Consider the following 909,146-nt stretch of genomic DNA (forward strand, 5'->3'; position numbering starts at 1 on the left):
CGCGCGGTCCTGGTGTCCAGCGCTCCGGTCGGCTCGTCGGCGAAGATGACGGCGGGGTCGGTGACCAGAGCGCGCGCGATCGCGACCCGCTGCTGCTGGCCGCCGGACAGCTCGGCGGGGCGCCGATGGCTCCGTCCTGCCAAGCCGACCTGCTCCAGGACGGTCGACGCCTGCCCCCGAGCGGGCTTGCGCCCGGCGAGCCGCAGCGGAAGCGTGACGTTCTGACGGACGGTCAGGACGGGGAGCAGGTTGAAGGACTGGAAGATGAAGCCGATGCGGTCGCGCCGCAGCTTCGTCAGCTCGGTCTCGTTCATCTCGCTGAGCTCGTGGTCCTCGAGCAGCACGGAGCCCGACGTCGGCTGGTCGAGACCTGCCGCGCACTGGAGCAGGGTGCTCTTGCCGGATCCTGAGGGCCCCATGATCGCGGTGAAGGTTCCTCGGCCGAACCGGGTCGTCACGCCGTCGAGCGCCACCACCTCGTTGTCGCGCTTGCCGTAGACCTTGCGGACGGCCGTCAGCCGCACCGCGTCGTCGCCTGTGATCTTCAACGTTCATTCCTCGGGGTTGCAGCCCGACCGGTGTCGGACGTTCTCCCTCAACCCTGTCGAGATCCGCACCGCGACACATCGTCGAGCGACACCGTTCCGGGCTGGTGCGTCCGGACCACCGGCCACGCTGCCCTGGTGCAGATGCACTAGAGAGTGCACCTGCTGAGCGAGCGTCCCCTACCCTGGCCGCGTGCTAGCGAGGCCGTGTCGGGACGGAGCGATCGCTGCTGCAGCGTTCGCGACCTGCTTGCTCGGCGGCGCGTTGCAGGTCGACGACACCGTCGCAGCGCCCCCCGCGATGGCGTACGCCGTCGCTGCGATCTCGTCCGCCCTCACCCTCGCGCGACATCGTGCCCCCGTCGCCACCTTGGCGGCCACGACCGTCTGCGGGATGCTCGTCGCGCCCCTGGGCCTGCTCCTGACGCCCCTCACCGTCGCGCCCGCCGTCATCAGTGCCTACTCGCTGGCCGTGCGCGCGGAGCGTCGTTCGGCGATCGCCGTACTGCTCCCCTGTGCGGCGCTGCTGGTCGTCCTCGCGCCGTTCGTCGAGGACGACGTCTCCTGGGAGGACGCGAGCAGGCTGGTGACCGTCGCCGCGGCCCCGCTCGTCGCGGCCGTGCTGGGACGTCTGACCAGGCACCGACGCGCCCACCTCGCGTTCATGGAGGAACGGGCGGTGCGGGCCGAAGAGGCCCAGCACAGCGAGGCGCGCCGCAAGGTTGCCGAGGAGCGGGTGCGCATCGCCCGTGAGCTGCACGACCTGGTGGCCCACCAGATCACTCTGGCGAACGCCCAGGCGAACGTGGCCGCACACCTCATCGACACCCACCCCGCTCAGGCCCGCGCAAGCCTCGACGAGCTGGTGAGGACCACGCGCCAAGCTCTCGACGAGCTGCGGGCCACGGTAGGGCTGCTCCGCCAGCGCGACGATGCGGCCGCTCCGGCCCAGCCCGCACCCGGGCTCGATCGTCTCCCGCAGCTCGTGGAGTCGTTCCGGCGCGCGGGGCTGCGGCTCTCAGTGCGCGAGGACGGCGTGGCCGTTCCACCATCGCCAGCGGTGGATCTCACCGCCTACCGGATCATCCAGGAGGCCCTGACCAACGTGACCAAGCACGCCGCTGCCGGTCGCGCCGACATCCTGCTCACGTGGAGCCGCGAGACGGTGACCATCACCGTCACCAACGACGGCCTCGGGTCCAGCACGCCGCCGGAGCACCCGGCCGGCTACGGTCTGATCGGGATGCGCGAACGCGCATCCGCGGTCGGCGGCCACCTCACCGCCGGCGTACAACCCGACGGAGGGTTCCACGTCGTCGCCCACCTACCCCTCCCCTCTGCGGGAGGCACCCCCGAGGGCCCAGCCGCGAGCGAGGACCGATGACGCAGGACGCACCACACGACGCACGGTCGGCCGGACGCAGTGGCGAGACCCTGCGGGTGGTGCTCGCCGACGACCAGGCGTTGCTCCGCGGGGCCTTCCGGACCCTGCTCGACAGTGCCGACGACATCGTCGTGGTCGGCGAGGCCGGGGATGGCAGGGCAGCGGTGGACCTCACCCGCCGCCTGCACCCGGACGTGGTGGTCATGGACATCCAGATGCCGGACGTGGACGGCCTCACCGCCACCGCGGAGATCTGCGCTGATCCCGATCTTCGTACCAGTCGCGTGCTGATCCTCACCACCTACGAGACCGACGAGTACGTCGCCGCGGCGCTCCGGGCCGGGGCCAGCGGCTTCGTCGGCAAGGGGATCGACGCCAACGGTCTGCTCGACGCGGTGCGAACCATCGCCGACGGGGAGGCCCTCTTGTCGCCGGCCGCGACCCGCTCACTCGTGGCCCGCTTCCTCGCCACGCCGGACAGCGCCGTTTCCCCCAGGGCGACCCTGCTGACCACGCTCACCCCGCGCGAGCGCGAGATGGTCGCGCTCGTCGCGACCGGACTCTCCAACCTGGAGATCGCCGACCGGATGTACCTCAGCCCCTTCACCGTTCGGGCGCACGTGCAGCGCGCCATGACGAAGCTCGAGGCACGTGACCGCGCCCAGCTCGTCGCCATCGCCTACCAGACCGGGCTGGCCCACACCGACCCACCACGCGATGCCGATCGAGGCTGACCCGAACACGGGTTCAGCGCACGCGAAGACGGTCTGCGATCGCGCCGAGGAAGGCAGCGAGCAGGGGGATCCAGACAGGGATCAACATGAAAGCGAACGTGGCTATCAAGGGCATCATTGCGCGCTCACCTCGTCGGGTCGTCAGTCTTGTGCAGCCGCTTCCGCGGCCCTCCGGGCGCGTCCGTGCGCGATCGGCGAGAGCCGATCCGCAGCGCGGAGAACCGATCCCGTGACCCACCCGCAGGCGTCGAGGCCTCGCCGCCCGTGGTGCAGCCACAACAGATCACACTAAACGCGAAGTGGACAATAATCAACGCATCGTCGAGTCAGGGCGCGATGGTCGATCGGGCGGGCGAGCAACGCGCGACTCAGGACGGAAGGCCTCCGGGCGCCCAGGCGCATTCACGGCTCTGCATCCGTGATCGCCTGCTCGGCCCGAGCTCGCTCCCCGAGGCGACCCTCGACCTCGACCGGCACCACGTCGATGCGCTGCTCGGGCGCCACCCGGTCCGGGTCCACATGAGCCTCGGACATAGCTCCGCCAGTGTCGAGATGCAGCGGACATCGAGGAGCTCCGCGGTCGGGATCTGACGAGACAGGCGATGAACCGGGCCCCCTCAAGGTTGAGCGTCTTCAGCGATCCGGGCCGTGCAGCGGCAGACGAACCGGCTCAGGGCTTGGGTCGGAGGCCGTGCATCAGGACGTCCAGCAAACGGTCAGCTCTGGCGCGGTGCTCGGGCAGGGGGGCGACGGTGAAGATGCCGATGAGGCTGGCGGCGATGTCCTCGGCGGTGACGTCGGAGCGAAGCTCACCTGTCGCATGGCCGGCGCCGGCGATGTCGTCGATCGTGGTGATCAGGTCGGTATGGGTCTGGGCATGGGCGATCTCGCCGGCCTCGATCATGGCGAGTAGCGTGCCGAGCATCCCTTCCTTGGTCGCGACCCAGTCGCCGAACAGGTCCATCCAGCGCCGTAGTGCCTCGGCCGGGGGAAGCTCTGCGAGCAGTTGGTGGGCGCCGTCGGTGAGCCGCTCCACCTGATCGCTGTAGACCGCGGCGACCAGGTCCTCGCGGGTAGGGAAGTGCCGGTAGAGGGTGGCGATGCCCACCCCGGCTTCGCGTGCGATCTCTCGCAGCGATGGCTCGGACTCGGCGGACGCGAAGACGCGGGTGGCCGCATCGAGGAGCTGCTTGCGATTGCGGGACGCGTCCGCGCGCGGCGAGTGGCTGTCTGACGTCGTCAAAACGGATCATGCTCCGGTTGTGTTAGGGTGGGTCAAACCGGAGCATAGTCCGTTTCTCCGTTCGAGTCTTCTTCAGGAAGTTGGATGATCATGACCACGTCGATCAGCAGCACCGGCCCCACCAGCAGGGCAGTTCAGTTCGTCGAGTCGTTCGGAGGGCCAGGTGCCCTGGTCCTCCACGACGTGCCCGTCCCGACCGCCGGCCCGGGCCAGGTCCGGGTGCGGGTCACCGCGGCCGGGTTGAACCCGATGGACTGGTTCATGACGTCCGACGCCGACGCTGCCGCGCGCTTCGGGCTGAGCCTGCCGTGCGGGTTCGGCAATGACTACGCCGGCGTCGTGGACGCTGTCGGCGAAGGTGTGACCGAGTTCAGGGTCGGCGACCGGGTGTTCGGGGGTGCGTTCTCGCGCAGTGTGGCCGACCACGTGGTCGTGGACGCACCCGGTCACATTGGCAAGGGTGGCGACGTTCACCGCACGCCGGAGGGCCTCGAGGACCGGGTGGCCGCCGCACTGTCCATCGCAGGGTGTACGGCGGCCGCGGCAGTGGCCGTGGTCGACCCCGGACCGTCGGACACGCTGCTGGTCGGCGGCGCGGGCGGTGGGGTCGGCGTGTTCGCCGTCCAGCTCGCCCGGCTCGCCGGCGCACGAGTCATCGGGACCGGCTCGGCGGCCTCGGCTGACGCCCTGCGGGCACTGGGGGCCGTGCCGGTCACCTACGGCGAGGGCCTCGCCGACCGGGTCCGCGACCTGGCTCCCGACGGCATCACCGCGGCCATGGACCTTCACGGCACGGACACCATCGAGGTGGCCCGCGAGCTAGGGGTACCGGACTCCCGCATGACCACGATCGCCGACGTCGTCGACGGCATCAGGCCGGCGAACGGCGCCAACGCCGAACCCGGCGCCATCGAGGAGATCGCGCGTCTGGTCGCCGAGGGCCGGCTCCGCGTGCCGATCGCGGCGACCTTCCCCGTCGATGAGATCCATGCCGCCGTCGAGCTGCAGGCGGGCCGGCACGTGCACGGCAAGGTCGTCATCGATCTCGCATGAGAGCCAGGAGAAGGGCCGAGTCCGTCCCGGGCGATCGGGACCACATCGATCGCGCCGTCTGGGTGACGGCGTTCACCATCATCGTCGGCGCGATGGCTGTCGTCTTCGACGCCACCATCGTCAGCGTCGCCATCCAGGACCTGACCACTGATCTTCGCGCGTCTCTCAGCACGATCCAGTGGGTGAGCACCGGCTACCTGCTCGCGATGTTCGTCACCATCCCCGTGGCCGGTTGGGCTCAGGCCGTCCTGGGCGGCAGGACCCTGTGGCTGGTGTCGCTGTCGACGTTCCTCCTCGGGTCGATCCTGTGCGCCGTCGCGTGGGACGCCCCCAGCCTGATCGTGTTCCGAGTCATCCAGGGCATCGGCGGCGGCGTCATGCTGCCGCTGATGACCACGCTGATCGTGCAGGCGGCGGGGGGTCGGAACGTCGGTCGGGTGATGGCCGCGATCACGCTGCCGACCACGCTCGGGCCGATCCTGGGGCCGGTGATCGGTGGAGGCATCCTGGCCCTCGCCGACTGGCGCTGGCTCTTCTCCGTCAACGTCCCCTTCTGCCTGATCGGCTTGTGGCTCGCCTGCCGCAACCTGCCCGCCGAGTCGCCCAGCCGCGGCGTACGTCTCGACGCGATCGGCCTCATTCTCGTTTCCCCGGGGATCACCGCACTCATCTACGGCCTGTCCCACGTGCCCGACAGCGGCGGTTTCAGCAGTGCGAGCGTCCTGGTCCCCGTCATCGGCGGCATAGTCCTCCTGCTCGCCTTCATCGTGTGGGCCCGCGCGCGTGGGGCCGATGCGCTCATCGACCTACGGTTGTTGCGCCATCTCCCGCTCGCGTCGGGATCGTTCCTGGGCTTCCTCGCCGGCGCCACGCTCTACGGCGCGATGTTCCTGCTACCGCTCTACTGGCAACAAGTCCGCGGCCAGGACGCACTCGGCGCGGGACTACTGCTCATCCCCCAGGGCGTCGGCACGCTGCTCGCGCGCAACCTCGCGGGCACGTACACCGACAGGTTCGGGCCGCGGTGGGTCGCGCTCGCCGGGTTCCTGGTCGTCACGGTCGCGACCATCCCCTTCGGCTTCGTCACCGGCGACACCAACTACGTCCTCCTCCTCGTCTCACTTCTGGTGCGAGGGTTCGGGATGGGCCTGGCAATCGTTCCACTGCTCGGTGCGTCCTTCATGGGCTTGACCCACGACGAGATCCCCAACGCCAGCATCATCACCAGAGTCGCCCAGCAGCTCGGAGGATCCATAGGAACGGCCCTGATCGCCGTCGTGCTCCAGCACGCTGGTAGCCACGACCCGGGCAGCGCTCACGGCTTCGGAAACGCCTTCTGGTGGGCGATCGCCTTCACCGCCGTGGCCACACCGCTATGCCTGCTACTCCCCGGCCGAGTGATCCCCGCACGGCCCACCCGCAAGCCACGGCGGAGCCCGGCGTCGAGTCGTCACATCCCGGTCACCGGTGCTGCAGAATCCGAGACTTGATCTGCGCGGACGCAACCGACCTCAATCCACGCCAGGCCCGTCGATCGGAAGACGGCCCGGCGGTGCAGGGGGCCTGGTAGCTCCGCTGACGAGTAGTACGGCTGGGATGCGGACATGTAGCTAAGCCCGCGCTCGGAACACGGGACACGTCGCTTGCACCGCATAGACTCGACGACCTCGCACTACGTGCGTCATGCCTCCTGCTCGCCTTCTCACATGTGCCGACCAGGGCGGATAAGCCGAGTTGTCAAACAACACGTAGGAAGATGCAAACTTTCTCTGCATCTCGACAGCCAGTTCACTCCCCTGAGTATGAGCCTCACCAGATCCCTCGCACCCCGCACTGTCGGAGCTTGATGGCCAGGCAGGTGTCCGATCCGGATCCGCCGCCCTGGCGTCTGAGAGACGTGATGGTTTTGCACACGCTGACCGCGCCGCGACGGGTACGCATAACCTGACCCGTCAGGTCGCCGTGCATGACCCGACCGACCGCGGGGCACGCTGGGCTGGCCGACTACTACGCCGCGAAGGGCGAATCACCGGGCCGCTGGTTCGGCGCCGCGCTCGGCGCGCTCGACCTCGAGATCGGCTCGCAGGTCGCCGAGACGCACATGCGAAACCTGCTCGGCGAGGGCCGCCACCCCGACGCAGAGCGGCTGGAGAACGCGGCCCTCGATGAGGGCAAGAGTGTCGAGCAGGCCAACACGGCGTCCCAGTTCGGGCGCTTCGCGCCAACTACCTGGGCAACCAGCCCGAGTTCATCCGGGAGACCGCCAAGCGCTACATCGCCTACAACCTAGGCCACGGTGAGCACTGGAAGACTCCGGTCCCGGCCGAGGAACGCGCCCGAATCCGCACCGAACTGGGCGACGAGCACTTCCTCCGCGAGCACCGCCGCGCCCCCATCGAGGACCGTGAGTGCGGCTCATTCATGGCCAAGACAACCCGCAAGCAGCCCACGGCCGTCGCCGGCTACGACCTCCTTCACCCCGGTGAAGTCCGTCTCCGCCTTGTGGGCACTGGTCGACCGGGGCGTCGCCAACCAGATCCAGAGCGCCCACCACGCGGCCATAGAGGCCACCCTGTCGTAGCTGGAGACAGAGGTCGCGAGCCTGACCGTCGCCGCGGAGCCTCTGGTTCGTTGCGCAGCTCCTGCGACGCTCGCATGCGCCCGGCGGCGCCGGTTAAGGAGTAGCGCGACCTAATTCGGCGACTGGTAGCCGAACTCGCTGCGCACCAGCCCAGAATCATCCGAAGGAAGGTCGCGAAAGCCGTGACGACGACCTTGATCATGTCCAGGAGAGAATCAGAACCACAAGGTTCAGCCAGCCGGACGCCCCGCCCGCGACTGCCGCCGCGACGACGTGCATCGCAATCAGAATGACTCTAGCGACCGCCACCAGAGCGAAGGCGGTCCGCCACCGAGGCCGCTGAGTGCGTATCCGGCGGACCAAGACGTTTGATGGCGCATAGCCCCGGAGGTAGCGGTACATCGCAGCGACGGCGACGATCGCTGGTAACGCGATCAAAAGTCAGCCTGGGTTCCTCCATGTTGGCTGGGCCCTCTCGATACGCCGGACGCTCGGCGAGCGCTCCTGATATCACCCCCTGTGGAGAACATGGCCGACCGGGTCGCCTATGGAGGAGCAATGGCTCGAACGTCTATCGCCACCGGCGTCGCCGATTCCTGGGCAGCGCTCTCGGAACGCGCCGCGCGCAGGGATGAGAGAGCACGCCGACGGTCTGCGCGCTGTGCATCGCTCTTGACGCTGCCGCCGACGGGCAGGTCTGAGGTGACCTTGTAGCGGTCGCGGTATGCCGCGACCGTCGCCACCGCGTCGAGCCAAGCATCGTCGGAGCCAGTGCGGACTGGACGCGGTTCGGGTCGCCGGGCCCAAGGCTCGCGGCCGGCGACCGCATCCTCGGCAAGTGCGCGTGCCCGCGACTCGATCAGTTCCTTCCGTTCGTCGATCGCCTGTCGGTCCTCGGCTGACATCGGGCCGAGCGGTTCTGGGATTAGGCCGGCGATCAGTCGCGGGCGCAGGCGGAAACCGCGCGGCGGTGTCGCGGCGAGCTTCTCGACTCGGTAGCGAAGAACCGCGGCGATGTCGTCCGCGTCATCGAGGCCGTGGCGGTCCACGACTCGCGGCACCAGCGCCTCGAGATCGTGGTGGTACGCCTCAGCGCGGCGGAGCGCTGCCGTGAGTGGGCCGAAGGCTGTCGACTCGACTACCGCGGCGTGCTGATCGGCGGTAAGCCCTGAGCGACTGAGCAGGTCAACGAAGCGGTCGTGCTGCGCCTCGGTCGCGATCGTCTCGAGTTCTGCGGCGAGGCGGTGGATGCCGCCATGGAGCTCGTACTCGGCCTCGATGGTCTGCGTCGCCGATAGGTCGGCGCCGCTGTGCTGGAGGACGCCGCACAGAACGGTCGTCGCTGTCACGTCGTCCGCCTCGGGTGTGGAGTGGCTGTCGTCGGGCTGGTCAAGGGCGACGTACACGATGTTCGAATCCCGGCCGCGGGTCATCGAGACGTAGAGGTTCTCGCGGGTCGTGGAGGCGGTCACGACGACGTGCGCGGTGGCGACGGTGACGCCCTGAGCTCGGTGGGCGGTGACGGCGTAGCCGAGGTCGAGGTGCTCGGCGACGTACTCCGGCGGCAGGACCGTTCGTCGACCGTCGCTGAGGCGTTTGACGACGACAGAGTTGTCCCGCCGGATGTCGGTGATCAGCCAGCGGTCGCCGTTCTTCGCCCACCCGCCTCGGGTTGTCCGGATGGTGCGGTCGTTGTGGCGCGTGATGACGATGTCGCCGACCGAGGCTCGGCAACTGTCGGCCAAGTCAGCCTCGCGGTGATCGACGGCGCCGTCCAGAAGCAGCCGCTCGGCCCGGGCGCGTTCGTTGAGGGCGCGGACGTCGCGAGCCGACTCCGTCACGAGAATGCTGGCGCGCCCAGCGGCACGGTCGGCGCGCCAGGCGACGTACGCAGCGTCGACCATCTCGTCCGTGAGGCCCTCGCGGATCCGCTTGTGACGGGCGTACGTCGAGATGACCTGCACGTCGCCGCGGCTCAGCGCAAGTGAGGCCTCCTTCTCCCACTCGCTGGTGAATCGATGGATCTCCTTCAGTTCCGGCGCGTCCGTCCGCCGGTCGACGAGGAGGGCGAAGGCACCGCCTGCATCCACGGACTGGAGTTGATGGGGATCGCCCACGAGGAGCACCTTGGCGTCCGCGGCGGCCGCTATTCCCGTGAGCCGATTCAGCGTCATCGTGTCGGCGAGCGTCGCCTCGTCGACGATCACCAACTGGCCACGCCGCAGCTCGGTCCGACCGTGGTCGTACTCGTGGAGCCATTTCGACGTGTTCTCACACGCGACGCCGACGTCGTCGGCCAGAGCCTGGGCTGCAGCGGCGGACGGCGCAAGACCGACGACACTCCCCCGCCCGTGCTCCCTGACCCAGGCCGCGCGGAGCGCTCGCATAGTCGTGGTCTTGCCAGCACCAGCAGGTCCCACGAGAAGGTCGACCTGACGCCCTGAGCGACAGACGCTCTCCACCGCCCGCCGCTGCTGAACGGTCAGCGAGACCCTGCCACGGCCACGTGCTCGATCCGTGACCTCGACGGACGCCGTTGGCGCGGTCAGCTTCTCCGCTCGTACCAACAGTCGTGCCTCGGCCTCGAGCACTGCGATCGAGGAGTACTTCTCGCCATGCCGCGGGCGGAACCGGCTCGTGCCGTCCTCGCGCTGGAACCGGACCGGGCTGAGGGCGAGCTCGGGCGGCGTCAGGACCACGGAGCGCGCCTGGGCCGCGTCGACAACGAGGCCGACGACGGCCTCGCGGTCCTCGGTCGTCGCGAACCTCAAATCCATCGTCTGCTTCGCCGCCTCGGCCATCAGGTTCCAGTGCGTCCACACCGCCCGCTTCACCGAGACCGCCGCGACCACTTCGGCACCGATCACGCCGATGACTGCCATCGGCACGTCCCCCGCTGTCAGGAAGTCGCCCCGTTGGCCCGTCACCGACTGCGACCACCCGGTGGGCCCGGTCCCCAACAGTTTGGCGGCTCGTTGCCGCCAACCCGCGGTGAGATCGGCGAGCGACCGGACCTCCTTCGGCGGGCGCGTGGCCAGCGTGGCCTGGGCACGGAGCTCGACAATGGTCCTGGCTGATGGCATTCGTCCGTGCCGTGCGACGTACTCCGCGATGAGCTCATTCTTCCTGAGCTCGATCTCGCGGGTGCGGCTGGAGAACTCGGTGATCAGCTCGTCGGTGACACCGGCGATCTCCCACCGGGGATTCCGGTCGGGTCCGCGTTGCCGCAGCTCCCATTCGATGCCGAGGTCGCGCGACAGCCGGTCGGCAAGGACAGCGTCGTAGTGGGCGGACAGGCCGGTCCGCGAGGCGAAGACCGGGCGTCCGTCGAGACTGCGCCAGCGGCCGTCCATGACGGTGAAGACCTTGTTGGCGATGACGACGTGGGTGTGGAGCTGCGGGTCGCCGGCTCGCGAGTCGAAGTGGTCGTAAGCGACCGCAGCGACGCCTGCCACGTCGACCTGGACAACGGCACCGTCAGCATCCGATATCCCCGCACGGGTCGCGGCAACCTCACGCTCGAAGAGCGCAACGACGTCCGCGATTGCCGCATGATGGGAGGCGACGATCCGTTCCTGGGTGAGGGCGTCGGCGACACCCCAGAGCACGGAGACCGACTTCGGGACGCTGAAGGTCAGGTCGAACCCGGCCACCGCTCGCCGCATCCCGGCCGCGGTCTCCTCTGCCTCGATCCGTGTCGTTTCGGCCGCGCAGTCCTCCTGGGTCGTCCCCGGATCGAGCGCGGCTACCCGTTCCTTGATCCGCTCCGAGAGCCGCTTGTACGACGGATACGCCCGGCCGAGTTGCTCTCCCGTGATGGGGTCTCGGCCCATGCCGACAAGTAGGGCAAGTTGCTCCTCGGTCACCTGCATGCCCGGCCGGAGCTGGCCGGCGCCGAAGACAGCCACGCCAGATCCGAGCCAGCGGCCGGGCGGCGTACCAACCTCGGTGTAGTAGCGGGTCAGCGGCGTCGTCAGGGCACGCGCGCCATCGCCCGCAGCGACGCTGCGCAGCAGGTACTGGTAGCCGCAGCCTGCGGACATCCGGCGCATCGAGACCGTCACGGCCGTTTCCGTCCCACAGCGCTCAGGTGCGCGTCCTTCTCCACAGCGACTGGCGCAGGGGTCGTATTCATTGGGAGCGAACGGTGGCGGTGAACCTAGACTGTTAGGCGTTCCCGGCTCTGGAGGTTCGGTAGTGGCAAGGTCAGCAGTTCAGGTTGAACAGGGCGGTCGGCCAGCTGGCGGTCAGGCGTCGGCCTTCGATGAGGTGACCGTCGCGTTTCCGACCGACGGCCCTGGTCTGAGTCGTTGCGTCCTACTGCCCGACGCCGAAGCGGTACTGGCCGAGCAAGTCGCTAAGGCGTGGGATGAAGGTTGTCGTGCGGCTGAGCAGTACTACAGGCGCAGCGTGGTCGGCGTACCTGGCCTGGCTCCAATTCCGGCACCGATGAACCCCCACCGGGTGACAGCTGAGGACTGACCGCAAAGCGGTCGCCCGTTCGATGAACGTGCGCTCAGGTTCGTGAGGCGATGTAACCGCGCCAGTCGCGTGATGCCAGACGGGCCCACTGCGCGGCGTTGTTGTCACTGATGCCGATGAGCTCACCAAGCACGGGTGCGGGCACGTCGGCGGCCAGCTGGAACATGGCGGCCTTACGGCCCTCGTTGGGCTTCATCCCGATCGCGACGAGCTGTCGGCGGATGTTCTCGGTGGCCAGGTGCCGTCCCGGGTTGCCTCCGGGGAAGAGCCATCCGGTTCCTCTCGATCCGTGAAGGCTGATGCCTCGACGGACGAGCTGCTCGGCGATGAGGGTGTCCAGGGGTGCCGGCATGGGAATCGCGATGCTGCGGAAGGTGACGTGCAACGTGTCATCGATGTGGCTGACCTGGCTGGCCCTCATCGCGACGACTCGCGACAGGGGCTGGGCGAACAGCAACATGAACAGCCCGCCGATGCGGGTGTAGTACTGGATGCTCGCATCGTGCAAGAGCCGCTCGACGATCTCCCACCGATGGTCCTCAGCGACCTTGACCTCGGGCTCAGGTCGCGGGGCCAACGTGGGAATCCGGATGGTGGTGTTGACCCTGCTCTTGCGCAGCCACGCCACGAACCCGTACTCGCCGGTGAGCACTCGCCCGGGCTGGGCGATGTACTCCTCAAGCATCACCTGGGTAGCCGAAGCAGCGTCCACGCCGTGGCCGTCGAAGAAGTCCAACAACTGCCCGGCCACGCGGATCCTGCGCCGGGCAGCGTTGGCGACGGCGCTGGACAGGCGGCCCTCGGCTGCGGCTGTTCGCATGTCGCGCAGCACGTGCCATCGCCCGTAGCGCCGCAACAGATCCCGGTGGTGCTCGGGCACCGTGGCGAGGAACTCCTCGAGCCACGGCCCGATGCGCTCGATGTGGGAGTCGTACGGTTCGAGGACTCCGGTGGTGGCTAGCAGGTTGCGCAGATAGCCGTGCGCCCGGTCCTGCGGCAGCGTCCGGAAGGTGTCGTGGCTGATCGCGACCTCGCCTCGGGCCATCTGGCCGAGCAGGGCAGCACCGATGCCGGGCTTCTTGCGCAGCCACCAGATCGTGGTCTGAGGACGCTCGGAGTCGACCATCATGGTGAACACCGGCTGCAACCGTCGATGAACCTGGTCGGTGGCAGGGTCGGTCAGCAGTGCGCCGAGGCGTTCGCGCAGGAAGCAGCGGGCGCAGCGGTGGCGACCGTAGGGATGTTCTTCGCTCCCGCACTCCTGACACGCGAACGGCGACGCGATCCCGGCACAGCCGGCACACACGATGAGGTGGTCCTCGAGGAACGCCAACGGGCGCCGTCGCCGACAGATCGGACACGACCCGGGGTGGTAGTGCCGCCGTCTTCCGCAGCCCAGACACATCGCACCCTGCGGTACGTCATAGCGCTGCCAGTTCGTCGTCCTGCCACAGATCCAGCAGCCCGGATGCCCCCGCCTACTCACCCGGCCGACTCGCCGGGCTACTCACCGGGTCGGCGGACCTTCGCCCGGATCGGTCGCAGGTTGCCGATCCCGGGGCCGGTCTCGTTGACCGCGGCCGGCGCGTCGACATGCTCGATGCGCATCTCGATCAGGTCGTTGGGCGTGCAGTGCAGGATGTCGCACAACGCCGCGAGGAGATCCATGTTGATCCGCTGCGGGGTCTTGGTCACGACCCGGTGGATCATCTGGCGCGACAGCTCGACGCCGCGCTCATGGAGTGGCTCGAGCAGGTCGCTGGTGGCGAACATGCCCTGCTCGGCCATCAGCTGACGCAAGTTCCAGTGCGCGACCATCCGGTTGCCCATCACATCTCCTCGGGGTGTTCAGCGCTGCGGTAGACCCGCTGAAGTGCGGCCTGCAGGGTCTTGGTCTTGAAGTCGTTCGACACCGACGTGTAGATCGCGGTGGTCGACGCGTAGGAGTGGCCGACCTGCTCGGTCACGAACCGCTCGGGGTAGCCGAACTCGATCAGGTGCGTGACATAGGAGTGCCGCAGACAGTGCAACGTCAGATCAGCCGACAGTCCAGCACCGTGCCGCAGGAAGGCGAATCGGCGGTCCATCGTCTTCGTTGCGACACGCTGGCGGCGCTCGGTCAGCCACAGCTCGCCCCGTCCGCCGGGCGCCAGCAGCGGTCGTGCTTCTTCGACCCACTGCCGCAGGCCGTCGATGACCCAGTCGAACTCCGGCACAGCCAGCACCGTGCGCCGCCGCGGCGCGCTGCCCCTGCTCGACTTGCCGTAGCGCACGTGAAGCGCGCCGTAGGTCCCCCACTGGGGCATCGACGCGTTGGGGCGCAGATCGGCGACGTCGAGGAAGCACAGCTCGCGACGACGCAGCCCGAACGCGTAGGCGGTCTTGATCATTTGTGCGTCCCGCAACGCCGCCAGCGCGCCCTTTCGGCCCGACCTGGCGATCCGATCGACCCGCTCGTCGAGGTAGTCGAACAGCGTCTGGAGCTCGTCGTAGGTGAACGGACGCCGCTCGGGACGGCCCTCGTACTCGACCAGGTGCACGGCGGTGTTGAAGTCGTGGCAGACCTGCGAAGGGATCTCACCGAACCGCGTCTCGCACTGGCTGACCCAGTCGTAGCGGCCATCAAGCAGGTAGTCGCAGAACAACTTCAAGCTCAGATGGTGCCCACGGATCGTGGACGGCGCGAGCCGTCCGTCGCCACTCATCAACGACATCGTGAAGTCCTCGACATCGCCGGCGGTCCACCGCCACGGATGCGAGCCGGCAAACGCCGTGAACCGCCGCACGAGCGCCACCCGTGCAGCCACCGTCGCATCCCCCAACAGCCTTGACTTCTGCTGCCGTGCCCAGCCGTCCACCATCGCGTCAAAGACCGCCTCAGGCTCGTCGAGGTGGACCACACCGGCCGCCAACGACAGCGGAACAGCGCCCGGAACGTCCACCGACACACCTCCAGTCCGTAAACTTAAATGCGACATTGACAACCGGAAGTTACCACGCCGATCCGATGTCGGCCGCCACCAGCGAGAACGCCGCACGCCATCCACAGGCCCCCCAAGAACCCGCCCCTCCGTGCGCGTTGATCCGGTCAACCTGGAGTGGATACGCGGCTCTTCCCCTCGATCTGCACACCGTGTGAGGAGCAGGAAGGGGTCAGGGAGAAGGGCGGAGCGGGTTCGGGAGGGCGATGGCCGGTGAAGGGAAAGGAGTACCTGACGGAGGAGAGCGCGGAAGTGGGCAGGAGAGAAGGGGCAAAGTCGGCGTATCCTGATGAGAGCGTCGCCATCCAGTCCGATCGAGCGCGAGTCCCCTTCGAGTAGAGCCCGTGCCGGACAATGTCCGGCACCGTTCACCTGTGATGACGAGCAACTAGTCGAACACCGTTGTTCGACCGAACCCCTTGGGGATACCAGCTGACCTGCGCGCAAAGGGCAGGCATCCCCTGCCGCAGGCAAGCAGGCATCCACGGAATCGGGAGACCCTGCTGGCGCATCATGGAGGGCATGTCCGATCACCGGAGCGTGGTCTTGGTGACCGAGAGAGCCAACCTGTCACCAAGGCCGCAGCGAAGTACCCAATTGGCCGGGTTGTCCTGCGGTCCCGGTGAATCACCGGAGCCAGGTAGCCCCTGGGGCTCCGGCGGGATGGCTACGCCTGACGGTGCCGCGCGGCCCCCGGCACCATAGGGCTCCCCGGTGCCGCCGCGTCGGCGGCACCGTTCTCTCCACCCAAACTCGCGGGCACAGCCAAGAGCGCAGCGCAAGATGAGAGCCCGAGACCGGTGGTCACTCCCCCACGGTCCGCCTCGAAGCGGACGAGGTCAAGGTCCGCCATGGGTCGGCGACCGAGTTCAACACTCATCGTTCATCCTCGTCACCCTGGCTCGGCGCAAGCGCCTCGAGAATCTCGGCCGTCAGCGGGTTCACCTTCTCGTCGGGCTGGATGTAGTGCTCCTTGGTGATTTTGGACGACGTGTGCCCGAGCATCTCCGCGGCGAGGTCGGGGCCACTCGCACGGTCGAGCACCGTCGCAACGGTGCGGCGGAAGGAGTGGGGAGTCACCCCTTCGATACCCGCCGCATCCATCACTGCTCGGAGCCGACGACGAACGTTGTTGGTCGTCAGCGGGGTGCCGATGCGAGTGAAGAACAGCAGGTGCTCCGGATCCTCGGCCGCGATCTTGACCAGCCGTGCGCGCAGTACCTCGGCGGTGAAGGAGGGAACCGAGACCGTCCTGGTCGACTTCATCGTCTTCGGGTGCTCTTGTCGATGCGTCGGCTTTCCCGAGGGCGACACGATCGTGCCGCAGAGCCGGACGGTGGCCGGCGAGCTCGTGACGTCGACGTCGCACCTCCGGATGGCGAGCACCTCGCCGATCCGGGCAGAGCTGCCGAGCATGACCTCGATGATCTGCTCGAGCTGCCCGTCCGGCGGCGGTCCTGCGAAGCCCGGACCGCGGCGCCAGTCCCGCGTCGCCGCACGGATCTCCTCCACTTGTGTGGCCGAGAGAGCCATGGCCTGCGTCGACGGCTTGTGCATCCTTGTGGTGTCACGCACCGGGTTCTTCACGATGGCGTCGTACCGCACGGCCAAGCCCAGCGCGAGACTCAGCACCGTACGTGCCTGCTTCGCCATGCTGTAGCTGCGTGTGGTCGCCAGCGTCTTGATGAACTGGTCGACCTTGCGCACGGTGATCTCGCGCAGCAGGTAGTGCTCGAAAGCCGGCATCACGAGCTGGCGCATGTTGCGCTCGTACAACGCGCGTGTGCTGGGGGCGAGCTTGTTCGTCAGGTCGAGATCCTCGAGCCAGAGCTCAACGAGCTTGGCGAAGGAGGTGTCTCCGGTGATCTCGCCGGTGGCGACGTGGCTGGGTCGCTGCGCGAGCGACGCCTTCAGGGCGCGGAGCGCGTCCCTGTTCGACGAGCCGGTCGCCGAGACGCGACGAACCTGACCGTCGTCGTCCCGGTAGCGCGTGCGGGCACGAACCCTGCCACCGGGCATCTTGACGTAGGTGACATCACCGAAGGTTCCGATCGGAGTGCGCGGCCTACCCATGTCGGATCACCGCCCGTCGGGAGAGCGACCCGTGACGTCCTCGCGCTGCTGCTGCAGCCACGCGTTGACGTCGGTGACGAAGTAGCGCAGCTGTCGGCCGACATGAACCGCACGTGGGCCTCGGCCGGCCAGCCGCCAGTCGTGCAACGTTCGCGTGGGCACGTTGAGGTACTCGGAGAGTTCCTCGATCGAGATCAGCGGCGCGAGGCCGCTCATGATGGGTGCCGTGCTGTCCATGCCGGTTAGGTGTGCCGACCGGACCGTCCGAGCCGTCCGAGTCCGCGCCAATCTGCGCGACTCCGTACTCGGGTCGGAGATGAGCCCGTTCGGCGGCTTCTGGACAGCGTTTTTGGACCCTAAGTGGACATGTGATCAAGTCCCAAAAACCTTTCAGGCGCGGAACCCGTAGGTTCCGCGCCTGAACTTTGTAGCGGGGGCAGGATTTGAACCTGCGACCTCTGGGTTATGAGCCCAGCGAGCTACCGAGCTGCTCCACCCCGCGTCGGTGAACCCAACGTTAGGGCATGCCCCCAAACCGCACCAAATCGGGGCGATCCGACGATCACGAGGGCGGTGGCCCGAGCCGGGGAACGGGCGCCCGCCACCCCCGCCGTACGGCGATCAGCCGCCACCCGATGGTGACCAGCGCCGCCGGGGCGAGGATCACGCCGTGGGCGACGCCGAGCTCGGCACCGGTCGCGGCGATGGCGGCGCCGGCGAGGGCGGGGATGGCGTACAGCTCGCCGGTGCGGAAGATCACCGGGATCCGGCCGGCGAGCAGGTCGCGGATGATGCCACCGCCTACGCCGGTGACCATGCCGAGGGCGGCGGAGGGGGCGGGGCCGAGCCCGTACTCCTGGGCCTTGAGGGCGCCGGCGACGCAGAACAGGCCGAGGCCGAAGGCGTCGAAGACGTTGATCTCGCGCTCGAGCCGGCCCACGGCGGGGTGCAGCCAGAAGGCGACCAGGCCGGCGACGACGGGCACCAGCAGGTAGCGCCAGTCGGCGACGGCGGGCGGTGGCACCGCTCCGATGACGACATCGCGGATGACACCGCCGCCGAGGCCGGTGGCCATCGCCAGCACCACGACCCCGAGGATGTCGAGCTGGTTGCGCACCGCCACCAGTCCGCCGGAGATGGCGAAGACGAAGATCCCGACGAGGTCGAGCGTCTGCAGCATGCGGCGATGATGCCGCAGCTACTGCTTGTCGCGCTCGTCGGCGAGCTTCAGCGCCTCCTCCACCGCCTTCTGGGCCTTGTCGAGCTCCTGGGCCCAGGTCACGGTGTCGTTCTTCGCCTGGGCCTGCTCCGCGGCCTTGAACGCCGCGTCGGCGTCCCGCAGCGCCGCCGCGATCTGCTCGTTCAGCGTGCCGGTCGGCTCGCCCGGCGTCTCCGGGGTCTCGGGAGTCTCCGGCGTCTCGGGGGTATCCGGGGTCGGCTCCCCTGTGTTGAGGTCGACCCCGAGGGCCGCCGCGAGGGCCAGTGGGAGGTCGCGGTCGATGCCGACCTTGGCGCCGTACTTGACGATCACGTACTGCAGGATCGGGAACGCGGACGTCGCGCTGCGGGCGGCGTACACCGGCTGGATGTAGATCAGGCCGCCGTCGACCGGCAGGGTCAGCAGGTTGCCGAACCGTGGCGGCGTGGCACCGGAGACGCGGTACTGCTGCAGCTTCTGCGAGACGTCGTCGTTGCCCTGCATCTCGTTGGCGACCTGGCCCGGACCGGGCGTGTCCTGGTCGGCCATCTCGAGCAGGCGCAGCCGGCCGAAGTCGTCGGACGTCGCGTCCGAGTTCACCTGCAGGTACGACGCCAGCGTGTTCTGCGCGCCCCACGGCTTGAAGACCGACGTCAGTGACCAGTCGTTGGTGTTGTCGACCCCGGTCGAGAACAGCCGGTACGGCGGCTGGAACACCTCACGCGACGCGTTCGGGTCCTCCGGGACCTCCCACCGCTCGTCGTCGGAGAAGAACACGCCCGCGTCGCTGACGTGGTACTTCGCCAGCTGGTAGCGCTGCACCTTGAACAGGTCCTCGGGATAGCGGATGTGCTCCATCAGCTCGTCGTCGATCGCCGACTTCGGCTCCACCGCACCGGGGAACGCCTTCATCCACGTCTTGAGGATCGGGTCGCTCTCGTCCCACTGGTAGAGGGTGACCGTGCCGTCGTAGGCGTCGACGGTGGCCTTGACCGCCGAGCGCATGTAGTTGATCTCGTCGGTGGGGATCGTCTGCAGTCCGGTGTCCTGCTGCAGCGAGTCGTCGATCATCGCCGCGAAGGACTCACGCTGCGCGTTCGGGTAGCGGTCGGTGGTCGTGTAGCCGTCGAGGATCCACACGATCTTGCCGTCGACCACGGCGGGGTACGGGTCGCCGTCGATGGTCAGCCACGGCGCGACCTTCTCCACCCGCTCGGTGGGCGTCCGGTTGTAGATGACCTTGGAGTTGTCGTTGACCCGGCCCGAGAGCAGGAAGTTCGGCTCGCCGAACTTGATCGCGTACATCAGCTGGTTGAAGGTGCTGCCGACCGGGACACCGCCCTTGCCGTCGTACGTCGTGCGCGTGTCGGCGGCCTCCTCCGGGTCGTTCTCGTCGAGGCCGAGCTCGACGTCGCGGCCGCCCTTGGCCTTGCCGACGACGGAGTACGACGGGCTCTGCTCGCCGAAGTAGACCCGGGTCTCGAACTTCTCGGCGTTGGTGAGGTCCGAGCCTCCGGCATCGCCGTCGCTGCGGATGCCCTCGGCCCAGACCATCCGGCCGTTGGCCTCGTCGTTGACGGCGATCTGGTTGGCGTAGGCGGCGATCAGGCCGTCGCCGTGGGTGTAGACGGTGTGCAGGTTGAGCCAGTTCTGGGACGAGGCCCGGATGCCGCTCTGGTCGAGCTCGCGCACGCCGAGGACGAGCGGCACCTCCTTGCCGTTGAGCTCGTAGCGGTCGACGTCGAGGACGGTCGGCACGGAGTAGTAGCCCTTGCTCCGCTGCCGCTGCTGGAAGGTCTCGCGGACCTGGAGCGGGTCGACGACCGGGGTGGTGGCGAGCTGACCGAGCACCGCGGCGCCGCGCTCGCCGCTGCTGTCGGTGGCGATGCCCTGGTAGTTGGGCACGATGTCGATGTCACTGAGCCCGTAGGCCTCGCGCGTCGCATCGATGTTGGCCTTGATGTAGGAGCTCTCCTTGTCGGCCTCCGACGGCTTGACCTGGAAGTTCTGCACGATGGCGGGCCAGATCATGCCCAGCAGCACGGCCGACAGGGCGAGCAGCGCGAGGCCGACCGACGGCAGCTGCCAGGTCTTGCGCCACACGTTGAGGAAGAACAGCACCGCGCAGATCAGCGCGACGCCGACGAGGATGTTGCGCGCTGGCAGCATCGCGTTCTCTCCGGCGTAGTTCATGCCGGTGAAGAGCCGGTGGTCGTCGGCGACGAGGTCGTAGCGGTCGAGGTAGTAGTCGACCGACTTCATCAGCACGAACGCGCCGAGCAGGACCGAGAGCTGGACCTGGGCGGCCGGCGAGAAGCGGTCGTGGGCGACCTGGAGCCGGATGCCGCCGTACAGGTAGTGCACGATCGCGGTCGCGATCAGCGACACGATGGCGACAGCCATCACGAAGTCGATGACGAAGTTCCACCACGGCAGGTCGAAGACGTAGAAGCCGATGTCCTTCTTGAAGTACGCGTCCTTCGCGCCCCACGGCTCGCTGTTGCGCCACAGCAGGAAGGTGCGCCACTGCCCGATCGCGGAGGTGCCCGCGAAGATGCCGACGACCACGCCGACGCCGGCCAGCAGCCAGCCGCGGATCGGGGTGACGGCGTCGCGGTAGCGGTCGACCCCGTCGGGCCCGGCCATCAAGAACAGCGGTCGGAACCGGAACGCGAGGTACATGTTGAGCGCGACGACGCCGCCCATCACCGCGCCGAAGGCGAGGAACAGCCCGACCCGGGTCCACAGCAACTTGGTGAAGACGCTGCCGAAGCCGACCTCCTTGTACCAGAGCCGGTCGGTGTAGAGGCCCGCGAAGGCGCTGAGCAGGAAGAACCCGACGATGAGCACCACGCCGGTGATCACCAGGGCACGGGTACGACGACCGGTCCGCTCGGGCGCGGGACGCTCCGGCTCCTCGTCGAACAGCTCACTCATCGGTCTCGTCCTCCGCGTCGTCGAGCAGGGTGGCGCGCAGCAGCTCCAGGAGCCCCGGCACCAGGTCGTTGCCGCCCATCACGGCCATGTCCTCGTCCTGGCTGCGCATCCGCAGCGCGCAGTAGCCCGCGCCGTGCCGGGTGACACCGGCGACGATCCGGACCTCCTCGGCGTCGGGGTGCTCGCGCGCGAACTCCGCGGCCGCCGCCGGGTCCTCGGGGACCTGACCGTCCGCTGCCGGCGGGAGCACCAGGCGCTCCACCACGGCCGCGCAGCCGGTGACCACGGCGGGCCACTGGATGCCGGGGAGCACCTCCTCGAGCTGCTGGCCGGCTGGCAGGTCCTCCTGCTCGACGGGGGTCAGCGAGCCCTGCTCGGCCGGGGCGTCGAGGCCGAGCTGGGCGGCGAGAGCGGGCTCCTGGGCCACCAGCTGCGCGGTGTCGACGAGGGCGTAGAGCCGCGCCGGCTGGTCCCAGCCGGCCCGGGCGTGGTGCCCCTCGATCTCGAGCACAGCGGCAGCCAGGGCCGGGTCGACGTCCAGGTCGTAGTCCATGGTCCTTGCTCCGGTCAGTCCGTCAACAGGTCGGCAGGGCGGCGTCGTGGTCGCCGACCCACGTGTCCAGCGCGAGGCGCGCCTCGTGCATCGTGGTCGCCTTCACCAGGCGCAGGTCGGGGTGGAGGCCCTTGACGTCGGCGCAGTTGTCCTTCGGCACGAAGAACAGCTTGGCGCCGGCCGCCTCGGCTCCGGCGATCTTCTGCTCGATGCCGCCGATCGGGCCGACCTTGCCGTCGGGGGCCAGCTCGCCGGTGCCGGCGATGGTCGCGCCACCGGTCATCGACCCCGGCGTGAGCGTGTCGTAGATGGCGAGCGAGAACATCAGTCCCGCGCTCGGGCCGCCGACCTGAGGGTCGACGCGCAGGTTGACGGTGAACGGGAACTCGTAGCCCAGGCCGAGCGAGACGCCGACCCGCGGCTTCCCGTCGATCTCCTCGGGCTTGAGCCGCACGGTCAGCTCGCGCTTGTCGCGCAGGATCCGGAACTCCACCAGCGAGCCGTCGTCGTGCTTGCGCACGGCGGCGACGATCTGGTCGGCGTCGGTGACCGGCTCGCCGTCGACCTCCTTGAAGACGTCGTGGACGAGCAGCTTGTCCTTGGCCGGGCCCTCCTCGTCGACCATCGCGACCTGCACCGCGGTGGGGACCTGGAGGCCGATCTCCTTCATCGCGACGGCCTTCGCGACGTCCTGCGACGTCGTCATCTGGACCGCGCCCTCGGCCTTCTCGTCGGCCTGCGAGGTCTCCGGCGGGTGCACCACGTCGTACGGGAGGATCGCCTTGTCCGGGTCCAGCCAGCGCGACAGCGCCTCACCGAGCGACAGCTTCTGGCCGTACGACGACGCGACCACCGTCGTGAACCGGATCTGGCCCTTGTCGTAGAAGGCCTCGTGACCGTCGACCTGCACGACCTCCGCATCGTCGGCGTCCTTGCCGAGGATGTCGTACGTCGGCCCGGGGCTGTAGGACGCGTACGGCAGCGGCACCACGAGCGCGATGCCGCCCAGGATCAGCACCAACGGGGCCGCGATGCACGCGGCGATCAGGCGCTGGCTCATGGCGCCTACCTTGTCAGACGTGTCCAATCAGGATGCGCGCCGGTCACCCGTGGCGTCGTCCGCCTGGACGTCCGGCTCGGCGGCCGGCTCCTCCACCTCGCCGCCGGCGACCACCGAGGGCCGGGCCTGCGAGGCGCGCAGGGCCACGCCGGTGTGCCGTTCGGGCGCCCGCTCGGGTGCGGCGTACCCGGGTCGCGAGCGCTGCTCGCGGGTCAGCGCCTCGCCGAGGCGCCGGGCCGCGGTCTCGCGGTCGACCTGGCCCCGGCCCTCGCGGCCCCACCATGCGACCCACGCCATCGAGGCGAGGGTGAGCACGGCGGCCGGCAGCAGCCAGAACAGGATCTCCACTCCACGAGGGTAGGTCGACCCGGGTCGGCGTCCGGTCAGGACACGCTACGGACTCCCCACCCACTCGTCGGACCCGTCGGCGAAGCGCTGGTGCTTCCAGATCGGCACCTCGGCCTTGAGCGTGTCGATCAGCGCGCGGCTGGCCTCGAACGACGAGCCGCGGTGCCCGGCCGTGGTGGCGACGACGACGGCGAGGTCTCCGATGTCGAGGTCACCGACCCGGTGCACGGCGGCGAGCGCGGTGATGTCGTGCGCGTCGGCGATCCGGTCGCACACGTCCCGCAGCCGGTCGAGGGCGGAGGGGTGCGCGGAGTACGACAGGCCGGTGACGCCCTGCCCGTGGTCGTGGTCGCGGACCCGTCCGACGAAGAGCACCAGACCACCGGACGCCGCGTCGTCGAGGCTGTCGAGCACGTCGGTCACCGACAGCGGCTGGTCGGAGATGGCGACGAGGCGCACGGCGGGGTTCGGCATGCGGCCCACTCTAGGGGTCCGTTCAGGGCTGTCCCCGACACTCCCGGTTGTGGTTCGGGCGTAGTTTTGACCCATGACCGACAACCCGGGCGACGACCAGCCGAACCCGTTCAAGGGCACGCCGTTCGAGCAGATCTTCGGCGCCCTCGGCGGAGCCTTCCCCGGTGGCCCCGGCGGCGGGATGGCCTTCTTCCAGCAGCTGCAGTCGCTGATGCAGCCGCACGACGGCCCGCTGAACTGGAATGCCGCCAACGACATGGCCCGCAAGGCCGTCGCCCAGGAGCCGGACCCGTCCCCCACCCAGCGCGACCGGGACCGCGTCGCCGACGCCGTCCGGCTCGCCGACCACTGGCTCGACACCGCCACCGGCTTCCCCTCCGGCATCGGTACGACGGCCGCCTGGAGCCGCGCCGAATGGCTGGTCGAGACCCAGCCGGTGTGGCAGGTGCTCGTCGAGCCCGTGGCGGCGCGCTCCGTGACGGGCCTGTCCAGCGGCCTGCCGGAGGAGATGAAGGCCGCGGCCGGTCCGCTGGTCGGCATCATCGGCCAGGCCGTCGGCGGGATGATGGCGATGCAGATCGGGCAGGGCCTCGGCGCCCTGGCCGGTGAGGTGCTCACCGCCTCCGACATCGGGCTCCCCCTCGGCGCCCCCGGCAAGGCGGCGCTGGTGATGACCAACGTCCGCGCCTTCGCCGAGGGCCTCGACGTCACGGAGGACGACGTCGTCCTCTACCTCGCGCTGCGCGAGGCCGCCCACCAGCGGCTGTTCGCCCACGTGCCGTGGCTGCGCGAGCACCTCATCGGCGCGGTGACCGACTACGCCCGCGGCCTGGAGATCAACGCCCAGCAGATCCAGGACCGGGTCCAGGAGCAGCTGCGCGGCATCGACCCGACGAACCTCGAGGCGATGCAGGGCCTGCTCGAGGGCGGCATGTTCGACCCGCCGCAGACCGAGGCGCAGACCGCCGCGCTGTCCCGCCTCGAGATCGCGCTGGCCCTGGTCGAGGGCTGGGTCGACGAGGTGGTCGGCCAGGCCACGGCCGAGCGGATGCCCGCCGCGGCCAAGCTGCGCGAGGCGGTCCGCCGCCGCCGGGCCGCCGGTGGCCCGGCCGAGCAGACCTTCGCCGCGCTCGTCGGTCTCGAGCTGCGCCCGCGCCGGCTGCGCGACGCGTCCACCCTGTGGGGCGGGCTGCGCACCCGCTCGGGCCAGGAGGCCCGCGACGGCGTGTGGATGCACCCCGACCTGCTGCCCACCGCCGCCGACCTCGACGACCCGCTGTCCTTCCGCGACGAGGCCACCCGGCCGGAGGCGCTCAGCGAGGACGAGTTCGACGCCGAGCTGCGCAAGCTGCTCGACGGCCCCGACACGCCCGGCACGCCCGGCACGCCCGACACCCCCGACAGCCCGACCGAGTGACCCTCCACGCGGACGCCTTGGGCGTCCTGACGAGCTGGCGCGCGCCCGACGCCGTCGAAGAGGCCCTCCGCGGGCGGTACGTCGAGCACCTGACCGCGAGGCCCGACGGGATGCGGCGCGCGTCGTACCCCGACCACATCACCGCCGGCACCCTCGTCATCGACGCCACCGGGGAGCGGGTGCTGCTCAACCTGCACCGCAAGGCGGGGCGCTGGTTCCACTTCGGCGGGCACTGCGAGGACGACGACGCCACCCTCGCCGCCGTCGCGCTGCGCGAGGCGCACGAGGAGAGCGGGCTGCGCGAGCTGGCCTTCCACCCGGAGCCGGTCCAGCTCGACCTGCACACCGTGCCCTTCTGCGGCGAGCGCGGCGACGTCAACCACCTCGACGTGCGCTACGTCGCCGCCGCGCCGGTGGACGCGACGGCGGTGGTGAGCGACGAGTCACTCGCCGTGCGCTGGTGGCCCCTCGACGGTCTGCCCGAGCTCGAGCCGGCCATGCACGCCCTCATCGCCCGGGCCCGCGCGATCCTCGTCTGAGGATCAGTCGACGTCCTCGCCCGGCACGACCTGCTCGGACGGCGGCCGGTCGATCCGGGCGGCGTCGGACCAGCCGGCGAGATAGCCCTTCGCCTTCTCGGCCGCCGGGTAGTGCGCGACCCACCCCCAGAACCTCTCGTCGTGGTGCGGCTCGATGAGGTGCGCGAGCTCGTGGACGATCACGTAGTCGATGACCCACTCCGGCATCCGCTGCAGGCGCTCGGAGAGCCGGATGGTGCGGTCCTTGGGCGTGCACGAGCCCCAGCGGGCGCGCTGGTTACCGACCCAGCGGATCGACTCGGGCACGGCGATGCCGCCGAGGTACTCGTCGCTCAGCTCCTGGGCGCGCTGCTTGAGGTCCTCGTCGTCCCAACGCCGCGGCGTGGCGGCGCGCAGCTCCTTGCGCTGCACCCGGGCGACCATCTTCGAGACCCAGGCGCGCTCCTCGGTGCCCGAGAGGTTGTCGGGCATGAGCACCACGATCGTCTCGCCCTCGCGATACGCCGTGACCGTACGGCGGCGGCGCTGCGACCGTCGTACCTCCACGCGCGGGGTGGGCATGACTCGACCCTAGATGATCAGCTCCGAGGGATCGTGCAAGCGAGCGGCGCTCAACGCGTGCGCTGGCAAGGCGCAGGCGCGAAGGCATGCTGGGCGCACGTCGAGCGTCTGCAACGCCGCCAGCGTGCGTGGTGAGCGTCGCGGAGCGTGCGAGCCCTTGGAGCTGATCATCTGGGCCTTGCCCACTCGAGCAAGCGCTGCACGGGCCACGTGTTGACGATCCGGTCCGCGTCGATGCCGGCGGCCTCGGCGCGCTCGCAGCCGAGCAGCGGGTAGTCGAGCTGGCCCGGGGCGTGGGCGTCGCTGTCGATGGAGAACACGCAGCCGATGTCACGGGCCAGCTCCAGCAGCCGGGTCGGCGGGTCGCGGCGCTCCGGGCGGGAGTTGATCTCGACGGCCACGCCCTCCTCGGCGCACGCCTCGAACACCGCGCGGGCGTCGAAGCGCGACTCGGGGCGAGTGCCGCGGCTGCCGGTCACCAGCCGGCCGGTGCAGTGGCCGAGCACGTTGGTGAACGGGTTGCGCACCGCGGCCACCATGCGCCGGGTCAGCGGCTCGGGGTCCATCGCGAGCTTGGAGTGGACGCTGGCGACCCGGACGTCGAGGCGGGCGAGCATCTCTTCACTCTGGTCGAGCGCGCCGTCGTCGAGGATGTCGACCTCGATCCCCTTGAGCAGGCGGAACCCGGCACCGGCGAGGTGCTCGTTGACCGCTTCGACCACGGCCAGCTGCCGGGTCAGCCGCTCCGCCGAGAGCCCGCGGGCCACCTTGAGGCGCGGCGAGTGGTCGGTGAGCACGAGATAGTCGTGGCCCACCTCGATCGCGGTCATCGCCATCTCCTCGATCGGCGAACCGCCGTCGGACCAGTCGGAGTGGGAGTGCAGGTCGCCCCGCAACAACGCCCGCAGGCCGGTCCCGGCGCCCTCGCTGGTCAGCGGGCCGCCGTACTGCTCCTCGACCTCGGCGAGCTTGTCCGGCACGCGGCCGGTCGCCGCCTGGGCGATCACCCGCGCGGTGCTGGCGCCGACGCCGGGCAGGTCGGTGAGCGTCCCCGCCGCCGCCCGGGCGGCGACGTCGTCGGGGTCCAGGGGCAGGATCGCGGCCGCCGCACCGCGGTAGGCCTTGACCTTGTAGCTGTCCGCCCGGCCCCGTTCCAGGAGGAACGCGATCCGGCGCAGCGCCGCCACCGGCGTGCCGTCGTACTCCTGCTCGTTCACGACCTCGTCCGTCCTCGAGAAATGTCTGTCCACAGGCCGTGGATGAGCCTGTGGGGACCATCCTTGCTGGTCACCCCGCGGTACGGCGCCCGCCGGGCCGATCTTGCCAACGGTCCCTCCACAGGCCGATCAGGGTTCTCCCCCGTCCATCCACGGGCCCCGCGCTCCCTCCACAGGTTTCTCCACAGCTCTGTCCACAGGACGCGCGACGCCCGGATTGACCGCGCCCGCCGCGGTGCCTAGGTTCGTCCCCGACGAGGCCCCTCGGGGCCGCAGCACCTCGCTCGCAAGGGGAAGGCAAGCGAGGGGCCGCGGCGCCGGGGGTCTCCTCACGTCGGCCCCCGTCCGGGCTCAGTGCCCGGTGAAGACCGGCGGCCGCTTCTCCTGGGCGGCCCGGATCCCCTCGAGCAGGTCCGCGGTGGCCAGCGTGACCGGCTGGGCCAGGCCCTCCCACTCCAGCGCGGTGTCGATGCTCGCGTGCCCGTGCTGCAGGGCCCGCTTGGTGAGCCGGGTGGCGATCGGTGCCGCTGCCGCGATGTCGGCCGCCGCCCCCAGCACGCCGTCGCGGAACTCCGCCGGCTCCCAGACCCGGGAGACCAGGCCGAGCCCGAGCGCCTCGTCGGCGTCCACGAGCCGACCCGTCAGGAACAGGTCGCGGGCGGCGGCGGAGCCGACCACGTCGGGCAGCAGGTAGGTCCCGGCCATCCCCGGGTGGATCCCCAGCTTCGTGAACGGCACACCCATCCGGGCCCCGCGGGCGGCGTACCGCAGGTCGCAGGCCAGCGCCAGGCAGAGCCCCGCACCGATCGCCGCGCCGTTGATCGCGGCGACCGTCGGCACCTCCAGGCGCCGGATCGAGAGCCAGGCGCGGTAGAACGGCAGCATCCGGGCACGCAGGTCGTCGACGGTCGCGTCCGGCTCGGACGCCAGCCACGACAGGTTGCCGCCGGAGCAGAACCCCTTGCCCTCGCCGGTCACCACGACCACTCGCACGGTGGGGTCGCCGGCCAGGTGGTCGACCGCCCGGACCCAGGACTCGGTCATCTCGTCGCTCATCGCGTTGCGCAGCTCGGGCTGGTCCAGGACCAGCAGTGCGACCCCCTCGGAGGGCCGTTCGAGGCGCAGATGCGTCAGGGACGGCGGCGTGGGCCGGTTCACAGCGGATTCAGACATGCGGGGCACGCTACTGCGACTCCGCGGCGGCGTGCCGTAGGGTCAGAGAGGTCCGGAGTGCTGCTCCGGACCCCGACGGGCTTCCCCCCATGTCCCCGTCGCGACGACCGAACGAGAAAAGATGAGCAAGGAGGCCGTCATGGCGGAGACCTGGAGCGGTGAGTTCTACTGCGTCAAGTGCAAGGAGAAGCGCGAGGCCGAGGGCGAGGTCAAGGTGAACGACAAGGGCACCCGGATGGCCAAGGCCGTCTGCCCCGTCTGCGGCACCAACCTCAACCGCATCCTCGGCAAGGCCTGATCCACAGGCACCCAGCCGACTTTCACGGGCGGCTCCACTGCGGTGGAGCCGCCCGTGGCGTGTTTTGCGGTCGCTCCCCGGCGCCCTGTGGAGGAGCGCCGCGCGGGTCGTTGGGGCGTGCCACGCTGCGGTCATGGCGTCCCGGACCCTCCTGCTGCGCCCCGGTACGCCGGTGCTGACCCGCTCCCCCGGCGTCCTACAGGTCGGCCTCGTGGAGCCCTCGATCCGGCTGCCCGACATCCCCGCCGTCCGAGACCTCCTCGAGGGCCTGGCCCGGCCGGCCGGTCACGCCCCGGCCGACGCCCTGCCGACGGAGGCTGCCACCGCCCTCGCCCGGCTGCTCGACGCCGGTCTCGCCGTACCCGCCGGTGACGTGCCGGCCCACCTGCTGGCCCAGGCCGGGTCCGACGCCGTACGGCGCCCGGCGGCTCGCGCGGCCTCCCCGGTCGCCCTCGACGCGCCGCCCGGCGCCCGCGCCGTCCTCGGCCCCCTGCTGGCCGCCGCCGGCCTCGTCGAGGCCGAGGCGCCGGAGGACGCCACCGTACGGCTCGTGATCGGCGACGGCCCGCTCGCCCGCGAGCGCCTGGACCCGCTGGTGCGCGCCTCGGTCCCCCACCTGCTGGTCGGCGGGGACGCGCGGGGCGTGCGGATCGGGCCGTTCGTCGTCCCCGGCCGCACCGCCTGCCTGCGCTGCGTCGACGCCCACGAGTCGCTCCACGACCAGCGGCTGCCGCTCCTCCTCGCCCAGGCGGCCAGGCACAGCACCCAGCGACCGCCGCCCCGTGATCCCGTCCTCGACCGGCTGGCGCTCGCCTGGGCGGTGCGCGACCTGACCGGCTTCGTGGACGGCGAGGAGCCCAGCACCTGGTCGACGACCGTCGACCTCGGACCGAGCGGCGCGCCGGTCCTCACCCGGTGGGGCCGGCACCCGTGGTGCGGCTGCGCGTGGGACGGCTTCCTCGACCTGCCCTGACGCTCGACGGTCGGTCTACCACCACTCGCTGTCGAGCTTGGCCTCCATCGAGCGCAGGTGGATGCGGGAGCACTCGTCGCAGTAGCGGCGTATCCGGCCGCGCTCGACCGAGGTGGTCCAGGTCAGCGGCGGCTCCTCGCCCTCGACCAGGCGGCCGCAGAAGTCGCAGGTGACGCTCACCCGCCCAGCCTACGCAGAAATGCCGGAAGGGCCGGCCCGACGATCAGTCGGTCCGGCCCTTCCTTCTCACCCGCGATCAGGTGCCCTTCGAGGAGGCCTCGAAGAATTCCGGTCTCGCTGGTCCGCGGTGCGGACTCAGAGTGCGCGAGCGAGGGCGAGACGAGCCTGCTGCGCTGCACGCTCGGCCTTGCGGCTCAAGCGGCGTGCGCGGGCCATCCTGCTGGCCGCGCGCAGCTGCTGCGCCTCTCCCAGGCGCATGGCCATGTGGGCCCGCGCCAGGTCTTCGTTCATGAACTGGGTCATCTCATGCTCCAAGGGTGTGGTGGTACGGAAGGGGATTGCGTGGGTGGACTACGCCGCGGCGTCCTTGCGCGGGCGGCCCCGGGGCCGCTTGCGCGGGATCACCACGCCGGCCAGGAACAGCTCGCCGCCCCAGACGCCCCACGGCTCGCGCCGCTCCAGGGCGCCGGACAGGCACATGCTCTGGACCGGGCAGTCCAGGCACAGCGCCTTCGCGGCCTCGACGTCCGACGGGGACTCTGCGAACCACAGCTCCGCGTCGTTCAGCCGGCACGGCAGCAGCTCGTCCAGCGTCGGCTCGAGAACACTGGTCGTCATCTGCTTTTCACCTCCTCAACTCATGACCTGATCGCGTTGTCATTTCGGGTGGGGATCCGGACTTCGCGTATCTCGGTCTGAGAACTACGAAGGCCGCGGATCCCGGTCTGATTCGGGTTCCGCGGCCTGGAGGCTGCCGAGCTGATTTCGTCTCAGCTCGGTGGGCTCCAGGCGAGGGGACCCGGGACGTAGGCGGCGTTGGCGCCACGGTGGTCCGTGCCGGCGATGCGCTCCCGCTTGACGGCATCGGTGGCCACGACCGCGAACGGCGCGACGGCAAAGAGAGCCGTGGCCGGACGCGCGGCGATGCCCTGGACCTCGAGGGTCGCGAGGGCAGAGGTGGCGCAGCCGAGGGTCGCGGACAGCGTGGGCTGCCAGGCGGACGTCATCACCGGGAAGACCGGGTTCGTCATGTTCTTCATCAGGGCCACCTCCTTCGGTGCGTGTGGGCGCCAGCCTTGTCAGGGCTGTGGTGCGCAGTGGAACTTGCCTGACGACCGTAATGGCCGGTCAACGGGCCGCGCAAATCATTTATCGATGTTTTTTCGAGGTTTTTTCAAACACTGCTCCCGAGGGGTGCTCAGCCCCCGTCGGCGACCAGCGCGAGCACCGCATCGCCGTAGCGCTCGATCTTGCTCGGGCCCACCCCGTTGACCTTCGCCAGCGCGGCCATCGAGGCCGGCTTGTGCTCGGCGATCAGCTCGAGGGTGGCGTCGGTGAACACGACGTACGCGGGCAGCGGCTTGCCGTCCTCGCCGGCCTCCCGCGCGGTCTCCAGGCGCCACGCCTTGAGCCTGTCGAACAGCGCCTCGTCGTAGCGGACCGGGTGGTGCGCGCAGCGCCCGCGCTTCTTCTCCGCCGCCGTGGTCAGCGGCTGGAGGCAGTCGCGGCAGCGGGCGACCTTGGTGCGGCCACGGGACTGCTGCGGCTGCTGGCTCGCCGGCAGCATCGGCACGATGAACCGCGACGGCTGGCGGCGCGGCGCCTGCCCCGGGTTGCGGGCGGCCGCCCACGACACCATCAGGTCGCGGCGGGCGCGGGTCACGCCGACGTAGAGCAGGCGCCGCTCCTCCTCGACCGCGTCGGGGCGCGCGCCGCCCTGCTCGGCGTACACGATCGGCACGGTGCCGTCCTGGACGCCACAGCAGAACACGGCATCCCACTCCAGGCCCTTGGCGGCGTGGAAGGTCGCCAGGGTCACGCCGTCGGCACTCGGCGCGTGCTGCTCGCTCGCGCGCCGGTCGAGCTCCTCGACGAAGGCGGCGATCGACGCCTCGATGCCACGCTCCGTGGCGAACTCCTCGGCCTGGTCGGCCAGCGCCTGGAAGGACTCCCAGCGGTCACGGACCTGGCCGCGCGAGGTCGGCGGCTCGGCCGTCCAGCCCATCGCACCCAGGACGTCCTTGACCACGTCGAGCCACGGGCTGTCGTCGCTCTCGCCCGAGCGAGCGGCTCCCCGCAGCCGGGTCACCGCCTCGAGCACCTCGCGCCGCTCGAAGAACCGCGCCGCGCCGCGCACGATGTAGGGGATCCCGCGGTCGGCCAGCGCGTCCTCGAAGGTCTCGGACTGGGCGTTGATGCGGAACAGGACCGCCATCTCGCCGTACGGCGTCCCGGCGCGCTGCAGCCGCAGGATCCGGTCGGCGACGCTGCGCGCCTCGGCCACCTCGTCGGGCTCCCCCTGGAAGCGCACCGCCGAGCCCGGCTTCTGCTGCGAGCGCAGGTCGACGCCGGCACTGGGCGTGCCCGCGAGCAGGGTGTTGGCGGTCTCGACCACCTGCGGCGTCGAGCGGTAGTTGCGCACCAGCTCGATCGAGGTGGTGCCCGGGTAGCGCTTCGGGAAGTCGCGCAGGTAGTCGGCGTCGGCCCCGGCGAAGCTGTAGATCGTCTGCGCCGGGTCGCCGACCACGCACAGCTCGTCGCGCCCGCCGAGCCACAGGTCGAGCAGCGCCGACTGGAGCGGCGAGACGTCCTGGAACTCGTCGACGACGAACCACTTGTACTGCCGCCGCACCTGCGCCGCGACCCGCTCGTCGGAGGCCAGCACGCCCGCGGTCAGCAGCAGCACGTCCTCCATGTCCATCCGCCCCTGGTCGCGCTTGACCAGCTCGTAGGCGTCGATCACGCGGCCGATCGCCTCGGGCGTCTGGTCGGAGACCGAGCGGCCCTTGGCCGGCGCGATCCGCGGGTAGTCGTCGGCCCCGACGTTGCTGACCTTGGCCCACTCGATCTCGGAGGCGAGGTCGCGCAGCAGGGCCTGCTCGGCCCGCATCCCGAGGTGGCGGCAGGCGGCGGCGAGCATCGGGATCTTCGACTCGGTCAGCGTCGGCAGCTCGGTGCCGTGGACGTGGGGCCAGAAGTAGCGCAGCTGGCGCAGCGCCGCGCTGTGGAAGGTCCGCGCCTGCACGCCCGGCGCCCCCAGCTGTCGCAGCCGCTGGCGCAGCTCACCGGCGGCGCGGGTGGTGAAGGTGACCGCCAGGACCTCCGTCGGCGCGTAGACCCTGGACATCACGCCGTGCGCGATGCGGTGGGTGATCGCCCTCGTCTTGCCCGTCCCGGCACCGGCCAGCACCCGCACCGGCCCCCGCAGCGTCTCCGCGACCTGCCGCTGCTCCGGGTCGAGCGCGGAGAGGAGCCGTTCGATGGACTCGGACATGGGCGGGAGTGCTCCTTCGGGGGCTGCGTCGGGTCGGTTCGTGATGGAGAAACCAACCTAGACGCAGCCCCCGACACGAGCTCACCGGCCGGGGTCGGCCCGGGACGTCCCCGGGTCGGCGCAGCGTCAGCGGCGGACCTTCACCACCCGCGAGGTGGCCGACCGGTCGGCGTACCCGCCCCTGTGGACGGTGACCCGGACCTGGATCCGCTTGCCGCGGTCGGCCTTGCCGAGCCTGTACGCCGCACCGGTGCGGCCCGCGACGACCTTGCCGTTGCGCAGCCAGGTGTAGGTGACCGAGGTGGGCGACGGCGACCAGGTGCCGGAGCTCACGTGCAGCTTCTTGCCCACCTTCGCCTTGCCGGAGACGATCGGCGCCTTGGCGAGGTCGAACGCGTGACCGCTCGTGCCGGCGCCGGTTCCGCCACCGCCGGGACCACCACCGCCGGGACCACCGGCCGGCGGCGCGGACAGCGGTGCGGGCGACCAGTCCGGCTCGGTGCCGCCGGTCGCGATCTTCGCGAGCGTCGTCTCCCCTGAGCATGCGGCGAGTCCCCGGATGACCCACAGGTCGCCGCCCTCGCTGTAGGCGGCGGAGTCGCTGTCGGGCCCGAGGCTCGGGTCCTTGGCAGCGGGCTGTCCGGGGTCCGAGGTGAGGTAGCACTCGGGGTTGGCGGTCGGCGGCGCCGGCGCACCGGTCCGCGGGTCGCCGACCGTCGTCTTCATCGCGAGGCCGCCGGCGCTCCCGAAGATCACCCGCTTGCCGTCACGCGAGACCTCGGCCTCCTGCAGCTCGATGAACTGCCCGAAGATGTCGTTGGAGTAGAACCACACCACCGACTCGTGACCGAGGTCGTCCAGGTGGATGTCGCCCGACCGGTTGAGGGTCAGCCGGCTGTTGGTCACCCACGACGGCTGGCTGCCCCGCACGATGCCGTACTTGTCGGGCCCCACCCACTGGGCGGCATCGGTGACGCCGACCAGGGCCTCGGTCTCGAGGTAGCCGCCGGTGCCGCCGTACCGCTCCAGACGGAGCTGGCTGTAGGTGATCTTCGTGCCGTCGGGCGAGATCTCCGGGTCGTGGATCGGGCTGATCACCACGGTGCCGTAGTCCGGCACGAACAGGTCCTCGGGGTTGATCCGGTTGTGGACCACGCCGTCCTGGCCCATCCGGACGATCTCGTCGCCCTTCATCACCGCGATGACGCCGGCGTCGGACATCGTCGGGTGCTCGTACGGCGAGGCCTCGGTCCCGTCGACGGTCACCGCCCGCTGGCCGGTGCCGTCGGGCCGGCTCAGCCAGACGTTGAAGCCGTGGATGTAGACGATCGAGCCGTCGGCAGCGGTGGCCGCCACCGGGGTGGCGGTCCTGGCCTCGCCGGTGGTGATGGTGGTGTCGGTCGGGCTCGCCGTGGTCGCCGCCAGCGCCGGGTCGGCGGCGGAGAGCAGCGAGGCCGTCGCCAGTGCGCTCACCGAGAGCAAGGCGACGGTACGGGTGCGGGACATCGGTCCTCCTGGAGGTGCGGGGGTCTGGTGTCGCCGACCTTCGCGGGCCGGGTGTCCCGGCAGGCAGAGACAGGAGTCCCGCCTCGGGTCCCGACACCCCGGAACAAGCCCGCCCCCGCCGTGGTTGGGTGGAGGCGAACCACGACCGGAGAGAGAGCGCCCCCGATGACCTTCACGATGTACACGACCCCCTGGTGCGGCTACTGCCACCGCCTCAAGAGCCAGCTGGACCGCGAGGGCATCTCCTACGAGATCGTCGACATCGAGCAGCAGCCGGAGGCCGCCGCGATCGTCGAGTCCGCCAACAACGGCAACCAGACGGTTCCCACGCTCGTCTACACCGACGGCTCCGCGCAGACCAACCCCAGCGTCGCGCAGGTCAAGGCCAAGCTCGAGGCGCTCAGCGCCTGACCGGCGTCACCAGCTGCCGGGCAGCGCCCCGCCGTACCAGTCCTCGACCAGCGAGCGGCTGATCGAGACGCCGCTGCCCGGCAGCACCAGGGTGCCCGCCTCGGTCTGCTGCAGCATCTCGGCGCGGGTGAACCAGCGCGCGTCCTCGACGTCGGCATCCTCGAGCCGGATCTGCTCCGACACGGCCCGGCCGTGGAAGCCCACCATCAGGCTCGACGGCAGCGGCCACGGCTGGTTGCCGAAGTAGCTGACCTCTCCCACCACGACGCCGGTCTCCTCGAGCACCTCGCGGCGTACCGCGTCCTCCAGCGACTCCCCCGGCTCGCAGAACCCGGCCAGGGTCGAGAAGCGTCCCGCGGGCCAGTTGTGGTTGCGCCCGAGCAGGGCGCGCTCGTCGGGCGAGCCCGGCTCGCCGGCCGAGATCAGCATGATCACCGCCGGGTCGGAGCGCGGGAACTGCGGCTTGCCGCAGTCGGCGCACACCAGCTCGTGCCCCGCGGCGCGCGGCAGCAGGCTCCCGCCGCAACGCGGGCAGAACCGGTGCGCCCAGTGCCACTCCGCCAGGCCGACGGCGTGGAACACCAGCGGCGCCTGGCGGACCCGGTCGCCGTCGAGGAACGGCAGCAGTCCGCGCAGCGGCAGCCAGCGCTCCGGCTCGGCCTTCGCCACCTCGCCCGGAACGATCGCCGCCCACCAGGTCACGCCGTCCCGCTCCCCGAGCAGCACACGTACCCCGTCCGGCGCGTCCGCCGTCGACACCCACTCCAGCCCCTCGCGCCCGGGCCTGACCCGGGTCCCGGCGATCACCAGCACCCGACCCGCCGGGTCGGACCAGCGCTCGTCGAGCCACGCGTCGTCCGTGCGGAGCAGGCCAAGTCGGTCGTGCGGATCGGCGGCCAGGGACTCGTGCGGGAACGTCACGGAACGAGCCTAGCCACGGCCCTCGGACCGCTAACCTGAGCCATGGACGCCAGCACCCTCCGAGCCGCGCAGGCACCGCTCAAGGACCGCTACCGCTCCGAGCCGGCCACGGCTCACACGGCCACCGCCGCGGCCGGCGACTACCGCGACCCGGACGTCACCGCCACCGTCGACGGCTTCGCCGGACCGGTCCGAGCCGGGCTGCACCCGGCCACCGGTGGCGACGGCAGCGACGCCTGCTCGGCCGACCTCCTGCTCCAGGCGGTGCTCGCGTGCGCAGGGGTCACCCTGCGCGCCGTCGCCACCGCCATGGACGTCGAGATCCGCTCCGCCCGGCTGCGCGCCGACGGTTGGTGGGACGCCCGCGGCACCCTCGGCATCGACCGCGAGGCACCCGTCGGGATCCAGGACGTCGTGCTCACCCTCGCCGTCGACACCGACGCGGACGACGCCACGCTGGGCCGCCTCGCGACCGCGACCGAGCGCTACTGCGTCGTGGGCCGCAGCCTCGCCCAGCCGCCCGAGATCCGGGTCGTGCGCGCCTGACCCGGTCCTCGCACTCGCTGTCGCCGCCGCGGCCTCATCGCAGGAGGGCCTCCACCTCCTCCCTGCCCGGCAGCTCGTCGTGCACCACGAGCTCACCGGTCCGCACGTAGAAGAAGCCGGCCCGCACCCGCTCCGGCGCGATCCCCTCGAGCTCGGCCCACGCCAGCCGGTAGAGCGCGAGCTGGAGCGGGTCGGCGTCCTGCCGGGTGCCGGTCTTCCAGTCGACCACGAGGAAGGTGCCGTCCGCCTCGGCGTAGACCGCGTCGATCCGTCCCCGTACGACCTGCCGCCTGCCCTCCCCCGCTCCTAAGACCAGCGCGAACGGAGCCTCCACCGCATGCGGCTCGCGGCTGCCGAACGGCCCTTCCTCGAACCGGCCGACGAGATCCTTGAGGTCCGCCTCGTCGTCGATCCCCGCGTCGGCCCGCCCGGCCAGCTCGTCGGGGTCGAACAGCCCCTGCTGCCCGAACCGGGCCTCGACCCACGCGTGGAAGCGGGTGCCGAACCGGGCCGCCGGCGCGGGCGGTCGCGGCATCGGCCGGGCCAGGTCACGGGCGAAGCTCTCCGGGTCGTCGCGCAGCCGGCCGAGCGCGGTGGCCGACAGCGACGAGGGGAGCTCGACGGTGATCCGCGACGACCGGTCGGCCCGGGCCTCCACCAGCAGCCGGTCGATCTCGGCGTCCCAGTCGGCCACCCGGGCCGCGTCGAGGAGGTCGAGGTCGAGGTCCTCGTCCAGCGCCGGGTCCGCGGCGGCGACCCGGGCCGCGGCATCCAGGCGGCGGGCGGTCTCGGCCCCCACACCCTCGACGGGCCAGGGGCGCGACGGGTCGACCGCGTCGAACGGGTTGCTCGCCCCCTTCTCCGGCTTGTCGCGCCACTCGACCGGCTCCCCCCAGCCGTCGCACAGGTCCCGGATCGTGGCCTGGAAGCTCGACGGCCCGTAGGGGTTCTTGCGCGTTCCCCACAGGAACGAGGTCACCCACAGCTGGTGCTCGGGCCGGGTGAAGGCGACGTACCCCAGACGCAGCTCCTCCTCCGCCTCGTGCTCACGGGTCGCGACGCGGTAGGCATCGAGAGCGGCCTTGTCGTGGCCGACGAGCTGCGGAAGGTCGGCGGCATCGCCCCGCAGTGGCGCGGGGAGCACGCTCGGCGACGAGGTCCACAGCGACCGGCCCTGGGTGCTCGGGAAGCGTCCCTCGCCCACGCCGACGCAGAAGACCGTGGCCCACTCGAGGCCCTTCGAGCGGTGCACTGTCAGCAGCTTGACCGAGTCGGCCTCGGACGGCGTGGCGACCTCGAGGCCGTTGCCGGCCTCGTCCTCGGCCGTGAGCCAGGCGATGAGGGCCGGCAGCGTGACGTCGCCGTCGACGGCCTGGAAGTCCGCGACCGCCTTCACGAAGAGATCGAGGTTCTCCCGGCGCGCCGCGGCCGCCCGGCTGACCGACGACGCCAGCTCGACGTCGACGCCGGTCACATCGACGATGCGGCGGACCAGGTCGAGCAACGGCTCGCCGATCGCCGCCCGCAGCTGGCGCAGCTCGTCTCGCACCAGGGCGAAGCGCTCGCGCGCCTCGGGCGAGTACGCCGCATCGCCGGGATCGGCCAGCGCGTCGTCCAGGCACGGGATCTCGGCCGGGTCGATGCCGTCGGCGATGGCGACGAGCTGTTCATGGATGGAGTCCGCCTCCTGCCGCCCACCGCGCCCGACCAGCTCCAGGGCCCGCTGCCCGAGCAGGCGCAGGTCACGCGGGCCGATGGCCCAGCGTGGGCCGGCCAGCAGGCTCAGCAGCGACGCATTGTCGGTGACGTCCTGGACCAGCTTGAGCGTCGCCACCACCGTCGCGATCTCCGGCAGCCGCACCAGGCCGGCGAGTCCGACGATCTCGACCGGTACGTCGGCGCCGGTCAGGGCGTCGAAGACCGCCTCGCCGTGCTGGTTGTCCCGGCTGAGGACCGCGATCCGGCCCCACGGGGTGCCCGCGTCGTGGGTGGCGCGCACCTCCTCCACCAACCAGGCGAGCTCGTCGAGATGGGTCTCGAAGACCCTGACCCGCACCGACCCCGGGGCCGTGGAGCCGTGCTCGAGGGTGGCGACCTTGTCGCCGTACTTGGCCATCAACGGCGCCGCCAGCGTGTTGGCGACGTCGAGGATCCGGGTGTCGGAGCGGCGGTTGACGGTCAGCGGCAGCACCGGGACGGGCCGACCGTCAGCGGAGGGGAAGACCTCGGGGAAGTTCACGATGTTGGACACCGAGGCACCGCGCCAGCCGTAGATGGCCTGGTTGGGGTCGCCGACCGCCATCACGGGGTGGCCCCCGCCGAAGAGGCGGGCGAGCAGGGTCGCCTGCGCGACCGAGGTGTCCTGGTACTCGTCGAGCAGCACCACCTTGAACCGCTGTCGCTCGATCTGCCCGACCTCGGGCTGGTCCTGCGCCAGGACCGCGGCCAGCGCGATCTGGTCGCTGAAGTCCATCAGCCCCAGGTCGGCCTTGAGTCGACGGTACGACGCCACCAGGCCCATCAGCTCGGCCCGCCGGTCGATGACGTCGATCGCCTTCTGCATCTCGCCCAGGTAGGTCTTGCGCCCCTTCCCGTCGCGCTCGGCGACGAGCTCGCGTTCGAAGGAGGCCCGCTCGCCCGCGTCGAAGTCGAGGACGTCCTGCGGTCCGACGAGGTGCTCGCTCATCGCGCCGTCGAGCGCGAGCAGGTTCTGGATCACCGTCGGCGGATGGTCGGAGAGCTTGGCGACGGCGCCGTCGTGGCGGTCCACGGCACGCGCCCCGAGTTGGTAGCGCGCGGCGTCGGTGATGACCCGGGTGTCGGGCTCGTGCCCGATCCGCAGTCCGTGGTCGGTCAGCAGCGCCGCGGCATAGGCGTTGTAGGTCGCGACCGTCGGCTCGAGCACCTCGGCGTCCTCGTCGCCCCCCTCGCGCGAGCGCTGCAGGTCGAGCACCCCGGCCGCGAGGAGCGCGGACCGCACCCGCTGGCGCAGCTCGGCCGCCGCCTTGGTCGTGAAGGTCAGGCCGAGGATCTCCTCGGGCCGGACCTGGCCGGTCACCACCAGGTAGACGACCCGGGCCGCCATCAGGGTGGTCTTGCCGGAGCCGGCGCCGGCGATCACCACGACCGGCGAGAGCGGGGCGGTGATCGCGCGCCACTGCTCGGCGCTGGGCGGGAAGTCCGCCTTCATCACGCGCTGGAGGTCCTCCGGAGTGCGGATCTGCGTGCGCTCGGTCATCGCTCCACCACCGATCCGGGGCTCTTGACGGGGCACAGGGGCAAGAAGCCGCAGTCGCGGCAGTGGTCGCCGGGCACCGCCGGGAAGGTCTCGGTGCGCAGCAGCTGGGCGACGTTCGCGATCCGGGTGCGGAGCGCCTCGCGTTCGGGGCCGTCAGGCGCATGGGCGTCCTGGGCCTGGCGGGTCACCTCGGTCGAGCCGTCCTCGAGGCCGAGCTGGATGAGCTCTGCTCCCCCGCTGGTCAGTCCGGTCAGCTCGTCGTCGGGACGGTCCAGGGCCCCGGCGTCGACGGCGTACTGGTAGAGGGCGAGCTGGACGTGGTCGCGCACCGCCGGCCCGGTGGGCTTGCCACGCCCGGTCTTCAGGTCGACCACGATCACGGCACCGGTGCCGTCGATCTCCACCCGGTCTGCGTAGCCGTGGATGCGAACCGGAGTCCCGTCATCCATGGTCACCACCGTCGCGAAGCGCGCCTCGGTCGCGAGCACGCGGCGGGGGTTCTGCTCGTGCCAGACCAGGAAGCGGGCCAGCGCGTTGCGCACCCGCTTGTGCTCGCGCTCCTTGGACCACGGGGTGCGGAAGTCGAGGCGGTCCCACACCTTGTCGACCTCCGCCATCAGCACGTCGAGGTCACCGGCGATGGTGCCGTCGGCGACCCGTTCGGCAAGGGCGTGGACGAGCTGGCCGAGATTGGCGGACTGGTGGGACCGGGCGACCCCGCCGGCCTCGTTCTCCAGGAACCACCGGGTCGGGCAGGCCGCGATCGACTCCAGGACGCTCGCTGAGATCGGCACGGGCTGGTCGGTGGCCCGGATCGGCTCGGCCGACCGAGAAGCCGCGCGGGTGCCCCACCAGTTGGCCGGATCGGCGGAGGGGACCAGCGCCCGGCGCCCGGACGACTCGCCGGCCAGCCGCGCCAGCCGGCGGGCGGCCGCGGCACGCAGGGGCTCGGGCGCCTCGGGATCGGCCAGGGTGCGACGCAGCTCCGCGACGAGCCCCGGCAGGGACAGTGGCCGGGGCGGCCGACCACTGACGGCCACGATGTGGTCGCGGTCGGGGACCACCTCCTCGAGGAAGCGGGAGGGCTGCTCGCCGTCGTCGTCCGGAGAGGCGACCGCGGTGACGACCAGGCGTTCCCGGGCTCGGGTGCAGGCGACGTAGAACAGCCGGCGCTCCTCGGCCAGCAGCGCGCGTGCCGTCACCTCGGGCAGCAGGACGCCCGGCCCGATCCGGTCGGCGCGCAGGAGGCTGGTGCGCTGCCTCAGGTCCGGCCAGCCGCCGTCCTGGACGTGCGCGACGACGACCAGCCGCCACTCGAGTCCCTTGCTGCGGTGGGCGGTGAGGAGTCGTACGGCGGCGCCCCGGGCCCCCCGGTCGGCGAGGGTGTCGGCGGGGATCTCCTGCTGGACCAGGCCGGCGAGGAAGGAGGCCGCCGCGAGGTGCTCGCGGCGCTCCTCCATCCGGGCGGCGAGGTCGAAGAGCGCGCACACCGAGTCGAGGTCGCGGTGGGCACGCCGCGCGGCGCCGCCACCCGCCTCGACCGCGCGGCGCAGCCGCTGGGGCCAACCGGTGCCGGTCCACAGCGTCCACAGCAGCTCCTCGGCACTCGCGCCGGCAGCAGCCGCCGCCCGTGCGCGCAGGAGGAGCTGGGTGACGACTCGGGCACGCTCGGCCTCGGGCCCCTCGAGCCCGTCGAGCATCGTCGGGTCGACGACAGCGAGTCGCACCAGCTCACGCGAGCTGCGCGGTGTCCCCCCGTCCTCCTGGCACGCGGCCTTCTCGCGGACCCGGAGCTGCCGCGCGAGCCGACGGACGTCGCCGGCGTCGAGCCCGCCGAGCGGGCCGGTGAGCAACGCCTCGGCCCTCCCGGCGTCGACGTAGCCGACGTCGTCGGGATCGTCGTTGTCGAGGTTCACCACCGCGCGCAGGGCGTCGAGCAGGGGCAGTACGGCGGGGTCGCGGGCGAGCGGGATCTCGTCGCTGGCCACCTCGACCGGCACGCCCGCGGCGCCGAGCGCGCGGCGGAGGGGCGCGATGCTGGCGCGGCCGGACCGGACGAGCACCGCCATCTCGTCCCAGCCGACACCGTCCTCGAGATGGGCCCGGCGGAGCAGGTCAGCGAGCCGGTCGGCCTCCGCACGCTCGGTGTCGAAGGTGAACACCTCGACCCGGCCCTCGCCATGGGGACCTGGAACGCACTCGGGTGAGAGGAACGCCGCCCGGGCCGCGTCGGGGATGGCGCCCGGGAGCCCGATCCGGCCGGCGACCCGCTGCGCGGCCAGCTGGATCCGGGGCCCGAACCGACGCGTCGCCCGGAGCGCGACCACGTCGGCCGGGCTGCCGTCGGCCTTCGGGAACTCGGCCGGGAAGTCGAGGATGCCGCGCACCTCGGCGCCGCGGAACGCGTAGATCGACTGGTGCGGATCCCCGACGACCACGAGGTCGCGGCCGTCACCGGCGATCGCGCGCAGGAGCGCGACCTGCCCGGGGTCGGTGTCCTGGTACTCGTCGACGAAGACGTGCCGGAACTGGTCGCGCAGCTCGGTCCGGTTGGCCTCCGCCTCGATGCGCGCGCGCCGGATCAGGTCGGCGTAGTCGGTCGCACCCAACGAGTCGAGGGACGTCAGGTACTGCTCGAGGAACAGGCCTGCCGCCACGAACTCGTCGATCCCCTCCTCCTGGCCGAGGCGGAGCAGGTCGTTGCCGTCGAGGCCCTTCTCGCGGGCCCGGCCGAGCACAGCGTGCACCTCCCGCGCGAAGCCGCGGGTCGCCATCGCCTGCCGGAACCGGTCGGGCCAGCGCACCGACTCGGGGTGGTCGGCAAGGAGCTCGCGCAGGACGACGTCCTGCTCGGGCGCGGAGAGCAGCCGCAACGGCGCCTCGTAGAGGCCGGCGGGCGCGTAGCGCCGGACCAGGGCGTAGGCGAAGGAGTGGAACGTCGAGCTGAGCTGGGTGCCGGTCGTGCGCCCCAGGCGGGCGGTCACGCGGTCGCGCAGCTGGTCGGCCGCCTTGCGGGAGAAGGTCAGCGCGAGGACCTGGTCGGGCCGCGCGCCGCGCCGCTCGATCCGGTCGACGATCGCCTCGACGAGGGTGGTCGTCTTGCCCGTGCCCGGCCCGGCGAGGACGAGCAACGGGCCGCCCGGGTGGTCGACGACCCGCCGCTGGTGCTCGTCGAGCTGCGGCGCCGCCGCGACCGGTGGGGCCGGGGCGAAGCGGTAGCTGGTCGGAGCGGTCGAGGATTCCACGTGCGCCACTCAACCACCCCCGCCCGACACAAAGGCGCCGGGACCGCCGCACCGGGAAAAAGGTGAAGGGCCCTCGTGAGTATGAGTCACAAGGGCCCTTCGGGTGACCGGTACTGGTGACGCTCCCGGTCGACCACCCGGCTGCTGCGATCCCACGAACCTCGTCACCCGGTTCGCGCGGCCGGCGTCCCCGTGAGGGGCCGCCTCGCTCCGACCCGAAGGTCTCGGCCTGGCCGGCTGGATCGTCGCCTTCCGGCTGATCCCGCTCTCCCGGAGGAGTGCGTGGGAGAAGTTCTACGCCCGTCCATCGACGAGCCGCAAGGGGTTTCCGCCAAGTTTTTCGAGGGTTTCTCGTCATCCACCGACGTACGGCGTGTCGTCCACAAGTCGACCCGATCTTGTCCACAGCGCAGCGGCCCGTCGTCCCCAGGTGGCGGGACGTCCTGTGGAGAGCGGAGCGACTGAGTACCCACACTCAGCGCGGATTGAGTGGCTGCCTGCTGCCGAACGAGTACGCGAGATGGCGCAATGGACCCATGCGCTACGCCGATCCGCTCCTGTGCCCCGACTGCCGCACCGCCCTGCCGACCGGGGCTCCCGTGTGCCCGACCTGCTCCCTGCTGGTGCGCCACCCACTGGCCGTCGACCTGTTCGGCACCCTCCAGCGGGCCGACGGGATCCTCGCTCGGCTCCGCACCGCGAGCGACGCCGCGGCACCTGCCGCCCCCGCGCTCACAGCACCGATGCCGGCCGGGCGGGCTCCGTCCACCGGGCTGCCGTCGTACCCGCCGCCGCCGCCGACGACACCGACGACCTCGCCGACCTCGCCGACCTCGCCAGGTCCCGGCGGCGTCTCGTTCGCCTCGGTCCCGAAGATCCTCCTCGGGCTCGGGGCGTTCTGCCTGCTCGTGGCCGCCGTGATCTTCCTGGCGGTGTCCTGGTCGTCGCTCGGTGTCGGCGGCCGCACCGCGGTGCTCGCCGGCCTGACGCTGACGGCCGGCGTCGCCGCCCTGCTGCTGCACCGGATCGGGCTGCGGATCGCCGGGGAGTCGCTGGTCGTGGTGGCCCTCGGGATGCTCGCGCTCGACGTCGTCGGCGCGGGCGCGGCCGACTGGTTCGGCGACCTGGGAGCCGCGACGATCGCGTGCGCCGCGGGGGGCGTGGTCGCACTGGCCGCCGTCCCCCTGGGCCTGGTCCGGGTCGCCGCACAGCCGCGGCTCGTCGCTCCCCAGGTGGTCGCCGGCATCGCCCTCCTCGTCGGGTACGTCGGCGCGGTCGGCGCGACCGACCACTGGCTTCTCGCCGGTCACCTCGTCGTCGCGGTGGGCATCGCCGTGGTCCTGCTGGCCCGCCGGGCCGACGCTCCGGTCCTGCTCTGGAGTGCCGCCGCGGCGACCGGTCTGGGCTGGCTCGGCACGGCCGGGGCCGGGTTCGTCGAGTCGGTGCTCACCCCGGACCTCCACGAGCTGTGGGTCGAGGGCTCCGGCTGGTCGCTGCTGGTCAGCGCCGCCGCCCTGCTCGTCCCGGGCGCCGTCGCCCGCCACCGTGACCTCCTGCTCGCCGGGGCGAGCGGCGCCGCGATGCTCGTCACCGTCGTGCTCACCCTCCCCTGTGTCGACACCGACGCGCGCACGGTCGGCCTCGTCGCCCTCGGTACGACGGCCGCCTGGGTCCTGGCGCTCGGCGTGCTCCCCCGCCCCGCCCGTGTCATCGCCTTCGCGCCGGCGGGGGCCGGGAGCCTGGTGCTCCTCTCGCTGGCGCTCGAGACCACGGGCACCGCACTGGACCGCTGGAGCAACGTCAGCGAGGTGTTCGACCGTCCGTTCGGCGTCCGGCTGACCTCGCCCGAGGCGGCCACCGAGCCGCTGCTGCTGGTGCCCTCGCTGCTCACCGTGCTCGGCTGCGTCGCCCTGGTCGACCGCGGCCGGGCCCGGCGGGCGCTTCCGGCCTGGGGCCGGGTGGCCGGCCTGGTGACCGGCGTCGGCGTCGCCACCACCGTGGCGACATACGACGTCCCGCTGGCCGCCCCGCTCGCGGTCCTGACGATCGTCGCGCTCGGCGCGCTCGGCCTCGCCCTCCTCACGACCGGCGTCGAGGCGACGACGTGGGCGGTGGTCGGCGCGGTCACGGCGGCCGGTGTCGGGATGGGCGCGATGCCGAGCGAGGCGCTGGTCCTCGCGAACCTCGCGCCCCTCGCCGCCGCGCTCGTCGTGCTGGCGGTCCTCGGGCGGCAGCCGGCCACCCGGGTCGTGGCCGGGATCGGTGCCCCGGCGGCGCTGGGCCTGGCGGCGGCCGCCGCGGCGATGGTGGTCGCCGACGACGCCGCGTGGGTGTCGGTGCCCGTGCTCCTCGCGGTCGGCGTGCTCGCGCTGGCTCTGCCGCGCCTCGAGGTCGAGGTCCCCGCGGTCGTGGTGGCGGGCCTCGCGTTCCCGGTGTCGCTCGCGACCGCCGCCGACCCCGGCGGCTACGCGGCTCTGTGGCTGACCGTGGCCGGCTGCCTGTTCGGCGCGACCGCACTGCTGCACGAGACCCGTCGCGCGTGTGCGATCGCCGGCACCGCGCTGCTCCTGCTGGCGAGCTGGGTCCGGCTGGCCGACCTCGACGTGACGGCCCCGGAGCCCTACACCCTGCCGCTCGCCGTCGGCCTGGCCGGCCTGGGCCTGTGGCGGCTGCAGCGCTCGGCCGCGGTCGGCACCCTCGAGGCGCTGCTGCCCGGGTTGCTGCTGGCGACGGTCCCGTCCCTGCTGTGGGTGTTCGGCGACCCGGTGTCGCTGCGGGCGCTGGCGCTCGGTGCCGGCTGCCTGGCGCTGACCATCGCTGGTGCGGCGCTGCGCTGGAGCGCGCCGCTGGTGGTCGGCGCGAGCATCGGTGCCGCGGTGGTGCTGCGCGAGCTGGGGCCCTATGCCGGGGAGTTCCCGAAGTGGGTGTGGATCGGCCTCGCGGGCGCGCTGCTGACGGTCGTCGGCATCACCTGGGAGCGCCGCCTGCTCGACGTACGCCAGGCGGTCGGCCTCCTCGGCCGGCTCCGGTGATGGACGGGGTGGCGGAGCGCTCGTGGCGACCTGCTAGACAAGACGCATGGCTACCACTGCACTCGGGGGAAACCCCGTCAACACCGTCGGCGAGCTGCCCGCCGTCGGCTCCGCCGCCCCGTCGGTCTCCCTGGTCGGCGCGGACTTCGGCTCCGTGACCCTCCCGGAGGGCCAGCGCACGGTCCTCAACATCTTCCCGAGCATCGACACCGGCGTGTGCGCCGCGAGTGTGCGGAAGTTCAACGAGCTCGCTGCGGGCCTCGACAACACCGCCGTCATCAACGTGTCCCAGGACCTGCCGCCCGCGCTCAACCGCTTCTGCGGCGCCGAGGGCATCGAGAACGTCCAGGTCGGCTCCGCCTTCCGGTCCTCCTTCGGCGAGGACTACGGCGTGAAGATGACCGACGGCAAGCTCGAGGGCCTCTTCGCCCGCTCGATCGTCGTCCTCGACGCCGACGGCACCGTGCTCCACTCGCAGCTCGTCCCCGAGATCGCGACCGAGCCCGACTACGACGCCGCCGTCGCGGCGCTCGGCTGATCCACCCCGGCCGGGACTAGTCCCCGGTCGCCGGGTCCCAGAATGCCCGGCGCATGTCGAGGGCGCCGCTGCTGCTGCGCAGCGGCGTTCCCTCGGCGAGGTACAGCTCGCGGGCCCGGTCGTCGTGGCTCGGTGGGAGCGTGCCGTCGGCACGCACGACCCGCCACCACGGCACCGGGCCGCCGTACCTCGCCATGACCGAGCCCACCTGACGCGGGCCTCCTCCGGCGACGGCCGCCACGGCGCCGTACGTCGTCACCCGTCCCGGCGGGACCTGCTCGACCAGGTCGAGCACCCGCTCGACGTACCCCTCGTCCACGGCCCCGATCATGCCCTGCCGCGCGGACGGCCCCCGACGGGCAGAGAGCCCCGTCCGGCCGAACGGGGCTCCCGGTGCTCCCTCGGTGCAGCCCGGGTCGTGGTGCCCGGACGCCCTCCGATTGGTGCGACGCGACTGCGAGGCCGCGTGCCCTGAACAACGACGACACGGCGTCGCGGTCACGCCGACGGCAAACTTTCGCCCTACCCCTTGCGCGCCACCACGATCTTCGTGTGGGCTACGTCACTGCGCCGGATTGTTCAAGGGGGGCCGGTGCAACCCTCGGGCCTCCTTGCGCGCCGTCCGGACGCTCCACCCACCCAGCTCGGAGGCAATCGTGAAGAAACTGGCATCCGGCGTCGTCGCCGGCGCCGCGGTCCTCGCCCTCGGAGGCACCCTCTCCCAACCCGCCCAGGCGATCCCGTCCACCGACGGTCCCTCGCCGCAGGGCAACGCGCACGGCAAGTCGCACGACCGGCCCGGACCGAAGACCAAGGAGCATCGCAAGGATCTGCGCAAGGCGCGGGCGATGCTCGCCAACGGCAGCGCGCAGCTGAAGCAGCAGGCCGGCGGCGGCGCGACCGTCCAGCTGGCCGACGGCGAGTACGTCGAGTTCCCGGTGAACCGGACCGACAAGGTGCTGACCTTCCTCGGCCAGTTCGGCACCGCGAGCTCAGGACGCTACGGCCGCACCCCCGGGCCGCTGCACAACCAGATCCCCGAGCCCGACCGCTCGGTCGACAACTCGACGTACTGGGTGCCGGACTTCGACAAGGCGCACTACGACGACATGTTCATGGGTGACGGCGAGTCGTTCCACGACTACTACCGCCAGCTGTCGGGTGGCCGCTACGACGTCAGCGTCACGACCGAGGACTGGGTGACCGTGCCCGGCAACGCGTCGAGCTACGGCGACAACGCGATCGAGGACAACGGCGGGTCGTGGGCTTTCATCGCCGACACCGCGAACGCCTGGTACGCCGCCCAGGTGGCCGCGGGCAAGACGCCCGCCGAGATCGACGCCTACCTGTCGCAGTTCGACGTGTGGGACCGCTACGACTACGACGGCGACGGCGACTTCAACGAGCCCGACGGCTACCTCGACCACTTCCAGGCGGTGCACGCCGGCGGCGGCGAGGAGGGCGGTGGCGGAGAGGACGCCATCTGGTCGCACCGCTGGTACGCCTACGGCGACCGCTACGGCCAGACCGGGCCGACCGTCGAGGGTGACGGCGGACCGCAGCAGAACCTGTACGGCGGCACCCAGGTCGGACAGTCGAAGTTCTTCATCGGCGACTACACCGTGGAGCCGGAGAACGGCGGCCTGGGCGTGTTCGCCCACGAGTACGGCCACGACCTCGAGCTGCCCGACTACTACGACACCGCGGACGGCGAGAACGGCACGGGCTTCTGGACGCTCATGTCGTCCGGCTCCTGGCTGGGCCACGGCCTCACCGACATCGGCACCACGCCCGGCCTGATGGGCCCCGAGGAGAAGCTCTTCCTCGGCTGGCTCGACTACTCCGAGGTGGGCTCCGGGCAGAGCGGGGCCTACCGGCTCAGCCCGTCGCAGGTGACGGCGGTCGGCCAGGACCAGGCGGTCAAGGTCGACCTCCCGGACAAGACCACCACGACGACGTACACCGCGCCGGCGACCGGGGCGCACGCGTGGTACTCCGGGCGCGGCGACAACCTGGTCAACACGCTGACCCGGTCGGTGCCGGCGGCGTCGCGGGTGACGGTGGGCGCGAAGGTCTGGAACCAGATCGAGACCGACTACGACTACCTGTACGCCGAGTACTCGCTCGACAACGGCGCCACCTGGAAGACGCTCGACGCGATCACCGGGAGCTCCGGGTGGTCCGGCCACAAGTGGGCCTACCGGGCCAGCGGGTCGACCTCGCTGTTCCGGTTCCGCTACGCCACCGACGGCGGGGTCAACGAGGCGGGGGCCTTCCTCGACGACATCACGGTGACCAACGACAAGGCGACCTTCGCCGACGGAGCCGAGAACGGCGACAACGGCTGGACCGTCGACGGGTTCAAGGTGTCGACCGGGACCGAGACCAAGACGACGGGTCGCTACTACCTGCTCGAGAACAGGCAGTACGTCGGCTACGACGCCACCTTGCAGAACGGCCCGTACCAGTTCTCCGAGGGGGTCACGCGGCCCGACTGGGTGGAGCACTTCCCCTACCAGACCGGCATGCTGGTCTGGCTGGTCGACCAGGCCTACGCCGACAACAACACCATCACGCACGAGGGTGAGGGCTACGCGCTGCCGGTCGACGTAAGGCCGGACTCGCTGACCTACCCCGACGGCACCAGCCCGACCAACCGGCGCGAGCCCTTCGACGCCACGTTCGGGCTGCACGCGACCGACCCGGTGTGCCTGCACACGCAGGTGCCGACGAAGACCGGCTTCACCTCCCAGGAGGCGTGCGCGCCGTCGGTCGCGGGGATCCCGACCTTCGACGACACGGACCCGAACCGGTACTGGACGGCCGCCAACCCGTGGAACTCGGTGAAGGTCGCCGGGGCCGGCGTGACCGCGACGGTCACTGCCGAGAACGCCGACCGCTCCATCGACGTCCAGGTCAGCAACCCGTAAGGGCGACCGGACCACCGGGGACAAGGAAGGGCCCCGCGATCCAGCCGGATCGCGGGGCCCTTTCGACTGCTCAGTAGCTGGGCTGGCTCGGGTCGATCTGGTTGACCCAGGCCACGACGCCGCCACCGACGTGGACCGCGTCGTCGTAGCCGGCGCCCTTGACGATCGCCAGGCACTCGGCCGAGCGGACGCCGCTCTTGCAGTGCAGGACGACCTGCTTGCCCGAGTCGACCGGCGGGAGCAGGCCGAGGGCGTTGCCGTTGAGGAACTCGCCCTTGGGGATCAGGACGGCGCCGGGGATGTGGTTGATCTCGGCCTCGGCGGGCTCGCGGACGTCGACGAGGACGAAGTCGCGGCTGCCCTCCTCCTTCTCCTTGATCATCGAGGCGAGCTGGGTCACCGAGATGGTGGCGTCCGCCGCGGCGTCGGCGGCCTCCTCGGAGATCGCGCCGCAGAAGGCGTCGTAGTCGATCAGGCCGGTGACGGTGGGGTTCTCGCCGCACAGCGCGCAGTTGGGGTCCTTGCGGACCTTCAGCTTGCGCCACTCCAGCTCGAGGGCGTCGTAGATGACGAGCTTGCCGATGGCCGGGTCGCCGGCGCCGATCAGCAGCTTGATGGCCTCGTTCACCTGGATCGAGCCGATGCTCGCGCACAGCACGCCCAGCACGCCGCCCTCGGCGCAGGAGGGGACCATGCCCGGCGGCGGCGGCTCCGGGTAGAGGCAGCGGTAGCAGGGGGCGTCGTCGGCCATGGTCGGCGCGAAGACCGACGCCTGGCCGTCGAAGCGGTAGATCGAGCCCCACACGTAGGGGATCCCGAGGAAGTACGCCGCGTCGTTGACCATGTAGCGCGTGGCGAAGTTGTCGGTGCCGTCGACGATCAGGTCGTAGCCCCGGAAGACGTCCATCACGTTGTCGTTGTCGAGGCGCTCCTCGTGGAGGACCACCTCGATCAGCGGGTTGATCTCGTGGATCGACTCCTTGGCGGACAGGCCCTTGGACTTGCCGAGGTCGGACATGCCGTGGATGACCTGGCGCTGCAGGTTGGACTCGTCGACCTCGTCGAACTCGGCGATGCCGAGCGTGCCGACGCCCGCCGCGGCCAGGTAGAGCAGCGCCGGGCTGCCGAGACCGCCTGCGCCGATCACGAGCACCTTGGCGTTCTTGAGGCGCTTCTGACCGTCCATCGCGACGTCGGGGATGATCAGGTGGCGGCTGTAGCGGCGGACCTCGTCGATGGTCAGCTCGGCTGCCGGCTCGACCAGCGCGGGAAAGCTCACGGTGTTGCTCCTCGGGTACTGCTGGATGGAATGGGGGGCCTGGGCGCAACGCTGCGACGGCCCGGGCTGTTCCCTCGATGCGTCCATGGTCCCTGTCGGGTCCAAGGCCCGGGCACCACGTCCCGGCATCCGGACCCCGGCTACCAGCGAGTAGTCTCGTGTCCGTGGTGACCGAGCAGTTCGACCTGGACGAGCCGCGGCCGCGCGGCGTACGACTCCCGCGACGCGAGCGACGCGCTCAGCTGCTGTCCGCTGCCCTCGAGGTCTTCGTGGCCCAGGGCTACCACGCCGCGGCGATGGACGACATCGCCGAGCGGGCCGGGGTGTCCAAGCCGGTGCTCTACCAGCACTTCCCCGGCAAGCTCGAGCTCTACCTCGCGATCCTCGACGCCGCCTGCGACTCGATCATCGCCAACTGCCGCAAGGCGCTCGACTCGACCCACGACAACAAGCAGCGGGTAGCGGCGACCATCGACGCCTTCTACGCGTACGTCGGCCACGACACCGGCGCCTTCCGGCTGGTGTTCGAGTCCGACCTCACCAACGAGCCCGCCGTGCGCGGGCACATCGACCGGGTCACCACCGAGTGCGCCGACCTGATCGCGACGGTCATCGCCGAGGACACGGCTCTGCCGCCCGCGGCCTCCCAGCTGCTCGCCGTCTCCCTCGTGGGAATGGCCCAGGTCAGCGCCCGGTTCTGGCTGACCGAGAACGACGGGGCCATGGCCGGCCTGGGTCGCGACGAGGCGACCGCCCTGGTGGCGGGCCTGGCGTGGCGCGGCATCCGCGGCTACCCGAAGACCGACGAGAGCTGACCGACCGGAGCTGACCGACCAGTCCCTGGCTAGGCTGGCGTCCCCACGAACGAGGAGTGTGACCATGACCGTCGAGGTCAAGATCGGTGTGCAGAACACCGCCCGTGAGCTGGTCATCGAGACCGACGAGTCCAACGAGGCCGTCGCGAAGCTGGTCGCCGACGCCATCGCCGCCGCCGACGGCGTGATCACGCTGACCGACACCAAGGGCAAGGTCACCGTCGTCCCCGCCGCCAAGCTCGCCTACGTCGAGATCGGCCGCAGCACGTCGGGCCAGGTGGGCTTCCGCTCGTAGGTCGGACTGGCGGGTCTCGTGACGGTCGCTGCGCGACCTCCTCGACCTCCGGGGAACTCCGGCGCCCCTCCCGGGCGTTGAACAGGACGACCCCGGGAGGTGAGCGCCGTGCTCCAGTTCCGCTTCGCCGCGCGCAGCGAGACCGGTCGCGTGCGCACCAACAACGAGGATGCCGGCTTCGCCGGTCCCTACCTGCTCTGCGTGGCCGACGGCGTCGGCGGCGCCGAGGCCGGTGAGGTCGCCTCGGCCACGACGTCGTACGTCGTCAGCGCCCGCTCCCTGGCCCATCCCGGCCACGAGCCGGCGCGGCTGCTCGGTGCGGCGACGCGCGAGGCGCACGCCCAGCTCGCGGCGGGCATCGCGGCCGACCCGCGCCGCACCGGCATGGCGACCACGCTGACCGCGCTGCTGACCGACGGCATCCACACGGCGCTGGCCCACGTCGGCGACTCCCGCGCCTACCTGCTGCGCGAGGGCGAGCTGAGCCAGCTCTCCCACGACCAGACCCTGGTGCAGTCGATGGTCGACGACGGACAGCTCACGCCTGCGCAGGCCGCCGTGTCGCCGTACCGCAACGTCGTGCTGCACGCCGTCGACGGCGAGCACATGCCCGATCCGGACCTGCTGCTGCTCGACCTGCGGCCGGGAGACCGGCTGCTGCTGTGCAGCGACGGCCTGACCGACGTCCTGTCCCCCGCCGCCATCGCGCTGGGCCTGGGCCTCGACAGTCGCACGATGGCCGTGGACCGGCTGGTGCTGGCCGCGCTCGACGGCGGCAGCCGCGACAACGTGACGGCGATCGTCGCCGACGTGGTCGACGCGCCCGCGATCGCGGCCAACGGCCAGGTGCTCGGCGCGGCCGTCGACCTCGCCAACGTGGTCGACCCGGCCGCCGTCCGCCCGTTGCGCTCTGCCTGACGTCCGTCACTGGCCCTACACTGGGACCGTGAGCGCGAAGCGGTCCTACGAGTACGCGCGCCTGTGGGTGCCGCTGTACGACGCCGCCGCGCTCGCCGTCCTCCGCCCGGTCTACCTGATCGAGGCCGCCGACGGCTTCGAGGGCATCGCCGCCGAGAAGAACACCACCCTGATGGGCCTGTTCAACGAGCTCGGCCGGGCCGGCTGGCGGATCGACACGACAGCACAGCGGGTGGACCACCCGTCGGCGGAGTTCCAGATGCTGATCGACGCCACCCTCGACGAGGCCGACCACGCGGTCTCCCCCGACGAGGTGGCGCATGCCGTCGGCTCGGGCGGCGACCCGGCGGGTGCGGTCACCGAGTTCGACGTCTACCCGATGCGGCGCCGGCTGGCCTGAGGCCGGGTCAGGCGAACAGGTCGCCGTACTCCTCGACGCGCTGCAGCACCTGCGTCGGCGTGAACTGGTCGAGCCCGAGCGGGTCCTCGGCGCCCTCGGCGACCTCGTCCCAGCCGATCGGGGTGGCCACCTGGGGGCGCGGCGTGCCGCGCAGCGAGTACGGCGCCACGGTGGTCTTGGAGCCGGCGTTCTGGGACCAGTCCAGGAACACCTTCCCGCGCCGGCGCGCCTTGGTCATGGTGGCGGTGACCAGCTCGGGGCGGGCGGCCTGCAGCTCCTCGGCGATCTCCTTGGCCAGCTCGCTGGTCTCGGCCGACGGGAGCGGCTCGGCGAGCGGTGCGTACAGGTGCAGGCCCTTGCTGCCGCTGGTGACCGCGACCGCGTCGAGGTCGCGCTCGGCGAGGGCCTCCTGCACGAGCAGCGCGACCTGGCAGCACTCGTGGAGCCCGGCCGGCTCGCCGGGGTCGAGGTCGATGACGATCCGGTCGGCGCCGACGGGTTCGTCGTCCTCGTCGACGGTCCACTGGTGGACGTGCAGCTCGAGGGCGGCGAGGTTGACCGCCCACACCAGGGTCGGGAGGTCCTCGATGATCGGGAACACGAGCGTGTCGCCGTGTCGGCTGGGGCCGCGGCTGCCCGTGGTCGGCACCTCCGCGGTGCGCACCCAGCTCGGGGTGCCGCGGGGTGCGTTCTTCTCGAAGAAGCTCATGTCGCCGACACCGTGCGGCCACCGGATCCGGGTGACCGGGCGGCCGGCGAGGTGCGGCAGCAGCGCGGGGGCGACCCGCACGTAGTAGTCGAGCACCTCGCCCTTGGTGGTGCCGGTGCTCGGGTAGAGCACCTTCTCCAGGTTGGTGAGCCGCAGGGTGCGGCCCTCGACGTCGACGTGGACCTCGGTCTGGGGATGGTCGGCCTTCTTCGCCATCACAGGTCCTCGGGGGTCAGGTCGGTCCGCACGCCCTGGTACGACGGCTGCCGGAGCCGCTCGTAGCCGAGCCCGTGGGTGTCGACGTCGACGACCACCACCGGGTCCACCCACCAGGTCCCGTCGGCGTCGGCCCGCGGCACCTCGTCGGCGAACGGGCTCGAGGCACGAGCCAGGGGCGCCAGCAGCTCGGCGAGGGCGCGGGACTGCTTCGCGCCGATGCCGCTGCCGACCCGGCCGCGGTAGGCCAGCCCGTCGGCGGTCGGCTCCCCCACCAGGAGCGAGGCCAGCCGGTCGCTCGTGCCGACCTGCGGGCGCCACCCGCCGACCACGAACGAGCCGCGGTGACGGTGCGGGTGCTTCAGCCAGTGGTGGCTGCGCTCGCCGGGTCGGTACGTCGAGTCGCGGCGCTTGCTGACGATGCCCTCGAGCCCCTGGGCGCGGGTCGCCTCGAAGAGCATCGCGCCGTCGTCGTACTCCGCCGGGACCTGCCACCCGGAGCGGCCCAGGTCGAGTTCGGCCAGCCGGCGGCGACGCTCGTGCAGCGGCAGGGCACAGAGGTCCTCGCCGTCGAGGCGGAGCAGGTCGAAGACCATGTAGGTCGCGGTGATCCGGGCAGCGAGGCGGGCCACGGTGGCCACGTTGCGCACGTGCATCCGCTCGGCGAGCACCCGGAAGTCAGGCACGCCACGCTCGTTGAGCGCGATGATCTCGCCGTCGACGACCAGGTCGCGGACGCCGGTGGGCGGGGTCACCAGCTCCGGCCACGCGGGGGTGATCCGGTTGCCGTTGCGACTGGTCAGCGTGACCGCGCCCCCGTCGAGGGACCCGAGCGCGCGCACGCCGTCCCACTTGACCTCGTGGCACCACTCCTCGCCCCGCGGCACGTGGGTGCTCGGGGTGGCGAGCATCGGGCGCAGTTCGGGCACGGGCCCATCCTGTCAGGACCGGATAGTCTCGACCCATGCGTGCGATCTGGAAAGGGGCCGTTTCCTTCGGCCTCGTCAGCGTGCCGGTCAAGCTCTACAGCGCGACCGAGAGCCACGACGTCTCGTTCCGCCAGGTCCACGCCAAGGACGGCGGCCGGATCAAGTACCAGCGGATCTGTGCGATCGACGGCGAGGAGGTGCCGTACTCCGACATCGCGAAGGGGTACGAGACCGAGGACGGCGAGATGGTGATCCTCACCGAGGACGACCTGGCCAACCTGCCGACGACCTCCTCGCGCGAGATCGCGGTCGAGAAGTTCGTGCCGAGCGACCAGATCGACCCGCTGCTGTTCGAGAAGTCCTACTACCTCGAGCCCGAGGGCACCGGCGCCAAGCCGTACGCCCTGCTCCGCCAGGCGCTGCTCGACGCCGACCGGATGGCAGTCGTCACCGTGGCACTGCGCCAACGGGTGACCACGGCGGTGCTGCGGGTGCGTGAGGACGTGATCGTGCTGCAGACCATGATGTGGCCCGACGAGATCCGCAAGCCGGACTTCAGCGTCGAGACCGGCGAGGTCAAGGACGCCGAGGTGAAGATGGCGCACATGCTCGTCGAGACCCTGTCCGGCGACTTCGACCCGGCCGAGTTCGAGGACGACTACGCCGACGCGGTCCAGGCAGTGGTGAAGGCCAAGATCGAGGGCGGCGAGGTGCAGCGCACCGAGACCTCGGCCAAGTCCGGCGGCGAGGTGGTCGACCTGCTCGCCGCGCTGCAGCGCTCGGTCGAGGCGGCCAAGACCTCGCGGGGCGAGGGCGAGGAGAAGCCGGCGGCGAAGAAGACTGCCAAGAAGGCGGCGGCCAAGAAGACTCCCGCGAAGAAGTCCGCTGCCAAGAAGACCGCGTCCAAGAAGACCGCCGCGAAGAAGAAGGCCAGCTGAGCGCTGCGGTCGAGGAGGTCGCGCAGCGACCCCGGTGGTCGAGGAGGTCGCGCAGCGACCCCGGTGGTCGAGGAGGTCGCGCAGCGACCCCGGTGGTCGAGGAGGTCGCGCAGCGACCGTCTCGAGACCCCTGACCGTGCTGCCGGAACTCTGCGCGGGCTTCGGCTCCGTAGCCGGTTTCGTTCCGAATGGGCAGCGACGAGGAAGGCGTCGAGGTGGCTGGGTTCGGCGGTCGGGCTACGGTCCGCATCCCCGGTGGTCGAGGAGGTCGCGCAGCGTCCCCGGTGGTCGAGGAGGTCGCGCAGCGTCCCCGGTGGTCGAGGAGGTCGCGCAGCGACCGTCACGAGACCCCTGACCGTGCTGCCGGAACTGTCCGCGGGCTTCGGCTCCGTAGCCGGTCTCGTTCCGAATGGGCAGCGACGAGGAAGGCGTCGAGGTGGCTGGGCCCGGCGGTCGGGCTACGGTCCGCATCCCCGGGTGGTCGAGGAGGTCGCGCAGCGACCGTCACGAGACCCCTGACCGTGCTGCCGGAACTGTCCGCGGGCTTCGGCACCGTAGCCGGTCTCGTTCCGAAAGGGCAGCGACGAGGAAGGCGTCGAGGTGGCCCGGGTTCGGCGGTCGGGCTGCGGTCCGCGACGCCATTTCGGTTGCAGCTGGAGACGTCGGTTCTCCGCACCCCACGGATCGAGTTTCCCCTGTCCACAGGCGGGTTTCCGACGCGTGATTGTGTCGGAGGTGGGTGGGAGAATCCAGTCATGGATCTCGGAACCCAGCCCCGCACGACAGCAGCCCTGCTGTCCGGGCTGCGCGCCGAGGTCGAAGGACGCCAGGCCTCCCTGGTCCGCGAATGGACCGCGATCGTGGAGTGGGCGAGCGACCACATCGTGACCTCGCCTGAGGGTGCCGCGACGATCACCGAGGGCTACCTCGACACCGGCGTCCCGATCGCCGGGCCCGGTGCCCCGCTGGTGTCGGAGTTCGCGTTGATGGAGCTCGTCGCCGTGCTCGGCCGCCCACCCGATGGCGGGAAGGCGTACGTCGGCCGCGTGATCGAGTGCGCGTGGCGGCTGCCGAACGTGTACGACGCCGTCGCGGCTGGGCGGTTGGCACCGTGGCGGGCCGAGCGGATCGCGGACCTCACCCACGGCTTGTGTGCTGAGGCGGCTGGGTTCGTGGACCGGCAGCTGTTCAACGCCTCCGGGGTCGGCTGGGCGCAACTGGAGAGGCTCGTGGCGGAGGCGGTGCTTCGGCTCGACCCCGAACGTGCCGAGGCCGACCGGAAGGCGGCCGCCGACCATCGGCATTTCGACCTGAGCGAGGTCGACGAGCACGGGCTGGTCCACCTCGACGGGCTGCTGGACGCCGCGGATGGCCACGACCTCGACCAGGCCGTCGCCCGACGAGCCGAGGTCCTCGCCCGGCTCGGTGACGACTCGTCGCTGGACGTGCGCCGTTCCAAGGCTGCCGCGGAGCTCGCCCGCCACGACCTGGCCCTGGACCTGTTGCTCCCGGACGCCGACACCGGCGAGGTCGTCGCGACCGTCCCGGGCCGCAAGGTCGTCCTCAACATCCACCTCACTGACACCACCCTGACCGGGCACAACCCAGTCGGCCGCTGGGACGAAGGCCGCTGCCCCATCACCACCGCCCAGATCCGGGAGTGGCTGCGTGCGCGACACACCACCATCATCGTCCGGCCGGTGATCGACCTGGCCGACCACGTGCCTGTGACGGCGTACGAGATCCCCGACCGCCACAAGACCCGCGTCGCACTGCGGGACCACACCTGCCGGTTCCCCCACTGCACCCGCCCCGCGACCCGGTGCGACCTCGACCACGCCCGCCCCTACGGCCAGGGTGGTCCGACCTGCCCCTGCAACGAAGTCCCGCTGTGCCGTCGCCATCACCGCGCCAAGACCCACTCACTGTGGCGCTACGAGACCCCGATGCCGGCGACCTACCTGTGGACCAGCCCCAACGGGTTCCGGTTCCGCGTCGACCACCGCGGCACCCACCCCCTCCACGACAGCGGCGACACCGGCCCGCCCGACCAGTAGCCACCCCGCCCCGCACCCCGCAGGACCTCACGTCCGCGGGGGCGCAGGCATGTCCCGAGTCAGTCCGTCTCGTCCTCGGCCTTCTTGATCAGGTCCTTCACGACGTCGATCGACCGGATCCGGCCGCTGGTGACCGTGCTCCCCTCGTCGGCGAACAGCGAGGTCGGGATGCCGATCAGCTCGCCGTCCTCGTTGATCGCCATGCCGCCGGAGTTGCCGGGGGCGATCCGGGCGTCCGTGTCGAGCTCGGAGCGCGGCCCGAGGTCGGGATCGTTCAGGACGGTGGAGATGACGCCGGTGGTGACCGTGATCGACTCGCCGTCGCCGGCCACGGCCGGGAAGCCCAGCACGGTGACGCTGTCGCCGGCCCGCAGGTCGTCCGAGCTGCCGATCGGGACGGTCGGGAGGTCGAGGTCGTCCTCGAGCGGCTTGCCGTCCTCGTCGGCGTAGATCTGCACGACGGCGACGTCGAGGTTGCCGTCGGCCTCCACCACGCGCGCCCGGTAGGCGGCCGGGGCGTTGGTGTCGGTCATGCCGTCGGTCAGCGAGATCAGCAGGTAGTCGGGATTGGCGATGAGCACCTCGTCGCCGTACTTCTCCGCGAGGCCGGGTGACTCGGGGGCGGCGACGTGGGCGTTGGTGAGGATCAGGCCGTCGGAGCGGATGATCGAGCCTGAGCCGTGGTAGGTGCCGGTCTTCGACGGGTCGTCGAGCAGGTGGCTCTCGGCGGTGATCTTGACGGTGGCCGCCTTCGCCGCCTCCAGCACGTCCGTGTCGCCGCCGGCACGCTTGACCGGCTCGTCGCGGCCCAGGACGAACGCCAGGCCTACGATCCCGGCGACCAGCAGCAACGCCGCGGCGATGCCGCCGATGATCGCGAGCCGCTTGCCGAGCCGGCGACGGGCGATCCGCCGCTCCTCCTCGGCTGCGGACAGGATGGGCACCAAGGTGAGCTCGGGGCCGGCGACCGGGTGGCCCAGGCGCAGCGCCAGCCGCTCGTCGAAGCGGGTCGTGGTGACCCGGCGACCGTCGTGGAAGGTGCCCTCGTTGGAGAGGTTCGTGTAGGTCCAGCCGCCCGGGACCGGGTCGATCCGGCCGTGCAGGCGCGAGCAGGCCGGGTCGCCGATGACCACGGTGCAGTCGCTGCGCCGCCCGACGGTGATCGGCGTGGGGTGGCGGAAGCGGTGCTCGCGCCCCTCGGCGACGAGCAGCAGGTCCGGGCCCGTGCGTGGCGCGGCGCCGGCACCGGGCGGGCCCGACGGGCGCGGCATGGCGAGGATCTGCGTGGCGTCGTTGCCGGAGATCGCCGCCGGCAGGCCGGGGGCGGCGGCCGGGCGGGCACCGGGGGCGGGGATCGACGGTACGGGCGCACCCGCGAGCGGCGCCCAGGGCGACGGCGTGCCCATCGGCGGCGTGGCCGGGGGCGGCATCGACGGCGGCATCGACGGTGGCGTCGACGGTGGCGTCGAGGGTGGCATCGAGGGGGGCGGTGTCACCGGGAACGGCGGCCGGGTCGCCTCGTCGACGACGTACGACGGCGCGGCGGGCCCGCTGGGCTCATCCGGCGGCGGCGCGGGCGCGACCGGGGTGGCAGCGACGACGTCGTACTCCTCGGCCGGGATGATCGCGAGGGAGGAACCGGGAGCCGGCGGGCCGCAGCGCACGGTGATCCGCCGCTCGACCGGGTAGTCGGTGATCCGCTCGTCGTCGACGTAGGTGCCGAACTGGCTGCCGCTGTCGACGAGCACCCAGCCGTAGTCGGTGGCCTGGAGCTCAGCGTGCTGGCGGGAGACCGAGCCGGCGGTGAGCACGACGTCGGCCTCGATGGCGCGGCCGATCCGGTAGACGGACTTTCCCTCGAGACGCAGGACCCGGCCGTCGACCTCGACGACGAGTGCGGACACGACGCTCACCCCTGCCCGTCGGTTGCCGGCCGGCGTACCTGCACCGTGGCGTTGCGGATCTGGATCCGGGCCCCGGACACCAGCTCGATGGTGCGGTCCGGCTCGAGCAGGAAGTTCTGGCCGCCCGGGTAGGCGACCGGCCAGGAGAAGTCGGAGGCGTTGTGCAGTCCCCAGCGCTCGGGGGCGTCGGGGTGCTGGCGGACCTGGCCGAGCACCTGCGGATGGTCGACGCCGGAGGTCAGGTGGTCCGAGCGCAGCGTGGTCTGCGGCCCCACGGCGACGGTGCGGCGCCCGACGTGGAGCAGGTACGGCGGGCGCACCTGGGTGCCGTCCTGCCAGCAGGTCACGCTGTCCTCGGCGGGGCTCCAGAAGTTGGTCGTGCCGCAGGTCGGGCACGCGAGCATCCCGTCGCGCAGCCGGTCGAGCGCCTTGATCCACTGGCCCTCGGTGACCCGCGCGCCGGGGTTGTCCATGCCGTCGACGAACGCCTGGACGAACAGGTCGCGCAGGAACTGCGGGTAGATGTTCCAGTACTGCTGCACGATCTGGGCCGGCCGGTTCTCGGCGCGGGTGGGGTGCATGCAGAACAGCGGCTCGGTGCCGAAGTGGGTCATCAGCCAGTGGGCGTCACGCATGCCGGCGTCGGTGCGCGCACCCTCGAGCGGGTGGCCGAGGAACAGCGAGTAGAAGAGCAGCACGGCCAGCGAGTGCCGGTCGGTGTCGGTGTTGGGCAGGGTGCGGTACGTCGTGTCGCGGACCACCTCGGGCGCCATGAAGTAAGGCGTCCCGAGCACCCGGCCGGTGCCGTTGTCGATGCCGACGTTGTCGTTGTCGCAGATCAGCACGTCGCCGTTGCCCGGGTCGAAGAAGACGTTGCCGAAGGAGATGTCGCGGTAGCACAGGCCGCGGGCGTGCAGGCGCAGGAAGCTGTAGCTGAGCTGGCGGCACAGCTCGATGATCGAGGCGAAGGAGACGTCGAGCGGCTTGCCGTCGCGGTCGGCGTTGAGGAGCAGGTAGCTGAGCTCGAGGTAGCGGGGGTGGCGCAGGTGCATGACGTAGCCGAAGCTCGGCTCGGTCCCGACCCGCGCCATGCTGAGCGGCCACAGGAACCGCTGGTGGGGCGAGCCGATCTCGACGAGCTGCTGCATCTCGTCGTACTGCTGGGCGGTGGCGCTCTCGGGCTTGTACCACTTCAGCGCCAAGGGCTCGCCGGAGTCGCGGCGCACCTCGAACACGTAGCCCTGGCCGCCCTGGCCGAGCAGTGACGTCACCCGGGCGCGCCCCAACGGCCCGAGGTCGACCTCGACGCCCTCTGCCAGCACCATGGGTGTGACCGACCTCCGTTATCGCGTTCCTGGACCCGTGACAGGCTATAACCTCGACAGAACGGGAACAGTTGAAACCCGACGCCCAGGTGGAAGGAGGCCCTCGATGAGCGATCGGCTCGGCGGTGCCCTGGCGCGCAAGCCCCTGCACTTCATCTTCGTGCTCGACGTGTCGGGCTCGATGCTGCGCGGCGGCCGCATCCAGGCGCTCAACAACGCCATCACCGAGGTCCTGCCGCACCTGAAGGACGAGGCGCGGGCCAACCCGCACGCCGAGATGCTGGTCCGGGTGCTGGCGTTCGCCAACGAGCCGCAGTGGATCATCGAGGAGCCGACCCCGGTCGACCGGATCCACTGGACCCGGCTGGAGGCGGTGCCGCGCGGGTTCACCGAGCTCGGCAGCGCGCTGCAGACCCTGGCCGGCGCACTCGACCACCTCGACGAGTCCAACAGCGCGTTCCCGCCCGCGATCATCCTCGTCTCCGACGGCCGCCCCACGCAGAGCAGCGGTGTCACCTTCGCCGAGGGCCTGCAGGCTCTGCTCAACAACCGCTGGGGCGCCACCGCGGTCCGGCTCGCGCTCGGCGTGGGCCGCGACGCCGACATGCACTCCCTGCGCCGGTTCATCGGCGACGAGGAGGTGCCGCTGCTGCGCGCGGACAACCCGGAGCAGCTCGTCGAGTACATCGTCTGGGCCTCCAAGGCGGCCAGCAAGGTCGCCTCGCGACCGGTCGTCGGTCCGGGATCCGGGGTGACCGCGGCGCCGCCGAGCCCGATCGGCGACCCGATCTGGAGCACCCTGGGATGACCGACCGCCCGGACGCCGATCCGGTGTGGACGACCCTGTCGGGTACGACGATCGGCTCGGTCCACGTCCGTGACGAACTGCCGATCCAGGACGCCGTGCTCACCTGGAGCGACCAGGCGCTGGGGCATGCGGTCATCGCCGTCGCCGACGGCCACGGGCACAAGTACCACTTCCGCAGCGACACCGGCGCGGCGCTGGCGGTGGTCAGCGCGGTCGAGGAGCTGCGCCGGATCCTGCCCGACCTGACCGCGCCCGACGAGACCGCCCGCGACCGGGTGGCGCGGGCCGGGGCGGCGATCGTGGAGACCTGGACCGCGAAGGTCCGCCACCACCTCGAGGCGAACCCCTACTCCCCCGCCGAGGACGAGCTCGGCGCCTCCGCAGACCCGCTGCGTGCCTACGGCTCGACCATCCTCGGCGCGGCCGCGGCCGGGGACGTGATGGTGTTCCTGCAGATCGGCGACGGCGACTCGGTCCTGGTGGCCAGCGACGGCACCGCCTCGCGCCCCCTGCCCGAGGATCCCGACCTCGACGGGCTGCACACCAGCTCGCTGTGCCAGCCGCGCCCGCTCGACGCGCTGCGGGTCGGCGTCGTCGACGCCGCCGCCGACCGCGCGGCGCTGGTCTTCCTGTGCACCGACGGCTTCGGCCGCTCCCGGGTCGACTCCCACGGGTGGTGGCGCCAGACCGGCGAGCAGCTGCTGGAGTTCGCCCGGGCCCGGGGCCTGGGCTGGGTGCGCGAGCAGCTGCCCGAGTGGCTGGCCGAGCCCGCCCTCATCGGGGGCGACGACACCACGATGGCGCTGCTGGTGCGCAACGACGTCGCCGGGATCGACCGGCCCGACCTCGCCGACACCGTGCCGGTGCCCGAGGGCTGAGCACCCCCGTCAGTCGTCGGAGGGCCACCACTTCTCGAGGCCCTCGAGGTCGCCCTCGAAGTTCCGCGCGACGCCGTAGCAGTAGCAGTCGTCGGCGTTCCAGTCCCAGTAGACCGTCGCGGTCTCCCCGGAGCTGTCGAGGTAGGCGTAGTAGCCGCCCTCGGCCTCGCCCTCGCCGAAGCGCCACGTGCCGCCCCCGCCCTGGGTGCCGGCCTCGTCGTACTGCTTCTTGTAGTACTTGCGGTCGGCCTTCATCTCCTTGCGGGTGGAGTAGCGGCCGACGCTGACGATGATCCCGCTGTCGTCGGTCTCGCAGCTGCTCTCCTCGGTCTCGCCGGTGAAGAAGGTGCGCTCGCGGGTGCACTTGGCGGGGTCCATGTTGATCTTGATGAACTCGATCAGCTTGGGGTGGGCCGGCGCGGTCGGCTCGGTGACGCGGGGCGAGGTGCTGGTGAAGCTGGCGACGACCGCGTCGATGGTGGCGGTGCCCTCGCCCTCGAGGAGCGCGGACTGCTTGGCGCCCTTGCTGTCCCAGTAGACGACGGCCGGGTCGGTGGTGCCGCCCCGCTCGGGGTCGTACTCGTAGAGGGCCGTGGCGCCGTTGTCGGCACTCATCGTGCCGGCGCGGTAGTCGAAGCGGGCGGTGCGGGCGGCGGTGAACGCCGCGTCGTCGGCGTAGGTGACCAGGCGCAGGGTGCCGGTGCTGACCGAGCACTGCACGACCTCGGTCTCGCCGGAGCCCGGCTGGTCGGCCTTGCAGTCGGTGGCGCCGGCCGAGATCTTGCTGGCGAGGGTGCCGTAGCGCTCGTCGAGGGCCGCGGGCGTGACGTCGACGTCGGGCTCCTTCGGGCCGCTGGACTCCACCTTCTTCGGATCCGGGTCCTTGCCGCCGCCGGAGAGCGCGACCGCGGCCGCGACCCCGCCGCCGACCACCACGACGCCGGCGACGGCGGCCGCGATCCACACGGCGGCACCGCGCTTCTTCGGCGGCGGGGCGCCGAAGCCGCCGGGAGGGGCGTAGCCGCCCGGACCGGAGGGGTACGCCGCGGGGGCGGCATACGGCGGGGGTGCGGGCGTCGGGCTCACCGTCGGCTGGGGTGCCGACTGGTGGACCGGCGGGGCCGGCGGCCAGGCGGTGGGAGGCGGTGACTGGTACGGCGGCGCGGCGGGCCCGGGGGCGGGCGCCGCGGTCGGCGGCGGCAGCTGGCCGCTCGCGGGCCGGCTGGTGCGGTAGCGGAGCACGACGGCGGCCGGGACGGTGCCGACGGCGTACCCGAGCACGGCGGCGGCCCAGCTCGACGCGGCCTGGTCGTCCCCGCCGCGGTCACGGGCCAGGCGCAGCCCGGCCTCCTCGACGGCGCGGCCCGGGTCGGCGCCGCCGTCGATCATCTCGCGCAGCGGGCTGAGCACCCCGAAGCGCACCGCGTCGACGAGCAGGTTGATGTCACCGGTGGTGGCCTGGTCCTCGGCCAGGACGTCGTCGAGGACGCCGCGGAAGCCGGCGGCGTCGTCGAGGATCGCCGAGCCGTGCTCGGTCACCAGCTCGCGCAGGACGTCGTGGAGCTCCATCCTCAGACCGCCGACCCCAGCTCGGCGGCGATCCCCGCGATGCGGTCGGCGACCTCCGCGGCGGTGCGCGGGCGGACCGCGACGTCGGTGGCGAGGCAGGCCTCGACCAGGTCGCGGGCGGCCGGCGGCAGGTCGGGGGCCAGGCTGGGCTGCGAGGCGAGGATGGAGCGCACCAGCAGCAGCGGCTCGGTGTCGCGGAGCTCGCCGTACACACCGGCTCCGGTGATCGCGAAGTGCACGGTGGCACCCAGCGACCAGATGTCGCTGGCCCGCGAGGCCTGGGCGCCGAGCATGATCGCCGGGTCGGTGAACTCCAGGCCGATCTGTCCGAGTCCCGTCGTCACCATGCCCGGTGACAGCAGCTGGGAGAGCCCGAGGTCGGCGAGGCGGCCGCCGTCCTCGGCGATCAGCACGTTGGCGGGCTTGATGTCGCGGTGCGCGATCCCGCGCTCGTGGAGTGCGTGAGCCGCCCGGGCGGCGTCGCGGACCGCGGCCACCCGCTGGCCGACGCCGATCTCGACCTGGGGCCGTTCGAGGGAGCCGAGTGGCAGGAACTCCATGGCGTAGTAGAAGGCGCCACCCTGCCGGCCCGCGTCGTAGACGGCGACGAGCCGGTCGGAGTCGGCGACACTGAAGTGCTTGAGCTCGCGGGTCGCGCGGCGGAAGGCGTCGTCGGACGTGGGTCCGGCGATCACCTTGACCACCACCTCGCCGGCCGGGATGCCCAGCCGGGCCGGGGCCGTGGCGAGGTAGTTGGTGCCGTAGTTCGACTCGCCCAGCGGGCGCACGAACTCGTAGTCAGCGATTCCCTGCACGCGGATCCTCCAGCGCCTCGTCGTCCAGCCGGGTGCCTCGGCCGGGGTCCAGCATGTCACGCGATCCCGGCTGGCAGCAGCGATTCCCCCGGCGCCGGCGGGGCAACCGGTGTAGCGTTCCGGACGCCGTCAGCGACCCAGGAGGCATCCGTTGATCGACCCCACCGCGGCATCCGTGGTCCCGACCACGGACCCCTCGACCTACCTGCCAGCCCAGCCGATCTCGGGTGACCTGAACGACCAGCTGCTGCAGACCGACTTCTGGACCGACGACATGGTGGCGGCCGCCGGCATCCCGATCGTGGACGTCCCGTTCGTCACGATCGGCGGCGGCATCGGGAGCTTCGTGACCGTCGACTACCTGCGCATCGCGGGCGTGCCGACCTCCCAGATGCGGGTGCTCAGCACCCTCGACTTCCCGTGGCAGACCTACGAGTACCTCACCCGGGTCTCCCAGGTCCCCCGGCCCGAGCGGATCCGCTCCGACTCGGCGTCGCGGCCGGACAACATCTGGGGCTTCCCGTCGTACGGCTTCGCGGAGGGCGTGCGGCACTTCAACCTCAAGGTGCTCTGGCAGCTGTTCAGCGAGCCGATCTTCGAGGACTACTACACCCCCAAGGCCGGCAACGTCTTCCAGCAGCTCGAGCGCGAGGCGAAGCGGATCGCGTACGACGAGATGCTGGTCAAGGGCCTGGTCCGCATCGTCCGGCGGCGCTACGGAGGCGGGTACTTCACGATCCTGACCCCGCCCGAGGGCGCGTCGGCCACCAAGCGGGTCGCCTTCCGCTCGCAGTACGTGCACCTGGCGGTCGGCTACCCAGGACTGAAGTTCCTGCCCGAGCTGCAGCGCTACCGCACCGAGAACAACGACTACCGCCACATCGTCAACGCCTACGAGGCCCACGAGCACGTCTACGAGCGGCTCGTGCAGACGCCGTCCACGGTGCTGGTGCGCGGCGGCGGGATCGTGGCCTCGCGCATCCTGCAGCGGCTGATGGACGACCGCGAGAAGCACGGCGCGCAGACCAGGATCGTGCACCTGTTCCGCACCTACATCCACGGCACCAACGATGGCTACGGCAACGAGGAGGACCAGCGCCCGGGCGGTGGCCGCACCCGGGTGACCATGCGCCGCCGCGGTGGCGACGGGTGGGCCTACCAGGGGTTCAACTACCCGAAGTCGGTGTGGGGCGGCCAGCTCAAGGCGCAGGTGCGCAACCTGGAGGGCGAGCAGCGCGCCGAGCTCTACAAGCGGATGGGCGGCACCAACACGCCCTACCGCAAGAGCTGGCAGCGGCAGATGAAGCAGGGCCGCCGTGAGGGCTGGTACAGCTGCGTGGTCGGCACCGTCGACGAGATGCGGCCCAGCGGCGAGCGGATCCTCAACCAGGTCCGCACCGCCCAGGGCGTCGTACCGGTGGAGGTCGACTTCGTCATCGACTGCACCGGCCTCGAGGCCGACATCGCCGAGCACCGCCTGCTCAAGGACCTGCTCGACCACGGCGGCGCCAGCCGCAATCCGGTCGGCCGGCTCAACGTCGACCGCTCCTTCGAGCTGATCGGCACCCAGTCGGGCGGCGGCGTGATGTACGCGTCGGGCGCGACCACGCTCGGCGGCTACTTCCCCGGCGTCGACACCTTCCTGGGCCTGCAGGTCGCGGCCCAGGAGATCTACGGGGACCTCAACAAGCGCGGCTTCTGCAAGCGGATCGGGCCGGTGCGCTCGACCCTGCAGTGGTGGAAGTGGCTCGCCGGGAGCGCCCCGTGAGCCGGCCCGTCGCGACCCCAGGAGCGTGTGACTGATGCTGCCCACCCTCAACGGCCGGCTCCAGACCCGGATCTTCATGCTCGTCGTCTTCGGCGGGCTGATCACGCTGGTGCTGACACCGATCCTGCCCGGCGACCCGGACTACCGCACGACGTACCTCATCCTCGCGGCCGTGCTGGTGCTCGGCATCGTGTGGGAGCTGATCTACCACGCCATCCAGCAGCTGCGGTGGGAGAAGGACTGGCCCACCATGTTCGGCCTGATCACCGCGCTCAACGAGGGCGCACTGGTGTGGCTGCTGCTCGACCTGGAGCTGGTGCCCGGCATCGACTACCCGTACGACGGGGTGCCGTTCTGGGCGTTCTTCATCGACTTCTCGGTGATCTGGCTGGTGATCTGGGTCTGGACCAACGGCCCGATGCGGGTCCCGTTCATCCGGTGGCGCTTCTTCGGCGGAAGGATCATTTGACGATGACGCACAGCTCGGCAGACGACTGGACCGCGGCGTCGGTGGTCCCCGGGCCCGGCGGCGGCACCCTGGCCCGGTTCGGGCCGGTCGTGCTCCTCGTCGGGTCCGACGACCCGGAGGTCGTGCGGCCCTACCTCGAGCACGCGGAGATGGTGGCCGCCAACGGCGGCCAGGGCCGCCAGCTGATCCGCGGGTTCGCGCTGATGCTGTCCACCTCGGTCGACCAGTCCCCCGGCTTCGCCGCGATCGCACCGCACACCACCGGACTCGCGGTCTTCGTCGACGGCGACGTCGTCGTGAACGTCGACGGCGAGGAGATCAGCGGCGCGCAGTCGCTGGCGTGGGTGGAGCGGCTGATCCCGTGGCCGGTCGAGTCGGTCTCGGCCGTGCTGCCCGGAGCCGCGGCGCCGGCCGCCGGGTCGTCGTACCGGCTCGATGGTGGGGTCGTGCCCGCCGGTGGCTTCCTGGTGCCCACCGTCGGTGGTACGCCGGCCGAGCCGGTCCTGCGCCCGGCGACCCAGGTCCGGGCGCCCGAGCCGGCGCCCGTCGTCCAAGCTCCGCCGGCCGTGGAGCCCGAGCCGCCCGTCATGGCGCCGGTCGCCGGCCGGCCGCTGCCGCCGGCGCAGCCCGACGAGCACGTGAGCTTCCAGTCGGTGCTGATGAGCGAGGTCGACGACGACATCGACGACTTCGAGCCGCTGCCGATCGTCGAGGACGCGGCTCAGGTCCACGACGACCACGCCCATGAGCAGGTGCGCGGCGTCTACTGCAAGAACCAGCACTTCAACGACCCGCGGGTGCTGTTCTGCGGGATCTGCGGGATCAACATGGTCCAGCAGACGCCCGTGCTGGTGAACGGCCCGCGGCCGCCGCTGGGCGTGATCGTGCTCGACGACGGAGCGGTGTTCCAGCTGGACAACCCGTACCTGTTGGGGCGCGACCCCGCACCGGACGAGCGGATCGTCGCCGGCGAGTTCCGGCCGCTGCCGATCATCGACCAGTCCAACCAGGTCTCCCGGGTGCACGCGCGGCTCGAGCTGCGCGGCTGGGACGTCGTCCTGGTCGACAACAACTCGACCAACGGCACCTACGTGCACCTGCCGAAGACCCCTGACTGGGTGCGGATGCCGCCCGGCAGCGAGCAGGTCCTGGTGCAGGGCACCCGGGTCCGGATCGGGCACCGCACCCTGGCGTTCAACACGCACGCGGGCAACGCCACCGGCTGATCGTCAGACCGTCGCCCCCGCGGCGAGCGGCACGGCTGCGAAGTCGACGGGGGCGGCGTCCAGCTCGGCGCGCACTCGCACGGTCGCCGTAGCGGCGTCCAGGGCACCCACCGCGATCGGTACGGCGGCCAGCGGCCCCGCGTCGGCGGCCGGGTCCGCGAACCGCACCCCGCGCGACTCCAGAGCCGCCCGGGCTGCCGCCTGGCGCCGGCCACCGTCGCCGTGCAGAGCGAGCGTGGTGCCGCGGGCGAGCGCGAGCCGGGCGCCGAGGACGATCGCGGCCTCGCCGTTGCTGCCGGTGGCCCAGTCGACGACGACGGGGGCGTCGGGGTCGGGGGTCGTCGTACCGGTGGCGGCGACCACGACCGGTGACTCGTTGGCGGCCACCACTGCGGTGAGTGCGGGGTCGTCGGACCAGACGACCAGGCCCTGCGGGGCGAGGGCGCCGACCAGCTCGACCAGGTCCTGCTCGACATCGGCGCTGGGGTGGGCGATCACCCGGACCGGGACGCCCAGCTCCTCGCCGTGGTGCACCAGTACCTGCTGGCGCTCCATCGCCGCCGCCATCTCGGCGAGGTCGAGCGACAGGCCGCTGCCGACCTCGAGCGGACGACCCTGCGCAGTGAGGTCGGCGAGCACGATCTCGGCCGGCCGGGCGCCGGCGAGCGCGGCCACGGCGAGCTCGACGGGCAGCCGGTTGTCCTGCCCGTGACGGGCCAGGACCAGGATCCGGTCGACGGCCTCCTCGCCGAGCGCGGCCCGCTCGGCCTCGGCGATGTCGCGGGCCACGCGGCGCTGCGGGTAGACGAGGCCCAGCAGCGGACCGGTCATCACGGTCGTGACCAGGGCCATCACCACCATCATGGTGAACAGCTCCTGGCTGAGCAGGCCCTTCTCGAGGCCCACGTTGAGGATGATCAGCTCGGTCAGGCCGCGGGTGTTCATCAGCAGGCCCAGCGAGCTGGCCTGCCAGTGCGGGACGCTCTGGAGCCGCGCGCCGACGTACGCGCCGACGTACTTGCCGATGATGGCCACCGCGAGGATGCCGAGCATCGGGACGATGTGCTCGGCGCCGAGCCCGCGGATGTCGACCTTGAGGCCGGAGAGCAGGAAGAAGACCGGCAGCAGCAGGAGCACGGAGATCTGCTCGAGACGGACCAGGATCTCGTGGCGCAGGGCGGCGGCGTTCTCGTGCGGGATGATCGCGCCGAAGAGGAACGCGCCGAAGATGTAGTGGATGCCGAGCAGGTCGGTGGTGGCCGAGAAGAGCAGCATGCCGACGAGCACCACCGAGAGGATGGTCGGCGTGAGCTCGCCGGCCTTCCGGTACGCCGTGGTCAGCCAGCCCAGCGCCGGGCGGACCACGAACACGGCGAGGGCCACGAACGGCACCGCGAGGTAGATCGCCCAGTGGGGCAGGTGGCTGTGCTCCCCCTCGACGCCCGCGATCGCGAGCACCACGGCCAGCAGGGTCCAGGCGATGATGTCGTCGGTCGCCGCGCAGGCCAGCGCCAGGCCGCCGGTCTCGGTGCGGTGCATCCGCCGGTCGGTGAGGATCCGGGCGAGCACCGGGAACGCGGTGATCGACATCGCCGCACCCATGAACAGCGCGAACGGCCAGAACTCCGCGTCGGCCGGCTTCAGCGCCTCGGTGGCCCCGCTGCTGACGAACAGGTGGGCGAGCCCGATGCCGAGGGCGAAGGGCAGCGCGATCGAGGTGACCGACACGGACACGGCGACCTTCTCGCGGCCCCGGACCAGGGAGAGGTCGAGCTCGAGCCCGACGACGAACATGAACAGCACCAGCCCGACGCGGGCCAGGACGTCGAGGAACCCGCGCTGGTCGACCGGGAACAGGTCCTGGCTGAGCTGCATCCCGAGGAGACTGGGACCCAGCAGGACGCCGGCTCCGATCTCACCCACGACCGGCGGGATGCCGATCCTCGCGACCGCGGCGCCCGCGAGGCGCGCGACGACGATGATCAGCGCGAGAAGGGCCAGAAGGACCGCGAAGTCGAGCACCGTCGCAGCCTATTGCTTCTCACCGGTCCCCCGTGGGGTCTCAGGTGGTCTCCCACCGGAACAGCCGCGCGGCGAGCAGGGTGACCACGACCGCGAACCCGGCGAGGATCCCGAGCGGCGCGAGCGCGGCGGCCGGTCCCTCGCCGCGGACCATGACGTCGAGCATCCCGGAGTTGAAGTGCTTGAGCGGCAGCAGGTCCGAGAGGCGTTGCAGCCAGGTGGGGGCGCCGTCGAGCGGGAAGAACGAGCCGCTGAGGAAGGCCATCGGCAGGACCAGGAAGTTGGCGAGGTTGACCGCGCCCTCGGTGGTCTTGGCGAGCGCACCGGCGAGCAGGCCGATGGCCATGAAGCACAGCGTGCCGACGGCGACCAGCGGGATCGACATCCACCACGACCCGGTGAGGGTCAGCCCGAACGCCGCCGCGCCGAGCCCGAGGAAGATGGCGAGCTGCCCGAAGGCGATCAGCAGCGTCACCGCCACCCGGGCGCCGACGATGGTGCCTGTGCCGACGGGTGCGAGCTGGAGGCGGCGCAGCAGCTTGGACTGCCGCCAGCCCTGGAGCGTCGCCGCGGAGCCGAAGGCCGCGCTCATCGCGACCGCCCAGCCGAGCAGGCCCGGCGTGACGAACTGGATGACCGAGAGCGACTCGTCCTCGACGCGCTCGGCGGTGAAGGAGTACGCCGGCGGCTGGCCGGTCGCGGCGACGTTGGCGCCGTCGACGAACGCACGCAGCGTGCCCTGGGTGATGGCCGCCTTGACCTGGTCGGTCTGCGTGTAGTGGGCGATCAGGTCGTCGCCGCGCTGCTCGATCGCCACGTCGGCGTCGCCCTTGCGGACCTCCTCCAGGGCGGCGTCGAGGTCCTCGGTCCGATCGACCTCGAAGGTCTGGCGGAAGGCGGCGTGCGCGTCGTCGGGCAGGTCGTCGACGAGCGGGACCGCGCCGACCTGGATCAGGTCCACCTTCGACTGGTCCTGGCTGCCGAGCAGGCCACCGAAGAGCACCAGGAACATCAGCGGGAAGATCACCGCGAAGAAGACCGCGGCCTTGTCGCGCAGGAAGCCGCGCAGGATCGCGACGGACAGCGCCCAGAACGGCGACTGCAGCAGCCGGCTCATGCGCGGTACTCCCGTCCGGTCAGGGAGAGGAACACGTCCTCCAGGGTGCCGGTCTGCACGGAGACGCCGTCGAGGTGGTCCCCTGCGGCCAGGGCGCCGATCACGCCGCCCGGGTCCCGGGTCACCAGGACGACGCCGTCGACGTCCTCGCGCGTCTCGGTGACGCCGGGGATCGCCGCGGCCTGCGCGACGCTGAGCGCACCGGGCGCGACCCGGATCCGGGCCGGGGCGTCGAGGCCGCGGACCAGCGCGGCGGGCGTGTCGAACTGCAGGAGCCGGCCGTGGTCCATGACCGCGACCCGGTCGCAGAGCACCTCGGCCTCGTCCATGTAGTGCGTCGTGAGTACGACGGTGCGACCGCTGTCGTTGATCGAGGACAGCAGGTCCCACAGGTTGCGCCGGGCCTGCGGGTCGAGCGCCGCCGTCGGCTCGTCGAGGAAGACCAGCTCCGGGTCGTGCACCAGCGCGCAGGCGATGGACAGCCGCTGGGCCTGGCCGCCGGACAGGTCCTCGACGCGGCTCTCGGCCTTGTCGGTCAGTCCCACCCGCTCGAGCCAGCCGTCGGCGGTGGCGTGCCCGACGCCGTACAGGCTGGCGAAGGTGCGGATCTGCTCGCGGGCCGTGAGCCGCTCGAAGAACGACGAGGCCTGGAGCTGGACGCCGATGCGGGGCTGCAGCCGCGGGTTGCGCGGCCACACGGGCTCGCCGAGCACCTCGATCCCGCCGGCGTCCGGCTGGCGCAGGCCCTCGACCATCTCCAGGAGCGTGGTCTTGCCGGCACCGTTGGGTCCGAGCACCCCGACGAACTCCCCCTCGGCGACATCGAGGCTCACCCCGTCGACGGCGACCAGGTCGCCGTACCGCTTGGTCAGTCCGGTCACGTGGATGGCAGTCATCGCGACCGACCCTAGCCGTTGGTGGTGAACCCTCGTCGAAGCCGAGGGGGCGAGTTCGTCAGGACAGCAGGCCGCGTACCACCCGCAGGCCGACGGAGACCTTCGCGATGTCGGTCGGCTCGTCGGAGCAGACCGCGCTCAGCGCGCCGATCGCCTTGTCGACCACGCCTCCGGCCTCGGCCTCCCAGGTCGCGACGCGCCGGGTAGCGGCCTCGGCGGGGTCGTCGACCGCGTCGAGCTCGCCGGTGGCCTCGAGGACCTGGGCGGTGAGCTGGGCGTGGATCGAGTAGAGGTCGTCGCGCAGCGCGGCGCGGGCCATGGTCTGCCACTGGTCGGCACGCGGCAGGTCGACGATCCGGCGCTGCAGCACGGACAGCCCGAGCCGCTCCCCCAGGGCGAAGTGGACGCGGGCCACCTCGGCCGGGGTGAGGCCGTGGGCGTCGGCAATCTCGACCACGTTGAGCAACGTGTAGGCCACGTCGAACGACGCGACCCGGCTGGCGAGGTCCTCGGGGACGTCGTGGCCGACGAGCAGCTCCCGACGGGCCTCGTACGACGCCAGCTCGGCGCCGGTCAGCAGCTGGGGCAGCTCCAGCATGGTCGCCTGCACCGGCGCCGCGAAGAACTCGACGTTGCCCTGGCTGTCGAGCGGTGGCCGCCGGTTGGTGACCAGCCAGCGCGAGGCCCGCTCGACGAGGGTGCGCATCTCGACCCGCATCCGGGTCTGCACGGTCGCGTCCAGGACGTTGTCGTACTGCTCCAGCTCCCGGCGCAGGGCGAGCGAGCCGAAGATCTCCCGGGCCACGAAATTGGCACGGGTGAGCTCGGCGGGACTGGCGCCGGTCTCGCCGGCCAGCCGCGGCCAGTAGGTCATGCCGGCGCCGTTGACCAGGTCGTTGACGACCTGGGTCACGATGATCTCGCGACGCAGCGGGTGGGCTGCCACCTGCTCGGCGAACCGCTCCTGGACCGGCTTCGGGAAGTAGGCCTGGATGTCGTTGTCGAGGTACGGGTCCTCGGGCAGGTCCGAGGCCAGCAGCTCCTCGGCCAGCACGATCTTGGTGTAGGCCATCAGCACCGCGAGCTCCGGCTGGGTCAGGGTCGCCCCTGCCTCGATCCGGCGGGCGACCTCCCGGCTCGAGGGCAGCGCCTCGAGCTCGCGGTCGAGCAGGCCCTGCGCCTCGAGGTCGCGCATCCACTGCTCGTGGACGTGCAGGAGCGAGACGGCGTTCCTGGCGGCGTTGGCGAGCGCGATGTTCTGGTCGTAGTTGTCGCGCAGCACCAGGTCGGCGACCTCGTCGGTCATCGAGGCCAGCAGCTCGTTGCGCTGCTTGCCGGTCAGGTCGCCGTCGGCGACGATGCGGTCGAGCAGGATCTTGAGATTGACCTCGTGGTCGGAGGTGTCCACGCCGGCGGAGTTGTCGATGAAGTCGGTGTTGATCCGGCCGCCCTCCAGGGCGTACTCGATCCGGCCCTGCTGGGTGAAGCCGAGGTTGCCGCCCTCGCCCACGCAACGGACCCGGAGCTCGCCGCCGTCGACCCGGATCGCGTCGTTGGACTTGTCGCCGGCGTCGGCGTTGATCTCGGTGGCGGCCTTGACGTAGGTGCCGATGCCGCCGTTCCAGAGCAGGTCGACGGGCGCGAGCAGGATCGCCCGCATCAGCTCGGCCGGCGTGAGGTGCGCGATGTCGTCGGCGAGCCCGAGCGCCTCGCGGACCTCGGCGCTGACCGGGATCGACTTCGCGCTGCGCGGGTAGACACCGCCGCCGGCGGAGATCAGGGACCGGTCGTAGTCCTGCCAGCTCGACCGGGGCAGGTCGAAGAGCCGCTGGCGTTCGGCGAAGGACGCAGCGGCGTCCGGGGACGGGTCGAGGAAGATGTCGCGGTGGTCGAACGCGGCCACCAGTCGGATGTGCTCGGAGCACAGCATGCCGTTGCCGAAGACGTCGCCGGACATGTCGCCGATGCCGACGACGGTGATGTCCTCGTTCTGGCAGTCCACGCCCATCTCGCGGAAGTGACGGCGTACGGACACCCACGCGCCCTTGGCGGTGATGCCCATCGCCTTGTGGTCGTAGCCCACCGAGCCACCGCTGGCGAAGGCGTCGCCCAGCCAGAAGTGGTAGTCGGCCGAGACGCCGTTGGCGATGTCGGAGAAGGTGGCGGTGCCCTTGTCGGCGGCGACGACGAGATAGGAGTCGTCGGCGTCGTGGCGTACGACGTCCGGCGGCGGCACGGTCTCGCCCGCGACCAGGTTGTCGGTCACGTCGAGCAGGCCGCGGATGAAGGTCGTGTAGCAGGCCACGCCCTCGGCGAGCCACGCCTCGCGGTCGCTCGGCTGTGTTGGATCCATGGGAGGCAGCTGCTTGGCGTAGAACCCGCCCTTCGCGCCGACCGGCACGATCACGGTGTTCTTGACCATCTGCGCCTTGACCAGGCCGAGGATCTCGGTGCGGAAGTCGTCGCGCCGGTCCGACCAACGCAGGCCGCCGCGCGCGACCGCGCCGAAGCGCAGGTGCACGCCCTCGACCCGCGGGGAGTACACGAAGATCTCGAACCTTGGCCGCGGCTCCGGCAGGTCCGGGATCGCCGAGGGCTCCAGCTTGAGCGAGAGATAGGGCTTGGGCGCGCCGTCGTCGGTCTGGAAGTAGTTGGTGCGCAGGGTGCTACGGATGTGGGTGAGGTAGGAGCGCAGGATCCGGTCGTGGTCGAGGCTGACCACGTCATCGAGCGCGGTCCGCACCTGCTCGACCAGCGCCTCCTCGCGAGCCGCCCGGTCCTGCTCGGCGGCGGGGTCGAAGCGCACCTCGAACAACGCGACCAGCAGCTGGGCCAGGTCGACGTTGTCGACCAGGGCCTGCTCGATCGAGTCGACGGCGAAGGGGCTGTTGCCCTGCTTCATGTACTTCGCGTAGGCGCGCAGCAGCATCGCCTGTCGCCAGGTCAGCTGGGCGCGCAGCACCAGGCGGTTGAAGCCGTCGACCTCGGTGTGGCCGTCCCACATCGCGCGCATCGACGCCGCGAACAGCTCGCGGGCGTGATCGGGCAGCGGCTCGCCGTAGCGCAGGCCGAAGTCGTAGATGTGGGTGACCCGCTCCAGGCCGGTCAGGCCGTAGGGACGCTCGTCGACGACCTCGACGCCCATCGAGGCCAGCATCGGCAGCACCGCGCTCAGCGAGAGCGGCTCACCGACCCGGAACATCTTCAGCCGGGCCTCGCCGTCGGCGGCGTCGACCTCGGCGTACAGCGACTGGTCGCGGCCCTCCTCGCCGCGGATCCCCTCGATCCGGCCCAGGTCGACCGCGGCCGTGCGGGCTGTGAAGTCCTCCTTGTAGGCCTCGGGGAAGGCGTCGAGGTAGCGGCGGCCGAGCAGCGCGCCGACCTCCTCGCCGTACTCCGCGATGACGGCCTGCAGGAAGTCCTCCTGCCACGAGCGGGACGCCTCGATCAGGCGCCGCTCGAGGTCCGCGACGTCGATGTCGTCGGGGATCAGCTCGCCCTTGGGCAGGTGGACGACGAAGTGGACGCGGGCCGTGGTCGACTCGTTGATGCTCACGTTGAACTCGACCGAGTCGGGGCCGATCCGGCCCTTGCCGATCTGCTCGGTGAGGATCTCGACGAAGCGGTGGCGCACGCCGGTGTTGTAGCGGTCGCGCGGCAGGTAGACGAGCACCGAGAGGTAGCGGGCGTAGGTGTCTCGGCGGATGAACAGCCGCACGGCCCGGCGCTCGCGAGCCTGCATGGCGGCCTCGACGATCGGGGCCAGCTCGTCGACCGGCGTGTGGAACAGCTCGTCGCGCGGGTAGGTCTCGAGCGTGTCGAGGAGCGCTGCGCCGTCGTGGCTGCGGGCGTCGTACCCGCTGCGCTCGAGGACCTCGTCGACCTTCTCGCGCAGCAGCGGGATCCGCAGCAGCGACTCGGTGTAGGCGGCGCTGGACAGCAGCCCGAGGAACCGGCGCTCCCCCACGACCTCGCCGTCGGGGCCGAAGGTCTTCACACCGACGTAGTCGAGGTACGCCGGGCGGTGGATCGTGGATCGCGAGTTGGCCTTCGCCAGGACCAGGAGCCGCTTCTCGCGGGCCTTCGCCTTGACCGCGTCGGGCAGCTTGCTGAACGCGATGGAGGTGTCACCCTCCGCGGGGTGCTCGCGCAGGATGCCGAGGCCGCTGCCGGGGACCGGCCGCAGGACATCGTCCTCGGGCCCGCCGTCGACGGACACCCGGTCCAGGACGTACTCGCGGTAGCCGAGGAAGGTGAAGTGCTCGTCGGCGAGCCAGTCGAGCAGCTCCGCGGCCTGCCGGACCTCGTCTGCCGGCAGCGGCGGCGGGTCGGACCTGAGGCCTGCCACGACGTCGGCGACCTGCGCCTGCATGCCCGGCCAGTCCTCGACCGAGGCGAGGACGTCGCCGAGCACGCGGCGGCAGTCGGCCACGACCTGCTCGGGGGTGTCGCCGTCCTCGCCACTGAGGCGGCCGATCTCGATGTGCATCCACGACTCGCGGATCGCGCCGTCGGCGGGCGCGGTCGAGCCTGAGGAGACGGGCTCGGCCGACAGCAGGCGCCCGGCCTCGTCGCGCCGTACGTCGAAGGTCGGGTGGACGACGGTGCGCACGTCGTGGAGGCCGCGGGCCAGCTCCATCGTCAGCGAGTCGACGAGGAACGGCATGTCGTCGACGACGACCTCGACCACGGAGTGGCCGCCGGCCGACCAGCCGTTCTCGGCGACCGTCGGGGTGTACACCCGGACCTTTGCCTGGCCGGGACGGCGCTCGAGGGCGAGGTGGTGGTGGGAGGCGAAGGCGCCGTACAGGTCGAGGTCGCTGCGGGCCGCGAGCTCCTCGGTGGCCACGTGCCGGTAGTAGGCCGGCAGCAGTGCTGGCAGCGCCTCACGGGGCGGCGCCCCTGATCCCTTCGCGGGTCCGGCCGCCGCGGCGGCCTGCTCGAAGATGCGGTCCCGGTCAGCCCCCGGTGCCGAGGGCAGCGTCGTCGTTGACACACCTCGACACTAGGACCTCGTCATGACGCCTCACAACTGACCCATGCGACATGATGTCTCGTATGCGATACAGCCGAGAGCTCGCCTACGACGCCCCGCCGGAGGAGGTGTTCGCGATGCTCGCGGACCCCGCCTTCCGCGAGAAGGTCGGCGCCGCCCAGGACGTCGTCTCCATCGACGTCACCCTCACCCCGGCCGGTGCCGGGTTCACGCTGGTCAGCGACCAGGTGCAGAACACCGCCGGGCTGCCCGCGATCGCCAAGAAGATCGCCGGGGACACCACCCAGGCGGTGGTCAGGGAGTCGTGGAACGACGCCACCTCTGGCACGATCGAGATCACCGCACCCGGCAAGCCCACCAGGGCGACGGGGACGATCCGGCTGTCCGCGGCGGGTGGCGGCACGTCGTACGTCCAGGACCTCGACGTCGTCGTCAAGGTGCCGCTGATCGCCGGGAAGCTGGAGAAGCTGATGGCCGACAACATCGACGCAGGCCTCACCACCGAGCACGCGGTGGGCGTGGCCTGGCTGAAGGGAGAGCGCTGAGATGGCGACCAAGCTGGTGCACGAGATGACGTACGACGCCCCCGCGATCGAGGTCGCGGCCATGCTCTCCGACCCGGTGTTCCGCGAGACCGTGTGCCGCAACCAGCGCGCGACGTCCTACAGCGTCGAGATCGAGGGCAATGTCGACGCGAAGGCCGTGCGGATCGAGATGGAGCAGCCCACCGACAAGGTGCCGTCGTTCGCGAAGAAGTTCATCGGCGAGACCACCACGATCGTGCAGACCGAGACCTGGGCGAGCCCCCTGAAGGCGACCGTCACCGTCGGCATCCCCGGCAAGCCGGGCGAGATCAACGGCACCGCTACGCTCGTCGAGACCGGTGGCGTGACCAAGGAGACCGTCGAGCTCGAGATCAAGGTCAAGATCCCGCTCGTCGCCGGCAAGATCGAGGAGCTGCTGGCCAAGCTCCTCGGCAGCGCGCTGCGTGCCGAGGAGCGCACCGGCAAGGAGTGGCTCGCCGGCTAGCCGTTCTGGTCGTGCTCCTCCGTCGCGCCGAGATCCTCGAGGTCTTCGATGTCCTCGTCGGACTCGGCGCGGCGGCGGACGGCGATCACGATCCCCAGCACCAGAAACGGCCCGAACGCGAGCACGATCGTGGCGATCTGCTCGACGGGGTGCAGGGCACCGAGATGCAGCGGGATCACGGGACCCATGATCCCACTCAGTCCTGCTTGCCCTTCGCCGACCCCTTCGAGGTGGACTTCGTCGTACGCCGCCCGCGCGGGGCGCGCTGCCGGGTCGCCGAGGACAGGTCGATCAGCTCGTCGAGCGCCTCGCGCACGCACGCGCCCAGCACCTCTGCGTCGGGGATCCAGTCGCGGTCGGCGGTGATGCCGTAGTAGACGCCGCCGTCGTACGACGTCACGCCGATCGCCAGGGGGTGCCCGGGCGTCAGCGGCGGGACGGGATAGCTGGCGACCATGCGGGCGCCGGCGGCGTACAGCGGCGCCTGCGGGCCGGGGACGTTGGTGACCGAGAGCTGGTAGCCGCGGCGCAGCTCGACGGAGGCGACCCGGGAGCCGATGGCGTGGAAGGTGGTCGGCGCGAAGCCGGCGATGCCCGCGAGCCGGTTGGCGGCGACACTGCGACCGGTGTCCTTGTGGGCCTGGAACGAGTACGACACCTGGTGCAGGCGGACCACGGGACTGGTCTCGCCGATCGGCAGGTCGACGAAGTGGGCGGCGATCTGGCTGCCGAGCGAGGTCGCCTCGAGCTCCTCGTCGATGACCGAGACCGGGACCACGGCGCGCACCTGGCGCAGCCCGCCCATCGACTCGGAGCGGGTCATCAGCCAGGCGCGGAGGGCACCGGTGACGGTGGCGAGGATGACGTCGTTGACGGTGCCGCCGTGGGCCTCGCGGATGCGGCGGTAGTCGGCCAGGCGGGTCTCGACGGTGACGACGCGACGCTGCTGGGAGAGCGGGCCGTTGATGACGCCGCGGGTCTTGGGACGCCGGCCGGTCGCGGCGGCGAGGAACGAGCGGGCCCGCTCGCTGCGCCGGTCGGCGGTGCGGGCCAGGGCACGGGAGCCGGTGCGGACCGTGTCGAGCAGCTCGCCGGGGTCGGTGAGGTTCTCGCGGACGGCGGTGGCCAGCAGGTTCGCGGGGTTGGGCGAGCGTCGCGGCTGCCAGTCGTCGGGCTCGAGCGCACGCGCCTCGGGCTGCAGGTCGAGCAGCAGCTGGCCGAGGTCGACGGTGTGGACGCCGTCGACCAGCGCCTGGTGGGTCTTCGACAGCAGCGCGACCCGGCCGCCCTCGAGTCCCTCGACGAAGTAGATCTCCCACAGCGGACGGCTGCGGTCGAGCGGACGCGACACGATCCGCGACACCAGCTCGAGGAGCTGGGCGGACGTGCCGGGGCGCGGCAGCGCGGAGCGTCGCACGTGGAAGCCGATGTCGAACTTCTCGTCGTCGACCCACACCGGGTTGGCGAGGTGCCCGGGAACCGCCTGCAGCCGCTGGCGATAGCGCGGCACGAACGCGATCCGGTCGCGGATCAGCCCCACGAGACGGGCGTGGTCGAACGCCTCGGGACCCTCACCGGGATCGAAGATCTCGATGGTCGCGTTGTGCTGCGGGGTCTCGGCCGACTCCTGCTCGAGGAATGTCAGGTCCCGCGGGCGCACCCGATCCACCACGTGGTTCCCCAGCCTCTCTGGTCGGATCCCCGAAGCATCGGCGACCGGCCCCATCCGGTCGCCTTGGGATCACATGAGATTCTGGCAGACAACATCGATCATCCGTGGATTCGTCCGCGGATGTTCTGCGACAGGAGGAACCATGCAGCGGCTGCGCGTCATCGGCGCGGCGCTCGCCGGGATCATGATCCTCGGGACCGCCACCGCGTGCGGCTCCGACGAGAAGGCGGGCACCGACGAGAAGGTCGTGGTCGACATCACGGTCAAGAACGGCGAGATCACGCCGAAGGGCGACCGGGTCAAGGTGGCCGCCGGCCAGCCGGTCGACCTGGTCGTGACGGCCGACACCGCCGGCTCGCTGCACATGCACTCCGACCCCGAGCAGGAGTTCGCCTACGACGTCGGGACCAAGACCTTCCCGATCACGATCGACCGCCCCGGCGTGATCGAGGTGGAGTCGCACGACCCGCCGCAGATCATCGTCCAGCTCGAAGTCCGATGACCCCGCTCTCCGGGACCGTCGAAGCCCACGGCATCGGCGGTCAGGCCGACCTGCCGATCTCGCTCGAGCTGGCCGTGTCCGGCGCGGTCGCCGCGCTGGTCGTGTCCTTCACGGTCCTCGTCGTGGCCTGGCGACGTCCGCGCTACGACGGCGGAGCGCACCCCGGTCGCCCGGCCCCCGCCTGGCTGGACCGGGTCAGCGGCTCGGCCGCCTTCCCCGTCGTGCTCCGCGTGGTCGGCATGCTCGTCGCGCTCTACACCGTGTTCACCGCGGTGCTCGGCCAGAACACCCTGACCAACCCGTTCTTCGGCATCTTCTACGTGTGGTGGTGGGTCGGGCTCGTCTTCGCCTCCGCGCTGTTCGGCCCGGTGTGGCGGGCGATCAGCCCGGTCCGCACCATCAACGCCGGCATCGCCCGACTGGCCGGCAGCGACCCCGACGAGGGCCTGGTCCGCTACCCCGAGCGGCTGGGACTGTGGCCGGCGGCGCTCGGCCTGTTCGCCTTCGTGTGGCTGGAGCTGGCCTCCACCCATCCCACCGAGCTCGGCAGCGTCCGGCTGTGGTGCGCGATCTACGTCGGCGCGATGCTCATCGGCGGTGCCGTGTTCGGCAACCGCTTCTACGAGAACGCCGACCCGTTCGAGGTCTACTCCTCGCTGATCGCGAAGCTCTCGCCGTGGGCGCGGGTCGACGGCCGCCTGGTGCTTCGCAGCCCGCTGGCCAACCTCTCGACCATCCCGCCCACACCGGGCCTGGTCGGTGTGGTCGCCGTACTGTTCGGCAGCACCGCCTTCGACTCCTTCGCGGAGTCGGCCTTCTGGGTCAAGACCTACCAGAACGCCTCGGTCAGCAAGTTCCTGCTCGACAACGTCGCACTGGTCGTCTTCTGCCTCACCGCCGGGCTGCTGTTCAGCATCGGCAGCGCGCTGACACCCTCGCGGGCCGACGTGCCGCGTCGTCAGCTGGCGCGGCACTACGCCCACTCGATCGTCCCGATCGTGCTCGGCTACATCGTCGCGCACTACCTGACCCTGTTCATCGACGTCGGCACCCAGACGCTCGCCCGGGCCAGCGACCCGCTGGGCAAGGGTTGGGACATCCTCGGTACGGCGGCCGTCGAGCCGTCGTACTGGTTCTCCTACCACCCCGAGGTGCTGGCCACGGTCAAGGTGCTGGCCGTCGTGATCGGGCACGTCGTCGCCGCCGTCGCCGCGCACGACCGGGCACTGAGCCTGTTGCCCAAGCGCGACCAGATCACCGGGCAGCTGCCGCTGCTCTTCGTGATGGTCGGGTTCACCGCGGGCGGGCTGTTCCTGCTCTTCAGCTCCTGACGTCGGGCCTGATGCCGACGAGCAGGTGGAACGCCGGCTCGCGGTGCCCGAGCGTGCGGTGCTCGACCTCCAGCCCGGTCGCCTCCAGTGCCTGCACGACCTCGGCCACCGGCCGCACCGTGAACCCGTGGCGGGCGAACGGCTGGCGCGCCATCCACTCCGGCTCGGCGATCCCCACCACCCCGCGTGCTCCCGGCGCGAGCACCCGCGCGGCCTCGCGCAGCGCGACGTCGAGGTCGTCGACGAAGTAGACCGTGTTGGTGGTGATCCAGCCGTCCAACGCGCCGTCCGCGAAGGGCAGCGACGCCATGGTCGCCTCGTGCAGCTCGAGCCGCCCAGCGGCCACCGCCTCGGGATGCGCCTTCCGGGCGCGGGCCAGCATGTCCACCGACGGCTCGACGCCGTGCACCCGGCCGCCGCGGTCGGTCGCTGCCAGCAGCAGGTCGAGCCCGACCCCGCCACCGAAGCCGATGTCGGCCACGGCCTCGGTGCCGCTCAGCCCGAGCGCCTCGACGGCCGCGGCCACCGGCACCGCGTTGCCCTTGTTGAGCATCCGCGCGACCAGGCCGCCGAGCGGGCCGGACGGGCCGCCCAGCTGCCGGCCGAGGACCCGGAACAGGACGTCGGGGACCGGGATGCGCGCCATCGGGCCACTATGCCAGTCGCGCGGGCGGCCCCGCCATGGCGTCGAGCAGCCGCGCGATGCCCCGGGTCAGCGCGCACTCTCCGGACTCGACGAGCAGCCGGCCGGCGACCAGCGCCCGGTCGACGGCGGCCTGGTCGTCGGGCAGGAAGTGCACGTCGAGGTGCGGGCCGAAGCCGGCGAGCATGGTCACCACGTCGGCCTCACGCCAGCCCAGGGTGGGACGCATCCTGTTGACGACGACACGCACCCGCGGGTCGGGGACGTGCTCGTGGAGCTCGGTGAGGGCGCGGGCCAGCCGGGCCAGGCCGACCGGGTCGGCGGAGCCGACGAGGACCACCTCGTCGGCGACCTCGACGGCCTCGCGGGTCAGCCCGTTGCGCTCGGGACGGGCGGTGGGCTCGCCGGCGTCGGGCTCGAGGCTGAAGCCGGTGTCGAGGACGACCTGGCCGTCCTGGCGGGCGCACTCGACGATCGCGGTCAGCGTGCCGGGCCGCAGCTCGGCCCAACGGTCGGGGCGCGGCAGCCCGGTCAGCACCCGCAGGTAGTCGGAGAGCCGGCGCTGCACGGTGACGAAGCGCTCGTCGAGGGTGCCGGCGCCGACCAGGCGCGCAGCCGAGAGGAGCCCGGACACCTCGTCGAGGACGCCCAGATGCTGGGCGACGGCACCGCCGTGGGGGTCGGCATCCACCAGCAGCGTGGTCAGCCCACGGCGGGCGAGCTCGCCGGCCAGACCGCTCGCCAAGGTGGTGCGACCCGGCGCTCCCCCGGCGCCCCACACGGCGAGCACCCGGCCGGCAAGCCCGCCGGAGGGCCGGGACGCGGTGTCGGACGCGGTGTCGGACGCGGTGTCGGGTGCTGTGTCGTACGCCGGCACGGGGTGGGTCGGGTCGGCCGGCAGACCGGCGACCAGACCGGCCAGCTCGCCGACCCGATCGGCGGCCAGCACCGTGACCACGCCGATCCGGGCGGCGCGGGGTCGGGCGAGGTCGAGGTCGGAGGCCACGCCGACCACCCGGACGCCGTGCTGGCGCAGGTCGTCGACCACGCCGTGGTCGAGCCCGGGCAGGTCCGCGGCCACCACCGCGACGTCGGCCTGGCCGGTGCGGGCGGCGGCCATCAGGTCGGGCACGTCGACGCAGCGCTTGAGCAGCACGGTGGCGGGGTGCTCGTTGAGCGTGGTCAGCGCCCGCGACTCCCAGGCGGCGCCCGTCGAGACCAGCAGGACGACGCTCACGCCGGCCATGCGGGCCTCACGAACGCTGCAGGATCCGGATCACCGGGTCCTGCAGGGTGCTGAGGAGCAGCTCGAACTCCGCCGCCCGGTCGTCGTCGACGGCGACCACGAGCTGACGGGCGCCGGTGACGGCGAAGGTGTCGTCGTACGACGGCGCGGCGACGACCGTGACCCCGCTGAGCGCCGGCCCGTCGGCCTTGTCGTCGGCGTCCTTCGCGGCCGTGGGTGCGGCCACCGGGCCGGAGCCGTCGGTGAGCCACACGTCGACCACGGAGCCGGCCGCGACGTCCGGCGGCACGCGGTTGGGGTCGACCTCGAGCGGCACCCGCAGCACGGCCTCCTCGTCGGCCGCACCGACGGCCGAGCGGGCCAGCAGCTCGCCCTCGCCGACCGCGCGGACCAGGACCAGGTCGTCGGGGACCGGCTCGTCGGCCGTGAAGTAGCGCTCCAGCGTCGCGTCGTCGGCGAAGCGCACCCGTTGGACGACGAGGTCGGCGGCGGCGACCGGGGCGCCGGCACCCCGCTCCCCCGACAGCGCCCACACCGTCACGGAGTCGTCGGCTGCCGCCAGGAGCCGCGCTCCGAGGACGACCGAGCCGGTCACGAGCAGCACGCCGAGCCACAGCCGGGGATCACGCCAGGCCGGCCGCGCCACGCGTTGCGCGGCCGGAGGGACAGGCGTGCCCACGGAACTCCCGAGATCCCGAGTCACCCGGTCATCATGCAGGCCGAACCGGCCGGCGTCACCTGGCCGTCCACAGGTACGCCGTGTCCCGGGCTGCGGAGGTCGGGACCGGATGCGACGATGGGGCCATGCCCGACCGTCCCGGCCAGCCCGGCAGCCCGCGCTTCCTGACGCTCGCCGACGTCGCCGAGGTGCTCAACACCTCGAGCGCGCAGGTGTACGCGCTGGTGCGCCGTGGCGAACTGCCCGCGATCAAGATCGGCGGGCGCGGCCAGTGGCGGGTGGAGGCGAGCCGGCTCGAGGACTACATCGCCCAGCAGTACCGCCACACCGAGCAGTACGTCGCCGAGCACCCCTTCGTGGAGTCCGAGGTCGACTGAGCCTCCGCTATCCCACCTCGCCGTCGAGGGTGACCTCGACCTTCTTCTCGTTCGAGCCACGGGTGATGGTGAACTCGATGGTCTGACCGGGCTGGTAGGTCCGGATCGCGACGATCAGCGCGGTGCCGTCGGCGACCCGGCTGCCGTTGACATGGGTGATCACGTCGCCGCGGCGCAGGCCGGCCTTCTCGGCCGGGCTGTCGGCGATGATCTCGTCGAGCTCGGCGCCGTCGCCGGTCGGCGGGCCGCCGGTCTTCACCTTGGCGCCGATCACGGGGTACTGCGCCTTGCCGGTCTTGAGGATCTGGTCGGCCGTGACCCGGACCTGCTCGACGGGGATCGCGAAGCCGACGCCGATGTTGCCGGCCTCGGAGTCGACGGAGCCGCCGCCGGCGGTGGCGATGGCGGAGTTGACGCCGATCACCTCGCCCTTCTGGTTGACCAGCGGGCCGCCGGAGTTGCCCGGGTTGATCGCGGCGTCGGTCTGGATCGCGTCGATCCAGGAGGAGTCCTCGGCGGTGGAGCCGGTGGTGACCGGCCGGTGGAGATAGCTGACGATGCCGGAGGTGACCGTGTCGGGAAGGCTCAGCGGCGAGCCGATCGCCACGACCGGCTCACCGACCTGCAGCTTGGCGGCGAAGCCGAGCTTGGCGGGCGTGAGGTTGTCGTGCTTCTTGACGTACAGCACGGCGAGGTCGTAGATCGGGCTGCGGCCGACCACCTCGGCGTCGTAGCGGTTGCGGTCGTGGTCGACCACGACGATCGGGCCGTTGTCCTTGGCCGCCTCGGCGACGACGTGGTTGTTGGTGACGATGTGGCCGTCGCCGTCCATCACCCAGCCGGAGCCGGTCGCGCCGGCGGCCTCGCCGCCGTACTCGGCGATGATCTGGACGGTGCTGGGGAGCACGGCCTGGGCGACGTCGGCGACCGAGCCGGGCGCGGCCAGCGGCGGGTCCTTCTCGAGGTCGACCCCCGCGAGGCCGTCGCCGGAGAAGCCGGGACCGCTCGGGGAGTCGTCGGAGAGCTTGTCGTAGGCGAGCGCACCGAGCAGGCCCCCGCCGAGGCCGACGACGAGCGCGATCGCGGCCACGACCGGGATCACCCAGCCGGCGACCCTTCCGCCGCTGCGCTCGGCGGTCGGGACGGGCATCCGCACGGTCAGGTCGGGGGCCGGCGGGGGCGGCAGCAGGGAGGGGGCCAGGCCCGGCAGCGGGGTGGTCGGCTCGGGGGCCGCGTCGGGCAGCGGGGCGACGCTGGGCGACGGCGGTGCCCACTGGGCGTGCGTGGGCTCGGGAGCCGGCTCGGCGGCGGGCTCCGGGGTGGTCTCGGACGACGGCACGTCGAGCGGCGCAAGCGGCTCGGTGGGCTCGTGGTCGGGGTCGTGCGCGTCGGTCACGGGACCATCATGTCCGATCGACCCACACCGGGCCGATGCAGGCACATGCAGGGACGCAGACCGGTCAGGGCAGCATCCGGCGCAGCGGCACGGGGACGAACGGACTGCGCACCGGCGTCCGGGCGGTCCCCGTCCCGGACCCGCTCCCGGTCGAGGGGACGGCCGTGTCGATCTGCGTGGCCGGGGGGCGGCGGTCGGCGGGCGGGGTGGACCCGGGTGCGAAGCCCAGCGCCAGCACCCCGAGCATCGCGGCGCCGATGGCGCTGCCGCCGATCATCACCGCGCCCGTCGTACGACGGTGCGGGGCGTGCTGCTCGGCGTCCAGGAGGGCGTCACAGGGCGGCATGCTGAGCAGGGAGCCCTTGAGGTCGGAGGGGGCGCCGCGCTCGGCGCCGCCGCACAGCCCGGCGAGCCGGGTCTTGACCCAGCCCTCCCGCTCCACGAGGTCGCGGCACGCGTGACAGGCGTAGACGTGGGCCCACGCCTCCTCGGTGTCCCGAGCGGAGAGCTGCCCGTCGAGGAGCGCGCTCACCCGGTTGCCGAGGTGGCCGATCACGTCGCGACTCCCCCGCCGACGGCGAGCGGCGCGGGCCCGGCGTACCGGGTCCGGCCGGCCGCGGGGGCACGGTGCGCCAGCGCGGAGCGCAGCAGCGCGCGGCCGCGGTGGATCCGCGAGCGCACGGTGCCGAGCTTGGCACCGAGGATCTCGGCGATCTCCTCGTAGCTGAGCCCCTCGATGTCGCACAGCACGACGGCGGCGCGGAAGTCCGGGGGCAGGGAGGCGAGCGCGGCGGCGACGTCCTCGTCGAAGGTCTGGTCGGCGTACGCCAGGTCCGGGGCCGGCGAGGCGCTCGCGAGCCGGGCCGCGCGCTCGTCCGACAGCGCGTCGAAGCGGATCCGCTGCTTGCGGCGGGCCTGGTCGAGGAACAGGTTGGTGGTGATCCGGTGCAGCCAGCCCTCGAAGGTGCCGGGGGTGTAGGTGTGCAGCGAGCGGAAGACGCGAACGAAGACCTCCTGGGTGAGGTCCTCGGCGTCGTGACGGTTGCCGGTCAGCCGCAGGGCGAGCCGGTAGACACGGTCGGAGTGCTCCTCGACGATCGTCCCCCAGTCCAGGTCGGACTGCCCCTGCCCGGTGGGCTGAGGGTGGGGATCGACGGGCTCCTTCATCGTGGCCTTCTTCCGCTGGATCAGTGCCAACTGCATAGGGGTGGTCTGGCTCCTCTCACCGTAGGGGGCGGAACTGAGCGTTCCCTGTGAACTCCCCGTCATTTGGCCACAACGATCGGCGTCGAGCGGGTGTTCCCGGCGACGGTCCACGGTCCCGGGCCCTCCCCACATTAGGGTGAGCCCGTGGCCCCGACACCGATCAACGCTGCCAGCTGGACCTTCGCCGACGCCTACGTCGGGGAGGACGACGTCCTCACCGCGGCGCGCACGCGTGCCGAGGAGGTCGGAGTGACCCCGATCGGCTCCGGCACCGGCGCGACCCTGCGCTTCCTCGCCGCGGCCCTCGAGGCGCGTGCCGTGGTCGAGATCGGCACCGGCACCGGCGTCTCCGGCGTCTGGCTGCTGCGAGGCATGCGTCCCGACGGCGTGCTCACGACCGTCGATGTCGAGGCCGAGCACCAGCGGCTGGCCAAGGAGTCCTTCAAGGAGGCCGGCGTCGCGCCGCAGCGGGTCCGCACCATCGCCGGCTCCGCGCTCGACGTACTGCCCCGGTTGACCGACGGCCACTACGACATCGTGTTCGCCGACGGCGACAAGCGGGAGTACGGCGCCTACCTGTCCGAGGCGCTGCGCCTGCTCCGCCCCGGCGGCGTGGTCGCGTTCGACAACGCGCTGTGGCACGACCGGGTCGCTGACCCGGCCCAGCGCGACGACGAGACCGTCGCGATCCGCGAGCTCGTGCAGCAGGTCGCCGCGACCGACGGCCTGGTCCCCGCGCTGCTGCCCGTCGGCGACGGGCTGCTGGTCGCCAAGAAGGAGTGGGTCCCCGAGGCGGACTGAGGGTGGTAGGAAGGGGGTGAGCCTCGGCCCCCGAGCCGGCCGGGAGAAACGAGTGCGACATGACCAGCACCGAGACCACCGCGCCCCACCACCTCCTCGAGCAGCTCGAGCCCGTCGTGGCGGCCAACCTCGACCGGCACCTCACGATCGCGCAGGAGTGGCACCCGCACGACTACATCCCGTGGAGCCGCGGTCGTGACTTCGCGATGCTCGGCGGCGAGGACTACTCCCCCGAGCAGTCCGAGCTCTCGGAGGTCGCCAAGGCGGCGATGTTCACCAACCTGCTGACCGAGGACAACCTGCCGTCGTACCACCGCGAGATCGCCACCCGCTTCGGCCGGGACGGCGCCTGGGGCACCTGGGTCGGGCGGTGGACCGCGGAGGAGAACCGGCACGGCATCGCCCTGCGCGACTACCTCGTCGTGACCCGCGGCGTGGACCCGGTCGAGCTCGAGCGGGCGCGGATGGACTACATGACCACCGGCTACGACTCGGGCGACAAGACCGCGCTCGAGGCGGTCGTCTACGTGTCGTTCCAGGAGCTCGCCACCCGGGTCTCGCACCGCAACACGGGCAAGGCGACGGGGGACCCGATCGCGGACGGCCTGCTCGCGCGGATCGCCAAGGACGAGAACCTGCACATGATCTTCTACCGCAACATCGTCGCGGCGGCGCTCGAGATCGCCCCGGACGCGACCATGCGCGCGATCGCCGACGAGGTGATCGGCTTCGAGATGCCCGGCGCGACCATGGCCGGGTTCCGCCGCAGCTCGATGATCATCGCCAAGGCGGGCATCTACGACCTGCGCCTGCACCACGACGAGGTGATCATGCCGGTCCTGCGCCACTGGGACGTCTTCTCCCGCACCGGCCTCGGCCCTGTCGGTGAGCAGGCTCGCGAGGAGCTGGGCGCCTTCCTCGCGGCGCTCGACCAGCAGGCGACCGCCTTCGTCGACCGGCGTGCCGAGCAGCGCGCCCGGCATGCTGCCGGCTCCGGGGAGCCGCAGGTCATCGTGTCCTGAGCGCTCAGGCGCCGATCCCCGCCACCGGGTCGGCCGAGCCGAGCCACGACAGCAGCAGCCGGGAGCCGAAGCCCGAGGGACCGACGGTCCACTCGTGCCACTCCTTCTCCACGTCGCCGACCGAGGCGATGTCGAGGTGCGCCCACGGGACGTCGCCGACGAAGGGCTGGAGGAACAGCGCGGCCGTGATGGCGCCGGGACCGCCGGGGTCGTTGGCGGCGTCGGCGACCTTGGAGGCCAGCTTGTCCTCGTAGCCGCGGTAGAGCGGGAAGCGCCACAGCGGCTCCCCCGCCCGGGCGCCGGCCGTGTCGAGCGCGGCGGCGAGGGCGTCGTCGTTGGCGAACAGGCCACCGACCTGCTGGCCGAGCGCGACCTTGACCGCACCGGTGAGCGTGGCGACGTCGACGACGACGGCGGGATCGAGCTCGGAGACGGCGTACGCGAGGGCGTCCCCGAGGACCAGTCGGCCCTCGGCGTCGGTGTTGCCGACCTCGGTGGTGCGCCCGCCGCGGTGGGTGATCACGTCGCCGGGGCGCAGCGCGCTGCCGGAGATGGCGTTCTCGGCGGCCGCGACGAGGCCGATGACGCGGACCGGGCAGTCGACGTCGGCGAGCGCGGCCATGGTCGCCAGGACCACGGCGCCGCCGGTCATGTCGCGCTTCATCGAGCCCATCGAGGCGGCGGGCTTGATGGACAGGCCGCCGGTGTCGAAGGTGATGCCCTTGCCGACGAGGACGACGACGGGAAGCTTCTTCGCGGCGCGGGCAGAGACACCGGCCGGGGTGTAGTCGAGGCGGATCAGGCGCGGGGGCGTCGCGGAGGCCGCGCCGACGGCGAGGATGCCGCCGAAGCCGTCGCGGGCGAGGTCGTCCTCGTCCCAGATGCGTACGTCGAGCCGGCTCGCCGCGGCGATCTCCTCGGCCTGGGTGGCCAGCCAGGCCGGGTTCTTCAGGTTGGACGGCACGGTCGCCAGCAGCCGGGAGCGCCAGCCGGCGCCACCGAGGGCGACCGCGCGCTCCAGGGCAGAGCGGTCGGTGCCGGCGGCGGACAGCACCACCCGTCGTACGGGGTGGTGCTCGGGGCCGGTCGAGCGCCAGTGGAAGACGAAGGAGCCGAGCATGGTGCCGGCCACGAACGCCTCGAGCGCGATCGGGTCGTCGGGCGAGGTGTCCTCGGCGACGGCCGGGATCGAGGTGACGACGGCGGCGCGATCGCGGGCTGCCTTGGCCATCGCGGCGCCGGCGCGGCGTAGGTCGATCGGGCGCGCGGCACCCACGCCGACGAGGAGGACCGCGCGCAGGGCCGGGTTGGTCGGCGTACCGTCCGGCACGGGCACGACCGCGACCTCGGCACTCGCGCCGGTCAGGCCGTGGACCTCGGCGATGCCGACCAGGTCCAGGCCGAGCTCGTCGGCGAGCTCCGCGGCCCCCGGGCCGAGCAGCAGGCCCCCGTCGTCACCCGGCAACACCGGGAGCGCGACGACGTCGACACCCTTGATGGCGCCGGGGAGCAGCTCGCTCGCAGCGAACTCGGGAGGTGAGACCTGACCCGGCAGGACCGGGCGTGCGTCAGCCGATGACATTCTGGAGCGCGTCGCCGAGCGCGGCAGCCTCCTCGGCGTTGAGCTCGACCACGAGCCGGCCACCACCTTCGAGCGGGACGCGCATCACGATGCCGCGACCCTCCTTGGTGACCTCGAGCGGACCGTCGCCGGTCCGAGGCTTCATCGCCGCCATGCGGCACCCCTCTTCCACTACCTCTGCGAGCCGCCGGAGCCCTGTGCCACCGACTGTGCGCAGGATCATTATTCCCCATGCCCCACCAGCCGCGCAGTCGAGGCACGCGAGTCGTCAGGCGTCAGCGGCCAGCACGGCGTCCACGAAGTCGATGACGCTGTCGCGCTCGTCGCCGTCGAAGCGCGCCATCGCGCGGCCGATCGGGTCCTCGACACGACCGGACGGAAGTGCCACCACCGGCACGCCGTCGGACCCGCTGCGGGTCGACCAGGCGGCACCGGCCACGGACCGGACCAGGACCTCGCCCAGGTAAGCGCCGGCCGCCCAGACGTCGGCCTGGTCGGCCGCCGCGCCGTGCCCGGGGCGGCGCGCCCACTGGTCGAGCGAGGACTCGACCTGGTCGACGCTCTCGGCGGAGAAGTCGAGGATGTCGCTGCCGGCCGGGTGATCGGCGGCCCACTTCTCCGCGACGACGCGGACCAGGGTCGCCGGAGCCGGCGCGCTGTCCGGTACGACGGCCGGACGCTCCCCCTCCATCTCGCGCGCCAGGCGGGTGAGCAGAGCGTCGACCTCGGACATCCGGTAGCCGCGCAGCGCGAGCGAGAAGCGCACTCGGCGCAGGTCGTCGGCCCGGACGGGACGGGCCGCGGGCACGAGCGCGTCGGGCCGGTCGTCGTACGCGGGCGTCATCGGCTCGCCCCGGCCGGAGGCGAGCAGGGCGACGCCGCCCATCGCGAGCACGATGAGGACGGCGAACACCCACATCATCGGGTGGGACATCAGCGCCTCAGCCGTGCTGCTCGCGGGCCGCGACCATCAGCGCCACGGCCTCGTCGACGTCGTCGGTGAGGGTGAGCATGTCGAGGTCGGTCTGCTTGATGCGGGCGTCCTCGAGCATCGAGCCCTGCATCCAGTCCATCAGGCCCTGCCAGTGCTCGACGCCCATCAGGACGATCGGGAACTGGGTGATCTTGAGGGTCTGGGCGAGCGTCATGGCCTCGAACAGCTCGTCGAGGGTGCCGAGTCCGCCGGGGAGCACGACGTAGCCCTGGCTGTACTTCACGAACATCATCTTGCGCACGAAGAAGTAGCGGAAGTTCAGCCCGAACGCGACGTAGTCGTTGAGCTTGGCCTCCCAGGGCAGCTCGATGCCGAGACCGATGCTCTCGCCGCCGGCCTCGGAGGCGCCCTTGTTGGCGGCCTCCATCGCGCCCGGACCACCGCCGGTGATGACCGCGAAACCGGCCTTCGCCAGCGCGCTGCCGACCCGCACCCCGATGTCGTACGCCGGGTGCGTGGCCGGGATCCGGGCCGAGCCGAACACGGAGATCGCCGGACCCACCTCGGCGAGGTCGTTGAAGCCCTCGACGAACTCGGCCTGGATCTTCAGCACCCGCCAGGGGTCGGTGTGCACCCAGTCGGCGTCGCCGGTGCTGTCGAGCAGCCGCTGGTCGGTGGTCGAGCCCTCGGGCCGGCCCGCGCTGGGGCGAGGTCCGGGTCCGCTGCGCCTGGTCATGCCTGCTCCTCCTGGGGCTTGGTGAGCCACTGCCGCAGCTGCTGCTCGCAGCGCACGATCTGGGCAACCTCGACGTGCTCGTCCTGCTTGTGGGCCAGCATCGGGTCGCCAGGGCCGTAGTTGACCGCCGGCACGCCGAGCACGGTGAACCGGGCGACGTCGGTCCAGCCGAACTTCGGGGCGACCTGTCCGCCGACGGCCTCGATGAACGCCTTCGCGGCGGGCCGCTCCAGGCCAGGGAGGGCGCCGGGGGCGGTGTCGGTGAGAGTGATCTCGAAGCCGGCGAAGAAGTCCTCGACGTACGCAAGCGCCTCGGCCTCGGAACGGTCCGGGGCGAAGCGGAAGTTGACCGTCACCACGCACTCGTCGGGGATCACGTTGCCCGCGACGCCCCCGGCGATGCCCACCGCGTTGAGGCCCTCGTGGTACTCCAGCCCGTCGATGACCGGCTTGCGGGCCTCGTAGGCGGTGAGCCGGGTGAGGATCTCGGCCGCGCCGTGGATCGCGTTGACACCGCGCCAGCTGCGTGCGGAGTGCGCGCGCTCGCCGCGGGTGCGGACCTCGACGCGCAACGTGCCCTGGCAGCCGGCCTCGACGCCCGCGTCGGACGGCTCCATGAGGATCGCGAAGTCGGCTTCGAGCAGGTCGGGGTCGGACTCCCCCAGCAGACGCAGCCCGTTGTACACCGACTCGATCTCCTCGGCCTCGTAGAGCACGTAGGTGACGTCGTGGACCGGGTCGGCCACGGTGGCGGCGAGCTTCAGGATGACGGCGTCGCCGCCCTTCATGTCGCAGGTGCCGAGGCCGTGCAGGACGCCCGCCGCCTCGTCGTACCGGCTCGGGAGGTTGTCGTTGACGGGCACCGTGTCGAGGTGCCCGGCGATCACCACGCGGCTGGGACGGCCGAGGTCGGTGCGCGCCACCACGGTGTGGCCGCGGCGGGTCACGGTGAGGTGCGGAAGCGCCCGCAGGGCGGCCTCGACGGCGTCGGCGATGTCCTGCTCGTCGCGGCTGACCGACTCGATGTCGACCAGCTGGCGGGTCAGGGCGACGACATCGGTGGTCAGGTCGAGCTGTCGGGCGGGCACGGGTGACAGTCAACCAGCCCTGGGGTCACGGCTGCTCAGGGACGCACCACGGAGCGCGCCATGCCGCGCGCAGCCGGCAGGACCACCCGGACCGGCGACCCTTTCGCCATCCGCGGCAGCCGGGCCACGGCGACCCCGCGGCGCGAGGCCAACGGACGCTGCACCCGTGCCGACCCGGCCCGAAGTGGCGCCCAGAACTCGCTGACCCGGCGCGAAGTGGCTCCCAGAACTCGCTGACCCGGCGCGAGTGACGCGACTGCCGGTCATTTCGCGCCGGGTCGGCGGGAAACCAGGGACACTTCGAGCCGGGTCGGCGGCTCCGGTGGAGCATTTCGGGCCGGGTCGGCGGTAAACCAGGGACACTTCGCGCCGGGTCGGAGTCAGTCGAGAGCGACCGCGATCGCCGCCTTCTCGCCGTCGCCGACGGCGACCTCGGTGGCGCCGGCGGGCGCCTCCTCGGCCACGGTGTACGACGTCGCGAGGGTCTCCCCGGCGATCAGCGCCTCGTGGGCGCGGGCCGCGGCGAGCACCGGCGCGGGGCCGGAGACCACGAGCTCGATCCGGTCGGTGACCTGGAAGTCGGCGTCGCGACGCGCCTGCTGGACGGCTCGGACGAGGTCGCGGGCCAGGCCCTCCTCGGCGAGCTCGGGGGTGACGACCGTGTCGAGGACGACGAAGCCACCGCCGGGCAGCATGCCGGTGGCCGTGCCCTCGGCGGCGTCGCCCGCGACGGTCTCGAGGGTGTACTCGCCATCGACCAGGGCCAGTCCGCCGGCGACCACGGCGCCGGACGCATCGAGCGACCAGTCGCCGGACTTCGAGCCCTTGATGGCGAGCTGGACGTCCTTGCCGAGGCGCGGGCCGGCCGCGCGGGCGTTGACGCTGAGCTTCTGCTCGACGCCGTAGCCGGCGGCCTCGTCGGAGTCGACCGCGACCAGGCGCACCGACCTCAGGTTCAGCTCGTCGGCGATGATCGCGGTGAACGGCTCCAGCGCGGCGGGGTCGGCCACGACGACGGTCAGGCCGGACAGCGGCAGCCGGTTGCGCAGCTTGGCGGCCTTGCGCAGCGCGGACGCCGTCGAGCAGACCTCGCGGACCTCGTCCATCGCCGCGACGAGGCTGTCGTCGGCCGGCAGGGCCGACACGTCGGGCCAGTCGGTCAGGTGCACCGAGCGGCCTCCGGTCAGGCCGCGCCAGATCTCCTCGGTGGTCAGCGGCAGCAGCGGCGCCACGGCCCGGCAGACCACGTCGAGGACGGCGGCGAGGGTCTCGAACGCCTCTGCCTTGCCCTCCCAGAACCGCTCACGGGAGCGGCGGACGTACCAGTTGGTCAGTACGTCGAGGAACGAGCGGGTGGTCTCGCAGGCGTCGGCGATCGCGTAGTCGTCGAGCTCGACGGTGATCTTCTCGACGAACTGGCGGGTCTTGGCGAGCAGGTAGCGGTCGAGCGGGTCCTCGCTGCCTGTCGAGCCCGTGGCGTCGTACTGCTCCGCGTTGGCGTAGAGCGCGAAGAAGTACCAGGTGTTCCACAGCGGGATCATCACCTGGCGCACGGCGTCACGGATGCCCTGCTCGGTGACGACCAGGTTGCCGCCGCGCAGGATCGGCGAGGCCATCAGGAACCAGCGCATCGCGTCGGCGCCGTCGCGGTCGAAGACCTCGGAGACGTCGGGGTAGTTGCGCAGCGACTTGGACATCTTGTTGCCGTCGGAGCCGAGCACGATCCCGTGGCTGATGCACGACGAGAACGCCGGCTTGTCGAAGAGCGCGGTCGCCAGGATGTGCAACGTGTAGAACCAGCCCCGGGTCTGGCCGATGTACTCGACGATGAAGTCGGCCGGGAAGTGGTTCTCGAACCACTCCTTGTTCTCGAAGGGATAGTGCACCTGCCCGAACGACATCGAGCCCGAGTCGAACCACACGTCGAGCACGTCGGCGACGCGGCGCATCGTCGACCGCCCGGTCGGGTCGTCCGGGTTGGGCCGGGTCAGGTCGTCGATCCACGGCCGGTGCAGGTCGGGCTGGCCCTGCGCGTTGAGCGGGAGGCGCCCGAAGTCGCGCTCGATCTCCTCGAACGAGCCGTAGACGTCGATGCGGGGGTACGCCGGGTCGTCCGACTTCCACACCGGGACGGGCGAGCCCCAGAACCGGTTGCGGGTGATCGACCAGTCGCGGGCGTTGTCGACCCACTTGCCGAACTGGCCGTCCTTGATGTGCTCGGGGACCCAACGGATCTCCTGGTTGAGCTCGGCCATCCGCTTCTTGAACGCGGTGACCTCGACGAACCAGCTGCTCACACCCTTGTAGATCAGGGGCTCGCGGCAGCGCCAGCAGTGCGGGTACGAGTGGTCGTAGGTCTCGCGGCGCAGCAGCACGGTGCCGGGCGTGACCGCGCCGGTGCGCGCCTTGAGGTCGTCGATGATGTGGGGGTTGGCGTCGAAGACCAGCATCCCGGCGTAGTCCGTGACGGGAGCGGTGAACCGGCCGTCCTTGCCGACCGGCATGACCGCCTCGATGCCCTCGCGGTCGGTCACCTCCTTGTCGACCTCACCGAACGCGCCGGCACTGTGGACGAGCCCGGAGCCGTCGGTCGTGGTGACGGCCTCGTCAGCGGCCACGACGCGGAACGCATTCTCGTGACCGGCGAAGTAGGAGAACGGCGGGGCGTAGGTGAGCCCGAGGAGGTCGGCACCGGTGCCACGCCAGGTCACGGTGGGCTCGTCGCCCAGCTCGCGGGCGTACGCCGACAGCCGGGCCTCGGCCAGCACGAACCGCTCGCCGTCGTGCTCGACGACGACGTAGTCGATCTCGGAGCCGACCATCACCGCGAGGTTGCTGGGCAGGGTCCAGGGGGTCGTGGTCCAGATCAGCAGCTTGGCGCCCTGGAAGTCGCCGGGCGTGGTGACCTCGAAGCCGACGGTGACCGCCGGGTCCTGCCGCATCTGGTAGACGTCGTCGTCCATTCGCAGCTCGTGGTTGGACAGTGGGGTCTCGTCGTTCCAGCAGTAGGGCAGCACCCGGAAGCCCTCGTAGACCAGGCCCTTGTCGAACAGGCTCTTGAAGGCCCACAGCACCGACTCCATGAACTCGGGGTTCATGGTCTTGTAGTCGTTGTCGAAGTCGACCCAGCGCGCCTGGCGGGTGACGTAGTCGCGCCACTCGCCGGTGTACTTCAGCACCGACGCGCGGCAGGCGTCGTTGAACTTGTCGATGCCCATCTCGACGATCTCGTCGGTGGTCTTGATGCCGCCCTGGCGCATCGCCTCGAGCTCGGCGGGCAGGCCGTGGGTGTCCCAGCCGAAGCGGCGCTCGACACGCTTGCCGCGCATCGTCTGGTAGCGCGGCACGATGTCCTTGACGTAGCCGGTCAGCAGGTGGCCGTAGTGCGGCAGGCCGTTGGCGAACGGCGGGCCGTCGTAGAAGACGAACTCGTTCTCGCCGTTGGCGCCGGGATCGCGCTGCTCGACGCTCGCGCGGAAGGTGTCGTCCTCGGCCCAGTAGGCGAGCACGCCCTCCTCGATCCGCGGGAAGCGCGGCGAGCTCGGGACGGCACGGTGCTCGGTCGTCGGGCCGGCGGTCGGGTCGGTGGTGACCTTCGGATAGGTCATCGGGCTTCGGTCTCCTGCGTCGTCTGGCTCTTGGTCGAGCACTGTCTGACACGAGGACGACGTCTGCCGCGGTACCACCTCGCTTGCCGCCCGCCGACTGCTCGGGACGACCGCTCGTTCACGGCTGTGACGGGCCTGCCCGCCGGGTTCTACTCACCCCCACCGGCTGGTGCAGGCTTTCTTCCCGGAGCTCGCCGCTGATGACGGCTCGAACGCTGTGCCCCAAGCGTACGGCGACCGGGCGCCGTACGGGAAACCGGATTGCGCCCGGGCCTACGGTGAGTCCATGACCGGCGAGCTGGCGAACCTGCGCGACTACCTGACCCACTACCGCGAGACCCTCGAGCGCAAGTGCGCCGGGCTGACTCCCGAGCAGCTGGCGACCCGCTCGGTCCCGCCGAGCACGATGAGCCTGCTCGGCATGGTCCGTCACCTCGCCCGGGTCGAGCACTTCTGGTTCCAGCGGGCGCTGGTCGAGGTCGAGGGCGAGCGGATGTACGACGACGGGGACGCCGGGTTCGCCGTGGTCGAGCCGACCGAGGCGGCCGTGAGCGAGGCCTGGGCGGCGTGGCGCGAGCAGGTGACGCTCGCCGACGAGTGGCTGGACCGGCTGACCGACGAGGGCCTGGGCCGGGTCGTGACCTTCCGGCAGGGCACCGAGACCTCCAGCATCCGCGACATCCTGCTCCACATGGTCGAGGAGTACGCCCGCCACTGCGGGCACGCCGACCTGCTGCGCGAGTGCATCGACGGCGTCACCGGGGAGTGAGGCCGCGGTGAGCGGCGAGTTGGCGTCGTACCGCCTCCACCTGGCGCGGTACCGCGCCACACTCGAGCGCACCTGCGCCGGGCTGACTCCCGAGCAGCTCGCGACCCGCTCGGTGCCGCCGAGCACGTTGAGCCTGCTCGGACTGGTGCGGCACCTGGCGTACGTCGAGCAGGCCTGGTTCCAGCGCGCCCTGCAGGCCGGCCTCGACGAGCCGCGCCCGTTCACCGACCCCTCGGACCACGACCTCGACTTCAACGGCGCCGTCGGCACCCGGGAGTGCGTCGACGAGGCCTTCGCCGAGTGGCGCCACCAAGTGGTGCGCACCGACGCGTGGCTCGACGCCCAGGACGACGACGTGATGGCGCGCGTCGTGGTCTACAACAGCGACGGCGCGACCACGCCGGTGCGCGACATCCTCGTGCACATGGTGGAGGAGTACGCCCGTCACTGCGGGCACGCCGACCTGCTGCGGGAGTGCCTCGACGGCGTCACCGGCCCGTGAGCGAGGATGGCCGGGTGAGCCATCTCCTCGACGACGCCGTGGCGTCGACGCCGCTCGGCGACGGCGTGCACCGGGTCCACGTCACGGCCGACTGGAACACCGCCAACCAGACACCCAACGGCGGCTACGTGCTGGCACTGCTGCAGCACGCCGTGCTCCAGGAGTCCGCCCACCCGGACGCGCTGAGCATCTCGATCACCTACTTCCGCCCCGCGCTGCCCGGGGAGGCGGACATCCGGGTCCGCGAGGTCCGCAAGGGTCGCCGCGTGTCGACGTACGACGCCGTACTGGTGCAGGGCGACAAGGAGGTCGCGCACGCCGTCGTGAGCACCCACGACTGGGACGCGACCGGCTCGGTCGAGCACACCCCGCACGCCGCGCCCGCCGTACCCCGGCCCGAGGACTGCGCCGACGCCGGCGAGCTGATCCCGGCCGGGATGGTGCCGATCCTCGACCGCTACAGCTACCGCGCCCCGGTCGTCGCCGGCTGGCTGCGCGGCGAGCCGTCCGGTGTCACCGAGTCGCTGTGCTGGATCCGCGCGGTCGACGAGCGGCCGGTCGACGCGCTGCTGGCCGGAGCGATGATCGACGCGTTCCCGCCGGTGACCGCCGAGATCGGGCACCTCGCCTCGGCGACGATCCAGCTGACCGTCCACTACCGCCGCCGCCCCGAGACGGTGTGGGCGCTCGGGCACGTCGTCACCCGCCATGTCATCGCGGGCTACCACGACGAGGACGTCGAGCTGTGGGACGAGCAGGGGCGGTTGATCGCCCAGGGGAGGCAGCTGGCGATCCTGGCGGAGGGCTGAACCTCCGACGGTTCGGCCGGTCGGGCAGTATCCTGTGCCGGTGAGAAGCCCGATGACGCTCCCCCGACTCGCCGTGGCGGTGGCCGGGGCCGGGCTGGCCCTGTGGGCCGGTGCGATCGCGGCTAACCAGGTGCTGTTCCACGGCTTCTCCCCGAACTGCGCCGACGGCCACCCGGAGTACGACGCCACGGTCTGCGGCGTCACCTGGGGCCCGGGGCTCCCCTACGTGGCCGTCGCCCTCCTCGGGCTGGTCGTGCTCGCTGTCACGCTGGCCCCTGGAGTGCTGCCCCGGACGCGGCGCACCGCGTGAGTCGGCAGGTCACTGCTCGGCGACGGTGACCGTCGTACCCCCGTCCAGGGTGGGCGTGCCGAACTCGACGGACCCACCTCGGTCGAGCGAGAACTCGGTACGGGGATCGGTGATGTCGGAGCCGCCGTCCTCGTCCTCGGACGCCATCGGCGCGCTGGTCTCCAGCGCCACCTCGCCGTCGTCGACCTGGACGACGGTGACGACCAGCTCGTCCTCGCCGATCACGTCCACGGTGAAGGTGTCGCCCTCGGCGAGCTCGTGGGTCGCGACGACCGGGTCCGGCTGCTCGCGCGACCACCCGGTCCAGTCCTGGACGGTCACCTCGAGGCGGACGGGATCGTCCTGCCCGCACGCGGCGAGCGAGAGGACGGCGAGGAGTAGGGGCGCGAGCAGGAGGCGGGGTCCGAGAGGCATGTCCGTGGGACGACGCCGGGGCGCCCCCGGTTCCCCACAACGCCTAGAATCTCCTCACGTGACTGCCGCTTGGGGCTTCGGCCTGACGACCTACGCCGCCGACCAGACCGTTCTCGACACCTGGTTCCCCGCCCCCGCGCTGGGCGAGAGGCCCACCGACGCGCAGGCTCCCGCCGAGCTGGTCGCGCTCGAGGGTGCCGACGAGGCGCGCGGTGTCACCCGCAAGGTCAACCTGGTCGAGATCGCCGACCTGGCGGCCGCGCCGGCCGACACCGTCGAGGTGTGGCTGCGCCTGCACCTGCTCTCCCACTGCCTCGTCGAGCCCCACGGCCAGAGCCTCGAGGGCATCTTCGGGCTGCTGACCAATGTCGTGTGGACCTCCGCCGGCCCGTGCGCGGTCGAGGGCTTCGAGCTCACCCGCGCCCGGCTGCAGGCCGCGGGACAGCACGTCACCGTGTACGGCGTCGACAAGTTCCCGCGCCTGGTCGACTACGTCATCCCCGCCGGCGTCCGGATCGCCGACGCCGACCGGGTCCGCCTCGGTGCGCACCTCGCCGCGGGCACGACCGTCATGCACGAGGGCTTCGTGAACTTCAACGCCGGCACGCTCGGCACGTCGATGGTCGAGGGCCGGATCTCGGCAGGCGTCGTCGTGGGCGACGGCTCCGACATCGGCGGCGGCGCCTCGATCATGGGCACGCTGTCGGGCGGCGGCAAGCAGGTCATCTCGGTCGGGCAGCGCTGCCTGCTCGGCGCCAACGCCGGCATCGGCATCTCACTCGGCGACGACTGCGTCGTCGAGGCGGGCTGCTACGTGACGGCCGGCACCAAGGTCACCGTGCTCGAGCCCGGCAGGGACGCCCGCGTCGTGAAGGCCGCCGACCTGTCCGGCGCCAGCAACGTGCTGTTCCGCCGCAACTCGGTCTCGGGCGCCATCGAGGCCGTCCCGTGGCAGGGCGAGGGCATCGCCCTGAACGCCGCGCTGCACGCCAACTGAGCCTGCTGCTCGTCGTACCGCCGCGTCACCACACCCCACGCACACTGGTCCCGTGAAGCGCAGGGCCTGGGGCGTCGTCGTCGCCATCACGGTCCTCGCGACCGCGGTGGCGATCGGCATCGCCGTGCTCCGCGCCACCGACGAGCTGGTCGGCGGCCCGAGCGGTGACTGCACGGTCACCGTCGCCGGCCACACCGTCGACATCAGCGGGGAGCAGGCCGAGAACGCGGCGCTGATCGCCTCGGTCGCCGTCCGCCGTGGACTGCCGGCACGGGCCACCTCGATCGCACTGGCGACGGCCTACCAGGAGTCGAAGCTGCAGAACATCGACTACGGCGACCGGGACTCGCTCGGCCTGTTCCAGCAGCGCCCGTCGCAGGGCTGGGGTACCCGCAAGCAGATCCTCGACCCGGTCTACGCCACCAACGCGTTCTACGACGCGCTGGTGAAGGTCGAGGGCTACCAGACGATGGAGATCACGGTCGCGGCCCAGGAGGTGCAGCGCTCCGCCTTCCCCGACGCGTACGCCGACCACGAGGCCGACGGGCGCGCGCTGGCCTCCGCGCTGTCCGGCCACTCCCCCGCCACCTTCAGCTGCGACCTCGCCGGCGGGGCGCCGACGGCGGACGCCGAGCTGGTCGCGAGCGGCCTGACACCGCGCGCGGAGGCGGTGCGCATGGAGTTGCTCACCCAGTTCGGGCGGCTGCAGCTCGGCGGGTTCGAGCCGGACGGGGTGTCCTCGGGCCACATGGAGGGCTCGGCCCACTACGACGGGCGCGCGGTCGACGTGTTCGTGCGCCCCATCAGCAGGGCGAACAAGGTGAAGGGCTGGGCGATCGCGCACTGGTCGGTCGCCAACGCCGCCCGGCTCCGGATCCGCACGGTGATCTTCGACGACCGCATCTGGACCGCGGGCCGGCAGGGCTGGCGCGACTACGACCCGCCGTCGTCCTCCGGGGACCGGAAGGTGCTCGAGCACCGCGACCACGTGCACATCGACGTGTTCAGGTGACGACCTCCCAGGTCAGTGGCACCACCGGGTCCGGCACGTAGCTGCAGCAGGTGCCGGTCCGCACGGCCCGGCGCAGGTGGCCGCCGAGCTCGGGATGCACCTGCGCGACCCGCGCCAGGGCATAGCGCAGCGACCGGGTGACGCTGGTCCGCGCGCGCTCGGCCGTCGCGCCGGTGACCCGCGCCCGGCCACCGAGCCCGACCGCGCCGGCGAGCTCGGCGAGCAGGTAGTCCCGGTCCCGCTCGGCCAGCTGCCGGCGGGCCTCGTCGTGGTCGCGCGCGGCCTCGGCCAGGTCCTCCTCGACCTCCCCCAGCCGTCGTCGGTACGACGCCCGCGCCTCCTCGTCCAGCACCGGCAGCCCCGGCTCGACCACCCCCGCACCGGCCAGGTCGAGTGCGGGGAACTCCCGGCCGGGGCCGGCCAGCAGGACGGCCAGCAGCCGCACGCCCTTGAGGTCGGGCAGCCAGGCCACGGCGCCGTCGTACCCGAGGCGCCAGCGGTCGCCCTCGCGCACCAGCGAGGCCGTGCGGGGCGGGCGTGCCCCGGCCTCCTCGACCGGGCGGACCGTGGCGCCGAACGCGGCGAAGGCCGACGCCGCCGCGTCCTCCTCGAGGCGGGCCAGGTCGTCGTCCCCACCGGCTCGGTGCGCCCGGGCGAGGAGCAGGCGTGCGCACGCGGCGTCGTAGGGCGCATCGAGGTCCGCCCATGCCGCGACAGCGGTGCGAGCCGGCCCGACCGCGCCGGCGGGGTCGGCGCCGAGGAGGGAGGCCCGAGCCCGAGCCAGGGCGGCCTCGGCCCGCAGCCCGGCACTCGGGTAGCGGGCGACGATCCGCTCCAGCTCGGCAGCGGCGTGCTCGGCGGCAGCGGGATCGGCCGCCGCCACCGCGATCTCGGCCTGCGCGGCGAGCAGCGGCACCAGGCGCAGGTCGCCGAACGGTGGCCGCTCCTTCCACGGGACGTCCATCGGGTGCGCGATCTCGTCGCGGACCATCGCCGCCGCACCGGCGACGTCGCCGCGGGCCAGGCGCAGCAGAGCGAGTCCGGGCTGCGGCGACCAGGCGTGCTCGTGGGCCTCGCGGAAGGCGGCCTCGGCGCCGTCGAGGTCCCCGCGCCGCAGCCGGACGTTGCCGAGCTCGACGAGCGGCCAGCCGTACTCGCGGCGCAGCCACGGGCGCAGCTCCACGCACGCGGCCAGCGCCTCCTCCTCGGCCGCGGCCGCCGGCCCGGAGAGCCGGAGCAGCTCCGCCCGGTGCACCCGGCAGCGGCCGTGGGTGGCGCCGAACGCCGGGCCGTGGCGCCAGCGCTCCATCACGTCGGTCCACTCCCGGGCCCGGTCGTGGCGGCCGAGCCAGAGCGCGGCACAGATCAGCTCGCAGTAGACGTTGCCGGTGGTGAGCGGGTCGAAGGAGCCGGCGGCGAGGTCGACCGCCAGCTCGTCGAGCTGGTCGATCCCCTCCTCGATGTCGCCACGGTGGATCGCGAGCCGGGCCAGCGCGACCCGGCCGAGCCCGCGGGCCGGGTCGACGCCGAACTCCTCCCCCAGGCCGACCGCCTCACGGGCCGGCGCCAGGGCACCGTCCGGGTCGCCGGACAGGAGCCGCTCGTAGGCGCCGATGATCGCCAGCAGTGCGTGCACCGGTCCCGGTCCGGCGTCGCCGAGCAGCCGGCGTACGCGCGCGACCCAGCCTCGCACAGGCGCGAGCAGGCCGGTCTCGCAGAGCAGGTTGAGGGCCACGAGGGCACCGGCCCGGGCGGCGGGGACGGTCTCGCCGGCAGCCAGGTGGTCGTCGTACAGCTGCTCCCAGGCCGCGAGCGCACCCTCGAGGTCGCCCGCGGCGTACCGCTCGAGCGCCTGCCGCTCGAGCTCGTCGGGGGCCATGTCGCATTGTGACACCGGTTGTCACGCCTCAGGGGTGGAACCGCTTCCCGAGGAAGGAACCCGTCATGCACGTGAACACCCGCGACCTGCCGGTCAAGATGAACGCCCTCGGTGCCACCGCCCGCCACCTCGGCGACTTCGGCACCGCCCACGGACCGCTCGCCGCCGAGCACCTCCACCTCGCCGCCGGCGTCGACGTCGCCCCGCTGCTCGCCGGGCTCGACGACGGCCTGTGCTTCGCCGCTCACTGGGGCTACCTGCTGCGAGGTCGCGTCGTCGTGACGTACGGCGACGGCTCGACCGAGACCTGCACCGCCGGCGAGGTCGTGCACTGGCCGGCCGGGCACACGGTCCGGGTCGAGGAGGACGCCGAGCTGGTGATGTTCAGCCCTGCCGCCGAGCACCTCGCGGTGATGAACCACATGCTCGGCGTGCTGGCGACGATCCCGGCCTAGGGCGTCAGGCGGGGGTCAGGCGCGCGGCCGCGGCGGCGATCCGCTCGTCCGTCGCGGTCAGCGCGACCCGGACGTGGTGGGAGCCGGCGGCGCCGTAGAACGCGCCCGGCGCGACCAGGATGCCCTGGGCGGCGAGGTCGGCGACCATCTGCCAGCAGTCGGGGCCGTCGGGGCCCTTCGTGGTCCACAGGTACAGCGACGCCTCGGAGTGGTCGATCGTGTAGCCCGCGGCCTCGAGCGCCGCCCGCAGCGTCGTACGACGGGCGCGGTAGCGCTCGTGCTGCTCCTTGACGTGTGCCTCGTCGCCGAGGACGGCGGCCATGGCGTGCTGCTGCGGCGCGGGCATCATCAGGCCCAGGTTCTTGCGGACGGCCAGCAGCTCGGCGATCACGTCGCGGTCGCCGGCGACGAAGGCGCAGCGATAGCCGGCGAGGTTGGAGCGCTTCGACAGGGAGTGGACCACGAGGATGCCCTCGGCCGATCCGCCCGAGATGTCGGGGTGCAGCACCGAGAGGGCCTCGCCCTCCCAGACGCAGTCGAGGTAGCACTCGTCGGAGACGAGCAGCACCCCGCGCTCGCGGCACCAGTCGACGACCTTCTTGAGGTGCTCCTTCGGGAGCACCCGGCCCGACGGGTTCGAGGGCGAGTTGACCCACAGTAGCTTCGGCGTCTCGGGGCCGAAGGTGGTGAGCGCGTCGGTGGCGAGGGCCTTCGCGCCGACCAGCGCGGCGCCGACCTCGTAGGTCGGGTAGGCCAGCGCCGGGTAGCCGATCAGGTCGCCAGGCCCGAGCCCGAGGTACGTCGGCAGCGAGGCGATGAACTCCTTCGAGCCGATCAGCGGCAGGACCTGGTCGAGGCCCAGCCCGGTGACGCCGTGGGTGCCGGCGAGCCAGTCGACGACCGACCGGCGGACCTCGGGCGTGCCGATGGTGAGGGGGTACCCCGGGGAGTCGGCTGCTTGCGCCAGCGCGGCGCGGGCCACCTCGGGCGTCGGGTCGACCGGCGTACCGATCGACAGGTCGACGATCCCGTCGTCGTGCTCCCGCGCCTGCGCGGCGTACTGGGGCAGCTTGTCCCAGGGGAAGTCGGGCAGCCGGCCCGAGACGGCACCCAGCGTCACCAAGGCGGGCTCAGTGATCCTGGTTCTGCGGCTCGAGCGCGGCGATGAACTCGGCGTCCTTGTCGATCTCACCCATCTTGGCGGCACCGCCGGGCGAGCCGAGGTCGTCGAAGAACTTCACGTTGGCGTCGTAGTAGTCCTTCCACTCCTCCGGGACGTCGTCCTCGTAGAAGATCGCCTCGACCGGGCAGACCGGCTCGCAGGCACCACAGTCGACGCACTCGTCGGGGTGGATGTAGAGCATCCGCTTGCCCTCGTAGATGCAGTCGACGGGACACTCGTCGACGCACGCACGGTCCTTGACGTCGACGCACGGCTGCGAGATGACGTAGGTCATCGATTCCTCCTGAGACCAACGAGCGCGGATGCTCGACACGAAAGTGTTTCGTGTCGAGGCTCAGCCTAGTATCCCCGTCGTGCCCGACGCGTCAGGACCCCAGGAAAATGGACACGAACCGGGCCGGCACCTGCTCGGCCCGCACGTCGTGGGCCAGCGGGTCGTCGTACGACGGCTGCTGCGGGGCGAGACCGGGCCGAGCGGTGGGCCCGCGTTCACCGACGTGCTCGGCACCTGCCTGTCCTGGGCCGACAGCGTGTGCGTCGTCCAGCCGGAGACGGGCGCCGCGGTGACCATCGCGATCGCCGACATCGTGTCCGGCAAGCCGGTACCGCCACGCCCCGCAGCCCGGCTGCGGGTCGGCGTACGCGAGGCCGAGTCGCGCACCGGCGGCCTGTGGACGACCGTCGACCGCGAGCCGCTCGGCGACTGGGAGCTGCGCTCGGACCGCGCACCCGTGGGCCGCCTGCTCAAGCGCGCCAACTCGTGCCTGGCGATCGGCGACCCCGCTCGCCCCGTCCCCGACGCACTGGCCACTGTCGAGGCGTTCTACGCCGACCGGGGCCGCGACCCGCTCGTGCAGGTGGAGGCCGACTCCGCGGTCGAGGATGCGTTGGCGGGTGCGGGCTGGCAGCGGCTGTCCTACGGCGAGTCGGACTTCCTGCTCGCGTCGGTGGCCCGGCTGCGGCGCTCGCTGCCCCGCTCGACGCACGAGGTCGCGCTCTCCGCCGACGGCGTCCGCGCGGTCGGGTCGGTGGACGCGGGCTGCGACCCGGTGGCCGAGGCGCAGGCCGCCGTCGACGGCGACTGGGTCGGCCTGCACGCCGTCACGGTCGACCCGGCCCACCGCCGGCGCGGGCTCGCCACCGCCGTGGTCGGCGAGCTGCTCGGGTGGGCTGCCGAACAGGGCGCGATGACCGCGTGGCTGCACGTCGAGACCGACAACCCCGGCGGACGGGCGTTCTGGGAGGCGCTGGGCTTCACCGTCCACCACACCTGCCGCTACTGGACGCCGCGCACCTCGACCGCCTGGCAGCGTCACTGACGTAGCCTCCCCTCATGGAGGAGAACCCGGCAGCGAAGTCCCGGCACAGCACCAACGGACCGCGCGGGTTCGAGAAGTTCGTCGATGCGATCAACCACCGGATCAGCAGGGCGCCCTTCTTCGGCGTGATCGTCGTGGCGCTCCTGCTGTGGGCGCTCAGCAAGCCCTTCTGGGGCAGCACCACGAAGTGGGAGCTCGGCCTGCACACCGGCTCCTCGATCCTCTCGCTGATGCTCCTGGTGCTCCTCGAGAACGCCGGCCGCCGGGGCGAGGAGGCCTCGCAGGAGAAGCTGAACGTGATCGCCGAGGCCCTCTCGGACCTCATGGTCCACCAGTCCGGTGGCTCCGCGGAGCTGGACGAGTCGGTCCGACGGCTACGCGAGGCCGTGGGCCTGGAGGAGCGTCACTGACCCAGCTCCTCGAGCGCCTCACCGGTCAGCCGGTAGGTCGTCCACTCGTCCATCGGGTGCGCGCCGAGCGACTCGTAGAACTCGATCGACGGGGTGTTCCAGTCCAGCACCGCCCACTCGACGCGGCGGTAGCCGCGCGCGACGGCGACCCGGGCCAGCGCGGTCAGCAGCGCCTTGCCCAGGCCGCTGCCCCGCTGGTCGGGCTGGACGAAGAGGTCCTCGAGGTAGATCCCCGGGGTGCCCGTCCAGGTCGAGTAGGTGCGGAACCACAGGGCCATCCCGACGACTGCGCGAGCCGGAGTGCCGTCCTCGGCCACCAGCACGCTCGCCACCGGGTCGGGCCCGAACAGCCAGCGCCGCAGGTCCTCCTCGGTGGTCTCGACCGCGTCCGGCTCTCGCTCGTACTCGGCGAGCGCACGGATCAGCCGGAGGACGTCCGGGACGTCCTCCGGCGTCGCCGCACGGACCAGCCCGGTCAGGTCGGCTGCGTCAGCCACGCGCGAGGAAGTTGAGCAGGTCGTGGCGGGTGAGCACCCCGACCGGCTTGCCGTCCTCGTGGACCAGCACCGCGTCCGCCGACTCGAGCAGGGGTACGGCGGCCGTCGCGTCCTCGGTGGAGCCGATGGTCGGCAGCGCGGCCGACATGTGCTGCTCGACCGAGTCGGTCAGCTTGGCCTTCCCGGTGAACAGCGCGTCGAGCAGCGCCCGCTCGGAGACCGAGCCGGCGACCTCGGCAGCCACGATCGGCGGCTCGGCGCGTACGACCGGCATCTGCGAGACGCCGTACTCCTGGAGGATCTGGACGGCCTCGGCGATGGTCTCGTTGGGGTGGGTGTGCACGAGGGCCGGCATGCCCTGGGACTTGCCGCGCAGCACCTCGCCGACCGTCTGGGCCGGGCGCGGCTGGCCGGTGCTGAAGCCGTACTGGGCCAGCCAGTCGTCGTTGAACACCTTGCTGAGGTAGCCGCGGCCCGAGTCGGGCAGCAGCACGACGATCACGGCGTCGTTCCTCCCCTTGGCGGCGAGCTCCTGCGCGAGCTGACGCGCGGCGAACGCGGCCATGCCGGACGAGCCGCCGACGAGCATCTGCTCCTCGCGGGCCAGGCGGCGGGTGAAGGCGAACGAGTCGGCGTCGGAGACCTCGATGATCCGGTCGGCCACGTCGCGGTCGTAGGTCTCGGGCCAGAAGTCCTCGCCGACGCCCTCGACGAGGTAGGGGCGGCCGGTGCCGCCGCTGTAGACCGAGCCGGCCGGGTCGGCGCCGACGACCTGGACGTCCCCGTTCTGCTCCTTGAGGTAGCGGCCGATGCCGGAGATGGTGCCGCCGGTGCCGACGCCGGCGACGAAGTGGGTGATCCGCCCCTCGGTCTGGCGCCACACCTCGGGGCCGGTCTCCTCGTAGTGGGAGCGGGGGTTGTGGGGGTTGGAGTACTGGTCGGGCTTCCACGCCCCCGGCTGGCTGGCCAGCCGGTCGGACACGTTGTAGTAGGAGTCGGGGTGCTCGGGCGCGACGGCCGTGGGGCACACGACCACCTCGGCGCCGTACGCCTTGAGGACGTTGCGCTTGTCCTCACTGACCTTGTCGGGGCACACGAAGATGCACTTGTAGCCCTTCTGCTGGGCCACCATCGCCAGGCCGACACCGGTGTTGCCGGACGTCGGCTCGACGATCGTGCCGCCGGGCTGCAGGGCGCCGGATTCCTCGGCGGCCTCGATCATCCGGGTGGCGATGCGGTCTTTCACCGAACCGCCGGGGTTGAGGTACTCCACCTTGGCCAGCACCAACGGTCCGTCGGCGGGCAGGTCGAGGGAACGGTTGAGCCGGACCAGCGGGGTGTTGCCGATCAGCTCCAGCAGGGACTCGACGTACTCCATGCGAACACCGTATCGGTGTCTCCGTAGGGTGGGGGCCGTGAGCAAGGCGTCCGCAGCCCGCAAGCTCGCCGCCGCCGCGCTGTACGGCGGGGGCGGGCTGTCCGCCCTGGGCGCCGGGCTCTACGGCGTGCTGAGCGCCGAGGCCAAGCTGGCGCGCCGGACCATCGGCCCCGCGCGCGACGAGCCGCCGCCGGACGCGACCGGTTGGTACGGCCGCGGCCGCCCCGGACCCGCCATCCGGATCGCCGTGCTCGGCGACTCCAGCGCGGCGGGGTACGGCGTCGAAAGGGTCGAGGACACGCCGGGCGCGCTGATCGGAACTGCCGTGGCCGAGCACGCCGACCGGCGTGTCTACGTGCGCGAGTTCTGCGTGGTCGGCGCCAAGTCCTCCGACCTCGCCGCCCAGGTCGACCGGGCGCTGCCCATCGAGCCCGAGGTCGCGGTCATCCTGATCGGCGGCAACGACGTCACCCACACGGTGCGGCCCTCGCAGTCCGTACGGGCGCTCGCCGACGGCGTACGGCGGCTGATCGGCTCGGGCGCCACCGTGGTCGTCGGCACCTGCCCCGACCTCGGCACCATCCAGCCGATCGCTCCCCCGCTGCGTCAGGTCGCGCGGGCCTGGTCGCGCCGGCTCGCCGCCGCGCAGACCATCGCGGTCGTCGAGGAGGGCGGCCGGACCGTGTCGCTCGGCGACATCCTCGGTCCGGAGTTCGCCGCCGCCCCCGCCCTGCTGTTCGGCCCCGACCAGTTCCACCCCTCCGCCGAGGGCTACCGGGCGCTCGCGGGCGTCCTGGTGCCGTCGGTGCTGGCGGCGCTCGAGCCGGCTCCCGAGGAGCCGGGACTCGAGGCCTTCCGCGGCGAGGGCGTCCTGCCCGTCACCCGCGCCGCGCTCCAGGCGGTCAACGAGCCCGGCACCGAGCTGGGCGGCACCGAGGTCGGCGGCCGCCGGGCCGGCGTACGCGGCCTGTGGGTCGAGCTGCGCCACCGCCGCTCGCGCCGCCACGTGCCCGGTGAGGCGCCCGAGGCGCACGAGAGCGCGCCCGACCCGGCCTGACGCCTCACATCTGTATGACCCGGTTGGGGTGGACGGCTCGGGTGGGTTCGGTTCAACTACCGAATTTGCAGGGCCGGACGCGGTTTCGGAACGAATTCGGTAGTTGAACCGCCCATCCCCGAGCTGCCCTGTGGAGAGGCTGCCCGCTTGTCGGCCGGAGCACAGATGCTGGCTCGATGGAGTTGCACATCGAGCGTCGAGGTGTCGTGGTCCCGGTACCGGTCGATCCGCTGGGGATCGACGGCCCGACACCAGGACGGGCGCGTGGACCGCGCTGGCGTCGTACGCCGGGCGCCGGGCTGTTCGTTCCCTCCGACGTGCCCGCCGACGACGAGTTCCAGCGCATCGTCGAGGCAGTGGCCGGAGCGCCCGAGGGCTCGGGCGCCACTGGATGGGCAGCCCTGCACTGGCAGCGCGCTCGATGGTTCACCGGACGCACCGCTCGCGGCGATCCACTCCCCGTGCCGCTGGCGATCGGCGACACCGTCCACCTTGCTCCTCGTGCCGGAGTCCAGCTCCATCGCGACTGGCTGTTCGACGGCGACATCGTCCACGTCGATGGTCTGCCGATCACGCGCGCCGAGCGATCCATCTGTACGGCGGCCCTCCGCGCGACATCCCTCGAGGACACCCTTCGCATCATCTGCATGGCGATGGCCGACGACCTCGCCAGCCTCTCGGAGATCCGGTCCTACGCGGCCCGCATCAAAGGGCGTCCGCACACCCGTCGTCTCAACGAGGCGATCGACCTGTCCGACGAGAACATCTGGTCTCCCCAGGAGGTCACCCTGCTGACCCGATGGCGGCAGCAACGTCCTGGGCGTTCGCCACGCTGCAACCCACCGATCTTCGACGGCCTCGGCAACCACTTGTTCACGCCCGATCTCCTCGACGCGGAGGCCGGAGTGGTCGGTCAGTACGACGGGGTGATCCACGAGCGCACACAGGTACGACGTCGCGACCTCGACGTCGAGGAACTGTGCCGCGACCTCGGACTCGAAGTGGTGACGATGCTGTCGAGGGACCTGCGCGACCTGCGCTCCTTCGACCGGAGGCTGGCGGCGGCGTACGAACGCGCCGCTCGGCGATGTCGTGAGCACCCGCATCGAGCGTGGACGCTCGACCAGCCCTGGTGGTGGACCGACACCTCGACCGTCGCCGCCCGTCGGGCCCTCGATGACGAGGACCGGAGGATCTGGCTCCGGCGTCAGGTCGCCTGATCCCCGGCGGTCGGGTCGGGTCGGGTCGGTTCAACTACCGAATTTGCTGCGCAGGACGCTCGAACACGACGAATTCGGTAGTTGAACCGAAAAACACGACGGCCCCGGTCCCCACCGAGGTGGAGCCGGGGCCGTCGTACGACGCGGGAGCGCCGGACCGATCAGTCCTGCTGGAGGATCGCGAGGATCCGGAGCAGGTTGGTGTAGATCCAGACCAGGCTGACGAGCAGCCCGAAGGAGGCCCGCCACGACTCGCGCTCCGGGAGACCGTTGCGGATGCCCTGCTCGACGAAGTCGAAGTCGAGGATCAGCATGAACACACCGAGGACCAGGCCGCCGATGGCGAAGACCAGGCCGAGGGTGCCGTTCTCGAAGAGCCCGACACCGCCGCCGAACAGGCCGAGCACGAGCTCCATGAGGCTGAGCGCCACCATGCCGAACATGGCCGCGATCACGAAGGTGCGGAACTTCTGGCCGACCTTGATGTCGAAGAACTTGTACGCCGCGAGCGTGCCACCGAAGGCGGCGAAGGTCCCGATGACGGCCTGGACGACGATGCCGCCCATGCCGGACGAGTCCGCACCGTAGACCGCGTCGTACAGCTTGCTCAGGCCACCGAGGGCGACACCCTCGGCCAGCGCGAACGCCATGACCAGGCCGGGGCTGATCACCCGCTTGAAGGAGTTGACCAGCGAGAGGATGAAGGCCGCGCCGGCGCCGACGATCATGATGCCGGACAGCGTGCCGACCGCGTCGGCGTTGTCGAGGTCGGGCGTGAGGAACCACGTCGCGGCCGCGGCGAGGATCGTGATGCCGAGGGTGATGCCGGTGGACTGGACGACCGAGTCGATGGTCATCCGGCCCTGGCGGGCGGGGGCCTCGGGCGCCGGGTAGCCGGGCTGGGCGTAGCCGCCGTACTGCTGCGGCTCGCCGAAGCCCTGGTAGGCGGCGGCTCCGGAGCGGTTGAACTCCTCCGAGCGCCGGAACACCGGGTTGTTGCTCTGCATGGTCTCCTCCGCAGGCTTGCGAGTCTGCCGGGCGGCCAGGGTGGCTGCCCTCCACCTACATTCTAGGTGTCTCGATGTCGGTGCAACGTACGACAACCGAGGAAGGTTCCCCAACCTGCAGATCAGGTACGACGACGCAGTCGCACCACGGTGTCGCGCACGAGCAGCGGACCGTCGGGGGTCGCCTGCTCCCGCACGGGCGTGTCGGCGACCTCGACCTCCCACACGCTGTCCGGCTGGTCGGCGCCGAGCGCCGCGAGCACCCGGTCCGGCTCGAACATCAGGCCCGGGCCGTGGTCGTGGCGGGCGCCCGTGGTGACGTCGTCGGGGTGGTGGGCGGTCACCAGCAGCCGACCGCCGGGCGCGACCGCCTCGGCGATCCCCCGGTAGATCGTGGCGAAGTCCGGCTGAGGGACGTGCAGGAAGCTGACCGTCACCAGGTCGAACCTGTGGTGGCCCGCGGGCCGCGGGTCGGCGAGCGCGTCGTAGAAGCCGACCTTGGTCCGGTCGCCGACGCCCTCGTCCTCCGCGTGCGCCGCGACCTTGGCCAGCGCGACCTCGGAGACGTCGACGGCGGTCACGTGCCAACCCTGCTTCGCGAGCCACACGGCGTCGCCGCCCTCGCCGCAGGCCACGTCGAGTGCGGTGCCCGGCGTCAGGTCGGCCGTCTGCTCGACCAGCCGCTGGTTGGGCCTCCCGCTCCAGACGCGGTCGGTGCCGCCGTACCTCTCGTCCCAGAAGCCGGCGGTCAGCGCGTCCCGCAGCTCGGCGAGGGTCTGGTCGTGGTGGTGCTCGTGACGGTGCATGCGAACACTGTCCCGCTTCAGGTGGACATGAAGTCAAGCGCTGCTGTGAGCAGCGCCCTGCTGCCGTGGGCGGATCCGCCTTCTCCGGCTGGCGACGGCCGCCGACAGTGGGGGTCATGAGCGACGACAACCGACCTCGCACCTTCGACGACCGAGTACGACGCGAGCTGCTCCAGCAGCGCGTGCTGGTGCTCGACGGTCCCCTCGACGACGACAACGGAGTGCTGCTGGCCAGCCAGCTGGTGGCGCTCGCCGCCGACGACCCCGGCGCCGACATCGCGCTGTGGATCCACTCCCCCGGCGGCTCGGTGCCAGCGATGCTCGCGATCCGCGACGTGATGCGGCTGGTGCCGTGCGACGTCGCGACACTCGCGCTCGGCATCGCGTGCAGCGCCGGGCAGTTCCTGCTCTCCTCGGGCACCCGCGGCAAGCGCCGGGCCCTGCCCCACGCGCGGGTCCTCATGCACCAAGGGTCCGCCGGTATCGGGGGCACCGCGGTCGACATCGAGCTCCAGGCACAGGACCTGCGCCAGACCCGCGACACGGTGCTGGCCCTGATCGCCGAGGACACCGGGCAGCCGCTGGCGCGGGTCTTCGAGGACTCGCTGCACGACCGGTGGTACTCCGCCCAGCAGGCGCTGGACTACGGCTTCGTCGACGAGATCGTGACGTCGTACGACGTCCTGGTGCCGCCCCGGCGTGCGCCCCTGGGTCTGGGGGTTCCCCGGTGAACAGCTACCTCGTGCCCAATGTGATCGCCCAGCACCCGCGCGGCGAGCGGATCATGGACGTCTACTCACACCTGCTGACCGAGCGGGTGGTCTACCTCGGCACTGCGATCGACGCCGGGGTCGCGAACTCACTGGTCGCCCAGCTGCTCCACCTCGAGGCCGACAACCCGGACCGCGACATCCAGCTCTACATCAACTGCGAGGGCGGCGACCCGAGCGCGATGCTGGCCGTGCACGACACCATGCAGTTCATCCGGCCGCAGGTCGCCACCACCTGCATCGGTCAGGCGATCGCGGTCGGCGCGGTGCTGCTGGCATCGGGCGCGGCCGGCAAGCGGTCCGCGCTCCCCCACGCCCGGGTCGTCCTGCACCAGCCGGCCGCCCAGGGCCGCGGCGCCATCCCCGACCTGATCCTGCAGGCCGACGAGGTGGTGCGGGTGCGCGCCGACATCGAGCAGATCCTGTCGCGGCACACCGGCCAGGACACCGCGACGCTGCGCGCCGACACCGACCACGACCGGGTGTTCACGGCGGCCGGTGCGCGGGAGTACGGGCTGATCGACCACCTGATCGAGGAGCGCGGACCCGCGATGATCACCGGGGCGACGGGTCAGGCGGCGAGCGCCAGGGCGTAGGCGCCGCCGACCGCGGCCGGCGCGACGAGCGGCTGCAGGTCGCCGGCGACGGAGGTGGTGAGGTCGAGCAGCGTCGTACCGAGGGCGCCGAGGACGGCGGCGATCATCTCGCTGCTCGGCTCCTTGACGCCGCGCTCGATCTCCGAGAGGTACTGCGGCGAGATGCCGGCCCGGCCCGCGGTCTCGGTCAGCGTCTCGCCGCGCTCGCGGCGCAGGTCGCGCAGCCGTCGTCCCACCAGGTCCCGCCACAGCGGCTCCGCCGCGTTCTGCTCCTCGGCCATGCCTCATCGTAGGTCGGCCGAGCGGCCCGCCCGGGGTGTCCGTGGAGAGTTCTGCTCTGAGCAGAAGGGTGCCCCCGCTGGGACTCGAACCCAGACTGCGCCCCTTTTAAGGGGGCTTCCTCTGCCATTGGGATACGGGGGCGATACCTGCGGGGCGGACCTACAGGTAGGTCTGGCGAGGATAGATCGCGTGCGCACCGGCCACCCGGTCGAGGAACAGGAACCCGTCGGTGTGGTCGATCTCGTGCTGCAGCGCCCGTGCCTCGAACGCATCGGTCGCGAACGACACCGGCTCGCCGCTGCCCGGCAGCAGGCCGCGGACGGTCAGGCGCGAGGCGCGCTTCACGTCGCCGGTGAGGTCGGGGACGCTCATACAGCCCTCGCGGGCCTTCTCGTTGCGACTGGACTCGACGACCTCGGCGTTGCACAGCACGAAGGTGCCGTGTTGCGTGCGGGTCTTGGGGTGCTCGGTGACGTCGACGCAGAACATCCGCACGCCCACGCCGACCTGGTTGGCCGCGAGGCCGACGCAGCCCGGGCTGACCCGCATGGTGGCGACGAGGTCCGCGGCGAGCTGGACGATGTCGGCGGCGGTCGGGTCGACGTCGGCGCCGCGGGCCGAGAGCACCCCCTCCGGAGCGCGTACGACGGCCCGCACCCGGCCCCCGACCCCGAGCTCGGTCTCGGACCAGCCCGCGACCCGCGCGCTGCCGGCGTCGAGGTTCACAGCTCGTCGGCCTCGGCGGGGCGCAGGGTGGCGGTGACGCCGACCCGCTCGGCGCAGGCGCGGATGGCGACCTCGACGGCGGCGACGTCGGCGTCGGCCGGCAGGTCGAGCTCGGCGACGAGCAGGTAGAGGTCGCCGGCGAGGCGGGTGGTGAGGTCGGTGATGTTGCCGCCGGCCGCGGCGACCTCGGCGACGACGGCCGACACGATGCCCGATCGGTCGCCACCGTGGACGGTGAGCACCCACGCGGTGCCACCGGCGGCGGGCATGGGCCGGTCGGTGACGGGACGTACGGCGACGTCGAGGTCGCCGGCAGCGAGCGGGGCGAGGGCCAGTTCGATGGCGGCCGCGTCCGAGCCGCCGCGGCACAGCAGCATCATCGCGAAGTGCCCCCGCAGCAGGGTCATCGTGGAGTCCTCGATGTTGAGCCCGAGCTCTGCGAGGCCGGCCGTCGTGGCAGCGATGATGCCGGGCCGGTCGGGCCCGAGAACGGTGACGGCGTGCAGGTCGGTGCTCACCTGCCCATCATCCCAGCCTGTCGGGCTCCTCCCCGTCGCCGGCCTCCGGATCGGGCACCGGGTGCTCGGCGAGCACGTCGGCCATCCGCGCACGGGCACCCTCGAGCCGGGACGAGACGGCCGCCGCGGCCCAGGTGAGGTCGGCGATCGCCTCGGTCACCTCGTCGCACAGCTCGGTGGCGCGTTCGAGGACCAGGCGCGCCTCGGACCTGATCTCGCTCGCGGTGTGCTCGGCCCGCGTGGTCGCGTCGGCGACGTAGTGCCGGGCGGTCTCCTCGGCCTCGGTCATCGAGGTGCGCAGTGCCTCCGCGCGGATCACGTCGGCGTCGAGCGCGGCCGCCTCCGCGAGGTCGGCGACGAGGGCGTCGACCTTGAGCCGCCGTTCGGCCGCCCACTCGGCGACCTCCACGCGGGTGCGCTCGGCGGCGTCGCGCGCCTCGAGCACGATGGACTCGGCTGCCTGGCTGGCCTCGTCGCGCACCTGGCCGGCCAGCGCGAGGATCGCCTGGGCGTCGCGGTGGGCCTCACGGGTGGCACGCAGGGTCGCGGCGTGCTGGTCGGGCCCGGCCCGCAGCCCGCCCTCGTCTTCGGATCGACTGGACACGTGTCACTAGTGCGCGCACCCGGGCGTTTGATCCACGACGCGGCACAAAACCCTCAGTCCCGCCCCACGTAGCGGAAGCCACCCCAGTAGTACGGGTGCGGGAACCGCCGGGCCACCGCGCGCCGGGCGACGCGCAGCGCGACGGACGGAGCGGTCCCCTGGGCGAGAGCCCGGTAGAAGTGCGTCATCAGCTCCAGGGTCACCTCGTCGTCGACCGCCCACAGCGCCGCGACCACGCCCTTCGCACCCGCCGCGAGGCAGGCCGGCACCAGTCCGACCTCCTCGGCGGTGTAGTCGGGCGAGCGTCCCGAGGAGCACGCGCTCAGCACCACGACCGCTCCCTCGAGCGGGACCGCACCGGCGACGACGTCACGGGCCTGCAGCCAGCCGTCGGCGAGCCGGAGCCCCGACGAGAGCGGGTCGTCGGGGCGGAAGACGCCGTGGCACGCGAAGTGCACGACGTCGGCCGCGGCCGTGCGGTCGGCGAGTGCCTCCTTGGTGGCGCCGGCACCGACCAGGGCGTCGGCGGCCGGGAGTGCGCGCAGGATCATCTCGGCCTCGTCGGCGATCGAGGGCGCGTTCTCGTCGGGTACGGCGACCACGAGCGCCGACAGCGAGGACGCCACGGACGCCGTACCGACGGGCTCGGGCGGGGCGGCCGGCCGCGCCAGGTGCGCGTACCAGGGACCGACCTCGTCGAGCAGCGCGTCGAAGGGGACGGCGTGCAGGTGTCGGTGGCCCACGACGTGGATCCGGTCGTCGAGGTCGTCGAGCAGGTCCACGACCGGAGCGAGGAGCAGGTCGAAGAGGCCGTCGAGTGCGGCCGACGTCGCGAACCCGGTCGGTCCGCGATAGCCCGGTGCCATCAGCGTGCACTCCTGCTGCCATGCGTTGACCAGGCGGCGGGTGCCCTCCGTGGCGCTGGTCAGCACCCGGGCGTCCACGTGCCCGTCCCGCACGACGAACACGACGATGTCGTCGCCCGTGACGTGGAACTCGACGAGCAGGCCGCTCGGCACGTGCGGCAGCACCTCGCCGGCGTGCTCCTCCGGCCGCGGGGGCTCGACGGGGACGAGCGTGTCGGAGAGCACCGCCTCCAGTCGCCGTCGCTGGTGCTCGGCGGCGCCGGGAGCTCCCGCGGCCCCCACCGTACGGCGCCCCGGCAGCGCCACCCTGATCCGCTTGGCGGCGCGCGCCCGGCGCAGCGCCTCGACCCGGCCCGCGTGGTCGCCCTGCTCGAGCAGCAGCAGGATGAGCTCCTCGCCGGCGGCGGTGAGCGACGGACACACCACGCTCCCGCGCTGGCCCAGCCGCTGCTCCCACCCCCGGCCGACGTCCAGCGCGCGGCGCAGCAGCGCGACGGCCTGAGGGACCCGGCCGGTACGGCGCTCGTGGCGGGCCCGGGCGACGAGCACGTCGACCTCCAGCTCGGGGATCCCGACCTGGGCGGCGCGTCGGTCCGCCTCGTCGAGCAGCGCGACGGCGGTGTCCAGGTCGGCTGCGCGGGCCGCGGCGAGGCGGGCCTGCACACCGACGGACGGCGGGGTGTCGGCCTCCTCGGCCGCGAGGACCCGCTCGCAGGCGGCGCGACAGGCGCCGGGGTCGCCGAGGGCCCAGGCCACCTCGGCCCGGAGCAGCCAGGTCCGCAGCCCCATGTGCCTGCTGCCGCACTCGCCGAAGAGCCGCTCGGCGACCTCGAGCTCGGCCGCGGCGGCGCGCCACCTGCCCCACCCGAGCGAGGCCTGGGCGCTCGCGAACGCGGCCCGGGCGGAGTACTCCACCGCACCGATCCGCACGAAGGCCTCCTCGGCCGCGCAGGCCTCGGCGTGCGCCTCGGCGGCGAAGCCGGCGCGCAGCAGGGCTCCGGAGCGGACCAGGGCGTGGAAGGCAACGTGCCACTGGGCCGTGGACCCGTCGGGCACGACGCAGTCGAGCACCTCGAGCGCCCGGGCGACCTGCCCGGTCGCGGAGTACGCCTCCGCGACCCGGATCGCGACGGACGCGGCGCGGTCGTGGTGGCCGGAGGCGGCGTAGGCCCGCCGGGAGCGGTTGAGCTCCAGGAGGGCGTTGTGGGTGAGGCCGGCGTCGAGCGCGGCGAGCCCACGGCGGTGCTGGACGCGCGCGATGCTGTCGGCGTCGGCCAGGGCGGCGAAGAGGTTCTCGGCCGCGTCGTACTGGCGCAGAGCGTCGGCGGACTCGCCGCGCCCGGCCCTCGCGTCGGCGAGCTGGCGCTGGACGAGCGCACCGATGTGGGACACCCGGCTGTCGCGCCGGGTGACCTGGTGGAGCTCGGTCTGCAGCCTCAGCAGGCCGGCCTCGGCCGCGTCGTACTCGCCGACCAGCAGCTGCACCTCGAACCCGCCGGCAGCGGCCCGGGCGGCCTCGACCGGCTCGCCCGCGGCGAGCCAGCTGCGGCGTGCGGCGCGGTAGGCGGTGGCGGCGACGCCGAGCTCCCCGCCGGCGACGGCGAGGTCGCCGCGCAGCTGGTGGAGCGACGCCGTCCGGGCGACGTCACGCTGGCCCTGCAGGCCGGACTCGGCCAGGTCGAGCAGGTCGGTGCAGCGCTGCGCGTCGCGGTGGAGCCAGTGCTGCGCCTCACCCAGGAGGTCGTCGATGTCGCCCCCGGCGCTGGCCGGTAGGCAGTTCCCGAGACTCACGACCCGGCGTCAGGGACGGAGGTCGAGCGTGGCGCGGACCTGGGCGGGTCCCGATGTCAGCCAGAGCTCGTCGACCCCGACGGGCACGCCGCGGGCCTCGAACCGGCCGTCGGGCGTGGACCGGACCGCGCGCCGCAGGTCACCGCGCTCGAGGAACGCGAGGTCGAGACCGCCGCTGCCGGGCGGGAGCATGATCAGCCCCTGCACGTCGACCTCGCCGACGGCCGAGGCCGTGGCGTCCAGCACGAACCTGCCCAGCTCGCAGTCGAAGGCGAGGTGGACGCCGCCGTCGCCGAGGGAGCGCACGCCGACGGCACCGAGCTGGGAGCGGGTGTCGTGGAGCAGCGCGGCCTCGGTCCAGTCCCGGCCGTGCCCGGGCCGGTGCAGCTGGTCGAAGACGGCCCGCAGCCGCGACCCGAGCTCGGGCGGGCGCTGGGCGAGGGGCATCGAGGCCGCCCCGTCGACGAACTCGAGGATCCACTCGACGCTCTCGAGGGTCGAGGGGTCGCCGACGGCGACGTACGACGCGAGCTCCTCGGCCGCGTCGGTGGCGAGCCGGCCGTCGAGCCAGTCGATCAGCTCGGTGAAGGTGGGCCGCGCGGTCATCATGACTCCTCCCCCATGATCACGCGCAGCTTGTCGAGGCACCGGCCGCGCAGGGGGCCGATGCCACCGATCGAGCGGCCGAAGCGCTCGGCGATCTCGGCGTAGCTCGGCGCCTCCGGCTCGAAGTAGAGGGCGAGGAGCAGCTCGCGGCAGGTGCCGCCGAGGGTGGACAGCGCGTCGTGGAGCGCCGTCGTCGTGGCCCAGTCCGCGAACGGGTCGCTCACGTCGTCCGGGGTGACCTCGACCGGCGTCGTACGCCGGCTCAGGTTGCGCGAGCGCCAGGCCTGCCGGCGGGCGACGGTCATCAGCCAGGAGGCGAGCTTCTCGTCGTCGCGGAGCCGGTCGAGGGCATCGATGAGGGCCACGAAGGTGGCCTGGGTGACGTCGGCGGCGTCCTCGGCGCCGAGGCCGTTGCGCAGGGCGACGGTGTAGACCAGTCGCTCGTAGCGGCTGACCAGCTCGTTCCAGGCCTCCGAGTCACGGCGGCGGCAGCGGACGAGAAGGTCGGAGTCGGTGACGACCTCGCTGTGGCGAGGCTGCGTGCTGGCACCACGGCCGGTGGGCCGTAGCTCGGTGGCGCGAGCTGGTTGCTCGCTCAATGACGTCATTTCGGGTCCCCAAGAGAGTTGGTTGGAACGCCCCACACGTTCCGGAATATGGGAGTGCCCACGCTCGTACAACAGCGATCCGCCCGAGAGAGCCGGTCGGACCCACGGCGCTGGTCCTCGGGTCGTCTTGGGACGATAGGTGGCTCCGCGCGGCCTCGACAAGGGGGGCCTAAGTCCCTCCACAACCCGGTCGGATCAGATCGGGTGCCTGCGCGCACCAGTGCTGCGTGACCACATCCCGACCTGCCGGCGACCTCCCGGAGACGGCTCCGGACGCCCGCGTCGACGAGGTCTGGCCGCCCCGTCGGGCCTCGTCACGGACGGGCCCGGGGACGGCGGCGCGGTGCGTGCGACCGGGCGGATCCGGCTCCCACGCCCGCGGTCCTCCCGGCCACGACGCCTTGCCCCGCCCCTCACGCGGGCTTGACCCGAAGACGTTCCGCAAATTGCCAAGATGTGACAACCTCAATGGCAACAGTGAGCCGGCGCCCCGAGAACGCCGGCCACGCCCCTCACAAGGAGAACTCCGAAATGAAGACTCGCAAGATCCTCGCCGCCACCGCCGCCGCCCTCGCCGCGACCCTCGCCGTCTCGCTGGGCGCGCCCGCCTCGAACGGCTCGGTCGTGATGGCGACGCGCCCCGGCGGCTGCTGCTGACGACGAATCAGTAGGTCGTGGCGACGCCGTGCTCGGCGTCCTGGCGAGGACGCCGTGCCCGACTGTCGCGTTCGCGCACACGTAGACCACTGGCACTCGCCGCCGCCTTGAAGGCGCGGTGGGCGCCGGCATCGTCGCCGAGTGCGTCGTAGAGCTCGGCGAGCTCGCACCAGGCCTGGGCGACCCACCTGTCCACCTCGGTCTGGGCGGCGAGCAGGTCGCGAGCCTCGCCACAGACGGTGAGCGCCTCGTCCTCGCGGCCGAGCTCGACGAGCGCCTCCGCGTGGGCCAGGGCGGCCTCGGCGGCACCCAGGGAGACCTGTCCGGGATTGGCCGCGCGGGCGGTGATGGCCACGTCGAGCGCTTTCTCGGGCTGGCCGTCGAGGACCAGCGCGTGGGCCAGCACCACCTCGGCCCACGCGATCTCTGCCATCGATGCGCTGGTGCTGCGCAGCTCCTCGTGGGCCCGCTCGAGCTGGACGAGCGCGCCCGAAGGGTCCGGCACGTCGAGCTCGAGCCGCAACCGGCCGAGCTCGACCCGCAACCGGGCGAGGTTGCGCGTGTCCTGGCCCTCACCCAGCAGCGCGAGCGCGCGGGTCGCGAGGGTGAGGGCGGGCTGGGTCTGACCGCGCTCGGAGTAGGCGATGCTCGCGTTCCAGTACGCGGCGCTGCGCGCGGCGGGCGACGCCATCTCCTCGGCCAGCTCGATCGCCTCGGCGCAGATCCGGGTGGCCCGGTTCAGGTCGCCGCGCCCCATGTAGGACATCGCCACCGTCATGGCGAGCTGCACTGCCTCGTCGGTGCGCTCGAGGCCGCTGGCCACGATGTCGGGCCGGATCCGGTCGCCGACCTCGATGGCCAGCGCCAGGTCACCCGCTTCGCGGTAGCAGCGGCTCAGCGCGATGCCGCACTTGATCGCCTCGATCCCGTCGACATCGGCGAGCAGCGCCTCGTACTCGCGGATCGCGTCGTCGAGCTGACCCATCGCCTCCAGCGAGCGAGCCACGACGAAGCGGCCGCGGGACTTCAGCTCGTCGAGCGAGACCCCCTCGGCGCGGGCGAGCGCAGCGCGGGCCTGGTGCTCGGCGTCGACCGCCTCACCGTTCTCGAGGGCGAGCTCGGCATAGCTCAGGCCGAGCCGGATCTCGTCGACCTCCTCCTCGGAGGCGCCGGCCAGCAGCTCGCCGACCTCCATGCCGAGCCGCTCGCTGACCACGCTCAGCGCGGCGAGGGTCGGGCGGCGGTTGCCGGACTCGATGCGGGACACGTAGCCGACCGAGTAGGCCTCCCCGGCCAGGTCCGCCTGGCTCAGTCCCTGGGCCACCCGGGCTGCGCGCACGCGCGAGCCGAGCACGGCCGGATCGACCGTCCCCAGCATGTGCGCCCAACGCGCGTCGATGTGACTCATCAAGAGGAATCCTAGGCAAACGTTCCTACGACCACTGTCAAACGCCGAGGTCCGTCCGACGTCACGCCGCCGGACGTGACCCGAGGCGACGGGTGTCGGCGAGCACGTCCGACCGGGCCGGCCGGCGGAGGTCGCGCACGGCCCGCGGCGACGTACGACGACGCCCGCGGCGCAGCCCGGCGACCCGTCCACAGCGGCCTCCAGGAGCCCTGAAGGGGGCCTGTCCAGGCGCGGAGAATGCCCCCGAGAGCGAAAGTAAAATTCGAGAATTCACCCGGCTTGTCACCCGAGAACCGGGTGGAAATCGCGCCCGGGAGGCCTTCGCCCGCAGAAAGATCGCATCGGCCCTGGTGCCCATGGTGTTCCTGGTGCAGGTGGGGCACCTGACATCCGAGAACAAGGCGCAACAACGGCGTCAGATCTGATAAGCCGCCGCTCCGGGGCGTCCCGGATCAGGACCGGGCGACCAGCGACCAGGCGATCCCGTCGAGGATGTCGGTCTCGGCGACGACCACGCCGCCGACCGAGAGGCGGGCCAGCACGCGGGCGACGATGAGCGCGCCCGCGTCGATCACGTCGGCACGCCCGGGGTGCATCCAGCCCAGGTCGCGCCGCTCGGCGACGGTCATCGCGAGCAGCCGGTCGACCTGTGCCAGCACGTCGGGGACGGCGAGCACCCGGGCGTGGATCAGGTCGCGGTCGTAGGCGGCGAGGCCCAGCGTGCCGGCTGCGATCGTGGTGTTGGTGCCGGCGACGACGATCACGGTGCGGGCGGCGGCGGGGTCGACCGGGCACACGTCGAGGGCGGCGTCGATGTCGGCGACGACCGCCGCGACCTCCTCGGGCGTGATCGGGTCGTGGCGCACGTGTCGCTCGTGGAGCCGGACCGAGCCGATGTCCATGGAGTGGGCGGCGCTCGGACCGGTTGCCGGGTCGCCGAGGATCAGCTCGGTCGAGCCGCCGCCGATGTCGACGACCAGTGCCGGGCTGCCGACCTCGACCGAGGACGCCGCGAGGCCGCGGACCGCCCCGTCGAAGGCCAGCCGGGCCTCCTCCTCGCCCGAGAGCACCTCGGGGTCGATCCCCAGCCGGGCGTGCACCCCGGCGGTGAACTCGGCGGCGTTCGACGCGTCACGGGTCGCGGAGGTGGCGCAGAACCGGATCCGCCCAGGCGCGACACCGGCCCCACGGATGATCCCGGCGATCTCGTCGATGGCCACCCAGGCCCGCTCCAGCGCCTCCGGCGCGAGCCGGCCGGTCGCATCGACGCCCTGGCCGAGCCTGATCATCCGGCTCTCGCGGCGCACGCCCTCCGGGTCGGCGAGCAGGTCGCCGAGGAGCAGCTTGATGGTGTTGGTGCCGCAGTCGATCGCGGCGACCGGCTCACTCATCCGGGTCGTCGGCTCCCGGGGCCACGCACGGCCCCTTGGCCCACCACTCGCCGAGGATCTCCAGCACCTCGTCGCCGAGCGGGTTGACGCCCGGCCCGGCCGCGAGCGCGTGGCCGGCGAGGACGTGCAGGCACTTGACCCGGTCGGGCATCCCGCCGGCGGAGATGCCCTCGATCTCGGGGACGTCGAAGCCGCCCGCCGTACCGATGGCGGCGCGGTCGGCGAGGTAGGCCTCGTGGGCGGCGCGGTAGGCGGCGGCGAGCTCGGGGTCGGTGCCGAGCCGGTCCTGCATCTCCCGCATCAGGCCGGACGCCTCGAGCGTGCCGATCCTCGAGTTCACCCGCGGGCAGGTGAGGTAGTAGGTCGTGGGGAACGGCGTCCCGTTGGGGAGCCGCGGCTCGGTGGCGACCACGTCGGGGTTGCCGCACGGGCAGCGGTGCCCGATCGCGTGGACGCCGCGCGGGGGCCTCCCGAGCTGGGCCGCGATGACCGCCTCGTCCGCGCTGGTCATGGCGTCGCTCACTGCTCGAGGTCCTCCTTGGGAGCCTTGATCTCGTCCTTCGGGTCACGCACCTTGGTGGGCGGGTTGCCGGCGATCTTCATCGAGTCCCACACGTCGTCGTACCAGACCCTCTTGTCGGGGTCGGCGACCTTGGTCGGGTCACCGAGCGCGGCCGAGGCGTCGAGCGGGTCGCCATTGGCGTCGACCACGACGAACGGGGTCTCGCCCTTGGCGACGTAGCCGAACCGGGCACGCGCCTGCTGGGCGACGTACGCCGGGTCCTCCCAGCGCTTCTTCTCGTCGCGCAGGTCGTCGATCTTCGCCTCGCGCTGGGAGATCTGCGCCTCGAGTGCGTTGATGTTGCCGCGCTGCTGCAGGTAGGCCCGCAGCGAGGACGCGTAGGAGACGGCCAGGACCGCGAGGACCAGGACCAGGATCGCGGCGCGGCTGGTCAGCCGCGCCTTCTGCTGGTGCTCCCTGCGGGCCCGGACCAGGGCCGCCTCGCGCTCGCGGGCGGCCTTCTTGCGCTCAGCCTTGAGCCGCTCGGCGTACCGCGGCCCGGACCGCCCCGAGACGGGGCGGCCGGGCTTGCGGGACGTACGGCGGTCGTCGGCCACGGCGCTCTCCTGGTACTCAGCCCTGGTAGCGCGGGAAGGCCGCGGCGCCGGCGTACCGTGCGGCGTCGCCGAGCTCGTCCTCGATGCGCAGGAGCTGGTTGTACTTCGCGACCCGCTCGGACCGGGCCGGGGCGCCGGTCTTGATCTGGCCACAGTTGGTCGCGACCGCGAGGTCGGCGATCGTGGTGTCCTCGGTCTCACCCGAGCGGTGGCTCATCATGTTGCGGTAGCCGCTGCGGTGGGCCAGCTCGACGGCGTCGAGGGTCTCGGTGAGCGAGCCGATCTGGTTGACCTTGACCAGCATCGCGTTGGCCTGGCCGCCTGCGATGCCGCGCTGCAGGCGCTCGACGTTGGTGACGAAGAGGTCGTCGCCGACCAGCTGGGTCTTGGCGCCGAGCTCGTCGGTGATCGCCTTCCAGCCGTCCCAGTCGTCCTCGTTGAGCGGGTCCTCGATGCTGACGATCGGGTAGTTCGCGACCAGGTCGGCGTAGTAGGCGATCATCTCGGCGGCGGACTTCTTGGCACCCTCGAAGGTGTAGCCACCATCCTCGTAGAACTCGCTCGCCGCGACGTCGAGCGCCAGCACGACGTCCTTGCCGAGCTCGTAGCCGGCCTTGGTGACCGCCTCGGCGATCAGGTCGAGCGCGGCGCGGTTGGACTCGAGGTCGGGCGCGAAGCCGCCCTCGTCGCCGACGCCGGTGGCGAGGCCCTTGTCCTTGAGCACCGACTTGAGCGCGTGATAGACCTCCGCGCCGACGCGCAGCGCCTCGCGGAAGGTGGGCGCGCCGATCGGCGCGATCATGAACTCCTGGATGTCGACGTTGGTGTCCGCGTGGGCACCGCCGTTGAGGATGTTCATCATCGGGACCGGCAGCAGGTGGGCGTTGGGGCCACCGACGTAGCGGTAGAGCGGCAGGTCGGCCGAGTCGGCCGCGGCGCGGGCGACGGCCAGCGAGACGCCGAGGATCGCGTTGGCACCGACCTGGGCCTTGTTGGGGGTGCCGTCGGCCTCGAGCAGGGTCTGGTCGATCAGCCGCTGGTCGGCAGCGTCGAGACCCTCGATGGCCGGGCCCAGCGCCTGGATCACGGCGTCGACGGCCTTCTGGACGCCCTTGCCGACGTAGCGGTCGCCGCCGTCACGCAGCTCGACCGCCTCGAAGGCACCGGTGGACGCGCCGCTGGGCACGGCTGCCCGGGCGAAGGAACCGTCGTCGAGGAGGACCTCGACCTCGACGGTGGGGTTGCCGCGGGAGTCGAGGATCTCGCGGGCTCCGACGGCTTCGATCGCTGCCACGTGTACTGCTCCTGGAGTCGGGGACGGGCTGTCGTCTCAGTCAGCCCACGTCAGCCTAGACCGCGCCGGGTGCGGTTCCCGGCAGCACCCACCGGGCGTGGGACGGCGGGTAGGAGATGCTGTGACCGTGGCCGCACCCGATCACCCCGAGGCGATCCCTCGGACCCGTCGCCGCCCCCACCGCGTGTACGGCGTCGGGCAGGACCCCGAGCCCCGCGACTCCCTGGCCAACGAGCGCACCTTCCTGGCCTGGGTGCGTACGTCGCTGGCGCTCGTGGCGGGGGCGGTCGCCGTCAGCTCACCGGCCCTGGAGTTCTCGCTGACCGCCCGCCTGCTGCTCTCGCTCGGCCTGGTGCTCGTCGCCGGCGTGGCCCTCGGCGTCGGCTGGCACCGCTGGACCCGCACCGAGATCGCGATGCGGACCGGCGGCCCGCCGCCGGGGTTCACCGGCGGCATGGTCGTGCTCGGCGCGGTCGGCCTGCTGATGGCCGGTGCGTTGGCGAGCGCGCTCGTCCATCACTGACCGAACACGGCCCCGAACAGCCGCTCGCAGCGGGCCCGCATGTCGTCGGGCGCCAACCCCGGGTGGTCGCACCACCAGGTCACGAGGGAGCCGAAGACGCTGCTCCACACCGCGGTCATCGCGTCGAGGTCCAGGGCGTCGTCGTCGCCGGACAGCGCGAGCAGCTCGCCGACGCCCTCGCGCGCCAGCTCCTCGATCCGGTGGCGGTAGGCGCCCATCAGCTCGCCGGGCGCGCCGGCCGGCGGCGCAGTCGGGTCGTTGGCGACCCGCCACACCCAGGTGCGGCCGTCGAGGACGCGGAAGACGCCGTCGAGCGTCGCGACGGCGCGGGCCAGGCCGACCAGACCGAGCGCGGCGGACCGCTCGATCTCCGCGATCAGCAGGCCGGAGGCCTCGCCGAGGCAGCGTTCGAAGAGGCCCTCCTTGGAGCCGAAGTAGTTGTAGATCAGCGGCTTGGAGATGCCCGCCACACGCGCGACGTCGGCCATCGAGGTGGCGGCGAACCCGTGCTCGCCGAAGACCCGGCCGGCGACCTCGAGGATCTGCTGCTCGCGGTCGGCGCGGGCGACGCCCTTGGTGCCGCTGCGAGTCATGCGGATCACCCTAGCAATCGAATTGACCTCGTAGTAACTTACCCGAGAGTCAATTCGAAGGAGCCGCCATGCACGACCTGCTCGACCCCATGAAGAACCCGGTCACCTACGCCGTGCCGTTCTTCGTGCTCAGCATCATCGTCGAGCTGGCGGCGCTGAAGTGGCTCGACCACGACGACAACGTCACCGGCTACTCCCTCAAGGACGCCCGCACCTCCATCTCGATGGGGATCGGCTCGATCTTCTTCCTGACCGTGTTCAAGGTCGGCACCTTCGTCGTCTACTCCGCCATCTCGACCCACCTGGCGCCGTTCCACCTGCCCACCGACACCTGGTGGTACTGGGTGCTGCTCATCGTCGGCCTCGACCTCGCCTACTACGGCAACCACCGGTTCGTGCACCGCGTCAACATCGGCTGGGCGGCCCACCAGGCCCATCACTCGAGCGAGTACATGAACTTCGCGACCGCGCTGCGACAGAAGTGGAACCCCTGGTTCGAGTTCTTCTTCTGGCTGCCGCTGCCCTTCCTCGGCTTCGCGCCGTGGACGCTCTACGTCGCCTTCTCGGTCAACCTCGTCTACCAGTTCTTCGTGCACACCGAGACCATCGACCAACTCCCCCGCCCGATCGAGCTGGTCCTCAACACCCCCTCGCACCACCGCGTGCACCACGGCTCCGACCCGGAGTACCTCGACAAGAACTACGCCGGCATCCTGATCGTCTGGGACCGGATGTTCGGCACCTTCCAGCCCGAGCTCCAGCGTCCGACGTACGGGCTGACGAAGCCGGTCGACACCTACGACCTGCTCACGCTCGAGTACGGCGACTACGCGGCCATCGCGCGCAACGTCCGCGCCGCACATGGCTGGCGGGAGCGGCTGGGCTACCTGTTCGGCCCGCCGGGCTGGACGCCCCCGAGCGTTCACCTGGGCGACCCTGTCGGGTCACGAACCCGTCGCCCGGAGGGATGAGGGTCCCGACGAACCCTCGTCAATCTCGGGACCGGACCCGGAAGGCCACTCGACCCCCATGCCACGAAGCACCTCGCCCCGACGACTGCGCCCGCTGTCTGTCGCGCTGCTCGCCGTCGCGCCCCTCGCCGCGACCGCGCTGTCCTGCGTGTCCGGCACCGCGGCGCCGCTGCCGGCGGCCATTGCCAGCACCACCGCCACCACCACGGCCACGGCCACCACCACCGCCCAGACCGGTCCGTGGTTCGAGCGGCTGGCGACGTACCCCGTGTTCCAGAACGTCCCCGCGGGCGTCGACCCGAGCGCGCCGACGGTGGCCGAGATCTCGGCGGTCTCGGCGGACGGCACCACGCTCGCCTACACCGACGCGCTCGGTGGACGGATCGGGTTCCTCGACATCACCGACGCGAAGCACCCCGTCGGCCTCGGCAGCCACGACGTGCGCGGCACCACCGACGACAGCCCGACCTCGGTCTCGATCGTCGGCGAGAACGCACTCGTCGTGGTGGACGAGAGCACCTACCCCGGCCTCGAGGACACCCCGTGGGCGGGCGAGGGGCCGGCACCCGGCGTCCGCGGCGGACGCCTCGACATCGTCGGCCTCGACGCACCGCACGACCTGGTCGCCACCATCGACCTCCTCGGCCAGCCCGACTCGATCGCGATCAGCCCCGACGGCACGTACGCCGCGATCGCCATCGAGAACCAGCGCAACGAGGCGGTCGCCCCCGCCGGCGGCGACGAAGGCGACCTGCCCCAGCCGCCCTCCGGCTTCGTGCAGGTCATCGACCTCACCGACCCCGACCCGGCCCACTGGACAGCCACCCCGGTGACGCTGTCGGAGACCGACCTGGCCGGGCTCGACACCCCGCAGGACGCCGAGCCGGAGTACGTCGACATCAACGCCGACAACGAGCTCGCGCTGACCCTGCAGGAGAACAACGGCGTCGTCGTCATCGACCTCGCCACGGCGAGCGTCGAGCACGTGTGGAGCGCCGGCAAGGCTCAGGTGTCGGGCATCGACACGACCAAGGACGGCATCTTCAACCCGACCGGCAGCATCGACCTGCCCCGTGAGCCCGACTCGATCCAATGGGTCGGCGACGGCCTGGTCGCCACCGCCAACGAGGGCGACTGGAAGGGCGGCACCCGCGGCTGGACCGTCTTCGACGCCGCGGACGGCACCGTGAGATGGGACGCCGGCAACAGCTTCGAGCAGATCGCCACCCGCCACGGCCTGTTCAACAACGACCGCGCCGCCAAGAAGGGCGCCGAGCCCGAGGGCCTCGCGTTCGACGAGATCGGCGGTACGCCGTACGCCTTCGTCGGCTCCGAGCGCAGCAACTTCGTGGCCGTCTACGACATGAGTGACCCGGTCCACCCGTCGTTCGTCCAGGCGCTGCCCACGACCAACGGTCCCGAGGGCCTGCTGCCGATCCCGGGCCGCGACCTGCTCGCGGTCTCCTCCGAGACCGACGATGCGAGCGTCCTGGTGCGCTCCTCGGTCGCGCTGTACGAGCTCGGCACCACGAAGCCGGCCTTCCCGTCGATCGTCTCCGCGGACGAGGAGGGCACCGCGATCGGCTGGGGCGCGCTCGGCGCGCTGAGCCCCGTGCCCGGCGACCCGCAGCGGGTCTGGGCCGCCAGCGACGCGGCGTACAAGACCGGCCGGATCTACTCGGTCGACCTCGGCCGGCACCCAGCCGTGATCGACGACGTGCTCACCGTCACCCAGGACGGCGCCCCGGTCGCGATCGACGTCGAGGGCATCGCAGCCCGCGCCGACGGCGGCTTCTGGCTGGCCGAGGAGGGCGCCACCGGCCCGGCCAACCGGCTGCTGCGCACCGACGCGTCCGGCGCGATCCAGCAGGCGGTCAGCCTGCCGGCCGACGTCGCCGCCGGTCTGGGCAAGTGGGGCCTCGAAGGCGTCACGGTGACCGGCTCGGGCGCGAGCGAGACCGTGTACGTCGCCCTGCAGCGGGCGCTGACCGGAGAGACCGCCCCGCGGATCGGGCGCTACGAGCCGGCCACCGGCCGGTGGACGTGGTTCGGGTACCCGCTCGAGACCACCACCGTCCCCGGCGACTGGGTCGGCCTCTCGGAGATCACCGCCGTCGACGCCGACACCCTGGCGGTCGTCGAGCGCGACAAGCAGAACGGCACCACGGCCGCGATCAAGCGCGTCTACGCCGTCGACCTCCCGGCCACGACCACCGGCGCCGTGACGCCGCTGACCAAGCGCCTGGCCGTCGACCTGCTACCGCGGATGACCGCCCTGGGCGGCTGGACCCAGGAGAAGCTCGAGGGGTTCACCATCACCGCCGGCGGCGAGGCGATCGCCGTCACCGACAACGACGGGCTCAAGGACGCCACCGGCGAGACCCAGCTGTTCCGGCTCGGCGCGGCGTCGGCGTACTTCCCCGTTCCGCCGGCCGGCGGGCCGTCGGCCGCCTGCACCGCCGCCCAGGCCCAGGCCGTCCAGGCGGCGAACGCCGCGACCCAGGCCGCGGCCAAGGTGACGAAGCTGAAGAAGAAGCGGAAGGCGGCCGCCAAGGCCCACCACAAGGCGAAGGTCGCGAAGCTGAAGAAGAGGCTCACGAAGGCGAAGGCGGCCAGCAAGCTGGCGGCGAGCGCCTCGAGCGCGGCCCAGACAGCGGCGGCGAAGGCCTGCTGATCGAACGGTACGCCGGCCCGTCCCGCTCGCGGGGCGGGCCGGTGTGCGTCAGGCCTCGAGCCCGAGCTCGGCCATCCGGGCCATGTGCCGCTCGGTGAGCCGGGTGAACATCCGGCCCATCGCGGCCAGGTCGAGGCCGGGACGGTCGACGCCGCCGGCGAGCAGCGCGGTCAGGGCGTCGCGGTCGGCGGCGACCCGCTGGGCCTGGGTGAGCGCCTCCCCCATCAGCCGGCGCCCCCACAGCGCGAGCCGGCCGCCGAGGCGGGCGTCCTGCGCGATCGCGGAACGCACCCGGTCGACGACGAAGGCCGCGTGGGTGCCCTCCTCCATCGTGGACACGACCAGGTCGCGGGTCTCGGGGTCGAGGTAGGCCGCGATCTCGCGGTAGAAGTCGTTGGCGAGCCCGTCGCCGACGTACGCCTTGACCAGGCCCTCGTACCAGTCGGCCGGCGCGGTGTGCTGGTGGAACGCGTCGAGCGGCTCACGGAACGGGAGCATCGCCTCGAACGGGTCCGCGCCGAGGGCGCGGAGCCGGTCGTGGAGGGCGTGCACCTTGGTCAGCTCACCGCTGGCCATGGTCGCGAGGTCGACCTTGTCGGCCAGGCTGGGCGCCAGCTTGGCGTCCTCGGCGAGGCGCTCGAACGCCGAGATCTCGCCGTACGCGATCGCCGCCAGCAGGTCGACCACGGCCTCGCGGTAGGCCGGGTCGTCGGCGGCGGTGGGAGCGGTCGCGTCGGCGGATTCAGCCATGCGCCGAGCGTACAAGTAGACTCGGGGGTAGCGAGAGCCTGCCCGCACCCTCACCGGAGCGCGCCGGCCCGCCCGGGCACCCGCCCACGTATGTGCGCGGCTGAGTGTGAACAGCCGCATTGATCTGGCGCCATGCCGACCGGCTGACGACACTCACGAAAGCGAACAGAACACTGACTTCCAACGACACCACCGCCGCGCCCACCACCGAGTCCGCGGCGGAGGCTCCGACCTTCCGCGACCTCGGCGTGATGCCGAAGATCTGCGACGCGCTCGAGCGGGCCGGGATCACCCACCCCTTCGCCATCCAGGAGATGACCCTCTCCGTCGCGCTGATGGGCACCGACCTGATCGGCCAGGCGCGCACCGGCACCGGCAAGACCCTCGCCTTCGGCATCCCGGTCATCCAGCGCAGCGTCGCGCCGAGCGACCCCGACTACGCCGAGATCCCGCAGGGCAAGCCGCAGGCCCTGATCGTCGCGCCGACCCGCGAGCTCGCTCTGCAGGTCTCCAGTGACCTCGAGATCGCCAGCCGCGACCGCGGCCTGCGCGTCCTCACCATCTACGGCGGCGTCGGCTACGAGCCGCAGATCGAGGCCCTCGAGAGCGGCGTCGACATCGTCATCGGTACGCCGGGCCGCCTGATCGACCTCGCCAACCGGAGGGTCCTCGACCTCTCCCACGTGCACGCGCTGGTGCTCGACGAGGCCGACGAGATGCTGGACCTGGGCTTCCTGCCCGACGTCGAGAAGCTGCTGCGGATGACGCCGGAGACCCGGCAGACCATGCTGTTCTCGGCGACCATGCCCAGCGCGATCGTCTCCCTGGCCCGCATGCACATGCGGCACCCGATGAACATCCGCGCGGAGTCGTCGTACGAGAACGCGACGGTGCCCGCCACCGCCCAGTTCATCTACCTGGCCCACGACCTCGACAAGCCGGAGATCCTCGGTCGCCTGCTGCAGGCCGAGGACGCCGACAAGATGATCGTGTTCACCCGCACCAAGCGGCAGGCCCAGCGCGTGGCCGACGACCTCGTCGAGCGCGGCTTCAAGGCCAGCCCGCTGCACGGCGACATGGCGCAGGTCGCGCGCGAGAAGGCGCTGACGAGGTTCCGCGAGGACAAGATCAAGGTCCTCGTCGCCACCGACGTCGCGGCCCGCGGCATCGACGTGTCGGGCGTGAGCCACGTGGTCAACTACACCTGCCCCGAGGACGACAAGACCTACGTCCACCGGATCGGCCGCACCGGCCGCGCCGGGGCCTCCGGCATCGCGATCACCCTGGTCGACGCGACCGACGTGCACCGCTGGAAGATGATCAACAAGGCGCTCGACCTGCCCTTCGACGAGCCGCTCGAGACCTACTCCACCTCCGAGCACCTCTTCCACGACCAGGGCATCGCCCCCGGCACCAAGGGCCGGATCGCTCCCCCGGCGCCGCCGGCGCCCAAGGGCGAGCGGTCGGAGCGCTCGGGCGAGCGTTCCGAGCGTCGCTCGAGCGAGCGCAACCGGACCCGCACCCGGACCCGCACCCGCGGCGGCAAGCCGGTCGAGGGCGGCGCCGAGGCGTCGGCCGAGGCCAAGGACGGCGAGGGTACGCCGGCCGAGGGCGGCGAGCGTCCTGCCAACCGCAACCGCCGGCGTCGTCGCCGCAGCGGTGGCGGCAACGGCGCGAGCGCTCCGGCGGAGACGCCGAGCGCCTGACCTGACAGCAAACGGAAGGAGCCCGGACCACTGTGGTCCGGGCTCCTTCTGTGTTCCAGGGCTCACGGTCCCCGAGGGAGGCTCCGGAGCGCCGATCGACTCAGCTGGCGAGCGGCTCGACCCAGACGTTGCCGACGACCACCGGGTGGTCGCTGATGCCGTTGTAGACCTTGGCGTAGTCGCTGAACTTGCTGCCGGTCCAGGTGGCGAGCATCCAGTCCGGGCCGGCCTTCGGGGGCACCGGGCAGGGCTTCTTCTTCGTGCCGCCGAGGGAGACCAGGTCGGTCGCCTTGGCGACGCGCTGGCAGAACTCGACGCGCTCGTTCATGTCGCCCATGACCAGGACGGGCTGGCCCTTGGCGCCGAGGCGCTTGATGAGCTTGATCTCACGCTCGGTCGAGACGTCGCGCTCGTGCTCCAGGCCGCCGGGGGCGTTGTGGATCGCGATGACGTACAGGACGCGCTTGGTGGCGCGGTTCTTGAGCTTGACCCACGGGATGGCGCGCATCTTGCCCATCGACGGGCGGTAGATCTGGCCCTTGTCGAGGGCCTCGAACTCGTCGGTCTTCCAGGCGACCTGGATCGCGCCGCTGAAGTTGTCGAGGGTGCGGCGCGGCCAGAACTTGAAGCGCGAGAGGCGCTTGCGCAGCACCTTCAGCTGGGACTGGTGCACCTCCTGGAAGGCGACCACGTTGCGCTTACGCTGCTGGACCTGGGTGGCGGCGGCGTTCGCGCGGCCCAGGCCGCCGGGGGCCATCGAGGCGGTGAGGATGTTGAAGGTCATCGCGCGGACCTCGAACCCGCCGCCCTTCTGCGACGCGGTGGGAGCCGGAACCGGCTCCACGGCGGCCGCGGTGGCGCTCTGGGTGTGCGCCAGCGTGGCGCCGAGCGCGAGGACCATCAGCGCGGCGACGATCTTGGCAAGGTGCTTTCCGTACGGGGCGAGCATCCGGGCACCCTAGGCAGAAGCCCCCCGAGCAGGGCAAATCGGCTCGGCCGCCGCCGTGGGGCTGGCGGGGCTCCTGGTGCTGCCGGGTCAGGCGGTGACGACGACCGTGGTGCCGACCGGGGCGAAGTCCCACAGCGCGATCGCGTTGGGACGGTCCTGGCGGATGCAGCCGTGCGAGAGCGGGGTGCCGAGCTGGGCCCGGGTCTGCACCGGCTTGCCGTCGTCGACCGGGATCGTGTGGAAGCCGATCGCGGCGCCCTCGTTGCCCTGGGTGAACCGGACGAAGTACTCCATCGTCCCGGAGTCGTCGACGCCGATGGCGTGGCGGCTGCGGGAGTAGACGGCATAGGTGCCGGGATCGAGGTTGTCCTCGACGCTGCCCGAGACACGGTAGGTCCGGGCCACGTCGCCGTCGCTGTCGACCAGCCAGACCCGCTGGCGGCCCTCGCTGAACACGATCCGGCGCCCGCTCCCCGAGCGCGCGGGCAGATCGGTGGAGTCCGAGACCGCCGCGATCCGAGTGCTCGCGTCGGCCAGGTCGCCCGTGAGCGGTGCCTCGAGGGCGGTGCGGTCGTCGGCCTTCGGGGTGTCGGTCGCGGCCTGCTTCGGCGTGGTCGGCGTGGTCGGCGTGGTCGGCGTGGCCGCGGCCGGTGTGGTCGGGGCGTCCTGGCCGGCGGCGGCCGGCTCCTCGGGCTCGCCGGGGAGCAGCCCGAGGCCACCCGCGACCGCGACGGCGGTCACGGTGAGGGCGGCGGCCACGGCGGTGATCCGGCCGTAGCGCGGTCGCGCCGGCGCGGCGCGACGCCGGCCGGCCTGCTGCCGGGCACGGTGTCGCCCCGGGTCACGGCGGGCAGCGTGCTTCGACACCTGGCTCAACGTGCCGATCGGGCGAGCAGGGAGCCCGCCACCTCGCGGTAGGCCTCGGCGCCCTTGCTGGTGCGGCTGGTCGCGAGGATCGAGCGACCCGCGGCCGGCGCCTCGGCGAACTTGATGGTCTTGGGGATCGGCGGCTCGACGACCTCGAGCTCGTAGGTCTCCGAGATCGTGTCGAGCACGGCCCGTGCGTGGTTGGTGCGACCGTCGTACAGCGTCGGCAGGACGCCCCACACGGCGAGGTCGCGGTTGGTGAACCGGCGTACGTCGTGCACGGTGTCGAGCAGCTGGCCGACGCCGCGGTGGGACAGGGTCTCGCACTGCAGCGGGATGAGGACGCCGGTCGCGGCGGTCAGCGCGGCGACGGTCAGCACGCCGAGGGAGGGCGGGCAGTCGAGCAGCACCCAGTCGTAGCTGCGACCGCTGGCCTGGAGGTCCTCCATCACGCCGCGCAGCACGTGCTCGCGGCCGGTGCGGGTGAGCAGGTCGGCCTCGGCGCGGGCCAGCTCGATGGTGGCCGGCAGCAGGTCGACGCCGTCCTCGGTCTCGAGGATCACCTCCTCGACCGCGGTGCCCTTGGTGAGCACGTGGTGCACCGACAGCTCGAGGTCCTCGGGGTCGATGCCCAGCGAGAACGTCAGGCAGGCCTGGGGGTCGAGGTCGACGAGCAGCACGCTCTGCCCGCGCTCGGCGAGGGCCGCTCCGATCGACGCGACGCTGGTCGTCTTCGCGACGCCGCCCTTCTGGTTGGCGACAGCGAGGATCGTGGGAGCCGCCTGCACGCTGTTCATCGGGACCATCATGCCCGATCGGGCCCTAGGGTTGCGGCATGCCCACAGCTCTCGTGACCGGCGCCACCGCCGGCATCGGCCTCGAGTTCGCCCGCCAGCTCGCCGCTCGCGGCGACGACCTGGTCCTGGTGGCCCGCGACGAGGTCCGGCTCGCGTCCGTCGCGGGCGAGCTTCGGTCGTCGTACGGCGTCGGCGTGGAGGTGCTGCCCGCCGACCTCACCTCGCTCGAGGCGCTCGGCCGGGTCGAGGCGCGGCTGGCGGACCGCGGCGAGCCGGTCGACCTGCTGGTCAACAACGCCGGCTTCGGCCTCAAGGAGCGCTTCCTCGACAACCCGGTCGACGTCGAGCAGGCCCAGCAGGACGTGCTGGTGCGCGCGGTACTGCGGCTGACCCATGCGGCGCTCGGGGGCATGGTCGAGCGCGGCCGCGGCGGCGTGATCAACGTGTCGAGCGTCGCCGCCTTCCTCCCCCGCGGCACCTACAGCGCCGCGAAGGCGTGGGTGAACTCGTTCAGTGCGTGGGCACACCAGGAGTACGCCGGACGGGGCGTCACCGTGATGGCGCTGTGCCCCGGCTTCGTGAAGACCGAGTTCCACCAGCGCCTCGGCATCGACCGCGACGCCTCGGCGCCCCGGTTGCTGTGGCTGGAGCCCGACCGCCTGGTCCGCGACGCACTGGCCGACTTCGACCGCGGCCGCGCGATGTCGATCCCGTCGAAGCGCTACAAGGCGATCGTGGCCGGCACCCGCGTGGTCCCGGGCTCGGTCCTGCAGCGGCTGCAGTCGCTCGGCCGGAAGTGACGTTGAGTTGCCCCGTCCTACGGGTTGAGTTGCCACTTTCTCGCCGTTGAGTTGCCGGTCCCTCGGCACTCAATGGCGACAAAGTGGCAACTCAACGGTGAGGATGCGGCAACTCAACCATTCAGCCTTCCCCTGCGATGAACGCGCGGACGGCGTCGGCGACGAGCTGGACGGCGATGGCGGAGAGCAGGAGACCGGCGATACGGGTGACGAGCAGGACCCCGCCGTCGCGGATCAGGCGCAGGATCGGGAGCGAGTAGCGCATCGCGGCCCACAGGGCGACGTGCACGCCGGCCACGCCGAGCGCGACGGAGACGCCGTCGCCCCAGGTGTCGATGTCTTGGACGAAGAGCATCGTGGCGACGATCGCGCCGGGGCCGGCGAGCAGCGGCGTACCGAGCGGGACGAGAGCGATGTTGGCATCGGCGGACGCGGTCAGCTCGTCCTGCTTTCCGGTCAGCAGCTCGAGGGCGACCAGCAGGAGCAGCAGGCCGCCGGCGCACTGCAGCGCGGGCAGCGAGATGTGCAGGTAGTTGAGGATCTGCTGGCCGAACAATGCGAACAGCGTGATCACCAGGAAGGACACCGCGACTGCCTGCCAGGCGGCACGCCGTGCCGTGGCCGGGCTGCGGCCGGCGGTCAGGGACAGGAAGATCGGCACCGTGCCGACCGGGTCCATGATCACGAAGAGGGTCACGAACACCTCGACGAGCAGCACGCCGTCGATCATCGGCGGACCCCGCCCGCGAGTGCGGTGGGCGAGCCGAGCGCGGCGGCCCGCTCGAGGAGCCGGGTCAGCTCGCCCGGCGAGGTGGTCTCGCAGCCGAGCTCGTGGCCGGTCTTGCCCGTGCCGTGGTGGTCGCTGGAGCCGGTGACGAGCAGCCGCAGCCGCGAGGCGATCCCCCGCAGCCGACCGCGTTCGAGCCTGTCGTGGTCGAGGTGGTCGACCTCGATGCCGCCCAGCCCCGCCTCGGCGAGTACGGCGAACGCGGGCTCGTCGAGGACCGACGCGGAGCCACGGCCCCACGGGTGGGCGACCACGCTGACCCCGCGGGCGGCGGTGACCAGCCCGATCATCTCGACGAGGTCGGCGGCGTACCGGTCGACGAAGGCAGGCCCGCCGTCGGAGAGGAAGCGCGCGAACGCCTCGTCGCGGGTCCTCACCGCACCGAGGCGCACCAGCAGGTCGGCGACGTGGGGGCGACCGGTGACCCGGTTGTCGGGGCTCACCTCGGCCAACGCCTCCTCGGTCGCCGGGATGCCGAGCTCGCGCAGCCGGGCGAGCATGGACGGCACCCGCGCCTCACGTCCCTCGACGATCCGGCCCAGCTCGGCCTGGAGGCCGGCGTCCTCGGGGTCGGGTAGGTAGGCCAGCAGGTGCACCGCGGAGCCGCGGAACCGGGTGCTGACCTCGATGCCGCGGACAAGGCCGATCCCGGCCTGCTCCGCCGCGGCGGCCGCCTCGTCCCACCCGGCGGTGGTGTCGTGGTCGGTGAGCGCCACCACCTCGAGCCCGGCGGCCGCGGCCTCGCGCACCAGGTCGGCGGGCGAGGACGTGCCGTCGCTGACACTGGAGTGGGTGTGGAGGTCGATCGTCACCGTACGAGGCTAGTGCTCCGGTCTGATGTGCGTCAGGCGGCCACGCGCTCTCGCACCGCGGCCTCGACCCGCTCGGTGGCGGTCCGCTCCGGCAGGACGAGGGGCGTGCTGGCCTCCCGCGTCTTCGGGGTGACCAGGTAGGCGACCAGCACCGCTGCGCCGATCCGCGGCAGCTCGGCCAGCGAGCGGTAGGTCAGGTGCAGCGTCTCGCAGCGCGGGGAGAACTTGGCCTTGAAGGCGTGCAGCGAGGCGAAGCCGTAGAGCGGCTCGAGCACGCGCGCCGAGCGCTCCAGTACGCGCTGCAGCCAGCCGTCGGGCTCCCCCGTGCTCCGCGCCAGCGGCGCCGCCGACAGGGACACGACGCGGGCACCCTCGGCCCGGAAGGCCAGGCAGGACTCGGCGATCAGGAACTCGATCACCGGGCGGAAGCCGTCGTCCGGGCGGCGCATCAGGTCGAGCGTCCACCCATCGATGTGCCCCTGCCCGGCGTGGACCGGCAGCCACGAGAGGAAGCCGTGCACCCGGTCGTCGGCGTCGAGGGCCAGCGCGACCCTGACCCGGGGGTCCATGGCGTGGTCGACACCGCCGAGGGTGAAGCCGAGCTCCGGAGTGCGCTGGCGCCGCAGCCAGGCGTCGCTGATCTCGCGCACCTGCGCGACGATGCGCGGGTCGGCGTCGGCGAGGACGACCAGCTCGAAGCGGATCCCGTCGCGGGCCGCGCGGTTGCGGGCGGTGCGCACGTCCTGCCACCGCTTGCCGCGGAACTCGAGGTCGGGCAGGTCGAGGAGCGTGTCCTCGCCGATCTGCAGGCTGTGACCCCCGACCGCTCGGGCCACCGGTCCGGTGACCGCGAAGTGACTGGGGACGAGGTGCTCGTCGGCGCAGAAGGCCGCGAACTCACCGGCCGCGCGGGCCCGCCAGTCCGGTGTACCGATCGGGTCGCCGAGGGCCAGCGCGACGCCGAGGTGGCGGCGGTAGGCGAGGTAGCCCTGGCCGCGCGGGTCGTAGAGGTAGCGCACGCCGGGCCAGGTGGTCATCCACGACAGCGTGCCGCCGCCCTCGCGGCGCAGGTGCTCGACGGCCCGGTCGCGGTTGACGACGGGACGGCGCCGCGGGCCGATCACCGAGCCGATCATCAGGCCGGCGGCGACGGCGACCAGGTGGACGACGTCCGCCAGGTGCCCGACCAGGACGAGGGAGACCAGGACGTAGGCCACCAGGCCGGTCCGGGTGACCCGGCGCGCCGCCGTACCGAGGAAGGCGGTCATCACCGCGCCGACCCCGAGCGCGCCGCCCGACGGCCCGACGTCGCGTGCGTGCTGCAGCGAGTCCGGGCCGAGCGCCAGCACGAGCAGGCAGGCCGCCACCACGCTGCCGACCTGGGTCACCAACCAGAGGAGCCCCGTGCGAACCGTCCCGAGCCGCGGCTCGGCGAACCCGACGCACAGCCCGAAGCTGAGCAGCACCGGCAGGTAGCACCAGGGCGCGATCGCCAGCAGCGGGCCGGTGAGCAGCGTCCACCAGTGGCCGGACGCGAGCGCGTCCGGCCCGTAGGCCAGGGCACGGCCCCAGCCGTGGTCGAGGACGTCGCCGGTGACCGCGCCGGTGGCGACGCCGACGATGACGAGGAGCAGGAGACCCGCGACCGTGAACGGCCGGCGGCGTACGGCGGACTCAGTGGCTGGCATGTCGTCCAGCCTGGTCGCGCGGGGCGCCCGCGTCAGTGGCCCACCGTCCCGGATCGGGGGTGGTGCCCGCACCACCTCCGGGGTGGGGGTGGCCTCACAGCTCGGCGAGCACGACCACCCGGTCACCGGGCTCGGCCACCACCGTCTCCCCCTTGGCCAGGTTGACCGCGACGCCGACCCGGGACCCGGGCTCGGCCAGCCGGGCCGAGGAGAACCCGATCGCGGTCTCGCCCCGGCGGGCGGCGGCCGCGACCACGGTCGCCCAGCTCACCTCGCGCCCGGGGGCGACGTACCACTCGGCGGGGCGCAGGTAGATCTCGCTGCCCTCCTCCTCCAACAGGTCGTGGAAGACCGGCTCGATCCGGGCGTCCTCGGACAGCTGGGCCACCATCAGGCTGACGATCTCGCCGCTGACGACGACGTCGTCGATGTCGGCGACCTGGGCGAGCACCCGGTTGCGGTCGTCCATCATCTCGCTGATCACCGGCGTGCTGCTCTCGGAGCGGGCCAGGATGTCGCGCACGTGGAGCAGGGTGATCAGGGTCGTGGCGTCGGCGGCCTCGGCGTCGAGGTCGTCGGAGTAGCACAGCACGATCACCTGGTCGCAACCCGGCGGGACGTGCTCGTCGAGGACCGCACGGCGCGTGGTGCCGGCCTCGACCACGGTGACGGCGAGGTTCGCGGTCGTGGGTACGCCGGGCGCGCCGTGCTCGGTCACGACGGTGAGCGTCGAGCCGGGGGCGGCGTACCGGTCCAGCTCGCGCAGGATGATCGGTGCCCGCTCGTTCCAGCCCAGCACCACGGCGTGGGTGGGGCGGGCCGGCTCGCCGGCATGGTCCGCGAAGGCGTCCTCGGCGACGGCGGCGACCGAGCGGGGCGCGGCGGCGAGGACCGAGTCGTCCTCGGCGATCACGACGAGGGAGCGGTCCCCGACGACGGTGTCCGGGGGCGGGTTGAGCTGGACGCTGCTGCCCTGGGCGACCCCGATGACCGTCAGCTGGTCGTAGTGCAGCTGCGCGTCGGCGTACGTCGCCCCGGCCAGCGGGTGCTCCTCGAGGAAGTAGATCTCGTCGCCCTCGTAGTCGAAGAGCTCGCGGTAGACCGCGGCGGCGCCGGACTGGCGGGAGGTCTGGACGACGAGCTTGGCCACCGTCTCGCGGATGTCGAGCAGCGAGATGCCGCCCGGACGGTCGCGGCCGATCAGCCGCGCGACCTCGAGGTTGGCCGGGTCGCGCAGCTGGGCGACGACCCGCGGTCCCTCGTCGACCGCCAGCAGGGAGCGCAGCGCGAGCAGCGCCTTGATGACGTCGCGGTCGGGCTCCGCGCCGTCGCCGGACAGGACCACGACCGAGCGCGCGGAGGTGGGGCTGAGGATCGCGAGGTCGTCGATGTCGGAGGGCGCGCCGGACCGGCACACCACGCGGGTGCCGCGCAGGTCCGGAACCTTGGCGCGGATCTCCTCCTCCATCTCGACCTTGTCGCGGTCGGCGAGCACCGCCACGACCGGTCGGCGCCGGCTCTCGTTGGCGATGGAGAGCTCGCTGATCACGGTGAAGATCGAGTCCGACCAGCCGAGGATGACCGAGTGGCCGCTCTCCAGTACGACGGACCGGCCGCGGCGCAGCTCGGCGATCCGGGCGTCGATGCCGGCCGCGATCACACCGATCAGGGCGCTGACGATGAACAGGCCGGCCACCGTGAGCACGAGCATCGTGAGGATGAAGCTCCAGCGGGCGCCGGTGTCACCGGCCACGGTGCCGGGGTCGAGCGCGTGCAGCAGCGCCTGGAAGGCCGCCTCCCAGAACCCGAGCTGGTCGCGGCGCATCCCGGACACCACGTCGATGACCGCGAAGACCACCACGAGCAGCACGGTGACGGCGAACAGCCAGGCCACCAGGGCCGGCGTACCTCGGGACATGGTGTTGTCGAACCCGTAGCGCAGCCGGGCCCGCAGGCCCGTGGATGCGGTCCGGGTGCGGACGGGCAGGTCGGATCGCTGTGCGATCGCCTCTGCCGTACGACGCCGCAGCGCCTGCGCGTTCCGCGCCATGCGGGCCTCCTCGTGGTCCGCAGGGGATGCTCCCGCATCCGGGCTCCCGCGCGAGCGGGAATGGCGAAACTCGGGACCGTCACCAGGAGGGTGCGGGCCCTCCGAACGGCAGCGCGACCAGCTGCGGGCCGGTGGCGGAGATGTCGCGCAGGATCCAGTCGTCGCGCAGCAGCAGGATCGCGGAGGCCGGCCGCAGCACCAGCCACAGCCAGCGACCACCGGCCTCGCCCGCGAGCACGGAGCGGTCCCACTCCCCCGGCGAGGTGCTGACCGAGACCGGCCACAGGCCGACGGGGTACTGGTCGACGCGGACCCGGACCGGCGGTGGGCCGTCGCCGACCTCGTGGCCGGGGTCGAGCAGCTCGGCGTCGTCGGGGGTGGTCAGCCCGGCGACCCGGGCGCCGAAGCCGGTGCCGGGCTCCTCGCTGATCACCATCACGTCGACCGGCCCGTCGAGCTGGCTGGTGCCCGCGACGCACGCCATCGTGGCGCGGGTCGCGGCGCCGTCCGAGACGACGGCGGCGAAGTCGCTGACCGACCAGCCGGGGCCGAGCGGCCAGGGCAGGAAGGTCGGGAACGACGGGCCGACCCGTTGGAGGTGGGCGGCGAACTCCTCGTAGGAGGAGGTCGACGGCCGCCAGAGCGGTACGACGAACCCGTGGTCCGGGCACGACCAGCGACCGTCGCCCACCTCGGCCACGGGCGTCGGGCAGCGTGGGCACTCCACGCGCACCCCGTCAGGTCCGCCCACCGGCGGACCGGGCTCATCGGTCGGCATGTTCGACACCGTGCTGCGCGATGCGCCGTTCGTCAAGCACCCGGGTCGACCTGTCCCGAGATCAGCTGTTCCAGCGCTGCAGGACCGGGGTCTCGCGCTCGTGGCCGAGCTCGGAGAGCGTCGCGGTGTCGAGGCGGAACAGGCGCCCGTCGGCGACCGGGAGGCCGAGCCAGCGTGCGGCGAGGGCGCGCAGCACGTGACCGTGGGCGAACACCAGGACCGGGCCGCCGGCGGCCCGGATCCGGGCCACGACACGGTCGCAGCGGACCGCGACGGCGGACGCGGTCTCGCCGCCGGGGCTCGGGTGGGTCCAGATGGTCCAGCCGGGCACCTGCTCGCGGATCTCCGCGGTGGTGCGGCCCTCGTAGTCGCCGTACCCCCACTCGAGGAGGTCCTCGCACACCTCGGCGTCGGGGAACCCGGCCAGCTCCGCCGTACGACGGGCGCGCTGCAACGGACTGGTCAGCACCTCCGCGAAGGTGGTGCCGGCGAGGCGGCCGGCGAGCCCGCGTGCGACCTCCTCGCCCTCGGGGAGCAGCGGCAGGTCGGTGCGGGACGTGTGCCGTCCCGAGACGCTCCACTCGGTCGCCCCGTGCCGGGCCAGGAAGGCGGAATCGGCCATGCCGACATCCTGCCAGTGACCGACCGGCCGGCCACTACGCCGGGCTGTCCTGCCGGATCTCCACGACGTCGCGCGCTGCGAACCACCGGGCGAGAGGCAGCAGCGTCAGCACCAGCACCATCGGTACGACGAACCCGTAGCGCAGCTCGTCCTTCCCGACCACGCCGGTCAGCACCGCGCCGAGCAGCCCGCCGACGTAGTTGAACTGGTTGAACCGGGCGATCACCGCGTCCACCCGCTCGACCGAGCCACCGGCGATCCGGGCCGCCGCGGAGAAGCTCAGCGGAGCCACGACAGAGATGCCGGCGCCGGTGAGTGTGAAGCCGAGGACCGCCACCGGCCAGGTCGGTGCGGCCGTCACCACGACCAGGCCGCCGCAGGCGATCACCGCACCGATGCGGAGGACCGGCGTGACGCCGTACCGCTCCACGATCGAGTCGCCGGCGAGGCGGACCAGCAGGCTGGCGACCAAGTAGGGAAGGGTCGCGAGGGCGACCCAGCGCGACGGGGCGTCGACGACCTCGTCGAGGTAGACCGCGCCCCAGGTCTGGGCCGCGGTGTCGACCATGTAGAAGACGACCATGCCGAGGCCGACCATCAGGATCGGGCGCCACGGGATCGCGAGGTCGACCGCCGGTGCGCTCCCGCCGACCGGGTCGCGGGGCAGGAAGCTCGCGCCGGCGACGACGAGCGGGAGCACGGTGATCAGCGCGGTCCACGGCAGGTCGACGTCGGCCGTGGCGAGCGTGACCGCGGCGCCGAGCAGGCCGCCGAAGGTCCAGGCGCCGTGGAAGCTCGGCAGGATGGTGCGCCCGTAGTGTCGCTCCAGCACGACCGCCTGCATGTTGGTGGTCGCGTCGACCATGCCCAGCCCGACGCCGTAGACCCCCACCCCGAGGAGGTACGCCGGCCACACCGGTGCCGCGAGCATCAGCGCGGCGCCACCGGCGAGGAGCACCAGTCCGGACCGCAGCACCCGGGCGCTCGCGACCCGCACCGACAGCTTCTCCGCGAGCACCGAGCCGGCACCGGCGAGCAGCACGATCGCCAGCAGCACGCCGGAGATCCCGAGCTCGGAGAGGTCCCAGCGGTCCTTGATGTCGGGCAGCCGGGTGGTGAGGCCGATGAAGACGAAGCCCTGGGTGGCGAACCCGGCCGCGATGGCGAGCCGGTAGCGGTGAAGGGTGATCGGCATGCGGGGATCCTGCCACCTCTGCCCCGAGTCGGGTGGGTGAGAGTGACCTCCAGGTCACTCTCACCCACCCGACTCGGTGCGGCTCAGCGCCGGGCGGTCGGCCGGCACACCCGGCACGTCGCCAGGTGCGCATTGTCCTCACCCACCGGGGTGAGGTCGTCGCGGTGCGCGATCAGCGCGCAGTCACGGCGGTGCATGGTGGTGCCGCCGCCGGCGACGACCGGGATGGCGCCGATGTCGTGGCCCTGGTCGTCGGTGCGGGCCGAGGTCGCGGTGACCTCGGCGAGCACGAGCAGGGTGTCGGCGAGGCGCTTGGACGACTCGCGGCCGTCGGCGGCGATCCGCGCCAGCCAGGCCCCGAAGTAGAGGAAGCCGCCGACGAAGGTCAGGCCGAGGCCGAGCATGCCGCCGGAGACGACGTAGGACATCTGGTCCCACTGGTACGGCGTGTTGGCGGCGCCGTACCAGCCCAGGATGATCACCACGATGCCGAGCGGGAGCATGATCGCGCCCGCCCAGAACAGCACGACCTGGAGCAGGGCGTAGTGGTTGTCCTTCAGCGGCGCGATCCCGGAGCGGGTCGACTCCCCTGCACGGGGAAGGCTGCCGGCACGCCCGGAGGGGGTGGCTGCGGTGGTCATGGGCTCAGGCCTTTCGGAGGTCGGGGAGGCCGCTGTCGAGGCCGTGGGGACAGGACGCGCCGATGCCGAGGGCAGCGGCACCGAGTCGCCGGAACCACGAGCCGGCGACCGCCGCGAGGGCGAAGGCGGCGACGAGGAGCATGCCGGGGATCGAGAACAGCTCGGGCAGGCCGGCGCTGGTCGGGGCAGCGTCGACGAGGTCGCCCGTGGGCGCCGCACCCGCGGTGGGCACGGTGCCGACCGGGACCGGGGTCGCGGCCGAGGGTACGCCGACCGAGCCGGCGGCCGGCGCGGGCGCCGGGGCTGCCGCGGCCGGTGGGGCGGCGTCGGCTGCCGCCGGCGGCGCGGCGAAGTCGATCGGCGGCACCGTGTCGACCTCGGCCCTCGCGACGCCGAGGGTGACGACCACCTTGGGCGCCAGGTTGGACAGGCCCGACACCACGCCCTTGAGCGGGCCGGCCTGGGCCGGGATCAGCTCGCCGAGCACGTTGGTCGGCAGCGCCTTGAGCAGCGGCGAGAGCAGCTGGGTGTCGATGGTGATCCGCAGGCCCTGCGACATGCTGGTGCCGGCGTCGCCGTCGACGGTGCGGACCTGCTGCGGGATCTCGATGGTCACGCCGAGCGCCTTGAGCGCGTCGAGCGGCAGCTGGTTGAGACCCGGGATCGGGGTGGTGCCCCCACCACTGGGCACGATCGCGCCGTCGGGGCCGATCCCGAACTCCTGGCCGGCGATCGCCATCTTGCCCCAGATGGCGGTACCGGTCGCGGTGCCGGTGGCGCCGTCGGAGGTGGCCTTCGCGACCGTCTCGACGCCGCCCAGGGTGATCAGGCCGCCGAGCAGCCGGACCTCGCCGAGCGTGGCCCTCGAGACCCCGACCACCTTGCTGTCCTTGGCCTCCATCTTCGAGGTCGACACGTAGCCGTCGACGTCGATGAGCGCGGCGAGCTGGGGCGGCAGCCCTGGCGCCGCCGCCGGCGCGGTCGGGGCGGTCGGGCTGGTCGCCGTGCCGGTCGGAGCCGCCCCCGGGAGGCCACCGAGCCCACCGCCGGTGAGCATCCCGGTGAGACCGGTCAGCAGGTCCATCAGGCCCGACTTCTGCGACGGGTCGGCACTCGCGCCGTCCGGGCCGAGCACGGTGCCGTCCGGCGAGAAGCCGGTCTCCGCGCTCGCCGTACCCTCGCCGGAGGTGGTGGTCATGATCGCGCCGGGGATCGACTCGTCCTTCTGCGTCGGCACGTCGCCGGGGTACTGCGAGTTGACCTGCATCGGGTAGCCGTTCTCGGTGAGCGGCGTCGGCGGCAGCCCCAGCTGCTCGCCGAAGGTCTTCAGGCCCTCGCCCACCGGGTCGCCCGGCCAGAACAGGCTGGCGCGTCCCTTGGACTCACCCGAGTCCGCCTTGACCTTGCTGTAGCCCATGTCGAACTCGACCTGGGCCTGCCCGGCGTCGACGGGGATCGGGATGCTCGGCTCGAACACCTCGACCCGGATCGGTGCCGACCAGGCCGTGGTGGTGTAGCCGCCGTACGACGTCGCGCCGCCGCCGTCGTCGTCGGCGGAGGCCGGCGTCGCAGTGGGACCTGCGGCCAGCAGCGCCAGGCAGCCGACCATCCCTCCCGTGACGGCGACCCGGAGCGTGCTGCGTGTGCTGGTCATGCTGCCCCTCCCAGGATGACGTCGGCCATGGTCTCGAGGATCTCCCCGGGCTCACCGGTGGCCACGATGCGCCCGCCGCTCATCACGGCGGCGTAGTCGGCGACCCGCAGCGCGGTCCGCGCGAATTGCTCGATGCAGAGGATGGACACGCCGGACTCGGCGATCCGGGCGACGGTCTCGTAGAGCTCGTCGACGATCAGCGGCGCCAGTCCCATCGACAGCTCGTCGAGCAGCAGCAGCGCCGGGTCGGAGGCCAGGGCCCGCGACATCGCCAGCATCTGCTGCTCACCGCCGGACATGGTGCCGGCGAGCTGGTGGCGCCGCTCGTGCAGCCGGGGGAAGTACGCGTAGGCGGTGTCGAGGACGGCCGAGGCCGGGACGCCGGCGTACGACATCAGGACCAGGTTCTCCTCGACGGTCAGGTTCGGGAACACCGAGCGACCCTCGGGGATCGTGCACAGCCCGACCCGGGCCAGCGCGTCGGACGCGGCGCCCTGCACGTGGACGCCGGCCAGGTGGATGTCCCCGGACGTCGCCTCCTTCTGACCGCTGATCACCTTCACCAGCGTCGACTTGCCGGCGCCGTTGGGTCCGAGCAGCGCCATCACCGCGCCGCGCGGCACGGACAGGTCGACGCCCCGCAGCACCTCGATCCGGCCGTACGCCGCGTGCAGGTCGATCACGTCGAGGATCGGGACGCTCACGAGGTCACCTCCAGGACCGCGGTGTCGCCGTCGCTCTCCGCGTAGCCGAGGTAGGCCCGCTGGACGTCGGGGTCGGTGCGGATCTCGGCCGGGGCGCCCGAAGCGATGATCTCGCCGAAGTCGAGCACGTGGATGTCGTGGCACACGCTCATCACCAGGTCCATGTCGTGCTCGACCATGAGGATCGAGCAGCCCTCGGCCGCGAGGTCGACGAGGAGCTCGCCGAAGGCGTCGGTCTCGGTCTCGTCGAGGCCCGAGGACGGCTCGTCGAGCAGCAGCAGCTGGGGATCGCTGGCCAGGCAGCGCGCCAGCTCCAGCAGCCGCGCGGTGCCGGTCGGGATCGAGTCGGCCCGCTCGTCGGCATACTCGGTGATGCCGACCCGGTCGAGCAGCATCTCGACGCCGACGGCGCCCCGCCGGCCACCGAACCAGGCCAGCGGCCCGCCGTGGATCTCCTGGGCCACCCGGACGTTGTCACGCACCGACAGCGAGCCGAAGGCCTCGAGCCGCTGGAAGGTGCGGCCCACGCCGTGCCGCGCCCGGCGGTGCACCGGCCAGCCGGTGACGTCCTTGTCGCGGTAGCGGACCCGTCCCTTGGTGGGCCGCTGCAGGCCGGTGATCACGTTGAAGCAGGTGGTCTTGCCCGCACCGTTGGGTCCGATCAGGCCGGTGATCACGCCCCGGTCCGCGGTGAAGGTCGCCCGGTTCACGGCGGTCACGCCCCCGAACCGGACCACGACGTCGTCGACCTCGAGCAGTGCCACGTCAGCCCACCTTCTCCACGTCGACAGCCACGTCGACAGCCATGTCGACCAGCGGTACGTCGACCGCGCCGTCCGTCCCTCCCGGGCTTCCGCCGCGGGGCAGCAGTCCCTGCAACCGGCCCTCCAGCCGACCACCCAGCGCCGGCGCGAGCCGCGCCCGCAGCCAGCGCCCGATCCGGAACAGGTGGTTCGCCAGGCCGTTGGGGTCGCGGCCCAGGAGCACCGCCCCGAACCCGATGACCGCGAACAGCAGGCCGGCCATGCCCGGCGAGGCCGCCTGGAGCTCGGGCAGCAGCATCAGCGCGACCCCGCCCAGCAGTGCCCCGGTGACCGAGGTGGCGCCGAAGACGACGGCGAGCAGGAGCACCAGCAGCGACTGGAAGTAGAGGAAGTCCGCGGCGCCGACCGTGCCGCGCAGGCCGGCGAACAGGCCGCCCGCGAAGCCGGCGATGCCGGCAGACAGGGCGAACAGGCCGACCCGGAACCAGCGCATGTCCAGGCCGAGGGTGCCGCAGGCCGACGGGCTGTCGCGCATCGCGATCAGCAGCCGGCCCAGCGCGCCGCGGCGCAGCACCAGCAGGCCCAGCGCGAGCAGCACGAAGGCGAGCACCATGAACCACACGTACGCCGTGTCCGAGCCGATCCGGAGCCCGAGGATCGAGAGCCGCTCGGCGGCCAGGGTGCCGTTGAACTTGAACGCGAACTCGGCGTTGAAGACCACCTTGTCCATGAGCACCGCGAACGCCATCGTCGACAGCGCGAGGTAGAGGCCGGTCAGCCGCAGCACCGGCAGCGCGACCAGCGCGCCGACGGCGGCCGCGATCAGCGCCGAGAGCAGCAGCCCGAGCAGGTTGGGCTCGTCGAGCTTGGCGTAGGCGAGCGCGCCGACGCCGGCGAAGGTGAACTGGGCGAGGGAGACGTGACCGCCGTACCCGGTCAGCAGGACGAGCGAGAGCATCACCATCGCGTACGTCGCCGCGACCCCGATCAGCAGCACCTGGTTCGGCGCGACGACGTTGACCAACAGCAGGGTCACCAGCAGCAGGCCGGTGCCGGAGCCGATCGAGAGGCGCATCGACGGCACCGCCGCGGTGACGATGCCCTTGACCTGGCCGATCCGCAGCTGGGCCTGGGGCATGAGCACCACGATCGCGAAGAGGAACAGCGCCGGGATGACCGGGCGGAAGGACGCCAGGAACCCGTCGGTCGGCAGGTAGCCGACGGCCCACGACTCGAGGACGCCGAGGATCATGGCGCCGGCGAAGGTCATCGGCAGGCTCTTGAGCCGCCCGAGCATCGCGGCGGCGTACGCGTTGATCACCAGCAAGGTGAGCGCGTAGTAGTCGAGCAGGACGACCGGCGTCAGCAGGATGCCGCCGAGGGCGGCCAGCGAGATCCCGATCGACCACGACAGCGCCGCGACCCGGTCGGGCTTGCCGCCGAACAGCTTGAGCAGCTCGGGGTTGTCGACCGAGGCCCGCATCGCCGTACCGATCCGGGTCCGGCTGAGCAACAGGTAGAGCCCGAACGCGACGGCGACCGCACACACCAGGGTGACCAGCTGGTGGGCGGTGACGAAGGTGTCGCCGAGCTGCCAGCCGGTGCCGGACCAGAACGGCAGCAGCACCCGGGGCTCCGGCGGCCAGATCTGCTGGGCCAGCCCGATCAGGCCGACGAGGAGGCCGACGGTGACGACCAGGGCGACGGAGACCGGCCCCTCCCCCAGCCCGCGGGTGACGAAGCGCTGGATGAACCAGCCGATCGCCGGCGCCACCACGCCGAGCACCAGGATCAGCGAGAGCACGGTCGGCATCCCCTGGCGCTGGGTGAAGTCCCAGAACACGAAGGACAGGAACATGCCGAACGCACCGTGGGCGATGTTGAACACCCGGGTGGTCGTGTAGGTCAGCACCAGGCCGCTGGCCATGATGGCGTACGCCGCGCCCGTGAACAGGCCCAGCAGCGTGAAGGCGAAGAGGGAGCCCACGATCAGCCTCCGATCCCGGAGTCGACGACGGTGCCGCACAGGTAGGTGCCGGACGAGACCTGCGACCACTGGCCGCCGCTGAACTGGATCATCTTCAGGCAGGGCGGGGTTGCCCCGGTCGAGAGGTTCATCGCGGTGTGGGCTCCGTTCCCGGTCCAGGCCGTGGTGGCACGGACGGCGTCGACGAGCGAGGCGCGCGTCAGCTTGCCGCCGAGCGCCGTCGCCTTCTCCACGAACAGCCGGGTCGCCGACCAGGCGAACAGGCCGTAGTAGTTGGGGATCGCGCCGGGCTTCACCTGCTGCAGCCACGAGAGGTACAGCTGGATCTCGGCGTTGGCCTTGTTCTCGAACAGGTCGTTGGGCGAGAACACGTAGGTGCCCTCGGCGACGGCGCCCGCCTGCTGGACGTAGCGCTTGTCGTAGATCGTCGGGTCCTGCAGGTAGAAGTCCGGCTTGAAGCCCTGCTGCTGCATGGCCTGCTGGAGCTTCACGGTGTTCTGGTAGGGCCCGTAGTAGATGACCGCGCGGATTCCCTTGTCCTTCATCTGCTGGACGTACGGCGCGAAGTTGAACTCCGCGACGTCGATGCCCTGCACGTACTTCGCCGACCACCCGGCCGCCTTCTCGTAGCCGGCAGCGAGGCTCTTGGCGTTGACCGGGGCGGCACCGGCGTTGATGTAGAGGAAGGCCGCGTTCTTCACCGCGTCCGGGTACTTCGCGGCCAGCCACTTCGCGGCCGGGTCGGAGATCAGGTTGGTGCGGATCGAGTAGGTGCCGAGGCAGGTCTTGCAGGCCTGTCGCTCCGGGTTGACGATCGTCGAGCGGATGTCGGGGATCCCGCAGGCGTCGGCCGTGGCGGCGCCGCCGGAGTCGAAGGCCGACATGGAGCCGACCGCGGCGAAGGCGTCGCTGCAGGCCTTGACGTAGGCCTGCTGGTCGGCGCCGGCGTCGGCGCGGCTGTCGAGGTTGACCAGCGCGAGCTTGCGCCCGCAGATGTCGTTCTGCGAGTTGAAGTACTCGACGTAGGCCCGCGTCGCTTGCTGTGCCGACTCGAAGATGCCCGGTACCGGTCCGGAGATGTCGGAGACGTTGGCGAGGGTGATGGTGCTGTCGGTGATGCCGGTCTGGTTCTTGAACCCGTCGCACGAGCCCGCCTTCGCCGTGCCGGTCGGCGCGCCCTTGCCCTTCGACTTGCCTCCTCCGTCACCGTCCGCGGCGCCGCCGGTCGCCCCGGCCGCCGGCGCGTCACCGGCGGTACCGGCTGCGGGTGCCTCGCCCGCAGCCGGTACGTCGCCCGCGGCCGGTGCCTCGCCGGCCGGGAGTCCGGTGTCGCCGCCGGTGCTCGTGGTGTCGCCCGCCGTACCGTCCTGGCCACTGGCCCTCGCGACGGTGGCCGGGTCGAGCTGGGACCCGCAGGCCGTCAGGGCCAGCAGCGCGAGCGCGACCGCGGCCGTCCGGCGGACCCGGCTCCGGGTGCCCGTCATCCGCTGATCCCCGAGTTGACGACGTTCCCGCACAGCCAGGTGCCGGGTGACACCTGCTGCCAGCGGCCGCCCTTGTACTGGATGATCTTCTGGCACGGCGGGGTCTCCGCGGTGCCCACCCGCATCGCCGCATGGGCGCCGTTCCCGGTCCAGTCGTTGACCTTGCGGACCGCCGCCACCAGTGACTCGCGGGTCAGCTTGCCGCCGAGCGCGGTCGCCTGCTCGACGAACAGGCGCATGGCCGACCAGGCGAACAGTCCGTAGAAGTTCGGCACCGCGCCGGGCTTCACCTGGTTGAGCCAGGACAGGTACAGCTGGACCTCCGGGTTGGCCTTGTTCTCGAACAGGTCGATGGTGGAGTAGACGAAGGTGCCCTCGGCGAGCGCGCCGGCCTGCTGGACGTAGCGCTGGTCGTAGATCGTCGGATCCTGCATGAACACGTCGGGCTTGAAGCCCTGCTGCTGCATGGCCTGCTGCAGCTTGACGGTGTTCTGGTAGGGCCCGAGATAGACCACCATCTTGATGCCCTTGTCCTTCATCTGCTGGACGTAGGGCGCGAAGTTGAACTCCGCGACGTCGATGCCCTGGAGGTAGTTGACCGACCAGCCCATCTTCCCCCAGGCCGCGGCCTGGCTCTTCGCGTTGCCGACGGCGGCACCGGCGTTGATGTAGAGCATTCCGACGTTCTTGACCGCGTCGGGGTACTGGGCCGCCAGCCACTTCGGGCCGGAGTCGGCGATCAGGTTGGGCCGCACCGAGTAGACGCCGAAGCAGGTCGAGCAGGCCGCCCGCTCGGAGGTCGTCATCGCCGCGCGGATGTCCGGGAGGCCGCAGCCCTGCGCGGTCGAGGCGCCGCCGGAGTCGAAGGCGCCCATCGAGCCGACCGCGGCGAACGCCGAGCTGCACGCCTTGGTGTAGGCCTGCTGGTCGGCGCCGGCGTCGGCACGGCTGTCGAGGTTGGTGATCGCGAGCTTGCGCCCGCAGATCGTGTTCTGCGAGTTGAAGTACTCCACGTAGGCCCGGGCGGCCTGTTGGGAGGCCTCGAAGATGCCCGGGACCGGACCCGAGATGTCGGCGACGTTCGCAAGGGTGATGGTGGTGTCGGTGATCCCGGTCTGGTTCTTGAACCCGTCGCACGAGGCCGCCTTCGCGGTGCCGGTCGGCGAGCCCTTGCCCTTGGACTTGCCGCCGCCCTTCGCGCTCCCCGCGCCGGGGGTGGCTCCGGCGTCACCGCCGGCAGCGGGTGAGCCCGCGGCGGGAGCCGCGGCACCACCGCCGGGGACGTCGCCGCCCGGCGTCGGCGCACCGGCGTCGGAGCCGCCGGCCGGGGCCGCCACGCCGCTCGTCTGGTCGGTGTCACCACCACCGGACTGGCCGTTCACCTTCGCCACGGTCGCGGGGTCCAGCTGCGACCCGCACGCGGACAGGGCGAGGACGACGACGGACACACCGAGAAGACGCCGCACATGCGGGGGTCGAGGCATGACCGACCAACGAGCCTTCTGTGACCCAGGTCACGGCCAAAATGAAACTTGTTACAGTTTCGTCCCGGTCAGGCGCCCGTACGCCGGGGAACCATCGGGCCGCGCGGGCCGTCCGAGGCATCATGAGCACCATGCGACCGCCTTCCGCCGCCGTCACCGCCGCCCTCACCGTGCCGCTGCTGCTGGCGCTGTCCGCCTGCAGCCACGAGTCCGACCGGGCCGCCGACCGGACGACCGCGACGGCGCCGGGCAGCTCCGGCACCGCGACCGGGAGCGCGAGCGCGAGTGCCGCGCCGACGTACCCGACCTTCGCGGCGCAGGACTACTCCTACCACCTCGAGGTGCTCTGCTTCTGCCCGCAGACCGGCACCGTCGAGGTCGTGGTGCACGACGGCGAGGTCGAGCAGGCGACCTCGGTCGACGGACCGCTCGCCGGCTCGCCCGCGCCGGAGTTCGCGCGGCTGACCATCAACGACATCCTCGAGCAGGCCCATGCCCCCGGGATCGCCAAGAAGAAGATCGAGTGGCCCGACGGCCAGGACCACCCGAGCTCGGTCATGATCGACCGGATCGCGCAGGGGGTCGACGACGAGGTGACCTACACGATCAAGGACGTGCAGACCACCGTGGTCCCGCAAGGCTGACCGGCACCCCGGTCAGCGCGGTCAGCGCGGGACGAGGGCCCAGTAGTCGAGGTCGAGCAGCACGCCCGGGGCGTACTTCCCGTCCTCACCACGCAGCGTCATCGACTCGTCACGCCCCTTGGTCGCCACCAGCCGCAGCCGCAGCGCACCCACCCCCGGCGCCGCGGTCTCGGCCTTGTCCAGCACCTCGGACCACGCATAGACCGTGTCGCCCGCGAACGCCGGCGCGGTGTGCGCACCCGCATTGATCGCAGCGACCAGCTGCGCGTTGGCCAGGCCGTTGAAGGACAGCGCCCGGGCCATCGAGATGATGTGGCCGCCGTACACCAGGTTGCGCCCGTCCGGGCGCGCCTCGGTGTTGAAGTGCACCTTCGCGGTGTTCTGCCACAGCCGGGTGGCCTGCTGGTGCTCCGACTCGGTCAGCGTGACACCGTCGACGTGGTCGATCCTCTCCCCCACGACGTAGTCGCCGAAGCGGTGCGGCTCACCGGCCGCGCCGAAGTCGTACTCGGAGAAGTCCAGCCCCTCGGGCACCACCAGGTCCGCGGGCGCCACGACCGACGCGAGCTCGGGTACGACGGCGGTCGGCGCCGGCGCATCGAGGTCCCGCTTGTGGACCATCACCCAGCGCGCCCACTCCAGCACGACCCGCTCACGCTGGTCGACCGCGGTGGAGCGGACGTAGACCACGCCGCTCTTGCCGTTCGAGTTCTGCTTGAGCCCGATCACCTCCGAGGTCGTGCTCAGGGTGTCACCGGGCACGACCGGGCGGTGGAACCGGCACTCGGCGTAGCCCAGGTTCGCGACCGCGTTCAACGACACGTCCGGGACGGTCTTGCCGAACGCGATGTGGAACGCGATCAGCTCCTCGACCGGATGCTGGTCCAGCCCGACCGACGCGGCGAACACCGCCGAGGACGGCACGGCGAACCGGGTCGGGTAGATCGAGCCGTAGACGGCCCGGTCACCCTCGGTGACGGTGCGCGGCGTGGCGTGCCGGATGACCTGCCCGAGCGTGAAGTCCTCGAAGAAGTTGCCCGGGTTCGTCTTGCTCACCGCAGTCGCTCCACTCACTTGAGCTTGTACTCCTTGAGGAGCTGGCGGCCGATGATCATCTTCTGGATGTCGGAGGTGCCCTCGCCGATGAGCATGAACTTGACCTCGCGCATCAGCCGCTCGATCTCGTACTCCTTGGAGTAGCCGTAGCCGCCGTGGATCCGGAAGGAGTCCTCGACGACCTCGTTGGCGTACTCCGAGGCGACCATCTTGGCCATGCCGGCCTCGACGTCCATCCGCTTGCCGGTGTCCTTGAGACGAGCGGCGCGGACCATCATGTTGTGCGCGACCTCGACCTTGGTCGCCATCTCGGCGATCCGGAACAGCACCGCCTGGTGCTCGGCGATGACCTTGCCGAAGGTCTTGCGCTGCTGGGCGTAGGCCACACCGAGCTCGAAGCCGCGCCACGCCAGGCCGCACGCACGGGCGGCGACGTTGACCCGGCCGACCTCGACGCCGTCCATCATCTGGAAGAAGCCCTTGCCCGGCTCGCCGCCGAGGATCTGGTCGGCGGCGATCTGGTGGCCCTCGAGGATGAGCTCGGTCGTCTCGACGCCCTTGTAGCCCATCTTGTCGATCTTGCCGGGCACGGTGACGCCCTGGGCGGTCTCGCCGAACCCGGCCTCCTTCTCGACGAGGAAGGTGGTCATGTTCTTGTAGACACTGTCGGCGCCCTCGTCGGTCTTGACGAGCAGCGCGACCAGCGTGGAGCTGGCGCCGTTGGTCAGCCACATCTTCTGGCCGGTGATGGAGTACGAGCCGTCGGCCTGCTTGGTGGCCTTGGTCGACACGGCCGACACGTCGGAGCCCAGGCCGGGCTCGGACATCGAGAACGCGCCGCGGACCTCGCCGGTCGCCATGCGGGGCAGGTACTTCTGCTTCTGCTCCTCGGTGCCGTGCTGCATGAGCAGGTAGGCCACGATGAAGTGGGTGTTGATGACGCCCGACACGCTCATCCAGCCGCGGGCGATCTCCTCGACCACCAGGGCGTAGGTCAGCAGGGACTCGCCCAGGCCGCCGAACTCCTCAGGGATGGTCAGACCGAAGACGCCCAGCTCCTTGAGACCGTCGACGATCTCCTGCGGGTAGGTGTCGGAGTGCTCGAGCTCCTGGGCGACCGGGATGATCTGCTCGTCCACGAAGACGCGCACGGCCTTCAGGATCTCGGACTGGTCCTCGGTGAGGCCTTCGGTCTGACAAAGCCGGGTCATCGGGTTCCCTTTCGCTGGTGGTGCCGGACCGCACTGTACCGGCGGGTAGGCATCCCCCGACCCTACGAACGGGGGGCGAGACCGGCGACGTGAGACATGTCACCGCAGCGACGGAAACCCGCTCCCCGGCCGGGAACCTAGCCTTGTCGTCATGAGCGAGTACGACGCCCCGGCCACCCAGCCCGACGCCGACCTCACCGCCGCGCTGCGCGAGTTCAGCACCTCCGTCGCGGCCTTCACCGCCGCCGTCGCCGACCTCGACCGGGTGGTCGAGCGGGCCGACGGCCTGCTCACCCGCGCCGACAAGCTCCTCGCGCCGCTCGCGGCCACGCAGCAGGTCGGCGACCAGCTCAAGGTCGCCGGTCAGCTCGCCTCTCAGGTCGCCTCGGCGGCGGTCAAGCGGGGCGTGGCGGCCGCGAAGACGGTGACGGGGCCGTAGGGCGGCCTCACGCCCCACGACCCCGTCGACTGGGATCCCTCCCCCGTTGAGCCCGGCCGGGCCGGCTCAGCCGGTGCGGCTCAGATGGTGCGGCCCACCGCCGCGAAGAACCGGATGAACATCTCGTCGTAGCCGAACTGGTCCGAGCGGACCTGCGCCGCCGAGCCGGCACGCTTCTGCTCCTTGGTCACCCAGACGCGGTTGAAGTCAATGCGCACCGCACGGGTGCCGCCCGAGGTGCTGGCGAGCACGAGCGCCTTCGGCATGCCGTAGTGGCTCCAGGCCGTCTTCCGCTTGGCCCACGACTTGTGCTTCTTCTTGGTGCCGAGCAGCTTGGCGAGCTTGCGGTCGAGGTCGGTGGCCCTGCTGTTGCCGGTGATGATCTGGACCTCGACGCCGCGGGCCCGGGCGTTCACGATCGCGCGGTAGACGCTCTTGCCGCTGAGCCTCTTGGTCGCGAGGTGCAGCGCGGAGCCCGGAGGCGCCTGGTTGATGGCGCTGCGCACCAGGCGCATGGTCGCCTTCTTGTCGTCCTTGTTGGACATCCAGCCCGGCGCGAACGCACCGGCACGCGGCCCGACGTTGCCGAGGTCGACGGTGAGCATCTTGTGGTCCGAGTACAGCTCGGTCGTGGTCAGGTTCGTGACCGGCAGCAGCGGGTCGCCCTGGTAGAGGTACGCGTGGTCGATCACCGCGCCGCTGTCGTGGGTCGCCGGCGCGACGCCGAACAGGTCGAAGGCGTTGACCAGGCCCATCGCCGCGATCTCGTTGCGCGGGTAGGCGGTGCTGCGGAAGTTCACGTTCACGTCTCCGGCCATGAGCACGGGACCGCTGGCCGACAGCGTCTGCGCGAGCGCCGCCATCCGCTGGTACGACGGCAGCGTGATCCCCGGCGTGTACGCCGTCACGGGCGCGAAGTGCACCGCGACGACCGAGACCGTGCGGCCCTCGGCGTTGCGCAGCGTGGCCCAGTTCGCGTAGCGCACGCCCCAGTGGACCTTCTGCTTCTTCGACTTCCCCCACACGTTGCTGATGTTGTAGGTGCCGGCCGCGATCTTGGTCCACCGCGCCGTGTCCCACACGACGGCGGTGGCGCCCGTGTAGGTGCCGGGCGTGCGCTGGATGGCATAGCCCGGAGGAGCCAGCATCGCGTCGGGGCGACTGGAGACCTCGTTGTAGGTGATGAAGTCCGGGAGCTGGGCGAACACCTGGCCGAGGTCCGACGCAGTGCGGTCCAGTGACATGCCGGACTTGATGTTGGCCTGGACCAGGCGCACCCCGCCGGTGCCCGGGTCGGCCTCGGCGGCCGTCTTCTCGAGGCCACCCCTGCCGCCGCCGGTGCCTGCCGCGGCGAGGACGAGGAGGGTCGCGAGGACCGCGAGCGCCGTGACCGTCGCCGGTAGGGCACGAAGCCATCGAAGCGAGCTCAGCGTGCGCATGGGACCTCCCGATTCACGGTGCGAAATGCACCGAGCGAACAATTTCCTCAGGAATCACATCAGTAACAACTTCAACATGGCAATACAGCGCGAATAACTACAATGATGTAATTCGGTTAATTACACCCGTGTAATTCATGCCGGAATACACGGGGGCCCGGAAAAGGAATGCGCGCGAATTCCTGCGGCCCTTCGGCGTGCCGGAGCCCGACCTGAGCGGTCGCGCAGGGCCAGCCGGGTCGGCCAGGATCAGCGCAGGGTCAGGCGCAGGATCAGCGGCGGCGCAGCGCGCCGAGCAGGCCGCGCCTGCCGGTCGCGGGCTCGGGACCCGCGCCGACCCGCAGCTCGCGCACGTCGGCGAGCATCGTCGCGACCAGATCGGTGGCGGCGTCGGCAACCTCGGCATCGGTCACCGTGTCCGGCGTACGACGCGCCGGCAGCTCGGCGGGGATCTCCAACCGGGCGAGGTCCCCCACGACGTCGACGGGGTGCTCGCGCAGGTAGGCCAGTGCGGCGTCGTTGCGGGCGCGGCACTCCTCGATGCGGTCGGGCTGGGGCCAGAACTTCTCCCCCTTGCGCGGGACCAGCCGCTCGTCGGCGAGGAAGGTGCGGATGAACATGCCGCGGTCGCGGGCGGCGCCGAGCGACTTGCGGGCGACCAGGTGCTCGTTGACCCGGCGCAGCACCTCGGCCTCGACCACGCCCATCGACTCGTTGGGGAAGGACTGACTCAGGTCGTAGGCGTCCGCGCTCAGGCCGAGCAGCCCGGCGAAGCGGTGCCAGATCTCCTCGCGCGGGGCGGTCGTGTCGAGCGGCAGGACGTGGATCCGCTCGTGGGGCACGGCCGCGGACCAGCGCTGGAGCACCAGGTGCAGGTCGAGGGTGCGCCAGTTCCACACGTCGCGCGGGTCCTCGGAGACCTCGCGCGAGTAGTCGGCCATCGGCGCGGTGCCGCGGTTCTTCAGGCTCTCCTGCCAGCTCGCCGTGAACAGCCCGAGCAGGTCGCGCGCGGTGATCACGACGTGCACCTCGGCCGGGGCGAGCTGCTCGGCCATCCGCGTCGCCTGCTCGGCACTCGCGGCGGCGAAGAACTCGTGGGTGACCAGCGCGTCGCCGTCGTGGCTCGCGATCTCGGCCCGCAGCCGCTCCCAGGCGGTGCGGTGCTCCTCGGACGCCTTCGGCAGCCGCGGGTCCTCACGGACGATCCGGCTGGTCCACAGGTGGTCGAACCGGCCGAGGCCGGGCAGCAGCACCCCGTCGGCGAGCAGCTGCTCGCGCGAGCCCCAGACGATGGTCTGGAGGTAGGTGGTGGCCGTCTTGGGCAGCCCGATGTGGACGAAGACGCGACGTGCCATGTGAACGGTCCCCGGCCTCAGAGGCTCTTGTCGAACGCCTCGATCGCCTCGGCGATGCGGGCCTCGTCGCGCTGGGCGATCGGGATCAGCAGCTCCTGGACGACGTCGACCAGCTCGGCCATCCGCACGTAGTGCCGCTGCAGCTCGGCGACCTCGGTCTCGAGCGTCTCGATCCGCAGCCGCTGGGCGCGGACGGTGGCGAACAGGTTCCAGCGATTCTGGGTCATCTTCTCTTCTTCACGCATCGACTCTCACCATTCCGCCACGACGACGGCCCGCCCGGCCCGGCCCGGAGCGCCGGGCTCGACGTCCGTGGACAGGACCGAGCCTCCGAACCGCCCGATCGAGGCGAGAACCCCGTCGAGGGAGACAGGATACAAACCCTCCCCCGCCTCACCCTCGCCCGTCGCGAACTCGGTGTGCAGCCGGCCGCCGCCGCGCAGCGCCATCGCCGCGAAGCGCAGCAGGCCCTCCCGGCCGCGTTCGGTGGTCGCGTCCAGCACGTGGCGTGCGAGCATCGCCCGCGGCCCGTCCTCGCGGGCGACCCGCGCACCCTCGCCGAGGACCGAGCGCAGCTGGGTCAGGCTGATCATCCGTACGTCGAGCGAGGCGCCCTCGCGCCCGGCGACCCGGCCGGCCTTGCGCAGCGTCAGCGGCACGTAGTCGTAGGCGGTGGTGCGGAAGCCCGCACGGGCCAGGTGCAGCGCGTCGCTCCCCCGTCCCGCGCCGACGTCGAGGACGTGGGTGCCCTCGGCGGTGTCGGCGGCCAGGCGGAGGGCGAGGTCGGAGGCGGGCGCGTTGACGTCGCCCTTGCGGTGGGCCTGGTTGGTCTGCCAGTCGCGACGGTACGGCGAGAGCCCGCGGAACCAGTTGTCGAGCCGGGTCTTGACCTCGGTGGAGGTCTCGAACTTGAACGCGGGGTCCGGGACCTTCCAGTGCGGCCCGTACATCGCCACGAGGAGCCGCTCGGGCACGGCCGGGGCCGGGAACTCGTGGCCCGCGAGGGTCACCGTCGAGAGCGGGAAGATCCACTCCTCGCGGAACTCCACGCCCACCTCTCCCATCAGGTAGAGCAACCCGTCGCCGGCGAAGAAGCCGCCGAACAGGTCGAGGCCGCGCACCGACCCGTCGCTCTCCTCGACGTCGATGCGGAACGCACCGCCGCTGTAGCGGAAGGTCGCCATGCCGTGCGCGGCCAGTGCGCGCTGGAGCCGGAACGACTCGCGCACCACGTCGACGGGCGAGCTGTGCCGCGAGACGTAGCCGAGGTCGGCGTCGGAGTCGTGACCGAGGAAGTCCTGCTCGCGCACCGCGCCCAGCAGCGTGCCGTACGCCGGGAACGCCGCGATCCCCTCGTCCTCGAGGATCGCGATCACCCGGTGCATCGCCTCGAGGAGCGGCTCGAGCTGGTCGCCGGTGCGCACCGAGAACTCGGGGTGGAAGCGGCCGGACTTGTCGAGCGCGATCGGCAGCCCCGACTTGTTGACGAAGGCGATCCGCTCCTCGGCGGTGCCGAAGGTGGTCTCCTCGTCGTGCACGACCGTGCCGGCCACGTGGTCGCGCACCTGCAGCCGGGTCGGGCCGTCGAGGAAGCGCACCATCCGCTCGGGCCACGCGACCCGCCGCTCGCCGGGCACGCCCGAGGGCGCGTCCTCGGTGTCGCGCACCGACCAGAACGACCAGATCCGGCGCTCGTCGAAGAGCACGTCCAGCGCGCGGTCCTCCTCGACGCCGGCGAGCACCAGGCCCGTGGTGTCGACGGTCGTGACAGCCGGGCCCGTCGGTTCGGTCATGGGGTCACCCTGTCAGAAGAGGTCGCGCAGGCGATCGGGGATCCGGACGTACGGCGGCTTCACCAGCGCGAGGTGCTGCCCCGCGCCCGTGGCCCGCCACAGGTCGCCCTCGTTCTGCACGATCGACTCGAGCCGCTTCGGCCCCGGCCGGAACTTGCCGATCTCGTCGGCGGCCACGGCCTGCTCCACCTGCGCGGCCGCGGTGCGCAGCGCCTCGACGATCTCGTCAGTCGGCCGACTCCAGCTCGACTTCACCGCGCGGCCCTCGTCGACCGCGGCCCGGTGGCGGTGCTCGGCGAGGAGCTCGAGCTGGCCGAGGTCGGCGAACTTGAAGTGGAACATGAACAGCTCCGGGTCCGGCGCGAAGGGGTGCTTGATGCCGTGGGAGGCATGGCCCCAGTCGGCGTCGACCCACTTGAGGGCCGGCTTGCACATCAACGGCGTGAACCGGGCGAACTCGCGCTGGCGCAGCAGCGAGGGCGCGTCGAAGTCGAGGGCCGGCTCGACTCCGATCCGGTGGATCACGTTGTAGCCCAGGACGCCGGCGACGTCGGTCCCCTGCCGGGCGGCGGCGAAGTGGCGCAGCGAGGCGTGCACCGCCGGGTCGGCGACGACGAACTCGTCCGCGTCGGCGAGCAGGACGGCGTCGTAGGCGAAGAGCAGGGACTTCGCCAGGCCGCTCAGGATGCCGATCCGGGACGGCTCGAAGGAGTACTTGTCGAGGTAGGGCAGCCGCAACACCGTGCAGGGCAGGTCGTCGGTCGACCCGTCGGCGCTGTGGTCGTCGATGACGAAGACGTCCTCGGCGCCGAGCTGGCGCCGGTAGTGCTCGACCCAGTGCCGCAGCACCGGTCCGCTGTCGCGGGTCATGGTGATCACCGCGACCCGCGGCAGGCCGTCGCCCGAGGGCCGGTCGGTGGTGGCGGGGCCGGGGCCCGGCGCCGCACCCGTCTCGCGACGTCCGCGCCACTTCATTCCCGCTCCTCCTGCCCGCGTCCGGCGGTGCTCCACTTGGTCAGGGCGACCTGGAGGGCGTCGACGGCCGCGCCGAGCACCTCCTCGGTCGGTACGTCGGCCGGCCGCAGTCCCGGCACGGCGACGGGCCGCAGCTCGTCGAGGTCGCCGACGACGCGGTGCTTCGCCTTGCGCAGTCGGGCGACCTGGTCCTCGCCCCGGGTGCGGGCCCACGGGTCGTCGTACCCGAGTCGCTGACCGCCGCCCTCGCGCAGCGACAGGCCGCGCTTGGCGAGCTGGTGCTTGACCAGCCGGTCGTAGAAGGGCGGCAGGTCGCCGGTCCCGTCGGGGCGGAACCGGCGGTTGAGCTCGAGCAGCAGCAGCGCGCTCGGCAGGTCGATGCTGGGATTGCTGCGCACGTCGAGCGCGATCCCCTGCGGGTCGATGCCGAGGACCTCGGCGAACCGGCGCCACAGCAGGTCGCCGGGGGCGCCCGCCGGCGGCACGGTCACCAGGGTCAGCGCTCCCTTGTCGAGGCCCTTGGCCCATCGGGCGGCGATCGCCGGCACGTCCTGGTGCCGCCAGAACCGGGTCGCGGGACCGGTCAGGTCCTTGCGGGCGCCGAGGGAGGCGACGAAGTCGTCCCATCCCGTGACCCCGCCGTTCTGGACCGACTCCAGCCACATCGCGGGCACGTTGCGGGCCAGGTCGCGACAGGTCACCACCGCTTCGACGCGGCTGTCTGCGAAGGTCCTGCGGATCCGCTGGATCTGCTTCTCGTCACGCGGCGCGAGGTACTCCATCGAGACGACGGCGGTGCCGGGCCAGGCCCGGATCTCCTCGACCAGCTGCTGCCACACGCCGTCGGCGGGCATCGGCGGCTGTCCGGGTCCGCCGTGGGCGATCAGCTCCTTGACCGCCCGGACCTGGCGGCGCCACCGCCGGCCGGGGAACAGCACGCCCCGCTCTGCCAGCTCCGCCTTGTTCTCCCCGAGCACGTTCTGCAGGAAGCTGGTGCCGGACTTCATGGTGCCGACGTGCAGCACCACCCGCTGAGCCATGTACGCCCTCTCGCTCTCTGAGCGGCCGAAGCCCGGGCCACCGCCTCTCGGCAGCGACCCGGGCCCGGGATCCGCTTGGTCAGTTCAGCTCGGCCTCGAGCTCGTGGAACGGGTAGTCCTGCGGGCTGAGGTACTCGGTGCCGGGCTTGACCCGGACGACCGGGTCGGGGTCGGCGGAGTTGACGTAGTTGGCCAGCGACCGGGGCGCGGTGTTGAAGATCATGTCGGCCCAGTCGGAGTACTTCGCCGCCATCGCCGCGTCGTCCCAGAAGATGATGTCGTGCTCGTCGGAGAACCAGCCGAGCTGGGTCCAGTTCTCGCTGCTGGAGAGCACCGCGCTGCCGTTGGGGTTCCCGTCGAGGTTGCCCTGGACCGCGAGACCCTTGAGGTGGACGTAGCGGTCCTTGAACTTGTTGGCCGTCGCGCCGGTGATGTAGACCATCTGCTTCGCCGGGACGGGGGCGAGGATGCTGCGGATCTTGCCCGACATCATCATGAAGACCACGCGGACGTCGCAGCCCTGGAAGTGCAGCTCGCGGACCTTGCGTGCGATCCGGGCACCGCGCTCGTCACCCCATACGGCGTTGGCCACACGGACCTTGGTGCGACCGTTGGCGGTGTTGGCCGCGCCGTTGCACTGGACCTTGTTGAGGACCCGCAGCGGCGGGTCGACCTGGTCACGGTGCGGGGCGAACTGGGTGGTAATGGTCGCACCCGGGATGGTGGTGCTGGGGACGGTGAACTGCAGGGCCGGGAACTTCTTGTCCTTCTTGGCCTGGTTCCACATCGTCATCCAGCCGTCGTAGAGGGCCTGGTTCTCGGTGACGGTGGTCCAGTCGTTGAACTGCTGGACGGCGGCGGCACCGGTGAAGTTGCCCGAGCCCTGCATCACGATCCAGTTGGTGGCACCGGACTTGCTGACCAGCATCATCTTGTTGTGCATCGCGCCGCCCTTGCCGCGGCAGGTGGCCGAGCAGGTGCGGATCCAGCTGCGCAGCTCCTTGGGCCGGTCCGCGTTGCCCTTCTTGAGCGCGCGGGTCAGCACACCGTAGGAGCGGTGCGAGCCCTGCTCCCGGGCGAGGCCGCGGGCCATGATGATCTGCACCGACACGCCCCGATTGTGGGCGGCGATCATCTTGCCGGCGAGCAGCGGCGAGTCGAAGTTCCACGTCATCACGCGGACCGTCTGGCCGGGCTCGACGTTCTTCAGCGTCTTGATGATCTTGCGCTGGATCGCGCCGCGCTTCTTGGCCTTGAACGGGTGGTTGAAGGTGATGCCGGGCGTCACGACGTACGCCGGGTTCGGCTGCTTCTTCGCCTTCTTCGCCACCACCGGGGTGGTCGCCGCGGCCGGAGCGGCGTCGGCCCGGGTCAGGCCGGCTGGGCCGGCGACCAGCAGGCCCATCGTCAGGAAGAGCGCCGCGAGCGCCGCAATTCCCCGGGTCCGTGCTGCCACCGACGAGGTCCCCCACACATTCGACACGTACTGACTCCTACCGTCTTCACCCGAGAATCGACCGGGCTCCGACGCGGCTTCCCCCACAGAAGGCAGGCGAATCTCGACCCTTGACGCGGGCACTATACCCGCCTACAGGGGCTGAAACCCGCGTCCGCGCGGGCAGTCAGTCGACCTTGCCCGCGTCGCCGGTCGCCGTTCCCGAGGCCGGGCCGGAGGGATCGCCGGACGCCGCACCGGTGTCGCGGGGCTTGGCCTTCGCGTCGCCGCTGCACTTCTCCGTCTTGATCCCGCCGAGGGTGAAGTCGGCCCGGACCGGGAGGTGGTCGGAGCCGCCGGCGGGCATCACGACCGAGCTCGTCGCGGTCAGGTCGGGGCCGCCGTAGAGCAGGTAGTCGATCCGGGTGCGGGGGTGACCGGCCGGGTGCGTGGCGCCGCCACCGCTGCCCGCGACGACGAAGCTGTCGCTGAGCCGCGAGCTGAGGATCCGCTCCGGCCCCGAGTTGGGCCAGGTGTTCATGTCGCCGCCGAGGATCTTCGGTCGCGGGTCGGCCGCCAGCATGCTGGAGATCCGGCTCGCCTGCGCTGTGCGGATGCCGGCGGAGGTGTTGTCGAGATGGGTGCTGTAGATGCTGACCTCGACGCCCTCGACGTTGATCACGACGTGCAGCAGGCCGCGCGGCTGCGCCTTGCCGCTGTTGGGGAGCGGGGTGTTCTCCGAGGAGACGATCGGGTACTTCGAGACGACCGCGGTGCCGTAGAGGCCGTCGCCGAAGGTCACGTTGCGGCCGAACGCCGAGCCCCAGCCGCCGAGCCGATCCGCGAACCACCCGGCCTGGTCGACGCTGCCGGTGGAGCGCCGCTTGTAGTCGACCTCCTGCAGCAGGATGACGGTCGCCTTCGACTGCTGCATCACGCCGAGCAGGCGCTCGAGGCTGCCGGCGCGCGCCGACTTGATGTTGTAGGATAGCGCGGTGAACTGGGTGGTGCCGATCTGCGCCTGGCACACGAGCTGCGCGGACTGGCGCTCGGCCTCCATCGCCAGCGGCGGCACCAGCACGCCGCCGGTGTCGGTCGCGGTCGGGGCCGGCGGCAGGTCGGTGGCGACCGCGGCGGACGGAGTGCCGTCCCGGCGCCCCTCGTGGGCGACCGGGGTGTCGGGGGCGTCGGGCGGGAAGATCAGCGAGACGCTCAGGCCGGCGAGCACCACGACGACCGCCACGACCGTGACGACCATGTCGACCGAGGACACGGCAGGGCCCAGCCGCTTGCCCCCGCGGGCACCGCGCGTGCCCTGCTCCTCCTGCTCCGCCACGTCCGGAATCGTAATCGACCACACCTCGCGGCCGGGCTTCTTCGACCACTGGGGCACACTGGACCGCGATGTCCACCCCGTCCCCGGACCAGCGTCCCTGTTGCGTCCCCGCCGGCCCCGCGGCCGCGGTGGACCTGACGCTCGGCTCCCCGGCCCGGGCCGACAGCGGCGTGCGGGGCACCGACCCGACGGCGCTGGCCCCGATCCCCGGCGGGCGGGCGGCCCTGGGCGACCACTTCGGCGACGGCTATGCCGGCGACGGCGAGCGTCCGGTCCACGAGGTCGAGGTGTCGGCCTTCCGGCTCGGCACCACTGCGGTGACCAATGCGGCGTTCGCGGCCTTCGTCGACGCCACCGGGCACCGCACCACCGCCGAGGTCGAGGGCTACTCCGCGGTGTTCCACACCGACGTCGCGGCCACGGTGGCCGACGTGCTCGGCCACTCCCCCACCACGCCGTGGTGGCTCGGGGTGCGCGGCGCCGACTGGCGCCACCCCGAGGGCCCGCGCTCCGACATCTCGGACCGCCCCGACCACCCCGTCGTCCACGTCTCCCACGACGACGCCCTCGCCTTCGCACGCTGGGCCGGGCGCCGGCTGCCGACCGAGGCGGAGTGGGAGTACGCCGCGCGCGGCGGGCTCGAGGGCAAGCGCTACCCGTGGGGCGACGACCTGATGGTCCGCAGCGGCGGCGCGGACGAGTGGCAGGTCAACATCTTCCAGGGCACCTTCCCGACCACCAACACAGCCGAGGACGGCTGGACGACGACCGCCCCGGTGACGGCGTACCGACCCAACGGATACGGCCTGCACCAGATGGTCGGAAACGTCTGGGAGTGGTGCGCGGACTGGTTCGACCCGAAGGCGTACGCCGACCGCGCGCGCCAGGATCCGCGGGGGCCCGCGGATGGTACGGTCCGCGTGATGCGCGGGGGCTCGTTCCTGTGCCACGACTCGTACTGCAACCGCTACCGGGTCGCCGCCCGCTCAGCGGCTCCGCCGGACTCCTCGGCCTCGAACCTCGGCTTCCGCTGTGCGGCGGACGCCGCGACCGACCGCCCCGTCGAGAAGGAGATCCCCGCGTGACTCGCCCCGGCCGCCTCCGCCTGGCCACTGCCGCCGTCCTCAGCGCGAGCGTGCTCGCCGCCTGCTCCGGCGGGGGTGACGACGGCAACGGCGGGGTCGGACCGATCGTGAAGTACGAGCGGCCCGGCGAGCAGGCCTCGGTGGCCGCGCCGACGAAGAAGGACACCGTCCTCGGGCCCGAGGCGACGCCGGCCCCGGTGGCCTCGCCGGAGAAGCCCAACCTGCTGATGATCACCATGGACGACGCGGCGATGAAGGACATGCAGTTCATGCCGCACCTCCAGGAGGTGATCGCGGGCGAGGGCGTGACCATCGACCAGGGCCTGGCACCGACGCCGATCTGCGTGCCGGCCCGGGCCACGCTGCTCACCGGCCAGTACTCCCGCAACCACGGCGCGGTCACGATCAGCGGCGAGGGCGGCGGCTACAAGGCCTTCCACGACGAGGACACGATGCCGGTCAGCCTCCAGAAGGCCGGCTACGACACGATGATGGTCGGCAAGTACCTCAACGGGTACACGAAGGACGAGGTCCACCACCAGCCGCCGGGCTGGACCGTGTGGCGCCCGACGGTCGACTTCGCGACGTACAACTTCGAGCACCCGCAGCTCCTCGTCGACGGCCGGATCAAGGACTACGACACCTACTCGACGACGCTGCTCAGCGACCAGTCGAACCAGCTGATCTCCGACCACTCCGAGGGCGCCGACAAGGACAAGCCCTGGTACATGTGGGTCAACTACGTCGCCCCGCACCACGGCAGCCCCCACGAGAGCGACGACCCGGACGGCATCTCGACGACGGTCCCCGACAAGCGCGACCGCGACACGTTCAAGGACCTCGACCTCGACACCACCCCCGAGATGTTCGAGGCCGACCCGAGCGACAAGGCGCTGATCCGCAACGCGCGGCAGAAGTGGTCGAAGAAGCGCCGGGCCGGGCTGCGCGAGGAGCGCCAGCAGCGGGTCGAGGCGCTCCAGGCCGTGGACCGCGCGATCGCGCGCACCGTCGACACCTTGAAGCAGACCGGGCAGCTCGACAACACCTACGTCGTGGTGACCTCCGACAACGGCTTCTACGTCGGCGAGCACAACCTCAACGGCAAGCTCTGGTACTTCCGCGACGCCATCAACATCCCGATGTTCATCCGCGGCCCGGGCCTGCCGGCCGGCACCTCGACCCAGGCACCGGTCACCAACGCCGACTGGGCGCCGACCTTCGCCGCCCTGGCGGGCACGACGCTGGACCGCGACGCGGACGGGGTCGACGTGATGCCGTGGCTCGACAGCGACGCCACCCGCCGCGTCATCCCGATCTCCGGATGGCCCGTGAAGGGCGGCCTCAAGCCGCTCTACACCGGGGTGATCGTGGGTCCGTGGACCTACGTCCGCGGACGCAAGGGGCGCGGCGAGCTCTACTACACGAAGAACGACCAGTACCAGCTCTACAACCTCTACGGCGACCCCCGCTACAAGGCGGTGCGCAAGCAGCTGCGCGACCTGTGGCAGGAGACGCAGGACTGCGCCGGCGCGACCTGCCCGCGGACGTTCATGAAGTAGCAGCCGCGACCGGTAGCGTTGCGCTTCGTGAGCACCACCCCTACCCGCGTGTTCGCGGCCAGGCTGGTCGGGCTCCCGATCTTCGACCCCCAGGGCGACCAGGTCGGGAAGGTCCGCGACCTGGTCGTGACCCTGCGCACCGAGGGGACCCAGCCGCGCGTGCTCGGGATGGTCGCCGAGGTGTTCGGCCGGCGCCGGATCTTCGTGCCGATGACCCGGGTGACCAACATCGACAGCGGCCACGTCTACACGACCGGCCTGCTCAACATGCGCCGCTTCGAGCAGCGCTCGACCGAGACCCTGGTCATCGGGCAGATGCTCGACCGGACCGTCACCATCAAGGACAGCGGCGTGACCGGCACGGTGTACGACGTCGCGATGGAGCCCGCCCGCACCCGGGACTGGGTGCTGAGCCGCGTCGCCGTGCGCGAGCCGTCGAAGGGCTTCCGGCGCCGCGGGCAGTCCCACGTGGTCGAGTGGCGCGACGTGGTCGGCCTGACCCGCACCGACGACCGGCAGGGCGCGACCCACCTGGTCGCGGCCCTCAACGAGATGCGGCCCGCCGACGCGGCGAGCATCCTGCACGACCTGCCCCCGGAGCGTCGTACGGCGGTCGCGCTGGCGCTCGACGACGAGCGGCTCGCCGACGTCCTCGAGGAGCTGCCCGAGGACGACCAGGTCGAGATCCTCAAGGGCCTCGACTCCGAGCGCGCGGCCGACGTCCTCGAGGAGATGTCGCCGGACGACGCGGCCGACCTGGTGAGCGACCTGCCGCCCGAGACCGCCGAGATCCTGCTCGGGCTGATGGAGCCCGAGGAGGCCGAGGACGTGCGCCGCCTGATGTCGTACGTCGAGAACACCGCCGGCGCGATGATGACCTCCGAGCCGGTCATCCTCGGTCCGGACGCGACCATCGCCGACGCGCTCGCCCACGTCCGCAACCCCGAGCTGACCCCGGCGCTCGCCGCGCTGGTCTACGTGTGCCGCCCGCCACTGGAGACCCCCACCGGCAAGCTGCTCGGCGTCGCCCACATCCAGCGGCTGCTCCGCGAGCCGCCCTCGACCCTGGTCGCCGGCGCCCTCGACGACTCGATGGAGTGGCTGCGGCCCGAGGCGAGCATCGACGAGGTGGCCGCCCACCTGGCGACGTACAACCTGGTCGCGGCGCCCGTCGTCGACGAGGACCGGCGGCTGATCGGCGCGGTCACCGTCGACGACCTGCTCGACCACATGCTGCCCGCCAACTGGCGCGAGCGGGCCCGCGAGCGCGGGAAGGGCGGATCGTGAGCGAGGGACGCCGCGAGCGGCTCGACACGCCGCGCGACGAGCGGCGCCAGCTGGTCCGGCGACCCTCCTACAACGCCGACACGTTCGGCGTCTTCGCCGAGCAGTTCGCCCGGTTCATGGGCACGGCGACCTTCCTGATCTACATGACGCTGTTCGTGGTCAGCTGGATCTGCTGGAACCTGTTCGCACCCAGCGACCTGCGCTTCGACGACTACCCGTTCATCTTCCTGACGCTGATGCTGAGCCTGCAGGCGTCGTACGCAGCGCCGTTGATCCTGCTCGCGCAGAACCGCCAGGAGGCCCGCGACCGGGTGGTCGCCGAGCAGGACCGGCAGGCCGACGCCCGCGCGCACGCCGACATGGAGTTCCTCGCCCGTGAGGTCGCCTCGCTGCGGATGGCGGTCGGCGAGGTCGCCACCCGCGACTTCCTGCGCTCCGAGCTGCGGTCGCTGCTCTCCGACCTGGACGAGCGGGCCGAGGAGCGTGCGCAGTCTCACGAGGACGGCGCCGACGAGGTCGCTGCGCCCCCTCCGTAGACTCAGGGGTTGTGACTACCACGCAGTCCCCGTCCGTCGAGCAGGTCATGACCGCGCTCAGCAAGGTCAACGACCCCGAGATCAAGCGCCCCATCACCGAGCTCGGGATGGTCGAGGGCGTGGACATCGCGGCCGGCGACGGCGGCTCGGTCGTCACCGTCAAGGCGCTGCTGACGGTGGCGGGCTGTCCGCTCAAGGACACCATCACCCGCGACGTGTCGGCCGCCGTGACCGCCCTGCCCGGGGTGACCGGGGTCGAGGTCGAGCTCGGCGTGATGAGCGCCGAGCAGCGCTCGGGCCTGCACGAGACGCTGCGGGGCGGCCAGGCGCAGCGCGAGATCCCGTTCGCGCAGCCCGGTTCGCTGACCAAGGTCTTCGCCATCGCCTCCGGCAAGGGCGGCGTCGGCAAGTCGTCGCTGACCGCGAACCTGGCGATCGCCCTGGCCCAGGCCGGCCGCAAGGTCGGCCTCGTCGACGCCGACATCTACGGCCACTCGATCCCCGCCATGCTCGGTGTCGCCGACGCCCGGCCGACCCAGGTCGACGACCTGATCATGCCGGTCCCGACCCCGTCGGGCGTCTCGGTGATCTCGATCGGCATGCTCAAGCCGCGGCGCGACCAGGTCGTCGCCTGGCGCGGGCCGATGCTCGACCGCGCCCTCGTGCAGATGCTCGCCGACGTCTACTGGGGCGACCTCGACGTCCTCCTCCTCGACCTGCCCCCGGGCACCGGCGACATCGCCATCTCGCTCGGCCAGCACCTGCCCGGCGCCGAGGTGGTCGTCGTGACCACCCCGCAGGAGGCCGCGGCCGAGGTCGCCGAGCGCGCCGGCACGATGGCCTCGATGATGCACCAGCGCGTCGTGGGCGTCGTCGAGAACATGAGCTACCTCCCCTGCCCCCACTGCGCGGACGAGGGCAAGGAGCACCGCCTCGAGATCTTCGGCACCGGCGGCGGCGAGCGGGTGGCGGCGACGCTGTCCGAGCGCTTCGGGTACGACGTGCCGCTGCTCGGCGAGATTCCGCTGGACGTCGCGCTGCGCGAGGGTGGCGACGCCGGCAAGCCGATCGTCGAGTCCGACCCCACCTCGCCCGCCGCTCTCGCGCTCAGCGCGGTGGCCGAGCGACTGGGCGGGCGTGGCCGAGGACTGGCCGGCATGCAGCTGGGACTGACCCCGACCAGTAAGTTCTGACCCGCACGGCTACGACGGAGAAGGGGCGGCTGGCGGGTGTTCGGGATCGGGTTCGGCGAGCTCGTCGTCATCGCGTTCCTCGCCGTGCTCGTGTTCGGCCCCGACAAGCTGCCCGACCTGGCCCGGCAGGCCGGCCGGCTGATGCGGGAGCTGCGCAAGTTCGCCACCAACGCGCGTGACGAGCTGCGCTCCGAGCTCGGCCCGGAGTACGCCGACCTCGAGCTGACCGACCTCGACCCGCGCGCGATCGTCCGCAAGCACATCGCCGAGGCGATGGCCGAGCTCGACGACCTCGAGGACACCATCCGCAGCGCGGGCGAGGACGACTCCCCCGCACCGGTGCGGATGCTGGAGCCGGGCGAGCTGCCGCCGTACGACTTCGAGGCGACGTAGCGAGCGCGAGCGCCGAGCGAGGAGCCAGCCGCGAAGCGGCTCGGCGACCTGAGCCTCAGGGCAGCCGGGTCGTCACGAGCGTGACTGCGCCGCCGCGAGCGCGCTGAACGCGACCAGCACCGTCCGGCGGTCCTCGCCGGTGGCGAGCTCGCAGAAGTCGGCGCCGACCCGGCGCAGCAGGCCGTCGTGGCGCCCGCCGTCGCGCAGGTGGAGCAGGCACGGCTCGCCGGCCTCGGCGATCCGGCGCAGGGCGGAGGCGAGGCCGAGCCGGGTGAGCGGTGACCAGGCGACCTCGGGGACCGACCGCTCCGACGTACCGGCCACGGTCGTCACGGCCCCGAGGGCCACGATCCAGTCGTGGTCGCCGGCCGCGAGGAGGAGCCAGCCGTCGGCGACCCGCTCGAGGGTCCCGGTGAGCGCTCCGACGCCGAGCACGCCCAGCGTCACGGGCTGCGCGACGCTCGCCATCAGCCGGCTCGCGAGGGTGACCTGCTGGTACTCCGCGCGGCTGCGGTCGGCCACCTCGAGGTCGCGCTCGGCCGCGTAGAGGGCGCTGGCCTGGTCCTCGAGGTCGTCGAAGAGCGCGAACAGCTCGTCCTCCCAGCCCATGGGGCCAGCCTCGCACGCTCGTCGTCCACAGGCTCTCCGCTCGCGGTTGACATCGAGGTTGAACGAACACATCCTGAGTCAAACGGAAGCAAACGCAAAGGTTCTCTCGGGATGGATCTCGCCGCTGCCGGCCGGGTACGCGTCCGCGCCACCCTGCTCTGGCTCACCGTCACGGCCGCGCAGGCCGGGCTCGTCGCACTGACGGCGCCCCTGGTCCGCGCGCTGGCCACCGCGCCTGGACCGACCTTCGCCGACGTCCTGGTGCAGGCCTGCGCGGCCGCCGCCCCGGTGGCCGGCCTGCTGCTCTGGCTGGCGACCACCGAGGTGGTCCGCGACGTGCTGCGCGACCGCCTGTCGTCGCGCCGGGCCGTCGGGCCGGTCCGGCTCGCCCTGCTCGCCGCCTGCGGGGCCACCGTCCTCGCGACCACCACCTCACCCGCCCACGCCGGCAGCGACACCCCGGTCGGCACCGGCGCGCCGCTGAGCGCCGAGGCACTCGCCGGCCTGCCGCTCCCCGACCGGCCGGTCGCCCCACGGCAGGGCGCCCTCGCCACCGACGTCGCCACCGTCCGCGCCGGCGACTCGCTGTGGAGGATCGCCGAGCGGAGGCTCGGCCCGGCGGCGTCGCGGGCCGACGTGGCGTCGTACTGGCTGCGGGTCCGCGCGCTCAACACCAACCGGCTCGACCCCGACCCCGACCTCATCCAGCCGGGGCAGATGCTCCGCCTGCCGCGCAACTGACCCGCCCACCCAGGAGGAACCATGTCCGCTGTCCCGCACGAGCTCGTCGGCCTCCGGGTGCCGGTCCCGGTCAGCCCCACCCAGGGCACGCTCGCCCTCGCCCTGCTCCCCCGCCAGTCCCCGCCGCGCGCACCGGCCCGGTCGCGACACCGGCCGCCCGCGCGGCCGGGGGCGGTCGTCGTACCGATCGACCAGCGGCTGCGCCACGCCATCGAGGAGTGGACCCACCGCTTCGTCCAGGCGGCCGTCGAGATCGTCGGCGGTGACCGCCCGGTCTCCCAGCTGGTCCGCTGGACCACGCGCGACGTGTACGCCGACCTGCACCGTCGCGCCCTGCTCGTCGCCCGCGCCGGGGGTCACCAGCCCGGGCTGGCCCGGGTCCAACCGGTCCGGCCGCGGGTGCAGAGCGTGCACGCGTGCTTCATCACCGACGAGGTGGTCGAGTGCGGCGTGCACGTGCGCCACGGCGAGCGCTCGCGGGCCATCGCGGCGCGCTTCGAGAGGTCCGACCAGCGGTGGATCTGCACCGCGCTCGACTTCTCGTGAGAGATCCTCCGGAATGTGACCCCTGTTCAGATGTGATCTGAGTCACTACGTTTCCGCCATGATCCGTACCCTCACGGCCGCCCTGGCCCTCACCGGAGCCGCGCTCGTCGCACCGCTCACCGCATCCCCCGCCCACGCCGACGGCCCGGGGGTCGGCACCCCGACCGTGGTGTCGGTCGGCGACTCCTACATCTCCGGGGAGGCCGGCCGGTGGGCCGGCTCGTCCAACAGCAGCAGTGCCCGGGCCGACGCGCTCGGCCCGAGTGCCTACTACGACAACGCCTCGGGGACCGGCGAGACCATCAACCGCTGCCACCGGTCGAAGAGCGCCGAGGTGCACATCGGCGGCGGGGTCAGGAGCGTCAACCTGGCCTGCTCGGGCGCCAAGACGGCGACGGCGACCGGGGACACGTTCAAGCCTGGCCTCGACTTCTACAGCGGCAGCGAGGGCGTCGGGCAGGCGCGGGCGCTGCAGACCCTGGCGACGACCAGCAACGTGAGGATGGTCGTGGTGTCGATCGGCGGCAACGACTTCAACTTCGCCGGCATCGTGCAGCAGTGCGTCCAGGACTTCCTGCTCTCGCCGTCGTGGTGGAAGGACTACTGCAAGGACGACAGCAGCGTCACCAGCAACTTCACCAGCACCAACATCGCCGCGGTGAGGACCCGCATCGCCGGGGCGCTGACCAACGTCCGCACCGCGATGCGCAACGCCGGGTACGACGACAGCCAGTGGACGATGCTCGTCCAGACCTACCCGTCACCGATCCCGGGCGGTGCGGGTTTCCGCTACAGCCAGAGCGGCTACACCCGGCAGAACACCGGCGGCTGCGGCTTCTGGAACGCCGACGCCGACTGGGCCAACAGCTCGGCGCTGCCGACGATCAACAACACCGTCACCGGCGCGATCACGCAGGCGGGCATCACCAACGCGAAGGTGCTCGACCTGGCCGGCACCTTCAACGGCCGCCGGCTGTGCGAGTCCGGCGTCGGGCTCTACGAGGAGGTCGGCCTGGCGAGCTGGACCAGCGCCGGGGCGGTGGACCGCACGGAGTGGGTGAACCAGATCCGCACGGTCACCACGGCCGGCGACTCGCCGTACTTCATCCAGGAGTCGCTGCACCCGAACTACTGGGGGCAGCTCGCGGTGCGCTCGTGCGTGCGTCAGGCCTACAACTCGGGTACGCCGAGGGGCGGGGCCTGCGTCCGCACCGGCACCGGCCTGCTCAACGGTGAGCCGCGCACGAGCCTGCAGTGAGCTCACGCCAGTTTCACCGGTCGACCGGTGAAACTGGCGGGGGTTGGACGACAAAACTGGCGCTTGGACGAGGATGCTTCCTCGTCCAAGCGCCAGTTTCACCGGTCAGCCGGTGAAACTCCCTGCCAGCATCAGCCGCGCAAGGCCATCCCGGTCGGACCACCGGGCGCGCCGTGGCAGCGCTTGTACTTCTTGCCGGAGCCACAGGGGCACAGCGCGTTGCGGCCGATGTCGCCGAACTCGTCGTCGCCGGCGGACGCGGCGCCGCTGCCGCGGACCTCCTCGTGACCCGTCTCGTCGGGCGCGGAGTAGGTGAGGTTCTGCGGCTGCTTGGGGGCGTCGAGGCCCTTGGCGGTGACCTTGGGCGCGGCGGCCTTCAGCTCGGAGGAGATGGAGGCGAGATCCATCTCGCCGCCGGCCCCGAGGCCGACGCCGACGGGCGGCTCGGCGAACGCGCCCTCGTGCATCGGGCCCGCGTGGGCGGTGCCGTCGGCGTGGTAGTGGATCTCCTCCTCGTCGTCGTCCTCGACCTGGACCTCCAGGTTGAAGAGGAAGCCGACGGTCTCCTCCTTGATGCCGTCCATCATGGCGGCGAACATGTCGAAGCCCTCACGCTGGTACTCGACCAGCGGGTCACGCTGCGAGTAGGCGCGCAGGTAGATGCCCTCGCGCAGGTAGTCCATCTCGTAGAGGTGCTCGCGCCACTTGCGGTCGAGGACGGAGAGCAGCACGCGGCGCTCGAGCTCGCGGGCGACCTCGTCGCCGACCTCCTCCTCACGGCGGTCGTAGGCCGCGTGCGCGTCCTCCTTGAGGGCGTCGATGAGGTGCGACTTCTCGAGCGCGGCCTGGGTGCCGGCCTCCTCGACGAGGTCCTTCCAGGAGATCGAGACCGGCCAGAACTGCTTGAGGTCGGTCCACAGCTGGTCGAGGTCCCACTCCTCGGCGAACTCGTCGAGCGAGCCGTTGACGAAGCCGGTGACGACGTCGTCGATGAAGGTGCGGATCTGCTCCTCGAGGTCGACGCCCTCGAGGACCTCGCGGCGCTCGCCGTAGATGACCTTGCGCTGGCGGTCCATCACGTCGTCGTACTTGAGGACGTTCTTGCGGGACTCGAAGTTCTGCGACTCGACCTGGCCCTGGGCGTTGGCGATCGCGTTGGTGACCCGCTTGTTCTCGATCGGGACGTCGTCGGGGATCTTGAGCAGCAGCAGCACGCGGTCGACCCAGTCGGACTTGAACAGCCGCATCAGCTCGTCCTGCAAGGACAGGTAGAAGCGGCTCTCGCCCGGGTCGCCCTGGCGGCCGGAACGACCGCGGAGCTGGTTGTCGATGCGGCGCGACTCGTGGCGCTCGGTGCCGATGACGTAGAGGCCACCGAGCTCCTTGACCTCGTCGTGCTCGGCCTCGACCTGCTTCTTCATCCGCTCGACCATCGCGGGCCAGGCGGCGTCGTACTCGTCGGCCGTCTCGCCGGTGGGCTCGAGGCCCTGCTTGCGCAGCTCGGCGTCGGCGAGGAACTCGTAGGAGCCGCCGAGCATGATGTCGGTGCCTCGGCCGGCCATGTTGGTGGCGACGGTGACCGCGCCCTTGTGGCCGGCGAGCGCGACGATCTTCGCCTCCTCGGCGTGGACCTTCGCGTTGAGGACGGAGTGGGCGACGCCGCGCTTGGTGAGCGCCTGGTGGAGGTACTCGGACTTCTCGACCGAGACGGTGCCGACCAGGACCGGCTGGCCCTTCTCGTGGCGCTCGACGATGTCGTCGACGACGGCGTCGTACTTGGCCTCCTCGGTGCGGTAGACGAGGTCGGGCTGGTCCTTGCGCAGCAGCGGCTTGTTGGTCGGGATCGGGACCACGCCGAGCTTGTAGATCTTGTCGAACTCGGAGGCCTCGGTGAGCGCCGTACCGGTCATGCCGGAGAGCTTCTCGTAGAGGCGGAAGTAGTTCTGCAGGGTGACGGTGGCGAGGGTCTGGTACTCCTCGCGGACCTTCACGCCCTCCTTGGCCTCGATGGCCTGGTGGAGACCGTCGTTGTAGCGGCGTCCCGCCAGCATGCGGCCGGTGTGCTCGTCGACGATGAGCACCTCGCCCTCCATGACGACGTACTCCTTGTCGTTGCGGAACAGCTCCTTGGCCTTGATGGAGTTGTGCAGGAAGGAGATGAGCGGGGTGTTGGCCGACTCGTAGAGGTTCTCGATGCCGAGGTGGTCCTCGACCTTGGTGATGCCGTCCTCGAGGACCGAGATGGTGCGCTTCTTCTCGTCGACCTCGTAGTCGACGTCCTTGGTGAGCTTCTGCGCGATCTTGGCGAACTCGCCGTACCACTTCACCTCGTCCTGGGTCGGACCGCTGATGATCAGCGGGGTCCGGGCCTCGTCGATGAGGATCGAGTCGACCTCGTCGACGATGGCGAAGTTGTGGCCGCGCTGCACGCACTCCTCGAGCGAGGAGGCCATGTTGTCGCGCAGGTAGTCGAAGCCGAGCTCGTTGTTGGTGCCGTAGGTGATGTCGCAGGCGTAGGCCTTGCGCCGCTCGTCGGGGCGCATGCTCGGCAGGATCACGCCGACGGTCAGGCCGAGGAAGTGGTGGACGCGGCCCATCATCTCGGACTGGAACTTGGCCAGGTAGTCGTTGACCGTGACGACGTGGACGCCCTTGCCCTCGAGCGCGTTGAGGTACGCCGGCAGCGTCGAGACGAGGGTCTTGCCCTCACCGGTCTTCATCTCGGCGATGTTGCCGAGGTGCAGTGCCGCACCGCCCATCACCTGCACGTCGAAGTGACGCTGGCCCAGGACGCGGCGCGCCGCCTCGCGGACCGTGGCGAAGGCCTCCGGCATGATGTCGTCGAGGTCCTCGCCCTCGGAGAGGCGCTTGCGGAACTCGTCGGTCATGCCCCGCAGCTCGTCGTCGGACATCGCCTTGAAGTCGTCCTCGATGGCGTTGACGGCCTTCGAGATGCCCTCGAGCTGGCGGAGGATCTTGCCCTCTCCGATGCGGAGGAGCTTGTCGATGATCACTGGCACGCCGCCACTCTACCCAGCGGTCACCAGCACTCAGAGTTCACGGGCTCGGATGCTGCCGGTCGTAGTCGGCGAAGGCCGCCGCCCGCTCGTTCTCGATCTTGCGACCCAGGCCGTAGGCGGTCCCCCAGAGCAGCGCGAAGATGCCGCCGACCACGAACATGAGCGGCGCGAGGAAGCCCAGCGCGACCGCGCCGACCTGCAGGACGTGCCCGAGGAGGTACGCCGACTCGCGGCGCAGCATCCCGGCGACCAGCACGCACAGGACGGCCAGGCCCAGGCCGAGCGGCAGCGCGACGGCGGGCCGGATGTCGGAGATGCCGATCATCACCGGGGTGGACAGGCCGACCGCGATCGCCTCGAGGGAGAGCACGGCGGCGCACATGCCGCGGCGGGGCGACTTCTCGCGCTCGTCGCTCACTTGCGGCCCCCCAGCAGCACCCGGGCCTCGCCGACGGTGACCACCGAGCCGGTCACCAGCACCGCGCCCGAGCTGAGCGCGTCGGTGCTCTCCGACTCGGCGAGCGCGGCGGCGGCGTCGATCGCGTCACCGAGCAGGGGAACGACGCTCACCCGGTCCTCGCCGAACACCTCCCGCGCGACGACGGCGAGCTGGTCGGCCGGCATCGCCCGCTCGGTGGAGTTCTGGGTGACCACGACCTGCGCGAGGTGCGGCTCGAACGCCGCCAGCAGGCCCTCGGCGTCCTTGTCGGCCATCACGCCGATCACGCCGACGACCGGGTCGAACTGGAAGGAGTCGTCCAGCGCGGCCGCGGCGGCCTCGGCGCCGTGCGGGTTGTGGGCGGCGTCGAGCAGCACCGTGGGGCTGCGCCGCACGACCTCGAGCCGGCCGGGCGAGGTGATCTCGCCGAACGCGCCGCGCACGATGTCGTCGCCGAGCGGCTCACTGTGCCCGTCTCTGGCGCCGACGAACGCCTCGACCGCGGCCAGGGCGGTGGCGGCGTTCTGCGCCTGGTGGGCGCCGTAGAGGGAGAGGAAGACGTCGTCGTAGCGACCCCGCAGGCCCTGGAGGGTGACGACCTGGCCGCCGACGGCGGCGGCACGGGTGACCACGCCGAACTCGAGGCCCTCGCGGGCGACCGTCGCGCCGACCTCGGCCGCGCGCTCGAGCAGCACCGCGGCGACGTCGGCGCTCTGCTGGGCCAGCACCGCGACCGCGCCGGGCTTGATGATCCCGGCCTTCTCACGGGCGATCTCGACGGCGGTGCCGCCGAGGTAGTTGGCGTGGTCGACCGCGATCGGCGTCACCACGGCGACGTCGGCGTCGATCACGTTGGTGGCGTCCCACGAGCCGCCCATCCCGACCTCGACGACCGCCACGTCGACGGGCGCGTCGGCGAAGGCGGCGTACGCCATCCCGACGACGGCCTCGAAGAAGCTGAGCGGGTGTGCCTCGGCGGCGTCGACCAGCGGCATGTAGGGCGCCACGTCGTTGTAGGCGCGGACGAACGCCTCGTCGTCGAGCGGCTCACCGTCGACGCTGATCCGCTCGCTCATCTTCTCGACGTGGGGGCTGGTGAACCGGCCGGTGCGCAGGTCGAGGGCGCGCAGCAGCGCGTCGATCATCCGTGACGTCGACGTCTTGCCGTTGGTGCCGGTGAGGTGGATCGAGCGGTAGGCGTGCTGCGGGTCGCCGAGCAGCTCGGTGAAGGCGCGGATCCGGTCGAGCGAGGGCTCCAGCCGGGTCTCGGGCCACCGGGACAGGAGGGCGTCCTCGGCCTCGTCGAAGGTCTCGGCTGGGCGCGCTACGGGCTCGTTCATGGCGTCGCTGAGTCTAGATGAGTAAGTCCAAGGGCTCGCACGCTGCGCGACGCTCACCACGCACGCTGGCTGCGTTGCAGACGCTCGACGTGCACCCAGCATGCCTTCGCGCCTGCGCCTTGCCAGCGCACGCGTTGAGCGCCGCTCGCTTGCACGATCCCTTGGACTTACTCATCTAGGGTGTACCAGCGAGAGGGAAGGAAAGCGTGGGGCGTCGGGGACTGGCAGCGGCAGTGGTCGCGGCGATGCTGGCGCTGTCGGCGTGCTCGGCCGCCGGCGACTCCCCCGCCGCGAAGCCCACGCCGAGCGAGGCTCCGCTCATCCCCGAGGCGAGCGCGCTGCCGACCGCGCTGCCCAGCGACGTGCTCGCCGGCGAGATGCAGGACCTGGCCAAGCTCGCCGAGCGGCTGGCCCAGCAGCTGCCGGCGCAACGGCGGCCGGCGCCGGTGCGGGTGGCGGGGAGCAGCACGCGCTGGCAGCCGGGGACGGCGTACCGCGGGGTGTTCGCGGATCCCGACATCCTCCGGTACGACGGGCGCTGGTACGCCTACGCCACCAACACCTCCCACCTGCGACTCCCGACGCTCACCTCGCGCGATCTCTCGACGTGGACACCGCTGGCGACGAGCGGCGGCGGCCGGGTCGACCCGATCGAGGTGGCGGGCTGGGTGCGCAGCGGCGACGGCGGTCGCGACCTGTGGGCGCCGGGGGTCGGCAAGGTCGGCAACGGCTGGACGGCCGCGTACGCCGCACCGGCGGGCACCCAGGGCGGCCAGCGGCACAACTGCATCGGCCTGACCCGCGGCCCGTCCCCGGCCGGTCCGTTCCGGCCGGTCGGCGAGCCGATCTGCTACGACGAGGCCCAGCTCGGCGTCATCGACCCCGACGTCTTCGTCGACGAGCACGGCGTGCCGTGGCTGCTGTGGAAGTTCTCCGGTGTTGTGAACCGGCGACCTGCCGGTCTGTTCGTCCGCCGGCTCAACGCCGACGGCACCGGCTTCGCCGACGGCTCGCAGACCCGGGAGCTGCTCACCCTCGACCGGCCGTGGGAGGGGGACACCATCGAGAACCCGAGCATGGTCCAGTTCCGCGGCGTCACCTATCTCTTCTACTCCGGCAACTCGTGGGAGCGGGCCGACTACGCGACCGGGTACGCGATCTGCGCAGGCCCCGAGGGACCGTGCGTGCGCCAGAACCGCGGTGAGCCGCTGATGTCGAGCGCCTCGAGCGGACGGCTCGGTCCGGGCGGCGCGTCGGCGTTCGTGGACCACAAGTCGCTGCGGCTGATCTACCACGCCTGGGACCAGGTCGGCCGGACCCGGCAGCTGCACATCGCCAGCCTGTGGCAGCGCGACGACGGCACGCTCGAGGTCATCGACCCCGGCTGATCCGCCCCACCTGCATCCGCATCCAGCCGGCCACCTGCCACATGGTCGGCTCGGCGGCGTCGAAGACCTCGGCGTGGCGCCAGTAGCCGTGGACCTGGCCCAGGTAGCGGGTACCGACCACCTCGACGCCGGCCTCGGCCAGACGCAGAACGAGGTGCTCGCCCTCGTCGCGCAGCGGGTCGTGCTCGGCCGTGGTGACCAGGGTCGGCGGCAGCGTGCCGAGCGCATCGGAGCGCAGCGGTGCGAGATCGGGGTGCTCGAGGTCGGCCGGAGTGGCGGCGTACTGCTGCCAGTACCAGGCGGCCTCCGCGGGCTCGAAGCCGTCGGCGGCGCTGCGGTAGGAGTCGAAGGACGCCGTCGGGTCGAGGAACGGGTAGACCAGCGCGACGCCGGCGAAGCGACCGGGGTGGCGCAGCGCGGCGACCAGGGCGAGGTTGCCGCCGGCACTGTCACCGTGGGCGAAGGTCGGCAACCCGGCCAGTCCCGGTTGCTCGTCGAGCCAGGCCACGGCCGCGGACAGGTCGTCGGGCGCCGCGGGGAACGGATGCTCCGGTGGTCGCCGGTAGTCGACGCTCAGCACCGCCATCGCGCTGATGTCGGCGAACCGCCGCACCGCCGCGTCGTGCACCTCGACATCGTTGAGCACGAACCCTCCTCCATGCGCGTGGACGACCACGGCGTCGTACCCGTCCGGGAGGTAGAGCCGGGCCGGTACGCCGCCCGCGTCGACGTCGCGCACCTCGGCGACCTCGGGCCCCGACTGACCGGCAGCGGCGGCCCGGGCCCGCTCGCGCTCGGCGGCGATGTCGAAGGCGGGGTCGGTGACGGCGAGCTCGCCGGCGGCGTTGGCGATCGCCGCGCGGGCCTGGGGGTGGAGGGCCATGCCCGCACCCTAGGTCGTGTCTCCCGCGTCAGCGCCGTCGCGAGCGGCGTTTCCGGCCGATCTGGCAAGGCGGCGGAGCGATGGCGTGCCGGATGGCACGTCGAGCGACGCCAACGCAGCCAGATCGAGTCGGAAACGCCGCGTAGCAGGCGCTGACGCGGGAGACACGCCCTAGGGGCACTCAGCCGATGTCGATCCGCACGGTGTCGACCACCGGCTCGTAGCCGAGCGCCTGGTAGAGCGCGTTCGAGGTCGGGTTGGCCTGGTCGGTGAACAGGATGACCCGGTCGCCGCGCTCGCGCAGCAGCCGCGACACCTCGGCCACCGCCGCACCGGCCCAACCGCGGCCGCGCTCCTCCTTCGGCGTGGAGACCGGCCCGATCCGGCTCACGCCGTACGCCGGCGGGTTGGCGCCGATCAGGTGCACCACCCGGCCCTCGGCGTCCTCCCAGAACCACAGCACGTCCTCGGCGAGCTTGCGCTGCACGTCGTCGATGCCGAAGGCCGCGGCCTCGCCGTCGTGCCCGGCCGGGCGACCGGCCTGCTCGTCGGCGTCGGCGAAGAACCGCTGGACCCACGCGAGCGCCAGCTCCGCCTCGTCGGGGCGGACCGGCCGCAGTCGCCCGGGGACCGGGCGCGGGTCGACGAGGGTGCCGAGCTCGAAGAGCCGGTGGTGCAGGCCGTTGGCCACACTCCGCCCGGTCGCGTCCGCGATCGCGGCGGCGAACAGGTCGGCCGCAGGCCGCAGGCCGGTGGCTCCTCCGACGTCCTCCCCGCGCTCGAGCACGGCCGCCGCCAGCGCCGCGACCGCGTCGTCGGGCATCGCGAGCAGGTAGACGGGGTACGGCGCGAACGGCGCCGTCCTCATCGCGATCCCCGTGATGGCGCCGTCCGGGCCGGTCACCACCGCGAACCAGCAGTGGACCAGGCCGCCGCGGCCGGTCTCACGGATCCGCTGGGCGATCGTCGTCACCACGGTGCCGGTCACCGGCTCCTGGGCGAGGTGGTCGCCCGTCCGGGCGAGGAACTCCCCCGCGTCCTCGGTGAACCAGACGTCGTGCTCGATGGGCATGGCCGATCCTCGCGTCCGCGACCGCGTCGGCTCAAGCCCATTTCCGGGAACGTCCCGCGATCGCAGCCCTCAGTCGGCCTGCGCCACCTCGAGTCCGGCCAGTGTCGGCGTCCGGCGCACCGCCTCGAACCCGATCTGACCGGTCGCGGTGAACCTCATCGTGCGCACTCCACCGCGGGCGGCATAGCGGAAGGCGCCCGTGACCGTGATGCCGTCGGGGACGGAGTCGACCGCGACCGTCGGCGTCCCGACGAGCCCCCGCCACCAGCCCGGCGCAGAGGGGTCACCACCGGCGCGAGCCGTCTGCACGAGGTCGAAGAAGGGACACCGGGCGAAGGCCTCGGGGCCGCCGCAGGCGTCCGCACTCGCGGTGAAGTCCGCGGCGAGGGCCTGCCGGGTGGCGTCGGTCGCCACCAGGGGCAGCGACGGCTCGGCCGTGGGAGCACCGGGCAGCACCGCCACGGGCGCGGGCGTGGAGGTGAAGTAGGGGTCGATCCGCTTCTCGGCGCCGTAGACGGCCGGGTAGAGCGGCTGGACGCTCTCCCCGCTGCCGTCGCCGTCCTGCACCCTCGGCCGCCGCTCGAGCACGGTGCCGCCGAGACGGATGTCGGTGTCGACGTTCCGCACGCCCGGCTCGTCCCAGGCGACCGAGCCCACCATCGGGGAGGAGATGCGCCAGTCGTCGCCCACTCTGCCGAGCCGCAGTGGCCAGGTGTGCTCCTCCCCCGCGAGCCGGTAGCGCACCTCCACCTCGACCACGTCGTCGCTCTCCACGGGGTCACCGATGGACACGACGTCGATCCGCTCGTCCGCGGCGGCCAGCAGTCCGGCCGCATCGTCGAGCGCAGCCGTGTCCTCCGCCGTCATCGCCGCCAGGCCGGCGAGCTCGTCCTCGTCGCCCGAGGCGACCAGGTCGACGTAACGCCTCGCTGCGGCGGCCGCGTCGTCGGACGACGAGGCACGCACCCACGCCAAACCGCCGAGCGCAGCGACGACCACCGTCGTCGCGACGGCGACGGCGACGGCGACGGCGACCACTCGGGGACGACGGCTCATCACTCAGCTCTCGAGCCGGGCCAGCTCCTCCTCGACGACCGTCGGGTCGAGCTTGACGAAGACCGGGGTCGGCTTGGCGACGGCGCGGCCGACCTCGACCGGGTGCCTGCCCCAGGAGGGGAAGCCGGCGTAGTCCCCGGTGATGATCGGGTAGCCGCGATCGGGGTCGTCGAGGTCGGTGACCTCCTCGATGGCCGGCATCGGGGCGACCGCGCCCGCACCGCCGAGCGCCCTGTCGACGTCGTTGGCCGAGAACGGCAGGAACGGGCTGAGCACCAGGTTGAGGTCGGCGACGCACTGCGCCATCACGTGCAGGATCGTGGCGAGCCGCTGTTCGTCGTCCTTGATCTTCCACGGCTCGGAGTCGGAGACGTACTTGTTGACCTCGGCCACGGCGCGCATCGCCTCGCCGATCGCCTGCTTCTGCCGGTGCCGGCCGATCAGGTCGCCGACGGTGTCGAAGGACGTCTCGACGGTCGCGAGCACGGCCTCGTCCTCGGCGGACAGGGGGCCGGCGGCAGGGATCTCGCCGAAGTTCTTGGCGATCAGGTTGGCGGTGCGGTTGACCAGGTTGCCCCAGCCGGCGACCAGCTCGTCGTTGGTACGACGCACGAACTCGGCCCACGTGAAGTCCGAGTCCTGGCTCTCCGGGCCGGCGGCGGCGACGAAGTAGCGGAAGGCGTCGGGCTGGTAGCGGGCGAGCAGGTCGCGCACGTAGATGACGACCTTCTTCGAGGAGGAGAACTTCTTGCCCTCCATCGTGAGGAACTCGCTCGAGACGACCTCGGTCGGGAGGTTGAGCTCGCCGTACTGGCGCGGCTTCCCCCCGTGCGCCCCCTTGCCGGCGTACGCGAGCAGCTCGGCCGGCCAGATCTGGGAGTGGAAGGTGATGTTGTCCTTGCCCATGAAGTAGTAGGACAGCGACTCCGGGTCGTTCCACCAGGCGCGCCACGCGTCCGGGTCGCCGCTGCGGCGGGCCCACTCGATCGAGGCCGAGAGGTAGCCGATGACCGCGTCGAACCAGACGTAGAGCTTCTTCGTCGGGTTGTCCTGCCAGCCCTCGAGCGGGATCGCGATGCCCCAGTCGATGTCGCGCGTCATGGCGCGCGGGCGGATCTCCTTGAGGATGTTCTTGGAGAACCGGATGACGTTGGGCCGCCACAGGCCGGTCGCCTCGCGCTCGTCGAGCCAGGCCTGCAGCGCGTCGGCCAGCGCCGGCAGGTCGAGGAAGAAGTGCTGGGTCTCGATGAACTCCGGCGCCTCGCCGTTGATCTTCGAGCGCGGGTCGATGAGGTCGTGCGGGTCGAGCTGGTTGCCGCAGTTGTCGCACTGGTCGCCGCGGGCACCGTCGTACCCGCAGATCGGGCAGGTGCCCTCGATGTAGCGGTCGGGCAGGGTGCGGCCGGTGGAGGGCGAGATGGCGCCGTACGTCGTCTGCTCGACGAAGTAGCCGTTCTCGTAGACCCCCAGGAACATCTCCTGGACCACCGCGTGGTGGTTGCGCGTGGTGGTGCGCGTGTAGAGGTCGTAGCTGATGCCGAGCCCGACCAGGTCCTCGACGATGAGCCGGTGGTTCTTGTCGGCCAGCTCCTGCGGGGTCATCCCGGCCTCGTCGGCGGCGATCAGGATCGGCGTGCCGTGCTCGTCGGAGCCCGAGACCATGAGGACGTCGCTGCCCGCCATCCGCTGGTACCGGCTGAAGACGTCGGACGGTACGCCGAAGCCGGCCACGTGGCCGATGTGGCGGGGGCCGTTCGCGTAGGGCCAGGCGACAGCGGAGAGGACGTGCGTCATGCCCTGAATCCTAGGGTCGTCCGCTCCGGCTGCTGTCAGCGGCGCGACCCAAGCGATCTCGCCGGTGGGTGACGGCGTCGCGAGCGGCGCGAGACGCGGGTGATGGCAAGGCGGCGGAGCGAAGTCGTGCCTGACCGCCCATCGAGCGACGCCAACGCCGCCAGCGCCCGTGTGTCGCGTCGCGCAGCAGCCGGCACCTACCGGCGAGACCGCTTGATCCGTCGGGCGGTCCGCAGCCGGATGTCGGGGAGCGCGGCGTAGAGGTACTGACCCGGGCACTCGGTGTCGTTGGTGTCGCGGTGGCCGTCGATGACGGGCAGCGTGGCGACCGTGCCCTTGGGGTAGAGGTCGCTGCCGTGCGAGAGCACCGGCGTGGTCGCCAGCGGGTCGCGGTGGTACTTCCTCAGCTTCCAGGCGGCGATCTTCGCGACGCCGGCGAGCACCTTAGGCGTGGGCGCGGCCTCCTGGTAGCTGCCGAGCACGGCGATCCCGACCGAGGTGTGGTTGAAGCCGAGGGTGTGGGCGCCGCGGGTGTCGCGGTCGCCGTCGGCGCCGCGGCGGCCGGCCCAGATCCGGCCGAACCGGTCGACGAAGTAGTTGTAGCCCACGTCGGACCAGCCCAGCGTCTTCGTGTGGTAGCGGTAGATCGCGCGCAGGATCCGGGGCACGTCGCGCTTGCGGTAGTCGTTGCCGGTCGCCGTGTGGTGCACGTGGACCTGTTCGACGGTCTTGACCCGCTTCGGCTTGCCGGTGGCCCACCGCTCCTTGGCTCCCCAGGAGCGGCGGCTGCGGATGCGGGGACGCAGCGAGCGGTGCCGCTTGGGGCGCGCGTCGACCGGGTCGTTCGGGTGGTCACCGGGGTCGACCAGGGTGAGCACCGGGCGCTCGACGGCGCCGGTCACCTCGACCTGGACGCCGTCGCTGTCGCCGACCCACAGCGGCTCGGTGCCGGCCGGGGCGGACCGGGCCTCGGTCGTACCGCGGTCGGGGAGGTCGCGCAGCGCGGGCACCCCGCGCCACGGGCTCCACGAGCCGTCGGCCCCACGCACCCGGACCCGGACCTGGCCGGACCCCGCCGCCCACGTGACGCCGAGCAGCGCGAAGCGGTCGGTGCGCTGCTCCGCCGTCCGGAGCACGGCGCCGCGCGCCGCGACCTGCGGGTCCGGGGTGAGCGCGACGTCGAGCGCCCTCCCCACCCCGCCCTCGTCGGGACGCAGCCGCAGCCGGCCGTCGGGGCGCGCCGCGGCCGGGGCCGCGCTCAACCCGACCAGCGGCAGCACCGCGGCCGCGGCCCCGAGCGTGGCGAGGTCGCGGCGGCGCAGGGACGGGTCCGAGAACGTCATGACTCCCGAGCATGCGTCATCGACCCCGGCGCCCGGAAGCGCCGCCGCCGCGTGTCGCCGATCAGGAGAAGTCGAGGTCTCCGGTGCGGGTCCGCTTGAGCTCGTAGAAGTAGGGGAACGACGCGACGGCCACGCAGCCGTCCCACAGCCGCCCGGCGTCGTCGCCGCGCGGGATCCTCGAGAGCACCGGGCCGAAGAAGGCGGCGCCGTCGATGTGGATGGTGGGCGTGCCGACGTCGTCGCCGACCGCGTCCATGCCCTCGTGGTGCGAGGCCGCCACCTTGGCGTCGTACGACGCGTCCGTGGCCGCCTCGACCAGGCCGGCGTCGAGGCCGACCTCGTCGAGCACCTCGGCGATCAGCGCGAGGCCGCCGTCGGGCTGCTCGTGCAGCTTGCGGCCCTCGAGGTGGATCCGCTGCCCGAAGGCGTCGTAGAGAGGACGGAGCACCTTGTCGCCGTACTGCTCCTGGGCGGCGATCAGCACCCGCACCGGCCCCCACGCCGGTGCCAGCATCTCGCGGTAGTCGTCGGGGATGTCCCGGTCCTGGTTGAGGTACGCGAGGCTCATGACGTGCCAGCGGACCTCGATGTCACGGACCTGCTCGACCTCGAGGATCCAGCGCGAGGAGATCCAGGCGAACGGGCACAGCGGGTCGAACCAGAAGTCGGCGACGTGGGGGGTGGAGTTCTGGGCCATGCTTCACCAACCTACGCGCCGCCGCCGGCATTCCCCGGCCGGCACTGGGCTCAGCGCACCTGGACGGTCCCGACCACCTTCGGCGCCGCCGGTACGGCTGCCGAGCCGAGGTAGCGGACCCGCACCTTCTTCGTCCCGCGCGCCATCGGCACCTTGACCTTCACGATGCCGTCGCTCAGCCTGACCTCGCGCTTCCAGGAGCCGATCCGGACCAGCACCTTGCCCGTGACCGGCAGCTTCCCCGCTGCGGTCACGCGCACCCGGACGATCGCGCGCCCGTGCTTCGACTTGGTCTTGAGGATGACATTGGCCGGACTGGTCACGGGCCCGGATGCGGTGAGGGTCTCGACCGCCGGCGCGTACTGCGCCTTGGTGCCGCTCACCTCGACGCTGACGCTCGATCCGACGTCCTCCGCCGCGAGCTGGTACGTCGCCGCGGTGGCGCCGGGGATGGCGACCCCGTTGCGCAGCCACTGGTACGCCGGCGCCGCGTCCGGCTGGTCGTAGGTCCCGGGCGCCGCCGTCAGCACCTGGCCGAGCGCGGGCGTGCCGCTCAGGGTGGCCGGCGCGGTCGCGTGGACGATCCCGGCGAGGACCGGGCCGAGCGTGTAGAAGGGCGAGACGTAGGTCGTGAACCCGTCCGACTTCGCGACCACCCGCATGCTCAGCGTCTTGCCGACCAGGTCGGGGGTCAGCGCGAGGTCGGGCGTGACGATGTCGCCGATCCGCACGCCGTCGGCGAACCAGCGCCAGCGGTTCTCCGCCGGCGTCGGGGACCAGCCGCCGGCGGTCGCGCTCACCGTGGTGTTGACGACGAGCGGGGCGGCCACGACCGGGGTCGCGGTCTGCGTGAAGACGTTCCCGGTCGGCGTCGGCGTGGGGGTCGGCGTCGGGGCGGGCCGGTCGACGAAGTGGATGAACCCGGTCGGCCACCGCCCGCTCGTCCGGGTGATCGAGCGCCAGTGGAAGGTCCCGCCCCACGCGTCCTCGGACACGATGATCTCGTCGGCCGAAACCACACGCTCGACGTACGCGACGTGGCCGGCGGAGCCGGCTCCGTTGGAGTACTTGCCCCACCAGGCGATGGCGCCGACATTGGGCGTCTGGTCGGTGATGGAGGCCATGGACAGTCCCCACTGGCTGGCATTGCCCTCGCCCGTCCAGGGCCGCACGTTCGGCATGCCGGCCTGGATCATCCGGTAGGCGGCGTAGTTCGTGCAGTTGTGGCCGGCGTACATCCGCCAGTACATCGTGCCGTTCGCGGCGCCGTACCCCGAGTCGGAGTAGCCGGCGCGGACGCAGTCGGCGTAACCGCTGCAGAGGTAGGTGGTGCCTGCCGATGGGAGCAGTGGCGGCTGCAGGGGGCCGGACGACGGTCCGGCGAGGACGAGGTACGACGCCAACATCGCGCTGGCGGCAGTGGTGGTCCCCCAGCGCGCGGCCCGGCCTGGTGTGCGCATGCCGAACACCATCGGGCACAACAGCACCAGAACGCAACAAAAACCTCGAAAATCTCTCCATTCACTGGCGTGTCGCGTTGACTTTCCCGAGTTACAGCGTTGTAGTCCGCGCCCCTCACTCCGATTGTCCGACAACTTCACCCGGGTGCAAGGATGGCTGCCATGCCCGGCACCAACCTCACCCGCGACGAGGCGGCTACCCGCGCCGCCCTCGTCGACGTGACGTCCTATGTGATCGACCTCGACCTCTCCGGCGCGACCGAGGAGGGCGTGGAGACCTTCGGGTCGACGACCACGCTGACCTTCACCTGTCGCCAGCCCGGATCGGCCACCTTCGCCGACCTGGTCGACGCGACCATCCACGAGATCACCCTCAACGGCGCACCGCTCGACCCCGCCACGGCGTACGTCGACAGCCGGATCGCGCTGCCCGACCTGCAGGCCGAGAACGTGCTCGTCGTCAAGGCCGACTGCACCTACTCCCACACCGGCGAGGGCCTCCACCACTTCGTGGACCCGGCCGACGGCAGGGTCTACCTCTACTCGCAGTTCGAGGTCCCCGACGCGCGCCGCGTGTACACGACCTTCGAGCAGCCCGACCTCAAGGCACCGTTCACGTTCAACGTGACCGCTCCGGCGCACTGGAAGGTCGTCTCCAACGCCCCGACCCCGGAGCCGACCCCGGTCTCCGACGGTGTCGCGATCTGGCGCTTCCCGGCGACCAAGCCGATGTCGACGTACATCACCGCGATCGTGGCCGGCGACTACTACGAGGTGCAGGACGTCTACGAGGGCGCCCACGGCACCATCCCGCTCGGCCACTACTGCCGCCAGTCGCTCAAGGACTACCTCGAGCGTGACCGCGAGGAGATCGTCACCCTGACCAAGCAGGGCTTCGCGTTCTTCGAGGAGGCCTTCGGCTACCCGTACCCGTTCGGCAAGTACGACCAGCTCTACGTGCCGGAGTACAACATGGGCGCGATGGAGAACGCCGGGTGCGTGACCCTGCGCGACGAGTACCTCCCCCGCTCGCGCCAGCCGCGCTCGTTCTACGAGTTCCGCGCCTCGGTGATCCTGCACGAGATGGCGCACATGTGGTTCGGCGACCTCGTGACCATGAAGTGGTGGGACGACCTGTGGCTCAACGAGTCGTTCGCCGAGTGGGCCTGCTACCACGCCGAGGCCCTCGCGACGTCGTACGACGACGCCTGGACCGGCTTCACCAACGCCCGCAAGCAGACCGGCTACCGCGCCGACTCGCTGCCCTCGACGCACCCGATCGCGGCCGACAACGTCGACCTGCACGCGGTCGAGGTCAACTTCGACATGATCACCTACGCCAAGGGCGCCTCGGTGCTCAAGCAGCTCGTCGCCTGGGTGGGCCTGGACCCCTTCCTGGCCGGTCTCAAGCAGTACTTCCACGACCACGCGTTCGGCAACACGGAGTTCTCCGACCTGCTGACCGCCCTCGAGAAGGCGTCGGGCCGCGAGCTGACCGGCTGGGCCCAGGAGTGGCTGCAGACCGCCGGCACCAACACCCTCTCCCCCGCGTTCGAGCTGGCCGCCGACGGCAGCTACGCCTCGTTCGCGATCAACCAGACCGCGCCGGCCGACCACCCGACGCTGCGCCGGCACCGGGTCGGCATCGGGTTCTACAACTCCTCGCCCGAGGGCCGGCTGGTGCGCACCGACTACGTCGAGGTCGACGTCGACGGCGCCCGCACCGAGCTCGCCGAGCTGGTCGGCAAGGCGCAGCCCGAGCTGCTGCTGCTCAACGACCAGGACCTTGCGTTCGCCAAGATCCGCCTCGACGAGCGCTCGCGGGCCACCGCCATCGCCCGCCTGTCCGACCTCGACGACTCCCTGGCCCGCGCGCTGATCTGGAGCGCCGCCTGGGACATGACCCGCGACGCCGAGCTGTCCGCGACCGACTTCGTCGAGCTCGTCCTCGGCAACATCGGCCAGGAGACCGACGCCTGGGGCGTCAGCCGGATCCCCGTGTACGCCGCCCAGGCGGTCACGCTCTACAGCGACCCGGCTCGTCGTACCGACCTCGCGGCGCGCTGGGAGCAGGGCCTGCGCGGCCTGCTCGCCGCGGCCGAGCCCGGCACCGACCACCAGCTGACCTTCGCGCGCTGCTACGCGGCCGCCGCGGCCAGCGAGGGGGCGGTCGCCGAGGTGGAGGCGATCCTCGACGGCTCGCTCACCTTCGACGGTCTCGCCGTCGACCAGGACCTGCGCTGGGCACTGCTCACCGCGCTGGCCCGGGTCGGCCGCGCCGACGACGCCCGCATCGACGCCGAGCTGGCCGACGACAACACCATCTCCGGCCAGGAGAAGTCCGCCGCCGCGCGCGCCGCGCAGGGCACGGCCGAGGCCAAGGAGCGGGCCTGGACCCAGGCACTGCTCGACCCGTCGGTGCCCAACGAGACCCAGCGCAGCGTGGTCCTCGCGTTCTGGCAGGCCGGCCAGGAGGCCGTGCTCGCGCCGTACGTCGAGCGCTACCTCGCCGAGGTCGCCGGCACCTGGGAGCGGCTCGGCAGCCACAAGGCCTCGGTCGCGCTGGAGCACATCTTCCCGCGCCTGATCGCCACCCCGGCCACGCTCGCCACCGTCGACGCCTGGCTGGCCGCGAACGCCGAGTCGGTCAACCCGGGTGCGATCCGGTACGTCCGCGAGGGTCGAGCCGACGTCGCCCGGGCGATCGCCGCCCAGGCCCGCGACGCCCGAGCCTGACGCCGACCCGGCTCGAACTGGCTCGCAAAACGCGCTGACCCGGCAGAAAGTTCTGCCGGGTCAGCGCAATTCCGGGGCCACTTCGAGCCGGGTCAGTCCTTGGCCAGCTCGCCCAGCAGCTCGATGCCGCGGGTGAGGCCACCGGCGAGGTCGCCGGTCGCGAAGGTCGCGGTCATCGCGGCCACGACCTGCGCCGACTCGTCGTCGGTGAACCGCTCACGGGCGTGACCGCCGGTGACGACCTCGACGACGCGACGGTCGGGGTCGACCATGATCAGGATGCTGCGCGAGGGCAGCACGAGGGTGTTGTGCAGGCTGGTCGCGAAGTCGCGCGGCTCGCCGCTCGCGGCACCGACGAAGACCGAGATCTCCGCACGGCACAGCTGCTCGGCGTTGCGGATCGTGACGTCGAGCGCAGCGCGCTGGGACGCCGTCAGGGCGGTGGTGCTCATGGTCGCGGACTACCAGCTGCCGCCGGCGCCGCCGGCCTTGGAGTCGTCGGAGTCGGGAGCGGCGAGCTCGCCGGCCGCCTTGCGCGGGCCGCCGAGCCACTGGTTCTCGGGCTCCAGGGCGTCGAGGCTGAGGTCCTCGCCGCGGGCCAGGGCCGGGGCGACGAAGAGCAGCGTGATGACGACGAAGACCAGCAGCGGGACACCGCCCAGGTAGAGCCAGGCGTGCAGCACGTCGATGTCGGGCTTGGCCTGCCAGCCGGCCGCCCCGTTGCCGGGACGCGGCTCCGGGGTGTCGGCCGACGCGGAGCCCGCTCCGGCGACGACGAGCAGGGCGCTCACCCCGACGAGGGAGCACACGGCGAGCAGGCGGCGTACGGCAGTGCTGGTCACGAGCCGCATGCTATCGGCTCCCGCTTCCCCGTGCGGTAGTGGTGTCCGCACGGGGGCTCAGGTCGCTTTGGGACACTGGGCGGATGCTCGCCCTCCCCCTGTCCATCGCCGATCCGACCAGCCCCTGCGCCGACGGAGAGACGGTCTGCGACCTGACCTGGGACGTGACCGGGAACCGCCGCCTCGCCGAGTGGTCCGACGTCCTCATCGGCAAGCCGCTCGCGATCATCGGCCTGGTCCTGCTCGGCCTGGTGATCGCCTGGCTCCTGCACCGGGTCGTCGACCGGATCGCGCGGCGCGCCGAGCGCGGTGTGCTCCCGGAGCGGGTCGAGAGCGCCGTGACCGCCCGCCGCAAGCAGCGGGCGGCGACCATGGCCGGCGTCCTGAAGAGCATCATCACGTTCATCGTCGTGGCGATCGTCGGCACGATGGTGCTCAGCGAGGTCGGGGTCGACATCGCGCCGATCATCGCGAGCGCCGGCATCATCGGCATCGCGCTCGGCTTCGGCGCCCAGTCGCTGGTCAAGGACTTCCTGGCCGGCATCTTCATCTTCATCGAGGACCAGTACGGCGTCGGTGACGTCGTCGACGTCGGCGACGCCAACGGCACGGTCGAGGCGGTGACGCTGCGGATGACCCGGTTGCGCGACATCGAGGGCACCGTCTGGTACGTCCCCAACGGCGAGATCCTGCGGGTCGGCAACAAGAGCCAGAACTGGTCGCGCGCGGTCGTCGACGTCCGGGTCGGGTACGACGAGGACCTGGCCCGGGTGCAGCGGATCCTGCGCGAGGTGGCCCACGACCTGTGGGACGACGACGAGTACAGCCACGTCGTGATCGAGGAGCCCGAGGTCACCGGTGTGGAGATGATGGAGCCCGACTCGGTCACGATCCGGGTGATGGTCAAGACCGCGCCGCTCGAGCAGTGGGGAGTGGCGCGGGCGCTGCGCCAGCGGATCAAGGCGCGCTTCGACCACGAGGGCATCAAGGTGCCCTACGCCCAGCAGGTCGTGTGGCACCGCGACGAGCGCGAGGGGGCCGCTGCCCGCGGCACCACGGCCGACGAGGGATGATGGGCGACGTGAGCACGGGCAGCGAGGAGACGAGCTTCTACGACGAGATCGGCGGGTTCGAGACCTTCCGCCGGATCGTCGCGACGTTCTACGAGGGCGTGGCCGCCGACGAGGTGCTGCGCCCGATGTACCCGGAGGCGGACCTCGGGCCCGCCGAGGAGCGCTTCCTGCTCTTCCTCGTGCAGTACTGGGGCGGCCCCACCACCTATTCCGAGAACCGCGGTCACCCGCGGCTGCGGATGCGGCACGCGCCGTTCGCGGTGGACCTCGAGGCGCGGGACCGCTGGCTGGGCCACTTCCGGGCCGGGCTCGACAGCGTGGACCTCACCCCGGAGCAGGACGCGCGGTTCTGGGAGTACGTCACGCATGCGGCGACGTTCATGGTGAACACCCCCGGCTGAGGTTTTTCCGGACCGATGTAACACCGGGCTCGGGTGGCGACATGTTCCCGGTGAGAGCAGTCTCCCCCTCGTCCCCACCAGCAGAGCAGGCCATGACCCCCGAACGCGCCACCGACCGGCTCCGCGTCGACGTACCGACGCTCGAGCCCGACCCGGCGTTCCTGGGCATGCTCGCCCACCTGAGTGCGACGTCGCAGGCGACTGCCCCCCGATCGACTCGGTCGGCCGGATTCCGACTGGTGCTCGCGACCGGCTCCGTTGCCGTCATCGCGGCCGCCACCTGGGCAGCGGGCGTTCCCACCGGCGGAGGGGGCCCACACTCCCCCGCCGACAGCCCGTCCCAGATCGGACCGTCCGGCACACCGAGTCCCGGAGACGTCGGAACCCCACACTCCGACGTAACCACCACGCCCGGCAGCCCCCTGTCCCCGGGGCTGCCGGGCAGCTCTTCCTCGTCCGACCACGCCGTCGACCCTGGCGACGCCGACGAGAACCGGGCCCGCGGCGACCAGTCCGACCACGCGACCGGCCAGGGTCACCTGAAGGACAAGCCCGCCGGCAAGGGCAAGGCCAAGGGCCACGACAAGGACAAGGCCCAGGGCAAGGCCAAGGGCCACGACCGGGCGCCCGGCGAGGGCAGCCAGGGCCGCGACGGCGACCGGCAGGACGACCAGCAGGACGACCAGCAGGACGACCAACAGGGTGACCGGCAGGACGATCAGCAACGACCGACGCACTGACCGCGAGGAAATGTCCCGCTTCAGGCTCGCAAGCGGGACAATGGGACGCGCGGTCCGGGGCAAGGTCCGGACCACGCCAGAACAACAGGGGTGGGGACACGTCCGGTGCGGGCCGACGACGAGCTCGTCACTGCCGCGAAGAGCGGTGACGCCGCAGCGTGGCGCGAGCTCTATCGCGACCACGCCGGTCGGCTGCTGCTCTGGCTCGAGGCCCGCTCCTCGCCCGGCGGCGAGGCACCCGACGACATCGCCGCCGCCACCTGGCTGGTCGCCGCCGAGAAGATCGCCGACTTCCACGGCACCGGGTCCGACTTCGGCGGCTGGCTGTTCGGCATCGCACGCAAGCACAAGGCCAACGCGGGGCGTCGTACGGCGACCCGGGTCAAGGGCTTCGACACCCTGGCCGCGGACGCCGAGCGGACCGTGGCCGGGCCCGAGACCGGCATCCTCGCCGACGAGTGGGTTCGCCAGGCCCTGGCCGCACTGCCGCCCCGCGAGCGTGACGTCATCGCCTGCACCGAGGTGCTCGACCTCGACGTGAGCTCGACCGCCGCGGCGCTCGGCATGACGGCGGTGGCCGTACGGGTCGCCCGGCACCGCGGGCTCAAGCGGCTGCGCACCCATCTCGCCCCGGAGTAGCCCGGCAGAATAGAACGCGTTCTATTCTGGGCGCATGACGCTGCTCGTGTCCGACGACCGCCGGGTCCGCACCCTCACCCTCGACCGCCCCGAGGCGCTCAACGCCTTCAACGAGGAGCTGTACGACGCCACGGCGGAGGCGCTCCTCGCCGCGGCGCAGGACCCCACGGTCGCGGTGGTGATGCTGACCGGGGCCGGGCGCGCGTTCAGCGCCGGGACCGACCTCCTCGAGATGCACCAGCTCGCCACGAACCCCGACTTCCCGCGCGGCAAGCACGGGTTCATCGGCCTGGTCGACGCGCTCGTCGACTTCCCCAAGCCACTCGTGGTCGCGGTCAACGGACTGGGGCTCGGGATCGGCGCGACCATCCTCGGGTTCGCCGACCTCGGCTTCATGTCCGACGATGCCCGGCTCAAGTGCCCGTTCACCTCGCTCGGCGTCGCGCCGGAGGCGGCTTCGTCGTACCTCTTCCCGGCGCTGGTGGGTCGTCAGCACGCCGCGTGGGCGTTGCTGTCCTCGGAGTGGATCAGCGCGGCCGAGGCGCGCGAGATGGGCCTGGTGAAGGAGGTCTGCGCACCCGACGAGCTGATGGCGACCGCGCGCCGGCACGCCGAGGTTCTCGCCGCGAAGCCGATCTCCTCGCTGGTCGCCGTCAAGCGCACCATGACCGAGCCGCACCGCGACGCGATCCGCGCGGCCCGGGACCGTGAGAACGCCGCGTTCGCCGAGCTGATGGGCGGTCCCGCCAACCTCGAGGCGCTGGCCGCCTTCGCCGAGGGGCGGGAGCCGGACTTCACCCGGCTGTCGTGACCATGTCGCCGAGCACGCCGATCATCGCCTCGCGGAAGCCGTCGACCGGGGTCACCGAGCGCTGGGTCTCGGTGTCGAAGAAGACCAGCGCCACCTTCGAGCGCGCGAGCACCGCGCCCTCCCCCGAGCCGCCGGTGCCGTCGGTGATCTCGGACTCGAGCACCATCGACTTGGTGCCGATGTGGGACACGACCGTCCAGCAGTCGTAGGACTGCGGCCGCAGCACGATCGGGGCGACATACTCGACATCGGCCTGCGCGATCACGCTCGCGATCCGCGGGAACTCCTTGAGGCCCTGCCGCAACCGCCCGAGCGAGGCGATCCGGGCCTCCTGGAAGAACTCGAAGTACTTCACGTTGTTGACGTGGCGGTAGATGTCGAGGTCGGAGAAGCGGACCTGGACCGGGTGGTGCGCGGCCCGCTCGCGGGGCACGTCGACCTGCACCGGGCGCGAGCGGGTGTCGCCGAGCTCGGCGTACGGCGCCAGTGCGGCGCGCTCCTGATCGTCGAGGCGCCGCGGCTGACCCGTCGCGAGCACGAACGGCGCCAGGACGGTGCGGGCACGCAGGTAGACGGTGCGGGTGCCGTCGGGCTGCTCCTCGAAGATCTCGTGGTCGAGCGTGAAGCTCGCCGTGCGGATCTCGCTGACCCACGACTCGATCGAGACCGACTGGAACCGGAACCGCAGCGGCGCGCGGAAGGTGACCTCGTGTCGTCGTACGACATAGGCGTCGTTGTGGTGGTGCTCGACGCCCGCGGCCGCCCGGCAGGCGTGCAGCAGCGCGCCGCGCGCCTCTTGGAGGTAGTCGACGTACTTCACGTTGTTGACGTGGTTCAGCTGGTCGATGTCACCCCAGCGCAGGGGGCAGTCGTAGCGGTGCCGCACCCCCGTCATGCTTCCAGACCGCGCCCCCGCGTGGGGCGGGGCTCCGCATGCAGGGACGGGCTTGTGGCGTCCGCCACGACCGGAACAGGTTGCAGTTCCGGGCCACTACGCTGTGCGCGTTCCACCCCTACCTGTACCGAGGAGTCTCCATGCCCGAGGCCGTGATCGTTTCCGCCGCCCGCACCCCGATCGGGCGTGCCAACAAGGGCTCGCTCAAGGACTTCCGCCCCGACGACCTGACCGCGTTCATCGCGCAGGCGGCTCTCGACAAGATCCCCGCGCTCGACCCGAAGGACGTCGACGACTTCTACCTCGGCGTCGGCCTGCCCGGTGGCGAGGCCGGCAACAACATGGCCCGGATCGTCACCACTCTGATGGGCACCGAGATCCCCGGCGCCACGATCACCCGCTACTGCTCCTCGTCGGTGCAGACCTCGCGGATGGCCTTCCACGCGATCAAGGCCGGCGAGGGCGACGTGTTCATCTCCGCCGGTGTCGAGACGGTGTCGCGCTTCCAGTTCGGCACCTCCGACCACATCCCCAACACCAAGAACCCGCTGTTCGCCGACGCGCAGCAGCGCACCGAGAAGTACGCCGAGGGCGGCCACGTCTGGCACGACCCGCGCGAGGACGGCCTGCTGCCCGACATCTACATCGCGATGGGCCAGACCGCCGAGAACGTCGCGAGCATCCGCGGCCTCAAGCGCGAGGACCTCGACCAGTTCGGCGTACGCTCGCAGAACCTCGCCGAGAAGGCGATCGCCGACGGCTTCTGGCAGCGCGAGATCACCCCGGTGACCCTCGCCGACGGCACCGTCGTCAGCACCGACGACGGCCCGCGCGCCGGCGTCACCTACGAGGCGCTCTCGGAGCTGAAGCCGGTCTTCCGCCCCGACGGCGTGGTCACCGCCGGCAACTGCTGCGCGCTCAACGACGGCGCTGCCGCGGTCGTGATCATGTCCGACACCAAGGCCGCCGAGCTGGGCCTGACCCCGCTCGCCCGGATCGTGTCGACCGGCGTCTCCGGCCTGTCCCCCGAGATCATGGGCCTCGGCCCGGTCGAGGCGACCCGCAACGCGCTCAAGCATGCCGGCATGACCATCGACGACATCGACCTCGCCGAGATCAACGAGGCCTTCGCCGCGCAGGTGCTGCCGTCCGCCGAGGACCTGGGCATCCCGATCGAGAAGCTCAACGTCAACGGTGGCGCGATCGCGGTCGGCCACCCGTTCGGCATGACCGGCGCCCGCCTGCAGAACACGCTGATCAACTCGCTGCAGTGGCACGACAAGTCCACCGGCCTGATCACCATGTGCGTCGGTGGCGGCCAGGGCATGGCGATGATCCTGGAGCGCCTCAGCTGATCCGCCGACCCGGGCCGAAGTAGCCCCGGCGACTTCGGGCCGGGTCGGCGGGAATCCAGAGCCACTCCGGGCCGGGTCGGCGTCGGTGGGGAGTCGTAGGGTCCGGTGGCATGAGCATCGACGTACGGCCCGCCACCGTCTTCGAGGACGTGAAGGCGCTGGTCGGGCCGAAGCGGGCGGACGCCAGCGTGTGCTGGTGCCTGAGCTACCGGATCCCATCGACGATCAACAACCCGATGCGCGGGCAGGAGCGCGGCGAGTTCGTCGCCAAGCTGCTCGAGGAGGGACCGCTCGGCGTGCTCGCCTACGACGGCGACACCCCCGTCGGCTGGGCTGCGGTCGCACCCCGCTCGGCCACGACCTTCGCCCGCAACCGCAAGATCCCCCACGTCGACGACCTCCCCGTGTGGTCCGTGTGGTGCAGCCGGGTCCGGCCCGGACACCGGGGCAAGGGCATCTCCCACCACCTCATCGAGGGCGCGGTCGCCTTCGCGCGCGAGCAGGGTGCGCCGGCGATCGAGGCGTACCCGCTCGACAACGGCGGCGCCAAGGTCGACCTGACGATGGCGTACGCCGGGCTGCGGGCCAACTTCGAGGCCGCCGGCTTCCACCACGCCGCCGACACGACCTCGGTGCTCAGCGGACACCCGCGGGTGCTGATGCGCCGGGACTTAGACTGACCCGGTGACTGATGGGACCGCTGCTCGCCTGGCGACCGGCCACGAGCCGCGGTGGCTCGACGAGGACCAGCAGCGGACCTGGCGCTCGTTCCTGCTCGGCACCACCCTGCTCCTGGACCGCCTCGACGAGGACCTGCGCCGCGAGCACGGTCTGTCCGCGGTCGAGTACGAGATCCTGGTCCGCCTCTCCGAGGCCGGCGGCACGCTGCGGATGGCCCAGCTCGCTGCCGCCCTCGCCCACAGCCGCAGCCGGGTGACCCACACGGTCAAGCGGATGGAGACCGCCGGGCTGGTCGTGCGCGAGGAGTCGCCCGAGGACGGCCGCGGTGTCGACTGCCGGTTGACCGACGCCGGGCTCGACGTGCTCCGCACGGCCGCGCCCGACCACGTCGAGACCGTACGCCGCTCGCTGGTCGACCTGGTCGACGCCGACGACCTCCGGGCGCTGGGCCGGGTCATGAACGCCGTGTGCGACCAGCTGATCTGCGCCCACCCGGAGCGCGAGCTCCGGCACTGACCCGACGCCGCCTCACCGCGAGGCCCTCACCACGAGGCGGTCAGTGCGAAGCCCACGAAGGCGGCGCCGAGGCCGCCGAGGAGCGTGACGGCGAGGTTGCCGAGCGCGGCGCCGACCGCGCGGTCCTCAGCCAGGCGCACCGTCTCGAAGGCGAACGTGCTGAACGTCGTGAACGCGCCGCAGAAGCCCGTACCGAGCAGGAGCAGCAGGTCGGCACCGGCCGCGCCGCCGTACAGGCCGCCCAGCAAGAACGAACCCGACAGGTTGATCGTCAGCGTCCCCCACGGTGTGAGCGCGGTGTGCCGCGACTGCACGAGGCGGTCGAGCAGGTACCTCGCCGGAGCCCCGGCCGCGGCGCCCAGCGCTACCAGCAGCCAGGCCGTCACGACCGCACCTCCTCGCCGCCGCTGGAGCGGACCGCCAGCCGCGCGAGCCCCAGCCCGGCGGCCACCGCCACGAGGGCGGCGGCGACGCTGCCGAACAGATAGGCCAGGGCCAGCCCCGGATGCGGATCGGCGCCGGCCAGCAGGTCGCGGACCTGCCCGGAGTAGGTCGAGAACGTGGTGAAACCGCCGAGGATCCCCACCCCCACGAACGGCCGGAGCAGCGGGTGCGCGGCCCGGGTCTCCTGCACCACCACCATCAGCGCGCCCAGCAGCAGGGAGCCGGCGACATTGGTCGCGAAGGTCGCCCACGGGAAGCCGCTCGGACCGGTCGGCCAGGCCAGCTCGAGCCCGTGGCGCGCCGCCGCACCGAGCATGCCGCCCAGCGCGATCACCACCAGGGTCAGGTGGTGGGCGGCGAGCTCGGTGCGCTGTTCGGCTGAGCCGAGGTCGACATCGGGATCGACGGGCTCGGGGTGGTGGTGCGTCATGGGTCGCCTACCTTCGTCGGGCCCGGGCAGGGCACGGTCGCAGAGGTAGGGACTGTCAGCAGCAGGTGCTGCGGTTGTCGGCGAGCCCCATCGCCATCGGGGTCAACCTAGCAGGGGCGACCGGCCGCCGCCCCGCCCGTGGTCACCGGTCGATCAGTCGCGGGTGAGGCGGCGGTGCGTCACACGGTGCGGACGGGCCGCCTCGAGGCCGAGGCGCTCGATCTTGTTCTCCTCGTAGGACGCGAAGTTGCCCTCGAACCAGAACCACTCGCCCTCGTTCTCCTCGGTGCCCTCCCAGGCGAGGATGTGGGTCGCGATCCGGTCGAGGAACCAGCGGTCGTGGGAGGTGACCACGGCGCAGCCGGGGAAGTCGAGCAGCGCATCCTCGAGGGAGGACAGCGTCTCGACGTCGAGGTCGTTGGTCGGCTCGTCGAGGAGCAGCATGTTGCCGCCCTGCTTGAGGGTGAGCGCCAGGTTGAGGCGGTTGCGCTCACCACCGGAGAGCACCCCGGCCTTCTTCTGCTGGTCGGGCCCCTTGAATCCGAACGAGGCGACGTAGGCGCGGCTGTTCATCTCGAAGTTGGCGACCTTGATGAAGTCCAGGCCGTCGGAGACGACCTCCCAGACGTTCTTGTTGGGGTCGATGCCACCGCGGCTCTGGTCGACGTAGGAGATCTTCACGGTCTGACCGACGGTGAGCTTGCCGGAGTCGGGCTCCTCGCCGCCGGTGATCATCCGGAACAGCGTCGTCTTGCCGACGCCGTTGGGGCCGACGACGCCCACGATGCCGGCGCGCGGCAGCGTGAAGGAGATGTCGTTCCACAAGATCCGGTCCTCGAACCCCTTGGTGAGGTGCTCGGCCTCGAGGACGACGTCACCGAGCCGCGGGCCCGGCGGGATGTTGATGTCGGCGGCGTCGATCTTGCGCGCCTTGTCGGCCTCGGCGGCCAGCTCCTCGTAGCGGGCCAGACGCGACTTGGACTTGGTCTGGCGAGCCTTGGCGTTGGAGCGGACCCACTCCAGCTCCTTCTCCAGCATCTTGGCGCGCTTGGCGTCCTTGGCGCCCTCGACCTTGAGCCGCTCCTTCTTGGTCTCGAGGTACGTCGAGTAGTTGCCCTCGTAGCCGTGGATCGAGCCGCGGTCGACCTCGGCGATCCACTGGGCGACGTTGTCGAGGAAGTAGCGGTCGTGGGTCACCGCCAGGACGGCGCCCGGGTAGCTCTTGAGGTGACCCTCGAGCCACTGGACCGACTCGGCGTCGAGGTGGTTGGTGGGCTCGTCGAGGAGCAGCAGGTCGGGCTGCTGGAGGAGCAGCTTGCACAGCGCCACCCGGCGGCGCTCACCACCGGACAGGTTGTCGACCAGCGCGTCGGACGGCGGGCAGCGCAGCGCGTCCATCGCCTGCTCGAGGCGGCTGTCGAGGTCCCACGCGTTCATGTTGTCGAGCTCGGTCTGCAGCTCGCCGGTCTCTGCCATGAGCGCGTCCTGGTCGGCGTCGGGGTCGCCCATCTCCATGTAGGCGTCCTCGAGGCGCTTCATCTTGGCCTTCGTGTCGGCGACCGCCTCCTCGACGTTCTCGAGCACCGTCTTGCCCTCGGTCAGCGGCGGCTCCTGCTGGAGCATGCCGACCGTCGCGTCGGGGTCGCGGACGATGTCGCCGTTGTTGGGGACGTCGAGCCCGGCCATCAGCTTGAGCAGCGAGGACTTGCCCATGCCGTTGGGGCCGACGACGCCGATCTTCGCGCCGTGCAGGAACGACAGCGTGACGTTGTCGAGGACCACCTTGTCGCCGTGGGCCTTGCGAACGTTGCGAAGGGAGAGGACGTATTCAGCCACGCCCCAAATCTACGCAGCGGCGACCTCGCCGTCGCGCTCGGGGTCACTGGCCGAGCCGGGAGCCGCCACCTTGACGAAGCTCGCCGTGCCGCGGGTGAGGTCGTGACCGATGGTGACGGCGTCGATCTCGAGCGCGACGACCTCGATCCCGGCCTTGTTGACGTAGGTCCGGTGGTCGAGCCTGCCGTGCACGACGACGGGGTCGCCCTGGCGCAACGACGGCTCCGCGTTGCTGGCGAGACGGCGCCAGGCGCTGACGCCGTACCACTGGGTCTCGCTGTCGGCCCACGAGCCGGTGGTGCGGTTGAAGTGGCGCGGGGTGCAGCCCAGCCGGAAGTTGAGCACCGGCACGCCGGCGACCTCCCTGAGCATCGGCGTCGTGCCGATCCAGCCCTGCACGGTGACCATGGTCTGGTTCATCGGATCTCCCTTCGTCGGTGCCGGTCGCGGGAGCGGCCGGTCGACGACAGTCCACGCCACGGCCCCGACGATGGTCCCGGGCGCCGGCACGGGCTGTGGACAGGAGATGCGGCGAGGGACGGCTGTGGATGACCGAGGGCCCGGACGGGGGCCGCAGGGACGCCTGTGGTCAGCCGCGGGCGGTCTCCACACCACGTCGGAAGGCGGTGTACGACGCGACCTCGGTGCGCAGCGGCTGCACCACGTCGCTGTCGAGGACCTGGTGCACGACTCCGCGCAGCCGCTCGTCGGCCTGGTCGGCACGCTGCCGGGCGAGGCCGCGCACGAGCATCCGGCCGACGACCGCGAGCACCAGGCCGAGCACCAGCCCGCCGATGCCGAGCACGGCCGGGAGCGGGAGGCCGGCGACCTTCGTGAGGTCGCCGGTCGTGCCCTGGACGGCGGCGACGATCCACCACGCGAAGCCGCCGACGGCGGTGAGGAGCAGCAGCCAGTGGAGCAGGCGGACCAGGCTCACCCAGGCCGGCAGCCTGCCGCCGAGGTCGACGCCCTGCAGGCCCTTCTCGAGCTTGTCGCCGGTGGCGGCCAGCCCGGACCCGATGGCGTCGCGCAGGCGCGGGGCCCAGGCCGGCCCGACGCCCTCGGACGCCTCGTCGGCCAGGGCGCGGACGGTGGTGTCGACCGCCGCCCGGTCCAGCGGCGCGACGGCGGGCTCGCCGCGCGGTACCTCGTCGTCGCCGCGGCCGAGCAGCGCGAGCGGCGGCCAGGTGACCGCGCCCCGCGCCCGCTCCCCCACGGTGCGCTCGATGCCCTCGACGACCGCGGAGACACCGGCGGCGTCGGCGACCCGGTCCTCGACCTCCTCGATCCGCCGGGCGGGAAGCTCCCGGACGGGGGTCGTACCGCCGGCCTGCTCCAGGCGAGCGGCCGCGGCGGCGATGTCGGCCTCGACGCGCAGGGTGGTGCTGCGCTTGTCGTGCACCCGGCGCAGGATCTCGGCGCGGAGCTCGGCCATGCCGATGCCCTCCCGGGCCGAGATCGGCAGCACCTGGACGTTGGGGAGGCCGTCCTCGGCGAGCAGCCGCCGGACGTCGTCGACCATCGCCTGGCGGCGCTCGACCGGCACCGTGTCGATGTGGTTGAGCGCGACCAGCATCACGTCCTGGTGGGTGCTCATCGGCTTGAAGTAGCGGTCGTGGACGGCCGCGTCGGCGTACTTCTGCGGGTCGAGGATCCACACCATCAGGTCGGAGACGGCCACGAGCCGGTCGACCTCGAGGTGGTGGGCGACCTCGGTGGAGTCGTGGTCGGGCAGGTCGAGGAGGACGACGCCGTCGAGCTCGGACTCCGAGGGGGTGTCGAGCATCGAGTCGCGCATCGTCTGGTGACGCGGCGGGATGCCGAGCCAGTCGAGCAGCTCGCCGGCGCCCTGGCTGCCCCACACGACGGCGGTGGCCCACGAGGTCGTGGGACGGCGGATGCCGACCGAGGAGAGCTCGAGCCCGGTCAGCGCGTTGTACGTCGACGACTTGCCCGAGCCGGTGGCGCCGGCGATGGCGACGACCGTGTGGCGGGCCGAGAGGCGCAGTCGGCCGGTGGACTTCTCGACGGCTGCGGCGACGTCGTCGAGCAGCGCGTCGGCCACCCGGCCGCGCGCGGCCTCGACCGCCGCGCCGAGCCCGTCGACGCGCGCCGCGATCGGCGTCCCCCGGGTCGCGAGGTCGCCGGGGATCCCGCCGTCGGTCTCCTCAGTCTGCGGTGCCGTCACAGGTGTCCACCCGTCCCCTTCTTGGCCGCGGCGAACCGCAGGTCGTCGACTCGTCGTGCCGCCTGGCGCAGCTGGTCCGGCGCGTCGGGCTTGAGCTCCCACTGGGCGGCCGGCGCGAGGTAGCGGGCACGCTCGGCGCCCATCAACGTCGTCAGCCGGCGCACCAGCGTGCCGCGGGCCTGGTCGACCACGCGGGCCGCGCCGGACTCGCCGATCGTGCTCTCCAGCAGGGTGCGGCCCAGCCGGACCGACTCGGCTGCGGCGCCGGAGGCGCCGGGGGTGTCGGGTCCGGCGAGGGCCACGACACCGAGGGTGACCGCGAGGCCGCGGGCGCCGAGGGCGAGGAAGCGGGCGCTGTGCCGCGCGTCGCCTGCCTCGTGCTTGACCAGCTCCTGGAGCTCGTCGTGCCAGGCGCGGATCTCCTGCTCGGCCTGCGAGCGCAGCCCGCGTCCGGCCCGGGCGAGGTCGTCGGTCGTCGACTTCAGCAGCGCCTCGCCGTAGGACCGCTCGCGCCAGGCGGCGGCCGCGGTCGCCGCGGCGCGCTCGGCGTGGTCCGCGACGAGCGCCTCGAGGCCCATCTCGATCGCGACGCCCACCCGCTCGGCCTGCTGCGGCTTGCCCTTGATCGCGTTGACCAGGCGCTCGCGCACGAAGCCGACCTTGGCCTCCAGGGTGCGGGTCAGCTCGCCACTGCCGACGAACTCCTGCCAGCGGGCCAGCAGGTCGCCGCGCAGCAGGGTGCCGTCGCCGGCAGCGGACAGGAGCGCGGCCTGGGCGTCGTCGTACACCTGGTCGGCCAGGGTGAGCAGCTCGCCCACCGCGTCGACCTGGAGCGCGACGGCGTCGGCGATCGGGAACGCCTTGCGGGTCACGGTGCGCACCGCGCCGGCGACGGTCTGGTTGACGACGTCGCGCTTGGCGGCGGCGTCGGAGGCGAGCGCGGCGAGCCAGCCGTTGATCTCGGTGCCGTACGACGCCGGCAGCAGCCCCTCCTCGCTCACCTCGCCCTGCGGTACGGCGAACAGCGGGCTGTCCTTGAGACCGCGGGCGGCCATCATCCGGGCGAGGTGGACCGAGACGGTCGCGACGTCGTCGGCCGACGTACGGCTCAGGACGAGCGCCACGGCCGTGTTGCGGTCGACGGCGTTCTTGAGGTGGTCCCACGGGACCTGGTCGGAGTAGCGCGCCGCGGACGTGACGAACAGCCACAGGTCGGCGGCGGCGAGCAGCTGGGAGGACAGCTCACGGTTGCGCTCGTCGACCGAGTCGACGTCGGGGGCGTCGAGGATCGCCAGCCCACGGGGTACGGCGGCGCTGGGGACCAGCTGGATCGCGAACTGGTCGTTGGTCGGCTGGCTCACCCGGGCCAGCTCGGGCAGCAGCCGGTCGGCGCCGAACCAACGGCCGTCCTCGGGGTGGTGGACCAGGACGGGAGAGCGGGTCGTGGGCCGCAGCAGGCCGGGGACGGTGACCCGGCTGCCGACGAGGGTGTTGACCAGCGTGGACTTGCCGGCGCCGGTCGAGCCGCCGACGACGACGAGCAGGGGCGCGTCGATCTCGGTGAGCCGCGGGATGATGTAGTCCTCGAGCTGCTCGATGATGTGCTCGCGGCCCACGCGCAGCGCGCCGACCCCGGGCAGGTCGAGCGGCAGCGGCGCGTTGAGGAGGGATCCGTGCAGCCGGACCACCTCGGTGAGCATCCTGCTCCCGAGGAAGGTCTCGTTGAGATCGGCGCCGAGGGTCATCGCTGGGGTACCACCTGTCCGGGAAATGCGATCCGCGGTCGGGCCGCCTGGATCCGACCGAGGAAGTCCTGTCCGCGCACCTGCCAGTCGGCCGGCGCGGTGCCGCGCAGCAGCCGGTGGTGCAGGAAGCCGAGCTCGATGGCGGCCTGCTGGTAGTCGCGCATCGCCCGCTCGGCGTCGGGCCCGCCGGCCTGGCGGGCGAAGCGGCGGGCCTCGCGGCGGCCCCGCAGGTTCACGACCCAGCCGATGTCGGTGGCGGGCAGCAGCCCGCGCTGGGCGGCGTCGGTGAGCGCGACCCGCAGCAGGTGCGCCTCGGTCTCGCGCGCCCACCAGGCGAGCGCGATCATGCCGATGAACGCGGGCGCCATGATCACGACGTACACGATCGCGAAGCTGCCGAAGCCGAACACCGTGGAGCCGTTCCAGGTCGCGTGGGCGAGGACGGCCAGCAGGTAGCCGCCGATCGGGGCCAGCCAGCGCAGCGCCGGGCGGCGGGTGGAGACGGCCAGGCCGATCCCGACGCCGGTGAACGCGGTGAAGAGCGGGTGCGCGAACGGGCTGAAGATGCAGCGCACCACGAAGGTGCCGGTGATCGCCTCGATGCCGCCGGGCCCCATCCCGTCGGTGCCGTTCCAGGCCGCGGCGAGATAGAGGATGTTCTCGGTGAACGCGAAGCCGACGCCGACCATGCCGGCATAGACGATGCCGTCGAGGATCCCGTCGACCTCCGCGCGGCGCCACCACAGCAGCAGCACCAGGAACAGGCCCTTGCTGGCCTCCTCGATCACCGGCGCGACGAACGCCAGGGAGAGGGTGTCGGTGAAGCCCACCAGCAGGCCGCCGAGGCCCTGGACGACGATCGCGGCCATGGTCGCCACGAAGGCGCCCCACCCGAGGCCGGCGACGAGCAGCGTGCGCGGCTCGGGCTCGTAGCGGTCCAGCCAGAGGTACGCCGCCAGCACCGGCCCGACCGGCAACGCGGCCAGCGCGGTGGCGAGCAGGGTGATGCGCGGGGCGCCGGACAGCGCGAGGATCAGCAGCGTGAGCAGGGCGCCGAGCACCACCGCCACGGTCACGACGACCGTGAAGGCAAGGCTGTTGCGGCGGACTGCGGGCATGGGGGAACCCTATCCGGAGCGGTCCCCGCGCCCCCGATCGCCGGTGAGGTGAGCGAGCGTACATTGAGGGGTGTGAGTGCGGACACCCCCAACGACACCCCCCAGAACGCCCCCAAGACCGAGCAGCACGACCCGGCCGTCCCCGAGGCCTACGCCGCCTTCATGCGGACCGGCTGGGACGAGCGCGAGGACGACGTCACCCGTCACCCGGTCGCCGACCTGGCCGCCGTACGCCGCTCCCGGCTGGCCGAGGCGTTCCCCGGTGAGCGCCTGGTGCTGCCGGGCGGCGGCTACAAGGTGCGCGCCTACGACACCGACTACCGCTTCCGCGCCGACACGGCCCATTCCTACTTCTCGGGCAACCACACCTCCGACGCCGTGCTGGTCGTCGAGCCCGACGGCTCGTCGGTGCTCTACGCGCGGCCGCGCTCGGGGCGCGACAGCGACGAGTTCTTCCGCGACCGGCAGTACGGCGCGCTGTGGGCCGGCAAGCGCCCCTCGGCCGCTGAGCTGGAGGCCGCGCTCGGGCTGACCGTCAAGCACATCGACCAGCTCGAGGCCGACCTGGCACAGGGCACGAAGACCCGCGTGCACCGTGGCGTCTCGGCCGGCGTCGACCGCCTGGTCGCCGGCGACGAGGCCCGCGATGCCGAGCTGGCCCGGGTCGCCTCCGAGATGCGCCTGGTCAAGGACGCCTGGGAGGTCGCCGAGCTGCAGGCCGCGGTCGACGCCACCGCGCTCGGATTCGAGGACTGCGTGCGCGAGTGGGACCGCGTGATCGAGCACGGCGAGCGCTGGCTCGAGGGCACCTTCTTCCGGCGCGCGCGCACCATGGGCAACGACCTCGGCTACGACTCGATCGTCGCCAACGGCTCCCACGCCACGACCCTGCACTGGATCGAGAACTCCGGTGCCGTCGTACCCGGTGAGCTGATCCTGCTCGACATGGGTGTCGAGGGCGCGAACCTCTACACCGCCGACGTCACCCGCACCCTGCCGGTCAGCGGCACCTTCACGCCGCTGCAGCGCGACCTCTACTCGCTGGTGCTGCGCTCGCAGGACGCCGCGCTGGCCGCGCTGCGCCCCGGCGAGCGCTTCCTCGCCGGGCACGACGCCGCCATGGACGTGCTCGCCCACGGGCTCGACGACCTCGGACTGCTTCCCGTGTCGGTCGACGAGGCGCTCTCCCCCGACTCCCGGGTCTACGCCCGCTGGACGCTGCACGGCGTGAGCCACATGCTCGGCATGGACGTCCACGACTGCGGCCAGGCCGCGCCCGAGGCGTACCGCGAGGCGGAGCTGGTGGAGGGCATGGTGCTGACCGTCGAGCCCGGCCTCTACTTCCAGGCCGACGACCTGCTCGTCCCCGAGGAGCTGCGCGGGATCGGCATCCGGATCGAGGACGACGTCGTGGTCACCGCCGACGGCGTCGCGAACCTCTCGTCCGCCCTCCCCCGCACGCCGGACGCCATCGAGGAGTGGATGGGCACCCTGCGCGGGTGATGTGACCCCCGTCACGCTAGGTTGTGCCCCCAGCAGACGCGAACAGGAGAGAGCGATGGCGGACAAGACGATCGTGACAGGGGTGGACGGCAGCGAGACCGCGACGGCGGCGGCCGAGCGGGCGGCCGTGCTCGCCGGTGCCCTGGGCGCGCGGCTGCACGTGGTCTCCGCCTACGGGAAGTTCGAGCAGGAGACCGTGAAGATCGGCAGCGACACGATGTACCTCAGCTCCGAGAAGGATGCCGAGGACGTCGCCGCCAAGATCACCACGACCCTGCGTGCGGCGTACCCGGACGTCCAGATCACGAGCGGCGCCGCGGAGGGCAAGCCCGGTGAGGCGCTGGTCGCGACCGCCGAGGCCCTGGGCGCGGACCTGATCGTGGTCGGCAACAAGCGGGTCCAGGGCATCGCGGGGCGGGTGCTCGGCAGCATCGCGCGCGACGTCGCGGCGCACGCCTCCTGCGACGTGTACGTCGCCCACACGCACCAGAAGTAGTCCGGGACGTCGGCCCGGGGTTGCCTGCGACTTCCGAGTAACCCCGGGGCGGGTCGAGACTGGGACCGTGCCCTCCAAGACCGCCACTGCCTCGTCGTACTCCATCACGATGCGCCTGCACACCACCGTCGACCACGGTGTCGTGGGCGAGGTCGCCACAGCCATCGCCAGCGCGGGCGGGATGGTGACCGCGATCGACGTCGCCGACTCGAGCGCGCACCGCCTCACCGTCGACGTCACCTGCTCGGCCGCCGACGCCGAGCACGCGGCCGAGCTCCAGGCCGCCGTCGCCGCGGTCGAGGGCGTCGAGGTCCACAAGGTCTCGGACCGGACCTTCCTGATCCACCTCGGCGGCAAGATCGAGGTCGCCTCCAAGGTGCCGCTGCGCACCCGCGACGACATGTCACTGGCCTACACCCCCGGCGTGGGCCGGGTGTCGATGGCGATCTACGAGAACCCCGACGACGTACGCCGCCTGACCATCAAGGGCAACGCCGTCGCCGTCGTCACCGACGGCTCGGCGGTGCTCGGCCTCGGCAACATCGGCCCCGGCGCCGCGCTGCCGGTGATGGAGGGCAAGGCCGCGCTGTTCAAGCGCTTCGGCGAGATCGATGCCTGGCCGATCTGCCTCGACACCCAGGACACCGACGAGATCGTGCGCGCGGTCGAGCTGATCGCGCCCGGGTTCGGCGGCATCAACCTCGAGGACATCGCCGCCCCGCGCTGCTTCGAGATCGAGGCCCGGCTGCGCGAGAGCCTCGACATCCCCGTCTTCCACGACGACCAGCACGGCACCGCGATCGTGGTCCTCGCCGCTCTCACCAACGCGCTGCGCGTGGTCAAGAAGGAGATCGGTACGGCGCGCGTCGTCGTCTCCGGCGGCGGCGCGGCCGGCACCGCGATCGTCAAGCTACTGCTCGCCGCCGGCGCGCACGACGTCGTCGTGATCGACCGGCACGGCGCGCTGGTCGAGGGTGACGCCGGGTTGTCCGAGGCGCACCAGGAGCTGGCCGCGCTGACCAACCGGGACCGTCGTACCGGCGGGTTGCAGCAGGTGCTCGAGGGCGCCGACGTGTTCATCGGCGTGAGCGCCCCCGGCATCCTCAAGCCCGAGTGGATCCAGTCCATGGCCGCCGACCCGGTCGTGTTCGCCCTCGCGAACCCCGACCCCGAGGTCGACCCGGCCGCCGCCGCCAGGTTCGCGGCGGTCGTGGCCTCGGGCCGCTCCGACTTCCCCAACCAGATCAACAACGTGCTCGCCTTCCCGGGCGTGTTCCGGGGCCTCCTCGACGCCCGGGCCTCCGAGGTGACCATGGAGATGATGCTGCGGGCCGCGGCGGCCATCGCGCATGTCGTGCGCGACGAGGAGCTGAACGCGTCGTTCATCATGCCGTCGGTGTTCCACCCCGAGGTGCACCACGCGGTGGCGGCGGCGATCGCCGGGCACTGAGCCGGGTCAGCGCACCTGCACGACGGCGGGGCGGTCCACTCCGTGGGCCGGCCCGTCGTCCTTCTCCAGCTCGTCGGCGGTCGAGACGACCAGGCCGCCGAGCAGGAAGCCGATCACGCCGGCGGCGAGGGTGGTGACGTTCATGCGTGGTGCTCCGATCCGTGGGCGTGGTGGTCTGCGTGGTGGTCTGCGTGGCCGTCGGCGCCGTGGGTGCCGTGGGCGCCGTGGTGGAGGGCGTGGCCCTTGCCGCGGTCGATGAGGTAGCGGTTGACCGGGAAGGCGGCCAGGAACGCCGCCGAGAGGGCGATCATCATCCCGAGCCAGAAGACCGGGTCGACCAGACCCGCGTCCATCGCGCCGGGGATCGCGGCCATCACCGCGTTGTCGACGATCTCCATCACGATGATCGAGATCGTGTCGGCGGCCAGGACCAGCTTGAGCGCCTTGCCCAGGCCCATGCCGGCACCGACCAGCGGCAGCGACGAGAGCGCGTAGCCGAACACGAACGCCAGGCCGATCGCCAGCGCCATGGTCTGCAGGTTCGACAGGCCGACCGCCGTGCCGATCATCAGGCCGGCGATCTCCCCGATCGCGCAACCGGTCAGGCAGTGCAGGGTGGCGCTGGCGGCGATGGCGTTGCGGGGGTTCATGGCTGCTCCGTTCCGTGTGACCTCACAAGAGCGAACCTAATACCCCCTAGGGGTATTCCGCAATCGGCATTCCGATCCCGCCCGGTCACAGCGGTACCCTCGTCGCTCTGCCTCCGTAGCTCAGCTGGATAGAGCAAGGGCCTTCTAATTCCTGGGTCGCAGGTTCGAATCCTGCCGGGGGCGCCAGCGAGGAGTCGGGTGGGCGAGGGTGACCGCTGGGTCACTCTCACCCGCCCGACGCCAGGCGAAGTCGAGTATCCTTTCCGCAGCCACTCCTCAGACAAGTAGACAAGGCTGCAGCCCATGCCCGCACAGGTACGACGCGAGCCGCTCGCCGACCAGGCGGCGGAGCTGCTCCTCGCGCGGATCCGCGCGGGCGAGTGGCGGCTCGGGCAGCGGCTGCCCGGGGAGACCACGCTGGCGCCGCAGCTGGGCGTGGGGCGCTCGACGGTGCGGGAGGCGATCCGGCAGCTGGCGGGACGCGGCCTGCTCACCACGCGCCAGGGCGCGGGGGTCTTCCTCACCGCGCTCGACGTGCGCGAGGACTGGGACCTCGTGCTGCGGCGGGCCGACATCGTCACGGTGATCGAGGCGCGCACCGCGATCGAGGCCGAGGCGGCCGCGCTGGCAGCCGAGCGGCGTACGCCGACCGAGCTGCGCGCGATCCGGCGAGCTCTGGCCGACCGGGCCGAGCGCCGTACCGACATCGAGGCCCACGTCGACGCCGACATGGCCTTCCACCGGGCCGTCGTGGTGGCGGCCCACAACCCCGTCCTGGTCGAGCTGTTCGACGGCTTCGTGCCGCGCAGCCGGGCCGCGATGGTCGAGATGCTGCGGCTGCGACCGGGCTTCGACCACGTCACCGACCACGACGCGCACGACCAGCTGTGCCGGGCGATCGCCGAACGCGACGCCGCGTCCGCGGCCCTGCTGAGCCGCACCCACCTCACCTCGCTCAAGGAGAGCCTGACATGAGCAGCACCGTCCTCGACCTCACCGACGTCGTCTTCCGCCGCGGCGGCAGCGAGATCCTGCACGGTGTCGACCTCACCGTCCGCGCGGGCGAGCACTGGGCACTGCTCGGCCCGAACGGCGCGGGGAAGAGCACGCTGCTCGGGTTCTGCAGCGCGCAGGTGCACCCGACGTCCGGGACGGTCGACGTGCTCGGCAAGCGCCTGGGCCGGGTCGAGCTGCAGGAGCTGCGTCGCCACATCGGGCACGTCAACCCGCGCCACCCGCTGCAGACCGCTCTCACCGTGCACCAGGTCGTGCTCACCGGGATCACCGGCACCGTCGAGCTGCCGATGCGCTGGGCGCCGACCGACGAGCAGGCCCGCACTGCCGACGAGCTGATCGCCGAGGTCGGCCTCGCCCACCGCCGCGACGCCCGCTGGCCGCACCTCTCGCAGGGTGAGCGCGGCCGGGCTCTCATCGCCCGAGCGCTCCTCGCGCAGCCGCAGCTCCTGCTGCTCGACGAGCCGACGACCGGCCTCGACGTGGCGGCCCGCGAACAGCTGCTGACGGTCCTCGACCGGCTGGCGCACACCGCGCCGGAGGTGGCCTCGGTGCTGGTCACCCACCACCTCGAGGAGCTGCCGACCACCACGACCCACGCGCTGCTGCTCGCGCACGGCCAGGTCGTCGCGGCCGGCCCGGTCGCCGAGACGGTGACGACCGAGACGATCACCCGCACCTTCGAGCACCCGATCGAGGTCGACCACGACGGCGGCCGCTGGCGTGCCCGGGCCCTGCCGCCGGCCCGCCTGCACAGCGCATAGCGATCGCTGAGCAGCCCACGACCGGGTACCGCCCCGGTCATGAGCTCCGTGATCAACGCCGCAGCCGACCTGGCCGGCCACGCCCTGTCCACCCTCACCCGCGGCGTCGCCGCGCTCCGCCCCCCGCCGGAGAAGCCGCTGCATCCCGAGGGCAAGATGTACGCCGGCCGCCTGGTCCGGGCCGGGTCCGACTCCCCGATCGGCGTGCCGTGGATCGACCAGGCCGGCGAGGACGAGGTGACGGTCCGAGTGTCGCGGGCGGTCGGGCTGCCCGGCCGGGTGCCGGACGTCCAGGGTCTCGCGCTGCGGCTGCGCGAGGGCCCGACCGGGTCCGGCGACCTGCTGCTCGCCAGCACCGGCTGGAACCCGGTGACCCGCCACCTGCTGCTACCGGCATGGAGCGCGCACACGCCGCTCACCTCGCTGCTGCCCTACCGCAGCCCGGCGGGACCGCTGGTGATCGGTGCGCAACCTGTCGACGTCCGCGGCTACCACCTGTCCTGGGCCACCGTCGGCCGGGAGTGGCACCGCTTCGCCGACCTGACCCTGGAGACGGCCCTGCCGCCCGAGGACGAGGTCTCGTTCGACCCGGTGGTCAACCCGCTGCCGGGACTGCAGCAGTACTCGTGGGTGGAGCAGCTGCGCGAGCACTCGTACGCGACCGCCCGGAGACTGCGGCGCGCCTCCCCCGGCTGACCCGGCGCCCGACGTACAAAGGAACCAGCCCCGCGGGAGGTATGAGCCCCGTGGGGCTCGTTCGTCCTTAGCCTCGATCCGCGAACGGCCACCTACTACGCGGCCCCACGGGCACGCCCTGGCGGCGTTGCAGACACTCGACAGTGCAACCAGACTGCCCTCGTGCCTGCGCCTTGCCAGCCCGCACCCGTAGCGCCGCTCGCTACGGCGCCCGTCCACGGATCCAGGCTTACCGGAACGCCGCCTCGCCGGTCAGCGCGCGGCCGATGACGAGCTGGTGGACCTCGCTGGTGCCCTCGTAGGTCAGCACCGACTCGAGGTTGTTGGCATGCCTCATGACCGGGTACTCCAGCGTGATCCCGGCCGCCCCGAGGATCGTGCGACACTCCCGCGCGATCGCGATCGCCTCGCGCACGTTGTTGAGCTTGCCGAGGCTGACCTGCTCGGCCGCCAGGCGCCCGGAGTCCTTGAGCCGGCCCAGGTGCAGCGCCAGCAGCATCCCCTTGCCGAGCTCGAGCGACAGGTCGGCGAGCTTGGCCTGCGTGAGCTGGTACGACGCCAGCGGCTTGTCGAAGATCTCCCGGTCCTTCGCGTACGAGATCGCCGTGTCCAGGCAGTCGCGCGCCGCACCGAGCGCACCGAACACGATCCCGAACCGCGCCTCGTCCAGGCACGACAGCGGGCCGCGCAGGCCGCGCACGTCGGGGAACACCGCCGAGCCGGGCAGCCGGACGTCCTCGAGCACCAGCTCGGAGGTCACCGACGCCCGCAACGACATCTTCTTCTTGATCTCCGGCGCCGAGAAGCCCTCCGTCGACGTCGGTACGACGAACCCGCGGATCCCCTCCTCGGTCTGCGCCCACACCACCGCGACGTCGGCGACCGAGCCGTTGGTGATCCACATCTTGTTGCCGCTCAGCACCCAGCCGTCGCCGTCGCGCACCGCGCGGGTCCGCATCCCCGCCGGGTTGGAGCCGAAGTCGGGCTCGGTCAGCCCGAAGCAGCCGATCGCCTCGCCTCTCGCCATCCGCGGCAGCCAGGTCTCCTTCTGCTCGTCCGATCCCCACTTCCAGATCGCGAACATCGCCAGCGAGCCCTGCACCGAGACCAGCGAGCGCAGGCCGGAGTCGGCCGCCTCGAGCTCGAGGCACGCGAGGCCGTACGCCGTCGCACTGGTCCCCGCGCAGCCGTAGCCCTCGAGGTGCATCCCCAGCACCCCGAGCCCGCCGAGCTCGAGCGCCAGGTCCCGCGCGGGGATGGTGGCCGACTCGTACCAGTCGGCGACGTGGGGGCGCACCTTCGCCTCCACGAACGCGCGCACGGTGGCGCGCATCGCGACCTCCTCCTCGGACAGGAGGGAGTCGATGTCGAACAGCTCGAACGGCGACCGGCTCATCGCGCACCTGCGGCGTACGACGCGACCTCGGCCCGGAGCCGCCCCTTCACGTCGTCGGGGGCGAAGGACGCGTCCACCCCGGCGAGCGCGAGGTCGACCAGGCCGGACTCGTCGAGGCCGAGCAGGTCGGCGGCGATCTCGTACTCGCGGTTGAGGGTGGTGCCGAACATCGGCGGGTCGTCGGAGTTGATCGTCACCACGACACCGGCCTCGACGAACGCCGGCAGCGGGTGCTCGGCGAGCGAGGCGACCGCACGGGTGGCGACATTGGAGGACGGGCAGACCTCGAGCGGGATCCTGTGCTCGGCGAGGTGGGCCAGGAGCGCGGGATCGGCGGCCGCGGAGGTGCCGTGCCCGATCCGCTCGGCGCCGAGGTCGCGCAGCGAGGTCCAGATCGTCTCCGGGCCCGTGGTCTCGCCGGCGTGCGGGACCGAGTGCAGCCCGGCGGCCCGGGCCGCCTCGAAGTGCGGGACGAACCAGTCGCGCGGCACTCCGATCTCGGGCCCGCCGAGCCCGAACGCCACCAGGCCCTCGGGCGCGTGGTCGAGCGCGAAGCCCAGGGTCGCGTCGGCGGCCGGGACCCCCGACTCCCCCGGGACGTCGTAGATCCAGCGCAGCACCAGGCCGAAGTCACGCTCCGCGGCGACCCGCGCGTCCTCGATCGCCTCGGTGTAGGCCTCGATCGGCATCCCGCGGTCGGGGTCATCGGGCAGCACTGAGGTGTACGGCGTGCAGGTGAGCTCGGCGTACCGGACCGACTGCCCCTCGTGGAGCTCGCGGGCGATCTCGTAGGTGAGGTAGCGGACGTCCTCGGGCGTGCGGACCAGGTCGACGACCGCGAGGTAGACCTCGATGAAGTGGGCGAAGTCGCGGAACGCGAAGAAGTCGCGCAGCAGGTCCGGGTCCGAGGGGACCGTGCCCGGATGGCGCGCGGCCAGCTCGGACACGATCCGCGGTGAGGCGGAGCCGACGTGGTGGACGTGGAGCTCGGCCTTGGGCAGGCCCGCGACGAAGTTGCTCAGCACGCGCCGATCCTGCCAGCCGGAACCGCTCCCGGTCACCCGGGTCGGCTCACTCCAGCTCGGAGACCAGGTTGGTGGCGAGCTCCTGCACGGTGCGGCCGTCCTGGAAGACCTTGCCGTCGAGCAGGATCGTCGGCGTACCGGTGACACCGGCCTTGGACGCCTCGGCGGTCGCCTCGTCGACCCAGCTCTTCTTGGAGAGGTTCTCGATGCCGTCGCGGACGTCGCTCTCGGTGGCCCCGGCCTCGACGGCGAGGTTCACCAGGTCGTCGTTGGTCACCGCGCCCGGGTCCTCCTCGGACGGCTGGTTCTCGTAGAGCAGGTCGTGGAACTTCTTCGCGACGTCGGCTCCCGACTTCTCCAGGACCAGCGCGAAGGCGTTGGTCGCGCGGATCGGGTAGTCGCCGAGCCGGCTGAGCAGGTCGAAGGGTCGGTACTCGACGCGCACCTTGCCGTCGGCGGCGAGCCGGGCGAGGTCGTCCCGGGTCGCCTTCTCGAGCTGGCCGCAGAACGGGCACAGGAAGTCCTCGTAGATCACGACGTCGTGCGGCGCGTCCGACGGCCCGATCGCGACGCCGTAGTCGCTCTCGGCACTGACCGCCTGCTCGAGCTTCTTCTGGTCCTTGTCCTGCTGCCACAGGCTGACGGCGATCGCCCCGCCCACGATCAGGATCATCGCCAGCGCGACACCACCGATCGTGAGGATCCGGCGCCGGGCCTCCCTCTTCTTCTGGGCGGCCCGCAGCTCGGCGGCCTTCTGCACGCGCGCACTGGCCTTCGAGTTGGACGACATCAGCTCACAGCTCCTTCGGTGGCCCGCTCCTCGGGCCGGTGGACGAACAACAGGGCGTCGAGGGACAGCCGGGTCCGGCGCAGGGACGCGACGAGCAGGGACGCGGCCAGCAACGCGACGTCGCGCGCGATCTCCCAGGGGTACGCCGACGTCGCACCCGCCTTGGTCCCGCCGCCACCGAAGCAGCCGCAGTCGATCTCGATGCCGCGCGCCCACACCGAGGAGATGCCGACCACGAACGCCACGAACAACAGCGCCGAGATCACCGCGGCGCCCCGCGTGAACACACCGAGCACGAGCGCCAGCCCGACGACCAGCTCGACGGCGGGCAGCGCGATCCCGACCGCCTCGGCGACCGAGGACGGCAGCAGCTGGTAGGCACGCACCGCGTTGATGCTCGCGGTCGGCTCGGTGATCTTCAGCCCACCGGCCACGATCCACACGACGCCGGTCACCAGACGAGCCGCCAGACCCGCCCAGGCCAGCGTCGATCGACCGGTGTCCCTCATGCCGGTGAGGCTAGCCGGGTCCGCTGAGCGGCTCCTGAGAACGCCCCGGGTGCGTTGCCGAGCGCGTAGTGTCCTCCCTCGTGAACGAACGACTCGTGTGGATCGACTGCGAGATGACCGGGCTCGACCTGGGGGCCGACGCCCTCATCGAGGTGGCGGCACTGGTGACGGACTTCGACCTCAACGTCCTCGGCGACGGCGTCGACGTCATCATCAAACCGCCCGCGGAGGCACTCGACCAGATGATCGAGTTCGTCCGGAACATGCACGAGACCTCGGGCCTGCTCGCCGAGCTCGACCGGGGCGTGACGCTGCGGGAGGCCGAGGAGCAGGTGATGACCTACCTGCGCGAGCAGTGCGGCCCCGACAGCCGTCCCCCGCTCGCCGGCAACTCGGTGGCGACCGACCGCGGCTTCGTGGCCCGCGACATGGCCGAGCTCGACGCCTTCCTGCACTACCGGATCGTCGACGTGTCGTCGATCAAGGAGCTCTCGAAGCGCTGGTTCCCCCGCGCGTACTTCAACGCGCCCACCAAGCGCGGCAACCACCGCGCCCTGGCCGACATCCAGGAGAGCATCGAGGAGCTGCGCTACTACCGCGACACGGTCTTCGTTCCCCTGCCCGGCCCCGACTCCGACGCGGCCAAGGACGCGGCCGCACGGCACGGCGGCTCGATCACCGGCCTCGGTGGCCACGTTTCCGGCACCGATTCCTGATTCGGCAGCGCTACCCTCTACACTCGTCCCCGGCTCGCAAGAGTCGATGGTGGGTATAGCTCAGCTGGTAGAGCGCTGCGTTGTGGTCGCAGATGTCGCGGGTTCAAGTCCCGTTACTCACCCCAACGAGGTCGGCCCCGGTTCCGCTGGAACCGGGGCCGGACCGCTTTTCGGCGCACCCACCGTCGGCCCACGGCCATTGTCTGACTAAAGTCAGAGAATGCTCACGGACGTGCTGCGCCGCTTCAACCGGACCTACACCCAACGCATCGGCGTGCTCGACGAGTCCTTCCTCGGCACCGGCCGGCCGCTCGCGGTGTCGCGGCTGCTGTTCGAGGTCGGCCGCTCCCCCGCGGTGAGCGTGCGGGCACTGCGTGACCGGCTCGACCTCGACTCCGGCCACCTGTCGCGGCTGCTGCGCCGCCTCGAGGCCGAGGGCCTGGTCGCGACCGAGCCCGACCCGGGCGACCGCCGCCGCCGGGTCGTGCGCCTCACGCCCGCCGGCGAGGCGGCGTACGACGACCTCGAGCGCCGCTCGGAGGAACGCGCCGCCGGCCTGGTCGCACCGCTGACCCCGCGCCAGCAGGAGCGACTGGCCGAGGCGCTGCGCACCGCCGACCTGCTGGTGCGCGCGGCGACCGTCCGGCTCGACGAGGTGCCGACCGACCACCCGCTGGCCCGGGAGGCGACCCGGCGCTACGTCGCCGAGCTCGACGCACGGTTCCCCGACGGCTTCGACCCGGGCGGGCCGGACGCCCGCGAGCCGGGCGCGACGTACGTCATCGCGACCTCGGACGGCGAGCCGGTCGCGTACGGCGGGATCCGCCCGGTGCTCGACGACGAGACGGCCGAGATCAAGCGGATGTGGGTTCACGCCGACTGGCGCGGGGCCGGGCTGGGCGCGCGGATGCTGCGCCACCTGGAGTCGCTCGCCGCCGCACAGGGCCACCGCCGCGTCGTGCTCGACACGAACGGGACCCTGCGCGAGGCGATCGCGATGTACGAGCGCTCCGGCTACGCGCGGGTGGAGCGCTACAACGACAACCCGTACGCCGAGGCGTTCTTCGCCAAGGCGCTGTAGGCACGGCCTGGGTCAGCCGCCGATCGGAAGCCCGAACCGGCCCTTCTGGAAGTCCTCGTAGGCGGCCATCACCTCGGCCTTGGTGTTCATCACGAACGGACCGGCCCACGCGATCGGCTCGCGGATCGGCTGGCCGCCGACGACGATGACGTCGAGCTTGGGCGAGCGGCTCTCCTGCCGGCCGTCGGCGGTGATCGTGAGGTAGTCGCCGGCGCCGAGGACAGCGGTCTGGCCGGTGTGCACCGGGCTCGGCTCGGTGGCACCGACGGCGCCTGAGCCGTTGAGGACGTAGACCAGCGCGTTGTAGTCGACCTGCCACGGCAGGTCGAGCCGGGCGCCGGGCTCGATGGTGGCGTGCACGAGCGTCATCGGGCTGTACGTCGAGCCCGGGCCGGCGTGTCCGTCCACGTTGCCGGCGATGACCCGGACCAGCGATCCCGCGTCGTCGCTGGCGAGCAGCGCGACCTCGCCGGAGCGGATGTCCTGGTAGCGCGGGTCGTTCATCTTGTCGGTCTTCGGCAGGTTGACCCACAGCTGGATGCCGTGGAACAGGCCGCCGGCCTGGACCAGCCACTCCGGCGGCGTCTCGATGTGCAGCAGCCCGCTGCCGGCGGTCATCCACTGGGTGTCGCCGTTGGTGATGCTGCCGCCACCGCCGTGGCTGTCCTGGTGGTCGAAGACGCCGTCGATGATGTAGGTGACGGTCTCGAAGCCGCGGTGCGGGTGCCAGGGCGTGCCCTTCGGCTCACCCGGCGCGTACTCCACCTCGCCCATCTGGTCCATCATGATGAACGGGTCGAGGTGCTTCATGTCGATACCGGCGAACGCGCGCCGCACCGGGAAGCCCTCCCCCTCGTAGCCCTGCGGAGCGGTGGTCACCTGCCAGACCGGGCGCGGCTGGTCGCCGAGGCCCGGCGTCCTCAGGCGCGGCAGGACAGTCAGGTCGTCGACGGTGATGGCGGGCATCGCATCCACCTCCAGGTGGCTGGTCGGGTTGGTTGCCATGTCAACCATAACGCACCGTGGGGCATTCCCGCACCCCTAGAGTGCGAGCCATGACCAGGGGGAAGTACGACGTCGTCGTCGTGGGCGCCGGCCACAACGGCCTGACCGCGGCGGCCTACCTCGCGCGGGCCGGACTCTCGGTGCTGGTGCTCGAGCGGCTCGCCCACGTGGGCGGTGCAGCGGTCTCCGCGCAGGCGTTCCCCGGCTTCCCGACCCGGCTCTCGCGCTACTCCTACCTGGTCTCGCTGCTGCCCGAGCGAGTGGTGGCTGACCTGGGGCTCGACCTGCGGCTGGTGAGCCGGCCGACGGCGTCCTACTCCCCGACGGTGCGCGAGGGTCGTGCCACCGGGCTGCTCGTCGAGCGGGCCGAGGGCGAGGCCACGCGGGCGTCCTTCCGGGAGCTGACCGGGTCCGACGACGAGTACGCCGCCTGGCGGGCGTTCTACGACGGCGTCTCCGGGCTGGCGCGGGCCGTCGCGCCCACTCTGACCGAGCCGCTCGCGACCGACGCCGCGCTCCGCGCGCAGGTGGACCCGGACATCTGGCGCGACGTCGTCGAGCAGCCGATCGGCGCGGCGATCGGGCGCCGGTTCCGCGACGACCTGGTCCGCGGCGTCGTCGGCACCGATGCACTCATCGGCACCTTCGCCTCGCTGCACGACCGGTCGCTGGTCCAGAACCGGTGCTTCCTCTACCACCTGATCGGCAACGGGACCGGCGAGTGGCGGGTGCCCGTCGGCGGGATGGGCGCGGTCACCGACGCGCTGGCGCGTGCGGCTGCCGACGCCGGGGCCGAGCTGGTCACCGGCGCCGGCGTGAGCGCGATCCGGCCCGGCGACCCGGCCACGGTGACCTGGCACGACGGGGCCCGGGAGCACACGCTGGAGGCCGCGCACGTGCTGGCCAACGTGGCGCCTTGGGTGCTGCGCATCCTGCTCGGCGAGGACGAGGACCCCGCGACCAAGCCGGAGGGCGCCCAGCTCAAGGTCAACCTGCTGCTCTCGCGGCTGCCGCGGCTGCGCTCCGGCATCGACCCCGAGGTCGCCTTCGCCGGCACCCTGCACCTCGCCGAGACCGCCGCCGACCTCGAGGTGGCCTGGGCGGCCGCCCAGCGCGGCGAGCTGCCCGACCCGCTGCCCGGCGAGGTCTACTGCCACTCGCTGACCGACCCGTCGATCCTCGGCGACGTCCCGCCCGGCACCCACACGCTGACCTACTTCGGCCTCCACACGCCCGCCCGGCTGTTCGCCACCGACCCGGACGGGATGCGCGCCGAGGCGCTGCGCCGGGCGATCGCGTCGCTCGACGCCGTGCTCGAGGACCCGATCGACTCCGTCGTGCTGCGTACGCCGGCCGGCGAGCCCTGCATCGAGGCGAAGATCCCGCAGGACATCGAGGCCGACCTCGCCATGCCGGGCGGCCACATCTTCCACGGCGACCTCGAGTGGCCGTGGGCACCCGCCCGGGCCCGGCTCGAGACTCCCGGCGAGCGGTGGGGCGTGCAGACCGGCCACCCCGGCGTGCTCCTGTGCGGGTCGGGCGCCCGCCGCGGCGGGGCGGTGTCCGGCCTGGGCGGCCACAACGCCGCGCACGCGGTTCTCGAGGCCACCGGGCGGCGAGATTGACAGGACCCTGTCAATTGTCCACGATCGGACCATGACCCCGACCGTGACCCTGCGGCGCATCGTCGTCTCCGTGACCAGCATCGAGCGGGCGATCGCCGTCTACGCCGACGCCCTCGGCCTCGAGGTGGCGCGCAGTGCCCCGGGCCTCGCCTGGCTGACGAGCGCCGACGGGGTCGAGCTGATGCTGCACGAACGGCCCGCCACCGCGTCGGACACGGCCGTCGCCGTGGGCTTCGCGACCACGGCCCTGGACGACACCGTCACGCGCTGGGTCGCGGCCGGGGGTGCCGTCGTCGATCCCGCCGCCCCGCAGCCGTGGGGCGAGCGGATGGCCGTGCTCCGCGACGCCGACGGGCACCTGGTGTGCCTGAGCGAGAGCGCATGACCGCCGCGAGGTCGCTGGTCGAGCTGGTCGACGAGGTGTTCCGGCTCGCCGACGCCTTCACGAGGGCGGGCGACCGGATCGTCGCGGAGGACGGCCTGACCGCGTCGCGCTGGCTGACCCTCGGCGCCGTGGCCCACGGCCCCCTCAGCGTCGCGGGCATCGCGCGGCGCCGCGGCATGCGCCGCCAGTCGGCCAACGAGTCGGTCGCCCAGCTCGAGGCCGCCGGCCTGGTCGTCCGCGCCCCCGACCCCACCGACGCCCGGGCGCCGTTGGTCCACCTCACCGACGAGGGACGCCGCGCCCTCGAGCGGATCCGGCCGCGGCGCATCGCCTGGGCCGAGCGCACGTCCGAGGTCGCGACGGCCGACGAGCTCACGGCTGCCGTCGACCTGCTCCGGCGGGTGCGGGAGGTGCTGACGGACGCGGAGAATGCCGGATGAGCCATGCCGATTTCACCCGGGTCGGACTACGCTGGTAATGTTCCATCTCGCGTTCAGACGCAAGGCGCCATTAGCTCAATTGGCAGAGCAGCTGACTCTTAATCAGCGGGTTCGGGGTTCGAGTCCCTGATGGCGTACCGAACAGAAGGGGCCCGGTCGCAAGACCGGGCCCCTTCTGCGTGCCCGTCCCGATCGACCCAGGAGAGCCGTGCGCACCACCTCGCTGCTCGTCGCCGCCCTGCTGGCCCTCGGCGTCCTCGGCTCGGCCCCGACGGCGGCCCGGGCCGACGAGACACCCGCGCCGACCGGCACGTCGCCGGCCGGCGTCCGCACCTTCGAGGTGGTCGCCCACCGGGGCGCGATCGGACGCCTCCGCACCGAGAACGGCCTGCGTGCCCTGCGCCATGCCGCAGCCCTCGGCGCCGACCGGGCCGAGCTCGACGTACGCCCGACGGCGGACGGGCGCCTGGTCGTGATGCACGACGCCCGCCTGGACCGCACGACCGACTGCCGTGGCCGGGTCATCGCCCGGACCCTGGCCCGGATCCAGAGGTCCTGCCGGCTGCGCGACGGCGGCGAGGTCCCCTCACTGGAGTCGTACGCCGCCGAGGCGCGGCGACTCGGGGTCGGGCTGCTCGTCGAGCTCAAGCTGGCGCCCGGCTGGCGCAGGAAGACCTGGCACTACCTGCGCGACACCCTGGCCGACGTCGACGCCCGACTGCTGTCGTTCAGGCCCGCGCTGCTGCACCGCGCCGCGAAGGCGCTGCCCGACGTACCGACGATCTGGATCGCCCACCGCTTCCGGCCGAGCGTCCGCCAGGTCCGCAGGACGGCCGACGGGGTGTCCCTCGACCCGCGGTTCGTGACCCCGCGGCTGGTCCGGCAGATGCGGGCCGCGGGGCTCCATGTCCTCGGGCAGGTGTCGAACCGGCCCACCGACTGGCTGCGCTACGTGCGTGCCGGAGTCGACAGCGGCAGCACCGACCGCACGGCCGGCCTGGTCCGCTGGTGGCACCGGCGCCAGCCCGTCGCGGACTGAGCCTGGCGTCCCTCCCGCACCCGGCCTCACCTACGCTTCCCGGCGTGGAACCGACCCAGCGTGCCCTCCTCCTGCCCGGCGTCGAGCTGATCGAGGAGATCGGTCGCGGCGGCTTCGCCAAGGTGTGGCGGGGGCGGCAGCTCGCGGTCGAGCGCGACGTCGCGGTGAAGATCGACGACCGGGTCCTCGACGACGACGCCAACCGGCGGCGGTTCGTACGCGAGGCCACGGCGGTGAGCCGGATCAGCGGGCACCCGCACGTGGTGTCGCTCATCGACGTCGGCGTGACCCGCGACAACCGGCCGTACCTGGTCATGGAGCTGTGCACGAACGGCAGCCTCGCGACCTACCTCGCCCAGCACGGGCCGATGACGCCCGGCGAGGCGATCGAGGTCGGGCTCGCGGTCACCAGCGCGCTCGCCGCCGCCCACGAGGCCGGGATCCTGCACCGCGACATCAAGCCCGGCAACATCCTGATCGACGCCTGGGGCACGCCCCGGCTCTCCGACTTCGGGCTGGCCGCGCTCCCCCAACCCGGCCAGGACCCGTCGGTGAGCCTCGAGGCGCTCACCCCGGCGTACGCGTCCCCGGAGGCGTTCTCCTTCTCGCCGCCGGCGCCGCAGTCCGACGTGTTCTCCATGGGCGCGACGCTGCATGCCATGATCTGCGGCGCCTCGCCGCGCCGGTCCGTCGACGGCAGCCCGGTCCCGATCGACCAACTGCTCGCGAACCTGCACGCCGAGCTGCCCGACCCGGGTGTGCCGGGCAGCGAGGCGCTGATGCAGGTGATCCGCACCGCGACGGCGTACGACGCCGCGCACCGCTACCCCACGGCCCGCGAGCTCCACGAGGCGCTGCGCGCGATCCGGCCCGGGGGCGCGACCGACAGGGACGGGATCGTGGTGGGCGGACCCGAGGCCGCCTTCACCCAGCTGCGGCCACCGGCTCCCGCCCCCCGTGCGGTCGCTCCCCCGCCGGCCCGGCGCCGGTGGCCGATCTCCCTGGCGGCCGCCGTCGTCGGCCTCGGGCTCGGGGGCCTCGGCGGCTACCTGCTCGCCCCCGACGCCACCGACGCCACCGACGGCACCGACGGCACCGGGCCGGCGGCACGCGGACAGGAGCCGGATGCGGAGGCCGTCGCCGAGGACCCCGGGATCGACCCGCTGACCGACGCCCCGGAGCTCGGCTCCTGCTACAGCGGCGTCCAGCAGATCGGCCAGGCGCTGAGCGCCACCAAGGGCGAGTGCGCCGAGGACAACTGGTTCACCTTCGCGGTCGGGGAGCTCGCCGCGACGACGAACGACGTGACGACCGACGCCGTCGACGCCGACAGCGAGGCCGCGGCCACCTGCACCGCCGACACGCTGCGCGGCTACGACGCCGACACCGGCGGCACCCGCCCGAAGGGCAGCTACGACGTGTTCGTGCTGCCACCGAGCGGCACGGCGTTCCTCCAGGGCCAGCGCTGGTTCGCGTGCCTGGCCCGGCTGACCTCCTGAGCCCGGGCTGACCTCCGGACCGGCGGGTACCTCCAGGCCCGATTCCCAGGAGGTACCCGTGCTCCACGACAGCACCCGGATCGCGTCCGCCCTCACCGAGGCGGCCCGCTCGATCGACAGCCACCGTTCGCTGGACGACACGCTCGACGCCATCGTCCGGGCGGCCCAGCAGACGGTGCCCGGCTTCGAGCACGTCGGCATCTCGATCACGCACGGCGGCGGTCGCATCGAGACCCGGTCGGGGACCGGGCGGCTGGTCTGGGACATCGACGAGCTGCAGTACAAGCTCGGTGAGGGTCCCTGCTACGACGCGATCACGTCGGGCGGGGTCACGACCATGGACGACATCGCGACCGAGCAGCGCTGGCCGCGGTACGTCGAGGAGGCGGCCCGGTTCGGCCTCAGCGCCCAGATGGGCCTCCAGCTCTACAACGACGAGAGCACGCTCGGCGGCCTGAACTTCTACTCGGCGAACCCCGGGATCGACCCGGACGCGATCCAGCTCGCCGAGCTGTTCGCCGCGCATGCCTCGATCGCCCTCGGCCGGGCCCGGCACGAGCACCAGCTCAACGAGTCGGTGACCACGCGGCAGGCGATCGGGACCGCGGTCGGCATCATCATGGAGCGCTACCGCATCCCCGAGGACCGCGCGTTCCAGTTCCTGGTGCGCGCGAGCAGCACCGGCAACGTCAAGCTGCGCGCCATCGCCCAGGAGGTGGTCGACTCGGCGAACCGGGACTTCGCCGTACCGCCGCCGGAGGGCGGGTGAGGATCGCTCAGTCGACCTGGAGCACCTGCTCGGACGGGAACCACTGGGTCTGGACGTGCCCCTCGGCCTCGTAGGTGACGAGCGCCTTGAGCCGCTGGCTGTCCCACTTGAGCACCAGCCCGGGCACGGGTGGACCGTCGACGCTGACCTGGACCTCGACCTGCTCGGACATGCGGGCTCCTGCTGCGCGGAGGGGTCGAGCGACCCCCGGCGCAGCCCGCGTCCTGAGCTGCGGTGTCCACGCTACCGGTAGGCCGGTGGGGGCCGGTTGCCGGACCGCGGTCCGGGTAACGCGGGGCCATGGACACCACGACCGCAACTGCCCACGTCCAGGTCTCCGCGTCGCCCGCCCAGGTCTGGCAGGCGCTCACCGAGCCCGAGCAGATCCGCGCCTACCTCTTCGGCGCCGAGGTCGACACCACCTGGGAGCCCGGCACCCCGATCACCTGGCGGGGCGAGTACGACGGCCGCCCGTTCGAGGACAAGGGCGAGGTGCTGGAGGTCGATGAGGGACGGCGTCTCGTCGTCACCCACTTCAGCCCGCTGACGGGCAAGCCGGACCGTCCCGAGAGCTACCACCACGTCACGTGGACGCTGCGGGACGGCGGCGACCACACCGACGTCACGGTCGAGCAGTCGCTCACCGAGGGCGAGCAGGAGGCACCGTCGCGGGAGAACTGGACCAACGTGCTGCGCCAGCTCAAGGAGCACGTCGAGCGCGGTTGACGGGCCAGACCGCCTTGTAACTAAGTGTTACATCGCCGAATCGGGTACCACAGCTCCGAGGTAGTGGCCAGAGCACCGAGGTAGATGAGCCATCGGCCGGCGCCCTGCACTTCCATGCCGTCTCACCGACTACCACGGTGCTGTGGCCACTACCCGGGCACTGTTGCTGCGGTTTTCGCGACGTAACACTTAGTTACAAGCGACCGCGCCGCCTCACGACGTGTGGTGCACCAGCAGCTCCTCGGCGAGCACCACGCCGGCGGTGTCGAGCGAGGGCGGGTCGAGGACGGTGGCGGTGGGGCCGGCGGTGAGCAGCAGCCGGCCGACCCGGTCCTCGACGGGCGGGAGCAGGTCCAGGTCGACCACGACGTCGCGCTCGTCGTCCTCGACGAAGGTGACCTGCTCGGCGTAGAAGTCCGCCACCCACCGCGACTGCTGGGGCAGCAGCACCCGCACGCGGGTAGTCGCGCGCTGGCGGACCAGGTGGTCGGCGAGGTCGTCGGGTACGGCGAAGGTCCGGTCGAGCAGGTCGACCGAGCGGATGTTGGAAAGCAGGTAGGTGCGGATCCGGCCCTGGTCGTCGACCGGTCCGGCGTCGACCTCCCAACCGCGGCGGGTCTGCACCAGCCGGTAGGGCTCGATCTCGCGCTCGGTGACACCAGGCTCCCAGGCCCGGGAGTAGACGATCCGGACGGCCCGGTGCTCGTCCTGGGCACGGCGGAGTTCGGGCAGCAGGCGGTTCCAGGCGGCGACCCGGGGCACCTCGGCGTCGTCGGGGGCCGCCTCGCCGAACATGGTGCGGGCGAGCACGTCGAGTGCCTCGGCGAGCTCGGCGTTGTCGGGCTCGATGTCGAGCAGCGCCTGGGCGGCGGCGTGGACGCGGCCGAGCTCGCCGGCGTCGACGTACTCGACACCGAGGTCGATCGGGCTCTCGGAGACCAGCCGCACGATGTCGGCGGTCCCGGGGTCCTCGGTGACCCCGTCGGAGCCGAGGAACTCCAGCACCTCGGGCCGTGAGAGCCCCCACACGCCGCCGACGTCGGCGGTGTAGAAGGCCAGCAGGTCCTCGCGGAGCTCGGCCTCGGTGGTGTCGAACTCCTCGGCCAGGTCGGGCAGGGAGAGCCCGTCGGGGTGGGCCGCGAGCCGGGCGAACACCTCGGGCAGCCGGGCGATCCGGACGACGTACTTCGGGACGTTGCTCATGCTCCGGCCTCCTCGCCGCGTGCGGCCGCCAGGAAGGCGACCAGGTCGGCCCGGGCCTGCGCGGGGCCCTCGACCCGCACCCGGTCGTCGAGCTCGACCAGCCGGGCGTGCAGGGCGGCGCGGTGCGTGACCCGGTAGCACAGCAGCACGTCGTCGCCGTCGGTCTCGACCGCGACCGGCTCGCCGAGCCACCGGCGTACGTCGGGCTCGAAGTCGGCCGCGGCACGCAGGGTGACCTCGACGGGCGGGTCGATCTCCCACGACATCGGGTGCAGCGCCACGTGCCGTGTCGGCGGCACGGGCCGCGCGGAGCCGGGGTCCTCGACGTCGACGTCGAGCATCCGCGACACCACGAAGGTCTTCAGCGGAGCCTCGGCGCGCTCGGTGTCCTCGACCCCGCGCAGGTACCACACGCCGTTCTCGGTCCGGACCGACTCGGGATGCACGACGCGCTCGATCCCCTTGTAGCCGAACCGGAGCAGCCTCTGGTCGCGGACGGCGTCGACGACGAGCCGCAGCGAGTCGGGGACGGGGAGCTGGAGCGTGGCGCCGGCGGTCTCCCCCGCGCCGGTCGCGGCCGCCAGACCGAGGCGTTGCACCAGGTCGCCGTCGTCGGCGAGCAGCATCGCCCGGCGCAACGCCGCCTGCTGGCCGAGCGAGAGCCGCACCCGCAGCCGGTTGTCGACCGTGGTCATCCGGTACCAGGCCGGCTGGCCCGGCGGGGCGACGTTCTCGATGCGCCAGCCCTGGTGCTCGAGGTGGCGGATGTCGCGCTTGAGCTGGTCGTGGCCGGGCGTGTCGGGGAAGCCGGCCACCGCGTTGAGCCGCTCGGCGCTCACCCCCTGCTGCGGGTTCGCCTGCAGCATCGCGGCGATCCGCACCAGCCGCTCCATCGGTCCGCGCTGGTCCCGTCCCGGGCCGTTCGCCACCGCTGTCCCCCTGTCCCCTGTCGTGCCCCGTCAGCCGTCGAACGCGCCGTGCCGGCCCGCCCCGCCGGCGAAGCGCGTCGCCCCCGCGAGGGTATCCGCGCTCAGCGAGCGGAGTCCGTGTTTCCACTCCAGCGCCAGCGCGTCGTCGAGGTCCAGGCCATGCTGTCCGTACGACGACAGCCGGTCCTCGCGCAGGCAGGTCTGCGGGAACCCGGCGAGCTGCTCGGCCAGGGTCACGGCCTCGGCCAACGCTGCGCCGGGGGCCGAGACCCGGTTGGCCAGGCCCATCCGCAGCGCCTCCTCGGCGCCGACCTCGCGGCCGGTGAGGATGAGGTCGAGGGCGTGGGAGTGGCCGATCAGGCGTGGCAGCCGGATGGTGCCACCGTCGATGAGCGGCACGCCCCAGCGTCGGCAGAACACGCCGAACGCGGCGGCCGGGTCGACGACCCGCAGGTCGCACCACACCGCGAGCTCGAGGCCGCCGGCGACGGCGTAACCCTCCACGGCGGCGACGACCGGCTTCGACAGCAGCATCCGGGTCGGCCCCATCCCCGCCGGGCCGGCGTCCGCTCCGTCGCCGGGTGCGCCCACGTCGACGCGGCCCTCGGACACCGCCTTGAGGTCGGCCCCGGCGCAGAAGACCCCGCCGGCGCCGTGCAGGACGGCGACCGAGGCGCTGTCGTCGGCGTCGAAGGCCGTGAACGCCTCGGTCAGCAGGCGGGCGTGCTCCGCGTCGACCGCGTTGCGCACCTCGGGACGTGACAGCGTCACGACGGTGACGGGACCGCGCTTCTCCACCTCGACGGACATGCCCCCGAGGTTAGGGGGTTCACGAACCCGCGAGGTCGATGGTCCGCACCAGGTCCTGCGCGATCTGCTGCGGCGTCCACGCGAAGCGCACCCATTTCTCCTGCGAGAACAGCGCGGTCTGGTCGCTCGACCACGGTGACGCCGGGTCCTCGTCCTGGCTGTAGGTGAGGATCGTGCGCGCGTCCACGCTGCCGTCGGCGAGGTAGGACACCGCCTGGATGTGCGAGGAGCCGTAGCTGACCGGCTTGTAGGCGCCGGTGTTGCCCGCGGGGTGCCGCGAGGCCAGGGCGTTGGCGTTGCCGGCGAGGTCGCCGTCACCGCCGCCGAGAGGGTATGCCGGCGCGCCCCGGTCGCCCGCGACCTGCAGCGAGCCCCACGGCGCGTCGAACGGCACCCCGGCCGCCCGCACGGACTCGATGGCCGCCTTCATCGCCTTGACCACCTCGGGCCCGGTCCGCAGGCCGCGCGGCGTGTTGATCGGGTCGGCTGCATTGAACGGCACGGTCCACAGGTTGGCGCCGGTCGGCGCGCGCTCGACGAAGGCCTCGAAGAGGTGGGTGCCGACCGAGTCGACGTCGGAGTGCCCGTCCCAGGCGGCGAGCACGGCGCAGGCCGCGGTCTCGCCGGTCTGCGCGCAGACCTGGTCCAGCCTGCCGTCCTGGCGCATCACCTCGGCGGCCCGGACCCGGTTCTCGTACTCGTGCCCGCGCAGCGACTCCGGCGTCTCCGAGCCGCCGCCCGCCAGCTGGTCGATGACGTACTGCTGCACCATCCGCGTCCGCATGGTCCGCGCGCACCTCTCGCAGCCAATGATGCCGGCGTAGCCCTCGAGGCGGACCTTGTCGTTGGGCGTCCAGTACGAGTCGTTGGCGTTCATCACCCAGTCGCGGCGTACGACGGCCGGCAGGTTGACGGGCCCGAAGATGCCGGGCCGCTGGGCGTCGGAGTCCGTGCCCCACGCGCAGGCACCGTCGGCGAGCAGGCCGTTGAGGCCGGGCAGCCCGGCGACCGACTTGAGCAGCAGGCCGACCGGGGTCAGGCACCGGGTCACCATCGCGTTGCTGACGTTGGGCACCACGCTGTGGTCGGCGTACAGGACCTCGCCGTTGCGGTCGGCCGCGGTCGTGTTGACCCACGGCATGCCGCCGCCGGCATCCTGGCGGCGCAGCAGGTCGCTCGCGCTGGTCGCCTCGCCCATGCCGAGGAAGGTGTCGATGGTGCGCAGGTGCTCGGCGTTGGCGTCGCGGATCGCCCAGAAGCTGAGAGGCGACCAGCCCATGAACTGCGAGGGACTGTCGATGACGTAGCCCTGCGGGGTGCGCCAGAGGTCCTCGCGGACGTTCGTCACGGAGCCGTCGGGCTGCAAGACCTCGACGTCGACCCAGCGTCGCTCGGCCTTGCGGATCAGCCCGTTGGCGCTGAGGTAGAGCGGGCCGGGGCCGAGGGTGAAGTACTCGTAGGGCGTGAAGCGGTAGGCCGTGGACACCGTGTGGCTCCAGGCGACGTCCTTGTTCCAGCCGATGTTGACCACCGGAGAGCCGATCAGCGAGGCGCCGGCGACGTCGTAGACACCCGGGATGGTCAGCTGCTGCTGGGTGAACTTGTAGCGCCCGCCCCACGGGAAGTGCGGGTTGCCGAGCAGCAACCCGCGCCCGGTCGAGCTGGCGTCTCCGCCGATCGCGGTGGCGTTGGAGCCGAACGCGCTGTCCTGGCCCAGGGAGCGCAGCAGTTCCTCGCGCTGGTCGGCGCTGAGCTGCGCGGCGTACGCCGGCACCTCCTCCTTGGTCGTCGGCAGCGGCAGCTTCAGCCCGAGGTCCGGCAGGCCCGGGTCCTGCAGGGTGGGCGGATCGGCCTCGACGATCTCCTTGACGAAGTTGCCCGAGGAGGCGATCAGGTTGGCCATGTAGACGCCGTACCACAGGTCGAGCTCGGTGGCGTCGGGCTTCAGCCAGGTCGCGTCGGCGCAGGCCGGGTCGGTGATCGTGTTGTCGCGCAGCCAGCGGTTGATGCCGGCGGTGTAGCCCTTGACCATCTCGCGCGCCCGGGTGGTGGGGCCGGCGGGCGAGGCGAGCAGGCCCTCGACGACCTTGCGGTTGTGCAGGTCGGTGACGAACGCGTCGACCTGCAGGTTGGAGGCGTCGAGCGAGACCCCGTCGAGGTAGCGGCCGGTCGCGCCGAGGTAGCGCGAGCGCTGACCGCGGGCGGTGAGCACCGTGTCGGCGAGGTTGCAGATCGACGAGCGCGCGGTGGCGTACCCACTTCCGTAGCCCAGCGAGCCCCAGTCGTCCGCGGTGATGTGCGGGATGCCGTGCTCGGTGATCGCGATCGTCGCGTGGTAGGACGGACCGGCGGCCGCCGCGGCGGTCTCGGGCCCCGGCCCCGCGTCGGCGGGACCGGCCGCGGCGAGCGCCGGCAGGACCAGGGCGGCGGCGAGCAGGCTCAGGACACGTGGGGAGCGCACGTCAGGTGCAACGCGTTCCACCTGAGTGAGTTACGTCACAGGGCCGGCGGGAGTTTCACCGGCCGACCGGTGGAACTCCCGCTTGGACGATGAAACTTCCTCGTCCAAGCGCCAGTTTCACCGGCTGACCGGTGAAACTGGCGCGCGCTCACAGGTAGAGGCCGGCCGACTCGTCGCCGAGCCGCTCGGCGGCGACCGCGTGGATGTCACGCTCGCGCATGACGACGTAGACCTCGCCGGAGACCTCGACCTCGGCCTTGTCCTCGGGGTCGTAGAGCACCTTGTCACCGGCGACGACGGCGCGGCAGTGCGGGCCGACCGCGACCACGCGCGACCAGGCCAGGCGCCGGGCGCCCATCGCGGCGGTCGCGGGGATGACGATGCCGCCGGAGGACCGGCGCTCGCCGGCCTCGCTGTCGGCCTCACACAGGATGCGGTCGTGCAGCATCTTGATGGGGGTCTTGTCGGACACGGGAGTGCTCACCTGCAGGGCAGGGTCAGTGGGTGATCTTGCGCAGCACGACGAACAGCGCGATCACGCCGACCACGCCACCGACCGTCTTGAGGATGTTGTCGGTGCGCGGCTCCCCCGTCGCGGTGTCGACGTAGTACGCCTTCACCTGGGCGACCTCGCGGCTCACGATGGTCTTGGGGTGCGAGCGGTACAGCAGCTGGTCGATCGTGCCCGCGAGGCGCTCACGGGTCTCCTCGATCTCGCGCTCGATGTCAGAGGGAGTCTCACTCACCTGGGCAGGCTATCAATGCTGATGGTGCGCGGGTCGAACCCCCATGGGAGTTCCAGCCGGTGGGCGTGCATGAGGGCCTCGTCGGTGAGCACGTCGTACGTCGTCCCGTCGGCCACCACCCGGCCGTCGCTGAGCACCACCGACCGGGGGCAGAGCTCGAGCGCGTAGGGCAGGTCGTGGGTGACCATCAGCAGGGTCACGTCGAGGCTGCGAAGGATGTCGGCCAGCTCGCGGCGCGAGGCGGGGTCGAGGTTCGAGCTCGGCTCGTCGAGCACCAGGATCTCCGGCTCCATGGCCAGCACGGTCGCGACCGCGACCCGGCGCCGCTGGCCGAAGGAGAGGTGATGGGGCGGCCGGTCGGCGAAGTCGGCCATCCCGACCTGCTCGAGCGCGTCCATCACCCGCTTGTCGAGGGCGGCGCCCCTGATGCCGAGGTTGGCCGGCCCGAACGCCACGTCGGCACGAACCGAGCCCATGAACAGCTGGTCGTCGGGGTCCTGGAAGACGACGCCGACCCGGCGCCGGATCTCACCCAGGTTCTTCTTCGTCACCGGCAGCCCGCTGACCGCGACACTGCCCTCACCGTGTCCGGTCTCACCGGACAGGATGCCGTTGAGGTGGAGCACGAGGGTGGTCTTGCCCGCGCCGTTGGGCCCGAGCAGCGCGACCCGCTCGCCCCGATGGACGTGCAGGTCGACCCCGAACAGGGCCTGGTGCCCGTCGGGGTAGGCGAACGCGAGGCGCTGGACGTCGAGGACCGGCGTCATCGCGCGGCCTCCACAGGCCCCGCGGCCTCGGGGAGCCTTCCGTCGTACCCCCGGGACAACATCGCCAGATGCACCCGCTCACCCCTCTCGTACGACCTCACGAACAGCGCGCCGAGCGTACGCGCCAGCGCCGGCCAGTGCCGCGGCGAGCGTGGGTCGACGCCGCGCGAGCGCATCGCGGTGATCATCCGCCCGAGGTCGCCGGTGACGACGTCGAGGTAGCGGATCATGAAGCCCATGATCTGCACGATCAGGTCGGGCATCCGCAGCCGCTGCAGGCCGCGCAGCACGTCCGCCGGCTCGGTCGTGGCGGCCAGGGTGAGCGAGGCCAGCACGCCCAGCGTGCCCTTGACGACCAGGCCCCAGGCCGCCAGCAGGCCCGACTCGGAGAGGGAGACCTCCCACCCCCCGAGGGGTACGCCGACCCGCGGGCCCTCCGCGACGAACGGCATCAGCGCGGCGAAGACCAGGAACGGGACCTCGACCACCATCCGTGGCAGCAGGTAGGTCAGCGGCACCCGGGCCAGCAGCACCACGCCCAGCAGGAGGGCGAGGTAGCCGCCGAAGACCGGGTACCACTCGCGCGGGGTGGCGACGACGGTCAGCACGAACCCGAGCAGGAACAGGATCTTCAGGTGGGCCGGGGCGCGGTGCACCACGGAGTGCCCGTGGAAGTGCAGCCGGTGGCCGTGGCCCGCGCCCATCTCGTCAGGCCTGCTGCTCGGCCGGGGTGCGCCGGCGCAGCGCCCAGAAGAGTCCGCCACCGAGGAGGAGGGTGATGCCCACGCCGGCCACGCCAGCGATGCCGCCGCTGAGGCGCTCGTTCTCGACGCCCTTGGTCCCATAGTCCGCGAAGGGGCTGCCGGTGTCGACGGGCTCCTCCGCGGAGTCGATGAAGCCGGTCTTGCCGGCGACGTACTCGAGCCCGTCGGGGTGGCTGCTGGCGTAGTAGCTGCCGATGCCCGCGACGAGGAGGGCGACGAACAAGCCGATCACGAGGAAGCGGCGGCTGTTCGTGCTGGTCTTCGTGCTGGTCTTCACGCGGCGACCTCCTGGTCGAGCAGCGGACGACGGCCGGCGAGCCCGCGCGCGCCGTGGACGAGGTCGGGACGGGAGGCGACGACGGCACTGACGACCAGCCCGGTGATGAGGGCCTCGCCGACGCCGATCACGGTGTGCCAGCCGATCATCGCCGCGAACACCTTGCCGGCGGCGATGTCGGCGGTGCCGCCGATCGCGAACAGCACGCTGAACACCGTCGCGGCGGCGGGGACCGAGATCAGGGCGCCGAGCCCTGCCGCGACCGGCACCGAGCCGAGCTTGCTCGGCAGCACGGCGAGCGCGAGGCGGAAGACGCCGTACCCGACGAAGACGCCGACCAGGCCCATCAGGGTGATGTTGGTGCCGAGCGCGGTCAATCCGCCGTCGGCCATGAACAGGCCCTGGACGAGCAGGACCACGCTGATGCACAGCGCCCCGGTCCACGGCCCGACCAGGACGGCGGCGAGCGCGCCGCCGAGAAGGTGCCCGCTGGTGCCGGCACCGACCGGGAAGTTGATCATCTGGCCCGCGAACACGAACGCGGCCACGAGACCGGCCATCGGCGCGGTGCGGTCGTCGAGCTCGGCGCGTGCCTTGCGCAGCGCGAGGCCGACACCGGCCGCGGCGACGACGCCGGTCGCGACCGAGGTCGGGGCGTCGAGGAAGCCGTCAGGGACGTGCATGGATGAACCTGCCTCGATCCGGTGTTCGGTCGCCCGGCACCGGGGTAGTTAGATGGTCACGAGCACGACCACCTTATTGCATGGCAGTTGCAACAGCACCTGCCCATCAGGAGAGGAGCCACCCCTTTGAGTGACCAGGCCAGGCTGGCAGCGGGCGACCGCGCACCGGACTTCTCCCTCGCCTCCGACCAGGGTGGCGAGGTCAACCTGTACGAGCTCCTCGAGCAGGGCAGGAAGGTGATCGTCTACTTCTACCCGGCCGCGATGACCCCCGGGTGCACCAAGCAGGCCTGCGACTTCACCGACTCCCTCGACGCCCTCCAGGGTGCCGGCTACACGGTGGTCGGCATCTCGAAGGACACCACCACCAAGCTGGCGAAGTTCCGCGAGCGCGACGGCCTCACCATCACCCTGCTCGCCGACCCCGAGCTGGCGGTGCACCGCGCCTACGGCGCCTATGGCGAGAAGAAGCTCTACGGCAAGCTCGTCGAGGGCGTCATCCGCTCGACCTTCGTCATCGACACCGACGGCACCGTCGAGCTCGCCCAGTACAACGTCAAGGCGACCGGGCACGTGGCCAAGCTGCGCCGCGACCTCGGGCTCCCGGTCCCGCCCGCCTGATCTCCCCGCACCTGCCCGTACCTGAAGGACACCCGATGAAGCTGCACCAGTCCCTCGCCGAGCTCGCCCGCGACCACGGCACCGCGCTGTTCCGCGACGCGACCGCGTTCCGCGGTTCCCTCGACGACTACCTCGACGAGGGCCAGGCGTCCAGCGGCACCATCAACCTGCTCACCGACGCGGTCCGGCTCGGCGCGCTGGACGGCCTGGTCACCATGCTCGAGAGCGGAGCCCGCCCGGGCGACGCCGTCGAGTCCGCCGGTCAGCGCCTGGCCCGCGACCGCGGCAGCGCCGACGTGCGCGGCTGCCAGTGGGCGATCGCGGTCCTCGGCTTCGCGCTGGGCAAGGTGCCCGAGTCGCTGGTGACCGGGCTCGACCCCGAGGCCGGTACGGCGGCCCCGCCGAGCCACGGACCCGGCGGCACCGCGCCCAGCCAGCCGCCGGTCACCTCGCCGGTCCAGCAGCCCTTCGCGGCTCCCGCGCAGCAGCAGCCGATCATGTCGCCGCCGCACCAGCCCGTGCAGCCGTCGTACGGCGCGCCCGGAGCGACCTCCTGGAGCCAGCCGACGCCGCCGAAGAAGTCCGGCACCGGGTTCATCGTCGGCGCGATCGCGGTGGCGCTGGTCGTCGTCGTGGCCGGCATCATCGGCATCATCGCGGTCGCGAACAGCGGGAGCGACAAGAAGGCCGACGACACGAAGAGCAAGTCGACCGAGGCCACCAGCGCCTCCGCGGACCCGACCGACGACACGACCGACGAGCCGAGCGGCAACGTCGCCACCGGCACCGGCTACGAGACCGAGCTGCCCTCCGGCTGGATCGACGGCACCGACGACTTCACGTCGCAGAACCCCGGCCTGAGCACGCTCGACCGGGTGTTCATCTGGGGCTCGACCTTCAACACCGCCCGCGGCAACGTGATCGTGGAGACCCAGTCGTCGTACGGCAGCACCGACCCCTCCGACCTCGCCGACGACTGGAAGACGGCGCTGGTCGCCGACGACGACACCGCCACCACCAACGACATCGACGACACCACCATCGGTGGCGAGACGGCGCTCGGCGTCGACATCAGCCGGACCAACGACAACGGCATCGACGTCTCGCAGCGGTCCTACCTCGTGATCAGCGGCGACACGGCGTACTCCATCACCGTCTCCCTCAAGGACGGCGACGACGACGTGCTCACCAAGTTCGACGACATCCTCAGCGCCTGGACGTGGACGGACTGAGGGCCGGGCTCAGGGTCGGGCTGAGGTGAGCCCGCGGGGTCGGCGGCTGCTCCGCTGCCTGCTGGCCGCGCCGGTGCTCACCCTGCTGTTCGCGGCAGCGCCCGCCCGCGCCGACGCGGACGACGACCCCGCCGCGGAGCAGGCGCTGGCGGAGAGGTTCGCGCCGGTCCTGATGCTGGTGCGCCAGGACCATGCCTGCGGTCCGGGCGAGCCCTACTCCCCCAGCGCCGTCGAGGTGCTCTTCGACAACCCGACGGTCGCGCTGCGCGGGCCGTGGACCTCGCGTGACCTCGTGAAGGTCGGCCCGTCGGCCGAGGACGTGTCGGCCGGGCTGCCGGGCTACGAGCTCGACCTGCCGGGCAACCCGCTGACGCCGGACTGCGACTACGAGCGCTGGGCCGAGCGGCAGTGGCGCGGCACGAAGCCGACCATCTATGCGCACGTCGCGACCCAGAAGGGCATCGGGGACCGGATCGCGCTGCAGTACTTCTTCTTCTACGCGTTCAACGACTACAACAACAAGCACGAGACCGACTGGGAGCGGATCCAGCTCGAGTTCGCGGCGCCTGACGCCGCGTCCGCGCTGGCCGAGGACCTCGACCCCGACCTGGTCGTCTACTCCCAGCACTACGGCTCGGAGAAGGCCCGCTGGGGCGAGGAGAAGCTCGAGGTCGACGACGCGACCCACCCGGTGGTCTACGTCTCGGCCGGCTCGCACGCCAACCAGTTCTCCGCCGGTGTGTTCATGGGCAACACCGCCAACACCGGGTTCGGGTGCGACACCACGGCCGGCGAGCACGACGCCGTACGAGCGGAGGTGCGCTCGATCCCGTCCGACCCGGCACTGGCCCGGTCGGCGTACCCGTGGATCTCCTACGAGGGCCACTACGGCGAGGTCGGGCCGAAGCGGTTCTACGCCGGGCCGACCGGGCCGAACCGCAAGCAGTCCTGGGCGAAGCCGTTCTCGTGGTCGGCCAAGGCGCGCGACTCCTCGATCGAGGTGCCCGGCGGCGGCGCCACCAGCAGTGCGGTCGCCGAGACCTACTGCGACCTGGTCGGCAAGGGCAGCGACCTGTTTCGCGGATACGTCGACGACCCGTGGCGCGGCCTGGTCGTGCTGGTCGCCGCGCTGCTCGCGGTCGGCTGGCTGGTGCGTCGTACGTCGTGGGCGACGACCGCGCTGCCGCTGCGGATCCGCCGCTCGGCCGGGCAGGTGGTCGCCGCGTCGCTCGACGTGCTGCGCGAGCGGCCCGGGCTGTTCGCGCTGGCGATGGCTCCCCCGGCACTGTTCAACGTGCTCGCTGCGGTGCTCCAGGGCGTCACCGTCTCCAGCCCCGTCCCGGGCTGGGTCGGTGCCCTGGCTGTGCTGATCGGCACCGCCTCACTGCCGGTGTCGGCCGGCGCGCTGGCGGCGGTGGTGCAGGTCCTCGACGAGGAGGGCCTCGGGGCGCGGGTGAACCTGCGCGCGGCGTACCGCACCAGTCTGCGGCGGCTCGGCGCAGGCCTGCCCGCGCTGCTGGTGACCGCGCTGCTCGTGGTCGGCCTCACGACCTCGATCGTGCTCGCGCCGCTGGCGCTGGTGGTGCTGACGGCCGGGGTGCTGCTGGTGCCGGTGGTCGTGCTGGAGCGGCGGCGCGGCTTCGCCGGCCTGCCCCGCAGCGTCCGGCTGATCCGGCACTCCTTCGCCACGTTGGTGCCGGTCCTGGCACTCGGCCTGCTGCTGCTCACGACCATCGGCGCGGTGGTCGCGGCGCTGTTGTTCGTGGTGGTCCCGGTGCCGTTCGTCGTGCTCAACACCGTGCCCTCGGTGGTGCTCGGCGTGGTGTGGCCGTTCGTGGCGCTGATGTGCGTCTACGCGTACGCCGCCGCGGTGGCGCGCGCTCAGGACAGCCAGGAACGGGCCGCAGTCACCAGTGCGGCGACGCCGGACTCCAGCGTGGGACCGGCGAGCGGGGCATAGCGCGGCGAGTGGTTCGAGGGCAGGTCAGCGACCAGGTCGCGGATCTGCTCGACGCTCGTCGCGCCCGCGAACAGGGCCGGGTCGGCGCCGCCGAGCAGCCAGTAGGCGCAGGGCGCCCCCGCGGCCTCGGCCAGGATCCCGACGTCCTCGCTGCCGGTGACCGGTCCCGGGTCGACCACGACCCAGCGGGCCGCGGCGCCGAACGCCTCCCGGACCCGCTCGCACGCCGCCTCGTCGTTGACGACGGGCGGGAACGACGTGAGCGCCTCGATCTCGGGCTCCCGGGTCGCCCCTACCGCCACTGCCTCGGCCCGGATCATCCGCTCGATCGTGGCCAGCACCTTCGCGCGCACCCGCTCGTCGGCGGTGCGCACGCTCAGCCCGAGCACCGCGCTGTCGGGGATGACGTTGGGCGCGGACCCCGCGTGGAAGGAGCCGACCGTGACGACCACGGTGTCGGTGGCCGCGACCTCGCGCGAGACCACCGTCTGCAACCGCTGCACGAGCCCGGCCCCCATCACGATCGGATCGATGGTGGCCTCGGGCCGCGAGCCGTGCCCGCCCGAGCCGTACAGGGTGATCCGCAGCGCGTCGGACGCGGCGAACGCCGGGCCGGCGCGTACGCCGAGCACCCCGACCGGGACGGGCGCCACGTGCTGCCCGAGCACCACGTCCGGCGTACCGAACCGCTCGAACAGGCCGTCGTCGACCATCGCCTGCGCCCCGCCCCCACCCTCCTCGTCGGGCTGGAACACCAGGAGCAGCCGGCCCTGCCATCCCTCGTCACCGGCCAGCTCGGCCGCCGCACCCAGCAGGCACGTCGTGTGGATGTCGTGCCCGCAGGCGTGCATCACCGGCACCGTCTCGTCGGCGGCGTTGGTCGCCGTCGCCGTGCTGGCGTAGGCCAGCCCGGTGTCCTCGAGCACCGGCAACGCGTCCATGTCGGCCCGCAGCAGCACCGTGCTCCCCTGGCCCCGCTCGAGCACGCCCACGACGCCGGTGCCGCCGACACCGGCGGTGACGTCGTACCCGAGGGCGCGCAACTGCTCGGCCACGATCCCGGACGTGCGGTGCTCCTGCCGGCCGAGCTCGGGGTGGCGGTGCAGGTCCTCGTAGGTCGCGACGAGGGCGTCGAGGTCAGTCGGCATGTCCGCACCCTAGACTCGTCCCGCTCACGCCGGAGTGGTGGAACTGGCAGACACGCGGCACTTAGGATGCCGTGCCTTCGGGTGTGCGGGTTCGAGTCCCGCCTTCGGCACGAGGCTCGGCCCGCCTCAGCAGGCCGAGCCCACCGATCCGAGGGCGGTTGTGACCGTCGCGTGGGCGGCTGTCCGGCTCTTCTTCAGCTTCGCGACCTTCTTCTTCAACTTGGTCACCTGCGCTGTCCTGCGCGCCTTCCTGGCCTTCTTGAGCTTGGCCTTGGCGCTCTTGAGCCGCTGACTGACGTCGGCGAGGACGGCCTGTGCGGTGCTCAGGGCTTGGGTCGCCGCCGTGCACGCCGCGCTGCCCGGGCCGGCGGTGGGCCCAACGCCACCGCCGCCACCACCCGCCGCGCGCACCGCCGGCGTGCCCACCGTCGTCACGGCCTGGGACACGTCGCCGACGGTCGCCGTGACCCGCACCGTGATCACCGCGTCCTGCTGCGCCGCGGTGAGCAGCAGGCTGGTGGCGGTGGGTCCGCTGGCGCCCGGGATCGGGGACGCGCCCGCGAACCAGGCATAGCTGAGTACGACGTCCGCCGGCGTCCAGGAGCCCGGCGACACGGTCAGGGTCTGCCCGACAGCTGGAGTGCCGCTGATGACCGGCAGGACGGTGTTGGTGACGGTCGGCTCGACCGGCTCCTCGGGTACGGCGAGCGCCGCGCTCCGGGCCTCGCCCGGCTCGAAGCCCTCACGGCTGGCCGTGATCTCGACCCGCAGGGCATGGCCGGCATCTTGGGCGGTGACCCGGTAGGTGGACGCCGTGGCTCCGGAGATCGGGTCGCCGTCGCGCAGCCAGCGGAAGGTCGTGCCGGCGGGTTGCGGGATCCAGTCGCCCGAAGCGGTGAGCACGACACCGGGAACGACCGGGTCGCCCTCCGCCACGTCGGCCGTCACCGACGGGTCGCCCACGGGCACCAGCGCGGGCGCCGGGGGTGGGGCAAGGGTGACGTCGACCGAGGCCGACCGACCGTCGGCGGTGGTGACGGTGAGCAGGGCCGAGGGCTCGATGCCGGCGGCGAAGGCGTGGTCGACGACGCGGCCCGTGGCGGTGGCGCCGTCGGCGAACAACCAGTCGACGCTCAGCTGCTCGTCGCCGCGGCCGTGGGAGCCCGAGGCGTCGAAGCGGTAGCTCCCGCTCGTCGGCCCGGTGAGGGTCGCCGACGCGACCGGAGCGTCCGGCGACGCCTCGACCGACAGCTCGACCTCGACCAGCGTGGGTGCCACCGGCTCGTCCGCGGCGAGGGCAGTCGCGAGCAGGCCGCGCTCGCTCGCCCCCTTCGCCGCCGGGGCCGGGTCCGCGAGCTCGACCTCGACCCGCCACAGTCCGGGCGCCGGGTCCGCCAGCCGGAGCCAGGTGACGCCGTTCTCGTCACCCGAGGTGGTGCCGGGGTCACCCGCGTGGACGACCTGGCCGTCGGGGCCGAGCAGCGAGATCGCGACCGGCGTCACCTCGGCATGGCGGACCCGGGCGACGACACCGTCGGTGAAGGGCGGCACCTCGCTCTGCGCCGGGGTGATCGAGGACGTCTCCATCTCGACCAGCTTGCGGGTCTGACCGGTCATCGCCTGCCGGAACGCATCGCGATACAGCTCCTGACCGAGCGCGTTGGGGTGGAAGGAGTAGGCGACCTTGCCGTACGCGTCGGGCCAGCTCAGCACGTCGTTGATCAGCGGGTTGAAGGCGCTGTCGGGGTTCAGCTCGCCGTCGACGCACAGCTCGTGGCCGGCGAACTCCTCCGCCACGGGCACGTAGATCACCGACCGGTCCGGGTGTCGCGCGCGCACGTTCTCGAGCGCCTCCGCGATCTCCTCGTTGAGCTGGTCCACGAAGCCGTTGAGCAGCACGCCCTCGACCGGGTCGATCACGCTCAGATCGCCGAAGGGCGTCACCTCGCACGCCTTCGACGCGCGGCCCGCTCTCAGCTGCCTGGGATAGTCGGCGACGTAGAGGGTGGCGTTGGGCGCCTCCGCGAGGACCTTCTCGTACGACGCCTCGAGCCTCTTGCGCAACACGTCGGCGTACACGAACAGGGCCGACGCGTCCCGGTCGCGGTCGCCCGTGGCCCGCTTGAGGGCGAGGTAGTAGTCACGGATCGCCATGCCGCACTTGGCCATGCCGATGACGCTCGCCGTCTCGAGCGGGCACTCCGCCAGCACGTCGGCCGCGCTGGTGACCACGTCAAAGCCCTTGTTCAGCTCGACCTCGGTGCGCGCCAGCCACTCCCAGCGCACGCCGGAGTTGCCGTACAGGTCTGCCGCGCACGACTGCAGGGGGTTCAGGCAGGCCTTGATGATGCCGCCGAAGTCGGCGTCGTTGCCTCCCATGGTCATCGTCACCGCGCGGGTGGCCTCGCTGAGGGAGTCGGTCTGCGCAGGCTCGTTCTCGTTGTCGGGGTTCGGCTCCACGAGGTCCTTGGTGACCGCGCCGCTGCAAGCCGCGAACCGCGCCGGCGCCAGCCACGACGAGAGCTCGGGTTCGGCGGACAGCAGCCGGGAGTAGGAGCCACGGCTGGAGCGGTGGCAGGTGTTGCCCGCCTGGTCGCCGGTGACCAGCGCCCAGGCCTTCTCCCAGGTCGCGGGCCCGCCCGTGGAGTCGATGTCGGTGGCCGAGCCCGCACTGAACTCGGGCACGCCCTCGCCCGCACTGAAGGAGTCGCCCAGGGCGACGTACTTCGCGGGCCCGAACACCAGCCGGTGCGTGGCCAGGGTGCCGCCGGCGTAGACCGCGATGACGGTGAAGTAGCCGCCCAGGCCCGGCGTCCCCAACGGATACGACGCCTGCGTGGTCCCGGCGGGCCAGGTCGTCGAGCTGACGCCCGCGGGCAGCACCCGCCAGGATCCGCCGGTGAGCGAGTCGCGGGTGTAGACGCGGTAGCCGGTCACCGTCTTCCCCGGCAGGCTCACCGGGTCCCAGTCGAGCTCGATCCGCTCCTCGGCGCCGTCGTCGACCTTGTCGATGTCGAGGCGGGTGTGCGGCGTCAGGCCGTCGTGGACATGGATCTCGTCATCGATGTTGATCGGGGTGCCAGCGGTCTGAGTCAGCATGCTCTGCGCCGTGTCGAGCTGCATCACCCGCACGACCTTCTCCTTGATCGCCTCGACGTCGCCGATGGGCGCTCCGGCGGGATCGTCGTCGTCGGTGCCGATACCGGGCATGACGATCGTGTCGACCTGGACGGACGCCCCGGGCGGCAGGATCATCGCGGCGTCCTGGGTCTGCTCGTTCGGTCCGTACACGTAGCGGGCCTGGTCGGCCGGGGCGTTCTCGGGTCGCTCTCCGAGGGCGAGTCGCACGTTGTAGAGCGTCGGCCCGACCTCGTCGCAACCGGGGCCGATCGCGGCGCAGGTGCTGTTGGTCAGGGTCGTGGTGACCCGGTACGGCATCCAGCGCTCCACCTCGCCGTCGACCGTGACGCTGAGCGTCAGGGCGGATCCCGCCCACACGTGCAGCGGATGCTCACTGCGGGCGACCAGGGTGAGCGGCGCGTCGAACGGGTCCAGCACCGAGTCGTAGGTCGCCTCGAGGTCGTAGAACCCCTCCTCGTCGCCGCGCACGGTCCAGCTGATCGTCTGGCTGCCGCCGGCCGGAATGGCCGGAACCGTGCGGGTCAGGGTCTGCTGCTGGCCGTCCCAGGTGGTCGCGAGAGCGAGCCCGGACGGGAGGTCGAGGGTCGCCAGGCCGGGACGGAAGGTGGCTCCGCCGGTCCCGAGGTTCTGCACGATCATCGAGACGTCGAAGAACTCCTTGGCCCACGATCCCCGCACCGGGATCACCAGCCACTCGATGATCGGGGCGCCCTCGACGACGGTGATCCGCGGCGTGTACGTCGAGCCGCCCAGCACCAGCGAGCCACCGCCACCGCCGCCACCGCCCGGGCAGCCGCCCGAGCAGCCCAGGTAGTAGCCGCCGCCCTCGACCGCCGTGAGCGTGACCGGCAGGGACTGCGGCTGGTAGGTGCCGGGCTCGTCGGGCTCCTCCACGACGAAGTGGAGCCGGATCTCGGCCTCGAAGATGTGCTGGTTCTCCGCGGCGTCCAGGTCGATGCCGCGGTCCCAGAGCTCGTCGAGGGTCAGCGGGTGGGACTCGAGCACCGCCGAGCCGACGTCCCCGCGGACCAGGGAGACGTCGAGGCTGCCGCCACCGTCGCTCAGCGTCGCCGTGACTGTCGCGGGCAGGTAGCCCGGCGCCCAGACGTCGACGGCCGTCGACCCGTCGGGCAGGCCGTGCAGGGTCATGCCCCCGGAGCCGTCGGTGACGCCGCTGATCCGGGTGCCGTCGGGCATCCGCACCGAGGCCTGGGCCCCCGACAGCAGGGCGTCGCCGTCCCGGATCGTGACCTGGAGTCCCGGCGTGACCGGTGTCTTGCTGACCGTCACCGTCGTGGTGGCGGTGGCGACCTCAGTGCCGGCCGTCACGGTGAGGGTGACCGGGAAGGTGCCCGCGCTCGCGTAGGTGTGCCGTGCGGCGACGCCGCTGCCATGGGCGCCGTCGCCGAAGTCCCACTCGTAGGAGTCGATCAGCGCGGCCGGCCGGGAGGCGCCCGCGTCCAGGGTGACCGGCGTTCCGGCAACCGCGGCGACCGGCTCACCCCCGACCGCCACGAGCGGCTCGGGCAACAGCGAGGTGACCCTCACGATCCGGGTCGTGGTGTTCTCACCATCGCTGACCAGCACCCGGACCGCGAAGGAGCCGACGGTCGCGAAGACGTGGTCGACAGCCTGCACCGGCTCCACGATGCCGCCGGTCAGCGCGCCGCTGCCGTCCCCCGGCTCGACCCGGTAGGTCAACGGGTCGTGCTCCGGGTCGTCGGCTGCGATCTCGATCCGGGCTGCGTACGGCGCCGCCCCGGTCAGTCCGGGCGCAACCGTCACCTCGACGGTCGGGGCGTGGTCGGCCGGCCGGATCGCGGACGTCGGCGGCGCGGTCGCCGTTGCGGAGTCGTAGCCGGCCTTCGACGCGGTGACCCGCAGGCCGATCTCGGCGTCCAGGTCGTCGTCGGTGAGGACGTAGGTCGCGTCGGTGGCGCCGTCGATCGCGCTGCCGTCGCGCAGCCACTGGTAGGCATAGCCCTCGACCGAGACTGGCGCCCAGGTCCCGGGGTCGACGGTCAGGGTCCGCTCCACCCGGGTGCTGCCGAGGATCGTGGGCGCGGTCACATTGGCCAGCGCACCGGGCGTCACGGCGACGGTCTCCTCGGAGGTGGCCCGGGCCGGGTCGTACTGGTCCCGCGACGCGGTCACCTCGACGCTGATCCGGGCGCCGAGGTCCGCAGCGCGCAGCACCCGGGTACGGGCGGTGGCCCCCGGGATCGGGGTGCCGTCACGCAGCCACTGGAAGGCCGGCGTGGTGCCGGTCGGGGTCCAGGTGCCGTCGGTGGCACTCAGCGTCTCGCCGACGCGCGCGGTGCCGGTGACCGTCGGGCGGGTGACATTGGCGACGACATCGTAGGTGACCGGCGCGGTCGCGGCGCTCGCCGACTCCGCGGGCGCATATCCGGCCAGGGTGGCGGTGACCGCCACCGTGATCCGGGCGTTCGCGTCGGCCGGGACCAAGGGGTACGTCGCCGCGGTGGCGCCGGGGATCGGCGCGCCGTCACGGCGCCACTGGTAGGTCGTCGTGACGCCGTCCGGAGCCCAGCCGCCGGCCGTCGCGCTCAGCGTCTCGCCGACCCGCGCGGTGCCGCTGACCTCGGGCACGGCGGTGTTGTCGAGCGCGCCGAGCGCCACCGGAGCCGACTCGACACTGCGCAGCACGGCCGGCTCGTAGGCATCGCTGCTCACGCTGACCTCGACCGCGATCCGGCCGTCGACGTCCACGGGCCCGGGCACGTACGACGTGCCGGTGGCCCCGGCTATCGGCGTCCCGTCACGCAGCCACTGGTAGGCGGTCTCCTCCGGCGTCGGGTCCCAGCCATTGCCGGCGATGGTCAGCCGGACCCCGACCTGCGGGGTGCCTTCGACCGCGGGCGCGGCCACGCTGGTGAACTGTCCGGGCGCGATCGGGCCGACCTCGGCCGTGGTCGCGAAGCCGGGGTCGTAGTCGGCACGGGTGGCGTCGATCCGGACCGAGATCCGGTGCTCGAGGTCGGCCGCCCGGAGCCGGTAGGTCGCCCCGGTCGCGCCGATCGGCTCGCCGTCGCGCAGCCACTGATAGGCCAGGCTGAGGTCGGCGGTGTTCCAGGTGCCGGAGTCGACGCTGAGCTCCTCGCCGACCCGGGTCACGCCGCTGACGGACGGGCTCGTCGTGGCGGCGATCAGGCCGTGGGTCACTCGTGCGCTCTGTGGAGAGGTCGAGCTGGTGGGCGCGTACGCCGTCTTGGTCGCGGTGACCTCGACCGCGACCCGGTGGGTCGCGTCGGCCTCGGTGAGCAGGTACGTCGGTCCGGTCGCGCCGGCGACCGGCTCGCCGTCGCGCAGCCACCGGTACTCCGGCGTGACCTCGGCGGGACGCCAGCTGCCGACGTCCGCGGTCAGGGTCTCGCCGGAGCGCGGGATCCCGGTGACCGTCGCCGGGCTCAGGTTGTCGATGACGCCGAGGGCCACCGGGTCGGTCTCGGCGCTGTCCTGCGAGGTGGTGACGTACGCGTCCTTGGCGACCGTGGTCCGCACCGAGATCCGTGCGCCGAGGTCGGCGGCCGCGAGCGGGTAGCTGGTCCCGGTGACGCCGGTGGGCTGGCCGTCGCGCAGCCAGGTGTAGCTCCGGCTCACCGATCCCGGCTGCCAGGTGTCGCCTGCGACGCTCAGCGTCTCCCCCACCCGGACCGTGCCGCTGATCGCGGGCGGCGTGAGGTGGGTGATGATGCCCTTCTGCACCGGTCCGACCGCCGCCGCCCAGGCCTCGCGCGGGAGGTGGCCGAGCTTGGTCGCGGTGACCCGGACGCTGATCTGGGCGTCGAGGTCGGTGCCGTAGAACCAGGCGTTGTCATTGGTGGGTGTGTACGTCGAGCCGGTCGCCGACGACAGCACGGACCCGTTCCGGTACCACTGGTAGGTGTAGCTCGCGTCCGGGTAGCTCCAGGTGCCGACGTCGACGCTCAGCGGCTCGCCGATCCGCGCGACGCCCTGGATCGTCGGCGGCGTGAGGTTCTCGATCCGGGGCGCGAGGACCGCGTTCGCGGTGCCCGTCTGTCCCAGGGCGAGCACCAGGTCCTCGGCGTCACCGAGAGAGCCGGCGTCGTCGAAGTACTCGGCGGCGTGGGTCTCCTCGAGCCGGTAGCCGACCCGGTACGTGCCGGCGGGCAGCGCGCCGATCCGGAAGGTGCCGTCCGCCGACGTGTACCTGGTGAGCAACGCCTCAGGAGCGCCGGTGTCAGGGTCGACCCGGTAGGCGGTGACACCCACATCCTCGAGTGGCTCGCTCGCGGAGCCGGTCACGACGCCGCTGATCGCCGCGCCGACCGGGAGGCTGGTCTCGATGGTCGTCACCTCACCGAGCCGCAGCACCACGTCACTGGCCCCGGCCAGGTCCGCGCCACCGTGGAAGGCGGCCAGGTGGACGTCGTCGTTCGGGGCGAGCCCGACGCGGTAGGTGCCCTCGGGCTGCCGGCGGAAGCGGTAGCGGCCCTCGAAGTCGGTCGAGCTCCAGGCCACGGAGTTCCACGAGCCGCCGTCGTCGCGGTAGAGGATCGCCGTGGCGCCGCGCAGGGGTGTGCCGTCGGGATCGCGAACGGTCCCGGCGAGGGCGCCGCCGACGACCGCCAGGCTCGCGTCGGCCGTGGCGGTCGCGCCGAGCGTGACGGCGACCGGCGTGGCCTGGTCGTAGCCCTCCGCGTCGTCGTAGTACTCCGGGCTGTGGAAGTCCTCGTTGCTGACGTCGAAGTACAGCAGGTAGTCGGCAGGCGGCAGCTGGTCGATCCGGTACCGCCCGTCCTCGTCGGTCAGCGCCGAGCGGTAGGCGCCGGACGACTGGGCGCTCACCCAGATGCCGGCGAGCGGTCCGCTGTCGTCGGACACGACGCCCGAGATCGCGCCGTACCGCAGCTCGAGCACGGCGTCGACCGTGGTGTCCTGACCCACGACGACGCTCACGTCGTCGTACTGCTCGGTGCCGTGGAGCCCGTCGCTGGGCGCGAACTCGACCCGGTAGGTACCCGAGCCGAGACCACCGACCGCATAGTTGCCGTCCGAGCTCCAGGCGTTGCCCGCCCACGACCAGTCGTCGCCGGTCGTGGCCTGTCGGTAGACGGAGACCGAGACATCGCCGAGCAGGTCGCCGGCCTCGTCCCGGATGGTGCCGGTGACCCGCCCCGCCGTGCTCAGCTCGGCGTCCGCGGTGAACGTCTCGTGCTCGCCGAGCACGATGTCGGTGGCCTCCTCGAGACTGGTCCGGTCGTCGAAGTACTCGTCGACGTGCTGGCCGTCGGTGGCGTGGAAGCGCAACCGGTAGGGCGTGCTGGGGGTGAGGTCGCCGATCGCGTAGTGCCCTTGCGCGTCGGTGTGGGTCCTGTCCCACCAGTACCAGTAGTCGTAGACGGGCTCGTAGCGGTAGACGGTCACGGAGGTGTCGCCGAGCGGCATGCCGCCCTGGGCGGTCACGGTGCCGGTGACCGAGGAGCCCAGCGCGAGCCGGGCGTCGGCGACGACGGTCTCGTCGCCGGCCACCACGACCCCGGTGGCCTGCTCCAGGCTCGGCTGGTCGTCGTAGAACTCGCTGACGTGGACGCCGCTGTGGTCCTCGAACTCGAGTGCGTAGCGGCCAGGGTCGACCGGGATCCGGTACCTGCCGTCGGCCTCGGTCTCCCAGCAGCAGCTCGTCGAGCCCCCGTCGTCGCCCCCGGGGACGCCGGTGTGCAGTTGCACCGAGATGCCCCCCAGCGGCGTGCCGTCCTCGTCGGTGACCTGGCCCGTGATCGAGCCGCGCAGTCCCAGCTCGGCGTCCGCGACGACGCTCGAGCCACCGGCCAGGTGCAGCACCTCGGCCTGCGCGAGGGTGGGCTGGTCGTCGTAGTACTCGCTGGCGTGGATGTCGTCCCACGGCAGGAAGGCGACCCGGTAGTCGCCGTCGGGCAGCCCGCCGACCTCGTAGGAGCCGTTCTCGTCGGTGTAGCCGTAGAACTCCTCCGCCACGACCTCTCCGGAGACCTCGCGGTAGACCTCGACGCTGATATCCGACAACGGCTCCCCGTCGGCGCCGGAGACCTGACCGGAGATCCGGCCACCGCGCGCGAGCGCGGCGCTCGCCGTGAACTGCTGCTCGTCGGCGAGCACGATGTCGGTGGCCTGCTCGACGCTCTGCTCGTCGTCGTAGAACTCGCGCACGTGCGCGCCGTCGTAAGCCGAGAAGCCGACACGATAGGTCGTGCCCGGCGTGAGGCGGCGCAGGGCATAGTGCCCCTCGGCGTCGGTGGAGGTCGAGCGGGTCCAGTCCCAGTAGTCGTAGTCCGCGTCGTACTCGTAGAGCCGCACCTGGATGTCCTCCAGCGGCGCAGCCGTCTCGTCGGTCACGATGCCGGAGATCGAGGCGCCGGGGCTCAGCACCGCGTCGGCGGTCAGCGTCGCGGCATCCGCCACGGTGAGCGGATCGGCCGCCTGCAGGCTCGACCGGTCGTCGTAGTACTCGCTCACGTGATCCCACGCGAAGAAGCCGACGCGGTACTCGCCGTCCGGCAGCGGACCGACCGAGTAGCTGCCGTCCTCCTCGGTGTAGCCGTAGTACTCGTCGTACGCGAGGTCGCCGTCGTTCTCGCGGTAGACCTCGACGTCCGCCTCGGCGAGCGGCTGGCCGTCGGAGCTCGTGAGCGTGCCCGAGATCAGACCGCCCCAGTGCAGGGCGGCGTCGATGCCCGGCACGAGAGCACCCGCCGCGACGAGGAGGTCGTCGGCCTCGCCGACGCGGTCGGCCTGCGGGTGGTAGCTGGTGAGGTAGCGCTGCTGCGGGTCCTCGAAGCCGATCCGGTAGGTCCCGGCCGGCACGGCCAGCTGGTAGCTGCCGTCGCTGCCCGTCAAGGTCGTGACGGAGTCCTCGGTGACCGCGTCCCAGCACCAGTCCCAGTACGGATAGCCGTCGCCGTCGTCGTCGTAGTGGCACCAGGCGATGACCTGGATGCCGGCGAGCGCCCCGCCGGTGTCGGCGTCGGTCACGGTGCCGGAGATCGTGCCCGGGACGTCGGCCGGCGCCGCGGCGGCTGCGGCGGGCGCGCTCAGGGAGGCGCCGAGGCCGAGCGTCAGCAGGAGCGAGCAGACGACCGCCAGGATCCGCCGCGCGGTCGCGGTGCTCATCCTGCCGACCCCTGACCGGAGACCTCGACCCCTGCGCAGCTGCCCTTCTCCCGGTCGCCCATGCCGTCGACCCGCCACTCGCCGTCCTGCTCCACGACTCCGATCACGACCGGGATCACCTCGCGGGGCTCACGCTGCGGATCGGAGGCGGACTTCTGCGACCATCCGGCGATCCAGACGCAGGCGCGGACCAGCGTCACGCCCTTGGCGTTCGGCTTCGCGATGCCGACGACGGTCACGGGAAGCGGTCCCGGGAAGTACCGCCCCCGCTCCCGCCGGGTGTAGAGCGCCATCCGCTCCAGGCCGGCCTCGGTCATCGTCGGTGCGGCGGCCGCGAGGTCGTCCTGATCGGCGTTCACAACCTCCGCGAAGGCCGAGGCCCAGCGCTGTACCGCCTGGGCCTCGGGACGGGCCTGCAAGTCGCTCGGGGCCGGTGACTGGGCCGTCGTGGCGGGCGCATCCGAGGACGAGACAGCTACCGGCGCGTCCGTGGCGGCATCATCCGAGCACGCGGCGAGGCTGCCGACGAGCACCACGGCGAGCAGGGTGCCGCCGCCCATCCGTCGCGACAGATGGGACGAGAAGGACATGCGGCCACCTTGGAGCGAGGGAACCCGGATCGGATCCGGAGTTTAGGGGCAGCCGCGACGGCGGTGGCGGGCTTTGCGCGTTTCTTGACTATCGACGGTTCGTGGTTCAGCTCAGCAGCTGAGCCACCAGCGGCGCGACCTCGCGCAGCGCCCTGCCGCGGTGGGAGATGGCGTCCTTGTCGTCGCGGGACAGCTCGGCGGTGGTCAGGCCGGGGCGCTCGGTGGCGACGAACAGGACGTCGTACCCGAAGCCGCCGCTGCCCCGCACCTCGCGGATCACGCTGCCGTCCATCCGGCCCTCGACGACGAGCTCGCGGCCGTCGGGGTGGACCACGGCGACGGCGCAGGCGAAGTGCGCCGAACGACGCTCGTCCGGCACGTCGGCGAGCTGGGCGAGGAGGAGCTCGTTGTTGCGCTCGTCGCTCTTCGGAGGGCCCGACCAGCGGGCGGAGAGGACGCCGGGCATGCCGTTGAGGGCGTCGACGCAGAGGCCGGAGTCGTCGGCGAGGGTGGGCAGGCCGGTGGCGGCGACGCCGGCGCGGGCCTTGAGCAGCGCGTTGCCCTCGAAGGTCGGCTGGTCCTCGACCGGCTCGTCGAAGGGCGTGACGTCGTCGAGGCCGACGACCTCGACGGTGCTCATGTGCTCGGCGAGGATGCGGCGCATCTCCTCGAGCTTCTTGGCGTTGCGCGAGGCGACGAGCACCTTCACGACGAGAGCGCCTCGCGCTGCATCCGGGTGAGGTCGGCGCAGCCCTTCTCGGCGAGAGCGAGCAGCGCGTCGAGCTCGGCGCGGTCGAAGGCGACGCCCTCAGCGGTGCCCTGGACCTCGACGAACCGGCCGTCACCGGTCATCACGACGTTCATGTCGGTCTCGGCGCGCACGTCCTCGACGTAGGGCAGGTCGAGGCGGGGCACGCCGTCGATGATGCCGACGCTGACGGCGGCCACCGAGCCGGTGAGCGCGGCGGGGACCTTGAGCTTCGCGCAGGCGTCGGCGAGGGCGACGTACGCGCCGGTGATGGCGGCGGTGCGGGTGCCGCCGTCGGCCTGGAGGACGTCGCAGTCGAGCTGGATGGTGTTCTCGCCGAGCGCCTTGTAGTCGATGACCGCACGCAGCGAGCGGCCGATCAGGCGGCTGATCTCGTGGGTGCGGCCACCGATGCGGCCCTTGACCGACTCACGGTCCGAGCGGGTGTTGGTGGAGGCCGGGAGCATGGCGTACTCGGCGGTGACCCAGCCCAGGCCCGAGCCCTTGCGCCAGCGCGGCACGCCCTCGGAGGCGGAGGCCGCGCACAGCACGCGCGTCTTGCCGAACTCGACCAGCACCGAGCCGGCGGGGTGGTCGAGCCAGTTCCGGGTGATCTTGATCTGCCGCAGCTCGTCGTCGGCGCGGCCGTCCTCGCGGGTGGTCATGGGCCCAACCTACCGAGCGGCGGCGAGGGCCCTCCGCACTGCCCAGGGCCCCAGGTCCCGCGCCCGACGGCCGAACCACGGCGCGCCCTCGGTCACCATCCAGGCGACGTCGCGGCGCCAGCTCGGCTCGCAGCCGCCACCCGGCTCGAGGCTCGGCAACGGGAGGTCCAGACCCACGGCGCGCAGCCGCTCGGCCCATGCCCGGGCCAGCGCTCGGTGCCCGAGCTCGGAGGGGTGGAAGCGGTCGATCGACCAGCAGGTCCGGTCGACCACCTCGGGCATCAGCGCGAGGTCGAGCCGCAGGCCGCCGTACGTCGCGTGCAGGTCGTCGTAGACCTCGTTGACGAGGGTGATCCGCTCGGCCATCGGCCGCACGAGCACGCGCGGCAGCCCCAGCAGCGCGGCGTGGTCGTGCCACCGGACGGTCATCAGGGTCGCCCCGCCGTCGACCAGCGCACCGGCGACGTGGCTCAGGTCGGCGTGCAGCCGGTCCGGGTCCCAGCTGGAGCGGAGCGTGTCGTTGACCCCGACGAGCAGCGAGGCCAGGTCGGGCCGGTGCGCCAGCGCCTGGTCGAGCTGCTGCTCCCGGACGACTGCAGCCGTCGCCCCCGAGAGAGCGACGTTGCAGAACGAGACGTCGTACGACGCCTGCAGCGACTCGACCAGGAGCCGGGCCCAGCCCCGCCAGCCGCCGGCCGGGAGCGGATCGCCGAGGCCGACGGTGGTGCTGTCGCCGAGAGCGGCGAAGCGGAGGTATCCGTTGCCCACGGAACACCACCGTGGCGAAGCCCGCTACGCGCAGGCCCCGCCACGGTGTCGTGTCCGCCAACCTTCGATGAAGGGGTGGGGCTACTTGAACTCGATGCGCAGCAGCCGCATGGTGCCGAGGACCAGCGGGACCACGAGCCACAGGAATCCGGCCACGGCGAACTGCGCCCACTCCTCGCCGGAGGGCTGGTAGTCGCCGGTGAACAGGGGGGTCTGCGCGGTGTTGAACTCGATCCAGGGCGCGACCTTCTCGAAGCCCGAGCTGAGCGCGCTCAGGATGCCGGCGGCGATCGGGAGGATCAGGCTGTAGGCGAAGTAGGCGACGATGCCGGCCGGGGTGTTCATCAGCAGCATCGCGATGGCGAAGCCGACGAAGATCCCGATCAGGTTGGCCAGCACGAAGCCGTTGAACAGCAGGTTGCCGTCGACCGACCACTCCGGCGAGCTGCCGGTGAGCGCGCCGATCGCGGTGAACACGACCGCGAGCAGGCCGGCCAGCACCATCACGACCGCGCCGAGGCTGATGCCGGCGAGGAACTTCGCGGCCACGACCCGCGATCGCTTCGGCTCGAGGGTGAAGGTGACCAGGCCGTTGCGCTGGGACTGCTCGCTGGTGACCAGCATGATGATCAGGATCGGCAGGAAGTAGCCGAGCACACCGCCGGCGACCGGCAGCATGTCGCCGAGGTCCTTGGAGTCGTCCGGGGCGACGAGGGTGTAGATCAGCAGCACGACCGAGACCAGGCCGACGATCGAGGTGGCGAACCAGAAGCCAGCACGGGTGTCGATCGCCTTGCGCAGCTCGACGCCGACCAAGCGGCTCAGCGGGGTGCGCGGCGTACCCGAGATGTCCAGGGTGGGGACGGCGGTGGTGCTCATGCGGGGATACCTCCGGGGGTCGGGGCGCCGAAGCCGGGGACGGCCTCTCGGGCGTCGGCCGAGGTCAGCTCGAGGAACAGGTCCTCCAGGCCGGCGCCGCCGGACCGGAGGTCGGTGAGGACGACACCGGCCGACAGGGCGGCGCGACCGACCTGCTCCGGGCTCGCCTGCACCTTGAGGCCGGGGCCGGCGGGCTCGACCGCGTGACCGGCGTGAGTCAGCGCCGCGCCGAGAGCGGCGTTGTCGAGCGAGGTGACCATGGTGACCGGGGTGCCGTTGGCACCGGCCAGCAGCGTCTCGCGGTCACCCTGGGCGACGATCTTGCCGCGGCCGATGAGGATCATCTCGTCGGCGATCTGCTCGACCTCGTGGAGCAGGTGGCTGGACAGCAGCACGGTGCCGCCCCGGTCGGCGTACCCCTTGAGCAGGCCACGCATCCAGCGGATGCCCGCCGGGTCGAGGCCGTTGGCCGGCTCGTCGAGGATGAGCACCGACGGGTCGCCGAGCAGCGCGTGCGCGATGCCGAGGCGCTGCTTCATGCCGAGCGAGTAGTTGCGCAGGCGGCGCCCGGCCTCGTCGTCGTTGAGCCCGACCAGCGCGAGCATCTCGTCGACGCGGGTCTTCGGCAGGCCCATGGTCTGCGCGGCGATCGAGAGGATCTCGCGGCCGGTGCGGCCCACGTGCTGCGCCGACGCGTCGAGCAGGGTGCCGACGTGGCGCCCCGGGTTGGGGATGTCGTGGTAGCGCAGGCCGCCGATGGTGACGGTGCCGTGGGTCGGCAGGGTGAGGCCGACCATGACGCGCATGGTGGTGGTCTTGCCCGCGCCGTTGGGGCCGAGGAAGCCCGTGACGCGACCGGGCTGGCACACGAAGCTGACGTCGTCCACGGCTGTGTACGCGCCGTAGGTCTTGGTGAGTCGATCGACGGTGATCATGGCTCCAGCCTGCCCGAACCGAAGGGCGGCCACATCGAACCCGCGTCGCGAGTCGCCCCGACCAAAGTAGGTGTCGTCCCGGTCCCGGGGCGCTGCACCTACCGGTTCCCGAGGCCCTAGTGGCACGTCCGAGAAGTTCTGAAGCGCTTCGCGCACCCACAGCACCCACCTCGCGGCGTTGCCGACGCTTGCGAGACGACCCGGTATGGCTGCGCGCCGGCGCCTTGCGATGCACGCACCGTGAGCACGCCAACCGTTCCACAACTTCACGGACGCACCACTAGCCTCGGACCGTGGACACGCCGGACGACTACCAGCCGCGCCTGCGCTGGTACAACCAGCTGTGGCGCTACGTCCTGGCCCTCGCGCTCGGACTGCTCGTCTGGGGGCCGGTGATGGACGCCCAGGTCGACGAGAACCCGCTGCTGTTCTGGGCCGATCTCGTCGTCGGCCTGCTGGCCTTCGTGCTCGTCTGGTTCCGCCGGCGCTGGCCGTTCACCATCGCCGTGGTGACCATCCTGATGGCACCGATCAGCTCGCTCTCCGCGGGTCCGGCCGCCCTGGCCACCGTCTCGCTGGCGACCCGGCGGCGCTGGTGGCAGGTGATCACCGTCGGCGCCCTCAACGTGGTGTTCAGCCTCGTCTACTACGCGGTCCAGCCCAGCGAGTCGGTCGACCCGTGGTGGGTCAACCTGTCGGTCACTGTCGCGGTCGTGCTCGCCATCACCGCCTGGGGCATGTACATCGGCTCGCGCCGCGAGCTGATCTGGACCCTGCGGCAGCGCGCCGAGACGGCCGAGGCCGAGCGCGACCTGCGCGCCACGCAGGCACGCTCCACCGAGCGCGCCCGCATCGCCCGCGAGATGCACGACGTGCTCGCCCACCGGATCTCGCAGATCTCCATGCACGCCGGCGCGTTGACCTACCGCGAGGACCTCTCTGCCGACGAGATGCGCAGCAGTGTCGCCGTGATCCAGGCCAAGGCCCACGAGGCGCTCACCGACCTGCGCGAGGTGCTCGGCGTACTGCGAGACGTCGACGGCGCTGCCGCCACCGGTCCGCTCACCGGCCCCCAGCCGACGTACGGCGACCTCGAGGCGCTGGTCGCCGACGCCCGCGACGCCGGCGCCGCGATCGAGTACGACGACGGCCTGGCCGGCGGCGAGCCGCTTCCCGACGCCGTGGGCCGCACGGTCTACCGGATCGTGCAGGAGGGCATCACCAACGCCGGCAAGCACGCCCCCGCGGCCACCCTGCGGATCTCGGTCAGCGGCTCCCCCGCCGACGGCGTCGACGTCGTGCTGCGCAACGCGCTGGGCTTCGGACCGACGCGCACCCCGGGCGCCGGTCTCGGCCTGGTCGGGCTCACCGAGCGGGCCGAGCTGCGCGGCGGGACGCTCACGCACCGCTTCGAGCACGCCCCCGGCGGGACCGGCGCCGAGGTCTTCGTGCTGCACGCATGGCTACCGTGGGCCGCCGAGCCCGGCCAGGGAGAGGACCACCCGTGACCGACCAGATCCGCGTCATCGTCGTCGACGACGACCCGTTGGTGCGCTCCGCGCTGACCCTGATGCTCGGCGGACAGGCCGACATCGCGGTCGTCGGCGAGGCCTCGGACGGCCGCGCCGGCATCGCCCTGGCCCGCGAGCTGGCCCCCGACGTCGTCCTGATGGACATCCGGATGCCCGTCCTCGACGGCCTTGCCGCCACCCGGATCCTGCACTCCGACCCCCGGCCGCCGCGGGTGATCGTGCTGACCACCTTCGACGCCAACGACTACGTCGTGGGCGCCCTCGCCGCCGGCGCCGACGGCTTCCTGCTCAAGGACACCGCTCCGCCCGAGATCGTCGCCGCCCTCCGCAAGGTGGCCGACGGCGACCCGATGCTGTCGCCCTCGGTCACCCGCACCCTCATCGAGCGGGTCCGCACCACGTCCGGCGACAGCCGCGCCGCCGACGCCCAGCGCCGCCTCGACCGGCTGACCGAGCGCGAGCTCGAGGTCGCCGGCGCGGTCGGGCGCGGACTGTCGAACGCCGAGATCGCCCGCGAGCTGCACCTGTCCGTGCCGACGGTGAAGGGGCACGTGTCCAAGCTGTTCGAGAAGCTGGAGACCACGAACCGGGTCCAGATCGCGCTGACGATCAGGGATGCGGGGCACCCGGTGGAGTGAGCTCAGAGCTCGTAGACCGTCCCCTGCACCGCCAGCTCCGTCGGCCCGTCGTACGCCGCCTCCGCCTCGGCCAGCATCGTCGCGGCGTCGTGCCACGGCGGGACGTGGGTGACCACGAGCCGCTTCGCGCCGGCCTTGGCGGCGACCTCGCCGGCCTCGGTCCCGGTGAGGTGGAGGTTGGGCGGGTTGTCGTCGCAGGAGCGGAAGGACGCCTCGCACAGGAACAGGTCCGCGTCGGCGGCGATGTCGCCGAGGGCCGCGGTCGGGCCGGTGTCGCCGCTGTAGGCGAGCACCTTGCCGAAGGCCGAGACCCGCAGGCCGTACGCCGGGACGGGGTGGTCGACCTCGTAGGGCTCGATCAGGAACGGGCCGATCTCGATCGGGTCGGCGTAGACGCGGAAGGAGAACTCCTCGCGCATGCCGGGCTTGCGGGGCAGGTCGTAGGCCTTGGCCAGCCGCTTGGCGGTGCCCTTGGGCCCCCAGACGGGGATCTTCGGCTGGGTGCCGGTGGGGTGGTACTTGCGCAGCACGTAGTAGCTGGTCATGTCGACGCAGTGGTCGGCGTGCAGGTGGCTGATGAACACGGCGTCGACCTGCAGCGGGTCGACGTAGCGCTGCAGCGCGCCGAGCGCGCCGTTGCCCATGTCGAGCACCAGGCTCCAGGTGCGCAGCGAGTCGACGGCCTGGACGAGGTAGCAGCTCGCGGGCGAGTCCGGTCCCGGGTAGGAGCCGGAGCAGCCGACGATCGTCACCTTCACCGTGTTGGGCGCCGGTGGCACCCGCAGCACCGTCGTCGCCGGCGCCACCACCGCTGCGCTCTCCTCGTCACCCATCAACGCACACCCCCTGCGAACTGACCTGCCGCGACGAGCTCGGGTCCGAGGAACCGACGCCCGATCGTCTCGAACTCCGCCGGGGAGCCCGTCGTCGTGAAGGTGTACGACGGGTCGCCGGTCGGCCGCATGAGGCCGGAGTCGGCCAGCATCCGGTAGACGTCCTTGGCGCACTCCTCCGCGCTGCTCACCAGCGTGACGTCGTCGCCCATCACGTAGGAGATGACGCCGGTGAGCAGCGGGTAGTGCGTGCAGCCGAGGATCAGGGTGTCGATGCCGAGCTCGGTGAGCGGGTCGAGGTACTCGTGGGCCACCGCGATGAGCTCGTCGCCGCCGGTCACCCCCGCCTCCACGAAGTCGACGAAGCGCGGGCAGGCGCGCGTGGTGAGGGAGATCTGGGGGGCCGCGGCGAACGCGTCGTCGTAGGCCATCGACTCGGCCGTGGCGCGGGTCGAGATGACGCCGATCCGGCCGTTGCGGGTGGCGGCGACGGCGCGCCGGGCGGCCGGGTAGATCACCTCGACCACGGGGACGTCGTACCGCTCCCGGGCGTCGCGCAGCATCGCGGCCGACGCGGAGTTGCAGGCGATGACGAGAGCCTTGACGCCCTGGTGGACGAGGTGGTCGAGACACTCCAGGGCGTACTCGCGCACCTCGCCGATGGGCTTGGGGCCGTAGGGCTGGCGGGCGGTGTCGCCGACGTAGGTGATCGACTCGTGGGGCAGCTGGTCGATCACCGACCGCGCGACGGTGAGGCCCCCGAAGCCCGAGTCGAAGATCCCGATCGGAGCATCGAGATCCGACCCTCCGCGATGGTTCACCTGCCGCACCCGGTCAGACTACGGCGTCGTGGTGTCCGCAGTCGGCATTCCGGGACCGAGATCACGTCGGTCCCCGGATCCTGACCCGCGCGACGTAAGGTCGGGCAGGTGACTCACCTGCGCCGACCTGCCGCCGTCCTCGCCGCCGCGCTCGCGGCCTCGTTCCTGGCCGCGCCCGGCACCGCCACCGCGGACCGCGGCGAACCGGCCCGCGCGAGCGTCAACGACAAGCACGTGATCGCGATCTCCGTCGACGGCCTCAACCCGCGTGCGCTCAAGCGGCTCGGCCGCGCCGGTACGCCGAACCTGCACCGCCTCATCAAGGACGAGGGTGCCGGCACCGTCAACGCCCGCACCCAGCTCGAGATGACGGTGACCCTGCCCAACCACACCAGCATGGTGACCGGGCGCCGGATCAAGGCGAGCAAGGGTGGGCACGGCGTCACCTGGAACGACGACAAGGTGACCAAGACCGTGCAGCAGGCGGCGGGCCACGACGTCGCCTCGGTGTTCACGCAGGTGCACGAGGGCGGTGGCACGACCGCGGTGTACGCCACGAAGTCGAAGTTCTGGCTGTTCGAGAACTCCTGGCCCAAGGCCGTCGACGACACGTTCATCCGGGTCGAGAAGAACGCCGCCGTCGTCAAGGAGCTGCGCAGCGACCTCGCGTCCGACCCGGCGACGTTCTCCTTCGTCCACCTCGGCCGCCCCGACCAGATCGGGCACCGTGACGGCTGGATGACGCCGACCTACCTGAAGGCGGTCGCCAAGGTCGACAAGCTGGTCGGCACGATCATGGAACAGGTGAGGTCGACGCCGGCGCTGCGCGACAACACCGTCATCGTGCTCACCTCCGACCACGGCGGCATCCCCGGGACCCGGAACCACGGCGTCAAGACCAACCGCGAGGACTACCGGGTGCCGTTCGCGTTCTGGGGCGCCGGCGTGCCGAACACCGACCTCTACGCGCTCAACCCGGGACGCGCGAAGCCCGGCCGGACCCGGCCCGGCTTCGGTGCCTCGCCGCAGCCGATCCGCAACGGCGAGGTCGCCAACGTCAGCCTCGACATCCTCGGCCTCGGCGCGGTGCCGGACAGCCTGTGGGACCGCGACCAGGACCTCACCTGGAAGTGATCAGCGCCGGCGCAGCTCGGCCTTCGTCGGCCACGGGTTGAGCCGGCAGCCGCCGGTGCCCTTCGACTGCTGCATCATCACGGGGGCGAGGGCGCCGGGTCGCGGGCACGACGCGTGGCGGTAGCCGAGCCAGTGGCCGGTCTCGTGGTTGACGACCATGTGCTGGTAGTCGCGCAGCGGCAGGTCCGCCTTCTTCCACGCCGGTGACGCACCGCGCCACCGGTCGAGGTTGATGATCACGTTGCGACCCACGCGGCACGACCACTGGGCGCTGCACGCGCTCGAGAAGCTCGGCACCAGGCGCGCCCGGGACAGCCACAGCGTGAACGCGCCACCGCGCTTCACCTGCTTGAACCGCAGGCCGGGCCGCTTGCCGGACCAGCCGCGCGGGTCGTCGTACGTCTCCTGCGCGAGGACCCGGAACTCCCGTCGGGTCTTGCGACCGATCTCGCCGCGCACCCGCACCGAGTAGCGGATCACTCGCGGCTCGGCCTGCTGCTCGACGCGCACCTGCGGGGCGCCGGCGTCGGCGGAGGCGACGGAGACGACGGGTGCGACCAGCCAGGTGGACAGGGCCAGCAGCAGGCCCAGGAGGATCCTCACGGGGCCATCATGGACCCTAGGCCCAGAGCTGGCCTTCGAGCCGGTCCTCGGCCTCGTCGACGGTGCCCTCGTAGGCGCCGGTGGAGAGGTACTTCCAGCCACCGTCGGCGACCACGAACGCGATGTCGGCGGCCTCGCCTGCCTTGACCGCCTTGGCGGCCTGGCCGAGCGCGGCGTGCAGGATCGCTCCGGTGGAGATGCCGGCGAAGATGCCCTCGAGCTCGAGCAGCTCGCGAACGCGTCGTACGGCGTCGCGCGGGCCGACCGAGAAGCGGCTGTCGATCAGCTCGGCGTCGTAGAGCTCGGGGACGAAGCCCTCGTCGAGGTTGCGCAGGCCGTAGACGAGCTCGCCGTAGCGGGGCTCGGCGGCGACGATCTTCACGTCGGGCTGGGCGCGGCGGAAGAACCGGGAGACGCCCATCAGGGTGCCGGTGGTGCCCAGACCCGCGACGAAGTGGGTGATCGAGGGCAGGTCGGCGAGCAGCTCGGGACCGGTGCCCTCCTCGTGGGCGAGGGCGTTGGCGGCGTTGCCGTACTGGTAGAGCATCACCCAGTCGGGGTGCTCGGCCGCGATCTGCTTGGCGACGCGCACGGCCTCGTTGGAGCCGCCGGCCGCGGGCGAGGAGACGATCTCGGCGCCCCACATCCGCAGCAGCTGGCGCCGCTCCTCGGAGGTGTTCTCCGGCATCACGAACACGCAGCGGTAGCCCTTGAGCTTGGCCGCCATCGCGATCGAGATGCCGGTGTTTCCGGACGTCGGCTCGAGGATCGTGCAACCCGGACGAAGTGTCCCGTCCTTCTCGGCCTCCTCGATCATCTTCAGGGCCGGGCGGTCCTTGATCGAGCCGGTGGGGTTGCGGTCCTCGAGCTTGGCCCAGATCCGCACCTCCGGGCTGTCGGGGGCGCCGGGCGTGTTGAACGGCGCCGACAGTCGCGGCAGCCCCACCAGCGGCGTGTTGCCGACGGAGGTCAGGAGACTGTCGTAGCGCACCATCTGCTCGTGCTCAGCGAGCGCCGCCGGCGACGGCCGGCAGGATGACGACCTGGTCGCCGTCGGAGAGCTCAGCCTCGAGGCTGCCGATGAACCGGACGTCCTCGTCGTTGATGTAGATGTTGACGAACCGGCGCAGCCCAACACCGTCGCCCGAGATCTCGAGGAGTCGCTCCTTGATGCCGGGGTGGTTGGCCTCGAGGGAGTCGATCAGCGCGCTCAGCGTGCCGCCGTCGGCGTTGACCGCCTTCTCGCCACCGGTGTAGGTGCGCAGGATGGTCGGGATCCGGACCTCGATGGCCATGTCAGCTGCTCTCCTCTGCTGCTTCGGTGCTGCTGGCGACCGTGACCTCTTCCTCGGTCACGACGCCGTCGACGATTCTGTAGGACCTGAACTCCACCGGGCCGGGGTTATTCCCGTGCTCGCGCGTGCTGACCAGCACGTAGTGCGCTCCGGGCTCGCTGGCCAGGTTGATGTCGGTCACGCTGGGGTACGCCTCGGTCGCGGAGTGCGAGTGGTAGATCACCACCGGCTCCTCGTCGCGGTCGTCCAGCTCGCGGTAGAGGCGGAGCAGGTCGGTCGAGTCGTACTCGTAGAAGGTCGGGCTGCCCGCCGCGTTCACCATCTCGATCAGCCGCGCCGGCCGGTCGCTCCCGATCGGGCCCGCGACCATCCCGCACGCCTCGACCGGGTGGTCCCGCTTGGCGTGCTCCACGATGGCGTCGTACGTCGCCTGGTCGATCTGCAACACGCGGTCAAGGGTATTGCTTCGTCGGTGCCCACCCGAATCGGGCTCACGCCACGGACTTGGCGCGGATCCGCTCGGCCGTCGGCCAGCGCACGTCGCGCGCCCAACCCAGCTTCTCCAGCACCCAGATGATGCGCGCCGAGGTGTCGAGCTGGAACCTCTTCACGCCGTGGCGGGCCGAGGTCGGGTCGGCGTGGTGGAGGTTGTGCCAGGACTCGCCGCCGGACGGGATGGCGAGCCACCACACGTTGCCGGAGAAGTCGCGGGAGGCGAACGGCCGCTCACCGAGGGTGTGGCAGATCGAGTTGATCGACCACGTGACGTGGTGGATCAGGCCGATGCGCACCACCGTGCCCCAGAAGAAGGCGGTCAGCGCGCCCTGCCACGACCAGGTGAGCAGGGCACCGAGGACCGGCGGGAGCAGGATCGAGGTCAGCACCCACAGCCAGAACAGCCGGGAGATGCGCAGCAGGTCGCGGTCCTTGGCGAGGTCGGGGGCGTACTTGTCGATCGGGGTCTGCTCGGGGTCGAACAGCCAGCCGACATGCGCCCACACGAAGCCCTTGGTGAGACCGCGCAGGCTGTTGCCGTAGCGCCACGGCGAGTGCGGGTCGCCGTCCTTGTCGGAGTACTTGTGGTGCTTGCGGTGGTCGGCGACCCAGCGGATCACGGGCCCCTCGATCGCCATCGAGCCCAGGACCGCGAGCGTGATCTTCACGGCCCGGTTGGGCTTGAACGACTTGTGCGTGAAGAGCCGGTGGTAGCCGACCGTGACGCCGTGCAGGGTCAGGCCGTACATCACGAAGGTGATCACGACGTCGCTCCAGCCGAGCCAACCGCCCCACGCGACGGGGATGGCGGCCAGGAAGGCGACGAACGGGACGGCGATGAACAGCCCGAGCGCGAGCCGTTCCCAGAAGCCCTGGGTGTCGCCACCCATGGTGGCCCTGGGGGTCGGCGGCTGCGGACGCTCGTCGATCGCGGTCACACGACCAGCCTACGTGGGGATCCGGTACCTGCGCTCGGGCCGTCCAGTGCCGCCGTACTGCAGCCGGACCTCGGCGGTGCCGATGTCGACGAAGTGCTCGAGATAGCGCCGCGCGGTCACCCGCGACAGGCCCACCGCGTCCGCGGTCTCCGACGCCGAGATCTCCCCCGCCGCCCGCGCCGCCTCGAGCACGAGGTCGGCGGTCTCGGGGCTCAGTCCCTTCGGCAGTCCCTGCGGTACGACGCCCTGCGGACCCGCCCCGAAGGCCCGGTCGATCGTCGCCTGGTCGACCTCCTCCTCGTGCCCGCCGCCACCGCCGCCCGGCAGGGTGGCCAGCGTGGCCGCGACCCGGCGCAGGCGGTCGGCGAGGTCGTCGTACTCGAAGGGCTTGACGAGGTACTGCATGGCGCCGCCGTGGAGGGCGGCGCGGACGGCGGCGGCGCCGCGTTCGGCGGTGACCATGACGACCGCGACGTCGCGGCCCTGCTCGCGGGACTGGCCGCGCAGCCGCTCGAGCACCTCGAGGCCGGACAGGTCGGGCAGGTGCACGTCGAGGAGCACCAGGTCGGGCTGCAGTGCGGCGGCGAGCTCGAGCGCCTCGCCGCCGGTGCGGGCGGTGCCGACGACCTCGAATCCGTCGGTCTGCTCGACGAACCGGCCGTGGATGCGCGCGACCATGAAGTCGTCGTCGACGACGAGGACCTGCAGCGCCCGGTTCACGGTCGCCCATCCTGACCGATGGCGCCGCCGATGGGGAGCACCACGCGGAACTCGGCGCCGCTGTCGTGCTCGCCGTCCTCCTCGGGATCGGCGTCGTCGACGACGACCTCGCCGCCGCGCTGGGCACAGATCAGCCGGACCAGCGGCAGCCCGATGCCGCGCCCGCCGAGCACCTCCTCCTTGGTGGAGAAGCCGCGCACGAAGATCGCGTCGCGCAGCTCGTCGGGGATGCCGGGGCCGTTGTCGCGGACCCGCACGTGGACCGCGCCGGCCTCGGCGTGCACCCACACCTCGACCAGCGGGTCCGGCCGGCCGGCACACGCGTCGACCGCGTTGTCGACCAGGTTGCCGAGGACCGTGGTCAGGTCGGCACTCTCGTCGGGCGCCAGCGCGGGCAGCCGGGAGCCGGGGTCGAGCTCGAGGGCGACCCCGCGCTCCTCGGCGACCGCGTGCTTGGCGACCACCAGGGCCGCGACCGCGGGATCGGCGAGCCGCTTCGCGACGTGCTCGCCCACCTCGGCGCGGTGCCTGGTGAGGGTGCCGACCAGGGTCGCCACCTCGTCGTACTCCCCCAGCTGGACCAGTCCGGAGATCGTGTGCAGCCGGTTGTCGAACTCGTGGGTCTGCGCCCGCAGGGTGTCGGTGATCGACAGGTTGGAGCTGAGCTGGCTCTGCAGCGACACCAGCTCGGTGCGGTCGCGCAGCGTGGTGACGGTGCCGATGCCGCGCCCCCCGGAGGAGGCGTCGCCGCGGTTGAACACGACCACGCGGGTGCCGACGAGGGCGAGCGCGTCGCGGACCTCTGCTCCCTCGCCGGTCAGCAGGGCGACGACGTGGGGGTCGAGGCCGAGCTCGTCGACGCCGCGCCCGACCGGGTCGGGGCCGGCGTCCAGCCCGAGCGTGGCGCGGGCCGCGTCGTTCATCGCGGTCACCCGGCCGTCGGTGCCGACGCCGACGACGCCTTCGCGGATGGCGTGCAGCAGCGCCTCGCGGTGGTCGGCGAGGTGGGCCAGCTCGGTGGTGCCGAGGCCCCGCGTCGAGCGCCGTACGACGCGCGCGACCAGCCAGGTGCCGACCAGGCCGAGCAGCGCGCCGAGCCCCAGGAACAGGCCCAGCTCGGGGACCGCCTCAGCGAGCTGGTCACCCAGGGAGGGGTACGCCGCCTCCGCCACGATCGCGCCGACCGCGCCGTTGTCGCCGGGCAGATCCGCGATGACGGGTGCGTACGCCGCCACCCGCCGCTCTCCGCCGGCCACGACGTCGACGGTGCCCCCGCGGCCGGCCGCCACGTCGCCGCGCCCCAGGTCGGCCTGCTTCCCGACCCGGCTCGCGTCGGTGGCGGCGAGGACGGTGCCGTCGGGACCGACCACGAGCACGTCGGTCGCACCGGACAGGCGCACCCCGCGCTCGGCGTACGACGTGAGGTCGGCCGTCACCTGCCACAGCTCGGTGCCGCCGCGGACCTCCTCGAGCGCGGTGCGGACGAAGTCCTGCACGGCGACGTACTCCGCCAGCGAGCGCATCTGCGCACCGCGCTCCTCGGCGAAGTCGGCGTTCGACTGGCGGATGCTCAGCACGCCGACGGCCGTGAGCAGCACGACGATCACGAGCAGCTGCAGGAGCAGCACCTTCGCCGCCAGGGTCAGCTCTCCGCGACGCCAGCGCAGCGGGTTCATCGGCGTGACCACAACGACCACAACCTCCTTTGCGTCCGCAAGCGTGACGGCCGCCACAGGCCACGGACATGCTGGCACGGATCGCCCGTGACGGCGGTCACCACCCAACCCGGAGGTACCCCATGCATCGCCCAGGACGTGCGCTCGTCGCGCTCCTCGTCGCGCTGGCGCTCGCGGTCGTCGCGAGCGGGTGCGGCGTCACCCGCGGCTCGGACGACCCGAGCAACCGGCGGCTGCGGATGATGATCCCCAACAGCGTCGGCGGCGGCTACGACCTCACCGGCCGTGCCGCGGCGCGCGCCATGGAGGACAACGATCTCACCGGCCGCTTCGAGATCACCAACGTGCAGGGCGCGAGCGGCACGGTCGCGATGCAGCGCCTGGTCAACGAGAAGGGCGCCGACGACCTCATGATGATCATGGGGCTCGGCGTGGTCGGCGCGGTCTACACCAACAAGTCCAGCGCCACCCCGCTGAAGATGACGCCGATCGCCCGGCTCGTCGAGGAGCAGGAGGGCATCCTGGTGCCCGCCGACTCGCCGTTCAAGACGGTCGACGACCTGGTGGCGGCCTGGAAGAAGGACCCGGGCGGCCTCACCGTCGGCGGCGGCTCCAGCAACGGCGGGCCCGACCACCTGTTCCCGATGCAGCTGGCCGACACGATCGGGGTCGACCCGAAGCAGGTCAACTACATCTCCTACGACGGCGGCGGCCCCCTCACGACCGCGCTCCTGGGCGCCAAGATCGATGTCGGCATGTCCGGCCTCGGCGAGTTCGAGGGCCAGATCAAGGACGGCAAGCTGCGTGTCCTCGCCGTCTCGGGCGCCGAGCGCCTCGACGGCGTCGACGCGCCGACCCTCACCGAGTCGGGCGTCGACCTGGTGTTCACCAACTGGCGCGGGGTGCTCGCTCCGCCCGGGATCTCCGAGGCCCAGCGGGACTACCTCACCGAGCTGTTGACCGAGATGCACGACACGGCCGAGTGGAAGGACGCCCTCGAGGCCAACGGCTGGACCGACAACTTCGCCACCGGCAAGGAGTTCGAGGACTTCCTCGCCGAGCAGGACGACCGCGTCGCCGACACCCTGAAGGAGCTGGGACTCGCATGAGCGCGACCACCAACGAACCCACCCGCCTGGTCGACAAGGCCCAGTACGGCCTGGCCGCCTTCCTCGGCCTCGCCGGGGGCTACGTCCTCCTCGACGCCGCAGGGCTCGAGGACGGCTTCGCCGACCAGCCGGTCCAGCCCTACACGCTGCCGTACGTCGTCGGCGCCGGGCTGGTGATCCTCGGGATCCTGCTCGCCGTCGCCACCGCGCGCGGCGACCGGCCCGAGGCCGAGGAGGGCGAGGACATCGACCTCACCCAGGGCACCGACGTGCGCACGGTGGGGCTGCTGGCCCTCGTGCTCGTGGCCAACATCGCGCTGATCGACGTCCTTGGCTGGGCCATCACCGGCGCGCTGCTGTTCGCCGGCTCCGCCGTCGTCCTCGGCAGCCGCAGCTGGGTGCGCGACCTCGCCGTCGGCGTCGCCCTGTCGGTCGGCAGCTGGTACGGCTTCTACGTCGGCCTCGGGATCCCGATCCCCGCCGGCATCCTGGACGGAGTGCTCTGATGGACCTGCTGCTCGACGGCTTCCAGACCGCCCTCACTCCGGAGAACCTGCTCTTCGCCGCCCTCGGCGTGCTGCTCGGCACCGCCGTCGGCGTGCTGCCCGGCATCGGCCCGGCGATGACCCTGGCCCTGCTGCTGCCGGTGACCTACAGCGTCGGCGCCGACAGCGCGATCATCATGTTCGCAGGCATCTACTACGGCGGCATGTACGGCGGATCGACCACCTCGATCCTGCTCAACACCCCCGGCGAGTCCTCGTCGGTCATCACGGCGATCGAGGGCAACAAGATGGCGAAGGCGGGTCGAGCGGCCCAAGCCCTCGCCACCGCCGCGATCGGCTCGTTCGTGGCCGGCAGCATCGCGACGGTGCTGCTGTGGATCGTGACCCCGCAGGTGGCCGACATCGTCGTCACGCTCGGCTCGCCGTCGTACTTCGCCCTGATGGTGCTGGCCCTCTTCGCCGTCACCGCGGTGCTCGGATCCTCCAAGCTGCGCGGCTTCATCGCGCTCTTCCTCGGCCTGGCGATCGGCCTGGTCGGCACCAGCACCGGCCAGGCACGACTGACCTTCGGCGAGCCGCTGCTGGCCGACGGCATCGACATCGTCGTGGTCGCCGTCGCGCTGTTCGCGATCGGCGAGGCGCTGTGGGTCGCCGCCCACCTGCGCCGCAAGCCGCTGGAGATCATCCCCGTCGGCCAGCCGTGGATGAGCCGGTCCGACTGGGCACGGTCGTGGAAGCCGTGGCTGCGCGGCACCGCCTTCGGCTTCCCGTTCGGCGCGCTTCCGGCCGGTGGCGCCGAGCTGCCGACCTTCCTGTCGTACGCCACCGAGAAGAAGCTGACCAAGCACCCGGAGGAGTTCGGCAAGGGCGCGATCGAGGGCGTCGCCGGCCCGGAGGCCGCCAACAACGCCTCCGCTGCGGGCACCCTGGTCCCGCTGCTCGCGCTCGGCCTGCCGACCACGGCGACCGCCGCGATCATGCTCGTCGCCCTGCAGGGCTACGGGTTCCAGACCGGTCCGACCCTGATGGACGACCACCCCGACCTGGTCTGGGGCCTGCTCGCCAGCCTGTTCGTCGCCAACGCGCTGCTGCTCGTCCTCAACCTGCCGATGGCCCCGCTGTGGGCGCGACTGCTGCGGATCCCCCGGCCCTACCTGTACGCCGGCATCCTCTTCTTCGCCTCGCTCGGCGCCTACAGCGTGAACTTCCAGGCGTTCGACCTGGCGCTGCTGCTGGCGATCGGCGTGCTCGGCTTCTTCATGCGCCGCTTCGGGATCCCGGTGCTGCCGCTGATCATCGGGGTCATCCTCGGCCCCAAGCTCGAGGACCAGCTGACCACCGCGCTGAAGATCTCCCAGGGCGACGTCAGCACCCTGTGGAGCGAACCGGTGGCCGTCGTCGTCTACGTGGTGATGGCCCTGCTGCTCGTCGCCATGACCGTCGCCGGTCTCCGCAAGCCCGCCGACACCACCCACCCGCAGGACGAGAAGGAGCTGGTCGAGCGATGAGCATCGTGGTCGCCTACAGCGCGGACCGGTACGGCGCAGCTGCCCTCGAGCACGCCGCCGACCTCGCCCGCAAGGACCGCACCCGCCTGGTCGTCGTCAACGCGACGCTCGGCAGCAGCCTGGTCGACAACCGCTTCGCGCACGACGCGGACATCGCCGCGCTGCGGGACCGGCTCGTCGCGGACGGTCTCGACGTCGTCGTACGCCACGACGTCGTGGACGACGTCGCCGAGGCGGTCGTCGCCGCGGCCGACGAGGAGCAGGCCACGCTGATCGTGGTCGGCATCCGGCACCGTACGCCGGTCGGGAAGCTGCTGCTCGGCAGCGTGGCGCAGCGGATCATCCTGGAGGCGCACTGTCCGGTGCTGGCGGTGAAGCCGGCGGGCTGACGCCGGTCAGCGCACCGCGGCGACCAGCGTCTCCTGCAGGAAGCCCAGCCACTCGTAGATGTGGTGCGCCTGGGCGCGCGGGTCGTCGTCGGGCAGGTCGTACCAGTAGTCCTCGTCGCCCTCCTCGACCTCGAGGCGGGTGCCGAGGGCGAGGCGCAGGTCGGTGAAGGAGCGCATCCAGACCAGCGCGGTCTCGGGGTCGAGCTCGACGTCGATGGTGAGGTCCTCGCCGGTGGGCTCGGGCGGCAACCCGGCCTCCTCGAGGACGTCGATGACCGACGCCGCGGCGCGGGCCTTGCCGTCGCGCAGCGCGCCCTCGGTGTAGCGGCGGAACTCGCCGGCCGCCTCGTCGTCGCCCTGGTAGGCGTTGGGGAAGAGCCGGCGCAGCACCGGGTCCTCGGGCTCGGTGGTGGGGCCGGAGAAGTCGAGGAGCGCCTCGAGCGGGTCACGCTCGGTGGCGGCGACGGCCGACTCGTTGTGCAGCAGCTCGACCAGCTGGCCGGCCAGGGAGCGCAGCAGGTCGGCCTCGAACACCGAGAAGGTCGCGATGGCGCGCTTGCTCCGGCGGTGCCGGACGAATCCAGAGGTCACGTCAGCTCATTCGGCTTTCGACAGGGTCGCCCACAGGCCGTACTCGTGCATGGCCTGCACGTCGCGCTCCATCTCCTCGCGGGTGCCGCTGCTGACGACGGACCTGCCGTCCTCGTGGACCTCCATCATCAGCTTCTCGGCCTTCTTCTTGCCGTAGCCGAAGTGCTTCTGGAAGACGAAGGTGACGTACGACATCAGGTTCACGGGGTCGTTCCACACCACCGTCACCCAGGGGGTGTCGGCGAGCGTGATCGATTCCGGGGTGAGGTCCTGCTGGACTCCCGGATCGACCTTCTCCGGGCTCGCGGTCGTCACGGCTCCATGGTGTCACAGGGCATCGGCGCTCACGAGCACCACTTGTCGGCCAGAGTCGTGACGACGTTGAAGTTCCGGTTGGTGGCCACCACCTGCAGCGCCTTCTCGCACTTGAACGGGTCCACCGCGCCTGCCTGGTAGCCCGGGCCGAGCAGCAGGTGCACCGCCCGGTGTCGTACGACGGCCGCGTTGACCTCGTCGCTGCGCGCCTCCAGCTCGGCGACCCGGGCAGGGGCGGGCTCGCCCTTGAGCAGGTAGACGTAGTGCCGCTCCACGTCCGGGCGGGACGCCGTCAGCTCCCGCGCATCCGCCGCGACGGCCCTGAGCTCGGCCGGCGTGTAGACGATGGTCGGCACCTCGAACCCGGCCTGCGCCAGGTAGGCCTTCTCCAGCGCGGCCTCCACCTTGGCGCGCGAGCGCAGCGGCGTGGTCAGCCGGACGTTGCCGGTGTTGATGTGGGTCAGCACGTCGGCGCCGCCGGCGGCCTCGGTCGCGGCGACGATGTCGGCCTTGGCGAACTTGCGGTTCGGCCCGAGGTTGATGGCGCGCAGGAAGGCGACGTAGGTCGGCATGCGCTCATTGTGTCGTGCACCACCCTCGCTCGACATGCATAGGTTTCCTATGTATATTCGAACGACGTGAGCACCCCCGACGTCGACGACCTCAGCAGCGACCTCACGGTGTACGCCGCCCGGCTGGTCCGGCTGGTGCGCCGCGAGCACGCTCCGTCGGCCGGCATCCGGGTGCTCTCGATCCTCGACGAGACCGGCCCCCTCGCGATCACCGCACTCGCCCAGATCGACCGCTGCTCGCAGCCGACGATGACCGGCCAGGTCAACCAGCTGGTCGAGGCCGGGTGGTCCACCAAGGAGCCCAACCCCGCCGACGCACGCAGCAGCCTGGTCTACCTCACCGACGCCGGCCGGGCCGAGCTGGCCCGGATCCGGCAGCTCAGCGCCGCGCTCGTGTCCGAGCGCCTCGCCCGTCGTACCGAGCTCTCCACGAACGACCTCGCGACCGCCGTGGCCGTGCTCCAGGCCGTCCTCGAACCCGCACCCCCGACCACTCCGGAAGGAAACTCGTGACCACCGCCCTCCACGCCGAGACCGACACCGGTTCCGGCTCGTTCCTCCACCAGCCGCGCGCAGTGTGGGCCGTCGCCTTCGCCTGCGTCATCGCCTTCATGGGCATCGGCCTGGTCGACCCGATCCTCAAGGAGATCGCGGCCAAGCTCGAGGCGACGCCGAGCCAGGTGTCGCTGCTGTTCACCAGCTACATGGCGGTGATGGGCGTCGCGATGCTGGTCACCGGCGTCGTCTCGACCCGGATCGGCGCCAAGTTGACCCTGCTCACCGGACTGGTCCTGATCATCGTGTTCGCCGGCCTGGCCGGCATGTCCGGCTCGGTCGGCGCCGTGATCGGCTTCCGTGCCGGCTGGGGGCTGGGCAACGCGCTGTTCATCGCGACCGCGCTGTCCACCATCGTCAGTGCGTCCAAGGGCTCGCTGGCCCAGGCGATCATCCTCTTCGAGGCCGCCCTCGGCCTCGGCATCGCGTCGGGCCCGCTCGTCGGCGGACTGCTCGGCGAGCAGTCGTGGCGCGGCCCGTTCTTCGGGGTCTCGGTGCTGATGACGATCGCGCTCGTGGCGACCGCGGTCTTCCTGCCCGCGACCCCGCCGGCCGCCCGTCGTACGACACTCGCGGACCCGTTCAAGGCCCTCGCCTACCCCGCGCTCGCCGTGATGGCCGCGGTCGCGGTCTGCTACAACCTCGGCTTCTTCTCACTGCTCGCCGCCGGCCCGTTCGCGCTGCCCGAGGCCGGGATCATGCAGATCGGCTGGATCTTCTTCGGCTGGGGCGTGCTGCTCGCCGTCGCGTCGGTCGCGCTCGCGCCGTGGGTACAGCGCAAGGTCGGCACGGTGCCCGCGCTGATCGGGGCGCTGACCCTGTTCGCGCTCGACCTGCTGCTGATGGCCGTCGGCGCCTCCACGTCGACCGTCGTGATCGTGGGCATCGTCATCGCCGGCGCCTTCCTCGGCGTCATCAACACCCTGGTCACCGAGGCCGTCATGGGCGCCGCGCCCGTCGAGCGGCCGGTCGCCTCGGCGGCGTACTCCTTCGTCCGCTTCACCGGCGGCGCCGTCGGCCCGTACGTCGCCCTCAAGCTCGCCGAGCACCAGGGTTCGGCCGCGCCGTTCTGGTTCGGCGGGATCGCGGTCGCAGTCGGTGTCGTGGTCCTCGTGGCCGGCGCCCGCACCATCCACACCGCTCTCCACGGCGCCCCCGCCGCCCACTCCCCCGAGGAGGCGGAGGCCGAGGCACTCGGCGACCTCAGCTGACCCGGCCCGAAGTGGCCCGCAGACTCAGCCGACCCGGCAGAAAGTGTCGCTCGTGACCGTCACTTTCTGCCGGGTCGGCGGAGTTTCGGAGCTACTTCGGGCCGGGTCAGCTGAAGATCATGCAGCTGGAGCTCGCGTAGGCGACCAGCTTGCCGCGGCCGTCGTACAGCTTCGCCTCGGCGAGGGCGGTACGGCGGCCGCGCTGCAGCACCGTGCCGACGGCACGCAGCCGGCCGGAGTCGACGGTGACCGGCTTGAGGAACTTCACGGTGAGGTCGAGGGAGGTGTAGGCCTCGCCGACGGCGAGCGTGGAGTGGACCGCGCAGCCGCAGGCGGAGTCGAGCAGGGTGGCGAAGACCCCGCCGTGCACGCTGCCGATCGGGTTGTAGTGGCGCAGCTCGGGGTCGAGCTCGAAGATCGCAGTCCCCCGCTCGGGCACCTCGAAGCCCACGAACCCGAGGGTGTCGGCGATCGGCGCTGCCGGGAGGTGGCCGTCGAGGATGGCGTGCAGTTGCTCGAACCCGTCGAGCGCGCCGGGGTCGATCTGGGTCTGGATCGCGGACTCAGTCATGGCCCCATCAGACCAACCCGAGGCTGAGTCTGTCAATGAGACCTGGGTCGCCTATGCTGGCACGATGGACACCCCGCCGGCGCTGGCCTGGTCGGTCGACAACTGCACGCTCGGCCGGGCGATGGCGATCCTGGGCGAGCGGTGGACGGTGGTCGTGCTGCGCGAGGTCTTCCTCGGGATCCGTCGCTTCGACGACATCCGCCGGCACGCCGGCATCCCTCGCCAGGTGCTGACCGACCGCCTCGCCTCGCTCGTCGAGGAGGGCATCCTGCGCAAGGAGCCCTACCGCGAGGACGGCGCGCGCACCCGCCACGAGTACCGGCTCACCGAGAAGGGCCTCGAGCTCCAGCCGATCCTGCTCGCGATCAGCCACTGGGGCGACCGCCACCTCGCCGACCCCGGCGGCCCACCCACCGTGTTCGTGCACCGCGACTGCGAGCAGCCGGTCCACGTCGAGGTCCGCTGCACCGCGGGCCACACCGTCGAGCCGCGCGGGGTGGCCACGCGGCCCGGTCCGGGGGTGCGACCGTTCGAGGGACCGGGTCAGGCGCGCGAGCGGGCCAGCAGGTAGACGAAGTACGGCGCACCGATCAGCGCCACGACCAGCCCGGCCGGGACCTGCGCCGGCGCGATGACCGTCCGGCCGACGAGGTCGGCCAGCCCGAGCAGCACCGCGCCGACGAGTACGGCGACCGGCACCGAGCGGGCGTGGCGGCCACCGACCAGCGCCCGGGCCAGGTGAGGCGCGACCAGTCCGACGAAGCCGACGACGCCGACCGCGGCCACGCTGGTCGCCGCCAGCAGGGCGGCGGTGACCAGGACGACCAGGCGGACCGTCTCGAGGCGCACCCCGACCAGGCGCGGGGTGTCCTCGTCGAGCGCGAGCAGGTCGAGCTCGCGACGCACCAGCCAGGCCAGCGGCAGGGCGAGGGCGAGCACCACGGCGACGGGCAGGACCTGCTCGAAGGTGCGGCCGTACGTCGTACCCGACATCCAGGTGTAGATCCGCGGCGTGTCCCAGGGGTTCGAGCGCACCAGCAGGAACGTGGTGAGCGCGGCGGCGCCGTACCAGGTACCGATGCCGATGAGCAGCAGCCGGTCGGCGTTGAGGCCGTGGCGCCAGGACAGGCCGTAGACGAGGGCGAAGGAGACCAGGGCGCCCACGACGGCGCCGACCAGGATCGTGCCGTTGCTCGCGGCCTGGGAGACGCCGGCGCCGGTCACCACGACGACGGCGCCGACGCCCGCGCCGCCGGTGATGCCGAGGATCCCCGGCTCGGCGAGCGGGTTGCGACAGGTCGCCTGGACGAGAGCGCCCGAGAGCGCGAGCGCGGCCCCGCCGAGCACGGCCGCAGCGACGCGCGGCGCCCGCTCGTCGAGCGCGAACTGGATCAGTGGCGCCGCCTCACCGTTCAGCCACAGGGAGATGTCGCCGGCCTTGAGCCAGGTGTCGCCGGCGAGCAGCCCGACCAGCGTGATCGCGACCGCGGCGGCGAGTACCACCGCGAGGACGACCGCGAAGCGCAGCCGGGTGCCGACCCGCACCCTCGCGGCGGCCGGCTGCTGGGTCGGGCCGGAGTCACGGCTACGGCGGGCCAGCGCGATCATCACGACCGCGCCGAGGAGGGTGGTGGTGATGCCGGTCGGGATCGAGATCGCCTCGTCCGCGCCGAGGACCGCGCGGATCAGGGCGTCGGCGAGGATGACGACCACCGCGCCGGTCAGGCCGGCGGCGGGGATCAGCACCGCGTGCCGGTTCAGCGCCGGCACGAGGCGACCCGTGAGCCGCACGATCACGGGGGCGAACAGGCCGACGAAGCCGATCGGTCCGGCGAGGGTGACCGACGCCGCCGTCAGCAGTACGGCGAGCACGGTGCCGGCCGCGCGCGTCGAGCGGACAGGTACGCCGAGCACGGCCGCGCTGTCGTCGCCGAGGCCGAGCAGGTCGAGCCGGCGCGCGAGCAGCAGCGCGGCGAGGGTGCACACGACCACGACCGGCGCCGCCTGCTGGAAGGCGCGCATCCCGAGCTGGCTGAGCGAGCCGCTCCCCCAGGCGAACAGGCTGGTGGTCTCCTCGTCGAACAGGATGAGCAGCGTCGAGGTGGCGGCCTGCAGGGCCAGTGCGACGGCGGAGCCGGCGAGCACGAGCCGGGTGGTCGCCGTACCGGCGCCGCCGGCGAGGCCGAGCACCAGGAACGCGGCGAGCGAGCCGCCGGCGAAGGCGGTCAGGCCCGAGGCCCAGATCGGCACGGTGAGCCCGAAGGCGGCGACGACGGTCACCGCGAGGTAGGCACCGCCGGTGACCGCGAGGGTGTCGGGCGAGGCGAGCGCGTTGCGGGCCAGCGACTGGAACAGCGCGCCCGCCACGCCGAGCGCGAAGCCGACCGCGATGCCGGCGGCCAGCCGCGGCATGCGCGAGCCGATCAGGACGTCGCCGGCGTCGGCTCCGGTTCCGGCACCGGACCCGCCGCCGAGCAGCCAGCGGACGAGGTCGCCGGCACCGACGGCGGACGTGCCCTGCGTCAGGTGCCAGGCGGAGACGCCCAGCAGGGTGACGACGAGCAGCAGCAGCGCGCCGGTGGCGCTGGTGACACCGGCCCGCCCGAGGCGTGGCGTAGCCCCTGACGTCCCGGGACGCGCGGTGGTGCGCTGCTGCTGCTCGACGCTCATGGCACTACCCGTCGGCTACTTGGTCAGCAGGTCGACGTACGCGTCGATGACCTGCTCGGCCGTGCGCGGGCCGCCGAAGGTCCACACCCCGGCCGGGAACGCGTGCGCGCGGCCCTCGGCGACGGCGGGGATCTTCTGCCACACGGCGTTCTCGGCGAGCGCGGCGTTGACGTCGCCCTCGGGGTCGACGGTGCCGGTGTAGAAGAAGGTGGCGTCGCCGAGCTCGCTCATGCCCTCGATGTCGGTCTGGCCGAGGCCGTACGCCGGGTCGACCTTGCCGGTCCAGGCGTTCTCCAGGCCCAGCTCCTCGCCGAGCTCACCCATCAGCGAGCCCTGGCCGAACGGGCGGATCGAGACGTTGCCGCCCTGGATCCAGCCGTCGAAGTAGACGAACTTCCCGGCGTCGGTCGCGGCGACCTTCTCCTTGGCCTCGGCCAGGTGGGCGTTGAAGTCGTCGACGACGACCTTGGCCCGCTCCTCGCGGCCGGTCGCCTGGGCGATCAGCTCGAAGGTGTCGATCATGTTGGCGACCGGGTCGGCGGCGTCGGCGCCCTTGGTGGCGAGCACCGGGACGTCGTACTTCGCCAGCTGCTTGAGGATCTCGTCGTCGGGCGTGTAGGCCTCGACGATGACCAGGTCGGGGTTGGTGCCGAACAGCGTCTCGAGGTTCGGCTCGCCGCGGGTACCGACATCGGTCACGCCGTCGGGCAGCTTCTCAGCGGTGTCCCAGGTCGTGTAGCCCTCGGCGTCGGCGACGGCGACCGGCGCGACGCACAGGGAGAGCACGTCCTCGACCTGCTGCCACTCCAGGACGGCGACCCGCTCGGCCGGCTTGTCCAGCTCGACCGTGCGGCCGTAGCTGTCGGTCAGCTTCACCGGACCGGTCGAGGTCGCGGTCTCGTCGGCGGAGCACTCGGCCGAGTCGGCGGCCTTCGGGGCCGGCTTGTCACCGGCGTCGGCGTCGGTCGTGCCGCAGGCGGCCAGCAGCAGGCCGAGCGGCAGCACCGCCATGGGAGCCAGGGCAGCGATCGGTCGGGTCTTCATCGGGTTCCTCACTGGTGGGTGGTCGGACGCGGTGTCAGCGGCGTCGTTGGTGGTGCCTGCCCTGGGCCTCCACCCGCACCGCGCCCGTGTCCGGGTCGACGAAGCAGCGGATGGGCAGTCCGTAGACGGCGGAGAGGTGCTCCCCCGTGAGTACGTCGGCGGGTGTGCCGACCGCGTGGACCGCGCCCTGGTGCAGCAGCACGACCTGGTCGGCCACGGTGGCGGCATGGTTCAGGTCGTGCAGGACGACGCCGAGCGCCGTCCCGTGCCGGTCCGCGAGGTCGCGGACCAGGTCGAGCGTCTCGACCTGGTAGCGCAGGTCGAGGTGGTTGGTGGGCTCGTCGAGCAGGACGACGGCGGTGTCCTGGGCGAGGCAGGTGGCCAGCCAGACCCGCTGGAGCTCGCCGCCGGAGAGCTGGTCGACGGGCCGGTCGGCCATCGCGTCGATGCCGGTGACGGCCATCGCGTGGTCGATCGCGGCCCGGTCGGCATCGGTGACACCGGCGAACCGGCCGCGGTGCGGGTGCCGGCCGAAGGCGACGACGTCGCGGACCTCGAGGCCGGACGGGTGCGGTCGCGACTGGGAGAGCAGCGTGACCCGGCGCGCGAACTCCTTCGCGCTCAGCGGCGCGGTGTCGTCCTCGTCGAGGGTGATCCGGCCCTCGGTCACCGGGTGCAGCCGGGCGAGCGAGCGCAGCACCGTCGACTTGCCGCTGCCGTTGGGCCCGATCAGCGCGGTCACCTCGCCGGGCACGAGGCGCACGGAGACGCCGTGCACCACCGTGCTGCGCTGGTAGCCCAGCACCAGGTCGCGTCCTTCGAGAACTGTCGTCACGAAAGGCAGCCTAGCCTAAGTTAGGCCAGCCTTTCCTATGGGGTGCCTCACGGCGTCAGGACGTCTTGCGCACCGCCCACTCCCGGATCCGGTCGATCCGCTTCTGCAGCTGGTCGGCGTTGGCGACGGCGGCCGCCGGTCCCCCGCACTCCTTGCGCAGCGCGGCGTGGGTGATGCCGTGGGCCTGACCGGTGCGGTGGTTCCAGGAGGCGACGAGCGAGTTGAGCTCGCGGCGCAGCAGGCCGAGGTGCTCGTGGGTGGTGACCTCGGCGAGGGTGTCGGCGGCCCGCTCGTGCTCGGACTGCCCGGCAGCCTCCGGCCGTCGCGTACGACGACGGTCGGCCTGCCGCTGCTGGAGCAGGGCGCTGACCTGGTCGGGCTCGAGCAGGCCGGGGATGCCGAGGAAGTCCATCTCCTCGTCGGACCCGACGTGGACCTCGCCCTCGTGGCCGAACTGTGCGCCGTCGTACAGCGCGTGGTCGAAGCGGGCCTCGGAGCCGAGCGCCTCGAAGGGCCCCAGCTCGAGCTCCTCGGAGGCCGACTCGGAGGCGTTGGCCTGGTTCATCAGGTCTTCCTCGGCGGCGAAGATGTCGCCGTCCTCGCTGACCTTGCGCTTGAGCACGTGGTCGCGCTGCGCCTCCAGCTCTGCCGCGAAGGAGAGCAGGTTGGGCACCGACGGGAGGAAGACCGAGGCGATCTCGCCGCGCTTGCGTGCGCGCACGAAGCGGCCGACGGCCTGGGCGAAGAACAGCGGGGTCGACGTCGTGGTCGCCCACACGCCGACCGCCAGCCGCGGGACGTCGACGCCCTCGGAGACCATCCGGACCGCGACCATCCAGCGCGAGTCGCTCTCGGAGAACGCCGAGATCTTCTTGGATGACGCCTTCTCGTCGGAGAGCACGACGGTCACCGACTCGCCGCTGATCTGCTTGAGCAGCTTGGCGTAGGCCCGGGCACTGTCCTGGTCGGACGCGATCACCAGGCCGCCGGCGTCGGGGACGTGGCGGCGCACCTCCGAGAGGCGCTTGTCGGCCGCCTCGAGCACCGACGGCATCCAGGAGCCGTTGGGGTCGAGCGCGGTGCGCAGCGCCTGGGAGGTCATGTCCTTGGTGAGCGGCTCCCCCAGGGACGCGGCGACCTCGTCGCCGGCCCGGGTGCGCCAGCTCATCTGGCCGGAGTAGGCCAGGAACAGCACGGGCCGCACGACGTGGTCGGCGAGCGCCTCGGAGTAGCCGTAGGTGTAGTCGGCCACCGAGGTCGGTACGCCGCCCTCCCCGGGGGCGTAGGTGACGAACGGGATCGGGTTGATGTCGGAGCGGAACGGCGTGCCGGTCAGCGCCAGGCGGCGGGCGGCCGGCTCGAACGCCTCGCGCACGCCCTCGCCCCAGCTCAGCGAGTCGCCGGCGTGGTGGATCTCGTCGAGGATCACGAGCGTCTTGAACCGCTCGGTGCGGATCCGCATGGCGAGGGGGTTCACGCCGACACCGGCGTAGGTGACCGCGACGCCGACGTAGTCGCTGGCGATCTTGCCCGAGCCCGCGGAGTACGTCGGGTCGATCGGGATGCCGGCGCGGGCCGCCGCCTCGGCCCACTGGAGCTTGAGGTGCTCGGTGGGCGCGACGATGATCAGCCGGTCGACGAGACGCCGGCCGAGCAGCTCCGCGGCCACGGTGAGCGCGAAGGTGGTCTTGCCGGCGCCCGGGGTCGCGACGGCGAGGAAGTCACGCGGGTTGCGGGCGAGGTAGTCGGTGAGCGCAGCGGACTGCCAGGCACGCAACGACGGCGCCGTGCCCCAGGCTGCCCGCTCCGGCCACGCCGGACCGAGCGAGGTCATGCGTCGGGACCGGACCCTTCCGGGCCGTTGCCGCCCGGCTTGTCGTCGGACAGACCCTCCCAGATCTCCTTGCAGTCCGGGCAGACCGGGAACTTCTCGGGCGCCCGGCTGGGCACCCAGACCTTCCCGCACAGGGCCACGACCGGGGTGCCCATGACCATCGCCTCGGTCAGCTTGTCCTTCTCCACGTAGTGGGAGAAGCGCTCGTGGTCGCCCTCGTCGGTCGGGACGGTACGGCGGTCCTCACGGACGTCCGTGTCTGTCGAGAATCCGATCGTGGTCACCTGGCCAGTCTAGTGGTCCTCAGTGGCCACCGGAGACATCGACGTCCTCCGGGAGCCCGCGCCACACCACGATCGCGACCAGCAGCGTGATCACCGCGCCGGCGAGGCCGACGATCCCGAACGCGTCGGTGTACGACGCCAGCGCGGCCGGCTCCACCGCGGTCCCCAGCGCACCGGTGACCGACTCCACAGCAGCGTCCGGCGCGCCGACCGGGAGGCCGTGGCGGTAGACGACACCGGCGAGGCTGCCGAGCAGCGCGATCCCGAGCACCCCGCCGACCTCGTAGGACATCTCCTCGACCGCGGCCGCCGACCCGGCCTGGTGGGCGGGCGCGGCGCCCATGATCAACGCGGACGCCAAGCCCAGGGCCGCCGTACCGAAGCCGACGAGGAGCAGGGAGACCGCGACGCCGGCGTACGGCATCGGGCGGGGCAGCAGCCACAGCACCAGCAGGCCGGCAGCGAGCACGACCAGGCCCGCGACGACCACGTTGCGTGCGCCGCACCGGGCGGCGACCGCGGGCGCCAGCGGCGGGCCGACCAAGCCGCCCAACGCCATCGGCAGCAGCGCGACGCCAGCCGTCAGCGGGCTCCAGCCCTGGACCAGCTGCAGCCACTGCGAGCCGACGAACAGCAGCGCCATCATCGCGGTGCTGCTCACCAGCGCGGTGACCACGCCGGAGCGGAAGACGGGGTTCGCGAAGAGTCGTACGGCGAGCATCGGCTCGTCCTGGCGCAGGCAGCGCAGCACGAACCCGGCGAGCATCGCGACACCGGCGACCAGCACCAGGAGGGTCGCGACGTCGACGTCGCCCTTGCCGAGGTGCTTGACGCCGTAGACGGCAGCGACCATGCCGGCGACCGAGAGGACGGTGCCGATCGCGTCGACCCGGCCGGGCCTCTCCGAGCGGCTCTCGGGAAGCAGCTGGAGGCCGGCGACGAGCGCCACGACCATGAGCGGCACGTTGACGAGGAAGGCCGCGTGCCAGCTGAACGCGCTGAGCAGCGCGCCGCCGACGATCGGGCCGACGGCGCCACCCACGGCGGCGGTCGCGGCCCACAGCCCGAGCGCGAACGCGCGCTCGCGGGCATCGGGGAAGAGCGCCCGGATCAGCGACAGCGTGGCCGGCATGATCATCGCGCCGCCGACACCCAGCAGGGCGCGCACGGCGATCACGTCGCCAGGACTGCGCGCGACCAGCGCGGCAAGCGAGGCGACGGCGAAGATCGTGAAGCCGGTGAGCAGCATCCGGCGCCGGCCCCAGCGGTCGGCGATCGCCGCGACCGGGACGAGCAGGCCGGCGAGGACGAGTGAGTAGACGTCGACGATCCACAGCTGGGCGAGCGCGCCCGCGTGCAGGTCCTCGGTCAGGTCCGGCAGCGCGACGTTGAGGACGGTCATGTCCATCACGACGACGAGCAGGCTGGCCGCGAGGACGGCCAGTCCACCCCAGCGGCGGCGGCCCTGCACCTCGGCGGACTGCGGGCCGATCGTGGTGGTCATCGGGCAGCACCGCCCTCGAGGAAGGTGGAGCGGACCAGGGCCTGGGCGTCGTTGCGGGCGATGTCGCCGGCGACGAGAGCGTCGCGGGCGGCGACGAGGAGGCCGTAGACGCTGTGCCCCAGCCAGCGGGCGGGCACGTCGGAGCGGAGGACGCCGGCCGCCTGCGCGGCGGCATAGAGCGCGACCTCGTCGGCGAACAGCGCCGCGGCGCGCTCACGCAGATCGGGCGCGTTGAGGACCGTCGGGTCGGTCAGCGCGATGCCGAGCTCGTCGGCGTCGATCACGAACTGCCCGAGGATCTCGTCGAGGCAGGCCCGGATCCGCGCTGCGTCGCCCGAGGCGACGACCTCGGCGACGCGGGCCTCGACGAGGGTCTCCTCCCAGCGGTCCAGCGAGCGGCGGCCGATCTCGTGGAGCAGGTCCTCACGGCTGGCGAAGTGGCGGTGGACGGTCGCGCGGCCCACGCCGGCCGCGGTCGCGATCTGTGCCATCGACGCGGTCGGATCCGTGGTGAGCAGGCGCTGAGCTGCGGCCAGCACCGTGTCCCGGGTGGTCATGGTTCCTCCTTGCTGAGACATCACTGTCTCACATGAGACATTGATGTCTCAACTCTGCAGAGGAGGTCAGTTCAGCTCGGGGTCGGCCGGGCGGGTGGCATGGAACGCGAGGTCGCCGGGCTGGCGGCGCAGCACCTGGCGGCGCAGGTCGCGGGTGTCGCCGAGGAAGGCGTCGTCGACGTGGCTCGGCACGACGTACCAGCTGCCCTCCGCGATCTCGGCCTGGAGCTGGCCGGCGCCCCAGCCGGCGTACCCCGCGAAGATCCGCAGCCGGTCGACCGTGCCGTCGACGAGCTCGCGCGGGGTGTCGAGGTCGAGCAGGCCGACCCGGTCCCACAGTCGCCGGAAGCCGGCGGCGTGCTCACCGCCGGGGGCGGCCAGGGCGACCGCGAGCGCGCCGTCGGTCGCGACCGGCCCGCCCTGGAAGAGCACCTCGGGCTCCTCGACCACCTCGCCCCACTCCCCCAGCACCTCGGACACCGGGAGCGCGGTGGGGCGGTTCAGGACGACGCCGAGCGCGCCCTCGTCGTTGACGTCGAGGAGCAGCACGACCGTGTCGACGAAGTTGGGGTCGAGCAGGTCGGGCGACGCCAGCAGCAGGCGTCCGGCACACAGCTCGCTGGACATGGCTCCATCATCCCCCTTCGCCGGCCGCGCGGAAGCAACACAACCCCGGACCCGACGCGAGATTGGGAGGGAGACGCGTCGGGCCCGGGGCCGCACTCAGGAGGGGCTGGGTCAGGCGGCGACCACCGCGCGCAGGCGCTCGAGGAGGGAGCCGCGGACCTCGGGCTCGGCGTACACCGCGTCCGGGGTGACGACCGGCATGCCGCGGTGGAGCAGGCGGGCCCGCTCCTCGATCTCGGCGCCGATCCGGTGCGCGGCCTCGTCGCCGATGCTCGTGCGGCCGGCCAGCACGGCGAGCAGGTGGTGCTCCTTGAAGGAGGCGGCCTCCATCGCCGACGCCATGGCGTCGTCGAGCGGGTGGGCCTGGTAGTGGTCGATGATCATCCGAACGCCGGGCAGCTCGTGGGCGGTGTTGCTCCACGCGATCTCGACGGCCTCGGCGAGGTCCATCGGCTGGTGCGCGAGCATCCGCTCGATCTGGCCCGACAGGCGGGTGTGCCACTTCAGCGTGAGGGCGGCGAGCAGGTCGAGCTCGTCGCGGAACGCGACGGAGACACCGTCGACGTCCATGGGCAGCAGGCCGTCGCGGCGCACGGCGGAGGTTGCGATGACGGAGCGGAGGGTCTCGCCCCGGTTGTGAAAGGCCGTCCAGGTCATGGTCAGCACTCCTGTATCGATCGGCGGTCGTCCGGAACTCGGGGTATCCGACATACCGCTGGTACGTACTACGAGTATGGAGCCGACCACGGGTATGCCCAAGGGCACGACACCGTGATCCCGCCCACCCGGCGCAGTGACGGGTGTCACGGCGCGCCTATGCTGAACCGGTGGCGAAGGCATCGGTGTCGAAACTCGTCCCCAAGGTCCCCGTCCCCGGGGTGCCCGGGGCGTCTCGCCGGGCCGCGTACTCCGCCTCCACCAAGCGGGCCCTGGTCGACGTCGCCGAGCAGCTCTTCGCCGAGAAGGGGTACGCCGGGACCTCGCTGGACGCCATCGTGTCCGGCGCGCGGGTGACCAAGGGCGCGCTCTACCACCACTTCTCCGGCAAGCAGGCGCTCTTCGAGTCCGTCTTCGAGCGGGTCGAGCAGGAGGCCGCCAAGCGGATCCAGAAGTCGCTGCGCGGCCAGAAGGACCCTTGGCGCAAGGCGACCGAGGGCCTGCGCTCCTTCCTCGACGTGGTCCAGGAGTCGCCGTACCGCCGGATCGTGATCCAGGACGGGCCGGCCGTGCTCGGCTACGAGCGCTACCGCGAGCAGGAGGAGCGCTCGACCTTCGCCAACATCGTCGAGATCGTCCGCGCCACGCTCGACGCGGGCTCGTGGGACCTCGACGAGGACATGCTGCAGACGTTCGCGCGGATCTTCTTCGGCGCGATGTCCTCAGCCGGCGAGTCCGTCGCGACGGCCGCCGACCCGGAGGCCGCGGCCCGCCGGGTCGAGGGGGCGATCGGGTTCCTGCTCGCCGGCGTGCAGAGCCTGGTCGAGCAGGGCATCGCCATGCCGAGCGCGCTCGGGGCCGACCGCCGGGCGGCCGACCCCGAGTGAGCCCGCGTCAGTTGTAGGTGACCGAGCCCGGCGACGCGGCACCCTTGCCGGGCACCAGCTCGAGCCAGGTCTTGCCGGCCGGGAGCTCGATCTCGTTGCCGGCGGCGTCCTTGAAGGTCAGCTCGGCGCCCTCGTCGGCCTTCTCCCAGGTCACGTCGATCGCCTGGCCGCCGTGGAAGATGACCGCCTTGCCCTTGCCCTCGAAGTGCGAGACCGGGACCGGGTTGCCGGCGGGGTCCGAGTAGGGCGCCAGGCTGGTGCGCACGGTCGCCGCGATGACGGTGTCGGGCTTGAAGACGTCGCCGTCGGCCATGTAGCCGTTCTGCAGGGCGTACTTCGCGCCGTCGTACTTCCAGTTGGAGGTGCGACCGGGCGACAGCTTGATGGCCATCGTCGTCGCCGGCGCACCGGCCGGGAGCGCGGCGTCGCCGAACGGGAGGTAGTCGGCAGGGCGGGTCGCGGTGCCGCGCGCCGAGGCGCCGATCTTCTTCAGGTCGGCCATCACGCTGTGCAGCGAGTCGTGGGTGCCGTCGTTGATGCGCACCACGTGGGGGTTGTTCATGTCGAGGAACTTGATCCCGGCCTTGCGCAGGCCGTTGAGCGTCACCGGCGCGGCGCCCGAGGTGATGATGGTCGCACCCAGCGGCTTGGCGATGCCGATGTCGGTCAGGCGCATCGAGCGCACCGGGCCGGCCTTGTCGGGCAGCTTCTGGTAGAAGAACACCGCGAGCCGGGTGATCCCGCCCTCGACCAGCTCCTCGACCACCAGGTCGGCCTTGCCGACGCCGATCTGCGGGTCGCTGTCGATCGAGTTGTCGATCTTGACGATGTACGCCGGGTGCTTGCGCGCGGGGTCCGCGCCACCATCGGTCAGCTCACCGGTCAGCGGCCAGGTGGCCGGCGGCGCCGGCGTCTCGCTGGCCGCCGTCGGGTTGTCGTCGCCGCCGCTGGACTTCTTCCCGCCGTCGTCACCACCCCCGCAGCCGGCGAGCGCGAGGCTCAGCACGACGAGCGAGGCGGGCAGGGCACGGCGGAGGATCGAGGAACGCACGCGGCAAGTCTGACCCACGCCGCACCCAGACGACGGAGCCGCCCCCGCGTGTCGGGGTGTGACATGGCGGGCCGCGGCAGCGTCGTACCGGGAAAGCACACCGTCCCCGGGAGAGACATGATCGAGCCCGTGCCCGACTCCTTCGACGCGTTCGCGCGCGCCCAGGCCGCGCGGCTCCACCGCGCGGCGTGGCTGCTGTGCGGTGAGCGGACCCAGGCCGAGGACCTGGTGCAGGACACGCTGGCGAAGGTCTACGTGCGGATGCACCGCCGGCTCGGGCCGCGGCTGGAGAACCCCGCGGCGTACGCGCAGACGGTGCTGACCCGCACCTACATCAGCGGGCGCCGGCGCCGCAGCAGCACCGAGGTCCCGTACGCCGACCTGCCGGGTCTCGACGCGGAGGGGAGCGCCGACCACGCCGAGACGACCGACCTCCGGCTCGCGCTCACCGAGGCGCTCGCCGGACTGGCGCCGGTGGACCGGGCGGTCGTCGTGCTGCGTCACCTCGAGGACCTGTCGGTCGAGGAGGTGGCCGGCGCTCTCGGCCTCACGCCGGGGGCGGTCCGCAACCGCAGCATGCGCGCGCTGGCGCGGATGCGGAAGGAGGTACTGCGATGAACGAGCACGACCTGACCGACGTCCTGACCCGAGCAGGCGGTCGCCTGGACCCCGATGTCGCTGCCCTGGTGGCCGGCGGGACCCGGCGGGGGCGCCGGCGGATCCGCCGGCGCCGGGGCCTCGCCGTCGCCGTGGGAGGCGCCGCGACCGCGGCCCTCGTCGGCGCAGTGGCGTGGCAGTCCTCGCTCGGCGCGACCACCGCTCGTGACGTGGCGACGACCCGGCCGACGCCACCCGCACCGACCCCCGCACGGGCCGCGGGGCTGACGCCGGACGACCAGCGCTCCCTCGCGCCGGACGACGTGGTGCTGGAACGCTTCCTGCGCCATCTGCCCGGCGGCCGGATCAGCGACCTGCGGACGATCCCGGTCGACGACCCCGACCACGTCAGCCAGCACGGCCTGGAGATCAACCTGCGGCTCGACGGCGCCGACGTCGAGGTCCGGCTCTACGACATGAGCCCCGACCCCGAGCAGTGGCGGCAGGTCGCGAGCAGGGCGCCGGGGAACGAGCGCTGCGCGGCCTCGCCAGCGTGCACCGCCCGGCGAACCACGTACTCGGCCGAGGAGACCTGCGGGGCACCGGAGTGCCGCCCGCTCCCCGACGGCTCGTGGGTGTGGCCGCGCTCCGGTGACGGCGGCGACGGCTCGGACACGAGCGGCCTCACCGCCAACTGGTCGGGCGTGTTCGCCCCCGACGGGTGGATGGTCGACGTGTCCGCGACCAACCGGGCCGACGCCGGCGAGCCGCTCCTCAGCCTCGACCAGCTGACCGAGCTGGCGACCTCCGACATCTGGTTCCGATGACAGTCGGGTGGGTGAGGGTGACCCAGGGGTCACCCTCACCCACCCGACTCGGTGGTCTCGTGGCCGTCAGGTTCCTGACGCGTCAGGCGCGTGCGGTGGCAAGGCGGCGGCGCGCAGGCGACCTTGGGGCGAAGCGGTCGTCAAGCGCCGCCAACGCCGCCAACGTGCGTGCCGGGCGCGTCAGGTGCCGAGCGAGATGCCGCCGTCGACGTAGAGCGTCTGACCGGTGATGTAGGACGCCTCGTCGCTCGACAGGAAGGTCACCGCGGCGGCGATGTCCTCGGGGAATCCCACCCGCTTGACCGGGTTGGCCTCGGCGTTGAGGCGGCGGAACTCGTCGACGTCGAGCTTGAGCCGCGCCGCGGTGGCGTCGGTCATCTCGGTGGCGATGAAGCCCGGCGCGACGGCGTTGACGTTGATGCCGAACGGACCGAGCTCGATGCCGAGGGTCCGGGTGAAGCCCTGGATGCCCATCTTGGCGGCCGAGTAGTTGGCCTGGCCACGGTTGCCGAGCGCGGAGATCGAGGAGATGTTCACGACCTTGCCGTACTTCTGCTCCACGAAGTGCTTCTGCGCGGCCTTGGTCATCAAGAAGGCGCCCTTGAGGTGCACGCCCATGACCAGGTCCCAGTCCTCCTCGGTCATCTTGAAGAGCAGGTTGTCCCGCGTGATGCCCGCGTTGTTGACCAGGATGTGGATGCCGCCGAGGTCGGCGACGACCCGCTCGACGGCGGCGTCGACCGACGCGCCGTCGGAGACGTTGGCGCCCACGCCGATGGCCTTGGCGCCCTCGACCAGGGGCAGCTTGGCGGCGGCCTCGGCGGCTGCGGCCTCGTCGAGGTCGACGATCGCGACCGATGCGCCCTCCTCGGCGTACCGGCTCGCGGTGCCGAACCCGATCCCTCGTGCGGCTCCGGTGATGACGGCGACTCGCCCGTCGAAACGACCCATGGGTGCTGACCTCTCAACTCGGTAGACGATCGGCGGCAGCCTACGACGCCAGGGCGGTCCGCAGGCGGGCGGCATACTCCGCGGACTCCCCCGCGGCGTACTTCGTGCGCGGCCAGAAGAAGCCACGCAGCCCGTCGCCCTTGGTCCGGGGCACGACGTGCAGGTGCAGGTGCGGAACCGACTGGCTGACCACGTTGTTCATCGCCACGAAGCTGCCCTGCGCCCCGAGGCCGGCGACGACGGCGCTCGCCAGTCGCTGCGCTGCACCCAGGAAGCCGTCACGCTGCCCGGCCGGGAGGTCGGGCAGCGTGACGACGTGGGTGCGGGGCACCAGCAGGACGTGGCCCTTGAACACCGGGCGCCGGTCGAGGAACGCGAGCAGGTCGGGCTCGTCGAGGACGACGTCGGCCTCGGTGTCGCCGGCGAGGATGGAGCAGAAGACGCAGTCCGCCATGTCGGCGAATCTAGTCCCCTCCGGGGACGGTCAGGCCGCGCCCTCGCCCGCCAGCCAGCCGTCGCGGGTGGCGACGGCGATGTCCGGGTTGTCGGAGAACAGCGCGTCGACACCGGCGTCGAGGAACGCGTCGACCTCGCCGGCGAGGTCGCCCTTCGCATTCGGGTCGGTGCCGATGCGGTGGTCGGTCGGCAGGAACTGGTTCTCGACCCGCATCGTCCAGGTCACCACGCGCAGGCCGACGGCGTGCGCGTCGGCGACCAGCGAGCTCGGCGCACCGATCGCACCCGAGGCGTCACGCGGGATGACCAGGCTCTTGGTCGGCGCGACCCAGTCGGCGTACGTCGCGATGTCGGCCAGGCCGGCGGGCCTCACCAGGTCGGCGTACGTGGTGGTCGAGCCGGCCGCCTTGAGGTCGTACGGCGCACCGCTTCCGTCGACGAGCTGGGCCAGCGGCACGCGGGTCATCGTGTCGAGCTGGCGAAGGTTCGCGGTCTCGAAGGACTGGATGACGACCTTGGCGTTGGGCCGGTCGAGACCGTTGCGGCGCAGGGTGCGCACCAGCGGCTCCTCGAGGGAGAGGCCGATCGAGTCGAAGTACGACGGGTGCTTGGTCTCGGGCGCGATGCCGATGGTGCGACCGGTGCGGCCGGACTCGCGCTTGACGAGCCGGATGACCTCCTCCAGGGTCGGGATCTCGAACCGGCCGTCGTAGCGGGTGTTGTCGGGGCGGACCTGCGGCAGCCGCTCCTTGGCGCGAAGCGTCTTCAGCTCGGCGAGGGTGAAGTCCTCGGTGAACCAACCGGTGACGCTGACGCCGTCGATCGTCCTGGTGGTGCGCCGGCCGGCGAACTCCGGGTGCGTGGCGACGTCCGTCGTACCGCTGATCTCGTTCTCGTGGCGGGCGACGAGGACGCCGTCCTTGGTGGAGACGAGGTCGGGCTCGACGTAGTCGGCGCCCATCTCGATGGCGAGGCGGTAGGCCGCGAGGGTGTGCTCGGGCCGGTACCCGGAGGCGCCACGGTGCGCGATCACGATCGGCTCGGCACCGGGGTGGCGGTCGGGGTGGCCGTTGCCGGGCGCGGCCTGGACGGGGACGGCGGCGGCGCCAAGGGCGACGACGGCAGTGGTGATGGCAGCCATGAGGGTCCTCCCGAGGAGGGTCGTCCGGTTCATGACCGCAACCCGACCAGTCACAGGTGGCCCGCCGGGGAGCCACGGGTGAACGTCAGTCGGCGAGCAGGAGGATGCCGCCGGCGAACAGCGCGACGACCTTGACGACCTCGAGCCCGACGTACCAGAGGTGGGCACGGGATCCCGGTCCCTCGACGCCCTCGGGCGCCGCGAGGACGGCGTCGGAGCGCCGGGTCAGGGCGGGGCGCACGAGCAGCATCTGACCGAGCAGCACGGCGACCGCGACGCCCAGCGCGACCGCGGCGCCGCGACCGGGCTCGCCGACGAGGAGCGAGATGACGACCAGCACGGCGAGCACCAGCTCGCAGGCGTTCAGCGCCCGGAACACCAGCCGGCCGATGCCCAGCCCGACCTTCAGCGTCACGCCCGGCGCCCGGAACTTCACCGGCGCCTCGATGAACGAGATCGCCAGCACCATGCCCAGCCAGACGAAGGTGGCGGCGGTGGCGGTGGCGTGCGAGGCGGGCATGTGCTGATCATCCACCCTCCGTTCGGGGGTACGCCGCCGCTGGGCCGCACGTGAGAATGGCCCGGTGGCGTACTGGCACCGGACCGCACCGCACACCTTCACCCCCACCGAGCACGTCGGTGGCGCCTGGGACCGCGCGACCCAGCACATCGCCCCCGCGCTCGGCGTCCTGGCCCACGAGGTCGAGCGCGACCGCGACGCCCGCCGCTCCGACGGGCTGGTCGTCAGCCGGCTGTCCTACGACATCCTCGGCACCGTGCCGATCGAGCCGATCGACGTGGCCGTGGAGGTGCTCCGGCCGGGCCGGACGATCGAGCTGGTGCAGGCCACGGCGTCGTACGCCGGCCGGGCGGTCGCCGTACTGCGGGCGTGGCTGGTCGAGCCCTACGACACCGCACCCCTCGCCGGCACCGACCTCCCGTCGATCCCCGGCCCGGACGAGATGGAGCCGTGGGACATGGCCGGGCTGTGGGCCGGCGGCTTCATCGCCTCGGTCGAGGTGCGCCGCAAGGAGCTCGGCCCGGGCCGCTCGATGGTGTGGGTGCGCACCCCGCACGCGCTGGTCGCCGATGAGCCGGTCAGCCGGCTGGCCGCGGTCGCCGGGCTGGTCGACATCACCAACGGGATCGCCGTGCGCACCGACCCGGCGAAGGTCGCCTTCCCCAACCTCGACCTCACCGCGCACTTCCTGCACCTGCCCGCCGAGGGCTGGCTCGGACTCGACACGACCCAGTCGTACGGCGCCGGCGGGATCGGCGTCACGAGCTCGAAGATGCACGACGAGAACGGCCCGCTCGGCACGATCGCGCAGACGCTCACGGTCCGCCCGTAGATTGGACGGCATGCGCGTCGCCGTCGTCGGAGGTCACGGACAGATCGCCCGCCTGCTGCACCCCCTGCTGGTCGCGGCCGGCCACCACCCTGTGGCGCTGGTACGCCGCGAGGAGCAGCGGACCGCCCTCGAGGCGGTGGGCGCCGAGGTGCGGCTGCTCGACATCGAGAACGACGACGTCGCGGCGTTCGCCCGAGCGTTCGAGGACTGCGACGCCGTCGTGTTCAGCGCCGGCGGCGGCCCCGACGGCAACGTCACCCGCAAGCAGACCGTCGACCTGGAGGGCTCACTGAAGTCCGCGGCCGGCGCGGCGGTCGCGGGCATCCGCCGGTTCGTCCAGGTCTCCGCGATCGACGTCGACCAACCGGTCGCGCCGGACGCCGGCGAGGTGTGGGCGGCGTACGTCACCGCCAAGCGCGACGCCGACGCCGTCCTGCGTGCCGGCGCCCTGGACTGGACGATCCTGCGTCCCGGCCGGCTCACCGACGACCCGGCGACCGGCCTGGTCGCCCTGGGCGCCGACGTACCGCGCGGCGACGTGACCCGGGCCGACGTCGCCTCGGTGATCGCGGCGGTGATCGACCGGCCCGAGAGCGTGCACCACCAGTGGAACCTGGTCGGCGGCGAACTACCGGTCGCCGCGGCGGTCGCGAGAGCCGCGGCGTCCTAGCCGCGGCTCTCGCGTTGCCGTCGCGTGGTCAGACGGTGTGACTGCGGCCGTTGAAGATAGAGACACCGCCGGGACCGACCAGCAGACCGAGAACGATCAGCACGATGCCGAGCACGATGCCGCCCTGCAGCAGGGTGACGATCCCGGCGATCACCAGGACAGCCGCGATGATCCACAAGAGCATGCCCATGACTGTTTCCTTTCCCTCGCCCACCGGTTGTGGGGTCTCCGGGAGGTACCCCAGCGCCCGGGTGGCAGACGTCAGGCGGATGCGGCCCGAGCGCCGACGACGGGGCGCGGGATTATCCGGTGGGCCGGCGTCGTTGGAGGTAGGTAGACTGAGGTCGACACAACTCAAGAGGGGCTGATCGGTTTCGACTTGGGACGTTTGTTCCAGGGGAAGCGGGTCGAGAAGCCAGCGTCATCTCGTAAACGATCGCTGGAAACCAATAACTGCCAACGCTAAGCGCAGTTCCTTCGCTCTCGCTGCCTGAGCAGTGATCGAAGCGTCTGACCGGGCATCCGTCTCCGTCCCGGATCCAGGCGTCATCTAGGAGACTTGCTGCGTCGCTCTCGCCGGGAGGGTGGCGCGGGACTCAAACCCGGCTGGGCCTGTCGACGACGTGTTCGTGCGAGCGTCGGGGCCGAGAACACGCCAGCACGGACTGCACCCGGAGAAGACCTGGCTCGGCGCTCGAGGACCGGGGTTCGATTCCCCGCAGCTCCACGACACAGCACGACACACGACGACCGCCGTGGCCCGCGCATCGCGCGGACCACGGCGGTCGTTCGTGTCGGTGCGGCGCTCAGTCCAGGAAGCCGGCCAGCCAGCTCGCGACGCCCGGGATGTCGATGCGCTGGTAGCCGTCGAGGTAGCGGCAGTTCTGGGTGTAGCCGTACGACGTCACGCCGACGACCTTGCCGTCGAGCCACAGCGAGCCGCCCGAGTCACCGAAGCAGGTGCCACCGGTGCCGAACGGGTCGTTCTCGTTGCCGTTGGTCTGGATGATCTGCGGCGTGATCTTCTGGCCCGGCATCTCGACGTACCGGCGGATGATCGGGTAGCTCATCGGCGTCGGCTTCTGCGAGCCGGTGTCGGCCTGGCGCACCTCGGTGCCGTAGCCGACGGCGGTGAACAGGGTCTTGCGCGGCTGCTTGACGGCGTCGGCGGCGTTGAGCCCGGCGAGCGGCGCCGGCGCGATGCCGACGGCGTGGTCGAGCACGACGACGCCCACGTCGTTCCAGTTGTCGAGGTCGGTGAAGTCGCTGTAGTCCGGGTGCGTGTACGCCGTGCCGGACAGGTAGCCGGCGCCGGTGATGTCGGCGTCGGTGTAGCCGGCGCTCACGTCGCTGGCGACGGGCAGCGGCGACGGCGGTGCCTCGGCGACCACGCTGTCGAAGGTCACCAGGGTCTTGCCGAGGGTGCCGGAGGTGCAGTGCGCGGCGGTCACCAGGACCGTCGGGCTGACCAGCGTGGCCGAGCAGCGGAACCGGCCGTCGGCGTCGTAGAAGGCGATCATCGCCACATTCGGATGGGTGTCACCGTCGACGGTGCCACCGGTGCTGGCTGATGCCGGCGAGGTCGGTACGACGAGTCCGAGGCCGGCCACGGCGGCGACGACCAGGGTCAGGAGACGAGCACGCATATTTTCTTTCCCCCTTGGATGAGCTCGGACCTCAGTCCAGCACCGCTGGGCCCGCAGGGGAAGAGGCGCGGCTCAAGAACCGGCGACGCCGAAGAGCCGTGCGCCGTTGTGCCAGCACACGTCGCGCAGCCAGTCGTCGCCGAGGCCGAGGCGCGCGAGTCCCTCGAGCTGGTGGTGGTAGGGGTACGGGATGGTCGGGAAGTCCGAGCCGAGCAGCACCTTGGGCCGCAGGTCCCGCACCCGCGGCAGCAGTCCGGTCGGGTAGCCGCCGTCGCGGTCGAAGAAGTCGGTGAACACCATGGTGGTGTCGAGGTGCACGTTCGCGTGGCGCTCGGCCAGCACCAGGAAGTCGTCGTACTCCGGCGCTCCCATGTGGGCGATGATCAGCCGCAGCCGCGGGAAGCGGCGCAGCAGGCGGGCCACCGAGTCGGGTCCGGTGAACTCGTTGCCGACCGGGCCGGACCCGGCGTGCACGGTCACGGGCGTGCCGGCGTCCTCGAGGATCCCCCAGACCGGGTCGAGGACCGGGTCGTCGGCGACGAACTCGCCCACCTGCAGGTGGATCTTGAAGATCCGGACGCCGTCGTCGACCAGCTCGGCGACGTACTTCTCCGCCTCGGGCTCGGGGTAGAACGTGGCCGAGCGCAGGATCTCGGGCGCGGTCGCCGCGAAGTCGCGCGACCAGTCGTTGAGGTACGACGCGACGCCCGGCTTGTGCGCGTAGGGATGGGTCGGGAACGCCCGGACCCCGAAGGCCCGCAGCAGCGCCACCCGCTCCTCCAGCGACTGCCGGTAGCGGATCGGCCAGGGCCGCCCGATCTTCGGGCCGGCCTCGTCGAAGACCCGCCACACGGCGCGCTGGATGTTGGGCGGCAGGAAGTGGGTGTGCACGTCGAACAGCCCGGGCAGCCCGAGCGGCTCCCAGAACGCCCGCACCGCGCGGGCATCCTCCGACCGGTCCTCAGTCACTCATGCCCTTGAGCCGGCGACCGATCGCCTCCTGCTTCTCGCGGTCGGCCGTGCGCTCGGCGATGGCCTGGCGCTTGTCCCAGGACTTCTTGCCCTTGGCGAGGCCGATCTCGACCTTGGCCCGGCCCTTGACGAAGTAGAGGGAGAGCGGGATGACGGTGTGGCCCTTCTCGCTGACCTTGCGCTCGATCTTGTCGATCTCGACCCGGTTGAGCAGCAGCTTGCGCTTGCGACGCGCGGCGTGGTTGGTCCAGGTGCCCTGCGCGTACTCGGGGATGTGCACACCGTGCAGCCACGCCTCGCCGCCCTCGATGTCGACGAAGCCGTCGACCAGGCTGGCGCGGCCCATCCGCAGCGACTTCACCTCGGTGCCCTGGAGCACCATGCCGGCCTCGAAGGTGTCCTCGATGTGGTAGTCGTGGCGCGCCTTCTTGTTGGACGCGACGAGCTTGCGCCCGCTCGCGTCCTCCTGCTTCGCACCCGACTTCTTGGCCATGCGTCGATTCTCTCAGGGCCGGCAACCGGTTTGGCGGCGGGCGTCTCGTGACGGTCGCTGCACGACCTCCTCGACGTCCGTACCGCTCAGAGGTAGCCCATCGGGTCGACGGTGTCGCCGTTGCGCATCACGATGAAGTGCAGGTGGCAGCCGGTGGACCAGCCGGTGGAGCCGGAGTACCCGACGACCTGGCCGCGGGCGACCTTCGCACCCTCGCCCACGGCGTACTTGCTCATGTGGTTGTAGACCAGCACGATGTCGGCGCCGTTCACCTTGCCGATCGCGAGGTAGAGGCGGTTGCCGTAGACCTCGTCGTAATACTCGTCGATCACGGTGCCGGACTCGCCGGCCCACAGTGCCGCGCCGCAGCCGGTGCCGAAGTCGGTGCCGTTGTGCAGGCCCCAGTAGCCGTAGATCGGGTGGATCCGGTAGCCGTACGGCGAGGTGACCGGTCCCGGACCGGGACGGGCGAGCAGGCCGGCGGTGTCGCCGTTGTAGCTGCCGCCCTGCTTCTTCGACAGCTCGATGATCTTCTGCCGGATCTTCGCCTCACGCTTCTCGAGGCGGCGCAGCGCCTTGCGGTCGGCCTCCCGCGCGGCGACGACCTCCTTGCGCAGCCCCTTGTTGCGGGCGACGAGGTTCTCGACCTCGGTCTCGGTGGCCGCGGCCCGGTCGACGAGGGCCTGCACGGTCGCGACGTTGTCGTCGGCGGCCTTCTTGGCGGCGGCGACCTGGTCGCGGGCGGCCCGGACGGCGACCCGCTGCTGCTCCATCGCGTCCTCGGCGGCCTCGAGCGCGACCAGCGCGTCGTGCTGGCGCCCCATCACGAGGTCGTTGGCGGTCTGCCCCATCAGCACGTCTTCGATGCTGCCCGCGTCGGCGTACGCCGCCAGCAGCGCGAGCCGGGTGTCGCCCGCGGTCGCGATGCCGATCACCGTGTCCCGGCTCACGTCACGCTGGGTGGCGACATCGGCGCGGGCCTGGGCCAGTGCCGCCCGGGCGGTGGTCAGCTGGGTCTGCGCGTCGGCCAGCTGGGTGGCCAGGGTCGCCGCCTGGGCCTGCGCGTCGGCGAGGTCGGCGCGGACCGAGGCGAGCCGGGTGCGGGCGCCGCCGAGCCGGGCCTTGGCCTTCTCGAGCCGCTTGGCGATCTTGGCGACCTGCTGGCTGGCCTCGTGGATGTCGCCCTTGACGCTGGCGATCTCGCCCTTGACGTGGTTCTGCTTGTCCTTGAGGTCGTCGCGGTCGTCGGCATGGGCCAGCGGGACGGCCAGCCCGGCCACGGCGACGAGGGTGGCGACAGCGGTCACCAGCCACTGGGGGTGGGCCCACACGGGCAGCCTGTCGCGCAGATCGGGCAAGGCACGACTCAGCCACGGGGCGCTGGGGAAGAAGCGCACGGTACGACCAATCGGTGTTCGGGGAAGTGAACCCCTCGACCGTAGTCGCCGACGATCAGACTTTGACGTATTTGCGGGTCAGCAGGAGTGTCGGGATCAGCGTCAGCGCCGGGCCGAGCAGCACGATGCCCGGCGGGAAGAGCCCGAACAGCGCATGGGTGTAGTCGCCCCAGTCGACCCACGGCAGGAACGAGACGTGGTCGGACAGGGCCTGGTCCACGCCCCAGTGCTGGAAGGCAGCCAGCACGCCGGCCGCGAGGGCGACGCCCACGATGGCGGCCACCAGCGACTCGAGCAGGAACGGCAGCGCGATGTAGAGCGTCGAGGCGCCCACCAGGCGCATGATCGCGATCTCGCGCCGCCGGGCCAGGGCGGCGAGCCGGATCGTGTTGGTGACCTGCAGCAGCGCCGCGAACAGCAGGAAGCCGGCGCCGATCCAGGAGCCGTACTTCAGCACGGTCATGATCCCGAAGATCTGGCCCAGCGCCTTGCGCTGGTCCTTGATGCCGGACACCCCGTCGAGGCCCTCCAGCGCGCTGATGATGCCGTCGGCGCGCTCCGGGGTCTTGAGCGTCACCCAGTACGCCGCGGGCCAGCCCTCGGCGGTCACGATCGGGTCGGGCCCGGAGTACGACGACTCGGGGAGGGTCTCCTTCGCCTTCTCGAAGCCCTCCTCCTTCGACTGGTAGGCGAAGGAGCGGACCTCGTCGTTGTCCTTGATCTCCTTCTCGATGCGCTGCTGCTGGTCGGCGGTGACCTCACCGCTCGCGCAGTTGGGGCTGTGCGAGGGGTCGTCGTCGGTGCACAGGTTGACCAGGATCTTCAGCTCGTCACCGAGGCTGTCGCGGGCGACGGTGGCCTCGCGCTGGACCAGGATGCCGATGCCGGCCAGCGAGAGGGACACGAAGAGCGTGAGGATCACCGCGAGGTGCATCGACAGGTTGCGGCGCAGGCCGGTGCGGAGCTCGGTGAAGACGTAGCGAAGCTGCATGAGGAAGGCTCTCTGGATCGGGCTGGATCGGATCCGGGTCAGTGCTGGAAGCCGTAGCTTCCGGACGCCTCGTCGCGCACGACCTTCCCGCTGTCGAGCTCGATCACCCGCTTGGTGAACTGGTCGACGATGCCGTGGTCGTGGGTGGCCATCACGACCGTGGTGCCGGTCTCGTTGATGTCACCGAGGAGGTTCATGATGCCGACGGAGGTGGCCGGGTCGAGGTTTCCGGTCGGCTCGTCGGCGATGAGGATCATCGGGCGGTTGACGAACGCGCGGGCGATCGCCACCCGCTGCTGCTCACCGCCGGACAGCTCGTCGGGCATCCGGTCGCCCTTGTCCTTGAGGCCCACCAGCTCGAGCGTCTCGGGGACGACCTTGCCGATCTCGCGGCGCGACTTGCCGATCACCTGCTGGGCGAAGGCGACGTTCTCCGTGACCGTCTTGTTGGGCAGCAGCCGGAAGTCCTGGAACACGGTGCCGATCTGGCGCCGCAGCCGCGGTACCTTCCACCCGGCCATCCGGTTGATCTCCTTGCCGGCGACGTGCACGCGACCGGTGGTCGGGCGCAGCTCGCGCAGCACCAGCCGCAGCGCGGTGGACTTGCCGGATCCCGACGTACCGACGAGGTAGACGAACTCGCCCTTGTCGATGTCGAGGGTGACCTGGTCCAGCGCCGGCCGGCCGGGGCCGGGATAGCGCTTGGTGACCTTCTCGAAGCGAATCACTGACCTGACGGTACGCCACCGCCGAAGCCGACCGGTGGACCCGTCGCCGGTGGGTCGTGGTGGCCTACCGCACCTTGACCTTGAACGGCGCGGACGTCGACCCCGTGGTGGTGGCGCTGCCGGTGTAGGTGGCCACCAGCGTGACCTTTCCCTTCTTCTTGAGCTTCTTGAGCTTGACCTTGGCGACGCCGCCGACGAGGACAGCGGTGCCGACGACCTTCGACCCGATCCGCACGATCACCGTGCCAGCCGGTACGACGCCCGGCGCCGCTACGGTCACCGTCACGACCGGCCTCGAGCCGACCTTGGCCTTCTTCTTGCCCGTCAGGGTCGTCGTCGTCGCGGCCAGCGGTGCGGCGAGCCCGGTGACGCTGTTCGCAGTGACGACCTCGAACGCGACGGTGCGGTTCAGCTGTCCCGCGTCCGGTCCGTCGTCGCTCTGCAGGCTCGGGCGGCGCGCGCTCGAGCGCGCCGTGAACACCGCTCCCTCGTCGCCCGCCTTGAGCGTGTAGGCGGCGGCACCGAGCGGTTGCCCGTTGCGCACCAGCTCGACCGTGCTCGTCAGCGGCGCCGGCCAGGAGGTGTCGACGGCCGTGATGGTCCGGCCGACCTGCGGCACGCCGGTGATCGTCGGGGAGCCGGCGGCGGTCGGCGCACCGGCCGAGCACTGCAGCTTGAGGACCAGGTGGGTCCGTGCGGGCGCGATCTGCATCGCGTCCGTCGTGAACTGGGTGCAGCCCGTGGCGGCCGCCTTGACCTTGTAGAAGCCGGCCTGCACGTCCCACTGGAACATGCCGTCCGCGCCGGTCGTGTCAGGGTTGGACTGGTTGCTTGCGCTCATGATGTCGCTGCCGTTCGGCACGACGTCGAAGGGCCCGGTGGCCTCCTCCGCGCGGTAGAGCGTCACCGTCGCACCGTCGAGCGGCCGGCCCCACTGGTCGGTGACCACGCCGGCCGGGTCGATGTAGATGTTGAACGACGTGCCCGGACCACCGCAGGTCTTCGGGACGTTGGTGGTGATCACGGCGTCGCCGTGGTCCGGGCTGAAGGGGGCGATGTCCGCTTCGTAGACGCCCGGGGCCGTCAGGGTCAGGGGCAGGCTGTTGCGGAGCACCTGGCCGGTCGTGAGCGCCACGGTGTACGTCGGCGTGCTGACACCTTCGCAGCCCATGATCCGCAGGTGGACGGGGTCACCGTAGTAGACCGAGGGCACACTCCCGTCGGCGCCGGCGCCGTTCAGCTGCACGTTGTCCGGCATCGGCACGGGCGCCTGGAGGATCACCACGGGAGCGGTCGTCGTGTCGCCGGTGGTGACGGAGGCGGTCGTGCCTCCGCTGAAGAGGGTGTTGTCGGGAGGCCACACCTCGACGGCGTAGCTGCCGGCGTTGAGCGCGGTGAAGGCGTAGTCGCCGGACGCGTTGGTGTCGGTGTACGAGCACTGGTACGTGCCGGTCCGACACGCCTCGACGTACGCCCCGACGACCGGGGCTCCCCCGACCTTCTGGACGTGGCCGGTCAGTCCGCCCAGGGTGGGCTGGAAGCCGTCGTTGCGGATCTCGAAGTTGTAGCGGCCCGGCTGGGCCGAGTTCTGGGAGCTGGCGACCAGGGCGTGCGGGCCCGCGTCCAGGAGTGCGCCGTTGACGAGGGAGCCTTCGAGCTGGACGTAGGACCCGGGCGCTCCCGTGCCGGCCGAGAAGCCCGCCGCGGCGGACGTCCCACCGAGGCCGTTCGCGCCGTCCGAGGCGTCACCGGTCTCCCAGAGCACCTCGTCGTAGTTGAACCGGACGTCGAAGTCGCCGGCGGTGCGGCCGGAGGCGCCCGTGCGGGAGGTGAGGATGAGCTGGAAGGTGTTGAGCTTGTCGTCGTGCGACTCGTAGTAGCCGACGTCCGCCCAGTTGACGCAGAACGACTTGCCGTCGGCGGAGGCGCCGTAGGTGACGACGTTCGAACCGGTGCCCGTGGTGTCCACGTCGGCGAAGAACGGCGCGATGATCGGCACCGCTGTGGGCCCGTTGAGGGCGCTCGGCGTGTACTCGCTCTGCGGCGACCCGAAGGTGACGTTGCCGTTGTTGTTGACGTAGAGGCTGCTGAACGGGTTGCCGTAGAACTTCACGTCGAACGGGAGCTCCACCTCGTCGCTGGAGCCGTCGTCGTTGGCCGGCAGCACGTTGGCGCGACAGTAGGCCAGGTCGTCCTGCCCGGCGACCTTGCCCAGCTGGCTGACGAACGGCGGGAGCTCGGCGTCCGGCAGCGCCAGGTCGCCACTCGCGGGTACGACGCGGCTGTTGGTCCCGTTCGGGGCGGCCGGCAGGGACGTGCCGCCACCGAGGAAGCGCGCGCTGAACCCGCCGCGCGAGAACCGGAAGGTGACCGTGTCGCCGGCAGCCGGCAGCCGGACCGCGTAGGTGCCCTGGGCGCCGGTGGTAGCGGTACCCACCTGCTGCCACTCCACGGCATCGGCGTCCCACCGGTAGGCGACGACACCTCCGTCGGACAGCGGGTTGTGCATCTGGTCGGTGATCCGACCGGTGGCGACCTGCGCCTGCGCGAGGACCTTGTCCTTCGTCAGCGCGGCCGGCACCGAGGACACCACGAAGGTGCCGGGCGCAGCCGGGCCCGACGGCATGTCGGCGCCCACGAGCCAGGCCGCGGCTGCCGAGGATGCCTCGGCCGGCTCGAAGTGCAGCGTGTACGTCCCGGCCTCGATGCTGCTGAAGGCGTAGACCCCGGAGTCGTCGGTGAACGCGCTGTCCTGGCGGACGAAGGCGCCGGCCGTCTCGTCCCACGCGTACAGCGCGACCTGGGTCTCGGACTCGGGTCCGTTCGGTCCGGTCACCGTGCCGCCGAGGGTCGAGGCCTCCGGCAGCGTGATGTCGGAGAAGGTGTGGTCACCGGCCAGATGGACGTGTTCGAGGCCGGCGGCGTCGAGAGACGCCACGTTGCCGGCGTACCGGGTGCCGTGGCCGGTCGCGGAGGCGCGGACCGTGTACTCGTCCCCGGACCGGATGCCCTCGGCCGCGAAGGTGCCGTCCGGGCCGGTGACGGCGTCGGCGACCCAGTCGCCGTCGTACCAGCCGCCCTCGCCGTCCGGGATCAGTTGGACGACCTGCACCTCGGCGTCGGCAAGCGGGCCGTCGGCGTCGCGCACCTTGCCCGACACCGTCCACTGGCCGGCCGGGTCCAGGACGATCGGCTCGAGCACACCCCCGTCCGCGTCCACGACGATGTCCACGAGGGTGTCCTCGAACTCGACGGGCGCCTGCACCCACAGCTGGTAGCTCCCGGGCACCAGGGTCAGCGAGAAGGCGCCGTCCACGTCAGTGGTGTCGTCGTCGTAGCCCGGGCCCGCGGAGGTCTCGACGTACGCGTCGGAGACCGGGTCGCCGGACCCGTCGACGACGGAGCCGCTCACCGTCTGCGCCGTCGGCGCGAGGGCCAGGACGACGTCCGCGGTCCGGGAGGAGTCGGACACGGTGACCACGCCGTTGCTGTCGAGCCCGGTGGGCGGTTCGGTGGCAGATCCGCTGTAGCCGGTCAGGTAGGCACCGCCGGTGGTGTCCTCGACCGCGACGTAGTAGGACCCGGGCGCGACCGAGAACGAGTAGGACGGGCTCCCCGGCTCGTCCGCCACCGGCGCCCCGTCAATCGGCTCGAACAGGTCGGCGCCCGACTGCCACTGATAGAGGCTCACCCACGCGTCCAGCGGCCCCCCGTCCTCGGTGGTGACGGTCCCGGACAGGGTGAGGTCGGCCAGCGCGGCCTGCTTGTCACGGCCTCCGCCGTCGGCCTTGGGCGTCGTGGCATGGGCCGACGGCACGGCGGTCCCGACCACCGCCAGGCCCGCGAGGGCGAGCAGAAGGGCGAGCAGGCGCGCGAGAACGCGGGAAGGCTGCATGGTTGTCCCCCAGCAGAAGGGCGCCGCGGAGCAGAGGCGCGATGACGGCGGGCCCCACGCCCGCGTCGCCAGTGAACCGGTCGCAAGCGCCCGAGGGCAATGGCCCATCCGGACCACCGGCATGGTCGTTCCTCGTCATTCGGGGCGTCCTCTAGGGTGACCGTGTGCCGATGGTCCTGCGTGCGCTGCTCCTCTCAGCGCTGCTCACGCTCGTACCCGTCGCCATCGGCGTGGCCGTCTCCGGCGACGCCACGCTCTCGCGCGAGCCGGCCCCCTACAAGGGCACTCCCCTGGCCGAGTTCGACACCTCGAAGGCGGTCGTGCAGCGCGCGCCCTTCTGCGACCTGGTGCCCGCGGCGGCGGTGGAGAAGGCGCTCGGCGCCGAGGCCACGCTGGCGGCGTACGACAACGGCGAGCAGTCCGACGCCTTCCCCGTCGGCGACGTCCCCCACGAGTACGGCTGCCGCTTCTCCCCTTCCGACACGACCGACACCACCGACACCACCGACCCCACCGGCACCGCCGCTCCCGTCGAGGCGCGGGGCTGGGTGTTCGCCCCGCCGATCACCACCGACACGGCCCAGGCGATGGCGACGGCGTCGGTCACCAAGGCGTGCACGGCGCTGCCCGCGGCGCCGGCGTTCGGCACCCCGTCGGCGGGCGTGCTCTGCGCGGGCGACGCCGTGCAGACCGTCTCCTTCCGCGGCCTGTTCGGCGACGCGTGGCTGGCCTGCAGCCTGACCCTGCCCGCCGACGTCGCCCAGGACGAGCTCGTCGACCGTGCCGGACGCTGGTGCGTCGCGGTCGCGCAGGCGGCGTCGGTGCCGCTGACCTGATCGATCGGGCACAGTTGCCGGGACTTCGTCCTGACCTGCGCAGCGGCCCTTCAGGGTGGTCCCCCGCCGAGCCGATCGTGTCTCCATGCACGCCCTGCGAAGAGGGACCCTCGGGCTCGCCGGCCTGGCACTGGCCGTCGGCATGCTCGCGCTGCCCGCTGCCGCGGCGCCCGAGCCCGACGTCCCCGGGCTGACCGCCGCCGAGCAGCGGCTGCTGGACTCCGACCCGTCGCTGGACGTGGCCGCGGACGGCACGCTCTACGCCGTCGACGAATGGCAGCCGCCGGCCGACGTGGCCGACGCGACGTCGTCCGACACCCCGCCGCCCGCGGTCGCCCAGACCCTCGCCGCCACCGCGGACGTCCCCACCTTCTCCCTGCACAGCCGCCCCGGCGCTGCCCGCAGCATCTACCTCGACTTCGACGGCGGCAGCCTGCTCGCCACGAACTCGTGGCTCCTCAACGGCCTCAACAGCCTGCTGTTCGGCGGCTGGTCGCTGGACGGGCTCGCGCTGCTGTTCTCCGACGCCGAGCAGACCGTGATCCGCGAGGTGTGGGCCCGCGTCGCCGAGGACTTCGCTCCCTGGGACGTGGACGTGACCACCCAGGAGCCCTTGTACGGCGGCCTGTTCCGGGCCTCGAGCAACGACCCGTCGTACGGCGCCCGGGTGGCGTTCACCAACGACAGCTCGGTGCAGACCCAGCTGTGCGGCGGCGGGTGCGGCGGCATCGCGTGGATCGGCACCTACGACGAGATCGCGTCGAGCGAGCTGCACAGCCCGGCCTGGGTGTTCCCCACCTCCCTGGGCCAGAAGGCGAAGAACATGGCCGACGCGGCGGCGCACGAGGCCGGGCACACCCTGGGCCTCTCGCACGACGGCACCAGCAGCAGCGGCTACTACGCCGGCACCGCCCTGTGGGGCCCGATCATGGGCAGTCCCTACGGCGCGGCGATCACCCAGTGGTCGCGGGGCGACTACTCCGGGGCCAACAACCACGAGGACGACCTCGCCGTGATCGGCGCGCACGGCCTGCCGCTGCGCACCGACGACGCGGGCAGCACCCCCGCGACGGCCGCCGACCTGAGCACGCTGCCCGACGACGGCGGCATCATCTCGACACCGGCGGACAGCGACTGGTACGCGCTGACCAACTGCCTCGGCATGCTCACCGCCACCGCCTCGCCGGCCGGCGTCGGGCCCAACCTCGACGTCATCCTCGAGCTGCGCGACGCCTCCGGCAACGTGCTGGCCTCCAGTGCTCCCCAGACGACCCGGACCTCCGGCGCGATCAGCGGGATGGGCGCCTCCCTCAGCGTCCCCGTCGCAGGCGGTCCCTACTACCTGGCGGTCTCCGGCGGCGGCTCGGGCCCGGGAGGCACCAGCGGCTGGACCACCGTCGGGGGTGGGTACGACGACTACGGCAGCCTCGGCCGCTACCAGCTCCTGATGTCCGGGTGTGCCGGTGGCACCGGAGTGCCCGTGCCCCCGGACACGGAGATCCCCTTCGACCCGTCCGGCACCCCCGATCCCCTGCCCCCCGGGCTGCCCACGTCCCGGCCGGGCACGCCGCACGCTCCCTCCGTGAAGAAGGGCGCCCGGGGCGGCCGGATCACCGTCGACGTGCACTGGACCCCGCCGGCCGACGGCGGCGGCACGATCACCGGCTACGTGCTGCAGGTCTTCCGGCTCGACAGGTCGGGACGGGTGCTGTCGCGCAGCAAGACGGGCGTGCTGTCCGGCCAGGCGAGCGCCGCCGCCGTCCGACTGCCCCGCAAGGGCCGCTGGGCCGTGCGGATCCGGGCCCGCAACGACCTCGGCTGGGGCTCGTACAGCCCGCGCTCGGCGGCCGCGAAGGGACGGTAGGGATTCGGCGCTGAGCTGGTGCGGCGCGCGAAGGACTCACGGTGTCATTTGGCGCTCGCTTCGCTCGCGCATGTCGGGCGCGCTTTTGCGCGTTGCCTTCCTCCGCTGCGCTCGCTGGCGCTCGCTCCGCTCCGTCCAGGCAACGCGGCGCGCCCGACGGAGAAACACTCAGCCGCATCTGGTGCGCTCAGGCATCACGCGCGGCTGAGTCTCGTCGCGCCGCCTGGCAACGGCGCGACGGAAAGAAACGGCTGACTGTGGTGGGCGCACGGACGACATTCGGCTGAATCCCGTCGGGCGCCCCGCGTGATCTGGACTGATATGTAGGTCTTTCCTGTCAAGTGGCAGGGTGAAGCGCCGCCACGGCTGGTTGTCGTGGCGGCGCTTCTGTTCTGGCCTGGGGGTGCCGGTTCGTTGTGAGCGGGTCTGTCGACGCACGTGGTCAGACTGATATGCGCGGGTTGGTTACCGCAGGGCCGCGATTCGGCGGGAGCGCTGCGCTGGTGTCTGAGGTCGAGCGTCACGAACACGGCACGAACAAGGTCGTTGGCCGGTGCGTGGCTCACAGTCCAGGCGCGGGTCGGCTCCAGCACGTTGCTGTCGACGAGTCGGCGGTCCGGGCCAGAAGCTTCAGGGGCCGGGCGTCAGTCGGGCAGTTCAATCGGGCAGGGTGGCCAGGGACCAGCACCAGCCGGCCAGCTCACGCGCGATCGCGGTGCTCGCCACGGTGTGCTTCTTCTTCCGGGCGCTCATCGTGACCCAGCGCTGGTGAAGCCGCTGGTTCCCGGCATGGGCACGCGCACGGGCCGCTGCGGGGGCTTGGTCCCAGCGGGCCTGGAGGGTCTTGCCCACCAGATAGCGACGCTGGTGATGCCAGGCCGCCTCGACCAGCAGCCGTCGGACGTGGGTGTTGCCGGCCTTGGTGATGCTCCCTTGGCGGCGCGACTGGCCGCTGGAGTGCTCGGACGGCACCAGTCCGAGGTAGGCGCCGATGCTGGCACCGGTGAACCGTTCCCAGTCACCGATCTCGACCGCGAGCGCGAACGCGGTCAACGTCGAGACACCGCGCAGGCACCACAGCTTGCGCACGATCGGTGTGAACTCGGACTCGGTAGCCATCGCGGTGATGGTCGCGTCGAGCCGGTCGCGGCGAGCCACCGCGAACGCGACCGCTTCCAGATCGGCCTCATAGGCCGCACGAGTGCCGGCCTGGTGGGGCAGGTCGAACCGGATCCGGCGCAGCCACGCCTCGTGAACGCCGGTCCACGCCCGCCCGCCGTAGTAGACGTGCCCGTGGCGCAGCAGCAGCTTGGACACCCGGTGCCTGGCCCGGAGCAGGTCGACACGAACGTCTTCGCGTGCCCGGACCAGGTCACGCGCGGCCTCTTGGGTCACCGTCGGCACCCGCACGCTGGTGATCTGTCCGACCCGCAACAACTGGGCCAGCAACAACGCGTCCTTGGCGTCGGTCTTGACCCGATCGCCCGAAGGGCGGGTCAGCTTCGAAGGAGCCGCGACCTCGCAGCGGATCCCGGCCGCGGTCAACGCCCGGTACAGCCCGAACCCGGTCGGGCCGGCCTCGTAGGTGGCTGCGACCGGACCAGGCAGGGTCCGCAACCACTTGATGACTTCCTCCTGGGCTGGCACGAGGGTCGTCTTGAACACCTCGCCCGTCACCGAGTCCAGACCGGTCGCCACGACCGACCGTGCGTGCACATCGAGCCCAACACTCGTACGCTCAACAATCACCGGGGCCTCCTTACGACTGTGGATAGGCCGAGCAGGCGGCCCCTGCTCGGTAACCCACGAACATGCGCAAGAGAGGCCCCGGCCCGCAACCACCTCAAACCGAGGCAGTCACCTCATACGGTCTGAGCGGAGCGAGCGACCGAGGAACGAGGGAGCGAGCGCAGCGAGGGAAGATCACGCGTCAAAAGGGCGCCCGACATGCGCGAGCGAAGCGAGCGTCAAACCAACACCGTGAGTCGCTCGCGCGCCGCATCTACCCTGAAGCGTCAGCCTTCCTGCTCTGCCCCACGCCGCCAGCGGATCCCGGCCTCGAGGAAGCCGTCGATCTCGCCGTCGAAGACGGGCTGCGGGTTGCCGGTCTCGTAGCCGGTGCGCAGGTCCTTGACGATCTGGTACGGGTTGAGGACGTAGTTGCGCATCTGGTCGCCCCAGCTCGCGGCGACGTCGCCCTTGAGGTCCTTCTTGAGCGCGGCCTCCTCGGCCTTCTTCTTGGCGAGGAGCTTGGCCTTGAGGACGATCATCGCAGCGGCCTTGTTCTGCAGCTGCGACTTCTCGTTCTGGCAGGAGACCACGATGCCGGTGGGGATGTGCGTGAGGCGGACCGCGGAGTCGGTGGTGTTGACCGACTGGCCGCCGGGGCCACCGGAGCGGAACACGTCGACCCGGATCTCGTTCTCGTCGACCTCGATCTCGTCGGTCTGCTCGAGCTGCGGGACGACCTCGACGGCGGCGAACGACGTCTGGCGGCGGCCCTGGTTGTCGAAGGGGCTGATCCGGACCAGGCGGTGGGTGCCGACCTCGACGGAGAGGGTGCCGTAGGCGTACGGCGCGTGGATCGCGAACTCGGCCGACTTGATGCCGGCCTCCTCGGCGTAGGAGACGTCGTAGACCTCGACGGGGTACTTGTTCCGCTCGGCCCAGCGGGTGTACATCCGCATCAGCATCTCGGCGAAGTCCGCGGCGTCGACGCCACCGGCGCCGGAGCGGATCGTGACGATGGCCTCGCGCTCGTCGTACTCACCGGAGAGCAGGGTGCGGACCTCGAGTCCCTCCACGGCCGTCTTGACCCGGGCGAGCTCGGAGTCGGCCTCGGCGAGGGTGTCGGCGTCGCTCTCCTCGGCGGCGAGCTCGGCGAGGACGCCGAGGTCCTCGATGCGCTGCTGGAGGCCGCGGAACCGCTCGACCTGGCCCTGCAGCGACGAGAGCCGGCCGGTGACGCGGGTGGCGTTGGCCTGGTCGTCCCACAGGTCGGGGGCGGCGACCTGCTCGCCGAGGTCGGCGATCTCACGCTCCATCCTGGGCAGGTCGAGGACCTGCTCGATGGTGTGCATCGTCGCAGTCAGCTGCTTGATCTCGGCGTCGTAGTCGGGGCCTGCCACAAGGAGCAAGGTTACGGCGCGCCGCCGCAAACGCCGAGCCGGGGCGACCACGGGCACCCGCGAAGGTAAAGAAAACGTGAACCCTTCTCACAAAACCGGTGTGGACGCGGTCACAACCTGCTTGAATCCGGCTCACTCCCTCCGCCACACGGTCCCCGTGTCCGTACCTCTCGGGTGGCACCCCCCTCCTGACGGGACGGTGACGCATGCTCCCTGCGCCGATCGACAACACACTCCTGCCCGGTGGCCGCCGACGCGCGGCCCGAGCCTTCCGACGACGGATGGCCTGGCTCAGCGTCCTCGCGACGATCGTCGCGGGGCTGGTCACGACCACCGGCGTCGCGCCCGCGAGCGCCGCGCAGGCCGGCGGCGACGACGCCGTCGCGTGGAACACCGGGTGGGCGTGGACCTACGCGACGACCTTCCGCTACACCGCGGACACGGCGGACGTCACGATCAACGAGAACGTCACCTACACCGTCGCCGGCGTGGAGACGTTCCAGGGACACAGCGCCTACAGGCTGAACATCACCGGCACCATCACCGGCGGCGGAGGCAGTGCCGCGGTGGACGGCATCGGGACCGCGAACCTCAGCAACTTCTCCGGGTCGGTGAGCGGCACGCGGTACGTCCGCCGCTCCGACCTGGCGCTGCTGCAGGAGCAGCAGCACCAGAACCTCAACGCCAAGGCGTCGATCTCGATCATCTCGACCAACATCACCGCAGCGGTCGACCTGGTGATGACGCCCCGCGGTGGCTGGCGGGCCATCGACTTCCCGATCGAGGCCGGGCAGAGCTGGCAGACCGACGTCGACGTCGACTACGACGGCGGCTTCAGCTACAACGCCGGCAGCTACGGGAGCGGGGCCGACACGTTCAACGGCGTGTTCTCCCTCGACGCCCCCGCGAACGTCACGAACGCGACCGCGAGTGTCCCCGCGGGCAACATCGCGACCAGCAAGGTCCACTCGCAGAGCTCCGACGGCTCACTCGTCAGCACCCACTGGTGGTCGCCGAACCACCGCAACGACGCCCAGGAGTACCTCAAGCTCCCGCTCGACGGCGCGACCCTGACCCTGGACCGCAAGCTGTCCAGCGCGACCACCCCCGCCGCGTCGACCACGCTCACCGAGACCATCACGCCGTCGCTGACCTGCGCCGGCGCGGACGTCACCGTCGCCGGCAGGCTCAGCACGGGCACGGCCGGCGTACCGGTCAGCGTCCGTCTCGACAAGTCGCCCCTGTCCCCGGGGCAGGGCAGCACGACGACCACCACCACGACCGCGGGCGGCAACTACGCGGCGACCCTCACCGCGCCGAGCGAGACCGACGGCCTGCAGAAGAGCGGCGTCCGCGGCTCCTGGGGGGTCCTCGTGACCGCCGGTGGCGTCACCACCGTGGCCACGCTCGTCGTGACCCCGAAGAACTGCAGCACCCTCGCGTACGGCGGCGACACCTCCGCCCCGCAGGGCAGCACTGCCACGGTCCGGGCCACGCTGACCGACCGCACCGGCGCGAGCGCGGCCGGGCGCACCGTCACGTTCAGCCTGTCCGGCGGAGCGACGGCCGACGCCACGACCAACGCCTCCGGTGTCGCCGAGACCCAGATCTCCGTGGCGGGACCGCCGCGGACGGCGACCCTGACGGCGTCGTACGCCGGCGACGGCGGCCACGAGGCCGCCTCGACGCAGACCGCCTTCACCGTCGGCACGATCCCGACGACCACCGCCGTCGTCGCCCAGCCGGGCGTGGTGACCATCGGCGACCCGGTCCGGTTCACCGCGACCGTCGCGCCGAGCCATGGCGGCGACCCGGGCGGCACCGTCCTGTTCAACGTCGACGGCGCCGACTTCGGCTCCGCCGTCCCGCTCAGCGGCGGCCAGGCGACCAGCGCCCAGCTCTCGACGCTCGGCCTCGGCTACCACACCGTGATCGCCACCTACAGCGGCACGGCCGACCACACCGGCAGCACCTCGAGCTCGGTCACCTTCCGGGTCCGCGAGCCGCTGCTGGCCACCAGCACCTCCGCGTCGGTCTCTCCCGGCTCGGCGGTCCACGGCCAGCCGGTCACCCTCGCGGCGAGCGTGACCACGGGCGCCGGCACCCCCACGGGTGACGTCGTGTTCACCGTCGGCGGCACCGAGGTCGGCCGCGCCGGCGTCGACACCGACGGCAACGCCTCCACCGTGGTCACCGACCTCCCGGTCGGCTCCAACCAGGTGGTCGCGAGCTACACCGGCGACGACGTGTACGCCGGCAGCACGGCCACCCAGCGCACCGTGAACGTCGCGAGGGCGGCGGTCTCCGTGGCGCTGGCCGGCCCGTCGGGCAGCTCGGTCAGCGGCCAGGCGCTGAGCTACACGGCCACCGTCACGGTCGAGGCTCCGGGCGGCGGTACGCCGGCCGGCCAGGTCCAGCTCCTCGTCGACGGCAGCGAGGTCGGCAGCCCCGTCCCGCTCGACAACGGCGTCGCGGTGTTCGCCCCGGTCACCTCCCTCGGTGCCGGCACCCACACCGTCGAGGCCCGCTACGCCGGCAACGCCGACTACCTCGGCGGCTCCGACCAGCGCGAGCAGGACGTCGACGCCGCCGACACCACCACCGTGGTGCAGGCCTCCCCGTCGCCGTCGGTGCAGGACCAGAACGTCACCCTCACCGCCTCGGTCGCCGCCGTCAGCCCCGGCGCAGGCGCGCCCACCGGCACGGTGACCTTCTACGCCAGCACCGAGTCCCTCGGCGCCGTCCCGCTCGTTGCCTCGGCCTCGGGCAGCGTCGCCACGCTCGACGTCGACGACCTGCCGGCAGGTACGCACCAGCTCACCGCCCGCTACGCCGGCGACGCCGACTACCGCGCGAGCGAGTCGGAGGCCGTGGCCCACTCGGTGATCCCGGGGACCGCGGTGGTGGCGACCACGACCACGCTGACGTCGAGCGCCAACCCGTCGACGTACGGCGCCGGGGTCACCTTCCGCGCGAGCGTGACCGCCGAGGGCGACACCCCGACCGGCACCGTGCAGTTCTCGCTCGACGGCCAGGACCTCGGCGCCCCGGTGGCTCTCGAGGACGGTGTCGCGGTGAGCCCGCCGGTCGACTCCGCGGAGCCCGGCGACCACACCGTGATCGCCAGCTTCGAGGCGGCACCGGGCTTCTCCGGCAGCGGCGACATCCTCACCCAGTCGGTCGGGACCGGGACCGCGGACGTGGCTCTCGCGTCCTCGGCCGCCTCCTCAGGCGTCGGCGAGGGCGTGCAGTTCACCGCCGAGGTCACCTCGGACGGCGGACTCGCCCCGACCGGCTTCGTGCAGTTCTCGGTCGACGGCCACCCGGTCGGCGCCGCAGTCAGCCTGGTGGACGGGGCCGCGACCAGCGCGACCCTCGCCGACCTGGCGCCCGGAAGCCACACCGTCGGGGTCCTCTACTCGGGCGACCTGCGCTACAGCCCCGGCACAGCCGAGCTGACCCAGGTCGTCGGCGTCATCGCGACCACCACCGGGCTCGCCCTCGACCGCGACTTCTCGGTCTACGGCGACGCCGTCACCCTGACCGCGACCGTGACCCCGGCCGAGGGCCGGCTCGGCTCGCCGACGGGCACCGTGCGGTTCACCGAGAACGGGCAGGTCGTCGCGACGGCCACCCTCGCTCCCGGCGCGAACGACACGGCGGTGGCGACCGCGACGGTCTCCGGGCTCGGGGCGGGCAGCCACACGATCAAGGCGGAGTACGCCGGCACCAACCGCTTCGGCGCCAGCACCTCCGGCGCCCGCAGCATCACGGTGGCCAAGCAGCCGACCGCGATCCAGGCCACGCCCGCAGTCGTCTCGCTGACGCCGCTGCTGCTGCCACTCGGCCAGCTCCGGGCGACGGTCACCGCGGGCGGCAACCCCCTGGCCGGCGTACCCCTGGAGTTCCGGGTGGGCACCAGGCTCGTGTGCACCACGGTGAGCGACGAGTCCGGGTTCGCCGTGTGCAACGCGGCGCCCCAGCTCCTGCAGCTCACCCTCGCCGGTGGCTACAACGTGACCTACGCGGGTGACGCCAACCACCTCTCCTCCACGGCGCACGGCGCCCTCCTGAAGTGAGGCGCGCTCCGATGAAAGGAACCTCTGTGCGGCGCATGATCGCGGCCCTCGCGGCCACCACCCTGGGGCTCGGGATCCCTGTCGTCCTCACCTCGTCGGCCTCGGCCGACATCACCTCGCCGGCGGCGAACGCCGTTCTCCGCGGCAACGCGACGCTGGCTGCGAGCGGCGCGAGCGACGGGACCGGCTGCCTCAGCGGAAGCAGCCCGCAGACGACCCTGCAGCTGATCAACAGCGGGGGCACCGTCGTGTTCGAAAGCGTCCAGGGCGGCACCGGCGCCAAGAGCGTGGTCGTGGACACCCACGGCTACGCCAACGGCGCCTACACCGCCCGGGCGATCGAGCGGAAGCGGTCCGGCTTCCTCTACTGCACCAACTCGACCAACACGACCAACCGCTCGGTGACGATCGACAACATCACCCAGATCGCCTACACCGGCGCCACAGAGGGTGCGCAGAACACCTCGGTGAGCGTGTCGGCCAAGCTGACCGACCCCAACCTGGCCGCCTCGGTCCTGCCCGGACGGGTCGTCACGTTCGCCCTGTCCGGCGGTACGTCGGTCAACGCGACGACCAACGCCAGCGGTGTCGCCACCGCGAGCCTGCCGGTGGCGGGCCCGCCGCGGTCCGCCACCGTCACGGCGTCCTTCGCGCAGACGGCCTACTACAAGGGCTCCTCGGACCCGACGTCGTTCGAGGTGAAGAAGAACCCGACCACGACGACGCTCCTCCAGCCCTCACCGGTGGTGCACGGCGAGGCGGTGTCCTTCACCGCCCAGGTCGCGCCCGTCAACGGCACGAGCACGCCGACCGGCACGATCCAGTTCACCGTCGACGGGGACGACTTCGGCGCCCCGGTGACCGTCTCCGGCGGGTCCGCCACCACGCCGCCGACCACCACGCTGAGCACCGGCGAGCACACCATCGGCGCTCGCTACAGCGGCGACGGCAACCTGGTCACCAGCGACGCCGCGGCCAAGCAGCTGACGGTGGGCAAGGCGCCGACCAGCACCGCGCTCACCAGCACCGGGTCCCCCACCGTCAGCGGCCAGGCGGTCACCTTCACCGCCACGGTCGGCGTGGTCTCCCCCGGCGTCGGCGACCCCGCCGGCGGCGTCCAGTTCAACGTCGACGGCGAGCCGTACGGCACCGCCGTCCAGCTGGCCGGCGACGACACCGCGGAGCTCAGCATCAGCAACCTGGCTCCGGGCAACCACACCGTGCAGGCGACGTACAACGGCAATGGCGACCTCGCCACCAGCACCTCGGCCGAGCTCACCCACGGCGTGGACCGCGCCGACACCTCGGTGAGCGTGAGCACCTCGAACGCCGATGCGGTCGCGGGCGAGCCCCTCACCTTCACCGCCGACGTCGCCGTCGTCGGGCCCGGTGCCGGCGACCCGAGCGGCAATGTCCAGTTCTTCGCCGACGGCGACCCGATCGGCTCGCCGGTCCCGCTCAACGGCGGCAGCGTCGTCTCGGCACCGGTGAAGCTGGATGCCGGCGACCACGTGATCACCGCGAACTACGAGGGCGACACCCGCTTCGCCGGCGCCACCGCCTCGCTCGACCAGGAGGTCGCGGCGGCCCACACCTCGACCGAGGTCGAGGTCTCCCCCAGCCCGTCGGTCTTCGGCCAGGCGGTCACCGTCACCGCGACGGTCACCCCGGTCGCGCCGGCCACCGGCGAGCCCGGCGGCGTGGTCCAGTTCACCATCGACGGCCAGCCCGGCGCGTTCGTCACCCTCGCGGGCGGCAGCGCCGAGATCACCACGAGCTCGCTCGCGCGGGGCACCCACCAGGTGAAGGCGACCTACCTCAGCGCCGACCCGAACTTCGTCACCAGCACCTCGCCGGTCGTGAGCCACACGGTCAACAAGGCGGCGACGAAGACCACCGTCACCAGCAGCGCCGCGACCTCTGTCGTCGGGCAGCCGGTGACGTTCACGGCCGCGGTCGGCGCGCTCGCGCCGGGCGCCGGCTCGCCGTCGGGCACCGTCACCTTCACCGACGGGGACACCGTCCTCGGCTCGGCCCCGGTCAGCTCGGCCACCGGAGGGATCGCGTCGATCACCATCGACTCGCTCTCCGTCGGCCAGCACGCCGTGGTCGCGACGTACGACGGCGACGACAGCTTCACCGGGAGCAACGGGTCGGTCGCGCAGAAGGTCCAGCGCGCCCAGACCTCGACCGTCGTCTCGTCGACGACCAACCCGTCGCAGCCGGGTGCCGCGGTCCGCTTCACCGCGACCGTGAGCCCGATCGCGCCGGGCGCCGGCGTCCCCGGCGGCACGGTCCAGTTCAAGGTCAACGGGGCTCCGCTCGGGGCACCGGTGGGCCTCGTCGACGGCGCGGCGACCAGCCCCGACTTCGCGAACCTGTCGCCCGGCACCTACCGGATCTCGGCCGTCTACAGCGGTGAGCCGCGGTTCGTCGCAAGCACCGGCCTGCTCGACCAGGGCAACGGCCAGACCGTCACCAAGGCCGGCTCGGCGACCGAGCTGGTCTCCGACGACGCCGAGGCGGACGCCGGGCAGACGGTGACCTTCACCGCCACGGTCCGTGCGGTCGCCCCGGCCACCGGCAGGCCGACCGGCGTGGTGCAGTTCTGGGACGGCACCACCCTGCTCGGCGCGACCAGCCTGGCGCCCGCCTCCGAGGCGAGCACCAGCACCGCCACCTTCGCCACGGCCACGCTGGCCCCCGGCGCGCACGAGATCCGGGCGTCGTACGGCGGCAGCGTCACCTTCGAGGGCTCCACCGAGTCCACCTCGCAGCTGGTCGGAGCCGGCGTCACCGTCGTCGGGATCGTGTCCAGCGCCAACCCGTCGACGTACGGCGACCGGGTCACGCTGACCGCGACCGTGGCCGACGGCGCCCCGGCTCCGGGCACGCCCACCGGGACGGTGACCTTCCGGTCCGGCGGCAACGTCATCGGCACGGTGCCGCTCGCCACGGTCGAGGGCCAGCAGCGGGCGACGCTCGACGTCGACGGCCTGGCCGCGGGCAGCTACACGCTGACGGCCACCTACTCGGGCGACGCCACCCGGGCGGGCGCCACCTCGCCCGAGCTGAGCCAGGTCGTGAAGCGGGCGGCCACCCACCTCGACGACCTCAGGGTGATCACGACCGACCTGTTCTCACCCCGTCAGGTCACGGCGGTCCTGCGCGGGCCGGGCAACGAGCCGATCGCCGGGCAGACCCTGGTGTTCTCGACGAACACGACCGTCTCGGCGGGCTACCTCGAGCTGTGCCGGGCGGTCACGGACGTGAACGGCCGCGCGCAGTGCAAGGTGCCGCCGGCAGCCCCGGCGTACCTGAACACCGACGGGTTCACCGCGACCTTCGGTGGCAATGCGGACTACCTGCCGACCACCGACCACGGCGGCGGCCGCTGATCGTCAGCAGGTCCAGCAGCGAGGGGCGCGTCCACACCGGGCGCGCCCCTCGTCGTGTGCCGTGGGTGCCTAGGCCTCCTTGACGTCGATCGAAGCGAGCATCTGCTCGATCAGCTGGTCGCCGTCGGCGAGGCCGGCCGGCACCTTGAACTGGAGCAGGAAGACCCGGTCACCGACCACCGCACCGACGACGTAGTGGTGGAGGTCGTCGGTGCGACCGTCGAGCACGAAGCACTCCACCCCGTCCAGGACCCGGTTCGCGACCCGCTTCGGCGCCGCCGGCTCCGTGGACAGGGTCCGCTCGAAGGAGTCCCCCTTGTCGTCGGTGTCGCGCCCGGGCAGGTTGGGAGCGTCCACCAGGCCCACGCTCAGGGTTGCGCCCGTGTCCGAGGGAAGGAGGGCGACCACGTTCACCGCGGTGTCGGTCACCCGCCAGTCCGGCGAGTCGGTCAGCCGCATGCTCACCGTGGCGACGCCGATCTCCTTGCCCGTGGCGGGCACCACCGACGGCGTCTCCGACGCGGACGACGTGTCCGACGACGTGGCACTCGGGGTGCTCCCGGCACCGCCCGTCGCGCTCGCCGAGGGCGTGCTGCCGCCGGCGTCAGGGTCGTCGTCCGTGCATGCCGCCAGGCCGAGCACCAGCACCGCTGCCGGCACCAGTCGCAGCACCCGAGAGATCGTCACCACTGCGCTCCTGTCACGATGGGAGTCCTCAGTGTGACATCACCGTTTGGGCGGCATCGGGGCTGGGTAGCCGTCCGGGCGTCGACCATCCTCGGGACCACGAAGGACAATGCCCATGCTTCCCGACGCACCTGCTTCAACTCCGATCTTCGCGCCCATCTTCACCGCGCCCATCCTCGCCGGCGTCGAGAGCGCGGTGCTGTTCGTCCTCCAGACCGAGGTCGCGGCGGTCCACAAGATCCTCACCGAGCAGATCACGGCGCTGCAGAACCTCGACTTCCCCGACAAGGGTGCCGTGCCGGCCGGGTCCTACGGGCAGGGCCACGAGTCGTACGTCCTCGCGACCGAGCACAAGCGCGCCCACGGCGTCATCGTCGACTCGCTCGTCGAGATGCGCGCCGACCTCGGCGCCTTCCAGGACGCGATCCTCGCGGCGCAGGCCGTGATCGGCGAGACCGACGAGCAGGCCGAGACCGACCTCCAGAAGGCCCTGGCCCGCACCCAGGGTCTCGACCTCGGCGTGAACACCGACAACGACGACGACGGGGTGAACTACTGATGGGCGAGCAGCATCTCAACGACCTCAAGCGCCGCCGGTATGGCATGTACAGCGACGACATCTTCGACGCCCAGTCCTCCTGGTTGGCAACCTCGGACTCGCTGGTCCTGATCCACGACGCGCTCGACGACGCCGCCAAGGCCATGCCCAACAAGAAGATCGGCGGCGAGGCGATCCTCGAGAAGGCGAGGATCGCGTTCGAGGAGGCAGCCAAGCGGGTCGGCCAGCGGCAGGTCCAGATCTCGGGCGTCGCCACCGCTCTCGGCGGCGCCTACCCGGCGATGGTCGCCGTCGAGGAAGCCGCGGACGGCGCGCCCAAGGTCACCGCGACCGACCCCGGCCCGGCCCCCGGCAAGGACGCCACCACGCAGGAGATGAACGACTGGACGGCCAAGAAGCTGGAGTACGACAAGCAGACCGGCGCGGTCGACACCGCCGACAGCCAGGCTCGGGTGAAGGTCGAGACCCTGCTCAAGGAGTACGCCACCACCGTCACCGCGCTGCAGAAGATCGAGGGCCAGCCCAAGGTCCCGGAAAACAACGGCGGCGGCGACCCCGGCCCCGGTGGTCCGCGCTACCAGCTGCCGCCGCGCTCGACGCCGGTCGGCACCTGGATCGGCACCGACGACCCGGACGACGACGGCACCCACATCCCGAAGGATCCCCGCGACCCGGACTACCCGGACTATCCGGACTACCCCGGCTACCCGGGGGGCCACGTGCCCGGTCAGCCCGGCTACACCCCCGCGGCGCCCCCGATCGACACCTTCACCCCGACCCTGCCGCACGCGCCGGAGGGTGGCGGCGGTGGCGGCGTCGGACCTGCGGTCCTCGGCGCCGGGGCGGCCGGCGTCTTCGGCGCTCCCGGCCTGGCCCGCGGCCTGCGCAGCCTGGTCGGCGGTCGTGGGCTGAGCGGCAGCAGCGTCGGCGCGATCGGCTCCAGCAGCCGCGCGGGTGCGCCCGGCTCGCTGGGTCGTGCCGGCGCCGGTACGCCGGGCAGCCCGGTCGGGCGCGGCACGGGCCGCGGTGGCGGCACTGGCCGTGGCGGACGCGGCGGCGCCGGTGGTCGTGGCACCGGTGCGGCGGGCGCGGCCGGTGGCCGCGGCCGGCGTCGTGGCGACCAGCAGGACGGTCAGGACCGCGACCTGTTCGACGACGGCGAGGAGTGGATCGACGACGAGGGCGCCACGCCCGGCGTCCTCGACTGACCCGCACCAGCCCAGCACACGAACGACGCCCCGGCCGCATCGGCCGGGGCGTCGTTCGTCGTCACACCTCGCTCAGCAGCTCGACGCGTGCTTCGCCTTGGCCGAGGCGAGATCGGCGTCGGCCTTGGCGAGACCGAGCTGGGCCGCGGCCACCGCCGACCGTGCCTTCGCGAGCTTGGCCTTGAGCTTGGCGACCTTCGCCTTCTTGCCCAGCTTCTTCGCCGCCTTCTTCTTGGCCTTCAGCTTGGTGACCTTGGCCTTGGCCTGGACCAGGGCGGCGGTCGCGTCGGCCTGAGCGACCGTGGCGGCCGCGAGGGCGGTGCTGGCGGTCCCGCAGCCCGGGCTCTGCGCCGCCGAGAGGACGAGGACCGGGGCCGAGAACGCCGAGCCGTCTAGGTAGCCCGCCCGCTTCGCGGTCACCTTGACCGTCAGCTGCTGGCCGGCCGCGGAGGAGGGGACGACGAGGAAGACGCCGGTCCCGATCGGCTGGGCCGACCCGGAGCGGTACCACTCGACGTCGTATCCGGACGCGTCGGCGGGCCACGGGTTCCAGGCGCCGACGCTGGCCCCGATGAGGTCGCCGACCTTCGGCAGGCCCGACCCGGGGGCGAGCAGGATCTCCGGCGCCCGGACGTTCTGGACCGCGGTCGTCCCGGGCGTCTCGATCGTCACGTCCGCGGAGTGGGCGACGGCGTCGGTGTAGCCCGCCTTCTTCGCGGTCACCTCGACACTGAGCTTCTTGCCGGCGGTACCGGCCGGGACCACCAGCTCCTTGGCCGTGCCGACGGGGGTAGCACTGCCCTCGACGAGCCAGCGGTAGTCGAAGTCGTCGGGACCGGCGGGCCAGACACCTTCCCAGGCGACGACCGTCGCGCCCGGGATCGCCTTGCCGTAGACCGCGGGCGCGGACACGGCGTGCAGGGTGCCCTCGGCGACGACGTCGCTGGGGTCGGAGGTCGCCTCGCCCGACGTGTAGCCGTCCTTGGCCGCGACAGCCTTGACCGTGAGCGTCTTTCCGGCGGCCGCCGGCGGGACGAGGACGAACAGCTCGGTGCCGGTGTGGAACGGCTGCGACGCCCCGGCGACGAACCACTGCAGCGTGACGCTGTCCGGCTGCGCACTCCACACACCCGGATGGGCGCCGACCACCTGGCCGACCTCGGGGTCCGGGGTGATCGCCGGGGCGACGAGGTTCTCGACCACCTGCGTCCCGCCGGCCGCGAGGACCGGGCCGCGCGGAGCCGAGTACGCGTACGCGTCGGTGAGCCCCGGCTTGCTGCCCTTGACGACGACCGACAGCATCTCGCCCTCGGCATCCGCCGGGATCTCCAGGCTGGTCCCGGTCCCGTTGGGAATGGGGGTCTCGGAGCCGGAGCGGTACCACTCGACCGTCTTCGTGACGTCGCCCGGATCCCAGGTGCCGGTGTTCACGGTGACGGTCGCGCCGACCTGGAGGGTGCCCTCGATCGACGGCGCGGTGAGGTTCTTGACCGGGTTCGCGGGCGCGGTGACCGACACCGGCTCGGAGGAGACGACCGCGTCGTCGTACGCCGGCTTGGTGGTGGTGACCTCGACGGTCAACTCCTTGCCGGCGGCGGCTGCCGGGACGACGAGCGTCTTGCCCGTGCCGACGGAGGCGCCGTCGACGATCCAGCGATAGCTGGTGGTGGCGGGCGCCGGGAACCAGGAGCCGGGCCACGCCTCGACGGTGCCACCCACGACGGGCGAGCCGAAGATCGCGGGCTCCTCGACGTTGTGCAGCGTGCCCTTGACGACGACGTCGGAGCTGGCAGAGGTCGCGGTGGCGTCATCACGCCCGGCCTTGTGGGCGGTGACCTTCACCGTCAGGGTCTCGCCGAGCGCCTCGGGCGGGACCGGGACGGCGAGGTCGGAGCCGGTGTGGAACGGCGTGGACGACCCGGAGCGGAACCACTCCGCGGTGATCGAGTCGGGCTCCGAGCTCCACACACCCGGGTGGGCCAGGGCGAGCGCGCCCACCGCGGGGTGCTCGCTGATCGCCGGCTTCGCGACATTGGTGAGCGGTGCCTCGCCCGGGGCGGCCACGGTGACCGGGTCGGACGTCGCGGCCCCGTCGTTCCACTCGGCCTTCGAGACGGTCACCTCGACGGTGATCGCCTTGCCGGCGGCCGAGGCGGGGACGACGAGGTCCTTGGCCGTGCCGATCGGCGCGGCGGTGCCGGCCTCGAACCAGCGGTAGGCGTAGGTGTCGGGAGTCTCGGACCAGGAGCCCTCCCAGGCGGCCAGCGTGCTGCCGACCTCCGGCGTACCGAAGATCGCGGGCTTCGCGTAGGCGATCGGCGTCCCGGCGAGGACGGGTGCGCTCGGCTTCGAGACCACGGTGGTCGGCGTACGGCCTGGCGCGGTGGCGGTCGCCGAGACCCGCAGCTTCTCGCCGAGTGCCTCGAACGGGACCATGAGCACAGACCCGGTCCCGAGCGGGTCGGTCGAGCCCTCGCGGTACCAGGTCAGCGTCACCGTGGCGTCGCTCGGGGTCCAGAACCCGGGGTGCGCGAACGCGGGCCGGCCCACGGTCGGGCCGTCGTCGGGCACCGCCGGATCATCGAAGATCACCGGCGGGACGCCGTTCTTCACCGGCGTCGGGTCGACCGCGTGCGCGGCCGGCGAGGTGGCCGCGGACACGGCCACCAGGCCCAGCAGGGCCACGGCCGCGGCCAGCAGCATCGACAGCAACCGCCGGAACACCGGCACAGCCGGACGGCTGCGCGCCGCCCCCAGGAAATGCGGACGCATCAATCGACTCCCCATAAGTCGTTTCGTGCCCGAGGGCACAGGATTCGCGCAGAGTACCGACTGATCCCGCGCTCTGGTGGCGGTTCAACGAAACCGGTGTGCGGAGGTCACTCGGCTCGGTCGGCCTCGGGATCGACCACGGCGGAGCCGACCGCCCGGACCGTCGGGTCCGTGGGGGCGCCCGGGAGGTGGAGCGGCAGGTCGACCGGGGCGACCAGCTCGACGACCAGCCGGTCGCCGTCGACACGGACCGTCGCGCGCAAGCCCGGATGGTCGGCCGCGGCACCGCTGTCGCGCAGGTAGGACCGGACCGCCGTCTCCGCCTCGGCCCGCGAGATCGCGAGGTCGCCGGTGGCCAGCCCGCCGCCGTACGCGTCGGAGCCCTGGGCCCCGAGGTCGGCGCCCTGCAGCGCGGCACCGTCGGCGAGCGCGTCGAGGCGCTGACGGGCGAGGTAGGCCGCACTCGCGTCGACCACGACCGCCACGAGCAGCAGCACGATCGCGGCGAAGGCGAGGACGAGCGGGATCGAGCTGCCGCGCTGGTGCCGGGTCATGGTCGGGTGACCTCCTGGTAGCGACCGATCGGGACGGTCTCCTCCGCGTCGAGGGCGAACCGCGGTCGACCGAGGCCGAACAGGTCGGGCAGCAACGGCAGGTCGACGGCCGACGCGACGCGCACGGTGATGACGGAGGTCCCGGTGTGGCAGGCGCGGGGGTACGGCGAGCAGGTGACCGTGACCTCGAGCGGCACGTCGCGCAGCCCCTGGTCGGCGAGCGCCTGCTGCGCGACGGCACGGGCCCGCTGCTCACCGGCCGCGTCGTCTGGGGCGAGCGCGTAGGCGCGGGCCGCCGCCCGGGCCGCGCCGCTGACCCCGAAGGAGCCGCGCTGCACCTCGGACACCGACAGCACCACCCACAGCAGCGGCAGCAGGAGCAGCAGGCCCAGCCACACCATCTCCACCAGGCCGCTCCCCCGCTCGCTCCCGGTGCTCACCGCGGATCCTCCTCGATCGCCCGGCCGGTCACGGTCATCGCGACCGCGGGCCCGCCGATGCCGAGCGCGGGCACCTCGGCGCGCACCACGATCTCGATGCCGGGGGCGCCGTCGACCTGGACCCGGTGCACCTCGACGTCCTCGGCGTAGCGCCCCGCCAGGGCATCGGCGATCTGGGCGCGGGTCCGCGCCACCCCGTCGCCGGGCTCGCGGTCCGCGGTCGCCGCCAGCCGCGCACCCTCGGACGCGGCGGCGGCGAGCGTGGCGCGCACGTGGAGCACGAGCGCCACCTGGATCAGGCCGAGCACGAGCGGCACGAGGATCAGCGAGACCAGGGTGAAGTCGACCAGGGCCGAGCCCCGATCCGTCCTCGCGTGGCGGGTCACCGCACGGAGTCGAGTGCGGACTGCAGGATCCCGACCAGCTGCGGCTGGGCGATGCCCCACAGGGCCACGCCGATCGAGATCGTCATGATCGTGATCAGCACCCAACCGGGCACGTCGCCTCGCTGGTCGTGGGGTCGCATGGCGGATCCAGGCTTAGGTCGTCGATGCACGGTGGTTCCTTCCCGAGATGGCACGGATTCAGTAGCTGAGGGACAGCCCGATCAGGCCGGGCCAGAAGGCGAAGAGCACGGTCGTGGGCATCACCAGGAACACGACGGGCACCATCATCGCGATCTCCTTGCGGGACGCCTGCTCGATCAGCTCGCGACGTCCGGCCTCGCGGACGTCGGCCGCCTGAGCGTGGAGGACCTCGGCCAGCGGGGTGCCGCGCTCGATCGCGACGGCGATGCCGTGGGCGAAGCGGGCGACGACGGACAGTCCGGTGGTCGCGGCGAGGCGGTCGAAGGCGTCGGCGACCGGCTCGCCGGTGCGGACCCGGGCGAGCACGTCGCCGAGCTCACGGGACAGCTCGCCCCCGCTGCGCCGCACCACCCGGTCGAGCGCACCGACCGGGCCCTCGCCCGCCGCGACGCTGAGGGCCAGCAGCTCGGCGACCGTCGGGAACTCGGCGAGCATCGCGGCCTCCCGCCGGCGCACCTGCGCACTCAGCCGGTTGTCGCGCAGCAGCACGCCGCAGGCGAAGGCGCCCACGCAGGCCAGCAGGAGGGGCAGCGGTGAGCTGGGACGGGTCCAGGTGCGGAGCACGCCGTACGCCGCGGCGATCGCGAACCCGACCAGGCCCCACTGCACCTGCTGCACGCGGAACTCGTGGAGGCTCAGCGACGAGGCGGACCGGGCCAGCCGGCGCCGGACCGAGGGGGCGCCCCCGACCACGCGCTCGACCCCGTCGGCGGCGCGGCGCAGCAGGGGGCCGAGCAGGAGGGTGGCCGTCGAACGGGCGCTGGCCGGGGTCGTCGTACGGCGGGCGGGGGTGAGGTCGCGGACGTAGGGCAGCACCCGGTCCTCGAGCCGCGGGCGGCGGATCGCCACCGCGCGGGTGGCGACGAGGGCGAGGCCGAGACCGGCGACGAGGCCGAGCAGTGCGCCGGTGACCGCGGGGTTCAACGGAGGATCCGTCGCTCGGCGGGGAGACGGCCGAGCCGCATCATCAGCCGGTAGGCGACAACGCACGTCGCCGCGCCCACGGCGAGGACGACCGCGCCGGCCGCGGACTGGTAGCGCTCGATGACCGTCGGCTGGGTCGACATCACCAGCAGCACGACCCACGGCGCCGCGACCGCGACCCGGGCGCCGTTGACCGCCCAGGACTGGCGGGCCTCGAGCTCGGCGCGGGTGCGCAGGTCGTCACGCAGGTAGCCCGACAGGTTGCGCAGCAGCCGGCCGAGCTCGCCGCCGCCGACCTCGCGGGCGATCCGCAGGCCCTCGACGACGCGGTCGCCGACCGGGTCGGCCAACCGGTCCCTGAGCCGGTCGAGGCAGTCTCCGAACCGGCCCGAGACCTGGTAGTCGAGGGCGAACGCGTCGAAGGCCGGTCGCAGCGCGTCGGGGCCGCGGACGGCCAGCGCGGCGACCGCGTCGGGCAGCGACATCCCCGCACGTACGGCGGAGGCGAGGTCGTCGACCGCCTCCGGCCAGACCTGCGCGAACTCGCGCCGGCGGCGTCGTACGCGACCGGCGACGACGGCCCACGGCAGGTACGCCGCCGCCGCGGCCAGGACCACGGCGATCGGCACGGTTCGGGTGAGGCCGAGGACGAGGACGAAGCCCGCGACGCCTGCGCCGACCGACAGCAGGGCCAACGAGCGGGGCGCGACCTCGCGCAGCCCGGCCTCGGCGAGCAGCCGCTCGGCCCGGCCTTCGGAACGGGGCGCGCGCTCGGCCTGCGGCCAGCGGAACGCGGCCCACAGCAGCAGGCAGCCGAGCCCGAACCCCAGCCCGACCAGCGCACCCACGTCTCAGCCCGCCTCTCGGTCCGCCTCGTGGAGCAGGCCCACGACGTCGATGCCGAGCCGCTCGAAGTGCTCGAGCCTGGGCGGCAGCCCGATCCCCCGCCGCAACGCCCCGTCGCGCCAGTCGAACACCGGCTCGGTCTCGATCACGTCGCCCTCCATCCGGCCCGGGACGGCGACGATCTCGGTGACCCGGCGGGCGCCGTACGGGTCCAGGGCGATGTGGACGACGAGGTCGACGGACGCGGCCACGGTGGGCACGACGAAGCGCGCGGAGATGTTCTCCCCGGCCAGCAGCGGCAGCGTGCACGCCTTGGTCAGTGCCTCGCGGGCGCTGTTGGCGTGCAGGGTGCACATCCCGGGCAGGCCGGCGTTGAGGGCGAGCAGCAGGTCGAGGCACTCCTCGGCCCGCACCTCGCCCACGATGAGGCGACTGGGTCGCATCCGGAGCGACTCCTTGACGAGGTCGCGGAGCCGGACCTCACCGGTGCCCTCGAGGCCCTCCTGCCGGGTCTGCAGGGCGACCCAGTCGGGATGCGGGAAACGGATCTCGAAGACCTCCTCGGCCGAGATCACCCGCTCCCCACCGGGGATCGCCGCCGCGAGGCAGTTGAGCATGGTGGTCTTGCCGGCTTGGGTGCCGCCGGTGACGAGGATGTTGAGACCGGCGCGGACCGAGGCCTCGAGGAAGCGTGCGGCGTGGGGCGTCAGGGTGCCGAGCGCGACCAGCTCGTCGAGCCGGGTCGCCCGGACCACGAACTTGCGGATGTTGACCGCCGAGAAGCCCCGCGAGATGCCCTGCAGTACGACGTGGAGGCGGTGCCCGGCCGGGAGCATCGCGTCGACGAACGGCCGGCTGAGGTCGATCCGGCGGCCGGTGGACTTCAGCATCCGCTCCACCAGCTCGGCGACCTGCGCCTCGGTCAGCACCAGGTTGGTCAGCTCGTGCCGGCCCTGACGGGCGACGAAGACCCGGTCCGGACTGTTGATCCAGACCTCCTCCACCGTGGGGTCCTCGAGGAACGGCTGCAGCGGCCCGAAGCCCGCGACCCGGGCGACCAGCTCGGCCACCAGCGCGTCCGGGTCCGCGACCGGGGCGACCACACCGGTCAGGCTGCGCTCGTCGTGCTCGCGGACCAGTCCGGTCGCGAGGCGTCGTACGGCGGCCACCTCGCGCTGCGGGTCGATTCCGTCACGGCGTACCGCGGCGCGCAGGTCCTCGTCGAGGCGCGTCACCACGTCGTCCGACGCCGGCGCGACCACGACGGGTGGCTGGAGCAGGGCCATGGCGACTCCCCCGAGATAGGACTGCTACTGGCTGGCAGCACCGTAGGCCACGATCCCGCCGTTGGGTAGGGGCCCGGACGTCGGCTGTGGAGAACCGCAGACCTCGCGAGTATGCGCGGAGGAACCTGCCCGCACATCGTCACTTCGGACCATTGCTGGCCCTTCGCGCACTGCGAATAGTTCGAGGCGAGCACTCGAACGACGGTCGGACTCGGATGTCCGTGAAGGAGAGCAGACGACCATGAAGATGACGGGATTCGCCAAGCCGGCCGGGGACAAGGCGTACTTCTTCCTCGGCAGCCACTACGTCCGCTACAACGTCGGCGGTGACCTGCCGGAGGGTGTCGAGAGCGGCTACCCACTGCCGATCGCCGAGCAGTGGCCGGCCCTGCCGTTCGGCTCCGACATCGACGCCTGCCTGTCGTGGAGCGACGGGTCGGTGTACTTCTTCCGCGGCGACCAGTGCGTCCAGTACGACGTCGCCAACGACGCGGTCCTCCAGGGCCCGACCGCGATCGCCGAGATGTGGCCGGGCGTGTTCGCCGACGGAGTCGACGCCGCGGTGCTGCTCTCCGACGCCATGGTGCACTTCTTCCGCGGCAGCGAGGTCGTCGTCTGGAACGCGGCCGACGGCAGTGGCGTGATCGACGGTCCGCAGCCCATCTCCTCGGTGTGGAACGGGCTGCCCGAGCCGGTGACCAATGTCGTGCGGTGGTGGGCGAGCGAGGACGTCTACTTCTTCTCCGACACCCAGTACTGGTCCTACGACTTCGCCAGCGCCGCGCCCTACCCGGAGTACCCGGCCGAGATCGCCGGGAACTGGACCGGGCTGCCCTTCGCGGACAGCCCCGCCGCTCCGGACGACGGCCCGGCACCGGTCCCCGTCGACGGCACCCCGGCCCGGGCGATGTCGGTCGACGAGGCCCGCGCCGAGCTGCAGGCGGCGATGGACGCCGGGGAGATCCTCTGGGCGCCCTCCGCGATCCCGGGCCGCGTGGACCTCGACGGGCTGGTCCCGTTCAGCGGCGAGAAGCAGGACGGGAACGTGGCCGGTGTGGTGATCCGCTACAACCCCGGGACGCCGCAGGGCCCCAACGCGCCGGACCGCCTCGACCCGCGCAACGCGCTCGCGCTCGTCCGCTTCTGTCGCTGGCTGAGCCAGGCCTGGGGCGTCACCGAGCTGCACCACCTCGGGATCGACGGCAGCGCGCCGGGCGAACGCGACGACTGCCACGGCCAGGGACGTGCCGTCGACTTCTCCGGGGTCGTCGGCACCAAGGACGGGACGGCGTACGCCCTCAGCGTCCTGCGGGACTGGGGAATGGTGTCGACGCTCTCGACTCCCGGAGGCATCTGGCAGCCGACCGGCACCAACCAGGTGCACTTCCGGCTCGACGAGGCGCCCGGATCGGAGCTCGCCCGCGACTTCTTCCGCTCGGCCTACGAGTTCATCGCGGGCCAGTGGCAGGACCACTCCCCCAACCCCGACGGCCCGGCCGAGCCGAGCACCATCGGCTCCGGCACGTTCATCATGAACCCCGACCACCCGACGTCGAACCCCGCGCCGGGAGCGAAGAACGGCCGCGAAGCCCATGCCAACCACCTGCACATGCAGATCGGTGTCACCGGCACCGCCTGATCGGGGGAACCATGAGCGCCAAGGCCTACTTCACCCACGCCGGCAGCTATGCCCGGTACGACGTCGGGCTCGACGCGGTCGACCCGGGCTACCCGCGCCGGCTGTCGGCCGGCTACACCCACATCGGCGGCACCGGGTTCGAGAACGGCATCGACACCGCGATCGACCTGGGCCACGGCAAGCTCTACCTGTTCCGTGGCGACTCCTACCTGCGCATCGACAACGAGACCAACACCGTCGAGGCCCGCGCGACGATCGCCGGCGCCTGGCCGGGCATGGCGGAGCGCGGGTTCGGCGACCGTCTCGACGCGGCCTTCTGCTGGAACGACGTCCAGGCCTTCTTCCTCAAGGGCGATCAGTACCTGGAGTACGACATCGCCAACGACACCGCCGTCGACTCCGGGCTGATCGCCGACTCCTTCCACGGGCTGGCCGAGGTCGGCTTCGCCGACGCCATCGACGCCGCGGTCAACTGGGGCAACGGCAAGGTCTACCTCTTCAAGGGCGACAGCTACGTCCGCTACGACCTCGCGACCGACCTCGCGACCGACCAGCGCGACGGCGAGCCGACACCGGTCGCCGGCATCTGGCACGGCCTCGAGGCCTTCGGCTCGGTCGTCGACGCCGCATGGGTCAAGCAGGACACCGCCCCGACCGCGCCGTTGGAGCCCGGCGACCACGTCTGGTGGTGGGACGGCCGGATGTCGGCCGCCCGGGAGATCCCACGCTGGCTGTGGTTCCCCAACTCCACGAGCGACACCGACTTCGAGGACCACGGCAAGGAGATCTTCCAGTACGTCGTCCACGCCGACGGCACGATCCTCGCCGGGCAGCCGCAGATGCGGGGATTCCCCGGCAGCCAGGCCTGGCTCAACCGCAACCCGGGCAACATCACCGGCGCGGCGGGAGGGACCGACTACGGCCAGTACCCCGGGAAGTTCAACTGGCACGGCTTCCTCGTCTTCCCCAGCCGCGACACCGGCTTCGCCGCGATCGGGACGCTGCTGCGCAGCCCCCTCTACCGCGACCTCACCCTGCTCGCGGCGTTCGAGAAGTACGCACCGGCCAAGGACGGAAACAAGCCGGAGCAGTACGCCGCCGACGTGGCCGCCGCGGCCCGTGTCTCACCGGCGACCACGATCTCCGCGCTCGACGACGCCCAGCTGCTCCTGGCGCAGCGGAAGATCGAGCAGGTCGAGGGCACCCTCGTCGGCTGGACCTACGCACCCGACGGCACCCTGCTCGCCGGACCGGAGGGCGGGCCGGGCCTGCCCGACGACCTCCGCGCCCTGGTCGGGTGAACGCCATGACCATCGACGACGTGCGCCTGCTGCTCGTCCGCCCCGCGGACCTGGCGGTCGCCGCCCTGCGGTTCCTGGGCTTCGAGGCCGGGCCGGCGGGTGTCACCGCCACCTCGGCGACGGCGCGGATCGAGGTGACGCTGCCTCCTCAGGCCACGGCCGAGGCCCCGTGGGCCGCCGGTGTCCTGTCGGTCGCGAGGGTCGGCGGGCCCAGCCGGCTCACGTTCGCGGTCGCGGCGGGCACCGTCGTACCGCTGACGGCCGACGGCGTGCTCTCGGCCCTGGCGACGGCACCCGTCGTGCACGACGACGCGCCGAGCGGTGCGGAGCCGCTGTCGGTGGAGCTGCCGTGGCACATCAGGTTCGCCCCGCGACCCGCGGTGGCCGGCGACGTCCTCCGGTGTGACCTCTCGGCCACCTCGCCCCTCGCCCCGAACGGGGTGAGCGGCCTGTGGCACCTCCGCCTCGAGGCCGCCGGAGGGCTCGCCCTGGTGCCGATCGGCACCGACCCGGACGTCGAGGGCCTCCTCCCCCCGCTGGACCAGGGACACCGCGACATCCTGTTCGCCCAAGCGTCCGCGCCCGCCGCGCCACCGACGGCTCCCTACCTCGACCTGAGCCCGCTGGGCGGCACGATGTCGGCGAGCGGTGACTGGCCGGCGTTCTCGTGGGACCACCAGGTGGTGCTCGGCCGCGACATGGCGGTGCGCACCGAGAGCCGCGGGCTGCTGTATCCCTTCGGGCACCGGGCGGTGCTGGTCAAGACGTCGCAGCGCCAGCTGCTGCCCGCGGGCGGTGGACCCGCCGATGCCGGCCTGCAGGAGGAGAGCTGGCTGATCGTGGCGGACCCGGTCCGGGGCAGGTCCACCGACGCGGTGCTGGCCCGGCAGCTGCCCTTCGACGAGGTGGAGGTCCTCGAACGGGTGGTGCCGCTCGGCGTCCCGGGCGAGCGCACCGTCGTCTCCCGGCAGCGACTGCCCCAGAGCCTGGACGCCCTGCACGAGGAGAAGGTCGGGCTCCAGCAGCAGCTGCAGGAGGCCGAGGCCGCGATCGCGCCCCTGGTCGAGGAGACGAGGCAGGCCATCGCCGCGGGCGGCGAGGCGGAGAAGGCAGGGCCGGCCTCGCAGCTCGCCCCGATCCTCGACGAGATCGGGCGCCAGCAGCAGCGCCAGGCCGACTCCGCCGCGTGGGACGCGGCTCATCCGCCGCACTTCGAGATCGAGGAGGTGACCTTCATCGGCCCCGACGGCGAGCCCTCGACGACGACCCAGCAGGTGGAGGTTCCCGGCGATGCGAACCCCGATCCGTGGGGGCAACGGGACCAGGACTTCCTCAACGGCCTGGTGGCGCAGGCCGGGCCGCTGGAGGCGCAGATCGCCGCCATCGACGAGAGCACCCGGGTGGCGATCGAGGCACTGGTGGACGAGGACTCGTTCCTCGCCGCCGGCGGTGCGCTCGGGGACGCGGTGGCGCGGGTGCGCCAGCTGCGGGTCGACGTACCGCGTCGCGTCAGCGAGATCGAGGCGGTCGAGGCGGAGGCGCAGCAGGTCCATCCGGTGGCCGTCTGGCCGCTCGGGCAGGACGGTACGACGCTCCGGCTGCCGATCCGGTGCGACGGCCTGCACCTGACCATGCCGGTGCTGTTCCTGCACGACGAGGACCTCGGCGAGAGTGCCGACTGGCACGCGTTCGCACCGCTGTCGGAACAGGACGTCCGTGACGAGATCGCGCTGCGGTGGGGCGAGGAGCAGGGCCGGCACGCGGCGGTGCCGGGCATCCCGGTCGACCTGGTCCGCGACGCTACGCCGGCGCCCAACGACGTGCTGCCCGTCCAGCGGCTCAGCTTCGGTGGAGGGCACGACGGCTCCGGCTTCCGCGCGGTCGTCGAGGAGGCACAGGTGCTGCTCGCCGCCGTCCAGGAGCTGGTCCCGGGGGCCGACGGTGCCGTGAACGTCGCCTACCGCGAGGCCTACCGGCTCCGCGGCGAGGCCGAGCACGCCGTGCTCGAGCTGCGCGACCGGGTCGAGGTGAGCTTCCGGACAGCAGCGGACCGCGCCGGCGGCCTGGTCGCCCCCGAGTTCACCGCCGACGTACTGTCCCGGCTGCACGGCCCGGTGCCCGCCGGCGCGCTCGTCGGCCTGCTGCCGCAGCAGCCCGACCTGTCGACCGTCTTCGGCGCCACCACGCTGCTCGGCATGCCGCTCGGCGCACTGCTCGCGCCGCTCACCGAGGCGGTGCCCAAGCCCCTGACCATCGTCCCGGAGCCGGGTGGCGGCGCCCGGATGTCGTGGAGCGACCTCACCCTCGAGGACCACGGCCCGCTGCGGGTCACACCGGGACGGACGAAGCTCGAGCTGAGCGTCGTCACCTCTCCGGCCGCGACCACGACCACCTGTCACCTCGACGAGTTCGCGCTGGTCCTGCCACCCGGTCCCGTCGAGCTGGTCCGGCTGGACTTCGCCTCCCTGCGGTTCACCCAGGAGCCCGGCCGGCCGCCCGACCTCGACGTCCAGGGGCTCAAGGTGCGCATCGGTGGCGACCTGGGGCTGCTCGAGGCCCTGCAGAGCGCGGTGCAGCTCGACGACGTCGCGCCGCGGGTGCGCACCTCGGCCGACGGGATGAGCGTCGACTACACGCTCGCGGTCCCCGAGGTCACCGCCGGGATGTTCCTGATGCAGAACATCGCGGTCCGTGCCGCCGTCGACGTACCTTTCGACGGCCGGCCGATCGTGACCACCCTGGCGTTCGCCAGCCGGGACAAGCCGTTCCACCTCGGCGTCTCGGTCTTCGGCGGCGGCGGCTACCTCGTGTTCGAGATCGACAACGGCGGCATCCGGACCCTCGAGGCGTCGCTGGACTTCGGTGCCGCCGTCGCGATCAACGTCGGGATCGCGAAGGCCGAGGTCCACGCACTCGGCGGCGTCCGGTTCAACCTGGTCGGCGACGAGGTCAAGGTCAGCGGGTTCCTGCGGATCGGCGGGAGTGTCGACGTCCTCGGTCTCGTCTCGGTCACCGTGGAGCTCCGCGTCGAGCTGACGTACGACGCACCGCGTCTCACCGGCAGGGCCACCGCCGTGATCGAGATCGACGTGACGTTCTGGTCGGGCTCCATCGAGCTGGACAGCGGGGAGTACACCTTCATCGGCGGAGCGGAGGCCGCGGCGATCCCACCGTCCTCCTCCATCTCCGTGCCACCGCCCACGCTGCCGGACTGGCAGAGGTACCGCGACGCCTACGGTGCGGCATGAGCCGCCTGATCCTGGTCCCGGTCCCCGGGACCACCGCCACCGGCTCCCCCGTGGTCCGGGTCGTGGTCGTTCCCGAGCTCGACGCCGCCGACTCGGTCGCCGCGACCCCGCTCGCCGATTGGCCCGGGCTGCTCGCCGACGCGTCGTTCGAGGTGACGGTCGACGCCGGCACCCCCACGGCCCAGCCGGCCCAGCCGGTGCAGCCGGTGCACGAGGCCGACCCGGCGGCCTGGACGGCGTTCTTCGCCGCGCTCCCGGTCCTGCCGGTGGGCACCCCGGTCATCGGCGCCGCGCCGACCGTCACCCGGAGCACGGCCCAGGCGGCCGCGGTCGAGGCCACCTACGCGGCTGCCGCGAACGCCTCGCTCACGGCGGGTAGCTCCGCGCCCGACTCCTTCCAGGGCACCGTGGCCGGCGAGCTCGCGGCCAACTGGGTCGCCGAGCCCGGCGACACCGCTGAGCCCGCACCCGCGCCGGCGACACCGCGCGGCGGCCGGGGCCCGGCCGACTTCCACCAGGTCCTGTCCCTGCTGCGCGAGCACCCCGCGGTGCTCCGCAACCTCGGGCTGGTCTTCGACCTGCCGCTGACCGGGGAGCTCGGCAGGACCGGCACGCTGCTCGTCCGGTGGCCGAACCCGCCGGCCGGCCTGCCCGAGGTCGTCTCGCCGCGTGCCGCCTACGAGGTGGACGAGAACCGCGGGCTGCTCCCGGCGTCCACCCGGCTGGTGCGCGCCGGCGTCCTGGACCTGGGCGACACGGCTGCCTTCGCCACCACCACGCTCGACGTGGACGGCGCCGTGGGCCGACTGCGCGACGCCGCTCGCACCGTGACCGCGCAGGTTCCGGCCGGCGGACCACCGGCGAGCCTTCCCGCGCTGCGCTCGGCCGGGGTGGTCCTGATGCGCAACGGGCTCGCCGACGACCTCGCGATCCGCAGGACGCGGGCGAACGCGGTGAACGAGGCGCCCTCGCTCGAGGAGGCCGAGCCGCTGCACGCCGAGGACCTGATGCTGGGGCTGCGGCTCGACGTACGACGACGCGGAGCGGAGACCTGGACCTCGCTGAACCGCCGCGAGGCGACCTACCGGGTCGGGGGCCGCGACCTCCCCGGGCCGCCCGAGGAGGAGGGGCACATCAAGTTCAACGCCGCCGTCCGGCACGAGGACGACGTGCTGCGCGCCGACGAGGTCGTGGCGCGCTGGACCGGGTGGAGCCTCGCCGCGCCCTCCTCCCGGCCGGACCGCCGCGGCTCGGCTCCCGAGCGCGCGTCGCTGCCGTTCGACTTCGACTGGACCTTCGAGGTCCCCCGCGGCTCCCTGCTGCCCCTCCGGTTCGGGACCAGCTACCACCTGCGCGCCCGGGTCGCCGACCTGGCCGGGACGGGCGTCGTGCCGGAGGACCCGGACTCCACCCACGGCACGCCGGCGGTCACCTACGTCCGGCACGAGCCGGTGCTGCCGCCCACCGTGACCCTGGCCGAGGGTCACGACCCGACCGACCTGGGTCCGGGCGGGTCCGTCGACCACCTGGTGGTGCGCTCCGACGCGCCCGACTACCCCGCCCACCACGCACGGGTGCTCGCCGCGCCCCTCACCACGCTGGACATCGCCGAGCAGCACGGCATGCTCGACGGGTCGGACAGCACGACGTTCGGCCACGTCCTGCGGGCCCTGGAGACCGGGCTCCCCGACCCGGCCGCGGAGGGGATCACCCTTTTCCCGGTCCCGGAGCCGGGCAGCCTGGACGCCCGTACCGAGCAGCCCGGTTGGGCCGGCGAGTGGCCCGACGCGGCACCCAAGACACTCACGCTCGAGGCGGTCGAGGTGACGGCGGACCAGCCGGTCCGGCTCGACCCCACCGGCGCCGTCGTACGGGTGCGGCTCGCCCCCGCCGAGCAGCTCACCCTCGCCCTGTCGTCCTTCCTCAAGGACGGCTTCGACAGCCATCTCGCCGTCCACCACTGGCGCAGCGGGTCACCCGACGACGGCAATCCGGTGCTCAACGGCCGGCACCCGATGGCCTCCCCGGCGCACGAGCTGACCCTGGTGCACGCCGTACGACGTCCGCTGGCGGTTCCGTCCGGAGCACTCCAGCCGCAGCGCCGGCCCGACGGCACGTCCGCGGTCCTGGCTCCCAGCAGCCCGCTGCTGGGCGTGCACGCGAACAGCACGGTCCAGCTGCAGGTCACGGCGGCCTGGACCGAGGTCGATGACGACGTCCGCACCCCACGGAGCGGGGTGAAGGTTCAGGACGTCCTGATCGACCGCGGGGACGACGCCCTGCGCGCCGTCCTCGTCCACGAGCTCGGCGACACCCGGCACCGGCAGGTGGCCTACACGTTGACCGCCGTCAGCAGGTTCCGGCACCTGTACCGCCCCGACGAGGACGCCGCGCAGTTCGTCACCCTCGCGGAGCTGCCCGCGGTGAGCGTGCCCAACACGGCCCGACCGGCGCCACCGGTCATCCACGCCACCGTGCCGGCGTTCGCCGACACGAGCCAGGTCGAGGGCGGCCTGCTGCGACGTCACCGGCGCGGCGGCCTGCTGCGGGTCGAGCTGGCCCGCCCCTGGTTCCTCTCCGGCGAGGGTGAGCAGCTCGGTGTCGTGGTGGAGCGGTGCGAGATCGGCCGCGACCCGGTGTGGGACACGCCCCCGCTCGCGGACCGCGTGCTCTCCGCCTCGGACCTCGCCGGGACGCCGGTCACGGTCCAGCACCCCGAGGCCGGACCGGTGAGCGTGCTCGGGGTCGATGCCGCGCTGGTCGGCGACCGCTGGGCCGCCGACGTCGCGCTGCCCGGTCCCGCCGCGGCGTCCTACCGGCCCTTCGTGCGGCTCGCCCTGACCCGCTTCCAGCCGTCCAGCATCGACGACGCGCACGCCGTGTCGACGGTGGTGCGCACCGACCTCGTCCAGCTGCTGCCGGACCGCACCCTCACCGTCGACACCACCGGCGCCGACCTCGTCGTCACGCTGGAGGGTCTCGGACCCGCCGGCCCGGTCACCAACCGCGTCGACGTCATCGTGGAGACGCTCGCCGGCGCCGGTGACGCCGAGGTCAGCGTGCTCGGCGCGGCCCCCGAGGGCCTGGTGGCCTGGACCGCCGTCGGCACTGCGGTCACCGGACGGCTCGGCGTACCGATCACCGTGCCCAGGGCGACCGGCGACCGGATCCGGCTGCGGGTCCGCGAGGTCGAGGAGGCGCTGACCCTCGACGGCGCCATCGCTGCCTCGGGCGAGCTCGGCGAGCGGGTCGTCTACACCGAGCTCGTCCCCGTCCCCTAGGCCCCGCGCCGCGCGGCCTGGCGGCGCAGCTCGGCCTTGGCCAGCGCGTTCTTGTGCACCTCGTCGGGACCGTCGGCGAAGCGCAGGGTGCGGATCCCGGCGTACATGTTCGCCAGCGGGAAGTCCTGCGAGAGGCCGCCGGCGCCGTGGACCTGGATCGCCTTGTCGAGGATCCACTGGACGGTCTCGGGGGTGGCGATCTTGATCGCCTGGATCTCGGTGTGCGCTCCCTTGTTGCCGACGGTGTCCATCAGCCACGCGGTCTTCAGCACCAGCAGCCGCAGCTGCTCGAGCTTGACCCGCGACTCGGCGATCCAGGTGCGGACCGTGCCCTGGTCGGCGATCGGGCGGCCGAACGCCACCCGCGACTCCGCGCGCTCGCACATCAGCTCGATGGCCCGCTCGGCGATGCCGATCGAGCGCATACAGTGGTGGATCCGGCCGGGCCCGAGGCGGGCCTGGGCGATGCCGAACCCGCCGCCCTCCTCACCGATCAGGTTGCTCGCCGGGACCCGGACGTCGGTGAACCGCAGCTCGGCGTGGCCGCCGTGTTCGTGGTCGTCGTAGCCCATGACGTGCATGCCGCGCACGACCTCGAGCCCCGGGGTGTCGCGCGGGACCAGGATCATCGACTGCTGACGGTGCCGCTCCGCGGCCGGGTCGGTCTTGCCCATCACGATGAAGATCCTGCAGTTGGGGTTCATCGCGCCGGTGATCCACCACTTGCGGCCGTTGAGGACGTACTCGTCGCCGTCACGGACGATCGACAGAGCGATGTTGGTGGCGTCCGAGGACGCCACGTCGGGCTCGGTCATCGCGAACGCGGAGCGGATCTCGCCGTCCAGCAGCGGCTCGAGCCACTGCTTCTTCTGCGCCTCGGTGCCGAACAGGTGCAGCACCTCCATGTTGCCGGTGTCGGGGGCCGCACAGTTCATCGCCGGCGGCGCCAGGTGGATGGACCGGCCCGAGATCTCGGCCAGCGCGGCGTACTGCACGTTGCTCAGGCCGGCGCCCTCGACGCCGTCGTGCTCACCGGGCAGGAAGAGGTTCCACAGGCCGCGCTTGCGGGCCTCGGCACGCAGCTCCTGGATCACCGGGGTCGAGTCCCAGGCCCACGGGTCCTTCAGCTGCGCGAACTGCTCCTCGAACACCGCCTCCGCGGGGTACACGACCTCGTCCATGAAGGCGAGCATCGTGGCCCGCAGCTCCTCGGTGCGGGCGTCGAATCCGAAGTCCATCAGTTCTCCTTCATTGCGGTGAGGCCGGCGTCGAGCAGGGGGTGGATCGCGGCGCCGATGTCGTCGAACCCCTCGCCGACGGTCTGGCCGGCGAGGAAGCGGTAGTGGATGCCTTCGAGGATGGCAGCGAGCTTGAAGGCCGCAAGGCCGAGGTACCAGCCGAAGCCGGACAGGTCGCGGTCGCTGGCGGCGGCGTACCGCGCGACGATCGCGTCCTCGGCCAGGAAGCCGGGAGCGCTCGAGGCGTCCGCCACGGCCTCCCCGATCGACTCGGCGAGCCGGTGGTAGGTGAGCATCAGCGCCAGGTCGGTGAGCGGGTCGCCGAGGGTCGCCATCTCCCAGTCGAGTACGGCGGTCGCCCGGTCCGCCCCGTCGGTGGTGTCGACCAGCACGTTGTCGAGCCGGAAGTCGCCGTGGACGATGCCGGTCGCCGACTCGGTGGGGACGGTCGCGGCGAGCCGGCGGTGCAGCTCGTCGGCGGCGGGCAGGTCACGGGTGCGGGAGGCGTCGAGCTGCTTGCGCCAGCGCGCGACCTGGCGGCCGAGGAAGCCCTCGGGACGGCCGAAGTCGGCCAGCCCGACCTCCTCCGGCGCCACCGCGTGGAGGTCGGCGAGGATGTCGACGAGGTTCTCGGAGATCGCGCGGGTGCGGTCGGCACCGAGCTCGCTGAGCTCCGCGGCCCGGCGGTACGGCGTCCCGGTGCACCGCTCCATCACGTAGAAGTCCGCCCCGATGACCGCGGGGTCCGAGCAGAACGCGTCGGTGCGCGGGACGGGCACGGCGGTGCCCTGGAGCGCCGACATGACGCGGTACTCGCGGCCCATGTCGTGGGCGGTGGCGAGCACGTGGCCGAGCGGCGGGCGCCGCACGATCCACTCCGAGGAGCCGTCGGAGACGACGAAGGTCAGGTTGGACTTGCCGCCCGCGATCAGCTCTGCGGTGAGGGTCGAGCCGGCGCCGGGGACAGCGGTCGTCAGCCAGGCGCCGAGGGCGTCGAGGTCGAGGCCCGGCGGATTCACTCGACACCTCCGGTCAGCGTGAGGCCGCCGTCGACGACCACCGCCTGGCCGGTCAGCCACGCGGCGTCGTCGGAGAGCAGGAAGGCGACGACGCTGCCGATGTCGTCGGGCTCGCCGAGCCGCTGGAGCGGGTACTGGGCGGCCACGTCGGCCTCGCGACCCTCGTAGAGGGCGCCCGCGAACTTCGTCTTCACGACCGCGGGGGCGACGGCGTTGACCCGGACGTCCGGACCGAGCTCGACGGCCAGCAGCTCGGTCATCGAGATGAGCATGGCCTTGCTGGCGCCGTACATCCCGATGCCGGGGGCGGGCTTCACCCCCGAGACCGACGAGATGTTCACGACGGCCCCACCGTGCTCCTTCATCCAGGCCCCGTGCACCTGCTGGGTCCAGGCCAGGGTGGCCAGGCAGTTGACCTCGACGATCTTGCGCGCGGCGTCGAGGTCGAGCTCGATCATCGGCCCGTAGACCGGGTTGATGCCGGTGTTGTTGACGAGCAGGTCGGCGCTGCCGAACGTCTCGATCGCCTGGCGTACGACGTCCGCGCGGTGCTCCGCGTCGTCGGCCTTGCCGGCCACGCCGAGCGCCACCGCCGGCCCGCCGAGAGCGACCACCGCCTCGTCGAGGGCCTCCTTGCCGCGCCCGGTGATGACCACCCGCGCACCCTCGGCGACCAGGCGCTCGGCGATCGCGAGGCCGATCCCCCGGCTCGCTCCGGTGACGATCGCGGTCTTGCCCTCGAACCTGGTGCTCACGTTGCCTCGCTCCGATTGAGTTACTAAGCGCTTGCTTAGCGTGTAGCGTAACTGTGCACGGCAAGGCCGAACTCCGTCAAGCCCCTGAGGAATGAGATGACCACCACTCCCTCCCGCGCCGAGGCCACCCGCGCCCGGCTGCTCGAGGCGGCCGTCACGGCGTTCTCCGAGAAGGGCTTCCACGGCACGACCACCCGCGACATCGCGGGCGCGGCCGGGATGAGCCCGGCCGCGGTCTACGTGCACCACAAGTCCAAGGAGGAGCTGCTGTTCCTCATCTCGCACGAAGGCCACCAGCACGCGCTCGACGTCGTGCGCGAGGCGCGCGCCTCCTCGCCTGACCCGGTGGCCCAGGTGGCCGCGGTGGGACGGGCCTTCGCGACCTACCACGCCCACCACCACACGGTCGCGCGGATCCTCAACTACGAGCTCGCCGCACTCAGCGACGAGCACCGAGCGGTCATCGACGAGCTGCGCACCGGCATCGACCGCGAGCTGCGCGACCTGGTCCGCGAGGGGGTGCGGGCCGGCGTGTTCGACACGCCCGACCCGGCACTGGCCGCGACCGCGCTGGCGTCGCTGAGCGTCGACATCGCCCGCTGGTACCGCGAGGACGGCGAGTGGACGCCCGACCAGATCGGCGACTACTACTCCGACCTGTCGCTGCGCCTGGTCGGCGCGGACCCGGGGTCGGGTCGCACCTGACCCCGCGGATCAGCGGGCGACGCGGATCATCTTCTTGTTGACGAACTCGTCGATGCCGAGGGTGCCGAGCTCGCGGCCGTAGCCGGAGAGCCGCACGCCACCGAAGGGCAGCTCGACGGCCTCCAGGCCCACGCCGTTGACGAACACCATGCCGACCTCGAGCGCGCTGGCCACGCGGTCGGCCTGCTCGGGGTCGGTGGTGTAGACGTACGAGCCGAGGCCGTAGGGCGTGTCGTTGGCGATGCGTACGGCGTCCGCCTCGTCGGCGGCGCGGAAGACCATGGCGACCGGGCCGAAGAACTCCTGGTGGTACGCCGGGTTCTCGGGCGCGACGTCGGTGAGGACGCCGACCGGGTGGAAGGCGCCGTCGCGCTCGCCCGCCGAGACCAGGCTCGCGCCTGCCGAGACCGCCGCCGCGACCTGGCCGGCGAGCTCCTCGGCGGCACCGACCGAGGAGAGCGGGGCGCCGTTGCCGGCGGTGGCGATCTTGTCGTTGAGCAGGCCGACGAAGGCGTCGTACAGCTCGTCGACGACGACGAACCGCTTGGCGCCGTTGCAGGCCTGGCCGACGTTGCCGGTGCGGGCCGAGAGGGCGTCGTCGACGGCGCTCTCGAGGTCGTCGGTCGAGAGCAGCACGAACGGGTCGGCGCCGCCGAGCTCGAGGACGCACTTCTTCAGGTGCCGTCCGGCCAGCTCGCCGATGATCGAGCCGGCGCGCTCGGAGCCGGTCAGCGAGACGCCGTGGATGCGCGGGTCGGCGATCACCTCGGCGATCTGGTCGCTGGTGGCGTAGATGTTGACGTAGGCACCCTCGGGCAGCCCGGCGTCGACGAAGATCTGCGCCTGCAGCGCGGCCGAGCGCGGGCACTGGGCGGCGTGCTTGAGGACGATGGTGTTGCCGAGCAGAAGGTTGGGCGCGGCGAAGCGGGCCACCTGGTAGACCGGGTAGTTCCACGGCATGATCCCGAGCAGCGCGCCGACCGACTGGCGGCGGATGAGCGCGTGGCCCTCGCCGCTGAGCAGCTCGATCGGCTGGTCGGCGAGCAGTGTCTCGGCACGGTCGGCGTAGTACTGGTAGATGTCGGCGGAGAAGAGCACCTCGCCCTTGGCGGCGCCGAGCGCCTTGCCCATCTCGAGGTTGATCGCCTCCGCGAGCTCGTCGGCGCGCTCGCGGTGCAGCTCGGCGACCCGCGCGATCGCGGCGGCGCGCTCGGCCACCGAGGTCTCCCGGCCCCAGGCCTCGTGGGCGGCGGCCGCTGCGGCGACCGCCGCGGTGACCTCCGCGTCAGTGGCGGTCGGGAAGGTCTCGAGAACCTCGCCGGTGGCGGGGTTGCGGACGGCGTACTTGCTCATCAGGACTCCTGGTGGCGAGGGGAGGAGAGATCGACGGACACGCGGGGATCGAGGGCGAGGGTGCCGGGGTCGACGATGCAGGAGCCGCCGTCGACGGGCAGCACCACGCCGTTGACGTACGACGCCGCGTCGGACAGCAGCCAGCCGACGGACGCCGCGATCTCGTCGGGGTGGGCCGCCCGGCGCTGGGGGACGACGGCCGTCGCGAGCCGGTAGGCGTCGTCGCGGGAGATCCCCCGCTCGGCACCCAGCTCGTCCATCTCCATGTCGCCCATCTCGGTGGCGGTCCAGCCGGGGCAGATCGCATTGGCACGCAGCCCGTCGCGGCCGTGGTCGACGGCGAGGGACTGGGTGAGCAGGAGGAGGCCAGCCTTGCTGGCGGAGTACGCCGCCATCCCGTCGCTGGCGCGCAGCGCGGCGACCGAGGAGACGGCGACGACCGCGCCGCGCGCGGCGAGCAGGTGCGGGAGCGCGGCCCGGACGAGCAGGAACGGCGAGGTGAGGTTGACCCGGAGGGTGTCGTCCCACTGCTCGGGGGTGACCTCGTCGACCCGGCCGACGTGGATGATCCCGTGGTTGATCACGAGCCCGTCGAGCCGGCCGAAGGCGGCGATCGTGTCGTCGACGACCCGGGCGACGCCCTCCGCCTCGCTGACGTCGGCGACCACGACGTGGGCCTCGACATCAGCACGTGTCTCGTCGGCGACCGCGCGCAGCGGGGCCTCCCGGCGCCCGCAGATGACCACCTGGTCCCCGCCGGCGGCGAGCAGGCGGGTGACGGCGGCGCCGATGCCGGTGCCGCCGCCGGTGACGATGACGACCCTGCGGTCGGTGGTGACCATCAGCTCGTCGCCACCTCGTCGAGGAAGTAGTCGACCAACGCCGCCGCGCGGGCCGGGATGTCGGCGTCGAGCGAGCGCACGTGCTCGATCACGACGTCAGGGTCGAAGCCACGGCTGCGGGCATCCTCGACACCGCCGTCGTCGAGCCAGCCCTGGACGTTGTCGGCGTCGACCTCGGGGTGGAACTGGACAGCGAGGTTGCGACGGAGCACGAACGCCTGGGGTGCCGCGCCGTTGGCGCCGACCACCGTCGCGTCGTGCGGTGGCGTGAACCGGTCGGAGTGCCACTGCGTCCACACGCCCGCGACGGCGGGGACGCCGGCGACGACGCTGGGGCCGATCTCGGGGACCGGGGAGGCCGCGACCGACCCGCCGTGCGCCTGGGCGAGCATCTGGCCGCCGAAGCAGATCCCGAACACCGGAACGCCGGCCTCGTCAGCGCTGCGCAGCAGCTCGGTCTCGGGCTTCACCCACGACGCCACCGTGTCGCTGTAGGAGCTCCACCGTGCGCCGAGCACCAGGACGGCGTCGTACTCCCGCGGGTCGGGGAAGTCGAAGTCCACGCCCGGGTCGTCGATCCGGTCGGCCGGCACGACGCGGACGCTCTCGATCGCATAGCCGCGATCGGCGAAGCGTCCCTCGATCGAACCGGCGGTCTCGAGGTAGTCGTGGCCGATGACCAGCAGTCGTCGCGTCATGCCAGCGCCTCGGCCCGCTTCATGACGTCCTTGCAGAACGCCTCCATCTCCTTCTGGTCGTCGATATACATCGACGGCTTGATGCAGATGGTGGTGAAGCCCTGCTCGAGCTGCTCGGGGATCGAGTCCATCGACGCGCCGAGGTCGGCCCGCGAGTGGTCGTCGGGGAAGGAGTAGCGCACTCCCCCGACCATCTCCAGCTCCGCCATGTCGCGGCCGGCCTCGGCCATCGCGTCCTTGATGACCTGCAGGTCCTCGGCCGTGGGGCGGCCGAACGGGTGGAAGCCGTGGCCGTACTTCACGATCCGCTCGACGACCGCGCCGTGCGCCTTCTGGCCGCCGAACCACATCCGCGGCCCCTCGGGCCGGAACGCCTTCGGCTCGAGGTAGATGTCCTCGAAGTCGAAGTACTCGCCGTGGTGGGTGGCCGGAGACTGCCCGAAGACGAGCCTCATCACCTCGAGCTGCTCGCTGAGGATCCTGCCGCGCTCGCGGAACGGTACGCCGAGCGCGGCGTACTCGTCCTTGCTCCAGCTGACGCTCGGCTGCACGACCAGGCGTCCCTCCGAGATCAGGTCGAGGGTGCCGAGCTCGCGGGCCAGCATCAGCGGGTGACGCAGCGGCGCGAGCACCGCCGCACCGACCAGCCGGATCCGCTCGGTGACCGAGGCGATCGCCGAGAACAGCATCAGCGAGTTGGGCCAGGGCATCATCGGGTCCTGGTTGCCGGGCGCCGCGTAGTCACGCGGGTTGCCCATCACGCCCTTGTCGCTGGCGTCGCGGCCGAGGACGACGTGCTCGGAGATCATCACCGAGTCGAAGCCGGTGTCCTCCGCGATCCGGGACCAGGTGACCAGGTCGTTCAGGTTGCGACCGTCGGTGAGGGTCCAGTTCTCGCTGAGGATCATCAGCATGCGAGGTGCGGGCACGGCACGTCCTTCCAGAGCGGCGCAGGCTCAGTGGGTGTTCGAGAGGTCGGGCTTGCGGATGCCGCGGAACTCCCAGTCGCCACCCTTGGCGGTCGAGAGGACCTCCTCGCTCTCGGTCGGCTGCGCGCCGACGTCGCTGCGGATCGGGGTCGGGCCCTCGACGATGTGGTTGCGAAGGGTGCCGAGGCCCTCGACCTCGACCTCGACGACGTCGCCGGGGTAGACGGTGCGCGAGATCGCCGGGGTGCCGGACATCAGGATGTCGCCGGGCTGCAGCGTGATGGTGCGCGCGATGTCGGCGACGAGGTAGTGCATGTCCCACTTCATCTCGTTGGTGTTGCCGTCCTGGCGCACCTCACCGTTGACGATCGTGCGGATCCGCTTGTCGTGGAAGTCCCAGCCCTCGACGATGCCGGGGCCGACCGGGCACAGCGTGTCGGCGCCCTTGACCCGCAGCATCGAGCCGGAGTCGGTGTCGCGGAAGTCGTGCAGGCCGTAGTCGTTGCCGATGGAGTAGCCGCGGATGTAGTCGCCGGCCTCCTCGGGCGAGATGTTGCGCGCGGTCTTGCCGATGATGATCGCGATCTCGCCCTCGTAGTTGAGCCACTTGCAGCCCTGCGGGCGCACGACGGCCGACTCGTGCGCGTTGAGCGCGGAGACCGGCTTGTGGAAGTACGTCGGCGCGGGCGGCAGCTTGGTCATCATCTCCTCCACGCGCGAGGAGTAGTTGAGGTGGACGCAGACGATCTTGCTCGGCGTCACCGGCGGGAGGTGGGTGGCGTCGGCGATGGCGACGGTGCGGCCGTCGCCGGCGACGAGGGTCTCGCCGTCGCGGCGTACGTCGACGGCGTTGCCGTCGAGGAGGATCCGGCGGTACTCGGTGGTCATCTCAGGGTTCCTCTCGGTCGGCTCAGCCGGCTGCCGGTACGTCGGCACCGGCGCCGCCCATCTGGCGCACGTAGTCGGGGTCGGTGGGAGTGGTGCGGGCGGCGGGGAAGCCGCCCTCGGGACGGTCGAACCAGAGGTGGACCTGGCCGGTGCCGATGGAGTTCTCGTACTCGCCGTACTGGCGGCCGGGCGCGGTGCAGTCGCCCTCGCCGAGGGCGCCGATCATCATCAGGTAGTGCTGGAAGCGGGCCTCGGGCTTGAACCTGTAGAACTCGTCCATCGTGTCGAGCACGCGGGCGTGGTCGCCGTTCTTGAACCAGTCGATCCGCTCGGCGTCGGCGGCCGCGGCCTCCGGCGTGAAGAGGTGCTCGACGCCCGACGCCTCGTGGTCACGCAGCTGGCGCAGCCCCCAGAAGGTGTGGGACATGGCGCCGGACGCGATGAGCAGGACCTTGCGGTCGGACTCGGCGATGGCCGCGCCGAGGGCGCGACCCAGCCGCAGTGCGTCCTCGCCGTCGGCGGTCTGGCACACGCCGATCGAGATCCACTTCTTCTCGGGCAGGCCCTGGCCGAGGTACTCCCACACATTGGTGGTGGCGTAGAAGATCGGCAGGCTGTGGTCGTCGATCGCGGTGATCCACGTGGAGTTCTCGGCGGCCTTGCTCGCGATCAGGTGCGCGAGCTCGGGGTCGCCGGCGAAGTCGTAGTGGCGCCGCTCCATGCCACGGGGCAGCTCCTCGGAGGTGAACAGCCCGCTGCGGCGGTCCTGGGCGGTGACGACCCACTCGACGGTGGTCGCCCAGTGGGAATCGAGGACCACGACGGTGTCGTAGTCGAGGACGTCGAAGACCTCGCGGCGCAGCTGCTGCAGGCCGGAGACCAGCGTGGTGTCCTCGCCGTTGTTGAGCTCGCGCCGGATCTCCTCCGGCAGCACGATCGTGGGGACGTGCGCGATCAGTCCCGCGCCGACGACCTCACCCATCAGGAATCCCCTCCCTGGTCTCGTGACGGTTGCTGCGCAACCTCCTCGACCTCCGGAGTCGTCCAGCCGGTCGGCGAGAAGACGCTGTTCTTGATGTCGGTGTAGAAGTCGAACGACCAGATCCCGCCCTCGCGTCCGATGCCCGACTTGCCGTTGCCGCCGAACGGGGCGTTGAGGTCGCGCACGAAGAAGCAGTTGACCCAGACGGTGCCGGCGTCGAGGGCCGCGGAGACCCGCTCCGCGCGGTCACGGTCGCCGGTGACGATCGTCGCGGCGAGGCCGAAGGGGGTGTCGTTGGCCATCGTGACGGCCTCCTCCTCGGTCTCGAAGGTGCTGATCGTGACGACCGGCCCGAAGACCTCCTCGGTCATGATCTCGGAGTCCTTCTTCGCGCCGACCAGGATGGTCGGACGGAAGTAGAGGCCGCCGAGCTCGTCATTGGGACCGCCGCCGAGCAGCGGCTCGGCGCCGTCGGCGAGGGCCCGCTCGACGAAGCCGGAGATCTGCTCGAAGTGTCGGCGCGAGATCAGCGCGGACACGTCGGTGCCCTCGTCGCGGGGGTCGCCCTGGTTGAGCTTGGCGGCACCCTCGACGACCCGCCGGGTGAACTCCTCGGCCAGCGAGGAGTGGACGTACATCCGGGCGGCCTTGAGGCAGACCTGGCCGGCGTTGTCGAACTGCTCGACCGCGATCTCGACGGCGAGGTCGAGGTCGGCGTCCTCGAAGACGAGGAGGGGCGACTTGCCACCGAGCTCGTAGGACAGCGGCACGATGTTGGTCGCCGCGGCCTTGGCGATCACGCCGGCGGTGGGGACCGAGCCGGTGAACGCGAGCCGGTTGATGCCGGGGTGCGCGGTCAGCGGCGCGCCGGCCTCGGCGCCGGTGCCCTGGACCACGTTGAAGACGCCGGCGGGCACGCCGGCCTCGTGCAGGATGTCGGCCAGCAGGCTCGCGGTGAGCGGCGCCCACTCCGGCGGCTTGACCACGACGGTGTTGCCCGCGGCCAGCGCGGGGCCGATCCGCCAGGTGGCGAGCATCAGCGGCGCGTTCCAGGGCGTGATGATCGCGACGACGCCGGCGGGGTCGTAGGTGACCCGCTCGCGGTGGCCGCGGCCGGGGACCTCCATGTCGGGGTGGCCGAGCTCGTTCTCCGCGAAGTCCGCGAAGGCCCGGAAGTTCATGGCCACGCGCGGCATCACGCCGCGGCGGTGGCTGCGGATCAGCGAGCCGTTGTCGCGCGTCTCGACCCGGGACAGGTCCTCGACCCGGGCCTCGACGCCCTCGGCGACGCGGCGCAGGATCGCGCTGCGCTCTGCGACGGGCAGCGCCGCCCAGGCGGGGAAGGCCGCCCGCGCGGCGGCGACGGCGGCGTCGACCTCGGCCGACGTACCGGCTGCGACCTCGGCGATCGGCTGCTCGTCGATCGGCGAGATGTCGGTGAACGTGGAGGCGGAGGCAACCCGCTCGCCACCGATCCAGTGGCGGGTGTCGACCTGGACGCCGTCGACGTCGACCAGGAAGTCGGTGGTCTCGGTCATCGCGCTGCCTCCCAGGTGCCGTCGGAGTTCGTGGCCAGGGTCCTGCCGCCGTCCCAGACGACGCCGACCTGGCGGTAGTAGCCGCCGATGACCTCCTGCACCTCGAGGCGGTGCAGCTCCTCGGTCGGGGACTCGAACAGCTCGAGCTCGACGTCGCCGGAGTACGCCGGGCCGGCCTCGAAGGAGCTGGAGCCCGAGGCGATGAGCTCGGCGTACGCGTCCGGGGCGCCCTTGGCGATGCCCGGGTAGACGCGGTGGTGGGCCATCGGGTGGCCGTTGACGAAGCCGTTGGTGGGCGACTCGTCGGTGAGGGTCAGCACGGCCTGCGCGAGGCGGCGGTCGCCGGCGGCGAGGGTCGCACCGAAGACGCCGCCGGGGGCGACCTGTGGGGCGGCGTGGGCGAAGGGGTGCGGCCGGGTCTGCCACATCGAGCCGAGCTTCTTGGGATAGCCCTGGTGCATGCCGCGGGCGATCGCGAAGTCCTTGTCGACCCAGATGTAGACGCAGCGGGAGTAGGTCACGCCCTCGTAGGCGCAGCGGACGACGACGAACGCCTCCTTGTACTGCGAGCGCACTGGGTCGAGCAGCTCCTCGCGGGTGCCGGAGCAGGACTGCCAGTCGGCCCAGATCAGCGCGACGGCGCCCGGGTCCTCCGGGGCGAGCTCGAGCGGAGCCGGCAGCAGCTCGGCGACGCGGGCCGGGTCCGTGCGGTACTCCACCGTCAGCAGGTCGCCGGAGTAGTACCACGGCGGCGACGGGATCAGCGATGACTGGCCGGTCGCGGTGCGGGGGAAGAAGAACCCCTTCATGTCGTTCATCGGGCCTCAGCTCCGGTCGAGGATGTGCAGGTCGTTCGGATCCGTACGATAGCCACCCCGAAGACGAAAGACCACCCTTGCGCGGGAGATTTTCGGAGGATATTGTTCGGATCCAAACGATCTACCTGAACGGATGGAGATTCGCCGTGGACAAGCCGCCGTACGTCCCGCTGGACCAGGTCGACCTGGTCGACCTCGACCGCTTCGCCGGCCCCGAGGCCTGGGGCATGCTCGACACCCTCCGCGCGGAGGCCCCGGTGTTCTGGCAGCGCGAGACCGACGGTGGCCACGGCTTCTGGGCCGTCACCAAGCACGCCGACATCTGCGAGGTCGACAAGGACCCGGAGACGTTCACGTCGACCAACTTCGTGAACCTCGAGGAGGTCGAGCCCGAGCTGCAGGAGGCCCGCCGCTCCATCCTCGAGATGGACGGCCTGCGCCACCGCGCCCTGCGCAAGCTCATCTCGCGCGAGTTCAGCCGCCCCAACCTGATGCGCAACTACGAGGACCTGCTGCGCGACATCACCCGCGCCACCGTCGACGCGGCGCTGGCCAAGGGCGAGTTCGACTTCGTCGAGGACGTCAGCGCGGACTTCCCGATCCAGGTGCTGGCCCGGCTGCTCGACGTACCCCAGGAGAAGACCGGCCAGCTCATCGACTGGGGCAACGAGATCATCGGGTTCTCCGACCCCGAGCACGCCAAGATCCTGATCTCCGACGCGGAGAGCGAGCAGTACAAGCACCTGCCGTTCCGCTCCCCCGTCTCGCAGGAGGTCTTCGACTACGGCCGCGAGCTCGCCGCCGGGCGGCGCGGTGGAGAAGGGACCGACCTGGTCAGCCAGCTGGTCAACAAGATCCCCGAGGACGGCCAGGCCATGTCGGCCTCGGAGTACGACTCGTACTTCCTGCTCCTCGTCGTCGCCGGCAACGAGACCACCCGCCACACGATCACCCACTCGATGCTCGCCCTGATCGAGCACCCCGAGCAGCTCGCCAAGCTGCAGGCCGACCCGTCGCTCATCCCCGACGCCGTCGAGGAGTTCCTGCGCTGGGCCTCCCCCGTCTACCACTTCCGTCGTACCGCCACCCGCGACGTCGAGCTGGGCGGCCAGGAGATCAAGGAGGGCGACAAGGTCGTCATGTGGTTCGCCTCCGGCAACCGCGACGAGGACGTCTTCGAGAACCCCTACGACTTCGACGTCACCCGCAAGAACATCGACCACGTCACCTTCGGCAAGGGCAGCCCCCACCTGTGCATGGGCAACAACCTGGCCCGCATGGAGATCCGGCTGATGTTCGAGGAGCTGATCCCCCGGCTCGCCTCGATCGAGCTGAACGGCGATGTCCGCCGGGTGCGCAGCAACTTCGTCAACGGCATCAAGACGCTGCCGGTCAAGGTCACCACCAAGGACTGACGACCAGCTCCCCCGCTCCCTGCGAGACGGACCGAGGCCCCGCCGCCCCGACCGGGTGGCGGGGCCTCGGTGCCTCTCCGGCAGCGTGGGGCCGTGCGAGCGCAAGTAACACGCCGTCCACGCGACTACCCGTCGGTTTGTCAGCGAACCGGGCCCGCTCGAGCCGGATTCTGCTGAGAGGTGGCGAGCGGTCCGGCGAACAACGTATTACACGGGATCGGCGCGGATCGGATGAAGCCGGCTGATCCGATCGACGCCGGTGAGGTCCGCCGGCCGTGGGGCCAGCGCCCCACGCCCGTCCTCACTTGTAACTAAGTGTTACGTCGTGAATTGCCCCACCACAGCGCCCGGGTAGTAGCCACAGCACCGAGGTAGTTGCCTGCGCACAAGGGCACGGCCGAACCGAGCGGACCAGCGGGACGCCGGCGCGACTACCCGGGCGCTCTGGCCACTACCCGGGCGCTGTCGCACCGAAATGCGCGACGTAACACTTAGTTACAAGGGGCCTCAGCCCTCGTCAGCCACCAACCGCCGCAGGATCTTGCGCACCTGCAGGGCGGCCAGGTCGGCGGCGACGTTGACGTCCTCGCCGTACCCGTCGCGGTCGATGACCTGCTGCATCGTCTCGAGGATCTCGCGCACCTTGAGGTAGTACGACTCGAAGATCGGCCGCAGCATCTCGGAGGCCTCGGCCCCGGGTGCGAAGTTGCGGCTCACCCGCCACAGGTGGCGGGTGTGGCGCTCGTCGACGGGGGTGACGGCGTGGGTGAACCGGAAGGTCTGGGTGCCGCCCTCCTCGGCCGGCAGCAGCACGTCCCAGCGGTCGGCCCACAGGCCGGGGGCGAGGAAGGCGCCCTCCTCGCGCTGCGGGTACGACGCCGTGGTGGACGCGCCGGAGATCTTGGCCTGCCACTCGGGCAGGGGCGCGGCGGGCCAGTCGCGGTGGAAGTGGACGGTGGTCTCGGTGAGCTCCACCTCGAGGGCGGGGGCGACGCCGGTCAGCGCGGGCGGCGAGATGACCGGGTCGACGACGGCGACGTGGGTGATGTCGGCGAAGTTGTCGTGCAGCAGGCCGACGCCGGCCGCGGTCTCCCACGCGCCGCCGAAGCTCTCCCACGCGGCATCGGTGAGCCACGGCGTGGAGACCGGCGAGCGCAGCGAGGCCAGGGAGGGCTCGCCGAGCCAGACCCAGACGAGGTCGCCCTCCTCGACGACCGGGTACGACGGCACCCGGGCGCCGTAGGGCACCTGGGCCTGGGAGGGGACCCGGACGCAGGCGCCGGTGCGGTCGTAGGCGAAGCCGGAGTAGCCGGACACGATCGTGTCGCCGTCGACGTGGCCGAGGCTGAGCGGGTAGGGGCGATGGGCGTCGCGGTCGCCGAGGGCGACGACGCTGCCGTCGGACACCCGGAACAGGACGACGGGCGTGTCGAGCGCGCGGGTCCCGAAGGGCGCCTCGCCGACCTCGCCGGACGCGGCGAGGGCGTACCAGGCGTTGCGCGGGTAACCGGTGCTGCGGTCTCTCATCTCAGGCTCCCGTCAGAGGTCGAGCGTCAGGCTCTCGCCGCGGCAGCGGGAGACGCAGATCATCATGAACTCGTTGGACTCCTTCTCCTCCTCGTTGAGGATGGAGTCGCGGTGCTCGACGTCGCCCTCGACCACCTCGGTCTCGCAGGTGCCGCAGACGCCCTCGAGGCAGGAGCCGACGACGCTGACACCGGCCTCGCGGCAGACCTCGAAGATCGACTTGTCGGCGGGCACCTCGAGGGTGAGACCGGAGCGCTGGAGGACCAGCTCGAAGGCCGAGTCCTGCTCGTCGGCGGCGGGTGCCTTGGCCGAGAAGCGCTCCAGGTGGAGGCTGCCGGCCGGCCAGGAGGCGGCGCACCGCTCCTCGACCGCGTCGAGCAGTCCGGTCGGGCCGCAGGTGTAGACCAGCGTGCCCGGCGCCGGCGCCCCGAGCAGCGCGTCGAGGTCGGGGAAGCCCGCCTCGTCCTGCGGGAGGAGGGTCACCTTGTCGCCGTACGCCGCCAGCTCGTCGAGGAACGCCATCGACGAGCGTGACCGGCCGCCGTAGACCAGGCGCCAGTCGGCGCCGGAGGCCTCGGCCTCGGCGATCATCGGCAGCATCGGCGTGATCCCGATGCCGCCGGCGATGAACAGGTAGCGCGGGGAGGCGACCATCGGGAAGTGGTTGCGCGGGCCGCGCACCCGGACGGTGGCGCCCTCGTGCAGCTCGGCGTGCACGGCCTTGGAGCCGCCCCGGCTGTCGGGGGCGCGGAGCACCCCGACCCGGTAGGAGCGGGTGTCGGCGGGGCTGCCGCACAGGGAGTACTGGCGGACCAGGTCCTCCCCCAGCACCAGGTCGATGTGGGCCCCGGGCGTCCACGGCGGCAGTGCCGTGCCGTCCTCGGCGGCCAGCGTCAGCGTCACCACGTCGGTCGCGGCCTCGACGGCGGCGACCACCGTCAGGTCCGCCTCGAACTCCCGCACGATCGGTTGCGTCGTCACGAGCTTCTCTCCCCTCTCGCCGCCCACCTCACAGGTGGTAGGCGTACTCCCGGAACTCCCAGTCGGTCACCCACTGGCTGAACCGCTCCAGCTCGTTGCGCTTGTAGGCCACGAAGGTCTCGACGAACGCCGGGCCGAGGATGTCGGCCAGGTCCTTGTCCTCCTCGAGGGCGTCGATCGCGGTGGCGAGGTCGGACGGCAGCCGGTCGGCCTTGGTCGGGTCGTAGCCGTAGCCCTCCAGCTTGGCCGGCGGCGTCAGCTTGTCGCGGATGCCGAGGTACGCCGCCGCGAGCAGGCTGGCGATGGCGAGGTAGGGGTTCGCGGAGGCGTCGCCGAGACGTAGCTCCATCCGCGAGGCGCGACCGCGCTCGGGCGGGATGCGGACCATGGCACTGCGGTTGTCGAGCCCCCAGTCGACCAGCCACGGCGCGAGCGTGTCGGGCCCGAACCGCTTGTAGGAGTTGACCGTCGGGTTGTGCAGCGCGGCCAGCGCCGGGGCGTGGGCGAGCACGCCGGCGATCGCCGCACGGCCGATCTCCGACAGCCCGTCGTCGCCGTCCGGGTCGTCGAAGAGCGGCTTGCCCTCGGCGTCGGTGGTGCTGAAGTGGATGTGGAAGCCGGAGCCGCCCTCGTCGTTGAACGGCTTGGCCATGAAGGTCGCCATCTTGCCGCGGCGCCGCGAGATCTCCTGCACGGCGGTCTTGAACCGGAAGGCCCGGTCGGCGGCGTCGAGCGCGTCGGAGTGCCACAGGTTGATCTCGAACTGGCCGCCCGAGAACTCGTGGTTGGCCGCCACCACGTCGAGCCCGTACGCCGACAGCTCGCGCAGCGAGGAGAGCAGGGTGTTCTCCGGGTCGCCCTTGAGGCCGGCCACGTAGACGTTGCCGGTGGCGTCGCCGTACCGGCGCCAGCCGTTGGGCTTGGTCTCGTCCTCCTCGAGGACGTAGAACTCGAGCTCCGGGCCGACCACGGGGTTCATGCCCAGCTCGGCGAACCGGTCGATGACCCGCTTGAGCACCTGGCGCGGGCTCTCCTCGGACGAGGAGCCGTCCGGGTTGTAGACGTCGCCGATGACGTGGGCGACGCCCGGCTCCCACGGCACCGCACGCGCCGTGGCGAGGTCGGGGACCACGACGATGTCGGGCAGCCCCGCAGACAGGCCGCCGGCGATGTCGATGACATCGCCCATCGGCGAGGTGGCGTAGACCGAGCGGCAGAAGGCGACCCCGTCGCCGACGGTCCGGTCGAACCGGTTGGCCAGGACGTCCCGGCCACGCTCGGTGCCGATCAGGTCGCTGTAGCCGATGCGGACGACGTCGATCCCGTCCTCTGCGAACTGCTGGGCAGCCACGCGCAGGGCGTTCTCGTCGATGTGCTCCACGGTCAGTCTCCGTTCGTCTCTCTCATCAGGTCCATCATCGGCCGGGGGCGGCGTCGGTGGCGAGGTGGTCGTCGAAGCGCTCCAGGTCGCTCGACAGGGCGTCGTAGACCGACGACCGGGAGTTGCGCAGGTAGAGGGCGTAGCCGATGCCGCCGACGAGCGCCGCGACCAGCAGCCACGGCAGCGAGTTCACCGCCTTGGAGTCGGATCCGGCGACGATCTCGAAGTGCTTGAAGGCGAGCGCGACGGCGAAGCACAGGCCGAGGAAGCCGAGCCCGGGCGCGATCAGGGTGGAGCCGATCCGCGGGTCGTTCTTGCGGCGGAAGTGGACCACGATCGACAGCGCGGCGAGCGCCTGCAGGACCAGGATGGCCAGGGTGCCGAAGCCGAGCATGCTCGGGACGACGGTCAGGATCGGGTCGGCGCCGGCGATCGCGAAGATCACCGCGACGGTGACCGCGAAGGCGGCCTGCACCGTGCTGGCGACGTACGGCGCACCGCTGGGCCCGGTCTTCGAGAGCACCTGCGGCAGGATCCGCGCCCGGCCCAGCGAGAAGATGTAGCGGCTCGAGGAGTTGTGGAAGGCGAGCATCGCGGCGAAGAGGCTGACCAGCAGCAGCCAGTTCATGACGTCGGTCAGGAAGCCGCCGATGTAGGTGTCGGCGAGGCTGAACACCAGGTCGCCGGTCGGCAGGTGCGCGATCGCGGTGTCCTGCGCCTGCGCGACGCCGGTGGCGCTGACGACGGCCCAGGTGGTGACGCCGAGGATGACGCCGATGAGGGTGATCGCGACGTAGGTCGCCCGCGGGACCGTGGTGAGCGGGTTCTTCGCCTCCTCGCTGAACAGCGAGGTCGCCTCGAAGCCGAGGAAGCCGGTGGCGGCGAGCAGCAGGCCGATCGAGAGCGAGCCGGAGGTGATCGAGTCGAAGGAGAACGCCGAGAAGGAGTAGCCGTCCTTGAACAGCACGGCGACGTCGAAGACGATCAGGATCGAGGTCTCCAGGACCAGCGAGACGCCGAGGATCTTCGAGCTGAAGTCGACGCCGCGCAGCGCCATCAGGTAGCAGACCGCGATCGAGGCCAGGCCCCAGAAGAGCCAGGGCATGTCGAGGCCGGTCTTGTCGGCGATCACGATCTTCATGAAGAAGCCGCTGGTGCCGATGGTGCCGACGACGAAGAAGTTGTAGCCGAGCATCGCGATGAAGCCGGCGGCGAGGCCGGCCGGACGGCCGAGGCCCTTGACGACGAAGGCGTAGAAGCCGCCCGCGTTGACCAGCTCGCTCGACATCTTGCCGTAGCCGATCGCGAAGAGCAGCAGGACGACGGCGACGGCGAGGAACGCGAACGGCGTACCCCCTCCGTTGCCCAGGGCGATCGCCAGGGAGGCGACCACCACCATGCCGGTCAGCGGCGCGACCGCTGCCAGGACCAGGAAGACGATCGCCCCGACGCCGAGCGCATTCCTGCGGAGTGTGGTGTTGACGGTGTCCGACATCGGGACTCCTTCGCTGTACGCGCGGCCGGGGCCGGCGGTGCCCGGCAACCCTTTCGCCGGATCGTTCGGATCCGTACGATAGCCGCAATGTGACCCACGGCACCAGACCCCCGGAGGAGGTTTTCCGAAGAATGTTTGCCCCCAAACGATCTCGGCAGACCGAGGTCATGGCTACGCTGACCCGCATGCCGGACCGCCACACGCTCGAGGAGACCGAGCGCGCGATGAAGGACCACGTGGGCGCACTCCCCCTGGACTTCGCCGCCGCGAACGCCCTGTCGAACCTGTTCCGCGCCGCCAACGCGGTGCGCAGCGAGCTGACCAACCGGGTGCTGCGCCAGCACGACATGACCTGGACCGGGTTCGTCGTGCTGTGGGTGGTCTGGATCTGGGACGGCATGGAGACCCGTCACGTGGCCGAGTCGGCCGACATCTCCAAGGCCACCCTGACCGGCGTCGTGAAGACGCTCGAGGCGCGCGGCCTGATCGCGCGCGAGGGCGACGACAACGACCGTCGCCTGGTCCGGCTCCGGCTGACCCCCGAGGGGATCAGCCTGATGGAGCAGCTCTACCCCGAGTTCAACGCGGTCGAGTCGGAGATCATCAGCCAGCTCTCGGACCGCAAGGTCACCACCTTCACCAAGACCCTGCGCGAGGTCGTCAACGCGGTCGAGGGCCAGGACGCGGACTAGGGCCGCCCCTGGACCAGCGCCCGGTCCCGCGCCGCGTCGACCAGCGCACGGAACAGCCCGGCCTGGGCCGGGTCGGTGGCCGCGGTGTCCTCGGGGTGCCACTGGATGCCGAGGTACCAGCCCTGGGCGCCGGCCAGCTCCACGGCCTCGATGACGCCGTCGGCGGACTCGGCGACGGCCCGCAGGCCCGCGCCGGGACGTCCGATGCCCTGGTGGTGGTAGCAGGAGATGCTCGGCGAGGTCCCGACGATGCCCGCGAGCAGCGAGTCGGGCTCCACGGCGATCTCGTGGACGACGTGGCGGTGCGTGCGCTCCCCCAGGTCCTGGATCAGGTCGCCTCCCAGCGCCACGTTGACGACCTGGTTGCCGCGGCAGATCGCCAACAGCGGCAGGCCGGTGCCGAGGGCGTGGCGGGCGACGGCGAGGTCGAAGGCGTCCTGCTCCTCGTCGACGTCGTACTCCGTCGAGTGCGCCTCCTGGCCCGCCCACCGCGCGGCCAGGTCGCCCCCGCCGGGCAGCAGCACGCCGTCGGCGTACCAGAGGCGGGCGGCGACCTCGGCGTCGTCGACCTGCGCGCCCGGGGCGACCGGGTGCACCACGAGCGGCTCGCCGCCGGCGGCGTACACCGCCTCGGCGAGAGCGCGGGCCGTCACGTCGGCGCGGTAGCGCAGCGCCGACGCGGACTCGGAGAACCGCGCCGGGACGGCGATCAGCGGGCGGCGGCTCATGGCGCGACCAGGGCGGGCAGGTGGTCCTCGACGAAGCGCGTGTCGCGCTCCCAGGCGGCGGCGAGCTCGATGACGCCCGCGTCGTCGTGGTTGCGGCCGATGACCTGCAGGCCGATCGGCAGCCCGGAGGAGCCGAAGCCGGCCGGCATGGCCAGCGTCGGGGCGCCGAGGAGCGTGCCGATGGCGGTGACCTCCATCCAGCGGTGGTAGCTGGACATCGGGACCCCGTTGACCTCGGCCGGCCACTCGAGGTCGGCGTCGAAGGGCATCACCTGGGCGGTCGGGAGCAGCACGTAGTCGTACTTCTCGAACAGCACCCGGAAGGCGTTGTAGAGCCCGGTGCGCTTGACCGAGGCGTTCCAGACGTCGAGGCCGGTGAGCGCGGGGTTGCCGTCGGCGCCGCTGAGCAGGCCGTCGATCTCGTAGACCGCCTCGGGCTTGAGGTAGGGCCGCCAGGCGGGGTTGTCGTAGACGGGCTTGTTCAGGCCGCCGCTGATCCAGTGCCGGAACACCAGCCAGGTCGGCCACAGGTCGGCGTTGCCGGCGAAGCCGGGGCCGGCCGGGAGGCCGTCGAGCTCGTCGACGGTGGCACCCAGCGAGCGCATCCGCTCGACCGCGGCGCCGGTCACCTCGAGCACCTCGGGCTCCATCGGCAGGTAGCCGCCGAGGTCGCCGAGCCAGGCGATCCTCGCGCCGCGCAGGGACGAGCGGCGCACCTTCGCCAGCGGCTCGGGGTCCTGCTCGATGGCGAGCGGCGCCCGGACGTCGTACCCGGACATCGTGGCGAGCAGCAGCGCGAGGTCGCGGGCGTCCCGGGCGATCGGGCCCTCGGTGCCGCCCTGCTGGACGAACTGCTCGTTGCCCGCACCCGGCACGCGTCCGTACGACGGACGCAGGCCGAGCACGTTGTTCCATCCCGGCGGGTTGCGCAGCGAGCCGAAGAAGTCGCTGCCGTCGGCGACCGGGAGCATCCGCAGCGCGACGGCGACGGCCGCGCCGCCGCTGGAGCCGCCGGCGGAGCGGGTCTGGTCGTAGGCGTTGAGCGTCGTACCGAACACCTTGTTGTAGGTGTGCGAGCCGAGACCGAACTCGGGGGTGTTGGTCTTGCCGATGAAGATCGCGCCCGCGGCGCGGACCCGCTCGACGAAGAGCGAGTCGGCGGCGGCCGGCGGCGCGGCGGGGACGCCGGGCCGGCCGAAGAAGCCGGCCGAGGTCGGCAGGCCCTTGACGTTGGCGAGGTCCTTCACGGCCTGGGGGAAGCCGTGCATCCAGCCCTGGTAGGTGCCCTCGGCGAGCAGAGCGTCCTTCGCGGCCGCCTCGGCGAGCAGCTCGGCGCGGGGGCGCAGCGCGACGATCGCGTTGACGGACGGGTTCACCGCGGCGATGTGGTCGAGGTAGGCGGTCATCACCTCGACGCAGGTGACCTTGCGGCGCCGGATCGCTGAGGAGAGCTCGGCGGCTGACCACCACACGATGCGGCTCAGGTCGGAGGGTCGCTTCACAGCAGGCCACGCTACGTCGGGCACGGCTTCGGCAGGCCCACCTGTCGAGGCGAGGGCGCCGAGCGCGACGCCGGCGGCGGTGGCGCCCGTCACGACGGTGCGGCGGGAGACGTTGGCCATGGAGAGTTCGTCCTTTCGACCCTTCACCAGAGATCGTTTTGGTACGAACGATCTTTGTTCGGGTCCGAACGTAAGGTGGCGACCATCACCTCCGCAAGCCCCTTCCCGCCTGTCGGACCACTCACCCGGGACCCTTGCCAGCCCTCCCCGGGATCTCTACCGTGAGGACCCGAACCAACCTGTCCGTCACCGTGGGGGGAGCATGGACGCACCCACCGGGGCGAGCGCCCCGCACCCCGTCTCGGACCGCCTGATCGACCTCCTCGGCGACCTGGCCGCCCTGGCCACGCCCGACGAGGCGACCACCGCCGCGCCCCGCCTGCTCGAGCGGCTCGCCGGCGACCTCGGCGCCGCCGCCTGCCAGCTCGACACGGCTCTCACCGACGCCGACGACCCGCAGGCGCCCTCCTTCCAGACCGTCGCGAGCGTGGGCTACTCCCCCGAGGTCTCCCAGCACCTGTGCGCCGACCTGGCGACGTCGCCGCACGGACGACGCGTGCTCGCCGCGACCGGCGGGCTGCGCATCGACGAGGACGACCCCTACGACTTCCGCCGCTCCGCGCACTACCTCGACGTGCTCCACCCGGCGGGCTACGACGACGGCATCTCCCTCGCGCTGCGCGACTCCAGCACGCACCTGGTCGGGATGCTGCACCTGTCCGCCCGCAGCACCCGCGACTTCGCGCCCGAGCTCACCGGCGCGCTGCCGCCGCTCGGCCGCGCCTTCGCCCGGCTGACCACGGTCGCGACCTGCTCGACCCCCGACGTGACGCTGCCCCGGGAGTACGCCGTGGTCCGGCTCGACGCCGCCGGCCGGGCCACGCCCGTGGTCGGCCGCGCGCCGCTGCACGCCGCGCTCGACGACGAGCTGCTCGGCATCGTCCGATCGATCCTGGGCAGCGGCACCCGCTTCGCGACCTTCCTGCACCAGCAGGCGGGCCGGCTGATCGAGGTCCGGGTGCACTGCCCGTCGGGCCGGGCCGCGATGCGCCAGCCCTGCACCGTCGCCACCCGCCCCGCCGCGTCCACCCTCGGGCTGACCCTGCGCCAGCTCGAGGTGCTCACCGCCGTCGCGACCGGCGCCGGCAACCGCGAGATCGCCGACGAGCTGTGCCTGACCCAGCGCACCGTCGCCGCCCACGTCGAGGCCATCCTGGCCCGGCTGGGCAGCCCGTCGCGCGCGGGTGCGGCCGCCAAGGCGACCGCGGCCGGCGTGCTGCTCCCGTCGGCCGACCCGGCGTCGGTCCGATCGCTGGCGCGGGTGCTGCAGCAGCCGATCGCCTGACGGACGCCCCAAGACTGGCATTTCTGCCAATGACCCACGTCACACCGCGGTCCCACGATTGCGGGACCGCGCCGGAACCACCGGCGCCGTATCCCCGGGAGGCGCGATGGCGACCGGCTACCTGTACCACGAGCTCTTCGGCTGGCACGACACCGGAACCAACGTGGGGCTCTTCCCCGCCGACCACCGCGCCGGCATCCAGCCGTTCCAGCACTTCGAGAACGCCGAGACCAAGCGCCGCATCCACGAGCTGGTCGTCGTCTCCGGCACGATCGACCACCTCACCCGGCTCGAGCCGCGCAAGGCCACCGACGAGGAGATCCTCGCGGTCCACACCGAGGAGCACCTCGCCCGGATCAAGGCCGGGAGCGAGCAGCCCAAGGGGGGCGACTCGGGTGACGGGCTGAGCCCGTTCGGGCCGGGCGGCATCGAGATCGGGCGGCTCGCCGCCGGCGGCATGATCGAGGCGACCACGGCGGTCGTCGAGGGCCGGGTCGACAACGCGTACGCGCTGATCCGGCCGCCGGGACACCACGCGGAGCCCGCCACCGGCATGGGCTTCTGCATGTTCGGCAACCTCGCGATCGCGGCCCGGGCGGTACGTCGTACCCACGGCGTGGAGCGGATCGCGATCCTCGACTGGGACGTCCACCACGGCAACGGCACCCAGAAGACGTTCTGGGAGGACCCGAACACGCTGACCATCTCGCTGCACCAGGACCGGGTGTTCCCGCCGGACTCCGGCTTCGTCACCGAGCGCGGCGAGGGCGCGGGCTTCGGGTACGCCGTCAACGTGCCGCTCCCGCCGGGCACCGGCACCGGCGGCTACCTCTCCGCCTTCGACCGGGTCGTGGCACCGGCGGTCGACCGGTTCCGGCCGGACCTGATCCTGGTCGCGAGCGGCTTCGACGCCAACGCGACCGACCCGCTCTCGCGGCAGGCGCTGACCAGCAGCAGCTATCGCGCGATGACCGAGCGACTGCTCGACCTCGCGGCAACGCACTGCGAGGGGCGGCTCGCGATGAGTCACGAGGGCGGCTACAACCCGGTCTACGTCCCGTTCTGCGGCCTGGCGGTGATCGAGGCGCTCGCCGGCGTGACCGAGCCGCTCACCGACCCCTACGAGCCGATCTTCGGCGGCATGGCCGGGCTCGAGCTGCAGCCGCACCAGACCGCCGTCATCGACCAGGTCGTGCCCCTCCTCGACGACATCCACGCCGGCGTCCGCGCCGGTTCGTGACCCCTCCACCCGATCGGAGCACCACCATGAACGCAGTCGTGAAGAAGTCCGTCGACCGTCGCAGCTTCCTCGCCTGGACCGGCGGCATCGGGGCCGCGGTCCTCGCCTCCGCGTGCAGCGCACCGTCCAGCACCAAGGCCTCCGGCGACAAGGTCGCGAAGTCCAGCAAGGACGTCGACACCGTCGCCTGGGACTACCCGTTCACCTTCCTGCCCGTCTACGCCGGCGTCGCCAGGTTCGCCAAGGAGCGGGCCAAGGAGAAGGGCGTCTCGCTCGAGCAGACCAACGACAACGGCAAGCCGGACGTCCAGGCGTCCAACCTGGACACGCTGATCGCCAAGAAGGTGCCGGCGATCGTGTCCTTCCCGATGGTCTTCGAGGCCCTCGAGACCCAGGCCGCCAAGGCGCTGTCGGCGGGCATCATCTGGGTGACCTACGGCGGCACCCTGAAGAACCAGAGCGCCTCGATCACCTTCAGCTTCGAGGAGGGCGGTCGCAAGCTCGGCGAGGACGCGGCGGCCTGGGCCAACCAGGCCCTCGGCGGCAAGGGCAAGGTGGCCTTCCTCGTCGACGACACCATCCAGCTCGGCATCGAGCGCACCAAGGGCATGATCGACGCCTTCACCAAGGCTGCGCCGGACATGGAGGTCGTCGGCCGCGAGCAGGCGATCGACCCCGACACCGCGCTGACCAAGACCAAGGCGATCCTCGCCAAGCACCCCGACGTCAACGTCATCCTCGGCATCACCGACGGTGCGGCCTTCGGCGGCTACAAGGCACTCGTCGAGTCGGGGCGCTCGGAGACCGACGCGAAGACCTACGTCGGCGGCCAGGACGGCGACCTGGGCTCGCTCGAGCTGATCAAGAAGGGCACCTTCTACCGGGCCTCGGCCGCGCTGCAGCTGCGCGACATCGGCAACGCGGTCATCGACGTACCGCTGGCGGTGGCTGACGGCAAGAGCGACGCCGAGGCCAGCACCGACGTACCGATCACGCTGGTCAAGCAGGGCGACGCGCTGCTCGACGAGATCATCGCGCAGTACGGCTGAGCGGGACGGGACAGGTAGTCGGTCATGACACTGCGGGTCACCGGGCTCCGGAAGTCCTTCGGCGGCGTGCACGCGCTGCAGGGCGTGGACCTCACCATCGAGGCCGGTGAGGTCCACGCGCTGCTCGGCCACAACGGCGCGGGCAAGTCCACCCTGATCAAGGCGCTGGGCGGGGCCTTCCACCCCGACGGCGGCACCATCGAGGTGGGCGGTCGCAGCCATGCGGGGCTCACCCCGCGGCAGTCGATCGACGCCGGCATCGCGATCATCTTCCAGCACCTCAGCCTGGTCGACTCGCTCTCGGTCGTCGACAACATCTTCCTCGGCCAGGAGCACCGGCGCCTCGGCCTCGTCGACCGCAGCAGCCAGCGGGAGGCGGCGCGCCGCCTGCTCGACCGGCTCGGGGCGACGTCGTCGGTCGACAGCCGGGTCGGCGACCTGCCGATGGGCCAGAAGCAGCTGGTCGAGATCGCCAAGGCGCTCTCGCGCGACCCGGTCGTTCTCGTCCTCGACGAGCCGACCGCTGCCCTGTCCTCGCACGAGATCGGCGCCCTGGAGCGCACGGTCCGCTCGCTGCAGGAGCAGGGCCTGGCGATCTGCTACGTCACCCACCTGCTCGGCGAGGTCGAGCGGCTGGCCGACCGGATGACGGTGCTGCGCGAGGGGAAGGTGCACGTCGCGACGTCGCTGGAGGGCAAGACCCGCCGCGACATCATCGAGGCGATCGCCGAGCCGCCCGCGGACCTGCCGCCGGCCGGCCCCGTGCACGACGCCGATCCCCCGCAGCTGCGGGTCAGCGGCCTCACCGGCCCGGGCATCGGCCCGGTCGACCTCGAGGTCCGGCCCGGCGAGATCGTCGGTCTCTACGGGCTGATCGGCTCCGGTCGCACCCGCACGCTGGAGATGATCTTCGGCCGGCGGGCCCGGCAGGGCTCGATCACCGTCGGCGGCCGGGAGGTACGACGGGCGACGCCCCGCGCCGCCCTCGCCGCCGGCCTGGCGCTGGTGCCCGGCGACCGCGGTCGGCAGGGCCTGTTCGCCTCGCTGAGCGCGCTCGACAACGCGCTGCTCCCGGCGCAGGGGGTGCTGTCCACCTTCGGGCTGCGCCGGCGACGGGCCGAGGCCGAGGCCTTCGAGCGGCTCGCCGCGTCGCTGGCCGTGCACCCCGCGACCCCGAACGCGCCGGCCCGCGCCTTCTCCGGCGGCAACCAGCAGAAGCTGCTGCTCGGCCGCTGGATCAACGGCATCCTGCCCACCACCGTGCTGCTGCTCGACGAGCCGACCCAGGGCGTCGACGTCCGGGCCCGCCACGAGATCTACAAGGTGGTGCGCACGATCGCCTCGGAGCGTCGTACGGCGGTCGTCTTCGCCTCCACCGACCCCGAGGAGATCGTCGCCCTCGCCGACCGCGCGCTGGTCATGCAGGACGGCCGGGTCATCGGCGAGCTGGCCGGCGACACCCTCGACGAGGACGCCCTGCTGCACGCGGTCCACCAGGCCGACACCGAGATCCAGACCGACCTCCAGGAGCACCTGTCATGAACGCCTCCCTCAACCTGCGCCAGCTCGCGCGCTACCCGCTGATCCCGGTCATCGTCGCGATGGCGATCGGCTTCGAGCTCGCGACCGGCAGCTTCGTCGGCAGCCAGAACCTGCTCGGGATCGCCACCGACAGCGCGACCCTCGCGATCGTCGCGGTGCCCTCGGCGCTGCTGGTCATCAGCGGCTACCTCGACCTGTCGGTCGGCTCGACCTACGCGCTCGGCGCGGTCGCCGCCGGCTGGCTCGCCTCCGAGCACGGCGGCAGCCTGCTCACCTGCGTGCTGCTCTCGCTGCTCGCCGGGCTGGCGGTCGGCGCGGTCAACGGGTTCCTGTGCTGCGTGGTCGGGCTCTCGCCGTTCATCGTCACCCTCGGCACGCTCACCGCCGTCCGCGGCCTCGCCCAGCAGTTCGCGCCGCTGCCGCTGACCAGCTTCGGCGACTCGTTCGCGTGGCTCGGCGGGGCGAAGGTCGCCGGGCTGCCGTCGCCGGTCGTGATCGCGCTGGTCGTGGTGCTCGTCGCCGGGGCGATCCTGGCGCTGACCCCGGTCGGGCGGCACATCTACGCGATCGGCGTCTCCCGCGAGGCGGCGTACCTCTCCGGCGTGCGGGTCCGCACCGTCCCCTTCGCCCTCTTCCTCGCCACCGGCGCCAGCGCCGCGCTGGCCGGCGCGATCAAGGCCTCGGTGCTCGGCGCCGTGCAGTCGGGTACGGCGGGCAGCGGCTTCGAGCTCGCCGTGCTGACCGCGGTCCTGGTCGGCGGCGTCGCCCTCACCGGGGGCTCGGGCACGCTGTTCGGCGTGGTGCTCGGCGTGGCCTTCCTCGGCATCCTGCAGAACGGGCTGACCCTGGTCGGCGTGCCGACCTTCTGGCAGCAGGTCGCCCAGGGTCTCGCGCTCGTCGTCGCGGCCGGCCTGGCCTACCTCGCGCCGCGGCTCGAGGCGTTGGCCGCGGTGCGGCCCACCGCTCCACGCCGGCCGCTCGCCGAGGCCGCGACCACCTGACCCTCTTCCACGAAGCGAAGTCTGTTTTAGAATCTTCGCGTGGACCTCGAGACCGGTGCCGTCGCGATCGGCGTACTCGCCGACCCGACCCGGCGCGCCCTCTACGAATACGTCGCCGGGCAGCCCGACGCCGTCGGACGCGACGCGACCGCCGCGGCCCTCGACATCCCCAAGCACACGGTGAGCTTCCATCTCGACCGGCTGGCCGAGGAGGGCCTGCTCGACGTGGAGTTCCGCCGGCTCAGCGGGCGCAGCGGGCCGGGGGCCGGACGGCCGAGCAAGCTCTACCGGCGCGCGACCCGCGAGTTCGCGGTCACCCTCCCGCCCCGGCGCTACGACCTGGTCGGCGACATCCTCGCCGCGGCGGTCGCCCGGGCCGGCGCGGGCGAGGACCTCGACGCGGCGCTCGCCGCGTCCGCGCACGCCGAGGGGCGGTCCGTGGCGGGCGAGGCCTCCGGCGTGGCCGCTCATCCAGGGCTGTCCGACCTCGCCGCGGTGCTCTCCGGCCAGGGCTACGAGCCCTCCGTCTCACCCGAAGCGGTGTGCCTGGCGAACTGCCCCTTCGACGCGCTCGCCCAGAAGCACACCGCCCTCGTCTGCGGCCTCAACCGGTCCTTCGTCCAGGGCGTCGCCGACGGGCTCGGCTGCACCGGTGTCACCGCCCACCTCGAGCCCGACCCCGGGCACTGCTGCGTGACCGTGCGGACCGATGGACAAGCACCCGGCAGCGGAGAATGATCGCGGCATGGCCATGTTCGAGGTGGCGGACGCCTACATCAGCTTCATGGGGAGGTTCTCCACTCCCCTCGCGCCGCTGTTCGCCGACGTCGGCCTCGCCGGCGTCGGCGCGTCCGCGGCCGTTCTCGACGTCGGGTGCGGTCCGGGGATGCTGACCGCCGAGCTCGTACGACGACAGGGCGCCGCCCGGGTCGCCGCCGTCGACCCGGTCGCCACCTTCGTGGCCGCCGCCGCTGCCGCCCACCCGGATGCCGACGTACGCCGGGCGTCGGCGGAGGACCTCCCCTTCCCCGACGAGTCCTTCGACGCCACCCTCGCCCAGCTCGTCGTGCACTTCATGTCGGACGCTCCTGCCGGCCTTGCCGAGATGCGGCGCGTGACCCGCCCCGGCGGCCGGGTCAGCGCCTGCGTGTGGGACCACGGCGGCGGCACCGGCCCCCTGTCGGCATTCTGGCGCGCCGTCCTCGCCGTCGACCCCACCGTCACCGACGAGGCAGCGCTCCCTGGATCCAACGCCGGCGACCTGGCCGCGCTGATGGTCGCCGCGGGCCTGCGCGAGGTCACCGAGGTGCCACTGACCGTCACCGTCCCGTTCGCCACCTTCGACGAGTGGTGGGAGCCCTACACCTTCGGGGTCGGGACTGCCGGGGTCGCGTTCGACGCACTTTCTCCCGAGCAGCAGGAACGGGTGGTCGACCTCCTCCGCACCGAGCTCGGCGACGGGCCGTTCACGATGTCGGCGACGGCGTGGGCAGGGTCCGGTGTCCGCTGACGGCTCCGATCCCGCACGGGCCGCGCTCGACCGCTGGATCCTGTCCGGTGGCCACTGGGAGGTGGTCAGCGAGCGGGACGGCCTGGCCACGGTCGCGCTGATGACGTGTGACGGCGGGCAGGAGATGGAGCGGGTCGTCGTACCGGTGACGGGGTTGCCGCACGGCTGAGGTCCGTCGTCAGTCCTCGTCGATGAGCAGCTCTCCGTCGGCGTCGCGGTGCTCGGTCGGAGAAACGTCCGAGTTCCCGGCGTGCCGGACGTGCCAGAGCAAGAAGACCTCCACCGCGCCAGCGTAGGCACCCGGGACTACGCCGGTCCCTCAGCTCCCGGATGTCAGGCCGCTCGTGGTTGTGCTGGTCGGTAGACGATCCCTGCCTTGCGGTGGTCGTCCAGCGTGCGCCGGGGTGGTGGGGTCCAGACGGGGTGTCCGGTGTCGTGGTCGATGTGGACCGCCCAGGGCGTCTGGTGGATGAGGACGTGGTGGTGGCGACACAGCATCACGAGGTTGTCGAGGCTGGTGGGGCCACCGTCGGCCCAGTGGACGACGTGGTGGGCATCGCACGCCAGCGGCATCCGGGTGCAGCCGGGGAACGCGCAGTGCCGGTCCCGGATGAGCAGTGCCGTCCAGATCGCCGCGGTGACCAGACGTTGGGCGCGGCCGACGTCGAGCACTTGGCCGTGCGCGCCGAGGACGCCGGGGATGATCTCGGCGTCACAGGCCATCCGGCGTACGGCGGTCGCGGAGAACCGGGCCCCGGTCGGGGTCTGCCCGTTGCGGGCAAGACCGGCGTCAATGACCTTCTGCTCGAGTGAGTCTTGGTCGATGAGCACCACCACGCGGGGCTTGGCACCGTGGTCACGCGGTAGCTGGTCGTCGGTCGCGGCGAGCCGGTCACACACGTCGACCAGGGCGTCCCACAACCGGGCACCGGCCTCCCTCGGGTCGCGACCGTCGTGCCCACAGCCCGGGGTCAGGCAGGGCGCCGCGGTGGCGACACCGTCCTCGTCGAACATCGCCTGGCCGGGTCGGCGGTTCACGCCGCCACACGCACCGGGCTCGGTGGTGACGGGCGCTGCGAGGGGGTGGAGGGTGGCCTTGATCCTCTCGGCGTCCTCCGCCGTGCCGTAGCCCTTGACCCTGACCCCGCCGTGGCCGTCCTCGGCGAACGAGAGATGCCGGGCGTGGTGGGCGCCGCGTTCGGCCTTGGCCTTCTCCTTCTCACTGTTCACGACCGTGGCGTCGGGGTCGAGGTCGCGCACCACGTCACCGAACGCGGTCTGCAGATCACTGGCGTCGTGGCCATGGGTGTCGACCAGGTCGAGCATCCGTGCGGCGACAGTGGTGCGGAACTCGTGCACCCGGGGCAGGGTGTGGACCTTGGCCGCGATCGCCCGAGCCTGGGGTAACGTCACCCGTCCGGTCTCGAGGGCCGCTTGGACCTCGGGGAGATCACGCAGCTGCTCGACGGTCCGGACCAGCCCACCACCGGTGCCCTTGTGACCACCGGTCAGGTGGGTCAGGAAGTCCTTGACCGACGCCCACCCCAACGGATGTAGCGCGTCGGTCGCTTCGAGCCGGTCGATCCCCCGCAACAGGGCGGCGTCCAGGAACGACCGTGCCGCGACGATCGACTCCATCACCGCCACCGCCTCCGGGCCCGTCACACTGTCCCAGTTCCAACCGGCCAGCTCCGCGGCACGCTCGACCACAGCAGTGGCCTGGTCGAGCGTCCCGGGAGAAGACATGCGCTCATTCTACTCGAACATGTGTTCGAACACAAGGATGCCCGAGCCGTCTCCTTGTGATGTCTCAAGACATCGCGTGGAATCCTTGGGACGTGCCCTTCCCGGCGGCGGTCGATCCAGAGATGGTTGGCAAGTACCCGGCCCGTGCTCATGCGGGCGGCGGCTACGTGTGGGACGAAGTTCTGGAGTACCGCGTCTGGTGCTATCTGGGCCGGGGCACCGAAGACGTCGCCGACGAAGACGACTACTTCTACGCGTTCGGCACCTACGAGGAGGCGAAGGCAGCATCCGCGAGGTTGGTCGGAGCCAAAGAGCCGCTGGCCCTAGTGCGACAAGTTGAGTACATCGACGAAACTGAAGCCGGGGACTACCGGCACGTCAGGCAGGAGCGGGTCACCGAATGGCCGGTCGAGTTCTTGTCCCGACCGAACCGCGACGATCGCACCATCCCAGAGTTCCTCGCCGTCGATGCGCCGCCCAACCGACTCGCCATCTTGCGTGGCGAGGCACCTCCCCCCACGGCATAGCCCGACCCCGCCGATAGGCGTTGAGCGAAACGCGGCATGATCGGGCGCTCCGCCCCGACAGCAGCATTAGCTTTCATCGCTGCGGGATCAGATCGGGCGCGCGTTGTTCGCGAGAAAGGCGAACCCGTCCTGATCGGCCGCCTCGAAGTCGAAGTCGACGCGGTCGCCGGGCTTCAAGGTCTTGAAGCCCGGCACATCAACGGCGCTGAAGTGAGCCCAGCATCCCCCCGGCGTCTCGGGCGAATCAAAGACGCCCCAGCCCTCCTCGTCATGCCACAGGCGAACTGTTCCCTGGACTCTCATAGCGTGAGCCTAGGCGACCGGTGTACGCGCGTCCCATGACCAGAACTAGCCCCGATATCGGCAGATCCGGTCACCCAACCGGCCACCTCGTCACGAAGCCGCGCCTCCCTCGATCTCCTCCTCCACCGGGTCCGGCAACGTCCACCGGTCCCCACGCCGCGGGTGGATGAACCCGAAGTAGTAGGCGACCCCGACCGCGACCGTCACGAGCCCGATGACCAGCTGGGACGGCGCGTCCCGGCCGACCTCGACGCAGACGTAGACCATCCCCGCGACGAGCAGCACGGGCGGGAGCGGCCACAGGGGCATCCGGTAGCCGCGCGAGGAGGCCGCGCCGGGCCGCCGCAGCCGCAGGGCACACGCGCCGACGACGAGGTAGACCAGGGCGACCGAGGCGCCGGTGGCGGTGATCAGCCACGACAGCGGGATGAACACGGCGGTCAGGGTGGAGAGGGCGCCGACGAGGAAGGTGGCGTTGACGGGCGAGCGGAAGCGGGGGTGGATCCGGCCGAGGACGTCGTCGACGGGGCCGGGCCAGGAGCGGTCGCGGGCCGAGGCGTAGACGAGTCGGGCGATCTGGATGATCACGGCGATGACCGCGTTCACGATGGCGAGCGCGATGCCGACGCTGACGGCGGTGTTGAGGGCCGAGCCACCGCGCTCGAGCAGGAAGTAGTTCATCGGGGCGTCGCTGCCGAGCAGCGCCTCCATGCTGGGGGCGCCGATCACAACGGCGGCGAGAGGGATGATCTCGACCAGCGCGGTCACGACCAGCGAGACCAGGATGACGCGGCCGATGGTGCGGTTGGCGTCCTTGGTCTCCTCGACGTAGTAGACCGCGGCGCCGTACCCGTTGAACGCGAAGAGCGCGACCGGCAGCAGCGCGATGATCGCGGCGACGCCGACGGTCTGGAGACCGTGGTCGCCCGCGGTCTGCGCGGAGAGGAAGGCGCCCGGGCCGCGCTCGGGGTGGAGGAAGCCGAGGACGGTGAGTACGACGAGCGCGAGCAGCTCGGTCGCGAGGAAGACGCCGGTCACCCAGGCGTTGGTGCGGATGTCGAGAGCGGCGACGACCGTGGTCGCGACGATCACGACCGCGCCGACCCAGACCCCGTCGAGCGCCGACCAGGCGGCGCTCAGGTAGTCGCCGGTGCCGAGCGCGATCACGGCGATGATCAGGATCCCGTTGACCATCGTGAGCATGAAGGTGCCGAACCCCAGGGGACGGCCGAGCAGGCGGGCGGCCCAGGTGTACTCGCCGCCGGTGACCGGGTACGTCGCGGACAGCTCGGCGTAGCAGATGCCGACGAGCACCGCGGCCAGCGCCGCGAGCCCGAGCGTGAGCACCGAGGCGCCGCCCACGCCCAGCAGGATCGCCGGGACGATGATGAAGACGCTGGAGGCCGGCGTCACCGACGACAGCGTGATGAGGATGTTCTCGCGCATCGACAGCGATCGCGCGAGCTCCTGCTCGTAGCGGCCGGCGGAGACGGCCTGGTGCAGCTCGGACATGGCACCCCTTTTCTTTGACGCTGAATCAAAGAACTGATTGGATACCGCTGTCAATAGGCAATCTGTAACCTCTGCATTCCTGACGAAGCGTCAGGAAGAGCAGCGAGGAGGCACGGGGTGGCACGGTTCAAGGACCAGGAGCAGCGGCGCGACCAGATCGTGGCGGCCGCCCTCCAGGTGCTGCGCGAGGTCGGGGCCGCCGGCCTGAGGATCCGCGACGTCGCGGCGCGCGCAGGCGTCTCCACCGGCACCGTGCACTACTACTTCGACGACGTGCAGGGCCTGCTCAACGAGGTCCACGCCCGGGCTCGCAAGCGGTTCTACGACGACCGGCTCTCGCTGGTCACCCAGTACCCCGACGCCCGCGACAAGCTGGTCGCCACCATCCGCGGCGGCCTGCCGTCCTCCCCCGACGACGACCTGGTCGGCGCGCTCTACCAGCTCGACGGGCACCTTCGGCTGCGCGAGGACAATGCCGACCTGTTCGCCGCCCTCTACGACACCCAGGTCGCGATCTACGTCGGCATCCTCGAGGTCGGCGTGGCCCAGGGCCACTTCGCCCTCACCTCCGAGGCCACCGACATCGCGCAGAACCTGGTCGCGCTCGAGGACGCGTACGGCGAGCACATCGTCATCGGCATCCGCTCCCTCGACTACGACCGCACCGTGGCACTGATCTGCGGGTACGCCCGCCTCGCCACCGGCTGCGCCGACATCCTTCCCGAACGAGAGGTCATCCGTGCCCACTGACCAGCCCCGCGCCCGCGACCTGCTCACCCTTCCCGGGCGGCCCGGCCCGCACAACGCGATCACCGACGTCCCGGGCGTCACCGTCGGTCTCGAGACCCTGGTCAGCGGGACCGCCGTACGCACCGGGGTCACCGCGATCCTGCCCCGGGGGCGTGACGGCGTCGGCGAGCCGTGCGCCGCGGCGTCGTACTCCCTCAACGGCAACGGCGAGCTCACCGGCACCACCTGGATCGAGGAGTCCGGCGCCCTCACCATGCCGGTCCTGCTGTCCAACACGCACGCGGTCGGCGCCTGCCACACCGGCGTCGTCGAGTGGGTCAACGAGGTCCACCCGCGGCTCGCGGCGCAGTGGCTGCTGCCGGTGTGCGGCGAGACCTGGGACGGCTACCTCAACGACATCAACGGCGGCCACGTCCGCCCCGAGCACGCCCGCGCAGCGCTCGACGCCGCGACCGCCGGACCGGTGCCCGAGGGCTCGGTCGGAGGCGGCACCGGCATGAACTGCTACGCGTTCAAGGGCGGCACCGGTTCGGCATCGCGCGAGGTCGACTTCGCGGGTACGACGTACACCGTCGGTGTGCTGGTCCAGGCCAACTTCGGCGATCGCCGCGAGCTGGTCGTCGCCGGTACGCCGATCGGCCAGGTCCTCGGCGAGGACAACCCGATGGAGGACTCGGGCTGGTTCGTCCGCGACCTCGGTCTCGCGGCCCCCGCCTCCTCCGGGACGCTGCCGGGTGGCGCCGGGTCGGTGATCGTCGTGGTCGCCACCGACGCGCCCCTGCTCCCCCACCAGTGCAAGGCGCTGGCCCGGCGGGTGCCGCTCGGCCTGGCCCGCACCGGCACCGCGGGCGGGCACTTCTCCGGGGACATCTTCCTGGCCTTCTCGACCGCGCCGGCGCCCGGGCTGCGCAGCCAGCTGTACCCGCCGCCGACCGAGCTGGCCGAGCAGCAGGTGCTGCCCTGGGGTGCGATCGACCCGTTCTACACGGCGGTCGTCGAGGCCGTGGAGGAGTCGGTGCTCAACGCGCTGGTCGTCAACGAGGAGATGGTCGGGCGCGACGGGCACCGCACGCCCGCGCTCCCCCACGCCGCTCTCGCCGACCTGCCGGCCGCCCTCACCGCGCGAGGCCGATGACTTCCGCGGGACGCCGCGGTCAGTAGAGGCATGACCGCTTCCAGCGCCTTCGACGGCTCCACCAGGCTCGAGGCCTGATGGTCCTCCAGCGCCGGGTCCAGTCGGTGCTCGACGAGCTCGTCGGCTCCGGGGCGGAGACCGGGCTGCAGGTCGCCGTCCACCATCGCGGCCAGCCGGTCGTCGAGGCCGTCGCGGGCGTCGCCGACAGCCGGACGGGGCGCCCGGTGGCGCCGGACACCCTGTTCTTCAGCTTCTCCACGGGCAAGGGCGCGTCGGCCCTGATCGCCCACCTGCTGGTCGCCCGCGGCCTGATCGGCTACGGCACCCGGGTCGCGGACGTGTGGCCGGGGTTCGGGGTGCGCGGCAAGGAGGCGACGACGCTGCGCCACGTCCTGACCCACACCGCCGGGGTGCCCGCGATGCCCGACGGCCTCGGGCCGGCGGACCTGGGCGACCCGGAGCGCGTCGCCACGGCGATCGCGGCGGCCGAGCCCCGGTGGCCCCCCGGCGCCCGGACGGGCTACCACTCCTACACCTTCGGCTTCCTGGTCGGTGAGATCGCCCGCCGGCTCACCGGCCACTCCATGGGGCGGCTGCTGCACGAGTGGGTCGCCGCACCGCTGGGCCTGCCCGGCGAGCTGCGGTTCGGCGTACCCCCGGCCGATCTGGACCGGCTGGCCCACCTCGAGGACGCCGCACCACCCGACCAGAGCGCGCCGTGGGAGCTGCGGCCGACGGCGGGGCTGGGCAACGACCCGGCCCTGCTCACGGCGGACGTCCCGTCGGTCGGCACCTTCACCGCACGCGGCCTCGCCACCATGTACGCCGCGATCCTCGACGGCCGGTTGATCTCAGCCGACCAGCTGGCGCGGCTCTCGGAGGTCGCCTTCGAGGGGACCGACCAAGTCTTCGGCAACCGGGTCCGCCTCGGGCTGGGCTACCCGCTGCCAGTGCTCGGCTGGCCGGGCGGCGGTGGCAGCCGCGCCTTCGCCCATCCCGCCACCGGGACGTCGTTCGCGCTCACCAAGAACCGCCTCGTCCCCGACTTCGGCACCGCCGAGCGCCTGGTCCAGGTCGTGACCGAGGGACTCCGCGGACGGGTCAGCTGACGACGACCGGCGGCGTGGTCGCGTCGCTGCTGCCGACGCAGGTGATCCGGTAGGTCCCCGGCTCGCCGGCCACCCAGGTGACCTCGGCGGTGAACCGCAGCCCGCGGTCGCGCCGCCACCTGATCGTGGTCGATGCCGAGGAGTCGTCGGCGACCTGGCGCCAGCCGTCACCGTCGCGCCGCTCGACGCGCAGGTACGTCGGCCGCAGCACCGCGTTGGGGTGGTCGGTGCGGAAGGTCGCGACGACCGTCTCCCCGACCGAGGCCGTGGCGGGCGAGGTCAGCACCACCGTGGGACCGGAGCGGGCCAGCCGGGGCGAGCCGACGGGGAGGGTCCAGCGCAGCCGGCGGGGCGCGGGCGGCATCCCCGGCGCGAGGGGCTGTCCGGTGCGCAGGGCACCGGCCAGCTCGACGACCGCGTCGGTCAGCACGGCCAGCTCGTGGCGCCCGAAGATCGTGGAGCCCGCCTCGTAGAGCTGCTCGTCGTACTCCTCCGGCGTGGTGACGTAGTGCCCGTAGCCGTTGGCATAGCCCTGTAGCACGACGTCGTCGACGTCGACGCCGAGCTCGGCGGCGACGGCGCGCCGCAGCCGCAGCCCGGCCACGACGGTGACCTCGAACGGCAGGCACACCAGGTGGAGGTGGCCCCACCGGACCAGCTGGAGCAGGTAGGTCTCCTGCACCCAGCGCAGGCTGCCGACGGGCAGGAGCAGGTCCTTGGGCGCGTGCGCCGCGGCGAGTGCGGGGCGACGCCGGTAGAGCCGCCGGCTGAGTCGCGCAGGCACCGGGTTGCGGCGGCCCTCGTCGAACAGCGGTGAGCCGGGGCCGTCGGTGAGCTTGCCGGCCGCGAAGCTCGCGCCCAGGATCGCCCGCCCCGTGCGGCCCGGCGCGGCAGCGCGCTCGGCGAGCCGCACCCACCGGTGCCGTACGTCGACCAGTGGCGCCACCTCCACGCCCGGCTCCGAGGCCAGCAGGCGCGCGGCCGCCAGCTGCCGCTCGCCGATGATCCGGGTGTTCTCCCGCTCGTCGGTCGTCGGGCCGGTGGCCGGCTGCAGCCCGAGGTTGGGGCTCAGGTCGCCGGCGTTGGTCTGCGCGAACGCGGTGACCAGGTCACCGTCCCGCTCCCACTGGTGCGCGGCCCAGCCCTTGTTGTCGGCGCTGATCAGCAGGTTCCTGTTGGACATCGAGGTGTTGTGGACACCGAACCAACTGATCGCGCCTGCCAGCTCGCCGTCGCGCTCCAGGCGCAGCAGGGTCATCCGCGGGTCGATGCCGTCGGGGAACAGCGCCCGCTCGTGGGCCGGGTCGCGCTCGAACGCCGCCCGGGCCCGGTTGGCGCTCGCGTCGTGCAGCTCGCCGCGGGTGAGCCGCAGTGTCGTCGGGGCCAGGTCGGCATCGGCGCGGGCGATCGCCTCGACCACGCCGTCGACCAGCCGCGCGAAGGTGCGCGGCCGGAAGCCACCGGTGGTGATGTTGTAGAGCACGTCGTGGCCGTGCCCACCCGGCCCGCAGTGGGTGTGGGTGGCGGTGAGGACGACGTTGCCCGCGCCGTAGGCCGTGCCGAAGCGGTCGGCGAGGCTCGCGTGGATCGCGGCCACGGTGGCCTGGAAGAACATGCCGATGTCGGCGACGACGTACGCCGTCCGGTGCCGGCCGTCGTCGAGGACGAACGCGCGGGCGTACTGGCGCGACAAGATGCCGCAGGTGCGCTGGTCGGGCATCCCGTAGCCCATCATCCCGACGCCCCACGGCTCCCCGGTGACGTCCGCGATGCCGCGCCCGACCAGCCAGCCGGCAGCGGTCACTGCCTCCTCCGGACGGCGTCGCGCAGCGCCTGCTCCGGGTCGACGCCCTCGGCGCGGGCCTCGGCGACCAGGGCCAGCAGCCGCTCGCCGAGGTCCGCCGAGTCCGCCGCCACGTCGACCGGGAGCCCGGCCCGCTCGCGCCGGGCGAGCGTCTTGTCGGCGTACAGCAGGGCGGGGAGGGCGGCGGGCAGGTCGCCAGGAGCCGCGCGCTCGGCGGCCTTGATCCGCTGCCAGCGCTCGTCGACCTGCTCGGCGGTGAGATCACCGGACTCGTTCCCGAAGACGTGCGGGTTGCGACGGCGCATCTTCTCGGTGATGCCGCGGGCGACGTCGTCGAGCGTGAAGTCGCCGCGCTCCTCGGCGATCACGGCATGGAACACCACCTGCAGCAGCAGGTCGCCGAGCTCCTCGGCGAGGTGGCCGAACTCGCCGCTCGCCTCGGCCTCGTCGATGGCGTCGACGGTCTCGTAGGTCTCCTCGAGCAGGTAGCGGACCAGCGAGCGGTGGGTCTGCTCCTGCTTCCACGGACACTCCGCCCGCAGCCGCCGCATCACGTCGACGAACTCGGCGACGGCCCCGTCCGCCGGCTCGGACACCGCCTATCCCTGGGGGACGACCGCCGCCGGCGCGGCGGCCGGGCCGCAGCGCTGGTCGGCCGGCAGCTTCGCGACCTGCTCGGGCGTCATGGCGGCGGTGTTGCTGGCGCCCTTGGCCTCGCTGCTCACCGGCACCGAGAGCGGGTCCCCGCTGAACACACCGGTCGTCGCGTCGTAGGTCCCGAAGACGGGATTGAAGCTGACGTCGTGGTCGTCGAGCCACTTCGTGATCAGCGCGATGCCCGCCTCGATGGCATCGTCGCCCCGGCCACCGGACTCGTCGGCACCGAGCTGGGCGACCGGGTCGGTGAGCCGCTGCTTGATCCAGGTCAGGAACTCGAAGGTGTCGTAGTTGTCGTCGTCGATCGTGCCGAGGGCACCCCACTCGTCGGTGACGGACGTCCGGTCGATCTGCTCGGCCGGCAGCGGCACCCCGTGCTCGGGTGCCAGGTCGTCGACGGCGACCGCCTGGGTCCAGCCGACGACGAACTGAGCCCGGACCAGCGCGACGGGCGCCGCTTGCGCCTGCGGGTTGGTCGCGGCCAGGGCGCAGTAGTCCTGGACCGCCTTGTCGACCTTGCTGAGCGAGAGCTGCTGGCCCTCGACCTCGGCGGCCACGCCGGGCTTCACGTCGTTGTCGCTGACGCCGCAGCCGGCGGCGAGCAGGGCGACCGCAGCGAGACTCACTGCGGCGGACCGGAACTTCGCCTGGATCGGACGCACACTCACTCCTTGGGGTCGATGACCGAGTCGATGACGAGCCGGGCCCATTCAAGCAGGGCGACCCCCTCGAGCGGCGTTCCCGTCCGTCCCGGGATGCCGGGGCGTGGCACCAGGATCGACTCGAGCTGGTGCTTGACGATCGACTTCGGGTAGAGCCGGTTGAGCCGGACCGTGCGCGACTCGGGGAGCACGACCGGGTGGAATCGCACGTTCTTGCCGACCGTGGTGACCTCCTTGACCCCTGCCTGGCGCACCCGGGCGCGGAAGCGGGCGACCAGGAGCAGGGCGGTGACCTGCTCGGGCGGCTCGCCGTACCTGTCCTGGAGCTCGCCGATGATCTCGTCGACGTCGGCGTCGGTGCGGACCTCGGCCAGGCGCTTGTAGATCTCGAGCCGGAGCCGCTCGCTGGGGATGTAGTCGTGGGGCAGGTGCGCCTCGACGGGCAGCTCGATGCGGACCTCCTCGAGCTGCTCCGGCGCGCCTGGGTCGGACCGGAAGTCGCGCACCGCCTCGCCGACCAGCCGGACGTAGAGGTCGAAGCCGACGTCGGCGATGTGGCCGGACTGCTCGCCGCCGAGCAGGTTGCCGGCGCCGCGGATCTCGAGGTCCTTCATCGCGATCGCCATCCCGCCGCCGAGGTCGGAGTGCTGCGCCAGGGTCGCGAGCCGCTCGTGGGCGGTCTCGGTGAGCGGCTTCTCGGTCGGGTAGAGGAAGTAGGCGTAGGCGCGCTCGCGCGAGCGGCCGACGCGACCGCGCAGCTGGTGGAGCTGCGAGAGGCCGAGCGTGTCGGAGCGCTCGATGATCATGGTGTTGGCGTTGGAGACGTCGATGCCGGACTCGACGATCGTCGTGCAGACGAGGACGTCGAAGTTCTTCTCCCAGAAGTCGACCATCACCTGCTCGAGCTGGTGCTCGCCCATCTGGCCGTGGGCCGTCGCGACCCGGGCCTCGGGCACCAGCTCGCGGATCTTGGCCGCAGCCTTCTCGATCGAGCTCACCCGGTTGTGGATGTAGAACACCTGACCGTCGCGCAGCAGCTCGCGTCGTACGGCGGCCACCACCTGGCGGTCCTCATAGCCGCCGACGTACGTCAGCACCGGGTGGCGCTCCTCGGGCGGCGTGGTGATCGTCGACATCTCGCGGATGCCGGTGATCGCCATCTCCAGGGTGCGCGGGATCGGGGTGGCGGACATGGAGAGGACGTCGACGGAGGTGCGCAGCCGCTTCATCGCCTCCTTGTGCTCGACGCCGAAGCGCTGCTCCTCGTCGACGATGATCAGGCCGAGGTCCTTGAACCTCGTGTCGGCGTTGAAGAGCCGGTGGGTGCCGACCACGACGTCGACGGTGCCGTCGGCGAGGCCGGCGATCGTCTCGGCGGCCTCCTTGTCGGTCTGGAACCGGCTCAGCGGCTTGAGGTTGATCGGGAACCCGCTCATGCGCTCGGAGAACGTCGCGAGGTGCTGGTTGACGAGCAACGTCGTCGGCACCAGGACGGCGACCTGCTTGCCGTCCTGGACCGCCTTGAAGGCCGCGCGCACGGCGATCTCGGTCTTGCCGTAGCCGACGTCGCCGCAGATCAGCCGGTCCATCGGGACCGTGCGCTCCATGTCGGCCTTGACCTCGTCGACCGTGGTCAGCTGGTCGGGGGTCTCGTGGAACGGGAAGGCGTCCTCGAGCTCGCGCTGCCAGGGGGTGTCGGGGCCGAAGGCGTGGCCCTGGGTGGCCTGGCGGGCGGCGTACAGCTTGATCAGCTCGGCCGCGATCTCGCGGACCGCCTTGCGCGCCTTGTTCTTGCGCTTGGTCCAGTCGCCGCCGCCGAGCCGGTCGAGGCTGGGCTGCTCTCCGCCGACGTAGCGGGTGACCTGGTCGAGGGTGTCGGCCGGCACGAACAGTCGGTCGGGCGGGCCGCCGCGCTTGGAGGGGCCGTACTCGAGGACGAGGTATTCGCGCACCGCGCCCTGCACCTCGCGCTGCTTCATCTCGACGAAGCGACCCACGCCGTGCTGCTCGTGGACGACGTAGTCGCCGGCCTTGAGCTCGAGCGGGTCGATCTGCCGCTTGCGGCGCACGGGCATCGCGCCCTTGTCGCGCACCGACGCCTTGGTGCCGACGATGTCCTCGCCGGTGAGGACGACCAGGCCGCGGCCGGTGTCGACCAGGCCGTGGCCGAGGTTGCCGCAGGTGATGGTGACGACGGCCGGGTCGAGCTGGTGGCCGGCCGGGATCTCCTCGACCAGGCGGGCCGGGACGTCCTGCTCCCCCAGCGCCTCGACCATGCGCTGCGCGGGCCCGTGGCCGACGTGGACGACCGCGACCGCCTGGCCCTCGCCGCGCCAGCGGGCGATGTCGGCGAAGGCCTTCGCCACGTCCCCGCGGTACGACGGCGCCGGCTGAGCGCTGCTGGGCGCCTCCTCGTCGAGGCCGAACGGGCTGAACGTCCACCACGACTGCCCGCGCTCGCGAGCATGCGCCCGGACGTCGGCGAGCGACTGGTACGACGCCGCCTGCAGGTCGATCGGCGCCTGCCCGCCGCTGGCGGCGGTGGCCCAGGACGCGGCGAGGAACTCCTCGCTGGTCGCGACCAGGTCGTGCGCGCGGGCGCGGGCCCGCTCGGGGTCGAGGACCAGGATCCGGGTGTCCTCGGGCATCAGGTCGACGAGCAGCTCGAGCTCGTCGACGAGCGCCGGGATCAGCGCCTCCATGCCCTCCACGGCGATGCCCTGGGCGAGCTTGTCGGTGATCTCGAGGAGCTGCGGGTGGGACTGCCCGAGCTCGGCGGCACGGGCCCGGACCTCGTCGGTCAGCAGCAGCTCGCGGCACGGCGGCGCCCACAGCCGGTCGACCTTGGTGATCGTGCGCTGGTCGGCGACCGCGAACGAGCGGATCTCGTCGACCTCGTCGCCGAAGAACTCCACGCGCAGCGGGTGCTCCTCGGTCGGCGGGAAGACGTCGACGATGCCGCCGCGGACCGCGAACTCGCCGCGCTTCTCGACCAGGTCGACGCGGGAGTACGCCGCACCGACCAGCCCGGCCACGACGTCGTCGATCTCCGCGGTCGAGCCGACGCTCAGCTCGACCGGCACCAGGTCGCCGAGGCCCTTGACCTGCGGCTGCAGCACGCTGCGGACCGGAGCCACGACGACCTGGACCGGCCCGGTCGCGGGGTCGGTGCCGGGGTGGCACAGGCGGCGCAGCACCGCGAGGCGGCGCCCGACGGTGTCGCTGCGCGGGCTGAGCCGCTCGTGGGGCAGCGTCTCCCAGCTCGGGTAGTAGGCCACGCCCGCCGGGTCGATCAGGTCGCCCAGCTCGGCGACCAGCTGCTCGGCCTCGCGGGTGGTGGCGGTGACCACGAGCACCGGCCGACCGGCCCGGACCAGGCCGGCGGCCAGGAAGGGCCGCAGCGCCTCCGGACCGGTCAGCTCACCGGTCGGCTGGGCACCGCTCGTGGCGCCGGCCAGCGCGGCGGACAGGGTCGGGTCGGCGAGGACGGCGTCGGCGAGGCCGGCGAGACTCACGGGGCACACCTTTGGTCGAGGAACACGACGATCGCCCCCGGTCCACGTGCGACCGGGGGTGCGGGCACCAGCCTACGACCCGCCGCCGACAGCCCGTCGGGTCAGCCGAACCGCCCGTTGACGTAGTCGTAGGTCCGCGAGTCCTGCGGGCTCTGGAACATCGCCTCGGTGGCGCCGTGCTCGACGATCACGCCGGGCTGGCCCTGCGAGGCGAGGAAGAACGCGCACTGGTCGGAGACGCGCGCGGCCTGCTGCATGTTGTGGGTGACGATCACGATCGTCACCTCGCGGGCGAGGTCGAGCATCGTCTCCTCGATCACCCGGGTGGAGGTCGGGTCGAGGGCCGAGCAGGGCTCGTCCATGAGCAGCACCCGCGGCCGGATCGCCAGCGAGCGGGCGATGCACAGGCGCTGCTGCTGGCCGCCGGACAGTCCGCCGCCCGGCGCGTCGAGACGGTCCTTGACCTCGTTCCACAGCCCGCCCTTGACCAGGCAGGACTCGACGAGGTCGTCCTTGTCGGCCCGCTTCATCCGGGTGCCGGTGAGCCTGAGGCCGGCCAGCACGTTCTCCCGGATCGACATCGCCGGGAACGGGTTCGGCTTCTGGAACACCATGCCGATCGCGCGGCGGGCGTCGATGAGCCGCTTGCCGGGGTCGTAGATGTCCTCGCCGTCGAGCAGCACCTCACCGGCCAGCTGGGCCGAGGGGACCAGCTCGTGCATCCGGTTGAGGATGCGCAGGAAGGTCGACTTGCCGCAGCCGGACGGGCCGATCAGGGCGGTGATCCGGCCCGGATCCATCGTGAGCGAGACCCGGTCGAGGACCTTGTGGTCACCGAACCACGCCGTGATCTCCCGGGCCTCGAGCGCGGCCAGGCCCGTCGGTACGGCGGCGTCGACCGGCGTGGCGGGATCGAGGCGGGGTACGTCGGCACGGACCTCGGGGATGACGGTCGTGTCGTCGGCGTTGGGGTACATCGGCTCTCTTCTCATCGGTCGGTGCCGGGCGGCCACGAGGGCCGCCCGGCACCGGTGCTGCGGGTGCTGCGAGTCCTACGGGTGCTGCGGGGTGGTGCGAGTGCTGGGTCAGGACGCGGCGGCGACCGCGGCGGTGGCCGCCTTGACCGCCTTCTTGGCCTTCTTCAGCTTCTTCTTGAGCTTGGCCTTCTTGGCGCCCGTGGCCGACTTGACCTGCTTCTTGAGCTTGACCACCTTGGCCTTCGCGGCGTCGAGCTGGGCCTGTGCGGCGACGAGCGCGGCGGACGGGCCGGCGACCGGCGGCGCGTAGCTGACGGTGACCGTGGCCTCGGAGACCTGGAAGCGGGCCTGGCTCGGGTTGTAGACGGCCTTGTAGGTGTGGGCGCCCACGCTCGGCGCCGGTACGACGAACCGGGCCTCGCCGCCGACGATCGGCACGTTGGCCTTGAGGACGGTGTCGCCCTCCTTGAAGGTCACGGTGCCGAGCGGGGTCGACGAGCCGCCGACCTTGGCGACGAGGCTGACGCCCGCGCCGGTGCTGGTCCCGGTCAGCGTGGTGCTGGTCGCGACCGGCTCGTTGGTGGTGAAGTCGCTGGTCGTGTCGGCGGCGGTGCCGCAGACGCCGCCGTTGGCCGGCGTGGCGAGCTGGGTCAGGCCACCCGCGGCGATCGCGTCCCTGGCGGCCGAGGAGCACAGGAAGCCGCTCTCACCGAAGAAGGCCTGGACCGAGGCGTTGTTGATGTCGGTGGCACGCACCACGTTGTAGACCGCGCGCTTGAAGGCGAGCTCGCCCTCGAGCAGGCGCACGGTGTTGCCGGGGATCAGCCCGGCGCGGCCCTTGGAGATCGGGACGATCACGTCGGGGTCGTTCTTGACCGGCGCGTCGGAGTGCTCCTGGACGCTGGCCTCGCCGGCGTCCTTGACGTCGTTGCCGTTGGTGTCGACGTAGTCCTTGACGCAGGAGCCGTAGTTGGCGACGCCGAGCTGGGCCTTGAAGAACTTCTCGGTGCCCGAGCCGCTCTGCGGGACCAGCGGCTTGATGACGCCCGCGGTGCCGCCGACCTGGTTCCAGTTGGTGGTCGTGCAGCTGTAGATGGCGATGAGCTGCGCCTTGGTCAGCGACGCCGGCGCGTGCGACGCGGTGCTGTTGGAGACCGCGGCGACGACGGTGTCGACCGCGAAGGGGATGCCCTCGAGGTCGGCACCCTCGGCCTCCTTGCCCGTGCCGCCGACGCGGTCGGAGGAGCGGGCGAAGTCGACCTCGCTGTACTGGGCGGCGTTGCGCAGCGCCGCCTTGCCGGCACTGGAGCCGTTCGGCCGGGGCTGAGCGAGGTTGGGCGCGGGCAGGTTGACGTCGCCGCCACCCAGCGCGCTGAACGTGGCGACGTCGAAGCCGTGGCTGCCGGCGTTCCAGAGCAGCGCGGCGTTGTGCAGCGCGAGCATGGTGGTGTCGGAGCCGACGCCGATCAGGTCGGCCGACACGGGAGCGGCCTTGCTGTCCTCGGGCTGCGGAACGTACTCGGCGTGGGCCGGAGAGGCGATCAGCGTCACCGCCGACGTGGCCACCGCGGCCGCGAAGGCGGCCGTGAGGGTCTTGCGTACGGACATTGCGTTGTTCGACTTTCTGTGAGTGGTCTGCGGCTACTGGTGCAGCCACAGCGAGGACACCGCCCGACGGCGGCGATCAGGTCAGGTTGGGCAGGAGCCGCATCACTCCGTCGGTCGTCACCCATGCCAGGGCGATCGCGAGGGGGGTCGCAACCACCCACACGTGCACCAGCGACCATCTCTGACGGGCGGCGATGACCCCGAGCGTCAACGCCAGGAGCAGCGCGAGATCGAGGGCCAGCAGGGGCAGCACCCCTGTGTCGGTGCCCATCGGCTTCTCCGGTTCGGGGACCGTCGGCGGCAGGCCGGACGGTGCGGGGAACGCCGAGTCCGCCTCGGCGTCGACGTAGAGGGCCTCGCCCGGCGCGATCGCGCGCAGCCGGCCGTGGCCCTCGGCGGTGACCAGCGTGAGTCGCGCCCGGCCGGCCGCGAGCGGCTGGGGCAGCGGGTCTCCGCTGCGGCGCACGGTCGTGACCGTGAACGCCACCCGGCCCTGGGCGACGGTCACCTCGATCCGGTCGCCGGGCTCGAGCCGGTCGAGGTCGCGGAACGGGCTGCCGTACGTCGCGGCGCGGCCGAACACCACGGAGGCGCCGGCCTGGCCGGGCAGCACGGTGTTGCGCAGGTGGCCGGGCCCGGCGAGGAGGTCACCGGACGCGGTGCCCTCGACGACGACCTGCTGCAGGCCCAGCCGCGGGACCTGGATCAGCGCGACCGGTGCGCCCGGCTCGGTGACCGGCCCCACGCTCGCGGTCGCGGCGGCGACCTCGGCCCGGAACTCGTCGTACAGCAGTGCCTGGCTGCGCTCCTGGGCGACCCCGCCGAGGACGAGCAGCTGCAGCGCCATCCACAGCGTGACGAGTGCGGCCATGGTGGCCGAGGTGCTGATGACCGTGCTGGCGGTCTCGGCCCGGCTGGGCGGCCCGTCCTGCCGGGACGGGCGCGGGGCGCGCCGCTGCGGGCGGCGCCGGGGGCGCGCCCCGCTCTCCCGCGGCACGGTCTGCTCGCTCGCCGCGACCGGCGACTCCTCCAGCGTCGTCATCGACGGCTCCGGACCTGGACGACCCGCGACACGGCGCTGACGACCGTGAACACCAGGCCCAGCAGGAGCAGCACCGGCAGCAGCCGGCCACTCCACTCGGAGGACACCGCGTGAGTCGGGGGCATGGTGACGGCGCCGGGGGCCGCCGCTGCCGGACCTGCGGCGGGCGCGGCGGCGACGGGCTCCCCGGCGGGCGCGGCGGCCGCCGTCCCCGGGTTCACGGTCGCGGGACCGGCCTCGGCCGGCGCCGCGGCCGGCACCTTCTGCCTCTCGATCGCCCGGGCGACGCGCTGGGCCCGCGTGTAGAGCGCGCGGGTGGCGCCGGTGTCGCGGATCGGCACGAAGCCGCCCGGCAGCTCGCCGTTGCCGCTCCCGGCCCGCTGGCCCTCCGTCGTGGCGATCCGGATGAACTGCGCGACCTTGCCGGCGTCCTCCGGGGCGAGGTTCCGCAGCCGGGCCGCGGTGTAGACGACCATCGTGCCCGGGTAGGCGTTGCCCGCCTTGCGCAGCTTCGCCATGTCCATCTCGAACGGGCCGCGCCTGCCCTCGGGCCTGGCGAGCTTGACCGCTGCCGTCAACGAGTCGACCGACGGTATGACATACCGGCCCGGCCGGGTCTCCAGGCCCGCGGTGCGCAGGCCGTAGCGCTGGGCGTCACCGAGGCTGACGATGCCGAGCATGAAGCGGTCGCCGTAGTGCTGCCGCTCGGTCCGCCCGAGCTTGTAGATCGGCGGCGTGACGCTGAGGTCGGTGTCGCAGCGGGTCTGCACGTTCGGCCACGCGTCCAGCAGCGCCTCGGCGATCTTGCGCATCGTCGAGACCGGGGCGGCGAGGTCGTTGAAGTACGTCGACGGGTTGTTCGCCTTGCAGTCGGTGCCGCCCTTGGGGATGTAGCCGTCGAGCAGCGGCCACTCGTCGCGGGGCAGCTTGATCTTGCGGTACGACGGGTTGACCCGCATGCCCCACGGGTCCGGCTTGCCCTTGACGAAGTCCGTCGCCGCCTTGTCACTGGCGATGTAGTCGGTGAGCCGGCGGATGACGTCGGAGGAGTTGGACAGCGACAGCAGCGCGGCTCCGGCCTCCTGGGCCTCCTGCGACAGGCCGGGGTTGAGCGCGACGAACTCCGGGTCCTTCATGATCGCCCAGGGGTTCTGCTCCATCCCCGGGTGCCCCGCTCCGAAGCTCGATCCCGTGTAGGACTGGGTGAGCAGCTTGGCGAGCAGCCGGGCGTTGAGCCGGAGGTCGGCGTACTCACCCGCGTTGCCGGGCCGGTCGATGATGTAGCCGATGCCGAAGCCGGTGAGGGCCGTCGGCGCGTAGCCGACGGGATCGCCCTCCGTCTCGTACTCGGAGGAGACCAGTGCTGCCGCGCCGCCGCCCGAGGACATCAGCGAGAACCCCGCCTGGTCGGGCATCTGGTTGTGCTGGAACTTGAACCGCGACTTGTTCAGGCAGTACGCCGGAGCCCACTGCAGGGCGGCCTGCGCGAGCAGCTCGGAGCCGTAGAAGCCGGTCGGTGCCCGCGGGTCGAGGATGTCGCAGGTGTCCGGCGGGTCACCGAAGGTCACCGGGATCACGAAGCGGTTGCGCCAGTTGGACTGGGCCCACCACAGCATCGGCGAGACCGCCTGGTCGACGCCGACGTTGGTGACGTTGCTGGAGCCGGGAGCGAACTGGCCGGTGCGCCGGCAGGACTTCTCGACGACGCTCAGGTCGCGCTCGTCGGCGGTGGAGCCGGCCTCGCAGCTGATCCCGACGATCGGGATGACGACGATCGAGCAGGCCACCGACTTGCTGCAGCCGAGGGACTCGTTCTCGACGTCGGTGCGCACCTCGAACTGGACCGAGCCCTTGCCGTCGGCGTCGGTGTACGCCGCGATCTCGTTGGCGGGCAGTGCCGCGTCCGCCGCCGCCTCGGGCGGCATCGTCTTGGCGTCGCACGCCGCGAAGACCTGCCCCTTGGCGCTCACGAACGGCACCAGCCGCGTGTAGAGCAGGCCGGTGCGGTCGATGGTCGGGCACGCGTCGGCACCCGGGACGTCGCCCTTGCTGCTGGTCACCTTCTCGGTGTCGGACGCGAGGGCGTAGAGGTCCTCGGTCCAGGTCGCGTCGCTGGCCGACTTCGAGACCTGCGAGCGCTGGCCGAAGGACGACGTCCAGCAGGTCTCCGGCCTCACCTCGGCGCCGGTCCCCCGGCACTGCAGGACCACGACCGGGTACTCCTGGTTCATGCCGCCCGGGCCGAAGGGGTCGTTGGCCCGCCCGCCACTGGGCTGGGCACCGCTCCAGGTGATGCCCACCCGCTCCCGCCCGCGCAGGTTGCGCGTGTGGTCGGCGCTGACGGTGACCTGCCAGGGCTTGCCGGTGTTCGGGTCGGAGATCTCGGTCGACGAGCCGTCCGCGGCGACGAGCTCGCGCTCCATCGCTTGAGTGCTGCTCCATGCGTCACCGGCGCCGGCCGCGCGCGGCGTCACGGGCTGGGGCCGGTCGGCGGCGGCCGGGGCGGTGACGCCCGTCGCGGCGCTGGCGGCGACGACGAGCCCGACGAGGGCGAGCCGGGGGCTGCGCCGCCTCATCGCGACGTCCCCCCGGCGGCCAGCCGGCGCCGGAACATCGCGGCCAGCAGGCCGGGCAGCAGCACCAGGGCGAGCAGCTCCAGCACCACGACCCAGCCGAAGGGCCGGCGGTCACCGGCCCGCTCAGCTGACAGCGTGTCGGGCGAGGCCGTCACGGGCTGGCTGGTGGCGGCCACCGGTGTGGTGCCGTCGGTGGCGACCGGTACCTCCTGGCCGGTGACCGGATCGACGGCTGCCGGCGGTGCGGCGCCGGCGGCGGGCGCCGTACCTCCCGCGGCCGCGGCCTGCTCGTCGGTGGCGGGCTTGCCGGTGCCGGTGTCGTAGCCGCACGGACCGGCGCCGTCCTTGTCGCACTCCGGCGGCTTGGGCGCCTTCTCCGCCAGCAGGTTCTTGTCGAGGTTCTTGCCGTCGAAGGTGGGGTTGTTGCAGCTCTTGACGTCGCGGTCGGTCAGCTCGACGGCCGGGTCGGCCGCCTTCAGCTTCGCGATCTGGTCGAACCCGGCCTGGACCAGGTTGAGCGGCAGCGAGGAGTAGCCGTACGCGCCCGCCTTCGTCTGCCCGGTGCACAGCGAGTAGTACATGAAGTCGGCGAGGGTCTGCCGCTTGGCCGTCGACATCCGCTGGTCACCGGCACCGGTGGGCAGCAGCATGTACGAGTACGACGAGATCGGGTAGGACCGCGGGTCGTTGTGGGTGTAGACCCCGTCGAGGTTCTGCGTCAGGTACAGCGGCGACGTCGTGTCCATGTTGATCTTGGCCTGCGTCAGTGCCACCGCGGTGTTGAACTGCGTGGGCTCGACGTAGTAGCCGGCCGCGTTCCTCACCTTCACCACCGGGTAGTGGGCGTTGATCGCGTAGGAGTACTCGACGTACCCGATCATCCCGTTGCCCGAGAAGCCCTTGATCGTGTTCATCACCTGGTCGGAGCCGGCCTGGCTGACCATCCGGCTGCCCGACTTCTTGGGGTAGTACGACGTCAGCCCGGCCCGGCCGAAGTAGGCCCGCCAGATGCTGGGGTACTGCTTGTCCATCCAGGTGGTGAACTGTGCCGTCGTACCGGATCCGTCGGAGCGGACCACGGGGATGATCGGCAGGGCCGGGAACTTGCGGCCGTTGTTGTCCTTGGCGATCGCCGGGTCGTTCCAGTTGGTGATCTGGTTGGTGAAGATCTTGGCCAGCGTCTCCCCCGACAGGCGCAGGTTCTTGACCTGCTCGTTGCCGATCTTGAGCTGGTAGGTGAAGGCGGTGCCACCGGCCACGATGGGCAGGTAGGCGTACTGCCGGCCCTGGCTGGTGTCGGCCTGGCCCTGCTCGTCGGTGCCCTGGTACGGGATCTCGGAGATCGCGAAGTCGACGCTGTTGTTGGCGAAGTCCTTGCGGCCCTTGGTCGAGCCGCCGCCGGTGTAGACGACCTTCATGCCGTTGGCGTTCACGTCGGCGATCCACTGCTGGACGATGAGCTCCGACCAGGTCGAGCCGGTGCCCTCGATCTGGGCGTACGGCACGGCACCCCACGCCGCCAGGGGCAGGCTGATGCCGCAGATCATGGCGAGCAGGGTGGCCGTCAGGGCGCGTCCTCGGCGCTTCACGAGCTGGTCTCCTTCATGGCAGGGGCTTCATGGCACGGGGCCGGGTGGTCTTCCTCGCCCTCCTCGGGCGGGCCACGACCCGCGCGAGGACGAAGAGGAACAGCACGAGCGCGAGCAGGACGGTGGCGGCCGCGAAGGCGCGAGTGATCGCCTGCGGCTCGCCGCTGCGGACGGTCGTGTAGATGTAGAGCGGCAGCGAGTTCATGACGCCGTCGGTGGGTCCGACGACCATGAACGCGGCGGCGCCGGAGGTCAGCAGCACGGGCGAGGTCTCCCCCACCCCGCGGGCGACACCGAGGATGACGGCGGTCGCGAGGCCCGGCCGGGCCGTCGGCAGCACGACGTGCCACACGGTCCGCCACCGGCTGGCACCGAGGGCGAGCCCGGCCTCGCGCAGGTTGCCGGGCACGACGCGCAGCACCACGTCGGCGGCCCGGGCGACGATCGGCAGCATCATCACGGCGAGGGCGAGCGCGGCGGCCAACCCGGAGCGCGGCCAGCCCGCGACCACGATCACCGTCGTGTAGACGAACAGTCCGGCGACCACCGACGGCAGCGCCGTCATCGCCTCGACGATCGTGCGTACCAGGCCGGCGAACCGGCCCCCGACCTCGGTCATGAAGATCGCGGTGCCGATGCCGAGCGGCAGCACGATGACCAGCGCGATGCCGATCTCGATGACCGAGCCGACGGTCGCGTGGGCGATGCCGCCCATGTCGAAGGGGTCCTTGGGGCCGACGCCGGCCATGTCGTCGACGAAGAAGTTGGCGTGCAGCAGCGGCCGCCAGCCGCGCAGCACGATGAACGACAGCGTGCTCACCAGGGCCGCGCCGACGACCAGGGCACCGCCGGTGACGACGGACGCCACGAGCCGGTCGCGCACCTCGACCATCGACACGGTCAGTGCCGAGAGGACCGCGGTGACGGCAAGCCCGAGGACGAACCAGACGACGAGGAACCAGGCCGGCCCGGGGAGCGGCAGCAGTCGCTGGGTGACCAACCAGGCCATCCCCAGCGCCGAGGCCCAGGCGCCCCAGCGCACGAACCTCTCGTCGGCGGTGGGCCGGCCGAGGGAGGGGCGAGGTACGGCGGGAGCCGCGTCGTCGTCGTACTTGGGCAGGACGGTCGCACGCTGCGGCCGGACCGGCGAGGTCGTGGGAGCCGTGGTCATCTCAGGCCTCCGCCCCGGCGCCCGAGCGGCTCCGGCTGACCACGACGGCAGCGAGCGTGTTGACCGCGAGGGTGATGACGAACAGCACGAAGCCGGCCGCCAGGAGCGCGGAGAGCTGGCTGGCGCTGGCGTCGCCGAAGCGGCCCGCGATCAGCGCGCTGACGCTGTTGGTGCCGATCTCGAGCGGGCGGAGCTTGAGGTCGAACGACGGCGAGATGATGAGCAGGACCGCGATCGTCTCCCCGAGCGCCCGGCCGAGGGCGAGCATGGTGCCGCCGATGATGCCGCCGCGACCGAAGGGCAGCACGACGGTGCGGACCATGCCCCAGCGGGTCGCGCCGAGGGCGAGTGCGGCCTCCTTCTCCCCCGGCGGGGTCTGGCTGAACACCTGTCGCATCACGGCGCAGGCCATCGGCAGCACCATCATCGCCACGGCGATGCCGGCGCAGAACGCGCTCGCGGTGTAGCGGCTGGCGTCCCAGATGGCGGCGTCCGGGTCGGTGTCCTTGACGTCGAAGACCGGGATCCAGCCCAGGTGACGCTGCAGGAAGGTCGCGAACGCGGCGGCGTGCGGCATCACCAGGAAGAAGCCCCACAGGCCGTAGACGATCGACGGGATCGCGGCCATCAGGTCGACGAGGGAGACCAGGACGGAGCGGATCGACGCGGGCGCGTACTCCGAGATGTACAGCGCCGTGCTCAACGCCAGCGGGAACGCGATCACCATGGCGACCAGCGCGATCTGCACTGTGCCCGCCAGCACCGCGGCGATGCCGAGGACGTCGGCCTCGGGCAGCCAGTCGGACTCGGTGAAGAACCGCCACCCGTAGCGGTGCAGCGTGGGAAACGCCTGCCAGCCGAGAAACAGCCCGACCCCGCCCGTGATCACCAGCACCGAGGCGCCGATCGTCCGGGACACGTTGACGAACACCGCGTCGGCACCGGTGGCCTTGCGGGAGATCCGGCGCGGCTGCACGTCGGGCGCGCTCGGATCGACGAGGGGCAGGCTGGTCACAGTCGTCCTTGGTCGTGGCCACCCCGAGAAGGGCCGTCACGGCAGCGCGGGACCGCGCAACCACCGGAACGTTGACGGTGGTGCGCGACCAGTGAGGGTGACGCCGGTGAACGAGCGTGGAACGCTGCCGTTGGCTCTGGTGAAATCCGCGGCCCCGAACCCAGCGCGACCCGGCTCGGAGTAGCTCGGATTTCACGCCGACCCGGCACAAGGTGTCGCGAGATCGACGCCGACCCGGCACGAAGTGGCGCGAGATCGACGCCGACCCGGCGCAAAGTGGCACGGAATCGACGCCGACCCGGCAGAACTTCCCGTCGGAGGAACGGCAGCGAGACAGTTTCTGCCGGGTGAGTCGATTCCGGGAGCCACTACGCGCCGGGTCGGCAGAGCCTGAGAGCCACTACGCGCCGGGTCCGCGGAGTCTGAGAGCCACTTCGCGCCGGGTCGGCAGAGCCTGAGAGCCACTTGGCGCCGGGTCGGCGCTGGGCGGGTGGGCCCGGAATGTGACCTGTCGCACTCAGTGGGACAGGTCACATTCGGCGAAGGTTCCCGCACCTACGTTCCGCGCCATGACCGACCAGTTCACCCGTCGCCGCCGCGTCCGCGGCCTTGCGACCGCATCCGTCCTGCTCCTCGGCCTCACCGCGTGCGGTGGCGGGGACGACGGCAAGGACGACTTCGCCAAGCCGAAGCAGAACGCCGACGTCACTTTCTCGGGTGACCCGATCAAGGTCATGACGTTCACGCCCTACGACACCGACACCATCAACTTCAAGGCGGCGCTCGACGTCGCCGACGGGGCCAAGGTCGCCATCAACAACGCCGGCGGCATCAACGGCCACGAGGTCGTGGTCGTGCCCTGCAACGAGGGCGCCGACCCCAACAAGGCCGCCGACTGCGCCCGCAAGGCCGTCGACGAGGGTGTCTCCGCCGTCGTCGGTGGCTTCAGCGCCAACGGCGACACGATCATGCCGATCCTGGAGAAGGCCGGGATCCCGTGGATCGCCCCGCCGGTGATCAGCGCCGCGGAGCTGTCGAGCAAGCTCAGCTACCCGATCGTGCCGGGCGTCATCGCCCAGGCCGGTCTGGGCGCCAAGGCCGCCCAGGACGGCTGCGACAAGGTCGCCAACGTGATGTACGACCTGCCCTCCAGCGGCTCGGTCAAGGAGCTCGGCAACGTCGGACTCGCCAGCGACGGCCACGCCCCGGCGACCGTCGTACCCGTCCCGCCGACGACCACCGACTTCAGCTCCATCGCGCAGGAGATCAGCGACTACGACTGCGCGATCATGTCGATCCCGTCCGGTCCGTTGACCGGTGTCGCGGCCGCCGGCGCGAGCCTCGGCAGCAAGACGAAGTACTACGCGTTCCCCGGCACCCTGACCGACTCCGCGATCAGCCAGGCCGGCGGCGCCCTCGACAACGCCGTCACCATGTCGCCGTTCCCGCCTGCCGGTGACCCGGTGTGGGACGAGGCGAAGAAGATCGTGGGCGACATGTCCAGCGAGGAGAACGGCGGCTGGTCCTACATGTCGTACCAGAGCACCTGGGTCGGCTACCAGCTGCTCGGCGAGGTCCTCAAGGACAGCGACGACGTCTCCGCGACCGGCGTCAAGGCGGCGTTCGACGCGGCCTCGGCGGTCGACGGCCTGGGCTTCACGCCGGAGCTGGACTTCACCCAGGAGTTCCCCGCCCCCGGCATGAACCGGATCTTCAACACCTTGGTCATGTTCCACGACATCGAGGACGGCGCGCTCCACCAGGACGGCGACTACGTCGACCTCGGCGCCTCCCTGACGCCCGCGTCGTGACCGCGGTGCAGGCGCCGCCCGTCGCGGGCGGCCAGGTCCGGCCCGGCCAGGTCGTCGTCGAGGCGACCGGCCTGACCGCCGGGTACGCCGGGACCCCGGCTGTCCACGGCGTCGACCTCCGGGTCCGGGCCGGCGAGGTCCTGGCCCTGCTCGGCGCCAACGGCGCCGGCAAGACCACCACGCTGCTGTCACTCGCCGGCGAGCTGGCACCGATCTCCGGATCGGTGGCGGTCCTCGGCGACGCCCGGCGGCGGCGCCTGCACCAACGGGCCCGTGCGGGCCTGGGCTTCCTGACCGAGGAGCGCTGCGTCTTCATGCAGCTCACCGGCTGGCAGAACCTGAAGATCGGCCGCGGGTCGGCCGAGAAGGCGCTTGCCTACTTCCCCGAGCTGGAGCCGCACCTGTCCAAGAAGGTCGGGCTGCTCTCGGGCGGCCAGCAGCAGATGCTCGCGCTCGGCCGGATCCTGGCCGCCGAGCCGCAGGTTCTGCTCGCCGACGAGCTGTCCCTGGGCCTGGCCCCACTCGTCGTCGAGCGGTTGCTGGCCGCCGTACGACGGGCCGCGGACGACGGCGTCGCGGTCGTGCTCGTCGAGCAGCACGTCCGCCAGGCGCTGGCGATCGCCGACCACGTGCACGTGATGCGGCGCGGCCGCATCGTCCTCTCGGGACCTGCCTCCGAACTGCGCGACGACGCCGAGCGCATCGCCGCCACCTACCTGAGCGAGAGCACCGAACCATGACCGACCTCATCCGGTACGCCCTCCTCGGCCTCGGCACGGGCGGCATCTATGCCCTGCTAGGCCTCGGACTGGTCGTGATCTACCGCGGCTCGGGCGTGATCAACTTCGCCCACGCGGGCTTCGCACTGGTCGGGGCGTACCTCACCTACGAGCTGCAGACCGTCCACGGCCTCGGCCTGGGCGTCTCCCTCGGCACGGCGGTCGCCGCGACCGCGCTGCTCGGGGTGCTCACCCACCACCTGGTGCTGCGCCCGCTGCGCAGCGCCAGCCCACTGGCCCGGGTGATCGCCACCCTCGGCCTGCTGACGATGCTGACCGAGGCCATCCAGCTCAAGTACGGCGCCCAGCAGCTGCGCACCGAGTCACCGCTGCCCAACGAGGCGATCACCGTGGCCGGCGACGTCGTGGTCGGCCAGTACGCCTTCTGGCTGGTCGGCATCGCGACCATCGCCGCGCTGGCGCTCGCCATCGCCGGCACCCGCACCCGGATCGGGTACGCCGTGTCCGCGTCGGCCGAGAACCCGCGCGGCGCCGCTGCGCTGGGCTGGGCGCCGGACCTGCTCGCCAGCGTCACCTGGGCGATCGGCGGCGGCCTCGCCGCGCTGGCCGGCGGGCTGTTCCCGTCGACCACCTTCGGCTTCATCTCGCCGACCCCGTTCGGCGTGCTCATCATCGGCGCGCTCGCCACCGCCCTGCTCGGCGGCTTCCGCTCCTACCCGCTCGCCCTGCTGGGCGGGCTGTTCCTCGGCGCCGCCCAGTCCGCGACCCGGCACTTCACCGACCAGACCGGCGTCTCGGACGCCGTACCGTTCCTCGCGATCATCGTCGTGCTGGTGCTGCGCGGCCGCGGCCTGCCGCTGCGCGGCAGCATCACCGACCGGCTCCCCCGCGTCGGCACCGGACGGGTCCGCCCGTGGCTGGTCGTGGTGCTGGCCGGAGCGGCGCTGCTCTGGGTCGGCCTCGGCGCCTCGGCCGACTGGTACGCGCCCACCATCATCAGCGCCACGTTCGCGCTGATCGGGCTGTCCATCGTGCTGCTGACCGGGTACGCCGGGCAGCTCTCCATCGCCCAGTTCGCGCTCGCGGGCATCGGCGCGTTCGCCGCCGGGCGGTTCGTGGTCTTCCACGGCTGGCCCTTCGAGCTGGCGCTGGCTGCCGGCGTGGTCGTGGCGATGCTGGTCGGCCTGCTGTTCGGGCTGCCCGCACTGCGCACCCGCGGCGTCAACCTCGCCGTCGTCACCTTCGGGCTGGGCTTCGCCGTGCACCAGATGGTGTTCAGCAACAGCGACTACACCGCCAAGGTCACCCCGCGCGAGGTCCGCCTGCTCGGCATCGACATCGAGCCGATCGACCACGCCCGCAACTACGCGCTGGTCTGCCTCGTGGCGCTGGTCCTGGCCGCGCTCGTCGTCGCGAACGTACGCCGGGGGCGCAGCGGGCGCCGGCTGCTCGCCGTACGCACCAACGAGCGGGCGGCCGCCGCGATCGGCGTCAACGTCTTCGAGGCCAAGCTGTATGCGTTCACGCTCTCGGCCGGCATCGCGGGCCTGGGCGGTGCGCTGCTGGGCTTCAGCTACGCGACGATCCTCTACCCGCAGCTCTTCGCGCCCGGCGCCTCGATCTCCGTGCTCGCCGCGACGGTCATCGGCAGCACCGGCTACCTCGCCGGTCCGTTCATCGGCGCCATCTCCGCGCCCGGCGGCCTGATCACCCTGCTCGGATCGGACGGTCCGGCCACCACCGCTGCGGTGCAGGACGGGCTGACCTGGCAGTCCTGGCTGCCACTCGCCTCGGCCCTGCTGCTGATCATCACCCTGATCGCCAGCCAGCACGGCGTCGCCGAGTCGATCGACGCGTCCACCCGCAAGCTGCGGGCACGGATCCCCGGCCTGCGTCCGGGCAGGCCACAGCCGCTGCCGCCGACCGAGCGGGCCACGGTTCCGGCGCGCACCCTCGAGGTCGCCGGACTCACCCAGCGCTTCGGCGGGTTCGTCGCCCTCGACGACGTCTCGCTGACCGTCGCCCCCGGCCAGGTCGTCGGCCTGCTCGGCCCCAACGGCGCCGGCAAGACGACGCTCATCGACTGCGTCAGCGGCAACAACCGGGTCTCGTCCGGCACGATCAGCTGGGACGGGCGCGACGTGACCCGGTGGGCGCCGTACCGCCGCGCCCGGGCCGGCCTCTCCCGCTCGTTCCAGTCGCTCGAGCTGTTCGACGACCTGACCGTGCGCGAGAACCTGCTCGCCGCCGCCGACCGGCGCGACCGACTGGCGTACCTGACCGACCTGGTCCTCCCCGGTCGCTCTCGGATGCCCGCCACCGTGGTCGCCGCCGTCGAGGAGCTCGGACTCGCGCCGCTGCTCGACAGCCGCGCCGAGGACCTCTCCTACGGCCAGCGCCGCCTCGTCGCCATCGCCCGCGCCGTCGCCAGCAGTCCGTCGGTGCTGATGCTCGACGAACCGGCCGCCGGCCTCGACGAGACCGAGAGTGCCGAGCTCGGCCGCCTGGTCCGCCGGCTGGCCGACGAGTGGGGCATGGGCATCCTGCTCATCGAGCACGACGTCGCCCTCGTCCTCGAGAACGCCGACCGGGTCGTCGTCCTCGACTTCGGCCACCGCATCGCCGAGGGCACCCCCGCCGAGATCCGCACCGACCCGGCCGTACGGCGGGCCTATCTCGGCGAGGAGGCCGAACCCGTCTCGGTCTGAGGTCGACCGCACCCCATGCGTCTTGGTCGTGATCTCGCGAAGATCGCGACCGATTCGCATGGGGTGCGGTGCATCAGCGGTGGATGAACTCCGCGGCGAACTTCGCCACGCTCTCCAGCCGGGCCTCACGGTCGGCCTGGGCGTGACCGAGCATCCGCCACGGGTTGAGCCACACGTCCGTGGCACCGGCAGCCGCCAGGTCGTCGAAGCCGGCCGCGTCGGCGACACCGACGGGCGAGACACAGACCGAGAACGGTACGTCGGCCCGCCCCGCCTCCTCGCGCAGCCCGGTCAGCCGCGCGATCACGGGCGGCAGGTCGGCGGCCGGGAGGTTGGCCGAGATCCAGCCGTCGCCGAGGCGCGCGGCGCGACGCAGGGCGGGCTCGGTGTGGCCGCCGACCAGGATCGGCAGCGGCTGCTGCGGTGCCGGGGAGATGATCAGCCGGTCGAAGTCGTAGTGCCTGCCGTGGAACTCCGCCCACTGCGGGCCGCCGCCGGGACACACGGCGCGCAGGACGGCGATCGCCTCGTCGGTGCGAGCGCCGCGGGTGCGCATCTCGGTGCCGGTGAAGCGGAACTCCTCGGGCATCCACGACAGTCCGACGCCCAGCTCGAGCCGCTCCCCGGTGAGCACGGCGAGCGTGGACACCTGCTTGGCGAGCAGCAGCGGGTCGCGCAGCGGCAGCTTGAGCACCGAGACCCGGAACCGGATCCGCTCGGTGACCGCGGCCAGCGCGGCGATGGTGACCAACGGGTCGGGCATGTCGGTGTCGGGGGCCCACATCCGCTTGCCGTCGCCGGAGTAGGGGTAGTCGGCCGAGACCTGCTCGGGGAAGAACACCGAGTCGGGGAGGCTGATCGCGTCCCAGCCCTCGGCCTCGGCCGCGCGGGCCAGCTCGGGGAGGTCGCCGGTCGGCACCATCCCCACGGACAGGGTCCAGTTGAGGTCGCTCATCCGGCGAGCCTCACCGGCTCACCGGGTCGCCGGAAGGGGTCTCCCGCTGACCGGGATCGACCGGATCGACCGGATCGACCGGATCGACCGGATCGACCGGGGGTCAGGATCCGGGCGGGCCCACGACCAGCGCGACGCCGGTCAGCGCGGCGACGGCGACCAGGCCCACGCCCAGACCGCGCAGCGGGTTGGTGAGCAGCCACGCGACGACGCGATCGGGGAACGAGGACGAAGCCCCGGCGGGCAGCCGCCACGCGTCGCCCAACCAGCCCTTGCGGATCGCGAACCACTCGAGCGGCAGCGTCGCGAGCGGAGGTACGGCGGCGACCAGCGCGAGCAGGCCACGTCCCGCCGACCAGCGCCGGTCCACCCAGACCACCACGGTCGTGACGACGTACGCGACGAACACGATGCCGTGCAGCATCCCGAAGATCCGCACACCGGTCTCGTTCTCGGCCGGCCCGTACTTGAGGAACATGCCGAGCAGCAGCCCCGTCCACGTGATCGCCTCGGCGATCGCGACGGTGCGGAACAGGCGGGTGGGGGTGTTCATGACGTGCCTTCCTCGGTGCGGGCCAGCTCGGCCTTCCAGTCGCGGAAGGTCTCCTCGGTGCGGCCCTGCTTCCAGTACGCGGAGATCGAGACGTCGGCGCGCGGGACCCCGCGCTCGCCGTACAGGTAGGGCCGGATCTCCTTCATCACGGCCTGCCCCTCGCCGTGCACGAACGCGTGCACGCGGCCCTCGCGCCACGGCAGCGCGCGCACGGCGTCGGCCAGGCCGGGGTGGCTCGGGTCGGAGCGGTGCAGCCAGGTCACCGCGACGCCGGCGGGAGCCGCGACCGGCTGCTGGTACGACGGCCCGTCGACCTGCAGCACGACGTACCCCTGCGCGTCCTCGGCCAGCGCCGCCAGCGCCTGCCGGATCGCGGGGATCGCGGCCTCGTCGCCGGCGAGCAGGTGCCAGTCGGCGGCGGGGTCGGGGGCGTAGGCGCCGCCCGGCCCGCGGACGTGGATGGTGTCGCCGGGCTGCGCCCGCGCGGCCCAGGGACCGGCGATGCCCTCGTCACCGTGCACGACGAAGTCGATGGTGAGCGTGCCGGCGGCGACGTCGGGCTCGAGCGCGGTATAGGTGCGCAGCGTCGGGCGCCCGCCGGCCTCGAGCTCGGCGGGGTCGCCGAAGACGAGCTTGACGTAGCGGTCGGTGAAGGTGCTCTGCGCGAAGGCGGCCAGGTCGCCCGAGAAGCGGATCCGGGTCATCCCCGGGCTGAGCTGCTCCGTCGACTCGACGGTCAGCAGCGTGATGGGCTTGCTCACGGGTCCTGAGGCTACCCGTGTGACCCAGCTCGCTCCTCGGTCAGGACCCGAACCGGCGCTCGCGCTGCGCGTAGGCGCGGATCGCGCGCAGGAAGTCGACCCGGCGGAAGTCGGGCCAGTACGCCTCGCAGAAGTAGAACTCCGACTTCGCGCTCTGCCACAGCAGGAAGCCGCCGAGGCGCTGCTCCCCCGAGGTGCGGATCACCAGGTCGGGGTCGGGCTGGCCCTTGGTGTAGAGGTGCTCCTCGATGTGCTCGATGTCGATCTGCTGGGCGAGCAGCTCGAGCGGCGTGCCGAGGGCGGCGTGCTCGGTGAGCAGGGAGCGGACGGCGTCGGCGATCTCGCGGCGACCGCCGTACGCGACCGCGACGTTGACGATCATCCCGTCGACGTCGGCCGTCGCCTCTGCGGCGGCCTTGAGCCGCTTGGCGGCCGCGTCGGGGAGCAGGTCGAGGGCGCCCACCGGGTGCAGCCGCCAGCGCCGCTGGTCGGCGAGCGAGTCGACGGCCTCGACGATGATCTCGAGCAGCGGCTCGAGCTCCTCGGCGGGACGGTTGAGGTTGTCGGTGGACAGCAGCCACAAGGTGACCACCTCGATGCCGACCTCGTCGCACCAGCCGAGCAGCGGCTCGATGTTGGCGGCGCCCGCGCGGTGCCCGTGGGCGGTGTCGCGACCGACCGCCCGGGCCCAGCGCCGGTTGCCGTCGAGCATGACGCCGATGTGCTTGGGCAGGTTGCTCGGCATCTTGCGAAGCATGCGTGCCTCGTACGCCGGGTAGAGCACCCTGCGCGCACCGCGCTTCCAATCCGCCACACCCTGATGTTAGCCGGGGTTCCCGGTCACCCACCCGACTGACACGATGAGACCAATCGCGAACCGACAGATAGGACGACCATGACTGCAGCCGCCTGGCACCCGGACCCCACCGGCCGCCACGAGCTCCGCTACTGGGACGGCTCCCAGTGGACCGACCACGTGTCCGACCAGGGCGTGCAGTCGACCAACGCGCTCTACCCGTCCGGCGACGCCGGCGCTGCCGAGACCGGCACCGACGCCACCGGCAGCGGCACCGCCACCGACTCCGGCGGTACGTCGGACAGCGGCTCCTCCGGCGACGTGTGGGTCGGCAGCGAGGAGGCCGCCGAGAGCGGGGTGAGCGAGTCCGCCGACAGTGGCGCGGGCGAGCCGGCCGAGCCCGCGTTCTCCTTCGACGCCGTCACCGCCGTCGCCCCGCGCGCCGCCCAGCCGGCCGAGCCGGCCCAGCAGTCCCAGCCGCCCGCGCAGCCTCCCGCGCAGCCCCCGGCCCAGGCCCCGGCCCAGGCCCCGGTGCAGCAGCCGTACCAGCAGGCCCAGCAGCCGTCGTACCAGCCCATGGGCCAGCAGCCGGCGGGCGGCTACAGCGCCCAGCAGGTGCCGGCCGACGCCTTCGCCGGCATCTCCGGCGAGCTGATCGACGGCCGCTTCAGCGAGGTCGACGGTGCCGGCGCGATCCTGCAGAACAAGAAGCTGCTGCGGGTGCGGATCACCGAGCCGTTCATGGCCAAGCAGGGCTCGATGGTCGCCTACCAGGGCAACGTCAACTTCGCCTACCAGGGCGGGGGTGCCGCGAAGTTCCTCAAGAAGGCGCTGACCGGCGAGGGCCTGCAGCTGATGCGGGTCGAGGGCCAGGGCGACGTCTTCCTCGCCGACCTCGCGCACGAGGTCCACATCCTGCACCTCAACAACAGCGGCCTGTCGGTCAACGGCACGAACGTCCTGGCCTTCTCGGCCTCGCTGGACTGGAACGTCGAGCGGGTCAAGGGCGGCAGCATCGCGGCCGGCGGCCTGTTCAACACCACCCTGCGCGGCACCGGCTGGGTCGCGATCACCACCGAGGGCGCGCCGGTCGTGCTCAACGCGGCCGAGGCGCCGACCTTCGCCGACGCGAACGCGCTGGTCGCCTGGTCGGTGCACCTGCAGACCTCGATCCGCTCCACCGTCTCGGCGGGCGCCCTCATCGGCCGCGGCTCGGGCGAGGCGTTCCAGGTGTCCTTCCAGGGTCCGGGCTTCGTCATCGTGCAGCCCTCGGAGGGTCCGCCGGTCCACACCGCCTGACCCGTTCGGGCTACGCCGACGACGGCCGGATGAGCGTGAGATCACGTTCGTCCGGCCGTCGTTGCGTCCACGGGTCGCGGGTACCCTTCCTGCATGAACCAGGCCATCCACCACGCGAACGAGAAGGTCCGCGCCCGGCTGGACGACCTCGGGGAACAGATCAGCGAGACCGTCGCGGACATCAAGCCCAAGCTCCGCGGCTGGTTCCACCTCGTGTCCACCCCGCTCGTCCTCGCGGCCGGGATCGTGCTCGTCTGCCTCTCACCGACCGCCACGACCAAGGCGGGCTCGGCCCTGTACGCCGGCTCCGCCCTGCTGCTCTTCGGGACCTCCGCGCTCTACCACCGCGGCACCTGGTCGCCGAAGGTCTGGACCGTGCTCAACCGGTTCGACCACTCCAACATCTTCTTGTTCATTGCCGGCTCCTACACGCCGTTCGCGCTGATCCTGCTCGACGGCACCGCCCGCGTCGTGATGCTCTCGACCGTGTGGACCGGTGCGCTGCTCGGCATCGCGTTCAAGATCTTCTGGCCCAGCGCCCCACGCTGGCTCTCGGCGCCGATCTACATCGCGCTCGGCTGGGCGGCGATCTTCTTCATCCCGGCGTTCTTCGAGGGCGCGACCGCGATGGGGCTCGGCATCGGGATCGCGATCTTCGTGCTCATCGCCGTGGGCGGCGCGCTCTACACGATGGGCGGCCTGGTCTACGGGTTCAAGTGGCCCAACCCGTCGCCGCGGGTGTTCGGCTTCCACGAGATCTTCCACGGCTTCACGGTCGCCGCGTTCGTGGCGCACTACGTCGGCGTCTCGCTGGCGACCTACTCGCTGCGCTGACGCTCCAGCAGCACCAGCACCTCCGCGTGCGGGGTCTGCGGGAACATGTCGAGCAGGCGTCCCCGCACGGGTCGGTAGGACGCCAGGTCGGCCAGGTCGCGCGCCAGCGTCTCGGGGTTGCAGCTGGAGTAGAGGACGTACGCCGCCCCCGACTCCTCGAGCCGCCTGGACAGGTCGTGCCCCAGGCCGCGCCGCGGCGGGTTGACCACGACCAGGTCGGCTCCCGCCAGCAGCGCGGCGTGCTCGGGCGCGGTCGCGTCGCCGACCGCGAAGTCGACCTGCCCCGCCAGCCCGGCCTCGTCGCGTGAGCGCTGCGCCGAGGCGATCGCGTCGGCGCTGATCTCGATGCCGGTGACCTGCCGGCCGGGCGCGGCGAGATGGAGCGCGAACCCGCCGACGCCGCAGTAGAGGTCGACCACCCGGGCCGGCGCGAGGTCGGCGACCCAGGCGACCGCCTCGGCGTACAGCGCCGCGGCGACGGCGGTGTTGGTCTGGAAGAAGCTGAGCGGACGCAGGTGCAGGGTCACCGCGCCGAGCCGCATCGGCAGGGTGTCGGCCTCGGTCAGCACCACCTCGCGCTCCCCCTCGAGCACCGCGCGGTGCTCGGGCTGGACGTTGATCGTGACCACGCGCAGCCCGGGCAGGACGCCGAGCAGCCACGGCAGGTGCTTGCGCACCCGCGCCTCGACCGCCGTCGAGCGCACCACCAGCCGCACCATCAGCTCGCCGTCGGGCGAGGCCGTCACGAGCAGGTGCTTGAGCTCGCCGCGCTGGCTGACCGGCGCCGCCGAGCCGACGTCGTACGGCGTCAGGTCGGCGCGCCGCACGAGCTCCGCCAGCACCGGAAGCGCCTCCACGATGACCGGCTCGTGCAGGGCGCAGTCGCGCAGGTCCACGCCCGCACCGCCCGGGTCCAAGATCCCGAGGGTGGGAGCCGAAGCCGTCCCCGCGACGACCATCTTGGCCTTGTTGCGGAAGCCCGATGCCGGGCTGGTCACCGGCGGCAGCCACACCAGACCGGGCGCGTCGACCAGCGCCCGGGTCGCGTCGAGCTTCGCGGCCAGCTGGTCGTCGTACGGCTGCCCGAGCCAGGTGCACGAGCGGCACTCCCCCGCCGTGAAGTGGGCACAGTCGAGGACGGCGGGACCCATGGATCCATCGTAGGCGGGCACTAGGCTGCCGCCGTGCCCTCCCCGCTCGAGCGCGTCCAGGCCGCGCCGGTCCTCGCGACCGTGCGCCGCCTCGAGCAGCGCATCGCGGCCCGCTTCCCCGGGCGCGGGCTGAACCGCGTGGCCGGCGAGCTGGCCGGCCTGGTGGAGACGGTGGACTCCTCGACCGCCACAGCCCGCGGGCGCCGGTCCTGGCTGCGGCCGCTGTCCCGGTTCGGGATCGTGGCGGTGCTGGTGGTGACCGGGACGGTGATGGTGCTGGCGATCCGCTCGGCACTCGTCGACGCTCCCGACGACGGGCTGGCCTGGATCCCGCTGCTGGAGAGCTCGGTCAACGACCTGGTGTTCGCGGCGCTGGCGATCTGGTTCCTCTACTCCGTGCCCGAGCGGCTGCAGCGCGCCAGCCTGCTCGCACTCCTCCACCGGCTGCGCTCGCTGGCCCACATCGTCGACATGCACCAGCTGACCAAGGACCCCGAGCGGCTGCGCACCGAGTTCGTGCCGACCGACGCGAGCGTCCCGATGGACCTCGACACCGACGAGCTGGAGCACTATCTCGACTACTGCTCCGAGCTGCTCAGCCTCGTCGGCAAGACCGCCGCGCTGTGCGCCGAGGCCTCGCGCGACCCGGTGGTGCTCGACACCGTGAGCACCGTCGAGACCCTGACGGTGTCCCTGGAGCGGAAGATCTGGCAGAAGATCGCGGTGCTCAACCACCACCGGGAGGCCCCCGGCAGCACCTGACCGCCTCACCCCGCCCGTGCACCCGTCCCGCCCGTCCCCGCTGCGGCGGGCGCGCGCTACCCGGCGCTGTAACACGCTGTCCACCGCACTACTCGCCGTCTGTCGGCAGAACGAGAGCCATTTCGGGCCCATTCCTGCGGAGAAGTGGCGACCAGTCGCGTGGACGGCGTGTTACTTCCACCTCGCCCGACGGCACCGGCCGGACCGCGCACCGAGACACGTCCCCTTGATGATGAGTTTAAGTGTCACTTAAGATCCTAAGCATGACCGCTCTCACCCCCCGCGAGCGCGAGGTCCTGGAGCTGGTCCGGGTCCAGCCGCTGCTCGACGCCCAGGCGATCGCCGAGCGCCTCGGCAGCACCCGGGCCTCGGTGGCGATGGCACTGTCCTCGCTGACCCGCAAGGGGGCGATCGCCGGGCGCGGCTACATCGTGCGCGACGAGCCGCAGGTGGTGGTGCTCGGCGGCGCGGTGATGGACGTCAAGGCGGTGACCGACGCCCCGGCCGCGCTGCACACCAGCAACCCGTCCACGATCCGCACCTCCCCCGGCGGCGTGGGCCGCAACATCGCGGAGGGACTGGCCCGGCTCGGCCGGCGTACCTTCCTGGTCGCGGCCGTCGGTGACGACGTGTTCGGCCGCGAGCTGATGGCCCACACCGCCGACGCGGGCGTGTACGTCGACCACGTGGTCCGCGGGGCGTTCGCCACCGGCACCTACCTGGCCACCCTCGGCCACGACGGCGAGCTGGTCATCGGCGCCTCCGACATGCGCGCCACCGACGCGCTCACCGTCGACGCACTGGGCCGGGCCCGCGACCTGCTGCCCCGCGCGGACTTCCTCGTGGTCGACGGCAACATCCCGGCCGACGTCGCGCGCTGGGCGATCCACGCGTGCGCGCAGCACGGCGTACCTCTTCTCCTCGACCCGGTCAGCGTTGCCAAGGCCGGCCGCCTCGCGCCGCTGCTCGACGGCTCGCCGGTCGACACGGTGACTCCCAACCTCGCCGAGCTGGCCGCGCTGACCGGCTCCGCGGTCGCCAACACCCGGCCCGCGATCACCCGCGCGGCGGCGCAGCTGCACGAGCGCGGGGTGCGCCGGGTGTGGGTACGCCGGGGCCGGCGCGGCAGCCTGCTCAGCGACGAGGGCGCGGTCACCGTGCTCGAGGCGCCGCCGGCCGAGGTGGTCGACGTGACCGGAGCGGGGGACGCGATGACCGCGGCGTACGTCGCCGCCCGCACCGACGGCGCCACCCCCGTCGCGGCCGCCGAGCTCGGCCACGCCGCCGCCGCGCTCACCATCGCCCACCCCGACAACGTCCGCCCCGACCTCGCGACCGCGATCCACGCCCACCGCCCCGACCGAACGGAGACCCTCCCGTGACCAGCCCCCACCCGCTCCTGTCCGTCGCCCCCGAGGTCGCGGAGGCGCTGGCGGCCGGCGGCCCGGTCGTGGCGCTGGAGTCGACGATCATCAGCCACGGGATGCCGTACCCGCGCAACGTCGAGATGGCCCGCGAGGTCGAGCAGATCGTCCGCGACGGCGGCGCCACGCCCGCCACGATCGCCGTGCTCGACGGAGTGCCGCGGATCGGCCTGTCCGCGACCGAGCTCGACGTCCTCGCCTCCGACCCGTCGGTCTCCAAGGTCAGCATCCGCGACCTCGGGTACGTCGCCGCCCGCCGCGCGCACGGAGCGACCACCGTCGCGGCGACCATGCGGCTGGCCGCGCTCGCCGGGATCCGGGTGTTCGTCACCGGGGGTCTCGGCGGCGTGCACCGCGGCGCCGAGTCGTCGATGGACATCTCCGCGGACCTCACCGAGATGAGCCGCACCGACGTCGCCATCGTCAGCGCCGGCGTGAAGTCGCTGCTCGACATCGGCCGCACCCTCGAGGTCCTCGAGACCCTCGGCGTCCCGGTCGTGGCCTACCGCTCCGACGAGTTCCCGTCGTTCTTCTCCCGCTCCAGCGGGTACGCCGCCCCGATGCGCCTCGACGAGCCCGAGCAGGTCGCGGCGATGATGCGCGCCAAGTGGGACCTCGGTCTGGAGGGCGCCGTCTCCGTCGCCAACCCGGTCCCCGTCGAGGACGAGATCCCGCAGGCCGAGATCGAGCGCACCATCCAGCAGGCGCTCGCGGACGCCGACGAGCGCGGGATCCGCGGCAAGGACATCACGCCGTACCTCCTCGGCCGGATCGTCGAGCTCTCCGGCGGTGCCTCGCTGGAGACCAACATCGCGCTGGTGCGCGACAACGCCCGGCTGGGCGCGGCCATCGCGGTCGCCTACTCCGCGCTCTGACCCAGGAGCTCGACCGCGAGCCGCAGGTCAGCGACCAGCCCGTCGTACGCCGCCTGCCGCTGGTCGCGGGCCCGCAGCACCGCCGACGGGTGGGTGGTCGCCAGCACCCACGCCGGCGGTACGTCGACCGGCCGGTCCTCGGGCCAGGCGAGCCGTCGACCGCGGCACTCGCCGACCTTGAACGAGGGCCCGTAGAGCGCCTTGCCCGCCGTACCGCCCAACAGCACGACGCCGCGCGGGCGGAGCAGCCGGAGCTCGGCCTCGAGCCACGGTCGACAGGCCGCGACGTGCTGCTGCTTGGGCGACTGGTGGATCCGCCGCTTGCCGCGTATCCCGGACCAGCGGAAGTGCTTGACGACGTTGGTCAGGAACACGCGGTCCCGCGCGAGACCGGCGTCGTCGAGGGCGTCGTCGAGCACCCGTCCGGCGGGTCCGACGAAGGGCTCGCCCGCGCGGTCCTCCTGGTCGCCGGGCTGCTCACCGAGCAGCACCAGGTCCGCGTCCGGTGAGCCGTCCCCCATCACGCCCTGCGTGGCGTCGCGGTACAGCTCGCACCCGCGGCACTCCTGCACCGCGGCCCGCAGCCGCGGCAGCGTCGGCCGGTCCGGCACCCACTCCTCGGCTCCCACGAGCGCGCGGTACCCCGCTCAGCGGTGCTGCAGCCGGATCGCCCGCTCGACAACATCCAGCGCCGCCGGGTAGCCGGCCGGCTCGGGGCCGATGAACGTCAGGCGGAGGTACGGCGCCGCCGGCTCCGCCGGGAACCACTCGTCGCCCGCGGCGACCCACACCCCGTCGGCCGCGCAGTCGCGGACGACCTGCTCGGCGTCGGTGCCGTCGGGCAGCCGGGCCCACAGGTGCAGCCCGCCGGTCGGGACCGCGTCGAGCGCGAGCGAGGGCGCCTGCTCGCGAACGGCCGTGACGAGCAGGTCGCGGCGTTCACGGAGCTGGCCGCGCAGCCGGCGCAGGTGGGTGCGCCAGCCGGGGTCGCTGACGACCTCGAGCGCGGCCTGCTGGAGCAGCCCGCTGACGTACATCGACTCGGCCGCGCGGTCGCCGATGATCCGCTCCCGCGCCGGTCCACGGGCACACACCGCGGCGACCCGGATCGACGGCGAGACGCTCTTGGTCAGCGAGCGCAGGTGGACGACGTGCCCAGAGTCGTCGCGGGCGGCGATCGGGCGGACCTCGCCGTCGATGGCGAAGTCGTGGGCCCAGTCGTCCTCGACGAGGAACGCCCCGTGCCGCCGTACGACGTCGAGGACCTCGTCGCCCCGCTCGAGGCTCCAGTGCGCGCCGGTCGGGTTGGCGAAGCTGGGCTGCACGTAGAACGCACGGGCCCCGGTCTCGCGGAACGACCTCTCCACCTGCGCCGGGTCCGGACCGTGCACGTCGCTCGGCACCGGGACAAGCTCGACGCCGGCCTGGCGGGCGGCCTGGATCGCGCCCCAGTACGTCGGCGACTCGATGAGCAGCGGCTGGCCCGGCGCGACGAGCGCCCGGAAGATCGAGGCCAGCGCGCTCTGCGACCCGGGCGCGACGACCACGTCGTTCGGGGTGACGGCGCTCAGGTGGGCGGGCGTCGCGTCGGCAAGCTCGGTGGCGAACCACGCGCGCAGCTCGGGCACTCCCGCCGCCGGCGGGCGCGAGGTGGCGGCTGCTCCTCGCGCGGCCCGGGTCAGCGCGGTGCGGACCAGCCGCTCGGGCAGCAGGTCCGGGCCCGGGTAGCCCGCGTGCAGCGCCTGCACGTCGGGCGGCGGCGTCTGCAGCGGGCCGGCGACCTTCGCCAGGTCGGCACGCGGCGAGCGGAGCGCCGCGGTCTGCCAGCCGAAGTCAGGCCCCCGGGCAGGCCGGACCGCGCGGACGAAGGTGCCGACACCGGGACGGCTCTCGACGAGCCCCTCGGCCACCAGCCGGCGCAGCGCCTTCTGCACGGTGACCGGGCTGGCGCCGTACTCGGTGACGAGGTGGCGCGACGACGGCAGCTGGGCGCCCGCGGCGGCGTCCCGGATCCAGGCGCGGAGTCCCGCGACGATCCGCGCACTGCTATCGTTGCTCATGTCAGTACAGAGTAGCGCTATCGCCTCTCGATCGCACCCGCTATCCACCGTCCCCGCCGGGCTGGCCTGGGGCCTGGCCGGGGTCGTCGCCTTCTCGTTCACGGTGCCGCTCACCCGGGTCGCCCTCGGCGGGCTCGACCCGCTGTTCATCGGCGCGGGCCGCGCGGTCGTCGCCGCGGCGCTGGCCGCCGGCGCGCTCGTCCTCACCCGGCAGCCGCTCCCCCGCGGCCGCCAGTGGCTGCGGCTGGCGATCGTCGCCGGCGGGGTCGTCGCCGGGTTCCCGCTGCTGACGTCGTACGCGCTGACCGAGGTGCCGGCCAGCCACGGCGCCGTGGTGATCGCGATGCTGCCGGCCGCCACCGCCGTGATCGCGGTGCTGCGCACCGGTGAGCGCCCGGTCCGCGCGTTCTGGGCGTTCGCCGCGCTGGGCGCGCTCGCGGCCGTGGGCTTCGCGATGCTGCAGGGCGGCACCGGCGGCCACCTCCAGCGGGCCGACCTGCTGCTGGTGCTGGCGGTGCTGGCCTGCGCGACCGGGTACGCCGAGGGCGGGGTGATCTCCCGCGAGCTGGGCTCCTGGCAGACCATCTCGTGGGCGCTGGTGCTGGCCGCGCCGGTGATGGTGGCGCTGACGGCGACCAGCATCGTCACCGAACCGCCGTCGGGCAGCCCGACCCAGTGGCTGTGCTTCGCCTACCTGGCGTGCATCAGCATGTTCCTCGGCTTCTTCGCCTGGTACCGCGGCCTCGCGATCGGGCCGATGGCGCAGGTCAGCCAGGTCCAGCTGGCCCAGCCGGTGCTGAGCATCGCCTGGGCCGGGCTGCTGCTCGGCGAGCAGATCACCTGGCTGACCCTGGCCGGCGGGTTGACCGTGGTCGCGTGTGCCGCGGGCGCTAGTTCTTCCCGCGCCCGTACAGCCCGCGCACGACCTTCGTGAGCTGCTGCTCCTCCTTCGCCGTACGGCGGAAGGTGGTCAGCGCGATCGCCGGCTTGAACCGCTGGCGGGCGATCGCGTGCGGGTAGGTGAACTCGCGCAGCCCGTCGGGGCCGTGGATGCGGCCGAAGCCGGAGTCGCCGACACCGCCGAACGGCAGGGTCGGGATGCCGGCGAAGGAGATGACGCCGTTGATCGCGGTCATGCCGGCGCGCAGGCGCTGCGCGATCTCCATGCCCTGGCTCTTCGAGAACACCGTGGAGCCCAGCGCGTAGCGGGTGCCGTTGGCGCGCTCGATCGCCTCGTCCATGGTCTTCACCCGCGACACCGTCACCGTCGGGCCGAAGGTCTCCTCCTGCACCGCGGCCGAGTCCTCGGGTACGTCGACCAGCACGGTCGGCTGCACGAAGCGGGCGCCCTCGGGCACCGGGCCGCCGACCAGGGCGCGGCCGCCGCGCGCCAGGGCGTCGTCGACGTGGCGGCGGATGATGTCGACCTGCGAGGGCATGGTGATCGGGCCGACCTGGCCGCCGGGGCGGGCCTCGAGCTTCTTCGCCTGGGCGACGAGCTCGTCGAGGAACTGGTCGTAGACCCGGTCGTGGACGTAGACCCGCTCCACACCGGCGCAGGTCTGGCCGGCGTTCGCGGCCGCGCCCCACAGCGCCGCCTCGGCGGCCTCGGCGACGTCGGCGTCCTCCGCGACGATCAGCGCGTCCTTGCCGCCGGCCTCGATCACGACCGGCGTGAGCGACTCGGCGCAGGCGGCCATCACCCGCTTGCCGGTGGCGGTGGACCCGGTGAACGCCACCTTGTCGACACCTGCCGTGGTGAGCGCGGCGCCGGTCTCGCCGTACCCGGTGACGACCTGGAGCACGGGGCGGCCGACGGCCTCCCGGAAGGTCGCGGCGAGCCACTCCCCGACGCCGGGGGTGTACTCCGACGGCTTGAAGACGACCGCGTTGCCGGCCGCGAGGGCGTAGGCGATCGATCCCATCGGGGTGAAGACGGGGTAGTTCCACGGGCCGATGACGCCGACCACGCCGAGCGGGCGGTACTCCACGCTCGCGGCCTGGTTGACCATCAGCAGGCCCGGCGAGACGCTGCGCCGCTTGAGCACCTTCTCCGCGTGGCTCGCGGCCCACGCGAGGTGGTCGATCGCGAGCGCGGTCTCGAGCAGGGCGTCGCCGGCGGGCTTGCCGGTCTCGCGCGCCATCAGGGCGGCGAGCTCCTCCATCCGGCGCGCGATCACCTTGCGCCAGCGCACCAGCGCCTTCTTGCGGCCGTCGAAGCCGAGCGCCTCCCACCACTCGGCCTGCTTGCGGGCCGTGGCGACCGCGGCGTGCACGTCGTCGGCGGTGTGGATCGGGTGGGTGCCGACGACCGCGCCGGTGGCGGGGTCGAGCGAGGTGAAGGTGGCGGCGGCATCGATGGTCACGCCCCGAACCTACTCGCGAGTCAGTTCGAGCGGAATGGCGTCAGGAACAACACGATGAGCGCCAGATGGGCAGCGATCACAACGCCGGCGATGACGATCGCCGCGACCGGCCGCCGCCGGGCGATCCACTCGGCCGCCTGGTAGGCCAGGGTGATCAGGGCGAGCGCCACCGTGACGTGGAGCAGCACCGCGAGCGCGATGCCCGACACGACGCCCGCGACGGCGAACCTCCCCCACGTCAGCCCGAGCAGCAGCGGTACGACGACCGCCCCGGCCAGGCCGCCGACCAGCTCCAGCACGAACGACCGCTCGCCCATCCACGGCACCTCGTCGATGACGTCGAACAGGTCCAGGGTCGCCAGCACGCCGAGCACGACGACGATCGCCACCGTGGCCGCGGCCGCGACCTTGTAGCGCAGGTGCGTCGCCCGGCTCCAGGTCGCGGACCCGTGCCAGATCGTGGAGAGCGTGATCGCCGACCAGACCAGCCAGCTGCGCACCGGGCCGGTGTCGGTGTCGCGCATCGCCGCTCGGAACACCCGGTCGGCGGCGACCCGGTCGAGCACGTGCCCCTCGACGGAGAGGTACGTCGGTGCCTCGTCGGGCGCGTGCACCAGCCCGTCGTGGATCAGCGCCGGCGGCAGGTGCCTGCCGGTGCGCGGCACCAGCCAGGTGAAGATCGTCGGCACCGAGGTCAGGTCGGTCTCGAAGGTACCGAGGTCGGCGGGGACCAGCAGGTCGCCGTACTCACGGTCGCGGTAGGCGATCCGGTGCAACATCCGGAACCGCTCGGTGCGGCGGTGCACGTCGCCCGCCTCGACCCGCTCGAGCACGATCTTCGGCGGGTCCGCCGACCCCTCGTCGTGGAAGCGCTCCGGCTCCGGCCGCACCGGTCGCCACGGGCTCAGCTGCATGATCCGGTCCCCTTCCCGAGTCGGGCGAGCCCCTTCCGGTCGCCCGGACCGAAGTCTTCCCGACCGACGCTCTGCGCGTACATCAGCTCGCGCCGCGAGTCGACGTGGTCGAGCCCCAGCACGTGGCCGAGCTCGTGGAGCAGCGTGGCCCGCTCGTCGCCGTCGTCCTCGACCGCGGCGACGTCGAGGACCACGCGGCCCGTGACGTACCAGAGCCGGCGGCCCCGCTGCCGCGCTGCCGAGCCGCCGATCCCGGCGACGTCCCCCTCCAGCTCGGGGACCTCGTCCGCGCTGGCCCAGGCGATCAGGACGGGAGGGTCCGACTCGCGTTCCTCGGCGGCGTTCGCCGGGCGCCGGTCGGTGGTGCCGACGTAGGTGAACCGGAAGCCGCTCACCGCCGCCACCTCGGCCACCGCGTCCCGCACCCGCGCCACGGCCTCGTCGTCGCTGCCGCGCGCGTGCAGCGGGTTGACCTCATAGCGGATCGGCTCGCACGGGCGCCAGGTGACGGGCTCGCCGGCGGCGTAGGGCTGCTCGTTCAAGAAGGCGTACGTCGGATCGGGCACCTCGCGCCCGAAGCCGGTCGCTCCCAGCGCCACGACGCCGGCGAAGAGGGCCACGCTCAGCAGGAGCACGACACCCCACAGCCGGCGACCCGTCACCCGATGCTCACCCGATGCCGTCCGGCTCGGTGACCGGGCGCTCGCAGACGAAGCCCCGGCAGACGTACGCCGCGGGCCGCCCGTCCACCGCGGTCCGGCCCGCCAGCAGCGGGATGTCCTCACTCGCCTCGTCGGCGGCGACCACGACGGCGCCCGGGAGGGTGAGGGCCTTCGCGACGAGCGCGTCGCGCTCCACCCCGGCGGGACCGACGACGGCGACCTCCAGCGGCCCGTCGAGCATGGTCACCGCGGCCGCGAGCGACCAGCCGGCGAACCGCGGCGCCTTGTCGGCCAGCACGCTGACCGTTGCCAGCGCGGTCTCCGCGGCGTCGCGGTAGCGGCCCACCCCGGTCAGCGCGTGCGCCTCCACCAGCGCGTGGACCAGGCTGCTGAACCCGCTCGGGCTCGCGTTGTCGCCGGGGTCGCGGGGGCGCGCGACCAGGACCTCGGCGTCGGCGCTGGTGTCGAAGAAGCCCCCGTCCGGAGCAGCGAAGCCGGCCAGTGCGGTGTCGAGGAGCCCGGTCGCATGCTGCAGCCAGCGGGGATCGGCCGTCGCCTGCGCGAGCGCGAGGAAACCGGACGCCACGCAGCCGTAGTCCTCCAGCACGCCGGCGTGTGCGCCGGCCACGCCGTCGCGGGAGACCCGCAGGATCCGCCCGTCCTCGAGGTGGAGCCGCGCCAGCAGCTCAGCGGTCCCGGTCGCCGCCTCGATGTAGTCGGGGCGGCCGAGCCGCCTCCCGGCGTCGACCAGCCCACTGATCGCCAGCCCGTTCCACGCGGCGACCACCTTGTCGTCGCGGGCGGGGCGCGGGCGCTGCTCGCGCGCGGCCAGCAGGCGGCGCCGTACGTCGGCCAGGCGGTCCCGGTCGGCGGGGTCCTGGGGGTAGTGGCGCAGCTGCAGGGTCGACATGCCGTGCTCGAAGGTGCCGTCCTCGGTCACGTTGAACAGCTCCGCGGCCCAGGCGCCGTCCGTGGGGCCGAGGGCCTCGGCGAGCTGGGCGGGCGTCCACGCGTAGAACAGGCCCTCCTCCGCATGCGCGCCGGGCTCGGCCGGACTGTCCGCGTCGAGCGCGGAGGCGAACCCGCCCTCCGTCGTACGCAGCTCGCGGAGCATGAAGTCCGCGGTCTCGGTCGCGATCCGGTCGCCGAGCTCGCTGCCGAGGCGGGCGTAGAGCCCCAGCAGCTGGGCGTTGTCGTAGAGCATCTTCTCGAAGTGCGGCACCACCCAGGCGCGGTCGACGGCGTACCGCGCGAACCCGCCGCCCACCTGGTCGTACATCCCGCTGCCCGCCATCGCCGCCACCGTGCGCGCCAGCATGTGCCGCGCCTGCTGCTCGGAGTCACCGCGGTAGCGCCGCAGGAACTCCAGCACCATCGTCGGCGGGAACTTCGGCGCACCCCCGAACCCGCCCGCCATGGCGTCGTACTCCTGCGCCAGGGTCGCCACCGCCCCGTCGATCCGCTCCCCCGTCAACGCGTACGACGGCAGGCTCGCCTCCTTGCGCAGGTGCTCGGCCACGCTGGCGGCGGTCCGTCGTACGTCATCGCCGCGGTCCACCCACGCCCCACTGAGCGCCTGCAGCACCTGCGTGAACGACGGCGACCCGTGCCGCGGCTGGTCCGGCAGGTAGGTCCCCGCGAAGAACGGCGCCCCCTCGTGATCCATCACCACCGTCATCGGCCACCCACCCTGCCCCGTCATCGCGGTGGTCGCCTGCATGTAGACCGCATCCACGTCCGGCCGCTCCTCGCGGTCGACCTTGATGCTGACGAAGTGCGCATTGAGGTAGTCCGCCGTCGCCTGGTCCTCGAAGGACTCGTGGGCCATGACGTGGCACCAGTGGCAGGCGGCGTACCCGACGGACAGGAGGATCGGGACGTTCCTCTTACTCGCCTCCGCGAAGGCCTCAGGGCCCCACTCCCACCAGTCGACGGGGTTGTCCTTGTGCTGGAGGAGGTACGGGCTCGTTGCGTTCGCGAGACGGTTGGGCACGTGTCCACGCTAGTCGGGGCGCGTCAGACGCGGGAGCGAACCGCGACGCGGGGTGGGCGCCGCGCCTGCGCGTCCGTCGCCGCGCATGACGCGCGTCGGAAGTCGCGCATCCGGATCGGCAACGGGACGTGTCCCCCGCTAACTGATCGGGTGGTCGTGCACCGCCGAGGAGAGGTGCACGCCGTTCAGCTCCAGGTAGAGCTGCCGCTCCGTCACGGTGAGCGTGATCGTGTTGCGGCGCTCCATCGTGTCCACCGCTGAATCGATGAACCCGGGATCGAAGCTATGCAGCACGATCTCGGCGGCGCGGTGGATCCTCGCCCCTGACCACTGAGCGAGCACCTTGGCCGGGTCGCGGTGCGTGTAGATCGTCGTGCGCTCGGCTGCCTTGCTGCCCGTGTGAAGCCGCGCGGCATCCGGTGCACCGACCTCGATCCAGGCGAGCAGCTTCCCGCTCAGGTCGCGCACCAGCACTGCCGGGGCGTCGGTCGCCGAGATGCCCTCGCTGAAGGTGATGCCCTCTTCGTGCTCGAGGCAGTAGGCGAGCACGCGCGTCACGAGGTACGCCTCGGTCTCTGACGGATGCCGCGCCGCGCGCAGCGTGAACTCCTCGTAGACGCCGCGATCCGTGTCGGCCAACTCGACTTCGAACGTGTGCATCGTCGCGCCGGCCGCCATGGGGCTCAGCCTAGTCCGGGAACGGGGACCTCCCGAGCCGTCGTCACACGGCCTGATCGCGGGGATATGCAGCACCTTCGGAGGGCTGACCAACGACGCCGTCGAGAGCCGGACAAAAATCGGGCGGCAACCGGCCTCGACTCCTTCCGCGCTCTGGATTCAGTTGAGCCAAGCTGGCCTGGCCTGAGCGTCACCGGCTCGTGCGGCAGCTCTACTGCCCGCGGACATGGCTTTCATTGTTGATACTTGTGGTGCCCGTGAATTCCGGGCACCTTCCGGCCACGTAGGAGTTCGCTGTGCCTGGCTACAGCCCCACCAATCCTCGGACGCACGTCAAGGTCGGACCCTGCGCGCTCTGTGGGCGCCGAGGACGACGTACCGAGACCCATGTGCCGCCCAAGGCCGCCTTCAACAACAGCGACGCCTCCCGCGGCATCCAACTCAAGACCGATGAAGGTTCCACGACGACCTTGTCGCGGCCACGCGCGGGCGGGAATCGCATCTATGGGCTCTGTTCACCATGTCACCGCTTGACATCGCCTTTCGATGACGAATACGTCGCTTGGGCTAAAGCCTGCTCCAAGGCGGCTCACGTTCGGGCGCATCCTGACTATGCGGGCGATGGCACAGTCGTACTTCAGGGAGCGCGCCCGGGTCGTTTCGTCAGAGCCGCCTTGGCTGGCATGGCTTCGCTGGCAGAAAACCTCTGGCAGGACCACCCTGCACTCGTCGAGAGCGTGTTGAACGGGGAGCCGATCGCCCCGCCGGCGGACCTCCGGCTCATCGTTGGATGGACTCAGCTTCGGGATCGGTTCTTCGTTGAAGGCGTGCACCGTGGAGCATTCGTCACCATCCCCATCGCTGGAGGACCGCCGACGGGCATCAAAACCCTGCCGACGCCGTCAGCGACCATTCACTGGTTCCCGTTCAGCCTTATGCTCGTCCACCCCGACACTGGCGCCCGCTACCCACACGTCGACCACACATACTGGCTCGCCGAGGGTGCTGAGGGGCCAGCGCGCGACATTGAGCTGCGCCTGCCGACGGTGGGCGCCGATTCCGTGGTCACCGTTCCACTCGCGAACCGCAGGTCCCCAGAGTGACCGCGGTTGTTTGCTGGGAACGGCGGGTCGGGCCGCTCAGCGAACTCGTGGTGATCTCCGACAGCCGGCTCGGCGGCGGGCAACGATGGGACGCGTGCCCGAAGATCTTCGCTACGGGTCGCGGCGATGCCGTCCTTGCGTTCGCCGGAGACACGTTGCGGGCCTACCCACTCATCCTGCAAGCCCTTGCCACCGTCAGTTCCTATCAGGCCTCAAGTCGCGGTGACCTCGACATCCGAGACCTGGCATCGCACCTGGCTCATGCGTTGAACCACATGCGCTCCATCAATGTCAGAGGCGAGGCCAAGGCCAACCCAGACTGTGAGTTGCTGCTAGCAGGCTGGTCATGGCGGCTGGGCAAGTTCCGCGCCTACCCCATTCGATACGAGACAGGACGGAACGCGGAGGGTGGGACAGTTCGCAAGTTCATTGCCTCGCCAGCCGGGCCAGCACCCGCAATGCTGGGAGGGGAGGCGGCCACCGTCGTGTACGCCACCATCGGCGACGCCGGCACCAAAGTGACCGGGAGTCTGGCGCGCAAGTCCCAGGCCCGGATAGGTCCGCTAGATGTGATGCCCAGGCACGTTGGTCGAGATCGTGTGACGACACGGTCTGAGCTGTAGATGGACGAAGGCCTCCCGGGTGTGGAGTGGAGCTGTCTAGGAACCGCTCCCACCGCAGGAGGCCTTCGTGTCACACGCTACCCATGCCAACGCAGCCCTGACCCCACGTGCGCGCCTACGTCTTGCGCGCCTGATCGTCGATCACGGCTGGCCGCCAGCTCGAGCTGCCGAGCGCTACGACGTCTCGTGGCGCACAGCGAAGAAGTGGGCCGATCGCTACCGCGACGAGGGACCGGACGGAATGCTCGACCGGTCCTCAGCCCCGCATCGGCAGCCGAACCGCACACCGGCGCCGATCGTGCGCAAGATCGTGCACCTGCGCTGGAAGCAGCGACTCGGCCCCGTCGAGATCGCCGACCGCCTCAACATGCCTGCCTCGACCGTGCACGCGGTCCTGGTCCGCTGCCGGATCAACCGCCTCTCCCACATCGACCGCGCCACCGGCGAGCCGATCCGCCGCTACGAGCACGAGAAGCCCGGCGACCTGATGCATGTCGACGTCAAGAAACTCGGCAAGGTCCCCGACGGCGGCGGCTGGCGCTACGTCGGGCGTCAGCAGGGCGAGAAGAACCGGTCGGCCACAGTCGCGCGAACAGGCGTGCCTCGCAACAAGTGGCGCAACCCGGTGATCGGGACCTGTTACCTGCACACCGTTGTCGACGACCACTCCCGCGTGGCCTACGTCGAGGCTCACGACGACGAGACCAAGGAGACCGCGGCCGAGGTCCTCAAGAACGCGGTCGCCTGGTTCGCCGAACGCGGCGTCGTCGTGAAGCGCGTGCTCAGCGACAACGGCAGCTGCTACAAGTCCCACTTGTGGCGCGACACCTGTGCCGATCTGGGCATCACGCCGAAGAAGACTCGGCCCTACCGTCCGCAGACCAACGGCAAGATCGAGCGCTTCCACCGCACCCTGGCCGAAGGCTGGGCATTCAAGAAGTTCTACAACTCCGAGTCAGCCCGGCTCGCCGCTCTGCCAGCATGGATCCACGAGTACAACCACCACCGGCCCCACTCAGCAATCGGGAAGGCCGCACCCATCACCAGGCTGGACAACCTGGCTGGGCATCACAGCTAGATATGCAGCCGGTTTCGGTGCTCGCGGAACTCTGCGAGTCTCACCGACTGGAGCACGACACCGTAGGCGGGCCCCCACAGATCGCGAAGGTGTACCGCACGATGCGCACCGAGCTTTTCGCCACACGCTGGAAGGGCACAGTCTCTATCTCGGGGCGGCCCATCCTGCGAGGGGAGAATCACGACCTTCGCATCGCCTCACCGACCGACGACGGTTCGTGGAGGATCGAATAGGTTTAGAGCAGGTGTCCTCCCAGTTGGACGATGTCGACACACCAGTGGGTGGCCTCCAGCGAGACTCGAACTCGCATTTCCTGCATCGTGGACCGTTGAGTTGTGAACTCGCAGCCTGCGCACGGCCCGACACCATCCTAGGCCAACAGGAGTGATTCCACTCTGGCGATTTGGGGCACCCGTAGTGGGCGGCGTGCCGCGGAAGCTATACGCCTGCGACGTAGGCGGTGAGGAAGTGGACGCCGTGGCGGTCGAGGTTTCCTCGGGCGCGGTCGTAGTGTTCGGTGGTTCGCGGGTCGGCGTGCCGAGCGAGGATCTGGGCGTCCCGCAATGGGACGCCAGCGTCGAGGGCGTTGGTGATGGCGGCGTGACGCAGCGAGTGCGGGCTGATGTGTCGCGGGATCGCTGCGGCCCGGGCGATGCGCTGGACCATCCGGTACACGTCACGTCGATCAACCGGCTTGCCGGTGAGCGGACGCTGGATGAGTGGTCCGGCGCTCCGCTCACCTCGGCATGCCTCGAGAACGCGAAGAACCGGGACTGTGATTGGCATGGTGGCGGGTTTGTTGCCATTACCGATTAGGCGCAGGACGCGGTGGCCGCGCAGCGTCTCGGAGTAGTCCTCGATCCGGACCGCCGCCGCCTCCGAGGCTCGCAGAGCGTTGATACCAAGGAGATACGCGAGTGCACCGTGATGGACGGTGATCGTCTGGGCGACCTGAAGGAATCGGATGAGCTCGAGCCGGTCGAGCCCTTGGGTACGCGATTCATCGCGATGCACCTCGGGTAGTCGGGCGTAGACCGCTGGGTCGGTCGGCGTGAGTCCGTCGATGTGGGCGAAGCGGAAGTACCCCATGCATCAGCGCGACCACGGATGAGGCCATCAGGCCACTTTCGGTCAACGAGCGGATGTAGAGCTCGACGTGTGCACGCTCCACGCCGATCAAGGCGTCGATCCGGTTGGTCTCGCACCAGGCGAACCACCGGCGCAACTGGTAGGCGTAGAGGTGGTGTGTCGGTCCGGAATAGCGGGCGAGGAACGACACGGCGGCAAGTTGCGCGGGCGTCATGTTGGCAGGTTGGAAGGGCATCGGCTCGCGGGGAGCGTCTTGGCTGGTCATGGAGTTCTCCGCGGCGATGCCGGGGTGACCTGCCGTGCTCGCCGTCGACACGACGAGGTCAGAGGATCGACGCTACGCGCAACAATGCGGCCGGCGGCGTTGAGTGATCGGCCGGCGCCACGCCCCGCAAGCGGCGGTGAGACGCACTTGGGCCTAGTCCATGCCATGTGCCTGCAATCGGTCGACAAGCTCGCCGATGGTACGCATGGCTGTGTTCTGAACCCAGGAGCTGCGTTGCAGCGGAATGCCCATCTCCAGCAGTGCCCGCTCAAACGAGTGACCCGGTCCGTTCATCCTCCAATCAGTGAGGAGCGAGTCCGCCTTGCGGCCGTTCTCGACTGCACTCTCCCACTCGGTCAGGTCACGGACGCTCATGATGCCAAGCGGGAGTACATTCGCGGACTGAAGGACTTCCATCCCTGCCAGGAGCTCCTTGGTCCGCGTGTCAATCGCCGGGTTCCAACCGAGGCCGCCGGTCGGGGTGACCACGATGCAAACAAAAACCTCAGGCGGCGTCGCGTGGCTCTTGACCAGTTTCCCAAGCTCGTTCGTCAGCAGCTTTACTGTGGAAGAGAACTGCTTCGCCTTCTTCTCTGTCAGGACGAGATTGAGCTCAGCGTCTAGGTCGGCAGCCGTCGCTTCTGCGTTGATCAGCTTCTCTGGAATACGCCGATCGGTGACATCGAACAACAGCCACCTGTCTCCGCAGTCGACCGCGAAGTCGCACACGCTTGGCTTCTTACCCCTCTTAGTCCACGCGTGTTGCATCGTCGTCTCGTCATAAAGACGCCGCGTCCGGAGACTTCCCGGGAACATCCTGCCTAGGGTTTGACCGACATTCGCCTCGAGCTCGTAGCCGAGACAGCCTCGGAACCCCTCGTCCCGCTTCGACCCGTTCGCGCGATCTTCGGCCTTCAGGTAGTTGCGAACGTCCCAGTACGTCGCGTCACCGAGTGCCCGTTGGATTGCGAACCCGAGCCGCAGCACCAGCCACTGACCGTTGTCGAGGCGCACGATCGGCCAACGCCGAAGGGTGTTGAACGCCCACCGCGCCGTGCCCGTGCGCGCACGTTCGGCCGCAACCTCGGCCTTCAGCGTCGGAAGATCCGTCGAGGCTTCGGCCAGGAAGCGATCAACCGCGACACGGTCGATTCCCAACCGGTCGAAGAACTCGGACGGATACCGGAGAAAGCCGTTCTGGTCGGCTTGAACCCACAAATGCACGCCAACAGCAGCGAAGTCGTCGAATTCGACCGTGGTGGCTTCCCGAAACAGGTCACCCGGCTCACCGCCGGCCTTCGTGATCAGCTCCTCCTTCACCGATGGGTGAGACCACGGAGTCCTCCAATTCTCATCAATCCAAGCAAGCTGGTCGATCGCATCTGACGTGTGGCCGAAGTGGTGCTGGGCAACCAGTTCGGCAGCCAACCCAGAATCGAGCCCACCCCAGTCCTCACCCGACCGCGGCGCGTCCGACTCGCCAGCGATTCCAAGATGCGCCTCGACCACCTGATCAAGACCAGCGAAGTCGTCTGTCGGATCTCCCGGCGGGCAATGCTCGATAGCCTCTACCGCCGCAAGTAGCAGCATTTGCGGCACCAGCACTCGGCGGCTATCCCGGAGGGCAGACAGAAGCTCTGCCTTCAGTCTCCCCGATCTGACCTGAGCGACCCACCCAGCCTCGACCTCGCGAGCTGGCTTCGTCGTCAGGTCAAGGTCCTTCAACATTGACGAAATCAACGCCAGCGCCTGCCCGACCGGCATCGATGACCACAGCTTCACGCGCTCAGCAAAGGGGACTGGACGGCCGAGAATCTCATCCGCAGTTACGTACACGCTCGCGATCGTCAGCCACGAGCCCCGCGGTGCCTCCAACTTCACGCACTCACTGTACGAACACTGAAGGCCGCCTGTGGAACGCGCCACCGCGAACCACCTCGGGCCACGAGTGCAGGCAGAGGTGGCGGGAATGGAGCTGCCGGAGCTCCGTCGTTCGATCCGGAAACGCGTACTCGCCTGGTTTCTGGTGGTCCGCCCGATCCCTGCGGAATCGCGCGCGAGCGGCACAAACGAACCCGTTAGCCCGAGTCTCTCTTGCTATCAAGCTCCCGCGAAGCCCTTGCTACTTGATCGTCCATGTCGACGACGCCCTGCTCACCCAAGAGATCCATGAGCGCTCGGGAAGCTCTTTGGACTGCTTCGTCTGCAGAATGCAGTCCGAGCGCGATGACCTTCGGCGCCGAGGTGACGAGGCCGTGGCGAGCAAGGGTTCTGGTTTCGTCGCTACGCAGGAGTTGAAGCAGCAGCGTCACGGCGTCGCCTGGGTGCGTATGCGCCGCCTCCTCGATGTGCTCCCCGATGAAACTGCGGCCGTCGAAGTCGATCTGGTCGACGACCCGGACGAGTCGGGGGAGCCACCACGTGACGGGGAACTTATTGCTGTGGACCCACCAGTAGAACTGAGCGAGTTCGCCGGCATCTTCCTTGCCCTGGTCGACGGCCGCCTGTCGAGCGTCCCATATCGCCTCAGCGCGCTCGATGAGCTCAGGTGCCGGTTCGGCTGTGTTCATCAAGCGCCAGCCCACCTGTCCCAGGACCGACGCCGCGGTCTCAGTATCAACGCGCGCGAAATAGGACTGCGTGCGCTCCGGCCACGGCGAGGTCGAACCCCACATGGCGAGGGCCATGAGGTGATCGCCAACCACCTCGTCGATGGATCGGTTCGACCTCCAGCCCATCTCAATCGGTCCCCCCGCAGCCGCGCGATTGAGGATGCTGTCGATGCTGGGCCAAAGGTCGTTCAACAGTTGGGTGCTGGTCGTGTTAGTTGTCAGAGCCGTGGTGATGAAGACATCGCCCCATGTGTCGCTCGTAGCGGCGTTTCCTAGCCAGGAGGCGGTCCACGCTGCGTCCATCCACATCAACAGGCTGAGGCCCTCGCCATATGCGGATGCGACAGCCAAGCTCGGGTCGCGCGGATCGAGCCGACTGACGAGTGCGCGTTGAACAGCGGCTATCACCTCTGTGGAGTCAAACTCTTCGCTGTGGGCAAGCTTCGCCGCCCTGGCTATGCGAATGAGGGTGCGCACCGCCACAGGACGCGTCGTGTTGAGCGCCTGGGTGAGGTGGTCACTCCCAAGGCTGTCATCGTCGCTGGGATTGGGATCGTCGACCCACTGGGCGACAAGCTCGACAGCGTCAGAGAGCAACATCTCCGGAATCCGCGTCCGCTCTCCACTGACTGCGCTCTCGATCGTGTTGCACACTTGGCGCAACGGATAGGTGTTCTGCCGGTCCTCCTCATCGACAAGCCCCTGGAGGTCCCCGGCGCCCAGGAGATAAGCGGGCCAGTCGATGGCCGCTGCGTTGGACTCCGCTGCCTTACGCAGTCCGTCGAGGAATCGTGAGCGGTAAGGCTCGTTCAAGTGAACAAAGGATCGGGTCTGGGCGCTGAACTCAAACGGTCGCGACTCGGCGAGGTCTCGGAGAGTCTCTGCCAGCCCATCCTTCGTCCCGATCTGCGACTTGTCAGGCTCCCAGTCATGGAGCGTGGCTAGAACGTTTTCAAGAGACATCGTGGAAAGCTCGTCTGCGACTGGTGGAACCTCCTCACCTGCCGAAATCGAGTGCCAACTACGAAAGCCCGCATGCTCGTATTCGCCGAGGTCCTCTACGAGTGCGGTGTGGACCTCTAATAGGCGGCCCCTCAATGCCCCGGCACCCACCGCTGAGAGGAGTTCATGGCGCCGCATAGTGACGTACTCGCGGAACGCGTCTTCCTCTGTCTGTTCATCCTTCCGGTGCTCCACGACCCGCTGGCGGCGTTCGTCGCTGAGCTGAGGACCCTCGTACACGAGATCCTCCCAGCGACCGTAGTCGACGTCATTCAGTCGCGGCAGCGTTGCGGTGGCAAGTTGGGTGTACTCCCGGAAGAACCAGGGGTGGTGGAGGAGGTCACGGTCGAGCACCCGCTGGGTTGCTACCTGGAGCACGTCGGCCGGAGGGCTTTCCAGTGCTGAAAGGACGTACATCGCGATCCGCATCGCCAGCGGCATCCTGTCGCGTTCAAGGGTCTGCATCACCCCTTCGAGGTCGCCCCCCGACTCAATCTGGGCGATTGCCAGGTCCCTAAGGGCATCAACCAGCGCATCCGCGAGGTCATGGTGGCGATAGTTCTGCTCGTGATCACTAATCGACGGCCGCCAGATCGAGCTCGCGTCCCAGTCCCGATCCGGGGCCCAAGAGTCGCTATGCGTCTGCTCCTCCCGGAGCCACGCATACACGGTGCCGAGAAGACGCGGATCGGCCCTCAGAGCAGCGATCACGCGCTTCAGAGCCTCGGCATACCAGTAGGAATCAATGCCAGCGCGCACGTCCCGACGGCCGCGACCTCCAGCGTTTGGCGCGGGTCGTGGCCTTAGAAGGGTTTGAGCAAGACGCTTCGCAAGCCGCACCTCGTCGGCTTGCGCTAGTTGCTCGATGAAGGTCACAACGTCGAGGCCGAGGTGCGGATCGAGCTCCCCGCTCAGATACGATCGAATCGCTGACGCCATCGCTCGCGACTCGGAGACGGGCATCCGAAGAGCTGCCTCGAGAAGCCGGACCTTCGCGGGCCAGGCAGTGTCTCGGTCGACGAGGCGGAGCATCACCTCCCTTACCTCGGTCGGCCGAAACTCGGCCATGCGAACCAGATAGTCGCCGGCGGGCCACGGTTGCCAGCCTTGCTCCGCATCCGGATCGAGCGCCTTGGGAGCCTCTAGCGCACGAAGACCATTCAGCGGCACGATCCATTCAGGGTTGCCAAGTTGGTCGTAGAAGATCCTTCGGTGTTGGAGCCCGCCGATGCGCGCGAGTGCCGTGGCCACGTCGCCGTCTGAGGGTGTGGCCCAGACCCCGTCCTCCGTTTGCACATTTGCGGCGTCGACCACGTCCTGCAGTTGCTGCTTGACCGCGAAGAATCCGAGGATGCGACTGGTGATCGCGTTCTCGATGATGCTCAAGGCGCCCTGGTACGCCGCTCGGTCCACCGGTGACTCGGAGTCTGCCTTGGACGGGTGACGCAGCTTCTCGAACGCCCCGATTGCGCTGATGACAACTCTGACGCTGCTGTCCGCGACGCCTTCGGTCGTCCCCAGGACAAGTGCCGCTCGGCGCGTTTGGGAGTTCTCCGTGATCTGATTTTGCGCCTGCACCCAGGCGTTCAAAGCGTTCGTTACGTTGGTTGGAACTAGACCCGGCGCTGCTATTCCTACGGCGATCTCGGCTTGATAGTCGTTCCACGCTTCCACGAGCTGATCACGGAGCTGGGCATCGGCGACCCGTTCCGGGAGTTCCACATCCCCGAGAACGGCCGGGAGCAGGTTGACCAACTCGCGGACAGCATGACCGGCGACAACCAACCGGCCCATATCGAGTTCGGGCGCTCCGAGGGCCTCAACCGCCTCTCGGTAGAGCTGGCCGCATAAGGAATCTTGGGATGCGAGTGCAGCACGGAGCTCTTCGCGCTGTGAAGTCCAGAGCCCGCGGCGACCTCCCCGTGATTCGGGTGCGTCCGAACTGACCGGACGACCGCTCGGGGCACCGGATCCTTCGGGTGGGTTACTGCTGCACTGCTCTAGCAAGGGACGCGTCTCGATCGTCTCGCTGGTCGGCCTGTGGTCTCGTGTGCGAAGAGACTAGGTCCATGCAGGATTGCACGTGGAGTTGTCGGATTCCTGTGTCTGCCCGAAGACCCGGCCGCGTCATCCTGGGCGGAATGCGGCAGATCCATGGCTGTGGTCGACCGCTCCCCCACTTCGTCCTGTACCGAGCACTGGATACGCAGGCGCCACTCAGACCCAGCGCGTCCGATCCGCTCCCCTACCGCCAGGTCGTCGAGCGACGGGCCGCCTCGTGGATCGCCGCGACCTCGCGCTCGGTGAGTCGCGGCGGGAGCGCGCGAACGTACTGGCTGATCCTGCGACGCTGAACGATGACGACGGCTCCGTCTTCGGGCTGCTTCTTGATCTTGAGCCCCTGGTGGGCGCCCATCACCGCGATCACGCCGAGCGCGGTCACGGGGAAGCCGACCTGCTCAGTGAGCAGGCGAGCCGCCCGCTTGGCCTCGTGTCGGCTGTTGCGGATGTACGGCACGCGGCGACCGTTGACCATGAACGTGTCTCCGCCGACCCAGACGCTCGCCTTCGGGTGGTGCTTGGCGTTCACGGTGAGCACACCGCCCGGACCGATCACCAGGTGGTCGATGTCGGATCCCCGGTCGCCGACTCTGATCGCGTGCAGGACGCGCCACTCCGGACCGAGCTTGGCCAGCTGTGCCGCGACCGCTTGCTCACCGTCGGCGCCGATGCGCCACGCACGCTCGTCCGTCTTCACGTCGAACGCCCGCGCCAGGAAGTGCCTGACCTTGCCTTGCGCCGCGCGTGCGGCGAGCGCCTGCTCGCGGGCGGCACTGCCCGCGGGCTCGCTGCCGATGTCCTCCCACGCCGGCGGCGACTCGGCGACGACATCGGACGCAGCGACCTCCGCGAGTGCCGTCTCCTCCGCCGGCTCCGCCTGCTTCGGCTCGCGGGCTGCGAGGTGGTCGCTGACCGCTCTCTCCAGCAGCGGGAGGTTGCTGAAGTCGTCCGAGTGATAGCGGCCCGTCTTCAGGTCGAGGTAGCCCAGCGCGGTCCCGACGGGCGTCTCGGCGTACAGGCGGTCGTGGCCGTAGCGAGCCCACCGGCGCACGATCCAGTCCGTCACGGGCCGACTTCCATGCGCTCGAGGATGACATCCGGGACCTCGGCGCGCTGCGGAATCGCGTGATCACGCAGCCGACACGTCGGTGATCCGGAGCAGCACGCCGCCGCCGACGGTCAGCGCTTCAGGGTCTGCGACGGAAGCTCCTGGTACGCCGCCCGGTAGGCCTGGGCGAACCGCCCCAGGTGGAAGAACCCCCACTGCGCCGCGATGTCGGTGACCGACACCGTGGCGGGGTCCGCCGCGAGCAGGTCGGCACGCGCGCGGGCGATCCGCGCGCTGCGCAGGCGCTCGAGGGGGGTCATGCCCAGCTCGCGCTGGAAGGCCTCCTGCAGGGTGCGGGCGGAGACGCCGGCGTGGCGAGCCAGCTCGGCGAGCCGCCACGCACGCTCGGGCTCGGCCTCGATCAGGTCGACGACCGCGCGTACGACGCGGGGGCAGGAGGTCTCCGGAGGGGCGACGACCTGCCGGTTGTTGGGCTGGGCGGCCAGCAGCCCGGCGATCAGGGTCTGCTCGAAGTGGGTCGAGGCCAGCGGCGAGCGGAAGAGCGCGCCTCCGGCCTCGATGTCGTCGAGGGCGAGGTGGACCAGTCGCAGCCAGGCGCGGGTGGCGGGCGTCTCGAGGTCCATCGCGGGGTTGAACACGACCGGTGCCGTGGCCTCGCCGTCGGAGGCGAGCTCCTCGACGGCGTGGCGGCGCAGGTAGACCAGCAGCTGCTCGCAGCCGTCGCTCCACACCATGTCGACGGCCTCGGTCGGCGACCCGACCGACGCGCGGCTGCGCGAGGACGCCACGACCTGCTCCCCGACCCGCACCCGCGCCGTGCCCTGGAGCGGGACCTGGACGAGGAAGAAGTCGTCGAAGGTGCCGGGCGTGATCCGGACCTCGTCGCCGTAGCGCAGGTAGTTGAGGCTGATGTCGGCGCCGATGGACGCCGAGCTGTGCACCATGTCGAGCCGGCCGTCGCGCCGCGTGAGCTCGAGCCGATGGGCGCAGAACCGCTCGCCCACCTCGCGGCGCGCCTGGTCGACGTCCGCCGTCTCGATCTGGCGGTGCTCGGCGAGCAGTGTCCTGGCCACCCCGGCTCCTTCGACTCGTGCTGCGTCCATTGGCGCACCATCGCCACCATATGTCAACGGTGGAACGATCGTTGGTGACCCGTTACGTCCCGCCTCGTCCGGCGCTCGCGGCGGATCTCGTCGCGGTTGGCGGACGTCACCTGCGTTTTCCGGATAGTGCACGCCGTCGCGGATGCCTACGTTCCCGACAACGCGATGTGACCTGCATCGCACAGCATACGAGGCGGAGGTATCCCCATGACCGATCTGACCGGTCGGACCGCGATCGTCACCGGAGGCGCGACGCTGCTGGCCCACGGGGTCGTCGGCGCGCTCGCCGCTGCCGGCGCCCGGGTCGTCGTCGCCGATGTCGACGAGGAGGGCGGCCGGGCCGCCGAGAAGCTGGGCGACGAGGTCGTCTTCGTGCGCACAGACGTCACCGACGACGCCTCCCTCGCCGAGCTGGTGGCCGGCACGGTCGACCGCTTCGGCGGGATCGACATCGTCGTGAACCTCGCGGCGACCTATCTCGACGAGGGCTTCGCGACCCCCCGCGCCGACTGGCTCAAGGCGCTCGATGTCAACGTCGTCTCGATGGTGGAGGTCGTCCGCGCCGCGCACCCGCACCTGCGGGCCAGCGAGCACGCCGCCGTCGTCAACTTCACCTCGATCTCCAGCAAGGTCGCGCAGACCGGGCGCTGGGTCTACCCCGCGTCGAAGGCAGCGATCGTCTCGCTGACCCGGTCGATGGCGATGGACCTTGCCGGCGACGGCATCCGGGTGAACTCGGTCAGCCCCGGCTGGACGTGGTCGAAGATCATGGACGACCTCTCCGGCGGCGACCGCGCGAAGACCGATGCCGTGGCCGCGCCGTTCCACCTGACCGGCCGCGTCGGCGACGGCGCCGAGATCGGGGCCGTCGTCGCGTTCCTCGCCTCCGACGCCGCATCCGTCGTCACCGGCGCCGACTGGGCCGCCGACGGCGGCTACTCCGCCCTCGGCCCCGAGCAGGCCGTCCCCGCCATCCCGCAGCTCTCCGAGTGAGGTCACCCGCCATGAAGATCGCGATCGTCGGAGCCGGCTTCGCCGGCATCTCCTCCGCCAAGGTCCTTCGCCAGCTCGGTCACGACGTGACCGTGCTCGAGAAGACCCCCGACATCGGCGGGGTGTGGAGCCGCACCCGCCGCTACCCGGGCCTGAAGACGCAGAACAACAAGGGCACCTACTGCCTCTCCGACAAGAAGATGCCGCGGGACTACCCCGAGTGGCCGAGCGGCGAGCAGGTGGCGGCCTACCTCGCGTCGTACGCCGACGAGTTCGGCGTGACACCGCACGTCCGGCTCAACGCCGAGGTGGAGCACGCCGCACCGACACCCGGCGGCGGGTGGGACGTCACCACCGCCCGCGGCACCGAGCACTACGACCACCTCGTGCTCGCGAGCGGGATCTTCTCCCGTCCCTTCGTGCCGCCGGTCGACGGCCTCGAGGACTTCGAGCAGGCCGGTGGGCAGTACCTCCCGTCGAGCGAGTTCCACAGCCTGGACCAGGTGCGCGGCAAGCACACCGTGGTCCTCGGCTACGGCAAGTCCGCCTGCGACATCACCGTCGAGATCGCCAAGGAGGCCGCCGCGACGTCGGTCGTCGCCCGCGAGCTGCTCTGGAAGATGCCGCGCAAGGTCAGCGGCGTCGTCAACTACAAGTTCCTGATGCTCAACCGGCTCGGCGAGGGCCTGTTCCGCTACCGCTCGGTCAACGGCGCCGAGCGCCTGCTCCACGCCCGCGACTCGATGCTGGCCAACAACATGCTCGGCACGGTCGAGAGCGTCACCACCAAGCAGCTGCGGCTCGACAAGCTCGGACTCGTCCCGCAGGGCACCTTCGCCGACATCGCGAAGTCGACGGTCTCCCTGGCCACCGAGGGCTTCTTCGAGGGCGTCTCCTCCGGCGCGATCCGGGTCCACCGCGACACCGTGATCACCCGCTTCCTCGAGAAGGACGGCAAGCCCCACGCCGAGCTCGCCAACGGGCAGGTGCTCCGGGCCGACGTGGTGATCGCCGCCACCGGGTGGACCCAGGACATCCCCTTCCTGCCGCGAGAGGTGCTCGACCACCTGCTCGACGACAACGGCGACTTCCTGCTCTACCGGCAGATCCACCCGATCAACGTCCCCGACCTGAGCTTCGCCGGCTACAACTCGTCGTTCTTCTCCCCGCTGTCCGCCGAGGTGTCGGCGATCTGGATCGGCTCCCACCTCGGCGGGCACCACCGGCTGCCCTCGCGTGAGGAGATGCTGGAGAGGACCCGCGCCCGCCTGGCATGGATGCGCGAGCGCACGGGCGGCATGCACGCACGGGGCACGAACATCATCCCGTTCTCCCTGCACAACGTGGACGAGGTGCTCTCCGACGTCGGCCTCGACGTGCCGCGCCGCACGAAGGCCAAGCAGTGGCTGATGCCCGTGAAGCCGGCTGACTACCGCCGGATCACGCCGAGGCTCGCCCGCCGGCTGGGCGTCGGCAAGCGATGAAGGACGAGTACGACGTCGTCGTGATCGGCGCCGGGATCAACGGCCTGGTGGCCGCCGCCGAGCTCGCCGGGGCGGGCCGGAGGGTGGCGCTGGTCGAGGAGCGGGACCGCCTCGGCGGGTTCATCGCCTCCGACGAGCTCACCGTGCCCGGCTTCGTCCACGACACGTTCAGCTCCTGGCACCCACTGTTCCAGGCAGGCGGCGCGTACGCCGACCTCGGGGCCGACCTCCACCGCCACGGCCTCGCCTACCGCAACGCCGACGGGGCCGTGACCGCTTCGGTCTCCGAGCGCGGCACCGTGGTGGCCCACCGCGACCCCGCCCGGACCGCGGAGGGCTTCGCGCACCAAGCCGACCGGACGGCGTACGCGTCGCTGCTGACCGAGCTCGGTCGCTGGGCACCCCACGTGTTCGGCGCGCTCGGGTCCGAGCTGCGCACCCGCGACCTGGCCCGGCTCGGCCTCGGCGCGGCCCGTGGGCTGGGACGCGACGGGCTGAGCGAGCTGGCGCGGGTCGCGATGCAGAGCGGGCGCGGCCTGGGCCGCGAGCGCTTCGCCGGCTCCGAGGTCGACCAGCTGTGGGCGCCGTGGCTGCTGCACGCGGGCCTCGCGCCCGACCAGGCCACCGGCGGGCTGATGCTCGCGGTGATGGCGTTCACGATGCACGAGATCGGGCTCCCGGTCGTCGAGGGTGGCGCGAGCGCCTTCGTCGCCGCGTTCGAGGCGCTGCTCGAGGAGCGCGGCGTCGACGTGTTCCGCGCGACGCCCGCGAAGTCGATCACCGTGAGGTCCGGCCGTGCGGTGGGCGTCGAGACCGGGGCCGGCCACCTGCGCGCGGCGACGGTGCTCGCGTCGACCTCGACCGGCCGCCTGTACGACGGCCTCCTCCCGCCGGAGGCCGTCGGCGAGCACGGACGACGCGCTGTCGCCCGGCACCGCCCCGGTCGGGCCGCGGCCCAGATCCACCTGGCGCTCGACGCGCCGCTGCGCTGGACCGACAGCCGCCTCGACGAGGTCCCGCTCGTCCACGTCAGCAACGGCTCGGACAGCACCGCGATCGCCTGCGCCCAGGCCGAGGCGGGTCTCCTGCCCGAGGAGCCGACCGTCGTCGTCGGCCAGCAGTGCGTGCTGGACCCGAGCCGGGCTCCCGAGGGCCGGGCGACGCTGTGGATCCAGCTGCAGGAGCTCCCGTGGCGCCCTGTCGGGGACGCCGCGGGCGAGCTCGATGCCGCCGAGGGATGGACGCCCGCCCTCGCCGAGGCGTACGCCGAGCGCGTGGTCGCCCGCATCGAGCGGTTCGCTCCCGGGCTGGCCGGCAGCGTGATCGGCCGCCGCGTGATCGACCCGACCGGGCTGGCCTCCGCCAACGCAAACGCGGTGCACGGCGACCCCTACGGGGGCGCGGCCGAGCTCGACCAGTCCCTGCTGTGGCGCCCCGGGACGGGAAGCGGCCACCGCACCGGCGTACCGAACGTCTTCCACATCGGGGCGTTCACGCACCCGGGCCCGGGCCTGGGCGGGGGCTCCGGCCACCTCGTGGCCCAGCAGCTGATCAGCAGGCGGCGGGCACCAGGACGACGTCGCCGGAGCTGAGCGACCACCGCCGCGAGGCCTCGCTGACGATGTCGGCGAGGCCTCGTCCTGCGTCGTGCAGGGAGTCCAGGTCCCCGGTCTCGTCGCGGCTGACGACCCACGGCCCGATCGCGAGCCGGCTGTCGTGGAGCACGGCGCCGGTGGCACCGAGCAGGTGCTCGACGGCGCGCTCGCGGGCGACCTCGCGCGTGGGGCTGCCGATGATCACGGCGAGCATCCTGCGCCCACCGGGAAGGTCCGTACCGGCGTCGCGGACGTCCGGACGGGCGAGGTGCGTGACCTGCTCGCCGTCGACGACGAGCACCCGGCCGGGGGCGGGGAGCGGCGCGAGGAGGGTGACGTCCTCGAGGCGGTGCTGCGGCGTCAGCCCGCAGGCGGACATGGCGAGGTCCAGCACGGTCTCGCTCCGCAGCGCCTCCGACGCGTCGGCGTACGGCAGTGATGGGTCCTCGCTCAGGTCGACGATGCCGTCGTCCTCGATGAGCCCCCAGCCGGTGCCACCGGCGTGTCGGAAGGTGGTGATCCTCATGTCACTCGAGCGTGGTGCCGGCCTCGGCGCCCTCGAGGAAGATGTTGGGCTTGAGGAAGAAGGCGATGAGCAGCGCGCCGTTCGGCGCGTGGGCACGGTGCTGGTTCCCCTTGGGTCGCCACGAGAAGTTCCCGGGCGTGGTCTCGCCCTCCTCGTCGACGATGCTGCCCTCGAGCACGTAGGTCTGCTCGATCTCGACGTGCTCGTGCAGCGGCAGGACGGCGCCCGGCTCCCAGCGGAACAGCGCGGTCAGCAGGCCGGTCTCCGGCTCGCGGAGCAGCACCTTCATGTCGATGCCCGGGAAGCCGGTCGGCTTCCAGGGGAGCTCGTCGACCTGGACGTAGCGGGAGGCGAGGGGCGGAAGGGCGTTGAGCTCGTCCGCGTACGGGGTCATGGCGGGCATGGCGGTTCTCCTTCGGTGCTGGTCGGGCGCTTCAGTTGCCGGGGCGGACGAGGCGCTCGTCGGGGATGACGGCGACACCGACGATCTCGATGAGCGCCTCGGGCTGCCACAGGCCGGTCGTGCCGATGCCGGCCATCGCCGGGTAGACGGGACCGGCTAGCTCGCGCCAGACGGCACCGATCTCGCGGCCGTGGGCCTGGTAGTCGGGGATGTCGGTCAGGTAGATCGTGATCGACACCAGGTCCTCGGGCACGCCGCCCGCGGCGCGCAGCGTCGTGAGCACGTTGCCGAAGGCCTGGCGGAACTGCTCGACGATCCCGCCGGGCACGATCTGCATGTTCGCGTCGAGGGCGGTCTGGCCGCCGAGGTGGAGCGTGTTGCCGCTCAGCGTGCCGTGCGAGTAGCCGCTCGGCGCGGCCAGCTCCGCCGGGTTCACCGCCACGGGGGTGAGGTCCGGCGTGACGAGGTGGGTGGGGTCGGTGGTCATGCGATCCACCATAGGTTGCGTATTGACATCAGCGCAACGTTCGTGCCAAAAATGACATATGCGAATGGCCACGGTCACCCACCCCACCGGCACCCGCGCCGCCGTCGAGGTCGACGGGCGCTGGCACGCCCTCCCGGCCGCCGACCTGAGCGAGCTGCTGGCGTCCGGCCTGGCACCGGTCCCCGGCGACGAGCTCCCCGGCGCGCAGCCCGTGCTGCCGCTGCCCCGCCCCGGCAAGGTGATCTGCTGCGGCCTCAACTACGGCGACCACATCGCCGAGACCGGCCGCGAGACGCCGGCGTACCCGACCCTCTTCGCGAAGTACGCCGACACGCTGCTCGCGCCGGGCGCCGACATCGTGCTGCCCGCCCACGACGGGCTCCAGCTGGACTGGGAGGCCGAGCTGGCGGTCGTCGTGGGCACCGAGCTGCGCAACGCGACCCCGGCCGAGGCCGAGCAGGCCATCGCGGGCTACACCGTCGCCAACGACATCTCCGTGCGCGACTGGCAGCGCCGGACGCTGCAGTGGTTCCAGGGCAAGGCGTGGGACGCCACCACTCCCCTGGGCCCGGTCGTCGTCACACCCCACGAGCTGGACCCGAGCGCCGGCGTCGAGGTGCTGTGCCGGGTCAACGGCGTCGAGCGCCAGCGCGGCAACACCAAGACACTCGTCTTCGACAGCGCCGCACTCCTGTCCTACGTCTCCACCTTCACCGTGCTGCGGCCCGGCGACATCGTGCTGACCGGCACGCCCGGTGGCGTCGGCATGGGCATGGAGCCGCCGACCTACCTCCGCGACGGCGACGTCGTCGAGACCGAGATCCCCGGCATCGGGCTGCTCACCAACACCGTCCGCATCGCCTGACCCACCCCACCGACCGAAGGACAACCGATGGCACCCACCAGCGCGATCTTCACCGACGCGATCACGCTCAAGGAGAGCGAGGCCGAGGTGTTCGACGTCGCGTTCACCGCGACGACGCAGCCCTGCCCGTGGCCCAAGGCCTACGGTGGCGACATGGTCGCCCAGGCCGTCGCGGCGGCGGTCCGGACCGTTCCGTCGGCCGGCCCGGAGGCCAAGTCGCTGCACTCGATGCACTCCTACTTCATGCGGCCCGTCGACATCGGCGCCGAGGTCCGCTACGAGGTCGAGATCCTGCGCGACGGGCGCGGCTACAGCACCCGTCAGGTGCGCGCCTTCCAGAACGGCAAGGTCGTCTACGTGTGCATGGCGAGCTTCGCCGCGGGCGAGGCGGGCGGCTCGTTCCAGCCCGAGACCCCCGCCGGCCTCCCGGCCCCGGAGGACCTGGCGACCTCGGCGGCGTACCTCGCCGAGCGCACCGGCGGCACCATGACCGAGACGTCGAAGGCCTACTGGTCGGGCGGGCGCAGCTTCGACATGCGGCACACCCCCGGTCCGGTCTACCTGAGCATCGATGGCGAGCGGACGCCGCACCAGGCCGTCTGGGTGAAGCCGTACGACGCGCTGCGCCCCGTCGAGGGACTGACCGACGAGCAGCGCGACGTCGCCGCGCTCGCCTACGTCTGCGACTACACGATCCTCGAGCCGGTGCTGCGCGTCCTCGGGCTGGCGTGGGCCGACGAGGGCCTGGTGACCGCGAGCCTCGACCACGCCATGTGGTTCCACCGGCCCGTCCGGATGGACGACTGGCTGCTCTACGTCCAGGAGGCGGTGTCGGTGGAGTCCGGCCGCGGCTCGGCGCTCGGCCGCTTCTTCACCCCCGACGGCATCCTCGTCGCGACCGTCGTCCAGGAGGGCATGATCCGCGCTGCCGGGGCATCGTCGTGACCGCCACAGGCGCCCTGAGCCGCTCGGGCCTCGAGGACACCTTCGCGCGCGACCACCTCCCGCCCGCGGAGCTGTGGCCGACGCTGGAGTTCACCACGCCGCTGCTGCAGTACCCCGAGCGGCTCAACGCCGCCGTCGAGCTCATCGACGCAGCGGTCGCGGCCCACGGCCCCGACCGGCCCGCCCTACGCACGCCCGACGGCACGGTGTGGACCTACGGTGAGCTGCTCGCGCGCGCCAACCAGGTCGCCCACGTCCTGGTCGAGGACCTCGGCATGGTCAGCGGCAACCGGGTGCTGCTGCGCTCCCCCAACAACCCGTGGACCGTCGCGGCCTGGCTGGGCGTGCTCAAGGCCGGCGGCATCGTCGTGACCACCATGGCCGCGCTGCGGGCGACCGAGCTGACCCCGATCGTGGAGCGCACCCGGCCGGCCGTGGCCCTGGTCGACCACCGCCTCGTCGCCGACGTGCACGAGGTCCGCGACCGGGTCGCGCCCGGGCTGGTCGTGGTCGCCTACGGCGGTGACGCCGACGACGACCTGTCCCGGCGGGCGGCCGGCAAGCCGACCACGTTCACGGCGGTGGACACCGCTGCCGACGACGTCGCACTACTCGGTCCCACCTCGGGCACCACCGGTCTGCCGAAGCTCACGACCCACTTCCACCGCGACATCTTGTCGATCGACAACACCTTCGGCCGCAGCACACTGCGGCTGGAGCCGACCGACCTGGTCGCCTGCACCGCGCCGCTCGCGTTCACGTTCGGGCTCGGCATGCTCGTCGTGTTCACGCTCCGGGCAGGTGCCTGCGCGCTGCTCACCGAGTCGGCGACGCCCGTCCAGCTCGCCGGCCTGATCGACGAGCACGGCGTCACCGTCCTCGCGACCGCGCCGACCGCCTACAAGCAGATCCTCAAGTCCGGCAGCATCGGCCAGCTCAAGGGCCTGCGCGTCGCGGTCACCGCCGGCGAGCACATGCCGCAGGCGACCTGGGACGAGCTGCGCCGCGAGCTGGGCCTGGCGGTCATCGACGGCATCGGGGCCACCGAGCTGCTGCACGTCTTCATCTCGGCGGCGGGCGACGACGTCCGTCCGGGAGCGACCGGCAAGCCCGTCCCGGGCTACCGCGCCACCATCTTGGACGCCGACGGCAACGAGGTCGCCGCGGGCGTCGAGGGCCGGCTGGCCGTCATCGGCCCCGTCGGCTGCCGCTATCTCGACGACGAGCGGCAGCGCAGCTACGTCGTCAACGGCTGGAACGTCACCGGCGACACCTTCGTCCGCGACGAGGACGGCTACTTCTGGTACCGCTCCCGCACCGACGACATGATCGTCTCCTCCGGCTACAACATCGGCGGCCCCGAGGTCGAGGAGGCGCTCGGCACCCACCCGGACGTCGTCGAGGCCGGCGTGGTCGGCGTACCCGACCCGGACCGCGGTGCGCTCGTGTGCGCCTTCGTCGTGCTGCGCGAGGGCGTCACCGGCGACGCCACGAAGGTCAGCGAGCTCCAGCAGCACGTCAAGGACCGCCTGGCCCCCTACAAGTACCCGCGGGCGGTGCGCTTCATCGACGCCCTGCCGCGCAACACCAGTGGAAAGCTGCAGCACTTCAGGCTGCGACAGCTCAGCGAATCGGAGACCCGAGCATGAAGATCGCAATCGTTGGCGGCGGGCCCGGTGGGCTCTACTTCGCCACTCTGATGAAGACCCTCGACCCCACCCACGAGATCACCGTCTGGGAGCGCAACGCGCCGGAGGACACCTTCGGCTTCGGCGTCGTGTTCTCCGACGAGACCCTCGGCAGCATCGAGGGCGCCGACCAGGTCATCCACGATCGGATGGAGACCCGCTTCGCGCGGTGGACCGACATCGACGTGGAGTTCAACGGCACCGCCTTCACCGTCGGCGGCCAGGGCTTCGCGGCGATGTCGCGCAAGGAGCTGCTGCAGATCATGCAGGAGCGGGTGGCCGAGCTCGGCGTGACCGTGCACTACCGCACCGAGGCGCCCGACCCCGACCAGCTGCGCTCCGAGCACGACCTCGTGCTCGCCGCCGACGGCCTCAACTCGGCCGTCCGCACGAAGTACGCCGACGTCTTCGGCCCGAGCCTGGACCGCCGCAACAACAAGTACATCTGGTTCGGCACCGACCTCGTCTTCGAGGCGTTCCAGTTCTTCGTGAAGCAGACCGAGTTCGGCACCATGCAGATCCACGGCTACCCCTACTCCGACCAGGGCTCGACCTTCATCGTGGAGATGCACGACGACGTGTGGCGCCGCGCCGGGCTCGACCGGACCGAGCACGAGATCTTCCCGCCCGGCGTCTCCGACGAGTACGCCGTCGGACGGATCGCCGAGATCTTCGCCGACGAGCTGCAGGGGCACCAGATCCTCACCAACAACTCGAAGTGGCTCAACTTCCACACCGTCCGCAACGAACGGTGGCACCACGACAACGTCGTCCTGCTCGGCGACGCCGCCCACACCGCCCACTTCTCGATCGGCTCGGGGACCAAGCTCGCGATGGAGGACGCCCTCGCGCTGGCCGCCTGCCTGCACGAGCACCCGAGCGTCGAGGCCGCACTTGCGGCGTACCAGGCAGAGCGCAAACCGGTCGTGGAGTCGACCCAGCGCGCGGCCCAGGCCTCGCTCGAGTGGTTCGAGAACATCGGCATGTACGCCGACCAGGACCCGGCGCAGTTCGTCTTCAACCTGCTGACCCGATCGCGCCGGATCACCTTCGAGAACCTCAAGGACCGCGACGCGGTCTTCGCCGACCTCATGGAGAACGAGTTCGCGCGTCATCAGGGCGGCACCGAGACCGCGCCCGCGATGTTCCAGCCGGTCCGCATCGGCGAGCTCGAGCTGAAGAACCGCGTCATGCTCTCGCCGATGGACCAGTACGTCGCCGTCGACGGCGTCCCCACGGACTTCCACCTCGTACACCTGGGCAGCAAGGCGCTCGGCGGCGCCGGCCTGATCATGACCGAGATGACCTGCGTGTCCCCCGAGGGCCGGATCACGCCCGGCTGCCCCGGCATCTGGACCGACGACCAGGCCGCGGCCTGGCGCCGGGTCACCGACTTCGTGCACGCCAACAGCACCGCGAAGATCGGGACCCAGCTCGGCCACTCGGGCCGCAAGGGCTCGACGAAGCTCATGTGGGACGGCATGGACGAGCCGCTCGAGGACGGCAACTGGGAGATCGTCGGACCCTCCGCCCTGCCCTACGGCCCCGGCTGCCACGTCCCACGCGAGGCGACCCGGGGCGACCTGGACCAGGTGGTCGCCGACTTCGTGGCCGCCGCACGCCGGGCGGTCGACGCCGGCTTCGACCTCGTCGAGGTCCACGCCGCCCACGGCTACCTCCTCTCCTCCTTCCTCTCCCCCGTCGCCAACCACCGCAGCGACGAGTACGGCGGAGCGCTGGAGAACCGGCTGCGCTTCCCGATCGAGGTGTTCGAGGCGGTCCGCGCCGCGGTTCCGACAGCGATCCCCGTGACCGTGCGCATCTCGGCCACCGACTGGATCCCGGACGGCAACACCGACGACGACGCGGTCGAGATCGCCCGCGCGTTCATCGCCGCCGGAGCGGCCGCGATCGACGTGTCGTCCGGGCAGGTCGGCAAGGAGGAGCGACCCGCGTTCGGCCGGTCCTACCAGACCCCCTTCGCCGACAAGATCCGTCACCTGGTGGCGGAGCCCGCCGGGGTCAAGGTGATCGCGGTCGGTGCCATCTCGTCGTACGACGACGTCAACTCGATCCTGCTGGCCGGCCGTGCCGACATCTGCGCGCTCGGCCGGACCCACCTCTACGACCCGAGCTGGACGCTGCACGCGGCGGCCGAGCAGGAGTACGCCGGCCCGGCGGCCGACTGGCCGGTGCCGTGGGCCGCCGGGCGGCGCCGGCCTCCGACATCGCGCACCGACAAGGTCCCGCCGCGACTGCAGCTGCTCCGGGAGGGCGAGACCGACGCCGTGCACCTGCGCTGGACGCCGGACAGCTCGGCGGTGACCGCCTGACATCGACCACGATGGCCTCCATGGACGACTCATCACTGGCCTGCGGCCACTTCCGCACGCGTGTCGAGTGGATCGACACCGACGCGTCCGGGATCTACCACAACAGCACGGTGACGCGGTTCGTCGAGGCCGCCGAGGCCACGCTCATGCGCGAGCGCGGCCTCGGCGGGTACTTCGCCAGCGCGCCACGGGTCCGCTTCGAGGCGGACTTCCTGGCTCCCCTGTTCTTCGGGCAGGAGGCGACCGCGACGGTGTTTCTCGCCGCGATCGGGAGCTCGTCGATGACCTGGGAGTTCGAGGTCTGGGGCGAGGAGTTCGAGGGCCGGCCGCGCACGCGGGCGGCGCGCGGCCGCTACGTCACCGTGCACATGGGCACCGGCCAGGTGGCCGCGACCGCCGACGACGGCTCCCGCAGGAGCCTGCCCTGGCCCGCCGAGTGGGTCGCGGCGCTCACCACGGATCTCCGTGCCTGAGGGCAGAATGCCGTCCGTGAGCAGCAAGGCACCGCAGTCCCGCACCACCGTCGTGACGTTCCTCGGCGCGGTGGTGCGCCCGCTGGGTGGGTGGATGCCGATCGCGGGAGCCGTCGACCTGCTCGCCGAGGTCGGAATCGACGCGCCCGGCGTCCGCACGGCCGTCTTCCGGCTGAAGAAGAACGGCTGGCTCGACTCGGTCTCCCAGGACGGCGTGCGCGGCTACTCCCTGACCAGCGAGGCCGACGCGACGCTCGCCGCCGGCGACGAGGTGATCTGGCACGCCCGTCGTCCCGCGGACCTCGCCGACGGCTGGTGCATCGTGCACTTCGGCGTGCCGGAGTCGAAGCGGGCCCAGCGCCACCAGCTGAGGGCCCACCTGGCCCACCTCGGGTTCGGCAACGCCGGCACCGCGCTGTGGATCGCCCCGGCCCGCATGCGCGACGCCGCCGAGCGGGCCGTCGCCGAGCTGGACCTCGCCGAGCACGCGGCGATCTTCGTCGGCGGCTACCACGGGCCGCAGGACCTCACCGACCTGCTCTACGGCTCGTGGGACCTCGACGCGATCGACCAGGGCTATCGCGACTTCGTCGGCGCCTACGGGCCGCGGGTCGACGAGCTCCGCGGGCTGCGGGGAGCCGCGGCGTTCGCGGCATACCTCACCCTCGTCGACACCTGGCGCAAGCTGCCCTTCCGCGACCCCGGCCTGCCCAGTGAGGTGCTCGACCCGAAATGGTCGGCCCCCGAGGCGACCCGGCTCTTCGAGCAGCTCGTCGCCGCGCTGGAGAAGCCGGCGCTCAAGCACGCGAAGACGCACTGGCCCCAGCCCTGAACCAGGGCTGGGGCCGGTGCGGGCTCGCGACGGGTCAGAGGGCCTCGGGCCGCAGACCCTTCTTGACCAGGCGCGGCATGACCTCCTCGGCGAAGTACTCGAGCTCGCCGACGTAGTCCACGAAGGCCATGGTGATGCCACCGAACCCGGCCTTCGCGAAGCGCTCGATCTCGTCGGCGACGTCGTCGGGTGAGCCGATCAGCGGGCAGGTGCCGTGGCCGGCGGCGAAGCGGCCACGGAAGTTCTCGAGGAGCTCCTTCGAGAACGACTGCGCGTGCAGGCCCTGCAGACGCATGAGGTTGTCGACGGCGTCCCAGTCGGCGTTCTCGACCGCGTAGTAGTGGAGGTACTCCTCGGCCTCCTTGCGGGTCGGGCGGCACACGACGTGCGTCGGCGTGAGGACACCGGCCTTGCGCCCGAGGGCCGCGGAGTTGGCCTGCAGCTCGGTCACGACGCCCGCCCCGTCCTCGGGACCGCCGACGATCGTGAAGACGAAGTCGGCGTTGCGGGCGGCGTACGCCTTGCCCTGCGCGGACGAGCCGGCGTTGAGGATGGGGAGCCGGCCCACCGCGGGCTTGGGCAGCGACTCGATGCCCTCGAGGTTCCAGAAGCGGCCCTTGATGTCGTACCGGCCGTCCCTGCTCCACAGCGTGTTCATCACGTCGATCCACTCCTGCGCCAGCTGGTAGCGCGAGTCGTGGTCCTGCGGCAGGTCGGCGCCCATCGCGACGTACTCCGGCTGGTTCCATCCCGCGACGACGTTGACGCCGACGCGGCCCGGCGCCATCTGGTCGATCGTCGCGAGCTGCTTGGCGACGACGGCCGGGTGGTTGAACGCGGTGTGGACCGTCGCGAAGACGTTGAGCCGCTCGGTGTGGGCCAGGATCGCGGTGGCCCACGGGATCGGCTCGAGCACGCCCTCGTGGAAGTTGGTGTCGCCGCCGTAGCCGATCCAGCGCGCGATCGGGAGCATGAAGTCGATCCCGGTCTCGTCGGCGACCCGGGCGAGCCGCAGGTTGTCCTCCCACGACGCCGACCACCGCTCGGGGATCGTGGTCACGGCGAGGCCGCCGGAGCAGTTGGACGAGAACAGGCCGAGGCGGAAGTGGTCGTTGTCGAGGATCGGGATGCTCATGGTTTCTCCTGGGGTGGGTGGACGGGTCAGCGCTGGAGGGTCATGGGTACGGCGTCGGCGGCCGCCGTCATCGCGACGACCTCGCCGATGAGGTAGGTGTGGTCACCCACCGCGAACCGGTGCGCGACGCGGCACTCGAGTCGCAGCGGGACGTCGACCGGGAGGACCGGCATGCCGTCGAGCCCCGGCGTCCAGTCCAGGCCGGCGAACCGGTCGGACGCCGAGGTCGCGAAGCGGGTGACGAGGTCCGTCTGGTCGGCAGCGGCCACGTGGACGACGTAGCCGTCGGCGGCCAGCCACTCGTCGAGCTGGCTCGAGCGGTGGTCGATGCACCAGCCGACCAGCGCCGGCTCCAGCGAGGTGGCGTGGAAGCTGTTGACGGTCTTGCCCACCGGTCCCTCGGCACCGAGGGCGGTGACGACGGCGACGCCCGTGGGCCACCTGGCGAGCTGGCCCCGCAGCGCAGAGGGTGTCACGTCCACTGTGGCCGGTGTCACACAAGTCATGCCAGAATCGTGGGTCCGGGCACCGGGGCCCCGCTATCCACTGACGGCGGCGACTGTCCATTCAGCGCAGACATGTCAGATCTCGCACGTTCGTTGCTAGAATGCATCATTCGACGGCGCAGGAGGAGCCATGGCCCGGGTCTCAACCCCACTCGGCTCGCACGGCGTGCTGCGCACGACCAACGTCGACGACGCCCGGGCCTCCGTCGCCGCGTCGCTCGCACCGCACGTGCTCACTCCGCTGCGCGAGGTCGAGGGCTTCCGGGCACTCCACAACGCCGTGGAGCTGCAGCGGCTGAGCTTCCACTACATCGACTACGGCACCGAGGTGGAGGTGCGGGCCGACCGGCTCGACTTCCACCTCATCCAGATCCCGCTCGGCGGCCTGAGCCACATCGTCACCGGCGCGGGCACGGTCACCGCCAGTCCGCGCCGGGCCGCCATCACCGGCCCCGACGAACCGGTGCGGATGCGCTACTCGGCCGGCAACCCGCGTCTGATGGTCCGGATCACGCCGGACCTGTTGCGCGAGCGGCTGGACGTCGCCGCGGCGGGCGGCCTCGTCGTCCCCCAGCAGTCCGGTGCCGGCTTCGACCTCACGCGTGGCGCCGGCCGGAGCTGGCGCGGGCTGGTGGACATGGTGATGACCGACCTGGAGCGCGAGGACGGCCTGTCCGCCTCTCCCCTGACCGCCGCCGCGCTGCAGGTGGCGGTCGTCGACGGCCTGATCGTCTCGCTCGCGGCCGCCCCCGACGACGCCGCCGAGCGGGCGACGCCCGACCGGATCGTCCGGCAGGCGGCCCGACTCATCGAGGAGCACTGCGCCGAGCCGCTCGGCACGCTCGACATCGCCGAGGCGGTCGGCGTCTCGATCCGCGCCCTCCAGGCGGGCTTCAAGCTCCACCTCGACACCACGCCGATGGCCTACGTGCGCCAGGCACGGCTCGAACGGGTGCGTCAGGCCCTCTCCGACGGCACGGCGCAGTCGGTCACGGCCGCCGCCACCCGCTGGGGCATCACCCACCTCGGGCGGCTCTCCGGCGACTACCGCGCGGCGTTCGGGGAGACGCCGAGCGAGACCCTGCAGCGCAACCGCTGACCGCGCCACGGGCGCTGCGAGCCGATGTCAGCGCTTTCCGGCTGACCTACGCGTTTTGCGGATAGATACGCGCCCGCCCAGCGCCTAGCGTCCTGCGACAACCGCGTGTGATCACGCTCACGCCCTCCGAAAGGTTGCCGCCATGACTGCCGTTGACGCCCTGCTCGCCGGCCTCGCCTCGGGCGAGGTCGAGATCGTCGACCTCACCGCCCCGCTCTCGCCCGACACCCCGATCCTCGAGCTCCCCGCGCCCTTCGCGAACACCATCCCGCTCTCGCTCGAAGTCGTCTCCGACTTCGACGACGCGGGCCCGGCCTGGGGCTGGAACAACATCCACACCGGCGAGCACACCGGCACCCATCTCGACGCTCCGGTGCACTGGGCGACCGGGCGGGAGGGCTACTCCGTCGACACCATCCCGCCGAGCCGCCTGGTCGGCCCGGCCGTGGTCCTCGACTTCACCTCCGAGGCGGCCGAGAACCCCGACTTCCTGCTCGAGCCCGAGCACCTGGAGAAGCACGTCGCCAACAACGGCCCGATCCCCGAGGGGGCGTGGTTGGTGTTCCGCACCGGCTGGAGCCGGTTCAACACCGACGCCGCCGCCTTCGCCAACGCCGACGAGACCGGGCCCCACACCCCGGGCGTCTCCCCCGCCGCCGCCGAGTGGCTCTCTCGATCGGCGATCACCGGCTTCGCCGTCGAGACCGTCGGCGTCGACGCCGGGCAGGCCGGCGGCATGGAGCCGCCGTTCCCGGTGCACCACTTCCTGCTCGGCGCCAACAAGTTCGGGCTCACCCAGCTGCAGAACCTCGACCGGCTGCCGGCGAGCGGCGCCGTCATCATCGCCTCGCCGTTGCCGATCGTCGGAGGCACCGGCTCGCCGGCCCGCGTCCTCGCGATCGTCCCCGCCTGACCATCCCGACCCGCAGGAAGGACCACCATGGCCGAGCGGTCGTTCGCCCACGAGGTGAAGAAGCTGCGCATGGGAGAGGGCAGCCGGTTCTCCGGCGAGGGCATCCTCGCGGTGACCAAGGCCCTCCTCCAGTCCGGCGTCGCCTACGTCGGCGGCTACCAGGGTGCGCCCATCTCCCACTTGATGGACGTGCTCGGGGACGCGCACGAGATCCTCGACGAGCTCGACGTCTACTTCGAGAACAGCGCCTCCGAGGCCACCGCCGCCGCGATGCTCGCCGCGTCGGTCAACTACCCCCTGCGCGGTGCGATCACCTTCAAGTCCACCGTCGGCACCAACGTCGCGTCCGACGCGCTGGCCAACCTGGCCAGCGGCGGCGTACGCGGGGGCGCGCTGATCATCGTCGGCGAGGACTACGGCGAGGGCTCCAGCATCATGCAGGAGCGCTCGCACGCCTTCGCCATGAAGTCCCAGATGTGGCTGCTCGACCCGCGGCCCAACATCGAGGCGATCGTCAACGCCGTCGAGGCCGGCTTCGAGCTCTCCGAGGCCAGCAACACCCCGGTGATGCTGCAGCTGCGGCTGCGCTCGTGCCACCTCTACGGCAGCTTCACGGCCAAGGACAACGTCCGTCCCCCCATGACCGTCAAGGACGCCGTCGAGAATCCCTCCCGGCAGCTCGACCGGATCGTGCTGCCCCCGGCGAGCTTCCTGCACGAGAAGGAGAAGCTCGAGGACCGTTGGCCGGCCGCCGTCGACTACATCCGCAGCCGCGGCCTCAACGAGGTCCTCGGCGAGGGCGGCCCGAACGACGACATCGGCATCATCGTGCAGGGCGGTGTCTACAACACGCTGAACCGAGCGATGGAGCTGCTCGGCTGCTCGGACACCTTCGGCAACACGCAGGTACCGACGTACGTCATGAACGTGACCTACCCGGTCGTCGACAGCGAGATCCTCGAGTTCTGCCAGGGCAAGCGGGCCGTGCTCCTGGTCGAGGAGGGCCAACCGGACTACATCGAGCAGAACCTCAACGCGATCCTGCGGCGCGCCGGGTCCTCGGTGGCACTGCACGGCAAGGACCTGCTGCCGGTCGGCGGGGAGTACACCGCCACCGCGGTCACCCGGGGGGTGCACGCGTTCCTGAGCCGGTACGCGCCGGGCGCCGCCCAGGGCAGCCCGTCCCTGCTCCTGCCCGAGTCCGACCCGAGCAGCCCGTTCGCCCCGCGGGTCGACAAGTCCGTGGTCCGCACGCGCCCGCCCGGCCTGTGCACCGGCTGCCCCGAGCGGCCGATCTTCTCCGCACTCAAGCTCGCGGAGAAGGAGACGGGGAAGAAGCACCACGTCAGCGCCGACATCGGCTGTCACCTCTTCGCCATCAACGAGCCGTTCAACCTCGGCGCCACCACGATGGGCTACGGCCTCGGGTCCGCCGGCGCGGCCGCGCTCAACTCGAAGGACGCCGACCGCCGCACGGTCGCCGTCATGGGCGACGGTGGCTTCTGGCACAACGGGCTGACCAGCGGCGTCGGCAACGCGGTGTTCAACCAGAGCGACCAGCTGCTGCTGGTCGTCGACAACGCCTACAGTGCGGCGACCGGCGGCCAGGACGTCTTGTCGTCGAAGGCCGACAACGTGCTCCGCTCGACGAAGCACCCGATCGAGAAGGCCGTGCGTGGCGTCGGCGTCACCTGGGCACGCACGGTGAGCGACACCTACCAGATCGGCAAGCTGCGCGACCTCTTCGTCAAGGCGCTGACCACCCGGACCGCCGGGCCGAAGGTCGTGGTCGCGCAGAGCGAGTGCATGCTCAACAAGCAGCGCCGCGAGAAGCCGGTGCGCGCGAAGGCGATGAAGGAGGGCAAGCGGGTCGTCAAGGAGCGCTTCGGTGTCGATGCGGACACGTGCACGGGCGACCACGCGTGCATCCGGGTCTCCGGCTGCCCGTCGCTCAGCATCAAGGCGAACCCCGACCCGATGCGCACCGACCCGGTCGCGACGGTCCTCGACTCCTGCGTCGGCTGCGGCGTGTGCGGCGCCAATGCCCACGCCGCGTCGCTGTGCCCGTCCTTCTACCGCAGCGACCTGGTCCACAACCCGAACCGGCGCGACAGGGTGCTCGCCCTGCTGCGCAAGGGCTGGATCGGCCTCCTCTCCGCCGGAGTGGAGCGCCGGGCAGCCCGCTACGAAGTCCTCGAGGTGATCTGATGTCCAGCTGGAACGAGGGCCGCAGGCCCCTCACGATCGCGATCCTGGCCATGGGCGGTGAGGGCGGCGGCGTGCTCGCCGACTGGATCGTCGACGTCGGCGAGAGGTCGGGCTACCACGCCCAGACCACCTCCGTCGCCGGAGTCGCGCAGCGCACCGGGGCGACGGTCTACTACGTCGAGATGTTCCCGGGCGGGGAGCCGCACGAGGACGACGTACGGCGCGAGCCGGTGCTCTCCCTCTTCCCCACCCCCGGAGAGGTCGACGTCGTCATCGCCTCCGAGCTGATGGAGGCCGGGCGCTCGATCCAGCGCGGGTTCTGCACCCCTGACCGCACGACGCTGATCGCGTCCACCAACCGCGTCTACTCGATGGACGAGAAGCTCGCCCTCGGCGACGGCCGCGTCGACAGCAACGCCCTGCTCGAGGCCGCACACGCAGGGGCCCGGAGGTTCATCGGCGCGGACTTCATGCAGCTCGCGCTGGACGCGCACAGTGTCATCAGCGCCGCGCTGTTCGGCGCGCTGGCCGGCTCGGGTGCACTGCCCTTCGCCCGCGAGACCTTCGAGGACGCCATCCGCGCGGCGGGCAAGGGCGTCGACGCGTCGCTGGCCGCCTTCGCGCTCGGGGAGGAGGCCGCACAGCGCCCGGCGCCGCAGCCGATCGCCGCGGCTCCCGCGGGCAGCGGTCCGGTCGCGATCACGATCGGCAAGCGGCCGGTCGACCCCGCGGAGGAGGCGGCCGCCGCGGCCGAACGGCGCCGCGAGGAGGTCGCGGCGGCGGCCCCGGCCTCGCTCGTCGGGCCACGCCTGCAGGCCCAGGCGGAGCGGATCGCCGCCCAGTTCCCGGCGCCGGCCCGGTCGATGCTCCTGCACGGCGCCGTCCGGACGGCGGTCTTCCAGAACACCGCCTACACGGACCGGTATCTCGACCGCGTCGCCCGGCTCGCCGACGTGGAGACCGGCGACGGCGCCCGCCTGACGACCGAGGGAGCACGCCACGTCGCCCTGTGGATGTGCTACCAGGACACCATCCAGGTCGCGCAGCAGAAGATCCGCCGCCGCCGGATCGAGGGCGTCCGCGCGGAGGCCAAGGCCGCTGCGGGGCAGCTGATGAACGTGCGGGAGTACCTCCACCCGCAGGTCGAGGAGATCGCCGACACGCTGCCGACCCGGCTCGGGCGGTGGGTCGCGCGCTCGAGGTGGTTCGGCACCGTCGTCGGCCGGCTGACCCGCAACGGGATGGTCGTCAACACGACCGGCATCATCGGCTTCACCCTGCTGTGGGCGATGGCCATGCTCCGTCCGATCCGTCCGCGCTCGCTGCGCTTCGCCCGCGAGCAGGCCGCGATCGAGGCCTGGCTCGACCGCGCCCTCGCGGTCGCGCCGATCGACTACGACCTGGCCTGCGAGATCGTCGAGTGCCAACGCGTGCTCAAGGGGTACGGCGAGACGCACCACCACAGCCTCGAGAGCTTCGACCGCCTGATGGCGGCCGCCGACGGCCTGGTCGGCCGGACCGACGCCGCGGCCACGCTCGTCCGGCTCCGCTCGGCGGCGCTGGCCGACGAGGACGGCACCGCTCTGGAGCAGGCTCTCCTCACAGTCACCGCCGAGCAGGAGCCGGTCGCGGCCATCTCGTGACGGTGCGGCGGCGGCGCCGTCACGGGGTCGTCCCGGCGCCGCCACCAGGTGCTGCTTGGATGCGGGCATGCAGGTCCCGCTCCGAGCCGCCCGGCTGCTCACCCGCCACGTCGTCCGTCCGGTCCTCGGCACCCGCCTGGCCCCCGCGCGGCAGCGGCAGGTGATCGACACCCTGATGAGGTTCCCGCTCCTGCCCACAGGTACGACGACCGTGCGCACCACCCTCGGCGGCGTCCCGGCCGACCGGATCGAGACCGCGGCGAGCAACCCCGACCACGCGCTGCTCTACCTGCACGGCGGCGCGTACGTCGTCGGCTCCCCGACCACCCACCGCGCCGCGGCCGCCCACCTGGCCGACGCCACCGGTGCGGTCGCGCACGTCCTCGACTACCGGCTCGCGCCCGAGCACCCCTACCCGGCGGCCGTCGACGACGCCCTCGCCGCCTACTGCGCCCTGCTCGAGCGCGGCCTGCCGTCGGAGCGGGTCGTGGTCGCCGGCGACTCGGCCGGCGGCGGGCTCGCGCTGGCCCTCGCGCTGCGGGCGCGCTCGGTCGGCGTACCCCTCCCGGCGGCGCTCGGCCTCATCTCACCGTGGGTCGACGCCCGCCTCGACGGCCTCGCCGAGCACATCGACGACCCGCTGCTCACCCGCGACTGGCTGGAGCTCGGCGCGAGGTCGTACGCCGGCCGCCACCGTGAGCACCCCGAGGTCTCGCCCCTCCTCGCGGATCCCGCCGACCTGGCGGCCCTGCCGGCCCTGTTCGTACAGGCCGCGAGCGACGAGCTGTTCGTGGACGACGTCGAGCGGTTCGTGGCGGCCGCGAGGGCGGCGGGCGCCGAGGTCACCTACCACCGGCTCGAGGGGCACTGGCACGTCACGCACCTGTACGCCGGCATGGTCCGCGAGGCGACCGAGGTCGTCCGCGAGCTGGGCGGCTGGCTGCGGAGCGCGCTTCCCTAACGCCCGGTCCAGCGCGGCTCTCGCCGCTCGAAGAAGGCGCCGATCCCCTCGGCGACGTCCGCGGACGCCAGCAGCCGGGCGTGCGCGGCGTGGCTCGCCTCCCAGCTGGCCGTCTCATCGCCGTTGATCTCGTCGTGCGCCAGCGCCAGGGCGGCGCGGACGGCGAGCGGGGCGTTGCCGCTGATGGTGGCGGCGAGGCCGAGGGCGACGTCGAGCGTCGTACCGGGCTCGACCAGGCGGTTGACGAACCCGTGCCGCTCCGCGCGCTCGGCACCGATCGGCTCGCCGGTCAGCAGCATCTCCCGGGCGACATTGGCCGGCAGCACGCGGGGAGCGCGGAAGACGCCGCCGAAGTCGGGCATCAGGCCGCGCTTGACCTCGGGGAAGCCGAAGCTCGCCGTACGCGAGGCGACGACCAGGTCGCAGCACAGGACCAGCTCGAGGCCGCCGCCGAGCGCGTACCCCTCGACCGCGGCCACCAGCGGCTTGGGACGCGTGCGCGACATGATCCCGGCGATGCCGCCGCGCTCGGTCGGCTCGCCGGGTCCCTCGGCGAGGTCGGCGCCGGCCGAGAACACCGACGGACCGCCGGTGAGTACGCCGCACCACAGGTCGTCGTCGTCCTCGAGCAGGTTCAGCGCCTCGTCGAGCCCGCGGGTCACCGCGCCGTTGATGGCGTTGCGCTTGGCCGGCCGGTCGAGCCCGATCACCAGGGTGCGCTCGACGCGGATGGTCTGGACGGCGGGGGCGGCATCGGGAGCGCGGTCACTCATGCACGACAATCTAGGGATGACCATGGAGATGTTCATCCACGACGAGATCCCGACCGACGAGGTCGACCGTCGCGAGAAGGCCGTCTCCGGTCTCGCCGACGCGGTGCGCGACCTGGTCGACGCGACCATCCGCAGCACCGTCGCCGACGACGAGCTGGCCGCGGTGCAGGCCGAGGTCGCGGCCCTCGCCGCCCGCCTGCGCCGCCAGCAGCTGCCCGGCTCCGCGGGGGTCCGCTACAACTCCGCGGGCCGCAGCTGGAACTGGGGCAACGCCGTCGTCGGGCGCGGCAACGCGGTCGCACCGCCGGTCGACATCGTCCACGACGGCTTCGGCAACGCTCACGCCGAGATGACCCTGGGGGCGGCGTACGAGGGGCCTCCGGGGATGGTGCACGGCGGCATGTCCGCGCTGATGCTCGACCAGATCATGGGCGAGACGGCGAGCGGGTTCCGGCGGCTCACGATGACCGGCACGCTGACCCTGCGCTACCGGCGCCCGCTGCCGCTCGGCCCGGTCCGGATGGAGGCCCGGATCGCCCACGAGGAGGGCCGCAAGATCACCGTCGAGGCACAGATCGCCGTACCCGGCCAGGACGCCGCGGTCGAGGCCACCGGCCTGTTCCTCATCCCGAGCTGGGCGCCGATCGACGAGACCGAGGAGGGCTGGTCCCGCTCGGCCGAGGGCTGAACAGCTCGCCGATCAGCCGAAAGCACGAGCCGAGGACCGTTCCTTCGGCCGGTCGAGTGCGGGCCACGAGGCTGATCCGCCCGTCCTCGGCGTCACCGATGGTGGAGTCGCAGATGATCCGACCGCGACGAAGGAGCGACCGATGACGAGGCCCACCCCGCACGGAGGACCCCGAGAGCGGGTCGTCGCCGCGACGGCGATCGCGTTGGCAGCGTCGTTGGTGGTCCAGAACGTCGTGCTGGTCTGGGTCGGGGCACCGGGCTACGGGGACCCGATCGAGGACGTGCTCGCCTTCCACGCGGAGCACCGGGGCACGGTCGCGTTCGCGGTCGGCCTGGAGGCGCTGAACCTGCCACTGTTGCTGGGATTCGTGACCGGGCTCCACGGGCTCGTCCAGCGCCGCGGGGGTGCGGGCGCGGACTGGTCGCGCCTCGCCGTGGCCGCCGGCGCGACCCTCTCGGCGGTCCTCGCGCTCTACGCCGTCCTGTGGAACGGCGTCGTGCTCTCCGCCGGCGGGCTCGGCGAGCCGAGCCCGCTGTTCGAGCTCGCCTGGCAGCTCCATGCTGCGGCGTTCGCGCTGGCACTTCCGGCGCTCGGCAGCACCCTCGTCGGCGCCGCGCTGGCGGCGCACGCGAGCGGGCTGACGCCGCCGTGGCAGCGCCTGCTCGGCATCGCCGGCGGGGGCCTGTTGCTCGTCGCCGGGTCGGCCAGCCTCGCCATCGCGGACGGCTCGCCCCTCCTGTTCGTGGGGATGCCCGGCTATCTCGCCTGGATCGTGTGGCTGCTGGCGACCGGCCTGCGGCTGGCGCGCACGCGCGAGACCACTAGGCCCCGGGCCGGTCGACCTGGTCGACCAGGCGCTGGGGCGCCTGCAGGCAGAACGAGTCGGTGAGCAGCTCGCCGAGCTCGACCCAGTCGGTGTCGTCGTCGACGAGCAGGCCGACGACGTTGCCGCCCCAGTCCGCCTTGAAGTACGGCGCCCCGAGGTGCTGGAACGCCATCACCTCCTCCGGCTCGGCGCGGAACATGACCCGGAACAGCTGGTCCTCCCCGCCGAACACGTGCGCGACCGTCGCCGTGGTCCCCTCGACGCGCCAGCGCACGCCCACCCAGGCGTCCTCCTCGCGGCACTGCGGCAGCCGCGCGAAGATCGCACGGAGCCGGGCGACGTAGGCACCGGGGACGTCGGGACGGGTCGGGCGAGCCACGACAGGAATCTCCCACACGGCGCCGACACCCGGCACCCCACCACGGACGTCAACGCAAGGTTGACATTCCACCGACGTCAAGACATCGTTGACACATGCCCGACAAGTCTCTCGTCCGGATCGTGCTCGGCATCGCGCTGACCATGGCCGCCCTCCCCCTCGACGGGCTGCCGCGCGGGTTCTGCCAGGGGGCCGGCGTCGCGCTCATCCTCCTCGGCGTCCTCACGCTCTCCGCGCGCCTGCGCAAGCGGAAGGGCGACGACGGCATGTGGCTGCCCAGCCGCGACGAGGACCAGCGGTGAGCGACCTCGCCGAGGCGATCGGCCGCGCGATCCTGAACGGCGCCGACGCTCAGGACCAGCTCGCCCTGGTCCGTCGTACGGCGGACGCGGACCTGGTCACCGCCGACCTCCTCCAGCAGGCGGTCAACGCCGCCCGCGCGGGCGGGCACAGCTGGTCGGCCATCGGCGGCACCCTCGGCCTGACCCGGCAGGCCGCGCAGCAGCGCTTCGGCCGCGAGCCCGCCACCCCCGGCGCCGAGGACCCCGAGGAGCGCTGGCTCGGCCCGGTCACCGCGTTCGACGAGATGCAGGAGCTCGAGCTCGCCGGCCGCCTCGGCTGGCGCACCACCGGTGCCGGCCTGCTGCGGCACCACATGGTCCGCACCGCGACGCAGTGGGAGCACAAGCGGGTCGTGTGGACCGGCGGCCTGGGGCGCTACGAGAAGGACGGCTGGCAGGTCGGCTGCCGCGCCTTCCCCTGGGTCTACCTGGTCCGCGACACCGGCGAGCCGGCCGCCAACGGCTGACCGACCGCCCCGTCCGCTCTGGCGCACTACGAGCGGCGGACGACGACCTTGGTCTTCTTCACCCTGGATCCGGAGAAGTAGGTCGACCCCAGGTAGGTGACCCGCAGACGGTAGATGCCCGCCTTCAAGCGGGGCAGGGTCACCAGCACCTTTCCGCCGATCAGCGCCTTCTGGGTCTTGAACCGGCCGATCCTGATCCGGACGTAGCCGTCGGGGACCCCCGCGGCGGCCCGCACCTCCGCCTTCAGGCTGACCTTCTCGTCGGCACCGAACCTCTTCGGCACCTTGACCTTCGTGGTCGTGGCACCGGGCACGATCCGGTCGACCACGATGGAGTTCGTGAGGAGAGGAACGACCTGTCCGCCCAACGAGGACAACAACAGGATCTGACCCTGCGAGGGGATCAGGCGCGCCGCCACGGATTGACCCCCGTCCGCGGGTCCGGTCGTGTAGGACGACGCGGTCGCTCCCTGGATGTCCGCGCCGCCCCGTGTCCACTGGTAGGTCGCGAGACCGCTCCCGAAGGGCGAGTAGGCAAGAGCCGCCTGCAGGGCCGCGAACCCTTCTGACGGCTGGACTGAGAGCGTCGCCCCGTTGTTCGCGGCGCCGACGACGGTCGGGACCTCGACGTGCAGGGTGTAGGTCGTGGTCGCACTCGCGCTGACGGTCGTCGCCGCCTCGTAGGTCACCGGCGGGGTCAGCAGCGAGCACGGCGACATCCCCCGGCAGTCGAGACCGGCCCAGGGGGCGACGTGCTGGAACGCGAAGTCACCCGCCGGGACGGACAGTGTGTGAGAGCTCGTGGCGGCGAACCCGCTGCCGCCCGGGCCGTCGTAGTACTGAGCGCCGTCGACGCCGCGGACCATCAGGACCCCGACGGTGGGCCGGCCGTACTGGTCGACGACGTTGACGACGAGCGTGCCCTCGCCGGCAGCCGTAGCGGGCGCCGCTCCGAGCAGGGCCGAGACGACGAGGACGGCGAGGCCGGCGGCCGCCGTCCGCAGGGAGCGGAGTTTCATGGAGACGTCCTGAGGGTTGGAGGGAGCATCGCGGCGGACCGCGACCGATGTCACCCCCAGACCGCTCAGCCTCGCCTGTCACCGCCGGTCGCGCAAGCGAATCCGGACGTCGAGGATGACGACGAGGCGACCCGGCCGACGTCACGCCCTGAGCTCGCCGACGTCCTCCGCATCCCCCTGGAAGTAGCTGTCGAGCAGCCACTGCGCCCGCCGCCCACCCCACCGGGCAAGGCGGTCCGGGCCGCCGGGCAGCCGCTTGAGCACCCGGTAGCGCGCGGTGTTGAGCGCGACGAGGTACGCGTGCGCCCACGGCGGCCGCATCGGCAGGCCGAGCTCGCGCATGCTCTCGGGACCGAGGAAGACGGTCAGCATCGAGAGCAGGCGCTCTCGTTCGTAGCGGGCACGCGCTCCCTGCAGCACCGCCGGCCACCCGGGATAGCGACGCAGCGCCTGCGCCTCGACCACGGCCTGCGCGAGCTGCGGCCCGGCCTCGGTGAGCGGCCCCTGGGCGAGCAGCACGTGGTAGTCGATCCGGTGCCGCTCCCACTCGTCGTCGACGAGGAAGTCGGGGTGCACGCCCATCAGCCAGCCGACGTACTTCCACAGGTGCATCAGCGCCCGGGACTCCGACGACGAGATCGGTACGCCGAGCGCCCGGGACCCGATGATCAGCACCCCGTCGAACAGCCCGAGGGTCGAGGCCTGGTCGGCCTGGTTGATCGGGAGCCCCCACTGCGCGGTGTCCCAGCTGTCCTCGAAGGCGTGGTTGACGAGGGCGTGCATCAGCCGGACGTGGACGGTCAGCCGCCAGCCCTCGCCGGGCGCCTGCCCGTCGCGCGGTGCCACGAGCGAGCCGGGGTCGGTGAGGCTGGCGCCCCACTTCTGGGTCTCGGCGAGCCGGCGCAGGGTCTGCTCGCCGGTCAGCCCGCCGGTGGCGACGAGGAGGTCGGTGGGGCCGCCGAACCGGTAGCCACCGACGAGGGAGAGCTGGAGCAGCACGTCCTGGGCGTTCTGCCCGAGCCGCCGGAAGACCCGGGCGCCCTCCTCGACGAGGTCGCGGTCGAGCCACTCCGGGTCGCGCTCGAGCTCGGAGAGGAAGTCGACGAGCGCCGGCGGCGCATCGGGTACGGCGGCCAGGCCGCCCTCGAGCGCCCGGCGGAACTGGTCCATCCGCACCCGTCCGGGAGCGTCCCCTCGCAACCGGATCGCGTCCGCGAGGGCCGCGCCGAGCTCGTCGCGCTCGAACATGGCCCGGCCGATCCGGTCGAGCAGCGCCTCGTCCACCCCGCGCACCCGCCCGACCACCTTGAGCGGGCGGCCCAGGCGCCGGTTGCGCTCGCCGCCGGCGCGGAAGCGGGACGGGAAGGGCTGTGGGAGGGAGTCCTCGGCCGCCGGGGCCACGTCGGTGCTCATGCCTCCATCCTGACGCGAGTGTTTGCTCGCATTCAACTCGCGAATGGAAGGATGACGCCATGGAGCCCGCCCAGCTGGACCGCCTGCTGCTCGCCGTACAGCAGCTGTCGATGGCCCCCGACCTGCCGGGGGTCCAGCAGGTCGTGCGGACCGCCGCCCGTGAGCTCGCCGACTGCGACGGCGCGACCTTCGTGCTGCGCGACGGCGGGCAGTGCTTCTATGCCGACGAGGACGCGATCGCCCCGCTGTGGAAGGGCCACCGGTTCCCGCTGGAGGCCTGCATCAGCGGCTGGGCCATGCTCAACAAGCAGCACGTCGTGATCCCCGACATCTACCTCGACGACCGGATCCCGCACGAGGCCTACCGGCCGACGTTCGTCCGGAGCCTGGTGATGATGCCGGTGCGCTCCCTGGACCCGATCGCCGCGATCGGCGCCTACTGGGCCGAGGACCGCACCGCCACCGACACCGAGATCACGCTGCTCCAGGGCCTGGCCAACGCCACGTCCGTCGCCCTCGACAAGCTCGCGGTCCACGACCAGCTCGCCTCCGCCGTCGCCCTGCGCGAGGCCACCCACCACCTCGCCTCCACCGACGAGCTCACCGGGCTGTGGAACCGGCGCGGCTTCTTCGAGCAGTCCCGGGTCCGCTGGACACCCGGCACCGAGGCCGCCGTGGGCTTCGTCGACCTCGACGGCCTCAAGGTCGTCAACGACTCCGACGGCCACAGCGCTGGCGACGCGCTCATCCGCCGCCTCGCCAACACCCTGTCCACCGCCCTGCGCGAGACCGACGTCGTGGCCCGGCTCGGCGGCGACGAGTTCGCCGTCCTCGCCCCCGGCCTCTCCCCCGACGACCTGCACGCCCGGCTCGCCGCCGCGGTCGGTCGCCGCGCCAGCGTCGGCACAGCCGCGGTCACCGACATCGGGCTGCTGCCGGACGCGCTGCTGGAGGCCGACGCCCAGATGTACGCCGCCAAGCGCCGCCTGCTCACCAGCCGCAGCGCCTGACGCCCTACGCTCGTCCCGTGCGCAAGGCCCCCCAGCAGGCCCGGTCCCGGGAGATGGTCGAGCGGATCGTCGCTGCCGGACGGACGGTCCTCGTCGAGCGCGGGTACGACGCCTTCAGCACCAACCGGGTCGCGACCGTCGCGGGCGTGAGCCCCGGGTCGCTCTACCAGTACTTCCCGGACAAGGCCGCGATCCTGCAGGTCGTCATCGACCGCTACTGGGAGGAGGTCGCCGACCGCGTCGCCGCCTCGCTGGCCGACCGGATCGGCGAGTTCGGGCCGGCGATGGTCCGCGACACCGCGGACGCGCTGCTGACCGCGCTGGAGGCCGACCGGGAGCTGCTGCGCGTGGTGGCCGAGGAGCTGCCCGTGCAACGCAACAGGGAGCGCCGGGCCGCGCTGGAGCGCCGCGTGCGCGAGCTCGTCACGACGTACCTCGCCGCCCGGCCGGGCACCACCACCCGGCCGAACCCCGCGGTCACCGCCTGGGTCGTGGTGCTCGCGATCGAGAACCTCGCCATGCGCTGGGTGCTGGACCAGCCGGACGCGGTCACCCGCGAGCAGCTGCTCGACGAGGTGCTGGCACTGGTGGGCGGCTACCTGATGGCGTGAGCGCTACCTGTCGCCGTGACCGGTGAGCGCCATGCCCACGCCGAGCCCGATCATCGACGTACCGCCGATCGCACCCAGCGCGCGGCCGCGCCTCTCCGACGCGACGAACCAGTCGCGGGCCCGGCCGGCGGCCACGGCCCAGGCCGAGTCGCAGAGCAGGCCGATCGCGACCGCGAAGCAGCCGAGGAGCAGCATCTGCGCCGGCACCGACGCCCCCTCGCCCGACCTGTCGACGAACGGCGGCAGCAGCGCAGCGAACATCATGAAGGTCTTGGGGTTGCTGACGCCGACCATGACGCCCTGGCGCAGCGCTCGGCCCGGCGACACCGGCGCCCGCTCCTCGTCCGCGCCCATCCGCATCTCGCGGCGATGGCCCAGGGCCTGGACGCCCAGCCAGACCAGGAAGGCCGCGCCGGCCAGCTTGATCCCGGTGAAGACCAGCTGGGACTCGGCCACCACCGCGCCCAGCCCCAGGCACACCAGCACCATGACGACCAGCACCCCGACCGTGTTGCCGAGGACGCTCGCCAGGGCGACCCGCTGGCCGTAGGAAACGGCCCGGCCGACCACGAACACCACGCTCGGACCGGGGATGACGATCAGGATCAGCGCAGCGAGGCCGAAGCCGAGGAGCTGGTCCAGGCCGATCACCGGTTCACTCCCTCGGGGACTCCGGGCCGGCGTCGTCGGAGTCGTCGACGACCGGCTCGTCGCCGTAGACGCCGGCGTCCTTGGCGCGGGCCGCGGTCCGCAGGCTCCGGGTCAGCGCGAAGCCGATCACCACGACGGCGGCGATCAGCAGCAGGAAGATCCAGAACGCCGTCCAGCCGGCCACGATGTTGGTGTCCTGGTCGACCGGCTTGTCCTTGGCGGCCACGGCGGAGACGACGGTGGCGACGACGGCATGCATGGGATCAGTGTCTCAGGCATCCCCAGTGACGCCTGCGAAGAGGTCGTCCTCCGGCGTCGGCGACGCGACGTGGCTCACCACGAGCTCGAAGTCCTCGGTCGGCCAGACGTCCTGCTGCAGCTCGCGCGGGATCGCGAACCAGAAGCCGTCGGGGTCGATCTGCGTGGCGTGGGCGAGCAGCGCCTGGTCGCGCACGCCGAAGTAGTCGGCGCACGGCACCCGGGTGGTGATCCGGGCGTCCCACTCGGGCTCGGGCTTCCACTCCTTGAGGCGCTCCTCCCACGGTGACTCCAGCCCGTGGGCGAGCATCGCGTCGTGCAGCGCCTGCATCCGCGGGCGGTTGAAGGAGTGGTGGTAGTAGAGCTTCGACGGCTGCCACGGCTCCCCCGCGTCGGGGAACCGCTCGGGGTCGCCGGCCGCCTCGAAGGCCGCGACGCTCACCTCGTGGCAGCGGATGTGGTCGGGGTGCGGGTAGCCGCCGCGCTCGTCGTACGTCGTCACGACGTGGGGCCGGAACTCCCGGATCTGCCGGACCAGCCGCTCGGCCGCCTCCTCGAGCGGCACCAGGCCGAAGCAGCCCTCGGGCAGCGGCGGCTTCGGGTCGCCGTCGGGCCACCCCGAGTCGACGAATCCCAGCCAGGACTGGGAGATCCCGAGGATGTCGCGGGCCCGCTCCATCTCCTGGCGGCGCACCTCGGTGATGTTCTCGAGGATCTCGGGGCGGTCCATCTTCGGGTTGAGGATCGAACCGCGCTCGCCGCCCGTGCAGGTGACGACCCGGACGTCGGCGCCCTGGGCGGCGTACATCGCCGTCGACGCGGCGCCCTTGCTCGACTCGTCGTCGGGGTGGGCGTGGACGTGCATCAACCGCAGCCCGGAGCGGTCGGTGGCAGGCGCGTGCGAGGAGGGCATGCGCACCATCGTAGGGATTCCCCTCATGGGACCATGGATCGGTGAGCACCTCTCCCGACGATCCCGGCACCCTGGCCCAGCGCTACGGCGCTCCGTCCCGCGGTCGTCGCACGGCGGTCGTGGTGGGTGCCGGCGCGGTCGTGGTCGTCTTCCTCGGCTGGCTGCTGTGGGCGATGCTCTTCCACGCCAACCCGGCGGTCTCCTCCGAGGAGATCGGGCACGAGGTGGTCGACGACCACACCGCGACGATCCGGGTCCGGGTGACGTACGGCGACGGCCCGGTCGACGCGACCTGCGTGGCGCGCGCGATCTCCCACGACAAGGCGGTGGTCGGCGAGCAGAGCTTCACGCCCGGCCGCGACGACGAAGCCGTGCAGGAGGTGACCGTGCGCACCGAGCGCCGGGCCACCACGGTCGAGTGGATCGGCTGCAAGACCTCGGGACAGACCCGCTACCGGTAGACTCGATCGTTCATGTACCCGGACGGGTACGCGAACGAGCATGTGCAGGAGCACCCATGACGCAGACCGACCAGAGCGGCCAGAACACGATCTGGCTGACCCAGGACGCCTACGACAAGCTGCAGGCCGAGCTGGAGCACCTCCAAGGGCCCCGCCGCGCCGAGATCGTTGCCGAGATCAGTGCTGCGCGCGACGAGGGTGACCTGAAGGAGAACGGCGGCTACCACGCCGCCCGCGAGGAGCAGGGCAAGAACGAGGCCCGCATCATCCAGCTCAAGGACATGCTCCGTCGCGCCGAGGTCGGCGAGACCCCTCCCGACGACGGCGTCGTCGAGCCGGGCATGGTCGTGACCTACAAGTTCGAGGGCGATGACGACGACGAGGCGGAGTCCTTCCTCCTCGGCGCGCGCGAGATCGACCCCGAGGGCCTGACGGTCTACTCGCCGCAGTCGCCGCTGGGCCAGGCCATCAACGGCCGCAGCAAGGGCGACACGGTGTCCTACGAGGTCAACGGCAAGACCCAGACCGTGGTCATCCTCGACGCACGGCCCTTCACCGGTTGATGGGCCTACGCAGGCTGACCTGCTGACTCCTCCGGACCGCCGGTCTCCTCCTCGGAGGCCGGCGGTTCGGCCATTTCGGCCATTTCGGCCAGGTGCAGGACCACCGCGTTCGCGGCCGCGGCCAGCGGTACGGCGACCAGCGCGCCCGCGATGCCGGCGACCAGAACGCCGCAGGCGATCGCGAGGATCACGCCGAGCGGGTGCAGCGAGACCCAGCGCCCGAGCAGGAACGGCTGCAGGACGTGGCCCTCGAGCTGCTGCACGCCGATCACGACGGCGAGCATGAGCAGCGCGGTGACCGGGCCCTGGTCGACGAGCGCGACCAGGATCGCGACGCTGCCGGCGATGGTGGCACCGATCATCGGCACGAAGGCGCCGAGGAAGACCAGCACGCCGATCGCCAGCACGAACGGCACCTTGAGGATCGCGGCACCGATCGCGATGCCGACAGCGTCGACGAGCGCGACCACGACGGTGGCGCGGACGAACTGCACCAGCGACAGCCAGGCCACCCGGCCCGAGCTGTCGACCCGCTCGCGGGCGGCGCGCGGCGCGATCCGGACCACCCACGACCAGATCCGGTCGCCGTCGGCGAGGAAGAAGTAGGTCGCGAACAGCGCGATGAAGAAGCCCGCCACGACGTGGCCGAGCGCCGCACCGACCTCGGTGACCTGGGTGATGACCCCGCCGTCCTTGGACCGCTCGGTGATCAGGTCCTGCGCACTCTTGATGTAGTCGTTGATCTGCGAGTCGCTGGCGTGCAGGGGGCCGTCGCGCAGCCAGTCGCGGATCTCCTGCAGGCCCTGCACGGTGGAGTCCGCGAGGTCGTTGGCACCCGCGGCCACCTGCTGTCCGGCGAAGGTCAGCAGCATGCCGACCACGGCGAACCCGGTGATCACCACGAGCAATGCGGACAGGCCGCGCGGCAGCCCGGCCCGGTTCACCCCTTGCGCGAACGGCGCCGCCAGCGCGCTGATCAGCAGCGCCACCGCGAGCGGCACGGTGACCACCGCGAAGTAGCCGACCAGCCACAGCAGCAGGTAGCCCGCGCCCGCGATCAGCAGCAGCCGCCAGGCCCAGCCGGCCGCAAGGTCCAGGCCGTAGGGCACCTCGGCTCGGCGCAGGTTGGACGGACCGGTGCTGAACGACGGCGGTTCGTGCCGCCGCTCGTCCCGCTCCTCGCGCAGCAGCGCCCACTGGTGGGCGAAGCGACGGAACAGCCGCTCCTCCCGCTCGCCCTCGTCGGGGCCCAGGGGCGGCTCGTCCTCCTCCGCCTCCTCGACCGCGTTCTCCTCCGCCTCCGCGGTCGTCGGGTCCTCGGGCTCGGTCGCGCCGTCGCTGGTCACCCGGTCAGGCTAGACGGTGGTCTCCAGTGCGCGGGCCAGGTCGGCGAGCTGGTCCTCGGACGTCTCGATGCCGACGCTGAGCCGGACCAGGTCGGCCGGCACCTCGAGGTCGGTGCCCGCGACGCTGGCGTGCGTCATCCGGCCCGGGTGCTCGATCAGCGACTCGACGCCTCCCAGCGACTCCCCCAGGGTGAAGACCTTGGTGGCCGCGCAGATCGCGAGCGCCTGTTCCTCGCCGCCCTTGACGCGGAAGGAGACCATGCCGCCGTACCGCCTCATCTGCCGGCTCGCGACGGCGTGGCCCGGGTGGTCGGCGAGCCCGGGGTAGATCACCTGGCTGACGGCCGGGTGCCTGCTCAGGAAGTCGGCGACCTTCTCGGCGTTGTCGCTGTGGCGCTCCATGCGCAGCGCGAGGGTCTTGAGGCCGCGCAGCACCAGCCACGAGTCGAACGGGCCGGCGACGCCGCCGATGGAGTTCTGGTGGAACCCGATGCGCTCGGCCAGCGCGTCGTCGTCGACCACGAGGGCACCGCCGACGACGTCGGAGTGGCCGCCGGCGTACTTCGTCGTCGAGTGCACGACCACGTCGGCGCCGAGGGCCAGCGGCTGCTGGAGGTACGACGACGCGAAGGTGTTGTCGACGACGAGCAGCGCCCCGGCGTCGTGGGCCACCGCGGCCAGTGCCTCGATGTCGCCGATCGACAGCAGCGGGTTGGTCGGCGTCTCCACCCAGACCATCCGGGTCACGCCCGGCCTGATCGCCGCCCGCACGGCGTCGACGTCGGTCACCGGCGCCGGGCTGTGCTCGACACCCCAGACCGTGGCGACCTTGTCGAAGAGACGGAAGGTGCCGCCGTACGCGTCGTTGGGGAGCACCACGTGGTCGCCCGGCTTGCACAGCGCCCGGATCAGGGTGTCCTCGGCCGCGAGCCCGGAGGCGAAGGCGTACCCGTGTGCGCCGCCCTCGAGCGCCGCCAGGGTCGACTCCAGCGCGGTGCGCGTGGGGTTGGCCGAGCGGCTGTACTCGTAGCCGCTCCGCAGCCCGCCCACACCGTCCTGGGCGTAGGTCGAGGTCGCGTAGATGGGCGGGATCACCGCGCCGGTCGTCGGGTCGGGTGCGTAGCCGGCGTGGATGGCCCGGGTCTCGAAGCCGGCGCCGTCGAGGTGCTCGTCGATGTGGTTGTCGCTCACCGTTCGAGCCTACTCAAGCTTCGGGAGGGCTCGGTCGAGCGCCGCGGCGATCTCAGTGACATCGATGGAGCCGTCGGCGACCGCCATCACGAGATCGAAGGCAGCGTCATCGGGCATCACCAGCACAAGGCCGTTGATCCGTAGGAAGACGTCCGTGGCCAACCAGGCCAGGCGCTTGTTGCCGTCGACCAGTCCGTGGTTCCTGCCGATCGAGTGCAACAACGCGGCCGCCTTGTCGAGCAGGGTCGGGTAGGCATCGTCACCGAAGACCGTCGTACGCGGCCGGGCGACGGCAGCCTCGAGCAATCCGGCGTCGCGCAGCGGTCCTGCCCCGAGGTCCTCGGTGAGCGCGAGAAGGTCCTCCAGGTCGAGGTACTCGACCATCAGACGGAACCAAGTCGGTCGAGCACCTCACCCCAGCGCTCACGGGACGCGGCTGATGCCGCGGCCACCCGGCTCTTGTGCTGTGTCCGCTGGTGGAGGTCGAGCACCGCGCGACGCACGACCTCCTGCTTGGACAGGCCCTGCGTGGCCGCGAGCTCCGCAAGAGCAGCCTCGAGCTCTGCGTCGGTCCGCAGGGTGAAGGCCATAGCCGTCATGGTAGTCCTTTCGGTATCGAAGTGGTACCACCACCATGCGCGCTGCCTCCGACACTGTCGAAGGAGTTTCCACAGCCACCGATCGTGACCAAAGCGAGCAACTGCTCGTTTCCCGGGTGTGACCGCCCTCACCCGGCTCCTGGCCGCCGTCGTCCTGCCCTGCGTTCTCGCCCTCACCGCCGTCGCCGCCCCAGCGCCCGCCTCCGCCGCCGGGTACGACGACGACCCGGACCCGCTGCGTGGCCTGCTCCTGCCACCGCTGGACGCCGTGGTCGGGCTGCTGGCGCCGATCCCGGTGCCGGCGACGCCGTACACCGGGGACGTCTGCGTCGACGGCGCCGACGCCTGCATCGACGACGTGGTCGCGCGGATGCAGGCCCGGCTCGGCGGGCTCGCGAGCAGGTGCTCGCACAGCGCGGTCTTCTCGCTGGCGTACCTGCGGGTGACCGAGAACGTCCGCGATGCGGTGCGCAGCGGCTACTTCGACGACCGGGCCTGGCTGAACCGGGTCGACGCGGTGTTCGCGCAGATGTACTTCGACACGACGAGCAGGTGGGCCTCCGGCGACCGGACCGGCATCCCCGCGGCGTGGCGCATCGCGCTGCAGGCCGAGGACGACCGGGCGATGAGCGGCCTCGGCAACTTCCTGCTCGCCATGAACGCCCACATCAACAGCGACTTCCCCCACGTCCTCGCGGCGGTCGGCCTGAGCGGGCCGGACGGGAGCCACAAAGTGGACCACAACCGCTACAACAACCGCCTCGACAGCCTCTACGCCCCGGTCTTCGCCGAGGAGGCCGCCCGCTTCGACCCGACCTTCGACGACATCGACGCGGGCACCGCCGAGGAGGCGGTCGCGGGCGTCATCATGCGCGGCTGGCGGGAGATGGTGTGGCGCAACGCCGAGGCCCTGGTCCTCGCGAAGACCCCGGCCGCCCGCAAGCTGGTCGAGAAGGAGATCGAGCTCTACTCCGCGCTCCAGGCGCAGCTGATCCGTACCTTCTTCGTCGCGAAGCCGGCGAAGCGGGACGCGTGGTGCGCCACGCACGGCGCGGCCTGACCCCCTTGCGCGGCGGGAGACAATGGAGCCATGTTCTCCCGCCGCAAGACCGAGCTGGTCGACCCCGCCGAGGCACTGCCCGGCCGCAGCACCCCGGCGTTCCCCCTCCCCGCACGGCACGAGGTCCTCGACGCCCCCCTCGTCACCGACGAGGTCCCCGACGGCCTCGAGGTCGCGATCTTCGGTCTCGGCTGCTTCTGGGGCGCCGAGGAGATCTACTGGCAGGTCCCCGGCGTCTGGTCCACGTCGGTCGGATACGCCGGCGGGGTCAGCCCGAACCCGACGTACGAGGAGGTCTGCAGCGGGCGCACCGGCCACACCGAGGCCGTGCGCATCGTCTTCGACCCCGACCAGGTCTCCTACGCCGACCTGGTCAAGCAGTTCTTCGTCGTCCACGACCCCACCCAGGGCATGCGCCAGGGCAACGACGTCGGCACCCAGTACCGCTCGGCGATCTACTACACGACCCCCGAGCAGGAGCAGACCGCCCGCGAGCTGACCAAGGTGTACGGCGACGAGATCGCCCGCCGCGGCTACGGCGACATCACCACCGAGATCGAGCCCGCCGGTGCGTACTACTACGCCGAGCCGCACCACCAGCAGTACCTGCACAAGGTGCCCAACGGCTACCGCTGCCACGCCAACACCGGCATCGCGTTCCCGGAGACCGTCTGACCCGTTCGGGCCATGGCCACGACGCGCACCGGGTGCGATGGTCGGTGGATGGCCGAGGACCCGGTGACGAGCAACCCGGACCACTACGCGGTGGTCTTCGAGAACGACCGCGTGCGGGTGCTGGAGTATCGCGACGAGCCGGGCGCGCGGACCACGCCGCACGCCCATCCGGACAGCGTGATGTACACGCTGTCGTCGTTCCGCCGGCGCCTGGTCGCGGGCGACCAGCAGCGCGAGGTGGAGATGACCGCGGGGACGGTGGGGTGGCTGCCGGCGCAGGAGCACCACGGGGAGAACATCGGGGACACCCCGACGCACGTGCTGTTCGTGGAGCTCAAGGAGCCTGCCGCGGGGACCGGCGACGGCAACCTCGGCCCCGCGGACTGACTGGGTCGACGCCTACCGCTGAATCCGGTTGCCCCATGCCCGACAATGGGGCCATGGCTGACCTTCCCCGGAAGGCCGCGGCGCGCACCGCGCGGCTCGCGGCGCTCCCCCTCGGGTACGCCGGCCGCACCGCCCTCGGCTTCGGCAAGCGGCTGGGCGGGGCGCCCGCCGAGGCGGTGATGAGCGAGATCCAGCAGCGGACGGCCGAACAGCTGTTCAAGACGCTGGGCGAGCTCAAGGGTGGCGCGATGAAGTTCGGTCAGGCGCTCAGCGTGCTCGAGTCGGCGCTGCCCGAGGAGATGGCGGCGCCGTACCGCGAACAGCTCACCCGCCTCCAGGACTCCGCGCCACCGATGCCCACCCAGACCGTGCGCAACATGCTCGCCGAGGACCTCGGCGCGGACTGGAAGGAGCGCCTGGTGTGGCTCGACGGGGCGCCGACCGCGGCCGCGAGCATCGGGCAGGTCCACGAGGGCCGGTGGTACGACGGCCGCCGGGTCGCGGTGAAGGTCCAGTACCCCAACGCCGGCGAGGCGCTGATGGCCGACCTGCGCACCCTGGCCCGCGCGGCGCGGGCGATCGGGCCGCTCATCCCCGGCGTCGACATGAAGCCGCTCGTCGAGGAGGTCCAGGCCCGGGCCCGCGAGGAGCTCGACTACGACCTCGAGGCCGAGGCGCAGCGCGAGTTCGCCCAGGCGTTCCGCGACGACGCGCACATCGTCGTCCCCGACGTCGTCGCCGTCGGCCCCCGCGTCCTGGTCACCGAGTGGCTCGACTCCGCGGGCTCGCTGGCGTCGATCATCGCCGACGGCACGCCGGAGGAGCGCGACCACTACGGCGAGATCTTCACGCGCTTCCTGTTCTCCGGACCCGCGCGCACCGGACTCCTCCACGCCGACCCGCACCCCGGGAACTTCCGGGTCATCCCCGACGACGACGGGACGCCCGGGCGGATCGGGGTGCTCGACTACGGCGCCGTGGCCCGGCTCCCCCAGCGCGGCCTGCCGGCGCCTATGGGCCGACTGATCAGCCACTGCGCGGCCGGTGACGGCGACGCGCTCATCGCCGAGCTGCGCGCGGAGGGCTTCCTCAAGGACCGGATCCGGATCGAGCCCGAGCTGCTCATGGACTACCTCGCGCCGTTCGTCGACCCGACCCTGGTCGAACGGTTCCGGTTCAGCCGCGAGTGGATGCGCGAGCAGTTCCAGCGGATCAACAACCCGAAGGACCCGGCCTACACGGTGAGCATCAAGCTGAACCTGCCGCCGTCGTACGTCCTCATCCACCGCACCTGGCTCGGCGGCGTCGGCGTCCTCAGCCAGCTCGAGGCCGAGGCGCCGTTCCGCGCGATCATGCAGGAGTTCCTGCCGGGCTTCACACCGGCCTAGGGTGCGGCGTCCGTGAGGCAGTAGACCCGGCCCACCGGGTCGGTGAGCACCGTCCAGTGCTGATGCTGGGCGAGCACCCGCGCCCCGAGGCCGAGGTGGCGCTCGGTCTCCGCGGCGCGATCGGTGGTCCCCCAGTCGAGGTGGGCACGGACCTCGCCGGTGTCGTCGGCGCCGAGGCGCTGGATCAGCAGGCCGAGCGGCTGCCCGGGCGGCGCGTCGAGCACGTAGAACTCCTCGGCGACCACCGACTGACGCGGTGTCCCGTGCGTGACAGCGGTCCAGAACCCCAGCTCCCTGTCGTACGACGCCCGCGGCACGTCGATCGCGACCTGGCGCACCCGCGACGCGGATCCGTGGGCGTGCACCGTGGCCGCCGGCACCCCGGAGGCGGCGTGGTCGACGAAGCAGAACACGAACCCCGCGGGCGAGGCCATCACGACATACCCGCGGTCCGCGACGATCGAGGCGCCCGCGACCCGCGCGGCATCGGCCGCGGCGAGCGGGTCGGCGACGTGGAGGTCGAGGTGGATCCGGTCGGCGCCGGCGTGGCGTCGCTGCACCTTGAGGTAGGGGTCGCCGTCGGGCGGCAGCAGCGAGGCGAACTCGTCGTGGGCGCCCCGGGGCGGGGAGACGGCGTACCCGCTCGCCTCCTGCCAGAACCCGACCGTCTCCTGGTGGTGCGCCGGGGCGCTGTCGAGGAAGGCGGTGATCCAGTACGGGCTCATCCGCCCACCGGGGCGCAGTCCTGGCCGCAGCCGTCGGGCGGGAGCGGGCCGTCGGCGTGGGCGGCGGGCCGGTGCAGGACCGCGGCGGTGGCGGTGACGACGACGTCCTCGCCCTCCGTCGTGGCCGTGCCGTCGACGAGGAGGGTGTAGCCGTGGCGCTCCCGCGGCGGGAAGACCACGGTCACCGCGGGGTTCTCGGCCAGGTTGCGCAGCGTGCCCCTGCCCGGCCCCGCGATCCGCAGCGTGCCGTCGTCGCCGGCGACCGGGTCGACCGTGACGACCTTCACCTGCGGGGAGGAGGTGGTCAGCAGGTAGCCGCTGTCGAAGTCCGCCAGTGCCTGGCGCAGGTCCGCGGGATCCACCGGGATGCTCATGTCGTCAGGTTACGGCTCACCACAGACCGAGCACACCGCCGCCGATGCGGACGACGAAGGCGCTCACCACGGCGATGAAGAACAGCCGCACGAACCGGGAGCCGCGCGCGACCGCGGTCCGTGCCCCGAGGTAGCCGCCGACCAGGTTGCAGGCGCCCATCATCAGCCCGACGTCCCACAGCACGGCGCCGTGCGGGACGAACAGCAGCAGCGCGCCCACGTTGGTCGCGAAGTTCGCGAGCTTGGCCTTCGCCGAGGCCTGGAGGAAGTCGTAGCCGAGCAGGCCGACGAGGGCGAACACGAAGAAGCTGCCCGTGCCGGGGCCGAGGATGCCGTCGTAGAAGCCGATCACGAACCCGACGCCCATCGCGGCGACCAGGTGGCGGTGTCCGGCGAAGCGGAGCGCCGTCTGCTCGCCGAGCTCGGGGCGGAGCAGGACGTAGCCGCCGACCACGACCAGCGCCGCCAGCACGATCGGCTCGAACGCGTCGCGGGGGATGTGCGAGGCCAGCAGGGCGCCGGAGAACGCGCCGGTCAGGGCGAGGGCCATCAGCGGCAGCGCGGTGCGCAGGTCCGGGCCGATCCGGCGGTAGTAGGTGAGCGAGCTGGCCGCCGTGCCGCACACCGAGGCGATCTTGTTGGTGGCGAGGACCTGCACCGGGCTCGCTCCCGGCAGCCCGAGCAGCAACGCGGGGAGCTGGACCAGTCCCCCGCCGCCGACCACCGCGTCCACGAAGCCGGCCGTGAGCGCCGCCAGCGCGAGCAGGGCGATGACAGTCAGGCTGAGGTCCCCCACGGCCGTGACTCTACGAGGACCAGATGAGGCCGGCCTCGGGACGGTCGTCGTACTCCTCGGCGACCTTGCGCGACGTCTTGACGCACTCCGCCCGCAGGTGCGCCTGGACCTGGGCGGGATCGATCCGGAGGTTCAGCACCAGCTCGCCCTTGGTGGCGCTGAGCGACGCCCGTCTGTCCGGATCCTCGACCGTCCAGCCGTCGGCCTCGAGCAGGCCTACCGCGGTGGCCACCGCCTTCTCCTGGGTCAGCTCGCCGGAGGAGCCGAAGCGCACGAAGTCGTTCAGCACGACGCCACCCGGGGCGAGGTCGTCGCCGCAGATGCTGAAGGACCGGCTGCCGTCGGCGCCGCTCAGCACGAGCGCGTCCGCGATGTCGTGCAGGACACCGGCGCGGGCGTCGTCCGCCGACGTGACGGCCTCGTCGACCGCCGTTCGGTCCGCGTCGTCGTCGCAGCCGGTCAGTCCCACGGCGAGAAGGAGGGCAAGGAGCGGTGCCGCTGCGATCCCGAGAAGGCGCATGCTCACAGCCTCCCACCGAACTTCGAGTGCTCCCACAGCCACCTCCCGCCGTCCGCGAGTCTCTCTCCGGCACTCGCGCCGCTGGCGGCGACCAGGAGCTCGGGCAGGGTGAGGTGCCCGCCGCCGGGCGCGCCGCGTGGCGGTTGCTCGCTGACCTCGTCGTCGGCACCGGCCACGACGTGGGCCAGGTTGGCCAGCGAGGTCCCGGTGAAGTACGACGTGTGGTTGTGGAGCAGCTCCTCGGCCCGCAGGTCGCCCTCCCCGGTCTCGAACCGGGTGCCGCCGAAGGCGGTGTCGGCCGGGTCGTGGCCGAGGGCGCCGACACCGCCGCGGTCGCCACTGCCGAGCAGGGAGACCGGGTCGTGGTCCTTGCTGCCGACCCAGACCTGGGCGTCGGTGAGCTCGCCGGCGGTGTCGGCCGGGACGCCGGGGCTGCCGAGCAGGACGACGTCGTCGACGGGCAGTCCCTCGGCCAGGGCGTGCCCGACGGCGGTCGAGCCGTAGCTGTGGCCGATCGCGGTCAGGTGGGCGGGCGGACCCTGGTCGGAGCCGCGGACGCCGTCGACGAAGTCGCCGAACCGCTCGCCGCCCGCCTCGGCCTTGTCGGTGAGAGCGACGCCGTCGAAGTCGGCCTGCCCGAGCGGGTCCAGCGGGTTGAGCGGGTTGCCGCTCGGGGCGTCGTAGTCGGCCCAGTAGACGGTCGCGACGCTGCCCCTCTCCTCGCCGACCGCCGCTTCGTGCAGGACGAAGGTCTTGTCGAGATTCCCCCCGATGCTGGAGGTGTCGGTCGTCAGGCCGGGCACGTTGACCGAGACGTGGTCGGCGGTGTCCGGGTCGCCGAAGCCCACCGCCACCCCGCCGTCGCCGGAGTGCAGGCCCGGCGCGTAGGCGAGCAGCTTGGTGAGGTGGGCCCCGGCGTCGTCGGTCGGGCCGGCGTGCTCGTCGAGAGCACGGTCCACGGACCTCGCGTTGTCGAGCACCCGTTCGTCCTTGCTGGTGAGCTGGTCGTCCTTCTCCCGCTCCCGGTAGTAGTCGAGGTCGCGGGCGAGCTCCCCGCGGTTGGCCTCGTCGCGCTCGGCCATCGACACCCCGCCGGTGTTGCCGACCAACCCGGGGTGCTCGGTCGTGAGCGCCTGCTGCTCGGCGCGGCGCAACCCGCGCCACCAGGCGGCCAGCGCGGCCGGGTCGCCGCGGAGACGGCGCAGCTGGCGGGTGAGGTCGCCGGTGCGGGGCCGGGCCGGATCGGCGGCCGCGGCGACCCCCTCGGCGACGCTGTCGACCCCCTGGAGGGCGGCGACCAGGTCGGCCTCGGCCTCCGCGCGGGCCAGGACCCAGGCGTCGATCCGGCCCCGCAGCGCGACCGCCCGGCGGTGGAGGACGTCGGCGCGCTGCCGGAAGTCGGCCAGCCGGCTGTCGTCGGCCGCGGCGGCCACCTCGGCGACCAGCGCCCCGATCAGCTCGTTGACCTCCGCCCGGTCGGCGTTGATCCGGGCACGTCGGACGAACAGCCGGCTCAGGCGGGCGGCGAACCGGTCGGCCGCCGTGACCGCCTCGTCGAGCGCGGCCTCGGCGCCGTCGAGGCGGACGGCCACCTGGGTCGCGGCGTGGTCGTGGGCCTGTGCGGTGTCACCCTCCCACGCCGGCGCTGCGACGGAGGCGGCCCGGCCCTGGACGTTCTTGACGGCGATCGCGGCCGCGCGCAGGTCCGTGGCGAGGTCCTGGGCGCCGGTCGGCGTCGAGGTCAGCTGGGGGCAGGGCGGCACCTGCGCCGGAAGGTAGACGAGGGTCACGGCCAGCTCACCTCCCCCACGGCGGCCTCGCGCTCGGCCCACGGGAGCAGCGCACGCAGGCGTTCGGCCTGGGCCTGGTCGACGAGGACGAGCATTCGTCGGAAGAAGACGAACTCCTCGGCGTACCCCTGCGCCCGTCGGGCGACGGCCTTGACCTCGTCGACCCAGGGGTCGGCGAAGGCGGCGACAGCCGCGGCGACGACGTCCGAGAGGTCGGAGGTCGAGACCTTGGCGAGGCGGTGCCAGGCGCCGTCGAGCTCGTCGGCGGCCTCGTCCCAGCGCTCGCGGGCGGCCTTGAGGACGGCGTACGGGACATCGAGGGTGATCGTCATGCACGTCCGGCTGCCCGACCGGTCCGGGCGGGAAACGACGGGTTCCGGTTGTCCACAGGGACCCCGGGGTCCCCGCTCAGACGGAGCGGATCAGCCGACCCAGAAGCCGCGCGAACCGAACCAGTCGCCGTAGGTCCCCGGGCCGGAGCCGCGTCCGTCCGCGCCGCCACGACGCGAGCCGAGGTAGGAGCCGACGACCGCGGCACCCAGGTCGTCGGACTCGGGGGCGATCACGGAGCCCTCGACACGGCGGGCCATCGACTCGATGAACCGGGCCAGGCCGGGATCGTCGCCGAGCCGGAAGAACGTGGTCTGCGCGCCGAGCCGGCGGGCATTGTCGAGCTCGCGTACGGCGAGCGCGATGGTCGTCGGGTGCGGCGGATAGGAGAAGAACACGTCGCCGCTCGACTCCAGGTGCGAGGTCGGCTCACCGTCGGTGACGATGAGCAGCACCGGCTGGGCGTTGGGGTGCTTGCGGAAGTGGCGGTTGGCCAGCAGGAGTGCGTGGTGGAGGTTGGTGCCCTTGGCCCAGCGGGCGTCGAGGGCGGTGAGCTCCTCGATCCGCATGGTCTGGGCGTGCCGGCCGAAGCCGATCAGCTCCAGGCTGTCGCCGCGGAAGCGGGATCCGATCAGGGTGTGCAGTGCGAGCGCGGTCTGCTTCATCGGCACCCAACGGCCGTCCATTGCCATCGAGAAGCTGGTGTCGACGCAGAGCGCGACCGCTGCCTGGGTGCGCGCCTCGGTCTCGGCGACCTCGACGTCGTCGATCGAGAGCAGCCGGCCGCCGGGGTCGCCGGCGCGGCGCAGGACGCCGTTGAGCATGGTGCGGGGCAGGTCCCAGGGTTCGGTGTCGCCGAACTCCCACGCCCGGGTCGCGCCGGACAGGTCGCCGGCGGCGCCGGCCTGGCGTACGTCGCGCTGCCCCTGACGGCCGGACATCCGCTGGGCCACGTCGCGCAGCAGCGCCCTCCCGAGCTGGCGCATCGCCTTCGGCGTGAGCCGCAGCTCGCCGTCGAAGCCGCGCTCCATCGCGCCCGACTCGCGCAGCGCCTTCTCGAGCTCCTGCAGCTTGCGGGCGTCGACGGCGGCCTCGGAGCCGAGCTGTCGGGCCAGCTTGTCGAGGTCGACGTCGTCGAGGCGGGCACCGCCGTACCCCTGGGACAGCTGGTCGGCCAGCGCGTCCAGGTCGGCGAGGTCCTGCAGGACGCCGGTGCCGTCGCCGAGGCCCAGGCCGGTTGTCGAGGGGTCGCCGTCGCCGAACTGCTCGGAGCCGCCCCAGTCCTCGCCGGGGCGCAGCGACATCAGGTTCGCATCGAGCCGGTCGAGCTGCTCCATCAGCGCCGGCGACCCGAACGCCTGGGCGGAGAGCTGCATCAGCTCGGCGCGCTGCTCGGCGCTCATCGAGTTGAGCATCCGCTGCGCGGCGGCCGAGCGCTGGGCGAGGGCGTCGAGCAGCTCGTCGATGTCCTGCGGGTTCTCGGGGAAGTGCTGGCCGTGCTTGGCCATGAACTCGTCGAAGTCCTCGGGGGTGTCCTCGCCGCGCGCGTGCTTCTCGAGCAGCTCGTTGAGGTCGCCGAGCATCTCGTTGATCGCCTGCCGGTCCTCGTCGGTGGCGTTCTCGAGGGCCTGCTTCATGCCCGCGAAGCGCTGGTCGAGGAGCTCGCGGCCGAGCAGGTCCTTGATCTGCTCGAAGGCCTCGCGGGCCTCGCGGGACTGCCAGTCGTAGTCGCCGAGCTCGGTCACGGCGGCGGCGGGCGAGTCGGGCAGGTTCTGCAGCCGCAGCTCGCGGAACGCGCGGTCGCCGTCGTCCATCATCGCGTCGCGGGCCAGCTGCTTGCGCTCCTCGAGGACCGCCTTGTCCAGCAGCTCGCGCACCTCCTCGAGCGTGCCGTCGAGGTTGTGCCGCTGCAGCAGGTCGCGACGCCGTTCGGCCACCCGGCGGGCGAGGTCGTCGAGCCCGGACTGGTCCTGTCCGCCGCGCCGCAGGAACTCGCGCATCGCGCGCTCGGGGCTGTAGCCGGCCATCACGTCCTGGCCGATGGCGTCGAGCGCCTCGGCGATGTCGACGGGCGGAGCGAGCGGGTCGCCGCCGTCGTACCTGCGGTAGCGGCTCACGTCAGCATCCTTCGTACGTCGGCGCCGGCACGCAGCGCGCGCGGGATCTCGGCCACCTCGTCGACCACCTCGAGCAGCAGCTGGACCGTCTCGGAGGGGGCGGTGGTGTCGAGCGCGATGTCGTAGCCGATCCCGGTCGAGGTCCACACGTCGTCGAAGCCACCGTCGGCGGTGACCGCGACCCCGAGGACAGGTACGTCGAGCCGCCGGGCCTCGCGGTAGGTGTCGTTGAGCACGCACAGCGCCACCGCGAGGTGGAGCACCTGGGCGCCGTTGGTCGCCGGCCCGGCGAGCACGCCCTCCTCGGTCCAGGCGTGCGGGAGCACGACGCCCTCGCCTGCGCGGAGGGTGCCGGAGGAGACCCGGACGCCGAACGGGGAAGGATCAGCCATAGACGGTCTCCACGCCGGCCTCGCCGATCTGCTCGTCCTTGCCGATCTTGCGGGCCAGGAACAGGCCCTCGAGCGCGAGCTCGATCGCCGCGGCGCGCTCGCCGTCGGTGCGGCCGCCGCCCTCACCGTTCACCCGTTCGCAGACCTGGTCGTAGAGGTCGGACTCGCCGAGCACCGGCAGGCCGGCCAGCACGTCGCGGGCGGTGACCTGCCCGCCGGTCACGACGGTGGCGCCCTCCTCGATGGCCTCGACGAGCAGGGCGAAGTCGAGGCCGCGGAGCTTCTCGCGGACGGTCTCGGCGGTCGCCGTACGCAGCAGGTGGGTGAGGATCTCGGCCTCCCGGCCCTCCTCGCCGGACTCGAACTCGATCTTGCCGCCGAGGACGTCGACCGCGGTCTCGAGGTCGACGACCCGGGCGACGGCGCGGTCCTCGCCCTGGATCGTGGCTCGGCGCAGCGCGGCGGCAGCGATCGTCTCGGCACCGGCGATCGCGAACCGTGCGGAGACGCCGGAGCGCTGGTCGACGGCGCTGGACTCACGCAGGTTGCGGGTGAAGCGGGCCAGGATCTCGACCAGGAAGTCGGGGACGTCGACCCGGTCGGGGAGCAGGTCGGCCTCCTGCCGGATCACGGCGATCTCGGCGTCGAGTGCCTTCGGGTAGTGGGTGCGGATCTCGGCACCGAAGCGGTCCTTGAGGGGCGTGATGATCCGGCCGCGGTTGGTGTAGTCCTCCGGGTTGGCGGAGGCGACGACGAACACGTCGAGCGGCAGCCGCAGGACGTAGCCGCGGATCTGGATGTCGCGCTCCTCCATCACGTTGAGCATCGCGACCTGGATCCGCTCGGCGAGGTCGGGCAGCTCGTTGATCGCGACGATGCCCCGGTGGGAGCGGGGGATCAGGCCGAAGTGGATGGTCTCCGGGTCGCCGAGCGAGCGGCCCTCGGCGACCTTCATCGGGTCGACGTCGCCGATCAGGTCGGCGACGCTGGTGTCGGGCGTGGCCAGCTTCTCGGCGTACCGCTCCTCGCGGTGGCGCCACGAGATCCGCAGGTCGTCGCCGTACGACGCCACGGCGGCCTTCGAGGTCACGGTGACCGGGTCGTAGGGGTGTTCGCCGAGCTCGGAGCCGGAGATCACGGGGGTCCACTCGTCGAGCAGGCCGACCAGGGTGCGCAGCAGGCGGGTCTTGCCCTGGCCGCGCTCGCCGAGGAGGACGACGTCGTGGCCGGCGATGATCGCGCGCTCGAGCTGCGGGACGACGGTGTCCTCGAAGCCGTGCAGGCCGGGCCAGGGGTCCTCCCCCGCGGCCAGCCGGGCCAACAGGTTGTCGCGCAGCTCGGCCCTCAGGTGCTTGTGCTGGTGGCCGGAGGCGCGCAGCTCGCCGAGGGTGGAGATCGTCGGAGCCGTAGTGGTCACCGTCTCACGCTACTGCGGCCCGCAAGGGGTTTGCTGGCCCTAGTCTGTCGATCGTGGCGATCGTCGTCGGGCTCCTGTGCGTGCTGGTGGTCGGCCTGCTCGGCCTCGTCCTGGCCTTCGCCCGCGACCGCGGGCAGCTGCAGCGCCAGCTCGCCGACACCCAGGCGCACGTCGCCCAGCTCGAGTCGGACCTCGACGCCGCATTGCGTCCCCCGCCGCCGAGCAACTCCGCCGAGCGCGCCGTACGACGGGTGATCCGGACCGCCTCGAGGGTCCGGTCCCACGGCATCACCGGGCTGATCCAGAGCACCGTCGAGGACCTGCAGACCTGGGCCAGCGACGACGAGCGCGCCGACATCCTCAACATGGCTGCATCCGACGGCACGGTCACCCTGTTCTTCTCCGACATCGAGGAGTCGACGCCGCTCAACGACCGGCTCGGCGACGCGACCTGGGTGAAGGTGCTGGCCGCGCACGACCGGGTGCTGCGCACGCAGATCGAGAAGTACCGCGGCCAGGTCGTGAAGACCGCGGGCGACGGGTTCATGGTGGCCTTCCGCGACAGCGAGGCCGCCTGCCGCGCCGCGCTGGGGATCCAGCGCGACCTGCCCCGCGACGTGACCCTGCGCCGTTACGGGCCGATCCTGGTGCGGATCGGGATCCACACCGGCCAGGTGGTCGCTCGCGACGGCGACTACTTCGGCCGCAACGTCGCCATGGCGGCTCGCGTCGCCAACCTCGCCCACGGTGGCGAGATCCTGGCCAGCGACGCGGTGCGGGTCGCGCTCGATGACGACGCGGCGCTCACGCTCGTGGAGCGGGACGCGGTGGAGCTCAAGGGGCTCGCCGGCGAGCACGTGATCTGGGAGATCCTCCCGCCGGCGAGCTGATCCCCCTCAGACCGAGAGGATCACCGACGAGCCGTGGCCGAACAGGCCCTGGTTGGCGGTGATGCCGACCTTGGCGCCCTCGACCTGCCGGCCCTCGGCGCGGCCCTGGAGCTGCCAGGTGAGCTCGCAGACCTGCGCGATCGCCTGGGCGGGCACGGCCTCCCCGAAGCAGGCCAGGCCACCGGACGGGTTGACCGGGATCCGGCCGCCCAGGGTGGTGTCGCCCGCGCGGAGCAGCGCCTCGGCCTCGCCGCGCTTGCACAGCTGGAGGTCCTCGATCCAGTCCAGCTCGAGCGCCGTCGAGAGGTCGTAGACCTCGGCCACGTCGACGTCGGCGGGGTCGATGCCGGCCTCCTCGTAGGCCGCCTGGCCGATCGACTCCTTGAACGTCCGCTCGGGCACGCCGGTCAGGGCCGACGAGTCGGTCGAGAGCAGCGGCATGTCGATGACCGTGTTCGGGAAGGTCGGCGTGACCGTCGAGACGGCGGAGACGGTGACCGGGGAGGCGATGCCGTGCCTCTTGGCGTACTCCGCGCTGGTCAGCACCACCGCGGCGGCACCGTCGGAGGTCGCGCAGATGTCGAGCAGGTGCAGCGGGTCGGAGACCATCGGCGAGGCGAGGACCTCCTCGACCGACGACTCCTTGCGGAAGCGGGCGTTGGGGTTCTCCAGTCCGTGCTTGGCGTTCTTGACCTTGACCTGGGCGAAGTCCTCGGCGGTGGCGCCGTAGAGGTCCATCCGGCGCCGCGCGTAGAGGGCGAAGTACGCCGGGTTGGTCATGCCGAGCAGCCGGAAGCGCAGCCAGTCGGGGTCGTTCCAGCGCTCACCTGCGTTGGGAGCCAGGAAGCCCTTGGGCGTCGTGTCGGCGCCGACGACCAGCGCGACCTCGCTCATGCCGGCCAGGATCCGGGCCCGGGCCGTGTCGATGGCCTGGGCGCCGGTCGCGCAGGCGGCGTACGACGTCGCGATCCGGGCGCCGTTCCAGCCCAGCGCCTGGGCGAAGGTCGAGCCGGCGACGTAGCCGGCGTACCCGTTGCGCACGGTCTCGCCGCCGACGACGAGGTCGACGTCGGCCCACGCGATGCCGGAGTCCTTGAGGGCCTCGCGGGCGGCGTGCACGCCGTACTCCGTGAAGTTGCGGCCCCACTTGCCCCAGGGGTGCATGCCCGCACCCGCGATCACGACGCTCATGCGACAGGCCTCCAGCGGTAGATGGTGCGCTCACCGGTCTCGTCGACGTTGAGCGTCTCGACGACCAGGTCGACCTCGGTGCCGACCTTCATGTCACCGACGCCGAAGCCGTCGGCCACCTGGCCGAGCACGACGATCCCCTCGGGGAGCTCGACCGCGGCCAGCGCGAACGGCTGGAACGGGTCGGTGGGCGCGACGTACGGCGCCGGGGGCTGGTACTGCGCGTCGGTGTAGGACCACACCCGGCCGCGCCGCGAGAGCTCGACGGTGTCGTGCTCGGTGCCGTCGCACGCGGGGTTGCGGCAGTAGAACGCAGCGGCGCCGGCGGCGCCGGAGACCGGCGGGAAGACGACGTTGCTGCACGTCGTGCAGCGCGAGGCGAGGAGCCGGGGCTCGTCGCCGGTGGTGAACCAGCCCTCGATGACGGGGGTCGCGGTCATGGAAGCTCCCTGAAAGTAGAACGTGTTCCTATTCTACCGGGAGTCGGCCCTCAGCCGGTGCGGAAGTCCCGGCCACCGAAACCGTCGGGGCCGGCTTCGGCACCGAACGGGATCCGGTACGCCGTCTCCGCCCGCGCCTCGCCCCCGAACCAGCGGGTGCGAATCAGGTCGACCTGCGCGACCGGCCAGTCCGCGTCCGCGAGCTCGCCGAGCACGTCCGGCCCGGACAGCATCCGGTCCAGCGGCGAGCCGGGCCGCACCGCGGCGATCGAGGCGATCACGACCGCGGGCCGGAAGCCGCGCCGGTCGACGTACACGTGGACCCGCTCCGCCGCGGTCCCGACCGCACGGGCCACGGTGGCCAGGGTCGCCAGGTCGCCGTCGAGGAACACCGTCACGTCACCGCCCGTGACCTCGACCCCGACCGGGCGCACCACGACCGGCGGCAGGTCCGAGAGACACTCGGCGAGCACGCCGGCGAACCGGCCGGCGTCGTGCTCGACGACATTGCCCAGCGCCGCGATCGGTACGTCGACCCGGCTCGTCTCGACCGGGAGCACGCCCGGCAGCTGGGCCAGCCGGCCGCCGAGCGCGCGCAACCGCTCCACCGCCTCGGTCGGCGGGACGAACGCAGCACGCAGCATCATGGGGCACCCTCCGCCGGACCTCATCGGCGGGCAGGGGGCGTGGTCGAGGCGAACCGCGCAGGAAAGTGGCTACTGCCCCGGGTCGGGCGTGCCGCCGGGCGTCGGGGCCGGCGGCTTCTCACACCTCACCGTGTCGGCGGGCGTGTAGACCGTGTGGAACTTCTCGGTGTGGTCGACCGCGCTGTCGCCGTGCTTGTGGAAGATCCGGGTGACGTCGACCTGGAAGCCGGACCAGCCGGTGTTCGGCTCGCAGTCGGGCGTGGTCAGGGTGCGCACCTTCGGCGGGACCTGCGCATAGCGGTTCGACGTCTTCGAGTCGATGTCCCACTTCTTGGTGGACCACATCTGGACCGTGACCTTGCCCTGGCGCGACCAGGTGCTGGGGACGACCCAGGCGTGGATGAGCACGCCGTACTCGGTGTCGTTCTGGAAGCGCAGGTCGACCGTCGGCCAGGCGACGGTGGCCTCGCGGCCGACCGGGTAGCGGTCGATGTAGAACGAGTGCGGCTTGTGCTGGATGTCCTTGAGGCCGGCGAAGAACATGGCGTTGAAGGTCGTCGTCGCCATCTGCGAGACGCCGCCGCCGAGGTCCTTCTTGAGGATGCCGTTGCTGATGATGTAGCCCTCGGTGAAGCCGTTCTCGGCGGTGCGCTCGCCGACGATGCCGTTGAGTGAGAACTCCTCGCCGGGCTTGAGGAGGGTGCCGTCGATGAGCTCGGCGGCACGACCGATGTTGATGTTGCGGTAGTCGGCGTGCGGGTAGTACGTCGAGAACTCGGAGACCTTGTCGACGATCTTGAGGTTCTCGGCGTCCTTGGTCGTGAAGGCGGCGTCGGTGACCTGCGCGGTGACCGGGCCGCTGCGGGAGCCCTCGGGCGCGGTGAGCAGGCCGAGGAAGACCTGCGCGGCCTCGCCGGAGTCGAAGGTGACGCCGGGCTTGGCCGGGACGATCTTCGGCTTGCCCTTCTTCGAGATCTTCACGGTGGCGTCGACCGGGGCGCCGTTGGACGTCGCGCCCTTGACCAGCTCGGTCAGCGCGGCGTCGTCGACGACGGGGACGAGCTTGCCGTTCTCGGGCTTCATGGAGAGCACGCCGGCGAACTTGGCCGGGGTCAGCTTCACGTCGTTCTCGCCGAACTGGAGCGTCACGGCGTTGGCCATCGCCGGGTTGGCGAAGGAGTCGAGCGCCTCGGCGACGTCGGCGGCGTCGATCTCGGGTTGGGCGGGCGCGACCTCGAGCTCCACCGACTTCTCGCCGGCCAGGAAGGCGTCGGTGATGGCGGTGCGGGCCTGGTCGCGGTCGACGGCCTGGCCGGCCTGCGGCTGCGTGGACTGCACGCCCTCGGCGGAGAAGGTGACCGTGCCGTCCTCGGGCGGCGTGCCGAGCCCCTCGGAGAGCTCGCTCAGCTTGTCGTCGAGCAGGTCCTCGTCGACGTCGACCACGGCATCGACCTTGCCGCCGCCGGTGAAGTAGTCCCACTGGCGCGCCGGGCTCCAGGAGTCGCCGGCGCCGGCCGCGTCGACGGACGCGGCGTAGTCGATGGCCAGCCCGATGTCGCCGGGCTGCACCTTCGCGTCGTTGACCTTGCCGGTCGCGCCCTGGTGCCCGACGCTCACCGTGATCGGCGTGTCGGCACGCGAGCCGAAGGTCCTCTCGAGCTTGTCGATGGCCGCGGAGCGCGTCAGGCCGCCGACCTCGACCCCGGAGATGGTCGTGCCGCTCGGGACCTTGTCACCCGCGACGGCGTGCGCGGCGGCGTACCCGCCACCCGCGAGCAGGACGAGCAGCACGATGACGACGACGACGATCCTGCCGCCGGGGCGCTCGGCCTTGCCGTCGGTGTCGGACTCCCAGAAGGTCACCGCGACATCCTAAGGAGGCCTTGCTCACCCTTCCGCATTGCCGCGCGGCGCACCACGCGGGACCAGGCCCACGAAGCCCGCCCCGAGGACCGCTGCACCGGTCGCGAGAAGCAGGTAGCCGGACGCGTCACTGGCGATCAGGTAGTCGCCTTCGGGTCGCGGCACGCTCGCCACGCCGAGCGCCGCGGTCCAGCCGAGGGCGAACGGCAGCCGGCGCCACCAGCCGCCGGGCAGGGCGACCAGGCTCGCCGCGGTCGCGGCGATGCCGAGCCCGAGGCCCCAGCCGTAGCCGTGCAGCGCGACGGCGCCGAGTCCGACCGCCGCGCCGAGGACGAGGCAGCCGAGCGCGACCAGGACGCGCACGCGGCTACTCGGAGATGCCGGCGAACAGATCGGTCTCCCAGCCGGTCTCGGCGTCGAGCGGCCCGGGGGTGCCCTGCACCAGCCGGAACTGCTCGCGACCGAACGCCTGCGCGCCGACGTTGTTGGAGAGCGCGAAGAACGGTCCGTCGGTCGTGATCTGGGTGGCGTGGGCACGCAGCGCGTCGAGCTTCTGCTCGACGTGGTCGCCGGCGTCGACCTCGCAGGTGATGTCCTCGTCGGGGCGGAACATCGGCGGCAGGTCGCCGTCGGGGTCCATCCCCTCGAAGGTCGTGGTGTCGCCGGCCTCGCGCAGGCGGCGCAGGCCCTCGCGGATCCGGCTCTCCGAGATCGCACCCCAGTAGATCTTGGTGATCGCCCAGGCCTCCCCCAGGTCGCGGCGGTACGACGGCGCCGCGGCCAGCTGGGCGGCGTACATCGCGACCCGGTGGGCCTGGATGTGGTCGGGATGGCCGTAGCCGCCGAACTCGTCGTAGGTCACCAGCACCTGGGGGCGCACCTCGCGGATGACCGCGACCAGGTGGGTGGCGGCCTCGGTGAGGTCGGCGTGCCAGAACGCGTTCGCGTGGATGTCATCCGCCGCGACGGCGTGGCCGTCCTCGTGCCACTTCATGCCGGAGTCGCGGTAGGTGCCGAACCCGCCGAGGAAGCGGTGGTCGGTGACACCGAGCGCCTTCATCGCGGCGTCCAGCTCGCCGCGGCGGTGCTCGCCGAGGCCGTCCTCCTTGTCGGCAGCGAGGTGCTCGAGCTCGGGGACCAGGATCTCCCCCATCTCGCCCGCGGTGCAGGTGACCAGCGTGACGCCGCGGCCCTCCGCGACGTACTTCGCCATGGTGGCGCCCTGGCCGATCGACTCGTCGTCGGGGTGGGCGTGCACGAGGAGCAGCCGGTGGGCGGCAGTTGCGATCATGAGGACGAGCGTAATGATGGGGCCCATGCGGAACCCCCGGCGCCTCGCTCTCCTCGCCGTCGGTGCGGCCCTCGCCGGCACCTCGCTGTCCGGCTGCGCCCTGCTCGACGGGAGCTCGCGGCTCGAGGAGGCGCTGGAGTACCTCCCCGCCGACGCCACCACCGTCTCCTTCGTCGACCGCGCTGCGATCGCCGACCGGGTCGGCGACGGGTCGCCGGAGACGGCGTACGGCACCGAGCTGTCGCGCTGGTCCGCGGTCATGGACGACGCCGCCTTCGACGACTCCGACATCGAGTGGGAGGGCGTCGCGAACGGCGAGGGGGTCGGCCGGGTGTGGAAGATGTCCGAGGACCTCGACTTCGACGCCGTCGCGGCCGACCTCGAGGACGCCGGGTTCGAGCGGTCCGGGTCCTCCGAACGCCCGGTGTTCGAGGCCGACCTCGCCGACGCCGACGCGACCGGCCTGATCGGGGGCCGCTATCCGGCGGCCCCGCTGCTGACGCTCGCGCTCGTCCCCGACGAGGAGCTGATCGTCTCGGGCTCCGACGTCCCGGCGTTGCTGGACGTCGTCACCGACGACGCCGACTCGCTCGCCGACGCCGGCAGCTTCGGCGACCTGGTCGACACCGCCGACGACCAGGATGCGCTGGAGTACGCCGCCTTGACCGTCGAGCCGTCGTGCGGCGGGCCCGGGCGGCTCAGTCCCGAGCAGGCCGCCCAGCAGTACGAGGGCCTGCTCCGTCCCGACGCCGGCATGGCGCTGTTCGCCACCGGCGGCCAGCTCTTCGGCGTCCGGCTGTTCGCGGACGAGAAGGACGCGACGGCGGATGCCGAGGGCCTGACGTCCTACCTCGACGAGGAGGCCGACGCCACCGGCTTCGACGCCGACCTCGACGTGGCTCGCGACGGTCGGGCGGTGCTGGCCACGGCCGGTCCCGAAGCCCGGCAGGTCATGGCGCAGGCGTGGTTGCGGGCGGACGGCCCGTTCGCCTGCCCGCTGGGGAAGTAGCGCCTACTCCGGGCGCTTGATCCGCTTCGGCGCGTCCGGGAGCGGCAGGACGAACCCCGCCTTGGTGGGCGGCTCCACCGGGCCCGGGTCCTCGTCGTCGTGGTCCAGCCAGCCGTCGTAGGTCTCCACCAGCATCTCGAGCTGGATCTCCGGAGCGTCGGTCACGACGGCCCACGGGTGGTCCTCGTCGTCGTCCTCGCCGGCGAGACGCTCGCGGACGACCTCGGCGGCGAAGCCGCCACGGACCAGCACCAGAGCGGCCGCCCGGGCGTCGTCCTCGTCGAAGAAGATTCCGCGCATGCGCTCATCCTCCCAGACCCGGACACGCCGGTGCCCCCGCGACCGATGGTTCGCGGGGTTCGGGGCGGGGTGGCTACTGGTCGGGTGGGCTGGGGTCGCTGGTGTCGCTGGTGTCGTGGAGGGGGTGTGTGCCGCGGTGGTCGACGCGGAACCGGAACCCGCTGGGGCTGGTCCACACATAGGTCGCCGGCATCGGGGTCTCGTAGCGCCACAGTGAGTGGGTCTTCGCGCGGTGATGGCGCCGACACAGCGGGACTTCGTTGCACGGACAGGTCGGACCACCCTGGCCGTGGGGGCGGGCGTGGTCGATGTCGCAGCGTTGCGCGAGTCGGGTGCAGTGGGGGAACCGACAGGTGGGATCGCGGAGGATCACGCGGGTCCTGTGGCGGTCGGGGATCTCGTAGGCCGTGACGGGGACGTGGTCGGCCAGGTCGATGACCGGCCGCTCGATGATCGTGGTGCCCTTCGACCGCAGCCATTCGCGGATCTGCGCGGTGGCGATGGGGCAACGTCCTTCGTCCCACCGGCCGACCGGGTTCTGCCCGGTCAGGGTGGTGTCAGTGACGTGCACGTTCAGGATCACCTTGCGGCCCGGGACAGTCGCGACGACCTCGCCGGTGTCGGCGTCGGGGAGCAACAGGTCCAGTGCGAGGTCGTGGCGGGCGAGCTCCGCGGCAGCCTTGGCGCGGCGCACGTCGAGGGTCGAGTCGTCACCGAGCCGACCCAGGACCTCGGCTCGTCGGGACACAGCCAGGTCGAGGTCGTGACCGTCGGCGGCGTCCAGGAGTCCGTCGAGGTGGACCAGCCCGTGCTCGTCGACCTCGCTGATGTCGAAATGCCGCTGGTCGGCGGCCGCCTTCCGGTCGGCCTCGGCGCGTTCGGGGTCGAACCGCAGCACTGCTTCGGTGACGAGGCGTTCGAGCTGGGCCCAGCCGACCCCGGAGGCGTTGAACAGCTGCCGGTCCACGAACGCAGCCGCATCGGCCGAGAGGCCGTGGGTGAGGTCGGCGATCCGTTCGGCCCGCCACGGCGCGAGCTTCCCGGCAACGACAGCGGCGTAGACGTTCGGCAGCCGCCACGCGCACTCGATCACCCGCCCGACATACGCCCTGCCGCCGTCAGGGGACCTGCCGAGGACAGCGACCAGCTCCATCAACGCGAACTCCGACACCAACGGGGCACCGGGCCCCGCGATCGGGACGCCGGTGTCGAGGTAGCCCTCGGTGATCGTCGCGGCCCCTTCGGGGCCGGTCACGACGTGGTCGCTGGCCCATTCCACGATCGCGGTCCATTCGCGGACCAGGGAGGCCTGGCGTCCTTCGACCTCGGCGCGCAGCCCGGACAGCAGGGCTGCTGTCGTGCGGGGCTGGGTTCCGAGATCCATGACTGGATTCTCCCACCCACCTCCGACACAATCACGCGTCGGAAACCCGCCTGTGGACAGGGGAAACTCGATCCGTGGGGTGTGGAGAACCGACGTCTCCAGCTGCCACTGAAGTGGCGTCGCGGACCGTAGCCCGACCGCCAGACCCCGCCACCTCGACGCCTTCCTCGTCGCTGCCCTTTCGGAACGCAACGACCTACGGAGCCGAAGCCCGAGCACAGTTCCGGCAGCACGGTCAGAGGTCTCGAGACGGTCGCTGCGCGACCTCCTCGACCACCGGGGCATGCGGACCGTAGCCCGACCGCCGAACCCAGCCACCTCGACGCCTTCCTCGCCAGCGCCTCTCAGAACGCAACCACTACGCAGCCGAAGCCCGAGCAGAGTTCCGGCAGCATGGCCAGAGGTCTCGTGACGGTCGCTGCGCGACCTCCTCGACCACCGGGGGATGCGGACCGCAGCCCGACCGCCGAACCCGGGCCACCTCCCGACTCCCTCGTCGCTGCCCTTTCGGAACGAGACCGGCTACGGAGCCGAAGCCCGCGGACAGTTCCGGCAGCACGGCCAGAGGTCTCGAGACGGTCGCTGCGCGACCTCCTCGACCACCGGGGACGCTGCGCGACCTCCTCGACCACCGGGGACGCTGCGCGACCTCCTCGACCACCGGGGGATGCGGACCGCAGCCCGACCGCCGAACCCGGGCCACCTCGACGCCTTCCTCGTCGCTGCCCATTCGGAACGAGACCGGCTACGGAGCCGAAGCCCGCGGACAGTTCCGGCAGCACGGTCAGGGGTCTCGTGACGGTCGCTGCGCGACCTCCTCGACCACCGGGGTCGCTGCGCGACCTCCTCGACCACCGGGGGATGCGGACCGTAGCCCGACCGCCGGACCCAGCCACCTCGACGCCTTCCTCGTCGCTGCCCATTCGGAACGAAACCGGCTACGGAGCCGAAGCCCGCGGACAGTTCCGGCAGCACGGTCAGGGGTCTCGTGACGGTCGCTGCGCGACCTCCTCGACCACCGGGCACGCTGACCGTAGCCCGACCGCCAGACCCAGCCACCTCGACGCCTTCCTCGTCGCCGCCCTTTCGGAACGAAACCGGCTACGGAGCCGAAGCCCGCGCAGAGTTCCGGCAGCACGGTCAGGGGTCTCGTGACGGTCGCTGCGCGACCTCCTCGACCACCGGGGACGCTGCGCGACCTCCTCGACCACCGGGAGGGACCGCGCGACCTCCTCGACCACCCGGAACGCTGCGCCACCGCGGACAACGAAGGCTCGGCTACCGTGGCGGCCGTGTCCGGACTTCACCTGACCCGCACCGCCGAGAACAGCGACGAGATCGACGCGCTCGCCGCGGCGCTGAGCGCCGATGGCGGCGGCCGCGTGGGGATCGCGGCGATGGCGCCCGACCTGCCGTACCGGATGCGCCGGACCTTCGCTCCGCTCCCCCGGATGCTCGGTCTCAAGGTGAGCAGCGCGTGGACCTGGGAGGCCGCGGACCGGCGGGACACGAACTGGTACCCGCAGGGCATCACCACCTCGGTGCACACCGGCTTCCGGGAGGCGCACGGGCACGACGTGCTGGTGACGTCGTGGTACGCCCGCAAGGCCGGTGGGTCGCGGATCAGCGTGGTCGACCTCGAGCGCCGCCGCTACGGCCACGTGCTGCTGGTGGTCCCCACTGTCGACGACGGCAAGGCAGGCTTCCGGCCGCTGAAGGTGCATGCCGGCGGCATCGTGTGGCACGGCGACTTCCTCCACGTCGCGGCGACCGGCGCGGGGATCCACAGCGCGCACGTGGCCGACGTGCTGCGGGTGCCGGCCGGGTCGTCGTACAACACCTTCGGGCACCGCTACGTGCTCCCCGTCCGGTTCACCCAGGAGAGCGGGCACGACGAGGGCGTGGAGCGGTTGCGCTACTCGTTCCTCACCCTCGACCGCAGCCACGACGAGCCGGCCCTCGTCGTCGGCGAGTACGGCTCGGCCGCGCAGACGCGGCGGGTGGCGCGGTTCGCGATCGACCCCGACAGCGGGCTGCCGCGGCACGAGGTCGACGGCCGCTCGGTCCCCGAGGTCGACGACCGCGGCGTGCCGCGGATGCAGGGCGTGGCCGCGATCGACGGCACCTACTACGTGAGCCGGTCGCGCGGTCGGCGCAAGCCGGGATCGGTGTACGTCGGCCGGCCCGGTGCGTTCCGCGAGCACCGGTGGGCGACCCCGCCGGGTCCGGAGGACCTGGTCTGGTGGCCGGAGACCGGCTGCCTGTGGTCGGTCAGCGAGCACCCGCGCAAGCGGTGGGTGTTCGGGATGCGCCGGGAGGATCTGCCGGCCTGACCGCGCGGCTCGGCAGGGCGCCCGAAACCTCATCCGAAGGTTTTCCGAAGACCGGCCCGTCATCCTCCTCGCGAGGGTCGACGTCCAGGCGGCCCCGACGGGACGACCGGAGGTTTCGCCATGCAGGGACGTTCGCTCGACGGGCCGGGAGGCGGCCGGCTGGTCGCGGTGCTGCTGTCGCTCGGGGCCGCATTGCTCGCCTGCCTCGTCGTCACCAGCCCAGCGGTGGCCGCGACGGTGCCGGGCGCTCCGACCGGCTTGGTCGTCACCCCCGGGGACGGCGTGGTCGACCTGTCGTGGACCGCACCGGCCTCCGATGGAGGCTCGGCCATCACGGGCTACCGGGTCGACGTGTCGACCGACGGTGGCGCCCACTGGGCGACCATCGGCACGACGGGCGACGCGAGCACGACGGCGCACTCCTCAGGCGTCATGAACAACGTCAGCTACCTGGTGCGCATCGCCGCGGTCAACGCCGTCGGCACCGGACCCGAGTCCGCCGCGTCCGCACCCTTCATCCCGTCGCCGCTGCCGGCGCCGCCCACCGACGTCTCCGGCGCGGTCTGGCCCGCTCCGGACGGCGAGGTGTTCGTGACCTGGACGCCCTCGCCGGCCCCCAGCGGCCGGACGCTGGCGAGCTTCCTCGTCCAGTGGTCGAGCAACGGCGGAAGCAGCTGGTCCGCGCCTGTCCCCACCGGCTCGGCGGGCGCCGCCTTCCTCGTGACGCAACTGCCCAAGGGGGCGACCTACCTCTTCCGGGTGGCGGCGAAGACCGACGGCGGTGTGGTCGGGACGTACTCGGTCCCCTCGGCACCGGTCCTCGTGCCGGCGGATCCGGTCATCGTGCCGCCGACGACACCCACCAACGTCGTCGGCATCCCCGACAACACGGCGGTGCACCTCACCTGGACCGCATCGACCGCCAGCGGCGGCGCGCAGATCAGCTTCTACACCATCGAGTGGTCGCTCGACGGCGTCACCTGGCCGGGCCACCTCGACAGCACCGGGAGCGCATCGCCGTCCTTCACCGTGACGAACCTGGCCAACGGCGTCGCGTACCGCTTCCGGGTCCAGGCCCACGACAACGGTGGCGCGGTGGGTGACTTCTCCGCCCCCTCGGCTCCCGTCGTCCCGGGCTCCGCTCCCGGCACCCCTCCGGGCGGCCCGGCGCCCGCCACCAGCCTCACCCTGACCGCGACGCCGCACGCGGTGACGCGCGGCCGCAAGGTCACCCTGTCCGGCACGATCAGCCCGGCGACCAACGGCGTACCCGTCAGCCTCCAGGTCTGGCGACACGGGTCCTGGACGACCCTCCGCGCCTCGATCGCCCAGTCCGGCTTCCGGTTCCGGCTCAAGGAGCGCAAGGTCGGCAGGCTCCGCTACCGCGTCGTGGCGGCCGCGACGGCGACGACCCTGGCCAGCACCTCGCCGGTGGTGAAGGTGAGGGTCCGGGACTGACAGCCCGTCAGGCCCGGCCCATCTCCTCGCGCAAGGCACCGAGGAATGCGTCGACGTCGTCCTCGGTCGTGTCGAACGAGCACATCCAGCGCACGTCGCCGGCGGCCTCGTCCCAGAAGTAGAAGCGGTGGCGCTCCATCAGCCGGCGGCTGACGTCGTGGGGCAGCCAGGCGAAGACGCCGTTGGCCTGCACCGGGTAGAGCAGCTCGACCCCGTCGATCTCGCGCACACCGGCCGCGAGGCGCTGCGCCATGGCGTTGGCGTGGCCGGCCAGGCGCAACCAGAGCCCGTCGGCGAGCAGCGCCTCGAACTGCACGGAGACGAAGCGCATCTTGCTGGCCAGCTGCATCGACAGCTTGCGCAGGTGCTTGAGGTGGCTCACGCCGTCGGGGTTGAGGATGACGACGGCCTCGCCGGCGAGGGCACCGTTCTTGGTGGCGCCGAAGGAGAGCACGTCGACGCCGGCGTCGGAGGTGAACGACCGCAGCGGTACGTCGAGCGCGGCCGCGGCGTTCGCGAGCCGCGCGCCGTCCAGGTGCAGGCGCATCCCGAGTCCGTGGGCGTGCTCGGCGAGCGCGCGCACCTCGTCGGGCGTGTAGAGCGTGCCGAGCTCGGTTGACTGGGTGATCGAGACGACCTGCGGCATGGCCCGGTGCTCGTCGTCGAAGCCCCAGGCGTGCTTGTCGACCAGCGCGGGGGTGAGCTTGCCGTCGGGGGTGGCGACGGGGTGCAGCTTGAGGCCGCCCATCCGCTCGGGGGCGCCGCCCTCGTCGACGTTGATGTGGGCGGTCTCGGCGCAGATCACCGCGCCCCAGCGGTCGGTGAGCGCCTGGAGACCGACGACATTGGCGCCGGTGCCGTTGAAGACGGGGTACGCCTCGACGCCGTCGCCGAACAGCCCCGCCATGATCACCTGCAGGTGCTCGGTGTAGGCGTCCTCGCCGTACGACACCTGGTGGCCGCCGTTGGCCAGCGCGATCGCGGCCAGCACCTCGGGGTGCACGCCCGCGTAGTTGTCGCTGGCGAACTGGCGGGCCTCGGGGTCGTGTCGCCGGTGCGCAGCCGTCGAGGTGGTCAGGGTCGCGGCGTCAGCCACAGTCGCTCTCCGTTCAGCTCGGCGCTCGGCCGGTCCCACAGACCGGCGATCGTCTCGGCCAGGTCGTCGACGTGGGTGAAGCCGGCGAACGCGGCGTCCGGGCGGGCGGCGCGCATCGCGTCGTCGAGGAGGGCCTTGACCACCAGGATCGTAGCGGCGGCGTCCCCGTCGGCCCGGGCGAAGGCGTGGCCCAGGGCGAGGGTCCAGGCCTCGGCGGCAGCCTTGGCGGCGGCGTACGACGCGTTGCCCGCGGTCGGCTGCCCGGCGCCGGCGGCGCTGACCACCACGAACCGGCCTCCCGACTCCACCAGCGCCTCCTGCGCCGCCAGGGAGGTGTGCTGCAGGGTGCGGACCAGGAGCGGCTCGAGCACCGCCCAGTGGTCCAGCGCCTCGGCCGTCAGGCCCTTGCCGCCGCGCCAGCCGCCGACGAGGTGCACGACGCCGTCGAGCCGGCCGTGGACGGCCACGACGTCGTCGATCCAGGACCGGGTCGCGTCCGGGTCGAGCAGGTCGACCACGCTGGCCTCGGCCTCCAGGCCGTCGAGACGGGTCGGGTCGGCGTCGGCAGCAGCGATGAGGACGCCGTCGGCCGCGAGCCGGCGTACGACGGCGCGACCGGCCGGGCCGCCGGCACCGGCGACCGCGATGACCCGGGTCATGCGGCGGCGGTGATGCCGCGGGTCTCCGCGATCACGTTCTTGAGCTTCTTGGCCAGGGCCTCGAAGAACATGCTCAGCGGGAACTCGTCGGCCAGCACGTCGTCGACCAGCTCGCGCGGCTGCTTGGAGAAGTCGAGCGCGTCGGCGCCGCGGGCCCACTTGGAGGCCGGGTGCGGCGCGAGGTAGCGGCTGACCAGCTCGTAGGCGGCCTGCCAGTGCACGATCTTCGGGCGGTCGATGCCGTCGCGGTAGAGCTGCTCGATCTCGGCGCACAGCGCGTTGGTGACCTGGGGCGCGAGGTCCCAGTCGATGCGCAGCTTGTTGTCGGTCCAGCGGATCGCGTCGTGCTTGTGCAGGTAGGCGAACAGCAGCTGGCCGCCGAGGCCGTCGTAGTTGCGGGTGCGCTCGCCGGTGACCGGGAACCGGAACATCCGGTCGAGCAGGATCGCGTGCTGCGCGTCGGCGGCGACCTCGTTGCCCTCCGCCTCGAGCTCGACGGCCGCCTTGAACGCGGTCAGGTCGCAGCGCAGCTCCTCCAGGCCGTACATCCAGAACGGCTGGCGCTGCTTGATCATGAACGGGTCGAACGGCAGGTCGCCGTGGCTGTGCGCGCGGTCGTGGATCATGTCCCAGAGCACGAAGGCGTCCTGGCTGCGCTGCTGGTCCTCGAGCAGGCCGCGGACCTCGTCGGGGAGCTCGACGCCGAGCAGGTCGACGGCGGCGGTGCCGACACGGCGGAAGCGGGCGGCCTCGCGGTCGCAGAAGATGCCGCCCCAGCTGAACCGCTCGGGCACCTCGCGCACTGCGACGGTCTCGGGGAAGAGCACCGCCGAGTTGGTGTCGTAGCCGCTGGTGAAGTCCTCGAACGCGATGCCGCAGAACAGCGGGTTGTCGTAGCGGGTGGCCTCGAGGTCGGCGAGCCACTCGGGCCACACCATCCGGAAGACGACGGCCTCGAGGTTGCGGTTCGGGTTGCCGTTCTGGGTGTACATCGGGAACACGACGAGGTGCTGGCGGCCGTCGATCCGCTCGGCGGCGGGCTGGAAGGCCAGCAGCGAGTCGAGGAAGTCCGGTACGCCGAAGCCCGCGTCGGCCCAGCGGCGCAGGTCGGCGACGAGTGCACGGTGGTAGGCCGCGTCGTGCGGCAGCAGCGGCGAGAGCGCCTCGACGGCCTCCACGACGCGGGTCACCGCGGCGGCGACGGTCTCGCGGGACGGGGCGCTGTCGGCGGCGAGGTCGACGGAGCCGTCGGCGAGCTGCCAGGTGCGGACCTGCTCGACGGCGCCCTTCAGCGCGTGCCAGGACGGATCCGCCACCACGGCGTCATCACCGGTGTCGATGCGGTCAGCGAGCGAGAGAACGTCCGTCATGAGACCTATTGAACAGGAGATCTTCCTGTTCGATCAAGCCTGCGCCGCCTCTCGTCCTGCAATGAACGCCTCCACGCAGCGTCGTACCTGCTCCTCGGTGTGCGCGGCGGACAGCTGGACCCGGATCCGGGCCTCGCCGCGGGGGACCACGGGGAAGCTGAACGCGGTCACGTACACGCCGTGCTTCTGCATCTCGTCGGCCACCCGGGCGGTGAGGGCTGCGTCGCCGAACATCACCGGGACGATCGGGTGCTCGCCGGGGAGCAGGTCGAAGCCCTCGGCCTCCATCAGCTCGCGGAACAGCCGCGCGTTGGCCTGCAGCCGCTCACGCAGCTCGCCCGAGCCCTCGACCAGGTCGAGCGCGCGCAGCGTGCCGGCGACGATGGCCGGAGCGAGGGTGTTGGAGAACAGGTACGGACGCGAGCGCTGGCGCAGCAGGGCGACGATCTCGCGGTGCGAGGAGACGTAGCCGCCGGACGCGCCGCCGAGGGCCTTGCCGAAGGTGCCGGTGTAGATGTCGACCCGGTCGGCCACGCCGCACAGCTCGGGGGTGCCGCGACCGCCGGCGCCGATGAAGCCGACGGCGTGGGAGTCGTCGACGAGCACGAGGGCGTCGTACCTGTCGGCGAGGTCGCAGATCTCGCGCAGCGGCGCGATGTAGCCGTCCATCGAGAAGACCCCGTCGGTGACGACCACCCGGAACCGGGCGTCGGCCGCGGACTGCAGCTGGGCCTCGAGGTCGGCCATGTCGCGGTTGGCGTACCGCAGGCGGCGGGCCTTGGAGAGCCGGATGCCGTCGATGATCGAGGCGTGGTTGAGGGCGTCGGAGATGATCGCGTCCTCGGCCCCGAAGAGGGTCTCGAAGACGCCGCCGTTGGCGTCGAAGCACGACGAGTAGAGGATCGTGTCCTCGGTGCCGAGGAATGCGGCGATCCGGCGCTCGAGCTCGAGGTGCTGCTCCTGCGTGCCGCAGATGAAGCGGACGCTGGCCAGGCCGTAGCCCCACTCGTCGAGCGCGCCGCGCGCCGCCTCGAGCAGCCGCGGGTCGTCGGCGAGGCCCAGGTAGTTGTTGGCGCAGAAGTTGAGCACCTCGGCGCCGTCAGCGACGATCTCGGCCTTCTGCGGCCCGCGGATGCCGCGCTCGCGCTTGGTCAGCCCGGCCTGCTCGATCTCGTCGAGCTCGGCGGTGAGGTGGTTCCTGAAGTTCCCGTACATCACAGCTCCGTCCAGTCCAGCACGACCTTGCCGACCCCGGCGGACGCCGCGATCTCGAATCCCCGCTCCCAGTCCCGCGCGGGCAGGCGGTCGGAGATGACCGACCCGATCGCCGTACGCAGCGTGCTGCTCGACTGCAGCATCGCCCCCATGGCGTTCCAGGTCTCGAACATCTCGCGACCGTAGATCCCCTTGAGGGTCAGCATGTGGGTGACGACCTTGCCCCAGTCGATCGCGAACGGCGCACTGGGCAGGCCGAGCATGGCGATCCGGCCACCGTGGTTCATGTTGTCGATCATCTGCGGCAGCGCCGACGGGGCGCCACTCATCTCGAAGCCGATGTCGAAGCCCTCACGCATGTGCAGGGCCTGCTGTACGTCGGCCACGGACCCGGTCGACACGTCGACGACCGCGTCCGCGCCCATGCCCCGGGCCAGCTCGAGGCGGGCGGGGCTGACGTCGGTGCCGACGACGTACCGCGCGCCGACGTGGCGGGCGATCGCGATGGCCATCAGCCCGATCGGGCCGCAGCCCGTGACGAGCACGTCCTCGCCGACGAGCGGGAACGCGAGCGCGGTGTGCACGGCGTTGCCGAGCGGGTCGAAGATCGCGCCGAGGTCGGGGTCGACGTCGGGGTGGTGCACCCACACGTTGCTGGCGGGGAGGCTGAGGTACTGCGCGAACGCGCCGTCGCGCTGCACGCCCAGGCCGATCGTCCGGATGCACATCTGGCGCCGGCCGGCGCGGCAGTTGCGGCAGGTACCGCACACGATGTGGCCCTCGCCGGACACCCGGTCGCCCACCGCGACGTCGGTGACGAGCGGGCCGACCTCGACCACCTCGCCGTAGAACTCGTGGCCGGGAGTGAGCGGCGCCCTGACCGCACCCGCGGCCCACTCGTCCCAGCGCAGGATGTGGAGGTCGGTGCCGCAGATGCCGGTGCGGAGCACCTTGATGATCACCTCGGCCGGACCGCACGTGGGGTCCGGGCGGTCGACGAGCTCGAGCCCTGGGGCCGCCTCGGCCTTGTAGAGCGCCTTCATGGGTCCATTGCATCGCCGGGAGACCGTGCAGAGCAACGGCCACTTCCTGCACCGTCCCTTAAGCAAACGCTTCACCGTAGGCTGGGCCCCGTGGAGATCCACCAGCTCACCATCCTGCGCGAGCTCGGCGCCCTCGGCAGCGTCACCGCCGTGGCCGAGTCGCTCCACGTCTCGCCGTCGGCCGTGTCGCAGCACCTGGCCGCGCTCCAGCGCCAGTTCGGTACGCCGCTCACGCGCCGCGACGGGCGGGTGCTCACCCTGACCGACGCCGGGCGGGTCCTCGCCCGGGCCGGTGCCGACGTCATCGACGCGATGGCGGCCGCGCGCGGCGCGGTCGAGGAGTTCGAGGCCGCGCCGGGCGGCACGGTGACGTTGAGCAGCTTCCACAGCGCCGGCCAGGCCGTGTTCGGCCCCCTGCTGCGCGAGCTCGGCCGCGACCCCGACGCCCCCGAGCTGCGGCTGACCGACGAGGACGTCGCTCAGCGCGACTTCCCGGCGCTGACCGCGCAGTACGACCTCGTGCTCGCCCACCGGATGGAGCACAGCCCGCCGTGGCCCACCGACGACCTGCACGTCGTCACCCTGGCCCGCGAGCCCCTCGACGTCGCCCTGCCCGCCGACCACCCGCTCGCCGCCCGCGAGCGGCTCCGCCCGCGCGACGTCGTCGGCGAGCGCTGGGTGACCAGCCGGGTCGGCTACTCCCCCGACGACGTCCTGATCGCCGTCGCCGCGCTCACCCGCCGCAACGCCGAGGTGGTCCACCGGGTCAACGACTACGGCGCCGTCGCCGCCCTCGTGGCCGCCGGCTCCGGGATCGGCCTGCTCCCGCGCTACACCTCCGCCCATCCGTACGACGACGTCGTGCTCCGCCCGCTCCACGGACTGAGCACCAGCCGCACCATCGACGTGCTCGCTCGGCCGGAGACGCTGCGCCGCCGCTCGGCACAGCACGTCGTGCAGGCGCTGCGCCGCGTGATGGAGCGGCTCGTGGCCTCGCAGGGTTGAATGACGTCATGGATCTCAGTCCGGACAACGGTGGGGCCTGGTTGGCGCGTGCGGTCGAGCTGGCGACCGCGAACGTCGCCGCCGGCGGCGGGCCCTTCGGCGCGGTGATCGTGCGGGACGGCGTCCTCGTCGCCGAGGGCCAGAACCGGGTCACCCGCGACCTCGACCCCACCGCCCACGCCGAGGTGACCGCGATCCGCGCGGCATGCACGTCGCTGGCGACCTTCGAGCTGACCGGCTGCACGCTCTACACCTCGTGCGAGCCGTGCCCGCTGTGCGTGTCCGCGTCGCTGTGGGCGCGCCTCGACCGGGTGGTGTACGCCGCCGACCGCGACGACGCCGCCCGCGGAGGGTTCGACGACCGGGCGTTCTACGAGCTGTTCGACCGGCCGCGCTCGGAGTGGACGATGACCGTGTCCCGCGTCGCGACCCCCGACGCCGCCGCGCCCTTCGACGCCTGGCTGGCCAACGAGACGCGCACGGCCTACTGACCCGTTGACCTGCCGCGAACTCACCGTGGGGTCAGGCGAGCACGGCGACGGTGATGACAGTCACGAGGAGCGCGAGGAGCAGGCCGGCCACGAAGCCGACGCTCAGCAGGACGCCGTAGCCGACCCGACGTACCTGCCCACCCTGCTGCCTCAGTGTCGCCAGGAACTGGGGACCTCCCTGGCGGGCGAAGGCGGCGGCATCCGCGGCGACGTTGCCGGCCCGGGCCGCCGTGCTGGTGCCGTGGACGACCTCCGCCCCCGCGAGGCCGGCGACGGATCCGGTGGCCGCCAGGCCGGACCCGACGACCGGGCCGTGCGGCCGGGCGAGCACCGGGTACGCCGTCCCGGCGACCGTGACGGTGATCCGCTGCGCGGCGGAGGAGATCCGCGCCTGCCGGACCGGGACCCGGAAGACGTCGACGAAGCCCGTCGGGCTCTGGCCCGGTGCGAGCAGCGCGACCCGGCCGTCCTCGACGACCAGCCAGGCCGGTACGCCGCCGAACGTGCCGGGTGCCATCCAGTGGCCCTGGAAGGCGGCACGGGGCTGCGGGTAGGCGGCGTTCATCGGGTGGCGTACTGGCTGAGGTAGGCGTCTGACATCCAGGTGTCGCGCTCGGTGCGCAGGGCGTCGCCGGTGAACTGCGCGTCGCGGATCAGCAGGTACTTGGTGCCCCACTGGGGGTTCCACCCTCCGCGCGGGTCGTTCCAGGTGACGTCGACCGCGCGCCAGCTGTCGCCGACCTTGACCTTGTTCCACGCGTGCCCGCCGCCGTCGGCCAGCTCGCCCGAGACGACGACCGACTCGATGCCCGCCTCCTCGGCGAGGGTCTGGAAGGCGTAGGCGTAGCTCATGCACACGCCGGTGCCGCTGACCAGGATCCCGTCGGTCTCCCAGGCGTAGCGGAAGTTCGCCGGGGTGTCGGAGCGGTACTTGCCCGGCGACGCGTCGATCGCGGCGTGGTCGTAGTCGGCGTTGTCCACGAGGTAGCGGTTGATGGCCGCCACCTTGTCGGACACGCTCATCCCGGCGGAGATCTGGCTCTTCACGACCTCCTCGGCCCGGTCGGCGATCTTCTTCTGCCGCGACTGCAGCTCCGCCACGGAGTACGCCGCCTCGACCTGGATCACGGTGCCGTCGAACGAGAACGTGTCGAAGTACGCCAGGGCGTAGGGGTTCTGGTAGACCGCCTCGCTCAACGCGTCCTGGACGTCGGGCAGGCCCGGCTGGTCGGCGAACTCGGAGATGTCGATGGCCGTGGAGCCCGCGATCAGCTGCCCGGCGATGAACTTCGTGAGCTCGTTGCTGCCGAACACCGGGTAGTCCGGCGGGGGCAGCTCGGGGGCCGGCTTCTTGGGCAGGTCGGCGCGGATCACGATGCCCGCCTCGTCCAGTCCGGCGAGCGGGTAGTCGCGCTGCGCGCGCTCGTTGAACGTCGCGACGGCGGCGTCGATGTCGTCGACGGCAGCGACGGGGATGCGGACCGGATCCACCAGCCGAGTCCCCCGGCCCCGCAGCGGGACCACCCAGTCGTCCCCGTCGCGGGTCACCTCGGCCCGGTCGACGCTCGCACCGGTCGCCCGGGTCGAGCCGTCGATGGAGACGAACAGGAACCGGCTCGGCAGCGCCGCGAGGCCCTGCCCGGCGAGGTCGGCTCCCTGGTCCCACTTCCGGTCCGACCGGACCGGAAGGGTCTCGAGGCCGTTGAAGTCGATCGGTGTCGCGACCGACGGCTTGCGGTCGACGACCGCGACGACACCGAGCCTGGCGTCGATCTTCTCGGGGACCAGCTGTGGCAGGGACGCCTGGGTCGACCCGTCGACCGTGGTCAGCTTCAGTACGTCGTTCTGGGTGCAGCTGTGGAGGCACTTCTTCGTCGTGGCCGACGACCACGTCGCCTCGGTCGTGCGGCCGAGCACCTGCACGGTGTCGTCGAGGTCGGCACGCCGCTGCTCCAGGACGACGAGGTACTCGCTCGCGCCCTCGACCGGGGTCCACTCCAGCAGCGCGTCGCCGTCGGGGGTCACCGTCGAGGTGACCTGCGCCGGCGCGGTGGCCTCGGAGACGAAGTCGACCTGCGTGACGAGCGGTCGCGGCCGCTTCGTGCCGTCGGGCGTGAGGTACTGCACGACGTACACGTGCGGGTTGAGGTTCCAGAACGTGCCGAGGTCGGCCAGCGTGCCCTTCACCTCGCCGTCCCGGCGCGTGATGTGGGACCGCTGAAGGCGCACCGGTGAGATGGCCAGGTGCGGGTCGTCGTCGGGGGAGGTCACGTCCGGCAGGATCATGACCGGCACCGGCTTGGTCAGCGCCGCGTCGGCGTACACCTCGATCTTGCCGGGGTCGCCCTGCCAGGGATCCTTGGCGTCGGCGTCGTAGGTCGCCGCGATGCTCAGGTCGGCATCGGTGCCGACACCGGTGACGGCCATCGAGTAGTCGTAGCCCGGTACCGCACTTTCGACGTCGGCGGTCGTCGGGAGCTCGGCACGGGAGTCCTCGAGCAGCCGCTCCCGCAGCGCCTCCGACCGGCTCTTCCGGTCCTCCCGCTCCTCGCCGTCGTCGCCGAGCACCAGCACCACGGTGAGACCGACGACCAGGACGATCACGAGACCGAGCGAGCCGAGGACGGCAAGCCAGGGGAAGCGACGTCGCGGAGCCGGGGCGGGCCAGCCCGGCGGGTGGGGAGCCGACATCACTCCATCACTCCTCGTCCATCCAGCTGGGCGTGTTGAGGGTCGGCGCCGTGATCTTCGGTACCGGCTGGTTCCCCCGGTCGGGGAAGGTGTCCTGGCACTCCTCGAGAACAGCGCGCTGCGCGTCCTGGATCTCGGTGTGCTGGGCCGTGAGATCGTCCGGCAGGGTGGTCTCGGGGTACTCGCCCCGGCTCAGCGCATCCTCGGCGGCCTGCTTCCACTCCCGAAGCGCCCGATAGTAGGAGACCTTGACGGTGGCCTCCTGCTCCACCAGCGCCGCGACGTCGTCGTCGGTGATGTCGGCGAGCGCCGCGTCGTACAGCTCCTGCACCTTGTCGGGGTCGAACTCGGTGGCCGCCCAGATCTCGCTGCTCAGCACCACGTCCGTGTAGACCTCGCACGACGCCTCGTGCGCGCCACCGGCGTCGCCGGCCGAGTCGCCCGAGCCGTCGGAGTCGTCACCGCGGACGACGAGGGCGACGATGCCGATCACGCCCAGGACCAGCACCAGCCCGACCGCCAGCAGCGCGATGGTCAGTCCGGTGCGGCTGCGCTTCGGCGGGGGGCCGGACGGCGCCGCCCAGGTCTGGGCATGCGGGGGCGGGGGCGGCGGGGGGTAGCTCATGGCGGGGCCGGGTCCTTACGCGCGACGGGGCGGCCCGCGTTCTCAGCAAGCCATCTCAACGCTGTTGAACCTAACCTGTCGCTCACGCCTCCAAACGCGCGGCGCCGCTGGTCGTGAGCAACTCCACAGCAACCGCCAGCGCGATCCGGGCCGGCTTTTTGCCGCTCACCGCCGGGTCGCCGATCGGCGTGTGCACGCGGGCGATGGCGGTCGCGTCGTGGCCGAGCCCGGCGAGCCGGGCCCGGAAGCGGGTCCACTTGGCGCTGGAGCCGATCAGCCCGATCGAGCCGGGTACGTCGGAGCGGAGCAGCGCGTCGAGCAGGGCGAGGTCCTCCGCGTGGTCGTGGGTGAGGACGAGGACATCGGTGCCGACGGGCAGGTCAGCGACGACGAGCTCGGGCAGCACGGGCACCCGGTGCACCCGTACGTCGGCCGGCCCGGTGAGCACGGGGGCCAGGCGGTCGTCGGCGAGCTGGTCGGCGCGGGAGTCGACGAGGTGCAGCTCGAGGTCGTGGCGGCTGAGCAGCAGGGCCAGCTCGAGCCCGACGTGGCCCATCCCGAAGACCGCGACCGATCTCCGGACCGGCACGGGCTCGTAGAGGAGCCTCACCTGCCCGCCGCAGCACTGCACGCCGTGCTCCGTCGGCGCCCGGTCGGAGAGGTCGTGCGTCTGCGTGGTCGCGCAGGTGGCAGCGTCGCGCAGCAGCACCCGCGCCCGTCGTACGGCGGTCTCCTCGAGGTTCCCGCCGCCGATGCTCCCCCACGTCCGGTCGGCCGCCACGACCAGCTTGGCGCCGGCCGCGCGCGGGGCGTGGCCGCGGACCTCCGCGATCGTCACGATCACGCCCGGGGTCCGCGTGGCGCGGAGGTGCTGGAGCGCGCGCAGCCAGTCCATGCTCAGCTCCTGACCCGCTCGATCGCCCACCAGACCGCCTCGGGTGTCGCCGGGGAGGCCAGCTCGACCGACCTGCTGGTTGAGCCTGTCGAAACCCCGAAGGCGGCGACCGCGTCGCGCAGCGCCTCGCGCACGGAGAACGCGAGCATCAGCGGCGGCTCACCGACGGCCTTGGAGCCGTAGACCACGCCGTCCTCGGTGGCCCGTTCGAGCAGCGCGACCCGCAGGTCGGCAGGGAGCTCGGACAGGCTCGGCAGCTTGTACGTCGACGCGGACTGCGTCGCGAGCCTCCCCCGATGGGGGCCGTCCGAACTGTCCCAGCGCAGGTCCTCGAGGGTCAGCCAGCCCACGCCCTGCAGGAACCCGCCCTCGACCTGGCCGAGGTCGACCAGCGGGGAGAGGCTGTCGCCGACGTCGTGGACGATGTCGACCCGGCGCACGGCGTACGCACCGGTGAATCCGTCGACCTCGACCTCGGCGGCGGCGACACCGTAGGCGAAGTACTTGAACGGGTGACCGGTCATCGTGGTCGCGTCCCAGGACAGGCCCTCGGTGCGGTAGAAGCCGGCGGCCCAGAGCTGGACCCGGTCGAGGTAGGCCGTCCGCACGACGTCCTGCCAGGACGCGTCCTCGCCGAGGCGGGCCCGCACGGGAGCGATCCGCGCCAGGATCTGGTCGCAGGCGTCCTTGACCGCGGCGCCGTTGAGGTCCGCGCCGGAGCTGGCAGCGGTGGCCGAGGTGTTGGGCACCTTGTCGGTGCGGGTCGGTGCGAGCCGGACGCGCTCGACCGGCAGGTCGAGCGCGGTGGCGGCGACCTGCAGCATCTTCGTGTGGAGCCCTTGGCCCATCTCGGTGCCGCCGTGGTTGATCAGCACCGAGCCGTCCTTGTAGACGTGCACGAGGGCGCCCGCCTGGTTGAAGGACGTGAAGTTGAACGAGATGCCGAACTTCACCGGCGTGATCGCCAGACCCCGCTTGGAATGGGGGCTCCCGGCGTTGTGACGCTCGACCTCCTTGCGTCGCACGGCGTACTCACTGGTGTCGAGGACCTGCTGCCAGGCGCGGTCGAGGCGCTCGGCGTGCCGCACCGGCTGTCCGTACGGGGTGGCCTGGCCCTCGACGTAGAAGTTGCGGCGGCGCAGCTCCTCGGGCGCCAGGCCGAGCAGGGGCGCGCACCGACCGAGGACGTCCTCGATGACGAGCATCCCCTGGGGGCCGCCGAAGCCGCGGAACGCGGTCTGGGAGGTGGTGTGAGTGCGGGCGATCCGGCCGGCGACCCGGACGTGCGGGACCCAGTACGCGTTGTCGATGTGGCACAGCGCCCGCGAGAGCACGGGCTCGGAGAGGTCGAGGCTCCAGCCGCCGTCGGAGGTGAGCGTCGCGTCGAGCGCCTGCAGCCGGCCGTCGTCGTCGAAGCCGACCCTCCACGTGGCGTGGAAGCCGTGCCTCTTGCCGCTCATGGTCATGTCCTGCTGGCGGGTGAGCCGCACCCGCACCGGGCGGCCGGTGAGGGTGGCGCCGAGGGCCGCGACGGCGGCGTACCCGTGGGGTTGCATCTCCTTGCCGCCGAACCCGCCGCCCATCCGCAGGCACTGCACGGTCACCTGGTGGCTGGCCAGGCCGAGCACGTGGGCGACGATCTCCTGGGTCTCGGTGGGGTGCTGGGTGCTGGCTTGCACGAACACCTGGCCGTCGTCGTCGACCTGGGCGAAGGACGCATGTGTCTCGAGGTAGAAGTGCTCCTGGCCGGCGAGCTCGGTCACGCCCTCGAAGACCCGCGTGCTGGCAGCGAGTCCGGCCTCGACGTCGCCGCGCTCCATGGTCGGCCGCGCGCCCTGGAACGAGCCGGCGGCGATGGCGTCGGCGAGCGTGACGAGGGACGGCAGGTCGTCGTACGACACGTCGACGGACTCCGCGCCGAGGCGGGCGGCCTCGAGCGTCTCGCCGAGCACCCACGCGACCGCCTGGCCGTGGAACATCACCTCGTCGGGGAACAGCGGCTCGTCGTGCTTGGTGCCGGAGTCGTTGACGCCGGGGACGTCGGCCGCGGTCAGGACCCGCACCACACCGGGGATCCGGTACGCCGGCCGCGGGTCGAGGTGCGTGATCCGGGCGTGCGCGTGGGGCGCCTGGACCGGGTGGGCGTGCAGGACGCCGGGCGCGCGCAGGGCGAGGTCGTCGGTGTAGAGCGCGCGGCCGGTGACGTGGAGGGCCGCGGCCTCGTGGGGGCGCGCCTCGCCGACGCTCATGACCGCACCCCCTCGGTCGTCTCGGCGAGCAGTCGCGGGAGCGCCTGGCCGAGCATCGCCGTGCGGTAGGCGGCACTCGCGCGGTGGTCGTCGAGCGGCGTGCCGGCCTCGGCCAGCGCTGTCGCGGCCGGGGCGATGCCGTCGGGAGTCCAGGCGCGGCCGACGAGGGCCCGCTCGGCAGCGGTCGCGCGGATCGGGGTGGCCGCCACTCCGCCGAGCCCGATCGCCGCCCTGCGCACGGTGCCCGCCTCGATGTCGAGCGCGAAGGCCACGGCCACCGAGGAGATGTCGTCGAAGCGGCGCTTGGCGATCTTGTGGAAGGCGGTGGTCGTGGCGAGCGGGAGCGGCACCCGGATCCGGGCGATCAGCTCCCCGGGCTGCCGCACCGACCGGCGGTAGCCGGTGAAGAAGTCGGTGAGCGGGACCGTGCGCTCCCCGTCGCGGCCGACCATCACGAGATCGGCGTCGAGGGCGAGCAGCGCGGGCGGCAGGTCGCCGATGGGTGAGCCGGTGCCGAGGTTGCCGCCGATGGTCGCGCCGTTGCGGATCAGCCGGGACGCGAACTGCGGGAACACCGCGTCCAGCAGGGGAATCCGGCCCTCCAGCCGGCGCTCGGCCTCGCTGAGCGTGACGGCCGAGCCGATCTCGACCACGCCATCGGCGACGCTCAGGCCGCGCAGCTCGTCGAGCCGGTCGATGGCGACCAGCAGGCCCGGGCGGGAGCCGCGGAGGTTGGCCTCGACGCCAAGGTCGGTCGAGCCCGCGACGGCGACCGCGCCGGGCTCGGCGAGGAGGCTCAGTGCCTCGTCGAGGGTCGCGGGGCGGACCCAGCCCGCGACGCGGTGCTGTGGGACGGGTGGTGGCGCGGTCGTCGTACGGACAGCGAGGGGGTCATCGGCCGCCGGGGCGCCCAGCGCCTCCGCGGCGTCGACGATCGGGCGGTAGCCGGTGCAGCGGCACAGGTTGCCGGACAGGGCGTGGTGGTCGAAGGAGGCGCGGCCCGGCCGGTAGTACTCGGCGGCCATGCTGCACACGAATCCCGGCGTGCAGTAGCCGCACTGCGAGCCGCCCCGGACGGCCATCTCGTGCTGGACGGGGTGCAGCGCGTCCGGCGTACCGAGGCCCTCGGCGGTGACGACCTCCTGCCCGGCGAGCGCGGCGGCCGGCACCAGGCAGGCGTTGATCGCGGTCCACTCGGTCGGCGCGTCGATCCCGGGCTTCGCGAGCAGGACGGCGCAGGCGCCACACTCCCCCTCGGCGCACCCCTCCTTGGCACCGGTGAGCCCCTGGCCGCGCAGCCAGTCGAGCGCGGTGAGCGGCGGCTGGGCGCCGAGGAGCGCCCGGGCGGCTCCGTTGACCGTGACGGCTGCGCCCGGCCCTGGAGCCGGATCCGTGCTCATCACTGCCAACGTTAGGTCATGGAGCCACCGGGAAGGGGCGGGTTGCGCGACCCCGGCGGTTGAGGTGCGAGGAGCGCCAGCGACGAGCCTCGAAACCACCGGGCCATCGGCGCGAACTGTCCGCGGGCTTCGGGTGCGTAGCGGGTCGCGTTCCGAAAGGCAGCGACGAAGAACGTCAGGCGGTGGCTGGGTTCTGCGGTCGGGCTACGGTCCGCGCCCGGAGGTCGAGGAGGTCGCGCAGCGACCGTCACGAGACCACCGCAACCAATCTCGTCCGACGGTTGAGGTGCGAGGAGCGCCAGCGACGAGCCTCGAAACCACTGGACCATTGCGCGAACTGTCCGCGGGCTTCGGATGCGTAGCCGGTTACGTTCCGAAAGGCAGCGACGAAGAAGGTCGGGAGGTGGTCGGGTTCCGCGGTCGGGCGTCGGTTCGCGCCCGGAGGTCGAGGAGGTCGAGGAGGTCGCGCAGCGACCGTCACGAGACCACCGCAACCAACCCTTGTCCGGTGGTTGAGGTGCGAGGAGCGCCAGCGACAAGCCTCGAAACCACCGCGGCCATCGGCGCGAACTGTCCCCGGGCCTCGGGTACGTAGCCGGAACAGCACGGAAACGCGCAGCAACGAGGACGGTCCGTAGGAGCCGGGTCCTGCGGTCGTCTTGCGGTCCGCGCGCGGTCGAAAACCCCTAGAAACAAGGAGAAAGTCCCCGGCAGGCCTCGTCATTCGAACATGTGTGCGATAGAATCGACGCATGATCTCGGACCTCTCGGATGCCACGCCGGAGCAGCTGCTCCACGCGGCCGACGACGGCGTCCGGATCCACCGGCTCCACGAGGTCCAGCAGCTGGAACTGCTGCTCGCCTGGGCCGACCTCCACTCCGGTGATCCGCAGGCCGAGCCCGGCGCGGTCCCGGTCCGGTACGGCGGACCGCGGCTCATCACCCTGGGCGGGGACGGGACCCCGGAGGTCGCCGACCTCGCACTGGTGGAGATGGCGATCGCCCGTCACGAGCACGTGCTCTCGACCCGCGGCGCCCTGGCCGACGCGTTCGACCTGCGCCACCGCCTCCCGCAGACCTGGGCCGGCGTCCGTGAGGGACGCTGCGAGGCGTGGGTGGTGCGTCGGGTCGCACGGATGTCCCGCACCCTCGACCGCCACCAGATCAGGATCGTGGATGAGGCCGTCGCTGCCGCGTTGGATCAGGCACCCAGCCGGATCCTCGCCATCGCGGAGGCCAAGGTGATCGAGGCCGACCCCGCCGCTCACCAGGCCCGGATCGAGAAGAACCAGAAGGGCAAGGGTGTCTGGTACCCCAAGCCTCGCCCGGGCTCCCAGGTCGACGACAACGATGCGGTCAACACTGCCGGTATCGGGACGGTGTTCGCCCGGCTCGACGAAGCCGACGCCCTCGCCCACCAGCACACGGTCGACGACCTCGCTGCCGCCCTCGCCGAGCACGCCGACGTCCCCGAGGGCGCCGAACCACTGTCGATGGACCACTGGCGGGCCGAGGCGTTCGCGATGCTCGCCGACCCCGCCGCCGTCCTCGCCTTCCTCCACGACATCAACGACACCTCGGAGGTCGAGGAGGTTGCGCAGCAACCGTCACGAGACCCCCGCAGCCCGACCGCCGAACTCATCGTCCACATCTCCCTCACCGACACCGGCGCCCTCGGACCCCTCGCCCGCATCGAGAACCTCGGCCCCAGGCTCCTCACCCAGGTCCGCAACCTCCTGCACCGGCACGCCACCATCACCGTGCAGCCCGTCATCGACCTCCACACCGGCCGTTCGGTCAACGGCTACGAACACCCCACCGACGTCAAGCACCGCACCCAGCTACGCACGATCGGGGACGTGTTCCCCCACGCCACCGGCCTGTTCGTCAAGCACGGCCGCCCACCGGACCACGACCACACGGTGTCGTACGACAAGCACGGACCACCCGGCCAGACCGGCGATCACAACGACACCCCACTCGCCCGACACCACCACCGAGCCAAGACCCACGTGCCCGGATTCACGGTGATGCAGCTCGGACCCGGCAAGTGGATCTGGGGCACACCCCACGGCCTCTACCGCCTCGTCACCGGCGGCGGCACCACCGCGATCACCCGAGCCGAGTACCAGCTCCACGCCCAGGACGCGATCGTCCTCGCCGACGACTACGCCGCCTGAGCCCGCCGACCGACCGCCGTCCTAGTGACTCTCGGCGGTCGCGAGGGTGATCCCGAGGCCGACCATCATCACGCCGCCGGCGGCGCCGAGGGAGTCGAGGCGCTTCGGCTTGCGGGCGAACCAGTCCCTGGCCCGGGCGGCCAGCAGCGCCCAGCAACCGTCGGAGCAGACCGCCATCACGCCGAACAGCAGGCCGAGCAGCACCAGCTGCGGCGCGGCCGGTGCCCCGCCGTCGATGAACTGCGGCAGGAAGGCCACGAAGAACACGATCGTCTTGGGGTTGGTCGCGCCGACGACGAAGCCGGTCCGCACCGACGCGAGCCCACTGCTCGGCGCCGCCTCCGCGCCGAGGCCGACCGCCTCGAGGGCGGCGCGGGCGTCGGCGCGGTGGAGGATCGCGCGCACGCCGAGGTAGACGACGTACGCCGCGCCGGCGAGCTTGAGCAGCGTGAAGGCCGTCGCCGAGGCCGCCACCACAGCACCGAGGCCCACCGCGACGAGCACGACCTGCGCCAGCAGGCCGAGGGCGTTGCCCACCACCGACAGGAGCGCGTCGCGGCGACCGACCGTGAGCGCGCGGCCGATGGTGAACAGCAGGCTCGGGCCCGGGACCTGGATGAACAGGAACGAGGCGATCGCGAAGGCGGCGAGCTGACTGGTCGACGGCATGACGGAAGTATCCGTCCGCGACCGGCCTCCGCGCGAGCCGATTCCTCATTCGGACGGCCGGTGCGCCGATGGCAGGGAGATGGAGGCGGACGAGCGGCCGGACTGCCCGGCGTGGTGCGTGACGACGCCGGGCGAGCACGCCGAGGACGACCCGGGCACGCTGCTGCACGAGGGCCCGACCTTCGGCCTGCTGCGCACCTGGTGGCTGGAGGGCGTGACGAGCTCGTTCACCGCCACGATCGCCGAGCCGGACGAGGATGACGGCGAGCTCGGCGCCGACGCGCTGCGCCGGCTCGCCACCGATGCGCTCGACGCCGCGATGTGGCTGGACCGGCAGGAGCGGACCTCGCCGGTGGAGCGCGGCGTCTCCGTGGTCGAGCTGGTACGACGGGCCCACGAGGGCTCGTCGCGCTCAGCCTGACCCGACCACCGCCAGGGCGAGCCGACGCGCGGTCCCGAGCGCGGTGTCGTCGCCGAAGAGCTGGCGCCGGGTGTTGGCGGCGACCAGGTAGGCGTCGATCCGGAACGCTCCTTCGGCCGGGTCCGCGACACCCGCGGCCCGGAGCTCGCCCTCGAGCAGCTCGAGCCACTCCCGCTTGAGGGCGCGCACGGCGGCGGCGACCGGACCGTCGCGGTGTCCGTACTCCGCTGAGGTCGCCGCCACGAAGCACCCGCCGGGGAAGACGCCGGCGCGCTGGTAGTCGACCCAGGCGTCGAGCAGCGCGGCCAGCCGGTCCCGCCCGGGCGCGGCTCCCCAGACGGGCGCGATCACCGTGTCGACGTACACCCGGCGGGCCTCGGCGACGGCGGCGACCTGGATCGCCTCGCGGGTTCCGAAGACGGTGAGGATGCCGCTCTTGCTCAGCCCGGTCGCGGACGCGAGGCCGCCGACGGAGATCGAGTCGAGGCCGTGCGTCGTGGCGATGTCGGCCGCGCACCGCGCCGCCCGTCGCCGGGTCGCGTCGCCCCGGGCCCGTCGTCCGTCGTGGGTCATGGGAAGACTATACGTCCGACTGGACGTAAAGATCGATCGCGGCTACCGTCCGAAGGCATGGACCAGCTCGAGGACTCGATCGGGATCGACGCCCCGCCCGCCACGGTGTGGGCACTCGTCAGTGACGTACGCCGGATGGCCGAGTGGAGCCCGCAGGTCACCTCCACCCGGATCAAGGACGGCGGCGAGCCCGGCGAGGGCGTCGCGTTCACCAACCGCAACCAGCACGGCGAGCTGGAGTGGACCACCCACGCACGGATCCTGCGGTTCGAGCCGGAACAGGAGATCGCGTTCCGGGTCGAGGAGAACTGGGCCGTGTGGTCCTTCCACCTCGCGCCCGACGGCGCCGGCACCGTGCTCACCCAACGCCGGTCCACGCCCGACGGCATCTCCGAGCTGTCCCGCGAGCTGACCGAGGGGTTCCTGGGCGGGATGGACGTGTTCACCGCGTCGCTGCGCGACGGGATGCGGCAGACGCTGAGCGGGATCAAGGCGACGGCGGAGGCCTGAGCCTCACGCGAACCGCTCGCGCAGCGTCGCCACCCCGGGCCCGCTGAGGTCGTCGAGGACGACCGTGCGTCCGGCCGAGACGAGCAGCAGGTCGATGGCGCGCCCCTCGACACGCGGCCCGTCGCCGTGGACGAGGCCGGCGTCGGTCGCCGCCAGAGTCAGCCCGGCGAGGGTGCGCCGCGTGCCACCCATCGCCTCGGAGGTGCGGACCTGCCACCCGAAGGCGTCGGCGACCGCGCCGTCGTCGTACGCCCGGGCGATGCCGAGCGGGCGGCGGACGTCTTCGCCGTGGACGATCTCCTCGACCAGGCGGGTCACTCGCGGGGCCGGCGGCGACCTGCGCAGGTCGACGGCGGCGCGCCAACGGGCCACGGTCTCGGCGGGCGTGCGGCCTCGTTCCCGTTCGACGCCGTCCTGGTTCTGCCGGTCGAAGTCGAAGCGGGCCCGCGCCATGGTCAGCACGAACCGCGGCACCGACGTCTTCGCGACGTCGACGAGGTGGGCCACCACGTCGTGCACACTCCACCCCGCGCACAGCGACGGGACGTCCCACTGCTCCGCGGTCAGGGACTCGAGGTCGGCGAGCAGGGCGAGGCGCTCCTGGCGGACGAACGGCCACACGTCGGTCATGACACCTTCGTAGCCCGTGCCACCGACAACACCCGCGCCGCCCGGCGGACGTCATCGCTCAGCGCGGCCAGCGCCGGGCTGTCGAGGCGCCACCGCTGCCAGAAGAGCGGTACGACGACCGGCCGGGCCCCCGGGAGCCGGACCACCTCCTCGGCGGCCAGGCTGGCGGACAGCTGCGGGTCGAGCAGCATCCCCCAGCCGAGCCCGGCCCGGATCGCCTCGTGGAAGTCGGCGGTGCTGGGCACCCGGTGCACGACGGGCGGCCGGCCGGCGTGGTGGGCGGCGAGCAGGTCGTCCTGCAGGTGGTCCTTCTCGTTGTAGACGACGAGTGGCATCGCCGCCCAGTCGATGCCGCGGCCGCGCCGGTGCTGGTCGACGAGCCAGGGTGCGGCCGCCGGCGTGTATCTGATCCCGCCGAGCCGCTCGACCACGCAGCCCTGCACGGGGTGCGGCTCGTCGGTGACGGCGGCCAGCACCTCGCCGCGGCGCAGCAGGTCGTCGGAGTAGGCCTGGTCCTCGACATGCAGCCGCAGCGCGGTCCCGGGGCGGGCGGCGACCGCGGCGAGCACCGGCCGGAACCAGGTCGCCAGCGAGTCCGCGTTGACCGCGACCGCGAGGTCGACGACCTCGTCGCTGCCGAGGCTGACGGCGGCCTCGGTGCCGAGGAGGCGCAGCTGCCGGCCGAGCCGGACGAGCGGCTCCCCCGCCGGCGTGACGGTGGCGGGCGTCGTACGGCGGACGAGGACCTGGCCCGCCGCCTGCTCGAGGGCACGCACCCGCTGGCTCACCGCGCTCGCGGTGACGTGCAGCCGGCGGGCGGCCGCCTCGAAGGTGCCCTCCTCGGTGATGGCGACGAGGGTCTCCAGCTGGGTGGGGTCGAAGCGCATGACTCATGTTAAGCAACGCTCATGTTCATGAAGGAACATTCGCTGTCCTTCACCACCAGGGACCCCTAGGTTCGAGTGCGTGCTCGCCCCTGCCCTCGCCGGTCTGCTGACCACGGCCTCCCTCATCGTCGCGATCGGCGCCCAGAACGCCTACGTCCTGCGGCAGGGCCTGCTCCGCTCCCACGTCGGCGTGGTGGTGCTCATCTGCGCGGTCTCCGACGCGGTGCTGATCGCCGCGGGCATCGCCGGCGTCGGCGCGCTCGTCGACGAGACCGGCTGGGCGCTGAGGGTCGTGCGGTGGCTGGGCGTCGCCTTCCTGCTCTGGTACGCCGTCGGCTCGCTGCGCCGCGCCACCCGCCCCGAGTCGCTGGCGGCCGCCAACGGCACCGCGAACGCGGCGGCCGAGACCCGGCGCAGCGTGGTCACCCGGGTCGTCCTGCTGACCTGGCTCAACCCGCACGTCTACCTCGACACGCTGCTCCTCATCGGCTCGATCGCCACCGCCCACGACGGCGGCGAGCCCGCCGGACGCTGGTGGTTCGGGATCGGCGCGGCGCTGGCGAGCCTGCTCTGGTTCTGCGGGCTGGGCTTCGGGGCGCGGCTCCTCGCCCCACTGCTGGCCCGGCCGCGGTCCTGGCAGGTGCTCGAGCTGTGCATCGCGGCCACGATGATCCTGGTCGCGGTCAAGCTCGCCCTGGGCTGAGACCGGGCGCAGGCACCAACGCAGGACCAGCCTGTCGCGGCTACCGTCGAGAGATGCTCCCGGATCCACCCCTCTCGGACCTGCTCACGACCCCCGAGTTCGACCGCCTGCGCCTCGCCGAGTGGTTCGAGGCCCGTCTCGACGATCTCGCGACCGACGCCACCCGCGCGATCTGGGCGGCGGTGCCGGCGTACCGCACCAGCGGGCTCGAGGAGGAGGTCATGACCCACTGCCGCCAGATCTTCGCGGTCTTCGCGCGCACGGTCCGCGAGGGCCGCGACCCCGACCTGGCGGACTTCCCGCAGACGACGGGGCATGCGCAGAAGCGGGTCGAGGTCGGCGTACCGCTCGCGGACTTCCTCAAGGCGTTCCGGATCGGACAGCTGTCGATGTGGGAGACCCTGCAGGCCTATCCCGCGGAGGGAGCCGAGCGGGAGGCGGTGCTGATCACCCTGGTGTCCCACGTGATGCGCACGATCGAGGTCGGCAGCTCGGCCGCCGCGGCGGCGTACCACCAGGCGCAGCAGTACCAGATCGCCGACCTCGAGCGGACCCAGCGCGACACGCTGGAGCGGCTGCTCGACGGCCAGCCGCTGCTCGACCAGCACCGCACGACACTCGCCCACGTCGGCCTCGGCGGCGTCGACCCGGGGTATGTCGCGATCGTGGCGACGCCGGGGGCGGCTGCCCGGCCGGCCTTCGCCGCGCACGCACCGGGCATGGTCGTCGTACGCCACCACGAGCTGGTCGGGCTGGTTCCCCTGGACGCCGACGTCGAGCGGGTCGCGAAGGAGCTGGCCGCGACCGGGGTCGACGCGGTGATCGGCACCAGCCTCCCGCACAGCGGGTACGACGCCGCGCCGGACGCCTACCGCGAGGCACTGCTCGCGCACGACACCCTCGAGGGCCGCCCCGGGCTGCTGGCATTCGGGGCGATCTCGCCGCTGAGCTACCTGGTGCGCCGCCCCGACCCGACGGTGCGCAAGCTGGTCCGCCCCGAGATCCTCGGCTTCTTCACCGACGACCTCGCCGCCGACGGCGTGTACGCCGACTCGCTGGAGGCCTACGTCGCCCACGACCTCAACGCGAAGGAGGCCGCGCGGGCACTGCACGTGCACGTCAACACGGTCTACTACCGGCTGGAGCGGATCGCGCTCAAGACCGGCGCCGACCTGCACCGGTTCGAGGACGTCGTCGAGCTGCTGGTCGCCGTACGCGCGGTGCGGCTGCCGTGAGCGCCGGACCTACATGCCGTCGGCGCCAGCCTTGATCGCCTCGCGAATGCGGGGGTAGGTGCCGCAGCGGCACACGTTGCGGATCGAGTCGAGGTCGTCCTCGGTGATCTTGCGGTTCTCCGCGCGGACCCGGTTGACCAGCGCGACCGCGGCCATGATCTGCCCGGGCTGGCAGTAGCCACACTGGGCGACGTCGTGGTCGAGCCAGGCGTCCTGCATCGGGTGCAGGCCGTCCCCGGGTGCGGTGTCGGCGAGCCCCTCGATGGTGGTGATCTCGTCGTCGGGGCCGATCGCGTCGATAGGCACCGAGCAGGGGTTGAAGGCCTTGCCGTTGATGTGCGACGTGCAGGCCTTGCAGACGTTGATCCCGCAGCCGTACTTCGGGCCGGTGACGCCGAGGACGTCGCGCAGGACCCACAGGATGCGGACGTCGTCCTCGACGTCGACCGTCACGGTCTCACCGTTGAGCTGGAAGGTGTGCTTCGGCATGGCGGGGTCCTCAGGAGACGTAGTCGAGGCCGTTGGTCGGCGACTCGGGGACGGACGGGACGAACGACTTCGGCTCGAAGTGCAGCGGGGCGTTGAAGTTGATCGGGAACTCGGTCGGCATCGACCCGGTGGCCCGGGCGTAGGCACACGCGACCGCAGCCATCGACGCGGCCACGCCGGCCTCCCCGATCCCGCCGGGCTCCTGGCGGTCGGAGTCGATCACCTCGCAGTGGAACTCCAACGGCGTGTTCCACTGCCGGGTGTAGGCCGAGTTGTCCCAGCTGGCCTCGAGGAAGTGCCCGTCGACGAGGTGGTTGCTGTAGCTCAGCGCCTGGGCCATGCCGTCGGAGAATCCGCCCATCATCTGCGCCTGCACGCCGAGCGGGTTGATCGCGAGGCCGCAGTCGACGACGACCGTCGCCCTGGTGACCCGCGGCCCGGTGACGGCGTCGCGGACCTTGCGGTTGACGGTCTCGGGGCGGCAGTCGATCTCGACGACGACGGCCGTGGCGCCCTTGTACTCCTTGTGGATCGCGATGCCCTGCGCCGTGCCCTTGGGCATCTGCTTGCCCCACTCGCCGAGCTCGGCGGCCCTGCGCAGCACCTTTTTGACGATGCCGCTCTTGAGGTACTTCAACCGGAACGCGACCGGGTCCAGGTTCAGCTTCGCGGCCAGCTGGTCGACGATCAGCTCGTTGGCGGTGCGTACGTCGGGCGAGTAGATGTTGCGCACCGAGCTGGTGTTGAACCGGTCGAAGTCACGGTTGGACTCGTTGAGCAGCTGGGTGACGACCCCGAAGTTGTAGGGGAGCTCCTGGCTGAGGAGGAAGATCGTCTCGGAGAAGCCGAGGTTGGCCAGGCCGGTCGGCAGGGCCGCGACCTCGGCGGTGAGCCGCTCCCCCAGTCCGTGGGTGAAGTCGGTCGACACCGAGGTGTGCCGCTGCTCGAAGCTGACCACGCTGCCGAGCAGCACCGTGGCCCGCACCCGCGAGGTCGCCATCGGGTGCACGCGCCCCTGTCGCGGCTCGTCGGCGCGGTGCCACATCAGCTTCACCGGCGCCCCGAACGCCTTCGACGCGTGAGCGGCCTCGATGGCGGCATCGCTGAACAGCTTGCGGCCGAAGGAGCCGCCACCCTGCACGACGTTGACGGTGACCTTGTCCGGCGCGAGCCCGAGGGCCTTCGCGACCTTGGACTGCGCGTCGACCGGCGACTTCAGGCCGCCCCAGATCGTGGCGGTCCCGTCCTTGACGTCCGCGACCGCGCAGTTGGGCTCGAGCGCCGAGCCGCTGCGGAAGTGGAAGACGAAGTCGCCCTCGACGGTGGTCGCGCCGAGCTTCGGCACGGCGAGCGGCAGCTGTGCCGAGCGCAGCTCCTTGAGGATGTCGGCCGACGACTTCCCCGCGACGGTGCCGCCCTTCCACGCCACGTCCAGCGCTCGGACCGCGTCGATGCACTGCCCGAAGGTCTTCGCGCGCACCGCGACTCCGGTCGGGATGATCGCGACGTGGGTGACGCCGGGCATCGCCTCGACGGCGGCCTGGTTGCGGATCGCCGTGGCCGTGCCGTTGAGGTCGGGGGCGCGGCAGACCATCGTCGGCAGCGCACCGGGGACGTCGAGGTCCATCGCGAACTGCTTGCGTCCGGTCACCGCGTCGCGGGCGTCGAGGCGGCGCTGCGGCGTGCCGACGACCTTGTGCTCGCTGAGCGTCTTGAGCTCGACCTTCACCTGCTTCGTGGTCGCCGGCGCGGCCAGGGCCGCCGCCTCGCCGTACGGGAGCGCGTTGCCGAGCAGGTCGTAGATCACGCCGCCCTTGACGCTGAGTGTGGTGACGAGCGCACCGAGCTGGATCGCGGCGGCGTCGAGAAGCGCCTTGCGGGCGACGGCGGCGGCGACCCGGATCGGGGTGTACGTCGAGATGGTGGTGTTGGAACCGCCGGTGAGCTGGTTGAACAGCAGCTCCCTGCGGGCCGGCGCGAGCGTCACGTGCACACGCTCGACGGGCAGGTCGAGCTCCTCGGCGATGATCATCGCCGTCGAGGTGGTGATGCCCTGCCCGACCTCCATCCGCGGCAGCGCGAAGTGGGCGTCGCCCTGGTCGTCGACGTGGATCGCGATCAGGTTCGAGGTCGGCAGGGTGCAGTGGGTGAGGAAGTCGTTGAGGTCGTAGAGCTCGGGGATCTGCGGCACCGACGGGATCGGCAGCCCGGCCGCCTGCGCGGGCGCGGCGCCGAGCGCGAGGTCGGCCGCGACGACGAGGCCGGTGCCACCCATCACGTAGCCGACGAAGGAGCGGCGGGTGAGACGACCGGTCGGCTGCCGGTCCCCCTGGTCGGTCGTCTGGTCGTGCGACATGACGGAACGTCTCCCGTTCGTCCGAGGCCGGCGCCGCCCCATGCAGCGCCACAACGGGTGGCCTCCTGCAGCGTGGCACCCGTCACACCGCCCTGACCATGTGAGTCGGTCCAAGGCGGGTTGGAGACTGCTCCAAGACGGGTCCCAGTAGCCTCGGGGCATGGACCAGGACCGGTACGGCGTCCGGCCGCGCTGGCAGCGGCTGCTGTTCGGCCTGCCGCCGGCGATCGCGCTGCTGCTCGTCGGCGGCTACTGGACCCTGCTGTCCTGGGGCGTCATCGGCGACGAGACGTCCAACACCTTCTCGCTCATCGGCCCGATCGTCGCCGGGTTCGGCGTGGCGCTCGGCTGGGTGGTCCTGCAGCGCCGTCCCTGACTCTGCGGCTCAGCCGCGGATCCAGGTCGCGACGGTCTCCGCGAGCGGCAGCGGCTGGGCGTCCGCGTCAAGGAGCAGGTCGTAGCCGTGACCGGACTCGGCGGCCTCGAACCGGCTGCCCTCCGGCGCCTGGCCGACGATCGCCTGCGCTCCGGTGACCTGGTCCTCGCCCTCGCCGTCGGCCATCGCGACCAGCACCGGCACCTTCAGCGCGCGCCCGCCGTCGACGACCTCGATCCCGTCCCAGTCGACCGGCCCGGACAGGTCCACGGCAGCGTCCACGTCCGGGTCGGTGGCAGCCGTCATCAGCGCCACACTGCCACCCATCGAGGCCCCGACGACCACGACCCTGGTCGCGCCCAGTCGGGTCCGCGCCTCGCGCACGGCCACGCCGACCGCGTCCACCTGATGCGGTCCCTTGCGGTCGCCGCGACACTTCGACTCGCCGTACCCGCACAGGTCGATCGCCAGCACCTGTACGCCCTGCGCGACCAGGTCGGCGGCGTACGGCAGCCAGCCGCACAGACCGTTGCCGTCGGTCTGGTGCAGCAGCACCGCGACCGTCGGCCCGGTCCCGGCGGTCACGGCGCTGACCTTCCCGACCTCGGCGTCCTCGATGACCTCCGGCGCGAACCCGGTGTCCGCGACGTCCGTGGGCTGGGGGCCGCAGCGGCCGAGCGGGCCGTCGAGGGCCTGCCACGGCGCCTGGGTGGCGCTCGGCGTCGAGGCGCTGGGCGTGGGAGTCGGCCTCGGCGTGGCTGCGCCGCGCGGCTCGTCGTCGCCTCCGCAGCCGGCGAGCGCGAGCGCCGCGAGAAGGATGAGCACTGCCCCGATGCGTGACTTCATCGAGACATTGTCAGCCCTGGGCGCGGATGTGGGGGGAGATCAGGGCCGTCCGCACCGACATCCCGAGGTCGCGATGCCGCAGCGTGGTGATCCGCCGCCCCGGCTGGACCGCGTCCTTCACCGGGCTGGTGCGCTCCCCGAGCAGCGCCGCCGCCGCGTCGATGTCCGCGACGGTGTGGGTCAGCCCCCACAGGCCGGCAGGTCCCTCGCCGGCGACGCCCGGCGACCCGACCACCTCGAGGATCACCGCGCCCAGGCGGTAGAACACCTGCCGCATCGGCGCCCCTGCGAGTGCGCCGTCCCGCTCCCGCCGTACGTCGAGCCCCACCGCCGCCAGCGCGGCGGTGGTCCGCGCGAGGTCGGGCGAGAGGAGGACGACGTGGTCGAGGTGGGTCACCCCGTTGGGATGGGTGGCGCCCTGCGCCGGAGCGGCCGCGGACACGGTGGTCGAGACGCCGTCGAGGTCGGTGGTGCCCTCGGGCACATTGCCGAGCGCCCACCCGACGATGCCCGTCCCGTGCTCGCGCCCGACGAGCCGGATCCGCACCGCTCCCACCCGGCAGGTCCCGTCGTCGTCCACGGCGAACCCGGCCTCCCGCCACGCCTCCGGCGGGTCGGCGACGAGCAGGTCGGCGAGGGCGACGGTCACGGGCCGACCCTAGTGGCCTTGGATCAGAAGCCCACGGCCCGGTTTCGACGACGGACCCGAGCAGGTCGGACCCAGCGGTGCCAAGCGGCCCGGCTGCCCTGGACGATGAGCCCTGCCACCAGAAAGGCACCCGCCCCGAACCCGGTCATCTGGAGCACCTGACGCTGGGTGGTGACCGGGTCGACGGTCACAGAGGGATCGTCGTCGCCGCTGCTCCGCACGATCAGGTGCGTCTCGCCAACTTTGACGTCGCCATTGCAGGACCACCTGTCCGTGAAGGTCGCGGGATACGCGGACGGCGGGTCTGACGAGCGCCAGGTGACATCGGCGCGTGGCCCCTCCCCCTTGCCACACCCGTCGAAGATCAGGATCCCGCGCCCATCTACGGCGACGACCTCGGCGTGCTCGATCGACCTGCCCTCAAGCGACTTGAGGTCCCCCAGGGCGGTAAGTCCGAACAGAGTTCCCCCGAGTACCGCGAGCACCAGGATCGACACCCACCACGGTGTACGCGAGCGCAGCGCGATGATCCACAGTCGCAGCCGCTTGATGTGCCCGCGCGCGGCGTCCTCACTCGTTCCTCCCACAGGCCGGATCGTCCCATGCGTACGCTGGCGCGATGGCAGTCCGGGTCGACCTCAACATCTCGCTGGACGGATTCGCGACGACGACCGACCAGACGCCCGAGAACCCCTTCGGCGATGACTGGCCGCGCCTGACCGGCGCCTACACCGCGACCCGCACCTTCCGCGAGCGGGTGCTGCACGACACCTCGGGCGCGGGCACCACCGGTGTCGACGACAGGTACGCCGAGGCGTACTTCGCCGAGCTCGGTGCGGAGATCATGGGCGCCGGCATGTTCGGCCTGCACGACTTCCCCGACGACCCCGACTGGCGCGGCTGGTGGGGCGACGAGCCGCCGTTCCGGATCCCCGTGTTCGTGCTGTCCCACGGCGCCCCACGACCCCCGATCGAGATGGCCGGTGGCACCACCTTCCACTTCCTCTCCGCCACCCCCCGCGAGGCCCTCGACCGCGCCCTCGCGGTCGCCGACGGAAAGGACGTCCGGATCGGCGGCGGCGCCCGCGTGGTCCGCGACTTCCTCGCGGCAGGGCTCGTCGACCGGCTCCACGTCGCGATCGCGCCGATCCTGCTCGGCCGCGGTATCCGGCTCTGGGACGACCTGCGTGGCCTGGAGGACGGGTACGACGTCGTCACCGAGACCGCGGAGAGCGGCACGATCCACCTGACGTTCCGTCGGTAGGGCGCGCCACGCTCAGGCCGGGTCGAGCACCGGGTCCTCCGCCGGCCGGGGTGGTCGCTCGACGGTGATCACGACGGCGACGGCCGCGACGATCACCAGGCCCCCGACGAGCACGGCACTCGTGATCGGCTCGTCGAGCAGGGCCCGGCCGAGGAGGACCGCGACGACCGGATTGACGTACGCGTAGGTGGCGACGAGGCCGATCGGCGCATTGGCGAGCAACCACACGTACGCGCTGAACCCGACCATCGACCCGATCACGACGAGGTACAGCCACGCGAGCCAGGTCCGGGCGTCGTACGCGAACGGGGTGGGCGACTCCCCCACGGCGAGACCCAGCGCCACCATCATCACCCCGCCGGTCCACATCTCGTGGACCGCGAGCACGAACGGGTCCTTCGGGAGGGTGAGGCGGGGTTGCACCCACGAGCCGAACGCCCAGAACCCGCTGGCCGCCAGCACGAACGCCGCACCGACGAGCGGAATGTCGCCCTGGCTGCGCCCGCCCAGCACGAGCCACGCGAGACCGACGAATCCCAGCACCACGCCCAGCACCGACCACCCCCGCGGCCGGTCGCCGCCCGCGAACCGGTAGGCCACCACCCACAGCGGCACTGCCGCGACGAGCAGCGCCGCGACCCCGCTCGGCGCGCCCTTGCTCTCGCCGACCGCCACCAGGCCGTTGCCCAGCAGCGGCAGCATCAGCCCGAGCAGGGCTGCACCGAGGAGCTCCCCGCGACCGACCCGCACCGAGACGCCGCGCAGCCGCAACACCACACCGAGGAGCAGCCCGGCCGCGACGAACCGCGCACCCATCCCCGTCAGCGGTGGCACGTCCTCGACGACCACCCGGATGCCGAGGTACGTCGAGCCCCACACGACGTACACGATCGCGAGGGCGGTCGCGACCATGCCGAGACGAGCCTGCCTGTTCATCGGACTCCTGCCTGCCTGGTCACCACCGATCCTGACGAGGACAACAGCCCGCGCGCCACGCGATATTGCGCTGCGGCGTCGATTGGCAGCGGGTCGACGCAGACTGGCAGTTCCTCGACGCCGCGGGGCCGAGCCGGTTCCTCAGCGGGCCTGACCGCCGCGCTCGAGGTCCATGCACCGTCCGTACAGGTGGCTCAGCTCGTCGTCGATCGCCGCGACCAGGTCCCGAGCACGCTCGTCGACAGCGATCCGGAGGTAGCGCTCGTCGGCCATGATCGCGACCAGGGTGTGCTCGACGCGGCGGTAGGCGGCCGGGTCGTCGCGCATCCCGCGCAACCGGTCGACGTACCCGCTCAGGACGGCGAGGTAGGCCCCGCCGGCCAACCGCGCATCCGCCCTCTCCTGCGCCTGCCGGAAGGTCTCCCGCAACCGCCGAGCGGTCCGGGCCGCGACGGCGTCCGCGTCGGTGACCGGTACGGCGAAGCCGCGTCCGTAGTCACGCGCCACCTCCGGTCCGGGCATCCTGATCAGGCTCGGGCCGCGAAATCGTCGGGGAGCCGGGCGGAGGCCGGCACCGTCCGCCCAGCCGGCCAGGATCCCCTGGTTCGCCTCGACGTCCGCCACCTCGGTCTCGGCGGTCGCCAGGACCGAGTACCAGTCGGCGAGCAGCTCGAGGAGCAGCGCTCCGTCGTACCGGTAGGTCGCCAGGAGGAACGTCACGAGTCGAGCGGAATGTGTTCGTACGCCGCGGCGAACACCGGCCCGAGTCCTGCGATCAGCTCGTCGAGCTCCTCGGCGTCCAAGGCCAGGTAGGGGGCGGTCGCGAGCGTGTCGGTGAGGTCCTCGATCCGCTGCTTGGTGGTGCGGCCGGCATCCGTCAGCGCGCCGTCGCCGTCCAGCAGCCCGCGGCTGCGCAGGCCGGCGGCGACCGTTGCCAGCTCGGCCCCGGGCAGGTGGTGGGTCCGGCCGAAGGTCTCGAGCGTCAGGCCGAAGGACGCCGCCAGGAGTGCATGTCCCTCGATCCCGCCGATGCCGTGGGCCAACAGGGCGGCGATGTGGCCGTCCCCACGGTGCTCGCGAAGCAGCGTGGTCGCATGCCACAGGCGTGCGACAGGGTCCTCGGGTACGGCGAGCGCCCGGAGGCCGGCGTACAGAGCCCGCCCCTCGGTCGGGGCGCTGACCGCCGCCCGGGTGGCGAGGTCGGCGATCCGTTGCAGGCCGGCATCCTCGGCGATGTCGCCGAGCTTCCGACGCAGTGCGGCGGCGCTGGCCCGCTCCCGCAGCGAGATCGCCTCTTCGGGGCTGATCCGCGTCCACACCCACGGGATGTGACGAGCCACCTCGCCGTCCGCGAAGTTGTAGAACGCGGCGTGGACGACCTCGGCGGGCGCGAGTCCCAGGGGCGCCGCGCGGCCGGCGAAGTAGCCGTCCCAGAAGTTGCGCATGCCGACCTCCCGGAACGCGCGGTCGACGTCCTCGGAGAAGCTGACGGTGGCGATCGGTTCGATCAGCTCGAACAGGCGGCGGACCTTTCCCTGCGGATGGGTCATCTGCGCTCCTTCGGTGGTCGTGGTGGCGCCGCTCGGAGCGCCTCTCACCTCGACAACGAACAGGGGTCGCCCGGTTCGACAGGTTGGGACGGACGAATGCGCCCCTGCCACTGTCAGACGTTGAAGCGGAACTCCACCACGTCGCCATCGGCCATGACGTAGTCCTTGCCCTCCATCCGGACCTTGCCGGCTTCCTTGGCCTTGTTCATCGACCCGGCAGCGAGCAGGTCCTCGAAGGACACGACCTCGGCCTTGATGAAGCCCTTCTGGAAGTCGGTGTGGATGACACCGGCGGCCTCGGGGGCGGTGGCGCCCTTGGGGATGGTCCACGCGCGGGACTCCTTGGGGCCCGCGGTGAGGTAGGTCTGCAGGCCGAGGGTGTCGAAGCCGACCCGGGCCAGCACCTCCAGGCCGGGCTCGGTGACGCCGGCCTCGGCAAGGAACTCGGCGGCCTCCTCGTCGTCGAGCTCGATCAGCTCGGACTCGAACTTCGCGTCCAGGAAGATCGCCTCGGCAGGGGCGACGAGCTCGCTCATCCTGGCCTTCAGCTCGTCGTCCTGGAGCTCGTCGGCGTCGCAGTTGAAGACGTAGATGAACGGCTTGGCGGTGAGCAGCGAGAGCTCGCGCAGCAGCGAGCGGTCGATCGAGGTCGCGATGATCGGGGTACCGGCCTCGAGCGCCTCCTTAGCCTCCCGCGCGGCCTCGAGGTTGGCGGCGAGCTCCTTGACCTTGCGCGCCTCCTTCTCCAGCCGTACGACGGCCTTCTCCACCGTCTCGAGGTCGGCGAGGATCAGCTCGGTCTGGATCGTGGAGATGTCGTTGCCGGGGTTGACCTCGCCGTCGACGTGGGTGACGTCCTCGTCGCGGAACACGCGGGTCACCTGGCAGATGGCGGCGGACTCGCGGATGTGGGCGAGGAACTTGTTGCCGAGGCCCTCGCCCTGCGAGGCGCCGCGGACGATGCCGGCGATGTCGACGAACTCGACGGTCGCGGGCAGCTGGCGCTCGGAGCCGAAGATCTCGGCGAGCTGGGCCAGGCGCGGGTCGGGCACGCCCACCACGCCCACGTTGGGCTCGATGGTGGCGAACGGGTAGTTCGCCGCGAGGACGTCGTTCTTGGTCAGCGCGTTGAAGAGCGTCGACTTGCCTGCGTTGGGGAGACCGACGATGCCGATGGTGAGTGCCACGGCCGGATTCTAGGGCGGTACGACGAGGGGGCCCGAATCAGCGGCCGGGCCCCCTCGCCGGATCAGGAGCCGTACAGCGCCCGCGCGCCCTCGGCGTCGGACGCCTGGAACTCCAGGTCGGCCGAGCCGCCGTTGCACTGGGGGTAGTGCATGATCGACGAGGAGTCGTACGGCGTCAGCGGCCGCCAGTTGTTGTCCTCGAAGCAGGTGCCGGCCTCGGGCCGGGTGTGCTCGTGGCGGAAGCCGAGCGTGTGACCGAGCTCGTGTCCGAGGATGTCGCCGGGCTCCCAGGTGCCGGAGGTCCAGATCGAGTCGTCGACGAGGACGTTGCGCTGGCGCTTCGGGGTGCTCGGGAAGAACGCCCGCGCGATGTACTGCGACGTCGAGACCGGCTCGACCGAGAAGAGCACGGAGTTGTTGCGGGTCGTGCACTTGCCGTCCTGGGCGGGGACGTAGACGAAGTTGATCTTCGACGACGCGGCCTCCCAGAGGCCGGCGCCGGCGCTCATCGCGGCGACGATGTCGTCGTGGCGGGTGCCGAACTTGGTGCTCACGCAGTAGGTCAGGTTGGCGACCTGCGTGGCGCTCCACTTGTCGTCGGCGCCGTTGACGGTGTTCACGACGAGGCCGTTGTCCGGCGTCCTCCCGGACTCGACCATGCTGTCGTAGAACCTGTGGAGGTCGGACCTGGTGCTGATCGCCTCGTCACCGTTGACGACGTAGGCACCGTCGACGTCGACGTACGTCGAGGCCTCGAACTCCTTGAAGGTCGGCACGTCGGCGGTGCTGTCTGCATCGGCGGCGGTCGACAGGGTCGCGCCCGCGAAGGCTGCGACCAGGCACGCGACTCCGGCGGAGATCTTGTGGATCCGGGAAGACAACATGCAAGAACCTTTCGATGGATGGGGTGGATCGGCGCTCATCGAATCGCCGCCACCCCACCACCGACAAGACTCAGAAACCGGCAGCGCCCGTCGCTGCAGGAATGTGAGCCGGGTCCATCGCCCCGATGTGCCGCTCCGACTCGACCAGGCCCTCGTCGGAGGGCTTGACGCCCTGGTTGAAGACCCGGTCACGCTGCTTCTCGCGTACGTCGTGGTGCGCCTCGGCGGGGACGTCGAAGCCGAAGTGCGCCTGGGCCTCGCGCACGCCCCAGACCCGGTCGCTCCTCGGCGGGATCCCGAGGATGGCGGGCGCGGCGATCTCGACGGCCTGGGGCGCGAGCAGCTCGAACAGGGCCAGGCGGGCGTTCATCGAACGCTCGAAGAGCTTGTGGAGCACCTTGTTGCCGACCAGCGCGACGAGGTCGATCACGCGTCCCTGGCGCAGGTTGGCCATGTCGCGCATGTACCTCGGGTACGTCGAGATCACGCCCTTGCTCATGATCCACATGGCCGGCGCGACGGCCTTCTTCTGCCAGCCCGGCATGCTCGGTGGCAGCGCGACGGCGAGCGGCATGATGAAGTGGATCATGTCCTGCGCGGCCTCGGAGGCGGCCAGCCTCGGGCGCCACTCCTCGAAGTAGCGGTGCACCTCGGCGCGCGTGGCCGGCACCTCGGCCGGGTCGATGGTCTGCAGCTTCGCGATCTCGGCGCACTCGGCCCAGAACCGGTTCTCCTCGGCCTCACTCAGCCTGCCGGGGCCGAACATCTCGTAGCACTTGAGGATCGAGTGCCAGGCGGTGACGTGGATCCACAGCTGCGAGGCGGAGCTGTTGGCGTCGTACGTGCTGCCGGTGACGGGGTCGTGGCCGACCGCCTTCGAGTGCACCTTGACCAGCACGTCGGCCGCCCTCGCGGTCTGCTCGGCGCCGCCGAACAGCTGCATCGCGAAGTAGCGCAGGGTGCGGCCGTAGCGGGTCGAGGGCCGGTACTTCACGCCGCCGGACTGCACGACCGCGGCCGCGAGGTTGGGGTCGAAGTGCTCGATGGTGACCGCCCGCGCGAACCCGAGGACGTACGACGTGGGGTGCGACCACACCTTCCACGACACCGAGTCCGGCCCGAGGAAGCCGTAGTCGGCCATCGGCTCGTACTTCGCGAGCATCTGCTTGCGGGTCTGGACACCGAACATCGCGGCACTCCTCATCTGATTGCTACAGTCGTGTAGATTCAGGAGTCTTTACACGAAGCCGCCGATTGTCAAACGGGGCACGCGCTCTCGTCAGTGCTCGAACCGCTCCGACAACGCGTAGCGCAGCAGCGCCACGTCGTCGATCGCGCGGGTCTCCACGAGCTCGGCGCGGCTCCCGGCATGCCACGGGAACACCCCGTCGCCGACGAACCGGCGCGCCCGCGCGTCGCCCACGAAGAACGGCGCGACGACGAGCTGGAGCTCGTCGGCGAGCCCGGCGGTGAGGAACTGGGTGTGCACGGACCCGCCGCCCTCGACCATCAGCCGTCGTACGCCGCGCGAGCCCAGGTCGGCCGCCAGGGCCTCCATCCGCACCCGGTCCCCGAGCCCGACCACCTTGGCCTCCGCGCCGACCCGGCTCTCCACCATGGGAACCGTCGGGTCCGGGCAGTAGACGAGCTTCTCGCCGTCACCTGCCGTGAAGAACCGGGCGGCCGGGTCGAGGTCCCCCCGACAGGTCAGGGTCACCTTGACCGGGCCGGCCGGGAGTCCCGCCGCGACCCGGCTGCGCCGCCGCTCCTGCGAGCGGATCAGCAGGCGCGGGTCGTCGTTGCGGACCGTCGTCGCGCCCACGAGGATCGCGTCGCAGCCCGCGCGCACGCCGTCGACCCGGTCGAAGTCGGCGTCGTTCGACAGCAGCAGCCGCTCCGCGCCGGCACTGTCGAGGTAGCCGTCGAGGGAGATGCAGCAGCTCAGGAGGACGTACGGCCGCTCACCCATGCGGGGCCTCCTTCCAGGGTCAGGAGACCGGGCAGCGTCGCGACCAGCGACATCACGCCGTACACGACCGCGACCTCCACTCCGGCGGCAGCACCGAGCCCGGCCGCGCCGAACACCCAGGCGGCCGCGCCCTCCCGCGGGCCCCAGCCGGCGATGCTCACCGGGACGGCCGAGGCCAGCAGGACCAGGAGCGCGAGCGCCGCGAGCCGGGGCGTGGACTCGGTGAGGCCGGCGGTGCGGGCCGCGACGAGGAACACCAGGACGTGCCCGCACGCCGCGAGCACGGAGAGCAGCAGCACCTGCGGCCAGACGCCACGCAGGCCGGAAGCGAGCTCGCGCCGGACCGGCGCGGCCGCGAGCACCGCCAGGCCGACGACGACCAGCACGACCAGCACCGCCAGCGCCCAGCCCCGAATCGCCGGCGGCAGCAGCGGTACGGCGGCCACCGCCAGCGCGGCCTGCGCCGCCTGGCCGCTCACCCGGTCCCAGAGCACCGACCGCAGCCCGCGGCCGAGCGCACCCGCGTCCTGCCCGTGCCGGTAGCCGCGGTGCAGGTCGCCGAGCACGCCGCCGGGAAGGCTCGCGTTGAGCAGCTGGGCGCGGTAGCAGCTGCGGTAGGCGCCGCGGAACGGGACCGCCACCCCGAGCCCGGTCGCCAGCAGGCTCCACCGCCGGGCACAGCAGGCCGTCGTCGCGGCGGTGACGACCAGCGCGACGACGAGCGCGCGGGGATCGGTGCGCGCCAGCCCGTCGAGGAACGGCTGCGCGCCCAGCCGGGCCACCAGCACGACCAGGATCGCGAACCCGGCCGCCAGCCGGAGCGGCGCCCCTAGGCCGTGTCCTGGCGTCGTCGTGTCGATGGCTACGTCCTCCCCTCGCCCGTGAGTACGACGGCCGGCGCGATCCGGTTCAGCACCCCGGCCACCTCGGCCACGGTCCCGGCCCAGGCCCCCAGCTGTCCGCGTCGACCCGCCGCCGCGGCACGCCACCGGGCCCGCAGGCCGGCATCGCCCAGCCAGGCCCGCAGCGCACCCGCCAGCGCGGCCGGGTCACCGACGGGAACGAGCGTGCCGGCCTCGCCCAGCGCCTCGGGCTGGCCGCCGACGTCGGTCGCGATCGCGGGGAGTCCGCGGGCGACGCCCTCGGCGAGCGCCATCCCGTACGACTCCCGGTGGGACGGCGCCAGCACCAGGTCGCTGGTCGAGCGGAGCCCGTCCAGCGCGGCCGGGGTGAGCGGGCCGACCAGCTCGATCCGGTCGGCGATCCCCTGTCGTCGCGCCGCCACCCGGAAGGCGGTCACGAAGGCGGGCGCCAGGTCGAGCGCCCCGACGCAGCGGCAGGTCCAGTCGAGGTCGCGGACCTCGGCCAGGGCGGCGAGCAGGTCGTCGTACCCCTTGGCGGGGGTGACCGGGCCGACGCAGAGCAGGTGCGTGCCGGCAGCCGATCCGGCGACGAGCGGGCCGGGGTCGGCGCCGGGAAGGGCGACGTGCACCCGGTCGGCGGGCACCCCGACCTCGTCGACGACCCAGTCCCGGCTCCAGGCGCTGGTCGTCACGACGGCCGCGACCGAGCGCAGCACCGACGACTCGGCCGGCCCGGACCCCGGCATGTGCAGCAGCATGGCCACCCGCAGCCGGCGGGCCTCCGCGACCAGCGCCGTCGTGGTCGAGGCGACCAGCCCGTCGACCAGGACCACCGCGCCGTCGGGGATCCCGGCCAGCACCCGGTCGAGGCCGACGACGCCGACCCGGTGCTCGCGCACCTCACGCCCGCGTGCGGCCAGGCCCGCCACCAAACGGCGGTCGTAGAGGTTCCCGCCGCTCGGCCGCCGCGGGTCGTCGATGCCGTCGGGCACCAGGACGTGCAGGGTCACAACGCCCGCTCGTAGCTCGCCCACGCGACGTGCGACTCGTGCAGCGTCACCGCGATGGTCGCGAGGGTGCGGCCGCCCGGGCCGAGGTCGCCGGCGGACGCGCACTCGGCCAGCCGGTCGGCGACCCAGCGGGCAAGCACCTCGGTCGAGCTGTTCTGCCCGGCGAGCCCCACCTCGTCGTGCACCTCGTCGTCGTCGAGGTTGCGGTAGTGCAGCCGCCCGAGCACCTCGCGCACGACCTCGGTGGCGCGGCCGATGTCGACCAGGATCCCGTCGGCGTCGAGGTCGGTGCCGGCGAACGTCGCGTCGATGACGTACGTCGCGCCGTGCAGCCGCTGCGCCGGTCCGAACACCTCACCGCGCAGGCTGTGCGCGACCATGATGTGGTCGCGAACGGTCACCCGGAACATCAGGCCTCCTCGGGGTCGGGGTTCTCGTGGGAGTAGTCGATCGAGTGGCACAGCCCCGGCATCGAGCCGGCGGCGATCTTCGCCAGCACCGCGGGCAGCTCGCGGAACGGCGAGCAGTCGGTCAGCAGTACGTCGAAGCCCGGGTCCCGGAGCAGCTCGAGCGCGAGCGCCAGCCGGTCGCGGTGGCTGCGCGAGTCCCGCCGCGCGGGCGCGACCGCGCCGACCTGGCTGCTGCGCAGGGTGAGCCGGGAGGAGTGGAACGCCTCGCCCAGCGGCAGGCTGACCGGCCGGTCGCCGTACCAGGACAGGTCGAGGACGGTCCCCTCCGGCGCGACCAGCTCGAGGGCCCGCCGCAGCCCGGCCTCGGTGGCGCTGGTGTGCACGACCAGGTCGCTGCGGCCCACCTCGTCCGTGGCGCCGGCGAAGCCCACGCCCAGCGCCGCGGCCACCTCCGCACGCCTCGGGTCGGTGTCGACGAGGGTGACCCGCACCCCCGGCACTCCCACCGCCAGGCGGGCGACGCAGCAGCCGACCAGCCCCGCCCCGACGACGGTGACGTGGTCGCCGAGCAACGGCGGCGCGTCCCACAGCGCGTTGAGGGCGGTCTCGACGGTGCCGGCCAGCACCGCGCGCTCCGCGGGGACACCGTCGGGCACGGGCACGACGGCGGCGGCCGGGACGACGTACGACGTCTGGTGGGGGTGCAGGCAGAAGACGGTGCGCCCCACCAGCTCGCCGGGCCCACGCTCGACGACGCCGACGCTGAGGTAGCCGTACTTCACCGGTCCCGGGAACTCCCCGACCTGGAAGGGCGCCCGCATCGCCGCGTGCTGACCGGGCGGCACCCGGCCGGCGAACACCAGGGTCTCGGTGCCGCGGCTGATCGCGGAGCGCAGCGTGCGGACCAGGACCTCGTCGGCGCCGGGCTCGCGGAGCGCGACCGGCCGGATCTCCCCGTGCCCCGGCTCGACCACCCAGTACGCCAGCGCCTCGTCCACCCGGGGACTCCTCTCGTTGAACCGGCCCCCTGTGCTCGTCGTACCCGGAGGTACAACCTAGGACACGGAGGTGCGATGGATCGGGTTCAGCTCGGACCGGCGAACCGGGTGACCGCGGTGCGCGCGGCTCTCGCGGTCGGCGTCGCCGCGCTCACCGTCCGCGGCCTCGCCGACCCGCTGTCCGGGCACCTCACGGCGGCGCTGGTGGCGCTCAGCGCGGTGGCCCTGGTGCTCGATGCCGTCGACGGGTACGTCGCCCGCCGCACCGGTACGGCGAGCGCGTTCGGCGCCCGTTTCGACATGGAGACCGACGCCTTCCTGATCGCCGTGCTCAGCGTGCACGTGGCCCCCCAGGTCGGCTGGTGGGTGCTCGCGATCGGCGCGATGCGCTACGCGTACGTCCTCGCCGGGTGGGTGCTGCCGTGGCTGCGCCGCGCGACCCCGCCGCGCTACTGGGCGAAGGTGGTCGCCGCGATCCAGGGCGTCGTGCTGACCGTCGCAGCGTCCACCCTGCTGCCCGATCCGGTGGTCCGCCTGGCCGTCGGCGCCGCCCTCGTGCTGCTCGTGGAGTCCTTCGGGCACGACGTGGTGTGGCAGTGGCGGCACCGCCACGATCCCGAGCCCGTCGCCCCGCCACCGGCGGGACTGGTCACCGCGACCGCCGCCCTCGCCGTCTGGCTCGCGCTCGCGCCGCCCCACGTCGCCGACGGGATCGGCCCGGCCGAGTTCGCCCGGATCCCCGTCGAGGGCCTGGTGCTGGCGGCGCTCGCGGTCGTGCTGCCGCCCCGGGGCCGGCACGTGCTCGTCGTGGCGCTCGGGCTCGTGGTCACCGCGCTCGCCGTGCTCCGCGGCCTGGGCCTCGGCTTCGACGTCTACCTCGGCCGCCCGTTCCACGTGCTCGGCGACTGGTCCTACCTGCCCAAGGGGTACGAGGTGGTCCGCGACACCCGCGGCGGTCTGCTCGCGATGCTCACGCTCGCGGGCGTGCTGGCGCTGGTCGCGGTACTGGCCGTCGTACTCACCTGGTCCGTCGGCCGGGTCGCCCGGGCCTCGGCCGCGCACCCGCGCCGGACCTGGCGCTCGGTGGCCGCGCTCGGCACGGTGTGGGTGGTCTGCGCCGCCTTCGGCTCCCCGGTCGACCATGTCGCCGCCGCGGGGTCCGCCGGGCTGGTCGTCGACACCGTCGACCAGGTCCGCGCCGACCGCCACGACACCGAGGTCTTCGCCCGTGAGCTCGCGACCGACGCGTACGCCGCCACGCCTGGTGACCGGCTGCTGCGGGGTCTGCAGGGCAAGGACGTGCTGCTGGTCTGGTTCGAGAGCTACGGCCGGATCGCGCTGGAGGGCAGCTGGTTCGCCCCCTCCGTCGTCGAGGTCCTCGCGCAGGGCAACCGTGACCTGGCCGCCGCCGGCTACCACTCCCGCAGCGCGTTCCTCACCTCGCCGACCTTCGGCGCCGGCAGCTGGCTGGCGCACGCGACCCTGCAGTCGGGCGCGTGGACGGACAGCGAGCGCCGCTACGGCCAGCTCCTGAGCAGTGACCGGCTCAGCCTCACCCGGGCCTTCGGCTCGGCTGGCTGGCGCACGGTGTTCGATGTACCGGCCAACACCCGCGACTGGCCCGAGGGCGCGGCGTACTACGGCTTCGACGAGCTCTACGACTCGCGCAATGTCGGCTACCGCGGGCCGGAGTTCGGGTACGCGCCGATGCCCGACCAGTACACGCTCGACCACCTCCGCCGCGTGGAGCTCACGCCCGGGACGCGGAAGCCGGTGTTCGCCGAGGTGGACCTGATCTCCAGCCACCACCCGTGGGCGCCGGTGCCGGAGCAGGTCCCGTGGTCCGAGGTCGGCGACGGATCGGTGTACGACGGCATGCCGGCGCGCGGCCGCGACGGCGTCGACGGCCGGCAGCACCCGCGCACGGCACAGTCGGACTACGCCGCGACGGTCCGCTACACGTGGCGCACCCTGATCTCGTTCCTGACCACCTATCCCGACCCGGACCGGGTGGTCGTCATCGTCGGCGACCACCAGCCGCACTCGTACGTCAGCGGTCGCGACCCCGGGCACGACGTGCCGATCACCGTGCTCGCGCAGGACCCGGCCGCCATGGCGCGGATCGACGGCTGGGGCTGGCAGCCCGGCATCCTGCCCTCCCCCGGCGCGCCGGTGTGGCGGATGGACACGGTGCGCGACAGGTTCCTGTCGGCGTACGCCGAGTGAACCGGATGCCCTTCTCCAGCGTGTTCCCCTCAAACGAGCGTGAGGAGCGCGCGATGGGCATCCGAGTGATCGGTGCACTGGCGGCCGCGGTGACCGCGGCGGTGCACCTGTACCTGTGGTTCGACGGCGTGCGTGACCAGGGCACGGTCGGGCAGCTGTTCGTGGTGAACGTGGTGGCGGGCGCGGTGATCGCGGTGCTCGTGGTCGCCTGGCGCAGCTGGGTCCCGCTGCTCCTGCTGGCCGGCCTCGGCGCCACGACCCTGCTGGCGTTCGTCATCGCCACGACCAGCGGGCTGTTCGGTATCCACACGACGTGGGACACCTGGTACGCGTGGCTGGCCGCGATCTCCGAGATCCTGGCGGTCGTGGTGGCGCTCGCCGCGGCGTCGGCGGAGGGCTGGTTCAGCTCGCTGCGATCACCGCGCCAGGCGAAGGACTGAGTAGCCCGACGCCGTACGGACCTCGACCGACGCGATGTCGTCGGGAGTCACGTCCGTCGCCATGGTGACGTGCACCTCCTGGCCGTCGGCCGTGCGCCAGGTGCCGACCTGCTCGGTCCGTCCGTCGGTCGCCGTCACCACGAGGACGTACGTCGCCGGGCCGGACACCGGCCCCTCGTAGGTGCAGGTCAGGTCGATCTGCGTGCCCCACCGGCGCTGGGTCAGCGAGACCCAGCCGGAGGACGGCGTGCCGAGTGCCTCCATCCGCTGGGCGGCGGCGACCTGCTGCTGGGGCTGGGGGTCCTCGCCCAGGGTGGTGCCGATCCCGACCGCGAGCAGCACCAGCAGCACGGCGGCCGCGGCCACGAACGAGCCGACGGCGACGCGACGCCGGCGCCGGACCCGGCGTACCTCCGCCGCCATCGCCGGCAGCAGGGTCGCGGGCACCGGCTCGGCCGGCTGCAGCTGCTCGACCGTCTCCAGCTGGACGCGCCCCAGCAGGCCGGGGATCCCGGCCAGGTCGCGCAGGGCGCGGGTGCACTCGGCGCAGCCGGGCAGGTGCCGCTCGTAGGCCGCCCGCTCCCCCGCCGCCAGCGCGCCGAGGACGTAGACGCCGTCGAGGTGGGCGAACTCGCAGGTCGTGCCGGGGTGGGTCATGACGCCACCCCCGTCTCCTCGAGGATCAGCCGCAGCGCGCGCAGGGCGTAGTGGGTGCGTGACTTCACGGTTCCTTCCGGGATCTCGAGGCGGCGGGCGGCCTCGGCCACCGACCGGCCCCGGTAGTAGCACTCGACGAGCACCGCGCGGTGGTCGTCGGACAGCTGGCGCAGGGCGTCGGCGACGACCCACGACAACAGCAGCTCGTCGGTCCGGTCGTCGGTCACCTCGGCGAGCGGCGGCTCGGCCGTCGCGAACTCCCGGGCGCCGCGCCGCGACCGCCACTCGTCGATCACGATGTTGCGGGCGACCGTGAACAGCCACGAGCGCACCGACCCGCGGGACTCGGTCAGCACCGCGGCGTTGCGCCAGGCGCGCAGCATCGTCTCCTGCGCGACGTCCTCCGCCCGGGCCCGGTCGTTGCCGGTCAGGTGCAGGCAGAAGCCCCACAGGGCCGCCGCGTGGTCGTCGTACAGCAGCCGCATGGCTGTGGCCCGGTCTTCGGTCATCCGCACCTCCCGGCCGGGGATACGACGAGGCGGTCCGGTCGGTTCAATGCGCGCGCGGAGAGGACCACCCCGGCGATGCACGCCGGCCCGGCTCCCCGCCGTACGCGGTCCATGCCTGCAGATTAGGGTTGCCCGGTGCGACTGGCCACCTGGAACGTCAACTCCCTGCGCACGCGGATCGACCGCGTGGAAGCCTTCCTCGACCGCCACGACATCGACGTGCTCGCCGTCCAGGAGACCAAGGCCCGCGAGGAGCAGCTGCCGCTGATGGGCCTGCAGGCGCGCGGCTACGAGATCGCCGCCCACGGCCTCAACCAGTGGAACGGCGTCGCGATCCTGAGCCGGGTCGGCCTCGACGACATCACGGTCGGCTTCCCCGAGCAGCCCGGCTTCGGCGAGGCGCTGGAGGTCGAGGCCCGGGCGCTCGGCGCGACCTGCGGCGGCGTACGGGTGTGGAGCCTGTACGTCCCCAACGGCCGCAAGCCCGACGACCCGCACTACGTCTACAAGCTGGACTGGCTCTCCCGGCTGCGCGCTGCGGCGGAGTCATGGCTGGACACGCCGACCGCCCTGGTCGGCGACTGGAACATCTGCCCCACCGACGATGACGTCTTCGACGTCACCCAGTTCAAGAACTCCACCCACGTCACGCCCGCCGAGCGCACCGCCTTCCAGGCCTTCCTCGACGGCGGCTGGTCCGAGGTCACCCGCTCCTACGCCCCCGGCTACACCTACTGGGACTACTACCGTCAGCGCTTCGAGCGCGACCGCGGCCTCAAGATCGACTTCGTCCTCGGCTCCGCGTCCCTCGCCGAGCGGGTCACCGGTGCCTTCATCGACCGCGAGGAGCGCGACCCCGCCGTCTTCCCGGGTGCCCCCTCCGACCACGCGCCGGTGGTCGTCGACCTGGCGGACTGAGCGCGGGTCGGCCGCTTGTAACTAAGGGTTACGTCACGATTTCGGGGGTCAGAGCACCCCGGTAGTAGCCACAGCACCCGGGTAGCTGAATCGATGGGGTTCGCGGCGTCAGCAACACCACGAACGTGTGACGCGATCATCCACCCGGGTGCTGTGGCTACTACCCGGGCGTTGTTGCACCGGAATTCGCGCAGTAACCCTTAGTTACAAGGGCTACAGCCCCTGCCAGGCCGGCTTGGCGTCGTACACCTCGCGGTAGTGGTCCCGCCGGGTCAGCCCCGTCGCAGCAGGACCGTCGCACAACACCGTGACGTGGGGGTGCAGCTGCAGCACCGAGGCGGGGCACGAGGCGGAGACCGGGCCCTCGACGGCGGCGGCGAGCGCGGCCGCCTTGGCGGCGCCGGTGGCGAGGAGCAGTAGGTGGCGGGCTCGCAGGATGGTGCCGAGGCCCTGGGTGAGCACGTGGCGCGGGACCTCGTCGATCGAGCCGAAGAAGCGGGCGTTGTCGCGCCGGGTCTCCTCGGTCAGCGTCTTGAGGCGGGTCAGCGAGGCGAGCGAGGAGCCGGGCTCGTTGAAGGCCAGGTGGCCGTCGGAGCCGATGCCGAGGATCTGTACGTCGACGCCGCCCGCGGCGACCAGCGCCTCCTCGTAGCGAGCACCAGCGGTCGGCAGCCCGGCCAGCTCGGGCGAGGGCCCCTGCACGCGGTCGGCCGGGATGCCGAGCGGGTCGGTGAGCTCGCGGGCGATGGTGGCGCGGTAGCTCTCGGGGTGCCCGGCCGGGAGGCCGACGTACTCGTCGAGGGTGAAGCACCGCACCCCGTCGTACGACGGACCGAGACCCGCGTCGTACCGGCGGATCAGCTCCCGGTACGTCGGCAGCGGGGTCGACCCCGTCGCCAGCCCGAGCACGGCACCGCCCGCGCGGACCGCCGCCTCGACCACGTCCGCGCCCAGCGCGGCGACCTCGTCGGCCGAGGCCAGCGGCACGACCTCCATCAGCCCTCTCCCTCCAGCACTCCCAGCGATCCGTGCAGCAGCCGGCCGCCCACGATGGTGGCGACCACCTCCAGGTCGTCGTCGACGAGGGTCAGGTCGCCGCGCGCACTGGTGTGCAACCGCCCGCGCGAGGCGTCGCCGACCAGGTCGGCGGCGACGGTCGTGCAGCACCCGACGACGTCGGCCAGCGACCACCCGGTTGCCGATCGCAGCACCCGCAGGCACTCCGGCAGCGAGGCGGCCGAGCCGGCGAGGGTGCCGTCCTCGAGCCGCACCGTCCCCTTCCGTACGACGACCGCCTGGTCCCCGAGCCGGGACGGCCCCTCCGGCATGCCGAGCGCGGCCGTGCAGTCCGTGACGGCCAGCAGCCGCGACGGGCCGAGCGCGCGGGCCCAGGCGGCGAGGGTGGTCGGGTGCAGGTGGTGGCCGTCGGCGATCACGCCCGCCACCAGCCGTGGGTCCGCCAGGCCGGCTCCCACCGGCCCCGGCGCGCGGGCGGCCATCGCGGGCATCGCGTTCCCGAGGTGTGTCAGCGACCGGGCGCCGCGCTCGACGGCCGCGGCCACCTGCTCTGCACTCGCCTCGGTGTGCCCGACCGCGACCAGCACACCGGCGGAGACCAGCGTCGAGATCACGTCGAGCGCGCCCCGCAGCTCCGGGGCGATGGTCACCATCGTCACGCCCGCCTCGCGCGACCAGCCCGTCACGACCTCGGCGGAGGGCGGGACCAGCCAGGCCGCGGGGTGCGCGCCCTTGCGGGCCGGCGCGATCATCGGCCCCTCGAAGTGCAGGCCGAGCGGCCACGCTCCCGCCCAGCCCTCGGGCGGGCCGGCGGCCAGCGTCTCCATCGCCACCGACCGGGCAGCGGGCGAGGAGGTGATGATCGTCGGCAGGAACGCGGTCACGCCGTACCTCGGCAGTGCCGCCGCCACCTCCCACAGCCGCGTCGGCTCGAGGGTGAGGTCAATGCCGGCCGCGCCGTTGACCTGGAGGTCGATGAGCCCGGGCAGGACGTGCAGTCCACTGGCGTCGTACGCCGGGCCGTCCGCGGGCCCGGACGCCACCGCGCCGTCCACGATCGTCACGTCGACCGATCCCTCGACCACCCGCAGCGAGCCGGTCACGACGCCCCCAGCAGGGCGGCGCCGAGGGCGGCGACCGGCCGGTCGAGCGGCGCCAGCCGCAGTCGTCCGGCGAGGTCGAGCGAGCGCAGGAAGGGCGATGCCGCGGCCTGCTCGGCCAGCGCGTGCGCGACGGCGACCCGCAGCCGCTCGCCGACCTGCGCGACCCCGCCACCGAGCACGACGACCGCGGGGTCGACGGTCAACGCGACCAGGCGTACGGCGTCCGCGACCCGGGCCGCGAACCGGTCCCGCACCACCGCGGCCTCCACCGAGCCGGCAGCCGCGGCGTCGAACAGTGCCTGCGCCGCGGGCTGCCCGTGGCCCGGCCACAGGGCGGCGATCGCCGAGCCGGAGGCGACCGTCTCGAGGCAGCCGACCTGACCGCACTCGCAGCGCGGACCCGCCGGGTCGACGGGGATGTGTCCGATCTCGCCGGCCGCGTTGCGCGATCCCCGCCGCAGTGCGCCGTCGAGGACCAGGGCCGCGGCGAGGCCGGTGCCGAGGCTGAGGTACCCGAGGTCGGTCTCCCCCAGCAGCGCCGCGGCGCCGAGGGCGGCGGCGTTGGCGTCGTTGTCGAGCACGATCCGGGCGCCGGTGGCCGCGGCGAGCCGTTCGCCGAAGGGGTACCCGTCGACCACGCCGAGGTTCACCGCGTGCCGCACGGTGCCGTGCCCGACGTCCACCAGGCCAGGGATCCCGACCCCGACCACGCCCGTCCCGAGCCCGCCGGCTGCCGCCCGCAGCTTCTCGACCACCTCGGTCGCCGTCGCGACCACCTGGTCGCCGCCGGTCGGGCTGGTGACCCGCACGGACGCGAGCACCTCGCCCTCCGCCGACGCCACGACCCCGAGGATCTTGGTGGCCCCGATGTCCAGACCCATGAGCACGCCGCTCACCTGCTCCAACCCGCCTCTCGAAGAAGTCCTCCCACCGCCGCGATCGACGGCTGCCCGTTGCCGCGGGTGCAGATCCGCGCGTGCGACGCGTCCTCCCACCCGGTCCGGGGGCCGGGCCAGCCCCACTCGACCACGACCAGCGGCCCCGGGTGCGCGGCCAGCGCGGCCGCCACCTCGGGGCGCCGGTGCGCATCCCTGACCTGTACGACGACCGGTCCGGACGGCAGCGCCGCCCCGGCGTCGACGACCACGTCGGGCGACAGTCCCCATCGCCCCGCACCGACCGCGATGTTCGCCTCGGTCTCCACGCTCACGACGCGAGCGCCGGCCAGGTCCGGCAGCTGACCCTCGATCTCGCACGCCTGCCGGGCCGCCGCCACCAGGGCCTCGGGCTCCGGCAGCACCCCGGGCACGCCGCCGGCACGCCGGATCCGCCCCGCCCGCGCCGCGGCCTCGACCAACCGGGCGGCGGGCAGCCGCCCGGACTCGACCGCGGCCACGACCGCCGCCTGGACCTCGCGCACCAGGGACGCGGGCTTGTCGGGACCGATGCAGAGCAGGTCGCAGCCGGCGGCGAGCGCGCGCACCGCCGCCTCGGGGATCCCGCGGCCGGCAGAGGCCCCCGCCATGTCGAGCGCGTCGCTGACGATCGCGCCGTCGTAGCCCAGGTCGTCGCGCAGCAGCGACAGCACCGGCGCCGACAACGTCGCCGGGAGGTCGGGATCCACCGCCGGGACGAGGATGTGCGAGGTCATCACGGATGCCGCACCGGCCTCGACCGCGGCCGCGAAGGGCACCAGCTCCCGCCCCCGCACCAGCGATGCCTCAGCAGGGAGGACCGGCAGGGTCAGGTGACTGTCCTGACCGGTGTCGCCGTGCCCGGGGAAGTGCTTCACGCAGGCCGCGACACCGGCCTCCTGCAGCCCCGACACCCACGCGACCACGTGCCGCGCCACCAGCACCGGGTCGGCACCGAAGCTGCGGGTGCCGATCACCGGGTTGTCGGGGTTGCTGTTGACGTCGGCGACCGGGCCGAGGGCGAGGTCGATCCCGACGGACGCGAGCTCCGCGCCGACCGCGAGGCCGACCGACCGGGTCAACGCCACCGAGTCCACGGCGCCCAGCACCGCCGCGCCGGGCACCGGGCTCGCCGTGCGCGTGTGCAGGCGGGTGACGTCGCCGCCCTCCTCGTCCGTGGCGACCAGCGCCGACGGCCGGCAGGACCGGATCTCCCGCACCAGCTCGGCGACGGAGTCGAGGGTGCCGGTCAGGTTGGAGCCGAACAGGCAGATCCCGCCGAGACCCTCCTCCAGCAGCCGCGCCCACTCCTCGGTGAGCGCCGGGCCCGCGAAGGACGCCAGCTGCACCTCGAGCGCGAGGCGCCCGACACCGGCATTCATCCCTTCACCGCGCCCGCGGTCAGGCCGGTCACCATCCGGCGCTGGACCAGCAGGAAGAACACGATGACCGGGATCGTGATCAGCGTCGACGAGGCCATGATCGCGCCCCAGTCGACGCCGCGGCTGCGCGCGTCGGTGAACGCCACCAGCCACACCGGCAGCGTCTTGCTGCCCGGGTCGGTCATCACGACCACGGCGAGCGTGAACTCGTTCCAGGCCTGGATGAAGCCGAAGACGCCGGTGGCCACCAGGCCCGGCGCGAGCAGCGGCAGGGTCACCCGGAAGAACGCCCCCGTGCGCGAGCAGCCGTCCATCATGGCGGCCTCCTCGAGCTCGCGCGGCACCCCGTCGACGAACCCGCGCAGGGTCCACACGGTGAACGGCAGCACGCCCGCGACGTACACCAGCGTCAGGCCGACCACCGAGTTGAGCAGGCCCATCCCGTCGAGCATCTTGTACTGGCTGATGAACAGCGCCTCGGCCGGGATCATCTGGATGAGCAGCAGCGTGAGGATGAAGGTACGCCGCCCGCGGAACCGGAACCTGCTCACGGCGACCGCCGCCAGGAAGGCGAACAGGATCGCCACGACCACGGTCAGCAGGGTGACGCTGAGGCTGGTCACCATCGCGTCGCCGAAGCCGTCGTTCCCGAGGACCTTGCGATAGTTGGCGAGGGTCCCGTGCCACGGGAACAGCACCGGGTCCTCGCCCTTGATCCGGTTGCGCGGCAGGAACGAGCGACTGACCATCCAGTAGACCGGGAACACGCAGGCGAGCAGGACCAGGATGCCGACCAGGTCGGCGCCGATCCGCACCGCTATGGGCGTACGGCGAGCCATCAGTCGTCCTCCTGCTTGATCATCAGCCGGACGTACGGCGCGGTCAGCACGACCGTCAGCACGAGCATGAACATCGCTGCGGCCGCGGCCGTGCCGAAGTCCCCGCCCTTGATGCCGAGCGTGTAGATGTAGGTGCCCAGCAGGTTGGTGTCGGTGCTGACCCCGCCGGCCTTCTGGAGGGTGTAGATCTGGGTGAACACCCGCAGGTCCCAGATCACCTGCAGCAGGACGACGACCAGCAGCACCGGCCGGATCGCCGGAAGCACGACGTGGACGAACCGCTGCCACGGCGTGGCGCCGTCGATCTCGGCGGCCTCGACCACGTCCTCGGGGACCTGGGTCAGCGCGGCGTACAGCGTGAACACGACGAAAGGCACGCTCATCCAGACGACGATGATCGTGGCGACCAGGAAGAACGACCACGGGTCGAGCAGCCAGCCGTGGCCCTCGAAGTCGCCGCCCGCCTTGGTGAGCAGCCAGTTGACGACGCCGTACTCGGTGTCGAACAGGAACTGCCACACGGTCATCGCCGCCACGACCGGCATCGCCCACGCCAGCAGGAGCCCGCACTGGGCGAGGATCCGCACCGGCCGGCTCATCCGCGCCATCAGCAGCGCCAGGCCCAGCCCGATCGCGAAGGTGAGGCCGGCGTTGACGAAGCAGAACGCGATCGTGCGGAGCACGACGACCCACAGCTGGCTGTCGGTCAGCAGGTCGACATAGTTGTCCAGGCCGTTCCAGGCCGGCGGCCGGCCGAACTGCTGGGCCAGCCCGAACTCCTGCAGCGACAGCACCACCTGGCGCACCAGCGGGTAGCCGAGCGCGAGGGCCAGCAGCGTGGCCGCGGGAAGCACGAGGCCCAGCGGGAGGCTGGTACGACGAGCGGCGGGGCGGGGCACGACATTCCTCTCGGGGGCAGGGGCGGACGGCACGGTGTCCGGCCGACTGGGGGTCGGCCGGACACCGTCGATCATGTCGCTCAGTTGAGCTCGGCGTCGATCTGCTCGTCAGCGGCGGCCGCTAGCTTCTTCACGTCGCCGCCCTGCGCGATCTTGCTGTAGAGGTCCTCGAGCACGAACTTGCCCTCGACGGTGGCCCAGTTGGCGGCCGGCGGGGTGAGCTTGGCGTTCGACGCGGCCGCGATGGTGGCCTGGGCGAACTCGTCGTCGCCGAGCTTGGCGGCGTACGACTCCCGGGCCGGAGTGAGGCCGGCCTCGGCGAGGATCGTCTGGTAGTCCTCGCTCAGCATCAGCGAGACGACGTCGCGCGAGAGGTCCTGGTTGGGCGACTTCGCGGAGATCGCGATGTTGGAGCCGCCCAGGAGCACCGGAGCGGGCTCGCCGTCGCTGCCCGGGAGGGCGAAGACGCCGACCTGCTCGGCGAGGTCGGGGCAGCCGCTCTCGGGATCGGTGAGCATCCCCTCGACCCAGCCGGGGCGCGACATCATGCCGATCTTGCCGGCGCAGAAGGGAGTGACCGGGTCGGACTCGTTGGCGTCGGCAGGAGCACCGGAGGCCGAAGCGTAGAGGTCCTGGAAGGTCTCCAGGCCCTTGATCGAGTCCGGCGTGGACAGCGTCGCCTTCCAGCCGTCCCCGTCGGGCTCGGCGAAGTCGCCGCCGGCGTCCCACAGGAACGCCGCGCCGTCGCGCCAGTCCTTGCCGGGCAGCCAGTAGCCCGAGAAGTCGGCCTGTCCGCTGTCCTGCTTGAGCTTCTTCGCAGCGGCGATGAAGTCGGCCATCGTCGCCGGGACCTCGGTGATGCCGGCCTTCTCGAAGAGGTCCTTGCGGTAGAAGACGTACGTCGAGCCCGCGTAGTAGGGCACCGCATAGGTCTTGCCGTCGACCGATCCGGCCTCGACGAAGCCGGGCAGCAGGTCGTCGCCGCCGAGGTCGGGGAGGTCGCCGCTGAGGTCGCTGAACGCGCCCACGGTGGTGAACGTGGCGGCCTGGGTGTTGCCGACCTCGACCACGTCGGGGGTCTGGTCGGCGGAGGTGAGCGCGGTGGTGAGCCGCTCGACGAGGCCTTCCCACTCCTGCTGCTCGATCGTGAGGGTGGAGCCGGGGTGCTCCTTCTCGAAGGTCTCCTTGAGCCACGTCCGGGCGGAGTCCGGGGTGTCGGCGCCGTTGAGCCACACCGTGATCTCGGCCTTGTCGGGGCCGCCGCCGGCGTCCTCCTTGTCGGAGCCGCAGGCACTGGTCACGCCCAGCAGGGCGGTGATGGCTGCGACGGCCACGCTCTTCGTGGCCAGGGTCTTGTTGAGTCGCACCGCTAGTTTCCCTTCGATCTTCCTCATGGTTCAGGACACCCCCAGCTCGCCGGCGAGCACCACGCCCGTGGCTCCGGCGAGCACGCCGTCGTCGCCGAGGGACGACGTACGGACGACGAACTGCTGGGCCGACACCGGCATCACCCGGTCCCGGACCGCTTGCTCGGCCACGCGGGCCAGCGGCTCGACCAGGTCGGCCGGTCCGCTGAGCACCACCTCGCCGAGGTTGAGCGTGGCCACGACCGGCGCGAGCGCCTGGCCGAGGCGGGCGCCCGCGTCGGCGAGCACCGCGTCGACACCGGTACCCGCGGCAGAGGCGGCGGCGAGCTCGCGCCGCAGCCGGGGTACGGCGAGGTAGGTCTCCAGGCAGCCCGGCCGGCCGCAGCCGCACAGCGGGCCGTCCGGGTCGACCTGGACGTGGCCGATCTCGCCGGCGGCCCCGCCCTGCCCGTGCAGCAGAGCGCCGTTGATCACCAGGCCGGCACCGAGACCGGTGCTGAGCCGGAGGAGCAGCAGTCCGCCCTCGCCGCGACTGCCGAACACGAACTCCCCCATCACGGCGGTGTTCGCGTCGTTGGCGACGTAGACCGGCAGGTCCAGCCTGGCTGCCAGGTCGTCGGCCAGGTGCAGGTCGTGCCAGCCGAGGTTGGGCGCGTCGAGGACGACGCCCTCGGGCGTGACCACGCCGGGCGTCGCGACCGCGACCCCGAGCAGCGGGCGGCTGCTCCGCGCGATCAGGTCGGCGGCGAACTCCCGCACCAGCGCCACCGCGTCGGCACCGGTGCGCCCCTCACGCGGCCGGGCGTCGCGGAGCACGACCTGGCCCTCGAGGGTGAGGACCGCGCCGGCCACCTGGTCGTCGACGGACAGGTCGATGGCGACCACGTGCTTGGCGTCGGCGACCAGCCCGACCAGGGTCGGCGGCTTGCCCACGCGGCTCTCGCTCGGCGTACCGAGCTCCTCGACCAGGCCCTCACCCAGCAGCTCGGCGACCAGGTCGGACACCGTGACCCGGGTCAGACCGCTGCTGCGGGCCAGGTCCGCACGACTGGCCGGGCCGGCCGCGAACAGCTCCTGGAGCAGCATCGAGCGGTGGTGGCGACGGGAGTCGGCACGGTCGAGCTTGATCCGCTCTCGGGGCGACCGGGAGGTCGGGCTGCGCCAGGACATGTTTGTTAGTTCAGCACACTTACATATACCCTCGCAAGGGCAGAATGCGATCCAGGTCACAGTGATTCGCACGGACCCAGTCGAGGAGCAGCGATGGCCAGCATCACCTTCGAGGGCGCGCAGCGGTGGTACGCCGGCGCGGACGCCCCCGCCGTACCCGGCATCGACCTCGTGGTCGAGGACGGCGAGTTCCTCGTCCTGGTCGGGCCCTCGGGCTGCGGCAAGACCACCACCCTACGGATGCTCGCGGGCCTCGAGGAGGTCGACGCGGGCCGGATCCTGATCGGCGAGCGCGACGTCACCCGGCTCGCTCCCAAGGACCGCGACATCGCGATGGTCTTCCAGAGCTATGCGCTCTACCCCCACAAGACGGTGCGCGAGAACCTCGGCTTCGCGCTCAAGATCGCCAAGGTCGAGCGCGCGGAGCGCGAGCGCCGGGTCGCCGACGCGGCCGCCCTGCTCGGCCTCACCGACCTGCTCGACCGCAAGCCCAAGCAGCTCTCCGGCGGCCAGCGGCAGCGGGTGGCGATGGGCCGCGCGATCGTCCGCTCCCCCCAGGTGTTCTGCATGGACGAGCCGCTGTCCAACCTCGACGCCAAGATGCGGGTGCAGACCCGCAGCGACATCGCCCGGCTGCAGCGCGAGCTCGGCGTCACCACCGTCTACGTCACCCACGACCAGGTCGAGGCGATGACCATGGGCGACCGGGTGGCCGTGATGGACGGCGGCGAGATCCAGCAGGTCGACGCACCCCTCGCGCTCTACGACCGTCCCGCCAACCTGTTCGTCGCCGGCTTCATCGGCTCGCCGCAGATGAACCTGATGAGCGCCAAGCCCGGCGGTGACGACGGCCTCACGATCGGCGGGTACGCCGTCCCCCTCGACCCGCGCACCCGCGCCGCCCTCACCCCCGAGGTGACCGTCGGCGTGCGTCCCGAGGCCTGGCAGCTCGTCGAGCCCGGCGCGGGCATCCCGGTCCGGGTCAGCCTGGTCGAGGAGCTCGGCTCGGACGGCTTCGCCCACGGCACCGCCGACCTCGGCGACGGCACCGCCGACCTCGCCGTACGACTCCCCTCGCGCGGGCACGTCGGGCCCGACGACGTGCTCCACGTCGCGGTCCCCGCGGGCGCGGCGCACGTCTTCGACACGGTCAGCGGACGACGCCTCAGTCCCTGATTCCGTCGGAGGGATGTCCTAGCGTGGAGGGGTGAGCAGCGCGACGCGCCAGCAGCACCGGACCCTGTGGGAGGAGGGCCATCGTCCCGGCCGGGAGGTGGCCTCGCTGGTGGTCGCTCTCCTGCTCAGCGCGACCGTGCTCGACCTGGTGCTCTCCGAGGGACTCGGGCTGTTCTTCGACCTGGCGTTCGTGTCGCTGTGCGTGGGCGCCGCGCTCGCCGTCCGACCGCTCGACTTCTTCCTGGTCGGCGTGCTGCCGCCGCTGGCGATGGCCTTGGTCGTGCTGCTGCTCGCCATCAGCGACCGCGACAGCATCGCCCGCGCCGACGACGGTCTGGTCCAGGCCGTGCTGGCCGGGCTCTCGCGCCACGGCATCGCCCTCGCGCTCGGCTATGCCGCCTGCCTGGGCCTGCTCGCGCTGCGCCGCTCGTTCGTCGAACGGCACCCCCGCTGAGCGCCGGTCAGAACCGGTCCGGGTCCCCCGCGCCGCGCCGGATCACCTCGGGGTAACCCTCGGACCAGTCGACGACGGTGGTCGGCTCGGGCTTGACCTCGCCGGCCTCGACGACGATGTCGACCTCGTGGTCGAGGTCCTCCTTGATCTCCCAGCCCATGGTCCGCGGCTCGGTCTCGCCGGGCAGGATCAGCGTGGAGCTGAGCAGCGGCTCACCGAGCTCCTCGAGCAGTGCCTGCACGAAGGTGTTCTCGGGGATGCGTACGCCGACGGTCTTCTTCTTCGGGTGCAGCAGCCGCTTCGGCACCTCCGGCATCGCGGTCAGGATGAACGTGTAGGGCCCCGGGGTCGCCGATCGGATCGCCCGGAACGCGGAGTTGTCGACGTGGACCAGCTGGCCGAGCTGCGAGAAGTCGCGGCACATCAGGGTGAAGTGGTGCTTGTCGTCGAGGCCGCGGATCTTGAGGATCCGGTCGCGGCCCTCGCGGTTTCCGATCCGGCAGCCCAGCGCGTAGCCGGAGTCGGTCGGGTACGCGATCAGCGCGTCGTCCTGCAGCGCGGCGACGATCTGCTGCAGAGTGCGCGGCTGCGGGTTGTCCGGGTGGACGTCGAGGTAGCGGGCCATGCTCAGAGCCGGACCGCGGTCTTGGTGCTGCGCCCGGCGGCCTTGAGGTCGCGGTGCAGCTCCTTGGGGAGCGAGAAGGCGAGGGTCTCCTCGGCTGTCTGCACCGCGCGGGCATCCGGGTAGCCGCGCTCGGCGAGATGGGCCAGGACCTCGGTGACGAGGTGGTCGGGGACCGAGGCGCCCGAGGTGACGCTGACCGTCGCGGCGCCGTCGAGCCAGGACTCGTCCAGCTCGGACACGTCGTCGATGCGGTACGACGCCTTGGCGCCGGCCTCGAGCGCGACCTCGACCAGGCGCACCGAGTTGGAGGAGTTGGCCGAGCCCACCACGATCACCAGGTCGGCGGCCGCGCCGATCTCCTTGACCGCGACCTGGCGGTTCTGGGTGGCGTAGCAGATGTCGTCGCTGGGCGGGTCCTCGAGCTGCGGGAACTTGGCCCGGAGGCGGCGTACGGTCTCCATGGTCTCGTCGACACTCAGCGTGGTCTGGGAGAGCCAGGCGAGCTTCGCGTCGGCGGGGAACTCCAGCTTCGCGACGTCGTCGGGGTGCTCGACCAGGACGGTCTGCTCGGGCGCCTCGCCCGCGGTGCCCTCGACCTCCTCGTGGCCCGCGTGCCCGATGAGCAGGATGGTGTAGCCGTCGGCGGCGAAGCGGACCGCCTCGCGGTGCACCTTGGTCACCAGCGGGCAGGTCGCGTCGATGGTCTTCAGGTCGCGCTCGGCGGCCTCGCTCACGACGGCCGGGGAGACGCCGTGGGCGGAGAACACCACCCGGGCCCCGGCCGGGACCTCCTCGAGCTCCTCGACGAAGATCGCGCCCCGGGCCTCGAGGTTGGCCACGACGTGCTTGTTGTGGACGATCTGCTTGCGGACGTAGACGGGCGAGCCGTAGAGGTCCAGCGCCTGCTCGACGGTGACGACCGCGCGGTCGACGCCGGCGCAATAGCCGCGGGGAGCCGCGAGCAGCACCTCCCGCTCGGAATCCTCGAGCAGGCGCGGCGTCCCCAGGTCGATCGTCATGGTTCCAGTCTACGGAGGCCGCGCCGACGACGGGAAAAGCACGACGGCCCGCCACCCTCGCGGGTGACGGGCCGTCGGAGAGCCTGGGCTCAGGCCTTGTCGGCGTCCTCGGCGGACTCCTCGGCGGGCGCCTCCTCGGCAGCCTCCTCGGTGCCCTCCTCGGTGACGTCGGCCTCGGCCTCGGGGGCCTCGACCTCAGCGGCCTCGGTCTCCTCGACCTCGGTCACCTCGGCCTCGGGGGCCTCCTCGACCGGAGCGGCCGGAGCAGCCTTGGCAGCCTTGGGAGCGGCCGGCGTGAACGCCTCGGTGACCAGCTCGATGACCGCCATGGGGGCGTTGTCGCCCGCACGGTTGCCGATCTTGGTGATCCGGGTGTAGCCACCCGGACGGTCGGCGAAGGTCGGCGCGATGTCCGCGAACAGGGTGTGCACGACACCCTTGTCGCGGATGTCCTTGAGGACCTCGCGGCGCTGGTGCAGCGGGTTCTCGCCGGCGTGGGCCTTCTTCGCCTTGGTGATCAGCTTCTCGGCGTAGGGACGCAGCGTGCGCGCCTTGGCCTCGGTGGTCGTGATCCGGCCGTGCTCGAAGAGCGAGGTGGCCAGGTTCGACAGGATGAGGCGCTGGTGCGCGGCGCTACCGCCGAGGCGGGGGCCCTTCTTGGGCTTGGGCATTGCTTCTCTCGATTCTCCCCGGCCGTGTCAGGTACCGGGGTAGGTGTGTCCCGGGTGGGACGGATCAGATCAGAACTCCTCGGACTCGATGAACGACTCGTCGTCGTCCTCGTCGTCCGAGTAGTTGGCCAGGGCGGCCGACGGGTCGAAGCCCGGGGCGCTGTCCTTGAGGGACAGACCCATCTCGTGGAGCTTGGCCTTGACCTCGTCGATGGACTTCGCACCGAAGTTGCGGATGTCCAGCAGGTCCTGCTCCGAGCGGCTGATGAGCTCACCCACGGTGTGGATGCCCTCGCGCTTGAGGCAGTTGTAGGACCGCACGGTCAGCTGGAGGTCCTCGACCGGGAGGGCGAGGTCCGCGGCGAGCTGCTCGTCGACGGGCGAGGGGCCGATGTCGATGCCCTCGGCCTCGACGTTGAGCTCGCGGGCCAGGCCGAAGAGCTCGACCAGCGTCTTGCCGGCCGACGCGATGGCGTCGCGGGGCAGGATCGACGGCTTGGTCTCGACGTCGATGACGAGCTTGTCGAAGTCGGTGCGCTGCTCGACACGGGTGGCCTCGACCTTGTAGGTCACCTTGAGGACCGGGCTGTAGATCGAGTCGACCGGGATCCGGCCGATCTCGTTGTCGGCGCCCTTGTTCTGGACGGCCGAGACGTAGCCGCGGCCGCGCTCCACGACGAGCTCGAGCTCGAGCTTGCCGTTGTCGGAGAGGGTGGCGATCTTCAGGTCGGGGTTGTGGACCTCGACGCCGGCCGGCGGCGCGATGTCGGCACCCGTGACGTCACCGGCACCCGACTTGCGCAGGTACATGGTGACCGGCTCGTCGTGCTCGGAGGAGACGACGAGGCCCTTGAGGTTGAGGATGATCTCGGTGACGTCTTCCTTGACGCCCTCGATGGTCGAGAACTCGTGGAGGACGCCGTCGATCTTGATGCTGGTGACCGAGGCACCGGGGATCGAGGAGAGGAGGGTACGACGCAGCGAGTTGCCGAGCGTGTAGCCGAAGCCGGGCTCGAGGGGCTCGATGACGAAGCGCGACCGGAACTGGTCGACGGTCTCCTCCGACAGGGTGGGGCGCTGTGCGATGAGCACTTGTTTCGTTCCTTTCCGGGCCGACCGCTATATGAGGACCCAGACGTGGTGCGGATGGAGAAGAGGGTCTGCGGTATGACGCGTGCCCGCCCCGGCTCCTCACGTGGTGAAGGTGGACCGGGACGGGCTCGCGATCACTTCTTGGAGTAGTACTCCACGATGAGCTGCTCCTGGATCGGCATGTCGATCTGCTCGCGCACGGGGACCTGGTGGACCAGGACGCGCATGCGGTTCGGGAGCGCCTCGAGCCAGGCCGGCACGATCCGCTCGCCGTGGGTCTCGCGAGCCACGATGAACGGGGTCATCTCGAGCGACTTCTCGCGCACGTCGATGATGTCGTACTGGGTGACCTGGAACGACGGGATGTCGACCTTCTTGCCGTTGACCAGGAAGTGACCGTGGGTCACCAGCTGGCGGGCGTGGCGGCGCGTGCGGGCGAAGCCGGCACGGTAGACCACGTTGTCGAGACGGCACTCGAGGAGCTGGAGCAGGTTGTCGCCGGTCTTGCCCTGGCGACGCGCAGCCTCCTCGTAGTAGCGGTGGAACTGCTTCTCCAGCACGCCGTAGGTGAAGCGGGCCTTCTGCTTCTCCTGCAGCTGGTTGCGGTACTCGCTCTCCTTGACCCGCGCGCGGCCGTGCTGGCCCGGGGGGTAGGGGCGCTTCTCGAAGGCAGCGTCGCCGCCGACGAGGTCGACGCCGAGACGGCGCGACTTCTTGGTCAGGGGTCCGGTGTAACGGGCCATTGAAGTTCTCCTTTAAGTCTTTTCCGGTGGTTGAGGAGGTCGCGCAGCGACCGTCTCGAAACCCTCAGACGCGACGGCGCTTCGGCGGGCGGCAGCCGTTGTGCGGGGCGGGGGTCACGTCCTGGATGGTGCCGACCTCGAGGCCGATCGCACCCAGCGAACGGATCGCCGTCTCGCGGCCCGAGCCCGGGCCCTTGACGAAGACGTCGATCTTCTTCATGCCGTGCTCCATCGCCCGACGGCCAGCGGCCTCGGCGGCCATCTGAGCGGCGTACGGGGTGGACTTGCGGGAGCCCTTGAAGCCGACGGTGCCGGCAGAGGCCCACGAGATCACCGCACCGGTCGGGTCGGTGATCGTGACGATCGTGTTGTTGAACGTGCTCTTGATGTGGGCCTCGCCCTGAGCGACGTTCTTCTTCTCCTTGCGGCGCACCTTCTTGGCGCCCGCGCGAGCCTTGGGAGGCATGCGTTATCTCCTTGAGAAAGCTGGTCGTGAGGCAGTGTCGAGCCGGAGGCTCAGATCACTTGGCCTTCTTCTTGCCGGCAACCGTGCGCTTCGGGCCCTTGCGGGTGCGAGCGTTGGTCTTGGTGCGCTGACCGCGGACCGGAAGGCCCATGCGGTGACGGCGACCCTGGTAGCTGCCGATCTCGATCTTGCGGCGGATGTCGGCCTGAACCTCGCGACGGAGGTCACCCTCGATCTTGAAGTTCGCCTCGATCTCGTCGCGGAGCTTGACCAGCTCCTCGTCACCCAGCTCGTGCACGCGGAGGTCCGGGCTGACGCCGGTGGCCTCCAGCAGCTGCTGGGCGCGGGTACGGCCGATGCCGTAGATGTAGGTGAGAGCGACCTCGATGCGCTTGTCGCGCGGCAGGTCCACTCCGACGAGGCGAGCCATGACGGCTCCTTTCGAACAGTTGCGGTGGTGTGGTCGTGATGCGTCCGGGCGGTTCGTTCGTTGCACCCAGCTCCGGCCATCCGCACCGGAGGTGGTTCGCCGTCGTGCGACGGCTAAGCGATCACGTTGATGAGTTATTCAGTTGTGTCTCGAGACGGTCGCTGCGCGACCTCCTCGACAACCAGCCGGGCTCAGCCCTGGCGCTGCTTGTGGCGCGGGTTCTCGCAGATCACCATGACGCGGCCGTGGCGACGGATCACCTTGCACTTGTCACAGATCGGCTTCACGCTCGGGTTGACCTTCATGTCAGCCCTTTCTTGCTAGTGGCGGAACAGGTGAGCGGTGGCTCACTTGTAGCGGTAGACGATCCGGCCGCGCGAGAGGTCGTACGGCGAGAGCTCCACCACCACGCGGTCCTCGGGGAGGATCCGGATGTAGTGCTGGCGCATCTTGCCGCTGATGTGAGCCAGGACCTTGTGGCCGTTGCTCAGCTCGACGCGGAACATGGCGTTCGGAAGGGCCTCCACGACGGAGCCCTCCATCTCGATGACGCCTTCTTTCTTCGCCATGTCTCACAATCTGCTCGGGGATGTTGTGTCTACCGGTGGTCCGGGAACCTCTCGTGCGCCCGCGGGCGACCGAGTGGACCTCGTGGGCCGTGCACCACACACAGAACCCACGTTGGACCGACACGCCAGTCTATGTGCTGGCGACAACGAACTCCCAATCGACGCGGCTCAGCCGGTCGGGACGGCGTAGGCGTCGGCGATCCGGGCGGCGGTGTCGACCAGTCGCGCCCGCTCGAGCGTGAGCCCGCCCCCGGTGGCGCCGGCCGAGACGACGACGTGCAGGCCCTCGTCCCCGGTGAGGGAGACCAGGTCGACCTGCACCTGGGTCCCGGGGTCCTCCGTGACGACCATCCGGGCGGGGGCGCCGCCGGGCAGCGTGGTCTCCTCGACCGTCGGCGCCGGGTCGCGGTCCGCGAACACCTGGTTGGCCGCGACGTCGAGGTCGCCGTCGGCCCCGGTCAGCGGCGCCCACTCCACCACGAGGAGGGTGTCGCCGAGGTCGGTGGCCGAGCACGACGTACCGCCGTCGTCGGTGGGGTCCGCCTCGACCTGCAGGGGTACGCCGAGCCACTCCCCCAGGTCGGCGTCGCTCACCCGCTCGCAGCCGAAGGCCGTGGCGGCCGGCGAGGGGGTCGGCGTCGGCGTGGCCGAGGGCCGCGACGACGGCTCGTCGTCGGCGGAGCAGCCGGCGACGCCGAGGACCGCGACCACGAGGGCGGCGGCGAATCGGGTCTCAGCGCGCACGACCGGCCCCGTCGTCCCCGTCGTCCCCGTCGTCGGCGGCCAGCCGGGCCACCTCGGCGGCCAGGCCCCGGCCCTGCGCGGCCATCGCCGTGAACAGCAGCCGGGTCCCGCCGTCGTGGTCCGAAGGGCGGACCCACACGTCGGTCCAGGTCAGCCGGCCCTCGTGCACCCGGCGGTGCAGGGAGCGCAGCACAAGCGGCGCGTCCTCGGCACCGGCGATCGCCTCGAAGAGCGCGACGGTCGTCGGGTCGATGCCCTCGGCGAGGCGGCGCTCCTCACCCTCGGCGGCGAGGTCGTCGACGACGTCGAGGACCTCGGCGAGGCGCCGGTCGACGTCGACGGACGCGAGGTCGAGCAGGCTCGCGCCGCGCTCGTCGGGCGGCGGCGCAGAGGCGTCGTAGTGCCCGGTCATCGGCTCGGCAGGGGGTCGTCGTTGGTGGTCGTGGTGATCATCCAGCCCGGGGCGCCGTTCTCGGGGGTCCAGCCGGGTGGCCGCCCCTGCCCCGGGCCGTTGTTGGTCGGGTCGCAGTCCGGGTCGTAGTAGGGCTCGGTGTAGTCGGAGTCCTCGACCAGGTCTCCGGACGCGGAGTCGAGGTTCTCCTCGGCCGCGCCGCCGTCCTTGCCGAAGTCGGGAAGGATGTCCTCGATCTTCTCCCGGATCTTCGCCGGGTCGATGTCGGGGGCCTCGCCCAGCGGCGTGCCGAGGTCGACCGACGGGAGGGCCTGGACGAAGTCGAGGATCTCCTTGAACGCCTTGATCCGCTCGCCCTGGGTGCGGCACCACTCCTCGACGGCGTCCTTGAGGTCGAAGCAGGCGTTGATCGTGTTGATGACGTACTCCACGTCGTCGATGACCTCGGTGATCGCGCCCAGCCCCTTGTCGATGAGGTCCTGGGCCAGCGACAGGGCGCCCCACCAGCCGCGACCCCAGCGCGCCAGCTTGGTGGAGAGCCGGAGCAGCCGCTCGCCGAGCTCGACCAGCGCCTTCTCGACCCGGATCGCGATCTTCTCGGAGATCCGGGCGACGTAGTCGAAGACGACCGAGCCCTTGGACACCACCCCGCCCATGCCCCGCACCGCGAGGTCGTACAGGCCGAGCTGCGCGCCCATCGTGACGCCGACCTCACCACCGATCGTGAGCGCCTGGTTGAGGCCGATCACGCCGAAGTTGTGGCCCCAGGTCTTCATCGCCGTGCCGAAGGTCTGGCAGGCCTCGGCGTTCTGCTTGATCCGCAGGTAGTCCCCGGAGAGGGGGTAGACGACGTACTGGTCGAGGCTCGTGGTCGGCAGGGACGGGATCGGCCGGCCCAGGCCGACGCTGTCAGCCACACCGTTGACCCAGTCGATCGCCGAGTTGCACGCGTCGCGCACGGTGTCGAACGTCTCCGAGGCGGTGATGAACGCCGGGTCGTGGCCCTTGCCGCGGCTCTGCTCCGCCGGCGCGTCGAGCGGGAGCTCCTCCTCGATCGTCTTCCAGGTCATTTCGAGTCCACCAGGTCGAGGTAGGCCTGCAGGAACGCGTGCAGCTGCTGGCCGTCGGCCGTCTCGTAGTCCTTGGCCGACAGGGCGACCGCCGCCGTCAGGCTCTTCCACCGCTCCTGGAAGCCGGTCTTCACGTCGTCGATGACGCCGCTGCACTCCTTGAGCGCGTCGGAGATCGGCTTGAGCACGCTGACGCCGGTCAGCGGGATCTCGTACTCGAACGCCGTCGAGTTGAACACCTCGTCGGTCGCGTACGTCGCGACGTCCTCGATCTGACCGCCGACCGTGTCCATGTCGGTCAGCAGGCGCTGCATGAGCTCCCACTTGATCCACATGACGCCGATCTCCGCGGGTGTCTTCCCGCCCCCCATGTTCCGCTCCTGCCCGAGTCGATGTCGTCCGAGGACCAGCGTGACCGCGAGAGCCCGGTTCAAACCCCGGCAGTGGCCCCCAGGAGCTCGAGGGTACGCACCCGGGCCGGCGAGGTCCGCGGGTCGGTGCCGCGGTGGGCGCCGGCGACCGGGTTCACCATCACCTCGTCGACGCCGTACGACGCCGCGAGGTCGGCCAGCTCTTTCCGGGCACCTGCGGCGTCGCCGATCACCCAGCGCTGCCGCATGGCGTCGACCAGGCCCTCGTGGGCCTCGGGCAGTCCTGCCTCGACGATGGTCTCGGCGTCCTCGACGGTGCGCTGGGCGACCAGCGGCTGGCCGGTGCGCAGGGCGAGCATCTGCAGCAGCTGGGGCAGCGCCAGCCGCTGCGCGTCCTCGGCGGTGTCGGCGACCGACGCGTTGACGGTGAGGAAGGTGCGCGGCTCCGCCAGCTCCGGCGACGGCTGGAAGCTCGAGCGGTAGAGCTCGAGCGCCTCCGCGGTGCCGGAACCGGAGAAGTGGTGCGCGAACACGTACGGCATGCCCTTGGCGGCAGCCAGGCGCGCGGAGTAGTCGGAGGAGCCGAGCAGCCAGATCTGCGGCACCGACTGCGCCGCCGGCGTCGCCCTGAGGACGTGCTGTGAGCCGCGCAGGGCCAGCCCGACCCCGGCCGGCTCCATCATGGCGAGCACGTTGTCGACGTACTCCGGGAAGCGGGTGACCGCCTCGTCGCTGACCCCGCCCGCGCCGTGGCGCAGCGCCCAGCTGGTGACCGGGTCGGTGCCGGGCGCGCGGCCGATGCCCAGGTCGATCCGGCCCGGGAAGGCCGCCTCGAGCAGCGCGAACTGCTCGGCGACCACCAGCGGTGCGTGGTTGGGCAGCATCACGCCGCCCGAGCCGACGCGGATCCGCTCGGTCGCCGACGCGACCAGGCCGATGACCACCGGCGGGTTGGTCGCCGCGACGGCCGGCATGTTGTGGTGCTCGGCGAGCCAGAAGCGGCGGTAGCCGAGCCCGTCGGCCGCACGCGCCAGGTCCAGGGTCGCCGCGAGGGCGTCACCGGTGGACTGGTCGCTGCGGACGGGGACGAGGTCGAGGACGGAGAGCGCGAGAGACATCACCCCTGACAAGGCTTTTCGGCCCTCGGTCATTCCCGATTGTGGGTCGGGATGGGCGCGGGGTGGGCGCGGGGTTGATGCGTCTCGTGACCGACTCACGGTGTTTGTTTTGGCGCTCGCTGCGCTCGCGCATGTCGCGCGCCCTTTTGCGCGTGATCTTCCCTCGCTGCGCTCGCTTCCTCGCTGGCGCTCGGTCGCTCGCTCCACTCAGTCCAGATCACGCGGGGCGCCCGACGAGATTCAGCCGAACGACGTCCGTGCGCGCAAGACATTCAGCCGAACCCGTCGCGCGCGCCGCGTTGCCTGGACGGAGCGGAGCGAGCGCAAGCGAGCGCAGCGGAGGAAGGCAACGCGTCAAAGCGCGCGCGACATGCGCGAGCGAAGCGAGCGCCAAACCAACACCGTGATCCGCTCGCGCAGCGCACCAGCCCTGAGCGGTCTCCCCTAGTCAGACACAGCACTGCGTCGGACGAGCAGCAGTCCCGCCCCGAACGCCGCGGCGCCCAGCAGGGCGAGCATGAACAGGTCCATCAGGTAGTGCCCGGCACCGCTCTGGGCGATCCAGTCGGAGCGGTCGGTCCCCTCGAACCGGTCGACCAGCTGGATCGCGGAGGCCGAGGCGGCATACCCCCACCGCGACGGCGAGAGCCAGGCGATCTGCTCGAGCAGGACCCGGCCGGCGATCTCGAAGAGGGCGCCGGAGAGCACGAGCTGGAGCATGACCAGGCCGACCAGGGCGGGCATGGTCTGCTCGCTGCTGGTGACCAGGGCGGACAGGGCGAGGCCGATGACCACCATGACGGAGGACAGGACCGCGATCGCGATCGCGACCCGGAAGGTGCCGGCGCCGCCGTCGGCGCCGGGCAGGCCGACGGTCGCCAGGAACGTGACGACCAGGCCCTGCACGAACGCGGCGGTGCCGAGGACGAGCACCTTGCTGGTGAAGTAGATGCCGGGCGAGAGGCCGACGGCGTACTCCCGCTTGAAGATCGGCCGCTCCCCCACCAGCTCGCGGATGGCGAGGGCCGTGCCCATCAGGCAGGCGGCCACGATCAGCACGGTCAGGCGCTGCTGGGCCTCGCCGACCTTGCCACCGGCCTCCGCGATCGAGATGCCGTCGTGGCCGGGCACCACCCGGCTCAGCCCGCCGAGGATGAGCGGGAGCAGCACGAGCATGCCGAGCAGCAGCCGGTCGGCGAGCACGACCGCGAGGTTGCGCTTGACCAGCGTGGTCAGCTGGCGGGATGCGGACTGCCGCGGCGGAGCGGGTACGGCGCCGCCGTACGACGGCTGCGGCATCGCCGAGGTGTCGACGGCGTGCTGCGGCGCGGGGATGCGCTGCCACAGGTCGGCGTCGTCGAGCAGGTCGAAGACCTCGGGATAGTTCGTCTTCCCGAAGTGGGCGAGCACGCCCTCGGGAGGCCCGAAGTAGGCGACCCGGCCGCCGGGGGCCAGGACGAGCACGTTGTCGCACACGTCGAGCGCGAGCACCGAGTGGGTGACGACCATGACGACGCGCCCGTCGTCGGCGAGGCTGCGCAGCTGGCGCATCACCTCCAGGTCCAGGCCCGGGTCGAGGCCGGAGGTCGGCTCGTCGAGGAACAGCAGCGGCGGCGCGGTGAGCAGCTCGGTGGCGATGGAGACGCGCTTGCGCTGACCGCCGGAGAGCTGGGTGCCGATCCGGTTGTCGAGGCGCTCGGTGAGCTGCATCTGCTGCGCCACCGTCTGCACGCGGTGGTCCCACTCCTGCGCCGTCGTGTCGGGCGGCAGCCGGAGCTGGGCCGCGAAGCGCAGGCCCTGCCGGACCTTCAGCTGCGGGTGCAGGATGTCCTGCTGCGGGACCAGTCCGATCTGGAAGCGCAGCTGGTCGTAGTGCTGGTAGAGGTCGTGACCCTGCCAGATCACCCGGCCGTGGCTGGCGGGCTTGAGGCCGGTGAGCGCGCCGAGCATGGTCGACTTACCAGAGCCCGAGGGGCCGATGACGGCGGTGAGGCTTCGCGGCTCGAGCTTGAACGAGATGTTCTCGATCAGCCGCTTGCCCCCGCCGACGACCTGGGTGAGCCCGTCGGCGTAGAGCGTGAACTCGTGGGCCGTGGCCGAGGCGATCAGCTGGTGGCCGTCCCAGCGGAAGGTCTGGTTGCCGAAGATGACCTCGGACCCGACCGGGAGCTGGACCGCACCCTGCACCCGCTGGCCGTTGACGAAGGTGCCGTTGAACGAGCCGAGGTCGTGCAGCACCGCCGGCGTGGTCGGCGACGCCGGGTCAAGGCGGGCGTGGTGCCGGCTCACCAGCGGGTCGGCCAGCACCACGTCGTTGCTCTGCTCGCGGCCGATGGTGAGCGAGCGGCCCGTCTGGACCTGCTGGGGGAGGACCACGGAGTGGCCGTGCGGCAGCTGTCCCGGAGGCAGCACGCCGGCCGGGCGCCACGCGTCGACCGGTCCGCCGATCGCGGGGACCTGCGGCGGCGGCAGGTTCTTCCAGAACTCACCGGCCGGGGCGGGGGCCGGCGTCGGCTCGACGGCAGGTGTCGGCCGGGGTGCCGGCTGCGACGTCGGCCGGGGTGCCTGCTGGGCGGCCGGGGGCGGCGGGGGCGGGGGCGCCACCGCGGACGCCAGCACGCTGACGACGACCGGCTCACCGGTCGGGCCGCCGAGGTGGAGGCTGACCGGCGCGCCGGTCAGCGGGAGCCGGGTGATCCGCTGGCCGGAGACGAAGGTGCCGTTGCTGCTCGCGTCGACCGCGACCCAGCCGCCGTCCTCGACCTGCAGGATCGCGTGGTGCCGCGACGCCTTGGCGTCGGTGACCGGCACGTCGCAGTCCAGCTCGCGCCCGACGACGACACGGGGTCCGTCGAAGGTCCGCGTCTGCCCGGCCCACTGCACCTGGAGTCGATCCACGACCGACACCCTAGGTGAACAGGCCGGGCAGGAGGACAGTCACCGCCAGTCGGGGCCGGAGGTGTCGTCGACGTCGGCACCGTCCCGCGGGGCCACCGCGTGGTCCGGGACGTGGTCGTCGCCGCCGTGCGAGGACTTCATCAGGCTGGCCACCGCGGTGACGACGAGGGTCACGATGATGACGCCCAGGCTGAACAGCGAGGAGATCTCCGGAGCACCGTGCACGCCGTGACCGCCGTTGATGAACGGCAGCTCGTTCTCGTGCAGGGCGTGCAGAACCAGCTTGACGCCGATGAAGGCGAGGATGAAGGCCAGGCCCAGCGAGAGGTAGACCAGCTTCTGCAGCAGCCCGCCGAGCAGGAAGTACAGCTGGCGCAGGCCCATCAGCGCGAACACGTTCGCGGTGAAGACGAGGTACGGCTCCTGGGTGATGCCGAAGATCGCGGGGATCGAGTCCAGCGCGAACAGGATGTCGGTGACGCCGAGCGCGATGATCACGATGACGATCGGCGAGACGAAGCGGACGCCGTTCTCGACGTACCAGAGCTTGAGGCCGTGGTAGGCCTCACCGACGCGCATCCGCCGGCGGGCGAAGGCGACGATCGCGTTGTCCTCGGGGTGCTCGTCGTCGTGGCTGCCGTAGGACTTCACGAGCTTGACGGCGGTGTAGACCAGGAAGGCCCCGAAGAGGTAGAAGACCCAGCTGAAGTTCTCGATGAGCGCGTAGCCGAGGGCGATGAAGATGCCGCGGAACACCAGCGCCAGGACGATGCCGACGAGCAGCGCCTCCTGCTGGTACTTGCGGGGCACCTTGAGCGCCGACATCAAGATGATGAAGACGAACAGGTTGTCGATCGACAGCGAGTACTCCGTCAACCAGCCGGTGTAGAACTCGATGCCGTAGTCGTGCCCGTGGTGCACGAGGATGAACGCACCGAACGCGAGCGCCGCGCCGACGTAGAAGCAGAGCGCGATCGCGCACTCCTTCATCGACGGCTCGTGCGGGTCGCGTGCGATGACGACGACGTCGAAGAGGAGGACTCCGACGGTCACCGCGATGGTGATCGTCCATTCGAGAGTGGTCACGTCCATAGGGGTGTCCCTTCAGGGGCGGATGCGTCGACAGATCGCCCGAGGTCTCTTCCGCTGCCGACGACTGGCGCCGTCGTTGCAGCCTACGGGACCGGAGCGGGCGACTTCGACCGCTCGTGATGACGAGCCCGCAGCGAAGGAGTACTCCCCCCTGGTGCCCGGATCCTCGCACGCGGGCAGGAGGCGGGTCCAATCAGGGCAGGCCGGTGACCCGCGCCATGGTCGCCAGCTTGGCGCCGGTCTCGCGCACCTCGGAGGCGGGGTCGGATCCCGCGACGATCCCCGCGCCGGCGAACAGCCGCAGCCGCGGACCGTCCATGACGGCGGCCCTGATGGTGATCGCGAACTCGCCGTCGCCGTGCCGGTCGACCCAGCCGACGCACCCGGCGAACCAGTCGCGCAGGTCGCCCTCGAGGTCCGCGATGACGGCGTTCGCCGCCGCGGTGGGTACGCCGCCCACGGCCGGGGTCGGGTGCAGCAGCTGGGCCAGGCGCAGCGCGCTCGGCCCGTCGACCGGGTCGGCGAGGCGGGCGTGGATCGGGGTGGCCAGGTGCCACACCGTGTCGGTGGAGAGCAGCTCCGGCGTGGCGGGGTACTCGATCTCGACGCACACGTCCTTGAGCGCGTGCACGATCGCCTCGACCACGAACGCGTGCTCGGCGAGGTCCTTGGCCGAGTGCTGTAGCTCACCGGCCCGGCGCGCGTCCTCGGCGGGGTCGCTGGAGCGCGGCACCGAGCCGGCCAGCGGCGTGCACGAGATGACCGCGCCCTCGCGCCGCACGAGCAGCTCGGGGCTGGCGCCGACCAGGATCGGGCCCTCGCCGTCGGTCGAGCAGCCGAGCGGCACGCTGAAGACATAGCGACCAGGACGGGTGGTCAGCAGCCGGTCGATGATCTCGGCCGGCACGAGTGGCGGGGTGCTCACGACGTCGAGGCAGCGGCCGAGCACCACCTTGTGCAGGTCGCCGCTCGCGATCTTCTCGAGCGCGGACGACACCATCGCGGCGTACTCGTCGGGCGTCGGGAACTCCGTGACCTCGTAGGTCCGCTCGACGTCCATGTCGGCGACGGGGCGCCGCAGCGCGTGCTCGGCACCGGTGACGAAGTGCGCCAGGCCCGGCGCGCCGGCGGCGAAGGACAGCGCGCACAGGGCCCGCTCCCCCGGCTCCAGCTCGGCGACGACCTCGTCGGCCCAGGCGGGATCGGCGCCGTCGGGCACCTCGGAGGTGCGCCGCACCGCGCCGGCGACGTACGCCTGCTCGCCGGAGGCGAACAGCATCGGCCTGGCCGCGAGAGCCGCTGGCGTGATCGGGTCCCGCGTCATGCGAGTCAGCCTAGTTGACGCCTGCTGCGCAGCAGCGCACCGAGACCGGCGAGCAGGAGCAGGAGCCCGAGCGCGACGTGCCAGGGTCGGTACGGCGCGCCGGCGTTCGGCAGCCCGCCCCCGGGGCCGCCCCCGTGGCCGACCTCTTCGCCGGCCACGGCGTCGAAGGTGTTGACCACCCGCACCGACGCCTGTCCCGGCCCCGTCGTCGGCGTCAGGTCGACCGCGATCGTCGCCTTCTTCGAGGTGCTCGAGAGACCCGCGACGTTCGCCGTCATCGTGGTGGAGGTGGCACCGCCGTCCTTGGTCTCGGTGAGGGTGCAGGCCGCGCTCGACGGCAGCTCCTCGTACGACGCCCGGTAGCCGTTGCCCCGCGTCAGCTGCCGGGTCGCTCCCCCGGGCACGTCGAAGGCGACCCGCTGGCCGTCCACCAGCCAGGTGCAGGCGAGGGCCACCCGGAAGGGGCCCTTCGCACCGCCGGCGGAGGTGTCGCCGACGACCTTCTTGATCACCTCGAGCGAGGTGAGCCGGAAGGTGTTCGTCGCGCTCACCGTCACGTGGCTGAGCCCGCCCTGCTGGTCCGGGGCCGGCACCACGACGGTGCCGTCGGCCGGAGCGAGCCCGGTAGACGTCGCGCCGCCGGTGCCGGTCTCGCTGACCGAGCACGAGGTGCCGATCGCGAACGGGCCGATGGTGCGGGTGCCGCCCGCGGCGAGCCGGACCGTCTCGTGGTACGGCGTCTGGCCGCGGTAGGTGCAGCGCACCTGGAAGGTGAAGGTGCCGGTGCCCCAGCGCGCCGCGCCGTCGCCGTCGACCTTCTTCTCCAGGGTCACGGTGCCCGCGTCGTAGGCGTTGGTGACCTCGACCTCGGCCGGCTCGGTGCCGGGCGTGACGGTCGCGGAGCCGTCGCCGTTGTCGACCACGTCGCCGCCGGTGACGACGATGTGGTCGGCGAAGTACCTGTCGGTCTCGGTGACCACGCAGGCCGCGCCCACCGGGATCGTGTCGGCCGGCGCCGTGAAGGTCTCGCCGTCGCGCAGCGTGAACTCCAGCTCGGTCGTGCCGGAGCCGTCGAAGGTGACGTCCTTGCCGGTGATCGAGGTGCAGCGCAGGGTGAAGGTGAACGGCCCGAAGGCGGTACCGGTCGCCTCGGTCTGCACCCGCTTGGTCACCGACAGGCCGGTGTACCGGTAGTCGTTGGTGATCGTGGCGGTGCCGGTGACGTCGGTGACGGGGATGGTCACCGGCGTGCCGGAGCGTGACGTCTCGCCGAACTCGCCGACCGCGCCCTGCTCGGTGAAGGTGCAGGAGCTGCCGTTCGCGCTGACCGGGACGCCGTCGACGACCGCCCGCCAGTCACCGGCCCGGGTCAGCGTGAGCTCCGCGCCCGCGCCGAGGTCGAGGGCGACGCCTCCGGCCTCGCACGCGACGTCGACCTTCACCCGGTCCGGGGCATACCCCGCAGCAGGTCCGGTGATGTCCTTGCGGATCTCGACCGAGCCGGTCCGCAGGTGGACGCCGACCCGGTTCGGCGCGATCTGCCGGAAGGCGGTGACCCCGGTGTACTTGAACTTGATGCCGTGCTGGTTCCACGCCACCAGGTCCGCGCCCGGCACGTCCCGCTCGACACCGCTCGGGTCGGCGTCGGAGGCGAGCACGTTGAGCGTCGAGAAGGTCACGTCGACCGCCTGACCGGCGCGCAGCGAGCCCGCGGTCGTCGTACGGAAGTCGAGGTGGACGCGGATGCCGGTCACCTTCGACCAGTCCGTGCTCGCGTCCGCGACCGACCAGCTCTCGCCGTTCTGCTGGCACACGGGCTGGGTGGCGAGGTCGGTCCAGGTGCCGACGCAGACGCCCGCGCTGGTGGTGACCTCGACGGTCCGGGTCGTGCCCGCGGGGGCGGAGACCTGCAGCGAGTCGGCCACCAGCTGGGGCCGGTACGCCGAGCCGCGCTGCCCGCCCGACACCAGCTGCCGGTCGCCGCGGACCGGGAGCTGGTCGAAGACGGTCATCTCGTCGATGTTCACGGTGCCGGCGTTGATGCTGTGCAGCACCCAGTCGTCGGTGCCGTCGACCTCGCTGTTGGCGACACAGGGCGAGCGGTAGTAGGAGCCACCGGTCGCGGCCAGGTTCGGCGTGCACACCGCGGTCGGGTTGCCGGGCTGGGTGGCGCCCGCGAGCGAGCCGCGCACCCCCTTGACCGTGTACAGGTTGGGCCCGGTGACGGTGCCGACGTAGTCGGACGTGCCGCAGGTGTGGGCGTCCTGGCCCCAGTCACCGGTCAGCGGCCCGCCGGCCACCGTGTTGCGGCAGGCGGTGAGGGTCTCCTCGGTGCGCGCCGTCATGGTGTTGGTCGCGGTCTGGCCGGTGCCGAGCCCGGGTTGCAGCTCGAGGTGCAGCCGGATCCGGAACACCTCGCCGGGCCGCATCTGGGCGCCGCCGGCGGGCCAGGTGAAGCGCAGCACGGAGCCGCCGGACTCGGGCGTCACCGTCACGTCGTCCGACAGGGTGCCGGCCGGGGCGGCGGTGAACTCGGGCGCCGGAGTGCCGGTGTAGAGCAGCTCGGGCGGCAGTACGTCGCGCAGCTCGGTCAGGGTCAGGAAGCCGGTCCCGGTGTTCTTGACGGTGAGGTCGAACGGGACGTTGTCGCCGACCGACGCGAGCCGGTTGCCGTCGTTGGTGAGCTTGCGGACCGCGAGCTCACGGGTGCCGTGCGAGAGCTCGACCCGGGCGGTCGCGTCCTTGCGCTCGGAGTCGTTCCCGTCGGGCCGCGTGGTCCACGAGGTCTGCGTGTTCGGCACGGTGCCGGTGAACTCCACCGACTCGCCCGAGTCACGGTAGGTCTCGCGCAGCTGCACGGTGAACCGCGCCGTGGCCGACCAGTTCGGGGCCGGCACGGTGGCGGAGAGCAGCTTGCCGTCGGCTCGGGTGAAGGTGAACCGGACACCCTGGACGTCGGCGTTCGCCACGCCGGCGGGCAGCGCCGCGGTGGCGGCGGGCGTGCCGAGGACCCACTGGGCGCCGTCGTACACGTCGACCTGGACCCGGTCCGCACCGGCCGGCAGGGTGACCGCGCCGAGGCCGGTGAACCGGAAGGTGTTCCAGAAGTCCGGCGAGCCGGCTTGGTCCTCGATCACGACCCGCTGCGGCGAGAGCGTGCTGCGCGGAGAGGTGCCCTGGTCGGCGCCCAAGGTCACCGTCACCGGCACGTCGGGCGACGGCTCGTTGATCAGCGTCGGGCTGACCGACTTGGTGGGCGCGATGTTCACGATCCCACCGGTCAGCACCACCTTCGCGTCGGCGACGTCGCCGGTGGCGACGCCCGGGCTGGTGACCGGGTCGTAGGACTGGGCGAACACCCGGTTGACCACGTCGAGCGTGTCGGGCGCGCGCAGCACCTGGTCGGCGCCCGTGCTCCGCAGCGTCGGGCGGAGCCGGGTCTGCAGGGTCATCGTCAGGTTGTTGTCCTGGGTGATCGTGCCACCGGACGTCGCCGGGTTGGTCGGCTGGAGGGTCACGCTGATGCCGACGACCGTGCCGGGGTCGGTGATCCCGGCGTTGACCGCCGCGGCGGTGGTCTGCTCGGCGGTGTAGTCGCCCGTGGCGGCGTCGTACCGAAGCAGCCAGACGACGCTCGCGGCGAGGTCGACCTGCGCCGGACTGCTGGCCTCGATGGCCACGCCGGTCAGGTCGAAGCGCTGGAACGGGTTGGGCCGCGACGGGTCGCCGAGATGGTCGGCACCGAGGTCGAACGGGTTGGCCCGCGCCCCGGTAGCGTCGGCGGCACTCTGGCAGGCCGGCAGTGTGGTGTCGGTGCAGGCCGCCGGGTCCGTGAGCCGGACGTACGACGCCCGCGCGGTCGACCCGTTGTGCCCGGTCAGGGTCCAGGTGGCCGTCGGGTAGTCGCCCGGGGCGGTGCCCACCGGCGGCACGTGGATCTGGGTGGTCGGCGTGACTGCCTTGGCCACCGCGACACCCGGGTCGGGGTCGAGGATCTGGATGGTGTCGGCGTCGGTATCGGTGACCTCCGGGCCACCCGCGCTCGGGGTGCCCGCGATCTCGGCGTCGTTCTCGACCAGGCCCTGGTCGGACGTGTTGTAGTCGCGGTCCTCGATGACGAAGGCGCCGTCGGAGCGGGCCTGGTCACGCACCTGCCAGACCAGGGAGAACCGGCGGTCGGTGCTGCCGGCGCCGACGCCGGTGCCCGGGTCGGGCGCGAACGGGTCGAACGCCGCGCCCGGCTGCTGGGCCGCCTGGCGGGCGGTGGTGTCGGCGGCGGTCTCGGCGAGCGTGATCCGCACGCCGACGGTGGAGGCACGCTGCGCGTCGGTCAGGACGTAGCCCTTGAACCCGCGGTTGGCGTCCAGCCACGAGCCGCCCGGAGCCGGGACGTCGGTCCAGCCGGCGCCGTCGTACAGGGAGACCCGGGTGATCGTGTCGTAGCGCAGGTACCAGCCGCTGGTGTACGGCGTGGAGCTCGCCGCGACCGGCTCGATCCGGACCAGGTCGAAGGCGTCGTACACGGTCTCGGCGACCGGCGTGGTGGCCGGGTCGACGCCGTCGGTGATCACGACCGGTGTGTGGCCGATGCCCACGTTCCAGTCCAGGTGCGTGGTCGAGCGGTCTCCCGACTGCGCGTCGACAGCCGCGTCGATCCAGGTCTTGCGGATCTCGACACCGTCGCCGGGGCCGCCGTCGTCGGTGACGACGGTGCCGGTGCCGGTGTCGCCGTCCCCGTCGTGGAGCGGGGTGTCGCCGGCTGACTCGCCGTCGGACTCGACGGTCGCGGAGTTCACGTACGCCGTGGGCCGGTCCGGGCCGGGCGTGATCGCGCCACCGTCGCGCAGGTCCCCGCGCGCGGCGAACTCGATGTTGGGCGTGACCGTGGTGTTGCTCGGGAAGCCAGCCTCGTTGTGGAACGAGAACCGGATGCCCTGGACGTCTCCCGAGTCCAGCCCGAGACTGCCGAGCGCCGCCGCCGTCGCTGCGGCGTCGAGCCGCAGCACGGAGGCCGCGGCCTGCGGACCGTGCACGACCAGGCTGTGCCAGACGCCGGTGGTGTCTTGCACCTCGACGGTCAGCACGGTGCCCGCCGGCACCTGGGTGGGCGCGATCGAGACCAGGTCGAAGGCGTCCCAGAACTCGGCGCTGCCGGCACCGACGACGTCCTCGACCACGATGTCGTGGACGAGCGCGCCGTCGCCGTGGGCGACCGCGTTGGCCTGCAGCGACGAGATCACCGAGTCGCCCGGCTCGACGGCGGCCGAGGGCCGCACGGTCTTGGTCAGGCTGGTGGTGATCGCGGGGTCGACGATCCGCAGCGTGTCGCTGTCGTTGTCCGCGTCGGTGAGCCCGTTGCTCGCGCGGACGTCGGCGTCGACGCGGTTGGTGAGCGTCACCTCCGCGGCGCCGTCCGTGGCGTCCTCGGTGGTGTCGATGTCGAAGCTCGCGCCGCCGGACTCGCTGGCCTGGATCGGCCCGGTCCACTCGATGTCGAAGCCGGAGATCGGTCCCGACGGGTCGGCCGGCGTCTGGCCGCTGGTCACGACCACGGTCTCGGTGCCGCCCGCGAGCAGGTGATAGGTCACCGTCGCCTCGGTGGCGTCGGCGGGCCAGCTCAGCGGCGCGGTGAAGCCGCCGAAGGTGATCTCCTCGGTGAAGAAGTCACGGTCCTGCAGGCCCAGCGAGGTCACCGGAACCGCGCCGTTGGTGCCGCTGATCGTGGCCGACGCGTCCTGGCCGGCAGTGATGCTGCCCGGTGAGATGTCCTTGTTGGCCTCGACGGTCGGGATCGCCGGGCGCACGACGTACGACGCCGAGGCGTTGTCGGTCGCGGTCGGCTGACCGCTCAACGCCGCGCTTCCCGTTGCCACGTTGTCGACCCGGTGCTCGGCGGTCGACAGGTCACCGTCGTCGTTGCGGTGCGTGGCGCGCTGCTCGAGGCCGAGGTCCGCCCGGACCGAGGCGCCGGGGGCGAGCTCGCCCAGGCAGGTGATCCGGATGCCGCCCACCGCGGCGTTGCTCACGCCGCTCGGCAGGGCCAGCGGGTCGCCCGCGGGCGCGTCGCTCCCCTGCACCCAGCTCCAGGCGCCCGCCGTACGGACGTAGGCGTCGACGCGGACCGTGTCGCAGCCGGCCGGGAGGTCGACGTCGCCGAAGCCGGTGAAGTCGGTGATCGTGAACGGGTTGCTCGCGTCGAGCGTCGCGGCGCCGTCCGGCGCAGCCTTCGGCTCCTGGACGGTGAGCCGGTCGACGGCGACGTTGCCGGTGTTGCGGATGCCCACGCCGATTGTCGAGTCCGCGCCCGGCTCGAAGGGCTGCGTGCCCGGCTGCCAGGTCTTGGTGACGTCAGCGCCCATCGTGATCGGCGCGTCGATGTTCACCGTGGCGCTGCTCTGCTTGGTGTCGGCGTTGCTCGCCGAGACGCGCGCGGTGTTGACGATGTCGGGGCTGCGGCCCGGCGGGTAGTTGTCGGGGACCTTGAGCGAGACCGAGATCGTGTACGTCGTGCCGGCCTGCAGGCCCGTGCCGACGGGACCGTCGGTCACCTGGTCGAGGTCGACAGTCAGGGAGGTGCCGGGCACCACCGTGGCCGGCGGCGTCGATCCGCCGCCGGGCTGCCAGGCCACCGTGCGCGGGACCGTGGCGGCGTTCGGGCTGAACGTGACGTTCTGGATCGGGAACCCGGCCAGCTCGGCGGGCAGCTCGTCGACGATCTGCGTGTCGAGGCAGTCGTCCTCGGAGCAGCGCACCTGGATCAGGTAGGTGAACGTCTGCCCCGGCTTCGGCTCGGCCTGGTCGACCGTCTTGTCGATCTGCAGCGAGTCGGGGGCAGCCACCACCGGTGGCACCACTGCCGTCAGCCCCAGCATCACCATCAGCCCAGCCAGGACCCCGATGCCCCAGCTCCGCGCAATTCCGCCCAGCACAGGACGCACTTCACCCACGTTGTTCACGCTCCCTCCACGAGGAGGGTAGGAAGAAGAACCGAAGTTTTGCGCAGGGTTTGCCGAAAGAGTTGGCTAGATCACGCCGAACGTTCTCAGATCCGGCAACAAACGGGATGAACCACCTTCACTCGCCCCCGAAGGGGACGCCGAGGGCCTCCAGGCGGGCCCGCCCGCCGTCCTCGGCCGTCAGCACCCATAACCCGTTCTCGGTGAGGGCGAAGGTGTGCTCGTAGTGCGCGGCCCAGCTGCCGTCGGTGGTGACGACGGTCCAGTCGTCGGCGGCGACGTCGCTGTCGTGGGTGCCGAGCGTGATCATCGGCTCGACGGCCAGCGCGGTGCCCTGGCGCAGACGCGGACCGCGTCCGGGGCGTCCCTCGTTGGGGACATCGGGCTCCATGTGCATGGCGGTGCCGATGCCGTGGCCGGTGTAGCCGTCGACGATGCCGTAGTCCCCCTGGCTGCGGACGTACGACGCCACGGCGTGCGAGATGTCACCGACCCGGCCACCGGCGCGCGCCGCGGCCAGGCCGCGCCACAGGGACTCCTCGGTGACCCGCATCAGCTCGGCGACCTCCTCGCGCACGGCACCGACCGCGACGGTGATCGCGGCGTCGCCGTGCCAGCCCTGGCCGGAGTCGTCGAAGACGATCGCGCCGCAGTCGATCGAGATCGCGTCGCCCTCGGCGAGCACCCGGGGCCCGGGGATGCCGTGGACGACCTCGTCGTTGACCGAGGCGCAGATGCTGGCGGGGAACGGCGGCTCGCCGTACCCGAGGAAGGACGGGACGGCGCCCTGCTCGCGGATGCTCTGCTCGGCGAGTGCGTCGAGCTCGGCGGTGGTGACGCCGGGCCGGACCGCGTCACGCAGACGCGCGAGCGTGCGGCCGACAACGAGGCCGGCCGCACGCATCACGCGTACCTGCTCCGGCGTCTTGATCTCGATCCGGTGCTGGTCGAAGAACAAGTCGGGAGATCAGCTCTGCGGGATGTCGTCGAGCGCGTCGAAGATCCGCTGCTGGACGTCGTCGATCTCGCCCATGCCGTCGACCGAGACGACCAGCCCGCGCTCGGCGTAGACCGCGATGAGCGGCTCGGTCTCCTCGGCGTAGACCTCGAGGCGGCGCCGGATGACGTCCTCGGTGTCGTCGGCGCGACCCTCGATCTCGGCCCGCTTGAGCAGGCGACCGACGACGGCCTCCTGGTCAACGGTCAGGCAGAGCACGGCGTCGAGCCGGTGCCCGGTCGCGTCGATCATGCTGTCGAGCTCGGTGACCTGCGCCAGCGTGCGCGGGTAGCCGTCGAGCAGGAAGCCCTTCTCGGCGTCCGGCTCGGCGATCCGGTCGCGCACCATGTTGTTGGTGACCTCGTCGGGCACGTACTCGCCGGCGTCCATGTAGCGCTTCGCCTCGATACCGAGCGGGGTGCCCTGGCCGACGTTCGCGCGGAAGATGTCGCCGGTGGAGATGGCCGGGACGCCGAAGTGGTCGGCGACGGCCTTCGCCTGGGTGCCCTTGCCGGCACCCGGAGGGCCCATGATCAGAAGCCTCAACGCAGGAATCCTTCGTAGTTGCGCTGCTGGAGCTGGCTCTCGATCTGCTTCACCGTGTCGAGCGCGACGCCGACCATGATCAGGATGGACGTGCCACCGAACGGGAAGTTCTGGTTGGCATTGATCAGCACGAACGCGATCAGCGGTACGAGCGAGATCAGACCCAGGTAGAGAGCGCCCGGCAACGTGATGCGGGACAGGACGTAGGACAGGTAGTCCTGGGTCGGCTTGCCCGCCCGGATCCCGGGGATGAAGCCGCCGTACTTCTTCATGTTGTCGGCCACCTCTTGCGGGTTGAAGGTGATCGACACGTAGAAGTAGGTGAAGAAGATGATCAACAGGAAGTAGGCCGCCATGTGCACCGGGTGGCCCTGGTCGACGAGGTACTCGTTGACCCACCGGATGAACCTGTTGGGGTTCTCCTGGTTGAACTGGACCGCCATCGCCGGCAGGTAGAGCAGCGACGAGGCGAAGATGACCGGGATGATGCCGGCCTGGTTGACCTTGAGCGGGATGTACGTCGAGCTGCCGCCGAACATCTTGCGGCCCACCATGCGGCGGGCGTACTGCACCGGGATCCGGCGCTGCGCCTGCTCGATGAAGATGACCGCGGCCACGAGGACGAGGCCGATGATGACGACGATGCCGAAGGTCCACCAACCCTGGCTGATCTTGACCTGCCACAGGGCGATCGGGAAGGTCGCGACGACCTGGGTGAAGATCAGGATGGACATGCCGTTGCCGACGCCGCGCTCGGTGATGAGCTCACCGAGCCACATGATGACGGCGGTGCCGGCCGTCATGGTCACGACCATGACGAGGAAGGTCTTGGTGTCGTTGCTGTGCAGCAACGGGTACTGCGTGCTGTCACAGCCCTGCAGCAGGTTGCCGGAGCGCGCGAGCGCGACGATGCCGGTGGCCTGCAGGAGCGCGAGGCCCAGCGTGAGGTAGCGCGTGTACTGCGTGATCTTCGTCTGGCCGGCCTGCCCCTCCTTCTTGAGGGCCTCGAGTCGCGGGATCACCACGACGAGCAGCTGCAGGATGATGCTCGCGGTGATGTACGGCATGATGCCGAGCGCGAAGATCGTCAGCTGGAGGAGAGCTCCACCGGAGAACAGGTTGACCAGGCTGTAGAGACTGGCGTTGCTGCCTTCCTCGACCACCTTGATGCACTTCTCCACGTTGGAGACATGCACGCCAGGTGCCGGGATCTGCGACCCGGCCCTGAAGATGACGATGATCAACAGGACGAACAGCAGCTTGCGCCGCAGGTCCGGGGTCCGGAAGGCGTTCACGAACGCGGTGAGCACGCGGGTCCTCTTCTCTCATCGCTGGCCTTGTGGCCAGCGGGAAGCCTAACAGGGGGCACACAGCCGCCTGACGGGGTACGCCGAGCCTGCCGAGGAGCAGGTGCGGAGATGACACGAGGGGCGCGGCGGGACCCGGGCAACACCCGGGGCCGACGCGCCCCTCGCAGCGCCGTCACAGGACCGTGATGGTCCCGCCGGCGCCCTCGATCTTCTCCTTGGCCGACGCCGAGAACGCGTTCGCGCTCACCGACACCTTGACCGTCAGGTCACCCTGGCCGAGCACCTTGACGAGCTCGCCCTTGCGGACGGCGCCCTTGGCGACCAGCGTCTCCGGGGTGACGTCGCCGCCCTCGGGGAACAGCGCGCTGATCCGGTCGAGGTTGACGACCTGGAAGGTCACCTTGAAGGGGTTCTTGAAGCCCTTGAGCTTCGGGAGCCGCATGTGCAGCGGCATCTGGCCACCCTCGAACGCGACCGGGACCTGGTAGCGGGCCTTGGTGCCCTTCGTACCACGACCGGCGGTCTTGCCCTTGGAGCCCTCACCACGACCCACGCGGGTCTTGGCGGTCTTGGCGCCCGGCGCGGGGCGCAGGTGGTGCAGCTTGAGCGTCATTGTCACTCGCCTCCGACGACCTCGACCGTCACCATGTGACGGACGGTGTGGACCATGCCCCGGATCTCGGGACGGTCCTCCTTGATCACGACGTCGCCGATCCGCTTGAGGCCGAGGCTGCGCAGCGTCTCACGCTGGTTGGCCTTGGCACCGATCTTCGACTTGGTCTGCTGGACCTTCAGCTGTGCCATCAGATGGACACCGCCTCAGGGGCCGACGCCTTGGCGGCGGCCGCAGCGGCCTCGCCCTCGGCCTTGGCCTTGAGCAGCGCCGCCGGGGCGACGTGCTCGACGGGCAGACCACGACGCGCGGCCACCGACTCGGGCTGCTCCAGCATCTGGAGCGCCGCGACGGTCGCGTGCACGATGTTGATCTGGTTGGACGAGCCCAGCGACTTGCTGAGCACGTCATGGATGCCGGCGCACTCGAGAACCGCACGCACCGGGCCACCCGCGATCACACCGGTGCCGGGAGCGGCCGGGCGCAGGAACACCACGCCGGCGGCCTTCTCGCCCTGGACCGGGTGCGGGATGGTGCCCTGGACGCGGGGGACGCGGAAGAAGTTCTTCTTCGCCTCCTCGACGCCCTTGGCGATCGCCGCGGGAACTTCCTTGGCCTTGCCGTAGCCGACGCCCACCAGGCCGTCGCCGTCACCGACGATCACCAGGGCGGTGAAGCTGAAGCGTCGACCACCCTTCACGACCTTGGCGACGCGGTTGATCGCGACGACACGCTCGACGTACTGGCTCTTCTCGGCGCCACCGCGACCGCCGTCACGGCCACCACGGCCGCCACGGTCGCCGCCCGAACGCTGTCCGCGCTGGGGTCCGCTCATGATCTCTCCTCAGTCCTGTTCGCGGTCAGAAGGTCAGGCCGCCCTCGCGGGCGCCATCTGCCAGGGCCGCGATGCGACCGTGATACTTGTTGCCCGACCGGTCGAAGACGACCGACTCGACGCCCTGCTCCTTGGCGCGGGCGGCAACGAGCTCGCCGACCTTCTTCGCCTTGGCGGTCTTGTCGCCGTCGAAGGCGCGCAGGTCGCCCTCGAGGGTCGAGGCCGACACGAGGGTCTTGCCGACGAGGTCGTCGACGACCTGCGCGGTGATGTGCTTGCTCGACCGGGTGACCACCAGGCGCGGACGCTCGGAGGTACCGGAGATCTTCTTGCGACCGCGGATCTGGCGGCGCAGCTTGGAGCTGGCGCGAGCCGAGAGGTTCCGCTGGTGCTTGAGGGTGATCGCCATGGTCACTTACCAGCCTTTCCGACCTTGCGACGGACATGCTCGCCGGCGTACCGAACGCCCTTGCCCTTGTACGGCTCGGGCTTGCGAAGCTTGCGGATGTTGGCGGCGACCTCGCCGACCAGCTGCTTGTCGATGCCGAGGACTCCGAGCTTCGTCGGGCCCTCCACCGTGAAGGTGATGCCCTCGGGAGCGTCGAAGATGATCGGGTGCGAGTAGCCGAGCTGGAACTCCAGCTGGGTCGGGCCCTTGGACAGGACGCGGTAGCCCACGCCCACGATCTCGAGCTTCTTCTCGTAGCCCTCGGTGACACCGACGACCATGTTGTTGATGAGCGTCCGGGACAGGCCGTGGTAGGCCTTGGACAGGCGCTCGTCGTCGGGACGCTTGACGTCGAGGACGCCATCGCCCTTCTCGACCGTGATCGGAGCGACCACGGTGTGGCTCAGGGTGCCCTTGGGGCCCTTCACCGTGACGACGGGGCCGTCCAGCTGGACGTCGACGCCCGCGGGGACCGGGACGGGGAGCTTGCCGATGCGCGACATGTTCTTCTCTCTCCTTCCCTTGTCACCAGACGTAGGCGAGGACTTCCCCACCCACGCCCTTCTGGTTGGCCTGGCGGTCGGTCAGCAGACCCTGGCTGGTCGAGATGATCGCCACGCCCAGGCCGCCGAGAACCCTCGGCAGACCGGTGTGCTTGGCGTACACCCGCAGACCGGGCTTGCTGATGCGGCGCACACCGGCGAGCGAGCGCTCACGGTTGCGGCCGTACTTGAGGGTCACGGTCAGCAGCTTGCCGACGCCGTTCTCGTTGTCGGCGACCGCGTAGGAGGTGATGTAACCCTCCTGCTTGAGGATCTCCGCGACGCCTTCCTTGAGCTTGCTGTACGGCATGGTCACCGCGTCGTGGTACGCCTGGTTGGCGTTGCGCAGACGCGTGAGCATGTCTGCGATCGGGTCAGTCATCGTCATGATGTGTGTTCTTTCTGCTGTGGTTTCCCTCCGCGCACGGCAGAGGGACCTTCAACGGTTGGGTGTTACCAGCTCGACTTGGTGACGCCGGGCAGCTCGCCGCGGTGGGCCATCTCCCGCAGGCAGATCCGGCACAGGCCGAACTTGCGGTAGACCGCCTTGGGCCGGCCGCACCGCTGGCAGCGGGTGTAGCCGCGCACCGCGAACTTGGGCTTGCGGGCCGCCTTGACCTTGAGCGCAGTCTTCGCCATGTCAGTTCTCCTTGAACGGGAAACCGAGCTGCTTCAGCAGCGCGCGCCCCTGCTCGTCGTTGGTCGCCGTGGTGACGATGGTGATGTCCATGCCCCGCTGGCGGTCGACCTTGTCCTGGTCGATCTCGTGGAACATGACCTGCTCGGTCAGGCCGAACGTGTAGTTGCCGCGGCCGTCGAACTGCTTCGGCGACAGGCCACGGAAGTCACGGATGCGCGGGAGGGCGAGCGCCAGCAGGCGGTCGAGGAACTCCCACATCCGGTCGCCCCGCAGGGTGACGTGCGTGCCGATCGGCATGCCCTCGCGCAGCTTGAACTGGGCGATGGACTTGCGCGCCTTGGTCACGGCCGGCTTCTGGCCCGTGATCGCGGTGAGGTCGCGGATCGCGCCCTCGATCAGCTTCGAGTCGCGGGCGGCCTCGCCGACACCCATGTTGACCACGATCTTCACCAGACCGGGGACCTGCATGACGTTGGCGATCTCGAACTCGTCCTTGAGCGCCGGGAGGATCTCCTCGCGGTACTTGGTCTTGAGCCGAGGGGTGACCTTCTCGATGGTGGTCTCGCTCATCTCAGATCTCCTTCCCGGTCTTGCGGGAGATGCGCACGCTGCGCGTCGAGGGGTACTCGGAACCGTCGGGGCGACGCTTGGTCACGTCGACCCGCTTGTAGCCGACCTTGGTGACGCCGTCACCCTCGACCAGCATCACGTTGGACACGTGGATGGGGGCCTCGGTGGTGATGATGCCGCCGGTGTTGCCGGCGCGCCCACCCTGGTCGACGACCTTGGTGTGCTTCTTGATCCGGTTGACACCCTCGACGATCACGCGCTCCTCCTCACGGAGGACCTTGATGATCTTGCCCTCGGCGCCCTTGTCCTTGCCGGCGATGACCTTGACGGTGTCGCCCTTCTTGACGCGCAGGTTGGGCTTCTTGCGAACCTGCTCGGACTTCTTGCGGGCAGCCATCACAGCACCTCCGGAGCCAGCGAGATGATCTTCATGAACTTCTTCTCACGCAGCTCGCGGCCGACGGGGCCGAAGATGCGGGTACCGCGGGGCTCGCCGTCGTTCTTGAGGATCACCGCCGCGTTCTCGTCGAAGCGGATGTACGAACCGTCGGGGCGGCGGCGCTCCTTGACGGTGCGCACGACGACGGCCTTGACGACCTCGCCCTTCTTGACGTTGCCACCGGGAATGGCGTCCTTGACAGTGGCGACGATGACGTCACCGATCCCGGCGTAGCGACGACCGGAGCCGCCGAGCACGCGGATGCAAAGGATCTCCTTGGCACCGGTGTTGTCGGCGACCTTGAGTCGCGACTCCTGCTGAATCATCGATTTCTCCTGGTTGTCGTGCCGGTTCTCATCGCCTCACGGGCGGTGAGCCTGGCCGAACGGATTTACTTCGCGCGCTCGAGGATCTCCACCACGCGCCAGCGCTTGGTGGCCGACAGCGGGCGGGTCTCCATGATGAGGACGCGGTCGCCGACGCCGCAGTCGTTCTGCTCGTCGTGGGCCTTGAGCCGCGTGTTGCGGCGCAGGACCTTGCCGTACAGGGCGTGCTTGACACGGTCCTCGACGGACACGACCACGGTCTTGTCCATCTTGTCGCTCACCACGAGACCCTCACGGGTCTTGCGGGCGTGGCGCTGAGTCGTCTCGGCAGACTCGCTCATCAGTTCTCCTCCTCGGTACCCGGGGCGGTCCGGATGCCGAGCTCGCGCTCACGCACCACGGTGTAGATCCGGGCGATGTCCTTCTTGACCGTGCGGAGCCGACCGTGGCTCTCCAGCTGGCCGGTGGCCGCCTGGAAGCGGAGGTTGAACAGCTCCTCCTTGGCCTCGCGGAGCTTGGCCTCCAGGTCGACGTCGTTGAGCTCGTCCAGCTCGTGGGCGCGGATGACGTTCGCCATCAGAACTCACCAGCCTCTCGCGTGATGAAACGGGCCTTCATGGGCAGCTTGTGGATCGCACGACGCATGGCCTCGCGAGCGATGTCCTCCGGGACGCCGGAGAGCTCGAACATGACGCGGCCGGGCTTGACGTTGGCGACCCACCACTCCGGGGAGCCCTTACCGGAGCCCATGCGGGTCTCGGCAGGCTTCTTGGTGAGCGGGCGGTCCGGGTAGATGTTGATCCAGACCTTTCCGCCACGCTTGATGTGGCGGGTCATCGCGATACGGGCCGACTCGATCTGCCGGTTGGTGACGTACGCACCCTCCAGCGCCTGGATACCGAAGTCACCGAACGCGAGCGACGTACCGCCCTTGGCAGCACCCGACCGCTTGGGGTGGTGCTGCTTGCGGTGCTTGACGCGACGCGGCATCAACATGGGTCAGGACTCCGTTCCGGTGGTCGGCTCCGCGGCGGCAGCCTCGGGCGCGGCGGACTCGGCCGGCGCGTCCGCGTTGCGGTCGGAGCGGTTCGGGCGGTCCCCGCGCGACCCACGGGTCGGACGGTCGCCACCACGGCTGGGGCGGCCACCGCGGCCGGGGACGCCGGCGCGGGCAGCAGCCTGGGCCTGGCGCTCGGCACGGGTGCCGGCGACCTCGCCCTTGTAGATCCAGACCTTCACACCGATGCGGCCGAAGGTCGTGCGGGCCTCGTAGAAGCCGTAGTCGATGTCGGCACGCAGCGTGTGCAGCGGGACGCGGCCCTCGCGGTAGAACTCGGTGCGCGACATCTCGGCGCCGTTGAGGCGGCCCGAGCACTGGATCCGGATGCCCTTGGCACCGGAACGCATCGAGGTCTGCATCGCCTTGCGCATCGCGCGGCGGAACTGGACGCGACCCGACAGCTGCTCGGCGACACCCTGGGCGACCAGCTGCGCGTCGATCTCGGGGTTCTTCACCTCGAGGATGTTCAGCTGGACCTGCTTGCCGGTGAGCTTCTCGAGCTCGCCACGGATGCGGTCGGCCTCGGCGCCGCGGCGACCGATGACGATGCCCGGACGCGCGGTGTGGATGTCGACGCGGACCCGGTCACGGGTGCGCTCGATCTCGACCTTGGCGATGCCGGCCCGCTCCATGCCCTTGCTGAGCAGCTTGCGGATCGCGACGTCCTCGCCGACGTAGGACTTGTACAGCTTGTCGGCGTACCAACGCGACTTGTGGTCGGTCGAGATGCCGAGGCGGAAGCCGTTCGGGTTGATCTTCTGACCCATTACTTCTTGCCCTTCTTCGCGACGACATCGGCCGGCTGGACCGCGATGGTGATGTGGCTGGTGCGCTTGTTGATCCGGGTGGCCCGGCCCTGCGCACGCGGACGCCACCGCTTCATCGTCGGACCCTCGTCGACGCGCGCGACCGAGACGACCAGGTCGCCGGTGGCGAGGCCCTCGGTGGTCGCGGCGTTCGCGACGGCGCTCTGCAGCACCTTGTAGACGGTCTCGGAGGCCGACTGCGGCGCGAACTGCAGCAGGGTCAGCGCCTCGTCGGCGGGCAGGCCGCGGACCAGGTCGATGACGCGGCGCGCCTTCATCGGGGTGATCCGCACGAAGCGGGCGGTCGCGAACGCGCCGGGCTCGTCGCCCAGGAGGGACTCGCGGCGCGCGCTGACGCGGTTGCGCTCAGTGGTGCTCATCGACGGCGTCCCTTCCGGTCTTCCTTGACGTGGCCGCGGTAGGTGCGGGTCGGCGCGAACTCACCGAGCTTGTGGCCGACCATGGAGTCGGACACGAAGACCGGGACGTGCTTGCGACCGTCGTGGACCGCGATCGTGTGGCCGATCATCGAGGGGATGATCATGGACCGGCGCGACCAGGTCTTGATGACGTTGTGGGTGCCCTTCTCGTTCTCGGCGTCCACCTTCTTGAGCAGGTGGCCGTCGACGAAGGGGCCCTTCTTCAGGCTGCGAGGCATCTCTCAGTTCCTTCAGCGCTTGTTCTTGCCGGACTTGCGGCGTCGGATGATCTGGGAGTCGCTGGCCTTGCGCTTGCGCGTACGGCCCTCGGGCTTGCCCCACGGCGAGACGGGGTGGCGACCACCGGACGTCTTGCCCTCACCACCACCGTGCGGGTGGTCGACCGGGTTCATGACCACACCACGGACGGTCGGGCGCTTGCCCTTCCAGCGCATGCGCCCGGCCTTGCCCCAGTTGATGTTCGACTGCTCGGCGTTGCCGACCTCGCCGATCGTGGCGCGGCAGCGCACGTCGACGTAGCGCATCTCGCCCGAGGGCAGACGCAGGGTGGCACGCGAGCCCTCACGGGCGACGAGCTGCGCGCTGTTGCCGGCCGAGCGGGCCAGCTTGGCGCCGCCACCGGGACGGAGCTCCACGCAGTGGATCGTCGTACCGACGGGGATGTTGCGCAGCGGCAGGTTGTTGCCCGGCTTGATGTCGGCACCGACGCCCGACTCCACCCGCATGCCCTGCGTCAGGTCCTTCGGCGCCACGATGTAGCGCTTCTCGCCGTCGGCGTAGTGCAGCAGCGCGATGCGCGCGGTGCGGTTGGGGTCGTACTCGATGTGCGCGACCTTGGCCGGCACGCCGTCCTTGTCGTAGCGACGGAAGTCGATGATCCGGTAGGCGCGCTTGTGACCGCCACCGTGGTGCCGCGTGGTGATCCGGCCCTGGTTGTTGCGACCGCCCTTCTTGGGCAGCGGGCGGGTCAGCGACTTCTCGGGCGTGGTCCGGGTGATCTCGGCGAAGTCGGCCACCGAGGAGCCACGACGGCCCGGGGTGGTCGGCTTGTACTTGCGGATAGCCATGTCAGATTCCTCTACCTAGCCCGGTCAGGAGACCGGACCTCCGAAGATGTCGATGCGGTGACCGTCGGCCAAGCTCACGATGGCGCGCTTGGTGTCCTTGCGCTTGCCGAGGCCGTTGCGGGTGCGGCGGACCTTGCCCGGACGGTTGAGCGTGTTCACCGAGGTGACCTTGACGCCGAAGACCTTCTCCACGGCGATCTTGATCTCGGTCTTGTTGGCGTCCGGGTGCACCAGGAAGGTGTACTTGTTGGCGTCGAGGAGGCTGTAGCTCTTCTCCGACACCACGGGCGCGATCAGGACGTCGCGGTGGTCCTTGTGCAGGGTGCTCATCAGTTGGTCTCCTCCTCGGCGTTGCCACCGACGAGGCGGTCGAACGCGGCCTTGCTGAACACCACGTCGTCGCTCACGAGGACGTCGCGGGTGTTGAGCTGGTCGACCGCCACGATGTGGACCTCGGGCGCGTTGCGCAGCGAGAGCCAGGTGAGGCTGTCGGCGCGCTCGAGCACGACGAGGAACTTGCGGCGGGTGGTCAGCTCGAAGAGCGAGGCGAGCGCGGCCTTGGTCGACGGCTTGTCGCCCGAGACGAGGCCCTCGACGACGTGGATCCGCTCGTTGCGGGCCCGGTCGGAGAGGGCGCTGCGCAGGGCGGCGGCCTTCATCTTCTTGGGGGTGCGCTGGCTGTAGTCACGCGGCTGCGGGCCGTGGACGATGCCACCGCCGGCGAACTGCGGCGCGCGGGTCGAGCCCTGGCGGGCGCGGCCGGTGCCCTTCTGCTTGTAGGGCTTCTTGCCACCGCCGCGGACCTCGCCGCGACGCTTGGTGGCGTGGGTGCCCTGACGCGCAGCGGCCTGCTGGGCGACGACGACCTGGTGGATCAGCGGGATGTTGACCTCGACGCCGAAGATCTCGGCGGGGAAGTCGACGGAAACGGTCTTGGCCATGGTGATCAGCCCTTCTTCGCAGCCGTGCGGAGAACGACGAGACCGCCCTTGGGGCCGGGAACGGCGCCCTTGATCAGGACGATGCCCTTCTCGACGTCGACGGCGTGGACGGTGACGTTCTGGGTGGTGACGGTGTCGGTACCCATGCGACCGGCCATCCGCAGGCCCTTGAACACGCGGCCGGGGGTGGCGCAGGCGCCGATCGAGCCCGGCTTGCGGTGGTTGCGGTGGGCACCGTGGGAGGCGCTCACGCCGGCGAAGCCGTGACGCTTCATGACACCGGCGAAGCCCTTGCCCTTGCTGGTGCCGGTCACGTCGATGACCTGGCCGGCCTCGAACGTGTCGACGGGCAGCTCCTGGCCGACGGTGTACTCGCTGGCGTCAGCGGTGCGGATCTCGACCACGTGGCGACGCGGCGTGGTGCCGGCCTTGGCGAAGTGACCCGCCTGCGGCTTGTTGACCTTGCGGCCCTCGATCTCGCCGAAGCCGATCTGGATGGCGTTGTAGCCGTCCGGCTCGGGCTGGCGGACCTGGGTGACGACGTTGGTGCCGGCGGCGACCACGGTCACCGGGATGACCCGGTTGTTCTCGTCCCAGAGCTGGGTCATGCCGAGCTTGGTGCCCAGCAGGCCCTTCACGTTGCGCTCAATAGTCATGTCTCGAACCTCAGAGCTTGATCTCGATGTCGACACCGGCCGGCAGGTCGAGGCGCATGAGGCTGTCGACGGTCTTCGGCGTGGGGTCGATGATGTCGATGAGCCGCTTGTGGGTGCGCATCTCGAAGTGCTCGCGCGAGTCCTTGTACTTGTGCGGCGAGCGGATGACACAGAAGACGTTCTTCTCGGTCGGCAGCGGCACCGGGCCGGCGACCTTCGCACCCGTCCGGGTGACCGTGTCCACGATCTTGCGCGCCGAGGTGTCGATCACCTCGTGGTCATAGGCCTTGAGCCTGATGCGGATCTTCTGTCCCGCCATAGGTCTCTCTCGTCCTTACTCGTCGTACGACTCTGGGTCCTTCAGCTCCGACCCCCGCGGTCGGGCGTGTCGCACCTTGTTGAGGGCGCGCACGTCTTCCCTGGGGAAGTCGAGCTGTTGTTCTTGGCTGCCTCGGGCCTCCCGGGCGTGCGGTGCGAGCTGATGTCGACGACCTGCACACGCTCCACGCGGCCCGGATCGGCAGGGCCGACCACTCCGCAGGGGAGACACGATTCAGTAGTCAAGATTGGCGCGCACCCCGACGTCCTGTCCGGGGCAACCGGAACATCTTGGCAGAGTTCGCGGGGGGCACCAAATTGCGGAGGGCGCTCCATTCCCGACCGCGGCTCCCGGGGTTCGGCAGGGGCCGGATGCAAGGATGAGCCGCATGACCGACGGCCCCTCGCAGCAGTACCCGCCCCCGGGTGCGCCCGCGCCTGCCGAGCCGGTCCCGCCCGGGCCAGCCGGGCCCCCGTTCCCGCCGCCGGGAGCTGCTCCCGGACCGGTGCCGGGAGGCTGGGCGGCGTACCCGAGCGCCGCGGGGCCGCGTCCCCCCGCCGGCCTGGCACTCGGTGCGGCGCACAAGCCCGGCGCGCTCCCGCTGCGCCCCCTCAACCTCGGCAACATCTACGACGGCGCGTTCCGGATCATCCGGTTCAACCCCAAGGCCACGGTCGGCGCGGCGGTGATGGTCACCGCCGTCGCGATGCTGGTCCCGGTCGTGGTGACGCTGGCGCTCACCCTCACCATCGGGATCGCGGCCGACGCCTCCGGTGAGGTCGACCCCGACGCGTCGGTCGCCGAGCTGGTCGGTGCGCTGGCGGCGTACGGCTCACTGCTGCTGTCGCTGGTCGTGGCCCAGGTCGGCGTCGTGTTCGTGACCGGCATGGTCGCCCACGTGACCCGGGCGGCCGCGGTCGGACGCCGGCTGGGACTGGCCGAGGCGTGGGCGGCGACGCGGGGCAAACGCTGGCGCCTGCTCGGCCTGACCCTCGTCCTCAACCTGGCCTTCCTGGTCCTGCTCGTCGTATACGTGCTGCTGTGGGTGCTGGTCGTCCAGCTCAGCGACGGCCCCTGGCCGGTGGTCGTGTGGGGCGTGGTGAGCGTGCCGGCGTTCATCGCGCTGTGCTGCTGGCTGTGGATCCGCTTCTACTACCTGCCGGTGCCGGCGCTGATGCTCGAGCCGGTCGGCGTCTTCGCGGCGATCGGCCGCGGCTGGCAGCTGAGCGCCCGGCAGTTCTGGCGCACCTTCGGCATCGGTCTGCTGACCGTGATCATCGCCCAGTTCGCAGGCGGGATCCTGTCCTTCCCGGTCAGCATCATCGGCAACGTCGTGGCGCTGGCCGTGCCCGACTATGCCGTGCTCGCGCTGATCCTCACCCAGGCCGTCGCGCTGGTCATCCAGAACGCCTTCGTCGCTCCCTTCCTCGCCGCCGTCACGTCGGTGCAGTACGTCGACCTCCGCATGCGCAAGGAGGCCTTCGACGTCGAGCTGATGCGGGAGGCGGGGATCGTCCCGGCATGATCCCGGCGCTCGCCCTCGTCCGCCTCGACCCGCCGCTCGACCCGAGTGGTGACGAGGCGCGTCGCCAGCTGCGCCGCGAGCTGGTGCGCCCGGAGTACTACGAGGACGACGTCATCGGCCGGCTGACCCGCTGGCTGGACCGGTTGATCTCCGGCACGGTCGACGCCGCGTCGGGCTCCTCGGGCCTGACGACCGCAGCCGCGATCCTGGTCGTGCTGCTCATCCTCGGCGGCGTGCTGTTCCTGGCCAGCCGGGCCCGTCGTACGGCGACCGGGCGGGCCGCGAGCAGCCCCGCCCTCACCGACGAGGTGGTGAGCGCCGACCAGCTGCGGGCCCGTGCCGAGGCCGCACTGCGCGCCGGGGACGCGGCGGCGGCGCTCGTCGACGCCTTCCGGGCCGCGGCGGTGCGCCAGGTCGAGCGCGGCCGGATCGAGGACCTCCCCCAGGCCACCGCGCACGAGCTGGCCGGCGCGCTGGTGGCGGTGTTCCCGGAGCACCGCGCGGCGGTTCTGCACGGCGCGGACCTCTTCGACGGCGTCCTCTACGGCGAGCGGCCGGCCACGAGCGCGCAGGCGGCCGAGCTGCTGGCGCTCGACGACACCCTCGCCGGGCGGGCGGTGCGCCGATGACGACGACAGCGGCGCCGACCCGGCCGCGGACGCGCGTGACGCGGACGCAGCTGGTGGTCGCAGCGGCGGTGGTGCTCGCGCTGGTGGTGGCCGTGTGGACCACCCGCGGCTCGGAGAAGTACCCCGGTGCCGCCGACCCCCGCAACCCGGGACCCGACGGCGCGCAGGCGCTGGCGAAGGTGCTCGCCGACCAGGGCGTCGACGTCACCATCGCCCGCTCGGCCGAGGCCTTCGACGAGGCGACGGTCGACGACGCCACCACCGTCGTGGTGAGCAGCACCGAGCAGCTGGCGCCGAGCACCCTGCGCCGGATGCGCGAGCACGCCTCGGCGGCCGCCCGGATCGTCCTGGTCGAGCCGGACTTCGCGATCCTCAACCAGATCGACCCCGATCTCGGGCTGCTGACCGGGCCTGTCGGCGAGGACGACGGCCTCCCCGCCCGGTGTCCCGACGGGATCGCGGGCGTCGACCTCGACGGGCTGCGCGTCGCGGTGGACCGCGCGACGTCGTACACGGGGCAGGGGTGCTTCCCCGTCAGCGATCGCGCCCTGGTGCGCGGCGTCGACGGGCTGGTGCTGTTCGGCGCCGGGCAGGCGCTGACCAACGACCAGGTGACCCGTGCCGACAACGCGGCCGTGGGCCTGCGGCTGCTCGGGCACGACCCACGCCTGGTCTGGTACGTCCCCGACGCCACCGACGCCGTGTCCGACGACGCCGTCACGATCGGCACCCTGCTGCCCGACTGGATCGGGCCGGCTCTGTGGGTCGTGGCGCTGGCCGGGCTCGCCCTGCTGCTGTGGCGGGTACGCCGGCTCGGTCCGCTGTCGACCGAGCCGCTGCCGGTCGTGGTCCGCGCGGTCGAGACCGCACGCAGCCGCGGGCGGATGTACCGCCGCAGCGGCGACCGCACCCATGCCGCCCGCGCCCTGCGCCGCGCCGCCCGCGCCGACATCGCGCGCCGGTTGCGGCTCGACCGCGGCACCCCGGCCCCGGTGGTCACCGAGGCGGCCGCGCGCCACCTCGGCGCTCCGGTCGAGACCGTGGCCGCCCTGCTCGACGACGACCGCATGCCGCCCGCGACCGACCAGGACCTGGTCCGGCTCGCGCAGGACCTGGCCCGACTGAGGAGAGAGGTACGACGCTCATGACCCAGACCACCCACGAGGCCGGCGTGCGCGAGCGGCTGATGGCCGTGCGCCAGGAGGTCGCCAAGGCCGTGGTCGGACAGGACGCGGCCGTGTCCGGTCTGCTCGTCGCCCTGCTGTGCGGCGGCCACGTGCTGATGGAGGGGGTGCCCGGGACGGCGAAGACACTGCTCGTGCGGACCCTGGCCCAGAGCCTCGACGTACAGACCCGCCGGGTGCAGTTCACCCCCGACCTGATGCCGGGCGACATCACCGGCTCCCTGGTCATCGACTCCGCGGGCGGCGGCGAGCTCAGCTTTCGCGAGGGGCCGATCTTCACCAACCTGCTGCTCGCCGACGAGATCAACCGGACGCCCCCGAAGACGCAGTCGGCGCTGCTGGAGGCGATGGAGGAGGGCCAGGTCTCGGCCGACGGCGTGACCCGGCCGCTGCCGCGCCCGTTCCTGGTGGCCGCCACCCAGAACCCGGTGGAGTTCGAGGGCACCTACCCGCTGCCCGAGGCCCAGCTGGACCGGTTCCTCCTCAAGGTCGTGCTGCCGGTGCCGCCGCGCGAGGACGAGATCACCATCCTCACCCGCCACGCCGAGGGCTTCGACCCGCGCGACGTGGCCGGTGCGGGCGTGCGGCCCGTGGCGGGCGCGGCCGACCTCGAGGCCGGGCAGGCGGCGGTGAAGCAGGTGCAGGTCTCGCCCGAGGTGGCGTCGTACATCGTCGACATCGCGCGGGCCACCCGCCAGTCCCCGTCGCTGTCGCTCGGCGTGAGCCCGCGCGGCGCGACCGCGCTGCTGCGGGCGGCGCGCGCGTGGGCGTGGCTGTCGGGCCGCGACTTCGTGACGCCCGACGACGTGAAGGCGCTGGCCCAGGCGTCGCTCGCCCACCGGCTCGGGGTGCGGGCCGAGGCCGAGCTCGAGGGCGTCGACGTCGCCCAGGTGCTGGCGTCGGCGATCGCGTCCGTCCCGGTCCCGCGCTAGTCGTCCGACGTCATGGCGATCTCCGGCCGGGTCCCGCTGCTGCTCCTCCTGGGGCTGGTGGCGGTCGTGCTGCGCCCGCAGGCCGGCACGGTCTGGCTGTGGCTGCTCGGCGTGCTGCTGCTGGTCGGCCTGGACCGCCTGCTCACCCCCTCCCCCGCGCTCGCCACGATCACCCGCCGCCAGCCGGGCTCGGTCCGGCTCGGCGACCCGGCGTCGTCCGACCTCGTCGTCGCCGCGACCGGCCGCCGCCTGCACCTCGACGTCCGCGACGCCTGGCAGCCCTCGGCCGGGGCCCGCGACAACCGGTACCGTCTGCGCCTGGCCGCCGGCGACCAGCGGCGGCTGACCACACCCCTGCTCCCCCGGCGCCGCGGCGACCTGCGCGCCGCCGGCGTCACGGTCCGGTCGTGGGGGCCGCTCGGCCTGGTCGCCCGACAGCGCACGTACGACGTCCCCGGCTCGGTCCGCGCGCTGCCGCCGTTCGAGTCCCGCAAGCACCTGCCCTCCCGGCTGGCCCGGCTGCGCGACCTCGACGGGCGGGCCGCCGTACGCGTGCGGGGGCAGGGCACCGAGTTCGACTCGCTGCGCGAGTACGTCCGCGGCGACGACGTGCGCTCGATCGACTGGCGCGCCTCGGCCCGCAACACCCACGTCGTGGTCCGCACCTGGCAGCCCGAGCGGGACCGCCGGGTGGTGCTGGTCCTCGACACGTCGCGTACGTCGGCCGGGCGGGTCGCCCGCACCGTCGACGAGCCCGAGACCGACGGCATGCCGCGGCTGGACGCCGCGATGGACTCCGCCCTGCTGCTCGCCGCGCTCGCCTCCCGGGCCGGCGACCGGATCGACTTCGTGGCCGGCGACCGTCGGGTCCGTGCCCGGCAGCGGGTGCACGGCGCCCGCGACGTGGCGATGCGGCTCCAGGAGCAGATGGCCGACCTCGACCCGGTCCTCGTCGAGGCCGACTGGGACCTGCTCGCCGGCGCGGTCCAGGGCTTCGGCCGGCAGCGCGCGCTCGTCGTCCTGCTGACCGCGCTCGAGCCGTCCGCGATCGCCGACGGGCTGCTGCCCGTGCTGCCGGTCCTGACGCGCCACCACCGCGTGGTGATCGCGTCGGTCCGCGATCCCGAGCTGACCCGGATGGCCGCGCTCGCCGACGAGGCCGGTCCCACGCCGCCCACCGCCGACGACGTCTACGCCGCCGCGGCCGCCTCCCACGAGCTGGACCGCCGCGAGCGGACCCGGGCGATGCTGGTGCGCCTCGGTGTCGACGTCGTCGACGCCGACGCGGGCGAGCTGCCGCCGGCACTGGCCGACCACTACCTCGCGCTGAAGGCGCAGGGGCTCCTGTAGCGCGGGCCCGGTCCCGTCGTCGCGAATGCCGGAACCACCGAGGCGTGGGCAGCGTCGGAGTGCCATGGACACCAGACCCCGCCGAACCGCTCTCCTCCTCGCCGGCCTCATCACGGCGCTGACCCTGACCGCGTGCAGCGGCTCCGACGAGGCCGGGGACGCCAGCGGCGCGAAGGCGTCGATGGCGCAGGAACCGGCTCCCGAGGCCTCGGCCGCCCAGGACGGCGGGGGTGCGGCCGCCCCGGTCGCCGACGACGCCGCCCGGAACGCGCCGGTCTCGACCGCAGAGCAGCCGGCGGTGATCTCCACCGGGACCGTCTCGCTCGAGGCGAAGGACGTCGCCAAGGCCCGGCTGGGCGTGCGCAAGGTCGCCGACGCCCACCAGGGCACGGTGGGCGAGCAGGAGACGACGACGGGCGACAAGGGCGTGCTGAGCACGGCGCGGCTCGTGCTGCGGGTGCCGAGCGAGGCGTTCGACGACGTGGTCACGGCGCTGGAGGAGGTCGCGACACCGACCGGCACGACCACGAACGGCCAGGACGTCAGCGCCGAGGTGGTCGACGTCGCCGCCCGGATCCGGGCCCAGCGCAAGAGCGTCAGCCGGATCGAGGCGCTGCTCGCCCGGGCCGAGTCGATCGAGCAGATCGTCGCGATCGAGTCGCAGCTCGCGAGCCGCCAGGCCGATCTCGACGCGCTCGAGTCGCGGCAGCAGTGGCTGGCCGACCAGACCAGCATGTCGACGATCACCGTCTACATCGAGCAGCCCACGGTGCGCCACGAGCGCGAGGACGACGACGCCGACGGCTTCCTCGGCGGGCTGAGCCGGGGCTGGGACGCGTTCGTCGAGGGCGCCGGCTCCGTGCTGGTCGTGGTCGGCTTCCTGGTGCCGTGGCTCGTCCTGCTCGCCCTGTTGGCGGTGCCCGCCCGGCTGCTGCTGCGGCGCCGGACGCGGGGTCCGGCCCGCACTGCGTGAGCCGGGTCCGGAGCCCACGTCCCCCTCGTGATACTGTTTGTCTACAGACTTACTTGTATTTGATGCCCGGGCAAGGTCCCCGAGCCACGGCGTCACCGATGGACGTGAAAGGCCGGACCCATGCGCATCGAACAGCTGGAGTACCTCACCGCCGTGACGCAGCACGGCTCCCTGCGCCGGGCCAGCGAGAAGCTGCACCTGTCCCAGCCCGCACTCAGCGAGGCGCTCACCAAGCTCGAGCGCGAGCTGCGGGTGACCCTGCTCGACCGGCGCCGCTCGGGTGCCCGGATCAGCCGCGAGGGCCGCGAGCTGCTGCCCTACATGTCGGACGTGCTGACCGCGGTCGAGCGGCTGCGCAACGCGGCCGGCGATCGTCGTACCGACGCCCGGGTGATCCGCGTCGGCACCGTGCACGCCGCCACCTCGACCCTGCTCATCCCGGCGGTCCGCGCGTTCCAGGAGCGCCACCCCGGTACGACGGTCGAGGTGCTCACCCTCCAGCAGGCCCAGATCGACGAGGGGCTCGCCGAGGCCACCCTCGACCTGGGCCTGGTCAACGTCCTCGACGGCGACGACGCACCCGTCGGCCTCGACGGGATCGACCTGCTGCACGGCCGGCCGGTCGCCGTGCTGCCGGCCGGGCACCCGCTCACCGCCCGCCCCCAGGTGAGCATCGACGAGCTGCGCCAGGAGCGGTTCGTGATGATGCGGCCCGGCTACGTGATGCACCGCTACGTGCATCGTGCGTTCGGTCCCGAGGTCCCGCCGGCCGCGCACAGCACCGACGGCGCGGAGATGGGCAAGGCGCTGGTGGCCGAGGGCGTGGGCGTCACCGTGCTGCCGGACTACGCGGTGATCGGCGACCCGCTGCACCGCGTCGGCATGATCGAAGCACGCCCGATCGCCGGCGACCAGACCTTCCTCACCCTCCAGCTGCGCCAGCGCAAGGCGCTCCAGCAGCCGCTGCCCGTACGCGAGCTGCAGGCTGCGCTGACCGCCCGGGCGGCGGAGTACCGGGCGTCCGGCGCGAGCTCGAGCGCGGCCTCCTGAGCTTCGGACACCCGCCTCGGCCATGATGGGTGGATGGCCGACCTGCGCATCGCCGTCCTGATCGACGCCGACAACGTCTCGCACCAGTACGCCGGCCCGCTGCTCGAGGAGCTGGCGAAGTTCGGCCGGACGACGGTGAAGCGTGCGTACGGCGACTGGTCGGGCGAGAACATGAAGGGCTGGAAGGACAAGCTCAACAAGCACGCGATCTCGCCCGAGCACACCTTCGCCTACACCCGTGGGAAGAACTCGACGGACTCGGCGCTGATCATCGACGCGATGGACCTGCTCTACTCGGGCAACGTCGACGGGTTCGCGATCGTGTCGAGCGACAGCGACTTCACCCGGCTGGCGAGCCGGCTGCGGGAGTCGGGCAAGACCGTCTACGGGGTCGGCCGGGAGCGGACACCGCGGGCGCTGCAGGAGGCCTGCGACCAGTTCCTCCTGCTCGAGCTGCTCGGCACGGTCGACCCGGCGACCACGACGGCCGCGGACGAGCCCGACGAGCCCGGCGAGCCCGAGGCGGCGCCGGACCTCCCCAACCTCCAGAGCCTGCTGACCCGCGCGGTCAACAACGCGGCGGGCGAGGACGGATGGGCCAACCTGAGCTCCCTCGGAGCCAACCTGCGGCGCCTGTTCAGCGCCTTCGAGCCCAAGCGCTACGGGTTCGACACCCTGCTCCCGCTGGTCGAGGCCCAGCCGTTCCTCGTCGTCGACAAGGAGCGGCAGCGGGTCGGGCTCAAGGGACAGGTCACGCAGGCGAAGGCAGCCGCGAGGAAGGCTCCGGCCAAGAAGGCGGCGGCGAAGAAGGCCACCGGCGCCTGACCGGCTCGTCGCCGTACGTCGAGACGGTTCCGTCGGCGGCGACCACCACGCCGGCCCGCCCACGGGCCAGCAGCCAGGGCACGCCTCGCTCCCCCAGCACGAAGGCGGTCGTGGCCTCGACGTCGGCGGCGACCAGGTCGGGCGCGACGACGGTGACCTGCCCCAGCCTGTTGGGCGCGGTGCCGGAGCGCGGGTCGCGGATGTGGGCACCACGGTGCGCGGTGCCCGACGTCGCGACCGCGCCGTCGGCGACAGGGAGCACGGCGACCAGGCGATGCGGGTCGGCGGGATCCTCGATGCCGATCCGCCAGGCGGGGGCGCCGGGCACCCGGGTCCGGCAGACCATGTCGCCGCCGGCCGAGAGGCAGTAGTCGGTCGCGGGGAGCCGCTCGAGGGCGACGCTCGCACGCTGCACCGCCCAGCCCTTCACGACGCCGGAGGGGTCCGGCCCGCCGCCGTACGGCGATCGGACGGCACCGATGTCGAAGGCGCCGCCGCTCGCCTCCCGTGCGACGTCGGCGAGGGTGAACACCTCGCTCAGCTCCGGCGGTGCGTCGACGAGGGCCAGTTCGCCACGGCCCCAGCGGTTGACGACGGAGTCGGGGCGGTAGGTGCTGAACACCGCGTCCACGTGGCGCAGGCTGGCCATCACCTCGGCCCAGGCCGCCTCGGCCTCGGGGCCCTCGGCGTGCCGGCCGCGCAGCGCGAGGCTGACCACGGTGCCCATCACCTCGAAGGCGCGGCGGTGGACCGTCGACGGGCCGCTCACAGCCCGGCCTTGTCGAGCGCGCTCTGCAGCGACTGCCGGTAGCCGGTGCTCGTCACCGTGGCGCCGCTGACCATGTCGATCGAGGCGCTCTGCGCGGCGAGGGTCTCCCGGACGAGGACCGGCAGGGCCCGGCTGTTGATCTCCTGGTCGTGACCATTGCCGTCGGGGTACTGCGGCACCTGGACGGCGGTGATCGTCCCGCCGTCGACGGAGAGCGCGACCTGGACCGGTCCCCAGCGGGTCTGGGCGACGTCGCCGGTGACGGTGCTGCCGGAGCCGCTGCCGGTGATGGTGCCGGTGATGGTGCTGCTTCCGGTGACGAGGGCCGCACCGCCACCGGTCGAGGTCTGGTGGCTGAACAGCAGGACTACGACCGACACGGTCCCCGCGAACCACAGCGCGATGCGTCGCATGCCGCTCACCACCCGAACTCCTCGACGTGGAGGTGCCGGTCCGGCACCCCGGCGGCGACGAGCGTCGCCCGGACGAGCTCGGACCATCCCGGCGGCCCGCAGACGTAGACGTCGCGCTCGTGGATGTCCGGCACCCAGCCCCGCAGCGCGGACACGTCGTCGACCGGCCGGGACAGGACGGGCAACCAGGAGTCCGAGGCACGGCGGGCGCCCGGCAGGCGCAGCAGCTGCAGTCCGCGCTCCCGGGCGAGCCGGTCGACCTCGGCCGCGAACAGCGGCGCGGTGCGGTACCGCTCGACGTACACCGCCTCACCCGGGGCGAACGCCATCCCCTCGGCGAGCGCACGCAGCGGCGCCATGCCGACTCCCGCTCCGATGAACGCGACCTTGCGGGCCTCGCGGGCGCGAGGGGTGAGCCGCCCGTACGGGCCCTCGAGGAGGACCCGGCTGCCCGGGCGCAGCATCGCGACCCGACCGCTGTCGTCGCCGGCCGCGGCGACGGTGATCCGAAGGCTGCGGCCGTCCGGGACTGCGGAGAGGGAGTAGGGGTGGGCGCGGGACCGGCCGGGGGCGTCGAGGAAGCGCCACAGCAGGAACTGGCCGGGCTCGGCGCGGAGCAGGTCGAGGCGCCGCCCGGTCAGGTGCACCGACCAGACGCCGGGCGCCTCGGGGACCACCGAGGCCACCCGGACCCGGTGCCGCAGGTTGACCGCGAGCGGGAGCAGGACCCGCCAGACGAGGACGGCGCCGGCCGCCGCGCCCCATGCGGTCCACCAGAAGACGGTGCGGGCGGGTGACGTGGTGAGCTGTTGCCCGGTCCACAGCTGGTGGGGCAGCGCGAGGCCCACGCCGAGGTAGGCGTAGAGGTGCAGCAGGTGCCAGGACTCGTAGCGCAGCCGGCGGCGCGCGGCGCGGATGCTGGTCACGACGACCATGACCAGGCACAGGGTGCCGGCCGCGGCGAGCAGCATGCCCGGGTAGTCCCAGGTCAGCGTCCAGAGCATCCCGGGCGTCGCGGAGAGCGAGCCGGCGGCGTACCCCCACGTCACGGTGAGGACGTGCACCAGCACCAGCGAGAAGGACGTGAAGCCGACGATCCGGTGCAGCCCGGCCAGCCGGTCCTGGCCGAACGCACGCTCCAGCACGGGCAGCCGGGCCATCAGCAGCACCTGGGCGAGAAGCAGCACCGAGCCGGCCAAGCCGCTGAGCTGACCGAGCGCGGTGAGCGCGGAGCCCGGGCCGACGATCATGCTCGGGCCGCCGTCGCGCAGCCACCAGTACGCCGGCAGTGCGAGGCCCGCCGCGAGGGCCCCAGCCGCGCCGACCCGAACGGCCTCGGCGCGTGCCGCCGCAGCGGGGCGGGCCGCGACCGGCGGCAAGGTGGCGCGGGGCGCGAGGTTCTGCTCGATCACGGGGTCCTCCGGAGGTCGTCGGTGACCACCAGTGTTCGGCCGCGTCGTGGGTGCCGCCTGTCCCCGGTCTGTGCGCTCCCTGTGAAGCGCAGCAGGCTCAGCCTGCTCAGGCCAGCGGGTAGGACTGCACGAACTCCGTGAGCCGCGCGAGCTGGTCGGGGTCGGTGCTGGGGATGACGCCGTGGCCGAGGTTGAAGATGTGGCCGCGGGCGGCGCGGCCGGCCTCGATGACGGCGGCGGCGCGCTCGGTCATCACCTCGGTCGGCGCGAACACCAGCGTCGGGTCGAGGTTGCCCTGCACCGAGCGGTCGCCGACGACGGGGATGGCCCGGTCGAGCGGGGTGCGCCAGTCGACGCCGACCACGTCGGCACCGGCCTCGCCCATCAGGTCGAGCAGGTTCGTCGTACCGACGCCGAAGTGGATGCGGGGCACACCGAGCTCACCGACCCGCTCGAGCACGCGGGCGGAGTGGGGCTGCACGAACCGGACGTAGTCGTCGGGCGTCAGTGCACCGGCCCAGGAGTCGAACAGCTGGACCGCCGAGGCGCCCGCCGCGACCTGGGTCTCGAGGAAGACCGCGGAGACGTCGGCGATCTTGCGCATCAGCGCGTCCCACACGTCGGGGGCGCCGAACATGAGCGCCTTGGTCTTGGCGTGCTCCTTGGAGGGCCCGCCCTCGACGAGGTACGACGCCACGGTGAACGGCGCGCCCGCGAACCCGATCAGCGGGGTGCCCCCGTTGACCGAGGCCAGCTCGGCGACGAGGTTCTGGACGGCCTGCGTGACGTAGGGGATCTGCTCGGGCGTGAGGTCCGGGATCGACTCCACATCGGCAAGCGTGCGCACCGGCGCGGCGACGACCGGGCCGACGCCGGGCACGATGTCGAGGTCGACGCCGACGGCCTTGAGCGGCAGCACGATGTCGGAGAAGAAGATGGCCGCGTCCACGCCGTACCGCCGCACGGGCTGCAGCGTGATCTCGGTGATCAGCTCGGCGTTCATGCACGAGTCGAGCATGGCGACGCCCTCGCGCACCTTGAGGTACTCCGGCAGCGAGCGGCCGGCCTGGCGCATGAACCAGACCGGGGTGTGCGGCACCTTCTCGCCGCGGGCTGCCTTGAGGAGTGCGCTGTCGTGCAGAGGGGCGGTCACGGGGTCAGGGTCTCAGACGTGCGGTCCGAGGGCGCCATCGAGGGGCATCGACCGCGGGGACGCCGCTACGGCCGCGTCCGCAGGTACAGCCGGTTCACCGCGACCGCCGTGCCCGGGACCAGGTCGGTACCGGTCGAGGTGAACGCGATCAGCCGGCCGTCGGCGCTGACCGACGGCCGTCCGGCTCCGCCGTTGCCCGCCGAGGCCGAGCCGTCCCGAGCAGAGGCGAGCTCGATCCGCCCGGACGCGTCGGCGGCGTACACCTGCCCCCTCCCCGGCACGGCACCGGGCAGGTCGGTCGCGTAGGAGACGAACACGACGGCGCTGCCGTCGCGGCTGACACCCGGCTCGTGCGACCCGGCGTCGGCACTGTGGCCGGAGGCGTTGTGCGAGACCAGGGTGTTGACGCGCGAGGCGACGTCATAGGAGAAGACGTCGACCGCCTCGTTGTCGTCACCGGCGGCCAGGTCGTCCGCACCACTGGTGTAGACGATCGTCGCGCCGTCACCGCTGATCCGGGGGGTGCCACTGACGCCGGCGGCCGTCACCCGGGGCGATCCCGCGGTCCGGCTGACGCTGCGCAGCGACGCCGTCCGTGCGTCGTAGACGAAGACGTCCTGCGCGCCGTTGTCGTCCCGTCCGACCAGCTCCGCCGACGTCGAGGTGAAGGCGATCATCTGGCCGTCGTCGCTGATCGACGGTGAGCCGGCCGAGCCGCTCATCGGGTCGGTGGAGCGCCAGGAGATGGCCCATCGCTCCCCCGTGGTGCGGTCCACTCGCATCACCTGGGTGTTGTTGTCGACGACCGGGTCGGGGCGCAGGTTGGCGGCGTAGGTGGTGAACGCGACGTAGCGGCCGTCGGCGCTGATGTCGGGCTCGATGCTGTGCCGGATCCCCACCGTCGCGCCGTTGCGGCTGATCAGCTCGACACTGTCGGCGACGCGGTCGTAGACGAAGACGTCGTACTGCTCGTTGTCGTCGCCGGGGGCCAGGTCGCCGGCCGTGCTCTGGAAGGTGACGAACCGGCCGTCGGCGCTGATCCTCGGTCCGAAGCTGGTCCCGTCGGCGGCCTGGCCGCCGGGATCGTGGGAGATCAGGGTCGTCGTGCCGGAGACGGTGTCGTGCAAGAAGACGTCCCAGGCGTTGTTGTGGTCGTTGCTGCCCTCGGGGAGGATGCCGTCGCGCCCGTCGAAGGCGACCCAGCGGCCGTCCGCGGAGACCACGACATCGCCGGGCCCGATGTCGCCGTGCTCGCGGGCGCTGACGTCCAGCAGCCGGGTCGCGCCGACTGGCGGCTCGACCGGGCCGCCCGGGCCGCCGTCGCCCGGCGGGGTCGCCCCGACGATCGTGCGCGCCGGCCCGGTCCAGGCCGGCAGCCGCACCCGCTTCGAGACCACGTGGGGGCCGGTGCGCTTGCGCACGGTGACCCGGTGGGCCGGCGCCACGACGCGGTACGTCGTGGTGGCGCTCGGGGCGGCGAGGGTGAACGCCACGTGGCCGCGCCTGGTGGTGTGCCCCTCGCGCACGGAGGTCCAGCCGGCGGGCGTGGCCATCTCCAGTCGCACCGGGCGAACCGGGCGGATCCTCACGCGGGCACCGGCCACCCGGATCCGGGACGGGGACAGGACGGTGGCCGCGATCTCGACGGTGCCGGCACGATCTCCGGAATGCTCGACGGCATGCTCGAGGGGGCCCGCGTGGGCGCCGGCGACCGGGAGGACGAGCGCGGCGGCGGCCGTGGCCGCGGCGAGGAGGGTCTTCATCACCCCGCCACGATGCGGCCGACCGCTGGCGGCGCGCTGGAGCGACGCTAGAGCCACCGGTCCGCGGATCCAGTGGTGCGCCAGCGGCACTCAAGTCACCGGTACGAGCCTGATCCCACGCACCCGTGCGCCCACCGCCGCAACCGCCCCTGAAAGAGGACCCGATGACCGACCAGATCCTGCTGCCGGGCCAGGCCGCCGCGCCGCCCGGCCCCGCCGACATGACGATGATGTACGTGCTGCACCACGCCTTCCGCCGCGACGTTCGCGACTTCCGCGCGGTCGCCGCGGCCCTGCCGACCGACGACCGGCCCGCCTGGCAGCGGCTGGCGAGCCGCTGGCAGCTGTTCACCTCCGAGCTCCACTCCCACCACACCAAGGAGGACGAGATCCTCTGGCCGCTGCTGGCCGAGCGAGCCCGGGCCGCCGACGACGTCGACAGCCTGCGGGTCCTCGACGACATGGAGAGCGAGCACACGACCCTCGACCCGCTGCTCACCTCCTGCGACGCCGGATTCTCCGCGTTGGCCGGCCACCCCGACGCCGACCAGCTCTCCGACCTGCACACCGACCTCCTCGCCGACCTGGCCGATCTCGACCGTGCCCTCGACCGGCACCTCGGCCACGAGGAGTCCGCGGCGGTGCCGATCCTGCAGCGCTACGTGCCCGGCGAGGAGTGGGAGGTCGTCGAGCGGGAGAGGTTCCGCGGCCGCCCCTCGGTCGGCCATGCCCGCCGCTTCCTGCCGTGGATCTTCAAGGGCCTCGACGAGTCCGCAGCGGCCCGGGTCGCCGCGATCGGCGGGCCGCCGATGAGGCTACTGCTGGCCAGCTCGCGCCGCGGCTTCGCGCGACGGGAGGCCGAGATCTTCGGCTGAGCCCGAGTCCGAGTCAGCCTCGAGGACGGGAGCCGGCAGCCGCAGCTCGATCCGGGTGCCGGCCCCCGATCCCGCTTCCGATCCCGTCCCCGATCCCGTCCCCGGGCCCGAGGTCAGCCGGAGCACGCCACCGAGCTCCTGGGCCCGCTCCCTCATGGAGCGCAGCCCGATGCCGTCGGCCGCGCCCGGCGCCATGCCGATGCCGTCGTCGGCGACCGAGAAGACGATGTCCCCGTCGGCACGCCGGCGCAGGACGACGTCGCAGCGCGTGGCCCGGGCGTGGCGGCGGACGTTGAGCAGGGCCTCGCTGGCCAGCTGGTAGACGGCGACCTGGACGGGCACCTCCAGCAGCACGTCCTCGGCGACCGTGACCCGCACCACCAGGCCGTCGGCCGTGAAGCGGTCGGCGAGGGTGGACAGAGCAGTCGCGAGGTCGCCGTCGTCGAGGGCGAGCGGCACGAGCGAGCGGCTGAGCCGACGTACCTCCTCGCCCTGCTGGGTGAGCTCGCGCTCCAGCGCGTCGAACATCTCCTCGGACGCGCCCTGGTCCCGCATCCCGCGGGCGGCGATCAGGCCGAGCCGGATGCCGGCCAGCGCGGGACCGAGACCGTCGTGCAGGTCGCGACGCAGCATCCGCCGCTCCTCGTGGCGGATGCTCGTCATCCGGCGCCGGGCGGCGGTCAGCGCCTGCACCGACTGCATCAGGTCGATGGTCATGCCGACCAGGCCGGCGACCTCGGTCAGCATCCCGATGGTACGGCGATCGAGCCGCTCCCCGGGGCGGGGACTGGCCACCAGCAGGCCGACCGGGCGTCCGCGGCTGGTGAGCGCGATGGTGGCGTCGTGGTCGCGCACCGCGGGCGCCGCCGGCTCCTCACCGGCCTGGGCGGCCACGATGCGCACGTCGGCCAGCCGGAGGCTTCGGCTGAGGCGGGCGGCCAGGTCGTCGATGTCGTGGCCGCCCTGGCCGTCGACGCTCAGCAGCAGGCGGGCCGGGTCGGCTCCGGAGCCGTAGACGAGGTGGTCGACGCGCTGCTGCACCACTCGCCGCAGCGGTGTCGCGCCCAAGCCGACCAGCCCGACGGCCAGCGCCAGGGCGACGTCCGAATGACGCGGCAGCACCTGTGAGGCCACCCCGACCAGCAGCAGGTAGGCCAGCGCGATCGCGACCGTCATGACCGCCCACACGACTCCGCGGTTGACCCGTGCGTCGACGCCCCACAGCTGCTGGCCCAGCACCAGCACGAGCAGCGCGGCCGGCAAGAAGAGCTGGGCGACGAGCAGGAGGCTGCCGCTCACCTCGGCCGCGGTCCCCATCCAGTCCTCGGACATCGGCAACAGGAACGCGCCGAGCGCGACGACCATCGCGCCGTGTCCGGCAAGCAGCCAGCCGAGGCCACGCCGTTCGGCGGCGGGGGTGCGCAGCACTCGTCCCAGCAGCCAGAGCCACACGAGCGCGCCGAACAGCGCGACCGTCCGGTCCGGCCAGAGTCCGAGGCGCTGTGACAACGACTGCCACCACGCCACCGGGACGCCGAACGGGTTGTCGGGCAGCCCGGGCAGGACGACCGTCAGGCTCGGCAGCGTGGAGACGACGATCGCCGCGATCGCGAAGGTCACCGCGGGCCAGCGCCGGCGCCCGCCCGGCACGACGAGCAGCGGGACGACCGCGACGGTCGCGTAGACGCCCGGCACCCAGGCCCAGTACGGCAGGTAGATCGCGAGGTCCTGACCGGGCCAGGGGCCGTCGAGCGCGACGTACCCGGCCGCGAGGCCCGAGGCGCTGCAGCCGAGCGCGGTGAGCACCAGGATCCAGACGACGGGATGTCGCGAGCGCGGCAGCATCATCAGCACGACGCCGCCGTAGACCGCGCCGGTGACCACGTCCATGATCCAGTCCGCGACGTTGGTGGGCGCGGTGCCGGTGCCGATCAGCGCAACCACCGCTCCGGCGGACAGCAGCCAGGCCGTGCCGGCGACCAGCCAGCCGAGGATCTGCCAGCGCAGCGGGGGCCGGGAGCGTGCGTCGGTCACGGCCGGGCCAGTCGGGAGCGAGCGGCTCGCGCCACCGCCGAGCCGATGATCAGCTCGCCCCGGGCCACGCCGCGGATCGCCCGCAGCACGTCGTCGGCCTCCGCGGACTTCAGCAGGTAGCCGGCAGCGCCGGCCTGCAGCGCCGCTGCGACGTGATCGTCGTCCTCGTGCATCGTCATGACCAGCACCTTGAGCTCGGGGTGCTCGCGCGTCAGCTCGCCGGTCAGGTCGATGCCCGACTCCCCCGCGAGGTCGAGGTCCATCAGTACGACGTCGACGCCGCGAGCGACCAGCTCGCGGGCGCCGGCCGACTCGCCGGCCGCGCCGACCAGCTCGAGCCCGTCCAGCGAGCCGAGCAGGCCGGTCATGCCCATCCGGAACATCGGGTGGTCGTCGACCACGGCCACGCGGAGCACCGCCGCCGGCTGGACCGCGGGCCCGGAGGCGACCCGCTGCTGCAGGATCGCGGTCTCGAGGGCGCCCACCGCGGGGCTGGCGTCGACGCCGAGCTCGTCGCGCAGCGCGTCGCGCAGGCGACGGAGCGCGGCGAGCGCGTCGACCTGCCTCTCGGCGCGGACCAGCGCCGCGGCGTACAGCAGCCAGAGCCGCTCCCGGTGGGGCTGGCCGGAGACCTCGGTCTCGAGCCTGCGGGCTGCCTCGGCGGCGTCCCCGCGCTGCATCCGGATCAGCTCCCGCACCTCCACCGCGGCGGTGCGGACCTCGTGCAGCCGGGCGCGCTCGACGGCGATGACCGGCTCCTCGGCGAGGTCGGCGTACGGCTCTCCGCGCCAGGCCGCCAGGGCGTCGTCGAGCAGGTCCGCGGCGGCGGCGAGGTCGTCGGGATCGGGATGGCCGGCGAGCAGCCACGGCCGGTCGCGGTCGGTGCGTGCGACGGCCCCGGCCGACCTGACCGCCGCCTCGAGCCTCGCCGCGTCGATGTCGTCGAGCGGGAGCCGCAGGGCGTAGCCCAGGGCCGAGGTCTGGATCACCGTGCCGGCCCCGCGGGGGGCCCGGTCCGGTTCGAGTGCCTTGCGCAGGCTCGACACGTAGCCCTGGATGGTGACCGCGTGGCTGGCCGGCGGCTCGTCACCCCACAGCGCGCCGGCGATGGTCTCCGGGCTGACCGGCTGCCCCCGGTGCAGGGCGAGCACGGCCAGCACCTGGCGGGGCTTGGGTGCCCCGAGGTCGAGCAGGCGGCCGCCCTCGACCTCCACCTCGACCTGGCCGAGCACGCGCATCCTCATCGCAGAGAGGCTACCGAGTTCCGGGTCGGGGGACGCCGGTATCGGGGACACTGGCGGGGTCCCCGACACCGGCAGTGTGTTCCCTCTCAACGCCTCACCTTGGTCTTGGGGCTGGTCCACGACGTGCTCGCGAGGCCCGAGGTGCTGGCGGTGACCCGCACCGAGATCCGCTTGCCGCGGTCCTTGCCGGTGATCCGGTACGACGCCCTCGTGGCCTTCTTGATCGCCTTGCCGTTGCGCAGCCACTGGTAGGAGACCTTGCCCGGCGCCGGCGACCAGGTGAGGCCCTTGACCTTGAGCACCTTGCCGACGCGCGCCTTGCCGGCGACCTTCGGGGCCACGGCGAGCGTGAAGCTGCCGCCGCTGGTCTGGGGACCCTGGCTGCCGGGCGGGTCCGGGTACGTCGGCCGGACGGTCTGCAGCGCTGCATCGGTCCAGTGCGGGTCCGCGCCGCCCGGGATGGCCAGCTCGGGCTGCACCGCGCAGGCCAACGGCGCCGGCTTGACCACGATGCCGGTCGACTCCTGCCAGGCGATGGCACTGCCGTCCGGCGCGAACGTCGGGCTCGCGTAGCCGGGTCCGCGCGGGTCGGAAGCACACACGGGCGTCGGTGGGACGGGCGGCGATCCGTAGCGCACGTTGCCCTCGACCTGGTAGGTCCAGATGTGCGACTGGTCGCCGTCGCCGCGCAGGGTGGCGAGGAGCGTCCCGTCGCGGGACACGGCCGGGTCCGACAGCTGGAGATACTCGCCCGAGTGGGCCCCGTCGTGGAACCACTGCTTCGTGCTGGTCGCCAGCTCGAAGAGCTGGATCGCGTCGAAGTCCTTCCCGTTGACGATCAGCCGCGAGCCGGTGACCCAGCTCGGGTTGCCGTAGAGGGTGGTGCCGTAGACGTCCGGCGAGGTCAGCCCGGTGGCCGCGGTCACGGCGGTGGCCCAGCGGGTCTTGCAGGCCAGGCCCGGCGGGCAGCTATAGCGGCTGTAGGAATAGGCGATGAGCCCGCCGTCGGGCGAGACCGCCGCCTTGTCGATGGCGCCTCCGGTGACCTGTCCGGCGGAGTCACGCAGGTCCGGCGGGTCGATCGAGTTCAACACCGTTCCCCACTGGTCCATCCGGTGCAGGACCGAGCCGTGGACCGCGACGACCGTCCCGTCGTCGGCCCCGGTCGGCGACCTCCAGGGCGCTGCGGCGGTGCCGTCGGTGGTGAGCCGCCGCTCGCCCGAGCCGTCGGGCTTGGCGACGTAGACGTCATGGCCCTTGAGGTAGACGATCGTGCCCGGGCCGGGATCGGCCGCGGCCGACGCCTCCGGCGTCTCGGCCAGGGTCAGGGTCGACAGGGCGATCAGCCCTGCCGTGAGGGTGGTCAGCAGCCGTCTCATCGGCGGACCTTCACTTTCTTGCTCGTCCATACGGAGCCGGCCAGGCCGGCGGTGTCGGCGGTGACGCGGACCGAGATCCGCTTGCCGCGGTCCTTCCGGGTGATCCGGTACGACGCCTTGGTGGCCTTCTTGATCGCCTTGCCGTTGCGCAGCCACTGGTAGGTGAGCGCGCTCGGCGTGGGCGTCCAGGCGCCGCCCTTGACCTTGAGCACCTTGCCGGGCCGCGCCTTGCCGACCAGGCGGGGCGCGGCCTGCAGCGCGAGCCCGGTGACTGGCGTCTTGCTGCCCGGATCCTGCTGCTGGTCGGGCTGATTGCCGGGCCCGGCCGGCAGCTCCGGCTCGGCCCAGGACACGTCGCGAGCGCCGGGAAGCACGAGCGTCGCGTCCGCATCGCAGTCCAGCGGGTCCGGCTTGACCCACACGCCCTCGGGCTGCGACCACGCCAGCGCGCTGCTGTCCGGGGCGAAGGCCGGGCTGCCCTGGCCCTGCGCGGCGGGGAGCTGGCAGATCGTGGCTGCCGGCGGCAGGTAGCTGCCCGTCACGATGTCGCCGTTGACCTCGTAGACCGTGACCCTGCTGTCGGCGCCCGTGCCCCGGGTGGTCGCCAGCAACCGGCCGTCGCGGGAGACCGCGGGCTCGGCGAGGCGGACGTACTTGGGGAACTCCCCGTCGTGGAACCAGTCCCACGAGTCGTCCCCGATGTCGAGCAGCCGCAGCCCGTAGCGGTCGGGGCCGTTGCCGATCAGCCGCGAGTCCGAGACCCAGCTCGGGTTGTCGCCGCGCAGGAAGCCGTACTCGATCGACGGCGACGTCCCGTCGGCGCTGGCGATGCCGGTCGCGAAGTAGTCGGCGCAGACCGCCAGCTCGCAGTGGTAGTCCCGATAGGTGTAGGCGACCCTGCCGCCGTCGGGAGAGACAGCGGCCTTGACGACCGTGCCGTCGTAGTGGACCTCGGGACCGTCGTCGATCGCCGGCGGGTCGAAGGAGTCGAGGATCGTCCCCGAGCGGTCCATCCGGTAGACCATGGAGTCGCGGGCGGCCACGATGGTTCCGAGGTTGTCGCCGGTCGGCGAGACCCACGGGTCGCTCGCGGTGCCGTTGGTGGTCAGCCGCCGCTCGCCCGTGCCGTCGGGGCGGGCCAGGTAGACGTCGTACCCCTTGACGTAGACCAGGGTGCCCGGCGCCCCGGCCTGCGCCGCGGCCGCCTGCGGTGGGCCGGTGACACCCGATCCCACGGCGAGCCCGGTCAGCGCCGTCGCGCCGGCCGCCGCGACCGAGAGCAGCCTCCTCATCGCCGCACCTTCTTGGCGGTGCTGGTCCAAGTCGTGCTGGGCAGGCCGGTCGCGCCGGCGGTGACCCGCACCGCGATGCGCCTGCCGCGGTCCTTGCGGGTGATCCGGTACGACGCCTTGGCGGCCTTCTTGATCGGCTTGCCGTTGCGCAGCCACTGGTAGGTGAGCACGCTCGGCGCGGGTGACCAGGCGCCGCCCTTGACCTTGAGCACCTTGCCGACACGCGCCTTGCCGACCAGGTGGGGTGCGGTCTGCAGCGCGAGCCCGGTGACGGGTGTCGTGCCGCCCGGATCCTGCTGCTGGTCGGGCGCGGCGGGCAGCTCCGCCGTGGTCCAGGAGACCTCGGTGCCACCGGCGACGACCCGGGCCGCCTCGGCCGCGCAGTCCAGCGGGTCCGGCTTGACCCAGACGCCGTCGGGCTGCGACCACGCCAGCGCGCTGCCGTCGGGCGCGAAGGCGGGGCTGCCCTGAGCCGCGACCGGGTCGTTGACGCACGCCCGCGTCGGCTCCACCGGCGTCGTGTCCGTGCGGATGTCGCCCCTGAGCCGGTACGTCGCGACATGTGCCCCGGCGCCCCCGCCGCGCACCAGCGCCAGCATGGTGCCGTCGCGGGAGGTGACCGGCTCGCTGAGCTGCACGGCCGTAGGGCTGGTCCCCTCGTGGAACCAGTCCTTCGCCGGCTTCTTGCCCAGGTCCAGGAAGTCGACACCGAGCTCGCCGCTGTCGTTGAGGATCAGCCGGGAGTCGGTCACCCAGCTCGGGTTGTCCTCGCTGGCCTGGCTCTCGCCCGAGGGCGGGGTGAGGTGATCAGCAGCGGTGATCGCGGTGGCCCAGACCGGACCGCAGACCCACTGGCAGCTGCGGCCCTCGTAGGAGTAGGCGATCTTGGTGCCGTCGGGCGAGACCGCCGCCGTGTCCAGGTCGGGCCCGAGCGGGTTGCCCCACACGTCGATGAGGTTCGGCGGGTCGATGTTGTTGAGCGGGCTGCCGGTGATGGTCATCCGGTGGATCAGGGAGCCGCGCACGGCGACGACCCGGCCGTGGTCGTCACCCGTCGGCGAGCGGTACGGCGAGGTCGCGGTGCCGTCGGTGGTGAGCCGGCGCTCCCCGGTGCCGTCGGGGTGCGCCGCGTAGACGTCGTACCCCTTGACGTAGAGCAGGGTGCCCGGCAGGTCCGGGCTGTCCACCGCGGCGGCCGTGGTGGCACCCGCGGCCAGGCCACTCAGGGCGATCACGCCGGTTGTGGCGGCCGAGGCGGCATGGAGCAAGGTCCTCATCGCTTCACCTTCTTGGGTGCGCTGGTCCAGGTCGCGCTGGTCAGGCCGGGCCTGCTGATCGTCAGGCGCACGGAGATCCGCTTGCCGCGGTCCTTGCGCGTCACGCGGTAGGACGCCTTCTTGGCCTTCTTGATCGGCTTACCGTTGCGCAGCCACTGGTAGGAGACCGCGGTGGGCGCCGGCGACCAGGCGCCGGCCTTGGCCTTGAGCACCTTGCCGACCTTCGCCTTGCCCTTGACCTTGGGCGCGGTGGTGGCGGTGAAGGTGCCGTGCTGAGTCCCGACCGGCTCGGGGTTGTAGGTCGCGGCAGACCAGTCGGGAGCCGAGGCACCGGGGATCAGCAGGTGGAAGCTCACGGCGTCGCAACCCACCGTGACGTCGTCCGCGACCCAGACACCGTCGTCGGCCTGGAAGGCCAGTGCCCTGCTGTCCGGGCCCCACGTGGGGCTCACGAGCGCTCCGCCGTCGTCGTCGTCCCACGTGCACCGGTGGTCCGGAGGGAGCGGGACCGGGCCACTGGTGACGTCCCTGTCGGCGTCGTAGGTGGAGATGCCGTCGTTGCCCTGGTAGCCGGCCGCGCCGGCAAGGCGCAGACCGTCCGGGGAGAGCTCGACGTCGGTGATCCCGCCCTGCGTGTCGAACCAGTGCACGGCGCCGCCACCGAGATCGTGGACCATCACCTCGGAGCCGGAGCCGCCGCTCTGCAATGTTCGGCTGCTGCCCGCCCACGAGGGCATCTTGAAGTAGGTGGACCCGTCCGTCTCCGGGTCGGTGGCCCGGTCGGAGGCCGTGTAGCCCGTGGCGGTCGAGCATCCCGTTCCCGTGCAACCGGTGTTCACCATGCTGTAGGCGATCTTGACGCTGTTCGGTGCGATCGCGACCTGGCCGAGGTTGGTGAGCGAGCCCTTCAACGCTCGCGGCGTGAAGCGGTTGAGGGGGGTGCCGCCCTGGCGCATCCGGACGATCTGCCCGTCGTGGCCGGCGGCGATCGTTCCGTCGTCGGCCATCGACGGCGAGAAGTACGGCCAGGACGCCGTGCCGTCCGCGGTGACCTGCCGCTGGCCGCTTCCGTCGGGACGGGAGATCCAGACGTTGTGGTCCTTGACGTACACGAGGGTGCCGGCAGACGCCGCCACCATCTGGCTCTCCGTGCTGGCCGCGGTCGCCGTCTGCTGCCCCAGGACGGGAGATCCACCGGCCAGTACCAGTGCCATCGCCGCCACGGCAGTGCGGGTTCGCTGAGTTGTCATGACTTCCACCTGTTCCTGCATCGTTGCCCGGGCCGCGTGGCGGACCGGATCGGGTCAGTGGCCGATGACGCCGGCCGGGTCGTGGTGCTCCCGAACGCGCTCCAGCCGCTCGCGCATCTCGGCAGGCCATGCCGTCTCGAGCGCGCTCGGCTGGTTCAAGGAGCCGACGAAGTTGGGCTGGAAGCCGCCGCTCGCCCACGGCGCCATCGCCTTTGCCAGCCCGCCGACAGCGGCCGGCACCGGCCCGGCGAACAGCTCGGGCACGGGGGCGCTGACCACGAAGAGCCCGTACGCCGCGTCGCGGCCCACGACCGAGTCCGGGCGCTGCGGCGCCTGGGCCAGGCGGCCGCCGAGCCGGCGTACCTCCACGGCGGCCAGTGGGACCTCGACCTGCGGACCGGCGGCCGCGAGCAGTGCCCGGGCGGCAGCGGGGTCGAAGTCGCGCAGGAGCGCTCCCGCCTCCAGCGCCGGCATCGGCTGGTCGGGGTCGGCATGGACGGCGCCGAGCGCGGTCACCGGCAGCTCGGCGACGGTGTCGACGATCGGCTCGGCCAGCTTGCGCAGCGGCTCGACCAGAGCCGCAGCGACCTCCACGTCACCCACCATCGCGACCCGGAGGTGCACGACGAACCGGCCGCGCAGTGGCGCGGGGACGAAGTCGAGGTCGGGCAGACGCAGCAGGGCGGCGGAGGTGTTGGCCTGCTCCGGCACGAGGGCGGACCAGACCGCCCACTCGGTCAGCACCCGCTCGGCATCGGCAGCGTCGAAGAACAGGCCGCCGCCGTACACCGTGGTCAGCTCGACCAGGCCGAGCTCGACCGAGGTGACCACACCCGGCAGGTGCTTCCCGCCGAGCAGCGCGGCGAACAGGTCCGGATGACTCGTGGCCGAGACGGTGAGGAGCTCGCCGGCGCCCGTCACGATCTCGGCGGAGCGCACGAAGTCGCTCGCCCACCCGTAGCTGCGGCCGAGCGGGCTGAGCCCGCCGCCGAGCAGGTAGCCGACCGCGCCGACTCCGGGCGCGGAGCCGGCCAGCGGCGCCAGCCCGTGCGGCGCGGCGGCCGCGATCACCTCGGCCCAGGTCGCTCCCGCACCGATCCGGGCGAGCCGCATCTCCGGATCGACCTCGACCCCGGCGAGGCCGCGGGTCAGCAGGGCGACACCGCCCTCGATGGCGTGGGTCCAGCCGTGACCGGTGCCGACGGGGTGGACCCGCTCACCCAGAGCGGTGGCAGCGCGGACGATGCCGGCCACCTCCTCGGCGGTACGGGGCTCGACCACCTCCCGCGGGGCGTGGGCGTGGGCGAGGTTGAACACGGGGAGGGCTGCAGACATGGGATTCCTTCGCATCGGGTGAGGTGGCCAGACTCCGTGGGCGCACTGGAGCGCCGCTGGGAGCTGGCTGGAACTGGCTGGGGTTGGCTGGGGTTGGCTGGGGTTGGCTGGGGTTGGCTGGGGTTGGCTGGGGTTGGCTGGGGTTGGCTGGCGAGCTCGACGTGTGCGCTGATCCGCGGGGTCTCGAAGGACAGCGAGGTCTCGAAGGACAGCGAGGTCGTCCCCGAGCTCGCTGGTGTCAGAGGGCTCGGAGGGTCCTGCCGATGCTCATCGGCGCACCCGGACCGGCTTGCTCGTGACCTTCACGGCCGGCTTGTCCGGCGCCTTGACGACGACCCTGATCCGCAGCCGGTGCCCGCGGTCGGCGGCGACGACCTTGTGCTTGCGACCCTTGCCGACCTTCTTTCCGTCACGCAGCCAGGTGATGGTGACCTTGCCTGTCGCTGCCAGCCCGCTGACGTCGGCGCGCAGCACCTTGCCGACCCGTGCCTTGCCCTTGATCCGCAGCTCTCCGGTCCCGGTCCCGTTCCCGTTCTGCTGGCCGTCCTGTGCCGGAGCGCTCAGCGGCGCCGGCGACCAGTCCGGCTCGGACCCGCCGGACAGCAGCAGCGTCGAGGGCTCGCCGCAGTCGTGGGCACCGGAGCGGGTCCAGACGCCGTCGCTCTCCTGCCACGCCAGCGCGTCGCTGTCGGGCGCCCAGGTCGGATGGTCGATGGCGGTCGGGCCGATCTGGCACAGCGGCGAGGGAACGGCGGGCGGCGGCCCGGAGACCGCGTTGCCGCTCACGTCGTACCAGATGATCCAACGGTTGTCGTCGAAGCCGCGTACGGCGGCCAGCAGCCTGCCGTCCGGGCTCAGCTCGGCGTTCCCGAGGTCGGTCGACCCCTCGCCGTACACGTCCTCGTCGTCGAACCAGTACTGCGGCTCCTGGCCCAGGTCATGGAGCTGCGTCTGCGAGTGGTAGCCACCGGACTGCAGGGTGCGACCGTTGCCGATCCACGACGGGTCCCAGAAGAAGGTGGTGCCCAGCGTCGCCGGATCGGTGAGGTGGTCGGCGGCCGTGTAGCCGGTGGCGGAGCGGTAGCCGAACGGGCTCACGTAGTTCGTGATGCTGTAGGCGATTCGCTGGCCGTCGGGCGAGATCGCGGCGCTGGTGATGTTGCCGTCGACGTTCGAGCCGACCGACGTCGGCAGGGACGGCGGGTCCATCCTGGTGAGGACCCTGCCCTGCTGGTCCATCCGGACCAGCAGCGGCCCCTGGGTGGCCACCACGACGCCGCCGTCGGACTGGGTCGGCGAGCCGTAGGGCAAGGTCGCCGTGCCGTCCCGGGTCAGCGCACGCTGGCCCGATCCGTCGCCAGCGGCGATCCACACGTTGTGGTCCTTGATGTAGACGAGGGTGCCGCCCGGAGCGGCGGCGGCAGCGGGCCTGGGCGCCGCGACCGGAGCGGCGACGAGAGCGCCCCCGGCCAGCAGAGCGAGGGCGAGCAGGCGGGACATGGTTCTCCTTCGGACGACACGGGATGTCACGCCGATCGTCGGCGGGCGCGCTGGAGCCGCGCTGGCGTCCCGCTGGAGACGGGCCGGGGCCAACGGCGTGGGACGCACGCCGATCCGGCCCGGGGGTCCTAGGGTGGCCCCATGGTCGCCCGCCAGGAGATGAACCAGGGGTCCGGCGCGGCCGGCACTCCCCCCGAGTTCACCGCTGCCGTCGCGGGCCTGCGTGCGGCCACGTTCCGCCCGGAGGTCTTCTGCGAGGAGATGCCGGCGCCGCAGCGGATCGCGCCGTACGCCGCCGCGCTGTCGGCCGACGTCACCGTGGACGACGAGGAGGTCGCCACCGGGCGGCTCGTCCTGCTCCACGACCCCGCCGGCAACGAGGCGTGGCAGGGCACCTTCCGCTGCGTGGCGTACTGCCGGGCCGAGATCGACCACGACCTCGCGACCGACCCGATGCTCACCGACGTCGGCTGGACCTGGTTGAGCGACGCGCTCGAGGCCCACGGCGCCGAGCACGTCGCGGTGTCCGGGACCGTGACCAAGGTGGTCACCGAGTCCTACGGCTCGATGGCCGACGAGCCGGGCAGCGCCCAGCTGGAGATCCGGGCGTCGTGGACGCCCGTCGATCCCGGAGACATCGCCACCCACGCCGAGGCGTGGGGCGAGCTCATGTGCACCGCCGGCGGGCTGGAGCCGGTGCCCGACGGGATCGCGGTCATGCCGTCGCGGCGCGGCCAGCGGGGCGGCTGATGGCCGACCAGGCACCTGACGAGACGCCCGAGGAGGACCAGCAGCCGGTCGAGCTGCTGACCCTCGCCGACGGCCTGCCGCCGGTGATCGACACACCGGAGGCGCTCGCCGCCTACTGCGGCCTGCTCGCCGCGGGCAGCGGGCCGGTGGCGATCGACGCCGAGCGGGCGTCCGGCTACCGCTACTCCAACCGTGCGTACCTGATCCAGGTCAAGCGCGCCGGGGCCGGCATCGGCCTGATCGACCCGATCCCGTTCGGCGACCTGACACCCCTCGCCGACGCGATCGGCGACGCGGAGTGGATCCTGCACGCCGCCACCCAGGACCTGCCCTGCCTGGCCGAGGTCGGGCTGCGCCCGGTCGCCCTCTTCGACACCGAGCTCGCCGGCCGGCTCCTCAACTACCCCCGGGTCGGGCTCGCCACCCTGGTCGAGACCCTCCTCGGACGACACCTGCGCAAGGAGCACTCCGCCGTCGACTGGTCGACGCGGCCGCTGCCCGAGCCGTGGCTGGAGTACGCCGCCCTCGACGTCGAGGTGCTCGTCGAGCTGCGCGACCTGCTGGCCGCCCAGCTCGAGGAGGCCGGGAAGGCCGACTGGGCCCGGCAGGAGTTCGAGCACGTGCGTGGGTTCGAGCCGGCGGTGCGGGTCGACGCGTGGCGTCGTACCTCCGGCCTCCACAAGGTGCGCGGCCGTCGTACCCTCGGCGCCGTGCGGGCGCTGTGGGAGGCCCGCGACGCGATCGCCCGCGAGCGCGACGTGACCCCGGGCCGGTTGATCCCCGACACCGCCATCGTCGCTGCCGCGACCGCGATGCCGACCACCCGCGGCGCGCTGCTCGGCACCTCGGGCTTCCACGGCCGCGGCGCCGCCCGCCACGCCAAGGAGTGGCTCGCCGCGCTGCAGTCGGCCGCCGACCTGCCGGAGAACGACCTGCCCACGCGGGTCACCCACGGCGACGGTCCCCCGGCGCCGCGCACCTGGGCCGACAAGGACCCGGTCGCCGCCCGCCGGCTCGAGCTCGCCCGCGCGGCGGTCTCGGCACTGGCCGAGGAGCACTCCATCCCGCTCGAGAACCTGCTCACGCCCGACACCCTGCGCCGGGTGATGTGGACGCCGCCGGGCACCCGTGACCCCGTCGACCTGCTCGAGGCGGTCATCGACCAGCTCCGGTCGCTCGGCGCACGCAGCTGGCAGATCGGGCTGACCGCTCCCGCGCTCAGCCGCGCGGTCCTCGACGCCGAGTCGACGCCCGCGAGCCGGCCGAAGAAGAAGCGTCAGGGCGTCGCGGAGCCGGACGGCGTCTCCGACGCCTCCCCCGAGGGCGAGCCCGACGGCGTCTCCGACGGCTCCACGTAGTCCGGGTCGAGCAGGCTGCTCGACTTCTCGTCGATCGCCTTCAGCGACTCCTGGAGGTCGGCGATGTCCGGCGTGGTCAACAGCGTCTCGATGTCGGGATCGACCAGCTGGCGCAGCTCGCGGCCCTGGGTCATCAGCGGCGGCAGCACGATCGTGCGCATCACCGAGTTGAAGATCGAGGCGTGCTCGGGCGCCTGGCCCGGCTGGAGGAAGTCGGCGGAGAAGGCCACGGTGAGCTTCGCGGGCTGGACGTAGCCGGTCTCGGCCACCCGGGCCAGGGCCTCGTCGCTGACCAGGTAGCTGAGCACGTTGGCCGCGGCCTCGTTTCGCGCGGGCCGGGCAGGCGCCAGGCAGATGCCGTTGAGGTCGGCGATGGTCTTGGCCGACCCGAGCGAGGGCATCGGGATCACGTCGAAGTTGAGGCCCTCGACGCCGCGCAGCTCGGGGGTCAGCCCGCGGAAGCCGGCGATCATGGCGAGCTTGCCGCGCTTGAACCAGTCGACGGCCGAGCGCTGCCCGAGCTGCTTGGCACTCAGGGTGAGCCGGGGGTCGCGCAGCAGCTCCAGGGTACGACGCAGCGCGTCGGTCGAGCCGTCGTCGCCGAGCGCGAGCGCGGTCGGGTCGTTGTCGTCGTCGAAGAGCTCGCCGCCGCCGGAGTAGATGAACGGCGCCAGGCCGCGCAGGGTGGGCTCGATGTAGATGCCGCGGGTGTTGCGTCGCGGCCGGCTGCCGAACTCGGCGGCCGCGCGGAACTCCGCGAAGTTCCAGCTGGTGTGGCCCTCACGCGGTACCGGCAGGCCCTCGGCCTCCATCGCCGCGAAGTCGACGAGGTCGGTGTTGTAGTAGATGACCATCGGCGAGGCGGCGTACGGCATGCACTGCAGGTCGTCGTCGACCGAGAACGCCGACACCGCGTCGCGGGCCCAGTCGTCGCCGATCGGGATCTCGCGCTCGTTGACCAGGTCGAGCAGCGGCACGTTCCGCTTCTCGGCGACCGTCTGCGCCAGGTCGCCGCGCGGGAGCAGGTAGAGGTCGGGCTTGGCGCCGCCGCTGCGGATCGCGTCGAGCATCGCGTCGGCGTCGGGCCAGGACACGATGGAGACGTTGGTGTCCTTGCTGCTGGCGTTGTAGTCGTCGACGACCGTCTGGTACGCCGCGATCTCGGGCGCGGTGCCCCACACCGCGAGCTGCAGCTCGGTCATCGTCTGCGCCGTCGGCTGCGGCCGGTGCGGGCGCTGCTTCTGCTCGGTGCCGCTCGCAAGGGCGATCATGCCCACGAGGACCACCAGAGCGACCCCGACAACGACTGCACCCGTCCGCCACGTGAACCGACCCACGGCCGCAACCCTACCGGCCGGTCACAGGGCTCCCTGCGGCGCGTGGTTCTAGAGTGAGTGGGTGTCCGAGCACCGGCGTCACCACCGCCCCGCACCGCGGGAGGCCGCCTTCTTCGACGAGTACGTCGGCGCCGCCGACCCCGCGCTGCTCGCCGAGGCCGCCGAGAGAGCCGCGGTGCTCCTGATCCGCGGCGCTCGCACCAGCGACGACACCGGGGTCGCCGAACGACTGGTCCACCTCGCCGACACCGAGGGCATCGAGGCGATCGCCGAGGTCTGGTCCCACGCCGCCGCCGACTCCCTGGCCGGCTGCCTGTGGCGGCTCTACCTGCTCCGCTCGTGGGTGTACGCCGACCCGGCCGGGGTCGCCCGGCAGTTCGAGGCCGGCCGCAGCCGCGCCGAGTTCGCCCGCGTCGTCGCCGGGGTCGCCGACCCGCCCGGACCCGACGAGCTGCGGGCCATGGTCGACGAGGTGCTCCGCGGGATCGCCGCTGGCGAGTTCGCCGACGTGCTGCTCCGGGCCGCCGCCTTCGCCCGCGTCGTCGCGGCGGGCCGCGCCACGCTGCACGACGTACCCGACGCCGACGTCCGGCGGATGCTCGTGCTCGGCGAGCAGCTCGAGGCGGCCGGACACCTGGAGCTCGCGAGCCGGTTGGCCTGAGCACTGGTTCCGAGGCCGTAGAATAGGCAATCGAGCACGCCGGGCCGCGGCAGCCCCGGGTCCCAAATTCAGCCGCTACGAGCGGCCCTGCGCCGTGAGGCGCTCCCGGTCCGGCGTGCTCGACCTCTCCCGCCGACCTAGCGCACGACGACGCGATAGCTGGCGCTCGACGCGGTCACGGTCGAGGAGCCGAGGAAGCGGATCCTCAGCTTGTGCTTGCCCTTCGTCAGCTTCTTGGTCGTCAACGTCACCGACGTCGCGCCGTTGGGGAGAGTCCCCTGCGCGACCAGCCGCTTTCCGTCGCGGATCTGGACCTGACCCGACGCGGGGCGCGACGCGGAGACGACGATCTTGACCCGCACGCGCCGCTTCGACACCTTTGCGGAGCCCACCTTCACGGTCGAGCCCACCGCCGCCTGGGAGTGGCTCGGCACCCCGATGGCGGGATCGACGACATAGCTGAGCGTCCGGCTCACGGAGGGCGCCTGGGTCGCCGTACCGGTGTAGCGCGCCGACACCTGGTAGGTGCCGACCTGGTCCGTGGGCATGGTCATCCGCGCCGTGCCCTCCTCGTCGACGGCGACCTCCTCGCCGATCTGCGCGCCATCGAGGTAGAAGGCCACCGTGCCGTTGGCGGGGTCGACGCTCTCGTAGACGTCGACGGTCGCGATCGCCTCGATGGGGTAGGCGTTGGGCGAGCCGGGCGGCCAGGTCCGCCACCCGCTCAGCACCAGGGCGGTCACGGTCTCGAAGGCCGCGGTGCTCACCTGGGGGACGGCGTACGCCGAGGGGGCCGGTGCTGCTGTGGAGACGCCTGCCAGCGTCGTGGCCAGCGATACCGCCAAGGCGGCGGTCCCACGCAGCGCGACGCCTCGACGACGGGATCGGCAGCTCATCGCACCCTCACTCGGTAGGTCCGGCTCGACTCGGCCACGCTCGGCGAGCCGAGATAGCGCACCGTCAGCCTGCGCTTGCCGGGCTTCAGCCTCTTCGTCGTCAAGGTGATCGACGTCGAGCCCGCGCTCAGCACGCCGGTGGCGACGACGCGCCTGCCTGCCCTGATCTCGACGATCCCGGTGGCAGGGGTCGCGGCCGACACCGCGATCCTCGCCTTCACGCGGTGCCGGGCCAGGCTCTTGAAGCTGGCCTTGACACCCGACGGGGACAGGGCCGGCGGGATGGAGCTGCCCGGGTCGGATGGTCCGGACGGGCCTGGGGTCACCGTGAGCGTGAGTCTCGCCTGCGATGCACGCACGTTCACGTCACCCGTGTAGTCCAGCGTGAGGTCGTGCGTTCCGACCGGCAGTGCGATGGTCCCGTGGCCGGCGACGAGTGTCACCGTGTCCAGGAGCGTGGTGCCCTCCCTCACGGCGACGGACCCGGTCGGCGTCACGACGGAGCCGGATGCGACGACGTCGACGGATGCCGGGGTGCCGGCGACGACGGTGTCCGGTGTCACCGAGATCGCCGAGGACGCCTGCTCGACCGTGAGCATCCGCGCGGGGCTGAGCGAGCCGTCGTGGGTCGCGCTCCCGAGATAGCGCGCGGTCACCGAGCGCTGCCCGACGGCCCCGGGTGCGAGGGAGAGACGTGCGCTCGCGTCCGTGTCCACCGGGGACCGGCCGACCTCGTTGCCGTCCACGAAGAAGGCCACCTGGCCCGTCGCGCGAGCCGCCGCGCCCTCGACCGCGACGCGGGCGGTGGCAAGGACCTCGTCGCCTCCGACGGTGGCGGTGCCCCGGTCCAGCTGGAGCGAGGTGGTCGTCGGGATCGCGGTGCTGCCGGGCTCCTTGATCTGGATCGTGGTGCGCGCGACCGCCGACTCGGCGGTGGTCGCGTCGCCGGTGTTGGAGACCCGGATCTCCCAGCTCCCGGTGTGGGTGGCGGCGAACTGGCTCAGGTCGAAGCGCGCCGCCTGGTAGCCGCCGGGGTAGGGCCGTCCGGGCTCGATGACCACCGGGTCCCCACCGTCGGTGCGCTGCGCCACGACCCTGATCGCGCCCCTCGGCGACTCCCTCAGGAGGAACGGGGTGTCGTTTCGCGCGACGGCGTTCATGATGAGGGGCTCGCCCCGCGTCAGCACGGTGGCCGAGAAGGTGGCATCGATCCGGTTGGGGATCCGCTCGACGACCAGGTCGCCCACGAAGCTCCCCGTGCCGGGAGCGGTGGCCCCGTAGGCGGCATCGCCGGCGTACTCGACCTCCACGAAATGAGTACCGGGCTGAAGGTGATCGTCGGCCGCCCCCAGCAGCGTTCGTCCGTTCGCATCGATACTGCCCGTGCCGACCGAGCGCTGTGCGCTCGTGTGCAGCCTGACCGCGGTGCCGGCGGTCGGGCGCACCGCGGTCGGTTCGTCGGCCGCGAACTCGACCGGGATGAAGGCGCTGTACGGCACCGTCGTGCTCGGCAGCCGCACCGTGCCCGGGATGAACTGCGGGACGAACCGCTCGTAGGTGGTGCCGCCCACCGTGCCGTCGCCGGCCGCGACGTCGACCCGGTACGACGTGCCGATCGTCAGGCCCGTGGTCGGGATCTGGAACTGGGCGGGGAGCTCCTTGGTCTCGAGGTCGATGCCGTTCATCGACACGGTCGCGTTGATCGGGTCCCCCGTGCCCCCGAACGCTCTCACGTTGAGCAGCAGCGGGTCGCCGTACCTGGGATCGGCCACCTTCGTCGCGCTGACCTTGAAGGCCGGCGCGGCCGTCGCGATGGCCGGCGGGCCGGCGTTCGCTCCCGCGACGCCGAGGGCGGCCGGCAGACCGACCAGGCCTGCGAGCAGCGTCGCGATCAGCGCTGCGCGGGCTCCGGGTCGTGCGATGCGACCACCTGGCGTCCGTACCGCGCGCGCGCGGCGGGAGTCGGCGGATCTGGATGCTTCTCTCGGATGTCTCACCTCGGCACCCTGTCCGGGGGCGTTGGAGCGCGGCTTGAGACCGACTGGAGTTCCCGCGACCGTCAGAGAGAGTCGAGGGCCTTGCGGATCCGCACGTCCGAGATCGGGCCGTCGGTGCCGAGCTGCTGGGCCCACAGGGAGACCCGGTACTCCTCGAGCATCCACCGGATCGCGCGCAGGCCGGTGCCGGCGGGGCGCCCGTCGGGCAGGGCGCCGACCCGGGCGAGATAGGCGTCCTGGAGCGGCTGGAGGACGTCCATGCGCTGCCGGTCCTTCGCGAGGGCGGCCGGGCCGCCGGTCTCGAGGGCGGTACGACGCTCGCGCATCGCCGCCAGCCAGGTGCGGTAGCGCCGCAGCCGGACGAGCCCGGCCTCACCGACGAAGCCATCATGGACGAGACGGGCGAGCTGGCCCTGCAGGTCGGTCAGCGCGGGCAGCATCGGCAGGTCGGCGCGACCGCTGAGCAGGCGGTCGACCTCGCGCCAGGTCGCGAGGACGCGGAGCAGCTCGCCGAGCACCTCGCGCACCCCCGCGGCGGCGGAGGCGCGCACGGCGGCCAGCAGGTCGTCGTACGCCGCACGGCTCCGCACGGCGGGCCGGGCGTCGACGGCGTCGACCACGACGGCGCGCAGGCAGTCGTCGAGGATCGCGGGCACGCCGGCGTACGGCGTCCCGGCGAGGCCGAGCTTCTCGGCGTTGCCGAGGCTGTCGAGCACGCCGGCGAGGGGTGCCGAGCCCAGGGCGAGCAGGGCCAGGCGGACCACGCCGAGCCGGTGCCGGGCGTCGCGCTCGTCGGCGGAGCCGAAGACCTGGAGGCCGACGGTGCTGCCCTCGTCGACCAGGCCGGGGAACGCCTCGACCTCGTGGCCGGCGCGGGTCCAGGTGGCGGTGACGGGGATCTCGTCGAAGACCCAGTCGGTCTCGCCGGTGCGGGCGACGCCGGAGTCGGAGGCGACCGCGGCCATCGCGCGCTCGAACTGCGGTTGCAGCGGGGCCTTGAGCTCGGCGAGCGACTTGCCGCGGCCCTGAACCGCTCCCCGCTCATCGACGACGCGGTAGCTCGGCGTGAGGTGCGCGGGCAGCGAGGCGAGGTCCCAGGCCGAGCGCGGGACGTGCACGCCGGTGGTCGAGCGCAGGTAGCGCTCGAGGGCGGTGAGCAGCGCCTCCTCCCCCGCGGGTACGGCGGCCAGGAACTCGCGCGCCGTGTTCGGCGCCGGGACGAAGCTGACCCGCAGCGCCTTCGGGAGACTGCGGATCAGCTCGGTGACCAGCTCCTCGCGCAGGCCCGGGACGATCCAGGAGAAGTCGTCGTCGTCGACCCGGTTGAGGGTGGCGACGGGGATGTCGATGGTCAGCCCGTCGTCCTTCGCGCCCGGCTCGAAGTGATAGCTGATCGGGAAGCTCAGTCCCCCCGTCACCGACCACGACTCCGGGTAGTCCGCCTCGCGGACCTCCTCGGCCGTGTCGTGGGTGAGCATCGCCGGGTCGAAGGTGAGCAGCTCGGGCTGGGCGCGCCGGGCGTCCTTCCACCAGCGGTCGAAGTGCGCGCCGCTGACGATCCCCTCGGGGACGCGGGCGTCGTAGAAGTCGAAGAGCGTGTGCTCGTCGACGACCAGGTCGCGTCGACGGGCGCGGTGCTCGAGCTCCTCGGCCTCGGCGAGCAGCCGGCGGTTCTGCTGGAAGAAGCGGTGCCGGGTGTCCCACTCGCCGTACACCAGCGCGTGCCGGATGAAGATCTCGCGCGACAGCTCGGGGTCGACCTTGCCGTAGGAGACGGCCCGGTCGGCGGCCAGCGGTACGCCGTACAGCGTGACCCGCTCGCGGGCCATCACGGCCTGCCGCTTGCGGGACCAGGCCGGCTCGGAGTAGGTCCGCTTGACCAGGTGGGCGCCGAGCCGCTCGGCCCACCGTGGGTCGATCGCGGCGTTCTGGCGCGCCCAGAGCCGGCCGGTCTCGACGAGCTCGCCGGCCATCACGAAGGGCGGGTTCTTGCGGGCGAGGCCGGAGCCGGGGAAGATCGCGAACTTCGCGCCGCGGGCGCCGAGGTACTCGCGTGGGCCGGGGCGCCGGTTGTCCTTCCGGGCGCCCGGCCCCGACCGGGCCGGCTTCTCGCGCTCCTCGAGCACGCCGATGTGGGAGAGCAGCCCGGAGAGCAGGGCCTGGTGGATGCCGTCGGCGTCGGGGGTTTCGAGGCTCGTCGCTGGCGCTCCTCGCACCTCAACCACCGGGGCTGGCGCCTCGAGCCGGACCCCCATCTCCTTGGTGACCTGCCGCAGCTGGGCGACGAACTCCTGCCACTCGCGCACCCGCAGGTAGTTGAGGTACTCGCGCTTGCACATCCTGCGGAACGCGCTGCTCGACAGCTCGCGCTGCTGTTCGCGCAGGTGGCGCCACAGGTTGAGCCAGGAGAGGAAGTCGGAGCCCTCGGCCTTGAAGCGGGCGTGCAGCTGGTCGGCCTGCGCGCGCTCGGTCGGGTGGTCGGCGCCGGGCCGCTCGCGCGGGTCCTGCAGCGAGAGGGCGGCGACGATGACGAGCACGTCGCGCACGCAGCCGAGACGCTCGGCCTCGAGCAGCATCCGGCCCAGGCGCGGGTCGATCGGCAGCCGGGCGAGGCGGCGGCCGACCTTGGTCAGCTCGCCCTGGCGGGCGCCGGAGGTGACCGCGCCGAGCTCCTCGAGCAGCTGGGTGCCGGCCTGGACGTTGCGCCGGTCGGGCGGCTCGACGAACGGGAACCGCTCGATGTCGCCCAGGCCCAGCGAGGTCATCTGGAGGATGACGGAGGCGAGGTTGGTGCGCAGGATCTCCGGGTCGGTGAACTCGGGGCGGGCCTCGAAGTCCTCCTCGGCGTACAGCCGGATCGCGATGCCGGCCGCGACGCGGCCGCAGCGTCCGGAGCGCTGGTTGGCGGAGGCCTGGCTGATCGGCTCGATCGGCAGGCGCTGGACCTTGGTGCGCGCGGAGTAGCGGGAGATGCGGGCGACGCCGGTGTCGATGACGTAGCGGATGCCGGGGACGGTCAGCGAGGTCTCGGCGACGTTGGTGGCCAGGACGACGCGACGCCGGGAGCCCTTGGCGGGGGCGAAGACGCGGTGCTGCTCGGCGGCGGAGAGGCGCGAGAAGAGGGGCAGTACGTCGACGCCGCGGATGCCGTCGCCGAGCGGCGCGAGCGCCTCGGCGGTGTCGCGGATCTCGCGCTCCCCGGGGAGGAACACCAAGATGTCGCCCGGCCCCTCGGCGGAGAGCTCCTTGACCGCGTCGACGATCGCCTCGGTCTGGTCCCGGACGATCGGCTCGCCGTCCTCGTCGTCCTCGGGCAGGTCCATGAGCGGGCGGTAGCGCACCTCGACCGGGTACGTGCGCCCCGAGACCTCGACCACGGGAGCGTCGAAGTGCTTCGCGAACCGCTCGACGTCGATGGTCGCCGAGGTGATGACCAGCTTGAGGTCGGGGCGCTTGGGGAGCAGCTGGCGCAGGTAGCCGAGCAGGAAGTCGATGTTGAGGCTGCGCTCGTGGGCCTCGTCGATGATGATCGTGTCGTAGCGGCGCAGCAGCCGGTCACGCTGCAGCTCGGCCAGCAGGATGCCGTCGGTCATCAGCTTGACCCGGCTCTGCTTCGACGTCTTGTCGGTGAACCGGACCTGGTAGCCGACCAGGTCACCGAGATCGGTCCCGAGCTCCGAGGCGATCCGCTCGGCCACCGAGCGGGCCGCGATCCTGCGCGGCTGGGTGTGCCCGATCATCCGCGGACGCCCGTCCTCGCCCGGTGTGCCGCGTCCCAGCTCGAGGCAGATCTTCGGCAGCTGGGTGGTCTTGCCGGAGCCGGTCTCGCCGGCGACGATCACGACCTGGTGGTCGCGGATCGCGGTCGCGATGTCGTCGCGTCGGGCGCTGACCGGGAGGTCGGGCGGGTAGGAGATCTTCACAGCGCGCCCATTATTGCCGGGGTTGGGTGGGTGAGAGTGATCCAGAGGTCACTCTCACCCACCCGACTCCCGCCTCAGAGCGACTCCACGTTGCGCACCAGCGCCTCGCTGGAGTGCTTGACCGCGATGCCGACGACGGGCTTGACCGCGCCGGCGATCGCCTTGCCGGCCGGGCCGCCGGGCAGGGTGAAGGAGATCCAGGCATCGACCCGGGTGCGGTCGTCGCCGAGGTCGGTGAAGCTCCAGCGCTGCGTGGTCTCCACGCCCTTGACCGAGGTCAGCTCGAGCAGCCGGTCCCGCTCCCACGCGGTGCACTCGATGCGCGCCTTGAGCGGTACGCCGACCTTCATCACGCCGTCGTACTGGGCACCGACGCCGTGGAGCTGGTCGGTGACCGGCTCGATCTTGCTGAGGCCGTACATCCAGTCCTTCGTGGTGCTGAAGTCGTCGACGTACGCGAACACCTTGCTGATCGGCGCCGCGATCTCGACGCTCTGCTCCACCACGTTGCTCACCGCGGAAGTGTGACACGCCGTCACAGGTTCAGCGGGGAGGGGGCAGCGCGTCGGTGGCCTCGAGCTGGCCCATCCCGGTGACCATGAGCAGGTCGGCGACGATCGCGCGCAGCTGGGCCAGGATCGCCTCGGCGGTGAGGATGTCACTGCGCTCGACCTGTCCGGTCGCCGCACCGACGGCCAGCACCTCGTCGCGGGCCGCGATCGCGACCCGGTCGGCGTGCAGCTCGCGGGCGATGGCGTCCGCGGCCGAGGCGAGGTCGGCGGTGAGCCCGATGTACGACGACGGCACGGGCAGGCGTCGGTAGGCGATGATCGTGGTCTGTCGCACGAGCACGCGGGTGCTGCGCAGAGCGCGGTCGAGCGGGTCGACCAGCTCGACCATCCGCCGCAGCGGCTCGCGGTGCCGGATCCGGAACGGCGAGGAGCTGACGACGGCCATCCCCTCCTCGGCCGCGGCCTGCAGCTCGCGGATCAGCCGGTCGGTGGTCCGGGCGTCGGCGAGCAGCTCGAGCGCCGGCGTGACCTCGCCGTCGACCATCACGTCGGAGGCGGCACGCAGCAGCTGGGCGATCTTGCGGGCGACGGCGGAGGCCTGCTCGCGGGGCCGGCGCAGCGGCGCGGCCGGGACCGCCATCGCGGCGAGCAGTGCCACGCAACCTCCGATGACGGCGTCGGTCCAGCGCAGGAACGAGCCCTCGGCGCCGGGCAGCAGGACCGTGACCACGATCGACTGGACGGCGGCCTGGGAGACGAACATGATCCCGGCGTCGAGGAAGAGCGCGATCGACATCGAGAGGAACACGATCAGCGCCAGCTGCCAGGCGCCCGAGCCGATGCCCGAGACCAGGACGTCGGCCATGAAAACGCCGATCGCGACGCCGAGGGTGACCTCGACGACGCGCCGGAGCCGCTGGCCGTACGACGTGCCGAGGCACAGCACCGCTGCGATCGGCGCGAAGAACGGCAGGGTGTGGTCGAGCAGGTCGTGCGCGACGAACCAGGCCAGGCCGGCCGCGATCGAGCACTGCCCGACGACCCACAGCTTCTCGCGCCACCGGTCGAAGCGGCCGCGCAGCGACAGGCGGCTGCGCGACCACATCCGGTCCAGGACTCCGTCGGTCACCGCCTCCACACGGCAACCCTAGTGGGCTTCCGGCGTCAGACGGCCTTGGCCGGAAGGACCCTCTTGGAGAGCAGCGCGACGACGTCCTCGTAGCGCGAGCCGGTGAACTTCTGGAAGTTGTGCAGGGCGTGGGCGTCGAGGCCGACGAGGACCCGGGCCTGGTTCTTCACGATGCCCTTGACGATGATCTCGGCGGCCCGCTCGGGGGTCATCCGGGCGAGCTTCTCGTCGAACAGCTTCGCCGTGGCGGCCTGGTCCTCCTTGTCGGAGACCCGGGCGTTGCGGGCGATCGCGGTCTTGATGCCGCCGGGGTGGACCGAGGTCACGCCGACGTTGTGGCCGGCGATGAGCATCTCCTCGCGCAGCGCCTCGGTGAAGCCGCGCACGGCGAACTTGGTCGCGTTGTAGGCGCTCTGGCCGGGCATCGCGAGCAGGCCGAACAGGGACGACAGGTTGACCACGTGGCCCTCGCCGGAGGCGATCAGGTGCGGCAGGAACTCCTTGGTGCCGTGCACGACGCCCCAGAAGTTGATGCCGACGATCCAGTCCATGTCCTTGTACTCGAGGTCGACCACGTCACCGGCCAGCGCGACGCCGGCGTTGTTGATGACCACGTTGACCTGACCGAAGTGGTCGGCCACGGCAGCGGCGTACGACGCGAACGCCTCGCGGTCGGCGACGTCGAGCCGGGCGGTCTGCACGTCGGGCGAGCCCGCCCCGGAGGCCAGCTCGGCGGTCTCGGCCAGGCCGGCCTCGTTGACGTCGGACAGCGCGAGCCGCGCGCCCTTGCCGGCCAGGTTCACGGCCAGGGCGCGGCCGATGCCCGATCCCGCACCCGTGATGACGACGACCTTGTTGTTGAGGTTCTTCACGCGCTGACTGCCTCTCGCTGGTGGGACACCTCGACGTCGTACCGGTCGAGGTCGAACTTGCTCAGGTGCTGCCGGAAGGTGAACGTCTGACCCGGCCACAGGGTCGTGTTGTTGCCGAACTTGTCGAGGTACCAGCTGGCGCAGCCGCCGGTCTGCCACACGGTGGGCTTCATCCTGCGACGGATCTCGGCGGTCCACTCGTCCTGCGCGGCCTGGGTCGGCTCGACCGCGGCGAGGCCCTCGCGGCGCATCGCCCGGGCCGCCTCGACGACGTACTTCACCTGCGACTCGATGATGAAGATCATGCTGGAGTGGCCCAGCGCGGTGTTGGGACCGACGATCTGGAACAGGTTGGGGAAGCCGTGGAAGGTGGTCCCCTTGTAGGCCGCCATGCCGCTCTCGTCCCACAGCTCGCCCAGCGTGACGCCGGCACGGCCGGTGATGTGGCGGGCGATCGGGGGCTCGGTGACATAGAAGCCGGTGGCCACGACGAGCACGTCGATCGGCCGCTCGACGCCGTCGGCGGTGACGATGGCGTTGCCGGTGACCTTGGCTACGGGAGAGGTGACCAGGTCGACGTTGTCGGCATCGAGCGCGGGGTACCACTTGTTGGAGATCAGGATCCGCTTGCAGCCGGCCCGGTAGGCGGGGGTGACCTTGCGGCGCAGCTCGGGGTCGGTGATGCCCTTGGCGATGTTCCTCTTCCCCTGCATCTCGACCGCGCGCATCGCCTGCGGGAACTTCGCGAACGCCGGGACGCGGGACTCGAGGGTGCCGTAGACGAGGGCGCGCAGCGCGCGCTGGGCGCCGGGGACCCGCTTGAACACGGTCTTCTCGAGGGAGCTGAAGGAGCGCTCGTTGCGCGGGATCACCCAGTTGGGGGTGCGCTGGTAGACGTCGAGGTGGCCACCCGACTCGGCTAGCACCTTCTGCAGCTCGGGCACGAGCTGGATGGCCGAGGCGCCGGTGCCGATCACGGCGACCCGCTTGCCGGCGAGGTCGACGTCGTGGTTCCAGCGGGCCGAGTGGAAGATCTCGCCCTGGAACGAGTCGATGCCCTCGATCTCGGGCAGGCGGGGCTCGGAGAGCCCGCCGGCGCCGGCGATGAGGGTGCGGGCGGCGTACTCCTTGACGCCGGCGGGGCCCTCGGTGCGCACGATCCAGCGCTGCGCCTGCTCGTCCCACGCCGCGTCGAGGACGGCGGTGTCGAACACGAAGCGGTCGAGCGTGCCGGACCTCTCGGCGACCTTGCGGGTGTACTCCCAGATCTCCTGCTGCGGCGAGTACACCTTCGACCAGTCGGGGTTCAGCGCGAAGGAGTAGGAGTAGAGCTGGCTCGGCACGTCGCACTCGGCACCGGGATAGGTGTTGATGTGCCAGGTGCCACCGACGTCGCTGTCCTTCTCGATGACGACGAAGTCGCGCTCGGCGGCCTCGTCGAGCTTGATGGCTGCGGCGAGCCCGGCGAAGCCGGCGCCGACGATGAGGTGGTCGACCTGGGTGCGACCCGCGCTGCTGGAGCTCATGGCACGACGCTATTGGCGTTATTGAACATCTGTCAATAGAATGCCCGGCGTGACGCCCGCCACGCCCTCCCCCGCCCCGCGCACCCGGCTCTCGCCGGCGCAACGGCGTACCCAGCTGCTCGACCTCGGTGTCCGGCTGCTCGCCACCCGCTCCCTCGACGAGCTCTCCATCGACCTCCTCGCCGAGGAGGCAGGCATCTCGCGCGGGCTGATGTACCACTACTTCGGGGGCAAGCAGGGCTTCTACGAGGCCGTCGTCCAGCACGCCGCCGACGACCTCTACGCCCGCACCGCGCCCCCCGAGGAGGGCGAGCCGATGGAGCGCCTGCTCGCCTCGCTGACCGGGTACGTCGACTACGTCGTCGCCAACCACGCGGGCTACCGCTCGCTGGTCAAGGGCGCGACCGCCGGCAACGACAGCCTCCGCGCGATCTACGAGACCACCTTCGCGGCGCTCGCCGAGCGGTTCTTCACCGCCGACCCCGGCGGCCTGGTCATCCCCGACACACCCGCCGTACGCCTGCTCATCCACGCCTGGCAGGCCATGGTCGAGGACCTCGTCCTCACCTGGTGCGACTCCCCCGCGGGCCTCTCCCGCGACGACCTGCTGCAGGTGATCACCACCTCGCTCCCGGCCCTCGTCGACACCCTCCCCTGACGATCAGGTGCGGCGGGAGGACCTGCCGCGCCGGCGGGCCCGGGTGACGCCGACCAGGCGGGGACCGGCCAGGCGGGCCTCGACCCGGCGGGCCTCGCGCATGACCGGCTGGGCGACGTACTCGCCGAGGATCACGCCGGAGGCCAGCGCGATGGCGACCGAGGCGGCGGTGACCATGGCGAGCAGGCCCTGGGCGGCCTGCTGGCTGCCCTCCTGCCCGAGCAGGAACAGGCCGCGGTAGATCGAGAGTCCGGGCAGCATGGGTACGACGGCCGAGACCACCACGACCAGGGGCGGGACCCGGAACCGGCGGCCCACCGTGTAGCCGAACAGGCCGATCACGAAGGCGGACAGGCCGACCGCGAAGGTGCGCCCGGCGCCGATCTCGGACATCGCCTCGGTGGCGGCGATCGCGAAGCCGCCGAGCAGGCCGACGGGGAGCAGGGTGCGCAGGGGTGCGTACGACGCGAAGGCGAACGCCGCGGCGCCGATCGCGCCGCCCACGGCGACGGCCGACACCCCGACCAGGTCGAGCCTGGGCAGCGTCAGCCGCGGGATCTCCAGGCCGACCGCAGCGCACAGCGACAGCCCGCCGCTGACCCCGGTGATGATGCCGGCGGTCGCGAGCACCGCCTCGAGGATCCGCGCGCCGCCGGTCACGAAGAAGCCGGAGAGCGCGTCCTGGACCGCGCCCATGAAGCCGATGCCGGCGAGCAGCATGATGATGTTGGCGGTCACGACGAGCGACGCGTTGAGGTGCACCCACGGCTCAGCGAGCCGGGTGCCGAGCGCGGCGAGCACGGTGGCGACCACGCCGCCGGCGACCTGCTGGTAGAAGCCGGGCAGCCGGCGCCGGGTCATCAGCAGCTGGAGCCGGTCGATGCAGATCGCGGCCAGCGTCGCCACGAGTACGACGACCAGGTTGCCACCGAGCTGCAGCCCGACGCCACCGCACATCGCGCCCCACCCCAGGGTCGCGGCCCAGCGCGGCCGCGAGTGCCCCGACGACACGATCTGCGCGAGCTCGGTGCGGGCACCCTCGAGGTCGGTCTCCCCCGCGACGACGTCACGCACCATGTGGTCGACCCGGGTCAGGTCCTCGTAGTCGATCTCGCGCTGGGTGACCGCGCGCAGCTGGACCACGGGCGGCTCGTCGGGTCCCTGCTGGACGCTCATCGCCAGCGAGGTGAAGGTGACGTCCACCTGCGTGTGGCGTACGCCGAGCGCCCGGGCCAGGGCCCGCATCGTCGCCACCACGTCGGGCGCGCCGGCGCCCGAGGACAGCAGCACCTCCCCGACCTTGAGGCACAGGTCGAGCGTGCGGTGGAGGGTCCGCAGGTCGTCCATGCCCCAACTCTGTCAGGTGGCCGCGCGGCACCTCTACGCTGATCGCGTGCGCATCGACTTCCACGGCTCGGCCGAGCCGACGCTGGGGGTGGAGTGGGAGTTCGCGCTGGTCGACCGCCGCACCCGCGACCTCCGCAACGACGCCGCCCACCTCTTCGCCCGGGCCAAGCCCCGGATGCCCGCGCCGGGCAAGCTCCACAAGGAGCTGCTGAAGAACACCGTCGAGGTGGTCACCGGCGTGTGCGGCACGGTCGGCGAGGCGATGGCGGACCTGCGCGACACGCTGCAGTACGTCGCGAGTGCGGCCGACGACCTCGACCTGGACCTGTACGGCGCGGGCACGCACCCCTTCGCGGACTGGACCGGGCAGCAGCTGACCGAGGGCCACCGGTACGCCGAGCTGATCAACCGCACGCAGTGGTGGGGCCGGCAGATGCTGATCTGGGGCGTGCACGTCCACGTCGGGCTCCCGGCGAAGGATCGCGTGCTGCCGGTCCTCAACGGCCTGCTCACCTACTACCCCCACCTGCAGGCGCTCTCGGCGTCCTCGCCCATCTGGATGGGTGTCGACACCGGCTACGCGTCCAACCGCGCGCTGATGTTCCAGCAGCTGCCGACCGCGGGACTGCCGTTCCAGTTCGAGCGCTGGGAGGAGTTCGAGCACTTCGCGCACGACCAGCTCACGACCGGCGTGATCGACGAGCTCAGCGAGATCCGCTGGGACCTGCGCCCCGCCATGAAGCACGGCACGCTCGAGAACCGGATCTGCGACGGCGTCTCCACCCTTGCCGACATGCAGGGCCTGGTCGCCCTCATGCACTGCCTTGTCGTCTGGCTCGACGAGCGGGTCGCGGCCGGCGAGACACTGACCACGATGCCGCCGTGGCACGTGCAGGAGAACAAGTGGCGGGCGGCGCGGTACGGCGTCGACGCGATCGTGATTCTCGACGCCGCGTCCAACGAGCGGCTCGTCACCGACGACCTGGCCGAGCTGGTCCCCCGGCTGGAGCCGGTCGCCGCCCGGCTGGGCTGCGAGGCCGAGCTCGCCTCGGTGCTCGACATCGCGACCCGCGGGCCGTCGTACGTGCGCCAGCGGGCGGTCGCCGAGCGGACCGGCAACGACCTGGTCGCGGTCGTCGGCTCGGTGGTCACCGAGCTGAAGGCCGGACTCTAGCTCCTCAGGACTCGGGGAACTCGATGCGGCAGTCGGAGTTCTCGCACGCCGGGGTCTCGGCCCACACCGTGGCCTTCTCGAAGACGGTGCCGGTCGACTTCATCACCTGCACGCCGGTGAACTTCGCCTCCTGGGAGGCCTTGACGACGAACACCACGTCGCCGTCGCCGTCGCCGTCGACGTCGCTCAGGGTCGCCCCCTGGAGGGTGCGCTGGCCGATCGTGGAGGTGCCGGTGAAGCCGGCGACGGCGCGGGGGCGGCCGTCGGCGAGGTCGTAGACGGTGACCTCGACCTCCTCGTCGTACGAGCTGGCCTGGACGGCGACCAGGCTGGTGGTGCCGTCACCGGTGACGTCGCCGACGAGGTAGGCGTCGGCGTACAGGTCGTCCTCGGTGACCGCGCCGACCTCGAACTCCTTGCCGGTCGAGGAGAGCAGCGCGTAGCCCCGCTTGCCGGAGTAGTAGCCGGTGTAGTCCTCGTCCTTCACCTTCTCGGCCGGCAGCCGGGTCCACAGGTCGGCCAAGCCGTCGTGGTCGAAGTCGCCGGCCCGGATCTCGGTCGAGTCGATCGTCGCGTTGGTCAGCGCGGCCCACCGGACCGGGTCGGCGAAGCCGCCGCTCCCGTCGCCGAGGAGCACCTGCACCTCGACGCTGCGGTCGTTGGGACCGATGAGGGCGAGGTCGGCGCTGCCGTCGCCGTCGAAGTCGCCGGCCTGCACCTGGATGCGGGTGCCGTACTCCTCGAGCGAGGACAGGGCGAGCCGGAAGGTCTGGTCGCCGGGGAACTCCTTGTCGGTGGACGACAGGGTCAGCTGGTTGGCGTCGTCGACGAAGGACCAGGCGAGCTGCTCGTTGGTGCCGTCGTCGTCCCAGTCGAGGTAGAGCTCGTCCGGCTCCCGGGACTCCTCGACCGCGAGCTCGCTGGTCGTGAACACGGTGCCGTTGCTGCTCGCGGTGACCCGGCGCGTGCTCTCGTAGTCCGGGGAGAAGTAGAAGACCGCGTCGCCGTGGCCGTCGCCGTCGATGTCGCCCTGGATCGCCGCGGGGTGGTCCTTGCCGTCGTCGCCCCCGTCGCCGCCGCCACCGCCGGCACTTGTGTCGTCCTCCCACGGGCGCAACGCGGCCAGGGTGCCGGCCGCACCGGCCAGCAGGACCAGGACGACGGCGAGCGCGATCCACAGGCCGAGGCGGTTGCGCCGGGGCGGGGACGGCATCGAGGCGGGCATCGGGGCCGGCATCGGGGCCGGCATCGGGGTGTACGGCGGCTGCGGGCCGCCGTACCCGAGCGAGGGGATGTGACCGTAGCCGGCGGGCGGAGATGCAGGCGGCGGAGCGGCGGGCGGTGGGGTCTCCGGCTCCGGGCGGGCCCGGGTCGACTCGTCGGCCGGCGCGAACCGGGTCATCGGTCGACGCTCGGCGGTCCAGTCCGAGCCGTCCCAGCGGCGCTCCATGCCGTCACCGTCCGGGTACCAGCCGGGAGGGGTGATGTTGCTCAAGGCCTGATCCCATCCGTTCGCGTGCAGCCGGGCCCTTCCTACCCCATGCAGGGGCAGGTCACGCCTCGCCGCGCTCCCCGATTCGCTTGTGGCGACCGTCACGACGCGCAAGGATCGGGGCCACCTGCGACGAAAGGGGCTGCTCCGTGGTCTCCGTTCCCGGCAACCGTTTGATCGACCCGACCTCCGCGGCGTTCCTGCTCGCGGAGAACCGCAACATGCCGATGCACGTCGGCGGGCTGCAGCTCTTCGAGCCGCCCGCGGACGCGGGGCCGGACTACGTGCGGGAGATGTTCGAGTCGATGCGGGACACGGAGCGGATCGCGCCCCTGTTTCTCAAGCACCCCTACCGCTCGGTCAAGACCGGCGGCACGCTGGTCTGGCGCGACGACGAGCAGTTCGACATCGAGCACCACGTGCGGCACAGCGCGCTCCCCCAGCCGGGCCGGGTCCGCGAGCTGCTCGAGCTGGTCGGCCGGCTGCACTCCACGCGGCTGGCGTGGGAGCGGCCGCTGTGGGAGACCCACGTGATCGAGGGCCTCGCCGACGGCCGGGTCGCGATGTACACCAAGCTCCACCACGCCCTCGTCGACGGCATCTCCGCGATGCGGCTGATGGCCAGCACGCTCTCCTCCGACGCCGAGCGCCGCTCCATGCCCGCCCCCTTCGCCGAGGGTGCGGCGCGCAGGCGGAAGCCGGAGCCCGAGAGCGCCGACTCGCTTCCCGCCGCCGCGGTCGGCGCCGCCACCACGGCCGCCCGCACCCTCGCCGACCTGCCCGGCGACGCCGTGCGCACGGCCCTGTCGATCAGCGCGGACGCGGCCGGGATGCCGATGGCGCTGGTCAAGACCCTGCGCAAGGGCCTCAAGAACGAGACCTCGGCCGTCTCGCTCGCGGCGCCGCGCACGATCTTCAACCAGTCGATCACCGGCGCCCGCCGCTTCGCCGCCCAGGACTGGCCGGTGGAGCGGATCCGCGGCGTCGGCAAGGCCACCGGTACGACGATCAACGACGTCGTGCTCGCCATGTGCAGCGGCGCGATGCGGACCTACCTCACCGAGCTGGACGCGCTGCCCGAGCAGTCGATGGTCTCGATGGTCCCGGTCGGCCTCAAGGCCAAGCAGGCCGGCACCGCGTCTGCTGACGGCGGCAACGCGATCGGCTCGGTGATGGTGCGCCTGGCCACCGACAAGGCCGACCCGGCCGACCGGCTGCGCACCATCAGCCAGTCGATGAAGGACGGCAAGGAGGCGCTCTCCTCGATGACGCCCAACCAGATCGTGGCGATGAGCGCGATCGGGATGGCGCCCTCGATCGTGGTGCCGATGCTGAAGATGCAGGGCATCGTGCGGCCGCCGTACAACCTCATCATCAGCAACGTGCCCGGGCCGCGGGTGCCGCACTACTGGAACGGCGCGCAGCTGGTCGGCAACTACCCCGTCTCCATCCCGATCAACGGCATGGCGCTCAACATCACCTGTACGTCGTACGCCGGCAACATGGGCTTCGGCCTCACCGGCTGCCGCCGTACCGTGCCGCACCTGCAGCGTCTGCTGACCTTCCTCGACGACGAGCTCGCCGCGCTGGAGAAGGCCGCCGGCGTCAGCTGAGCTCGGCGTACCCGCCGCCGACGCGCTCGGCGACCGCCCGGAGCCGGGCGCGGGTCACCGACGAGACGGTCGGGTGGCCCGCGCGCTCGGCGTTGGAGCCGGGGCGGGTGGGCTCGGCGGAGTTGACCGAGAGACAGGTACGACGGCCGCCGTCGGCCGCGTTCGCGAGGGCGACGGCGTGCCCGGTGGTGCCGCTGCCGGCGAAGTAGTCGAGGACCCGGGCGTCGTCGGGCATGGTGCCGATGACGCGCAGCAGGAGGCCGGTCGGCTTGGGCGACTCGAAGACGTGGCCGACCAGGTCCTTGAGCTCGGCGACCGCGGTGTCGGTGGATCCGACCTCCTCGGCGAGCCAAATGGTCGGCAGCTTCTTGCGGCGCCCGCCGACGGGGTGGCGCCAGTCGCGCTGGTAGACGTCGACCCGGTCGCCCCGGGTGCCGCGTACTACGCGGCACTCGAGGTCGTCGGGCCGCTCGTCGATCCGGGGCCGGGACCAGCGCCACACGGCCGGCGTACCGTCCCCGAACACGGGCTTGATCTCCTCGGCGCCCGGGAACGGCGTCGTGGCGACCCGGCCCGTCGCCGGGTCCCCCCAGACCGGGAAGTGCAGGGTCGGCGCCGAGAGCGGGTTGAACTTCTTGTTGGTGTTGCGCAGCGGCAGCCGCCGGTAACGGCGCCCGTCGGGTGCCTCGAGCGGGAAGTCCGCCTCGACCACGGTCGTCGTCGACGTCGCGTCGAGCACGCAGCGGGCGACGTCCTTGGCGTAGACGAGCAGGTACTCGTGCGAGGTCGCGAACCCCTTCCCCAGCTGACGGCCCTTCGGGTTGAGGTTGACCACCACCTGCGCGAGGAAGTTGGCCTCGCCGTAGACCTCGTCGAGGAGCAGCCGCAGGTGCGCGACCTCGTGGTCGTCGATGCTGACGAACAGCGCCCCGGTCTCGGCGAGCACCCGGTGGCCCGCCTCGATCCGCGGCCGCAGGTAGGCCACCCAGGCGGCGTGCCGGCCGGCCGCGCCCGCGCCCCGCTCACCGCGGAAGTCGTCGTGGTAGGCGAAGTCGTTGCCGGTGTTGTAGGGCGGGTCGAGGTAGATGAGGTCGTACGACGCCGAGGGCAGCGACGCGAGGACGTCGAGGTTGTCGCCCTCGACGAAGGTGTTCCACGGTCCCGGCTCGTTGGGCACCAACGGATTGTCGCAGGCGTCGTGACAGGCTCGGCCCCATGAACGACAGGGCGCGCCGTACCTTCTCCCGGGCCGAGCTCGAGTCCTACCGCGACGCCGTGGTCCCCGACCTGCTCCCGAACGCACCCGGCCAGGTGCTCCGACTGCTGTTCGTCGGCATCAACCCCGGGCTGTGGACCGCGGCGACCCAGACCCACTTCGCGCACCCGGGCAACCGCTTCTACCCGGCGCTGCTGCTGGGCGGGGTGATCACCGAGCCGGTCGACCCGGCCGACGGGATGAGCGACTCCGAGCGGACCATGATGCGCGAGCGCGGCATCGGGATCAGCAACGTCGTGCACCGCGCGACCGCGAAGGCCTCCGAGCTGAGCGCCGAGGAGCTCAGGGCCGGCGGGCAGCAGCTGGTCGAGCTGGTGGCCCGCGAACGGCCGAAGGTCGTGGCGATCGCCGGGATCACGGCGTACCGCACCGCCTTCGGGCTCCCCAAGGCCGTCCCCGGCCGCCAGCCGGACACGATCGACGACCTGTGGTCGGGCGCAGAGCTGTGGGTGGTGCCCAACCCGAGCGGGCTCAACGCCCACGAGACCGTCGCCTCGCTGGCCGCGGCCTACCGCGAGGTGGCGGTGGCGGCCGGGGTCATCTGACGGCTCGCCTGCTTGTAACTACGTGTTACGTACCGGATTTCGGTGCAACAGCACCAAGGTAGTGGCCACAGCGCCCTGGTACTCGCGCATTCGTGACCTCCGGGGCTCACGCGACGCCGGTGGTCGCACGTCGCTGCACCTGCGCCATCCACCCGGGCGTTGTTGCTACTACCCGGGCGTCCGGGCACCGGTTTTCGTGACGTAACACGTAGTTACAAGCGGTCGCCACGCCCACGGTTCCGCCCGACGGCGGCGGGTCAGAGCGGCTCGATGCCGGTGACCTTCCAGGTGTCCCCCGTCCTCGTGGCGCGCACCGCGAGCTGGGCCGCGGAGACGGCGGACTCCTTGTCGGTCGCCCGCTGCGAGGCCTGGTCGAGGAACACCAGCAGCGTCGCGGACCGGCCGGTCAGCTCCTTGACCGCGGCGACCTGCACCTGGGCGGTGAGCACGAGCTGCTGTCCGGGTGCCTTCTCCTCCAGCGCGGCGAACAGCAGGTCGTACTGCTCGCGCGCCTTGCCGTCGAGCAGGTCGTCGGCGGCCTGCTGGGTCGGGCCCGGGTTGTTGTAGTCGTAGCTGAAGACCCGGACCAGCGCGGAGGCCACGGCTGACTGGACCTCGGTCGTGGCCGGGGCGTCGACGACGGCGTGGTTGCCGACGTTGTCCTTGTCGCGGGCGACGCCGGCCTGCCAGAAGGCCACGGCGGCCGCGGCGAGGAGGAGCACGGTGAGCACGAGCACCCCGTGCCTGCGTACGACGGTCAGCACGGTGCTCACTTGATCTCCACCGCCACCTGGTCGAGGCCCTCGAGGAGCCACCGGCCGCCGACCTTGACCAGATCGGCGGCGAACCGGTTGCGCTTCACGCTCGGGGCGGCCGACGGGTCGGCGTCGTTGCGAACCGTCACCTCGACCGACGCGATCACCGTGGCGGTGCTGGCGGTGAGGTCGAGGACGGCGGCGTCGATGACCTTGCCGGTGGAGACCATCTGCTGGTCGGCCATCAGCTTGCGAGTCTCGGCGTCGGTGGCCGCGATCTGGTCCTTGAGCGTGCCGGTCGTGACGTCCAGCCACTTCTCGAGACCGCCGTCGACGTCGTCGTGGTCGAGGGTGTTCATCGTCTCGATGTGACTGCGGGCGGTGATCAGCACCGTGTCGCGCAGCTCGGCCCGCTTGAGGGCCGCCTCGTCGTGGTCGCCGGCGCGCTGCCAGGTCACCACGCCGGCGACCAGCGCGACCACCGCCAGCACCAGCAGGCCCAGCTCGATCGCGCGGCGCCCGGACCGCTCGGAAGGCTCCGAAGGCTCCGAAGGCTCGGGCGTCTGCGTCGCGTCCTCGTCGTCGATGTCGAGCTCCTCCACGTCGTACCCGAATCCTGTGGTCATCACCGGCCACCTCCCAGCAGGTCGTCGAGGTCCTCGACGAGGTCGACGTCGGCCGGTCGGTGGGCGGTCCCGTCGCCGGTGCCACCGGCCACGGCCTGCGGACCGCGCACGTTGCCCTCGCCGCGCGGCGCGGTGCACCCTGCCTTGCGGTTGAGCGGCGGCCCCTCGGTCGCGTCGGTGCCCCGGCGCAGGGTCGTGCCACTGTAGCCAGTGACGCACGGCAGCGGGTTGAAGAAGGTCGGCACCATGCCGAGGTTGACGCCGCGGCCGCTCGTGGTGGCCCAGCCGATGCTCACTGCCTCCGGGAGCCGGATGAGGGCGTCGCGCACCGCGGTGGCGTTGGCCCCGAAGACGGTGGCGGTCGGGATCAGGTTGTCCATCAGGTTCGACAACGGCTGGCCGACGTCCCGGATCAGCAGGCTCAGCTGCTCGGCCGCTCCGGGCGTCGCCGCGATCAGGGTGCGCAGGTCGGTGTCGGAGTCGGCGAGCGCCTGGGCGAACAACGCGAGGTCCTTGCTGTAGGAGCCGATCGCGGTGCTGGAGTCCTCCTGGGTGGCCAGCACCCGGTCGGCGTTGCGGATCAGCGAGGCGCTGACCAGGAAGTTGTCGTCGGCCGCCTGCTGGAACTCCCGCGAGGTCTCCAGGAGCCGGCCGAAGTCCTGGCTGAGCCCCTGGGAGATCAGGTAGCTCTCGTCGACGACCGTGTTCAGCGAGTCCGAGGGCACCGACGCGACCAGGTCGCGACTGGCCCGCAGCACCTCGGAGAGGTCCTCGGGCAACGCGTCGCGGCCCGCGGTCAGGTGGTCGCCGTCGGCGAGCAGGTCCTTGGACGTCGTGCCCTCCAGGTCGAGGTACTGCTCGCCGATGGCGGACCGGCTGCGCACGTGCGCCGTCGAGTCGGCCGGGATGTCCGGTGCGCCCGGCTCGATCTCGGCGGTCACCTCAACGCCGTCGTCGGTCGGGTCCATCGCGGTCACCTTGCCGACCTGGACGCCGCGGTAGGTGACCTCGGAGTGGACGAACAGGCCGCCACCCTCGGGCAGCGACACGGTGACCCGGTAGCCGTCGGAGAACGGCGTGAAGCCGACGTACGACGCCCCGAGGTAGCTGGTGCCGAGGAGCGCGACCAGCACGAACAGGCCGAGCTTGACGTGGACTCCGCGGGTGAGCTGCTGCACGTCACTCGCCTCCTTCGCTGCTGGCCGAGCCGCTCGACGATCCGCTGGGCGACCCGCTCGCGGAGTCGCTGGCCGAGCCGCTCGGGGAACCGCTGGTCGCCGAACCGCTCGTTGAGCCGCTCGTTGAGCCGCTCGAGGAGCCGCTCGAGGACCCGGACGAGGACGGTGCGCTCGGCAGGATCGACGGTCCGGGCACCGTGGGTGTGCCGGTCGTGGGGGTCGCGCTGTCGGTGGACGGCAGCATGGTCGGCGGCGCGTCCCCGGGGAGGGAGAGGTTGCGAGAACGCGACGCCGACCCGCCACCTGCCGTGGGTTGGGGCCACGAGCAGCCAACCGCCGCACAGCCCGCAGGAAGGGTGCGGAAGTTGGTGGTCATGAAGACGTTCAGGTAGTCGCCGCGGATCGCGCCGAGCACCGAGTCGGGGAACGGGTAGGTCAGCAGGATCTCCAGCGAGTACGGGAGGTCGGCGCCGGACTTCGCGAGCTCGGAGAGGATCGGGTCGAGCGCCCTCAGGTCGCGGACCATGTCCTTCTGCGAGGCGTTCAGCGTGCGGACGGTGACCTTCGAGAGCCGGTCGAGCGACTGCAGCATCTTGGTCAGCTGGGGTCGCTGCTCGACGAGCACCTTCATGCCCGGCGACAGGTCGTCGAGGACGGTCGCGATCTGCTTGCGATCGCCGTCGAGCACGGTCGAGAGGCGGGCCAGACCGTCCAGGGCGCCGGTGATGGCGTCCTTGCGCTGGTCGAGTACGCCGACGAACCGGCCGAGCTGGTCGAGGAAGTCGCGGACCTCGGCGGTCTGCCCGTCGCCGACCTTCTGCAGCTCACGGGAGATCTCCTGGAACTGGCCGACGCCGCCACCGTTGAGGACCAGCGACAGCGCTCCGAGCACCTGCTCGGCGGTGGCCGCGGCATCGGTGTCGGCGGTGGTGAGGACGGCACGGTCGGCGAGCCGGCCCGAGGCGGGCATGGTCTCGCCGCCGCCCTCGGGACGGACCAGGGCGACGTACTTCTCCCCCAGCAGGGAGGTCTGCTGCAGCCTGGCGGTGGTCGCCGACGGCAGGTCGACGTCACGCCGCACCTGCATGGTGACCACGGCCGTGCGCCCGTCGTCACCGAGGTCGATGTCGGTGACCCGGCCGACCGCGACGTTGTCGACCTTGACGCTCGACTGCGGCACCAGGTCGAGGACGTCGGCGAACTCGGCGGTCACTGTGATGGGGTCCTTGCCGAGGTCGGCTCCGCCGGGCAGCGGGGCGTCGTAGACGCCTCCACCCAGGATCCCGCACCCGGTCAGGCCGAGGCTGATCCCGAGGGCGGCGACGAGTGCGGCCGGGGTGCGGCGGCGTCGGGTGCTCACCTCACTCACCCCCGTCCAGGCCGGGCAGCAGCAACGGAGGTGCCTCCTGGGAGGTGCGGGCGGACTTGCCGTCGTCGCTCCACAGGGTGAGCTCGTTGAGGTTGCCGCGGCCCTGCAGGGTGTTCGACGTGGGGTCGTAGGTGTTGATGAAGTTCTGCAGGGCGAGCGGGATGGTGCGCACCGCCTCGGCGAGCGACTTCTGCTGGTTGACCAGCACCTGGCTCGGCCCGCGCAGCCCGTCGACGCTGCGCTTGAGTGCGCCGCGGTTCTCCTTCACGAAGCCCTCGAGCAGCGCCAGCGCCTTGCCCAGCTCGGTGATCGCCGAGGTGAGGTTCTCGCGGTCCTCGGAGAGGTACTGCGCGACCACGGCGAGCTGCTGGTTGGCGCCGGCCACACCCTGGTCGTGGTCGAGCAGGGTCTGGTTGAGGGTGTCGAGGTTCTCGACGGTGGCGAAGAAGTCGTCGTCGACGCCGGAGACCGTCGCCGAGGCCTTAGAGAAGTCGCGCAGCATGGTGTTGATCGATGCCCCCTGGCCGTCGAGGTTCTCGGCGACCGCGTTCAGCAGGTCGGAGAGCGCGCCGTTGCGGTTGGCGCCGTTGGGTCCGAGCGCCTCCCCCACGTCGGCGAGGCTCTTGTAGAGCGCGTCGATCTCGACCGGCACCGCCGTCTTCGTGATCCGGGCGCCGTTCTTCAGCGCCGGGCCGCGGACCCACGGCGTGGTGAGCTGGACGTAGCGGTCGCTGACCAGGGTCGGCGCGACGATCACGGCGCCAGTGCCACGGGCGGCCTTGCGGCCCTCGTCGAGGCGCATCGTGACCCGGACCTTCCCACCCACGGGGTGGACCTTGGTGACCGTGCCGACCGGGACGCCGAGCACCTGGACGTCGGAGCCCGGGTAGAGGCCGACCGCGGAGTCGAAGTCGGCCGTCAGCTCGGTGCCGGGGCGCAGCATCCGCACCCCCACCACGGCCGCGGCGACGAGCAGCACCAGGCCGGCGGCGACCGCCGTCCAGCGCAGGGAACGGGACTTCATGAGCCACCTCCGGGTCGGCAGTCGCGGACCACGTCGTTCTCGAGGACCGGCGCGCCCTGCGCGTCGAACAGGCCGCAGATGTAGGAGTCGAGCCAGCGGCCGTTGCCCATCGCGGCGGTGAGCATCCGGTAGTAGGGACCGAGCACCTCGAGCGCGTCGCCCAGGTGCTTCTGGTTGCGGCGCAGCATCGCGGCGACCTGGTCGAGCTTGTCGAGCGCCGGCTTGAGCTGCTTCTGGTTGTCACGTACGACGCCCGCCAGCTCCCGCCCCAGCGTCACCGTCGACTGCAGCAGCTGCCGGATCGACTCACGCCGGTTGGCCAGCTCGGTGAGCAGCAGGTTGCCGTCGTCGACGAGCTTGCCGATCTCGCCGTTGCGGGCGGCGAGGGTGTCGGTGACGCTCGAGGTCGAGCGGAACAGCCTGGCCAGCTCCTGGTCGCGGCTGGAGATCGTGTGCGAGAGGCGGGTCAGCCCGTCGACCATGCCGCGTACCGACTCCGGCGTGTTCGCGAAGATCTGGGACAGGGTGGTCATGCTCTGCTCGAGCTGGGTGGTGTCGATCTCGCCGATCGTCGAGGACAGGTCGGAGAAGGCCGCGTTGACGTCGTACGGCGTGGTCGTGTGCTCGAGCGGGATCGGCTCGTCGAGCGCCTCGGTGCCGAGGGGGTCGACGGAGAGGTACTTCTGGCCGAGCAGGGTCTTGATCTTCACCGCCGCGGTCGACTCGTCGCCGATCTCGACGCCCTTGGACCGGAAGCTGACCAGGACCTTGTCGCCGACCAGGTCGACGCCGGTCACCTTGCCGACCTTGACCCCGGCCACCCGGACCTCGTCGCCGGCCCGCAGGCCGGCGGCCTCGGCGAGGAAGGCCTGGTGCTCGGTCCCGCCGCCGACGACCGGCAGGTCCTCGGCGTAGAAGGTGGCGAAGAAGGTGGCGACCAGGGCGGCGATGCCGATGACGGCGATCACCACCCGGTTCCGCTCGGCGAACGCGGTCGGGAACCGTCGCTGCGTGCGCGCGGCCATCAGCGGCACCTCCCCGCGACCGGCTGCACGCCGAGGTCGCCGTAGTAGCCCTCGGGCAGGGGGATCCGGCCCTTGATCGAGCAGATGTAGAAGTTGACCCAGGAGCCGTAGCTGGCGATCTTCGCGAGCCGCTGGACCTTCGTCGGCAGCGTCGCGAGCGCCTTGTCGATCACGTCCTCGTTGTTGGCGAGCACCCCCGACAGGTCGCCGAGCGCCTTGATGGAGCGCTTGAGCGGGGCCCGTCCCTCCTGGAGCAGGTCGGCCACGCTCTCGGACAGGTCGCCCATCCCGTCGATGGTCGAGCCGATCGTCTTGCGGTCCGCGGCCAGGCCGCTGACCAGCTGCTGGAGGGTGACCAGCGTGGTGTCGAGCTGTCCGGAGCGCTCCTCGACGACCCCGAGGACCGAGGACAGGTTGGTGATCAGCTGGCCGATCACCTGGTCGCGGTCCGCGAGCGTCGAGGTGAGGCTGGCGGTGCTCTTCAGCAGGCCCTCGACCGTCGGCCCCTCGCCCTGGAAGACGGCGATCACCTGGGCGCTGAGGTTGTTGACGTCGTCGGGGTCGAGCAGCCGGAACAGGGGCTGGAAGCCGTTGAACAGCACGGTGAGGTCGAGCGCCGGCTGCGTCGCGTCGAGCCCGAACACGTGGCCGGGCGCGAGCCGCTTGCCGTTGACGTCGCCCGGTTCGAGGGCGACGTAGCGCTGACCGACGAGGTTGCGGAAGCGCAGCATGGCGCGGGCGCCGGCGCCGAGCGGAGCGTTGTCGGCGACCGTGAAGCGCACCCGGGCGACCCGGTCGCCGCTGACCTCGACGCTCGTGACGGTGCCGACCTTGACGCCGGCCATCCGCACGTCGTCGCCCTTGTTGAGGCTGGTGGCGTCGCTGAACATCGCGACGTACTCGTTGGACGGACCGGCCGCACTGTTGCGGATGGTGCCGGCCAGTGCCAGCGTCGCGAGGACCGTGACCACGGCGAACACGAGGGACTTGGTCAGTGTCGGGATCAACCCGCTGCGGGGACCGCTCCTCCGGGTCATCGGACCTCCACCTCCGCGCCGCGCAGCAGCGGCCCGACCAGCAGGCTGCTCCAGGTCGGGTAGTCGGCCGGGCTGACGCCCGCCTCCGGGGCCATCAGCTCGGCGATCAGCCGGTTCTCGGCGGGCGAGTTCGCCTCGCCCAGCCCGGCGGCCTCGGCGAACACCTTCTGCACGCGGTCGCTCGGCGGCGGCAGGATCTGCGCGGGTGCGCCGTCCGTGCCGCGCGAGGCGACGGGCTTCACGCTGCCGTCCTGGTAGGGACAGCGTGGTGCGCCCTTCGCGAGGTACGTCGGGTCGTCCTTGCCGAGCACGTAGCGCCCCCGGTCGGGCGTCACGTTGAGCACGACGTGGATGCCCGGCTCGTCGGTGCCCTTGCCGAGGGTCTTGTCCATCACCGGGATGAAGGCACGCAGCGACTTGAACAGGCACGGGAACTGCACGGCGTACGGCGCCATCGCCTCCAGGGCCTTCCGGCTCTCCTTCGACAGCGTGATGATCGAGCCGGAGTTGGCCACCATCCAGCCGTTGGTGTCGTCGGCCGCGACGATCACCGAGGCGAACAGCTTGGTCATCGAGGCCCGCTCCTCGACGAGGGTGCGCGAGGTGGTCGTCATCGAGTCGAGTGCGTCGACCAGGTCGGGGGCCGCGTCCGCGTAGGTCTCGGCGACCCGGCCGAACGCGGCGAGGTCGTCGGCCAGCTGCGGGGTGAGCGGGTTGAGCTTCTCGAGGTACTTGCCCCACGCGACGACGGTCTCGCCGATCGTGCCGCCCTGGCCCCGCAGCATCGCCGCGAGCTCGCCGAGGGTCGCGGACAGCTTGTCGGGCTGGATGGCCTGGAGGACGGGCAGCAGCTCGTCGAAGAGCTCCTCGACCTCGACCGCGGCGCTGGACGAGTCCTGCTCGATGGTGTCGCCCGCCTCGAGGGTGGCGCCGCCCTGCCCGGGCCGCACCAGGGCGACGTACCGCTCACCGAAGAGGGTCTTGGGCAGCAACCGTGCCGTGGTGCCGACCGGCAGGTCGCCGAGGACGTCGGGCTCGAGGGCGAGGGTCAGGGTCGCGCCGCCGTCGCGCGGCTCGATGGAGGTGACCTTGCCGACCGGTACGCCGTTGAGCTTCACGTCCGATCCCTTCTGCAGCGCGCTGCCGACGGTGCGGGTGGTCAGGGTGATCTCGCTGCGCTCGACGAACACCTGGTTGTAGGCCAGCCAGGTGCCGGCGGCGACCGCGAGCACCACCACGCCGTACCCGACGCCGAGGAGCAGGTCGCGGATCCGCCCGGCGCTCATCACCGCGCTCATCCAGCGATCCTCACCGTCGTGGTGGTCCCCCACATCGCCATCGACAGCGCGAGGTCCAGCACGGCGACCACCACGAGCGTGCGACGCACCGAGCGACCCACGGCCATCCCGACGCCGGCCGGGCCACCGCGGGCGAAGAAGCCGAGGCGGCAGTGGATCAGGATGACCAGCACGGCGAAGACCAGCACCTTGCCGAACGACAGCAGGATGTCGACGGGTGGCAAGAAGAGCTGGAAGTAGTGGTCGTAGGTGCCGGCCGACTGCCCGCGGAACTGGACGGTGACCAGCCGGCTCCCGGCGTACGACGTCAGCAGTCCGATCACGTAGAGCGGGATGATCGCGACGAACCCGGCGACCAGCCGCGTGGACACCAGGAAGGGCACGGCGTCGAGCCCGATCACCTTGACGGCGTCGATCTCCTCGCTGATCCGCATCGCGCCGAGCTGCGCGGTGAAGCCCGCGCCGACCGTCGCCGACATGGCGAGGGCCGCGACGAGGGGCGCGATCTCGCGGGTGTTGAAGTAGGCGGAGATGAATCCGCTGAGCGCGGAGGTGCCGATCTGGTCGAGGGCGGAGTAGCCCTGCAGCCCGACCACCGTGCCGACGAAGATGCTGATACCGGTCATCACGCCGACGGTGCCGCCGATGACGGCGAGCGCACCGGTGCCGAAGCTGACTTCGGACAGCAGGCGCCAGATCTCCTTCGGATAGAGCCGGACCGCCTTCGGGATGCCGGCGATGGCACGGCCGTAGAAGCGGATGTCGCGACCCGACTGGACGATCCGGTCGAGGCGGCGGTCCCACCAGGGACGTTTCGCGACGGCGACGGTGCTCATCAGGCTCCCTTCCCGGGCACCAGCTCGAGGTAGAGCGTGGTGACGACGAAGTTGACGAAGAACAGCAGCAGGAAAGTGACGACCACCGACTGGTTGACCGACTCCCCCACGCCCTTCGGGCCGGGGCGGGTGTTGAGTCCGCGGTAGGCGGCGACCACACCGGCGAGGAAGCCGAAGATGACGGCCTTGATCTCGCCGACGACCAGGTCGGGGATCTGCGCGAGGGCGGTGAAGCTGGCGAGGTAGGCACCCGGCGTACCACCCTGGACCACGACGTTGAAGAAGTAGCCGCCGAGGACGCCGACGACCGAGACCAGGCCGTTGAGGAGGACGGCGGCGATGACACAGGCCAGGACCCGGGGTACGACGAGCTGCTGGACCGGGTCGACGCCGATCACCCGCATCGCGTCGATCTCGTCGCGGATGGTCCGCGAGCCGAGGTCCGCACAGATGGCGGCACCTCCGGCTCCGGCGATCACCAGCGTGGTCACGATCGGCGCCGCCTGCTGCACGACCGCGAGCACGGAGGCCGCTCCGGTGAAGGACTGCGCGCCGACCTGGACGGTCAGGGTGCCGAGCTGGAGCGCGATCACCGCACCGAACGGGATCGCGATCAGCATCGCGGGGATCCACGAGACGCTGGTGACGAACCAGAACTGGTCGAGCAGAGCGCGCGCCGAGAAGGGCCGGCGGAAGGTGGACCGGACCGTGTCGAGGCCGAGCGCGAAGAACGCGCCGGTCTGGTCGAGGGCCCGGGTCACCGGGTCCGGACGGACGACGGCAGGGGGTCGGTCTGCCTCCTCGTCGTCGGCGACGTACAGGCTCGCGTCGCCGGTCGCGACCCGGCGGGCGTGTCGCTCCGTCGCGGGCCGAGGCCGGCCGCTGGCGGGCAGCAGCTGGCGCGGCAGCACCTCGATCGCGCGGGCGCCGGCACGCACCATCGTGGGCGCGCCGGCCGGGCCGTCGACCGGGTAGCCGTAGTCGTCGAGCAGGGGCGCGTTGCTGGAGTGGTCGACCTCCTCGCTCATCCCGATCGGGCCGACCGGGTCGCCGGCCATGAACTGCGACACGACAGGGTGGTCTGTGAGCAGGAACTGCTCGCGCGGCCCGTACATCACCAGCTGGCGGCGGTAGAGCATGCCGAGGTTGTCGGGCAGGGTGCGCGCGAGCTCGATGTTGTGGGTGACCACGAGCATCGTGGCGTCGGTCTGGGCGTTGACGTCGAGCAGCAGCTGGGCGAGGTTCGCCGTACGGACCGGGTCGAGGCCGGAGTCGGGCTCGTCGCACAGGATGATCTCGGGCTCGGTCACCAGCGAGCGGGCCAGGCCGGCGCGCTTGCGCATGCCGCCGGAGATCTCGCCGGGCAGCTTGTGCTCCTGGCCGAGCAGGCCCACCATGTCGAGCTTCGTCATGGCGATCTCGCGCACCTGCGTCTCGTTCATGCGGGTGTGGGCGCGCAGCGGGAAGGCGACGTTGTCGTAGACGCTCATCGAGCCGAACAGCGCGCCGTCCTGGAACAGCACGCCGAACCTCTTGCGCAGCTCGAGGCGGTGCGACTCCTTGGCGGTGACCATGTCGACGCCGTTGACCAGGCAGCGCCCGTCCTCGGGCCGCAACAGGCCCATCAGCGACTTGAGGAACACCGACTTGCCGGTGCCCGAGGGCCCCAGCAGCGCGGTGATCTCACCCGGCGGGAGGGTCAGGGTGACGTCGCTCCAGATGTTCTGGGAACCGAAGCTCTTGGTGAGTCCGGTGACCTCAACGGTGCCGCCCATGGCGGGTCTCCTGCCTGTCGGTGCGCTGCTCGCGGGGAGTCATGGCTGCTCGGGGGTGGTCGTGGTGGTGGGGTCGGTGGATGGGCTCGTCGGCTCGGTTGTCGACTCGGTTGTCGGCTCGGACGTGGGCTCGGACGTCGGCTCGCCGGGCCCGCCGGTCGGCTCGCTGGTCGGGTCGTCCGACGGCTCTCCGCTCGGCGTCGGTGTCTTGCTGGTCGGCGAGGCAGCCGTCGTGGCGAGCGCGTCGCGCGGTTCGGCGAGGAGCCGGGCCTGGGTGCAGGCGCAGTCCTCGGGCAGCAGCGGCAGCGGCGACGGGAGCGGTACGACGGGCACCTGGGCGGACTGCCGCGCGTAGCGGTGCGCGAGGCGCAGCACGGTGCGCACGAAGCCCGGTGCCGGGTGGTAGGCCGCCAGCGAGGCCCGCAGCCCGCGCCGGGTGCTCAGGTCCTGTCCGGCGCAGAGCCGGACCGCGGCCGCCAGCGCCGCGTCGTCGATGTCGCGCGGGTCGCGGACCCCGTCGGCGTCGGCGTCCACGGCGACGCTGGTCCAGGTGGTGGGCAGCAGCCGGAACGGGCCGACCGGGGCGTCCCACACAGGATCGCCGTCCAGGACGCCGCCGTCGGTGTCGGTGACCTCGCCGCGCCGGCCGGTGCCGTCGAACGGCCTGCCCACGGCGGGTCCGCGGCCGTGGTCGGACTCGACCCGGCCGATCGCCACCAGCACCGTCCAGTCGAGCCCACAGGCGCCGGCGGCGTCGAGCACCGCCGCCGCCCGCTGGTAGGCGGCGAGCGCCTCGGGCGGGGTGGAGCCGAGCGACCCCGGGAAGTCGCTCGGTTCCCCGACCCGCGGGCGTCGTACCGCGGCCGTGGGGTCCACCGCGACGGCCGGCGCCACGTCGGTGAGGGGTGCAGCCGCCTTCGTCGTGGCGGCCGGCTCGCGGGGAGCGGGCGGCGCGGGATCCGCGGCCATGCGCAGCACCTGCGCCGTACCGCCGGCGATGCCGACGGCCGCCAGCAGCACTCCGAGCACCGCGATGGCGATCCTGCGCCGCCGCGAGCCACGCCGGGACCCTGCGTCCACTGCGCTCCCCTTCCCGAGTGAGTGTCATCACATGGTGGAACCGGTCGCCAGTCAAGGACCGACGCGACGAGAACGCCAGAGCAACGGCGCACCATCTGCGTATGCGGGCCGGATGTTGTCATGCGGGTGACAAGATCCGGCCCCGATCGGCGCCCGCACGGTGCCGACCGCGGGCCCGGTCCCGGCCTCCCGACGGCCACAGCTGTCGGACTCGGAGGCGTTGTCATCCGGGTGACAACGCCGCGTCTCGGCACGGGGTACGACGACAGCGGCCGGCGTGACCCGAGGTCACGCCGGCCGCTGTTGTGGGGGGCTTGTCGGCCCAGTGCTCCTGCTCCGCCCAGCCTCGCTCAGTCCGCAGGGACGGGGATGGCGGGCGGCGGCGGCGGATCGAGCGGGCAGACGACCTTCCCGCTCTGCACCCCGCAGGCCGTCGGATCGTTGCGATCACCGGAATACGAAGCCGCCGGGTCCTGGCGGACGGAGAGCTCGTTGCCAGGTCCCGCGATGGCGGCGGTGAGCAGGCGACTGACGTCGTCGCCGCTGGCCGAGCGGCAGCCCGTGAAGGCCGGAATCGTCAGGTCGCTGGATGCGGGGTGCAAAAGATTGCCACCAGGCACAGCGGCCCGGGACGTGTCCTTGCGCTGGAAGAGACGACCTCCGAGAACCGGGTACCAAGGGTCTGGGGACGTCGAGCTGCCTGCATCCGCTGCCCACAGGTTGATGTCCAGAGGGGCGACGGTGCGACAGCGGTTGCCCACGTCGACCGGCACGCCGTCGATGGCGATCTCGGACACGGTCAGACTCAACCGGCCGCGCACATAGGCCGGATTCTCGGGATTCTTGCGACGCCATTCGGGGTCGCAGGGGATCCGCGCGGCATCGCCGATCGGCCAGATGTCGGCACGGAACGGCTCCAGCTCGCCGTCGATCACCTGGCTCAGCTGCAACGTGGCGCTGACGGGGATCGATCCGAAGGCCACCGTCCTGACCGTGGTCGGCGGCAGAGCACCCACCGGCCGTCCGCCGGGAGAGGGTCCGATGGCGTAGATGTCGTTCACGAGCGCGAGGGCCGTCACCACACATCCAGGAACGTCCGACTGCCACTCAGCAGGAACCGGGCTTGGCCTCGGCCGCGGCAGTCCGGCGTTGGGGTCCCGATAGGGAGGCTTGATCATCAGCCAGCCGAGCAGGTTGGGCAGCCTGATGATGAGTTTGCTGCGCTCGATGAGCGTGTTCTGGCTGGCACCGACCGGTCCGCTTCCTCCCGCACCGTCCTGAGGACTCCCGACGGGCGGCAGCTCGTGACCTGAACCCACCCCGCCGTCGTCCGAGTAGGCGCCGGGGGTGCCGACGAAGGCCATGAGACAAATCCACGCGACCAGGATCGGGATCCGACGCGCCTTCCAGTGGTGCGAAATCGAGTGGCTCATCGGAGATCGGCTCCTCGCTCGAGGGACGTAGGGGTCAATGTCAGCGCCTGCGCGGCTCGCCCACAGGTCGTGTGGGCAAGCCGCGCGAGTACGGAACATCCAGTCACGCCAACCTAGGCCGGGTAGCGACCGTTGGACAGCTGCAGTGCGATGGTGTTGTTGCTGCCGGGCACCATCGCGTTGATGGCGAGTGAGCCGACACCCGGGATGAAGAAGGCGCTGCACCCAGTGAAGTCGCCGATCGTGTAGGTGCCGGCCACCGGGCCGCCGCTGAACACGTTGAACGTCTGGCCGTCGGGCGTCTTGACCGTGATGTCGACGGGAGCCGCGGTCCGGCAGTTGTCCCCGACGAACATTGGCGTCCAGATGCCGAAGATCAGCGCCTTCACGTTGCTCAGCCGGATCGTGTAGTGCACGTTCGCGGTGACCGCGTTGCTCCGCGGCACCGTGCCGGGGCGCAGGGTCCCGGTGATCGGTCCGACCTGGACCAACGAGACGGTCGCACGGATCGGGATGAAGCCGAGGGCGTTGAACTGGACCTGCTGGCTCGGGATCGGCAACGTGCCGTCGATGATGTTCGAGGTCGGGATGTCCAGGGTCTCGGTGAGCACGGTCGGGCCGATCGGCAGCGAGGAGCTGATACTGCCGATCGTGGAGGTACCCTGCGCGTCGTAGAGGGTGGTCAGGGTGGTGCCGGTGTCCTCGGCGTGAGCGGTCGGCGCAGGGGCGGCGAGCATGCTCAGACCGAGCAGCACGGTCAGTGCGGAGGCCGCGCGGGCCAAGGAGGTGTGCTTTCTCATCTCTTGCTCCGTGTTCTCATCGGTCCGGTGAGCAGCGAGGACCGGCCCGGCGTGGGCCGGCCCTCGCGCACTCGAGGAGGGGTCAGCTGATGCTGGGGGCCGGAGTGAGCTGGACGATGCCCGAGCCCGTGGCCGGGTCGTCCTCGTAGATGCCGACCACGTTGCACAGCGGGCTGGGGGCGCTCGGGTTGGAGCTCGTGACGTTCTTGAGCACCAGTCCCTCGTAGCTCGCGTCGATCGTCAACCGGCCGGTGGTGCCGTCGTAGGCGCCCTTGAGGGTGCCGATCGCGTCGGCCTGGCAGGTCTCGCCACCCGCCTCACCGTAGAGGTGGACCTGGACGCCGGACAGGTAGCCCGTGCCACCGTTGCCGGACTTGGACGACAGCCCCAGCTTCCAGGTGCCGGACGGGGTCAGCGTGACCGGTCCGACCACCGCGTTGGTGCAGCCGGACAGATCGCCGGACACCGGGGTGACCTGTCCCGCGGCATCGGTGACGGTCACCGGATCGGGTGAGGTGGGGGTGAAGGCGTGCCCGCCCGGGTTGACCGAGCCGTCGGCGCTGAGCGTGGTACAGGTCATGCTGGGGTTGCCCGGCGTGCCGAACGGCCCGAGGTAGGTGTCCTCGAAGACCAGGTTGCCCACGTTGGTCGCAGTGACGGCGTTGGTGCCGCCGCCGGAGGTGACGGTGTAGTCGACGAGGGCGGAGGCCGGGCCGACCGGGATGGCCAGGACGGCGGCGGCGCTGGCGGCCACGACGGCGAGGCCGTTGAGGGAACTCTTGAGTCGCATGGGGATGATCTCCATTTCTCTGTTTCCTGGGTGTTGCGGGGGGGTGTTGCGGGGTGTTGCGGGGGTTGGATCAGCACTCCGGGGAGTGCGCACTGGAACCGTGCGAGCCTGCGGCTGTCACGGTCAACGGGTCGGGCGCATCGGGGCCCGAAGTCCGGACACACGTCCGGTGAACCAGGGGATCGAGGCCGTGTCCTAGGCCGTCAGCGACGCTCCGCACGAGCGGCCACCTCCTCGCGCCACCGCGGCACGGCGGCGTGCAGAGCGAGCACGATCGCCGCATGGGCGACCGGCTCCTCGATCGCCGCTCCCAGCAGTTCGCGGCCGATGCGGAGCCGGTCGTGGGCGGTCTGGCGCGCGATGTGGTGCACGGACGCCACGTCGGCGAGAGAACCGCGGGTCTCCAGCCAGGTCAGCAGCACCTCCGCGACCTCGACGCGGCGCACGGGCTTGAGCGCCTGCAGCTGGGCGAGGTACTTGTCGACCAGGAGCTCGGTGAGCGCGGGGCGCCCGGCGACGACCAGCTCCGCGGCGACGTCGGCGCACGACGTGACGGCACGGTCGCTGAGGATCACCCCGGCCCGGATCGCGGCGGCCGCCTGGCGCGCGAGCTGGATCGACTCGGCGAGGTCGGCTGCCGGCCGGGCGGGGCCGGTGACCACCCGCTCCCCCGGCTCGAGCCCGGGGAGCCGGCCGTCCGGGACGAGCAGGGCGCCGCCGGCCGGGTCGACGAGGACGTCGGGATCCTCGCCGGGCGGGAGTGCCGCCGTACCGGACACCCAGACGACGGGAAGATGCGGCGTCGCCGGGTCGACGCCGGCCAGGACGAGCAGCTCCGCGGGCACCGCGGCGGAGGCGAAGACCGCGCGCGCGACCATGTCGCGCCGTGCGTCCGGGGCCAGCGCCATCATCGTGCGGACCTGCCGGTGCCCGGCCAGCGCGGCCCGGTGCAGCTGGTCGACGAAGCGCTCCAGTCCGCCGCGCAGCGCCTCACGCTCCTCGCGCGGATGGACCCGGGCGATCACCTGGTCGGCGCGCCGGGTCCGGTCCTCGACGACCTGGCGCAGGTCCCGGCTGAGCCGCTCCGCGCTGTGGCCGCGGACCGCGGCTCGGCGGCCGATCTGCATGAGGGTCGGCCCGACCTGCCTGACGGCGTCCTCGAACCGCCCCTCAGCACCGACGAACGCCCGGGTCGCGATCACCACCGAGTGGGCGACCGCAGGAGGGAGTGGACGATCCGGAGTGTCCAGGTCGTGGCACAGCACGGCCACCAGGGCGTCGCCATCGGCGACACCCCCCCACTGGCGGATCGCGCTCCCGATCACGTCCGCTCCCTCCTGCGGCGTCCGGGGTGGGCCGCGGTACGAGCCAGCCACAGCCCGCTCGACGGCGACAAGGGCCGATCGGTCCTCCTGCCTCGCCGGGCCCGTTCCTTGTCAGGCGGGTGACAACGGTCACAGCGGGACCGGCCCGGTCCCGCCACTCCTCCCCCAGCGGTACGACGCCCCCGGCGAGAGCAGCCCGAGACTTGTCACGCAGGTGACAAATTCCCCCGTGCGCCGGCGGGCGGAGGTATGTTCCACGACACACCGGTGGGGCCGGTGGGGAGGGACACGACATGCACGCGAACAACTCGGGTCGCGCGTCGGCGACGACCGCGGGCTGGTGAGCCGCAAGGAGCGGGAGTCCGGCGATGAGGCAGGGCGGGAGTCGATGAGGGCGGCGCCCCCGCGGGCCGCGCTGCCCGGCTCGGCCCAGTGGATGATCAGCAGCCTGGAGGGGCGGGTCCGCGAGGTCGCCGAGCAGGTGACCGAGCAGGTGCGCTCCGGCGTACCCGGCCTCGCGGACCCCGCCGACGCGCGCCTGCTCGACCTCGTCTTCACCGCGGTGCACAACGCGATGCGGGTCTTCGTCGACGAGTCGCTCGGCCGCGAGGTGTCCTACCTGCCGGTCGAGGACATGTTCCGCAAGGTCGGCTACCGGGTCGCCCTGCGCGGGCGCGACCTCGACACGATCGACCAGGGCATGGTCATCGCGGTCGGGGTGATCTCCGACGAGCTGCGGGTCAGTGCCGCCGAGAACGAGCTGTCGGCCGGCGCCCTCAACGCCATCAACGACGCGATCACCACGTTCGTCGGCCAGCTCACCGAGCAGATCGCGGTGGGCTACCGGGCCGGCGCGCAGGCCCGCAGCACCGACAGCGGGCTGGCCCGCGCCCGGCTGCTGACCGCGCTGCTCGCCGGCACCGACGAGGACGAGGTGGAGACCCAGGCCGCGATCGCCGGCTGGGAGCTGCCCGACCAGGTCACCGTGATCGCCGTCGAGGCCGGCGACCAGGCCGTGCGCGGCGATGCCCTCGGCCCGAAGGCGCTCACCCGCACCGGGCGCACCCCCCAGCCCGTGGTGTGCGCGACCGCCGACGCCGAGGAGGTGGTCGCCGCGATCCGCCGCAGTGCACCCCAGGCGCGGGCGTCGGTGTGCTGGCCGGTCCCCCGCGGCGACGCGAGCGCCGCGTGGACCTGGGCGACCCGCGCCCTGTCCCTGGTCGAGGCCCGGGTGATCCCGGCGCGGCCGGTCATCGAGTGCGTCCGGTTCCGCACCGAGATCTGGCTGCACGCCGAGCCGGTGCTGCGTCGCCAGCTCGCCCAGGAGCTGCTGCAGCCGCTGTTCAACGAGACCGAGAACTCCCGCGAGATCCTCTCCGAGACCCTGCTCGTCTGGCTCGAGACCCGCGACAGCGCGCCCGCGATCGCGGCCCGCCTGGGCGTCCACCCGCAGACGGTGCGCTACCGCTGGAAGCGGATCAACGAGCTGTTCGGCGACTCGCTGCACGACCCCGACTACGTCGTCCAGCTGACCTTGCTGCTCAAGGCCAGCGTCCCGCTGTGGGTCGCCGGCGACCAGAGCGACTTCCGGCGGTTCCGGGAGCAGGAGGAGACCGGATGACCCCAGCCCTGGTCGCCTGCGTGCTCCTCGCAGCGCTGCCGGCGGTGTTCGCCTACGCCGTACCCGTGGCCCGGTGGGTGGCCCGCGCGCGCGGTCGTGCGGCAGGCGTCTTCCTCGACGACCGCACGGCCCTGGCCGTCGGTCCGCGCGTCGACACGGTGCTCCTCGACCGCTGGGGCACGGTCACGACCGGCCAGCTGCGGGTCGTGGCGGTCGACCCCGTCGAGCCCGACCACGAGCGCAACCTGCGCTGGTTCGCCGGCGCCCTCGGCCACGCCGCCGAGGACCCGGTGAGCCAGGCCATCGCCCGGCTCTCCTCGCGCGGCAAGCTCAGCCAGGTCGAGCAGCACGGCAGCCGCGGCATCAGCGGCTCCGTCGACCGGCACCCGGTCCGCCTGGGCCGCCCCGACTGGTTGGGCATGGCGGCCCGCGACGACGCCGGGGTCACCCTCGGCGTGCAGGTCGACTCCCGCCCGATCGGCTACATCACCGTCGCCGACGACGTGCGCCCCCACGCCCACGAGGACGTCGCCCGGCTGCGCGCCGACGGCGTCGAGCCGGTCCTGGTCTCCGAGGACTCCGAGCGCAACACCCGCGGCCTGGCCGAGGCCTGCGGCATCGCGCAGTGGTACGCCGACCGCCCGGCCGACACCCGCGGCGCGCTGGTCGACGAGCGGCGCCGGACCGGGCACGTCGTCGCGGTCGCCGGACCGTCGGCGGACCGGGAGGCCGACCTGCTGCTGACCGACGCCGCCGACTCCACCCGCGGGATCCGGCTCGCCGACCTCGACGTCGGGCGGGTCGCGACCGCGCTCGCCCTCACGCGCAGCGCCGCGCGCGCGGCGAGCCGTTCACGTCGTACCGGCCTCGGGGTGGGGCTCCTCGGCGTGGTGCTGGCGGCGACCGGCGTGCTGGCGGTGCCGCTGGCGATCGGCTGGGCGGTCCTCGGCTGCGGGCTCGTCACCGCGACGGCGGTGGGTCGCGCCGCGACCTGACGCAATCAGGCGTCCTGCAGCAGGCCCTCGCGCTGGGCGGCGGCCACGACCCGCCGTACGTTCTCGACCGAGCCGCAGCCCTCGTCGATCAGCGCGTTGCGGCGCCGGGCCCACTTGCTGCCGAGGTCCCAGCGGACCTTGGTCGAGACCTCGGTTCGCGCCGGCTCGAGGATGCTCAGCTCCTCCTCGGCGATGTGGTGGGCGACGAGGTTGCTCAGCTCCTCGACGGCGTCGGAGAAGGCCTGGGTGTCGGTGCCCCTGAGCTCGAGCAGCACCAAGAGGGCGTCGTTGCCCTCTGCGTGCTCCTCGCGGCCGTGCTCGACGTCGTGCACGTCGACGTCGGAGGCCGCCTTGCGCAGCACCGGGTAGACGATCTCCTCCTCCGCCTCCCCGTGCGCGACGAGGACGTCGGCGAAGGCGCGCCGGACGGCGTCGCGGTCGACGGTGCCGAGGCGCATCTGCGAGAGCAGCTGCTCGAAGCGTCGGTGGTCGTCGCTGATCAGGTCGATGACGTCGCCCGACGCGGGGCGGCCCAGGTCGATTCCGGAGGTCATGGCGCGGGCGGTACCCGCAGCCCCTCGAGGTATCCGTGCACCAGCGACACCGCCGACGCACCCTCGCCGCTCGCCGAGGCGACCCGCTTCATCGAGCCCGAGCGGATGTCACCGGCGGCGAAGATGCCGGGCACGCAGGTGCCGAGGTTCTCGGGCGGCAGGCCGTCGATCCAGCACTCGGTGGGGACGTCGCGGCCGGTCAGCACGAAGCCGTGCTGGTCGCGCTGCACGTCGGCCGGCAGCCAGTCGCAGTGGGGCGCGGCACCGATGAGGAGGAACAGTCCGCCGGCGGTGACGCGCTCCTCCTCGCGGGTGCGGACATCGCACAGCTGCAGCCAACCGAGCTGACCGCTGTCGTCGGCGCCACCGTCGATGATCTCAGTGCAGGGTCGTACGTCGATGCGCGGGTTCCACGCGATCTCGTCGATGAGGTACTTCGACATCGTCGCGGCCAGGTCCTCGCGCCGGATCAGGATGGTCACCGACCGCGCGAACCGGGAGAGGTGGACGGCCGCCTGGCCGGCGGAGTTGCCGCCGCCGACGACGTACACGTCGCGGTCCTCCATCTCGCGGGCCGCGGTCATCGCGGCGCCGTAGTTGACGCCGGCACCGACGAGCTCCTCGAGCGGGGCGATGCCGAGGCGGCGGTAGGCGACGCCGGCCGCGACCAGCACCGAGCGGGCGCGGACGTCGCCGCCGTCGGTGACCAGTGTGTGCGGCTCGCCGTCGACGCCGGGCACCAGGTCGAGGACCGGCCAGCCGGTGAAGAAGCGGGCGCCGAAGCGGATCGCCTGGGTCCGGGCCCGCTGGCCGAGGCGCTGCCCGGAGATCCCGCGCGGGAAGCCCAGGTAGTTGCGGATCATCGAGCTGGTGCCGGCCTGGCCGCCGATCACCTCGGACTCGATCACGACGGTCGACAGCCCCTCGGAGGCGCCGTACACCGCGGCGGCGAGACCGGCCGGGCCGGCGCCGACGACGGCGAGGTCGACCACCGTGTCGACCTCGATGTCGGAGGGACGGCCGTAGATCATCGCGCCGAGCTCGCGGGTCGAGGTCGGCATCAGCACCGGGCGGTCGGCGAAGACGCCGGAGGTCATGTGCACGAGCGGGTACGCCGGCGCCGCCTCGAGCCGCGCGAGCGCCTCCTGTCCCTGCGGGCTGTCGGGGAGGTAGCTGCGGTGCGGCATGCCCTGCCGGTCGAGGAAGTCGCGGATCGCCAGCGCCAGCGGGAGTCCCTCGGGGGTGATGATCCGGACCGAGTCGACCTCGGAGGTGGCGACGGTCGCGCCCCAGTCGCTGAGCATCTCGGTGACCGCGTAGTGGAACTCCTCGTCGCGCCGGCCCTGGGGCAGCACGAGGTAGGTGTCGAACTTGCCCTTCTGCAGGTAGGGCCGCAGCGCCGTGGTCTCCTCGGCGAACCTGCTGATCGGGATCACGACCAGGCGCCGCGCGGTCGGCACGAGCGCGCGCCAGTCGTGCATCGCCATCAGCATCTGCTCGTCGGGCAGCTGCGACTCGGTGACGATGAGCGCGACCGGCTGCCCGGAGCGGCGGGCCTCCTTGAGCACGGCGTTCGCCGCGGCGGCGCTCGCGACGGGGCGGACGTCGTACTCACGCTCGTAGCGGTGGAACTGCTCGGACAGGACGTCGAGGTGGTCGCCGGAGACCAGCAGGATGACGGGCGAGGCGGCGGGCTCGGGGGCCGGTGCGTTCACGAGCACGAGTCTGACAGTGCGGACCTCGTGGATCGACCCACTTCTGCCGGACCTCGGCCCTACGGTGGCGCCGTGACGCGGTGGTGGGTGCTGGTGGCGGGCCTGCTGCTCGCTGCCTGCGCTACGCCGACCGCCGCCCCCGCGCCGACACCGGCGTCCCGCGCCCCGGGGCCGAGCGCGGTGCCGACCGACGCCGCACTCGCCCTCGCCGCCCTGGCCGTCACCGACCGGCCGCGCCCGCCGAAGGACTACCACCGCGACGCCTTCGGCAGCCCGTGGTCCGACGTCGACCACAACGGCTGCAACCAGCGCGACGACGTGCTGCTCCGCGACGCCGAGCCCGGGACGACGCGCACCGCCCGGCAGGGCCGGTGCGACCACGACGTGCTTGCCGGCACCTGGCGTGATCCCTACACCGGCAAGGCGCTGGTCCTCGACGACCTCAAGGACCTCCACCAGGCGCAGGCGGTCCAGATCGACCACGTCGTCCCGCTCGCCGAGGCCTGGGTGTCCGGGGCTGCCGGTTGGGACGACGCGCGGCGGGCGGCGTACGCCAACGACCTCGACGGGCTGCTCGCGGTCGACGGCCCGGCCAATGCGGCCAAGGGTGCCGACGACCCGGCGGCCTGGCGCCCGCGCAAGGGCTTCCAGTGCGCCTACGCCCGGCGCTGGATCGCGGTGAAGGCCCGGTGGGCCCTCACCGTCGATCCGAGCGAGGTGGCGGCGCTGGAGGACATGCTCGGCTACTGCTGACCCAGCAGGTCAGATCACCAGGTTGAGGGCCATCACGAACACCAGTCCGCAGACCGAGAGCAGCGTCTCCATGGCCGACCAGGTCTTGAGGGTCTGCCCGACGCTCATCCCGAAGTACTCCTTGACCAGCCAGAACCCGGCGTCGTTGACGTGGGAGAAGAACACCGAGCCGGCGCCGATCGCGAGCACCATCAGCGACACCTCGCCGTTGGAGAGCTGGGCGGTCAGCGGCGCGAGCAGGCCGGACGCGGTGACCGTGGCGACGGTGGCGGAACCGGTGGCGAGGCGGATCAGGACCGCGACGAACCAGGCGAGCACGAGCACGGAGATGTTGGAGTCGGCGACCCGCTCGGCGACGATCGTGCCGATGCCGGTGTCGACCAGGGACTGCTTGAAGCCGCCGCCGGCGGCGACGATGAGCAGGATGCCGGCCACGCCGGGCAGCGAGGACTCGAGCGACTTCGAGACGCCGTCGCGGCCCATCCGGCCGCCGAGGGTGAACATCGCGACGACCACGGCGATGCCCAGCGCGATGAGCGGGGTGCCCAGCACGTCGAGGGTGCGGCGCAGCGGGTCGGTCGCGTCGTCGATGAAGATGTCCGCCAGCGCCTTGCCCATCATCAGCACGACGGGCAGCAGCACCGAGGCGATCGTGATGGCGAAGGACGGCCGGGTGGCGTACTCCTCGTCGGCCTTGCCCTCGAAGCGGTGCGGGACCGGTACGTCGACGTAGCGGCCGACGAGGCCGAAGACCGGCCCGGCGATGATCACCGTCGGGATCGCGACCGCGACACCGAGGGCGAGAGTGGTGCCGAGGTCGGCGTGCAGGTAGTCGATGGCGGTGAGCGGGCCGGGGTGCGGCGGCACCAGTCCGTGCATGGCGGACAGGCCGGCGAGCGCCGGGATGCCGATGGTGACCAGGGACTGCCCGGAGCGGCGCGCGACGAGATAGATGACCGGCATCAGCAGCACCAGGCCGATCTCGAAGAACATCGGCAGGCCGATGATCGCGCCGACCACGGCCATCGCCCACGGCAGTGCGCGCGGCGAGGAGCGGCCGATGATCGTGTCGACGATCTGGTCGGCGCCGCCGCTGTCGGCGAGCAGCTTCCCGAACATCGCGCCGAGCGCGATCAGGATGCCGACACCGGCGGCCGTCGCACCGAATCCCGTGGTGTAGCTGGCGATCGCGGTCTCGACGTCGACGCCGGCGACCACGCCGACGGTCAGCGCACCGCCGGTGAGGGCGAGGAACGGGTGCACCTTCGCGGCGATGATGAGGACGACGATGACGCCGATGCCGAGCAGGGCGGCGAGGACCAGGCGGCCCTCGGAGGCGACCGGTTCGACGAGGTCGGTGCCGGCGACGGCGATGAGCGGGACGGACATGCGGGACTCCTCAGGCCTTGCTGTCTGACGTGCTGTCTGGCGTGCTGTCGGGCGTGCTGCCGGACGTGCTGTCGGGGGTGCCGTCGGCCCGGCCGGACCGGACGACGTACTCGTGGACGATGGCGTCGACCGACTGGTCGACGTCGATGACGAGGCCGGCCTCGTCGGGACCCAGCGGCTCGAGCGTGTCGAACTGCGAGTCCAGCAACGAGGCCGGCATGAAGTGGCCAGGACGACTGGCCTGGCGCCGCGCGATGACCTCGCGGGTGCCGTGCAGGTGGACGAAGGTGACCCGCGGCGCGTGGGCGCGCAGCCGGTCGCGGTAGGCCACCTTGAGTGCCGAGCAGCTGATCACGCCGCCCCGGTCGTCGTGCTCGTCGAGCCACCGGCCGATGGCCTCGAGCCACGGGATCCGGTCGTCGTCGTCGAGCGGGACGCCGGCGGTCATCTTGGCGATGTTGGCGGGCGGGTGGAAGTCGTCGGCGTCGCCGAACGGGACGCCGAGCCGTTGCGCGATGGCCGCGCCCACGGTCGACTTGCCCGAGCCGGAGACCCCCATGACGACGAGGAGTGCGGTCGGCCTACCGTCGGTGCGGGTGCTGCTCATGGGAACCTCCCGGTGATGTGCTGGCCGTCACAGTGTGCAGCGATTAATCTGCTTTTAACAAGATCCGTCCCAAAATAAATCTGATCTTTTCTGGAGGTGAGCCCGTGGCCGCGCTGCACGACGACGTCCTCGACGCCCTCGGCCGCCGCATCGTCAGCGGCGACCTGGCCCCGGGCACGGTGCTGACGCTCGACGACATCGACACCGAGTACGACGTGAGCCGCTCGGTGTCGCGCGAGGCGGTCCGGGTGCTGGCCTCGATGGGCATGGTCGCCTCGCGCCGCCGGGTCGGGCTGACCGTGCAGCCGCGCACCGGCTGGCAGGTCTTCGACCCCCGGCTGATCCGCTGGCGCCTCGACTCCGAGGACCGGGCCGCGCAACTGCGTTCGTTGGGCGAGCTGCGCAGCGGGTTCGAGCCGGTCGCGGCCGCGCTGGCCGCCGTACGTGCCACGCCGGAGCAGTGCGGCGCGCTGACCACCGCGGTCGGCGACATGGTGGTGCACGGGCGCGCCGGTGACCTCGAGGCGTTCCTGGCCGCCGACATCGTCTTCCACCGGGTGCTACTGGAGGCCTCCGGCAACGAGATGCTGGCCGCGCTCGACGAGGTGGTCGCCGAGGTTCTCGCCGGTCGCACCCACCACCACCTGATGCCGGCCAAGCCCAAGGACGAGGCGATCGACCTGCATGTCGAGGTCGCCCGGGCGGTCCGGGCCGGCGACGCCGTCGCGGCCCGGGCAGCGATGGAGACGATCATCTCGGAGGCGACCGACGCGGTCGTGTCGGACCCGGCGTCCTCGACTATCCTCGGAGGCGATGGAGACCACGCCTGACCTCGCGAAGCTGATCACCCACCTGCAGGGCGAGGAGTACGACGTCTCCGAGCCGTTGCCCGGCGTCCTCCACGTCAAGGGCCGGTTCTCGAACCCCGAGCGGATCGCGCTGCGCGCTGCGGCCGACGCGGGCGACGTCCCGCTCGCCGTGTGGGCGACCAGCCACCACGACGACTGGGCCCTGGTCGCCTGGGACCGCCCCGAGCTGGTGACCATCACCCAGAAGGGCGCGACCCCGCAGCGCTGGCGGCACCGCCGCCCGCCGGCCACCCTGCGCCCCGACGCGCAGACCTTCCTCGAGGGCGCGTCGTCGCCGTTCGACATCGTCACCCGCCCCAAGCACCAGCCCACCGAGGCGGCGCGGGAGGTGCTCGGCCGGTTCGGCATCACCGAGCCGCCGCCCCCGGGCTGGATCCCGCCCGTCGTCGAGGCGCCGCCGGTGCCGGCGGTCCGCGAGAGCCGGGTCCCGGCCGCGACCGAGAAGGCCGCCCGCGCCCCGCGCGCGAGCAAGCCGAAGGCGCCCGCCAAGCCGGCCAGGCCCGAGCCGGTGATCGCCGTGTGCCCCACGTGTTTCATGGCACTGCCCGCCACGGGCGTGTGCGACAACTGCGGCTAGGGAATTCCGCGATGCTCTGACCATGAGCGACGCACCTGCTCCGGTCGGACTCCGCAAGCTGTCGAAGCTGGGCCTCGCGATCGCCGTCGTCGGCGCGCTGATCCAGCTCGTGCTCGGCGTCTACTACCTCGCCATGGCGCACTCCCCCGCGCCCGACGACCTGCCGGTCGGCATCGTCGGGACCGCCCAGCAGCGCGCCCAGCTCACCACCGCGCTCGAGGAGGGCGGCGACTTCAAGGTCGAGGAGTACGACGACGCGGCCGGCCTGCAGCAGGCGATCCGCGAGCGCAGGGCGTACGGCGGCGTCGCGTTCGCCGGCCAGCAGCCGACGCTGTACGTCGCCACGGCCGCCTCGCCGTCGGTGGCCAACCTGTTCAGGTCCTCGTTCTCGAAGGCCCACCAGGACCAGGTCCAGACGCAGGTGGACCAGCTCGTCGCCGCCGGCCGGCCGGTGCCGGCCGAGACCGTCGCGCTGCTCGCCTCGGCGCCGCCGGTGACCGACGTCGTACCGCTGCCGAAGGCGGACAGCGCCGGCAGCTCCCTCGGCTTCGTCATCCAGGCTCTGTGCCTCGGCGGCTCGATCGCGTCCCTCGCGCTCGGCCGGCTGCGCGGGCTGACCCAGCGCTCGACCGCGCGCGGCCTGGGGCACGCGGCCCTGCTCGTCGTCTACGCGCTCGCCTCGGCGGGCGTCGCACTGATCGCCATGTCGCTGTTCGGGGTCGGCAAGGACGCCCACCACCTCACCCTGTTCGGCGGCCTGGCCCTCATCTCGCTGGCCGTGACCGCCTCGACCGCTGCCTTCGTGGCGCTCTTCGGTCCGGCCGGCTCGCTGGTCGGCGGCCTCTACTTCACGCTCGGCCTGATCATCTCCGGCTCCTCGATCGCGCCCGAGATGCTGCCGCGCGCCGGCAACGCCATCGGCCAGCTGCTCCCGCCGGGCGCCGGCGCGACACTCGCCCGTGACGCGATGTACTTCCCCGACGCATCGACGGTCCCGGCCTTCGTGGTCCTCGGCATCTACGCCGGCCTGGGCCTGCTCGTCATCCTGGTCACCAACACCGCGGCCAACCGCACCCGGTCGACACACCGGCTGGCGCGGGGCGAGGATTGACCACGTGAGCGAGCCCGGCGGACTGCCCGAGCGCAACGTGCTGGGCGAGGCGCTCCAGCCCTGCGGCACCGACCCGATGACCGGCTTCTACCGCGACGGGACCTGCTCGTGCGGCCCACAGGACGTCGGCGTGCACGCCGTGTGCGCGGTGATGACCGAGGAGTTCCTGGCCCACCAGCAGGCGGTCGGCAACGACCTCTCGACGCCGCGGCCCGAGTGGCACTTCCCCGGCCTGCACCCCGGCGACCGGTGGTGCGTGGTGGCGGGGCGCTGGCTCCAGGCGTACGCCGACGGGGTCGCCGCCCCCGTCGTGCTCGCCTCGACGAACGCCCGGGCGCTGCGCCTGATCCCGATCGAGGCGCTGCGCGAGCACGCGGTCGACGTACCGGACGACCTGAGCGGGCTGGACTAGCAGTCCCAGCTGCCCTCGAGCACCGCGCGGTGCGTGGGCAGCGCCTCGTCGTAGAGCCTCCGGCCGGCGTCGGTGAGGCAGACGAAGACGCTGCGCCGGTCCTGCTCGCAGGCCGAGCGCTCGACGAGACCGTCCTTCTCGAGGCGGGTGATCGCGCGCGAGAGGGCGCTCTGGCTGAGGTGGATGTCGCCGGCGAGATCGGCCATGCGGTACTTGCCGCAATTGGCGTCGACGACCCGGTCGAGGGTCTCGAACTCGCTCAGACCGATGCCGTGCTGGTCCTGCAGCGCCTTCTCGAGCGCACAGCTCACCGCCGCGTGGCGGTCCAGCAGCTGGCGCCACTCGGCGACCAGCGGACTCGCGACAGGGGCCTTCGGCACGCCTGCATCCTAGCCATCGGATGAACTTCATGCAAACGCATTATTTGCGCTTGCATTGAATGCACGTGCATGGAAGTGTGATCCCCATGTCCTCGACGTCCCCCTCCCTCAACTCACCCGCGACCGGCGCGATCCGCTGGACCCGGCGTACCTGGGGCCTGCTCATGACCCTGTGCGTGGTCCTGTTCCTCGACGGCCTCGACGTCTCCATGATCGGCGTGGCCCTGCCCTCCATCGGCGCCGAGCTCGACCTGTCGACCTCGTCGCTGCAGTGGCTGATCAGCGGCTACGTCCTCGGGTACGGCGGCCTGCTGCTCGTCGGTGGCCGCACCGCCGACCTGCTCGGCCGGCGCCGGGTCTTCCTGATCGCGCTGGCGGTCTTCGCCGCGGCGTCCCTGCTCGGCGGGCTCGTCAGCTCCGGCCCGCTGCTCATCGCGACCCGGTTCATCAAGGGCCTGGCCGCCGCGTTCACGGCCCCGACCGGCCTGTCCATCATCACGACGAACTTCGCCGAGGGCCCCGCCCGCAACAAGGCGCTGTCGATCTACACCGTCTTCGGCGCCGGCGGCTACTCCTCCGGCCTGCTCTTCGGTGGCCTGATGACCGGCGTCGGCTGGCGCTGGACCTTCCTGCTGCCCGTGCCGATCGCGCTGCTCGCGCTGGCCGCCGCCTGGGTGCTGGTGCCCCGCGACGAGCCGGTCGAGGAGGGCGGGCACGACCTGCTCGGCGCCCTGACCTCCGGCGCCGCGATGCTGCTGCTCGTCTACACCGTGGTCTCCGCACCCGAGGTCGGCTGGGGCTCGGCCCGCACCGTGCTCTCGTTCATCGGGGTGGCCGCCCTGTTCGCCGCCTTCCTGACGATCGAGCGCCGGATCGCCCACCCGCTGGTGCGGCTCGGCATCCTGCGCAAGGCCACCCTGGTCCGCGCCAGCCTGGCGATCGTCGCGGTCGGCGGCTCGTACTTCAGCTGGCAGTTCATCGTCACGCTGTTCCTGCAGGACGGCCTCGGCTGGTCGCCTCTGCGGCTGGCGCTCGCCCTGCTGCCGATCGGCCTGATGGTCACCCTGTCGGCGGTCTTCTCCGACAAGCTCGTCGACCGGTTCGGCACCGGGCCGATCATCGCGGTGACCATGACCGTGATGGCGGTGGGCTACCTGCTCTTCACGCTCGGTCTCGACACCACGCCGTCGTACCTCGGCATGCTGCTGCCCACGCTGATCCTGATCGGCATCGGCTGGGTCGGCTTCCCGGCCATCAACATCTTGGCCACGAGCGGGATCGACGACGACGAGCAGGGCCTGGCCGCCGGCGTGCTGCAGACCTCGATGCAGGTCGGCGCGGCCATCGTCCTCGCCGTCACGACCGCGATCATCGCCTCCAACGCGAGCGGTACGACGTCGCCGGCCGCGGTGCTCGACGGGTTCCGGCCGGGCCTGGTGTTCGCCACCGCGGTCAGTGCCGCGGGCGCGCTCGTCGCGGTCGGCGGACTGGTGCTCGAGCGGCGTTCCGGCCGTCGTTCCCTGGCCGACGAGCCGGTCACCGAGGTCGACGCCGAGCTCGCGGGCGCGGCCTGACGGCTACCGTCACAGGGTGCGCATCCTCGAGAGCGGCCCCGAGACCGACGACCCCCTGACGCCGTACCTCGCGGTCGACCGGTCCCGCCCCCGCCACGAGTGCTGGGTGACCGGCCACATGGTGGCCGGCCTCGACGGCACCGCGGCGCGGGCGGGGCGGGTGGGCGCGATGTCGACCGACGCGGACCAGGTCCTGTTCCGCCGGATGCGCCAGATCGCCGACGTGGTCCTGGTCGGGGCGCAGACGGTACGCCGCGAGGGCTACGGCCCGGTCCGGCTGGCCGAGGAGGCCCAGGCGGCCCGGGTCCTCCTCGGGCAGCAGCCGGTCCCTCCGGTCGCGGTGGTCAGCCGGTCCCTCGACCTGGACTGGGACGCTCGCGTGTTCGCCGAGGCCGACTCCCGCACCTACGTCATCACCTGCTCCGCCGCCGATCCCGAGCGGGTGGCGGCGGCCGGGCAGGTGGCGAGCGTCGTGGTCGCCGGCGAGGAGCGGGTCGACCCTGCCTGCGCCCTGCGCGCGCTGGCCGCACTCGGGCACCGGGTGGTGCTCTGCGAGGGCGGCCCGCAGTGGCTCGGAGAGATGGTCGCGGCCGACCGCCTCGACGAGCTGCTGCTGTCGGTGTCACCGGTGATCGGCGGTGACCCGCTACCGGTCTGCGTCAACCCGCCCGGCGCCGAGCTGCGTCGGTTCCGACTCGGACACGCCATGGTCGAGGACGACGCGCTGTTCCTGCGCTACGAGCGCGCCGGAGGCCACCATGAGTGAGGACCCCTTCAGCCTGCTGATGGCATCGGCCGACCCGGCGCTGGTGGTGGTCACCACCTCGGCGCAGAACCACCGGGCCGGCTGCCTGGTCGGCTTCCACAGTCAGTCCAGCATCACGCCGGAGCACTACTGCGTGTGGCTCTCGAAGGCGAACCACACCTACCGGGTCGCGCTGCGCGCCCACCGGTTCGGCGTGCACTTCCTCACGAGCGACGACCTGGCCCTCGCCGAGCGGTTCGGGACCCGCAGCGGCGAGGACGTCGACAAGTTCGCCGGCCTCGAGGTCGACCTCCACGACGACATCCCACTCCTCCGCTCCTGCCCGAACCGGATGCTCGTCGAACGGATCACCCTGCTCGACGACGGCAGCGACCACGTGTGCCTCACCTCGCTCGTCCTGGACAGCTGGACCGACGGATCCTTCCGTCCGCTGCGGGTCTCCGACGCCGCGGGTCTCGAGCCCGGGCACGCCAGCGAGGAGCGCGCCATCCGTCCGTGAGTGGCGCGAGCCGTCGCCCCGCCCTCAGATCGTCGCGCGGACCGTGGCGCCGTCGACCGTCGAGGCGAGGTCGGCGATCGTCCGGCCGGACAGCGAGGCGCGCCAGGCCTGCTCCGCCTCGGCCATCACCTGGGCGACCCCGCACATCTGCCGGCACTGCTCCGGCGGCGCCGCGAGCTCGCCCTGCTGGCGGATCTCGGTGCAGCGGAAGGCGGGCTCCGGGCCGTCGATGGCGCGCACCACGTCGAGCACGGTGATGCCGGCCGGATCGCGGGTCAGTGCGTACCCGCCGTCGCGCCCCTCGCTCGGCTGGACGATCCCGGCCCGCGCGAGCGCCTGGAGGTGCTTGGCCAGGTAGGTCTTCGACACCCCGTGCAGCTCGGCGAGCCGGGCTCCGGGCAGCGGCCGGTCGGCCAGGCTCAGCACCACGCAGCAGTGGATCGCCCACTCCACACCGGCCGACAGCTTCACGCGCCCACCCTAGTGTCGGCGCCGGCTCCCGACCTCAGCCGCGTGCGGCCAGCCACTCGTCGTACGTCGTGGGTGCGAGCCAGGCGCCCGCGCCGGGCGTCGGCGTCAGCGCGGCGTCGTCGAGGATCGCGCCGAAGTAGCCGGCCCTCGGGTCCGGGACGACGGTACGACGATCGCCGGTCGCCGCGAACCACCGCCGGACCAGCTCGTCGATGCCCAGCGGCTCGGGACCGGCGAGCTCGACGGTGCCCTTGACCGGCGGCGCGGTCACGACCTCGGCCAGGTGCCGCACGACGTCGGCTGAGGCGATCGGCTGCAGGTGGGCGGGCGTGGCGCGCACGGTGTCGCCGTCGGTCCCGGCGTCGGCGATGCCGGGCACGAACTCGAAGAACTGCGTGGAGCGCACGATCGTGAACGGCACCGCACCGTCGACGACGCCCTGCTCCTGGGCGAGCTTGGCCCGCATGTAGCCGGCGTCGGTGAGCCGGTCGGCGCCGACGATGGACAAGATGACGTGGTGCCCGACACCCGCCTCGGCGCCGGCCTCGACCAGGTGGCGGGTCGAGTCGCGGAAGAACGCGAGCACGTCGTCGTCGGCCCACGACGGCGAGTTGGTCAGGTCGACGACGACATCGGCGCCGGCGACGGCCGCCGCGACGCCCTCGCCCGTGGTGGTGTCGATGCCGGCCTCGCGGCCGAGCGCGACGACGTCGTGACCCTGCTCCTGCAGCCGGTCCCGCAGCTGACCACCGATCAGCCCGGCTCCGAAGATGACGATCCTCATGGCATGCCTCCAAACGTGGATAGTGTTTGTCCGAGATTACTCGGACAAACACTATCCACGTCAAGGCCTGGCGATCAGCCGACGCCCGCCTGCGCCTCGGCGGTGACGGTGACGCCCTCCGCGAACTCGATGACCTGCTGGTCGCTGAGTCCCAGCGACTTCCACGCCTGGACGACGACGCGGTGCTCGCCGTCGTCGTACGTCAGGACCTGGGTGCCGTCCTCGACGGTGCGCATCCAGCCGTCGAGGTCGCCGACCTTCACCGGGGCGCCCTCGGGCTTGCCGGTGACCGACTGCGACTCGAGCATCACGACGAGCTTGTCCTCGAACACGTCGAGGCCGCTGTGGTCGTCGGCGCGGGCGACGTTCAGGTTGAACGGCGTCGCACCCTCCAGCACGAAGCCGGCCGGGACCTTGGCGACGACGAAGCCGGGCTGCTGCTCGCCGGTGTAGGCGACCAGCTGGACGCCACCCGGCTCGCTCACGTCACTCGGGCTGCTCGGGCTGCTCGGTGCCGCGATCGAGGGGGACGTGGGCGGGGTGCGCTCGGCGTTGACCGCGATCGCCGTGCCGATGCCGGCGACGGCGACCAGGGTCAGGCCAGCGGTGCCGGCGCGGAACGCACGGCGCCGCGAAGCGCCACGACCGCGGGCCAGGTCGCGGCGGATGGTCTCGTCGGTGGGGGCGGGGCCGTCGCCGCCGAGGCGGTGCAGCCGGGCGGTGAGGTCGGGGAGCTCGGGGAGGTCGGTCATGACGGGTCTCCTTCGTAGGGGGCGGCCGGGATCGGTGCGGCCTGCGGGAGGAGCTCCCGCAGCTTGGCGAGACCGCGAGCCGTCTGGCTCTTGACCGTGCCCGGGCTGCACCCGAGCGCGTCCGCGGCGTCCTCGACGCTGAGGTCGGCGACATGTCGCAGCACGACCGCAGCCCGCATCCGCTCGGGCAGCGCCCTCAGCGCCGCGAGCAGCTCGGCGTCGACCGGCTCCGCGGCCAGGTACGACGTCGCGGCGGCCCGGTCCGGGACCGCGTCGGTCACCGTCTCCCGGGCCACCGACGGACGGCGGCGGTGGTCGATGAAGGCGTTGACGAGCGCCCGGCGGGCGTACGCGTCGACGCCGCCACGGCGGGTGGCGCGTCCCCAGGCGAGGTACAGCCGCACCAGCACACCCTGGACCAGGTCCTCGGCGAGGTGGTGGTCACCGGCGGTGAGCACCACGGCGGTGCCGAGCAGGTGCGAGCGGCGGCGTCGTACGAAATCCTCGAACTCGGCGTCGCGGGCCTTCGGTCTCATGCTCCCTACACGTGCGGTGGACGTCCCCGGGTTGCATGCTCCCCGATCAGCCGTAGTGGCAGACGTACCCGAGCGTCTCGGTGACCTCGATGTCGAACGACGAGTCGCCCGGCACGCTGAACGACTCGCCCGCGCCGTACTCCTGCCACTCCTGCGCGCCGGCCAGCCGGATCCGGCACCGCCCGGCGTTGAGCTCCATGACCTCGGGCGCGGCGGTGCCGAAGTTCAGGCTGGCCGGGAAGATCACACCGGCGGACTTCCGGGTGCCGTCGGCGAGGAAGAAGGTGTGGCTGACGCAGGCGCCGTCGAAGTAGACGTTGGCCTGCGGGTCGAGGGTGACGTTCTCGTACGTCGGGTGCTCACTGGTCACGGCGCGAGCGTAGTGCTCCCTCACCGTCGGCCGGAGCCCTCGGGCTCCGCTTGTACGCCGACACGGTCGGGTCGCCGGCCAGCCAGAACCGCCAGGGGACGTCGGCGGCCTTGGAGACGCCGACCCGCGGGCCGGAGCTCGTCGGCTTGCGGGTGCGCGTCTCGGGGCCGAGGTGCACGCTCGTGTCGTTCTCACCGCGCTCGGCCAACAGGTCGGTGCCCAGGTCGTCGAGCGTGATGCCGAGGGCCTGCGCGAGGTTGCCCGGCCCGCGCGCGAGGTTGTGGTCACGCTCGGGCGGCGTCTCCCCGCGCCGGAACCGCGCCAGCTCGTGCCCCTCGACCACCTCACCGGCCCGCAGCAGCACCGCCGCCCCGATCTCGGTCGGCCCCGTCACGACGTTCGCGCAGAGATGGATCCCGTAGGAGCGGTAGACATAGAGCCGGTACGCCGGTCCGTACATGATCTCCGAGCGCGGCGTGCGCGTGAACGCGTGCGACGCCGGGTCCTCGCGGCCGCCGTACGCCTCCACCTCGGTGATCCGCACGGTGACCCCGTGGCCGACGATCGTCCGGTCGAGGAGGGCCCGCGCGCGTCGTACGACATCGGCGCGGTGCTGCGCGCTCATGCGTGCTTCCCGGCCAGCGCGGCCCCGGTCCAGGCCTCGTCGCCGCTGACCTCCGCGACGACGTCGAGCCATGCCGGTGGTGGCTGCGGTGTCGTGTCGCCGTCGTCGATCTCGGCCAGCAACGTGCCGTCCTCGAGCTCGTCGACGACGACGTGCAGCCCGTCGCGATGGACGTGGTGCCTCCGCTTGCGCAAGGTGCGCGCGGGAAGCTCGGCCAGGAGCGCCCACTCGGCGTCGTCGAGGTAGAGCGACGTGCACGCCACCTCGCTCGGGTCGTCGTGCAGGCGGACCTTGTGCCCGAGCTTGCGCTGCACCGACCCGTCCGGCTTGCGCACCTCCCGCAGCCGAAGGCGCGCCCCGTCGACGTACCGGTCCTCGATCTCCCACACCTCGCGTACGCCGTCCGGCACCGCAGCCACCAAGAACCGCCGCTCACGCTCCACCACCGCGTACTTCAGGGAGACCATGCGCCCATTGCTACCACCGACCTGCGACCATCGGCGCGTGGAGATCGAGGTCGTCGGCGCCGTCATCGTGCACGACGCCCTCGTCCTGTGTGCCCAGCGCGGCCCCGGCGGCGACGCGGGCGGAATGTGGGAGTTCCCCGGCGGCAAGGTCGAGCCGGGCGAGTCCCCGGCCGATGCGTTGGCGCGGGAGATCCACGAGGAGCTCGGCTGCGTCGTCGAGGTCGGCGCCCCGGTCACCACCACGCGGCACGTCGGGGCTTCGGTCGTCGTCGTCCTGTCGACGTACTGGTGCCGGCTGGTGTCCGGCACGCCCGTGCCGAGCGAGCACGCGGCGATCCGGTGGCTGCCTGCCGATCAGCTCGACGGGCTCGCCTGGGCTCCGGCCGACGTACCTGCCGTCGACCTGGTGGCAGCCCAGGCAGTGCGGATCTCCGCAGGGATCCGTCCCCTGGGCGAGATGTCGTAGTCCTGCTCCAGCGCCCGGGCGGAGACAGGTCGGCCACGACCGCTCACGTCCGCCGGGCGAAGCGGACGTCGCCGTTGGTCAGCAACTCGGGACGGTAGGTGCGGTCGTGGATGCGATGGTGGTGATGACTGCAGAGGCTGACGGCGTTCGCCAGGTCGGTGGGCCCGCCTGCTGACCATGGCTTCCAGTGATGCGCCTCGGTCCACGCCGCCGGGATCGTGCACCCCTCCGCCCGGCAGCGCCTGTCCCGAAGACGCAACGCACGCCGCTGCGCCTTCGAGAACAACCGCATCCGCCGTCCGAGGTCGAGCACCTCCCCCTTCCCGCCCAGCACGGCCGGGATGATCTGCGCCTGGCACGCCAACCGCCGTGCCTCGCTCGCCGAGATCACCTCCTCCCCGTCGCCCGCGATCACCCCCGCCGCAGCGAGGTCGCTCAGCAGCTGGTCGAGCGACATCGTGACCATCACCGTGGTCGCATCCCCACCGTGCTCCGGCAGGCGCTCCGGGTCCAACAGCTCCAGCAACGCCGCGAACGCCTGCGCGTAGGCCCGGTGCTGCGGCACCCTCTCCTCGCGCGCCGCGTCGCTCCCACGCCGGCGTGGCGAGGTGAACGCCTGCAGGTAGTGCTTCAACCGCTCCGCCACCGAGGTCGGCAGCACTCCCGTGATCCGGGTCCGCCCCTCCTCCAGGTCGCGGAACCGCAACGACGCCCTCTCCCGCGCCCGCCGCTCCTCGTCCTCCAGCCGCCGCCCCTCCTCGGCCTCCGCGACCTCCGGCGCCACGACCTCCAAGATCCGCCGCCCCAGCCGCTTCAGCTCCCGTGGTGGATGGTGTGCGGCGTAGCCGACCAGCGTCTGCTCGGCCTGCGCCGCCAGCACCGGTCCGAGCTCAGCCGGCAGCTCCTCGACCGCCTCCACGATCACCCGCGCCTGGGCCGACGACACCGCCCCGGACCGCATCCCTCTGGCCACCACCGCGCGCCGCTCCAACGCCATCGCGAGATGCAGCTCCGCCCGCGCAGCACGAGGATCGGCCTGCGTCGCATGCGCAAGCCACGCCGCCACGTCCCGCGCACCATGCTCGGCGGCGATGTCGTCGCCGGCGGCCAGGATCCGCGCCTTCAGCTCGGCGAGCCCGGCCTCCGCCCGGGCCAGCTCGACCAGCGCGGCCTCCTTCTCCGCGACCGACATGAACACCGGCTGCACGTCCGCGACCTCTGCCAACGCAGCGCCCACCCGCGCGGCACAAGCCACCACCGGGTGTGGCGGAGCAAGCGTGGCGACAGACATCCGAGAAACCTCCCCGGGCGCGCGGACCCGGCATCGTGACAACGGGTCCTCACGTCTCGTGGGCAGGCACCTGTGAGGGAGGCGACCCGCCACAGAAGCGAGCCGGGACGGAACCATCAGCCACACGAGGAGTATTGCTCCGACCTACCCCTATTAGAACACTTGTTCGAATCGAGGTCAAGCCTCTTCACACGTGCTTCCTCCGGCATTAGTGTCCCGAACGTGAAACTTCGCCCGGCCATCGCCGCTCTCGCCGTCGTCCTTCCGTTCGCAGCCATCGCCGCGCCGGCCGGTGCGAAGCCCGCCCCCGGCGTCACCACCGGCAGCGGACTGGTCTTCAAGGTCAACCCGGTGCAGTCCAGCGGCGACGAGTCGCTCGTCGACGCCAAGGACTCGGCCACGGCCGTCCCGACGAGCGAGTACGCGAGCGTCCCGCTGCGCAACCTGGACGGCTCCGGCTACCTGCGCGGCCGGTGGGTCACCGTCGAGTCGGCGACCGGTACGCCGGCGTACTCGGCCAACGGCGTCTTCGACTACAACCGCAAGGACGACCAGTTCGAGCAGGTGATGGCGTACTTCTGGGTGAACCAGGCACAGGAGTACATCCAGTCGCTCGGCTTCGGCTCCACGCTGCGCCCGGTCGTCAAGCAGTCGTTCAGCGTGAAGATCGACCAGTACGGCGGCGACAACAGCTACCAGACCGACAAGCCGTACCGGATCCGCCTGGGCAAGGGCGGAGTGGACGACGCCGAGGACGCCGAGGTGATCGTGCACGAGTACGGCCACGCCGTGCACGCCTCGCAGGTGCCCGGCTACGGCGCGTCGCTCGACGCCGGCTCGATCGGCGAGGCGTGGGGCGACTACCTCGCCGTGTCGGTCGGCCTGGACGCCGCGCAGCAGTACGGCTGGCCGGTGGCGGCGCCCGAGGCGTGCGTGATGGACTGGGACTCGACGTCGTACACCGCCGGGCCGGTGCACTGCCTGCGCCGCCTCGACACCGACCTGACCGTCGCCGACCGCGAGGGCGAGGTGCACTTCGACGGCCAGATCTGGAGCGGCGCGCTGTGGGACGCCCGCTCGGGCTACGAGGCGCTCGGCCTGACCTCGCGCGAATTCGACACCACCGTCATCGACGCCCAGTTCGACTTCGCCCCCGACACGTCCTTCGACGCGGCGGCGACGGCGATCTACGACAAGGCGCTGACCCGCGACGGTGCCGACGCCGCGGCGGTCATCGAGGACGCGTTCGCCGCCCGCGGGATCACGGTCGCGCACTGACGCTAGACGCCCGTCCTCCCGTCGATCCCCTCGCGGAGCAGGTCGGCGTGTCCGCAGTGCTGGGCGTACTCGGTGATCATGCGGAGCACCACCCAGCGCAGATCGACATCTTCGTACCAGTCCAGCGGTCGGGCGGTCTCGTCGAGATCGTGAGCGGCGACGATCTCGCGGGAGACGGCGCACTCGGCTCGCCAGGTCGCCAGGTCGGCGACGAAGTCAGCGTCGGCGGGCAGGTCGAAGTCGAGGTCGGGATTGTCGTCGGCGAAGAACAGGAACGGTACGTCGCGTCGCTCGAAGTTCTGCTGGAACCACCACCGTTCGCATCCCGCGAGGTGGCGGACCAGACCGTGGAGCGAGAGCGTCGACGGCGGCATGGACCTCGCCCGCGCCTGATCGGCCGCCAGGCCGCGACACTTCATCTCCACCGTCGCCCGGTAGTAGTCCAGGTAGGCCGCGAGCGCCTCGCGCTCTCCGGCCACACGCGGGATGCGCGGCCGGTCGTCGTCCGCCCATCGGGGAGCGAACGCGTCGTCTGACAGACCGGACTCCGACCCGACGGCGCCGTCCGTGGAGGTGTCCATGCGCCGCACTCTGCCACGCGCGCACTGCACGCAGAAGGGCCCTCCCCGACGGGGAGGGCCCTTCTGCAGGTCAACCGAGGAGCCGAAGGCTCACCCGGCGTTCGCCGTCAGCTGCAGCCGGAGGTGCTGCCGCAGCCCTCACACACGTAGCAGGAGCCAGCCGGACGCATCTTCGTGCCGCACGTCATGCACAGCGGCGAGTCGACGGCGTGGCCGGTGATCTGCTCGAGGAGCTCGGCGGTGGTCTTGGCGACCTTGACCTCGGGGGCGCCGGCGAGGGGGTCCTCGACCTCGACGACCTCGGCCTCGACGACCGAGGCACCCCTGGCGGCGGGGGCGGTCTCGACGAGCTCGGAGGCGTTGCCGGTCTCCTCGACGGGCTCGTAGGAGCCGGTCTCGAGGTGGCGCTGGCGCTCGTCGGCGGAGTAGATGCCGAGGGCGGAGCGCTCGTCGAAGGACAGGTAGTCCAGCGCCAGGCGGCGGAAGACGTAGTCCATGATCGACTGGGCCATGCGGACGTCGGGGTCGTCGGTGAGGCCGGCGGGCTCGAAGCGCAGGTTGGTGAACTTCGAGACGTAGGTCTCGAGCGGGACGCCGTACTGCAGGCCGATCGAGACGGCGATCGAGAAGGCGTCCATCACGCCGGCGAGCGTCGAGCCCTGCTTGCCGAGCTTGAGGAAGATCTCACCGAGGCTGTTGTCGTCGTGGGCGCCCGAGGTCATGTAGCCCTCGGCGCCGGCGACGGTGAAGGAGGTGGTCCGGGCCTGGCGCGACTTCGGGAGGCGCTTGCGGGTCGGGGCGTAGACGACCTTCTCGACGACCTTCTCCACGACCTTGGCGTCGGCCTCGGCAGCCTCGGCGGCGTCCTTCTTGGCCTTGCCGCCACCGTCGGCCAAGGGCTGGCCGACCTTGCAGTTGTCGCGGTAGATCGCGGTGGCCTTGAGGCCGAGCTTCCACGACTCCAGGTAGATCTGCTCGATGTCCTCGATGGAGGCCGACTCGGGCAGGTTGACCGTCTTCGAGATGGCGCCCGAGAGGAACGGCTGGCAGGCGGCCATCATCAGGACGTGGCCCATGGGCTTGAGCGCGCGCTCGCCCATGGCGGTGTCGAAGACCTCGTAGTGCTCCGGCTTGAGGCCGGGGGCGTCGACGACGTGGCCGTGCTCGCCGATGTAGGCGACGATCGCCTCGATCTTCTCCTCGTCGTAGCCGAGCTTCTTCAGCGCCCGCGGGATGGTCTGGTTGACGATCTGCAGCGAGCCGCCGCCGACGAGCTTCTTGAACTTCACCAGGGAGAAGTCGGGCTCGATGCCGGTGGTGTCGCAGTCCATCATGAAGCCGATGGTGCCGGTGGGCGCGAGGACCGAGGCCTGCGCGTTGCGGAAGCCGTTGGACTTGCCGAGCTCGACGACCTTGGCCCACTCCTCGGTGGCCAGCTTGTGGACCTCGGCGTCGGCGATGTGCAGGGTGCGCACGTCGTCGTTGGCGGCCTGGTGCTTGCGCATCACGCGCTGGTGGGCCTCGGCGTTGCGGGCGTAGCCGTTGTAGGGGCCGACGATCGCGGCGAGCTCGGCCGAGCGGCGGTACGACGTACCGGTCATCAGCGAGGTGACGGTGGCCGCCATCGCGCGACCGCCCTCGGAGTCGTAGCCGAGGCCCATCGCCATGAGCAGCGCGCCGAGGTTGGCGTAGCCGATGCCGAGCTGGCGGTAGTTGCGGGTGGTCTCGCCGATCGGCTCGGTCGGGAAGTCCGCGAAGCAGATCGAGATGTCCATCGCGGTGATGATCAGCTCGACGGCCTGGGCGAACAGCGCCGCGTCGAAGGTGTCGTCCTCGCGCAGGAACTTGAGCAGGTTGAGCGAGGCCAGGTTGCACGAGGAGTTGTCGAGCGACATGTACTCCGAGCACGGGTTGGACGCGGTGATCCGGCCGGTCTCGGGGTTGGTGTGCCAGTCGTTGATCGTGTCGTCGTACTGCAGGCCCGGGTCGGCGCAGGCCCAGGCGGCCTCGCTGATCTTGCGGAACAGGCTGCGCGCGTCGACGGTCTCGATGACCTCGCCGGTCATCCGCGAGCGCAGGCCGAACTCGCCACCGTTCTCGACCGCACGCATGAACTCGTCGTTGACGCGCACCGAGTTGTTGGCGTTCTGGTACTGGACCGAGGTGATGTCCTTGCCGCCGAGGTCCATGTCGTAGCCGGCGTCGCGCAGGGCGCGGATCTTGTCCTCCTCGCGCCACTTGGTCTCGACGAACTCCTCGATGTCGGGGTGGTCGACGTCGAGCACGACCATCTTGGCCGCACGGCGCGTGGCGCCGCCCGACTTGATGGTGCCGGCCGAGGCGTCGGCGCCGCGCATGAAGGAGACCGGGCCGGACGCGGTGCCGCCGCTGCTGAGGAGCTCCTTGGAGGAGCGGATCCGGGAAAGGTTCAGGCCGGCGCCGGAGCCGCCCTTGAAGATGAAGCCCTCCTCCTTGTACCAGTTGAGGATCGAGTCCATCGAGTCGTCGACCGAGAGGATGAAGCAGGCCGAGACCTGCTGGGGAGCGGTCGTGCCGACGTTGAACCAGACCGGGGAGTTGAAGGAGAAGTACTGGTTGGCCAGCAGCCAGGTCAGCTCGTGCTCGAAGACCTCCGCGTCCGCCGCGCTCGCGAAGTAGCCGTGCTCCCGCCCCGCCTTGACGTACGTCGACACGACCCGGTCGATGAGCTGCTTGAGGCCGCGCTCCCGCTCGGGCGTGCCGACGGCGCCGCGGAAGTACTTGGTGGTGACGATCGTGGAGGCGTTGAGCGACCAGAAGTCGGGGAACTCGACCCCGAGCTGCTCGAAGACGGTCTCGCCGGTCTTCCAGTTGGTCTGGACGACGTCGCGCCGCTCCCAGGTGATCTCGTCGTACGGGTGCACGCCCTCGGTGCTGAAGATCCGCTGGATCTTGAGTCCGTTCTTGGCGTAGCGGGCCGTCTCACTGGGCGTCTGGCTGCGGGCCGTCTCGGTCATGGCTCTCCTGGTCTCCTCTGTCGGCGTGCGGTGCGGGTGTCAAGCGGGGGCGTCGGCAATGCGGCAGGAGCGGCGGGCTCCTGCGGACAACGGGACGTGCGAACGGGAAAGGGGAGGGGGTGGCCCGGCAGGCAGCTTCCCCACTACCTGCCGGGCGTCTGTGGTCAGCCCGTCGCGACGGGCCGGGCTCCCTCGGACTGCAGCTGGCGCTCGGCCCGCATCAGGGAGATCTCGTTCTCGAAGTCGGCGGCCGAGTCGAAGCCGCGGTAGACGGAGGCGAAGCGGAGATAGGCGACCTCGTCGAGACGACGCAGCGGCGGGAGGATCGCCAGGCCCACCTCGTGGGCCGCGATCTCCGGACTGCCGGCCAGCCGGAGCTGGTCCTCGACCTCCTGGCCCAGCCGGGCCAGGTCGTCCTCGTCCACCGGGCGACCCTTGCAGGCCTTGCGGACGCCGGCGACGGCCTTCTGGCGGGTGAACGGCTCGGTCGCGCCGGAGCGCTTGAGCACGGTCAGCTGCATGGCCTCGACGGTCGTGAACCGCTTCTCACAGCTCGGCGACTGGCAGACCCGGCGGCGCCGGATCGAGCAGCCGTCGTCGGAGACGCGGGAGTCGAGGACCTTGGTGTCGTGGTGCTTGCAATACGGACAGTGCATGGGTCCCCCTCCTCCCGAGGCTACGAGCTGTGGACAACTCCCCCGCCTGTGGAAAAAGGTGGGGCGAACTGTGCGTTTCCGCTCCGGTCCTGTGGGTGACGATGGGTCGCCCTGTGGACTAGATGTGGAGAACTACATCGTTGTAACTACTAGATGTAGTGGTAACCGTACGCCTCGGCCACCAGCGATGCAAGCGCGGGTCGCCGCGAGTTCGCGAGCGGGTCGACCCGGACGACGTTTGCGCAGGTCACCGCCCACAAAGGCCTCCGGACGAGGACTTCCGGACCGGCGTTTCGCGGCCGCCCGACGGCCCGCCGGGACCTCCCGGAAGCGGTGGAGGGCGCGTTGGCTGAGCATTCCACCCACCCATCAGCAACAATGACCGCCGTGACGGGTGGCAAGCGGGCTGGCGATCGGGCGAAGGCGAAGTTCCGTCCCGCCCTGTTGCTGATCGCCGCCGGCGGCACCGTCTCGATCGTGGCCTGGGGGTACCTCGTGGTCGCCGCCATCGACTTCGGCGCGACCGCGCGCCACGACGGCAAGGCGAGCGCGTGGGCGTTCATGGCCGTGGCCTCGCTGGGCGCCATGCTCTGCCTGTTCCTCACCTTCATGCTGGCCATCCGCCTCTCGCGCGCCCTCGGCATGAGCTCGCACCACCACGAGCCGCGCCCCAAGCGCGACCCCGCCACGCCCAAGGGCGGCAAGCGCGCGGCTCGCTGAGCGCGCGACTCACGCACGCGCGAAGGGCGGGATCCGGTTCGGTCGGATCCCGCCCTTCTCATTCCCCAGGCCAATACAGGCCCCATCTCCGCTGGGGTCGAGGCAGCGAAGAAGTCTGGTGGTGCGACTAGTGCGTCGGCACGCGCAGCTCCTGGCCGACGTAGACCATGCTGCCGTCGAGCGTGTTGAGCTGCTGGATGGTCTCCATCATGTCGCGCACGTCGTCGCCCGAGGTCGCGGCGGCGTCGCTGGCGATGTCCCACAGGGTGTCGCCGGGGCCGACGGTCACGAGCTGGACCTGCGGCGCGCCGCCGTCCTGGCGGGTTGCGGCCGAGCCGGCGGCCAGCCAGATCGCCGCGAGGACGACGGCGGTCAGGGCAAGCAGGAAGACGACCGCGCGGCCGCGTCGGGTCAGCCGGACCTGGCCGCGGGCGGCCGGACGGGTGGCCGGACGGGTGGCGGGGCGGGTGGCGGGACGCGTGGTGGCGCGAGCCGGGGCGACACGCGGCGCAAGGGTGATGGTGCTCATGGGATTGACCTCCGGGGGAAGTGGACGGCCCCAGTTGTATCGAGGGGGTCCGACGGAAGGTGTTCGATCAGGCGTTCGATCGAACATGTGTACGAGATTAGATCAGGTGTTCGAAGATTTCCAGCACCGTTCGAAAGTTCGTTCGACCGGCGTGTCGCGACACGCGGTTCGAACAGATGTTTGAAACCGGGGGCCGGATTCGGTTAGCGTCGTCACACGGGCCCGGTCGATCCGGACCACACCACGCGATCTGATCTGGAGGGCGACCATGGCTGAGCGCAAGGGCACCCAGCGCAAGGGCGACGGCAAGGCGAGCAGCGTCACTGAGCTGCCCGACGGACCGGCCGACGCGACCGGGCTGACCCCGCGCCAGCAGCGGGTCCTGGCCCACATCAAGGACAGCATCGAGAAGCGCGGCTACCCGCCGAGCATGCGCGAGATCGGCCAGGCGGTCGGCCTCACCAGCACCTCCAGCGTCGCCCACCAGCTGCGCACCCTGGAGGAGAAGGGCTTCCTGAAGCGCGACCCCAACCGGCCCCGCGCCCTCGAGGTGTTCCTGCCCGAGGTGATGGCGGCGCGACGCGCGATGGGCACCGCCGAGGAGACGACGTACGACGAGACCGGGATCGGCGACGCCGCGCCGGTGCCGGCCAACGTCCCGGTCGTGGGCCGGATCGCGGCCGGTGGCCCGATCCTCGCCGAGGAGCGGGTCGAGGACGTCTTCCCGCTGCCTCGTCAGCTCGTCGGCGACGGACAGCTGTTCCTGCTCGAGGTCAGCGGCGAGTCGATGATCGAGGCCGCGATCTGCGACGGCGACTACGTCGTGATCCGCCAGCAGCCCACCGCTGAGAACGGCGAGATCGTGGCGGCCATGATCGACGGCGAGGCCACGGTCAAGACGTTCCAGCGCAAGGGCGGCCAGGTCTGGCTGCTCCCCCACAACCCCGCGTTCGAGCCCATCGACGGCACCAACGCGACCATCCTCGGCAAGGTGACGGCGGTTCTCCGGCGGGTGTGAGGTTTGCCTGACCGGGCGGTGACATAGGGTCTGCATGTCCTGTCGCCATCTCCGAAGGCCGGTCCTGATGTCTCGTCGCAGCCACTTCCCCTTCCTCGGGCTGCTGTCCGCGCTGCTCGCAGCCCTGCTCACCGTGTCCGTCCTCGGCGGCACCGCACGGGCGGACGACACCGATCCGGCCGCTGATCCGGCTGCGCCGGGCGCCGCCGTCCCGGTCGACATCGACGACGACGTCGCCCAAGCGACCGCGGAGCAGGCGCTCGAGACGGTGCAGGACATCGTCGAGGCCGCCCCGAACGCCGCGCCGACCGACGCCACGACCGGCGCCGACCTGACCATGGCGCTGCGCGACCTCGCGCTCACCCGCGACGACCTGCCGACGAGCCTGCAGGACGACGCCGCGCGGCTGCTCGCCCGCCCCGGCACCGGCTACCGGCCGCCGCCGGGCTCCGGCGGCATCGAGTGCACCAACGGCTCGGGGCTGCCCTGCTACACCGCGCCCGAGGCGGCGCCGACCTGCGGCAGCGGCATCTGCGTCCACTACGTCCAGGGCGCCTACTCGCCGAGCACGGGCTCGGACGCCCCCGCGCCCAACTACCCCGCGGCCGTGCTCAACGTGATGAAGAACGTCGCGAGCCGCTACGTCGCCTCGGGCTACCGCACGCCGGTCAGCGACGGCAACGAGTTCGACGTCTACCTCGCCGACCTCGGCAAGCGCGGCCTCTACGGCTACTGCACGACCGACCAGCGGGTCGGGGGCCACGTGACGGCGGCCGCGTACTGCGTCCTCGACAACGACTACGCCGAGTTCGGCCCGGTGCCCGGCCCCCTCGGCAACCTGCAGGTGACCGCGGCGCACGAGTACTTCCACGCCGTCCAGTTCGCCTATGACGTCAACGAGGACACCTGGCTGCTCGAGGCGACCGCGACCTGGGCCGAGGACGAGGTCTACCCGGCGATCAACGACAACCTGCAGTACCTCAAGGGCGGTCCCCTGGGTCAGCCGGCGCAGCCGCTGGACCACCGCAAGGGCCTGGCTCCCTACGGCGCGTGGATCTTCTTCAAGTACCTCAGCGAGCACTTCCCGGCCGTCAACGGCCCCGGCGGCATGCCGACCATCGTGCGCGACATCTGGGACCTGGCGGCCGGCCCGGCCAACTCGCGGCAGGCGATCAACGCCGCACTAGCGGCGCGCGGCACCGACCTGCGCACCCAGTTCGGCTGGTTCGCGGCGGCCAACCGCCGCCCGGCGCTGAACTACGCCGAGGGTGGGGCCTACCCGCGGGCCAGGCTGTGGCGCGGCGTGAAGCTGTCCGGCTCGCGGCGCTCGGTCTCCGACTCGGTCGAGCTGCGGCACCTCGCCTCGCGGACCATCCGCTTCAAGTCGAAGTTCCGTGGCAAGGCCCACCTGCGCGTCCACGTGGACGGCCCCAAGCGCAAGAAGGGCGGCTACGTCCTGGTCACGATCAAGAAGAAGGGCCAGGCGCCGCTCACCAAGATGGTCAAGATCAACCGCAAGGGCGACAAGACCAAGCGCTACGAGTTCGGCAAGAAGGTGCAGTGGATCGAGATCACCTTCGCCAACGCCGGCAAGAAGGACGCGACGGCGAAGGTCAGCGCCACCGCGCGCTGACGCCCCGCTGACACCACGAAGGTCGTGGGTCAGGCCCGGCCGCTGAGGCGGCCCAGGGCCTGGCGCACGACCTTCGGGTCGTTCGTGGGCCACATCGGGGGCAGGCTGGCCTTGAGGAACGAGCCGTAGCGGGCGGTCGCCAGCCGCGGATCGAGTACGGCGACCACGCCACGGTCGCTCGTCGTGCGGATCAGGCGCCCGGCGCCCTGCGCGAGCAGCAGCGCGGCGTGGGTCGCGGCGACCTGCATGAAGCCGTTGCCGCCCGCCTGGTCGGCGGCCTTCTGCCGCGCGCTCATCAGCGGGTCGTCGGGCCGCGGGAACGGGATCCGGTCGATGATCACCAGCTGGCAGGTGTCGCCGGGGACGTCGAGGCCCTGCCACAGGCCGAGGGTGCCGAACAGGCAGGTGTGCGGGTCCTCCAGGAACTGGCGGGCCAGCTCGGGCAGCTGTGCCTCTCCCTGGGCGAGGGTGGTCAGGTGCGGCAGCGCCTTGCGGACGTGCTCGGCGGCGGCCTCCGCGGCCCGGCGGCTGGAGAACAGCCCGAGGGTGCGGCCGTCGGCCTGGTCGACCAGCTCGGTGATCTCGTCGAGCTGGGCCGGCCCGAGGCCGTCGCGGCCGGGCGGGGGCAGGTGGCGGGCGACGTACAGGATGCCCTGCTTGGCGTAGTCGAACGGGCTGCCGACGTCGAGGCCGCGCCACGGCTGGGCGTCGTCGGGCCACTCCTGGCGCGGCGCCTCGGGCGCGACCCGCTCGGACGGCTTGAGGCCGACCGAGCCGGCGACCGTCGCGAAGTCGCCGCCGAGCATGAGGGTCGCCGAGGTGAGCACGACGGTGTTGTCGGAGAGCAGCTTGTCGCGCATCTGGGCCCAGACCTGGAGCGGCGCGATGCAGAGGATCGGCGGGATCCGGTCGGTGCCCTCGGTGCGCCACAGCACGTCGGCCTCGGAGTTGGCGGCCATCCGCTCGGCGGTCGTGAGGACCTCCTGGACCATGCCCTTGGCCTGGGTCATCGCGGCGTCGGGCTCGCTGCCGGACTCCGCCTTCGGGAAGGCGCCCACGCAGGCGCGGGCGGCGTCGCGGACCAGCACCAGCGCGTCGGCGAGCGCCTCGGGGACCTGCTCGAAGCGACCGGCCGGGGCGTCGGTGACCGCGGCGCGCAGCGCGTCGGCGGCGTCGGCGAGGTCCTCGGCCTCCTCCCCCTCGACGTGGCGGATGCTGCGCCGTGCCGCGCGCTCGACCTCGGCGGCCCACAGCTCGTCGGTGGCGGCCTGGGTGACCCGGGCGGCGAGCTCGTGGGCCTCGTCGATCACGACGGCGTCGTAGTCCGGGATCATCGGGATCCCCTCGACGGCGTCGATGGCGAGCAGCGAGTGGTTGGTGACGATGAGGTGCGACTTCTGCGCCTTCTCCTTGGCGCGCTCGGCGAAGCACTCCTCGCCGAACGGGCACTTGGCGGCGCCGAGGCACTCACGCGCGGAGACGCTGACCTGGCGCCACTCCTTGTCCGTGTGGCGCGGCGCGTCGTCGCGCTCCCCGGTCTTGCGGTCCTCGGCGGCCTTCTCGGCCCACTCGCGCAGCTCGAGGACCTTGCGGCCCATCGCGCCCATGGCGTCCTCGGCCTGGATCAGCTGGCCCTGGTCGTCGGGCGCGCCCTCGCGCACGCGGTGCAGGCAGGCGTAGTTGGAGCGCCCCTTGAGCACGGCGTACGACGCGTCGACGCCCGGAACCGTGCCGACGGCCTTGACCAGGCGCGGCAGGTCGCGCTCGACCAGCTGGTGCTGCAGCGCGAGTGTGGCGGTCGCGATCACGACCCGCTGGTCGTGGAGAAGAGCGGGGACGAGGTAGCCGAGGGACTTGCCGGTGCCGGTGCCGGCCTGGACGAGGAGGTGCTCCCTGTCGGCGAACGCGTCGGCGACGGCCTCGGCCATGGCGACCTGGCCCGCACGCTCCTGGCCGCCGAGCGCGGCCACCGCCGTCGCGAGCAGGTCGCGGACCGGCGAGGTCCGGTCGGCAGCGGTGGTGGTCACCGGAGAACCCTAGAGGGTGGGGCCGACGTTCCTGCGCGCCCCTCCACAGCTCGCCCGCGGTCATCGGAACGGGCCGTCGCGGATCACCCCGAGGACCGCGTCGACGGTGTTCCCGTGCGGGTCGGTGTCGGCCAGCCACCAGGTCGCGCCTGCCGCCTCGAAGGCGGCCAGGTCGGCCGAGGCGGGCAGCGCCACCGCGACGTCGTACGGCGCCGCGACGGTGCCGGCCTCGGTCCGCAGCTCCCGGATCCGGTCGACGGCACCGGCGAGCTGGTCGGGGTGCTCGAGGTTGACCGGGACGAACCCGTCGTGGCGCGCGGCGCGGACCAGCGGGCGCCTGTTGCCGGGGAAGCCGGCCGTCCAGACCGGGACCGTGCCGTGGACCGGCCGCGGGAGGAACCGGACACCGTCGATGGTGCCGCCCGGGCCGTGGTGGTGGACCTCCTCCCCGCTCCACGCCTGCCGCAGGACGCCGAGCGCGTCGTCGAGCAGGACGGCGCGGCGGCGGTCGTCGGCCTCCTCCCCGAAGCGCGAGAACTCCTCGCCGAACCGGTCGCTCCCGAGGCCCGCGCCGAGGACCAGCCGGCCGCCGCTGAGCCGGTCGAGGGTCGCGGTCTGCCGCGCCACGACCTGCGGCCGGCGTCGCGAGAGCGGGGTGACCATCGGGCCGAGCCGCAGCCTGGTGGTCGCCGCGGCGACGGCGGCCAGCGTCGTCCACGGGTCGGCGACCGCTTGCACCGGCTCCTGCCAGCGCACGTGGTCCCAGACGAAGAAGCCGTCCCAGCCGTGCTCCTCGGCCGCCACCGCCAGCCGTACGACGGCCGCCGGGTCCGCGAGGTCGTCGAAGAGGGGCAGCCACACCGCCGAGCGCAGCGCGGTCACGACGTGTGCTCCACCAGCTCGGCGACGAACCGGTCCCAGGCGGGCTCGAGGACGTCGTGCCCGGAGCCGGGCAGCACGACCAGCCGGGCGCCGGGGATCTCGTCGCGCAGAGCCTCGCCGTGGGCGGGTGGGAAGACCGGGTCGAGCTCGCCCTGGACGACGAGGGTCGGGACCCGCAGGTCGCTCCACCCGCCGCCACGCGGTCCGGCGAAGTCCATCGCGAAGTGGTTGACCAGGGTGGCGCGCAGGTCCCGGGTGCGGGCGACGTCGGCGGTGGCGATCGCCCGGGTCGCATCGGCGTCGAAGTGCGGTGAGCCGCCGGCGTACGCGCGGAACGCCTCGACGAGGTAGGCCACGACGGCGGCGGGGTCGCCGGGGTCGGGGTCCGGCGGGAGGTCCGCGGAGCCCATCGGCAGCTCGCCGGTGGTGGTGCTGACCAGGGTCAGCGAGCGGACCCGGTCCGGGTGGTCGACGCCGAGGACGAGGACCACCCCGCCGGACATCGAGCGGCCGACGACGTGGGCCTGATCGATGCCGAGGGCGTCGAGGAGGGCGACGGCGTCGGCGGCCAGGTCGCGCAGGCCGTAGCCGGGCTCGCCGGCGGGGAAGCTGGTGGAGCGGCCGGTGTCTCGCTGGTCGTAGCGGATGACGTAGCGGCCCGCGGCGGCGATCCGCCGGCACAGCGCGTCCTCCCACCACAGCATCGAGGCGCAGGCGCCGTGGACGAGCAGGACGGCTGGGTCGGCCGGGTCGCCGAAGGTCTCGGCGACGAGGGTGATGCCGTTGCAGTGGTGCGTGGTCTCGGTCATGACAGTGACGCTAGGTGCGCCGCATCATCGTGAAAAGCGATGCTTTTCGATCGAGATGATCGTTGCTTACGATGATCGCGTGTACGAGCTACGGCACCTGCGGGCCCTCGACGCGATCGCGGTCGAGGGGACCTTCGCCCGCGCCGCCCAGCGGCTCGGCTACACCCAGTCCACCCTGAGCCAGCAGGTCGCGGCGCTCGAGCGGTCGGTCGGCGGCGCGGTGTTCGACCGGCCCGGCGGCCCGCGGCCCGTGCGGCTGACCCCGCTCGGGCGGGTGGTGCTCGCCTCGGCACGCGAGGTGCTCGGGGTCGTGGGCGAGGCCGAGGAGTCGGTCAGCCGCTTCCACGCCGGCGACGGCCGGGTCGACATCGGCACCTTCCAGACGGTCACCAACGTGCTGCTCCCGCCGCTCGTGCAGCGGCTGCGGGCGGCCCACCCCGGCTGCGACATCCGGCTGGTCGAGGACGAGGCGGCCGTGCCGGACCTCGGCGATCTCGACGTCCTGTTCTTCGACCGGCCCGGACCCGACGACGTCGACAGCACGCTGCTGCTCGAGGACGAGCACGTCCTCGTCGCACCGCCGGACGCCTTCCCCGGCGGTCCGGTGGCGCTGGACCTGCTGCACGAGGCGCCCATGGTCGCGCTCCCGTCGATCTGCGACCAGCGCGAGGTCGAGGACCACCTGGCCGGGCGCGGCATCGCACCGCACGTCGTGTTCCGCACCGCCGACAACCAGGCGGTCACCTCCATGGTCCGCGCCGGCCTGGGCTGCGCGGTGATGCCGGTGCTCTCCCTCGGCTGGCCGGAGCGGCCGCGCGGCGTCGCGCTGCACCCGCTCGCACCCGCACTACCGCCACGCCGGGTCTACGCGCTCACTCGCGGCAGCCTCTCGCCGCTGGCCGCCGAGGTGATCGCCCTCGCGACCCGGATCGCGCAGGAGGTCAGGGACGCGGGCGGGTGCGCTGGGTGAGCAGCGTCTCGACCCGCTCGGCGACGCGATCGCCGAACACGCGGTGCCCGGCGGGGTCGGGATGCAGCCGGTCGGGCTGGTAGGTCAGCTCCGCGTCCAGCATCGACAGGTACGGCGTCCCGCGGCTCGCCGCCAGCGCGGCCAGGCGGGCGTCGACGGCCGCGACGGCGTCGTACGGCAGCAGAGGTGCGGGCGGCGGTCCGACCACCAGCACCGGGCGGTCGCCGAGCGCCTCCACGAGACGGACGTACCCGGCCGACAGGTCGGCCGGCGACTGGTCGGCGTCGTTGAGCCCGCCCTCGATCACGACCATGTCGACGCCGGCGAGCCGGCGGTGCGCGGCGCGGGTGGCGTAGGAGACGTCGCCGCACGGACTCGCACCGACGCTGAACCCGCTTCCGGAGAAGCCGTCGACCCGGACCCGGCCCGGCAGCCGCACCGGCCACGACTGGTCGGGGCGCACGCCGGCGCCGACCGAGTAGGAGTCGCCGATCACCAGCACCCGGGCGCCCGATCCGGTCACCAGCGCTCCCCTCTCCCCGGCCCGCTCCCCCTTCGTCGCGCACGGGTCCGGGCGCGCGCCGGCACGGGCCAGCAACGTCGTGCTCGCCACCGTGGCGAGGACGAGCGCGAGCAGGCCGAGCAGGAGTCGGTGCCGAGTCACGCCGGGATCATCCGTCGTACCCGGCGATCAGGTTGCCGAATTCGGGAAATCGGAACCGAATTGCCGGGTGCGACGAGGAGACTCAGACGGCGTAGGCCGCCAGGTCGCCCGCGAGCGCCTCGGTGGCGCGGCCGGTGACCCGGGTGCCGTCGGCGGTGTGCTCGAGGGTGCCGATCTCGCCGTCCTTGTGGATCCGGTCGATCAGGTCGCCGCGGGCGTAGGGCACCAGCGCGGTGAACTCGACGCGCGGGCGCGGGAGCTCGGCCTCCACGGCGGCGATCGCGGCCGCGATGCCCTCGCCGGTGCGGGCGGAGACCGCGACCGAGTGGGGCTCGCGACGCAGTACCCGGTCGACCACGACCGGGTCGGCCGCGTCGACCTTGTTGACCACGACCAGCTCGGGGACCTCGGTCGCGCCGATCTCGGCGAGCACCTCGCGCACCGCGGCCAGCTGGCCCTCGGGGTCGGGGTGCGAGCCGTCGACGACGTGGACGATCAGGTCGGCGTCGGCGACCTCCTCCAGGGTCGAGCGGAACGCCTCGACCAGCTGGTGCGGCAGGTGCCGGACGAAGCCGACGGTGTCGCTCATCGTGTAGACCCGGCCGTCCGCGGTCGCCGTACGACGAGTCGTCGGGTCGAGCGTGGCGAACAGGGCGTCCTCGACGAGCACGCCGGCGCCGGTGAGGCGGTTGAGCAGCGAGGACTTGCCGGCGTTGGTGTAGCCGGCGATCGCGACGGAGGGGATCTCGTTGCGGCGGCGCTCCTGGCGCTTGGTGTCGCGCGTCCCCTTCATCGCCTTGAGCTCGCGGCGCAGCTTGGCGATCTTGTCGTTGATCCGGCGGCGGTCGGTCTCGATCTTGGTCTCACCGGGACCACGACCACCGATGCCGCCACCGTCGGCGCCGACCCGGCCACCGGCCTGGCGGGAGAGATTGCCGCCCCACCCGCGCAGACGCTGCTTCATGTAGTTGAGCTGCGCGAGCTCGACCTGCGCCTGGCCCTCCTTCGACTTCGCGTGCTGCGCGAAGATGTCGAGGATCAGCGCGGTCCGGTCGACCACCTTGACCTTGACCCGGTCCTCCAGGTTGCGCAGCTGGGAGGGCGCGAGCTCGCCGTCGCAGATGACGGTGTCGGCGCCGGTGGCCTGCACGATCTCGCGCAGCGCCTCGACCTTGCCGCGTCCGATGTACGTCGCCGGGTCGGGCGAGGTGCGGCGCTGGTAGATCGCGTCGAGCACCTCCGAGCCCGCGGTCTCGGCGAGCAGCGCCAGCTCGGCCATCGCGTTCTCGATCTCGGAGATGGCACCGCCGGTCCAGACGCCGACGAGGACCACGCGCTCCAGCCGGAGCTGGCGGTACTCGACCTCGGTGATGTCCTCGAGCTCGGTGCGCAGACCGGCGACGCGGCGCAGCTCATGGCGCTCGACCAGGTCGAGGGCGCCGGTGGTCAGGTCCTCGGGGTCGGGCTCGTCGGCGTACCCGGACTCGAAGTCGTCGAATTCGGTGTCGGGGTCGTCCCAGCCCTCGGTGGCGCGCAGCGCGGCCGCGAGGGAGAAGTCTTCAGCACGGTTCGTCATAGGCGTATCCAGCGTAACGACGAGAGTGCCGAGATGCTTCCCGATTACCGCTCCGGCTCGAGCGCCCGCTCCCACAGCACGCTGCCCGCGCCGTCGTACAACCGCACGGTGAGCAGGCCGGAGGCGGCGAGGTCGAGCTGGCCGAAGTACTGGTTGGTGGGCTGCGGCGCGACGTCCAGCCTGCCGACCTCGGACTCACCCTTCGAGAAGACGACCTCGGGGCCGAAGGTCCGGTCGAGCTCGTCGTCCTTGAGCCAGAACGGCGAGGAGGCGATCGGGCCGGAGATGAACTCCCAGAACGGCTCGAAGTCGGTGAAGACGGCCTTCTCGGGGGTGTAGCGGTAGGCGGCGGTGTAGTGGACGTCGCCGGTGAGCCAGATGACGTTGCGGACGCCGTGGCGCTTGATCGCCGACAGGATGCGGGCCAGCTCGGGCTCGCGGCCCAGGGGCGGGCCGCCGTCCTTGTTGGCGTAGCCGTCGAGGTCGGCGACCCGGTTCGTGGGCGCCGAGAGGGGCATGTCCGCGCAGATCGCCTTCCAGGTCGCGGTCGAGGAGCGCAGGCTGCGGATCAGCCACTCCTCCTGCTGCGGGCCGAGCAGCCCGGCCTGCGGGCGGTCGGCGGCGACGGCCGGGTCGGTGTCGGGGTTGGGACCGCGCCAGCTGCGCATGTCGAGGCAGAACAGGTCGAGGTGCTGGCCGCGCGGGACCCGGCGGTAGAGCCGCCGCCCGACGAACCCGTCCCCGCCGGCGGGGACCAGGCGCTTGACCGGGACCGGCTGGTACTCCTGCCAGGCTCGCCGCCCCCGCAGGGCCAGCACGTCGGCCCGGCGCTCGCCGTACCGCTCGTCGTCGATGGTCTCGCCGGGCCACCAGTTGTTGCAGGTCTCGTGGTCGTCCCACATCGAGACGGTAGGGACGGAGGCGTGGAAGGCCCGGACGTTGTCGTCGCGCAGCGCGTACCGGTGCCGGCCGCGGAGCTGGTCGAGCGTCTCGGAGACGACCATGACGTCCTCGGTGAGCTCGTTGGTCCAGGTGGTGCCGTCGGGCAGCAGCACGGTCTCGTCCATCGGCTCGTCGGCGTAGATCGTGTCGCCGACGTGGACGAACAGGTCGGGGCGCAGCCCGAGCATGGTGCGGTACGTCGTCAGCCCGCCGCGGGCGCGGTCGATCCCCCACCCCTGGCCACAGGTGTCGCCCGACCACACGATCGACTGTGCGGCGGCGTGGATCGGCGCGGTCGCGAAGGTGAGGTGCTGCGGGGCGCTGCGCTCGCCGTCGGGGCTCTCGAACCAGACCTCGGCGTCGTACGGACGGCCGGGCGCCAGCCCGGTGAGGTGCACCCGGGCGGTGAAGTCCGCCCGCTCGTCGGTCCACGGCCCGCGCACCAGCCGCCGCTGCCGGCCGTCGCTGCGCAGCCGGACCATCAGCCGGCTCGGCACCACGGCCCGCGACCAGACGACCGCGGAGCTCGTGGTGACCTCGCCGCTGCGGACGCCGGAGGTCAGGTCGCGGCGGCGCTCGACGAAGGCGGGTGAGCGGCCGAGCAGCCCGAGAGCGGGGACCGAGGCGCCGGACAGGCCCGCCACGAACGTCGTACGGCGCCCGACCCGGAGCTCTCCCAGGCGGTCGGTCAGGCGGGTCTGGTCGTCCCAGAGCAGCGTCACGTTGCGTCAGGCAACCGCCTCGCGACGACCTGGTCCTGAGCGGGACGCTGCGCGTCGGTGAACACGGGAGGACATCGTGGGACGGAACACGGCAAACCGGCCATAGCGATCCGCAGGGGTGCGTCGTTGGCGTGGTGTGCGTGCTCTACGGCCGGGGGGCGAGAGCAGGACCTTCGTTCTCTTCGCCTCCGTCATCATCCTCGTCATCGTCGGCAGCTTCCTGTTCCTGCGCCCGGGGTCGCCGGAGAGCGCGATCGACCCCGATGCGGGGTCCCAGGACGAGTCATCAGCAGTGCCGACACCACCGGAGCCGAGCGCGTCACCGACCGGGACCGCGGCGGCCGGCGGCACCACCGAGGCGGCGGACCTGTTCGGCGGGCACACCGGCAACCTCGGCGTACCGCCGGGGATGCAGGGCAACGGCGACTACACCCAGCTGCCGAAGCACACGCTGACCGTGCGGGTCTCGACGGCCGGGCAGCTGGGCACGGTGGCGTGGATCATCCCGACGAGCGTGGAGAACGAGCGCGGCGCGGTGAAGGTGCTCGACAGCACCTGGTCGCTGACCACCACGGTCTACGGCAACCCGGACTACGCGGTGGTGTTCGCCCAGCAGGGGCGGGTCGACCAGCCGACGACCTGCGTGATCACGGTCGACGGCCGGGTCACCGAGCGGCGCTCGACCAAGGGGGCCTACAGCGCGATGTGGTGCGAGGGCTGAGCACAGCCCCCGCACCCCACCGCTCGGGGACTACTTCGGGGGCATCCGGATGCCGCCGTCGACGCGGATGACCTCGCCGTTCATGTACGAGTTGGTCAGGCACTCGATGACCATGCTGGCCAGCTCGGCACCGGTGCCGAGGCGCTTGGGGAAGAGCACGTTCTGGCCGAGGTTCGCCTTGAACGCCTCCGCAGCCTCGCCCTCGCCGTAGATCGGGGTGTCGATCAGGCCGGGTGCGACGGTGTTGAGGCGGATGCCCGAGGCCGCGAGGTCGCGGGCGACCGGGAGGGTCATGCCGACGACGCCGCCCTTGGAGGCGGAGTACGACGCCTGGCCGATCTGGCCGTCGAACGCCGCCACGCTGGCGAGGTTGACGATCGCGCCGCGGCAGCCGTCCTCGTCGGCCTCGTTCTGGCTCATCACGGTGGCGGCCTGGCGGACCATGTCGAAGGTGCCGATCAGGTTGATCGCGACGACCTTGGTGAAGGCCTCGAGCGAGTGGGCCGACTCGAGCTGGCCGTCGCGGCCGATGGTGCGCTGGGCCCAGCCGATGCCGGCCGAGTTGACGACCGCACGCAGCGGGGCGATCTCGGCGGCGGCCTTGACGGCGCCGGCGATCTGCTCGGTGTCGGTGACGTCGACCTGGGCGAAGACGCCGTTGATCTCGGCAGCAAGGGCCTCGCCCTTGTCGGCCTGCAGGTCGGCGACGACGACGGTGGCACCCTGGGCGGCGAGCGCCCGGGCAGCGGCCGCGCCGATGCCCGAGGCGCCGCCGGTGACGATGGCGGAGGATCCGGTGAGTTCCATGGTCGGGAGCATAGGACCCCGCCGGGACCGTGACACCGTCGGTGTCACCGTCAGAGACTCAGAGGACTCAGAGGTCGGTGACGCCCTCGGCGACCACGACGGCGGGCCCGCTCATCAGGATCCGGTCGTCGGCGGTCCAGGTGATCCGCAGGGTGCCGCCCGGCAGGTCGATGCGGTACGCCGTGTCGCGGGCCGCGCCGTCGGCCAGGGCCGTGGCGACCATGACCGCGCAGGCGCCGGTGCCGCAGGAGCGGGTCTCGCCGGAGCCGCGCTCGTGGACCCGCATCGCGACGTGCCCGGGCGCGCGTCGTACGACGAACTCGACGTTGACCCCGGCCGGGTAGACCGAGGCGTCGTGGGCCGGCGCCTCGAGCAGCGGGCCGATGTCGTCGAGGTCGTCGACGAAGGCGACGGCGTGCGGGTTGCCCATGTCGACGTGGAGGGCGTGCCAGGAGCGGACCCGACCATCGACGCGGACAGCGACCGAGGTCTCCTCCAGCACCTTCGGGATGCCCATGTCGACGGTGATCTCACCGTCGGCCGCACCGCCGGCGAAGGTCAGCACCTTGACCCCGGCCCGGGTCGCGACGGGCACCGGCCGGGTCGGGTCGACCAGGCCCTGCTGGGCGAGGTGGCGGCCGAAGACGCGCACGCCGTTGCCGCACATCTCCGAGATCGAGCCGTCGGAGTTGCGGTAGTCCATGAACCACTCCGCGTCCTGGCCGGCCCCGGCCTCGCCGACGGCCCTGGTGCGGATGACGCGGAGGACACCGTCACCGCCGATGCCGGCGCGGCGGTCACAGAGCGCGCGCACGCGCGCGGCGTCCAGCTCGCCGTGGACGGCGCCGTCGGGGTCCGGCAGCAGGACGAAGTCGTTCTCGGTGCCGTGGCCCTTGAGGAAGGGGTACACGCCCCAAGGATAGGGGGACCACGGGTGGATCCCGCCCTCCGCGGGATCAGACCACGGGGCGACGCGGAGGGCGCGGCACCCGCCTAGCGTCGGCGCCATGACCCGTACCCTCACCCTGACCACCGCCGCGTTGACGGCGTCCGTGGTGCTGGCTCCCGAGCTGCTCGCCTCGCTGCTCGTCGGCGACTACGCCGGCGTCGGCGCCCTCCGCGACGCCCTCCCGGCCGCCTTCGAGGAGCACTGGCGCGCCGGCGACGGGGCCGTCACCGGCGAGCTCGCCGGCGCGGTCCGCTACTGGGCGGCCTTCCACGTCGTGAAGGCCCTGCTGGCCGGGGCACTGCTCGGCGCCCTGGTCGTCGCGCTCGGTCGCGTACGGCGGGGCCGGGTCCCGCTGCTGGCCCTGGCCGCCCTCGCCGCGGTCGTGCTCATCGCCAACGTCCAGGGCGCCGTCGCTCCCCTGTCGTCGCTGCTCTCGATGCTGTCGTCGGGCGCTGCCGACGCCGCGCTGGCGTCGGCGGGAACACCGGCGTTCTCCGCGCTGGTGCGCGACTTCGCGATCTACCACCTCGCGATGGTCGTGCTCGCCGGAGGCGCCACCCTCGCCCTGGCCTGGCTCGCCCTGCGGGCCGGACACCGTGGGCGCCGGGCGGCCGCGGGTGCCGCCGCCGGGGCCGCCGTGCTGCTCGGCGTGGTCGCCCTGGCCAACGTCACGACGGTCGCGGACCCGGAGCCCGCGCTGGTGGGGTTCCTGCGGGGGTGAGGCTCAGCCTGCTCAGGGGCAGTGCTTGACGTTGCTGACGTCGATCCAGCCGGTGAGCGGCGGCTTGTCGGACTTCGTCCGGATCCGGGCCCTGATCAGCACCTGCGTCTTGCTGCCGAAGAAGTTCGTGAGGCGGACGATGCCGTCACGACGCCAGGGTGACGACGCCCCGGGGAAGGACTGCCACGTCCCCTGCACCAGGAACTGGATGCGGACGCGTGCCCTCACCCGGTGCTTGGCCTTGCGGGCGTCGAGGCGCATCTCGAGGCCCCAGTTGTGGCCGATCTTGTGCTGGCAGACCTGGATCTTCGCGCCCACCCGCTTGTGCACCGTGCTCCAGCCGTGCCGGGCGCTGCTGGCAGCGGTCGCGGGCTGGACGGCTGCGGGTGTCATGGTCAGGACCAGGGCCGCGACCAGGGCCGCGACCAGGCCGGCGATCGACGTACGACGCATGGGAACCTCCGAGATTTCGTGGACGGGCGCTCAGCCGTAGAGGCGCTCGGCATAGCTCGGACCGTAGTAGGCGTCGAGCTCCTCGATGCTATCGCCGGGACGCTCCAGCCGTTGCGCGAGGACGGCCCGGCGCGGCACCCGCGCCTCCGGGTCCCAGGTCTCGGGCTGCCACAGCCCAGAGCGCAGGAAGGCCTTGGCGCAGTGGAAGAAGACGGTCTCGATGTCGACGACGATCGCCAGCAGCGGGCGGTGGCCCTTGACCACCATCTCGTCGAAGAACGGCGCCTCGCCGACCAGCCGGGCCCGGCCGTTGATCCGGAGCGTGTCGCCGCGACCGGGGATCAGGAAGTTCAGGCCGACCTGGGGGTTGGCGAGGATGTTGCGGTAGCCGTCGGCCCGCCGGTTGCCCGGCCGCTCCGCGATCGCCACGGTCGTGTCGTCGAGGACGTGCACCAGCCGGCCGGCCGGGTCGCCCTTCGGCGAGACGTCGCAGCGCCCCTGCGCATCGGCGGTCGCGACCATGCAGAACGGCGAGGACGCCAGCCAGTCGCGGTCGACGTCGCTGAGCGCGGACCGCTCCTTGTCGCGGGCCGCGTCGGTGGGCACACCGAGCAGGGCGGTGAGGGCGGCGTCGTCGGTGATCTCGGTCCAGTCCTCTGCGGTCACGGTCCCAGCGTAGGTCTCACCACCCCCGCCGCCCCGCCCCCGCGGCGGGTGGGCTCGGCCACAGCGGTCATCGTCCCGTCGGGCCCGAGCTCGACGGCTGCCACGGCACCGATCTCGGCCGCGCTCGACCCGGGCGGCCCGGCCAGGGCGAAGGTGTGTCCGTACGCGGCCAGCGCGTCGCCGTACGCGTCGATGAACGCCTGCTCCGCGGTGACGCTCGCGGTGTTGCGCTGTGATGCCCGCGGCGCGGCCACCGCCTGCGGCAGGGTCATGCCGAGGTCGAGCCGGTTGACCAGCACCTGGAGCACCGTGGTGATGATCGTCGAGCCGCCGGGCGAGCCCACGGCCAGCACCGGACGGCCCTCGCGCAGCACGATCGTCGGCGACATCGAGCTGCGCGGCCGCTTGCCCGGCTGGATCCGGTTGGGGTCGGCGGGGTCGTAGACCGTCGAGAAGTCCGTGAGCTCGTTGTTGAGCAGGAACCCACGCCCCGGCACCACGATGCCGGAGCCCCCGGTCTGCTCGATGGTCAGCGTGTAGGCGACCACGTTGCCCCAGCGGTCGGCCGTGGTCAGGTGGGTCGTGGACAGGTTCTCCGTGTCGGTGTCGGTGACGCCGTTCGCCGGGGCGGGGTCGCACACACCGTCGTACGACGTCACGTCGCCGGCCGGGACCGGCTTGGGCGCCGCCGCGTCCGGGTCGAGCAGGCAGGCGCGCTCCTGGGCGAAGGTGTCGTCGAGCAGGGCACTGGTCGGTACGTCGACGAACGCAGGGTCGCCGACGTAGCGGCCGCGGTCGGCGAAGGCCAGGGCGGAGGCCTCCAGGTAGCGATGGAGCGTCGGGACCGTCGCCTGTGGCGGGGACTGCTCGAGGATGTTGAGCGACTCCCCCACCGTGGTGCCGCCCGACGACGAGGGCGCCATGCCGTACACGTCGTGGCCGCGGAAGCCGACCGAGGTCGGAGCCTGGAGGAGGGCGCGGTACGAGGAGAGGTCCTCGGCGGTCATCGTGCCCGGGGGCACGGGCAGGTCCGTGGCGCCGCTGACCGGCGGGCTCTGGACGGCGGCGGCGACCTCACGACCGAGGGACCCGTCGTACAGCCAGCGGGTCCCCTTCGCACCGAGGAGCCGGTAGGTGCGCGCGAGGTCGGGGTTGCGGAAGGTGGTGCCGGGCTCGGGCACGCCGTCGGCGAGGAAGAGGTCGGCGGTGCTGGTGAAGGTGCGGAAGCGCTCGGCGTTCTCGCGTGTCTGCAGCGCGAAGGTGTCGTCGACGACGAAGCCGTCGCGGGCCAGCCGCGCCGCCGGGCGCAACGCCTCGGCGAGCGACACGGTGCCCCACCGGTCGAGCGCGGTCTGCCAGGTCGCGGGCGTGCCGGGCACCCCGACGGAGACGCCGCTGGTGACCAGGTCCGGCGTGAACGGGTAGGGCTTCCCGGTGGCCGGGTCGATGAAGGCGTCCGGCCGGATCGCCGCGGGCGCCGTCTCGCGCCCGTCGATCGTCTCCACCCGCCCGGTCGCGGCGTCGTAGTGGACCAGGTACCCGCCGCCCCCGATCCCGGCGCTGTAGGGCTCGGTCACGCCCAGCGCCGCGGCCGTGGCGACCGCGGCGTCGACCGCGTTGCCGCCGTTGCGCAGGACCTCCAGCCCGACCGCGGTGGCGTCGGGGTCGACCGAGCTGACCGCGCCGCCGTACCCGGTGGCGGTCGGCACCTTGGGTGGCGGCTGAGGCCCCGGCTTCGCCGCGGCCGGGGCGTCCGGCACGACGGTGCCGAGGGCGGCGGCCAGCAGGGTGGCGGTCGAGGCGACCAGGACGGCGAGGGTACGGCGCACGATGTCCTCCCGAGACAAGTGGACTCCTTCCTCCACCATGCCCCCGCTGTCAACCCGTGCGGTCCTCCTTCAGCGGTCCGTCGAGGGTGTAGCGCGCGGTCACGAACGCCCCGTTGCGGGCGGTCTCCTCGAGTCGCAGGTCGAGGCGGCGCGGCAGCAGCGGGCGGCCGGCGCCGAGCACCACCGGGGCGATCGACACGACGACGCTGTCGAGCAGGCCGGCGTCGGCGAACTGGCCGGCGAGGTCGCCGCCGCCGACCACCCACACGTCCCGCTCCCCCGCGGCGGCCCGTAGGTCGTCGTACACGGTGGTGACGTCGCCCTTCGCGAACCGCACGTCGGCGCCGTCGAGGACGGGCAGCTCGCGCGTGGTCATCACCCACGTCGGCTGGGAGTAGAACCAGGCCTCACCGGACTCGGCGAGGTGCGCGAGCACCCATTCGTAGGTCGTCGAGCCCATCACCAGCGCGCCGACGGTGGCGATGAACTCCCCGTAGTTCTGGGGTCCCTGCTCGTCGAGGTCCTGGCGCATCAGCCAGGCGAGCGAGTCGTCGGGGTCGGCGAGGAAGCCGTCCAGGGTGGTCGCGGTGTAGTAGACGGTGCTCATCGGTCCTCCCCGAGCTCGCGGCGCAGCCAGTTGATCGGGTCGCCGTCGTCGGCGTCGACACCGGCGGCGCGCAGCCAGACCCGGGTGAGCTGGCGGCGGTACGCCGAGAACGTCAGCACGTGCGCCACGATGCTGCTCAGCACGAACGACTCCGGCGGCTCGCAGAGCGCGTCGACGATCCGGTCGTCCCAGGCGTTGCGCCGGTCGATGTCGCGGATCGCGGCCAGCCAGCGGGCGGCCGCGGCATCGTGCCGCTCCAGCAGCCCGCCGGGGCTCGGGGTCCTGTCGACGTCGGGGAAGTCGGCGCCCTCGACCGCCGCCAGCCACACCTCCTTCGCGAACACCGTGCGCTCCAGCACGGCCGCGATCGACTCCTCCGGCCCCTCCCAGGCCGCCACCTGGTGCCCGGGGCCGCGGACCGCGCGCCAGTCGGCGTCGGCAAGGCCCTTCGCGAGGTCGATCAGCTCGCGCGTGTCGTCGAGGTCGTGGCGGACCAGCTGGTCGGTGACGGGACTCATCGTCTGCTCCCCTGCGTGGACCCACAGGCTCGTGGGCGGGTGGAAGTGGATGCCGTTGACCGCGGGCAGCCAGACGCTGCCGCCGTCGTCGCCGGCCTCGCTCGGCGGGTGCCCGTAGGCCCGGGCGAACGCCCGGCTGAACCCCTCCAGCGACTCGTAGCCCGCCTCCCACGCGGCATCCGTGACGTTGCCGCCCTGACGGATGCGCCACGCGGCGCGCTCGAGCATCACCCGGCGCCGCATCGCCACCGGCGCCTCGCCGGCGTCGCGGGTGAGCACCCGGGTGAAGTGGTACGGCGACGCGAACGCCCCGTCCGCCATGTCACCCAGCGTGCGGTGGTCCTCGTCGAGGACCGCGTCGAGGAGCTCGCGGAGGCGGTCACGGCCGGTCATGGGTCCAGTGTGCTGCGCCGCGGGGTGGTGGTGCTTGACCGTTCTTGCTCAACGTGCGGCCTTGTAACTACGTGTTACGTCGCGAGAACCGGTGCAACAGCGCCCGGGTAGCAGCCCCAGCACCCGGGTAGATGCACCACCCGGGGGGAATCGCAGCGCGTACTCGCCACTGCCGACGAGCCGACCGTCGACGCGTCGCGTCTCAGCTACCCGGGCGCTGCGGCCACTACCCGGGCGTTGCTGCAATGGAATTTCGCACGTAACACGTAGTTACAAGGGTCAGCCGCCGGGCCGCACCAGCACCTCGGGCGCCAGCCACTTGCACGCGATCAGCGCCAGCTCGAGGTCGAGCCGCTCCTCGCCGAGCGGTTTGCCGCGGGCCTCGATCGCGCGGTCGACGCGGTACTTCACGGTGTTCTTGTGCAGGTGCACGCGGGCAGCCGTGGCGACATAGCTCTCCCGCTCCTCGACGAACGCCAGCAGCGTCTCGCGCAGCCGGGCGGCGCCGTCGGTGTCCTCGGCGAGGTCGCCGAGGGCGCGGCGGACCAGGGCGCGGGTGGCAGGCAGGTCGCGGGCGAGGAGGGCGGCGGCGCGCACGGTCGGGTCGTCGTGACGGATCACCCGGCCGGCCGGGTGCTGCCCGAGCTGGGCGACCTCCTGGGCGGCCGCCGCACCCAGGTGGCTGCTCCTGAAGCCGGGCTCCCCCGCACCGATCGGCCCGACGGCGACCGACACCCCGCCGCCCTTGGCCGCGACGAGCTCGTCGACCGCGGCGAGGTCGGCCTCGCCGGCGCGGCCGATCGGCACCCACGCCCAGGCCGTCTCGCGGTCGCGGGGCACGAACAGCGGGTGACCGGCGCCGAGGCGCTCGGCGATCGCCACGACGGTCCGCTCGGCGGCGGCGAGGTCGCCCGCCCCCGGGGCCGTCCACAGCACGAGGGCGAGGTGGTGCTGGCGCAGCCGGTAGCCGAGCGAGGACTCCGCGGCGGCGAGGTCGAGGCGCTCGTCGCGCAGCAACGCCTCCAGCGTCTCCCGCTGGACGGCACTGCGGTTGGCGAGCCAGCGCTCGCGCTCCTCCTGGTAGGCCTCGACGACGTTCTCGGAGACCGCGTCGACGTACTCGAAGGAGGTCTGGGTCAGCAGGCTGCTGGTCTGCAGGGCCAGCAGCGGGTCGCCGACGCGGGCCTCGATCTCCTCCGTGGCCCAGGCGAGCACGAGCTGCTGGCCGAGCCGGTAGGCCCGCAGCAGGGCGCTCGGGGAGGTGCCCCGCTGCGCCAGTCTGCGGGCGTACTCCACGGCTGCGGCCGGCGCCTGGATCTCGCTGACGGGCATGTGTCCGCGCAGCAGGTGGGCCAGGGTCTCGAGGTTGGATCCCGAGCTGCCGTGCAGCAGCTCGACGAGCGCCGGGTCCTTCGGGAGCTCGGGGATGCGCTCCCCGAATGCCCTGACGAGCTCGTCGGTGAGCTCGGCGTGCCGTCCGGCCATCACCACGGCGATGCCCTGGAGCTCGGTCTCCGGATCCGACATGGCGCCTCCCGTTCGGTCCCCCGCACCAACGGTGACGGCGGTCACGCCATCGTGCCAGAGCGGGATGCCTGCCCGCCTTGGCCGCGCAGCCCCGAATCCGTGCGCGGAGTTTGGTTCCGGAGACCAAGAGCCCGGGCGTACGACGGACCTAGCGTTCCGGCATGACCCTGGACCACCTGCCCTGGCACCGCCCGGCGGCGTACGACGACCGCCCCTGCGTCCGCGACGAGCGGACCGAGCTCACCTACCGCGCCTTCGCCGAGCGGGTGGACGCCGCCGCCGAGCACCTCGCCGCCCGGGGCGTGGGCCGTGGCTCGGTCGTCGCCGTCATGCTCCCCAACCGCGTCGAGCTGCTGGTGACGATCATGGCCGCCTGGCGGCTCGGCGCCGCCGCGACGCCGGTCAACCCGACGTTCACCGCGACCGAGGCGGACCACCAGGTCAGCGACTCGGGCGCCGTCGTGGTGGTCGACGACGACTTCGTCGCGGACCTGCCCACGACGCCCAGCGGTGCCCTGCCCCCGGCGGACACGCGGCCCGGCGACCTGGCGCTGCTCGTCTACACGAGCGGATCGACCGGGCGCCCCAAGGGCGTGATGCTCGACCACGGCAACGTCGAGGCGATGATCACCGGCATGGGCGAGGCGATCGGCATCGGCGCCGAGGACCATTGCCTGCTGGTGCTGCCGCTGTTCCACGTGAACGCGATCTGCGTCAGCTTCCTGACCCCGATGTCGGCGGGCGCGCAGCTCTCGGTGCTGCAGCGCTTCCACCCGGTCGAGTTCCTCCAGGCGATCGAGACCCTGCGGCCGACGTACTTCTCCGCGGTGCCGACGATCTACTCCCACCTGGTCGCCCTGCCGGCCGAGGTCCAGCCCGACACGAGCTCGGTCCGGTTCGCGATCTGCGGTGCGGCGCCCGCGCCGCCGGAGCTGTTCGCGGCCGTGGAGCAGAGGTTCGGGTTCCCGCTGGTCGAGGGGTACGGCCTCTCCGAGGGCACCTGCGCCTCGACCTGCAACCCGGTCGACGGCCTGCGCAAGCCCGGCACCGTCGGCCCGGCGCTGCCCGGTCAGCTGGTCGCGATCATGGCGCCGGACGGCACGCTGGTCCCGAACGGGGAGCGCGGCGAGGTCGTGATCAAGGGCGCGAACGTGATGCGTGGCTACCTCAACCGGCCCGAGGCCACGGCCGAGACGCTCGGCGACGGCTGGCTGCACACCGGCGACGTCGGGATCCTCGACGAGGACGGCTACCTGCGGATCGTGGACCGGATCAAGGACATGATCATCCGGGGCGGGGAGAACATCTACCCGAAGGAGATCGAGAACGTCCTCCACGCGGCGCCCGAGGTCCTCGAGGCGGCCGTGGTCGGCGGCCCCGACCCGGTGTACGGCGAGGTGGTGGTCGCCTTCGTGTCCGCGCAGCCCGACCGGACCGTCGACGTGGACGCGCTGCTCGTGCGCTGCCGGTCCGAGCTGGCGAAGATCAAGGTTCCGGTGGCGCTCCACGTGCTGGATGCTCTTCCCAAGAACCCCGTCGGAAAGATCGACAAGCCCGCGCTGCGGGCCCGACTGAGCGGAGCCTGACCATGGGATTCCTCAAGCCCGCACCGGAGCCGATGCCCCCGGCCGAGTTCCTCGCGCTGCCGTTCCAGGAGCGGATCCGGGTGCTCAGCACCAACTGGGTGACCGAGGGCTTCAACACCCCGCGGATGCTGCATGTCGTCTACATCCTCAAGATGCTCGGCCTCTACTTCGCCGTCGGCCTTGCCATCACGTCGTGGACGACCGACCACGTGGCGTTCTCCGACCCGGGCACCTGGTTCGACAACGTCGTGGTCTACCAGAAGCTCGCGGTCTGGCTGATGCTGCTCGAGGTGATCGGCCTCGGCGGCGCGTTCGGCCCGCTGTGCGGCCACTTCGTGCCGATGCTCGGCAACATCCGCTACTGGCTGCGCCCCGGCACGATCCGGATGGCCCCGTGGGGCCGGCACGTGCCCGGCACGGGCGGTGACGAGCGCACCGTCCTCGACGTCGTCCTGTACGTCGCCGTGCTGGCCAGCCTCGTCTACCCGCTCGTCGTGCACGCCGACGCCGTGCCGTTCGTGCCGGCGGGGACCGGGCCGCAGGAGCTGGTCCCGCCCCTGGCGTTCCTGCCGATCCTGGTGACGATGCCGCTGATGGGCCTGCGCGACAAGGTCGTGTTCCTGGCCGCACGCTCCGAGCAGTACCTGCCCATCATGCTGTTCTCCGCCACGCTCGGCGCGCTGGCGCTGCGCGACGGCGCGAGCGGCGCCGACTTCGTCAACCTGGTCGTCGCCTTCAAGATCATCATCTGCATCGTGTGGATCGGCGCCGGCGTCTCCAAGATCGGCGAGCACTTCATCAACGTCGTCCCGCCGATGGTGTCCAACAGCCCGGGACAGCTGAACCTCGTCAAGAGGCTGCACTACCGCAACGCACCCGGCGACCTCCGACCCTCGCGGCTCGCGTGGTTCATGGCCCACGTGGGCGGCACCACGGTCGAGATCATCATCCCGGTGGTCCTGCTCCTCACCACCGACGACACGGTCGCGATGCTGGGCGCGGTGGCCATGCTGGTGTTCCACATCTTCATCACCTCGACGTTCCCGCTCGCCGTACCGCTGGAGTGGAACGTCTACTTCGGCTACATCGCGATCGTGCTCTGGGGCGGCTTCGGCGACGGCTTCGCCGCGTCGACGTACAACATCTGGGACTTCTCCGAGCCCCTGCTCCTGCTCCCGATCTTCGCGCTGCTGCTGTTCGGCCCGATCCTCGGCAACCTGCGGCCCGACCTGGTGTCCTTCCTGCCGTCGATGCGGCAGTACGCCGGCAACTGGGCCTCCGCGGTCTGGGCGATGAGGCCCGGAGTCGAGCAGCGGCTCAACGAGCTGCTGCTCGTGGAGACCCAGAACGACCAGCTGCAGCGGATGCCCGGCATGACCTACACCGCCGACGAGGCCGAGATGACGGTGCAGAAGGCTCTGGCCTGGCGCTCGATGCACAGCCAGGGACGCGGCCTGTTCTCGGTGCTGATCGAGAACCTCGACGACCTCGAGACCCGCGACGTGCGCGAGGGCGAGTTCATGTGCAACATCCTGGTCGGCTGGAACTTCGGCGACGGCCACCTGCACGACGAGCGGCTGGTCGCCGCCGTGCAGAAGCGACTGGGGCTGGAGCCCGGCGACCTCGTCGTCGCCTACTGCGAGTCGCAGGCGACGCCGTGGCGCGCGTCGCGTCCGCAGGAGTACCGAGTCATCGACGCCGCCCTCGGTGTCGTCGAGCGCGGTACCTGGGACGTGCGCGACTGCGTGAAGGAGCAGCCGTGGCTGCCCAACGGACCGGTTCCGTTGCAGGTCGGCTGGACCGCCCCCGGCTATCGCCGCAAGGATGCGGTGTCGTGAGCAGCCGATGAGCACCCGATGAGCACCGCCGTCGTCGTGGGCAGCGGACCCAACGGGCTCGCTGCCGCGATCCGCCTGGCCCAGGCCGGTCTCGCCGTCACGGTGGTGGAGGCGCACGACCGGCCGGGCGGCGGGACCCGGACCAGCGAGCTGACGCTGCCGGGCCTGCTCCACGACGACTGCGCCGCCTTCCACCCCACCGGCGTCGCGTCCCCGTTCTTCGCCTCGCTCGGCCTGGAGCGGCACGGCCTGCGCTGGCTCTGGCCCGAGGTCGACCTCGCCCACCCGCTGGACGACGGCCGGGCCGGGATCGCGGCGCGGGACATGTCCTTGTCGGTGGAGTCGCTGGGCGAGGACGGTGACCGGTGGCGGCGGGTCTTCGGCCCCATCGTGCGGCACTTCGACGACCTGATCGCCGAGGTCTTCCAACCGGTCGTCCACCTCCCCCGGCACCCCGTCACCCTCGGCCGGTTCGGGGCGAAGGCGCTGCTGCCGGCCACCTGGACCACGGCCCGGTTCCGCGACGACCCGGCCCGGGCGCTGTTCATGGGCGTCGCCGCGCACGCCTTCGGGCGGCTCGACACCCCGCTGAGCGGGTCCGTCGGGCTGATGCTGACCGGCACCGCCCATGCCGTCGGGTGGCCGGTCGCCGAGGGCGGCACGGAGTCGATCACGCGGGCGCTGCTGGCCGAGCTGGCGTCGTACGGCGGGCGCGTGGTGACCGGCGTCCGGGTCACCTCGCTCGACCAGCTGCGCGAGCTCGTGGGGTCCCCGCCGGACGTGGTCATGCTCGACACGGCACCGGCCGGCGTACTCGAGATCGTGGGTGACCGGTTGCCCGCCCGGGTGCGGCGCGCGCTGGCCCGCTACTCCTACGGGCCGGCGGCGTTCAAGGTCGACCTCGCGGTCGAGGGCGACATCCCGTGGACCAACGAGGCCTGCCGTCGCGCCGGGACCCTCCACCTCGGCGGCACCGCGGAGCAGGTCGCCGCGATCGAGAAGGGCACCGTGCGCGGGCGGATGGCCGACCAGCCGTTCGTGCTGCTCGGCCAGCAGTACCTCGTCGACCCGTCGCGCTCGTCGGGCTCGGCGAACCCGGTCTACGCCTACGCGCACGTCCCTCACGGCTACTGCGGCGACGCGACCGAGGCGGTGCTCGGACAGATCGAGCGGTTCGCCCCCGGCTTCCGCGAGCGGGTGCTGGCGGTCGCGACCCGCGGGCCCGCCGAGTGGGAGGCCTACGACGCCAACTACGTCGGGGGCGACATCTCCGCCGGCGCGAACACCGCACGGCAGATCGCGTTCCGGCCGCGTCCGGCGCTGGATCCCTACGCCCTGGGGGTTCCCGGGGTCTACCTGTGCTCCTCGGCCACACCTCCCGGCGCCGGGGTGCACGGGATGGGCGGATTCCACGCGGCCGAGGCGGCGCTCGCGCGACTGCGCTGATCCCCACCGCACCAAGGGGCCCGCCGGACTTTGGGCCCTCGCCACAAGAGGGTGACATGACTCTCAACCTAGGTTGAGGTCATGACCCGGACCACCGCAGTCGTCACCGGAGCCGGGCGCGGCATCGGCCTCGCGCTCGCCCACCACCTCGCCCGAGCGGGACACCAGGTGGTGCTCACCGACCTGGACGGCGCGGCCGCCTCACGCGCCGCGGAGGAGGTGGGGCGCGGAGCCGTCGGGATCGCCCAGGACGTGCGCGACGTCGCCTCCCACACGGCCGTCGCGAAGACCGCGGCCGGGCTCGGCCCGCTCTCGGTCTGGGTCAACAACGCGGGCGTGCTGTTCGCTGGACCCGCGTGGGAGCAGTCGGACGACGAGCTGACCACGATCCTCGACGTCAACGTGCGCGGCGTGATGGCCGGCTCGGCCGCCGCCGTACGGACCATGGGACCTGCCGGCGGCGGCATCCTCAACATCGCCTCCATCTCGGCGCTCACGCCGGTGCCCGGCCTCGCGCTGTACGCCGCCACCAAGGCCGCAGTGCTGTCGTACACGACCTCGCTGCAGGGCGACCTGCGGCACGCCGGCCTCCCGATCCGCGCCCGCGCGCTGTGCCCCGACGTCGTCGGCACCGCGATGGTGACCGACCACGCGTTGGACCCGGGCGCCGCGATGCTGTTCTCCGGGCCCCGCCCGCTCGAGGCGGACGCGGTCGCCCGCGCCGGCCTCGCCCTGCTCGACAGCCGCCAGGTGTTTCGCGTCGTCCCGCGCTGGCGCGGCGCGCTGGTCCGCGGCATCGACGCCGCACCCGCCGCCGGCCTGCCCGTGCTCGGCGTGATGCGCCGCCTCGGCGACCGTCGCCAATCGCACTCCTGACCCACCCCGACCCGAGAGGAAGACCCATGAACCAGCGCTTCACCGACCGCACCGCGATCGTCACCGGAGCCGCCGGCGGCATCGGCCTGGCCATCGCCCGCACCCTCGCCGCGGGCGGCGCGAACGTCGTCGTCGCCGACCTCGACGAGGCGGCCGCCAAGTCCGCCGCCGACATCCTGCCCCGGGCGACCGCCGTGGCCTGCGACGTCCGCGACGAGGACCAGGTCCAGGCGCTGGTCGCCACGGCCGTGGCGACGTACGGCGGACTGCACCTCATGGTGCCCAACGCCGGCGTCGCGGGCGTCGCGCCGATCATCGCGATGGACCTGGCCGAGTGGCGCCGCGTGACGTCGGTGAACCTCGACGGCGTCTTCCTCTCGATCCGGTACGCCGCCCCCGCGATCATCGCCAGCGGCGGCGGCAGCATCGTCACCGTCGCCTCGGTCACCGCCACCGCCGGCACCCCGCTCGTCGGTGCGTACGCCGCCGCCAAGGCCGGCGTCGTCAACCTGACCAAGACCGCGGCCACCGAGCTGCGCGACCACGGCGTCCGCGTCAACGCCGTGCTGCCCGGCTTCGTCGAGACCCCGCTGGTCACCGGCCAGGTGGCGTCCTTCGAGTCGATCCTCGGGCTGCCCGAGGGCGGGTTCGCCGGCCTCATCGCCCAGAAGCAGGGCCGGTTCGGCACGGTCGAGGAGGTCGCGAACGCGGTCGCCTTCCTGGCCAGCGACGAGGCGAGCTTCTGCAGTGGCAGCGGGCTGGTGCTCGACGGCGGGCTGGACGCCGGGCTGTTCTGAGGCGGCTGCCCACCGCACCCCCTACGTATCGGTCGTGATTTCCAACGAACCGCGACCAATACGTAGGGGGTGCGGCAGATCAGACGGCACGTACGACGGCGAGCGCCTTCGCCACCCGCTCCGGGTCGTCGTACGGCAGCCAGGTGATCCGCGGGTCGTTGCGCCACCACGCGAGCTGGCGGCGGGCGAACTGCCGAGTGGCGACGGCGGTCCGCTCGATCGCGTCCTCGACCGACATCTCGCCGGCGAGGACCGCGATCGCCTGCCGGTAGCCGATGGCGAGCGCGGCAGTGCGTCCCTCGGCGAGGCCCTCGTCGAGCAGCCGGGCGACCTCGTCGAGCAGGCCGTCGTCGAACATCTGCCGCACGCGGGCGGCGATCCGCTCGTCGAGGACCTCGCGGTCGATGGAGACGCCGAGCTGGACGGTGTGCGGGTCGACGTACTCCTGGACGGGGAGGTTCGCGCTGAACGGGGCGCCGGTGATCTCGATGACCTCGAGGGCGCGCACGACACGACGGCCGTTCTCGACCTCGATCCGCTCGGCGGCGACCGGGTCGAGCCCGCGCAGCCGGGCGTGGAGCACCGGGCTGCCGACCTCGGCGAGCTCGGCCTCGAGCCGCGTCCTGACGGCGGGATCGGTGCCGGGGAACTCGAACCGGTCGAGGATCGCCCGCGTGTAGAGCGCGGACCCGCCGACCAGGACCGGCGTGGCGCCCCGGCTCCTGAGGTCGGCGATGGCCGCGCGCGCCCAGCCCTGGAACTCCGCGACGGTGGCGGGGTCGCGGACGTCGAGGGTGTCGAGCAGGTGGTGGGGGATCCCGCGGCGCTCGGCGAGCGCCAGCTTCGCCGTGCCGATGTCCATGCCGCGGTAGACCTGCATCGCGTCGGTGTTCACCACCTCGCCGCCCAGCACCTCGGCCAGGTCGAGGGAGAGCGACGTCTTGCCGCTGGCCGTCGGCCCGACGATCGCGACGATCGGAGGCGTGGTGGACGTTCCCGGCATGGGATTAGTGTGGCAATGACCCAGACCCGGCGGCCCACTCGGGCCGGGACCGCGAGGAGCAGAGCATGGGATTCATGGACAGGCTGAAGGGCGCCAAGGACACGGTCACCGAGAAGGTCGGCGAGGCGGTCGACAAGCACGGCGACAAGATCGAGTCCGGTCTCGACAAGGCGGCGGGCTTCGTGGACGACAAGACCGGCGGCAAGTACCACGACAAGATCGAGGGCGCGACCGGCAAGGCCAAGGACGCGCTCGGCAAGTTGGAGAACGACGGCCCGGACGCCGAGCCGCCTGGCAGCGACACTCCGCCGTCTCCCTGATCGTCTAGGGTGACCGGCGGTGGCCCAGGTCGGGCCGTCGTACTGACACCAATGGGGGTTTCTCGTGGGCTTTCTCGATGACGCCAAGGACAAGCTGAGCGACGCGGTCGACAGCCAGGGCGACAAGATCGGCGACGCGGTGGACAAGGCCGCCGACTTCGCCTCCGACAAGACCGGCGGCAAGTTCGACGACAAGATCGACCTGGGCGCCGACAAGGCCAAGGACGCCCTCGACTCGCTCGACGGCCAGAACGACGACATCAGCTGACGGGCGACCACCGGCAGAAGCGAGCATCTCGGTGACCGTGACGGACCCCGCGACCGGGAAGAGCCGGTTCGCCGTCGTCCCCGCCTCCTACGTCTTCCTCCTGCGGCAGGCCGGTGGCGGCGCGGACACCGAGGTGCTCCTGCAATTGCGGCAGAACACCGGCTACATGGACGGTTTCTGGGCCGCCGCCGCGGCCGGACACGTCGAGCGCGGCGAGACCGCCGAGGTCGCCGCCCGCCGCGAGGCGCTCGAGGAGATCGCCGTCGACGACCTCGACCTCACCTTCGTGACGGCGATGCAGCGCACGGCCCACGACCTGCCGATCGACGAGCGCATCGACTTCTTCTTCACCGCCCGCGCCTGGAGCGGCGAGCCGCGCATCGTCGAGCCCGCCAAGTGCGCGGACCTGCGCTGGTTCCCGCTGTCCGCGCTGCCGGACCCCGTCGTGCCCCACGAGGCGGTCGTCCTCGCCGGGTTGCGCGCCGGCGACCTGCCGCCGCTGAGCAACCACGGCTTCTGAGAAGTCCGCGCCGCTCGTTCTGAGAGGTCTGCGCCGCTCGCCAACGGTTACCACCTGTCCAGGTGCTCCCCGAGCGAGAGGAGAGCCATGAACGAGGAACTGCCGCCCCGGCCCGAGCCCGTGGCGGAGCCGCCGGCGCCGCCGCCGGGCGGTCCGCACCGGATCGAGGGGGTCGGTGGGGACGGCGCCTACAGCACCGAGTCGCGTGACCCGAGCCCATGGCGCAACCCTGCCACCGACGACGAGCTGCCCGCGGACACCGTCACGTCCGAGGACACCGACACCGAGGCCACCAAGGGCAACCCCGAGGTGCCGCCGGAGACCGAGTCACCCGCGTAGCAGCCGGGTGTCGAGCCGGGTCTCGACGGCCGTGCCGTCGGGACCCCGCTCGACCAGGTACGCCGCCTTGTCGGCCTTCTCCGTCAGCGCCTCGACCAGGTCGGTGCCGCGGTAGTGCAGCCCGACGCCGTCGTCGGTGGCGTAGCCGGCCGGCAGCGTGCCGTCGGCGATGAGCTGCTGGAACAGCGGGCGGCGCTGCTCCTCGGAGTCGTAGTGGACGCCGTTGGACCACGGCACCAGCCCGAGCCCGTTGGTGACCGGGCGCAGGTCGGGGCCGAACGAGTCGGTGGTGCCGCCGCTGTGCCAGCAGATCGACCCGGCGGACACGCCGGTGAGCACGACGCCGGCCTCCCACGCCTCGCGCATCACGTCGCCAACACCGTGCAGGTCCCACATCGCCAGCAGGCCGGCCACGCTGCCGCCCCAGACCCAGATCACGTCCTGCGAGAGCAGGTGCTCTCGGACGTCGTCCACGTTGGGCATGGTGAACAGCGACAGGTGGTTGCCGTGGAAGCCGGCCTCCTGCGCCATGTCGTAGAAGTCGCGGACCACCGCGGGCTGGTCACCGCAGGCCGTGGCGAGGAAGCACACGCGGGGCGCGCGGCCCTCGACGCCGGCCAGGTCGACGGCGTACGTCGTCAGCGGGCCGACCGACCACCTGGTTCGTGCGCCGGGCACGACCCCGCCCGAGGTCGCGACGATGGTGGGAGCGTCCGCAGCCACGGCTCACCCGCACACGGGCGCGTCGGGCAGCGGTGCCGGCACGCCGATCGAGGGCATGCCGAGGCCGACACCGGTGGGTGCGGCAGGAGAGGCGGTCCGCCGCTCCCACGCGTCACCCGAGCGGGTACGACGCAGCGCGCGGACCGGGCCGTCAGCGACGAGGTGGTGCGGGGCGGCGTACGTGACCTCGACGGTGACCATGTCACCGGGCCGTGGCTCCCCGTCGACCTGCGAGAAGTCGGCCTCGAAGTGGACCAGGCGGTTGTCGGGCGCGCGGCCGGAGAGCCGGTGGGTCTCGGCGTCCTTGCGGCCCTCGCCCTCGGCGACCATCAGCTCGAGCTCGCGGCCGACGAGACGCTTGTTCTCGTCCCAGGTGATCTCGTTGACCACCTCGACGAGGCGGTTGTAGCGGTCGGTGACCTCGGCCTGGTCCACCTGGTCGGGCAGGGTGGCGGCCGGGGTGCCGGGGCGCTTGGAGTACTGGAACGTGAACGCGCCGGCGAACCTGGCCTCCCGGACGACCTTGAGGGTCTCCTGGAAGTCCTCCTCGGTCTCGCCGGGGAAGCCGACGATGATGTCGGTGGTGATCGCGGCGTCGGGGAGCGCAGCGCGCACCCGCTCGATGATCCCGAGGAACCTCTCCTGGCGGTAGGAGCGGCGCATGTCCTTGAGGACCTTCGAGGAGCCGGACTGCAGCGGCATGTGCAGGCTCGGCATCACGTTCGGCGTCTGGGCCATCGCCTCGATGACGTCGTCGGTGAACTCGGCCGGGTGCGGGCTGGTGAACCGGACCCGCTCGAGGCCCTCGATGTCGCCGCACGCGCGCAGCAGCTTGGAGAACGCCTGCCGGTCGCCGAACTCCACGCCGTACGCGTTGACGTTCTGGCCCAGCAGCGTGATCTCGGAGACGCCCTCGGCGACCAGAGCCTCGATCTCGGCCAGGATCTCGCCCGGCCGGCGGTCCTTCTCCTTGCCGCGCAGGCTCGGCACGATGCAGAACGTGCAGGTGTTGTTGCAGCCGACGCTCACCGACACCCACGCGGCGTACGCCGACTCGCGCTTGGTCGGCAGGGTCGACGGGAAGACGTCGAGCGACTCGAGGATCTCGACCTGCGCCTCCTGCTGGCTGCGCGCCCGGTCGAGCAGCGCCGGCAGGGAGCCGATGTTGTGGGTGCCGAACACGACATCGACCCACGGCGCCCGCTTCACGACCGTGTCGCGGTCCTTCTGCGCCATGCAGCCGCCCACGGCGATCTGCATGCCGGGGCGCTTCGCCTTGACCGGCGCGAGGTGACCGAGGTTGCCGTAGAGCCGGTTGTCGGCGTTCTCGCGCACCGCGCAGGTGTTGAACACGACCACGTCGGCCTGCTCACCATCGGGCGCAGCCCGGTAGCCGGCGTCCTCGAGGAGTCCCGAGAGGCGCTCGGAGTCGTGGACGTTCATCTGGCACCCGTAGGTGCGGACCTCGTAGGTCCTCGGCTGTTCTGCGGTGGCGCTCATGACCGCTCAAGGGTACGGCGCACGGCGGTGACGACCCGAATCCCTCACCGCTGTCTTGCCGGCGTCTGGTTAGGGTCAGGGCATGGCTGACACCGCTCCCCCAGGCTTCGTCGCCCGCAACAACGAGGTCATCGGCAGCATCCTCAGCATCCTCGCGCTGCTGGTCTCGGTCGGCATGGGCGCCGGGCTGATGTTCGGCACCGGCACCCGTGGCGTCTCGGCGATCCTCACCGTGCTGACGGTGGCTGGTGGTGCGTTCACGCTGCTGCTGCTCGGGGTGGGGACGGTGCTGCGCGGTGCCACGCCGACGGACCAGTGGGAGGCCGAGGAGACGGCCTGGCGAGCCGAGCGTGGCCTCGACCCGCTCACGGACGCCGACCGGGCAGCCTCGGCGAAGGCCCATCGCCGCGCGGCTTTGCTGGCCGTGCTCGCGCTGCTCGTGGGACTGGCGCTGAGCGTGCTGCCCGACATCTTCTAGTTCGGACACAGTCCGGCAACATTGTCGGACGTCCGGGCCGGAGGTACTAGCCGAGCATGGCCCATCGGGACTAGCGTCCACGCGTATGACCGTCACCGACGACGTTCCCGTGGGCGACAACGCGCCCCGCTCCGGCGAATCCCTGGTCGAGCTCGTCGACGTGCAGAAGTGGTACGGCGGGCTGCACGTGCTCCAGGACATCAACCTGAGCGTGGGCCGCGGCGAGGTCGTCGTGGTGATCGGCCCCTCGGGCTCCGGGAAGTCGACCCTGTGCCGCGCGATCAACCGCCTGGAGCCGATCGACTCGGGTCAGATCCTGATCGACGGATCGCCGCTGCCGCAGGAGGGCAAGGCCCTCGCCCGGCACCGCGCGGACGTGGGGATGGTGTTCCAGAGCTTCAACCTGTTCGCCCACAAGACGATCCTGCAGAACGTCGCGCTGGGCCCGATCAAGGTGCGCAAGCAGTCGAAGGCGGAGGCCGAGAAGCGCGCGCGCGAGCTCCTCGACCGGGTCGGGGTGGGCCACCAGGCCGACAAGTACCCGGCCCAGCTGTCCGGTGGGCAGCAACAGCGCGTCGCGATCGCCCGGGCGCTGGCGATGGAGCCGAAGGTCATGCTCTTCGACGAGCCCACCTCGGCCCTCGACCCGGAGATGATCAAGGAGGTCCTCGACGTCATGGTCGACCTCGCCGAGCGGGGGATGACGATGATCGTGGTGACCCACGAGATGGGCTTCGCGCGCACCGCCGCCAACCACGTGGTGTTCATGGCGGACGGCCGCATCCTCGAGACGGGCGACCCCGAGACCTTCTTCACGAACCCGGAGAGCGACCGGGCCAAGGACTTCCTCGGCAAGATCCTCAAACACTAGAAGGAGTAGCGCATGCGACTGAACAGACTGAAGGTTGCCGCGGCAGCCGTTCTCGTGGCGTCGACGCTCGCCGCATGCGGCGACGCCGGCAACGACGACGACAAGGGCATCGAGGTCGACGTCAAGACCGACGCCGCCTCGCAGTTCGACGAGGGCACCCGGATGCGGGAGCTGGCCGACGACGGGAACATCAAGATCGGCGTCAAGTACGACCAGCCCGGCATCGGCTTCAAGGGCGCCACCGACGACGCCCCCGCCGGCTTCGACCCCGAGATGGGCAAGGTCCTCGCCGCGAGCCTCGGCATCGCCCCGGAGGACATCACCTGGGTCGAGACGATCTCGGCCAACCGGGAGTCCTTCCTGCAGAAGGGCGAGGTCGACCTGGTCATCGCGTCGTACTCCATCACCGACGAGCGCAAGCAGGTCGTCGGCCAGGCTGGCCCCTACTACGTCACCGGCCAGCAGCTGCTGGTGAAGTCGGACAGCAAGATCGCCTCGCTCGACGACGTGAAGGGCACTGAGGTGTGCTCGGTCACCGGCTCCACGTCGTTGGACAACATCGAGAAGGCGGGGGCCACGCCGCGCGGCTTCGACACCTACTCGGAGTGCGTCGACCAGGTCCTCAACGGATCCGTCGACGCGATGACGACCGACGGCGCGATCCTGCTCGGCTACGCCGCGGAGCACCCGGACGAGCTCAAGGTCGTGGTCGACCCGTTCTCCGAGGAGCGGTACGGCGTCGGCTACTCCCTGGACCACCCGGAGATGTGCCAGTGGATCGAGGACACCATCAAGGCCGCTCAGGACGACGGCGACTGGGCCAAGGCGTTCGAGGTCACGCTCGGCAAGTCGGGTGTCGACACGCCGGAGCCGCCGGCGATGGACCCCTGCGCCTGATCACCGTCCGCCCGTGGGCCCGGCACCCGGTGCCGGGCCCACGGCGGGTCTGATTCGAACGAGAAGGAGGGTCGCCGACGTGGAGGACGTGTTCTCCCACTTCGACCTGGTGCTGAAGGCGTTCTGGCTCACTGTGCAGCTCGCCTTCCTCTCCGGGGTCGCGGCGCTGGTCCTGGGCACAGCGCTGGCCGCCATGCGGGTCGGGCCGATCGCGGTGCTGCGGTGGGTCGCGGCGACGTACGTGACCCTGGTCCGCAACACACCGCTGCTCGTCATGTGCGTCTTCGTCTTCTTCGCCGCCCCCAACGTCGGCCTGCTGACCGGCACGCCGTTCCTCATCAAGGGCACCATCGCGGTGAGCCTCTACACCGCACCCTTCGTCGCCGAGTCCCTGCGCTCCGGCGTCAACGCCGTGCCCCTGGGGCAGGCCGAGGCGGCTCGCGCGATCGGGATGACCTTCGGGCAGAACATGCGCCACGTCGTGCTGCCCCAGGCGTTCCGGGCCTCGGTCCCGCCGCTGGCGAGCACCCTGATCGCGATGACCAAGAACACCTCCGTGGTCGCTGTGTTCGGTCTGGCCGAGGCCACCTTCCGGATGCGCTACTTCGTCAACCGCAACGCCGACGACACCATGCTCATCTTCGTGATCTTCGCGATCGGCTACATCGTGCTCGTCGAGCTGATCTCGCTCGGCGCCGTCGGCCTCGAGCGGCGTTGGAAGGCGGCCCGCTGATGTCAGGATCCGTGCTGTACGACGCCCCCGGCCCCCGCACGATCGCCCGGCACCGCCTCTACACCGCGCTCACCGCGGTCGCCGTGGTCGCGGGGATCGTCGGCCTGGTCCTGTTCCTGGACTCGAAGGGACAGCTGGCCTACAGCAAGTGGGAGCAGTTCGTCACGCCGAAGTACGTCCGCGCGCTGCTCGTCGACGGCCTGCTGAAGACCTTGCAGATGGCGTTCTCCTCGATCATCGGTGCCGTGCTCTTCGGCGTCGTGTTCGGCATCGGCAAGCTCTCCGACCACCGGCCGGTGCGCTGGGCCTGCGCACTCGTCGTGGAGTTCTTCCGCGCCGTGCCGGTCCTGCTGCTGATGATCTTCATCTTCTACACCTGGGGCATCGGCGACGGCTTCGGCCCGTACTGGAGCGTGGTGCTCGCCCTGACGCTCTACAACGGCGCCGTGCTCGCCGAGGTGTTCCGCGCCGGCGTCCTGGCCGTGCCGAAGGGGCAGGCCGAGGCGGCGTACGCCATCGGCATGCGCAAGACCCAGGTGATGACGCTGATCCTGCTGCCGCAGGCGGTGAAGATCATGCTGCCCGCGATCATCAGCCAGTGCGTGGTGGCGCTCAAGGACACCAGCCTCGGCTACTACATCGTGGCGCCGGGCCTCACCTACATCGGCAAGGCGATGTGGACGGAGTTCCCCGGGACCCACTTCCAGACCGCGGTCGTGCTCGCGTTCCTCTACATCTCGGTCAACCTCGTGCTGACCGTCGTGGCGACGTGGGTCCAGAAGAGGTTCGTCGGCGAGCACAAGCCGCTCGAGGTCGGGATGACCGCGCTCACCACCCAGGCGAGCACGGTCCCCTGACCGCGGCGGGCGTCACTTCTTCTTGCTGGTGACCCACAGGTTGATGGTGCCGTCGATGACGACGGTGCCGTCGGCGAGCTCGCCTCGGACGCGCACGGGCAGGTCGCCCTCGGCGGTGTCCCACTGCTCCTGGTCGGTCTCGGCGATGCACGTGACGTCACCGGTGGCCTTGGCCGTGTAGCTCACGGTCATGCCCTTGGGGATCCAGCGCTTGCTGCTGGGGATGGTGGCCTCGGCGAGGCCGCCCATCGCCATCTCGAGGCCGTTGCACAGCGCGATCGCGTGGACCGTGCCGATGTGGTTCTGCACGCTGCGGCGCTTCGGGATGACCACCGAGGCGTAGTTGGGACGCAGCTCGGTCACCCGCGGGTGGATCGTGGCGAAGTACGGCGCCTTCTGGCTGAACGCGATCGAGAAGACGCGCTTGCCGAGGGTGCCGCCGACCACGGGGAGGTTCGTCGTGGTCTTCCAGAGGCTGTGGACCTGGGTCATGGAACCCAGATTACTCGCCGGTAACCTCTGGGGCGAGCCTCGTCAGTGGTTCGTGCCCACGATCACACCGTCGGGTCCGACGCCGACCTTGATCGGCAGTCCAGGCAGGTCGACCTCGACCGTCACGCCGCGCTCGCCGTCGCCCGGCAGCGTGATCGTCACCGGACCGGCGCAGATCCGGCGGTCGCCGCAGTCGGTCGGGTTCGGCTTGGTGGTCGGCGGCGTGTCGGTGGGCGGGGTGGCGGGAGACGCCGGCGGGGGCGGCGGGGCGCCGGGAGCGCTGGCGGGTGCGGCCGACGGGCTGTCGCTCGTGGCCGGTGGGTCCGCGGGCTTCGGGTCGTCGCTCGGCGCCTGCTTCGCCGTCCCGGGCGCCGGGGCGGGGGACGAGGTCGTGGGCGCGGGTGCGGCCGGGGTCGGGTCGCTCGAGGCGGGCTCGGCCACGGGCGGGTCGGCCGGGGCGTCGGCCGGGGTCTCCTCCGGCGTGACCGCCGCCGCGGGGCGCGAGGCCGCCGGGGCGCGGTCGGGCTGGTCGCCACCGAACGCGGCGAAGGCGGCGGCCGCCACGGCGGCCACGGCGACGGCAGCAGCCACGGCCACGGCCGGACCGCCCACTCCGGACGCGCCCCCCGACGCGCCACCCGATGCGCCACCCGACGCGCCACCGGTGGCACCGCCGCTCGAGGCGGCGCCCGCGGCGGCGCCACCGGCCGCCGTACCGCCGGCGAGCCAGAGAAGGCCCTTGCCCCCCGCAGGCACGGCGAGCAGCACGATCGGCAGCACGTGGACGGCGAGCTTCTGGTTGACCTCGTCGACGACGAGGAAGGCACTCTGGCAGGAGGCGCAGCCGTCGAGGTGGGCTCCGAACTTCTGCTCGGCGCGGGCGCCGAGGTCGCCCCGGGCGTACTGGCTCATCCGGTGGTGGACCCACCTGCACTGCTCACGGGCCGGCTCGGGACCGGCGTGCAGGTCGAGGTAGGCGCGCTTGAGGCCCTCGCGGGCGCGGTGGGCGAGTGAGGAGACGGCACGCGGCTTGAGGTCCATCAGGGTCGCGACCTCGGCGGGCTTGCGGCCCTCGACCTCGACGTGCCACAGGACCTTGCGCCAGCTCTCCGGCAGCGTCGCGAGCGCGTCGACGGCGACGGTCTCGTCGAGGCCCTCGACGGCCTGCTCAGGGGTGACCTCGGCGGTCTCGGCCTGCTCGAAGAGCCACGGCTGGTCGGACGCGACCGACTCGCGCTGCGAGCGCAGGCCGTCGCGGTAGCCGTTGCGGATGGTGACGTGGAGGTAGGAGCGGAAGCTCGACGTCGGGCCGCCGCCCGCGCTCAGCTGCCCCAGGACCCGCGAGAACGACTCGGCGACGAGCTCCTCGGCGGCGTCGGGACCGACCAGGATCCGGGCGAGGTGGCGGGCACCGTCGACGTGGTCGCGGTACAGCTCCTCGAACGCACCGGTGTCGCCGGAGCGCACCCGCTCGAGGAGCTCCTCCTCAGGGGTGCGGGACGCGTCCTCGCCCATCCGATCCTCCGCCATCGTTGCGCTGCCTTGTCTCGCGCTCGTCCTGTGTCCAACGATCGAGCGCCTCCGATGATGCAACCGAATCCGAAAACTTTCTAACTCGGCGCGAAAACCGCGTGATGTTCGGCTCCGACCTCCGTCCAGTTCAGTGACAGCCCCGGCAGGGACTCGCACCGACCGATCGGAGAGAGATGAGCACGACGCGCTCGACCGCCGCGCGCGGCAGCCGTCCGCTGCCGCCGGTCGTCCCGCTGCGCCCGCGCTCGCTCGCCCGCCGGGCCGCCGTACTGCAGGACCACATGCGGGTACGACGCGCGGTCGGCGTCCCCCACGAGGAGCTGTTCCTCGACGTCATCGACGACGCCCTGGCCCGCACTCGTGGCGTCGCGAGCGAGGACCACGACGTATGGGCCCGCCTGATCGCACTGGTCGAGGAGCACGAGGACATCTCGCACACGCTCCCCGCGTGCGCCGCCACGGCCAACCTGGTCGGCCTCGCCCTGTTCGACGGGATCGAGGACCACACCGCGCTCACCGCGCTCGCCGACGAGCTGGGGCACGTCCGGCTCGCCCGGCTCCAGCACCGCTACGGCACCGCGCTGGAGACCGACTCCCGGCTCCCGGTGACCACCGCCGCCATGCGCCGGATGCTCGTGCCCGGGGTCGGCCGACGACACCACAGGCACGCGCGGACGACGGCCTTCGACGCGTTCGACGACACGCGACTGCGTGCCGCGCACGCGTTGCTCGTCCAGGGCGTCGACCGGGCCTGGACCGTGCCGATGCTCGACTCCGTCGAGGAGCTCGTCGACATCGTCGCGCACGGAACCATCAACGAGTGGCGCCACCACGTCGCGATGATCATCGCGGACCCGTGGTCGGCGTACCCGGGCCGGATCATCGACCTCGCTCGCCAGGTCGGTACGACGCACGCCACCGCGGTCGTCACGACCATCGTCGAGATGTGCCGCGACCAGCACCTCGGAGTCGCCCGGCCGCGGACGCATCCCGCGACCCGGCGCCACCGATACCCGGGCGGCCGCGCCGCCCCTTGAGCTGCCGAGGCGGCTGCAGCGCCGATCCGATCCGGCTGGGGGGCGGGAGGGACGGCGAGGGTCCGAAGCATCTGGGGGGTGCTGCGGGCTCGATGCCCTGACACAGGGACTGCGGTCGCCTCGGCGCACCAGCCACAACCACGGTGGGGAGCAACAGTCGCCGGGGTTCCCCGGAGGGAGGGGAATCCCGGCGGCTGCCTTTCCTGCTGCTCCGGCCGGGTCGGGTCAGGCAGGGGTGCGGGCGACCACGAAGATCCGGCGGAACGGCAGCACGACACCGTGGCCCTCGTCCGGGTACGCCGCGCGCAGACGCGCCTTGAACTCGTCCTCGAACCGGCCGCGCAGCTCGGCGGGCAGCGCTTGCAGTGTCGGACGGGCGCCGGTCCCGGACACCCAGGTGAAGACCGGGTCCTCGCCGTGGAGCACGTGGAGATAGGTCGTCTCCCACGCGTCCACCTCGCAGTCGAGCGCCTGGAGCGCGCGCAGGTAGGCCTCCGCGCGATGGGCGTGCGGGGCGGCGACGCCGGCCGTGTGGGCGGCGTACGGCGGCTCGGCGGCCAGCTCTGCGCGCAGGGTGTGGCTGGGCTCGTCGTGGTTGCCGGGGACCTGGAAGGCGAGCCAGCCGCCGGGCCGCACGGCCCCCACGAGAGCCCCCATCAGGTCGAGGTGCTCGGGCAGCCACTGCAGCGTCGCGTTGGAGACGAGGACGTCGACTCCCCCGGGCTCCGCGACCGCCAACCAGTCGCGCAGGTCGGCCCTGTGGAAAGACACCCGTTCCGAAGCCGAACTGTCGGAGGCCGCGCGGATCATGGCGTCACTGGAGTCGACACCGGTGATCGCCGCCGCCGGCCAGCGATCAGCGAGAAGGGAGGTGAGATTGCCAGGTCCACAACCGAGGTCCACCACGACGTGGGGATCGTCGGCTGCGACCCGACCGACGAGGTCGAGGAACGGGCGCCCGCGCTCGTCCGCGTAGGTCAGGTAGCGGTCGGGGTCCCAGGTCAGGCTCATGGGCGTGCTCCTTCGCGCAGATGGTCGAGGATGCGGGCGTTGACGACGTCCGGACGCTCGAGTTGGAGGAAGTGCCCGGCGCCTTCGACGACGGCCACGCGGCTGCCGGCCGGCAGGCGGTCGCCGATCCGTCCTGCCCAGCGCACGTCGAGGCAGCCGTCGTCGGCTCCGTGCAGGTACAGCAGCGGCACCCGGGGTTCGCGGGTCCAGTCGTGCGCCAGCGACTGGTACCGCGCCGGGATCTGGCGCAGCCGCCGCTGGGCGCGGTAGTAGCCGATCGCGGCGGCCTTGTGCGCGTCGTCCGGTACGGCGGCCGCGAGGTGCGCGAGGTCGGCCGTCGCGTCGTAGCCGGGCGACCAGCGCCGCCACAGGTGGGCGACGAGGGCGTCGAAGCGCTCCTCGGGCAGCCGGGGCAGCTGGTTGAACAGCGTGTACCAGCTCAGCCCGGCCTGGCGCGGCAGGATGCGCAGCCAGCGGCCGAGGTCGTCGCGGCGCGGGTTCATCACCGAGAGAGGAGGCACGGACAGCGACACGATCGCGCCGAACGGGTTGGCCGGCGAGGCTGCGACCCCGTTGGCGGTGATGGCGCCCCAGTCGTGGCCGACGAGAACGGCGCGGTCGTCGCCGCCGTGGAGCCGGTGCAGCGCGAGGGCGTCGTGCATGAGGGCAGGGACGTGGTAGCTGCCGTCGGCGGGAATGCCGCTGGGGGCGTAGCCGCGGGTGAAGGGTGCGAGGACGCGGTAGCCGGCGCGGGCGAGTGCCGGGCCGAGGTGCCGCCAGGTGTGGGCGGTGTCCGGGAAGCCGTGGAGGAGGACGGCCAGCGGCCGGCCGCGGTCGTCGAGGTCGCCCCAGACCAGACTGGCGAGGGTGACCGGGCCGAGGTCAGCGGTGCGGGATTCCACGGGGCCGACCCTACGCTCGATTTATCTTGATATCAAGATTCTCGACACGTCGGATATGGTGAGCGCATGCGGGACGAGGTGGACGAGCTGATCGAGGCGTGGGCGCGCGAGCGCAGCGACCTCGACCTCGGCCCGGTGTCCGTGTTCAGCCGGATCTCCCGGCTGGCCCACCACGTCGACCGGGCCCGGCGGCACGCGTTCACGACGCACGACATCGAGTCCTGGGAGTTCGACGTGCTGGCGGCGCTGCGACGCGCGGGCGAGCCGTACGAGCTCTCCCCCGGCCGGCTGCTGCGCGAGACGCTGGTGACGAGCGGGACGATGACCAACCGGGTCGACCGGCTCACGACCCGCGGGCTGGTCGAGCGGCACCCCGACCCGACCGATCGCCGCGGGGTGCTGGTCCGGCTCACCCCGGACGGCAAGGACGCCGTCGACGGCGCGTTCGCCGCCCTGCTCGACGCCGAGCGGGAGCTGCTGACCGGGCTCTCGGTCGACGACCAGGCGGACCTCGCCGGGTTGTTGCGGCGGCTGCTCGTGCCGTTCTCGGGCTGACGCCCGCTCGATCCGCGGCGACCTCGACAGCCGGCCGCCGGCACGCCTGCCGGCCGAGGCGGCTCACTCGAGCACGTCGGCGGCCTCGAGCCACTCCAGCTCAGCCGCCTCCTTCTCCTCCTGGAGCGCGGTGAGCTCGGTCCCGATCGCGGTCAGCCGCTCGGGATCGGTGGCGTTCTCGGCGAGGTCGGCGGTGAGCTCGGCCTCGCGGGCGGAGAGACGCTCGAGGACCTTGTCGAGCCGGGCGACGGTCTTGCGTGCAGCCCGCTCCTCGGCCGAGCCGGCCTTGGCCTTGGCTGCCGGTCCCTCGAGTCGTTCGATCGAACGATCTGAGGGGGTGGACGTGCCTCCAACTCCCTCGAGTCGTTCGATCGAACGATCTGAGGGCGGGGCGAGATGCATCGCCCGAGCCCGCCGCTCGAGGTACTCATCCACCCCGCGCGGCAGCATCGAGATCTGGCCGTCGCCGAGCAGGGCCCACACGGAGTCGGTGACCCGCTCGAGGAAGTACCGGTCGTGGGACACGACGACCAGGGTGCCGGGCCAGCCGTCGAGGAAGTCCTCGAGGACGTTGAGGGTCTCGATGTCGAGGTCGTTGGTTGGCTCGTCGAGCAGCAGCACGTTCGGCTCAGTGAGCAGCAGCCGGAGCAGCTGGAAGCGGCGGCGCTCGCCACCGGAGAGGTCGCCGATGCGGGCGGTGAGCCGGTCGCCGGTGAACCCGAAGCGCTCGAGCATCGAGGTCGCGGATATCTCGCCGTCGATCGTCTTCGTGACGCGGCGGATCGACTCGACGGTGGCCAGCACACGGGCCTCGGGGTCGTCGAACTCGACGTTCTGGGACAGGTGCTGGAGGGCGACGGTACGACCGTGGCGGACCTTGCCGACCGAGGGCGAGGCCTCGCCGGCGAGCAGCGAGAGGACCGAGGTCTTGCCGGCGCCGTTGACGCCGACCAGGCCGACCCGGTCGCCGGGGCCCAGGCGCCAGGTGGCGTGCGAGAGCAGCTGGCGGGTGCCGCGGGAGAAGTCGACGTCCTCGACGTCGATGACGTCCTTGCCGAGCCGCTGGGTCGCGAACCGCTGCAGCTCGAGCCGGTCGCGCGGCGGGGGGACGTCCTCGATGAGGGCGTTCGCGGCATCGATGCGGAACTTCGGCTTCGAGGTCCGGGCGGGGGCGCCGCGGCGCAGCCAGGCGAGCTCCTTGCGGACCAGGTTCTGGCGACGCTGCTCGGAGGCGGCGGCCTGACGCTGGCGCTCGGCCTTGGCGAGGACGAACGCGGCGTACCCGCCCTCGTAGAGGTCGACGACCCCGTCGTGGACCTCCCACGTCTGCTGGCACACGGCGTCGAGGAACCACCGGTCGTGGGTGACGACGACGAGCGCGGACGAGCGGGAGGCGAGGTGCGCGGCGAGCCAGGCGACGGCCTCGACGTCGAGGTGGTTGGTGGGCTCATCGAGCACGATCAGGTCGTGGTCGCCGAGCAGCAGGCCGGCCAGCGCGCAGCGGCGCCGCTCGCCGCCGGACAGGCCGTGGACGGCGCGGTCGAGGTCGACCCCGGCGAGGAGTACGTCGACGATCTCGCGCAGCCGGGCGTCGGCGGCCCACTCGTGGTCGGCCATGCCCTGGAGCACGACCTCGCGCACGGTGTGGGTGTCGTCGAAGTCGTCCTGCTGCGCGAGGACCCCGACCAGCAGGCCGCGCTGCCGCGAGACCCGGCCCTCGTCGGGCTCCTCGGTGCCGGTCATGATCCGCAGCAGCGTGGTCTTGCCGTCGCCGTTGCGGCCGACGATGCCGATCCGCTCCCCGGCCCCGATGCCGAGGGAGACGTCCGTGAGGAGCGGGCGGATGCCGTAGGACTTGGAGACCCGCTCGAGGTTGAGCAGCGACCGCGGCTCAGGCATAGGTCACCACGTGGGCACCGGCGACGGGTCCGGGCGCGAGGGTGCAGCGGTGTCCGAGGCCGGTGAGCTCGGCGACGGTTGTCCGCGCCTCCTCGACGTCCTCGTGCAGCATCAGCAGCGTCGGTCCGGAGCCGGAGAGCAGGACGCCGTCGGGGGCCATGCTGCGCAGCTGGACCTCGACGTCGACCAGGTCGGGGCGAAGGTCGCGGGCGGCAGGCCAGAGGTCGTTGGCGAGCAGGTCGCCGATCTCCTGGGGGCAGCCGCCGGCGAGCGCCTCGATCAACGCCTCCGGGGTCGGGGGTTCGACGGGGGCGTCGGGCGAGAGCTCGTCGAAGTGGCCGTAGACGGCGGGGGTCGAGAGGCCCTCGTCGGAGAGCACGACGACCCACCACACCGAGCTGGTGTCCGGGACGGGGGTGACGATCTCGCCGTGGCCGGTGCCGAGGGCGGTGCCACCGAGCAGCGCGAACGGTACGTCGGACCCGAGGGTCCCGGCGATGCGGAGCAGGTCCTCGTCGGTGGTCTGCAGGTCCCACAGCCGGTCCAGCGCCAGCAGCGTCGCCGCGGCGTCGGCGGACCCGCCGGCCATCCCGCCCATGACCGGGATGCCCTTGGCGATGGTGATCCGGGCGGCTCGGTCGATGCCGTGGTGCGCGGTGAGGGCGCGACCGGCGCGGATGGCGATGTTGTCCCCGTCGAGGGGTACGCCGTCGACCGGCTCGGTCAGCCCGACGGCCCAGTCCTCGGCCTCGACGACGGTGACGTCGTCGTACAGCCCGACGGCCTGGTAGACCGTCGCGAGGGCGTGCTTGCCGTCCGGTCGCAGCCCGCCGACTCCGAGGTGGAGGTTGATCTTGGCGGGTGCCCGGACCGTCACTTGCGTCATTGATCGTCCTTCGGGCCGTCGGCCGTCGCGTGGAGGGCGACCGTGATCGCCACGAACTCGTCGATCCCGAGTGCCTCGCCGCGGGTCAGCGGGTCGACGCCCGCCGTCCGCAGCGCGGCTTCCGCCTGCTCGGCGCCACCGGCGAGGGTGCGCAGTGCGCCGCGGAGCGCCTTGCGTCGCTGCGCGAACGCCGCGTCGATCACGGCGAACACCTGGTCCCGCGTGACCTCGTCGGTCGGCGGCGCGTGGTGCGTCCAGGCGACCAGGCCGGAGTCGACGTTGGGTGCGGGCCAGAAGACGTTGCGCCCGATCGCCCCGGCGCGTCGTACGTCGGCGAACCAGGCCGCCTTCGCCGAGGGGATGCCGTAGGTCTTCGACCCCGGCGGCGCGGCCAGGCGGTCGGCGACCTCGGACTGCACCATGACCAGGCCGTGCTGCAGGGAGGGCAGCAGCGCCATCAGGTGCAGCAGCACCGGCACGGACACGTTGTAGGGCAGGTTGGCGACCAGTGCCTGCGGCGGCGGACCGGGGACCTCGGTGATGCCCAGCGCGTCGGCGAGCACCACCCGGAACCGCTCGGCCTGGTCCGGCGCGAAGGTGCGGACCGTCGCCGGCAGCTCCTCGGCCAGCAGCGGGTCGATCTCGACCGCGGTCACCTCGGCGCCCACCTCGAGCAGCGCCAGGGTCAGCGACCCCAGCCCCGGCCCGACCTCGAGCACCACCTCGCCGTCGGTGACGCCGGACTCGCGGACGATCCGGCGCACCGTGTTGGCGTCGATGACGAAGTTCTGGCCACGCTGCTTGGTGGGACGTACGCCCAGCCGCGCTGCGAGCTCCCGAACCTCCGCCGGGCCCAGCAGCCGCGGCGCGGAGGTTTCAGGCATGGGGTCAGGCTATCGGTCTACCGAGGGAGTCCGAGCTTCGCGGCGCAGGCCGGCCAGGCGCCGTACCCGCCCGAGGCGTCGCGGACCCGGGTGGCGACCCGGATCTGCTCCTCCCGGGAGGCCTGGTGCGGGTAGCCGGAGCCGCCGTTGGCGCGCCAGGTGCCGAGGTTGAACTGCAGGCCGCCGTAGTAGCCGTTGCCGGTGTTGATGTGCCAGTTGCCGCCGGCCTCGCACTGGGCGAGGCGATCCCACACGGTGTTGCCGGACTCGATGACCGGCTTGGTGCCGACCTTGACCACCTCGGGGGTCGCCTCGGCGGTGACGGTGGCGGTGAGGACGACGCGGCGCACGACCTTGCCGTTGCGCACGGTCACCTTGTAGGTGACGTCGCGGGTGCCGGGCACGCCCTTGGTGACGACCTCGGTCTGGCCCTGGTACATCGAGTCGTCGGAGACCTTCTGCACCGGCGCGGCCACGGCCTCACCGGTCACCGAGCGCTCACGCTTCTCGATGTCGGTGAACACGACCTTGTCGCCGTCGGCGAGCTCGGTGCCGCGGGCGGGCTTCACCACGTCATGCTCGTCGAGCTCGACGCCGACCTCGGCCAGCGCGTCCTCGACGGTGAGGGCGGGCACCTCGCGGGTGACCGGGGCCTGGCCGGCGAGCACGAAGGTGAGCTGCTTGGGCGTGACGACGTCGATCTCGGCGCCACCGCGGTCGATCTCCGCACCACGGCTGGTGGAGAGCCGGCTGTCGGCGTACACCGCATCGAAACCAGGACCGATCGCTGCGCCGATTTCTCGCAACGCGCCCTCGACGTCGGTCGCGGTCACCCAGTGGGTGCTGGTGACGCCGTCGACGGTCAGCTCGACGGGCCGGCTGTACAGCACGGCGATCCGGTCCCCCGCCTCCACGGACGAGTCGACGCTGGGCTGGACGACGTCGCGGCCGGACACCTTGATGCCCTCGTCGCGCAGCACGTCGCCGACGGTGTCACCCATCGTGGAGACGGTGCGCTCCTTGCCGTCGATCGACAGCCGGACCTCGGTGGACATCGAGGAGTAGCCCCAGGTCACCGCGGAGACCGCCAGGAGGACGGCGGCGATGGTGACCGTGAGCGCCTTGCGGCTGTGGGCCACGCGAAGGAGGGTCTCCTTCAGCGCCTGGCCACGCGTGAGCTGGGCGAGGGTGGGGTGCGCAAGTCGCACGATTCTCCGAACGTCGTACTGCCCGGGCCTCAAGCGACCAGCTCGGATCCAACCCCCCGTTGCACCCGCGCGAGGCGGCTGCGGTGGCGGTCGGATCGGTGGTGAGCTGGTCGAGGAACTGCTTCCCGATCCCGGCCGTCAGTCATCCACGAGAACAGGGGTCCACCGCGAAGCGCAACTTGGCGAGGGCTCTCCCAGCGGGTCGCGGTGAGCGGTGTCACCCCGTGAATGCCCCATCCGCCCCACCCGTCACATCACCGGTGGCCGGGCCCGGCGCACCCGGCGACGCGTCGGGTCAGGTTCGGGCCTCGTCCGCCGATGGAGCAGGCGACCGGACCACCCGAAGCGAGGACACCATGACTACCAGCGCCACGGGCGACGTCGTCGCCGCCGTGCTGCACGCCGCCGCCGCGGACTCCGGTACGGCGCTGCTGGTGGTCGAGCTGGGCACGCTCGGAGAGCTCGCGGTGAGATGGAGCAACACGGGTGCCACCCAGCTGCTGGGGCTCGCCGGGTCGGACCTGCAGGGCATGCCGCTGCACGACCACATGGCGGCACCCGACGGCGAGACGCTCGCCACGATGTTCCGCCGGGAACGACCCACGACCACCGTCGTGACCCTGCGCACCGCAGTCGGCGAGAGCGTGGCGTGCCGGGTCCGGTCGACGCCGGCCCCGGGTGGGCGGCTGTGGGCCCTGCGGATCGATCCGGCGCAGTCCGAGCTGGAGGTCGCACTGCGGGCGTCGGCCGACGCTCACGAGCAGCGGTTCAAGGTGCTGGCGGAGCGGTCGCCGGTGCCGACCCTGATGTCGGAGCAGGGCATGCGTCTCGGGCACGTCAACGACGCCCTCTGCGCACTGCTCGGCGTCACCGCCGACAAGCTGGTCGGGACCGGGTGGATGTCCTACGTGCACCACGAGGACCTGGACCTGATCGCGGCCACCGTCGTCGCCGTACTCGACGGAGAGGAGCGGGAGCTGCAGGCCCGCTTCCTGGACAACAGGCGCGAGGTCCGCCACACCGACATGAGGTTCACGCCGCTGCGCACCCCCGGCGTGGGCGACGGATTCGTCGCGACCCTGGAGGACATCACCGAGCGGCGGGCCTTCGAGGACCAGCTCAACCACCAGGCCACGCATGACTCGCTGACCGGCCTCCCCCGCCGGTCCCGGCTGTGGGACCACGTGAACGCGACGATGGCCACGCCCGACGCGGGCCTCGCGTGCATGTTCCTCGACCTCGACAACTTCAAGGTCGTCAACGACAGCCTCGGCCACACCGCGGGCGACGCGCTCCTCGTCGAGGTTGCCGAGCGCCTCACGAGTGCCGTGCGGCCGGGCGACCTGGTGGCGCGCTTCGGCGGCGACGAGTTCGTGGTCGCCTGCGCGACCTCCAGCCTGGACGGGGCGCTCGACGTCGCCGACCGGATCCTGCGGGTGCTCTGCGAGCCGGTGATGCTCAACGGCGTGGAGATCCGGCCCCGGGGCTCGATCGGCGTCGTGATGCGCGGCCCCGACCACCACAGCGCGGACGACCTCATCCGGGACTGCGACATCGCGATGTACCAGGCCAAGTCGCGCGGCAAGGGCCGGATCATGGTGCTCGACGAGAGCGCCCGCAGCGCCGCCCACGACACCCTCACCCTGGTCGCGGACCTGCGCCAGGCGATCGAGGAACGCCAGATCACCCTGCACTACCAGCCGATCGTCGCGTACGGCGGCAGCCGGCCCCAGCTCGTCGCGGCCGAGGCCCTGGCGCGCTGGCAGCACCCGCGCCGCGGCTACGTCCCGGCGGACACCTTCGTGCGGCTCGCCGAGGAGCACGGCCTGGTGCGCGAGCTCGGCGAGCTGGTGCTGGAGACCGCGTGCCGGGCCCTGACGGCGTGGCGGGTGCAGCTGGGCGCGCTCGCGCCGGCGCGGGTCAACGTCAACCTGTCGGCGCTGCAGATGAGCGACAACCTGCTGGTCCACACGGTCCAGCAGACCCTACGGCGCTGCGGGCTTCGGCCCGAGCAGCTGTGCGTGGAGATCACCGAGTCCGCCCTGATGAAGGACCCGGACACCGCCTCCACGATCCTGCGCCAGATGCGCGAGCACGGGGTGCAGGTCGCGATCGACGACTTCGGCACCGGCTACTCCTCGCTGGCGTACCTGCGCCGGTTGCCCGTGAGCTATCTCAAGGTGGACCGCTCGTTCGTCGCCGAGCTGGAGGACGGGCACACCGCCGTGGCGCAGGCCGTCATCAGCCTGGCCCACAATCTCGGGATCGGAGTCGTCGCCGAGGGCGTGGAGACCTCGGTCCAGCAGGCGATGCTCACCGACATGGAGTGCTCGGTGATGCAGGGCTTCGCGATCAGCCCGCCGCTGCCCGAGCCCTCGTTCGTGGAGTGGTGCCGGAGCTCCTTCCCCGCGGGCCGGGGAGCACTGCTGTGAACCACACCGTCCTCGACGTCGACGCGGTCCTCGACGGGCTGGACCAGCTGTCCTCGCAACGACCGGTCGCCGCCCAAGTCGTGAGCACCAGCAACAGCGACAGCGCCGGCGCCGCCGAGCTGGCTGCGATCCTCGGCGCCGACATGGCGCTCGCGGCCCGGGTGATGAAGCTGGCCAACTCCGCCTACTTCGGCCTGTCCGGCCGGGTGACCAGCCTGCAGCTCGCCGTCACCGTGGTCGGGTTCAACACCGTGCGCTCGGTCGCGACCGTGGCGCTGGCCGGCATCGACGACGGGCAGCACCTCCCCGACGACTTCTGGACCACGTCGGTGCACCTGGCCGCGGCCGCCGGTGCGCTGGGGCCCCGGTTCCAGGTGACCACCGCGGATGCGCTCTCCCTCGGCCTGCTCGCCCAGCTCGGCGCCGCGCTGCTCCACCAGGCGGACGCGGACGGGTACGCCGACCTGCTCGCCACGACCGGGCTCGGCGTCGAGCGGTTCCGGGCCGAAGCCGACCGCTACGGGATCTGCTCACCGCAGCTGACCGCCGAGGCGCTGACACAGTGGCACTTCCCGGCCGGCATGGTCGACGCACTGCGGGCCGTGCACTCCGGCGCCGACGGGGCCCTGCTGCGCACGTCGTACGAGATGACCGCCCGGCTGCTGTACCCGCACCATCGCAGGGTCGCGCTGGACCGTGTGTCGGACGGCGTGATGAGCGAGGCGCAGGCGCCGGCGCGGCTGATGGCCATCCGCTCGGACGTCCTGCAGCTCCAGGCCGCGCTGGGACTCTGAGCGGCTACCAGGCGCCCCCGAAGGCCGCCTCCGTGTTGGCGTCGATCGCCGCGCAGAGCTCCGCGAGGTCGTCGCCGCGCTCGGCGGCCATGGCCCGCACCGTGAGCGGCACGAGGTACGACGCGTTGGTGCGCCCGCGGTAGGGGGACGGCGTCAGGTAGGGCGCGTCGGTCTCCACCAGCACCCGGTCGCGGGGCGTGATCCGCAACGCCTCGCGCAGCGGCTCGGCGTTCTTGAACGTGACGGTGCCGGCGAAGGAGAGGTGGGCGCCGCGATCGAGGCAGGCGCGGGCGAAGGCGGCGTCGCCGGAGAAGCAGTGCATCACCCAGCGCTCGGGCGCGCCCTCGCTGTCGATCACCTCGAGCACCTCGTCGTGGGTCTCGCGGTCGTGGATCACCAGCGTCCTGCCGAGCCGCTTGGCGATGTCGACGTGCCGACGGAAGGACTCGACCTGCACGGCCCGCCCGTCGTCGCCGGTCCGGAACGCGTCGAGACCGGTCTCCCCCACCGCACGCACCTTCGGGTGGGCGCCGGCGAGCTGCTCGATCTCGTCCCACGCCGCCTCCAGGGCGGCCCGTCCGCCGTCGGCGAGGATTCGGGGCGCCTCGTTGGGGTGCAGCGCGACGCCGGCGACCAGCTCCGGGTGCTCCGCCGCCGCGGCAACCGCCCATCGGGCACCGGGCAGGTCGCAGCCGATCTGAACGATCCGTCGTACGCCGACCGCCACCGCCGCGTCGATCGCCTCCCTTGCGTCCCAGGCGGCCTCGCCGCGGCCGATGTCGAGGTGACAGTGGTTGTCGACGACCGGGTGCGGCAGCGGCTCCGGGACGGGTGGGCGCTCCTCACTCACGACGTGCTGACACCGACCCGGTCGAGGATGGCCTCGGCGAGCGCCTCGGGCGCCTGGGTCGGGATCCAGTGCGAGACCCCGTTCAGCTCGACGAACCGGTACGGCGCGTCGACGAGTCGCGCCGTGTGCTCCACTCCCCAACGGCCCAGCGCGATGTCCTCGTCGCTCCACACCATGGTCGTGGGCACCCTGACCCGGCCCCGGGTCAGCCGCGGGTCCCCGAGGGGCATGGCGCGGTACCAGTTGAGAGCGGTCGTGAGCGCGCCGGCGTCGACGATCTCCTCACGGAACCGGGCGACGTCGTCGGCGGTGAGACCGGCAGCCCGCAGCTGCCGTGCGCCGACCTCGCGCCTGCCGCCGAGGATGCGCTCGGGCAGCCACGGGACCTGGAAGGCGAGCATGTACCAGGACTTCAGGCCCTGGGTGGAGCGCACCATCGAGGTGAGGAACGCCTGCGGGTGCGGCACGGACACCGCGGTCAGGCTGGCGACCAGCTCGGGGTGGTGCATGGCAAGGAGCCACGAGGGGATCGCGCCCCAGTCGTGGCCCACGACGTGGACCTTGCCGCCGACCTTCTCGGCGAGCGCGCGCGCGTCACCGAGCAGCTCGGCCATGACGTAGTCGCGACGCCTGCGCGGCCGGGCGCGGGGTGCGTAGCCGCGCTGGGTCATCGCCAGGGTGCGGAAGCCCGCCTCGTTCAGGATGGGCACCACGAGCCGCCAGCAGGAGGCGGTCTCGGGGAAGCCGTGGAACAGCAGGATCGCCTCGCCGTCCAGGGGCCCCTGGTCGAGGACGTCGAGCTCCAGTCCGTCCCGCTCGACCGACGTGATCCGTTCAGCCATCGATGTGCACCACCTGGTAGACGTCGCGTTTGGGTAGTCCAGCCTGCCCGGCCACCACGGCGATGGCCTCCTTGCGTCGCATGCCGGACTCCTCGAGTCCGGCGACCGCGGCCCGCAGGCTGTCGGGATCGGTCGCGATGCCGGCGCCCGGGGTCGCGCCGGTGACCACGATGGTGACCTCCCCGCGCACCCCCTCGGCAGCCCAGTCGACCAGAGCGGCGAGCCCGTCGCGTCGTACCTCTTCGTGGGTCTTGGTCAGCTCGCGGCACACGGCCGCCGCCCGGTCGGCGCCGAACGCGTCGCGCATCGCCTCCAGCGCGGCCGCGGTGCGGTGCGGCGCCTCGAAGAACACCATCGTGCGCTGCTCGGTCGCGAGGTCGGCGAGCCGGCGCGCGCGCTCTCCCGCCTTGCGCGGCAAGAAGCCCTCGAAGCAGAACCGGTCGACCGGCAGGCCGGAGACGGCGAGGGCGGTGAGCACTGCCGACGGCCCGGGTACGGCGGTCACCCGGATCCCGGCCTCGACCGCGGCGGCCACCAGCCGGTAGCCCGGGTCGGACACGCTGGGCATGCCGGCGTCGGTCACGAGCACCACGCGCTCGCCGTTCTCGAGCGCCTCGACCAGGGTCGGGGTCCGGGCCGCCTCGTTGCCCTCGAAGTAGGACACGACCCGCCCGGACAGCTCGATGCCGAGGTCGGTGACCAGCCGTCGCAGCCGGCGGGTGTCCTCGGCGGCGACGACGTCGGCGGCGGCCAGCTCGTCGGCCAACCGCGGCGGCGCGTCGCCGACCCGGCCGATCGGCGTACCGGCCAGCACCAGGACTCCACTCACGTCACGATCCTTGCAGATGCGCCACGTAGGGTTGCCCACCGTGACCGTCGTCGGCCTCTCCCGCACCGCGCTCGGCCGCCGGGTCCCGCTGGCGGTGGAGCGCGCGATCAGCCCGATCCGGCGCCTGTCCGCGCGCCAGCGGCTGGTCGGCTGGCTGGGCCCGATCGGGCTCACCGTGCTGGCGTTCGGGCTGCGGCTCGTGGGCCTCGGCAACCCCCACCGGTTCGCGTTCGACGAGACGTACTACGCCAAGGACGCCTGGTCGCTGCTCAACAACGGCTACATCGAGACGTACCTGACCGACGCGGACGGCAACGCCAAGACCGACATCAACGCCGACATCCTGGCCGGTCACACCGACAAGGTCTGGACGGGCGACCCGTCGCTCGCGGTGCACCCCGACGTCGGCAAGTGGCTGATCGCGCTGGGTGAGAAGGCGTTCGGGATGGACCCGTTCGGCTGGCGGATCGCGTCGGCCGTCGCGGGTGCGCTGATGGTGCTCGTCATGTGCCGGCTGGTGCGCCGGATGACCGGCTCGACCATGCTCGGCTGCGTCGCCGGGACCCTGCTCATGCTCGACGGCCTGCACTTCGTGCTCTCGCGGCTGGCGCTGCTCGACATCTTCCTGGCGCTGTTCCTGCTGTGCGCCGTGTCCTGCTTGGTGGCCGACCGCGACTGGCACCGCGCGCGGTTGGCGAGGCGGGCACGTCGTACCGACGACGGGGTCGCGTTGACGGGGTGGGGTCCGCGGGTCCTGTTCCGCCCGTGGCTGCTGGCCGCCGGCGTCTGCTTCGGGCTCGCCGCCGGCACCAAGTGGACCGCGGCGTACCCTCTCGCGGCGCTCGGCGTGCTGTGCTGGATCTGGAGCGCCGGCGCCCGCCGCTCGCTCGGCATCCGGTGGGCGCTGGCGAAGGGGGCGGTCGCCGACGGCATCCCCGCCTTCCTCTCGCTGGTCGTGGTGGCGCTGCTGGTCTACATCGCCACGTGGGGCGGCTGGCTGATGCACGCCAAGGAGTACGAGGAGCACCTCAGCTCCACCCAGTACCGGCAGTACACCGGCCAGGGGCACTGCGAGAAGGACAGCGACTCCAAGGACGAGCACTACGTCGCCGACGACCTCGACACGTCGAAGAAGTGGCCGACCGCGACCGAGAAGGACGCGACCGGGCTGGGTGAGGCGTGGCAGTCCCTGCGCTCGCTCTGGTACTACCACCAGGACGTCTACACCTTCCACACGCACTTCCTGAACTGCTCGACGCACTTCTACGAGTCGAAGCCGTCGAGCTGGCTGCTCATCAACCGCCCGGTCGGGGTGGCCGTCACCAACGACATCTCCCCCGACGCCCCCGGCTGCGACGCGCCCGCGGACAGCAACTGCATCAAGCAGGTGCTGCTGCTGCCGACGCCGGTGCTGTGGTGGGGCGGCGTACTGGCGCTGATGTTCGCCGTCGTGATGTGGATCGGCGCCCGGGACTGGCGCTACGGGCTGGCCGTCGTCGGTGCGCTGTCCACGTGGCTGCCCTGGATGCTGTACGACGACCGGCCGATCTTCCTCTTCTACGCGATCGCCATCCTGCCGTTCACGGTCATGGCGATCACCCTCGCGATCGGGGCGCTGATCGGGCCCTCGCGGGCGCCCTCCGCGCGGCGGACCGTGGGGGTCGTGGTCGGTGGGGCCTTCGTGGTGCTGACGCTGGTGAACTTCGCCTGGTTCTGGCCGATCTGGACCAACCAGATGCTGACCCACAGCGAGTGGCTGGACCGGATCTGGTTCTCGCGCTGGGTCTGAGGGCCCGCCGACCCGGCAGAAAGTGGCCCGCACAAACCCGCCGACCCGGCAGAAAGTGCGCCGGGTCGAGCCACTATCCGCCGGGTCGTCGCGAAACTCGGACCACTTTGTGCCGGGTCAGCGCGAATCAGGAGCCACTTCGCGCCGGGTCGCGCTAGTGGTGGCGGAGGGCGTCGATCAGCTCGTCCTTCTTCATCGACGAGCGGCCGTCGATGTCGAGCTCGCGCGCCCGCTTGCGCAGGTCGTCGACGGTCCAGTCCTCGTAGTCGCCGGCCTTGCCGCCGCGGCGGCCGACCTTGCTGGCACCCTCGGAGGCCATGGCGTTCGAGATCCGGGCGGCCTTCTCCTTGCTGGCGCCGTCCTTGCGGATCTCCTCGTAGGCGTCCGGGTTCTTGATGCCGGGGCCGTGCTTCTTGCCAGGCATGACTCCTCCTTCTCGCTCACGTCGGATGTCCACGTACTCCCCGGCGTTACCCGCGCAGCGGTGCGAGAGACGTCCCGGCGACGATCCGCACCTCCCCGGCCTCGTGGTCGATCTCGACGCCCTCGCCGAGCTCGACGATGCGGGCGTGGCGGTGCAGCCAGCGCACGACGGCGGCGACCGCGGCCGGGCCGGGCTCGCTGCGGCGGTCGTAGCCGAAGAGCGCGCCGGGACGGCCTGGCCCGACGAGGAGCGCGACCACGCGGTGCTCCCCCGGCCCGTCCGGCGAGCCGACCATGCGCAGGTCGAGGATCTTCGAGCGCCGGGGCAGGTCCGGGCACCGGACGGGGATGCCGAGGAGGTCGCCGACCCGACAGCGACGGGGATCGGCGGCTCGGTCGTGCGCCATCCGGTGCAGCAGGCCGTGGGCCGGCTCGGAGAGCCGTACGTCGCTCGAGACGTCCTCGACGAGGTCGAAGTCGACGACCAGGGGCAGCTCCTGGTCGGCCGCCGCCTCGCGGACCAGCCGGTGCGCGCGGGCGAGGCTGCCGCCGAGGTGCCGCCCGAAGCGCGGCAGCAGCGCCGGGAGGCCCATCAACAGGGCGGTCGGCACCAGCGCGCCGTCGTCCTCGATGAACAGCTCGATGTCGTCGACCTTGCCGACGAGGCGGTCATCGGCGCCGATCACCTGCCGGTCCAGCAGGTGCAGCCCGACGTCGTACCCGTTGCGCTCGGCCAGCGTTCCCATCAGGCCATCCCTCTCAGCCCTGCCCCATGGACGTGACGACCATCAGCGGGATCGCGGCGAGCGCCGCGACCGTGATGACGACGAGGTAGAACACCCCGAGCGCGTTGGCGAGCGGTCCGTTGACGTGCTCGCCGAGGTAGTCGGGGTCGTTGGCGACCACGAGGATCGGGAAGTACGTCAGCGGGAGTGCGATCGCGGAGAACACCACCGAGATCTCGGTGACCATGATCGGGTCGACGCCGGTGAGCAGGACGCCGGCGGCGACCACGGTCGCGATCAGCAGGATGAGGTGGAAGCCCGCCGCCTCCTTCGGGCGCACGAACTTGCCCCAGGGGAAGCCGAAGTACTGCGCGAGGCTGTAGCCGGTCGACAGCCCGGTCTCGCACGCGGCGCCGAAGGTGGCCGCGAAGAAGCCGAGCACCACGATCGCGAGACCGATCTTGCCGAGGCCGATCGCCACGGGGAGGCCGACCTGGCCGAGGGTCTCGACGGAGATCCCGGCCGGCAGGAACACGGTCGCGGCGCACGCGGCGATCGCCACCGACAGCACGCCTCCGAGCGGGAAGCCGATGAACACGTTGGCCCGCATCACCCCGATGTCCTTGTCCGTCCACCGCTCCTCGACACCGCCGCTGGAGAAGAAGAAGACCTCGTACGGCGTCATCGCGGCTCCGAAGAGCGCCACCGCGAAGAAGGCGTACGTCGCCCAGCTCTCCGCTTCGGGCTTCTCCGCGGGTGAGAGCCCCGCTGCGAGCTCGCCCCAGTCCGGCCCGAGCTGCCACAACGCGACGGCGAAGGCGATCAGCGCAAGCCCCATCAGGCCGAGCACGTTCTCGATCGCGGAGAACTTCGCGCGCCACAGCACGATCCAGACCGCGACGGCGACGAACGGGACGATCAGGAGGTGGTGCAGCGAGCTCACCAGCTGCAGTGCGAGCGCGACGCCGCCGATCTCGGCGATGAAGGTCAGCAGGGTCACGAGCATCGAGCCGACCAGGTTGAGGAAGCCCATCCGCGGCCCGAGCCGCTCGCGCACCAGGTCGAAGGTGGCCCGGCGGCTGACCGCGGCGATCCGCCCGGACATCTCGGCGAACACGCAGATGCCGATGACGCCCACCGGCACGATCCACGCCAGGGACATCCCGAGCCGGGCACCGACCTGGGCGTTCGTGACCAGGTCGCCGATGTCGACGAAGCCGCCGATGGCGGTCAGGATCCCCAGCAGGACGGCGAAGTAGCGCTTCACGGCGTCGCCTTCCGCAGCTCGTCGGACAGGTCGTCGAGGTGGTCGACGAGCGCCTTGTCGTCGTACTTCCCGTCGACCGCGTGCGCGCGGGCCTCGCCGACGAGGTCGACGGCCCGATCGAGCAGGTCGAGCACCTTCGTCGCCTCGTCGGTGCGTCCGTCCGGCACCTGCAGGCGCGACAGGTCCTCCTCGACCTTGCCCGCGGCCTCCTCGGCCTCGGCCACCAGCACGGTGGTGTACGACGACCAGGTGCGCTCCTTGCGCGCCGACTCGAGCGCGAGGCGGGCGGTGGCCACCTCGCTGGCGGCGTCAGTGAGGGCCTGCGCGGCCTGGTGGTCCCAGGCGGTCGCGTCGGGCCGGCTCACGACGCCGCAGCCGGCGAGCAGGAGGACGAGGACCGCGACGACGGCCGGTCGCTGCAAACGCTTCACCTCGTGCGGCCCCGCCAGGGGACCGCAGCCCACATCAGGGTGAAGGCGAGCGCGACCGCCGCCGCGGCGACCAGTGCGGCGCGGGTCCCGAGCACCACGTCGAACACCAGGAGCACGACCGCTGCAGAGACCGTGGCGAGGCCGACCAGTCCGGCGAGGGCGCAGCGTTGCGCGGCGGCCACGATCCACTCGCGGCGGCCCTGCCGGAACAGCAGCCGGTGGTAGCAGACCGGCGCGACGATGACGAGGGTGGTCAGCACCGCGGTCACCAGGATGGCGAGGTAGAGCCGCTGCTGGGCCCCGGTCAGGTCGGCGAACCGCTCGGTGAACGGGACGGTGAGAAGGAAGCCGGTGAGGATCTGCACGCCGGTCTGCATCACCCGCAGCTCTTGGAGCAGCTCGTTGAGGTTGCGGGTGATCTGCTGGGGCGGGCGACGGTTCTCCCGCGTCCCGGCCGGCGCGGTGCTCACGCCCGGTCCTCGTCCATCTCCTCGGCGTGCGGGTAGTCCTCCTCCGGGTCGACCTCGACCACCGGCTCGTCGAGCGGGGCCTCGGGGTCGGTCGGCACGTCGGGGTCGTCGGGGACGGGTGGCTCGTCCGGCGCCACCGGTCGCTCGGGGTCGGGAATGGTCATCGTCGGTCCTCCTCGTCCTGGCTGCCGGTGCGGGCGTTCGGCCCGGTCCTGCCCTCCTGCACGGCGCGGTCGGTCGGGTGGCCCGCCACCGAGTCCGACGGGGCCTCGACCTCGCCGGCGTCGTCGAGGTTGCCCACCTCGGACACCTGGCCCTTCGAGACGTGCGCGCGATGTCGTGGGTCCCGCGGTCGGTTCTCCATGGCCGGGAGGTACCCGGGAGCGGGGTCAGAACACGGGTTTTCCGCCGGTGACCCCGAGCACCGTGCCGGAGACGTACGACGCGTCGGCGGGCGAGGCGAGGAAGACGAACGCGGGTGCCACCTCGGCCGGCTGGCCGGCCCGTCCGAGCGGGGTGTCGGTGCCGAAGTGCTCGACCTTCTCCGGCTCCTGGGTGGCCGGCTGCAGCGGGGTCCAGATCGGTCCGGGCGCGACCGCGTTGACCCGCACGCCGTCGCCGCCGAGCGAGGCGGCGAGGTTGACGGTGAGGTTGTTGATCGCGGCCTTGGTGGCGGCATAGTCGAGCAGCGTCTCGGAGGGCTCGAAGGCCTGGATCGAGGCGTTGTTGACGATGCAGCCGGGGCGCTTGCGCAGGTGCGGAGCGGCGGCCCGGACCAGCCACATCAGCGCGTACAGGTTGGTCTTGAAGGTGCGGTCGATCCGGTCGTCGCTCAGGTCGTCGACGGCGTGGTCGCGCGCCATCTGGTAGCCGGCGTTGTTGACCAGCACGTCGAGGCCGCCGAGCTCGTCAGCGGTGCGTCGTACCGCCTCGTCACAGGCGTCGCTGGTGCGCAGGTCGAGCGCCATCGGCAGCACCCGGCGCCCCGCCTCGGTCACCAGCGCGGAGGTCGCGTCGGCGTCGGGCTGCTCCTCGGGCAGGTAGGTGAACGCGACGTCGGCACCCTCACGGGCGTAGGCGATCGCCACGGCGCGGCCGATCCCGGAGTCGCCTCCGGTGATCAGGGCGACCTGGCCCTCGAGTCGGCCGTGGCCGACGTACGACCGCTCGCCGTGATCGGGCTCCGGGGTCATCTCCCCCGTGAGTCCCGGGGGCGTCTGCTGCTGGGCGGGAAAGGCCTTCTCGGTCATCTTCGGCCGTTACCCGGGTTGACCGCGCAGAGTCGGGTACGGCGAGGTCTGCATCGACGAGGACCGAAGCAGTGACCGGACTCAGTCGGGCTGGTTTCCCCGAGCCGCCCGGCTGGCGGTGAGGTCGTCGAGCAGTGCGTCCAGCAACCGGCGCAGCCCCGGGTGGCTGACATGCCCCTCCCGAGCCACCTGGATCAGGCGCTCGGCGACCTCCCGCACCTTCACGTTGCGATTGCGCGACCACCACTTGAGCATCGCGAATGCCGCCTCCGCGTCGAGGCCGTAGCCCAGCATGAGGATGCCCTTGGCCTGCTCGATGGTGTCGCGCGAGGCCGCCGACGCGGCCACCGCGGCGTCGGCCGCGGCCGCGGTCTCGGCCTCGAGCTCGGGAGTCAGGTCGACGTAGTAGCCGACGAGGCGATCGGCCTTGCCGCTGGTCCGCCCGCCGTCGTACTGGCCCTCGCCGCACAGGACGACGTTGCGGATCTCGCCGGCGACCACGATCCGGTAGTAGACGTTGAAGGGCGCTCCGTCGCCGATCGCCTCCTCGAGCGTCCGCTCCACGAGTTGGCGGTCCTGCTCGTGCTTGTGTCGCATGACCAGCTCGGTGGTCGGCTCGACCTCACCCGGCCGGTAGCCATGGATCGCGAAGACGTCCTCGTCCCACTCCCACGTCCCGTCGACCACGTGGAACACGAAGCGGCCGGTCTGTCGCGCGCCGTCCGTGGGCACCAGCCCGTCCAGCGGCGCCGGTTCACCTCCCGCGACTCCTCGACCCATCTCACCCTCCGTGGCGTGCGACTCGGTGACCGCGTATGCGGTCCGACGGCCGGGGTACCCCGCAACCACCCGGAGGAGGTCGGCATGGGACGACAGACCGTCTGCGATGAGAACTATCCCGAACGTCGTGCGTCGCGCACAACAGGGGGTCACCTCCTGGCGCTGCTCGCGGTCCGACGGGTCGCGCTACGCCTGATCCTGGGCGAGCTGTGGGAGGGAAGGACGAGGACCGGATGAGGCTGCCCGAGCCCTGTGGCCCCCTCAGCGAGGGCGTGGTCGAGACCTTGCGGGCCCGACCACACGGCCCGCACGCCGTGCCGGAGCCGCGGGCGATGGGAGACGTCACCTACCCGCTGACCGACCGCGACCTCCAGCTCGCGCTGTGGGTGCTCTACGAGCTCCACTACCGCGGGTTCGACGACGTCGACGACCCGCACGCAGAGTGGGACCCGCTGCTCATGGTCAGCCGGGCCGCGCTCGAGCGCACCTTCGAGCACGCCGTCCGGCAGCTGGTGGACCAGACCCCCGACGACGCGCCGGCGCTCGAGGACCTCGGCGACACCCCTGCCGAGCAGGTCACCGCCGCCCTGGTCCGGATGACCGCGCGCTCGGGTCCCTCGGACGTGGCCCAGTTCCTGCACCGCCGGGCCACCCGTGAGGAGTTCTGCTCCTACCTCTCCGAGCGGGCCGTCTACCACCTGCGCGAGTCCGACCCGCAGAGCTTCGTGCTGCCGCGGATCGGCGGCGCCGCGAAGGTGGCCCTCGCCGAGCTGCAGTACGACGAGTACGGCGGCGGCCGCCCCGACCGGCTGCACCAGGCGCTGTTCGCCCGCGCCCTGGCCTCGCTGGACCTGCCGACCGACCTGGCGCCGTACGTCGAGCAGGCCTCGGGCGCGACCCTCGCCTCGGTCAACCTGATGTCGCTGTTCGCCCTCAACCGCCGCCTGCGCGGCGCGGCGATGGGCCACCTCGCGGCGTTCGAGGCGACCAGCTCGCTGCCGTGCGAGCGGATCCTGCGCGGGGCCCGGCGACTGCGGCTGCCCGAGGCCGTGGCCGACTACTACGACGAGCACGTCGAGGCGGACGCCGTGCACGAGCAGCTCGCGATCCGCGGGATCTGCGCGGCTCTCGTCGACGACGAACCCGCGCTGGCGCCCGACGTGGTGTTCGGCGCGACCGCCTGCCTGGCCGTCGACGGCCTGGCCGGCGAGGTGCTGCTCGACGCCTGGCGAACCAGCCGCGAGGACCGGGCCGCGGGGTGATGCGGCGATGAGCAGCCGACGAGTCGTCGTCACCGACTGCCCGGGCGGCCCGCTCCTGGTGCGCGGCGCCGACGAGGTGGTCGGGATGGACGGTACGGCGGCCCCGGCCGAGCGGGCGGTCGTGGCGGTGTGCCGCTGCGGCCGGTCCGACCGGATGCCGTGGTGCGACGACAGCCACCGCGACCGACGGAGGAACAAGAAGTCATGAGGGCCGTGACCTGGCAGGGCAAGGGCCGGATGAGCGTCGAGGACGTCCCGGACCCGCACATCCAGGACGCCGACGACATCGTCATCCGGGTCACGTCCAGCGGGCTGTGCGGCTCGGACCTGCACCTGTACGAGCCGCTCGCGCCGTTCATGGAGGTCGGCGACGTCGTGGGCCACGAGCCGATCGGCGTGGTCGAGGAGGTGGGCCGCGAGGTGTCGTCGCTGCGGCCGGGCGACCGGGTCGTCGTACCGTTCAACGTCAGCTGCGGCCGGTGCTGGATGTGCGCCCGCGGGCTGCACAGCCAGTGCGAGACGACCCAGAACGTCGAGCAGGGCACCGGAGCGAGCCTGTTCGGCTACAGCAAGCTGTACGGGCAGGTGCCCGGGGCGCAGGCGGAGTACCTGCGGGTCCCGTTCGCCGACCGGCTGCCGATCAAGGTTCCCGACGGCCCGCCCGACGACCGCTTCGTGTTCCTCTCCGACGTGCTGCCGACCGCGTGGCAGGCGGTGGAGTACGCCGCGCTGCAGCCCGGTGACACCCTGCTCGTGCTCGGCGCCGGGCCGATCGGTGACATGTGCACGCGGATCGCGCTGATGCGCGGCATCCGGGTCCTCGTCCTCGACCCCGTGCCGGAGCGGCTGCAGCGGGTCTCGGCGTACGGCGCGGAGGCGCTGGTCACCGAGAACCACGTCGACGCCATCACCACCGTCCTCGAGCTGACCCGGGGCCGTGGGGCGGACGCGGTGATCGACGCCGTCGGCATGGAGGCGCACGGCTCGCCGATGGCCGAGTCGGTGTCGAAGCTGGTCGGACTGCTACCGGACCGGATGGCGCAGCCGCTGATGCGCACCGCTGGTGTGGACCGCCTGGCCGCGCTGCACCTGGCGATCCAGGCGGTCCGGCGCGGCGGCACCGTGTCGGTGGTGGGGGTCTACGGCGGTCCGATGGACCCGATGCCCCTCATGGAGATGTTCGACAAGCAGGTGCAGCTGCGGATGGGCCAGGCGAACGTACGACGCTGGAGCGACGAGATCCTGAGCCTGCTGCTGGACGGGACCGACCACCTCGGCGTGGAGTCGTTCGCGACCCACCACCTTCCGCTCGAGGAGGCGCCGTCGGCGTACCGCGACTTCCGCGAGAAGAACGACGGCATGGTGAAGGTGCTCTTCCGGCCCTGACCCGACCCGAACGCGACCGCACCCCATGCGATCCGGTCGTGGAATGCGTGATTCCGGGACCAGTTCGCATGGGGCGCGGTGAGCTCGGCTCAGGCGGCGTGCGGCCTCGGGTCCACGCCGACCGAGCGGCGCAGGTCGGTGAAGATCCGCTGCAGCAGCCGCGAGACCTGCACCTGGGTCACGCCGAGCTCGTCGGCGATCTCCTGCTGGGTGCGCTGCTCGTAGAACCGCATCTGCAGGATCCGGCGGTCACGGGCCTTGAGCTGGCGACAGGCCGGGCCGAGCACGGCCACGGCCTCGCTGTGCTCGAAGCCGGGGTCGACGGTCGGGAGCAGCTCGCCGAGCGGGCTACCGGTCGCCGCGACCGGCTCGTCGAGCGAGGTGGCGTGGGCCAGGTCGCCGCACGACAGCGCCTCCTCGACCTCGGCGACCGGGCAGTCGAGCTCGGTGGCCAGCTCGAGCGGCGTCGGCGGCCGGCCGAGGTGCTGGGCCAGGTCCTCCTGCGCGGCGACCACCCGAGGGCGGATCTCCTGGAGCCGGCGCGGGGGCCGGACCACCCAGGCGGCGGAGCGGAAGTGCCGCTTGAGCTCGCCCAGGATGCTGGGCACGGCGAAGACCAGCAGGTCGTCGCCGCGCGCCGGGTCGAAGGACTGCACCGCGCGGGTCAGCGCGAGGCACGCGACCTGCTCGAGCTCGTCGGACGACTGGCCCCGGTTGCGGTAGCGAGCGGCGAGCGTGCGTGCCACGGGGATGTTGAGGACGATGACCTCTTGCAAGAGATCGTCCCGCTCCCCTGGCGGACACTCCCGGGCCTTCGCCAGCAGCTCTGCGGTTCGCGCCTTGCGCTCGGCGGAGCTGACCTGGCCGATGGATGAAGCGGTGGAACGGTGGGGGATGGTGGGAATCGATGCGATGGACACTTGGTACTCCCGAACTTCGAGAGCGGTGTGGCGGTGGGCTTGGCCACATGTCTGATGCGTCGCTACCCAACCTAGCGCGTTCCCATACGGGTCACCACCCCGCCGGGCTATCCGGCATAGCCCGAACGGATCATCCACGAGAGGACCTGCCCCGCCGTAACGGTGCGGCCCGTGCGGTGTTGGACAGGTGTGAGGGCGCAGCCGGCGCCCCGTCCCGTCGGAGGTCGCGGTGGAGCAGATCGTGGTGGCGCTCAGCCCCTTCACCCGTCGTAGCCGCTCGTTCGCGGTCAGCCACGTGGACGCCGGTCTGGCGCGTGGCCTCGAGCCCGGCGAGCACCTGGTCGTCCACGACCCGGTGGCCGACGAGCACTTCACCGCGGTCGTCGCCGACATCGCGTTCGAGCTCGCCGACACGTCGTACCGCCTCGAGATCGGCACCCGGATCACCGCCGCCGAGGCGGCCGAGTGCCTCGAGCCGCCGGTCGCGGACGACCGGCTCACCACCCAGGACATCGTCGCGCTGCTCGCCGAGCTGCGGCGCAGCGAGCGCGACGTGACGGCCGCGCTGGCCGACCTGCGCGCCCGGTGAGGGTCCGCTGATCCCACGTTCGCCCGAGACGGACTAGTCCTTCTGGGCCACGCCGACAGATCCTCCGGTCGGACCTGTCCCGAAGGGATCGCCCTTCGGCGCGTCACGTCGGAGAATCTTTACCGTGCCTGCCGAGAATCCGATCCGCGTCTACATCGTCGACGACCACGAGGTCGTACGCCGTGGTGTGGCGAGCCTGCTCGAGACCGACCCCGAGCTCGAGGTGGTCGGCCAGTCCGGCAGTGCCACGGTCGCGCTGCGCGAGATCCTCCAGCTGCGCCCCGACATCGCCGTCCTCGACGCCAACCTGTCGGACGGCACCGGGGTCGACATCTGCCGTGAGATGCGCTCGGTCGACCCGAACATCAAGGCCCTGATCCTGACGACCTACGACGACCCCGACGCGATCTCCGCGGCGATCCTGGCCGGCGCGTCCGGCTACGTGCTGAAGAAGATCGAGGGCAACTCGCTCCTCAACGGCATCAAGCTCGTCGCCGGCGGCCACTCGCTGATCGACCCGGCTGTCGCCAACCGCGTCGTCGAGCAGATGGAGATGCAGCGCAAGTCGCTCGACGTCATCTGCGAGCTCACCCCGCAGCAGCGCAAGATCTTCTTCCTCATCGCCGAGGGCATGACCAACCGGCAGATCGCGGAGAAGCTGTACCTGGCCGAGAAGACGGTCAAGAACCACGTCACCGGCCTGCTCGCCCGCCTCGGGCTCCAGCACCGCACCCAGGCCGCGCTGCTCGCCGTACGCCTGCGCGGGGCCGAGGGCTCGGCGCCCGCCGCCGCTCCTTCCCTGGGCTCGGTGCCGCCGGCCGCGGACCGCCGCGTCGGCTGAGCCGCCTGCTCGACGTACGAGACCCCCGCCCCAGGTGTCACCGGGGCGGGGGTCTTGTGCGCGCGGAGGCCTGGGCTCAGAGCTGGAAGCGACCCACCATGTCCCGCAGCTCGGAGGCGACGCCGGTGAGCTCGGTGGCCGAGGTGAGCGTGTTCTGCGCGCCCTCGCGGGTGTCGGCGGCCGCGGTGGCGACCTGGGTGACGTCCTCGGCGATGCCGTTGGCACCGGCGGCGGCCTCGGTGACCGAGCGGGCGATCTCGTTGGTGGTGGCGGTCTGCTCCTCCACCGCGGAGGCGATCGTCGACTGGATGTCGTTGATCCGGGCGATGACGTCGGCGATCCGGCTGATCGCGGAGACGGCTCCCTGGGTGTCGCTCTGGATGGCCTCGATCTTCTGGCCGATCTCCTCGGTGGCCTTGGCGGTCTCCTTGGCCAGCTCCTTGACCTCGTTGGCGACCACCGCGAAGCCCTTGCCGGCGTCGCCGGCGCGGGCCGCCTCGATGGTGGCGTTGAGGGCGAGCAGGTTGGTCTGCTGGGCGATCGAGGTGATCACCTTGATGACCTGGCCGATCTCGGCGGACGACTCCCCCAGCGAGGCGACGGTGCCCTGGGCCTCGGAGGCGACGGTGACGGCGTCGGTGGCGACGGTCGCGGCCTCGGTGGCGTTCTTGGCGATCTCACGGATGGACGCGGTCATCTCCTCGGCCGCGGTGGCGACGGTCTGGATCGACGCGGACACCTGGACCGACGCGCTCGACGCGGAGGCCGCCCGGTCGGAGGTCATCGAGGCGCCCTCGCCCATGCCCTCGGCGAGCGAGGTCAGCTGGGTCGCGGCCGCACCGAGGGTCTCGGCGGCGCCGCTGATGTTGCCCATGCTGGAGCGCAGGGTGCTCATCAGCGCGCGCAGGCCGTCGGCGACCTGGCCGACGGCGTCGTCGCCCTCGATGTCGAGCTCGCGGGTCAGGTCGCCGGTGGCCGCCGCGGAGACGACATCGAGGATCTGGGCGACCTTGCCGGCCAGTACGGCGGCCGCCTCGCGCTCCGCGACCTCGCGGTCGAGCCGGGCGATGGTCTGCGAGACCAGCCGGCCCACGTTGCGCAGGGCGTCGAGACGCTGGGCGCTCGGATGGAGGGTCTCGGTCGCGAAGAAGTCCATGGTGCCGACGACCTCGCCGTCGACGACGATCGGGAAGCAGACGCCGGACTTCACGCCGACCCGCTGCGCGACGGGCGCCCGCACGCAGTCGGTCATCTCCCCGATGTCCTGGGTGAAGTAGAGGTCGCGCTGCGCCCAGGCCCGGCCGGACAGGCCGACGCCCTCCGCGAACGACGCCTGCAGGGTCACCTGGCGGAACTCCGGGCCGGCGTCGCCGGACTCGCGGTCGAACTTCAGCAGCCGGTCCGCCGGGTCGACCCTCCAGTAGGAGCCGTAGGCCCAGCCGAACTCGTTGCGCACCGTGTCGAGCGCGACCTGGACGGCCGCGTTGACGTCGGCCGCCGAGCCGAGTCCGGAGAGGATCTTGTTGACGGCCGAGGTGTCGGCGGCCGCCTCGGCGCTCTCGCGCTCGACCCGCAGGCGGTCGGTGATCACCTCCCAGGTGGCCATCGCGCCGACGTACTCACCGCTCGCGTCGGTGATCGCGCTGACCAGCAGGTCCAGCGTCTGGTCGCCGACCTGGATGTCGGCACGGCGCGGCAGGTGATCGACGCTCGCCAGCAGGCCGCGCTGGTAGGCGGGGTTCTTGTGGAAGATGTCGAGGCTGGAGCCGACGACCTCGTCGGCCTTGACGGGCAGCACGCCCTCGAGGCTGCGCAGGGTGGTCAGCGAGGCCGGGTTCATGTACTGGATGACGAAGTCGCGGTCCGCGAACATCATGTTCGTCGGGCTGTTCTCCATCATCGAGCTGGCGATCGCCATCTGCTGCTCGACCCGCAGCCGGTCGGTGACGTTCTCGAACGTGACCAGCGCGCCGACGTACGCGCCGCCGGCGTCGTGGATCGCGGTGAAGGACGCGTCGTGCGTGGAGAACTCGCTGGTGACCCGGTCGGTCAGCGGCAGGTGCTCGGCGGTCGCGGTGAGCCGGGTGCCGAGCTCGGGGTGCACGTAGATCACCTCGAAGGAGACGCCGACCAAGGTGTCGGGGTCGACCTCGGGGATGTCCGGGCCACCGGCGGCCAGCTCGGCGCGGGCCTGGCGGTTGACGTAGCGGACCTTGTAGTCGGGGTCCACGACGAACGCGCCGGTCTCGAGCGCGTCGTACAGCGCGAAGTCGACGGGGGTCGCGGCGGGGCGGGTGCCGTTCACCGGCGGGTCCAGGGTCTCGGTCATGGGGTTCCTCCGGTGGTGTCGGGCGTGGCGGCGACGTCGACCGCACGGTCGGCGTCGAGGACGAGCAGGATCGATTCGGGCAGGGGACGGACGCCGCGGACGACGTCCTGGACGGTGCGCGGCATGGTCGACGGCACCGGGTGCGGGTCGACGCCGGCGGTGTCGATCACGTCGCCGATGTCGTCGACGAGGAGGCTGACCACCTCGCCGCGGCTGCGGACGATGACGTTCATGGGCAGCTCGTCGCCCTCCCGGTCGGGCAGCCCGAGCCGCACCCGCAGGTCGACGGCAGTGACGATCTGGCCGCGCAGGTTGATCAGGCCGGTGACGGCGCGATCGGCCCGCGGGACCGGCGTCATCGGCTGGCGCCGGAGCACCTCCTGCACCTCGTCGACGGCGACGCCGAAGAACAGGCCGGCGACCCAGAAGGTGCAGTACTGCTCGGCGGTGCGCAGGGTGGTGGTCGTGGTCATGCCGGTACCCCCGTTCGGGCGACGACGGCCTCGAGGTCGACCAGGTCGGTGACCCGGTCCTGCACGACGGCGCTGCCCGTGACGCCGGTACGACGACCGACCTCGCTCGCGCTGACCGCCACCTCGACGACGTCGAGGACCTTGTCGATGACGATGCCGACGGCGCCCGCGGCGTCCCCGGTCTCGTGGACGACCACACTGATCTGGTCGCCCTGGTCGCTGGTGTCGGGCAGCCCGATCGCGGAGGCCAGCCGCACGAGCGGCAGGATCCCGTCGCGGTACTGGACCACCTCGGCCGCACCGCTGCGCTCCACCCGGTCGCGGCCGAACTCCTCGAGCCGGGCGACCGCGGCCAGCGGCAGCGCGGCGCGACGGCCGTCGGCGACCTCGAGCACCAGCAGCGCGGTCCGGTCGTCGGCGCCGAGCGCGCGGCCGTCCGTCGCGTCGTGCTGGGTGGCGCCGACGCCCACGGTGCCGGCGATCCCGGCGACGTCGAGGATGAGGGCCACCCGGCCGTCGCCCATGATCGTCGCGCCGGCGTACATGGTCAGCGCCTTGAGCTGGCGCCCGATCGGCTTGACCACGATCTCCTGGGTGTCGTGCACCTCGGAGACGCACAGGCCGAAGCGGACCTCGTCGGACTGGAGGACGACCACCGTGAGCGCGTCGTCCCCGGGTGCCGTGCCGCCGAGGGTCTCGGCGAGGGACACCAGGGGCAGCAGCTTGCCGCGCAGCCGCAGCACGGGAGCGCCGGCGAGGTCCTCGACCTGGCGGCGCAGGTCGTCGCCCTCGATGCGCACGAGCTCGACCAGGTTGGCCTGCGGGATGGCGTACCGCTCGCCGCCCTCCCCCACCACGAGCGCCGGGATGATGGCCAGGGTGAGCGGGATCCGGACCCGGGTCGTCGTACCGCGCCCGGGCTCGGAGGAGACGTCGACACTGCCGCCGATCCGCTCGATGTTGGTGCGCACGACGTCCATGCCGACACCGCGGCCGGAGATGTTGGAGACCGCGGCGGCGGTGGAGAAGCCCGGCCGGAAGATCAGGCCGAGCACGTCGCGGGCATCCATCCGGGCCAGCTGGTCGCGGGTCACGACGCCGCGCTCGACGGCGACCGCGCCGATGGTCGCGGGGTCGATGCCCTTGCCGTCGTCGGCGATCTCGACGACGACCTGGCCGGACTCGTGGTAGGCCCGCAGCGTCAGCGTGCCCTTCGCGTCCTTGCCGGCGGCACGTCGTACGTCGGGCGGCTCGATGCCGTGGTCGAGAGAGTTGCGGACCAGGTGGGTCAGCGGGTCCTTGACCGCCTCGAGGAGGCTGCGGTCCAGCTCGGTCTCGTGCCCCTCCATGACGAGCTCGACCTCGCGGCCGAGCTGGTGGGACAGGTCGCGCACGACCCGCGGCATCTTCGACCAGACCTGGCCGATCGGCTGCATGCGGGTCTTCATGATCGACTCCTGCAGCTCGCTGGCCACCAGGTCCAGCCGCTGGCTGGCGCGGACCAGCTCGGCGTCGGCGGAGCCGAGGCTGCGCTGCAGCAGCTGGTTGCGGGTGAGCACCAGCTCGCCCACCAGGTCGACCAGGTCGTCGAGGAGGTCGACGTCGACGCGGACCGTCGCGTCCACCGCCACCCGGCGCTCCACGCCGTCCCAGGGCTCTTCGGCGACCGGCTCGACCACCGGCTCGACGACCGGCTCGACGGCGACCGGCTCGACGACGACCGGCTCGACGACCGGCTCGACGACGACCGCCTCGACAGCCTGCCCGGTGACCGGCTCGACGACCGGCTCGACAGCCGGCTCGGTGTCCGGCTCGGCCGCCAGCAGTCCCTCGATGACCGCCACGACGGGGTCGACGTCGACCGCCGGGTCGGTGTCGCGCCCCGTGCGCTCGATCCCCTCGAGCAGCGCGCGGACGGTGTCGACCATCGAGAGCAGTCCCTCGGCGATCGGAGGCGTCATCACGACCTCCCCGTCGCGCAGCCGCGACAGCAGGGTCTCCCCGACGTGGGTCAGCTGCTCCAGCCGGTTGAAGGCGAGGAAGCCGCTGGTCCCCTTGATGGTGTGGATCGTGCGGAAGATGCTCGACAGCCGCTCCCGCGAGTCGGGCTGCTGCTCGAGCTCGACCAGGTCCCGGTCGAGCTGGTCCAGGTTCTCGTGGGACTCCACGAGGAACTCGGCGATGATCTCGGCGTCGTCGTCCATCCGCGCCTCCCTTCAGGCTCGTCCACCCATCGGCCCTCGGCAGGGCCGGGTGAGGCGAGTCAAGAGAGTTGGGACCTAGTCCCGGAGCGCGGGGGGAGGGACTCCGCGATCAGCTGCGCGAGCGGAGGGCCTGGCTGAGGGAGGCGACGGCGTCCTCGGGCGGCGAGGCGGCGTCGGCGTTGGCGTCGGCGAGCTCGGCGAGGAGCTCGGCGCGGTGGACGGCCACCGAGCGGGGCGCGTCGATGCCGATGCGTACGACGTCGCCGCGGACCTCGAGGACGGTGACCGTGACGGCCTCGGGCGAGCCGCCGCCGATGACGACGCTTTCGCCGATGCGACGCGAGAGAACCAGCACGTGGTGAGGCTATCGCGTCCGGCGGCGCGTCATGCGACCAACGGTGCGGCGAGGGGCAGGTCGGCGTCGTCGAGGATCACCTGGCTGGCGCGGCGGGTGGCCGGGTTGACCACGAGCGGGGCGCGCAGGTTGACCGTGGTGTCGGCGAGGGTCGCGCCGGCGCGGACGACGAGCAGCACGAGCACGTCGGCGGCCGACGACTCGTCGATGCCGAGCTCGGTCGCGGTGTCGTCGTCGAGGTCGAGCGCGTAGTCCGGGTAGAACGGCGCCGGCGGGACGACCACGAACTGCAGGTCCTGGCTGTCGAGGGAGCGGAAGCCGTGGAGCACGCCGTCGTCGTCGAGGCGGACCAGGGCGAACCGGGCGTCGTCGGGGAACCCGGGCATCGGGTGGGCGAGCTCGATGACGGGAAGGTCCATGCGCTCGATCATCGCAGGAAGTCCAGCAGGCTGGGCTGCATGACGCGCGAGGTCGCGGCGAGGGCCGCCTGGTAGGCGACCTCCTGCATCTTCAGGTGCACGGTCGTGTCGGCGAGGTCGGCGTTCTCGATCGAGCTGAGGTTGTTCGCCAGCGACATCTTGGCGTCGTCGGCGGCCTGCGCCGACTGCTCGATGCGCTGGTACCGGGTGCCGGCCGCGGCGCGGACGCCGGTGACGGTGTTCTCCCGCGTGCGGAGCACGTCGATCGAGGCGGTGATGCCCGCCGTGTCGCCCGAGCGCAGCGCGGTGGCGAGGGCGTCGAGCTCGGCGAAGACCGAAGCGGCGCCGTCGCCGAAGACGGTGCGGCCGTCGACGTCGACCTGGACGACCACGTCGTCGGCGACGCGTCGGTTGACCGCGCCGGCGACGCCGACCCAGCTGCCCGTGCTGTCGTAGGCCTGGCCGCCGGCGGTGACGCCGCCGAAGACCGGCCGCTCGAGGTACGACGCGTTGGCCTGGCCGAGCAGCTGCTCGCGGACCCCGTCGATCTCGATCGCCAGTGCGTCGCGGGCCTGCTGCCCCATCGCACCGGTGTTGGCGCCCTGCAGCGCGAGGTCCCGCGCCCGGCGTACCGAGGTCGTGACCGCGTCGAGCGTGCTGTCGACCTGGGTCAGCCAGCCGAGGCCGTCCTGGGCGTTGCGGGCGTACTGGCCCTGGTCGGAGACCGAGGTCCGGATCCGCATCGCGGCGGTGGTGCCGGTCGGGTTGTCGGAGGGCCGGTTGATGACCCGCCCGGTCGAGAGCTGCTCCTGCAGCGACGCCATGTGGCCGAGGTTGCGCTGCAGGTTCGCCAGCGAGCCCTCGGTGAGCATCCGCTGGGTCACGCGTCCGATCGTCATGTGGCTGTCCCCTAGCGGCCGACCAGGCCGGTGCGGTTGATGAGCGTGTCGAGGACCTCGTCGATCGTGGTCATCAGCCGCGCCGCCGCCTCGTAGGCCCGCTGCGCGGAGACCATGTTGACCGTCTCCTCGTCGAGGTTGACGCCCGCCTGCTGCTCGCGAGCGTCGTCGAGGGCGCCGGAGAGCGACGTCTGGTTTGCCGTACGGCGATCCAGCGCCGCCACGTCCGTCCCGAGGCCGTTGACCAGGCGCTGGTAGGCGTCCGGATAGGTGCCGACCCGGCTGAGCAGGTCGGCGTTGGCGCCGTCCAGCGCCCCGCCGCCGACGCTGGACGCGGCGAGCTTCGAGGGGTCGGTGATCGCGACCTGCAGACTGGCGGCGCCGACCAGCGGGTCGTAGCTGAACAGCGGCGCACCCGCGGCGCCGCTGGCGTCGAAGCCCGCTGCCTGCTGGGCGTTGACGGAAGCGGCGAGGTCGGCGGCGACGGCGTCCAGACCGGCGCGGTACGCCGGCAGCGTGGTCGTGAGCACCTCGGTGACCGCACCCAGCTCACCGCCGGGACCGGCCGAGCCGGACGGGAGCACGGTGCTCCCCCAGGTCGCGTCGATCCGGTAGCTGATCGGCGAGCCGTCGGCGTCGCCGGTCGGGGTGATGCCGGAGGCGAGCACGAAGGTTCCGGCCTCCTTGCCCTGGACCAGCGCGGTGCCCGCGACGGTGACGGTGAACTGGCCGTCGGGCTGGACGGTCGTGACGCCGCCGGTGAGCTCTGCGAGGCGGGTCGCCAGCACGTCGCGACGGTCGCGCAGCACGCCCGCGTCGGTGCCGTTCTGCTCGGTGACGAGGATGTCGTGGTTGAGCGCCGCCAGGCCCGAGGCGGCGGTGTTGACCTCGCTGACCAGGTTGGTGGCGTGCACCCGTTGGTCGGCCTCCTCGCCCGCGACGTTGGCGACCTGGCCGCGCAGGGCCTGGGCGAGGGTCTCGGCGCGGCCGAGCACCTGCTGCCGGGCGGCGGTGCCGCCGGGGTTCAGCGAGAGGTCCTGCCAGGCGTTGCGGAGGTCGAGCATCGCGGCGTGCACGCCGTTGGGGCCGGGCTCGCCGACGCCGTCCTCGACCCGGGCCAGGATCGTGCGGCTGGTGGAGAGGTAGGAGAGCAGGCCGTGCTCGCGGCGTACCCGGGAGTCCAGGAGCGGGTCGGTCATCCGGCGTACCTCACCGACGGCGACGCCCTCGCCGTGGCCGTCGTAGCGCGACCAGAGCGCGGCCTGTGCACTGCTGACCGATGCACCCACCACGCGGCGGCGGACGTAGCCGTCGGTGCCGGCGTTGGCGATGTTGTTGCCGGCCACGTCGAGGGCGACCTGGTTGTAGCGCAGTCCGGAGAGAGCGGTGTTGATCGACCCGAACGACCCGACCATCACAGGCTCCGGTCGAGCAGGTGGTGGCGGGGGGTGTCGGCGACGACGGTGCCGGCGTGGGTGTAGCTCGCGGTCGTCGTACCCCCGATGGCGAGCAGGGTCTCGCGCGCGGACCGGTAGCCGGCGGTGAGCAGGCCCTTGGCCTCCTCGGAGGTCTCGGCGATGTCGCGCGCGGTCGCGACGAGGGCGTCGCGGTGGTCGCGAAGGATCCCCGCCCACGGGTCGGGCGCGGCCTCGGCGAGCGCGGCCAGCGACGGGTTGGGCGTGAGCCCGAGGACGGCGGCGGCCTCGTCGGCGGCGGCGGCGCGCAGCACCTCGGTGGCGCGAAGGTCGTCGAGCAGGTCCTCGATGTCCCGGGTGGCGTTGACCAGCCACCGGGTCCGGCCGCTGGCGAGCACCAGGCGTTCGACCTCGAGCCGGTAGGACAGTGCCTCGAGCATCTCGCGCTCCCGCCACAGGACCTGTGACAGCTTGTCCATGTCTGCGGTGTCGATCACGACACTCCTCCTTCGTCCGCCCCGAGCCGGGGACATTCGTGCCGTCCCATCGCCCGTCCGGTGCCGGACCTGAGCGTTTTCGCCGAACGGGCGACGTACGGATGTCCGTGGTGACCACCCGGACCCGGGACCTGGGTCCCCATTCGTCCGACCGACCGGACACTTGGAGTGCATTGCCCTGCGCGTCGCCGCCGCGAGGCCGGAACCTCATGCATGTGAACGCGAACGACGCCACCGCCGCCACCTCGGGTACCGACGAGCTGATCACCAGCCACATGCCCCTGGTGGGACACATCGTGCGGGAGACCATGGGACGGGTGCCGTCCCACGTCAACCGCGACGACCTGACCTCGGCCGGCCTGACCGCACTGGTCCTGGCGGCCCGCGCGTTCGACGCGACGCGGGGGGTCCCCTTCGACCGGTACGCCGCCACCCGGATCCGCGGCGCCCTGCTCGACGAGCTGCGCTCGGTCGACTGGGCCTCCCGTTCGGTGCGACGCCGCGCCCGCGACCTCGCCGAGACCCGCAACCAGCTCGCCGTCGTCCTCGGCCGGACCCCCACGCTGGCCGAGGTCGCCCGGGCGACCGGTCTCAGCGAGGACGAGGTCGTCGCCAACGACGACGACGTCTCCCGCGCGCAGGTGCTGTCCCTGCAGGGCTCGAGCACCACCCCGATCGAGGAGCTGGTCCCCACCCGCGCTCCCTCCCCCGAGGACCTGCTGGAGCACGGCGAGCGGCTCACCTACCTGCGCGAGGCGATCGCCGAGCTGCCCGACCGGCTGCGGGTCGTGGTCGAGGACTACTTCTTCTCCGAGCGACCGATGGCCGACATCGCCGAGGACCTGGGCGTCACCGACTCCCGGATCTCCCAGATGCGCGCCGAGGCGCTCTCGCTGCTGCGCGACGCGCTCAACCACGAGCTCGAGCCCGCCCTGGTCCGTCCCACGGGCAAGGCCGGCGGGGTCGCCCAGCGCCGCCGCGAGTCGTACTTCGCCGCCGTCGCCGCCCGCCACGCGGCCGGCATGCGCCGCGGCCTCAGCCCGCTCGACGCGGTCGGCTGACCGGCATGGGCTCCCGACACGACCGCGTCTACGTCTACTACCCGCGCGGCCTGCGCACCGGCGGTCCCGAGGCGCTGCACCAGCTGGTCGACAGCCTGCGCCGCCAGGGCGAGGACGCGTTCCTGGTCGCCGTCCCCGGCTCGGAGGACGCCGAGCGGGTGGCCGAGTACGCCCACTACGACGCCCCCGAGGCCGAGGTCCGCGACGTCGCCGGGGCCGCGGTGGTCCTGCCCGAGGTCTGGTTCACCTCGCTGTCGGTGTTCGAGCACGCGACGCCGTACTGCTGGTGGTTGAGCATCGACAACGCCCCCGTCTTCTCCACCGACTGGCAGTACCGCGACCCGTGGCGCCCGGTCACCCGGCACACACCGCCGACCGAAGGTCCCGGGCTCGACATCGCGCTCGGCCGCCGCGTGCACAACCTCACGCAGTCCCACTACGCCTGGGCCTACCTGTTCACCCGCCTCGGCACCTGCGGGTCGATGCTCTCCGACCACACCGACCCGGCGCCGTACGACGCCCTCGACCTCGTCGCACCCGGGGACCGCGGCCCGACGGTCGCCTACAACCCGGCGAAGGCGGACCTGGTCACCGAGGTGCTCGCGGGCCTGCTGCCCGAGGTCACCTTCGTGCCGTTGGCCGGCCTGACCCGGCCCGAGCTCGCCGCGACCCTGGCGAGCTCGGCGGTGTACCTCGACCTCGGCTTCCACCCCGGCAAGGACCGCCTCCCCCGCGAGGCCGCGCTCGCCGGCGCGACCGTCGTGGTGGCCCGCCGCGGCGCCGGCGCCTACCACGCGGACACCCCGCTGCCCGCCGAGCACCGGCTGCTGCCGACCGAGGACATGGTCGAGCGGGCCGCGGACACGGTGCGCGCGATCCTGGCCGACCCGGAGACGCACCACGCGCAGCAGAAGGACTACCGCGAGCAGGTCCGGGGCGAGCGGGTCCGCTTCGACGAACAGGTCCGCCGGATCTTCGTCGAGGGTCGCCTCGGCGAGGACGGCAGCGGGTCCTAGCTGCCCCTACTCCCCGACGGCGCCGTCGATCGACTGGCGCAGGAGATCGGCGTGACCGTTGTGCCGGGCGTACTCCTCGACCATGTGGCCGAGCAGCCAGCGCATCGTGACCGGCTCCGCCGGGTCGGCGGCCGGCGTGGCCAGGCCCAGCTCGCCGGCGAGCGTCTCGTCGATCACCCGGTCCGAGACGGCGACCGCGTCGTCGTACCACTCCCAGAGCTGGTCGGCGCCGAAGTCGCGGGCGTGCGCCCATGCCCAGTCAGGGTCGTCGACGTCGGCGACCCCCAGCCAGGCCGGCATCGCCACCCCGCCGGCGAAGGACAGGTTGAACCAGCCCGACTCGACCATCGTCAGGTGCAGGACCAGACCGGCGAGCGTCATCGTCGTCGGCGCCAGCGGCCGGCGGAGCTGCTCGTCGGTGAGGCCGGCGCACTTCCACCGCAGCGTGTCGCGGTGGAAGTCGAGGAAGCCCCGCAGGGTCTCGGCCTCGGTCCCGTCGAGGGGTGGCTGGCGCCGGTCGTCCCGAGTCGTCATGCCCGGCAACCTAGGGCCGCCGAACTTTTTCCGGAAGACCTCTCAGCTCGTCTCCGGCGGCGCCGAACGAGCACCCGACGGGAGACCACGGACGGTCCCCGGCCAACTGACCTGATTCCAGGAGGGAAACATCATGGGTCTTCGCATCAACCAGAACATCGAGGCCACCAACGCCTACCGCAACCTGTCGGTGACGCAGGGTCAGCTCTCGAAGTCGATGGAGAAGCTCTCGTCCGGCTTCCGGATCAACCGCGCCGCCGACGACGCGGCCGGCCTGGCGATCTCCGAGGGCCTGCGGGCGCAGACCGGTGGCCTCAAGGTCGCCGTCCGCAACGCGCAGGACGGCATCTCGGTCGTGCAGACGACGGAAGGTGCGCTCACCGAGGTCCACTCGATCCTGCAGCGCATGCGTGACCTCGCCGTCCAGGGCTCGAACGACAGCAACAACGCCGACGCGCGTGCCAACATCAAGGCGGAGGCGGACCAGCTCACCAGCGAGCTGACCCGCATCGGCAACTCCACCAACTTCAACGGCACCAAGCTCCTCGACGGCTCGGCCACCGCCCTGAACTTCCAGGTCGGCGCCGACGGCGACGCCAACAGCGCGATCACCGTCAACCTGTCCTCGGCCAACGTCACCGCGGTGTCCAGCTCGCTGTCCGCCGTGTCGTTCAGCAGCTTCTCCTCGTCGCAGAGCGCCATCACCGCCATCGACGCGCAGATCAAGTCGGTCTCCACCGCCCGAGCGAACCTCGGTGCCTACCAGAACCGGCTCGAGCACACGATCGCCAACGTCAACGTCGCGATCGAGAACCTGTCCGCCTCGGAGTCGCGGATCCGTGACACCGACATGGCCTCGGAGATGATGAGCTTCACCCGCTCGCAGATCCTCAGTCAGGCAGGTACCGCGATGCTGGCGCAGGCCAACTCCGCCCCGCAGGGCGTGCTGAGCCTGCTGCGCGGCTGATCGTCCTGTCGTACGACGAGGCGCCGGCGGGACCCTCGGTCCTGCCGGCGCCCTCGCCGGTTTTCCGCCCCGACCTGAGGAGCAGCAGTGGCAACCGCAAGCATCGGCGGCCTGGCCAGTGGCCTGGACACCGCGACGATCATCGACCAGCTGATCCAGCTCGAGGCCGCGACCCAGACCAAGCTGAAGAGCAAGGTCACCTCACAGCAGGCCGAGTCCACGGCGCTGCAGGGCGTGAACTCCAAGCTGGCGGCCCTGGTCACCAGCGCCACCGCCCTCGCGACCGGCACCACCAGCGGTGTCTGGGCGACCTTGCAGGCGACGTCCTCGTCGACCTCGGTCGCCGTCACCGCCCGCAGCAACGCCGCCCCGTCGACCATCTCGGTCGGCGTCACCCAGACCGCCCTGACCCACCGGCTGGCGTTCGGCCAGGCGACCGGGCTGACCACGGCGGGCGCCGTACCGACCTCGGTGACGCTGGCCCGCGGCGCCGACACCGTCGAGATCACCTCCGACGGCACCCTCGGCGGTCTGGTCAACGCCATCAACGCCGCCGACTCCGGGGTGCGCGCCTCGGCCGTCAAGGTCGCCGACGGCTCGTACCGCCTCCTCGTCGAGTCGAGCACGACCGGCGCCGCGCAGGCCTTCACGCTCACCGAGACCGGCACCGGCGCGGCCGTCCTCGGTGGACCCGAGGCCGCCCTCACCCAGACCGCCCGCGACGCGATCGCCACCGTCGGGGGCATCTCGGTGACCTCCACGACCAACACCTTCACCGACGTCCTCGACGGCGTCGACATCACCCTGGCCAGCACCGCCGCGCCCGGCACGACGGCCGAGGTCACCATCACCCGCGACGCCAAGACCCGGGCGAGCGCGACCAACGACTTCGTCACCGCGATCAACGCCACCCTCGGCCTGATCGCCTCGGTGGGTGACCCGAAGACCGGCTCGGTGCGGGCCAACAGCACGCTGCGCAGCGTCTCGTCGTCCCTGGTCGAGACGATCTACCCGCCCGACGGGACGAGCCTCGCCTCGATCGGCATCGAGACCGATCGCTACGGCAAGATCACGTTCGACCAGGACAAGTTCGCGGCCGCGTTCGCCGCCGACCCGGCCGGTACGCAGAGCGCCTTCGCCGCGTTCGCCGACCGGGTGAAGACCGCCGCCACGGCGGCCTCCGACGCCTCCACCGGCACCGTCACGGCCGCGGTCAACAGCCGCAACGCGACGATCACCCAGCTCAACCAGAGCATCAAGGACTGGGACGACCGGCTGGCGCTGCGCCGTACGACACTCGAGCGGCAGTTCACCGCCCTCGAGGTCGCGATGAGCCAGATGCAGAGCCAGTCGAGCTGGCTCGCCGGACAGCTCGCGTCGCTGCCTGGCTCAGCCTGAATCCGCCGGTGGGTGGCGTAGCGAGCGTCATCCCAGGGGTGCGATCGCAAGGCGCGGGCGCGACGACGTGCTCTCTCGCCCTTCGAGCGTCCGCAACGCAGCGAGCGCGCCGCTGGGGTGGCGCGTAGTAGCCACCCATCGGTGGATTCGGGCTAATGCAGCTGACAAATCGGCCGATGGGGAGGTCGTCCGCGACCACCACACGGGTCCAGGCACCGGAACAGGAGTGATCATGCAGGGCAGCGCAGCGCGCACGGCGTACGTCGGGAACGCGATCGCGACGGCCAGCCCGGCCCGGCTCCTGGTGATGCTGTGCGACCGCCTGGTGCTCGACGTCGAGCGCGCCGCCCGCGCGCAGGTCGACGGCGACCGGGTCGAGACCCACAACCAGCTGGTGCACGCCCAGGCGATCGTCACCGAGCTGCGCAGCTCCCTGCGCCCCGAGGGCTGGCGCGGGGGCGCCGAGCTGGCGTCGCTCTACGCCTACCTCGACCGCCGTCTCGTGGAGGCCAACACCCACAACGACCGGCGCGCGACCGCCGAGGCGCTCGGCCTGTGCCGCGCGATCCGCGACACGTGGCGCGAGGCCGCGATGCGGGCGGCCGGTCTCGCCGCGGGGGCGTGACGATGCGGATCTACGCCTGGACGGGCACCCAGTACCACGAGGGCGTCGGCACCCTGCGCTACCGGATCACCACGCCGCTGAGCGAGGCCGAGCACCAGGGGCTGGCGCAGTGGCGCTTCGGCGCGGACATGTACCCCGAGGTCGCGATGGTGCACGACGTGCTCATCGGACAGCTGCTCATCCAGCCCAGCGGTGCTGAGGTCTGGGAGACCCTGGCGAGGGTCGACGACGGTCCGCTGCTCGTCGCCGAGCACGACGACGACATCGTCAACGTGCGCCCCGACAACCCGTACTTCGGGCACCACGGCGTCAGCTACGACGAGTTCATGGCCACCAACGTGGTCGCCGCACGCCGCGCCCTCGCCGCCTCCGACCTCGTGACGGTGTCGGTGCCCCACCTCGCCGAGCAGTACGCCGAGCACACCGACGCCCCGATCGTCGTCCTGCCCAACACCGTCGACGGCGTCCTGCTCGACGTGCCCCAGCGGGTGCGGGCGAAGGGCGAGCGGCTGCGGGTGGGCTGGAGCGGCAGCGCCACCCACGACAAGGACATGCGGCAGAACGTCGAGGGGATCCGCTACGGGCTGCGCAAGACCGGTGCCCAGCTGGTGCTGATGGGCGCCGACTACCGGCCGCTGATGAGGCAGGCGGACGCGGAGTACCACGCCTGGAAGACCCAGATCGACGAGTACTACCTGGTCGTGTCGACCTTCCACGTCGCGCTCGCGCCGCTGGCCGACGACCTGTTCAACCGCTCGAAGAGCCCGCTCAAGGCACTCGAGGCATCCGCGCTCGGCATCCCCGTGGTCGCCTCGGACGCCGGTCCCTACCGCGACTTCGTGATCCACGGCGAGACCGGATTCCTGTGCCGCACCGACGACGACTGGATGCGCGCGCTGCGCGCCCTCGACGCCGACGAGGACCTGCGCCAGGCGATGGGCGCCGCGGCCCGCGCGCACGCCGCGAACTTCACGACCCAGCTGTGGGCACCGCGCTGGATCGACACCTACCGGCAGGCCCTGGCCCGCAAGCGCGGCGTACCGGCCGACGACCTGGCACTGGTGAGCGTCCCGTGACCGCAGCCCTGCCCGCGGACCGTCCGGCGTCGTGGACCGAGGCCCTCGACCGGCTCGAGGCGCACGCCGACCACGCCGAGCAGATGCTGCGGGGCGTGCCCGCCGGCGCGACCGGCACGACGCCGGAGCCGTGGCTGCCGCCGACCGACCTGGGCCCGCTGCCCAGCGACCTGGTCCCCCGCGCGCGGATGCTGCTCGCCCGCCAACAGCGGCTGATGGCCGCGATCCCCGGCGTGCTCGCCGACAACCGTCGCCAGCAGCAGGTCGCCGACCGGGTCGGCCGGGCGACGACCACGCCGCCGACGCCGGTCTACCTCGACGTCACGGCCTGAGACACCCGGAGCCCGAGCCTGCGTCAGCGTTCTCGGGCATGCCTGCGCCCCCGCGGACGTGAGGTCCTGCGGGGTGCGGGGCGGGGTCGCTACTGGTCGGGCGGGCTGGGGTCGCTGGTGTCGCTGGTGTCGTGGAGGGGGTGGGTGCCGCGGTGGTCGACGCGGAACCGGAACCCGTTGGGGCTGGTCCACACATAGGTCGCCGGCATCGGGGTCTCGTAACGCCACCGTGAGTGGGTCTTCGCACGGTGGTGGCGCCGACACAGTGGCACTTCGTTGCACGGACAGGTCGGACCACCCTGGCCGTGGGGCTTGGTGTGGTCGATGTCGCACCTGGTCGCAGGGCGGGTGCAGTGGGGGAAGCGGCAGGTGTGGTCGCGCAGTGCGACCTGGGTCTTGTGGCGGTCGGGGATCTCGTACGCCGTGACGGGGACGTGGTCGGTGAGGTCGATCACCGGCCGCACGATCACGGTGGTGTGCCGAGCGCGGAGCCATTCCTGGATCTGGGCGGTGGTGATGGGGCAGCGGCCTTCGTCCCAGCGGCCGACCGGGTTCTGCCCGGTCAGGGTGGTGTTGGTGACGTGCACGTTGAGCACGACCTTGCGGCCCGGGACGGTCGCCATCACCTCGCCGGTGTCCGGGTCGGGGAGCAACAGGTCCAGGGCCAGGTCGTGGCGGGCGAGCTCGGCAGCCGCCTTCGAGCGGCGCACGTCGAGCGTCGAGTCGTCACCGAGTCGCCCCAGGACCACGGCTCGTCGGGCGATCGCTTGGTCGAGGTCGTGGCCATCGGCGGCGTCCAGGAGCCCGTCGAGGCGGACCAGCCCGTGCTCGTCGACCTCGCCGAGGTCGAAGTGGCGGTGATCGCTCGCCTTCTGACGGTCGGCCTCGACGCGTTCGGGGTCGAACCGCAGCACTGCTTCGGCGACGAGACGTTCGAGCTGGGCCCAGCCGACTCCGGAGGCGTTCCACAACTGCCGGTCCACGAACCCAGCCGCCTCAGCACACAAGCCGTGGGTGAGGTCCGCGATCCGCTCGGCCCGCCACGGTGCCAACCGCCCAGCCGCGACGGCGTCGTACACGTTCGGCAGCCGCCACGCGCACTCGATCACGCGGCCGACGTACGCCTTCCCGCCATCGGGGGACCTGCCGAGGACCGCGACGAGCTCCATCAACGCGAACTCCGACACCAACGGGGCACCCGCACCCGCGATCGGGACGCCGGTGTCGAGGTAGCCCTCGGTGATCGTCGCCGCACCCACAGGGCCGGTGACGATGTGGCCGCTGGCCCAGGCGGTGATGTCCTCCCACTCCTCGATGATGAGGGCGTTGCGGGAACGGATCCGGTCACCGACCCGTGACAGCAGGGCTGCTGTCGTGCGGGGCCGGGTCCCGAGATCCATGGCTGGATCCTCCCACCCAGGTCCGACACATCCACGCGCCGGAAACCCGCCTGTGGACAGGGGAAACTCGATCCGTGGGGTGTGGAGAACCGACGTCTCCAGCTGCACAGTCCCGGCAGCACAGCCAGAGGTCTCGAGACGGTCGCTGCGCGACCTCCTCGACCACCGGGTCAGGCCGCGCGGGAGCGCCGTACCGTGGCGATGACCCGGTCGGCGAGCTGGTCGAGCGGGAGCACGTCGTCGGCGAGGCCGGCGCCGGCGACCGCGCCGGGCATCCCCCACACCACCGAGCTCTCCTCGTCCTGGACGAGGATCCGGGCACCGGACGCGGCCAGCTCCTTCGCGCCGGCGAGCCCGTCCTGGCCCATGCCGGTGAGCACGGTGGCGAGCGCGCCGGCGCCGTACGCCTCCACGGCGGAGCGGAACAGCACGTCGACGGCCGGGCGGCAGAAGTTCTCCTGCGGTCCCTGGTCGAGGGCCACACGTACACCGGCGGCGGAGCGCCGTACCCGCAGGTGGAAGTCGCCCGGCGCGATGAGCACCTCGCCCGCGTGCGCCGGCTCACCGTCGACCGCCTCGCGGACGGCCAGCGCGCTGACCTTGTCGAGGCGCTGGGCGAGCATCGTGGTGAAGACGGGCGGCATGTGCTGGACGACGAGGACCGGGACGCCGAGGTCGGCGGGCAGCCGCGGCAGCAGCCGCGCCAGCGCGTCGGGTCCGCCGGTGGAGCAGCCGATGAGCAGCGCCGCGACGGGCGCGACGGCGGAGCGGGGCCGCTCGCGCCGTACGACGGGGACGGCGGCGCCCGGGGTGAGCTTGCGGATCCCTGCCAGGGCGCGGATCCGGGGCACCAGCTGGTCGCGGATCGCGGCGATCCCGTCGGCGATCTGGCCGGTGTTGGACGGCTTCGTGACGTAGTCGCTCGCGCCGCGGGACAGCGCGTCGAGGGTCGCCTTCGCGCCGCGCTCGGTCAGCGTCGAGAACATGATCACCGGCAGCCGCGCGTGCTTCTCGCGGATCCGCGTCAGCGCGCCGAGCCCGTCGAGGTGGGGCATCTCGATGTCGAGGGTGACCACGTCGGGGGCGAGCTCGTCGACCATCCGCACGGCCTCCAGGCCGTCGCGGGCCACGCCGGCGACCTCGATGTCCGGCGCCTGCCGGAGCGCGGTGGTCACCAGCCGTCGTACCAGCGCCGAGTCGTCGACGACGAGAACCCTTATCTGAGTCACGCCCCGTCCATCGGCGCGGGGCTGCTGGGTCTGAGCGCTCAGGTCCCTGCGGGTACCGCCGATGGAGCGGGCATGACGACGTCCACCGCCTTCGCGTCCGTCTCGGCGCTCGTCCGACGGGAGACATCGATGGTGTACGACGAGGGCAAGGAGTACCTCGTCGAGGCCCGGCTCAACCCGCTCGCCGCCGCCCGCGGCCTGGGACTCGAGGAGTACGTCGCCCGGTTGGCGTTCGACGCCGACGAGCGGCGCAAGGTGGTCGACGCGCTGACCATCAACGAGACGAGCTGGTTCCGCGACCACACGCCCTACCAGGCGTTCACCGACGCGATGCTGCCCGCGCTCCTGGAGGGCCGACAGGTCACCCGGCGGCTGCGGATCTGGAGCGCGGCCTGCTCGAGCGGGCAGGAGGCGTACTCGATCGCGATGCTGCTCGACCAGCACCTGCCGGCGGGGTGGAGCTACGAGATCGTGGCGACCGACATCTCGACCGCGATGCTGGAGCGGGTCCGGGCCGGGAGGTACAGCCAGGTCGAGGTCAACCGCGGCCTGCCCGCCACCAGCCTGGTCCGCTACTTCACCCGCGTGGGACGGGACTGGGAGATCGCCGACCGGCTCCGCGAGCGGGTCACGGTCAAGCACCTCAACCTCGCGGCGCCGTACCTCGGGCTGGGCAGCTTCGACGTGATCTGGCTGCGCAACGTGCTCATCTACTTCGACGCCTCCACCAAGCAGGACATCCTGCGCCGGATGCTGCCGATGCTGGCCGAGGACGGCTACCTGCTCCTCGGCTCCTCCGAGACCACCCTCGACATGCCTGCCGATCTCGCGGCGGCCTGGCAGCGCGAGCAGATCGGGCGGGTTCCGGCGTACCGCCGCGCGTCGGCCCGCAGCACCCTGACCCCGTCCCTCACCAGCACAGGAGCCTGACCGTGCGAGCGATGATCATCGACGACTCCCGGGCGATGCGCAGCATCCTGCGCCGCATCGTCACGGACCTGGACTTCGAGACGAGCGAGGCCGAGCACGGCCAGGCCGCGCTCGACCAGATGCGCGCGGGCGTCGTACCCGACGTGTGCCTGGTCGACTGGAACATGCCGGTGATGGACGGCTACACGTTCATCACCGAGGTGCGCGCGAACCCGGAGTGGCGCGACGTCACGCTGATGATGGTGACCACCGAGAGCGAGCAGCGACAGATCGTGCGCGCGCTGGCCGCCGGTGCTCACGAGTACGTCATCAAGCCGTTCACACCGGACGCGATCGTCGACAAGCTGTCGCTGCTCGGGCTGGTGCCGGCATGAATCACCCCACGAAGTTCTACTCCTCCGCTTCGCTCCCCCGTACAACTTCGCGGGGACCCCGATGAGCGCCGTCCTGCCCGAGGTCGAGGTGCCCGAGTCCGGGGACGTCCTGGCCGTCACCGAGGACGTGTGGATGGCACTGCTCGGCGACGACGCGATGCTGGTGCCGCGCGCCGTCCCGCCGGGAACGCCCTTCGACGCCACCGCCTGGTCGGCGGCGACCACCATCAGCGGCGGCTGGCAGGGCGTCGTGACCGTCGAGCTCGACGAGGCCCTCGCTCGCCGCCTCACCACCCGGATGCTGGCCCTGCCGGCCGACGAGGAGGCCAGCGACAGCGACGTCGCCGACGCCGTCGGCGAACTGGTCAACATGGTCGGCGGCAACGTGAAGAGCCTGATGCCCGGCCCGAGCGTGCTCTCGCTGCCCGCCGTCGCCGCCGGCCGTGCGGCGTTCGCCAGCGACTCGGCGCTCGCCTGCCGCCTCGACCTCGTGTGGCAGGACGCCCCTGTCCGTGTCTCCGTCCACGTCCCCCAGGAAGGTCCCCGATGAAGATCCTGATCGCCGACGACAGCCGCGTGATGCGACAGATCGTGATCCGCACCCTGCGCCAGGCCGGGCACGGCGGGCACGACATCGTCGAGGCCGAGAACGGCCGCCAGGCGCTCGAGATGGTGCAGTCCGAGGCCCCCGACCTGGTCCTGTCGGACTGGAACATGCCCGAGATGAACGGCATCGACTGCCTCTCCGCGCTCCGCGCCTCCGGCTCTCAAGTGGCCTTCGGGTTCGTCACCTCGGAGGGCTCGGAGGAGATGCGCGAGCGCGCCGCCTCCGCCGGCGCGGCCTTCCTCATCGCCAAGCCGTTCACCCCGGAGGCGTTCGACGACGCGCTCCGCAGCGTGATCTGAGGTCCGTTGCCATGCCTGTCCACCTCCCCCAGCCCAAGCAGCTGCGCGACCTGCTCGCCGACCTCCTCGGCCGCGACGTCACGCTCACCCCGTCGGCACCCTTCGCGCCCGGCCCGGACACCCCCGCCTCCGTCGCCCTGTACGTCGACGACAGCCTCCGGATCAGCGCCCTCATCGCCTGCGACCTGGCCTTCTCGGCGTACGCCGGCGCGGCCCTCGGCCTGATCCCCGTCGGCGACGCCACCGCTGCCGTCGGCGACGGCAAGGTCACCGACGCGATCTCCGAGAACCTCTACGAGGTGCTCAACATCGCCGCCTCGACCTTCAACGTCGCCGGCGCCGACCACCTGCGCCTGCACGCCCTCCATCCCGCCGGCCCCCCGCTCGACCCGCAGGTGCGGATCAGCACGCTGACGCTCGGCCGTCGTGAGGACCTGGCCGTCGACATCGCCGGGTACGGCGCGGGGTTGTTGTCCGTCGTCCTTCTCTGAGGGACAACTCCGGGACACCGACAGGGACAAGATCGAGGACGCGTAGCCCTCCGGGCCGGGACGGCGGGCCTCCTAGCGTCCCCGCCATGAACCCCCAGAACCGCAAGCGAAAGTCCCTGTTCACCCTCGGCGCAGGCCTCCTCACCGCCTCCCTGCTGGCGTTCGCGGCCCCGGCCCACGCGAGCAGCGAGTGGCAGGACGGCAGCAGTCAGTCCGACACGATCCTCGACTGCTGGACCGGCCAGCCGTCGACCGGCGTCACCGCGAACACCGGGTGGTGGTCGCCGACCGGCGAGGTGCCGAAGGTGGGCGAGCCGTTCCTGCTGCACGGGTACGTCGGCCTGGTCGGGCTGCCGTGCAGCAGCGGCGTGACCGTCGTACCGGAGCTGGTGTTCGACGAGACCGCGTTCGGCTACCCCGACGAGCCCGTGAAGTGGGGCATCAACGCCATCGACGACCCGACCCCGACCTTCTCGACCGACCCGGTCGAGCTGACGCGGGGCCCGAACAACGGCATCGCTATCGCGTCGGTGAACGGCCAGGCGATCACCCTCAAGCGCGGCCAGATCTTCGAGTTCCAGGTGCCGGTGGTGGCCAAGCGCGCCCTGAAGGGCACCGCCACGCCCGCGCCGAGCTGCTACGAGCGGACCGCCGGCATCGCGGCGTGCCCGGTCGCCACCTCGGGCGACCACCTGCAGGTCGCGTTCCAGGTGGCCGGCCACGGCGGCGACAAGAACTTCGTGACGCCGTACGTCCCGCTGTTCGCCGCGGGCACGGACACCGGCGGCGGGGCCGGCGGCGGTGGCGGCGCCATCGCGAAGGCCACCTCGAGCACCAGCGCGACGTTCAAGGTCTCGGCCCGCAAGAAGGGGAAGGCGACGGTCACCGTCCAGGCGAGCGCCGCACCCACCGGCGAGGTCGTCGTGCGCGACCTCGCGCGCAAGGGCCGGATCGTCGCCCGGGGCACGCTGAGCGCCGGCCACCACGGCGTCCTCACGCTGAAGGTCGCCAAGCTCGGCAAGGGCAAGCACCGCCTGGTGGCGCAGTACGCCGGCTCGCCGGGCGTGCAGCCCTCGACGTCGGGGGTGAGGAAGCTCCGCCTGAAGTAGTCCGCACGAGAGCGTCGGGCCGGGTCGAGGACGTCTTGACCCGGCCCTTTGCATGGGACTACCTTGCGTCCGAACCATCTGAACACACCCGTTGACAGATACTCGAGGACCCGCCGTGCCCCGAACCGCTCCCACGACGCTGCTCGGCACCGTCTCCAGCCTCGGTACGACGAGCGGGGTCGCCAACATCATCCAGCAGCTGGCGCTGCCGCCGGTGGGCGAAGGCGTGAGCGAGAGCCGGGTGGTGTCGGGGAGCCCGCGGCGCTACCCGGTCAAGCGGGCACGGACGACGGGTCAGTACCTCGCCCTCGCGGTGGCGGGCAACGACGAGGACCGCGCCGCCATGCGGGCCGCGGTCGCGCAGGTGCACCGGCACGTGCGCTCCGGCGAGCACAGCCCGGTCGCCTACAACGCCAACGCCGTCGACCTGCAGCTGTGGGTGGCGGCCTGCCTGTTCCGGTTCTTCGTCGACCAGCACGTCCTGCTGTACGGCGACCTCAGCCGCACCGAGCTGGACACCCTCGTCCGGGCAGCCGCTCCCCTGGCCACCGGCGTCAACGTCCGCCCGGAGCACTGGCCGGCGGACTGGGCGGCCTTCGAGGACTACTGGGCGAACATGCTGCCGCGGATGGCGATCTCCGACGAGGTACGCCGCGACTTCGAGTCGCTGGCCGACCTCGGGTTCCTGGGCGAGGCCTGGGGGCTGCCGGGACGGCTCCTCTCGCAGGCCTTCGGGCCGGCGTACCACTTCATGACGCGCGGCAACCTGCCGCCGTACTTCCGCGAGCTCATGGGCTGGTCGTGGACGCCCCGGGACCAGAGGAGGTTCGAGCGCGCCCTGACCGCACTGCGCTGGGCCGACCGGCTGGGCAACCGGGTGGTGCTGCGGATGGTCTACCGCCTCTACGTCGCCGACTTCCGGATCAGGCGGAGGCTCGGCTTGAAGGTCCTCGGCCGGCTGCGGGTGTCCGACCTGATGGTCCGCGACGGCGGCGGCCGGCGGTGGCCGGCCCGCGTGCGACAGGTCGATCGGTCGAGATAGTCAGGACCTAGTCCCAGCCCCGGGGACTCAGGTCGGAGCGAGCCGCACCGATCAGGCACGGTGAGCGACGGATTGCTCACCCTCGCCGACGGACCGGCACCGACTTCTCGCACCGACCCCTGACGGGACCGGTGCATCTCCAGGAGATCGACCGTGTCCTTCGCAGCGTCCGACGCCGTCGGCTTCGTGTTGCACTCCGCGATCAACGGGCTGTCCCAGCGGCAGCAGGTGATCGCCGACAACATCGCCAACGTCGACACCCCTGGCTTCCGTGCCCGCAGCGTCGAGTTCGAGTCCGCGCTCACCAGCGCGATCGAGCACGGCCGCGCCACGACGAGCGACCTCACCGCGACCGTCTCGGCCACAGACACCCCGGTCGGTGCCAACGACAACAACGTCGACCTCCGCAAGGAGTCGATCGCCGCCATCCAGACGCAGTACCAGTACCAGATCATGGGCCGGGCGATCAGCGACCGCGACTCGCGCCTGAACATGATGGCCGGGGGTGCGGCCTGATGGGGGCCTTCGACACGCTGCGGATCGCGAACACCGCGCTCGGCGCGCACCAGGTCTGGCTCGACGCCCTGGCCGGCAACATCGCCAACGCCAACACCGTCAAGCGGACCAGCGAGGACGCCTTCCAGGCGACGTACGTCGTCTTCGACCCGCGCTCCGACGGCGGGGTCGACGTCGCGGGCTTCGCCGAGGGCGACCCCGAGGGCCGGATGGTCCACTCGCCGGGGCACCCGCTCGCGGACGAGGACGGCTACGTCCGGCTCCCCGACATCGACATGGCGGCGCAGATGAGCCAGCTGGTGATGGCGCAGCGCGGCTACCAGGCGTCGGTGCAGGTCACGAAGACCGCCCAGGACACCTACGGCGCGGCCCTCCAGATCGGTGCGCGCTGATGGACATCACTCCCCTGCAGTTCCCCTCGGTGTCGAGCGCCGGCGCGCTCGGCCCGATCGCGGCGCCCACGACGGCCGACAAGGTCGCGCCCTCGACCGGGCCCGACACCGAGTTCGGCTCGCTGGTCCTCGACGGCCTCGACCGGCTCGAGGGCCTGACCGACAAGGCCGACGGCCTGGCGGTCCAGGCCGCAACCGGCAAGCTCGAGAACATCCACGACTACACGATCGCGGCCAGCGAGGCGTCGGTCGCCAGCCAGCTGACGGTCTCGCTGCGCAACCGCGCGGTCGAGGCCTTCAACGAGATCATGCGGATGCAGGTCTGAGGACACGATGCAACAGCGACTCACCCGCTACCTCACGCGCGCCCGCGACACCTTCGGTGGCTTCACGGCCGGGCAGAAGGCCGTCGCCGTCATCGGTACGGCGGCCCTGCTGATCGCCGTCTTCATGGTGTTCCGCTGGGTGTCGACCCCCAGCTACGCCCCGCTGTACTCCAACCTCTCCGGCACCGACGCGAGCGCCGTGATCGAGGAGCTCGACTCCCAGGGCGTGCCGTACAAGATCGCCGGTGGCGGCGGCACGATCATGGTGCCGCGCTCCGACGTGTACAGCACCCGGATCACCCTGTCCGGCAAGGGCCTCCCGGCGAGCACCGACGGCGGCTACAGCCTGCTCGACAAGCAGAGCCTGTCGACCTCGGAGTCGCAGGAGCAGACCAACTTCAAGCGCGCCATGGAGGGTGAGCTCTCCAAGACCGTCGAGGCCATCCACGGCGTCGACACCGCGGTCGTACACCTCGCCATCCCGGAGAAGCAGGTCTTCACCGACGAGCAGGACCCGCCGACCGCCTCGGTCCTCATCGACACCGAGCCGGGCACCTCGCTCGACGACGGACAGGTCCAGGCGATCGTGCACCTGGTCGCGTCCAGCATCGACGGCCTCGAGCCGAAGAACGTCACCCTGACCGACGCGAGCGGCAAGCTGCTCACCACCGACGACAGCGCCGACGGCGGCGTCAGCGCGGCCTCCGCGCGCACCAAGCAGGTCGAGGCCTTCCAGGACTCGATGCAGACCGACATCCAGGCCGTGCTCGACCGCGTGCTCGGTCCCGGCAACTCCACGGTCACGGTCACTGCCGACCTCGACTTCGACAAGGCGGTCACCGACAGCCGGACGTACGGCGCCAAGGAGAACATCCCGCCGCTGTCGGAGTCCTCGACCAACGAGACGTACGCCGGCCCGGCCAGCGGCGCCAACGCCCCGGCCGGTGGCGTGGTCGGCCCCGACGGGCAGATGGACCCGACGACGACGGGCACCGGCGACTCGTCGTACAAGAACAGCTCGAAGACCCGCGACAACGCGCTCGACCAGACCGTCGAGCACCGCGAGAAGGCGCCGGGCTCGATCAACACCCTGCACATCGGGGCGGTCCTCGACGCGACCGCCGCCGCGGCCGTCCAGCCGCAGGTGGTCAAGGACCTGATCAGCAACGCGGTCGGCATCAACGCCCAGCGCGGCGACACGATCGACGTCACCACGATGGCCTTCGACCGCAGCGCGGAGAAGTCCGCCGCTGCCGAGCTCAAGGCGGCCAAGGCCGCCGACGCCACGGCACGGCGCAACAGCCTGCTGCGCAACATCGGGATCGCCGGCGGAATCCTGCTGATGATCCTGCTGGCCTGGTTGCAGGCCCGGCGCCGGGCCAAGGTCCGCGACGACGCCCGGGCCTACCTCGTCGAGCAGCTGCGCACCGACGCGGCCAGCCGCACCGCCCAGCTCGAGGCTCCGGCCCTGGCCGCGCTCGAGTCGTCCGAGAAGGACGAGGAGGAGTCGATGCGCGACGAGCTCATCGCCCTCGTCGACCGGCAGCCCGACGACGTCGCCGCCCTGCTCCGAGGCTGGCTCGTGGAGCCGCGGCCATGACACTCATGACCACGTCCGGCCCCACCCTGGTCTCGATGGGCGTCCGCAAGGCCGCGGTGCTGCTCATCCAGATGGGCAAGGAGCGCGCGGCGCAGGTGATGTCCCACCTCAGCGACGCCGAGGTCGAGGCGATCTCCGGCGAGATCGCCCGTCTCGACGCGGTGTCGGCGAGCGAGACCTCGCAGGTGCTCGAGGAGTTCCACAACCTGGCGACCGCGCACGCCCACGTCACGCAGGGCGGCTTCGGGTTCGCCCAGCAGCTGCTCGAGCAGTCGCTGGGTCCCGAGCGGGCCAAGGAGATCATGGAGCGGCTGCACGCGGCCGCCGTCCAGATGCCCTTCCAGTTCCTGCACCGCGCGGATCCCGCTCAGCTGCGCAGCTTCATCGCCGACGAGCACCCGCAGGTGATCGCGCTGGTCCTCGCGCACATGGCCGCCGACAAGGCGTCCCTGCTGCTCAGCGGCCTGCCCGCGCACCAGCAGGCCGTGGTCGCGCACCGGATCGCGGTCATGGACCGCACCTCGCCGGAGATCGTGCGCACCGTGGAGGCCGTGCTGGAGCGCAAGCTCTCCTCGATGCTGCAGCCCACCGAGGTCTCGCGAGTCGGCGGCGTGGACCCGCTGGTCAACATCATCAACCGGTCCGACCGGCCGACCGAGCGGCAGATCGTCGAGGGCCTCGAGGGTCTCGACCCGGCGCTGGCCGACGAGGTCAAGAGCCGGATGTTCATGTTCGAGGACATCACCGGCCTCGACGACCGCTCGGTGCAGCAGGTGCTGCGCCAGGTCGACACCGCCGAGCTCGCGCTGGCCCTCAAGGGCGTCAGCGACGCGGTCCGCAGCAAGATCACCGCGAACCTGTCCGAGCGCGCGGCCGAGAACCTGCTCGACGAGGTCGAGCTGCTCGGCGCCGTCCGGCTGGCCCAGGTCGAGGAGGCCCAGCAGGGTGTCATCCGCACCATCCGCCAGCTCGAGGAGCAGGGCCAGATCATGGTCCGGCGAGGGAACGACGATGAGTTCGTCGTCTGAGGCCAGCGGCGAGCGAGCTCGCGAGCTTGGCGCGTCGGCCGAAGAGATTGAGGGCGCGTCCGTCCGAGGGACGAGGACGGAACCGCGTGTCTCGAAATCTGAGCGCCACGCCGAGCTGAAGCTGCCCGAGCTGCGGGTCGGCACCTGGACCCGCCTCGGCAGCGACAGCGTCCTCGGCGACCGGGTCACCGAGTCGCTGCTCGACGGGATCGCCGCGGAGGCCCGGGACGCCGCCCGCGCCCAGGGGTACGCCGTCGGCTGGGCCGAGGGCCGTCGTACCGCTGCCGAGCAGGCGGCGGTCGAGGAGGCCGAGCGTGCCGCCGTCCAGGCGGCGGCCGAGGCGCGCCGCGAGGCCGAGCACCGCGCGGCGCTCGACGCGCTGGGCCGGGCCGCCGAGCAGGTCCGGGGGCTGCTCGACGACCTGGCCCGCGCTGTCGAGGACCAGGCGGCCGACCTCGCGTGGTCGCTGACCAGCACGCTGGTCGGCAGCCAGGTCGCCCGCCTGGAGCCGGTCGACGTCGTCGCCCGGGTGCTGCAGGTGCTGCCGCCGGGCCCGGTGGGCCGGGTCCGGCTGCACCCGTCGACCGCTACGTCGCCCGCCGCGCAGGAGCTGACCGGCCGCGGCCTGGAGGTCGTCGCCGACCCCACGCTCGGCCCGATCGACGCCCTGGTGGAGGGCGTCGACGGCTCCGTCGTCGACCTGCGGGTCGGCGAGGCGATGGACCGGGTCCGCGAGGTGTTGGCATGAGCGTCGACACCGCCGTCCGCGCCCGCCTGCTCGCGGCCGCCGCTCCCCTGCACCTCGGCACCGTGGCCGAGCTGGTCGGCCTGCACCTCGAGGTGCGCGGCCTGCCCGACGCCGCCGTCGGCGACCTGCTCGAGGTCCGTACGACAGCCGGCCCGCTGCTCGCCGAGGTCGCCGCCCTGCGTCCCGGCAGCGCCATCTGCCTGCCCCTCGGTACGACGACCGGTGTCCGCGCCGGCGACCTGGTCCGCGCGACCGGCGGCCCGCTGCGGATCCAGGTCGGCGAGTCCCTGCTCGGTCGGGTCGTCGACGGCCTCGGCCGCCCGGTCGACGGCGGTCCCCTGCTCGAACTGGAGACGGTGTCGACCGAGCACGCCACCCCCGATGCCCTGAGCCGGCCGCGGATCACCGAACCGCTCGGCACCGGTGTCCGCGCCCTCGACGCCCTGGTCCCGCTCGGGCGCGGCCAGCGGATCGGCATCATGGCCGGCTCCGGCGTCGGCAAGTCGTCGCTGCTCTCGATGATCGCCCGCGGCACCGACGCCGCCGTCAACGTGATCGCGTTGGTCGGCGAGCGCGGCCGCGAGGTCCGCGAGTTCATCGACGGCGACCTCGGCCCCGAGGGCCTGGCCCGCTCGGTCGTCGTGGTCGCGACCTCCGACGCCCCCGCCGTCGAGCGGCTGCGCGCTGCGTTCACCGCCACCCGGATCGCCGAGTGGTTCCGCGACGCCGGCCGCGACGTCGTCCTCATGATGGACTCGCTCACCCGAGTCGCCATGGCCCAGCGCGAGATCGGCCTGTCCGCCGGCGAGCCCCCCGCCACCCGCGGCTACCCGCCCAGCGTCTTCGGCCTGCTGCCACGCCTCCTCGAGCGGGCCGGTACCTCGGCGACCGGCTCGATCACCGGCATCTACACCGTCCTGGTCGAGGGTGACGACCTCCAGGACCCGATCGGCGACACCGCCCGCTCGATCCTCGACGGCCACGTCGTGCTCTCCCGCGACCTCGCCACCGCCGGCCACTTCCCCGCCATCGACGTGCTCGAGTCGATCTCCCGCGTGCACCGCGCCGTCACGACTCCGGACCAGCAGCAGGACGCGGGCCGGCTGCGGCGGATGCTCGCCGCGCACCGCTCGGTCCGCGAGCTCGTCGAGATCGGGGCGTACGTCGCCGGGGCGGACGCCGACGCCGACGCGGCGCTGGCCCGGCTGCCCCTGATCGAGGAGTTCCTGCGCCAGTCCATGGACGACGTCACGCCCCGCGCCGAGGCGTGGGACCGGCTGGCCACGGTGGTGGCACCATGAGCCGCCGCGTGCACCGCGAGGACCGCGGTCTCGCCGCCGTCGCCCGGATCCGCGAGGTCCGCGAGACCGACAGCCGGATCGGCCTGCAGCGGGTCCTCGCCGAGGAGGCCGCCCTCGTCGGCCGGCTCGCCTCACTCGAGTCGACCATCGCCTCCGCGCCGGTCCCGGCCACCACCACGGTGTCCGCGCTGGTCGCCGCCCGCACCCACCTGGCGCACGCCGGCATCCTGGTCGGCGAGACCCGCGACCGGGTCGCGACCGCCGAGGTCGTCACCGCCGACGCCCGCGCCCGCTGGGGCAGCGACCGCGCCCGCCTGGCCGCGGTCGAGCACCTCCTCGAGCGCCGGGCCGCGCGCCGTCGTACCGAGGCCGAGCGGCGCGCCGCCCGTGACGCCGACGACCTGGCCGCCCAGCGCTGGGCGCGAGGAGAGCGATGAGCATCGACAACGTCACCGCCCGGATCAGCGAGATCCAGGCCCGGCTCGCACAGTTCGCGACCGTGCGGACCACCAGCACCGGCGGCGGCTTCGCGACCGAGCTGTCCGCGCGCGTCGACGGCACGGCCACCTCCGGCTCCGTGAGCGGGGACGCCGTGGTCGCCGAGGCGCGCAAGTACCTCGGCCTCCCCTACGTCTGGGGCGGCACCGACCCGACCAAGGGCATGGACTGCTCCGGCCTGGTCCAGGTCGTCTACAAGAACCTCGGCTACGACCTGCCGCGGGTGTCCAACCAGCAGGCGAAGGCCGGCACGCCGGTCGCCAGCATGGCCGAGGCCCAGCCCGGCGACCTGATCGCGTGGGACAACTCCAGCCGCAACAACGGCGTCGACCACATCGCCATCTACATCGGCGGCGGCAAGATGATCGAGGCCCCGCGCACCGGCCTCGACATCCGCGTCGTCGACGTCCCGTCCACGCCCGACGTCATCCGCCGGATCATCCAGCCCGGCAGCGGTGCCACCGGCGCCTCGGCCGCGGCACCGGTCGCCACCCGCGCGGCCTCCGGGACGCCGTACGCCGACCTGATCAACGCCGCCGCGGCCCGCACGGGCGTCCCCGGCAACCTGATCGCCGCCGTCGCGAAGCAGGAGTCCGGCTTCGACGCGAAGGCCGTCAGCCCCGCCGGCGCGCAGGGCCTGATGCAGCTGATGCCCGGCACCGCCAAGGGCCTCGGCGTCACCAACCCGTTCGACCCCGCGCAGGCGATCGACGGCGGCGCGCGGCTGCTGCGCTCGCTGCTCGACAAGTTCGGGCGCACCGACCTCGCGCTGGCGGCGTACAACGCCGGAGCCGGCGCCGTCTCCCGCTACGGCGGCATCCCGCCCTACAAGGAGACGCAGAACTACGTCCGCAACGTGATGGCGATGGTGAGCTGATGAGCATCACTCCGTTCCTGCCGGGCCTCCCGGCCCCGGCCCCCACCGACGGCGCTCCCGCCGCCACCGATCAGTCCGGCGACGCGGGTGTGGTCTTCGGCGACGCGCTCGCCGCGGCACTGCTCGCGACGGTGCCGTTGCCGGTCGCGCCGGTCCCGGTTCCGACGGCTCCGGTCGCCGCCGCATCGGCCGCCGCCCCGCTCGTCGGCGCGGTGATCACGCCCGTGGTCGCGCCGGTAGTGCCGAACGCGTCCCCGGCTCCCGAGCCGGCCGCGGCGCAGTCGGAGCAGCCGGAGCAGCCGGAGCGGCCGGCCACGCCGACCGCGCCCGCGGCGGCGGCGAAAGCCCCGGTCACGGCGCTGTCCGCGCCGACCACCGACGACGACGCCACCGCACCTGCGCCGAAGGACCCGGCCCAGCCGCGCCTCGAGCCCGCCGCCCCGGCAACACCGGCAACCCCGGCAACCTCCCCGGCCCCCGACGCGACCGTCAGCGGCCCCACCGTCGTGGCCCCGCCGGTGCTGACCGGCGCCCGCCCCACCGTCGATCGGGCCGTGGTCCAGCAGGTCTTCCCCGAGGTCACCCGCCTGGTCGCGACCACTCCCACCGACCGGCCCGGCACGCACCGGATCACCCTGACCCTCCAGCCCGAGCAGCTCGGCGAGGTGCGGGTGACGCTGGTGGTCAAGGACGGGGCGGTGCAGGTCCGCCTGGCCGGCAACGCCGAGGACCCCGCAGGCAGCGCCGCGGTGCACCGCGCGCTGAGCTCCGGCGTACCCGAGCTGCAGCGGCTCCTCGAGCGCTCCGGCGCCACCGAGGCCCGGGTGCTGGTCCGCGACCCGTTCAGCCCCGCCGCACCCCAGCCCACCGCGCCGAGTGCCCCTGTCGCCGCCACCAGCCAGACGAGCGGCAGCACGGTCTCGGCCGACGCCGGCCGCGATGGCGCCCGGGCCTGGAACCGCTCCTCGGACGACACCGACCAGCGCCGGCACCGGCGCGACGCACCCGAGCCGCTGCTCGTGCCACCCCCGACCACCACCCCCGCCGGTCAGCTCGACCGGACCCTGTGAGGAGCAAGACATGTCCGTCTCCAGCACCGAAGGCATCGGCGGCTACGGCGTGACCGGTACGGCGGCCACGGGCGCCACCGGCACGACCGGGACCTCGAAGACCGCCGACAAGGACATGTTCCTGCAGCTGATGGTCGCCCAGATGAAGTACCAGGACCCGCTCAACCCCACCGACTCCTCGCAGTTCCTCGCCCAGACGGCGCAGTTCACCGCCCTGGAGAAGATGCAGGACGTCGCCGACCAGACCGCGATGATGCTGAGCACCCAACTGGCGTTCGGCGCGAGCTCACTGATCGGCCAGACCGTGCGGTGGTACGACGCCACCGGCGCCGAGCAGTCCGGAGTCGTGCAGGGCACGACGTACCTCAACACCGGCCCGGTCCTCAGCGTCGACGGCAAGTCCGTCGCCGTCACCGACGTCATCAGCGTCGGCACCGCACCCACGATCCAGGCGCCCACCACCAGCGGTGGTGGCACCTACGTGCCGCCCAGCGGCACCCCGTCCACCACCGCCCGACCCGCCTGACCCGCAGAAGGAGAACCACCATGCTTCGCTCGCTCTTCGCCGGCATCTCCGGCCTCCGCGTCAACCAGACCATGCTCGACGTCACCGGCAACAACATCGCCAACGCCAACACCACCGGGTTCAAGTCCAGCACCACCGTCTTCTCCGACACCCTCAGCCAGATGCTCACCGCCGCCTCGGGCGGCAACACCGAGCGCGGCGGCACCAACCCGATCCAGATCGGCCTCGGCGTCCAGCTCGCCGCGACCATGGCCAACTTCGGCCAGGGCTCCGCGCAGCTGACCGGGCGGCCGACCGACGTGATGCTGCAGGGCGACGGGTTCTTCGTGCTGCGCGACGGCGCCGAGAACGTCTACACCCGCGCCGGCGCGTTCACCTTCGACCAGAGCGGTGTCCTCGTGGCGCCCAGCGGGATGCGGGTCCAGGGCTACGCCCTCGACGCCACCGGTGCGCCCACCGGCGGCGCGGTCGACGTCGACCTGAACATGATCAACGGCTCGCTGCCGGCCGGCGTCGAGCTGACGTCGTACTCGATCGGCGCCGACGGCAAGGTCCGCGGCGTCTTCTCCGACGGCGTGCAGCGCGACATCTGCCAGCTGGCCGTCGCGGACTTCACCAACCCGATGGGCCTGGAGAAGATCGGCGACACCGCCTTCCGCGAGTCCGCCAACTCCGGCGCCGTGCAGCTCGGCGTCGCCGGCCAGGGCCAGCGCGGCCAGATCATGGCCGGTGCGCTGGAGATGTCGAACGTCGACCTGTCGGCCGAGTTCACCAACCTGATCCTCGCCCAGCGCGGCTTCCAGGCCAGCTCGCGGGTGATCACCACCAGCGACCAGGTGCTCGAGGAGCTCGTCAACATCAAGCGCTGACCGGCCCCGCCGGGATAGTCCCTGCTCAAAAGCACCGCGACCCGCGAGAAACCGGTGCTTTTGGTCAGGGACTATCGCAACCGGCCGATCAGACCTGCGGAGCGCCACGGACGGCACTCCTTCCCAAGCATTGCCACAGCCACGCACACGGAGGTGCCGCGGTGATCTCGCTGACCCGACTCTCGGGGACGACGTTCCTGCTGAACGCCGACCTGATCGAGCGCGTCGACTGCACCCCGGACACCGTGGTGACCCTGGTCGACGGCACCAAGTACATCGTGGCCGAGTCCCTCGACGAGGTGCGCGACGCCGTCATCGACTACCGCGCGGCCATCGTGGCGCGCGCGGCGCTGCCCGACGCGTCCTCGGTCGCGCCGGTACGTACGCGCCAGGGCCGACTGGCCGCCGTACCCCCGCGAGGAGTGACCCCGTGAAGGACATCGCAACCCCGGTCGGCATCGTCGTCGGCCTGGTGATCATCGTCGCGGCCAACGTGCTCGAGGGCGGCAACCCGATGAGCCTGCTGCTGCTGCCGCCGATGCTGCTGGTGCTGGGCACGACGATCATGGTCACCGTCGCGGGCGGCACGATGAGCGACGCCAAGACCGCGATCACGGACATGAAGCGTGCGTTCACCGGCTCGGTCGAGCCGGCCGAGGCGCTGGTGCCGCAGGTCGTCTCGCTCGCCGAGCGGGCCCGCCGGGAGGGCCTGCTGGCCCTCGAGGACAGCCTGCGCGAGATCGACGACCCGTTCCTGGTCAAGGGCGTCACGATGGCGATCGACGGCACCGACCCCGAGGACGTGCGCGACATCCTCGAGGCCGAGCTGCGCGCCAAGAAGCGCGACGACAAGCAGTCCGCCAAGTTCTTCGGCGACGCCGGCGCCTACGCGCCGACCATCGGCATCATCGGCACCGTCATGGGCCTGGTGCACGTGCTGGAGAACCTGGCCACGCCCGACGAGCTCGGCCACCTGATCGCCGGCGCCTTCGTCGCCACCCTGTGGGGCGTCATGTCCGCCAACGTGATCTGGCTGCCGATCTCGAGCCGGCTCAAGCGGCTCGGCGAGCTGGAGTGCGCACGGATGGAGGTCGCCATCGAGGGCGTCGCCGCCATCCAGGCCGGCGCCAACCCGCGCCTGGTCGCGGAGAAGCTGCGCTCCCTGCTGCCCACCGGCACCGTCGAGCGCGAGGCCGCCTGATGTCGGCCGGCAAGGCGGGCAAGGGCGCCGGGCCGCCCCGCCGGCGCCACCACGAGGAGGAGCACGACGAGCACGGCGGCGGGCACGAGCGCTGGCTGGTGACCTACGCCGACATGGTGACCTTGCTGATGGTGCTGTTCATCGTGATGTTCGCGATGTCGACCGTCGACGAGAAGAAGTACGAGCAGCTCAAGGAGGGGCTCGCGATCGGCTTCGGCCGCGAGCAGTCGATCCTCAACGGCGCCAGCCCGGTCAGCAACGCCAAGGGCGCGAACGACCCGGGCGAGGCGTCGTACGAGATGCTGATGGCGCAGGTCCCCGAGGCCCAGCGCGAGACCGTCACGAAGCTCCTGCAGGAGTCGGACCGGCTCAGGAACGAGCGCACCCAGGGTGCCGCCCGTGCCGAGGTCGACCGGCTGCTGAAGGTCTGGAAGAGGATCGACAAGGCGCTGCGCGACCAGGGGCTGCGCGACGACGTCCGCGCCACCATCGACGAGCGTGGCCTGGTCGTCAGCCTGGTCTCCCAGCACGTCGTCTTCGAGCCCGACATGGCCGAGCTGACCGAGCGCGGCCGCCGCGTGGTGGACACCATCGCACCGGTGCTGGCCGAGCTGACCGAGCCGATCGAGCTCGACGGGCACACCAACCAGGAGCCGGTGAAGCCGCGGTACTACCCCTCCGACTGGGAGCTGTCGCTGGCCCGGGCCGCCAATGTGCTGCACCGGCTCGAGGACAGCCACGCCATCCCGGCGCGCCGGCTGCGCGCCACCGGCTTCGGGCACACCAAGCCCCTGGTCGACCCGGCCCGGCGGGGCTCGCAGCGGGTCAACAAGCGCGTCGACATCCTGGTGCTCAGCCAGCAGCCGGCCGAGACCCGGGCCCTGATGGGTGAGGCGTACGCCGAGCTGCGCCGCGAGGCCGGCCTCGACGGACTGCCCGTCGACCCCGCCGGCGACGGCACCGGCTCCGAGCCGGCCGCCGCGGGTGTACCGATCCGCACCAAGGACAGCACCGACGACAGCACCGACGACAGCACCGACAGCAGGGAGGACCAACCGTGACCACGACCATGAACCCGCCCGCGGCCGCCGCGGAGAACGCGGCCGCCAAGGGCGGCAAGGGCCGCATGATCGGCATCGCCGTCCTCGTCCTGGCCCTGCTCGGCGGCGGCGCCTGGTTCTTCGTCCTCAAGCCGAGCGGCGAGACCGCGCCCAAGCCGGGCGAGGTCGTCTCGCTCGAGGCGATCCAGGTGAACCTCGCCGGCGGCCACTACCTGCGCCTCGGCATGGCGCTCCAGCTGACCGAGGGCACCAAGGAGGCCGACGGCAGCAAGGCGCTCGACGCCGCCATCACCGTGTTCAGCGGCCTCCCGGTCGGCGAGGTCAACAAGCCCGACGTCCGCGAGGCCCTGCGCAAGCAGCTGCTCGACCGGCTCAAGGAGCGCTACGACCACGAGGTGATGGAGGTGTACTTCACCGAGTACGTCACCCAATGATCCCTCTATCCGTTCGATCGAACGGATAGAGGGACTCGGAGCCGGTCGGAGTCCCCCGGACCGTTCGATCGAACGGTTCGAGGGGGCAGACGGCCCCGCACACGGCCCGGCCCGGGACCCTCCCCGGGACCCTCCGTAGTCCGAACGGACCACGGGACCCTGACCGCCCGGCGTCCCGATGACCCCTCAGGTCGGCTCCGGCCGCGACGATGGGCTCGTCGTGACCCTCCAGCGGCCGCGCCGCCGACCCCGCACGGCCGAACCCACGCCGTACGACTTCCGGCGACCCATCCAGCTCTCGCGCGAGCACCAGCGCACACTCCAGCTCGGGTTCGACAGCTTCGCGCGCCAGGCGACGACGGTGTTCACCAGCTCGCTGCGCACGGTGTGCACGGTGACCCTGGCGGGCATCGAGCAGCGCACCTACGCGGAGTACGTCGACAGCCTGGGCCCCTCGACGTACATGACGCTGTTCACGGCGGACCCGATCCCCGGCACCGGCGTGCTGGAGATCCCGCTGTTCGCGACCATGTCGTGCCTGGACCACATGCTCGGCGGGCCCGGCTCGGACGAGCAGCCGGACCGGCCGCTGACCGAGATCGAGGACGGCGTGATCCGCGGCCTGGTCGAGCGCCTGCTCGGCGAGATGCGCTACGCCCTCGACGGGATCGTGACCCTCGAGCCGAACGTCACCGGTGTCGAGTACAGCCCCCAGTTCGCCCAGGTCGCCAGCGCCGCCGACGTGATGGTCGTGGTCACCCTCGAGCTCAAGATCGGCGAGCGGGCGCACCGGGTCTCGGTGTGCCTGCCGTTCAGCGGCCTGCTCCCCCACCTCGCCAACGCCACCGGCAACGGTGCGGTCTCCGAGCGGGAGCGGGCGCAGCGCGCGCACTCGGCGCAGCTGCTGCAGGACCAGTTCCAGCGGGTCCCGGTGTCGGTGTCGGTGCGCTTCCGCCCGATCCCGGTCGACCCGGCGACGCTGGCCGACCTGCGCCCCGGATCCGTGCTCCGGCTCACCCACCCGGCGTCCGCGCCGCTGGACGTGACCGTCGCCGGCAACACCTTCGCCCATGCCACCCCCGGCGCCCGTGGCCAGCGCCTCGCCGCCCTCATCGTCACCACGCCCGAGGAGTCCTGATCCCCATGACCGATGTGCTCGACCCCACCCTGCTCGCCGAGGCCGTCGCGGTCGCCGCGGCCGCGTCCCTCCCGGCTGTCACGCCGCTGACGCCCGGCCCGGCGCAGCCCGGCTCGCCGCACGTCACCGCGGCCTTCGCGGGCGGCGCGATCGCCGAGCTCGACGGCGGCGTGCCCGGCAGCGTCGTGGTCCTCGTCGGCACCGAGCTGGTCGAGGCCCTCGCGAGCAGCCCGATCGGCGCGCTCGACGTGGCCGCCGCCGTCCAGCCGGCCCTCGACGCCGCCGCCCGCCGGCTCGGCGCCCACGCCCGCGGCGCCCGGACCCTCGACCTCGACGTGGAGGGGTACGACGTCACCGCCGAGCTCGGCGGCCCGTTCAGCGTGGTGCCGCTCATCGGCGCCGGCATCGCGGCCGCCGTCCTGGTCCCCGAGGCCACCCTCGCCGGTGCCCGCGAGCCTCTGGACGTCGAGGAGGTTGCGCAGCAACCGTCACGAGACGACGCAACCAACCTCCTCGAGGAGGCACCGTTCGTGCCCGCCTTCTCGGCGGCCGCCGCACCGCCGCGCGGCCTGGAGCTGCTCCAGGGCGTCGACATGGAGGTCACCGTCGAGCTCGGCCGCACCCGGATGACCGTGCGCGACCTGCTCGCCCTGACCCCGGGCGCCGTCCTCGAGCTGGACCGCGCCGCCGGCAGCCCCGCCGACCTGCTCGTCAACGGCCGTCTCGTGGCCCGCGGCGAGGTCGTCGTGGTCGACGAGGACTTCGGCCTGCGGGTCACCGAGATCCTCGACGCGAACGCCGCGGTCTGACGCCCATGTCCGACAGCATCAGCCTCGGAGAGCTGGCCGTGCGCCTGGTCGGCTCGCTGGCGCTCGTCGTCGGGCTGCTGCTGCTCATCGCCCGCTTCGCCAACCGCCGGTTCAAAGCCCCCGCCGGTGCGGCGATCCAGGTCGTGCAGCGCCAGGCCCTCGGTCGCGGCCAGGGCGTCGCGGTGGTCTCGGTCGGCACCCGGATCCTCGTGCTCGGCACCACCGAGCAGCAGATCACGCTGCTGGCGGAGGTCGAGCCCGACGAGGTCGGCCTGGACCTGACCCCGCCCGACCCGGAGTCCGAGCCGATCGACGTACCGTCCACCGCGGCGAGCCCGACCGGAGCCCTCAGCGGCTCCGTGCTCTCCCCGCAGACCTGGAAGGACGCCATGGCCGCCGTCACCGGGAAGCGGGCGTCGTGACGACCCTGTCCCTCGCGCTGACCCGGGTCGCGCTGGTCGTCGCCGACCCGAGCGGGCCCAAGGGGCCGAACGGGCCCGGCAAGGGCGGCGGCACCGTGCAGATCGACCTGTCGGGGATGACCGACAAGCCGAGCAACAGCCTGCTGGTGTTCCTCGCCCTGACCCTGCTCAGCCTGCTGCCGGCCATCGTGCTGACCTGCACCAGCTTCACGAAGGTGCTCGTCGTGCTCGGCCTGACCCGCAACGCGCTCGGCCTCCAGCAGACCCCGAACAACCAGGTCCTCGCCGGCCTGGCGCTGTTCCTGAGCCTGTTCATCATGTCGCCGGTCCTCTCGCAGGTGAACAGCGACGGCGTGCAGCCCTACCTCGACGGCGACAAGACGACCTCAGCCGCCTTCCACGACGGCATGGAGCCGCTGCGGGAGTTCATGCTCGACAACACCGACGACGGCGAGCTGCAGCTGCTCACCAGCGTCGCCGACCGCAAGCTGCCCGAGAACCGCGACGACGTCTCGACCGCCACCCTGATCCCGGCGTTCGTGCTGTCCGAGCTCAAGGACGCCTTCGTCATCGGGTTCATCATCTTCATCCCGTTCCTGGTCATCGACATCGTCGTGAGCGGGGCGTTGATGAGCCTGGGCATGATGATGATGCCGCCGGTGATGGTGTCCCTGCCGTTCAAGCTGTTGCTGTTCGTGATGGTCGACGGGTGGGCGCTGATCATCAAGGCGCTCGTCGCGTCGTACGGGACGGGTTAGCTGCGATGACCGACACCGCGATCATCGAGATCGCCCTCAAGACCATGCTGGTGGCGCTCAAGCTGTCGGCGCCGATCCTCGCGACCTCGCTGGTCATCGGCTTCGCCATCTCGCTGTTCCAGTCGATGACCCAGATCCAGGAGTTCACGCTGTCGTTCGTGCCCAAGCTGGTGGGCGTCGGCCTCGCGCTGCTGTTCTGCGGCAACTGGATGCTGCACACCCTGATGGCCTTCACCCGCGAGCTGTTCGACCTGCTCCCGGGCCTGCTCGCCTAGGCCGACCGTGGTCCTCTCCGTCGACGGTGCCGCGCTCAGCGCCCTGCTGCTCGCCTCGGTGCGGGTGGTGGCGTGGCTGGTCGTCGTACCCCCCTTCGCGACGCGGGGGATCCCGACCATGGCCAAGGTCGTGCTGGCGCTCGGGCTGTCCCTGGCGATGGCGCCGACGCTCGCCACCCAGGACCTGCCCGGTACGACGCCCGGGCTCGTCATGGCCACCGCGGCCCAGGCCCTGATCGGCCTGGGTATGGGATACGTGACGATGCTGCTGTTCTCGGCGATCGGCGCCGCCGGCTCGCTGGTCGACGTTTTCGGCGGCTTCGCGCTGGCCGCGGCGTGGGACCCGCTGGCGATGAACTCCAACACCGTCTTCGGCCGCTTCCACCAGCTGCTCGCGACCGCGCTGCTCGTCGTGTCGGGCGGGCACCTGATCGTGGTCGGCGGGCTGCTCAGCACGTTCAAGTACCTGCCGCTGACCGGCATGCCCGACGTGTCCAGCTGGGACGGCGTGCTGCTGACGGCGTTCTCGATGTTCTTCACCGTCGCGGTGCAGATGGCGCTGCCGATGATCGCGGTGCTGTTCGTCGCCGACCTCGCGCTGGCGCTGCTGACCAAGGTCGCGCCCCAGCTCAACGCGCTGAGCATGATGTTCCCGGCCAAGGTCGGCATGACGCTGCTGCTGCTCGGCCTGTCCTTCCCGATGCTGCCCGGCGCGCTCGACCGTCTCGTCACCTACGCCAACCAGGCGATGGCGACCATGGCCGGAGCGGGGTGATCGTCGGTGGCCGGTAGCGAGGAGAAGACCGAGAAGCCCACTCCCAAGCGGAAGAAGCAGGCCCGCAAGGACGGCCAGGTCCCACGCACCCCCGAGCTCGGCGGCTGGCTGGGCCTCCTGGTCGCCTCCCTGGCGATGGGCCCGCTGCTCGACCACGAGCTCGGCGCGCTGCGCACCATGATGGCCACCTCGCTGCGCTCCGCCTCGGACCCGTCCGTCTCGTTGGCGCTCACCCTGCTCGGCGACGCCGGGCGTCACGTGTTCGTCACCCTGCTCGCGCTGGGCTCGATGATGCTGGTCGTCGGCGTCGTCTCGGCCCTGGCGCAGGGCGGCTTCTTCCTCTCCCCCAAGCTCGCCAAGCCCGACCCCAAGAAGCTCGACCCGTTCAAGGGCGCGAAGCGACTGTTCGGCCCGCACGCCGTGTGGGAGGGCGTGAAGGTCCTCGGCAAGAGCTCGGTCGTCGCGTTCCTCGCCTGGGGTGCGGTGAAGTCGATGATGCCGCTCGTCGGCGGGCTGCTGCCGATCGGCGTCGTGCTGCACCAGGTCACCGCCGAGGTCTCCCGGCTCCTGCTCACCGTGGCCGTCGCGGGCCTGGTCATGGCTGCCGCCGACTACGCCATGATGCGGCGCCGGATCGGCAAGCAGCTGCGGATGAGCCACAGCGAGATCAAGCAGGAGCACAAGCAGGCCGAGGGCGACCCCATGGTCAAGAGCGCCATCCGCGCCCGCCAGATGGCCGCGGCCCGCAACCGGATGATCGCCGACGTGGCCACCGCCGACGTACTGCTGGTCAACCCCACCCACGTCGCGGTCGCCCTGCGCTACGACCCCGAGCAGGGCGCACCCCGGGTGGTCGCCCGCGGTGCCGGCGCGATCGCCGCCCGGATCCGTGAGGTGGCCGCCGAGGAGCGGGTTCCGCTCGTCCAGGACGTCCCGCTGGCCCGCGCGCTCTACCGGCACTGCCAGGTCGGCCAGGAGATCCCCCGCGAGCTGTGGGCCGCGGTCGCGCAGGTGCTGGCGTTCGTGCTCAGCCGCCGGCACGCGGGCCAGTACGGCGGCGAGCACCGCACTCCTCGTCGTACCGACGACCTGCCGGAGGTGCTCGCCCTCTCCCGCCGCCGGCGGGCCGCGGAGGGTGCATGAATCCCCGGCCGACCGGGGATTCATGCAGCACGTCAACCGCTCATCCCCAGCCCACACCTGCCGATGGAGCCAGCGACGCCAGGACGGCGCCACCCCGCAGTGCCACGGACGGCGCGACCGGTCGAGAGGCTGTACCCGCCGCATGTCCCTGAAGTCGCTGACCCGGCTCGGTGTCCCCCTGGGCATCGTGCTGATCGTCGTCATGCTGGTCGTGCCGCTGCCCGCGGTGGTGCTCGACCTGATGATCGCGCTCAACATCACCGGCGCCCTGCTCGTGCTGATGGTCGCGATGTTCATCCACAAGCCGCTGGAGTTCTCGGCGTTCCCGTCGGTCATCTTGGTGATGACGCTGTTCCGGCTGGCCCTCAACGTGAGCGCGACCCGGCTGGTGCTGCTGGACGGGTACGCCGGCAAGGTCATCGACACCTTCGGCCACTTCGTCGTCGGCGGCTCGCTGATCGTCGGGCTGATCGTGTTCGCGATCCTGCTCGTCATCCAGTTCGTCGTGATCACCAACGGCGCGGGCCGCGTGGCCGAGGTCGGCGCCCGGTTCACGCTCGACGCGATGCCCGGCAAGCAGATGGCGATCGACGCCGACCTCAACTCCGGCCTGATCGACGAGGAGGAGGCCCGGCGCCGGCGTGCGGAGGTGCACGCCGAGGCGGACTTCCACGGTGCGATGGACGGTGCGTCCAAGTTCGTGAAGGGCGACGCCGTCGCGGCGATCGTGATCACCCTGGTCAACCTGCTCGGCGGCTTCGCGATCGGCGTCGCCCAGTACGGCATGCCGTTCGGCGAGGCGATCAACACCTACTCGCTGCTCTCGATCGGCGACGGCCTGGTCTCCCAGATCCCGGCCCTCCTGCTCAGCGTCGCGACCGGCCTGATCGTGACCCGCGCGGTGGCCGACTCCGACATGGGCTCCGACATCGTCGGCCAGATCTTCCAGCGTAAGATGCCGCTGCGCGTCGCGGGCTTCGGCGCACTCGCGCTGTGCGCGATCCCCGGCCTGCCCAAGCTGCCGTTCCTGGTGGCCGGCGGGCTGATGCTGCTGGGCGCGAGCCGGATCGACGAGTCCGGCGGGGACCGTACGGCGGGCGCCGACGCGGACTCCGCCGCCGGCGAGCTGGCCCAGGTCCCCGACACCCCGGAGGCGCTGGTCGCCGAGATCCGGGTCGACCCGCTCGGGCTCGAGCTCTCCGCGGACCTGATCGACCTCGTCGACAGCCGCTCCGGCGGCGACCTGCTCGACCGGGTCAAGGCACTGCGCCGCAAGGTGGCCGGCGAGCTCGGGATCGTGATCCCGCCCGTGCGCACCCGCGACAACCTCGAGCTGCCGGCGAACACCTACGCGATCACGCTGTACGGCGCCGAGGTGGCCCGCGGCGAGGCGCCGCGCGGCACAGTACTGGCGATCGGCGAGTTCCTCGGCTCGCTGCCCGGGACCCCGACCCGCGAGCCGGTCTTCGGCCTGGACGCGAAGTGGATCCCGGCCGAGCTGCGGCACCAGGCGGAGATCGGCGGCGCGACCGTCGTCGACCGCGCCTCGGTGGTCACCACCCACCTCGCCGAGGTCGTGCACCAGCACGCGAGCCGGCTGCTCGGTCGCGAGGACGTCCGGCTGCTCACCGACGTCGTCAAGCGCACCCACCCGGTCGTCATCGAGGAGCTCACCCCGGTCCAGCTGTCGCTCGGCGAGGTGCAGCGGGTGCTGCGCGCCCTGCTGGAGGAGCGGATCCCGATCCGCGACCTGGTCCGCATCTTCGAGGCGCTGTCGGTTCGCGCCGCGCTCAGCAAGGACCTCGACGGCCTGGTCGAGGCCGCCCGGGCCGCGCTCGAACCGGCCCTCGCGGCCTCCTTCGTCACCGACGGCGTGCTGCACGCGATCAGCTTCGACCCGCTGCTCGAGCAGCACATGCTCGAGGGCCTGCGCCCGACCGAGCAGGGTGCGGTCGTCGTCCTCGACCCGGACGTGGCCCAGCGGGTGCTGCTCGGTCTGGCCCAGGCGGCGCAGTCGGCCGAGAACACCGACGTACGCCCGGTCCTGGTCTGCGCACCGGCGCTGCGGGCCGCCGTACGCCGCCTCGTGGCGCCGACCGTCGAACGCCTCCCCGTCTTCTCGTACGCCGAGCTCGGCGCGGCCCACGAGGTCCGCTCGGTGGCCGTGGTGTCCGCGACCGGGGCCCGCCCCGCACTCGGAGCAGGAGTCTAGAAGGTGGTCCTCCCATGATGCTCGACCTGCGCGTCTTCGTGCTCGCCGCCCTCGTCGCCTCCCCGGCCGGCTATCTCGCCGCGCACGGTGAGCTGAGCCTCGACGAGGCGCTCACCCGGCTGCTCGTCGTGATGGTGGGCGCCACGGCGGCCGCGGTCGTCGTCCGCGCGCTGTGGCCGCTGCTCGCCGGACCGGGCCCGGAGCCGCTCGAGGCCACGGTCGAGGACCTGGCGCCGCGGGGGCTGGCCCCGGAACCGTCGGTCGAGCCGGACCTCCTCGACGACCTGTTCGGCTTCGAGGAGTCGTTCGAGGACCTCGGCGCGGACCTCAGCCCACTGCCGGAATGACCCACTCCAGCACGGTGCCCTGATCGGGCGCCGAGCTGAGCAGCAGGTGCCCGCCGAGTCCCTCGGCCCGCGCCCGCAGGTTGCCGGTGCCGTTGCCGGTCGACCCCGCCGCCGGGTCGAAGCCCCGGCCGTCGTCGACCACGCGCAGCCGGAACCACGCCGAGGACGCGGTCAGCTCGACGGTGACGCTGCTCGCCGCGGCGTGCCGGGCGACATTGGACAGCGCCTCGCGCAGCGTGCCGAGGACGTGGCTGCCGGCCTCGGGGGCCAGCGCCCGGTCGACGGGGCCCTGGATGCGCAGCAGCGGCTGGAAGCCCAGGACCGGGGCGTACTCCGTCAGCAGTGCCCGCACGTCGTCGAGCAGGGGCCGGCCGGATCCGGTGCCGAGCTCGAAGATCACCGAGCGCAGCTCCTTGATCGCGCCGTCGAGCTCGCCGATCGCACCGTCGACGCGGGTGCGCAGCTCGGCGGGGTCGAGGTCACGGGCGCCCTGGAGCTGCATGCCGGTCGCGAACAGGCGCTGGATGACCAGGTCGTGGAGGTCGCGCGCGATCCGGTCGCGGTCGCGGGCCACCAGCAGCTGGGCCCGCTCCCTCAGCGCCTGGCGCCGGTCGAGGATCAGGCCGAGCTGGGCCGCGGTGACCGACACCAGGTCGAGCATGATGTCGCGCAGTGACGGCGTCTCCTCCGCGCGGTCGACGAGGATCGCGCCGGGGCCGGAGAGCCGGGTGTGCACGGGTACGACGAGCGTCGTGCGGTGGTGGTCGTGCGGGAGCCGCTCGGGCACCCGCGACGTGGTCACCTCACGGATCTGGTCGGCGTACCGCTCGACGACGCGCGGCGCCGCCATCGTGTCGCCGGCGACCTGGCGGACCTCGAGCAGGCCGGCCTCGACGCGGACATAGGCCACCAGCCGGGCCCCGCACAGGTCGCGCAGCGAGACCACGAGCTCGTCGAGGGCCTCCTCGACGCTGGTGGTCCCGGTCAGGTCGCGGCCCACCTCGCCGGTGCCCGCGAGCCAGCGGCGCCGCCACTCGACCTGCTCGTAGGTGCGGGCGTTCTCGATCATGGTGCCCGCCGCGCGGGCCAGCGCCTCGACCAGCGCCTGGTCGGTCGCGCTGAACTCCGCGCCACCGCGCTTGTTGCCGAGGTAGAGGTGCCCGAACGCCTGGTCGCGCACCAGCACGGGCGCACCGAGGAAGCGGTCGATGACCGGGTGGCTCTGCGGGAACGAGCCCGTCGACACCGGGTGGTCGGCGACGTGGTCGACCCGGATCGAGCGCCGCTCCCGCGGCACCAGCCCCAGCAGCCCGTGGCCCTCCGGCATCCGGCCGATCTGGTCGAACTGCTCTCCCACGGCGGCGTTGGGCACCAGGTCGATGAACTCGCCCTGGTCGTCGACGATCCCCAGGACGCCGTACTCGGCGTCGGTCAGCTCGCAGGACGCCTCGACGATGCGGGTCAGCACGCCGCGCAGGTCCAGGTCGGACCCGATCGCCACCACCGCGTCGAGCAGTGCGCGCGCTTCCGCCGGAAGCTCGAGGTCCTGGTCCAGGTCCATCAGGTACCGATCCCCTCCCCAGCGATCGCCGACCTCCGAAGGCTATCCCTTTACTTTGTGGCGCCACCACCCGCGCATCCCGCTGATCGGCACCGGGACCCCCGTCCTGAGAATTGCGGGACGCCGGACCGGGCTCGCACGCAGGGAACCGTCACCAAACCGCGTGCTCGCGCGTTGGGAGGGCGACGCCGACGAAGGAGTGGACATGGGGCGCTGGCTGAGGATCGCGACGACGGCGCTCGCGCTGACCATCCCGGGAGCGGTGCTGCCCGCGGCCCAGGCGGCCGACCCGCCCGTGCAGATCACGTTCACCACCCAGCCGAAGGTGACCTTCTCGACGGGGCTGACGAGGGTCGGCGCGGTCGACTTCGCCGCATGGCGGGTCTCGCGGCCGTCCACCGTCACCGTCCGCATTCTCGACGCCGAGGGCACCGTGGTCCGCACCCTCGTCGAGGGCCAGTCGGTCCGCGACGCCTCCGACGAGCCGTGGTACTTCAAGGACGCCGCCGGCCAGGACGTGCCGGAGGGCGACTACACGATGCAGGTGGAGGCCGTCGACAGCGACGGCAACCGCGACGTCGAGGACTACGCCATGCCGCTCGACCGGCACACCGTCGTACCGCTCCAGGGCGTCATCGCCGGCTTCACGTACTCCACCAATGTCACCATGTCCATCGCGCCGAAGCCCGGCATCACACTCGCCAACGCCAGGTTCCTGATCGCCGAGGACAGCTACACGGGGTACTGCGCGATCAGCGACGCCAAGACCCCCGGCTCCGGCGGTCGCATCCAGGCCACGGTCGACGTGTCGGACTGCGGCGACCACGTCGGACACGCGGGCGCCTTCTTCGAGTTCACCGACCGGATCGGTGCGAAGCAGAAGGGCTACACCCCGATGATCCCGGTGCGCGTCGCCGACCGCAGCGCGCCGGTCGTCACGTTGGCCCCGTACGCGCCCGCGTCGCAGACGCTGCACCTGAGGAATCCCGGGACCTACGAGACCAGCAAGCTCACCTACTGGGTGCGCGACGCCAGCGCCCTGGCCAGCCAGACCTACCAGATCCGCAACGGCTTCGGCATCACCATCGCCTCCGGCACCCTGACCGAGGGCGTCGGCGTGGGGCCGGACGCACTGACCCGGGTGTTCGACCTGCGCTGGAGCGGCACTCGCAACGACGGCAGCCTGCTGCCCGCCGGGCGCTACCGCGTCGTCACCCGCTTCACGGATGCAGGGGGCCATTCCGCGGCAGGCCCGGCTACGACCATCGACCTCGACGCGACGATTCCGGGCGGGCTGGCCGCGACCCGGATCGACGGCTACAACTGGGAGGTCGTGGTGACCCCCAAGAGCGGTGAGGACGTCACCGGGGTCGCCGTCTCGACGGCCCCCGCGAACGACAACGACCCGCACCCGCAGGTCGCCGCGTACGACGCCGCCACGGGCACCTACCGCACCGTCGTCAGCCTGGCGAAGCGCAGTCCGGGAACCTATCCCGTCCGTGCCCTGATCACCCGCGGCACCGCGCCGACCGCCACGACCTTCACGACCGCCGACCAGGGCCTGGTCGTCCTCCCCGACACCGAGGCACCTGTCGTGACGCCTCCGACGACCACCCACCTCTACCTCCGTGCGCCCGACCAGTACGCCCCGAACAGCTTCGAGTTCGCCGTGAGCGACCAGTCGACGCTCCGGTCCTCCGACTTCCTGGTCAGCAACGCCACGGGGAGCGTGGTGGACCACGTCGTCACCGACGGCGCCGAAGGTCGCACGTCCTTCCAGTGGAACGGCACCGGGCCGCAGGGAGAGCGTCTCCCCGCCGGGGACTACGTGGTCCGCACGTCCTTCACCGACGCGGCCGGGAACGTGACGCCTGCCTCCACGACGGTGCACCTCGACGACACGGTGCCGGCCACCATGGCCGTCGTCGGCCGGACGGGCAACGCGTTCACGGTCGAGGTCACGCCCACGCCCGGGGTCTCACTGCACATCGTCGCTGTCTGGCTGCGCTGCTGCATGGAGGTCCCCAGGCTCGATCCGTCGACAGGCACGTATCGCGGCACCATCGATCTCACCGGCCAGCCCCCGGGCACCTATCAGCTCGACGGCGAGGTGAGTCGTGACACCCCGGGTGCGGGCGAGGGTCCGGGCGATGGCCAGGGCTGGTTCTATCTCGACCCCCTCTACGTCACCGTCACCGACTGAGCGGGTAGGCAGCCGACAGAGCCTGTGTCCACCGGGAACCGTCACCAATCCGGGTCCTCGCGCGTTGGGAGGGCGACGCCGCCGATGGGGACGGCCGACGAAGGAGTGGGGACATGGGGCGCTGGCTGAGGATCGCGACGACGGCTCTGGCGGTGACGACCGCGGCGACCGCGGCGGGCACCCTGCCCGCGGCCCAGGCGGCCCAGGCCGCCGACCCGGCCGTGCAGATCACGTTCACCACCCAGCCGAAGGTCACCTTCGCGACGGGACTGACCCGGGACGACGGCACGAAGGGCGCAGCGGTCTCCGTCGCGTTCCGGTTGAGCCGTCCCGCGACGGTCACCGCCCGCGCCCTGGACGCCAGCGGCGCGGTGGTCCGCACGTTCGCGACCGACGAGGCGGCCGGACTCGACCACGACGTCGACTGGCAGTTCACCGACGCGGCCGACGCCGCGCTTCCCGAGGGCGACTACACGCTGCGCGTCGAGGCCACCGACAGCGACGGCGGCCAGGACGTCGAGAGCTACCCGCTGCCGCTCGACCGGCACACCGTCGTACCGGCCCAAGGGGTCTTCAGCGGCACGACCTACGCCACCAACATCACCATGTCCGTCGGGCCGAAGCCCGGGGTCACGCTGCGCAGCGCGGAGTTCGTGGTGGGCGACGGCTACGGCACCGACCCGTGCGCCACGAGCGGCTCGCGGACCCCCGGCTTCGGCGGGCGCATCCAGGCGACCTTCAAGGTGTCCGACTGCGGGGCCTCCTCCCGTGACGCCGGGGCGGTGTTCGAGTTCACCGACCGGATCGGCGCCCAGCAGACGGGCTACACCGCCCCGATCCCGATCCGGGTCGCCGACCGGGTCGCTCCGGCACCGGCGCTCGCGCCGTCGTCGACGTCGTCGGACACCCTGTCGCTGCGCGACCCCGACCGGTACGAGACCAGCGGGACGACCTACTACGTGCGCGAGGCGGGCAGCATCGCCACGGCCACCTACGAGGTCCTCAACGCCATCGGCGCGCGGGTCGCGACCGGCACCCTGGTCGCGGAGGGCGCCGCGCCGACCGACGACAGCCACACCTGGCAGTACGCGCTGCGTTGGGCGGGCACCCGCAACGACGGCACCCGCCTGCCCGCCGGCCGCTACCGGGTCGCCACCAAGTTCACCGACGCGGCCGGGCTGTCCGCCGCCGGCCCCGCCGTGACGCTGGTCCTCGACCCGACCATCCCCGGCACCCTGGCGACGACCCGGATCGACGGCTACCAGTGGCAGGTCGTGGTCACCCCGAAGACCGGCGCCGGGGTCACCGGCGTCACCGTGTCGACCTCCCCCGCTGACGCCGACCCGGCCACCGGGAACCTGCTGCCCCTGACGTACGACGCCGGCACCGGCACGTACCGCACGGTGCTCAGCCTGGCCGGCCGACCGGACGGCAGCTACCCGCTCCGCGCGCTGATCACCCGGGGCACCGGTGCCGCGGCCACGACCTTCACCACCGCCGACCAGGAGCTCGTCGTGCTCCCCGACGAGACGGCTCCCGCGGTCACCCTGCCGACCAACAGCCGGCTCTACCTCGGCCTGCCCGGCCAGTACACCGCGGGCACGTTCACCTTCTCCGTGAGCGACCAGTCCGGAGTCCGGTCCTCCGACTTCGTCGTCAACGACACCGCGGGGAACGTGGTCGACCACGTCGTCGTCGAGGGCGGCGAGGGCCGCACCTCCTTCACCTGGGACGGCACCGGCCACGACGGCGAGCCGCTGCCTGGCGGCGACTACGTCGTCAGCACCACCTTCACCGACGAGCACGGCAACGAGGCCCCTGCCTCCGCGCCGGTGCACCTCGACGACACCGTGCCGGCGACGCTCGTGGTCGTCGGACGGACGGGCAACCTGCTCACGGTCGAGGTCACGCCCACGCCGGGGGTGAAGGTGCACGCCGCCGGCGTCGCCGTCATCGGGAGCAGCTGCTGCAACAAGGCCCTGGAGCTCGACCCGGCCACCGGCCGCTTCCGGGCCACCGTCGACCTCGACGGGCGCCCGACCGGCACCTACTACCTCACCAGCCTGGTCGTCCGGGACACCCCCGGCGCCGCTGAGCCGTACGGCTACGTCTGGAGCGCGCCGATCCCGGTGACGGTCAGCCACTGACCGTCACCGGGACCCCGCTCAGAACCGGCGCAGCTGGTACAGCCCGCGCGTGCGGGCCACGACCGTGCCCTCCTCGTCGGTGACCTCGGCGACCAGCTCGAAGTCGGACTTCCCGCGCTCGGCGTACTCCGCCAGGATCCGCTGGATCTCGTCGTCCTCGAGCCGGGCACGCGAGACGACGTCGGTGGCGGCCGGGCGCAGGAAGTCGATGGTCATCGACTTGAGCAGCGGTACGCCGCCCTCGGCACTCAGCGAGGTGCTCGCGTAGAGGCCACCGAGGACCTCGGCGACGGTGAACAGGGAGCCGGCGTATGCCGTGCCGAAGTGGTTGACATTGGGCCCGGCAGGCAGCCGCGCGGCCACCGCGTTGGCTCCGGCCTCGACCACCTCGACGCCCATGGCGTCCATGATCGGGATCATCGAGCGGACGTAGGTCGTGAGGTCGGCAGGCGTGGTCACGGCGCCACGCTACTGGCTCACCAGGGGCGCGGCGGCAGGTCCCGGATGTACGGCGCCAGCAGCGCAGCGGACCGCTCCACCGTGAGCACCTCGGACGGGTCGAGCGCGATGACCTGCCGCTTCGACTCGTCGATCTCCCACACGTCCTCGCCGACCAGGCGGCCCTCGTCGTCGTAGGGCCAGATCATGTGCTCGACGTTGGCGACCAGGTAGTGCGCGTCGGGGTCGACGGGCGCACCCGCGGCCACGAGCAGGGCGCCCGGAGTCTGCTGGTAGATGGTCGCGGTGGACACGATCATGTTGTCGCCGACGGCGATCTGCTCGTCGTCGGTGTAGAAGACGCACTGCGCCGTGCTCGACCAGTCCTCGTAGACCGCCTGGACGGCCTCGGCGCCGTCGAGCACGGTCTGGATGCCGAAGACGTTGAAGTGGTAGACGGGGTGCTCGACGGTCATGTCCGGAGCGAAGATCTCCTTCCAGCGCCCGGCCATCTCCAGGTTGCGGTGGCGGTCGTAGGCCTCCAGCAGCCAGCGGTGGCGCGGGTTGGTGGTCGTCTCCATCAGGCGATGGACGGCGGCATTGGTCTGGGTGATGTCGAAGCGGCTCATGGATCCACGATCACGGCCGACCGGCCCACAGGTCTTGACATCCTGCGACCGGTTCTTGACCCTGTGCGACATGTCCCTGATCCGCGGCACCGCCCTCCAGGGCTACCCGGAGCTGGTCGGGGAGCTGGACGGCGAGCTGCAACCGCTGCTCGACCTGGCCCACCTACCGGCCGCCGCGGTCGGCGACCACGACAGCTTCATCAGCTACCGCAGCGTCGTGACCGCGCTCGAGGCGGCCGCCGCCGCGACCGGTGTCGACGACTTCGGCCGTCGCCTCGCCACCCGCCAGGGCATCGAGATCCTCGGTCCCCTGGGCGTCGCCGCGCGCACGGCCGGCACCGCCGGGGCGGCCCTGCAGGCCATCGAGCAGTACATGACCGTCTACTCCCCCGCGATCGCGATCACCGTGACCGCGCCGGCGGGCTCGCGGATCGCGCAGCTGGAGTGGCGGATCGTCGTACGTCGCGCGCCACCGCATCGCCAAGCGGCCGAGCTCGCGCTCGGCGTGGCCCTGCGCGTCTTCCGCCTGCTCGCCGGACCGGACTTCACGCCGCACTCGGTCCAGCTGCGGCACCAGCCGATGGGCGATCCGGCGGCGTACCGCGGCTACTTCGGCTGTCGGGTCGAGTTCGCCGCCGACCGGTACGGCTTCCGGTTCCCGGCCGCGATGCTGAACCGGCCGCTCGCCGACGACGGCGACGTGCACGCCCTCGCGCAGCAGTACCTCAGCACGATCGCGGTCCCTACCGCGTCGGCGACGGCCGACACGGTCGCCGAGCTGGTCCGGCACATGCTTCCGACCGGCACCCTCGACCTGGACCTGGTGGCCGGCCAGCTGGCGCTGCACCGGCGCACCCTGCAGCGCCAGCTCTCCGAGCACGGCACCTCGTTCGCCGCCCTCGTCGACCAGGTGCGCCGCGACGAGGCCGAGCGCTACCTGCGCGAGACCGACATGCCACTGGGCCAGCTGGCCGGCGTACTCGGGTTGAGCGAGCAGAGCGCGCTCTCCCGCGCCAGCCGGCGGTGGTTCGGCATGCCGCCGAGGCAGGTCCGGCAGGAGGCACGGAGGCTGTCGCAGCAGGTCAAGAACGAGGCGCACGAGGTCAAGACCTGATCGGGGCCCGGTTGCGACATTCAGGGGGTCCGCCAACCTCTCCGAGAGGAATCCCCATGGGTCACAGAAAGACCTCTCACGCCCTCGCGCTCGCCGGGCTGCTCGCCGGCGTCGTGACGTCGGCACTGGCCACCACTGCCGCACCGGCGTCCGCCGACGGGACGACCGACCGCGCGGCGTACGACGCCGGCTACCGGCTCGGCCTCGAGGCCTACCGCTACGGCCTGCCCCTGGTCACGACCGACGCCACCTTCCGGGCCCAGACGAGCGTGGACGTGCCGGACGACCGCGGGTTCGGGCCGGTCAACCGGCTCAACCCGGTCCGGTCGTTCATCACCCCCGAGGACCGCTCGGTGGTCGCGCCGAACCTCGACACCCTCTACTCGATCGCGTGGCTCGACCTCCGCGAGGAGCCGCAGGTGGTCCACGTGCCGAAGGTGAGGGACCGCTACTTCGTGATCCCGCTGATGAGCCCGTACACGGAGAACTTCGCCAACCTCGGCTCGGTCGAGCAGACACCGCCGGGCGACTACGCGATCGTCGGCCCGTCGCACGCCGACGCCCGCCTGCCGAAGCACGTGACGCGGGTCGAGTCGCCGTACGACCGGGTCTGGATCATCGAGCGGATCTACGCCGACAACGACGACCTCAAGGACCAGGCGAAGGTGCACCGGATCCAAGACGCCACGACGGTGACGCCGCTGAGCCGGTACCCGCGCCCTGCGAAGGCCGCCACGCCGAGCGACCCCGACACCACCGCCGCGCCCGTCCGGCTCCCCACCGGGATGGACTTCTACGACCGCCTCGGTGACCTGCTCGCGGCCTTCCCGCCGCCGGCCGCCGACGCACCGGAGCTGGCCGAGCTCGCCCGGATCGGCATCGGCGCGGGACGGCACCCGTCCACCGACGCGACGCTCGACGCCGACACCCGCGCGGGCATGGAGTCGGCGATCGCGGCCGGGCAGGCGACGGTCCTGCAGGACGCGATGGGCCTGTACGGACAGGGCTTCGCCCAGCACAACGGCTACCTGGTCACTCCGACCGGCAGCTACGGAACCGACTACCGGCTGCGCTCCGTCGTCACCCAGGTCGGCCTCGGCGCGCTTCGTCCCGAGCAGGCGATGTACCCGCTCGCCCTGCTCGACCGCACCGGCCAGCCGCTCACCGGCGCGAAGCGCTACGTCGTGCACCTCCCGGCCGACCAGCTGCCCCCGCTCACCGACACCGGATTCTGGTCGCTGACGCTGTACGACAACGACGGCTTCGTGGTGGCCAACGAGATCGACCGCTATGCGATCAACGACCGCACCGACCTGCACCGCAACGCCGACGGCTCGTTCGACCTCTACGTCCAGGCCACCCGGCCCAGCGACCCGGAGCAGGCGCAGAACTGGCTGCCCACACCGGCCGGCGGCTTCCGGCTGCTGTGGCGGATGTACGGAACCCAGACCACCGCGATCCCCGGGATCCTCGACGGGACCGGCTGGCGGGTCCCGGCGGTGCTGCCCGCGGGCTGAGGGACGCGCGCTCGGTCAGGCGACGTCGTACGTCGCCCGGCCGAGTCGCGGGTGCGCCGACCCCTTGAGCAGCACGTCGGCCACCAGGTCGACGTCGTCGATCATCGGCACGTGGCCGCACTTCGGCAGCGTCACGTGCTCCGCGTCCGGGAGGGCCCGCCGCGCGCGGCCGGCCTGGTAGGGCAGCAGCACCAGGTCGCGAGTGCCCCATGCGACCGTGACCGGGATGGCCGGGTCGATCGGGCGGTCGAAGGGGAAGCCGCCGTCGATGATGGTCTCCAGCGCCGGGCGGGCGTGCACCAGGCCGCGCAGGTCGCCCAGCGCGGCGTCCGGGCTGAGCTTGTGGCCCTTGGTCATCAGCAGGCCGAAGGCGGCGGCTCGCCCGGGCGCGGTCGCCAGGATCGCGGGCGCGACCGGCTGCGCCAGGGTGGCGGCGCCGGTGAGCAGCGTGAACACGGCTCGGATGTAGGCGAAGTCGAGCCGGTTGCGCCAGAACCCGGCGGGCGCGAGCGTGGTCGCGCTGCTCACCAGGTCGTCGGCCGCGGCCTCGAGCGCGATCCGGCCGCCGAGCGAGTTGCCCGCGATGTGCGGGCGGTCGAGCCCCTGCTCGACGAAGAAGTCCTCGAGGATGTCGCGCAGGATGTCGCGCACCGGTCGTCCGTCGGGCACCAGCGCCGGGGACTCCCCGTGTCCCGGCAGGTCGATCAGGACGAGCTCGCGCTCCTCGGCGAGCCGGTCGACCAGCGGGTACCACGCCTGCCGGCGGTGGCCGATCCCGTGCACGAGCACGAGGGGCTCTCCGGAGCCGATCCGTTCATGGGCAAGCATGGCGACCTCGCTCTTCCCCGCACCGGCGCTGGTGCGGCAGATAGGTGCAACTGAGAGTTGCGGATACCGAGGGTATGGGACGTGCTAGCTGGGCGCAAGCACCTGTTCGCATCGGGTTCCGCCTCGGCGACGGCGAGGCGGCAGGGTCAGCTCCGGAGCACCTTGTCCATCGCCTTGCCGCGGGCGATCTCGTCGACGAGCTTGTCGAGGTAGCGGATCTTCTGCATCAACGGGTCCTCGACGTCCTCGACCCGGATCCCGCAGACGACGCCGGTGATGAGGGCAGCGGCGGGGTTGAGCTCGGCTGCGGCGAAGAAGTCCTCGAACGTCGTACCGGCGTCGAGGTGGGCCTGCAGCTCGGCCGGCGAGAACCCGGTCAGCCAGCAGATGGCCTCGTCGACCTCGGCCCGGGTGCGCCCCTTGCGCTCCACCTTGGTCACGTAGTGGGAGTGGACCGACGCGACGGTCGTCGAGAAGATACGGTGCACGCAGTGCAGCGTAGTTGAGGAAGAGGTGCCTCCAGCGTGGTCGTCGAGCCGGTCCGACCACGCACGAGCCCTGCGGTCGTCGTGGCGATGCTGTCGTGCTGCGGCATCGTGGTCTCGCTCCAGCAGACCCTGCTGCTTCCTCTCCTGCCGGACCTCCCCCGCCTGCTCGGTACGTCGGCCGACAGCGCCTCCTGGCTGGTGACCGCGACCCTGCTCAGCGGGGCGGTCGCGACGCCGACGATCTCGCGGCTGGCCGACATGTACGGCAAGCGCCGGATGATGGTCGTCTCGCTCGGGGTCGCCGTCGGCGGCTCGTTGCTCGGCGCGCTCAGCCAGCAGCTGCCGCTCCTGATCGGGGCCCGCGCACTGCAGGGCGTCGGCGTCGCCCTCATCCCGGTCGCCATCGCGATCATGCGCGACGAGCTGCCCCGCGACCGGGTGCCGCTCGGCGTGGCCCTGATGAGCGCGACCCTCGCCATCGGCGCGGGCGTCGGGCTCCCGCTGTCGGGGCTGATCGTGCAGCACATGGACTGGCACGCGTCCTTCTGGCTCACCGGCGTCGTCGGGATCGTGCTCATCGCCGGGACGCTGAGCCTGTTGCCCGAGTCGCCGGTGCGCACCAGCGGCTCCTTCGACCTGCGCGGCGCCGCCCTGCTGTCGGTGGCGCTGACCGCCGTCCTGCTCGCCCTCTCCAAGGGCGGCCAGTGGGGCTGGACCGCGGCGTCGACCGTGGGCTGTCTCGCCGGAGGCGCGGCGGTGCTCGCGCTCTGGATCCCGCTCGAGCTGCGCACCCCGCGCCCGCTGGTCGACGTACGCGTGGCGGCCCGCCGCTCGGTCGTCCTGGTCAACCTCGCCTCGGTGTTCGCGGGCTTCTCCATGTTCGCCAACATGCTGGTCACCACCCAGCTGCTCCAGATGCCGACGGGCACCGGCTACGGCCGCGGCCTCGACGTCCTCCACACCGGGCTCTGGATGGTCCCGAACGCCGCCGCGTTCGGCCTGATGGCGCCGGTCTCGGCCTGGCTGATCCGGCGGATCGGCCCGCAGGCCACCCTCGTCTCGGGTGCGCTGCTGATGAGCGCCACCTACGTGTGGCGGACCTTCTACAGCGCCGACCTCCCGCAGGTCGTCATCGGCTCGGTGGTCGTCGGCACCGGCACTGCCATGGTGTACGGCGCCCTGCCGACGCTCGTGATGCGCGCGGTCCCCGTCACCGAGACCGCCTCCGCCAACGGCCTCAACGTGCTGCTGCGCTCCTTCGGCACGTCCACCGCCAGCGCCGCCACCGCGGCGATCACCACGGCCTCGACGATGTCGCTGGCCGGGCGCGAGCTGCCGAGCCTGCACTCGCTGATGCTGATCTTCTGGCTCGCCGCCGGGGCCGCGCTCGCGACGGCCCTGATCGGCGTACCCATGCTGCGGATGCGGGAGTACGCCGAGGAGGCGGACCGCTCGGGCGCGGAGAACACCACGCGCGCGCAGATCGTCCAGGGCCGGGTGCTCAGCCTCAAGGGCAACCCGATCCGGCACGCCGTGGTGACCGTGCTGACCCCCGACGGCCGCGCGGTCGACTGGGGGCAGGCCGACGCGGAGGGGCGGTTCACGGCCGCCGTACCGGAGCCCGCGGACTATCTCGTCGTCACCTCCGCCGACGGCTGGCGGCCACGCTCGCGGATGATGACGCTCGACAGCGCGGCGCCGGTCCCGCCGATCGTGCTGCGCGAGCGGCTCACCCTGCGCGGCACCATCCGCGACGCCGGGGACCGTCCGGTGGTCGATGCTCTGGTCGTCCTCACCCGCACGAGTGGCGAGCTGGTCGCGACCGTCCGTACCGACCACGAGGGTCGCTACGAGGTGCCGCGTCCCGCCAACGGGCGCTACGTGCTCACCGTCGCCGGGCCCACCGAGGCGCTCGGCGCCCGCACGCTGAGCGTGTGGGAGGAGGCCCGGGACTTCGACCTGCAACTGGGGACGCCCCTGGCCGACGCCGCGGACGCGACGTGACGCCGCTGGGCGCACCCCATACGTCTTGGTCGCAGGAACGGCCTTCTCGGAGCCAAATCGCATGGGGTGCGGGAGATCGGTGAGGACGGCGTGAGGTCTAGCCTCGGGGCATGAGCGACGTCTCCTCGGCCCGTCAGCACACCCTCGGCGACCTGCCCCGGCGCACGGCGCAGCGCGTCCCCGACAAGGTCGCGATCGTCGACGGGGACACGCGGCTGACGTTCGCCGAGCTGGACGCGTACGTCGATCGGGCGGCCGCCGCGATGGCGGACGCCGGGCTCGGCAAGGGCGACCGGCTGGCGCTGCTCAGCCACAACTGCTGGCAGTTCGCGGTGCTCGACTTCGCCGCGGCCCGCGCCGGCGTGGTGCTGGTGCCGATCAACTTCATGCTCGGTGCCGACGAGATCGCGTTCATCCTCGACCACAGCGGCGCGACCGGGTTCGTCGCCGAGGACGCACTGGTTGCGGTGGCCGACGCCGCGATCGCCGCGGCGGCCGACCCGCAAGTGCGGGAGCGGCGGGTGATCCGGCTCGCCGGGCAGGCGGCTCCCGACGGGTGGGGGGACCTGGCGGGCTGGCTCGACCACGAGGGACCGGCGGTCGTCGTACCGATGGGCGACGACGACCCGGTCCGGATGATGTTCACCTCCGGCACCGAGTCACGGCCCAAGGGTGCGCTGCTGAGCAGCCGGTCGTTGCTGTGGCAGTACGTCTCGTGCGCGCTGGACGGGTCGATGAGCGCCGACGACGTCGAGCTGCACACGCTCCCGCTCTACCACTGCGCGCAGCTGGACTGCTTCCTCGGCACCGATGTCTACCTCGGCGCGACGAGCATCATCCTGCCCGGCCCGGACCCGGCGAGCGTGCTGCGCACCATCGCCGAGCACCGGGTGACCAAGTTCTTCGCGCCGCCCACCGTGTGGATCGGCCTCCTGCGCCATCCCGACTTCGACACCACCGACCTGTCCAGCCTGCGCAAGGGCTACTACGGCGCCTCGCCGATGCCGGTCGAGGTGCTGCGCGAGCTCCAGCAGCGGCTGCCCGGGGTCGCGCTGTGGAACTTCTACGGCCAGACCGAGATGGCCCCGCTGGCCACGATCCTGAGCCCCGACGAGCAGCTTCCGTACGCCGGCTCGGCCGGTCGGCCCTCGATCAACGTCGAGACCCGGATCGTCGACGACGACGATGCCCCCGTCCCCGCGGGCACGGTCGGCGAGATCGTGCACCGCAGCCCGCACGCCACGCTCGGCTACTACCGCGACGACGCGAAGACCGCCGAGGCCTTCCGGGGCGGCTGGTTCCACTCCGGCGACCTCGGCTACCTCGACGACACCGGCCACCTCTACGTGGTCGACCGCAAGAAGGACATGATCAAGACCGGCGGCGAGAACGTCGCCAGCCGCGAGGTCGAGGAGGCGATCTACACCCACCCCGACGTCGCCGAGGTCGCGGTCTTCGGCGTCAGCCACCCGCGCTGGGTCGAGGCGGTGGCCGCGGTCGTCGTACCTCGGGCGGGGGCGGACCTGTCCGCCGATGCCGTGCTCGCCCACGCCCGCTCGGTGCTCGCGGGCTACAAGGCGCCCAAGTACGTCGTGCTCGCCGACGCCCTCCCCAAGAACCCGAGCGGCAAGATCCTCAAGCGCCAGCTCCGCGACGCGCACGCCGACCTGGCCGCCGGCGAGGTCTGACGTGCTCCTCGACCTGCAGCTCGACGCCCCTCCCGACCGGGTGCGGTCCCGCGCCCGCGAGCTGGTGGACGCCGGCGCCGCCGGCCTGTTCACGTTCGAGGGGCCGCACGACGTCTTCCTCCCCCTCGCCGCGGTGGCCGGGCAGGTCGACGCCGACCTGATGACCAACGTCGCGATCGCGATGCCGCGCTCCCCGATGCACCTGGCGCACACCGCGTGGGACCTGCAGCTGATGTCGGGAGGCCGCTTCCGGCTCGGCCTGGGCTCACAGATCCAGCCCCACATCGAGAAGAGGTACGGCGCCCGCTGGTCGCCGCCCGCCGCGCGGATGCGCGAGATCGTCGGTGCGGTCAAGGCGATCCTGCACTCCTGGCAGAGCGGAGAGCGGCTCGACTTCCGCGGCGAGCACACCACCCACACGCTGATGCCGCCGACCTTCGTCCCCGGCCCGAACCCCTACGGTCCCCCACCGGTCCTCCTCGGCGCCCTCGGCCCGCTGATGACCCGCACCGCCGCCGAGGTCGCCGACGGCCTGCTGGTCATGCCCTTCCACAGCCACCGCCACTTCCGCGAGTGCACCCTGCCTGCCGTCGCCGCCGGCCTCTCGCTCGCCGGCCGGTCCGCCACGGACCTCGCCGTGCACCCCCAGGCCATCGTGGCGATGGGCCGCACGGAGGCCGAGGTGATGGCCGCACGGGCGGGCGTGCGGTCCCTGCTCGCGTTCTACGGCTCCACGCCGGCGTACCGCCCCGTCCTCGAGGTCGAAGGATGGGGCGACCTCCAACCCGAGCTCAACCGCCTCTCCAAGACCGGCGACGTGGCCACCATGACCGCGCTCGTCGACGACACCATGCTCGCCACCCTCGCCGTCGCCGGCACACCGGAGGAGTGCGCCGTCGAGCTCCACCGCCGCTTCGGCGACGTCCCCGGCGTCGAGCGCGTGTGCTGCTACTTCCCGGGCTACGACCCGCCGGTCGACCAGGTCGCCGCGCTGGCCGGGTCGCTGGGTTGACGGCACCCCCTACGAATTGGTCGCCATCAGGGCGAATTCGCGACCAGAACGTAGGGGGCGCAGTTCAGCCGAGGCGCCGAGCAGACAAGCGCCGCCGATCCGCCTCCGTCAACGCTCGGCGTGCTGACACCGTCGAGGTGTCGATCCAGCCGTCAGGGAGGTCGATGGTCCAGTCCCGGCGCCGCGGCCGCTCCGCCACCCGTCGGTACGCCGACGCGAGTCGCCGCTCGAAGGAGCTCGTGTCCCGCAGGTCGTCCGACACCATGGTCACCACCTCGAGGTCGAGGTCGCGGTAGCAGGCGTCTCGGTCGACGTCGCGACGCTGGACCCTCAACCGGCTGTGGACCACTCCGTCGTACTCCCCGGCAACACCCGCGATCGGGTCGAACAGGTCGGGCGTCACCACGTGGTTGCCAGCGAGGTCGAAGATCGGCCGGTTGCACAACGGCCGCCGGAATCCGCGCCCCACCCAGAGCAGCAACATGGTCGCCTCGAGGGGCGACCACAGATTCTCGTCGGACAAGGCGATCGCGTCGGCGAAGCGTGCTGTGAACTGCCGACTGCCGAGCAGGCATCGGTAGGAGAGCAGCTCATCGAGACTCACCATGTCGGAGCGGCAGGCCATCGAGACGATCTGCACGGCCTGTTCCAGGCTGCCGGCTCGGCACACGTCGTCGAACACCGAGCGTTCCGGCCGGGTGACGGGCAGCCCGTCGACCGCGACGACGTCGTTCTCGAGGAGCCAGCCGAAGCGCAGCTCGACTCCCGCCCGCGAGCGCAGCGGCTTGCGGTCGCCCACGGCGATCGGGACCGGACGGGGTTGCATCCGGGAGTCGTACCCGTCGAAGTACTCGGCTCCGCGCCACCGCAGGCCGGCCCATCCGGTCACGGCTGCCCGGTCCGGCGCCCCCGCGATCGCTTCGACGATCCGCTGGTCGACCAGTGTCGGGTCGACCTCGATCGGCACGAAGCGGTTCGTCGACGCCGCACGCCATCGGGGCCCGCGCGCCTGACCGCGGGTCGGGCCGGCCAGGCCCGACGGGTCGACCGGCACCGGCGCCACCAGTCCCGGCCGGGTGAGGAGGAGATCCATCGGGCGAGGATGCACCGTCCTGCGTGCAGGCGCCGGGCTCTCTCCACAGGCTCCTCACACCGTCGCCGCGCCCCCTACGAATTGGTTGCGATTTGCCCAGAATCACGACCAATTCGTACGGGGTGCGGTCCAGACCTCAGCCGCGGAACGCCGGCTTCTCCTTCGCCAGGAACGCCCGGACCCCCTCGGCGAAGTCCGGCCCGCCGTAGACCTCGCGCAGCAGCGGCTCCTCGTCCGCCGGCGCGGTCTCGGTGATCGAGGCACGGCGGCGCAGCTGCTGCTTGGTGACCCGCAGGGTCACGGGCGAGGCCTGGAGGATCCCGTCGACCAGCGCAGCCACCTCGGCATCCAGCTCATCGCGGTCGGCGACCTCCGCGAGGATCGCGCCGGCGGCGTACGCGCGGTCGGCGGTGACCAGACGCGAGGCGAGCAGCATCTCGCGGGTCAGGGACTCGCCGAAGACCTCGGCACAGCGGTAGAGGACCGGCGAGGACAGGGCATTGCCGAGGGTCCGCGCGATCGGGTAGCCGAAGCGGGAGGCCGAGGTGGCGACCCGCAGGTCGCAGTTCGTGGCGACGGCGAGCCCGCCACCGACGCAGACGCCGTCGATGGCGGCGACGGTGACCTGCGGGAGCGCGAACAGGCCGTCGAGCATCTCGCGGATCCAGGTCTCGTACTCGACCGCGTCGGCCTCGAGGAAGTCGGAGATCTCGTTGCCGGCGGCGAACGCCTTGCCGCCCGCGCCCCGCAGTACGACGATCCGCACCGACCGGTCCTCGGCCAGCTCGAGCCACAGCTCGCGCATCGCGCCGTACATCGCCTTGGTGAAGGCGTTGCGCCGCTCGGGGCGGTCGAAGGTCACCTCGACCACGCCAGGACGGTCACGCTCGATCAGGATGTCGTGTGCAGTCACGATCGGGAGGGTACGGCGACCAGCAGCGCGTCCCGCAGCCGCGTCCGGCTGGTGAGGAGCCCGAGCCCGACGCCGATCGTGTTGGCGACGGCGTCGCGCCAGTCCATCATCCGGTCGGTGGTGAGCGTGCCCTGCGCGACCTCGAGCCCGATGCCGAGCAGCACCAACGCCGCGGCCGCGGCGAGCAGCGGCCGGCCGGGGCAGAACAGCTGCACCGCGGTCAGGGACAGCAGCCCGTAGACCACGAGGTGCTGCCACTTGTCGCTGGCCGGCACGTCCGGCGCCGGCGGCGGCGAGCCCAGCGAGAGGACGATCACCGCGAGCACCAGCAGCAGCCAGATCCCCAGCCACAGCAAGGGCAGGCGCAGCGCCTTCACGCCGACCGCTCACGTACGACGAAGGCCGCCACCACGCCCGCCACCGCACCGAACAGGTGCCCCTGCCAGGACACGCCGGGTGTGCCGGGCAGCACGCCCCACAGCACGCCGCCGTACACGACCAGCACGCCGAGCCCGACCACGATCTCGAGCGGCTCGCGGTCCACGAAGCCCTGCACGACCAGGTACGTCAGCCACCCGAAGATCAGTCCCGACGCACCGAGGTGCACCGAGCTGCTGCCCGCGACCAGCCACACCGCGAGGCCGCCGAGCAGCCAGATGATCGCGGTGGCGGCGAGCCCGCGGCCGATGCCGGTGGCGAGCGTGAGGAAGCCGAGCACCAGCGCAGGCACGGTGTTCGCACTGAGGTGCCCCCATCCGCCGTGCAGCAGCGGCGCCGCGAGGATCCCGAGCAGGCCCTCGCCCGACCGCGGGCGGATCCCCCAGCCGTCGAGGCGGTGCGAGGCCGCGACGTCGACGACCTCGATCCCCCACAGGAGTACGACGAAGCCGGCCGCCCCGATCGCGGCGAGCTGCCAACCGGGCCGGGCCCGGAGGTCGCTCACGCGACGTCCCAGGTCGCGACCCAGTACTGCACCCCGAACGGCGCGTCGTCGTAGGTCACCTCGGCCTCGGCCAACGGCGGCAACCCGGCCAGGCAGGCGGTGTCGGCCCACAGGTCGTCGGCCAGGGCGGCGTCGATGCCGTCGAAGGACTCCCGCAGCGAGGCGTCGAAGGCCTCTGCCCGTTCGTCGAAGTGCCCGGGCGCCCTCTCGGTGCGCTTGGCCGAGCCGTTGCCGACCACCAGGACACCGGTCTCCTCCTCGGCGACCACCTCGGAACCGACGGCGGCCGCCAGTGCCTGCGCGACACGCGCACCGGTGGGCCCCGACGCGACCACCCGGACCCGAGGCCCCAGCGCAGCCACCGCACCCAGGCAGGCCGCGCGCAACCCGGCGACGGGATCCTCCAGCGACGCGTACGACGGCAGCAGGGCCGGGACGCCCGGTACGAGCGCGATCACTGCAGGCCCCTGATCGCGCGCAGCGGCGGTCGTCGCCCGGCGATCGACCACACCATGTCGACGGTCTGCCGGGTCTCGACGACCTGGTGGACCCGATAGATCCGGGCGCCGGCGAGCGCGCAGACCGAGGTGGCGGCCAGCGTGCCGAGCAGCCGCTCGCCCACCTCGAGGCCGAGGGTCTCGCCGACGAAGTCCTTGTTGGACAGCGACACCAGCACCGGCCAACCGGTCGCGACCATCTCCCCCAGCCGGCGGGTGACCTCGAGGGAGTGGAAGGTGTTCTTGCCGAAGTCGTGGGCCGGGTCGATCACGATCGACTCGCGGGCCACGCCGGCCTCCAGCGCCCGTGTGGCATACGCGACGGTGTCGGCGATCGCGGCGGCGACCACGTCGTCGTACTCGATCCGGTAGGGGCGGGTCCGCGGCGTCACACCGCCGGTGTGGGTGCAGACGATCGCGGCGTCGTACTCCGCCGCGACGTCGACCAGCTCGGGGTCCGCGCCGCCCCACGCGTCGTTGAGGACGTCGGCGCCGGCCGCGCACACCGCCGCGCCGACCTCCGCGCGCCAGGTGTCGACCGAGATGACCAGGTCCGGGTAGGTCGAGCGCACCCGGGCGACGAAGTCGACGACCCGGTCCTTCTCCTCGGCCGCGGAGATCTCGACGCCGGGCGCGGCCTTGATGCCGCCGATGTCGACGATCTCCGCGCCCTGGGCGACCACCTCGGCGACCCGCGCGAACGCGGCGTCCTCGGCCCAGGTCGCGCCCTTGTCGAAGAACGAGTCCGGAGTCCGGTTGACGATCGCCATCATCAGCGCCTCGTCGTCTCCGAACCCGTGCCGTCCGAGCTTCATCACAGGTACGCCTCCGCCGCCGGTCGCTCGAGGGTCGGTACGACGCGCTCCACCGGCTCGAGCCCGCGCAGGTACTGTCGCAGCACCGCCTCCTGATGCGCCGCACCCCCTACGTTCTGGTCGTCAACTGCGGCATTTGCCGACCAATTCGCATGGGGTGCCGTCACACCCGCACGAGACAGGGCAGCGGCGAGGATCTGGGTGGCCATGCCGCCGAGGTCGCGCAGCGCCTGGTGCCGGTGTGCGCGTACGCCGAGGTCGACCTGCGCGATCGCCGAGGGACCGGCGGCCCGCACGGTGTCGACGAGCGCGGCCAGCTCGACCGCGTAGCCCGTCGGGACGGAGAGCCCGGCGAACCAGGAACGTCGTACGGCCCACTCGCCCGCCAGCGGCTGCACGAGCCCACCGAGCGCGGGGAACAGCAGCGCGATCAGCGGCCGCGCGACCAGCTCGGTGACCCGCCCGCCCTCGAGCGGGCCGTCGGCGCCGGGCCGGTCGTAGAAGCCCTTGACCAGCTGCACCTCGGGGTCGTGCAGCAGCGGGCCGAGGAGGCCGGGCACGAAGTGGGTGTCCCAGTCGTGCAGGTCGGCGTCCATGAAGACCACGAGGTCGCCCGACGTCACGAACAGCGACTTCCACATCGCCTCGCCCTTGCCGGGGTGGGTGCCGAGGTCGGGGCGGATCTCGGCCGAGCGGTGCACCCGCGCACCGGCGGACTCGGCGACGGCGTAGGTGTCGTCGACGGAGTCGCTGTCGATCACGACCACCTCGTCGACGAGGGAGACGGTGTCCATCAGGGCCGCCCGGACCCGGGACACGACGGCGCCCACCGTGGCGGCCTCGTTGCGGGCGGGCACGACGAGGCTGACCCGCTGACCTGTCGTCGCCTTCTGCCCCAGCAGCCCCTCGAGGGCCCAGTCGTCCCAGTGGCCCGCCCGGATGCCCATGCCGGCCAACCTACCCCGCTCTTTCGAGGGCCCGATCGCCTCCCCAAGCCCTGAGCCCGGTGTTACTGTCGAGGGGTCTCGGGAAATGTGGGTGCTCCCTCCCCCCTGGAGTTGGTCATGTCGTTTCGCCGTTTCCGACGCAAGGTGCGCTGCGTGCTCAAGCACGGGCCGCGCGGCTGCCCGCACATCGAGCGGCACACCCGCCGCCCGAGGCGCCGCGTCCCCACGCCGTCGACCGAGGGCCCGGCCCGGATGCCCGCGCCACCCCTCGCCGCGCCCCAGCTCGGGAGGCACGCCCGCGACTGATCCCGACCCCGCCGGATCCTCTCAGACCCCTCAGACCCCGAGGAACCCGCGGACCGCCGTGACCACGGCCCGCGCGTAGCGCCGCCGTCCCGCGTCGCTCTCCATGACCGACGCGTCGCGGTCGTCGCGCATGTTGCCGAGCTCGACCATCACCACCGGGACGTCGGAGTGGTTGAGGGTGCCGAGATCGGTGCGGACGTCGATGCCGTCCTCGCCGAGGTACGTCGACGGGGTGAACCCGGCACCGACGAGCGCGTCGCGCAGCGCCACCGCCAGCCGCTCGGAGGGGGCGACGACGTCGTCGGTCCATCCGGCCCGCTCGCCGGGCCGGATGACGTGGAACCCGTGCGCGGTCGAGGACCGGTTGCCGTCGGCATGCAGGCTGATCCGCACGTCCGCGGTCGGCCCCGGCTCCCCCGGGTTGCCGACCCGGCCCCGCTCGTCGATGCACGGTCCCCAGTCGTCGGCGGAGTTGTCGTCGCGGGTCAGCACCACCCGCGCGCCGAGGGCGCGCAGCCGGCGGCGTACCTCCACCGCCACCTGCCAGGTGAAGGTCGCCTCCGGGTACCCGTCGTCGGTCGAGGTCCCCGTCGTGTTGCACGCCTTGTCGAACCCGCCCGCGTCGACGCGGCGGTTGACCTGCGACGGGAAGCGGGCGTTGCCCAGCTGGTGACCCGGGTCGAGGACGACGACGTGCCCCGCGAGCGGCTGGACCGGTGCGGCCGGAGCCGTCGGGGGCGGGGCCGACGCGGTCGACGAAGCGGCCGGCGCGCTGGGCACCGGCGACGACGCGGCCGACGTACCTCCCGGGTCGTCCGCCGTGCATCCCGCCGCCAGGACGGCGACGGCGAGCAGGACGGCGGCGCGGGGGCTCACGCGTACCCCAGCACGTCCTTCCGCTTCTCCCCCCACGCCAGCGCGGAGGCGATCGCCTCGTCGAGCGACAACTCGGTCCTCCAGCCCAGAAGCTCGAGGGCCTTGTCCGCGTTGGCGTACGCGCCGGCGGCGTCGCCCGGCCGGGCCGGCGCCTCGACCACGGGCACCGGCTTCCCGACCACCCGCTCGACGGCCGCGAGCAGCTCGCGCACCGTCACGCCGTCGCCGGAGCCGAGGTTGATGTAGGTGGACGGCGCCCCCACCTTCTCCAGCACGGCGTCGAACTCCTCGATCGCCCGCACGTGCGCGCGAGCCAGGTCCCACACGTGGATGTAGTCGCGGATGCCGGTGCCGTCGCGGGTCGGGTGCTCGGTGCCGGTCAGCGTGAAGCTCTCGCGGTAGCCGAGCGCGGTCTGCGCCATCAGCGGCACCACGTGCGTCGCGTCGCGCAGGTGGTAGCCGGTCGTCAGGTCGGGGTCGGCGCCGATCGGGTTGAAGTAGCGCAGGATGATCGCCCGCAGGTCGGTGGCCTTCGCGAGGTCCTCGAGGACCTGCTCCATCATCCGCTTGGTGCGGGCGTACGGCGAGGTCGGTGCGACCGCGTCCTCCTCGGTCACCTCGAACCGCGGCGTGAGCGCGTACAGCGAGGCCGTCGAGGAGAAGAGGATCCGCGGCTTGCCCAGCGCGGTGAGCTCGTCGAACATCTCCAGCGACTTGGCGACGTTGTCGCGGTAGTACTCATAAGGCAGCTCGACCGACTCCGGTACGACGATCCGCGCCGCCATGTGCACGGTGGCGTCGAGGTCGGGGTGCTCGGCGACGATCCGGCGCAGCAGCGCCCGGTCGGCGACGTCGCCCTCGTAGAAGATCCGGTCCCCGACGTAGGCCCGCGGGCCGCTCAGCAGCGAGTCGAGGACCACCGGCGTGTGCCCGGCCTGCTCGAGCGCCTTCGCCGTGATCGATCCGAGGTAGCCGGCGCCGCCGGTCACGAGAACCTTCATGCCCCGACCCTACTGAGGACCCTACTGAGGACCGGGACGACCGGGATCGGGCGATGCACGGCGCCGTTCGTGACCCGCCAGTAAAGTCCTCGTGTCCGCCGCTCCCCCAGGAGGTCTCCTTGCTCGCGCTCGACTGCGCCACCCGGTCCTACGACTGGGGCTCCGCCGACGCCATCCCGGGGTTCCTGCGCCGCGATGCCGACGGACGGCGCATCGCCGAGGTGTGGGTCGGCACGCACCCGCTCGGCGCCGCCCGGGTGGTCGACACATCCGGCGCCACGCGGCCGCTGACCGAGGTCTCCGGCGAGCTGGGGTTCATGCTCAAGGTGCTCGCCGCGGACCGGCCGCTGTCGATCCAGGTGCACCCCGACGCCCTCCGCGCCGCCGCCGGGTTCGCGGCCGAGGAGCAGGCCGGGATCGCGATCGACGCGCCCGAGCGGGTCTTCAAGGACCCGCACCCCAAGCCGGAGATGGTCTACGCGCTGTCGACCTTCGACACCCTGGTCGGGCTGCGCCGTACGTCCGAGATCATGCGGCTGCTCGACGCGCTGGACCACCCGCTCGCCGATGACCTGATGGCCGGCCTGGTCGAGAACAGCGGCTTCCCGGGCATCGTGCGGCTGATCGAGGGTCTGCTCGCGGCGCCGCCGGACGCGGCGGTCGTGGCCGAGGTCGCCCAGGCCTGCCAGAAGGCGCTCGACGCCGGCCGCGACGTCAAGCGCGCCTTCGAGACCGCGGTCGAGCTCTCCGAGTCCTACCCCGGCGACGTGGGCGTCCTCATCTCCCTGCTGATGAACCGGCTCACGCTGCAGGCCGGCGAGGCGGCGTACCTCGCGACGGGGATCATCCACGCCCACCTGCGCGGGATGTGCCTGGAGGTGATGGTGTCCTCCGACAACGTGCTGCGCGCCGGGCTCACCACCAAGCACGTCGACCCGCACGGCCTCGTCCGCTGCCTCGAGGAGGGCACCTCGCGGGCGGCCCGCGTCGAGCCGATCGTCTTCAACTACTCCACCGACGTGTTCAGCCCGAGCGACGACTTCGCGCTGTCGGTCACCCAGAGCTCGCCGGCCGACCCGGCGGGCGTCGTACTCCCGGCCTCGGGCCCGCGGCTGCTGGTCTGCACCGGCGGCGAGGTGGCCCTGGCCAACCGGCGCGACGAGGTGCTCCGCCTGCGCCGCGGCGACGTGGCGTACGCCGACGACGGCGACGGCGAGCTGCGGGTCGCCGGCACGGGCGAGATCGCCCAGGCGTTCGTGCCGGCCACCGACACCCGGGGCCAGCTGTTCGACCTGCTCTGATCCGGTCAGCGGCGCCGCAGGCCGGCGAGCGCCGGGCGGACGTCGGCGAGGTAGACCAGCGCCGCGACCAGCAGCGCCAGGTTGACCAGGCTCAGCGGTACCGGCACGACCTGGATCAGCAGGCCCACGCCGAGGATCGCGCACCAGGCGGCCTTGGACATCTTGTCGGCGGCGGAGTACGACTCCGCGGAGTACAGGATGGCGCTGACGAAGGCGAAGATCTTGATGGCGAGCAGCGCGAACGAGACGCCGACGAAGATCCACGCCTCGATGTCGGCTCCCGCGCCGAGCCAGGACGGCAGCGGGGGGACGAAGGCATCGCTCATGGCCCCAGCGTAGTTGGCGCCTCCACCACGGCGACATCGCGATTCCCGCCAGTCCCACCGGCCTCCACAGCACCCCGCCGCGCCGACGGTCGTCCCCAGCCCCGCTGCCACCGCCGCTCCTCCACAGGCGACTCGCCCACCGAGCGCCCGGGACGCGCCTGGATGACAGGCTGGCGCCACCGACGCACAATGACGAGGTGAGCCCCGTGAACGAACCGCAGGTGTGGACGCTGATCGCAGTGTTCGCCAGCATCATGCTGGGCGTTCAGCAGTGGTCGATCGGCTCGCTACGACGCGAGATGCTGGCCAGGTTCGACCGCCAGGACCTCCGTACCGACGCGCTCGAGTCCACGATGAGCACCCGGTTCGCCGCCGTGGACGCGCGGTTCGGGGATCTCGAGTCGAAGATGGACGCCCGGTTCGCCGCCCTCGACACCAAGATCGACGACCGCTTCGACCGCTCCGGTGAGCTGATGGAGGCGAGGTTCAGCGACGTCGGCCACCGGCTCGGAGCCCTGGAGTCCGACATGACCCTGGTCAAGGGGCACCTGATCGGGCAACGCTCGGCCTGAACGTGCAGAACGGCCCCGAGGCAGTCGCCTCGGGGCCGTTCGTGCTCGACCGGTTCAGCTGGCCGGGGTGGCCTTCTTGGCCGGGGCCTTCTTGGCGGCGGGAGCCTTCTTGGCCGGGGCCTTCTTGGCCGGAGCGGCCTTCTTCGCAGCCGGCGCCTTCTTGGCGGGGGCCTTCTTCGCGGCGGGAGCCTTCGTGGCCGGGGCAGCGGCCTTGGGGGCCTCGCCGGTGCGCAGCTTCACGACGACGCCCTCGCCGCGCTTGGCGAGGTCGGCGTAGAGCGCGGTGGCGGTGGCGACGTTCTCGTCGTACGCACCCTTGACGCTGCTCTGGACCTTGGCCGGGAGGGCCTTGGCGTCGGCCTGGATGCCGGCGATGCGGGCCTCGGCCTGGGTGCGGCGCTCGGCGAAGGTGGCGACGGCCTTGCCCTGCAGGCTCTTGGGCTCGGGGAGCTCGAAGCCCTTGACCGTGCTCTGCACCTCGCTGACGCGGGCGGTGACGTCCTTCTGCACGTCGGCGACGTAGGCGATGGCCTTGGCCTGCACGTCGGCGACGTAGGTCTTGACCTCCTCGACGGCGAGGTCGATCACACCGACGCCGGCGTAGATCGGCTTCGCGGCAGCCGCGGGGATCTCGGGGAGGTCGACCTTCTTGAGGTCGATGGTCGGGATCTCGATCTTCGGGAGCTCGAGCTTCGGCATTGCTGGTTTCACCCTTCGTTGGCGACGGCGTCAGAGTCCGTCTCGGTGTTGGTCGGCGCGTCCTCCTGCGCCACTGCGGCCGCGGCGGAGCCATCCGTGTCGGCCGCGTTGAGCGCGAGGAACGATGCGTAGACATCGAGGAGCGACTGCTTCTGTCGCTCGGTGAGACCGGTGTCGCTCACGATCGCGAGCTCGACCGATCCCCCCACGCCGTCATCAGGGCTGAGGATCCCGGCCCTGATGTAGAGCTGCTCGGCGGAGATCCGCAGGGCCTTGGCGATCTGCTGCAGCACCTCGGCCGACGGCTTGCGGAGCCCTCGCTCGATCTGGCTCAGGTACGGGTTGGAGACGCCCGCCTGGTCGGCGAGCTGCCGCAAGGAGAGACGGGCGGACACCCGCTGCTCCTTGAGGTAGTCACCGAGCGACCCGACGGTCTTCCCCACCTTGCCCTTGGCCATGGTCACCATGGTGCTAGCAATAGTTAGCAGAGTGCAAGCACCTGGGGCGTGAACTCGTTCACAAGCTCTTTGCCCACTCGCGAGCAGGCCGGTCCCAACTTTCACTGTTCAAATCGGATCAACTCACTCGACTCTGTACGATCACCCGTGTGTCACGCCCGCCCCTGCCCCAGCACTGCCCGACGCAGCGCGAGCTCGACGACCTCGAGCTGCTGACGTCCGGAGCGGCCGACCCGATCCGCGGGTACAACGAGCCGGGCAGCCCGCTCACGCTCTCGCTGCCCGACGAGCTCCTCACGCACCTCGACGAGGGCAACGAGGTCGAGCTGGTCGACCCCGAGGGACTGCCCCTCGCCCGGGTCTCCAGCGTGCTGCGCGGCCTCGCCGTGACGCCCCTGACGCACGCCCAGTTCGGCCCGTTCCGCCGCCTGCACCTGTCGCCCGCCGCCGTGCGGGAGCAGTACGCCGGGCGCACCTTCGTCCCCGTCACCGACCTGATGACCGACGTCCAGGTCGAGCAGCTGCGCGGGCTCGGCCCGGTCGTGCTGCTCGCGCTCGTCGGCGCCGGCACCCCGGCGGTCAGCCCGGTCGGGCTGCTCCGCGCGACACTGCGGGTCGCGGAGGCGATCGACGCCGCGGTGGTCGCCGTACCGCTGGCCGACCATGCCTCGCTCGCCGACCCGGCGCTGCGCATCTCCGTGCTGACGTCGTACGCCGACACCGACCCGGTCGTCGAGCTCGCGTACGGCGGCCACCTCCTCCCCGGCCTCGCCGACATCGCCGAGGCGGAGCGCCCACGCCTCGACCGGCAGGGCCTGGTGCTGTTCTTCACGGGCCTGTCGGGCAGCGGCAAGTCGACCCTCGCCCAGGCGCTGATGGACCGCCTGCTCGAGCACGGCGGCCGGACCCTGACCAGCCTCGACGGCGATGTCGTGCGCCGCAACCTGTCCGCGGGTCTCACCTTCTCCAAGGAGGACCGCGAGACCAACATCCGCCGGATCGGCTGGGTGGCCGCCGAGATCTCCCGCCACGGCGGGATCGCGGTCTGCAGCCCGATCGCCCCCTTCGACGAGACCCGCCGGCAGGTGCGCGCGATGGTCGACCAGGCCGGCGGCGCGTTCTTCCTCGTCCACGTCGCGACGCCGCTCGAGGAGTGCGAGCGCCGCGACCGCAAGGGCCTGTACGCCAAGGCGCGCCGCGGCGAGATCCCCGAGTTCACCGGCATCTCCTCGCCCTACGAGGAGCCGGACGACGCCGACGTACGCGTCGACACCACCGGCCGCACGATCGAGGAGGCCCTCGAGGATGTCGTGCTGGCGCTGCGCGCGGCCGGGTACGTCGACCTCACCTCTGCCGAGCCGCCCGCCGCGCCGGAGCCGCCCGCCGCGCCGGAGCCCGAGATCGCGGAGATCGTGTCCGCCGGCCCCGACGCCGTCACCGAGGCCGCCGACGACGAGCCGACCGGCGCCCGGACCGCGGCCGGCGGGACCCGCCCGCTGCGGGTGCTCTTCGTCTGTACGGCGAACATCTGCCGCTCGCCGTACATGGAGCTCCGCTCGCGGACCCTGGCCGGCAGCGACAGCGGCATCGAGTTCGCCAGCGCCGGCACCCACGGCTTCAACGCGCACCGCGTCGACCGCACCATGGCCGAGGTGCTCGCCGAGCGCGGGGTGAGCGCCGAGCTGCTCAACGGCTTCGCCAGCCGGCCGCTGAGCGACGACCTGATCGAGGCCGCCGACCTGGTGCTGACCGCCGAGGCCTCGCACCGGCAGTTCGTGCTCGAGGAGGTGCCGGGCGCGTTCCGCAAGGCGTTCACGCTCGCTCAGTTCGCCGAGTCGGTCGAGCGGGTCGACGCCGACCTCCACGGAGCCGAGCTGGTGACCGCCGTCGGCCACCGCCGGGCGGGGACCGCCGACCACCACGACATCCGCGACCCCTACCGGCGGGGCAAGGCGGCGGCGGAGGTCTCGGCCGACCAGATCGACGCCCTCCTCCTGGCCGTGCTGCGCCGCCTGGCGCTCCCGCCGGCGGACCCGACCACCGCACAGACAGGCGAGCTGTAAGTGGACGATCTCCTCACCCTGACCGCGCTCTCCATCGCGGCCGCCGGCTTCCTCGTCGGCATCGTCGTCGGGCTGACCGGGATGGGCGGCGGCGCGCTGATGACGCCCGCGCTGATCTTCCTGGGGGTCGGCCACACGGCGTCGATCGTGACCGCCGACCTGACCGCGGCGGCGGTCTACAAGACGGGCGGCGCGCTCACCCACGCCAAGGAGGGATCGCCGAACCTGCGCCTGGCGGGCTGGCTGATCCTCGGCTCGGTCCCGATGGCCTTCGTCGGGCCGTGGCTGGTCAAGGCGGTCACCGAGGACCCGAGCGATCTGGAGAACACGCTCAAGCTCTGCATCGGCATCGCGCTGCTGTTCGCCGCGTCGACGTACGCCCTGCGCCTCTACATCAACCTCAAGCGGGTACGCCGGGGCGGCGCGCTGCCCGAGGACAACCCGCGGATCCGGCCGGTCGCGACGCTGCTCGTCGGCATGCTGGGCGGCCTGCTCGTCGGTGTCACCAGCGTCGGCTCGGGCTCGGTCATCATGATCGCGCTGCTCATGCTCTACCCGGGTCTGTCGGCGGTGCGCCTGGTCGGGACCGACCTGGTCCAGGCCGTGCCGCTGGTGCTCAGCGCCGCGCTGGCCAACATCGCCATCCACGGCCTCGAGTGGGACCTGGTCATCCCGCTGGTCGTCGGCTCGGTCCCCGGCACCCTGCTCGGGTCCCGGCTCGCGCCGCGGGTGCCTCAGTCGTTCATCCGGCGCGGCATCGTGATCGTGCTGACCATGTCGGGCGTGGCCCTGCTGTTCAAGGCCGGCCTGCACCCGTTCGGCGAGGGCCACGAGACCCTGGAGGCCGTACTGGTCGCCGCGATCGGCGTCGCGATGCTGGTCCTGGTGCCGTTCGTGTGGGGCCTGCTGCGCAAGCGGCTCGGGATGCCGATGTTCGGCGCGCCGACCGTCGCCGAGATCGAGTCCTTCGGCAGCAGCCGCGACAAGAGGCGCTCGCGCGCCTGAGCCGCGGCGGTTGAGGTGCGAGGAGCGCCAGCGACGAGCCTCGAACCTCCGGGATCAGCCGACCAGGCCGAGCGGGCGGTGCTCCTCGGCGAAGAACGACCGCTCGTGGGCAGCGGCACGCGCCAGCCCGAACGTGAACACGGCGGCGGCAGCGACCCACGTCGCGCCCGCGACTCCGATCAGCATCTCCATGGCAGTCCCCCTAGAACTGCCTCCACGGTACCCCCGCGTCCCCGCCCGATCCGTCCTCTGATCGGCGGACACCCCGTAGTCACATCGGGTGGCCGGGCTGGACCTAGTCGCGGCCGTAGACGTCGCGCGTGTAGACCTTGTCCGCGACGTCGTCGAGGGCGTCGGTACGACGGTTCGCGATGATCACGTCGGCCTTCTCCTTGAAGGTCTCGAGGTCCTTGATCACCTTGGATCCGAAGAACCGCTTCTGGTCGAGCTCGGGCTCGAAGACGACGACCTTCACGCCCTTGGCCTTGATCCGCTTCATCACGCCCTGGACGGCCGACTCGCGGAAGTTGTCCGAGCCCGCCTTCATGGTGAGCCGGTGGATGCCGACGACCTTCGGGCCGCGGCGCAGGACGTCGTCGGCGATGAAGTCCTTGCGGGTGGTGTTCGCATCGACGATCGCGCTGATGAGGTTCTGCGGGACGTCGCGGTAGTTGGCCTGCAGCTGGCGGGTGTCCTTCGGGAGGCAGTAGCCGCCGTACCCGAAGGACGGGTTGTTGTAGTGCCCGCCGATGCGCGGGTCGAGGCCGACGCCCTCGATGATCTGGCGGGTCGCGAGGCCGTGCGTGGCGGCGTAGGTGTCGAGCTCGTTGAAGTACGCCACCCGGAGCGCGAGGTAGGTGTTGGCGAACAGCTTGATCGCCTCGGCCTCCGTGGAGCCGGTGAACAGCACAGGGACGTCGTCCTCGACCGCGCCCTGGAGCAGCAGCTTGGCGAACAGCCGGCCCGGCTCGGTGTCGGAGCCCACCACGATCCGCGACGGGTGCAGGTTGTCGTGCAGCGCGCGGCCCTCGCGCAGGAACTCCGGGCTGAACAGGATCGAGGCGCCGGGGTGGCTCTCGCGCAGGGTTTTGGTGTAGCCGACCGGCACGGTCGACTTGACGACCACGCTCGCCGCCGGGTTCGCCGCCAGCGCCGCCTTCGTCACGCGCTCGACGGTCGAGGTGTCGAAGCGGTCGGTCTCGGGGTCGTAGTTCGTCGGCGTCGCGACGATGACGTACGACGCGTCGGCGTACGCCGCCCCCGCGTCGCGGGTCGCCCGCAGCGAGAGCTCGGGGCGGCGCAGGTGCTCCTCGAGCTCGCGGTCGACGATCGGCGAGCGACGCTCGTTGACGGCCTCGACCCTGGCGGCGTCGACGTCGAGGACCCACACGTCGTTGTGCTGCGCGAGCAGCACGGCGTTGGACAGGCCGACGTAGCCGGCCCCCACCACGGTGATCTTCATGCTTCGAGGCTGGGCGCGGTCCCTGAACGGACGCGGGTGTGCGGGTGACGGTCCGGTGACGGTCAGGAGACCAGTGTCGGGGCGTTCACTGGTCCCACAGGGTGGCGATCGGGAGGCTCCACAGCCGCGGTCCGTACACGTGTCCTCGATGCGCGGTGTTGAGCACGACGCCGCCCCGGAACCGCCCACCCGCGCGCCGGGCGAGCGCGTGCAGCGAGCTGAACTGGTGGGGACGCAGGCTCGCGGCGGTGCGCACCTCGATGCCGTAGAGGCTGTCGTCGGGCAGCTCGAGGACCAGGTCGACCTCGAGGCCGTTGCGCTCGCGCAGGTAGGCCACCCGGTGCTCGACCGCGCTGGTCTCCTGCTGCCGGAGCAGCTCGGCCGCGACCAGCGTGCGCAGCAGCGGCGCCAGGTCGCTGCGGCCCGAGAAGGCGACGAGCTCGGCGGGCGTGCGGCCGGCGAGGTGCCGGGCCAGGGCCGGGTCGTCGAAGACCACCTGGGGGCGGCCGATGGCCCGCTTGGCCGCCGCCGACCGGCTTCCGGGCAGCAGTCGGAGGACCCCGATCTCGACGAGCACGTCGACGTACGGCTGCAGCGTGGTGGGCGGTATCCCGGCCGTGGCGCCCAGCCGGGCCTTGTTGAGCTCGCCCATCGGGGGGTCCGCCAGCGCGACCAGCAGCGCGGCCAGCCGTCCGGGATCGGTACGACGCACCGCGCGCGCCCGCCGCGTGATGCGCCGCAGCTCGTCGTCGGTCACGGTGCGGGCGGTCGCGGCGACGTACCGCTCGACGTCCCAGGCGGTCCGCACCTCGCCGGGGACGGTTCCCCGGGAGCCCAGACGGGCGACGAAGTCGGCGGCCACGGACCTGACCCTAGACACTTCTCGCGCAAAACTCGTCGATTTGTCTAGCAAGACCGCTCGGATGTCCCGGTGACAGGTCGTGCATGGCACGATGCGGACCATGTCCCAGACCCACAGCGACTACCGGCTCAGCCAGCTGGACCAGCTGGAAGCCGAGTCGATCCACATCTTCCGGGAGGTGGCCGCCGAGTTCGAGAAGCCCGTGCTGATGTTCTCGGGCGGCAAGGACTCCATCGTCATGCTGCGGCTGGCCGAGAAGGCCTTCTACCCGGCGAAGATCCCGTTCTCGATCCTCCAGGTCGACACCGGCCTGGACTTCCCCGAGGTCATGGAGACCCGCGACCGCTGGGTCAGCCGGCTCGGCGTGAACCTCGTGGTGGCGAGCATCGACGACGCGATCAAGAACGGGATCATCCCGGACGCCGCGAAGATCAGCCGCAACCGCCTCCAGATCCCCACGCTGCTCAACGCCATCGAGGAGAACGGCTTCACCGCCGCGTTCGGTGGCGGGCGTCGCGACGAGGAGAAGGCCCGCGCCAAGGAGCGCGTCTACTCCCACCGCGACGAGTTCGGCCAGTGGGACCCGAAGAACCAGCGTCCCGAGCTGTGGAGCCTCTACAACGGCCGCCTGCACGAGGGCGAGCACATGCGGATCTTCCCGATCTCCAACTGGACCGAGCTGGACGTCTGGGACTACATCGGCCGCGAGGGCATCGAGATCCCGAGCATCTACTACTCCCACCAGCGCCGCGTGTTCGTGCGCGACGGCATGCTGATGAGTGAGACCCCGCTGAACCCGCTGCGCGAGGGCGAGGTCGTCGAGGAGCGGACCGTCCGGTTCCGCACCTGCGGCGACATCACCCTGACCGGCTGCGTCGAGAGCACCGCGTCGACGATCGCCGAGATCATCGACGAGGTCGCCGTGGCCCGCAAGACCGAGCGCGGCGCGACCCGCGGCGACGACCGGTTCTCCGAGGCTGCCATGGAGGACCGCAAGAAGGAGGGCTACTTCTGATGGCCGGCACGAACATGGATCTCCTGCGCTTCGCGACCGCCGGCTCGGTCGACGACGGCAAGTCCACCCTGATCGGGCGCCTGCTGCTCGACTCGAAGTCGATCTTCGAGGACCAGCTCGAGGCGGTCGAGGCCACCAGCGAGGCGAAGGGCTACGACTACACCGACCTCGCGCTGCTGACCGACGGCCTGCGCTCCGAGCGCGAGCAGGGCATCACCATCGACGTGGCCTACCGCTACTTCGCGACGCCCAACCGCAAGTTCATCATCGCCGACACCCCGGGCCACGTGCAGTACACGCGCAACATGGTCACCGGCGCCTCCACCGCCGACCTCGGCCTGGTGCTCGTCGACGCCCGCCAGGGCCTCACCGAGCAGTCCCGCCGGCACGCGGTGATCCTCTCGCTGCTCCGCGTCCCGCACCTCGTGCTCGCGGTCAACAAGATGGACCTCGTCGACTTCGACCAGTCGATCTACGAGAACATCTACCGCGAGTTCACCCAGTTCGCCACGAAGCTCAACGTGCCCGACCTCGAGGTCATCCCGATCTCAGCGCTCCAGGGCGACAACGTGGTGACCCGCTCCGAGAACATGCCGTGGTACTCCGGTCCCACGCTCATGCACCACCTCGAGCACGTGCACGTCGCCTCCGACCGCGACCTGATCGACGCCCGCTTCCCGGTGCAGTACGTCATCCGGCCCAAGTCGGACGAGTTCCACGACTACCGCGGGTACGCCGGCCAGGTCGCCGGCGGTGTCCTCAAGCCGGGCGACGAGGTCGTCGTACTGCCCTCCGGGATGACCTCCAAGATCGCCAGGATCGACCTGTTCGACAAGGAGATCTCCGAGGCCTTCCCGCCGATGAGCGTGACGGTCCACCTCGAGGACGACGTCGACGTGTCGCGCGGCGACATGATCGCCCGGGTCAAGAACGCCCCCGTCCCCAGCCAGGACATCGACGCGATGGTCTGCTGGATGACCACCGCCCCGCTGCAGCCGCGGCAGAAGCTGGCGATCAAGCACACGACCCGCACGGGCCGCGCGCTGGTCAAGGACATTCAGTACCGCCTCGACGTCAACACGCTGCACCGCGACCAGGCGACCAACGAGCTCGGCGTCAACGAGATCGGCCGCGTCACGCTGCGCACCACCGTGCCGCTGCTGTGCGACCCGTACTCCAAGAACCGCACCACCGGCTCGTTCATCCTGATCGACGAGGCGACCGGCGTGACCGTCGGCGCGGGCATGATCAACGGCTGACGCACGCGTCGTACGCCGGAACCCGCTCAAACCGTTCGATCGAACGGATTGAGCGGGTTTTCGGCGTCTGAACCCGCTCAAGCCGTTCGATCGAACGGTTTGAGCGGGTCCGGGTCAGCGCTGGGGACGGAAGTGCAGCCCGACCTCGGGGTCGACCACGACCTCCTGAGCGGCGGGCAGCCCGTCGACGACGAGCTGCGCGGCGACGTCGGTGTTGCGCTTGACCAGGGCGAGCGCGATCGGGCCGAGCTCGTGGTGGCGGGCCGAGGAGCCGACGACGCCGGCCGCGCGGCCACCGCCCTCGGGCAGCACCTCGGTGCCGGGCGTCGGGAGCCGGTTCTCGGAGCCGTCGAGGTGGAGCAGGGTCAGCCGACGGGGCGGCTTGCCCAGGTTGTGCACCCGGGCGACCGTCTCCTGGCCGCGGTAGCAGCCCTTGTCCATGTGTACGGCGGCCGCCCAGGATGGAGCCTGGTCGACCCCCAGCCAGCCGACCTCGTTGGGGATGGTGCGCTCGTCGGTGTCGATGCCGAAGCGCGGCTCGCCGCGCTCGATGCGCAGCGCCTCGAAGGCCCACAGACCCGCGGCCGGCCCCGCCGCCTCGGCGTACGACGCCAGCTGGTCGCGCGGCACCAGGTCGTAGCGGCCCTCGCCGACCGGGCGCCAGGCGACGGCGACGTCGCCGGTCGCGTCGGTGATCTCGACGCGCATCATGAACTTCATCCGCTCGAGGAACTCCACCAGCGCGCCCGCGCGACCGGGCTCGGTGTGGGCGGTGAAGGCCTCGCCGTCGTCGACGCCGGTGAAGGCGTGCTCGACGTGCCCCTGTGGCGAGAGCACCAGCGCGGAGACCCACTGGCCGGCGGGCAGGCCCTCGAAGTACTGCGTGGTGAGCGAGTGCAGCCAGGTCAGCCGGTCGGGACCGGTGACGCGGAGCACGTCGCGGTGCGAGAGGTCGACGAAGCCCTCGCCGGCCACGAGGGCGCGCTGCTCGCCGTACAGGCTGCCGTAGTGGGCCGCGACTCCGGCGTCGATGCCCTCGCCGGCGACGGCGCCGGGGAGGTCGAGAAGGGGGCTGGTGCGGGTCGGCTGGGTGGTCATGTGAGGTCCCGGTAGTGCTCGAGGAGGCGGGTGAGGGTGCCGAGGGCTGCCTGCATCTCCTCGATGTGTGCCGGGTCGAGCGTGCGGAGCATCTCCTTGATCTCGGTGCTCGACACACCCGAGGTGCGCGGCAGGTACCTCACCTCGCAAACGTCGGAGAGGTCGTCGAACTTCCCGGCCCAGTCGTCGCCCATCACGAACAGGTCGACGCCGTGCTCGACGATGTCGGCGCGCTTCTGGTCCCAGGACCGCTCCGGCAGCACCAGGTCGACGCCCTTGATGGCGCCCACGATGGCGGCCCGGTCGTCGTAGGACACGACGGACCTCTTGCCCTTGCCGGCGTTGAACTCGTCGGTCGAGACGCCCACGACCAGGCGGTCGCCGAGCCCGGCGAGGCGCTCGATCAGCCGCAGGTGGCCGATGTGGAACAGGTCGAAGGTGCCGTAGGTCAGCACGGTGGTCACGGGGTCGCTCCTTCGCAGCGGGCGCAGCGCCCGAAGACGGTCAGGTGGCCGAGGTCCGGGACGAACCCCCGGGTGGCGAGAGCGGCGACGAACGGCGCCGCCTCGGCCTCGTCCACGGAGATCACGTCGCCGCAGCCGCGGCACACGAGGTGGAAGTGCACGTGGCCCCGCGTCGAGTGGTACGTCGGGGCGCGGTCGGACAGGTGCGCATGCCGGATCAGGCCCAGCTCCTCGAGCACCTCGAGCGTGCGGTAGACGGTGGAGGCGTTGATCGTGCTCACCGTCTGCTGGACGTGGGCCAGCACCTCGTCGGGGGTGGCGTGGCCGAGCGCGTCGACCGCACCGAGGATCAGCTCGCGCTGGGGCGTGAGGCGGTAGCCCTTCTCACGGAGGGCTGCGCGCCAGTCGTTGGTCTCGAGACGCGCGTCGCGGCCTCGTTCCTCGCCCGCGGCGCTCCTCGACCTCCCCGCCGAGCCCGGGTCCTCCCTCGTGCCTCGGGAGTCCCCGGGGCGGTGATCAGGCACGCTTGAGCCTCGCCCACAGGTGCGGCTGGAGCGGCTGGCCCATCGCGGCCATGTCGAACGCATAGAGCAGGTCGCCCTCGACGTTGCCGTAGAGGCGCTTGCCGGCGACGTACTCCTTGGCGGTCTCGGTGCGCGCCACCGCGTCGGTGGTCCACTCGAACTTGCCGTCGGCGGCCTCGCCCTCCCAGATCTCCGCGATGCCCGTGTTGTGGGTCAGCAGGATCTCGAAGCGGCCCTCGCCGACGCCCCGGATGAACCCGGTCTCGATGGCGGCGTCGCGGACCTTCTCGTTGTTCTCGTCGATGATCCAGGAGCGCGCCATGTAGTGGAAGAACGGGCGCCCGTCGTGGGTGAAGATCAGCTCCTGGCCGAACTGGAACGAGTCGATCGTCGGGTAGTCGCCGTGGCCGTTGCCACGCCACGTGCCGAGCATCCACGCGATCGGTCCGCAGTTGGGGTGCAGGTTGTCGGGAAGTTCGAAGGCCACGATCGACCAGTCTAGGGAATCGCTGATCGATGGCGACGTCGCGAGCGTCGCGAGGCGCGTGCGATGGCAAGGCGCAGGCGCGAAGACATGCTGGGCGCACGTCGAGCGTCTGCAACGCCGCCAGCGTGCGCGCATCGCGGCGCGCAGCAGGCGCCATCGATCAGCGCTTCCCTAGGGACTGCGTAGGCTCTGACCCATGTCGCGCAGCCTCGTCGTGAAGGTCACCTGCGGAGCCGACGACCCGGAGCGCTGCAACCAGGCCTTCACCGTGGCCGCCGCGGCCGCCGTCTCGGGCGTCCCGGTCTCGCTCTGGCTGACCGGGGAGGCCGCCTGGCTGGCCGTCCCCGGCCGGGCCGCCGAGCTCGACCTGCCGCTCGCGACGCCGCTGCCCGACCTGATCGACGCCGTCCTGGCGACCGGCTCGGTGACCGTGTGCGCGCAGTGCGCGGCGCGGCGCTCGCTGTCGGAGCCGGACCTGCTGGCCGGCGTACGCATCGCGGGGGCGCCGGTGTTCGTCGAGGAAGTCCTGGGTGAGGACGTGCAGGCGCTCGTCTACTGAGAAGGTTCTCCCATGCGTCGCTCCTCCGCCCTGCTCCTGGCGGCCGCCATGGCGGTCACGCTCAGCGCCTGCGAGAAGTCGTCCGGTCCGAAGCGCGAGTACGTCGCCCTCGGCGACTCCTACGCCGCCGCCCCCGGCGTCGGTCGCGCCGACCCGCCCGCCGCGTGCCGGCGCTCGAAGGACAACTATCCCCACCTGCTCGCCGAGGACCTGGACCTCGAGCTGACCGATGTCAGCTGCTCCGGGGCCCCGACCGAGGCGGTACTGGGCGAGTACGACGCGCTCGGGAAGAGGCTGCCGCCGCAGGTCGAGGCCGTCGACGCGAGCACCGACCTGGTCACGATCGGGCTCGGGTTCAACGACTTCGCCCTCTCCATCCGGGTCTTCGTGAAGTGCGTGCAGCTCGGCATGGCCGATCCCACCGGCACGCCCTGCACCGACGCCGACGCCGCGGCCGGCGCCAACAGCACCGAGGCAGCACTGGCGCAGATCACCGCGCGCCTCACCGCGGTCATCGAGGCGGTCACCGAACGGGCTCCGAAGGCCCAGGTCGTGCTGGTCGGCTACCCCACGATCTTCCCCGAGCAGGACACCTGCGCGAACCTCGGCATCGCCAAGGGCGACCTGCCCTTGGTGCGCGGCGTCGTGGAGAGCCTCAACGCGTCCGCCGAGGCCGCAGCCGAGGCGGGCGGCGCGACGTACGTCGACACGGCGACGCCGACTCGCGGCCACGACATCTGCTCCGAAGACCCGTGGATCGCGGGCATCAAGCCCACCCCCGGCAAGAAGGCGCTGATCTGGCACCCCTACGCCGAGGAGCAGAAGCTCGTGGCCGAGCTGGTCGCCGAGGTCGTCGACTAGTGCGCGCCGTGCTCCAGCGGGTCAGCTCCGCCTCCGTCGTCGTCGACGGCGAGGTCGTCGGCGCCATCGACGCGCCCGGCCTGCTGGTCTACCTGGGCGTCACCCACACCGACGGCGCCGCCGAGGTCGCCTGGATGGCCCGCAAGATCCGCGACCTGCGCATCCTCGCGGACGAGCAGTCGCTCGGTGACACGGGCGGACCCGCGCTGGTGGTCTCCCAGTTCACGCTGTACGGCGAGGCCCGCAAGGGCCGCCGCCCCACCTGGATCGCCGCCGCGCCGGCGGCCGTCAGCGAGCCGGTCTACGACGCGGTGTGCGCGGCGTTGGAGGCGGCCGGAACCCCCGTCCAGCGTGGAGTGTTCGGCGCGGACATGAAGGTGAGCTCGGTCAACGACGGCCCGTTCACGGTGCTCCTCGAGACCCCCTGAGGTTCCGTTTTCGGCTCGCATCTGACGAATGGGCTGCGATTCGGCAGGATTCACAGCCCATTCGTCAGATGCGCGCTTCCACGGCACCCCTCCCCTGTGGAGGACGAACCCACGGACTCACGAACCTGATCATGCTCGGTCGCATGGATCTGCCTCATCTCTCCCGGGACGGGATCGTGGCCCCCGTGCGGGTGGACCCGACCGGGCTGCGCGGACCGACGCGCGGGCAAGCCCGCGGGCCTCGATGGACCAGGGTCGCGCCGTGGTACTACGTGCCGTCCTGCACCGACCGGAACCGGACCGACCAGCGCATCGTCGAGGCTCTCGTGCCCTTTCCGGAGGGTTCTGCCGTCACCGGTTGGGCCGGCCTTCACCTGATGGGAGCCCACTGGTTCGACGGCTACGGCGCCGACGGACGCCCGCTGGACGTCCAGGTAGCGCTCGGTCACCAACAGACTGCGCGGCCGCGGAGCGGAGCGCACCTGATGGAGGAGTGGCTCTTCGACGACGACGTGACCTGGGTCGACGGCATACCGGTGACCGTGCCCAACCGCTCGGTGACCCACCTCGCGCGCACCGCGCGGAACGACCTCGAGGCCACGAGGTACGTCGACATGGCGGCGTACGACGATCTGGTCACGCTGGCAGGACTGACGAGATACGCGGCACGCCTCGGCCCACGCCCAGGAACCCGGCGGCTCAAGCGTGCCATCGAGCACGGCGACGAGAACGCTTGGTCGCCGACAGAGGTCACCACGCGCCTCCTGTGGAAGGGTGCGTTCCCACGACGTCACCTGGTGTGCAATGCACCGATCTTCGACCGGGCAGGCAACCATCTCTTCACACCCGACCTGCTCGACGTGGAGGCTGCGATCGCCGGGGAGTACAACGGCGACGACCACGCCAGCCGCAGGACGCGCAATCGCGACCTCACCCGCGACGACCTGGCGCGCCGTCACGGGATCGAGGTGGTCAGCACCCTTGCCGGCGCCGGCGAGCGGGAGCTCTTCGTGCAGCGGCTGCGTGGCGCCTACGAGCGGGCAGCGCCGAACACCGATAGCCGCTCATGGACGCTCGAGCTGCCCGGCTGGTGGGTCGACACCTCCACGGTCGCCGCGCGACTCGCCCTGACGCCGTACCAGCGCGAACAGTGGTTGCGTCACCGCCGTCGCATCTGACGAATGGGCTGTGAAATAGCCTCAGACACAGCCCATTCGTCAGATGCGACGCAAAGAACGCAACCCCAGCAGGTAGAGCTCGCACCCGAGGCAGAACGCGAACACAGCGTTGAGGAAGGCCGCGACGAAGGCGAGCGCGGCGAAGACCTGGCCGAGGAGGACGGCGCCGGTGGCGAAGCCGAGGGTGGCGACGACGGCGAAGACCAGGCCGACGGCCTGGGCGAAGCGGGGCGGGGCGGGGTCCTCGAGGTGGTCGGGAGCGGCGAGCCTCGGCCGGACCAGCCGGCGGAAGAGCACTCCCGTCGGGGTCCTCTGGACGCCGAGTCCGGCACCGATCGCGAAGAGGACGGCCTGGACGCCGGTGATCACGGCGGCCACCCCGGGCGCCGCGTCCGACAGCACCAACGCGACGGCGAAGACGACGAGGGTGATCGCGGCGGTGAAGCGGGGGCCGCGGGGGTCGATGCCGGCGACGATGGGAGCAGTCGCGGACATCAGGCCCCCTGGAGCGTCGGGAGGGCGGCGAGGACCTGCTCGCGGCGCGGGGCGCCGGCGGCACGGGTGATCTCGTGCCCGAAGCGGTCGAGGACCAGCGTCGTGGGCGTACGACGGACGTCGAGGGCGCGGACCAGGTCGAGATGCTCCTCGGCGTCGATCTCGACGTGCGCGACGCCGTCGAGCTTGCCGGCGACGTCGGACAGCACCACGCGGGTGGTGCGGCAGGGCGCGCAGAACGCGCTGGAGAACTGGAGCAGGGTGGCCCGCTCCCCCAGCTCGGCCGCGGGCACCGAGGCGGCGACGGCCGACCACGCGGTCGGCTCGGGGTCTCGAGACGGTCGCTGCGCGGCCTCCTCGACCGCCGGGGTCGCGAAGGTCCCGTCGGTACGACGGCGGTACAGCCCGAAGCCGACCGCCACGACGACGGCGGCCAGGAGCAACACGAGTCCGGGGTTCACAATCCTCCTTCAACCGCGGCGGCGGCCCCCGGATTCCGGGAACCGCCGCCGACTGGTCTCGAGACGGTCGCTGCGCGACCTCCTCGACCTCCGTTCAGGTCCTCAGAGCGAGATGAGGACCTCGGCGACCGAGCCGGTCTGCGCCTGGACGACGCGATCGACCGGGTCGGCCTTGGGGGCCAGGGTCCGCAGGGTCCACTGGCCGTCGCCGGCGAAGAACCGGAAGTGGCCCGTGGCGGAGGTCGGGACCTCCGCGGTGAACTCGCCGGACTTGTCGAGCAGGCGGACGTAGGCGCTCGCCACGGGGGTGGCGTCGTCGCCGGTGCCGCGCACGACCTGGCCCTGGATCACGGCCTCCTTGGCGACGTTGACGCCGTCAAGCGACAGGCCGCCGACCTTCGCGCCGCACATCAGGCGTCACCGGGCTCGTCGCCGAGCGCGATCGGGACGCCGACGAGGGAGCCGTACTCGGTCCACGAGCCGTCGTAGTTCTTGACGTTCTTCTTGCCGAGCAGCTCCTGCAGCACGAACCAGGTCAGCGAGGAGCGCTCACCGATGCGGCACAGCGCGATGGTGTCCTTGTCCTCGTCGAAGCCGACCTCGGCGTACAGCGCCTGCAGGTCCGCGTCGGACTTGAAGGTGCCGTCGTCGTTGGCGTTCTTGCTCCACGGGACGTTGACCGAGGTCGGGATGTGGCCGGCGCGCTGCGACTGCTCCTGCGGGAGGTGGGCCGGCGCGAGGAGGCGACCGGCGTACTCGTCGGGGCTGCGCACGTCGACCAGGTTCTGGGCACCGATCGCGGCGACGACGTCGTCACGGAAGGCGCGGATGGAGCGGTCCTGCTCCTGGGCGGTGTAGGAGGTCGCGGCGCGCTGGGGCAGCTCGTCGGTCAGCTCGCGGCTGTCGAGCTCCCACTTCTTGCGGCCGCCGTCCATGAGCTTGACGTCCTGGTGGCCGTAGAGCTTGAAGTACCAGTAGGCGTAGGCGGCGAACCAGTTGTTGTTGCCGCCGTAGAGGATCACGGTGTCGTCGTTGGCGACGCCACGCGAGGACAGGAGCGCCTCGAACTGCTCCTTGTTGACGAAGTCGCGACGGACCTGGTCCTGGAGGTCGGTGGTCCAGTCGAGCTTGATGGCGCCCTTGATGTGACCCTTGTCGTAGGCCGTGGTGTCCTCGTCGACCTCGATGACGACGACCTTGTCGGTGCCGAGGTTGTCCTCGACCCACTGGGTGGAGACGAGCGAATTCTCGCGGCTCATGGTGATTCCTTCTGGTGGTTGCGATGGTGCGGTACGACGGACAGTGCTGCGGCGCCTGCTCCCTGAAGAGCAGCACGACGAACGCACAGGACGGCGCCTGGGCGCGCGACAGCGCCACGGAGACGACGGGAGAGGCGGCAGAGTGCCGGAGGCTCAGAGACCCGTCAGCAGGGTCGACACAGCGCCGAGCTGACGCGGCAGTTGTCCACCGCGCGCCGCTTGGTCAGCAGCAGGGTCGTCGACATGGGGAAGAGCCTAGGCGGCTTTCCCGGATCCACGAACTCCGCTTCTCGAAATATGAGACGGACATCCAGATAATGAGACCGCCGCCCGACGGGACCGGTCGGTCCCGCGGGCGGCGGTCATCGGAGCAGGGCGGACTCAGCGCTTGCGCACCGTGAACACCGCTTTGTCGGCCGCGTACGCCGCGCTTCCGGCGTACGTCGCCCTGATCTTCCAGCGGCCGGGCTTGAGCCGCACCCGGCACGTGGCGACCCCGTCGTCGATCGTCGCGACGCACAGGGTGCGCCCGCCGCTCCTGAACACCACCCGGCCGGTCACGCCGGCCGCGATCTTCGCCCTCAGCACGACCCGCTTCCCCTTCGCCAGCGAGGCCTTCTTCGCCTTCGCCCTCAGGCCCGGGTCCGCCTTGGCGGCCGGGTCGACCACCTCGAGCACGAAGGACCGCTGCGACTCGCGGTGGGTGTCGTCGCCGTCGTAGACCGCCAGGATCGCGTGGTCGCCCGGAGGCGGCAGCATCCGTACGACGCAGGTCGCGACGCCGCCCGAGACACTCGCCTCGCACAGCACGTCCTCTCCGTTGAGGAAGCGGACCTGCCCGGTGGCGCCGGCCGGGCCGACCTTCGCGGTCAGCGCGAGGTCGGTGCCGAAGGTGGCCGACGTGTTGGCCACCGTGACCGTCGTGACCGCACGGGAGTCGACCGGCTCGACGACCGTGACCACACGGGAGGCGATCACCTGGTTGCCGTTGTCGTCCTCCGCCACGTAGGTGAGCACGTAGGTGCCCGCCGTGCCCGTGTCGACGTCCCCGACGACCCGGATCAGGACGTCGCTGTCGGTGTCGTCGGTCGCGCTCACCCCGTCGAGCGGGGCGAACTCGCCACCGACCGGGACCGTCGTCGTGGCCGGCACCTGGAGCGTCGGTGCCTTCGTGTCGGTGCCGGCGGCGCTCGCCCGGAACACCGTGCCGAACTGGCGGATCGCGCCGACCCGCTCACCATCGTCGGTCCGGCTCTCGGCCGTCCACGCGTAGACCTCCCCCTCGGCGAGCCCGGTCCACGAGACCGTCGCCGGCCAGCCCGACCTCGCCGTCTGTACGCCGATGACCCGCTCGGTCGGGGTCACCACGGTCAGCCCGTCGGTCGAGAAGGTCGTGCTCCGGCTGGAGAGGTCCACCGGCAGGGTCAGGTTGTCCTCGGCGCTGTTGTAGCGCTTGCGGTCGTCGTACTCGGTCGCCCCGAAGTTGTCGAAGTGCGGCGAGTAGGTGTCGATGCTGACCTCGGAACGGTCGACGTCGAACTGCAGCAGCCGCAGCCAGCTGGCGCCGAACTGGAGCAGGTCGCTCGCCTTGTGGTCGGTGTCGCCGTCGCCGTCGAGGTCGATGTTGCCGGACCCGTCGACCTTGTCGGGCCACAGCTCGCGCGCGGACACCTTGTAGAACTGGTAGTCCGCCAGCAGCTCGACCACGTTGTGCTGCACCGTCGCGCCGACGCCCGTCTTGAGGTTGGTCCCGACGCCGTGCTCGTGGCCGGCCAGGATCAGGAAGACGTTCGGGTTGGCGCTGACCACCTCGTCGTACAGCTTCGAGCCGTCGCCGGAGAAGCTCGCCCCGCGGCCGTCCTTGGCCGTCGACGGCGCGAGGTAGGCGTGCGTGAGCAGGATGCCGTTGCGGTCGGGGTAGCGCTGGAACACCGAGCTGGCCCAGTCCGCCTCGGGCTGCGTGACGCCGTACGACAGGCCGACCGCGACGAAGTCGAGGCCACCTGCGGAGAACAGGACGTAGTTGTTCTGGTTGTCCTGGCCGGGGGTGCTGACCGCGCCCTGGCTGTCGGTCGCCTCGTCCCAGGCGTGGTACGACGCACCGCTCGGCCAGCTCTGCGCGGCGGCGTAGTAGCGGTCCGGACCGTAGTACCGGTTGAACCGCGAGGTCGGACCGGTCTCGTTGCCGAGCTGGTTGTCGTGGTTGCCGGCGATCACCTGGTTGGGGATGCCCGAGCCGTCGAGCGTGGCCTGGGCGCCGGAGGTGAACTCGAACTCGCGGGTGACCTGGTCGTCCAGCCCCGGGTAGAGGAGCTGGCCGGAGCCGTTGGTCGCGAGCGGGTCGTTGTAGTCGTTCTCGATGACGTCACCGGTGTGCCCGGCCCAGGCGATCTTGCGCGGCCCGGCCTGCTGGGCGATCCAGTCGGTGGTGGCGCGGTAGGCCTTCGCCCAGATCGCCTGCTCCTCGGCCTTCATCTGGTCGGCCGGCTCGGCGACGCCGTCCCAGTCGTCGTAGGTGCCACCGGCCGCGCCCTCAGCGAGGTACTGCGTGTCGGTGAAGTGGGCCAGCGAGAAGTCGTAGTCGTCGGGGTTCTCGAAGTCGTCCTTGTCCTTGGCGGCCTTCTCGTCGCGCGGGGCGAGGTCGTCGGCGAACGGGTCGGTGCCGAGCACCAGCAGGTGCACGGTGCCGCCGTCGACGAGCGCCGGGCGGAGCACGGCGTTGAGGAAGGTGTCGCCGTCGCGTACACCGCGCGCGGTGGCGAGCTCGACCCACGCGGAGGTCTGGGCGTTCCAGGCCCGCAGGGTCACCGACCGCTCCGGGTCGACGACGCCCTTCCACACGACCTGCTGGCCGGTGACGGCCGGGCCGACCTGGACGTCGAAGCGCTGGAACGGCAGGTCGCCGCTGGTGGCGCTGGCCGTCGCGTCGCCGTCGTCGGGCGCGAGGCGCCCGGTGATCGGCTGCTCCTGCTCGTGGTCGAACTCGAGCGTGGTCGGGACCTTCTTCACCACACCCTGGACGCCGCCGTCGGCGACGGTCGCGGTGGCCTCGCGGAAGGTCGTCGTGACGTCGCCGCCGTCGGGGCTGGTCGCGATCGCGGAGAGCTGGACGACGCCCTTGCCCTCGCCGGACCCGGTGCCGCCGCCCGAGGGGATGGTGTCGGTCTCGAACGGAACCTCGAAGGAGACCGGCTTGCCGAACACGTCGACGGCGGTCGCGGTGATCCTGTGCGAGCCGGCCTGCAGGCCCGCGCCGACGGGGTCGCCCTCGGCGACCGGCTCGCCGTCGAGCAGGAAGACCCAGCCCGTGGCGTTGTCCTCGTGCGCGATGTCGAGGTCGAGCTCGACGGGCGAGGAGAGGTGGTCGCCCGCCGCCGGCACGGAGGCGTCGAGGCGGACGCCGGCGTCCGGGTGCTCGCCGAAGGCGGCGATGTCGAGCGCCCTGACCTCGGTGTCGTTGAGCGCGCGGCCGTAGATGCGGGCGTTGGCCAGCTTGCCCCTGGTGTAGAACTGCGCGCCTGCGTTGGGCGAGGAGTCCGCGCCGACGGTCCACGCACGGGCCGTGGCGTTGGGCAGGGTCAGCGCGCCGGTGGCCGGCGTGGTCGCGGCGAGCACGCCGTCGACGTACAGCTTGATCTCGGTGCCGGTCCACACGCCGACGACGTGGTACCAGCGGCCGGCGCTGATCACGGCGCGCGCGGTCTTGTAGCCGCCGCCGATGTGGGCCATCAGGCCGACCTTGTCCTCGTTGACGTAGATCGAGTAGCCGCCGGCCTCCTTGCCGGAGCAGACCGACGCCTCGGTGCCGGCGGGCAGCGGGCCGTCGTACCGGAAGGTGCACTCGATGCTGACCGCCGAGGTGATCTGGTCCCAGTGCGGCGTGAGCGCGTAGCCGTAGGCGTCGTCACCGGTGAGGGTCACCACGTCGCGGTCGAGCGCGTTGTCGTGGCCGATCGTCGGGCTGCCGAAGGTCTTGACCGCGAGGTCGCGGACCCGGTCCTTGGCGGTGCCGTCGGCGAAGTCGACGTCGAGGACGTCGGCCTGCGGCGTCTCGACGGCGGTGTCCCACTGCGCCGCGAGGGCCTTCACCTCGTCGTCGCTGACCGCGCGGGAGAAGACGCCGGAGGCGGCGAAGGTGCTGGGCGGGGCGGGCTGGCCGACGCCGGTGGGGCTGGCGTCCGCGCCGACGACGAAGCGCCGGGCGGTGGCTGCCGGGAAGGTCAGCGCCCCCGAGGCGGCGGTGGTCTGGGCGAGCTGGCCGTTGACGTAGAGCCGGATCTGGCTGCCGTCCCAGGTCGCGACGGCGTGGTACCAGCGGTTGCCGTCGATGGGCGTCAGGGCGCTCTTGTAGCCGCCGCCGATGTGGGCCATGAAGCCGAGGTTGCCGCCGGTGACGTACATCGAGATGCCGCCGGCCTCCTTGTCGGAGCACATGTCCTTCTCGTTGGACACCGGCATCGTGGTGTCGACGCGGAACACGCACTCGACGCTGACGCCCGTCGTGAGCTTGCTCCACTGGTCCTCGAACGGGAACCCGACGGCGTCGTCGACGCCGTCCACCGTCATGACGGGGCCCTGCTTGGCGTCGGTCCCGTAGGTCGGGGTGCCGTACGTGATCGGCGCCAGTGACTGGGCAGCGTCCGTCGGGACGCCGCCGGGGAAGGCGACGTCGAGGACGTCGGGGGTCGGCGCCGGTACGGCGGTCGCCGCCGCCGGGGCGTCCGGCAGCAGCGTCGCGGCGGTGGGCGGCGCGGCGGTGGGCGGCGCGGCCTGGCTCGAGGTGGCCAGCAGGCCACTCGAGGCGAGGGCCACGGCGACCACGGAGGTCGCGAGCAGCCGGAGCCTGCGCATCGGTCGTGCGGGCACGACGGGTCTCCTCAGGGGTTGGGGGTGGGGGTGGGAGTTGCCCGTCGCCGCTGCCGGGCCACGCGGGTCCCGGCGACGGCGACGAGGAGCACGGCGCCGAGAACACCGCCGATCTGGAGGGCAGCGCTGCTGCCGGTGCTGCCGGTGCTGCTGGTCGCGATGGTCGTGCTGGTCGTCATGGAGGTGCGCTCGCCGAGGGACCAGTCGTGGGTGGGCGCGTCGGCGCCGTACACCTGGTGCTGCCCGTCCGGACCCGTCGCGAGGGTGCGGTACGCCGGGTGCAGGTCGGTCAGCGTGCTCACCGTGACGGTGGCGCTCGCCGCCGGCCGCGGACAGGTGAACACCAGGTCGGCGCCGTCGGCGATCAGGTCGCCCGACGCCTCCACGCGACCGGGACAGGCCCGGCCGCCGCTGGCCACCGTGACGTGCTCGAGCAGGTAGGTGTGCACCTCGGGCGCCTGCTGCACGAGCTTGGCGTCGCCGTCGTCGTAGTCGATGGCGCCGTCGAGCATCACCCGGTCCTCGGGCAGCACGCCGAGGTGGATGCCGAGCAGGGTGAGGTCGTCGGCGGCACCGACCTTCCAGGTCACGTGGACGACGGCGGGATCGTGCGGGTCGCCGGCGACCGAGACGGTCTGCGGGTCGCCGAACGGGTGCGCGGCCAGGCTCATGTCGCCGACACCAGCTGCCCGACGGCAGCCGTGGTGACCACGCCGCCGATGACGGTGATGCTCGCGGCGGCGAGCACCGGCGCGACCCGGGACACGGCCGTGACCAGGGCCCGGGACTCTGCGGCGCGGACCACGATGCTGCGCCCGGCCAGGGCGAGCAGGCCGACGCCGAACAGGACCGTGGCCAGGCCCAGCCCGAAGGTGATGACGAGGAGCAGCGCGAACCCGGAGCGACCGGTGAAGATGCCGGTCACCAGCACCAGGAAGGCCGCCGGGGACGGCGTCAGGCCACCCGACATGCCGAGCAGGACCAGACCGGGACGGCTCGGCTCATGACCGTGCCGCTGACCGTGACCGTGGCCGTGCCCGTGCCCATGACCGTGCCCGTGGCCGTGCCCGTGCCCATGACCGTGGCCCGCGCGGAGGTGGCGCCGGAACAGCCAGATCCCGACGCCGACCACCATCAGCCCCGCTGCCAGCTGCAGCCCGCTGGTCAGCCGCTGCATCGAGACCACGTCCGAGAGCGACAGGAAGGTCCAGGCGAGCGCGATCACGAGCACCGAGACGGTGTGCATGACCGCGACGGAGGCCCCCAGCCACGCGGCGTCACGGACCTTGCCGTCCGCCCCGACGAGGTACGCCGCCGCCAGGCTCTTGCCGTGACCGGGACCGACGGCGTGCGCGGCACCGGCGGTGAAGGCGAGCAGGAACGCCACGGGCACGAATCCGGGCGAGCCGACGAGGTCGACCAGGCGGTCGTCGAGGGAGGGCACGGGCAGTCATGGTCGACGGGCCCGGTGACGTCGGCGCCGGTGCCCGGTGGCCCGCGGGTGACCCGGGGGTGAAGAGAAGCCGAAACCCCTCACCAAGAGGTCGGGGCAGCGCGGGGTCAGCGCACCCGGCAGGCCGAGGGTGCCGTGGCGTTGGAGCTGCCGGGCGCCGCACCCGGCGACATCTCGAGGCGGGCGTCGTCCGGCTGGCCCTTGGCGGTGTGCAGCACGACGTCGACCGTCTGGGTCTGGCCCGGGTCGAGGAGCACGCCGATCGTGGCGACCTGTCGGCCGGCGTACGTCGACACGGTGGGGTCTCCCGTGGACTGGCCGTCGATCCGCACCTCGTCCACACTGCCACCGACGGGGGCGCTGACGTAGACGACGAGCAGCTGCTGGCCCGGGTCGGTGCGGTTGCCGGGGAAGAACTCGCCGGTGATCGCGTCGGGCAGCTGGTCGGCCAGGCCCGGGGTCGCGTTGGTGAAGGTGAGGGTGGCACCGAGCTCCTGGCGGCCGCCGGAGCAGGAGCGGGAGTACAGCTCGGCCTTCTGCCGCAGGTAGTACTGCATCTTGGTCGGGCCGGCGTCGTTGACGTAGACGCCGACGACCGGAGGGCCGTCGGTGCGGTCGACGAACTCGCCCGCGATCCGGGTGCCGGCGATCTCGCGCTGGGCCTCGTCGGCGAAGAAGCGCATCCGCACCCGGCCCTCCTCGACACCGGTCACCAGCCCGCGGATCAGGTCGGCCGAGTTGCCGTAGCCGTCGGAGAAGACGTCGAAGACCGCCTTGGCGACCGCCTCCTGGTAGTCGCTCTGCGCCTGCGTGCCCGGGGTGAGCGCATAGATCTCGTTCTCGACGCGGCGCACCACGTTGCCGGCCGTGATCGGTGCGTAGCCGGGCACGGGGACCTCTCCGATCGCGGTGAGGAGGTACGAAACGACCACCGGGTCGACGTACAGGACACCGTCGAGGCGCTCCCCCTCGACCTGCTGCCAGCGGGCCCGGATCAGGTCGGACGAGCGCGGGATGTCGGGCGTGAGGGTGGCGTCGACGCCGATGGTGCCGAGGATCTCACCGAACAGGTCGCGCTCCTCGGTGCTCAGCGGCAGGACCGGGTGACCGGGTGTCGCGCCGAGCTCGGCCATGTCGACCTGCCGGACGATGTCGACCTTGCCGTCGCGGGCCTGGATGAGCGACAGCGAGCCCGGCAGCCCGCCGCTGCTGCGCGACTCGGCGTTGTTCTGGAAGACCAGCAGGTAGTTGCGGTCACCGCCCTCGCCGAGCATCCGGGGGATCAGCCGGGAGGCGCGGTACGTCGACTGCAGGGTTCCGCGCGCGTCGTCGACCAGGCCCCGCAGCCCGTCGAACGCGGTGCGGATCGGGCCGGCGAACCCGGTCGGGTCCACCGCGGCCAACCTGCGGCTGGCCGTGTCGAACGCCTTCTCGCTGCGCGCCGCGGGCTCCTCGAGGGCCGCGATCCGGTCGAGCGGGAAGCGGTGCTCGACCGGCTGGAAGCTCTCCGCGGTCACCAGGTCGGCCGCGTCGACCACCGGCGTCAGCCCGTCCCGGCCGACGTCGGCGAGCACCTCGGCCACGGTCGCCACGCCCTTCGCGTCGTCACCGACGAGCGGGAGCGCCCCGAACACCGACCAGGTCGCGCCGTGGGTGGTGTCGTCCGCGGAGTCGGCGGCCTCCTGGTAGGCGGCGAGGGCGGAGCGGGCACCCGCGGCGTCGCCCTGCACCAGGGCGTCGCGCATCGCGCGGGCCTGCTCGTCGACCTCCCCCAGGTCGCGGCTAGCCCCGAGCGCCACCCACAGGGCCCAGCCCCCGAGCAACACCAGCACCGCACCGAGACCGATCGCCACGGTCCAGCGAGGGTGCTCCCGGCGGAACCGGCGTACCTGCCGCAGCAGCCGCCGGAAGCCGCGAGACCGGCGCCGACGCCGGATCTCGGGCGACATGCCCGGGAGACTAGGCCATGTCCTAGCAGCGGACAATTGGTGGCCATGGGACAGTGACCATCGACCGTCTGCCGCGTTGGGTACGGGGGCGGGGGCCTAGGATCGGCAGTCGGTCGGGTCGGGACGCATGTCACAAGCAAGGGACGGGACTTGGAGTTCAAGCAATTCCTGACGGTGCTGGGTCGCCGTTGGATGAGCATCGTGTCGATCATCCTGCTCGCACTCGGGGTCAGCGCCGCGATCACGTTCACGCGTACGCCGATGTACGAGTCGAAGACGCAGATCTTCCTCACCGTCGACGTCCGCGACACGACCGACGCCTATGCGGCGCTGCTGTTCGCGTCGAACCGCGCGGCGTCGTACGCCACCGTCGTGAAGAGCACCGGGCTCGCCGAGGTCGTCAAGAAGGACCTCAAGCTGAAGATGTCGGCCGAGGAGCTCGCCTCCCGGTTCGACGCCGAGGTCGTGGAGAGCACCTCGCTCATCCAGATCAGCTACAAGGACGAGAACCCCTACGACGCGACGAAGATCGCCGACTACGCGACCGACAAGTTCACCGAGTACGTCGCCGGCCTCGAGACGCCCGGTGCGACCACCGACGGCGGCACGACCACGGGCAATCCCGAGGACTCGCAGATCCGGGCCCAGGTCACCGACAAGGCCTCGGCCGCCACCCAGGTCAGCCCCAACGTGGTGCTCAACCTGGTCGCGGCCATCCTGATCGGCACCCTGCTCGGCATCGGCCTGGCCGTGGCCCGTGAGCTCCTGGACCGCACCATCCGCACGGCCGACCACGTCGCCGAGCTCACCGAGTCGCCCGTGCTCGCGAGCATCGGCTTCGACGGCGACATCCGGTCCGCCCCGTTGCTCACCGACCTCGGCGGCTTCGCGGCGCGCACCGAGGCGTTCCGCCTGCTGCGCACGAACCTGCAGTTCATCGACCTCGATCACCAGCCGCGCTGCCTGGTGATCAGCAGCGCCGTGCCCGGCGAGGGCAAGACGATGACCTCGACGAACCTCGCGGTCGCGCTCGCCCAGACCGGCCGCAACACGCTGATCATCGACGCCGACCTGCGCCGCCCGCGCGTCGCCAGCACCCTCGGCCTGGACCCGGCGATCGGGCTCACCACCGCCCTGGTCGGCAAGACCGAGATCCACGACGCGATCCAGGTCCACGAGGCCAGCGGCCTGCACGTGCTCGCGTCCGGCGCCAAGCCGCCGAACCCGACCGAGATCCTGCAGTCGAAGATCACCCACGACCTGATCCGGCGGCTGCGGTCGTCGTACGACATGGTGATCATCGACGCCCCGCCGCTGCTCCCCGTCGCGGACGCATCGGTGCTGGCCAAGCTCGCCGACGGCGTCATCATCGTCGTGCGGCACGCCAAGACGACCCGCGAACAGGTCAACGAGGCGATCAACCGCCTCAACCAGGTCGGCGCCCGGCTCTACGGCGTCGTGGTCAACATGGTCGCCAAGCGCGCCATCGGCTCGTATTACTACTACTACTACGAGGAGACCAGCGCCGCCGGTCGCTCGGGCAAGGGCGACGCCAAGGCCGAGTCCTCCGGGCGCCGCAAGGCCTGACCTCCACCACGCATCAACAGCACGAGCCGCCGGGGACCTGGTCCCCGGCGGCTCGTTCGTCGTCGTGGCGCTCAGCCCTTGCGGACGAACACCATCAGCGTCGGCGCCAGCGCGGGCGGCGTGAGTCGGTCGACGAGCTGGGCGACCCGCCAGGCGGGCGCGTTCGAGCCGAAGTACGTCGGCTCCGAGGAGTGCCCGTAGACCACCAGCTCGTGGGGCGGGGGGAACAGTGCCGTCAGGGAGCGGCGGGTGTTCATGCTGTAGCGGACCGGGAACACGTCCTCGGCCTTGCGGTGCGGCTGGAGGCGACGGAGCACCCGGGTGTGCAGGTCGTTGGGCACGGCGCGCGCGCCGATGCCGATCATCCCCCACTTGTTGGGGGTGCGGGCCGCGAGCCAGCCACCTGGCTTGAGGACCCGCAGGATCTCGGCGGAGACGGTCGGCGCGTCCTCCTCGCCGACGTGCTCGAGCACGTGGTCGGCGAGGACCAGGTCGAAGGAGGCGTCGGCGAAGGGCAGCCGGGCGCCGGGCTCGATCACCTGGGCCGAGGTGAGGGTGGCGTTGTCGAGGACGACCGGGTCGACGTCGACGCCGTGGACCTCGGCGACCCGCTCGTGGAAGGAGCGCAGCCGGCGGTGCAGCTCGGGGAACGGCTCGATCGCCCACAGGCCGCGACCGGCGCCGAAGTCGAGCACGCGGCTGTCCGGGCCCAGGAGCGCGTTGACCCGGGTGTAGAACTCGATGAACCCGTCGTAGCGGGTGTAGCCACCGGCGCGGACCTCCGGATAGAGCCGCGACAGCGTCTCGCCCGGCTGGAATCCCTGTCCCGCATCACTCATCTGGTCGCCCTCATGTCGGATGGTCACTGGTGGAGCCCCCTCAGCATGTCGTCGACGAGGTCGAGCACCGTCCGCGGTGGCACGGAGACGTCGTCGAGCACCCCGGAGTTGCGCCCCGGTCCCCCGCTCGGGCCGTCCCCCACAAGGTAGCGGTAGTCGGCGTCGACGGCCTGGCAGATCGACCACAGCCCGAGGTGGACGTACGTCGACGCGAACATCTCGAGCACCCGCACTCCGGGCCGGGAGAAGGTGAGGTTGGACAGCCCGGCGCCGTGCGGCGAGACGACCACCTCCGCGCCGTGGAACAGGTCGATCTGCTCCTGAACGGTGTGGCTGCCCGGGTCGATCCGGACGAAGCCGCGGCGCTCGAGCTCGGGCCACAGCTCGGCCTCCTGCACGTAGCGCCGGGTCCGGGGCGTGTCGCCGCGGGTGACGTAGAGCCGGCGCGGTCCGTCGGCGCCGGGCGTGGGCGGCAGGTGCTCGCGCAGCCAGCGCACGGTCGCGGGCGGCGCCTGGAGCGCCCAGTTCGGGTTGCTGGGCACGAGCAGCCGGTCGGCCGACACGGTCCGGCCGCGCTCGGGCTCGATCAGGCGGGCCGTCACGCCGGCCAGCTCGAGCAGCTGCTTCTGGTACCTCGTCCGGTGCGGTACGACGACCGCGTCCGCCTGCGCGAGGGCGTGCGGCAGGGCGTCCTCGAGGACCGCGAGCCGGCCGATCGCGTCGTACAGGAAGTGGTAGTAGTTCACCGACGTGCCGCGGGTGGTCAGGCTCAGCACCGTGCCCGGGACGTGCTCGGTCGGCCCCAGGGTGGGCCGCAGGAAGATCGGGTGCTCGCGCCAGTCCTCGACGCCGAAGTACGTGCTCGTCTCGTGGTCGAGGACCTTGCCCGGCGTGGTCGTCGCGGCGTAGTCACCGCTCAGCCGGCCGCCGGCGACCTCGAGCACGAAGGTCGCCGGGAGGTCGACCGCGGGCACCACGGCCGTGGGCTCGGTGGTCGTGTGCACGGCCGCGAAGAGCCAGTGCCCGGCGGGCACGCCTGTGGTGGCCGGGCGAGGCAGGGACTGCTCCGCGCGGCCCGGGTGCAGGACGACGGCTCCCGGCTCGCGGGCCGCCGTGTCGCTCGAGCGCTCCGTGGCCCGCACCGGCACGCCGCGGCTGCCGAGCAGCCGCGAGAGCACCCGGAACAGGCAGCCGAGGACGAAGGTCGCCGCGCGGTGCAGCCGCTTGAACAGCGGCCACCACGGCCTGAGCCAGGCGGGCAGGCTCACGACGCCACCCGGTCACGCGAGCGGCTGACGAAGCGCTGCACTGCCTGCGCCGGGCGGCTGTTGACCGCGACCCGCGCCACGCGTCGTACCTGCGGCGACTTCACGAACCGCCGGGCGAACATCGCCGCGCGACCGCCGACCCGGCTCAGGACCAGCTCGAGCTCGCGCTCCACCTCGACGTTGACGGCGACCTCGGCCGGGTGCCGCAGTGGGAAGTCCATCGCGCCGGCGCCGTGGTCACGCTTGCCGGCCGCGGCGCCATGGGTCGCGTCCTCGCCCCAGCCGACGTTCTCGACGAGGTTGCGCGACGGGGAGAGCGCCAGCCCACCGAGGGTGAGCATGGTGAGCCACCAGTGCTTGTCCCAGCCGTGGATCACCGTGTCGCCGGACTGCGCCGCGTCGGCGAAGTGCTGCTGGCCGGACCGGGTGACGAGGTGTCCCGGCTGCTGGGTCGCGGCGAGGGTGCGCACCGGGGCGTCGCTCGGCGCGTGGTCGCGGGTGAAGATCGCGCGGTGCCGCTGCCAGCGGTCCGCCCAGGTCGCCCAGCCCCACACGCTCGCCCACGCGGTGAACGCATAGCTGTCACCGGCGAAGAGCCGCTCCGGCACGCCCATGCCGCTGCCCGACACCTGCCAGATCCGCGGGTCGTCGCGGTAGCGCTCGAGCAGCTCCTCGACGTACGGGAAGAACGACGGGTCGGGGTGGCAGTCGTCCTCCAGCACGATGGCGGCGTCGGTCTGCGCGAAGACCCAGTCCAGCCCGAGCTCGACATTGGCCTCGAGCCCCAGGTTGCGCGGCGCGAAGCGGCGGTGCACCTCGCACGGCCAGTCGACGGTGTCGATCAGCGCCCGCGTGCGCGCGCACAGCTCCTCGTCGTCGGGCCGGTCCTCGCGCGGCCCGTCGGCGATCACGAAGAGCCGCTGGGGCGCGGCGGCACGGATCGCGGCGAGTGTCTGCTCGGTGAGGTGGGGTCGGTTGAAGACCACCAGGGCCACGGGGGTGGATTGACTCATCGATGTGGACAACGCCGGTGCCTCCTCCGAGTTCCGCAGACATTCGACCAGATCGGCTCGACCGCCATTACAGTTGCCGACCGTGCCCCCGAACTCCCCCTCGTCCTACCCGTCCATGGTCCGCCGCTGGGCCTCCCAGCGCACCAAGGTCGCCGCGGCGCGCGCCGGGTTCCTCATCACCCGGATGAACGACGAGAGCCGGCGCTACGTCGAGATCACCCACAACGACGACGTCCCGCTCCCCGCGGGCGCCGAGCACGAGCTGCGGCCGGACAACCCGGCGCTCGACGAGCTCGAGGCGGCGTACGACGCCCTGGGAGTCGCCGCGGCCGCCCACACGCAGTGGCGCCAGAGCTTCCTCAAGAAGAACCTCTCGCTCGCCTGGTTCCGCGGCGACAACGCCTACGTGTGGCAGTTCCGCCAGCTCGGCAGCTCGGCACGGATCCGGATGTACCTGGCGATGCTCGACGTCCTCGAGCGCGACCGCCTCGGCCTGTTCGCCAAGCTGGAGGAGGACGGCCTGTTCGGCGCGTTCACGTTCACCTTCGGCCAGCGCCCGCCGATCAGCCGCGACCTGCTCGACAGCATCAACGAGATCAACTACCTCGACGACCAGATGGGGCTCGCGTCCATCGAGGGGCTGCGGGTCCTCGACATCGGCGCCGGCTACGGCCGCCTGGCCCACCGGATGTCGACCGCGCTGCCCAACCTGGCGGCGTACGACTGCATCGACGGGGTGGCCACCTCGACCTTCCTGTGCTCCTACTACACCCGCTTCCGCGAGCTGCCCGACGCGGTGCGGGTGGTCCGGCTCGACGAGCACGAGAAGCTCGGCGAGCGCTACGACGTCGCGGTCAACATCCACAGCTTCTCGGAGTGCTCGCACGACGCGATCCGCTGGTGGCTGGACCGGATCGCCGAGCGGGACATTCCGTGGCTGCTCATCGTCCCGAACACCCCCGACGAGCTGCGCAGCACCGAGGCCGACGGGTCGATGGAGCCCTTCCGCCAGGACGTCCTCGACCGTGGCTACGAGCTGGTCGACGACCGGCCGATCCACCAGTCCGACGAGCTGCGCGAGCTGATCGACCTGCACGACCGGTTCTACCTGTTCAAGCGCAAGGACGCCTGAACACCCGCGGTTCCGCTCACACGCTCCAGCTCGCGAACGGCTCCCCCGTCAGCTCACGCAGCCGCTGCGCCTCGGGCGCCAGCAGCTCGCGGAGCCGGGCCTCGGTCGCCGGCGTCAGCGTGGGCCGCTCGACCAGGTTCCCGGAGCGGCGCCACGCCGCCATGCTGATCATCCGGCGCGGCCCGGCGGGCAGCTTGCGGAAGGCCCGCAGCAGCGGCCCCTTCCGCAGCCGCAGCAGCCAGCCGGGCACCTGGTACTTCTCGTCGCGGGTGTTGTGCCGGCCGTAGTCCTCGGCGCTCGCGGCGGGTGCATCGAGGCCGAGGAAGGCGAAGACGCGGGCCATGGTGCCGACCACGTCTGCCCCGAGGTCGGCGAGGTCGAGCACCAGGACCTGCTCGGCGGGGAAGCGGCGCAGGAACTCCGCCAGCTGTGTGGCGTAGCGGCTCGAGGCCATCAGCGCGTGGGCCGGGTCGTCGGCGTCGGCCACCTCCTCGTCGAGGCTGCGGTGGGCGGCGTGCCACTGCACCTGCTCGACGTACTCGGCGACGAGGCGCTCCACCGGGTCCCGCACCAGGTAGATCAGCCGCGCGTCGGGCACCAGGTCGGCCATCCGGTCGACCACGCCCGGTACGACGGGGAACTTCGTGTAGTGCGGCGAGGACTCCACCCGGAACCGGGTGCCCTCGGGGAAGTGCTGCTGGTAGCGGCCCACCCAGTCCGCAGCGCCGGGGTCGGAGAAGAAGCGCATCTCCTTCTCCGTGGACACCGCGATGTCGGGGTGGACGTCGAGGTAGTTGTGCATGCTCGTCGTCCCGCCCTTCATCGCACCGATCACGATGACGTTCGGCATCCGCGCGGGGTCCGGGGTCGTCGGTACGGCGTCGGCGCGCGCCACCCGCTGGCGCGGCGCGAGGTGCGCGGTGCAGTTGAGGCAGGCGTCGACCGGCTGCCCGGCCGAGCGCAGCGTCCAGCCCAGGCGCTTGAGCCGATCGGGCGGTCCGACGGTGAGGACCGGGGGGACACAGACGTCGCACTGGAGGGAGACCTGGTCTCCGGACGCCTTGGCAAGAACGACCACGGGCGTGAGGATACGGCGCCCGCCGAGTGCGCGCCGCGGGATGCCCCATTCCGTCGGCGGATCCGGGATAGGGTCGCCCGCGTGCGTCAGGCTCTCACGACATTGGTGTTCCTCCTCCCGCCGAGTGGCCTCAAGATCCGCCTGCTCAACCGGCTCGGCCACCAGGTGCACCCGACGGCGGTCGTCGGCATCTGCCTGGTGCGGCGGGTCGACCGCTTCGAGCTCGGCGCGGGCTCGCTCATCCACCACTTCAACCTGTTCCGCGACCTGCGGCTGGTGAAGCTGGGTGTCGGCTGCCGGATCATGCTGTTCAACCAGGTCGTGGGCGACTCCGGCTACGAGCCCGGCGCCACCCAGACCGAGAACCTGCGCACCCTGCGGATGGGCGACGACTCGCACATCATCAGCCAGCACTACCTCGACTGCGGCGGCGGGATCGTGCTGGGCGACAACACCTGGGTCACCGGCATCCGCTCGACCCTGCTCTCCCACGCGTTCGACCCGACCAACGGCGGCGTCATCCTCGACCCGGTCACCATCGGCGACCGGGCGGTGGTGGCGACCTCCTGCACCATGCTGCCCGGCACCGTCATCGGCGAGGGCGCGCTGATCGCGGCCGGCTCCACGACGTGGACCGGGCAGGAGGCCAAGGGCGCCCACCTGCACGGCGGCGTACCGGCTCGACGGCTCGCTCCGATCGACATTCCGAGGCACGTCTACAACCGCGCCCGTTACCAAGGACCCCGTGACGTCGTTGGCCCTGCGAACCCCCCATCTGAGTAGAGGTCACCATGAACGACATTGAGCCCAGGATCGTCACCATCGTCACCGAGCTGCTGGAGCGCTCGGACCGCGAGCAGCAGACCGTGGCGCTGGACGCCGCGCTGCACGGCGACGACGGGCTCGGCCTGGACTCGCTCGAGACCGCCGAGCTGTCCGCGATCCTCGAGGACGAGTTCGGCACCGACCCGTTCGGCGCCGGCCTGCTGCCGGAGACCGTCGCGGACATCGTGGCGTTCTACGCCGACGCGACCGCGGCGTCCGCATGATCACCCCAGAAAGTTCTTCGCCTCCCCCGCATCGCTCCTCCGCCGAACGACTTCCCGGGGACCCCGAATCAGCGGCACCCCGCACGGTCGTCATCACCGGCGGCAGTCGAGGTCTGGGCGAGGGCATCGTTCAGCACTTCCTCGACGCCGGTGACCGGGTCGCGACCTGTGCCCGCAGCGAGACCGACGCAGTCCGCGCGTGGCAGGCCGATCCGGCGTACGACGGCCGGTTCCTGTTCCGCAAGGCCGACCTCGCCGACCGCGAGGACTGCACGCGGTTCTTCAAGGACGTCGTGGCCGAGTGGTCCTCGGTCGACGTGCTCGTCAACAACGCCGGCGTCGCACGCGACGGCATCCTGGCGCTGTTCAGCGACGACGACTCCGACACGGTGATCGACCTCAACCTGAAGGCGACCATCCACCTCACCAAGCAGGTGGTGCGCAACATGCTCGCCCACGGCGGCGGCCGGATCGTCAACATCTCCTCGATCACGGGCCTGACCGGCTACCGCGGCCTGAGCGTCTACGGCGCCACCAAGGCCGCGCTCGACGGCTTCACCCGCGGTCTGGCCCGCGAGGTCGGCTCGCGCAGGATCACCGTCAACAGCATCGCCTCGGGTTACCTGAAGACCGAGATGAGCCACGGCCTCGACGACGGCCAGCTCAACCAGATCGTCCGCCGTACGCCGGCCGGTCGCCTCGGCGAGCCCGAGGACATCGCCCGCGCCGTGGAGTTCCTCGTCGACGAGCGCAACGACTGGATCACCGGCCAGGTGCTGGTGGTCGACGGCGGCCTGACCGCCTGACCCGTCAGCCTCGATTCACCGTGCTGCCGCGTAGCAGCGGGAATCGGTGAATCGGGCTCAGCCCTGCCGCGCCGCGACCACGTCTCCCCGGCGGGCGACGTGGCGCCCGCGGGGCGCCCGCCCGTCCCAGGCGATCGCGATCCACCAGCAGGCGGTGGACACGGCGGTGCCGACCGCCATCGCCCACAGCGCCCCCTCCGCGTCGCCGAGCACGGCGCCGGCGACCATGCACACGCCGATCAGCACCAGCGCCACGATGTCGGTGACCATGGCGGTCTGGATCCGGTGCCGGCCGATCAGGGCCGCCCGCAGGCCGCTCTGTCCGGCCATGAGGAGCACCTTGCAACTGATGGCCAGCATCAGCGGCTGGACGATGTCCCACGACTCGCCAAGGACCGCCCACCCGATCGGGTCCGGGAGGAACACCAGGACCACGAGGTTGACGACGCCGACGGCCAGGCAGATCGCGATCGCCTTGCGCACGTGGCCCCACCAGGCCCCCTCGTCGGCCCGGTCACGGGCGATGTCGGTGGCCGCCGCCGTGGAGACGGCCAGCTGGACCGCGGTGCTGGGCGCGGCCAGCAGGGTCGCCGCGCGGTAGGCCGCCACGGCGAGCGCCGAGCTGAACAGCGTCATCAGCGAGGCGAAGAGCAGGGTGATGCCGCTGCTGGCGACCCCGCTGACCAGCGAGCGCCACGAGAACGACCAGTGCTCGCGGACCCAGGCGACGCCGTCGCGGCCGGGCAGGCCGTACTGGGCGAAGACCCACAGCCCCGAGACGCCGCCCGACCAGCTCCACATCAGGATCGGCCAGACGAGTCCGTCGAGGTCGGCGGCGAGCGCCGTACCGAAGCCGGCGATCATGAGCACCAGCCAGAGCGCGTCGATCGCCACGGCGCGCCCGGGCTGGCGGCGCGCGATGCCGAGGTAGCGGCCGACGTCCTGGACGACCAGCAGCGGCATGGGTAGGGCGAGCGCCAGCACCGGCCACGCAAGGGCACTGCCGAACGCCAGCAGCACGGCACCGGCCAGGCCGGTGAGGACGCCGGCGACCAGGCCGGTCACGCTCGCGGAGGCCAGGATCGTCCGCGGCCGCTGGTCGGCCTCCTCGGGGTGCACGACGACCGTGGTCGAGATCAGGCTGCGCACGGCCACCTGCGCCACCGTGTAGACCATCACGATCAGGCTGAACCGCCCGAAGTCGACCGGGTCGAAGGCGTGCGCGACCCAGATCAGTGCAGCGATGTTGGACAGGCTCGACAGCGCCTGGTCGACGGTGATCAGGCTGAGCCGGCTTCCGGCCCCGCGCGCCGTCCCCGCAGGCGCGGCCGCGTCACCCGAGTCGGTTGCCGGCTCGCTCACCGGCCCGCCGCGACGTCGCCGAGGAAGGCGAGGTAGGAGTCGACGAGGCGAGCGGTGCGCTCCTCACCGATGCGGTTGTCGTCGGTCGCGATGGTGTGGATCAGCCGGCCGCGATAGCTGAGCGTCGCCACGAACACCACCTGGTTGGGCGCCGGCGCGAGCTGCCCCTGCACGAAGGTGAGCCATTCCGGGTCGGTGCCCGGGTCGATCACGCCCATGTTGCTGACGACCAGGCAGGGCGGGCCCGCGCTCAGCGCGGCGGCCACCAGGTCACGGCCGGTGTCGAGGTCGGAGACCTTCTCGGTCCGGGTGAGCTGGAAGAAGAGCTCACCCTCGCCACGGGCCAGCGCCTCGCGGACGGTCGCGACCATCTCCCCCGCGAGTCCCCACGGCTCGGCGGCGTCGACGCGGAAGGGGCGCGAGACGACGGCGACCGACATGGCGGTCGGTGCGTTCGGGGTCGGGCTCGGCGTCGACAGGTCGGCCGGCACCGCGAGCTGGACGGTCGCGCGATCGGCCCCGCACAGCTCGCGGGCCACGATTCCCATCCACGCGGCGGCGACCGTGGCGAAGACGCTGGAGCCGTGCCGGCGTCCGGTGGCCAGGAGCTCGGCGGCCGGCTCGGCGTCGAGGACGAGCTGCCGGAGCCGCGGCCGGCACGGCACCGACGTCTCCGGCCACCACTCCGGGCCGGGCGCGCCGAGCTCGACGTTGCGGGCCCGGATGGAGCGGAGCAGGTCGAGCATCGCCGTACGGTCCTGCTGCCAGGGGTACGTCGGCCCGGCCACCGGCGGCGGGCTCGACAGCTCCTGCTGCTCGGGCACGTCCTGGCCGTCGAGGAGGCGGACCAGCCACTGCACCTCGCCCAGCCCGATCCGTCCGTCGAGCAGGGCGTGGTGGCCGAGCAGGATCAGCCGGGAGCGGCCCTCGGCGGGGCTGCGCAGGTAGAGCAGACGCGGGGCCAGGCCGAGCTCGTGGCGCACCGTGGCCTCCTCGTCGAAGACCGCGTCCCACGCGGCGACGGGGAGGTCACGGGCGGTGAAGTGGCCGGGCCGGACGCCGGGATCGGCGAGCGTGAGGTCCTCGGTGGCGACCGCGCGACCGAGGATCCGGCGCTCGCGGAACGTGTCCCACACGGCAGCGACGGCGGCGGGCTCGAAGCAGCGCGCGAGGTCCGCGGAGATCATCACGTTGCTCGGCCACTGGTGGTCGAGGAAGGTGTAGTACTTCTCCGCGGTCGTCATCGGACGGTGCACGCCCACGCCTGCCACTCCTCTTCGTCGCCCGGTTCGTCGCCCGGTGCGGTCAGCACCGGCTTCCTGCCCAACGCTCGCACGGGACAAGCGTCACGATCCTCCCATCCGGCGCACCCGTCCGCCGGTGCTCGGCCATACTGGCGCCATGATCCGCCTGCTCGAACGAGCCGCCGCCGCAGTGCCGGACCAGCCGGCGGTGATCACCACCGAGGCCACCACGTCGTACGCCGACCTGCTGGCCGCCGCCCGGTCCGTGGGCGCCGCCCTCCGGTCCCGCGGCATCGACCGGTTCGCGGTCGTCGAGCCGGACGCCGGCCGGGTGCTCACGCTGCTGGCCGGGGCCGCGCTCGTCGGCGCCGAGCCGTGCCAGTACCAGCCCGACATCGACGCCGCGCAGTTCCGGGAGCAGGCCGAGGCGTTGGGTCACACGGTCGTCGTGTCGCGACGCGAGGAGCTGGCCGGCGACGGCCTCCGGGTGGTCGGGCCCGACGAGCTGGTCGCGGAGGGCCCGGTCACCGAGGCCGCCGAGGCCGCCGAGACCGCTGATCAGCCGATCCTGATCCGCACCACCGGCACCACCGGCCTGCCGAAGGCCGCCCGTCACGACTGGTCGGTGCTCGCCCGCACCACGCGCGACGCCACGCCTCGTCCCGGGCAGCGCTGGCTGCTGGCCTACGGCCCCCAGCAGTTCGCGGGGATCCAGGTGCTCCAGCACGTCATGGCGATCCAGGGCACCCTGGTCGCCCCCTTCCCGCGCCAGCCGCGCGACGGCCTCGACGCCCTGCTCGGCCAGCGGCTCGACTGCGTGAGCGCGACGCCGACGTACTGGCGCTTCCTGCTCGCCGAGGCCCGCGGCCGGGGCGTCGCGCTCCCCCCGTTGACGCAGATCACGCTCGGCGGCGAGGCGAGCTCGCCGGACCTGCTGGCCGAGCTCCGGGCCGCGTTCCCGGACACCCGGATCTCGCAGGTCTACGCGTCCACCGAGTTCGGCTCGATCGCCTCCGTCGGCGACGGACGCCCGGGGCTCTCGGTCGCGAGCCTGTGGAGTCCGGAGAACCCCGACGGCCTGCTGCGGGTGGTCGAGGGACAGCTGTGGGTGCGCGCGGGCACCGGGATGAGCGGGTACGCCGGCGACCGCTCCGACACGCCCGCGGAGGAGGACGGCTGGGTCGCCACCGGCGACCTGGCCGAGGTGGTCGAGGACCGGGTGCTCTTCCGCGGCCGCAACTCCGACGTGATCAACGTCGGCGGGGTCAAGGTCCACCCGTTGCCTGTCGAGGAGCGGATCGCCGCCCTGCCGGGGGTCTCGATGGCCCGCGTCTTCGGCCGGCCCAACCGGCTGACCGGCGCGATCGTCGCGACCGAGGTGGTGCCCGTCGGCGAGCTCGCGGCAGCCGACGCCGAGGCGCTCAAGCGGGAGGTGCGCGCCGCCGTGGCCGACCTGCCGCCGGCCTGGCGACCGCGCAGCATCGCCCTGGTGGAGGAGCTGGCGACCAAGGGCACCAAGACCCTGCGCGGCATGGCCGGACCCGAGTCCTGACCACGGCCGACCGGTCCGTTCGTCCACCGGCGCCCACCGCCGTCCGTTATTCTCCGCACGATCGCTGGCCGACCGAGGCCGGCACCCAAGGCCTGGAGGTCCGTTGCCGTCTGACTTCGCCTACAGCTCCCTGCGACGTCTGGCCTCCGCACCCGGCGCCCGGCACCTCATCCAGCGGGTGCGCGGCGAGCAGGACGAGATCCGGCTGGCCATCGGCCGGCTGGAGAGCCACCTGCTCGACCTGCGCCGCCCGCAGCGGCTGCAGGACGCCGAGTTCAAGGTGTTCTCCCAGTTCGGCGAGGACGGGATCATCCAGCACCTGGTGCGTGCCGTCGATCCCGCGGAGACGACCTTCGTGGAGATCGGGACCGGCGACTACCGCGAGTCCAACACCCGGTTCCTGCTGCAGAACGACAACTGGCGCGGCGTCGTGATCGACGGCGGCGAGGACCACGTCCGCTTCGTCCTGGGCTCCGGGCTCAGCTGGCGCTACGACGTCGAGCCGGTGTCGGCCTTCGTGACCCGCGAGAACGTCAACCAGCTGATCGGCGACGCCGGCCTGAACGGGCGGATCGGGCTGCTGTCCGTCGACGTCGACGGCATCGACTACTGGCTGTGGAACGCGATCGACGTGGTCGATCCCGCCATCGTCGTGGCGGAGTACAACGCCCTCCTCGGGCCCGAGGCCGCGATCACCGTGCCCTACGACCCGGCGTTCGTGAACTCCGAGGCCCACTTCTCCCAGCTCTACTTCGGTGCCTCGCTGGGCGCCCTGGTCCACCTCGGGAGCCAGCGCGGCTACCGTTTCGTCGGGTGCGCCAGCAACGGCGCCAACGCCTTCTTCGTTCGTGAGGACGTCGCCGGCGACCTGCCCGCGCAGACTGCCGCGAGCGGCTACCGCGAGAGCCGGTTCCTCACCGGTCGCAACCCCGACGGCACCCTGTCGCGCAACCGGAGCGTCGCCGAGCGCCTCGCACTCATCGGCGACCTCCCGGTCATCGACGTGACCACCGGCACCGAGACCACGGTCGCGACCGCCGTCGGCGCCAGAGGCAGGGCGTGAAGCACCGGCTCCGGGTCGTCCGGGCCCACCTGCTGGCCTGGATCGGGCTCGCGCGGATGGCCCGGGCGATCTCCCGGGGCCAGGTCGACCAGGTGTGGCTGGGCGAGTCCAACGCCGCCTTCTTCGGCGGCGACCGGTTCCCCGCGCTCGGCGTGGGGAGCACCGTCGAGCGGCGCTGGGTCTGGCACCTCGGGCCGCGGCTGATGTACTCCGTCGCGCGCGACGACTTCACCCCTGCCCTGCACCGCGCCGCCCGGCTGCTCGGCCGGCTGCCGGGCAACCGCGACGTCGTGTGGATCTTCAGCCTTGGCGAGATCGACATCCGCTGCCACCTGGCCCCTCGCGTGATGGCCGGTGGCGACGTGGACTTCGTGGCGGCGTACGTCGACCGGCTCCGTGGCCTGCTGCGCGACCTCGGCTCGCCGCTCGGCGTGGTGATGGTCCCGGTCCCGCCGGCCACCCAGCAGTTCGTCCACGAGTCGTTCCCCGTGCGCGGCACCAACGAGGAGCGGCTCGCCACTCACGGGGTCCTGCGCAAGCAGCTGGTCGAGGAGCTCGCCGCCTCCTCGTCGGCGACGCCGCGGCTCGTCCTGCTCGACGCCACCGACGACCTGTCGGACGACGACGGCTGGTTCCGCGCCGAGCTCCACACCGACGGCGTCCATCCCAACGACGCCGGTCGCGAGGTCGCCCAGGCAGCCCTGCGCCGGCTCCTCGAGCACACGCCATGAGCGAGCGCGTCGACGCCGTGCGCGGGCTGGCCGTCGGCCCGTTCCGCGTCTCGTACGTCCGCACCCTCCTCGCGAGGCTGAGCATGCACGGCACGGTGCTGGTCGGCCGCCGGTTCCGGATCGTCGGCCGCCGCCGGATCGAGGTCGCCGAGGGCGCCCGGCTGCGCCTCGGCGTCAACTACTACGGCTTCCTCACCGGCCACGAGTGGTCGATCATCCGGGTCCGGGGCCGCCTCCGGCTCGGCGGCAACGTGACCGTGGCGACCGGCAACCGCTGGGACATCGGGCCGGACTCCACCGTCTCGGTGGGCGCGCGCACCTACTTCTCGCCCGACGGCCTGCTGGTCAGCAACAGCGGCATCACGATCGGCGCGGGCTGCGCGATCGGCTGGCGGGTGCAGCTGCTCGACGACGACTTCCACCGCCACCTCGCCGCCGGCGAGTCCGAGGAGCGCGGCACCGCCCCCGACATCACGATCGGCGACCGGGTCTGGATCGGCAGCCACGCCCAGATCTACAAGGGCGTGCGGATCGCCGACGGCTGCATCGTCGCCGGCGGGTCCGTGGTCACCTCGTCGATCACCGAGCCGGGCTGCCTGGTCGGCGGGGTGCCCGCCAAGATCATCCGCCGCGACGTGACCTGGCGCTGAGCGCCCCCCGGCCGTTGAGTTGCCGCTTTCTCACCGTTGAGTTGCCGCTTTCGCACCGTTGAGTTGCCGATCTCAACGGTGAGTTCCCGGCAACTCAACGACGAGGATGGGGCAACTCAACGACGAGGATGGGGCAACTCAACGGGGCATCGGGATGAGCCGACCCGGGCCCGACCGCCGAGGCGCTCAGATCAGGCCCGGCACCAGCTGCTCGATCGCGGCCTGTCCGGCGAGGTCGTCGGCGTGCACGACGGCGACGTCCCAATACGTGCGGCCCCGGTTGCGCTGGTTGCTCGCCACGTCGAGGACCGCACCGTGGCGGCCCGCCTCGGCGGTCGTGGTGCGGCCGACCGGCGTCGCGCCGTTGTCCCAGACCGCGACGTCGCGGTAGCCCAGCTCCGCCAGCCGCGCCCAGACCGCGGCCGGGTCGTGGCCGGCGATCCGGGTCAGGTAGGGGTCGTACTCGAAGAACAGGATCGGGTGCGCGTCGGCCCAGGCCTCGGCGACTGCGGGCACCAGCACGACGTCGTACCCGTCGGTGTCGGACTTGACCAGCCGCAGCCGGTCGAAGTCCGGGTGCTCGGCGCGCAGCCGGCTCGGCGAGACCATCGGCATCGCGTCGGCGTCGCCGCCCTCGGCGAACCGGGTCGTGCCGCCGGTGCGGACAGCGGTGCGGGCGGTCTGCTCGTCGTCGACCGACAGCAGCGCCTCGACGACCGAGACCCGCTTGTCGCCGTCGACGTTGCGGTGCAGGAACTCCAGGTACGCCGGGTCCGCCTCGATGCAGAGCACCCGGCCGTCGGCGGCGTTGAGGATCTGCACGGTCGAGTCGCCGACGTTGGCACCGACGTCGAGGACGGTCAGCGGCGAGGACTCGGCGACCAGGCGCGCCAGCTCCACCAGGTTCTGGCCGTACGTCGGGCCCCACCGCGCGTAGTCGGGCAGCCGGTGCGACCAGGGCAGGACCAGCGTGACGCCCTGGACGTCACGCACGACCGGGCGGAACGGGAACCGATCGCGGATCAACCAGCCCAGGCGACGCTTCGCGGTCGAGACCGCCATGCCGGGGCCCATCATCCGTCGATCTCCTTGCGGTGCTGGACCAGGCGGCCGAGGTGCTCGATGTCGGCGTCCACCATCAGCTCGGCCAGGCCCTTGGCGTGCGTCTGCGCGCGCCAGCCCAGGACCTCCTCGGCCTTCGACGCGTCGCCGATGAGGGCGTCGACCTCGGTGGGGCGCTCGAAGCTCTTGTCGTAACGGACGTGGTCCTCCCAGTTCAGGCCGGCGTGCGCGAAGGCGTACTGGCAGAACTCGCGCACCGTCGTGCCGGTGCCGGTGGCGAGGACGTAGTCCTGCGGCTCGTCCTCCTGCAGCATCCGCCACATGCCCTCGACGTACTCGGGTGCGTAGCCCCAGTCGCGGATCGCCTCGAGGTTGCCGAGGTCGAGGTGGTCGGCGATGCCGAGCTTGACCGAGGCGACGCCGAGCGTGATCTTGCGGGTCACGAAGCTCTCGCCGCGGCGCGGCGACTCGTGGTTGAACAGGATCCCGGACACCGCGAACAGGTCGTAGGCCTCGCGGTAGTTGACGGTCACCCAGTGCGAGTAGAGCTTCGCGGCGCCGTACGGCGAACGCGGGTAGAAGACCGTCGACTCGTTCTGCGGCGGCGGGGTCGCGCCGAACATCTCGGAGGTGGAGGCCTGGTAGAACCGGCAGTCCAGCCCGGCGGCGCGGATCGCCTCGAGCAGCCGCAGCGTGCCGACGGCGTCGGTCGAGGCGGTGTACTCCGGGAGCTCGAAGGACACCTTGACGTGGCTCTGCGCCCCCAGGTTGTAGACCTCGTGGGGCTCGATCTCGCGCAGCTGGTTGCTGAGGCTGACACCGTCGGTCAGGTCGCCGTAGTGCAGGTGGAGGTCCGCGGTTCCGTGCAGGTGATCGATCCGGCTGCGGTTCAGGGTCGACGACCGACGGACCAGTCCGTGCACCTCGTATCCCTTCGAGAGCAGCAGCTCCGCGAGATAAGAACCGTCCTGACCGGTGATTCCGGTGATGAGAGCACGCTTGGTCACGGGGGCACAGTATCGTCGCTGACCGTGCATGTGCTGGTGGATGCGATCCTTGCCCGCCCCGGAAGTGTCTCGATCGTCGTTCAGCACCTGGTTCGCGGGTGGACCGAGGCCTTCCCCGACGACGAGCTCACTGTCCTGCTCGGTCCCGACAGCGAGCGATTCGCCACTCCTGCGGGGGTCCGGGTCACCGAGCTGCCCGCGTCGGGCCCGCTCGGCAAGCTCTGGTCCCGCTCGGGCGCCGTACGACGTGCGGCCCGGGCGCTGGACGTCGACGCGGTGCTCAGCTCGGCCCCGGCGAGCAGCCTGCTGGGCACCCGGCAGCCCCGCGGCCTGATCTTCTACGACCTGCGCCACGAGCTGCGGCCCGAGCAGTTCTCGCTCCGGACCCGGGTCGCGCGCCGCCTGTCGTGGGCGTGGAGCATGCACCTGGCCGACGGCATCTTCTGCATCTCCGACCGCAGCCGCGACGACCTGCGCCGCCGCCACCCGCGCCTGGGACGTGCGGCCGTCACGGCCGCCCTCGGCTCGGACCACGCCCTCGCCTGGCCGCGGCCCGAGCCGGGCGAGCGGCCCTACGCGCTGGCCTTCGGCCACTTCGGCAACAAGAACGCCGACGCCGTCATCGCCGGCTGGGCCGAGTTCGTCGCCGCCCACCCCGGCTGGGTCCTGCGCCTGGTGGGCATGGGTCGCGCCGACCGCGAGGCGGCGCAGGCGCAGGTCGACCGGCTCGGCAGCACCGACAGCGTCGAGCTGATGCCGTGGCTGGACGACGACGCCTTCGGCGCGTGCTTCGCCGGCGCCGGCATGGTCGTGTTCCCCTCCGACTTCGAGGGCTTCGGCCTGCCCGCCGCCGAGGCGCTGCGGCTCGGCATCCCCACCGTCGTGTCCGACGACCCCGCGCTGGCCGAGGTCACCGGCGGGTACGCCGTCGTGACCGCCTCGACGAGGCCGGCCGACCTCGCGGTCGCCATGGGCCGTGCCAGCGAGCTCTCCGCCGACCGGCTCGCGGAGGGCCGGGCCTTCGCCGAGGCGTTCACGTGGCGTCGTACGGCGGAAGTGGTCCGTTCCGGCCTGCGGTGAGCGCCGACCTGCTGTACTACCGTCCGTCCATCACCCAGCTCGCCCCTCGCCCCCACCGGAGTCGTGCATGACCCACTGCCCTGCCTGCGCAGGCGCCCGCATCCACACCGCCGTCGCCTCGCGCGCCACCGGCCGCAGGATCAGCACCTGCCGTGACTGCGGTGCGCGCTACTGGTCCGACCACCTGGCGGAGGAGCGGATGGACGCGATCGTGGTCCAGAAGGAGTGGTCGGCCGACGACTACGGCGACTGGGTCGACATCAAGCGGGAGGGAGCCGGGCCCGACGCCTGGCGCGAGGCGCTCGGCTGGATCGGCGAGGCGCTGGGCGAGCGCGGCGAGCAGCGGCCGCTGATCTACGACATCGGCGCCGGCGACGGCGAGTTCCTCAGCGTGGCTCGCGACGAGTTCGGCTACGACGTCACCGGCAACGAGATCGTCGCCGGCGCGGTCGAGCTCGCCCGGGAGCGGCACGGCGTCACGCTCGACCTCGGCGACCTCGAGACCCTCGGTCACGTCGAGACCGCCGACGCGGTGACGCTGTGGTGCGTGCTGGCCCACGTGACGGAGGGCGACGGCCTGCTGGCCGACATCCACACGATGCTGCGCCCCGACGGGGTGCTGTTCCTGCAGACCCCGCACTGGACGGCGGCCGACCAGGCCGCCCACCTCGTCAAGCGGGCCACCCGCGGGCGGACCAGCCAGGTCCCGGACCGCCGGATCGCCCAGCACCACTGGATCCTGCACACCCGGCGCAGCATCACCGCCCAGCTGACCCGGCTCGGCTTCGTCGACGTGGTCGCCGAGCCGCGGCTGCGCTACACGCTCACGTCCGAGGCCTACATCGCCTCGATGAACCCGCCGTCCTGGTCGGTCCGACCCGCCGCGAAGCTGCTGGACCGGCTGGTCTCCAGCCCGATCGCGCCGCGGATCGTGCTCGACGTACGGGCGCGCAAGGGCTGACCGGCCGGCGCCTAGCGGTTCAGGAGCTTGCGCACCACGCGCCAGATGACCGGCTGCGTGATGATCTTCCGCACGATCGCACGCAGCCACAGCGGACGGATGATCGCGCGGGCGACCCGCGAGATCCAGCTGTCCGTGCGCACCATGATCAGCTCGAGCTCCTCCTCGACCTTCCGGTTGCGCTCGACGACGGCCGGGTGACGCAGCGGGAGGTCCAGCGCCCGCGCGGGGATCGACTCCTTCTGTGCGCGCACGTTGGTCGCGCCCTCGCCGTACCCGTCGTTCTCGATCAGGTTGTGTCGCGGGACGGCGGACAGGCCGTTCTGGTTGATGATCGTGACCCACCAGTGGTGGTCCCAGAAGTACGACGAGGGGTCGACATCGGTGGACACCTTGGTGAAGTGCCGCTTGCCGGCCTCGGAGACCAGCGCATCGGGGTGGGGCGGCGCCGGCACCGCGCGCTTCGGCGGGACGAGCTGGCCGGGCTGGTCGACCGGGACGTGCACGCGGTCGAACAGCTTGCGGTGGGCCTGCCACCGGTCGGCCCAGCTCGCCCAGCCCCAGATGCTGGCCCAGGTCGCGAAGTCGTAGCTCAGGTCGCCGAAGTAGGACTCGGGCACCTCGTGGGTGTCGCCCGAGATCAGCCAGACCCGCTTGTCGTCGCGGTAGCGCTCGAGGAGCTCCTCGCAGTAGACGAAGAAGGTCGGGTCAGCGATGCAGTCGTCCTCGAGGAAGATCGCCTCGTCGACCTGGGAGAAGACCCAGTCGATCCCGGCCTCGATGTTGGGGTCGAGGCCGCGGTTGGTCTCGGCGAAGCGTGGCAGCACCTCGCAGTCCCAGTCGAGCTCGCTGAAGAGGTCCCGCACCTCGGCGCACAGCCGCGCGTCGTTCTCGTTGCCCGACCGGGGTCCGTCCGCGATCACGAACAGCCGCTCCGGCTTGGCTGCCCTGATCGAGGCGAGGGTGCGTCGGGTCAGGTCCGGGCGGTTGAACACGAACATGACGACTGGTGTCTGCACCGAGTACTCCTCTGTGATCGGCGATTCGGGGGTGACCATATCGAGCCCAGGCCGTTGTTGCGGTTGATACGGTCGCACCCGCTCGACCACCGTCATCGAGTTCCGCTAGAGGGGACCCCCACCATGAACGACTTCTGGTACGGCAAGCGCGTGCTGATCACGGGCGGCGACGGCTTCGTCGCCAGCAACCTGACCGAGGCACTGCTGCGCCGCGGCGCCATGGTCACGATCACGGTGCGGCACAACCGGCCGGTCCCCACCGCGGCGCTGCTCGGCTTCGACGCCCGGCCGGACGTCGAGGTCTGCGAGATGGACGACTTCACCCAGGTTCAGCGCCTGTGCAACCGCCACCAGATCGACACGATCTTCCACCTCGCGGCGTCGGCGATCGTCGCCGACGCGGCCAACGCGCCGATGAGCACGCTGCACAACAACATCCTGCCGACCCTCAACCTGCTCGAGGCCGCGCGGATCAACGACATCCCGCGGGTGTTGATCGCCTCGACCGACAAGTCGTACGGCGACCACGCCGACGCCGACGACCCGGAGCCGCTGCCGTACCGCGAGGGTCACGCGCTGCGCGGCATGGACGTCTACAGCGCCTCGAAGGCGTGCGCCGACCTGATCGCGCAGACCTACGGCTTCCAGTTCAACGTGCCGGCCCTGATCGTGCGCAGCTGCAACATCTACGGCGCGGGCGACCTCAACTTCACCCGGCTGATCCCCCGCACCAGCCTGCGGATGCTCAACAACAAGGCGCCGGTGATCAACCTCGGCAACGCCGACGTGCTGCGCGAGTACGTCTACATCGACGACCTCGTCGACTCCTACCTCTACCTCGCCGAGAACGTCGAGCGCCACTTCAGCACCGCGATGCCCCGCACCGGCCGCGCGACGTACGGCTGGCCGGCGTTCAACGTCGGGAGCTTCTCCAGCGCGTCGGGCAAGGCGCCGGGCGACTACAGCAACATCCGCAGCGTGCGCCAGGTGATCGAGCAGATCGGCGGCATCCTCGGCGGCGCGCTCGAGCCCGTCACGATCCCGAAGCCCGCGAACTTCATCGAGATCCCCGACCAGTTCCTCGACTCAAGCAAGCTCCACGAGTTCGGCTTCACGCCGCGGGTCAGCTTCGAGGAGGGCCTGAACCGGACCGTCGAGTGGTACGCCAAGAACCAGGAGGCGTTCACCCGGGCCGGCGCCCGCAACGTCCTCGCGGACTGAGCGACGCTAGGGGAGCGCCAGGTAGCCCGGCGACTCCTCGACACCGGAGCGCAGCCGCTCCAGGTCGACGGCGACCATGTGCTCGACCAGCGCGTCGAAGCCGACCCGAGCCCGCCAGCCGATCGCGGCCGCGGCCGGCTCGGGGTCGGCGACGAACACCGAGGTGTCCGCGGGCCGCAGCAGCGCCGGGTCCTGCACCACACGGTCCCCCGGCTCGCCGAGTCCGGCAGCCGCGAACGCCACCTCGAGCAGGTCCTGCAGGGAGTGCGCGGTCCCGGTGCCGATCGGGAGGTCGAGCGGCTCGTCGTGGGCGAGCTGGAGCCGCATCGCCTCGACGTACTCCCCGGCGAACCCCCAGTCGCGGTGCACGTCGAGGTTGCCGAGGCTGATCGTGGCGCAGCGGCCGAGCGCGATGCCGGCCGCACCCAGGGTGATCTTGCGGGTCACGAAGCGGGGCGGTCGCAGGGGGCTCTCGTGGTTGTGGAGCACGCCGCAGACCGCGAACAGGTCGTGGTCGGCACGCGCCCGCCGGACCACCTCGTCGGCCGCGGCCTTGGCCTTGGCGTACGGGCTGTCGGCAGCGCTGCCGTGCACCTCCGCGGAGGAGGCCTGGAAGAGCCGGGCGTCGTGGCCGCGGGCGGCACGCAGCCGCAGCAGCGCGGCGACGAGGTGCTCGACCGGCGCGGCGTTGGTCGCCGCCGTGAGCTCCGGCTCCTCCCAGCTGCGGCCGACCGAGCTCAGCGCGGCCAGGTTGTAGACCTCGTCGGGCACGACCTCGGCGACCAGCGCCTCGAGCGCCGCACCGTCGCGGACGTCGAGCTCGCGCAGGTCGACCCCGTCGAGGTGGACCCGTCGCGGATCGGTCGCGGCGAACCCGGGCGCGACGGTCCCGACGACGGCGGTGCCGGCGGCACGGAGGGAGCGCGCGAGGTAGACACCGTCCTGCCCCGCGACGCCGGTGACGAGGGCGGTACGCACGGCCTCACCCTAGTAGGCCGGGACCAAGCGGGTACTTGGTCCCGACTTCACACCAGTCCCCGGATTCGCGGACGGAGGCCGTGACGCACCCGGCGGCCTCTCGTTGGTCACACGACGCTGGGGGGCGGATCCAATCGACATTGAGGAGTGCGCATGAACTCGGGCCCAGTAGATGTGCTCGTCGCCGGTGGCGGCGGCTTCATCGGAGGTCACCTGGTCGCTGACCTCCTCGCCCAGGGCAAGACGGTTCGTTCGGTCGACGTGAAGCCGATCGACGAGTGGTACCAGGTGCACCCGGACGCGCAGAACGCCGTCGGCGACCTGTCGCTGCTCGACCAGGCCGAGGCCGCCACGAAGGGCGCGCGCGAGGTCTACATGCTCGCCGCCGACATGGGCGGCATGGGCTTCATCGAGAACAACAAGGCCCTGTGCATGCTGACGGTGCTGACCAGCACCCACATGCTCCAGGCTGCCAAGAAGTACGACGTAGAGCGCTACTTCTACTCCTCGTCGGCCTGCGTCTACGCCGCCGACAAGCAGACCGACCCGGGCGTCACCGCGCTCAAGGAGTCCGACGCCTACCCCGCCATGCCCGAGGACGGCTACGGCTGGGAGAAGCTCTTCACCGAGCGGATGGCCCGCCACTTCCGCGAGGACTTCGGCCTCACCACCCGGATGGCGCGCTACCACAACGTCTACGGCCCCGAGGGCACGTGGACCGGTGGCCGCGAGAAGGCTCCCGCCGCCGTGTGCCGCAAGATCGCCGAGGCGGTCATCTCTGGCCGGCACGAGCTCGAGATCTGGGGCGACGGCGAGCAGACGAGGTCGTTCATGTACATCGACGACTGCGTCAAGGGCTCCCAGATGATCCTGGCCAGCGACCTCGAGGACCCGATCAACCTGGGCTCGGCCGAGCTGGTTTCGATCAACCAGCTCTACACGATCGTCGAGGAGATCGCCGGCATCAAGTGCGAGCGGAAGTACGACCTGTCCGCCCCGCAGGGCGTGCGCGGCCGCAACTCCGACAACACGATGATCAACGAGGTCTTCGGCTGGGAGCCGTCGATCAGTCTCGCCGACGGCCTCGCGCAGACCTACGCCTGGGTCTACGACCAGGTCAAGCGCGCCCAGGGCTGAGCGGACAGCGGCACGGTGCGCATCCTCGTCCACGACCACAGCGGGCACCCCTTCCAGGCCGAGCTCAGCCGTGAGCTGGCCCGGCGCGGCCACGACGTCACGCACTCGTACGTCGAGGGCTACGTCTCCGGGAAGGGTCGCCTCGAGGCGATCCCCGGCGAGTCGATCACCTTCGAGGCGATCGGCGGCGCCAAGAAGGTCGACAACCAGCGGATGGCGCAGCGGCTGCTGCGCGAGGTCCGCCGCGGCGTCGAGCTGGTGCAGCACGTCCGCAAGGTCGACCCGGACATCGTGATGCTGTCCAACGTGCAGATCCCTACCCTGGTGATCTTCTCGTTCGTGATGGCGGTGCTCCGGCGTCCGTGGGTGCTGTGGCACCAGGACGTCTACGCCGTGGCGGTGAAGTCGTTCACCGGCAGCAAGCTGCCGAAGCGGTTCGCGCTCGTCGCGTGGGCCTTCGAGGTGGCCGAGCGGTGGTGCTCGCGGCGCGCCGCGGCGATCGTCGTCATCGCCCCGTCCTTCGTACCGGTCCACGAGGCGTGGGGGACGGCCGACAAGGTCACCGTCATCCCGAACTGGGCCCCGCTCGACGAGATCGTCCCGACCGAGCGCAAGAACGACTGGGCGACCGAGCACCAGCTCGACGACGTCGCGACCCTCCTCTACTCGGGCACCCTCGGCCTCAAGCACAACCCCGCCCTGCTGGTCCGGCTCGCGCGAGCCGTGCACGACGCCGGGAAGCCGGTGCGGCTGGTGGTGGTCAACGAGGGCCCCGCGGTCGACGTGCTGCAGGACGAGGCGCGCCGGCTCGACGTACCCGTCACGCTGCTGCCCTTCCAGCCCTACGAGCGACTGCCCGAGGTGCTCGGCAGCGGTGACGTGCTCGTGGTGCTGCTCGAGCAGGAGGCCGGTGCCTTCTCGGTGCCGTCCAAGACGCTGTCCTACCTGTGCGCCGGCCGGCCGGTGCTGGGCCTGATGCCGGGCGAGAACCTCGCCTCGTCGCTGGTCACGAGGGCCGGCGGCCTGGTCCTGCCCCCGGCCGACGACTCGCTGGCCGAGGCCGCGAGCTGGGTCAGTGGGGTGCTGGCCGACTCCGAGCTTCGCAGCGAGCTCGGCGAGGCCTCCCGGGACCTGGCCGAGCTGGAGTTCGCGCTCCAGGGCTGCGCCACGAGGTTCGAGCACCTGCTCGCCGCGCAGGTGGGCGCGACGACGGGTGATCGGCGATCCCTCGCAAAGTTGTGACGAGACACGTATCTCATCGGGCACTTGGTCGTTGAGAGGTTCGCGGGACCGCCTCACCCGCCAATTCGGGGACACATTTCTGGTGGAGGTCACTGGTGAAGAAGCGGGCGTTCGACATCGTCGTCATCTGCCTGGCTGCCGTGGTGTGGGTGCCTGTCGTGGCACTCTCCGCGGTCGCCGTGCTGGTGCTGTCTGGTCGACCGATCTTCTACAGGTCGCGGCGCTGGGTCGGACCCGGCACCGCCATCGAGATGGTGAAGCTGCGGGTCATGGTGCCCAACGCCAACAAGGTGACGGCGCCCGTCGAGGCCGGCCGCTTCCTGAACACGCCGCCTGACTCGCCGCTCTACACGCCGATCGGGCGGCTGCTCGACCGGCTCGGGCTCAACGAGATCCCGCAGTTCATCCACGTGCTGCGCGGCGACATGAGCATCGTCGGCGCCCGGCCGCTCACCGACGTCGTCCGCGACGCGCTCAGCGAGCTCCACGGCGACATCGACTCGCGCTGGGTGACCCCGGCCGGTCTCACGGGTCTCCCCCAGCTGATCGGCCGCCACGGCGTCGACGACCAGCAGCGGCTGGCCCTCGAGTCGGCGTACTCACTGCGCTCGGCGACCGCCCCCAGCCTGCGGCTGGACTTCATGATCCTGCTCCACACGGTGCTGATCACCTTCGGCCTGCGCAAGCCGATGAGCTACGAGAAGGCGCTGCGGATGGCCCAGCCGCGCCACCACCGGCTGCACGCCCCCGAGCTGGCGCACCAGCGGTACGTCGGCCCGGCCGAGGCCGACGTCGCCTGAGCCTGGCCGAGGCGCGCGAGCGGGGCTCAGCGCATCCGGATCGCGATCTGGCAGAAGTAGTGCCAGGCCGAGGCGAGCACGTCGTACTCACGCACGTAGGCCGAGCAGTAGTGCTCCAGGGCCGCGAACTCGTTGAGCACCGAGGAGAACTCGTCGAAGACGACGATCGTCCCGGGGACCAGGAGCGCGTTGAGCCGGGTCAGCACGTAGAGCGTCGACGAGTAGAGGTCGGCGTCGATGTGCACGACCAGCTGGCGCTCGGGAGTGAAGGTCTCCAGGAAGGGGTCGACACTGTCCTGGAACCAGCCCGGGACGAAGGTGACCCGCTCGTCGTCGATGTCGGGCAGCGCGCCCTGGACGTCGAAGTGGGCCTTGTCGATCTTGCGGTCGAACCGCTTCCACTCCTCGGGGAGTCCCTCGAACGAGTCGAAGCCGTAGAAGCGCGAGTCGGGGTGGGTGTTCAGCCGCGCCCAGTGACGCAGCGAGCTGCCCTCGAAGACGCCGAACTCGAGGTAGTCGATCGACTGGTCGCCGATCAGCTCGGCGTGGACGTGGTCGTACATGTCCTCGCGGTCGGGGAACGCCGGGGTGCCCGCCGGGACGTGCTCGCGGCGCCAGGTCTCGATCTTCGGCAGGTTGACGATCGTGTCGAGCCGACGGCTGTCCCGGCCGACCCGGGCGATCGCGACCTTCGACTTGATCCGGGCGTGCGCCATGGCGCGCTGAACTGCAGTGGGCATCGGGAAGTCACTCCACGCGGCAGGTGGGGGTGGGGGCGCCGCGGGGCAAGCATACGCTTGCTCACCGCGATTTGGTGAACCCTATCGACGTGCGTCCCGCTCCGCGTCGGAGGCGGGCAGCCGGGACTGGATGGCCAGCAGGATCGCCGGCGCCATGGGGGCCCACAGGGTGCGGTCCTCGAGTCCGGGGAAGGTCGGGGTGATCGCCACGAAGGCCGCCACGACGTAGCAGAGGCGGCGGTTGGGATGGTTCCCGAGGACAGGACGGGCGAGCGTGAACAGCACCAGCAGGTAGCCGATCAGGCCGAAGATGCCGATGCTGGTGGCGACGCCCAGGACCACGTTGTGGACGTAGAGCGCGTCGGCGAATCCGTTGCCCAGCAGCGGATGCTGGAAGAACATGTCGATGCCGAAGTCCTGGGCCTCGCTGCGGGCCTTGTCGGCGCCCAGGGCGTCGGCGGACCCGGCGAGGCGGGAGATCGCGGAGCCCTCGCCCGACTCACCGACGACGAGCGGCAGCGCGAAGACGAAGAGCGCACCGAGGATCGCCAGCACGAAGCCCTTGACCGCCGAACGCTCGACGATCGGGATCAGCAGGATCAGGCCGGCCATGACCGCGGTCGCGGCCCGGCTGCCGCTGATCACGACCGAGACGCCGCACGCGCTCGCGGCCAGCGCGACCGCGACGCGGTACCAGACGGCGTCGTTGCGCCGCCACAGGTACATCAGCGCCGCGAACGCCATCACGCCGGCGCCGCCGAACTCGTTGGGGTGGTGCGAGAGGCCCTGGTAGCGGTTGCCCACCGCTCCCCCGAGCGGTGCGTAGAGGATGCTCAGCATCTGTCCGGCGACATAGCTCCACAGCAGGATGTCGACCATCCGCCAGCTGGGCGCCCAGACCGCGAACAGGACGAGCAGCCCGAGGATGACGACCAGCCACTGGGCGAACTGGAGGGCGCTCAGCAGCGGGGCGGCCGCCGCGGCCGTCGCGATCGTGCCGGTCACCAGGATCAGCGTGATGCCGATGACGTAGGTGAGCGGCAGCCGCAGCTGACGACGCAGCAGCGTCGGGAGCAGCAGCATCACCGCGAGCCCGAACAGCAGGTCCGTCGGCGTGATCGGGTTGGACGGTCCCCCGGGCGACAGGCCGCGGTTCATCGGCGCCGTGGCGAACGCGGCCATCATGGCCAGGAACGCGACCCGCTCCCGGCCGAACACGGCCAACATGCTGATCAGGACGGCCAGGAAGATCGCGAGGATCGCCGCGATCGGCCCCCGCGCCGAGGCCGCCGCAAGCAGCGCCGCCAGCAGCACCAGGAAGACGGTGACCACACGGCGCTGGACCACGCCGTTGCTGCCGTCGCTCCGGACCGCCGTCGGCGGTCGCACGATGGTCTGGTTCGGCACTGGTCTCCTCGTCGGCTCCGCTGTCGTCGTACCGACAACGGCGGAAGGGAGTCTAGGCGACGGCCTTTCTCGCCCGCGGCCGATCCGCGGGCGATCCGCGGGTGTTCAGCCGCCCGCGAAGGGCGGCAGGAACTCGACCGTCTCCCCCGGCCGTACGACGACCGCGGCCGGGTCCGTGGAGGACACCGGGCGCTCGCCGACGAGCACCGAGCAGACGCCGACCACCTCGGGGAGCCGGGTGCCGGGGTGCCGGCCGACCACCTCGGCGCGCAGCTCGGCGAGGGTCACGGGGCCGGCGACGGCCACCTCCTCCTCGGCGATGCCGGCGGCCGCGCGGGCGGCTGCCCAGTAGCGCACTCGGATGACCTGCGTCTCACTCACGTGCTCGACCCTTCCCCGTTGCCTGCGTATTTCGGTATCGTGCCTCACCAGAAAACTGGCCGTTGCCCAACGTTGCGTTTCGGTCTCGACTCGGTGCCGCCGCGACGGCCGGTGCCGGTGAGGAGGCCAGAGTGAGCACTCTCCTTCTGCTGACCAGCGCCCTGCAACCCTCCGCCGAGGTGTTGCCCGGTCTTGCGCTGCTCGGTCACCAGGTGAAGATCCTGCCCGCCGAGGGCAGTGCCCTGCTCGACGCCCCCGACGCGGACCTGCTCCTCGTCGACGGCCGCCAGGACCTCGCGGGTGCCCGCGACCTGTGCCGGCTGATCCGCACGACCGGGACCGACGTACCTGTCCTGCTGATCGTCACCGAGGGCGGCCTGGCCGTCGTCAACCACGACTGGGGCATGGACGACGTCGTCCTGCACACCTGCGGGCCCGCCGAGCTCGAGGCGCGGATCCGGATGGCGATCGGCCGGCTCACCGCGGCCCGCGACGCCGCCGACCCCGACGCCCACCTGATCCGCTCCGGCGAGGTCGTGGTCGACGAGGCGACCTACACCGCCAAGGTCGGTGGCCGCGCGCTCGACCTGACCTTCAAGGAGTTCGAGCTCCTCAAGTTCCTCGCCCAGCACCCCGGACGGGTGTTCAGCCGCCAGCAGCTGCTGCAGGAGGTCTGGGGCTACGACTACTTCGGCGGCACCCGCACTGTCGACGTCCACGTCCGCCGCCTGCGCGCCAAGCTCGGCCCCGAGAACGAGACCCTGATCGGGACCGTGCGCAACGTCGGCTACCGGTTCGTGCTGCCGTCGAAGGAGTCGGCGGCGGAGGCCGACGCCGCCGCCGTGGCGGAGCGGGACCAGCAGGACGCCTGAGGCCACCGCGGGTGAGCCTGCGAACCCGCGGGTGACGGCCGAAGGTTGAGGAGCGTCGGCTCGGGCCGAGCCTGCGAGGACCGAGCGAGGCGTCTCGAAACCCAGTCGGTTCCGAACGTCAATCAGGACGTGCGTCCCTGCTCGTCGAAGTAGTCGGCGGTGTGCATCAGGCGCAGCACCTGCTCACGCAGCTCGGGCCCGAGCTCGCCCCAGCCGTCCTTGTAGCCGTAGACCGACGCCAGTGAGCGCGCGTCGTAGTCGCCGTTGAAGATGTCGACGTCGGCGCAGGTGATCAGCGACGGGTGTGCGACGCCGACGGCGGCCGAGACCCGGGTGAGCTCCTTGCGCAGGGTGCGCAGGTAGACCGCGCACCGCTCCGCCTTCGAGACCGGGTCCAGGCCGTGGACCAGCCACGGGTTCTGGGTGGCGATGCCGGTCGGGCAGTGGTCGGTGTGGCACTTCTGGGCCTGGATGCAGCCGATCGAGAGCATCGCCTCGCGGGCGACGTTGATCATGTCGGCGCCGAGCGCGAACGCGACGATCGCGTTGTCGGGCAGGCCGAGCTTGGCGGAGCCGATGAACGCGACGTCGTCGGTCAGGCCCATCTCGGCGAAGCTGCCGTAGACCCGGGAGAAGCCCATCCGGTACGGCAGCGCGACCGAGTCGGCGAAGATCAGCGGGGCCGCGCCGGTCCCGCCCTCACCGCCGTCGACGGTGATGAAGTCGACGCCGCGATCACGCGGCGACATCAGCCGGGCCAGCTCCTCCCAGAAGCCCATCGCCCCGACGGCCGACTTGATGCCGACCGGCAGTCCCGTCTCGGCCGCGAGCATCTCGACGAAGTCGAGCATCGAGTCGACGTCGTGGAACGCGCTGTGCCGCGACGGGGACGCACAGTCCTTGCCCTCGGGGATGCCGCGGATCTCCGCGATCTCGGCGGTCACCTTCGCCGCCGGCAGCAGGCCGCCCAGGCCCGGCTTCGCGCCCTGGCTCAGCTTGATCTCCAGCGCCCTGACCGGCGCGGAGTCGACCAGCTCCAAGAGCCGCGGCAGCGAGAAGTCGCCCTTCTTGTCACGGCAGCCGAAGTACGCCGTACCGATCTGGAGGACGAGCTCGGCACCGTTGCGGTGGTACGGCGAGATCGCGCCCTCGCCCGTGTTGTGCAGGCAGCCGGCCGCGGCGGCGCCCTTGTTGATCGCGGTGATCGCGTTGGAGGACAGCGATCCGAAGCTCATCGCGGAGATGTTGACGACCGAGCCCGGCCGGAACGCCTTCGCCCGCCCACGCGGCCCGCCGAGGACCTTGGCCGCCGGCAGGGTCCAGTTGCTGTCCTGGTCGCTCGGCAGCCGGTCGGCGAAGGTGCGCTGCTTGATGTAGGCGTGGCCCTGGACGTGCTCGACGTCGACGTCGGTGCCGAACCCGAAGTAGCTGTTCTCCTCCTTGCTGGAGGCATAGATCCAGGTCCGCTGGTCACGGCTGAACGGCCGCTCCTCCTCGTTGCTGGTCACGATGTACTGCCGCAGCTCGGGCCCGATCGTCTCGAGCCAGTACCGGAAGTGGCCGATCACCGGGAAGTTGCGCTGCAGCGCGTGCCTCTTCTGGACGAGGTCGCGTGCGGCGAGGGCCCCGAGCGCCGCGGCCGCCCCACCCACGGCGTGGCTCAGCTTCATGGAGGCAGTCCTACCGCGTCGCGGTGTCACATGTAAACGGTCTCGGGCCCGGCCGATAGCGTGGGAGGGGTGACCTCGGAGCCCTCCCTGCTGACCGACACTGCCGCTCTCGACGCGATCGGGCGGGTGCGCGACGCCAGCCGTGAGCACGACGGGACCGACCCCGTCGACGAGGCGGTGGCCCTCCGGCTCAAGCACCACGGGCTGGCAGGCGCGGGTGCCTGGGTGAGCGGCGAGGGCTTCGCGCTGCGGCACGAGGGCGCCCTCGACCTCGCGGTGGATCCGTCGTCCCGGGGGAAGGGGGTGGGCGGCGCCCTGGGCGCGCTGGCTGTCGCCGAGCCCGGCCCGCTGACCGCCTGGTCCCACGGTGACCACCCAGCGGCCGCCGCGCTCGCCCGCCGGTGGGGGTTCGCCCGGACGCGCGAGCTGTGGGTGATGCGCCGGCCGGCCGCCGTACCGCTGCCGGCGGTGGAGCCGCCCGCCGGCGTACGCATCCGCGACTTCGGCGCCTCCGACGCCGACGCGGTGCTCGCGGTCAACGCAGCCGCCTTCGCCCACCATCCCGAGCAGGGCGCGCTGGACGCCGCGGGCCTGGCCGAGCGGATGGCCGAGCCGTGGTTCGACCCGGCCGGCCTGCTACTTGCGGTCGACGACGACGGTGCGCTGCTGGGCTTCCACTGGACCAAGCAGCACGACGCCGGGCTCGGCGAGGTGTACGTCGTCGGCGTCTCCCCCGCCGCCCAGGGCCGCGGCCTCGGGCGGGTTCTCACCGTGGCCGGCCTGCAGCACCTCGCGGCCCGCGGCGTGGCCGAGGTGCTCCTCTATGTCGAATCCGACAACACCCCCGCGCGGCGGTTGTACGAGGATCTGGGCTTCCACCACGCGGCTGCTGACACCCATGTCCAGTACCAGCGGGCGGAAGTCGCCCGTAACTCCCCCGCCCCTGAGTAGATTTACCCACCATGAGCTCTGTCACCGACGGCGAGCCGGGTCCCGAGGACTCCCGGCTCGCTGAGTCGCGCCCTGGGCGCGGCCGGGGGCGGAGAGGCATGCTGTGGCGGCGTCACGACGAGGACGTCCCTGCCGTCGGCGAGCTCGACGCGGACGACGTCCAGGAGCTGCTGCGCCGCAGCAACACCTCGGTGCCGCCCGAGGCCGACGCCGCGGAGCCGACCTCCGAGGACACCGCGACCGCGCGGCCGGGCGACGACATCGCGACGCGCGTCGGGAACCGCTCCGGCGCGCTCCCCGACCCCGGTGACGCCGAGGACCTCGACTGGGGCAGCGTCATCGACCGCTCCCTGGGCCGGCCGCTGACCGAGATCGAGCCGCACGAGTTCGAGGCAGGCTCCACCGCCGCCTCCGAGGACCCGACCCTCCGCGGCACGCTCACCGACCGGCTGGAGCGGATGCGCTCGGGGGCGGGCGACGAGGCTGCCGACGAGGACGCTGCTCCGGAGGAGCTCACTCCCGAGGACGCGGCGGAGAACGTCGGGGAGGAAGAGACCACGGCGGGCGACTGGTCGGCGATCATCGCCCGTGCCACCGAGCGTCCGTTCGGCGACGCGCACGGCGTCAGCGCTCCGGAGCCGGCCGCCGAGGCCGAGCCGGTGGACCCGTTGACCGCGGAGGTGTGGTTCGACGAGGACGCCGAGGCGGAGACCGACGAGCCGGTGGTCGAGGTCGAGGAGCCGGAGGTCGAGGAGCCGGAGGTCGAGGCCGAGAGCGCGCCCGTGGCCGAGCAGGCGATCCCCGATCGCCGGCTGAGCGACGAGGAGGCCGGCCAGCGCGTGATCGCGGCCGCCGTCGACGGTGGCTTCGCCGAGCCGACGCCCGCGCCCCAGCCCAAGGGCCTGGCACGCCTGCGCCGCCGGCAGGGCCCCGGAGCCGCGCCGCGGCCCCAGGCCCGTCCCCTGCAGGACGTCGTCGAGCCGCCGCTGCTCGACGAGCCCATCCCCAACATCGACCGGATCGACGACGTACCCCGGCGCCCGGAGGAGGTCCTCGCCCACGCGCGGGCCGAGATCGAGGCCGAGCTGGTCGCACCGGTCGAGACGACGGACGGGGTCGAGGCCGCCGAGAGCGCCGTACCGGACAACGCCGAGGTGGTCGCCGCCCTCGCCGCCCGGCTGCGGCGCGACGCCGAGCTGGCCGCAGCCGAGCAGGCCGCCGAGCGGCTCGCCGCCGAGGAGGCCGCCCGGCTGGCCAACGAGGCCCGGGCCGAGGCCGACCGCCTGGCCAACGCCGCGTCCGCGCAGCGCGAGGAGGCCGAGCTGCGGGCGGTCGAGCAGGCCCGGCTCGCCGCCGAGGCGCACGAGGCCCGCGAAGCCGCCGAGGCCCGCGCCCGAGTGATGGCCGAGGCGGCCGCGGTGAGTGCCGCCGAGCACGCCGAGTTCGCGCGCCGGATGCTCGAGGAGCGCGAGGCCGCCGAGCGGACCTCCGCAGAGATCGCCCAGGCCCGCTCGCTGGCCGAGGAGGCCGCCCGCCAGCAGGCCGCCCTCGCCCAGGACGCCCACCGCGCCGCTGAGGCCGCCGAGGAGCGGGCCCGGATCCTGGCCGACCAGGCCGCGGCCAGCGCCGAGGAGCACGGTGCGCTCGCCCGCCAGGCGGTCGAGGAGCGCGCGGTCGCCGAGCACGCCGCCGCCGAGCACGCCCGCCTCGCCCAGGAGGCCCAGGCCTCCCGGCGCCTCGCCGAGGAGGCCGCGCTGGAGCAGGCCGAGCTGGCCCGCCTCGCGCTCGAGACCGCCGAGGCCGCCGAACGGCGCGCCGGCGACGCCGCCGCCCGGGCCGAGGCGCAGTCCGCCGCCCGCGTCGCCGCCGACGAGTCCGCCACCCAGCAGGCCCGCCGCGCCGAGGAGGCCCACCAGGCCCGCCTGCTCGCCGAGCAGGCCGCCCGCCAGCAGCTGGAGCTCGCCACCGAGGCCCAGGCCGCCGCCGCGGCCGCTCATACCTCGGCCGCCGCCCTCGCCGAGGAGAAGAAGGCCGCGACCGAGGCCCTCGCCCTCGCCTCCGAGGTCGCTACCGAGGCGACCCGCGCCCGCGCCGAGGCCGAGGAGCGCGCCGCCGCCGCTCTCGCCGAGCTCGAGCAGTCCGCCGCCGCCCACACCACCGCCGTCGAGACCCTGCGCTCCGAGCTGGTCGAGGCCGAGGAACGCGCCCTCGAGCACGCCCGCGCCCGCGCCGAGGCCGAGGCCCGCGCCGCCGAGCTCGCCCGGGAACGCGAGCGCGCCCTCGCCGACGCCGCCGCCCTCGCCCAGCAGGTCGCCCGGATCCGCGCCGGTCTCGGCGCGGAGGTGCCGGAGGTGCCGGAGGTGCCGGAGGTGCCGGAGGTGCCCGAGGTGCCGGACGCTCCCCGGAGTGAGGCGGTCGTCGTACCGCTGGCCGAGCCGGTGGTCGAGCCCGAGCCCGAGCTGATCATCGAGCCCGAGCCCGAGCCGGAGCCGGAACTGATCTCGGAGCCGGAACTGATCTCGGAGCCAGAGCCCGAGCCGGAGCCGGAGCCCGAGTTGCTCATCGAGCCCGAGCCGGAACCCGAGCCCGAGCTGCTTATCGAGCCGGAGCCCGAGCCGGAACCCGAGCTGCTCATCGAGCCGGAGCCCGAGCTGCTCATCGAGCCCGAGCCAGAGCCCGAACCCGACGTCGCGGCACTGGTGGAGGCCGAGCCCGCGACCGACGTACCCGCCGTCAGCGACCTCGCCGCCCAGATGGCGCAGATACGCGCCCGCCTGGCCGAGGAGGACGGCTCGTCCGACGAGCCGGTGCTCACCGAGGACCTCGAGGACGAGGCCGAGCCCGAGACTCCCGCTGTCACCGGGGGGCTGGGTCGGCACGCCGACCGCGGTCCGTCCCTGATGGACCAGTGGCGTGCGACCGCGAGCACGCCGGACGAGACCGACGAGACCGAGGAGTTCCTCGACGACGTCGAGACTCTCGACGTGGCCGCCGAGGACGCCGAGCCCGAGCTCCTCGTCGACCCCGAGCCCGAGCCCGAGCTCCTCGTCGAGCAGGAGCCCGAGCCGGAGCCCGAGCCGGAGCCGGGGCCCGAGCCGGAGCCCGAGCCGGAGCCCGTCGTCGAGGCTGAGCCCGAGCCTGAGCCCGTCGTGGAGCCCGAGCCCGTCCCGGTCGCCGCGGCGGTCGAGGCCCCCCAGCCGGCCGTCAAGCGCGTCCCGTTCCACGCCAAGCGCGGCTCGGACAGCCTGGCCCCGCTCGCCATCCTGGTCGCGCTCGGCCTGGCCGCGGTGGTCGGCATGCGGGCGATCAAGGGCACGCTGTCCGACGACATCGCGTTCAGCGCGACCCTCACGGTGGTGGCGGCGATCCTGCTCGGCTACGCGCTCAAGGCGAGCAACTCCTCGCGCAGCGTCAGCATCGACGAGACCGGCGTCCTCAAGGTCACCCAGGGCGACACCAACAGCACCTTCGACCTGACCAGCCCGAACACCAAGATCGAGCAGACGGGTACGCCGGGCTCCCGGGCCTGGCGGGTCCTCATCCTGCGGCGCAGCATGGCGCCGGTGGTCATCGACTCCCGCATGGTCGACGCCCACACCTTCCTGGAAGCGCTGCGGCAGTGGCAACCGGACCTGTGAGCGAGCACGACGTCGACCCGATGGTCGCGCTCCGGCTCGAGCGCGACGACCTGGCCCGTCGCCTGGCGGCCAGCCAGGACGAGGTGGCGCGCCTGAGGGCCGCGCTGGAGAGCTCGCGTGCCGAGATCGCCTCGCTGGAGGCGGGCGAGTCGCTGTCACTGTTCGACGGCGGACCTCAGCCCGGCGACCGGCTGACCGGCGACGGCAGCGACCCGCGGGTGCTCTCGATGGTGCTCGGCGCCACCGCGATCGTGGCCGGGATGGTGGCGCTGCTGACCCTCCTCAACGGCAAGCTGGTCACCCCCTTCGGCGTGGCCATCGTCCTCGTCGCGATCGGCCTCGGCTGGGCCGCGGCCCGCACCCGGGTGGTGCCGGTCGAGGTGAGCGTCAGCCGCGGTGTCGTGTACGTCGAGCAGGGCGAGTCCACGCATCGCTTCGACATCCGCAAGCCCGAGACGCAGGTCGAGGTGGTCGGTCGTCCGGGCGAGCCGGGCTGGCAGGTCCGCTTCCCGCGCAAGGCGATGGAGCCGTTCGTGATCGACGGCTCGATGGTCGACGCCGACGAGTTCCTCCGCCAGCTGCGCGAGCATCGCCCCGAGCTCTGACTTCTCGCCGACCCGGCACAAACGGGTCCCTCATCAGGCGTCGACCCGGCAGAAAGTGTCTCGAGCTCGAGCCACTTTCTGCCGGGTCGACGTGATTCTGAGGCCACTTTCTGCCGGGTCGACGCAGATCAGACGGCAGTTCGGGCCGGGTCAGCCGAGAGCGGCGGCCACCCGCCCCGCGATCTCGCGTACGGCGGCGCGGCTCGTGCGTCCGACGCCGAGGATGTTCAAGAACCCGTGGATCTGGTCGACATACCGCTTGAGCTCGACCTCGGCACCGGCGTCCACCATCCGCCGCGCGTAGTCCTCGCCCTCGTCGCGCAGCGGGTCGAAGCCCGCGGTGACGACGTACGCCGGCGCGAGGCCGGCCGGGAGGTCGATGTCGAGCAGGTTCACCCGCTCGTCGACCCGGTCCTGCGGGCGGGGCAGGTAGGTGTCGTTGAAGGACGCGATCGACTCGGCGGTGAGGTACAGCCCCTCGCCGAACAGCCGCAGGCTCTCGGTCGACCGGTCGGCGTCGGTGCACGGGTAGACGAGCAGCTGGAAGGCCAGCGGGAGGCCCGCGCGGGCGGCGGCGATCGCGGTCCAGGCGGCCAGGTTGCCGCCGGCCGAGTCGCCGGCGACGCCGATCCGCTCGGGGTCGACGTCGAGCGAGCCGGCGTTCTCGTGCACCCAGCGCAGCGTGGCCTCGGCGTCGTCGAAGGCGGCGGGGAAGGCGGCCTCGGGCCCGACCCGGTACTCGACGGCCAGCACCCGCACGCCGGACTCCTCCGCCAGCAGGCGGCAGGGCGCGTCGTGCGAGGCGAGGTCGCCGTACAGGAAGCCACCGCCGTGGAAGAAGACCAGCAGCCCGTTCCCGACCCGGCGCGTGGGCTCGTAGAGCCGGCCCGGGAGATCGGCGACCGCGAGGTCGCGCACGCTCCCGATCGGCTGGCGCCCGCCCACGAGGGCGGCATTGGCCCGCATCGCGGCGCGGCCCTGGGCGATGGACTCGCCGGCGAGGTCCCCCTTGCGGGCGATCCGCTGGAGGGTCAGCATCACCTGGATGTCCGGGGCGAGGGTCTGCCCGTCGAGCACGAGGGCCCGCCCGGTCACCAGACGCTGCGCCCTCACGGGCAGTCCCATCAACGTCGAGAGGGCACGGGACTCGACCGCGTTCCTGAGGCTCACGCGGCACAACATACTGCGAGTACGGCGACGCGTGACGTCCCGTCCGACGTCACCTCGCGTTCACCCGGAGGTGCGACACTCGCGAACATGTCGACCGAGCAGCAGCCGACGTCCCTCCTCCCCGACGCCGAGACCGGCACCCTGGTCGCGGTGTCCGGCGACCCGACGGCGGCCGAGGAGTCCGGCTACGTCCCCGATCCCGCGCTGGTCGAGGCGATCGAGTCGGTCGACAACCGGTTCGTCGACCGCGAGCTGTCCTGGCTGCGGTTCAACGAGCGGGTGCTGGAGCTGGCCGAGGACGAGGCGCTGCCGCTGCTCGAGCGGGCCCGGTTCCTGGCGATCTTCACCAGCAACCTCGACGAGTTCTTCATGGTGCGCGTGGCCGGCCTCAAGCGCCGGATCGCCACCGGACTGGCGGTGCGGGCCGCGAGCGGCCTGATGCCGCTGGAGGTGCTGGAGGCGATCTGGCGCCGATCGGCCGAGCTGAGCCAGCGCCACGCCCGGGTCTTCCACGACGAGGTGATCCCGGCGCTCGGCGCACAGGGCATCGAGATCGTGCGCTGGGGCGACCTGGACCGCGACGAGCAGAAGGAGTGCAAGCGGCTGTTCAAGGACCGGATCTTCCCGGTCCTGACCCCGCTGGCCGTCGACCCGGCGCACCCGTTCCCCTACATCTCGGGGCTCTCGCTCAACCTCGCGGTGGTGCTGCGCAACCCGAAGTCGGGCAAGGAGCTGTTCGCCCGGGTGAAGGTGCCGTCGAACTTCGACCGCTTCGTCTCGCTCGGCAACGCCCGGTTCGTACCTCTCGAGGACGTCATCGGCGCCCATCTGCGCCGCCTGTTCCCCGGCATGGAGGTCCTCGAGGCGCACACCTTCCGCGTGACCCGCAACGAGGACCTCGAGGTCGAGGAGGACGACGCCGAGAACCTGCTCGCCGCGCTCGAGAAGGAGCTGCTGCGCCGCAAGTTCGGACCGCCGGTCCGGCTCGAGGTCGAGGAGTCGATCGCTCCCTCGGTGCTCGAGCTGCTCGTCTCCGAGCTCGGGATCAGCGAGAACGAGGTGTTCCGGCTGCCCGGGCCGCTCGACCTGCGCGGCCTGCACTCGATCGCCGACCTGCCGCGCGAGGACCTCAAGTACCCCTCCTTCGTGCCGAGCACCCACACCCGGCTGGCGGAGTTCGAGTCGGCCGCGCCGGTCGACGTCTTCAAGGCGCTGCGCCGCCGCGACGTGCTGCTGCACCACCCCTACGACTCGTTCGCGACCTCGGTGCAGCGCTTCATCGAGCAGGCCGCGGCCGACCCGCACGTGCTCGCGATCAAGCAGACGCTCTACCGCACCTCCGGCGACTCCCCCATCATCGACGCCCTCATCGACGCGGCCGAGGCCGGCAAGCAGGTCCTGGTGCTGGTCGAGATCAAGGCTCGCTTCGACGAGCAGGCCAACATCCGCTGGGCGCGCAAGCTGGAGCAGGCCGGCTGTCACGTCGTCTACGGCCTGGTCGGCCTCAAGACCCACTGCAAGCTGGCGATGGTGGTCCGCGACGAGCCCGAGGGCATCCGCCGCTACACCCACATCGGCACGGGCAACTACAACCCGAAGACGTCGCGGATGTACGAGGACCTCGGCCTCCTCACCACCAACGAGACGATCGGCGAGGACGTCGCCCACCTGTTCAACAACCTGTCCGGCTGGTCGCGCAAGGCGACCTACGAGGAGCTCCTGGTCGCGCCCGACTCGGTGCGCACCGGCCTGGTCGACCAGATCTACCGCGAGATCGAGCACGTCAAGGCCGGCCGACCTGCCGGCATCCGGCTCAAGGCCAACTCCGTCGTCGACGAGGAGACGATCGACGCGCTCTATCTCGCCTCCTGCGAGGGCGTCCCCGTCGAACTCCTCGTGCGCGGCATCTGCGCACTGCGCCCCGGCGTCGCCGGGCTCAGCGAGAACGTCAAGGTCCGCTCGATCCTGGGCCGCTTCCTCGAGCACAGCCGGGTCTTCTCCTTCGAGGGCGGCGGCGAGCCGGCGACCTGGATCGGCTCGGCCGACCTGATGCACCGCAACCTGGACCGCCGGGTCGAGGTGTTGGTGCGCCTCCCGGAGGCCAGCCGCGACGACGTACGACGCCTGCTGGACCTCGCGTTCGCCCCGACCACCCAGGCGTGGGAGCTCGGCGCCGACGGCGAGTGGAAGCGCAACGCCGGCACGGTCCACCTGCAGGAGACGCTGATCGAGCAGCAGCGGAGGCGTCGTACCGACGACTGATCGGGGCCCGACCCGCCTCTGACCTGCGACAACACGTTCCCGTGCGCCGCACCACAGCGCGCCGGAGGGCCCGCAGTTGCGTTCACGGGGAAGTGGTCCCCTAGCATGAGCGCGTTCGCCTCCGCCTCAACGGGAGTCCATGTGGGTCTGCGTCTGCGTCCGGTCGATACCTCCTTCTACGACCTCTTCACCCAGTCCGCCCAGCACCTCGTGGGCGGCGCCGAGCTTCTCGCCGAGATGCTGTCCGAGTCGTCGGACAAGGCCGGTGTCGCCGAGCGGATGCGTGCCGCCGAGCACGCCGCCGACGAGACCACCCACGCGATCGTCAAGAAGGTCAACAGCACCTTCGTGACGCCGTTCGACCGCGAGGACATCTACGCCCTCGGCTCGGGCCTCGACGACGTCATGGACATGATGGACGAGGCGGTCGACCTGATCCTGCTCTACGAGGTCCAGGTCGCGCTGCCCGCCGAGCTGTCCGAGCAGGTCGAGGTCCTCCAGCGCTGCGCCGAGCTGACCGCGGCCGCGATGCCGCGCCTGCAGTCGATGCAGTCCCTCGACGACTACTGGATCGAGATCAACCGGCTCGAGAACGCCGGTGACCGCAACCACCGGCGCACGCTCGCCAAGCTGTTCTCCGGCGAGTACCCGACCCTCGAGGTGCTCAAGCTCAAGGACATCGTCGAGTCCCTCGAGGGCGCCATCGACGCGTTCGAGCGGGTCGCGAACACGGTGGAGCAGATCGCCGTCAAGGAAGGCTGACCGGTCCTCCCATGACCCTCACCCTGGCGATCGTCATCGCCGTGGTCGTCATCGCCCTGGCGTTCGACTACACCAACGGCTTCCACGACGCGGCCAACGCGATCGCGACGTCGGTCTCGACCCGCGCGCTCACGCCGCGGATCGCGCTCACCCTGGCCGCGTTGATGAACTTCATCGGCGCCCTGCTCGGGCAGGAGGTCGCGAAGACGGTCGCGGACGTGATCACGATCGAGGACGCCAATGGCAACCTCCAGGTCGGGGTGCACCACGGCCTGGTCATCGTGATGGCGGGCCTGCTCGGCGCGATCATCTGGAACCTGATCACCTGGTACTTCGGCCTGCCGTCGTCCTCCTCGCACGCCCTCATCGGCGGCCTGGTGGGTGCGGCGGTCGCGGGCGGGGTCAGCGTCAAGTGGGACACCATCGTGCAGAAGGTGCTCATCCCGATGGTGATCTCGCCGCTGTTCGGCTTCTGCGCGGCGTTCGTGGTGATGACCGCGATCCTGTGGATCTTCCGCAAGGGCAACCCGCACCGGATCAACCGGGGCTTCCGCGGCATGCAGACGATCTCGGCCGCCGCCCTGGCGCTGGGCCACGGCCTGCAGGACGCGCAGAAGACGATGGGCGTCATCCTGCTCGCCCTCGTCGTGGCCTACCCGTCGACGTACGACATCGAGACGCTGCCGATCTGGGTCGTCCTCGCCGCGGCCGGTGCCATCTCGGCCGGCACGTACGCCGGCGGCTGGCGGATCATGCGCACCCTGGGCCGCAAGATCATCCACCTCGACCCGCCGCGCGGCTTCGCCGCCGAGTCGGTGGGCGCGGGCGTGCTCTACACGACGGCGTTCGTCTTCCACGCCCCGATCTCGACGACCCACACCATCACCTCCGCGGTGATGGGCGCCGGCGCGACCAAGCGGTTCTCCGCGGTGCGCTGGGGCATGGCCCGCACCATCCTGGTCGCCTGGGTCTCGACCTTCCCCGCGGCCGCACTCGCCTCGTGGGGCTGCTACGAGCTGCTGCGGCTCATTCTGCTGTGAGGCTGTAGCCCCGTCCGCGGATCCGGCGTACGTCGGCCGCACCGCCGAGGCGGGCCCGGAGCCGGGTGACATGCATGGCGATCGTGTTGCCACCGGGTCGCTTGCCGTCGGTGCCCCACAGGGCGTCCCTGAGCTCGTCGTCGGTCACCACGCCCGGCGCGGCCAGCAGCAGCGCGCGCAGCAGCTCGAACTCCTTGAGCGGCAGGTCGCCGATCCGCTCGCCGTCGACCCGGACGCTGTAGGCCGTCGCGTCCAGCGTGATCCGCCCGAACTCGAGGCGCGCGTGCTCGGCCAGCGAGCGGGGTGCATGGGTGAGCAGGTCCCACAGGTGCTGGGGCGCGTAGGGCCGCACCGCGACCGCGGACGCCCCCGCCAGCATGAGCGGCCCGACGCCGTCGGAGCCGGTGTCCTCGACGTCGCACGTCCCCGCGATGACGTACGGCGAGCCGTGCTGGCGGATCACCCCGACGAACTCCGCCGCGGGGATGCCCGGCGCTCCGGGCGTCACCACGACCGCATGCGGGTCGGTGCGCCCGAACTCCACCAGCCCGTCGAGGGTCGACCCGACCCAGGTCACGTGCACGCCGCGGCCCGCCATCGCCTCCGCGAGCACACCCCCGTCGTCGCTGGGGTCGACCACCAGGAGCTGCGCTCCCGCGGACTCGACCCACCGGTGGAGGTAGGCGCGCACGGACCGGCGACGGGCATCGCGGTGCCCGTCGTCCCGTGTTCCCATCTCGTCCGAGACCGTCCGGCTCAGCCGAAGCGGCCGGAGATGTAGGCCTCGGTCGCCGGGTCGTCCGGGTTGGCGAACATCTTCTTGGTCGGGTTGAACTCGACCAGGTGGCCCGGCTCACCGGTGGCCTTGAGGTTGAAGAAGCCGGTGTCGTCGGAGACGCGCGCCGCCTGCTGCATGTTGTGGGTGACGATGACGATCGTGAACTCGTTCTTGAGCTCGTGGATCAGGTCCTCGATCGCCGAGGTCGAGATCGGGTCGAGCGCGGAGCACGGCTCGTCCATGAGCAGGACCTGCGGCTCGACCGCGATCGCGCGGGCGATGCACAGGCGCTGCTGCTGACCGCCGGACAGGCCCATGCCGGGCTTGTTGAGCCGGTCCTTGACCTCGTTCCACAAGTTGGCGCCGCGCAGCGACTTCTCGACGATGTCGTCGGCCGCTGACTTCTTCATCTTGCCCGCGTTGAGCTTGAGGCCCGCGAGGACGTTGTCGTAGATCGACATCGTCGGGAACGGGTTGGGCCGCTGGAAGACCATCCCGACCTGGCGGCGTACGGCGACCGGGTCGACGCCGGGCTCATACAGGTCCTGCCCGTCGACGACGATCTTGCCCTCGACCCGCGCACCCGGGATCACCTCGTGCATCCGGTTGAGCGAGCGCAGGAAGGTCGACTTGCCGCAGCCCGAGGGACCGATGAACGCGGTCACCGCGCCGGCACGGATCGTCATGTTGACGCCCTGCACGGCGAGGAAGTCGCCGTAGTAGATGTTGACGTCGGAGACGTCGATGCTCTTGGCCATGGTGGTTCTCAACCCTTCTTGGGCGCGAAGATCTTGCCGACGATGCGTGCTACGAGGTTGAGCACCATCACGATGACGATGAGGATGAAGGCGGCGCCCCAGGCGATCGCCTCGGCCGGGGCGTCGCCCCGCAGGTTCTGCCCGTAGATGAGGACCGGAAGGGTCGTCATCGCGCCGTCGAACAGGTTCATGTTGGTCCGGTCGGTGGCGCCGGCGATGAGGAGCAGCGGCGCGGTCTCGCCGATGACGCGGGAGATCGCGAGCGTGACGCCGGTGAGGATGCCGCCGATCGCGGTGGGGAGCACGATCCGCACGATCGTCTTCCACTTGGGCGTGCCGAGCGCGTAGGACGCCTCGCGCAGGTCGTCGGGCACCAGCATCAACATCTCCTCCGTGGCCCGGACCACGATGGGGATCATCAGCAGCGACAGCGCGACCGATCCGCCGAGGCCGGACACGTAGGCCGGGCCGAAGAGCAGCGTGAACAGCGCGAAGGCGAACAGGCCGGCGACGATCGAGGGGATGCCGGTCATGACGTCGACCAGGAAGGTGATCGCCTTGGCCAGCTTGTTGCCCTTGCCGTACTCGACCAGGTAGACGGCCGCCATCACGCCGACGGGGACCGAGATGATCGCGGCGCCGAGTGTGATCAGCAGCGTGCCGATGATCGCGTGGTAGACGCCGACCGGCTGGTCGATCTGGGTCTTGAAGAACGAGTAGCTGAGGAAGGTGCCGTCGATCCGGCCCACGCCCTTGCTGATGACCCGCCAGATCAGCGACACCAGCGGGACCACGGCGACCGCGAAGGACGTCCAGATCAGCCCGGTCATCAGGCGGTCGGTGGCGCCCCGGCGGCCTTCGATCACCAGCGACCAGACCGGCAGCGCGACGAGGAAGGCGATCGCGCCGAGCAGGACGGCGCTGACCAGGCCCATGCCGAGCACGAGCAGCAGGCCGCCGAAGGCCGCGGCGATGACGCCGACGATGGGACCGGCCTGGCGCGGCAGCCGCGGCTGGACGAGCGGGACGTGGACCCGGGTCTGGACCTCTTCGAGGGTGGTCATCGCGCCATCCGCCTCTCGCTGCGGCCCACGATCCAGCGGGCGAGGAAGTTGACCAGGAAGGTCATCAGGAAGAGCACCAGACCGGTCGCGACGAGGACGTTGAGCAGGTCGGCGCTGCGCTCCTTGTACTTGAGCGCGATGTTGGCCGCGATCGACGTCGGGCTCGAGGTGGCGATGATGTTCCAGGACAGGTCGAAGCCGACCGAGAGCACCATCGTCACGGCCATCGTCTCGCCGAGCGCGCGGCCCAGGCCGAGCATCACGGCCGAGACCATGCCGGAGCGGGAGTACGGGAAGACCGTCATCCGCACCATCTCCCACCGCGTGGCACCGAGGGCCAGGGCGGCCTCCTCGTGCAGGCGCGGCGTGCGCGAGAAGACCTCGCGGCTGATGGCGGTGATGATCGGCAGGATCATGATCGCGAGCACGATGCCGGCGGTCAGCACGGAGCGACCGGCCGGGTTCGGCTCGCCGAACAGGTTGCCGATGACCGGGATCGGGCCGAGGTTCTCGTGCAGCCACACGTGCATCGGGACCAGCTTCTTCGCGAGGAAGAACGCGCCCCACAGGCCGTAGACGACCGACGGTACGGCGGCCAGCAGGTCGATCACGTAGGCCACCGGTGCCGCGACCCACCTGGGCGCGTAGTGGCTGATCACCAGCGCGATCCCGAAGGCCAGCGGCACCGCGATGATCAGCGCGATGATCGAGGCGGTGAACGTGCCGACGAGCAGCGGGACGACGTACCCGAGGAAGCTCTCGGCGTGCGGGCCGTAGACCTCGGCCGGCTTGGTGAAGCCGGACGCGCCCTTGATGGCGAGGAAGATGAAGACGCCGGCCAGGGCGGCCAGGATCGTGAGGCCGGCCGCGAGAGCGGTACCGGCGAAGATCTTGTCGCCGACACCGGCGCGGGCCTTCGCCCAGTTCGCGGAGGCGTCCTCGACCTCGGCGGTGGGTGCTGTCACTGCTGTCACCTCATGCTCGGGTGCTGCTCGGGTGCTGCTCGGGTGGTACGGGCCGGAGGGGGTGAGGACGGGTTCGCCGTCCTCACCCCCTCCTGAGGTCACTTGGCGGAGATGCCCGCCACGATCTCCTGCGCCTTGCTGGCGGTCTCGGGCGCGAGCTTCGCGGAGCCGGCGAAGTCGGCCGCCTCGGCCTGGCCCTCGTCGGAGACGATGTAGCTCAGGTAGCCCTTGACGTTGTCGGCCTCGGCCTGGTCCTCGTAGGTCTCGCAGGCGATGAGGTAGGACAGCAGGATGACCGGGTAGGCACCGGCCTCGGTGGTCTTGCGGTCCACGTCGACGGCGATGTCGGTGGCGTCGCGGCCCTCGACGACCGGCGAGACCTCGACGGTCTTGGCGGCACCCTCGGGCGACGGGGCGACGTAGTCCTCGCCGACCTTCACCGAGACGTGGCTGAGGTCGCCGGTCTGGCTGGCGTCGGCGTACCCGATGGCGCCCTCGGTGTCACCGATCTGCTTGACGACACCCGAGGTGCCCTCGGCGGAGAGGCCACCGGAGACCGGGAACGGGTCGGCGGGCTCGTAGCCCCACGCGTCCGGGGCGACCTTGCTGAGGTAGTCGGTGAAGTTCTTGGTCGTGCCCGAGTCGTCCGCGCGGTGGACCGGCGCGATCTTCAGGTCGGGGAGCTTGACGTCGGGGTTCTGGTCCGCGATCGCCTTGTCGTTCCAGTTGGTGATCTTGTTGTCGAAGATCTTCGCGATGGTCGCGGCGTCGAGGTTGAGGGTGTCGACGTCCGGGATGTTGAACGCCACGGCGATCGAGGAGATGTACGCCGGGACCTCGACGACGTTGCCGCCGCAGCGCTCCTTGGCGGCCGCGAGCTCCTCGTCGGAGATGTAGGAGTCGGAACCGGCGAACGACAGGGCGCCGCTGGTGAACTGGCCGCGGCCGTCGGTCGAGCCGAGGAGGGCGTAGTCGATCGTGAGGCCGCTGTTCTGGCCCTGGAACGCGGTCTTCCACGCCTCCTGGGCCTTCTCCTGCGACGTCGCGCCGCCACCCTTCAGGTTGCCGCTGAGGCTGCTGCCGGAGTCGCCGCCGTCGCTGCCGCCGTCCTCGTTGGACGCGCCGCAGGCGCTCATCAGCAGGGCCAGAGCAGCGATACCGGGCACCGCAGCGTTGCGGATGGACTTGAGGTTCAAGGAACTGCCTCTCGGAGGTGAGGGGCTCTCGTTCCTGCCCCTCGTTGCGTACTGGACGACCCCGAAGTTAGGCAGCGTCGGTAACGCAACTGCCCGGCCGATCTGAACGAACGGTGAACAGTGGCGGTCGGGGTGGGGAGGTGGCGTGGCAGGCGTCACCCGGCGGGTTGAGTCGCCGCATCCTCACCGGGGTCGGTGCCGCTCCACGGCGACGACCCCGCCCTTGCGCACGTGCAGGACGAGGAGCTCGGCGGGAGCCAGTCCCTCGTCGGGGGCGAGCTCGATCCCGAGGGCGTCGTACACGTGGCACAGGACCGGCCGGTGGGTGCACAGCACCGCCCCCGCGTCGCCGGCGAGCAGCTCCTCGACGATCTTCTCGACGGCCTTCGCGGTGGCGTTCTCCTCGCTCAGCCGCGGGCGCAGGTCGAGGGCGTAGCCGGCCGTCTCGGCGTACGGCCGCACCGTCTGCACGCAGCGGGTGCTGGTCGAGGTGGCGATCCGGGTGACGTCGTACGCCGCCAGGAGGGGTACCAGCCGGTCGGCCTCCAGCTCGCCCACCTTCAGCAGGGTGCGGCCGGCGTCCGCGCCGTGCCACGCGCTGCGCGAGCGGGCCTGGGCATGGCGGAGCACGACGACGGCGTGCGTCTTGCGACGTACGCCCAGCGCCGCGGTCAGCGTCTCGCGGTCGTGGTCGTAGCTCAGTCGCGCGGGCGCGTCGTCCACCGGCACCCAGGCCACGGCGTCGATCTCGTCGTTGGGCCGGTACGCCGCCACGTCGTCGTCACCCACGACCCGACCGGTCCAGTAGTGGACGGTCTTCATCCGCCGCGCGACCGGGTAGCGCTGCGAGGGCAGCGGGGGCCCGAGGCGGACGTGGACGCCGGTCTCCTCGGCCACCTCGCGTACGGCGGCGGCGGTCGGGTGCTCCCCGCGGTCGAGCTTGCCCTTGGGGAAGGACCAGTCGTCGTACTTCGGGCGGTGTACGAGAAGCACCTCCCGTCCGGGACGGAACACGACCACGCCGGCAGCGAGGATGTCGGGCACGGGCCTAGGGTACGGGCATGCGTCGCCGCTGGATCCTGCTCCTCGTCCTCGCGGCACTCGTCGTGTCGGCAGCCGTCGTGGTGGGCTGGCGGCTGCGGTCCGAGGACCGCAGCCGGTTCTCCGCCGCGCTCGCCTGGGCCCCGACGTCCGCGGCCCGGTTCAGCTGGACCGACTGGGCGGGGGTGCGCTCCGAGCTGGGCGCCGACCTGTCGGCGTCCTCCTCGGGGTCCGAGGTCGACGACTTCCTCCAGGACGCGTTCGACCGGGACCTGGCCTCGACGACCGCGCTCGACGCGTCCGCCCCGACCATCCAGGAGCAGCTCGGCTTCTCCCCCGCGACGATCGACTGGGAGCTGTTCACCCAGGGCAAGGACGGCGCGCTGGTGATCATGGGGCTGCCCGACGACTTCGACGTGGCCGGGCTGCGCGAGCGGCTGCGCACGGTCGGGTTCGAGGAGCCCGACGGCGCCGACGGCGTGTGGAGCGGTGGCGTCGACCTGCTCGAGGGGCTCGACGGCCCGGTCACCCCCGAGCTCGCCGCGCTCCAGATCGACGAGGAGGACGACCTGCTCGTCGGGAGCGACGACCCCGCCTTCCTGGAGCAGCGTGCCGACCTGGCCCGCGGCGACCACGAGGACGGTGTGAGCGACGTCGTCGACGCCGAGGGTCCGGCGCTGAGCGCGTCGGTGGCCACCGGCGACCAGGCCTGCTCGGCGCTGGCGATGACCGACGCGGACCCCGCCGACCGGACCCGGGCCAGCGAGCTGGTGGCGCAGGCCGGCGGCGTCCACCCACTCACCGGTTTCGCGATCGCGGCCCAGCCGGGCGGCGACCTACGCGTGGCGATGGCGTTCGAGACCGACGACCAGGCCCGCGAGGACGCCGACAGCCGCTCGAAGCTGGCTGCCGGGCCCGCACCCGGGCAGGGCGGCAGCTTCCCCGAGCGGTTCGAGCTCGGCAAGGTGGTCGCGACCGGGCGGGTGCTGACCATGGCGATGAAGCCGGTGGAGGGAACGTTCGTGCTCTCCGACCTCAGCAGCGGGCCGGTGCTGTTCGCGACCTGCTGAGCGACGTCTCGCTACGCGGCTAGTCGACGAGCTCAAGGACACGCTCGCGCCACCCTCCCCATCGCCGTCGGTCGTCGCGGGAAGCGACGGCGACAGAGCGTAGAGAGCGACGAAGGAGCGACCGGAGCGGAGGAGGCGAGCCTTTCCGCGAGCCGACGGTGTGGCCGCCAGACCAACCGACTTCCTACGCAAGCCAACGGCGCGCGCGGCAGCGCGGCGGAGCGAAGCGACGACGCGCTCGCGCCACCCTCCCCATCGCCGTCGGTCGTCGCGGGAAGCGACGGCGACAGAGCGTAGAGAGCGACGAAGGAGCGACCGGAGCGGAGGAGGCGAGCCTTTCCGCGAGCCGACGGTGTGGCCGCCAGACCAACCGACTTCCTACGCAAGCCAACGGCGCGCGCGGCAGCGCGGCGGAGCGAAGCGACGACGCGCTCGCGCCATCCAGCTCAGTGCAGGACGCCGAGGATGCGGTCGATCTCCTCGACCGAGAGGCGCTCGTCGGAGTTGCTGGCCGCGATGATCAGGTTGGTGGTCAGCTCGACCTCGGTGAGGAGGTCGCCGTCCTCGAGGGTCACGTCGAACTGATCGGCCATGCTTCCCTCCTAGCGCCGGACCAACGCACTTCCGACTCCATGATCCCCCGCGCGGTCCCCGCCAAACCCAAAAGTTCCGGAAAAATTCGTGGAGCCCCGCCGGCCGGCGAGGCTCCACGGAAGACGAGGTCTCCTCGGAGGTGAGTCAGAGGGGACGGACGTTCTCCGCCTGCGGGCCCTTGGGGCCCTGGGTGACGTCGAACTCGACCTTCTGGTTGTCCTCCAGCGACTTGTAGCCGTTGGTCTGGATCGCCGAGTAGTGGACGAAGACGTCGTCGCCGCCACCCTCCTGCTCGATGAAGCCGAAGCCCTTCTCGGCGCTGAACCACTTCACGGTGCCCTGAGCCATGTTGCTCGTTACTCCTCGTATCGGGGCGAGAGCCGCCACCTCGACGGCCCGGCAGCGACTGCGATGACACGTCGCTCCGATGCGTGATGACGACACCACAAACCAGAACGCCGTCGGCCACAGACTCCGCAGGCGTTCACCTTCGAGAACTGCAGTCGCTGCGAAGTCGACACTACCAACCAGCGGCGACAGCGGAACCTCCCTGCCGCCACGAACTTCGGTGCGGCCATGAAGGTTCTGCAACACACATGTGACAGGGCGGAAAACCAGTCCCGGTGGGGGTTCCGGGCCCGTCCGGGACGGGTCAGGCGCGGGCGGCGGCGCGGCCGGCGCGGCGGCCGAAGAAGGTGCCGTCGCCGAGTGAGGTGCCGCTGACGTAGCCGTCTCCGTGGATGCCGGAGGTGGCCCGCCCGGCGGCGTACAGGCCGGGCACGGGGGTGCCGGAGTCGTCGAGGACCTCGCCGTCCACGGAGGTGCGCAGGCCGCCGAGGGTGAACCCGGAGACGCCGGTGCCGCCACGCGGGCCGGTGCCCTCGGGGTCGAAGCCGCGGCCGGCGTCGACGACGGCGTACGGCGGCTCGAGGGGCCGCAGCCAGCGCGGGTCCTTGTGGAAGCGGGTGTCCTCGCCGGCGGCCGCGTCGCGGTTGTAGCGGGCGACGGTGTCCTCCAACGAGCCGGGCGGCAGGCCGAGCTCGGCCTCGACCTCGGCGAGGGTCTCGGCGACGACGGCGGGCTGCACGCCCCAGCGCTCGCGCTCGGGGACGTCCTCCCAGCCCTTCTCGTCCACGAGCGTGAACCAGGGGCCGGGGCGGTGCCGGACGGCGGCCTGGCTGAACCGGCCCGGGTAGACGTCCTCGTTGACGAAGCGCTGCCCGAGACCGTCGACGAGCATGCCGCGCACGGCGAGGGCGGGTACGACGGACAGCGCGATCTGGGTGTTGGCCATCCGGCGCAGGCTGCCGCCGGCGGCGACGCCGAGGCGGATCCCGCTGCCGTCGTCGAGGCCGTCGCTCACCGCGGAGTGCCCGACGAGCACGGGAGCGTGGTCGGCGACCATCTCGGCGTTGTCGGCGAAGCCGCCCGTGGCGATCACGACGCCGCGGCGGGCGCCGTAGGTGAGGTCCTCGCCGAAGCGGCGGGCGCGTACGCCGACGACGCGGCCGGCCTCGTCCTGCACCAGTCCGGTGACCCGGGTGTCCGGGTGGACGTCGACGCCGGCCTCGCGGGCGGCGGTGGCCAGCTTGTCCATGAGCAGCCAGCCGCCGTACCCGTCGGTCGCGGGGCGGTGTCCGCGCGGGACCGGACGGGCCAGCTCGGTGAACGGCCAGGCGTTCTCGCCGAGCCACATCAGGCCGTCGGCGGTCGGCGGGAGCCAGGAGACGCCGTCGTACAGGCTCGGGTTGAAGGTGATCCCGAGCCCGAGGAACCAGTCGAAGTGCTCGACGCTGCCGTCGCAGTAGAGACGCAGCTTCTCCTCGTCGGGGTGGGGGCCGAGCGCCTCGTGGAGGTAGGCGTACATCAGGTCCGGGTCGTCGTCGACGCCGCAGGCCCGCTGGAGCGCCGTACCGCCGCCGAGGTAGAGCTCGCCGCCGGACACCGCCGACGAGCCCCCGGGAGCGGCCCGGTCGAGGGCGACGACGGACGCGCCCGCGCGGGCCGCCTCGAGGGCGGCCGCCGCGCCGGCACAGCCCATGCCGACGACGACGACATCAGCGAGGACGTCGACCTCGACATCCACCGAGGTCACCGGGGGACGAAGGCGGCCAGCGGCTCGGAGCCGGACCAGTCGTGGCCCCAGTAGCTGTCGGCGGTGATCTCCTCGGCGGTGTACGACGACTCGTCGACGAGCATGCCGTCCCAGCCGTACTCGATGTCCCAGCCGCCGGGCGCCCGGACGTAGAACGAGATCATCTTGTCGTTGGTGTGCCGGCCCAGCGTCGAGGAGATCGAGAACTCCCGCTTGTTGACCTCGTCGAGCGCGCGGCCGACGGCGTCGAGCTCGTCGACCTCGACCATCAGGTGCACCATGCCGGGCGCCTCGTCGTGCGGGGCGGGGCAGACGGCGAGGCTGTGGTGGCGGCGGTTGATGCCGAGGAACTGGATCCGCCGGTCGCCGGGGACCTTCATCGAGCCGCGGGTGAGGAACCCGAGCACCTCGGTGTAGAACGCGGTGGTCTCCGCAGGGGAGGTCGTCGGGAGGACGACGTGGCCCATGCCCTCGGCGCCGGTGTGGAACTTCTGCGCCCACTTGGTGACGACCGGGCTGTGGTCGAGGACGGGTCCGCAGAAGACCTCGACCACGGTGCCGGCCGGGTCCTCGAACGAGATCGCCCTCTCGACGCCGCGCTCGGCGCACTCCTCGATGGCCAGCTCCTTCACGCCGCGGCCCGAGGCCTCGACGTCGGCGGCGACCTTGGCGAGGTCCGCGGTGTCGCGGACCTCCCAGCCCACGGCCTGGACCCGGTCGGTGTCGCCCGGCAGGACGATGAGGCGCGCCTGGCGCTCGTCCATCCGCAGGTAGAGCCCGTCGGGGTCGGGGCCGGTGCCCTCGGCGAAGCCGAGCGAGTCGATGGCCAGCTCGCGCCAGCGGGGCAGGTCCGTGGCCTGGACCCGCAGGTAGCCGAGTCCGCGCAGGTGGGTCATGGGTGTCTCCTCAGATCATCGAGCGGAGCGGGCCGGCCGGCGGCTCGAGGCCGAGGTCGCCGAGGCCAGCTGCGTGGAAGGTCGGGCCGGGCACGTGGATCGCGTGCGCCAGGCCGGTGTGCGCGTCGCGCCAGAAGCGCTGGATCGGGTTGTCCATCCGCATCGCGTTGCCGCCGGAGCGGGCGACGACCTCGTCGAGGGCCCGGACCGCGCGCCAGGCCGCCTGGACCTGGGTACGACGACCGGCGGCCCGCTCGGCGAAGGTCGGCACGTGGCCGCGGGCGACCGCGTCGTACATCCGGGTGACGTTGTCGATCAGCACCGCGCGGGACGCGGCGATGTCGGCGGCGGCCTCGCTCAGGGCGTAGAGGGCGTAGGGGTCGTCCTTGCTCGCGGCGCCGGAGACCGTCGTACGCGAGGCCTGCCAGGCGGCGTGGTGCGCGACCGCACCCTCGCAGATGCCGATGACCGCGGAGGTGATGCCGAGCGGGAAGACGCAGGAGAACGGCACGTGGTAGCCGGTCTCGGTGAGGCCGGCGTTCTTGGCCGCCTCGCCCTCGGCGACGTCGGTGTAGACGAGCGCGCGGTAGGACGGGATGAACGCGTCCTCCACGAGGATGTCCTTGGACCCGGTGCCGCGCAGGCCGACGACGTCCCAGCTGTCGGGGACGATCGTGTAGTCGGCGCGCGGCAGGATGACGTGCATCATCTGCGGCGGCATGACCGGGGCGCCGTTCGCGTCGCCCATCATCGCGCCCAGGAAGATCCAGTCGCAGTGGTCGGTGCCCGACGAGAACTGCCAGCGCCCACGCAGGGTCCAGCCGCCGTCGACCGGGGTGAGCACACCCATCGGGGCGTACGGCGACGCGATCCAGGTGTCGGGGTCGGCACCCCAGACCTCCTCCTGGACCCGCTTGTCGGCCATCGCCATCTCCCACGGGTGGACGCCGACGATGCCCGCGACCCAGCCCGTCGCGCCGTCGAGCTGGGCGATGCGCATGACCGTCTCGGCGAACTCGGCCGGGTGGGCCTCGTAGCCGCCGAACTCCTTGGGCTGCAGCAGCCGGATCACGCCGGAGTCCTTCAGCACCTTGGCGGCCTGGTCGTCGAGCTGGCCGAGCTGCTCGTTGGCCGGGCCGAGCGCCGCCAGCTCGTCGGAGTGCTCCTCGATGGCGGCGAGCACGGTGCCGCGGGTCTGGTCGGTCATGGGGGTTCCTTCCGGAGCGGACGGTGTGGAGACGGGGGTTTCGGGGACGACCTCACGCTCGCAGCGGTCCGGGGTCAGTGGACGTCGTCTCCCGCTGATCGGGACCGGCTCTGCGTGCGAGATGTGGACCGCACCCCCTACGTTCTGGCGGTCGAATGCGGCGATTCGCGACCAGAACGTAGGGGGTGCGGTCGTCAGGCGCGGGTGAGGAAGGCGAGCACGGCCGCCTCCCACGCCGCCTGCTGCTCGATCATCGCCCAGTGGCCGCAGCGCGGCAGGACGTGCAGCTCGGCGTTCGGGATCGCCCGCATCGGCAGCAGCGCCATGTCGACCGGGCTGACCCGGTCGTCGCGGCCCCAGGTCAGGAGCACGGGTGCGGTGATCTTGTGGAGCATCGCCCAGTACGGCGGCCGGTCGCTCGCCGCGGCCATCGCGGCCCGCGCGGCGTTCGCCTCCCGGCCGTACATGCGTCGCGCGGAGGCGAGCGTCTCGGGCTCGGTGGCCAGGTCCCAGCGCTGCTGGATCAGCTCCTCGGTGACCATGCCCTGGTCGAAGACCATCGACCGCAGCCACTGGACCAGGCCCTCGCGGGTCGGGTTCTCGACGAAGTCGGTGAGCCGGACGATGCCCTCGCCGGGGCCGGCACCGAGGATGTTGGTCCCGACGCCGCCGACGGTGACGAGCCGGGTGAACAGGTCGGTGCGGGCGATCGCGAGCTGGGCCGCGACGACGCCGCCCATCGAGTTGCCGATCACCGGCACCGGGCCGAGGCCGAGGCCCTCGACGAACCGGATGACCGCGGGACCGGCCGCCACGAACGGCGACTCGTCGATGTCGTGGCTGACGCCGAAGCCGGGCAGCTCGAGCACCAGGCACCGGAAGTGCGCGCCGAGGGCGGGCAGGTTCTGGTGGAAGTTGCGCCATCCGGTCACGCCGGGACCGGAGCCGTGGAGCAGCAGCAGCGGCGGGCCGTCGCCGTACTCGTGATAGACGAGGGTGCCCGCGTCGGTGGCGAGCTCGCGGCGCGTGTCGTCGTACGACGGGAGGCTCACGCGGTCGCCTCCGCCGGGGCCGAGACGCGGGTGAGGACGTAGCCCTCGAACCCGTTGTCGCGGGCCTCGTCGCACGCTCGGCGGTAGTTGCCGAAGCCGCCGATGTAGGGCATGAAGGTGCGGGTCTTGCCCTCGATGTTGGCGCCCATGTACCAGGATGCGGCGCGGGTGAAGAGCGTGCCCTCGGCGACCTCGCCGAGGTGGGCGGTCCACTTCTCGGCGGCGTCCTTGCGCGGCTCGGCCTGGTCGATGTCGTTGGCCCGGCAGAACTCGATGAGCTCCATGCCCCAGTCGACCTGCTGCTCGGTGTGCGTGGACATGTTGGCGAGGACCGACGGGCTGCCGGGGCCGTTGAGAGTGATCAGGTTCGGGAAGCCGGCGACGCCGAGGCCCAGGTAGGTCTCGGGACCGTGCGCCCACTCGTCGGCGAGCACCGCGCCGCGCGCGCCGCGCAGGTCGATCGAGGTGAGCGCGCCGGTGAGCGCGTCGAAGCCCGTCGCGAACACGATCACGTCGAGCTCGTACGACGCGTCGTCGGTCTTGATGCCCCACGAGGTGACCTGCTCGATCGGGTGCTTGCGCAGGTTGACCAGCTCGACGTTGTCGCGGTTGTACATCTCGTAGTAGCCGGTGTCGGTGACGATCCGCTTGGTGCCGATCGGGTGGTCGGTGGGGATCAGGTCCTCGGCGACCCGCGGGTCCTTCACGATCTCGCGGATCTTGGCCTCGGCGAACTCGCGGGCGTAGTCGTTGGCCACGATGTCGATGCCCTGGTCGGGGAAGGTCTTGGCGAACAGCACGCCACCCTCCTGCCAGCGAGCCTCGAACGCGCGCTCGCGCTCGGCGGCGTCGACCTCGGTCGCCTTCTGCGCGTGGGTGGTGCTGAGCGAGCCGGCCGGGGCGTAGAGCGAGGCCTTGCGGCGCTCGGGGTAGGTCTCCTGGACCTTCTCCCACTCCTCCTCGGTGAGCGGCCGGTTGCGGGCGGGGACCGTGTAGTTGGCGCTGCGCTGGAAGACGGTCAGCGACTGGGCCTGCTCGGCCAGCAGCGGCGCGGCCTGGATGCCGGAGGAGCCGGTACCGATCAGGCCGACCCGCTTGCCGGTCAGGTCGACCGGCTCGTCGGGCCACTGCGCGGTGAACAGCTGGGCGCCGGCGTACTCGTCGATGCCCGGCAGGTCGGGGCGGTTAGGCTGGGACAGGCAGCCGGTCGCCATCATCACGAAGCGGCTGCGGTGCTGGGTGCCGTCGTCGAGGGTGACGGTCCAGGTCGAGGCCCGCTCGTCGAAGTGCGCGGCGGTGACCCGGCGGCCGAAGGTGAAGTGCCGGCGCAGGTCGTAGCGGTCGGCGACGTGGTCGAGGTACGAGCGGATCTCGGGCTGGGTGGCGAACCGCTCGGTCCACTTCCAGTCCTTCTCCAGCTGGCGGTCGAAGGAGTAGGAGTAGTCGACGCTCTCGACGTCGCAGCGGGCGCCCGGGTAGCGGTTCCAGTACCAGGTGCCGCCCACGCTGTCGCCGGCCTCGACGCCGACGACGTCGAGGCCGTTCTCGAGGGCTCGGTACATCGCGTAGATGCCGGCGAGGCCGGCGCCGACGATGACGAGGTCGCGGGTGTCGGTGGTCATCGGTTCTCCTGGTTCAGTAGGGCGCGCAGGTCGGCGTACAGCAGCTCGCGGGCCGAGGCCCCGGCGCGCAGGGTCATGAAGGTGAGCAGGCCGTGGAAGAGCATCGGGTGGATCCGGGTGAGGACGGGTACGCCGGCCGCGGCGAGCTGGGCGGCATACCGCTCCCCCTCGTCGGCGAGCGGGTCAGCGCCGGTGACGACCACGACGGCCGGCGGCAGGCCGGCGTGGCTCGCCGCGCGGGCGGGGGCGGCCAGCTCGGGCGGCTCGGGGAGGGCGCGGTCGGCGCCGAGGTACTGGTCCCAGTACCACTCCATGTTGGCGCGGGTGTTGAACCAGCCGTCGGCGTACGTGTCGTAGCTGGGGGTGTCGCAGGCGGGGTCGATGACCGGGCCGAGCAGCGCCTGGCCGGCCAGCGCCGGGCCGCCGCGGTCGCGGGCCATCAGCGCGACGACGGCGGCGAGCGCCCCGCCGGCGCTGTCGCCGGCGACGGCCACGCGGTCCGGGTCGGTGCCCAGCTCGTCGTGGCGCGCGCAGGCCCAGAGCAGCGCGGCGTACGCGTCCTCGGCGGCGGTCGGCGCGCGGTGCTCGGGGGCGAGGCGGTAGTCGACGGACACGACGACCGCGTCGACCTCGCGGGCCAGCTGACGGCAGAAGCTGTCGTGGCTCTCGAGGTCGCAGAACACGAAGCCGCCGCCGTGCATGAAGACGACCAGCGGGCGTCGTACGTCGTCGGGGCCGTGGGGTCGGTAGACGCGGGCACCGATGGTGCCGCCGACGACCTCGATGGTGACGTCCTCGGCCGAGCGCACGTCGTCCAGGTTGGTGGGCGGGACCTGGCGGGCCTTGGTCGCGGCGCGCGCCTCGGCGCCGCTCATCGTGGCGACCAGCGGGAAGTTCTCGTTGAGCAGCGCCAGGAACCCGGCGGCCTCGGTGTCGAGCATGCGGCGAACGTAGGCAGCGCTCTCCCCCGGAGTGGCTCAGGTCCCGTTGGACGGGACCGGAGTGTTACGAATCGGAACATTCCTTACCGTCCGATGTCATGAGCGCCCTCGCCTTCTCCCCGACCCCGCGGCCCGCCGAGGTGCTGGAGCCGACTCCTGACGTGATGCGGCGCGCGATGGGCGCCTTCCCGAGCGGGGTCACCGTGGTCACCGCCGTCCACGACGACGAGCCGGTCGGCTTCACCTGCCAGTCGTTCGCGTCCCTCTCGCTGGAGCCGCCGCTGGTGCTGTTCTGCGCGACCCGCGAGGGGCGCGCATGGGCCCGGATCCGGTCGGCCGAGGCCTTCTGCGTCAACGTGCTCGCCGAGGACCAGGTCGACCTGTGCCAGCGCTTCGGCTCGCGCACCGGGCTGCGCTTCGAGGGGCTCGACTGGACCGCCCCGCACGGCGCCCCGGCGCTGCCCGGTGCCGTGCTCCGGGTGCACGCGACGCTCGAGACCGTGCACGTCGCCGGGGACCACGACATCGCGATCGGGCGGGTCCAGGGCCTCGAGCTCGACGCCGCTCCGCCGCTGGTCTTCCACCGCGGCCGGTTCGGTCTGGACGCACCCAAGGCGGGCTTCGCGCACTGGGGCGAGCAGGACTTCTGGAGCTGATCGTGGCCTCGGGCCGTCGTACGGCGGGCCTATCATGAGCCGCATGGCGAGTGCCGCGGCGAAGAAGAAGGCGGACGGGGAGAGCTCCGACCCGCCGGTGTCGATGGTCGCGCGGATCGCCCTGATCATGCGGGTCTTCGACGAGCCCGGCGCGCGGTTCCGGCTCGACGACATCGCCACCCGCACCGGCCTGCCGCGCTCGACGGTCCACCGGATCCTCGACCAGCTGCTCGTCACCGGCTGGATCCAGCGCCGCCCCGACGGCTACTCGCTGTCCGCCGGCGCCTCGACCGCCCGGCACTCGCCGTCCGAGCATCCCGAGCTGCGCTCTGTCGCCGCGCCGGTCCTCAACCGGCTGCACCTCGACACCGGCCTGGTCGTGCACCTCGGCGTCCTCATCGGCACCGACGTGCTGGTGCTCGACCGGATCGCCGGTCGCGCCGCGACGGGCGCCTCCGGCAACGTCGGTACGGCGTCCCGCGTCGGCGGCCGGGTCCCCGCCCACGCCACCGCCCTCGGCAAGGCGATCCTCGCCCAGCTCCCCGGCGAGGAGATCGACACGCTGTTCCGGCCCGGCCTGCCCAAGCGCAGCCCCCGCACCATCGACGACCTGCCCACCCTCCACCAGGAGCTAGGCCGGATCCGTGCCCGCCGCGGCCTCGCCTACGAGAACCAGGAGCTGGTCCTCGGCACCTCCGCCCTGGGCGCCGCCATCCGCGCCGACGGCCTGCTCGCCGCGATCTCGGTCGGCGGCGCCGTACCCCTGGAGAAGCTGGAGCGCCTCGGTCCGCTCATGCTCCGCGCCGCCGCCCACGTCACCCAGCGGCTGTCCGGACAGGACGAGGACGCCGAGCCGGTGCGGCCGCAGTCGGACGGGGTGCTCGGGCGGTTGCTGCGGACGCTGCCGGCCGACGGCTGGGTGTAGCCGAGCGCGGCGGGTCCTTCGCTGTAACACGCCGTCCACCCGACTACCTGGCAGTTGTCAGCAGGTACCGCCGCGTGTCGGCGGCGTGTCGTGCTGACAAGCGGCGACCAGTGAGGTGGACAACGTGTTACAACCCGACCGGGCGCAGACAATGCACCCGGCCCGCGGCGGCTGCGCATGCCGGGGACCGACGCCCCGCCCTCACCACCACCGGTCGCCGACGTCGAGCCCGTAGGCCCAGCGACCGAAGATCGACAGCGTCTGGTCGACGGAGTTGGCGGCGTTGGTGGCGGCGACCTGGGCGTCGCGCCAGGCGCGCTGGAGCGGGTGGCGGCGCTCCCAGGCCTCGGGGCCGGCGGCGTCGAGGAAGGCGCCGATGGCGCGGACGGCGCGCTCGGCGGCGAGGGACTGGTCGCGGCGGGCGCGGACGGCGCTCTCGGTGTCGGGCGGCTCGTTGCGTTCGGCGCGTTGGAGCAGGCGCTCGAGGTGGCCGGTGAGCTGGCGCCAGGCGACGTGGAGGTCGGTGGCGGCGCGGGCGACGCTCGGGGAGGCGGCGGCCTCGGGGCGGTCGGCGAGCAGGGCCTCGTAGGCACCTTCGGCGGCACCGATCACGGGGACGGCGACGGCGTGGGTGTGGATGACGCTGTAGGGCATCCGGAACAGCGGCGCCAGGTTGCCCGCCCAGGCCGGGTCCTCCTGGAGCATCCGCTCGCGCGACCCGAAGGTGCGGTACGACGGCACGAACGCGTTCTCGACGACCACCCCATCGGCGCCGACGGCGCGCAGGCCGGTCGGGTCCCAGCGCTCCTCGATGCGGAAGTCGGTAGCCGGGACCAGGGTGCCGACGAAGTCGACCGGCTCGCCCTTCTCGTCGAGCAGCAGCGCACCGAGGACCGCCCATGACGCGTGGTGGATGCCGGTCGACGTACGCCATCGTCCGGTGAGCCGGAACCCGCCGTCGGTGGGGGTGAGCTGCCCGTCGGGGGTGTACGACGACGCGAGCCGGGCGCGCGGGTCGGCACCCCAGACCTCGGCCTGGGCGCGGTCGTCGAAGAGCGCGAGGTGCCACTCGTGGGCGCCCAGGATGGAGGCGACGAAGCCGGTCGAGGGGCAGGAGCGCGAGAGCAGGCGGACAGCGCGGAAGAAGCTGACCGGGTCGGCCTCGAGGCCGCCATAGGCCGCGGGCCGGAGCATCCGGAACAGGCCGATCCCGGTGAGCCTCTCGACGACCGCACTGTCGACCGCGCCGTTGATCTCGACGGCCGCTGCGTCGCGGGCCAGGTCGGGAAGCATGGCCCGCACCCCGGCGATGACCGCGTCGGTCGCCTCGCTCACCGTTCCCCTTCCGTCACGACTAGTGTCGACCTGAACACTAGGAGGACCCTTGCACACCCACACCGCGCTCCGCGACCGTGTCGAGGACCTGGTCCCCCGCATCCGCGAGGAGGCCGCCCGCACCGAGGCGGAGCGCCGGATCCCGACCGAGGTGCTGGCCGCGCTGCTCGACGCGGGGGCGTTCGCGCTGGTGCCGGCCAGCGAGCGCGGCGACCGCGAGGCGGAGCTGGTCGAGCTGGTCCGGACGGTGTCCGCGGCGTGCGGCTCGACGGGCTGGGTGACCGCCGCCGGGGGCGCGGTGCCGTGGCTGCTCGACCTCTTCCCGCAGGCCGCGTGGGACCGGCTGCGGGACGAGGCCGGCGACCCACTGGTCGCGTTCAGTCCCGAGCCCGCGGGCCGCCTGGTGGGGCCCGAGGACGAGCTGGTCCTCAACGGCCGGTGGACTGCGGTGACCGGTGCGGCCAATGCCTCCTGGCTGCTGCTCGGCGTACGACGCCACGAGGTGCCCGGCGAGCCCGGCCGCGCCGGCCTGGCCCTGGTCCCCATCGAGGACTGCGAGCTCTCCGACCCGGTCGACACCGTCGGCCTGACGGCGTCGGGCGCCCAGGACGTGCGGGTCCGCGGGGCGGTGATCCCGGTCGGCTCGTGGGCCGACGCCGAGCACCGCGGTGCCGACCTGCGGGCGATCGGCACCATCGCCGCGATGGCGCTGGTCGGCTCGGCCGCGGGTGCGCTCGTCACCCACCTCGACCAGTCCCGGCGGAGGCTCGCGCTGTCCCACGGCGGCGAGGACGTCACGGCGCTCGACCTCTCCCCCGCCCGGATCGCCCGCGCCGCCTCGCTCGTCGACGGCGCCGCGCTCGTGCTGCGCGAGCAGGCCACCGGCCACCACGACCCCGACGACCAGCCGCGCGATCCCTTCGAGGACCAGCTGTACGCCGTCGACCGGGCCGTCGAGGCGACCGCCCTGGTCTTCGCCAGCCTGCGCGCCCACGCACTCGACAACGGCGACCCGGTCGCGCGGTTGTGGCGCGACGTGAGGGTCGGCGGCTACCACGCGCGCGCGCTGATCGGCCGGCTGCGCGCGCTCGGGGGTTGAGTTGCCGCGTCCTCACCGTTGAGTTGCCCCATCCTCGTGGTCGAGTTGCCGCCTTCTCACCGTTGAGTTGCCGATCTCAACGGTGAGGACGGGGCAACTCAACGGTGAGGACGGGGCAACTCAACGAGAACCGGTGCCGCCCACCAGCGCGAGCCGCAGCGCCGCCAGCTCGGTCTCGGTGAGGCCGTGGCGGAGCAGGAACTCCGCGCCGCCGCCGTACGTCGCGCGCAGCGCGTCCACGAAGGACCCGATGGCGGTGCCGTCGACGGCGAAGACTCCCTGGCCGACGTTGGGGAGGTTCTTGTAGGCGGGGATGCGGATCAACCGTGCACGCACCTGGCCCGCGCGCTCGGAGGTGAGCGCGTAGTCGGCGGCGATGTCGTGGGAGGAGACGCCCACGGCGTCGAGCAGCACGGCGGCGATGACGCCGGTGCGGTCCTTGCCGGCGGCGCAGTGGAAGACCACGGCGTGCTGCTCGGGGTCGCCGATGATCCGGGCGGCCTCGACGAAGGACTCGGTGCTGCCGGCGAGCAGCTGCCAGTAGAGCGCGCCGAGATCGGCGCTGGTGCCGGACGGGACGACCACGTCGAGCAGGGTCGCGTCGGCCTTCTTCACCGGGAGGTTCACCACGCGCACGCCCGCGTTGCCGAGGAGCCCGTGGCCCTCGCGGGCGGCCTCGTCGGGCAGGCGCAGGTCGATGATCGTCCGCAGCCGGCGTACGTCGACCAGCTCGGTCACGTCGGCGGCACAGATCTCCTGCAGGGTGCTGGCCCGGAACGCCACGCCCGAGCGCGTGCAGCCGCCGCCCGCGACGGGGAGGCCGCCGAGGTCGCGGATGTTGTCGACCTCTGCCAGGTCGAGCCACCGGGTGGCCTCGCTCACCGTGCCCACAACTGCCTCCGTCTTGATCGGGATGACGACGTTGTCACGATCCCGGCAGCGACCGGCTCGGCGCGTACTCGTCCCGCTGATCGGGAGCGACGGCCCTCACACCGCGCGATCAGGTGAACCTCGGGTGAACCGAACGAGACGAGGAGATCGAGATGTCCGTTGCCGAGCCCACCCTGCTCAGCGTGCTGCGCGTCGTCGAGCTGAAGGGCCGGGTCCGCGAGGCCGACGTGGCCACGCCCCTGGGGATCACCCCCGAGGCGGCTGGCGCCCTGCTGGCGGATCTCGCGGCCGCGGGCGAGCTGGTCAAGGCCGGCGCCGGCTTCCGGCTCGCCGATCCCGGCCGCGACCGCCTGGCCGAGCTGCTCGCCGCCGACGCGGCGAGTGTCGACCAGCCCTCCCTCGCCTCGGCGTACGACGACTTCTGCGTCGTCAATGCCGACCTCAAGACCATCGTGACCGCGTGGCAGCTCAGGGCCGACGGCACGCCGAACGACCACACCGACGCGGCGTACGACGCCGAGGTGCTCGCGCGCCTCGCCGACCTGCACGCCCGGGTTCTCCCGCTCGTCGAGCGGCTCGCGCAGATCGCGCCGCGCCTGGCCCGCTATCCCCAGCGCCTGCAGCACGCGCAGGACCGGCTGGCCGGGGGCGACACCACCTGGGTGGCTCGCCCGATCCTCGACAGCTACCACACGGTGTGGTTCGAGCTCCACGAGGACCTGATCCAGCTCAGCGGCCGTACCCGGCTCGAAGAGGCGGTCGCGGGCCGGGCGCACTGATGGGCGACCTCGCGGCCGACCTCGTGGCCGATGTCGTGGCCGATGTCGTCGTCCTCGGCCACGGCGCGGCCGGCTGCGCCGCGGCGATCGAGGCCCACGACGCGGGTGCCCGCGTGGTGCTCGTCGACAAGATGCCCGCCGGCCTCGAGGGTGGCAGCACCCGCGTGTCCGGTGGCGCGTGGTGGGAGCCGTCGAGCGCCGAGCGGGCCGCGGTCTACCTGCGCAGCCTGTGCGGCGAGCGCCGCGTCCCCGAGCCGGTCATCGCGGCATGGGCCGAGGAGTGCACCCGCACCACCGCGTGGATGCGGGACACCGTCGGCGCCGAGGTCGGCGCCGTCCCGGGCACCCTGGACCGCGGCATCGCCGGCACGGTCGTCGAGATCCCGCCGGAGTTCCCCGAGCTCGAGGGCAGCGACGCGGTCACCGGCTGGCGTGCCGTCGGCGGCGCGCTCGGCCGCTCCCGACTGCTGACCGCACTCACCGAGGCACTCGCCCGCCGCGACATCACGGTGCTCCTCGGCACCCGTGCCGAGCGCCTCGTCCAGGACGCCGACGGCACGGTCGTCGGAGTCCAGGTCACCGACGCCGACGGCGCCCGCCGCACCCTCCCTGCGGCGGGCGGCGTCGTGCTCGCGACCGGCGGCTTCGAGGGCGACGCCGGCATGGTCCGCGACTACCTCCGCTTCCCGGACACGCTGACCTGGGGCTCGCCGTACAACACCGGCGACGGGCACCGGATGGCCCAGAAGGCCGGCGCCGACCTGTGGCACATGGACAACATGACCAGCATCGAGGGCTTCCGGGTGCCGGGCTTCGAGAGCGGCTTCTACGCGCGGTTCTCCTTCCGCAAGGGCTTCCTGTACGTCGACGGCGACGGCCGGCGCTGCGTCGACGAGCTGCCCCGGACCGGGCACGGCCAGGGCCTGGTGCACGGGGCCTACGAGCACGTCCCCGTCCGCAGCCTGCACGCCGTCTTCGACGAGGAGACCCGCCTGGCCGGGCCCGTCTCGCCCACCGCGGCGATGCTGCCGGTCGGCTGGAACGTGCTGGTCGAGGGCTACGAGTGGAGCTGGGACAACAGCGTCGAGGTCGAGAAGGGATGGCTGCGCAAGGCCGACACGCTCGAGGAGCTCGCACCGCTGATCGGCGTCGACCCGGTGCTGCTGGTCACCTCGGTGGCCCGGTACAACGCGGCCTGCGCGGCCGGCTTCGACGAGCAGTTCGGCCGCGAGCCGTCGACCTTGGTCGCGCTCGGCGACGGTCCGTACTACGCGTTCACGTCGGCGCCGATGGTCGCCTGGAGCAACGGCGGCCCGCGCCGCAACGAGCACGCCGAGGTGCTCGACCCGTTCGGCGACACCATCCCCGGCCTGTACGCCGCGGGCGGGGTCAGCACGAGCTACAGCTGGTGCAAGGACGGCGGCATGCACATCGCCGACGCACTGGCGTTCGGCCGGATCGCGGGTCGACGGGCGAGCGCCCGGGCGCTCGGCGCGTGATCAGCGCACGATCGCGGGGTTGACCGCGGGCGGTCCGCCCAGCATCGACCGGTGCGAGGGCGGCTGCCCGCCGTCGACGTCCGTCACGCCGAGCTCGACGGCGAGCTCCGCGTTGACGACGACCTGCCCGTTCCACCGCGCCCGGTCGGGGTGCTGCCACAGCGCCGCGATCACCCGGCCGGGAAGCTCCACGGACTCGGTGCGGGCAGCCAGGTCGCCGTACTTGTCGGGATCGGCCTCGAGCGCGGCGAGCGTCCGCTCGGTGCGCAGGATGCCCATCCACAGCGAGATCGCGGTGACGCCGTGGGGCTCCAGGTCGATCGCCATGTCGTGCGCCAGCCGGTCGACGCCGGCCTTCGCGGCGCCGTACGCCGGGCCGTGCATGTAGCACCCGCCGCCGAAGGACGAGGTGTTCACGAGTAGCCCGCGGGCCTCGATCAGCAGCGGCGCGGCGTACCAGCCGGCGGCGTACGTCGAACGCAGGCCGACGTCGAACATCCGCTGGTGGTCCAGCGGCCGCTCCCAGAACGGCTGGTCCTCGCCGAGCCCGGACGGCAGCGCGATCGCGTTGTTGACGAGGACGTCGAGGCGACCCTGTTCCTCCCCCACTCGGCTGAACAGGGCCGCCACGGCGTCGTCGTCACCGTGGTCGCAGACCACACCGATCCCGTGGCCGCCGCGGGCGGTGACCTCGTCGGCGACGTCTGCGACCGAGGCCGAACGACCGGTCAGGTAGACGGTCGCGCCGAGGTCGCCGAGCGCCCGGGCGATGCCGCGGCCGGCGCCCCGCGAGGCACCGGTCACGACCGCGACACTCACCCGATCTCCGCCGCCCAGGCCTGGAGCCGGGCGAGATAGGGGTTCTCCTCGGCAGCGACGGTCTCGATCCGGCCCTCCCAGACCTCGCCGGTCGCGCCGTCGACGGTGATCTCGCGACCCACCAGCGACTCGACCGTGCCGGCACCGCAGCCGACGACGCAGGGACGCGCGATCTCGCGGCTGACGACGGCGGCGTGCGAGGTCGCACCGCCGTACTCCGTCACGATGCCGTTGGCGGCGAGCATGCCGTGCAGGTCGTCGGGCGAGGTGGCGGAGCGGACCAGGATGACGTCCTCACCGGCCTCCGCACGCTCCTCGGCCTCGTCGGGGTCGGCGACGGCGACGCCGTACGCCAGGCCGGGGCAGGCCGACTCGCCGGTCGCGATCGGCGTACCGGTCCCGGAGCCGGACGCGGCCTCGACGACCGCCTGCAGCTGCTCGGCGCTGACCCGGGCCACGGCCTCGGCCGGCGTGAGGACGCCCTCGTCGACCAGGTCGACCGCGATCCGTACGGCGGCCGCCGCCGTCCGCTTGGCCGCCCGGGTCTGCAGCAGCCACAGCCGTCCGCCCTCGACGGTGAACTCGATGTCCTGCACGTCGCGCCCGGACTCCTCCAGGGTCGCGGTGGCCTTCATCAGGTCGGCGTGCACGGTCGGCATCTGCTCGGCGAGCGTCGCCAGCGGCTTCGGAGTGACCCGGCCGGACACGACGTCCTCGCCCTGGCCGCGGACGAGCCACTCGCCGAACGGGGCGGGGTCGCCGGTGCTCGGGTCGCGCGAGAAGAGCACGCCGGTGCCGGAGTCGTCGTCGAGGTTGCCGAAGACCATCGCCTGCACGGTGACGGCGGTGCCGAGGTCGTCGGCGATCCCCCGCGTGCGGCGGTAGGTCCGGGCGCGGGCGGACTGCCACGAGCCGAAGACGGCCGCCACGGCCGCGCGCAGCTGGGCCCACGCGTCGTCGGGGACCGGGCCCTCGGCCACGGTCTCCTGGTACTGCCGCACGAAGCGCTCGCGGGTGTCGGCGACGTGCGCCTCGTCGCCGCTCTCGGCGACCAGCGCGGCCGCGGTCGCGTCGGTGAGGCCGAGGTTGAGGACGGTGTCCATCATCCCGGGCATGCTGACCGGGGCGCCGCTGCGCACCGAGACGAGCAGCGGGCGCTCGGTGCTCCCGAAGCGGCGGCCGGTCTCCTCCTCGAGGAAGGCGACGCCGCGTCGTACCTGCTTCCAGACGTCGTCGGGGAGCGCGCCGTCGGCGGCGTAGAAGGCCGCGCAGCAGCCGGTCGTCAGGGCCACGGCGGGCGGGACGGGCAGGCCGAGCGCACGCATCGCGTTGACGCTCCACGCCTTGCCGCCGATGGCGGCGCGGTCGAGCTCGCAGGTGCCGTCGAGACGGACGACGTCGGCACGGATGCCGGCAGCGATGGCCGGTCGGTCGATGGTCGCCATCATGAGAAGTACAGGCCGCTGGTGATGCCACCGTCGACGACGAACTCGCCGCCGGTCGAGTAGCTGGACAGGTCGGACAGCAGGAACGCCACGAGCGGCGAGACCTCCTCGGGCTGGCCCCAGCGGGGGATCGGGAACTTCGCGAACGCCGCACCCGCGGCGTCGCCGCCCTCGTGCTGGGTCATCGGGGTGGCGATGCCGCCGGGGTGGATCGAGTTGACCCGGATCCCGGCCGGGCCGAGCTCCTGGGCGGCGGCCTTGGTGAGGCCGCGGACCGCGAACTTGCTGGCCGTGTAGGCGGTCGTGAAGCCGGTGCCGAGCAGGCCGTTGATCGAGGAGATGTTGACGATCGATCCGCCGCCCGCGTCGGTGATCACCGGGGCGACCGCGCGCAGGCCGAGGAAGGAGCCGGTCACGTTGATGTCCATGATCCGCTGGAACGCCTCGGGCGTGGTGTCGGCGAGCGAGCCGAAGCTGAGCACGCCGGCGTTGTTGACCAAGCCGTGCACGGCGCCGAAGGCCTCCACGGCGGCCGCCACGATCGCGTCCCAGTCCGCCGCCGAGGTGACGTCGTGATGCACGAACACGGCGGCGTCGCCGAGCTCCTTGGCGAGGATCTCACCGGCGTCGTCGATGACGTCGCCGATGACCACCTTCGCACCCTCGGCGACCAGGTGCCGGGCGTGCGAGGCCCCCATGCCGCGGGCTCCGCCCGTGATGATGATGACGCGTCCGTCCAGCGTTCCCATGGCTGTCTCTCCTTGTCCTGCCGGTGTTCTCAGTTGGTGGCGCCGGCGGCGTGCAGCGCGGCGAGGTAGCCGAAGACCATGGCGGGGCCGATGGTCGCGCCGGCACCGGCGTAGTCGTTGCCCATGACCGAGGCGGCCACGTTGCCCGTGGCGTAGAGGCCCACGACGGCATTGCCGTCGGCGTCGAGCACCTTGCCGACGCGGTCGGTCACCAGCCCGCCCTTGGTGCCGAGGTCGCCGGCCTCGATCCGCACGGCGTAGTACGGCGCGTTGTCGACCGCGCCGAGCACCGGGTTGGGCAGCGTCGGGTCGCCGTAGTAGCGGTCGTAGGCGCTCTCGCCGCGACCGAAGTCGGTGTCCTTGCCGCTGGCGACGATCTCGTTCCAGCGCCGCACGCTGGCGGTGAGGGTGGCGGCGTCCATGCCGGTCAGCCGCGCCAGCTCGTCGAGGGTTCCGGCCTTGTGGGCGGTGCCGGCGTCGTACCACTTCTGCGGCAGGTCGGCGCCCGGGACCGTGGCGCCGAACGGGTAGCGGCGCCGCGCGGTGTGGTCCATCACGAACCAGAGGTAGGCGTGCCCGTGGGCGATCTGGTCGTGCACGAAGGTGACGTACGGCGACGCCTCGTTGGTGAACCGCTCGCCCTCGGGCGACAGGATGACCGAGTTGGGGATCGAACGCTCGGAGACCAGCGAGTGCACGCGGCCGTCGGGCTTGCGCACCGCGGGCATCCACCAGGCGTCGTCCATCAGGTCGAGGGCGCCGCCGGCCGCGTGGCCGATCAGGATGCCGTCGCCGGTGTTGGTGTCGGCGCCGCCGGACACATCGGCGCGGCCGACCTCGGGGAGGTACTCCTTGCGCATCGCCTCGTTGTGGTCGAACCCGCCGCTGGCGATGATCACGCCGCGTCGGGCCCGGATCCGGTACGGCGCACCGTCGCGCTCGACGACAGCGCCGAGCACCGTGCCGTCCTCGTCACGGACGAGGTCGAGCAGCGGGGTCTCCAGCCAGACCGGGACGCCGGCGTCGCGCAGCGAGATCCGCAGCCGGGCGACCAGCGCCAGGCCGAGCGAGACCATCTGGCGGCGGCGCAGCTTGTTGAGGGTGGCCTTCACGCCGAGCTTGAGCGCGCGCCACCGGCCGCGCCAGGTGCGGGTGACCATGTTGAGGTGCACGTAGTCGGCGGAGGTGATGATCAGGCCGCCGGGGATCTTCATCGCGCTGCCGCGCTGGGTGTAGGCGAGCTCGCCGAGCTTGTGCATGTCGAACGGCGGGCACTCGACGGAGCGACCCTCAGGACGTCCCCCCGGCGCCTCGGGGTGGTAGTCCGAGTAGCCGGGGCACCAGCTGAACTCGAGGTGCTTGGTCTGCTTCTCGAACATCCGGAACATCGCCGGACCGTGGTGCGCGTAGGCCTGGAGCCGGTCGCGGGCGATCGTGCCGTGGGTGATGTGCTCGAGGTACTCGACCACCCGCTCCTCGGGGTCGGTGATGCCCGCGCGCTCCAGGGTCGGGTTGTTCGGGACCCAGATGCCGCCTCCGGACAGGGCGGTGGTGCCGCCGTACGTCGCCGCCTTCTCTACGAGCAGCGTGTCGAGCCGGGACAGGGCACCCGTGAGCGCGGCGGTCATGCCGCCCGCGCCCGCGCCGACCACGAGCAGGTCGACCTCGTGCTGCCAGGCCGTCGTGATCGGGTCCGTCATCGTGTCCTCCTGGGGCGTGCTGCGGGGCTGCTCGGTCGTGGGGCGTGCGGTCCTAGACAACGGACCGGCGTGCGCCGGTGGGGCGGAAGTCCCGTTCAGCGAGAAGCGCGGTCGTCGGGCACGGCGGGGGCGGCCCGGACCGGGAGCCTGCGGCCCGCTCCGCTCCCGCTTCAGGAGTCTCCCGCTGAGTGGGACTCCGGGACGTGACCGGCCTCACGGGCCGGACGCTCCTCGTCTGGCTCCGGTACGAGGGGCCGGGGAACCACGAGGAGGAGAGTCCATGCGCGTCCTGATCACGGGAGTCGCCACCGAGGACGGGCGCGACGTCGCCCGCCTGCTGCTGGCCGCCGGCCACGAGGTCGTCGGAGTCGGGCAGCACCGCTACCTGGCCCCGGGCGTCGTCGTGGTCGCCGACGTCGACGCCGCCGGTTCGGTCGATGTCGTCGTGCACCTCGCCGGTGGCCCGCTCCCCGTCGCGCCCGGCACCCGGATCGTGCTCCCCGTCCCGCTCGGCGAGAGCTCTGCTGCAGCGGCCGCGCTGTCGTCCGCAGGAGCCGAGGTCGTGGTGGTCGAGGTCGCCCCGGTCGCCGGTCGCCGTACCGACCGGGCGGCGCTGCAGACCCTCGCGGACCTGCTCGGCAGCGGCTCGGCCGCGCTGCAGGTCGTGCACCACGACGACCTGAACCGTGCTCTGGTCGCCGTCGCCGTCGATGGCGCTCCCGGCCCCTTCGTGCTCGCCGCGCCCGGCACCGTCAGCGGCTCCGAAGCGCGCAGGCTGCTTCAGGTCGCCGGCGTGAAGCCCGCCGTACCCGGTGTCTCCGCCCGACCCGCCGCCCCGCTCGCCGAGAGCGCGGTGCCGGCCGGCTTCGGCTACGGCTGGACTGCCCGCGAGGCCGTGGAGGACCTCGCCCGCGGCCTGCGCGGCACCCGGATCACCAAGCGCGGCGCGGCGGTCGAGTCCGGCCGGTTCGGCCTGCCGACGTACGTCATCCCCAACAACCTGCCCGCCAGCGACGGCGGCTCGCTCGTGGCGGCGGCGTCGTCGGCCGAGTACCAGGGCGAGTTCGACACGCTGGTCGACCCGCGGCTCGCCGTACTGACGGCGACGAACACGTCCGAGGCGCTGCCCGGCCCGCTCACCCCGATGTCGCTGGACCTCCAGCTCGGTGCGCAGCGGATCTCCAACGAGGGCATGGGCCGGATGCTCGCCCTCGAGGGGGCGGCGCTGGAGCAGCAGACCAGCCTGGTGCTCGGCGTGCTCGGCCACTGCGTCTACATCAACGCCTCGGTCGGGGTGAACATCGTCGAGAACATGCCCGGCTGGGACGAGGCCACCGTCCGCAAGGACGTCTACGGCAACATCCCCGAGGAGGTCGTCTTCCGGCCCCAGGGCGGCCCGCCCATGCCGACCGGCCTCGCCAGCCGGATCGCCACCTTCACCGCGACCAGCCGGGTGATCGCCCGGGCGCGGAAGTTCAAGGAGGAGGCCGAGGCCGTGCACACCGCCGCGGCGGCCGAGAGCCTCACCGCCGAGCAGGTGGCCGCGTTGAGCGACGACCAGCTGCACACCCGCGCCCTGTTGTGGCGCGACCGTCTCGCCCACGCCTGGTCCGTCGCGTCGATCGGCGTGATGATGACCAGCGCCGCCGACGGGATCCACGAGCGGGGCAAGGAGCCCGAGCACGTCGCGGTCGACGTCGAGCTCCTCGAGTCGGCGCGCACCATGCTCGCCGTCGAGCGCCTCGCCGACGAGCTGCGCGGCGACGACCACCTGCTCAAGCTGGCCGGCGAGGGCGACGTCGAGGCGCTGCGCGCCGCGTCCCCGTCGTTCGCGGCCGCGCTCGACGCACAGCTCGCCGTCATGGGCCACCGCGGCCCCGGCGAGTGCGAGCTGGCGAACCCGTCCTTCTCCGACCGGCCGGCGCACCTGGTCGGCTCCGCCGCTGCGGCCGCCCTGCGGCCGGCTGCGTCGCGTGACGCGGCGCCGGTCATGAAGTCGCGCACCGGCAAGATGGCCGCCGGCGCGATCCTGGCCCGCGAGCGCGCCCGCGACGGCGTGGTCCGCTACACCCATGCCCTGCGGCTCGCCGTACGCGAGCGGGGTGGGCGGCTGGTCGCCGCGGGCCGGCTCTCGGCGGTGGACGACGCGTTCTACCTGACCCTGGACGAGCTGTTCGTCGACCCGGCCGGCCTCGAGGAGCGGGTCGCCCGGCGTCGTACCGAGCGGGTGCGGTTGCAGGGCATCCGGATGCCCGACGTCGTCGTCGGCACCTGGGCCCCCGAGGGCGTGCACGACGGCGTCGCGGTCGGCGACACCATCGGCGGCATCGGCGTCAGCGCGGGCACCATCGAGGGCCGGGTCCGCGTCCTGCGCACCCCCGACGACGACATCGAGCCCGACGAGGTCCTCGTCGCGTCCGTCACCGACGTGGGCCACACCGCGATGTTCGGGTACGCCGCCGCCGTCGTCACCGACATCGGTGGCGCCGCCTCCCACGCCGCGATCGTGGCCCGCGAGTTCGGCATCCCCTGCGTCGTGGACACCAAGCACGCCTCCACCAGCCTCACCGACGGGATGCTCGTCCGCGTCGACGGCGCCGCCGGCACGGTCGAGGTGCTGGAGGCCGCCCGCGGGTGAGCTCGCGAACCCGCGGTCAGCGGCCGAAGGTCGAGGAGCGCCGACGAGCTCGCGCCGCGGAGCAAGCAAGGTCGTGGCGCGTCACGAGACCAGGCGAGGTGATGCCGGGACTGTCTGCGGACGGTTCCGGCATCACCTCGCGTCGTCTCGTGACGGTTGCTGCGCAACCTCCTCGACGTCCGGAGCGAGAAGCCCCCGGACGCTCGATGCATCCGGGGGCTTCGTCGTACGGCGGGCGAGGGGGTGGCTACTTCACGTCCTTCTTGAACAGCGCGGTGATGACCTTCTGGTAGCCCGGGCCCATGACCCGCGGCAGGACGGCCATGAACTTGGCGTCGTTGCCGCACAGGATCTGCGCCTTGTCCTTGCGGATGCCCTTGATGATGATGTCGGCGCACTCCTCGACCGTCATCTTGGCGATCCGGTCGAAGTTCGCGGCGAGCTGGGCGACGTCGCGGTCGCCGCCGGCGCGGGCCTTCTTGGCGATGTCGGTGCGGATCGAGCCGGGGTGGACGCTGCTGACGCCCACCTTGTGCTCGTACATCCTCATCTCCTGGCGCAGCGAGTCCGTGAACGCGCGGACCGCGAACTTGGTGGCGTTGTAGCCGCTCTGCGTCGGGCAGGCGACCAGGCCGAACATGCTGGAGATGTTGGCGATGTGGCCGTCGCCGGAGGCGATGACGTGCGGCAGGAACGCCTTGGTGCCGTGTACGACGCCCCAGAAGTTGATGTTGACGATCCAGTCGAGGTCGTCCCAGCTGACCTCGTCGACGCTGGCGACCAGCGAGACACCGGCGTTGTTGATGACGACGTTGACCTTGCCGAAGTCGGCCACGACCTCGTCGGCGTGCTTGATGACCGCGTTGCGGTCGGTGACGTCGACCTCGTACGCGCGGGCCTCGGCGCCGGCCTTGCGGCACAGCTCGGCGGTCTCCTCGACGTTGGCGATGCTGCGTCCGGACACAGCCAGCCGGGCACCCTCGCGGGCGAGCTGGACCGCGAGCTCGCGGCCGATGCCGGCGCCGGCGCCGGTGATGACGACGACCTTGCCGTTGAAGTCCTTCATGGGTGTCTCTCCTTGTCGGTGCGCTCGGCGGCGGGTGCCTAGAGCGAGGTGAAGCCGCCGTCGGCGACGAACTCGGATCCGGTGCTGTAGCTGGACTCGTCGGAGATCAGGAACAGCACGAGGTTGGCGATCTCGACCGCCTCTGCCTGGCGGGCCAGGGGCTGGTGCTGGGCGCCCTCGTGCGACCGCGCGGAGTTGGCGGTCATCTCGGAGCGGGTGAAGCCCGGGTGCACGGAGTTGACCCGGATGTTGTCGGGGCCGAGCTCCTGGGCCGCGGTCTTGGTCATGCCGCGCACGGCCCACTTCGAGGCGACGTACCCGATGATCCGCGAGTACGCGATCAGGCCGCCGGTCGAGGAGATGTTGACGATCGAGCCGCCCACGCCGGCCGCGGAGGCCCTGCGCAGCGAGGGGATCGCGGCCTTCATGCCGAGGAAGACGCCGACCTGGTTGACGTCGATGACGCGGCGGTAGTCCGCCTCGCTGTGCTGCTCGATGGGGTCGACGTGCACGATGCCGGCGTTGTTGACCAGGCCGGACACCGGCCCGAAGGCCGCCTCCGCCTCGGCGATCGCCCGCTCCCAGCCGTCCTCGCTGGTCACGTCGAGGGCGACGTACGACGCCCGGTCGCCGAGCTCGTCGGCGAGCGCCTTGCCCTCGGCCTCCAGGACGTCGGCGATGACCACCCGCGCGCCCTCCTGCACGAGCCGGCGGACGCACGCGGCACCGATGCCACGCGAGCCGCCGGTGACGATGACGACCTTGTCGGCGACGCGGCCGGAAGCGGGATCGGGGGCAGGTGCGGACTGGCTTGTGATGGAGGTCATGACGGTAGGGAAGCCCCGCCGTCGACGCACTCGGCCGGGGATCCCGATCAGCGGGACCTTCGTGCCCAGACGGGTTCGCCGTCCATAACGTCCCAGCATCGGCAGGGCTCTCCGTCCCCGCCCCACGAGCTCATGACCCAGCCCCACCACGAGGAGATCGAGATGACTGCGGTGCAGAACAGCACGGGCGCCGACGAGGTCCGCCACATCGAGTTCGAGGCCGCCCCCGCCCGGTTCGCCCGCGGCTGGCACTGCATCGGTCTCGAGAAGGAGTTCCGCGACGGAAGGCCGCACTCGATCCAGGCGTTCGGCACCAAGCTCGTCGTGTGGGCCGACAGCCAGGGCGACATCAAGGTCCTCGACGCGTACTGCCGCCACATGGGCGGCGACCTGTCGCAGGGATCGATCAAGGGCGACGAGGTCGCCTGCCCGTTCCACGACTGGCGCTGGGGCGGCGACGGCCGCTGCAAGCAGATCCCGTACTCGCGGCGGGTCCCGCTGCGTGCCCGCACCCGCACCTGGCACGCGATGACGCAGGACGGCCTGGTCTTCGTGTGGCACGACCACGAGGGCAAGGCACCGATCCCCGAGCAGGCCATCCCGCTCATCGACGGCGGCCCGTCCGACCCGACCTGGACCGACTGGGCGTGGGCGAGCACGATCGTCAACACGAACTGCCGCGAGATCATCGACAACGTCGTGGACATGGCGCACTTCTTCTACGTGCACCACGCGTTCCCGACGTACTTCAAGAACACCTTCGAGGGTCACACGGCGACCCAGCTGCAGAAGGGCGTCAACCGCGACGACATGCGGCCCGCCGAGGTCGCCATCGGCGCCCCGAAGCGCCTGGGCAACACGTCGGTGGCGACGTACCACGGCCCGTCGTTCATGATCGACGACCTGATCTACCACTACGAGCACGGCGACACCCGCACCGTGCTGATCAACTGCCACTACCCGATCGACGAGAACTCCTTCATGCTGCTCTACGGCATCAGCATGGAGCGCCCCGAGGTCGAGGACGACGACCCGGCCGCCGCCGAGGCGCTGGCCGCGAAGATGGTCGCCACGGTCCGCCTCGGCTTCGAGCAGGACGTCGAGATCTGGAAGAACAAGACCCGGATCGACAACCCGCTGCTGTGCGAGGAGGACGGCCCGGTCTACCAGCTGCGCCGCTGGTACGAGCAGTTCTACGTCGACGCCGACCAGGTCACCCCCGAGATGACCGAGCGCTTCGAGTTCGAGCTCGACACCACCAAGCCGGTCGAGGCCTGGAAGCGCGAGGTCGAGGAGAACCTCGCCCGCCGCGCCGAGGCCGCCGCCGAGTCTGCCGCAGCGGTCCCCCAGCCCCAGGACGCCTGATGGGCGTGCGGCCGGACAACCGGCTGGCCGAGGCCCCGATGCACCCGCTGACGTGCACGTCGTGCGCCGCGCGTGTGCTGGTCCGCAAGGCCAGCTGGCAGCAGACCTCCGTCCAGTGGTCCGACGAGGCGATGGCCGCCTGCACCTCCTGGTCCCCCGGCTCCGCCATCAAGGGACTGCCGCCGGTCTGCGACCGGCTGCGCGAGAGCATCGGCCAGGCGGTCGTCGACGGCACGCTGCCGGTGCTGGCCCCGGAGGACGACTGACCCGACCGGTCAGACCAGCCGGTCGACGTACGCCACGACCCGGTTGAAGAGGGCGGTGACCGCGACCGGCGTGGTGATCCGCGAGGCCGGCGGCTCGGCGAGGTCGTGGAGGAGCGGGATCGCCTCGGCCACTCCCGCGCCGGCTGCCACGCCTGCCGCGACCCGGGCGGCGTCCCGCACGGCGACCGGGTCGACCGTCCACACCGCCTCGAAGACCCGCTCCCGGTCCGGTACGCCGGACTGCCCGGGCAGCTCCCACGCCGACAGGCACGCCGGGGAGTCCAGCGCGTCGCAGACGACCGCCCACTCGCGGCGCATCGGGGCGTCGGCTGCCAGGTCCACCCGCACCGGCCCGCGGTCCGCGCGGGCCCCGGGGTCCCACTCGTCGGCGAAGACCATCGCCGAGCGAGCGACCCGGGACAGCTCGGCCCAGCGTCCGGCTGAGGCCTCGTAGAACCTGCCGCGCTGGAAGGCGCCGAAGAGCACCGGATGGTCGGCGACCGCACAGCACTCGTCCTCGATCGCCCACGACAGCGCGATGAGCGTGGACTTCCGCAGCCGGTGCACCGCCAGCGTGGGGTGCCGCCGCCGCAGCTCCGCGAAGATCGACGGGGTCGCCGGCGCAGCGCTCGCCGCGGACTCGGCGATGGCCACCTCGAGCCGGACGCCGGCGGCCTTGCGCCGCAGGACCTGTCGGACGAGGTCGACGTCGTCCTCCGTGTAGCGGCGATGCCCGCTGGCCAGGCGGCGCGCCTCGGGGAACCCGTGCCGGGACTCCCACATCCGCAGCACGGCCGTGCTCACGCCCGCGCGGCGCGCGAGGTCGCCGATGGTCAGCTCGCCCTCGCGGCCCTCCTCGTCCGCGACGCCCGAGCCTGCCGGGGGTTGCGTCGCGTCGAGGTCCTGGTCCATGCTCATAGCCTAATCTTAAACAGATTGTTGATGTTCTTGTTTAGGTCAAGGGGAGATCCGATGAGCAAGGCGAACCCGTCCGACGCCGACCTGCGGCGCCTCCTCGTGCGCGCCGCGACCGGCGATGTCGAGGCCTTCCTCGACTTCTACGACGCGACCTGCGCCGTCACCTGGCGCCTGGAGCTGTGCCGCCACGGCGACCCCGCACTCGCGAAGGACTCGACGACCAGGAGGTACGTCGGCGCCTGGCTGCACGCCGCCGCTCAGGCCGGGTCGGGGCTGAGCGCGCGGGCGTGGTTGCTGAGCCTGTCGCCGGACCTGATGCCGCCCCTGTCCCGGACCGACGCCCTCCCGGTCGGCGCGTGATGGTCCCCGTCCTCGTCGTCGGCGGCGGTCTCGCCGGACTCGCGTGCGCGACCCGGCTGCACCGGGAGGGCGTTGCCGCGCTGGTGGTCGAAGCCGGCGACCGCGTCGGCGGGCGCGTGCGCAGCGACGTCGTGGACGGCTTCACGGTCGACCGCGGGTTCCAGGTGATCAACACCGCCTATCCCGCCCTGCGGCGAGCGGTCCGGCTACGGGACCTGGACCTGCGTCCCTTGCCGAGCGGGATCCGCGTCCGGCGGGACGGACGGCTGCACGACCTGCCGCACCCGGCCTCCTCGCCGACCGCTCCCCTGCGCGCACTGGCGTCCTCCGCCACCGGGCTGCGCGGGAAGGCCGCACTCGCTCGGTACGCCGGATCGGTGCTCGCCACCGACGCCGGCAGGCTCAAGCAGCGCCGCGACGTGACGGCCGGCGAGGCGTGGGCGACCCTGCCGACCGGCCTGGTGCGAGACGTCCTGGTGCCGTTCGTCTCCGGCGTGGTCCTCGAGGACGAGTTGACGACCAGCCGCATGTTCACCGACCTGATGATGCGCATGTTCGCCACCGGCCGCTCGGCGGTGCCGTCGACCGGCATGCAGGCCCTCCCCCACGCCCTCGCCCGGCAGCTTCCGCCGGGCTCCGTACGGCTCGACAGCCCCGTGGCCGAGGTGCGGGCGGACCGGGTCACGCTCGCCGACGGCACCACCCTCGAGGCCCGCGCGGTCGTGGTCGCCACCGACCCCTGGACGGCGCCGTCCCTCGTGCCCGCGCTGGGCACGGCGCCGCAGCCGCGCGGCGTGACGACCTTCTGGTTCGCGGCCCGCCCGTGGCAGGGACTGGACGGGACGCTCGTCGTCGACGCAGACGGCTCGGGCGTCACCAACTCGGTGGTGCTCACGGCGTCGGCACCGTCGTACTCGAACGACGGGCGGGCACTCGTGGCCACCTCGGTGCTGCACACCGACGGCCGGGCACGGGTGGACGCCGCCACCGCGCGACGTACCGCCGCCTCACTGCACCGGGCTCCTGACGACGACTGGGACCTGGTCGCCGCGCACGACGTCCCGTTCGCGCTGCCGTCCATGACCGCCCCGCACCCGCTGCGCCGGCCGGCGTACCTGCCCGGCGCCGGGGTGTGGGTCGCGGGCGACCACCGCGACACCAGCTCGATCCAGGGCGCACTGGTCTCCGGCGACCGGGTCGCCCGGTCCGTGCTCCGACGCCTGGCCACCGCCTCCCGGCCGGGCGCTCCGGACCGGAGCAGCCGGTGAACGGCCCCGGGGCACCCGTCCTGGTCGCCGGCGGCACCGGGTTCGTCGGCAGTCGCCTGGTCGCCGCGCTGGTCGAGCAGGGTCACGACGTCCGCGTGATGACCCGGCACCCCGACCGGTACGACGGCCCCGGGACGGCCGTGCGCGGCGACGTCAGCGATCCCGCCACGCTCGACGGACCGCTCGACGGCTGCACGGCGGCGTACTACCTGGTCCACTCGCTCGGCCGCACGGACTTCGAGACCCGCGACGCCCGGGCGGCGGAGGCCTTCGGCACCCGCGCCGCACGCGCCGGGCTGGAGCAGCTCGTCTACCTCGGTGGGCTCGGCAAGGACGGCGACGACCTGTCCGCCCACCTGCGCAGCCGCCGCGAGGTCGAGTCCCTCCTCGGCGCCGGCGGCGTCCCGGTCACCGTGCTCCGGGCCGGCATCGTGGTCGGGCACGGTGGCATCTCGTGGGAGATCACCCGCCAGCTCGTCGAGCACCTGCCGGCGATGGTGACGCCACGGTGGGTGCGCACCCGGACCCAGCCGATCGCGGTCGCCGACGTGGTCCGCTACCTGGTCGGGGTACTCGGCCGTCCGGACGCCGCGGGACGGGTGTTCGAGATCGGCGGCCCGGACGTGCTCGAGTACGCCGAGATGCTCGAGCGAGTCGCTGCGGTCGAGGGGCGCCGACTGCCGATCGTGCCGGTGCCCCTCCTCACCCCGGGCCTGTCGTCGCGGTGGCTGGCCCTGGTCACCGACGTCGACGTGCGCGCCGGACGCAACCTCGTGGACTCGATGGTCAACGAGGTCGTGGTCACCGACACCAGCGTGCGCGACGTCGTACCGTTCGAACCGATGACGTACGACGACGCGGTCCGGATGGCCCTCATGGAGCGGGCCGCAGCCCGATGAGACGCGCCCTCCGGTGGGACCGCCTGGTGCCGAAGCCGCTCTCGCACGTCGCCGTGGCCGAGGTGCTCGAGACGTCGTCGGTACGCCGCCGCCGGCGGCGAGTCGTCGGCGCGACGGCCCTGGCGGGCGCCGGGCTGCTCGGAGCCTCCCTCTCCACGCGGCCCGGCTCGAGGGAGTTCTACCTGTCCACCGCCTCCGTGGCCGGCGTGTGGACCGTGGGCGGCCTGGCCTCGGGGCCGCTGCACCGGGGCTGGATCGAGAACCGGGACGCGACGCTGCGCCGCCCCGTGCTCACCCCGGTCGCGACGGGCGTCGCGGCCTTCGGCCTGTTCTACGCCGCGGCGCTCGTCGCGCGCCGGGTTCCCGTCCTGGGCGAGGCGGTGGCCCGGGTGCTCCGTTTCGCCGACGAGGGCGACGACCGCCTCGTGCTGGCGACCACCCTCGCCAACGGCGTCGGCGAGGAGGTGTTCTTCCGTGGTGCGCTCTACGCCGTGCTCGGCGACCGGAGCCCCGTCCTGTCCTCGACCGCGGTCTACGCCGTGGCGACCTCGACGACCCGCAATCCCGCCCTCGTCCTGGCCGCCGGCGTGATGGGCACCCTCTTCGGGCTGCAGCGGCGCGCGTCCGGCGGCGTCCAGGCCCCGCTCATCACGCACGCGACGTGGTCGGCGCTGATGCTGCGTTTCCTGCCTCCGTTGTTCCGCGCCCGAGGCCTCTCGCTAGGCTCGGTCCGGGCCGTTAGCTCAGTTGGTAGAGCACCGGACTTTTAATCCGAGGGTCGTCGGTTCGAGCCCGACACGGCCTACCCAGATCACTGCTGCCGCGCGCACTCCGCGCACAGCCCGACCAGCTCGACCGTATGGCTCACCTCGGTGAACCCGTGCTCGTCGGCGACGGCGTGCGCCCACTTCTCGACCGCGGAGCCGGTGATCTCGACCGTGCGGCCGCAGGAGCGGCAGACCAGGTGGTGGTGGTGCGAGTCGCTGCAGCGGCGGTACGTCGCCTCGCCGGCCGGGTTGTGGCGCACGTCGACGTCGCCGGTCTCGGCCATGGCCTGCAGGGTGCGGTAGACGGTGGCGAGCCCGACCTTGTCGCCGGTACGACGCAGGGTGTCGTGGATCTCCTGCGCGCTCTGGAAGTCGGCCGCGCGGGCGAGCGCGTCGGTGATCGCGCGGCGCTGGCGGGTCGGCCGGAGTGCGCTCGGGCGCGCGTCGGTGTCGGGCACCGGGCCTCCTGGGGCAGTCGACTGGGAATCAGTCTCAAATCTACCGTGCCGGCGGGGAGAGCCATGTAGACATGGCCCGTTCGGACCACCCGGACGGGACCGGCGGACCGACGACGACCGGGACCCACCCCCGGTACCCTGACCGCGGGAGAGGGAACAGAGAGGACTCGCTCGTGGGGAGCAAGGACGAGTTCGGTCCGGACACGGAGAGCATCCGCGCCTGGCTGGACAAGCGGGGCACCTATGCCCGGGACGCGCGGGTCGTCGGCGCCCCCCGGGGCGGCGCCCCGTCGGTCGCCCCCACGCCCCCTCCTCCCGTGCCCGGTACGACGCCCCAGGGCCGCGCCGACTCCCGCCGGGCCGGGCGCTCGGTGCTCGAGGCCCTCGGCGTCGAGTCGCCGCCCGAGCCGCCGTCACGGATCGCGCAGGCCGGCGGGCTCGACAGCACCGACCTGGGCCGCTCGGTCGTGGAGGCGCTGCGCGCCGACATGCCGCGGAAGCCGAGGCCCGCGGCGCCGACACCGGCCCCCACGCCGCCGGCCCCGCCTGTTCCCGTCGAGGTCCCCGCCGAACCGGTGCGCCCGACCCCGCCCCCGCGCGTGCGCAGCAACCCCGAGGTCAAGCACGGCCGCTGGACCGAGCCCGAGGACAACCTGACCGCGCTCAACGCGAGCACCGACGCGCAGTTCCCGGTGCGCGGCGGGGTCCGCCGCGTCCTCTCGTGGGTACTGCTGGTCGTGCTGGCCGGCACCGCCGTGGCGTCGTACGCCGCCGCGAAGGAGCCGACCACCGCCTCCATCGGCGTGGCCGCCACCCTCGGGTTCCTGCTGCTCGTCGTGTGGGCGGTGCGCGCCGGCTGCACGACCACCGAGCTCGCCGTGCGCCGCGGTCAGCTCTCGATCAAGCGCAACGGACAGACCGAGCTGGTCGACCTGGCCAGCCCCTACACACCGGTCGCGATCGTCGGCGAGCCGGGCGAGCGCCGCTGGACGGTGCTGATCGAGCGCGAGGGCCTGCCGCTGGTCGTGGTCACCCGCTCGATGGTCGACCCGCACTGGTTCACGACCGTGCTCTACCGGCTGCGCCCCGGACTGCGCCCGGACGCCGACGCCGTCAGCCGGCCGTAGCGCCGCCGCAGGCGATCCAGTACCGCAGCTTCCCGTGCCGCTCGTCCTCGAGCACCCCGCCGCCGGCCTCGATGGTGCGCCGCGACGCGGCGTTGTCGAGGTCGCAGGTGACCAGCACCCGCTCGATCCCGAGCCCGGCCGCGGCGCGGACACCGAGAGCGAGCGCCCGGGAGGCGTGCCCGCGGCGCCGGGCGGACGGCCGGACGGCGTACCCGATGTGTCCGCCCTCCTCGAGGAGCCAGTCGTTGAGGACGTGGCGCAGGTGGAGGAAGCCGAGGACCTCGTCGTCGGGCCCGCCGTCGCCGTCGGTGATCCAGAAGTACGTCGAAGGGACCCGCGTCCCGTCGAGGTCGGCCGTCGACGTCAGCTCGGTCATCGCGACGTACGCCGCGCAGCCGGCCTCGGTCGGCACGGGGGCGCCGTCGAGGTTCCAGTGGCCAGAGCCGTGCATCTCGTCGGTCCCGCCGAAGTCCTCGATCATCGCCGCCCAGGACTGCCAGCGGGCGACGTCGGGCGGCACGAGGGCGGTCATGGCTCCCATCCCACCATCCCGGTCAACGGGTTTCCGCACCGGCATAACGAGAACGTGTTCTACTCTGACGGGCATGAACTGGCACCTCCCCGACACCGACGAGACGCCCGCCGCCGAGGTGGAGCGGGAGGCCGCCGTGTGGCGCCCGCTCGCCGAGGCCGCCCGGGAGCTGGTCGACCTGTGTGTGATGTCGGACGTCGAGGAGGACGAGGTACGCGCCGCCCGGGCCGACGTCGAGGCGGCGGTGGCCCGGCTGCGGAAGGTACGGCGCACCCAGACGCTCGGACAGCAGCACCTCACCGCCGGCCGGCGCCGCCCGTGGGGCAACCCGGTCATCGGGCTGCGCAACCCGATCGCCCCGCCGTTGCAGGTCGTGAGCGACGCGACCGGCCGCGCGGAGACGGACTTCCACTGCGGGGCGGCGTACGAAGGACCACCGGGGCTGGTGCACGGCGGCGTGGTGTCCCTGATCCTCGACCAGATCCTGGGGCACGCCGTGGGCGCGGCGGGCCGCCCGGGCATGACCGGCACCCTGACGATCGTGTACCGGCAGGGCACGCCGCTCGGCGACCTGCGCGCCGAGGCGTGGATCGACCGCGAGGACGGCATCAAGACCTGGGCGAAGGCCCGGATGATCGGCCCCGACGGCGTCACCGCCGAGGCCGAGGGGGTGTTCATCCTGCCGCGCCACATCCGGGAGCGGCTCGCCTGACCTGTCAGGCGATCCGTGCAGCCGGCGTCAGCCGCCGACCTTGACCCCGCGCTTGTTCTCGTCGGACAGGCGCGCCTCCTCGGCGGCCACCTCCTCGAGCTCGGCGCGGCGCACCGCCTCGTCGTACTCACCGGGCTCGGAGACCAGGTCCGTCGCACCGCGGGCGAGCCGCTGCAGCGCCACCCGGGCGAAGATCTGCTGCTCGGTCGACGTGCGCTCGGAGCGGCCCTTGCCGATGAACGAGACGAACCAGTGCATCACCGCGGTGACCCGGTTCTTGAAGCCGGTGATGTAGAAGAGGTGCACGACCAGCCACATCAGCCAGGCCAGGATGCCGGTGAGCCGGAGCTTGCCGACCATCGCCACCGCGCGGAAGCGGCTGATGATGGCCATCGAGCCCTTGTCGAAGTACTTGAACGGCGGCTGGGCGGGCTTGCCCTGGATCCGGCCCTCGATCTCCTTGGCGGCGTACTTCGCGCCCTGGATCGCCACCTGCGCGACACCCGGGAGGTTGTCGAGCGAGATCATGTCGCCGACCACGAACACCTCCGGGTAGCCCGGGAGGGTGAGGTCGGGGTTGACCGAGATCCGGCCGGCGCGGTCGAGCGGGGCACCGGTCTGCTCGGAGAGGGTCTTGCCGAGCTTGTTGGCCTGCACGCCGGCGGCCCACACCTTGGTGACCGCGTTGATGCGCTCCTCGGAGCCGTCCTTGTACTTCACGGTCAGGCCGCGCTCGTCGACCTGGGAGACCAGCGCGCCGAGCATGACCTCGACGCCGAGCTTCTCGAGCTTCTCCTGGGTCCACTGGCCGAGCTTGTGTCCGAACGGCGGAAGCACCTGGGGCGCCGCGTCGACCAGGATGACCCGCGCGTGGCGGCTCGAGATCGCGCGGAAGTCGCGGGTCAGGGTGCGGTGGGCGAGCTCGGCGATCTGCCCGGCCATCTCGACACCGGTCGGGCCGGCCCCGACGACCACGAAGGTCAGCAGGTGGTCGACGTTCTCGCCGCGGGAGGCGCCGAGCTCGGCCATCTCGAAGGCGCCGAAGATCCGGCCGCGCAGCTCGAGGGCGTCGTCGATGCTCTTCATGCCGGGAGCGAACTCGGCGAAGTGGTCGTTGCCGAAGTACGACTGGCCGGCGCCGGCGGCGACGATCAGGGAGTCGTACGGCGTCACGAGCTCGCGGCCCAGGACGTGGGAGGTGACCTGGCGGTTCTCGAGATCGATGCCGGTGACCTCGCCCAGCAGGACCTGGGCGTTCTTCTGGTTGGCCAGCACCTCACGGGTCGGTGGGGCGATCTCGCCCTCGGAGAGGATGCCGGTCGCCACCTGGTAGAGCAGCGGCTGGAAGAGGTGGTGGGTCGTCTTCGCGATCATCGTGACGTCGACGTCGGCCTTGCGCAGCTGCTTGGTGCCGAAGAGGCCACCGAAGCCGGAGCCGATGACGACGACCTGGTGACGGTCGGAACGCGGGACGATGATGCGATCGGGCAGGTCGGGCTGGGTGTCGCCTGCTGCCATGGCTTCCTCCTGGAGCACCTCGGATGACGACGGATGACGTCCTCTGGGGCCCATCATTCCGCGTCGCCTGCACGACCCCCAACCCGAGGTCAAGGTCTGGTCGGTCACATCCCTCCCGGACCGTCACCAAACGACCTCGCGGAGGTTGGTTTAGTTGTCAACCGGGTGGGGTATCGCACCCGGGAACGCCACCCATCCACCGGACATCGACCACAACACTCGGGCCGCGACACCGGAAGGTTCCTCCGTGCAGCACCGACAGACCCTGGACCTGGCCCCCGGGCCACGCATCGTGCACGACGCACGACGCTGGGTCGTCCAGACCTGCGGTCAGCTCGGGCGCACCGACCTCGCCGACTGCGCCGAGCTCGCGGTCTCCGAGCTGGTCACCAACGCGGTCCTCCACGGCACCGCGCCGATCCGGCTCCAGGTCCGCGGCACCGCCGACCACCCGCGGTTCGAGGTGCACGACGCCTCCGTGATCCCGCCGCAGCCGGTGAGCCAGGCGGGCGGCTTCGACCTCGACGCCTTCGACCTCGACGCCTTCGACGCGCTCGACGAGGACCAGCTGGCCGCGCTGACCACGGTCGGCCGCGGCCTCGACATCGTCGCCCGCGCCTCCGCCGCGTGGGGCGCCGAGATCGACGAGGACGGCAAGGCGGTCTGGTTCGAGCCCGCCCCCGAGCTGTCCGAGACCGGCGGTGCGCCGTACCAGCAGACCCACAGCATGCCGTCGCTGGCCGCCGACCACACCCGCGTGGGCGAGGTCGGCGTCCAGATCAACGGTGTCCCGATCGGCCACTTCGGGCGCTTCCAGCGCCACTACCGAGACCTGAGCCGCGAGATCCGGCTGCTCGCCCTGGCCCACGAGGACGACTACCCGTTGGCGAAGGTCCTCTCCGAGCACTTCGACGCCCTCGAGCGGCCGCTTCGCGCCAACATGGGGCGCGAGCAGGTCGACAAGGCGTACGCCGACGGGCGCGAGTCGATCGACCTGCGGCTGCGGATGCCGCGGGAGACCGCCCGGCAGATCGGCGGCCTGATCGACCTGCTCGACGCGGCCGACGAGTTCTCCCGGGCCCAGCGGCTGCTCACCGCGCCGCGCACGGCCGAACAGCGCTCCTTCCAGATCTGGTTCCTCGGCGAGTTCCGCCGCCAGTCGGTCGGCGCCCCGCCGGTGGCCTGGCAGGGCAGCGGCACCAGCTCCGGCTCGCGCCCCAGCCTGCAGGCGTGACCTCAGCCTCGCCGCGCGATCGTCAGGCGTAGCCGAGGTCGTGCAGCCGGGCGTCGTCGATCCCGAAGTGGTGGGCGACCTCGTGCACGACGGTGATCCGGACCTCGTCGGCCAGGTCCGCCTCGTCCTCGCACATGTCGAGCAGCGGCCCGCGGAACAGGAAGATCCGGTCGGGCAGATGCGGCTCGAAGCCGCCGCCGCGCTCGGTGAGCGCGACGCCGTCGTACAGGCCGAGCAGGTCGTCGGGCTCCCCCTCGGGCGGCTCGTCCTCGACGAGCACCACCACGTTGTTGACCAGCCGGGCCAGCTCCTCGGGGATGTCGTCGAGGGCGCGGTCGACGAGGGCGTCGAAGTCCTCGGGGCTCATCTCGACAGGCACAGCGCCATTGTGCCGGGAAATGCCAACAGCCCGGACCGATGGTCCGGGCTGTGCTTGCGACCCTGACGAGACTCGAACTCGCGACCTCCGCCGTGACAGGGCGGCGCGCTAACCAACTGCGCTACAGGGCCAGTCGCTCACTCCGCTTTCGCGTGGTGAAGCGGATGGAACTCTAACCCATCCTCCTCCGCGACTCCCAATCGGGAGCCACCTCGGCGGACGAGCCGCACCCCCAACCGGATTCGAACCGGCGTACCCGCCGTGAAAGGGCGGTGTCCTAGGCCGCTAGACGATGGGGGCCCACCGTGGAGGACGAAGCCTCCGCAGCGCGGGCCAGCATAGTGCCCGGCGCCTCGCGCCCGCTCATCGAGAGCCCCGGACCAGCCGCAGCTCGCGGCCCTCGGGCTCGTGCCGCTCGACCCCGTCGGGCGCGAATCCCTGGCGGCGGTAGAAGGCCAGGGCGCGGTCGTTGCCCGCCAGCACCCACAGGTACGCCGGCCGGTCGGCCAGGGTCGCGGCCAGCATCCGGTGCCCGAGCCCGTGTCCCCACCAGGCGGCGCGGACGTAGAGGGCCCACAGCTCCTCGGCCAGGTCGAGGTCGGCGTCGCGGCCCGGCCCCACGGACACGAAGCCGACCAGCTCGCCGTCGCGCACGGCCACGGTCGTGGCCGCGGGCGAGGTCGCGGCGGTCCGCCGCCAGCGCTCGGTGCGCCCGTCGAGGTCGGCGCGACGCTCGGCGAGGATCGACTCGGGCACGAGTCCGGCGTACGCCTCGTCCCAGACGGCGACGTGGAGGCGGGCCATCGCGGGTGCGTCGTCGGTCGAGAGGGGGCGGAGCACGACGCCCGACAGGTCCGGCACCGTGCCAGCCTAGGCGGCCGGCGTCCACAGGTGCCCGCCACTTTCGTACCTCGGCACACCCTCCGGTAAGGTGGGCGACTGCTTGGGCAGGTAGCTCAGTTGGTACGAGCGATCGCCTGAAAAGTGATAGGTCGGCGGTTCGACCCCGCCCCTGCCCACAAGCAACGAGACCCCCGCCGGGTGACCGGCGGGGGTCTCGTCGTCTACAGCCCGGGACGCCGGGGCCACCAGAACCGGTCGCCGAGGCGGAGCGCGATCGCTGGGACGAGGACCGTGCGCACCACCAGCGTGTCCAGCAGGACGCCGACGCAGATGACGATGCCCAGCTGGGCGAGCACGACGAGCGGCAGCACGCCGAGGACCGCGAACACGGCGGCGAGCAGTACGCCGGCGCTGGTGATGACGCCGCCGGTGGAGCCGAGGGCGCGCAGCATGCCCTCGCGGGCGCCGTACCGCTCCGCCTCCTCGGCGGCGCGCGCCACGAGGAAGATGTTGTAGTCGACGCCGAGGGCGACCAGGAACAAGAACGCCTGCAGCGGCACGCCCACGTCGAGCCGGTCGAAGCCGAACACCGAGCTGCTGAGCACCCAGCCCGCACCGAGTGCGGCGAGGTAGGTGGCGACCACGGTCAGCACGAGCACGACGGGCGCCACGACCGAGCGCAGGAGCAGGCCCAGGGCCAGGAGCACGACGACCAGGATCAGGGGCAGCACGAGGGCCCGGTCGTCCCGCGTTGCGGCGTCGGAGTCCACGTCCTGGGCATCGGTCCCGCCGACCAGCGTCGCGGGGAGGTCCGCGAGAGCGGCGCGGAGCGAGCGCACGTCCTCGCGTGCCTGCGGAGTGCCTGGCGCATGGTCGAGCACGACGTCGAGGCGGGTGAGCCCGTCGTGCTCGCCGGCCGGTCGGACGGCGTCCACGCCCGGCGCGGACTCGGCCGCAGCGACCACCGCGGCCACGTCGCCCCGGGTGAGCACGACGGCGGGGTCGGTGCTCCCGGCCGGGAACGACTCGGCGAGCCGGGCCGCGGCCGCGATCGACTCGGGGGTGTCGATGAACTGGTCGGCCTCGGACAGGCCGCTGCGGATGCCGAGGATCCCGCCGGCGAGCAGGGCGAGCAGTACGACGGCCACCGCCGCGGCGCCGAGCGGACGTCGCGCCACCACGTCGCCGACGCGACGCCACACCGACCGTCCCTCCGACGCGGGGGTCTGACCGACCACGGGGCGACGCGGCCAGAAGATCCCCCGTGGGAAGGCCACCAGGGCCAGCGGCAGCACGACCAGCACTGCGAGCGCCGCGACGACCACGCCGATGGCGCACGCCAGGCCGAGCCCCCGGGTGGTGGGGAACGCCGAGAGGAGCAGCGCGAGCAGGGCCACGACGACGGTGGTGGCACTGGCCGCCACGGCCTCCGCGGTCCGCCGCCACGCGCGCACCATGGCCTCCGGACGACTCGCGGTGCGATGCAGCTCGTCGCGGTAGCGGGAGATCAGGAGCAGGGCGTAGTCCGTCCCCGCCCCGAACACGAGCACGGACAGGATGCCGGTCGTCGACTGGTCGAAGGCCACCCCGAGCGCGGTGAGCCCGTGGGTCGCAGCGACGGCGGCCAGGCGATCCGCGATCCCGACCACACTCAGCGGCACCAGCCACAGGAAGGGCGAGCGATAGGTGATGATCAGCAGCAGGGCCACCACCGAGGCGGTCACCGCCAGCAAAGTGACGTCCGCACCGTCGAAGACCTGTGCGAGATCGCCCTGGATCGCCGCAGGACCGGTCACCTGGGCCCGGACGCCGTCGGGCAGTCCCGTGCGCAGCGTCGTGCGCAGTGCCTCCACGTCATCGGCCAGCACGGCCGCGTCGGTGCTCTCCATCGACACGATGCCGACCAGCGCCGTACCGTCCTGCGACGGCTGCAGCGCAGCGACCGCGGCGTCGCCCGCCGCTCGCTCGAAGACCTGTCCGAGCCTCGCCCGGCCGGCCGCGTCGATCGCCTCGTCGGCGGAGAAGAGCACGACCGCCACCTGGCCGTCGCCGGAGGGGAAGTCCTCCAGCAGCCGGACGACCTGGGTCGAGTCGTAGCCGTCGGGCAGCTGGTCGGCTGCGCCGCGGTCCACCGGCGCCGTCCCGACCGCCCCGATGAGGGCACCGCCCACCAGCAGGTAGAGGACAGGGAGGATCCAGGCGACCCGAGGGCGGAGAATGCCTCGGAGTCGAGTGTCCACCGGAGATACTTCCATGATGGAAGGATATGCACATGTCCCTCACGGGTGAGCAACCCGCCGGCGTCCGGGTGCCGGTGTTGGTCCAGCAGCTCTCCTACGAGCTCACCCGGTTCTCGCACCTCTTCGCCCACCGCCACGGCCTGCACCCCACGGACGTCGACGCCCTCGCGCACCTCCACCAGGCCGCGATGCGCCACGACGCGATGACGCCCAGCTCGCTGGCGCGCTCGATCGACCTCAGCCAGCCGGCGACCACCGCGCTCCTGCGCCGCCTCGAGGCGAGCGGTCACGTCGAGCGCCGCCCCGACGACGCCGACGGGCGCCGGCAGCTGCTGTCCCTCACCGACAACGCCCGGGAGGTGGCCAGCACCTTCTTCGGCCCCCTGGCCGGCGCCCTGCGCGACTCGTTGGCCGACCTCGACGACGCCGAGATCGCGGTGGTGGAGCGGTGGCTAGCCGGCGCCAGTCACGCTGCCGGTCGCCTGGCCGACGAGCTCGCCGGGACCGAGCGGGCGGACCGCTGACACAGGACGAGGCCCCCGCCGGGACTCGTGGCGGGGGCCTCGTGCTCGGGTGACGCTGCCGGTCAGCCGACCAGGCGGCTCTCGCGGTCGTAGTTGCGTCCGAGGAAAGATGGCTGCCGCGCCCAGCGGAACGCGAAGACCATCACGAGCAGGGTGGCGACGTACGGCAGCATCAGCACGAACTGGTGCGGGATGC

881 protein-coding genes, 10 tRNA genes, 1 other RNA gene, 1 pseudogene and 1 riboswitch (2 of these 894 running past the window's edge) are annotated in these 909,146 nt (G+C 72.0%); of the genes and pseudogenes, 347 read left to right on the forward strand and 546 right to left on the reverse strand.

From position 1 onward, the window contains the following. A protein-coding gene (locus QI633_RS18280; RefSeq protein WP_349016734.1) for an ABC transporter ATP-binding protein crosses the window boundary here: on the reverse strand, positions 1–542 show its 5' portion. It extends 244 nt beyond the left edge of the window; 542 of the gene's 786 nt are visible here — the first part of the coding sequence; the start codon lies at positions 540–542; the stop codon falls past the left edge of the window. Positions 543–738: 196 nt separating this feature from the next. Between QI633_RS18280 and QI633_RS18285 the strand changes: the two genes are divergently transcribed. Beyond that, a complete protein-coding gene (locus tag QI633_RS18285; RefSeq protein ID WP_282426650.1) occupies positions 739–1,929 on the forward strand; it encodes a sensor histidine kinase in 1,191 nt (396 codons plus the stop codon). Continuing rightward, on the forward strand, positions 1,926–2,663 hold the full coding sequence (locus QI633_RS18290) for a response regulator transcription factor (protein ID WP_282426651.1): 738 nt from the start codon (positions 1,926–1,928) through the stop codon (positions 2,661–2,663). Before QI633_RS18285 ends, QI633_RS18290 begins: the two co-directional genes overlap by 4 nt. 402 nt (positions 2,664–3,065) lie before the next feature. Here the strand turns inward: QI633_RS18290 and QI633_RS18295 are convergent, their stop codons facing one another. Continuing rightward, on the reverse strand, positions 3,066–3,197 hold the full coding sequence (locus QI633_RS18295) for a hypothetical protein (protein WP_282426652.1): 132 nt from the start codon (positions 3,195–3,197) through the stop codon (positions 3,066–3,068). 136 nt (positions 3,198–3,333) lie between these two features. Then, positions 3,334–3,906, reverse strand: a complete 573-nt coding sequence (locus QI633_RS18300; RefSeq protein ID WP_282426653.1) for a TetR/AcrR family transcriptional regulator — start codon at positions 3,904–3,906, stop codon at positions 3,334–3,336. Between the two features lie 90 nt (positions 3,907–3,996). Here QI633_RS18300 and QI633_RS18305 point away from each other — a divergent pair, with 90 nt between their 5' ends. The 3 genes from QI633_RS18305 to QI633_RS18315 all read left to right on the forward strand — a co-directional run bounded on the left by QI633_RS18305 (position 3,997) and on the right by QI633_RS18315 (position 7,249). Then, complete coding sequence (locus tag QI633_RS18305) at positions 3,997–4,959, forward strand: NADP-dependent oxidoreductase (RefSeq protein ID WP_282426654.1); 963 nt, start codon at positions 3,997–3,999, stop codon at positions 4,957–4,959. 62 nt (positions 4,960–5,021) lie between these two features. Further along, entirely contained in the window at positions 5,022–6,449 is a 1,428-nt protein-coding gene (locus QI633_RS18310) for a DHA2 family efflux MFS transporter permease subunit (protein WP_282429314.1), read from the forward strand. Positions 6,450–6,925: 476 nt separating this feature from the next. Continuing rightward, positions 6,926–7,249, forward strand: coding sequence for a relaxase domain-containing protein (locus QI633_RS18315; RefSeq protein WP_282426655.1), 324 nt, complete (start codon positions 6,926–6,928; stop codon positions 7,247–7,249). A gap of 836 nt (positions 7,250–8,085) precedes the next feature. Here QI633_RS18315 and mobF read toward each other — a convergent pair. From mobF to QI633_RS18385, 13 genes are all read right to left on the reverse strand, one after another. Next, positions 8,086–11,604 carry a MobF family relaxase gene (gene mobF / locus QI633_RS18325; RefSeq protein ID WP_282426657.1) on the reverse strand — a complete coding sequence of 1,173 codons (3,519 nt, stop codon included), beginning with the start codon at positions 11,602–11,604 and terminating at the stop codon, positions 8,086–8,088. Positions 11,605–12,056: 452 nt separating this feature from the next. Further along, positions 12,057–13,355 carry a hypothetical protein gene (locus QI633_RS18330; protein WP_282426658.1) on the reverse strand — a complete coding sequence of 433 codons (1,299 nt, stop codon included), beginning with the start codon at positions 13,353–13,355 and terminating at the stop codon, positions 12,057–12,059. A 170-nt stretch (positions 13,356–13,525) separates the two neighbouring features. Then, entirely contained in the window at positions 13,526–13,852 is a 327-nt protein-coding gene (locus tag QI633_RS18335; RefSeq protein WP_282426659.1) for a helix-turn-helix transcriptional regulator, read from the reverse strand. Beyond that, complete coding sequence (locus tag QI633_RS18340) at positions 13,852–14,964, reverse strand: tyrosine-type recombinase/integrase (protein WP_282426660.1); 1,113 nt, start codon at positions 14,962–14,964, stop codon at positions 13,852–13,854. The genes QI633_RS18335 and QI633_RS18340 overlap by 1 nt, the downstream gene beginning before the upstream one ends. Before the next feature lie 915 nt (positions 14,965–15,879). Further along, the gene (locus tag QI633_RS18345) at positions 15,880–17,076 is read right to left on the reverse strand and encodes a site-specific integrase (RefSeq protein WP_282426661.1); all 1,197 of its coding nucleotides are present in this window, start codon (positions 17,074–17,076) and stop codon (positions 15,880–15,882) included. A gap of 6 nt (positions 17,077–17,082) precedes the next feature. Beyond that, a complete protein-coding gene (locus QI633_RS18350) occupies positions 17,083–17,292 on the reverse strand; it encodes a helix-turn-helix domain-containing protein (protein WP_282426662.1) in 210 nt (69 codons plus the stop codon). 212 nt (positions 17,293–17,504) lie between these two features. Next, positions 17,505–17,578: transfer RNA gene (locus QI633_RS18355), tRNA-Met, on the reverse strand. 60 nt (positions 17,579–17,638) lie between these two features. Beyond that, positions 17,639–18,256, reverse strand: a complete 618-nt coding sequence (locus QI633_RS18360) for a trimeric intracellular cation channel family protein (protein WP_141798030.1) — start codon at positions 18,254–18,256, stop codon at positions 17,639–17,641. 18 nt (positions 18,257–18,274) lie between these two features. Further along, the gene (locus tag QI633_RS18365; RefSeq protein ID WP_282426663.1) at positions 18,275–21,211 is read right to left on the reverse strand and encodes a UPF0182 family protein; all 2,937 of its coding nucleotides are present in this window, start codon (positions 21,209–21,211) and stop codon (positions 18,275–18,277) included. Further along, positions 21,204–21,764, reverse strand: a complete 561-nt coding sequence (locus QI633_RS18370; RefSeq protein WP_282426664.1) for a PPA1309 family protein — start codon at positions 21,762–21,764, stop codon at positions 21,204–21,206. The genes QI633_RS18365 and QI633_RS18370 overlap by 8 nt, the downstream gene beginning before the upstream one ends. A 22-nt stretch (positions 21,765–21,786) precedes the next feature. Then, entirely contained in the window at positions 21,787–22,824 is a 1,038-nt protein-coding gene (locus QI633_RS18375; RefSeq protein WP_282426665.1) for a S16 family serine protease, read from the reverse strand. A gap of 27 nt (positions 22,825–22,851) precedes the next feature. Continuing rightward, positions 22,852–23,172: a hypothetical protein gene (locus tag QI633_RS18380; RefSeq protein WP_282426666.1), complete on the reverse strand. Its 321-nt coding sequence runs from the start codon at positions 23,170–23,172 to the stop codon at positions 22,852–22,854. 45 nt (positions 23,173–23,217) lie between these two features. Next, positions 23,218–23,646, reverse strand: a complete 429-nt coding sequence (locus QI633_RS18385) for a molybdenum cofactor biosynthesis protein MoaE (protein ID WP_141798026.1) — start codon at positions 23,644–23,646, stop codon at positions 23,218–23,220. Between the two features lie 73 nt (positions 23,647–23,719). On the opposite strand from QI633_RS18385, the gene QI633_RS18390 reads away from it, so the two are divergent. Both QI633_RS18390 and QI633_RS18395 read left to right on the forward strand, forming a co-directional pair. After that, entirely contained in the window at positions 23,720–25,063 is a 1,344-nt protein-coding gene (locus tag QI633_RS18390) for a zinc-dependent metalloprotease (RefSeq protein ID WP_282426667.1), read from the forward strand. Further along, positions 25,060–25,602 (forward strand): NUDIX domain-containing protein, encoded by a 543-nt coding sequence (locus QI633_RS18395; protein ID WP_141798024.1) that lies wholly within the window; start codon positions 25,060–25,062, stop codon positions 25,600–25,602. Before QI633_RS18390 ends, QI633_RS18395 begins: the two co-directional genes overlap by 4 nt. A gap of 3 nt (positions 25,603–25,605) precedes the next feature. Here QI633_RS18395 and QI633_RS18400 read toward each other — a convergent pair whose 3' ends face one another. The 3 genes from QI633_RS18400 to QI633_RS18410 form a co-directional block, all read right to left on the reverse strand. Beyond that, complete coding sequence (locus QI633_RS18400; protein WP_141798023.1) at positions 25,606–26,163, reverse strand: M48 family metallopeptidase; 558 nt, start codon at positions 26,161–26,163, stop codon at positions 25,606–25,608. A gap of 167 nt (positions 26,164–26,330) precedes the next feature. Continuing rightward, positions 26,331–27,380, reverse strand: a complete 1,050-nt coding sequence (locus QI633_RS18405; RefSeq protein WP_282426668.1) for a PHP domain-containing protein — start codon at positions 27,378–27,380, stop codon at positions 26,331–26,333. Positions 27,381–27,731: 351 nt separating this feature from the next. Next, positions 27,732–28,553: an enoyl-CoA hydratase/isomerase family protein gene (locus QI633_RS18410; protein WP_141798021.1), complete on the reverse strand. Its 822-nt coding sequence runs from the start codon at positions 28,551–28,553 to the stop codon at positions 27,732–27,734. Positions 28,554–28,692: 139 nt separating this feature from the next. On the opposite strand from QI633_RS18410, the gene QI633_RS18415 reads away from it, so the two are divergent. Then, positions 28,693–28,851 carry a DUF5679 domain-containing protein gene (locus QI633_RS18415; RefSeq protein WP_011754982.1) on the forward strand — a complete coding sequence of 53 codons (159 nt, stop codon included), beginning with the start codon at positions 28,693–28,695 and terminating at the stop codon, positions 28,849–28,851. 133 nt (positions 28,852–28,984) lie between these two features. Continuing rightward, positions 28,985–29,824 carry a hypothetical protein gene (locus QI633_RS18420; protein WP_141798020.1) on the forward strand — a complete coding sequence of 280 codons (840 nt, stop codon included), beginning with the start codon at positions 28,985–28,987 and terminating at the stop codon, positions 29,822–29,824. Positions 29,825–29,839: 15 nt separating this feature from the next. Here the strand turns inward: QI633_RS18420 and QI633_RS18425 are convergent, their stop codons facing one another. The 6 genes from QI633_RS18425 to QI633_RS18450 form a co-directional block, all read right to left on the reverse strand. Further along, complete coding sequence (locus QI633_RS18425) at positions 29,840–30,004, reverse strand: hypothetical protein (RefSeq protein ID WP_282426669.1); 165 nt, start codon at positions 30,002–30,004, stop codon at positions 29,840–29,842. Between the two features lie 135 nt (positions 30,005–30,139). Then, positions 30,140–30,307, reverse strand: coding sequence for a hypothetical protein (locus QI633_RS18430; protein ID WP_174245198.1), 168 nt, complete (start codon positions 30,305–30,307; stop codon positions 30,140–30,142). Positions 30,308–30,355: 48 nt separating this feature from the next. Next, positions 30,356–30,622: a WhiB family transcriptional regulator gene (locus QI633_RS18435; protein WP_141003398.1), complete on the reverse strand. Its 267-nt coding sequence runs from the start codon at positions 30,620–30,622 to the stop codon at positions 30,356–30,358. 152 nt (positions 30,623–30,774) lie between these two features. Beyond that, positions 30,775–31,044 carry a hypothetical protein gene (locus QI633_RS18440; protein WP_282426670.1) on the reverse strand — a complete coding sequence of 90 codons (270 nt, stop codon included), beginning with the start codon at positions 31,042–31,044 and terminating at the stop codon, positions 30,775–30,777. Between the two features lie 158 nt (positions 31,045–31,202). Then, positions 31,203–33,278: an ATP-dependent DNA helicase UvrD2 gene (locus tag QI633_RS18445; protein ID WP_282426671.1), complete on the reverse strand. Its 2,076-nt coding sequence runs from the start codon at positions 33,276–33,278 to the stop codon at positions 31,203–31,205. Between the two features lie 126 nt (positions 33,279–33,404). Continuing rightward, a complete protein-coding gene (locus QI633_RS18450) occupies positions 33,405–34,784 on the reverse strand; it encodes a hypothetical protein (protein ID WP_282426672.1) in 1,380 nt (459 codons plus the stop codon). Between the two features lie 165 nt (positions 34,785–34,949). Between QI633_RS18450 and QI633_RS18455 the strand changes: the two genes are divergently transcribed. Next, positions 34,950–35,195: a mycoredoxin gene (locus tag QI633_RS18455; RefSeq protein WP_141798016.1), complete on the forward strand. Its 246-nt coding sequence runs from the start codon at positions 34,950–34,952 to the stop codon at positions 35,193–35,195. A gap of 6 nt (positions 35,196–35,201) precedes the next feature. On the opposite strand, the gene nudC is transcribed toward QI633_RS18455, so the two are convergent. Beyond that, positions 35,202–36,116 carry an NAD(+) diphosphatase gene (gene nudC / locus QI633_RS18460; RefSeq protein ID WP_282426673.1) on the reverse strand — a complete coding sequence of 305 codons (915 nt, stop codon included), beginning with the start codon at positions 36,114–36,116 and terminating at the stop codon, positions 35,202–35,204. Between the two features lie 42 nt (positions 36,117–36,158). On the opposite strand from nudC, the gene QI633_RS18465 reads away from it, so the two are divergent. Continuing rightward, positions 36,159–36,662 carry an OsmC family protein gene (locus QI633_RS18465; protein WP_141798014.1) on the forward strand — a complete coding sequence of 168 codons (504 nt, stop codon included), beginning with the start codon at positions 36,159–36,161 and terminating at the stop codon, positions 36,660–36,662. 34 nt (positions 36,663–36,696) lie between these two features. On the opposite strand, the gene QI633_RS18470 is transcribed toward QI633_RS18465, so the two are convergent. Together QI633_RS18470 and QI633_RS18475 are read right to left on the reverse strand one after the other, a co-directional pair. After that, a complete protein-coding gene (locus QI633_RS18470; protein ID WP_282426674.1) occupies positions 36,697–39,900 on the reverse strand; it encodes an ATP-dependent DNA helicase in 3,204 nt (1,067 codons plus the stop codon). Further along, the gene (locus tag QI633_RS18475) at positions 39,897–43,145 is read right to left on the reverse strand and encodes an ATP-dependent DNA helicase (RefSeq protein ID WP_282426675.1); all 3,249 of its coding nucleotides are present in this window, start codon (positions 43,143–43,145) and stop codon (positions 39,897–39,899) included. The genes QI633_RS18470 and QI633_RS18475 overlap by 4 nt, the downstream gene beginning before the upstream one ends. A 536-nt stretch (positions 43,146–43,681) precedes the next feature. Here QI633_RS18475 and QI633_RS18480 point away from each other — a divergent pair. Both QI633_RS18480 and tpx read left to right on the forward strand, forming a co-directional pair. Then, the gene (locus QI633_RS18480; protein WP_282426676.1) at positions 43,682–46,177 is read left to right on the forward strand and encodes a hypothetical protein; all 2,496 of its coding nucleotides are present in this window, start codon (positions 43,682–43,684) and stop codon (positions 46,175–46,177) included. A 46-nt stretch (positions 46,178–46,223) separates the two neighbouring features. Further along, positions 46,224–46,715, forward strand: coding sequence for a thiol peroxidase (tpx, locus tag QI633_RS18485; protein ID WP_141798010.1), 492 nt, complete (start codon positions 46,224–46,226; stop codon positions 46,713–46,715). 16 nt (positions 46,716–46,731) lie between these two features. Here tpx and QI633_RS18490 read toward each other — a convergent pair whose 3' ends face one another. Next, positions 46,732–47,034 (reverse strand): MGMT family protein, encoded by a 303-nt coding sequence (locus QI633_RS18490; RefSeq protein WP_260805879.1) that lies wholly within the window; start codon positions 47,032–47,034, stop codon positions 46,732–46,734. Between the two features lie 337 nt (positions 47,035–47,371). On the opposite strand from QI633_RS18490, the gene QI633_RS18495 reads away from it, so the two are divergent. After that, entirely contained in the window at positions 47,372–49,645 is a 2,274-nt protein-coding gene (locus tag QI633_RS18495; protein WP_282426677.1) for an immune inhibitor A domain-containing protein, read from the forward strand. Positions 49,646–49,715: 70 nt separating this feature from the next. On the opposite strand, the gene moeZ is transcribed toward QI633_RS18495, so the two are convergent. Next, complete coding sequence (gene moeZ / locus QI633_RS18500) at positions 49,716–50,924, reverse strand: adenylyltransferase/sulfurtransferase MoeZ (RefSeq protein ID WP_141798008.1); 1,209 nt, start codon at positions 50,922–50,924, stop codon at positions 49,716–49,718. 164 nt (positions 50,925–51,088) lie between these two features. Here moeZ and QI633_RS18505 point away from each other — a divergent pair, with 164 nt between their 5' ends. The 4 genes from QI633_RS18505 (at position 51,089) to QI633_RS18520 (ending at position 53,352) form a co-directional block, all read left to right on the forward strand. Continuing rightward, positions 51,089–51,739 carry a TetR/AcrR family transcriptional regulator gene (locus QI633_RS18505; RefSeq protein ID WP_260805878.1) on the forward strand — a complete coding sequence of 217 codons (651 nt, stop codon included), beginning with the start codon at positions 51,089–51,091 and terminating at the stop codon, positions 51,737–51,739. A 64-nt stretch (positions 51,740–51,803) separates the two neighbouring features. Continuing rightward, the gene (locus QI633_RS18510) at positions 51,804–52,034 is read left to right on the forward strand and encodes a DUF3107 domain-containing protein (RefSeq protein WP_141798006.1); all 231 of its coding nucleotides are present in this window, start codon (positions 51,804–51,806) and stop codon (positions 52,032–52,034) included. A gap of 99 nt (positions 52,035–52,133) precedes the next feature. Beyond that, positions 52,134–52,952 carry a protein phosphatase 2C domain-containing protein gene (locus QI633_RS18515; protein WP_282426678.1) on the forward strand — a complete coding sequence of 273 codons (819 nt, stop codon included), beginning with the start codon at positions 52,134–52,136 and terminating at the stop codon, positions 52,950–52,952. Between the two features lie 28 nt (positions 52,953–52,980). Beyond that, positions 52,981–53,352, forward strand: a complete 372-nt coding sequence (locus QI633_RS18520) for a hypothetical protein (protein WP_141798004.1) — start codon at positions 52,981–52,983, stop codon at positions 53,350–53,352. 7 nt (positions 53,353–53,359) lie between these two features. On the opposite strand, the gene ligD (QI633_RS18525) is transcribed toward QI633_RS18520, so the two are convergent. Next, complete coding sequence (ligD, locus tag QI633_RS18525) at positions 53,360–54,277, reverse strand: non-homologous end-joining DNA ligase (protein ID WP_141798003.1); 918 nt, start codon at positions 54,275–54,277, stop codon at positions 53,360–53,362. Beyond that, positions 54,277–55,206: a non-homologous end-joining DNA ligase gene (ligD, locus tag QI633_RS18530; RefSeq protein ID WP_282426679.1), complete on the reverse strand. Its 930-nt coding sequence runs from the start codon at positions 55,204–55,206 to the stop codon at positions 54,277–54,279. Before ligD (QI633_RS18530) ends, ligD (QI633_RS18525) begins: the two co-directional genes overlap by 1 nt. 35 nt (positions 55,207–55,241) lie before the next feature. On the opposite strand from ligD (QI633_RS18530), the gene QI633_RS18535 reads away from it, so the two are divergent. Both QI633_RS18535 and QI633_RS18540 read left to right on the forward strand, forming a co-directional pair. Continuing rightward, the gene (locus QI633_RS18535; protein ID WP_282426680.1) at positions 55,242–56,144 is read left to right on the forward strand and encodes a Ku protein; all 903 of its coding nucleotides are present in this window, start codon (positions 55,242–55,244) and stop codon (positions 56,142–56,144) included. Positions 56,145–56,899: 755 nt separating this feature from the next. Further along, complete coding sequence (locus QI633_RS18540; protein WP_282426681.1) at positions 56,900–58,201, forward strand: HNH endonuclease signature motif containing protein; 1,302 nt, start codon at positions 56,900–56,902, stop codon at positions 58,199–58,201. A gap of 59 nt (positions 58,202–58,260) precedes the next feature. Here QI633_RS18540 and QI633_RS18545 read toward each other — a convergent pair whose 3' ends face one another. After that, positions 58,261–60,105 carry a trypsin-like peptidase domain-containing protein gene (locus QI633_RS18545; protein ID WP_282426682.1) on the reverse strand — a complete coding sequence of 615 codons (1,845 nt, stop codon included), beginning with the start codon at positions 60,103–60,105 and terminating at the stop codon, positions 58,261–58,263. 5 nt (positions 60,106–60,110) lie between these two features. Then, positions 60,111–61,430, reverse strand: coding sequence for a serine/threonine protein kinase (locus QI633_RS18550; RefSeq protein ID WP_141797999.1), 1,320 nt, complete (start codon positions 61,428–61,430; stop codon positions 60,111–60,113). A gap of 106 nt (positions 61,431–61,536) precedes the next feature. Between QI633_RS18550 and QI633_RS18555 the strand changes: the two genes are divergently transcribed. Further along, positions 61,537–62,238: a VWA domain-containing protein gene (locus QI633_RS18555; RefSeq protein WP_160158207.1), complete on the forward strand. Its 702-nt coding sequence runs from the start codon at positions 61,537–61,539 to the stop codon at positions 62,236–62,238. Next, the gene (locus QI633_RS18560) at positions 62,235–63,116 is read left to right on the forward strand and encodes a protein phosphatase 2C domain-containing protein (protein WP_282426683.1); all 882 of its coding nucleotides are present in this window, start codon (positions 62,235–62,237) and stop codon (positions 63,114–63,116) included. Before QI633_RS18555 ends, QI633_RS18560 begins: the two co-directional genes overlap by 4 nt. A gap of 9 nt (positions 63,117–63,125) precedes the next feature. Here the strand turns inward: QI633_RS18560 and QI633_RS18565 are convergent, their stop codons facing one another. Together QI633_RS18565 and QI633_RS18570 are read right to left on the reverse strand one after the other, a co-directional pair. After that, positions 63,126–64,685, reverse strand: coding sequence for a hypothetical protein (locus QI633_RS18565; protein ID WP_282426684.1), 1,560 nt, complete (start codon positions 64,683–64,685; stop codon positions 63,126–63,128). Between the two features lie 2 nt (positions 64,686–64,687). Next, entirely contained in the window at positions 64,688–65,500 is an 813-nt protein-coding gene (locus QI633_RS18570; protein WP_282426685.1) for a protein kinase, read from the reverse strand. Positions 65,501–65,651: 151 nt separating this feature from the next. On the opposite strand from QI633_RS18570, the gene QI633_RS18575 reads away from it, so the two are divergent. Genes QI633_RS18575 through QI633_RS18585 form a run of 3 tightly spaced genes read left to right on the forward strand, consistent with a single transcriptional unit; the run spans position 65,652 to position 68,963 of the window. Continuing rightward, positions 65,652–67,268 carry a hypothetical protein gene (locus tag QI633_RS18575; RefSeq protein ID WP_222117782.1) on the forward strand — a complete coding sequence of 539 codons (1,617 nt, stop codon included), beginning with the start codon at positions 65,652–65,654 and terminating at the stop codon, positions 67,266–67,268. A 34-nt stretch (positions 67,269–67,302) separates the two neighbouring features. Beyond that, positions 67,303–67,737, forward strand: coding sequence for a hypothetical protein (locus QI633_RS18580; protein WP_141797994.1), 435 nt, complete (start codon positions 67,303–67,305; stop codon positions 67,735–67,737). A 2-nt stretch (positions 67,738–67,739) separates the two neighbouring features. Further along, a complete protein-coding gene (locus tag QI633_RS18585; protein ID WP_282426686.1) occupies positions 67,740–68,963 on the forward strand; it encodes an FHA domain-containing protein in 1,224 nt (407 codons plus the stop codon). Positions 68,964–68,966: 3 nt separating this feature from the next. On the opposite strand, the gene QI633_RS18590 is transcribed toward QI633_RS18585, so the two are convergent. From QI633_RS18590 to QI633_RS18605, 4 genes are read right to left on the reverse strand one after another with little or no spacing between them, the layout of a single operon-like run. Further along, on the reverse strand, positions 68,967–70,985 hold the full coding sequence (locus tag QI633_RS18590) for a cation:proton antiporter (protein WP_282426687.1): 2,019 nt from the start codon (positions 70,983–70,985) through the stop codon (positions 68,967–68,969). Positions 70,986–71,025: 40 nt separating this feature from the next. Further along, entirely contained in the window at positions 71,026–72,102 is a 1,077-nt protein-coding gene (locus tag QI633_RS18595) for an ABC transporter permease (protein WP_141797991.1), read from the reverse strand. Beyond that, positions 72,099–72,998: an ABC transporter ATP-binding protein gene (locus tag QI633_RS18600; protein ID WP_141797990.1), complete on the reverse strand. Its 900-nt coding sequence runs from the start codon at positions 72,996–72,998 to the stop codon at positions 72,099–72,101. The genes QI633_RS18595 and QI633_RS18600 overlap by 4 nt, the downstream gene beginning before the upstream one ends. Before the next feature lie 58 nt (positions 72,999–73,056). After that, positions 73,057–77,994, reverse strand: coding sequence for an NAD-glutamate dehydrogenase (locus tag QI633_RS18605; RefSeq protein WP_282426688.1), 4,938 nt, complete (start codon positions 77,992–77,994; stop codon positions 73,057–73,059). Positions 77,995–78,056: 62 nt separating this feature from the next. Here QI633_RS18605 and QI633_RS18610 point away from each other — a divergent pair, with 62 nt between their 5' ends. Then, the gene (locus QI633_RS18610) at positions 78,057–78,539 is read left to right on the forward strand and encodes a DUF2505 domain-containing protein (protein ID WP_160158206.1); all 483 of its coding nucleotides are present in this window, start codon (positions 78,057–78,059) and stop codon (positions 78,537–78,539) included. Position 78,540: 1 nt separating this feature from the next. Then, positions 78,541–79,023: a DUF2505 domain-containing protein gene (locus tag QI633_RS18615; protein WP_141797987.1), complete on the forward strand. Its 483-nt coding sequence runs from the start codon at positions 78,541–78,543 to the stop codon at positions 79,021–79,023. On the opposite strand, the gene QI633_RS18620 is transcribed toward QI633_RS18615, so the two are convergent. Further along, complete coding sequence (locus QI633_RS18620; RefSeq protein ID WP_141797986.1) at positions 79,020–79,202, reverse strand: hypothetical protein; 183 nt, start codon at positions 79,200–79,202, stop codon at positions 79,020–79,022. The two genes, QI633_RS18615 and QI633_RS18620, sit on opposite strands and share 4 nt — an antisense overlap. 17 nt (positions 79,203–79,219) lie before the next feature. Then, positions 79,220–80,692, reverse strand: a complete 1,473-nt coding sequence (locus tag QI633_RS18625; RefSeq protein WP_260805875.1) for a wax ester/triacylglycerol synthase family O-acyltransferase — start codon at positions 80,690–80,692, stop codon at positions 79,220–79,222. Positions 80,693–80,837: 145 nt separating this feature from the next. Here QI633_RS18625 and QI633_RS18630 point away from each other — a divergent pair, with 145 nt between their 5' ends. Together QI633_RS18630 and QI633_RS18635 are read left to right on the forward strand one after the other, a co-directional pair. Continuing rightward, positions 80,838–81,197, forward strand: coding sequence for a hypothetical protein (locus QI633_RS18630; RefSeq protein ID WP_141797984.1), 360 nt, complete (start codon positions 80,838–80,840; stop codon positions 81,195–81,197). Further along, a complete protein-coding gene (locus tag QI633_RS18635; RefSeq protein WP_141797983.1) occupies positions 81,194–82,528 on the forward strand; it encodes a hypothetical protein in 1,335 nt (444 codons plus the stop codon). Before QI633_RS18630 ends, QI633_RS18635 begins: the two co-directional genes overlap by 4 nt. Here the strand turns inward: QI633_RS18635 and QI633_RS18640 are convergent. From QI633_RS18640 to QI633_RS18650, 3 genes are read right to left on the reverse strand one after another with little or no spacing between them, the layout of a single operon-like run. Next, positions 82,518–83,174, reverse strand: a complete 657-nt coding sequence (locus QI633_RS18640; RefSeq protein WP_282426689.1) for a class I SAM-dependent methyltransferase — start codon at positions 83,172–83,174, stop codon at positions 82,518–82,520. The two genes, QI633_RS18635 and QI633_RS18640, sit on opposite strands and share 11 nt — an antisense overlap. Positions 83,175–83,181: 7 nt before the next feature. After that, positions 83,182–84,408: a hypothetical protein gene (locus QI633_RS18645; protein WP_282426690.1), complete on the reverse strand. Its 1,227-nt coding sequence runs from the start codon at positions 84,406–84,408 to the stop codon at positions 83,182–83,184. 16 nt (positions 84,409–84,424) lie between these two features. Beyond that, complete coding sequence (locus tag QI633_RS18650; RefSeq protein ID WP_282426691.1) at positions 84,425–85,096, reverse strand: hypothetical protein; 672 nt, start codon at positions 85,094–85,096, stop codon at positions 84,425–84,427. A 125-nt stretch (positions 85,097–85,221) separates the two neighbouring features. Here QI633_RS18650 and QI633_RS18655 point away from each other — a divergent pair, with 125 nt between their 5' ends. After that, positions 85,222–85,473: a helix-turn-helix domain-containing protein gene (locus QI633_RS18655; protein WP_141797979.1), complete on the forward strand. Its 252-nt coding sequence runs from the start codon at positions 85,222–85,224 to the stop codon at positions 85,471–85,473. 7 nt (positions 85,474–85,480) lie between these two features. On the opposite strand, the gene QI633_RS18660 is transcribed toward QI633_RS18655, so the two are convergent. The 3 genes from QI633_RS18660 to sigE all read right to left on the reverse strand — a co-directional run bounded on the left by QI633_RS18660 (position 85,481) and on the right by sigE (position 88,036). Continuing rightward, positions 85,481–86,869: a trypsin-like peptidase domain-containing protein gene (locus QI633_RS18660; protein WP_282426692.1), complete on the reverse strand. Its 1,389-nt coding sequence runs from the start codon at positions 86,867–86,869 to the stop codon at positions 85,481–85,483. A 64-nt stretch (positions 86,870–86,933) separates the two neighbouring features. Next, the gene (locus tag QI633_RS18665; RefSeq protein ID WP_282426693.1) at positions 86,934–87,425 is read right to left on the reverse strand and encodes a hypothetical protein; all 492 of its coding nucleotides are present in this window, start codon (positions 87,423–87,425) and stop codon (positions 86,934–86,936) included. Further along, the gene (gene sigE / locus QI633_RS18670) at positions 87,422–88,036 is read right to left on the reverse strand and encodes an RNA polymerase sigma factor SigE (RefSeq protein ID WP_222117781.1); all 615 of its coding nucleotides are present in this window, start codon (positions 88,034–88,036) and stop codon (positions 87,422–87,424) included. Before sigE ends, QI633_RS18665 begins: the two co-directional genes overlap by 4 nt. Before the next feature lie 183 nt (positions 88,037–88,219). Here sigE and QI633_RS18675 point away from each other — a divergent pair, with 183 nt between their 5' ends. Both QI633_RS18675 and QI633_RS18680 read left to right on the forward strand, forming a co-directional pair. Then, positions 88,220–88,876, forward strand: coding sequence for an O-methyltransferase (locus tag QI633_RS18675; RefSeq protein ID WP_260805874.1), 657 nt, complete (start codon positions 88,220–88,222; stop codon positions 88,874–88,876). Between the two features lie 59 nt (positions 88,877–88,935). After that, positions 88,936–89,898 (forward strand): acyl-ACP desaturase, encoded by a 963-nt coding sequence (locus tag QI633_RS18680; protein ID WP_282426694.1) that lies wholly within the window; start codon positions 88,936–88,938, stop codon positions 89,896–89,898. A 4-nt stretch (positions 89,899–89,902) separates the two neighbouring features. Here the strand turns inward: QI633_RS18680 and QI633_RS18685 are convergent, their stop codons facing one another. The 6 genes from QI633_RS18685 to ileS all read right to left on the reverse strand — a co-directional run bounded on the left by QI633_RS18685 (position 89,903) and on the right by ileS (position 97,846). Further along, positions 89,903–91,480, reverse strand: a complete 1,578-nt coding sequence (locus tag QI633_RS18685; protein WP_282426695.1) for a leucyl aminopeptidase family protein — start codon at positions 91,478–91,480, stop codon at positions 89,903–89,905. Next, positions 91,467–91,634 (reverse strand): DUF3117 domain-containing protein, encoded by a 168-nt coding sequence (locus QI633_RS18690; RefSeq protein ID WP_141797973.1) that lies wholly within the window; start codon positions 91,632–91,634, stop codon positions 91,467–91,469. Before QI633_RS18690 ends, QI633_RS18685 begins: the two co-directional genes overlap by 14 nt. 114 nt (positions 91,635–91,748) lie before the next feature. Continuing rightward, complete coding sequence (locus tag QI633_RS18695) at positions 91,749–92,414, reverse strand: DivIVA domain-containing protein (protein ID WP_222117780.1); 666 nt, start codon at positions 92,412–92,414, stop codon at positions 91,749–91,751. A 7-nt stretch (positions 92,415–92,421) separates the two neighbouring features. Then, a complete protein-coding gene (locus QI633_RS18700; protein ID WP_141797972.1) occupies positions 92,422–93,150 on the reverse strand; it encodes a TIGR00730 family Rossman fold protein in 729 nt (242 codons plus the stop codon). Beyond that, on the reverse strand, positions 93,147–94,238 hold the full coding sequence (gene dapE, locus QI633_RS18705) for a succinyl-diaminopimelate desuccinylase (RefSeq protein ID WP_282426696.1): 1,092 nt from the start codon (positions 94,236–94,238) through the stop codon (positions 93,147–93,149). Before dapE ends, QI633_RS18700 begins: the two co-directional genes overlap by 4 nt. Before the next feature lie 380 nt (positions 94,239–94,618). Beyond that, entirely contained in the window at positions 94,619–97,846 is a 3,228-nt protein-coding gene (gene ileS, locus QI633_RS18710) for an isoleucine--tRNA ligase (RefSeq protein ID WP_282426697.1), read from the reverse strand. A 286-nt stretch (positions 97,847–98,132) separates the two neighbouring features. On the opposite strand from ileS, the gene QI633_RS18715 reads away from it, so the two are divergent. The 4 genes from QI633_RS18715 to QI633_RS18730 are packed head-to-tail and all read left to right on the forward strand — an operon-like array spanning position 98,133 to position 100,236. Next, positions 98,133–98,615: a DinB family protein gene (locus tag QI633_RS18715; protein WP_141797969.1), complete on the forward strand. Its 483-nt coding sequence runs from the start codon at positions 98,133–98,135 to the stop codon at positions 98,613–98,615. Between the two features lie 7 nt (positions 98,616–98,622). Next, on the forward strand, positions 98,623–99,117 hold the full coding sequence (locus QI633_RS18720; RefSeq protein ID WP_282426698.1) for a DinB family protein: 495 nt from the start codon (positions 98,623–98,625) through the stop codon (positions 99,115–99,117). A 14-nt stretch (positions 99,118–99,131) separates the two neighbouring features. After that, a complete protein-coding gene (locus QI633_RS18725; protein ID WP_282426699.1) occupies positions 99,132–99,926 on the forward strand; it encodes a thioesterase family protein in 795 nt (264 codons plus the stop codon). Between the two features lie 52 nt (positions 99,927–99,978). After that, on the forward strand, positions 99,979–100,236 hold the full coding sequence (locus QI633_RS18730; RefSeq protein WP_282426700.1) for a hypothetical protein: 258 nt from the start codon (positions 99,979–99,981) through the stop codon (positions 100,234–100,236). Between the two features lie 9 nt (positions 100,237–100,245). Here the strand turns inward: QI633_RS18730 and QI633_RS18735 are convergent, their stop codons facing one another. Beyond that, positions 100,246–100,650, reverse strand: a complete 405-nt coding sequence (locus QI633_RS18735; RefSeq protein WP_282426701.1) for a hypothetical protein — start codon at positions 100,648–100,650, stop codon at positions 100,246–100,248. A 58-nt stretch (positions 100,651–100,708) separates the two neighbouring features. Between QI633_RS18735 and dapD the strand changes: the two genes are divergently transcribed. Beyond that, positions 100,709–101,647: a 2,3,4,5-tetrahydropyridine-2,6-dicarboxylate N-succinyltransferase gene (dapD, locus tag QI633_RS18740; protein ID WP_282426702.1), complete on the forward strand. Its 939-nt coding sequence runs from the start codon at positions 100,709–100,711 to the stop codon at positions 101,645–101,647. A gap of 118 nt (positions 101,648–101,765) precedes the next feature. Beyond that, a complete protein-coding gene (locus tag QI633_RS18745; RefSeq protein ID WP_260806573.1) occupies positions 101,766–102,659 on the forward strand; it encodes a hypothetical protein in 894 nt (297 codons plus the stop codon). Here the strand turns inward: QI633_RS18745 and QI633_RS18750 are convergent. Then, positions 102,652–104,538: a hypothetical protein gene (locus QI633_RS18750; protein ID WP_282426703.1), complete on the reverse strand. Its 1,887-nt coding sequence runs from the start codon at positions 104,536–104,538 to the stop codon at positions 102,652–102,654. The two genes, QI633_RS18745 and QI633_RS18750, sit on opposite strands and share 8 nt — an antisense overlap. A 65-nt stretch (positions 104,539–104,603) precedes the next feature. On the opposite strand from QI633_RS18750, the gene QI633_RS18755 reads away from it, so the two are divergent. Next, the gene (locus QI633_RS18755; RefSeq protein WP_141797962.1) at positions 104,604–104,993 is read left to right on the forward strand and encodes a cupin domain-containing protein; all 390 of its coding nucleotides are present in this window, start codon (positions 104,604–104,606) and stop codon (positions 104,991–104,993) included. A 4-nt stretch (positions 104,994–104,997) separates the two neighbouring features. Here QI633_RS18755 and dapC read toward each other — a convergent pair whose 3' ends face one another. Further along, positions 104,998–106,107, reverse strand: a complete 1,110-nt coding sequence (dapC, locus tag QI633_RS18760) for a succinyldiaminopimelate transaminase (RefSeq protein WP_141800966.1) — start codon at positions 106,105–106,107, stop codon at positions 104,998–105,000. 16 nt (positions 106,108–106,123) lie between these two features. Further along, positions 106,124–106,450 (reverse strand): ferredoxin, encoded by a 327-nt coding sequence (gene fdxA / locus QI633_RS18765; protein ID WP_141797961.1) that lies wholly within the window; start codon positions 106,448–106,450, stop codon positions 106,124–106,126. A 148-nt stretch (positions 106,451–106,598) separates the two neighbouring features. Here fdxA and QI633_RS18770 point away from each other — a divergent pair, with 148 nt between their 5' ends. Together QI633_RS18770 and QI633_RS18775 are read left to right on the forward strand one after the other, a co-directional pair. Further along, positions 106,599–107,495 carry a GNAT family N-acetyltransferase gene (locus QI633_RS18770; protein ID WP_282426704.1) on the forward strand — a complete coding sequence of 299 codons (897 nt, stop codon included), beginning with the start codon at positions 106,599–106,601 and terminating at the stop codon, positions 107,493–107,495. Positions 107,496–107,509: 14 nt separating this feature from the next. Further along, on the forward strand, positions 107,510–107,905 hold the full coding sequence (locus QI633_RS18775; protein WP_141797959.1) for a low affinity iron permease family protein: 396 nt from the start codon (positions 107,510–107,512) through the stop codon (positions 107,903–107,905). On the opposite strand, the gene QI633_RS18780 is transcribed toward QI633_RS18775, so the two are convergent. Beyond that, entirely contained in the window at positions 107,899–108,402 is a 504-nt protein-coding gene (locus QI633_RS18780) for a GNAT family N-acetyltransferase (RefSeq protein ID WP_260805871.1), read from the reverse strand. The genes QI633_RS18775 and QI633_RS18780 overlap by 7 nt on opposite strands. After that, positions 108,395–109,780: a cystathionine beta-synthase gene (locus tag QI633_RS18785; protein WP_282426705.1), complete on the reverse strand. Its 1,386-nt coding sequence runs from the start codon at positions 109,778–109,780 to the stop codon at positions 108,395–108,397. The genes QI633_RS18780 and QI633_RS18785 overlap by 8 nt, the downstream gene beginning before the upstream one ends. Positions 109,781–109,817: 37 nt before the next feature. Between QI633_RS18785 and QI633_RS18790 the strand changes: the two genes are divergently transcribed. Together QI633_RS18790 and QI633_RS18795 are read left to right on the forward strand one after the other, a co-directional pair. Then, complete coding sequence (locus tag QI633_RS18790; protein WP_141797957.1) at positions 109,818–110,837, forward strand: SGNH/GDSL hydrolase family protein; 1,020 nt, start codon at positions 109,818–109,820, stop codon at positions 110,835–110,837. Positions 110,838–111,013: 176 nt separating this feature from the next. Continuing rightward, positions 111,014–112,057 (forward strand): hypothetical protein, encoded by a 1,044-nt coding sequence (locus QI633_RS18795; protein WP_141797956.1) that lies wholly within the window; start codon positions 111,014–111,016, stop codon positions 112,055–112,057. A 161-nt stretch (positions 112,058–112,218) separates the two neighbouring features. On the opposite strand, the gene QI633_RS18800 is transcribed toward QI633_RS18795, so the two are convergent. Beyond that, a complete protein-coding gene (locus tag QI633_RS18800) occupies positions 112,219–113,064 on the reverse strand; it encodes a Bax inhibitor-1/YccA family protein (protein WP_141797955.1) in 846 nt (281 codons plus the stop codon). Positions 113,065–113,186: 122 nt separating this feature from the next. Next, positions 113,187–113,870, reverse strand: coding sequence for a class I SAM-dependent methyltransferase (locus QI633_RS18805; RefSeq protein ID WP_282426706.1), 684 nt, complete (start codon positions 113,868–113,870; stop codon positions 113,187–113,189). A 116-nt stretch (positions 113,871–113,986) separates the two neighbouring features. On the opposite strand from QI633_RS18805, the gene QI633_RS18810 reads away from it, so the two are divergent. Both QI633_RS18810 and QI633_RS18815 read left to right on the forward strand, forming a co-directional pair. Then, a complete protein-coding gene (locus tag QI633_RS18810; protein WP_141797953.1) occupies positions 113,987–114,601 on the forward strand; it encodes an ATP-dependent Clp protease proteolytic subunit in 615 nt (204 codons plus the stop codon). After that, positions 114,598–115,236 (forward strand): ATP-dependent Clp protease proteolytic subunit, encoded by a 639-nt coding sequence (locus tag QI633_RS18815; RefSeq protein WP_141797952.1) that lies wholly within the window; start codon positions 114,598–114,600, stop codon positions 115,234–115,236. The genes QI633_RS18810 and QI633_RS18815 overlap by 4 nt, the downstream gene beginning before the upstream one ends. Here QI633_RS18815 and QI633_RS18820 read toward each other — a convergent pair. From QI633_RS18820 to QI633_RS18855, 8 genes are all read right to left on the reverse strand, one after another. Further along, complete coding sequence (locus QI633_RS18820) at positions 115,212–115,517, reverse strand: helix-turn-helix transcriptional regulator (protein ID WP_282426707.1); 306 nt, start codon at positions 115,515–115,517, stop codon at positions 115,212–115,214. The genes QI633_RS18815 and QI633_RS18820 overlap by 25 nt on opposite strands. Before the next feature lie 69 nt (positions 115,518–115,586). Next, positions 115,587–115,659 (reverse strand) — tRNA-Leu (locus QI633_RS18825). 18 nt (positions 115,660–115,677) lie between these two features. Next, positions 115,678–116,244: a peptide deformylase gene (locus QI633_RS18830; protein WP_282426708.1), complete on the reverse strand. Its 567-nt coding sequence runs from the start codon at positions 116,242–116,244 to the stop codon at positions 115,678–115,680. Continuing rightward, positions 116,241–116,762 (reverse strand): ACT domain-containing protein, encoded by a 522-nt coding sequence (locus QI633_RS18835; RefSeq protein ID WP_282426709.1) that lies wholly within the window; start codon positions 116,760–116,762, stop codon positions 116,241–116,243. The genes QI633_RS18830 and QI633_RS18835 overlap by 4 nt, the downstream gene beginning before the upstream one ends. A gap of 7 nt (positions 116,763–116,769) precedes the next feature. Beyond that, the gene (locus tag QI633_RS18840) at positions 116,770–117,366 is read right to left on the reverse strand and encodes a hypothetical protein (RefSeq protein ID WP_282426710.1); all 597 of its coding nucleotides are present in this window, start codon (positions 117,364–117,366) and stop codon (positions 116,770–116,772) included. A gap of 53 nt (positions 117,367–117,419) precedes the next feature. Beyond that, positions 117,420–120,023 carry a CHAT domain-containing protein gene (locus QI633_RS18845; RefSeq protein WP_282426711.1) on the reverse strand — a complete coding sequence of 868 codons (2,604 nt, stop codon included), beginning with the start codon at positions 120,021–120,023 and terminating at the stop codon, positions 117,420–117,422. Between the two features lie 9 nt (positions 120,024–120,032). Continuing rightward, a complete protein-coding gene (locus tag QI633_RS18850; protein WP_282426712.1) occupies positions 120,033–120,629 on the reverse strand; it encodes a hypothetical protein in 597 nt (198 codons plus the stop codon). Next, a complete protein-coding gene (locus tag QI633_RS18855) occupies positions 120,629–121,237 on the reverse strand; it encodes a sigma-70 family RNA polymerase sigma factor (protein ID WP_282426713.1) in 609 nt (202 codons plus the stop codon). Before QI633_RS18855 ends, QI633_RS18850 begins: the two co-directional genes overlap by 1 nt. A 531-nt stretch (positions 121,238–121,768) precedes the next feature. On the opposite strand from QI633_RS18855, the gene QI633_RS18860 reads away from it, so the two are divergent. Continuing rightward, a complete protein-coding gene (locus QI633_RS18860) occupies positions 121,769–121,894 on the forward strand; it encodes a hypothetical protein (RefSeq protein ID WP_260805864.1) in 126 nt (41 codons plus the stop codon). Between the two features lie 7 nt (positions 121,895–121,901). On the opposite strand, the gene QI633_RS18865 is transcribed toward QI633_RS18860, so the two are convergent. The 5 genes from QI633_RS18865 to eno all read right to left on the reverse strand — a co-directional run bounded on the left by QI633_RS18865 (position 121,902) and on the right by eno (position 127,106). Then, positions 121,902–123,302: a helix-turn-helix transcriptional regulator gene (locus QI633_RS18865; protein ID WP_282426714.1), complete on the reverse strand. Its 1,401-nt coding sequence runs from the start codon at positions 123,300–123,302 to the stop codon at positions 121,902–121,904. A gap of 452 nt (positions 123,303–123,754) precedes the next feature. Further along, positions 123,755–124,693, reverse strand: coding sequence for an exopolyphosphatase (locus QI633_RS18870; RefSeq protein WP_282426715.1), 939 nt, complete (start codon positions 124,691–124,693; stop codon positions 123,755–123,757). Further along, entirely contained in the window at positions 124,686–125,204 is a 519-nt protein-coding gene (locus QI633_RS18875) for a DUF501 domain-containing protein (protein ID WP_141800963.1), read from the reverse strand. The genes QI633_RS18870 and QI633_RS18875 overlap by 8 nt, the downstream gene beginning before the upstream one ends. 8 nt (positions 125,205–125,212) lie before the next feature. Then, the gene (locus QI633_RS18880) at positions 125,213–125,812 is read right to left on the reverse strand and encodes a septum formation initiator family protein (RefSeq protein WP_282426716.1); all 600 of its coding nucleotides are present in this window, start codon (positions 125,810–125,812) and stop codon (positions 125,213–125,215) included. A 16-nt stretch (positions 125,813–125,828) separates the two neighbouring features. Beyond that, on the reverse strand, positions 125,829–127,106 hold the full coding sequence (gene eno, locus QI633_RS18885; protein WP_141797942.1) for a phosphopyruvate hydratase: 1,278 nt from the start codon (positions 127,104–127,106) through the stop codon (positions 125,829–125,831). Positions 127,107–127,233: 127 nt separating this feature from the next. On the opposite strand from eno, the gene QI633_RS18890 reads away from it, so the two are divergent. Further along, on the forward strand, positions 127,234–127,629 hold the full coding sequence (locus QI633_RS18890) for a DUF202 domain-containing protein (RefSeq protein ID WP_260805863.1): 396 nt from the start codon (positions 127,234–127,236) through the stop codon (positions 127,627–127,629). Here the strand turns inward: QI633_RS18890 and QI633_RS18895 are convergent. Continuing rightward, positions 127,623–128,222 carry a TetR/AcrR family transcriptional regulator gene (locus QI633_RS18895; RefSeq protein ID WP_141797941.1) on the reverse strand — a complete coding sequence of 200 codons (600 nt, stop codon included), beginning with the start codon at positions 128,220–128,222 and terminating at the stop codon, positions 127,623–127,625. The genes QI633_RS18890 and QI633_RS18895 overlap by 7 nt on opposite strands. Positions 128,223–128,290: 68 nt before the next feature. Here QI633_RS18895 and QI633_RS18900 point away from each other — a divergent pair, with 68 nt between their 5' ends. Then, entirely contained in the window at positions 128,291–129,193 is a 903-nt protein-coding gene (locus tag QI633_RS18900) for a sterol desaturase family protein (protein WP_282426717.1), read from the forward strand. A gap of 58 nt (positions 129,194–129,251) precedes the next feature. Then, positions 129,252–131,867 (forward strand): esterase-like activity of phytase family protein, encoded by a 2,616-nt coding sequence (locus tag QI633_RS18905; protein ID WP_282426718.1) that lies wholly within the window; start codon positions 129,252–129,254, stop codon positions 131,865–131,867. 48 nt (positions 131,868–131,915) lie between these two features. On the opposite strand, the gene QI633_RS18910 is transcribed toward QI633_RS18905, so the two are convergent. Further along, entirely contained in the window at positions 131,916–132,617 is a 702-nt protein-coding gene (locus QI633_RS18910; protein WP_141797939.1) for a ferritin-like fold-containing protein, read from the reverse strand. Between the two features lie 251 nt (positions 132,618–132,868). Between QI633_RS18910 and QI633_RS18915 the strand changes: the two genes are divergently transcribed. Next, the gene (locus tag QI633_RS18915; protein ID WP_141800961.1) at positions 132,869–134,323 is read left to right on the forward strand and encodes a DEAD/DEAH box helicase; all 1,455 of its coding nucleotides are present in this window, start codon (positions 132,869–132,871) and stop codon (positions 134,321–134,323) included. 100 nt (positions 134,324–134,423) lie between these two features. On the opposite strand, the gene QI633_RS18920 is transcribed toward QI633_RS18915, so the two are convergent. From QI633_RS18920 to QI633_RS18930, 3 genes are all read right to left on the reverse strand, one after another. Next, positions 134,424–135,272 carry a hypothetical protein gene (locus tag QI633_RS18920; protein WP_141797938.1) on the reverse strand — a complete coding sequence of 283 codons (849 nt, stop codon included), beginning with the start codon at positions 135,270–135,272 and terminating at the stop codon, positions 134,424–134,426. An 87-nt stretch (positions 135,273–135,359) separates the two neighbouring features. Next, complete coding sequence (locus tag QI633_RS18925; protein WP_282426719.1) at positions 135,360–136,139, reverse strand: L,D-transpeptidase; 780 nt, start codon at positions 136,137–136,139, stop codon at positions 135,360–135,362. Between the two features lie 5 nt (positions 136,140–136,144). Next, positions 136,145–136,936 (reverse strand): ParA family protein, encoded by a 792-nt coding sequence (locus tag QI633_RS18930; RefSeq protein ID WP_141797936.1) that lies wholly within the window; start codon positions 136,934–136,936, stop codon positions 136,145–136,147. Positions 136,937–136,974: 38 nt separating this feature from the next. Here QI633_RS18930 and QI633_RS18935 point away from each other — a divergent pair, with 38 nt between their 5' ends. Beyond that, a complete protein-coding gene (locus QI633_RS18935) occupies positions 136,975–137,736 on the forward strand; it encodes an SDR family oxidoreductase (protein ID WP_282426720.1) in 762 nt (253 codons plus the stop codon). A 121-nt stretch (positions 137,737–137,857) separates the two neighbouring features. Here QI633_RS18935 and QI633_RS18940 read toward each other — a convergent pair whose 3' ends face one another. From QI633_RS18940 to QI633_RS19005, 14 genes are all read right to left on the reverse strand, one after another. Then, complete coding sequence (locus QI633_RS18940) at positions 137,858–138,466, reverse strand: MarC family protein (RefSeq protein WP_141797934.1); 609 nt, start codon at positions 138,464–138,466, stop codon at positions 137,858–137,860. After that, positions 138,463–139,335 (reverse strand): PHP domain-containing protein, encoded by an 873-nt coding sequence (locus QI633_RS18945; protein WP_141797933.1) that lies wholly within the window; start codon positions 139,333–139,335, stop codon positions 138,463–138,465. The genes QI633_RS18940 and QI633_RS18945 overlap by 4 nt, the downstream gene beginning before the upstream one ends. Positions 139,336–139,367: 32 nt before the next feature. After that, positions 139,368–141,023, reverse strand: coding sequence for a phosphatidylglycerol lysyltransferase domain-containing protein (locus QI633_RS18950; protein ID WP_282426721.1), 1,656 nt, complete (start codon positions 141,021–141,023; stop codon positions 139,368–139,370). A 94-nt stretch (positions 141,024–141,117) separates the two neighbouring features. Further along, the gene (locus QI633_RS18955; protein ID WP_282426722.1) at positions 141,118–143,073 is read right to left on the reverse strand and encodes a hypothetical protein; all 1,956 of its coding nucleotides are present in this window, start codon (positions 143,071–143,073) and stop codon (positions 141,118–141,120) included. Between the two features lie 79 nt (positions 143,074–143,152). Then, positions 143,153–143,851, reverse strand: coding sequence for a DUF6758 family protein (locus QI633_RS18960; protein ID WP_260805860.1), 699 nt, complete (start codon positions 143,849–143,851; stop codon positions 143,153–143,155). Positions 143,852–143,912: 61 nt separating this feature from the next. Then, the gene (locus QI633_RS18965) at positions 143,913–144,473 is read right to left on the reverse strand and encodes a histidine phosphatase family protein (RefSeq protein ID WP_282426723.1); all 561 of its coding nucleotides are present in this window, start codon (positions 144,471–144,473) and stop codon (positions 143,913–143,915) included. Positions 144,474–144,507: 34 nt separating this feature from the next. Continuing rightward, the gene (locus tag QI633_RS18970; RefSeq protein ID WP_282426724.1) at positions 144,508–145,668 is read right to left on the reverse strand and encodes an MFS transporter; all 1,161 of its coding nucleotides are present in this window, start codon (positions 145,666–145,668) and stop codon (positions 144,508–144,510) included. An 83-nt stretch (positions 145,669–145,751) separates the two neighbouring features. Beyond that, on the reverse strand, positions 145,752–146,309 hold the full coding sequence (locus QI633_RS18975; protein WP_141797929.1) for a hypothetical protein: 558 nt from the start codon (positions 146,307–146,309) through the stop codon (positions 145,752–145,754). Between the two features lie 4 nt (positions 146,310–146,313). Next, on the reverse strand, positions 146,314–147,963 hold the full coding sequence (locus QI633_RS18980; RefSeq protein WP_282426725.1) for a hypothetical protein: 1,650 nt from the start codon (positions 147,961–147,963) through the stop codon (positions 146,314–146,316). Next, positions 147,960–148,667 carry an ABC transporter ATP-binding protein gene (locus QI633_RS18985; protein WP_141797927.1) on the reverse strand — a complete coding sequence of 236 codons (708 nt, stop codon included), beginning with the start codon at positions 148,665–148,667 and terminating at the stop codon, positions 147,960–147,962. The genes QI633_RS18980 and QI633_RS18985 overlap by 4 nt, the downstream gene beginning before the upstream one ends. After that, positions 148,664–149,431, reverse strand: a complete 768-nt coding sequence (locus QI633_RS18990; protein WP_141797926.1) for an ABC transporter ATP-binding protein — start codon at positions 149,429–149,431, stop codon at positions 148,664–148,666. Before QI633_RS18990 ends, QI633_RS18985 begins: the two co-directional genes overlap by 4 nt. 1 nt (position 149,432) lies before the next feature. Further along, positions 149,433–151,418 (reverse strand): ABC transporter permease, encoded by a 1,986-nt coding sequence (locus tag QI633_RS18995; protein WP_260805859.1) that lies wholly within the window; start codon positions 151,416–151,418, stop codon positions 149,433–149,435. Positions 151,419–151,420: 2 nt separating this feature from the next. Next, complete coding sequence (locus QI633_RS19000) at positions 151,421–152,902, reverse strand: ABC transporter substrate-binding protein (RefSeq protein ID WP_282426726.1); 1,482 nt, start codon at positions 152,900–152,902, stop codon at positions 151,421–151,423. Further along, the gene (locus tag QI633_RS19005; protein ID WP_282426727.1) at positions 152,899–154,350 is read right to left on the reverse strand and encodes an ABC transporter substrate-binding protein; all 1,452 of its coding nucleotides are present in this window, start codon (positions 154,348–154,350) and stop codon (positions 152,899–152,901) included. The genes QI633_RS19000 and QI633_RS19005 overlap by 4 nt, the downstream gene beginning before the upstream one ends. 167 nt (positions 154,351–154,517) lie before the next feature. Here QI633_RS19005 and QI633_RS19010 point away from each other — a divergent pair, with 167 nt between their 5' ends. After that, a complete protein-coding gene (locus tag QI633_RS19010) occupies positions 154,518–155,030 on the forward strand; it encodes a DUF6174 domain-containing protein (RefSeq protein ID WP_282426728.1) in 513 nt (170 codons plus the stop codon). A 21-nt stretch (positions 155,031–155,051) separates the two neighbouring features. Here the strand turns inward: QI633_RS19010 and QI633_RS19015 are convergent, their stop codons facing one another. Continuing rightward, a complete protein-coding gene (locus QI633_RS19015; protein ID WP_141797922.1) occupies positions 155,052–156,086 on the reverse strand; it encodes a MaoC family dehydratase in 1,035 nt (344 codons plus the stop codon). A gap of 14 nt (positions 156,087–156,100) precedes the next feature. Then, positions 156,101–157,297 (reverse strand): acyl-CoA dehydrogenase family protein, encoded by a 1,197-nt coding sequence (locus QI633_RS19020; RefSeq protein ID WP_141797921.1) that lies wholly within the window; start codon positions 157,295–157,297, stop codon positions 156,101–156,103. A gap of 151 nt (positions 157,298–157,448) precedes the next feature. Between QI633_RS19020 and QI633_RS19025 the strand changes: the two genes are divergently transcribed. After that, complete coding sequence (locus tag QI633_RS19025; RefSeq protein WP_141797920.1) at positions 157,449–157,736, forward strand: hypothetical protein; 288 nt, start codon at positions 157,449–157,451, stop codon at positions 157,734–157,736. Between the two features lie 80 nt (positions 157,737–157,816). On the opposite strand, the gene QI633_RS19030 is transcribed toward QI633_RS19025, so the two are convergent. From QI633_RS19030 to QI633_RS19065, 8 genes are all read right to left on the reverse strand, one after another. Then, positions 157,817–159,175 (reverse strand): hypothetical protein, encoded by a 1,359-nt coding sequence (locus tag QI633_RS19030; RefSeq protein WP_282426729.1) that lies wholly within the window; start codon positions 159,173–159,175, stop codon positions 157,817–157,819. Between the two features lie 272 nt (positions 159,176–159,447). Then, complete coding sequence (locus QI633_RS19035; RefSeq protein ID WP_141797918.1) at positions 159,448–160,530, reverse strand: hypothetical protein; 1,083 nt, start codon at positions 160,528–160,530, stop codon at positions 159,448–159,450. A 17-nt stretch (positions 160,531–160,547) separates the two neighbouring features. Beyond that, the gene (locus QI633_RS19040) at positions 160,548–160,757 is read right to left on the reverse strand and encodes a DUF6752 domain-containing protein (protein ID WP_141797917.1); all 210 of its coding nucleotides are present in this window, start codon (positions 160,755–160,757) and stop codon (positions 160,548–160,550) included. Between the two features lie 24 nt (positions 160,758–160,781). Then, positions 160,782–162,323, reverse strand: a complete 1,542-nt coding sequence (locus tag QI633_RS19045) for a hypothetical protein (RefSeq protein ID WP_282426730.1) — start codon at positions 162,321–162,323, stop codon at positions 160,782–160,784. 12 nt (positions 162,324–162,335) lie between these two features. After that, complete coding sequence (locus QI633_RS19050; protein ID WP_160158202.1) at positions 162,336–163,298, reverse strand: glycosyltransferase family 2 protein; 963 nt, start codon at positions 163,296–163,298, stop codon at positions 162,336–162,338. Then, positions 163,295–164,338, reverse strand: coding sequence for a hypothetical protein (locus QI633_RS19055; protein WP_282426731.1), 1,044 nt, complete (start codon positions 164,336–164,338; stop codon positions 163,295–163,297). Before QI633_RS19055 ends, QI633_RS19050 begins: the two co-directional genes overlap by 4 nt. A 79-nt stretch (positions 164,339–164,417) precedes the next feature. Then, positions 164,418–165,794: a phospholipase D-like domain-containing protein gene (locus tag QI633_RS19060; RefSeq protein WP_282426732.1), complete on the reverse strand. Its 1,377-nt coding sequence runs from the start codon at positions 165,792–165,794 to the stop codon at positions 164,418–164,420. Between the two features lie 166 nt (positions 165,795–165,960). Beyond that, positions 165,961–167,109: an endonuclease/exonuclease/phosphatase family protein gene (locus QI633_RS19065; RefSeq protein ID WP_141797914.1), complete on the reverse strand. Its 1,149-nt coding sequence runs from the start codon at positions 167,107–167,109 to the stop codon at positions 165,961–165,963. Positions 167,110–167,177: 68 nt separating this feature from the next. On the opposite strand from QI633_RS19065, the gene QI633_RS19070 reads away from it, so the two are divergent. From QI633_RS19070 to QI633_RS19095, 6 genes are read left to right on the forward strand one after another with little or no spacing between them, the layout of a single operon-like run. Then, positions 167,178–168,194, forward strand: a complete 1,017-nt coding sequence (locus QI633_RS19070) for a formylglycine-generating enzyme family protein (protein WP_141797913.1) — start codon at positions 167,178–167,180, stop codon at positions 168,192–168,194. Next, entirely contained in the window at positions 168,191–169,753 is a 1,563-nt protein-coding gene (locus tag QI633_RS19075; RefSeq protein WP_282426733.1) for a sulfatase, read from the forward strand. The genes QI633_RS19070 and QI633_RS19075 overlap by 4 nt, the downstream gene beginning before the upstream one ends. 27 nt (positions 169,754–169,780) lie before the next feature. Next, the gene (locus QI633_RS19080) at positions 169,781–171,040 is read left to right on the forward strand and encodes a CBS domain-containing protein (RefSeq protein WP_141797911.1); all 1,260 of its coding nucleotides are present in this window, start codon (positions 169,781–169,783) and stop codon (positions 171,038–171,040) included. Continuing rightward, positions 171,037–171,576, forward strand: coding sequence for a DUF1003 domain-containing protein (locus QI633_RS19085; protein ID WP_282426734.1), 540 nt, complete (start codon positions 171,037–171,039; stop codon positions 171,574–171,576). The genes QI633_RS19080 and QI633_RS19085 overlap by 4 nt, the downstream gene beginning before the upstream one ends. A gap of 47 nt (positions 171,577–171,623) precedes the next feature. Next, positions 171,624–172,769, forward strand: coding sequence for a P-loop NTPase (locus QI633_RS19090; RefSeq protein ID WP_282429315.1), 1,146 nt, complete (start codon positions 171,624–171,626; stop codon positions 172,767–172,769). A gap of 36 nt (positions 172,770–172,805) precedes the next feature. Beyond that, entirely contained in the window at positions 172,806–173,162 is a 357-nt protein-coding gene (locus QI633_RS19095; protein ID WP_141797909.1) for a sec-independent translocase, read from the forward strand. A gap of 72 nt (positions 173,163–173,234) precedes the next feature. Here the strand turns inward: QI633_RS19095 and QI633_RS19100 are convergent, their stop codons facing one another. Then, positions 173,235–173,771, reverse strand: coding sequence for a hypothetical protein (locus QI633_RS19100; RefSeq protein WP_282426735.1), 537 nt, complete (start codon positions 173,769–173,771; stop codon positions 173,235–173,237). 111 nt (positions 173,772–173,882) lie between these two features. Here QI633_RS19100 and QI633_RS19105 point away from each other — a divergent pair, with 111 nt between their 5' ends. Genes QI633_RS19105 through QI633_RS19115 form a run of 3 tightly spaced genes read left to right on the forward strand, consistent with a single transcriptional unit; the run spans position 173,883 to position 176,316 of the window. Further along, complete coding sequence (locus tag QI633_RS19105; RefSeq protein WP_282426736.1) at positions 173,883–174,512, forward strand: LysM domain-containing protein; 630 nt, start codon at positions 173,883–173,885, stop codon at positions 174,510–174,512. A 21-nt stretch (positions 174,513–174,533) separates the two neighbouring features. After that, positions 174,534–175,058: an Rv3235 family protein gene (locus QI633_RS19110; protein WP_282426737.1), complete on the forward strand. Its 525-nt coding sequence runs from the start codon at positions 174,534–174,536 to the stop codon at positions 175,056–175,058. 58 nt (positions 175,059–175,116) lie between these two features. Then, positions 175,117–176,316, forward strand: a complete 1,200-nt coding sequence (locus QI633_RS19115) for a hypothetical protein (RefSeq protein ID WP_282426738.1) — start codon at positions 175,117–175,119, stop codon at positions 176,314–176,316. A 131-nt stretch (positions 176,317–176,447) separates the two neighbouring features. Here the strand turns inward: QI633_RS19115 and secA are convergent, their stop codons facing one another. Genes secA through QI633_RS19130 form a run of 3 tightly spaced genes read right to left on the reverse strand, consistent with a single transcriptional unit; the run spans position 176,448 to position 181,115 of the window. Next, a complete protein-coding gene (secA, locus tag QI633_RS19120) occupies positions 176,448–179,336 on the reverse strand; it encodes a preprotein translocase subunit SecA (RefSeq protein WP_282426739.1) in 2,889 nt (962 codons plus the stop codon). 37 nt (positions 179,337–179,373) lie between these two features. Continuing rightward, the gene (locus QI633_RS19125; protein ID WP_260805855.1) at positions 179,374–179,754 is read right to left on the reverse strand and encodes a DUF4233 domain-containing protein; all 381 of its coding nucleotides are present in this window, start codon (positions 179,752–179,754) and stop codon (positions 179,374–179,376) included. Continuing rightward, entirely contained in the window at positions 179,751–181,115 is a 1,365-nt protein-coding gene (locus QI633_RS19130) for a folylpolyglutamate synthase/dihydrofolate synthase family protein (protein ID WP_282426740.1), read from the reverse strand. Before QI633_RS19130 ends, QI633_RS19125 begins: the two co-directional genes overlap by 4 nt. A 206-nt stretch (positions 181,116–181,321) precedes the next feature. On the opposite strand from QI633_RS19130, the gene QI633_RS19135 reads away from it, so the two are divergent. Continuing rightward, complete coding sequence (locus QI633_RS19135) at positions 181,322–182,503, forward strand: glycoside hydrolase family 43 protein (RefSeq protein ID WP_282426741.1); 1,182 nt, start codon at positions 181,322–181,324, stop codon at positions 182,501–182,503. Here QI633_RS19135 and QI633_RS19140 read toward each other — a convergent pair. From QI633_RS19140 to QI633_RS19170, 7 genes are all read right to left on the reverse strand, one after another. Next, positions 182,487–183,386, reverse strand: a complete 900-nt coding sequence (locus QI633_RS19140; RefSeq protein ID WP_282426742.1) for an alpha/beta hydrolase — start codon at positions 183,384–183,386, stop codon at positions 182,487–182,489. The two genes, QI633_RS19135 and QI633_RS19140, sit on opposite strands and share 17 nt — an antisense overlap. A 181-nt stretch (positions 183,387–183,567) precedes the next feature. Beyond that, positions 183,568–184,458: a GNAT family N-acetyltransferase gene (locus QI633_RS19145; protein WP_282426743.1), complete on the reverse strand. Its 891-nt coding sequence runs from the start codon at positions 184,456–184,458 to the stop codon at positions 183,568–183,570. Positions 184,459–184,527: 69 nt separating this feature from the next. Next, positions 184,528–185,514 carry a hypothetical protein gene (locus QI633_RS19150; RefSeq protein ID WP_282426744.1) on the reverse strand — a complete coding sequence of 329 codons (987 nt, stop codon included), beginning with the start codon at positions 185,512–185,514 and terminating at the stop codon, positions 184,528–184,530. A 3-nt stretch (positions 185,515–185,517) separates the two neighbouring features. Beyond that, positions 185,518–187,308: a methionine--tRNA ligase gene (gene metG / locus QI633_RS19155; RefSeq protein ID WP_282426745.1), complete on the reverse strand. Its 1,791-nt coding sequence runs from the start codon at positions 187,306–187,308 to the stop codon at positions 185,518–185,520. Between the two features lie 197 nt (positions 187,309–187,505). After that, positions 187,506–188,651: an N-acetylmuramoyl-L-alanine amidase gene (locus tag QI633_RS19160; RefSeq protein ID WP_282426746.1), complete on the reverse strand. Its 1,146-nt coding sequence runs from the start codon at positions 188,649–188,651 to the stop codon at positions 187,506–187,508. A 61-nt stretch (positions 188,652–188,712) separates the two neighbouring features. Beyond that, a complete protein-coding gene (locus QI633_RS19165; RefSeq protein ID WP_282426747.1) occupies positions 188,713–189,348 on the reverse strand; it encodes a DsbA family protein in 636 nt (211 codons plus the stop codon). Positions 189,349–189,398: 50 nt separating this feature from the next. Then, positions 189,399–190,808: a CHAP domain-containing protein gene (locus QI633_RS19170; protein WP_282426748.1), complete on the reverse strand. Its 1,410-nt coding sequence runs from the start codon at positions 190,806–190,808 to the stop codon at positions 189,399–189,401. A gap of 162 nt (positions 190,809–190,970) precedes the next feature. Between QI633_RS19170 and pepN the strand changes: the two genes are divergently transcribed. Further along, complete coding sequence (gene pepN / locus QI633_RS19175; protein WP_282426749.1) at positions 190,971–193,544, forward strand: aminopeptidase N; 2,574 nt, start codon at positions 190,971–190,973, stop codon at positions 193,542–193,544. A 92-nt stretch (positions 193,545–193,636) separates the two neighbouring features. Here the strand turns inward: pepN and QI633_RS19180 are convergent, their stop codons facing one another. Continuing rightward, positions 193,637–193,996: a DUF5130 family protein gene (locus QI633_RS19180; protein WP_141797891.1), complete on the reverse strand. Its 360-nt coding sequence runs from the start codon at positions 193,994–193,996 to the stop codon at positions 193,637–193,639. A gap of 9 nt (positions 193,997–194,005) precedes the next feature. Further along, positions 194,006–194,386, reverse strand: a complete 381-nt coding sequence (locus QI633_RS19185) for a hypothetical protein (protein WP_141797890.1) — start codon at positions 194,384–194,386, stop codon at positions 194,006–194,008. Between the two features lie 83 nt (positions 194,387–194,469). On the opposite strand from QI633_RS19185, the gene QI633_RS19190 reads away from it, so the two are divergent. From QI633_RS19190 to QI633_RS19210, 5 genes are all read left to right on the forward strand, one after another. Beyond that, positions 194,470–195,459: a mechanosensitive ion channel family protein gene (locus QI633_RS19190; protein ID WP_141797889.1), complete on the forward strand. Its 990-nt coding sequence runs from the start codon at positions 194,470–194,472 to the stop codon at positions 195,457–195,459. An 8-nt stretch (positions 195,460–195,467) separates the two neighbouring features. Next, entirely contained in the window at positions 195,468–195,860 is a 393-nt protein-coding gene (locus QI633_RS19195) for a globin (protein ID WP_282426750.1), read from the forward strand. A gap of 92 nt (positions 195,861–195,952) precedes the next feature. Next, positions 195,953–196,600 carry a hypothetical protein gene (locus QI633_RS19200; RefSeq protein ID WP_282426751.1) on the forward strand — a complete coding sequence of 216 codons (648 nt, stop codon included), beginning with the start codon at positions 195,953–195,955 and terminating at the stop codon, positions 196,598–196,600. Positions 196,601–196,690: 90 nt separating this feature from the next. Further along, positions 196,691–197,239, forward strand: a complete 549-nt coding sequence (locus QI633_RS19205; RefSeq protein ID WP_141797886.1) for a sigma-70 family RNA polymerase sigma factor — start codon at positions 196,691–196,693, stop codon at positions 197,237–197,239. A 34-nt stretch (positions 197,240–197,273) separates the two neighbouring features. Then, complete coding sequence (locus QI633_RS19210) at positions 197,274–198,050, forward strand: enoyl-CoA hydratase-related protein (RefSeq protein ID WP_282426752.1); 777 nt, start codon at positions 197,274–197,276, stop codon at positions 198,048–198,050. On the opposite strand, the gene QI633_RS19215 is transcribed toward QI633_RS19210, so the two are convergent. Next, positions 198,034–198,945 carry a thioesterase family protein gene (locus QI633_RS19215; protein WP_282426753.1) on the reverse strand — a complete coding sequence of 304 codons (912 nt, stop codon included), beginning with the start codon at positions 198,943–198,945 and terminating at the stop codon, positions 198,034–198,036. The genes QI633_RS19210 and QI633_RS19215 overlap by 17 nt on opposite strands. A gap of 140 nt (positions 198,946–199,085) precedes the next feature. Between QI633_RS19215 and QI633_RS19220 the strand changes: the two genes are divergently transcribed. The 3 genes from QI633_RS19220 to QI633_RS19230 all read left to right on the forward strand — a co-directional run bounded on the left by QI633_RS19220 (position 199,086) and on the right by QI633_RS19230 (position 201,497). After that, positions 199,086–200,300, forward strand: coding sequence for an acetyl-CoA C-acetyltransferase (locus QI633_RS19220; RefSeq protein WP_282426754.1), 1,215 nt, complete (start codon positions 199,086–199,088; stop codon positions 200,298–200,300). A 110-nt stretch (positions 200,301–200,410) separates the two neighbouring features. Then, positions 200,411–200,980: a GNAT family N-acetyltransferase gene (locus tag QI633_RS19225; RefSeq protein ID WP_282426755.1), complete on the forward strand. Its 570-nt coding sequence runs from the start codon at positions 200,411–200,413 to the stop codon at positions 200,978–200,980. A gap of 4 nt (positions 200,981–200,984) precedes the next feature. Further along, positions 200,985–201,497, forward strand: a complete 513-nt coding sequence (locus QI633_RS19230; RefSeq protein ID WP_260805850.1) for a MarR family transcriptional regulator — start codon at positions 200,985–200,987, stop codon at positions 201,495–201,497. A gap of 26 nt (positions 201,498–201,523) precedes the next feature. On the opposite strand, the gene crcB is transcribed toward QI633_RS19230, so the two are convergent. The 7 genes from crcB to QI633_RS19265 all read right to left on the reverse strand — a co-directional run bounded on the left by crcB (position 201,524) and on the right by QI633_RS19265 (position 209,258). Continuing rightward, a complete protein-coding gene (gene crcB / locus QI633_RS19235; protein WP_141797882.1) occupies positions 201,524–201,883 on the reverse strand; it encodes a fluoride efflux transporter CrcB in 360 nt (119 codons plus the stop codon). Continuing rightward, entirely contained in the window at positions 201,880–202,371 is a 492-nt protein-coding gene (locus tag QI633_RS19240; protein WP_282426756.1) for a CrcB family protein, read from the reverse strand. The genes crcB and QI633_RS19240 overlap by 4 nt, the downstream gene beginning before the upstream one ends. A 39-nt stretch (positions 202,372–202,410) precedes the next feature. Continuing rightward, positions 202,411–202,475, reverse strand: a riboswitch (Fluoride riboswitch). 49 nt (positions 202,476–202,524) lie between these two features. Then, complete coding sequence (gene ettA / locus QI633_RS19245) at positions 202,525–204,207, reverse strand: energy-dependent translational throttle protein EttA (RefSeq protein WP_141797880.1); 1,683 nt, start codon at positions 204,205–204,207, stop codon at positions 202,525–202,527. 9 nt (positions 204,208–204,216) lie between these two features. After that, on the reverse strand, positions 204,217–204,627 hold the full coding sequence (locus tag QI633_RS19250; protein ID WP_141797879.1) for a single-stranded DNA-binding protein: 411 nt from the start codon (positions 204,625–204,627) through the stop codon (positions 204,217–204,219). Between the two features lie 169 nt (positions 204,628–204,796). Further along, positions 204,797–206,395 (reverse strand): GTPase, encoded by a 1,599-nt coding sequence (locus tag QI633_RS19255; RefSeq protein ID WP_282426757.1) that lies wholly within the window; start codon positions 206,393–206,395, stop codon positions 204,797–204,799. Beyond that, positions 206,392–208,140 (reverse strand): dynamin family protein, encoded by a 1,749-nt coding sequence (locus tag QI633_RS19260; RefSeq protein ID WP_282426758.1) that lies wholly within the window; start codon positions 208,138–208,140, stop codon positions 206,392–206,394. Before QI633_RS19260 ends, QI633_RS19255 begins: the two co-directional genes overlap by 4 nt. Next, positions 208,137–209,258, reverse strand: coding sequence for a PrsW family intramembrane metalloprotease (locus tag QI633_RS19265; RefSeq protein WP_141797877.1), 1,122 nt, complete (start codon positions 209,256–209,258; stop codon positions 208,137–208,139). The genes QI633_RS19260 and QI633_RS19265 overlap by 4 nt, the downstream gene beginning before the upstream one ends. Before the next feature lie 72 nt (positions 209,259–209,330). On the opposite strand from QI633_RS19265, the gene QI633_RS19270 reads away from it, so the two are divergent. From QI633_RS19270 to QI633_RS19280, 3 genes are all read left to right on the forward strand, one after another. Beyond that, positions 209,331–210,761, forward strand: coding sequence for an aminopeptidase P family protein (locus QI633_RS19270; protein WP_260805848.1), 1,431 nt, complete (start codon positions 209,331–209,333; stop codon positions 210,759–210,761). 55 nt (positions 210,762–210,816) lie between these two features. Further along, the gene (locus tag QI633_RS19275) at positions 210,817–211,257 is read left to right on the forward strand and encodes a universal stress protein (RefSeq protein WP_141797876.1); all 441 of its coding nucleotides are present in this window, start codon (positions 210,817–210,819) and stop codon (positions 211,255–211,257) included. A 109-nt stretch (positions 211,258–211,366) separates the two neighbouring features. Then, the gene (locus QI633_RS19280; protein ID WP_141800951.1) at positions 211,367–212,707 is read left to right on the forward strand and encodes an NAD-dependent malic enzyme; all 1,341 of its coding nucleotides are present in this window, start codon (positions 211,367–211,369) and stop codon (positions 212,705–212,707) included. A gap of 6 nt (positions 212,708–212,713) precedes the next feature. Here the strand turns inward: QI633_RS19280 and QI633_RS19285 are convergent, their stop codons facing one another. Beyond that, on the reverse strand, positions 212,714–212,851 hold the full coding sequence (locus QI633_RS19285) for a hypothetical protein (protein ID WP_282426759.1): 138 nt from the start codon (positions 212,849–212,851) through the stop codon (positions 212,714–212,716). After that, positions 212,848–213,357 carry a DUF4396 domain-containing protein gene (locus QI633_RS19290; protein WP_282426760.1) on the reverse strand — a complete coding sequence of 170 codons (510 nt, stop codon included), beginning with the start codon at positions 213,355–213,357 and terminating at the stop codon, positions 212,848–212,850. The genes QI633_RS19285 and QI633_RS19290 overlap by 4 nt, the downstream gene beginning before the upstream one ends. A 109-nt stretch (positions 213,358–213,466) precedes the next feature. Here QI633_RS19290 and QI633_RS19295 point away from each other — a divergent pair. The 4 genes from QI633_RS19295 to QI633_RS19310 all read left to right on the forward strand — a co-directional run bounded on the left by QI633_RS19295 (position 213,467) and on the right by QI633_RS19310 (position 215,831). Further along, a tRNA-Arg gene (locus QI633_RS19295) sits at positions 213,467–213,543 on the forward strand. Positions 213,544–213,660: 117 nt separating this feature from the next. After that, positions 213,661–214,332: an FCD domain-containing protein gene (locus tag QI633_RS19300; protein WP_141797875.1), complete on the forward strand. Its 672-nt coding sequence runs from the start codon at positions 213,661–213,663 to the stop codon at positions 214,330–214,332. Continuing rightward, complete coding sequence (locus tag QI633_RS19305) at positions 214,329–215,135, forward strand: ATP-binding cassette domain-containing protein (protein WP_141797874.1); 807 nt, start codon at positions 214,329–214,331, stop codon at positions 215,133–215,135. Before QI633_RS19300 ends, QI633_RS19305 begins: the two co-directional genes overlap by 4 nt. A gap of 39 nt (positions 215,136–215,174) precedes the next feature. Further along, positions 215,175–215,831 carry a hypothetical protein gene (locus tag QI633_RS19310; RefSeq protein WP_282426761.1) on the forward strand — a complete coding sequence of 219 codons (657 nt, stop codon included), beginning with the start codon at positions 215,175–215,177 and terminating at the stop codon, positions 215,829–215,831. Positions 215,832–216,060: 229 nt separating this feature from the next. Here QI633_RS19310 and QI633_RS19315 read toward each other — a convergent pair whose 3' ends face one another. The 4 genes from QI633_RS19315 to QI633_RS19330 are packed head-to-tail and all read right to left on the reverse strand — an operon-like array spanning position 216,061 to position 219,551. Beyond that, the gene (locus QI633_RS19315) at positions 216,061–217,227 is read right to left on the reverse strand and encodes an acyl-CoA dehydrogenase family protein (protein WP_141797872.1); all 1,167 of its coding nucleotides are present in this window, start codon (positions 217,225–217,227) and stop codon (positions 216,061–216,063) included. Next, entirely contained in the window at positions 217,224–218,252 is a 1,029-nt protein-coding gene (locus tag QI633_RS19320) for an adenosine deaminase (protein ID WP_260805847.1), read from the reverse strand. The genes QI633_RS19315 and QI633_RS19320 overlap by 4 nt, the downstream gene beginning before the upstream one ends. A 46-nt stretch (positions 218,253–218,298) precedes the next feature. Next, positions 218,299–219,042, reverse strand: a complete 744-nt coding sequence (locus QI633_RS19325; RefSeq protein ID WP_141797871.1) for a thioredoxin domain-containing protein — start codon at positions 219,040–219,042, stop codon at positions 218,299–218,301. Continuing rightward, the gene (locus QI633_RS19330) at positions 219,042–219,551 is read right to left on the reverse strand and encodes a MauE/DoxX family redox-associated membrane protein (protein WP_282426762.1); all 510 of its coding nucleotides are present in this window, start codon (positions 219,549–219,551) and stop codon (positions 219,042–219,044) included. Before QI633_RS19330 ends, QI633_RS19325 begins: the two co-directional genes overlap by 1 nt. A gap of 80 nt (positions 219,552–219,631) precedes the next feature. Between QI633_RS19330 and orn the strand changes: the two genes are divergently transcribed. The 3 genes from orn to QI633_RS19345 all read left to right on the forward strand — a co-directional run bounded on the left by orn (position 219,632) and on the right by QI633_RS19345 (position 221,348). Then, the gene (orn, locus tag QI633_RS19335) at positions 219,632–220,267 is read left to right on the forward strand and encodes an oligoribonuclease (RefSeq protein ID WP_141797869.1); all 636 of its coding nucleotides are present in this window, start codon (positions 219,632–219,634) and stop codon (positions 220,265–220,267) included. A 49-nt stretch (positions 220,268–220,316) separates the two neighbouring features. Then, positions 220,317–220,392: transfer RNA gene (locus tag QI633_RS19340), tRNA-His, on the forward strand. A 95-nt stretch (positions 220,393–220,487) separates the two neighbouring features. Next, entirely contained in the window at positions 220,488–221,348 is an 861-nt protein-coding gene (locus tag QI633_RS19345) for a bifunctional helix-turn-helix transcriptional regulator/GNAT family N-acetyltransferase (RefSeq protein WP_282426763.1), read from the forward strand. A gap of 12 nt (positions 221,349–221,360) precedes the next feature. Here QI633_RS19345 and QI633_RS19350 read toward each other — a convergent pair whose 3' ends face one another. After that, positions 221,361–222,314 (reverse strand): pirin family protein, encoded by a 954-nt coding sequence (locus tag QI633_RS19350; protein ID WP_282426764.1) that lies wholly within the window; start codon positions 222,312–222,314, stop codon positions 221,361–221,363. 89 nt (positions 222,315–222,403) lie between these two features. Here QI633_RS19350 and QI633_RS19355 point away from each other — a divergent pair, with 89 nt between their 5' ends. The 7 genes from QI633_RS19355 (at position 222,404) to QI633_RS19385 (ending at position 228,110) form a co-directional block, all read left to right on the forward strand. After that, positions 222,404–223,978 carry an NAD(P)/FAD-dependent oxidoreductase gene (locus tag QI633_RS19355; protein WP_282426765.1) on the forward strand — a complete coding sequence of 525 codons (1,575 nt, stop codon included), beginning with the start codon at positions 222,404–222,406 and terminating at the stop codon, positions 223,976–223,978. A 31-nt stretch (positions 223,979–224,009) separates the two neighbouring features. Beyond that, positions 224,010–224,363 carry a VOC family protein gene (locus QI633_RS19360; RefSeq protein ID WP_282426766.1) on the forward strand — a complete coding sequence of 118 codons (354 nt, stop codon included), beginning with the start codon at positions 224,010–224,012 and terminating at the stop codon, positions 224,361–224,363. Next, a complete protein-coding gene (locus tag QI633_RS19365) occupies positions 224,360–224,803 on the forward strand; it encodes a MarR family transcriptional regulator (protein WP_282426767.1) in 444 nt (147 codons plus the stop codon). Before QI633_RS19360 ends, QI633_RS19365 begins: the two co-directional genes overlap by 4 nt. Positions 224,804–224,867: 64 nt before the next feature. After that, positions 224,868–224,940: transfer RNA gene (locus QI633_RS19370), tRNA-Lys, on the forward strand. 71 nt (positions 224,941–225,011) lie between these two features. Further along, positions 225,012–225,842: a glycerophosphodiester phosphodiesterase family protein gene (locus tag QI633_RS19375; protein WP_282426768.1), complete on the forward strand. Its 831-nt coding sequence runs from the start codon at positions 225,012–225,014 to the stop codon at positions 225,840–225,842. Positions 225,843–225,886: 44 nt separating this feature from the next. Continuing rightward, on the forward strand, positions 225,887–227,341 hold the full coding sequence (locus QI633_RS19380; protein ID WP_282426769.1) for a serine/threonine-protein kinase: 1,455 nt from the start codon (positions 225,887–225,889) through the stop codon (positions 227,339–227,341). A gap of 58 nt (positions 227,342–227,399) precedes the next feature. Continuing rightward, positions 227,400–228,110 (forward strand): GAF and ANTAR domain-containing protein, encoded by a 711-nt coding sequence (locus QI633_RS19385; RefSeq protein WP_282426770.1) that lies wholly within the window; start codon positions 227,400–227,402, stop codon positions 228,108–228,110. A gap of 7 nt (positions 228,111–228,117) precedes the next feature. Here the strand turns inward: QI633_RS19385 and QI633_RS19390 are convergent, their stop codons facing one another. Beyond that, the gene (locus QI633_RS19390; RefSeq protein WP_160158195.1) at positions 228,118–228,282 is read right to left on the reverse strand and encodes a hypothetical protein; all 165 of its coding nucleotides are present in this window, start codon (positions 228,280–228,282) and stop codon (positions 228,118–228,120) included. Between the two features lie 128 nt (positions 228,283–228,410). On the opposite strand from QI633_RS19390, the gene QI633_RS19395 reads away from it, so the two are divergent. Further along, entirely contained in the window at positions 228,411–228,836 is a 426-nt protein-coding gene (locus tag QI633_RS19395) for an SRPBCC domain-containing protein (RefSeq protein ID WP_141797861.1), read from the forward strand. Between the two features lie 213 nt (positions 228,837–229,049). Here the strand turns inward: QI633_RS19395 and QI633_RS19400 are convergent, their stop codons facing one another. The 10 genes from QI633_RS19400 to QI633_RS19445 all read right to left on the reverse strand — a co-directional run bounded on the left by QI633_RS19400 (position 229,050) and on the right by QI633_RS19445 (position 237,476). Next, entirely contained in the window at positions 229,050–230,039 is a 990-nt protein-coding gene (locus QI633_RS19400) for a WYL domain-containing protein (RefSeq protein ID WP_282426771.1), read from the reverse strand. After that, on the reverse strand, positions 230,036–230,968 hold the full coding sequence (locus tag QI633_RS19405; protein ID WP_282426772.1) for a WYL domain-containing protein: 933 nt from the start codon (positions 230,966–230,968) through the stop codon (positions 230,036–230,038). Before QI633_RS19405 ends, QI633_RS19400 begins: the two co-directional genes overlap by 4 nt. 30 nt (positions 230,969–230,998) lie before the next feature. Continuing rightward, positions 230,999–231,778, reverse strand: a complete 780-nt coding sequence (locus QI633_RS19410) for a crotonase/enoyl-CoA hydratase family protein (protein WP_141797858.1) — start codon at positions 231,776–231,778, stop codon at positions 230,999–231,001. A 19-nt stretch (positions 231,779–231,797) separates the two neighbouring features. Beyond that, positions 231,798–234,239, reverse strand: a complete 2,442-nt coding sequence (locus QI633_RS19415) for a penicillin acylase family protein (RefSeq protein ID WP_282426773.1) — start codon at positions 234,237–234,239, stop codon at positions 231,798–231,800. A gap of 148 nt (positions 234,240–234,387) precedes the next feature. Beyond that, positions 234,388–234,687 carry a co-chaperone GroES gene (locus QI633_RS19420; RefSeq protein ID WP_141800947.1) on the reverse strand — a complete coding sequence of 100 codons (300 nt, stop codon included), beginning with the start codon at positions 234,685–234,687 and terminating at the stop codon, positions 234,388–234,390. 49 nt (positions 234,688–234,736) lie between these two features. Then, positions 234,737–234,985 (reverse strand): DUF3618 domain-containing protein, encoded by a 249-nt coding sequence (locus tag QI633_RS19425; RefSeq protein ID WP_141797857.1) that lies wholly within the window; start codon positions 234,983–234,985, stop codon positions 234,737–234,739. Continuing rightward, complete coding sequence (locus QI633_RS19430; RefSeq protein WP_282426774.1) at positions 234,982–235,752, reverse strand: ABC transporter ATP-binding protein; 771 nt, start codon at positions 235,750–235,752, stop codon at positions 234,982–234,984. Before QI633_RS19430 ends, QI633_RS19425 begins: the two co-directional genes overlap by 4 nt. Next, positions 235,749–236,456, reverse strand: a complete 708-nt coding sequence (gene cbiQ, locus QI633_RS19435) for a cobalt ECF transporter T component CbiQ (RefSeq protein WP_282426775.1) — start codon at positions 236,454–236,456, stop codon at positions 235,749–235,751. The genes QI633_RS19430 and cbiQ overlap by 4 nt, the downstream gene beginning before the upstream one ends. Positions 236,457–236,460: 4 nt before the next feature. Further along, positions 236,461–236,793 carry a PDGLE domain-containing protein gene (locus QI633_RS19440; RefSeq protein ID WP_174245196.1) on the reverse strand — a complete coding sequence of 111 codons (333 nt, stop codon included), beginning with the start codon at positions 236,791–236,793 and terminating at the stop codon, positions 236,461–236,463. Continuing rightward, positions 236,790–237,476: an energy-coupling factor ABC transporter permease gene (locus QI633_RS19445; protein WP_174245195.1), complete on the reverse strand. Its 687-nt coding sequence runs from the start codon at positions 237,474–237,476 to the stop codon at positions 236,790–236,792. The genes QI633_RS19440 and QI633_RS19445 overlap by 4 nt, the downstream gene beginning before the upstream one ends. 126 nt (positions 237,477–237,602) lie before the next feature. Between QI633_RS19445 and bcp the strand changes: the two genes are divergently transcribed. Genes bcp through QI633_RS19460 form a run of 3 tightly spaced genes read left to right on the forward strand, consistent with a single transcriptional unit; the run spans position 237,603 to position 241,289 of the window. After that, on the forward strand, positions 237,603–238,097 hold the full coding sequence (bcp, locus tag QI633_RS19450; RefSeq protein ID WP_141797854.1) for a thioredoxin-dependent thiol peroxidase: 495 nt from the start codon (positions 237,603–237,605) through the stop codon (positions 238,095–238,097). Between the two features lie 35 nt (positions 238,098–238,132). Beyond that, positions 238,133–239,329 (forward strand): hypothetical protein, encoded by a 1,197-nt coding sequence (locus QI633_RS19455; protein ID WP_141797853.1) that lies wholly within the window; start codon positions 238,133–238,135, stop codon positions 239,327–239,329. A gap of 25 nt (positions 239,330–239,354) precedes the next feature. Beyond that, complete coding sequence (locus QI633_RS19460) at positions 239,355–241,289, forward strand: hypothetical protein (RefSeq protein ID WP_282426776.1); 1,935 nt, start codon at positions 239,355–239,357, stop codon at positions 241,287–241,289. On the opposite strand, the gene QI633_RS19465 is transcribed toward QI633_RS19460, so the two are convergent. Continuing rightward, on the reverse strand, positions 241,211–242,437 hold the full coding sequence (locus QI633_RS19465; RefSeq protein WP_282426777.1) for an amidohydrolase: 1,227 nt from the start codon (positions 242,435–242,437) through the stop codon (positions 241,211–241,213). The two genes, QI633_RS19460 and QI633_RS19465, sit on opposite strands and share 79 nt — an antisense overlap. Before the next feature lie 28 nt (positions 242,438–242,465). On the opposite strand from QI633_RS19465, the gene QI633_RS19470 reads away from it, so the two are divergent. Next, positions 242,466–242,547, forward strand: a tRNA-Leu gene (locus tag QI633_RS19470). Between the two features lie 16 nt (positions 242,548–242,563). On the opposite strand, the gene QI633_RS19475 is transcribed toward QI633_RS19470, so the two are convergent. The 7 genes from QI633_RS19475 to QI633_RS19505 all read right to left on the reverse strand — a co-directional run bounded on the left by QI633_RS19475 (position 242,564) and on the right by QI633_RS19505 (position 257,294). Then, positions 242,564–252,709, reverse strand: a complete 10,146-nt coding sequence (locus tag QI633_RS19475) for a carboxypeptidase regulatory-like domain-containing protein (protein ID WP_282426778.1) — start codon at positions 252,707–252,709, stop codon at positions 242,564–242,566. Beyond that, positions 252,706–253,299 carry a hypothetical protein gene (locus QI633_RS19480; RefSeq protein ID WP_282426779.1) on the reverse strand — a complete coding sequence of 198 codons (594 nt, stop codon included), beginning with the start codon at positions 253,297–253,299 and terminating at the stop codon, positions 252,706–252,708. Before QI633_RS19480 ends, QI633_RS19475 begins: the two co-directional genes overlap by 4 nt. A gap of 106 nt (positions 253,300–253,405) precedes the next feature. Continuing rightward, a complete protein-coding gene (gene rdgB / locus QI633_RS19485; RefSeq protein WP_260805843.1) occupies positions 253,406–254,008 on the reverse strand; it encodes an RdgB/HAM1 family non-canonical purine NTP pyrophosphatase in 603 nt (200 codons plus the stop codon). Continuing rightward, a complete protein-coding gene (gene rph / locus QI633_RS19490) occupies positions 254,005–254,712 on the reverse strand; it encodes a ribonuclease PH (RefSeq protein WP_141797848.1) in 708 nt (235 codons plus the stop codon). The genes rdgB and rph overlap by 4 nt, the downstream gene beginning before the upstream one ends. Before the next feature lie 9 nt (positions 254,713–254,721). Beyond that, positions 254,722–255,480 carry an SGNH/GDSL hydrolase family protein gene (locus tag QI633_RS19495; protein ID WP_282426780.1) on the reverse strand — a complete coding sequence of 253 codons (759 nt, stop codon included), beginning with the start codon at positions 255,478–255,480 and terminating at the stop codon, positions 254,722–254,724. 81 nt (positions 255,481–255,561) lie between these two features. Further along, the gene (locus QI633_RS19500) at positions 255,562–256,359 is read right to left on the reverse strand and encodes an ABC transporter permease (RefSeq protein WP_141797846.1); all 798 of its coding nucleotides are present in this window, start codon (positions 256,357–256,359) and stop codon (positions 255,562–255,564) included. Further along, entirely contained in the window at positions 256,356–257,294 is a 939-nt protein-coding gene (locus QI633_RS19505) for an ATP-binding cassette domain-containing protein (RefSeq protein WP_141797845.1), read from the reverse strand. Before QI633_RS19505 ends, QI633_RS19500 begins: the two co-directional genes overlap by 4 nt. A gap of 293 nt (positions 257,295–257,587) precedes the next feature. Between QI633_RS19505 and QI633_RS19510 the strand changes: the two genes are divergently transcribed. Then, on the forward strand, positions 257,588–258,802 hold the full coding sequence (locus QI633_RS19510) for a histidine kinase (protein ID WP_282426781.1): 1,215 nt from the start codon (positions 257,588–257,590) through the stop codon (positions 258,800–258,802). Beyond that, a complete protein-coding gene (locus tag QI633_RS19515; protein ID WP_282426782.1) occupies positions 258,799–259,464 on the forward strand; it encodes a response regulator transcription factor in 666 nt (221 codons plus the stop codon). The genes QI633_RS19510 and QI633_RS19515 overlap by 4 nt, the downstream gene beginning before the upstream one ends. Before the next feature lie 2 nt (positions 259,465–259,466). On the opposite strand, the gene QI633_RS19520 is transcribed toward QI633_RS19515, so the two are convergent. Both QI633_RS19520 and murI read right to left on the reverse strand, forming a co-directional pair. After that, the gene (locus QI633_RS19520; protein WP_282426783.1) at positions 259,467–260,297 is read right to left on the reverse strand and encodes an MBL fold metallo-hydrolase; all 831 of its coding nucleotides are present in this window, start codon (positions 260,295–260,297) and stop codon (positions 259,467–259,469) included. After that, positions 260,297–261,127 (reverse strand): glutamate racemase, encoded by an 831-nt coding sequence (gene murI, locus QI633_RS19525; protein WP_260805840.1) that lies wholly within the window; start codon positions 261,125–261,127, stop codon positions 260,297–260,299. Before murI ends, QI633_RS19520 begins: the two co-directional genes overlap by 1 nt. Before the next feature lie 99 nt (positions 261,128–261,226). Here murI and QI633_RS19530 point away from each other — a divergent pair, with 99 nt between their 5' ends. Next, positions 261,227–262,252 carry an alkaline phosphatase family protein gene (locus QI633_RS19530; protein WP_282426784.1) on the forward strand — a complete coding sequence of 342 codons (1,026 nt, stop codon included), beginning with the start codon at positions 261,227–261,229 and terminating at the stop codon, positions 262,250–262,252. On the opposite strand, the gene QI633_RS19535 is transcribed toward QI633_RS19530, so the two are convergent. Genes QI633_RS19535 through QI633_RS19565 form a run of 7 tightly spaced genes read right to left on the reverse strand, consistent with a single transcriptional unit; the run spans position 262,253 to position 267,979 of the window. Continuing rightward, positions 262,253–262,855, reverse strand: coding sequence for a DUF3152 domain-containing protein (locus tag QI633_RS19535; protein WP_141797841.1), 603 nt, complete (start codon positions 262,853–262,855; stop codon positions 262,253–262,255). It lies immediately after the preceding gene. A 16-nt stretch (positions 262,856–262,871) separates the two neighbouring features. Next, the gene (locus QI633_RS19540; protein WP_222117776.1) at positions 262,872–263,849 is read right to left on the reverse strand and encodes a pyridoxal-phosphate dependent enzyme; all 978 of its coding nucleotides are present in this window, start codon (positions 263,847–263,849) and stop codon (positions 262,872–262,874) included. A 10-nt stretch (positions 263,850–263,859) separates the two neighbouring features. Further along, complete coding sequence (locus tag QI633_RS19545; RefSeq protein WP_141797840.1) at positions 263,860–264,150, reverse strand: MoaD/ThiS family protein; 291 nt, start codon at positions 264,148–264,150, stop codon at positions 263,860–263,862. 1 nt (position 264,151) lies between these two features. Further along, a complete protein-coding gene (locus QI633_RS19550; RefSeq protein ID WP_141797839.1) occupies positions 264,152–264,598 on the reverse strand; it encodes a M67 family metallopeptidase in 447 nt (148 codons plus the stop codon). 43 nt (positions 264,599–264,641) lie between these two features. After that, positions 264,642–265,583 (reverse strand): fatty acid desaturase, encoded by a 942-nt coding sequence (locus QI633_RS19555; protein WP_260805838.1) that lies wholly within the window; start codon positions 265,581–265,583, stop codon positions 264,642–264,644. A gap of 9 nt (positions 265,584–265,592) precedes the next feature. Then, entirely contained in the window at positions 265,593–266,303 is a 711-nt protein-coding gene (locus QI633_RS19560; protein ID WP_282426785.1) for a response regulator, read from the reverse strand. Continuing rightward, complete coding sequence (locus QI633_RS19565) at positions 266,300–267,979, reverse strand: ATP-binding protein (RefSeq protein WP_282426786.1); 1,680 nt, start codon at positions 267,977–267,979, stop codon at positions 266,300–266,302. Before QI633_RS19565 ends, QI633_RS19560 begins: the two co-directional genes overlap by 4 nt. Positions 267,980–268,101: 122 nt before the next feature. Here QI633_RS19565 and QI633_RS19570 point away from each other — a divergent pair, with 122 nt between their 5' ends. The 4 genes from QI633_RS19570 to QI633_RS19585 are packed head-to-tail and all read left to right on the forward strand — an operon-like array spanning position 268,102 to position 271,491. Then, complete coding sequence (locus QI633_RS19570) at positions 268,102–269,088, forward strand: tripartite tricarboxylate transporter substrate-binding protein (RefSeq protein WP_141797837.1); 987 nt, start codon at positions 268,102–268,104, stop codon at positions 269,086–269,088. Then, positions 269,085–269,594 carry a tripartite tricarboxylate transporter TctB family protein gene (locus QI633_RS19575; protein WP_282426787.1) on the forward strand — a complete coding sequence of 170 codons (510 nt, stop codon included), beginning with the start codon at positions 269,085–269,087 and terminating at the stop codon, positions 269,592–269,594. The genes QI633_RS19570 and QI633_RS19575 overlap by 4 nt, the downstream gene beginning before the upstream one ends. Beyond that, the gene (locus QI633_RS19580; protein ID WP_282426788.1) at positions 269,594–271,102 is read left to right on the forward strand and encodes a tripartite tricarboxylate transporter permease; all 1,509 of its coding nucleotides are present in this window, start codon (positions 269,594–269,596) and stop codon (positions 271,100–271,102) included. The genes QI633_RS19575 and QI633_RS19580 overlap by 1 nt, the downstream gene beginning before the upstream one ends. Beyond that, positions 271,099–271,491: a universal stress protein gene (locus QI633_RS19585; protein WP_282426789.1), complete on the forward strand. Its 393-nt coding sequence runs from the start codon at positions 271,099–271,101 to the stop codon at positions 271,489–271,491. Before QI633_RS19580 ends, QI633_RS19585 begins: the two co-directional genes overlap by 4 nt. Before the next feature lie 6 nt (positions 271,492–271,497). Here QI633_RS19585 and QI633_RS19590 read toward each other — a convergent pair whose 3' ends face one another. From QI633_RS19590 to QI633_RS19600, 3 genes are all read right to left on the reverse strand, one after another. Further along, entirely contained in the window at positions 271,498–272,082 is a 585-nt protein-coding gene (locus tag QI633_RS19590) for a DUF2017 domain-containing protein (RefSeq protein WP_282426790.1), read from the reverse strand. 6 nt (positions 272,083–272,088) lie between these two features. Then, positions 272,089–272,334 carry an ATP-dependent Clp protease adapter ClpS gene (clpS, locus tag QI633_RS19595; RefSeq protein ID WP_260806572.1) on the reverse strand — a complete coding sequence of 82 codons (246 nt, stop codon included), beginning with the start codon at positions 272,332–272,334 and terminating at the stop codon, positions 272,089–272,091. 92 nt (positions 272,335–272,426) lie between these two features. Further along, positions 272,427–272,969, reverse strand: coding sequence for a DUF1697 domain-containing protein (locus tag QI633_RS19600; protein WP_282426791.1), 543 nt, complete (start codon positions 272,967–272,969; stop codon positions 272,427–272,429). A gap of 66 nt (positions 272,970–273,035) precedes the next feature. On the opposite strand from QI633_RS19600, the gene QI633_RS19605 reads away from it, so the two are divergent. Both QI633_RS19605 and QI633_RS19610 read left to right on the forward strand, forming a co-directional pair. Next, entirely contained in the window at positions 273,036–273,482 is a 447-nt protein-coding gene (locus tag QI633_RS19605; protein ID WP_282426792.1) for a MarR family winged helix-turn-helix transcriptional regulator, read from the forward strand. Then, positions 273,479–274,735 carry an MFS transporter gene (locus QI633_RS19610; protein ID WP_260805835.1) on the forward strand — a complete coding sequence of 419 codons (1,257 nt, stop codon included), beginning with the start codon at positions 273,479–273,481 and terminating at the stop codon, positions 274,733–274,735. The genes QI633_RS19605 and QI633_RS19610 overlap by 4 nt, the downstream gene beginning before the upstream one ends. A gap of 106 nt (positions 274,736–274,841) precedes the next feature. On the opposite strand, the gene QI633_RS19615 is transcribed toward QI633_RS19610, so the two are convergent. Continuing rightward, positions 274,842–275,306, reverse strand: a complete 465-nt coding sequence (locus QI633_RS19615; RefSeq protein ID WP_141797829.1) for a PaaI family thioesterase — start codon at positions 275,304–275,306, stop codon at positions 274,842–274,844. Positions 275,307–275,370: 64 nt separating this feature from the next. On the opposite strand from QI633_RS19615, the gene QI633_RS19620 reads away from it, so the two are divergent. After that, a complete protein-coding gene (locus tag QI633_RS19620; protein ID WP_141797828.1) occupies positions 275,371–275,877 on the forward strand; it encodes a helix-turn-helix domain-containing protein in 507 nt (168 codons plus the stop codon). On the opposite strand, the gene QI633_RS19625 is transcribed toward QI633_RS19620, so the two are convergent. The 9 genes from QI633_RS19625 to QI633_RS19665 all read right to left on the reverse strand — a co-directional run bounded on the left by QI633_RS19625 (position 275,850) and on the right by QI633_RS19665 (position 285,318). Continuing rightward, positions 275,850–277,976: an iron ABC transporter permease gene (locus tag QI633_RS19625; protein ID WP_282426793.1), complete on the reverse strand. Its 2,127-nt coding sequence runs from the start codon at positions 277,974–277,976 to the stop codon at positions 275,850–275,852. The genes QI633_RS19620 and QI633_RS19625 overlap by 28 nt on opposite strands. Before the next feature lie 15 nt (positions 277,977–277,991). Beyond that, a complete protein-coding gene (locus QI633_RS19630; protein WP_141797826.1) occupies positions 277,992–279,020 on the reverse strand; it encodes an iron-siderophore ABC transporter substrate-binding protein in 1,029 nt (342 codons plus the stop codon). A 34-nt stretch (positions 279,021–279,054) separates the two neighbouring features. Continuing rightward, on the reverse strand, positions 279,055–279,855 hold the full coding sequence (locus QI633_RS19635; RefSeq protein ID WP_141797825.1) for an ABC transporter ATP-binding protein: 801 nt from the start codon (positions 279,853–279,855) through the stop codon (positions 279,055–279,057). 55 nt (positions 279,856–279,910) lie between these two features. Beyond that, positions 279,911–281,689: a DEAD/DEAH box helicase gene (locus QI633_RS19640; RefSeq protein WP_282426794.1), complete on the reverse strand. Its 1,779-nt coding sequence runs from the start codon at positions 281,687–281,689 to the stop codon at positions 279,911–279,913. Continuing rightward, positions 281,686–281,964 (reverse strand): DUF3039 domain-containing protein, encoded by a 279-nt coding sequence (locus QI633_RS19645; protein ID WP_141800939.1) that lies wholly within the window; start codon positions 281,962–281,964, stop codon positions 281,686–281,688. Before QI633_RS19645 ends, QI633_RS19640 begins: the two co-directional genes overlap by 4 nt. 28 nt (positions 281,965–281,992) lie before the next feature. Further along, the gene (locus tag QI633_RS19650; protein ID WP_282426795.1) at positions 281,993–283,477 is read right to left on the reverse strand and encodes an MFS transporter; all 1,485 of its coding nucleotides are present in this window, start codon (positions 283,475–283,477) and stop codon (positions 281,993–281,995) included. Continuing rightward, complete coding sequence (locus QI633_RS19655) at positions 283,474–284,034, reverse strand: TetR/AcrR family transcriptional regulator (RefSeq protein ID WP_141797822.1); 561 nt, start codon at positions 284,032–284,034, stop codon at positions 283,474–283,476. Before QI633_RS19655 ends, QI633_RS19650 begins: the two co-directional genes overlap by 4 nt. Before the next feature lie 66 nt (positions 284,035–284,100). Next, positions 284,101–284,661 (reverse strand): YqgE/AlgH family protein, encoded by a 561-nt coding sequence (locus tag QI633_RS19660; protein ID WP_141797821.1) that lies wholly within the window; start codon positions 284,659–284,661, stop codon positions 284,101–284,103. A gap of 111 nt (positions 284,662–284,772) precedes the next feature. Beyond that, positions 284,773–285,318, reverse strand: coding sequence for a hypothetical protein (locus QI633_RS19665; RefSeq protein ID WP_141797820.1), 546 nt, complete (start codon positions 285,316–285,318; stop codon positions 284,773–284,775). Between the two features lie 170 nt (positions 285,319–285,488). On the opposite strand from QI633_RS19665, the gene QI633_RS19670 reads away from it, so the two are divergent. After that, positions 285,489–286,205 (forward strand): TetR/AcrR family transcriptional regulator, encoded by a 717-nt coding sequence (locus QI633_RS19670; RefSeq protein WP_141797819.1) that lies wholly within the window; start codon positions 285,489–285,491, stop codon positions 286,203–286,205. A 7-nt stretch (positions 286,206–286,212) separates the two neighbouring features. Here the strand turns inward: QI633_RS19670 and QI633_RS19675 are convergent, their stop codons facing one another. Further along, positions 286,213–287,256, reverse strand: a complete 1,044-nt coding sequence (locus tag QI633_RS19675) for a DUF3048 domain-containing protein (protein ID WP_282426796.1) — start codon at positions 287,254–287,256, stop codon at positions 286,213–286,215. Positions 287,257–287,373: 117 nt separating this feature from the next. On the opposite strand from QI633_RS19675, the gene QI633_RS19680 reads away from it, so the two are divergent. Beyond that, positions 287,374–287,874 carry a SigE family RNA polymerase sigma factor gene (locus QI633_RS19680; RefSeq protein ID WP_282426797.1) on the forward strand — a complete coding sequence of 167 codons (501 nt, stop codon included), beginning with the start codon at positions 287,374–287,376 and terminating at the stop codon, positions 287,872–287,874. Then, positions 287,871–288,680, forward strand: coding sequence for a hypothetical protein (locus QI633_RS19685; protein WP_282426798.1), 810 nt, complete (start codon positions 287,871–287,873; stop codon positions 288,678–288,680). Before QI633_RS19680 ends, QI633_RS19685 begins: the two co-directional genes overlap by 4 nt. Positions 288,681–288,860: 180 nt before the next feature. On the opposite strand, the gene fabG (QI633_RS19690) is transcribed toward QI633_RS19685, so the two are convergent. From fabG (QI633_RS19690) to QI633_RS19705, 4 genes are all read right to left on the reverse strand, one after another. Next, positions 288,861–289,631: a 3-oxoacyl-ACP reductase FabG gene (fabG, locus tag QI633_RS19690; protein WP_141797815.1), complete on the reverse strand. Its 771-nt coding sequence runs from the start codon at positions 289,629–289,631 to the stop codon at positions 288,861–288,863. Positions 289,632–289,671: 40 nt separating this feature from the next. After that, on the reverse strand, positions 289,672–290,085 hold the full coding sequence (locus QI633_RS19695) for an HIT family protein (protein WP_141797814.1): 414 nt from the start codon (positions 290,083–290,085) through the stop codon (positions 289,672–289,674). Positions 290,086–290,115: 30 nt separating this feature from the next. Continuing rightward, positions 290,116–291,228, reverse strand: a complete 1,113-nt coding sequence (locus QI633_RS19700) for a glycerophosphodiester phosphodiesterase (RefSeq protein WP_282426799.1) — start codon at positions 291,226–291,228, stop codon at positions 290,116–290,118. An 85-nt stretch (positions 291,229–291,313) separates the two neighbouring features. Beyond that, complete coding sequence (locus QI633_RS19705) at positions 291,314–291,748, reverse strand: hypothetical protein (RefSeq protein WP_282426800.1); 435 nt, start codon at positions 291,746–291,748, stop codon at positions 291,314–291,316. Between the two features lie 64 nt (positions 291,749–291,812). On the opposite strand from QI633_RS19705, the gene QI633_RS19710 reads away from it, so the two are divergent. Beyond that, a complete protein-coding gene (locus tag QI633_RS19710) occupies positions 291,813–292,580 on the forward strand; it encodes a thioesterase family protein (RefSeq protein ID WP_141797812.1) in 768 nt (255 codons plus the stop codon). 10 nt (positions 292,581–292,590) lie between these two features. Next, positions 292,591–293,250: an SDR family oxidoreductase gene (locus tag QI633_RS19715; protein WP_282426801.1), complete on the forward strand. Its 660-nt coding sequence runs from the start codon at positions 292,591–292,593 to the stop codon at positions 293,248–293,250. Between the two features lie 28 nt (positions 293,251–293,278). Here QI633_RS19715 and QI633_RS19720 read toward each other — a convergent pair whose 3' ends face one another. Beyond that, on the reverse strand, positions 293,279–293,440 hold the full coding sequence (locus QI633_RS19720; RefSeq protein ID WP_174245194.1) for a GPGG-motif small membrane protein: 162 nt from the start codon (positions 293,438–293,440) through the stop codon (positions 293,279–293,281). A gap of 170 nt (positions 293,441–293,610) precedes the next feature. Here QI633_RS19720 and ssrA point away from each other — a divergent pair. Beyond that, positions 293,611–293,980: a transfer-messenger RNA gene (gene ssrA / locus QI633_RS19725) on the forward strand. A gap of 76 nt (positions 293,981–294,056) precedes the next feature. Here ssrA and QI633_RS19730 read toward each other — a convergent pair. The 7 genes from QI633_RS19730 to QI633_RS19760 all read right to left on the reverse strand — a co-directional run bounded on the left by QI633_RS19730 (position 294,057) and on the right by QI633_RS19760 (position 303,372). Then, positions 294,057–294,896 carry a trypsin-like serine protease gene (locus QI633_RS19730; RefSeq protein WP_282426802.1) on the reverse strand — a complete coding sequence of 280 codons (840 nt, stop codon included), beginning with the start codon at positions 294,894–294,896 and terminating at the stop codon, positions 294,057–294,059. A 72-nt stretch (positions 294,897–294,968) separates the two neighbouring features. Next, the gene (locus tag QI633_RS19735; RefSeq protein ID WP_282426803.1) at positions 294,969–295,865 is read right to left on the reverse strand and encodes an amidohydrolase family protein; all 897 of its coding nucleotides are present in this window, start codon (positions 295,863–295,865) and stop codon (positions 294,969–294,971) included. Further along, a complete protein-coding gene (gene smpB, locus QI633_RS19740) occupies positions 295,858–296,361 on the reverse strand; it encodes an SsrA-binding protein SmpB (protein ID WP_141797809.1) in 504 nt (167 codons plus the stop codon). Before smpB ends, QI633_RS19735 begins: the two co-directional genes overlap by 8 nt. 86 nt (positions 296,362–296,447) lie before the next feature. After that, complete coding sequence (locus tag QI633_RS19745) at positions 296,448–297,719, reverse strand: M23 family metallopeptidase (RefSeq protein WP_141797808.1); 1,272 nt, start codon at positions 297,717–297,719, stop codon at positions 296,448–296,450. Between the two features lie 94 nt (positions 297,720–297,813). Then, positions 297,814–298,749: a permease-like cell division protein FtsX gene (ftsX, locus tag QI633_RS19750; RefSeq protein WP_141797807.1), complete on the reverse strand. Its 936-nt coding sequence runs from the start codon at positions 298,747–298,749 to the stop codon at positions 297,814–297,816. 38 nt (positions 298,750–298,787) lie between these two features. Next, positions 298,788–299,477, reverse strand: coding sequence for a cell division ATP-binding protein FtsE (gene ftsE, locus QI633_RS19755; protein WP_141797806.1), 690 nt, complete (start codon positions 299,475–299,477; stop codon positions 298,788–298,790). 64 nt (positions 299,478–299,541) lie between these two features. After that, entirely contained in the window at positions 299,542–303,372 is a 3,831-nt protein-coding gene (locus tag QI633_RS19760; protein ID WP_282426804.1) for a carboxypeptidase regulatory-like domain-containing protein, read from the reverse strand. A 170-nt stretch (positions 303,373–303,542) separates the two neighbouring features. Between QI633_RS19760 and QI633_RS19765 the strand changes: the two genes are divergently transcribed. Then, complete coding sequence (locus QI633_RS19765; protein ID WP_282426805.1) at positions 303,543–304,208, forward strand: hypothetical protein; 666 nt, start codon at positions 303,543–303,545, stop codon at positions 304,206–304,208. 85 nt (positions 304,209–304,293) lie between these two features. Then, complete coding sequence (locus tag QI633_RS19770; RefSeq protein WP_282426806.1) at positions 304,294–306,072, forward strand: M12 family metallo-peptidase; 1,779 nt, start codon at positions 304,294–304,296, stop codon at positions 306,070–306,072. Between the two features lie 657 nt (positions 306,073–306,729). On the opposite strand, the gene QI633_RS19775 is transcribed toward QI633_RS19770, so the two are convergent. Further along, entirely contained in the window at positions 306,730–307,821 is a 1,092-nt protein-coding gene (locus QI633_RS19775; protein ID WP_349016699.1) for an IS110 family transposase, read from the reverse strand. A 266-nt stretch (positions 307,822–308,087) separates the two neighbouring features. Further along, positions 308,088–309,200 (reverse strand): peptide chain release factor 2, encoded by a 1,113-nt coding sequence (gene prfB, locus QI633_RS19780; protein WP_141797802.1) that lies wholly within the window; start codon positions 309,198–309,200, stop codon positions 308,088–308,090. A 206-nt stretch (positions 309,201–309,406) separates the two neighbouring features. On the opposite strand from prfB, the gene QI633_RS19785 reads away from it, so the two are divergent. Then, entirely contained in the window at positions 309,407–313,279 is a 3,873-nt protein-coding gene (locus tag QI633_RS19785; protein ID WP_282426807.1) for an Ig-like domain repeat protein, read from the forward strand. A gap of 35 nt (positions 313,280–313,314) precedes the next feature. Beyond that, positions 313,315–316,677: an Ig-like domain-containing protein gene (locus QI633_RS19790; RefSeq protein ID WP_282426808.1), complete on the forward strand. Its 3,363-nt coding sequence runs from the start codon at positions 313,315–313,317 to the stop codon at positions 316,675–316,677. A gap of 69 nt (positions 316,678–316,746) precedes the next feature. Here the strand turns inward: QI633_RS19790 and QI633_RS19795 are convergent, their stop codons facing one another. Then, a complete protein-coding gene (locus QI633_RS19795) occupies positions 316,747–317,364 on the reverse strand; it encodes a hypothetical protein (RefSeq protein ID WP_282426809.1) in 618 nt (205 codons plus the stop codon). 115 nt (positions 317,365–317,479) lie between these two features. Between QI633_RS19795 and QI633_RS19800 the strand changes: the two genes are divergently transcribed. Together QI633_RS19800 and QI633_RS19805 are read left to right on the forward strand one after the other, a co-directional pair. Then, entirely contained in the window at positions 317,480–317,923 is a 444-nt protein-coding gene (locus QI633_RS19800; protein WP_141797798.1) for a hypothetical protein, read from the forward strand. Then, the gene (locus QI633_RS19805) at positions 317,923–319,131 is read left to right on the forward strand and encodes a hypothetical protein (protein WP_282426810.1); all 1,209 of its coding nucleotides are present in this window, start codon (positions 317,923–317,925) and stop codon (positions 319,129–319,131) included. The genes QI633_RS19800 and QI633_RS19805 overlap by 1 nt, the downstream gene beginning before the upstream one ends. 72 nt (positions 319,132–319,203) lie before the next feature. On the opposite strand, the gene QI633_RS19810 is transcribed toward QI633_RS19805, so the two are convergent. The 8 genes from QI633_RS19810 to QI633_RS19845 form a co-directional block, all read right to left on the reverse strand. Then, positions 319,204–321,903, reverse strand: coding sequence for a hypothetical protein (locus QI633_RS19810; RefSeq protein WP_282426811.1), 2,700 nt, complete (start codon positions 321,901–321,903; stop codon positions 319,204–319,206). 107 nt (positions 321,904–322,010) lie between these two features. Beyond that, complete coding sequence (locus QI633_RS19815; RefSeq protein ID WP_282426812.1) at positions 322,011–322,457, reverse strand: pilus assembly protein TadG-related protein; 447 nt, start codon at positions 322,455–322,457, stop codon at positions 322,011–322,013. Then, positions 322,454–322,897 carry a hypothetical protein gene (locus tag QI633_RS19820; protein ID WP_282426813.1) on the reverse strand — a complete coding sequence of 148 codons (444 nt, stop codon included), beginning with the start codon at positions 322,895–322,897 and terminating at the stop codon, positions 322,454–322,456. Before QI633_RS19820 ends, QI633_RS19815 begins: the two co-directional genes overlap by 4 nt. After that, positions 322,894–323,283, reverse strand: coding sequence for a TadE/TadG family type IV pilus assembly protein (locus QI633_RS19825; protein ID WP_282426814.1), 390 nt, complete (start codon positions 323,281–323,283; stop codon positions 322,894–322,896). The genes QI633_RS19820 and QI633_RS19825 overlap by 4 nt, the downstream gene beginning before the upstream one ends. Further along, a complete protein-coding gene (locus QI633_RS19830) occupies positions 323,280–323,423 on the reverse strand; it encodes a hypothetical protein (protein WP_282426815.1) in 144 nt (47 codons plus the stop codon). The genes QI633_RS19825 and QI633_RS19830 overlap by 4 nt, the downstream gene beginning before the upstream one ends. Positions 323,424–323,481: 58 nt before the next feature. Then, complete coding sequence (locus tag QI633_RS19835; protein ID WP_282426816.1) at positions 323,482–324,408, reverse strand: type II secretion system F family protein; 927 nt, start codon at positions 324,406–324,408, stop codon at positions 323,482–323,484. Further along, positions 324,405–325,256, reverse strand: a complete 852-nt coding sequence (locus QI633_RS19840; protein ID WP_282426817.1) for a type II secretion system F family protein — start codon at positions 325,254–325,256, stop codon at positions 324,405–324,407. The genes QI633_RS19835 and QI633_RS19840 overlap by 4 nt, the downstream gene beginning before the upstream one ends. Positions 325,257–325,259: 3 nt before the next feature. Beyond that, the gene (locus tag QI633_RS19845) at positions 325,260–326,540 is read right to left on the reverse strand and encodes an ATPase, T2SS/T4P/T4SS family (RefSeq protein ID WP_282426818.1); all 1,281 of its coding nucleotides are present in this window, start codon (positions 326,538–326,540) and stop codon (positions 325,260–325,262) included. 241 nt (positions 326,541–326,781) lie between these two features. Here QI633_RS19845 and QI633_RS19850 point away from each other — a divergent pair, with 241 nt between their 5' ends. From QI633_RS19850 to QI633_RS19865, 4 genes are read left to right on the forward strand one after another with little or no spacing between them, the layout of a single operon-like run. Next, positions 326,782–328,179 carry a hemopexin repeat-containing protein gene (locus tag QI633_RS19850; protein ID WP_282426819.1) on the forward strand — a complete coding sequence of 466 codons (1,398 nt, stop codon included), beginning with the start codon at positions 326,782–326,784 and terminating at the stop codon, positions 328,177–328,179. A gap of 11 nt (positions 328,180–328,190) precedes the next feature. Further along, positions 328,191–329,480, forward strand: coding sequence for a hemopexin repeat-containing protein (locus tag QI633_RS19855; RefSeq protein WP_282426820.1), 1,290 nt, complete (start codon positions 328,191–328,193; stop codon positions 329,478–329,480). A 5-nt stretch (positions 329,481–329,485) separates the two neighbouring features. After that, the gene (locus QI633_RS19860) at positions 329,486–332,728 is read left to right on the forward strand and encodes a hypothetical protein (protein WP_282426821.1); all 3,243 of its coding nucleotides are present in this window, start codon (positions 329,486–329,488) and stop codon (positions 332,726–332,728) included. Then, entirely contained in the window at positions 332,725–336,009 is a 3,285-nt protein-coding gene (locus QI633_RS19865; protein WP_282426822.1) for a hypothetical protein, read from the forward strand. Before QI633_RS19860 ends, QI633_RS19865 begins: the two co-directional genes overlap by 4 nt. Here QI633_RS19865 and QI633_RS19870 read toward each other — a convergent pair. The 3 genes from QI633_RS19870 to QI633_RS19880 are packed head-to-tail and all read right to left on the reverse strand — an operon-like array spanning position 336,006 to position 339,021. After that, a complete protein-coding gene (locus tag QI633_RS19870; protein WP_282426823.1) occupies positions 336,006–337,247 on the reverse strand; it encodes an acyl-CoA dehydrogenase family protein in 1,242 nt (413 codons plus the stop codon). The two genes, QI633_RS19865 and QI633_RS19870, sit on opposite strands and share 4 nt — an antisense overlap. Then, entirely contained in the window at positions 337,247–338,266 is a 1,020-nt protein-coding gene (locus QI633_RS19875; RefSeq protein ID WP_282426824.1) for a phosphotransferase family protein, read from the reverse strand. The genes QI633_RS19870 and QI633_RS19875 overlap by 1 nt, the downstream gene beginning before the upstream one ends. Next, positions 338,263–339,021 carry an SDR family oxidoreductase gene (locus QI633_RS19880; RefSeq protein WP_141797784.1) on the reverse strand — a complete coding sequence of 253 codons (759 nt, stop codon included), beginning with the start codon at positions 339,019–339,021 and terminating at the stop codon, positions 338,263–338,265. Before QI633_RS19880 ends, QI633_RS19875 begins: the two co-directional genes overlap by 4 nt. A 96-nt stretch (positions 339,022–339,117) precedes the next feature. Between QI633_RS19880 and QI633_RS19885 the strand changes: the two genes are divergently transcribed. Then, positions 339,118–339,726: a TetR/AcrR family transcriptional regulator gene (locus QI633_RS19885; RefSeq protein WP_282426825.1), complete on the forward strand. Its 609-nt coding sequence runs from the start codon at positions 339,118–339,120 to the stop codon at positions 339,724–339,726. A gap of 9 nt (positions 339,727–339,735) precedes the next feature. Here QI633_RS19885 and QI633_RS19890 read toward each other — a convergent pair whose 3' ends face one another. Genes QI633_RS19890 through QI633_RS19925 form a run of 8 tightly spaced genes read right to left on the reverse strand, consistent with a single transcriptional unit; the run spans position 339,736 to position 347,774 of the window. Next, a complete protein-coding gene (locus tag QI633_RS19890) occupies positions 339,736–341,079 on the reverse strand; it encodes an aldehyde dehydrogenase family protein (protein ID WP_282426826.1) in 1,344 nt (447 codons plus the stop codon). Continuing rightward, the gene (locus tag QI633_RS19895) at positions 341,079–341,921 is read right to left on the reverse strand and encodes an SDR family NAD(P)-dependent oxidoreductase (RefSeq protein WP_282426827.1); all 843 of its coding nucleotides are present in this window, start codon (positions 341,919–341,921) and stop codon (positions 341,079–341,081) included. The genes QI633_RS19890 and QI633_RS19895 overlap by 1 nt, the downstream gene beginning before the upstream one ends. Further along, complete coding sequence (locus QI633_RS19900; RefSeq protein ID WP_282426828.1) at positions 341,921–342,619, reverse strand: gamma-glutamyl-gamma-aminobutyrate hydrolase family protein; 699 nt, start codon at positions 342,617–342,619, stop codon at positions 341,921–341,923. Before QI633_RS19900 ends, QI633_RS19895 begins: the two co-directional genes overlap by 1 nt. After that, positions 342,616–343,548: a TIGR03619 family F420-dependent LLM class oxidoreductase gene (locus tag QI633_RS19905; RefSeq protein ID WP_282426829.1), complete on the reverse strand. Its 933-nt coding sequence runs from the start codon at positions 343,546–343,548 to the stop codon at positions 342,616–342,618. The genes QI633_RS19900 and QI633_RS19905 overlap by 4 nt, the downstream gene beginning before the upstream one ends. Before the next feature lie 27 nt (positions 343,549–343,575). After that, positions 343,576–344,436 (reverse strand): fumarylacetoacetate hydrolase family protein, encoded by an 861-nt coding sequence (locus QI633_RS19910; protein ID WP_141797779.1) that lies wholly within the window; start codon positions 344,434–344,436, stop codon positions 343,576–343,578. Between the two features lie 22 nt (positions 344,437–344,458). Further along, positions 344,459–345,418: a catechol 1,2-dioxygenase gene (locus QI633_RS19915; RefSeq protein ID WP_282426830.1), complete on the reverse strand. Its 960-nt coding sequence runs from the start codon at positions 345,416–345,418 to the stop codon at positions 344,459–344,461. Further along, positions 345,418–346,956, reverse strand: a complete 1,539-nt coding sequence (locus tag QI633_RS19920; protein ID WP_282426831.1) for an aldehyde dehydrogenase — start codon at positions 346,954–346,956, stop codon at positions 345,418–345,420. Before QI633_RS19920 ends, QI633_RS19915 begins: the two co-directional genes overlap by 1 nt. Then, complete coding sequence (locus QI633_RS19925) at positions 346,953–347,774, reverse strand: acetoacetate decarboxylase family protein (protein WP_141797776.1); 822 nt, start codon at positions 347,772–347,774, stop codon at positions 346,953–346,955. Before QI633_RS19925 ends, QI633_RS19920 begins: the two co-directional genes overlap by 4 nt. A gap of 146 nt (positions 347,775–347,920) precedes the next feature. Here QI633_RS19925 and QI633_RS19930 point away from each other — a divergent pair, with 146 nt between their 5' ends. After that, positions 347,921–349,189 carry a cytochrome P450 gene (locus QI633_RS19930; protein WP_260805830.1) on the forward strand — a complete coding sequence of 423 codons (1,269 nt, stop codon included), beginning with the start codon at positions 347,921–347,923 and terminating at the stop codon, positions 349,187–349,189. A gap of 507 nt (positions 349,190–349,696) precedes the next feature. Here the strand turns inward: QI633_RS19930 and QI633_RS19935 are convergent. The 4 genes from QI633_RS19935 to QI633_RS19950 are packed head-to-tail and all read right to left on the reverse strand — an operon-like array spanning position 349,697 to position 354,573. Then, positions 349,697–350,716, reverse strand: coding sequence for an aromatic ring-hydroxylating dioxygenase subunit alpha (locus QI633_RS19935; protein ID WP_282426832.1), 1,020 nt, complete (start codon positions 350,714–350,716; stop codon positions 349,697–349,699). Positions 350,717–350,728: 12 nt separating this feature from the next. Next, positions 350,729–351,697 (reverse strand): PDR/VanB family oxidoreductase, encoded by a 969-nt coding sequence (locus QI633_RS19940; RefSeq protein WP_222117774.1) that lies wholly within the window; start codon positions 351,695–351,697, stop codon positions 350,729–350,731. Positions 351,698–351,725: 28 nt separating this feature from the next. After that, positions 351,726–353,078 carry a glutamine synthetase family protein gene (locus tag QI633_RS19945; protein WP_141797773.1) on the reverse strand — a complete coding sequence of 451 codons (1,353 nt, stop codon included), beginning with the start codon at positions 353,076–353,078 and terminating at the stop codon, positions 351,726–351,728. Between the two features lie 34 nt (positions 353,079–353,112). Continuing rightward, positions 353,113–354,573 (reverse strand): APC family permease, encoded by a 1,461-nt coding sequence (locus QI633_RS19950; RefSeq protein ID WP_282426833.1) that lies wholly within the window; start codon positions 354,571–354,573, stop codon positions 353,113–353,115. 185 nt (positions 354,574–354,758) lie between these two features. Here QI633_RS19950 and QI633_RS19955 point away from each other — a divergent pair, with 185 nt between their 5' ends. Beyond that, positions 354,759–355,265, forward strand: coding sequence for a MarR family transcriptional regulator (locus tag QI633_RS19955; RefSeq protein WP_141797771.1), 507 nt, complete (start codon positions 354,759–354,761; stop codon positions 355,263–355,265). On the opposite strand, the gene QI633_RS19960 is transcribed toward QI633_RS19955, so the two are convergent. Both QI633_RS19960 and QI633_RS19965 read right to left on the reverse strand, forming a co-directional pair. Beyond that, positions 355,262–355,993: a gamma-glutamyl-gamma-aminobutyrate hydrolase family protein gene (locus tag QI633_RS19960; protein ID WP_141797770.1), complete on the reverse strand. Its 732-nt coding sequence runs from the start codon at positions 355,991–355,993 to the stop codon at positions 355,262–355,264. The two genes, QI633_RS19955 and QI633_RS19960, sit on opposite strands and share 4 nt — an antisense overlap. Continuing rightward, on the reverse strand, positions 355,990–357,615 hold the full coding sequence (locus QI633_RS19965; protein ID WP_282426834.1) for an amidase: 1,626 nt from the start codon (positions 357,613–357,615) through the stop codon (positions 355,990–355,992). The genes QI633_RS19960 and QI633_RS19965 overlap by 4 nt, the downstream gene beginning before the upstream one ends. A 202-nt stretch (positions 357,616–357,817) precedes the next feature. Between QI633_RS19965 and QI633_RS19970 the strand changes: the two genes are divergently transcribed. The 8 genes from QI633_RS19970 (at position 357,818) to QI633_RS20005 (ending at position 365,411) form a co-directional block, all read left to right on the forward strand. Next, complete coding sequence (locus QI633_RS19970) at positions 357,818–358,900, forward strand: LuxR C-terminal-related transcriptional regulator (protein WP_282426835.1); 1,083 nt, start codon at positions 357,818–357,820, stop codon at positions 358,898–358,900. A 106-nt stretch (positions 358,901–359,006) separates the two neighbouring features. After that, on the forward strand, positions 359,007–360,140 hold the full coding sequence (locus QI633_RS19975; RefSeq protein ID WP_282426836.1) for a class II histone deacetylase: 1,134 nt from the start codon (positions 359,007–359,009) through the stop codon (positions 360,138–360,140). Positions 360,141–360,166: 26 nt separating this feature from the next. Beyond that, complete coding sequence (locus QI633_RS19980; RefSeq protein ID WP_141797766.1) at positions 360,167–361,189, forward strand: sugar ABC transporter substrate-binding protein; 1,023 nt, start codon at positions 360,167–360,169, stop codon at positions 361,187–361,189. Positions 361,190–361,213: 24 nt separating this feature from the next. After that, the gene (locus QI633_RS19985) at positions 361,214–362,731 is read left to right on the forward strand and encodes a sugar ABC transporter ATP-binding protein (RefSeq protein WP_282426837.1); all 1,518 of its coding nucleotides are present in this window, start codon (positions 361,214–361,216) and stop codon (positions 362,729–362,731) included. Further along, positions 362,728–363,732, forward strand: a complete 1,005-nt coding sequence (locus QI633_RS19990; protein WP_141797764.1) for an ABC transporter permease — start codon at positions 362,728–362,730, stop codon at positions 363,730–363,732. The genes QI633_RS19985 and QI633_RS19990 overlap by 4 nt, the downstream gene beginning before the upstream one ends. Before the next feature lie 39 nt (positions 363,733–363,771). Further along, entirely contained in the window at positions 363,772–364,470 is a 699-nt protein-coding gene (locus QI633_RS19995; RefSeq protein WP_141797763.1) for a helix-turn-helix domain-containing protein, read from the forward strand. Positions 364,471–364,477: 7 nt separating this feature from the next. Then, positions 364,478–365,242, forward strand: coding sequence for a class I SAM-dependent methyltransferase (locus QI633_RS20000; protein WP_282426838.1), 765 nt, complete (start codon positions 364,478–364,480; stop codon positions 365,240–365,242). Continuing rightward, on the forward strand, positions 365,232–365,411 hold the full coding sequence (locus QI633_RS20005) for a hypothetical protein (RefSeq protein WP_282426839.1): 180 nt from the start codon (positions 365,232–365,234) through the stop codon (positions 365,409–365,411). Before QI633_RS20000 ends, QI633_RS20005 begins: the two co-directional genes overlap by 11 nt. Before the next feature lie 164 nt (positions 365,412–365,575). Here the strand turns inward: QI633_RS20005 and QI633_RS20010 are convergent, their stop codons facing one another. Then, complete coding sequence (locus QI633_RS20010; RefSeq protein ID WP_282426840.1) at positions 365,576–366,988, reverse strand: HNH endonuclease signature motif containing protein; 1,413 nt, start codon at positions 366,986–366,988, stop codon at positions 365,576–365,578. Between the two features lie 92 nt (positions 366,989–367,080). On the opposite strand from QI633_RS20010, the gene QI633_RS20015 reads away from it, so the two are divergent. After that, positions 367,081–367,515, forward strand: coding sequence for a hypothetical protein (locus tag QI633_RS20015; RefSeq protein ID WP_282426841.1), 435 nt, complete (start codon positions 367,081–367,083; stop codon positions 367,513–367,515). Between the two features lie 87 nt (positions 367,516–367,602). Here the strand turns inward: QI633_RS20015 and QI633_RS20020 are convergent, their stop codons facing one another. Both QI633_RS20020 and QI633_RS20025 read right to left on the reverse strand, forming a co-directional pair. Then, positions 367,603–367,818, reverse strand: coding sequence for a cold shock domain-containing protein (locus QI633_RS20020; protein WP_141797758.1), 216 nt, complete (start codon positions 367,816–367,818; stop codon positions 367,603–367,605). 90 nt (positions 367,819–367,908) lie between these two features. Beyond that, a complete protein-coding gene (locus tag QI633_RS20025) occupies positions 367,909–369,330 on the reverse strand; it encodes an APC family permease (protein WP_282426842.1) in 1,422 nt (473 codons plus the stop codon). A gap of 117 nt (positions 369,331–369,447) precedes the next feature. Here QI633_RS20025 and QI633_RS20030 point away from each other — a divergent pair, with 117 nt between their 5' ends. The 3 genes from QI633_RS20030 (at position 369,448) to QI633_RS20040 (ending at position 372,324) form a co-directional block, all read left to right on the forward strand. Continuing rightward, a complete protein-coding gene (locus QI633_RS20030) occupies positions 369,448–370,080 on the forward strand; it encodes a TetR family transcriptional regulator (RefSeq protein WP_141797756.1) in 633 nt (210 codons plus the stop codon). Continuing rightward, complete coding sequence (locus tag QI633_RS20035) at positions 370,070–371,215, forward strand: P1 family peptidase (RefSeq protein WP_141797755.1); 1,146 nt, start codon at positions 370,070–370,072, stop codon at positions 371,213–371,215. The genes QI633_RS20030 and QI633_RS20035 overlap by 11 nt, the downstream gene beginning before the upstream one ends. Before the next feature lie 77 nt (positions 371,216–371,292). Then, the gene (locus QI633_RS20040) at positions 371,293–372,324 is read left to right on the forward strand and encodes a serine hydrolase domain-containing protein (protein WP_282426843.1); all 1,032 of its coding nucleotides are present in this window, start codon (positions 371,293–371,295) and stop codon (positions 372,322–372,324) included. On the opposite strand, the gene QI633_RS20045 is transcribed toward QI633_RS20040, so the two are convergent. The 11 genes from QI633_RS20045 to pstC (QI633_RS20095) all read right to left on the reverse strand — a co-directional run bounded on the left by QI633_RS20045 (position 372,317) and on the right by pstC (QI633_RS20095) (position 388,940). Beyond that, positions 372,317–374,128, reverse strand: a complete 1,812-nt coding sequence (locus tag QI633_RS20045) for a neutral/alkaline non-lysosomal ceramidase N-terminal domain-containing protein (protein WP_282426844.1) — start codon at positions 374,126–374,128, stop codon at positions 372,317–372,319. The genes QI633_RS20040 and QI633_RS20045 overlap by 8 nt on opposite strands. After that, a complete protein-coding gene (locus QI633_RS20050) occupies positions 374,125–374,724 on the reverse strand; it encodes a MazG family protein (protein ID WP_260805827.1) in 600 nt (199 codons plus the stop codon). Before QI633_RS20050 ends, QI633_RS20045 begins: the two co-directional genes overlap by 4 nt. A gap of 3 nt (positions 374,725–374,727) precedes the next feature. Further along, positions 374,728–375,447 carry a hypothetical protein gene (locus tag QI633_RS20055; protein WP_141797753.1) on the reverse strand — a complete coding sequence of 240 codons (720 nt, stop codon included), beginning with the start codon at positions 375,445–375,447 and terminating at the stop codon, positions 374,728–374,730. A gap of 2 nt (positions 375,448–375,449) precedes the next feature. After that, the gene (gene mfd, locus QI633_RS20060; RefSeq protein WP_282426845.1) at positions 375,450–378,962 is read right to left on the reverse strand and encodes a transcription-repair coupling factor; all 3,513 of its coding nucleotides are present in this window, start codon (positions 378,960–378,962) and stop codon (positions 375,450–375,452) included. A gap of 101 nt (positions 378,963–379,063) precedes the next feature. Continuing rightward, entirely contained in the window at positions 379,064–379,939 is an 876-nt protein-coding gene (locus tag QI633_RS20065) for a phosphate ABC transporter ATP-binding protein (RefSeq protein ID WP_282426846.1), read from the reverse strand. 108 nt (positions 379,940–380,047) lie between these two features. Beyond that, positions 380,048–381,547 carry a substrate-binding domain-containing protein gene (locus QI633_RS20070; RefSeq protein ID WP_282426847.1) on the reverse strand — a complete coding sequence of 500 codons (1,500 nt, stop codon included), beginning with the start codon at positions 381,545–381,547 and terminating at the stop codon, positions 380,048–380,050. Between the two features lie 76 nt (positions 381,548–381,623). Further along, positions 381,624–382,589: a class E sortase gene (locus tag QI633_RS20075; RefSeq protein ID WP_282426848.1), complete on the reverse strand. Its 966-nt coding sequence runs from the start codon at positions 382,587–382,589 to the stop codon at positions 381,624–381,626. After that, entirely contained in the window at positions 382,586–385,165 is a 2,580-nt protein-coding gene (locus QI633_RS20080) for a hypothetical protein (RefSeq protein WP_282426849.1), read from the reverse strand. The genes QI633_RS20075 and QI633_RS20080 overlap by 4 nt, the downstream gene beginning before the upstream one ends. Beyond that, positions 385,162–386,754, reverse strand: a complete 1,593-nt coding sequence (locus QI633_RS20085; RefSeq protein ID WP_282426850.1) for a substrate-binding domain-containing protein — start codon at positions 386,752–386,754, stop codon at positions 385,162–385,164. The genes QI633_RS20080 and QI633_RS20085 overlap by 4 nt, the downstream gene beginning before the upstream one ends. A 13-nt stretch (positions 386,755–386,767) precedes the next feature. Further along, the gene (gene pstA / locus QI633_RS20090) at positions 386,768–387,925 is read right to left on the reverse strand and encodes a phosphate ABC transporter permease PstA (protein WP_282426851.1); all 1,158 of its coding nucleotides are present in this window, start codon (positions 387,923–387,925) and stop codon (positions 386,768–386,770) included. A gap of 1 nt (position 387,926) precedes the next feature. After that, a complete protein-coding gene (gene pstC, locus QI633_RS20095; protein ID WP_141797746.1) occupies positions 387,927–388,940 on the reverse strand; it encodes a phosphate ABC transporter permease subunit PstC in 1,014 nt (337 codons plus the stop codon). 569 nt (positions 388,941–389,509) lie between these two features. On the opposite strand from pstC (QI633_RS20095), the gene QI633_RS20100 reads away from it, so the two are divergent. From QI633_RS20100 to QI633_RS20110, 3 genes are read left to right on the forward strand one after another with little or no spacing between them, the layout of a single operon-like run. Next, positions 389,510–390,751 carry an ABC transporter substrate-binding protein gene (locus QI633_RS20100; protein ID WP_282426852.1) on the forward strand — a complete coding sequence of 414 codons (1,242 nt, stop codon included), beginning with the start codon at positions 389,510–389,512 and terminating at the stop codon, positions 390,749–390,751. Then, positions 390,748–391,491 (forward strand): ATP-binding cassette domain-containing protein, encoded by a 744-nt coding sequence (locus QI633_RS20105; protein WP_282426853.1) that lies wholly within the window; start codon positions 390,748–390,750, stop codon positions 391,489–391,491. The genes QI633_RS20100 and QI633_RS20105 overlap by 4 nt, the downstream gene beginning before the upstream one ends. After that, positions 391,488–394,199, forward strand: a complete 2,712-nt coding sequence (locus QI633_RS20110) for a branched-chain amino acid ABC transporter permease/ATP-binding protein (protein ID WP_282426854.1) — start codon at positions 391,488–391,490, stop codon at positions 394,197–394,199. The genes QI633_RS20105 and QI633_RS20110 overlap by 4 nt, the downstream gene beginning before the upstream one ends. 73 nt (positions 394,200–394,272) lie before the next feature. Here QI633_RS20110 and QI633_RS20115 read toward each other — a convergent pair whose 3' ends face one another. The 4 genes from QI633_RS20115 to QI633_RS20130 form a co-directional block, all read right to left on the reverse strand. After that, positions 394,273–395,154, reverse strand: coding sequence for a TIGR03619 family F420-dependent LLM class oxidoreductase (locus tag QI633_RS20115; RefSeq protein WP_282426855.1), 882 nt, complete (start codon positions 395,152–395,154; stop codon positions 394,273–394,275). A gap of 103 nt (positions 395,155–395,257) precedes the next feature. Beyond that, positions 395,258–395,707 (reverse strand): DUF3817 domain-containing protein, encoded by a 450-nt coding sequence (locus tag QI633_RS20120; protein ID WP_282426856.1) that lies wholly within the window; start codon positions 395,705–395,707, stop codon positions 395,258–395,260. Further along, a complete protein-coding gene (locus QI633_RS20125; RefSeq protein WP_141797740.1) occupies positions 395,704–396,468 on the reverse strand; it encodes a siderophore-interacting protein in 765 nt (254 codons plus the stop codon). Before QI633_RS20125 ends, QI633_RS20120 begins: the two co-directional genes overlap by 4 nt. Positions 396,469–396,508: 40 nt before the next feature. Continuing rightward, complete coding sequence (locus tag QI633_RS20130; RefSeq protein WP_141797739.1) at positions 396,509–397,282, reverse strand: isoprenyl transferase; 774 nt, start codon at positions 397,280–397,282, stop codon at positions 396,509–396,511. A gap of 81 nt (positions 397,283–397,363) precedes the next feature. On the opposite strand from QI633_RS20130, the gene QI633_RS20135 reads away from it, so the two are divergent. Continuing rightward, on the forward strand, positions 397,364–398,563 hold the full coding sequence (locus QI633_RS20135) for an AIM24 family protein (protein ID WP_282426857.1): 1,200 nt from the start codon (positions 397,364–397,366) through the stop codon (positions 398,561–398,563). A gap of 93 nt (positions 398,564–398,656) precedes the next feature. Beyond that, positions 398,657–399,397, forward strand: coding sequence for a hemolysin III family protein (locus tag QI633_RS20140; RefSeq protein WP_141797737.1), 741 nt, complete (start codon positions 398,657–398,659; stop codon positions 399,395–399,397). Here QI633_RS20140 and rlmC read toward each other — a convergent pair. Further along, the gene (gene rlmC / locus QI633_RS20145; RefSeq protein ID WP_282426858.1) at positions 399,382–400,548 is read right to left on the reverse strand and encodes a 23S rRNA (uracil(747)-C(5))-methyltransferase RlmC; all 1,167 of its coding nucleotides are present in this window, start codon (positions 400,546–400,548) and stop codon (positions 399,382–399,384) included. The two genes, QI633_RS20140 and rlmC, sit on opposite strands and share 16 nt — an antisense overlap. Positions 400,549–400,581: 33 nt before the next feature. On the opposite strand from rlmC, the gene QI633_RS20150 reads away from it, so the two are divergent. The 3 genes from QI633_RS20150 (at position 400,582) to QI633_RS20160 (ending at position 403,609) form a co-directional block, all read left to right on the forward strand. Then, complete coding sequence (locus QI633_RS20150) at positions 400,582–401,310, forward strand: hypothetical protein (protein WP_282426859.1); 729 nt, start codon at positions 400,582–400,584, stop codon at positions 401,308–401,310. Between the two features lie 263 nt (positions 401,311–401,573). Then, complete coding sequence (locus tag QI633_RS20155) at positions 401,574–402,692, forward strand: PfkB family carbohydrate kinase (RefSeq protein WP_282426860.1); 1,119 nt, start codon at positions 401,574–401,576, stop codon at positions 402,690–402,692. Next, entirely contained in the window at positions 402,689–403,609 is a 921-nt protein-coding gene (locus tag QI633_RS20160; RefSeq protein WP_141797731.1) for a pseudouridine-5'-phosphate glycosidase, read from the forward strand. Before QI633_RS20155 ends, QI633_RS20160 begins: the two co-directional genes overlap by 4 nt. Here the strand turns inward: QI633_RS20160 and QI633_RS20165 are convergent. Continuing rightward, complete coding sequence (locus QI633_RS20165; protein ID WP_282426861.1) at positions 403,594–404,238, reverse strand: UdgX family uracil-DNA binding protein; 645 nt, start codon at positions 404,236–404,238, stop codon at positions 403,594–403,596. The two genes, QI633_RS20160 and QI633_RS20165, sit on opposite strands and share 16 nt — an antisense overlap. 18 nt (positions 404,239–404,256) lie before the next feature. Beyond that, positions 404,257–405,669 (reverse strand): PLP-dependent aminotransferase family protein, encoded by a 1,413-nt coding sequence (locus QI633_RS20170; protein ID WP_282426862.1) that lies wholly within the window; start codon positions 405,667–405,669, stop codon positions 404,257–404,259. Here QI633_RS20170 and QI633_RS20175 point away from each other — a divergent pair. Further along, positions 405,668–406,603, forward strand: coding sequence for a DMT family transporter (locus QI633_RS20175; protein ID WP_282426863.1), 936 nt, complete (start codon positions 405,668–405,670; stop codon positions 406,601–406,603). The two genes, QI633_RS20170 and QI633_RS20175, sit on opposite strands and share 2 nt — an antisense overlap. On the opposite strand, the gene QI633_RS20180 is transcribed toward QI633_RS20175, so the two are convergent. From QI633_RS20180 to QI633_RS20200, 5 genes are all read right to left on the reverse strand, one after another. After that, on the reverse strand, positions 406,560–408,035 hold the full coding sequence (locus tag QI633_RS20180) for an aldehyde dehydrogenase family protein (protein WP_282426864.1): 1,476 nt from the start codon (positions 408,033–408,035) through the stop codon (positions 406,560–406,562). The two genes, QI633_RS20175 and QI633_RS20180, sit on opposite strands and share 44 nt — an antisense overlap. A 20-nt stretch (positions 408,036–408,055) precedes the next feature. Continuing rightward, the gene (locus QI633_RS20185; RefSeq protein ID WP_282426865.1) at positions 408,056–408,949 is read right to left on the reverse strand and encodes a DUF1353 domain-containing protein; all 894 of its coding nucleotides are present in this window, start codon (positions 408,947–408,949) and stop codon (positions 408,056–408,058) included. Then, positions 408,940–409,611, reverse strand: a complete 672-nt coding sequence (locus QI633_RS20190; protein WP_141797725.1) for a matrixin family metalloprotease — start codon at positions 409,609–409,611, stop codon at positions 408,940–408,942. The genes QI633_RS20185 and QI633_RS20190 overlap by 10 nt, the downstream gene beginning before the upstream one ends. Before the next feature lie 7 nt (positions 409,612–409,618). Then, positions 409,619–411,604: a thioredoxin domain-containing protein gene (locus tag QI633_RS20195; protein ID WP_282426866.1), complete on the reverse strand. Its 1,986-nt coding sequence runs from the start codon at positions 411,602–411,604 to the stop codon at positions 409,619–409,621. Between the two features lie 138 nt (positions 411,605–411,742). After that, positions 411,743–412,282: a YaeQ family protein gene (locus QI633_RS20200; RefSeq protein ID WP_141797723.1), complete on the reverse strand. Its 540-nt coding sequence runs from the start codon at positions 412,280–412,282 to the stop codon at positions 411,743–411,745. A gap of 389 nt (positions 412,283–412,671) precedes the next feature. Here QI633_RS20200 and QI633_RS20205 point away from each other — a divergent pair, with 389 nt between their 5' ends. The 4 genes from QI633_RS20205 to QI633_RS20220 all read left to right on the forward strand — a co-directional run bounded on the left by QI633_RS20205 (position 412,672) and on the right by QI633_RS20220 (position 415,902). Beyond that, a complete protein-coding gene (locus tag QI633_RS20205; RefSeq protein WP_282426867.1) occupies positions 412,672–413,385 on the forward strand; it encodes a hypothetical protein in 714 nt (237 codons plus the stop codon). Then, complete coding sequence (locus QI633_RS20210) at positions 413,382–414,008, forward strand: hypothetical protein (RefSeq protein ID WP_282426868.1); 627 nt, start codon at positions 413,382–413,384, stop codon at positions 414,006–414,008. Before QI633_RS20205 ends, QI633_RS20210 begins: the two co-directional genes overlap by 4 nt. Before the next feature lie 67 nt (positions 414,009–414,075). Beyond that, a complete protein-coding gene (locus QI633_RS20215; RefSeq protein ID WP_282426869.1) occupies positions 414,076–415,086 on the forward strand; it encodes an IS481 family transposase in 1,011 nt (336 codons plus the stop codon). A 468-nt stretch (positions 415,087–415,554) separates the two neighbouring features. Continuing rightward, positions 415,555–415,902: a hypothetical protein gene (locus QI633_RS20220; protein ID WP_282426870.1), complete on the forward strand. Its 348-nt coding sequence runs from the start codon at positions 415,555–415,557 to the stop codon at positions 415,900–415,902. A gap of 184 nt (positions 415,903–416,086) precedes the next feature. Here the strand turns inward: QI633_RS20220 and QI633_RS20225 are convergent, their stop codons facing one another. From QI633_RS20225 to QI633_RS20245, 5 genes are all read right to left on the reverse strand, one after another. Beyond that, positions 416,087–416,440 (reverse strand): hypothetical protein, encoded by a 354-nt coding sequence (locus QI633_RS20225; protein ID WP_282426871.1) that lies wholly within the window; start codon positions 416,438–416,440, stop codon positions 416,087–416,089. 153 nt (positions 416,441–416,593) lie between these two features. Next, on the reverse strand, positions 416,594–418,321 hold the full coding sequence (locus QI633_RS20230) for a hypothetical protein (protein WP_282426872.1): 1,728 nt from the start codon (positions 418,319–418,321) through the stop codon (positions 416,594–416,596). A 197-nt stretch (positions 418,322–418,518) separates the two neighbouring features. After that, positions 418,519–421,809, reverse strand: coding sequence for a hypothetical protein (locus QI633_RS20235; RefSeq protein WP_282426873.1), 3,291 nt, complete (start codon positions 421,807–421,809; stop codon positions 418,519–418,521). 490 nt (positions 421,810–422,299) lie between these two features. Beyond that, on the reverse strand, positions 422,300–423,181 hold the full coding sequence (locus QI633_RS20240; protein WP_282426874.1) for a nuclease-related domain-containing protein: 882 nt from the start codon (positions 423,179–423,181) through the stop codon (positions 422,300–422,302). A 113-nt stretch (positions 423,182–423,294) separates the two neighbouring features. Beyond that, positions 423,295–424,257 carry an AraC family transcriptional regulator gene (locus tag QI633_RS20245; protein ID WP_141800931.1) on the reverse strand — a complete coding sequence of 321 codons (963 nt, stop codon included), beginning with the start codon at positions 424,255–424,257 and terminating at the stop codon, positions 423,295–423,297. Positions 424,258–424,494: 237 nt separating this feature from the next. Between QI633_RS20245 and QI633_RS20250 the strand changes: the two genes are divergently transcribed. Genes QI633_RS20250 through QI633_RS20260 form a run of 3 tightly spaced genes read left to right on the forward strand, consistent with a single transcriptional unit; the run spans position 424,495 to position 428,356 of the window. Beyond that, a complete protein-coding gene (locus QI633_RS20250) occupies positions 424,495–425,280 on the forward strand; it encodes an SDR family oxidoreductase (protein ID WP_282426875.1) in 786 nt (261 codons plus the stop codon). An 11-nt stretch (positions 425,281–425,291) separates the two neighbouring features. Then, entirely contained in the window at positions 425,292–426,764 is a 1,473-nt protein-coding gene (locus tag QI633_RS20255) for an NAD(P)/FAD-dependent oxidoreductase (RefSeq protein WP_282426876.1), read from the forward strand. Then, a complete protein-coding gene (locus QI633_RS20260) occupies positions 426,761–428,356 on the forward strand; it encodes an NAD(P)/FAD-dependent oxidoreductase (RefSeq protein WP_282426877.1) in 1,596 nt (531 codons plus the stop codon). Before QI633_RS20255 ends, QI633_RS20260 begins: the two co-directional genes overlap by 4 nt. On the opposite strand, the gene QI633_RS20265 is transcribed toward QI633_RS20260, so the two are convergent. Genes QI633_RS20265 through QI633_RS20275 form a run of 3 tightly spaced genes read right to left on the reverse strand, consistent with a single transcriptional unit; the run spans position 428,316 to position 429,775 of the window. Further along, positions 428,316–428,885: an Rv2993c-like domain-containing protein gene (locus tag QI633_RS20265; protein WP_282426878.1), complete on the reverse strand. Its 570-nt coding sequence runs from the start codon at positions 428,883–428,885 to the stop codon at positions 428,316–428,318. The two genes, QI633_RS20260 and QI633_RS20265, sit on opposite strands and share 41 nt — an antisense overlap. A gap of 1 nt (position 428,886) precedes the next feature. After that, positions 428,887–429,288 carry a cupin domain-containing protein gene (locus QI633_RS20270; RefSeq protein ID WP_282426879.1) on the reverse strand — a complete coding sequence of 134 codons (402 nt, stop codon included), beginning with the start codon at positions 429,286–429,288 and terminating at the stop codon, positions 428,887–428,889. Between the two features lie 31 nt (positions 429,289–429,319). Continuing rightward, complete coding sequence (locus QI633_RS20275; protein ID WP_282426880.1) at positions 429,320–429,775, reverse strand: RidA family protein; 456 nt, start codon at positions 429,773–429,775, stop codon at positions 429,320–429,322. A 64-nt stretch (positions 429,776–429,839) separates the two neighbouring features. On the opposite strand from QI633_RS20275, the gene QI633_RS20280 reads away from it, so the two are divergent. Genes QI633_RS20280 through QI633_RS20305 form a run of 6 tightly spaced genes read left to right on the forward strand, consistent with a single transcriptional unit; the run spans position 429,840 to position 436,911 of the window. Beyond that, positions 429,840–430,640, forward strand: a complete 801-nt coding sequence (locus QI633_RS20280) for a fumarylacetoacetate hydrolase family protein (RefSeq protein WP_282426881.1) — start codon at positions 429,840–429,842, stop codon at positions 430,638–430,640. Positions 430,641–430,667: 27 nt separating this feature from the next. Further along, on the forward strand, positions 430,668–431,585 hold the full coding sequence (locus tag QI633_RS20285) for an acyl-CoA thioesterase domain-containing protein (protein ID WP_141797707.1): 918 nt from the start codon (positions 430,668–430,670) through the stop codon (positions 431,583–431,585). Next, positions 431,582–433,234: an AMP-binding protein gene (locus QI633_RS20290; RefSeq protein WP_174245192.1), complete on the forward strand. Its 1,653-nt coding sequence runs from the start codon at positions 431,582–431,584 to the stop codon at positions 433,232–433,234. Before QI633_RS20285 ends, QI633_RS20290 begins: the two co-directional genes overlap by 4 nt. Beyond that, positions 433,231–435,606, forward strand: a complete 2,376-nt coding sequence (locus tag QI633_RS20295; protein WP_282426882.1) for a bifunctional salicylyl-CoA 5-hydroxylase/oxidoreductase — start codon at positions 433,231–433,233, stop codon at positions 435,604–435,606. The genes QI633_RS20290 and QI633_RS20295 overlap by 4 nt, the downstream gene beginning before the upstream one ends. Before the next feature lie 20 nt (positions 435,607–435,626). Continuing rightward, entirely contained in the window at positions 435,627–436,079 is a 453-nt protein-coding gene (locus tag QI633_RS20300) for a hotdog domain-containing protein (RefSeq protein WP_282426883.1), read from the forward strand. 16 nt (positions 436,080–436,095) lie between these two features. Next, on the forward strand, positions 436,096–436,911 hold the full coding sequence (locus tag QI633_RS20305; protein WP_260805821.1) for a PaaX family transcriptional regulator C-terminal domain-containing protein: 816 nt from the start codon (positions 436,096–436,098) through the stop codon (positions 436,909–436,911). A 34-nt stretch (positions 436,912–436,945) separates the two neighbouring features. Here the strand turns inward: QI633_RS20305 and QI633_RS20310 are convergent, their stop codons facing one another. After that, complete coding sequence (locus QI633_RS20310; protein ID WP_282426884.1) at positions 436,946–438,046, reverse strand: LLM class flavin-dependent oxidoreductase; 1,101 nt, start codon at positions 438,044–438,046, stop codon at positions 436,946–436,948. 26 nt (positions 438,047–438,072) lie between these two features. Beyond that, positions 438,073–438,522 (reverse strand): flavin reductase family protein, encoded by a 450-nt coding sequence (locus tag QI633_RS20315; protein ID WP_282426885.1) that lies wholly within the window; start codon positions 438,520–438,522, stop codon positions 438,073–438,075. Between the two features lie 160 nt (positions 438,523–438,682). On the opposite strand from QI633_RS20315, the gene QI633_RS20320 reads away from it, so the two are divergent. From QI633_RS20320 to QI633_RS20340, 5 genes are all read left to right on the forward strand, one after another. Next, positions 438,683–439,651, forward strand: coding sequence for an AraC family transcriptional regulator (locus QI633_RS20320; RefSeq protein ID WP_141797702.1), 969 nt, complete (start codon positions 438,683–438,685; stop codon positions 439,649–439,651). 142 nt (positions 439,652–439,793) lie between these two features. After that, entirely contained in the window at positions 439,794–440,564 is a 771-nt protein-coding gene (locus tag QI633_RS20325; protein WP_141797701.1) for a cyclase family protein, read from the forward strand. Between the two features lie 27 nt (positions 440,565–440,591). Next, positions 440,592–442,772, forward strand: a complete 2,181-nt coding sequence (locus QI633_RS20330) for an indolepyruvate ferredoxin oxidoreductase subunit alpha (RefSeq protein WP_282426886.1) — start codon at positions 440,592–440,594, stop codon at positions 442,770–442,772. Continuing rightward, the gene (locus tag QI633_RS20335) at positions 442,772–444,415 is read left to right on the forward strand and encodes an indolepyruvate oxidoreductase subunit beta family protein (protein ID WP_282426887.1); all 1,644 of its coding nucleotides are present in this window, start codon (positions 442,772–442,774) and stop codon (positions 444,413–444,415) included. The genes QI633_RS20330 and QI633_RS20335 overlap by 1 nt, the downstream gene beginning before the upstream one ends. Before the next feature lie 67 nt (positions 444,416–444,482). After that, positions 444,483–445,376, forward strand: a complete 894-nt coding sequence (locus QI633_RS20340) for an alpha/beta hydrolase fold domain-containing protein (RefSeq protein WP_282426888.1) — start codon at positions 444,483–444,485, stop codon at positions 445,374–445,376. On the opposite strand, the gene QI633_RS20345 is transcribed toward QI633_RS20340, so the two are convergent. Continuing rightward, on the reverse strand, positions 445,373–446,149 hold the full coding sequence (locus QI633_RS20345) for an enoyl-CoA hydratase-related protein (RefSeq protein WP_282426889.1): 777 nt from the start codon (positions 446,147–446,149) through the stop codon (positions 445,373–445,375). The two genes, QI633_RS20340 and QI633_RS20345, sit on opposite strands and share 4 nt — an antisense overlap. A gap of 16 nt (positions 446,150–446,165) precedes the next feature. On the opposite strand from QI633_RS20345, the gene QI633_RS20350 reads away from it, so the two are divergent. Further along, the gene (locus tag QI633_RS20350) at positions 446,166–446,837 is read left to right on the forward strand and encodes a PaaI family thioesterase (protein ID WP_222117771.1); all 672 of its coding nucleotides are present in this window, start codon (positions 446,166–446,168) and stop codon (positions 446,835–446,837) included. A gap of 142 nt (positions 446,838–446,979) precedes the next feature. Continuing rightward, positions 446,980–447,729, forward strand: a complete 750-nt coding sequence (locus QI633_RS20355; RefSeq protein WP_282426890.1) for a hypothetical protein — start codon at positions 446,980–446,982, stop codon at positions 447,727–447,729. Here the strand turns inward: QI633_RS20355 and QI633_RS20360 are convergent. Continuing rightward, complete coding sequence (locus tag QI633_RS20360) at positions 447,662–448,045, reverse strand: MmcQ/YjbR family DNA-binding protein (protein ID WP_141797694.1); 384 nt, start codon at positions 448,043–448,045, stop codon at positions 447,662–447,664. The two genes, QI633_RS20355 and QI633_RS20360, sit on opposite strands and share 68 nt — an antisense overlap. Positions 448,046–448,140: 95 nt before the next feature. Between QI633_RS20360 and QI633_RS20365 the strand changes: the two genes are divergently transcribed. Together QI633_RS20365 and QI633_RS20370 are read left to right on the forward strand one after the other, a co-directional pair. Beyond that, positions 448,141–448,347: a hypothetical protein gene (locus QI633_RS20365; protein ID WP_141797693.1), complete on the forward strand. Its 207-nt coding sequence runs from the start codon at positions 448,141–448,143 to the stop codon at positions 448,345–448,347. Next, complete coding sequence (locus QI633_RS20370; RefSeq protein ID WP_282426891.1) at positions 448,344–448,853, forward strand: hypothetical protein; 510 nt, start codon at positions 448,344–448,346, stop codon at positions 448,851–448,853. The genes QI633_RS20365 and QI633_RS20370 overlap by 4 nt, the downstream gene beginning before the upstream one ends. A gap of 26 nt (positions 448,854–448,879) precedes the next feature. Here QI633_RS20370 and QI633_RS20375 read toward each other — a convergent pair whose 3' ends face one another. After that, complete coding sequence (locus QI633_RS20375) at positions 448,880–449,872, reverse strand: hypothetical protein (protein WP_282426892.1); 993 nt, start codon at positions 449,870–449,872, stop codon at positions 448,880–448,882. Positions 449,873–450,013: 141 nt separating this feature from the next. Beyond that, entirely contained in the window at positions 450,014–451,285 is a 1,272-nt protein-coding gene (locus QI633_RS20380; RefSeq protein WP_282426893.1) for an oxygenase MpaB family protein, read from the reverse strand. 59 nt (positions 451,286–451,344) lie between these two features. Between QI633_RS20380 and QI633_RS20385 the strand changes: the two genes are divergently transcribed. Further along, complete coding sequence (locus tag QI633_RS20385; RefSeq protein WP_282426894.1) at positions 451,345–452,295, forward strand: sensor domain-containing diguanylate cyclase; 951 nt, start codon at positions 451,345–451,347, stop codon at positions 452,293–452,295. A gap of 17 nt (positions 452,296–452,312) precedes the next feature. Continuing rightward, entirely contained in the window at positions 452,313–452,906 is a 594-nt protein-coding gene (locus QI633_RS20390) for a TetR/AcrR family transcriptional regulator (RefSeq protein WP_222117770.1), read from the forward strand. Between the two features lie 3 nt (positions 452,907–452,909). Here QI633_RS20390 and QI633_RS20395 read toward each other — a convergent pair whose 3' ends face one another. From QI633_RS20395 to mca, 3 genes are read right to left on the reverse strand one after another with little or no spacing between them, the layout of a single operon-like run. Further along, positions 452,910–453,557 carry a LysE family translocator gene (locus QI633_RS20395; protein WP_282426895.1) on the reverse strand — a complete coding sequence of 216 codons (648 nt, stop codon included), beginning with the start codon at positions 453,555–453,557 and terminating at the stop codon, positions 452,910–452,912. A 4-nt stretch (positions 453,558–453,561) separates the two neighbouring features. After that, on the reverse strand, positions 453,562–453,816 hold the full coding sequence (locus tag QI633_RS20400; protein ID WP_141797688.1) for a hypothetical protein: 255 nt from the start codon (positions 453,814–453,816) through the stop codon (positions 453,562–453,564). Positions 453,817–453,828: 12 nt separating this feature from the next. Next, positions 453,829–454,728, reverse strand: a complete 900-nt coding sequence (gene mca, locus QI633_RS20405; RefSeq protein ID WP_141797687.1) for a mycothiol conjugate amidase Mca — start codon at positions 454,726–454,728, stop codon at positions 453,829–453,831. A 41-nt stretch (positions 454,729–454,769) separates the two neighbouring features. On the opposite strand from mca, the gene QI633_RS20410 reads away from it, so the two are divergent. Continuing rightward, positions 454,770–455,189 (forward strand): DUF4307 domain-containing protein, encoded by a 420-nt coding sequence (locus QI633_RS20410; RefSeq protein WP_141797686.1) that lies wholly within the window; start codon positions 454,770–454,772, stop codon positions 455,187–455,189. A gap of 56 nt (positions 455,190–455,245) precedes the next feature. Then, positions 455,246–455,752: a transcription elongation factor GreA gene (gene greA / locus QI633_RS20415; RefSeq protein ID WP_141797685.1), complete on the forward strand. Its 507-nt coding sequence runs from the start codon at positions 455,246–455,248 to the stop codon at positions 455,750–455,752. A gap of 5 nt (positions 455,753–455,757) precedes the next feature. On the opposite strand, the gene QI633_RS20420 is transcribed toward greA, so the two are convergent. From QI633_RS20420 to QI633_RS20435, 4 genes are read right to left on the reverse strand one after another with little or no spacing between them, the layout of a single operon-like run. Then, entirely contained in the window at positions 455,758–457,098 is a 1,341-nt protein-coding gene (locus tag QI633_RS20420) for an AI-2E family transporter (RefSeq protein ID WP_282426896.1), read from the reverse strand. A 9-nt stretch (positions 457,099–457,107) separates the two neighbouring features. Further along, positions 457,108–458,289: a cystathionine gamma-synthase gene (locus QI633_RS20425; protein ID WP_141797683.1), complete on the reverse strand. Its 1,182-nt coding sequence runs from the start codon at positions 458,287–458,289 to the stop codon at positions 457,108–457,110. A gap of 9 nt (positions 458,290–458,298) precedes the next feature. Continuing rightward, entirely contained in the window at positions 458,299–458,673 is a 375-nt protein-coding gene (locus QI633_RS20430; protein WP_282426897.1) for a Fic family protein, read from the reverse strand. After that, positions 458,673–458,879: a ribbon-helix-helix protein, CopG family gene (locus QI633_RS20435; protein ID WP_141797681.1), complete on the reverse strand. Its 207-nt coding sequence runs from the start codon at positions 458,877–458,879 to the stop codon at positions 458,673–458,675. The genes QI633_RS20430 and QI633_RS20435 overlap by 1 nt, the downstream gene beginning before the upstream one ends. 127 nt (positions 458,880–459,006) lie before the next feature. Between QI633_RS20435 and QI633_RS20440 the strand changes: the two genes are divergently transcribed. Genes QI633_RS20440 through QI633_RS20455 form a run of 4 tightly spaced genes read left to right on the forward strand, consistent with a single transcriptional unit; the run spans position 459,007 to position 462,398 of the window. Further along, positions 459,007–459,948: a DUF5995 family protein gene (locus QI633_RS20440; protein WP_282426898.1), complete on the forward strand. Its 942-nt coding sequence runs from the start codon at positions 459,007–459,009 to the stop codon at positions 459,946–459,948. A 30-nt stretch (positions 459,949–459,978) separates the two neighbouring features. After that, entirely contained in the window at positions 459,979–460,623 is a 645-nt protein-coding gene (msrA, locus tag QI633_RS20445) for a peptide-methionine (S)-S-oxide reductase MsrA (protein WP_141797679.1), read from the forward strand. A gap of 48 nt (positions 460,624–460,671) precedes the next feature. Continuing rightward, positions 460,672–461,010 (forward strand): cytoplasmic protein, encoded by a 339-nt coding sequence (locus QI633_RS20450; protein WP_141797678.1) that lies wholly within the window; start codon positions 460,672–460,674, stop codon positions 461,008–461,010. 53 nt (positions 461,011–461,063) lie between these two features. Beyond that, a complete protein-coding gene (locus QI633_RS20455) occupies positions 461,064–462,398 on the forward strand; it encodes an AarF/ABC1/UbiB kinase family protein (protein WP_141797676.1) in 1,335 nt (444 codons plus the stop codon). Here the strand turns inward: QI633_RS20455 and QI633_RS20460 are convergent. The 9 genes from QI633_RS20460 to QI633_RS20500 form a co-directional block, all read right to left on the reverse strand. Then, a complete protein-coding gene (locus QI633_RS20460) occupies positions 462,395–463,123 on the reverse strand; it encodes a VOC family protein (RefSeq protein WP_141797675.1) in 729 nt (242 codons plus the stop codon). The two genes, QI633_RS20455 and QI633_RS20460, sit on opposite strands and share 4 nt — an antisense overlap. Next, a complete protein-coding gene (locus tag QI633_RS20465; protein ID WP_141797674.1) occupies positions 463,120–463,497 on the reverse strand; it encodes a pyridoxamine 5'-phosphate oxidase family protein in 378 nt (125 codons plus the stop codon). Before QI633_RS20465 ends, QI633_RS20460 begins: the two co-directional genes overlap by 4 nt. 16 nt (positions 463,498–463,513) lie before the next feature. Then, a complete protein-coding gene (locus tag QI633_RS20470) occupies positions 463,514–464,293 on the reverse strand; it encodes a TSUP family transporter (RefSeq protein WP_141797673.1) in 780 nt (259 codons plus the stop codon). Between the two features lie 10 nt (positions 464,294–464,303). Further along, positions 464,304–464,813: a hypothetical protein gene (locus QI633_RS20475; protein ID WP_282426899.1), complete on the reverse strand. Its 510-nt coding sequence runs from the start codon at positions 464,811–464,813 to the stop codon at positions 464,304–464,306. Positions 464,814–464,815: 2 nt separating this feature from the next. Then, entirely contained in the window at positions 464,816–466,603 is a 1,788-nt protein-coding gene (locus QI633_RS20480; protein WP_282426900.1) for an alpha/beta hydrolase, read from the reverse strand. Beyond that, positions 466,600–466,935 (reverse strand): hypothetical protein, encoded by a 336-nt coding sequence (locus QI633_RS20485; protein ID WP_282426901.1) that lies wholly within the window; start codon positions 466,933–466,935, stop codon positions 466,600–466,602. Before QI633_RS20485 ends, QI633_RS20480 begins: the two co-directional genes overlap by 4 nt. A 90-nt stretch (positions 466,936–467,025) precedes the next feature. Then, entirely contained in the window at positions 467,026–469,050 is a 2,025-nt protein-coding gene (locus tag QI633_RS20490; RefSeq protein ID WP_282426902.1) for a VWA domain-containing protein, read from the reverse strand. After that, positions 469,047–469,442, reverse strand: a complete 396-nt coding sequence (locus QI633_RS20495) for an OsmC family peroxiredoxin (RefSeq protein ID WP_282426903.1) — start codon at positions 469,440–469,442, stop codon at positions 469,047–469,049. The genes QI633_RS20490 and QI633_RS20495 overlap by 4 nt, the downstream gene beginning before the upstream one ends. Continuing rightward, positions 469,435–470,859, reverse strand: a complete 1,425-nt coding sequence (locus QI633_RS20500; protein WP_282426904.1) for an AAA family ATPase — start codon at positions 470,857–470,859, stop codon at positions 469,435–469,437. The genes QI633_RS20495 and QI633_RS20500 overlap by 8 nt, the downstream gene beginning before the upstream one ends. Before the next feature lie 53 nt (positions 470,860–470,912). On the opposite strand from QI633_RS20500, the gene QI633_RS20505 reads away from it, so the two are divergent. Next, entirely contained in the window at positions 470,913–471,749 is an 837-nt protein-coding gene (locus tag QI633_RS20505; RefSeq protein ID WP_282426905.1) for an adenylate/guanylate cyclase domain-containing protein, read from the forward strand. Between the two features lie 6 nt (positions 471,750–471,755). Here QI633_RS20505 and QI633_RS20510 read toward each other — a convergent pair whose 3' ends face one another. The 6 genes from QI633_RS20510 to mshB form a co-directional block, all read right to left on the reverse strand. Further along, on the reverse strand, positions 471,756–472,940 hold the full coding sequence (locus tag QI633_RS20510; RefSeq protein ID WP_282426906.1) for a lipid-transfer protein: 1,185 nt from the start codon (positions 472,938–472,940) through the stop codon (positions 471,756–471,758). Beyond that, positions 472,937–473,380: an OB-fold domain-containing protein gene (locus QI633_RS20515; protein WP_282426907.1), complete on the reverse strand. Its 444-nt coding sequence runs from the start codon at positions 473,378–473,380 to the stop codon at positions 472,937–472,939. The genes QI633_RS20510 and QI633_RS20515 overlap by 4 nt, the downstream gene beginning before the upstream one ends. 50 nt (positions 473,381–473,430) lie before the next feature. After that, a complete protein-coding gene (locus tag QI633_RS20520; protein WP_282426908.1) occupies positions 473,431–474,027 on the reverse strand; it encodes a hypothetical protein in 597 nt (198 codons plus the stop codon). A gap of 69 nt (positions 474,028–474,096) precedes the next feature. Then, positions 474,097–475,890, reverse strand: coding sequence for a VanW family protein (locus QI633_RS20525; protein ID WP_282426909.1), 1,794 nt, complete (start codon positions 475,888–475,890; stop codon positions 474,097–474,099). A gap of 24 nt (positions 475,891–475,914) precedes the next feature. Further along, complete coding sequence (locus QI633_RS20530; RefSeq protein WP_282426910.1) at positions 475,915–476,253, reverse strand: hypothetical protein; 339 nt, start codon at positions 476,251–476,253, stop codon at positions 475,915–475,917. Between the two features lie 4 nt (positions 476,254–476,257). After that, positions 476,258–477,181, reverse strand: a complete 924-nt coding sequence (gene mshB / locus QI633_RS20535) for an N-acetyl-1-D-myo-inositol-2-amino-2-deoxy-alpha-D-glucopyranoside deacetylase (RefSeq protein ID WP_282426911.1) — start codon at positions 477,179–477,181, stop codon at positions 476,258–476,260. A gap of 25 nt (positions 477,182–477,206) precedes the next feature. On the opposite strand from mshB, the gene QI633_RS20540 reads away from it, so the two are divergent. Further along, entirely contained in the window at positions 477,207–478,190 is a 984-nt protein-coding gene (locus QI633_RS20540; RefSeq protein ID WP_282426912.1) for a hypothetical protein, read from the forward strand. Positions 478,191–478,193: 3 nt separating this feature from the next. Here QI633_RS20540 and QI633_RS20545 read toward each other — a convergent pair whose 3' ends face one another. Together QI633_RS20545 and QI633_RS20550 are read right to left on the reverse strand one after the other, a co-directional pair. Beyond that, complete coding sequence (locus tag QI633_RS20545; RefSeq protein ID WP_141797658.1) at positions 478,194–478,490, reverse strand: hypothetical protein; 297 nt, start codon at positions 478,488–478,490, stop codon at positions 478,194–478,196. Positions 478,491–478,563: 73 nt separating this feature from the next. After that, the gene (locus tag QI633_RS20550; protein WP_282426913.1) at positions 478,564–479,874 is read right to left on the reverse strand and encodes an HNH endonuclease signature motif containing protein; all 1,311 of its coding nucleotides are present in this window, start codon (positions 479,872–479,874) and stop codon (positions 478,564–478,566) included. A 1,292-nt stretch (positions 479,875–481,166) separates the two neighbouring features. On the opposite strand from QI633_RS20550, the gene QI633_RS20555 reads away from it, so the two are divergent. Beyond that, on the forward strand, positions 481,167–482,207 hold the full coding sequence (locus tag QI633_RS20555; protein WP_282426914.1) for a hypothetical protein: 1,041 nt from the start codon (positions 481,167–481,169) through the stop codon (positions 482,205–482,207). 120 nt (positions 482,208–482,327) lie between these two features. After that, entirely contained in the window at positions 482,328–483,665 is a 1,338-nt protein-coding gene (locus QI633_RS20560; RefSeq protein WP_282426915.1) for a fibronectin type III domain-containing protein, read from the forward strand. 7 nt (positions 483,666–483,672) lie between these two features. On the opposite strand, the gene QI633_RS20565 is transcribed toward QI633_RS20560, so the two are convergent. Genes QI633_RS20565 through tdh form a run of 5 tightly spaced genes read right to left on the reverse strand, consistent with a single transcriptional unit; the run spans position 483,673 to position 489,048 of the window. Then, complete coding sequence (locus QI633_RS20565; RefSeq protein WP_282426916.1) at positions 483,673–484,761, reverse strand: low specificity L-threonine aldolase; 1,089 nt, start codon at positions 484,759–484,761, stop codon at positions 483,673–483,675. Continuing rightward, complete coding sequence (locus tag QI633_RS20570; RefSeq protein ID WP_282426917.1) at positions 484,740–485,420, reverse strand: SDR family NAD(P)-dependent oxidoreductase; 681 nt, start codon at positions 485,418–485,420, stop codon at positions 484,740–484,742. The genes QI633_RS20565 and QI633_RS20570 overlap by 22 nt, the downstream gene beginning before the upstream one ends. Beyond that, positions 485,417–486,790 (reverse strand): DUF6421 family protein, encoded by a 1,374-nt coding sequence (locus tag QI633_RS20575; protein WP_282426918.1) that lies wholly within the window; start codon positions 486,788–486,790, stop codon positions 485,417–485,419. The genes QI633_RS20570 and QI633_RS20575 overlap by 4 nt, the downstream gene beginning before the upstream one ends. 33 nt (positions 486,791–486,823) lie before the next feature. After that, entirely contained in the window at positions 486,824–488,005 is a 1,182-nt protein-coding gene (locus QI633_RS20580) for a glycine C-acetyltransferase (protein ID WP_282426919.1), read from the reverse strand. Beyond that, a complete protein-coding gene (tdh, locus tag QI633_RS20585) occupies positions 488,005–489,048 on the reverse strand; it encodes an L-threonine 3-dehydrogenase (RefSeq protein ID WP_141797650.1) in 1,044 nt (347 codons plus the stop codon). Before tdh ends, QI633_RS20580 begins: the two co-directional genes overlap by 1 nt. Before the next feature lie 90 nt (positions 489,049–489,138). Between tdh and QI633_RS20590 the strand changes: the two genes are divergently transcribed. Beyond that, positions 489,139–490,053, forward strand: a complete 915-nt coding sequence (locus QI633_RS20590; protein WP_282426920.1) for a LysR family transcriptional regulator — start codon at positions 489,139–489,141, stop codon at positions 490,051–490,053. A gap of 8 nt (positions 490,054–490,061) precedes the next feature. Further along, positions 490,062–490,544 (forward strand): nucleoside deaminase, encoded by a 483-nt coding sequence (locus QI633_RS20595; RefSeq protein ID WP_282426921.1) that lies wholly within the window; start codon positions 490,062–490,064, stop codon positions 490,542–490,544. A gap of 31 nt (positions 490,545–490,575) precedes the next feature. Here the strand turns inward: QI633_RS20595 and QI633_RS20600 are convergent, their stop codons facing one another. The 6 genes from QI633_RS20600 to QI633_RS20625 all read right to left on the reverse strand — a co-directional run bounded on the left by QI633_RS20600 (position 490,576) and on the right by QI633_RS20625 (position 498,404). After that, complete coding sequence (locus QI633_RS20600) at positions 490,576–491,109, reverse strand: hypothetical protein (protein WP_141797647.1); 534 nt, start codon at positions 491,107–491,109, stop codon at positions 490,576–490,578. After that, positions 491,106–493,235: a transglutaminase domain-containing protein gene (locus QI633_RS20605; RefSeq protein WP_282429316.1), complete on the reverse strand. Its 2,130-nt coding sequence runs from the start codon at positions 493,233–493,235 to the stop codon at positions 491,106–491,108. The genes QI633_RS20600 and QI633_RS20605 overlap by 4 nt, the downstream gene beginning before the upstream one ends. Positions 493,236–493,242: 7 nt before the next feature. After that, entirely contained in the window at positions 493,243–493,860 is a 618-nt protein-coding gene (locus QI633_RS20610; protein WP_141797645.1) for a hypothetical protein, read from the reverse strand. 82 nt (positions 493,861–493,942) lie between these two features. Continuing rightward, positions 493,943–494,755: a xanthine dehydrogenase accessory protein XdhC gene (gene xdhC / locus QI633_RS20615; RefSeq protein WP_282426922.1), complete on the reverse strand. Its 813-nt coding sequence runs from the start codon at positions 494,753–494,755 to the stop codon at positions 493,943–493,945. A 2-nt stretch (positions 494,756–494,757) separates the two neighbouring features. Beyond that, entirely contained in the window at positions 494,758–497,004 is a 2,247-nt protein-coding gene (gene xdhB / locus QI633_RS20620; protein WP_282426923.1) for a xanthine dehydrogenase molybdopterin binding subunit, read from the reverse strand. Beyond that, a complete protein-coding gene (locus QI633_RS20625; protein WP_282426924.1) occupies positions 497,001–498,404 on the reverse strand; it encodes an FAD binding domain-containing protein in 1,404 nt (467 codons plus the stop codon). The genes xdhB and QI633_RS20625 overlap by 4 nt, the downstream gene beginning before the upstream one ends. Before the next feature lie 752 nt (positions 498,405–499,156). On the opposite strand from QI633_RS20625, the gene QI633_RS20630 reads away from it, so the two are divergent. Beyond that, positions 499,157–500,584: a DUF222 domain-containing protein gene (locus tag QI633_RS20630; protein WP_282426925.1), complete on the forward strand. Its 1,428-nt coding sequence runs from the start codon at positions 499,157–499,159 to the stop codon at positions 500,582–500,584. Positions 500,585–500,605: 21 nt separating this feature from the next. Here the strand turns inward: QI633_RS20630 and QI633_RS20635 are convergent, their stop codons facing one another. Continuing rightward, positions 500,606–501,253, reverse strand: coding sequence for a LysE family translocator (locus tag QI633_RS20635; RefSeq protein WP_282426926.1), 648 nt, complete (start codon positions 501,251–501,253; stop codon positions 500,606–500,608). Between the two features lie 79 nt (positions 501,254–501,332). Between QI633_RS20635 and QI633_RS20640 the strand changes: the two genes are divergently transcribed. Then, complete coding sequence (locus QI633_RS20640) at positions 501,333–501,674, forward strand: hypothetical protein (RefSeq protein WP_141797639.1); 342 nt, start codon at positions 501,333–501,335, stop codon at positions 501,672–501,674. Here the strand turns inward: QI633_RS20640 and QI633_RS20645 are convergent. Beyond that, the gene (locus QI633_RS20645) at positions 501,666–502,247 is read right to left on the reverse strand and encodes a TetR/AcrR family transcriptional regulator (protein WP_282426927.1); all 582 of its coding nucleotides are present in this window, start codon (positions 502,245–502,247) and stop codon (positions 501,666–501,668) included. The two genes, QI633_RS20640 and QI633_RS20645, sit on opposite strands and share 9 nt — an antisense overlap. Positions 502,248–502,304: 57 nt before the next feature. On the opposite strand from QI633_RS20645, the gene QI633_RS20650 reads away from it, so the two are divergent. After that, entirely contained in the window at positions 502,305–502,757 is a 453-nt protein-coding gene (locus tag QI633_RS20650; RefSeq protein WP_282426928.1) for an SRPBCC family protein, read from the forward strand. A gap of 3 nt (positions 502,758–502,760) precedes the next feature. Here the strand turns inward: QI633_RS20650 and QI633_RS20655 are convergent, their stop codons facing one another. Then, positions 502,761–503,387 (reverse strand): maleylpyruvate isomerase family mycothiol-dependent enzyme, encoded by a 627-nt coding sequence (locus QI633_RS20655; protein ID WP_141797636.1) that lies wholly within the window; start codon positions 503,385–503,387, stop codon positions 502,761–502,763. After that, a complete protein-coding gene (locus QI633_RS20660) occupies positions 503,384–504,274 on the reverse strand; it encodes an ArgP/LysG family DNA-binding transcriptional regulator (RefSeq protein ID WP_141797635.1) in 891 nt (296 codons plus the stop codon). The genes QI633_RS20655 and QI633_RS20660 overlap by 4 nt, the downstream gene beginning before the upstream one ends. Positions 504,275–504,353: 79 nt before the next feature. Between QI633_RS20660 and QI633_RS20665 the strand changes: the two genes are divergently transcribed. Together QI633_RS20665 and QI633_RS20670 are read left to right on the forward strand one after the other, a co-directional pair. After that, positions 504,354–504,977, forward strand: coding sequence for a LysE/ArgO family amino acid transporter (locus QI633_RS20665; RefSeq protein WP_282426929.1), 624 nt, complete (start codon positions 504,354–504,356; stop codon positions 504,975–504,977). A gap of 53 nt (positions 504,978–505,030) precedes the next feature. Beyond that, on the forward strand, positions 505,031–506,212 hold the full coding sequence (locus tag QI633_RS20670; protein WP_282426930.1) for a PucR family transcriptional regulator: 1,182 nt from the start codon (positions 505,031–505,033) through the stop codon (positions 506,210–506,212). A 9-nt stretch (positions 506,213–506,221) separates the two neighbouring features. On the opposite strand, the gene QI633_RS20675 is transcribed toward QI633_RS20670, so the two are convergent. Together QI633_RS20675 and QI633_RS20680 are read right to left on the reverse strand one after the other, a co-directional pair. Then, positions 506,222–506,701 (reverse strand): (2Fe-2S)-binding protein, encoded by a 480-nt coding sequence (locus QI633_RS20675; RefSeq protein ID WP_141797632.1) that lies wholly within the window; start codon positions 506,699–506,701, stop codon positions 506,222–506,224. Between the two features lie 10 nt (positions 506,702–506,711). Further along, complete coding sequence (locus tag QI633_RS20680) at positions 506,712–509,057, reverse strand: molybdopterin cofactor-binding domain-containing protein (RefSeq protein ID WP_282426931.1); 2,346 nt, start codon at positions 509,055–509,057, stop codon at positions 506,712–506,714. Between the two features lie 160 nt (positions 509,058–509,217). Here QI633_RS20680 and QI633_RS20685 point away from each other — a divergent pair, with 160 nt between their 5' ends. Next, positions 509,218–509,433, forward strand: a complete 216-nt coding sequence (locus tag QI633_RS20685) for a hypothetical protein (protein ID WP_141797630.1) — start codon at positions 509,218–509,220, stop codon at positions 509,431–509,433. Between the two features lie 9 nt (positions 509,434–509,442). On the opposite strand, the gene QI633_RS20690 is transcribed toward QI633_RS20685, so the two are convergent. From QI633_RS20690 to QI633_RS20700, 3 genes are read right to left on the reverse strand one after another with little or no spacing between them, the layout of a single operon-like run. Then, positions 509,443–510,279, reverse strand: a complete 837-nt coding sequence (locus tag QI633_RS20690) for an alpha/beta fold hydrolase (RefSeq protein ID WP_282426932.1) — start codon at positions 510,277–510,279, stop codon at positions 509,443–509,445. 10 nt (positions 510,280–510,289) lie between these two features. Further along, a complete protein-coding gene (locus QI633_RS20695) occupies positions 510,290–510,928 on the reverse strand; it encodes a hypothetical protein (protein ID WP_282426933.1) in 639 nt (212 codons plus the stop codon). Between the two features lie 23 nt (positions 510,929–510,951). Beyond that, positions 510,952–511,515 carry a hypothetical protein gene (locus QI633_RS20700; protein ID WP_282426934.1) on the reverse strand — a complete coding sequence of 188 codons (564 nt, stop codon included), beginning with the start codon at positions 511,513–511,515 and terminating at the stop codon, positions 510,952–510,954. A 32-nt stretch (positions 511,516–511,547) separates the two neighbouring features. Here QI633_RS20700 and QI633_RS20705 point away from each other — a divergent pair, with 32 nt between their 5' ends. Then, positions 511,548–512,192: a dihydrofolate reductase family protein gene (locus QI633_RS20705; RefSeq protein ID WP_282426935.1), complete on the forward strand. Its 645-nt coding sequence runs from the start codon at positions 511,548–511,550 to the stop codon at positions 512,190–512,192. A 12-nt stretch (positions 512,193–512,204) separates the two neighbouring features. On the opposite strand, the gene QI633_RS20710 is transcribed toward QI633_RS20705, so the two are convergent. The 11 genes from QI633_RS20710 to QI633_RS20760 all read right to left on the reverse strand — a co-directional run bounded on the left by QI633_RS20710 (position 512,205) and on the right by QI633_RS20760 (position 521,999). Then, positions 512,205–513,128 (reverse strand): EamA family transporter, encoded by a 924-nt coding sequence (locus tag QI633_RS20710; RefSeq protein WP_282426936.1) that lies wholly within the window; start codon positions 513,126–513,128, stop codon positions 512,205–512,207. A gap of 141 nt (positions 513,129–513,269) precedes the next feature. Then, positions 513,270–513,848: a hypothetical protein gene (locus QI633_RS20715; protein ID WP_282426937.1), complete on the reverse strand. Its 579-nt coding sequence runs from the start codon at positions 513,846–513,848 to the stop codon at positions 513,270–513,272. Continuing rightward, the gene (locus QI633_RS20720; RefSeq protein WP_282426938.1) at positions 513,845–514,678 is read right to left on the reverse strand and encodes a MarR family transcriptional regulator; all 834 of its coding nucleotides are present in this window, start codon (positions 514,676–514,678) and stop codon (positions 513,845–513,847) included. The genes QI633_RS20715 and QI633_RS20720 overlap by 4 nt, the downstream gene beginning before the upstream one ends. Positions 514,679–514,791: 113 nt before the next feature. Further along, the gene (gene ychF / locus QI633_RS20725) at positions 514,792–515,865 is read right to left on the reverse strand and encodes a redox-regulated ATPase YchF (RefSeq protein ID WP_282426939.1); all 1,074 of its coding nucleotides are present in this window, start codon (positions 515,863–515,865) and stop codon (positions 514,792–514,794) included. A gap of 62 nt (positions 515,866–515,927) precedes the next feature. Beyond that, entirely contained in the window at positions 515,928–516,749 is an 822-nt protein-coding gene (locus QI633_RS20730; protein ID WP_282426940.1) for a M57 family metalloprotease, read from the reverse strand. Positions 516,750–516,819: 70 nt separating this feature from the next. Then, positions 516,820–517,938, reverse strand: a complete 1,119-nt coding sequence (locus tag QI633_RS20735) for an oxygenase MpaB family protein (RefSeq protein WP_141797623.1) — start codon at positions 517,936–517,938, stop codon at positions 516,820–516,822. A 90-nt stretch (positions 517,939–518,028) separates the two neighbouring features. Further along, on the reverse strand, positions 518,029–518,718 hold the full coding sequence (locus QI633_RS20740; RefSeq protein WP_282426941.1) for a dihydrofolate reductase family protein: 690 nt from the start codon (positions 518,716–518,718) through the stop codon (positions 518,029–518,031). Then, positions 518,691–519,665 carry a lysylphosphatidylglycerol synthase domain-containing protein gene (locus tag QI633_RS20745; protein WP_282429317.1) on the reverse strand — a complete coding sequence of 325 codons (975 nt, stop codon included), beginning with the start codon at positions 519,663–519,665 and terminating at the stop codon, positions 518,691–518,693. Before QI633_RS20745 ends, QI633_RS20740 begins: the two co-directional genes overlap by 28 nt. Further along, positions 519,581–520,591 carry a glycosyltransferase family 4 protein gene (locus QI633_RS20750; protein WP_282426942.1) on the reverse strand — a complete coding sequence of 337 codons (1,011 nt, stop codon included), beginning with the start codon at positions 520,589–520,591 and terminating at the stop codon, positions 519,581–519,583. Before QI633_RS20750 ends, QI633_RS20745 begins: the two co-directional genes overlap by 85 nt. Next, positions 520,588–521,001, reverse strand: a complete 414-nt coding sequence (locus tag QI633_RS20755; RefSeq protein ID WP_282426943.1) for a 6-carboxytetrahydropterin synthase — start codon at positions 520,999–521,001, stop codon at positions 520,588–520,590. The genes QI633_RS20750 and QI633_RS20755 overlap by 4 nt, the downstream gene beginning before the upstream one ends. Continuing rightward, on the reverse strand, positions 521,001–521,999 hold the full coding sequence (locus QI633_RS20760; RefSeq protein WP_282426944.1) for a zinc-binding alcohol dehydrogenase: 999 nt from the start codon (positions 521,997–521,999) through the stop codon (positions 521,001–521,003). Before QI633_RS20760 ends, QI633_RS20755 begins: the two co-directional genes overlap by 1 nt. A 75-nt stretch (positions 522,000–522,074) precedes the next feature. Between QI633_RS20760 and QI633_RS20765 the strand changes: the two genes are divergently transcribed. Both QI633_RS20765 and QI633_RS20770 read left to right on the forward strand, forming a co-directional pair. Further along, on the forward strand, positions 522,075–524,225 hold the full coding sequence (locus tag QI633_RS20765) for a CDP-alcohol phosphatidyltransferase family protein (protein ID WP_282426945.1): 2,151 nt from the start codon (positions 522,075–522,077) through the stop codon (positions 524,223–524,225). Between the two features lie 53 nt (positions 524,226–524,278). Beyond that, entirely contained in the window at positions 524,279–524,665 is a 387-nt protein-coding gene (locus tag QI633_RS20770) for a hypothetical protein (RefSeq protein ID WP_282426946.1), read from the forward strand. On the opposite strand, the gene QI633_RS20775 is transcribed toward QI633_RS20770, so the two are convergent. Both QI633_RS20775 and QI633_RS20780 read right to left on the reverse strand, forming a co-directional pair. Beyond that, positions 524,642–525,322: a zf-HC2 domain-containing protein gene (locus QI633_RS20775; RefSeq protein WP_282426947.1), complete on the reverse strand. Its 681-nt coding sequence runs from the start codon at positions 525,320–525,322 to the stop codon at positions 524,642–524,644. The genes QI633_RS20770 and QI633_RS20775 overlap by 24 nt on opposite strands. Next, positions 525,319–525,831 (reverse strand): sigma-70 family RNA polymerase sigma factor, encoded by a 513-nt coding sequence (locus QI633_RS20780; protein ID WP_141797615.1) that lies wholly within the window; start codon positions 525,829–525,831, stop codon positions 525,319–525,321. The genes QI633_RS20775 and QI633_RS20780 overlap by 4 nt, the downstream gene beginning before the upstream one ends. Before the next feature lie 135 nt (positions 525,832–525,966). Between QI633_RS20780 and QI633_RS20785 the strand changes: the two genes are divergently transcribed. After that, positions 525,967–526,749, forward strand: coding sequence for an exodeoxyribonuclease III (locus QI633_RS20785; RefSeq protein ID WP_282426948.1), 783 nt, complete (start codon positions 525,967–525,969; stop codon positions 526,747–526,749). A gap of 213 nt (positions 526,750–526,962) precedes the next feature. Here the strand turns inward: QI633_RS20785 and QI633_RS20790 are convergent, their stop codons facing one another. From QI633_RS20790 to QI633_RS20825, 8 genes are all read right to left on the reverse strand, one after another. Next, the gene (locus tag QI633_RS20790; RefSeq protein WP_282426949.1) at positions 526,963–527,745 is read right to left on the reverse strand and encodes a glucosamine-6-phosphate deaminase; all 783 of its coding nucleotides are present in this window, start codon (positions 527,743–527,745) and stop codon (positions 526,963–526,965) included. Then, a complete protein-coding gene (nagA, locus tag QI633_RS20795; RefSeq protein ID WP_282426950.1) occupies positions 527,745–528,869 on the reverse strand; it encodes an N-acetylglucosamine-6-phosphate deacetylase in 1,125 nt (374 codons plus the stop codon). Before nagA ends, QI633_RS20790 begins: the two co-directional genes overlap by 1 nt. Further along, positions 528,866–529,765, reverse strand: a complete 900-nt coding sequence (locus tag QI633_RS20800) for an ROK family protein (protein ID WP_282426951.1) — start codon at positions 529,763–529,765, stop codon at positions 528,866–528,868. Before QI633_RS20800 ends, nagA begins: the two co-directional genes overlap by 4 nt. After that, complete coding sequence (locus QI633_RS20805) at positions 529,762–531,165, reverse strand: glycoside hydrolase family 3 N-terminal domain-containing protein (RefSeq protein WP_282426952.1); 1,404 nt, start codon at positions 531,163–531,165, stop codon at positions 529,762–529,764. The genes QI633_RS20800 and QI633_RS20805 overlap by 4 nt, the downstream gene beginning before the upstream one ends. Further along, positions 531,162–532,004 (reverse strand): carbohydrate ABC transporter permease, encoded by an 843-nt coding sequence (locus QI633_RS20810; protein ID WP_141797611.1) that lies wholly within the window; start codon positions 532,002–532,004, stop codon positions 531,162–531,164. The genes QI633_RS20805 and QI633_RS20810 overlap by 4 nt, the downstream gene beginning before the upstream one ends. Next, entirely contained in the window at positions 532,004–532,903 is a 900-nt protein-coding gene (locus QI633_RS20815) for a sugar ABC transporter permease (RefSeq protein ID WP_282426953.1), read from the reverse strand. Before QI633_RS20815 ends, QI633_RS20810 begins: the two co-directional genes overlap by 1 nt. A gap of 80 nt (positions 532,904–532,983) precedes the next feature. Then, complete coding sequence (locus QI633_RS20820) at positions 532,984–534,270, reverse strand: extracellular solute-binding protein (RefSeq protein WP_282426954.1); 1,287 nt, start codon at positions 534,268–534,270, stop codon at positions 532,984–532,986. 30 nt (positions 534,271–534,300) lie between these two features. Further along, the gene (locus tag QI633_RS20825) at positions 534,301–535,440 is read right to left on the reverse strand and encodes an ROK family transcriptional regulator (protein ID WP_141797608.1); all 1,140 of its coding nucleotides are present in this window, start codon (positions 535,438–535,440) and stop codon (positions 534,301–534,303) included. Between the two features lie 93 nt (positions 535,441–535,533). On the opposite strand from QI633_RS20825, the gene ugpC reads away from it, so the two are divergent. Beyond that, on the forward strand, positions 535,534–536,616 hold the full coding sequence (gene ugpC / locus QI633_RS20830) for a sn-glycerol-3-phosphate ABC transporter ATP-binding protein UgpC (RefSeq protein ID WP_282426955.1): 1,083 nt from the start codon (positions 535,534–535,536) through the stop codon (positions 536,614–536,616). Positions 536,617–536,647: 31 nt separating this feature from the next. Next, complete coding sequence (locus tag QI633_RS20835) at positions 536,648–537,070, forward strand: DUF6542 domain-containing protein (protein WP_141797606.1); 423 nt, start codon at positions 536,648–536,650, stop codon at positions 537,068–537,070. A 7-nt stretch (positions 537,071–537,077) separates the two neighbouring features. On the opposite strand, the gene QI633_RS20840 is transcribed toward QI633_RS20835, so the two are convergent. The 42 genes from QI633_RS20840 to rpsJ all read right to left on the reverse strand — a co-directional run bounded on the left by QI633_RS20840 (position 537,078) and on the right by rpsJ (position 571,225). Next, positions 537,078–537,695 carry an L-threonylcarbamoyladenylate synthase gene (locus QI633_RS20840; RefSeq protein ID WP_141797605.1) on the reverse strand — a complete coding sequence of 206 codons (618 nt, stop codon included), beginning with the start codon at positions 537,693–537,695 and terminating at the stop codon, positions 537,078–537,080. A 2-nt stretch (positions 537,696–537,697) separates the two neighbouring features. Then, the gene (locus tag QI633_RS20845) at positions 537,698–538,714 is read right to left on the reverse strand and encodes a 4-hydroxy-3-methylbut-2-enyl diphosphate reductase (protein ID WP_282426956.1); all 1,017 of its coding nucleotides are present in this window, start codon (positions 538,712–538,714) and stop codon (positions 537,698–537,700) included. 89 nt (positions 538,715–538,803) lie between these two features. Continuing rightward, on the reverse strand, positions 538,804–539,385 hold the full coding sequence (gene rplQ, locus QI633_RS20850) for a 50S ribosomal protein L17 (RefSeq protein ID WP_282426957.1): 582 nt from the start codon (positions 539,383–539,385) through the stop codon (positions 538,804–538,806). Positions 539,386–539,454: 69 nt separating this feature from the next. After that, the gene (locus tag QI633_RS20855) at positions 539,455–540,477 is read right to left on the reverse strand and encodes a DNA-directed RNA polymerase subunit alpha (RefSeq protein WP_141797602.1); all 1,023 of its coding nucleotides are present in this window, start codon (positions 540,475–540,477) and stop codon (positions 539,455–539,457) included. Positions 540,478–540,611: 134 nt separating this feature from the next. After that, entirely contained in the window at positions 540,612–541,220 is a 609-nt protein-coding gene (rpsD, locus tag QI633_RS20860; RefSeq protein WP_141797601.1) for a 30S ribosomal protein S4, read from the reverse strand. 64 nt (positions 541,221–541,284) lie between these two features. Beyond that, positions 541,285–541,686, reverse strand: coding sequence for a 30S ribosomal protein S11 (gene rpsK, locus QI633_RS20865; protein ID WP_038681087.1), 402 nt, complete (start codon positions 541,684–541,686; stop codon positions 541,285–541,287). Between the two features lie 55 nt (positions 541,687–541,741). Continuing rightward, a complete protein-coding gene (rpsM, locus tag QI633_RS20870) occupies positions 541,742–542,116 on the reverse strand; it encodes a 30S ribosomal protein S13 (protein WP_036547929.1) in 375 nt (124 codons plus the stop codon). A gap of 191 nt (positions 542,117–542,307) precedes the next feature. Continuing rightward, complete coding sequence (rpmJ, locus tag QI633_RS20875) at positions 542,308–542,421, reverse strand: 50S ribosomal protein L36 (protein WP_004008316.1); 114 nt, start codon at positions 542,419–542,421, stop codon at positions 542,308–542,310. 42 nt (positions 542,422–542,463) lie between these two features. After that, a complete protein-coding gene (gene infA / locus QI633_RS20880; protein ID WP_028656368.1) occupies positions 542,464–542,685 on the reverse strand; it encodes a translation initiation factor IF-1 in 222 nt (73 codons plus the stop codon). Positions 542,686–542,853: 168 nt separating this feature from the next. After that, a complete protein-coding gene (locus QI633_RS20885; protein WP_282426958.1) occupies positions 542,854–543,429 on the reverse strand; it encodes a hypothetical protein in 576 nt (191 codons plus the stop codon). Continuing rightward, the gene (locus tag QI633_RS20890) at positions 543,419–543,841 is read right to left on the reverse strand and encodes a hypothetical protein (RefSeq protein WP_282426959.1); all 423 of its coding nucleotides are present in this window, start codon (positions 543,839–543,841) and stop codon (positions 543,419–543,421) included. The genes QI633_RS20885 and QI633_RS20890 overlap by 11 nt, the downstream gene beginning before the upstream one ends. Next, positions 543,838–544,911, reverse strand: a complete 1,074-nt coding sequence (locus QI633_RS20895) for a hypothetical protein (protein WP_282426960.1) — start codon at positions 544,909–544,911, stop codon at positions 543,838–543,840. Before QI633_RS20895 ends, QI633_RS20890 begins: the two co-directional genes overlap by 4 nt. Then, positions 544,908–545,282 carry a hypothetical protein gene (locus tag QI633_RS20900; protein ID WP_141797597.1) on the reverse strand — a complete coding sequence of 125 codons (375 nt, stop codon included), beginning with the start codon at positions 545,280–545,282 and terminating at the stop codon, positions 544,908–544,910. Before QI633_RS20900 ends, QI633_RS20895 begins: the two co-directional genes overlap by 4 nt. A 59-nt stretch (positions 545,283–545,341) precedes the next feature. Beyond that, positions 545,342–546,400: an LLM class flavin-dependent oxidoreductase gene (locus QI633_RS20905; RefSeq protein ID WP_282426961.1), complete on the reverse strand. Its 1,059-nt coding sequence runs from the start codon at positions 546,398–546,400 to the stop codon at positions 545,342–545,344. 444 nt (positions 546,401–546,844) lie between these two features. Next, positions 546,845–549,298, reverse strand: coding sequence for an FHA domain-containing protein (locus tag QI633_RS20910; RefSeq protein WP_282426962.1), 2,454 nt, complete (start codon positions 549,296–549,298; stop codon positions 546,845–546,847). Between the two features lie 39 nt (positions 549,299–549,337). Further along, positions 549,338–550,390: a TerC family protein gene (locus QI633_RS20915; RefSeq protein ID WP_141797594.1), complete on the reverse strand. Its 1,053-nt coding sequence runs from the start codon at positions 550,388–550,390 to the stop codon at positions 549,338–549,340. A gap of 193 nt (positions 550,391–550,583) precedes the next feature. Further along, positions 550,584–551,714: an isochorismate synthase gene (locus tag QI633_RS20920; protein ID WP_282426963.1), complete on the reverse strand. Its 1,131-nt coding sequence runs from the start codon at positions 551,712–551,714 to the stop codon at positions 550,584–550,586. A gap of 5 nt (positions 551,715–551,719) precedes the next feature. Next, on the reverse strand, positions 551,720–558,661 hold the full coding sequence (locus QI633_RS20925) for a DUF5979 domain-containing protein (RefSeq protein WP_282426964.1): 6,942 nt from the start codon (positions 558,659–558,661) through the stop codon (positions 551,720–551,722). Positions 558,662–558,788: 127 nt separating this feature from the next. Next, a complete protein-coding gene (gene map, locus QI633_RS20930) occupies positions 558,789–559,628 on the reverse strand; it encodes a type I methionyl aminopeptidase (RefSeq protein WP_282426965.1) in 840 nt (279 codons plus the stop codon). 9 nt (positions 559,629–559,637) lie between these two features. Next, positions 559,638–560,213, reverse strand: a complete 576-nt coding sequence (locus QI633_RS20935; RefSeq protein ID WP_174245189.1) for an adenylate kinase — start codon at positions 560,211–560,213, stop codon at positions 559,638–559,640. Further along, entirely contained in the window at positions 560,210–561,523 is a 1,314-nt protein-coding gene (secY, locus tag QI633_RS20940) for a preprotein translocase subunit SecY (protein WP_141797591.1), read from the reverse strand. Before secY ends, QI633_RS20935 begins: the two co-directional genes overlap by 4 nt. 172 nt (positions 561,524–561,695) lie before the next feature. Beyond that, positions 561,696–562,136: a 50S ribosomal protein L15 gene (rplO, locus tag QI633_RS20945; RefSeq protein ID WP_141797590.1), complete on the reverse strand. Its 441-nt coding sequence runs from the start codon at positions 562,134–562,136 to the stop codon at positions 561,696–561,698. A gap of 2 nt (positions 562,137–562,138) precedes the next feature. Continuing rightward, entirely contained in the window at positions 562,139–562,327 is a 189-nt protein-coding gene (gene rpmD / locus QI633_RS20950) for a 50S ribosomal protein L30 (RefSeq protein WP_139621508.1), read from the reverse strand. Beyond that, complete coding sequence (gene rpsE, locus QI633_RS20955; RefSeq protein ID WP_141797589.1) at positions 562,327–562,971, reverse strand: 30S ribosomal protein S5; 645 nt, start codon at positions 562,969–562,971, stop codon at positions 562,327–562,329. Before rpsE ends, rpmD begins: the two co-directional genes overlap by 1 nt. A gap of 25 nt (positions 562,972–562,996) precedes the next feature. Beyond that, the gene (gene rplR / locus QI633_RS20960) at positions 562,997–563,380 is read right to left on the reverse strand and encodes a 50S ribosomal protein L18 (protein WP_141797588.1); all 384 of its coding nucleotides are present in this window, start codon (positions 563,378–563,380) and stop codon (positions 562,997–562,999) included. A gap of 2 nt (positions 563,381–563,382) precedes the next feature. Beyond that, positions 563,383–563,922, reverse strand: a complete 540-nt coding sequence (gene rplF, locus QI633_RS20965; protein WP_141797587.1) for a 50S ribosomal protein L6 — start codon at positions 563,920–563,922, stop codon at positions 563,383–563,385. A gap of 22 nt (positions 563,923–563,944) precedes the next feature. Then, complete coding sequence (gene rpsH / locus QI633_RS20970) at positions 563,945–564,349, reverse strand: 30S ribosomal protein S8 (RefSeq protein WP_141797586.1); 405 nt, start codon at positions 564,347–564,349, stop codon at positions 563,945–563,947. Positions 564,350–564,414: 65 nt separating this feature from the next. Beyond that, positions 564,415–564,600 (reverse strand): type Z 30S ribosomal protein S14, encoded by a 186-nt coding sequence (locus tag QI633_RS20975; RefSeq protein WP_011757321.1) that lies wholly within the window; start codon positions 564,598–564,600, stop codon positions 564,415–564,417. A gap of 1 nt (position 564,601) precedes the next feature. Next, entirely contained in the window at positions 564,602–565,171 is a 570-nt protein-coding gene (gene rplE / locus QI633_RS20980; RefSeq protein ID WP_141797585.1) for a 50S ribosomal protein L5, read from the reverse strand. Position 565,172: 1 nt separating this feature from the next. After that, positions 565,173–565,568 carry a 50S ribosomal protein L24 gene (gene rplX / locus QI633_RS20985; RefSeq protein ID WP_218865757.1) on the reverse strand — a complete coding sequence of 132 codons (396 nt, stop codon included), beginning with the start codon at positions 565,566–565,568 and terminating at the stop codon, positions 565,173–565,175. Further along, positions 565,568–565,936: a 50S ribosomal protein L14 gene (rplN, locus tag QI633_RS20990; RefSeq protein ID WP_141797584.1), complete on the reverse strand. Its 369-nt coding sequence runs from the start codon at positions 565,934–565,936 to the stop codon at positions 565,568–565,570. The genes rplX and rplN overlap by 1 nt, the downstream gene beginning before the upstream one ends. Before the next feature lie 65 nt (positions 565,937–566,001). Then, positions 566,002–566,277, reverse strand: coding sequence for a 30S ribosomal protein S17 (gene rpsQ, locus QI633_RS20995; protein ID WP_141797583.1), 276 nt, complete (start codon positions 566,275–566,277; stop codon positions 566,002–566,004). Continuing rightward, entirely contained in the window at positions 566,277–566,513 is a 237-nt protein-coding gene (rpmC, locus tag QI633_RS21000; protein ID WP_036547884.1) for a 50S ribosomal protein L29, read from the reverse strand. The genes rpsQ and rpmC overlap by 1 nt, the downstream gene beginning before the upstream one ends. Continuing rightward, positions 566,513–566,932: a 50S ribosomal protein L16 gene (gene rplP / locus QI633_RS21005; protein WP_139621514.1), complete on the reverse strand. Its 420-nt coding sequence runs from the start codon at positions 566,930–566,932 to the stop codon at positions 566,513–566,515. The genes rpmC and rplP overlap by 1 nt, the downstream gene beginning before the upstream one ends. Before the next feature lie 3 nt (positions 566,933–566,935). Continuing rightward, entirely contained in the window at positions 566,936–567,763 is an 828-nt protein-coding gene (gene rpsC / locus QI633_RS21010; protein ID WP_141797581.1) for a 30S ribosomal protein S3, read from the reverse strand. After that, positions 567,763–568,182, reverse strand: coding sequence for a 50S ribosomal protein L22 (rplV, locus tag QI633_RS21015; RefSeq protein ID WP_141797580.1), 420 nt, complete (start codon positions 568,180–568,182; stop codon positions 567,763–567,765). The genes rpsC and rplV overlap by 1 nt, the downstream gene beginning before the upstream one ends. After that, positions 568,179–568,460: a 30S ribosomal protein S19 gene (gene rpsS, locus QI633_RS21020; RefSeq protein WP_139621517.1), complete on the reverse strand. Its 282-nt coding sequence runs from the start codon at positions 568,458–568,460 to the stop codon at positions 568,179–568,181. Before rpsS ends, rplV begins: the two co-directional genes overlap by 4 nt. Before the next feature lie 12 nt (positions 568,461–568,472). After that, positions 568,473–569,309, reverse strand: a complete 837-nt coding sequence (gene rplB, locus QI633_RS21025; protein ID WP_141797579.1) for a 50S ribosomal protein L2 — start codon at positions 569,307–569,309, stop codon at positions 568,473–568,475. A 24-nt stretch (positions 569,310–569,333) separates the two neighbouring features. Then, complete coding sequence (rplW, locus tag QI633_RS21030) at positions 569,334–569,639, reverse strand: 50S ribosomal protein L23 (RefSeq protein WP_141797578.1); 306 nt, start codon at positions 569,637–569,639, stop codon at positions 569,334–569,336. Then, positions 569,639–570,250: a 50S ribosomal protein L4 gene (rplD, locus tag QI633_RS21035; RefSeq protein ID WP_282426966.1), complete on the reverse strand. Its 612-nt coding sequence runs from the start codon at positions 570,248–570,250 to the stop codon at positions 569,639–569,641. The genes rplW and rplD overlap by 1 nt, the downstream gene beginning before the upstream one ends. Positions 570,251–570,255: 5 nt before the next feature. Then, on the reverse strand, positions 570,256–570,906 hold the full coding sequence (rplC, locus tag QI633_RS21040) for a 50S ribosomal protein L3 (RefSeq protein ID WP_141797576.1): 651 nt from the start codon (positions 570,904–570,906) through the stop codon (positions 570,256–570,258). A 10-nt stretch (positions 570,907–570,916) separates the two neighbouring features. Continuing rightward, complete coding sequence (gene rpsJ / locus QI633_RS21045; protein WP_007078637.1) at positions 570,917–571,225, reverse strand: 30S ribosomal protein S10; 309 nt, start codon at positions 571,223–571,225, stop codon at positions 570,917–570,919. A gap of 388 nt (positions 571,226–571,613) precedes the next feature. Between rpsJ and QI633_RS21050 the strand changes: the two genes are divergently transcribed. The 8 genes from QI633_RS21050 to QI633_RS21085 all read left to right on the forward strand — a co-directional run bounded on the left by QI633_RS21050 (position 571,614) and on the right by QI633_RS21085 (position 579,693). Next, a complete protein-coding gene (locus tag QI633_RS21050) occupies positions 571,614–572,750 on the forward strand; it encodes a hypothetical protein (protein ID WP_282426967.1) in 1,137 nt (378 codons plus the stop codon). After that, positions 572,747–573,379, forward strand: a complete 633-nt coding sequence (locus QI633_RS21055) for a DUF4129 domain-containing protein (protein ID WP_141797574.1) — start codon at positions 572,747–572,749, stop codon at positions 573,377–573,379. Before QI633_RS21050 ends, QI633_RS21055 begins: the two co-directional genes overlap by 4 nt. Then, positions 573,376–574,527 (forward strand): DUF4350 domain-containing protein, encoded by a 1,152-nt coding sequence (locus tag QI633_RS21060; protein WP_282426968.1) that lies wholly within the window; start codon positions 573,376–573,378, stop codon positions 574,525–574,527. Before QI633_RS21055 ends, QI633_RS21060 begins: the two co-directional genes overlap by 4 nt. Beyond that, on the forward strand, positions 574,524–575,495 hold the full coding sequence (locus QI633_RS21065) for a MoxR family ATPase (protein ID WP_141797572.1): 972 nt from the start codon (positions 574,524–574,526) through the stop codon (positions 575,493–575,495). The genes QI633_RS21060 and QI633_RS21065 overlap by 4 nt, the downstream gene beginning before the upstream one ends. Before the next feature lie 12 nt (positions 575,496–575,507). Next, the gene (locus QI633_RS21070) at positions 575,508–576,845 is read left to right on the forward strand and encodes a DUF58 domain-containing protein (RefSeq protein WP_282426969.1); all 1,338 of its coding nucleotides are present in this window, start codon (positions 575,508–575,510) and stop codon (positions 576,843–576,845) included. Between the two features lie 64 nt (positions 576,846–576,909). After that, on the forward strand, positions 576,910–577,818 hold the full coding sequence (locus QI633_RS21075) for a DUF4349 domain-containing protein (RefSeq protein WP_160158189.1): 909 nt from the start codon (positions 576,910–576,912) through the stop codon (positions 577,816–577,818). Between the two features lie 120 nt (positions 577,819–577,938). Then, complete coding sequence (locus QI633_RS21080; protein WP_282426970.1) at positions 577,939–578,868, forward strand: LysR family transcriptional regulator; 930 nt, start codon at positions 577,939–577,941, stop codon at positions 578,866–578,868. Between the two features lie 33 nt (positions 578,869–578,901). Then, entirely contained in the window at positions 578,902–579,693 is a 792-nt protein-coding gene (locus QI633_RS21085) for an NYN domain-containing protein (RefSeq protein WP_282426971.1), read from the forward strand. Here QI633_RS21085 and QI633_RS21090 read toward each other — a convergent pair. The 5 genes from QI633_RS21090 to QI633_RS21110 all read right to left on the reverse strand — a co-directional run bounded on the left by QI633_RS21090 (position 579,620) and on the right by QI633_RS21110 (position 585,206). Continuing rightward, entirely contained in the window at positions 579,620–580,462 is an 843-nt protein-coding gene (locus QI633_RS21090; RefSeq protein WP_282426972.1) for an FAD:protein FMN transferase, read from the reverse strand. The two genes, QI633_RS21085 and QI633_RS21090, sit on opposite strands and share 74 nt — an antisense overlap. Beyond that, positions 580,459–580,875, reverse strand: coding sequence for an FMN-binding protein (locus QI633_RS21095; RefSeq protein WP_141800918.1), 417 nt, complete (start codon positions 580,873–580,875; stop codon positions 580,459–580,461). The genes QI633_RS21090 and QI633_RS21095 overlap by 4 nt, the downstream gene beginning before the upstream one ends. A gap of 5 nt (positions 580,876–580,880) precedes the next feature. Further along, positions 580,881–582,287 (reverse strand): ferredoxin reductase family protein, encoded by a 1,407-nt coding sequence (locus QI633_RS21100; protein WP_282426973.1) that lies wholly within the window; start codon positions 582,285–582,287, stop codon positions 580,881–580,883. A gap of 106 nt (positions 582,288–582,393) precedes the next feature. Continuing rightward, entirely contained in the window at positions 582,394–583,440 is a 1,047-nt protein-coding gene (hemE, locus tag QI633_RS21105) for a uroporphyrinogen decarboxylase (protein ID WP_141797567.1), read from the reverse strand. Positions 583,441–583,505: 65 nt separating this feature from the next. Beyond that, the gene (locus QI633_RS21110; protein ID WP_282426974.1) at positions 583,506–585,206 is read right to left on the reverse strand and encodes a hypothetical protein; all 1,701 of its coding nucleotides are present in this window, start codon (positions 585,204–585,206) and stop codon (positions 583,506–583,508) included. A gap of 161 nt (positions 585,207–585,367) precedes the next feature. Here QI633_RS21110 and QI633_RS21115 point away from each other — a divergent pair, with 161 nt between their 5' ends. Then, the gene (locus QI633_RS21115; protein WP_282426975.1) at positions 585,368–586,078 is read left to right on the forward strand and encodes a hemerythrin domain-containing protein; all 711 of its coding nucleotides are present in this window, start codon (positions 585,368–585,370) and stop codon (positions 586,076–586,078) included. Here QI633_RS21115 and QI633_RS21120 read toward each other — a convergent pair. The 8 genes from QI633_RS21120 to QI633_RS21155 form a co-directional block, all read right to left on the reverse strand. Further along, complete coding sequence (locus QI633_RS21120) at positions 586,019–588,112, reverse strand: ATP-binding protein (RefSeq protein ID WP_282426976.1); 2,094 nt, start codon at positions 588,110–588,112, stop codon at positions 586,019–586,021. The two genes, QI633_RS21115 and QI633_RS21120, sit on opposite strands and share 60 nt — an antisense overlap. Beyond that, complete coding sequence (locus QI633_RS21125) at positions 588,109–589,356, reverse strand: BTAD domain-containing putative transcriptional regulator (protein ID WP_282426977.1); 1,248 nt, start codon at positions 589,354–589,356, stop codon at positions 588,109–588,111. The genes QI633_RS21120 and QI633_RS21125 overlap by 4 nt, the downstream gene beginning before the upstream one ends. Positions 589,357–589,442: 86 nt before the next feature. Further along, a complete protein-coding gene (locus QI633_RS21130; RefSeq protein WP_282426978.1) occupies positions 589,443–590,735 on the reverse strand; it encodes a hypothetical protein in 1,293 nt (430 codons plus the stop codon). Further along, positions 590,732–592,027 (reverse strand): hypothetical protein, encoded by a 1,296-nt coding sequence (locus tag QI633_RS21135; RefSeq protein ID WP_282426979.1) that lies wholly within the window; start codon positions 592,025–592,027, stop codon positions 590,732–590,734. Before QI633_RS21135 ends, QI633_RS21130 begins: the two co-directional genes overlap by 4 nt. After that, on the reverse strand, positions 592,024–593,304 hold the full coding sequence (locus tag QI633_RS21140; protein ID WP_282426980.1) for a hypothetical protein: 1,281 nt from the start codon (positions 593,302–593,304) through the stop codon (positions 592,024–592,026). The genes QI633_RS21135 and QI633_RS21140 overlap by 4 nt, the downstream gene beginning before the upstream one ends. Further along, on the reverse strand, positions 593,301–594,554 hold the full coding sequence (locus QI633_RS21145) for a hypothetical protein (protein WP_282426981.1): 1,254 nt from the start codon (positions 594,552–594,554) through the stop codon (positions 593,301–593,303). The genes QI633_RS21140 and QI633_RS21145 overlap by 4 nt, the downstream gene beginning before the upstream one ends. A gap of 54 nt (positions 594,555–594,608) precedes the next feature. Then, entirely contained in the window at positions 594,609–595,889 is a 1,281-nt protein-coding gene (locus QI633_RS21150) for an FAD-binding oxidoreductase (RefSeq protein WP_282426982.1), read from the reverse strand. A gap of 267 nt (positions 595,890–596,156) precedes the next feature. Next, positions 596,157–597,389 carry a hypothetical protein gene (locus QI633_RS21155; protein WP_282426983.1) on the reverse strand — a complete coding sequence of 411 codons (1,233 nt, stop codon included), beginning with the start codon at positions 597,387–597,389 and terminating at the stop codon, positions 596,157–596,159. Positions 597,390–597,530: 141 nt separating this feature from the next. On the opposite strand from QI633_RS21155, the gene QI633_RS21160 reads away from it, so the two are divergent. Together QI633_RS21160 and QI633_RS21165 are read left to right on the forward strand one after the other, a co-directional pair. Beyond that, positions 597,531–598,139 (forward strand): DUF3000 domain-containing protein, encoded by a 609-nt coding sequence (locus QI633_RS21160; protein WP_141797559.1) that lies wholly within the window; start codon positions 597,531–597,533, stop codon positions 598,137–598,139. After that, complete coding sequence (locus QI633_RS21165; protein ID WP_282426984.1) at positions 598,139–599,497, forward strand: ribonuclease D; 1,359 nt, start codon at positions 598,139–598,141, stop codon at positions 599,495–599,497. Before QI633_RS21160 ends, QI633_RS21165 begins: the two co-directional genes overlap by 1 nt. On the opposite strand, the gene QI633_RS21170 is transcribed toward QI633_RS21165, so the two are convergent. Beyond that, positions 599,416–600,834, reverse strand: a complete 1,419-nt coding sequence (locus QI633_RS21170) for an extracellular solute-binding protein (protein WP_282426985.1) — start codon at positions 600,832–600,834, stop codon at positions 599,416–599,418. The two genes, QI633_RS21165 and QI633_RS21170, sit on opposite strands and share 82 nt — an antisense overlap. Positions 600,835–600,895: 61 nt before the next feature. On the opposite strand from QI633_RS21170, the gene QI633_RS21175 reads away from it, so the two are divergent. Then, the gene (locus tag QI633_RS21175) at positions 600,896–601,495 is read left to right on the forward strand and encodes a hypothetical protein (RefSeq protein WP_282426986.1); all 600 of its coding nucleotides are present in this window, start codon (positions 600,896–600,898) and stop codon (positions 601,493–601,495) included. A 137-nt stretch (positions 601,496–601,632) separates the two neighbouring features. Here QI633_RS21175 and QI633_RS21180 read toward each other — a convergent pair whose 3' ends face one another. The 7 genes from QI633_RS21180 to QI633_RS21210 all read right to left on the reverse strand — a co-directional run bounded on the left by QI633_RS21180 (position 601,633) and on the right by QI633_RS21210 (position 612,350). Then, positions 601,633–602,340, reverse strand: coding sequence for an Ig-like domain repeat protein (locus QI633_RS21180; RefSeq protein WP_282426987.1), 708 nt, complete (start codon positions 602,338–602,340; stop codon positions 601,633–601,635). 47 nt (positions 602,341–602,387) lie between these two features. Beyond that, the gene (locus QI633_RS21185) at positions 602,388–604,388 is read right to left on the reverse strand and encodes an Ig-like domain-containing protein (protein ID WP_282426988.1); all 2,001 of its coding nucleotides are present in this window, start codon (positions 604,386–604,388) and stop codon (positions 602,388–602,390) included. A gap of 62 nt (positions 604,389–604,450) precedes the next feature. After that, positions 604,451–608,311: an ATP-dependent RNA helicase HrpA gene (gene hrpA / locus QI633_RS21190; protein ID WP_282426989.1), complete on the reverse strand. Its 3,861-nt coding sequence runs from the start codon at positions 608,309–608,311 to the stop codon at positions 604,451–604,453. 74 nt (positions 608,312–608,385) lie between these two features. Next, on the reverse strand, positions 608,386–608,826 hold the full coding sequence (locus QI633_RS21195; protein ID WP_160158187.1) for an SRPBCC family protein: 441 nt from the start codon (positions 608,824–608,826) through the stop codon (positions 608,386–608,388). Between the two features lie 28 nt (positions 608,827–608,854). Next, entirely contained in the window at positions 608,855–609,961 is a 1,107-nt protein-coding gene (locus QI633_RS21200; protein ID WP_260805809.1) for an FUSC family protein, read from the reverse strand. 26 nt (positions 609,962–609,987) lie between these two features. Then, positions 609,988–610,824, reverse strand: coding sequence for an SDR family NAD(P)-dependent oxidoreductase (locus QI633_RS21205; RefSeq protein ID WP_141797553.1), 837 nt, complete (start codon positions 610,822–610,824; stop codon positions 609,988–609,990). Then, positions 610,821–612,350 (reverse strand): NAD(P)/FAD-dependent oxidoreductase, encoded by a 1,530-nt coding sequence (locus QI633_RS21210; protein WP_282426990.1) that lies wholly within the window; start codon positions 612,348–612,350, stop codon positions 610,821–610,823. The genes QI633_RS21205 and QI633_RS21210 overlap by 4 nt, the downstream gene beginning before the upstream one ends. A 49-nt stretch (positions 612,351–612,399) precedes the next feature. Here QI633_RS21210 and QI633_RS21215 point away from each other — a divergent pair, with 49 nt between their 5' ends. After that, on the forward strand, positions 612,400–613,008 hold the full coding sequence (locus QI633_RS21215; protein WP_260805808.1) for a TetR/AcrR family transcriptional regulator: 609 nt from the start codon (positions 612,400–612,402) through the stop codon (positions 613,006–613,008). 3 nt (positions 613,009–613,011) lie between these two features. Here the strand turns inward: QI633_RS21215 and QI633_RS21220 are convergent, their stop codons facing one another. Then, complete coding sequence (locus tag QI633_RS21220) at positions 613,012–614,355, reverse strand: threonine/serine exporter family protein (protein ID WP_141797550.1); 1,344 nt, start codon at positions 614,353–614,355, stop codon at positions 613,012–613,014. Positions 614,356–614,401: 46 nt separating this feature from the next. Here QI633_RS21220 and QI633_RS21225 point away from each other — a divergent pair, with 46 nt between their 5' ends. Continuing rightward, a complete protein-coding gene (locus QI633_RS21225; protein WP_282426991.1) occupies positions 614,402–615,529 on the forward strand; it encodes a glutamate--cysteine ligase in 1,128 nt (375 codons plus the stop codon). 4 nt (positions 615,530–615,533) lie between these two features. Here QI633_RS21225 and QI633_RS21230 read toward each other — a convergent pair whose 3' ends face one another. Then, positions 615,534–617,024 carry an FG-GAP-like repeat-containing protein gene (locus tag QI633_RS21230; protein ID WP_282426992.1) on the reverse strand — a complete coding sequence of 497 codons (1,491 nt, stop codon included), beginning with the start codon at positions 617,022–617,024 and terminating at the stop codon, positions 615,534–615,536. Between the two features lie 146 nt (positions 617,025–617,170). On the opposite strand from QI633_RS21230, the gene QI633_RS21235 reads away from it, so the two are divergent. Continuing rightward, positions 617,171–618,634 (forward strand): wax ester/triacylglycerol synthase family O-acyltransferase, encoded by a 1,464-nt coding sequence (locus QI633_RS21235; protein WP_282426993.1) that lies wholly within the window; start codon positions 617,171–617,173, stop codon positions 618,632–618,634. Here QI633_RS21235 and QI633_RS21240 read toward each other — a convergent pair. Then, positions 618,627–619,811: a DNA methyltransferase gene (locus tag QI633_RS21240; RefSeq protein ID WP_282426994.1), complete on the reverse strand. Its 1,185-nt coding sequence runs from the start codon at positions 619,809–619,811 to the stop codon at positions 618,627–618,629. The two genes, QI633_RS21235 and QI633_RS21240, sit on opposite strands and share 8 nt — an antisense overlap. A gap of 38 nt (positions 619,812–619,849) precedes the next feature. Between QI633_RS21240 and QI633_RS21245 the strand changes: the two genes are divergently transcribed. Beyond that, positions 619,850–620,455: a mismatch-specific DNA-glycosylase gene (locus QI633_RS21245; RefSeq protein ID WP_141797546.1), complete on the forward strand. Its 606-nt coding sequence runs from the start codon at positions 619,850–619,852 to the stop codon at positions 620,453–620,455. A 257-nt stretch (positions 620,456–620,712) separates the two neighbouring features. Here QI633_RS21245 and QI633_RS21250 read toward each other — a convergent pair whose 3' ends face one another. From QI633_RS21250 to QI633_RS21325, 16 genes and pseudogenes are all read right to left on the reverse strand, one after another. Next, positions 620,713–621,228, reverse strand: coding sequence for a hypothetical protein (locus QI633_RS21250; RefSeq protein WP_141797545.1), 516 nt, complete (start codon positions 621,226–621,228; stop codon positions 620,713–620,715). Next, entirely contained in the window at positions 621,225–621,836 is a 612-nt protein-coding gene (locus QI633_RS21255; RefSeq protein ID WP_282426995.1) for a hypothetical protein, read from the reverse strand. Before QI633_RS21255 ends, QI633_RS21250 begins: the two co-directional genes overlap by 4 nt. After that, entirely contained in the window at positions 621,836–623,014 is a 1,179-nt protein-coding gene (locus QI633_RS21260) for an MlaD family protein (protein ID WP_141797543.1), read from the reverse strand. The genes QI633_RS21255 and QI633_RS21260 overlap by 1 nt, the downstream gene beginning before the upstream one ends. A gap of 1 nt (position 623,015) precedes the next feature. Next, on the reverse strand, positions 623,016–624,374 hold the full coding sequence (locus QI633_RS21265) for an MCE family protein (RefSeq protein ID WP_222117766.1): 1,359 nt from the start codon (positions 624,372–624,374) through the stop codon (positions 623,016–623,018). 1 nt (position 624,375) lies between these two features. Continuing rightward, a complete protein-coding gene (locus QI633_RS21270) occupies positions 624,376–625,407 on the reverse strand; it encodes an MCE family protein (RefSeq protein ID WP_141797542.1) in 1,032 nt (343 codons plus the stop codon). Continuing rightward, positions 625,404–626,432 carry an MCE family protein gene (locus QI633_RS21275; protein WP_141797541.1) on the reverse strand — a complete coding sequence of 343 codons (1,029 nt, stop codon included), beginning with the start codon at positions 626,430–626,432 and terminating at the stop codon, positions 625,404–625,406. Before QI633_RS21275 ends, QI633_RS21270 begins: the two co-directional genes overlap by 4 nt. Continuing rightward, complete coding sequence (locus QI633_RS21280) at positions 626,432–627,469, reverse strand: MlaD family protein (protein ID WP_282426996.1); 1,038 nt, start codon at positions 627,467–627,469, stop codon at positions 626,432–626,434. Before QI633_RS21280 ends, QI633_RS21275 begins: the two co-directional genes overlap by 1 nt. Next, positions 627,466–628,767: an MCE family protein gene (locus tag QI633_RS21285; RefSeq protein ID WP_282426997.1), complete on the reverse strand. Its 1,302-nt coding sequence runs from the start codon at positions 628,765–628,767 to the stop codon at positions 627,466–627,468. Before QI633_RS21285 ends, QI633_RS21280 begins: the two co-directional genes overlap by 4 nt. Then, positions 628,764–629,603: an ABC transporter permease gene (locus QI633_RS21290; protein ID WP_141797538.1), complete on the reverse strand. Its 840-nt coding sequence runs from the start codon at positions 629,601–629,603 to the stop codon at positions 628,764–628,766. The genes QI633_RS21285 and QI633_RS21290 overlap by 4 nt, the downstream gene beginning before the upstream one ends. Next, complete coding sequence (locus QI633_RS21295) at positions 629,603–630,364, reverse strand: ABC transporter permease (RefSeq protein WP_260806568.1); 762 nt, start codon at positions 630,362–630,364, stop codon at positions 629,603–629,605. The genes QI633_RS21290 and QI633_RS21295 overlap by 1 nt, the downstream gene beginning before the upstream one ends. 525 nt (positions 630,365–630,889) lie before the next feature. Next, positions 630,890–631,378 (reverse strand): annotated as a pseudogene (locus QI633_RS21300) (ATP-binding cassette domain-containing protein); the annotation flags it as partial. Positions 631,379–631,417: 39 nt separating this feature from the next. Continuing rightward, positions 631,418–632,458: a lytic transglycosylase domain-containing protein gene (locus tag QI633_RS21305; protein WP_141797536.1), complete on the reverse strand. Its 1,041-nt coding sequence runs from the start codon at positions 632,456–632,458 to the stop codon at positions 631,418–631,420. Positions 632,459–632,808: 350 nt separating this feature from the next. After that, on the reverse strand, positions 632,809–633,891 hold the full coding sequence (locus QI633_RS21310; RefSeq protein ID WP_141797535.1) for a hypothetical protein: 1,083 nt from the start codon (positions 633,889–633,891) through the stop codon (positions 632,809–632,811). 113 nt (positions 633,892–634,004) lie between these two features. After that, a complete protein-coding gene (locus QI633_RS21315) occupies positions 634,005–634,691 on the reverse strand; it encodes a hypothetical protein (RefSeq protein WP_282426998.1) in 687 nt (228 codons plus the stop codon). Positions 634,692–634,773: 82 nt separating this feature from the next. Beyond that, entirely contained in the window at positions 634,774–635,481 is a 708-nt protein-coding gene (locus QI633_RS21320) for a hypothetical protein (protein ID WP_282426999.1), read from the reverse strand. A 203-nt stretch (positions 635,482–635,684) separates the two neighbouring features. Beyond that, positions 635,685–636,806, reverse strand: a complete 1,122-nt coding sequence (locus QI633_RS21325; protein ID WP_282427000.1) for a helix-turn-helix domain-containing protein — start codon at positions 636,804–636,806, stop codon at positions 635,685–635,687. 340 nt (positions 636,807–637,146) lie between these two features. Here QI633_RS21325 and QI633_RS21330 point away from each other — a divergent pair, with 340 nt between their 5' ends. Together QI633_RS21330 and QI633_RS21335 are read left to right on the forward strand one after the other, a co-directional pair. Then, complete coding sequence (locus QI633_RS21330; RefSeq protein WP_282427001.1) at positions 637,147–638,427, forward strand: helix-turn-helix domain-containing protein; 1,281 nt, start codon at positions 637,147–637,149, stop codon at positions 638,425–638,427. Further along, positions 638,424–639,422: an HAD family hydrolase gene (locus QI633_RS21335; protein ID WP_282427002.1), complete on the forward strand. Its 999-nt coding sequence runs from the start codon at positions 638,424–638,426 to the stop codon at positions 639,420–639,422. Before QI633_RS21330 ends, QI633_RS21335 begins: the two co-directional genes overlap by 4 nt. A 5-nt stretch (positions 639,423–639,427) precedes the next feature. Here QI633_RS21335 and QI633_RS21340 read toward each other — a convergent pair whose 3' ends face one another. Both QI633_RS21340 and QI633_RS21345 read right to left on the reverse strand, forming a co-directional pair. Next, the gene (locus tag QI633_RS21340) at positions 639,428–639,976 is read right to left on the reverse strand and encodes a hemerythrin domain-containing protein (RefSeq protein WP_282427003.1); all 549 of its coding nucleotides are present in this window, start codon (positions 639,974–639,976) and stop codon (positions 639,428–639,430) included. Further along, positions 639,973–641,691 (reverse strand): FAD-dependent oxidoreductase, encoded by a 1,719-nt coding sequence (locus QI633_RS21345; protein ID WP_282427004.1) that lies wholly within the window; start codon positions 641,689–641,691, stop codon positions 639,973–639,975. The genes QI633_RS21340 and QI633_RS21345 overlap by 4 nt, the downstream gene beginning before the upstream one ends. 72 nt (positions 641,692–641,763) lie before the next feature. Here QI633_RS21345 and QI633_RS21350 point away from each other — a divergent pair, with 72 nt between their 5' ends. After that, complete coding sequence (locus QI633_RS21350) at positions 641,764–642,444, forward strand: HNH endonuclease family protein (protein ID WP_282427005.1); 681 nt, start codon at positions 641,764–641,766, stop codon at positions 642,442–642,444. A gap of 9 nt (positions 642,445–642,453) precedes the next feature. Here the strand turns inward: QI633_RS21350 and QI633_RS21355 are convergent, their stop codons facing one another. Both QI633_RS21355 and QI633_RS21360 read right to left on the reverse strand, forming a co-directional pair. After that, positions 642,454–643,833 (reverse strand): gluconate:H+ symporter, encoded by a 1,380-nt coding sequence (locus QI633_RS21355; RefSeq protein WP_282427006.1) that lies wholly within the window; start codon positions 643,831–643,833, stop codon positions 642,454–642,456. Between the two features lie 10 nt (positions 643,834–643,843). Then, complete coding sequence (locus QI633_RS21360; RefSeq protein ID WP_349016700.1) at positions 643,844–644,440, reverse strand: gluconokinase; 597 nt, start codon at positions 644,438–644,440, stop codon at positions 643,844–643,846. A 104-nt stretch (positions 644,441–644,544) separates the two neighbouring features. On the opposite strand from QI633_RS21360, the gene QI633_RS21365 reads away from it, so the two are divergent. From QI633_RS21365 to QI633_RS21380, 4 genes are read left to right on the forward strand one after another with little or no spacing between them, the layout of a single operon-like run. Then, positions 644,545–645,270 (forward strand): FCD domain-containing protein, encoded by a 726-nt coding sequence (locus QI633_RS21365; protein ID WP_222117764.1) that lies wholly within the window; start codon positions 644,545–644,547, stop codon positions 645,268–645,270. Continuing rightward, positions 645,254–645,886: a hypothetical protein gene (locus tag QI633_RS21370; protein ID WP_141797526.1), complete on the forward strand. Its 633-nt coding sequence runs from the start codon at positions 645,254–645,256 to the stop codon at positions 645,884–645,886. Before QI633_RS21365 ends, QI633_RS21370 begins: the two co-directional genes overlap by 17 nt. Before the next feature lie 22 nt (positions 645,887–645,908). Next, entirely contained in the window at positions 645,909–646,997 is a 1,089-nt protein-coding gene (locus QI633_RS21375; protein ID WP_141797525.1) for an ABC transporter permease, read from the forward strand. Between the two features lie 4 nt (positions 646,998–647,001). Then, the gene (locus QI633_RS21380) at positions 647,002–647,409 is read left to right on the forward strand and encodes a DUF2237 domain-containing protein (RefSeq protein WP_260805804.1); all 408 of its coding nucleotides are present in this window, start codon (positions 647,002–647,004) and stop codon (positions 647,407–647,409) included. Here the strand turns inward: QI633_RS21380 and QI633_RS21385 are convergent. Then, a complete protein-coding gene (locus tag QI633_RS21385; protein WP_141797524.1) occupies positions 647,406–647,789 on the reverse strand; it encodes a MarR family transcriptional regulator in 384 nt (127 codons plus the stop codon). The two genes, QI633_RS21380 and QI633_RS21385, sit on opposite strands and share 4 nt — an antisense overlap. Positions 647,790–647,875: 86 nt before the next feature. Between QI633_RS21385 and QI633_RS21390 the strand changes: the two genes are divergently transcribed. The 3 genes from QI633_RS21390 to QI633_RS21400 are packed head-to-tail and all read left to right on the forward strand — an operon-like array spanning position 647,876 to position 650,628. Next, positions 647,876–649,363 (forward strand): MFS transporter, encoded by a 1,488-nt coding sequence (locus tag QI633_RS21390; RefSeq protein WP_282427007.1) that lies wholly within the window; start codon positions 647,876–647,878, stop codon positions 649,361–649,363. 16 nt (positions 649,364–649,379) lie between these two features. Beyond that, the gene (locus tag QI633_RS21395) at positions 649,380–650,129 is read left to right on the forward strand and encodes a pyrimidine reductase family protein (protein ID WP_222117763.1); all 750 of its coding nucleotides are present in this window, start codon (positions 649,380–649,382) and stop codon (positions 650,127–650,129) included. Beyond that, a complete protein-coding gene (locus QI633_RS21400; RefSeq protein WP_141797522.1) occupies positions 650,122–650,628 on the forward strand; it encodes a flavin reductase in 507 nt (168 codons plus the stop codon). The genes QI633_RS21395 and QI633_RS21400 overlap by 8 nt, the downstream gene beginning before the upstream one ends. A 24-nt stretch (positions 650,629–650,652) precedes the next feature. On the opposite strand, the gene QI633_RS21405 is transcribed toward QI633_RS21400, so the two are convergent. From QI633_RS21405 to QI633_RS21435, 7 genes are all read right to left on the reverse strand, one after another. Next, on the reverse strand, positions 650,653–651,099 hold the full coding sequence (locus tag QI633_RS21405; protein WP_282427008.1) for an Rrf2 family transcriptional regulator: 447 nt from the start codon (positions 651,097–651,099) through the stop codon (positions 650,653–650,655). 34 nt (positions 651,100–651,133) lie between these two features. Further along, entirely contained in the window at positions 651,134–651,883 is a 750-nt protein-coding gene (locus QI633_RS21410; RefSeq protein ID WP_282427009.1) for an SDR family oxidoreductase, read from the reverse strand. A 74-nt stretch (positions 651,884–651,957) separates the two neighbouring features. Then, entirely contained in the window at positions 651,958–652,635 is a 678-nt protein-coding gene (locus QI633_RS21415; RefSeq protein ID WP_282427010.1) for a hypothetical protein, read from the reverse strand. Further along, a complete protein-coding gene (locus QI633_RS21420) occupies positions 652,632–653,171 on the reverse strand; it encodes a SigE family RNA polymerase sigma factor (RefSeq protein WP_282427011.1) in 540 nt (179 codons plus the stop codon). Before QI633_RS21420 ends, QI633_RS21415 begins: the two co-directional genes overlap by 4 nt. 46 nt (positions 653,172–653,217) lie before the next feature. Then, positions 653,218–653,541: a pyrimidine/purine nucleoside phosphorylase gene (locus QI633_RS21425; RefSeq protein WP_141797517.1), complete on the reverse strand. Its 324-nt coding sequence runs from the start codon at positions 653,539–653,541 to the stop codon at positions 653,218–653,220. Continuing rightward, on the reverse strand, positions 653,531–654,166 hold the full coding sequence (locus QI633_RS21430; protein ID WP_282427012.1) for a DNA-3-methyladenine glycosylase: 636 nt from the start codon (positions 654,164–654,166) through the stop codon (positions 653,531–653,533). Before QI633_RS21430 ends, QI633_RS21425 begins: the two co-directional genes overlap by 11 nt. Next, entirely contained in the window at positions 654,163–654,633 is a 471-nt protein-coding gene (locus tag QI633_RS21435) for a hypothetical protein (protein WP_282427013.1), read from the reverse strand. The genes QI633_RS21430 and QI633_RS21435 overlap by 4 nt, the downstream gene beginning before the upstream one ends. A gap of 37 nt (positions 654,634–654,670) precedes the next feature. Here QI633_RS21435 and QI633_RS21440 point away from each other — a divergent pair, with 37 nt between their 5' ends. Then, positions 654,671–655,099: a (deoxy)nucleoside triphosphate pyrophosphohydrolase gene (locus tag QI633_RS21440; protein WP_282427014.1), complete on the forward strand. Its 429-nt coding sequence runs from the start codon at positions 654,671–654,673 to the stop codon at positions 655,097–655,099. A 43-nt stretch (positions 655,100–655,142) separates the two neighbouring features. On the opposite strand, the gene QI633_RS21445 is transcribed toward QI633_RS21440, so the two are convergent. Beyond that, positions 655,143–656,390 (reverse strand): HNH endonuclease signature motif containing protein, encoded by a 1,248-nt coding sequence (locus QI633_RS21445; protein WP_282427015.1) that lies wholly within the window; start codon positions 656,388–656,390, stop codon positions 655,143–655,145. 222 nt (positions 656,391–656,612) lie between these two features. Between QI633_RS21445 and QI633_RS21450 the strand changes: the two genes are divergently transcribed. After that, positions 656,613–657,668: a M36 family metallopeptidase gene (locus QI633_RS21450; RefSeq protein WP_282427016.1), complete on the forward strand. Its 1,056-nt coding sequence runs from the start codon at positions 656,613–656,615 to the stop codon at positions 657,666–657,668. A gap of 2 nt (positions 657,669–657,670) precedes the next feature. Here QI633_RS21450 and QI633_RS21455 read toward each other — a convergent pair whose 3' ends face one another. The 3 genes from QI633_RS21455 to nrdR form a co-directional block, all read right to left on the reverse strand. Next, positions 657,671–658,249 carry a DinB family protein gene (locus QI633_RS21455; protein ID WP_141797506.1) on the reverse strand — a complete coding sequence of 193 codons (579 nt, stop codon included), beginning with the start codon at positions 658,247–658,249 and terminating at the stop codon, positions 657,671–657,673. 107 nt (positions 658,250–658,356) lie between these two features. After that, on the reverse strand, positions 658,357–661,245 hold the full coding sequence (locus QI633_RS21460) for a vitamin B12-dependent ribonucleotide reductase (RefSeq protein WP_141797505.1): 2,889 nt from the start codon (positions 661,243–661,245) through the stop codon (positions 658,357–658,359). Positions 661,246–661,409: 164 nt separating this feature from the next. Next, positions 661,410–661,901, reverse strand: coding sequence for a transcriptional regulator NrdR (gene nrdR / locus QI633_RS21465; RefSeq protein ID WP_141797504.1), 492 nt, complete (start codon positions 661,899–661,901; stop codon positions 661,410–661,412). A gap of 387 nt (positions 661,902–662,288) precedes the next feature. Here nrdR and QI633_RS21470 point away from each other — a divergent pair, with 387 nt between their 5' ends. After that, entirely contained in the window at positions 662,289–662,621 is a 333-nt protein-coding gene (locus QI633_RS21470; protein ID WP_282427017.1) for a hypothetical protein, read from the forward strand. Positions 662,622–662,748: 127 nt separating this feature from the next. Here the strand turns inward: QI633_RS21470 and QI633_RS21475 are convergent, their stop codons facing one another. After that, on the reverse strand, positions 662,749–663,150 hold the full coding sequence (locus QI633_RS21475) for a LysM peptidoglycan-binding domain-containing protein (RefSeq protein ID WP_282427018.1): 402 nt from the start codon (positions 663,148–663,150) through the stop codon (positions 662,749–662,751). Positions 663,151–663,418: 268 nt separating this feature from the next. On the opposite strand from QI633_RS21475, the gene lexA reads away from it, so the two are divergent. Continuing rightward, positions 663,419–664,168 carry a transcriptional repressor LexA gene (lexA, locus tag QI633_RS21480; RefSeq protein WP_141797501.1) on the forward strand — a complete coding sequence of 250 codons (750 nt, stop codon included), beginning with the start codon at positions 663,419–663,421 and terminating at the stop codon, positions 664,166–664,168. A gap of 67 nt (positions 664,169–664,235) precedes the next feature. Further along, positions 664,236–665,801, forward strand: coding sequence for an MXAN_6640 family putative metalloprotease (locus QI633_RS21485; RefSeq protein ID WP_282427019.1), 1,566 nt, complete (start codon positions 664,236–664,238; stop codon positions 665,799–665,801). Between the two features lie 29 nt (positions 665,802–665,830). Here QI633_RS21485 and QI633_RS21490 read toward each other — a convergent pair whose 3' ends face one another. The 3 genes from QI633_RS21490 to QI633_RS21500 form a co-directional block, all read right to left on the reverse strand. Next, the gene (locus QI633_RS21490; RefSeq protein ID WP_282429319.1) at positions 665,831–667,729 is read right to left on the reverse strand and encodes an ATP-dependent DNA helicase; all 1,899 of its coding nucleotides are present in this window, start codon (positions 667,727–667,729) and stop codon (positions 665,831–665,833) included. Between the two features lie 159 nt (positions 667,730–667,888). After that, a complete protein-coding gene (locus QI633_RS21495) occupies positions 667,889–668,710 on the reverse strand; it encodes an LLM class flavin-dependent oxidoreductase (RefSeq protein WP_282427020.1) in 822 nt (273 codons plus the stop codon). Next, positions 668,707–669,519, reverse strand: coding sequence for an alpha/beta hydrolase (locus QI633_RS21500; protein ID WP_282427021.1), 813 nt, complete (start codon positions 669,517–669,519; stop codon positions 668,707–668,709). The genes QI633_RS21495 and QI633_RS21500 overlap by 4 nt, the downstream gene beginning before the upstream one ends. 79 nt (positions 669,520–669,598) lie before the next feature. Between QI633_RS21500 and QI633_RS21505 the strand changes: the two genes are divergently transcribed. Further along, on the forward strand, positions 669,599–670,489 hold the full coding sequence (locus tag QI633_RS21505) for a LysR family transcriptional regulator (protein WP_282427022.1): 891 nt from the start codon (positions 669,599–669,601) through the stop codon (positions 670,487–670,489). On the opposite strand, the gene QI633_RS21510 is transcribed toward QI633_RS21505, so the two are convergent. The 3 genes from QI633_RS21510 to QI633_RS21520 all read right to left on the reverse strand — a co-directional run bounded on the left by QI633_RS21510 (position 670,461) and on the right by QI633_RS21520 (position 674,393). Next, positions 670,461–671,153 (reverse strand): SGNH/GDSL hydrolase family protein, encoded by a 693-nt coding sequence (locus QI633_RS21510; RefSeq protein WP_282427023.1) that lies wholly within the window; start codon positions 671,151–671,153, stop codon positions 670,461–670,463. The two genes, QI633_RS21505 and QI633_RS21510, sit on opposite strands and share 29 nt — an antisense overlap. 82 nt (positions 671,154–671,235) lie before the next feature. Next, positions 671,236–672,729 carry a GTPase HflX gene (hflX, locus tag QI633_RS21515; RefSeq protein ID WP_141797495.1) on the reverse strand — a complete coding sequence of 498 codons (1,494 nt, stop codon included), beginning with the start codon at positions 672,727–672,729 and terminating at the stop codon, positions 671,236–671,238. 44 nt (positions 672,730–672,773) lie between these two features. Beyond that, positions 672,774–674,393, reverse strand: a complete 1,620-nt coding sequence (locus QI633_RS21520; protein WP_282427024.1) for an alkaline phosphatase D family protein — start codon at positions 674,391–674,393, stop codon at positions 672,774–672,776. 136 nt (positions 674,394–674,529) lie between these two features. On the opposite strand from QI633_RS21520, the gene QI633_RS21525 reads away from it, so the two are divergent. Continuing rightward, positions 674,530–675,114 carry a hypothetical protein gene (locus QI633_RS21525; RefSeq protein ID WP_282427025.1) on the forward strand — a complete coding sequence of 195 codons (585 nt, stop codon included), beginning with the start codon at positions 674,530–674,532 and terminating at the stop codon, positions 675,112–675,114. A 30-nt stretch (positions 675,115–675,144) separates the two neighbouring features. Here the strand turns inward: QI633_RS21525 and QI633_RS21530 are convergent, their stop codons facing one another. Both QI633_RS21530 and dapF read right to left on the reverse strand, forming a co-directional pair. Beyond that, on the reverse strand, positions 675,145–675,921 hold the full coding sequence (locus tag QI633_RS21530; protein WP_141797492.1) for an SDR family NAD(P)-dependent oxidoreductase: 777 nt from the start codon (positions 675,919–675,921) through the stop codon (positions 675,145–675,147). Positions 675,922–675,988: 67 nt separating this feature from the next. Continuing rightward, a complete protein-coding gene (gene dapF, locus QI633_RS21535; RefSeq protein ID WP_282427026.1) occupies positions 675,989–676,831 on the reverse strand; it encodes a diaminopimelate epimerase in 843 nt (280 codons plus the stop codon). Between the two features lie 97 nt (positions 676,832–676,928). Here dapF and QI633_RS21540 point away from each other — a divergent pair, with 97 nt between their 5' ends. Then, the gene (locus QI633_RS21540; RefSeq protein WP_282427027.1) at positions 676,929–677,591 is read left to right on the forward strand and encodes a hypothetical protein; all 663 of its coding nucleotides are present in this window, start codon (positions 676,929–676,931) and stop codon (positions 677,589–677,591) included. Positions 677,592–677,603: 12 nt separating this feature from the next. On the opposite strand, the gene QI633_RS21545 is transcribed toward QI633_RS21540, so the two are convergent. The 6 genes from QI633_RS21545 to QI633_RS21570 all read right to left on the reverse strand — a co-directional run bounded on the left by QI633_RS21545 (position 677,604) and on the right by QI633_RS21570 (position 683,584). Then, entirely contained in the window at positions 677,604–678,044 is a 441-nt protein-coding gene (locus QI633_RS21545; RefSeq protein WP_141797489.1) for a hypothetical protein, read from the reverse strand. A gap of 30 nt (positions 678,045–678,074) precedes the next feature. Beyond that, complete coding sequence (locus QI633_RS21550) at positions 678,075–678,710, reverse strand: pyridoxamine 5'-phosphate oxidase family protein (protein ID WP_141797488.1); 636 nt, start codon at positions 678,708–678,710, stop codon at positions 678,075–678,077. Next, positions 678,707–680,557 (reverse strand): gamma-glutamyltransferase, encoded by a 1,851-nt coding sequence (gene ggt, locus QI633_RS21555; RefSeq protein ID WP_282427028.1) that lies wholly within the window; start codon positions 680,555–680,557, stop codon positions 678,707–678,709. The genes QI633_RS21550 and ggt overlap by 4 nt, the downstream gene beginning before the upstream one ends. A gap of 31 nt (positions 680,558–680,588) precedes the next feature. After that, positions 680,589–681,146 carry a dihydrofolate reductase family protein gene (locus QI633_RS21560; protein WP_141797486.1) on the reverse strand — a complete coding sequence of 186 codons (558 nt, stop codon included), beginning with the start codon at positions 681,144–681,146 and terminating at the stop codon, positions 680,589–680,591. Next, a complete protein-coding gene (locus QI633_RS21565) occupies positions 681,143–682,057 on the reverse strand; it encodes a helix-turn-helix transcriptional regulator (protein WP_282427029.1) in 915 nt (304 codons plus the stop codon). Before QI633_RS21565 ends, QI633_RS21560 begins: the two co-directional genes overlap by 4 nt. A 279-nt stretch (positions 682,058–682,336) precedes the next feature. Next, complete coding sequence (locus QI633_RS21570; RefSeq protein WP_260805800.1) at positions 682,337–683,584, reverse strand: helix-turn-helix domain-containing protein; 1,248 nt, start codon at positions 683,582–683,584, stop codon at positions 682,337–682,339. Positions 683,585–683,745: 161 nt separating this feature from the next. On the opposite strand from QI633_RS21570, the gene QI633_RS21575 reads away from it, so the two are divergent. From QI633_RS21575 to QI633_RS21595, 5 genes are all read left to right on the forward strand, one after another. Then, positions 683,746–685,170, forward strand: coding sequence for an AMP-binding protein (locus tag QI633_RS21575; RefSeq protein ID WP_282427030.1), 1,425 nt, complete (start codon positions 683,746–683,748; stop codon positions 685,168–685,170). A 2-nt stretch (positions 685,171–685,172) separates the two neighbouring features. After that, positions 685,173–687,008, forward strand: a complete 1,836-nt coding sequence (locus tag QI633_RS21580) for a DUF3556 domain-containing protein (RefSeq protein WP_282427031.1) — start codon at positions 685,173–685,175, stop codon at positions 687,006–687,008. Between the two features lie 18 nt (positions 687,009–687,026). Beyond that, positions 687,027–688,454, forward strand: a complete 1,428-nt coding sequence (locus QI633_RS21585) for an NAD(P)/FAD-dependent oxidoreductase (protein ID WP_282427032.1) — start codon at positions 687,027–687,029, stop codon at positions 688,452–688,454. An 81-nt stretch (positions 688,455–688,535) separates the two neighbouring features. After that, positions 688,536–689,330: an SDR family NAD(P)-dependent oxidoreductase gene (locus QI633_RS21590; protein ID WP_141797481.1), complete on the forward strand. Its 795-nt coding sequence runs from the start codon at positions 688,536–688,538 to the stop codon at positions 689,328–689,330. A 26-nt stretch (positions 689,331–689,356) separates the two neighbouring features. Further along, positions 689,357–690,127 (forward strand): glucose 1-dehydrogenase, encoded by a 771-nt coding sequence (locus tag QI633_RS21595; RefSeq protein WP_141797480.1) that lies wholly within the window; start codon positions 689,357–689,359, stop codon positions 690,125–690,127. Positions 690,128–690,206: 79 nt separating this feature from the next. On the opposite strand, the gene miaA is transcribed toward QI633_RS21595, so the two are convergent. Next, positions 690,207–691,130 (reverse strand): tRNA (adenosine(37)-N6)-dimethylallyltransferase MiaA, encoded by a 924-nt coding sequence (gene miaA / locus QI633_RS21600; RefSeq protein ID WP_282427033.1) that lies wholly within the window; start codon positions 691,128–691,130, stop codon positions 690,207–690,209. Positions 691,131–691,204: 74 nt separating this feature from the next. On the opposite strand from miaA, the gene QI633_RS21605 reads away from it, so the two are divergent. The 4 genes from QI633_RS21605 (at position 691,205) to QI633_RS21620 (ending at position 692,577) form a co-directional block, all read left to right on the forward strand. Next, entirely contained in the window at positions 691,205–691,450 is a 246-nt protein-coding gene (locus tag QI633_RS21605; protein WP_282427034.1) for an antitoxin, read from the forward strand. A gap of 64 nt (positions 691,451–691,514) precedes the next feature. Further along, positions 691,515–691,718 (forward strand): antitoxin, encoded by a 204-nt coding sequence (locus tag QI633_RS21610; protein ID WP_141797477.1) that lies wholly within the window; start codon positions 691,515–691,517, stop codon positions 691,716–691,718. Between the two features lie 37 nt (positions 691,719–691,755). After that, positions 691,756–692,238 carry an NUDIX domain-containing protein gene (locus tag QI633_RS21615; protein WP_282427035.1) on the forward strand — a complete coding sequence of 161 codons (483 nt, stop codon included), beginning with the start codon at positions 691,756–691,758 and terminating at the stop codon, positions 692,236–692,238. Between the two features lie 87 nt (positions 692,239–692,325). Further along, entirely contained in the window at positions 692,326–692,577 is a 252-nt protein-coding gene (locus QI633_RS21620; RefSeq protein ID WP_282427036.1) for a hypothetical protein, read from the forward strand. On the opposite strand, the gene QI633_RS21625 is transcribed toward QI633_RS21620, so the two are convergent. Both QI633_RS21625 and miaB read right to left on the reverse strand, forming a co-directional pair. Further along, a complete protein-coding gene (locus tag QI633_RS21625) occupies positions 692,566–693,300 on the reverse strand; it encodes a peptidase E (protein WP_282427037.1) in 735 nt (244 codons plus the stop codon). The two genes, QI633_RS21620 and QI633_RS21625, sit on opposite strands and share 12 nt — an antisense overlap. A gap of 3 nt (positions 693,301–693,303) precedes the next feature. Continuing rightward, positions 693,304–694,800: a tRNA (N6-isopentenyl adenosine(37)-C2)-methylthiotransferase MiaB gene (gene miaB / locus QI633_RS21630; RefSeq protein WP_282427038.1), complete on the reverse strand. Its 1,497-nt coding sequence runs from the start codon at positions 694,798–694,800 to the stop codon at positions 693,304–693,306. An 82-nt stretch (positions 694,801–694,882) separates the two neighbouring features. Between miaB and QI633_RS21635 the strand changes: the two genes are divergently transcribed. The 5 genes from QI633_RS21635 (at position 694,883) to QI633_RS21655 (ending at position 698,636) form a co-directional block, all read left to right on the forward strand. Continuing rightward, entirely contained in the window at positions 694,883–695,278 is a 396-nt protein-coding gene (locus tag QI633_RS21635) for a hypothetical protein (RefSeq protein WP_141797473.1), read from the forward strand. 85 nt (positions 695,279–695,363) lie between these two features. Further along, on the forward strand, positions 695,364–696,149 hold the full coding sequence (locus tag QI633_RS21640) for an amino acid ABC transporter ATP-binding protein (protein WP_141797472.1): 786 nt from the start codon (positions 695,364–695,366) through the stop codon (positions 696,147–696,149). Between the two features lie 12 nt (positions 696,150–696,161). After that, complete coding sequence (locus QI633_RS21645) at positions 696,162–697,046, forward strand: glutamate ABC transporter substrate-binding protein (RefSeq protein ID WP_141797471.1); 885 nt, start codon at positions 696,162–696,164, stop codon at positions 697,044–697,046. Positions 697,047–697,125: 79 nt separating this feature from the next. Then, complete coding sequence (locus tag QI633_RS21650) at positions 697,126–697,779, forward strand: amino acid ABC transporter permease (RefSeq protein ID WP_282427039.1); 654 nt, start codon at positions 697,126–697,128, stop codon at positions 697,777–697,779. Further along, positions 697,779–698,636: an amino acid ABC transporter permease gene (locus QI633_RS21655; protein WP_282427040.1), complete on the forward strand. Its 858-nt coding sequence runs from the start codon at positions 697,779–697,781 to the stop codon at positions 698,634–698,636. Before QI633_RS21650 ends, QI633_RS21655 begins: the two co-directional genes overlap by 1 nt. A 12-nt stretch (positions 698,637–698,648) precedes the next feature. Here the strand turns inward: QI633_RS21655 and QI633_RS21660 are convergent, their stop codons facing one another. Both QI633_RS21660 and QI633_RS21665 read right to left on the reverse strand, forming a co-directional pair. Continuing rightward, the gene (locus QI633_RS21660; protein ID WP_282427041.1) at positions 698,649–699,128 is read right to left on the reverse strand and encodes a hotdog fold domain-containing protein; all 480 of its coding nucleotides are present in this window, start codon (positions 699,126–699,128) and stop codon (positions 698,649–698,651) included. Positions 699,129–699,170: 42 nt separating this feature from the next. Next, positions 699,171–700,643 (reverse strand): sigma-70 family RNA polymerase sigma factor, encoded by a 1,473-nt coding sequence (locus QI633_RS21665; RefSeq protein ID WP_282427042.1) that lies wholly within the window; start codon positions 700,641–700,643, stop codon positions 699,171–699,173. A 191-nt stretch (positions 700,644–700,834) separates the two neighbouring features. Between QI633_RS21665 and QI633_RS21670 the strand changes: the two genes are divergently transcribed. Next, positions 700,835–701,698: a hypothetical protein gene (locus tag QI633_RS21670; RefSeq protein ID WP_282427043.1), complete on the forward strand. Its 864-nt coding sequence runs from the start codon at positions 700,835–700,837 to the stop codon at positions 701,696–701,698. Positions 701,699–701,923: 225 nt separating this feature from the next. On the opposite strand, the gene QI633_RS21675 is transcribed toward QI633_RS21670, so the two are convergent. Next, positions 701,924–702,709 carry a methyltransferase domain-containing protein gene (locus tag QI633_RS21675; protein WP_282427044.1) on the reverse strand — a complete coding sequence of 262 codons (786 nt, stop codon included), beginning with the start codon at positions 702,707–702,709 and terminating at the stop codon, positions 701,924–701,926. Then, entirely contained in the window at positions 702,706–703,611 is a 906-nt protein-coding gene (locus tag QI633_RS21680; RefSeq protein ID WP_282427045.1) for an alpha/beta hydrolase, read from the reverse strand. The genes QI633_RS21675 and QI633_RS21680 overlap by 4 nt, the downstream gene beginning before the upstream one ends. Positions 703,612–703,677: 66 nt before the next feature. Between QI633_RS21680 and QI633_RS21685 the strand changes: the two genes are divergently transcribed. After that, positions 703,678–704,166: a MarR family transcriptional regulator gene (locus QI633_RS21685; protein ID WP_141797463.1), complete on the forward strand. Its 489-nt coding sequence runs from the start codon at positions 703,678–703,680 to the stop codon at positions 704,164–704,166. Positions 704,167–704,229: 63 nt separating this feature from the next. Here the strand turns inward: QI633_RS21685 and QI633_RS21690 are convergent, their stop codons facing one another. The 4 genes from QI633_RS21690 to QI633_RS21705 are packed head-to-tail and all read right to left on the reverse strand — an operon-like array spanning position 704,230 to position 709,043. Continuing rightward, entirely contained in the window at positions 704,230–706,065 is a 1,836-nt protein-coding gene (locus QI633_RS21690) for an ABC-F family ATP-binding cassette domain-containing protein (RefSeq protein ID WP_282427046.1), read from the reverse strand. After that, positions 706,058–706,951 (reverse strand): 4-(cytidine 5'-diphospho)-2-C-methyl-D-erythritol kinase, encoded by an 894-nt coding sequence (locus QI633_RS21695; RefSeq protein ID WP_141797461.1) that lies wholly within the window; start codon positions 706,949–706,951, stop codon positions 706,058–706,060. Before QI633_RS21695 ends, QI633_RS21690 begins: the two co-directional genes overlap by 8 nt. Next, positions 706,948–707,835, reverse strand: a complete 888-nt coding sequence (gene rsmA / locus QI633_RS21700; protein WP_282427047.1) for a 16S rRNA (adenine(1518)-N(6)/adenine(1519)-N(6))-dimethyltransferase RsmA — start codon at positions 707,833–707,835, stop codon at positions 706,948–706,950. Before rsmA ends, QI633_RS21695 begins: the two co-directional genes overlap by 4 nt. 17 nt (positions 707,836–707,852) lie before the next feature. Beyond that, positions 707,853–709,043: a resuscitation-promoting factor gene (locus tag QI633_RS21705; RefSeq protein ID WP_282427048.1), complete on the reverse strand. Its 1,191-nt coding sequence runs from the start codon at positions 709,041–709,043 to the stop codon at positions 707,853–707,855. A 356-nt stretch (positions 709,044–709,399) separates the two neighbouring features. Between QI633_RS21705 and QI633_RS21710 the strand changes: the two genes are divergently transcribed. After that, on the forward strand, positions 709,400–711,475 hold the full coding sequence (locus tag QI633_RS21710; RefSeq protein WP_282427049.1) for a bifunctional diguanylate cyclase/phosphodiesterase: 2,076 nt from the start codon (positions 709,400–709,402) through the stop codon (positions 711,473–711,475). Then, positions 711,472–712,269, forward strand: a complete 798-nt coding sequence (locus tag QI633_RS21715) for an HDOD domain-containing protein (protein ID WP_141797458.1) — start codon at positions 711,472–711,474, stop codon at positions 712,267–712,269. Before QI633_RS21710 ends, QI633_RS21715 begins: the two co-directional genes overlap by 4 nt. Positions 712,270–712,273: 4 nt before the next feature. Here the strand turns inward: QI633_RS21715 and QI633_RS21720 are convergent, their stop codons facing one another. The 3 genes from QI633_RS21720 to rsmI are packed head-to-tail and all read right to left on the reverse strand — an operon-like array spanning position 712,274 to position 714,790. Continuing rightward, positions 712,274–713,119 carry a TatD family hydrolase gene (locus tag QI633_RS21720; protein WP_282427050.1) on the reverse strand — a complete coding sequence of 282 codons (846 nt, stop codon included), beginning with the start codon at positions 713,117–713,119 and terminating at the stop codon, positions 712,274–712,276. Further along, a complete protein-coding gene (locus QI633_RS21725) occupies positions 713,116–713,961 on the reverse strand; it encodes an alpha/beta fold hydrolase (protein ID WP_282427051.1) in 846 nt (281 codons plus the stop codon). Before QI633_RS21725 ends, QI633_RS21720 begins: the two co-directional genes overlap by 4 nt. Then, positions 713,954–714,790, reverse strand: a complete 837-nt coding sequence (rsmI, locus tag QI633_RS21730) for a 16S rRNA (cytidine(1402)-2'-O)-methyltransferase (RefSeq protein WP_282427052.1) — start codon at positions 714,788–714,790, stop codon at positions 713,954–713,956. The genes QI633_RS21725 and rsmI overlap by 8 nt, the downstream gene beginning before the upstream one ends. 40 nt (positions 714,791–714,830) lie before the next feature. On the opposite strand from rsmI, the gene QI633_RS21735 reads away from it, so the two are divergent. Then, a complete protein-coding gene (locus QI633_RS21735) occupies positions 714,831–716,579 on the forward strand; it encodes a phospholipid carrier-dependent glycosyltransferase (protein WP_260805797.1) in 1,749 nt (582 codons plus the stop codon). A gap of 154 nt (positions 716,580–716,733) precedes the next feature. On the opposite strand, the gene QI633_RS21740 is transcribed toward QI633_RS21735, so the two are convergent. The 9 genes from QI633_RS21740 to QI633_RS21780 all read right to left on the reverse strand — a co-directional run bounded on the left by QI633_RS21740 (position 716,734) and on the right by QI633_RS21780 (position 721,877). Next, positions 716,734–717,003 carry a Rho termination factor N-terminal domain-containing protein gene (locus QI633_RS21740; RefSeq protein WP_141797453.1) on the reverse strand — a complete coding sequence of 90 codons (270 nt, stop codon included), beginning with the start codon at positions 717,001–717,003 and terminating at the stop codon, positions 716,734–716,736. Between the two features lie 46 nt (positions 717,004–717,049). Next, positions 717,050–717,748 carry a hypothetical protein gene (locus QI633_RS21745; protein WP_141797452.1) on the reverse strand — a complete coding sequence of 233 codons (699 nt, stop codon included), beginning with the start codon at positions 717,746–717,748 and terminating at the stop codon, positions 717,050–717,052. 13 nt (positions 717,749–717,761) lie between these two features. Continuing rightward, a complete protein-coding gene (locus QI633_RS21750; protein WP_141797451.1) occupies positions 717,762–718,994 on the reverse strand; it encodes a divalent metal cation transporter in 1,233 nt (410 codons plus the stop codon). Next, the gene (locus QI633_RS21755) at positions 718,991–719,416 is read right to left on the reverse strand and encodes a hypothetical protein (RefSeq protein WP_282427053.1); all 426 of its coding nucleotides are present in this window, start codon (positions 719,414–719,416) and stop codon (positions 718,991–718,993) included. Before QI633_RS21755 ends, QI633_RS21750 begins: the two co-directional genes overlap by 4 nt. Positions 719,417–719,421: 5 nt before the next feature. Beyond that, positions 719,422–719,895 (reverse strand): DUF6328 family protein, encoded by a 474-nt coding sequence (locus QI633_RS21760; protein WP_141797449.1) that lies wholly within the window; start codon positions 719,893–719,895, stop codon positions 719,422–719,424. Then, positions 719,892–720,059, reverse strand: a complete 168-nt coding sequence (locus QI633_RS21765; RefSeq protein WP_160158182.1) for a hypothetical protein — start codon at positions 720,057–720,059, stop codon at positions 719,892–719,894. Before QI633_RS21765 ends, QI633_RS21760 begins: the two co-directional genes overlap by 4 nt. Beyond that, positions 720,056–720,196: a hypothetical protein gene (locus QI633_RS21770; protein ID WP_160158181.1), complete on the reverse strand. Its 141-nt coding sequence runs from the start codon at positions 720,194–720,196 to the stop codon at positions 720,056–720,058. Before QI633_RS21770 ends, QI633_RS21765 begins: the two co-directional genes overlap by 4 nt. Positions 720,197–720,284: 88 nt before the next feature. Beyond that, positions 720,285–721,145, reverse strand: coding sequence for an SDR family oxidoreductase (locus QI633_RS21775; RefSeq protein ID WP_282427054.1), 861 nt, complete (start codon positions 721,143–721,145; stop codon positions 720,285–720,287). 81 nt (positions 721,146–721,226) lie between these two features. Beyond that, the gene (locus QI633_RS21780) at positions 721,227–721,877 is read right to left on the reverse strand and encodes a PAS and ANTAR domain-containing protein (RefSeq protein WP_282427055.1); all 651 of its coding nucleotides are present in this window, start codon (positions 721,875–721,877) and stop codon (positions 721,227–721,229) included. A gap of 281 nt (positions 721,878–722,158) precedes the next feature. Between QI633_RS21780 and QI633_RS21785 the strand changes: the two genes are divergently transcribed. From QI633_RS21785 to QI633_RS21795, 3 genes are read left to right on the forward strand one after another with little or no spacing between them, the layout of a single operon-like run. Then, positions 722,159–723,187 (forward strand): iron-containing redox enzyme family protein, encoded by a 1,029-nt coding sequence (locus QI633_RS21785; protein ID WP_141797446.1) that lies wholly within the window; start codon positions 722,159–722,161, stop codon positions 723,185–723,187. Positions 723,188–723,194: 7 nt separating this feature from the next. Further along, positions 723,195–723,395 carry a CDGSH iron-sulfur domain-containing protein gene (locus QI633_RS21790; RefSeq protein WP_141797445.1) on the forward strand — a complete coding sequence of 67 codons (201 nt, stop codon included), beginning with the start codon at positions 723,195–723,197 and terminating at the stop codon, positions 723,393–723,395. Then, the gene (locus QI633_RS21795) at positions 723,392–724,573 is read left to right on the forward strand and encodes an alcohol dehydrogenase catalytic domain-containing protein (protein ID WP_282427056.1); all 1,182 of its coding nucleotides are present in this window, start codon (positions 723,392–723,394) and stop codon (positions 724,571–724,573) included. Before QI633_RS21790 ends, QI633_RS21795 begins: the two co-directional genes overlap by 4 nt. An 89-nt stretch (positions 724,574–724,662) precedes the next feature. On the opposite strand, the gene QI633_RS21800 is transcribed toward QI633_RS21795, so the two are convergent. Then, entirely contained in the window at positions 724,663–725,757 is a 1,095-nt protein-coding gene (locus QI633_RS21800) for a sigma-70 family RNA polymerase sigma factor (protein ID WP_282427057.1), read from the reverse strand. Here QI633_RS21800 and QI633_RS21805 point away from each other — a divergent pair. Further along, positions 725,723–726,082: a hypothetical protein gene (locus QI633_RS21805; protein ID WP_282427058.1), complete on the forward strand. Its 360-nt coding sequence runs from the start codon at positions 725,723–725,725 to the stop codon at positions 726,080–726,082. The genes QI633_RS21800 and QI633_RS21805 overlap by 35 nt on opposite strands. Positions 726,083–726,206: 124 nt before the next feature. Beyond that, positions 726,207–726,923 carry a response regulator transcription factor gene (locus tag QI633_RS21810; RefSeq protein ID WP_174245186.1) on the forward strand — a complete coding sequence of 239 codons (717 nt, stop codon included), beginning with the start codon at positions 726,207–726,209 and terminating at the stop codon, positions 726,921–726,923. Between the two features lie 76 nt (positions 726,924–726,999). Here the strand turns inward: QI633_RS21810 and QI633_RS21815 are convergent, their stop codons facing one another. From QI633_RS21815 to flgN, 8 genes are all read right to left on the reverse strand, one after another. Next, positions 727,000–729,252, reverse strand: coding sequence for a methyl-accepting chemotaxis protein (locus QI633_RS21815; RefSeq protein WP_222117761.1), 2,253 nt, complete (start codon positions 729,250–729,252; stop codon positions 727,000–727,002). After that, a complete protein-coding gene (locus QI633_RS21820) occupies positions 729,249–729,725 on the reverse strand; it encodes a chemotaxis protein CheW (RefSeq protein ID WP_141797442.1) in 477 nt (158 codons plus the stop codon). Before QI633_RS21820 ends, QI633_RS21815 begins: the two co-directional genes overlap by 4 nt. Next, the gene (locus QI633_RS21825; protein ID WP_282427059.1) at positions 729,722–731,929 is read right to left on the reverse strand and encodes a chemotaxis protein CheA; all 2,208 of its coding nucleotides are present in this window, start codon (positions 731,927–731,929) and stop codon (positions 729,722–729,724) included. Before QI633_RS21825 ends, QI633_RS21820 begins: the two co-directional genes overlap by 4 nt. 109 nt (positions 731,930–732,038) lie before the next feature. Further along, complete coding sequence (locus QI633_RS21830; RefSeq protein WP_141797440.1) at positions 732,039–732,284, reverse strand: carbon storage regulator; 246 nt, start codon at positions 732,282–732,284, stop codon at positions 732,039–732,041. Between the two features lie 29 nt (positions 732,285–732,313). Next, positions 732,314–732,703 carry a flagellar assembly protein FliW gene (locus QI633_RS21835; protein ID WP_260805795.1) on the reverse strand — a complete coding sequence of 130 codons (390 nt, stop codon included), beginning with the start codon at positions 732,701–732,703 and terminating at the stop codon, positions 732,314–732,316. A gap of 8 nt (positions 732,704–732,711) precedes the next feature. Further along, positions 732,712–733,602 carry a flagellin gene (locus QI633_RS21840; RefSeq protein ID WP_222117760.1) on the reverse strand — a complete coding sequence of 297 codons (891 nt, stop codon included), beginning with the start codon at positions 733,600–733,602 and terminating at the stop codon, positions 732,712–732,714. Between the two features lie 11 nt (positions 733,603–733,613). After that, positions 733,614–735,017: a flagellar hook-associated protein FlgK gene (gene flgK, locus QI633_RS21845; protein WP_282427060.1), complete on the reverse strand. Its 1,404-nt coding sequence runs from the start codon at positions 735,015–735,017 to the stop codon at positions 733,614–733,616. Then, complete coding sequence (flgN, locus tag QI633_RS21850) at positions 735,017–735,514, reverse strand: flagellar export chaperone FlgN (RefSeq protein WP_282427061.1); 498 nt, start codon at positions 735,512–735,514, stop codon at positions 735,017–735,019. The genes flgK and flgN overlap by 1 nt, the downstream gene beginning before the upstream one ends. Before the next feature lie 215 nt (positions 735,515–735,729). Between flgN and QI633_RS21855 the strand changes: the two genes are divergently transcribed. Together QI633_RS21855 and QI633_RS21860 are read left to right on the forward strand one after the other, a co-directional pair. Next, the gene (locus QI633_RS21855) at positions 735,730–736,575 is read left to right on the forward strand and encodes a sigma-70 family RNA polymerase sigma factor (RefSeq protein ID WP_260805793.1); all 846 of its coding nucleotides are present in this window, start codon (positions 735,730–735,732) and stop codon (positions 736,573–736,575) included. 5 nt (positions 736,576–736,580) lie between these two features. Then, entirely contained in the window at positions 736,581–737,591 is a 1,011-nt protein-coding gene (locus tag QI633_RS21860; RefSeq protein ID WP_282427062.1) for a hypothetical protein, read from the forward strand. A 6-nt stretch (positions 737,592–737,597) separates the two neighbouring features. On the opposite strand, the gene QI633_RS21865 is transcribed toward QI633_RS21860, so the two are convergent. Further along, positions 737,598–738,125 (reverse strand): DinB family protein, encoded by a 528-nt coding sequence (locus QI633_RS21865; RefSeq protein WP_282427063.1) that lies wholly within the window; start codon positions 738,123–738,125, stop codon positions 737,598–737,600. A gap of 133 nt (positions 738,126–738,258) precedes the next feature. Here QI633_RS21865 and QI633_RS21870 point away from each other — a divergent pair, with 133 nt between their 5' ends. From QI633_RS21870 to QI633_RS21890, 5 genes are all read left to right on the forward strand, one after another. Then, entirely contained in the window at positions 738,259–739,092 is an 834-nt protein-coding gene (locus QI633_RS21870) for a flagellin (RefSeq protein WP_141797434.1), read from the forward strand. A gap of 87 nt (positions 739,093–739,179) precedes the next feature. Next, positions 739,180–740,490, forward strand: coding sequence for a flagellar filament capping protein FliD (fliD, locus tag QI633_RS21875; RefSeq protein ID WP_282427064.1), 1,311 nt, complete (start codon positions 739,180–739,182; stop codon positions 740,488–740,490). A gap of 232 nt (positions 740,491–740,722) precedes the next feature. Next, the gene (gene fliS, locus QI633_RS21880) at positions 740,723–741,115 is read left to right on the forward strand and encodes a flagellar export chaperone FliS (RefSeq protein WP_282427065.1); all 393 of its coding nucleotides are present in this window, start codon (positions 740,723–740,725) and stop codon (positions 741,113–741,115) included. Between the two features lie 2 nt (positions 741,116–741,117). Further along, positions 741,118–742,191 carry a glycosyltransferase gene (locus QI633_RS21885; protein ID WP_141797431.1) on the forward strand — a complete coding sequence of 358 codons (1,074 nt, stop codon included), beginning with the start codon at positions 741,118–741,120 and terminating at the stop codon, positions 742,189–742,191. Beyond that, positions 742,188–742,523 (forward strand): hypothetical protein, encoded by a 336-nt coding sequence (locus QI633_RS21890; RefSeq protein WP_141797430.1) that lies wholly within the window; start codon positions 742,188–742,190, stop codon positions 742,521–742,523. Before QI633_RS21885 ends, QI633_RS21890 begins: the two co-directional genes overlap by 4 nt. Positions 742,524–742,612: 89 nt before the next feature. Here QI633_RS21890 and QI633_RS21895 read toward each other — a convergent pair whose 3' ends face one another. Next, positions 742,613–743,923: an HNH endonuclease signature motif containing protein gene (locus tag QI633_RS21895; RefSeq protein WP_282427066.1), complete on the reverse strand. Its 1,311-nt coding sequence runs from the start codon at positions 743,921–743,923 to the stop codon at positions 742,613–742,615. Positions 743,924–744,093: 170 nt separating this feature from the next. Beyond that, a complete protein-coding gene (locus QI633_RS21900) occupies positions 744,094–745,152 on the reverse strand; it encodes a chemotaxis response regulator protein-glutamate methylesterase (protein WP_282427067.1) in 1,059 nt (352 codons plus the stop codon). 72 nt (positions 745,153–745,224) lie between these two features. On the opposite strand from QI633_RS21900, the gene QI633_RS21905 reads away from it, so the two are divergent. The 32 genes from QI633_RS21905 to QI633_RS22060 all read left to right on the forward strand — a co-directional run bounded on the left by QI633_RS21905 (position 745,225) and on the right by QI633_RS22060 (position 770,330). Beyond that, on the forward strand, positions 745,225–746,082 hold the full coding sequence (locus QI633_RS21905; RefSeq protein WP_282427068.1) for a protein-glutamate O-methyltransferase CheR: 858 nt from the start codon (positions 745,225–745,227) through the stop codon (positions 746,080–746,082). An 11-nt stretch (positions 746,083–746,093) separates the two neighbouring features. Continuing rightward, a complete protein-coding gene (locus tag QI633_RS21910) occupies positions 746,094–746,456 on the forward strand; it encodes a response regulator (protein WP_203043953.1) in 363 nt (120 codons plus the stop codon). Positions 746,457–746,517: 61 nt separating this feature from the next. Then, entirely contained in the window at positions 746,518–747,006 is a 489-nt protein-coding gene (locus tag QI633_RS21915; RefSeq protein WP_141797425.1) for a chemotaxis protein CheX, read from the forward strand. Continuing rightward, positions 747,003–747,362, forward strand: a complete 360-nt coding sequence (locus tag QI633_RS21920; RefSeq protein ID WP_141797424.1) for a response regulator — start codon at positions 747,003–747,005, stop codon at positions 747,360–747,362. The genes QI633_RS21915 and QI633_RS21920 overlap by 4 nt, the downstream gene beginning before the upstream one ends. Before the next feature lie 11 nt (positions 747,363–747,373). Further along, the gene (locus QI633_RS21925; protein ID WP_282427069.1) at positions 747,374–747,853 is read left to right on the forward strand and encodes a hypothetical protein; all 480 of its coding nucleotides are present in this window, start codon (positions 747,374–747,376) and stop codon (positions 747,851–747,853) included. A gap of 86 nt (positions 747,854–747,939) precedes the next feature. After that, the gene (locus QI633_RS21930) at positions 747,940–748,962 is read left to right on the forward strand and encodes an Ig-like domain-containing protein (protein ID WP_282427070.1); all 1,023 of its coding nucleotides are present in this window, start codon (positions 747,940–747,942) and stop codon (positions 748,960–748,962) included. 115 nt (positions 748,963–749,077) lie between these two features. Further along, complete coding sequence (locus QI633_RS21935) at positions 749,078–750,004, forward strand: oxygenase MpaB family protein (RefSeq protein WP_282427071.1); 927 nt, start codon at positions 749,078–749,080, stop codon at positions 750,002–750,004. A 153-nt stretch (positions 750,005–750,157) separates the two neighbouring features. Beyond that, on the forward strand, positions 750,158–750,520 hold the full coding sequence (flgB, locus tag QI633_RS21940; RefSeq protein WP_141797421.1) for a flagellar basal body rod protein FlgB: 363 nt from the start codon (positions 750,158–750,160) through the stop codon (positions 750,518–750,520). Then, positions 750,520–750,912, forward strand: coding sequence for a flagellar basal body rod C-terminal domain-containing protein (locus tag QI633_RS21945; RefSeq protein WP_141797420.1), 393 nt, complete (start codon positions 750,520–750,522; stop codon positions 750,910–750,912). The genes flgB and QI633_RS21945 overlap by 1 nt, the downstream gene beginning before the upstream one ends. Continuing rightward, positions 750,912–751,238: a flagellar hook-basal body complex protein FliE gene (locus tag QI633_RS21950; RefSeq protein WP_141797419.1), complete on the forward strand. Its 327-nt coding sequence runs from the start codon at positions 750,912–750,914 to the stop codon at positions 751,236–751,238. The genes QI633_RS21945 and QI633_RS21950 overlap by 1 nt, the downstream gene beginning before the upstream one ends. A 7-nt stretch (positions 751,239–751,245) precedes the next feature. Then, the gene (gene fliF / locus QI633_RS21955; RefSeq protein WP_141797418.1) at positions 751,246–752,838 is read left to right on the forward strand and encodes a flagellar basal-body MS-ring/collar protein FliF; all 1,593 of its coding nucleotides are present in this window, start codon (positions 751,246–751,248) and stop codon (positions 752,836–752,838) included. Then, positions 752,835–753,866, forward strand: a complete 1,032-nt coding sequence (gene fliG / locus QI633_RS21960; protein ID WP_260805791.1) for a flagellar motor switch protein FliG — start codon at positions 752,835–752,837, stop codon at positions 753,864–753,866. The genes fliF and fliG overlap by 4 nt, the downstream gene beginning before the upstream one ends. After that, positions 753,850–754,614, forward strand: coding sequence for a hypothetical protein (locus QI633_RS21965; protein WP_282427072.1), 765 nt, complete (start codon positions 753,850–753,852; stop codon positions 754,612–754,614). The genes fliG and QI633_RS21965 overlap by 17 nt, the downstream gene beginning before the upstream one ends. Continuing rightward, positions 754,611–755,915, forward strand: coding sequence for a FliI/YscN family ATPase (locus QI633_RS21970; protein ID WP_141797416.1), 1,305 nt, complete (start codon positions 754,611–754,613; stop codon positions 755,913–755,915). The genes QI633_RS21965 and QI633_RS21970 overlap by 4 nt, the downstream gene beginning before the upstream one ends. Continuing rightward, a complete protein-coding gene (locus QI633_RS21975; RefSeq protein ID WP_282427073.1) occupies positions 755,912–756,352 on the forward strand; it encodes a flagellar FliJ family protein in 441 nt (146 codons plus the stop codon). The genes QI633_RS21970 and QI633_RS21975 overlap by 4 nt, the downstream gene beginning before the upstream one ends. Further along, entirely contained in the window at positions 756,349–757,290 is a 942-nt protein-coding gene (locus QI633_RS21980) for a transglycosylase SLT domain-containing protein (protein ID WP_141797414.1), read from the forward strand. Before QI633_RS21975 ends, QI633_RS21980 begins: the two co-directional genes overlap by 4 nt. Then, complete coding sequence (locus QI633_RS21985) at positions 757,290–758,360, forward strand: flagellar hook-length control protein FliK (protein WP_282427074.1); 1,071 nt, start codon at positions 757,290–757,292, stop codon at positions 758,358–758,360. Before QI633_RS21980 ends, QI633_RS21985 begins: the two co-directional genes overlap by 1 nt. A 10-nt stretch (positions 758,361–758,370) precedes the next feature. Next, positions 758,371–758,886, forward strand: a complete 516-nt coding sequence (locus QI633_RS21990) for a flagellar hook capping FlgD N-terminal domain-containing protein (protein ID WP_141797412.1) — start codon at positions 758,371–758,373, stop codon at positions 758,884–758,886. A 20-nt stretch (positions 758,887–758,906) separates the two neighbouring features. After that, a complete protein-coding gene (locus tag QI633_RS21995) occupies positions 758,907–759,755 on the forward strand; it encodes a flagellar hook-basal body complex protein (RefSeq protein ID WP_141797411.1) in 849 nt (282 codons plus the stop codon). A 161-nt stretch (positions 759,756–759,916) separates the two neighbouring features. Continuing rightward, entirely contained in the window at positions 759,917–760,189 is a 273-nt protein-coding gene (locus tag QI633_RS22000) for a flagellar FlbD family protein (protein ID WP_141797410.1), read from the forward strand. Next, entirely contained in the window at positions 760,186–760,956 is a 771-nt protein-coding gene (locus tag QI633_RS22005) for a MotA/TolQ/ExbB proton channel family protein (protein WP_260805789.1), read from the forward strand. The genes QI633_RS22000 and QI633_RS22005 overlap by 4 nt, the downstream gene beginning before the upstream one ends. Beyond that, on the forward strand, positions 760,956–762,017 hold the full coding sequence (locus tag QI633_RS22010; RefSeq protein WP_282427075.1) for a flagellar motor protein MotB: 1,062 nt from the start codon (positions 760,956–760,958) through the stop codon (positions 762,015–762,017). The genes QI633_RS22005 and QI633_RS22010 overlap by 1 nt, the downstream gene beginning before the upstream one ends. Then, positions 762,014–762,451, forward strand: coding sequence for a flagellar basal body-associated FliL family protein (locus tag QI633_RS22015; protein ID WP_260805788.1), 438 nt, complete (start codon positions 762,014–762,016; stop codon positions 762,449–762,451). Before QI633_RS22010 ends, QI633_RS22015 begins: the two co-directional genes overlap by 4 nt. A 178-nt stretch (positions 762,452–762,629) precedes the next feature. Continuing rightward, on the forward strand, positions 762,630–763,589 hold the full coding sequence (locus tag QI633_RS22020) for a flagellar motor switch protein FliM (RefSeq protein ID WP_141797408.1): 960 nt from the start codon (positions 762,630–762,632) through the stop codon (positions 763,587–763,589). Positions 763,590–763,594: 5 nt separating this feature from the next. Next, positions 763,595–764,398 carry a flagellar motor switch protein FliN gene (gene fliN / locus QI633_RS22025; RefSeq protein ID WP_282427076.1) on the forward strand — a complete coding sequence of 268 codons (804 nt, stop codon included), beginning with the start codon at positions 763,595–763,597 and terminating at the stop codon, positions 764,396–764,398. Between the two features lie 5 nt (positions 764,399–764,403). Then, complete coding sequence (locus QI633_RS22030) at positions 764,404–764,820, forward strand: flagellar biosynthetic protein FliO (RefSeq protein ID WP_282427077.1); 417 nt, start codon at positions 764,404–764,406, stop codon at positions 764,818–764,820. Beyond that, positions 764,817–765,578: a flagellar type III secretion system pore protein FliP gene (fliP, locus tag QI633_RS22035; RefSeq protein ID WP_282427078.1), complete on the forward strand. Its 762-nt coding sequence runs from the start codon at positions 764,817–764,819 to the stop codon at positions 765,576–765,578. The genes QI633_RS22030 and fliP overlap by 4 nt, the downstream gene beginning before the upstream one ends. Before the next feature lie 5 nt (positions 765,579–765,583). Beyond that, a complete protein-coding gene (gene fliQ, locus QI633_RS22040) occupies positions 765,584–765,853 on the forward strand; it encodes a flagellar biosynthesis protein FliQ (protein WP_141797405.1) in 270 nt (89 codons plus the stop codon). Positions 765,854–765,860: 7 nt separating this feature from the next. Continuing rightward, positions 765,861–766,628 carry a flagellar biosynthetic protein FliR gene (locus QI633_RS22045; protein WP_141797404.1) on the forward strand — a complete coding sequence of 256 codons (768 nt, stop codon included), beginning with the start codon at positions 765,861–765,863 and terminating at the stop codon, positions 766,626–766,628. A gap of 6 nt (positions 766,629–766,634) precedes the next feature. Further along, positions 766,635–767,771 carry an EscU/YscU/HrcU family type III secretion system export apparatus switch protein gene (locus tag QI633_RS22050; RefSeq protein ID WP_282427079.1) on the forward strand — a complete coding sequence of 379 codons (1,137 nt, stop codon included), beginning with the start codon at positions 766,635–766,637 and terminating at the stop codon, positions 767,769–767,771. Between the two features lie 142 nt (positions 767,772–767,913). Continuing rightward, the gene (gene flhA, locus QI633_RS22055; protein ID WP_282427080.1) at positions 767,914–769,983 is read left to right on the forward strand and encodes a flagellar biosynthesis protein FlhA; all 2,070 of its coding nucleotides are present in this window, start codon (positions 767,914–767,916) and stop codon (positions 769,981–769,983) included. Between the two features lie 14 nt (positions 769,984–769,997). After that, positions 769,998–770,330 carry a hypothetical protein gene (locus tag QI633_RS22060; protein WP_282427081.1) on the forward strand — a complete coding sequence of 111 codons (333 nt, stop codon included), beginning with the start codon at positions 769,998–770,000 and terminating at the stop codon, positions 770,328–770,330. On the opposite strand, the gene QI633_RS22065 is transcribed toward QI633_RS22060, so the two are convergent. Next, positions 770,311–771,891 (reverse strand): GAF domain-containing sensor histidine kinase, encoded by a 1,581-nt coding sequence (locus QI633_RS22065; protein WP_141797401.1) that lies wholly within the window; start codon positions 771,889–771,891, stop codon positions 770,311–770,313. The two genes, QI633_RS22060 and QI633_RS22065, sit on opposite strands and share 20 nt — an antisense overlap. A gap of 205 nt (positions 771,892–772,096) precedes the next feature. On the opposite strand from QI633_RS22065, the gene QI633_RS22070 reads away from it, so the two are divergent. Both QI633_RS22070 and QI633_RS22075 read left to right on the forward strand, forming a co-directional pair. Next, positions 772,097–774,094 carry a FlgD immunoglobulin-like domain containing protein gene (locus tag QI633_RS22070; RefSeq protein WP_282427082.1) on the forward strand — a complete coding sequence of 666 codons (1,998 nt, stop codon included), beginning with the start codon at positions 772,097–772,099 and terminating at the stop codon, positions 774,092–774,094. Positions 774,095–774,207: 113 nt separating this feature from the next. Further along, a complete protein-coding gene (locus tag QI633_RS22075) occupies positions 774,208–776,241 on the forward strand; it encodes a FlgD immunoglobulin-like domain containing protein (protein ID WP_282427083.1) in 2,034 nt (677 codons plus the stop codon). Between the two features lie 18 nt (positions 776,242–776,259). Here QI633_RS22075 and QI633_RS22080 read toward each other — a convergent pair whose 3' ends face one another. Next, positions 776,260–776,700: a YiiD C-terminal domain-containing protein gene (locus tag QI633_RS22080; protein ID WP_282427084.1), complete on the reverse strand. Its 441-nt coding sequence runs from the start codon at positions 776,698–776,700 to the stop codon at positions 776,260–776,262. A gap of 17 nt (positions 776,701–776,717) precedes the next feature. Continuing rightward, on the reverse strand, positions 776,718–777,308 hold the full coding sequence (locus QI633_RS22085; protein WP_282427085.1) for a hypothetical protein: 591 nt from the start codon (positions 777,306–777,308) through the stop codon (positions 776,718–776,720). A gap of 70 nt (positions 777,309–777,378) precedes the next feature. On the opposite strand from QI633_RS22085, the gene QI633_RS22090 reads away from it, so the two are divergent. Beyond that, positions 777,379–778,422, forward strand: coding sequence for an AraC family transcriptional regulator (locus tag QI633_RS22090; protein WP_282427086.1), 1,044 nt, complete (start codon positions 777,379–777,381; stop codon positions 778,420–778,422). A gap of 56 nt (positions 778,423–778,478) precedes the next feature. Next, positions 778,479–779,939, forward strand: a complete 1,461-nt coding sequence (locus QI633_RS22095; RefSeq protein WP_282427087.1) for a DUF1254 domain-containing protein — start codon at positions 778,479–778,481, stop codon at positions 779,937–779,939. A gap of 15 nt (positions 779,940–779,954) precedes the next feature. On the opposite strand, the gene QI633_RS22100 is transcribed toward QI633_RS22095, so the two are convergent. Together QI633_RS22100 and QI633_RS22105 are read right to left on the reverse strand one after the other, a co-directional pair. Beyond that, entirely contained in the window at positions 779,955–780,767 is an 813-nt protein-coding gene (locus tag QI633_RS22100) for an alpha/beta hydrolase (protein WP_282427088.1), read from the reverse strand. Positions 780,768–780,913: 146 nt separating this feature from the next. After that, a complete protein-coding gene (locus QI633_RS22105) occupies positions 780,914–781,255 on the reverse strand; it encodes a DUF2200 domain-containing protein (RefSeq protein ID WP_141797395.1) in 342 nt (113 codons plus the stop codon). A 36-nt stretch (positions 781,256–781,291) separates the two neighbouring features. On the opposite strand from QI633_RS22105, the gene QI633_RS22110 reads away from it, so the two are divergent. From QI633_RS22110 to QI633_RS22120, 3 genes are all read left to right on the forward strand, one after another. Continuing rightward, positions 781,292–783,259 carry an MFS transporter gene (locus tag QI633_RS22110; RefSeq protein WP_141797394.1) on the forward strand — a complete coding sequence of 656 codons (1,968 nt, stop codon included), beginning with the start codon at positions 781,292–781,294 and terminating at the stop codon, positions 783,257–783,259. A 110-nt stretch (positions 783,260–783,369) separates the two neighbouring features. Next, positions 783,370–784,947, forward strand: a complete 1,578-nt coding sequence (locus QI633_RS22115; protein WP_282427089.1) for a fatty acyl-CoA synthetase — start codon at positions 783,370–783,372, stop codon at positions 784,945–784,947. Between the two features lies 1 nt (position 784,948). Then, positions 784,949–785,959 (forward strand): TIGR03617 family F420-dependent LLM class oxidoreductase, encoded by a 1,011-nt coding sequence (locus QI633_RS22120; protein WP_282427090.1) that lies wholly within the window; start codon positions 784,949–784,951, stop codon positions 785,957–785,959. Positions 785,960–786,023: 64 nt separating this feature from the next. Here QI633_RS22120 and QI633_RS22125 read toward each other — a convergent pair whose 3' ends face one another. The 7 genes from QI633_RS22125 to QI633_RS22155 form a co-directional block, all read right to left on the reverse strand. Continuing rightward, a complete protein-coding gene (locus QI633_RS22125) occupies positions 786,024–787,052 on the reverse strand; it encodes a hypothetical protein (protein WP_282427091.1) in 1,029 nt (342 codons plus the stop codon). A 136-nt stretch (positions 787,053–787,188) separates the two neighbouring features. Next, entirely contained in the window at positions 787,189–787,965 is a 777-nt protein-coding gene (locus QI633_RS22130) for an enoyl-CoA hydratase-related protein (protein WP_282427092.1), read from the reverse strand. Then, entirely contained in the window at positions 787,962–788,342 is a 381-nt protein-coding gene (locus tag QI633_RS22135) for a hypothetical protein (protein WP_282427093.1), read from the reverse strand. The genes QI633_RS22130 and QI633_RS22135 overlap by 4 nt, the downstream gene beginning before the upstream one ends. Beyond that, the gene (locus tag QI633_RS22140; protein ID WP_282427094.1) at positions 788,339–788,908 is read right to left on the reverse strand and encodes a rhomboid family intramembrane serine protease; all 570 of its coding nucleotides are present in this window, start codon (positions 788,906–788,908) and stop codon (positions 788,339–788,341) included. Before QI633_RS22140 ends, QI633_RS22135 begins: the two co-directional genes overlap by 4 nt. Continuing rightward, on the reverse strand, positions 788,905–789,366 hold the full coding sequence (locus tag QI633_RS22145) for a hypothetical protein (protein ID WP_282427095.1): 462 nt from the start codon (positions 789,364–789,366) through the stop codon (positions 788,905–788,907). The genes QI633_RS22140 and QI633_RS22145 overlap by 4 nt, the downstream gene beginning before the upstream one ends. Further along, positions 789,363–790,220, reverse strand: a complete 858-nt coding sequence (folP, locus tag QI633_RS22150; RefSeq protein WP_282427096.1) for a dihydropteroate synthase — start codon at positions 790,218–790,220, stop codon at positions 789,363–789,365. Before folP ends, QI633_RS22145 begins: the two co-directional genes overlap by 4 nt. Beyond that, the gene (locus QI633_RS22155; protein ID WP_141797343.1) at positions 790,220–791,167 is read right to left on the reverse strand and encodes a glucosyl-3-phosphoglycerate synthase; all 948 of its coding nucleotides are present in this window, start codon (positions 791,165–791,167) and stop codon (positions 790,220–790,222) included. The genes folP and QI633_RS22155 overlap by 1 nt, the downstream gene beginning before the upstream one ends. Before the next feature lie 117 nt (positions 791,168–791,284). On the opposite strand from QI633_RS22155, the gene QI633_RS22160 reads away from it, so the two are divergent. Beyond that, the gene (locus tag QI633_RS22160; protein WP_141797342.1) at positions 791,285–791,473 is read left to right on the forward strand and encodes a hypothetical protein; all 189 of its coding nucleotides are present in this window, start codon (positions 791,285–791,287) and stop codon (positions 791,471–791,473) included. Positions 791,474–791,503: 30 nt separating this feature from the next. Here the strand turns inward: QI633_RS22160 and QI633_RS22165 are convergent, their stop codons facing one another. Beyond that, a complete protein-coding gene (locus QI633_RS22165; RefSeq protein WP_282427097.1) occupies positions 791,504–792,349 on the reverse strand; it encodes an N-acetylmuramoyl-L-alanine amidase in 846 nt (281 codons plus the stop codon). Beyond that, entirely contained in the window at positions 792,346–793,350 is a 1,005-nt protein-coding gene (gene galE / locus QI633_RS22170; protein WP_141797340.1) for a UDP-glucose 4-epimerase GalE, read from the reverse strand. The genes QI633_RS22165 and galE overlap by 4 nt, the downstream gene beginning before the upstream one ends. A gap of 119 nt (positions 793,351–793,469) precedes the next feature. Between galE and manA the strand changes: the two genes are divergently transcribed. Then, a complete protein-coding gene (manA, locus tag QI633_RS22175) occupies positions 793,470–794,651 on the forward strand; it encodes a mannose-6-phosphate isomerase, class I (protein WP_282427098.1) in 1,182 nt (393 codons plus the stop codon). A 5-nt stretch (positions 794,652–794,656) separates the two neighbouring features. Here the strand turns inward: manA and QI633_RS22180 are convergent, their stop codons facing one another. After that, the gene (locus QI633_RS22180) at positions 794,657–794,977 is read right to left on the reverse strand and encodes a DUF2516 family protein (protein WP_141797338.1); all 321 of its coding nucleotides are present in this window, start codon (positions 794,975–794,977) and stop codon (positions 794,657–794,659) included. 206 nt (positions 794,978–795,183) lie between these two features. Between QI633_RS22180 and QI633_RS22185 the strand changes: the two genes are divergently transcribed. Beyond that, positions 795,184–795,549, forward strand: a complete 366-nt coding sequence (locus QI633_RS22185; RefSeq protein ID WP_282427099.1) for a hypothetical protein — start codon at positions 795,184–795,186, stop codon at positions 795,547–795,549. 54 nt (positions 795,550–795,603) lie between these two features. Here the strand turns inward: QI633_RS22185 and QI633_RS22190 are convergent, their stop codons facing one another. Continuing rightward, positions 795,604–796,248: a hypothetical protein gene (locus tag QI633_RS22190; RefSeq protein ID WP_186348222.1), complete on the reverse strand. Its 645-nt coding sequence runs from the start codon at positions 796,246–796,248 to the stop codon at positions 795,604–795,606. Between the two features lie 8 nt (positions 796,249–796,256). Further along, entirely contained in the window at positions 796,257–796,706 is a 450-nt protein-coding gene (locus QI633_RS22195; RefSeq protein WP_141797336.1) for a helix-turn-helix transcriptional regulator, read from the reverse strand. Positions 796,707–796,855: 149 nt separating this feature from the next. Between QI633_RS22195 and cysC the strand changes: the two genes are divergently transcribed. Then, positions 796,856–798,769, forward strand: coding sequence for an adenylyl-sulfate kinase (gene cysC / locus QI633_RS22200; protein WP_282427100.1), 1,914 nt, complete (start codon positions 796,856–796,858; stop codon positions 798,767–798,769). After that, complete coding sequence (locus QI633_RS22205) at positions 798,770–799,774, forward strand: sulfite exporter TauE/SafE family protein (protein WP_141797334.1); 1,005 nt, start codon at positions 798,770–798,772, stop codon at positions 799,772–799,774. It begins immediately after the preceding gene. Positions 799,775–799,828: 54 nt separating this feature from the next. Here QI633_RS22205 and QI633_RS22210 read toward each other — a convergent pair whose 3' ends face one another. The 3 genes from QI633_RS22210 to QI633_RS22220 form a co-directional block, all read right to left on the reverse strand. After that, entirely contained in the window at positions 799,829–799,966 is a 138-nt protein-coding gene (locus QI633_RS22210; protein ID WP_160158174.1) for a hypothetical protein, read from the reverse strand. 103 nt (positions 799,967–800,069) lie between these two features. Continuing rightward, positions 800,070–801,236, reverse strand: coding sequence for a nucleotide sugar dehydrogenase (locus QI633_RS22215; protein ID WP_282427101.1), 1,167 nt, complete (start codon positions 801,234–801,236; stop codon positions 800,070–800,072). 85 nt (positions 801,237–801,321) lie between these two features. Then, a complete protein-coding gene (locus QI633_RS22220) occupies positions 801,322–802,098 on the reverse strand; it encodes a DUF4143 domain-containing protein (RefSeq protein ID WP_282427102.1) in 777 nt (258 codons plus the stop codon). A gap of 100 nt (positions 802,099–802,198) precedes the next feature. Here QI633_RS22220 and cysD point away from each other — a divergent pair, with 100 nt between their 5' ends. Both cysD and QI633_RS22230 read left to right on the forward strand, forming a co-directional pair. Then, a complete protein-coding gene (cysD, locus tag QI633_RS22225; RefSeq protein ID WP_141797331.1) occupies positions 802,199–803,113 on the forward strand; it encodes a sulfate adenylyltransferase subunit CysD in 915 nt (304 codons plus the stop codon). Next, on the forward strand, positions 803,113–804,372 hold the full coding sequence (locus tag QI633_RS22230) for a GTP-binding protein (protein ID WP_141797330.1): 1,260 nt from the start codon (positions 803,113–803,115) through the stop codon (positions 804,370–804,372). Before cysD ends, QI633_RS22230 begins: the two co-directional genes overlap by 1 nt. A 114-nt stretch (positions 804,373–804,486) precedes the next feature. Here the strand turns inward: QI633_RS22230 and QI633_RS22235 are convergent, their stop codons facing one another. Genes QI633_RS22235 through QI633_RS22250 form a run of 4 tightly spaced genes read right to left on the reverse strand, consistent with a single transcriptional unit; the run spans position 804,487 to position 806,945 of the window. Then, the gene (locus QI633_RS22235; RefSeq protein ID WP_282427103.1) at positions 804,487–805,470 is read right to left on the reverse strand and encodes a folate-binding protein; all 984 of its coding nucleotides are present in this window, start codon (positions 805,468–805,470) and stop codon (positions 804,487–804,489) included. Then, positions 805,467–805,934 (reverse strand): adenylyltransferase/cytidyltransferase family protein, encoded by a 468-nt coding sequence (locus QI633_RS22240; protein ID WP_141797328.1) that lies wholly within the window; start codon positions 805,932–805,934, stop codon positions 805,467–805,469. Before QI633_RS22240 ends, QI633_RS22235 begins: the two co-directional genes overlap by 4 nt. Continuing rightward, positions 805,931–806,458, reverse strand: a complete 528-nt coding sequence (locus QI633_RS22245; protein WP_260805780.1) for a Fur family transcriptional regulator — start codon at positions 806,456–806,458, stop codon at positions 805,931–805,933. The genes QI633_RS22240 and QI633_RS22245 overlap by 4 nt, the downstream gene beginning before the upstream one ends. After that, complete coding sequence (locus QI633_RS22250; protein WP_141797326.1) at positions 806,451–806,945, reverse strand: FABP family protein; 495 nt, start codon at positions 806,943–806,945, stop codon at positions 806,451–806,453. The genes QI633_RS22245 and QI633_RS22250 overlap by 8 nt, the downstream gene beginning before the upstream one ends. Positions 806,946–807,141: 196 nt before the next feature. Between QI633_RS22250 and QI633_RS22255 the strand changes: the two genes are divergently transcribed. The 4 genes from QI633_RS22255 to QI633_RS22270 all read left to right on the forward strand — a co-directional run bounded on the left by QI633_RS22255 (position 807,142) and on the right by QI633_RS22270 (position 809,971). Continuing rightward, the gene (locus QI633_RS22255) at positions 807,142–807,504 is read left to right on the forward strand and encodes a DsrE family protein (protein WP_141797325.1); all 363 of its coding nucleotides are present in this window, start codon (positions 807,142–807,144) and stop codon (positions 807,502–807,504) included. Positions 807,505–807,516: 12 nt separating this feature from the next. After that, positions 807,517–808,365: an SGNH/GDSL hydrolase family protein gene (locus QI633_RS22260; protein ID WP_282427104.1), complete on the forward strand. Its 849-nt coding sequence runs from the start codon at positions 807,517–807,519 to the stop codon at positions 808,363–808,365. Further along, complete coding sequence (gene dtd, locus QI633_RS22265) at positions 808,365–808,793, forward strand: D-aminoacyl-tRNA deacylase (protein WP_141797323.1); 429 nt, start codon at positions 808,365–808,367, stop codon at positions 808,791–808,793. Before QI633_RS22260 ends, dtd begins: the two co-directional genes overlap by 1 nt. A 485-nt stretch (positions 808,794–809,278) precedes the next feature. Continuing rightward, entirely contained in the window at positions 809,279–809,971 is a 693-nt protein-coding gene (locus QI633_RS22270) for a hypothetical protein (RefSeq protein WP_282427105.1), read from the forward strand. Between the two features lie 39 nt (positions 809,972–810,010). Here QI633_RS22270 and QI633_RS22275 read toward each other — a convergent pair whose 3' ends face one another. The 8 genes from QI633_RS22275 to QI633_RS22310 all read right to left on the reverse strand — a co-directional run bounded on the left by QI633_RS22275 (position 810,011) and on the right by QI633_RS22310 (position 820,454). Further along, entirely contained in the window at positions 810,011–810,466 is a 456-nt protein-coding gene (locus tag QI633_RS22275; protein ID WP_282427106.1) for a DUF4395 domain-containing protein, read from the reverse strand. Continuing rightward, positions 810,466–810,927, reverse strand: coding sequence for a thioredoxin family protein (locus QI633_RS22280; protein WP_141797320.1), 462 nt, complete (start codon positions 810,925–810,927; stop codon positions 810,466–810,468). Before QI633_RS22280 ends, QI633_RS22275 begins: the two co-directional genes overlap by 1 nt. 102 nt (positions 810,928–811,029) lie before the next feature. After that, positions 811,030–811,338: a DUF1416 domain-containing protein gene (locus QI633_RS22285; protein ID WP_141797319.1), complete on the reverse strand. Its 309-nt coding sequence runs from the start codon at positions 811,336–811,338 to the stop codon at positions 811,030–811,032. Then, positions 811,338–812,186, reverse strand: a complete 849-nt coding sequence (locus tag QI633_RS22290; protein WP_141797318.1) for a sulfurtransferase — start codon at positions 812,184–812,186, stop codon at positions 811,338–811,340. Before QI633_RS22290 ends, QI633_RS22285 begins: the two co-directional genes overlap by 1 nt. Positions 812,187–812,567: 381 nt before the next feature. Beyond that, complete coding sequence (locus QI633_RS22295) at positions 812,568–817,052, reverse strand: LamG-like jellyroll fold domain-containing protein (RefSeq protein ID WP_282427107.1); 4,485 nt, start codon at positions 817,050–817,052, stop codon at positions 812,568–812,570. Between the two features lie 11 nt (positions 817,053–817,063). Beyond that, positions 817,064–817,723, reverse strand: a complete 660-nt coding sequence (locus QI633_RS22300; protein WP_282427108.1) for a hypothetical protein — start codon at positions 817,721–817,723, stop codon at positions 817,064–817,066. After that, positions 817,720–818,496, reverse strand: a complete 777-nt coding sequence (locus QI633_RS22305) for a cobalt transporter (RefSeq protein WP_282427109.1) — start codon at positions 818,494–818,496, stop codon at positions 817,720–817,722. The genes QI633_RS22300 and QI633_RS22305 overlap by 4 nt, the downstream gene beginning before the upstream one ends. A 116-nt stretch (positions 818,497–818,612) precedes the next feature. Further along, positions 818,613–820,454 carry a DUF4012 domain-containing protein gene (locus tag QI633_RS22310; protein WP_282427110.1) on the reverse strand — a complete coding sequence of 614 codons (1,842 nt, stop codon included), beginning with the start codon at positions 820,452–820,454 and terminating at the stop codon, positions 818,613–818,615. A gap of 150 nt (positions 820,455–820,604) precedes the next feature. On the opposite strand from QI633_RS22310, the gene QI633_RS22315 reads away from it, so the two are divergent. Next, positions 820,605–822,041 (forward strand): polysaccharide biosynthesis tyrosine autokinase, encoded by a 1,437-nt coding sequence (locus QI633_RS22315; RefSeq protein ID WP_141797312.1) that lies wholly within the window; start codon positions 820,605–820,607, stop codon positions 822,039–822,041. A 71-nt stretch (positions 822,042–822,112) separates the two neighbouring features. On the opposite strand, the gene QI633_RS22320 is transcribed toward QI633_RS22315, so the two are convergent. Genes QI633_RS22320 through QI633_RS22330 form a run of 3 tightly spaced genes read right to left on the reverse strand, consistent with a single transcriptional unit; the run spans position 822,113 to position 825,161 of the window. Further along, on the reverse strand, positions 822,113–822,880 hold the full coding sequence (locus QI633_RS22320) for a class I SAM-dependent methyltransferase (protein ID WP_141797311.1): 768 nt from the start codon (positions 822,878–822,880) through the stop codon (positions 822,113–822,115). A gap of 23 nt (positions 822,881–822,903) precedes the next feature. After that, positions 822,904–824,148: a glycosyltransferase family 61 protein gene (locus QI633_RS22325; RefSeq protein ID WP_282427111.1), complete on the reverse strand. Its 1,245-nt coding sequence runs from the start codon at positions 824,146–824,148 to the stop codon at positions 822,904–822,906. Continuing rightward, complete coding sequence (locus QI633_RS22330; protein WP_282427112.1) at positions 824,145–825,161, reverse strand: hypothetical protein; 1,017 nt, start codon at positions 825,159–825,161, stop codon at positions 824,145–824,147. Before QI633_RS22330 ends, QI633_RS22325 begins: the two co-directional genes overlap by 4 nt. An 82-nt stretch (positions 825,162–825,243) precedes the next feature. On the opposite strand from QI633_RS22330, the gene QI633_RS22335 reads away from it, so the two are divergent. After that, complete coding sequence (locus tag QI633_RS22335; protein WP_282427113.1) at positions 825,244–826,293, forward strand: hypothetical protein; 1,050 nt, start codon at positions 825,244–825,246, stop codon at positions 826,291–826,293. A 16-nt stretch (positions 826,294–826,309) separates the two neighbouring features. Here the strand turns inward: QI633_RS22335 and QI633_RS22340 are convergent, their stop codons facing one another. Then, positions 826,310–827,371 (reverse strand): sulfotransferase, encoded by a 1,062-nt coding sequence (locus QI633_RS22340; RefSeq protein ID WP_141797307.1) that lies wholly within the window; start codon positions 827,369–827,371, stop codon positions 826,310–826,312. 81 nt (positions 827,372–827,452) lie between these two features. Here QI633_RS22340 and QI633_RS22345 point away from each other — a divergent pair, with 81 nt between their 5' ends. Genes QI633_RS22345 through fabG (QI633_RS22355) form a run of 3 tightly spaced genes read left to right on the forward strand, consistent with a single transcriptional unit; the run spans position 827,453 to position 829,226 of the window. Next, entirely contained in the window at positions 827,453–828,154 is a 702-nt protein-coding gene (locus QI633_RS22345; RefSeq protein ID WP_186348221.1) for a hypothetical protein, read from the forward strand. 8 nt (positions 828,155–828,162) lie between these two features. After that, complete coding sequence (locus QI633_RS22350; protein ID WP_141797306.1) at positions 828,163–828,420, forward strand: phosphopantetheine-binding protein; 258 nt, start codon at positions 828,163–828,165, stop codon at positions 828,418–828,420. After that, positions 828,417–829,226, forward strand: a complete 810-nt coding sequence (gene fabG / locus QI633_RS22355; protein WP_282427114.1) for a 3-oxoacyl-ACP reductase FabG — start codon at positions 828,417–828,419, stop codon at positions 829,224–829,226. Before QI633_RS22350 ends, fabG (QI633_RS22355) begins: the two co-directional genes overlap by 4 nt. Before the next feature lie 57 nt (positions 829,227–829,283). On the opposite strand, the gene QI633_RS22360 is transcribed toward fabG (QI633_RS22355), so the two are convergent. After that, positions 829,284–830,588 carry an oligosaccharide flippase family protein gene (locus QI633_RS22360; RefSeq protein WP_282427115.1) on the reverse strand — a complete coding sequence of 435 codons (1,305 nt, stop codon included), beginning with the start codon at positions 830,586–830,588 and terminating at the stop codon, positions 829,284–829,286. Then, the gene (locus QI633_RS22365; RefSeq protein WP_141797303.1) at positions 830,585–831,850 is read right to left on the reverse strand and encodes a hypothetical protein; all 1,266 of its coding nucleotides are present in this window, start codon (positions 831,848–831,850) and stop codon (positions 830,585–830,587) included. The genes QI633_RS22360 and QI633_RS22365 overlap by 4 nt, the downstream gene beginning before the upstream one ends. A 139-nt stretch (positions 831,851–831,989) precedes the next feature. Between QI633_RS22365 and QI633_RS22370 the strand changes: the two genes are divergently transcribed. The 4 genes from QI633_RS22370 (at position 831,990) to QI633_RS22385 (ending at position 835,828) form a co-directional block, all read left to right on the forward strand. Next, positions 831,990–833,384 carry a class I adenylate-forming enzyme family protein gene (locus QI633_RS22370; RefSeq protein WP_282427116.1) on the forward strand — a complete coding sequence of 465 codons (1,395 nt, stop codon included), beginning with the start codon at positions 831,990–831,992 and terminating at the stop codon, positions 833,382–833,384. Positions 833,385–833,487: 103 nt separating this feature from the next. After that, positions 833,488–834,447 (forward strand): hypothetical protein, encoded by a 960-nt coding sequence (locus QI633_RS22375; protein WP_282427117.1) that lies wholly within the window; start codon positions 833,488–833,490, stop codon positions 834,445–834,447. Further along, the gene (locus QI633_RS22380) at positions 834,444–835,178 is read left to right on the forward strand and encodes a hypothetical protein (protein ID WP_282427118.1); all 735 of its coding nucleotides are present in this window, start codon (positions 834,444–834,446) and stop codon (positions 835,176–835,178) included. The genes QI633_RS22375 and QI633_RS22380 overlap by 4 nt, the downstream gene beginning before the upstream one ends. After that, entirely contained in the window at positions 835,175–835,828 is a 654-nt protein-coding gene (locus QI633_RS22385; RefSeq protein WP_141797299.1) for an acyltransferase, read from the forward strand. The genes QI633_RS22380 and QI633_RS22385 overlap by 4 nt, the downstream gene beginning before the upstream one ends. Positions 835,829–836,014: 186 nt before the next feature. Here QI633_RS22385 and QI633_RS22390 read toward each other — a convergent pair whose 3' ends face one another. Continuing rightward, positions 836,015–836,905 (reverse strand): FkbM family methyltransferase, encoded by an 891-nt coding sequence (locus tag QI633_RS22390; RefSeq protein ID WP_141797298.1) that lies wholly within the window; start codon positions 836,903–836,905, stop codon positions 836,015–836,017. Further along, positions 836,902–837,897 carry a GDP-mannose 4,6-dehydratase gene (gmd, locus tag QI633_RS22395; RefSeq protein ID WP_282427119.1) on the reverse strand — a complete coding sequence of 332 codons (996 nt, stop codon included), beginning with the start codon at positions 837,895–837,897 and terminating at the stop codon, positions 836,902–836,904. The genes QI633_RS22390 and gmd overlap by 4 nt, the downstream gene beginning before the upstream one ends. Positions 837,898–837,933: 36 nt before the next feature. On the opposite strand from gmd, the gene QI633_RS22400 reads away from it, so the two are divergent. Together QI633_RS22400 and QI633_RS22405 are read left to right on the forward strand one after the other, a co-directional pair. Further along, complete coding sequence (locus QI633_RS22400; RefSeq protein WP_141797296.1) at positions 837,934–838,977, forward strand: glycosyltransferase; 1,044 nt, start codon at positions 837,934–837,936, stop codon at positions 838,975–838,977. Positions 838,978–839,044: 67 nt separating this feature from the next. Then, positions 839,045–839,938 carry a class I SAM-dependent methyltransferase gene (locus QI633_RS22405; protein ID WP_282427120.1) on the forward strand — a complete coding sequence of 298 codons (894 nt, stop codon included), beginning with the start codon at positions 839,045–839,047 and terminating at the stop codon, positions 839,936–839,938. A gap of 11 nt (positions 839,939–839,949) precedes the next feature. Here QI633_RS22405 and QI633_RS22410 read toward each other — a convergent pair whose 3' ends face one another. Then, positions 839,950–840,957 carry a glycosyltransferase gene (locus QI633_RS22410; RefSeq protein WP_160158171.1) on the reverse strand — a complete coding sequence of 336 codons (1,008 nt, stop codon included), beginning with the start codon at positions 840,955–840,957 and terminating at the stop codon, positions 839,950–839,952. A 123-nt stretch (positions 840,958–841,080) separates the two neighbouring features. Between QI633_RS22410 and QI633_RS22415 the strand changes: the two genes are divergently transcribed. Next, a complete protein-coding gene (locus tag QI633_RS22415) occupies positions 841,081–842,178 on the forward strand; it encodes an NAD(P)-dependent oxidoreductase (RefSeq protein ID WP_141797293.1) in 1,098 nt (365 codons plus the stop codon). Between the two features lie 6 nt (positions 842,179–842,184). Here QI633_RS22415 and QI633_RS22420 read toward each other — a convergent pair whose 3' ends face one another. Continuing rightward, the gene (locus tag QI633_RS22420) at positions 842,185–843,156 is read right to left on the reverse strand and encodes a GDP-mannose 4,6-dehydratase (protein WP_141797292.1); all 972 of its coding nucleotides are present in this window, start codon (positions 843,154–843,156) and stop codon (positions 842,185–842,187) included. Between the two features lie 153 nt (positions 843,157–843,309). On the opposite strand from QI633_RS22420, the gene QI633_RS22425 reads away from it, so the two are divergent. The 3 genes from QI633_RS22425 (at position 843,310) to QI633_RS22435 (ending at position 846,335) form a co-directional block, all read left to right on the forward strand. Beyond that, positions 843,310–844,293: an NAD-dependent epimerase/dehydratase family protein gene (locus tag QI633_RS22425; RefSeq protein ID WP_141797291.1), complete on the forward strand. Its 984-nt coding sequence runs from the start codon at positions 843,310–843,312 to the stop codon at positions 844,291–844,293. 15 nt (positions 844,294–844,308) lie between these two features. Beyond that, positions 844,309–845,535 (forward strand): glycosyltransferase family 4 protein, encoded by a 1,227-nt coding sequence (locus QI633_RS22430; RefSeq protein WP_141797290.1) that lies wholly within the window; start codon positions 844,309–844,311, stop codon positions 845,533–845,535. A gap of 95 nt (positions 845,536–845,630) precedes the next feature. Further along, a complete protein-coding gene (locus tag QI633_RS22435) occupies positions 845,631–846,335 on the forward strand; it encodes a sugar transferase (RefSeq protein WP_160158170.1) in 705 nt (234 codons plus the stop codon). Between the two features lie 26 nt (positions 846,336–846,361). Here the strand turns inward: QI633_RS22435 and QI633_RS22440 are convergent, their stop codons facing one another. From QI633_RS22440 to QI633_RS22450, 3 genes are all read right to left on the reverse strand, one after another. Beyond that, positions 846,362–847,075, reverse strand: a complete 714-nt coding sequence (locus QI633_RS22440) for a TylF/MycF/NovP-related O-methyltransferase (protein WP_282427121.1) — start codon at positions 847,073–847,075, stop codon at positions 846,362–846,364. Positions 847,076–847,156: 81 nt separating this feature from the next. Next, positions 847,157–848,482: a hypothetical protein gene (locus tag QI633_RS22445; RefSeq protein WP_282427122.1), complete on the reverse strand. Its 1,326-nt coding sequence runs from the start codon at positions 848,480–848,482 to the stop codon at positions 847,157–847,159. Between the two features lie 105 nt (positions 848,483–848,587). Continuing rightward, positions 848,588–848,863: a MoaD/ThiS family protein gene (locus QI633_RS22450; RefSeq protein ID WP_282427123.1), complete on the reverse strand. Its 276-nt coding sequence runs from the start codon at positions 848,861–848,863 to the stop codon at positions 848,588–848,590. A gap of 131 nt (positions 848,864–848,994) precedes the next feature. Here QI633_RS22450 and QI633_RS22455 point away from each other — a divergent pair, with 131 nt between their 5' ends. Continuing rightward, positions 848,995–849,735, forward strand: a complete 741-nt coding sequence (locus tag QI633_RS22455; RefSeq protein ID WP_141797285.1) for a response regulator transcription factor — start codon at positions 848,995–848,997, stop codon at positions 849,733–849,735. 122 nt (positions 849,736–849,857) lie between these two features. Here the strand turns inward: QI633_RS22455 and QI633_RS22460 are convergent, their stop codons facing one another. Beyond that, a complete protein-coding gene (locus QI633_RS22460; RefSeq protein ID WP_282427124.1) occupies positions 849,858–851,405 on the reverse strand; it encodes an FMN-binding glutamate synthase family protein in 1,548 nt (515 codons plus the stop codon). Positions 851,406–851,474: 69 nt separating this feature from the next. Between QI633_RS22460 and mshD the strand changes: the two genes are divergently transcribed. The 3 genes from mshD to QI633_RS22475 are packed head-to-tail and all read left to right on the forward strand — an operon-like array spanning position 851,475 to position 856,599. Further along, on the forward strand, positions 851,475–852,356 hold the full coding sequence (mshD, locus tag QI633_RS22465; protein ID WP_282427125.1) for a mycothiol synthase: 882 nt from the start codon (positions 851,475–851,477) through the stop codon (positions 852,354–852,356). An 11-nt stretch (positions 852,357–852,367) separates the two neighbouring features. Then, entirely contained in the window at positions 852,368–855,994 is a 3,627-nt protein-coding gene (locus tag QI633_RS22470; protein WP_282427126.1) for a hypothetical protein, read from the forward strand. Then, positions 855,991–856,599 carry a hypothetical protein gene (locus tag QI633_RS22475; protein WP_141797282.1) on the forward strand — a complete coding sequence of 203 codons (609 nt, stop codon included), beginning with the start codon at positions 855,991–855,993 and terminating at the stop codon, positions 856,597–856,599. The genes QI633_RS22470 and QI633_RS22475 overlap by 4 nt, the downstream gene beginning before the upstream one ends. Positions 856,600–856,749: 150 nt before the next feature. Here the strand turns inward: QI633_RS22475 and QI633_RS22480 are convergent, their stop codons facing one another. Beyond that, the gene (locus QI633_RS22480; protein ID WP_282427127.1) at positions 856,750–857,769 is read right to left on the reverse strand and encodes an alpha/beta hydrolase; all 1,020 of its coding nucleotides are present in this window, start codon (positions 857,767–857,769) and stop codon (positions 856,750–856,752) included. Positions 857,770–857,856: 87 nt separating this feature from the next. On the opposite strand from QI633_RS22480, the gene QI633_RS22485 reads away from it, so the two are divergent. The 3 genes from QI633_RS22485 (at position 857,857) to QI633_RS22495 (ending at position 861,833) form a co-directional block, all read left to right on the forward strand. Next, positions 857,857–860,031, forward strand: a complete 2,175-nt coding sequence (locus QI633_RS22485; protein ID WP_141797280.1) for an RNA degradosome polyphosphate kinase — start codon at positions 857,857–857,859, stop codon at positions 860,029–860,031. Between the two features lie 141 nt (positions 860,032–860,172). Continuing rightward, complete coding sequence (locus tag QI633_RS22490) at positions 860,173–860,793, forward strand: DUF47 family protein (RefSeq protein ID WP_141797279.1); 621 nt, start codon at positions 860,173–860,175, stop codon at positions 860,791–860,793. An 11-nt stretch (positions 860,794–860,804) separates the two neighbouring features. After that, positions 860,805–861,833: an inorganic phosphate transporter gene (locus QI633_RS22495; RefSeq protein WP_141797278.1), complete on the forward strand. Its 1,029-nt coding sequence runs from the start codon at positions 860,805–860,807 to the stop codon at positions 861,831–861,833. On the opposite strand, the gene QI633_RS22500 is transcribed toward QI633_RS22495, so the two are convergent. The 6 genes from QI633_RS22500 to QI633_RS22525 form a co-directional block, all read right to left on the reverse strand. Continuing rightward, the gene (locus QI633_RS22500) at positions 861,820–862,569 is read right to left on the reverse strand and encodes a winged helix-turn-helix domain-containing protein (RefSeq protein ID WP_141797277.1); all 750 of its coding nucleotides are present in this window, start codon (positions 862,567–862,569) and stop codon (positions 861,820–861,822) included. The genes QI633_RS22495 and QI633_RS22500 overlap by 14 nt on opposite strands. Before the next feature lie 20 nt (positions 862,570–862,589). After that, positions 862,590–863,369 (reverse strand): phosphate ABC transporter ATP-binding protein PstB, encoded by a 780-nt coding sequence (gene pstB / locus QI633_RS22505; RefSeq protein WP_141797276.1) that lies wholly within the window; start codon positions 863,367–863,369, stop codon positions 862,590–862,592. Between the two features lie 8 nt (positions 863,370–863,377). Continuing rightward, positions 863,378–864,433, reverse strand: a complete 1,056-nt coding sequence (pstA, locus tag QI633_RS22510; protein ID WP_282427128.1) for a phosphate ABC transporter permease PstA — start codon at positions 864,431–864,433, stop codon at positions 863,378–863,380. Then, positions 864,430–865,398 (reverse strand): phosphate ABC transporter permease subunit PstC, encoded by a 969-nt coding sequence (pstC, locus tag QI633_RS22515; protein WP_141797274.1) that lies wholly within the window; start codon positions 865,396–865,398, stop codon positions 864,430–864,432. Before pstC (QI633_RS22515) ends, pstA (QI633_RS22510) begins: the two co-directional genes overlap by 4 nt. Before the next feature lie 98 nt (positions 865,399–865,496). Next, positions 865,497–866,594 (reverse strand): phosphate ABC transporter substrate-binding protein PstS, encoded by a 1,098-nt coding sequence (locus QI633_RS22520; protein ID WP_222117740.1) that lies wholly within the window; start codon positions 866,592–866,594, stop codon positions 865,497–865,499. A gap of 183 nt (positions 866,595–866,777) precedes the next feature. Further along, positions 866,778–867,638, reverse strand: coding sequence for an NUDIX domain-containing protein (locus QI633_RS22525; protein WP_282427129.1), 861 nt, complete (start codon positions 867,636–867,638; stop codon positions 866,778–866,780). Between the two features lie 17 nt (positions 867,639–867,655). Between QI633_RS22525 and QI633_RS22530 the strand changes: the two genes are divergently transcribed. Next, complete coding sequence (locus QI633_RS22530; protein ID WP_282427130.1) at positions 867,656–868,705, forward strand: hypothetical protein; 1,050 nt, start codon at positions 867,656–867,658, stop codon at positions 868,703–868,705. A gap of 446 nt (positions 868,706–869,151) precedes the next feature. On the opposite strand, the gene QI633_RS22535 is transcribed toward QI633_RS22530, so the two are convergent. From QI633_RS22535 to QI633_RS22570, 8 genes are all read right to left on the reverse strand, one after another. Further along, a complete protein-coding gene (locus QI633_RS22535; protein ID WP_174245183.1) occupies positions 869,152–869,298 on the reverse strand; it encodes a hypothetical protein in 147 nt (48 codons plus the stop codon). Positions 869,299–869,443: 145 nt separating this feature from the next. Beyond that, complete coding sequence (locus QI633_RS22540) at positions 869,444–869,647, reverse strand: cold-shock protein (protein WP_036550836.1); 204 nt, start codon at positions 869,645–869,647, stop codon at positions 869,444–869,446. Positions 869,648–869,951: 304 nt separating this feature from the next. Beyond that, complete coding sequence (locus tag QI633_RS22545; protein ID WP_282427131.1) at positions 869,952–871,394, reverse strand: FAD-dependent oxidoreductase; 1,443 nt, start codon at positions 871,392–871,394, stop codon at positions 869,952–869,954. Then, positions 871,391–872,290 (reverse strand): VOC family protein, encoded by a 900-nt coding sequence (locus QI633_RS22550; protein ID WP_282427132.1) that lies wholly within the window; start codon positions 872,288–872,290, stop codon positions 871,391–871,393. Before QI633_RS22550 ends, QI633_RS22545 begins: the two co-directional genes overlap by 4 nt. 10 nt (positions 872,291–872,300) lie before the next feature. Continuing rightward, positions 872,301–873,497, reverse strand: a complete 1,197-nt coding sequence (locus QI633_RS22555; RefSeq protein ID WP_141797270.1) for a hydroxylase — start codon at positions 873,495–873,497, stop codon at positions 872,301–872,303. Positions 873,498–873,691: 194 nt separating this feature from the next. Further along, positions 873,692–874,549, reverse strand: coding sequence for an alpha/beta fold hydrolase (locus QI633_RS22560; protein WP_282427133.1), 858 nt, complete (start codon positions 874,547–874,549; stop codon positions 873,692–873,694). Further along, entirely contained in the window at positions 874,546–876,171 is a 1,626-nt protein-coding gene (locus tag QI633_RS22565; protein WP_282427134.1) for an NAD(P)/FAD-dependent oxidoreductase, read from the reverse strand. Before QI633_RS22565 ends, QI633_RS22560 begins: the two co-directional genes overlap by 4 nt. Beyond that, positions 876,168–877,112, reverse strand: a complete 945-nt coding sequence (locus QI633_RS22570; RefSeq protein ID WP_282427135.1) for an alpha/beta hydrolase — start codon at positions 877,110–877,112, stop codon at positions 876,168–876,170. The genes QI633_RS22565 and QI633_RS22570 overlap by 4 nt, the downstream gene beginning before the upstream one ends. Before the next feature lie 98 nt (positions 877,113–877,210). Between QI633_RS22570 and QI633_RS22575 the strand changes: the two genes are divergently transcribed. Beyond that, a complete protein-coding gene (locus tag QI633_RS22575; protein ID WP_282427136.1) occupies positions 877,211–877,768 on the forward strand; it encodes a flavin reductase family protein in 558 nt (185 codons plus the stop codon). 43 nt (positions 877,769–877,811) lie between these two features. Further along, the gene (locus tag QI633_RS22580) at positions 877,812–878,693 is read left to right on the forward strand and encodes an IclR family transcriptional regulator (RefSeq protein WP_282427137.1); all 882 of its coding nucleotides are present in this window, start codon (positions 877,812–877,814) and stop codon (positions 878,691–878,693) included. Between the two features lie 201 nt (positions 878,694–878,894). Here the strand turns inward: QI633_RS22580 and QI633_RS22585 are convergent, their stop codons facing one another. Then, on the reverse strand, positions 878,895–880,028 hold the full coding sequence (locus QI633_RS22585; RefSeq protein ID WP_282427138.1) for an acyl-CoA dehydrogenase family protein: 1,134 nt from the start codon (positions 880,026–880,028) through the stop codon (positions 878,895–878,897). A 49-nt stretch (positions 880,029–880,077) separates the two neighbouring features. Here QI633_RS22585 and QI633_RS22590 point away from each other — a divergent pair, with 49 nt between their 5' ends. Next, the gene (locus tag QI633_RS22590) at positions 880,078–881,127 is read left to right on the forward strand and encodes a hypothetical protein (protein WP_282427139.1); all 1,050 of its coding nucleotides are present in this window, start codon (positions 880,078–880,080) and stop codon (positions 881,125–881,127) included. A gap of 120 nt (positions 881,128–881,247) precedes the next feature. Here QI633_RS22590 and QI633_RS22595 read toward each other — a convergent pair whose 3' ends face one another. Beyond that, positions 881,248–882,018, reverse strand: a complete 771-nt coding sequence (locus QI633_RS22595; RefSeq protein WP_160158169.1) for a tyrosine-protein phosphatase — start codon at positions 882,016–882,018, stop codon at positions 881,248–881,250. 152 nt (positions 882,019–882,170) lie between these two features. Here QI633_RS22595 and QI633_RS22600 point away from each other — a divergent pair, with 152 nt between their 5' ends. Both QI633_RS22600 and QI633_RS22605 read left to right on the forward strand, forming a co-directional pair. After that, positions 882,171–882,797, forward strand: a complete 627-nt coding sequence (locus QI633_RS22600) for a hypothetical protein (protein WP_282427140.1) — start codon at positions 882,171–882,173, stop codon at positions 882,795–882,797. After that, positions 882,797–884,296 (forward strand): FAD-dependent oxidoreductase, encoded by a 1,500-nt coding sequence (locus QI633_RS22605; protein ID WP_282427141.1) that lies wholly within the window; start codon positions 882,797–882,799, stop codon positions 884,294–884,296. Before QI633_RS22600 ends, QI633_RS22605 begins: the two co-directional genes overlap by 1 nt. Here the strand turns inward: QI633_RS22605 and QI633_RS22610 are convergent, their stop codons facing one another. Genes QI633_RS22610 through QI633_RS22625 form a run of 4 tightly spaced genes read right to left on the reverse strand, consistent with a single transcriptional unit; the run spans position 884,297 to position 889,009 of the window. Continuing rightward, positions 884,297–885,115, reverse strand: coding sequence for an SDR family NAD(P)-dependent oxidoreductase (locus QI633_RS22610; protein WP_282427142.1), 819 nt, complete (start codon positions 885,113–885,115; stop codon positions 884,297–884,299). Next, the gene (locus QI633_RS22615) at positions 885,112–886,560 is read right to left on the reverse strand and encodes a pyruvate, phosphate dikinase (RefSeq protein WP_282427143.1); all 1,449 of its coding nucleotides are present in this window, start codon (positions 886,558–886,560) and stop codon (positions 885,112–885,114) included. The genes QI633_RS22610 and QI633_RS22615 overlap by 4 nt, the downstream gene beginning before the upstream one ends. Then, positions 886,560–887,309, reverse strand: a complete 750-nt coding sequence (locus QI633_RS22620; RefSeq protein WP_282427144.1) for a glucose 1-dehydrogenase — start codon at positions 887,307–887,309, stop codon at positions 886,560–886,562. Before QI633_RS22620 ends, QI633_RS22615 begins: the two co-directional genes overlap by 1 nt. A 29-nt stretch (positions 887,310–887,338) precedes the next feature. Further along, the gene (locus QI633_RS22625; RefSeq protein ID WP_282427145.1) at positions 887,339–889,009 is read right to left on the reverse strand and encodes an FAD-dependent oxidoreductase; all 1,671 of its coding nucleotides are present in this window, start codon (positions 889,007–889,009) and stop codon (positions 887,339–887,341) included. A gap of 280 nt (positions 889,010–889,289) precedes the next feature. On the opposite strand from QI633_RS22625, the gene QI633_RS22630 reads away from it, so the two are divergent. Next, positions 889,290–891,647: a PEP-utilizing enzyme gene (locus QI633_RS22630; protein WP_282427146.1), complete on the forward strand. Its 2,358-nt coding sequence runs from the start codon at positions 889,290–889,292 to the stop codon at positions 891,645–891,647. 247 nt (positions 891,648–891,894) lie between these two features. On the opposite strand, the gene QI633_RS22635 is transcribed toward QI633_RS22630, so the two are convergent. Together QI633_RS22635 and QI633_RS22640 are read right to left on the reverse strand one after the other, a co-directional pair. Further along, positions 891,895–892,713, reverse strand: a complete 819-nt coding sequence (locus tag QI633_RS22635) for an SDR family NAD(P)-dependent oxidoreductase (protein ID WP_141797256.1) — start codon at positions 892,711–892,713, stop codon at positions 891,895–891,897. 38 nt (positions 892,714–892,751) lie between these two features. Continuing rightward, positions 892,752–893,540 (reverse strand): glucose 1-dehydrogenase, encoded by a 789-nt coding sequence (locus QI633_RS22640; protein WP_282427147.1) that lies wholly within the window; start codon positions 893,538–893,540, stop codon positions 892,752–892,754. A 162-nt stretch (positions 893,541–893,702) separates the two neighbouring features. Between QI633_RS22640 and QI633_RS22645 the strand changes: the two genes are divergently transcribed. Both QI633_RS22645 and QI633_RS22650 read left to right on the forward strand, forming a co-directional pair. Further along, positions 893,703–894,905, forward strand: coding sequence for a Rieske 2Fe-2S domain-containing protein (locus QI633_RS22645; protein ID WP_282427148.1), 1,203 nt, complete (start codon positions 893,703–893,705; stop codon positions 894,903–894,905). Further along, complete coding sequence (locus QI633_RS22650; RefSeq protein ID WP_141797253.1) at positions 894,905–895,171, forward strand: hypothetical protein; 267 nt, start codon at positions 894,905–894,907, stop codon at positions 895,169–895,171. The genes QI633_RS22645 and QI633_RS22650 overlap by 1 nt, the downstream gene beginning before the upstream one ends. Before the next feature lie 9 nt (positions 895,172–895,180). Here QI633_RS22650 and QI633_RS22655 read toward each other — a convergent pair whose 3' ends face one another. Further along, complete coding sequence (locus QI633_RS22655) at positions 895,181–896,089, reverse strand: DICT sensory domain-containing protein (RefSeq protein WP_141797252.1); 909 nt, start codon at positions 896,087–896,089, stop codon at positions 895,181–895,183. Between the two features lie 54 nt (positions 896,090–896,143). Between QI633_RS22655 and QI633_RS22660 the strand changes: the two genes are divergently transcribed. The 4 genes from QI633_RS22660 (at position 896,144) to QI633_RS22675 (ending at position 899,421) form a co-directional block, all read left to right on the forward strand. Then, entirely contained in the window at positions 896,144–896,449 is a 306-nt protein-coding gene (locus QI633_RS22660; protein WP_141797251.1) for a hypothetical protein, read from the forward strand. Beyond that, positions 896,449–897,717, forward strand: coding sequence for an NAD(P)/FAD-dependent oxidoreductase (locus QI633_RS22665; protein ID WP_282429320.1), 1,269 nt, complete (start codon positions 896,449–896,451; stop codon positions 897,715–897,717). Before QI633_RS22660 ends, QI633_RS22665 begins: the two co-directional genes overlap by 1 nt. Beyond that, complete coding sequence (locus QI633_RS22670; RefSeq protein WP_282427149.1) at positions 897,714–898,616, forward strand: NAD(P)H-binding protein; 903 nt, start codon at positions 897,714–897,716, stop codon at positions 898,614–898,616. The genes QI633_RS22665 and QI633_RS22670 overlap by 4 nt, the downstream gene beginning before the upstream one ends. A 732-nt stretch (positions 898,617–899,348) precedes the next feature. Next, positions 899,349–899,421: transfer RNA gene (locus QI633_RS22675), tRNA-Lys, on the forward strand. 6 nt (positions 899,422–899,427) lie between these two features. Here the strand turns inward: QI633_RS22675 and QI633_RS22680 are convergent. Continuing rightward, positions 899,428–899,841 (reverse strand): Fur family transcriptional regulator, encoded by a 414-nt coding sequence (locus QI633_RS22680; RefSeq protein WP_141797250.1) that lies wholly within the window; start codon positions 899,839–899,841, stop codon positions 899,428–899,430. Positions 899,842–900,014: 173 nt separating this feature from the next. Here QI633_RS22680 and QI633_RS22685 point away from each other — a divergent pair, with 173 nt between their 5' ends. Next, complete coding sequence (locus tag QI633_RS22685) at positions 900,015–900,968, forward strand: hypothetical protein (protein WP_282427150.1); 954 nt, start codon at positions 900,015–900,017, stop codon at positions 900,966–900,968. Here QI633_RS22685 and QI633_RS22690 read toward each other — a convergent pair. Next, complete coding sequence (locus QI633_RS22690) at positions 900,955–901,500, reverse strand: GNAT family N-acetyltransferase (protein ID WP_222117734.1); 546 nt, start codon at positions 901,498–901,500, stop codon at positions 900,955–900,957. The genes QI633_RS22685 and QI633_RS22690 overlap by 14 nt on opposite strands. 73 nt (positions 901,501–901,573) lie before the next feature. On the opposite strand from QI633_RS22690, the gene QI633_RS22695 reads away from it, so the two are divergent. Next, on the forward strand, positions 901,574–902,212 hold the full coding sequence (locus QI633_RS22695) for a PaaI family thioesterase (RefSeq protein ID WP_141797248.1): 639 nt from the start codon (positions 901,574–901,576) through the stop codon (positions 902,210–902,212). Positions 902,213–902,239: 27 nt separating this feature from the next. Here QI633_RS22695 and QI633_RS22700 read toward each other — a convergent pair whose 3' ends face one another. Then, positions 902,240–903,730: an NAD(P)/FAD-dependent oxidoreductase gene (locus QI633_RS22700; protein ID WP_141797247.1), complete on the reverse strand. Its 1,491-nt coding sequence runs from the start codon at positions 903,728–903,730 to the stop codon at positions 902,240–902,242. A gap of 247 nt (positions 903,731–903,977) precedes the next feature. Between QI633_RS22700 and QI633_RS22705 the strand changes: the two genes are divergently transcribed. Next, complete coding sequence (locus tag QI633_RS22705) at positions 903,978–904,964, forward strand: ATP-binding protein (protein ID WP_282427151.1); 987 nt, start codon at positions 903,978–903,980, stop codon at positions 904,962–904,964. 22 nt (positions 904,965–904,986) lie between these two features. Here QI633_RS22705 and QI633_RS22710 read toward each other — a convergent pair whose 3' ends face one another. The 4 genes from QI633_RS22710 to QI633_RS22725 form a co-directional block, all read right to left on the reverse strand. After that, positions 904,987–905,343 (reverse strand): metallopeptidase family protein, encoded by a 357-nt coding sequence (locus QI633_RS22710; protein ID WP_141797245.1) that lies wholly within the window; start codon positions 905,341–905,343, stop codon positions 904,987–904,989. A gap of 57 nt (positions 905,344–905,400) precedes the next feature. After that, positions 905,401–905,474 (reverse strand) — tRNA-Asp (locus QI633_RS22715). Between the two features lie 96 nt (positions 905,475–905,570). Further along, positions 905,571–905,643: transfer RNA gene (locus QI633_RS22720), tRNA-Glu, on the reverse strand. Positions 905,644–905,706: 63 nt separating this feature from the next. Next, positions 905,707–906,204 (reverse strand): GNAT family N-acetyltransferase, encoded by a 498-nt coding sequence (locus QI633_RS22725; RefSeq protein ID WP_282427152.1) that lies wholly within the window; start codon positions 906,202–906,204, stop codon positions 905,707–905,709. 84 nt (positions 906,205–906,288) lie between these two features. Here QI633_RS22725 and QI633_RS22730 point away from each other — a divergent pair. Next, positions 906,289–906,362 (forward strand) — tRNA-Phe (locus QI633_RS22730). Between the two features lie 45 nt (positions 906,363–906,407). Here QI633_RS22730 and QI633_RS22735 read toward each other — a convergent pair. Continuing rightward, the gene (locus QI633_RS22735; RefSeq protein WP_282427153.1) at positions 906,408–908,426 is read right to left on the reverse strand and encodes an MMPL family transporter; all 2,019 of its coding nucleotides are present in this window, start codon (positions 908,424–908,426) and stop codon (positions 906,408–906,410) included. Positions 908,427–908,458: 32 nt separating this feature from the next. Between QI633_RS22735 and QI633_RS22740 the strand changes: the two genes are divergently transcribed. Then, entirely contained in the window at positions 908,459–908,950 is a 492-nt protein-coding gene (locus QI633_RS22740) for a MarR family transcriptional regulator (RefSeq protein WP_282427154.1), read from the forward strand. Positions 908,951–909,012: 62 nt separating this feature from the next. On the opposite strand, the gene QI633_RS22745 is transcribed toward QI633_RS22740, so the two are convergent. Then, positions 909,013–909,146: the end of an ABC transporter permease gene (locus QI633_RS22745; RefSeq protein ID WP_222117733.1), read on the reverse strand. The gene runs 799 nt beyond the window's last position; only the last 134 of its 933 coding nucleotides appear in the window; its start codon lies off the right edge, out of view; its stop codon occupies positions 909,013–909,015.

This window comes from Nocardioides sp. QY071 (assembly GCF_029961765.1).
Taxonomy (GTDB): Bacteria; Actinomycetota; Actinomycetes; order Propionibacteriales; family Nocardioidaceae; genus Nocardioides.

Bases quoted from the DNA above. Each gene is read 5' to 3' on its own strand.
- QI633_RS18290 (WP_282426651.1), top strand. From the start codon at position 1,926: ATGACGCAGGACGCACCACACGACGCACGGTCGGCCGGACGCAGTGGC.
- QI633_RS18295 (WP_282426652.1), bottom strand. From the start codon at position 3,197: ATGTCCGAGGCTCATGTGGACCCGGACCGGGTGGCGCCCGAGCAGCGC.
- QI633_RS18305 (WP_282426654.1), top strand. From the start codon at position 3,997: ATGACCACGTCGATCAGCAGCACCGGCCCCACCAGCAGGGCAGTTCAG.
- QI633_RS18315 (WP_282426655.1), top strand. From the start codon at position 6,926: ATGACCCGACCGACCGCGGGGCACGCTGGGCTGGCCGACTACTACGCC.
- QI633_RS18335 (WP_282426659.1), bottom strand. From the start codon at position 13,852: ATGGGCAACCGGATGGTCGCGCACTGGAACTTGCGTCAGCTGATGGCC.
- QI633_RS18345 (WP_282426661.1), bottom strand. From the start codon at position 17,076: ATGGGTAGGCCGCGCACTCCGATCGGAACCTTCGGTGATGTCACCTAC.
- QI633_RS18350 (WP_282426662.1), bottom strand. From the start codon at position 17,292: ATGAGCGGCCTCGCGCCGCTGATCTCGATCGAGGAACTCTCCGAGTAC.
- QI633_RS18360 (WP_141798030.1), bottom strand. From the start codon at position 18,256: ATGCTGCAGACGCTCGACCTCGTCGGGATCTTCGTCTTCGCCATCTCC.
- QI633_RS18365 (WP_282426663.1), bottom strand. From the start codon at position 21,211: ATGAGTGAGCTGTTCGACGAGGAGCCGGAGCGTCCCGCGCCCGAGCGG.
- QI633_RS18370 (WP_282426664.1), bottom strand. From the start codon at position 21,764: ATGGACTACGACCTGGACGTCGACCCGGCCCTGGCTGCCGCTGTGCTC.
- QI633_RS18375 (WP_282426665.1), bottom strand. From the start codon at position 22,824: ATGAGCCAGCGCCTGATCGCCGCGTGCATCGCGGCCCCGTTGGTGCTG.
- QI633_RS18385 (WP_141798026.1), bottom strand. From the start codon at position 23,646: ATGCCGAACCCCGCCGTGCGCCTCGTCGCCATCTCCGACCAGCCGCTG.
- QI633_RS18390 (WP_282426667.1), top strand. From the start codon at position 23,720: ATGACCGACAACCCGGGCGACGACCAGCCGAACCCGTTCAAGGGCACG.
- QI633_RS18400 (WP_141798023.1), bottom strand. From the start codon at position 26,163: ATGCCCACCCCGCGCGTGGAGGTACGACGGTCGCAGCGCCGCCGCCGT.
- QI633_RS18410 (WP_141798021.1), bottom strand. From the start codon at position 28,553: ATGTCTGAATCCGCTGTGAACCGGCCCACGCCGCCGTCCCTGACGCAT.
- QI633_RS18415 (WP_011754982.1), top strand. From the start codon at position 28,693: ATGGCGGAGACCTGGAGCGGTGAGTTCTACTGCGTCAAGTGCAAGGAG.
- QI633_RS18420 (WP_141798020.1), top strand. From the start codon at position 28,985: ATGGCGTCCCGGACCCTCCTGCTGCGCCCCGGTACGCCGGTGCTGACC.
- QI633_RS18430 (WP_174245198.1), bottom strand. From the start codon at position 30,307: ATGACCCAGTTCATGAACGAAGACCTGGCGCGGGCCCACATGGCCATG.
- QI633_RS18435 (WP_141003398.1), bottom strand. From the start codon at position 30,622: ATGACGACCAGTGTTCTCGAGCCGACGCTGGACGAGCTGCTGCCGTGC.
- QI633_RS18440 (WP_282426670.1), bottom strand. From the start codon at position 31,044: ATGAAGAACATGACGAACCCGGTCTTCCCGGTGATGACGTCCGCCTGG.
- QI633_RS18445 (WP_282426671.1), bottom strand. From the start codon at position 33,278: ATGTCCGAGTCCATCGAACGGCTCCTCTCCGCGCTCGACCCGGAGCAG.
- QI633_RS18450 (WP_282426672.1), bottom strand. From the start codon at position 34,784: ATGTCCCGCACCCGTACCGTCGCCTTGCTCTCGGTGAGCGCACTGGCG.
- QI633_RS18455 (WP_141798016.1), top strand. From the start codon at position 34,950: ATGACCTTCACGATGTACACGACCCCCTGGTGCGGCTACTGCCACCGC.
- QI633_RS18465 (WP_141798014.1), top strand. From the start codon at position 36,159: ATGGACGCCAGCACCCTCCGAGCCGCGCAGGCACCGCTCAAGGACCGC.
- QI633_RS18470 (WP_282426674.1), bottom strand. From the start codon at position 39,900: ATGACCGAGCGCACGCAGATCCGCACTCCGGAGGACCTCCAGCGCGTG.
- QI633_RS18480 (WP_282426676.1), top strand. From the start codon at position 43,682: ATGCGCTACGCCGATCCGCTCCTGTGCCCCGACTGCCGCACCGCCCTG.
- tpx (WP_141798010.1), top strand. From the start codon at position 46,224: ATGGCTACCACTGCACTCGGGGGAAACCCCGTCAACACCGTCGGCGAG.
- QI633_RS18510 (WP_141798006.1), top strand. From the start codon at position 51,804: ATGACCGTCGAGGTCAAGATCGGTGTGCAGAACACCGCCCGTGAGCTG.
- ligD (WP_141798003.1), bottom strand. From the start codon at position 54,277: ATGGCGAAGAAGGCCGACCATCCCCAGACCGAGGTCCACGTCGACGTC.
- QI633_RS18535 (WP_282426680.1), top strand. From the start codon at position 55,242: ATGCGTGCGATCTGGAAAGGGGCCGTTTCCTTCGGCCTCGTCAGCGTG.
- QI633_RS18540 (WP_282426681.1), top strand. From the start codon at position 56,900: ATGGATCTCGGAACCCAGCCCCGCACGACAGCAGCCCTGCTGTCCGGG.
- QI633_RS18550 (WP_141797999.1), bottom strand. From the start codon at position 61,430: ATGGTGCTGGCAGAGGGCGTCGAGGTCGACCTCGGGCCGTTGGGGCGC.
- QI633_RS18555 (WP_160158207.1), top strand. From the start codon at position 61,537: ATGAGCGATCGGCTCGGCGGTGCCCTGGCGCGCAAGCCCCTGCACTTC.
- QI633_RS18560 (WP_282426683.1), top strand. From the start codon at position 62,235: ATGACCGACCGCCCGGACGCCGATCCGGTGTGGACGACCCTGTCGGGT.
- QI633_RS18565 (WP_282426684.1), bottom strand. From the start codon at position 64,685: ATGGAGCTCCACGACGTCCTGCGCGAGCTGGTGACCGAGCACGGCTCG.
- QI633_RS18580 (WP_141797994.1), top strand. From the start codon at position 67,303: ATGCTGCCCACCCTCAACGGCCGGCTCCAGACCCGGATCTTCATGCTC.
- QI633_RS18585 (WP_282426686.1), top strand. From the start codon at position 67,740: ATGACGCACAGCTCGGCAGACGACTGGACCGCGGCGTCGGTGGTCCCC.
- QI633_RS18595 (WP_141797991.1), bottom strand. From the start codon at position 72,102: ATGAGCCGGCTGCTGCAGTCGCCGTTCTGGGCGCTGTCCGTCGCGATC.
- QI633_RS18600 (WP_141797990.1), bottom strand. From the start codon at position 72,998: ATGACTGCCATCCACGTGACCGGACTGACCAAGCGGTACGGCGACCTG.
- QI633_RS18610 (WP_160158206.1), top strand. From the start codon at position 78,057: ATGCGATACAGCCGAGAGCTCGCCTACGACGCCCCGCCGGAGGAGGTG.
- QI633_RS18615 (WP_141797987.1), top strand. From the start codon at position 78,541: ATGGCGACCAAGCTGGTGCACGAGATGACGTACGACGCCCCCGCGATC.
- QI633_RS18630 (WP_141797984.1), top strand. From the start codon at position 80,838: ATGCAGCGGCTGCGCGTCATCGGCGCGGCGCTCGCCGGGATCATGATC.
- QI633_RS18635 (WP_141797983.1), top strand. From the start codon at position 81,194: ATGACCCCGCTCTCCGGGACCGTCGAAGCCCACGGCATCGGCGGTCAG.
- QI633_RS18640 (WP_282426689.1), bottom strand. From the start codon at position 83,174: ATGGCGCGCATCCCGGTCCCCGACGTCCTGTTCCGGGTCCTCGGCCGG.
- QI633_RS18655 (WP_141797979.1), top strand. From the start codon at position 85,222: ATGCCCGACCGTCCCGGCCAGCCCGGCAGCCCGCGCTTCCTGACGCTC.
- sigE (WP_222117781.1), bottom strand. From the start codon at position 88,036: ATGAAGGAGCCCGTCGATCCCCACCCTCAGCCCACCGGGCAGGGGCAG.
- QI633_RS18680 (WP_282426694.1), top strand. From the start codon at position 88,936: ATGACCAGCACCGAGACCACCGCGCCCCACCACCTCCTCGAGCAGCTC.
- QI633_RS18685 (WP_282426695.1), bottom strand. From the start codon at position 91,480: ATGTCATCGGCTGACGCACGCCCGGTCCTGCCGGGTCAGGTCTCACCT.
- QI633_RS18690 (WP_141797973.1), bottom strand. From the start codon at position 91,634: ATGGCGGCGATGAAGCCTCGGACCGGCGACGGTCCGCTCGAGGTCACC.
- QI633_RS18695 (WP_222117780.1), bottom strand. From the start codon at position 92,414: ATGTCCCACCCGATGATGTGGGTGTTCGCCGTCCTCATCGTGCTCGCG.
- QI633_RS18700 (WP_141797972.1), bottom strand. From the start codon at position 93,150: ATGACCAGGCGCAGCGGACCCGGACCTCGCCCCAGCGCGGGCCGGCCC.
- ileS (WP_282426697.1), bottom strand. From the start codon at position 97,846: ATGACCTATCCGAAGGTCACCACCGACCCGACCGCCGGCCCGACGACC.
- QI633_RS18715 (WP_141797969.1), top strand. From the start codon at position 98,133: ATGACCGGCGAGCTGGCGAACCTGCGCGACTACCTGACCCACTACCGC.
- QI633_RS18730 (WP_282426700.1), top strand. From the start codon at position 99,979: ATGACGCTCCCCCGACTCGCCGTGGCGGTGGCCGGGGCCGGGCTGGCC.
- QI633_RS18735 (WP_282426701.1), bottom strand. From the start codon at position 100,650: ATGCCTCTCGGACCCCGCCTCCTGCTCGCGCCCCTACTCCTCGCCGTC.
- QI633_RS18750 (WP_282426703.1), bottom strand. From the start codon at position 104,538: ATGGCCCCCGACGAGCTCGAGCGGCAGGCGCTCGAGCGGTACGCCGCG.
- QI633_RS18755 (WP_141797962.1), top strand. From the start codon at position 104,604: ATGCACGTGAACACCCGCGACCTGCCGGTCAAGATGAACGCCCTCGGT.
- fdxA (WP_141797961.1), bottom strand. From the start codon at position 106,450: ATGACCTACGTCATCTCGCAGCCGTGCGTCGACGTCAAGGACCGTGCG.
- QI633_RS18775 (WP_141797959.1), top strand. From the start codon at position 107,510: ATGGAGGAGAACCCGGCAGCGAAGTCCCGGCACAGCACCAACGGACCG.
- QI633_RS18785 (WP_282426705.1), bottom strand. From the start codon at position 109,780: ATGGAGTACGTCGAGTCCCTGCTGGAGCTGATCGGCAACACCCCGCTG.
- QI633_RS18795 (WP_141797956.1), top strand. From the start codon at position 111,014: ATGGAGTTGCACATCGAGCGTCGAGGTGTCGTGGTCCCGGTACCGGTC.
- QI633_RS18800 (WP_141797955.1), bottom strand. From the start codon at position 113,064: ATGCAGAGCAACAACCCGGTGTTCCGGCGCTCGGAGGAGTTCAACCGC.
- QI633_RS18805 (WP_282426706.1), bottom strand. From the start codon at position 113,870: ATGCACCGTCACGAGCACCACCACGACCAGACCCTCGCCGAGCTGCGG.
- QI633_RS18810 (WP_141797953.1), top strand. From the start codon at position 113,987: ATGAGCGACGACAACCGACCTCGCACCTTCGACGACCGAGTACGACGC.
- QI633_RS18820 (WP_282426707.1), bottom strand. From the start codon at position 115,517: ATGGCCGAGGAGCAGAACGCGGCGGAGCCGCTGTGGCGGGACCTGGTG.
- QI633_RS18850 (WP_282426712.1), bottom strand. From the start codon at position 120,629: ATGACCGCGCGGCCCACCTTCACCGAGCTGATCGACTGGCTCGACGGC.
- QI633_RS18855 (WP_282426713.1), bottom strand. From the start codon at position 121,237: ATGACGTCATTGAGCGAGCAACCAGCTCGCGCCACCGAGCTACGGCCC.
- QI633_RS18860 (WP_260805864.1), top strand. From the start codon at position 121,769: ATGAAGACTCGCAAGATCCTCGCCGCCACCGCCGCCGCCCTCGCCGCG.
- QI633_RS18865 (WP_282426714.1), bottom strand. From the start codon at position 123,302: ATGAGTCACATCGACGCGCGTTGGGCGCACATGCTGGGGACGGTCGAT.
- QI633_RS18870 (WP_282426715.1), bottom strand. From the start codon at position 124,693: ATGAGTGAGCCGGTCGCCGCGATCGACTGCGGCACCAACACCATCAAG.
- QI633_RS18875 (WP_141800963.1), bottom strand. From the start codon at position 125,204: ATGACCAGCGCGGACGAGGCGGTCATCGCGGCCCAGCTCGGGAGGCCC.
- QI633_RS18895 (WP_141797941.1), bottom strand. From the start codon at position 128,222: ATGACTCGCAGCGGCACCAAGGGCGTCGCCCGCGCCGACCGCGAGCAG.
- QI633_RS18900 (WP_282426717.1), top strand. From the start codon at position 128,291: ATGCACGACCTGCTCGACCCCATGAAGAACCCGGTCACCTACGCCGTG.
- QI633_RS18905 (WP_282426718.1), top strand. From the start codon at position 129,252: ATGCCACGAAGCACCTCGCCCCGACGACTGCGCCCGCTGTCTGTCGCG.
- QI633_RS18910 (WP_141797939.1), bottom strand. From the start codon at position 132,617: ATGGCTGAATCCGCCGACGCGACCGCTCCCACCGCCGCCGACGACCCG.
- QI633_RS18915 (WP_141800961.1), top strand. From the start codon at position 132,869: ATGCCGAAGATCTGCGACGCGCTCGAGCGGGCCGGGATCACCCACCCC.
- QI633_RS18920 (WP_141797938.1), bottom strand. From the start codon at position 135,272: ATGCTCGCCCCGTACGGAAAGCACCTTGCCAAGATCGTCGCCGCGCTG.
- QI633_RS18930 (WP_141797936.1), bottom strand. From the start codon at position 136,936: ATGAACAGCGTGCAGGCGGCTCCCACGATCCTCGCTGTCGCCAACCAG.
- QI633_RS18935 (WP_282426720.1), top strand. From the start codon at position 136,975: ATGCCCACAGCTCTCGTGACCGGCGCCACCGCCGGCATCGGCCTCGAG.
- QI633_RS18940 (WP_141797934.1), bottom strand. From the start codon at position 138,466: ATGATCGACGGCGTGCTGCTCGTCGAGGTGTTCGTGACCCTCTTCGTG.
- QI633_RS18950 (WP_282426721.1), bottom strand. From the start codon at position 141,023: ATGCCAGCCACTGAGTCCGCCGTACGCCGCCGGCCGTTCACGGTCGCG.
- QI633_RS18955 (WP_282426722.1), bottom strand. From the start codon at position 143,073: ATGGCGCGGAACGCGCAGGCGCTGCGGCGTCGTACGGCAGAGGCGATC.
- QI633_RS18960 (WP_260805860.1), bottom strand. From the start codon at position 143,851: ATGCCGACCGATGAGCCCGGTCCGCCGGTGGGCGGACCTGACGGGGTG.
- QI633_RS18965 (WP_282426723.1), bottom strand. From the start codon at position 144,473: ATGGCCGATTCCGCCTTCCTGGCCCGGCACGGGGCGACCGAGTGGAGC.
- QI633_RS18970 (WP_282426724.1), bottom strand. From the start codon at position 145,668: ATGCCGATCACCCTTCACCGCTACCGGCTCGCCATCGCGGCCGGGTTC.
- QI633_RS18975 (WP_141797929.1), bottom strand. From the start codon at position 146,309: ATGACCACCGCAGCCACCCCCTCCGGGCGTGCCGGCAGCCTTCCCCGT.
- QI633_RS18980 (WP_282426725.1), bottom strand. From the start codon at position 147,963: ATGACCAGCACACGCAGCACGCTCCGGGTCGCCGTCACGGGAGGGATG.
- QI633_RS19000 (WP_282426726.1), bottom strand. From the start codon at position 152,902: ATGACGGGCACCCGGAGCCGGGTCCGCCGGACGGCCGCGGTCGCGCTC.
- QI633_RS19010 (WP_282426728.1), top strand. From the start codon at position 154,518: ATGCGACCGCCTTCCGCCGCCGTCACCGCCGCCCTCACCGTGCCGCTG.
- QI633_RS19020 (WP_141797921.1), bottom strand. From the start codon at position 157,297: ATGACCCGGCTTTGTCAGACCGAAGGCCTCACCGAGGACCAGTCCGAG.
- QI633_RS19025 (WP_141797920.1), top strand. From the start codon at position 157,449: ATGAGCGAGTACGACGCCCCGGCCACCCAGCCCGACGCCGACCTCACC.
- QI633_RS19030 (WP_282426729.1), bottom strand. From the start codon at position 159,175: ATGCGCACGCTGAGCTCGCTTCGATGGCTTCGTGCCCTACCGGCGACG.
- QI633_RS19035 (WP_141797918.1), bottom strand. From the start codon at position 160,530: ATGGCACGTCGCGTCTTCGTCCACATCGGGCTGCCCAAGACGGCCACC.
- QI633_RS19040 (WP_141797917.1), bottom strand. From the start codon at position 160,757: ATGACCCAGAATCGCTGGAACCTGTTCGCCACCGTCCGCGCCCAGCGG.
- QI633_RS19045 (WP_282426730.1), bottom strand. From the start codon at position 162,323: ATGACCGAACCGACGGGCCCGGCTGTCACGACCGTCGACACCACGGGC.
- QI633_RS19050 (WP_160158202.1), bottom strand. From the start codon at position 163,298: ATGAAGTGGCGCGGACGTCGCGAGACGGGTGCGGCGCCGGGCCCCGGC.
- QI633_RS19055 (WP_282426731.1), bottom strand. From the start codon at position 164,338: ATGGCTCAGCGGGTGGTGCTGCACGTCGGCACCATGAAGTCCGGCACC.
- QI633_RS19070 (WP_141797913.1), top strand. From the start codon at position 167,178: ATGTCCACCCCGTCCCCGGACCAGCGTCCCTGTTGCGTCCCCGCCGGC.
- QI633_RS19090 (WP_282429315.1), top strand. From the start codon at position 171,624: ATGACCGCGCTCAGCAAGGTCAACGACCCCGAGATCAAGCGCCCCATC.
- QI633_RS19100 (WP_282426735.1), bottom strand. From the start codon at position 173,771: ATGGGCTGGGAGGACGAGCTGTTCGCGCTCTTCGACGACCTCGAGGAC.
- QI633_RS19105 (WP_282426736.1), top strand. From the start codon at position 173,883: ATGGATCTCGCCGCTGCCGGCCGGGTACGCGTCCGCGCCACCCTGCTC.
- QI633_RS19110 (WP_282426737.1), top strand. From the start codon at position 174,534: ATGTCCGCTGTCCCGCACGAGCTCGTCGGCCTCCGGGTGCCGGTCCCG.
- QI633_RS19115 (WP_282426738.1), top strand. From the start codon at position 175,117: ATGATCCGTACCCTCACGGCCGCCCTGGCCCTCACCGGAGCCGCGCTC.
- QI633_RS19130 (WP_282426740.1), bottom strand. From the start codon at position 181,115: ATGAACGAGCCCGTAGCGCGCCCAGCCGAGACCTTCGACGAGGCCGAG.
- QI633_RS19140 (WP_282426742.1), bottom strand. From the start codon at position 183,386: ATGGCCCTCCACCCCCAGGCCCGCGCGGCGATCGCCAACGCCGCCGGC.
- QI633_RS19145 (WP_282426743.1), bottom strand. From the start codon at position 184,458: ATGCCCATCGAGCACGACGTCTGGTTCACCGAGGACGCGGGGGAGTTC.
- QI633_RS19150 (WP_282426744.1), bottom strand. From the start codon at position 185,514: ATGAGCCGTCGTCCCCGAGTGGTCGCCGTCGCCGTCGCCGTCGCCGTC.
- metG (WP_282426745.1), bottom strand. From the start codon at position 187,308: ATGACGCACGTCCTCTCCGCTGTCGCCTGGCCCTACGCGAACGGCCCC.
- QI633_RS19160 (WP_282426746.1), bottom strand. From the start codon at position 188,651: ATGACGTTCTCGGACCCGTCCCTGCGCCGCCGCGACCTCGCCACGCTC.
- QI633_RS19165 (WP_282426747.1), bottom strand. From the start codon at position 189,348: ATGGCCCAGAACTCCACCCCCCACGTCGCCGACTTCTGGTTCGACCCG.
- QI633_RS19170 (WP_282426748.1), bottom strand. From the start codon at position 190,808: ATGCGCACACCAGGCCGGGCCGCGCGCTGGGGGACCACCACTGCCGCC.
- pepN (WP_282426749.1), top strand. From the start codon at position 190,971: ATGCCCGGCACCAACCTCACCCGCGACGAGGCGGCTACCCGCGCCGCC.
- QI633_RS19180 (WP_141797891.1), bottom strand. From the start codon at position 193,996: ATGAGCACCACCGCCCTGACGGCGTCCCAGCGCGCTGCGCTCGACGTC.
- QI633_RS19190 (WP_141797889.1), top strand. From the start codon at position 194,470: ATGCTCGCCCTCCCCCTGTCCATCGCCGATCCGACCAGCCCCTGCGCC.
- QI633_RS19200 (WP_282426751.1), top strand. From the start codon at position 195,953: ATGACCCCCGAACGCGCCACCGACCGGCTCCGCGTCGACGTACCGACG.
- QI633_RS19210 (WP_282426752.1), top strand. From the start codon at position 197,274: ATGACGCTGCTCGTGTCCGACGACCGCCGGGTCCGCACCCTCACCCTC.
- QI633_RS19215 (WP_282426753.1), bottom strand. From the start codon at position 198,945: ATGACGGGGGTGCGGCACCGCTACGACTGCCCCCTGCGCTGGGGTGAC.
- QI633_RS19220 (WP_282426754.1), top strand. From the start codon at position 199,086: ATGCCCGAGGCCGTGATCGTTTCCGCCGCCCGCACCCCGATCGGGCGT.
- QI633_RS19225 (WP_282426755.1), top strand. From the start codon at position 200,411: ATGAGCATCGACGTACGGCCCGCCACCGTCTTCGAGGACGTGAAGGCG.
- QI633_RS19240 (WP_282426756.1), bottom strand. From the start codon at position 202,371: ATGACGCACCACCACCCCGAGCCCGTCGATCCCGATGTCGACCTCGGC.
- QI633_RS19250 (WP_141797879.1), bottom strand. From the start codon at position 204,627: ATGAACCAGACCATGGTCACCGTGCAGGGCTGGATCGGCACGACGCCG.
- QI633_RS19260 (WP_282426758.1), bottom strand. From the start codon at position 208,140: ATGACCCTCGGCGCCGATCTCAACGAGACCTTCCTCGGGAGCAGGATG.
- QI633_RS19265 (WP_141797877.1), bottom strand. From the start codon at position 209,258: ATGCCCGCAGTCCGCCGCAACAGCCTTGCCTTCACGGTCGTCGTGACC.
- QI633_RS19275 (WP_141797876.1), top strand. From the start codon at position 210,817: ATGGCGGACAAGACGATCGTGACAGGGGTGGACGGCAGCGAGACCGCG.
- QI633_RS19280 (WP_141800951.1), top strand. From the start codon at position 211,367: ATGCGCCTGCACACCACCGTCGACCACGGTGTCGTGGGCGAGGTCGCC.
- QI633_RS19285 (WP_282426759.1), bottom strand. From the start codon at position 212,851: ATGAACGTCACCACCCTCGCCGCCGGCGTGATCGGCTTCCTGCTCGGC.
- QI633_RS19290 (WP_282426760.1), bottom strand. From the start codon at position 213,357: ATGAACCCCCGCAACGCCATCGCCGCCAGCGCCACCCTGCACTGCCTG.
- QI633_RS19300 (WP_141797875.1), top strand. From the start codon at position 213,661: ATGCCCGCACAGGTACGACGCGAGCCGCTCGCCGACCAGGCGGCGGAG.
- QI633_RS19305 (WP_141797874.1), top strand. From the start codon at position 214,329: ATGAGCAGCACCGTCCTCGACCTCACCGACGTCGTCTTCCGCCGCGGC.
- QI633_RS19310 (WP_282426761.1), top strand. From the start codon at position 215,175: ATGAGCTCCGTGATCAACGCCGCAGCCGACCTGGCCGGCCACGCCCTG.
- QI633_RS19315 (WP_141797872.1), bottom strand. From the start codon at position 217,227: ATGAGCCGGTCGCCGTTCGAGCTGTTCGACATCGACTCCCTCCTGTCC.
- QI633_RS19325 (WP_141797871.1), bottom strand. From the start codon at position 219,042: ATGTCGTCCAACTCGAAGGCCAGTGCGCGCGTGCAGAAGGCCGCCGAG.
- QI633_RS19330 (WP_282426762.1), bottom strand. From the start codon at position 219,551: ATGAGGGACACCGGTCGATCGACGCTGGCCTGGGCGGGTCTGGCGGCT.
- QI633_RS19345 (WP_282426763.1), top strand. From the start codon at position 220,488: ATGCTCACGGACGTGCTGCGCCGCTTCAACCGGACCTACACCCAACGC.
- QI633_RS19350 (WP_282426764.1), bottom strand. From the start codon at position 222,314: ATGCCCGCCATCACCGTCGACGACCTGACTGTCCTGCCGCGCCTGAGG.
- QI633_RS19355 (WP_282426765.1), top strand. From the start codon at position 222,404: ATGACCAGGGGGAAGTACGACGTCGTCGTCGTGGGCGCCGGCCACAAC.
- QI633_RS19360 (WP_282426766.1), top strand. From the start codon at position 224,010: ATGACCCCGACCGTGACCCTGCGGCGCATCGTCGTCTCCGTGACCAGC.
- QI633_RS19365 (WP_282426767.1), top strand. From the start codon at position 224,360: ATGACCGCCGCGAGGTCGCTGGTCGAGCTGGTCGACGAGGTGTTCCGG.
- QI633_RS19390 (WP_160158195.1), bottom strand. From the start codon at position 228,282: ATGTCCGAGCAGGTCGAGGTCCAGGTCAGCGTCGACGGTCCACCCGTG.
- QI633_RS19395 (WP_141797861.1), top strand. From the start codon at position 228,411: ATGGACACCACGACCGCAACTGCCCACGTCCAGGTCTCCGCGTCGCCC.
- QI633_RS19400 (WP_282426771.1), bottom strand. From the start codon at position 230,039: ATGAGCAACGTCCCGAAGTACGTCGTCCGGATCGCCCGGCTGCCCGAG.
- QI633_RS19410 (WP_141797858.1), bottom strand. From the start codon at position 231,778: ATGTCCGTCGAGGTGGAGAAGCGCGGTCCCGTCACCGTCGTGACGCTG.
- QI633_RS19420 (WP_141800947.1), bottom strand. From the start codon at position 234,687: ATGCTGCACGACCGCATCCTGTGTGAGGCCGACAGCGAGGCCGGCGAG.
- QI633_RS19430 (WP_282426774.1), bottom strand. From the start codon at position 235,752: ATGACGCCGGTCCTCGACGTCCAGCGCCTCGCGTTCGCCTACCCCGAC.
- cbiQ (WP_282426775.1), bottom strand. From the start codon at position 236,456: ATGGGCGCGGGCCACGGCCACCGGCTGCACTTCCACGGGCACTCCGTG.
- QI633_RS19445 (WP_174245195.1), bottom strand. From the start codon at position 237,476: ATGCACGTCCCTGACGGCTTCCTCGACGCCCCGACCTCGGTCGCGACC.
- QI633_RS19455 (WP_141797853.1), top strand. From the start codon at position 238,133: ATGAAGCTGCACCAGTCCCTCGCCGAGCTCGCCCGCGACCACGGCACC.
- QI633_RS19465 (WP_282426777.1), bottom strand. From the start codon at position 242,437: ATGCCGACTGACCTCGACGCCCTCGTCGCGACCTACGAGGACCTGCAC.
- QI633_RS19475 (WP_282426778.1), bottom strand. From the start codon at position 252,709: ATGAGCACCGCGACCGCGCGGCGGATCCTGGCGGTCGTCTGCTCGCTC.
- QI633_RS19480 (WP_282426779.1), bottom strand. From the start codon at position 253,299: ATGTCCTTCTCGTCCCATCTGTCGCGACGGATGGGCGGCGGCACCCTG.
- rph (WP_141797848.1), bottom strand. From the start codon at position 254,712: ATGACCACCCGCGAGGACGGCCGCGCCGACGACGAGCTGCGGCAGATC.
- QI633_RS19500 (WP_141797846.1), bottom strand. From the start codon at position 256,359: ATGAGCACCACCGCCGTCCCCACCCTGGACATCTCGGGTACGCCGCGC.
- QI633_RS19505 (WP_141797845.1), bottom strand. From the start codon at position 257,294: ATGATCACCGTCGATCGACTCACCAAGACCTACGGCGCGTACACAGCC.
- QI633_RS19520 (WP_282426783.1), bottom strand. From the start codon at position 260,297: ATGGGTGACGAGGAGAGCGCAGCGGTGGTGGCGCCGGCGACGACGGTG.
- QI633_RS19540 (WP_222117776.1), bottom strand. From the start codon at position 263,849: ATGGTGCGCTACGACAGTCTCCTGACCTCCGTCGGCAACACGCCGCTG.
- QI633_RS19545 (WP_141797840.1), bottom strand. From the start codon at position 264,150: ATGGCCATCGAGGTCCGGATCCCGACCATCCTGCGCACCTACACCGGT.
- QI633_RS19565 (WP_282426786.1), bottom strand. From the start codon at position 267,979: ATGAACCCGCTGCGCTGGCGTCGCGGAGAGCTGACCCTGGCGGCGAAG.
- QI633_RS19570 (WP_141797837.1), top strand. From the start codon at position 268,102: ATGCATCGCCCAGGACGTGCGCTCGTCGCGCTCCTCGTCGCGCTGGCG.
- QI633_RS19575 (WP_282426787.1), top strand. From the start codon at position 269,085: ATGAGCGCGACCACCAACGAACCCACCCGCCTGGTCGACAAGGCCCAG.
- QI633_RS19580 (WP_282426788.1), top strand. From the start codon at position 269,594: ATGGACCTGCTGCTCGACGGCTTCCAGACCGCCCTCACTCCGGAGAAC.
- QI633_RS19585 (WP_282426789.1), top strand. From the start codon at position 271,099: ATGAGCATCGTGGTCGCCTACAGCGCGGACCGGTACGGCGCAGCTGCC.
- QI633_RS19600 (WP_282426791.1), bottom strand. From the start codon at position 272,969: ATGCCGACCTACGTCGCCTTCCTGCGCGCCATCAACCTCGGGCCGAAC.
- QI633_RS19615 (WP_141797829.1), bottom strand. From the start codon at position 275,306: ATGACTGAGTCCGCGATCCAGACCCAGATCGACCCCGGCGCGCTCGAC.
- QI633_RS19620 (WP_141797828.1), top strand. From the start codon at position 275,371: ATGGACACCCCGCCGGCGCTGGCCTGGTCGGTCGACAACTGCACGCTC.
- QI633_RS19625 (WP_282426793.1), bottom strand. From the start codon at position 277,976: ATGAGCGTCGAGCAGCAGCAGCGCACCACCGCGCGTCCCGGGACGTCA.
- QI633_RS19630 (WP_141797826.1), bottom strand. From the start codon at position 279,020: ATGAAGACCCGACCGATCGCTGCCCTGGCTCCCATGGCGGTGCTGCCG.
- QI633_RS19640 (WP_282426794.1), bottom strand. From the start codon at position 281,689: ATGACCTCGCTCGGTCCGGCGTGGCCGGAGCGGGCAGCCTGGGGCACG.
- QI633_RS19650 (WP_282426795.1), bottom strand. From the start codon at position 283,477: ATGACCACCACGATCGGCCCGCAGTCCGCCGAGGTGCAGGGCCGCCGC.
- QI633_RS19655 (WP_141797822.1), bottom strand. From the start codon at position 284,034: ATGACCACCCGGGACACGGTGCTGGCCGCAGCTCAGCGCCTGCTCACC.
- QI633_RS19660 (WP_141797821.1), bottom strand. From the start codon at position 284,661: ATGTCCAGCGAGCTGTGTGCCGGACGCCTGCTGCTGGCGTCGCCCGAC.
- QI633_RS19665 (WP_141797820.1), bottom strand. From the start codon at position 285,318: ATGACCTGGACGGCCTTTCACAACCGGGGCGAGACCCTCCGCTCCGTC.
- QI633_RS19680 (WP_282426797.1), top strand. From the start codon at position 287,374: ATGATCGAGCCCGTGCCCGACTCCTTCGACGCGTTCGCGCGCGCCCAG.
- QI633_RS19685 (WP_282426798.1), top strand. From the start codon at position 287,871: ATGAACGAGCACGACCTGACCGACGTCCTGACCCGAGCAGGCGGTCGC.
- fabG (WP_141797815.1), bottom strand. From the start codon at position 289,631: ATGGGTCGTTTCGACGGGCGAGTCGCCGTCATCACCGGAGCCGCACGA.
- QI633_RS19695 (WP_141797814.1), bottom strand. From the start codon at position 290,085: ATGGCGGACTGCGTCTTCTGCTCCATCCTCGCCGGCGACACCGAGGCC.
- QI633_RS19700 (WP_282426799.1), bottom strand. From the start codon at position 291,228: ATGGCTGCCATCACCACTGCCGTCGTCGCCCTTGGCGCCGCCGCCGTC.
- QI633_RS19705 (WP_282426800.1), bottom strand. From the start codon at position 291,748: ATGCCCGCCTCGCACGCCACCGCCACCGCCGCCACCTTCGTCTGGCTG.
- QI633_RS19715 (WP_282426801.1), top strand. From the start codon at position 292,591: ATGCGCGTCGCCGTCGTCGGAGGTCACGGACAGATCGCCCGCCTGCTG.
- QI633_RS19720 (WP_174245194.1), bottom strand. From the start codon at position 293,440: ATGGGCATGCTCTTGTGGATCATCGCGGCTGTCCTGGTGATCGCCGGG.
- QI633_RS19730 (WP_282426802.1), bottom strand. From the start codon at position 294,896: ATGCGTGCTCGTCTCCTGACCCTGGTCGTCGCCGCCGTGGCCGGCCTC.
- smpB (WP_141797809.1), bottom strand. From the start codon at position 296,361: ATGGCCAAGAAGTCGGGTGCGAAGCAGGAGGACGCGAGCGGGCGCAAG.
- ftsX (WP_141797807.1), bottom strand. From the start codon at position 298,749: ATGCAGCTTCGCTACGTCTTCACCGAGCTCCGCACCGGCCTGCGCCGC.
- QI633_RS19760 (WP_282426804.1), bottom strand. From the start codon at position 303,372: ATGCAGCCTTCCCGCGTTCTCGCGCGCCTGCTCGCCCTTCTGCTCGCC.
- QI633_RS19765 (WP_282426805.1), top strand. From the start codon at position 303,543: ATGGTCCTGCGTGCGCTGCTCCTCTCAGCGCTGCTCACGCTCGTACCC.
- QI633_RS19770 (WP_282426806.1), top strand. From the start codon at position 304,294: ATGCACGCCCTGCGAAGAGGGACCCTCGGGCTCGCCGGCCTGGCACTG.
- QI633_RS19785 (WP_282426807.1), top strand. From the start codon at position 309,407: ATGCTCCCTGCGCCGATCGACAACACACTCCTGCCCGGTGGCCGCCGA.
- QI633_RS19790 (WP_282426808.1), top strand. From the start codon at position 313,315: ATGATCGCGGCCCTCGCGGCCACCACCCTGGGGCTCGGGATCCCTGTC.
- QI633_RS19800 (WP_141797798.1), top strand. From the start codon at position 317,480: ATGCTTCCCGACGCACCTGCTTCAACTCCGATCTTCGCGCCCATCTTC.
- QI633_RS19805 (WP_282426810.1), top strand. From the start codon at position 317,923: ATGGGCGAGCAGCATCTCAACGACCTCAAGCGCCGCCGGTATGGCATG.
- QI633_RS19810 (WP_282426811.1), bottom strand. From the start codon at position 321,903: ATGCGTCCGCATTTCCTGGGGGCGGCGCGCAGCCGTCCGGCTGTGCCG.
- QI633_RS19815 (WP_282426812.1), bottom strand. From the start codon at position 322,457: ATGACCCGGCACCAGCGCGGCAGCTCGATCCCGCTCGTCCTCGCCTTC.
- QI633_RS19830 (WP_282426815.1), bottom strand. From the start codon at position 323,423: ATGCGACCCCACGACCAGCGAGGCGACGTGCCCGGTTGGGTGCTGATC.
- QI633_RS19845 (WP_282426818.1), bottom strand. From the start codon at position 326,540: ATGGCCCTGCTCCAGCCACCCGTCGTGGTCGCGCCGGCGTCGGACGAC.
- QI633_RS19850 (WP_282426819.1), top strand. From the start codon at position 326,782: ATGAAGATGACGGGATTCGCCAAGCCGGCCGGGGACAAGGCGTACTTC.
- QI633_RS19855 (WP_282426820.1), top strand. From the start codon at position 328,191: ATGAGCGCCAAGGCCTACTTCACCCACGCCGGCAGCTATGCCCGGTAC.
- QI633_RS19860 (WP_282426821.1), top strand. From the start codon at position 329,486: ATGACCATCGACGACGTGCGCCTGCTGCTCGTCCGCCCCGCGGACCTG.
- QI633_RS19865 (WP_282426822.1), top strand. From the start codon at position 332,725: ATGAGCCGCCTGATCCTGGTCCCGGTCCCCGGGACCACCGCCACCGGC.
- QI633_RS19870 (WP_282426823.1), bottom strand. From the start codon at position 337,247: ATGGACTTCGGATTCGACGCCCGCACCGAGGAGCTGCGGGCCACGATG.
- QI633_RS19885 (WP_282426825.1), top strand. From the start codon at position 339,118: ATGACCACCACTCCCTCCCGCGCCGAGGCCACCCGCGCCCGGCTGCTC.
- QI633_RS19890 (WP_282426826.1), bottom strand. From the start codon at position 341,079: ATGAGCAAGTACGCCGTCCGCAACCCCGCCACCGGCGAGGTTCTCGAG.
- QI633_RS19895 (WP_282426827.1), bottom strand. From the start codon at position 341,921: ATGGTCACCACCGACCGCAGGGTCGTCATCGTCACCGGCGGCGGCACC.
- QI633_RS19900 (WP_282426828.1), bottom strand. From the start codon at position 342,619: ATGACGCGACGACTGCTGGTCATCGGCCACGACTACCTCGAGACCGCC.
- QI633_RS19910 (WP_141797779.1), bottom strand. From the start codon at position 344,436: ATGACCACCGAGTACCGCCGGATCCTCCTCGACGGCAACGCCGTCGAC.
- QI633_RS19915 (WP_282426830.1), bottom strand. From the start codon at position 345,418: ATGGGTGAGGTCGTCGGCGCGGGACTGATCGCGCACGTCCCCACGATC.
- QI633_RS19920 (WP_282426831.1), bottom strand. From the start codon at position 346,956: ATGACCGAGACCACCGACTTCCTGGTCGACGTCGACGGCGTCCAGGTC.
- QI633_RS19925 (WP_141797776.1), bottom strand. From the start codon at position 347,774: ATGAACGACATGAAGGGGTTCTTCTTCCCCCGCACCGCGACCGGCCAG.
- QI633_RS19935 (WP_282426832.1), bottom strand. From the start codon at position 350,716: ATGAGAGACCGCAGCACCGGTTACCCGCGCAACGCCTGGTACGCCCTC.
- QI633_RS19950 (WP_282426833.1), bottom strand. From the start codon at position 354,573: ATGTCGGACACCGTCAACACCACACTCCGCAGGAATGCGCTCGGCGTC.
- QI633_RS19955 (WP_141797771.1), top strand. From the start codon at position 354,759: ATGCCGGACCGCCACACGCTCGAGGAGACCGAGCGCGCGATGAAGGAC.
- QI633_RS19960 (WP_141797770.1), bottom strand. From the start codon at position 355,993: ATGAGCCGCCGCCCGCTGATCGCCGTCCCGGCGCGGTTCTCCGAGTCC.
- QI633_RS19965 (WP_282426834.1), bottom strand. From the start codon at position 357,615: ATGGCCAACGTCTCCCGCCGCACCGTCGTGACGGGCGCCACCGCCGCC.
- QI633_RS19970 (WP_282426835.1), top strand. From the start codon at position 357,818: ATGGACGCACCCACCGGGGCGAGCGCCCCGCACCCCGTCTCGGACCGC.
- QI633_RS19975 (WP_282426836.1), top strand. From the start codon at position 359,007: ATGGCGACCGGCTACCTGTACCACGAGCTCTTCGGCTGGCACGACACC.
- QI633_RS19980 (WP_141797766.1), top strand. From the start codon at position 360,167: ATGAACGCAGTCGTGAAGAAGTCCGTCGACCGTCGCAGCTTCCTCGCC.
- QI633_RS19985 (WP_282426837.1), top strand. From the start codon at position 361,214: ATGACACTGCGGGTCACCGGGCTCCGGAAGTCCTTCGGCGGCGTGCAC.
- QI633_RS19990 (WP_141797764.1), top strand. From the start codon at position 362,728: ATGAACGCCTCCCTCAACCTGCGCCAGCTCGCGCGCTACCCGCTGATC.
- QI633_RS20000 (WP_282426838.1), top strand. From the start codon at position 364,478: ATGGCCATGTTCGAGGTGGCGGACGCCTACATCAGCTTCATGGGGAGG.
- QI633_RS20010 (WP_282426840.1), bottom strand. From the start codon at position 366,988: ATGTCTTCTCCCGGGACGCTCGACCAGGCCACTGCTGTGGTCGAGCGT.
- QI633_RS20020 (WP_141797758.1), bottom strand. From the start codon at position 367,818: ATGAGAGTCCAGGGAACAGTTCGCCTGTGGCATGACGAGGAGGGCTGG.
- QI633_RS20025 (WP_282426842.1), bottom strand. From the start codon at position 369,330: ATGTCCGAGCTGCACCAGGCCGTCTCCGCCGGCCGCTACGAGCAGGAG.
- QI633_RS20040 (WP_282426843.1), top strand. From the start codon at position 371,293: ATGGTCCTCCAGCGCCGGGTCCAGTCGGTGCTCGACGAGCTCGTCGGC.
- QI633_RS20065 (WP_282426846.1), bottom strand. From the start codon at position 379,939: ATGTACCCCAACGCCGACGACACGACCGTCATCCCCGAGGTCCGTGCC.
- QI633_RS20070 (WP_282426847.1), bottom strand. From the start codon at position 381,547: ATGTCCGTACGCAAGACCCTCACGGCCGCCTTCGCGGCCGCGGTGGCC.
- QI633_RS20075 (WP_282426848.1), bottom strand. From the start codon at position 382,589: ATGACGACGCTGGAGGAGTCGCCGGTCGCGGCGAGCGAGCAGACCGTG.
- QI633_RS20080 (WP_282426849.1), bottom strand. From the start codon at position 385,165: ATGAGGCGGCGCAGCCCCCGGCTCGCCCTCGTCGGGCTCGTCGTCGCC.
- pstA (WP_282426851.1), bottom strand. From the start codon at position 387,925: ATGACCACGGCTCCCACGACCTCGCCGGTCCGGCCGCAGCGTGCGACC.
- QI633_RS20100 (WP_282426852.1), top strand. From the start codon at position 389,510: ATGACCGACCAGTTCACCCGTCGCCGCCGCGTCCGCGGCCTTGCGACC.
- QI633_RS20110 (WP_282426854.1), top strand. From the start codon at position 391,488: ATGACCGACCTCATCCGGTACGCCCTCCTCGGCCTCGGCACGGGCGGC.
- QI633_RS20115 (WP_282426855.1), bottom strand. From the start codon at position 395,154: ATGAGCGACCTCAACTGGACCCTGTCCGTGGGGATGGTGCCGACCGGC.
- QI633_RS20120 (WP_282426856.1), bottom strand. From the start codon at position 395,707: ATGAACACCCCCACCCGCCTGTTCCGCACCGTCGCGATCGCCGAGGCG.
- QI633_RS20135 (WP_282426857.1), top strand. From the start codon at position 397,364: ATGACTGCAGCCGCCTGGCACCCGGACCCCACCGGCCGCCACGAGCTC.
- QI633_RS20140 (WP_141797737.1), top strand. From the start codon at position 398,657: ATGAACCAGGCCATCCACCACGCGAACGAGAAGGTCCGCGCCCGGCTG.
- rlmC (WP_282426858.1), bottom strand. From the start codon at position 400,548: ATGGGTCCCGCCGTCCTCGACTGTGCCCACTTCACGGCGGGGGAGTGC.
- QI633_RS20155 (WP_282426860.1), top strand. From the start codon at position 401,574: ATGACCGCTCTCACCCCCCGCGAGCGCGAGGTCCTGGAGCTGGTCCGG.
- QI633_RS20175 (WP_282426863.1), top strand. From the start codon at position 405,668: ATGTCAGTACAGAGTAGCGCTATCGCCTCTCGATCGCACCCGCTATCC.
- QI633_RS20170 (WP_282426862.1), bottom strand. From the start codon at position 405,669: ATGAGCAACGATAGCAGTGCGCGGATCGTCGCGGGACTCCGCGCCTGG.
- QI633_RS20185 (WP_282426865.1), bottom strand. From the start codon at position 408,949: ATGCAGCTGAGCCCGTGGCGACCGGTGCGGCCGGAGCCGGAGCGCTTC.
- QI633_RS20200 (WP_141797723.1), bottom strand. From the start codon at position 412,282: ATGGCGGCCGGCGCGACGATGCACACGTTCGAAGTCGAGTTGGCCGAC.
- QI633_RS20225 (WP_282426871.1), bottom strand. From the start codon at position 416,440: ATGACCAGCCAAGACGCTCCCCGCGAGCCGATGCCCTTCCAACCTGCC.
- QI633_RS20250 (WP_282426875.1), top strand. From the start codon at position 424,495: ATGACCGATCTGACCGGTCGGACCGCGATCGTCACCGGAGGCGCGACG.
- QI633_RS20255 (WP_282426876.1), top strand. From the start codon at position 425,292: ATGAAGATCGCGATCGTCGGAGCCGGCTTCGCCGGCATCTCCTCCGCC.
- QI633_RS20260 (WP_282426877.1), top strand. From the start codon at position 426,761: ATGAAGGACGAGTACGACGTCGTCGTGATCGGCGCCGGGATCAACGGC.
- QI633_RS20265 (WP_282426878.1), bottom strand. From the start codon at position 428,885: ATGAGGATCACCACCTTCCGACACGCCGGTGGCACCGGCTGGGGGCTC.
- QI633_RS20270 (WP_282426879.1), bottom strand. From the start codon at position 429,288: ATGCCCGCCATGACCCCGTACGCGGACGAGCTCAACGCCCTTCCGCCC.
- QI633_RS20275 (WP_282426880.1), bottom strand. From the start codon at position 429,775: ATGACCACCGACCCCACCCACCTCGTCACGCCGGACCTCACCCCCGTG.
- QI633_RS20280 (WP_282426881.1), top strand. From the start codon at position 429,840: ATGGCCACGGTCACCCACCCCACCGGCACCCGCGCCGCCGTCGAGGTC.
- QI633_RS20285 (WP_141797707.1), top strand. From the start codon at position 430,668: ATGGCACCCACCAGCGCGATCTTCACCGACGCGATCACGCTCAAGGAG.
- QI633_RS20295 (WP_282426882.1), top strand. From the start codon at position 433,231: ATGAAGATCGCAATCGTTGGCGGCGGGCCCGGTGGGCTCTACTTCGCC.
- QI633_RS20300 (WP_282426883.1), top strand. From the start codon at position 435,627: ATGGACGACTCATCACTGGCCTGCGGCCACTTCCGCACGCGTGTCGAG.
- QI633_RS20310 (WP_282426884.1), bottom strand. From the start codon at position 438,046: ATGAGCATCCCGATCCTCGACAACGACCACTTCCGCCTCGGCCTGTTC.
- QI633_RS20320 (WP_141797702.1), top strand. From the start codon at position 438,683: ATGGCCCGGGTCTCAACCCCACTCGGCTCGCACGGCGTGCTGCGCACG.
- QI633_RS20325 (WP_141797701.1), top strand. From the start codon at position 439,794: ATGACTGCCGTTGACGCCCTGCTCGCCGGCCTCGCCTCGGGCGAGGTC.
- QI633_RS20330 (WP_282426886.1), top strand. From the start codon at position 440,592: ATGGCCGAGCGGTCGTTCGCCCACGAGGTGAAGAAGCTGCGCATGGGA.
- QI633_RS20335 (WP_282426887.1), top strand. From the start codon at position 442,772: ATGTCCAGCTGGAACGAGGGCCGCAGGCCCCTCACGATCGCGATCCTG.
- QI633_RS20340 (WP_282426888.1), top strand. From the start codon at position 444,483: ATGCAGGTCCCGCTCCGAGCCGCCCGGCTGCTCACCCGCCACGTCGTC.
- QI633_RS20345 (WP_282426889.1), bottom strand. From the start codon at position 446,149: ATGAGTGACCGCGCTCCCGATGCCGCCCCCGCCGTCCAGACCATCCGC.
- QI633_RS20350 (WP_222117771.1), top strand. From the start codon at position 446,166: ATGACCATGGAGATGTTCATCCACGACGAGATCCCGACCGACGAGGTC.
- QI633_RS20355 (WP_282426890.1), top strand. From the start codon at position 446,980: ATGACGAGGCCCACCCCGCACGGAGGACCCCGAGAGCGGGTCGTCGCC.
- QI633_RS20365 (WP_141797693.1), top strand. From the start codon at position 448,141: ATGCCCGACAAGTCTCTCGTCCGGATCGTGCTCGGCATCGCGCTGACC.
- QI633_RS20375 (WP_282426892.1), bottom strand. From the start codon at position 449,872: ATGAAACTCCGCTCCCTGCGGACGGCGGCCGCCGGCCTCGCCGTCCTC.
- QI633_RS20380 (WP_282426893.1), bottom strand. From the start codon at position 451,285: ATGAGCACCGACGTGGCCCCGGCGGCCGAGGACTCCCTCCCACAGCCC.
- QI633_RS20385 (WP_282426894.1), top strand. From the start codon at position 451,345: ATGGAGCCCGCCCAGCTGGACCGCCTGCTGCTCGCCGTACAGCAGCTG.
- QI633_RS20400 (WP_141797688.1), bottom strand. From the start codon at position 453,816: ATGCATGCCGTCGTCGCCACCGTCGTCTCCGCCGTGGCCGCCAAGGAC.
- mca (WP_141797687.1), bottom strand. From the start codon at position 454,728: ATGCCCTCCTCGCACGCGCCTGCCACCGACCGCTCCGGGCTGCGGTTG.
- greA (WP_141797685.1), top strand. From the start codon at position 455,246: ATGACGCAGACCGACCAGAGCGGCCAGAACACGATCTGGCTGACCCAG.
- QI633_RS20430 (WP_282426897.1), bottom strand. From the start codon at position 458,673: ATGGTCGAGTACCTCGACCTGGAGGACCTTCTCGCGCTCACCGAGGAC.
- QI633_RS20435 (WP_141797681.1), bottom strand. From the start codon at position 458,879: ATGGCCTTCACCCTGCGGACCGACGCAGAGCTCGAGGCTGCTCTTGCG.
- msrA (WP_141797679.1), top strand. From the start codon at position 459,979: ATGTTCTCCCGCCGCAAGACCGAGCTGGTCGACCCCGCCGAGGCACTG.
- QI633_RS20450 (WP_141797678.1), top strand. From the start codon at position 460,672: ATGGCCGAGGACCCGGTGACGAGCAACCCGGACCACTACGCGGTGGTC.
- QI633_RS20455 (WP_141797676.1), top strand. From the start codon at position 461,064: ATGGCTGACCTTCCCCGGAAGGCCGCGGCGCGCACCGCGCGGCTCGCG.
- QI633_RS20460 (WP_141797675.1), bottom strand. From the start codon at position 463,123: ATGAGCCCGTACTGGATCACCGCCTTCCTCGACAGCGCCCCGGCGCAC.
- QI633_RS20465 (WP_141797674.1), bottom strand. From the start codon at position 463,497: ATGAGCATCCCGGTGGATCCCGCGGACCTGCGCCAGGCACTGGCGGAC.
- QI633_RS20475 (WP_282426899.1), bottom strand. From the start codon at position 464,813: ATGCGCCTTCTCGGGATCGCAGCGGCACCGCTCCTTGCCCTCCTTCTC.
- QI633_RS20485 (WP_282426901.1), bottom strand. From the start codon at position 466,935: ATGACGATCACCCTCGATGTCCCGTACGCCGTCCTCAAGGCCGCCCGC.
- QI633_RS20495 (WP_282426903.1), bottom strand. From the start codon at position 469,442: ATGGCTGATCCTTCCCCGTTCGGCGTCCGGGTCTCCTCCGGCACCCTC.
- QI633_RS20510 (WP_282426906.1), bottom strand. From the start codon at position 472,940: ATGAGCGTCGTGATCGCGGGTGCGGGCATGCACCCCTGGGGCAAGTGG.
- QI633_RS20515 (WP_282426907.1), bottom strand. From the start codon at position 473,380: ATGACCGCGACCCCCGTCATCGAGGGCTGGTTCACCACCGGCGACGAG.
- QI633_RS20520 (WP_282426908.1), bottom strand. From the start codon at position 474,027: ATGATGCTGCGTGCTGCGTTCGTCCCGCCGACCGAGGCGGTGGAGCGG.
- mshB (WP_282426911.1), bottom strand. From the start codon at position 477,181: ATGATCGCAACTGCCGCCCACCGGCTGCTCCTCGTGCACGCCCACCCC.
- QI633_RS20540 (WP_282426912.1), top strand. From the start codon at position 477,207: ATGCGGAACCCCCGGCGCCTCGCTCTCCTCGCCGTCGGTGCGGCCCTC.
- QI633_RS20545 (WP_141797658.1), bottom strand. From the start codon at position 478,490: ATGCGCGGAATCTTCTTCGACGAGGACGACGCCCGGGCGGCCGCTCTG.
- QI633_RS20550 (WP_282426913.1), bottom strand. From the start codon at position 479,874: ATGGATCTCGGAACCCAGCCCCGCACGACAGCAGCCCTGCTGTCCGGG.
- QI633_RS20560 (WP_282426915.1), top strand. From the start codon at position 482,328: ATGCAGGGACGTTCGCTCGACGGGCCGGGAGGCGGCCGGCTGGTCGCG.
- QI633_RS20570 (WP_282426917.1), bottom strand. From the start codon at position 485,420: ATGACCCGGGTCATCGCGGTCGCCGGTGCCGGCGGCCCGGCCGGTCGC.
- QI633_RS20575 (WP_282426918.1), bottom strand. From the start codon at position 486,790: ATGACGGACGTTCTCTCGCTCGCTGACCGCATCGACACCGGTGATGAC.
- QI633_RS20580 (WP_282426919.1), bottom strand. From the start codon at position 488,005: ATGTACGGGAACTTCAGGAACCACCTCACCGCCGAGCTCGACGAGATC.
- tdh (WP_141797650.1), bottom strand. From the start codon at position 489,048: ATGAAGGCGCTCTACAAGGCCGAGGCGGCCCCAGGGCTCGAGCTCGTC.
- QI633_RS20595 (WP_282426921.1), top strand. From the start codon at position 490,062: ATGGATCTCAGTCCGGACAACGGTGGGGCCTGGTTGGCGCGTGCGGTC.
- QI633_RS20600 (WP_141797647.1), bottom strand. From the start codon at position 491,109: ATGAACGCCGCCTACCCGCAGCCCCGTGCCGCCTTCCAGGGCCACTGG.
- QI633_RS20605 (WP_282429316.1), bottom strand. From the start codon at position 493,235: ATGTCGGCTCCCCACCCGCCGGGCTGGCCCGCCCCGGCTCCGCGACGT.
- QI633_RS20610 (WP_141797645.1), bottom strand. From the start codon at position 493,860: ATGAGCTACCCCCCGCCGCCCCCGCCCCCGCATGCCCAGACCTGGGCG.
- xdhC (WP_282426922.1), bottom strand. From the start codon at position 494,755: ATGGACTGGCTGCGCGCGCTCCAGCACCTCCGCGCCACGCGGACCCCG.
- xdhB (WP_282426923.1), bottom strand. From the start codon at position 497,004: ATGAGCGTCGGCGAGGCGCGCCCCCACGAGGCCGCGGCCCTCCACGTC.
- QI633_RS20625 (WP_282426924.1), bottom strand. From the start codon at position 498,404: ATGAGCACGGATCCGGCTCCAGGGCCGGGCGCAGCCGTCACGGTCAAC.
- QI633_RS20630 (WP_282426925.1), top strand. From the start codon at position 499,157: ATGATCTCGGACCTCTCGGATGCCACGCCGGAGCAGCTGCTCCACGCG.
- QI633_RS20635 (WP_282426926.1), bottom strand. From the start codon at position 501,253: ATGCCGTCGACCAGTCAGCTCGCCGCCTTCGCGATCGCCTCGTTCCTG.
- QI633_RS20640 (WP_141797639.1), top strand. From the start codon at position 501,333: ATGGAGGCGGACGAGCGGCCGGACTGCCCGGCGTGGTGCGTGACGACG.
- QI633_RS20645 (WP_282426927.1), bottom strand. From the start codon at position 502,247: ATGACCCACGACGGACGACGGGCCCGGGGCGACGCGACCCGGCGACGG.
- QI633_RS20650 (WP_282426928.1), top strand. From the start codon at position 502,305: ATGGACCAGCTCGAGGACTCGATCGGGATCGACGCCCCGCCCGCCACG.
- QI633_RS20655 (WP_141797636.1), bottom strand. From the start codon at position 503,387: ATGACCGACGTGTGGCCGTTCGTCCGCCAGGAGCGCCTCGCCCTGCTC.
- QI633_RS20660 (WP_141797635.1), bottom strand. From the start codon at position 504,274: ATGCGCTTCGACCCCACCCAGCTGGAGACCCTCGTCGCCATCACCGAG.
- QI633_RS20670 (WP_282426930.1), top strand. From the start codon at position 505,031: ATGCTCCCGGATCCACCCCTCTCGGACCTGCTCACGACCCCCGAGTTC.
- QI633_RS20675 (WP_141797632.1), bottom strand. From the start codon at position 506,701: ATGCCGAAGCACACCTTCCAGCTCAACGGTGAGACCGTGACGGTCGAC.
- QI633_RS20680 (WP_282426931.1), bottom strand. From the start codon at position 509,057: ATGTCGCACGACCAGACGACCGACCAGGGGGACCGGCAGCCGACCGGT.
- QI633_RS20685 (WP_141797630.1), top strand. From the start codon at position 509,218: ATGGACCAGGACCGGTACGGCGTCCGGCCGCGCTGGCAGCGGCTGCTG.
- QI633_RS20690 (WP_282426932.1), bottom strand. From the start codon at position 510,279: ATGAAGTCACGCATCGGGGCAGTGCTCATCCTTCTCGCGGCGCTCGCG.
- QI633_RS20705 (WP_282426935.1), top strand. From the start codon at position 511,548: ATGGCAGTCCGGGTCGACCTCAACATCTCGCTGGACGGATTCGCGACG.
- QI633_RS20710 (WP_282426936.1), bottom strand. From the start codon at position 513,128: ATGAACAGGCAGGCTCGTCTCGGCATGGTCGCGACCGCCCTCGCGATC.
- QI633_RS20720 (WP_282426938.1), bottom strand. From the start codon at position 514,678: ATGACCCATCCGCAGGGAAAGGTCCGCCGCCTGTTCGAGCTGATCGAA.
- QI633_RS20730 (WP_282426940.1), bottom strand. From the start codon at position 516,749: ATGTTGTCTTCCCGGATCCACAAGATCTCCGCCGGAGTCGCGTGCCTG.
- QI633_RS20735 (WP_141797623.1), bottom strand. From the start codon at position 517,938: ATGTTCGGTGTCCAGACCCGCAAGCAGATGCTCGCGAAGTACGAGCCG.
- QI633_RS20740 (WP_282426941.1), bottom strand. From the start codon at position 518,718: ATGGGTGAGCGGCCGTACGTCCTCCTGAGCTGCTGCATCTCCCTCGAC.
- QI633_RS20755 (WP_282426943.1), bottom strand. From the start codon at position 521,001: ATGTTCCGGGTGACCGTTCGCGACCACATCATGGTCGCGCACAGCCTG.
- QI633_RS20765 (WP_282426945.1), top strand. From the start codon at position 522,075: ATGGATCGGGTTCAGCTCGGACCGGCGAACCGGGTGACCGCGGTGCGC.
- QI633_RS20770 (WP_282426946.1), top strand. From the start codon at position 524,279: ATGGGCATCCGAGTGATCGGTGCACTGGCGGCCGCGGTGACCGCGGCG.
- QI633_RS20775 (WP_282426947.1), bottom strand. From the start codon at position 525,322: ATGACCCACCCCGGCACGACCTGCGAGTTCGCCCACCTCGACGGCGTC.
- QI633_RS20780 (WP_141797615.1), bottom strand. From the start codon at position 525,831: ATGACCGAAGACCGGGCCACAGCCATGCGGCTGCTGTACGACGACCAC.
- QI633_RS20790 (WP_282426949.1), bottom strand. From the start codon at position 527,745: ATGGAGGTCGTGCCGCTGGCCTCGGCCGACGAGGTCGCCGCGCTGGGC.
- QI633_RS20805 (WP_282426952.1), bottom strand. From the start codon at position 531,165: ATGAATGCCGGTGTCGGGCGCCTCGCGCTCGAGGTGCAGCTGGCGTCC.
- QI633_RS20810 (WP_141797611.1), bottom strand. From the start codon at position 532,004: ATGGCTCGCCGTACGCCCATAGCGGTGCGGATCGGCGCCGACCTGGTC.
- QI633_RS20825 (WP_141797608.1), bottom strand. From the start codon at position 535,440: ATGTCCTGGCGCAGCCCGACCTCCCGGTCGCCCCGAGAGCGGATCAAG.
- ugpC (WP_282426955.1), top strand. From the start codon at position 535,534: ATGGCCAGCATCACCTTCGAGGGCGCGCAGCGGTGGTACGCCGGCGCG.
- QI633_RS20840 (WP_141797605.1), bottom strand. From the start codon at position 537,695: ATGGCCCGCTACCTCGACGTCCACCCGGACAACCCGCAGCCGCGCACT.
- QI633_RS20845 (WP_282426956.1), bottom strand. From the start codon at position 538,714: ATGACGATCGACCTGGGGACGCCGCGCCTGCTCGAGGATTCCGAGCGG.
- rplQ (WP_282426957.1), bottom strand. From the start codon at position 539,385: ATGCCCAAGCCCAAGAAGGGCCCCCGCCTCGGCGGTAGCGCCGCGCAC.
- rpsD (WP_141797601.1), bottom strand. From the start codon at position 541,220: ATGGCCCGTTACACCGGACCCCTGACCAAGAAGTCGCGCCGTCTCGGC.
- rpsK (WP_038681087.1), bottom strand. From the start codon at position 541,686: ATGCCTCCCAAGGCTCGCGCGGGCGCCAAGAAGGTGCGCCGCAAGGAG.
- rpsM (WP_036547929.1), bottom strand. From the start codon at position 542,116: ATGGCTCGCCTCGTCGGAGTGGACCTGCCGCGCGACAAGCGCATCGAG.
- rpmJ (WP_004008316.1), bottom strand. From the start codon at position 542,421: ATGAAGGTCAACCCGAGCGTGAAGCCGATCTGTGACAAGTGCAAGGTG.
- infA (WP_028656368.1), bottom strand. From the start codon at position 542,685: ATGGCGAAGAAAGAAGGCGTCATCGAGATGGAGGGCTCCGTCGTGGAG.
- QI633_RS20890 (WP_282426959.1), bottom strand. From the start codon at position 543,841: ATGACCGGGCACTACGACGCCTCTGCGCCGCCGCCCGACGAGCGCGGC.
- QI633_RS20895 (WP_282426960.1), bottom strand. From the start codon at position 544,911: ATGACCTGGAAGACGATCGAGGAGGAGCTCCCGCTCGACGCGCCGGCG.
- QI633_RS20900 (WP_141797597.1), bottom strand. From the start codon at position 545,282: ATGGGGGGCGGGAAGACACCCGCGGAGATCGGCGTCATGTGGATCAAG.
- QI633_RS20905 (WP_282426961.1), bottom strand. From the start codon at position 546,400: ATGTCTCTCGCGCTCTCCGTCCTCGACCTCGTCCCCGTCCGCAGCGAC.
- QI633_RS20915 (WP_141797594.1), bottom strand. From the start codon at position 550,390: ATGGACGTGACCACTCTCGAATGGACGATCACCATCGCGGTGACCGTC.
- QI633_RS20920 (WP_282426963.1), bottom strand. From the start codon at position 551,714: ATGACGCGGGACCCGATCACGCCAGCGGCTCTCGCGGCCAGGCCGATG.
- rplO (WP_141797590.1), bottom strand. From the start codon at position 562,136: ATGACGCTCAAGCTGCACCACCTGCGCCCCGCGCCGGGCGCCAAGACC.
- rpmD (WP_139621508.1), bottom strand. From the start codon at position 562,327: ATGGCACAGCTGAAGGTCCAGCAGACCAAGTCGAAGATCGGTGCCAAG.
- rpsE (WP_141797589.1), bottom strand. From the start codon at position 562,971: ATGAGCGGACCCCAGCGCGGACAGCGTTCGGGCGGCGACCGTGGCGGC.
- rplR (WP_141797588.1), bottom strand. From the start codon at position 563,380: ATGGCGATCACCCTCAAGCACCAGCGGAACCTCTCGGCTCGCGCCAGC.
- rplF (WP_141797587.1), bottom strand. From the start codon at position 563,922: ATGTCGCGCATCGGCAAGCTCCCCGTCCCGGTCCCCGCGGGCGTCGAC.
- rpsH (WP_141797586.1), bottom strand. From the start codon at position 564,349: ATGACGATGACTGACCCGATCGCAGACATGCTCACGCGTCTGCGCAAC.
- QI633_RS20975 (WP_011757321.1), bottom strand. From the start codon at position 564,600: ATGGCGAAGACTGCGCTCAAGGTCAAGGCGGCCCGCAAGCCCAAGTTC.
- rplE (WP_141797585.1), bottom strand. From the start codon at position 565,171: ATGAGCGAGACCACCATCGAGAAGGTCACCCCTCGGCTCAAGACCAAG.
- rplX (WP_218865757.1), bottom strand. From the start codon at position 565,568: ATGGCTGCCCGCAAGAAGTCCGAGCAGGTTCGCAAGAAGCCCAACCTG.
- rplN (WP_141797584.1), bottom strand. From the start codon at position 565,936: ATGATTCAGCAGGAGTCGCGACTCAAGGTCGCCGACAACACCGGTGCC.
- rpsQ (WP_141797583.1), bottom strand. From the start codon at position 566,277: ATGAGCGAGTCTGCCGAGACGACTCAGCGCCACGCCCGCAAGACCCGT.
- rpmC (WP_036547884.1), bottom strand. From the start codon at position 566,513: ATGGCGAACGTCATCCGCGCCCACGAGCTGGACGAGCTCAACGACGTC.
- rplP (WP_139621514.1), bottom strand. From the start codon at position 566,932: ATGTTGATGCCGCGTCGCGTCAAGCACCGCAAGCAGCACCACCCCAAG.
- rpsC (WP_141797581.1), bottom strand. From the start codon at position 567,763: ATGGGTCAGAAGATCAACCCGAACGGCTTCCGCCTCGGCATCTCGACC.
- rplV (WP_141797580.1), bottom strand. From the start codon at position 568,182: ATGAGCACCACTGAGCGCAACCGCGTCAGCGCGCGCCGCGAGTCCCTC.
- rpsS (WP_139621517.1), bottom strand. From the start codon at position 568,460: ATGCCTCGCAGCCTGAAGAAGGGCCCCTTCGTCGACGGCCACCTGCTC.
- rplB (WP_141797579.1), bottom strand. From the start codon at position 569,309: ATGGCTATCCGCAAGTACAAGCCGACCACCCCGGGCCGTCGTGGCTCC.
- rplW (WP_141797578.1), bottom strand. From the start codon at position 569,639: ATGAGCACCCTGCACAAGGACCACCGCGACGTCCTGATCGCGCCCGTG.
- rplD (WP_282426966.1), bottom strand. From the start codon at position 570,250: ATGGCCAAGACCGTTTCCGTCGACTTCCCCGCCGAGATCTTCGGCGTC.
- rplC (WP_141797576.1), bottom strand. From the start codon at position 570,906: ATGACTATTGAGCGCAACGTGAAGGGCCTGCTGGGCACCAAGCTCGGC.
- rpsJ (WP_007078637.1), bottom strand. From the start codon at position 571,225: ATGGCGGGACAGAAGATCCGCATCAGGCTCAAGGCCTATGACCACGAG.
- QI633_RS21050 (WP_282426967.1), top strand. From the start codon at position 571,614: ATGACCGACGGCCCCTCGCAGCAGTACCCGCCCCCGGGTGCGCCCGCG.
- QI633_RS21055 (WP_141797574.1), top strand. From the start codon at position 572,747: ATGATCCCGGCGCTCGCCCTCGTCCGCCTCGACCCGCCGCTCGACCCG.
- QI633_RS21060 (WP_282426968.1), top strand. From the start codon at position 573,376: ATGACGACGACAGCGGCGCCGACCCGGCCGCGGACGCGCGTGACGCGG.
- QI633_RS21065 (WP_141797572.1), top strand. From the start codon at position 574,524: ATGACCCAGACCACCCACGAGGCCGGCGTGCGCGAGCGGCTGATGGCC.
- QI633_RS21070 (WP_282426969.1), top strand. From the start codon at position 575,508: ATGGCGATCTCCGGCCGGGTCCCGCTGCTGCTCCTCCTGGGGCTGGTG.
- QI633_RS21075 (WP_160158189.1), top strand. From the start codon at position 576,910: ATGGACACCAGACCCCGCCGAACCGCTCTCCTCCTCGCCGGCCTCATC.
- QI633_RS21080 (WP_282426970.1), top strand. From the start codon at position 577,939: ATGCGCATCGAACAGCTGGAGTACCTCACCGCCGTGACGCAGCACGGC.
- QI633_RS21085 (WP_282426971.1), top strand. From the start codon at position 578,902: ATGGCCGACCTGCGCATCGCCGTCCTGATCGACGCCGACAACGTCTCG.
- QI633_RS21095 (WP_141800918.1), bottom strand. From the start codon at position 580,875: ATGCGACGCATCGCGCTGTGGTTCGCGGGGACCGTGTCGGTCGTAGTC.
- QI633_RS21115 (WP_282426975.1), top strand. From the start codon at position 585,368: ATGACCGACCAGATCCTGCTGCCGGGCCAGGCCGCCGCGCCGCCCGGC.
- QI633_RS21125 (WP_282426977.1), bottom strand. From the start codon at position 589,356: ATGAGGATGCGCGTGCTCGGCCAGGTCGAGGTGGAGGTCGAGGGCGGC.
- QI633_RS21130 (WP_282426978.1), bottom strand. From the start codon at position 590,735: ATGAGACGGCTGCTGACCACCCTCACGGCAGGGCTGATCGCCCTGTCG.
- QI633_RS21135 (WP_282426979.1), bottom strand. From the start codon at position 592,027: ATGAGGAGGCTGCTCTCGGTCGCGGCGGCCGGCGCGACGGCGCTGACC.
- QI633_RS21140 (WP_282426980.1), bottom strand. From the start codon at position 593,304: ATGAGGACCTTGCTCCATGCCGCCTCGGCCGCCACAACCGGCGTGATC.
- QI633_RS21145 (WP_282426981.1), bottom strand. From the start codon at position 594,554: ATGACAACTCAGCGAACCCGCACTGCCGTGGCGGCGATGGCACTGGTA.
- QI633_RS21150 (WP_282426982.1), bottom strand. From the start codon at position 595,889: ATGTCTGCAGCCCTCCCCGTGTTCAACCTCGCCCACGCCCACGCCCCG.
- QI633_RS21155 (WP_282426983.1), bottom strand. From the start codon at position 597,389: ATGTCCCGCCTGCTCGCCCTCGCTCTGCTGGCCGGGGGCGCTCTCGTC.
- QI633_RS21160 (WP_141797559.1), top strand. From the start codon at position 597,531: ATGGTCGCCCGCCAGGAGATGAACCAGGGGTCCGGCGCGGCCGGCACT.
- QI633_RS21165 (WP_282426984.1), top strand. From the start codon at position 598,139: ATGGCCGACCAGGCACCTGACGAGACGCCCGAGGAGGACCAGCAGCCG.
- QI633_RS21210 (WP_282426990.1), bottom strand. From the start codon at position 612,350: ATGAGCTCCAGCAGCGCGGGTCGCACCCAGGTCGACCACCTCATCGTC.
- QI633_RS21220 (WP_141797550.1), bottom strand. From the start codon at position 614,355: ATGGACGACCTGCGGACCCTCCACCGCACGCTCGACCTGTGCCTCAAG.
- QI633_RS21245 (WP_141797546.1), top strand. From the start codon at position 619,850: ATGAACGACAGGGCGCGCCGTACCTTCTCCCGGGCCGAGCTCGAGTCC.
- QI633_RS21255 (WP_282426995.1), bottom strand. From the start codon at position 621,836: ATGACCACAGGATTCGGGTACGACGTGGAGGAGCTCGACATCGACGAC.
- QI633_RS21270 (WP_141797542.1), bottom strand. From the start codon at position 625,407: ATGAAGTCCCGTTCCCTGCGCTGGACGGCGGTCGCCGCCGGCCTGGTG.
- QI633_RS21275 (WP_141797541.1), bottom strand. From the start codon at position 626,432: ATGGCCGCGCGCACGCAGCGACGGTTCCCGACCGCGTTCGCCGAGCGG.
- QI633_RS21280 (WP_282426996.1), bottom strand. From the start codon at position 627,469: ATGACCCGGAGGAGCGGTCCCCGCAGCGGGTTGATCCCGACACTGACC.
- QI633_RS21285 (WP_282426997.1), bottom strand. From the start codon at position 628,767: ATGAGCGCGGTGATGAGCGCCGGGCGGATCCGCGACCTGCTCCTCGGC.
- QI633_RS21290 (WP_141797538.1), bottom strand. From the start codon at position 629,603: ATGAGCACCGTCGCCGTCGCGAAACGTCCCTGGTGGGACCGCCGCCTC.
- QI633_RS21310 (WP_141797535.1), bottom strand. From the start codon at position 633,891: ATGAGCCACTCGATTTCGCACCACTGGAAGGCGCGTCGGATCCCGATC.
- QI633_RS21315 (WP_282426998.1), bottom strand. From the start codon at position 634,691: ATGAGAAAGCACACCTCCTTGGCCCGCGCGGCCTCCGCACTGACCGTG.
- QI633_RS21320 (WP_282426999.1), bottom strand. From the start codon at position 635,481: ATGCGACTCAAGAGTTCCCTCAACGGCCTCGCCGTCGTGGCCGCCAGC.
- QI633_RS21335 (WP_282427002.1), top strand. From the start codon at position 638,424: ATGACCCCAGCCCTGGTCGCCTGCGTGCTCCTCGCAGCGCTGCCGGCG.
- QI633_RS21340 (WP_282427003.1), bottom strand. From the start codon at position 639,976: ATGACCTCCGGAATCGACCTGGGCCGCCCCGCGTCGGGCGACGTCATC.
- QI633_RS21355 (WP_282427006.1), bottom strand. From the start codon at position 643,833: ATGTCCGTCCCGCTCATCGCCGTCGCCGGCACCGACCTCGTCGAACCG.
- QI633_RS21360 (WP_349016700.1), bottom strand. From the start codon at position 644,440: ATGAGCAGCACCCGCACCGACGGTAGGCCGACCGCACTCCTCGTCGTC.
- QI633_RS21370 (WP_141797526.1), top strand. From the start codon at position 645,254: ATGGAGACCACGCCTGACCTCGCGAAGCTGATCACCCACCTGCAGGGC.
- QI633_RS21375 (WP_141797525.1), top strand. From the start codon at position 645,909: ATGAGCGACGCACCTGCTCCGGTCGGACTCCGCAAGCTGTCGAAGCTG.
- QI633_RS21390 (WP_282427007.1), top strand. From the start codon at position 647,876: ATGTCCTCGACGTCCCCCTCCCTCAACTCACCCGCGACCGGCGCGATC.
- QI633_RS21400 (WP_141797522.1), top strand. From the start codon at position 650,122: ATGAGTGAGGACCCCTTCAGCCTGCTGATGGCATCGGCCGACCCGGCG.
- QI633_RS21410 (WP_282427009.1), bottom strand. From the start codon at position 651,883: ATGAGGATCGTCATCTTCGGAGCCGGGCTGATCGGTGGTCAGCTGCGG.
- QI633_RS21415 (WP_282427010.1), bottom strand. From the start codon at position 652,635: ATGACCGACCTCCCCGAGCTCCCCGACCTCACCGCCCGGCTGCACCGC.
- QI633_RS21420 (WP_282427011.1), bottom strand. From the start codon at position 653,171: ATGAGACCGAAGGCCCGCGACGCCGAGTTCGAGGATTTCGTACGACGC.
- QI633_RS21430 (WP_282427012.1), bottom strand. From the start codon at position 654,166: ATGAGCGCGCAGCACCGCGCCGATGTCGTACGACGCGCGCGGGCCCTC.
- QI633_RS21435 (WP_282427013.1), bottom strand. From the start codon at position 654,633: ATGGTCTCCCTGAAGTACGCGGTGGTGGAGCGTGAGCGGCGGTTCTTG.
- QI633_RS21445 (WP_282427015.1), bottom strand. From the start codon at position 656,390: ATGTCTGTCGCCACGCTTGCTCCGCCACACCCGGTGGTGGCTTGTGCC.
- QI633_RS21455 (WP_141797506.1), bottom strand. From the start codon at position 658,249: ATGGACACCTCCACGGACGGCGCCGTCGGGTCGGAGTCCGGTCTGTCA.
- QI633_RS21460 (WP_141797505.1), bottom strand. From the start codon at position 661,245: ATGACCGAGACGGCCCGCAGCCAGACGCCCAGTGAGACGGCCCGCTAC.
- nrdR (WP_141797504.1), bottom strand. From the start codon at position 661,901: ATGCACTGTCCGTATTGCAAGCACCACGACACCAAGGTCCTCGACTCC.
- QI633_RS21475 (WP_282427018.1), bottom strand. From the start codon at position 663,150: ATGAGCACCATCACCCTTGCGCCGCGTGTCGCCCCGGCTCGCGCCACC.
- lexA (WP_141797501.1), top strand. From the start codon at position 663,419: ATGGCTGAGCGCAAGGGCACCCAGCGCAAGGGCGACGGCAAGGCGAGC.
- QI633_RS21485 (WP_282427019.1), top strand. From the start codon at position 664,236: ATGTCTCGTCGCAGCCACTTCCCCTTCCTCGGGCTGCTGTCCGCGCTG.
- QI633_RS21490 (WP_282429319.1), bottom strand. From the start codon at position 667,729: ATGGCCGAGGCCGTCGCCGACGCGTTCGCCGACAGGGAGCACCTCCTC.
- QI633_RS21500 (WP_282427021.1), bottom strand. From the start codon at position 669,519: ATGACCGAGACCACGCACCACTGCAACGGCATCACCCTCGTCGCCGAG.
- hflX (WP_141797495.1), bottom strand. From the start codon at position 672,729: ATGACGAACCGTGCTGAAGACTTCTCCCTCGCGGCCGCGCTGCGCGCC.
- QI633_RS21530 (WP_141797492.1), bottom strand. From the start codon at position 675,921: ATGGAACTCACCGGATCCTCCGCCATCGTCACCGGCGGCGCCTCGGGC.
- QI633_RS21540 (WP_282427027.1), top strand. From the start codon at position 676,929: ATGACCCGTACCCTCACCCTGACCACCGCCGCGTTGACGGCGTCCGTG.
- QI633_RS21545 (WP_141797489.1), bottom strand. From the start codon at position 678,044: ATGCGTCGTACGTCGATCGCCGGCCTGGTCGCGGCCCTGGTCGCGGCC.
- QI633_RS21560 (WP_141797486.1), bottom strand. From the start codon at position 681,146: ATGAGCACCGTCTACTACACCGCGACCACCCTGGACGGCTTCCTCGCC.
- QI633_RS21565 (WP_282427029.1), bottom strand. From the start codon at position 682,057: ATGACCGGCCGTGACCGCCTCCGCGAGCTCCTCGACGCGGTCCTCGAC.
- QI633_RS21570 (WP_260805800.1), bottom strand. From the start codon at position 683,584: ATGTCGGATCCGGAGACCGAGCTCCAGGGCATCGCCGTGGTGATGGCC.
- QI633_RS21575 (WP_282427030.1), top strand. From the start codon at position 683,746: ATGACCCTGGACCACCTGCCCTGGCACCGCCCGGCGGCGTACGACGAC.
- QI633_RS21580 (WP_282427031.1), top strand. From the start codon at position 685,173: ATGGGATTCCTCAAGCCCGCACCGGAGCCGATGCCCCCGGCCGAGTTC.
- QI633_RS21585 (WP_282427032.1), top strand. From the start codon at position 687,027: ATGAGCACCGCCGTCGTCGTGGGCAGCGGACCCAACGGGCTCGCTGCC.
- QI633_RS21590 (WP_141797481.1), top strand. From the start codon at position 688,536: ATGACCCGGACCACCGCAGTCGTCACCGGAGCCGGGCGCGGCATCGGC.
- QI633_RS21595 (WP_141797480.1), top strand. From the start codon at position 689,357: ATGAACCAGCGCTTCACCGACCGCACCGCGATCGTCACCGGAGCCGCC.
- miaA (WP_282427033.1), bottom strand. From the start codon at position 691,130: ATGCCGGGAACGTCCACCACGCCTCCGATCGTCGCGATCGTCGGGCCG.
- QI633_RS21605 (WP_282427034.1), top strand. From the start codon at position 691,205: ATGGACAGGCTGAAGGGCGCCAAGGACACGGTCACCGAGAAGGTCGGC.
- QI633_RS21620 (WP_282427036.1), top strand. From the start codon at position 692,326: ATGAACGAGGAACTGCCGCCCCGGCCCGAGCCCGTGGCGGAGCCGCCG.
- miaB (WP_282427038.1), bottom strand. From the start codon at position 694,800: ATGAGCGCCACCGCAGAACAGCCGAGGACCTACGAGGTCCGCACCTAC.
- QI633_RS21635 (WP_141797473.1), top strand. From the start codon at position 694,883: ATGGCTGACACCGCTCCCCCAGGCTTCGTCGCCCGCAACAACGAGGTC.
- QI633_RS21640 (WP_141797472.1), top strand. From the start codon at position 695,364: ATGACCGTCACCGACGACGTTCCCGTGGGCGACAACGCGCCCCGCTCC.
- QI633_RS21645 (WP_141797471.1), top strand. From the start codon at position 696,162: ATGCGACTGAACAGACTGAAGGTTGCCGCGGCAGCCGTTCTCGTGGCG.
- QI633_RS21655 (WP_282427040.1), top strand. From the start codon at position 697,779: ATGTCAGGATCCGTGCTGTACGACGCCCCCGGCCCCCGCACGATCGCC.
- QI633_RS21660 (WP_282427041.1), bottom strand. From the start codon at position 699,128: ATGACCCAGGTCCACAGCCTCTGGAAGACCACGACGAACCTCCCCGTG.
- QI633_RS21665 (WP_282427042.1), bottom strand. From the start codon at position 700,643: ATGGGCGAGGACGCGTCCCGCACCCCTGAGGAGGAGCTCCTCGAGCGG.
- QI633_RS21670 (WP_282427043.1), top strand. From the start codon at position 700,835: ATGAGCACGACGCGCTCGACCGCCGCGCGCGGCAGCCGTCCGCTGCCG.
- QI633_RS21675 (WP_282427044.1), bottom strand. From the start codon at position 702,709: ATGAGCCTGACCTGGGACCCCGACCGCTACCTGACCTACGCGGACGAG.
- QI633_RS21685 (WP_141797463.1), top strand. From the start codon at position 703,678: ATGCGGGACGAGGTGGACGAGCTGATCGAGGCGTGGGCGCGCGAGCGC.
- QI633_RS21690 (WP_282427046.1), bottom strand. From the start codon at position 706,065: ATGCCTGAGCCGCGGTCGCTGCTCAACCTCGAGCGGGTCTCCAAGTCC.
- QI633_RS21695 (WP_141797461.1), bottom strand. From the start codon at position 706,951: ATGACGCAAGTGACGGTCCGGGCACCCGCCAAGATCAACCTCCACCTC.
- rsmA (WP_282427047.1), bottom strand. From the start codon at position 707,835: ATGCCTGAAACCTCCGCGCCGCGGCTGCTGGGCCCGGCGGAGGTTCGG.
- QI633_RS21710 (WP_282427049.1), top strand. From the start codon at position 709,400: ATGACTACCAGCGCCACGGGCGACGTCGTCGCCGCCGTGCTGCACGCC.
- QI633_RS21725 (WP_282427051.1), bottom strand. From the start codon at position 713,961: ATGGCTGAACGGATCACGTCGGTCGAGCGGGACGGACTGGAGCTCGAC.
- QI633_RS21740 (WP_141797453.1), bottom strand. From the start codon at position 717,003: ATGCCTGGCAAGAAGCACGGCCCCGGCATCAAGAACCCGGACGCCTAC.
- QI633_RS21745 (WP_141797452.1), bottom strand. From the start codon at position 717,748: ATGGGAACGCTGGCCGAGCGCAACGGGTACGACGTCGGGCTGCACCTG.
- QI633_RS21765 (WP_160158182.1), bottom strand. From the start codon at position 720,059: ATGACCATTCCCGACCCCGAGCGACCGGTGGCGCCGGACGAGCCACCC.
- QI633_RS21775 (WP_282427054.1), bottom strand. From the start codon at position 721,145: ATGACCGAGAAGGCCTTTCCCGCCCAGCAGCAGACGCCCCCGGGACTC.
- QI633_RS21785 (WP_141797446.1), top strand. From the start codon at position 722,159: ATGAGGCTGCCCGAGCCCTGTGGCCCCCTCAGCGAGGGCGTGGTCGAG.
- QI633_RS21790 (WP_141797445.1), top strand. From the start codon at position 723,195: ATGAGCAGCCGACGAGTCGTCGTCACCGACTGCCCGGGCGGCCCGCTC.
- QI633_RS21795 (WP_282427056.1), top strand. From the start codon at position 723,392: ATGAGGGCCGTGACCTGGCAGGGCAAGGGCCGGATGAGCGTCGAGGAC.
- QI633_RS21815 (WP_222117761.1), bottom strand. From the start codon at position 729,252: ATGACCGAGACCCTGGACCCGCCGGTGAACGGCACCCGCCCCGCCGCG.
- QI633_RS21820 (WP_141797442.1), bottom strand. From the start codon at position 729,725: ATGACCACGACCACCACCCTGCGCACCGCCGAGCAGTACTGCACCTTC.
- QI633_RS21825 (WP_282427059.1), bottom strand. From the start codon at position 731,929: ATGGACGACGACGCCGAGATCATCGCCGAGTTCCTCGTGGAGTCCCAC.
- QI633_RS21835 (WP_260805795.1), bottom strand. From the start codon at position 732,703: ATGGACCTTCCCGTCATCGAGCTCGCCCACCCGATGCCCGGGTTCCCC.
- QI633_RS21840 (WP_222117760.1), bottom strand. From the start codon at position 733,602: ATGACGATCGGACGCGTGACCCAGCGGATGCTCACCGAGGGCTCGCTG.
- flgK (WP_282427060.1), bottom strand. From the start codon at position 735,017: ATGGTCGGGTCGTTCGGGTCGATCAACACCGCTCTCTCCGGACTGCGC.
- QI633_RS21860 (WP_282427062.1), top strand. From the start codon at position 736,581: ATGGGCTCCCGACACGACCGCGTCTACGTCTACTACCCGCGCGGCCTG.
- QI633_RS21865 (WP_282427063.1), bottom strand. From the start codon at position 738,125: ATGACGACTCGGGACGACCGGCGCCAGCCACCCCTCGACGGGACCGAG.
- QI633_RS21870 (WP_141797434.1), top strand. From the start codon at position 738,259: ATGGGTCTTCGCATCAACCAGAACATCGAGGCCACCAACGCCTACCGC.
- fliS (WP_282427065.1), top strand. From the start codon at position 740,723: ATGCAGGGCAGCGCAGCGCGCACGGCGTACGTCGGGAACGCGATCGCG.
- QI633_RS21885 (WP_141797431.1), top strand. From the start codon at position 741,118: ATGCGGATCTACGCCTGGACGGGCACCCAGTACCACGAGGGCGTCGGC.
- QI633_RS21895 (WP_282427066.1), bottom strand. From the start codon at position 743,923: ATGGATCTCGGGACCCGGCCCCGCACGACAGCAGCCCTGCTGTCACGG.
- QI633_RS21905 (WP_282427068.1), top strand. From the start codon at position 745,225: ATGACGACGTCCACCGCCTTCGCGTCCGTCTCGGCGCTCGTCCGACGG.
- QI633_RS21910 (WP_203043953.1), top strand. From the start codon at position 746,094: ATGATCATCGACGACTCCCGGGCGATGCGCAGCATCCTGCGCCGCATC.
- QI633_RS21915 (WP_141797425.1), top strand. From the start codon at position 746,518: ATGAGCGCCGTCCTGCCCGAGGTCGAGGTGCCCGAGTCCGGGGACGTC.
- QI633_RS21920 (WP_141797424.1), top strand. From the start codon at position 747,003: ATGAAGATCCTGATCGCCGACGACAGCCGCGTGATGCGACAGATCGTG.
- QI633_RS21925 (WP_282427069.1), top strand. From the start codon at position 747,374: ATGCCTGTCCACCTCCCCCAGCCCAAGCAGCTGCGCGACCTGCTCGCC.
- QI633_RS21930 (WP_282427070.1), top strand. From the start codon at position 747,940: ATGAACCCCCAGAACCGCAAGCGAAAGTCCCTGTTCACCCTCGGCGCA.
- QI633_RS21945 (WP_141797420.1), top strand. From the start codon at position 750,520: ATGGGGGCCTTCGACACGCTGCGGATCGCGAACACCGCGCTCGGCGCG.
- QI633_RS21950 (WP_141797419.1), top strand. From the start codon at position 750,912: ATGGACATCACTCCCCTGCAGTTCCCCTCGGTGTCGAGCGCCGGCGCG.
- fliF (WP_141797418.1), top strand. From the start codon at position 751,246: ATGCAACAGCGACTCACCCGCTACCTCACGCGCGCCCGCGACACCTTC.
- fliG (WP_260805791.1), top strand. From the start codon at position 752,835: ATGACACTCATGACCACGTCCGGCCCCACCCTGGTCTCGATGGGCGTC.
- QI633_RS21965 (WP_282427072.1), top strand. From the start codon at position 753,850: ATGAGTTCGTCGTCTGAGGCCAGCGGCGAGCGAGCTCGCGAGCTTGGC.
- QI633_RS21970 (WP_141797416.1), top strand. From the start codon at position 754,611: ATGAGCGTCGACACCGCCGTCCGCGCCCGCCTGCTCGCGGCCGCCGCT.
- QI633_RS21975 (WP_282427073.1), top strand. From the start codon at position 755,912: ATGAGCCGCCGCGTGCACCGCGAGGACCGCGGTCTCGCCGCCGTCGCC.
- QI633_RS21980 (WP_141797414.1), top strand. From the start codon at position 756,349: ATGAGCATCGACAACGTCACCGCCCGGATCAGCGAGATCCAGGCCCGG.
- QI633_RS21985 (WP_282427074.1), top strand. From the start codon at position 757,290: ATGAGCATCACTCCGTTCCTGCCGGGCCTCCCGGCCCCGGCCCCCACC.
- QI633_RS21990 (WP_141797412.1), top strand. From the start codon at position 758,371: ATGTCCGTCTCCAGCACCGAAGGCATCGGCGGCTACGGCGTGACCGGT.
- QI633_RS21995 (WP_141797411.1), top strand. From the start codon at position 758,907: ATGCTTCGCTCGCTCTTCGCCGGCATCTCCGGCCTCCGCGTCAACCAG.
- QI633_RS22010 (WP_282427075.1), top strand. From the start codon at position 760,956: ATGTCGGCCGGCAAGGCGGGCAAGGGCGCCGGGCCGCCCCGCCGGCGC.
- QI633_RS22020 (WP_141797408.1), top strand. From the start codon at position 762,630: ATGACCCCTCAGGTCGGCTCCGGCCGCGACGATGGGCTCGTCGTGACC.
- fliN (WP_282427076.1), top strand. From the start codon at position 763,595: ATGACCGATGTGCTCGACCCCACCCTGCTCGCCGAGGCCGTCGCGGTC.
- QI633_RS22030 (WP_282427077.1), top strand. From the start codon at position 764,404: ATGTCCGACAGCATCAGCCTCGGAGAGCTGGCCGTGCGCCTGGTCGGC.
- fliQ (WP_141797405.1), top strand. From the start codon at position 765,584: ATGACCGACACCGCGATCATCGAGATCGCCCTCAAGACCATGCTGGTG.
- flhA (WP_282427080.1), top strand. From the start codon at position 767,914: ATGTCCCTGAAGTCGCTGACCCGGCTCGGTGTCCCCCTGGGCATCGTG.
- QI633_RS22060 (WP_282427081.1), top strand. From the start codon at position 769,998: ATGATGCTCGACCTGCGCGTCTTCGTGCTCGCCGCCCTCGTCGCCTCC.
- QI633_RS22065 (WP_141797401.1), bottom strand. From the start codon at position 771,891: ATGGACCTGGACCAGGACCTCGAGCTTCCGGCGGAAGCGCGCGCACTG.
- QI633_RS22070 (WP_282427082.1), top strand. From the start codon at position 772,097: ATGGGGCGCTGGCTGAGGATCGCGACGACGGCGCTCGCGCTGACCATC.
- QI633_RS22075 (WP_282427083.1), top strand. From the start codon at position 774,208: ATGGGGCGCTGGCTGAGGATCGCGACGACGGCTCTGGCGGTGACGACC.
- QI633_RS22085 (WP_282427085.1), bottom strand. From the start codon at position 777,308: ATGAGCCGCTTCGACATCACCCAGACCAATGCCGCCGTCCATCGCCTG.
- QI633_RS22090 (WP_282427086.1), top strand. From the start codon at position 777,379: ATGTCCCTGATCCGCGGCACCGCCCTCCAGGGCTACCCGGAGCTGGTC.
- QI633_RS22095 (WP_282427087.1), top strand. From the start codon at position 778,479: ATGGGTCACAGAAAGACCTCTCACGCCCTCGCGCTCGCCGGGCTGCTC.
- QI633_RS22100 (WP_282427088.1), bottom strand. From the start codon at position 780,767: ATGCTTGCCCATGAACGGATCGGCTCCGGAGAGCCCCTCGTGCTCGTG.
- QI633_RS22115 (WP_282427089.1), top strand. From the start codon at position 783,370: ATGAGCGACGTCTCCTCGGCCCGTCAGCACACCCTCGGCGACCTGCCC.
- QI633_RS22125 (WP_282427091.1), bottom strand. From the start codon at position 787,052: ATGGATCTCCTCCTCACCCGGCCGGGACTGGTGGCGCCGGTGCCGGTC.
- folP (WP_282427096.1), bottom strand. From the start codon at position 790,220: ATGAAGCTCGGACGGCACGGGTTCGGAGACGACGAGGCGCTGATGATG.
- QI633_RS22155 (WP_141797343.1), bottom strand. From the start codon at position 791,167: ATGGGCATCCGGGCGGGCCACTGGGACGACTGGGCCCTCGAGGGGCTG.
- QI633_RS22160 (WP_141797342.1), top strand. From the start codon at position 791,285: ATGTCGTTTCGCCGTTTCCGACGCAAGGTGCGCTGCGTGCTCAAGCAC.
- galE (WP_141797340.1), bottom strand. From the start codon at position 793,350: ATGAAGGTTCTCGTGACCGGCGGCGCCGGCTACCTCGGATCGATCACG.
- QI633_RS22180 (WP_141797338.1), bottom strand. From the start codon at position 794,977: ATGAGCGATGCCTTCGTCCCCCCGCTGCCGTCCTGGCTCGGCGCGGGA.
- QI633_RS22190 (WP_186348222.1), bottom strand. From the start codon at position 796,248: ATGCCGAAGCTCGAGCTCCCGAAGATCGAGATCCCGACCATCGACCTC.
- QI633_RS22195 (WP_141797336.1), bottom strand. From the start codon at position 796,706: ATGGCCAAGGGCAAGGTGGGGAAGACCGTCGGGTCGCTCGGTGACTAC.
- QI633_RS22210 (WP_160158174.1), bottom strand. From the start codon at position 799,966: ATGGAGATGCTGATCGGAGTCGCGGGCGCGACGTGGGTCGCTGCCGCC.
- QI633_RS22215 (WP_282427101.1), bottom strand. From the start codon at position 801,236: ATGAAGATCACCGTGGTGGGGGCCGGCTACGTCGGCCTGTCCAACGCC.
- cysD (WP_141797331.1), top strand. From the start codon at position 802,199: ATGTCCCAGACCCACAGCGACTACCGGCTCAGCCAGCTGGACCAGCTG.
- QI633_RS22230 (WP_141797330.1), top strand. From the start codon at position 803,113: ATGGCCGGCACGAACATGGATCTCCTGCGCTTCGCGACCGCCGGCTCG.
- QI633_RS22235 (WP_282427103.1), bottom strand. From the start codon at position 805,470: ATGACCACCCAGCCGACCCGCACCAGCCCCCTTCTCGACCTCCCCGGC.
- QI633_RS22255 (WP_141797325.1), top strand. From the start codon at position 807,142: ATGTCGCGCAGCCTCGTCGTGAAGGTCACCTGCGGAGCCGACGACCCG.
- QI633_RS22260 (WP_282427104.1), top strand. From the start codon at position 807,517: ATGCGTCGCTCCTCCGCCCTGCTCCTGGCGGCCGCCATGGCGGTCACG.
- QI633_RS22270 (WP_282427105.1), top strand. From the start codon at position 809,279: ATGGAGGAGTGGCTCTTCGACGACGACGTGACCTGGGTCGACGGCATA.
- QI633_RS22275 (WP_282427106.1), bottom strand. From the start codon at position 810,466: ATGTCCGCGACTGCTCCCATCGTCGCCGGCATCGACCCCCGCGGCCCC.
- QI633_RS22285 (WP_141797319.1), bottom strand. From the start codon at position 811,338: ATGTGCGGCGCGAAGGTCGGCGGCCTGTCGCTTGACGGCGTCAACGTC.
- QI633_RS22290 (WP_141797318.1), bottom strand. From the start codon at position 812,186: ATGAGCCGCGAGAATTCGCTCGTCTCCACCCAGTGGGTCGAGGACAAC.
- QI633_RS22300 (WP_282427108.1), bottom strand. From the start codon at position 817,723: ATGAGCCTGGCCGCGCACCCGTTCGGCGACCCGCAGACCGTCTCGGTC.
- QI633_RS22310 (WP_282427110.1), bottom strand. From the start codon at position 820,454: ATGTCGCCCGAGATCCGGCGTCGGCGCCGGTCTCGCGGCTTCCGGCGG.
- QI633_RS22320 (WP_141797311.1), bottom strand. From the start codon at position 822,880: ATGAGTGATGCGGGACAGGGATTCCAGCCGGGCGAGACGCTGTCGCGG.
- QI633_RS22330 (WP_282427112.1), bottom strand. From the start codon at position 825,161: ATGAGTCAATCCACCCCCGTGGCCCTGGTGGTCTTCAACCGACCCCAC.
- QI633_RS22350 (WP_141797306.1), top strand. From the start codon at position 828,163: ATGAACGACATTGAGCCCAGGATCGTCACCATCGTCACCGAGCTGCTG.
- fabG (WP_282427114.1), top strand. From the start codon at position 828,417: ATGATCACCCCAGAAAGTTCTTCGCCTCCCCCGCATCGCTCCTCCGCC.
- QI633_RS22370 (WP_282427116.1), top strand. From the start codon at position 831,990: ATGATCCGCCTGCTCGAACGAGCCGCCGCCGCAGTGCCGGACCAGCCG.
- QI633_RS22385 (WP_141797299.1), top strand. From the start codon at position 835,175: ATGAGCGAGCGCGTCGACGCCGTGCGCGGGCTGGCCGTCGGCCCGTTC.
- QI633_RS22390 (WP_141797298.1), bottom strand. From the start codon at position 836,905: ATGATGGGCCCCGGCATGGCGGTCTCGACCGCGAAGCGTCGCCTGGGC.
- QI633_RS22405 (WP_282427120.1), top strand. From the start codon at position 839,045: ATGACCCACTGCCCTGCCTGCGCAGGCGCCCGCATCCACACCGCCGTC.
- QI633_RS22415 (WP_141797293.1), top strand. From the start codon at position 841,081: ATGAACGACTTCTGGTACGGCAAGCGCGTGCTGATCACGGGCGGCGAC.
- QI633_RS22425 (WP_141797291.1), top strand. From the start codon at position 843,310: ATGAACTCGGGCCCAGTAGATGTGCTCGTCGCCGGTGGCGGCGGCTTC.
- QI633_RS22440 (WP_282427121.1), bottom strand. From the start codon at position 847,075: ATGCCCACTGCAGTTCAGCGCGCCATGGCGCACGCCCGGATCAAGTCG.
- QI633_RS22460 (WP_282427124.1), bottom strand. From the start codon at position 851,405: ATGAAGCTGAGCCACGCCGTGGGTGGGGCGGCCGCGGCGCTCGGGGCC.
- QI633_RS22470 (WP_282427126.1), top strand. From the start codon at position 852,368: ATGAGCTCTGTCACCGACGGCGAGCCGGGTCCCGAGGACTCCCGGCTC.
- QI633_RS22485 (WP_141797280.1), top strand. From the start codon at position 857,857: ATGTCGACCGAGCAGCAGCCGACGTCCCTCCTCCCCGACGCCGAGACC.
- QI633_RS22495 (WP_141797278.1), top strand. From the start codon at position 860,805: ATGACCCTCACCCTGGCGATCGTCATCGCCGTGGTCGTCATCGCCCTG.
- QI633_RS22500 (WP_141797277.1), bottom strand. From the start codon at position 862,569: ATGGGAACACGGGACGACGGGCACCGCGATGCCCGTCGCCGGTCCGTG.
- pstB (WP_141797276.1), bottom strand. From the start codon at position 863,369: ATGGCCAAGAGCATCGACGTCTCCGACGTCAACATCTACTACGGCGAC.
- pstA (WP_282427128.1), bottom strand. From the start codon at position 864,433: ATGACCACCCTCGAAGAGGTCCAGACCCGGGTCCACGTCCCGCTCGTC.
- QI633_RS22530 (WP_282427130.1), top strand. From the start codon at position 867,656: ATGCGTCGCCGCTGGATCCTGCTCCTCGTCCTCGCGGCACTCGTCGTG.
- QI633_RS22535 (WP_174245183.1), bottom strand. From the start codon at position 869,298: ATGGCCGATCAGTTCGACGTGACCCTCGAGGACGGCGACCTCCTCACC.
- QI633_RS22540 (WP_036550836.1), bottom strand. From the start codon at position 869,647: ATGGCTCAGGGCACCGTGAAGTGGTTCAGCGCCGAGAAGGGCTTCGGC.
- QI633_RS22550 (WP_282427132.1), bottom strand. From the start codon at position 872,290: ATGACCCACCTGCGCGGACTCGGCTACCTGCGGGTCCAGGCCACGGAC.
- QI633_RS22555 (WP_141797270.1), bottom strand. From the start codon at position 873,497: ATGACCGACCAGACCCGCGGCACCGTGCTCGCCGCCATCGAGGAGCAC.
- QI633_RS22565 (WP_282427134.1), bottom strand. From the start codon at position 876,171: ATGACCACCGACACCCGCGACCTCGTCATCGTCGGCGCCGGCCTCGCC.
- QI633_RS22570 (WP_282427135.1), bottom strand. From the start codon at position 877,112: ATGCTCGACACCGAGGCCGCCGGGTTCCTGGCGCTGCTCAACGAGAAC.
- QI633_RS22575 (WP_282427136.1), top strand. From the start codon at position 877,211: ATGAGCGCCCTCGCCTTCTCCCCGACCCCGCGGCCCGCCGAGGTGCTG.
- QI633_RS22580 (WP_282427137.1), top strand. From the start codon at position 877,812: ATGGCGAGTGCCGCGGCGAAGAAGAAGGCGGACGGGGAGAGCTCCGAC.
- QI633_RS22600 (WP_282427140.1), top strand. From the start codon at position 882,171: ATGTCCGTTGCCGAGCCCACCCTGCTCAGCGTGCTGCGCGTCGTCGAG.
- QI633_RS22605 (WP_282427141.1), top strand. From the start codon at position 882,797: ATGGGCGACCTCGCGGCCGACCTCGTGGCCGATGTCGTGGCCGATGTC.
- QI633_RS22615 (WP_282427143.1), bottom strand. From the start codon at position 886,560: ATGGCGACCATCGACCGACCGGCCATCGCTGCCGGCATCCGTGCCGAC.
- QI633_RS22620 (WP_282427144.1), bottom strand. From the start codon at position 887,309: ATGGGAACGCTGGACGGACGCGTCATCATCATCACGGGCGGAGCCCGC.
- QI633_RS22625 (WP_282427145.1), bottom strand. From the start codon at position 889,009: ATGACGGACCCGATCACGACGGCCTGGCAGCACGAGGTCGACCTGCTC.
- QI633_RS22630 (WP_282427146.1), top strand. From the start codon at position 889,290: ATGCGCGTCCTGATCACGGGAGTCGCCACCGAGGACGGGCGCGACGTC.
- QI633_RS22635 (WP_141797256.1), bottom strand. From the start codon at position 892,713: ATGAAGGACTTCAACGGCAAGGTCGTCGTCATCACCGGCGCCGGCGCC.
- QI633_RS22640 (WP_282427147.1), bottom strand. From the start codon at position 893,540: ATGACCTCCATCACAAGCCAGTCCGCACCTGCCCCCGATCCCGCTTCC.
- QI633_RS22645 (WP_282427148.1), top strand. From the start codon at position 893,703: ATGACTGCGGTGCAGAACAGCACGGGCGCCGACGAGGTCCGCCACATC.
- QI633_RS22650 (WP_141797253.1), top strand. From the start codon at position 894,905: ATGGGCGTGCGGCCGGACAACCGGCTGGCCGAGGCCCCGATGCACCCG.
- QI633_RS22655 (WP_141797252.1), bottom strand. From the start codon at position 896,089: ATGAGCATGGACCAGGACCTCGACGCGACGCAACCCCCGGCAGGCTCG.
- QI633_RS22660 (WP_141797251.1), top strand. From the start codon at position 896,144: ATGAGCAAGGCGAACCCGTCCGACGCCGACCTGCGGCGCCTCCTCGTG.
- QI633_RS22665 (WP_282429320.1), top strand. From the start codon at position 896,449: ATGGTCCCCGTCCTCGTCGTCGGCGGCGGTCTCGCCGGACTCGCGTGC.
- QI633_RS22690 (WP_222117734.1), bottom strand. From the start codon at position 901,500: ATGACCGCCCTCGTGCCGCCCGACGTCGCCCGCTGGCAGTCCTGGGCG.
- QI633_RS22695 (WP_141797248.1), top strand. From the start codon at position 901,574: ATGAACTGGCACCTCCCCGACACCGACGAGACGCCCGCCGCCGAGGTG.
- QI633_RS22700 (WP_141797247.1), bottom strand. From the start codon at position 903,730: ATGGCAGCAGGCGACACCCAGCCCGACCTGCCCGATCGCATCATCGTC.
- QI633_RS22740 (WP_282427154.1), top strand. From the start codon at position 908,459: ATGTCCCTCACGGGTGAGCAACCCGCCGGCGTCCGGGTGCCGGTGTTG.